Genomic DNA, 893,448 nt, shown 5'->3' on the forward strand with positions numbered 1-893,448 from the left:
AAGCGATTGAGGTGCTCTTGCCGGCAACATGGGACATCCTCTCGTCCGATCTTCACCCCCTTGGCCTGCCACTAATTTAGCATTGCGTATTTTGCTTTGATATTCGCCACCCACGGCAAGCTACGCGATGTTTCGACGCATCACGGCCGGCTTCGACGAATGATGCGAACGACTAGGCTTGTAACACCGGGCTGCGCGCCTGCCACTCGAACAGGTTATGAATTATTCCGAGCGCAATCTCGCGCTCCCCCATGATGATGAGGTTGGCGCCGAGCGACCTCAGATGCTCGACTTCGGCATCTGAATGAGCACGCGCGATAATCTGGATTCCCGGATTGGCGGCGCGAGCCTGCTGCACGATCTGCCCTGCTTCAAATGCTTCCGGTATGGCAATCAGCAGATATCGCGCGCCGCCGAGATTGGCGGATTTCAGGACATCGGAACGTGCGGCATTCCCAACGATGGTCTCGAAGTTACCCTCGCGCAGCTTTGCAATGACATTGTCCGCATCCTCGATAATGAGGAACGGCTGACTGCTCTTGTTCAAGGCATCCGCAACAATGCTGCCGACGCGGCCATGGCCGACAAGTATTGTATGACCTGTCAAACGCGTAGCCTCGGGCGCGGCGGATAATTTCGCGGGCGTGGTAACCTGTGCTGCCGTTGCGTCGGAGCCGCGATCGGGCAGTCGCTCAAGGCGTCGGGACAACCAATCGACCGCGGCGAAGATCAGCGGATTGAGCATGATCGAGAGGATTGCGCCGGCCAGAATGAGGTCGCGTCCTGCCGTCGGCAGCAGGTTCAGCTTCACGCCAAGTTCAGCCAGAATGAACGAGAATTCCCCGATCTGGGCGAGGCTGGCCGAGATTGTTAAGGCCGTTCCGACCGGATGGCGAAAGGCGAGCACAATCAGGAACGCGGCCACCGATTTTCCGACGATGATGATGAAGAGCGTGGCGAGCAACGGCCACGGCTCGCGCAATACGCTCGCCGGATCGAACAACATGCCCACCGAGACAAAGAACAGCACGGCAAAGGCATCGCGCAATGGCAATGTTTCGTGGGCCGCGCGTTGGCTTAGTGCACTTTCGCTGAGAATCATTCCGGCGAAAAACGCGCCGAGTGCGAGGGAAACGCCGAACAGCTTCGCCGATCCGAATGCCACCGTGAGGGCGATTGCCAGAACGGCGAGGCGGAACAACTCCCGTGAGCCGGTGTGGGCGATGTAATGAAGTATCCAGGGAATGACACGCCGTCCCACAATCAGCATGATGCCAACGAAAACGCCGACTTTTGCAACGGTGAGCGCCAGCACTCCGCCAAGGCCCATCCCGAGCCAGGACGCCAGGGGGTCCGCGATGAGGTTATTGCTGTTCGCGCCCTGCACGCCAGCCAAGGCCGGAAGCAGGACGAGCGCGAGCACCATTGCGAGGTCTTCCACGATCAACCAGCCGACGGCTATGCGGCCTCGCTCCGTCTCCATCAGCCGGCGCTCCTGCATGGCCCGGAGCAGCACCACGGTGCTTGCGACCGACAAGGCAAGTCCAAAGACGAGACCGGCGCCGATGGTCCATCCCATCAACAGCGCGAGACCCAGTCCCATCAGGCTGGCGACAATGATTTGAACGACGGCACCGGGCAGCGCTATCGCGCGCACAGACAGAAGATCGTTGAGGGAAAAATGAAGCCCAACGCCAAACATCAATAGAATGACGCCTATCTCGGCCAATTCGGTCGCCAGTCCCTGATCTGCGACGTAGCCCGGCGTAAAGGGGCCGACCACGACACCCGCCAGGAGGTAGCCAACGAGTGGTGGAATTCGAAGGCGCTGGGCAACTGCGCCAAACACAAATGCGAGTCCGAGGCCGGCGACGATGGTGGCGATGAGAGGCGTATCGTGCTGCATTCCTGATTCCGTGCGGTTCCAATTCCCCGCACTTTGCCATGGCCGCGCTTCGAAGCCCTGCGACCAAGTGAGGCGGGAGGATGCTCAATGATCAAGCGGCAGCACTTTTGTGCGCAAACTGCCTCGCATTCCCTGCGTCAATCAGGCTGTGGTTCCGCGTTGACGAGTCCTTGATTGGATTTCGTCAAGCGTCCGTGCTGGAGACTCCGGCTTCGGTGAATGTTGCCATCCCGGCGTGGCAGGCGAGCGCGGCGCGCGCCAGCAGGATCGCAACCCCCGCGCCTGACGCTTCGCCAAGCCGCATGTCGAGGTCGAGCAGCGGAACCAGTTTCAGTTCACGCAACAGATCGCGGTGGCCGGCTTCGGCCGAGACGTGCCCGGCGCGACAATGATCGAGCGCGCCGGCACCGAGGCGCGCGAGCGGCAGCACTGACGATGTCGCCACGAAACCGTCGAGCAGCACGGGGATGTTATGCCGCCGTGCGGCGAGCACGGCGCCGGCGATCGCCGCGAGTTCGCGGCCGCCGAGTGCTGCCGCCACCGCCAACGGGTCGCCCAGAATATTGCGATGGAAATTCAACGCGGCCTCGATCACCGCGCGCTTGCGCGCCAGCCCGTCATCATCGACGCCGGTGCCGCGGCCGGCCCAGCGCGCCGCGCCGCCGCCAAGCAGAGCCGCGCACAGCGTTGCCGCCGCCGTCGTGTTCGCGATGCCCATCTCGCCGATCGCGAGCAGATCGCAATCGCCGGGCACGGTGCGATATCCGGCGTCGACCGCTTCGAGATATTCGTCCACGCTCATCGCCGGGGCTTCGGTGAAATCGCGTGTCGGCCGGTCGAGTTCGATCGGCACAACGCGAAGCTCGGCGCCGGCGGTCTTTGCGATCTGGTTGATGGCCGCGCCGCCTCCGGCAAAATTCGCCACCATCTGCCCGGTGACGGCCGGCGGATAGGCCGAGACGCCGCGCGAAGCGACGCCGTGATTGCCGGCGAACACGGCGATGGTGACCCGCTCCAGCCGTGGCATCTCGCGGCCCTGCCATTGCGCCAGCCAGATCGCGATCTCTTCGAGACGGCCGAGGCTGCCTGGCGGCTTTGTCAGATTCTGCTGCCGCCGCGCGGCCATATCAGCGAATCGCCGGTCCCCTCCGGGCAGGTCGCGACAGAAGGCGCGGATGTCGTCTAGACTGGAGAACTGCATGCGATTCTCTTAGTCGTTCTTTTGAAGCAGGCAAGCGAGCGTTGGCACGCTAAAGCGATTCTCCGGACACCGCCATGAATGAATGGTTCGACGACTTCAAAACCGCGGTTGCGTTCCTGACGCGGCTGCCGATGCCGCATCCTGACGGGGCGATGCCGCAGAATTTCGTGCGCGCGCACCGGATGTTTCCGGTGGTCGGCGCGCTGATCGGCGCCATCGTGGGATTGCTGTGTCTCGGCTTGCGATTCGTCGGCGTGCCCGATCTGGCCGCCGCAGCGCTGGCGCTGGGCGCGAGCGCGATCCTGACCGGCGCGCTGCATGAGGACGGCCTTGCCGACGTTGCCGACGGATTCGGCGGCGGCCGTACGCTCGAATCGAAACTTGAGATCATGCGCGACAGCCGGCTCGGTACCTATGGCGCCATGATTCTGTTGGTGAGTTTTGCCGCGAAACTGTCGGCGCTGGCGGCAATCCCCGACGGCTATGTCATCCCGAGCCTGATCGCCGCGCACGCGCTGGGGCGCGGCGTCTTGCCCGCGATGTCGTTGAACCTCCCTTATACGCGCAAGGATGGCTTGGCGCGCAATGCCGGCCAGCCCGATGCGGCGACGGCGACCGTTGCCGGCGGGCTGGCGCTGCTGATCGCGCTGTTGTCGCTGTCATGGAGCAACGCGTTGTTCGCGGCGGTGCTGGCGGGGTTGAGCGGACTCGGGATTGCGTGGCTGGCGCTGCGGCAGATCGGCGGCCAGACCGGCGACGTGCTCGGCGGCGCCGAACAGGTCGCCGAGACCGCGATCCTTGTCCTGCTCGCCGCAAGGCTGGCGCAGCCATGAAACGGCTGGCGCAGCCATGAACGCCCCGACAAATCTCTGGCTGATCCGCCACGCGCCGGTCGACGGGCCGCGTGGGGTGATTCACGGACCCGACGCGCCGGCCGATCTCGGCGATGCCGCAGCCTTCGCCGCGCTGAAGGCGAGACTTCCGAGAGGCGCGTTGGCGGTGTGCAGCCCGGCGCGCCGCACGCGGGAGACCGCCGAGAGACTGGGGCTCGTTACGGTCGAACAGGCCGCCTTTCGCGAACAGGATTTTGGTGCGTGGACCGGACGGCGCCACAACGAACTCGAACACGAACTCGGCCCGGCCTATCGTGAATTCTGGAAATCGGCCGCCAGCAACCGGCCGCCCGGCGGTGAAAGTTTCGTCGACCAGATCGCGCGCGCCAGTGCCGGGCTCGCGTTGCTGCCCGCGGGCGAGGCGATCCTCGTCGTGCATTCCGGCACCATCCGCGCCGTGCTCGCCATCGCGCTCGATCTTGCGCCCGACAACGCGCTGCGTTTCGTGATCGATCCGCTGTCGCTGACGCGTGTCGATCGGCTGGAGAACGGCTGGCGCGTCGTTGCGGTGAATACGCGCTAAGGATTAATGACGCAAATCCAGTGCGGCAACACGGTTGATATCGGCGAGCCGCCGGTCGGCATTTCCGTCAAAATCCAGGCCGGCCACCGCATCGAGCAAACGTCGGTAGGCGCGGTCCGCGACCGCGACGGGCAAAGGTTCCTCGTCGAAGGCATCAATGTAGCTGCCGACGATACCCGTCAGCAGCCGGCACATGGCGCGCTGCCCGGGGTCGCCGTTGCCGAGATCGTCCAGTTTTTGCTGAAAGGTGCGGAAGGTCCGCAAGCCGTGGTGCTGTTGCGAAAGCCACGTATGCAAGTCGTTCATAAGAGCCTCTTCAAGTCATGAGAAGAAGCTGCCGACTTATACAGTCGCAGGCGCCGGCGGACAAATGCTGTTTCTGCAGATGTCCGCTGCCAATTATGCAGGCGCCCGATCGCAGACCGCTTAGGCCGTCCTGTTCTTGATGGCGCCGACGATCGCGGTGAGAACCGCACCGGCGACGCCGCCACCGGCGATCTGCCCGACGATGCTGCCGATATCGGGCGTCGATGCGCTATTGGCCAGCAGCGGAAGCAGCATGCCGAGAAGCTGGCCTCCGGCACCGCCGCCGATGGCGCCCGCGAGGGTATTTCCAAGCGTGCCGAGATCGATGTTCTTGGCCGCGCCGCCTGCGACATTGCCGCCGATGGCGCCGCTGACGATCTGGATGATCAGGTTGATGAGCATTCCCGACATGACACGTCACTCCCGAGGATCCAGTGTGAAGTTTTTTGGTACGGGCAGGGCGCCGGACCATCGCCGCCCGGCACAACCTAAGCGTTTGAGACGAGAAGGTCACGCTGCGCCAGCGAAAGACGGCTTGACGGCGCTCGATTATTTGATATCATAATAATATCTAAAATTAGTGGACGGAGGTCTGTTTTGTCAGCCACGATCATTTCGGCCCCGCCAGTTCGCGGCGCGTTCGCCGACAAGGAACTCGATGCCGTCAACGGGTATGTGATGCTTGCGATTGGCCTGGCCTCGATCGCGATTTGTTGTTGGCTCGCCTATATCGAATTCGACCCCCGCAACGGCTCTCTCGTTCGAGCCTGGATTGGTCTGTCGCCGATTATCATCGCCATCGCCATTGCCGCCGGCGTCTTCATGGGGCTCGCCGTGCTTCAGCCGAACGAGAGCCTTGTCTGTCTATTGTTTGGAAGTTACGTCGGCACTGAACACCGGCCTGGCTTTTGGTGGGTCAATCCTTTCAATTCCAAGAAAATAGTCTCGCGCCGTCTGGAGACGCTGGAGAGTGGTCCACTCAAGGTCAATGATGCCGTCGGTAACCCGATCGATATTGGTGCGGTCATCGTCTGGCGTGTGGAGGATGCTGCAAAGGCGCTTCTGGAGGTCGCGTCCTACGCCGGTTACGTGAAGGCACAGAGCGAAACCGCCCCTGCGACGGATGGTGAGCGTGCACCCTTACGATCAGGTCGAGACCGAGGAAGCGGAGAGGCAGGGCGAACCTCCGGCAAGCGGAGCAGGGAATCCCGGCCGCGACCGCGCACCGGTGTCGACGGTGAGTTTGCGCGACGGTGGCGACGCCGTCATTGAAGCCTTGCTGCAGGAGATCCGGGCACGCATGGAGCCGATCGGTGTCTCGGTGCTTGAAGCACGAATCTCTCACCTCGCCTATTCGTCCGAGATCGCCGGCGCCATGCTTCGGAAGCAGGCGGCCAGTGCCGTGGTCGCCGCCCGGCGCATGATCGTGAGAGGCGCGGTCAGCATCGTCGAAGACGCGCTCGACGAACTCGACAGGAAAAAACTCGCCGACGCCCTCGATCCGGAACGCAAGGCGGCAATGATCTCCAACCTGCTGGTTGTCCTGGTTGGCGACAGGGAGGTCACGCCGGTGATCAATACTGGCACCTTGTACTCGTGAGCGATCATGAATCAACGAGGTCGGCCGCCCGGACCGGAACGCATTCCATTTCCGCTCCGGGCTGAGAAAGCGATTCTCGAGGCGGTAAAGCGTTGCGCCGCGGCGGACTTGCGGAGCGTCAACGCCGAAATCGAGATTCTTCTTCGGGAAGCACTGGCGCGGCGCGGCATTCGAATCAAACCCGCGGACAAGGATGGCGAAGGCAAGTCCAGCAAATGACGCCAACGCGGCGTCGTCTCACGCGCTTATGAGCCCGCGCTCTATCCGTTTCGCCGCGCGCCGCGCAGCGTCGGAAGGCCGATGCCGGCGGCATCAAAACCGCCGTCGACGGCGAGGATCTGCCCGGTGATGTAGCTGGAACGATCGCTGCACAGGAAGAAGATCGCTTCCGCCAGTTCCTCCTCGAGGCCATAACGATTCAGCGGAATGGCGTCGTGATAGTCCGCACGGATTTCCGGCGTGTGCACTTGTTTGGCCATCGCGGTCTCGACCGGGCCGGGCGCCACGGCGTTGACGCGAATGCCGAGCGAGGCCAGTTCGACCGCGAGCTGTTTCGTGAGATGCGCGAGCCCGGCCTTGCTGGTGCCGTAGGCCGAGCGCAGCGTCGAGGCGCGCACCGCCGAGATCGAGGTGATGTTGACGATCGCGCCGCCGCCATGTTCGCGCATCAGCGGCGCGGCCGCCTTGGTGCAGATAAACGGCCCGGTGAGGTTGACCTGCAGGATGCGGCTCCAATCCTCATCCGAGGTGTCGAGCAAGGGCGCGAACACCGCGATGCCGGCATTGTTGATCAGCGCGTCGAGCCGGCCGAAGCGCGCGCTCACCGCCGCCATGGCGTTCGCCACCGCCTTGGCATCGGAGACGTCGCAATGCAGTTCCAGCGTGTTGTCGGGATCGGCGAGGCCGGCGACCGCGCCGTGAAGCAACTCGCTCTCGATGTCGAGCAGCGCCACCCGCCAGCCCTCGGCGAGAAACCGTTTGGCCGTCGCAAGCCCGATGCCGCGCGCGGCGCCGGTGACGAGAGCGATCTTTTGCGGGGAGGGGGGCATGGGCGGGTCCGTTGGCGAGAGAAAGATTTCCCGCTCCTATAACCCAAGCCCTGTGCCGTGTCCCGGTGACAATGATGCGGAATTCGACGCGGCCCCGGGCAGCCGGCGTGCGAAAAATCCGATACGGGAGTTTATCCCGTATCGGATCGATCCCGTGGCGGCGCTACGCGCGCTGCGCGATCGCCTTGGCTTCCGCGGCGGCGCGCTGCATGCTCGATGACATCTCGCTGGTGACGGTGCTCTGTTCCTCGACCGCGGCCGCGGTCGCCGTGACATATTCGCTGACGCCCTGGATCGCCTGCTTGATGCTGTCGAGCGCGCTCACGACGTCGCCGGAGATGCCGTTGAGATTGCTGATCTCCTGCCCGATCTTGTCGGTCGCCTGCTTGGCCTGGGTGGCGAGGTTCTTGACCTCGGACGCCACCACGGCAAAGCCGCGCCCGGCCTCGCCGGCACGCGCCGATTCGATCGTCGCGTTCAGCGCCAGAAGGTTGATCTGGCCGGTGATGTTGCCGATCAGTTCGACGATGCCGCTCATGGCCTGCGCCGCTTCGTTCAGGCGCTTGGCCTGGGCGTCGGCGGCTTCGACCCGCCCGACCGCGGTCGTTGCGGTGTCGCGCGACTTGGTCATGGCTTCGGAGATTTCCCGAACCGAGGCGTTCAGTTCCTCAGCGCCGGCGGCAACCGATTCCATCATGCCGCGCACGCGCTCATTGCCCATGCGCACCAGCACCTGCGCGGTGGTGTCGGTGGCGTATTTGACGACCTTGAACGGCTTGCCGTTGAGATCGAGGATCGGATTGTAGGACGCCTGGATCCAGACTTCCTTGCCGTTCTTGCCGATCCGCTTGTATTCGGCGGCCTGGTATTCGCCGCGGTTGAGCGCCGCCCAGAATTCGCGGTAGGCCGCGCTCTCGCGCTCGGCCGGATCGACGAACATGCTGTGGTGCCGGCCGCGGATCTCGTCCAGCGCATAACCGACCGTCTTGAGGAAGTTCTGGTTGGCGCCGATGATGGTGCCATCCATATTGAATTCGATCACGGCCTGTGATTTGCCGATCGCTGAGATCTGTCCAGCGAGGTCGGCGGTCGAAAGCTTCTGGCTGGTGACGTCGGTGGCGAATTTCACCACCCGGAACGGCTTGCCCTTCTCGTCGAGGACCGGGTTATAGGAGGCGAGGATCCAGACTTCCTTGCCCCCCTTGCCGATCCGCTTGTATTCGGCCGACTGGTTTTCGCCGCGGTTGAGGCGCGCCCAGAACTCGCGATAGGCCGCGCTGTCGCGTTCGGCCTGCTCGACGAACATGCCGTGATGCTTGCCCTGGATTTCGCCGAGCGTGTAGCCCATCGCCCGCAGGAAGTTTTCATTGGCGGTGACGATGGTGCCATCCATTTCGAACGCAATGACCGCTTGCGCGCGGCCGATCGCCACGATCTGACCGGCGTCCTCCATGCTCTTGATCTTGCGTGCGGTAATGTCGGTCGCAAACTTCACGACCTTGACCGGCTTGCCGCTGGCGTCGAGCACCGGGTTGTAGGTTGCCTGGATCCAGACCTCCTTGCCGCCCTTGCCGATCCGCTTGTATTCGGCGGCCTGGTATTCGCCGCGCTTGAGCGCAGCCCAGAAGTCGCGATAGGCCGCGCTGTCGCGCTCCGACGGATCGACGAACATGCTGTGATGCTTGCCCTGGATTTCGCCGAGCGAGTAGCCGAGGGCTTTGAGGAAATTGTCGTTGGCGGTGAGGATGGTGCCATCCATGCCGAACTCGATCACCGCCTGCGAGCGGCCGAGCGCATCGGCCAGCGCCTTGTCTGAAGACGAATTCTTGAGAAATTGAAACACGAGTAACCCCGTTCAAAGCCGTGTGAAATATCGAGGCTCTGATCAAATGCGGGTTTGAGCCTCGTCGCCCAGAATGAAACATTTGATCCAAAGGAGAGAACAATGCGCTAATGATGTTATCCGTAGAATGACGGATAACATTGCAAAAACATAGACTTACAAGATGTATTTGCGCCGCGTCACGCGCTGTGCGAGCGCAGACGTACCGGGGCTGGATCGAGTCCGGCAATAGCTATTTGCGGCGCACCACGCTCTCATATGCCGCCTGCAGCCGCTCGCCGACCGACGGGCCGGCTTTCCTGCGCCGCTTCACGCCGAGATGGTTTTCGCGCAACTCGTCCATGAACTCTGCCCATAGCTTCGGGCCGCCCTCGCTGAGCAGCCGCGCGCGGATGCCGAGCTCCTCGCTGACCGGAAGATATTTGTAACCCCAGGCCGCCATCTGCGCGAGAACGGGCAGCAGCTCGATGCCCCGTTCCGTCAGCGAATAGATTCCCTTCTGCTTGTGCGTGGGATCGTCCTCGCGGGTGATGATGTTTTCGTCGAGCAGGGTCTTCAGCCGGTCGGCGAGAATGTTGGAGGAGATGCCTTCCTCGGACTTCGTCAGCAGCTCCCGAAAATGGCGCCGGTTGCCGAACATCATGTCGCGGATGATGAGCAGGCTCCATTTGTCGCCGAGCACTTCCAGCGAGAGATTGATCGGGCAGCCGGAGCGGCTGAGGTCGGTCATGTTCGATTCCAGACGGGCGGGTCGGCGCCCCAAAAAAACTGCTTGCAATATTGCACCGGTTATCTCAGGATACAACCAGTTGCAAAATGCAATCGGTTAGGGAGTGCTAGCGATGGCCAGGTTGATCATGTGGAATCTGATGACGCTGGACGGTTTCGTCGAAGGTCCGAACCGGGATATCTCCTGGCATTTGGACGTCTGGGGCGAGGAACTGGAGCGATTGTCGATCGAGCAGTTGAACGCCGCCGGCGGATTGCTGTTCGGCCGCGTCACCTATGAGCTGATGGCAAATCACTGGCCGGGCGCGGCTGGCGAAGTCGCCGTTTCATGAATGCCGCGCCGAAATACGTCTTCTCCCGCACGGTGAAGAAATCCGATTGGAACAACACGCAGATGTTCAATGCCGACGTCCCCGGGACCGTCGCCAGGCTGAAACGCGACAGCGCCAAGGATATTTTCCTGTTCGGCAGCGCCGACCTCGCCGATTGCCTGATCCGGCACGGCCTGATCGACGAGTTCCGCATCGCGTTGAACCCGGTCATTCTCGGTGGCGGAACGCCGCTGTTCAAGCCAGGCGAAAACCGCAAGCTGAAGCTGGTCGACAGCCGGTCAATGTCGACCGGCATCGTGATCCTGCGCTACGTGCCGGCGGCGGCACAATAATCCGCAGCAAATGTCGGCGTGCCCGCATGCCGATCGTCTTCCTGGCAAGGTCGTCAAAACCGGAGATTTTTATGTCACTGACGCTGCATTACCACCCGCTGGCCTCATACTGCTGGAAGGCGCTGATTGCGCTGTACGAAAACGACATTCCGTTCACGCCGAACCTCGTCGACCTCGGCAATCCGGCCGAGCGCGCCGCGCTGGTGAAGCTGTGGGGGATCGGCAAATTTCCGGTGCTGCGCGACGAGGCGCGGAACGAGACGGTGCCGGAATCGAGCATCATCGTCGAATATCTGGATCGCCACTATCGCGGTCCCGTCAGGTTCATTCCCGACGATTACAGTCGCGCCCTGCAGACGCGGCTGTACGACCGCTTCTACGATCTCTATGTGCATCTGCCGATGCAGAAGATCATGATCGATCGGATGCGGCCTGATGGAAAGCACGATCCGCACGGCGTCGAGGAAGCCCGCGCGCAGTTGCGGACGTCCTACGCCATGATCGAACAGCAGTTGGCGAAGGGCAGCTGGGCGGTGGGCGAGGAGTTTGGCCTCGCCGATTGCGCCGCCGCGCCATCGCTGTTCTACGGCAGGATGGTGGTGCCGTTCGGCGACGCGAACAAAAATCTCGCCGCCTATTTCGAGCGGCTGAGGGCGCGGCCCTCTTTCGCGCGGGTGATGCAGGAGGCGGAGCCGTATTTCCAGATGGTGCCGAAAGAACCTTAAGGAGGAGCGTTGAATGGCCGAAGCCAGCAGGGCAGAGACGATCCGCCAGATCTTCGCAGCCTATCTCGCCAACGATCGCAAGTTCGTCGAGAACGCGCTCAGCCGCGATTTCCGCTTCACCAGTCCCTACGATGATGCGATCGACAAGCCGACCTATTTCGAACGTTGCTGGAAAAACAGCGATTGGATCGAACGGCACGAACTGGAGCGGATTTTCGTCGAAGGCGATGAAGCCTTTGTGACCTATCGTTGCGTCGCCAAAGGCGGAAAGACTTTCCGCAATACCGAGTTTTTCGTCTTCGAGGGCGACAAAGTGAAGCGCATCGACGTCTATTTCGGCGCGGCCTATGACAACGGCGCGTTCGTCAGGCAGCCCGGGTAGCCCGCGGACTCCCTCATGCGGCGGCAGAACAATTACCTCAAAAATAATTTTCACTGACATGTCGGCCGCGTAAAAGCCCGCTCGTCTTGTTGATGAAGGCCGGCGCGACGGTAGCCGGCCCAAAGTGATCAAACCGGAGAATAACGATGCGATTCATGGTGATTGTGAAGGCCAGCAAGGATTCGGAAGCCGGCGTGATGCCGAGCACGGAACTACTGACCGCGATGGGGAAGTTCAACGAGGAGCTGGTCAAGGCCGGCGTGATGGAGGCAGGCGAGGGCCTGCATCCGACCGCAAAGGGCGCGCGGATCACGTATGGCAGCGGGCAGGGCGGTGTCAGCCGCGGCCCGTTCGCGCTCTCCGGCGATCTCGTCGCCGGCTTCTGGCTGATCAACACCAAATCGCTCGACGAAGCGATTGGCTGGATGAAGCGCGCGCCGTTCGGCCCCGGCGACGAGATCGAAATCCGCCAGGTGTTAGCCGCGGAAGATTTTGGCGAATCCCTTACCCCCGAACTGCGCGAGCAGGAACAGCGGCTGCGGTCCCAGGCCGCCAACAAGTAACGCTCCTCGTCAGTGCGCAATTGCGCATCTGAGGTCTGGTTCTTCGGACCATCCCGGAAATGACGACAACCCAATAAGGACCCCGCCATGCGATTCATGATGCTGATGATCCCCCTCGGTTATGAGACCGCGCCGCCGGACGTCCAGCTCGACCCCGAGCGGGTCAAGGCGATGATGAAATACAACGAGGCGCTGAAAGAGGCCGGCGTGCTGATCGCGCTCGACGGGCTGCATCCGCCCTCGATGGGCGCGCGGGTCTCCTTCGCCACCGGCAAGCCTGTCGTCACCGACGGCCCCTTCACCGAGGCCAAGGAAGTGCTCGGCGGCTACTGGATGATCGACGTGAAGTCGCGCGAGGAGGCGATCGCCTGGGCGAAAAAATGCCCGGCCACCGCGAACGAGGTCATCGAGATCCGCCAGGTGCAGGAAATGGCCGATTTCTCGGAGGAAGTGCGCGAGGCGGCCAAAGGTTTCGATGAGCTGCAGAAGGGCAGTGCCCACAAGGGGCGGTGAGTCTTTCGCAACAGGGCTCCGCACGCTGTCAAATCGAACAAGTATCGCTGATCCGTCAACCGCAAGAGAAGAGAAATCTCATGAGCACCAACGATACGTTTCTCGCCGTCTTTCTCGGCAGCAAGACCAGTGCGAACATGGCGGCCTGGAATGCGCTGCCGGAGGCTGAGCGGCGCGCCAGGGAGCAGCAGGGAATCGTGGCATGGAAGGCCTGGGTCGAAAAGCACCAAGCGGCGATCGCCGCCATGGGTGGCCCGCTCGGCAAGACCAAGAAGGTCGATTCAAACGGTATTGCTGACATCGCCAACGAGATGGGCGCCTTCGCCGTGGTGCGCGCCAGCTCGCACGAGGCCGCTGCGAAACTGTTCGAGAACCATCCGCACTTTGCGATCTTTCCCGGCGAGCGCGTCGAGATCATGCCGGTTCTCCCGATCCCGGGAGGCTAGAACCCGGCAATTGGAACCGTCCTGACCCTGCGCGGCTCCGCACACCGTTAATCTTGGTGAACGCCAGTTAACGGTCTCAAAATAAGTGACCTTTTCAGTCAGCTCATGTAAAAGCCGTTCACATGAGCTGGCGCAAGGAACAACGTCGCAGCGAACGCGGCTATCATCACGGCAATCTGAAAGAGGCGTTGCTGCAGGCGGCGCTCGGCCTGATCGCCGAGAAAGGCGCGGCCGGCTTCACCTTTGCCGATGCGGCGCGGATGGCGGGCGTTAGCCCCGCCGCGCCCTACCGCCATTTCCGCGATCGCGATGAATTGCTGTCCTCGATCGCCCAGCGCGGCTTTGAGCAGTTCGAGGCGCTGCTGACGCAGGCCTGGGACGACGGCCGCCCGGACACGGTCTCGGCGTTCGAGCGGGTCGGCAAGGCCTATCTGGCCTTTGCCCGCAACGAGCCCGCGTTTTATTCGGCGATGTTCGAATCCGGCATTCCGGTCGATCTAAACCCCACATTGATGGCCGCCAGCGAGCGCGCCTTCGCCATTATCCGCGCGGCCGCCGAACGGCTTGCGGCGATGGCGCCGCCCGGCATGCCGCGGCCGCCGGCGATGATGATGGCCCTGCACATCTGGTCGATGGCGCATGGCGTAGCCTCGTTGTTCGGCCGCGGCGACGCGGCGCGGCGCAAATTGCCGATGTCGCCCGAGGATCTGCTGGAAGCCGAAGTGCTGATTTATCTGCGCGGTCTCGGCTTCCCGACCGACCGCCGGCCGCCGGATCAGAAACCGTCAGGCCCGCCGCCGGTACCGCCATCTGGTCCTTGGGGCACCCCAAAATAATTTTGCGGGTGCGTTAAACCGCCCGCTTGACAAAAACGTGGGATGGTTTAGGTATGTAAATGTTATTTACATTCACAACGGCGTGATCGCCGTCATGGAGAGGGAAATGGCCTACACCGCAGATGTCAATCGATGGCGCGGCCCGACGGAAGAGCACTATCGCCCGCATATGCTTGAGAGCCCCTGGCACCCCGGCTGGATCGCCGTGACCATCCTCGGCTTCATCATCTGGTGGCCGATCGGCCTTGCCCTTCTCTTTTTCACACTAGGGAGCAGAAAAATGGGTTGCTGGAGTCATCAGGATCGCTGGCAGAACAAGATGGAGCGGATGCAGTACAAGATGGAGCGGATGCGCGGCCACATGGAGCGCCGGGGCTTCGGCTTCGGTCCGCCTTCGAGCGGCAACCGCGCCTTCGACGAGTACCGCACCGAAACCCTGCAGCGTCTTGAAGAAGAGCAGGTCGAGTTCAAGAATTTCCTCGAGCGCCTGCGTCACGCCAAGGACAAGGAAGAGTTCGACCAGTTCATGGCGCAGCACAAGCAGCGTCCGACCCCGCCGAACGACCAGCCGCAGCAGGGTTGAGTGGATAGCGTTTTCAAGCGAAGTGGGTACCGGTTCGCGTGAAGAAAACGCGTCAAAAATAAAGCCCGCGTCGCGTTGAGAGAGGTTCAGCCTCAGGCGTGATGCCCCCATGATGCCTGATGGCGATACGGCCGCCCATCTGCGAAAGCAGGTGGGCGGTTTGTTTTTGGGACATGTGTAGTCGGCGGGGGCGCTGCTTCATTGAAGAGATGTTTTCGCCGCCTCCCTTGCAATCCAGGCGACGAACAGGGCGACTCGCTTGTCATTGGCGAGGGCTGCAGGCCAACGGATAACGTGCGTTTTGCTGGACGCCATATCCCAGCTTGACGGCACCACGCGGCAAAGTCGTTGCTCCGCGATGGCATCGTGAACCAGCAGCGACCGGCCCAGAACGACGCCGCTGCCCTGCAAGGCGGCAGCGATTGCCGTACCGAGATTGTCGAAGCGAAGCCCTGCCGGCGCGGCAACCGTGATCCCAAGCCGCTCGAACCACACCGGCCACGACCACTCGGCCCCGTCGTTGCGGCCAGTTTGCCCCTTGTGCAGGATCGGCAGGGTGCCGAGCACGCCCGGATCCTTCAAGGGCCGCCCGCGCGGCAGAAGCGAGGGCATCGCAACCGGGAAAACCCTTTCGTCGAATAGCAGGCGCTGGGTCGAGGTCGCGCGCGCGCTGGCCTTGGGGATCCATCGGATCTGCACGTCGAGATCGAGCGCGCGCGCCTGCACATCGCTTTCGATGATCAAGAGTTCGATCGCCACACCCGGATGAGCGGACGCAAACGCCGGCAGACGCCTGACCAGCCAGTAGTTCGCAAGGGCGGAGCCGAGCCCGATCTTTAAGGTAGCCGGCTGCACCGTCGCGCGCGAGCGGGCGCGTAGCTCTGCCATCTCGTCGAGCATCCGTCCCAACCCTTCGGCCAGGGTCGTGCCGGCCGGCGTCGGCAACAAACCTACTCCCGTGCGGTTCAATAATGGCGCGCCGACAAAGGCCTCGAGCCTTTTCAGCCGGTGGCTGATCGCGCTCTGCGTCAGCCCCAACTCGGCGGCCGCGAGCGTCATGCTGCGATGACGCAAGGCCGCATCGAACGCGATCAGGCCATCAAAAGGGGGAAGGGCACGCATGGCGCGACTATGAAGGAGATTCATGCCGATGTGAACAATTGGCGTTGGCCCACAGCGGCGGCTCAAGGCACCAGTAGGTGCCGCACTGCTCAGAGATCGACCGATGACACAGCCGACGTACAAGCCCGACCGCGACAATGGTCGGCCTGCGCAATCCATGATGCCGGCTCTGCTTCTGGGACTGGGGGCCTTCCTCACCAATTTTGACGTGACGGCGGTGGTCATCGCCTTGCCGGCGGTCGCGCTTCAACTCGGGTTCGGCGTGGCAGGATATGCCTGGGTCATGGACGCCTACAGTTTGGCGTTCTCAGGCGCGTTGCTGTTTGCGGGGGCGTTGGCGGATCGCTACGGGCGGCGGCGAGCCATGCTGGTTGGCAACGGCATTTTTGCTCTCGCGTCTCTGGCATGCGGCATGGCCTGGGATGGACCGACGTTATGGGCTGCCCGCGCCCTGCAGGGTGTTGGAGCCGCATTTGCCGTAACCGGCGGCATCGCGCTGATCGCAACCGTCTATGCGCAGCCGCAGGCGCGCACGCGTGCATTCGCCTGGTTCGGCGTGATGTCCGGGATTGCCATGTCTCTCGGTCCGACCATCGGCGGCCTTGTCTCATCGTGGCTGGGTTGGCGCTGGATCTTCCTCATCAACTTGCCGGCCTGCGCCTTGATCGCGTGGGGCGTGCCGCGGCTGGTTGCGGAAGTGCGCGATACGGTGCCCCGGCCGCTCGACATTCCGGGTGTCATGCTACTCACCGCCGCGTTGGCTGTGCTGGTGGAGGCGCTGCTGCTTGGCCGCTCCTCGATTGCGCACATGGCCGGCGGGATCGCGGTGGGTACGTTGCTGCTTGCGGTATTCGTGACCCAGCAGCGGCGCCGCGACCAACCGATCTTCGATCCCGGCGTGTTCGTTCAGCGCGCAGTGGTCGGAATTGCGATACTTCTGTTCGCTGTTTCAGTCGGCTATTGGGCGGTGCTCGTCTATTTGCCGCTGTTCTTCGCGGCCGCCTTCAACTGGTCCTCGGAAGTGGCCGGTATCGCACTCTTGCCGGCCACGCTGCCGATGCTGTTCCTGCCGCCGTTGGGCGGCTGGCTTGTCGGCCGGGTAGGGTGGCGGCTGCATTTCGCCCTGGCGCTTGCAATCGTGGCAGCCGGCAACGTCGCCATTGCGATCGCGCTCATGTCGGGCGGCGCAGCGCCGCCGATGATTCCGGTCTTCTGCGGCATGGTCGCCATCGGGTTTGGTGTCGCGCTCGCCCATCCGCAATTGTCAGGCGCAGTCGTCGCGCTCGTGCCTCCCGATCAAGCCGGCATGGCATCCGCCGTGACCGTCGTCATGCGCCAGGCCGGCTTCGCGGTCGGTATCGCCGTTCTCGGCGCGGTGCTCGGTGCCGAGGGATCGGCGATCAGTTACGTCTGGCTGTTTTCGGTAGCCGCGATTGCATCGGTAGCGGGACTGGTCGCGGCGCTCGCCTTGCTGCCCGCGCACGCGACCGCGTGACGGCGGCTGAACAACAAGAGGCCACCCATTGTTGGTTTGGCTGCTGGTTACGAGCGGCGGCCGCGTTTGCGACGCTCCGCAATCCAAACGTGCAAAAAAATTCTTTTTTATGCGGTAGCAGTTGCCTTAGCCCGACCCGGGGCATCAACAGGTTGCTCGGAAGTCACCTGGATTATTGCTTCCGACGTGGCACCGAATGATCCGCCCGTTACCAGCGCATTGGAAGCGTTTTCCGCCGGCTCTACGGCCTCCGTCCCTAGCAAAGCGAACAGGATACGGGTTCCGTCAATCCTTCTACTGAGCCCTCGAACGGCGTGCTGAATCTTGGCGGCGGATGGCTGACTCAGGTAGCAGACGCATACAAGTGCGGTGTTCGACAATTCGAGCGAAAGCAATTTCGACATTGATAGAGCGTCAGCCCTTTCCGCTGTTGCCTTCATCCCGCGGTTCCGCAGAAGCTGCGCCAACACGAGCGCTGTCGCCTCGTCCAGTCGCCCGGCGCCAGGAATGCAAACGACCGAAAGCGTCGAGGTCGGCTGCTCCTGAATCAAGGCGTCGCGCGAGCTTGTTAGCTCGAGTGCGATGGCAGCTCCCGGGCTTGAGCTTAGATCTGGGGACCTGTGTTCTGGTGCTGCCACGTCATGGTGTGCCTCCAGCTCAGCGACCAATTCTTCGACCGTTGAGACTACCCGATTTATTCGGTCTTCGTCGAGGTGACCTAATTGACGGTCGGCCTCCGCGAGTCTCAGGCCTTTCAGGAGGATGGCGTCGTAATAACTCTCAAGCGACGCATCATTCAGATATTCGTGCGCCTGCTCCACCGCTTCAACGGGATCTCCCGCCAGCATTCGTTGGTAAGCCAGTTGCGGCGGCGTCAACGGAGGTCGGTCGCCAAGCATAACGTCAAGGAATTTAAGGCGATCGATATGCCGCCCAAGGACGACGAGACAAATTGTCAGGGGCGTCGCCAACACCAATCCGACCGGCCCCCAAAGCCAGGTCCAGAATGACGCTGACAGGATAATTGCAACCGGGGAAAGACCCGAGCTATGCCCAAAAATCAAGGGCTCGAGGACTTGTCCTGCGAGCAGCTCCAGGACGACGAACAATGCCGCCGTAAGTATCAACATCTGCCAGCCCGAGCCCACCGCCGCCGCGAGAATGAGAGGGAATACCGCAGATATCAATGCACCGATGTACGGTACAAATCGCAGAATCATCGCGACCAGACCCCATAACGGAGCTGAGGGGACACCGATGAATTCAAGACCTATGCCTATTGCAAGGCCGAACACGGCATTGAACGCGATCTGGGTAAGAAAGAGCTTGCTCAGACGCTTGCCGGCGTCGTCCAGGGCCGCAGTTGTCCGTTGAATGTCCGCTGATCCGGCTAGTCGGACAAGCCGATTTCTCAGGTCTTCCCGTTGGAGCAGGACAAAGACAACAAAGATGACGACGATCCCAGTCGTCGTTAATGGCGAAATCAGTGGCTGGATGATTGCGCCAAACGTCGACAAAGCACCAGGATCAGGTTGCCTTATCTCAACGGGTATCGGTATCGGCTTATCTGACGGCTGTCTGGTGAGTTCGCTGTCAACAGGCCGACCGGCCGTATCTCGATTTTGCAGCTCTGTCTTCAATTCCTTGAGAACTGTGGATGCCTGCTCCAATGTTCTAGAGCCGCCCATTAAGCCGCGCAGGCTTTCGATCTTGTCGCTCAATGTTTGTTGATAGCCAGGCAGCTTGGCGGCAAGGCGGGTCGCCTGCGAAACCATAAGACCGCCCAGACTAAATATGATAGAGAATCCGATGAAGACGACTACCAGCACAGAAATCGTGCGCGGAATTCGCCAAACGCGTAAACGCATCACGAAGGGCGCTAAAACGAAACTCAAGAGAACTGCTAACGCGAAGGGAACAAAAATTTCGCGACCGAAATGGAGCGCAGCAATTATCAACGCTGCGACGGCCATATTCGTCAGCACGGTACCCCGCGGCTGTGCCAACCTTATCTGAGGAGACTTCTCTTCCATGGGCGCGGCTCATTCATCCCATACGTGGGTGAATTCCCCTTCGCGACAAAAACAATCATACACCGAACTAGCTGGTTCCGACAGCGACACCTTATCGGCCGGTTGGCAAAATGAGACCTGAGTTCCACATTCTGCGGTCCCGTTCGAGTCGCGAATTGGTAAAGGCTTGCAGCCAGAAGGCGCTATTCGAGGGAAACCCTTGTGCGGTGGAACCCGTGTTCATCTGTTCCAGGAATGCAGTGGCTGAACTAGACGTCTGGCGTTATTCGACAGCCGACATATGTTACGATCCGGCACCAATCCGGGGCGGTTGTCATGAATCAGCGTGAAATTCCTGTCGATCAGGTTTGGGGAATGGTCCGGTGTGAAGCTGAAAGCGCGGTGGCGCGCGATCCGGTATTCGGCGCCGCGCTGTCGTCAGCCATTCTCGATCATCCCGATTTCGCTCACGCGCTGGCGCACCAGATCGGTGCGCGGCTCGGCAGGAGTCCTGCGGATCGCGAGCGCTTTGCGCGTGTTGCCGGCGAAGCGTTTGCGGCTTCGCCCGATCTGGTCGAGGCGGCGAGCCGCGATCTGCAGAGCATCGCCGTTCACGATCCCGCGATGACGACGCTGCTGCCGCCGCTGTTGAACTTCAAGGGCTACGTCGCGCTGCAGGCCTGGCGCGTCTCCAACTGGCTGTGGCGCCAGCGTCGCAACGATCTCGCGCTGCTGTTGCAAAGCCTGTCGTCCGATCAGCTTCAGGTCTCCATTCATCCGTCCGCATCGATCGGCACGCAGGTCTTTCTCGATCACGCCACCGGCATCATCATCGGCGCCTTCGCCATGATCGGCGACGAGGCGACGATCCTGCAGAACGTCACCATCGGCCGAAAACAGTCAGAGCCGGACCGCGCACCGAAAATCGGCCGCGGCGTGTATCTCAGCGCCGGATCGACTATCATCGGTGGCGTCAGCATCGGCGATTTCGCCAAGGTTGGGGCCGGCGCGCTCGTCGAGCATGACGTGCCCGCAGGCTGCACCGCAGTCGGCGTTCCCGCGCGGTTGACCAACTGCCCGGAGCCGGTGATGCCGTCATGGGAATCGTAGGGTGGGCAAAGCGAAGCGTGCCCACCATTCATTCGTCATCGGGATAGATGGTGGGCACGTCGCTTCGCTCCTTTGCCCACCCTACGGTCTACAACGCCATCGTAATATCTAACGCACCATGGCGCCGTAGACGATGTCCTGGACCTGCTCGCGATAGTACTTGCGAAGTTCGCCGGGCGCCGCCGTTCCCACCACGACGACAAGGCGCTCTTTCGGATCGCAGAAGAACTGCGTGCCATAGGCGCCATTCCAGGTGAACTCGCCGGGATTGCCGGGCACCGAGGACAAGCCTTCGCTGGTACGCACGGCCACGCCAAGGCCGAAGCCAAAGCCACCGCGATGCGGCTCCACGTTGGCCACGTTGTTCTTGATCTCCGGCCCAAGGTGGTTGGAGACCATGTGATGCACGGTCTTGGGCCCGAGAATGCGCTGACCGTCGAGTTCGCCGCCATTGAGCAGCATTTGTCCAAAGCGCAAATAGTCGCCCACGGTCGCAAACGCGCAGGCGCCGCCGCAATCGGACTTCGTGGGTATATCGAGAAGTTTGATCGCCTGCGGTTTGCCTGTCAGCGGATCATTGGGAAATGGCCGGGCAAAGCGGGCACGCTGCGCCTCCGTGGGTTGGAACGTGGCGTCCTTCATGCCGAGCGGCCGCCACACATTGCCGGCCAGGTATTCACCAAGCCGCTGTTCGCTCACCTTTTCGACGACAGCACCGAGCACGTCGATCGAGAAGCCGTACTCGAAAACCGTCGCGGGCTGGTGCGCCAGCGGCAGCTTCGTGATGCGATCGATGAACGCCTGCGTATCGCCCTCGATCGCAGGCGCGGTCCCGTCCGGGTACTGACGCGCTACCGGGCTCGAGCTGTCCGGGCGGCCCCCATACATCAGGCCGGATGTGTGTCGATAAAGGTCGTGGATGTAGATCGGTGAATCCTGCGCTTCGAGCTTCAGCGTACCATCCGCCTGCGGGACGCCGACCTTCATGTCGGCGAACGCGGGATAGTAGTCGGCAACCTTTGCCTGAAGTGGCAGGCGGCCCTGTTCCATAAGTGTCAGTCCGGCGACGGCGGCCATCGGCTTGGTCATGGAGGCAAGCGCGAACACGGCATCCAGCGGCATCGCTGTGCCTTTCGTCGGATCAAGCTGGCCGTACGCCTTGTACTGCACGAGCTTTCCGTCGCGGGCGATCGCAACCACTGCGCCGGGCACGCGTTTGGCGGCGATCTCGCGGGCGAAAAAATCGTCCAGGCGAGCGAGGCCTTGTTGTGAAAATCCAACGTCATCCGGCTTTGCCTCGGGCAGCGGTGCAGCATTCGCCGCATTGGCAGCGATGCCGGCAACAAATGCCACGGCCGTCATGAATGCCTTCATTGTGTTCTCCCTCGCATGCGGATCAGGCCGCACGATTATTGTGGTTAGGCTGTCATGGTAGATCACGTCCGTAGAAGCAACAAGCCGAGCGCGGGAGCGGGGCATCCATCCGTCGCGATGTCGCAAGATGTTGTACGTGCCCGGAGGGCAAATCACCCAGAAGCCGGTCCAGCCCTTCGCGCAAAAATATTCCGCTTAACTTGCAGACCAAATCATTTGCATAACTCCGCTTGTCTCACGGCGGATGAGGGGCGTTGGCCATCGTCACGAACGCGCGGTGAGGTGCGATGGACGCGAGAGCTGCGACTGACGTGTGTGGCTCGAGCGTACGGCGAAGTCGTGTGGTTCGGGCGCCGCGGTGCTGGCGCTAAGTCCGGGAGAAGCGACGCTTCTCTCGCGGCGACGGAGGCAAAAGAGCCGTTCTCCGGGAAGAGCACGAAGTAAGCCGTAAAGCCATTGCGCAGGGAAGGCCGGAATGCTCCAGCTGCCCTGTATGCTCGTGTGCCGTTTTGTTTGCGCAAATCGCACGCGAGACCGCGGGTGCAGCAAGCACCCGGTCTTCCCTGCGCCCTCTAATCGAAGAGAGGGCAAAAGAAGATGCAAACCTCGGGCGAGATACGCCGCGAGAACGCTAAAGCTCGTGCAGCCGTCATTGCGAGCGCAGCGAAGCAATCCACCTCTCCGCTTGCCGCGCTATGGATTGCTTCGCTGCGCTCGCAATGACGTGGAGAGATCTGGCTCGCTCCTTCCCCTTATCCTGAGGGACCGTGGAACGGCCGTCTCGAGGGGCAAGGCCACCGGCCGTACCGTGGCATACCAGGCTCCTGGAACCCGACCACGAGCCGCCGTAACCACCCGGCCTGCCTCGATTTCCGGCAGTGGGATTCCCCTTTGGTAACCTAAAGTTAACCAAGGTTAGCGTCTGGTAAGGGACGGAATGACGCGCTGACAGCCCTCGTTTTGACATGTTGGCAGGGGAAGCAGGACCCGGCTTTCGGCGGGCCCCCCATGCGACACCAAGAGCGGCTTTCGCGCTGGCGCATATCGCCGCGCCCGACGCGCGGCTGTGGGAACCGGCAGCCGTTTGCTCCCGGAGGAAAATAGGGACACTTGCGTTGAGAGGATACCGCTCATGAATCCCGCCGACGTGGCGCCGGCAGCCCTGCCGTTGGTCTCCGCCGACGTATCGCTGATCGCCCTGTTCCTGCAGGCCCATTGGGTCGTGAAGACCGTCATGCTGGGGTTGTTGGCCTGCTCGGTCTGGGTCTGGGCAATCGCGATCGACAAGATTTTCCTCTATGGTCGCACCAAGCGCGCCATGGACCGCTTCGAACAGGCGTTCTGGTCGGGCCAGTCGATCGAGGAACTTTATCGCGCGCTGTCGGCCAAGCCGACGCAATCAATGGCGGCGTGTTTCGTTGCCGCCATGCGCGAGTGGAAGCGCTCGTTCGAGAGCCAGACACGTTCCTTTGCAGGCCTGCAGATGCGGATCGAGAAGGTGATGAACGTTTCCATTGCCCGCGAAGTCGAGCGGCTGGAACGGCGGCTGCTGGTGCTGGCGACCGTTGGCTCGGCCGGGCCTTTTGTCGGCCTGTTCGGAACCGTCTGGGGCATCATGTCGAGCTTCCAGTCGATTGCGGCTTCGAAAAACACTTCACTGGCCGTGGTGGCGCCCGGCATCGCGGAGGCGCTGTTTGCGACCGCTATCGGTCTTATCGCTGCCATCCCCGCGACCATTTTCTACAACAAGTTCACGTCCGAAGTGAATCGGCAGGCGCAGCGGCTGGAAGGCTTTGCCGACGAGTTTTCAGCCATCCTGTCCCGCCAGATCGACGAGCGGGCGTGACGGCAAATGACGAGCGCATCGTGAGATCCAGATCATGGCGATGAACATGGCAGGTTCGGCGGGCGGCGGCGGTGGACGCCGCGGCCGCCGTCGCGCCGCCGTGATGGCGGAGATCAACGTCACGCCGATGGTCGACGTAATGCTGGTGCTGCTGATCATCTTCATGGTGGCGGCGCCCTTGATGACCTCGAGCATCGACATCGATCTCCCGATAGCCTCGGGCGGCAAGCAGATCCAGGCCAACGCCCCGCCGCTGACGCTGTCGGTCAAGCGCACTGGGGGTACGTGCAATTCAAATGTCGAACTCTACCTCGGGGACTCGCCGATACCGGCCAATGAACTCCTGGCAAAGATAACGGCGATCAAGGAGACCCGATCCGAGGCTGAGCGCGTGGTATACCTGCGGGGCGATAAAGACGTTTGCTACACGGATATGATGAAACTTTTGGGGTATATTCGTCAGGCGGGGTTCAAGGCGAATATCGTGATCGTGCCGGAGGGAGGCTCCTGAGCATGCAGCGGATCGTGACGGCTGGTAGGGAGCGGGAAAGCATCAAGTGAAGGTCAAGGTCGACAAGACGGTTCTGGCATCGGTCGCCCTGCACGTCCTCGTGCTGGGATGGGTGATGCTGTCGTTCTCGACCAAGGCGCTTGAAATGCCGCCGGAAGATTCCGTCCCCGTTGACGTCATTTCCGACAGCCAACTCGCCAAGGTCATGGCCGGCACCAAGACCGGCAAAAAGGACAACCCGAAGCCGCTGGTCGAGAAGGTCGCCGAGGCCAAGCCGATCGATGACGCCGTCGGCAAGGTCAGCGAGAAGCCGCCCGTCGTGACTGAGACTGCGCCGAAGCCGGAGCCGAAGGTCGAGGAAAAGCCCGTTGAGAAGAAACCCGATCCGCCGAAGGTAGTCGAGAAGCCCAAGGAAGAGCCGCCAAAGGAAGAGCCCAAGCCGGTAGAGAAGAAGCCGGAGCCGGTGAAGCCCGATCCGATCGCGGAAGCGCTCAAGAAGGAAGAGAAGAAACCGCCGCCGCCGAAGCCGGTGCAGGCGGCGAAGCCGCCCGAGCAGCAAAAGCGGATCGTCGAGCGCCATTTCGACCAGAGCCAGATCGCGGCGCTGCTCGACAAGCGGGATCCGACGCGTCAGGCCGCGACCGGCCAAGCCATGAATTCCAACGCCGCGCTGGGCCTTTCCAAGGGGACGGCGGCGGACAACTCCGCGACGTGGGGCTCGATGTTCCAGCGTCAGGTCGAGCGCTGCTGGAAGAAGCCGTATGGCGGTATCGAATCGCAGAGACCCGAAGTAGCGTTTAACATCCGCCTGAAGCGCGACGGCATGCTTGAAGGCAATCCGGTGCCGGAAGGTGTTCCGGCGACGCCGTTCCTGAAGGTCTATCAGGAGAGCGCATATCGCGCGATCATCGAATGCCAGCCATACAATCTGCCGGCAGCGATGTACGAGGAATGGAAATATTTCGCGCCGGTGTTCAAGGAAAAGAATGTCTGATTGCGTTCGCCCGCCGGCGTTCACACATGAGCAAGACCAAGCGATGACTGACAAAGACGGATTGCCCGCAATGTTGTTCCGCCCGAGCCGCCGGCAGATCATTTCCGGAATGACCGCACTTGGTGCGCTCGCCGGTGCGCGTACTGTCTTCGCGCAAGCACCGAAGCGGATACCGATTCCCGAAGGTGAGTTCGTTCCGCAGCCGATCGCGATTCCGAATTTCGTGGCGGGCACGCCCGGCGATGCCGAGGTCGGCGTCGGCGTGGCGCAGGTCATCACCAACAATCTCAAGCGCAGCGGGCTGTTCGCGCCGATCGATCCGGCTGCGTTCATCGAGCGCATCACCAATCCCGACAATCCGCCTCAGTTCCAGAGCTGGAAGCAGATCGGCGCGCTGTATCTGGTGACAGGCCGGATGACCCGGCAGGGCGACGGCCGTCTGAAAGCCGAATTTCGTCTCTGGGACGTGAACACCCAGCAGCAGATGGCCGGGCAGCAATACCAGACCTCGCCGGAATACTGGCGGCGGATCGCCCACATCATCTCGGACCAGATCTACGAGCGCGCGACCAGCGAGAAGGGCTATTTCGACAGCCGCGTCGTGTTCGTCGACGAGCAAGGATCCAAGGAACGTCGCGTCAAGCGGCTGGCCTTGATGGATCAAGACGGCGCCAATGTCCGATACCTGACCAAGGGCGCCGATCTGGTGCTGACGCCGCGGTTCTCGCCGTCGACCCAGGAAATCACCTATATGGAATTCGGCCAGGGCGATCCGCGCGTCTATCTGTTCAACGTCGAAACCGGACAGCGCGAGATCGTGGGCAATTTCCCTGGCATGTCGTTCTCGCCGCGCTTCTCCCCCGACGGCCAGCGCATCATCATGAGCCTGCAGCAAGGCGGCAACTCGAACCTGTTCGTGATGGACCTGCGCTCGAAATCGACAACGCGGCTGACCGACACGCCGGCGATCGACACCTCGCCGTCCTATTCGCCCGATGGCAGCCGCATCTGTTTCGAATCCGACCGCGGCGGCAAGCCGCAGATCTACACGATGGCGGCCACTGGGGGAGGGGCGCAGCGCATCTCGTTCGGCGAGGGCAGCTATTCGACGCCGGTGTGGTCGCCGCGCGGCGACTACATCGCCTTCACCAAGCAGGGTGGCGGACAATTCGCGATCGGCATCATGAAGACCGACGGGTCGGGCGAGCGGATCCTGACCTCGGGCTACCACAATGAGGGGCCGACCTTCGCGCCGAACGGCCGGGTCGTGATGTTCTTCCGCGAGCCCGGCGGCAGCGCCGGACCGTCGCTATTTACGGTCGATATCTCAGGTCGCAACGAATTGCGGGTACCAACGCCTGGTTTTGCCTCCGACCCGGCATGGTCGCCACTATTGTCATAGTGGAACCCGACGGCAGAAGGCCGTGCCCGTTAATCGGCAAACATTGCCTAGCCCGCTGATTTTTCGGGCATATTTTGGCCGTGCGACGTAAAAAACAACGTCTCGGTAACGATATTCCCTCAGAAAGACTTCATCTGCAGCGGGTAAAACTACCTACCCGAACAGGATGCACGTCCCGAAAATGCAGCTTGCAAGTCAAACCGAAGAGCCGGATCAGAAAGTCTCGCCGTCAACGTACTCGGCGCTGATCGATTCGCTTTTCCAAAATCCCGCGCCGCTGTTCGCGGGCGCGGTGATGGTTGCCTTTGCCGCGGCCATGACCGCCGTGAAGACCGGACAAGATCTGCTCTGGCCGTGCGTTGCTTTTCTCGTGCTGTCCGGCGCCGCCCGCGCCGTCGATATGCACCGCTACAACAGCCGCAGATCCGTCCTGACCGCCGATGAAGCCGCCCGTTGGGAGGTGCGCTATCAGATCGGAGCGATGATCTATGCCGTTGCGCTCGGGCTATGGTGCACGGTGGCTCTGCTTGGCAGCGATGATCCTGTGGCCCACATGATTTGCGTGTCCGTCACCACCGGGTATGTGGCGGGAGGCGCGGGCCGGACCTATGGAAGGCCGTGGATTTTCCACGTGCAGATCGCACTCGCCTGCGGTCCGACGGCGATTGCGCTGGCGCTTCGCGGCACCCCCTATTACATCGGAATGGCGGTCGTCAGCGCGGTGTTTTTTCTGGCGCTGAAGCAGATTTCGACCGACTTGCAGCGGATCTTCGTTCGAGCCCACGTGGCGCGCGAGCGCGAGGCGGCGCTGGCTGATCAGTTCGATACCGCGCTCAACAACATGCCGCATGGCCTGTGCATGTTTGGCGCCGACGGCCGGCTTGCGGTGATGAACTATCGCTTCGGCGAAATGATGGAACTGTCCGATGGTCTCGTGCGAAGCGGCGCGAGGGCTTCCGACATCATCGCCGCCTGTGTCGGCGCCGGATCGATCACGGCGACGAGCGGCAAGATAATCCTGGCTGAAATCGAGAATTCGCAGGCCAGGGGCGTGGTGACCGCTGATCCCGACTTCACCAGAAATCGGTCGCTGTCGTGGACCTTCCAGCCGATGGCCGACGGCGGCGCGGTCGTGCTGCTGGAAGACATTACCGAACGCCGCAATGCAGAAGCCCGGATCAGTCATCTGGCGCGTTACGACGAACTGACGGCGCTGCCGAACCGGGTCAATTTCCGGGACGAGATCGGGCGGCTTCTGGCCGTACAGCAGGGCACCGAACAATTGTCGGCGCTGTTGTTCGTCGACCTCGACCAGTTCAAGCAGGTCAACGACACGCTCGGGCATCCCTGCGGCGACCAGTTGCTGTGCGCGGTGTCCGAACGGTTGCGCGAGATGCTGCGCCCCGAGGACTTCGTGGCGCGGTTCGGCGGCGACGAGTTCGTGGTGTTCCAGCAGAACATCCATTCCGCCGACGACGCCGCCGGTCTCGCCCGGCGCATCGTTGATCGCCTGAGCGAGCGCTACAAGATCGACAATCATCTGGTCGAGATCGGCGCCAGCATCGGCATCGCCATGACCTCGCGCGGCGTCAGCGCCGATACGCTGTTGAAGAATGCGGACATGGCGCTGTACCGCGCCAAGGCCGACGGCCGCGGCACCTTCTGCTTCTTCCGGGACGAGATGGCGCAGGTGGTCGAATCCCGCCGCATCCTCGAACTGGACCTGCGCAAGGCGCTGGCCAACGAGGAGTTCGAGCTGTTCTTCCAGCCGCTGGTCAATCTCAAATCGGGACGGATATCCACCTGCGAAGCGCTGTTGCGCTGGAATCATCCGGTTCGCGGCACGGTCTCGCCGACCGATATCATCCCGGTCGCCGAGGACATGGGCCTGATCGTCGATCTCGGCCGCTGGATTTTGCGCAAGGCCTGCATGGAATGCATGAAATGGCCCGAAGGCGTCAGCGTCGCGGTCAACTTCTCGCCGCAGCAGTTTCATCAGCGCGACGTGCTGAGCGAAGTGCGCTACGCGCTCGAGGTCTCAGGCCTGCCGGCCAACCGGCTCGAGATCGAGATCACCGAATCCTCGCTGCTGCGCAACACGCAGCTGACACATGATGTGCTGTCGCAATTGCATTCACTCGGCGTGCGGATATCGCTCGACGACTTCGGTACCGGCTATTCGAGCCTGAGCTACCTGCATAATTTCCCGCTGCAGAAGGTAAAGATCGACCGCTCCTTCCTGGAGGGGATCGACAGCGACCGGCCGCTGACGCTGCTGCGGGGCGTGGCGCGGCTGTCGGCCGACCTCGGAATGTCTGTGGTGGTCGAAGGCATCGAGACCAACGAGCAGCTTGAATTGATCAGCGCCGATGGCGCGGTAACCGAGGCGCAAGGCTATCTGTTCAGCCCGCCGGTGCCCGCCGTGCGGGTCCGCCAGTTGCTGAACGCCTCGCATGGCCGCCGCCCGCCGGACAGCGTGCTGGTTCCGGTCGCCTCACGGTCGATCGCCTGACCCCCATCCCCGTGAAAATACGGGAGAATCCGGGCCTCCCGGGGTAACCTTAACTTCTTGAAGCCTTTGCAATGTTGTTAACAAGCTGTTAATCGTTTAGCCGCTCGCAGAGGTTGCTTGGAAGCGTTAGGAGTACGGTATGAGGTCCCCGGCCGAAGCTCGCCCCATGGCCTTGGGACGGAGTCCCGATCCGCTAGATCAAGTCGATTATCGGTTGGCGCAGACTTCCGAAGAAAAGGACGAGATTTACCGGCTCCGCTACCGCGCCTACCTTCGCGAGGGAGCCGTCCGGCCTTCGGCCGACGGGCGCGTGATCGATCAATTTGAAGACGCTCCCAACGCCTGGACCTTCGGCGTCTATTTTCAAGGCGAGCTCTACAGCTCAATTCGCGTCAGCGTGCTGACGTCCGAATGGCGGATGTCGCCGTCAGTTGAGCTGTTTGGCGATGTCCTCCACCCCGAACTTGACAAGGGGAAGGTCATTATCGATTCAACGCGCTTCGTTGCCGACCCCGAAAGGGCGCGAAATTTTCCTGAGCTTCCCTATGTAACGGTCAGGTTGGGCTCCATGGCCGGCGTCTATTTCAATGCTGACTATGGACTGGCGATCGTGCGTCCCGAGCATCAGGCGTTCTACCGGCGCGTGTTCCTGCATGAAACCTGGTGCGAGCCGCGATTGTATCCGGGCCTCGTCAAGCCTGTCGGGTTGATGGCTGCGCATTTGCCGACGGTGCGTGACAGGGTTCTGGCCCGCTATCCGTTTCTGCGCTCGAGCGCTTTCGAACGGCGAACACTCTTCGACCGCAGCAGCGGGCGCCCTTCGTCGTCCGATGCGGTCGTTAACGCCTTCGAGCCTGCCTCGATCGTCCCGAGTTCCTGAACCGGCCAAACCGCAGCGGCGCCGGGCCTGGCCAGCCCTCGGCCGGGGCATTCTCCCCGCACCGGCTCGATATCCGTATATCCGTCTGCAGGCGCCCCTTTTTGCCCCCATGCCGACGCCTAAATTCCGGTGATTTCAGCCCTTTAGGCGCTTGCCTTCACCATCGCGCCACATTTGCAAACCATTAACTATCGCGGTCGCTTTTCACGGTTTGTCGGCATTTGATCGGGTCTGGCAAGGTTCCATCAAGGTTGACGGAACGTTCGCTTAACCATCGACCTGTAGACCGGATGACAGTCGAAAAAGCGTGAGCGTTGGAGGCTCCCGAATGAAATATCAGATGCGTTTCCTCCAGGGATGGAAGCTGGCGGCGGTGGTCGCGGTGGCGCTGTCGATGGGCGCCTGCGCCAAGAACAACGTCGGCGCCGATGGCGCGATGGCGAGCGCGGCAACCCCGGGGAGTCAGCAGGATTTCGTGGTCAATGTCGGCGACCGCGTGTTCTTCGAGAGCGACCAGACCGAGCTGAGCCCGCAGGCGATTGCCACGCTGGAGAAGCAGGCGCAGTGGCTGCAGACCTACAACCGCTACTCGTTCACGATCGAAGGCCATGCCGACGAGCGCGGCACCCGCGAATACAACATCGCGCTCGGCGCCCGCCGCGCCCAGTCGGTGCGCAGCTATCTCGCCTCGCGCGGCATCGATGCGAACCGTATGCGCACCATTTCCTACGGCAAGGAGCGTCCGGTGGCGGTCTGTAACGATATCTCCTGCTGGTCGCAGAACCGCCGCGCCGTCACGGTGTTGAACGCCGGCGCCTGAACCTTCGGACTTTCGCAGAGTTTCAAAACCGGCGTCTTCAGACGCCGGTTTAACTGCTCTTTATGGTTGCAATCCAAATGGATGCAGGCATTTGTTAACGAAACTCAACAACGAGTTAATCTAGCGTCGCAGGATAAATTCCCGCAGCAGGGCCATTGCCCGCTTGGGCGCGTCGGGTACGCCATGCCCGCAATCGGCGAAGCGTTCGAGCTGCACGAGGTGCGGCGGCAACGTGGCAGCGAGATCGACCTGGCGTTCGATCGGGTGCATCGGATCGTCTTCACCGCTGGTCACCAGGGTCGGACACCGGATCCGGTCAAGCTCCGGAAACATGTCGAAATTGTCGCTCTCGCCGTCGGGTTTGGCAAACCAGTGCAGCGCCACCTCCGGACGGCGGATCGCCCACGCGTTTCGCGCCCTAGACATCGAAGAACAGCCGCACCCCGTTCCTGTCACTTACATGAACGAAGCTCCCTCGATTTGTGATCCGTCCGTCGGGCCGGATGGCTTGTCTTGAAGGAGATACTAAACCATACCGGACTGAAGCGAACGGAATCGGAATGCCAGTCACAATTCTGGCGTACTGGCTAACTCAGGTGTTCCGCTTTCGTTTGACACGCAGGCTTCGTCGTCAGGGCAAAATGTCATCCAGATTCTTCAATGCTGCCGGCGCCGCCGCAATTGCCGCGATGCTGGCATTGTCCACGCAGACCGCGTCCGCTCAGATTACGTTCCCATGGGAGCGTTCGCAGCAGCAGCAAGGCTACCCGCAGGGGCAGCCGCAGTCCGACGACGCCGATATGGAGATGCGGATCCAGCGGCTGGAAAGCCAACTCCGCCAACTGACCGGCCAGAACGAGGAGCTGCAGTACCGCAACCGCCAGCTTGAGGATCGGCTGCGCCAGCTTGGCGCCGCACCGCCCGCGCCGGGTGGTCAGCCCGCGGTGGCGCAGCCCAACGTGGCCGCTGCCCCGCCTGCAGTTCAGCCCGGCCCGCCGCAGGGGCAACAGGGCTATCCGCAACAAGGTTATCCGCAGCAGGGGGCGCGCCAGCAGGGCTATCCGCAGGCCCAAGGCGGCTACGACCAGCAGCCACAGGTCGCCGCTCCCGCGCCGATCGTACAGGATCCGGCAGCCCCACCGGCCGGTGGCCGTCGTCGCGGCGATGCGTTCGATCCCAGCCAGAATCCCAACGCCCCGGGTGCGCCGCGCGCGCTCGGCGGTGGCCAGATGCCGATGTCGAGCGAAGCGGCGGCCGGCGCGCCGGGCGGGCGCGCTCCGGGCGAGCCGCTTAATCTCGGCGGCGCGCGCGATCCCGGTGGCGCCTTGCCGCCGCCCGCTGCAGCCGCACCGCCACCGCGCGGCCCCGGGCCTGGCGCCAGCGCCGCGCTGACCACGCTGCCGCCCTCGGCCACGTCGAAGGACGAATTCGATCTCGGCATCGGCTACATGCAGCGCAAGGATTATGCGCTGGCCGAAGAGACCATGAAGAACTTCACGCAGAAATATCCAAACGATCCGCTGATCGGGGACGCGCAATACTGGCTCGGCGAAAGCTACTTCCAGCGCCAGCAATATCGCGACTCCGCCGAAGCTTTTCTCGGCGTGACCACCAAATTCGACAAGTCGGGCAAGGCCCCCGACGCCCTGCTGCGGCTCGGCCAGTCGCTGGCGGCGCTGAAGGAAAAGGAAGCTGCTTGCGCCGCGCTCGGCGAGGTGACGCGGAAATATCCGCGCGCATCGGCCGGCGTAAAGGCTGCCGTCGATCGTGAGCAGAAGCGCGTTAAGTGCTAAAGCGAAAGCCGGTCGAGGCCGCCACCGGTCTCGAATAGACTGGCAATGCCATGGCTGACGACGACCACGCGCCGATCTCGGTACAGCAAGCGAAGGATCTGTTCGCGCATTGGAAGGCAACGCCCGCACTGGTGCTTGCGGTCTCGGGCGGCCCCGATTCCCTTGCCCTGATGTGGCTTGCCGCACGCTGGCGCCGTGCGCTTTCGCGCGGGCCGCGCTTGATCGCCGTCACCGTGGACCACGGCTTGCGGCGCGAGGCCGCGCGCGAGGCGCGCGACGTCAAGCGTCTCGCCCAAACGCTCGATGTGCCCCATCGCACGCTGCGCTGGACTGGAGCCAAACCGAACACCGGCTTGCCGGCCGCCGCCCGTGCCGCGCGCTATCAGCTGTTGGCGAAAGCCGCGCAAGCGAGCGGCGCCACGCACGTCCTGACCGCGCATACCCGCGACGACCAGGCCGAGACGCTGTTGATGCGGATACTGCGCGGCAGCGGCATCGCCGGTCTCGCCGCGATGGCGCGCGAGACCGAGCGCGAGGGCGTGTGGTTGGCGCGGCCGTTGTTGGACGTTCCGAAATCGCAGCTTGTCGCGACGCTGAGCAAGGCCAAGATCGCCTTTGCCGACGACCCGACCAATCGCGACATGAATTTCACGCGGCCTCGGCTGCGCGCGTTGATGCCGGCGCTGGTCGAGGAGGGCGGCGACAGCCGAAATCTGGCGCGGCTGGCCACAAGGCTGGCGCGGGCGAATGCCGCGATCGAAGTGCTAGCCGACGGTGCCGAGCGCTATCTCGCCTTGAGAGATCGCGATGATGCCTCACGCTTCGGATTCGACGCCGGCGCATTTGCCGGTCTGCCCGAGGAGATCCGGCTTCGGCTGCTCAAACGCGCGATTGACCGGGCCGGTCACGAAGGGCCTGCGGAACTCGGCAAGGTTGAAGCGCTGCTGGCGGTGCTGGACCGCGCCATTGCCAATGGCGAGCGGCAGGCACGGTTGAAACAGACGCTGGCCGGGGCCGCGATCAGCCTGACGAAGGGGCGAATTCACGTCGACCCAGCACCGCCGCGGCGGGGTAATCGGGCGTGAGAGGCGTCACTATACCGTAATATCCGCAATATCGGCGCCAAGAGCCTTAACCACCTCGGAAAAACCTCGGTTTTCGCGTCATTTTTTGACCGGGAATCGCGTTAAAGTGCGTTAAATAGTCCTGCGTGGTTCCCTTGGCATTGACCCGGGCGCCACCTAGATTGGGGTGCAGTGGACCGGGGATTCTCGCCACACTACCCAGGAAATATTCTAGGGTTACTGCCAAGGACATAGGGCCGCGATCCGCGCGACCACGAAGGAAGATCAATGAACGCCAATCTGCGCAACTTCGCCCTCTGGGTCATCATTGTCTTGTTGCTATTGGCATTGTTCACGCTCTTCCAGAATCCGGGTCAGCGCACGTCTTCGCAGGACATCTCGTTTTCGCAGCTGTTGAGCGAGGTCGACCAGAACCGCGTTCGCGACGTCGTAATCCAGGGGCCGGACATCCACGGCACCTTCACCAACGGCTCCTCGTTCCAGACCTATGCGCCGAACGATCCGACGCTGGTGAAGCGTCTGTATGATGGCAAGGTCTCGATCACCGCGAAGCCACCCGGCGACAACGTGCCGTGGTTCGTCTCGCTGCTCGTCTCCTGGCTGCCCTTCATCGCGCTGATCGGCGTGTGGATCTTCCTGTCGCGCCAGATGCAGGGCGGCGCCGGCAAGGCGATGGGCTTCGGCAAGTCGCGCGCCAAGATGCTGACGGAGGCCCATGGCCGTGTCACCTTCGAGGACGTCGCTGGCGTCGACGAGGCCAAGCAGGACCTGCAGGAGATCGTCGAGTTCCTGCGCGATCCCGGCAAATTCCAGCGCCTCGGTGGACGGATTCCGCGCGGCGTGCTGCTGGTCGGTCCGCCCGGCACCGGCAAGACCCTGATCGCGCGTGCGGTCGCGGGCGAAGCCAACGTGCCGTTCTTCACCATCTCGGGTTCGGACTTCGTCGAAATGTTCGTCGGCGTCGGTGCAAGCCGTGTGCGCGACATGTTCGAGCAGGCCAAGAAGAACGCGCCCTGCATCATCTTCATCGACGAAATCGATGCGGTCGGCCGTCATCGCGGCGCAGGTTTGGGCGGCGGCAATGACGAGCGCGAACAGACGCTCAACCAGTTGCTGGTCGAGATGGACGGCTTCGAGGCCAATGAAGGCGTGATCCTGATCGCGGCGACCAACCGTCCCGACGTGCTCGATCCCGCGCTGCTGCGTCCCGGCCGCTTCGATCGCCAGGTCGTGGTGCCGAACCCGGATGTCGTCGGCCGCGAGCAGATCCTCAAGGTTCACGTTCGCAAGGTGCCGCTGGCACCGGATATCAACCTCAAGACCATCGCGCGCGGCACCCCGGGCTTCTCCGGCGCCGACCTGATGAACCTCGTCAACGAGGCCGCCTTGACCGCCGCCCGCCGCAACAAGCGGATGGTGACCCAGGCCGAGTTCGAGGAAGCCAAAGACAAGGTGATGATGGGTGCCGAGCGCAAGTCGCTGGTCATGACCGAGGAAGAGAAGCTGCTGACGGCCTATCACGAGGGCGGTCACGCCATCGTCGGCCTCAACGTCGTCGCGACCGATCCGATCCACAAGGCCACGATCATTCCGCGCGGTCGTGCGCTCGGCATGGTGATGCAGCTGCCCGAGCGCGACAAGCTGTCGATGTCGCTCGAGCAGATGACGTCGCGGCTGGCGATCATGATGGGCGGCCGTGTTGCGGAAGAACTGGTCTTCGGCAAGGAGAAGGTTACCTCCGGCGCCTCTTCCGATATCGAGCAAGCAACGCGCCTGGCGCGCATGATGGTAACGCGCTGGGGTCTGTCCGAAGCCCTTGGCACCGTGTCCTATGGCGAAAACCAGGACGAGGTGTTCCTGGGCATGTCGGTATCCCGCACCCAGAACGCGTCGGAAGCCACGGTTCAGAAGATCGACACCGAGATCCGGCGCTTTGTCGAAGAGGGCTACAACGAAGCCACGCGAATCCTCACCGAGAAGCGCCAGGACCTCGAAACGCTGGCGAAGGGCCTGCTCGAGTTCGAGACGCTGAGCGGCGACGAGATTCAGGACCTGCTCAACGGCAAGAAGCCCAACCGCGAGTCGGTGCTGGAGCCGAGCACGCCGCGTGCCTCCGCCGTGCCGCCCGCCGGCAAGCCGCGCCCGCGTCCCGATCCGGACCCCGGCCTGGAGCCGCAGCCGCAGGCGTGAGCCGGGTTGTTATCGGACTGAGTTAGGAACGGGCGCATCATGCGCCCGTTCTTTTTGGTTGCTCGGTTCTAAAGGAGTTCGGCATGCACGTAGTCGAATGCGAACTTCCGCCTGCGAGCGCGCTCGGCAGGGACGCGATCAGCAAAGCCTATTTTCACGATTCATACCGCGTGCCGCTGGCGCGTCGGGGACTGACAATCGTCGAAATCTTCTTTGCGCTGTTCGGCCATACGCCGCGCTGGATGAAAGCGCTGTTGATCACACGCAACGTAATTGCCAGGTGCTTTGGGCTGGAAGCGCCCACTGTCGCCGAAATTCTCAAACCTGCGATGCGCACGAGCTACAGCGTTGGCGACAAGATCGGTCCGTGGCCAATTTTCTTCATTGGCGATAATGAGATCGTCGCGGGCCGTAACAACAAGCATCTCGACTTCAGGCTCTCGGTGCTCCGGCTGGTGGATGGCAATGCGGAGAGCGTCGTCGTCTCGACGATCTGCTCGGTGCATAACCCTGCCGGCAAAATCTATCTGTTCTTTATCGTGCCGTTCCACCGGAAGGGCGTTCAGTCGCTGCTGGCCAATGCGGTGGTGGCGAAGCGGCTATGAGCAGCGGTCGAAGCCGCTGATCTCTTGCCTCCGAACCTCCATGATTAGGGTTGGCGTCCGTCGGGGCGTCATGGCATGTTTCACCCGCCGGAACAAAATACCGGCCGCTCCGCGCGCCCTTGGGCGCGGCTGACGACACAGGGGGAGGGAAGCCGATGCGTTTCGTCACGGGGGTTGGCGCGCTGGGCGCCGTCGCTTGTCTGATGCTGCCTGCCGCCGCGATGTCGGCCGAAATGCGCGGCGTCACCACGACCGAAATCAAGATTGGCCAGACCATGCCCTATAGCGGGCCGGTGTCGGCGTTCGGCGCGCTCGGCAAGGGCGAGGTCGGCTATTTCAAGATGGTCAATGAGCGCGGTGGCATCAATGGCCGCAAGATCAACCTGATCTCGCTCGACGACAGCTACGCGCCGCCGAAGACGGTGGAACAGACGCGGCGGCTGGTCGAGAGCGACGAGGTCGCGCTGATCTTCTCCTCGATCGGCACCGCCCATAACACCGCGATCGCGAAATATCTGCAGAGCAAGAACATCCCGCAACTGTTCCTGGCCTCCGGCGCCTCGAAATTCGCCGACATCGCGCAATTTCCGCAGGCCACCGTCGGCGTGCAGGCGCCGTTCCGCTACGAGGCGCGGCTCTATGCGCGCTACGCGCTTTCCAAAAACCCGAGCGCCAAATTCGCGGTGATTTCACAGAACGACGATTTTGGCCGCGATTATCTAGCGGGGCTGAAGGACGTGCTCGGCGACAAATATGATTCGGTCGTGACGGGGGCGACCTACGAAATTTCCGATCCGACCATCGACTCCCAGATCGTGAAGCTCAAAGCGTCCGGCGCGGATGTGTTCGTGATCGCAGCGACGCCAAAGTTCGCCGCGCAATCGATCCGCAAGGCGTTCGAGATCGGCTGGCGGCCGATGACGTTCCTCTCCAACGTTGCGGTGTGGATTTCGACCGTGATGGAGCCAGCGGGCGTTGAGGCCGGAACCGGAATTCTCTCCACCGCCTATGTCAAGGATCCCGACGATCCCGCCTGGAAGGATGATCCCGGCGTCAAGGGCTGGCGGGAATTCATGACCAAATACGTTCCCGACGGCGACCTGCACGACACCAACTACGTCAACGCCTATAACAGCGCGATGGCGCTGGAGGCCGTGCTGAAGGCCTGCGGTAACGACCTGTCGACCGAGAACATTTTGAAGCAGGCCTATTCGATCAAGGACCTTGAACTGCCGATGCTATTGCCCGGCATCAAGGTCAATACCGGGCCCGCCGACCACGTGCCGGTCGACCAGATGCAGTTCATGCGCTTCAACGGCAAGACGTGGGAGCGTTTTGGCGAGTTGCTGACAGGGAACTAGAGGAGAATTGCCCGCGGGGCGGCAAGCGGCTCGCCGCATTCGCGCAACAGTTTTCGCAGCGCGCGGATCGGCGGAAACACTTCCTGATTCCAGTCGGCGCCTTGCGCGTCATGAGCGGCCTGTTCCATCTCGACGATCTCGCAATCCTCCGCGAAGACCCGGTTGGTAAACCAGGCCAGCACCGGCCAGGCCAGGTCGAGCAGACCGGGAATTCGGGGCCTGCGCACCGACAGCACAACGAAGGTCCGGTTACAGCGCTGGGCTGCGTCGACGGGCGTGTAGCCCAGCCATACGCTGAGCACGGGCTCGTCCCCGCGCGTCCACATCCGCAAGCTCTGAAATGGATACTCGGTGCGAACCGTCATGAGATCGCGTGCCGCCTGCGCCCGGCCGCGCAAGCTGCCGACGATGACGGCCTCGCCGATCGGCGGCTTCTCGCCGGGCCGCGCGAAGCTGTAATCGACTTCCATCCAGCGCTCGCCAGCCCGGCTGCCAAGATAACGCGGCACGACCTTGCCGGTGGTGCGGCGATGCAGGAACTGGTGGTTCATGTCCATCAGGTTCTCGTGCATGAATGTATAGTGGCAGGCGACGTGCTTGCCGAATAGCCGCGTCCTGTAGGCCGCGTCAGCCGCCGCGCCGATCCGCGCTGGCGGGGCTGCGGCAGGGGACGTGCCCGGCCACACGAAGATCAGCCCGTCGCGCTCGAAACAGGGATAGCGGCGGACACCGTTGGGCAGCTTGCCCTTGCCGAGATAGGGAACATCGACGCAAGCGCCGGATGCGTCGTAGCGCCAGCCATGATAGCAGCAGCGGATGGTGCAGCCGTCGACCGCGCCGTTCGATAACGGCACCTGCCGGTGTGTGCAGCGGTCTTCCAGCGCGAAGACCTCGCCGCCCTTGGGCCGCACCAGCGCGATCGGCTCGCCCGCAAACCGTGCGGCATATGTCCGACCCGGCTTCACTTCGCGCGACCATGCCACCGGGTACCAGTGATCCGGATGCGCGCCGACCTTGCGAAGATCGAGCGATGCTTCCGACCATGCGTTATCGGGCCTCACCGTCATCGCGTCGTCATGCCTTTGCCAGCGGGCCAAGATGAAGGGCCATGATCTTTTCGGGCGTCTCGGTGACTTCGATGCGCTGGGCATCGCCGCCGACGAAGGCAAGCACCGTTCGCTCGCCGTCGCGCCACATGCTGCCAACCAGTGCGATATTGATGTGCGTGGGCTGCCCTGTCTCCCACCTCGTACATTCGATCCAGAAGCGCATGTTCGACCTCGATGCAAGGCGGAGCGCGCGGCAAAGCCGCGCACTCCGGATTTGCTTAGGATGCGGCCCTCATTTCGCGCGCCGCGGCGACCATGTTGACGAGAGCCGGGCGGACCTCTTCCCATTTACGGGTTTTCAGCCCGCAATCCGGATTGATCCAGAGTTGCGCATCTGTCAGCCGTTGTCGCGCCAGCGAGAGAAGCTCCGCCATCTCGCTGACCTCGGGAACGCGCGGCGAATGGATGTCATAGACACCGGGCCCGATCTCGTTGGGGTATTTGTAGGTCTTGAAGGCGTCCAGCAATTCCATCTTGGAGCGCGACGTTTCGATCGAAATCACGTCCGCATCCATGGCGCCGATCGCGTCGATGATGTCGTTGAACTCAGAGTAGCACATATGGGTGTGGATCTGGGTTTCGTCGGCCACTCCGCTCGAGCAGATGCGGAAGCTCTCGACGGCCCAGTCGAGATAGGTTTTCCATTGCGACTTCCGTAGCGGCAGGCCTTCACGCAAGGCCGCCTCGTCGATCTGGATCATTTTCGCTCCGGCCCTTTCGAGGTCGATGACTTCGTCCCTGATCGCGAGGGCGATCTGCCGGCAGGTCTGGCTGCGTGGGATATCGTTGCGCACAAACGACCAGTTCAAAATGGTCACCGGTCCGGTGAGCATAGCCTTCATCGGCTTCTTTGTCAGGGACTGGGCGTAACGCCACCACTCGACCGTCATTGGCTCGGGACGAGAGACGTCCCCGAACAGGATCGGTGGCCTGACGTAACGTGAACCATAGGACTGCACCCAACCGTGCTTGGTGAAGGTGAAGCCTGACAGCTGCTCACCGAAATACTGCACCATATCGTTGCGTTCGAACTCGCCGTGCACAAGCACGTCGAGACCGATTTCCTCCTGCCAGCGAACGGCGTGCGCCGTCTCTTCCTTCAGGAATTGCTCGTATTGCGCGTCGCTCATCGTGCCCTTGCCGTGCGCCGCCCGCGCATTGCGAACCTCGGCGGTTTGGGGGAATGAGCCGATCGTCGTGGTGGGGAATGCGGGCAGAGCGAACCGCGATCGCTGCACGCCGGCCCGCTTGGTGAATATGCTGTTACGTCGGCGCATCGTTTCGTCGATTGCGGCCATGCGCCGGGCAACGCTCGTACTGTGAATCTTTGGCGATGTCTCGCGGGCGATGGCTGCGGTTGCCGACGCTGCCAGCGCGTCAGCGACCTTTTCGCTGTTGCCGGCGAGCGCCTGGCCGAGCACGGCGAGTTCGCTGATCTTCTGCACAGAGAATGCAAGCCAGCTTTTCAGGTCAGGATCGAGATCGGCTTCCAGTTCGAGATCAATCGGAACGTGGAGCAGCGAGCATGACGGCGCGATCTGGACCCGGCTGGCGCCCAGTTCGGCGATTGCCGGCTTGAGCCGTTCAATCGAGGCAGCGAGGTTCGCCCGCCAGACGTTGCGGCCATCGATGGCCCCGAGCGAGACAATCAGATTCTTCGGTGCACGGAAGATGACGTCGTTCAGTTGGTCCGGCGCGCGAATGAGGTCGATGTGGAGGCCGGCAACAGGAAGCGCCAATGCGGTTTCCAGATTGTCGCCGAGCCCGCCAAAATACGTCGTCAGCATGATTTTGAGCGAGGGCAACGCCTTTGCAAACGCCGCGTAGGTGCGCTGCAGCGCTTGCCGCGCAGTATCGTTCAGATCGAGAACCAAACAGGGTTCATCTAGCTGCACCCATTCGGCGCCGCTTTTCGCGAGCTCTTGCAGAACCTCGATATAAACCGGCAACAACGCGTCGAGCAGCGACAGCGGATCGAGCGTCGGATCGGAGCTCTTGCCAAGCTTCAGGAAGGTGACCGGACCGACCAGAACCGGGCGCGTCTGATAGCCGAGGCTCTTCGCTTCCTCATATTCTTCAATAGGCTTGCGCGAAGAGAGCTTGAAGGTTTGCCCTTTGCGGAATTCCGGCACCATATAGTGATAGTTGGTGTCGAACCACTTGGTCATTTCCTGTGCGGGCGCGCCATGCGACGACCCGTGTTCATGATGGGCATGCCCGCAGCTTTCGTCATGGCCGGTGCCTTCTGTGCCGCGCGCCATCGCGAAATAGGTGGAAAGCGAGACCTCGCCACCTTTCCAGCCATATACTTCCGGTATTGCGCCGACCATCACGCTGGTGTCGAGTACCTGGTCGTACATTGAAAAGTCGTTGGACGGGATGACCGTGACGCCAAGCGACTTTTGACGCGCCCAGTTTGCGGCTCGAAGGCCAATGGCCGTGTCGCGCAATGCCTGTTCGCTGGATTTGCCAGACCAAAAGCTTTCCAGCGCTATTTTGAGTTCGCGGCGGGGTCCGATCCGCGGCGTTCCGAGCGTTGCAACAGGAAGTGAAGAAGTAGACATGGCTTAACCCCAAAAGTTGGGGGCAAAGGCCGAAGTGACACGTCTGGATTCCGCGTACGGCAGGAAGCGCGCGCGGAATCGCAACCGCACCACCGGGACACCCCGCCCGTGGACGTGTATGTTGTCGAGGCAGGTCTCCTGGCTCACGGGTCAATGCTGCTGTCCGGCCTTCCCGAAACCAATCGTGGTCTCAGTGACTTTGTTGGACAGCAGCTCGCCGCTTACAGTTGCGGGGGCAGCTCCGGCTTTCCACCGGCTTCCCTCTTAGCTTCGGGCCGAACGAGCCCGAAGAACCACGACAGCTTCAGTTAAGGTCAACGGCAATCCCAGTCAATACGGGCCCCGATGGGCAGCTACCCATCAATCCGGATGAGCGACGTTGGGCCAGCGAAGCAATCAGGCCTGCGGCATGCCTTCGGGGACGATGGTCTTGACGATGGAAGCGTCGAGCGCCTCGTATTCGTGCAGCCCGATCGTTGCGTACAATTCGGCGCGCGTCTGCATCTGGTCCAGCATCGTGTGGGTGCCGCCGTCGCGCTTGAGCGCCGCGAACAGATGTTGCTGAGCCTTATTGGCGACGCGGAGCGACGACACCGGCCAGATCACCATGCGATAACCCATCGCCTCGAACTCGGACGCGGTGAAGAACGGCGTCTTGCCGAACTCGGTCATGTTTGCCAGCAGCGGAACGCCGCGAACGCGCCTGGCGAATTCCTCGAACATCTCGCGCGAAATCATCGCTTCCGGGAAGATCGCGTCCGCTCCTGCCTCCAGATAAAGTTTGGCGCGCGCTACCGCGCCGTCCATGCCTTCGCTGGCCGCAGCATCGGTTCGCGCGATCAGATAGAGATGACGCCGCGCCCTGGCGGCGGCGGCGACCTTGGCCGCCATGTCGTGCGCATCCGCGAGCTTCTTGTCGTTGAGATGGCCGCATTTTTTTGGAAGCAGCTGGTCCTCGATGTGAACGGCCGCGGCGCCGGCGTCCTCGAAGGTGCGCACCATGTTCATGACGTTGAGCGCTTCGCCATAGCCGGTGTCGCCATCCACCAGCACAGGCAGGCCGCTGGCGCGCGCCACCTGGCGGATGAAGAAGGCGACTTCCTCGATCGTGATGATGCCGAGATCCGGCAGGCCCATCGAAGCCGTCACCGCCGCGCCGGACAGATAGAGCGCGGAAAAACCGGCGTCTCGGGCCTGCAGCGCGGCCATTCCGTTATGCGTACCCGGCATCTGGAGAATGCCCGGCCTGTCCAGGTGGTCGCGGAAGCGCGCCCCGGCCGGCTTGTCTTCTATGTCGGCTCCCACGAGATATGCCATGCTTGTCTCCTTACGCGGCGCGCGGGGCGATTGTCGCTTTGCCGCGCTCATGCAGCGGCACGAACTTCAGGTTCTCCGGGCCGATATAATTCGCGGCCGGACGGATGATCTTGTTGTTGATGCGTTGTTCCATCACATGCGCAGCCCATCCTGATGTTCTCGATATCACGAACAGCGGCGTGAACATCGCGGTCGGCACCCCCATCGCATGGTAGGAGACCGCGCTGAACCAGTCGAGATTGGCGAACATCTTCTTGGCATCGGCCATCACCGTTTCGATCCGGTCGGCGATTTCGAACATCCGGGTGCTTTCGCTTTCGATGCTGAGGCGGCGCGCGACTTCCTTGATCACCTTGTTGCGCGGGTCGGCTATCGTATAGACCGGATGGCCGAAGCCGATCACGACCTCCTTGGCCGCGACCCTGCGGCGGATATCGGCTTCCGCTTCGTCCGTATCGCCGTAGCGCTTCTGCACTTCGAAGGCGATCTCGTTGGCGCCGCCATGCTTCGGCCCGCGCAGAGCACCGATCGCGCCGGTGACCGCGGAATAGAGATCCGAGCCGGTGCCCGCGATCGAGCGCGCGGTGAACGTCGAGGCGTTGTATTCGTGCTCGGCGTAGAGGATCAGGGATGTGTGCATCGCGCGCTCGTGCGATGGTGAGGGCTTCCTGCCGTGGAGCAGATGCAGGAAATGCGAACCGATCGAATCGTCGTCGGTTTCGACGTCGATCCGGCGGCCGTGATGGGCATAATGGTGCCAGTACAGCAGCATGGATCCGAGCGAGGCCATCAGCCGGTCGGCAATGTCGCGGGCGCCGGGCTGGTTGTGATCATGAGCCTCGGGAAGGATGCAGCCGAGCGCGGAGACGCCACTTCTCAGGACATCCATCGGGTGCGCGGCAGCGGGCAGCAATTCCAGCGTCTGCAGCACCGCGAGCGGTAGCCCCCGCAGCGCCTTCAGCTTTGCCTTGTAGTTTCGCAGTTCCGACAGCGTGGGCAGGCTGCCGTGCACCAAGAGATACGCGATCTCCTCGAACTCGCAGGTCTCGGCGACATCGAGAATGTCGTAGCCGCGATAGTGCAGGTCGTTTCCGGTGCGGCCGACCGTGCACAGCGCGGTGTCGCCGGCGATCACGCCGGAAAGCGCGACTGACTTCTTGGGCGCAGGCTTGATGTCCGTCATTTCAATTGCCCCTATCGATTGCCGGCGGCGCGCTGGGCCGCTGTCTGGGCGGCGTTGCGCCAGTCGAAGATTCCGTGCGTCGATGTGCTGCCGAGCAATTTCGGATCGACCGTGAAGGTGAGGTCGGTCAGTTCGCCCGCCTTCAGCGACACCAGCCTTTCCACCGTTGCGATGAAGCGATCCTGCTCAGTCGCGGTGATCACGCCTTCCGCCAAATTGCGGAATTTCCGGACGTAGTCTGTCCGCTTGAACGGCCCGGCGCCGAGCGGATGTGCATCGGCCAAGGCGATCTCGTCGCTGATGACGGAGCCGCCCTTCAGCTTCACGACGACACGTCCGCCGAACGCTTTTTCCTTCGGATCGTGGCTGTGGTAGCGGGCGGTCCATGCGGGGTCTTCGACCGTCGAGATTTTTCGCCACAGCGCGATCGTGGTCTCGCGGCCCGCGCGCTCCGGCGAATAGGATTTCTCGTGATGCCAGCCGCCGTCTTCCAGCGCGACCGCGAAGATATACATGATCGAATGGTCGAGCGTTTCGCGGCTCGCCTTCGCGTCCATCTTTTGCGGATCGTTGGCGCCGGTGCCGATCACGTAGTGGGTGTGGTGGCTGGTGTGGATGACGATGCTATCGATCTTCGAAAGGTCGCCGATCTTCGGTCCCAGCCGGCGCGCGAGGTCGATCAGGGCCTGGCTCTGATATTCGGCCGAGTGCTCCTTGGTGTAGGTGTCGAGAATGGCGCGCTTGGCTTCGCCCTTCTCGGGTAATGGCACGGTGTATTCCGCCTTGGGGCCGCCGAGCAGCCAGGCGATAAAACCGTCCTCACCCTCATAGGCGGGTGACGGCGCGCCTTCGCCGCGCATCACGCGGTCGACGGATTCGATCGCCATCTTGCCGGCGAAGGCCGGCGCATAGGCCTTCCAGCTCGATATCTCGCCCTTGCGCGATTGCCGCGTGGTCGTGGTGACGTGCAGCGCCTGCTGGACGGCCTGATAGATCATCTCAGTGGGCAGACCGAGCAGCGCGCCGATGCCGGCGGCGGCGGACGGGCCGAGATGGGCGATATGATCGATCTTGTGCTCGTGCAGGCAGATACCCTTCACAAGATCGACCTGGATTTCGTAAGCCGCAGCCAGTCCGCGGACGAGGTCCGCGCCCGCCAGTCCGCAGTGCTGGGCGACGGCCAGCACCGGCGGAATGTTGTCGCCGGGATGCGAATAGTCCGCCGCCAGGAACGTGTCGTGGAAATCGAGCTCGCGAACGGCGACCCCGTTGACCCAGGCGGCCCACTCCGGCGAAATCCGCTGCGATCGCGTCAGCCCGAACACGGTTGATCCCGGCTGAAAGGGATGCGCCTCGGCTTGCGCTCGCGCGCTGACAACGGGACGCCGCGCCACCGAGGCTGCGGCAACGGCGGCGTTGTCGATGATGCGGTTGCCCAGCATCTCCACCACGTCGCTCTCGACCGCGACCGTGTCGGCGGCCACCTCGGCGATCTTCCAGGCCAGTTGGTCGGCGCGCGGCAGATGATCGGCCGATTTGAACGTACGAACGCTATGCTGTTTCAAGACGCAGCTTCCTTCTGAATTGGATCGGTGATGGTTGGTTGCGTGATCGGGACCGGGCGGCCGAATTCATTCACCGCGACCATCTCGAACGTTCCACGTACCGCGGATTTTCGTTTGCCGCTGATCAGGTCTTCGCGGATCATGTCGACGGCAACCGTCATGGAGCTGCGGCCGACGCGCACGACCTGGGCCACCAGCTCGACGAGTTCGCCGACATGGACGGGCTCGTGAAATTCGATCTTGTCCGAGGTCGCCATAACGACGCTCTGCCGCGCGTGCCGCGTCGCTGAGACGAATGCCGCCTTGCCCATCAGGCTCAGGGCATGGCCGCCAAACAGTGTGCCGTAGTGATTGGCCTGCTCCGGAAACACCATCTCCACGAACCGGGTTTCGTCGGGATGGAGCTCTGGCGGCGCCGCTGAATGCATTTTCCTGCTCCGGACGACTTGTTATTTCCTCGCGACTTCGCAATATCTACAAACGTACACCGTCGAAATAGCTGAAAAAGCATAGTCTTGCGAAGAAAAGCCGACTGATTTGCAAAGTTTGCGAAGGTGATGCGATGAAAAAGACCTTCATGGGCGTGCGGTTGAAAAGACTGCGGGAGGAGCAGCGCCTGACGCAAGCGGCGCTTGCCGGCAAACTCGGGATTTCCCTGAGCTACCTCAACCAGCTGGAAAACAATCAGCGTCCGCTCACCGTGCCGGTGCTGCTGGCGCTCAATTCGGTATTCGGCCTTGACGTGCAGGCGTTCGCCGAGGGCGACGAGGCGCGCCTGATTTCGGACCTTCGCGAGGCGCTGGCGGATCCTTCGCTGGGAGAGTCGATCGCCGTCGCTGAACTTCGTGAACTTGCGCAGAACATGCCGGCGGTCGGGCGCGCGCTGGTCAATCTCAACCGCAAATACCGCCGTGCCGCCGAGCAATATGCGGCGATCTCCGCGCGGCTCGGCGAGGACCGTCAGGCCACGGCGGCGGTGCTGCCATCCACGCCGTTCGAGGAAGTCCGCGACTTCTTCTATCTGCAGCACAACTACATTGCCGAGCTCGACGACGCGGCGGAAGCGATCGCCGGCCGCCTGGAATTGCCGATCGGACGAATGACGCCGGGCCTGGCGTCGTATCTCGAAAGCCGGCATGGCGTAAAAGTCCTGATCGATGCGATCGACGAACTGGGATCGGGAACGCAGCGCCTGTTCGATGGCCGCACGCGAACACTGCGGTTGTCGCCGAGTCTCGATCCGGGCCAGCAGGCGTTTCAGCTCGCGACGCAGATCGCCATTCTGGAACTGGACGAGGCGATCCGGTCGATCGTCGACAAGCAAAGCTCACCAGCGACGAAGCGCGCGGCCTCGCTCGCATCGGGCTTGCGAACTATTTCGCCGGCGCGCTGATCCTGCCTTATTCCGACTTCCTGACCGAAGCGGAGCGGTGCCGCTACGATATTGAGTTGCTCAGTCACCGGTTCGGCGTCGGCTTTGAAACCATCTGTCACCGGCTGAGCACGTTGCAGCGCCACAATGCGCGGGGCGTGCCGTTCTTCTTCATCCGTGTCGATCGCGCCGGAAACATATCGAAGCGCCAGTCGGCGACCGATTTCCATTTTTCGCGGGTCGGTGGCACCTGTCCGCTGTGGAACGTGTATGAGGCCTTCGCCAATCCCGGGCGTATCCTGACGCAGCTGGCGCGGATGCCCGATGAGCGAACCTATCTCTGGGTTGCCCGCACGGTATCGCACGGCCGAGGAGGCTACGGCGCGCCCGCCAAGACGTTTGCGGTCGCGCTGGGATGCGATGTTCGCCATGCGGAGCGAATCGTCTATTCGCAGGGCCTCAAGATCGATCCGTCACTGGCGACGCCGATAGGCATGGGCTGCAAGGTTTGCGAACGGCCGGATTGTCCGCAGCGCGCGTTCCCACCGGTGGGCCGTGCCTTGCGAATCGACGAGACTCGTTCCCGCTTCGCGCCCTATGCGACGTCATGAGCCGGCGCGGCCGGGATAGCGGGGAAAACGTCTTTCAGGCGGAGAAAGAATCAGCTTCTCGTGCTTTTCATCCCTCGGCCGGATAATTTTTTCTTGAATAGCGGGCATTGCTCTTAACGGCCCATTGACACTCTCCCGCGAATATTACCACATGTAGATGTCACGGTCCGCCAGACCTCAACAGCTGGTGGCTAAGAGGGAAGCTGGTGTATCGCGCGACCGCGCGAGAGTCCGGCGCTGCCCCCGCAACTGTAAGCAGTGAGTTGTTCCCGATTTCACGTCACTGATGCGGCCACGCATTGGGAAGACCGGGGACGACGCCGACCTGCGAGCCAGGAGACCTGCCGCGACAGCAAAAAACGTCCACGGGCGGGGTGTCCGGCGGTCGCTCGCAGAATAGTGCCGGTGCTTTGCGCCGGGCATCCGATGCAGCGTCGCCCCAAGACATCCAGTCCCAACAACACTACGGGGTCTGCCGATGTCGCAATCTTCTCAACTCGTTTCTCCCGAAGCCAAAGCCGCTCCCTTTCTCGCGTTGCGTACGGAATCGCCGGCCTCGCAGGACAGCGCGCCGCCGATGCAGGTGATTCGCCGCAACGGCACGGTTTCGAAATTCGACGCCAGCAAGGTTTCGGTCGCGATGACCAAGGCGTTCCTCGCGGTCGAGGGGCACACCGCCGCAGCCTCCCGCCGCGTGCACGAAATCGTCGAGCAATTGACCTCTGAGGTCGTCGGCGCGCTGTCGCGCCGGATGAGCGAGGGTCGCACCTTTCACATTGAGGACGTGCAGGACCAGGTCGAACTGGCCCTGATGCGCAGCGAGCACCACAAGGTGGCGCGCGCCTATGTGCTGTATCGCGAGGAGCGAACCCGGCAGCGCGCCGGGCAGGAAGCGGCGAACGCGCTTCACGCGTCGGGCGAGCCGTCGCTGCGCGTCACGCTGGCCAGCGGCGCGCAGGTCCCGCTCGATATCGCGCGCCTGACGCTGATCATCGAGGAAGCCTGCGCCGGGCTCGAGGGCGCCAGCGCCGCTGCCGTGCTCACTGAGACGCAGCGCAATCTCTACGACGGCATCGGCGAGAGCGAGCTGGCGCTGGCCTCGGTGATGGCCGCGCGCACGCTGGTGGAGCAGGAGCCGAACTATGCCTATGTCAGCGCACGGCTGTTGCTCGACAAGCTGCGCACCGAGGTGCTGTCGTTCGTGCTTGGTGCGCCGACCAGTGCGTCGCAGGCCGATATGGCGGTACGCTACGGCGAATATTTCCCGGCCTATGTCAAGACCGGCATCAAGGCTGAACTGCTCGATCCCGATCTGGCGCGCTTCGACCTGAAGAAGCTCGCCGCGGCGCTGAAGCCGGAGCGCGATCTGGCGTTTCAGTTCCTGGGTCTGCAGACGCTGTACGACCGCTATTTCCTGCACGAACGCGGCAACCGCATCGAACTGCCGCAGGCGTTCTTCATGCGCGTCGCCATGGGCCTTGCACAACGCGAGATCGATCGCGAGGCGCGCGCCATCGAGTTCTACGATCTGCTGTCCTCGTTCGACTTCATGGCTTCGACGCCGACGCTGTTCAATTCGGGAACGCTGCGGCCGCAATTGTCGTCCTGCTTCCTCACCACCGTTGCCGACGATCTCGACGGCATCTTCAAGTCGGTCAAGGACAACGCGCTGCTGGCGAAATATTCCGGCGGGCTTGGCAACGACTGGACCCGCGTGCGCGGGCTCGGCGCCCACATCAAGGGCACCAATGGCGAAAGCCAGGGCGTGGTGCCGTTCCTCAAGGTGGCGAACGACACCGCGATCGCGGTCAACCAGGGCGGCAAGCGCAAGGGTGCGGTCTGCGCCTATCTCGAGACCTGGCATATCGACATCGAGGAATTTCTGGATCTGCGCAAGAACACCGGCGACGACCGCCGCCGCACCCATGACATGAACACCGCGAACTGGGTGCCTGATCTGTTCATGCAGCGCGTCGAGTCCGATGGCGAATGGACGCTGTTCTCGCCGGACGAGACGCCCGACCTGCACGACCTCTACGGCCAGCCCTTTGCCGAGCGCTATGCGGCGTATGAGGCAAAGGCGGCGCGCGGTGAAATCCGGGTGTTCAAGCAGGTTCGCGCCACGGATCTCTGGCGCAAGATGCTGACCATGCTGTTCGAGACCGGGCACCCCTGGATCACGTTCAAGGATCCCTGCAATCTGCGCTCGCCGCAGCGCCATGCCGGCGTGATCCATTCCTCGAACCTCTGCACCGAGATCACGCTCAATACCTCCGACGACGAGACCGCCGTCTGCAATCTCGGCTCGATCAATCTGCTCAACCATGTGCGGGAAGGGCGGCTGGATGAGCCGCGGCTGCAGCGCAGCGTGGCCATTGCGATGCGGATGCTCGACAACGTCATCGACATCAACTTCTACACCATCCCGGAAGCGCGCCGCTCCAACCTGCGGCACCGTCCGGTCGGTCTCGGGCTGATGGGATTCCAGGACGCGCTGCAGGCGTTGCGGATCGCGATGGCATCCGATGCGGCCGTGGCCTTTGCCGATACCAGCATGGAGATGATTTCCTACTATGCGATCTCGGCCTCGGTCGATCTGGCGGCCGAGCGCGGGCGCTACCCATCGTTCGACGGCTCGCTGTGGAGTCGGGGTATCCTGCCGATCGATTCGATCGAACTGCTGGCGGAAGCCCGCGGCGGCCTCGCGATGGACCGCGGCACGGTGCTTGACTGGGATCGTTTGCGCGAGCGCGTCAAATCATCCGGCATGCGCAACTCGAACGTGATGGCGATCGCGCCGACGGCGACCATTTCCAATATCTGCGGCGTGGCGCAGTCGATCGAGCCCGCCTACCAGAACCTCTATGTCAAATCCAACATGTCGGGCGACTTTACGGTCGTGAACGAGTTTCTGGTGCGCGACCTCAAGGCGCGCGGGCTGTGGGACGAGGTGATGGTCAACGACCTCAAATATTTCGACGGCAGCGTCGGCGCCATCGATCGCATTCCCGACGACCTCAAGGCGCTCTATGCCACCGCTTTCGAGATCGACAGCGCCTGGCTGATCGAGGCGGCCTCGCGGCGGCAGAAATGGATCGACCAGTCGCAGTCGCTCAACCTCTATATCGCCAACCCTAGCGGCAAGAAGCTCGATGCGCTCTATCGGCTGGCCTGGACCCGTGGGCTGAAGACCACCTATTACCTGCGGTCGCGCAGCGCGACGCATGTCGAAAAATCCACGCTCCGGGGCACCGACGGCAAGCTCAACGCCGTTGCGGCCGCACCTGTGATGTCGGCGGGCGCGCCGATCATCTTGCCATCAGCGATCACGGCGCCTGACCTGTCCGGCGCAATCGCGTGTTCCATCGACAATCCCGAATGCGAAGCCTGCCAGTAAGCAGACAAGAAAAGAAGGAAACGACAATGCTCGACTGGTCAGAACCCGCGTCTCCCGTGCGTCGGATGCCGCCTCCCTTGGTGGCGCAAACCGTGGTCGCGGCCGATCAAACCGGCCTCGGCACCATCGATCGAGGCGGCGGACGCGTGTCCGTGGACGACAAGCGGATGATCAACTGCCGCGCCGACGTCAATCAATTGCTACCGCTGAAATACAAATGGGCGTGGGAGAAATACCTCGCCGGCTGCAACAATCACTGGATGCCGACCGAGGTCTCGATGCAGGCCGATATCGCGCTCTGGAAATCGCGCGACGGTCTGACGGAAGATGAGCGGCGCGCCATCAAGCGCAACCTCGGCTTCTTCGCGGCGTCTGAAAGCCTCGTCGCCAACAACATCGTGCTGGCGATCTACCGCCACCTGACCAATCCGGAATGCCGGCAGTACCTGCTGCGGCAGTCCTTCGAGGAGGCCGTGCATACCCATACCTTCCAGTACATCGTCGAAAGCCTTGGCCTCGACGAGGGCGAGCTGTTCAACATGTACCGCGAGGTGCCCTCGATCACCGACAAGGCGGCGTGGGCGCTGAAGCACACCCAGCATCTCGACGATCCCGATTTCAAGACCGGCGCGCCTGAAGCGGATCAGGCGTTCCTGCGCGATCTCGTCGCTTTCTACGTCATCTTCGAGGGCATGTGGTTCTATACCGGATTTGCCCAGATCCTCTCGCTCGGCCGTCGCAACAAGATGGTCGGCATCGCCGAGCAGTACCAGTACATCCTGCGCGATGAATCGATTCATCTGAACTTCGGCATCGACGTCATCAACCAGATCAAGATCGAGAATCCGCATCTGTGGACGAAAGCCTTTCAGGACGAAGTCCGCGCCATGGTGCGTGACGCGGCCGAACTGGAAGCGGCCTACGGGCGGGACACCATGCCGCGCGGCTTCCTCGGTTTGAATGCGGCGTTGTGCGAGAGCTACATGCACTTCATCGCCAACCGTCGTTGCGCGCAGCTCGGGCTGGCGCGGGTGTTCGAGGAGACCGAAAATCCATTTCCCTGGATGTCGGAGGCGATGGACCTGAAGAAGGAGAAGAACTTTTTCGAGACGCGGGTGATCGAATATCAGAACGGCGGGGCGCTGAGCTGGGAGTAGGGGTGGCTTGCACCTGTAGATCGTCGTCCCTGCGAACGCAGGGACCCATACCGCGTGATCCATCAATGAGGCACGGTAGCAGACGCTCTGCTACTACTGCGAAGTGTGCCCAGTCCGTCGGCCGCGGCGTATGGGCCCCTGCGTTCGCAGGGGCGACGAGTTGTGGGTTATCGCCTTTCTCTCCGTTCGCAGGGACGACGCAAAAATCCTGCCGTTGCCGCGCCAAAACTTAAGATTTCCTCAATTCGGCCCGGTCTATTGCTTTAGGGGCGTGCGCTTTGGGACAGGGCGCGCCCAGGCAAGGACCGCGCATGACCGCCTCTCTTTCCACCTTCAAGACCGCAGGCGAGCAAATTTCGATTCCGCCGTGGCTCGTCAGGGTCTGCCTGGTGCTGGCGGTTGCGAACCTGACCCTTTGCGGGGTGGCGTATTTCTCGCACTGGTGGGTTTACGATGCGAACGGCCTCGGCATCCCGACCGATTTCGTCAACGTCTGGGCGGCGGGCCGCCTGGTGCTCGATGGCCTTCCGGCGCAGGCCTATGACTGGGACATCCAGAAGCAGGTCGAGGTCGCGAAACTCGGCCAGGATTTCGTCGGCTATTTTGCCTGGCACTATCCGCCGCCATTCCTGTTCGTCGCGTCCTTGCTGGCGCAGCTTCCCTATCAGGCCGCCTATATCGGCTGGGTCGTGGTCAGCTTTCTGCCCTTTCTTGTCGCGATGCGCGCGATCGTCGGCCGCGACTTCGGCTATCTGCTCGCGCTCGCGATTCCGATGGCCTTCATCAATGCGCTGGTCGGGCAGAACGGCTTCCTTACCGCGGCACTGATCGGCGGTGCGCTCTATCTGACCCCGGTACGGCCGGTGCTGGCAGGCATCTGCCTCGGGCTGTTGACGTACAAGCCGCAATACGGGCTGCTGTTTCCGATCGCGCTGATCGCGGCCGGGCATTGGCGCGTGTTCATCAGCGCCGCCGTCACGGCTGTCGTGCTGGCCACAGCTTCCTGGCTCGCCTTCGGCATCGAGAGCTGGCTGGCGTTCTTCCACTGGATGCCGAAATTTTCGCAGACGTTCCTGACCGAAGGCAAGGCCCCATGGTGGAAGCTGCAAAGCATCTTCTCGCTGGTGCGTTACTTCGGCGGCAGCGAGCCGCTTGGTTGGGCATTCCAGTGGGTCCTCACCGCCTCCGTGGCCGTGGTGCTGGCGCTGATATGGCGAAGCCGCGTGCCGTACACCTTGAAGGCCGCAGCGCTCGCCGCCGGTGCGCTGCTGACCACGCCCTATCTCTTCATGTACGACATGATGGTGCTGGCGATCCCGATCGCGTTCCTGGTCCGCATCGGGCTGAAGACCGGTTTTCACACCTACGAGCTTCCGATGCTCGGCGCCGTCGTCGCTCTCATCGTCTGCTACATGTTCACGGGTATTCCGACCGGCCTTGGCGCCACGCTGGTCGTGTCGATGCTGATCCTGCGCCGCGCCGGATCGTGGTGGCGGCCTGAGCCGGCGCCAAGCCTGGTCGCGGCAGGGGCGTGAACGGCGCGAGGCGACGGCGGCGCCTTCGCGCGTGAAATCAACGCTCGCTATTTGACGAACGCCGCCCACAGAACGGCATTCGCAAGCGTGCCGGCCTCGTTCATGTGACAGCCGTCCGGACTGCGGCCTTCATTTCCGATCGTGTCGGTATCCGGTCCCGGTCGGATGTTCAGGGCATCATTGACCGCGGATAGTTGACCGGCGCGTACCGCCGCAATGTTGTTAGGTCCGACATAGTCGCATTTTGTGCTACGCGACAGATAGAACGGCGCATTGAAACCGGCCGCACGAAATCGCTTCACGAGCTGATGTAACTGCGAAGCATATTGTTCGGCCGTCGTCGTCGATACCGCGTCCGTTTCGCCCTGCTGAAACAGAATATGCGTTGGCGTCAGGCCCGCCTGCTTCAGCTTCGCGATGCCGTTGGTGATCAACTCCGCGGCTTCGTTGTTCAAGAAGGCGATCGATGCGCCGCCCCGGGCGAGGGGGACGAAAATCACGCGGTCATAGCGCCCATCCTGGATCAGGATGTCGCCGAGGTGCGTTGCAAAGCTCCCGCCCATGCCGTCGGCGCCCAGCAACGGGTCGGCTGCAGCAAAACATTTGCCGCTCGCGGGATCGAAATTGTCGACGGCTTCGCGTGCTGCATGTCGGGCGCTTCCATAATTGGCCGCGTTGCTCTGGCCGTGCACGACGATGATGGCCGTCTTGCCGGATACCGGGCCGCACGGCCGCTCGACCCGCACCGGCGGCGGCGGAAGCCGAGCCAGCTCGGCTTGGCGGGCGTACTCCGTCAGCAGCCTGCCGCCAATCGTGCCGACCAGCACGCCTGCCATCAGGAACGCGACGAGGCGCAACGCGGGAAATGTTCTCAAGGGGCGCTCAGCTTGGTTGCGGGTGTTCAAGGCTCGTCTGCCTGGATGACGCTCGCCGATTCGGGCCGGCCACATCTCGGTAGCGCGGGGGAAATAGTCTGAGGATGCCCGTTCGGCGAATGCTAACTGGGCAGCGTTGAGAGCCTGTTAACGGTTGGAAAGCCCTATCGTCCATCCTTCTCGAATCATGCTGCAAATCCGTCTTGTCATCAGGCGTGAATAGTTGTTCACTTCTTCAAAGCGATAGGTGCGCCTATCACTCAAGACATTGAAGGTGTGCGCGTTCTGGCAGGCTCCACGGGGCTCGAGGGCGCGCTAGGGACGGAAGACGCGCCATGGTCTATCGGCGAACCCATCAGGTCGTAAAGCGGCTGGCGGCGCGGCGTAGCGCCATCCTGGCGGCGGCGCGGGACGCCGCAGCCGAGGGCGGCATGGCGGCTGTGCAGATCGCCCCGGTTGCGGTCCGCGCCAATGTCGCGGCCGGCACCGTCTATCGTTACTTCCCCTCCAAGGCCGAGCTGATTTCCGAATTGATCGCCGAGGTGTCGCGCGACGAACTGGCGGCGATCCGCCGCGCGGCGGATGCAGCTCCAGGGCCGTCGTCGGCGCTCGCCGCCGCCGTCACTACGGTTGCCGTGCATGTGCTGTCGCAGCGCAAGCTCGCCTGGGGCATTCTGGCCGAGCCTGTCGATGTCGACGTCTCGGTGTCGCGGCTCGCCAGCCGTCGCGAAATCTCCGGCGAGATTGCCGCCAGGATCGACGCCGCGGTGCGCGCCGGCCATCTGCCGGCACAGGATACGGCGCTCGCCGCCACCGCGCTGCTCGGCGCGCTGCATGAATCGCTGGTCGGTCCGCTGGCGCCCGAGAATTTGGATGATTCCGCGAAGCTGCGTGACGCCGTGCAGACCGTCACTTTGCTGGCGCTGCGCGCCGTCGGCGTCATGGATGCCCGCGCCCGCGGTCTGGTGGTGCAGGCGGTGCTGCCGGCGAAAGCGCTGGTCGGCGCCTGAACCCACCGCCGCCCGACACGACTTTGTCGCAACCATTTGCCACGCTGCGGCTTATCGACGGTCCAACCGTGATCAGGAGCATACAATGACAACGACATCAGGATCCGCCAAATGGCAGGGCGGCATCAAGGACGGCAAGGGTGCGATCTCGACCAAGAGCGGCGCGCTCAACGATTACCCTTACGGCTTCGCTAGCCGCTTCGAAGGCAAGCCCGGCTCCAATCCGGAAGAATTGATCGGTGCGGCGCACGCCGCCTGCTTCACCATGGCGCTGTCGCTGATTTTGGGAGAAGCCAAGCTCACCGCCGAACACATGGAAACCAAGGCCGACGTCACGCTGGAAAAACAGGGCGATGGCTTTGCCATCACGTCCGTGCACCTGACGTTGAATGCGAAGATCCCGGGCACGAACAAGGCGACGTTCGAGGAACTCGCGGGTAAGGCCAAGGCCGGTTGCCCGGTGTCGAAACTTCTGAACACGAAGATCACGCTGGAAGCGACGCTGCAGTAACTACCCGCGTCATTCCGGCGCGATGCGAAGCATCGAACTATGGTGCGCAATTGCGCACCGTAGTTCGCGCGTGCCGCGCGCCCCGGAATGACGGTGAGAACCAATGACGGCTACGCCGTCACTTCTTCGCCCCGCCCTCCGGCTCGACATTGGCGATGCGCACCATGTTGGTGGTGCCGGCGATGCCGAGCGGCACGCCGGCGACGATGATCACGCGCTGGCCGGCGTTGGCAAAACCGTCGCGGAAGGCAATCGAGCCGGCGCGGTCGACCATGTCGTCCTGGTCGTGGGCGTCTTCGGCTACCACGCAATGCACGCCCCAGACGACGGACAATTTACGGCCCGTCGCGAGGTTCGGCGTGATCGCCACTACCGGCGGCTTCGGCCGTTCGCGCGCCACGCGGATCGCGGTCGAGCCGGATGAGGTCCAGCAGATGATCGCCGACAATTCCAGCGTCTCGGCAATCTGCCGCGCGGCGTCGGCAATCGCATCGCCAACCGTATTTTCAGGCTCGGGCCGCTGCGCCGTCAGCACCGAGCGGTAGATCGGATCCCGCTCCACTTCCTCGCCGATGCGGTTCATGGTCGAGACTGCTTCGACCGGGAATTTGCCGGCGGCGGATTCCGCCGACAGCATGATGGCGTCGGCGCCTTCATAGACCGCGGTCGCGACGTCGGAGACTTCGGCGCGTGTCGGCACCGGGGCCTGGATCATCGATTCGAGCATCTGGGTGGCCACCACCACCGGCTTGCCGGCGCGGCGTGCCATCCGCGTCATTTGCTTCTGCAGGCTCGGCACCCGCTCCAGCGGCAGTTCGACGCCGAGATCGCCGCGCGCCACCATCAGCGCGTCGGAGGCGTCGATGATCTCACCAAGCCGGTCGATCGCCTGCGGCTTCTCGATCTTGGCCATGACAGCGGCGCGGCCGCGGATCATACGCTTGGCTTCGTGAACGTCCTCGGCGCGCTGCACGAAGGAGAGCGCGATCCAGTCGACCCCGGTCACAAGTGCGGCTTCCAGATCGGCGCGGTCCTTTGGCGTCATCGCCGACACCGGCAGGTCGGTATCGGGCAGGCTGACGCCTTTGCGATCGGACATCTTGCCGCCGATCACCACCCGCGTCACCGCGCGTTCGGGCGAGGTCTCTTCTGCAATCAGGCGCACCTTGCCGTCGTCGAGCAGCAACGCATGGCCCGGCCGTAACGCGGCGAGGATTTCCGGATGCGGCAACTGCACGCGGTTGTTGTCGCCCGGCGTCTTGTCGGAATCGAGCACAAAGCTCTGGCCGTTCTTGAGCTGGGTCGAGCCTTCGGCGAAGGCGCCAAGGCGCAGCTTCGGTCCCTGCAGGTCGACCAGGATGCCGATAGGGCGGCCATAGCTCGACTCGACATTGCGAATGGTCTGCACCAGCTCGCGCATCTTGTCGTGCGGCGTGTGGCTCATGTTGATGCGAAACACGTCCGCGCCGGCCTCGAACAGTTTCCGGATCATCGCGCTGTCCGACGATGCCGGGCCGAGGGTTGCGAGAATCTTGATGCGACGGAGCCGTCTCATTGCTTTGGCGCCGCGGCTGGCGGCAGACCCGGTCCGCTTGGCTGATTGGACAGGCCGGGAACCCCGCCGGGGCCGCCCGGTCCCACCGTTCCTGGAATTCCCGGCACGCGCTGCGCGGGTTGCTCGTTGGCTTCGGTCAGTTGCACGGTCCACGCTCGCTGTTCGCCTGTGTCGACCTCGAAGAACCCGGTGCGGTCGAAGCCGCGCGCCAGGCAATTCTCGGTGCCCTTGATGGTGAATTCCTTGTCACGCGAACACATGAAGGCCTGTCCCGACCATTCGCCGCCGCGGTCATAGTCGAGCGCGTAGATGTAATAGTAACGCGCAACAAGGGTTCCGCGCAGCAGCGTCTCGCAACTGCGCGATGATACGTTCCACCAGCCCTCGGTGGTCCAGCCCTCGGCGTCCTTGTATCCCAGCGCAATGCCGACCCGGCTGGAAGTGTTGTTGCAGAGCCGGAAATCGGCGGCCGCCGGGTTGCTCCACAGGCACGTCGCCGCCAACGCGAGCAGCGGCATCAGGCCGGCGGTCATGCGTGCGGAGAGGGGGGACAAGCGGCGAGAATCTTTTACGGTCATGCACCGAAGCTATATCAAATCATTGACGATTTCGCGTGACCCGGCGGGACCTGTCAACGGCCGGGCACGCCTTTCCCGCGCTATGGGAAACCGGGACTCTACGTGCGATAGCCCCTTTTGCGCGCAGATATGGCAAAATCTGTGACAATTCCCACCTGATATCAATATGCTCCGACCTATCTGAGGCAGGACCCAAGATCAGGACCAAGGCCATGACGATTGACGACAAAACCAGAACGGAACTGGAAGCGGCTGTTTTCCGGCGCCTGGTCGACCACCTGCGCGCCCGGTCCGACGTCCAGAACATCGATTTGATGAATCTGGCCGGCTTCTGCCGGAACTGCCTGTCCAACTGGATGAAGGAAGCGGCCGACGCCAAGGGCGTCGCCGTCAGCAAGGACAAGAGCCGCGAGGCGGTCTACGGCATGCCCTATGAGGAGTGGAAGGCGAGGCACCAGGGCACGGCCACCCCGGAGCAGTTGGCGGCGATGAAGAAGGTCCATCCCGGGCATTGAGGCTCGCTTCGTAGCCCGGATGAGCGAAGCGACATCCGGGAAAACACCTGCACCGTCCCGGATATCGCTTCGCTCATCCGGGCTACGGATTTTGCGGTTCTTATCTCCTGTGGGCGCGCTGTGGATGAGCGCGATGTTGCCTTGACGCAAGGGCCCCCGATCTTGAGGGTCATCCTGCAAAAAGCGCCGTGCGGTAACGCGTGCGGCGCTTGATCTTTCAGCATCACCGTCAGTTCCATTCAGGAGTACCCGATGGCCACCTCCGCCGCCGCAGCCGTCCAGGACGAGCCCGCGACAAAATTCGCCAAAGACCAGCTCAAGGCCATCATCGAGCGCATCGAGCGTCTGGAAGAAGAGAAGAAGACGATCTCCGACGACATCCGCGACGTCTATGGGGAAGCCAAGGGCAACGGCTACGACGTCAAGGTGCTGCGCACCATCGTGCGCATGCGCAAGCAGGATGCCAATGAGCGCGCCGAGCAGGAAACCATTTTGGAGACCTACATGCAGGCGCTGGGGATGCTGTGAGGCATTGGCGCAGCACGTAGTACGTAGCCCGGATGGAGCGCAGCGAAATCCGGGGTTCTCTCGCCCGTTGATCGACTGAGTCCCGGATTGCGCTTCGCTCCGTCCGGGCTGCAAAACGACGACTCCTCGCGCTTGAGGACGCCGCCAAGTTTTGCGGAGAAGAGGAGCACTTAGCGCAGCGCGGCAGTGCGGACCACGAACGACTGCGTCGGCAGTTGTGCAGTTGCCGATCCCGTGAAGCGGTCGCAGGTCACGCCCATCATCGGATCTTCCGAGAAGGTCATGGCGATCGCGGCCTGCGGCTTGACGAAGTGGCTGCGCATCTGGGTCATCTCGGTGTCGCCGAGCACGGTCGTCGACATCGCATTGCTCGCGCTCGGCGCCAGCATTACGACGCGCATCCAGATGCTGCTGCCCTGGGCGGCAGCGAGACGGGTCGAGGTCGCGACCACGCTGTCCTGGCCCTGCGCGCCTTTGGCGACCACGGTGTTGATTTCGGTCGCGGCGGCGCCGGCATTGCGCGCCGGGCGGGCGGGGCGCGGCGGGATCGGTGCGGTGGCGGCGACGACGTTGGTGCGATCGACCGGCGAAGTTGCGGCCGGCGCGTAGGCCATCGCCTTGTTGAACGATTCGGTGACGCTGGCGGTCGGCTGCGGGTCGGTGGCCGCGGCAAGCGCCTGGCGTGCGCGCAGCGCTGCGACCTGGGCGGGGGTAGCCTGGTTCGCCGCCTTCGGTATGTCGTCCCAGAAGCCACGGGAATTGATGATATCGGCCGGCGTCTGCGGTTTCGGCTCGGCGGAAGCCTGCGTCGCTTCAGGCTTCGACTCGGGCTTGGCTTTGGCCGCCGATACGATCTGTGCGTCGGCCGAAGCCAGCTGAATGGTCGAGCCGGCCGGCTTGGCGCGCGGCGTCGGAACCGGATCGGCGGATTTCGCCGTTGTCACGTTAGCCGGTGCGGATTTCTCGTTCTTGATCGGAGCGTTGCTGCCCTCGTCATCCTCCTCGGTCGACTTGCCGCCCCGGAACAGGGCCGCGAACAGGCTCGGCTTCTTGTCGAGGCTTGCGGCATCGTCGCCATTGCCGCGGCGCTCGATATCGGCGCGGGCCAGCTCATAGCCCTTCATCGGACCGCTGGAGGACTGGTGGACGGTGCGCCCATCCGGGAACACCTTGGCAAGCTGATCATGCGTCATGCGCGGCCAGTGACGGATGCTGCCGGTGTCGAGATGAACGAAGGGCGAGCCTGAGGTCGGGTAGAAGCCGACGCCGCCACGCTGCAGCCGGAGCCCGGCGGCGCGGATATTCTCCAGCGCCACGTCCGGGATGTAGAAGTCCATCGCGTGGCCGAGCATGTGCTGGCTGTGGCGGGCCACGCCGGAAGAGCGGCGGCGGAGCATGGCGTTGGTGGCGGGGGAGCGGTAGGCGGAGACGATCTGGATCGGCTTCTTGCCGTCGACGTCGCGGTAGACCTCCCAGAGGATATCGAACAGGTGCCGATCCATCGTGGTCGAGTCCTGGCTGCGCCAGTCGCGAAGAAAGTGATTGATCTTCTTGAGCGCCTCTTCGTCGTAGCGCCCGTCGCGCTTGAAGGTGACGGTGAGGTCTTCGTCGGAATGGGTGTGGTGGAAGGAGAGGGTGCGGGTTTCGTTCAGCGCGGTCGCATCATGCACCGAGCCCGCTCCTGCCAGCAGCAACAGCGAAGTTAGCCCGATCCGATATCCGGCTTTTGGCAAAGCAAGCGGATTGAATTGGCGCGCGAAACCAACCAGCACGTATAAGCCCACCCAGTCGACGAGCGTTCACGGTTTTCTTTTGCAGACCCCGGCAAAAGAGGGTGAACGCTTTCTTAAAGCGGGATGGTTAACCGAGGTTTACCGTCCCGCCCCCAAGCCAGAGTTAACCTAACCCGTGGACTGTGGCGAAAAAGTGCCCGGAGCCAGTCCGGGATGGACAATGGTTAACGTAAACAATCTCTCCGGGGAGGAGAGATTGTTGATTTCACTGGGAGATTCTGCCCTAGGGCAGTAGTGCGCCGGATTATCTGGTGAACCGCTGCTGCGAGCGGCGGCCGACCGGGGCCGGCGGCGTCGCGGTCGACGGGCCACCGAACAGGCGCTCAAAGAACGATGGTCCGGAGGAATAGGTGTTGTCGCTGGCGAAGTTGACGCCGGCCGGCAAAGTGTCCTTCGGGCGCGAATAGTTCGGCTGGGCATGGGAGACCAGGGTCTCCAGATCCTTGTTGCGGGTGTTCTTGAGCAACCCGATCATCGTGGCGTCGCGGCCATAGATGTCCCTGCGGATCTGCAGCTTGCCGGCGTCATCCACGAAGGCGGTCTGGTAGGTGATGTTGACCGGGATCGGTGTCGGGAATTTCAGATCGATCTCGCTGCGGCCGTACATGCCGCGGATCTTTTCCGGCGTATAGCTCGCGTTCGGCATCGTGATGTTGAGCAGGGTCGAGGCGTATTGATCGGGATTCTGCACCCGCATGCAGCCATGGCTGAAGGCGCGCTCATCCCGGGCGAACAGATTCTTGTCCGGGGTGTCGTGCTGATAGACCAGGAACTTGTTCGGGAAGTTGAAGCGGATACGGCCAAGCGCATTGGCCTCGCCCGGCGGCTGCGAAATGTGGATGGTGCCGTCGCGGTTACGCTCGAGCTTCAATCCCATGCGCTGCAGCACGGTCGGGTCCTGCTGCAGGGCCGGCAGATATTCGTTGTAGATGATCGAAGGCGGCACGTTCCATGTCGGATTGACGGTGATGAACTTCATCGTTTCCGTCAGAAGCGGCGTGGCGTGATTGCCCGGCTTTCCGGTCACCACGCGGGTGTGCCAGACTTGGGCGCTGTTCTGCATCACCTTGAGCGTGAAGTCAGGGATGTTGAGGATGACATAGGCGTTGCCGAGCGAAGCTGCGCCGAGCTGGCGCGGCAGCCAGCGCCAGCGTTCCATGTTGACGAGCACCGTGTCGATCTGGCGGTCGCGTTTCGGGCTGTTGATCGCCTTTACTGTGCGGTCGTCGAGCACGCCGGTCGGCTTGAGATCGACGCCCTCCTGGAATTTGCGCACGGCGGCAGCGACCTTGGCGTCGTAATGTGTGCTGTCGGGATGGTCGGCGATGTTGAGCTTGGCGCGCAGTTGCGGCACCCGCGAATCTTCCGGCGCGACTTCGCCCTGCTTCTTGGTCGCAGCCTTGTAGGCCAGCGCAGGGCCTTCGGCGATCTGGATCACCGGGCCGTCGCCCTGGCCGCGCAGTTCGGCGAGCTTGGCTTTCAGTTCCTTGTAGAGCTTGTGCGGCGGGTTGTAGCCGTCGAGCGCTGCGGATGCGTCCTTGGCGGTCGAGATGTTGGCGAGCACTTCCGCCGGGTCGGTCGGATGCTCGGGATACTGGATGTCGGCCGAGACCTGCGACCAGTGCATCCGGCCGCTCTGGGCCTGTCGCGCATAGTCGAGTATGCTCGCGGTCAGTTTCAGTTCGGCTTCGGCGAGCTGGTCCGGCGAAGCGGCGGCGGCAAAATCCGGCACCGGATAGTCGGCCGCGTTGAGGCCCTCGGAGGCGGCGTCCTTCAAACGGGCAATCACGCCCTTGCCGCTGTCGGTCAATTTACCGGCTTGCGTCCATTGCGGCGCATAGTCCCGCGCCGTGTAGAACTTCTCGACGGCAGCGCGCTCGTTCTTGCGGTCGAAATAGCGCAGAGATTTGGCGCCGAGCATGTCGCGCAAGCGTTCGGCGACCGGCTGGTCGGCCGGAGCGACGGTGCTGACCTTCACCGGCTCCTTGGCCGGTTCGACTACGGGCGCGGTGGCGGTCGCCGCCGGAGGCGTAGCGGCGTCGTTGGCCGCAGGTGCGGTGACGGTCTCGGCGGGTTTGGGATCGGCAGCCTTTGCGGCCGGGCTGAGGTCGGCCGGCTTTTCGATTGCCTTCGCCGCGTCAGGCACCGTGGCGGTGGTGTCCATCTTGAAGTCGCCGATCGTCGGCGGCGGAACGTTGGCTGGTTCGGGGCGGGGAACTGCTGCGTCGATCGCGAGTTCGGCGGCGTTGGCACGCGGCGTAGTCGACTGGGCCGCCAGTGCTGAGGTCGCGGACACCGTGAGGAAGGTTGCCGCGACAGCCATCAGCACGCGGTCAAATCCTGCACGATTCGTCGAACAGTCACGCATCGTCACACCCCCTTTGGGCGAAACTGCCCCGGCATGGAACAGTCGTTCGGTATCGTTCGTCACGGCTTGCGCGGGAAGCGCCGGCTCGATCAGCTTCTCAGTCGTACGCCTGCACGCCACGGTTCAACGCAGACGATACATATGCCCCTCTCATGCAGCCAGCGCCATGCGGGGCAACTCACGACAAACTGACTCAACTACCCGGTTACATTCGGGTGGCATGTTTTTGCCACGCCCCCCGCCTTTTGTCTGTCACCGCCAAGCCACGGTTCGAAAGCTTCCGAACATGTGATGTCGTTGGTTTGCCACGATCTTTGCCATTTGGGCGCCATAATCCCGCGACCGCCCGTCCGCTCAGTTCGCGTCACCTTCGGCCGGGTCGTTGGCGGCAGCTTCATCGAGCTTGCGGTAGAGCGTGGAGCGGCCGATCTTGAGCCGGCGCGCGACTTCCGACATCTGGCCGCGATAATGCGAGATCGCAAAACGGATGATCTCGTTTTCCATTTCTTCGAGCGGCCGCACCTCGCCGGTGGTGGTCAGCATCGCAAGGCTGCCGGCAGTGGCGAGCGGGGCAATCGGTATATCACTACCCGAAACCATAGCCGGCGCCGTCGACGGCGCGACGATCAGCGGTTCGCTGTGCGCCAGCTGGCCGTCCGTCACGGGCTGACCCGCGGTCTGCGGGAAATCCGACAGGCCGAGCTGGTCGCTCTCGCTCATGACCACGGCGCGGTAGACCGTGTTCTCAAGCTGGCGGATGTTGCCGGGCCAGTCGAGTTGGGCGAGATGAGCCATGGCCTCGCCGCTGATGCCGGTGATGGTGCGGTTTTCCTCGGCGGCAAAGCGCGCCAGGAAATGCCGCAGCAGATGCGGGATGTCTTCGCGCCGCATCCGCAACGGCGGGATCGTCAGCGGCAGCACGTGCAGCCGGTAGAACAGGTCCTCGCGGAATGCGCCGCCTTTCACGAGGTCGAGCAGCTTGCGGTTGGTCGCGGAAATGATGCGGACGTCGACCTTCACCGGCTTGCGGCCGCCGACCGCCTCGACGGTGCCTTCCTGCAGCGCGCGCAGCAATTTCACCTGCGCGGCCAGCGGCAACTCGCCGACCTCGTCGAGAAACAGCGTGCCGCCGGAAGCTTCGACGAACTTGCCCATGTGGCGTTCGGTGGCGCCGGTGAAGGCACCCTTCTCGTGGCCGAACAGAATCGATTCCACGAGATTGTCGGGGATCGCGCCGCAATTGACCGCGACGAAGGGCTTCGATTTGCGTTCGCTGGAGCCGTGGATGGCGCGGGCGAACAATTCCTTGCCGACGCCGGACTCGCCCTCGATCAGCACGGGAATGCTGGAAGCCGCCGCCTTCTGCGCGGTACGCAGCACGGCCGCCATGGCTTCGCTGCGGGTGATGATGTCGGCAAACGTCAGCCGGCCTTCGCGGCTATGACGGATGCGTTGCAGTTCGCCCTTGAGCGCCGACGTGTTGAGCGCGTTGCGCAGCGACACCTGCAGCCGTTCGAAGCTCGCCGGTTTGACCACGAAATCCTGCGCGCCGGCGCGCATCGCCGAAACCACATTGTCGATGCCGCCATGGGCGGTCTGCACGACGACGGGGATGCTCACGCCCGCTTCACGCATTTTTGAAAGCACGCCGAGGCCGTCGAGGCCGGGCATCACGAGGTCAAGCACCACCGCATCGATCGCCTGCGCATCCGGCGCGGTCAGCAGCGCCACGGCTGCATCGCCACTGTCGACGACGAGGGCCTCATAGCCGCACTTCTGCACCATGTTTTCAACCAAACGGCGCTGAACGGCGTCGTCATCGGCAATCAGGATGGTGGCAGCCATGGTTTTCCCCGCACGCTACTGAAATGTATCGAATCGGGGCACTTTCGCCGATGCCGATTAACGGACGCTTAATTGTTGGAAATGGCATCCTTAGGGCGCGGGGGGACTAAACGTGGATGTGCGGCCACCTCCAATACGCCGCGGTAGCACATGTCGAGAGGCACATAGAGGATGATCGCGAGGCCGACGTAGGCGATACAGCGGTGCTTTTCCAGAAGGCGCGCGATGAAGCTGGCCGCGAATCCCATCAGTGCGATGGACAGTGCCAAGCCGAATATCAGAATCATCGGATGCTCGCGCGCCGCACCCGCGACGGCGAGCACGTTGTCGAGCGACATCGAGACGTCAGCGAGCGTGATCTGCCAGACGGCCTGACCAAGCGTCTTTTGGCGGGCAGCTGTAGTTGTCGCATCCATCGTGCTTGCGGACGGCAGACTCTGAAATGTCGGTTGATGATGGGACGTGCGCAACTCGCGCCACATCTTCCAGCATACCCAAAGCAGGAGAACGCCGCCGGCGAGCAGCAGTCCAATGATCTGCAGCAGCTGAACCGTGACGGACGCGAAGCCGATGCGCAGGATCGTGGCGGCCACTATGCCGATCAGGATAGCCTTCTTGCGCTGACCTTCAGGGAGCCCGGCGGCTGCAAGTCCGATGACGATCGCATTGTCGCCGGCGAGCACCAGGTCGATCATGATGACCTGGAAAAGCGCTGTCAGGTGTTGCGAGGAGGCGAATTCCAGCATGCGGGCCACTCCATTGAAGGTCCAATCCGACATCGCAGCTCGCTTGAACTGCCAGAGGGGCCCGGGCTTGGACGTGCAGACAAAAACGACGCAGTCAGACTGCGGAAAAATGCGTTCCCGTTACTCAGGTTGATCCGAGGGGGTGAAAAGGCTGACCATCTGATCCGGCTCGATCAAAACGGAGATGACGACGCCGATGAAAGTCAGGCTTCCGGCAAGGTCGAGCCACATGACGCGGAACCGGCCGGCCCGACAAAGCCATGCTGCGCCGGCCGCCGCCGCGCCAACCACGAACATTAGCGTAACGATCGCGGGCGCCAGCGCGTCCGCCGGCACCAGGTTCCGGATGGCGAGGCTCGCGATCAGCGTTGCCATAAGGATGCCGACCATCAACTCCTTGCCATGCGCCGAGGGAGCCCGGTCGGCGGTTCGGACAATCTGACTGCGATCCAGAAAGGTCATCGGCTTCTTATTCGCGAGGTGGAATTGTGGTAGGGAACATCACCAATTCAGCAATTCAATTTGGCTAGTTTAGTAATCATGAAACGTGGAAAACATCAAGATGTTTTCATTGAACGGCCGCCGGCCAAGGCCGTGCCGGATGCCAGGCAATTGCGCAAACTGGCTGGGGATTGGCTGAAGCTGCGAAGGGCGGATGCCGAATTGTCGCAGGCCGATCTCGCGGCACGCCTCGGCCTGAAATATTACACCTTCATTTCGCAGGTCGAGAACGGCTTCAGCCGTGTTCCAACCGACATTATGGGCGCATGGGCCCGCGAGTTGGGCCTTGAACCGGCCGCCTTCGCTAGGCATTTGTTGATGTACTACGAGCCGGAAATGCACCGGCTGCTGTTCGGAGCGGAAAGCAAATGAGCGTGGTTGCGTTCGAGCGCAAACAAGACAGTGGCGAATGGAGCGAGAAGGAACTCAGCACCCTTGTCGCGGCGCTCGGCGCAGCGAAAGGATCTCGGACCGGATGCGAATGGGAAACCGGTAGGACAGAGCAGGGCGACGTCCAGTTCTATCTGCTGGGCCCGCTCCCGGAACAGGCCTGCGAGGTGTGCGTGTCCCGGATCGGCGGGCGTTACATCCTGGAAGACGGATCGGGCCGGCTGCTGTTCGAGCATCGAAACCTCGAACTCGTGGCGCTGCATGCCAAGGCCGCGGTTCCGTCGACATCGTGGCTCATGGTACGTGCAATCACGCTGTGGTGTGCTATCCGCAATACGATACACGAAAAGGTCGAGCCGCTGCTCGTCGAGGGCGAAGAGCTGCTTGTCCAGTTTGTACCGCAGCTTGCGGCTTTCGCCTGATCTTCCGCCATTTCCCGATCACCTCCCAATTTTGAAAGTGTCATGAGCGCAAAATCTGCGACATCCCGAGCCGGCAAGTCGTCCCGCAAATCAGCCACGGGCAGCAAGGCGGCCACCGCCAAATCCAAAACCGGCAAATTGCCGGAATGGAACCTCGCCGATCTTTATTCCGGCATCGACGCGTCCGAAATCGCGCGCGATCTGCAAAAGATGGATGCCGACTGCGTCGCGTTTGAAACGGATTACAAGGGCAAGCTCGCGGAAAACCTCGCCCGCGACGACGGCGGAAGCTGGCTTGCCGAGGCCGTCAGGCGCTACGAGGCGATCGACGATCTCGCCGGCCGGCTCGGCTCCTATGCCGGCCTCGTCCATGCCGGCGACAGCGTCGATCCTGCGATCTCCAAGTTCTATGGCGACGTCTCCGAGCGGCTGACGGCCGCGTCGGTGCATCTGCTGTTCTTCGGACTGGAACTCAACCGCATCGACGATGCCGTGATCGAGCGCGCGATGCAGACGCCGGAGCTCGCCCATTACCGGCCGTGGATCGAGGATCTGCGCAAGGACAAGCCGTATCAGCTCGAAGATCGCGTCGAGCAGCTGTTTCACGAAAAATCCCAGAGCGGCTATGCCGCCTGGAATCGGTTGTTTGACCAGACCATTTCCGGCCTGCGCTTCAAGGTCGGAGGAAAGGAACTGGCGATCGAGCCGACGCTCAATTGGCTGCAGGACCGCGCGCCGGAAAAGCGCAAAGCGGCAGGCCAGGCGCTGGCCAAGACCTTCAAGGACAATGAGCGGACCTTTGCGCTCATCACCAACACGCTCGCCAAGGACAAGGAAATTTCCGATCGCTGGCGCGGTTTCCAGGATGTCGCGGATTCGCGCCACCTCAACAACCGCGTCGAGCGCGAGGTCGTCGATGCCTTGGTGGCTTCCGTTCGCGCGGCCTATCCTCGGCTCTCGCACCGCTACTACAATCTGAAAGCCGGCTGGTTCAAAAAGAAGAAGCTCGCGCATTGGGACCGCAACGCGCCGCTGCCGTTTGCGGCCACCGGCACCATCGCCTGGCCCGAGGCGCAGAAGATGGTGCTGACGGCCTATCGCGGTTTTTCCGACGAGATGGCCGCGATCGCGGAACGCTTCTTCACCGATCGCTGGATCGATGCGCCGGTGCGGCCCGGCAAGGCGCCGGGCGCATTCTCGCATCCGACCACACCCTCGGCGCATCCCTATGTGCTGATGAACTACCAGGGCAAGCCGCGCGACGTGATGACGCTGGCGCATGAACTCGGCCATGGCGTGCACCAGGTGCTGGCGGCCAAAAATGGAGCACTGATGGCGCCGACGCCGCTGACGCTGGCCGAGACCGCCAGCGTTTTCGGCGAAATGCTGACCTTCAAGCGGCTACTGTCACAGACCAAGAACGCCAGGCAGCGCCAGGCGCTGCTCGCCGGCAAGGTTGAGGACATGATCAACACCGTGGTGCGGCAGATCGCGTTCTATACGTTCGAGCGTGCCATTCATACCGAACGCAAGAACGGCGAACTGACCGCCGAGCGCATCGGCCAGATCTGGCTCAGCGTGCAGGGCGAAAGCCTAGGGCCGGCGATCGACATCCGCCCCGGATATGAAAATTTCTGGATGTACATTCCGCACTTCATCCATTCGCCGTTCTACGTCTACGCCTACGCGTTCGGCGATTGCCTGGTGAACTCGCTGTATGCGGTTTACGAGAACGCCTCGGAGGGGTTTGCCGAGCGCTATCTCGCCATGCTCGCGGCCGGCGGCACCAAGCATTATTCCGAATTGCTCAAGCCGTTCGGGCTCGATGCCAAGGATCCCAAATTCTGGGACGGCGGGCTCTCCGTCATCGCGGGCATGATCGACGAGTTGGAAGAGATGGGCTGACAGAGCGCGTGGCCACGAAACGGATTTGTGATGGGCGCGGACACAATTTCAGCCGCCGTCGCCCGCCATGATGACGGTGACGACTGGAGGGGAGTGCCCCATGATCGACACCCCGACGCGGCGCGTCATCCTTGGAGCGGGAGTCTTCGCGGCTGGTTCGCTGCTCATGATCGATGGCAGCGTTGCGCAGGTCCCGCTTGCCGCGACGCCCGCGTGCCACGACGGCGACGAAGTAACAATGCCCCAAACCGAAGGGCCATACTTCAAGCCGTCGTCGCCTGAGCGAATCGAGCTGTTCGAAGAGGGCATGGCAGGGCAGCCGATCGAACTGGTCGGCTTCGTGCTCACCCGTGGCTGCAAACCGCTCGCCGGCGCGTTGCTGGATTTCTGGCAGGCGGATGACAAGGGCCGCTACGACAATTCCGGCTTCCGCCTGCGCGGCCATCAGTTCACCGATGCGGAAGGGCGCTATCGATTGCGCAGCATCGTGCCCGGCCTTTATCCCGGCCGCACCCGCCATATCCATGTGAAGGTGCAGCCGCGCGACGGCAGCGTGCTGACCACCCAGCTCTACTTCCCAGGTGAGGCAAAAAACCGGTCCGACAGCCTGTTCCGTAAGGAGCTGCTGGTGCGTACGGCCAAGAACGCGGGACGGCTGGCCGGGCGTTTCGACTTCGTGGTCGGGTAGAGCGTCAATTGCTGCGGGTAGGTCGCGTAATACATTTGTTGAACAGTTCGCCGGGATATGTTATACATATCGTATAACGGAGCCGGTACGATGACCAAAGCCCCCCGCGGAATGGAAGAGGCCCCTCGCGAATACAGGCTTGAGGATACCGCCCTTCAAATTCGAAAGATTGGCAATTCGGTTGGTGTCATCCTGCCGAAGGAGCTTCTTGCCCGGCTCAATCTCAAGGAGGGGGACCAGTTCTATCCGGTCGAGCAACCGGACGGCAGCCTGCGGCTCTCGCCATTCAACCCCAAGCACGCACGGACCATGGAAATCGCCCGCCAGCTAATGCACGAGTATCGCGATACGTTTGCAGCGCTTGCAAAATGAGTGAGCCAATTTGGCTCGATATCGATGAAGTCATCGATATGCATGCCGAGCAACTGGCAATATTCGGCGGACCGGAAGGCATTCGGGATCGAGGCCTTCTTGAGTCCGCCGTTTTGCGGCGGGTCAACCAATGGAATTACGGACAGACGGATATGGCTGCACTCGCTGCAGCCTATGCGTTCGGCCTTGCCCGCAATCATGCGTTTGTGGACGGCAACAAGCGGATTGCGTTCCACGCCATGATGGTCTTCCTGCGCAGCAACGACATACCCTTCGCGCCCGACCCGGCGCATGCCACGGCCATCATCCTCTCCCTCGCGGCAAGCGAGGTAAACGAAGAGGGCCTGACCCGCTGGATCCGGGATAATTGGCCTTCCGAATGACCCGATAGGCAGGGGGCCGTTGCCCTGCCAAACGCTTTACGGTAATTGCACGCCAGAAGCGCGCATTTTGACTGGGGATAGAGATGGCAGAGCATAACGAAGTGGCCTACACGACCGCTGACGGCAACGACTACGTGGCCCATGAGCAGACCTATGAGGGGTTCATCATGCTGGTCAAATACGGCACCGCCGCTGTGGTGCTGATCGTCGCCTTGATGGGCTATTTCCTGACCTGACGCGTTGGTGCCTGCACCGCCCATCCCGGCGGTAGCCACAATTGCACGCATGCCGGTTGCGAAACCGGTATCCAACTAAGCGAAAAAGACGCTAGTTTGCTTGCGCGCGCCCGCCGCGCCGGGAGGCCTCATGAAGATTGCCGTTGCCAAGGAAATCGATCCGTCCGAACCGCGGGTTGCCGCTTCCCCTGATACCGTGAAGAAATTCAAGGCGATCGGCGCCGAAGTCGCGATCGAGCCGGGTGCGGGCATCAAGTCGGGCCTGCCGGATTCCGAATTCACCGCCGTCGGCGCCACCGTCAGCGCGGACGCGTTGAAGGACGCGGACATCATCATCAAGGTGAAACGGCCGGAAGCCTCCGAGCTTTCGCAATACAAGCGCGGCGCGCTCGTCATCGCGATCATGGACCCCTACGGCAATGAGGCGGCGCTGAAGACGATCGCGGATGCCGGTGTCGCGGCGTTTGCGATGGAATTGATGCCGCGCATTACGCGCGCGCAGGTGATGGACGTGCTGTCCAGCCAGGCGAACCTCGCCGGCTACCGCGCGGTGATCGAGGCGGCCGAATCCTTTGGCCGCGCCTTTCCGATGATGATGACCGCGGCCGGTACCGTTCCGGCGGCCAAGGTGTTCGTGATGGGCGTCGGCGTCGCCGGCCTGCAGGCGATCGCGACCGCGCGCCGGCTTGGCGCCGTGGTCACCGCCACTGACGTCCGCCCGGCCACGAAAGAGCAGGTCGAATCGCTCGGCGCAAAATTCCTCGCGGTCGAGGACGAAGAGTTCAAGAACGCGCAGACCGCCGGCGGCTACGCCAAGGAAATGTCGAAAGAGTACCAGGCCAAGCAGGCCGCGCTCACCGCCGAGCACGTCAAGAAGCAGGACATCGTCATCACCACGGCCCTGATCCCGGGCCGGCCGGCGCCAAAGCTCGTCAGCGCCGACATGGTGAAGTCGATGAAGCCGGGCTCGGTGCTGGTCGACCTTGCCGTCGAGCGCGGCGGCAATGTCGAGGGCGCCAAGGCCGGCGAAGTCGTCGATGTCGGTGGCATCAAGATCGTCGGTTACACCAACGTTGCCGGCCGCGTCGCGCAGTCTGCCTCCAGCCTTTATGCTCGCAATTTGTTCAACTTCATCGAGACGATGGTCGACAAGCCGAACAAGGCGCTCGCGGTCAACTGGGATGACGAGCTGGTGAAAGCCACCGCGCTGACCAGGGACGGCGCCGTCATCCATCCGAACTTCCAGCCGAAAGCCTAAGGAGAGAAGCCATGGAGCATGTCGCTCAAGCCGTCGATCCCTTCGTATTCCGGTTGTCGATTTTCGTCCTCGCCGTCTTCGTCGGCTACTTCGTGGTCTGGTCGGTGACGCCGGCGCTGCACACGCCGCTGATGTCGGTGACCAATGCGATCTCCTCGGTGATCGTGGTCGGCGCGCTGCTCGCGGTCGGCGTTCCGATGATCTCGAGCGGCTCGGGCTGGGCGCGCGGCTTCGGCTTCATCGCGCTGATCTTCGCCTGTGTGAACATCTTCGGCGGCTTCCTTGTCACCCAGCGCATGCTGGCGATGTACAAGAAGAAGGTGAAGTGAACGGCGTGCACCTCGTGGTGACGAAGACAATGGGGACCTGAGATGAACGCCAATCTGGCTGCAATTCTGTATCTCGTGGCGGGTGTACTGTTCATCCTGTCGCTCCGCGGTTTGTCCAGCCCCGCCACATCTCGCCAGGGCAATCTGTTCGGCATGATCGGCATGGCGATCGCGGTCGCGACCACGCTCGCCGTCCATCCGCCGGCGGATGGCATCGCCTGGGTGCTGGTTATCCTCGGCATTGCCATCGGCGGTGGCATTGGCGCCGTGATCGCGCGCCGGGTGCCGATGACCTCTATGCCGGAACTGGTCGCAGCCTTCCACTCGCTGGTCGGTATGGCCGCAGTGCTGGTGGCGGCCGGCGCGTTCTACGCGCCCGAGGCCTTCGACATCGGCAAGCCCGGCGCCATTCACGGCTCGAGCCTGGTTGAAATGTCGCTCGGCGTCGCGATCGGCGCCTTGACCTTTACCGGTTCGGTGATCGCGTTCCTGAAGCTGTCGGCGCGCATGAGCGGCGCGCCGATCATCCTGCCGTTCCGCCACGCCATCAACATCGTGCTCGCGCTCGCGCTGGTGTTCTTTATCGTCGGCCTCGTGATGTCCGGCAGCGCGCTCGATTTCTGGCTCATCACCATCATCGCGCTGGTGCTCGGCGTGCTGATGATCATCCCGATCGGCGGCGCCGACATGCCGGTCGTGATCTCGATGCTGAACTCCTATTCGGGCTGGGCCGCCGCCGGCATCGGCTTCACGCTCGGCAATTCGGCCCTGATCGTCACCGGCGCGCTGGTTGGTTCTTCCGGCGCGATCCTGTCCTACATCATGTGCCACGCGATGAACCGTTCCTTCATCTCGGTCATCCTCGGCGGCTTCGGCGGCGAGACAGCGGCTGCAGGTGGCGGCACCGGCGAGCAGAAGCCGGCCAAGCTGGGCTCGGCCGACGACGCGGCCTTCATCATGAAGAACGCGCAGAAGGTGATCATCGTGCCGGGCTACGGCATGGCGGTGGCGCAAGCCCAGCATGCGCTGCGCGAAATGGGCGACCTCCTGAAGAAGGAAGGCGTCGAGGTGAAGTACGCCATTCACCCGGTCGCCGGCCGCATGCCCGGCCACATGAACGTGCTGCTGGCGGAAGCCAACGTGCCCTATGACGAGGTGTTCGAGCTCGAGGACATCAATTCCGAATTCGCGCAGGCCGACATCGCCTTCGTGATCGGCGCCAATGACGTCACCAACCCGGCTGCCGAAGAAGACAAGACCTCGCCGATCTACGGTATGCCGGTGCTGCAGGTCTGGAAGGCCGGCACCGTGATGTTCATCAAACGCTCGCTGGCGTCGGGCTATGCCGGTATCGACAATCCGCTGTTCTACCGCGACAACACCATGATGCTGCTCGGCGATGCCAAGAAGGTCACCGAGAACATCGTCAAGGGGATGTAGCGCGTTCGCAGGAAATTCATGACTGTACTGAAATGGCTGCTGATCGTCGTCTCAGTCGGTTACGCCTGTGGTCTGCTCGCCCTGTTCTTTGCGCAGCGCGCTGTCCTGTTTCCGGCCCCGACGAATGCGCGCACCGCGCCACAAGCAGCGGGCTTTCCTGAAGCCGAAGAGCATATCCTGACGACCGCTGACGGCGAGAAGGTCATCCTCTGGCACGTTCCAGCCCGGCCGGGCCGGCCGGTCGTGCTCTACTTCCACGGCAATGGCGATTTTCTCGCCGGCTTCTTCGGACGCTTTCGCAGCATCATCGCCGACGGCACCGGGGTCGTCGCATTGTCCTATCGCGGCTATGCGGGCTCAACCGGGCAGCCTAGCGAGCACGGATTGCTGCAGGACGCAGCGGCCGCCTATGCCTTTACGGTCGCACGCTATCGCGCGGACGACATCGTCGTCTGGGGCTTTTCGCTCGGCACCGGCGTTGCGGTGGCGCTTGCCGCGGAGCAGCGGATCGGGAGGTTGATCCTGGAAGCTCCCTATACGTCGATCGCCGATGTCGCCGCGTCGGCGTTCTGGTTTGCACCCGTACGTCTATTGATGCGGGATCAGTTCCGTTCCGACGCGCAGATCGCGAGGGTCAAGGTTCCGCTGCTCGTGATGCACGGCGCGCTGGATTCCACGATACCCGTTGCGTTTGGCGAACGGCTGTTTGCGCTGGCGAACGAGCCGAAACGGTTCGTCCGCCTTGCCCGGGGCGGTCATAACGATCTGGACAATTTCGGCGGCATTGAAATTGCGCGAAATTTCATCAACCTTGCGAAGGGGTGATGGCTTCTTTTGATGGACGCATCCTGCGTCCACGACCACGTTGGAATTTGATCGCATGAGCACACACGGATCGATGCCGCGATCGGCGTGGGTTTTTCCCGCGCTGGCGCTGCTGCTGTTTGCCGTGGCCACCGGCTTCGGGTTCAGCTTTACACCGTCGGTCGGCGGGTTATTTTTCGCGGTAGTGCTGCTGGCGATCCTGTTCGGCACCGTGTTTGCTGCCGTGCATCATGCCGAGGTGATCGCCGAGCGAATCGGCGAGCCCTACGGCACGCTGCTGTTGACGCTTGCGGTCACCATCATCGAGGTCGCGCTGATCGCCACCATCATGCTCGGCGACAAGCCGCAGCCGGCATTGGCGCGCGACACTGTGTTTGCCGTGGTGATGATCGTGTGCAACGGCCTCGTCGGCCTCTGCATCTTCATTGGCGGCCTGCGCTACCGCGAGCAGGATTTTCAGGTCTCGGGCGCCAACCTTTATCTCAGCGTGCTATTCGTGCTGGCTACGATCACGCTGATTATGCCCAATTATACGCTGACGACGCCGGGGCCTGTCTATTCGGCGGCGCAGCTTGGCTTTGTGGACCTGGTCACGCTCATGCTGTACGGCGTGTTCCTTTATACCCAGGCGATCCGGCATAGTGACTACTTCGTCAAGGGAGGGACCGATTCTGGCGCGGAAGCGTCATCCCTGTCGAACCGGATGCTGGCGCTCAGCTTCGCGCTTCTGCTTGTCTCGTTGCTTGCCGTGGTGCTTCTGGCGAAGAAATTTTCGCTCGTGGTCGATGTCGTAACCGCGATGATCGGCGCACCACCGGCATTCGCCGGCGTGCTGGTCGCGCTCCTGATTCTGCTCCCGGAAGGGGTCACCGCCATTGCGGCTGCGCGCAACAACGATTTGCAGAAGAGCATCAACCTTGCGCTCGGATCGTCGCTGGCCACCATCGGGCTGACCATCCCAGCGGTCGGCGTCGCCACCTATGCGCTCGACAAGGAGCTCGTGCTAGGGCTCAACAGTCAGGGCATGGTGCTGCTGCTGCTCACGTTCTTCCTGAGCATGCTGACCTTCGGCACGGGCCGAACCAACATACTGTTCGGGCTGGTCCATATGGTGGTGTTCGCCGTGTTCCTGTTCATGGTATTCGTGCCGTAAATCCTCCGGAGTGAACCCGATATGCTTGCCGCCAAGTCCGACGTTCAGGTCGATACATCAGAAGTCCGTGTCACCGAATGGCGGCTGGCGCCGGGCAGCGCTACGGGCCATCACACCCACGAGATGGATTACGTGATCGTGCCGGTGACCTCGGGCGAGATGACCATCGTCGCGCCGAACGGCGAGCGCACCAAGGCGCAGCTCGGGGCCGGCAAATCCTATTTCCGGAAAGCTGGCGTCGAGCATGACGTGCTCAACGAGACGGCAGCCGAGATCGTGTTTATCGAGGTCGAACTGAAGCCCTGACCACCCGGACTACCCTTGGCCCCTGGGTTCCCAGGTTGTTTCCGGGCTCGCCCTATCGGCTTGGAATAGTTAGACAATTTTTAACCAACACAAGCCGGTGTTGCCCGGCCTGCACGGGAACTGCTGAATTGCCACCGATCCGTCGCAGTTGATCCCTCAATGTGCCTCAAAGTTCCGGCAATTGAGGGACCGCGGGGAGTGGCCGGAATGCTGAATTACCTGAAGAAATTCGCCGTAGACATCTTTCCCTCGGTGGCTGCGACCGTCATCGGGGCGTACATCGTCAACCACTACATCGTGAGCAAGCCCAGCGCGGACGCTCCTGCCGCTGCGGCGTCGACGGTCAATCCCAAGGGGGATGGCAAGTCGGAAGCCAAATCCGATGCGAAGTCGGCCGAGACCACGGCCAGCGTCAGCAATCTCCCGGCCGCCGGCGTCAAGGCGAGGGGAATTTCCGAAAAGTCCATCATGGAGAAGACCGCTGCCGAGCGGCCTGCGTTGGTCGAGAAGGCCCAGGGAAAGACTGAAGCAAAGGCCGACGAAAAAGCCGAAGCAAAGGCTGATACCAAAGCCGACACCAGGTCCGCTGATGCCAAATCCTCTGACGCCAAGTCCGATGTGAAATCGGCCGAGAGCCCGGCCGACGCCGATCAGCGTCGTCAGGCAGCGGCGCCGCGCGAAAAGGAAAAGATCCGGGTCATACTGGCGTCGCCGGTGCAGCCCGTGAATTCCCCGGCGGCTCCGGCTGTAGCGGCTGTCCCGGCGACTCCGGTTGTTGCGGCTGCCCCGGTCGAGACTGCGGTTGCGCCGGAAGAACGGCGCGATGCCAATGATCTGGCACGCGCCGCGATCGAGCGCCTGCGCGCCAACAGCGAAACGTCTCCGCGCGCGCCCGAGACGGCCCGCGCTCACGAGGCGCCCAAGGTCACGAATGCGCCCGTGGTTGCGAATGCGCCTGCCGCCGTGAATGCGCCCGCGCTTCGTCCGCTGCCGCCGCCGATCATGATCTCGGGCTCGCCGGCCAGTGAACCCCATGGTCAGGCTCCGTCACAGCCACGGCCGCCTTATGCCGAGGCCGTCGACCCGAACCGACCGACCCCGCCCGCCGAGATCCCGCTATCGCGGCCGCTCGATCTGCGTGCCGAAGTGGCCGAGCCTTCCGTGCGCGAACGCGCCACGGCGGCCGCCGAGGACGCGCTGTCGACGGCGAAGTCGATCTTCCACGCGGTGTTGCCGAAATAATTCGATCCATAGCGTTTTCAAGCGAAGTGGTTTCCGGTTCGCGTAAAGAAAACGCGCCAATATTGAAAGCCTAGCCGCCGGTGCGCGCGAGGCCGCTTCGCGCGGCTTCGTCTTTGGGGCGGAGCGCGAGCGCACGGCCGTAGGAGGTGAACGCCTTGGCCTTGTCGCCCAGACGCTCATAGGTGACGCCGCGAGCCGTCCAGGCTTGCGCGCTGTTAGGGTCGGCCTGCACCGCCTCGTCGAGATCGGAAGCGGCTTCCTTTGTCCTGTCGACGGCGAGGTAGCTGGTTGCGCGCGCCAGCAGCGGCTCGACCCGTTGCGGCGTCAGGCCGTTGGCTGCGGTGAAATCCGCGATCGCCTGCTCATGGTGCTTGTCGGCCTGATAGATCAGCCCGCGGCCATACAGGGCCTGCACGTTGTAGGGATCGAGCGCCAGCGCGCGGTCGAATTCCACCAGCGCTTCTTCGGTCTTGCCGGATTTGGCGAGCGCCTGGCCGCGCGCAGCGTAGCCTTGGGCGTCGCTGGCGCTTGCTGGTCCGCTGATCGTGCCGGTCGGTTTCTGCTCGGCGGCTTGCGGCTTCTCCTTGTCCGGTCCCCATGAACCCAGGTCGAACGAACAGCCGGCGAGAGGAAAGGTGAGAACGACCGCCAGCAGTGCGATCGGTGCGGCCATGAAGCGCGAAGCGCAGGGAAGGGCATTGCAATCCGTGACGGCCATGCAGCGGAATACTCTTCGCTTGTCCAACACCGCATAGGTAACCCGATGAGCGGCAAAATGCATCGGCCAAAATAACCGCAAGATACCGGTGATCGAGCACGCCGCTCGTATCAGAAGCCGACGATCCGATGCTGCCGGATCAGCGATGGCGAAAACAAAAACGCGGGCCTGAGGCCCGCGTTTTCAATTCAAATCGCTGTGGACGCTTTAGCGCGGTCCGCGCGGGCCTGCACCCGGGCCACCACGGCCGCCAGCGCCACCCCGGTCGCCACCGGGACCAGCGCCGAACACCGGCTTGGGCTTCATCGGCAGCAGGCCTTCGCGCTGCAGCTTCTTGCGGGCCAGCTTGCGCGCGCGGCGCACGGCTTCGGCCTTTTCACGGGCCTTCTTCTCGGAGGGCTTTTCGTAATGTCCGCGGAGCTTCATCTCGCGGAAAATTCCCTCGCGCTGCATCTTCTTCTTCAGCGCCTTGAGGGCTTGATCGACATTGTTATCGCGGACGAGAACCTGCACGCGGCATCCTCTTTCAATTGATCGGATAGGAATTCTGGTAAAGTGAAGGGCCGGCGAAAGGCCTGGCCCTTAACCCTGAGCGCGGGCATGTAGCAGACAAAACCGCTGATGTCCACCTGAGAAGGCGGTTTTTGACCCGGGAACGCCACGAAAATGCGCGGGATTCGCCGATACGGGCTCGATTTCCTCAAATAACGAGCCCTTCACGGCGCCTCCCTAGCATCCAGCAACACAAACATGCGGGAGGCGAGTATGAACACCAAAAAATATGTCGCTGAAGCGATCGGCACGTTTTGGCTCACTTTTGCGGGATGCGGCAGCGCGGTCATCGCCGCCGGTTTTCCGCAGGTCGGTATCGGGCTGGTCGGCGTGTCGCTGGCGTTCGGCCTGAGCGTCGTGACCATGGCCTATGCGATCGGCCACATCTCCGGCTGCCATCTCAATCCCGCAGTGACGGTCGGCCTTGCCGCGGGTGGCCGCTTTCCGACCGGGCAGATCCTGCCTTACATCGTCGCGCAGGTGATTGGCGCGATCGCTGCCGCGGCGCTGCTCTATGTGATCGCAAGCGGCGCGCCCGGCTTTGATCTGGCCAAGGGTTTTGCCTCCAACGGCTATGACGCGCATTCGCCCGGACAGTACAACATGACGGTCTGCTTCATCACCGAGGTGGTGATGACCATGATGTTCCTGTTCATCATCATGGGCGCCACCCACGGCAAGGCGCCTGCGGGCTTTGCGCCGCTCGCCATCGGATTGGCGCTGGTGATGATTCATCTGGTCAGCATTCCCGTCACCAACACGTCGGTGAATCCCGCGCGCAGCACCGGGCCCGCGCTATTCGTCGGCGGCTGGGCGCTGGCGCAGCTCTGGCTGTTCTGGGTTGCCCCGCTGATCGGTGGCGCGCTCGGTGGCGCGATCTATCGCTGGCTCAGCGACGAGCCGGCCGGTGTCGTGGAAGGCTTGAAGACGGCCTGATCTGCAAACGCGCCCGGTGAGAGCAACGGCAAGCGCGCTATTTCTTGCTTGCCGGAGCCACTTCGGTGACGTGGCCCATCTTGCGGCCCGGGCGCGGCGCGCCCTTGCCGTAGAGATGAACGGTGGCGCCGGGCACCGTCAGCCATTGCTCGTAGTCGAGGATATCGTCGCCGATCAGGTTGGTCATGGTGACCTCGCCGTGACGAACCGGCTTGCCGAGCGGCCAGCCGGCGATCGCCCTGATGTGCTGCTCGAACTGCGAGATCGAGGCGCCGTCCAGCGTCCAGTGTCCGGAATTATGCACCCGCGGCGCAACCTCGTTGACCAGTACGTGCGGTCCGCCGTTCCCGGCAACGACGAACAATTCGACCGCGAGCACGCCGACATAGTCCAGGGCGTTGGCGATCTTTCCGGCGACGGTGCGCGCATCGGCGGCCAGCGCTTCCGATATCGCCGCCGGCGCGCGCGAGATCTTCAGGATGTGATCGCGGTGTTCGTTTTCGGTGACGTCGTAGCATTCGACCTCGCCGTCCGCCGAACGCGCGGCGATCACGGAAATCTCGCGCTCAAAGGGAACGAAGGCTTCGAGGATCGCGGATTTGGTGCCGAGGTCTTCCCAGACTTGCGCGGGATCATCGCCTTCGCGGATGATCGCCTGGCCTTTGCCGTCATAGCCGAAGCGGCGGGTCTTGATCACGGCGGGAAGGCCGATGCGCGCGATGGCCGCGTGCAGGGTTTCAACCGACGACACGTCGGCATAGTCGGCGGTGCCGATGCCGAGCCGTTTCACGAAATCCTTTTCGATCAGCCGGTCCTGTGTGGTCTCCAGGATCTTCTGCGCGGGCAGCACAGGACGCCGCGCGGCCAGCACCATGGCGGTGGCGGCCGGCACGTTCTCGAATTCATAGGTGATGACATCGACATCGTTGGCGAACAATTCGAGCGCCTCGACGTCGGCATATTCGGCGCAGGTCGCGTTCAGCACCACGTCGAAGGCGGGCGAGTCCGGGTCCGGCGAAAACACCTGGCATCTGAGGCCAAGGCGCGCCGCCGCCATTGCCAGCATCCGGCCCAATTGTCCGCCGCCGAGAATTCCGATGGTGTCGCCCGGCTTCAGCTTCACCTTGCCTGAAGCCGTCACGCCGATCCCTCCGGGCGCTCCTGGACCGCGTCCGTCTGCTGCTTGCGCCAGGCGGCCAAGCGCGTTGCCAGCGCCGCGTCGTTCAGCGCGAGCACGCTTGCCGCGAGCAGCGCGGCGTTGATGGCGCCGGCCTTTCCGATCGCCAGCGTGCCGACGGGAACGCCGGCCGGCATCTGCACGATCGAGTACAGCGAATCGATGCCCGACAACGCCTTGGATTCGACGGGAACACCAAAGACGGGGAGTTCCGTCAGCGCCGCCACCATGCCCGGCAGATGGGCTGCCCCGCCAGCGCCGGCGATGATGACCTTGAAGCCTGCGGCCTTGGCGCCCTTGGCAAAGGTGAACAGCCGGTCCGGGGTCCGGTGGGCCGAGACGATGCGCTTTTCGCAATCAATCCCGAGCACAGCCAAGGTCTCGGCGGCGTGGCGCATGGTCTCCCAGTCGGACTGGCTGCCCATGATGATGGCGATCGGTGCGGTCATCTCGTCAATTCTGTTCGGGAATCCAAAAACATAGGCCGGATTATAGGGTCGGCCCGCGGTTCATCCAAGGCGTGGCAAGGGATTAGGAATGGACTATCCTGTCTTGGTGAATCCCGGCAAGCCTTGATAAGCGAGCCTGCACAGGGAAGGCCATGGCGAAGAAAACCAGGACGACCGCCTCAAGGGCCGGAAAACGCCCCAAAAGCGCGGCTTCCGGGCAAAAAACCGCACCACGGCGGTCATCCGCGCCGGGATCCCGGCCGCCGGCGGTGTCCAACGGCACCAAAGCGACGATTCGCCGGCTGAAGGCGCAACTGGCCCGGACCCAGGCGCAGATCGAGGAACTTCAGGCCTCCGCCGATACCGACTTCCTGCTGGGCATTCCGAACCGGCGCGGCTTCGAGCGCGAACTCAATCGCGCGATCGCCTACATCAAACGCTATCGCGCCGGCGGCGCCCTGGTCGTGCTCGACGTCGATCGCTTAAAGCCGATCAACGACGCCTTCGGACACGCCGCGGGCGACCAGGTGCTCAAGGCCATCGTCACGACGCTGCTCGCGCAGGTGCGCGCTTCCGACGTCGTCGGCCGCCTCGGTGGCGACGAGTTCGCGCTGCTGTTGTGGAATCTCAGCGAGACCGACGCGAGGGCCAAGGCGGCCGCGCTGGAAGAAGCGATCGACGGCCTCACCTTCGTGTTCGATGGCCGCACTATTGCCGCGGGCGCCTCCGCGGGCGTCTGCCTTCTCGATACCCACTCCGAAGCCGGCCGCGCGCTGGAAGCCGCCGACAGCGCCATGTATGTGCGCAAGGCGCTGCGGCGGCACGAGGCGAATTCGTGAAGTATCCGTCATTGCGAGCGAAGCGAAGCAATCCATCTCACAGCGCAAAGAAAGAATGGATTGCTTCGCTTCGCTCGCAATGACGAGTCTACAACCCACTCAAATCATCCGGCACATTGCCGAACTTGCGCAGCAGTTTCGCATCGCCGAATTCACCCATCATGGGATCGCCGCTGCGGCTGAAGGCGACGGCGCCGATGCTGCCGGCCATTCGCGACATCATCTCGGCGCGCCGCAACGCGGTCGTCGGGCTCTGGCATTCTTCCGCGGCGCCCGCCATCGGTGAACCGCTATCGTCCTGCAGGAATGGCATTGCGACGTAATAAGTGACATCGGCCATTGGTTTGCTCCGGGTTTGATGGATCAGGCAGCGTCGCTCTCCGCATGGGAGGTTCGGGCCGGCACACAGCCGGCGGCGATGGCCGCCTGCAATTCTTCCAGTTCGGTTTCCAGATACTCGTTCGCCATGATCAGCGCCTTGATGGTCGAGCGCAGATTGCCGTCGCACATCGCGATGGCCTGATCGCAGGCCTGCTCGTAGCGGCTGTTGTCGGACAGGGGCGATGTGACGGACATGGCGGGACTCCCGAGGCTGGCGGCAGGTGGATATGTTCTCTGTTTGTTCTCAAAAAGTCAAGCCGCATCCACCAACCGGAAACCGGTTTTTCGCTCGGACACTCGGCAAGATTCTTCCCGAGGCCGAGGCTATGTGGATGTCGGGGAAAAGCATCTGGCGAAAGCCAGCGGTCTTGGCGAACCGAATTGGCCGAACGGGGCAAGCGCAACGATCAGGCGATGATATCGGGCGTGATCTGGTCTTCGATAAAGGCGATGCGGTCGCGCAATTGCAATTTGCGTTTCTTCAGCCGCTGCAGCCGCAGCAAGTCCGGCGCTGGCGACTGATGCAACGCGTCGATCGCCGCATCGAGATCGCGATGCTCCTGTTGCAGCCGGGCGAGCTCGTTTTCAAGCTCGCGCTCATCATCGTCGGTCATGTTGTACGTTAGCTGAAAGCGCGATGCGGTTGTGAACGGATTATCCTTAGAGCGTGATGACTTTTCTTCGAACAGTCGTCCCGCTCTGGTTGTTTGATTTGAGCATGATCTTCTCGGAAAACCGCTGCCGGCTTTTCCGGATCATGCTCCAAGTCCCGCAGTGAATATCGTCCCTGCGAGGCCGGTCCGCAAGCTGACCGGGTTCCCATACTCACGATTGGTTACAGATAAATCCGAAAATATGACAGGCGCGATTCTGGATACCCATCGACAGATTCGCGGTGTGGTGTACACTCTCTCGTCCGGATCGAATCTGAGGTTCAACCACCGAGGAGGTTTCGTATGGCACTACAGGCGCATCTTGTTGAACTTGAACGTAAACACAAGAGCCTTGAGAATGAATTACACGAAGCGCTCGTCCACCTTTCCACCGACGACCTCCAAATTGTCGAGTTGAAGCGCCGCAAGTTGATGGTCAAGGATGAGATCGAACGGTTGAAGCATACCGTCGGCGAAACTCTCCACTAACCAGTCCAGCAAAGCATCGAAAATCCCTCACAAGGCCGGATGGGCGCCGATGCGCTCATCCGCCTACACGCACATTGTTGTCACGGCGTTGCCTTCGTTAGAGCTCTGCCAAGGCGCCGACATGATCGGCGATCGCGAGCGACGACGTCAGTCCCGGCGATTCGATACCGAACAGATTGATCAGTCCGGCGACGCCGTGATCGGCTGGGCCCTGAATCAGAAAATCCTGGGTAGCGACGGCCGGCGGCACGATCTTCGGCCGGATTCCGGAATAGCTCGGCATCAGCGCGCCGTCCGGCAGCGTCGGCCAGTAGCGCCGGATCGCGGGATAGAAGCGCTCGGCGCGGGCAGGATCCACCGCATAGTCGATGCTCTCGACCCATTCCACGTCGGGGCCGAAACGCGCCTGTCCCGCCATGTCGAGCGTCAGGTGCACGCCCAACCCGCCGGGCTCCGGCACCGGATAGATCAAGCGTGAAAACGGGGCCCGCGCGCTGCAGCTGAAATAATTGCCCTTCGCCAGATAGGCGCAGGGGATCAGCCCGATCGGCATGCCTTCGATGCTGCGCGCCAATGCGGGCGCGCCCAGCCCCGCCGCGTTGACCAGCAAATTGCATGCAAGCGTCATCGGCGCGTCGCCGCCGGTTTCGATTTCGATCCGGCCGGCACCGGCGCGCGCGTGCAACAGCGGCGTATGGAATGCGTAAGCCGCGCCGGCTTCTTCCGCATCGCCCCGCAGCGCCAGCATGTAGGCGTGGCTGTCGATGATGCCGGTGGACGGCGAGAGCAGGGCAGCATCGCAGTTCAGCGCCGGCTCCAGCGCTCGCGCCGCTTCGCCCGTCAGCAACTGCAGATCGTCGACGCCGTTGGCTTCGGCATGCGCCCGGATCGACTGCAGCTTTTCGGTTTCGCTTGCAGTCGTCGCCACGATCAGCTTGCCGCAATTGCGATGGGGAATGCCGTGGTCACGGCAATAGTGGTAGAGCGCGCGCTTGCCGCTGACGCACATCTGCGCCATCAGGCTGCCGGCGCGGTAATAAATGCCGGCGTGGATCACCTCGCTGTTGCGGGAGGAGGTGATGGTCCCGATGCCCTCGGCGGCCTCGAGCACGATCACTTCGCGGCCCGCCTGGGCCAGCCGCCGGGCGATCGCAAGTCCGATCACCCCCGCTCCGACGACGACGCAATCAACCTTGTCCATGTCAGCTTCGGACCTGAGAATCGGGTGTGGAAATCGGCGCTTGCCATGCCCGGCAATCGTCGTTTCGTCCGCTCGAGCAGTCAAACAACCCGTTGGTTTGCCTCGAAATACGCCGCGAACGCCGTCCCGTTAGTGAAGCATTAATCATGTCAGGCCAATTGCCGTAATTTGGGTCACATTTTAGAATTGCAGGGGTAGTCATTTACCCGATCCAAACCCGTCAAGCCAGACACTCCGGCCGCAAACCTCGGGTGGGTAATGACTGACACGAACCGGCAGGCAGAACGGAAAAATTTGATTCCGGTGCAGGCCCTCGTCTGTCTGTTCGCCATGGCTGCGCCGTGCGGACTTGCCTGGGCCGCCGCGCCTTCCGCGGGCTTTGCCCCGGCGAGCTATATCGGCGAACTCGATCCCAATTTCGTCTGGGAGCTCCTGCTCGGGGGGATCGCCGCCGTTTCCTTCCTGGTAGCGATCGGGATCTGGATACTGGCGGCGTTGCGCGGGGCCAAGAGCGCGCAATTGCGGCGCAGCGCATTCATCAGCTCGGCGCTCAACACGCTCAACCAGGGCGTGATGATAACCAACGCACAAAACCGCGTGGTGTTCTGCAACGACCGCTTTCTCGAAATGTACGGGCTCAACCGCGCCGAGATTTCGAACTCCATGACCGGCCGCGAACTGGCCGAACTGCGCCGCACGCGGGGCCTGCTCAACCTTACCGTCGATGAATTCAGCAAGCTTGCCCGCCGCCCGGAAGGCGTCGTCACCGAACTGCCGGACGGGCGATCGGTGCTTTCGAAGATCTTCCGCCTGCCCAATGGCGGGACGATCGGCACGCATGAGGATTGCACGGAGCAGCGCCAGCTGTCGCGCAAGCTGGCATCGACCACCAAATTTCTGGAATCGGTGCTCGACAACGTTCCGGTCTGCGTCGCCGCCAAGAACATCGAGGACGGCCGCTATATCTTCGCCAATCGCGCATTCGAGCGCTTCTCGCGCTTCTCCCGCGATCACGTCATCGGCAAGCGCGCCGACGAAATCTTCCAGCCCGAAACCGCCAAGAGCATCGAGCTGGCGGACCAGGCGGCGCTCACGGCGCCGGAAGGCCATCACCGCAACGAATACGTGGTCGAACGGGGCGACGACGAGCGCGTTCTCTCCTCCAATCGCGTCGTTGCGCGAAACGAGGACAACAAGCCGGAATTCCTGATCACGCTGTTCGACGACGTCACCGACCGAAGGTCGCTGTCGCGCGAGCTCGAGAGTACCAAGAAATTCCTCGAACTGGTGGTCGACAACATCCCGGTGTCGCTGATCGTCGAGCGCGTCAGCGACGGGCGCTATCTGCTCGCCAACCGCAGCGCCGAGACCATTCTCAATCGCCGCCGCGAGGATGCCACCGGCCTGACCGCCGCCGACATCTTCAATCCGCGCGAAGCCAAGCTGATCATCGCGCGCGACGAGGCCGCCATCAAGAAGCGCGGCCTGCTTACCGAAGAGCACCCGATCTCCACCAAGGACGGGTTGCGGCTGTTCCTGACCCGCCGCATGACCGTGCTCGACGAGGCTGGCGACCCGCAATATCTGATCAAGACCCACGAGGACGTCACCGACCGCCGCCAGACCGAATCGCGGATGGCGCACATGGCCTACCATGACGGCCTGACCGATCTGCCGAACCGCGCCGCCTTCCTGCAGGCGCTTACGCAGATGATCGAGGCCTGCGCCGGCACCGACGAGGAATTCGCGGTGCTGTGCGTCGACCTCGACGGGCTGAAGGAAATCAACGACGTGTTCGGCCATGCGATGGGCGACAAGCTCCTGATCGAGGTCGGCGGCCGCATCCAGACCTGCGCCAGTGGCGGCGTGGTGGCCCGGCTGTCCGGCGACGAGTTCGGCCTGATCATCGACGGCAAGCAGCCGGATACGGGCAATGCGCTCGCCGAAAAACTCGCGCAAACGCTGTCGGACGAATTCGTGATCGACGGCAAGTCGGTGCGCACCGGCGTCACCACCGGCATCTCGGTATTTCCGCATCACGGCTCGGACGCGGCTTCGCTGCTCGCCAATTCCGGTGCGGCGCTGTTCCGCGCCAAGCAGAAGTCGCGCGGCTCGATCAGCATTTTCGCGCCCGAGATGGACCAGCAGATCCGCGACCGCCGCGTGCTGCACCAGGACCTCTCGATGGCGATCAAGAACGGCGAATTGTCGTTGCACTATCAGCCGCAGGCCGCGGCGGGGGCGACGGTTGCCGCCAGCAAGGTCATCGGCTTCGAGGCGCTGGCGCGCTGGATGCATCCGATGCGCGGCTTCGTGTCGCCAGGTGAGTTCATCCCGCTTGCCGAAGAGAGCGGCCTGATCGTCGAGATGGGTGTCTGGATCCTGCGCGAAGCCTGCCGGGAGGCCGCCTCCTGGCCGGTGCCGATGCAGATCGCTGTCAACCTGTCGCCGGCGCAGTTCATGCACGGCGACGTGGTCAGCCTGGTGCATTCGATCCTGCTCGAGACCGGGCTGGCGCCCGACCGGCTCGAACTCGAAATCACCGAAGGCGTGCTGATCGAGGACTTCGACCGCGGTCTTGCTTTGTTGAGGCGGTTGAAATCGCTCGGCGTGCGGATCTCGATGGACGATTTCGGTTCCGGCTATTCCTCGCTGAGCTATCTGCAGGCGTTCCCGTTCGACAAGATCAAGATCGACCGCGCCTTCGTCATGAATCTCGGACGCAATCCGCAGTCGGCGGCGATCGTGCGCGCCGTCATCGATCTCGGCCATGGCCTCGAAATGTCGATCGTTGCCGAAGGCGTCGAGACCCAGGAGCAGCTCAGCTTCCTCGCGGACGAGGGCTGCGATGCGGTGCAGGGCTATTTCCTCGGCAAGCCCCAGCCGATCGGGCACTACGCCGCGCTGGTCGGCCGCAGCGCCGCCAACGGCGGCGAAACCGCGCGCAAGCTCGCCAGCGCCTGATTTCGCGAAATCCAGCCACGCTGCATCGGCCGCAAGGCCCGGAGCGGCGATTTGATTTCGACCAGACCCTGACTTGCCTTCCCTTGAGGGCCCGGCTATTTTTGGCCCGGTACCTGATCGAGAAAGGAGGGCTGCGCGGTGACGACAATTTTCCGGCACTTTCGCCAGCGTGGCCCCGTCAACGCCCTGCAAATGCGTTTGCAGGGCTGACCAGAGACTTTTCCGTAATCTCCTCCTGGTCTGCCCCCGTCGCAATGCGGCGTCGAACGTCTGATCGTTCGCGCCTGCCTTTGTGTAGCTCGCCGCGCTCCCGCACGGACATCCGATGATGGCTGCATGCCCCGGACGCCGTGTTGGCCGGCAAGACCAGGGAACGACCATGACCCTTATCAATATTCGCAATCTCGGCGTGACTCTGAGCGCGCCGCTGTTTTCCCGGCTGGACCTTTCCGTCAATGCAGGTGACCGCATCGGGCTCGTCGCCGCCAACGGGCGCGGCAAGTCCACCTTACTGCGATGCATTGCAGGCGCGGCGGAGCCGAATGAAGGCGCGATCACCAGATCGCGCGGGCTGACCATCGGCTATGTCGAGCAGGATGTCCCGTCCGCGCTGGCGGACACGCCGTTCCATACGGCGGTGCTCGACATGCTTCCCGTTGAACGACGGGCAAGTGAAGGCTGGAGGGTCGATGTTGCCCTGGAATCGCTCGGGGTGCCCGAGGCGCTGTGGCAGCGGCCGCTGAAGCAATTGAGCGGCGGCTGGCAGCGGTTTGCCATGCTTGCCCGCGTCGTGGTGGCCGAGGCCGATGTGTTGTTGCTCGACGAGCCGACCAACCATCTGGATCTCGCCAGGATCTGTCAGCTCGAAGCCCGGCTGAACGCGCTGCCACGGGATATGCCGGTCGTGATCGCGAGCCATGACCGCGCCTTTCTCGACGCCACCACCAACCGCACGGTATTTTTGCGGCCCGAGCGGTCGCCAATATTTTCGTTGTCCTATACGCAGGCGCGTGCCGCGCTCAGTGAGGCGGATGCGTCGGAGGAAAGGCGCTACCGGCGTGACCTGAAGGCTGCCGAGCAGCTTCGTCAGCACGCTGCCAAGCTCAACAATATCGGCATCAATTCCGGCAGCGACCTTCTGTTGCAGAAGACCAAGCAACTGAAGCAGCGGGCCGAGAAGCTGGAAGATGCGGCAAAGCCCGCCCATCTGGAGCGCTCCGCAGGGACGATCAAGCTAGCCAACCGCGGAATGCACGCCAGGGTTCTGATTGCGCTGGACGATGCCGCCGTCGCCACCCCCGACGGCAGGTTGCTGTTCAAGACCGGCAAGCAGTTCATCTGCAAGGGCGACCGGATCGTGCTATTGGGGCCGAACGGGGCCGGCAAGACCCGGCTCGTGGCGATACTGCGTCAGGCGATCGAAAACCCGGAAGCCATGCCGGCCGGCATCAAGGTGACGCAGTCGCTTGCGCTCGGCTATTGCGAACAGAATCTTGCCGATCTTTCCGATGCCGACACGCCGATGCACGCGCTTGTCAGCCGATTCGCGGTCGGCGATCAGCATGCGCGCGCATTGCTCGCCGGCGCAGGCCTGCCGGTTGCGATGCAAGGCCGTCCGATCGGCCGGCTGTCCGGTGGACAGAAGGCGCGTCTCGGCATGCTGCTGCTGCGGCTTGCCCAGCCGAACTTCTATCTGCTGGATGAGCCTACCAACCACCTGGATATCGAGGGACAGGAAGCGCTGGAAGACGAATTGTTGGAACATCAGGCCAGCTGCCTGCTGGTTTCGCACGACCGCAACTTCGTGCGAGCCGTGGGAAACCGGTTCTGGCTGATCGAAAAGAAGAAGCTGGTGGAACTCGTCGCACCGGAGCGTTTCTTCGCGTCAATGGGTGACCGGACTTCTGACAGTTGGACCCTTCGGTAAAATGTCGAGAGGGCAGGACGAACACGGCCTATTCACAGTGGCTTGGGCACCCGCCGCGCCATTGCGCGCGGTGTTCGTTTGACGGCGCGACCGGCAATCGGCAAATTCGAACACATGTCAGTTGCTGGCGCTGCGTTACGTAGAACGCGAAGGCAACGCGTGACCGACAAGAGACATCGCCACATCAGCGCCAAAGAGCTTGACGCTACACTTTCAACCTGAAACCTTGCCGTATCCGGGGTGCCCGCAGTACGGGCTGAGATCACACCCGCTGAACCTGCCTGGGTAATGCCAGCGAAGGGAGACAATCATGCTGGTTGTTGGCGACGAGCGTCTGCAGGCTTTGCTGGACACACTCCATGCCGAGAGTGACGAGCAAAAGGTGGAGATCGTTGCTTTCGAAGCGCGACGAGGCGGTGCTAGTGATTCTCCAAGTGCTGAGGAGATTCGCGCCTTTCGTAACAACAAGCTTGTTGCGCTAGACCGCGACAAGGCGGAGTTTTGCTACCAGCTTTGCCGTGCCAAAAAGGCTTGCCGGATTGTCGAGGTCGGCACTTCGTATGGTGTCTCAACACTCTACCTAGCGGCCGCGGTGCGCGACAATGTCGCCGAATTAGGTGGCTCAGGTGCGGTTATCGGAACTGAGCACGAGCCCAGTAAGGCTGCCGCCGCTCGAGAGAATTTTGCACGATCAGGTTTGAGCAGCTTCATCCAGCTCCGCGAGGGGGATCTTCGACAGACGTTGAAGCAGATCGACGGCCCCATCGATTTCGTGCTGATGGACGTTTGGATTGCGATGGCGCTGCCTGCATTAGAACTCATCGCACCGCATCTCGCGTATGGTGCCGTCGTTGTAAGCGATAACACGAGGGAGCATCGAGCATTCTATGCAGATTATTTCGAGTTCCTGAATGATCCGACCAACCGCTTCACGACGATGACTTTGCCATTCGACGGCGGCCTGGAAATGTCGGTTCGCTGCTAGAAGGCTTAAGCCACGGACGTTGCTGTTCGTCAGCCAATCGGGGACTGGAAAGTTGCGCATGGCTTCCTCCACACGACCGAAATTGTTCACGCTGATCCTGCTCAGCAGTCTCTCGGTCGTTTCGCTAAACATGTTTCTCCCGTCGCTATCGGCAATCGCCGGCGAATTTCATGCCGGTTATGGTTTGCTCGCGAACGTATCGATTGCCGGCTACGCCGGGACGACGACAGTGCTGCAACTCCTGATCGGTCCCTTGTCGGACAGGGTCGGCCGGCGACCAGTGATCCTCGTAAGTCTCGCGATCTTCGTCTGCGCATCGCTCGGCTGTTTGCTGGCGACAGACGTCTGGACGTTTCTGCTCTTTCGCACGATGCAGGCCGCAATAGTCTCCGGATTAGCGCTGTCGCGCGTGATCATCCGGGATGCGGAACCGCCACAGAAAGCGGCAAGCCTCATGGGCTATTTATCGATCGCGTGGGCGATCGCGCCAATGGTGGCCCCAACGTTAGGAGGAACGTTGGATCAACTGTTTGGCTGGCGCTCGAACTTTTGGGCGTTCCTTGTCTTTGGCGCGGCCATGCTGGCCTTGTGCTGGCTCGATCTAGCCGAGACCAACAAGAACCCTTCAGAGACGTTCACGAAGCAGTTTCAGGCATTCCCCAGTTTGTTCCGGTCTCGGCGATTTTGGGGTTACTCACTGTGCATGGCGTTTTCAATCGGTGCACTTTACGCCTTTCTTTCGGCCGCGCCTCTCGTGGCAACAACGGTGTTTCGGATGTCGCCGGCGAAGCTTGGAGTTTATATGGGAAGCACCGCCGCAGGCTTTATCATCGGCAGTTTCGTGTCAGGTCAATTTGCTGCGCGCTTTCCACTTACGACGATGATGGTCGTGGGCAGGCTTGTCGCCTGTGTCGGACTAGCGTCGGGGCTGGGGTTGCTCCTCGCCGGATTCGTGCACGAGGTGTCCTTGTTTGGCGCTTGCGTTTTTCTCGGTTTCGGAAACGGCGTCTCGATGCCGAGCAGTAACGCTGGCGCGATGTCTGTTCGGCCCGAACTGGTCGGAAGCGCTGCCGGACTATCGGGTGCCCTTTCAGGCGCAGGTGGGGCCCTGATGTCCGGAATCACCAGCACTATTCTCAGCGAATCAAACTCGGCATTTGTCTTGCTCGGAATGATGTTTCTATCGTCCGCGATGGCGTTGCTGGCGGCGCTATTCGTGCATCGGCTTGATCGTCATGGACCCGAGGCAACCAAAATGTAGTCGCGGGCCATCACAGGCGCTGGTCTGCTCGATGAGCCCACCAACCACCTGGATATCGAGGGGCAGGAAGCGCTGGAAGGCGAACTGCTGCAGCATCAGGCCAGCTGCCGGTTTCACACGACCGCAACTTCGTACAGACAGTGGGAAGCCGGTTCTGGCTGATCGAAAGGAAGAAGCTGGTGGAACTGGAAGGACCGGATTGATTCTTCGCATCGATCGGGCCAACGGGCTAGTTCTTGCCCGGACTTGATTCATTTACAGGAGCGACATCCACTTTTGGCCATCATGACCTAGTGTAGTGAACTCAGCATCCCTACAGTACCCCTTTCGTATGGCGGACTACGATCTCGCGATCATTGGCGGCGGATTGAACGGCGTCAGCATCGCGCGCGACGCCGCTGGACGCGGCTTGCGCGTCATCCTGCTGGAGCAGGGCGATCTCGGCGCGGGCGCCTCCTCTGCCTCGCCACGGCTGGTCCATGGCGATCTGGCTGATCTGGAGCGCCGGCATTTCCTTCGCGTCCGTTCGGCGCTTGCCGAGCGCGACGTCTGGCTCAGGATCGCGCCGCATCTGGTGCGCCCGATGCGGTTTGCGATCCCCGCCCATTCGGACGAACGTCCGCCCTGGCAGTTGCGCTCATGGCTGCTGTTGTATGACCGGCTGGCCTCGCGCAGCGGCCTGCCGGCCTCGGCGACCGTCGATGTCACCCATCATCCCGTCGGCAACGCGCTGAAACGGCCGTTCGGCACCGCCTTTGAGTATTCCGACTGCGTCGTGGACGATACCCGGCTGGTGGTTCTCACCGCCGTCGATGCCGCGGCGCGCGGCGCGGTGATTCGCACCGGCGCACGCTGCACCCGGGCCGAACGCGGCAGGGAGTGGCGGCTGGTGACGAAAGATCGCGGCTTTCGCCAGATTGTCACGGCTAGGGCGGTCGCGAACGCCACCGGCGCCTGGATGTCGTCGGTCGCCGAGACGATCTTGCGCGTGCCGCCGCCGAAGGTTGCCGCCGTACAGATGGACCAGATCGTGGTCCGCCGGCTGTTCGACAGCGACAATGTCTATGTGTTCCAGAACAGCGACGGACGGCTGATTTTCGCAAGCCCCTATGAACGCGATTTTACCCTGATCGGCACCGCCAGCCATGCCTTCAAGGGCGATCCGGCCATCGTCGCGATGGCGGCTGGCGACGTCGCTTATCTCTGCGATGCCGCGAACCGCTATTTCCGCGAGCGGATCGAGACGGTCGACGTGGTGCGCACGCTTTCTGGCGCCAACATGGTGATGAAGCCCGCAGGCAGGCTTGCGTCGCGCGACGGGGCGATGGCGCTCGACTACGGACGCGGCAAGGCGCCGCTGATCACGGTTTTCGGCGGCGACGTCACCACCTCGCGGCTGCGTGCGGAGCGGGCGGTATCGAAGCTGGCGCCGTTCTATCCGATGTCGGCGCGCTGGACCACGAAGGCGCCGCTGCCCGGCGGCGATTTTGCCTGGGACCGTTTTGACAGCCAGGTCGACGAGGTGCGCGACCGCTGGCGGTTTCTCGGCGAGGAGCAGGCGAGGCGTCTGGTCGGGGCCTACGGGTCGAACGCCAAGGCGATCCTTGGCGACGCCAAGGAGCGCGGCGACCTCGGCCTAGCCTTTGGGCCGGAATTGACGGGCGCCGAAGTGCGCTATCTCATGCAAAAGGAATGGGCGCGTTTTCCGGATGACATCCTGTGGCGCCGCTCAAAACTCGGCCTTACGATGCCGCCATCCGATCGCGAGGCGCTGGCGGCGTTCATGGCGGCGGCGACGTGAATATGGACCGCATATGCATCGCTCCATCATCCCGACCGTAGTCGTCGCTGTATTCGGCCTGTTGCTTGGGATGACCGTTCGCTACTTCGTGGACGATCCGCTAGAAGCGTCGGTGGTGAACTATCTGGGAAGCGGCTTCCACGGTATGGGCGTGGCGCTCGCCGGCTGGGCTACCCATCTTTATTTTGTTTCGCGGCGAAGTGAATGGATCAGCAGATGGCCGCTGCTGATGGATCTGGCGATGCGTTCCGCGGTCATGGCCGTCGTCGTCGCTTTGGCCATTCTGGGCCTGGAACCGCTGCTTCATTGGCATCGGATCGAAGCCCACTGGTTGGTCGATACATTTCCCACGATCGTGGCGATCTCATTCTTCGGGGCTCTTCTGGTCGGAGCGATTTTTGAGCTGACACGGCTGATCGGCAGCCGCGTGCTGTTCAATGTGGCGCTCGGTCGCTATCGAAGCCCGGTGCGTGAAGCGCGCGTGTTGATGTTCCTCGATCTCGCAAATTCGACCTCGCTCGCCGAGTCGATGGGAGAACTGCGCGTGCAAGGCCTGCTCACCCGCTTCTTCTTCGACATCGACGGCGCGATCGTCGCGCATGGTGGAGAAGTCCACGCCTATGTCGGCGATGAGGTCATCGTGACATGGCCGCTCGATGAGCGGATGTCGGGCGGACGCTGCATCGACTGCTTCTTCGCGATTGCCGACGGCATCGCCGAACGGGCAGAATCGTACCGGCAGGAGTTCGGCATGGTGCCGAGTTTCCGGGCTGGCCTGCATGCCGGTCATGTAGTGATCAGCGAGTGCGGCAACTCGCGCCGCCAGTTGGCCTATTTCGGCGATACCGTGAACGTGACAGCGCGGCTGCAAGAGCACTGCAAGGAGGTTGGCCGGAATTTGCTGGTGTCTGCAGACTTGTTGGGCCGCATGAAGCTCAAGCCGGCTTTCGCCGTCGAAGCACTTGGGGAGGTCCGCTTGCGGGGGCGTGCCGCCGCCATCGAGGTATTTTCCGTCGAGCGTCGTAGCTGATCTCACGGAAGGCGTCGGCAGCTTCTCCCGCTGCGCCTGCCGCGACCAGGGTTCCGTCGCCTGATTGTTACAGCGAGCGAGATTGACAAGGCAGGCCCCCGCTGGTGTCATCCTTGCCATGGGGAAGCGATCTCCCCACGAGGCGACATGCCGAAGAATCGCGTCCGGTTTTGAAAACCATCCAGGGACGCAGTGTGTCAGCCGCCAATCCGATCTCATTTCACGCTTTTTCTCATGCCGCCGCGACGACGATATGCCCGTGGCGCATCGGAGCTGCGATGAGCGTCGCGACGAATCTGGGGCTAGGGCAAACTCGGAGAGTGAACGATGGCAGAAAACATGGAACGTCGGGACTTCATCAAGGGTGCTGGGCTGTTCGCCGGGATCGCAGCGGCTTCGACGCTCGGTGAACGATCGGCGAATGCGGAGACCGCGCAGCAACCCGGAGCAAAGCGCATGGCCTATGAGATCAAGCCGTTCTCGCTCGATCCGAAGTCGGTGAAGGGAATTTCCGAGAAAATTCTCATAAGCCACTATGAGAACAATTATGTAGGCGCGGTGAAGCGTTTGAACGCAATCGCTATCCAACTGGCGGAACTGGACTTTGCCAAGGCGCCGAATTTCCTGATCAACGGCCTCAAGCGCGAAGAACTGGTCGCGATGAACTCCATGATTTTGCACGAGGCCTATTTCGACAGCCTCGGTGGCGGCGGGGCAGCAAGCGGCTCGCTGGGAGACGCGATTGTGCGCGATTTCGGCAGCGTCGATCGCTGGCGCACCGAATTCTCCGCGATGGGCAAGGCGGAAGGCGGCGGTTCCGGCTGGGTACTGCTGTCTTATTCGCCTCGTGACAAGCGACTGGTCAATCAATGGGCAGCCGATCACACCAATGCCGTCGCCGGCGGCGGGCCGGTGATTGCGCTCGACATGTACGAACACGCCTATCACATGGATTATGGCGCCAAGGCTGGTGCGTATGTCGATGCCTTCATGGAGGCCATCAATTGGGATAACGCAGCGAAGCTGTACGACCGGGTCAGCCGCGAGGGGTGATCGGGCGGTGAGGCAAAAGCTGAACGCTACGTCTTCGACGCAGATGCAGCCCTAGAAATCGAGCCGGTCGCGCACGGCCTCGATGCCTGCCTTGGCACAGGCCTCGTCCGCGTCGCCGCCGGGGGCTCCTGACACGCCGACGGCGCCCAGCAGCGTGCCTGCCGCTTCGACCGTCAACCCGCCGCCGACGATGACGGCGCCGGGGAGGTTGCGGATTCCGGCCTGCATCATCCCAGGCTGGCTGATGGCGTTGAGTTCGGTCGTGCTGGTGCGGAAGCTGGCCGCGGTCCATGCCTTACCTGAAGCGGTGGGTACGGTATGAGGACCTGCGAAGCGGTCGCGCAGCAAGACTTGCGTGACACCGAAGCGGTCAACGACGGCGACCGTCACCTGAAACCCGCGCTTTCTGCAATCCGCCAGCGTCGCGCGCGCCAGATCGAGCGCCAGTTCGGGGCTCAACGATTTGTAGCTCACGAGGGCTTCCTGTGCGGCGGCCGCGCCGGCGAGCAGGGAAGCAATCGCCGTTACGGCCAGCAGATTCCGAACGGTCATCGAATGCCTCCCGATCCTTCGTATTGCCGCGGCGGCCGGTTTTCTGCGCTCCGAACCTTAGCAGAGACGGCACCTCCATCCAGAATATTGTGGCCGCTTCTTCGGGGCCGGTTGAGCCGATGCCGATCCACCGCTAGCGTGCGCTGCACGACGGGGCTGGCAGATCATATGACTGAGGAATCGCCTGAAATCGACAGGCCAAATATCGACGCATCGGCGGCACCCGCCGACGTAGCGGCCGATGTGCCGTTGCTCCGCATCGAGGGGGTCTCCAAGAATTTCGGTACCTTCCGCGCGGTGGACCGGCTCTCGCTCGACATCCGGGCGGGTGAGTTCTTTGCGCTGTTGGGCCCGAGCGGCTGCGGCAAGACCACGCTGCTGCGGATGCTCGCCGGCTTTGAGACGCCCGACGAGGGCCGCATCCAGCTTGGCGGCCGCGATATCGCGCCGGTGCTGCCGCACGAACGGCCGGTCAATATGATGTTCCAGAACTACGCGTTGTTCCCGCATCTCAACGTGCGGGACAATATCGCGTTTGGGCTCAAGCGCGCCGGCATGCCGCGCGCCGCCATCGACACCCGCGTTGCCGAAATGGTCGCGCTGGTCAAGCTTGACGGCATGGAGAAGCGCAAACCCGACCAGCTTTCCGGCGGTCAGCGGCAGCGCGTGGCGCTGGCGCGCTCGCTGGCGCGGCGGCCCAAGGTTCTGCTGCTCGACGAGCCCCTGGCCGCGCTGGACAAGAAGCTGCGCGAGAGCACGCAAGCAGAATTGATGGAGCTGCAGCGCCGGCTCGGCATGACCTTCATCATCGTCACCCACGACCAGGAAGAGGCGATGACGATGGCCAACCGGATCGGCGTGATGGATACCGGCCGGCTCCAACAGGTCGCGACCCCGCGCGACCTTTACGAGGCGCCCGCCACGCGCTGGGTCGCCGAGTTCGTCGGCGACATCAACCTGTTCGAGGGCGAAGTTACCTCGCACGAGAATCATCGCCTGACGGTTGCGACCCGGGATGGCGGAAACATCGCGGTCGCGGAGCCGCGTCAGCCTGTTACCAGGATCGCCGTTACGGTTGCTGTCCGCCCCGAGAAGGTAAAACTTTCGCGCCGCGGCCCGGCGTCGGACGCGGACCATTCGCAGGCGATCAACCGGCTCGAAGGCGCCGTCACCGAAGTCGGCTATCTCGGCGGCTCGACCGTCTACAAGGTCAAGCTCGATTCCGGCGCGGTGGTGCGCTCATCGATGGCCAATACCGCGCGGCTCGACAGGGACACCTATAGCACCGGCCAGCGCGTGGTGGCCTGGTTTACGCCCGACGACTGCATGGTGCTGGAACGATGAGCGCGCGCCGCATCTTCGCGCAGCCGGCGCGCTATGCCGCGATCGCGCCCTACATCTGGATGGTGCTGCTCTTCCTGGTGCCGTTCGGCTTCGTGCTGAAGATCAGCCTGTCGCAGACCGCGATCGCGCAGCCGCCCTATCTGCCCTTGTTTGATTTCACCGAAGGGTGGGCGGCGATCAAGGCGGCGTTCGCGCAGCTCTCGCTGGATAATTTCAGGCTGCTGATCTCGGACAATCTCTACATCAGCTCTTACCTGCGCAGCCTCGTCGTCGCGGTGACCTCGACATTGATCCTGCTGTTGATCGGCTACCCCATCGCCTATGGCATGGCGCGCCTGCCGCAACGCTGGCAGGCGGTTGCGATGATGCTGGTGATCGTGCCGTTCTGGACCTCGTTCCTGATCCGCATCTATGCCTGGATCAATATTTTGCAGCATGACGGGCTGCTGAACAAGATTCTGCTCGCGCTGCATCTGGTCTCGGCACCTGTGGTGTGGCTCTCGACCGACACCGCGATGTATATCGGCATCGTCTATTCCTACCTGCCGTTCATGATCCTGCCGCTCTATGCGACGCTCGCCAGGATGGATCCCTCGCTGCTGGAATCCGCAAGCGACCTCGGCGCGTCGCCGCTTCGGGCATTCTGGCTGGTGACGTTTCCGCTGTCTTTGGCCGGCGTCGGCGCCGGCGCGCTGTTGTGCTTCATCCCGATCGTCGGCGAGTTCGTCATCCCCGATCTGCTCGCCGGCTCCAGTTCGATGATGATCGGCCAGACCCTGTGGCTGGAATTCTTTACCAACAAGGACTGGCCGGTCGCCGCTGCCGCCGCGGTCGCGCTGCTGGTGCTGCTGGTGCCGCCATTGTTGCTCTATGATCGGCTGCAGCGCCGTCAGCTCGGAGGAGCGAATTGATGGCGCGCAAGGTCGGCCAGATCTCGCCGTTCAACATCACTGCGCTCGCGCTCGGGATGGCGTTTCTGTACCTGCCGATCGTGATTCTCGTCATCTATTCGTTCAACGCCTCGCGGCTGGTCACGGTATGGGGCGGCTGGTCGCTGCGCTGGTATTACGAGTTCTTCAATGATCGAGCGATGCTCGACGCGGCCTGGATGAGCCTGCGTGTCGCCGCGGTTTCGGCCACGATCGCGACGCTACTCGGCACGCTGGCGGCGGTGGGGCTGGTGCGCGGCGAGCGCTTCAAGGGAAGGTCGCTGTTTTCCGGCATGCTCTATGCGCCAATGGTGATGCCGGAGGTGATCTCGGGGCTTTCGCTGCTGCTGCTGTTCGTGGCGCTGAACGCAGAGCGCGGCTTCTGGACCGTGACGATCGCCCACACCACGCTGACCATGTGCTTCGTTGCCGTGGTGGTGCAGTCGCGCCTCGCCGCGCTCGATCGCAGCCTCGAAGAGGCCGCGATGGATCTCGGCTGCGATCCGGTGCAGGCGTTTGTTCGCGTGACGCTGCCGCTGATCATTCCGGCGATTGCCGCGGGCTGGATGCTGGCCTTCACGCTCTCGCTCGACGACGTCGTGATCGCGAGTTTCACGACCGGTCCGGGCTCCGCGACGCTGCCGATCCGGATCTATTCCGAGGTGCGGCTCGGGGTGAAGCCCGAGATCAACGCGATCTGCACCATGGTGATCGCGCTGATCGCGGTGGTGATCGTGATCGCTTCGTTCGCCTCGAAACTGTCGAGTTCGCAAGGCGAGAGCGCGGCACCGCTGTAAGCCGCTGCCTGTTTTCACAAAGCACTGACGCGCCGGTTCTGAAGCCAGGGTTCTGATGCTCTGGCCGCGCGCCTATCACGAAACCGTGCAGGCAATTTTCTATCTAAACGTGTGCCAGTTCATACTCCTGCGCTTTCGTTGCAACGCAGAAATGATCGCGGTCTGATTTTCAAGTCGTTTCGAAAATTCTTGTCGGCCCCTCACGCAATTTTTTCGCCTGCGTCCTCACGTCAACAGGAGAATTCATTATGGCCAAATCCAAGAAAGTCCTCGACAAGTCATCCTCCACAAGGCCGGAGACACATCGCATTTGCAATGTGGTGCCCTCGCGCAATACCGAAACCGACTGGGCGCCGTCCGACGTGATTGCCGCCGGCGCGGTGGCCGCCCCATTGGCGGCGCCTGCCAGCGTCGATCTTCGTCAGCCATGGTGGGATATCGGCAATCAAGAATCGACCGGCTCCTGCGTCGGTTGGGGTTCGACCGATGGCGTTGCCCGTTATCATTTCGTCAAAGCTGGCAGGCTCGGCCAGACAGCAAAACTGTCGCCGCGGTTTACGTGGATGGCATCAAAGGAAACCGACGAATTCACCTCCAGGCCGGAAACGATGATCGAGGGCGCCGGCACCAGCCTGAAGGCCGCGCTGGACATCCTGCGAAAGTACGGCGGGGTGCCGGAGACGCTGCTGCCCTTCCATATCCAGACCAATATGTATCTGGACGACGAGGACGTATTCTACGCCACGGCGGCGACGCGGAAGATCGCCTCTTACGTCAACATGCAGCGCAATTTCGCGAGCTGGCGTTCCTGGCTGGCGAGCCATGGGCCCATCCTGGTAGCGCTCAACGTCGATCACACCTGGGACAACGCGACCGCGACCCAAGGCAAGCTCGACACCTTCATGCCGGCGACCATTCGTGGTGGCCATTGCGTCTGCTGCGTCGGATATACCGCCGACCACCGCTTCATCATCCGCAACAGTTGGGGTACGACTTGGGGCGACAAGGGCTTTGCCTATGCCAGCGAGGCCTATATCAATGCCGGATTCTTCAACGAGAGTTACGGCGTGACGATCTGAGGCGGGGAGCTTGACCGAGCCGTGAGCGGATGGAACCTTCCTGGGCTGATACGCGTTGCCGCGCTGTTGGGTGCAATCCTTTCGTTGCACGTCAGCGGCGCGGTCGCCGCCGAGACCGGGAAGGTCCATGTCATGCAGTCACTGACCGAGGCGGATAACGAGCGGACGGTCGATTTGCGCGTCGGCGAGAGCGTTCGCCTGACCCTGCCCGAGAACGCGACCACCGGCTATCGCTGGGCGGTCGATCGTCTCGACCGGGACGTCGTGGAGGAAGCCGGCTCGGAGCCGCATCCGTCCCGAGGCGCGATCGGCTCCGGCGGCAATGTCACGTTCGACTTCACGGCGAAGAAGGCCGGCAGCGGCGAGATCGCGCTGAAATACTGGCGGCACTTCGAAGGCGATGGCTCGATCGTGAAACGATTTAGCTTCCGGCTGAACGTACAGCCGTAGATTCTTGTTTTGACGCGTTTTCTTCACGCGAACCGGTATCCACTTCGCTCGAAAACGCTATCGCCACATCACGACTTCACGGCGCCCGCGGTCAATCCGCCCACCATATAGCGCTTGAACGCGTAGTAGATCGCGGCCGGCGGCAGTGCGTAGATGAAGCCGGTGGTCATCAGCAATTCCCAGGGCGAGTCATCGGCGGCCAGGAAGTTGCCCAGCGCCACGGGAAGCGTGATCTCGGTGTCCTTGGACAAGAGCAGGAAGGCGTAGAGATATTCGTTCCAGGCCAGCAGGATCGCGTAGGTCCCGATCGCCACCAGCGACGGCATCATCAAGGGCAAATAGACCAGCCGGAACAGTTGCAGCGTGGTAGCGCCGTCCATGGTGGCGGCTTCATCCAGTTCGACCGGCAGCTTGTCGGAGGCCTGCTTCAGCACCCAGATTGCGTAGGGCGAGGCGATCGTCACCATCGCCAGAATCAGCGACCAGTGATTGTTGAGGAGGCCGTAAGTGCCCATGGTGCGGTACATCGGCACGGCGAGGAACGCCGCCGGGATGAAATAGGTGAGCAGCGCCAGATTCATCACCCACCGCCCGCCAGGTACGCGCAGCCGCGAGATGGAGAAGGCCGCGGCGGTCGCAATCATCAGCGTCAGCGCGCCGGCCGACAGCGCGATGACAACCGAATTCAGGAACTGGATCCAGAAATCGCGCAGGAAGTAGTGCTGCTGGTGGAACACGATGTAGAAATTGTTCAGCGTCGGATGTGCCGGCCACAGCTTACCCGAGAACGCGTCCTCCTTCGGCGAGATCGCGAACAGGAACATGTGGTAGATCGGCACCATGGTCCAGATGAACACGGGAATGCCGATCAGGAGCAGCTTCGTTTCGGTGCCGATTTCGCGGAGTGTTGGCAGCTTCATCGCGACAACCGTTTCATCATGAAATAGACCAGCGGCAGCACGAAGGGCAGCGCGCAGACGATGGAGGCCATCGCAAGGCTGAGCTGGTCGAGCCTGAGATAGCGGATGCCGAGCGTGGCCAGCACATGGGTGAGGTCGGCAGGACCGCCGCCGGTGAGCAGGTAGACGCTGTTGAAATCGCCGAGCGTCCAGATCATCGAGAGCAGCGTGCAGGTGATGTAGAGCGTCTGCATCGACGGCCAGGTAATGAAGCGGAATTTCTGCGACCAGCTCGCGCCGTCGACCTCGGCCGCCTCATAGAGGTCGTGCGGGATCGCGAGCCGCCCGGTCATCAGGATCAGCGTCCAGAACGGCAGCGATTTCCAGATATGCACGCCGATCGCCATGGTGAGCGCCACGGCGGGGTCGTTGAGCCAGTTCGGTCCGTCCTCGCCGGTGAACTTGAAGATCAGCTGGTTGACCACGCCCCATTCCGGATTGAACATGAAGCGCACGGAGAGAATGGTCGGAATCGACGGCACCGCCCAGGGCAGGATGAACAGCACCGACAGCCATTTGATCCAGGTGCGCTGCTGGGCGAAGAAACCGGACAAAAACAGCGCGATCGCCATTTTGACGTTGATGCCGATCACGAGGAAGATCAGCGTGTTGACGGCGGCGCGCGCGAAGATCGGGTCGTGCCAGAGCGCGACATAGCTCGCCGGATGCCGCGCCAGCCACAGCCCGTAGCCGACCGGATAGACCACGAAGGCGAGAAACACGAGGGCATAGGGCGCCAGCAGTACGATGCCCCAGACCTGCGGCGGCGTCAGCCGGGCTGAGAGTGGTGGGCCTGGTACTGCGTGATCGGCCGAAAGGGTGATTGCCATACGTCTACTCTAGAACGAGATGCCGGCCGGGCGAAGCGGCCGATGCTTTGCTTCAACCTCGCCCCGCTTGCGGGGAGAGGTCGGATTGCGAAGCAATCCGGGTGAGGGGGTACAGGACTTTCCGCGAGTTGTGCTCGTGGAGGGTGCCCCTCACCATAGCCGATGCTGCGCATCGGCGTCCCTCATTAAAGTACGGCGGCCGGAGGCCGCCTATGCCCTCTCCCCGCGAAGAGCGGGGAGAGGAAGGAGTAAGACTAACCCGCGATCTGCTTGATGCGGGCGATCAGCTCGTCGACGGCCTTGTCGACCGGCACCTTCTCGCTCACCACGCGGTTCATCGCCTTGGCCCAGACGTTCTCGTTGTTGAGGATCGTGAACTTCCAGTTCTTGGTGAAGTCGAACGGCGTGGTGCCGCCGGTGAACTGGTTGTACACCGCCTTGCGATGCCGGTCAGCCTGCCACCACGGGCTCTGCTGGCTGGCGGTCGTCACGGGGAACCAGCGGCCGAGCGCGCCCTCGATGTAGGGTCGGAGATTCTCTTCCTGCATCAGGAACTTGATGAACTCCTTGCCCTCGGCCTTGTTCTTGGCGGCGGCGAACATCAGTCCGGTCTTGACGTCGGAACGGTACTTGATCGGGGTACCGTCCGGCTTGTTCGGGAAGGAAGAGGTGATGATGACTTCTTCATAGTTCTTCTTGCCGAGCGCGCGCTGCTCCGGCGTCAGCGCCGGATTGTTGGCGTCGTCGAGCCACTTCGCCGCGATCGAGATCGTGAAGTTGTGCGTCATCACGATCGTCTTGTTGTGGAAGGCGACGTTGTTGTCCGGATCCTTCCAGGTCGTCGACGAGGGCGGCGTGCAGCCCTTGATGTAGGTATCGGTGTAGTCCTTCAGCGCCTTGGTCAGGTTTTCACGCACCTTGGGATCGTCGACCAGGAGTTTGCCCTCGTCGTCGACCAGCTTGACGTTGTGTGCGTCCATGAAGGTGTAGAACGACTGGAAACTATCGGTGGATTCTACGCCCATCGGCTGGCCGACGGCATAGACGCGCTGGCCGGTCGCCTTGCGGCTGGCGGGCTGCACCTTGTCGCACCAGAACGACCAGTAATCTTCCCACTTGGTCGGGATGTCGCTCGGCTTGAAGCCGGCCTGCTCCAGCATGTCGCCCCAGATCTGGACGTGCATGCTCTGCTGCTTCAGCGGGAAGCCGTAATAGGCACGCTTCTTGGCAACGTCGTTGTAGAGGTTGACCGTCTCCAGCGTGTTCGGCGCGAACGCCGACTTCATCGGCGTCATGATGTCGGAAAGATCTTCCAGCTTGCCTTCGAACGCCCATTTGCCCTGCGCCTGCACGTCGTAGCTGTCGGAATAGGCGACGTCGGGCACGGTGCCGGAATCCAGCGCCGCCACCGTCTTCGGGATCATGTCCTGGATGGCGTATTGCGACAGTTCGACCTTGATGCCGGTCTTGGCCTCGAATTTCTTGATCGCCTCCAGAAGCGCGTCGTCCTCGGATTTGTAAAAGCCCTTGCCGAACCAGACGGTGATGGTCTTTTGCTGGGCGAGCGCGGGTGCAGTGGCATAAAACAGCCCGACCGCAGCGACCGCGAGTGAAAGCCCACCTAATTTCTTGGATATCACGTTGTTCTCCCTCAAAACCCCGGCTTTTTAACCGGTTGGATAAAAGATAGCGCAACCATGCGGCGTTAGCCAGATGGGACAAGGCAGACTTCTGTAGGGGGACATTCCGGGCGCAAATGCGGCAGGGGCTCTGCCCCGGCATTTTGGTTCAATCATTTTCGTCCCCGGATACCGCCAGCTATCCGGATTGTCGCGGCACGCAAAACCGTCATGCCCCGCCACCGGGGCTCGCCTTTGGCGAGCCCGATGACAGGCTCCGGCGGGGCATCCAATACGCCGCGACCTATCGCTTCGATCACTGCCGGTTCTGGAATACTGGGTCGCCCCGTCGAGCGGGGCGATGACAACCGAATATGCGTTCGCTAGCCCGCGGCGCGATGCGCCCTTTGCGCCGCGATCAGGTTGATCAGGCCACGACCTCGATCGCCTTGCCGTTGACGCGGGTCTCGCCCTTCAAATTGTCGACCGTCACGTAGGTGTCGTACCAGGTGAGGCGAGGCCGGACCCCAAAGCGCTCGGTCAGGTCAGCGATGCGCGCTTCCGTAAACCAGGCTTCCGCCGATTCACGGCTGTCCCAGAGATAAACGCCGCCGGTGCCATTTTCCCCGTTCAGGTAGTCCTTTCGGATCAATCCTTTCCTGGCGAGGCCGCGATAGGTCGGTGCGGTCGAAGTGCCGCCTTTCACCGCCAGCTCCTCAGAGCGTTTTGGCAAATCGAACTGAACGACAACGATGCAATTGGGCATGAACGGTTCCTCCCATCAGGTCGGCAATCATGTGATGAATTCGGGCACGCGGTCAAAGCCTGACCGTGCGGTGATGACCGCTTCTGGCGCAAGGCGGCCATTCCGCAATCTCGGCCAGTGCCTGACGAGACATCTGCGCATTTAGCGCTTCGCGTGTTCGGACTAACGTATGCTCGCTCTGGAAAAGCCTCTGGGAGTTAGGACCTTGCCTCCGACGTTCATATATTTTGTAGCCTTGTTGGTCTGGATACCCCTTGCGTGTCTGGTTTGGTTCTCGGCCGGGGTGATGGCGCTCAACCGAGGTACCCGCCGCAAAGGATTGGCGCTTGCTCTGGCTATGGCGGCGACTTTTCCGTGTGTTTTCCTTTTCCAAGCTGCCGCCGCACCTTTGATAGCAGCAATGGTTGTCGGCGTAGCATGGCTGTCAGGCATTCTGGACCCCGCATCCACCCTCACACACGTCACGACCAACGGACTGGTGATCGCCACGATCTCCGGGACAGTGCTGCTCGCCTTCGTCACAATGCTAACCGTGTCCATCTTTGGATTCTTTGAGGGCTGGCTGCTGGGGTGGCGCTACGCTCACGGGGAGCGTTTCCGCGATGTGATCGAGCGCGGACCGACGGCTGGTCTCCTTCGGCGACTGGGGTTCAGAAAGCTGCACCACGCTTCATAGACGTGTCCACTTCGGGTCAAACGCAATTTGGCTCGGACGACCGCTTCCGGTGCGAAGCGGAATTCGGCAAGTGGTGATGTCGGCCAATGGCGCTATCGTGCCTCAAGCTGCCTGCCCGCCCGACGTCCGTTTTTGTTCACATGGACAGGAGGTCCTCGAAATTAGAACGCATAAAGGAATGGACAGAATGCCGACGCGGCACTGCGCGGGCCGGCTCGTTGGTTGAGGAAACATCAGCAAGCAGGACGGAAACGAGGAAGCGAATGGATTTATCCTACTCACAAAATCTCGAAGACTATCATCTCTCGCTTGCCTTCGCGGGACAGACCACCGGGACCTACATCGATGTCGGTGCGGGGCATCCGATCGCCGATAACGTGTCGTTCTGGTTCTATGAACGTGGCTGGCAGGGCGTTGTCGTCGAGCCACAGCCTGAACTTGGGGAGCTCTACCAGCGGCTGCGTCCGCGCGACCTCGCGTTTCGTGGCCTGGTCGGACGTCACTGCGGCGAAATGGACTTCCATGTGGTCGAACGCCTGCATGGGCTCTCGACGACAGTGGAAGGCCTCGCGCAAAAAGCAAAAGCCCTCGGCGCCGACTATCAGACCGTTCGCACGCCTGTGACCACGCTGGCAAAACTATGCGAAAGTCACGATCTGGGCGCTATCGACTTCCTCAAGATCGATGTCGAGGGCGCCGAAGGCGATGTTCTGTTCGGCGGCGATTGGAAACGTTTTCGACCCAAGGTGATCGTCGCCGAAGCGGTGACGCCGCTGGAGTCAGAGCAGGGATGGCAGGACTGGGAGCCGTTCCTGATTGCTCAGGGCTACCGCTTCGCTCTGTTCGATACGCTCAACCGGTTCTATGTCGCTGAAGAACATCGTGAGATCCTGGCGCGCCTTCCGTCCGAGCGAGCGCCGTGGCACGCGGTTCGTCACATGTACGAGATAGGCCGTGCTCCCGAAAACAAGCTGCATCCCGATCACGCGTTGGCGCAAGATCTCGCGCGCGGGTTTTGGGCGAGCCTGCCTTATCTTGATCCAGGGCTCTTAACGTCGCTTCTGGCTCGCGCCCGCCGAATTTCGAAATCCGACGATCTTGCAGAGCTTGCGTCCACGGTCGAGACCGAACAGTTTCGCGCGTCGCTCGGGCGGATCGCCTGCGGTTATGACGGCGGACAGATCGTTGATGAGTGAGAGACCGCGAACCCTAGGGTGTCTCGACTCAAGGTCTCCCTGCGGAGGCGGGCTTAACAACCTGATCGCGGCCCGTCGCCGGCCACTCCGCGTTTTTCACGGCTGGTCGAACGTGTGAATTATCTGAAAGAAGCGCGCGTCCGCAAGACGAAAGCGTCAGGTCGGCTTCGTGGCGGCAGTCCGGCAAATAGCCCGCATGAGCGCACCGATATGCGGGGACCTAGTTGGCGAGGGCGCTGGAGGTTGCGGCTTTCATCCAGGCCATGCTCGCTGACGCGTCAGGCCGCCGACAGCCGCACGCGGAATTTGCTGCCGGTGGCTTCTGCATAGCGCAGGATCGTCTTGGTGCTTGGAAGCGTTTGGCCGTTTTCAAGCCGCGCGATGGTGGACTGGCTGGTGCCCATCCGGGCCGCGAGCTCGGCCTGCGACAGGCCTGCGCGCAGGCGAGCCCGGAGCAACTCGGCGGCAATCTCGAACTCCGGCGCGAGTGCATCATGCTCGGTCTTGATCTTCGGGTTGGCGAGCAAGCGGGTCTTGAGCTTTCGAACTGGATCGTCATGTGATCTTCTTTGTCCGCCACAGCAAGTAGCCCGCATGAGCACAGCGATATGCGGGATCGCAAACAAGAACCCGGATGTCGCGGAGCCAGTCATCGGCGCGCATTCGTGCGTTCCGTTGGCTCATCCGGGCTACGCTTGCTACCAGCCGCGAATGACGAACCTTGGTCCGTAGCCGCCGTAGCCGCGATCGTAGTAGCCGGGGCCTGCGTAGTAGTTGTAGCCCCGGCCGGGGAAATAGCTGGGGTCATGGAAATAGCGCTGGACATAGCGCGGTCCTCGGGTTCGCCAGCAGCGTCCATCATACTCGTTGCAGAGCAGACCGACCCGGCCGACGCTGGAGACTTCGGCGGAGCCAATCGTCGTCGCGTTGAGGGGCGCGGCGGAAGCGGCGGAAGCGGCGGACGCGAGCAGCGCGGCACCGAATGCGCTCAGTGCGATGGCCTTCATGGCGTTCTCCCTTCGGTTGGGCGAGACAATCGATCTCTATGATGCGGCGTTCCGGGACTCAACCCTGGCTTCGAATACCCTGCTTCCGCCTGCGCTCCTTGAGCTGCGGCGGGCAAGTCGCTCATCCGGGCCTACGCTTGCTCCCCGGGTCTTGAAACAAATCGCGTGGCTCTGTCGTTTGGGTCCCGGTCCGAACGACTGTACTAGCCAATCAGGGCGCGACCCGCGAGCCTTCGCGCACGCGCGCCTTACGAATTGGCACCCAACGAAGGAGGCCAAGGTGACCACCGACCTCAGATACCTCGTCTATACCGCCATGCTGACCGCCGCTCTCTGGATTCCGTATATCGTTTGTCAGGTCAGGACCAACGGGCCGCTCCAGCCATCGAACTATGCCGACCCCGGCCTGCCGCGCCCGGTCCCGCCTTGGGGGCAGCGCGCACACCGGGCATATCTGAACGCGATCGAGGTTTTTGCCCCTTTCGCAGCACTGGTCGTCGCCGCGCACCTGACCGGGAAGGCGGACGCGATGACCGCGTTCTGGTCGGCGAGCTTCTTTTGGCTGCGGCTGGCCCACGCCGTCGTCTATTGGGTCGGCTTTCCCTACCTTCGCACCGTGCTGTTCACTTTGGCATTTGTCGCCGAGGCGGGCATCTTCTGGGAAATCATCAGGTAGTTTTCGGTGGCAGGGATGTGCGCGGGAGGCCGGATCAATTCACAGGCCACGTGGTCTCAGACCGCAACAACACATGTTGACAAGGCCTCTGCCCCAGACAGGGCTGCTGCGGACAAAGCGGCCGCCGACGAGGCTGCCGCAGAAAAGTAAATAGCCCGCATTAGCGCAGCGATAAGCGCATTGGTCATCCGGGCTCCGGCGACTTCAAAACGAATTCGCCAGCTCGATCTCCGCCTTCAGCGCCGCAATCCGCCGTTCGGCCTCCCTCGCCGTCAAATCCTGCTCGAACTGTTTTGGCTGATAGGCCTCGGCGCTGAGCGTGCGCAGCGTCGCCAGTTGGCGGGGCGTCATCGGCGCATCGACCTGGTCGGGGAGGCGGGTCATCTGGAACTCCAAAGAATCTTTGTCGGGTGCGGACTCTTAACTTGAAATTTGTTCTTTATTTGTTCTTATAGGGTTCAACCGCAGCGAGGTGGCCCATGGACAACAAGCTTAATGAAATTCGCAGGAAAATCAGGTTCTTACGTGTGGAGATGTTGGGCGCGGAGGATAACATCCGCAAACAGGTCAACCGCGGCGAGGACTGCTCGGAAGCGGCTGTTCACCTGATGTCCATGCGGGTCGTCATGCTCGGGCTCATCAGCGAGCGGAACCGGCTCGGGGGCGAGGAACGCCTGCTCAATGTTGACGAACGGCTGAAGCTGGACGTCCGGGCGGTCAGCAGAAAACCCGCGAACGGGGCGCCAGCGCGTTTTCCGGCGAAAGCCGGCCCCGGACCTGATCCGGGGCGGGCACCGGTTCGCGTCAGGACCACGCGTCCAATCAAAAATCCAGAGCCCCGTTCCGATTCAATCGGAACGGAAAAGGCTCGAGGCCGCCGTGAGCGATGAGACGATTCAAGCCCTGCGCCGGCGGATCGGCGAGCTGGACCAGCTTGCGCGCCGGCTCGATCAATCCGGCCTGGACAACGCGCGGGCGCAGCTTCTGCTATCGCGCAAGCGGGCAGAGCTGGAAGACTTCATCAACAGGGGCCAGCGATGTCAGCACCGCTCAGATGGTACGACCACAACGCGGACAACCCGCCATGGCTGAAAGCCCTGGCGGAGGTTCGCATCCAGGCGACGCGGGAAGGCTGGTGCCACGCGCATGTGCAGGCGATCATCGTTGCGATCGACCAGTATGCCGAAGCGGCGCTGGGTAACCGAAGTTACTTTCTCAACAAGCCGTATGGGGTCGGTAAGAGCAATAATGTCCCTTGATCGTTAGGAGTTTGTAGGGCCGGCCGGAGGCCCCATGACAAGACTAGGTTCGCCCCCCGCACGCTATCCGACCGGCTATGGAGATAAGACCCGGATGTCGCTGCTGCTCATCTGGGCTACGCGACCAGGCTAATTCGCCTTCGCGCCGGCCGACTCGTTCGTCGGCACGGCCTCCGGCGCCGCCGGTTGCCGGCCGCCGCCGGTAAACCGCTCGATCACCGAGCGCACGGCATCGCGTGTCTTGCGGTCCTTCACTGCATCAAGCAAAGGCGCTGCGCCGGGCGAACGCCGGATCAGGCTTTCCGGATCGGGGAATACCAGCGGATCGTCCCATGGGCCTTGCACCACGAAGGGCAGATCAAATCCCTTGTCGCCGCCGTTGGCCGCGGGCGTCAGGCTAGCGACGCCCTTGAGGTCGTATTCGCGGCTCGGCACCGAAGCCGTGCCGGTCAGGGTCAGGCGCGTCGTCGGGCCGTCGACGCGGACGTCCTCGACGGTGGCGATGCCGTCGTTGAAGCGCACCGAAACCGTGAGATTGTCGTAGGGCGTCGAACCCGAGCGCAGGTTGCCGCCGCCGGACAAGGGCCGCCGCTCCAGCCGCTTCAGCAGCTGTTCGACATTGAAGCCCGCGATCGCGCCGTCATGGCCGATCATCGTCGCGGTGCCGTCGAGCGAGGAGGCGAGCCCGAACGGGCTCGAGCCGGAGGCCGTCAGCGAAACCCCGAGATTGCCGCGGCCGGAGAGTTTGGTGATCCCGAACAATTCGCTGGCGCAGGCCTGCAGATCGACATCGGTGAACTGGAACTGCGCCTTGACATCGGCGATCGCGTCGGAACGCGCGATCCCGAACGAGCCCTTGGCGATGCCGCCATACATCTGCGCCTCGCCGATCGAGAGCGCCAGCGCGCCGTTGCGCAGGTTCGCGCCGAATGCAGTTCGGCCGAGTTTTGTCGGACCGACCGTCACCCTCGCCGCCGACAGCCGCATGTCCAGATCGGTGGTGGAGAGCGACGTCAGGTCGAACAATTGCCGGTTCCAGTCCCGCGCGCCGCTCGCCAGCAGGCGCACGGTGGAGATGTAGGGCGTGAAATCGAGATTGCCGGCGGCGAGCGTGGCCTGCAGCGTCTGGCGGCCGTTATTGGCCACCGTCATCACGCCCTCGGCGACATTGCCGTCGAGTTCGACATTCACGTTGGTCAACGCAACCGAGGCGCCGACAACATTGGCGCGCGCCTTCAGCGCGAAGCGGCCGAAGCCGCCGCTGCCGGGCACCGGCTGTCCCATCCAGCGCAGCGCGTTGCGCAGCGACAGGCTGTCGACGGTCACCGTGCCTTCCATCATCAGGCTGGTGCGGTTGGCGACCGAGCCGTCGAAGGCCAGTTTCAGCGGCGCGCTGACGATGCGCGCCTTCAGGCCGGAGCGTTCGCCCGATAGCATCGCGACGAAGTCGCCCGCCGAGATCGAGCCGTCGATGCGCTCGCCACGCCAGTCGAATTGCCCGGTCGCCGCGAACGAGCGCGAGATCGACGGCCACGCCAGCGACAGATCGATATCGCCGAGCTGCTCGGTAACGTGGTTGGCGGCGTCCTCGTATTTGAGCACGCCGTCCTGAATCCTGATTTCGGAAAACGACACCTGGTTTTCGGCGCCGGGCTTCATGGTGCGCGCGATCCGTTCGACGAACGGCGTCCAGTTGCTCTCGCCGCCACCCTCCCTGACGACGCGGATCTGCGGCCGCAGCATCATGACATCGGCGATTTCAAAACGGCGCAGCAGCAGCGGCAGCAGGCGCAAATTCGCGGTCAGCACATCGACCTGCAGCGCGGGGTCCATGGTGCCGCCGCCCTTCAGCCCGACATTGTGAAAGGAGACGTAGCTGCCCGGAAACACCGAAACGTCGATCGCGCCCGACACCACCAGATCGAGCCCGGTGACGTCGCGGATCTGCGCCTCGACCGCCTGTCGCAGCGCGTCGCGGTTGAGGAACCAGGAGGTTCCGATCAGCGCCAGCACGGCCACGCAAAACAGCGCCGCAATCGGCATCCCGAGGCGCTTCATTCCTTGGCCCATCGTCAATGACATATCCGGATCTGGCTAAACCGAACTCGGGTTGATGCTACGGGGACTTTGTTGATTAAGGGTCTATGTTGATCAGGGCAGGCGGCGCAACGGTTAAGCCCGGCCAACCCACACAACTTGAAGGGTTTTCTTGACGCTTTCAAGGCCGAGGTGGCGCCCGGCGGGCGGTTCGGCGGCGTAATCCACCCGTCATTGACGCACCGCGAAGATTTCGCCTAATAATTCGAAGATAATGCCGGCTTACGGCCGTTCCCTCCATCAGGTCATACTCCATGAACAAGGTTTATCCCGACGCCAAATCGGCACTCGATGGCGTTCTCAAGGACGGCATGATGATCATGTCCGGCGGCTTCGGTCTGTGCGGTATCGCCGAAACCCTGTCGGACGCGATCCGCGACTCCGGCGTCAAGGGTTTGACTGTTGTCTCCAACAATGCGGGCGTCGACGGCATCGGCCTCTCGCGGCTGCTGGAGACGCGGCAGATCAAGAAGATGATCTCGTCCTATGTCGGCGAGAACAAGCTGTTCGCGCAGCAATACCTCGCCGGCGAGCTGGAACTCGAATTCAACCCGCAGGGCACGCTGGCCGAGCGCATCCGCGCCGGTGGCGCCGGTATCCCGGCCTTCTACACCAAGACCGGCGTCGGCACGTTGATCGCCGAAGGCAAGGAAGTGAAGGAATTCGACGGCGAGAAATACATCATGGAGCGCGGCCTGTTCGCCGACCTCGCCATCGTCCACGCCTGGAAGGGCGACACCGCCGGTAACCTGATCTACCGCAAGACCGCGCGCAACTTCAACCCGATGATGGCCACCGCTGCGAGGATCACGGTAGCCGAAGTCGAGCAGCTGGTTCCGGCCGGCGAACTCAATCCCGATCACATCCACACCCCCGGCATCTTCGTCAAACGCATCATCGAAGTGGGTACGGGCAAGAAGCGGATCGAGTTCCGCAACACCCGCCCGCGGCCCGCGGCATAAGCGCGATACTGGAGAACTGAAAATGGCCTGGACCCGTGAACAGATGGCCGCGCGCGCCGCGAAAGAGTTGCGCGACGGCTATTACGTCAATCTCGGCATCGGCATTCCGACGCTGGTCTCGAACTACATTCCCGACGGCATCGACGTCAGCCTGCAGAGCGAGAACGGCATGCTCGGCATGGGACCGTTCCCCTACGAGGGCGAGGAAGACGCCGACCTCATCAACGCCGGCAAGCAGACGGTCAGCGAATTGCCCGACACCAGCTATTTCTCCTCGGCGGATTCGTTCGGCATGGTGCGCGGCGGGCACATCGATCTGTCGATCCTGGGCGCGATGCAGGTGGCGCAAAACGGCGACCTCGCCAATTGGATGATCCCTGGCAAGATGGTGAAGGGCATGGGCGGCGCGATGGACCTCGTCGCCGGCGTCAAGCGCGTCGTCGTCGTCATGGAGCATTCCGCCAAGGATGGCCCGAAGCTTCTGAAGACGTGTAACCTGCCGCTGACCGGCGAGAAGGTCGTCGACATGGTGGTGACGGATCTCGCCGTCTTCACCATCGACAAGCACGGCAAGGACGGCATGGCATTGATCGAACTCGCCGACGGCGTCACGCTCGACGAGGTGAAGGCCAAGACCGAAGCCGAGTTTCGTGTTGCGCTGAAGAACGCCTGAGCGGTACGCCGGCTATGTAGGCGGTCCCGTAGGGTGGGCAAAGCGCAGCGTGCCCACCATTTCGCAGCGCGATCAACGATAGATGGTGGGCACGTCGCTTCGCTTCTTTGCCCACCCTACGGCACCGCCACGGCGTCGCATACGCCGGTGCCGCTCAGTGGTCGACCGGTTTCCCCGGGCCCAGATGGTAGCGGCTTGAGAAGAACACCAGCGGGAGGCTGTCGCAGTAATCGCACTCCGACACTTCGGCGATGAACAGCGTGTGGTCGCTGACGTCGATCGTCCGTGTCACCTCGCAGGCGAAAAACGCGACGCAGTTCGACAGCCGCGGCAGGCCTTCCACGATTTCGTAATCGGGATGCGTCTCGCGCGGCCGGCCCGCGAAATGGCTCGACAAGCCCCTGGCCTGTTCCGGCAGCACGTTGACGCCGTAGCGTCCGCTCGCCGACATCGCCTCATGCGTCTTGCCCGGCTTGACTGAGACCAGCACGGTCGGCGGCGAAAGGCTGATGGTGACAAAACTGTTGGCCGTCATGCCGCAGACCTCGCCACGGGAATCGAGCGCGGTCAGCACCGCAACCCCGGTCGCAAAGCGCGATGCGGCCTGGCGGAAGGCGAGCGGGTCGGCGCGCTGCATCGCATGCCCCTCACGCCGTGGCCCGCACCGGCGCGGGCGCGGCCTTGCGCTCGATCCAGGCCTGAATGCGCTCGGCCGATGCGACGCAGTCCCATTGGTGGTCCGGATAGTTGAAGTTCTCGGTGAACTCGTCGGCGAGCGCCTGGTTCTGGCTCATCGTGCCGATCAGCTGGCCTAGCGCCTCCGAGGGTGGCTGCAGCATGATGTTGGTCCAGCGCGCCGCCGCCAGCACGCGGTCTTGTCGTTTGAGGTCGACCTTTTCGCAAAACCGCGCATCGAGCACGTCGGCGTTGACGATCTCCTCGCCGAGCACGAACGCGGCGTAGGAGGCGACGTTGGCGCCCTGTCCCATCATCGGATCGACCACCGAATGGACGTCGCCGAGCGCGATGGCGCATTTGCCGCCGTCGAATTCCGCCACCGTGTTGCGAACCGTCGGCACCACGCCGCCCTGCAGCAGGTCGAGCGGCTGCGCGAGATCGAAGCGCGCAGTGTCGATGCGGTCATAGGTCGTCGGATGATGTTTTTCGAGTTTTTCCAGCACGACACGCAGGAAGTGCTTGGGGTCTGCCTCGTAGCTGAGCGTCGCGAGCTCCTCCATGTCGCCGCCCGGCACGTTCTCCATCAACAGTGCGCTGGCGATGCCGCCAAAAGTGATGGTGGGAATCACGATCATCTCGCCGTGGCCTGGCGAAACCGAAAGCGTCACGTTCATCGGATCCGGCTCGCGAACACCAGTGTAGAGGCCGACACAGAGCCGCCGCTGCGGCTGCGAATAGGGCGAGTGCTCCGGCCGGTAGGCGAAGAGCTGGCCGAGCGGGCCCTTGCCGCTGGAAACAACCAGGAGGTCGAACCGGCTGACCAGCGGCGCGATATCGCTTTCCTCAATCCGGCGGTATTCGATCTTGCCGCCACGATCCGCAAAATCCTTCATCAGCACCGGCAGATAGATCCGGTAATCGACGGCGCGGCTCGGCCGCGAGAAGTAACCGCGGAAGCTGATCGGCTGCGGGAAATTGAAAAAGTGATCGTGGTAGTAATAGTGATGCTTCGGGTCGTTCCAGTGATTGACGCCGAGATAGTCCTCGCGCGCGATCGTCACGTGGTGGTGCGCGACCGTGTTCAACAGACGGATGCCGCGATACTCGTCCGGCGCGCGGTCGGTGATCAGCGTGGTGTCGACGCCATGTTTCTGAAGATACAGGGCCAGGTGCAAGCCTGCGATGCCGGCCCCGACGATCCCGATGCGCCGTCTCATGTCCGCCTCCCCAAAGGTTGTTCGGGAGCTGGCCTCCCGTTGTTGGCTGCAGCCTAGCGGCGAACTTGCCCCAGAAAAATGGAATGGATAGGATATGATCTATTCCTATCAGGAATGATTTGATGGATCGGATCGACTGTTTGCGAGCCTTTGTCCGCTCGCTGGAGGGCGGCAGCTTCTCGGTGGCCGCCAACGAACTCGGCATCGGTCAGCCGGCCGTGAGCAAGCGGATCGCATTGCTCGAAAGCGAGTTCGGCACCCAATTGTTCTTTCGCACCACGCGCAAGCTCAAGCCGACGCCAGAGGGCCACCGCATCTACGATCTGGCCCGCCAGATCCTCGGAAACTTCGATCAGGCACGGGCGAACGTCGAGGAAAATTCACTGCGGCCGAGCGGCACGCTGCGGGTCAGCCTGCCGTCATCGTTCGGCCGGCGCTATTTGATGCCCGTCATTGCCGAGTACGTCCGAACCTATCAGGGGGTTCGTCTGGACATCCGCTTCAGCGAGCGTTTCGTCAATCTCGTGGAGGAGGGGATCGAGCTGGCGCTGCGGATCGGGCAACTCGAATCGAGTACGCTCGTGGCCCGGCGGCTTGGCACGGTGCGGCGCTACCTGGTCGCGACGCCGACCTACCTTAAAGGCCGTTCGGTGCCGCGCGCACCCGAAGACCTCGCCGCGCACCAATGCATCGTCTATTCGCGTCTGCCCGCGGCCAACGACTGGATCTTCGAATCCGAACATGGCCGCCACGTCGCTTCGATCGGCGGGCCGCTGCTGGTCGACGATGCCGACGCGATGGAGCAGGCGGTGATGCATCACCTCGGCATCGCCGTCCTGCCGGAATGGAGCGCCGTCGCCGGCATTCGCAGCGGTCAGTTGCAGAACCTGCTGCCGGACTTTTCGATCGCCGCCTTGCCGCTGCACGCCGTCTATCCCGAAACGCACTGGATGTCGCTGCGGGCGCGAAGCTTCCTGGACCTGTTGATCAAGCGCGCGGGACAATTTTCTACGCCGTAAGCCTGCTATCGTCGCCGCTGCGAACGCAGTCGCGTAGGGTGGGCAAAGCGCAGCGTGCCCACCATTTCGCAGCGCGTTTGACGATAGATGGTGGGCACGTCGCTGACGCTCCTCTGCCCACCCTACGGCACCGCCACGGCATCGCCTACGCCGGCCCGCTCGGTATATCCGAAAACCGCGTCAGCCACGCCACCGGGCCGATGCTGGCGGCGACGATCAATAGCGCTGCGAGTGCGCCTTCCTCAAAACTCCCGCGGCTGGCGTATTGGTAGATTGAGGTCGCCAGCGTCTCGACGTTGAGCGGCCGCAACAATAGCGTCGCCGGCAATTCCTTCAAGCAATCTACGAACACGACGATGACGGCGCCGAGCATGGCGGGGCGCAGCAGGGGCAGATGGATCAGCCGCATCGTCGTGGTTTGGCCGGCACCGACGGCGCGTGCGCTGTCGTCGTAATCGCGTGGGATCCGCTCGAACCCTGCCTTGATGAATCCGGTCGGCACCGCGAGAAAGCGGATCACATAGGCGATGACGACGGCGGCGCCGGAGCCGACCATGATCAACCCCGGCAACGGTTGCCCGAGCGATGCGGCGAGCGCGTTAAGCGCGTTGTCGATGGCGAGCACCGGCGCGAGCAGCCCGAGCGCCAGCACCAGCCCGGGCAGCGTATAACCCAATTGCGCGATGTTCATCGCCACGAAGCGCAGCCGGTTCGGCCGCCAGCGCCAGGCCAGGATGGTCGCAAAGCCGAGCAGCAGCGCGGCGAGCGTGGCAAGGCTTGCGAACGCGACCGAGTTGAAGGCGTCGCGCCACAGCGCCATGTCGAAATTCGCAAACAGCCCGCGCTTGAAACTCTGGTGCGCGAGATACAACAGCGGCACCAGAAATCCGAGGCAGACCGGCAGCAGGCAGGCCGCGAAGGCGAAAGCGCCCTTGAGGCCTGACAGCGTCGTCCGCTGCGTCAGCCGCGGGCTTTCGGCGGAAAATTCCGTTGTGACGTTGCGCCGTCCGTAGCGTTCAATGGCGATAAGTCCGGCTACGATCGCCAGCATGAAGCAGGACAGTTGCGCCGCGCCGGCAAGGCTGCCGCGGTTGAGCCAGGTCGTGAACACCGAGACCGTCAGCGTGCGAACGCCGAGATATTCGCTGGCGCCGATGTCGTTCAGCGTTTCCAGCGATACCAGCGCTGTGCCGACCGCCAGCGCGGGGCGTGCCATCGGCAGCGAGATGCGCCAGAGGGTGGTCCAGCGGCCGGCGCCAAGCGTCTTCGCAGCTTCGGCGAATTCAGCGCTCTGGAACTGGAACATGGTGCGCGCCGAAAGATAGACGTACGGGTAGAGCACCAGCGCGATCACGATGACGGCGCCGGGCAGCGAACGCAAATTGGGAAGCAGGCGCACGGCGTCCTGCAGTGGGAGCCAAAGCGTGAGCGTCTTGTGGACCAGGCCGAGCGGCTCGAACAGATCGACATAGACGTAAGCCGCGAGATAGGTCGGGATCGCGAGCGGCAGCGGCAGCAGCCACAGCAGCATTCGCCGGCCGCGAAATTCATGCAGCGACACCGCCCACGCCGCACCTGTGCCGATCGCAAGCGACAGGGAGCCTACGCCGATCAGCAGCAGCGCGGTGTCGAGAAGGCTCCGCGGCAGCACGTATTTGATGAGGGTCTGCCAGACATCAGGCGCCGGCTGCATCGCCAGCGCGATGATGGAGATGACGGGCGCTGCGACAAGAATGGCGGTCGCGACCGCGATCGCTGCGGCGATCCGCCCCAAGCGCGTGGTCCGGGTCACGCCGGCTCACATCGGCGAGAAGCCGGAAGCCCATGCAGCAATATGCCCTCTCCCGGGGAGGGAGAGGGCATATTGACGGAAATGTTCTCGCGACTTGGTGCGATCAATTATCGAACCCGACCTTGTCCACCAGCGTCGAGGCCGCCTTGCGGTTGGCGACGATCTTGGCGATCGGCGTCGGATCGGCGGTGAGCTTGCCATAGCCCGCAATGGTCGGATTGACGGCGACGCCGGCGCGGATCGGATATTCGTAATTGGCATCGGCGTAGATGTGCTGCGCCTTGTCGCCGGCGAGCCACTCGATCAGCTTGAGGCCGTTGTCCTTGTTCGGCGCATTCTTCGCCAGGATGACGCCGGAGAGATTGACGTGGGTGCCGCCGCCCTCGAACGTCGGCAGGATCACTTTTGTCGCTTCCGCCCACGGCTTCTTCTCGGGATCGTTGTTCATCATCAGCGCCCAATAATACGTGTTGCCGATGCCGATGTCGCACTTGCCGGCCGCCACGTCGCGCGCGGCTTCGCGGTCGCCGCCGGAGGGTTTTTGCGCCAGATTGGCCTTCACGCCCTTCAGCCATTCCTCTGCCTTGGCCTCGCCGTGCCTGGCCACATAGGCCGCGAACAGGCCGTTGTTGTAGATGTGCTGGCCGGAGCGGATGCAGATCTTGCCCTTCCACTTCGGATCGGCGAGCTCTTCATAGGTGATCTTGTCCTGCTTGACGCGGTCCTTCGAGGCGTAGATCACGCGCGCGCGCATCGAGATGCCGGCCCACTGGCCGTCGGGATCGCGGAACTGTGCCGGCACGGTCTCGTCGATCACCACCGACTTGATCGGCTGGGTAACGCCGGCCTGCACGGCGTCGTCGAGGCGGCCGAGATCGACCGTGAGCAGCACGTCGGCGGGGCTGTTGGCGCCTTCCGCCTTCATGCGCTGCTCAAGCCCCGAACTGGCCGAGACGACGTTGACCTTGATGCCGGTGTCCTTGGTGAAGGCGTCGAACAGCGGTTGGACCAGCTTGGTTTCGCGATAGGTGTAGACGTTGACCTCGCCGTCGGCGGACGCCGGCGAGGCTCCGAATGCGGTAAGACAAAGCAACGCGGCGGTTGCGGCGGTAGCGCGAAGATTGATCATGAAAGCTGCCCGGCAATAGTGGTGGAGATGCCGCTGTCAGTAGCGCAGCGGCTGCCGTACCGGCAGCGACCGGATGTCGCGAATGTCAGGATTTAGAGCGATTCCAGCCGTCAATTTAGATCGATTCCAATGTGTGCGGCCACGGCACCCCATGGCCTCCAAACCAGGATAGGCGTTCGAAGCTAACCGAAGCGAGTCTCAACGATCAAACGAGGGTTACCATGGTTCACGTCGCAGCAAATTGCTGGAGGATCTCTTGGGCGGTTTCACTGTTGCTACTGCTAACCGAATACAGCGGCGGACGTTCCGTAGCGTTCGCCGCTAGCGATTCGTCCTCCTCAACAGCGACGCCCAGTCCAAGCCCAGCGGCTAATCGTCCTCGTTTGTCTCCATCTGAGGGCAACTGGGTGAATGTCACTTCGAATCTTGCCGGGATGGAATCTGAGTGCGGCAACATGACTTACGTGTCGGCGAAACCGAATGAAGATCTTGTAATCGCGGGCGTCGCGCAACGGGGCCTTTGGGGAAGCACTGATGGCGGCATGAGCTGGCATCAACTCGGGGCAGGCGGCGGCTCCGCCACCATCACAAATCGACCCGGCTCGATCATTTACGATCCTGTCCGTTCCGATGTGTTTTGGGAGTCGGGCATATACAACAGCAATGGTGTTTACCGAACGGACAATAGCGGTAGCGTGTTCCGGTCACTGGGCTCTATCCGTCACAACGATTCCGTCAGTGTTGATTTTACGGATATCAATCGTCGGACCCTCCTTGCGGGAGGACACGAACAAAAACAGACGGTTTATCGTTCTCAGGATGGCGGCAATACGTGGAGAAATGTGGGAGCCAATCTCCCGGCAGGAACAGCCTTTTCAAGTTTCCCCTTGGTGATTAATTCCACGACATTCTTTGCCGGCTGCTCTCCCAGTTGGGGCGGTGGAATGGGCGGCATTTATCAAAGTAACGATTCAGGAGCCACTTGGATTTCCGCTTCGGTCCAGGGTGGAGGCGCACAACCACTTATTGCAAGTGACGGATCGGTTTACTGGTCGAGTGGAGACGGCGCTATGGTACGAGGGATAGGTCAAGGCTCGCATTGGACGTGGAGTCAAACCGTGGCGGGCGGCACCCTGATGAACGTGCACCCGATTGAACTGCCCGACGGACGTATCGTCAGCCTTAGTTCCCAACACGTTATGATCTCTTCGGATCACGGCTCGAATTGGCAGCCTTTCGGCCCACAACTGCCATTCAAGCCGGTTGGCATAAGCTATTCCGATTTCGACAAGTCATTTTACATTTGGCAATTCGATTGTGGAAATAAGGTGCTACCCAACGCAATCATGAAACTTTGGCTTTGATTGGCAAAATGTGGGTCAGATCCGACAATGCGAGCTGGATTTTGCGCAGCGCTGCGCGCAACGACTGGATGTCGTCAATGGTTTCCTGACCATATGGCCCAATGCGGCGATTGAGCTAATTCATCTCAAAGCGATGCCGGTGATTTTGACGGCCGATGAAGAACGCGACGTCCAGATGCGCGCGTGGGATAAACGCATTGCAGCAACCTACCGGACGATGCACTCAAGACCATGGCGCCGCACCGGTCGGCTTCCAAGCCTACCGCGACCAGCGCGACTGGACCGCCCTCGATCAACGCTAGCTGGCCGCCAGCGGAGCCTGGACACAGGCCGCCGCCCGATACTCGACCGAGCGACACCGATCGGAGATCCTATAAAGACGGGCCGATCTGGCCAGTTAGTTGCGGAGGTTGCCTCCGCTGCTGTTGATGACCGGCCATGCCGTCAGGTCGCCTGTTTCACCAGAGCGGGTGCCGTCTCGTCGCCTTTGAGTTCTTCCAGGCTGCGGTGCCGTGGCTCGATGCCAAGTGCCCAGACCGTGACGATCTGCACCACCAACAGCCCGATCATCAGCGCCATCACACCGGCGACGCCGCGGGCCTCGAACAGCATCACGACCAGGAACGGCGTGACGATGGTGGCGCCGCGGCCGAGCGTGTTGACGATCCCGGAGGCGCGCAAGCGCACTTCGGTCGGGAATAGTTCGGGGATGTAGATTCCGAACAGCAGCGCCACCAGCACATAGATCGGCACCGTCAGCGCGAACCCGACCGCTGGCAGCAGCATTGGATCAGATATCATCGGATAGATGATGCCGAGCACCACCGAGATCAGCGATGCGCCGATGATGGTCGGCTTGCGGCCCCAGCGGTCCGCGGTAAACGCGCCGATGGCCGAGCCGATCGGCGCGCCGAGCGCCATCACCAGCGAATATCCGAACGAGGTGGCAACAGTCAGTCCCTGTTTGATGAAGAACACCGGCAGCCATGTCACGAAGCCATAGAGCAGCGTATTGATCGTGATCAGGCAGACCGAGCCGACGATCATGCGTGACAGCAGGGGCGCCGTGAACAGCGTGGCGAGATCGGGCGATGCCGGAATCGTCGCTGCCGCTGCGGGGGCCGGCAGCGGCCGTCCCTGGGCTGCTTCCTTCTCGATCGACTGCATCAGCGCTTCGGCCTCTGCGGTGCGGCCCACTGCTTCCAGCCAGCGCGGCGATTCCGGCAGCGACTTGCGCAGGTACCAGACGATGAGCGCGCCGACGCCGCCGAGGACGAACATCGCCCGCCAGCCAAACTCGGGGACCACCAGGGACGCGACCAACAGCGACACCGGCAGACCCGTCACGACGCAAACCGCCATCAGCCCGAGCCATTTGCCGCGCGTTTTTGCCGGCACGAATTCGGTCATGGTCGAATAGCCGACCACGTTCTCGGCACCCAGTCCGAAGCCCATCACGAAGCGGCAGGCGATCAGGATGGCCATGTTCGGCGCGAAGGCGGCCGCCAGTGACGCCAGGCCGAACACCAGCAAATTGAACTGATAGGTGAAGCGCCGCCCGTAGCGGTCGCCGAGAAAGCCGGTTGCAAACGAGCCCAGCATCATTCCGACGAAGGTCGCCGAGATGAACATGGCATTCTGCGGCAGCGTGGAAAACCCGGTCTTCAGGGTGACGCCGAGCACGGTGCCGGCAAGATAAATGTCAAAGCCGTCGAAGAACATCCCGATGCCGATCAGGAACATGATGCGGCGATGGAAAGGCCCGATCGGCAGCCGATCCAGACGGCTACCCGCGTTTACCGATGTCGACATGTGCTTGCTCCCCTTTTCGCTTCTCGTTGATGCGGCCTGCCGTCTTCTCTGAACGGCTCGCCGCTTGTTGCTGCTAGTTCAGTCGTCGATGGTTCGCCGTGTCGCGATACCAGTCGAACGGCTGGTCGTGCGTCGCGACCATCACGCTCTTGGTGTTGAAATGATCGTCGAAACTTTCAGCTCCGCACTCGCGTCCGATGCCGGAATCGTCGACGCCGCCCCAGGGCGAGGCCGGGTCGAGGCGGTGATGGTCGTTGATCCAGACGATGCCGGCCTTGACGGCGGCCGCCACGCGATGCGCGCGGCCGACGTCGCGGGTACGGATCGCAGCCGCCAGCCCGAACGGGGAATCATTGGCGAGCCTGAGTGCGTCCGCCTCGTCCTTGAACGGCGTCACCGAAGTGAAGGGGCCGAACACTTCTTCCTGGAAAATCCGCATGTCGGATTTCACATCGGCGAATACGGTCGGCTCGACGAAATAGCCGTTGTCATGGCCGGGGACCTTGGCGGCGACACCGCCCGTCACGAGGCGCGCGCCGTCCTCATGGCCGAACCGCGAATAAGTCAGCACGCGATCGCGCTGTCGCGCCGAAATCACCGGTCCAAGCTGGGTTGCGGGATCGAAGGGATCGCCGATGCGGATGGTTTGTGTCTTCGCCTTCAGCTTCTCGACGAACTCGTCATAGATCGATGCCTGCACGATATGGCGCGATGCGCAGACGCAGGTCTGGCCGGCGCCGATGAACGCACCGAACGCGGCGTAGTTGACGGCGCGATCGACGTCGAAATCATCGAACACCATCACCGGCGTCTTGCCGCCGAGCTCCATGGTCTGGTGCGCGAAAACTTTTGCGGCGGCGGCGCCAGCGATGCGGCCGGCCTCGGTACCGCCGGTCAGCACCAGCTTGTTGATGTCGGCGTGTTCGGCCAGCATCTTGCCGGCGCTTGGGCCGAGGCCGAGGACGATGTTGAACACGCCGGGTGGCAGTCCCGCCTCGGTAAAGATCTGCGCCAGCTTCAAGGTCGTCAGCGGGGTATATTCCGACGGCTTGACGACGGTGACGCACCCGGTCGCCAGCACCGCGGCCAGCGATTTGCACAGGATCATCAGCGGATGATTGAACGGGGTGCAGTTGGCCACGATCCCGATCGGCGTGCGCAGGGTATAGTTGAGATACGAACCCTCGACCGGGATCACTGAATCGCGCCGCGCCAGCGCAAGCCCCGCGAAGTAACGGAAGAAATCCGGCAGCCGGGAAAGCTGCGCGCGGGTTTCGTTGACCGGGCGGCCGTTGTTCAGTGTCTCCAGCCGGTACAGCGCATCCAGATTGGCCTCGAAAGCGTCGGCCAGGCGATTGACCAGCCGCGCCCGGGCGCGCGTGTCCATGCCGCCCCAGGCCTTGCCTTCAAAGGCGGCGCGCGCGCTTTTCATGGCGCGGTCGATATCTTCAGCGGTTGAATTCGGAATCCGCGCGATCACGTCGCCGGTTGCGGGATTGCGGACGTCGAGCATCTCGCCGGAGCCTGCTTCAACCTCGCGACCGTCGATGAAATTGCCGTGGATCTCGACGTCGACGGTTCCAGGTGTTGAGGAGATATTCATGGTTCCCTCGCATCGACGATGACGGCGTTACGCTTGAGCGCCGGCAGCACGCGTTTTTCGGTTTGCGCGATATGCGCCTTGATGAGACGGGCGGCCGTGCGCCCGTCGCGCCGCTGCATCGCCTCGATCAGCGCGACATGCTCGGCGACGAGTTTTGCCGGATCGTGGCCTTTCAGATTGGCGACGCTGACGCGCACCAGGCGATCGGCCTGTCCGATCAGGTCGCACAGCGCGGCCGCCATGCGGCGATTGCCGGATGCATGCGCGAGCGCCGAGTGGAAGGCGCGGTTATAGGCGATGAAGTCTTCGTGGTTGCCGGAGAAGCGGCGGAACTTATTCAGCGACTTCAGGGTGTCGTCGCTCGCGCTCTCGATCGCATCCATCACGCAGGCCGGCTCCAGCGCGAAACGAAATCGCAGCAGGTCGCGCGCATCGGCCAGCGAGATCGGGTTGACCCGGTAGCCCTGCCGCGGCGTGACCGTGACGAGATGCTCGCGTTCGAGCCGCAACAGCGCCTCGCGCACCGGTTGACGGCTCACGGCATAGCGCTCGGCGAGATCCTGTTCGCGCATATCATCACCTGGCGCGAAGTGGCATGTCAGGATATCAGAGCGAAGGCTTTCGTAGACGTTATCTCGCAAAAGCATGGAAATTCCTTCAGATCTGACCGATAGATAGGCATTCGTGAAATATCACGTCAAGGCAAAAGAGCCTGAATGACACCGAATTTAGTCTGGCAATCAGCGGGCTGTTGCGCCAAAAGGGGCGCTTGAGGGCAATCGAAAGAGGGACCGGGATGGATCGGCTATTTGCGGCAGCAACCGTCAACGCAGTGGAGGCGGGCGATGGGCCGCCGTTGTTTCTGTTCCACTCGCTGCTGTCGGACCGCGCCAGCTTCGACGCCATCGTTCCCGAATTATCAAAATCGTTTCGCGTGATCGTCCCGGAATTGCCGGGGTTCGGTAGATCGCAGGCCGTGACTGGTGGTCTGGCGGCGGTGGCAGATCGGATGGCGGAAGCGGTCAAGCATGCGGCCAAAGGTGAAGATGCGATCGTGCTCGGCAACGGCTACGGCGGGTTCGTCGCGCTGCAGATGGCCATCCGGCATCCCAAGATCGCAACCAAGCTCATTTTGGCCGATTGCGGCGCGGCGTTCTCCGAGCCCGGCCGCGAAGCCTTCCGCAACATGGCGACGGCATCCATGGCCAAGGGGCTGTCGGCGATAACAGATGTTGCGATGCGCCGGCTGTTCGCGCCGGAATTCCAGGCCGCCCATCCGGACCTGATGCAGGATCGGCGCGAGGCTTTCCTGCGCACTGATCCAAACGTGTTTCGCGCCGCATGCGATGCGCTGGCGGCGCTCGATCTGCGGCCGGAGCTTGGCAAGGTGAGCGTGCCGGCGCTCGTGCTGGTCGGCGAACACGACGAGGCGACGCCACCGCCGATGTCGCACGAACTGGCCGCAGGCCTGCCGCACGCCTACCTGGAAATCATCCCGGGCTGTGCCCATGTGCCGCAATTGCAGTCGCCCCGGTTGTTTCTGGACGTCATCGGCGACTTCCTGCCGGTGACCAACGCCGCTCCGGCCTGAGACCCTTCGCTGCCGGACCTGCCGACAATTTGAGCAGAGAGCCTCTGCTTACCGTTCGACCTTGGCATCGTCAGTGCTAGGCTTGGCTTGATACGGGGGTCATGCTGATGCGCGCGGTACTCGACTATTGCACCGGAGCAACCAGGCGAGAGGTGCCGGCAGGCACGTTCGTGCTTCAGGAAGGTAGCAAGACCGGACATCTGTTCGTGCTGCTCGAAGGACGGCTGGAGGTCATCAAGGGCGATAGCGTCGTCGCCGTTCTGACCGAGCCAGGGGCGATGCTGGGCGAAATGTCGGTGCTGCTCGATCAGCCGCATACCGCGACGGTGCGCGCCGCCGCCGATTCCGTCGTATACGAGTTCGACGACGCCGCGGCATTCCTGCGCGACCAGCCGGCAGTGGCCCTGTTGATCGCGCGTTTGCTGGCGCAACGCCTCAACGTCGCCAACACCTATCTGGCCGATTTGATGCATCAATATGCCGGTCAGGGTAACCATCTCTCGATGGTCGGCGAAATCCTGCAGAGCATGATCAACCTGCCGCCGTCACAGGTGTCGCCAGGCTCGGATCGGCAATCCGACCCGCGCGTATGATTTCATCGACGATTTTTTGAAGATTTGTCGGCGTCAGGCGCCTTGGTCACGGCCCATGGATCATACTTTTCCTTGGAATCGGGAATGCGCTTGAGTGCTTCCTGATAAGCCTTGTCATCGACCTTCGGCTTCTTGTTCGCGGCTTTTGTATCGTCGCCCTGATGCCCTCGTTTGCCGCCCCCCATCTGCGCCTGTGCGGGCACAGCCAACAGCGCCAGTACCGCCACTGCCATCACCAAGGCCCTCATCGTGCTGCGTCTCCTTAGCCGTCGCCCGGGGAAGGCTACTTCGCAATCCGGCGACGGCAAAGCCAAGAACACAATCTCTGCGGAATTTAATGATCGCGCAAACTGCAGGAGACCGTCCGCGAGGGGCCGCAAGTCGCGAGGTTCGCTTTACCCAGATGAGCCGGCATCGCGCGTTTGACTGGTTGCGCGGTGGCTCGGTGGTCTCTTTGATTTAGCGCGGTTCTTCGAAGCTTGCCGAAAGCCGCTACGTGGGCGCTCGCAGTTGTCCGCGTAGCCATGTGTGCGCAGTTACAGACTTCATCGGGTCGGTCAGCAGGTCAGCCACAATCTGATGAACCTGTTTGCACGCAAGGCATTCGAAGGTCTGAATGTCGAAGCCAATAGGGCCCGGGGTAACCCGCGCCAACACAGTTCGCGTTTGGCACGTGGGGCAGAGTGGTCGCAGGATGGTCATGATGCTATCGCCTTCTCGTTCAGGCGGGAGCGTTACAGACTCTCAGTCACCAGAAGATACCAAGGGGCGGTGACGCAGCCAGCATGGAACCCTCGCGGTCCCACGGCTGGTCAATTTTGCTCACTTTCGAAAAATTGATAACATGCAGGCGCCCCGACTTTCCCTAGAACCTTGCCGTGCGAATGCCCAGCCTGGATCGAAGATCGCGCCTCTCGCAGGTGGAACCCGAATTGCTCGTGTTCTGTTAGACATGGCTGCGCCCCCAACCAGTCGAGCCGACCCTATGCTCAAGATCTGCGTTTCAATGCCGGAATTGCAGCGTCGAGCGTTGTCCGAAGTGAGAAGCCAGCCCGGCTGTCATAACGTCCAGGAGGTAGCGATCAATCGCGTTGCAGAGCCCGCTGAAAACAACTGGTCGCTCTGTGTGCTTGCGGCGGGCGCGGCAGATGCCATACCGCCGCGCGCGCGGCGGCTCACGTCCAGACTGTTTTGCGCCGGGACTACGATCTGCTGGCGGATTGATCTGGAGGTCCATAAAAGGAAGGCCGGAGATCAAAATGGACCACCGCTTCACATTCTCGATATTCACGATGGAGATCAACGGAAGGCCAACGCTTGCGTTGCAGGCCAAGCGGCACGCGGACGCGGAGCGTATGTGCGAACGCGACGGGTTACGCGCAAAGTTGAGCACAATCACATCTCATGGCACCCCGTTGTGCGATGCCAGCGCCACGATGAAGCTCAGGTTGGCTACCGCCGACGAAGCAGGTCTTTATCGGCGAGCAACGCAATCGATCGAGCCTTCAAGTGACACCAACGTCGTGTATCTTGTGGATCTTGATGAACAGGACCTGGGTTAAATCGGAGAGTGTCTGCCGAACAAATCGAAAGAAGCAAGAAGGCACTCGTATCATTAGCTCGCCGATTGCTGCGTATTCGGATCGGCAATCCGCCCCAAGGATATCAGCCACGGCGGCGCGTTCTCGATTTCCGCCGCCGGCCTAGCCAAGGGCGCGCGCAAGTCGATGCGTCGCGCTTCGCCGGCCGCCAGCCAGAACGCGGTGTCCTCATCGAGGTCGAGCACGATACAGACCGGCGGACGGCCGTGCTGCAGGCCGGTGTTGAAGACCCAGGTCGTGCCGAGCCGGTCGAACCACGAGCCGTCGGGGATGAAGGGCGACTGATGCACGTGGCCGGAGATCACCATCGACGGCTGGTATTGCGCGATCCATTGCACCAGTTCGACGTCGCCGAAGAAGCGCTTGCCACCCCAGCTCGTCGGCGAATTCGCCGGCGGCGCATGATGCACCCAGATCCAGCGCTGCGCCCGTTCGGCTGCGGCGTCGCGAAGCTGGGCTTCGATGCGGCTCTTGACCAGCGGTCCGTCCCACCACGGACACACCGTGAAGTGCGTGCCGCCGATGGTGAGGTCGTCGCCGTCGCAGGCGATGCCGAGTTCTCTGATATCGCCGACCCAGCGCGCGATCTTTTCGCCTTCGGCGCTGCGTTCGTCGAGATCGTGATTGCCCGAGCAGAGGATAACCCGCGTCATGCCTGACAGCAGCGACAGGTATTTCTTCACGACCAGAATTTGCGCGCGAAAGTCGACGAACGATCCGATGTCGAGCGCGTCGCCCGCGAAAATGACGACGTCGAATTCGGGCGCCGCCGCCAGCAGCCAGTCGAACTGCGGCAATGAATAATGCAAATCGGCAACGACGAGGCAGCGCATAATGATTCAAACCCAAAATGCCTAGGAAACAGGCGATCCGCAGGCGGATGCATTCAGGCAGGCCGGAAAGAGCAAAAATTGTGCCGCGAGGCACCGATTGAACGTGACACATGCCCGCAAGGCCGCGCAACCGGGCGCGCGCCGGTCAGTATGTTACGTCGAAGTTTACCGCGGCGGTGTTGCCGCCGCTGATGACAATGGCGACCCGCTCGCCGGGGGCAGATTTATAGGCGCCGGACAATATGGCGGAGAATGCCGCGGCCCCACCAGGCTCGGCCACGATGCGCAGGGCGCGCCACAGCTGCGCCTGCGCATTCGCTATTGCGTCGTCCGAAACCAGCACGGTCTGTCGCGCATATTTCTGGACGATCGGAAACACCCTTTCGCCGACGCGCCGGGGCGCCAGCGAATCCGCGGCCAGGCCGCCAGCCTCCACGTCGATGGGATGTCCGGCCTCGAAGGCTTTTGTCAGCGTTGGCGACGCAAACGGCTCGACGCCGACGACCTTGACGCGCCCGGCATACCAGGCGGCGATACCAGCGATCAGCCCGCCGCCGCCGACCGATACGAGGACGGTGTCGATATCGGCCGCTTGTTGCTCGAGTTCGAGGCCGAGTGTCCCCTGTCCGAGGATGGTTTCGTTCTGGTCGAACGCCGGTATCGGCATGGCGCCGGTTTGCTGCGCCCACGCTTCGCTGGTCGCGAGCGCATCCGCGTAGCGTTCGCCCTCGATCACGAGGTCGGCGCCGTATTCGCGGATGCGCTGAATCTTGGCCGGGGAAGATATGCTCGGAACGAAAATCCTGGCCGGCTTGCCCAACTTCATCGCGGCGTAGGCGACCGCCGCACCGTGATTGCCTCCGGATGCAGCGACGATGCCGGCTTTCGGCACCTCGCGAGCGAGGAAATTGGCAAAGGCGCCGCGCGCCTTGAACGATCCCGAGTGCTGGAGCAGCTCAAGCTTGAGCGTGAGTGTCGTTGCGGGCAGGCCAAACTCGTCGCCATTGATCTCGATGACGGGCGTGCGCCGGATATGCGGCCGGATGATCCGTTCGCATCGCGCGATGGTTTGCGGATTTGCAGTGTTGTCGGGCATTTCTATAGCGGGTCTCTACGGCGGCAGCGATTGACAGGAATTAGTCATTTAGCTAATTAGCAATATGGCTTCTTTTGAAGACGACGTCGAGTCCGCTTTTCGCGCGCTCGCCAGCGATCGGCGGCTGTTGATTCTGGAATGGCTGAAACGTCCCAAGACGCATTTCCCCCCACAGGTGGATGGCGATCTTGTGAAGGACGGCGTCTGCGGCGTGCTGATCGCCGAAAAGCTCGGCATCAGCCAGCCGACCGTCAGCGAGCACCTGAAGATATTGTCGAAGGCAGGGTTGCTGAGCGCCAAACGAGTCAAGCAGTGGACATTCTACAAGCGCGACGAAGCCCGCATTGCCAAGTTGAAAGCGGCGATGCTCGCGAAGATCTGAGGTTCAGGTCGGCGCGATCGACCGAGGCCGGGCGACCAGCGCTGCCTGTCAGGCCCGTAACACGACGGCCGGTTGGAAAGACTGGCTCAGCGACAAGCAGTGGGCTCGGATGACGCCGCATCTGCCAACGGACCAGACCGGACCGGCGCGCGATGACGATCGACGTATCATCAGCGGTATCATTCACATGCTTCAGTGCGGCGCGTGGACTGAAGTTTAAGTTTTACGGCCAGGCGCTTCAGCCCGCGGTCGACGGCCTCGGCGTCGCGATGGGCATCCGTCCCTATATCGACGACGACCTCGCCGCGCCGCCGCCGAGCTGGCCGGGCGCCGCGCTCGCCGATAATTGACGTGACGCGATCTCCCTCAGGTTGTATGACGGTCACGATACCTTTGAAAATTTTCATAACGGAGCAGATATCATGGCACGAACGGCGCGTTCCAGGCTTCCGCAACCGGTTTTCCACGAGCCGATTTTCGGCGAGGACGGCTCGATGCCCGATCCGACAGGATTTTCAACGGCGCATCCAAGCGACAGTGCCCTGTACAAGCAGATAGGCGATCTCTCGAAGAAAGACGTCGTCGCCGTCCCGAAGTCGCGGATCGCCGACGATCAGATGTTCGCCCTAGCTGACGCCTATGGGAGCCACGGCCCGCAGATCGTCAAGAAGATCACCGGAACGGCAGCATTGTGTTTCACGCCTTTGGCGATTCGGGCGCGTCGAATGCCGGAAAATATCCCAACGAATTGCGCGTCGCCGACCAGGTGACGCTTGATACTACGTCTTCGCCTGAGCCCGGCCGCGCCGCGTTCCTTTTTCATCTCGGCGACATCGTCTACAATTTCGGAGAACCGCAATATTACTACGACCAGTTCTACGATCCGTTTCGCAATTACCCGGCGCCGATCTTCGCCATTCCCGGTAATCACGATTCGTTCGTCGTCCCCGGCACCAAGGCCGCGCAGGCGCCGCTGACCACGTTCCAGCGCAATTTCTGCTCGCCGCAGACCATCATTACTCCGGAGGCGGGTTCGCTGCACCGGACCGCGATGACGCAGCCTGGCGTCTATTTCACGCTCGACGCGCCCTTCGTTCGCATCGTCGGCCTGTTCAGCAATTCGCTGGAAGATCCCGGCGTCATTTCCAATATGGACAAGAAATGGCCGGCTGTCTCCAACGTGCAGATCGATTTTCTCAAGGCCCAGCTGACGCGGATCAAGCAGGAGAAATTCGCCGGCGCAGTCCTGCTCGCCTCCCACCATCCGCCGTTCAGCTACTCGCCCCCGCCGAATGCAGGCGGGACCGGCGGCAATCACGGTTGCAGCACCGAAATGCTGCGGCAGATCGATATGGTCTGCCATGAGGTCGGGGTCTATCCTCACGCACACCTGTCGGGCCACGCCCACAACTACCAGCGCTATACGCGGATCATGGAGTTTGGCGGCAAGGAGATCGACGTCCCCTTCGTCGTCTGCGGTGACGGCGGACACAACGTCAATTCGCTGGTGCGGCCGCGGAAGGGGCAACCGCCCGTGGAGCCGGTTGCGGGCGTAGATGTGAAGTATCTCGAGGGCAAAAAGGGCCCGGCGAAGGTAAATCATTTGATACTAGCGAAATACGATGACCACAATTACGGATATCTGCGCATCTATGTCGACAAGCAGTATCTGAAGATCGGCTTCCACCAGGTCGGCGTCCGCTCGCTGGCGCAATCGCGCTACGACATGGTCACGGTGCGGCTGGCCGATCACCACATGGTTGCGAACTAATCCTTGTTCGCCTTGAACCGGTTCATCCCCTTCATCGCGAACGGCGCGAGTAACGCCACCAGCGCGATGCCGAGCAGCGTCGCCGACATCGGGCTTTGCAGCAGCACGATGGGATCGCCGAGGCTGATGGCGAGCGCGCGGCGCAACTGGCTTTCGGCGATCGGTCCCAGGATGAGACCGACGACAACGGGCGCGATCGGAAAATCGAACCGGCGCATCAAAAAGCCCAGCACGCCAAAACCCGCCAGCATCGACAGTTCGACGACCGAGGGCTTTGCCGCGATGGTGCCCATGGTCGCGAACACGAGAATGCCGGCGTAGACCCACGGTTGCGGGATCGCGAGCAGCTTTACCCACAGGCCGACCAGCGGCAGGTTGAGCGGCGGCGCCGATACCACGTTTGAGGCCGTCATAGAATACCAGCTACTAGTTATGGCGCCCCGCCATCAGAGTTATCAATCCGTTTTGCAGGGCGAAAAGCACAAGCTCAACGTCGGATGAAACGCCGAGCTTGGATTTGATGGCGTAGTGATAGTTCGAGACCGTCTTGGGGCTGAGATAGAACGCGGCGGCTATCTCTTCGGCTGACCGGCCATCGAGTAACATGCGCAGGATCTCGAATTCACGAGGGGAAAGAGTGTCAATGACACTTGCATCCTCCTGTAATCGGCTCCGTGCAATGGCCTCACTGATCTCGGGGCAAATTGCAACACGGCCGGCAGCCACGTCACGCACCGCACTAACGAGCAACTCGGGTGTGCTGCTCTTTGTGACAAAGCCCTTTGCACCGGCCCTGAAGGCCTGGAGAGCGAATGTAGCGCTCAAGTGCATGGTGAAAACCAGCAGGCGCGCCGCCGGGTCCCACTGACGTATCTGGCGAATGGCATCAATGCCCCCGCGACCCGGCAATGAAACGTCCATCACCACAACATCGGGCTTTTTGCTCTTATAGGCCTGATAGGCACCCGCCGCATCGGCGGCCTCGGCGACGACAGTAATGCCTTCATGCTTTTCAAGAAGCCGATGGTATCCCTCACGCACAACCGCGTGGTCATCGACAAGCATGACGCTGATACTTTGCGGTCTCATGATGCTGGACCCGCGGCATTCACAATAGGAATCGTGACGCTGAGGACGAGGCCCTTCTCTGGCCTCGACACAACGCTCATCTCCCCGCCCAGCGCGAGCGTTCTCTCGCGAATCCCGATCAATCCGAGGCCAAAACCAGCCTCTCCCCTGATCTCGTGCGCCAATCCCTCGCCATCGTCCTCGACGGTCGCCTCGACCAAGCCAGCGCCAGGCCGCGGCGCACCGCCCTGAGCAAGGTCGATGCGCACCACGGCACGCACGTTGGCCGCCTGCGCATGCTTCGCTGCGTTTGTCAGACCCTCCTGAACGATATGAAAGATGTGACCGGTAATCGCCAGGGGCAGCTCGTTCACGTCGCCGTGCGCCTCAAGAAGGAATTGGGTCTTCCCGCAACCGAGGCGATTATGATCGGCGATTAATCCCTCAAGGCTCGTGAGCAGACCGATATCGTCAATCTCCTGCAGTCTCAACTCCTGCACGGTACTGCGAAGCCCCTTCATGATATTGCCCGCAATTTCCGTAAGGGCCTGAGCTTCGGGAACAAGAGATGGACAATCAGTCGAAGCAGTAATCTTGATCGAAGCTGCCGTCGCACTCATGGCGCTAAGGTTCTGGGCCAGCTCATCATGAAGCACCCGTGCGAGGTGACGCCTTTCCTGCTCGCGGGCTTCCACCAGACGTCGCGCAAGGTCGGCACGCTCGGAGGTCGCGACTTCCAGGGTGTTCGCCAGATCGTTGAAGACGTCGCTTATTCTTTGCATCTCGGCAAGTCGGAACGGCGGGAGACGGCACTTCAGATCGCCCGCGGCTAACCGGTTGAGGCCGCTAACGACATCTCTCGTCGGCCGCAGCGCGCGCTCGACGACAAAATACACCAGGATGCCAAGCGCGCCGATCGTTGCGGCGGAGAGGCCGAGCATCCGCGAGATTTCAGACCAGGCGCGCGCCGTCACGGCTGATGGGTTCGAGCTGACGACGACCGTGCCATGTACGAGACCCTGGTGCGTGACGGGACGCTCGTAACTCATCCGACTGCCGGCCGCCCGCTGATAGAAAGCCGAAAACCATACCGGTGCCTCGCCTACCTGACCGTGGAAACCCAGACAGCGGGAGATGGGATCCTTCCCGGGTTCGTTGAACTGCAAGCACTGACCCGGGCTCATCACCTGGTCGAGAAAGGCATCCATCTGACGAAAGCGCCGTTGCAGATTAATGTGTTTACCGAAGAGGTTGGTCGTAAGCGGCAGTTCCAGAAACCTGCCAACAGTATCCGCTACGGCCCGATTGGCCTTCAACGTCTCCTCTTCTGCCTGGTGCACGGCGAGCGCCGCTGCACCAAGAAAACAGAATAGCGCTACGGCCGCTACTTGCTTCAATAGCGACCATTTGAGATCGAAGACCGGTCGGTGCCGAAGAACCGTTGTCTCCTGCATGGCGAGGGACCCGTGACGCTCTCTTCAGGCTACAGCATTCTGCCGCCGCTCGATACGGCTTGGTTCGACGTCGGGCAAATTGCCCAGGACCTCGCAGGGAGTCCACTGTTTCCCTGAATGAAACGGTGTCAGATCATGGGACCGCGGCGCATACCGATCGCGCCGATAATTTAAACCAGGGTCATTTCAGAAATCGTGGGGCAAACATCTCAATCCAAGAGGAGATTGCCATGAAGAAAATGTTTTTGATAGCTGCCATCGCGCCGGTGATGGTCATCGGCTCCAGTGCAGGAGCTGCGGAGCTTCCTGCTTTTGAGGCGAGGGGCTTCCCGATCTCGCGGCACCAGGTTGCCGTGCTGGGATCGGCCAACGTTCAAGAGCAGTCAGCCGCTGCCACGCTCACATTGAACGATATGCCAGCCTCTCCGCATCAGATCGCGGTCTTGACGCCGCGCCAAAGAGTAAACGACCGGCAGACTGCCATGAGCGGGGAGCGAGCGACCATAGGTTCAGCCCGGCTCTCACCGGTTGTCGCGATCGAGCAGCCGCACTAAGCCGCGCTCCTCCAGCGCCTGGCCTGCCATGGGCCGCACGACAGAGCTTTTCGGCTTTGTGCATCGTTGCATTCGAAATCTTTTTGAAGGCCTTTACTATGTTTGTCACCGTCTCTGATTCCGACATTGGAAGGGGAGCTGGAGTATCAGCACTTTTGGGGCAGAAGCGAGATGAGGTCGACATCACGATGTCGACCAGTCCCGATGGACGCAGGCCGACACACCGTCGTCGGTTGATCAAAGCGCTTATAGGCGCAGTGAGTGCGGTTGCTTTTCTCTCACTCGGCACGGCCTATGCGCATGACCCGAACCGACCAGAGCTCAACGCGTGGTTCAAGAGTCTCAAGAACAAGGTAGGTGAGCCGTGCTGTGACACCGGAGACGGCCAGCACGTGGAGGCCGAGTGGGATATGGCAAAGGGTGGGTATAAGGTCTTACTGAGGCATCCGCACAGGCCAAACGAACCAGGGCAATGGTTTGACGTGCCGTATTCCGCCGTGATCGACCAGCCGAACCTCAGCGGCGTCGCTATGGTTTGGTGGTGGCCGTCCTACTCAATGGATGGAAGTATGACCCCTAAGTGGCGTTGCTTTATTCCGGGAGCAGGGGGCTGATCCTTTATTGTGCCTTGGCAGCGAGTTGGTCGTGGCGGTCGTTTCGCGGCACGGTCCTAGGCGTGGAGTCCTTCACAGGATGCAAGATCCGCTTTAGGTCGATCGCTACAGCGGCAACCCAGCGCAGGTCCAGCCATGTCCGCTGTGACGCCGAAAGCGGAGGTCAATTCAGAGTCCACGCCCTAATCCTCGCTCGCCCTGAACCGGCCTAACCCCTTCAGCACGAACGGCGCCAGCAATGCGACCAGCGCAATGCCGAGCAGGGTCGCCGACATCGGGCTTTGCAGCAGCACCAAGGGATCGCCGAGGCTGATGGCGAGCGCGCGTCGCAACTGGCTTTCGGCGATCGGACCCAGGATGAGGCCGACGACGACAGGCGCGATCGGAAAATCGAACCGGCGCATCAGAAAGCCCAGCACGCCGAAACCTGCCAGCATCGACAGTTCGACGACCGACGGCTTTGCGGCGATGGTGCCCATGGTCGCGAACACGAGAATGCCGGCGTAGAGCCACGGCTGCGGGATCGCGAGCAGTTTTACCCATAGGCCGACCAGCGGCAGGTTGAGCACCAGCAGCATGACGTTGGCGATGAACAGGCTGGCGATCAGGCCCCATACGAGATCGGGCCGCTCGGCGAACAGCAGCGGTCCCGGGTTCAGGCCGTATTGCTGAAAGCCTGCCAGCATCATCGCAGCCGTTGCCGAGGTCGGAAGCCCCAGCGTCAGCAACGGCACGAGGGTGCCGGCGGCGGAAGCGTTGTTGGCGGCTTCCGGTCCCGCGACGCCTTCGATCGCGCCCTTGCCGAATTCCTCGGGGTATTTCGTCAGCCGCTTCTCGGTCGAGTAGGACAGGAAGGTCGGGATCTCCGCGCCGCCGGCGGGGAGCGCGCCGATCGGAAAGCCGAACATCGTGCCACGCAGCCACGGCTTCCATGACCGCTTCCAGTCCTCCTTCGTCATCCAGAGCGAGCCGCGCACCGGCTCGATCTTTTCCTCGGTGTGATGGCGGCGCGAGGCGACGTAGAGCGCTTCACCGAGCGCGAACAGGCCGACCGCGAGCGTCGTCACCTCGACGCCGTCCAACAGTTCGGGGATCCCAAACGCGAGTCGCGCCTGACCGGTGAGCTTGTCGATGCCGATCAGCCCGAGCGTCAGTCCGATGAACAGGCTGGTCAGTCCGCGGACCGGTGAATCTCCGAAAGTTGCGGACACCGTGATAAAGGCCACGCACATCAGCGCGAAATAATCTTCAGGCCCGAAGCGCACCGCGAAATCGACCAGCCACGGCGCCAGAAAGGCGAGACCGATGGTGGCGATGGTCCCCGCGACGAACGAACCGATCGCAGAGGTCGCAAGCGCCGGCCCGCCGCGGCCAGCCTTGGCCATCTTGTTGCCCTCGAGCGCGGTCGCCATCGACGCGCTCTCGCCGGGCGTATTGATGAGGATGGCGGTGGTCGAGCCGCCATACATGCCGCCGTAATAGATGCCGGCGAACATGATCAGCGAGCCGCCGGGATCGAGCTTGTAGGTCACCGGCAACAGCAAGGCGACCGTGAGCGCCGGACCAATGCCGGGCAGCACGCCGACCGCGGTGCCGAGGAACACGCCGATCAGCGCGTAGAGCAGGTTCATCGGCTGCACGGCAACGGCCATGCCATGCGCGAGCGCGGCGAAAGTTTCCATTACAGCAGTCTTTCCAGAGGCCCGGAGGGCAGGCTCAACGTCAGCAGCCGATCGAAAGCGAGATAGATCAGGGTGCTCATCACGAGCGCGATGATGCAATCGGTGAGAATGGCGCGCCGTCCGAACGCCGCCGAGGTGGTGACGAACAGCGCTGACGTCGCAAGGATGAAGCCGCCGCCAAAACCGATGATGGCGATCAAAAGCGCCAGGCCCCCGAGAATCAGCCACACCGCCTTGGGATCGGCGCTTTCGCGCGGCGGCAGGTTGCCGCGCAGCGCGTCGATCAGATTGCCGATCGCAAGCAGGCCGAGCCCGACCGCGATGACGACCGGCATCACCTCGGGCCCCATGCCGTACATCGTGGTGGTTTGCAGTTGGCGCGAGTCCCATACCAGCACCACGGCAAGCGCCGCGAGCGCAGCGGCGATGACCAGGCCCGCGCGATCGACGCGCCGTGGCGCCGGGCCCTGCGGAAGATCCGTCATGATTTGACGAGGCCCACCGACTTCAGCACGTCGGTGACACGCGCATTTTCCTTCTTCAGGAAGTCGGTGAACGCGTCGCCGGCGAGATAGGCGTCATCCCAGCCCTTCTGCTTGAGAATGTCCTTCCAGGCGTCCGACTTGACCATGTTCTCCACCGCAGCGCTCAGGACTTTGCGCTGTTCCGGCGTGAGGCCGGGAGCCGCGACCACCGAGCGCCAGTTGGCCAGCACAAGGTCGATGCCCTGTTCCTTGAAGGTCGGAATGTCGCTGCCGGCGATGCGTTTCTCCGACGTGATGCCGAGCGCGCGCAATTTGCCGGACTTGATCTGGCCCTCGTATTCGCTCATTCCGGAAATGCCCGCGGTGACCTTGCCGCCGAGAATGGCCGCCAGCGACTCGCCGCCGCCGGAAAATGGAATGTAGTTGACCTTCTTGGCGTCGGCGCCGATCGCGCCCGCAAACAACGCCGCCATCACATGGTCGACGCCGCCGGCCGAGCCGCCGGCGAAGGTCACCTTGGCGATGTCGGCCTTCACGGCGGCGGCGAGATCCTGCGCCGTCTTGATCGGCGAATTCGCCGGCACCACGATCACCTGGATCTCCTCGGTGAGGCGCGCGATCGGCGTCACCTGATCGAGCGTCACCGGCGATTTGTTCATGGCGAGCGCGCCCACCATGACGAAGCCGTTCACCATCAGCTGGTTGCCGTCGCCCTTGGCGCCGTTGACGAACTGCGCGATGCCGACGCTGCCGCCGGCGCCGGCCACGTTCGTGACCTGGACGCTGCGCGCGATCTTCGCGGCCACCAGCGCCTGCTGCATCGAGCGCGCGGTTTGATCCCATCCGCCGCCGGGGGCTGCGGGCGCCATGATCTTGAGCTCGAGCTGCTGCGAGAGGGCAGGGCTGCCTGCTACAAGTGTCAATGCGACGGCCGCGCCGAACAGGCGCGTATGAAACGGAATCATGGGATTTCCTCCAGGCTCACGTCGAGCCGTTATGTGTCAATTCGCCGCATATCAGCCGGAAAACGTGCCGCTGTCCAGAAGGACTGTCGATTGCCGCGTCATCTTTATCTTTTGCGTAAATGCGCTTGGCTGTGGAACACGTGCAACGGCGATCGGCGCCGAAAGCGCATCGTTTCGAGCGATAACGATGACGTCAGACTCGCGCCACTGCGTGCGGAAACAATATCTCGATCAGCGTGCCGGAACGGCCGCCGGTCTTGATCTGGAATTTGGCGCGGTTGGCTTCGACGAGGGCCTTGGTCAGCGACAGGCTGACGGCCGAACTCTCGGCCCGGTCCGACGGCGCAGGCGTGCGGAACGGCTGCAGGGCTGCGGCAACCTCATTGTCGTTGAGGCCGTGGCCGGTGTCGCGGACCCGCAGCATCACCTCGCCGAAATCGGATAGCGCGGTCGAGACGATGACCTGGCCGCCGGCATTGGCGAGATGGATCGAATTGCCGATCAGGTTCAGCGCGATCTGGCGCAGGGCCCGCGCATCCGCGATCACGGGCGGCAACATGTGCGCGAGCGAGGTGCGGATGATGATCCGCTCGCGATTGGCCTGCGGCTGCAGCACCGCAACGCAACTCTCCACCAGTTCGTTGAGGTTCTGGTTGGTGAAAGCCAGATCGAGCTTGCCGGTTTCGATCCGGGACAGGTCGAGCAGGTCGTTGATGATCGTGATCACGCGTTCGCCGGAGGCGCGGATGTCCTTCATGTATTCGAGATAGCGCTCGTTGCCGAGCGTGCCGAAGCGCTCGCCGATCATCACTTCGGAAAAGCCGATGATGGCGTTCAGCGGCGTCCGCACCTCGTGACTGATCCGCGCCAGCACGTCGGCCTTGGCATTGGCGGCGCGCTCCGCCAGCCGCCGCGCCTCGCGCAATTCGCTCTCGGTCTGCCTGGCCTGCGAGAGATCGCGGAACACCGCGAAGAAATTCGGGCCATCGGGGCGGGTGCGGCCCATCGTCATCGTCAGCGCGATGATGCCGCCCTTGCTTTCGCGGCCCAAGACCTCGCGGCCGTGATCGAGCAGGCTTTCGACACCGGAAGCTTTGATGGCGGCGAGATATTCGAACACGCCGTGCTGGCTTTCGGGCGCGAACAGCTCCGCGAGATTGCGTCGCGCGAGTTCGTCGCCGTCGTGGCCGAACAGCGCTTCGGCGCTGCGGTTGGCCGCATGGATGTTGCCCTCGGCGTCGAACATCAGGATGCCTTCGGCCGTGGTGTCGAGGATGGCGGCGAGGTCTTCGGCGTTGGCATGGCCGACATCCGACGGTTCGGAAACATCGGGTTCCGATTCCGCCGGTTCGAAGACGTCAGGCTCCGATACCGACGGTTCGGACTCCGATGCTGGCTCGGCTCGCGCGATGGCGGCCGCGATCGCCGCGCCCTCATGACGCGTACCCGAGAAGATCAAGGCCAGCGCCGAATCGCCGTCCCATGAAATCGTGTAGAGGCGGGCCTCTGCCGCCGATGACGGCGCATCCGTATTCGCGTCCGCCGGCTGGCTTGCCGAAATCGTCACCGGCTTGCCGGTGTCCGATGTCGAGGAGGCGTTGGATACGCCGGGTTCGACATAGAGCGCGTCGAGGCCGCCGGCGTCTTCCAGCGCATGCACGCTCGGATAGCCCATCTGCGTCAGGAAGGCGGGGTTGGCATAGAGCAGCCGGTCGAGCCGATAGATCAGGATGCCGACCGGCAGCAAATCGAGCAGCGCCTTGTCGCGGGCGGCTTCGCCACGCGCCGGCGGCTCGGGCGGCGCCAGCCATTCGGGCGGCTCGACGGCTTCGCGCGCTGCCGCTGCAGCCAGTGGGTCGAAGATGGTTTCGCCGTTGGCGTTCGCAGCCTCGTTGCCGTTCTCGGTGTCGAGCCGCGCCGACAATTGCCGCGCGAGTTCGTCGAAGGCGCTGTTTTCAACCGGCGACAGCGCCGGCTGCTTCGCTTCGCCCGGGGCGCGGAACGGCAACACGTTTGCGGCTGCGTCTGCCGGCAACTCCGGTGCGGTTTCCGTCGGCGCGTCCCTGTTGATGTCTTGAACGATGTCCTGGACGCTGGCGTTGACGGTTTCCCGGACGCTTTCCTCTGGGAATTCCTTGGGAGGTTCCACGGGGGTTTCCAAATCTCTTTGATGTGAGCTCGCTGCGGCAGAAGTCTCTGCGGAATGCTCTGCAGCGAAAGTTTTGGCGGCAATCGGCTCAGGCAATTCGTCGGATGAAGGCGATGCAATGCTGGCCGGCTCGGCAGATGGCGCAGCGGACGGTTCCTGCGGCGTCACCATCTCGCCGGACGATTCCGCCAGCCGCAGGGCAGCGAGCCGCGCGATGGCGTCGAAATCGCGGCAGACGCCGATGCCGCGATAGCCGATGAAATTCCGCGCCGCATCGAAGACAGGAAGGCCGGACAGTTCGACGGGCAACGTGCCGCCGCCGTCGACCGGCCAGTTCAGCGTGATGCCGCTCCAGGTGACGCCGGTCGCAAAGGCCTGCATCATCCGGCCGGTGGGATCGAATCCGAAAGTCTCGGCGATCTCGCGCCATGGCCGGCCGAAGACGGCCGTGGTGCGCGGGCCGATCAACCCTTTGAATTCGTCGGAGCCGAGCGTGAAGCGGCCTTCGCGATCCATCTGCCAGGTGAAGCGCAGCGGCACGCGGCGCGGCTGCGGCTGACCGGCGAACGCTTCGACCGCCGGTGATGGCGCGCGTGCAATGGTCTCAGTCGCAGGTGGAATCGTTTCGGTCGCGGGCGGAATGGTTTCGACGGCGGGCGGCTCATCGACAGCGGCAGGCTCGGCAAACGCATCGAACAGCGCAAACCCGGCGGAGGCTTCGCCCGATGGTGCCGGCTGCCGGTCGTCGGCAGCCGGTTGCGGCGCGACCGGTTGCTCGATCGCGGGCGTGACGGATGCGCCCGGCTGCACGGTCGGCTCTGATAGGACTGGCTCTGGCAAGGGAGGCTCTGGCGATGTGGCGGCTGGCTGCATCTCGCTATCGAACTGCGCCTGCGCCGGGCGCGGCGCGATCAGCGCGATGTTGCCGGCGGCTATCAGAACGCCGTGGCTGCCATCGGGAAAGTCGAAGCGCGAAGTGCCGCAGGTCACAAGCCCGCCGGGCGCCGCGCCAAATCCTTGCAAGCGCTCCAGCCGGATGGCGCCGCCCGCGAGCAGTCGGCCTGCGAGCCGCGCGATCTGCCGCCGGTGTCGGTCGGCCGGCCCGAAGGTCTTTTCGGCAAGCGCTGCGGCACTTGCCGCGCCGAACAGCCGGGCGCCGGCCACGTTGGCCCACAGGATCCGCTTGCCGTCAGCGGTCCACAACCAGGCGGGCAGGCGGCTCGCCGCATAGGCCGTCAATCGCGGATCGCTCGAGGCCAGCCGCTGAAATTCCGCATCCTTCATCGCAACCACATGACCGCCCGGCCTCAGGATCGGCAGCCATGCCGACAGCGTTAAGGGAACATTACTATCGCAAGCCGGTAGCGGCAGGTCCACGGTCCGGCGGGCCAGGGGAAATTAAGCGGCGGATAACCTTAACCTTGGCGGGACCCATTGGCCGGGCGCGGCGTTGGGAGCTTGCAGACGGCCGTCACGGGTTCAAAGAGGAACCCCCTCCCGGCGCCGCATCCGTCCCCGGAGCGGGCCCCCTGACGGTATCCGAACGCAATCCCTGCCCCATGCAAAGGAACGCACCATGAGTGACGAAGTGCGAGACCGATTCGAGATTCCCAAGGAAATGCGATCGATGGCGGAAGCAAGTGTCGAGCAGGCCCGCAAGGCTTTTGAGAAATTCGTTAGCGCCGCGCAAGCCACCGCCGGCACGATCGAGGAGCGCAACGCCACGGTTCGCGCCGGCGCCAGGGATGTCAGCAGCAAGGCCATCGCCTACGCCGAGACGAACGTGCAGGCCTCGCTCGATCACGCGCAATCACTGCTGAAGGCCAAAGATTTGCCCGAGGTGATGCGGCTGCATGGCGAATATGTGCAGGCGCAGATGCGCGCGCTGGCGGAGCAGGCCAGTGAAATGGGCCAGGTCGTCGGCAAGGCCGCCATGGACGCGGCGAAGCCCGAAGCCTGACCTGCCTGCACTGGTGGGAGGCTACCGCTGGATTGCCTGCTGGAACCCGTATCCCGAGTTAAATTTGCGGCGTCGCACCAGAAATTGCAGTGCGTTGCACAAATTTGACATGATATGGATGCTTATTAGGCGAGCCCGCGAATGGGCACTCCCGTGAATGTGTGTGTACGTGATCCCTTCGGCGTCCGGCCGTTTGCCCGCCCGGAATCCGTAAGGGGGAACACCGTTTAACCCCATTGTGAAGGATGCAAGCCGTGACCAGCTCCACCGATCCCTTCTCTGCCTCCATCATTCCCTTCGAAGTGCCCGAGCAGATGCGCGCGTTTGCGGAAAAGGGCGTTTCGCAGGCCCGCGACAGCTACGCCAAGTTCAAGGATGCCGCCGAAACCCATAACGGCACCATCGAGGCCGTGTTCACCACGGCCAGCAAGGGCGCCAGCGCCTACAACGCCAAGCTGATCGAATTCTTCAAGGCCAACACCACCTCCTCGCTTGATTTCGCGCAGGAGCTGTTCGGCGTGAAGACGCCGGCGGCGGCGATGGAGCTGTGGACCTCGCATGCCAAGAAGCAGTACGAGACCTTGACCGCGCAAGCCAAGGAGCTCGCCGAGCTCGGCCAGAAGGTCGCCGCCGAGACCGTCGAGCCGATCAAGGCTTCCGCCTCGAAGCTGTACAAGCCGGCCGCCTGATCGTTTCCGTATTGATCACGAAAAGCCCGGGCGGTTGGCCCGGGCTTTTTGCTGCCCAACGGATGGATAGATGATGAATAAGGGATGATTTGGCAGGCTGCCGGGACCTGGCCGGAGATCCCGGCAAATGAACGCAAAATGCCTTCCGGACGACCATAAAGAGGCGCTTCGCGGCCTTGCCAAAGCGAAGCGTTGCACCTAGTTTCCGGCCCATTCGCGACCCCCCTTTTGGGGCCTCGCGTGAGATGCAGTTGTAGCTCAGTTGGTTAGAGCGCCTGTCTGTGGAACAGGAGGTCGGTGGTTCGAGCCCACCCAACTGTACCACCACAACAAAATCTCCTGTGGTTTCAGCAACGTACTGATGGACCTGACGTATTTGCCTCGCCTAAAATACAAAAGGCGTTACAAATGGCATTGCGAATGGTTGCGTTAAGTCGTGCGTCTGATGGTCGTTGGTTTGCGCGGAAAGGCATCCCCGAAGACGTCCGCGAGGAGTACGCACGCCTTTACGGTGTAAGACGTGAAGCGCATCTCAAGCTGCCAGCGGACACCGCAAAATACGAAGCAAAGAGGCACCTTGGAGAATGGGGCGCTGAGATTGAAACGCGCATTGCCACGCTGCGCGCAAAGAAGAATGGCGAAGGTCAGCCGCTCACCCGATTGAATGCGATTGCGCTCGCGGGCCGTTGGTACACATGGTTCGTCGGGCAGCACGAGAACGACCCCGGCCCAGCGAAGCGGTGGCGGGAAATGAGCGACCACCTCGTGTGGAACGTGATCTACCCCGAGGCACCAGACAGCTACCACGAGAACCCCAAAGCGGACCCCCATTGGGAATGGGCGAAGGAGCCGGAGGTTCGCGAAGCGGTGAGGCCGCAGGTTGCCGAGTTGGCTCGTGTGGCGACATTTCTTGCCAGCGAGGGTAAGGCGCTGAACGCCACTGCCTATGCGCTCTTTGTCGATGCTGTTAGCGACAATCTCTTGCTCGCCATGACGTTGCTTGAACGGCGCGCCAGCGGCGACTACTCCCGAGACGATACTCCGGACTGCTTCCCAGCGTTCACCGATGGGCCGAAGCGAGGCACAGGCATCAGTTCTTGGGATTTGTTCGAAGCATTCGTGAAGGCCCTTAAGCCCGCAGACAACACCGTGCAACGTTGGCGAGCCGTGTTCCTTGAGATGCAGCGGCATTTTGCGGATGTCGGTGCCGATGGGATCAGCGAGGATGCCGCGCGTGCATGGGTGCGGGGGCTGGTCACTGAAGAGCGTTCCGCGACGACCGTGCGCGAGGTTTGGCTTTCGTCTTCTCGACGAGTGTTCAGTTGGGGCGCGCAGCATAAGCACGTGAGGAAAAACCCCTTCGTTGACATAAAAGTTGACGTTCCCAGAAAAGCCAGAAGCCGGGAGACAAAGGCTTTCACCGAGGAGGAAGCGCGTACGATCCTGAGAGCCGCATCGGCCATCAAGAACCCAAAGACACCTTTGGACCGAGCGAAACGCTGGGTGCCTTGGCTCTGTGCTTACTCAGGGGCACGTGCAGGTGAGGTCACTCAGCTTCGTGGAGAGGACGTAGAGAAGCGGGGCAGCTTCCATTTCATGAAGCTCATGCCAGATGCGGGCACGATCAAGACGCGGAAGACGCGTGTTGTGCCACTGCATGAGCATCTGATCGCCCAAGGCTTCCTCGAAATGGTCGGCTCGGTTGGGAAGGGCGCGCTATTTTACGACGATAAGACACCGCACCGGGCGAACAGCGATCCAATGAACCCCAGTCGGAGCAGAGCGGGCAACGTGCGCGGAGACTTGGCGGAATGGGTACGAGAGCAAGGCGTGACCGACCCTGAACTGAGCCCGACGCACGCGTGGAGGCATACATTCAAGCAGATTGCCGAGCGCGTAGGGATCACGGAGAAAGTGCACGATGCCATCACCGGCCACGCCCCGGCCAGCGAAGGAAGGAAGTATGGACAGCCAACCGCTGAAGACATGGCCAACGCGCTAAAGAAGTTTCCACGCTACAAGTTGGATTGAGCAGGATGACAGAGAACGCGGATAACTGGGAGCCGCAGGAACGCCTCCCATGGCAACCTAAGACGCCACGGGAGGAACGCGAAGCGCTCAACAACGCGCCCTTGGCGACCCTACGTGCAACACCGGGAACGCGACAGGCGTTCATGCTCATGGGCGATTTGGCCGATCGATATCCGAGGCCGCAAGCGGCGAAGGGCAAGGCGTACGCGCGCCACAAGACGCTGGTCGACTATGCGAACGCCGGAGGCGCATTTGTCGCCGATCTGCTCGTTGCGGTCGCGGGTGATCGGAGCGAGGGGTGGCTCATGTGCTCACACGACAAGGGCGCCTTCACCGGCCAATACGTCACGTGGCGCATGTTCGATGGTGTTCGAACGGCGTGGCTTGAGGCAAGCCTGATAGAGCATAAGCTGGGTTATCCGCGCAGGCTGGCGTTCGGCAATCCAGGGCCAACCTCGGGCAAGCTGACGCGCTATCGGGCCACGACGAAGCTCTTGGAGATTGCTGCTAAGCACGGCATCACTCCGGCCAACGTGCTCGAACACTTCAGGTTCGAGTTCGTGATGCCTTCCGAGCTGATCCGGCTCACCTCGCCTCCCAAGCCGACACCGAATACACCAAGGGTCGCTAAGCTGCGCGGTGATGTCGCCGAACTGAACGCGTTCTTCGCCAAGCAGACGCTTACCCATCCGACGATTAAGCACCTCGGGTGGATACGGATATTCCACGGGTACACCGAGGGTTACCGATGGGATAAGGGCGGTCGCCTCTACTCCCAGCCGCAAGGGCCAGCCTGCTACCAGAACCTGCCAGAGACTTCGGAGGCGGGTCTGCCTACGCGGCTGCAGATGCATATCAATGGCGAGCGTGTTGTAGAGATCGATATATCATCCTCGTACCTCACCATCTTCTACGCCCTTTGTGATCAGCAACTGGATAGTAATGAAGATGCCTACGCAAGCATCCTTGGGCCGACAGCACTCGACAGGCACGTAGCGAAGTTCTGGATCAACGCGTCGTTCGGCAACAGCAAGCTGCTTAGCAAGTGGAGCAAAGACGTGAAGCGAGCTCTAGAATTGCAACTTGCCAAAAAGGGGCTCTCGGGTTTCGATCCCAAGCTCTATCCGATGAAGAGGATCAAGGAGAAAGCGCTAGAGCGCCACCCCCTGCTCGCTCGCTGGGGCGGTGAAATCAGAGGCCGTGTGCGAGATTACGGTGACCTCATGTACATCGAGAGCGAGGCAATTATCGGCGCAATGCTGACGCTGATGCGCGATCACAAAGTACCGAGCTTCCCTGTACACGACAGCCTCATCGTTCCGGTGTCGAAGTTCAAAGTGGCTAGGGAAGCTCTCATCCATCACTTCTACAAGCAGACCGGAGTAGTGCCGAGACTGGACCCTGAAGAAGACCCAGAGGACTGGTAAGGGTCATGCCCTAGGCACCCGCTAGGACCACAGGATGGTGTATATTGGTGGTAGTCTAATGAGGGTCTATCCCCGGCGAGGCACTAGGCCATAACGTAGAACAAATGTTGAGGCCGCCGGGTCTCTCGGAAGAGGGGTTCCGCAGCCCCTTAAGGCATCGAGGTGGTCGGCCGGGTGGCTGGATCGGGCTGTAAGGCCCAGTGGTGACTCAGGAGTCGCTTGCGGAGGCGCTCGGCTCGGGGTAGCGGTCGGCCAAGCGGCTACCAGTGGAGTCCGTAGAGTCTTCTAGAGGCGTGACACCAGAGATTTGCGGAGACGGCCGCGCAAGTTCCAACTGTGGCGTTTGATACCGTAACAAAGCGCGTGGGGGCGGCTCAGCCGCATGCGCCTCTCGGGCTCCGTGGAGGCCCATAGGAAGCCCGAGGGACTTGTTTGGCCCAGCCCGAGTCCGGTTCACCCACGCCCGAGCAAATCGCGCCGCTGACTCTCCTGACGACTCCGAAGGGCACCTGAGGGATCGCGGGTGTCATGCCGGTCGGGCCCGGTTTCGCGGGGACCGTAGTCGTGGGGAGGTTCGCGATGAAATCCTATCACACCTACGGATGGCCGTATTCACGTAGGCCCAACGGCCCCAATGGATTGATAATTTGCTGCTCGTGACTGGCGCTGCTTTGATCGCAGCATGCCCCGACCGCGATACACGAAATGGGCCGGTCGCTTTCCACCGCGGAGACCCGCCGAGTGGATCGCAGGCGGTCACGTCACCTGCAACATTCAGTGCCTCAACGGCGGCTGCAAACGCACCGTGGACTTTAGGCTCGACAGGTTTCCCTTGGATCGCCCTTGGCCTCGTGTGGGCTGGTGTCTAGTCTGTCCGCTATTGAGGGCAGAACGGATATGGCTCAGAGGAGCCCGAGGGTCAATTGATGACCCGTCTCCGACATCACCCCTCCGGCACCCCGGCCATGCGCATGCCCTCAAGGGTGCGCTCGCGTTTGGCGAGGAAAGTCGGATTGTCGCTCGGCACGTAGGAGCGGGAGAGGGTGAAAGTCGGGTCGAGCGCAAGCCCCGCTTGGACCGCGGACCGCGCCTCGTCAAGCCGACCGAGATGCGCCAGCGCGGCGGCGAGAAAGAAATGCGTGCGTGGATGATTTCGGTTGATCTCGACGGAGCGACGGAACCGCGCGACCGCCTCCTCGTCGGCGCCCAGCTGCAGCTTGGCGAGGCCCGCGAAGTTCATCCAAATAAAGGCTTCGGTATCGCGAGGACTGAGGCGGAGTGCCTCTTGGATATGAGCCTCGGTCTCCGCGCCGCGACCAAGAAAATGCTTGGCCAAACCGATGGCCCCATGCGCGCTGGCCAAGTTTCGATCCAGCGCCAATGCCTGCTCGCATTCAGCAATGCCTTGGGCCGCGCGGTTGGTGAACATCTTGACGTGTCCGAGAAGCCGGTGGGCCAGCGCGTGCTGTGGTGCCAGGGACAGAACCTTGATCAAGGCCGTCTCAGCCGCCGCGAAGCGCGCGGCCCGGTCATCCGTCAAAGAGAGGGAACCAGTCATCCAATCAACACTTGCCAATCCGACTAGCGCCTCGACATTTCTGGGATCGAGCGCCAAGGCGCGTTCAAAAAAGCTGCGCGATTGAGCGAGATACTCGGAAGTCCTTCCCTTGTTCAAGCAAGCCATGCCTTGGAAATACAAGTCCATCGCATCGGGATGCAGCGAACGCTCCGCCCGCCGCGCCTCAGCCTCAATGAGTTGGGCATTCAGGGTGTTGGCGAGCCTCGATACGATTTCGTCTTGCATATCGAACAGATCGGCGATGGGTTTCTCGAACCGCTCGGCCCAAAGATGATTGCCCGTCTCAGCATTTACTAACTGCACGTTCACGCGAAGCCGGTTGCCACCCCGCTGCACCGAGCCTTCCAGCACGTAGCGGACGTTCAACTCGCGGCCGATCTGCTTGAGATCACCCGCCTTGCCTTTGTAGGTGAATGCAGTGTGTCGTCCGATCACGAATGAGCCGCTAATGCGCGACAGGTCTGTGGTCAGGCTCTCGGTCACGCCATCGACAAAGTAGTCTTGCTCGGGATCGTTTCCGATGTTCGCGAACGGCAGCACCACGATGGACAAACGCGGCGCTGACGATGGGCCTAGTGTGGTGCTGCCCTGTGTTCCTGCGCCTGCTCTATCCCGGACCACGGCATAGGCGCGCACCGGGCGGGCGATGTTCTTGAGGCTCTGCTCACCCAGATCGGTGAACTCGCACATGACCTTGCCACGAACCTGATCGTAGGCGGAAGATGAGATGCAGATGCCGCCGGGTTCGGCGATAGTCTCAAGCCGCGCCGCGATGTTGACGCCGTCTCCAAAGATGTCGTGGGGCTCAACGATTACGTCGCCGATATTGACGCCCACACGGAATGCAATGCGGCTCTCTTCCACCTCACCGATTGTAAGTTCCTTAATACGGGCTTGTAACTGCACAGCAGCTCGAACCGCTTCAACCGCGCTTGGAAACTCGGCCAAGAACCCGTCGCCGGTGTTCTTCACGATGCGGCCGCCGTGCTCCGCAATGGCGGGCTCGACACCGTCCGCTAGGAGCGCTGTCAGTTTGGAGTGCGTAGCCTCTTCGTCGTTGTGCATCAGCCGCGAATAGCCAGCCACGTCGGCGGCCAATATGGCCGACAACCTGCGCTCCACTCGGACTGGCCGCTCTTGGACCATGGCTCGCAATCCAACCTAGATGCTATTGTACAACGGATCACTTTGGTTGCCCATCCAAGGCTGATCTCGGCTTCCGGCCCCTTAGCGGTCTTTGAGGGCTCCTTCGGTGCTTTTGAACTAAGACGGCGGTCACCGTTCAGCCGACTTAGATCACCTTTGATGCGTGAACCAAGGCCCCCAACGATGCCACGGTGGCCCGAATGTTATCCTTGCGTGCCCTCAGGCTCCGCGCCAGCACGGGATAGGTCGGGTCCGACAAGTCGCGAACGCCCGCGCAAGCCTCCTCGTGTTCGATGTCGACGGTGAGTAGCTCGACCGAGCGCACGAGACGCTCCATCAGCGTCGCGATTTGAAGACTGTTGGCCGCCACGGTTTCTCGGGGCGTCTCAAGTTGATACGAGTGGGCCATTGGTAACCTCTGCGCTGGTCTGTTTTGGGACGCGCTCGTCGCGCATTCAGGCGTGCAGCAAGGGCGGTGCCAATGGTGCTTCGAGGACCTCCGTAGTTTTCCGGCCATGAACGTCTTTGCCGTTCCGTAAACTGCTGTCGAAAGGCGTATGGCGACCGCTTTTAAAAGGGCCCATGGGCCGAAGAGGACCCTTAGGACGGCTTGACCCCAACCGTTGCGAAACTATGGTTCCCGATGGGAGCTGAGGGGATGAATTATCTAATTATAGCCGGTGCTGTCCTGCTCGTGATCGGCTACGCGTGTTTCCTGGTCTTTCAGGCGCTGCACAGAGGCTACAGCTCTGCTTCGAAGGTGTTGACTGACCAGAAGCAAGCGCTAGCGAACAAAAGAGCGGAGCGTCTCGCAGAAGAGCAGCTTGAGCGGAGCCGAGCGTACCGTGCACAGAACCCGGTGAGAGTGGTTGGCATTCCCAGCCCAGACGCTTTTCGCAGCGCTTTCACTCTTCTGGATGAATACGCAGCCGCTGCCAATGCTTATCGGCCTACTCTGCCCGCCAGTATTGATACGCGGTTTCGTGCGTATCGCTTCCCCGCGCACATGTTCGAGCTTGCTCGCCCCCACCCAGCTTCTCTATCGAACACCGAACCTCGGAAAATTTCACTTACACAGGCAGATGTTCTGATGGGAGGCGGGGCTGATTTGTCCAAGATCTACGGACGCGCCGCCACGACGTGCGAATTTCCGTGCGATACCCCCGCCCTTCGATACTCACCCACCGAAGCGCCTACCCCCAAGCCAAATTTTCCTAGCGTGACCGCTCCTGCCAAGACTGTTGTTCGATTAGTCACATCTGACGGTCTGGATGTTGATGATCGCGACGAACTTCACGCCGTGGCGTATGAGGCCGAGTTGCACCGTGTAAAGGCGCTCAACTCGCAAGCACGCCAACTTCGTGAAACCTTTGATCAGAAATACGCAGCTGCTCTCGAAGCTCATGACCTCGTCGAAATTTACCTCGCCGATTTGGCTTTGAGGTGGAGAGACGCTGAAGAAAATTTGCGCCGCGAGTTCGACAAAGCTAAGAAGGACTACGAAGAGGACTGCCTGACGACGACCCAACCGATACGAGCGGTTCACGGGCGGTATCGAGAGCGTACGCAAGACGGTGTGCGCGGCCACTTCGAGCTTGCGCTTTGTAATCTGTCTCTGCCTGTCCCGGAGGATTACCCTTGGGAAGTGCTATACGACCAGCAAGAGCGAGTGCTTCAGGTGAACCAATGTGTACCTTCGCTGCCCGATGTTTCGGTGGGGCGACAAGACAGCAAGCGGCCTCCGGCCAAGCGGGACGCTGAGGCTGTTCTTCGGCGCTATGTGCCAGCCGTTGCGCTGCAGATAGCTCATCACATCGCTCGCAACGACGTTCAGGACGATGTCGACAGGATCGCCGTTAACTGCTGGTCGCGGTTCTTCGACCCAGCCTCCGGCAAGCTGAAGGATGCGTTTGTCGCGGCTCTTGCGGTTCAGAAGCAGGACATCGTCGAATTCAATTTACAGCGCGCCGACGCGTTGGAAGCGTTCCGAGCACTGAGGGGTAGCTATGTGTACAACGTCGCCGAAGTCGTGCCGATAGAGCCCACAATTCGGCTCGACAAGGACGACGAACGGTTCGTTGCTGGCAGAGACGTCCTTGACGGGATGGCTCAGGGACAAAACCTTACCGCCATGGATTGGCAGGATTTCGAGCACCTCATTCGGGAATTGCTTGCGAAGGAGTACGCGGACAAGAACGCTGAAGTGAAGATCACAAGAGCGAGCCGCGACCGAGGCGTTGATGCCGTCATCTTCAATTCGGATCCGCTACACGGTGGGAAATTCGTGGTGCAGGCCAAACGCTATTCCAATACGGTTGATGTCGCCGCGGTCCGCGAACTTTATGGCACCGTACTGAACGAAGGCGCGAACAGGGGTATACTTGTGACGACAAGCCATTTTGGGCGAGACGCGTACGAATGGGCCGCGAACAAGCCGCTGACATTGATCGACGGACGCAACCTTTTGGCGCTACTGAGCAAACACGGGTATAACTTCAGGATTGAGGCTCTGCCTTGATGCCAGCTCCCAACCCCTGATCGTTGCGAATGAACTTCAATGCAGCCGCCGAAAGAAACTTAGGATGCCAGCTAACCGTTACGGTCCCTATGCAACTGCTGACCAGAAAGTCAGAAAGCTCGAAGAAGAACTGTATTGGCTGAGGGATGCAATTGTCGAGCTTATGCCTGATGACATTTCGAAGGCTCTTTCGGACTACGGTATTTGCAAGTCTCGCCGAGAGTACGAGGAATGGAAACGCAAGACAGTCAATTTCATCATATCAAAGGCCGAGCTCGACCCGCAGGCCTCCCATTTCGAGCCGCGAGGCTGGTGTCCCCTCTGCAAAGGAGGAACTCGCGGACCTTATCAATCCGGCTTCAAAATTCCTGGAGGAATGGAAAAGCATTTGATGGGTGACGGCAATGCGTCCCAGTGCGTGGTAACAAAAGCAGCGTTTGATAAGGCCCACCATGCGCTTCGCGACGAGTTTGAGGCACAAGAGGAAGCAGCTTGGAGAGAACTAGAAGAGCGGAGGCAGACAGAACAAACTTTGCTGACCGATCCATTGATGCCGCCGCAGCTTTTTGACGAACGACAGTGGTGGAATAAGCCACGTCCTGCTGACGCGCTCACGGCCGCTGAGGAAAGGCTGCGCAGTCTAAACTTTGAGAAAGAAATTCGCGAGAACGTGATTGCATACAAACTTTGGCACGAAGGCCGGCTCGTCTTGGCGGACCCCCGCACCGTAGGTCGGATCACCTTCAGAGTTTTTAGTAGCGAGAAGCCGAAGAAAGGAAGCAAGCAGGCCTCCTTCGATTTACTGGACGGTTGGAAAAACAATCTAGCTGAAAAATTTCAAGGTCTGCTTGCCGAGACCTGCAAGACCCTGCCTAAGGGAAGATAGAGACTGGCCTGCGTGTTTCGCGCAACGAGGTCCAATGTTTTCACTTTGCACGGACGAAGACACACTGCTGCAGTAACCCCGGCGGCGGCAGCAGCGTTAAGCGAAAGGAACTCGAAATCGATTAGTAAGCGGCGGGCAATTTAGGATCCATTGAGCGCGGGGAGGCTCATTTTCTCTGCGCGCCCGGTGCCCGCTCACGCAAAATGCCCCGGCCCGCATCGCGGCGGTTACAGTCCCCCGAATGAGACCGCGACGACGGTGTAGTAAGGCGAGAATGGCGGGTGTCATTGGGCATCTCCTCGCGCTGCGCTGCCGACGATGCGTCCCGAAGGTCTTGCCAACATCAGCTTGATCGCCGTTGGAGCGTACGGCTTGCCCGTCTTTGTCATGTGCCCAGCTGCAGCAAGAGCCGCTGAAATCTCCCTGAGAGACCGTTTGCCCCCCTTCGGCCTCGCGCGTGCCAGCCTGCGAGCAAGCTCAACGGTCTCCGGCCGCTCCTCGCCAATAGATTTTCGCCCTTCGACCTTGACACCTGTACGTCGCTTACGATCCCGAGCGCCCCTCAACTTTGCCACCAGCATCGCTTTCTCGAACTCGGAGATGGCGCCAAGGACCTGCCTGATCAGACGGGCGGTCGGTGTGTCGTCCAAGAATGATGTTGGGCTGTCAGCGGCGATCAAATCGATGCCTCGCGACTTGAGCATCGCGAAACCGACCTCTTGAACCATCAGGTCCCGAGCGAAGCGATTGGCGGTCTCAACTATGATCGTCTTGGTGCCGTTCGCCTCGAGGGCCTCCAACATCTCTGCGAAGCCCGGGCGGGTGTCGATGGGATCAGAGCCCTTCACCGCTTCATCGTGGTAGGTGCCCACCAACTCGATACCGCTGCGCCTTGCAAACGCTTCTATGGCTTGGAGCTGCCTGCGGCCGCTGTCCTTATCTTCCCCGATGTTCGCCGCCGACGAAGTTCTTAAGTAGGCGAATGACTTAATAGTTTTTGCTGATCTTCCCATAGCTTGCCTCATTTATTCGTATCTTATTTCTGAGAAATAGATACAAAGAGACCCGGCCGCAAGAGGGTTTCAAATCTTGTAAAGCCTACTGTGATAGATAGCCTCAAAATGGACGGGGCAGAACGATGGCAGACAGACAGCAGTATTCGAAGCCGCCGCTTATCGAGGCGGTGCTTGAGCTGCGGTTTGGACAGGGCCTTTCCGACAAGGACCTGACCCGGGCGAAGGATCGGCTTGCGCGCGCGTTTCCTGCGGTTGAGGAGATGAAGACCTTCGAAGCCAAACTTGAACCTTACGGTGCTGTGAGAGACTTAGGTCTCGCGGGTTTCAAGTTGACCGCGAAGAACGGTGCCGACGTCGTCTTGATGCAGAGAAATACGCTGGTTACCAGCCGACTTCCTCCGTACCACGGGTGGGAGCGCTTAACTGAGCAGGCCAAAGAGAACTACGAGCTGTTCGAAAAGGTCGTAGGTGTGAACCGCATTGTGCGGATCGGTGCGCGCTTCGTGAACCGCATTGACGTGCCGGATCGGTTACTGGCAGATAGGCACGTTGGTGATTTGCTCAACATCAAGATTGAGCTGCCCACAGGGTGCGCATCCTCAAGGGCGGGCTTTTCCCTTGCTATCAACTTCCGGCATGCCGGCAGCGGATTGAGTGTTTTGGCGCAAGTTGCGATTGGCGATCCAGTACTGATCGATCATACCTCTGTTTTTGTTGATCTCGATTGCTTCATCGAGGAAGAAATTCCTGCCAATATGGGACAGGTCTGGAAACTGGTTGAGACCATGAGAGACCCGAAGGATGAGATTTTCGAAAGCCTCATCACACCAGAGGTGAGGGAGCTGTTCAGATGAACCTCGCCGCTGTTGTTCCGTCTCATTCCATCAACGTGGCGCCTCGCTTAAGCCCGCTCAAAGGAAGCACTATCAGTCCCATTGAGACCCGTTTCCGTCCCACTGAGAAGCCCTTCGAACAAAAGGTAGAAGCCGCGCTGGTTGAACTAAAGGCGACCGCGGCTCAATACGCGATGCACCTTTCGGCTGATCAGCGCGAAACAATCTTCGAGCAACTCGAACACATTATCAATGTCGATGATTGGTATGAGGAGGATCAGTTTCCAAAACTGAGCGCTTTTAAAGACCTTCTCGCTTGGAGCATCTACGCAGCTGTTCCACAGTGGCACTCGTTCGGTGTTGATGATGACGGGGACGTCCTGATCGCTTGGCACAGTGAAGAGGTCACTCTGACGGCAAACTTTGACGGAAACCGATTGGTTCGGTGGACTTCAAGGTACAAAGATGGCGACAGCGCTGCTCACGCCGCCGGCGACTGCTCGCTGCGCCAGTTTGCGAAGCAGGCTAAGTTTTATCTGCTGGATGGTGCGGTCAATGGCTAGCCCTATGGCCGACGAGCATCACATTGTAAGGCATTGTAAGAAGAAGTTCTTAATCTACAAGGACGGCGAGGTTGTAGGCGTTCAACCCGAGGCCCTTGAGCTTCGTCCACCCTCTCCAGAGCGAAAGCAAGAGACCTACTTGAGTGCCGTGCACTACGAGCACTTCGCGGGCGACCATCCCGCGCGGATGAAATCTTGCTGTGAGGCAACGCCGTTGCAGCCAAAGCCAGAGGATCGGCTATTGCTCATCAATGCGGGCCTATTGAAGCGGCATGGCACCTACGACCGATACAAGGTCCGCGCCCTTCACATGCCAAAGGCGGATAGGAAATCCTACGCTGGCATCCACGGCCTGCCGACCAAGGCGGATGCAAATTTGAACAATCGATTGCTGACCCAGTGCGTCCTTGAGCGAATGCCGGTGAGGGTCGCGATGGCTGGCCCGCCTAACGTGTAACCGACTGCAAGTGACCTTCTCACCTCAGAAGTTGATCATCCTCGTCTGATCGCATGAGTAGCTAGAGCGGAAGCTGCGCTTTTGGCCAAACCTTCCTGGCTGAGGAGGAAAAGCCTCCAGTTGAGCCTTGGATTACCTTGGGCCGCCCGAGTGCAAACACCCGGCCAATGAGCAGAGAAGAGCGCCTAAAGAGATACGTTTCAGAGCTGCGCCGCAAGCTATCGTATGCTGCGGTGCAGGATGTGTATCGTCGTGCACGCGAGCGTGATCGGAAAGCGGGCCGCTTCCCACTCTATAAGCTGGTCAGAAATTTACCCTCGGTCAGCGTGAGAATGGATGGAACAAAGAACCACAAGCGGCCCCATGTACACATCAGTGTAGGTAAGCAAAAACACGCGGCGTCCTTGGCTATCGACAATGGCGAACTTCTCGCTGGCAAGCTCAAGCCTTACGAATTGCGAGAGGTTCAAACGTGGATTTCCGCACACAAGCGGGCGCTTCTCAACCTATGGAGCGAGATGCAAGCCGGTCGCCCTGTCGACGAATTGATCTGCGAACTGCGAGCCAAGGAAAACGTCCCGATGTACTCGCCCAGCATGTTGCAAAAATACAAAACCTCACTACAAAAGAAGAAGGGCGAAGCGTAAATTCTCAAGGTATATCAAGGGCTAGAGGATCGGTCGGCAGTACCCACCCAACTGTACCAGCCCTCCACCGTCGCTAATTCGGAAATGTCCGGCACTGCTGCTTCCGGCTCATTCGCTCGCCATAGGCCCGCTGCGCTTCACGCGGTCGGCGATCTTCATGAAAAGCCGGGCTGAGGTGATTACCAAGCATGTCCAGATCAGAAATCTCAGCAGACCGGCAAATACGTCTGCCGCCAAAGACCCAATGCCGGAACGGATGTCATCTGCACCGCTAAGCCATGCGAACCCTACAATCGAAATGACGACCAGGATGAAGGGCAGCAGAGTAGCGAAGTACGCTTTGAGGATAAGCCAGCCGTGGCCGCCTGTATCCGCGAAAACGTTTCGGACCGAAGCGCCCGGCGCGTTTACCGCGATGGCGGGCATGAAAATCGCCAGTCGCAGCGTGGCAAAGATGAGCAGCGCAAACAAGACGACGCTGATAATGACTTCCGCGCCATCGGATGGTGCGACAGCGCCCGGCAGATGAAGCGGGATGCTCCCAAGAAGCCAAAAGCCGGCAGTCCAGCCAAGCATGCGCTGAAACCGAACGGCGGATATATCGAAACGGTATCCGGAGGCAGCTTCACCTGATATCAGCAGGCGATAGATCGCGATTTCGAACGGCACGAGCACAAACTGCCCATCAGATCGAAGACTTCAGCAAGCATGCGATTATCCGATATCGCCGGAATTGCGCCGATCAACGCGAACAAGCGGCGCTTGCACAGGCGATGATGGACTGACTGCGCAGCCGCACCGATAGTTCGCCAAGGTCGTCCCGCACGGTCCGGAGGATCGTGTTGACGGGCAGGGAAGAAGTGGTGGCCACGGTGTTGTGTCGCCTCTTGGCGGGAGCGCATTAAAATCAATCATGGCCACCTGCCCGCGTCAAAAGGCCAATACCCGGTCTGCTTGCCAATTTCCTAACGTTCACTCACAATTCCAGGGGAATCGGGCGCACGCAGCAATCAAGCCCGGTCATTCCATCGGGGTGGGGGAATTCATCTTGGCTGTCGCATCAAGGAGGAGCCAGCTCGGATTGCTGCTGGCTACCGTGCTCGGGGTTTCGATCTCGGCCGCCGCCGGCCAGACCTACACGCCCGAACAGGAACAGGCCTGCACCGGCGACGCCTTCCGGCTCTGCAGTGCCGAGATTCCCGATGTTGACCGCGTGACCGCCTGCATGGTCGCCAAAAAGGACCAGCTCTCGCCGCCCTGCCGCGCCCAGTTCAGGCCAGATCCCGAGCCCCGCGAGGCCGTGGCCCGACCGGCCGGCCGGCCGACGGTCATCCGGCCCGCGACACCCCGCAAGGCGGTGAGTGCGAAGGCACGCAAGGCCAAGAAGCCGAAAAAGCCCGTGACCTGACGGCGCCTGCGCCATTTCAAGGTCCGCTTTCGCGACAGAGTGACGCTTGATGTGGCTGATCCAATGAACATCTCCTCAGGCAAGAGGAGAGGGCCCATTGAGCCAACATCAGAAAGAACTCGACCGGCACTTTGCCTGGTTTGAGAAGAAGCTGCCGCCGCGGCCGGCGAACTTCGTCAGCTGGGTGCGCAAGCCGTCGTCGATCTACGCCCGGATTCCGATCGCCATATTGCTGATCGCCGGCGGCTTTCTCAGTTTCCTGCCGGTGCTTGGACTCTGGATGCTGCCGCTCGGACTCCTTTTGTTCGCGCAGGATGTGCCGCCGCTGCAGAAGCCGATGGCGCAAGGGCTCGGATGGATCGAGCGCAAATGGATCGAACGAGAGCGTGCCAAACTCGAACGTGAGCGCGCACGAAGCGCGCAGTGAGCGATCAAGGCCCTCTGCAAGGCATTCAACCGATTCTGTTTTCGGTTGTGACGGTGCTCACACATGTGACTCAAAAACCAGCCTTGTTGGCAATTACATGGCTGCATCGCGGCATTCCATAAATTTTTCTTTCGCGAATCATCGCGCTGATTCATTTTCAGCTTCTGGGGTCAATCTGGAGGCCAAGGTATGAACGTCATAGTTTTCGCTTCGCGTAAGGGGGGCTCGGGTAAGAGTACCCTGGCTGCTCACCTCGCTGCCCATGTTCACAAGGCAACGAAGCCTATTCTGCTCGTCGATGCCGATCCGCAGGGCTCGCTTACGCTCTGGCACAAATTGCGCGGCACCAACGAACCGCCGATCAAGGCCGCGGTGAATTCCGTCAGTGGCATCGTCGCTGCCGCCAAGCGCGACGGCATCGAATGGGTGTTCATCGACACGCCGCCGAATCTTTCGGCCGTCGTCGACGACGCGATCCGTAACGCCACGATGGTGATCATTCCGGCGCGGCCCGGCGTGTTCGACGTCAACGCGGTGCAGGAAACCATTCAGACCTGCCGCTCGGCGCGCAAGCCCTACGCGGTCGTGGTCAACGGCGCACCTGCCGAACGCGACGGCGTCGAAAGCCGCATCGTCACCATCGCGCGGGAAGCGCTGGCGAAATTCCGCGCGCCGGTGTGGAGCGGCCAGATCACCAACCGCGCCGACCTGATCATGGCGCTGAGCCAGGGCGAAGGCGCCCGCGAATATTACGCGGAAGGCCGGGCTGCGGCGGAGATCACCAGGCTGTGGGGCGCGATCGAGCGTTCGATCAAGGCGATCCGCGGGTCGGCGTCGGCATCGGGCGCCATGCACAAGCAGGCGGCGTAACAACGCCGCTTCCTTTTCTGGATTGATTTTATTGGACTGACAAAGACGCGCGGCGCTCCGCGCGTTTTTCTTTTTGCGCGCTCGGCAACGGGCCGTCATCGCAACGCACGATCATCGCATTGCGAGCCAACGGGTCGCGCGAATGCGCGCCCGATGACAGGCTCCGCGAAGCAATCCATCTCGCCGCGCCAAGAAAGAATGGATTGCTTCGCTACGCTCCCTTGCACAAACGCTTCGCGTTTGTCGCAGGCAATGACGGAGGAAGAAGCGGCTTACGCCACCATCAGCACGTAGAACACGACGACCGGCGACATCGTCAGGATCACCGACCAGATGCCGACGGCCCACAGAATATCCTCGGTGGAAAAGCCCTGTTGAGGGATGGTGTTGTTGCTTTCGAAGTGCACGACGCGGCCCCGCGTTTCCTGTTGCTCCAGCGATTCTGATACGCGGCCAGTTTTAAAAACTCGGTTGCGATTTCGTTTGCATTTGACCGCGCCTGCTACCGCCGATTAACCACCGCGGTATTCTGGTTAACGGCGGGTGAGTGCGAAGCCGCAACTTCGAGCAAAGGTCCGGCCGCGACATTAAAATTTTATCTGTAGTTGTTCCTCCTCAAAGAGCATCAACGGGGGGAATGACCATGTTCACGCACGACAAGAAGTATCCGGTCAGCGAACTTGCCCAGCGCGCGAATGACGTTCTGCTGGTGTCGTCGTTCGCCATCTGGGCGATGGTGCTCGGCTTCGCGCCGGTGCTGACCTATCGCCTGCTGGTCAGCTAGAGCGGATTACTTCCGCTCGCCATCCAAGGCGAGCGGTGGCCGGCCATCTCTCCTGGCGCGCCGTTCAGGCCCGCCGCAACAGCGGTGGCCTGCGCCGCTCGATTTCCTCGTCCAGCAAGGCTGCGAGCTCCGGGCTCACCTCCACCATCGGCAGGCGCACTTGCGCGCTGTCGATCAGCCCGCCGCGCGCCAGCCAATACTTGGCCGGCGCGGGGCTCGGCTCGGCGAACAGCAGCCGGGTCAGGGAGGAAATTGTCTTCCAGCACGCCAGCGCGCCGTTGCGATCACCCTGCTTCATGAGCGTCTGCACCGAGGCGAATGCTTCGGTCTCCAGATGCGCCGACAGCAGGATCGCCCCGTCGGCGCCGTCGGCCAGCGCTTCATGATACAGCGCGTCCTCGCCGGTCAGCACGCGAAAGCCGGATGGCCGCCGGCCCAGCAGGTCGATCGACTGCGCGCGGTCGGCGCCGCAATCCTTCATGCCGATGATGTTCGGATGCAAGGCGAGCTCAAGCAGCGTCTCGTTGGTGAGGCTGACGCCGGTCCGGTAGGGGATGTTGTAAAGCACGATCGGCCACGAGGCGTGGTCGGCGAGCGCGGTGAAATGCTGCACCAGGCCGCGCTGCGAGGGGCGGATGTAATAGGGGCTCGCGATCAGATAGCCGTCGATCGGCCAGGCCGCCGTCTCATCCAGCGCATCCAAAAGCTTCGTGGTGGAGGCGCCGGACAGGCCCAGCAGGATCGGCAGATGGCGCCCGCCGGCCGAAAGCTCGCTGCGCGTCACCGTCACCAGCCGCTCGAGCTCGTCCGCGCGGAGCGACATGCCTTCGCCCGACGTCGCCGCGAGGATAAAGCCGTCGACCGGGCCGGCCGCATAATGCTTGACGAGCCGGCGTAGCGACGCCTCGTCGAGTTCGCCGTCGCGAAACGGCGTGATGAGTGGCAGCCACAGGCCCTGCAGGCGGCTGGTGAGATCGTCAGTCGTAGGGGTAGTCATCGTTCCATCTCCTCATGGGGTGAGCCGGAGACGGGACCAATAAAAAACCCCGTCCAGACGGCGGGGCTTTCGGGATCGCGGGTTGCGGCGGCTTTAGCGCGCGCGTCGATCTCGGGTCCCCAAATGGGGACCTTTTTTCGACGACAAAGCTGCGCACGAACGCGTGATCATGCGCCGATGATGGTGGCAGGGGTCCGCAATGTCAATCCGCGCAGCACCTTGGCTTGTGAGAGTTGCGGACGAAAAAAAAGCCGGGCCCAAAAGAGCCCGGCTTGAGGTATTGGCCACGTGAGGCCGACACAATCACCTTCCAAGAGGGATTACTGAACCACCGCGCCACTGGAGGAGGGGGACATATGCGCGACGCGATCGATCAGCGTTCGAGTACTATGATCCTCATCAGTGCTGTGCGGCAACCGTCCGAGCCGCATGTCAGTCATGCGGTGAGCGGGCCCTTTATAAAATAGGCTAATCCGCAAAGCGGGGACGACGAAACGTCACCCGCTGCCACTGCGCTTTCAAGCGGAGTTGGTTCCGGTTCTGATGCAATCAGAACCGATGCTCTAGGAGGGCCAGCGCTGCGCCTTGCTCACCACGAAATCGCGGAACACCTGCACGCGCGCCACCGTCTTCAACTCTTCGGGATAGACAAAGTAGGTGTCGACCTGAATCGAGTCGGTTTCGCCGAACAGCTGCACCAGGCGGTTGTTCTCCTCAACCAGATAGTCGGGCAAGGAGGCGATACCGAGCCCCTGCTGGCAGGCGCGAACCAATCCTAAGATGTTGTTCACCTTGAAGTAGGCCTCGCGCGGACCCGAGCCGTTGCGACCGGCGTCGATCAGCCAGCTGCGGTTTTGCAAATGCGGCTGCACCTGCGAATCGCCCAGCATGATGATGCGGTGCGAATCGAGGTCGTCGAGCGTCCGCGGCGTGCCGAAGCGCTTGATGTATTCGGGCGAGCAATAGGCATGGAAGCCGATCGAGAACAGCTTGCGCTGGATCAGGTCCGGCTGGGTCGGCTTGCGGGTCCGGATCGCCACGTCAGCCTCGCGCATCGACAGGTCGAGATCTTCGTCGGTGACGATCAGCGAGATCCGGATGTCCGGATAGAGCGCGGTGAACTCGTCGAGCCGCGGGATCAGCCAGTTGATGCCGAGCGCCGGCGGCGTGGTGATCTTGAGGTCGCCGCTCGGCCGTTCGCGGCTGTCGGTGAGCTTGGCCCGCGCCGCCTGCAGCTGCATGAACACGTCATGCGCGGTGCGGAACAGCAAGTCGCCCTGTTCGGTGAGGATGAGCCCGCGCGCATGACGGTGGAACAGCGATACCGCGAGCTCCTGCTCCAGCGCGCTGACCTGACGCGATACCGCCGATTGTGAAAGCCCGAGCTGTTCGCCGGCGTGGGTAAAGCTTCCCGCCTCCGCAGCCGCGTGAAAGACTTTCAGCTTGTCCCAATCCATGTCCGATGATCCGTCCCGTGTTCTAGGCATGATTATTCAGCCGCCGCGCGATCGCTCGCGCGCAAAGCCAGGAAGCGTTCGGCCTCAAGGGCCGCCATGCAGCCGAGGCCGGCCGCCGTGACCGCCTGCCGGTAGGTTTCGTCCGCGACGTCGCCGGCGGCGAACAGGCCGGGGATGGACGTGGCCGTCGAGTTCGGCGCCACCTCGACATAGCCGGAAGGTTTCAGCTTGATCTGGCCCTTGACGAGGTCGGTGGCGGGCGCGTGGCCGATGGCGATGAAGACGCCGTCGGCCGGCACGTCCGTCAGCGTGCCGCTCTTGACGTTCTTCAGGCGCACATGGGTGACCTTGCCGGGATTCTCGGTGCCGCAGATTTCGTCGATCGCCGAGTCCCAGACCACCTTGATCTTGGGGTGCTTGAACAGGCGATCCTGCAGGATGCGCTCGGCGCGGAAATGATCGCGGCGGTGCACGATCGTCACCTGCGATGCAAAGTTGGTCAGGAACAGCGCTTCCTCGACCGCGGTATTTCCGCCGCCGACCACGATCACTTCCTTGCCGCGGTAGAAGAAGCCGTCGCAGGTCGCGCAGGCCGAGACGCCAAAGCCCTTGAACTTTTCTTCCGATTCCATGCCGAGCCAGCGCGCCTGCGCGCCGGTAGCGAGGACCACGGTTTCAGCCAGGTAAACGTCGCCGCTGTCGCAGGTCAGGCGGAACGGCCGCTGCGCCAGTTCCAGCTTGTTGACGAGGTCGGTGACGATCTTGGTGCCGACATGCGCCGCCTGCTTCTCCATCTGCTCCATCAGCCAGGGGCCCTGGATGACGTCGGCGAAGCCCGGATAGTTTTCCACGTCGGTGGTGATGGTGAGCTGACCGCCGGGCTGGATGCCCTGGATCAATACGGGTTCGAGCATCGCGCGCGCTGCGTAGATCGCCGCGGTGTAACCGGCGGGGCCGGAACCGATAATGACGACCTTGGCATGGATAGGCGCGGGCATCGACGGCTCCCTCTCTTATTCGGGGGTTTTGTTGACTGAGCAGAAAGCGCCCGGAAGGACCTCGCGGGGCGCTGAAAGTGTCAAATCCAAGTCTAGGACATCTGGGTAGCTATGCAAGAATTGCAATTCATCCCAGCGAATTTTCCCCGGAACTGAAGTAACAATCGCGAAATGTGGCGCTGCACGCGCAATAAAATTGCGCAAGCCGCGCGGCCTGCGCTAAGAGAGTTGCCAGTAAGACCTGCTTAAGCCCAGCCAGAATTAGGGAACCCGACGCGCGTGTCGAAGAATCTTGACGAAATCGACCTCAAAATCCTTGCCGAAATCCAGGCAGACGGCCGAATCACCAACGTGGAACTGGCCAAACGTGTCGGTATTTCACCGCCACCCTGCCTGCGCCGGGTCCGCACGCTGGAAGAGGAGGGCTACATCCAGGGCTATCGGGGCCTGCTCGATCCGCGCCGGCTCGGTTTCGACGTCACGGTGTTTGCGTCCGTCCATCTGTCCAGCCAGGCGGACGCGGATTTGCGCGCGTTCGAGGATTTCGTCCGCGCCGAGCCGTTGGTGCGGGAATGCTGGATGCTGTCGGGCGAGGTGGACTTCATCCTCAAATGCGTCGCGCCCGACATGGCGACGTTTCAGGATTTCGTCACGCACCTGACCGCAGCACCCCACGTGCGCAATGTGCGGACGTCGCTGGTGCTGCACAATTCGAAATATGAAGCCGCCGTGCCGCTCGATGTGAAGGTGGCGGGCTGAGGCGTTGAAGCTTCGTCGCAACTATTAGACCCTCATGGTGAAGAGGCGCCAACGGGTCCGCGCGTAGCGCGGCCCGATGACAGGCTTCGCGCCGTCTCCGGACGATGCTTCGCATCGCCGGGAGAACCACGAGGCCCGGCTGGTGCCATCCATCCTTCGAGACGCCGCTGCGCGGCTCCTCGGGATGAGGTCTGACAGTTTCGTAGGGTGGGCAAAGCGACTTGTCCGCCGTAGCTCAAAGAGCGAAGGCGGAAGCGTGCCCATCAAATCTTCCGAGGCCCGGAGTGGTGGGCACGGCGCGAAGGCGCACCTTTGCCCACCCTACGAGTCTCTACTTACTTCTTCCGCATCTCATCGACGCTGTACGGCCCGCCGCCCGCGGTCGCCAGATAGAGGCAGGCGAAGCAGAACAGGATCGCGGCCGTACCGCCATTGAGCAGCGGCAGAAATACCGGATTGGCCGGATCCTTGAACATGTGGCCGAGGAAATAGGCGAAGGCCATTTCACCCGACAGGACGAACGCAACGATGCGCGTGCACAGCCCGATCATCAACAGCCCGCCAAGCACCAATTCGATCGTGCCGGCCGCACCAATAAGCGACATCAGTTCGACCTTGGCGAAATAGGGCACTGCCGGAAACTTGAAGATCTTGGCGACGCCGTACTGAAACAGCAGAAGCCCGGTGATGAAGCGAAACAGGCTCAGCGCCGTCGGTTGCCATTTCGCGAGCATCTTGTCGAATTGGTCCATGTCATCGTCCCCCTTGTTTGGCACACTAGAACTTTAGCGTCACAACATTACACGGTGTTGGCCGATCGCGTGTGATGCCGGAACAACACCCCCAAGATTGAATCATTCCCTTCGCACGTCATCGTCTCGCGATTGCAGCGCAACAAGATGCCGTTCCGAAGCACTGGAGTTCTGCCGCTTGTCGCACGCGCCGCGAAGGCGGCAAGACCGGCAGCAGCGTCATCCGACTCTTTAGTTATGATTTATAAGCATTGTCCCGGAGGCGGATTATGATGGAAGCCGCCGCATCGCCACTCACAATCCTGTCAGCGCGGCATCAACAAAAAAGCCGCGTCGAAACGCGGCTTTGTCGCAACGGTTACCCGCAGGTGACTACAGCATGATCCGGAAGTGGATACCGATTTTCCGAAGAGATCATGCTCAAATCAAAGAGTGCGGGATGACGATTCCAAGAACGTCATCACGCTTTATCGCCACTCGACCTTGGTGATCTCGTAGGCCTTGGCGCCGCCGGGAGCCACGACTTCCACCGTGGCGCCCTTTTTCTTGCCGATCAGGGCACGCGCCATCGGCGAGGTGATCGAGATACGGCCTTTCTTGGCGTCGGCTTCCACCTCGCCGACGATCTGCCACACCGTCTTCTTTTCGGTATCTTCGTCGATCAGCGTCACGGTCGCGCCGAACTTCACGGTGTCGCCGGAGAGCTTCGAGATGTCGATAATGTCGGCGCGCGCCAGCTTGTCTTCGAGCTCGGCGATGCGGCCTTCGTTGTGCGACTGCTCTTCCTTGGCGGCGTGATATTCCGCGTTTTCCGAAAGGTCGCCGTGCGAGCGCGCCTCGGCGATATGTTCGATGATGCGCGGACGGTCCTCCGACTGGCGCTTCTTCAACTCGACTTCGAGGGCGGCATAGCCGCCAGCGGTCATCGGTACCTTTTCCATCATCTCTTCCGTCCTTCCATCGTGCGAGCCGCCCAGGGCGTTGCGCGCACGAGGCACTTTTTTAGATTTCGATTCGGGCTTTCATGGCCCAACGCGGGCCCGCCAGCCTACTAATTTTCGGCCGTTCAAAGGCCTACTCAACATTCAAACGAGCGGTGAGTTCCAGCCATACATACGGCTTTATTGCCAATCGTTTAGCGGGCATTTCAGCCCGACTGACGATCAGTTTTCGGAAAAGTAACTCTGCAGCGTACGGACCTCAAGATCCCCGCCCAGATAGGCGCGGATGCCCTGGGCAGCGGCCACAGCACCCGAAAGAGTGGTGTAATATGGCACTTTATGCAAGAGGGCAGCCCGCCGCAACGAACGGCTGTCGGCCAGCGCCTGCGGCCCCTCGGTGGTGTTGAAAACGAGCTGGATGTCGCCATTGGTGATGGCGTCGACGATGTGCGGCCGCCCCTCCAGCACCTTGTTGACCTTCTCGGTCGGAATGCCGTTGTCGGTGAGGAAGCGCTGGGTGCCTGACGTGCCCATCACCTTGAAGCCGAGCGAGTGCAGCAGGCGGACGGCATCTGCAATGCGGTTCTTGTCGCTCTCGCGCACCGAGACGAACACCGTGCCCTTGCGCGGCACGCGGGTGCCGCCGCCGAGCTGGCTTTTCGCGAACGCCACCTCGAAGGAGCGGTCGATGCCCATGACCTCGCCGGTCGAGCGCATTTCCGGGCCGAGCACGGTATCGACGCCGGGGAAGCGCGCGAACGGGAAGACCGACTCTTTCACGCCGACATGGCCGAGCTGCTTCTTCTTCAGCTTGAAATCCGAAAGCTTCTCGCCGGCCATGACCCGCGCGGCGATCTTCGCCACCGGCGTGCCGACGACCTTGGCAACGAACGGCACGGTTCGCGACGCCCGCGGATTGACCTCGAGCACATAGATATCGCCGTCCTTGATGGCGTACTGCACGTTCATCAGGCCGACGACGTCGAGGCCGAGCGCGAGCTCGCGGGTCTGCCGCTCGAGCTCCTCGATCATCTTCGCATCCAGCGAATGCGGCGGCAGCGAGCAGGCGGAATCGCCGGAGTGAATGCCGGCTTCCTCGATATGCTCCATGATGCCGACGATGAAGGTGTCCTTGCCGTCGCACAGGCAGTCGACATCGATCTCGGTGGCGTCGGACAGATAGCGGTCGAACAGCAGCGGATTGGTGCCGAGCACGGTGTTGATCTGACCGGTCTTGTCGTTCGGGTAGCGCGCCTTGACGTCGCCGGGCACCAGTTCGGGCAGCGTGCCGAGCAGATAATCGTTGAGCTGGTTCTCTTCGCGGATGATCTGCATCGCGCGGCCGCCCAGCACATAGGACGGGCGCACCACCAGCGGCAGGCCGAGATCGGCCGACACCAGCCGCGCCTGCTCGACCGAATAGGCGATGCCGTTCTTCGGCTGCTTCAGCCTCAACTTGTCGAGCACGCGCTTGAAGCGGTCGCGGTCTTCGGCGAGGTCGATGGCGTCGGGCGAGGTGCCGAGGATCGGCACGTCGGCGGCTTCCAGCGCGCGCGCCAGCTTGAGCGGGGTCTGGCCGCCGAACTGCACGATCACGCCGTGCAGCGTTCCGTTCGTGCGCTCCTTCGCGATGATTTCCAGCACGTCCTCGGCGGTGAGCGGCTCGAAATAGAGCCGGTCGGCGGTGTCGTAGTCGGTCGACACCGTTTCGGGGTTGCAGTTGACCATGATGGATTCGTAGCCGGCGTCATGCAGCGCGAAACAGGCGTGACAGCAGCAATAATCGAACTCGATGCCCTGGCCGATGCGGTTCGGCCCGCCGCCGAGGATGATGACCTTCTTCTTGTCCGATGGCGTGCTCTCGTCCGCCAGCGCGCCCGCGAACGGCGCTTCATAGGTCGAATACATATAGGCTGTCGGGGAGGCGAATTCGGCCGCGCAGGTGTCGATACGCTTGTAAACCGGGCGAACGTCGAGCGCGTGGCGCTTCGCCGTCACAGCGGCCTCCGTCGTCTCCGCGAGCACGGCAAGCCGCGCGTCGGAGAAACCCATCGTCTTGAGCGAGCGCATGCCGAAGGCGTTGCCCGGCAGGCCGTTCTTGCGGACCTTCTCTTCCATGTCGACGATGCCGCGCATCTCGCTGAGGAACCACGGATCGATCTTGCAGGAATTGAAGATCTCGTCATCGGACCAGCCGAGCCGCATCGCCTGCGCCACCTGCAGGAGACGGTCCGGCGTCGGCGTGCCGAGGGCTGCGCGGACCGCGTTCTTGTCGTCGTGTTGGCCGAGCCCCTCGATCTCGATTTCGTCGAGCCCGGTCAGCCCGGTCTCGAGCCCGCGCAGCGCCTTTTGCAAGCTCTCCTGAAACGTGCGGCCGATCGCCATCACTTCCCCGACCGACTTCATCGACGTCGTCAGGGTGTTGGAGGCGCCCGGAAATTTTTCGAACGCAAAGCGCGGAATCTTAGTGACGACGTAGTCGATGGTCGGCTCGAATGACGCCGGCGTCGCGCCGCCGGTGATGTCGTTGGCGATTTCATCGAGCGTGTAGCCGACCGCGAGCTTGGCTGCGACCTTGGCGATCGGAAATCCGGTCGCCTTCGAGGCCAGCGCCGAGGAGCGCGACACGCGCGGATTCATCTCGATCACCACCATGCGGCCGTCGACGGGATTGACGCCGAACTGCACGTTGGAGCCGCCGGTCTCCACCCCGATCTCGCGCAGTACCGCCAGCGAGGCGTCGCGCATGATCTGGTATTCCTTGTCGGTCAGCGTCAGCGCCGGCGCCACCGTGATGGAATCGCCGGTGTGCACGCCCATCGGATCGAGGTTCTCGATCGAGCAGACGATGATGCAATTGTCCTTCTTGTCGCGCACCACCTCCATCTCGAACTCTTTCCAGCCGAGCACGGATTCCTCGATCAGGACTTCGTTGGTCGGCGAGGCGTCGAGGCCGCGTTCGATGATGTCGAGGAACTCTTCCTTGTTGTAGGCGATGCCGCCGCCGGTGCCGCCCATGGTGAAGGAGGGGCGGATGATCGCGGGCAGCCCGATCTCGGACAGCGCCATCAGCGCCTGGCCGAGCGCATGCTCCTGGTAGCGCTTGCGGCGCTCGCTCTCACCCAGCGTCCATTGCCGTTCGAGTTCTTCGAGCGCGGCACCGGACAGCTTCTCGCGTTCGGCGTGGTATTTGTCGCGATAGGATTTTTTCAGGGCAGAGGCATTGGCGAGCCGCGACTTCGGCGTTTCAAGCCCGATCTTGGTCATGGCCTCGCGGAACAGCTGGCGGTCCTCGGCCTTGTCGATGGCATCTGCGGTGGCGCCGATCATCTCGACGTCGAACTTGTCGAGCGTGCCCTGCCGGCGCAGCGACAGCGCGCAGTTCAGCGCGGTCTGGCCGCCCATGGTCGGCAGCAGCGCAAAGCCGCCCGGGATGACGTGGCGTTCCTTTTCGATGATCTTGGCGACGATTTCCGGGGTGATCGGCTCGATATAGGTCGCATCAGCCAGTTCCGGGTCGGTCATGATGGTGGCCGGATTGGAATTGACGAGGACGATGCGGTAGCCCTCTTCCTTCAGCGTCTTCACCGCCTGGGTGCCGGAATAGTCGAATTCGCAGGCCTGGCCGATCACGATGGGACCGGCGCCGATGATCAGGATGGTGGAGATATCTGTTCTTTTGGGCATCAGCTCTCAGACTGGAAATTGGGCACAAAAAAAGGGCGCGCATGCCGCGCGTCCCCTAAGCCAAGAGCGCGGGTCACCCTCGCGCGCGGGTGGTCTTTAGACCAGATTCCGCACCTGCGTAACCCCCAAAAACGGGCCATCAACGGGGATTTTGGGCTTTTGGAAGGACTTGGGAAGGGGTGTTTGGGGCGCTGGTCCGTCTACGCTTGCGCTTCGCTCCAGCTACGCCGGACACGCTTCGCCCTGACGGTCTCAGCGTGGCTGCGCCACGCGTAGCCCGTCAGGGCGAAGCGTGGAGGCCCGGCCTGGATTTGAACCAGGATAAGGAGCATTGCACTGCCCCCGCGTTGTCGCTTCCGCCACCGGGCCGCGGCAATCATCGCCGATCACGGCGCGGTGAACCATACCTTACCGCGCTTTAGGGTTAACAACCTTAGGGCGCGCGGCAGGACTCAGCTGAGCTTAAGAGCGTGCCGGGCCACGAAAGTCATCCGCCAGGGGTTGTGGCCGATGTTCCGATGGGCGCGCGAGGTGGAAAAGCCGGCCCGGGCGAGCTTCTCGATCATCTCGTTCTCGCCGTAGCGCTGCAGCCCGACGCGGGTGCGCAGCTGCCGGTAGTCCGAAAGCGCGGTGCTTGCCAGCCCATACAGGGCGTCTTTCAGGAAGCCGTGGGTGCGTGCGAATTTCAACAGCGCCAGCACGTCACTGGCCATGCCGACTTCGGGCCGCAGGATGTCGCCCAGCACCAGGCGGCCGTTGGGCTTCAACAGCCGGCGAACGACGGCAAACGCCGAATCCAGCTCCTCCGGCGTCATGTATTGCGCGACCGAATTCATGACGACGAGATCGATCGAGCTTTCCGCCATGCGCGTGAGATCTTCGAGCGAGCGGACGCGGATCCTGGTGTTCGGCGCAAAGCGCGCGATCAGCCGGCCGCGGACCCCAGGAGCTGGCTCGGCCAGATAGAGCTGGGCGCAGGCGTCGGCCACCCGGGCGGCGAAGAGCGCCTCGCCACAGGCATAATCCAGCACGACGGAATCGGGCGAGGAGATGTAGCCGATGATGTCGCGCGCGATGATCTGGAAATGCAGGTCGCGATGCAGCTTGCTCGCATAAATCGTATGCGTGGAATCGTAATAATCGATCCATTCGTCCATGCGTGCGCGCCCGGCAAAAACCGCTGGTTCCGGCATCGGAACCAGCCTGAAAGTGATGCGTTAGGTCGTCCGACGGCCAATGTCCACCGCCGCCAAGTCCGTCTCCTAACAGGAAGGTGCAACGTGAGCAAAACCAGCAACAAATCCGACAAGACAGCCCCAGAGCTTGATACCCCGACCGACTTGCCGCAGGCCGCGGTGGACAAGATATCCAAGTCGCTCAATACGCTGCTGGCTGACGCCTTCGCCCTCTACCTGAAGACGAAGAATTTCCACTGGCATGTGAGCGGCCGGCATTTCAACGACTATCACCTGATGCTGGACCAGCAGTCGGACGCGATCTTCGCCACCACCGACCAGCTCGCCGAACGGGTGCGCAAGCTCGGCGGCACCACGATCCGCTCGATCGGGCAGATCGCCAAGCTGCAGACCATCCAGGACAACAACGACGACTATGTGCCGCCGCGCGAAATGCTGCGCGAGCTGATGGAAGACAACAAGAAGATGGCGGCGGCGATGCGCAAGGCCCACAAGCTTTGCGACGATAACGAGGATTCCGGCAGCGCAAGCCTGCTCGAAGTGTTCATCGACGAGACCGAGCGCCGCACCTGGTTCCTGTTCGAGGCCAGCCGTCAGGAAGGTGCCAACGCGGCTTGAGCGCGGTTGCGCTCAAGCAGGCGCGCAGGGTCGGCCTTGCCATCCCTGCGGCGGCTGCCTGCAGGACATTCCCGTCGCGTCCAGGCCGGTTTTGCGGTAGGCTGCGCTGCGGCTTCGAAGGGCGGCTGCCCGAAGCTTTTGCTGCGATCCGAAGGAGGCGGGAGATGCCTATCTCTTTTCCGATGATCGTTTTGAGCTCGCAGATGGTCGTTGCGGTGGCAGACGGCGTGCCTAACTTCGACATTTCCCGGAGTTGCAAGCTCGACGTCGCGGCCACCACCGGCCTCTCCGTTGACCAGTCGATGAAGAGCTGCGTGAATGATGAACAGAAAGCGAAGCGGCAGCTCGCAAGCCAGTGGTCGAAATTCCCCGCGCCAAGCCGGGCAAGCTGCACCTCGCAGGAGAGCATCGGGAGTACGCCGAGCTACGTCAGTTTGCTGACATGCCTGCAGATGGGTCAGTGGACTCGTTAGTTGCTCTGGGCTGGTTTTTCATTCAGGCGATTGGCGCTGGCTGCCTCCAGCCAACGGGGTGATGGCGAGACGAAAGCCTCACGGCGTCAAGCGTGATGATCGAACTCGCTCAGCGCGATGCGCACCTCGCGAGCAAAATCGACCAGCGAGATGGTGAAAGCGCCTAGCGAAATCAGGAAGAAGATGGCCACCCCGCGCTCATGCTGGAGCTCAAAGAACGCGGTTACAAACGCCACGATAACAAGAAGTGTCACCGAAATGCTGGCGACCACCGCCCAGAAGATGGCCCGGTTCATCATGGCCGCCCGGCGCATCAGGCGCGGAAGATCGGCTTTGAGGCGGGATCGGACCGTGTCGTCATCCGGAATCCCGTTCAGGAGCACCGTTCGGTCGATGATTCTGTTCAGGCGGGAAATCAGCACGGCAATGAAGGCCGCCAGTGCGCCGAGAAGGAACGCTGGCGCAGCCGCCTGTGAAATGACGTTCGATAATTGACTGACGGATGGCGTCTCGGTGATCATTGAATCCGTGCTCCGCGATGCTCGTAGAAGAGGGCCGGACCGCCATTGCCCGGAAGGATTGATGGTGCTTCGGTCTTCGACCCGTAGAACCGCATCACAATCGAACGTATTCGCTTTCCGTGCGTGGTATCGATCCAGCCTCGGGATGGTACTTCTTACTTCGTCACGATGCGGCGCGTCAGCATCACGGTGCTGGTCGGAGCCATCGGAGAGATCGCGAACGGCTCCCGAGAACGATCGACCCGCCCCAGCCGCCCCTGATCCTAATATTTTCTGACGATAGGTTTTGTCGTCGGAGGCGCGCCGGGCGCCGGCGGCGAGATGGCGAAGGTGACCCAGGCATTCCAGCCACTTGGACGATTCTCTGCAGCAAACTCTCCGTAAGCCTTGAAATTGAGATAGCCCTGCATGTCGCCGACCGGAAAAAGGAATCCGATCTGGGGACCAATGCCAACCACCTGGGACTGGAAGCAGCCGACACGGTCGCCTGGACCGCTGTCGCAGCCGAGCTCCTTGTAGACATAGCCGACGAGGCCAACCATGACCTGCTTCGACAGGAACTGCGATGCACCCCAGTCGAAATGCATGTCGACGCCGCTCGTATACTGCGTCGATGTATTCTTGGTATTGTAGGTGAAGCCAAGCACGCCGGAGAATTCGTGGCCGGTCGCCGGATTGAAATAGGTGTAGCCGCCGCCGCCGTCGATCGCGCCGTGTCCGATGCCCAGGTTCGACAGGCGGTTGGATTGGTAAGCGCCAACCGGGATGTCGCCGGTGATATAGGTCATGTAGTTGTGGACGCCGGCGTTCCAGCGCAAGGCGAATTGCGGCACCAGATCCCCAAAACCCCACGTCGTATCGCTGATGCTGTCGGACCGCGCGAAGGGGACGCTGTTGCCGAGCGGGCCCGTGACCACGCCGGACAAGGTCCCCGCCAGGCTGGTGCCGACGACGCCATAGGCTGCCACCATGGACACCGACGCCTGGCCGCCGAGAACCGGCGTCTCGAATACATAGGTCGGGATCACAAAGCCAAGATTGCCGGTGGCGTTGACGCTCAAATTCAGATTTGCGTTTACGGTAAGGTTGCCCGGAACCCTGCCGAGCGAGAATTCGCGCGCACGCGCGACGTCGGCGCCCGCGGAGACGGAGGTATGGTAGTAGACCGTCGCCAGCGACCAACCCGGCTGCTGCGGCGTGGCCGCCAAGCTTCCAAAGAAACCGGGAACCCAGAAGCTGACGCCGCCCTCGTCGGCGTGTGCCACGCCGGGAAGGGCGGCCAGCATCGCAATCGACAGGCTGGCACCTGTATATTTGAGAATGGCGTTGAGTCCTCGATTGAATGATTTGTGCGCCATCTGCTGCTCCCAATGCCCTGAGATCACAGTGATCGATCCGAGATTGACATGGATCGAAGGTCCCGTCGTAAGCTATTGGCGTGCTGAAGTGATTCAGATCGAAATTCCATCGCGACTGTTGCGCTAAAGCCGCGAGAAATCGCCGGCTATTCACTCCAACAGGCATTGCCGAAACCATCATCGGCCCCGGCTCATTATCATTGGACGCACTTCCGGGAATCTCTCCTTAGCCAGAAAGGGTTTGGTCGTATCTGAAGCCGGCAAGCCAGCGGCCGGCGTGCCGTCAACTTTCATTGGGCCGAAATGCCCACCGTTGTTTGCGACTTCACGACCGGCGGCGGATTCCATTTGCCGGTCAGCGCTTCCGACTTCGGACTGTAGAGTCGCATGGTCAGGTTGAAGGCTCCCTTCGGCGCCGGAAGCCAGTTGGCTTCCATGTCCTTGCCGGGATTTTCGTTCTGAATGTAGAGGTCAAGGGAGCCGTCGGCATTTTGCTTGAACGGCATCCAGCTGGAGACCGCGAAGCGGTTCAGCACATTGCCGACCTGGAACCCTTCAGGATCGTAAAGGGTGATCGACCAGAAGGCATTGACTGGCGGGGCAGCGCCTTTCTCGAACGTGATGGTGTATTTGTTCGCGCCATCGAGCGGCTTGCCGGATTCGTCGGCGAGATTGAGCGGATAGATGGCATCCTCAGGCAGGTTCGCACCGAGACCGACCTGAGCGACGATCGCGCGCTTCAGGTAGTAGTTTCCGTAAACGCCCATCGTATCGGTGTTCATCGACCAGCCATTGGCAACGCGCGCCAGGGTCGGCACCTTCCAGGCCATCAGCTTCTGCCCGTCCTGCGGTGCGGTTTCCAAAGCCCTTTGTATGACTGGATCAAGCTTGCCGATGTCGAAGCTTTTGCCGGGCTCGATGCCGATCTTCTTCATTTGCGCGATGATCGGCTCGTCGGTGATATGCGGCGGATGAAGCTTGAGTAACTCTGCGGCATTGGCGAAATACACGCCCGCCGTCATGGTATCGACCTGGGTCTTTGGCGGCGTCTTCATGTCGACGCTTGCGTCGATCTTGACCTCGACCGGCTTCGCCGTTCTGCCAAATTCCGAAAGCGGCGTGACCTTGTAGCCGGCCTGGATCTTGCGGACTGCAGCATAGTCCGCCGGGCCGTCGGTCTTGGTGCGGCCAATGACCCAGACATAGGGCGTTGGCGCTTCAATCCGCTGGGTATCCTTCGGAAGTTTGAACTCCTCGGCGAATCTGTCGCGCAGATCCGGCCTCCAGCCCGCGGGCGCCACGAGGAATGTCCCCGCTTGGGTGCCCGTCGTTCGCCAGCCTGGCGACGCAAAGACGTCGGTCCACATGTCGAGCATTGGCAGCAGGTAGTAGCGTCCGTTAGTCTCAGGAACCGAAATGACGACGGGCTCCTTGGTCATGTCCAGCCAGGAGGAGGAATACAACGTATCGAAGTTGGAGCGCACGACACCCTTGAAGTCTGCCGGCGGGTATTCGGGCACGTTGACGAACGTATTCATCGGGCCCTTGAAGGATTCGTTGCCTTGTTCGACGTTTGTAAATTGCTTGCGGGACAGGTCCATCGACATGATGGAGTAGAAATAGACATAAGCGTCGACCGCGATGGCGTGCGCCTCCTGTTCGGTGATTGGCGGCGCCGATTGGGCCAGCGCCGCGGGTGCTGTCGCCGCGCCAAGGCAGAGAGACAATGTCAGTGCCAGGATTCCTCGAAACATGTCGAACCTCCTCTTCTGATGTTTGTTGTGGTTGCTTGTGATCCTCACGTGACGTGAAGTTCGGGCATCCGGCGCCGTCAGGTGCTGCGCATGATCTCCATTGCTTTTGCAGGAATGCGACAAGTGGACGCGGAAGCGTTGTCGCTCCCGAAGCTGGATCGCATGTCTTAACGTGTTATCGGCGGCATAAAACGCCGCGGCGTATGCTGACTTAAATCAAGGGTCTTGGAAAAATGATTCCGAAAGGCTTAACGTTGAGGGTGTCTTAATCCACCTCCACACGCGGTATCCTGACACGGACGGGAAATAGCGGCAAGTGAGGCCGTCATTCTGGCGGCGGCGATGGGCCGAATGGTCAGCGGCGCTTCCATAAGCGCCACGCGGGAAATCCTCCGCAGCAGGCCGCAGGTTGAAGGGCGGCGGCGCCGGCCGGAACGGGGCGCCGGGGGACGAGATGCGCGCAAAAAGCGCACGTCTTTAGATTGTGCTGCAAGATTCCGATAATCAATTTAAGCGAGCCTGTGCGGAGGCTTCGCTATGATGAAAGCCGCCCGAGGCACCCGTGCAGAATGACGCGGGCGCAACCGGTCCGCGCTACTGGCTGTTCTGATTTGGAAATGAGCGATGCAGAAAGTAATTGAATTTCGTGGTCCGCAGTCTGAAGCCGCGGTGGAGCCGCTGGCGGCGCCGCCGGCCATGGAACCGATATTGGCGGTGGTCGATTCATTGTCCCGTACCCTTAATTGCATCAAGACCATGTGCGCGACCGAGCCGAACGGGCCGATCCGCGACCAACTGGAGACGGAACGGGCAAACCTCGTCATTGGGCTTTTTGTCGCCCGGGTCGCCGCGATGCGGCTGTCGTCCGGCGAGCAGGCAGCGGAGGCTTCAGCCAGCGCGAACGTGCCGATCGCCCGCCGCGGCTGACGGTCGCGGCCGTATTATCGCGCGCTGCGCTTCCACAGCCTGACCAGCGGGCCGTCGGCGCCCCTGACCGGATCGGTCTTCGGCAGTTTTACTTCCGGGATCGTCTTCAGCGCCTTGGCATGATTGTCCGGCGTCGGCCGTGTGATCTGCATCGGCGGTCCCGGCGGATAGGCGCCGACCACGCAGAAATCTTCGCTGGCCGAGATCAACTGATGCCCCGTGCCCGCGGGCAGGATCGCAACGTCGCCCGCAGATATATCGAGCGCCTTGCCGTGGTCGCCGCCGAACTGCACGCGCGCATGCCCGCGGGCGACACCCAGCACCTCATGCACGGTGGCATGATAGTGCGCATAATCATAAACGCCGTTGCGCCACATCGCGCCCCAGCCATTGGCGCCGAACAGTCCCTCGATGGTCTTTTCCGGGTGATCGTTGGCGACGTCGACCGCGCCCTTGTAGACCAGGAACGGCATCGGATTGTTGGGCACGAGGCCGTCGTCCTCGAAGATGATAGTGAGGGGCTCGATATCGGTACTGACGACGGACATGAGCTTCCTCCGGTTTCGTAGTTTCGTAGGGTGGGCAAAGCGAAGCGTGCCCACCATTCCGAGTAAAGCGTGAAATGGCGGGCACGGCGCAAATGCGCCTTTCCCCACCCTACAATTCTACAAATTCAAATCCGCCGCTCACGTTCCCTTCGGAATCTCGAAAACCAGACACGTCGTTGTCGCATGCGCGAGCAGCCGGCCTTTGGCGTCGGTGATGCGCGCCTCGGCCGTCGCGGCGCGGCGGCCGACGCTGAGCGTCTTGCCCTCGGTACGCACCGGGCCGGTATCCTCCGTCATGCCCTTGATGAAGGAGATCTTGAATTCGAGCGTGGTGTAGCCGGTGCCGGCGGGTAGCGCGCTGTGAACCGCAAGCCCCATCGCGGAATCCAGGAGAATCGCGGCATAGCCGCCATGCACCGAGCCGATCGGGTTGTAATGCCGGAAGCCCGGCATGCTGTGAAAAACCACATGGCCGGTCTCGGCGCTGGAATCGAATGGCTCGACATTCTGCATGATCGGCGGCGCCGGCAATCTGCCCTCAAAGATGGCGCGGACGAAATCGAGGCCGGACATCGACGCCATCACGTGGGTAGGGGTCACGCCGTATTCGACCGTCGGGGCGGCGGTTACATTATCCATGTAGTATTCCTATCGTTATAATTACGATCATCATACTAAGGGAATATCACCAAGTCAGTGCATTCGTCACATGATATCGCATCATGCCCCGGATTTGGTCCGCTCATGCGAATCTAAAGAAGCCATCGAGCTTGCGTTCGCGCGACTCGTTGGCTCACAATGGTGGTGGAGGGCGTTTACGCCCGCTTGTTCGCCCGCATCAGATCCGCGAACCGCTTGAACAGGTAGTGCGAGTCGCGCGGGCCCGGCGAGGCCTCGGGGTGGTACTGCACGGAAAACACCGGCTTGCCCTTGAGCTCGATGCCGCAGTTGGAGCCGTCGAACAGCGAGATGTGGGTCTGCGTCGCGTTCTCCGGCAGCGTCGCCTGATCCACGGCAAAGCCGTGGTTCATCGAGGTGATCTCCACCTTGCCGGTGGTCTCGTCCTTGACCGGATGATTGGCGCCGTGATGGCCCTGATGCATCTTCATGGTCTTGGCGCCGACGGCCAGGCCCAGCATCTGGTGACCGAGGCAGATGCCGAAGGTCGGCGTGCCCGAGGCAATCACCTGCTGGATCACGGGCACCGCGTATTTGCCTGTCGCGGCCGGGTCGCCCGGGCCGTTGGAGAGGAACACGCCGTCCGGCTTCATCGCCAGAATGTCTTCGGCAGAGGTCGTCGCCGGCACCACCGTGACCTTGCAGCCTTCACCGGCGAGCAGCCGCAAAATATTGCGCTTGATGCCGTAGTCGATCGCGACCACGTTGAACTCCGGCGCGCTCTGCCGGCCAAAGCCCTTTTCCCACGCCCAGGGCGTCTCGTCCCAGGTGAAGCGCTGGGCTGACGTGACCATCGGCACCAGGTCCATGCCTTCGAGGCCGGGCCATTCGCGCGCCTCTTCCTTTAGGCCATGCAGATCGAACTCGCCATTTTTGGCATGGACGATCACTGCATTCGGCATGCCCTTGGTGCGGATCAGCGCGGTGAGCGCGCGGGTGTCGATGCCGGACAGGCCGATGATGCCGCGCGCCTTCAGCCACTGGTCGAGATGCTTGGTGGCGCGGTAGTTCGAGGGATCGGTGATGGCCGAGCGCATGATCACGCCGCGCGCGCCCGGCGTCGCCGCCATGTTCACCGTCTCGATGTCTTCATCGTTGGTGCCGACATTGCCGATGTGCGGGAAGGTGAAGGTGATCAGCTGGCCGGCATAGGACGGATCGGTGAGGATCTCTTCGTAACCGGTCATCGCGGTGTTGAAGCAGACCTCGCCGACGGCGTGGCCTTCCGCGCCGAGGCCAAAACCTTCCAGCACGGTACCGTCGGCAAGCACGAGGAGCGCGGTCGGTTTGTGATCCGGCCAGGCTGAGGAATTATCGGATGTTGTCATGAGCGCACTTCATAGTCGCAAGCACCCCCGCGCGTCAAAGCCGGAAGGCCAAGAAAAGCGGGGATTCACATGCGTTTGCCGCATATTTGACAGTCGGTTGCGCCGCGTCAGCGCTTTTTGGCCAAATCGGCCCGAATCGGCCCGGCTCGGCTTAACCAATTCCGAGGCCGACGCCTCCCATTCCGACTGGTCTGCCCGTCCGCGGGCGCGCGCCAGTGGCGTGGCGCGTGCAGCCCCTATATAGACGCGGAATCTTCCGATAGACCAAGGCCCTTCCGGCGGCACCATTTAATGAGGCAACCATGCTGCGCGACGACATCAACAACGCGGTCAAGGAGGCCATGAAGGCCAAGGAAGAGCGCAAGCTCTCCACGCTACGCATGGTCAATTCAACCATCAAGAACGCCGACATCGACGCGCGCGGGCAGGGCAAGCCGCCGCTGTCGGACGCCGATCTGCTCGGCGTATTTCAGAAAATGATCAAGCAGCGCCAGGAATCGGTCGAGCTCTACGACAAGGGCGGCCGCGCCGAACTCGCTGCGCAGGAGCGCGAGGAGATCGCGATCATCTCGGCCTATCTGCCGAAGCAGATGTCGGAGGACGAGATGAAAGCCTCGATCGCGGCCGCGATCGCGGAGACCGGCGCCGCCGGCATGAAGGACATGGGCAAGGTGATCGGCGTGCTGCGCGCAAGATTCGCCGGGCAAATGGATTTTGGTAAAGCCAGCGGCATGGTGAAGGCGACGCTGTCGTCTTAGGCTCGCCCAATTGAGGTAGGGCAGCTGTGAGCTCTCGTGCTGCGTTCGCGGCTTGCCGGATCGTGCGCTAGAATTGGCCCGGTTGAGCCGGTGGAGCAGGCCAATCCGACTTGATGTTGTTCGGGTTCTGCCGATCGAACAGATCCTGTCTCAAGATAAAGCCGCTTCCACTCCAGATCGGCACGCGCTTGACTTGAGTGGCGTCCTGGGCAGGCGGAGCAGCGTAATGTCTGCTCTTGCCGAACGCTGTCGTCGCGAATGCGACTTCAAGGATGCACAGTATCGCCAGCATGCGTGTCTTTGTCATGGAAACACCTCCGGGGAACTATTTTACCGTGACGCTACGGTTCCATTACATGTGAACCGGGATGGCAGCCTCTCACGCGTGCGTTCTATTGGCCTATTGAAGAGATCACAGAATATACAGTCGCTTGGCCGCGTTAAGGGCCTCGGTGCAGCCTTCCAAGTCACCTGCGGCGTCAAGCCGCTTGGCGCGTGCCATGGTCACCGCGAATTGCGATCTGAGCTGCGCTTGTTCCCGTTTTACGGAAGCGACCGTGGGCTGCCGGTCCAGTTGCGCCGCTGTCGACTGAGGCGCCATCAATCCTGCCATCGGATTGCCAGCTGATTGGCGAATAGCAGCTTCGAACTCTGCAATCGCGGCCTTACACGGGCCGGCATGAGCCCAGGTTGAACTCAAAGCGAGAACTGCGCTGACCATGAGAGCCGATCTTATTCGAAGTTTGGACATTTGAACCTCGGCATTGATGCGGGTGTCAGGTTATGGCCAGGCCGCTGAAGTGCCGGAGCCGATGCCTTCGGAATTGAAGTCGAGCTCGACCGTTGGTGGGCTCGTCCAAGAGCAATGCCGGCCTGCCCATCAGCCGGTACAACCATAGCACACAGGCCGGATTAGCCCAACGGATCCGAGCAAACCGCTGACAGTGTCGGGTAATTCGGCGGCGGGACTACGGGACAAGCGCTGCTCAAGGACTGCACGTCAATTGGCTTTTAATGTTGTGAACGCGTGAAGGGCACGAAGCGCACGGGGGCGACGGCGCGAGTTGTCGTCTTGTCAGGGGCGATCTTCTCGACGACCGTGAGATGTTGGGTGCCGTATTCGGCTCCCACAGGCATGACGAGCCGACCACTCACTTTGAGCTGCTCGATCAGCGGCGGCGGTACCTGCCCGAGCGCGGCGGTCACGACGATGGCGTCAAAAGGACCGCACTCGGGCCAGCCAGCATAGCCGTCACCCAGCCTGACGGTTACATTGTCATACCCGAGGTCTTTGAGTGTTTTCGCGGCGGCCTCGGCCAATGGCGGGATGATCTCGATGGTGCAGACCTTCCGCGCCAGGTGCGCAAGGACGGCGGCCTGATAGCCCGAACCCGTGCCGACTTCGAGCACGACATGATCGGGCGCGACCTCGGCCAACTGGGTCATCAAGGCCACGATGAACGGCTGCGATATGGTCTGGCCGCGGCCGATCGGAACCGGCATGTCCGCGTACGCAATCGAGCAGGATCGCGCGGGAATGAACAGATGGCGTTTCGTTTGCCCAATGGCCTCAAGGACCCGCTCCGAAAAACCCTGCTGTCCCGAAACGACGGCATGGGACCGGGCATAGTCCTTGATGGTTTCGACCATGGCGGCGCGTTCGCGGACGCATTGTGCGTCCTCCTGCGCGGTCGCATCCCGCGCGCCGGCAACCATGGAAAGCACCAGCAGCAAGGTCTTCATGATTTTGCTCCCGCCGGTCCACGTTTAGCGGCGACCGCTTGAGCGCAGCGAGAGGATTCGACCGATCAGCCGTTCAAGCGAAACACGGCGTCCAGCGAATGACCGCAATGCGTTCAGGCGGTCCTCCAGCAAGTCTTGATACCATGCCTGCACCTGACCGGTAAGCCGCCCCCTCGGCACACATTGCCGCGGCTGAAGCGGAAGGCCGCCCGCCATCGGGAACCTTTCCGCCGACGTGACATCCAATGGGTTCAAGCTCCCTTGGCAATCGTCGTGGAAAGGCATCTCAATGAATCCGAACGTACATGCGCTGGATCGCGCAAGAGCGTCGCTGTCCGAGATCCAGCGGCCAAGCAGGGCCGAGGTCGAGTCGGCGGTTCGCACCATCATCCGATGGACCGGCGAAGATCCTGATAGGGACGGCCTGCGTGAGACGCCGGCGCGTGTGACGCGCTCGTTCGAGGAATTCTTTTCGGGCTATAGTCAGAATCCCGTTGAGATCCTGGAGAAGACCTTCGAAGAGATCGAGGGCTATGACGAGATGATCGTGCTGCGCGGCATCCGTTTTGAGAGCCATTGCGAACACCACATGGCGCCGATCATCGGCCAGGCCTGGGTGGCCTACATTCCAAATGGCCGCGTGGTCGGTATCAGCAAGCTGGCGCGCGTCGTCGACGTCTATGCCAAGCGCCTGCAGATTCAGGAAAAGATGACGGCGCAGATCGCCAACACCATCAATGACGTCCTGGAACCGCAGGGGGTCGGCGTCATTATAAAGGCGTCGCACCACTGCATGACGACCCGCGGCGTGCACAAGCCGGACACCGACCTCGTGACCAGTCGCATGTTGGGCTGTTTTCGCGACAACGCGCTGACCCGTCAGGAATTTTTGGGAATGGCGACATAGCGCCGACGAGAGCGGCGCAACACAGCGGAGGAAGACATGGCCGATCAGCAAGCGCCGCCCGCCGGGCCCGATCTGTCAAAGGGCATAACCCTGTCCGAATTCGCGGGCGAGATGCTGCTCGGCCACGTCGGCGACGATGAAGTGCTGCTGGTACGTTCGGGTTCGGAGATTTTTGCGATCGGCGCGCATTGCAGCCATTATCACGGGCCGCTCGCCGAAGGCCTCGTGACCGGCGGGGGCATCCGTTGTCCCTGGCATCACGCCTGTTTCGATTTGCGCACCGGGGAAGCCACAAGGGCGCCGGCGCTCAGTCCGGTGGCGGTCTGGCAGGTCGAGCTTGAAGATGGCCGCGTCTTCGTTCGGGAAAAGCGTGAACAGCCGAAGCCGCGGATGAAGGGCGCCATCGATGCGCCCGGCAGGATCGTGATTGTCGGCGGCGGCGCGGCGGGCTTTGCCGCCGCCGAGATGCTGCGGCGACAGGATTACCGCGGCAGCATCGTGATGCTGAGCCATGAGGCTGCAGCGCCGGTAGACCGGCCAAACCTGTCAAAAGACTATCTCGCCGGCAGCGCGCCGGAGGACTGGCTGCCGCTGCGGCCGGATGATTTCTACGCTGAGGCGAAGATCGACCTGCGGCTCACCACCGAGGTCACGTCAATCGACACCAACGCGCGCCATGTCGTCACGGCTGACGGCGAGACCATCCCCTACGACCGGTTGCTGCTGGCGACCGGCGCGGAGCCGGTGCGGCTGCCGATACCGGGCGCGGACCAGCCGCATGTTCACGTGCTGCGCTCGCTGGCCGATTCCCGCGCCATCATTGCGTTGGCCGATGGCGCACGGCGCGCGGTCGTAATCGGTGCGAGCTTTATCGGGCTCGAGGCCGCAGCGTCGTTGCGCGCGAGAGACGTCGAGGTCCACGTCGTTGGCCTCGAGCAGCGGCCGATGGAACGCGTGCTGGGACCTGAGATGGGCGACTTCGTCCGCGCCTTGCATGAAGAGCACGGCGTCATTTTCCATCTCGGCGACACCGTGACCGCGATCGACGGCAAGCGCACGACGTTGAAAAGCGGCGGCGCGATCGAGGCCGATATCGTGGTGGTCGGCGTCGGCGTGCGCCCGCGACTTGGATTGGCGGAGAAAGCGGGGCTCGCGATCGATCGCGGTGTCACCGTCAACGCCTATCTGGAAACCAGCGTGCCCGGCATCTATGCGGCGGGCGATATCGCGCGCTGGCCCGATCCGCATTCCCTTGAGACCATTCGTGTCGAACATTGGGTGGTGGCCGAACGCCAGGGCCAGACCGCCGCGCGCAACATGCTCGGTCAGCGCGAGCCTTTCCATGCCGTGCCGTTCTTCTGGAGCCAGCATTACGATGTGCCGATCAATTATGTCGGCCACGCCGAGAAGTGGGACGAAATCGTTGTCGACGGCGACATCGCCGGAAAGGATTGCCTGCTGCAATACAAGCGCAACGGCCGCGTGCTCGCCGTTGCCTCCATCTATCGCGATGTCGCAAGCCTCGAGGCGGAGCTCGCGATGGAGAGGGCCCGGTCTCCTTAGGTCAAGCAAAACGTCTGTCTTCGTCATGCCCGGGTTGGTGCCGGGCATCCACGCCATTGTCGGCGGCCTGCCGAAGGCAGCGCTGACGGGCTGAGTTCGCCGGCCATTCGATGGACCGCACGCCGGCGTCGCAGGCATGCATTCGCTGGCTATTGCTCATCACGGGGGCTACTGGACCTGTTGGCTGAAATGGGGAATTGTTTGCGTGAGTTCTGCACCTCATTCGACGGACAAATTTCATGTCAGCTTCGGTCGCCGGAAATGTTGATGCTACACGACCCCTGTTGTTTCAGCCGTTCAAGATCCGCGACCTGACGCTGAAGAACCGCCTGGTGGTTCCGCCGATGGTGCACTATCGCGCCGGGCCCGGCAGCACCTGCGGCATCTTTCACAACGTGCATCTCGGTCGCTATGCGCTCGGCGGATTCGGGATGGTGTTTGTCGAGGCAACCGGGGTCGAAGAGGTCGGCCTGATCAACGAGCATGACCTCGGCATCTGGAACGATGCGCAAGTGGAGAGCTTCAAGCCGCTGATCGCCTTCATGAAGGGCGAGAACACCGCGATCGGCATTCAGCTCGCGCACGGCGGCCGCAAATCGTCCTCGCAGCGCGCGATGGACGGCATGGGGCCGCTGACGCCGGAGCAGATCAAGGCCGGTGCCAGGCTGTGGCAGCCGGTGGGGCCGACCAGCGAGCCCGTTGCGGATGGATGGCTGACCCCGCGCCAGCTCACTACCGAGGAGTGCCGGGCGATGGTCGGCACCTGGGCGAGGGCTGCCCGTAACGCGGTTGCTGCCGGGTTTGATGCGATCGAGGTCCACACCGCGCACGGCTATCTGCTCGCCTCGTTTCTCTCGCCTATTTCCAACACGCGCAATGACGAATATGGCGGCGACCGTAAGGGGCGCATGCGTCTGCCGCTCGATATCGTCGAAGCGGTGCGGCGCGAGATGCCGGATGGCATGCCGCTGTTCGTGCGCGTCTCGTCGGTCGACGGGGCAAAGGACGGCTGGAACATGGACGACACCGTGGTGTTTGCCCGGGAGTTGAAGGCCCGCGGCGTCGACGTGATCGACTGTTCCTCCGGCGGCATTTCAGGCTCGGCGACGGCGGCGCAAGTGCCGCGTGGTCTCGGCTTCCAGGTGCCCTACGCCGAACGTGTCCGCAACGAGGTGGGCATCGCGTCGATGGCAGTCGGCATCATCCTGGAAGCGCAGCAGGCGGAAGCGATCCTGCAGAACGGGCAGGCCGACCTGATCGCGGTCGGGCGGCAATCCCAGTTCAACCCCAACATCGCACATCACTGGGCCCATGATCTCGGGATCAACCGGAAGTTCGAGGACTGGGCGGGGGAATATGGCTGGTGGCTCGAGAAGCGAATTCGAACCATGGAAGGGTTCGCTACGCCGGTAGGGGCCGTCACGCAGAGATAAATTTCTCGCTGTCATGCCCGGGCTTGTCCCGGGCATCCACGTCTTTAAAATCAAGCAAAAGCAAAAACGAGGTGGCCGGATCAAGTCAGGCCACGACGAGGGACGGAAACGACAAACGCCATGCTCACCGAAGCCGCCACGTACGACGAGCTCTACCGTAACTTTCGCTGGGAGGTTCCCGCTCGTTTCAATATGGCGACCGCGTGCTGCGATCGTTATGCCGACGGCACCGGCCGGCTCGCGCTCGTTTACGTCGATGAGGACGGCGCCACCACGCGCACCTCGTTCGACGAGGTCGCCGAGCAGTCGCGCCGTTTCGCCAACGTTCTGAAGGCTGATGGGCTCTCGCGCGGCGACCGCGTCGCGGTGTTTCTGTCGCAGTCCCTTGAATTGCCGATCGCGCATCTCGCGGCATTTCGTTCAGCCATGATCTCGATCCCGCTGTTTGCGCTGTTCGGCGAGGACGCACTGGAATTCCGCCTGTCGAATTCGGAAGCCAAGGCCATCGTCACCGATGAATCTGGCTGGGACAAGCTCGCAAAAATCCGCGATCGCCTTCCCGCGCTGAAGAACGTCTATGTCATTGGCGGCAAGGCGCCAGCCGGGACAAAACCGTTCTGGTCTTCCCTGAAAGCGGCATCGCCGGATTTTACGACCGTCGACACCTCCTGCGACGACCCCGCTTTGATCATCTACACTTCGGGCACCACGGGAAATCCAAAGGGCGCGCTGCACGCCCATCGCGTGGTGCTCGGCCATCTGCCGAATGTCGAGATGTGCCACAACTTCCTGCCCCGGCCCGGCGACCTGATGTGGACGCCGGCCGACTGGGCCTGGATCGGCGGGCTGATCAACGCCCTGTTTGCGTTCTGGTATCACGGCATTCCGCTGGTCGGCCACCGCGCGCGCAAATTCGAGCCGCAGGCGGCGATGGCGATGATGGCTGGACTTTCCATCCGCAACACATTCCTGCCCCCGACCGCACTGAAACTGATGCGGCAGGCCGGCGTCAAAAATCCCGGTGTAAAACTGCGCAGCATTTTTACGGGCGGTGAATCTCTCGGTGGCGAGCTGCTGGGGTGGGTGCGTGAAACCTTTGGCATCGATGCACATGAAGTGTTCGGCCAGACCGAATGCAACCTCGTAATCGGCAGCAATTCGAATCTGTTTCCGATTCGCCCCGGTTCGATGGGCAGGGCGACGCCGGGCTTCGACGTCCGCATCGTCAACGACAAAGGCGAGGAGTTGCCGAAGGGCGAGCGCGGCATCATCGGCGTGCGTCAGCCGTGCCCGTGCACGATGATCGAATACTGGAAGAATCCGGACGCGACCGCCAAAAAATACGCCGGCGAATTCTTGCTGACCGGGGATCTCGGCGTGCAGGATGAGGACGGTTATTTCTGGTACGTCAGCCGCGAGGACGACGTCATTACCACCGCCGGCTATCGCGTCGGCCCCTCCGAAATCGAGCATACGCTGATGAAGCATCCGGCGGTGGCGATGTCGGCGGTGGTCGGCATTCCCGATCCGATCCGCACCGAGTCGATCAAGGCGTGGATCGTGCTGCGCCCGGGCTTTGCGGCGAGCGATGAACTGGCGCGCGAGATCCAGGAGTTCGTCAAAGTGCAGCTTGCTGCCCACGAATATCCGCGCTTCGTGCAGTTCGCCGACACGCTGCCGATGACGGCGACGGGGAAGGTGCTGCGGCGGGAATTGCGGGCGCTGGGGTAGCATTGGTTCGAGGGGCAAATGAAAAAAACTGCCAAGCGCGCTGCGGGCTTGCATCGCGTCTCGCTCACGAAGCTCCACGATTTGGACGCCGCGCTTGAGCTCATGTATTACGGCTGGCGCGGCATGACGCTGATGGCCGACCAGTATCTTGCGACGCTTGGCCTGTCGCGCCCGCATCACCGCATTCTCTATGTCGTCGCGCGACAGCCCGACATCTCGATCGGCGCGCTGATCGAGGTGCTCGGCATTTCCAAGCAGGCCTTGAACCGGCCGCTCAGCCTGTTGCTGCAACGTGACCTGCTGACATCCAGGCGATCGGTCGAGCAGCATCGCTCCAAATTGCTGCGCCTGACGCCGGAAGGACAACGCGTCGAAGCGCGGGCGTCTGAATATGAGCGCAAGGTGCTGCGCGCGGCGTTCGACCGTGTCGGCAAGTCCGGCGCCGCGGCATGGATGACGGTGATGGAAGTTATCGCCGACAACAACTGACGATTCATCTAAGGTCAATATAGTTGACATGAGGGATGCAGCGTGTCACGCTCCGGCAGATTGATCGGGGAGGGCCGAGGCATGGGCGTGCAGGCGATGGACAGGGCGGCGGCTGGACGCTTTGTCGAGACGTGGTGCGCCAACTGGTGCAAGGTCGATATCGATGCCGTCGTCTCGCACTTTGCCGCGGAAGCCGAGATGCGCAGCCCCCTGGCGCTCAAATTGACCGGCTCTCCCGTGGTGGCGGGCGCCGAGAACATCCGCGCCTATTGGAGGCGGGCGTATGGCCACGTCGCGAGCGCGGACCTGAAAATTCTGAACTGGAGCTGGGACGCCGCGATCGCGCGCCTGACGGTGTGGTGGCAGTTGGGCGAAGCCCGCGCCAGCGAGTTCATGGATTTCGACCACGCCGGCCGCGTGGTGCGCAGCGAAGCGTTCTACGGAAAATAGCCATGCGGTTCTCGGACTTTATCCTGCTCCTCAACACGCTCTGGTTTGGCGGGGCCTTCATCCAGTTCAGCATCGCCCAGGGCAACACGCTGAAGATCCTGGTGCCGCGGGAGGAGCGCGGAAATCCGATCGCTCCGACCTTGTCGGCCAGCGTGGCCTTTCTCGGCGGGATCAATCTGCCGATCGGCCTGCTGTCGTTCTATCTGTTGGCGGCGCGACCGGCCTTCTTCCAGGCGCTTGAAGCGCAAGTCGCGCTGTTCGTGTTTTTCGCCGCGTGTCACTTCAGCCAGTTTGCCTATAATCTGCCGGTCCTCATGCGTGGAGGGCGGGTCGGGGTTGCCTATTGGCCGGTGTTGAGGGGACCGATGCTCAGGATCTTCGTCATCGACGCAACGCTGTTCGTGGCCAATCTGGCCGTGGCGGTGATGTTGGGTTCCTGACGGCGCATTGCGCCGTGAGCTCGAGGGCTGGCATAGGCAGCTCTCACCGTCGTCCCTGCGTTCGCAGGGACCCATAACCACCGGCGGAAATTGCTTTGCACGCCGATCGTTATCTTGTGTTTCCAGCAACAATCGCCGCGGAGTATGGGTCCCTGCGTTCGCAGGGACGACCAAAGAGTGGACATTCGCCGCGCTGACCTTGACCAAGATCAACACACACACCGCGCCAGCCTGTCCCAATGCGTTTCAAACCAATTGGAGGGAAGCATGGCATCGGTTTCCGGCAAGGCCGACCCGGTGGTGCGGCGCATTGCGGCGGCTGATATTGCGGAGGCACTGAGCCTGGGATTGCGGGATTTTCAAGCGGTGCCGCTTTACGGGCTCGCCTTCGGCGCGTTCTATGCCGCCGGCGGGATTGCGATCGTGCTCTGCCTGACCGCGTTCGGCATGGTCTATCTGGCCTATCCGCTCGCCGCCGGTTTTGCGATGATCGGCCCGTTCGTCGCCACAGGCCTTTACGAAGTGAGCCGCCGGCGCGAAGCGGGACAGCCGGTTTCGGTTGGCGCGATCTGGGCGACGTTGCGGACGCGCAGCGAGATCGGCTGGATGGCGTTCGTCACGCTGTTCGTGTTCGTGATCTGGATGTACCAGGTGCGGCTGCTGATCGCGCTGCTGCTCGGGCTCAACGCCTCGTTCTCCAGCCTGCATGAGTTCATCACGGTGGTGCTCACCACCAATGAGGGGCTGCTGTTTCTCGCTATCGGCAACGCCGTCGGCGCCGCGCTGTCGCTGATCCTGTTTTCGCTGACCGTGGTGTCATTTCCGCTGTTGCTCGACCGCGAGGTCGATTTCGTGACCGCGATGATCACCAGCGTCCGCGCTGTGGTGACGAGCCCGCTGCCGATGATCGGCTGGGCGGCGCTCATCGTGATCCTGCTCGCGGTCTCGGCAATGCCGTACTTCCTCGGCCTCGTGGTGACACTGCCGGTGCTCGGCCACACCACATGGCACCTCTACCGCCGGATCATCGCGCCGGTGCCGGGCTAGATGCTATATCGTAGGGTGGGCAAAGCGCAGCGTGCCCACCGTTCAAGGCAACGGTTGGATAGATGGTGGGCACGGCGCAAGCGCGCCTTTGCCCACCCTACGATTTGCTAAACGCTTCGATCAGCCCGCCTTCAGGACCGAACGCAGCGTCGCCGCCAGATCGTGCCGTCGGTACGGCTTGTTCAGGATCCGCACTTCGCGGCCGCCGCCGTCGATCGCGTCGACCGGATGCTCGGTATGGCCTGACGTCAGCAGGATCTTCAAGTCTGGCCGCAGGCGGGCGGCCTCCTTCGCAAGCTCGGTGCCGAACATGCCGCCCGGCATCACGACATCGGTGAACAGGAGGTGGATCTTCTCCGGCCCACGCAATATTGCGAGTGCCCCGGGCGCATCGCGCGTAACGATGACGCGATAGCCCAGCGCCTTCAATTCGCCTTCGACGTAACCGCGCACCATGTCGTCGTCCTCGACAACGAGAACGGTTTCGCTGCCGGTGGGCTTGGCCGCCTGACCGGCGGATGGCGCGGCGCTCGCCTGGGACGTTGCGACACGGGGGAAGAACAGCCTGACGGCGGTGCCGTGTCCCGGTTCGGAGCGGATCTGCATCGAGCCGCCGGATTGCTGGGCGAATCCGTAGACCATGCTCAGGCCGAGGCCGGTGCCCTTGCCGACCTCCTTGGTGGTGAAGAACGGCTCGAAGGCGCGGCCGGCGACTTCCGCCGTCATGCCGGTGCCGGTATCGGTCACGGCGACCATGACATAATCGCCCGGCTGCGCCTGGCCGTTGACGTCGACGTCGGACTCACCGAGCGAGGTGTTTTGCACCTCGACTGTCAGCTTGCCGCCTGACGGCATGGCGTCGCGCGCATTGAGCACCAGATTGAGCAAAGCAGAGGCCAGCTGGCCGGGATCGACGCTGGCCTGCCACAGGTTTTCATCAAGCCGAAATTCGCACTCGATATGTTCGCCGAGCGTCCGGCGCAGCAATTGCTCCATGCCAATGATTTTCTGGCCGATGTCGATGTCGCGCGGCATCAATGGCTGCTTGCGCGCGAACGCGAGCAGGCTCCGCGTCAGGTCCGATCCGCGTTCGGCGGCGGTCGCGATGCTTTCGGCAATGCTGTGCAGTTCCTTGTGTGCCGCCAGCTTCTCGGCGAGGTGCTCCGCGTTGCCGAGAATGACGGTTAGCAGATTGTTGAAATCATGCGCGACGCCGCCGGTGAGCTGACCCATCGCCTCCATCTTCTGGGACTGGGTGAGTTTCTGGTTGAGCTCATCGATCGCGGCGCGCTGGCGCTCGAGCGACTCGGCGGTGCCGTTGAGCAGCGTCATCAGTCCGCCGAGTTCGCCCCGCGGATGGGGCGTGGGAATTCGCGCGCTGAGATCGCCGAGCCCGAGCTTCGTCGCCATCGACGCCAGCCGTCCGACCTGACGGCCGATGCCCATAGTCGCCAAAACCCAGACGCCCGCGAGCAGCAGCAGCGAGGCCACCGCAAGCATCGCCAGGTCCTCGTAAAGACGGCGGTTGGCCGCGGCGACCAGACCATCCTTGGACCGTCCGACCAGGATATGGAGTCCGGCGTCGCGGGCCGAAGGCGAGCGGGCAACTGCCCAGACCTGGGTTCGGCCATCCGGTCCGGTCACCTCGCGGAAGGGCTCGCGATTCGCTGAGGCGGCAAACCGGAACAGCTCCGAATCCGCCATCGAAGCGCCCGGTCCTGGCCAGCCTTTTCCATGGGGTGAAACGAGCACCATGCCTTTGCGGTCGGCAAGCAGAATCTCGTTGCCGTTGGCCGAGCGCTTCTCGTGATAATCGGCAAATTTGTTCAGATTGAACGATGCGAGCAGGATGAATTTCAGCTCGCCGGATTCCGCGCGAACAGGATAGGCGATCTGCAACACCGAGAGCCCCGTCAGCCGGCCGAACACGGGCTCGAGCGTAACGACGCCGTGCACCACCAGGGCCTGCTTGAAGTAAGCACGATCCCTGAGATCGAGGGTCCGGTTGGTTCGCAGCGAGTCACAGAACAGGCCTCCGTCCGGCGTGATGGTCAATATGCCGGTGAATTGCGTGTATTCTTCGCGCACGGCCGACAGGAAGTTCGAACAGGCCGTCTTGTCGCTGGTGTCGAGATCGCGGGCGCGGGCGAGGCCATAGTGAAGCTGGGCCGTGCCCTGAATTTTCTCATCGAGATCGCCCAGGATATCGTTGGCGGTCGCCGACAGATTGGACAGTGCGGCGTTGATATCGCTCGTGCGGTTCTGGACGAAGCGCAGTCCCACCAGGATCGCCGGCACCAGCATCGCGGCGATAACCAGTATCAATAGCCGGGTGCGCAGGCTCATCGGTGCGTCGTTCCGTGCTCGAATCGGGCATTTTCATCGATCATATAATGTGCGGCACCTGCGGGCGGTCAGTCCATAGGACAATCGGAATGCGCGCTGCGACCCGGCCGGGGCGCTGGTTCGGAATGGTTTTTGCCGGAATGCCCTCGATTCCGCTTTTGGGATCAGCGGGAGCTTATCCCTTGGCCAGTGGTGCAGCCCGCAGCAGCGAAAGCCTTGATACAGGTCAAGGGTAGGAAGGGTCGGTCCGTTAAGCCGCCAAGGCGAGAGAAGCGTAAAATGGGAGATCGTAATGAAGAAGGTCAGTCTGAAGCGAGCAATGTTGGCTGCCGCCGTCGTCGTGTGCGGCGTGTCCGGTTCAATCGATTGGACGAGCGAAGGTCTTTCTTACTCGGTCGAAAGCGCACAGGCGCGGGTGGGACGACCGTTGACACCTGTAAGCGTCGCCGGCGTTGCACGCCGGACGACGCGACGGGCGGTCGTCGGTGGAGCGGTGGTAGGCGGTGCTGTCGCGGGTTGCGTGCGCGTCTTGGTGAACGGCAGATACGTCTGCCGTTAGGCGTTGCGGCATTTCACCGAAACCGGCAGCGGACTTGATGGCCCGCTGCAACGGCTAGCTGTATTCGAGCGGCTACGGCGTCCCGATCCCCATTTCCTTCAGCGCGGCCAGCATGCGTTGCGGCGGCGCCATCTTGATCGCAAGCGCCTGGCCGGTCTCCAGCAGGCTCTTCAGGCTCGAGAGGATCGCGGGCCAACCGGCGCGGCCGCCGGAGAGGATATCGTCGCTGATCTCGCGGTCGTGCGACTGCAACATCGTCAGCTTCACGGCGTCGCCGGCCTGCTCAATCTCGTAAGTGACGAGCGTCGGGCCGAGCTTTTCCACCAGCGCTGGCCAATTGACATTCCAGGTGACGGTCAACTTCTTCGGCGGATCGCATTCGATCACCTCGCCGCTGATATGCACCGCGCCATCAGGCGCGCGGGCGATGAAGGCGCCGCCGATCTTGAGGTCGGTCTCGATCGCAAAGCCGGAAAAATACTGCCGGCTGAACTCGGCCGTCGTCAGCGCCTGCCACACCTTCTCGGGCGGGGCGGCGATGTAGATCGTGTAGACGATCGCGGGCTTGAACTGGTCGATCTTCACGTCGGGGCTGGTCCTTCGATAGATCTTCATGACCGGGTGAGTTCTTCTTTGCCGAGCGCGGCCCGCGGGATCGCAAGCGGCTTTCCGGTTTCAAGCATGCTTTTCAGGCCGGACAGGATCGCCGGCCATCCCGTCGAGATAGCGCCGACCAGCTTGCTGCCCTCGACGAAGCCTTCGTGGGTCACCGTCAGCTTCACGAGATTGCCATAGGGCTCGATCGTGAAGGCGACCTTCGTGGCGGGCTCGCGCATGGCCTCGTACAGCTCATGCTTGAACGTGTAGGAAAGGCGCCGTGGGCGATCGGCTTCGAGGATCTGGCCGGTATCGGTGGTCTTGCCGTCGGTGACCAGCGCAAAGGGCGAACCGACCTTCCAGTCCGACTTCACTTCGGTGCCGAACCAGTAGCGCTTGCTGAACTCGACGTTGGTCAGCGCCTCCCACAATTTCTCCGGCGTGGTCTCGATATAAGTGACATAGACGAATTCGGGCTTACTCATCACGCTTCTCCAACTGCCGTTTCAACTCGCTGAGCGCGGCAAGTTTCCCGCGCTCGAATTTCCTGATCCAGCGTTCGCCGATCTGATGGATCGGAACCGGATTGATGTAGTGCAGCTTCTCGCGGCCATGCCGGAGCGTGGTGACGAGATTGGCCGCTTCGAGAATCCCAAGGTGCTTTGTGACCGCCTGCCGCGTCATGGCGAGGCCGTCGCAGAGTTCGTTCAGCGTCTGTCCGCCTCTCACGTGAAGCCTGTCCAGCAGCGAGCGCCGCGATGCATCGGCAAGCGCTTTGAAGACCTCATCCATGGCGGGATAATAGGCAACCAAAAGGTTGCATGTCAAGGGAGCATGTTGGGCGCAGCCGACGGCTGTGTTATGGTGCGCTCAGCCAACGAAGATTGGCCTTGAACAGTCGGGGTGGAACATGAGCGGTCGCTTTAAACTCGCAGCCTCGTTTTCGATTCTTTTTCTCGCAAGCTCAGGCATCGCTTGTGCGCAGCAACAAGTGATCGGCGCGCCGCCGGAAGCGCGCAACATGAAGCTGGTTGGAACCAGCGACCTGCAGGCGCGCAGCGGCTACCAGCCGACCATCCATCATCAGGGCGACCGCTGGATCGCCTATATCGGCCATCACGGCGGCAGCGACGATATTCCGGCGCCCGTCAACCCGCAGACCGGCAAGGCCGAACCGAACGGCACGTCGATCGTCGACGTCACCGATCCCTCGCAGCCGAAATATTTGCGCCACCTTCCGGGCCAGGAAGGCAAGTATGAATCGGGCGGCGCGCAGATGGTGCGGATCTGCGACGGCAAGGCCTTGCCGAAGGGCGATCGCAACGCGGTCTACATGCTCAGGACCTTTGGTGGCGAGGCGCACGAGATCTGGAACGTCGCCGATCCCGCCAATCCCGTGTTGATCACGCGGATTGCCGGACTGAAGGACACGCACAAGAACTGGTGGGAATGCGACACCGGCATTGCCTTTCTGGTGTCGGGCGCGCCGGACTGGCGCACGCGCCGCATGACGCAAATCTACGATCTCAGCGATCCCGCGCATCCGCAAAAGATCCGCGACTTCGGCCTGCCCGGGCAGGAGCCCGGCTCGACCGGCGCAGTGCCGACCGAACTGCACGGGCCGATCTCGGCCGGGCCTTCCGGCAACCGGGTCTATTTCGGCTACGGCACCAACAAGGGCGGCTTCCTGCAGATCGTCGATCGCGAGAAGCTGCTCAACGGCCCCAAGGAGCCGACGCCCGATAATCTGAGGCTGCCCGAAATTTCGCGGATGCCGATGTCGGCGATGAACGGCGCGCATACGACGTTCCCTATGCTGGGGATGCCGATCGCGGAATTTGCCAGGGACAAGGACGGCAAGAATCGCGACATCGTCATGATCGTCGATGAGGCGATCCTGAACGAATGCAACGAACCGCGGCAGATGGTGTGGTTTGCTGACGTCACGGTGGAAAATCGCCCGATGATGATCTCCAGTTACACGGTGCCGGAGGCGAGCGGGTCGTTCTGCGAACGGGGCGGGCGGTTCGGGTCGCATTCCTCCAATGAGAGCATGGCGCCAGTCTTCTACAAGAAGATGGCGTTCATCGCCTTCTTCAATGCCGGCGTGCGCGCGCTCGACATTCGCGATCCCTATCATCCCACTGAGGTCGGGTATTTCATTCCGGCGATCACGGCGGCGACCGACAAGCGCTGCGTCAAGATCGGCGAGCAGGATCGCTGCAAGGTCGCGATCCAGACCAACAATGTCGAGACCGATGAGCGCGGCTACATCTATATCGTCGATCGCGCCAATACGGGATTGCACATTCTGGAACTGACCGGCCCGGCGCGCGCCGTCGCCGGCATACAATGAGGACTTGAGCGATGCGCTGGCCGCTGATGGCGTCAGCTATTGTGCTGCTCGGCGCGCTGTCGGGCGCCGCGGCCTACCAGCATGCTGGAACGCGCCAGGAAGAAGCGTGGCAGGAGATCGCCTGGCCGTTTCCCCGCGATGGCTGGCCCGCGGGCAAAGCCTTCCGTTGCGGCGCGGCCACATGTGGCGGCGAGGCCGAGCTTTACGTGCGGCCCAAGATAGGTTTCTGCAATTGCGACCGCGGTGTCGCCGACGACGATGAGGTCGATCGCGTCGCCGACCTCGATCTGCTGAGCGAGCATTTTACGCCGCGCGCACCGGGCGATGTCGTTGCGATCGCCGATATGCCCGGACGAATCCGGTCCTATGACCTCAAAATGCCCGATCGCGCGCAGCACGCGGCGATCGGCGTCGCGGTCTCGCGCCGCTGCGACCTCCTCGTCGCGGTCGTGCACGGCAAGGCTGACGCGCCCCAGCTGCGGCGTGCGGCGCTGGATTTTCTGGCGCGCCGCGAAATGACGCGCTGGGCGATGGCCGCGATGGAAGGGCGGTAGCGGTTCCTTCAACCTCGCCCCGCTTGCGGGGAGAGGTCGCCGCGCTCTTGCGCGGCGGGTGCGGGGGTACAGGTCTATCAGCAGGCTTCAGTACTCGCGGGGAGAGCCCCTCACCCCAACCCTCTCCCCGCAAGAGCGGGGCGAGGGAGTCAGAGCCCCAGCTTCCATCCGCTGCCCTCACATGCATAATGGACGTAACCGCCCTCCCACCGGAACCTCCCATGTCCCTTCAAGCCTATCTCGCCTTTGTTGCCGCCTGCATTGCGCTGGCGCTGTTGCCGGGTCCGGTGGTCACGCTGCTGATCGCCAACGGCCTCCGGCACGGTACCCGTGCGGCGCTGATCAACTGCGCCGGTGCGCAAACCGGCCTCGCCATCGTGATCGGCGTCGTCGCAGTCGGCCTGACCTCGCTGATGGCGACCATGGGCTACTGGTTCGATTGGGTGCGCTTTGCCGGCGCGGCCTATCTGATCTGGCTCGGCGTCAAGCTGATCCGCTCGCCGGTCGAAGGCGTCAACACGGATGAACCGCCGGCTCCGCCGCGCGGCGGCTTCTTCCTGCAGGGATTGCTGGTGCTGCTTTCGAACCCGAAGATCCTGGTGTTCTTCGGCGCCTTCATTCCGCAATTCATGGACATGGAGAAGCCCCACCTCCCGCAGGTGGCGCTGCTCGGCATCACCTTCATGGTGATCGCCGCCTCGACCGATGCGGTCTATGCGCTGCTGGCCGGCCGGGCGCGGCTGTTCTTCTCCAAGCAGCGGACGCGGCTGGTGTCGCGCATCTCCGGCGGCTTCATGATCGGCGGCGGGGTCTGGCTGGCGCTGATGCGGGCAAAGTAAATCCGCGCGCGCTGATGAACCTGCGGCGGTGGCGGCGCGTCTAACCGCAAGCCGTCTCTGGGGGACAAGCCGTGCTGCCCGATCTGCCGTGGTTCGTCTATGCGATATTGCTCGCCCCGCTCGGGCTGCTCCTCGTTGCCGCCGCCTACAAGTCGCTGCAGGTGCGCGCCGCACGCGAGTGGCCTTCGACGGCTGGCAAGGTGGTGGTCTCGAAGACCGAGGTTCGCAAGGTCAAGGTGATCGACAGCGACCGGGCAGAGGGGCATCGCTTCGAGGAACGCAACTTCGCCGACATCGTCTACGAATATTCCGTCGCCGGCCGCAAGCTGCGCAACAACCGTGTCAGCATCGGCGAGGATCGCGGAAATTTCGAGGTCGCCGAGACCATCGCGAAATATCCGGTCGGCGCCGCCGTCACCGTCTACTACAATCCACTGCATCCGGACCAGGCGGTGCTGGAGCGCGACCTGCCGAAGGGCATGTGGGGCTGCCTCGGCATCGGCACGGCCATCGTGCTGGCGATCGTGTTCGGCTCAGCGATCGGCCTGCATCAGCTGACCGAATTCGCATCGAAGCACCTCGCGAATTCCAAAGTGTCGCCGTTCGTCGTCGCCATGAGCGCGTTTGGATTTCTGATTGCGCTGTTCGGGTTGGCGCTGCACCGGCAAGCTTCGCTGGCGAGGAAATGGCCGGTCGTGCCCGGCACCATCAAGTCATCGGGCCTTGAACAATTCATGTCCGCGCCGTCGGAGCCCACGGAGCGCAGCCAGCTCACGTTCCAGTCCAAGGTTTCCTTCGCCTATCGCTTCAACGGCATCGATTATGTCAGCCAGCACGCCAGCCTCGGCGGCAAGGTCTCGTCGACATCGAGGGGCCTGGTGGAGCGCTTCGCCCGAAAATATCCCACCGGCGCCAAAGTAAAAGTTTACGTCAATCCGCTTAATCCGTCGGAAGCCGTGCTGGAGCCTCGCACGAGCCAAATCTGGATACTGTGGGCCTCTGTCGCATTTGTCTGGGGCGTGGCGTATTATGCGGCGGTGCATGGTTAAGTGTACACGCAGGCGAAAAAATCCTAAGTTGCATGCAGTGAAGAAGCGTTTCAATGCGAGGCATTGATGAATTCGCAACTGGAAGCCGCAGAGCTCGTCGTAACGGTTCATGGCACGGGCTCGACTGGAAAAACCGAAACCGCGCGGAAGTGGTGGGAGAACGGAAGTCGCTTCTGCACAGGGATGGCCAGGCTGCTCGGCTCGGGCTACGTCTTCGACGAGCCCTTTCAATGGTCGGGATTGAACTGGGAATCCGCACGGCAAAAGGCAGGAGGTGATCTCTTCGCGCGGCTTCACGAACTGGAAAAGCGCGGTCGCCCGTATCACATCATAAGCCATAGTCACGGAGGCTCCGTCACATGGGCGGCATTGATTCGTTCGGCCGAGCAAAAGGAGCAACTGAGGCTGCTTCGAAGCTGGACCACCATCGGTACCCCGTTTCTTACCTTTGCGCCCACCCCGATCAATTGGCCGCTGATCGCCGCAACCTTCGTCATCGCATTGGGCATTGCGGCCGCCGTGTTCCTGTTCGCGCCGGCCGTCGACGAACTCGCCTATATCTACGATAACGCCACCATTGCCCAATTGGTCGCCACGCTTGGGCCCCTTTTGATTTGCGTCGCGATGCTGGTCGCGACGATGATCGTCATCATCGGCAACCTCAGGAGTCAGATCAGGTACCGACGCCTGATACGGGTGCGACATACGGCGGCCGAATGGTACGGAGCCCTTTGGCTCGGCATCTGGCATTCGCAGGATGAACCTATTTCGGGTCTTGCCGCTACGCTGGACAAGGCCATCAGCATCACGGCGCGTCGCGCCGACACCTACCCGCAACATCTGCGTTGGTTGGGACGCATTCTGGACGCCGTCCTCTCCGATGTTCCAGACGAGCTTGCTTGGCGGCAATTCATCAGAAAGTTGCAGGGGAATGATCTGACGGTTCTTGCGTTGGCTTCGGTCGAGCGATGCCCGCCCGAGTTGAGGCCCGGATGGCCGGAGATACCGAAGGCGATTGGCGATCTCCTGATCGGAACAGCGAACTCCAAGGCAGCCAAGATGCTGGAGGGGATGCGCACGCTTCTTGGAACCGCCTACGAGACGCGCAATGCCCGTGGAATGGTCTTGGGGGCGGGGAAGCTCGTCACCTGGGGGGAGCTTGTACATACTTCCTATTTTGAGCCCGACGGCCTGAAAGGCATCGTCGCAAATCATCTGTTGGCTGGCCTGCGCTCGAAAATTCCGGATTCGGCATCCGATGAAAGCCCGTTCGCGCGAATGGCGGCTCCTGCTTCAGGCGCAGCGAGGACGGCCCTAGAGCAGCAGCCTTGGTATCCGAAGCGACTGAGGGAGTTGACGGCCGCGGTCGTCCTGCTGACCGGCGCTGTCTTTCTGTTGTTGGCGGCGGCCGCCAGCCGCTCGTCAATTTTCCCCTACACCACAGATTTCCAGGTCAGGGCGATTGCGAACACGGTTCTCGATCAGGGGGCAATCAACATTGGCGCTAATTCATATCTCGGAAAAGTCATCCTCAGGCTGATGAATTTGGGTTATCTGGATGACCCCCTTCTCGTGCTGAACAAGCTGTCTCGGGATAATGGCCGATTCGAAGCTGCGCAGCCCGTGGCTTACGCCTATGGCTACAACGGGCAATTCGACCAAGTCGAATTGCTGGTCGGTTCGGTTGCCGACGAGCCGAATTCCTTTCGAGCAGTCACGTTGAAGGCCGTTGCTATCAATGGAGCTGCCAGGGCCGGCCGCGCTTTGCCTCAACGCCTCGTCGATGCGGTCACCGCGTTCACGAACATCGACGCGAAAAAGCAGAACGAAATCGAGCTGCGGTTCATGATCGTCAACGCGTTGTACCGGTCAGGGCAGGCCAAAGCCGGGAATAAACTCCTGACACAGCTCTGGGACGTGGCGCCCGATCAATATTCGTGTGACTCCGAGACCGGATTGAGGAGAGAACTCGAGCCGACGCGCGAAGCGGCCGCTTTCATTCTCGATCGATGCGAAAACGCCGGCAAGCTGAATGCGAATCCGAACGCCCGGATTGAATTGCTTGTCATGGCCGAACGCAGGGAAGACGCGCTTCGTTTGGCGGCGCAAGTTCCGCAGCCGCGCAGCCTCAACCAACTGGTTGAGCAACTCAATGTCGAATTCCTCAGAAAGAGCCCGTCGGAGCTCAACAAACAGGTTATTGGTCTCCTGAGCAGTGCCAGTACTGACCGGTCTGACGTGTTGTATCAGCACTGCGGGCTGAAATCGCGGAACGCGTCCAGGCTTGGAGCACCCGTCAACCTTCCAATGACGCATGCCGATTTCTTCGACCTGCACGAGATCTCACGCAGATACGAGGCCTTGTCCGACAACGGGCGGGCATCTCAGTTCGACGAAGTAAGATCGCGCTTTCTAAAAGTCTGCTCCGAAAATATCGCGCTGGATTACGACAACCTTGATTGGGCCGAGAACTTGCTGAAGCACTCGCGCTCCGACGCCGAGGCTCGCATGCTCTACGAACCTGCTCTCGCTCTGGCGAGATCGCTTGAGGAGGCCAGGCAGCCTCGTCTCGCGGTTGATACCTATGCGATGATCATCGAAGCCCACACAATGAACCGCGATACGCGCCGGGCCGTAATGTTCAAGCTCGAGCAAGTCGCGCTTCAAAGTGAACCGCCGGACATCAATTCCCTCATGAACGTTGCACGAAAGGCCATGATGTTCGACCAGGAGCTTGGGCCGAGGTTTCAAAAGTCGGTTGTTGGTATTCTGTCGACGCTGACCGATGTGACGACAAGATCGGATAACAGAGGCACGCTCGCAATATATACCGGTCAATCGGGAATGGCGCGCGATGCACGGCTGGCGGCGGAAGGCGCGACCGAGCCGATTGATCGGCTTCGAGGCTATCTCGGGGCGCTTGACGCTGCGATCATGCGCACAAAGGGGGCAGGGAAAGCCCAGGCCGGAGCCGGAGATTTCAACCGGATCATCTGCGAGGCCGAGTGCAAGGGCTAGGGCGCCCGATCCGCGCGAAGGCCGAGCATTGGCTCGATTTCTCCCAAAATCCGCGCCAGCCGGTCCGCCCAAGCCTTCTCGCCGGCCACATCGCCGATCAAATCCTGGCGGATCTCGATCCCCGTGTTCATCAGCCCGCGCGCTTCGGCATGCACGGGAATCGTGTAGTCGGTCTCGTCGCTGACCGCATAGGGTTCGTTGTCGCCGACCACGAGATCGCCCTCGGCGCGCAGCAGCTTGAGCAGCAACGGCGGCAGATGGGTGTCGCGGTGATAGAGCGTGCCGATATGCCAGGGCCGAGCGATCCCGGCATAGACGGGCGTAAAGCTGTGCAGCGACACCAGCACCGTCGGCAGGCCGGTGCTGCCGCGCTGGTCGATGATCTCGTCGATGCGCCGGTGGTAGGGATCGAAGATCTGCGCGCGCCGCATCAGGGCCGCCTCGCGTGAAATGCCCTCATTGCCTGAAATCGTCGTCGCCTCGCTGATGCGCGGGATCGAGCTTGCGACATCGGGCGGGCGGTTGCAGTCGATGACGAGCCGCGAGTAGCGCTGCACGATCAGATGGGCGTCGAGATGGTGTGAGAGCGCCTCTGCGACGCCGGCAATGCCGATGTCCCAGGCGATGTGGCGCGTCAGTTCGCTCTCGGGCAGGCCGAGATCGCCGAGCACGCGCGGGATCAGCCTTCCGTAATGGTCGCAGGTCAACAGGAACGGCGAGCGTCCATCGGCGTTGAATTCGCGGACCGGAGGAACATCTTCGGAGCTCAGGAGTAGGGGTGTGTCGGCGGCGTCGTCCAAAGCATTTTCCTTAAACTAGTGCCTATCGAAGCGGCACTCCGATCTACAATTGAGCAGGATTCGGCCTAGATTAGATGTACCAGAATCGATGATTGTTTGACGATGCCGCTCCTGACCATCAACCACAAGACCGTTTATCACTACAGCCGCCCGGTGGCGTTCGGCGAACACCGCATCATGCTGCGGCCGCGCGACGGCCATGATCTGCGCGTGCTGTCCGGCAACCTCGAGATCGAGCCGCAGCCGATGCGGCTGCGCTGGATCCACGATGTGTTCGGCAACAGCGTCGCGATCGCAACCTTCGACGAGCGCGCCGACACGCTGTCGTTCACCTCGACGGTGACGGTCGAGCACAATCCGGAGGACGAGTTCGCGCTGACCGCGGACGATCCCGCCTATTTCTATCCGTTCCTGTACGACGACGAGGAATTCCCCGACCTCCAGCAATTCATCACGCCGCAATATGGTGATCCCAATGGCGAGCTGTCGGGCTGGGCACGTCAATTTCTCGACACCGACGGGCCGACGCCGACCTTCAACATCCTGAGCGGCATGACCCATGGCATCCGCGAGGCCTTCCGCTATCGCAAGCGCCACGAGCAGGGCACCCAGCATCCACTCGACACGCTGCAGACCGGCTCCGGCACCTGCCGCGACTATGCGCTGTTCATGATCGAGGCGTTGCGCCGGCTCGGCATCGCCGCGCGTTTCGTGTCCGGCTATCTCTTCATTCCCGGCGACCGCGCGCATGGCTATGTCGGCGGCGGCTCGACCCATGCCTGGGTGCAGGTCTATCTGCCGAGCGCCGGCTGGATCGAGTTCGATCCGACCAACGGCATCATCGGCACCCGTGATCTCATTCGGGTGGCGGTGGCGCGCGATCCGCGTCAGGCCATCCCGCTGCACGGCGCCTATCTAGGTTCGCCCGACGCCTTTGCGGGGATGGAGGTCCACATCAGGGTGGTTTCGGTCGGCGACGAGCCGCACGAAGCGCCGCAGGCGGAGAAGGTCTGAGCATGGAGATCAAGGTCGGATTCGAAATTTCGTATGCGGCCGCGCAGCCGACACCAATGGTGATCATGCTGTCGATCCATCCGTCGCGCTTTTCCGACATCGTGGGCACCGAGCAGATCACAGCCGGACCTGACGTGCCGATCGGCTTCTACCGCGACAGTTTTGGCAATGTCTGCGGTCGACTGGTCGCGCCCGCCGGCGGCGTGACGCTGCGCGGCGATGCGCTGGTGCGCGATTCCGGCCTGCCGGATGCGGTGGTGCCGACCGCGCAGCAATTGCCGATCGATCAACTGCCCGACGACGTGCTGCAATATTTGATGCCGAGCCGCTACTGCGAGACCGACAAGCTCACCGATGTCGCCTGGTCCTTGTTCGCCAACACGCCGCCGGGGTGGGCGCGGGTGCAGGCCATCGTCGATTTCGTGCATAACCACGTCACGTTCGGCTATGAGCACGCCCATCACATGAAGTCGGCGCATGACGTTTACGCGCAGCGCGCCGGCGTCTGCCGCGATTTCGCGCATCTGGCGCTGACCTTCTGCCGCTGCATGAACATCCCGGCGCGCTATTGCACCGGCTATCTCGGCGACATCGGCGTGCCGCGCGATCCCGCGCCGATGGATTTTTCGGGCTGGTTTCAGGTCTACCTCTCCGGCCAGTGGTACACTTTCGATGCGCGCCACAACGTCCCCAGGGCCGGCCGCATCCTGATGGGCACCGGCCGCGACGCCGCCGACGTGGCGCTGACCACGAGTTTTGGCCGGATGGATCTGGTGAAGTTTCTGGTGATCAGCGACGAGGTCGTGCCGGCGTAGGTGCTCGCTCCTCCCTCTCCCCGTTCTTCACGGGGAGAGGGTTGGGGTGAGGGGCTCTCTCCGCGAGTCGTGAACGTTGTGAGACCTGTACCCCCTCACCCGGCGCTACGCGCCGACCTCTCCCCGCAAGCGGGGCGAGGTTGAGGACCGACATGCGCCGCTGCTCCACGCCATGGATTGCTTCGCTGCGCTCGCAATGACATAGAAAGCCCATGATTTCAGATCGTTTGTTCGTCTACGGCACGCTGATGCGCGGCTTCGACCATCCGATGGCACAGCTGTTGTCGCGCAGCGCGGATTTCCTGGGGACAGCCACCTGCCGCGGCCGGCTCTACCTCATCAAGCACTATCCCGGACTGGTGCTGTCGGACGATCCCAACGACATCGTGTTCGGCGAACTGTACCGCCTGCGCGACCGCGACGCGCTGCTCGGCGAGTTCGACATGTATGAAGCCTGCGGCGAAGGTTTTCCGGAGCCGACCGAGTATGTCCGCCGCATGCTGCAGCTAAGGCACGAAGACGGCACAGCGGGCGAGGCGTGGACCTATGTCTACAACTGGCCGGTCATCCGCCTGCCGCAGATCGCCTCGGGCAAGTTTCTGGAGAGCTAAAGCGTTTTCAAGCGAAGTGGATCCCGGTTCGCGTCAAGAAAACGCGTCAAAACATAAGCTCTACCCTGCATCCAGCCGTTCACGCTCGACGCGGATATCCACCTCGCGCTCGACATAATTCCATTCCTCGGTCGCGCGCAGCATGCCGACCAGCTCTTCGAACATTTCCGCATGCGCGGGCTCGAACTCGAACCAGGTCAGGAAGTCAAAGGGCTCGCCGAGGTCGCGGCTGTGATAGAGTTGTCGGGCGATGGCGGGCAAATATTTCAAGCTCGCGGCGATGTGGTGCGACTTGTCCTCAAAAATCTGCCGCCGTTCTTCCTGCGTGAGTTCCCACCAGGCCGCCGATTTCTTGATCGGGATCAGCGCGGCGCAGGTCGCTTCGGGGCGGCCAAGCTTGGCCTGCACGGAAGCAAGCTGATCCTTTTCGGGGCGCTCCGTGTAGCGGACATGGCTGGCGAGGCCGGCCACCCGCCATGAGGTAAGTGCGGGCAGGATCGGCAGCGCGATCGAGGCGGATGATACCGACGACAGCGCCGGCGTCCGCATCAGCCCCGCGCCCTTTACCGGCGTTAACTGTGTTACCCGCCAGGCCCCGCTCTGGCCGCCTCTGAAGATTGTGAACATGGCGGGATGGAAGCGCGGAACCGAAAGGGATTCAAGTCCTACGCCGTCATTTCCTCCGTCATTCCGGGGCGTGCGAAGCACGAACCCGGAATCCATCGGACCGCAGAACGTGACGGATAGGTGAATTCCGGGTTCGTCCTTCGGACGCCCTCAGGTGCGCAATTGCGCACCGGGGAATGACGTGTCCTGTGAATAGCGGCGAGAAGCTCAATATTCATCGCTTTCCGAACAATCGCCCCTATATCCATGTTCGGTTGGCACGGCCCTATGATTCGGCAAAAACCTAACCCATGCGCTTCACGCCCCAATTCCTCGAAGAGCTACGCGAGCGGCTTCCGGCCTCGGAAGTCGTGGGCCGGCGTGTGAAGCTGAAGAAAGCAGGGCGCGAGTACAAGGGGCTGTCGCCGTTCCAGCAGGAGAAGACGCCGTCCTTTTTCGTCAATGACGAGAAGCAGGCCTGGTTCGACTTCTCGTCCGGCCTGAACGGCAACATTTTCGATTTCGTCATGAAAACGGAAGGCGTTTCGTTTCCGGAGGCTGTCGAGCGCCTCGCCGCGATGGCCGGCATGGCGCTGCCGGCGGCGACACCGGACGCCGCGCGGCACGAGCAGCGCCGCAAGACGCTCCACGACGTGATGGAACTCGCGGCGAAATTCTTCGCCGACACGCTGGCCTCGCGCAACGGCGCCAAGGCGCGCGGCTATCTCGGCGATCGCGCCATCACGCCGCAAACGCAGCTGCAGTTTCGCCTGGGCTACGCGCCGGGCGGTCCGGGCGAGCGCTTTGCGCTGAAGGAGCATCTCGGCGGTCAGGGCATTTCCACCGAGCTCATGGTGGAAGCGGGGCTACTCGTTGCCGGCGACGACATTCCGGTGCCCTACGACCGCTTCCGCGACCGCGTGATGTTTCCGATCACGGATGCAAGAGGCCGCGTCATCGCCTTCGGCGGTCGCGCGCTGGAGAAGGATGTTCCCGCAAAATATCTGAACTCGCCGGAAACCCCGCTGTTTCACAAGGGCGACAATCTCTACAACCTCGCAACCGCGCGGCAGGCGACGCATAACGGCTCGCCGCTGATCGTGGTCGAAGGCTATGTCGACGTCATCGCCATGGTCACCGCGGGCTTTGGCGGCGCCGTCGCGCCACTTGGCACGGCGCTCACCGAAAACCAGCTCACGCTGCTTTGGAAGATGGCGGACGAGCCGATCCTCTGTTTCGACGGCGACCGCGCCGGGCAGAAGGCGGCGTACCGCGCCGCTGATCTCGCGCTGCCCGCGCTGCTGCCGGGCAAGAGCCTGCGCTTTGCGTTGCTGCCCGAAGGGCAGGACCCCGACGACCTCGCGCGCTCCGGCGGCCGCGTTGCGATCGAGGAAGTGATTTCAGCCGCGCGGCCGCTCGTCGACATGCTGTGGTCGCGCGAAGTCGAGGGCGGCAGCTTTGCCACGCCCGAGCGGCGCGCGGCGCTGGAGGCACGCATCAACGAACTCTCCAAGGGCATCCGCGACGAGGTGGTGCGTCGCCACTATCGCGACGATCTCGCCGATCGCCTGCAGCGCGCCTTTGCGCCGCAAGGTGGCGGCTACGGCCGGGGTAATTTCCGGACCGGGCGGGGCGAATCACCCCGCGCGTTCACGCCGCGGAGCGGCTTCAGCCAGAGCCAGGCCGGCCGATTCGCCCCCCGGAGCGGTCGCGGCCCCGGCGCGGGGGGAAGCCCCACCATCAACCCCGGCCCCTATCAGGCGGCCAGTCCCCAGTTGGCGACCAGCCCGATCATGCGCGGCCAGCGCAGCGCGATGTCCCGCCGCGAGGCGCTGATCCTGCAATCCCTGATTAACCACCCCTGGCTTCTGCACGACCATCTGGAGGAGGTGGCGATGCTGGAACTGGCCCATCCCGAGGCCACCAAGCTCCGCGCCGGCATTATTACCGCCTTCGCCAACGACCATCACCATTCCCCCGACGTCGAGGAGCAGGCCGAGAAAATGCGGGCCGATCTCGAGGCGCGCGGATTAAGCGAGGTTCTTCAAAGGGTTGAGCGAGCGATCACGACCTCGGCCGTCTGGGGCACCAAGCCGGGTGCGGCGCGGGAAGATGTTTTGGCCACCTGGCAGCAACTCGTTGTCTTGCATCAGAAAACGCACGCCCTACTTAGGGAGAAGAAGGACGCCGAGCTGGCGCTGGGTGATGAACCCACGGACGCCAACATGGCGTGGCTGAAGGACGTCAGCGCCCGTCTGGAGTCGCTCGATGGCACGGAGGCCCTGATCGAGGGTTTTGGCGAGCTTTCGGGCCGGTTCCGGAAGAGCATGTGAGATAAAAAAATGATGCGGACGGCGGCGGCCGTGCCCGCAAAAAGACTCGCCAAATCCATGGTTTGGCGGCAAAAACAGGGTTAAGCGAAGCTTAATAGTCCGAAGGTTACTTTAACGGCGCCGAAGGGCTATTGGCATAACACCGGCGATGGCGGGTTACAGGGGTGGCGACAGTCAGCGCCGCCCTTTGCGCGTCCTACGCATGCGAATACTCAAGGGGCACGAGCGTGATCCGGAAAAGTGGATATCCGATTTTCCGAATCGATCACACACAGGCAAGGATCTAGCGGGTTGGCTTTTCAAACGAAAGACATCCTGCCGACGACTTCAGTAATTCAGAGGCGGGTGGCGTTGCGCGCCATCCCGCACGAGCGCGTTTCGGGAGCTTGATGAATGGCCACCAAGGCAAAGACGCTGCAGGTTAAAGACAAGGAAAAAGACGACAAGGCAGCGGACGCCCCCGAGAAGGATGGCCCCGACGCGCCGTCGCCGTTGCTCGACCTCTCCGATGCCGCGGTCAAGAAGATGATCAAGCAGGCCAAGAAGCGCGGCTTCGTGACCTTCGATCAGCTCAACGAAGTGCTGCCCTCCGACACCACCTCGCCCGAGCAGATCGAGGACATCATGTCGATGCTGTCTGACATGGGCATCAACGTCTCGGAAGCCGAAGAGGCCGACGCCGACGAGGAAAAGGAAGATGAGGCCGACGACACCGACAACGAACTTGTCGAGGTCACGCAGAAGGCCGTCACCGAAGTCAAGAAGTCCGAGCCCGGCGAGCGCACCGACGATCCCGTCCGCATGTATCTGCGCGAGATGGGCACGGTCGAGTTGCTGTCGCGCGAAGGCGAAATCGCGATCGCCAAGCGCATCGAGGCCGGCCGTGAGGCGATGATCGCAGGCCTGTGCGAAAGCCCGCTGACCTTCCAGGCCATCATCATCTGGCGCGATGAACTCAACGAAGGAAAGATCTTCCTCCGCGACATCATCGATCTCGAAGCCACCTACGCCGGCCCCGACGCCAAGAACAACATGAACCCGGCGTTGATCACTGGCAGTGTCGACGGAGCTCCCGCTGCCGACGCCAATGGCGCGGCCGCGCCTTCGCATGTAGCACCTCCCGCCGCACCGCCGTCGCCGACCCCGTTCCGCGCCGCGCCCGCGGCTGCGCCCGGTGGCGACACCGTGGAAAAGGACCCGGCCGAGTCCGCCGCCGACGGCGACATGGACGACGACGAGTTCGAAAACCAGATGTCGCTCGCCGCCATCGAGGCCGAGCTGAAGCCGAAGGTGGTCGAGACGTTCGACAAGATCGCCTCCGAATACAAGAAGCTGCGCCGCTTGCAGGAGCAGGACATTGCCAACCAGCTGCAGAGCGAGTCGCTGTCGCCCTCGCAGGAGCGCAAGTACAAGAAGCTGAAGGACGAAATCATCGTCGAGGTGAAGTCGCTGCGGCTCAACCAGGCCCGTATCGATTCACTGGTCGAGCAGCTCTACGACATCAACAAGAAGCTGGTCTCGTTCGAGGGCCGCCTGCTTCGTTTGGGTGACAGCCACGGCGTCGCGCGCGAGGATTTCCTGCGCAACTATCAGGGCTCGGAGCTCGATCCGCGCTGGCTCAACCGTGTCTCGAAACTCTCCGCCAAGGGCTGGAAGAATTTCGTCCATCACGAGAAGGACCGCATCAAGGAGCTGCGCCACGAGATCCAGTCGCTGGCGGCGCTCACGGGTCTGGAGATCGGCGAATTCCGCAAGATCGTGCACGGCGTGCAGAAGGGTGAGCGCGAAGCGCGCCAGGCCAAGAAGGAAATGGTCGAGGCCAATCTGCGTCTCGTCATCTCGATCGCCAAGAAATACACCAACCGCGGCCTGCAGTTCCTCGACCTGATCCAGGAAGGCAACATCGGGTTGATGAAGGCGGTCGATAAATTCGAATACCGCCGCGGCTACAAGTTCTCGACCTATGCCACGTGGTGGATCCGGCAGGCGATCACGCGCTCGATCGCCGACCAGGCCCGCACCATCCGTATTCCCGTGCACATGATCGAGACGATCAACAAGATCGTGCGCACGAGCCGCCAGATGCTGAACGAGATCGGCCGCGAGCCGACCCCCGAAGAGCTCGCCGAAAAGCTCGGCATGCCGCTGGAGAAGGTGCGCAAGGTCCTCAAGATCGCTAAAGAGCCGCTGTCGCTCGAAACCCCCGTCGGTGACGAGGAAGATTCGCATCTCGGCGATTTCATCGAGGACAAGAACGCGATCCTGCCGATCGATGCGGCGATCCAGTCCAACCTGCGCGAAACCACCACGCGGGTGCTGGCCTCGCTCACCCCGCGCGAAGAACGCGTGCTCCGCATGCGCTTCGGTATCGGCATGAACACCGACCACACGCTGGAAGAAGTCGGCCAGCAGTTCAGCGTGACCCGCGAACGTATTCGTCAGATCGAGGCCAAGGCGCTGCGCAAGCTGAAGCATCCGTCACGGTCGCGGAAGCTGCGGTCGTTCCTCGATAACTGATCGATCATGGCGGGGCATCGCCTTGTTGTCTGGTACAACACGCGCTGCCCCGTCTGCGATGCCGGCATCGACTGGCAACGCAACAAGCTGGTGGCCGCCGTTCGCGCCGGCCAGATCTCCTTCAAGGACATCAACGAAGAACCTGACGCGCTCGCGTCATACGGCGTGTCGGTCGACGACGTGCGCCGGCGCCTGCACGCGACGGACGAGACCGGCCGCCTGATTGTCGGCGCCGATGTCGCGGTCGCGACCTGGCGGATAACGCCGGGTGAGGGATGGCTGGCCGCGCTGTTCGGTAATCGCCTGATACTGCCGATCACGCGGTTTGCGTACGACCGGTTCGCGGACTTGCTATTCGCGTGGAACAAGTGGAAGGGGCATTGGTGAGGGTGATCGCGCCCGCCTGCGCGCGAAGCCCTACTTCTTCTTCGCCCCGACCCGGCTGATGCTCTTGATCGCCAGCGGCGTGCGGCCGGATTTTTCGGCGATCTCGCGGTCCTGTTCCATGATGTAGTCGCGTGCCGGCTCGTCGCCGTCGAGCCCGCCGAGCAGCTCGGACGGCACGCGCCGGTTGGAGCGCTGGGAGTCGTCTTCATAGACGACGTTGAAGAAGGCAAATTCGCCTTTGGGATTGGTCCCGGGTTTCTTGGCCATGGGCGGCTTTTCTTCGATCAGGGCGACGTTGTCAAAGAAAAATAGCGGGTTCTGACGGCCCGTTACGCGCCATGCCGGTCTGGCCGGCGCGTGCAACAAAACTCAGCGAAATCTGCAAATCTCCGCCCAGCTTCAACCGCGATGCCCCGCCACGTTCCGCGCCGTGCATCACGCCCCGAACCAGCCTCCCACGCCTCCCGGCTCGAGCGCCGCGGCTATCTGGCCGCCGCTGCGTCCCTTCATATCAGGCGAACATCGGCTCGGCCGCTTCATGGCCCGCCGCCGCTGGACGTCTGCGTTTTACGAATTCCTGCGCTTCGGCGTGAAGCAGGCTTGGGCCTGCCTGTTCGGTGGGATCGCCGTTTTCCTGATGATTGCAACCTGGTGGTTCTATCCGGCGGCAGCGCCGCTTCCGCGCTACGATTTTCTGTTTCTCTGCATGATCGCGGTTCAGGTCGCGCTGCTCGCAGGGAAATTGGAGACATCCGACGAGGCAAAGGTGATCCTGATCTATCATGTCGTCGGCACCGCGATGGAGATCTTCAAGACGCAGGCCGGCTCGTGGATCTATCCGGAGCCGAATTTCTTCCGCGTCGGTGGCGTGCCGCTGTTCTCCGGCTTCATGTATGCCTGCATCGGCAGCTATCTGTGCCGCGCGTGGCGGCTGTTCGATTTCGAGTTCTCCCATCATCCGCGGCGCCGCGGCCTGGCCGCGCTCAGCGTAGCGATCTATCTCAACTTCTTCAGCCACCACTACATTGTCGACCTGCGCTGGCTGCTGTTCGCCTGGGCCGGCTGGCTATTCTTCCGCGCGCGCGTCTATTTCAGGGTTTGGCGTCACCATCGTTCGATGCCGCTTCTGCTCGGCCTCGTGCTGGTGTCCGTGTTCATCTGGTTCTCGGAAAACGTCGGGACATTTACAAAAACCTGGCTCTATCCGTCACAGCGGCTCGGCTGGTCGATGGTTTCCATCGACAAGCTCGGCTCCTGGTTCCTGCTGCTGATCATCAGCTACACGCTGGTGAGCCTGGTCAATGCGCCGCGGCAGAGGCGCGAAGCGCGTGGTCTCGCGGTCCTGCGCGCGCGCAACGCGTCGGCCGCGAGTTGAGAGGCGTCTACGCCGCCGCCCTTCACGACCAACGTACACGGCGATTTAGCAATCCTGCCCAGCTTCTCCCCGCAAGTGCAAGGCGGAGCGCGCGTGCTAGCCTTTCCTTTGCCCACTCCAAACGAGGCATCAAAAAACAAAGGGAAACGCATATGAGATGGCATGCACTTGCGATCGCATCGGCTCTGGTGGTCGCAACCCAGGCTCACGCGGCCGATAAGAAATACGGCCCCGGCGCCAGCGATACCGAGATCAAGCTTGGCCAGACTTCCCCGTTCTCCGGCCCCGCGTCGGCCTACAGCGTGATCGCCAAGACGCAGGCCGCCTATTTCAAGATGATCAACGAGCAGGGCGGCGTGAACGGGCGCAAGATCAATTTGATCACGCTCGATGATGCCTATAGCCCGCCGAAGACCGTGGAGCAGACCCGAAAACTCGTCGAGCAAGAGGAGGTTGCGGTCATCCTCAACCCGCTCGGCACGCCGACGGGGCTGGCGGTGCGAAAATATCTGAACGACAAGAAGGTGCCACAGCTGTTCGTCGGCGCCGGCGCCACGCTGTGGGGCGACCATGAGCGCTTCCCGTGGTCGATCGGCTTCCAGCCGTCCTACCAGGCCGAGACGGCGGTCTACGCAAAGTATGTACTGAAAAACAAGCCGGACGCGAAAATCGCGCTGTTCTACCAGAACGACGACGCCGGCAAGGATTACGGCAACGGCTTCAAGAAGGGATTGGGACCGGAGAACACCGCAAAGATGGTGGTCGCGGAATCGACCTATGAATCGACCGATCCGACCATCGACAGCCAGATCGTGAAGCTGAAAGCCTCCGGCGCCAACGTGCTGTTCATGCACGCGATCCCGAAACAGGCCGCGCAGGCGATCCGCAAGATCGGCGAGATCGGCTGGAAGCCCGACATGTTCTTCCTCGCGGCGACCTCGACGTCGGTGTCCTCGGTGCTGCAGCCCGCCGGCTTCGATCACTCCAAGGGCATCATTTCGTCCTACTCGTTCAAGGACCCCAACGATCCGCAGTGGAAGGACGACAAGGACGTGCAGGCCTGGCACGATTTCATGAAGAAGTATTTTCCGGACGGAAACCGCCAGGACCAGCTCATCGTCTACGGCTATGTGGTGGCGGAGGCGACCGTGCAGGTATTCAAGCAGTGCGGCGACGATCTCACCCATGAGAACATCATGAAGCAGGCGGCAAACCTCGACGTCACGCTGCCGCTGATGCTGCCCGGCATCAAGCTGAAGACCTCGCCGACCGATTACTTCCCGATCGAAGCCATGCGGCTGCAGAAGTTCAATGGCGAGATCTGGGAGCTGTTCGGCGAGACGATCGGCAACGACTGAACGGCGGACTGAAGTCCGCTAACGTCGGTAATTGGAGGGCGCTCACGATGGCGAGCGCCCTCATGCGGCGCGTGGCCTCGCCGACCTGCGCGCACGCACCGGCTCGTCGCCATCGGCCGCGGGTTGAGATGCGTCTACGCGGCCGACGCGGAAGCTGAACCCGCCTCGCCACGCCCCCGCTGCTGACTGGCCAGAATGCTCTGCCACAGCGCGGCAACGCTGCGCTGCGTCTCCGGCGCGATCAGGCAGTGGCCCTGATTGTCGAAGCCGCAGAATTTGGCGGATGCGTCCTGGCGGACGCGCGCGAAGGCCTCGTTGATCGCTTCGAGGCATTCGATGACCTGCCCAATATCCTGCAGCCGCGTGTGATAGAGGATGTCGATCAGGCGGAACGCCATCACGGGCGGCTGTCCGAACGAAATGCCCGGCCGCGCGAATTCGAAGAACACGTTGAACGCCGGCATCATGCCCCTGATCTGCGCCAGCACCGCGGCGGCGTCCTCGGTACTGCAGCTAACCAGGTGCGCCGCTTGCGGATGTTCCGCAGGCGCCGGCGCATCGGCGGCCAGCCCGAGCGAAGCAATGACTTCATGTTCGATCCACTGCCGGACCTGGGCAGGGGCGTTGCGGATCTGGTCCGTGGTCAGGGTAATTCCGATCATCGAGGCTCTCCTTTGGCCTCGATCCTAGGAAAGCCGGCGCACGGGAATATTGACGCGGATCAAACGTGGTGGTGGAAGCCCGCGGCGTCCCGGGTGTGGTCAGCCCTCTAGCGGCGGCGCCATGCCCGGGCCATCGCGTGTGCCGGCTCCGCCACCGGCGCCGGCGGGCCGCGCCGCTGCTCATCGTCGGCGGCACGGCCCATCGCCATGATGGCGGTGCCCATCGCGGCCGAACCGAAAGTGACGACGAAGCCGAACAATAACAGCCCGAGCGCGGTGCCGGGCGAGGCGTCGGCGAAAATCAGATGCCGCAAGCCGCCGGGATTGAGCGCCAGCAGTCCGCCGACCACCACCGTCGCCAGCGTCACGCCACCGGCGAGGTTGATGGCGAGCAGCCGGAACAACGGCACGCGGAGAAAGCGGAACCTGCCGTGCCGCTGCGCTCGATCGGGCGTTTGGTTCATCGTCATCGGTTCGCCTGCATTCGCCTCTCACCCTTTTACCAGAATCCGTCGGAGGTTCGAAGGCCGGCAACGCATGGCGGCGCTGCCGGTGCGAGCCTTGCCGCATGGCGTCACCCGTTCACCCCGGTGGTTCCGCGCGGAAAACTTCAGTCGCATGCCGGATTTTTGGCATCCTCGACCGTGAGGAACGTAATCGTGGCCGGCGCGATCTCGATCGCACCCGGCGGCGATGTCACCGCGGTAAACCGCGGAAGCTCGTCATTGGGACCAAGCTCCAAGGCTGTTCCGTTCAGCTTCACCTCAGCGCTTTGCAGGTTATCCGCCGACAGTGTGTAACGCTCGCTTGAGACAGGCAATCGCAAGGTCACGGCCGTCGTCCTGTCCGTATTGACGGCCAGCAGCGTAACGGCCCTTCGCGCCCCTCGTCGGCAATGCGCGTAGAGGTGCATCCCGTCGTGCACGCCGGCGTCGAGAACAATGGTGCCCATCAGTCGGCGCCACAGCAGCGCCGCCCAATAGTTCGATCGCGGCCGCAACGTCTTCTCGTCAAGCAGGCCGTAATCGCTCGCGGCCAGCGTGTTGTGCGCAACCATCTGGACGCCGGCCCTGGCAAGCCGGCCGAGTTGATCGAGATATCGGAACGTATCGAGGAAAGTCGAAGCCCAGGGATTGCCGCCGCAAGCGGTCTCGGCGGTTTCGGTCAGCCACATCGGTTTTCCAGGCGCAAACTCATCCCTGAGCGATTGGTAGAACGCCAGCGTCCGGCCCGTGCCCGCCAGCCACGCTTCCGAAAGCGCGGCATCTAGCGTGGTCTGCCCCGGCGCGCATCGTTGCGAGACCGCGCCGTAGTGATGATAGGAAAAAGCGTCGAGGCCGGGCCCGGATGCTGCAAGCAGGTCGTGGGTAGAGATGAGCCCGGAGCCGGATTGCGGAGATGATTGCGGCGCTGCCGTCTCGCCGATCGAGCCGGGGCCCAGCACCATCACATCCGGTTCACTGGCTCTCATGAACGCAACAAAGGCCTTGAAGTCTCGACCGTAAGCCGCCGCGTCGTAGCCCTTGGGCGCCCCGCCCATCGCGGCCAGCGTCGGCTCGTTCATGAACTCAGCGGCGGCAATCCTGCCACCGGCGGATCTGGTGTAGGCGAACAAGCGCCGCGCCTGATCGCTCTGCCATCGGCCTGTTGCGTCCCGGGCACCGACGCTCGTCGCCATCGAGGTCACGATCTCCGCGTTCACCGCGCGGGCAAAGTCGATGACAGCTTTCCAGCGCTCGTGGCTCAGCACCGCGCGAAAACCGTCGGGCGGTGTGGCGGGCGCATCATCGCTTTCTGCAAAGTAGGTGCTGTTGGCCCAGGTGCCACTGACGCGCATGTAGGCCGGAGCCAGCGCCGCAGCCAATGCGCGCAACCGCGGGTTCGACAGGTCGATCGGCTCCCGATACGCGTAGAGATCGCTATTGCTGCCTGCCGGAACATTTTCGGCGTTCACCGCGTCGCGCGCCGACGGCGCTGCGGCACTCGCCCTGTACGGCTTCCAGAACCGCCCGCCGGTGACCTCGACCATTTCCAGATTGTAAGATTGAAAACGCGCGTCGACGGTGCCGAGACGCGGCAGTCGTGCAGGGTCTACGGCAAACGTTGTCACTTGGGCGGCCGCCTGCTGGCTTCCCGCCAGCGCGGCGATCACAATTCCCATTCCGACTTTGAAACCACTGGACCTGGTCATAGCCATTGTCCTCGGCAGTCAAAGCGGGCGGAGGCCCACGCGTCGACGCTACGGCGCCACCAGCTCCACCCGCCGGTTCAGTGCGCGGCCGCCCTCGTTGGCATTGGAGCGGACCGGCGCGAGGAAACCCACACCGGCCGTGCGCAATCGCGCCTGCGCGATCCGAAAATTCTTCACCAGCTCTGCCGCCACCGCCTCGGCCCGACGGCGCGACAGATCGAGATTGTAGTCGTAGGCGCCCTGGTTGTCGGTGTGGCCGACGATGAAGACGTTGAGCTGCGGCTGGCCGGCCAGCAGTTTTGCGATCTGTTCGAGCGTCGGGCGGCTCTCGGGTTTCACCACCGCCTTGTCAGTATCGAAATAGATGCCATAGAGCGCGATGTGGCCGGCTTCGCCGAGGCCCTTTGCCATCGTCGCTGCGTCTACCATCTTGTTCTCGATCGCGCCGAGTTCGGCGATGACGAGTTGCGCATAGATATCGCGGTTGTTCTCGCTGACGATGAGGCTGGCATAGGTCTCGCGCCCAGCGTCCACCTTGCACCCGGCAAAATAGCGGTAGTTGAAGCCGTCCACCCACATCTGCGGGATCGGCAGCGCGTCGATCGCTTCCGAAAACGGAATGCCGCCGCAGGCGTCGGTGTCGCAAGCCAGCAGCGTCTCAAAGCCGGCCTTCGCCAGTTGCGTTTCGAAATTGCGCGACACCTCCAGGATCGAGGGGCCCGGATTGGTGCGATAGGCGATGCGGGTGATGCGGCCTTCCAGCCGCCGCGCGTCGGTGGGCTGGCCGTCCCTAAACGCCGCCCCTTGCATCCGCGCCGCGTCAAAATCCTTCACCTGATATCCCGTGATGACGCTGCCGCCGAACCGGCCGATGCCGGGATAATCTCTTGCGCCGGCCACGTCGCGCGTCTGCGCGGCGGCGTTCGTCATCGCGCCAAGCGAGATCGCGAACAGCAGGAGGACCGGCCTGAACATGGTGTGCGGCAAGCTCATGGGAAATCCATTCGTTCGAGAAACGATCGAGGGGGGCGGGGCGAAGGTTGACCTGTAAAGGTCGCGGCGGCAGATCAGCCGGTTCAAATGAGCCGCAATCATGGCCGTTTTCGAACGAGATTCTGGCCGCAACCCTCGAAGCGCGGCCGGGGACGTGCTAGAAGCCGATGCCTATTCGCAGCGCTCTATCAAGGAATGGCTTTTCCATGCTCCGCCTCGCATTTGCTTTCAGCGCGACCCTGGCCATGTTCGCAGGCTTCAACTCCGAGGCCCACGCCGCCCGATGCGGCAGCTCGTCCGCCGGCTTTGCTACCTGGAAGCAGGAATTTTCAGGCGAAGCGCGGGCCAAGGGCATCAGCGCTGGCACCATCCAGGCGCTGATGGCGACGAACTACGCGCAGGCGACCATCAATGCCGATCGCGGCCAGCGCAGTTTCAATCTCTCGCTCGATGCGTTTCTCGCCAAGCGGGGGGCCACAACCATCGTCTCACGTGGCCGCTCGCTCAAGGCGTCGCAGGGCGCGCTGTTCGCTTCGATCCAGCAGCGCTACGGCGTGCCGCCGGGACCGCTGCTCGCGATCTGGGGGATGGAGACCGGGTTCGGCAGCCAGCGCGGCAATCAGAACATGCTGTCGTCGATCGCGACGCTGGCCTATGACTGCCGGCGCTCGGAGTATTTCACCGAGCATCTTTACGCGGCGCTGCAATTGATCGATCGCGGCGCGCTCTCGCCGAACCAGCGCGGCTCCATGCATGGTGAGGTCGGCCAGACGCAGTTCATGCCCAAGGCGATATTGGCCTACGGCACCGGCAATCTCGAAAACTCGGCCAATGCGCTGACCTCCACCGCGAACTTCTTGAAAGCCCATGGCTGGCGCGCCGGCGCGGGTTACCAGCCGGGCGAGCCGAACTTTGCCGCCATCCAGGCCTGGAATGCCGCAGGCGTCTATCAGAAAGCGATTGCGCTGATGGGCAAGCAGATCGACGGCGGCGGCGAGTAGGCCCACTGTCTCGTCGTCCCTGCGAACGCAGGGACCCATTACCACCGGCGGCCATTGCTGAAACGAAGTCGTCGACCAACCCGTTTTAACAACATCGGCCGCGGCGTATGGGTCCCTGCGTTCGCAGGGACGACGAGGTTTCGTGCCCCGCTTTCCCATGGCATGATGGAAACGAGAATGAACAAGGGATTCGCATGCGCATACTTCGTTGGGCCGTTTTTGCCGGCGCCGTCATCTGTTCCACCCCCACTTACGCCGCCCGCTGCGGCGGCGATTTTAACACCTTCGTGGCGGCGATGTCGCAGGAGGCGGCGGCTGCCGGCATCTCGCAGGCCGTGATCAGCCAGGCGCTTTCGGGTGTGACGCAGGATCCGGCGGTGCTGACCTTCGACCGCCGCCAGCGCGGCACCTTCAACAAATCGTTCGAGCAATATGTCTCCACCCGCGTCGGCCCCGGGCGTATCAACATCGGCCGGCAAATGCTGCAGCGGCACGGCTCGCTGCTGGCGCGCATCGAGAAGCAATTTGGCGTGCCGCCGGAAATCGTGGTCGCGATCTGGGGGCTGGAGTCGGATTTCGGCAAGGGGGACATCGGCAAGATGCCTGTGATCCGCACGCTTGCCACCATGGCGCATGATTGCCGCCGCACCGAACTGTTCCAGGGCGAATTGCTGGCGGCGCTGAAGATCGTGCAGCGCGGCGATCTCCCCTTGCGCGATTTGATCGGCGCCTTCGCCGGCGAAATCGGCCAGACGCAATTTTTGCCGTCGTCCTACATCAAATACGGCGTCGATTTCGACGGCAACGGCCATGTCGACCTCCGCCACAGCGTCCCCGACGTGCTCGCCTCCACCGCAAACCTGTTGCACAGCAACGGCTTCAAGGGCGGCGCGCCGTACGGCGAGGGCACCGCGAATTTCGAAGCCATGCGGGAGTGGAACAGGGCGACGATCTACCGAAAGACGATCGGCTATTTCGCGGACCGGCTGGTGGGGCGGTGAAGCTGCGTCGCTTCGCAGCTTCGTAGGGTGGGCAAAGGCGCGTTAGCGCCGTGCCCACCATCTATCGTCGAGCGCGCTTCTTGATGGTGGACACGCTTCGCTTTGCCCACCCTACGGACTCTCGCCGTCATTGCGAGCGCAGCGAAGCAATCCACCTATCCGCTTGCCGCGCCATGGATTGCTTCGCTACGCTCGCAATGACGGCGGAGAGAATTTTGAATCACACCATCGCGCTACGCACGCTGCTCCCCTTCCAAAGGGGAGAAGGGGAGCAGCGGCCGAAACGATAGCCTCACTTCCCCTTCTCGCCCGTCATCTTCTCGATCCGCCTCGCCAGCACCGCCCAATACGTCGCCGGGCGAAACCGCTGCAGCAGATCCATGAACCACGCATCGTTGCCGATCAGAATCCGCGGCTGGTTTTTCTCGATGCCGGTGATGATGCGCTGTGCCGCGATCGGCGGCGTGGTCTTGGCCACCGCATCAAAGCGGTCGATCGATTGCGCGCGGCGCGCATTGTCGCTGATGCCTGTACCGGTGCGGGAGTTGCGCACGATGTTGGTCAGCACGCCGCCGGGATGCACCACCGACAATTTCACCGGGCTGTTCGCCATTGCCAGCTCATGCCGCAGGCTTTCCGAAAAGCCGCGCACCGCGAACTTCGCCGCGCAATACGCGGTCTGGCCGGGCGGGGCGATGATGCCGAAGATCGAAGAGAGGTTGACGATATGCGCCTCGCGCTGCTTTGCCAGATGCGGCAGGAACGCGCGGGTGCCGTGCACCACGCCCCAGAAATTGATGTTGATCAGCCATTCCATCTGCGCCTGGTCGACCTCGTTGAAGGCGCCAAGCAGTGCGACGCCGGCATTGTTGATGACGATGTTGAGCGAGGGGTGGGCGGCAAGGGCCGCGTTCGAAAATTCCTGGATCTGCGCGGGCTCGCCGACATCGACGCGGTGCGTCGTGATCTTGCGTGTGCCTCCCTTGCCGATCTCGGCGGCGACCTGTTGCAGGCCCGCCTCGTCGCGGTCGGCCAGCGCAAGGTCGCAGCCGCGCGCGGCCAGCTCCAGCGCAAGCGCGCGGCCGATGCCGCTGGCGGCGCCGGTCACGGCGGCCGCACTTCCAGATATCGCAGTCATGTCGGGGAGCTCCTTGCAGGTCGAGGACGGGCGGGTTCCCGCAAAGTTTCGCAAATTGGAACCGAACCATAAAGCGGTTTCCGCGCTTAACGTGGACTACCGGACAGAAAGGCATCGCCAATCCGGCGCAAATGCTGAGGAGGCTTACTTATGGGACAATCAAAACCATTTCGCGCGACCGCCCTCATTGTCGAAGACGACCCGATGCAACGGGACATGATCTGCCTGCTGCTGGAGGAGAGCGAGGTCGACGTCATCGAATGCGAAAGCGCGGAGGCCGCGGAACTGGTACTGGAGCGCGCCGCCGGCAGTCTTGTTTTGATGATGACTGACGTGCAGCTCGCCGGCAACATGGACGGCGTCGAGCTCGCGCACATCGCCCGGAAATACAATCCCGGGATGGGGGTGATCGTTACCTCGGGCAGCCCGCTGCATCAGGAATTGCCCGATGGCGCCCTGTTCTGGTCCAAGCCGTGGGCGCCGCTCGACGTGATCCGCGAGGCGGAGCGGATGGTGCATGAAAGACGCCGCGACGACGAGGCGCGCTCGCGCTCCTGAGCGGCCGCGCCGCCCTGCTTCCCGGCCGGATGCCGCCGTGCTAAGGGCAGGGCATGACGCTGTCGTTCCTGTTGACGTCGCTGATCGTGGTCGCTTCCCCCGGCACCGGCGTGCTCTATACGCTGGCGGTGGCGCTGACATCGGGCGCGCGGCCGAGCGTTGCGGCGGCGTTCGGCTGCACGCTCGGCATCCTGCCGCACATGCTGGCCGCCATGCTGGGATTGGCCGCGGTGCTGCACACCAGTGCGCTGGCGTTCGCCGCGCTGAAATGGTGCGGCGTGGTGTACCTGCTCTACATGGCCTGGCAGGCGTTGCGCGAGACCGGCGCGCTGTCGATCGATACGCGCCCGGCGGCTTCGTCGCGCTCCAGCCGGCGCGTCATCGTGACCGCGATCCTGATCAACATCCTCAACCCAAAACTGTCGATCTTCTTCCTGGCCTTCCTGCCGCAGTTCGTGGCCGTCGATGAGCCGCATCCGCTGGCGCGGATGCTGGAATTGAGCGCGGCCTTCATGGCGATGACGTTTGCGGTGTTTGCGGTCTATGGCTTGTTCGCGGCCTCGCTGCGCGACCGCGTCATCACCCGCCCGAAGGCGATGGCGTGGCTGCGCCGAAGCTTTGCCGCGGGATTTGCCGCACTCGGCGCCAAGCTCGCGTTCGCGGAGCGCTGACAATTTTCCCGTAGCCCGGATGAGCGCAGCGACATCCGGGGCCGGTGCTCATGTCATCCCGGATATCGCTTGCGCTCATCCGGGCTACGCGTCAGCTGCGTTCGCAGGGACGACGGCAGAGTAGATCCGAAAACCAAAAAGCGGACCCAAGGGCCCGCCGTTCTCCAAATCGCACCCGGAGTTGGGAGCCCGGGCGGAGCTGAGCACTCCACCCGGGCCAAAATTCACTTCTTCTTCGCTTTCTTGGCCTTCTTCGCCTTGGCCTTCTTCGCCTTCTTCGCTTTCTTAGCCATAGTATCCTCTCAAGGTTTTCATGGATTGAACGCGACACCGAGGCATGCTTGGCGGAGGGCCAGCCTCGCAACATCCTCGATCATGATCCCACCAGATTCGCAGCGCGATGCCGCGTGCCGTCATGGCGTTGTCATCACGTTATCCACAGTTGTTATGCATTTTGATGCGATTTTTGCCGAAACGAGCCTCGTGATCGCCGTTCGCATGCGCGCGCATCATGCTTAACGATGTCCCAACACCGACGATCTTCATCAATTCAAAACCACGGTTTGGATTGACCGGCGGCAGTCAGGGTCCGTTAAGCGGCGCGGATGCACGTTGTTCCGCTAGACGACGGGGATCGTCGTGGGAGAAGGCGCGAGGCGGAAGCCTCGAGCGGTCGTTAGACAACAGGGGAGATGGGCCGTGCGCGTCCCGGGTTCGCAATGCTGAGCGTTCCGACGCTTTGGACGGTGTTCGTCATCAATTTTCTCGCGCTGGGCCTGATCTGGGCCTACGTCATGCGCTGCTATCCGTCGTTCGAAGCCGCGCGATTCTGGACCGGTTCGGCGTTCGCTGCGGCGGCCGGTGCGGCGATGGCGATGCTGCGCGTGGTGTTCCCGGATTCATTGGTGCCTCTGCTGTTTGGCGGCACCGCCTTGTTGCTGGCGATCTGCCTGGCTGCGATGGGCATCCGCAAATTCTTCAATCAGCCGGTTTCCTGGCGCGACACCTTGCTGATCACCGGGCTTGGCGCGGCCGGCCTGTGCTTCTTCACGTTCGGCTATGACAGCGTGCCGGGGCGAATGACCGTCTTTACGATCGCCCAGGTGTTGCCGATGCTGCGCAGCCTGAAGCTGCTGCTGTCGCCGCATGAAGGGCGCGTCAATCCCGGCGCCCGGCTGGCCGGCATCGTCACCATTTTCATCCTCGTCATTTTCGCAAGCCGGCTGCTCGGCGCGCTGACCGACGCGGGCGGCGGCTTCTCCTATATGCAGTTCAGCCCGGCGCAATCATTCGTCATCCTGGTGTTGGTGTTCCTGTCGATGGCGCTGAATTTCGGCTTCCTGCTGATGGCGATGGACCGCCTGCGCAATGAGGTCGCGGATCTCGCGCTGCTCGACGATCTCACCGGCGTCGGCAACCGCCGCCATCTGCTGCAGCGCCTGACGGAAGAATGCTCGCGCTCCGAACGCTGCGGTCAGCCCTTCGCGCTGCTGGTGATTGATCTCGACGGCTTCAAGGCCATCAACGATACCCACGGCCATGCCGCCGGCGACGCCTGCCTGCAGCATTTCACGCTGATGGCGCAGACGCGCTTGCGGCCCGGCGACATGCTGGCGCGGACCGGCGGCGACGAGTTCTGCATCGTGCTGCCGTCCTCGACGCTGCGCGAAGGCGCCATGATCGCCCGCCGCGTGCTGGAGGTCTGCCGTGCGGACGCCGAACAATGCACCGGCAACGATATTCCGGTCGCGGTCTCGATCGGCGTCGCGCAATGGGCCCGCGAGATGGGCGCATTCCCCGACCGCCTGATTGCGGCCGCCGACCATGCGCTCTACGACGCCAAGAAGGCCGGCCGCAACGGTTTTGCGACCTACGACCCGTCGCCGCCGCTGGCGCCCGAACCCGCAAGCCCGCCAATGTCCGACATGGGCCTGCGCAAGCACGCGTGAGGCGTGCTACGTTTGTCCGTCACTGGACTTCGCGCATGAATTTTCGCCTCTTCGCGGCTGCACTATTGGTCCTCTTGTTTGCTCGTTGCGCCTTCGCGCAGACGCCCGGCCTCGCGACAATCGCGCGCGCATCGGGCACACCCGACATTCCCGGCCTGAAGATGGTCTGGCTGGCGCCGTGGGGCGAACTTTCAAAAGCCCATCCCTGGCGCAACATCATCGTGCACCAGACCGAAGGGCCGGCAGGCTCGGCGCGCGGCGGCGCTCAGGCGCAATCGAAGAACCCGACCCGGCGCGGCGTCATGGTCTGGGTCGAGACCGACGGCACGGTGTACTGGGCGGTCGCCGAACATCTGGTCCCGACCCATGGCGACGGCGCCAACCGCAACGACAACAAATATATCGACAACGGCCCGACCCATCGGCAGGTGGTCGGCAACAATTCGATCGGCGTCGAATTCGCCGGCAATTATCCCGACGTCACGCGCGGGCCTACCGAGGCGCAGATCGCGGCGTGGAAAATTCTCGTCAACGTGCTGCGCGCGCGTTACGGCATCCCGCTCGATCGCGTCTATGCGCACAATTGGATCGACTACAAGGACGCCCGCTATTGCGAGGGCTGCGCGCTGGCGAAGATGGCGCGGGAGTGGGGGGAATAATCCCTCTCGTCGTCCCGGCCTTTAGCCGGGACCCATACGCTGCGGGAAGTCGTCATCGCCCGGTTTAACCGGGCGATCCAGTATTCCAGAGGCTATTGCGATTGCGCTCCCTGGCCGCGGCGTACTGGGTCCCCCGCTTTCGCGGAGGACGACACCGGGGATGTAGAAGCTGCGCCTGTCGATTTGACCGCCGGCAATGGTTCAAGCACTGTCGGCGATGTTGATCGATAGAAAGACATTCAAGGGATTTGAATTGATGACATCGCTTTCGGCGGCGTTGCCGTCTTTGTCTTGCAGGCCCGGCAAGGTGTTCGGCGCCATTTCCGCAGTCGCGGTGCTGCTGTGCGCTTCCCTGCTGGCGGCGCTGGAAGCGCCGAGCAAGCCGTTCCTCGACAAGAACAGTTTTTATCTCTCGTCGGCCGGCTTCCGCGTCCAGGTCGCCAACGACGAAGCGGGCAGGAAGGCGCTGCACGCGCTGCCGCCGCATCGCTTCGTGCTTCACCGCACCGGCAACGATGTGCGCTATCTCTATGCCGAGCCGAACCACTGCGTCTGCATCTTCATCGGCACGCAGGCGAACTACCAGGATTATCGCGATATCCTGGCAAAACCGGTCGATCAGCCCGACAACGTCGCGCCTGACTACAAGACGCAGGCCAGCGCGTTGCTGTACGGCGATCCCTACGACTGGAACAACCTGAACCAGCCCGACAGCATCGCGGATTATCTGCGGACGTATTATTGAGCGCGAGGGCGCGGGCGCAGAAGGGCGCAGTCGTCATCGCCCGGCTTGACCGGGCGATCCAGTATCCCAGAGGCCCCAGTTATTGCACGCCGTCTCACGACCGCCGCGGCGTACTGGGTCCCCCGCTTTCGCGGAGGACGACAGCGGAGTTGGTGAGACAGCTTCCCGCAAAACCAAAGCACAAAACAAAAAGCCGGCGTTGCCGCCGGCTTTCGTTACCTGTTACTCCGCTCGCGCGATCAGTGCGCGGCTTCGAGCGCTGCGGCTTCCTGCCGGGCAATCGTGCCCTTGACGGCCGACTGCACCTTCTCGAAAGCGCGGACCTCGATCTGCCGCACGCGTTCGCGCGACACGCCGAATTCGGCGGCGAGGTCTTCCAGCGTCATCGGGTCTTCCGCCAGGCGCCGCGCCTCGAAGATGCGGCGTTCGCGCGGGTTGAGCACACCGATCGCGCCGTTCAGCGCCTGCCGGCGATGATCGAACTCCTCGTGCTCGGCCATCACGGCTTCCTGGTTGGGCGAGTTGTCGACCAGCCAGTCCTGCCATTCGCCGGCCTCGCCGTCGTCGCGGATCGGCGCGTTGAGCGACGCGTCGCCACCGAGGCGGCGGTTCATGTCGACCACGTCCTGATTCGTCACGCCCAGCCGCTTGGCAATGATCGCTACCTGGTCGGGGCGGAGATCGCCCTCGTCCAGCGCGGAGATCTTGCTCTTCGCCTTGCGCAGGTTGAAGAACAGCTTCTTCTGGTTCGCGGTGGTTCCCATTTTCACGAGCGACCAGGAACGCAGGATGTACTCTTGTATCGACGCCTTGATCCACCACATGGCGTAGGTAGCGAGACGGAAACCCTTCTCGGGCTCGAACCGCTTGACCGCCTGCATCAGGCCGACATTGCCTTCCGAGACGACCTCGGAGATCGGCAAGCCGTAGCCGCGATAGCCCATGGCGATCTTGGCCACGAGCCGGAGATGGCTGGTGACAAGGTGATGTGCCGCGTCGCGATCGTCATGTTCGCGCCAACGCTTGGCGAACATGTATTCCTGCTGGGGTTCCAGCATCGGAAATTTGCGGATCTCGGCGAGGTATCTTGAAAGGCCGGATTCTCCATTGAGAACCGGCAGCGTAGCTGTACGGGCCATTCGAGCGCCCTCCAGTTGTTCAGGCCCCCGATAGCGGCGGGCCCGGCAGGTGATCGCTGTGTTAAAGCCGACCAGGCTGCGATGTTCCGCGCTGGATATTCAGCGCAGGTGCAACATAGCTGAAAACGAACAAATAGGGAAGGAATACTGACGTCACGTCACCGTGTGCCTGCTATAACCTGCTGGTATAGCTTGTCTTTTCCGAAGGGGCTGCGTCATAGCGCCGCTTCCAGCGCCCGTTGCAGGAGAAGCAGATCCTCCGGCAGAGCCGCCTCCCAATGCAAAAGTTCTCCGGTTCGGGGGTGTTCCAGGGCCAGCAAATAGGCGTGCAGGGCCTGCCGGCCGAGCGCGGTGAGCGCCTCCTTACCTTGCGCGCCGAGGTGGCCGGCCTTGGTCTTGAAGTGCGGGCCATAGACGGCATCGCCTAGAAGTGGATGTCCGATATGGGCGAGGTGCACGCGGATCTGATGCGTCCGCCCGGTCTCGAGCTGGCAGGCGAGAAACGAGGCGACCGGCTTGCCGTCGCGCCCCTGATACGCCGCCTGCAATTCCCAATGCGTGACCGCCTCGCGTCCGCCCGGGCGCACCGCCATTTTTTCGCGGGCGTAAGCATGCCGGTCGATCGGCGCGTCGACCGTGCCGCGCTGGCGGCCGGGCACGCCCCAGACGAAGGCTTTGTAGCCCCGCTGCATCGGGCCGGTGCGGCCGTGATCGGCGAATTGCGCGGTCAGCGATTGATGCGCCTGGTCGTTCTTGGCGACCACCATCAGGCCTGTCGTGTCCTTGTCGAGCCGGTGCACGATACCCGGCCGGCGGACACCACCAATCCCTGAAAGACTGGCGCCGCAATGGGCGATCAGCGCGTTCACCAGTGTGACGCTCTCGTGCCCCGCGGCCGGGTGGACGACCAGCCCCTTCGGCTTGTCGATGACGATGATGTCGTCGTCCTCATAGATAATGTCGAGCGCGATGTCCTCGCCCTTCGGCTCCGGCGCCACCGCTTCGGGGACGTCGATTGTGATCGTATCGCCGGCGGCGACATGATAAGCGGGGTCGCGGATGGGGGCGCCTTTGGCGGTGACGGAACCAGCCAGAATCAGCGCTTTCAGCCGCGAGCGCGACAGTTCAGGGCGGAGCACCGCGAGCACGCGGTCGAGACGCGGCGACCCCTCGTCGCCGCCGACGGTGACCTCCAGCCTTTGACCGCCGTTAGATGAGCCTTGTTCCAAAGCAGAGCCCTGCATGACCGATACCGTAGCGCCCGAACCGACCCCCGAGCAGGCCGCGCTGATGGCGCGGGTGCGGCGGATGATGCTGATCGCGGGCCTGACCTCGGCGCTCGCGGTGGCCGTGGTCCTGATCGCCGTCGGGTACCGTCTTTACCGTGGCGAGGGAAGCCCCGCGGCATCTAGCGCGGACATTATTGCGACCCTGCCCAAGGGCGCCCGCATCGTCTCGACGGCGGTGGCCGGCGAACGGCTGGTGCTGACGCTGGATATAGGCGGGGTCACCGAAATCCGCACCTTCGACGCCAAGACGCTGAAACCGGCCGGAAAGCTCAAATTCGTCAGCGAACCCTGAGGCCTGCGCGCCCGGCTTAAAGTGCCCGGGCCGGAGGCGGGGACGCCTGGCAACAGGTTTACCCAACCCTGCGAGGGCCTTCAGACTTGCCTTGCCCGCCGCACATTTCGCGGCTATTCCCTCTCCCGTACGCTCCCTTCGTCTAGCGGTTAGGACGCGGCCCTCTCAAGGCTGAAACAGGGGTTCGATTCCCCTAGGGAGCGCCATAAAATCAAACGCTTAGTCGATCTTGAGAGCTTAGTGTCCAGTTTGTGTCTCGTCCACGGGGACGCGGGCCAAGAGCTCTTCAGAAAATCTACGGCCTATAGCTAAGTGAGCAGTCGAAAGCGTCGCGGCCCAACTATTCGACCATCGACTGCCGCAGTTTATGCGATCGTGGATTTAACGGGGGATGCGAATCCCTCCCTCTCCGCCACCTAACCGCGACGTGCGAAAAACCCAATAAAACCGGGCATTTCTCGAGCCACCGGATTCGGACGGTGGAGACCCGCGGTGGAGACCCGCGGATGATGCAAATTTGCCTCAAATTGCCATCATTCGGCCGATGGGGAAAGCTTGAATCCTTCAAGAATGCGACGGAATAGGCCCATGTTTTGGGCCCCTACATTTGTGTTGAGTCCTTGATTCGTGGCACCGGCACGCAGCGTGTGAAGCGATCCTGGTCTGTCCGCAAATTGGGAGCGAAGGCTGCACGCGATCGCAAGCAGGTCGCAAGAACTATGCTGAACTCGATGCCAGAGACCATGACGGCAAGATAATTGTCCTTGCTAAGCGACTGCGTCGAAAATCTCCTGAAGGCGGCCGTCGACCGCTGCTGACTATCGCGGCTGAACAAGCGCAGCAGGGCTTTTCTAGTCGCAGTGTCATACCCCGCGACGTCGGTTGGTCGAGTGCTCGGAGAACTCAATTGGGCAATTGCTGGAACCAGCTCACCGGCAGTCCCGCTGGTTAGCCGGTCGGGAGGCCAATTGCTGGAAATAAATAACGGTATTTCTACTAAAGACCATTACCGACTGCGCTTGCAACATCTAGTCGTTATGAGGCAATAAAAACCCGGAAAGTTGAGTCCCCAATTTGCGCCCAAACTACGCTGTCCAGATTTCCGCCTTGCCCGACGAGCGCCTTGAGGGCTTCGTTAGCGACTGGCTGGCCAGGCGAACGAGAGACTATTTTGCTCACGAGCGCTGGTCCGGAGCCGGTGACATGGGCCGCGACGTCGTTGGGTACGTCACGAGCCAACGTCACGAGGGCGAATGGCACAATTTTCAATGCAAGCAGCTTCTCGCTCGTCTCTCAGAGACGGCAGCGTTTGTTGAGCTTGGCAAGATATTCATGCATGCAGCCAACGGAGCGTACACCCTTCCCGGGGCGTATTATTTTGTCTCACCTCGGGGCGTTGTGCGCAATGTGCAGGCGTTCATCGCTCACCCAGAGCGCTTTCGTCAGGCCTTCGTTGATCGTTGGGATACCGTGATTGCACCTCGACTGGTCGATAACGCCACAGTGCCCCTTAGTCAGGAAATCCGGGCCGCGATCGCGGCGTTCGACTTCACGCGGGTCTACTCGTTTGACGCCGTTCGCCTCGTTGAAGATCCGTTTGCCAAGCCTGTTCTCGTACACTGGTTCAATGACGATCCGGGCCCTGCCCCTGTCGGAGTGACGCCTGCCGACTTGCAGAGAGAAGAGGCTGTATATGTTGGGCAACTCGTCGACCTGTATGCGCAACGGTCTGGAGAGACTTTCAGTGGACCCCATGCTGTACTTCAACATGAGGATTGGGGTCCTCATCTCCGCAACCAACGAACTCGTTTCTTCGAGGCAGCAGAATTTGATCGCTACTATCGCGACTCAACCCCTGCCGACTACCTGGTGACATTCAAAGAAGAACTCTATCATGGTGTGGCAGATATCTTTGCCGATAATCACAAGGACGGGCTTGAGCGGGTGACAAAGGTTCTAGCTCAGGCGGCGTCGGTACTTCCCTCGGGCGTGCTCGGCCGTCATGCGAGGGTTCAGGTGAAACAAGGCGCCTGCCATCACTTTGCCAACGAAGGGCGATGGGCATGGAAGCGCTAAAGCTCGATGAGCCGGCATCTCATCCGTTCAATAGCCCTCTCGAGACGGGCATCAGGGCTCTTGTGCTTCTCGAGGCGTTCTACCCACGGCAATGCGACCTAATCGAGATGACCTGGCTTGATCACCTCGTCGTTCATACTGCGGACTTGGACGGTGATGATGTCCCCAAGAGCCTTCATCCAGACTTACCAAATCGAGCTGGCGAATTGCTCGTTCGTCGTCGGCTATTGGAGCGAAGCCTAAGGTTGATGCAACAGATGCATCTGGTCGACGTCTCAGATAGCGAGAAGGGTATCTGCTTTGTAGCCAGCCAAGATGCTCCGAGCTTCTTGGATCTCTTACAGTCAACCTACACTGTGCAGCTCAAGCAGCGAGCAAAATGGATGGCAAATCGCTTCGCGCATATGGGCGGTGCGGAAATCAAGACTCTGATTGAAGCGAAGATTGGTCGTTGGACGGCAGAGTTTCAGGAAGAGAAGTCTAGCGGATCATCTGGGTCACTTTGATGGCTAAGGGTATCACGATCCGCCACTTAGCATTTACTGGGCCCTCTGTGGCGAGCGCAGAATTGTCATTCGAGGATGGGTTAAACATCATTTATGGCGCTTCAAACACAGGCAAGTCGTTTGCAACGAAAACAATTGCATACATGCTTGGAGCAGCATCGAAGCTTCAACGGACCGAGCAGCTAAAGAACTATGATGCTGTTTGGCTAGGTCTGTCATTGCCAAATGGGCGCGACGCGACGCTCTACCGCCCAACGAACGGTGGTAACTTCCGTCTTCATGATGGCCTCGTAACATCTGCACAAGACGGATCGGGGGTGGCTCTGCTTGGTACTAGCGTCGCCAATCGGACCGACACGGTCTCTCATTTTCTGCTCGAGTCACTCGGCTGGGCGGGCAAAGTGATCGTGACAAATTCAAACTACGAAAAAGAGAATCTTTCTATTCGGCATGTCGCGCCGTACGCAATCGTGTCCGAAGAGGACATTATGTCCGAGCACAATCCCGTTCATCATTCCAGGCAACATACCAACCGGACGATGGAGTCAAATCTCTTGCGGTTCTTGCTAACTGGGCAGGACGACTCAGCGGCCGTTACAGTGATCAGTAAGAAGAATCGGACAGTGGCGACAAAGGCCAAGGTAGAATTGGTCGATGAGATGATCGCTCAGTTGGACGAGCAGCTGGGCGACAAAGTGCCCGATCGGGAAGAGTTGGCCGAGCAGCTGAAGCGGCTGACGGCTTCACTTGAAGACCTCCAGAGCAAGCTTGGGAACGCTCAAAGTCTTCTCGACGCACTTGTGTCGGAACGACGGCGCCTGATGGATACCCAGCAAGACGTAGCGGCGCGCGTCGTGGAACTTGAAGTGACCCTTCAGCGCTTTGGCCGACTCAATGACGTCTACACATCCGACATTGGGCGGCTCGAGGCTGTGGCGGAAGGCGGATATGTGCTAATGGCGATAGCCGGACGCGATTGCCCTATCTGCGGGGCTCCGCCCAGCGCTCAACAACATAATCATGCGGCCGAAGAAATAGCGCGATCCTATTTGGCTGCCTCTGCCGAAGTCCGAAAAATTGAGCTGGAGCAGCGTGACCTTAATCAAACTATGACGTCTCTCGAAGCTGAGGCGCGGGGATTAACCGCGAGATCCCGGCGGCTGCTCGAGGAGATAACAAACGTAGAGAGACGCATCGAGGAAGCCCGTCCCCATGAACGCTCCGCAAGAGCAGATTATGAATCTCTTTTCTCGATGAAAACCGACGTGGAGCGCGTCGAGGAATTGCTCGATCAGCGCAGCCGTCTCGTTGTACGTCGCTCACAAATCCAAGAACCGCCTCCAAAAAGCAAGGAGGACAAACTCCCTGTCGGGGTGGACGGGACCATCGCATTCGCACTGGGCGAGATCGTTGCTCAAGTCCTAGAGCAATGGAGATTTCCACAAGCCGCATTCGCTCAGTTCGATAGGGAGAGCAGCGACGTTACGATTGGTGGGAAGGCGCGAGCGGCTAACGGGAAAGGCGTGCGGGCAGTGCTGCACGCGGCGTTCAACGTGGCGCTCCTGATTTTTTGTCAGGACCGAGGCCTAGCCCATCCTGGCTTTTTAGTTCTGGACACGCCTCTTCTCACATATCGGGAGCCGCTTACTAGCAGGCATGGTGACCTTTCTGAGGATGAAACGGCGCTCAAAAACACGCCGCTTGCAGTGCATTTCTATGAACATTTGGCCAGCCTGAAACAGTTGGCACAAATCATTGTGGTTGAGAACTCAGATCCACCGGCCGAGATTTTGTCTCTAGCGCATGTTGAAACATTCACTGGTCGGAGGGGCGTTGATCGATACGGGCTGTTCCCGGCGATATAGGTGGCAAGACTGGGAGAGAGCATCGTCCGATGGCTTGTTTCCGGCACACAGAGCCGATACACAACCGGTCGCCGGCCGACCCCGTTCCACTTTTGAAATTTTTCAAGTGCAACGTGTTTATAGGCCCGCCGTTATCCAGTCGACGTGGCCGGATGTCATGTAAACGACACCCCCTCGCTGCGCGCCAGTCACATGGATATATTGACCAAGCTGCTGCCGATAGGCGGAGCGATCGGCCTCCGTCGGCGCAACGTCACTCTTCCAATCGAAAACGACCAAGCTGCCATCCTCCGTGCGTGCGACGGCATCCGCCCGGCCGACGATGAGTCCGTGGAGGCTTGTCGGAGCTGCTCCGTAGATCGGTACTTCCGGTACCAGCCGGTCTCGAAATGGCAGGAGTTCCGGAAGCGAAAGAGTCCGCAAAGTCGTGCCCGCCATCTCCTCGATGCGCGGAGAGTTGGCGGCCAGCGCCTCCGCGGTCAGTTGCTCGAGTAGGAATGCCGCCCTGGATTTCACGTCATCAACGCGTTCCTCCAATTCGCCAGTCAGCAGTTCCTCCAAAAGCTTGTGCAAAATAGCGCCGCGCGTGCGACCCCCTTCAACGACTGAGGAGGGCGGAAGCGGTTCCTCTTCGGCCAACGATGTCGGAGGCGCGATTGCGATTACATCCGGATCGCCATCACTCGGCCGAATCCACCTAATGGTCGGCGAGGCCTCCCTCACTATCGATTGCTCGGCCGCAAACACTTCCGCGCTTTGCCGATTCTGGATTCCAGGCGGCACGGCGACCGTCGCGCGTGGGAGGCGCGCAATGTTCAGTTCGGGCACCTCGTCCAATTTGAAGTCGAGGAGCCTCGCCCAGGATGCGTCGTTGCTCCAAGTGAAGTCGGGCACGATCAGCAATTCCATTGCTCGTGTGCACGCGACGTAAAGCAGCCGTAGGTTTTCGTTCTGCTTTTCGATGTTCTCAGCTCGCAGAGCGTCTTCCAGGCTTGGCGGGACCACTTGGCCGAGAGCCCAATGCAGGCTCTCGTCTCTCCGCCAATAAACGAAAGTTTCGGCCCGTCGAGGCATGGAAGCGCGGTTGATCGGGATCACGACGGGCCATTCCAAGCCCTTCGCACTGTGCACCGTCACTATTTCGATCGATTGGCCGTCAGCCTCAACCATGCCTTCGGGATGACCGGATTCGTTGGACCATTCTTCATCGATATCGGTTGCGAATTGCGCCAAACCACGCACGCCATAACTCCGGGCTTGCTCGAGAAGGCCGTCGATATTGGCAAGTGATCGTACGGCTTGTTCGGCACTGCGTGCCGTCACGATGGCGCGCGCACGAAGTCGTTCGACGGCTTCAGTCAGAAGAAGCGCTGGGGTCGTGGTATGAACACGACGGCGCAGGTCCCGCAGAACGCTGATCACTTCGCGTGCGATATCATTTTGTAAGTGACTGGGATCGGTTCGGAGCGAAAGCCTGGCAAACTCATCGCCGCCGTCCGGCGAGGGAAGGTTTTGCGTGATGTCCAGCAATTCCTGTTCGGTGAGACCGACCAGTGGCCCACGAAGCAGCGCGCCCAGAGCCAACGTGTCACGCGGGTCGGCGAGCGTGCGCAAGAGGGCGACAAAGTCCTGCGCTTCCTGCCTTCGGAACAGATTCTTGCCCGCTTGCGACGCGAAGGGCAGGTCGGCTTCTTCGAGTGCTCGTTCGTATCGCCAGAGATCGGTTGAAACCGGGGCCAGTAGCGCAATGTCGCCAGGCGCTAAGCGTCGGCTCTCCCCGTTGTTCAGCTTTAACTCGACGTTTCCGATCAGGCGCGCGCAGACCTCGGCGACTACCGACGCTTCCTCATCCCGGGAGCTGTCGACGCGAGTGTCGGGCGGAAGCTGGATGGACACCTTTGCGACGCACGGAAAGCGATGCTGGGCCTCGCTTCGCGTGCCTTGCAGAGCCACATAACCGGCCTCCTGCGCGGAAAGTTTTTCCTCAAAGCAGCGGTTGACGTGATTCAGGATCTGGCCACGCGACCGGAAATTCGAGGTGACGCGAAGGATGCTGTCGGGAAATTGCTCCTCGATTGCTCGTCGCACCGTAAGATAGGTAGCAAGATCCGCTCCGCGGAAACGGTAGATCGCCTGCTTGGGATCCCCGACCAGGAAAAGTTGACCCGGGTTCAGCCGTCGCTTGTACCAGATCTCCGTGCCATCTCCGGAACCGGATAGCAGAAACATGGTCTCCGCCTGCACTGGATCCGTGTCCTGAAATTCATCGACGAGTATGCGAGAAAAGCGTTCGGCTGCTGCCGCGCGGACCTGAGGGTAGGCGCGGAGAACGTCCCGGCAGGTGAACAGCAGGTCGTCGAAATCCAGCACGGCCGCCCGCTTCTTGAAGGCGTCATAGCTGGCCAATACGCCGTCGAGTTCGGCTGAGAAGTTGGAGATGATGGCGGTCGCAATCCGGCCCATCAGCGCGCCATAAGCTTCACGGCAGCGCGCGTAGCGCCCCTCCGCTTGATCGGCGAGGCGGTCGCCCGATTCTTTGCCGGCCACTTTTCGCCACATCGAGCGCCGGCGGTACTCGCGCAAGTCGAACGAACCCTTGCGCATGATCGGCAGCGGAGCCGGATGTGCGAGGGCCCATAGCCCGTCGAAATCGGGCAGGGGATCGAAGCGCCCCTCAAAGTGCGAAGCCAGCGTTTCGAGTGCCGTCAGCTCCGGATCGGCATCGCGTGGTGCGCCGGCATGATCACACCAGCGTCTGAACTCGCGCACGCTCTCCACGAAATCGAGGTCGGCGTTCGGATCGAGATCCGGCTGCAAGGGGCGAGCGGCGCGATAGCGCCTGCGGAAATTCGCGAAATTCCGCAACAGCGCTTCGGCGCCTCTCGGATCTCTCCGTGCGACGGAGGCGATCGGATCATCGGCAGAAACGGGCTCATCGAGACGATCACGCCACCATTGGTCGAAGATGTCATCGAAAGCGAAATCCGCCTGGTCACCATCGAGAATCTCCGCGCCGGGATCGACGCCTGCCTCGACCGAGTAGGTCGCGAGGAGGTCGTGACAGAAGCCGTGAATGGTGGAGCAAACCAGCTCATCCAGCTGTGCGGCAGCTGCGCGCAACGCCGTCTGCTGCTCCGCGTTCGGTCCGTTCGGTAGACAGAGTTGAAGTTCCTCTGGAACGACGCCAGCGATCAGGGAATCCAGATATTGAGCAATCCGCTGGCGCAATTCACCGGCAGCGAGCTCGGTGAACGTGATCGCCGCGATCGACCGGGGACTAGCGCCGCTTGCCAGAAGCATGACAACGCGTCCGGCGAGCAAGGACGTCTTGCCGGTGCCGGCCGCAGCTTCGACGACAAGCGTCGAATCGAGTTCCGTTAGCGCCCTGAAGCGTTCGCCACTGTCACCGATTGGAGTCATGGCGCGCTCCAAAACCGTGAAATGCCCGCGTCGATTTTGCTGTACGCGACACGCTTACGTCGTTCGTATCCGGGCGAGGCCGGCAGCGCCAAGCGCAGGTCGTTCGTGCGCTCGAAGGCAAGCCGACCGGGTACTGCGACGCCTCTCCTGAGCAAACCAGTAGCCTCGTTGATGAATGCACTGATCTGATCGATGGCACCATCGAGGTCCTGGAGCCTCACGGTCGTCGGTTCTCCGGGAAGATAGAGCAGCCTTGCGACGATCTGCGGTTCGCCTTCCAGCAACTCGCGGCAGGCGAGGGCATAGAGAGCGCGCTGCAACTCGGCGCCACCGCTGATGATGATCCGTCCAACGTTCTTTGGTGGCGCACCTGTTTTGTAATCCGTGACACGTACCGCAGAAAGATCGTGTCGCATGTCCAAGCGATCGATCGTGCCGCGCAATCGCACAGTCGTATTCGGAACGACAACAGATCTCATGGGGTCCCAGGGCAATTCCCGTCCGGCAACAAACCCGTCAGGCTGTCCAAACGGCACCTCGGTCCAGCTGCGCGTGCCCGTCTCCGAAATTTCCTTGCGCAATAGTCCCACCAGCGCCAAGGAAGCCGCAAAATCGACGGTGTTGCCCCAGAGCAATTTTGGTGGCACAGGACTTTCGAGGGGCCAAGTTTCGCGCACAACCTGGATCGCAGCCGTGAGAGCGTCTTCTATTTCCCCGTCGGATGCTTTCGCATAACCGGGATCGGGCTCGAGCGTGTCCACTGCGCGGCGCAATAGCTCGTGAACCAGCTTGCCGAAATCCAGCGCAGAAATTGAAAGCGGCTGTTCTCGTTCTTCGGGCGCACCCCAGCCGAGCGCATACTTCCAAACGAAGGCCAGCGGATCCCGCAAGAGGCGGCGCAGCGAAGTTGCCGATTGAACGCGGCCGATCGACGCCACGACGACTGGATGATCTCTACCGAATTGCGCGTCATGCGGCGTAAGGTGTTCGGCGTGCCAATTGCGCCAACAGGACGTCGCCGATTGGATCCTGTCCACGTCCGCCGCTTCGGCGGGACGAGCCATCAATCTATCCGCCGCGCTGAATGCGTGTTCGGGAATGCGGGCACGCGAAAGGGCCGTCTCGGGGCGATCTTGCAAGAGAGGACTTCGGCCTAAGCGGCTGCCCTGGCTGCTCCGGCGGCAGCGCGACAACACAACGCTGCCCGAGGCGCCTTCGAGTATGATCCCGAAGTGCCTGCGGTCGGCTCGGCCAAAGGGATCGACATCGAACTCGTCCGGGGAAAGCACGTGGCTTGGCACGATGGGGTCATCGCCGGCGTTTCTGGGCCAGCTCCTGTTGGTGAGACCAAGTAGCCGGACGTGCGGTCGGGGCGCAGTTGCGAGATCTCGGGCAGCGCACCAGACGATCGAGTCGGCTGCATCGGTCTCCGCCGGAAGACGGACATTTCGCAGCGATAGTTCGAGCGCATCGGGCGGCGCTGAGCGGGTCGCAGCCTCCCAAATCTGAAGCGAGCGCCCGCGCAGGAACAAGCCGGCCGCCTCCCCGGAAGCTGAAGGGCCTCTGGCCAGGGTATCGAGCAGCGGCAGGACGGCGCGTGCTGGATCGAGCGAGCTATCCTTGAGGATCGAGTCGGCAATTGCGCGCTGCCAATCCTGCATGGTGGACAACGCCGCGCCTCGGGGAAGTGCCGCGAGCCAACCATCCGGGAGTTGGTCCAGTCCGAGACCTTGGCCCCGGCTGAGCGAGACGAGTCGTCGGACTCGCTTCTGGCTCAATCCGCGCAACAGCAGATCCGCAAGCGCGGCGCAGCGCTGGCCATCGACAGTTGCAAGCGCCGGAACACCTCGGGCTAAGTGCACCCGCAGGCTCGCGTCGGTGGCCAACGCAAGGAAGGAATCATCCCAAGGAGCGGTGCTCGGTGCGGTGACCGCAATTTCATGGGGTTTCGCGACGCCGGACGCGATCAGGCGCCGTGCCCAGCGCAAGGTCTCGACCACCTCGTGGCGAGGATCGGCGCAAGAGACCACCTTCAGGTCCACCGGATGGGAAGGCGCCGGAATCGTAGTGACGGTTCCGGAAAACCATTCGGTCTCGGCGTGACGGGGAGCGAGCCACTCGACCTCGACGACCTTCTCGAGAGCTTCAATCAAGGGACGCCAGACCGGTTGAATGAAGGAAAGCCTCTCGAGATGCACGGCGCCGACCAGCTTCGTTGCGTGCTGGATACGTTGTAGCGCCGCATCCCTCAGATCTTGCGGGGTCAGCATCGCCTTCGGCAGCAGCCGTTTGACTCTTTCCTCTATCAGCATCAGTTCGCGGATTCGTGTGCTATCACCCATTTTCCGAAGTTCGACGTCGGCATCCCAGAGCTTGCGTAGGGAGCGTGCCAGCGCCCGAGCCGTGCCAGGAAGCTGGCGCACGGGCTCGATGTCGACGAAGCCGCCTTCGTCCAGTGCGAGCCGGATCGCTGGATCCAAAACCTCGGCGGTCACAGGCGTGGTGAAGGCGCCGGCGAGCCTCGCCGCGAGCTGCGGCAAGCCCAGAATCTGAAGCCCGCATTCGTTCGCGCGCGCGGCGGCAGCGCGGCGCATCTGATGGGCTAGTGAGCCCTCCACGATGACGGTTCGTACATCCAACGTGCTCTTCCCGGCCATGTGCTACCTCCAAGCGAGGTGATTCAAGGATTCGGAGACAATGGCAAGCCTTCCAGGCACGGAACATCGGCGGTCGACGGGGCTCCAGGTCTGGCGGCTCGTCGCCAAGGCAAGCCGGCCTGCCGGAGCTCCGAGCGCGCCAGAGCTCCCGGTCGCAAATCCTTGCAGGCCAGACGATGAGTCCTTGGCGACGGAATGGCGCGGTAGCCGTTGCGCCCGAGATGTGTCAGGTTTCGCCGGCAACACCTTCGCCCGGTGTCCCGAGCTGCGAAGGATTCGTGGAGAAGCCGTGGCCAGGTCCGAGTCCTTTGAGAAAGCGCAAAGGCGCGTCAAGGCCACTCTGGGGCGCAACGTTCGCGAGTTGAGGCTCTCTCTCGGCCTTTCCCAGGCTGATCTCGCCGATCGAGCCGAAACCCGTCGGGCCCTCATCAGCGACGTCGAACGAGGCGAGACGAACGCGACGCTCGATTCGGTCGTGCGGATCGCGCTGGTTCTGGGAGTCCATCCGCACGAGCTTCTGAAGCCTCGGCCAAAGTCCGAGTCAGCCGGATAGAACGGGTTACCCGTTCCACGCCATCGAAATCGAGCCAAACGCATCCGAAAATCCGAACTGCCTGTTGACTTCAGGCCCGTACGGTATATCGTACATACGATCTCGATGCACGCTGCATTTTCCGTGGACGAGGTCGCCGAGAGCAAACTCGGGCGTCGCCGAACAACGCCGAATGCATGTGCATAGCATGGCGATCGGGGCGCATTTCAAGCGTTGCTGAAAGATCGACAAAGTCTCTTCATCCAGAAACGTGTTCAGGAGAGGAACATGCGTCCACATCCGTTTCGTAACCGCGCCGCTCTTACTTTCTTCACCAGTTCCAAATGCGAGATGGCGGTTCCCGTCGACGATCCGCTTCTTCTCCATGCGCTTCGGCAAGCCGCTCTCGATCCCAAGGTCCGGAAGATCTACCACTGGGCGGGTCCTGAGATAGAGTGTCCCCGAGTATCATTGGAAGGTGTGGTCCTGGATCGCGTCGACGGTAGCTTCCTCCTTCGGGTACACGAGACCCGACCAGAGCGCACTACGGGCGAGGCGGCCAGCCTCGCTTACGCCCTCAAACGCCATGGCCTTCGCCTTCTGGAGCGCGACGCTTCGGATATCCGAAGAGAGCCGCTGTTCTCCAACTCGGACTTAGTATGGTCGTATGCCCGATACCATGTGTCCATCACGGACAGGCTCAGAATTGCTCTTGCGCTGGAAGACGGCGGCCCGCAGTCGGTCATGGAGTTGGAGGAGCGAGCGCGCCCCACCTGCGACATCCTGGCCGCAATCTGTGCCTTGGCCTGCGATGACCTGCTCTGCATCGACACCCATCGCGAGCCACTGGGCCTGCGGACTGTCGTGTCCAGCAGATAGCGCATGCTTGCGAGGGACGACGGAGCGCCCCGACCCCGACGTAGGTCTCCTTGGTAAGCGGAGGAGTGGGCTTTGCGGCTCTGGATCATGTCGGACCTGCACGTCGAACTGACGCGCGGGTGGGATCTGCCACCAGTAGGAGAGCGCCCGCCGTTCGACGTCATGATCGTCGCAGGCGATTTGGTGACCCGCATGGAACGGGGCGTACGTTGGCTGCTCGAGCGCGTTGCCGATCGTATGGTTCTCTACGTGCCGGGGAATCACGAAATGTTCGGGGCGGACATCGATCGAACCGTCGAGAAGGCCCGCCAGGCTGCGGCCGGGAGCAACATTCGAATCCTTCAGAACGGTTCCGAAACGATAGGCGACTGCCTGTTTGTAGGTGCGACGTTTTGGACGGACTTCGAATTGTTCGGCAACCGCGCCTACGCGATGAACCGGGCGGGCGAAGTCATGAACGACTACCGGCGGATAAGAAAGCGTTGCTATGCCGAACGTCTCCGCCCAATCGATACGGTCGTGCGCCACCGCGAGTCGCGCGAATTCATCGCACGTACGATACGGGCGACGTCGGCGAGGCGGAAGGTGGTGATCACCCATCACGGCTGTGTTCGTCAGGCCGTTCGGCAGGGCATGGAGGACGACATCATTTCCGCTGCATACGTGAGCGACTGCCCCGAACTGCTCGATGGCGTAGACGTCTGGATCTACGGCCACACGCATGAACGCCGGGAATTCCGGCTTTGCGGGAAGCGGACGCTCATCATCAGCAATGCGAAGGGGTATGGACCTTGGATGCCGATCGAAAACAAGTGGGAGAACGCGAGTTTTGACCCAAACTGCGTTATCGAGGTCTGAATAAAGCAGCACGCACTCCCAGAAGAGTCGTCGGAAAATCCGAGAGACTTGGTGAAGGATTCAAATACCACGTCTTGATCAAACGTTGCGCGCTAACTTCTAGTTGAGATTTGAACATGATGTTGGTTGCAGTGTTCACTCAAGGAGGCGCACTTCCGGCGAAGACCGGGGCGCATTGCGAGCCCGCCGGCCACCTAGCACAACGCTGTGTGAGCCGTCGCGACCGTAGGCGCATCGGATTAGGCGCGCCCACCTTTGGTGGGTGCTCAGCCGGCTGTCGAAGCATGGCCAAGGTCTTCTTTCCTGATTCTCAAAGGCTAACGGAGCGTGGCTACAAATCAGTTGCCCACGTGCCTGTAATCTTCGATTCCACCGGGAGATATTGTCGGGAGCACAACCGCTATTTGCGCGAACGCGCGCGCTTGGAGTGGCACCCAGGGGGCGGCGCTGACATCCCTCGCGGCCGAACGCTGAGCAACATAGCTGAGCGGCTGCTGAACTTCATCTTGTGGTGTGAGGCGCGGCGGATGGAGTGGCGTACTGCCAAGTACGACGATGTTCTTTGCTACCAGAACGAGCAGCTCGCCGGCAGATGGTCACGCACCGGGACCAAACTCAGTCCATCGACCGCTAACCAGCGCGCGGACGAGGCGACCAATTTCGTTCGATGGGCGGCGGAGCGAGGCTTGCGCGGGCCGTTTGACGTCAAAACGTTCATGAGATCTGCGAGAACAAAGCTGAAATACGGGCCAAAAGCCGTCCGCATTGGCCGGGCCAAGGAAGATGCAATCTCTCTGGATACAGGTTCCTTTGTTCTTCCAACGCCCGAAGAAATCCGCGAGTGGCTGGCGGCGGTCGGTCGCAAGCGCGGACGTGCTAAGATGCTCGCGTGCAAGTTCATCATGCACACCGGTGCCAGGCGAATGGAAGTCGAAGCGGTAACCGTCGAGCAATGGCCAGAAGCTAAGAACATCTCATATAGGCGGAGCCGCGGCCTCGCGTTCGTACCAATGAGGCTCGTCGCCACAAAAGGGGGCCGGCCTCGCACAATCAAGATCCCGCTTGAGTTCGCGGACGAAGTAAGAAACTGGATCGATTCCAAACGAAGAACCCATGCGTACAGGTATATCAAGCATTACAAGAAAGAGACGAAACGCCTCTTCTTGAGCGATCATCCCGCTGCCCATGGCAGGCCGATCTCAGCACAAACAATCTACCGCTGCTTTTCTGAAGTCGGTCCCCATCCCCGTGGTTGGTCGCCTCACAAGGGCCGCCACACGTTCGCGTGCTTGTGGATTCTGCATGCGCTAAGGCTCGATGCCATGGACCGGGGGGGCCTGAGCGCCATGCCGGCGGACTGGGTCATGAATCGCGGCGAGTTCTGGCTGAAATCGCTACAGCGCCAGTTTGGTCACATGTCGTCCGATACCACGGAGAAGTACCTCCATTGGCTCGTTCATGCGTGCGGCATCGCTGATATGGCTGCCGGCTGGCATCAATTTCTGGACGCCTGATGACCGAAACAAATACCATCGACAGAAATGCCTTCAAAGTATGCTTAACTCCTTCCGGCGAGGACCCGTACGAGGTGGACTTGTCGGAGTTCGCACTAGGTGGCGCGAGGTCGAAGAGATGTGTGGCTTACTCAGGGCGGCCGCTTTTTGCACGACAAATCGCGGCGTTCTTCGAGACCGATAATCCCAGCCAGCACAGCGCAAAGTCGATGAGGGTCGCTCTGCGGCAGCTCTTTAGATACCTTGACTGGCGCAGTCGCAAATACCGTGACGAAGTGGTCGAGAGCTGCGCCGAAGTCAAGGATTCACATGGTCCTGAACTGCTTCGGTGGCTGTCTGGTCGAGTAACGACGTTCACAACGATTAGATTAGTGCTGAACGGGGTGAGAGAGCTCAGCGGACTGCGTCCACTCTTCTGGCCCAGTGCGCGCCGTCCTAGCGGAAGTTACGTCACCGCCCTGGATGAGGAAGCGTGCAAGCTCTTGTTTCGGGCACTAAGACACGAAGCGGACGCCATAAAGAAGATGTTTGCGGAGGGCAATCGACTGGCCTCCGACGGAGAAGATCCTCGAGGTCGCAGGCATGGGTGGAAAGATCCACAGAACCGTGCCTGGATGGTCAGGCACCTGGTCGAGCTTGGCGCATTCGATCAGGACGGTCTTTCCGAGAATCGCGCAACGGGACTTGTGACGCAGCCGGGTCCTGGCTATCTCGCCCCGGGGATGAGGCCACGAGACGTTCGCGGACTTGTAGGCAATCTTCGCTGGTTCGCGCCATCCCGCAGCGACACTGGCGTCTTTCTCTGGATGTTTCTGCTAAAGACCGGCTGGAATCTTTCAACTGCCTGCGGGGTCGACGTTAGAGATCCGGACGGATGGTGCCAGCCTCATCCGCAGGACGAGCGGTTCACGGTGATCCACGCTTTCAAGCGCCGGAGTCGTCGCCATCAGTTCGCGATTTCAATGACGCGCCCCGAATGGCATCCGTATCAAATTCTCGAATTCATGATTCAACGCACCGCGCCGTTGCGCGAACGCGTGCTGAGAGAGCTGGCCGAGGTGTGCGAACGGGAGTCCGCCGATCCGACTCCGCAACTCGCTGCCGAGAAAAAGAGGCTTGACCGTCTATCGCGTACGCCGTGGCTTTTCGCCGGCTGGGGTTCTGCCAAAACGGTATCGGGCTTTACTGCGAATGGCAGAAACCGCGGGCTGCTCAACGTTGCGAGAGCCGCTGCTGGCGGAGCCCAGCTCGCAAGTGACTACTCCGAGCTAAGCTCGATCGTTACTAAGGATGCCCGGCATGCCTGGATGGGGCATGCATATGTGCATTCGCGTTACCATCTGGTGATCACGAAAATTGCCGGCGGTCATGCGTCATTGAGATCGACGCGTCACTACATTCGTTCGCATAGCTACCGAGCGCATAGTGAAGGCGAGATCCGAAAGGTGCAGAATGCGCTGTTTTCCGAGATCGAGTGCGGGCGCGTCGTTGATCCGACGCGGCTCAGGCTACTGGTCGAACGCGGGAAAATTACCAAGGAACAGGGGCGGAGGTTGCGTGACTATCAGCAACGAACTCGGCTCGGGATGGGTTGTCTCGATCCGCGCTCACCGCCCAAGGAGATCGATCCCGATCATCCGGAAGGTGCGGTCTGTCGCGTACAGCGCTGCACAGGCTGCCGACACGGCGTGGTTTTTCCAGAGAGCATGCCCGCGCTCGCGCGCCGATGTGCTGAACTTTTGCAGCTCAAGCGTACGATACCGCTGACAAGCTGGGTCGAATCTTCGCTCTCAGATGAGTACGAATCCATCGAGCAGACGCTTGCTCAGTTTCAAAGCGATTACGTCTCCGCCGAAGTGGCGGCGTGGACCGCAAAGCTAGAATCAGGGGAAATCATCGCTCATGCCACCTATCCAAGCTACTAAACAAAAGGAGCGCGCCTCTTCCCAGCCAACGCTCGCAGACTGGCGCGGAAGAGAGGGGCGCTCAGCGGATAATGTTGACGACCTTGCAAACATTCCATGGAGCCAGCTGCGTCGCACCGAGATTTTTCCAGGCTGTCAACTGGATGCAGATGTATTCGAGGTGCCTGAGATCTGGATGCCACCCGGTACGTCACGTCAGTTTAGCAGCCGTAGTGTCGTGCCAGCGCGGGCCGGCCGTCCCGCCGATCCAGCGCTCGCGGCCAAGCGAGACGAATGCGTGCGGCGTTCCCTTTACGCGCTGTGGCTGCCGCATGTTTCGCAATCTGGTAGCATTCGGCCCCCGAAGCCCAATACCTGGTGGCAGCGAGCTTACTCGTTCCTGAGGCTTGCTGAGTGGCAGTTACGCAACCATCCTTCATCCGACGGTTCAGTATTCGGGAATCTTAAACTCATCGACGTCTTGAACGGGTTCTACCCGGCGAATCGAGGCATCGAACGCTCTTGTAAGATGGCACTTGCGGTATTGGTCGACGCCGGCGGAAGAAATGTCATAGGGGACTATCCCACCTTCTTTCGGGGTACGGGGAACCTGGACGAACTGGCGCAAGGTGAACCTGTTAGAGAAGGAGCCGAGCTTGTAGAACCGGCGACCCCCGCTCCTGAGTCTTCCGTCGAGCCGTTCTCTGACGAATTCGTCACCGAATTCCTGCGACGCGCGCTCTGGATCCAGGAAAATATTGCGGACGACATGCTGGATCACCTGGAACGCGATTTGGAGGTTAGAGGGGAATACAAGCATTGGTCCAGCAGCAGTAAGCGGCGACAGGAGGAGATTGAGAAGTGGCGCGGTCGGGCCACGGTGCGTCGGTTAAAATATAGCTGGCGTCTCGGTAGGGCGTCCGAGCTGTCGGATGCATGGCCTCCGCCCGATGTCCCATCGTTTTACATCGCCTTGGGGATCCTCCAGGGCTGTAATCTTGGAGTAGTGAACGCTTGCATGGGTGCCCGCTCGAGCGAAATACTGGCCGCTGACGACGTGGACTTCGGCCCCGTGGCCGGTCGCTACCAGTCCCGGACGTATAAGCTTGTGGACGAGATCGAAGGGCAGGCGCGCGACTGGCCGCTGCATCCAGCGGCCGAGCGTGCCATCGAAATCCAGCGCAGATTGTCGTTCCTGCTGCGGCCCGAAGGTCAGACCCAGCTCTGGGTAAGGCTACAAGGCAAGAAAGCTTCTCGGCTCAGCAGCGCTACGTCGGTGTTCAGGAGGACCGTCGAGTACCTTGGGCTCTCGGACCTGCTTGGCTCAGGTACTGCGCATATGCACCGGTGGCGACACACCGTAGCCCGTCTGGTGGCACTAAGTGTTGTCGGCGCCCCCAAGGTCCTATTCGATTTGTTCGGACACCAGGACATTGAGATGACGCTCCACTATATGATGTCAGATCCGACTATCGCCGAAGAGGCCGTCCTCGTCGCGAAAGAGATGACCTATGCGTTGGCGAAAAGAGGGATCGCTGACCTGATAGAGGGAGGCGGGTCCGGGCCAGCCGCGGCGTCGCTGCGGCAGCAGCTGCCTCGTGCGATGCGTATGGGCGAAGAAGAATTCGACACCGGACTCCGAGAGACGGCCGAGGTGCTCACGTATGAAGGCAAGACGTGGTCGCTAGTTCGCGAAGGCGTGATCTGTACCAAAGGTTTGGGTGAGTACGGGCCCTGTACGAGGGGCCGCGGTGCTCCCGACCCAGGAGCCTGTCGCTCCTCGTGCGATCACCGCTTCGAACTCTCCATCGGGAAGCAGCAGTGCAAAGAAACACTTGCAGCGCTTATGCGGGAGCGTCAGGCCGCTGACGCGCAAGGACTGAAGATGCTGATCGAGAACCTCGACGGGCAGATCGTGGCTGAACTGAAAAGGTGGGATGAGATACGGGAACACTTTCTGAGAGAAAATTCAGATATCAAGCGAGTATGGGAGAAATCCTTGAAATGAGACGCCCCGTTTTGAGACAAGCCGAAAATAGACACGATGAAAATCGGATCGCAACGCAAGGCCGAATGGCTGCCCGACGTAAGTTCAATAAGAGTCGGAAGCGCATCGAAGACGCTATGGAGATCATCGAGCGAGATGTCGAAAACGGCTTGTACCGCGATAGGCGAAGGATCACGGTTGCCGAGGTGCTGAGCCGCGCCGAAAAGAGCGAGGCGTATTTGCGCAGGGCCGACCAGCCGGGCATAGCCGAGCTTAGGCGGCGCGTGCAGGATTTCGTGGACCGGGCCAACAATCAGATCGGCCAAAGTACCGGTTCCATTCGGCACAACCGAACCGAGCGGGCGCGCGATGCTGAGGCCGAGCTGGAGCAGGTGCGGCAGGCCTATGCCGAAGCCGAGCAGGAATACGCCGATCTCAAGCAGCGATATGCGGCGGCCCTTGAAAAACTGGAAGCCGCCGAAAGGGCGATCGAGGAGCTGCGTGCTGAGTACGGCGCGCGTCCCGAGAGGCCTTCAACCGCCAAGGTTATCGGATTCAAGCCGACTGGCGGGAGCTAAGCCCATCGGTAGCTTCATTGCCGTTGAGCGCCTCCGGGTTCTTGAGGAGTTGCGATCAAAGTACTCAATGCGGTGGCAGTGGCCTCCGCGTTAGTTGCCTTAGCCCCGTGCGCTTTAGCAACCGTTCGGAGTTGCGGGTCCGAACGCTCGAAACCGGCGTTCTGAATTAAAAGGCGCTAGAAAAAAGGACGTTTGTCAACTCCGAACGATCTCTATCGCCGGGAAGAGATCGGGGGGATTTTACAGTTCGGGGTTATGGGTCTAGGTCCCGTGGAGAGAGTGCATCGGGCTGCGAAACCGTTCCGTCGATTCGCCGCAACAATCGGAGATGCCGCCGCGGCGGCATCTCCGATTGTTGCGGCGCGTTACGCCGAGCCACTCGCCGTCCGGAGATCGACGTGTCCGGAACCGCACCCTTCGCCATGTGCCGGTTGAGATCCGGCGAACCGTCGTCCCACCACACGGGGCCCCGCTCGCCGAGCGCCCGTTTCACCTCGTCCACGGCCTTGTGGGCGGCGGCCTCCGCCTCGAGATCGGCGCTCCGTTTGGCGTGTCCGACCGCGCGACGCGCCCTCATCAGGGCGCCGATGAGATCGGTCCGCTCCTTTTCGTCGAGACCGCGGTTCGCCATCCGCCACAGCCTGCCGCGGACGACGAAGTAGCGACCGTCCGGCGTCACCGGATGATTCACGGTCCGTCAGGCCGACTTCCGCTGCGGCCGGGCCGTCGGCTTCTTCGCCGCGGCCTCCTTGGCCGGCTTCTTGCCGGCGATCGGCATCAGCATCTCCTTCTGGCCGGGCGTCGCCTTCTTTGCCTTCTTGGTCGGCTTTTTCGACGGCTCCGGCCTTGCTGCGCCACCGCCACCACCGATGCTCTTGCGCAGCGCGTCCATCAGATCCACGACGTTCTCGCCCTGCGGACGCTCCTTCGCGACGATGGGCTTGCCGGCGCGCTTCTGATTGATCAGGTCGATCAGGGCGGTTTCGTACTGGTCCTCGAACTTGTCCGGATCGAAGTGCCCCGCCTTCTGGTTCACGATGTGCCTGGCGAGCTCGAGCATGTCCTTCGTGACTTTCACGTCCTGGATGTCGTCGAAATATTCGGCCGCATCGCGGACTTCGTAGGGATACCGCAGCAGCGTCCCCATCAGGCCCTTGTCGAAGGGCTCGAGCGCGATGATGTGCTCGCGGTTGGTCAGCACGACACGCCCGATCGCGATCTTGTTCATCTCCCGGATGGTCTCGCGGATGACGGCGAAGGCGTCGTGTCCCACCTTGCCGTCAGGACGCAGATAGTAGGGGCGGATCAGGTAGCGCGGATCGATCTCGCTGCGGTCGACGAATTCGTCGATTTCGATGGTCCTGGTCGATTCCAGCGCCACGTTCTCGAGTTCGTCCTTGGTCACCTCGATGAACGTGTCGGTGTCAACCTTGTAGCCCTTGACAATGTCCTCGTTGGCGACTTCCTCGCCGGTGTCGGCGTCGACCTTGGCGTATTTGATGCGATGGCCGGTCTTACGATTGAGCTGATTGAACGAGACCTTTTCGGATTCCGACGTGGCCGGATACAGCGCGACAGGACAGTTGACGAGCGAAAGACGCAGGAAGCCTTTCCAGTTAGCGCGGGGGGCCATGGTACGCGATACTCCGAAGCGAGGGCGGTTCGGACTCAAGACGAACAGGGGACCTTGGTTCCGACACCTTGGGGCCGGTCCAAGGATCATTTTTTGGGCCTTCGACCATCGGCGGACTCGACTCATTCGTTCTTGGTATGTTCTACTCTTGGAATGACCGATCGCCCCGGAAGCTGGCGCATGCCGACCCCGAAGCAGATGGACAAGCTGGCTGCTACGGTCGGCAGGGAGCCCCGTAGGACACCCACGCCGGGCCCGGGCGAACCCATGCAGGACAGCCTCAGAATATGCCGGGGAATTTCGGACAGCCGCAGCGACCGGACGCATGAACCCGGCGGCACGGGGCTGGCGCCGGCGAGCGGGTCCCTGAGGACGGATTCCCAGTATTCGGGAGGAACTCGGCAAGGCGCGGGTGATGACCAACATCCTCGCCGCGCAGTCCGTGGAGACCCGCAAGGGCGAGTCCCTGATCCGGACCGCCGACAAGCAGCTTTGCGAAAGCTGGAACGAGCGGATGTGGGCTGACGGCGAGCCGATCGACCCGTCGCCGTCGGTCGACCAGGCGATCAACGGCGGATATCCTTGGCTCCAGATCGAATGCTCTCGCTGCAAGATGCGCCGGGATGTCGATCTGGCCGCGCTACGCCATCCCACCACCACGGCGGTCCACGATCTAGCGAACCGCCTCCGCTGCAGCGAAGGCCGGGCGCCGGCCGTCCGCAACGCTTCTGCAACTGGCGCAGCGCTCGCGCTTGGCCGCTCCGGAGACCTGACGATGTGCAACCTCTATTCGATCACCACCAACCAGGCCGCCATCATCGCCCTGTTCCGCGTCGTCAACCGCTACGTCGGCAACCTGGCTCCCATGCCGGGCGTGTTTCCCGACTACAAGGCGCCAATCGTCCGCAACGGGGCCGAGGGCCGCGAACTCGCGACCGCGCGGTGGGGCATGCCGTCGTCGGCGCACGCGCTGATGGACGCGACCAAGAAGCGCGCCGCAAAGCTCGAGGCCAAGGGCAAGCCCGTCGACTTCAAGGAATTGCTCAGGATGGAGCCGGACAGCGGCACGACCAACATCCGCAACATGAAGTCGAAGCACTGGACGCGGTGGCTGGGTCCGGAGAACCGCTGCGTGGTGCCGTTCAACTCGTTCAGCGAATTCAACAAGACCGAGGGTGGCGACATCTGGTTCGCGCTGGACGAAAGCCGTCCTCTCGCCTGCTTCGCCGGGATCTGGACTAACTGGACGTCGGTGCGGAAGGTCAAGGAAGGCGAGACTACCAACGACCTCTACGCGTTCCTCACGACGGAGCCGAACGCCGAGGTCGGCGCCATCCACCCAAAGGCGATGCCGGTGATCTTGACGACACTTGATGAAGTAGAGACCTGGATGACGGCCACCCCGTACGAGGCTCTTAAGCTGCAGCGCCCCCTGCCGGACGGTTCGCTGCGGACCGTCGCCCGCGGCGTCAAGGAAGACCCAATCAGATCGCCGACGTGACGTTCGGAGAGGACGGCCGGCAAGATGGGCCGTGGTCTGCATCGAGTGCGAAAGCGGAAATCGACCTTGGCCATTCGACTCCTATTTTGACCCAGCCAGCGTCTTAGGGGAGATGCTGCTTGTAATCTTCGATGTCGGGTTTTCCGCTGTTTAGCGACCATGGACCGCGCGCCTCGACTGAGGTCACTCCATTACGCCGGGAGGCCACGAGCCTCAAACGGAACTGGAACAATGTCCGAGCGAGCTGATTGGAAATTTTTGCTGGGATAGACAAGAAAGTATTCTTGGAGAAGCGTGTTTATCAGGGAAGGAAATCAAATGAACAACGAGCGAAAATCATCAAAAGCGGGGGAACGGGCCGCTGAAGGCTTGCGCGAGGCAGCTGCTAAGGACGAAGCGAAAACCGAGAGCAAGTCGGGGCACGATCTGGCTAAAGGCGCTGATCGCTTCGAAGAACGCTCTAAAAGCTCCGATGGAAGGAGCGCACAAGAAAAACAGAAAGGGTGAACAAACTATACAGCAGATCCGGCACCGCGTTTCCGTGCAGCTCGCGGCTGCAGGCCTTATGCCTCAGGCCCTGACAGTGGCATTGGCGCGTTCTGATGCCATGGGCCAGGGCGGTAACGGCGGCAAGCCAAGGACCTCGCGCACTGGGCCAAACGAACGTCTATGAGCAGGGCACGCACCCAGCTGAGCTAAGGCATTGTAGTGAGCGCGAACAGGATAACCCTTGTGATCGGCGAAGCCGTAACCGGGATGACGCGTGTCGAGCGTTCGCATCAGCGCATCGCGCGAGACCTTCGCTAGAATGGAAGCAGCCGCGATGCTGGCGGATTTCGCGTCACCCTTGATAATCGCCTGCTGCGGGATCGCTATCTCTTTCAAAAGTTTCGCGTCGATCAGGAGATGCTGCGGGACTACTCCCAGGCCTTCAACAGCCCGTCGCATTGCGAGAATGCCCGCCCAGTAGATGTTGATGGTGTCGATCTCCTCGACTTCGACAAACGCGACAGACCATGAAGCCGCCTTTTCTTTGATTTCCTTCGCAAGGGCCTCACGCGAATTCGCATCCAGCTTTTTCGAGTCGTCGATACCGGCGATGCGTGTGCCGGGCTTCAGGATAACCGCGGCGGCGGCGACGGGCCCCGCAAGCGGGCTCATTCCGGCCTCGTCGACGCCCGCAACGGCATCGTGCCCCTCATCCCACAGAAGCGTCTCAAAGCGCAGCATCCTGCGAAGCCGCTGCCCTTCAGACCGGTTCTCAAAGCGGCGCTTTTCAATCGAAGCAAGGATGGCGCGCGCTCCTGCGCGGGTGTCGGCGCGCAGGATTTCTTCGAGGCTCGCCTCCAGCGGCCTACCCTCAATAACATAGCGCTGACGTAGTTCATCCAGGGAGTAACGGGTCACGATAGCCTCAAGCTGCGGCGTCGAGGTGTCGCCGAGCTTTGTGGCGAATGTCTGAAAGGGGCGCTCTGAGCCCGTGGAACTTCCGGAAAGGCGTGAGGCCGCCTTGATCAACGAAGCAGTGATCGCCTGGTCGAAGCAGCCCAGCGACGTCTGGTAGGTCGTAGTCTTCTAGCCATCTGTTTCGCCGCCCTTCTGGATCATTAACGCCCGCGCTCTTGTTTGTCCGGCGTATGACGGAACATGGCGCAGCCCTGAGCCGTTCCCTAATCCTTGAAGGACGTCCATGCCTTACGCAACTAGTTCTGAAGGATTGTCCCGCGGATGAGCCGGACGTCGACTCTGCCCAAGCGCCTGCAGCCAATGCTCGCTACGCTCACCGACGCGCCGTTCGACGACCCAGGCTGGGTTTTCGAGGACAAGTACGACGGCTTCCGGATGGTCGCGGAAGTTCGGCGGGGCAAGGTTGCACTCTACAGCCGCAATGGCAAGCTCATCAGCCACAGCTATATCGAGGTCGCCAAAGCGCTGGAGGGCGTGAAGGGCGACGCCGTGATCGACGGCGAGCTCGTCGCGATCGGAAAGGACGGCGTCTCGCATTTCCAGCTGCTTCAAAACGCGCTGCGCCATGAAGCCAAGCTCCTGTATTGCGCCTTCGACCTCATGTTTGAGAACGCGGTGGACTTGCGCAAGCAGCCTCTCCTTGAGCGCAAAAAGCGACTCAAGGCGATTTTGCCGCGCGACAAGCTGATCGCCTTCAGCGCTCACCGCAAAGGGGACGGCACGAAATTCTTCGCCGAGGCCGAGCGGAAGGGCCTCGAAGGGATCATGGCCAAGCGGGCCGACAGCGTTTATGCGTCCGGAAGCCGGACTCCGGATTGGCTGAAGATCAAGACGGCAAAGCGACAGGAAGTGGTGATCGCGGGCTTCACGGCGCCCAGGCGCACTAGGCCGTTCTTCGGCGCCCTGGTCCTCGCCGTGCGGGAAGGCGACGCATGGCGCTACATCGGACATGTCGGCACCGGGTTCAGCCACAAGGTGCTGGAAGACCTCCATGCCAAACTCATGAAGCTGACAGCCTCGAAGTCTCCCTTTCCTGCCCAAGTGAAGGACGAGGCCAACACGACCTGGGTCAGGCCATCGCTAGTTGCCGAGGTCAAATTCGCAGAGTGGACGAGCAAGGGCGAACTGCGCCAGCCCGTCTATCTCGGGCTCAGGTCCGACAAGCGGGCGAAGGATGTCGTGCGCGAGCGAGAACGTCCACGCAAATACGCGTCCCTTCGGGCGTAGCCGGCAAACGGAACGACTTAGCGCTTCGCTTCCTCTGCTGTGAATTCCCTGCGCGGTGGTGCGCTCAGTCGCCTCCAAGGTCGTGGATTTCAGGTCGCATGCCCTCAGGCGTGACCTCGAGCGTCGCAAGCGTGATCGGCAGCTTGAAGCGTCGCGGCCCGGCGCTGCCGGGATTCAGGTAGAGAACGCCACCGACCGTGTCGATCTTCGGCACGTGGGAATGCCCGGACACGATGACGTCGATGCCGGCGCCTCGATCGGCCCGCAACGTCTTTACGTCGTGCAGAACGTAGATCGACTTTCCCGCCAGGCGCACAAGGTTCGTGTCGGGATATTCGCGAGCCCACTCGCCATTGTCTACGTTTCCACGGATGGCGGTGACGCGACGACGCTGATTCCGCAGCAGAGATCGTTCGAAGCAGCACAGCAGCGCAGCGGACTCTAAATATACCTCAGCGGACCCGGCTTTCCGCAATGCCCGGAGACGCCAAGCTGCCGCGGAGGAGTTCCAAGCAAGCCGCCTATCCGCGGGATTCAGAATCGCTCAGGGCAGCCCGCCAGTTCCCGACGTGAACTCGGGAGCAGGCGGCCTAGGATTCTTACGACCGTAACAGAACTAAAGGCCAGAGCTGGCGTTCTAACAATATGTCAGACGCATTTGACTACTTCCGGGCCTATGCTGTCCGAGCTCTTTGCAAGGCGCGATCGATGCCGCATGGCAGAATGAAGCGGCTGCAACTGATGGCTGGCCGCATCTATAATCTGCTCAAGAAAGAAGCCGCTTATAGCCCGAACACGCAGCACCTCGAGGACTTCCGGGCAGCGCAGAAGCTTGAGCGATCTCTCGAAAGTCGGGCGGATGTCGGTCCGACTGTTCAAGGTCGCTTTGTCTCGCCGAGTCCGCAGAACGCCGGACAGGAGGCTCGTTGAGTGCCGTCCCTCGACGCTCGCGCCGTAGCAAACCTTCTGAGAGAATACGCGCAGCGAACCGCGTTACGTGGCGGCAATCCCTACAGGGCGAGAGCCTACGGACGCGCCGCCGATAGCTTGACGGCGCTCGCCGTGCCTCTGCATGTGCTCGTCGCCGCAGACCGGCTCACGGAGATACCGGGGGTCGGCGACGCCATCGCTGACATCATCACTAAGCTTAGCAATTCCGGTACTCATCCCAGTCTTGAAAAGCTCCGGAAGGAGATCCCCGAAGGCGTGCTCGAATTGCTTGCCGTGCCAGGTCTCCGCACCGAAAAAGTGCTGCGTCTCTACAAGGATCTCGGCATCACCTCGCTCGCCGAGCTGGAAGCCGCGGTCAAGGACGACCGCGTCAAGAAGGCCAAAGGATTAGGCGCTGCGCTGCAGACCAAGATCCTACAGAACTTGGCCATCGCGAAAAGCGGAGAAGGCCGCCTCCACCTGCATCGTGCCGCCACTCTTCTCGCACAGGCCAAGGATTCGCTCCGCAAGGCCCGGCCCGAGCTGAAGCGCGTCACGGTCGCAGGCGACTTCCGCCGAGGCTGCGAACTCGTCGGTGAACTCACGATCGTCGCAGAAGCGCCCGAGGTAGCTAATACGTCGAAGGGGTCCGTGGCCGATGGATTGCAGATCCACTTGACCGACCGAAAGCACTTCGGCGCCGCCCTTCTCTTCGCCACCGGCTCTGCCGCTCACATTGCCAAGCTCCAGGCGCTGGCTGCGGTGAAGGGAATGCGGCTGGAGGCCGACGGCCTACACAAGGGCCGCTCCCTGATCGCCGGCGACGAGACTGAGATCTATCGCTCCCTCGGCCTGCCCTTCATCGATCCCGAGCTACGGGAGGGGCGCAACGAGGTCGAGCTTGCCCTAAGGGGCAAGTTGCCGAAGTTGGTCACCGACCAGGATCTGCGCGGGATCCTTCACTGCCACACGGATGCCTCCGACGGCACCGAAACCCTGGAGACAATGGCCAAAGCTACGCGCCAGCGCGGTTTCGAGTATTTCGGGGTCGCCGACCATTCAAAGTCCGCGCACTATGCCGGCGGTCTCTCCGTGGAGGAGATCGCGCAGCAGCACCGGGAAGCGGACCGCCTGAACAGGCGTTTCGGCAACGATTTTCGGATTCTCAAAGGCATCGAGTCGGACATTTTGGGGGACGGATCGCTCGACTATGAGGACGACGTGCTGGCAGGCTTCGATTTCGTGGTCGCGAGCATCCATGGCCGGTTCAAATTGGACCGCAAAGCGCAAACTCTGCGCCTGCTTCGGGCCATATCGCATCCTCATACTACCATCATCGGACACATGACCGGGCGCCAGCTCCAGCGGCGGCCAGGCTACGAAATCGACATAGAGAAAGTGCTGCGTGCCTGCGCCAAGCATGACGTCGTTGTCGAGATCAACGCTCATCCATGGCGGCTCGATCTGGATTGGCGATGGCACCAGGCCGCCCTTCAGTTCGGCTGCATGCTCAGCATCAATCCGGACGCGCACTCGATCCCCGAACTCGACCACATGCACTGGGGCGTCGCGATGGCGCGCAAGGGCGGTGTCCCCGCCGACCGCGTCCTCAACGCGATGCCTCTTCCGGAAATCACGCGATACCTCCGTCAGAAGCGGCGCTCGCTCGCCCGGGCGGCCTGATGTCGCAGCCGGAGGCGCTCTCATCGGAGGGCACTGTGGTCGCTGTCGCCGCCGATCGCGCTCACCGCTTCAGCAAGCCCACTCGGGATCGGATCGTGCTGTTGGAAGGCCATGGCGTCGAAGGCGACGCACACGCAGGTCCATTTGTCCGACACCGTTATCTGGCTCGCCGCCGGACCCGCGTACCCAATCTCAGACAGGTCCACCTGATCCCGTCCGAGCTCTTTAAATCCCTCTCGGAAGCGGGCTTCGAGGTCGCAGCGGGTGACCTGGGCGAGAATATCACCACAACCGGCCTGGACCTCGAGCGGATGCCGCTCGGGACGCTGATTGAGTTCGGACACATGGCGATGATCGAGCTAACCGGCCTCCGGACGCCGTGTGTCCTCATCGACCGTTTCCAGGCGGGCTTGAAACGGCAGGTGCTCTCGTTGGATGAAACGGGCCCTCCATTCAAATGTGGGGTGCTGGGCGTGGTACGGTCCGGCGGTCCGGTCGCGGCCGGCGACACCGCGCGGGTTCGGCTACCGTCGTGCCGGTTTCGCGCCTTGCCGGCTCTGTAATAGCAAGCGAACGTCCACCGGCCGCTCCAAATTTATAGATTCTCGCCCTTAGGCCGCGTCTTCAAGCGCTGACGGCAGGGCTGCTTCACGCTTTTGATTGATAAGGTTTAGAAGATGGCCCGTTGCACGGGCATCGCACAGCGCACGGTGGTGCGTTTTGAGTTCGATCCCGTAGAATTCACAGAGTTTTCCAAGTCCATATGACTTAAGCCCCGGATAGCGCCGACGCATTCCTGCGACGGTGCATAGCTTCGGAAAACGAAAGCGGCGCTCAAGCCGTTCATATTCGTAGCTGATGAAACCGTAGTCGAAATTGACGTTGTGCGCGACGAAGATACCGTCGCCCATGAACTGCATGAAGCTGTCCGCGACTTCCGCGAATATCGGCGCATCGCGAACCATCTCGTTCGTGATGTTCGTGATCTGCGTTATTCTTGCCGGAATTGTCCGCTGCGGATTCAACAGGGAATGCCATTCGTCGACGACCTGATGGTTGCGAACTTTAACCGCGCCGATTTCCGTTATCCGATCCCCCGCCGCCCAACTGCCGGTCGTCTCTGCGTCGACCACGACATAATCCTGCTCGGGGTCGAAGCGGTAATCGACCCTGCCGATTTCCGCACGGATGCCGGCGTTCCCAAGCTGTTTCAACCGCGTGAGTTGATTGCGTCGGATAACGTCGCCCTCGGCTTTAATCTCCATGAATGAGACGGTGCCGTCCTTCTCCAGCATGAGATCCGGGAATCCGTCCCGCATGTCGCGAAAGTTCTGGCATAACGAGCGGACGATCGTCGCGATTCCTTCCCCGCTGGTTCCCGACAGCAGCAGCCGCAGCGCGTCGACATCGACATGATCCCACGCGAAGATGCCGTTCGGACGGCCCCAGTTTGCCGCAAGCGGGCGTAGCAGCAGATTGAGAGCACTTCCGGATCGAACGGCATCCAGCTTGTCGTCGATCTGGGCGGCAAACCGACGCGCGAAGCTTTGGTCCTTGAGGCAATGAGGCACCCAATCGAAACTGCTGTGAAGCAGCTCGGACTCGAAAAGCTCGTCCCAAAACAGCAATCCGAACAGCGAATGCCAAAGTGTATTTTCCGCGAAGAAAACCCGGTAGCCCCTGCGGCGCATCACACCGGCGACACCCGCTTCCGGGTTGCCGCGGAAAACGTCATCGACCGTGAGAGTAACGCCCGCGCGAAGCAGATCGGTGCACGATCCAGTCCGGCGACCGCCGAATTTCCGAGAATAGAAATCAGTAGCGAAGACAAATTCGCCGTCGCTCGCCGGATCGTCGATCATCCGCCGCAGCAGATCTTCCGCGTCCTCCTTATCTCCGGCGCCGTAAAGCAGGCGGACCAACCGCTCATTGCATTCCGACGACGAACCCGCACGATAAAGCTGCCTGGCGAGATCCGTTTCAGCCCTCTTCTCGAAGAACTGACCGACCAGCCAGGCGGCGCGGCTGCGGAGATCGGCGGCATAATCGCTAGAGCAACCGGGCCCGCCGAAGATGTCGGTGACTGCATCCTGGTAGATGGTCAACGATTTGACTTCGAGCCGATCGAGGAGGCGGCTATAATGAAAGCAGGCCCGTGCCTCGTCGCCATCCGTGAAACGGGCCTTGAACGAAGTGGCCTTGTTGGTCCGCATGATTCCCAGATCACGTAGCGCGAAGTTCTTCAAGTCGTTCTCGGTCTTGCCGAAGTAGAGGTAAAGCAGGAACTCGAGCGGCCGGATGTCGTCCAACGCGATGAACTTCGACGCGGTACAATGCTCGGCGGCGACCTCAAAAGGAACCTGCGCCAAAAAATAATCGGCCAGCTTCGCTTTCGGCCATGAGACGCGGACGTCCGTCCGGCCCGCCGCCTTCGCACCGGAGAGCAGGACGTCCTTTGGCAGGCACGCCACGAACGCGGAATAGTCCTCGTCCCTGAGAAACCGCGCTTGGCCGCACGCCAATAGGTCGTCGACCGCGCGTTCCAGATCCGAAATCTCAGCGTACCTGAAGAGCGACCGATTGAAGATCGTGCCCCGCCGATTGACCATCCGGATCAGCAGGCATTGCGCATCCTTGGAAAGATTCTGGAAACGCGTGACGAAGGTCTCGTGCTCATCCGTCAGGATCGAGCCGTAAGTAGCTCTGACGAACGCGAGCATCTCGACGAAATGGTCGTGGTAATAATAGATAGGTAGATCCGGCCGTTTCATCCGCAGCGCCCTTGGGCCTTCCTGGATCACACGCAAGAGGGCCATGCCACGCGCAGTCGGTTGCCGATGCGCCGGAGATGTTCTATCTTTGTTCTAAAGCAGCACGATTTGTCAAGGCCCGCTCAAGGCGGCCGCAAATCACTGGAATGCAATGGACGAAACCCGTCAGCGGAAGATCATCCACGTCGACATGGACGCCTTCTACGCGTCGGTCGAGCAGCGGGACAATCCGGATCTCCGCGGCAAGCCGGTCGCCGTCGGCGGAGCCCGCGAGCGCGGCGTCGTGGCGGCAGCCAGCTACGAAGCCCGCAAGTTCGGCGTCAGGTCGGCGATGCCGTCGGTGACGGCCAAAAGGCAGTGTCCGGACCTGATCTTCGTCAAGCCGCGCTTCGAGGTCTACAAGGCGGTATCGAAGCAGATCCGCGAGATATTCGCCGAGCACACGCCGATCATCGAGCCGCTATCGCTCGACGAAGCCTATCTTGACGTCACGGAGAACCTGCGGGGAATTCGGCTGGCGCGCGACGTCGCGCTCGCGATCCGCGCGAAGATCAAGGAGGTGACCGGCCTCAACGCCTCGGCCGGCATCTCCTACAACAAGTTCCTGGCGAAGCTCGCTTCCGACCACCGCAAACCGAACGGCCAGTACGTCATCGCGCCGGAGATGGGGGCAGCGTTCGTCGAGACGCTGCCGGTCGGCAAATTCCACGGTATCGGGCCGGCGACCAGCGCGAAGATGAACTCTCTCGGTCTCCACACCGGCCTCGACATGCGCAACCAGTCCCTCGAATTCATGCAGGCGAATTTCGGCAAGGCCGGCAGCTACTACTTCTGGATCTCGCGCGGCATTGATAACCGCGAAGTTCGGCCCGACAGAATCCGGAAATCCGTCGGTGCCGAAAATACATTCTTCACCGACCTCGCCGAGTTCGAGGCGATGGTGTCGGAACTGCAGCCCTTGATCGACAAGGTCTGGCGCCATTGCGAGAATAAGGGCACGCGCGGCCGGACGGTGACGCTCAAGGTGAAATTCGCCGACTTCGAGTTGATCTCAAGGAGCCGAACGGTTGTCGCTCCGGTCGTGCGCCGCGAGGAGTTGGCGAACCTGACGACCGAATTGTTGAGAGCACTCTTCCCGATGAAGAAACTCGTCAGACTGCTCGGCGTGTCAGTCTCCGGATTTGTAGGGGAGGATACCGACGATCCAGCGCAAATCGCGCTTAAACTATGAAGCCCACGCCTACCACATCACTCACGGCTCCGGGCGATATAAATGCATAATTCCGTAAGACGGGCTGTCTGTTTGGACCCCGACTCTAGCGGCGAAATCTCTTCGGAGAACTCAACTCCCAGTGCAGGAACCAGCGAAGTGTCAGCGTCTCCCTATCTCACCCGCGTCACCACTCTCACCTTTGATTGCTACGGCACGCTGATCGACTGGGAAGCGGGCGTGATCGAGGTGCTGAGGCCGTTGCTGGCACGATATGGGATTGCACAGTCGGACGACGAAATCGTTGCGACCTTCCAAGACATTGAGGCACCGCTGTGTGAGCCGCCCTACAGGTCGTATCGCACGGTGCTTGCCGACGTGGTCGAGCGCTCCGGGCGGCGCTTCGGCTTCCCAGTCGGGTACGCTGAGCGAGAGGCGCTCGCGGTATCGGTCGCGTCATGGCGACCGTTGCCCGACACGGTGCGCGCGCTACGCGCCCTCGAGGCGCGCTACAGGCTCGCTATGATCTCCAACATTGACGACGACCTGTTCAAGACCACCGTGCCGCAGCTCGGTGTCTTCTTCGATTGCGTCGTCACGGCGCAGGCAGCGCGGTGCTACAGGCTGGACCAGGCCATCTTCGAGCTGGCGCTCGGGCGTCTCGGGGTAAAAGGGCATCAGGTCGCCCATGTCGCAGAGGGCGTTACAGAAATCTCGCCCGCACGGCGGCTCGGCTGCGCGACCGTCTGGGTGCGCCGGCGCGGCCGCTCCGCCCGGCTGCTGACCGAGGTGCCCGACCTCGAAGTGCCTGACCTGTCGTCCTTGTTACCGGAAGTCGGCATCGACGCGGGAGGCATCGTTGTCTGACCAGAAATCCCGACGCCGGTCCGTCTCGAGTGCGGGGATCCTAATGTACCGGCGCGCCGGTGAAGACCTGGAGGTGCTCCTGGTGCATCCAGGCGGCCCTTACTGGCGTAAGAAGGATGAAGGGCATGGTCGATCCCCAAGGGCGAGATGGATGAAGGCGAGGACGCCGCAGCTGCTGCGCGCCGCGAGTTCATGGAGGAAACCGGCCTCGCCCTCTTGGGGCCGCTGGATTCGCTCGGCGAGATTCGCCAGCGTGGCGGCAAGCGGGTGATGGCATTCGCCGTCGAAGGCGATGTCGACGTCCAGACCATAAGAAGCAACACTTTCGAAATCGAATGGCCGCCGAAAGGCGGACGGATGCAGAGTTTTCCTGAGATAGATCGCGCCGAGTGGTTCGACCTGCCATCCGCCCATGCAAAGATTCTCGAGGGCCAGCGTCCACTTCTCGATCGGCTCGCCGCACTCGTTACCCAACCTGGAAGGAGCGCGCCATGACGGACCCCTTCGATCTTCAGCGCTTCCTTGATGCGCAGAGGCCAATCTACGCGCCGGTCGTAGGCGAATTGCGCCGCGGCCAGAAGCAAAGCCACTGGATGTGGTTTATCTTCCCGCAGGTTGCCGGACTCGGAAATAGCGCGATGGCCCAACGCTTCGCAATCGCTTCTCGGGAAGAGGCCGTGGCCTATCTTGGCCATGCCGTCCTCGGATCCCGGCTTAAGGAATGCACGGCGCTCGTCACGGCTGTCGAGGGCCGCACAATCCGCGAAATACTCGGCAGCCCAGACGACCTGAAATTCCAATCCTCGATGACATTGTTCAACGCGGTCTCGTCGGATCCGGAATCTCCGCAGCAATTGAAAGGTTCTACGACGGAGCGTCAGACCAAAGGACGCTGGATCTACTGGGACCAAAGCGGACCTGACTTGGCGTTGGCGGGAAGGTCGAAGGCGATGCCATCCCGTATCTTAAGCATTCGATCTGGTCTCGCCGGGTCCGGGGCCCGCGCCGCGCCCGCGACCGGCTGCCGGCGCGCGAGCGCACGGACATGCGGCTCCGACGAGTGAACAGCGCCCGGCCCGGCGCGTGCCGCCGCTGGCGTCCGGCGGCGGGGCTCGGGAATTCAAGTCCTTGGAAACCGAATTCCAAGGATTTGAGTTTTCAAGGACTCGAACTTCGGGAATTCGAATCCTTGAAATCGAGTCCTTGAAAATTGAATCCTTGAAAAATCGAATTCTTTGAAACGAGTCCTCTGGAATCTAGTGCGGGCCGCCGACCCCGCCGCGGGCGGCCCGGGCCCGGCCCGGCGCCCGGATCTTCCGTCTGCAGGCCAGGTCGGAAACGGTCGCAACGCGCCGAGGCGCTGCTCATCGGCGTCGGGGATTAGAATCGCGCCGGAGGAAGTCCCCTCTGCGTCTCTTGCGAGGGCGCGTCGAGCTTTGCCGCGAGCGCCGCAATTCCTACTTGCGCGTGAGATGACGGATCGTTGCCACGTCGTCGTGAACTTGCGAATGCCCCAGATCAGCCACGACTTTTAGTGGGTATTGGCCCACGGGACGGGCGCTTTCGATCGAGAGATTTCCTCCTGATTTCGCGACCAGCGACTGCAGGCGTTCGAATTCGCCACACCATAACGTTTCCATGTCGCCGTCCCGCCCCGGGTCGCCGGATTCCCGATGCCCACGGCCCTCACCTGCAAGACATCCGACTGCGACCCACCAGAGAGTTCGACTCCATATCCGGGATTGGCGGGCTTTCGGAGAACGACCTGCCCGCCCGTGACCCACGCGGTCGCCATGCCCTCTGAAACCTCGTAGCCGAGGCAGCCCTTGCAGCACCGCGCGCAGCATGACGGCCCAGCTTGGCGGTCGATTTCCTGCGACTGGAGGGCGGAGGGCGTCATCTTCACGCTTCACATGATCAAGGATCGCTTGGCAATACAGGCCAGCGGAGGCCATCTTTGCCGCCGAGGACGCTGCAGCCGATCCTCGTCCGCCTCCGCTGACGACTGCGGTACGTCCCAACTTCGTCGAACGGCGAGTTCGTGCTGCGGTCCGCCAAGCGGGTGTTCGCCTCAGGGCGCTTCCGGGAGATCGTTTCCATTGACGAAGCCGAGCCGACGCCGACTCCTTCTTGACTCCCGGCCAGATCTCCAGAGGCCGTCACGGCCGCGACCTGAGCCCGCGAGCCGGCCGGCGGCGCTGCGGGAGATCGTTAACTACGGGTAGCTGAAAATTTTTCGCTGCCCCCTTGAAACCAAAATCCGATTTTTTTATTTTTCAGGTCGCCATCGCAAGATGGCTCCTGGGCGCCTTATGGGTCCGGGAGACTGAGACGGGCACCGGTTGTGTCCGGTGCCGCTTGTATCCATTTTGCTCTTTGGAGGATCTGGCTATGCGCAGCTACGACTTTTCACCGCTCTGGCGTTCGACCGTCGGCTTCGACCGCCTTTTCGACCTCGCGGAATCCGCCCAGCGGGCCAGCGAGGACAATTACCCGCCCTATAACATCGAACGGCTGGCCGACGACCGCTACCAGATTTCGTTGGCGGTGGCCGGTTTCTCGCCCGATGAGATTTCGATCACGGCGGAGCAGAACGTGGTCACTATCGAAGGCACGAAGACCGAGAAGGCCGAGCGGGAGTTCCTGTATCGGGGCATCTCCACTCGCGCCTTCAAGCGGCAGTTCAACCTGGCCGACTACGTTCAGGTCAAGGACGCCTCGTTCGACAACGGCCTGCTCAAGATCGAACTGGTGCGGGAGATTCCCGAAGCCATGAAGCCGCGGCGGATCGCGATCAAAGGCGCGTCTAAGGACCACGTTCACCAGATCGAAGCCAAGGCGGCTTGAGCGAACCCCCTGCGGTGGCCCGGCTTCGTTGTGTCGGGCTACCGCCCCGCTCGTCTTAGAATGGAGGAAAACATGCGGCCGACGACCGCCACCCACGACAACGTATTCGATTTCCAGGCGCTGCTGCACCCCGGCACCGTCTTCGAGCACCCCAAAGACGTGGTCTCACATCCGGACCTGACGCTGGCCGAGAAGAGAGCGATCCTCGCCTCCTGGGCTTCCGATGCTTCTGCGATCGCTTCATGCCCCGCTCTGCGGGCTCCGGAAGGACTGAAGGCGCCGGTAAGCATTGACGCCATCTTCGAGGCCTTATGTGAACTCGATGGCGGCCCCCGCAACCCGCCTGGTGGCACGCCAAAGCGCCGGTTTTCGACGGCGCGGGCTATGGCAGCTTGAGGAGGATCGCATGGACGATATCCGTTTACCCCGTCACGTGATCAACCGCCTGGAGCATCGCTGGGCGAACCGGCTGCAGCAGGATGCAAAGGCATGGAGCGGCGAGAAGGATAGGGCGGTCCGTTCACGCCAAGTGCAGTCCTACGGTCCCCGAGGCATCCCTGTCACCGTCAGACGCGCTCGTCGTGCCGCGGATGCCCTCAGTTTCGAGTAGCGCGCAAGATTTCAAAAGCGATGGATGACCCGTACGATCTGGTGCTGGGCATGTTCGCTTTGGCGATTGCTGCCGTCATGCTGGTAGCGGGCGAACTCTATTTGGTGATGCGGCCCGATCCACCGAAAACCTACACGCCGCCGCCCTCGATCGTAGCGTCATCCATTAACTAGCCGCGGGTTGGCGTGCGCCGGGAGCGGAGGCGGAGATTGTTCGGGGTATATTCAGCTAATTCTGTTCTCATTTTGGATGCGAAACGCAGGCGATGCGGGTTTCGCCAATAAGGACAAGGAGCTTGGCAATGGGCATTGCAGCTGTTCCGACGCTGTCGGTCGACAGGGGGTTGACGCATTATCTTACAGAAATTCGCAAATTTCCCATGTTGCGGCCGGACCAGGAGGCAGCCTATGCGATGCTCTGGCGAGAGCATGGCAACCGCGAGGCTGCTTATCACCTCGTCACCAGCCATCTGCGGTTCGTTGCCAAGATCGCCATGAGGTATCGGGGTTATGGACTGCCGATTGCGGACATCATTTCGGAAGGAAACGTAGGCCTCATGCAGGCTGTGAAACGCTTCGAGCCGGAGCGCGGATATCGGCTGCGACCTATGCGATGTGGTGGATCAAGGCTTCGATTCAGGAATATATTCTGCGTTCATGGTCGCTAGTAAAATGGGAACCAGCGCTGCCCAGAAGAAGCTGTTCTTCAGGCTTCGCAGAACTAAAGCGGAGATCTCGGCGCTAGAGGATGGCGATCTCCGACCTGAGCACACCGCGATCATCGCCAAGAGGCTTGGCGTGAACGAGAACGATGTTGTTGACATGAACCGGCGCCTTGGCGGTGACGTGTCGCTCAACACTTTGGTGCATGCAGATGAGGCAGGCGAAGCGCAGGACTGGCTCGTCGATCCAACATCCAGTCCGGAAGCCGTGTACGCCGATCAGGAGGAAGTCAAACAGCGGCGTCAGGCGCTTACCGACGCCCTGCAAGTGCTCAACACGCGCGAGCGCGGCATCTTTGAAGCGCGGTTCCTGTCCGAACCGGCGGTCAGGGTCGAGGAGCTCGCGACACGATTTGGCATTTCACGCGAGCGGGTGCGGCAAATTCGAAATTCGCGCGTTCGAAAAAGTTCAGGCTACGGTATGCGCCCGACAGGCGAAAGGCTGCACGACGCCACGGTCAAACAGAGGCGAGTAAATGACTGCCGAGGGCCAGAGGCAGTGCCTGGAGGGTGATAAACCAAGCTGTTGATCAGGATTGTCCCGCTGCTCGACGGACGCGCAGAAGACATCCAGATCGATGGATCATCTGCGCTAGGGCCGAGTGCTCCCCTTGGTCGTCAGCCCGTCGGTCATGGCGCCATTGCGGCGGCATCCACCCGAGCCTGTGCGCAGACAGCGGTATGAGGTATGCGAAGCCCTCCCTCTTCGCCAGCGATTTGCGACAGCAAAAAAGCCTTCAATCAAGTGTTTCTCGAACCGCTGGAAAATGACGGTGTAGCACTATGGTGCAGCACTCTTCTCGGCGACAGCCGGTGTAGATTTGAGCACTGTCGACTAGAACCGCAACTTGCCCCCGGCGGGAAGCTATAAACTCCGACGTCTTGAGCGTCCGCATCTGGAAGCTCACCTAGCGGAACGGAACGGCTGATCCGGCGCATCATGAGCGCCACCTTGTAGGTCGGATCGAATGCGGGCTACCGTAGAGCGTGAAGCACTTCACCAACGAGCCCTCCCGTCGCTGGGTGCTTAGCATTGACGCGCTGGCCTTTCGGAAATTGCGGGCTAATTTAACACGACAGTAGATTGAAAGGAGCGGCAGCTGAAGCAACTAACCCGGGCCGCAGCGCCAAACTATTTTAGTGGAATTTTATTAGAAGCCACGCCGGCTCTTTGCACGGTCCCGCTCTTCTTCGGCATAAAGGCTCTTTGTCGCTTGGTCGGTTACCCGCTTCTCGGCGATGGTCCGGCGCCTGTTTCGCGTGATGCCATAGGCCAATGCCAATCCAAGAATAACGGCACCGATAAACCACAGTGCGACTGGCAGGTGCGAACCCGTTTCGACGGGCAGCCCCTGCGCAGCCAGATTATATGGAACCATCGGCAGAGCGAAGTCGCCAAAGCGATCGCCGGCCGCCAAGCTCTAGCGGTTGGCCATTCCCAAGATGAGATCGAAGTCATGTTTTGTGTCCTCTGCAGATCGACACCAATTGCGGTCTAGTTCAAACGTTCCTAAAGGAACATCCAGCGTTACAGGTGGTTGCCCGTCCGCCGGCGGCTGAAGGAAGAAGCGCAAGTGGCGGTTGCAGAACACATGAACGACGATCGGAATCGGTTGCTCGACTCAATGACTTGCATCGATTGCAAACAAACGATGAAGATTGAGGGAAGCGACCCGGATGATGGAAAAGAGCTTCTTAGATATCGCTGTGAAAAATGCGGGCGTATCGAAGTTGTACGGCTATCGCGTCGTGGCTGGCCGGATCCATCGTAGCTGGAGTGAGGAGGACGGGCGAGGGGCCCGCAAAAGAGGCCGCCTTTCAATGTCCGGCCACTTGGGGTGTCCCAGTCGTGAGCAGCTGTGAAACTGCGGTCAGAAGCTGCGCCGGCGGAAACGGCTTCGTGATTAGGATGCTGTTCGGCACACCCTGAATCGCCCATTCGTCAGTGTTTCCGCCAGTGATATAGATGATGGGCAGGGCTGGATTGAATGCCCTAGCCCGCCTGGCAACGGCCCACCCCTTTACGTGATCCTTTCCAAAAGAGATATCGATGATGACTGCGCGAAATCTATGGGCATTCAACAAAGCTATCGCCTCTTCGACAGATGAAGCAGCCTTTGGCTCGAAGCCGCCGTCGCTAAGAATATCCTCGACGACGTTCTGGATCGAGACGTCATCGTCGACAATCAGAACACTGAGGGACTCATTCATGACCACCTCCTACCGCTTGAAGGACGGTACGCAGAGACATGCGATAGGTTCCCATTAAAGACAAAAACGACGCGTTCGCTCGCCCGTGCTCGCAACGCAGCATGGCGAGCGAGCCGTCCTGCAAAGTGCACTTCTGACAGGGTAGCCCTTCCTCCTAGCGTCGGCCTTGGAAGGTAAATTCGAATTGGCCGCAGCATGGTGCGGCACGTTTCTAGATTGGAAGCGACCGCGAGAAACGCGCACTATTTCTCGCGCCGCACACCCTTCAACTTCTTCGCCGCTTTTTTCGCCCCCGGTTATTCACAGATGGATTCGCCGGTAGCCTTGCTTCGCTTTGTCCAGGCGGACGCGCGGAAGGTGGTCTTGAGCAGAAGAGAAGATACCCGCTCGATCAAGGAAACGCGAAACGCGGCCGGAGCCGCCGGGGTTATTGTCAGACCGCGAAGGACGCGCTCGCGAAAGGCGGCGGAGTATTCTTGAGGACGGGCACCCTGAGATGATCTTCAAAGATCTGCTCGGAAACATCATGGAGCACGCGGCCGTTGTCGCCTTAGCCGAAAGCGTGGGGCAGGGTTCTAGCGAAGTACGCCGCTTGTACGTCGGCGAAGCGCATTCCCGATTGCCGAGCAAGCTGTCTTCTTCCCTGTTGCAGCTGGGAGCACCGATAGCGCGCGGCGACACCGCCTGCTCGCCGGTTGCGGGCGACCGAACGAGGCCTATGGCAGCGTGAAGGTCAGCGTTAATTCGCGTGGGATTACAGACGGCGGAAGAAGCATCCCCGTCGATGAAGAACGATTTGCACCGGACCGCCGCGTGACTTCCCAATTCGGGTCGCAAGGGTGCGCGGGGGGCCGGTCAAGCTGCCCGATTAAGCCTCGTTTGCTTTGCCAATATAGCTATCGCCTCTAGCGGCGGGCGTTCGCTGTCGCAGTAATCGGACCACGCCTTTGACTTCATGATAAGCTGGGGCACGGTCTGGATGGTGTATTGCATAGGATCTAGGCCGTGCTCGACCTGCGACCAGGTGATCGGCATGGAGACCGGCGCATGCGGGCGTGCCCGGGGGGAGAGCGGCGCCACCGTTGTCGAAAATTGATCGTTTCGCAGATAGTCGAGAAATATCTTCCCCGTTCGTTTTGCCTTGCTCATGTTGATCAGATATCGGTCCGGACTTTCGCTTGACATCTGGCTGCAAACGTCGCGGGCGAACTGCTTCGCGTCGGCCCAGGTCAGTCTTTGTCCCTTTTTCGGACGCGCGAGAGGTGTAACGACGTGCAGTCCTTTGCCGCCCGTCGTTTTGCAGAAGGACACAAGCCCGAGGTCGGCAAGGCGATCGCGCATTTCCTTTGCAGCGTCGATGACGACCTCGAAATCGACATCGGGCGCCGGGTCGAGATCGAACACCAGGCGGCCGGGAAGCGCGGGATCGCCGGGCTGGTTGTTCCAGGGATGCAGCTCGACGCCGGCACTTTGCGCTACAGCTGCCAGACCCTCGATTCGGTCAATTTGCACATAAGGTTTGCGGTCGCCAGATACGGATACCTCTTCAAGAAGGTTTGAGCCGCCCTTCATCGAGTGACGCTGAAAGAAGCGCTGTCCTCCGATGCCGTCCGGCGCTCTAATTATCGAGCACGGACGCCCCTTAAGATGCTCCATCATCCATGCGCCGACCCTCTCGAAGTACTTGGCGAGATCCAATTTGGTGACCGCCCCGTGCCCCTCGTCAGGCCACAGGATCTTATCCGGCCGACTTAGAGCAACTCCCATGACGACACCGCCATTGGAAGCGTCGGACGAGATCCTTGCGAATTTGGCATGGTGCGCAGGAGCAGGCTTCGCGATGTTGATCCTCTCGGCTGGCGCTGGCGTCTCTGCTTCGACCTCCTTCGCAGGTTTGTCCTGGCGAAGGCCCTTGAACGCGGCCTGACGGATCATGCCCGCTCCCGTGAACCCGGCAAACTCGATCTCAGCCACCAGTTCGGGCTTCAACCAGTGCATTCCGGGCCTCTTGCGAGGTGCATCCTTGCCGCCAAACGGGTTCGTCTCCGACGCAGCGGCCTTGAGCTTCGGCACCAGGTTCGCGACCTTCTCGCCACCGAAGCCCGTTCCGACATTGCCGACGTAGACAAGGTGGTCGCCGCGATACACACCGGCCATCAGCGATTTGAACTGGCTGCCATTGCTGTTCCAGCCTCCGACGACCACCTCGTGTCCGGCGCGACATTTGGCCTTGGTCCACGAGTCCGTCCGCCCCGAAGCATAACGGGCAGCGGCTTGCTTTGAGACAATCCCTTCCAGCGACATCCGGCAAGCGGATTTGAGGACCGCTTCACCACCGCTCTCGAAATGTTCGACGTAGCGGATTTCGGCCTGGTCCTTTCCGTATGCCTTTTCAAGCAGCTTCTTTAGAGCCTGCTTGCGCTCGGCAACGCTCTGTTGTCGCAGATCCTGTCCCTTTGCGAACATAAGGTCGAAAGCAAAAAAGATTAGGTCATCGGTTCTCCCATCAGATAGGGCGGCTTGCAGACCGGCAAAATCGGGTGAGCCGCGGTGGTCGAGAGCGACAATTTCCCCGTCCACGATGCAATCAGGCAACTTGCTGGCGGTCCTCGCAATAGCGCCAAACTTGGCTGTCCAGTCGAGCCCCTTCCGGGTCTTCAATGTCACCTCACCGCTCTCAACCCGCATCTGAACCCGATATCCATCGAATTTGATCTCGTGGATCCAATCGCCCCCGGCCGGCGGCCGCTCGACCGACGTACACAATTGAGGAGCGATGAAAGAGGGCATCCTTTGATCGGCAGCTGTTTTCCTCTTCTTGGCAGCCGCTTTCCTTGGAGAACGACTGCTTCGGACAGCTATTTTCCCAGACCGTTTCTTCGCTGCCGATGCGCGCGCGGCAGCGCGATGAGATTTCCATTCGGCATTTGCGGGAGCTCGGGTCTTCTTCGCCGTGACGAATGGCTTCGGACCCCGACCTTTGCCCGCCGTGATCTCGTCCAACGATCGGCCAGAGGCCACCGACGTATCCTCATCCAAAAGCGTGTCCTTTTTTCCTTCCCGGGCGAACTCATCGCGATGCTTGATCAGGAGCCAATTGGTCCGCTTTTCGCCTTCTCGCTTGCGCATTCGGGTCAGTATCCAGCCGCCACGAAGCTTCTCACCGTCCAAGGTAAAGTCCAGCTTGCCTTTCCGATAGGCGCGATCCGGATCTTCGCAATTCCAATGGCCACGATCCCAGACCATCACGGTGCCGCCGCCGTACTGGCCCTTTGGAATGGTGCCTTCAAAGTCGCCGTAATCCAGGGGATGATCTTCGACTTCGACCGCGAGTCGTTTGTCGTGGGGGTCGAGGGAAGGACCCTTGGTGACCGCCCAGGATTTGAAGACCCCGTCAAGTTCGAGCCTCAAGTCGTAGTGGAGATGTGATGCTGCATGCTTTTGGACGACGAAGCGGAGGCCTTTCGAGGCCTTGACGTTCGTGTCCCCGCTAGGTTCGGCCGTTTTGGAGAAATCGCGTTTGGCGCGGTACTTCGCGAGCAGCTTTCTGATCATGAAACGGCACCGTCAATATGGGATCCTGACGGAACTGAAAGTTTCCGGTTCGGTTAAAGTTCCAACAGCTACGGAGATCATTAAATGTCGCCTCGTGCCTATTGGAAGGGCTCGCTTAAGCTCTCGCTCGTGACCTGTCCGATTGCGCTCTATCCCGGTTCGACCCAGGCGGAAAGAACGCATTTTCACCAAATCAATACCAAGACCGGTCATCGGCTGAGGCAGCAGATGGTCGATGAACAGACCGGCCGGGTCGTCGACAAAGATCACAAGGGCAGGGGCTACGAACTCTCGAAAGGAAAGTACGTCGAGATCGAAGAGGAAGAGCTGGACGCCGTGAAGCTCGAGAGCACCCACACCATCGAAATCGACGATTTCGTTCCTGCCGAGGATATCGACGAGCGATACCTGGACAAGCCGTACTACGTCGTTCCAAACGGCAAGGCGGGCGCCGATGCCTTCGTTGTCATTCGTGACGCCATGAAGCGAAAGGAGAAGGTCGCACTTGCCCGCGTGGTGCTTTCGAACAGGGAGCATGTCATCGCACTGAAACCGCTGGGCAAGGGATTGTTAGGAACGACACTGCGTTATCCCTACGAGTTAAGGGATGAGGATGACTACTTCGACGACATTCCCAGTCCGCGCGTGTCGAAGGATATGGTCGATCTAGCTTCTCACATCCTGGATAAGAAGGCTTCGAAATTCGACCCGGACAAATTCAAGGACAAGTATGAAGCGGCGCTTAAGGCCCTGGTCAAGCGCAAGGCCGCAGGCAAGACGATCGAAATCCCGGAGGAAATGGCAGAGGAAAGCAACGTTATCGATCTGATGGATGCGTTGAAACAGAGCTTGGGACGCAAGAAAGCTGCCACTCCGTCTGCAAAAGGAAAGAAGCGGGTGCCGGCGCGCCGCAACCGTAAGCGGAAGGCCGCGTGAAGAAAAACCGCGTGCAGATCGAGGCGATGGAGGCGCGCTCCGTCGATGGTGTTCCCTCTGGCGAGGAGTGGCAGTACGAGCCGAAATGGGATGGATTTCGGTGTCTCCTGATGCGCGATTCCGGTGCCGTTACCATGTATTCCAAGTCAGGTCAGGATCTGGCTCGGTATTTTCCGGAAGTAGTGATCGCGGCATTGACCTTGCGCGAAAAAAGCTTTGTCCTCGATGGCGAAATCGTCGTTCCTGTAGATGGGCAACTTTCGTTCGACGACCTGCTGCAGCGCATTCATCCCGCGGCGAGCCGCGTAAAGAAACTGGCCGAGCAAACTCCGGCACTGTTTCTCGCGTTCGATTTGTTGAAGAAGGGAATAACCGAGCTTGCAGCCCAGCCACTGAGCAAGCGGCGGCCGCAACTCGAGCAATTTGCCGCCCGTAACTTTTCCAGCAACAAGCTTTTCCGTCTATCTCCGGCCAGCCTGCGTCTGAAAGACGCTGAACGCTGGCTTACCTCCGCAGGTGGCGGAAGCGACGGGGTCATCGCGAAACGCCTCGATCTTCCGTATCAAGCCGGTAACCGTGATGGAATGCAGAAGATAAAACGGTACCGTAGCGCGGACTGCGTGATCGGCGGATTTCGGTACGGAGAAAACCTTCAAGCCGGTCGCAAGGTCGTGGGATCGATTCTCCTCGGACTATATGATGCCGACGGCTTGCTTCACCACGTGGGATTTTCTTCAGGCATCAAGGCCAAGGATAAGCCGGCCCTAACCGACAAGCTCGAGGCCGCAAAAAACGATCGAAGTTTCACGGGAAATGCCCCGGGGGGACCCAGCCGCTGGTCGACAAAACGTTCGTCCGAATGGCAGGCGGTGAAGCCGAGTTACGTTGTCGAGGTTTCATATGATCATTTCAGCGGTGGGCGCTTCCGCCACGGCACATCGATCCTGAGGTGGCGACCGGACAAGAAACCACGTCAATGCACCTTTGAGCAGGTTGATCAGAAGATAGATCGCCGGCTCATGGCAGCCGTTGCTAGACCTGGATCCGGTCTTAAACGATAGGCGGCTGGCGCGCTCTGGAAAGTGCAACATGAGAGTGTCGGTTTTGGGATGTCGCCTGCACAGACATACCCTCAAGCCCGCCCAGCGTTCCCAACTCAGCCCTTCGATATGGGCGCAGCGGTATGGCGAGGTCGCTCAATCCCCTACACTTGAACTGCGCCTTCTTCTTCGCCGTCCCAGTAGGTAATTCGATTCGCCTTCACCTTGATGAGCACAATGTTAGGCGTGTCGACGCCCTTGTCGAACCACCGATCTAGGTCGCTCGTCCAATGCGCTTTGAATATCGCCTTATCGCGGATGAGCTCCGCGTTGCCTTCGATCGCCACATAGATCGCATCGGAAAAGATCCCGCCTTCGCCGGTAAATCCGAGCGCAACCCTGGGATTGGCTTGGATATCCGCAACGGTTCGGGCTTGCTCGAACGTGAAATAGTACGACGTACCGTCATATTCTACATCGCCGTTGTTGCTCATCGGCCTGTTGGCAATCTGACCACCTTCGGTGTGCGTAGATAGAATCGCGATGTCGATCCCCGCCATTCGTTTTGAGATCTCTTCGATTGACTTGTGGTGCATGGATGTTGACCCTCCGTTATGACGATTTCAAACAGACGAGGAGAGCAAGCGTTCCGAGCTTTCTTAGTCAGCGCCGCTCGAATCCAGTCACGCACCGGAGCAAGCGTTCCAGCGCTGCTCCGACGGCGAGGCCGGCGACGACATCGCTCGTCCAATGAGCTAGTAGGACGATCCGCGTTAGGACGAGACCACCGCCAACGGCCCAAATGGCGTTCCGCTGGGCTGGCGGCAACGCGGTCGCCGCCGATGCCAGCGCCCCGACATGCACAGCGTGCCCTGACGGAAATGCATCGAGACGTTTTCCGGACAGTGGGATTCCGTGCAGGTGACCGAGCACGGTCAGACGGTCTGGACGCTCCTGATCGAAGACTTTCTTGAGCGCGTGGGGCAGAATAGAGGCAACGATGGTAGTCACCAGTACATGATCGCTTTCTCGTCGCACCGATACGGCCCGGGTCCGTGCGTAGAGCCACCAGCCGATCGCAAGCGCGCAAAGCACATGTTCGTCGGCACCCCACGTCAGGGCTTGCGCAATATGTTCGGCTGGTCGGCCCGTGTGCGCCGCGATACCATCCGCTATCGTGATGTCAGCTTCGGTCGGCTTCACTCGGAAAAGGGCCATGCTTGCTCAGTTCGGCTAATTACCGCTGAATTGGTGAATCATAATGTTGCCAACGCTATCGCGCGTTTGCGGAGTTTCTTGCTTTTGTGCAGACCTTTTGAGTTCCGAACGAAAGCATCGTATTAGTCATTCTCCAGAGCGCGCAGCGCACGCTATAGAGGAAGCTTGTCCAACCGCTCCGATTTCGCGGGCGTCACAACCGTGACCGTTACTTCTTCTTACCGAGGTTCTGCGCCATCTCGAGGTGGTGCTTGAGAGCTGGAAGCGTCTTATCGGACCAACCCTTTAGCTTGGCATCCTCACCGCCCTTGGCATAACGCTCGAACAGCGACACTGCATCCTTATGAGCGCTAACCTGCATGGAATCGAATTCGGAGGAGAAATCGTCAGGCTTTGCATTTTTCAGTTTGTCGATCTTGCTCTGAGAGGAGCTATCCAGAGCCGCTGGGATTGCCGCCTTAGCGTCAGCCGGCACCATCGCTTTCAGTTCTTCGGACGTCTTGGTGTGGTCCGCGATCATCTGGGCTGAAAAGGCCTTCTCCTCGGCGTTTCCGCGTTCCTGGCCAATCTTGGCAGCCGCGATCTCCGCCATGTCGCTCATCGCGACCTCTTTAACAAAATCCGCCGTCGTCGGGCTGATGCCGAGTGCCGAATTCACGCCGGTCTTTTCACCGACCGATTGAGCGAAAGCCGTGGTGGAGAGCAGCAGTGCCACCGCAGCGAGTGTAAGTAGCTTCCTCATGTTTCACGTGTCCTTGCTCTTTTTCGTCCGCGGAAGTTCGTCACGCGGCTGTCACAATCCAACCCGGCTGGGGCACCGTGGTTCCTAAAGGGGACGCGTCGGATAGGTCCCACGCTCAACGGGCTTGAGGCCTGGACATTTCGTTCATTGCCGCGTGTTCAGCCTTACGGTGGACGATTATCGAGAAGCCGCCGAATTTCGCCGCCATATGGGAAATCCCAGCCAGACGGCGACCAGGACGCCGAGCGCCACGGCTCCCGCGATTGAGGCACTTTTCATGTCGTCCGTTACCTTGAAAAAGACGACCGCTATGTCGGCGGCGATGCCTATTGCTAAAGGAATGGAAGCGGCGATGACCAGGGCGGATCCGATCCTGAAAAAGCTTGCGTCATCCTCGCCGTGGAAGGCGATCCGGTGCAGCGCCGCCGGCGTCATCAACAGCAGGACAGAAAGTGCGACGGCGCAAAGAGCCGCCGCGTGAAGATACTGGATCGATAGCGGGAGTTCCCTGAACGACCGTGTGAACGTGCAAATGAACTGGAAGCCCATCAGCGCCTGACCTCCGGGAATGATCACCCTCGCTTCGGTAAGCATCTGCTCGATTTTGATCCTGAGAGGCGTGGCGGTCTGATCGGGCATCTTCTTGCTCCGGGAAGGACGTCGAAGGGCAATCCCCAGCCCGTACAAGAGCAGAACGGAGCCGGTCGTGAAGGTGACGCCGAAAACCGCCCCGACTGTTCGGCCGAAAAGCTGTTCGAATACGACAAAAACCAATGCGCCGAGCCCTAGTGTGAGGGGCAAAAGGCTCGCGCCAGCGAACCGTGAGGCGTAGGCGAGGGCGCCGGGACGGCTCTCGCCATTGAAAACAATCTGATGATAGAGCGATGGTGCGATAAGAAGGCAAACGCTCAGCAGCATGAATCCGAGTCCGGCACACTGCAGAAACTGGCTGACCTGCGGCACTTCATTGAACAGGTCCTGGAAGACGCCCTGAAAGGCGAATCCGAACAAAACCTGCGCGCCAAGTATCAGCAGGCGGGATTCGTCGAGCGCCGTTTTTAGTTTTTGGTCCAGGTCCATTCTAGTTTCCCCAAAACGCAATAAATTGGCGAAGCGTGTTGGGTTCCACGACACCTCGCGGACGCTCTACTTTGGTTCCCCCGCCGCTATCCTTGGTCAAAGAAAAGGGTCCGCTTCTTCGGCGGGTAGGCAGCGGCGACTGGAACACCAGCGGCTCCAGATCGTTTCCGGCCATGACTGTTTCGCTTTCTCAGCTGCTTGAAGACTCCTTTCTGATCGCGTGGGAATACTTGGAGCGGACCGGCGAACTCGGCGACCGGGCTATTGCAAGCCGGTTTCTCAGCGACACGATCGAAACCATGATCCGTTGCGGCCAGCAAAGCAGGTTCATCCTGTCTAATCGTGCAATAGCGGCCTATCAGTGTTTCCGATTGAATGGAGCAGGTTCCAACCTAGCTTACCGAACGTGCGGTTGAACGACGCGGGTTCAGATGGACTACGGGCGGCAGCGATTCGCATATCGTCGGAATAGGAAGGATGGCAGATGGCAGAAACCGAGATCGAACTGGTCGATCGCTTGGCAAAGCGGCATTCCGTGTCGCCCGCAGCGGTACAGGTCGTCATGAAGGCTCTCCGAAGCGCGGGCGGGCGGATGGCTCAGTTCAGCCACGCCGATTTCGGCGGCATGTCGCAGTGGTCGCCCGGCATGTCCATGGTCGGTGACATGTTCAACACGCAGCTAAAATCGAAGCTCGACGCGCTTTGTACCGACATCGCCGCCCATTTAGAGCAGTCAGAGCCGCCCGATGGCGGCGGGCGCGCTGCGTCAGACCGCGTCAGCTATCGGTCGATGTCGGACTCGACCAACTGGTGGCCGTCCGGCTTGGGGCGGCCTGGAGCGGTAGGCGCACAAAACGAAATGCGCTATGCGGTTTTCCCTGAGAGTCGGAGGCTGGTGCTAGACGATCACGGTGCCATCTCGATTTACGATACCGGCAGTCATCGAATATTCGGCGTCGCTCAAGCTCAGACCAGCGACCAAACCCTTTCGTTCACTAGTCAGGACGGTCTGGTAAGGGTGGCCGACCTTCGAAGGATCGACGATTGAAGATTCGCAGCCGATCGACTCGACGGTTGCTTTAAAAGGCGTCAGATAGTTCCGCCGTCTTTATCGAGCTCAAGCAAAAGCATTCACCCTATAAGCAGCGCTTTTCAATTCGGGTTCACTGCCCTGCTTTTCTCAAAAGTGGGAGAGATAAATGGACTAAGCGCGCTGCCTGAAGTGCAGTAGATGTTTTACTAAACTGCGCCGTCTTAAGTGCAACGAGTTCTATCCTCTGAAATGAATGCTGCGAAATGGGCCGAAAGCAGCTTGGCACAACCGCCAAGGCCCTAGTAGTAAGGCTAAATTGGACCATGAGTTCTACAAGGAGTGGGCTCGGCACGTACGAGAACTCGCCGACAAAGCCGATCCTTTTATCAGGAAGCGTCTGCTGGATCTGGCCGCAACTATGATGCATTAGTGAGGCGATCACCTCGCACAACTGCCACGGTGCCTTCCAGTTTGCCGAACGTCCCAGCCAGGGAATAGCCCGGTGACCAATACGCAGAGCCGTCTGCCGGCTTACGGCGCTGCTCCCGTGGCCAAACGCCTTGCGGAGGCACCGGCGGCGTCTGAGAGGCCATTTCGCCCGCCTGCCACCTAGCTAAGAACCCGCAGTCCTTTTTCCAGCCAAATCTTTCTCCCAGCCGAAGACTGATCTGCCGTCTAGCGCGGGCGAGCCCGCGAGTTCAACGGCAATAAAGGACTCCAGCGACGGACCCCCGGCAACAACCTCAGGGCGGCGGGCCTGGCAGTCGAGGCGTTTGAGGGCCTGCATCTCTTCGTCCCGTCCGAGCTTTGCTTTCAGCACCGCGGACTTCATCACCCGGATGCTCTCGTCGTAGACTTTCAGGGGGACCGGGTAGGGGTGGCGATCCTTTCCACCATGGGCCAGCGAGAAGCGGGCGGGATCCCGGAAGCGGTAGGGAGCTCCGTGCACGACCTCGGCCACCATGGCGAGCGATCGGACCGTGCGCGCTCCGACGCCTGGAGTTAGAAGTAGTTCGGGGAAGTCGACGGGGCCACGCTCGGCCGCTGCTGCGAGCGTGCCGTGAAGGCGCCGCGTGAAGACGTCGCTTGATCGGACGTCGTGATGCGCCGGCATGACGAGATGCGGAAGCAAGGCTTGCGCCGGCGCCTCGCCCCCAAGGGCGGAAAGCTCGGAAACGATACGGTCGGGGCCGAAGCCTGTCAGCAACTCTAGCTGGGCGCTGCGAGAGGCCTCGGCGCGCTTGTCCGTGAGGTTCACGATCTCGCCCTGCACGGGTCCCTCGATCGCGCTATGCGGTTTGTCGACGAAGCTCTTCAGGTCCTCTGAATGCCAATGGTACCGCCGCGCCTGCTTGTTGTCGCCGTTCATGCCCTGCTGCACGACCGTCCATTTGCCGTCGTCGGTCACGAAGAAACCGTGCAGGTAGAGATCGAAGCCATCCTGGACGGCGGCGCTGTCGACTTTGGCGACGAGGCGGCTCGCGCGAGTGAGCCCGGCGCCGTCGAAACCGATACGCTCGCCCAGCACCCGTAATTCGTCTGGCGTCTTCCGCGAATGCTGGCCTCGTCCGCCGCAGACGTGGATGCCAAGCTCGCCGGAAAGCGGTCCCAGCCCGCGCTTGAGGGCGCCGATTACGCTGGTGGTGATGCCAGACGAGTGCCAGTCCATGCCCATGACTGCACCGAACGACTGGAACCAGAATGGATGAGATAGTCTTCGAAGGAATTCATCCCGGCCGTAATGGTGAACGATCGCCTGAGTGATAACGGCTCCGAGGGCAGACATGCGTGTCGCCAGCCAGGGCGGTACCCGTCCACCGTGCAGCGGGAGAATCGCGGTGCCGGAACGTCTTGCCATTTCGAATCGCACCATTTGTGTTCGAGCGGAAGTGTATCAGGCCGGTGTCCTCAGGTCAGGTCCATTGGTCATCGTGCGAAACGTAATTGAATATCTCGGCGCTTCAACGGCGGGAACGCTGTGTTCCCATATCTGTCGCGACGCGCCAGTCATCATGTAGATCGACCGGGGCTCGGCATCGATCTTGAAGCGATCCCAGGTCTTGCCCGAGCGTTTGCGGAACCGAAACTTGCAGGCGGATCCAAGCGATAGGCCGAATATCTCGTCGAAATGCGGCTTGTCGCGGTGCCAGCCGATGCCAACTCCCACGCCGTATTCGGTACAGAGAACCTGCTGGATCCGGGTTGCAGGGCCTACGAACATCTCGACGTTTGCAACGATTTCAGCCAGCCAGGCGGGGATCGGTTCAGCGCGCTTTAATTGATGAAAGTCGTAGTCGTAGCGGAAGCCGAACGAGGCAACCCGCCGCTTGCCTTCAAATTCACCGAACTGAAAAGGCTGAAGCGGGAGGGTCTGGATTCCCAGAATAAGTTCCTGTTCGATAGCCGGCGATACGAAGTCGGCAGCGTAGCGCAGTCCTTCTGGCTCCGGACGCACTTTATCAAACAGGGCCAATTGATCGGACACGATGCCTCCCTCGTGGGATGCAATGTATGTAGGTTCCCAAAGCCCAGTTGAAAGGAGGGCCTACGCTGTAGGGTATTTTTGCGGCCAAAGTGGCGTCAGGAAGTGGGAGTAAGTCCGGAGATGGCCGGCGCGTTCAGCACCTGGCCTTCGGGCCCAAAGATAGATCCATGACACGGACAGTCCCAGCAGCTCTCAAAGCTATTCCAGTGCAGATGGCACCCGAGATGTGTGCACGCGGCGGAATGCTGGTGAACATTCCCTTTGGCGTCGCGATAGGCCGCGATCTTCCGTAGGCCCTCGCGTATGATCGCACCCTGTCCGTGCTCCAATTCATCCGCAGAGCTGATTTCGCCGGACGTCACATACTCCGCGAGATTCTTGAGTGCGGTGCTGTTCTCCATCACCCAGTTCTTGGCGGCCTTCAGTGGCTTGCGGTCAGGTGCATACAGCTCCGCCCAATCGCTTTTGCCCCCTGTAACCAGGGTCGAATTCAGCATCGCACCCATCACGCCATGGGTCAGGCCCTGTCCGGAGTCGCCGGTCGCGACATAGATGTACTCCGATCCAGGGTTTTTGCCGATAAAGCCAGCATAGTCGATCGTATCGAGCACCTGTCCCGACCACCGATGGGTGACATCCTTCAGCATCGGCATTTTGCCGCGCGCCCATTGCTCGAGGCGCTCGAAACGCGTGTCGGCGTCATCGGCTTCGCCGCTCTTGTGGTCCTCGCCGCCAACCAACACGATATCCAGGCCCTTATCCCCGGGCTGAAGGCGCACGTAGTGATAGGGTTCTTCCGTGTCCCAGTAGAGCGCATCCGGCAGGGCGCCGCGACTGATTGCGAAGCCCATGACATAAGTTCGGTAGGGCGAGGTTTTCGAATGCACCGCCACGCGGTCGACGATCGATGAATTGGTGGCAACGACGGCATGGCCGGCGCGGATCAGACCCCGTGCGGTCCTGACCGTGACCGCGCCATTTTCTTCGACGATTTCATCTGCGGCCGTATCGGCAAAGAAGCGAACCCCGCGCTTGGCACAGGCCTCGGCCACTCCCGCCAGATACTTGAGCGGATGAAATGTCGCTTGACGGGGGTAACGCAGCGCATGGCGGCTGTCACATCCGCTGAGAGGCACACCGACCAAACGATCGACAGGAGCGCCAACCGCCCGCACAGCGTCGAGCTCTTCGTCAATCACGTCAGCCGGCATATCGTCGCCCTGAAACAAGTAGCCGTCGAGGCGGCGAAAATCGCAATCGATCCCTTCGCTCTTCTGTATCTCTTCAATGCGGTCCACTGCCGCAGCCTGGCTTTCATAAAAGAGCTTCGACTGATCTTCCCCTTTGATCTTTTGCATCTCGCTCATCAGGTCATCGCACAGCGGCGCCAAATGAGCGGAGGTACGCGCGGTCATACCGCCTGCTATCGGCCCGCGATCGATAACGATCACTGACCGCCCGCGCTCGCTAAGTTCATAGGCCGTCGACAGGCCGGCAATGCCGCTCCCCACGACGACTACGTCGCACCGTTCGTCACCTTGCAACGGGATGGCCTGAGGCGCCACCGCAATCGACATCCAAAGAGATTTGCTGGCCATTGAAATTCCTCGCTTCAATGCATGCAAACGGCCGGGCGTATCACCAGTTCCCATCCGGGCAATGCAGCAAAGAATGAGAGGAATCTAACCCGGCCAACGGCGGCTTTTGCTGCAACTGTACGAAGTGCGGCGTACTAGGACGGCTGCCCCTTATCGCTAAGCCCCGTGAACGGCCTTGTAGTCAGGAACATTCAGCGAACGCCCACGTTATCGCAATCAAAGAGGAGCTTCTCATGAGTAATCCCAAAACAGAGTTGACCGGCAACACCCAAAAAAATCCCGACGAATGGGTTTCGGGCGATGATCCGATGACCGGCGCCCAGGCCTCCTATTTGAAAACACTCTGCGAGCAGGCGGGCACCCCCGAGATGTTCGACGACAGTCTCACCAAAGCTGAGGCATCAAAATTGATCGACGAGATGCGTGAAAAAGCCAACGTGTAAGGCGCGACGATGGAAGAACCGAGGATGACCGAAGCGCAGCGCGACGAACTCAAGGCCCTGTGCCAGAAGGCGGACGTGCCGGACAAGTCTGGAGAGATGCTGACCCAAGAAGGCGCGCAGCATTTTATCGATGATCTCAAGAAGCAGATGGCCGAGCGCAAGTAGAATTGTCGCGCTGAGGACGAGATGTCTGACGTCCACCGCGCGAGATCGTGGTGCGTGCTTCGCGACACGCCTTAACCGGCATCCCGGATCTTGAATCGAATTAGCGTGCGACCAAGGCAAGTCCGACGGCATTCGCGACGATAATTACGAAATCGCCTTTGAGGAGGCATACCCGATTCACAAGGCAAGTCCAGCTGCAAGGACCGCAACAGTTTTGGACGAGAGGTCCTCGGTTGATCCCGCTGGAAGCGATTTTTTCACTCGCGGGATGTAGGAAAGCGTTGGTTAGGGCAGCCGCCAACAAACCGATGATCGTAATGAGCATGTATGGCTCCTCGCTCTAACGTATTGGCAGCAATTGTTTCAGCTTCAGGGCATCGATCGGCGCAGCGCTCTTCTGGTCGTTGTCGAAGAACACGAACACGTCGCATCCCTTCGCCTTCCACGACCGGATCCGTTTGGCCCAGCCCCCCAACGTATCCATGGAGTAGTGTCCTTTGTATCGTCCACCGGGCCCGTGGCCGCGAACATAGACAAAGTCCGCCGTGCGTTTCCATGGTGCCGGCGCGTCATGGTGGTCGGAGATGCAAAGCGATATGTTTTCCTCCGAGAGCACGCGCATGATTCGGTGGCGAATACCAACTGGGGTGACGGAACTCGAAGCTGTAACGCCTCTTAGGTGGAAGCATGCGGAGAAAGGCGGAAAGGCGGTCTGCATCGGCTTGAAAGTTGGGTGGCAGCTGGAAAAGAACAGAACCAACCTTGTGGCCAAGCAATGACAAGCGATCTTCCATCAACTCGAGGCTATTGACCGAGTTTGCAGAGAGCCGCTTCCAATGGGTGATGAACTTAGATGCTTTCCACGTAAAGACGAAGTTCTTGCCGGTCTGCTTCTTCCAGCTTTTCACGGTTTCTATGGTCGGAGTTCGGTAGAACACACCATTCAGTTCAGCGCTTTCGAACTGGCTGGCGTAGTATTGAAGCTTCGCCTTTATGGGAAGACCAGCGGGATAGAAGGATCCTCGCCACGAATCATAATGCCACCCGGATGTGCCAATTAGAACGTGAGCCATGACTCACTCATCGCGCCCGCCCGACCAAACCGTACAGGGGGTCGGTGTCGAGGCGATTCATGGCTTCATGACAACCTTGATGCATCCGTCCTCCTTGGCTCGGAACGCACAAGTTTTGAGATCGGAAAGGCGGCGATCGGCTTCTACATTGGCAAGCAGGGGCTGGAATCAACCTACGGGGCCGCTGCTTCGATCGTCGTCGTGCTGATCTGGGTCTACTACACCTCACAGATCATCTTGATGGGAGCGGAGATCACCCACAGTTACGCAGAGCACAACGGCTCGTTGAAGCACATGGCGTGAAAACGGTGGCTTCGCGATCGCGAAGCCACCGGGTTGATCGATTCAGGCCGCGGTGGAAGCCTTCGCGTTGACGCCCTTGCGCAGCGCCACCGTGTTGAGCTTGGTATTCGCCGCCTTCTCCTCGTTCAGATTTGTCGTCAGGAAGCGCACGATCTCGTCATGACCGAGCTCTTCGGCCCATGCGATGAGTGTTCCGTAACGGCAAATTTCGTAATGCTCGACGGCTTGGGCATTCGCTACGATGGCCGCGTCCAACACGGTTTTGTCCTCGATTTCACCAGCCGTCTCATCGGCCTCTTTGATGATGCCGTCGATGGCCGGACAGCTGGTCCCGCTTGGTTCTTTGCCCAGCTTTTCGAAAGCCTTCTGCAGCCGTTCGACCTGCTTGTTGGTTTCTTCGAGATGGCCCTTCAAGCCGGTGACTAGGTCCCGGTTGGTGGCTTTCTCGATCATCTTGGGCAGCGATTTGATGATCTGTTGCTCGGCGTAATAGATGTCCTGTAGGCCATGGAGCAGCAAATCCTCCATCGTTTTGATGTCTTTGGTAAAGAGTCCCATTCGAACCTCCTTCTGCAATAATGGCAATGGAACGCCGAGGCCCGTTCGCGGTTCCTTTCTGAACGACAGCATTTCGGAGGGCCAATGGCTGACAGACTGGAACGCTTCACGAGCTGGCTTGGACGGGCGGCTATGGACGTTTGGGGCGACATGCCGCGCGATATTCAGGAGGCCTTGTTTGAAACGGCGATGAAAGGTCAGGACGCCGAACGGGAAGAATTGGCCCGTATCCTCCACGGCCGTCACACCCGAACCTTGCATCCACCGAGGCGCAATCTCGGAGGAGGCAAGTGGGCCTGAACGGTTACCTATTGGGGCGTAAGGTTATGGCACTGCCGCAATCACTTGAGCCGATTTCGAATGCCGTCCATCTATCCATCGACATGCAAAACTTATTCGCACCCGGCGGAATCTGGGCGACTCCCTGGATGGAGCGGGTGCTTCCGGCAATCGTCGCAGTAGCGGAGCTCAATCCTCAGCGAACCGTGTTCACCCGATTTATGACGCCTCTGCACGCACAGGACAGGCCGGGCCGATGGCAGCGATATTTTAAGAGATGGGAATGTGCGACTCGCTCTCGTCTGCCCGGCGCACAGCTTGAGATCGTACCCGCGCTGTCCCGCCTGATACCCCCGGCCACGGTGATAGATAAGCCCGCTTACTCCGCCTTTGCAGAATCCGGGCTTGCCGCCTTTCTCCACGATAAAAGTGTCGACACCCTTATTCTCACCGGTTCGGAGACTGACGTGTGCGTGCTGGCCACCCTGCTCGACGCTGTGGATCTGGGCTTCCGGACCATAGTGGTCGAAGATGCTCTCTGTAGCTCCTTCGATGAAGGTCATGATGCTCTGATGACGCTTTACCGCAACCGCTTTTCAGAACAGGTTGAATTGATGACGCAGGCGCAGGTATCCGAGCTTTGGCATGATCAGTGAGACACGATCGCTCGGGCATCGAATGCCAACCAGATAGCGAAACTGTCCGGGCGACGCGGTTGAGCGAGGAAGCTAAGACGCTGTCCCCTGGCACCGTGCGCGAGGCGATTGAGCAGCGAGGCGATAGAGCAGGCAGAAACTAACGTGCGTCTGAGTGAGTGACTGCGCCTGCCGGGCTGAAGAGTGACGCTTAATGGTCGACTTTACCGTATCTCATCGGGATGACGGCCGTATCTCAAAGCGCCAAGGGTCGCGACCGACACCTGAAGGTCGGGCGACTATCCATGGCCCTTTAAGCCCGCTCTGCAGTTTTGGCGTCTCCTGGTCAGGAAGTGGAACCACGGATGCCCCCCTGAGGGAGCTTCACTAGGCACGATAATTGGAATTGCGATGTTGTAGTCGCGGCGAGGAACAATTGAAATCAGCGTGAGTTCGTCTTGGAAGAAACCTGAGGGTGACGCGATGACACGATCCGTTGAGGAATTGAGAAGAGAGTCCGAGCACAACCGGGCGCAGCTGGCGACGACCGTCGATCGGGTGAGGGAGCAGATAGCTGACGCCGCGGAAGACATCCGTCACAAGGTCTCGCCGCAACGCATCAAGTCGGAAGTATCCGATTTCATCAGCACCAAGACCTCAAGTTGGGTCGATTCGCTAAAACAGCACGCCAAAGAAAATCCGATGCAGGCGATCGCGGCGGGCACCGCTATTGCAGTGCCGCTTCTAAGGCTCGCACGTGGCTTTCCGTTACCACTATTGATGATTGGGGCAGGGCTCGCGTTGAGCTCAAAAACCGTGCGCGAGCGAGCCGCGGAGGCGGTGGCTCCAGCGGCGGACAAGGCCAGGGAAGTGATGGGCGACGCGATGGAGCGCGCGCAGTCGCTTCAGGGTGATGTTCGAGAGGCAGTCTCTTCGGCAGGGAGCCAGGCCACCAGTGCGGCCAACAAGGCGCAAGATGCCGCCGCGGGGGTGGCAGACGATATCGGCAGTCGGGCAGCGCAGGCCGCCGGCACCGTCACCGACAAATTAAGGACTGGCATCGATGCCGCTTCGGGAACGGTGAGTGACACTATGAATTCTGTCAGCGCCACCGTAACTGACGCGGCAAGGGTGGCGCCAGAAAGGGCCCGCCAGATGATCGGAGATAACGCAGCGCTGATTGGCGGCTTGGGTATCGCGATTGGTGCGATCATCGCGGCTTCTCTCCCCGCAACCAGAGCGGAGGCCTCTGTCCTGGGCGACGCAAGCGACGGCGTGAAGCGGGCCGCGGGCGAAGCAGCCGAATCAGGTTTTGAAGCGGCCAAGGACGCTGTGGTGTCGGTAGCCGATGCTGCGGCGAAAAGCGTTGCCGACTCCGATCTCGGAGGACACGCCAGCCGGATCGCCGAAAACTTAACCGGTACGGTCAAGGACGTCGCGAACGACGTTGTGAAGACCGCGTTCAATCCCTCCCGAATCCCGAACCCCTGAAAGAGGCGACCATGAGCGACTTGGATCTGAACAAAAAGAACCTCTCCCAGAAAAAGAGCCCCGGGTCCTCGCAGAAACTAAAGGATCAGGTCGCCGATGCCGGAGCCGACCTCAAGCAACGCGCCGGCGACGCTTTGAAAGCATCGACTGATGTCGCGCAAGACAAGCTTCAAGACGCGTCAGATGCCGCCAAGGACGTGGCCTCCGGGGCCGCAGACCGCCTTCAGGATCAGGTCAAGCAACAGCAGCGCAGCGGAGCCGATTTCGTGGAGCGCTTCGCTGGTAACATTAGGGATGCCGCCCGGGCCTTCGAAAGCGACGCGCCTTTCGCCGCCCGGGGCATTAGCTCGGCGGCCGAGTACGTAGAGGACGCCGCCGAAAAGATCCGGAATGGAAGCTTCCGTGACCTCGTCGGCGGCGCGACGGAATTTGCGAAACGCCAGCCCGCCGCATTCCTTGGGATTTCGGTGCTCGCCGGTTTTGCGGCGATCCGTTTTCTGAAAGCCTCTGGCGGCCAGCTTCCTTCTCAGCAAAACAATAACTGGAAGCAGGCGTCGTCTTCATACCGCGGCGATAAGTCATGAGCATCCAGAACGACATCAAAACCGGCCAAAACGATTTTCGAACGATATCGACCTTGCTGGGCGATGCTCTTTCGCAATTCGCGAAACTGTTTCAGAACGAGGTCGAACTCGCCAAAGCCGAACTCGGCGAGAAAGCTCAACAGGTCGGCGGCGCGATAGGCTTCTTCGCAGCCGGCGCGATTCTGGTGATACCGGCGCTGGTTATGGTGCTGTTAGCACTTTCGGCGGCCTTAATGGCGGCCGGATGGTCGCAACCGCTGTCCTACCTTACCTCTGCGATCGTAGCCGCAGTGATTGCCGGCGTGCTTTTTGCAATCGGCATCAATCGGCTCGATCCCCGCAACCTGGCGCCAAGGGAAACGATGCGCCAGCTCGAGAAGGACAAAGACACCGTGAAGGGAATGGTGCGATGAGCAACAGGCAAGGAAGTTTTGTCGACAGTGTGATAATAGCTGCCCGGGAAAATCCCATTGCCGCGGCCCTCATCGGAGGTGGCGCCCTCTGGTTTCTGATCGGAAACGAGAAACTTAAAAGCGCAGCCAACCTAGCCACTACAACTGCTTTCCCATCATCGTCAGATACGGCAGCGCGCCGTCAGCGATCGGCAAGCTCGCGATACGAAGCCACTCCGGCGCCGCCGACGGCCCCGGAAATGGATCACGAAGGATCGCTCGGGTTAGGAGAAACGCTTCACCATGCCCGCACCGCAGCCTCTGATGCCGCGTCAAAAGCAGCAGACCAGATGAAGGACCGGTTCGGCGAAGGCACCAACTATGCGCGGGATATCGTTGGCCAGCTTGACGAGATACTTCCTGGAAAAGAAACCTTTACACGTGCGCAATCTTCGCTTTCCGATTTACTTGAACGACAGCCGCTCGTGCTGGGCGCCATCGGCCTTGCCGTCGGAGCCGCGGTTGCCGGTGCATTCCGAACATCCGGCCTCGAGAACGAATGGGTCGGCGAGTACAGCGACACCGTCAAGGAAGATTTAAGCGAGCGCGCAGGCGACTTGTCGAAGAGCGTGCGCGAAGCCGCTGACACGCTGAAAAACGAGATCAAAGACGCGGGCGCCGAAACATTCGACAGGGTGAAACGGGCCGGGATGGACGCCGCGGAAGCCGCGGGACAAAAAGTGAAGACGCCTTGATTGTCGGAAGCATCGCCGTTTCAGCTTGACGTGACGCCCGGACCCGTTGGTCTCGGGAGCCAAGGGGGCGGTCTTGAGTAATGTTATGGATCAGCGGCAAGGGCATAAGGGCCTGGCGAACTTCCCTCGTCAAAACGAGGCCGCAATCATTAAAGAATAGGTTGAGTTCGCGCGCACTATATCGCCGGCCGGCCCCAAGATGTCGAAGCTGGCTTTTCGTCAAGCGCGGCCTTCATCGGAGGCGCTGCGACGGCGAGATCGTGAAGCCTTGCGATGTTGATGTGCCTTAAGCTTCCTTGGCTTGTACCGTGACTACAGCGCTCGGCGCTCCGTCGGTTGTCAGGTTCCGCGAAAGTTTATTTCCGGTTAGCGGCATTTAACAATGCGCGCAAGGGCGCGGTGAAGAAGGGGTCGCAAGCCAAAACGACATGGGGCGGCGCGAGCGCATGGAAGAAGCGCAACAAAAACTCGGGCGAGTTCATGGCCCTGAAACGGCCCGGCAAAAAGAAGACCGCTTAGAAATTCAAGGGCGTGCGAGTCGAACGAGCGGCCGCGAAAAACAGACCGTGAAAAAGACTACGAAAAAAAGTCGAAAGCACACTGAAACTAAGCCGACAGGCGGGCTGCGTTCGCGGCGACTATTTTCCGGTAGTTGTCGATAATCTGAGTGGCATCGCCGCCCCGCATAAGAATTGCACGCGCTTCTTCGAGAGCCTCGACTTTTTCATTCACCATCAAAAATATTTCATCGGAAGTGCTCTTTCCCGCGGCGATCAGGCGAACACGCATATCGATGACATTCAAAGCGTCGATCATAAGGGTGAGCATAGGGTATAAGAAAAGCATCAGGTACTCCGGTGACTGGAAAAAGGGCCGCCTCGTTCATGGCGGCCCTGGCGTTTTGATATCTATGCGTCGGCACTCTGCTCGATTGCGTCGGGCATTTTAGCGACGGACATGAGCGTGCGGGCAATCTGGTTAAGCAACATGTCCGCATTTTCTTCCTCTGCCAGCGACTTTGCGAGCAGTGCTACGACGGCGCTGTGGCGCAGTTGCTGCGCCAGGTTCTTGGCGGTCGTGTAGGCGGAGATCTCGTAATGCTCCACGCGCTGGGCCGCGCCTATCAAGGCAAGGTCGGCGAGGGCATCTTCCTTCTTTTCGCCTTCCGCCATGACTTCCTGGCCTTCTTCGACGAGGCCCATCATGCCCTTGCAGGGTTTGGCGCGGGCTGTTTCGCCAAGGAGCGAGAGGCATTCGTTCAGCCGCTCGATCTGGCCTTCGGTTTCAATCAGGTGCTCCTCGAAGCATTCGCGCAGGCGGTCGAACCGTGCCGCTTCGGCCATTTTGGGGAGCGCTTTAGTCAACTGCTTTTCCGCGTGAAGAATGTCCCTCAGTTCATCCACCAGAAGATCATTGATACCCTCCGGCGCCGTGGGCGGCGAACTCTCCGTCCTGATTGCGGTTTCGGAGTCCGCATCGGTTGTCGATAGGGCCGGGGAGGCCATGAATTCCCAGTCGCCGCCCTCATTCCAAGGGCCCCTCGTATCGATCTCACCTTCATCGCCTGTCCCGGTGGAATCATTGAAGAACTGATTCACAAGGCCGGGTGTGGGGGCGAGTTTGCCGATCGAGAAAGCCGGCTTTTTCATGCTTTCGAGGGCTGCAGAAAAGGCTTTCATGTGGGTGATTTCGCGCGTCATAAGAAACTGCAGCGCATCTTTGGTACCGGCATCGTCGCAGAAATTGATAAGTCTCTCGTAGACAATTTTGGCGCGGGCTTCGGCTGCGATATTGCTGCGAAGGTCGACGTCAAGCTCGCCCGTAATCTTCAGATAGTCGGCAGTCCAGGCATTGCCTTGCGAGTTGAAGAGATTGACTCCGCCGCCGCCCGCGATAGCGATAAGCGGATCGGCTTCTGCTTTTTCACGGTCGAACTTCATGGGCTTGAGGTGGAGGCGGGCAAGGCTGCCCACGACTTCAAGGTGGCTCAGCTCTTCGGTTCCGATATCCATAAGGAGATCTTTGCGGTCCGGATCTTCACAGTTCAGGCCCTGGATGGAGTATTGCATTGCGGCAGCTAACTCGCCGTTGGCGCCGCCGAACTGCTCAAGCAACATGTTGCCAAAACGCGGATCCGGTTCGTCGACGCGAACGGTGTACATGAGTTTCTTGACGTGATGATACATAATGACCTCTGGGCTGAATCTACGGGATGCTGTGGACCAAATAAATCCAGCCTTCTATGTTCCTAAACAGCTCTCGCCCGGGACGGCTTCGTATCCTCAAGGGCGCCAAGCCTCCGGGAGATTTCGCCGGCAACCGCGAAGCAACCGCCCCGCGTAACGCATCGGCGCTAAACCCGCCGGGTCAGCACACCCGCCGCCTGCCCGGGAGGCCGCCTCGTCATCGTAGGGCGTGTCTCCGATCATCACCGCCTCATGGCCGGTTAGGCCAAGCTTCCTCAGCGCCACACCGACGATGCGTGGGTCCGGCTTTGCCCCGATAAACTCGTCGATGTGCAGGAGCGACGGGTAATGCTTCAGTTCCGGTCCTTTGCAGTTGGTCGCGACGGCGAGCTTACCGCCGCGCCGGCTGAGCGTCTCGAACACTTCACGCACCCCGTCAAAACTTTGACGGTGTGGAGGTATTTGTTCTCGTAGATATGTGCTTGGTCATGCAGGATCTCTTGCGCATGGCCTCGTCGAGGTCCGGCGCGATAATCTGCAGGGTTTGGTTCCCGTCGAGGCCCAATGGAGCTGCAAAGCGGCATACGGCATATCGACGCCGGCTTCCTCAAGCGCTTCCTGAAGGCTGCGAAGGTTTTGCGGGACGCTGTCGACGAGCGTGCCTTCCACATCGAAGATGTAACCCGAGAACATGGCCTCGCCAAAAGTGAGGAATACCCGGTGACAGCGCGCGAGATTGCAACAGGTTCCTTGCGGGCCGCCGCCCGCGGGCAGGGTAGGGCGAAGGGGACGTCGTGCGGTGCCGTTTTCAGTTCAATGGAACTCCACGCGCGCATGTCAGGTTGTTAGCGGCCCGAAATGATTGGGGGAACTTGAATGATCGGTCGATGCAGGCAATGCAAATACAGGGGCTGCGGCGTAACCATTCCCCGCGTTGAACTTGAGTATTCCACCGCCATCATGTTTGAAGGACGCAAGTCGATGAGCCGGACGTCGACATTGCCCAAACGCCTGCAGCCGATGCTTGCCACATTGACCGACGGGCCTTTCGATGATGCCGGGTGGGTCTTCGAGGACAAGTATGATGGGTTTCGCATGGTCGCGAAAATCGACGGCGGCAAGGTCACGCTCTACAGCCGCAACGGCAAGATGATCAGCCACAGCTATATCGAAGTCGCCAAAGCGCTCGAAGGCGTGAAAGGCGACGCCGTGATTGATGGCGAACTTGTCGCACTGGACAAAAACGGGGTTTCACATTTTCAGCTGATGCAGAACGCGCTTCGCCACGAGGCGAAACTCCTCTACTGCGCGTTCGATCTTATGTTTTATGACGGGGAAGATCTCCGCGACCTCACGCTGCTCGAACGCAAAAAGCGGCTCAAGGAAATCCTGCCGCGCCATAAACTCATCGCGTTCAGCCGTCATCGCAAGACAAGCGGCACCGAGTTTTTCGAGGAAGCGGAGCGCAAAGGCCTTGAAGGCATCATGGCCAAGCTCGCTGACAGCAAATACCTTTCGGGCGCCTGTACGGATAACTGGCCGAAGATCAAGAGTTCGAAGCGCCAGGAAGTGGTCATCGCGGGATTCACCGCACCCAGGCGAAACCGGCCTTTCTTTGGGGCGCTGGCTCTTGCGGTGCGCGAGAAGAACGGCTGGCGGTATATCGGTCACGTCGGCGCAGGCTTCAGCCACAAGACGCTCGAAGAGCTGCACGGCAAACTCATCAAGCTGAAAGCCGCGAAGTCTCCCTTTTCGGCAAAGGTCAAGGACGAAGCCGTCACGACCTGGGTCAAGCCGTCACTGGTGGCTGAGGTGAAGTTCACAGAATGGACGACAAAAGGCGAAATGCGCCACCCCGTGTATCTCGGCCTTCGAGCCGACAAGCGGGCCGAAGACGTGACACGCGAGCGCGAACGTGCTCGCGGCTGACCTTACGTCAGCCTACTCTGGTGGATGCAATCCCGTGGATTTAAGCCAGTCCTGTATGCGGCGCCGGTCTCAGCATGCCGCGCCTTGCGGATCAGTATGTCACGCTCAATTGAAGGGCGGCTTGCCCTCAGCTTCTTTTCGTAGGCGCTCGGCCTGCTCTTCCAGGCGTTCATCCAGTGTGGTTGTTTGATTGCAACAGCGACGCTGCACGTCTTTGCTCCTTCCAAGGTGAAAGGCGTGAGCGCAAATGGCGTTCTCATCACGATATAAGCCTCGGCCGGGCGTCGCCGCGCGATTCTGAGCGCTGGCGAGGAACCGCGCCATCCCCTTTTGGAGCGGCGAGGGGGCTTTCCCCATCGGCGATCAGGCCTTTGGGGATCGACGATGATCCCAGATCCTTGTTGCGCCCGAAGGGACCGCCGGGTTGACCCAGCAGAACTTCAAGCTTGTCGCCCTTTCGTCGGTACAGGAGGAGCCCGGCGCTTTGTTTGCCAGGGGATTTTCGCACGCTAGGCCGCATGGCGCGCGGTTTGCCGCCTGCGCTGCAGATGACGCAGGAGTTTAGCGAGGGGCATGGCATTGAGGACGCGGTCCGGGGGCACGCCGCCTTTACGGGCCATTCGACGCCCCAGTGCATATGGTCCAGCTCCCTGATGGAGTGCGCGTCGGGATTAATACTGAAGATGCAGCCGTAATCGAGCGCCTTCTGGTGCCAGCGCCAGTCGAGGTCGAGCCGCGGCCTTGTGCAGATGGAGCTGTGTTTCGCCGCTGCGTGCTATGGAAAGGTTCTGCAGGATTTTCGTCTGCATTGAAGCGCCGAGGCCTTTCATCTTTCGAATACGATCTTGTTTCGCAGCCTCTTCTAGTTCGGTAAGCGAGGAGATGCCGAGCTCCTGATGCAGCTTGAGTATCTTGTCGGGGCGAATGCCCGGGATGGCGAAGAGCTCCAGGACGCCTTCCGGGACGTCCTTGCGCAGCTTCTGCAGACTTGGATGCGATCCCGTCTGGTGAAGTTTGGTGATGATGTCGGCGATGGCGTAGCCGATGCCGGGAATCTCGGTGAGCGTGCCTGACGGGATGATGCGATCCAGCGGTTGCGAAAGCGCGGCAAGGCTGTCTGCCGCGGTGAAGTGCGCCTTCGCGCGGTATGGATTAACGCCGCGCAGGGAAGTTCTTTGCGCGTATTCCCTCAGGAGGCGCGCCACTGTCTGCGTGGCCGTCTTGCCTATAACCTCTGACAAACGGGGCAGCCTCTCCGGAGTTCCGGACGGCCAAGGCGGGCGAAGCCGGCAGCTCGCATCTCGTGCTCTCGGGAAAGCTCCATTGAATCAAGGCTTGGATTTCTGAAATGCCCGGTATTTGATGCAGGATCAAGCCCTCGAGGTTTGTTTGTACTTGAGGCCATCGCATTCGCCGACGGGAAAAATCGGGCTTGCATCTTCTGTTTGGATTAGCGCCGAGAGGAACTCTTCTTGGCCTTCCTTCCCGGCATCACCTTTTTCACGGCTTTTCGGGTCGACCTCGTCGCGGCGGCGGCCGCCTTCTTCACCGTCCGAACGGCTCGCGAAACTGCAGACTTCTTCTTCGCCTTCTTCGCCATCGCTACCTCCGCAACTTAGATTTTTTGGCTTTGTTTCCAGTATTCTTCTTCGATGCCTTCTTTGCGATCGACTTCTTTGCTCCCTTTACGACCTTCTTGGCAGCTTTCTTTTCCGTCTGCTTTGGCGCTTTCGATGATTTGCTAATCGACTTAACGGCCTTCTTCACCGGTGCTGGTGTCTTCTTGGCAGCTACTTTGCGCATCCGCTTGGCAACTGTCTTGACCGCAGTTTCAGCCAGTGCGCCTGCTGCGGCAGCGACCAAGTCCGTGATCTGTTCGCCTACCGGCTTCTTCGGGTCCTTCTGCTCTTCAGTCTGTTTGGTATCGTCCATGAGACCCTCCACCGCAGATCGTATGATAGTGTGATTCAGCGCCCTGGAAGACTGTCTCCTTAGGTTTGCCGAGGAAGCACGAGCCTCCGCGAGTTTCGTTGAGCGGCCGCGGGCAGGATGAGCTCCTCAAAATGGCCCGCAACGTTGAAATGCTCTTGTCCTGCACACTAACCCTTTCTTAGAAGCGAAGTTCCGCCACCGATCCTGCCTATTGTGACCCCTCTGAAACCGACGGCGGCTGTCGCGTTCTTGCGTCCGCTCTCGTGGTGCGCGAAAAGGTAAACTAGCGGCCCCAGCCTCTCCCCCGCTAGGGCCACTTTCTCGTTTAGAAGCCCGCGAACTATTGTCCGAGCATACGAAGGCCCGTTGATGCGGGCGCTAGTCATTGTCGCCCCTTTTGACTTGGAGGATTGGAATGCATGGAAAACGAGTGCGCAATGCTTTCGTTCCTACTAGCGACAGTCCAGTTCATCCGCCGTGTATGACAACGATTAGCGCTAGACCGCTTACATCCTAATCAAACGAGAGACGGCCCCAGCTGGGGCCGGGCCGTCAGCCGTGAAGGATGGCGTCAACAAACGGTAAGAGACACTTCAACACAAGAGGCCGCCCGTTAGGGCGGCCTCATTCCTTCGACGAACAGGTGCGCGGCGCAGCGTTGTTGCGTTTTCATCCCTGATGTGATGACCGGATACTCGAATACAACGCCTACGGAATCCGGCAGCTAGAATTAGGGGCGAGCCTACCTCGGCGGTGAAGAAGAGCGTGGGCTCTGGGTCGAAGCGGGCGGGTTGCCAACGCCAGCCTGCTGGCTGTATGGCTGAATCTCAGTTAAAGGGTTAGTGCGTCCGATGGGCTCGAGCCTTGCGCGGGGTTCGCCCTGAACAGCCAGTAGTCGCCAAGCTTGGCCCCTGATCCAGATCCGATCAATTTCGATCGAACGCCATCCGGCAGGCAGGGTTATGGGTCCTTTGCACCAGTCTTGAGGATTGTCAGGCCCAGGCTGTATCTTTGGAAAACCCAGAATCAACCCTAGCAAGAAGCCACCAAGATTTGCAAAGAACGGCCCGGCTGGCGGTTGCTCTGGAAACACGTCTTTGCGGTATTCAAGCGTCTGCATAAATCTGCCGGTGCAGAAATCAGCATAGCCGCGGTCTAGCATCTCTAAGGCAAGACGCCTGTTACCTGAACGGGCGGCCCAAACGCCGTACAGGGACGACAACATCGGACTGCCAATGTACCGTTTTGCGATTTTCAAATAGAACGCAAGGGTCGCTTGCTCTGTTTCGTCATCAAAACCGCACCCGAGGGGGAAGATGCCCATGAGGGGATCGGGTGTCGCGGCCTTTTCTTCATCTACGCGGAATGCATCGTGTGAAATTACGATTTTTCCTCGTTTTGGTACAACTAGCTTACTTGCGATCTCTGGCCATGCGGGATCAGCTGGCCTGTTCAATCGCTTAGCAGCGGAGATAGCGTCTAGCAAAATGGTTCGTGCCGAAATATTTGTGAATATCGCATTGTCGGAGGGCGATTTGCGCTCTGCAATACCCATTGAGGCACGAATCTCATATTTCCCGCGCCGTTTGGTGACCCGGCTCGTGACCCATTCTGCTACGCCCGACAGCACAGGCCAGGCCTTATCCCGCAAGAACGCATCGTCGCCGGCTACGTCTGCACAAAGCGCAAATGCGCGGGCGATATCAAGTGAAGCATGATCTTCGCGCCAAGCTGCCGAACCCGGCATCGGCGCGGCCTCTTCTCCGGTCGACGGCGCACTTTCCCAAGGAAATTGGAGACCGCGCCGTCCCATCAGACGTGCATTGTTACGCGCGGACTCCAGATTGCGTACACGGTAGTCCAGGATACCTTTAGCCGCGTGAGGCTGCAGGAAAATCAACGGCGGAACACAGAAAGTCTCAATGTCCCACATCACGTGGCCGAAATAGTAATGGTAGTCATGCCAGGTCGCCAGGCCGAACATGGACGTCGAAGCGGGAGATGAGGCGTGGGTAGACGATATCAAATAGAAGAATGCGGCGTCCGCCATAGCTTGCCAGCGCTTCTCTGCGCCCACCAACCGAATTCCGCTCTTCCATAATTCGGCCCAGCAAGCCCTGTTGTTTTTCCTGATTGCATCGAAGCCGATGTTGGCCGCCATAGCGATTAGTCTTGCGGCTTGGTAATCTGGCTGATTATGGAGTGCGCTAGGAACCAAACTGACTAGCTGACGAAGTTTATATTGACGACCACGGCGAGCTCGAAACGCATACTCGGTCCTTAAGCCTTGACCGTCCAATGGCGGTCGTTGCGGTTTTGCATCATCTCCAACGAGCTCGGTCACGTATGCAAGTCCGCATGTCGAAATCGCTCCCGCACTTTCCCAGAGCAGCGACCCGTCGCTGGAAGGATTAGCTTCTCCGGGCGTGTCGCGATTGTATCGCAGCGCGCGCCCTTCTATTCCCGACAGATCTATACTTGCGCGAACTTTAAGGTCCGAGGCGGCATCGACATCGATGGCAATCTCCTGGCAGACCACTGTGGGCTGCTCGCGGCTGCAGAACGACATCACAACGATTTTTGCTTGGCGGCCACCCACCTTAAAATTCAATCGGGTGGTCAATTCGGCGGTCGAAAAATCGTAGGCCTGGTCGATGACGCGAACGCATTGAGGGGCGTCCGACATCCATACTCCCCCTAGGCAGATGTCACCGGCGACCGGATAGGGAGCGAATGCGGCAGCCTCGATTTTTCTTTCTGGATGCTCTCCGGAGAACCCGCTGAGCAGGGCCATGCCAGGAATCAGAGGATTGTCGCGGACCTTCAAGCCGACGACGCCATTCGACATATAGGCCGGTAACTCGTTGCCCGCGCTTCCGACGACTGGCGGGGGACTAATAGGACCGTCCATGGCAGCTTCCTCCACGCAGCGCAACGCGTGGCAAGGTCCCGCGTTCCAGCGCCTTCGAGAGGAGGTAGTGAGACTAGCTCATCAACGGTAGGAACGCTGGATTTAACGGCGCGTTGCTAATCCAAGACAATCAAAGCGTATAAAGCAGGGTTTGACGATGCTAGGGAGCACGAAGTGGTGGCAGACCGGGATCATTTATCAGATCTATCCCCGCTCATTTCAAGACAGCAATCACGACGGCGTAGGAGATCTTCGCGGGATCATACATCGATTGCCCTATCTGACAGAACTGGGCGTCGATGCCATCTGGTTGTCTCCAATTTTTATGTCGCCCATGGCCGACTTCGGCTACGACATAGCTAATTACACCGATGTTGATCCACTGTTCGGGGATTTGGCCGACCTCGATAGCCTCATAGATGAAGGCCATCGCCATCAGCTCAAGCTCATTCTAGACCTAGTTCCCAATCACACATCGGATCAACATCCCTGGTTTGTTGAAAGCCAAGGATCTCGCAATAGCCCGAAACGCGATTGGTATATCTGGCGTGATCCGGCTCCGGACGGGGGGCCTCCAAATAACTGGCTTTCAGAATTCGGAGGAAGCGCGTGGGAATTCGATCCGAACACTAACCAGTATTATTGTCATACGTTTCTGTCTGCACAGCCTGACTTAAACTGGCGCAATCCTGCCGTTCGCAACGCCATCCACGACGTCATGCGTTTTTGGCTCCGACGCGGCGTCGATGGCTTCCGCGTGGATGCCGTCTGGTATCTCATTAAGGACGATCAGTTTCGTGACAATCCCCTCAATCACGATTTCCGCCCTGGTGGGCTTCCCCGCGATGCGTTGATCCCACTTTACACAGCGGATTTGCCCGAGGTTCATGATGCGATTAGCGGTATGCGACGAGTTACAGACGAATTTCCCGATCGAGTGCTCCTCGGTGAAATTTATCTGCCGTTCGAGCGTCTTGTTGCGTACTACGGCCGCGATCTAAAGGGCGTCCATTTTCCCTATAACTTTGCACTTCTGACGGCCAAATGGGAAGCCCGCTCACTCGCAAGTCTGATCGATGAGTATGAGGCCGCACTCCCGCCGGGAGGGTGGCCGAATTGGGTTCTGGGCAACCACGACCGACCGCGCCTCGCAAGTCGAATCGGAGCAGATCAGGCACGTGTCGCTGCAATGCTTCTGATGACATTGCGCGGAACGCCGACCTTCTACTACGGTGACGAGATCGGCTTGCAGCAGGCAGCTATTTTGCCGGAACAGGTTCGGGACCCGTTCGAACAAAACGTTCCAGGTATCGGTGTTGGTCGCGACGGATGCCGCACGCCGATGCAATGGGATGCCACGAATTCGGCCGGGTTCTCGGATGCTGACCCCTGGCTGCCAGTGTCCAACAACTTTCGTGAAAAAAATGTGGACGTTTTCCGCAAGGATAGAGGATCGCTCTATTGGCTATATCGTCGGCTGATCGAATTCCGGCGCAAACACGTGGCTCTCACAGAGGGATCGTACAAGCCTTTGAAGGCCAGCGGCGATCTTCTGCTGTTCTGTCGTGAGCTGCAGGAGGAGCGATTGTTGATAGCCCTGAACATGGGACCTGAGCCTATCGCGGTCTCAATCCCTGATAAAAGATTGTCTGTGCGCGTCCTTCTATCTTCGTTTTTAGACCGCGAGGGGGAAGAGGTGTTGGCCAGTATCGCTTTACGCGGCAACGAAGGGTTGCTCATGATGGATGTCGGAAGCGCTCGATAACAGGAACATCAAGCAACATTGAACGTTGGGTGCGGTGCCAATCAGGCTTTTTAGCTCAAGGTGAAACGAAGATGAGGATCGCTCAGATTGCGCCGCTTATGGAGAGCGTGCCCCCAAAGCTTTACGGAGGGACTGAGCGGATCGTCTCCTACCTTACCGAAGAATTAGTCAAACTAGGTCACGATGTTACGTTATTCGCCAGCGGCGATTCTGTAACCTCGGCGAAACTCGTAGGCTGCGTTCCAACAGCTCTGCGGCTGGACCCTAAAGTCTGTGATGTCATTCCCTACTATATGCTCATGCTCGACCGGGTGCGGAGCCAATCGCAACAATTCGATATCCTTCATTTCCATATAGACTATTTGCACTTCCCACTGTTTCGGGACATGTCCTCGCGAGTCCTGACCACTCTTCACGGCCGGCAGGACCTCCCTGACAACAAGCCGATTTACATTGGTTTTGATGAAATGCGTTTGATCTCCATTTCGGATAGCCAACGGACACCGATTTCAATCGCAAACTTCGCGAAAACGATTTACCACGGGCTACCTGGAACTGATCTTAAGCTAACCCTTCGTCCCCAAGGGGGCTATCTTGCGTTTCTTGGTCGCATTGCTCCCGAGAAGGGTCCAGAAACCGCGATTCAGATCGCACGATCCGCCGGTATCCCACTTAAAATAGCCGCGAAAATCGATCGGGTGGACGAACAATACTTTCGCGAACGAATTGCTCCATTGCTGGATCAACCGGGCATCGAATTCATTGGGGAAATCAACGAACATCAGAAGGCCGAATTTCTGGGTCAAGCCTCCGGTTTGCTGTTTCCGATTGATTGGCCGGAGCCTTTTGGCTTGGTGATGATAGAGGCAATGGCATGCGGCACGCCGGTTCTCGCTTTTAATCGAGGCTCGGTGTCGGAAATCATCGAGGACGGCAAGACGGGTATCGTGGTCCAGTCGAAGGACGAAGCGATCAAGAAACTACCGCATCTTCTGACCTTGGACCGACGGAGAATCCGGCACGAGTTCGAGCGGCGTTTTTCGGCTCAACGAATGGCCCATGATCACATTGGACTGTATCAAGAGCTGATAAAGGGTGAACGCGAGTGTCTTGTTCAAAGCGCTTTTCAAAGTGATGCTCTCGAAAACGCTCAGCAAGCTGATCAGTCGAGGTCCCATTCAATGACCAAGGTGGTGCAGGCGCCCTACCCATTAGCTACGCCTGCGCCTTTCTTGAGTAGCCGACCGAGCATTTCTTATGAACCATTTACGAGCCCGTATGTCCGACTCCTGCAACAGCCAAGCCGGAGAATGCTACATGGCCCGCACGCCACCCTGGAAAGCAGCCAGTCCGCGAAAAAAAAGAGGGCAAGGGATCGCAAAGGCTTTCGCCCGCGCGCAAAGCCGTCAAACGTTCGGCGAAAAAGGCCGGGCGGCGTTATCCGAATTTGGTCGATAATATCCGGGCCGCCAGCAAGCAGAAAACCGTCCACAAAAAGAAAACGAGGAAGCGTTTGATCGAGGTCCTCGGCATTGCGGGACAGCCACGTCGGTACGGCCCATTCATCACCCCGCACGGCGTCGCCTTCAACCTCTGGGCTCCCTCGGCCCAGTCCGTCGAATTGCTCGAACGCGGCCAGCCACCACGGCGCATGCCGAGGGACGTGGACGGCTGGTATCAAACGCTCAGTGCGACCGCGCACGTCGGCACGCGCTACCAATTTCGCATCAACGGCGACCTGAATGTCCCGGATCCGGCGTCGCGCTTTCAGCCGGATGATGTCGGAGAGCCCAGCGAGGTTATCGACACGGCCGCTCTGCGCGACCCCGTCCTATTTGTCGGACGCAATTGGGCTGAGTCCGTCATTTATGAATTGCATGTCGGCACCTTTTCACCCGAAGGCACCTATGCCGGCGTCGAGAACAAGCTCTCCTACCTGAAAGAGCTTGGTGTCACGGCCATTGAACTGATGCCGCTCAACGACGTGCCGGGGCGGCGCAATTGGGGCTATGACGGCGTGCTACTGAACGCACCGAATGCGCGATATGGACGACCCGAAGACCTTAAGAGGCTCCTGCGCGCCGCGCATCAGCACAACATCATGGTCTATCTGGACGCCGTCTATAATCATTTCGGGCCCCAACTGAATTACCTGCACAGCTACGCCGAACCCTTCTTTACCGATCGACATTCGACTGGATGGGGTCCGGCGGTCAATCTTGAAGGCGAGCACGGTAAATTCGTGCGCCAATTCCTAATCGACAACGCCCTGATGTGGATCAGGGATTATGGCTTTGACGGGCTACGGTTAGATGCCGTCCATGCGCTGAAAGACAATTCCGAAAAGCACTTCCTGGTCGAGCTCGCCGACACGATACGCACACGCTTGGTCGGCCGGCATGTGCATCTGATGCTCGAGAACGAAGCCAATGAGCCCCATCTGTTGGAACGCAAGGCTGGTCGAGCACGACTTTACAATGCGCAATGGGGAGACGACTTCCACAACGCCCTACATGTGCTGCTGACGGGGGAGAAAGAAGGCTATTACCGTGCCTTTGCCGACAAGCCGCTTGATCATCTGGCTCGTAGTCTCACCGAAAACTTTGCTTACCAGGGCGAAGTCTTTCCTTTGCATGCCAGACCTCGCGGCGCCAAGAGCGCGCATCTGCCGCCGGACGCCACCATCTTTTTCGCCCAAAACCACGATCAGGTCGGCAATCGCGCTCTTGGTGAGCGGCTCTCGACTCTTGTGAGCACCGAAAAATTACGTCAGGCGATGGCGCTTGTTTTGTTGAACCCTCATATACCGATGCTATTTATGGGCGAAGAAGCGGCCGCCGAGACGCCGTTTCTGTTTTTCTGTGATTGGCAGGGCGAGGCCGCCCAACTTACCCGCGACGGCCGTCGCAAAGAGTTCGCAGAACAGGCCTTTTCGACGCCCGAGATGCGCGACAAGATTCCCGATCCCACCGACGAGAGGACATTTCTCTCATCGAAACTCGATTGGGATCGCATCGAGCATGCGCCGCGCAGCCGCGAATTCCGCGCGCTCACCCATGAGTTGCTTGCAATTCGCCATCGGCAAGTGGTGCCACTTATCGGGGAGGGGTTTGCGCGTGCCCACGCCGAGCGCACGGCCACGGAAGGCCTTAACGTTATCTGGCATACGCAAGAAGGGAACAGCCTTCAGATCATCACCAGCTTTGCCCCTGCTAGTGTACCGATGCCGAAAATCGAGGGCAACGTCATCTGGAACTCGGAGCGCGGCCCGTTGACACCGTCGCTCCGGCAGCACCAGATCGTAGTTGCTATCGGCGATGGAAAGCCGCATCCGTAACTTGTTAGGCGACCGCCGTCGGTTTGGTCGGATGAGCGGTACGCGGATGGTGATCGTGCAGATAGACCGCAAGCTGATGTCGCAATTGCTCGTCTCCGCCGACCGCATCCTTGAACAGCCGGTCCTGAAGATGGTGCGGAAGAGCCGACCATAGCTTGAGCGCCGCCCTTCCCACCGTATGTTCAAAACGTAATACAAGCTCGCTCATTACTAATCTCCGTTGGACGGCGCCCCGCGCCGGCGTAAGGAGACAATACGGGAAGGTCGGCTAAGTTTCACTCGCGCCTCACCGACAGGCGAACGGGCCGGGTCGGCGAAGCGGATGGCTAGGGCGGCGGCTCATGGGAGGCCCGCTTGAAAAGTTTGGACCCTGACAAATTTGGACTTCTACCACGTGCCGGTGGTCTCCGGCCGCCTTGGCTCGGCGCACATTGAGATAGGCACCGGTCAGAACCAGCTGATCGTCGAGGGCGGCAAGAAAGAAAAACAGGAACGCGAGTACCTATATCGCGGCATTTCGACCCGCGCCATCATAGCCGCCGCTGCCGGCGTGGCGTGGGCATTCTGGACCCGCTTAAGATGGAAGCCACGACATTGAAGTCTAATACCGCCTGCACACCGCGCGGCTTGGATAGGAACCTAGTGCATCGATGCGGATTAGGCCGGTATGGACAATGGGCAACCCACCGATTCTGGCGGTAATGAACCCGCCCCGTTGCTTTTGATCGGGGTCGCTCTCCTCCCGCTCTTAGGAGTTCTTGGTTGGTTTCTAGGATTGTTCGGCTGAGCGCAAGCGACGCGAACCATGCAGATTTTAGAAGGTTATTTGCTAAGTCGAAGCTCGCCGCGGCATACGCGCGATACTTGGCTCTTCCGTGAGACATATCAGCAACAACCATGCGTCCGCGTTTTTGCAGGTGGCTGGTCTTAAAGGCCTTCAGCGGCGTACCAAGGCACTGGTCCCGAAGAGCGAAGTTTCACGGCGCAGTTTTCGGGCTAGGGCGCGGCCGGGCGATCCTGCGTCCTGTCGCCCAGCCAGCGCCGATATTGGAAAATGCCACCGTGTTGCCGTGTGGGGCAGCCTCGGCGATTGACCTACGTGCCGAGCGACGAATGATCCCAGCGGCACTAATGTCATGCCGATCATCGACAAAGCTCACAGAGAGCTTTGTCACGATCGTCGGGGTTTTATACGTTCCAATCGCGAAAGTCCTCATCATCGGAAAAAGATGGCAAGATCCCTCAATGCGCCTTGGTGCACCTCGCCTGCCGTCCTTGGCGGCGAGACCTAAGCACGTTCGACTGCCACGATGCCAACATTAGCCAGCCGTACCTTGTGTTTCCGGCCACGCGGCGAGCACGGCGCTCGCGACCAGCGATGCGTGTTATCGCCAATCTTCGCCAGTCAGATCGAGCGAGATATCCAGAGTCGCAAAAAGAAGGTCTTGTCTTACTAACGCGTGGATCACGCAGCTGCGCGGCCCTGATGCGCGCTCCACCATTCAGCGACCCCTTGTAGGACATCGTCCCAAAGAGTGGTGGGGAGGTCAGGTACAGCGAGGCGAACACTATAACCGCCCGTTGCGGAGGACTGACACCATTCGGTCGCAGCAAAATCGAAGCCGAAACTTCCCGCGTGCCGGATTGGCAAGCCCTCTCGGCTCAGATCATTGCTCATGTCTGCAGCAGCCTGCCTTGCCGTCGCTTCGTCGAGAGGCTGCATACTCCCTAGCTTGACAAAAAGGCCGTGCGCGAACTGCTCCACAGTCTGACCTGGTAGAATAGACTTGAGCTGCTTGAATGCACGGCGGCTATTGTGCAGGATGGCCGCCACCCTTTTTTCCGTCAATGCCCGGTAAGATGAAGTGCCTACGTATGGCGGGAAATGTGCAGGTAGGGCAGCGCCGCCGAGCAGTCGAACTGCGTTTCTCATTTCGGCCGGAAGATTGCTGAATCTCGATCCTACAATCCACGGATCGTTCTTCTCCCAATGAACGAAAGCGGCGGAGCCCAGCCGGCCATATTCTGCACCAAGAGAGTCCAGCTTGGTGTGGCTGCGCACCATCACGACTGGGACACCCCATGTCCGCGCCCATCCCAAGGCGCGTCGAATACGGCCCGACCCGCCCGAAAAACAGGTGGTGTCGAAAATCACGAGATCGAGCGCTGGGCTACTGCAGCGCACAGTCTCTTCAAACACGTCGCCTGCGGCGCAAGAATCGAGCAGGAGGATCCGGGATGAACAAGTCCGACCATTTGCCCCTTCCTGCAATTGCCTCAGCGGGACCAGCTGCAAATGATGCGCATAGCCTTCAACGAATTCCAACGTCTCACTGTAAGAGCCCTGAAGAACCAAAAGATCGGCTTCTTGAGCGTACGCTAACAGCAGCGCCGAGATGGCCGCCATGCCGGAAGCAGTGTAGACCGTTTCGTGAGTGAATTCGTCATCCCTACCGTAGAATGAAGGACCATTGACCTCCAGATCTGCACGCTGGTAGTCGTATTTGAAGTTGAATGGCCCGGCAGCGTTAGGCCTCTCTGACCAAGCTGTTTCTGTAATCGTCCAATCGTGGAAGGCATGTTCGGCCCTAAGCGCAGCAGTTAACTGAAATTTGCACCTGACCACTTCTGTGACGGACGCCGGTCGGATGAGATCGAGTGGACTTTTCAGGCAATCGTTCAATAGCCGGAGTTCCTCATGCTTTCTTCCAAAGTATGCTTCGATGGTCTCCATATGGCTTTTCACTGCTGGGTAAGATCATCTCCAACGAACGGAGCTGCATTTGGGTCCTAATTTGAGGAATGACCGCACCGGCCGATTCGCAGGGCCGCTTGTACGATGTTTCTCGAAGTATGATCCTCAAGGATTGTGCCGCGGGCTGCCGAATGTGGCGATCAACCCGCCGCTGAGCCCACTAAATATTGCGATCTTACGGCTGCTCCATTCACACTACTGAGGCTTCGGTTGGTTGGCACAGGGCACCGAATGATGCCATCTCCACAATGTTGCACTCGATCGCTCGAAATGCCATATCGTGCAATAAGCTCAAGCGAGCGCGACACCTGCGTTCGAGGATCGCGCGCACGAGGGCTCAGCTATTGTGTCGATCCCACTTTGCCACGCCCAGCCCAGTTTCCTCATCGCCTCAAACGTGCTCGGAGACGTATGCCAAGTCGCCCCGGCCGGCGGCGCTCAACTGGAACGCGGCGCTCCTAATTGAGTTTTCCCATCATCACCGAGCGCTTGTCGATCCTTTTGAACTCAATACGTCGCCTGGAACTACCGTGAACGAACAGGCGAGATCGATGATGCGCCTTTAACCAGCCGATTTCTCGCGGCACCGCCGAACAAATGGTCCGGGACGGCGAGCGACGCTGGCTGTTCCTTTCGAATAAGGCTATTGCCGCTTCAGAAGGGATTGCAAAATGGCTTAAATTGGCCGCTTCGACCGTCGAGCGCGCGTTTACCTGCTGTTTGGGAGCAGGGCCCGCGCTTCCTGGTGCGGAATTGTCCGGCGGGCGTTGCAGCCGATAGGAGTCGATTTTGAGTGGAACGCTGCGCCCTGCCGGCGATTGAAACTCCAAACCGCAGGAGTGAATGATGTCCATCGACTATCCGAAGCCGCCGTATCCCAGCCAAAAGCAGCCGATGCCGGGATCGACTGCAAAGATGGATCCTCGTCCGGATCACGGCGAGACTAGCTACAAAGGCTCGGGCCGCCTGAAAGGCTTGAAGGCGGTGATCACCGGCGGCGACAGCGGCATCGGGCGGGCCGTCGCGATCGCTTACGCGAGGGAGGGAGCAGATGTCCTCATCTCGTATTTGAGCGAGAAAGAGGATGCCGAGGAGGTCAAGGCTCTGATCGAGGGGGAGGGACGCAAGGCCGTACTGATCTCGGGCGACATACAGGAACCAGACCATTGCCGGACTGTCATTCAGAAAGCGGTCGAGGAGTTGGGCGGCGTCGACATCCTTGTAAACAATGCTGCTCACCAGGCGACGTTCAAGGATATTGGCGACATCAGCGATAAGGAATGGGAACTGACCTTCAAGGTGAACATACACGCGATGTTCTATCTGACGAAAGCTGCGGTGCCTCACATGAAGTCGGGGAGCGCTATTGTGAATACGGCGTCAGTCAACTCAGATATGCCGAATCCGATCCTGCTCGCCTACGCGACGACGAAGGGGGCAATCCAGAACTTCACGGGCGGCTTGGCGCAGATGCTGGCGCCGAAAGGCATTAGGGTAAATGCGGTCGCACCAGGCCCGATTTGGACGCCGCTCATTCCCTCGACCATGCCAGAAGAAGCGGTCGCGAACTTCGGCAAGCAGGTGCCAATGAAACGCGCAGGGCAGCCTGCCGAGCTCGCGACCGCCTATGTCATGCTCGCCGATCCTTTGTCCAGCTACACTTCGGGCACCACGGTCGCGGTCACTGGCGGAAAGCCGTTTATCTGAACCACAGAAGGTCTCAAACATCTAACTACGGCCGACGGTCGTTTTTTTGGATGGCATATGGAGAACGAGCAATCCGGATCTTCGACTGCCGCGGAAGTCGGCGCTTGTTCACAAACTGAGCACGGCGCGCGGAGCCGTCCCGGAATTTAGACGCGCCGGCGATCAGGATGGAAGCTGAAGCCACCGCGCCGTAGTGAGAGTTCCTCTCACGAAGCGAGAAGCTTTTCGTCGAAGACGGTCAGTTCAATATTCGAAGCACCTCCGATATCAGCGAAAAAATCTCGCACTAGCTGTTGGGTCTTGTCTCCCGCGTCGAGGTGCAGGTAGTTCGGCATGTCGACTTTTGGTAGAACTTTTGGCGTCGAGCAGCCGATTTATCTATGATCTTTGCCTGCAAGCGGTACTAACGAGGTTTGATGGTGGGACGCATTTCATCTCCGGCGAAGCACTCTACGAAGGCGGGACAGGGGAAGGTCGCTGGCAAGTGGCCGGAACCGCGCGGGCTCTTCTCGGATAGAATGTCAAAGCTTAGGGGCGGAAGAACGAACAAACGCCAAAAGGCCCGGCGTTTGCGAGATCCGTACGACTCATTCACCGCTCAGCACTTCGCGACCCTATCTTTTAAACCGCTCTGGCGGTTCTGCTTCTAGTACCGGGGAACCGACATCTCATTCTGACGTTTTCGGGCGATGCCGAAGAAGCCGATCAAGATCGAGGTTATCGAGGAGGGTGACGAGCGCTTCCTCTCGAGGATATTTTCTGATGGCTCTGAAGAGCGCCGACCAATACTGAAGCTCCCGAGGAGGAAGCGACCCCGACCGAAAGTGGATTGGAGTCGGAAGCTGAGTACTGGTCTAAAGCGGGGGTTTTAGGGGACCGGCGCACGTTCGGCATGGAGTAACCAACTCCGGCGTTGTTTCGAGCTGCCTTACGTCACCAACTAGTACGATGACGAGGTCTGTCCGCGTCGTTGAGAGGACGCTCTGACCCTGACACGTCACAAATGATCTTCTGCGGCGCGAAAGGGCAGCTTAGCCCGAGGATAACGGCCTTCTCCACGAGGAGCCTGGTTAGCAAAGCTGCGTACCTGCCCCCAAGGCCATGTTTGAGAGTGTACCAGACTCTCAATTCTTCCCAAAACGTACCCTTTGACGTTCCTAAATTTCTCGCTGCCTAGTCCGGTCTGACAAGGCTCATGACTTGCCTCTCAAGACGATCCATGTGAGCAGCGTACACGTCCTGCATATCTTCGAGATCTTCCAGAAAGAGTATGGCTTCCAGCGGGTCGCGCCCACACCGCTCTAATTGGTCGACAATCTCGCGTTGCTCGATCAATTCTTCCTGGCCTTGTGCAACGTATTCTCGCGCCTTCGACAGCAGCTCTAACGTTTCAACTAATTTCATGCGCGGCTCCGATGACGGGTTAAGTGGAACTCGGCACGTATGTACGCGTTCCAATGGTTTGAAACGACGAGGAGCTGGGTGGTTAAGTGGCTCGCGAATTCGGCAGTGAAGAAAGCCGCCAAGTCGTGAAAGAAAGGGCGCGTGTGACCAAGACGATGACCGGTTGCATAAAAAACTGCGCCTAGTAAAATTTTTGCAGTCACGAACGACCAGCAAAGATTTGCAAGTTGCTAATGGTGCGGCGCACCGAGAGTTCCCCTCGGTCGCGGCGTTCGGCTTTTTCGCCGCAGTAGTTTGTGTAGGCACGCGAGCAAGCGCAAGTCAGCCTGATGATCGATGAGCACGCACGTGCCGGCTGGCGCAATCTACCGCGCACGAATCCATGGCGCCCTCCCGCGAAGTGAACAGCTTCGAGCGGCGTATGGCATAACGTTGGAAAGTTGGAATAGCGCCTCAGATATTGAAAGCAGAGTGCCTATGAACGTTCCTAAATCCACCACGCCGTATTTTTCGAGGGACGTCGAGGCCTGCGAGCACTTCTTCCATCAAGTCTAAAATCAGAGCCTCATCCTCGATGACTAGCACTACAATTTTGTTTTTCGGAGTTTTCGACATCACTCCCTTCCCCAACCGACCATGGCGATAGACGAGTTCTAGCGAGAACTCCTGTTCCACTTTTTGCCACCCCGGGAAGCCCGCGCGTGGCATGGCACTAAGGCCGGCACACCGGCTGGCACGTTTTGACGACTCCAACGTTAGAGCCTAATGGAGAACGGCTCTATGGAAGGAAGCGAAGGCAGCCCGCTGGATAAGCTCCGGCGCCATGTTCGCATTCTGGTCGATATTGGCCGACTTGCAGGTGAGAACGCTGACCTAACCCGCTTCCTCGATCAGGCCGTCGTTCAGATCGCCCGGGCCGTAGAGATACACCACGTAAAGGTTCTTAAGTATCGTCCCCGCAGCTCGGACCTTCTCCTTATCGCAGGTGTCGGATGGAAAGAAGGCGCCGTTCGTAGTGCCACATTGTCAGCCGACCTACGGTCGCCGCCCGGCCGGGCATTTCAGACAGCAGAGCCGGTCACCATCAAGGATTTTGGCAAGCAAGAGGAATACGTTCGTTCGGATCTCCTTAAGGAACATGGGATCGTCTCGGTGAGTAACGTGCCTGTGCTCACCAATGGTGCGGCGTGGGGGGTGCTGGAGGTGGACAGTACAGCGCCGCGAGACTTCACTGAGGATACCACCGATTTCCTGACGGCTGCTGCTGCCCTAATCGGAACCGTGCTACGCCACAATGCTCCCCCCGAAGAAGCGCGAATGATGGCGGCCGCCGCCGAGGCCCAAAGGAGGGAGATTCTACTTCGTGAAATGCAACACCGAGTGAAAAACAACTTTCAGCTTGTTTTGTCCTCCATTTCCATCCAGAAGCGTCGGTCCCAAGGTGCGGAGGTCCATCGTGCTCTGGATCACGTCGCAAGTCGCATCAACGCGATCTCGCTGGCCCATGATCAGCTCGCGCCTCGACACGAAGGGCAGACGGTAAGACTTTCTGATTATATCCGCGCTCTTTGCAGCGCTATCCGTCAACAGATTGAAGACGTTGAGGTCGACGTAGAGTCTGATGAGCTCGAATTGAGTATTGACCGGGCGTTGCCGGTCGGCCTCATCTTGAATGAAACTGCGATGAACAGCATCAAGCATGCATTCGGGCCCGATGGCGGCAGGATCACGGTCAGATTGGTGGGAGGCATTGGCTTTGGCGAAGCTCGCCTTACTGTGTCGGATAACGGGCGCGGCATCATCAATGTCAGTGAGAATGGGTCTGGGCTAAAACTTATTGCATCTCTAGCGAGACAAATCGGAGGAACTATCGAGCAGCAAAGTTCCGATTCTGGCGCAACAACAATCCTTACCTTCCCATTGATACCCTGACCTACCGAGCCCGACTTCATCTACCTCTTGCCTAAGCAAGACCTGTCCGGGAAACAATCCGAAATCCGCAAATTCAAGCGGATTGAGATCCTACACTTCTTCGCAGCGACGCGCGTATTCATCACTAACTGAGAAATGAGGCTGATTGCGGAATTCCTTTATTACTCTTCGCAATCCCGACTTCCTCACGGCTTAGCGGCCTATCGCGGGGCAATCCAAATACGGCTCCGCTGCTGCCTTTCCGGCAGTGCTCCTGCTGGCTTGTAACCTCGAGCGGAAAAATGTGAACTTCGCATCGGACCGATTTCTTCTTTATTCCCGGCGCTTTCGGAATCGCCCGATTTGTATTCCACCGATGTTTCCCCGCTACGATTCGATCAAAGCCGTGTGGCTGCAGGGGCAACCTCGTTTAAAGGCCATGTTCTTCGGGATTTAGAAGGCAGACCCATTGATAGACGCAGCGGCGAAACCGGCTCTATCTGCACAAGCTGCTGCCCTTCTTGAGCATGCGATTGCGACGGTGAAACAACAGCATCCGGAATATTCCTGAAAGGAATTCGCGGGTGACTTCCGCCGAGGAGCGAGCTTGTCAAGATCTCGCGCTCGTTGCCGAAACCCGGAAGCCGTCAAAGAGTGAAGCACCCGGGGAAGCGGATTCGACTGTCGCTGCAACACATTCCGCGAACTTGTCTGCTGGGTTTTGAATCGCCTCGCGAAGAGCTATTTTTTGTTGGTAGGATCTGGAATGTCCGGCTTGCCTGGTGCGGGCCTGACGGATGAGTTGCTCTCAGGCATTTTATCCCGCCCCTGATCGCCGTTCGCGTCTTTGCCGCCCGACGTTGAGGTTCCGCTACCACTTTTGTTTGGACTCATACCCGATCGGTCCGGGTTCGCATTCTGCGAGCTCGCCGCTGGATCGCCAGTTGTGGAGCCACGACCGCTCGGCGCTCCTTGAGCAAATGAACCGTGGCCGATTAACGCAAAACAGGTGGCCAAGCCAATCGCTGAAACCTTCATGTTATTTCCTTTCGATTACTCATGATAAACCCTTTAATCGTAACCGGGTTCCGCAATAGGCTGGCGATCGTGGGCGCAGACAAAAGACAATCGGAAGCCGATTTATCGAAACGTTGCCGGTGTGCGCAAGCTGACCGCTGCGCAGAGCAGCATCAACCAAATAGTGGCTAAAGAGATTTCGGGAGACGACTACAGACACCCTAGCGCTCGGCCGGGACGGTAGAAGGCCTAGACGCGAGGAGGCGCAAACCCTTCCGCATGGACGTCAGCGTGATGAAGTCGAAAGAAAAGCCCTTCAGGTCGAGGCCGCATGTGAAGTTACCGAGTTACTGCGTTTCCCCGGATGAAGGTAGGTTAATCCCTGCGCCACGCTGTTGCAGCCTTTCAAATAGGAACTGAGGCACCACCCCGTTGGTTTACGAATATCGCCGCGAAGGCTCAGCCGTAGGCGTCGGCGACAGAGAGTGTTTTGCGCTCCCGCCTGCATTTGGGAGCGCTGGAATGGCCGTTTATTACTTCGATTTCCGTGAAGGAGACGAACTGGTCGTCGATGAAGAGGGCATGGAGCTAATCGGGATCGGCGCAGCGCAAAATGAGGCCGCGCGATCTTTAGCTGGCATCGCTTGGGACGCGATGCGCTCTGATGGCGCGCAAGCTCAAGAAATGGCAGTTGAGGTGCGAGACGTGCATGGACCTGTGATGGAGGTTAAGTTCGAGTTCGTAATCAAACGAACGCAGTAAGCCGCTTCCTGCGACCATGACCCGATTGACCTACTTGAGCGGTGTACGCACGAGGACGCTATTCCGGATCATTCGGCGTTCCAGTGTGGTGTTGCTGTTGGCCTTTGGTGGCTGCCTTGCCAGCTGCTTTGCCCGTCATATCATCCATCTGAGCCGAGAAGAGCGAGAGATAAATCACGGCGTTTCGGCCGGGAGTACGTGAGTTTCTATATCTTCGCTGCTTGCCTTGCGATCGAGTTCTGCCGCGATCCATCGCGCCGCGAGGAACGGGTGCGGGATGAGATAGTTGATCGCCAAACGGAGGATCCGCGATGGCTTTGCTTTTCAGATTGTTACTCATTGGTTTATTGGCGTCGCCGCTCGCTGCATACGCTCAAAGTGGTGGAGGTGGGGGCGGTGCAGGAGGCGGCGGCGGTACGGGTGGAGGCGCGTCCTCAGGCGGCGCAACTGCTGGGACAACCGCGACTGGCGCGGCGAGTGGTCCGACTGCAGGGAGCCCTAGCGCGGCAGGCACCCCAGGCGCTGGATCCGCCGGAGCAGGCTCTCAAGCGGTCAGTGGCGTCCCTAATGGCCCCGCCAATCTTGGAGATAACAACAATTCCGGTAATGATCCAAGCGGCGCCGGGAACGCAAGCAAAGTGCCCACCGCGCCTGGAACCAATAGCGTCGGAACGGCAAACGCGAGCGGAGGATCATCTAGCAGCAACTCGTCAACAGGTGCCGGTTCCCAAACTACCGGTTCGGCGCTCAATCGAGCTGGTGGGCAAAGCGGCGGCCGTATTGACGGTACGGTCACGCAAGGCCCCCAAATCCCCGGCGACGCTGCAATTCGAGCGGAAGATCAGGTCGTCGATAAGAAAATCAAAAGCATTTGCAAGGGATGTTGATCGAGGCAGTGTCGTCAGCGAACGAAGGCACCGGAGCGACAATAAACGCGCTCTGGCCCACTCAGTTTGTTATGCGGTTGAGCATTCTAGGGGCGAAATGATTGTTCGAATAATTTGGGGAATGGTCTTGCTAACTCGATTAACCGTCCTGCCGGTGAGCGGCGCCGAAGTCGAGCGCCACGCAACGGCTGGTGGGACTGTCGCGATTTCGATCGCCGGAGAAATCGTGGAAGGCGACGCGGAAGCGTTGAGGCTGGAAATACAAAGAGCTCAACTTGCAAATTATCCCATATCCGAAATCCAGCTTAATTCGATTGGGGGAAGCTTGTATGAAGGAACCAGCCTAGCAAGAGTCGTCCGCGCCGCCTCGCTTAATACCCGCGTTGCGGAACGCAATATCTGCGCGTCAGCTTGCTTTCTCGTCTTTGCAGCGGGTTCAACCAAATCCGTTCAGAATGGAGCGAGAGTGGGAGTACACGCGGCGACGACGGCGTCCGGCGACAACACTCAAATATCGATCAAAGCTACTGAAGCGATGGGCCGGATAGCAAAACTTTTGGGCGTCCCTTCTGGAATTGTCGAGCGCATGGTTTCGACACCCGCCAGCCAGATGTTTTGGTTGAATGGAGCCAACTTCGTGTCGATGGGGGCTGTTATTACTGACGGCAAGTAGCGGAATCCCGAAGAGCCGGCCGCGGAGATGACTGATCTTTAACAAAGATCTGGGGTCCTTGTTTCATTGTGGACGTCCCGCAAGCGGGAATGGGAGCGCATCGACTCGCTCGAGAGAGCACGATATTTCGTCGGCCTTGATGCCATCGCGACGCCATGCCGTGTGCATGCGCTGACTTTTGAATCATCACCAAGGACGGGCAATCGAAATTCCACCGATGATAGGTTCAAGTCAATCATGAGGCTCGCGCAACTACGCAGTCAAATACTGTCTAGTTGATCGAGATTTTCCGGGTCTTCAATCGAATTGATCGACGCCGAATGCAAGCACAACTAACCGAGACCCTGCTCGCGCGCATACCGCTTCGTGTTGCGGCCATCGAGCCAAAGGTTTCTGATGCCGATCAGAAAGATGGCTGACAGGCTCCGAAGAATCGTCAGGCTAACAGCCAGGATTGCAAGAATTCGTTCGTCGCCAGTTGTAAAAATCCGACCACGCCAAACAGCTGCCATAAAGGATGGCTGCCGCGAAGTACAAGTGCACCGCCCACATCGCGTCCTTGTCTCGCGGCCTCATGCCAAACGATTAGCACGACGAATTTGATTTCGTGTATCCACTGCTCGCCCTTGGGAGCATCGGCATCAGGGTTGCGCGCTGGAACCCCGGCATGGAGACGACGCAGATTGCAAGAAGGCCGCGGCGCTTGGAGGGAACGGCGGATATTTTACTTACGTCCCATTGATTCCGAACAATCAAGGGACGGGATCGTTGCTGCTACCGCCAATGTTATATGGCTCATTCAAGAGTCCGGTTCGAGGTCCGCTTTGCACCTATCAACGGACGTGGCAGCGCGGTGGGGTGCGTCCGAAAGTGCTAGAACAGACATAAGACAGCCGCGGCGCATATTGGGCGGCAAGCCCGTCTGCGTACCAAACTCCAAATGTATTTAGTGTTTTGGACTGCACCCCTCAAGTGAGACACGATAATCTCAGTGACAGGCATTTCGAGGATGACCTGTGGCAGCAAGAGGAAAGAACCGTCAGTTTCCGACGGCATACAAACTGAAGGCGATCAAGCGTGTCGAGCGAGGCGAAGGCGTTCTGCCCGTGGCTCGCGAACTTGGGATATCCCGCAAGATTCTGCACGACTGGATCAAGGCTTGGAAGGCGCAAGGGCCCGAGGGATTGAACCGCAAGCCGGGACCGAAACCTGGCCCCCGGAAGCTCAAAGCTCCGGCAACCTTTAACGACAAGCGTTCTGCACTGACGCGTGCGAATGCCCGCATCGCCGAGCTCGAACGGCTGGTGGGCCGCCAGCAGATCGATCTCGATTTTTTTTCGGCAAGCCTTGCGCGCATTGGAGCGGCCGGCAGCGCAAGGCAAACCCGCACCCGCATCATCGAAGTCATCCAAGCCATGACATCGGAGGCAACGGATTCCAATGCTCACGTGCAGCGGCTCTGTGGTCTGGCTGGCCTACCGCGCGCGACCTATTACCGGCACCTCAACAGACGCAGTCGTGAATTGGCCGATTGCGAGCTGCGCGACCAGCTCCAGCGCATCTGCCTCAAGCATCCGTTTTACGGCTACCGACGTGTGACCGCCGTCATCCGACGCAAAGGCATGGTCGTAAACGCCAAGAAAGTCCTCAGGCTCATGCGCGAGGACAATTTGCTCGCACAGTGCAAGGCGCCATTCCTGAAGCCGCCTGCAGAGCGACCAAGGGACATCGTCGTGGTGCCCAATCTCGTGCGCGGCCTAGTACCGTCCGCTCCTGATCAGATCTGGGTCGCGGACATCACCTACGTCCATCTCGCCAAGACCTTCGCCTATCTCGCGGTTATCCTCGACGCCTTCTCGCGCAAGGCGGTTGGCTGGGCCTTCGAGAACACGCTCGATGCCTCACTCGCGATCGCGGCATTGGATAGGGCAATCGAGGCCCGCAAGCCGCAGCGCGGCAGCCTGATCCACCATTCCGATCGCGGCGTGCAGTACGCCTCGATCGCCTATCGCCAGATACTGGCGGATCGCGACATCACGATCAGCATGAGCAGACCGGGCAACCCATTCGACAACGCCAAAGCCGAGAGCTTCATGAAGACGCTCAAGGCCGAAGAGGTCAACGGCAAGGCGTTCTCCGACATCCGAGACGCGCGTCGCCGCATCGATTGCTTCACCGCCGACGTCTACAATAAGGAACGTCTGCACTCGGCGCTTGGCTACCAATCGCCTATTGAGTTCGAAACCGCGTTCGCGCAAAACAAAGCACGATAACCCGTCGTGGCAACCGCACTGTCACTGAGATTATCGTGTCTCACTTGAGGGGTGCAGTCCAGTTTAGTGTTTTATATCGGAGGCAAGAAATGATCTCAACTCCTCGAGAAAACGCGCCAACGCCGGCTCGCCCTCCAACATGATGTGATTGCGGCCCTCGAGCGGAACGAAGCGGGCCCCCGGAATCCCGGCGGCCACCCGGCGGCCGGCCTCGAACGGCACCCTGGCGTCGTTGCGGCAATGCATGACCAGGGTCGGCACCTTGACCTGCGGCAGCAGCGCACCGATGTCCACTTCGCCGTTCGCGAGAAAATTGCGCGCAGCGTCCTCCGGCAAACACGAGACCCGTTGCAGGTCGTTAAACCAGTCGGCCTGCTCTTTGTTGGCGCCCGGAATGAACTGGGTTGTGAACATCTGCCGGAAGGCCGGGTTTTCCTGGCCCCATCCGAGCCGCATCAAGGTGAGCATCGCATCCCCGGCCGCCTTGTCCGCCTCGGTCCTGGCGCGCTTCTTCCAGCCGACCGCGTAGCCTCCGTAGAGGATCAGATGCGACACCCGCTCCGGATGCCGGACCGCATAGGCGATCGAGACTGCGCAACCCTGCGAGATGCCGAGCAACGCGAACCGCTCGATGCCGGCGGCGTCGACCACCGCTTCGAGGTCGTCTACGAACTTCTCGAACGTAACTTCCTGAACATCGCGGTCCGACAGCCCGTTCCCCCTCGCGTCGTAGCGGTAGAAAGCGTTATGCCGGGACAGTTCCTGGTAAAAATGACGCCGAACCGGGCTTTCGAATTCGAACTCGATGTGGGTCATCCAGTGGCCGGTTTTGACTAGCGGAAGACCCTGGCCCATCCGGGCATAGGCCAGCTGCACGCCGTCGCCGGTCTGGCAGAAGTGGATTTCCTGCTCGTACCGGACGGCCGATGCCGCCACCGCGTCTTCCGCCGACGACGGGATCGCGGCGTCCGGAATCGCCTCGATGTCCTTGGCGGTCAGCCCGAATACGCCGACCGCCCGCGCGATGTTCTTTACCGCCTGCTCGCCAAGATCGGCGAACGCCATCGACAGCTTGTCCCGTATCTGGTCGTTCGCCGCCCGCGAGATGCATAGCCCGCCGGGTTCGCAGAGCGTTTCCAGGCGTGCCGCGATGTTGACGCCGTCGCCGAAGATGTCGTCGCCGTCGATGATGATGTCGCCGACGTTGATGCCGATCCGGAACACGATCTGCCGTTCCGCAGGCACGTCGGCGTTGCGCCCGACCATGCTGCGCTGGACCTTAACCGCGCAGGCGACCGCATCGACGACGCTGGCGAATTCCACCAGCATCCCGTCGCCGGTGGTTTTCACGATGCGGCCGTGATGCTCGGAAATGCCGCAGTCCACCAGTTCGCGGCGGTGCGATTTGAGAGAATTGAGGGTCCCGATCGTCGGCGCCCATCAGCCGGCTGTATCCGACCACATCCGCCGCTAGAATGGCTGCAAGCCGGCGCTGCATGGCTTTTACCCTCTCATGCCATTACTAGTCTGCCCGCAATCAGAGGCCGCGACAAGTCTGAAGGCGCACAACTAAGACCTCGACATACTCGAGCGCGAGGTCCGCTTTGCCCCGATCAACGTACGTCGCCAGCTTGCCGCGGCAGCCGCTGTGTCCTGATCCCCACACGGTGACTAAAAAAGCGTCTGATTGTTAACTTTCGAACAGACAGTTCGATTCCACTTTATTCTGATCGGCCGCCAGTCAACGTTCTGATTCGATTGGGAGCTAATGAATGGATCGTTCTGTTATTGCCGATGTTCCGCGCGACAAGTATGTCGAACGGTGTAAACAACGCGCTTTCGATTATCTTGACCGAGGCGATCTCAAAGGCGCGGTTTCCTCGTTTGTCAACAATATGGATGCCCGTCCCGATTGCGAGTTGCCGCACCACTTAGCAGAGCTTGGCGTCGTGCTGTGGATGAGTAAAGATGTACAAGGTTGGAAGGTCTTGATCGAAGGGATCATATGATTTTTGGCCCACGAGGGCAACATGATGATGGGGGAAGTGTTAGCTTAAAGCGGCACAACGCCGTCCGAAGCCATCCGTCGGCTTGTTAGCGCGGATCCCGACGTTCAACTTTTGATCATTGGCGTCCTGATTATTTTGATCTGGGTCGTTATGCGCCAGTCTGCGTGAATTCGACTGAGTCGATTTCGAGAAAAAATGCGAGTCGATCGAATTTCGCGTTATTAGTATCGTGATCGCAGCGCTCCCAAGATGGTTGCAGCCGTGGAAGATATTCATCAGCTGGTCGACTGGGCCGAGGCCAGGAAATGACGATCGGAAGTTCGGGCAAAGGCCCAAACATGAACCACCGAGCCATCATGCAACATTTGAGTTTGACCGACTGGAAGTTGGCTCCGCCGGCTTCCAATCCTTCGACGTTATGCGGAAGCGGCCCGGAATCAGCCAACGCTTTCTCTTGCTGTCGCTTAGGCAACCGCGGCGGTACGCTGCCCGAACTTCAAAACCGGGGCAGGGATCTGACCGCTCGCCGATCCCGTGCAGCGCGGCGGGTGCGGTGGATTACTTGTCGTGCGCCTTAACGCGCAGACGCACCGGTGGGCTCTAGCCGCGACCTTTGCGCCCCTTGGCCGCAAGCTTTGCAGGGGCGCCCTTTGTGAGGCGAGCTCGTCGCTTTGCCTTAGGTCCGGGGGCTTGGTCGGTGATGGGGTTGAGTTCAGGCTGGGTGTTGCGCACGGCCTGAGCCAGTATCGCACGAAGCTGGTCTCTGGTCGGCGCCTGCGGCCTCACGTACGGTTTTGTGGGTGTGCTCATCCCTGAGAACTTACGGACCACAAATCTTAATTTAAAGACTGCAGCGCTCGGTCTTATCTTAATAATGAATAGCTGCAGGCGACCAGATGGGAAGTAACCGAGCGCCTAACAGACAAGTTAAGCCTAATTCGTGCCGCGCGTGACAAACCCCTGCAAGGGGACCCTGCAGGGGGCTTGAATCAACGAGGAAATGCCGCGGTGGTTGCTTGGCTGATTGCTTGGGGCCGCCGAGGGGGGCTCCCCGGCGACCCCAGCCGAACGCTTGCTCCTCGATCAAGTGAGGTCGGCGACCGACAGAGATCAACGGGCGAACGCTGTTGAAGTTGCTAAGTGGGGCTGCCGCTGACGGCGATGGAGGCACGCTCGCGACGACCCGCCGGCCGCTTGGCCAAGAACGCCGATTACCGGCAGCGCGAGTATCTGACAGAGGCGAGATTGCCAGGCTGATGGACACTGCCGGCAACAGCCGCAACCCGACGCGCGACCGGTTGCTGGTCCTCTTGGCCTTCCGGCTTGCGTTGCGGGTCAGTGAACTGGTCGACATTCGCCGGCAGCAGATTGACCTTGATACCGCAACTATCCACATCCGCCGCGCCAAGAACGGTACGCCTGGCATCCACGGTCTTCAAGGTGGAGGAGCTGCGGCTGTTGCGGGCATTACGCCGCGAGCATCCTCATGCAGACTTGGTGTTCCTGTCCGAACGCAAGGCACCCGTACAGAAGCTAATCGAACGGCTTGGCGTAGCTGCTGAGCTGCCATTCACGCTGCCGGGTGCGCCCTGGCCGGCAGCGGGATCGATACGCGTATGCTTCAGGCCTTCATGGGCCAACGCTCGATCGCGAACACGGTTGTCCACACCGATAAACACGAAGCGGTGCCGCAGTGCGGATCCTTGTGCGTTACCCGCATGATCGGCCCAGCGTGTACTTCTATTGGGATGACCTACCGAGCCGCCGGCTCAACCCCCAAAACGCTGGATCGCGAGATCGCACTGGAGAAGGCTAAGGCTGTAGCAATGGCCGCAGAAGGCTCGCGCTAAATAACTGCGACTACGGCCAAAGCCACGTCGGCTCCGAGGCCGGTGAAGAGCATCAGTGCGGCAAGTGTTCCGGCGCTGAGAATAGAGACAGTGGCGATGAAAGCGTCATTTGAACGTCCCCCGTGATGCACGAGGAAGGCTGAGCCCGGATTGTTTCAAGATCGCTTCGTGTTGCTGACAGAAAGACTTCGTTCACGGGAGAGTGACGCGGCGTCAATGGCTCAGAATGGCCCACTGATGGGCGATTGCGTTGGCGCGAAGGTTGGTACCGGCAAGCCGGTAAAACGCATGGGTGACTCGCGCTGAGTCCACATGATTGAGGCCGCCCCTGCGGACGGCCTCGGCTTTCAGTGCGTTCGACTTACTGTTTATTTACGCCCTTCTGTACGGCACCCGTTTCCTTGGCAGCGCCCGTGTTATTTGGGCCAGCTGCGGTACCTGCGCCGGAAGTGCTGGCGTCACCGCCAGACGAGGGTCTGCTGCTCGTACCTGTGGTGCCCTGTTTCATTGCGCCGTCCTTCATTGCGCCTTCGGACGCGCCCGGTCCAACATTGCCTTGGCTAGACGCACCAGGAGATGGCTGGGCGGTCTGTGCGAAGGCGGTGGGTGTTGCGAGAGCGAAGATGCAAGCTGAGGCTAATAGGATCTTCTTCATTGGATCTCCCTGGGTTCAGTTTTTTAGCCCATGGAAAACCGTTGCGCTTCGCGTTCGTTCCTATTCCAGCCGAAACCCATGACGAGCCAGCCACTAAAACGGAACTAGGCGGGCATACTCTTGGACGGACGTACCCAAAATGCGTGCGGTCGTGGTAACGATTCCGAGTGCGATTACCCCCAGCCCTACGATGACTCAGCACATCGATTTTTCGCCGCATGGGTATTTGTTTCGAGGGTTTCATGTCCTGCGCCTCTTCGCCCCAGCACAATGGTGGACCGGAGCAGCGGAGGCCGACGTGAGGGAGGTCACACGGACGAAGTCGTGACTGTAATGCCCGGTTTGTTCCCTATTCACCACCATCGAAAATAGCATGACAGGCAAGACTTCGCCCGTGCGCAGAAAGCGCCGGCCCCAGCGTAAGCAACTCCCTTAAGGATATCGGGCGCCTTCTCGGTGTGCCGGCACCGCTCACGACGCCGAGACGCACGTCCTCGTCATGCTGATCCAGGAAAAGACCAGCTTGCACATTGCCGGCAATAGGGCGATCCGCGCGGCGCTGGAGCTGATCCAGCAGCGCGGCTACGATCATCCCACCCAAACCGGGCCACCTGATCAACGACGTCAGCCTGCCACTGCGACCGCGGATGTACCGGCGCGATGGTGGACCGCCGGCCCTTGTGAGGACAAAGACCAGCGGCCCGTGTCCCGCACTCGCAATGAACCCGCGCTGTCTAATGGAGCCGCTGGATTGCAGGACCCTGAAACGGGTATAGGGCGGAACGCGGGCGAGCAATTCGAAACGGTTCTTAACCTAACCGCTCAACACGAATGCGCTTACCGGAACTTTTTAGCGGGTGGCGGTTCGAGGCGAGCGACGAATCGAGCGCCGCACCAAAGCTCGACTGGCGACACGTCTACCAGTTGTTTAGCCCACACAATTGCGTCGTCGTCATTCTCGCACTTGAACCCGCGGTGCCGACTCAACTGGCCATCGTAATTAATTGTCACAATGCGATAATGGCTCATTTGCACGGTTGCTCTAAAAAAAGCCGCCAAGCGGAGTATGATCGCCTGACGGCTTCGCTAGTGTGGGTCCGAACGTTGCGGAAACTGTCCGGTGGATGATGGGTACCTGACTTGTATGAGGGCGCAACGAACATCGCTCGTTAAGCTTGATGTCGGCGCGGCGAGTTAATCCTGGAACTAACAAACGAAAAGACTACGAGAAGGCGGTCTCTCAGCAAATCTGTGCTCGCCCTGAGGCTTCCATTCGCGATGCTGATCGGCAAGCCGTTTCGCCGGCTCGGATGAGCGGAAAGGGGCTGGCTAGGCCTACAAGATCTCCGAGAAATCACAGATGAAGAGTTCGTTAGCATTCCAAATTTAGGGCCGGGGGTAAAATGGTTGCGCGCACTGTGATTTCAAAGCACGCGATCGTCAATTCGTTCCTGCGGTAGGAACGAGACCGCCGGCCATTCGATTGTCCCGGTCCGTCAGCGGTATCAAAGGCCGGCCGCGCATCGTCGGAGGGTTCGATGAAAGTAATTTGTATCGCTTTAGGCGTCAGCCTTGCAGCTTGTTCTTTCGCACTTGCGCAGAGTTCCGGTGGGACATCTGCCGGATCATCCGCCGGGGCAGGCGGGTCCGGATCGACGCTTTCGAACGGCAGCACCATTAGCGGTACGGGAGGGGCACCGGGGCCCAACACTGCAAATGCTCTCGGCAAGCGCACAACCGGGAACAACCTCGGAGCACCGCAGACAGGCGGCGCGGGCTCCGCGCCTGCCTCTCATGGCAATGCCGTCGACACCCCCGCGGCAAACGCAGCCACGCAGAGCCTCGGCAATACGGATGCCGGCGTCCTCAAGAAGTAGGTCGCGAGCGGCGAAACTCGATGTTCTCGTTAGAGCGACGGAACCAACTAACCGTTTTTTAAGGCCGTCGCGCCAGCATCGCCCGATGGGCAATGACGATCATAGCTCTAAGTCTGCGATTCTGACGGGCATCAGGCGCGCCTTTTCGCCCGTACCGAGCCGCGTTCCGATGCTGAGCCGTGCGCCAGGGCCGTCGCGTGCTACCGAAGCGGCGAGAATTGTCGAACCCGCGCGGCCGCTCGAAACAACGAGACATGTCGATTACAGATGGGAAGCCACGCGCAGCTTATTTTGAGCGGAGATCAAATCGGGGAGTGGCGCCTAGGAGCGCAGCAAGCCGAGAGAGCCCGGCTCAGGAAAATGCATCTTGGCGCGGCTCATCGACCTTGATCCGGCGATCAGCCCCGCGGTGGCGCCTGTCGACGGAGATTCGAAACCATCCCTTAGGCGGGCAATAGCGGAAAGGACCGGGCCGATCTCGCCCGGCTCGAATGGGCGCAAGGGCCGACTTTCACCGTTTATCATTGCGCAGAACGGCCTCTGGCTTTGCGCGGCAATGGCTGGGCATACACGCCCGGCTCGGAGCCTTGGCGTCGGCAAGCGTCTGCCCGGGAACCTGCGATGGGCGAGCGATAAGCGACAAGAATCCCACTACACCGGCGGTGGTGACGGCAACGAGCGCCACGCGCAGCGCCCCCTGCAACAACAATCGTCTTAGACCGTGAATCACCGAAATGCCTGGAAGGATTGCGAACTGCACCTTCGTAATAGCCACAAATGCTTAACGGATTTTGCAGTGCCCGATCCTACACAGCGCGCTAATGGGCGTCCCTTCGATATTCCGGCGGGGCGATCTCGCCACCTACCGGATGCCCAGTCCATGACGCCGCCTTCAGCCATGGTAACTTTTCCCATTCAATGCGTGCGACCGGTCTTCAGCCACGACAAGATCGTTGTCGCGACTCTTCTGAGCTGCTCCGGGCCGTCCCGAAGTTTGGCAGAGCCAGTCGCCCTCGGGGATGTCCTCGTTCGCCCCGCAGCCGGAGCACGACCGACTCTACAAAGGCGCAGTGCGTTGTTGGCTTCGTTCTGCGCGACTTCCGACCAACAACGCAGTTATTCCCAAAGGCTCGCACGCAGCCGTCGCAAGTCCAGGTCGTCGCGCATGGGCAGCGGTCAATCATCGCGTGCATTGAAAGTCGATCCGCTGCGGGCCAGTTCCCGCAGACAAGGCAAGCAATTGGGCCCCCGCTTTGTTTAGTGATTGCGGCGGTTACCGCGGAGGGGCGAGGGCAACCGATCCAGGGTTCCCTACAAGGAGAACGCCACCTAAGACCCATCAGTTTTCGTTCGTCTACAAGAAATAAATAGCTTGCCGCGGGGTTCTCGGGGAGACACTCATCAGCTACGACGACAGGGTGAACCATAATCAATAGGTTTCCAACCTCCGTTGAGCTAGTCGATCCAACACAGATTGAGCTTCGCTTACGATCTCTCGTATGATTTCCGCTGCAGGTTGCACCCTATGAACAAGGGCGACACTTTGGCCGGCCCAAAGCGACAATGCTTCTATGTCGCCATCGGCGTCAGCACCGGGAGTATATGATCGATAGCGTACGATTGGTCCGCGAGATTTTGAAGTTGCGACGATCTCCCCCTCGCCGGGCCGACTTCCCGTCGCTGGTCGTCCTGCGCTTTCCCACTCGGCAACGGTACTATTTCGCAGAACACGATGAGGCGCCCTGGGCCAACCGATGTCGAACAACTCATCCAGATAAACTGTATCGTTTTCTGTCGCTCGCAAAAGCCGTTCGCGATAGTGCGGGTGAATGGCCACCTCGTGACTGGCGAGAAAACGGGTTCCGATCCACGCCCCTGACGCGCCAAGAGCCAATGCAGCGGCTAATCCACGTCCATCGGCAATGCCGCCTGCGGCTACGACAGGAATTGATCCCACGGTGTCTACTACTGCCGGAATGAGCGGCATCGTTGCGACTGTCCCTCGCACATGGCCGCCCGCTTCCCAACCTTGAGCGACGACAACATCAACACCGCACTCGACGGCTTGGCGAGCTTCCTTAGCTGTACTGACCGTATGAAGAACTACCGCGCCAGCCTGTTTTGCTCGTTCAACGAGTGCTGAGGGCTCACGCCAGAAGAACGAGATAACCGGCACCTTCTCTCGAAGGCAAGCTTCGAGCCGCTCTTCCTGCGGAAACTCCAAGTTCAGGTTGACCGCGAACGGTTTATGAGTGAGCGCTTGCGTTTCGCGAACTTGCCGGCGCAACGTGTCGATATCCGTTCCCCAAAGGGCGAGTGTGCCCAAGCCGCCGGCGTTGCTAACTGCTGCAGCAAGAGCGGGGCCGACAGCTCCCCCCATAGGCGCTTGGATTATGGGGATGCCGATCCCAAGACGTTCGCACATAGACGGCGTCATTGGCATATCCTTCGATCGTTGAAGCAGCTTCGTTAAGTAAAGCATGCCACTCTTGTCATGCTAGATCAAAGGTCCCGATTGCTTCAGATCAGCGCCCCGTGGTGCAAAAGGGAGCCCTACTTACTGGAATTCAGAAAACGCGATACTAGCTATCGCTTTAGGCGAACCTGCTCCGCCCCTGTTCAATGCCGAGGCACAAGCGACGAACGCACCGCCTAACAGATTGTTGCCGGCGTAGCGAGCTCGCCTTTAGATCGAACTCCACTAGCCCTTGGCGAGCAGCATCAGATGGCAGCGCTATTCCTGTTCGTGACGGTCTCGCACGGTTTGTTTACCAATCTCTACAAATCGCCAGAAACCATGTCGCCTAACTTGGGGTTCAATAACTTCCACGCATGCTCATCTAAGGACGGCGCATAGAAAGTGGTGTCTTTCATTCCAAGCGGGTCGAGCAGGCGTTCCTTTTCCTGACGGGTTGGCGGGAATACGAAGGAGAATGGCCGTGGCTCAGCAAGACCGCAATTTTCGTGGTGATGGTCTGCGATTGTAAGTTTGCGACATGCCCAACGGCCCTGACGCTGTCCGCTTCCTGCGGATGACCGCAACAGTATCGAGTAAAACGCAGACATCGTCATTATCCGATTTGCGACAGGCCGCTCCTGGCGGAAAGCGGCCGTTCGCAAGAATGTCCGTTCCTGGGGTGCCGGCTCAACCGGTCGACGCAACACAGGCGTTAAATCTCTCCGCTGGTGTTTCAAATTGCAAGGTCTCACGTGGTCGTTCGTTTAGCTGACGAGCCACTTTGTTCAGATAGGCTTGCGAATGCACCGACAAGTCGGTGCCCTTCGGGAAGTACTGTCTCAGCAGGCCATTGGTATTCTCGTTCGACCCGCGCTGCCACGGGCTTTGCGGATCGCAAAAATAGACGTCGATGTTGGTCGCCAACGTAAAGCGACGATGATCCGTAAGTTCCTTGCCCCGATCCCAGGTCAGGGACTTATACAGCTCCTTTGGTAGCTTCTTCGCCTGCTTGATGAGCGCGGATACGACCGTCTGGGTGTCCTTGCCTGCCACCTTGGCCAACATCACGTAACGCGTATGACGCTCGACCAGGGTCGCGATGTAGCTGTTGTTCGGTCCGGACAACAGATCGCCTTCCCAATGGCCAGGCACCGCCCGATCTTCAACCGCCGCCGGTCGCTGGCTGATTGAGACGATATCCTTGATGTGCCCCCGTCTATCCCCATTTGGGTCAACCGGCCTGGAGCGACGCATCGAGCGCTTCGATCGAAGATGGCTAAGCAGCTCTTTCTTGAGCACGCCGCGTGCTTGGACAAACAAGCTGCGATAGATGGTCTCGTGTGACACCTGATTACACTCGTCTTCAGGATGCGTTCTCTTCAGCCAACCGGCTATCTGCTCGGGTGACCAATCCAATCTGAGCTTGCCTGCCACCGCCCGCCGAAGCCGCGGATTGGTCGCTAACTTACAACATTTTGGACGACGGGATCGCGCCCAGGCATTCTCGTCCGCAAGTGTCGCTCGGTAGCGATCATAGCCGCCATTGCGACCCATTTCCCGGCTCACCGTCGAGGGTGAGCGGCCAAGCAGTTTGGCGATCGACCGGGCCGATCGATGTGCCGTAACACCTCTGGAAATCACCTCGCGTTCCGCAAGCGTCAACGCCAACCTGGAGCGACGCCGCTCCGCAGGACGAATCCCACCATGCGGAGCCACCAGAAAATAGATCGACGATGACTGCTTACCAAAAGCTCGTCCAATCGCCTTCAGCGACTCCCCACGCTTCCAGCGATCCCATAATTCCGTCTTCTCCGCCGCAGTAAAACCTCTATGAAATCTCCGTTCCATCCCACACTCCATCTTTTCCCTCTAAGATAAAGTGTTGCGGCGACCGGTTGAGACCACCGGGGCAAAGCGGACAACGCTTATGCGCCGGTCCATGACCGTTTCTGACCCTGGCTGTGTGAAAACGTGAAGACCTAGGAACGGCGGAAAATCCGATTCTCCGATTCCGCCACGCCGTAACTCCGGGCTATTGCCCCTTCTTTGGCACAGGAGAGGAGGGACGTTCCTCTTAGGTCGTTCCCGGTCCCGTCGGCAGTGGCTCTGCTGCTCCGGATGCTAGACAAGAATGACGGCCTCACTCAACGCGACCGGCTGAAGGCGGAACTGCCCTAGGCCGACGAGTTCTGGACGGAAGAAAATGGTGAAATACTACCAAGACGATCCCAATCCCCCGCCGTTCATCAAGGCGCTGGCCGAGGTCCGCCAGTTAGCAACGTGGAAAGGCTGGTGCTATCGGCATGTGCAGGCCATCGCGGTCGCAATCGATCAATACGCCGCGAAAGCGTTCGGCAACCCCGAATACTTCCTCAACAAGCCCTACAGCATTGGTGGCAGCCCGCACGATCACGTTCCCTGAAGCGACTGTGATGAACCGTGATTGCCGTATTTTCCTGATCGGCCCTATGGTTGAAGGACGGTCACACTGATCGAATGAAGAATGCTCGTCGTGGCCCTCCAAGCGCGACGGGCATTTTTCTTGTCGACCTGAACAACAGCCAGCCCCGCGAGAAGTAACGGAACCGCTGCGAGCAGGAGGGTCACGTTCGATAACCCTATTTCGTCGCAGCATATGACGAAACATACGGCATAACCCACGAAACAAAACGAATTCTGCACGACATCATTTTTGGTAGGCAACGGCAAAGTCCCGAAACGCGGCTGGCTCATGATTACTGCATCACGAACACAGGGGTGCCATCATGTTCAAGCTGTTCTTCTCCACCGGAACAATCGGGGTTGGGATTGCTGTTGCAGCATTAATTGCGTGGTCGCATTCTGTAACGCCGCTTCAAGCAACTACTGCGCCTTCGTCGATCAACCCAACTGAAATGCTGGCGACCTTTAAGGCTCCGCTCGTAGTTGAGCAATGGGACGCCATCTGAAGTTTCTCTCGCTCTAAGTTTGTAGTTCTAGTTCCTCCCAAGACTTGGCCCCGGTCCTAGCCGGGGCCTTTTGTTGGGCAAGGTAGGGTTCGCCACATGGATCGAGCCGACGTTCTTTGCCGACGTTGAGTACGGAGACATCATGTGGGAAGGAGCTGGCTGCGGGCTAGTTCAAGCGGGCTGACCAAGGGAACGGGACGCACCTGACGACGTTTCTTGTTTTATGAGCGAGACGCTACAAAACACCTTCGCGACGTCCTTTGAGATTGCCTGGGACTATCTGGAGGCGACGGGTAAACTTGGGAATCCCGATACCGCCGCGAGACACCTTCTCGATAGCATCGAGACAATGCTCCGGCGGGGTGAGCGGCGTCACTTAGCTCTCTCCAATAAGGCCATCGCCGCCTATCTGCGGTTTAGAGAGGAACAGAGCCTGTCGCTCGCGTCGTAGGAACACGGCGTTCCGAACCGCGTTAATTGAGCGGAGAGACGAGAGCAAAATCAACATGAGCGAACGCTTCGAGGTCAGACATTGGACCAAGGCGCTCGGGGTAGATCATGAGACCTTGCAGAAGGCCGTCGATAAGGTCGGCAATTCAGCCGCCGCTATCCGCAAGGAATTGGCGGTGTGACTGAAGGCGTGGGGTATGCTCGCGATCTCTGGAGCGAGGCCCCCACGCTTTCGTCCGTCGGACAGGAAATCGGCAATGGAACAAGAAGCTCGCGACACAGTCTATCGTTTCAATGACAGTCCGGCAGCGCGGGCAGGACGGCTGCGTAAGGAGGCCCGTGGGACACCGGCTGGTGTCAAGCGTGACGCGTTGCTGCGAAGGGCGCTCCAGATTGAAAACGAGGCGCGGGTGAAGGGTGGGAAGGATGATCAACAGGGCTTGAAGCCGCCGCCCTGAAGCCTCTGTGTTGTGTAGGAACACGTTGGTTCACGGATAGTTTGTATAGTATGAGCGATACCGAACTCTTTGAACAGTCTTTCAACATTGCGTGGAGCGTTCTAAGGCGGACAGGTGAACTCGGTGAGCCTAACGACACCTCGCGATTTCTGCTCGACAACATCACGGGCATGATGAGACGCGGCGAACGTCGCAGGCTCCTGCTTTCAAATTCCGCAATCGATGCCTATAGGCGATGCCCGGTTAGGCTCGTCCAATGATTGATTTCGATTGCAAGGTCTGTCTCGGCATCGGCTGGGTCTGTGAGAACCATCCCCGCCGTGCATGGGCGGAGGACTTGGGATGTCAATGCGGACCGGGAATGCCATGCGAGTGTGTTCGCGCTGACGGGCTTGATGAGCTTGACATCAGCCAAGTCCTCGAAACCCCGTCAACACGCTCTTAGCACCGCGTCGTCGCCTGACGATTGCATAGCGAGCGTTTCACTAGTTCTGCGCTCTAGTTTCCCTCCACGCCGTTCAGATTACGTTCACGCTTCCCGTTGTAACCCGCTGACCAATGGCAAGTAGGTAGGGCGAATGACACCCATTGACCCGATGGCCGTCGCGATAGATTGGATAGATGCCTACCGCGCTGCCCGCATTAATCAGATGATCGGAATGTACAGCCCTGACGCTGTAATCGCGTGCGCCTGCGGAGGTCGGAAGATCATCCACGGTCGAGAAGGCATTGCAGCCTATTGGCGTCATCGATTCGTAGAATGGCCTGCACTTGATCTGGAAGATTTGCAGTTAGATGGCGGCACCGTAGTGGTCTCCTACGGAACAAACAACGGGATCGTTCAGGCGCTGCTCGATGTTGCGACCGATGGGATGATCACTCGTTGTCGGTGTGGTCCAATGATCGGTTTGCCTAGCCCTTGTTAGCAACCGTCATGTTCGGCCGCTCTCTAACAAGCTGGGAAGCATTGCTTGTTGATTTCCAATGCTTATCATTCGTCATGCGTGTCTGATCGCGCAACGAACATAAGGGCGACGATGCAAGACATGCTAACCCAGTTGGAAAAACTTCGCAGCGACGCGGCGGAGTGCGAGCTAATCCGAGATTTAGCAACCGACTTCAAGAAGCGCGAGCTATTCGACCGGCTGGCGGCACACTTTTCGATTCTGGCGTCTGAAGTTGAAAAGGCGATCTTAGAGAGCGGCAAGAGAGCATAATTGCTCTTCGGCGATCTGAACATGAGCCATCCTATCAAAGCCGTTCGATCACGGTTACCCAGCCAGCGATATTTGAGCCTTTCGCTCAACTTGGGATATTTGAGTAAGTCTCGCAAAGTTCGATATGGACCGTGAATATAGGCCTGTACCGTAAACTTTTTTGATATCTCTCTAGGTTTATCAGGCATTCAATTTCTCCATCATCGCAAGGCTCCCGGCAAATATCGATGACGAGGTCGCTTAGTTGCGCCCCCGCCTTTCCTCCAAAGGAATGGAGCAGCAGCAGATGCAGAAGCGTCGCCGTTGCAAGCAAGTTCAATCACTAGAAGAACGATTAGCCGACCAGGCAAATGGATTAAGAGAGCAAGCCGAATTGCTCCCACCCGGCGCACTCCGTAAACAAGTTTTGCTAAAGGCCCGACAAGCCGAAATCGGCAGGCACGTTGGTGAGTGGCTGGGGTCGCGAGCGCCAGAGTAGTTGGAACGCTTTTCTCATCCATTGAGGCCGCGATATCAACCCTCGCTCCGCTGGTGAGGACAACTACACCGAAGCGGAAAAGCACCTTGTTGTTCGTGGGCCGATCCTGGTCCGGCCACCAAACGGATGCATGTGCAGTCTGTGCCAATTTGTCCCGCCTTGCTCTGCATTGCGTTTATCTAAGTCAAATCACCTGATCGGAGCGGGGAAAGCCTTCGGTCATGCTCAGGCACGACTGGACGTACATTTACATGGCGGGGTCGCTGGCCTTGGCTGGCGTAGGGATAGGTGTGCTGTGGTTCGGGTTCTAAGGCGGGTTCCCAGTTCAGTGGCGGTGCATGACGGCGATCCTCGCACAAGGGCAGTCTTCTAGTTACACCGCCATCTCCCCATAGCTGACCTCATCCGCTGGCTTGCAAAACCAACAACTGGCGAGATTCGACAATTATTTCAGGTTTAAAAGATCGTCGGAGCGATCTAGGCAGACCCGACAAATCAGGGGTCTCGTGCTTTGAAGAATCGAAACATCGTTTTGGTTGTCGATGAAAGAATGCTGAAGTGCATCCAGCGGCTGCTCCAGCAGCACGCATACGGACCCATCATGTTTTCGTCCGCGCAGGCGTTCAAAAGCCACACCTGTAACCCGCTGCTCATTATGCCTCGTTATTTTTTTGACGTTAGAGACGGCGAAGGCTTCGTCAAAGACGACGAGGGGATGGAACTGCTGGACATTGCAGAAGCGCAGATCGAAGCCGCTGAAACCCTAGCGGACATGGCCAGAGACTTGGCGGTGAGAGCCGCTGATCCGTTAGGCCACCCCATGGCCATTGAAGTGAGGGATGGCGAAGGGAGGCCTCATTTCCTAGTTGGCTTTGCATTTGCAAATAAGCGGAGCGATGCCTGAACCAACCTTACCAGAACCGTTCCTTGAACACTCCTTCTACAGTAATGTGGCCCGACGCATGGCGTTGTGAGACGGCACACATCGGGCCTCGCCACGCAGGAATCTCCAACCCGAATGGCTCATCAGCCGCGCTGGCTGAACAGAGCGTATCAGCCCTTGAGCGTGGTCGGGGACTCCGTGGGACTACGGGAGGGCTGCGGACTGACGCTCGCGCAGGGCTTCCAAGGCAAGGCGGGCGTGATGCACAGCCTTGAGATCGCCGGTCTTCTCGATGTACTCAAGCGCCCACACCAAGTATTGCATCGCAGTGGCGGCGTCAGGATCAGAGCGATTGGTCATGGCAGACCTACATACCGCAACCTGTTCTGTGCTTGAGGCCTGCGTCGCATCGCGACGGACTGTCCGTTTGAGACCATCGCAGGTGGCAACCTGTTAGTGGCCCAAGTCCGCCGAGACTTCACTTGTTCCAAAAATCCTTGAACCTCGTCGGCGACATCTCGGTGTACCTGACGTTGAATGTTCTTGTGGCCGATAAGCTTGTAAGGCGCGAGTGTCGTGTCCCTTATTGGCCAGTGCGAACCCGCAGGCGTGACGCAGCATGTGCGGATGGCACTTGAACGGCAGTCCCGCCTCGAAGCCAGCCCGCTCCATCATCCGGGCGAACCCAGCCGTGGTGAAGGGACCAGCCGCTCACTGGTGAAGACGAACGGCGACTTGGGTTCCTGCTCCCGCTGTAAACGACGCAAGGCCCGTAGTTCATCACCCATGATCGGGTGGGTGCTGGGTGTGCCTTGCTTGACCCTGCGGACGTGCAGGGTGGCCGTGGCGAAGTCGATCTGGTCCCACCGCAGGTCCACCAGTTCGGACACCCGCAAGCCATGCCGCCACGCCACGGTTCATCAAGCCCCAACTCGCCACGCTGAAGTCCAAGGCACCGAATGGCGACCAGTGGCTTCACTGAATCAAGTACTTGGCTATCGCATCCAGGTCCATGCCAACCGAAGGTAACACCCGCAACGGTCTGGACTGGCCCACGCGCTTCTCGGCGATCGCTTCCGCTATCGACTATCCGGCGAGGCGATTATCGACGGTGAGGTGGTTGTCGTCCATGAAGGATGGACCAATTTCTCAGAACTGCAAGCCGAATAGCAGCAGGCAGACGGGACCGGCTATTCTCCTCCGCCTTCGACCTTCCGCGGCGTGACGGTGACCTCCGCAAGTTACCCCAGATCGAACGCAAGCAGGCTCTGCTCAACCTGCTTGGTGAGCGACACACCGTACCCAGTGCTGTTCTCCGAACACCTGATCGGCGACGGCCAACAGATGTTCGAACATGCTGCCAAGCTTGAACTGGTAACGAAGAACTCCTTCACTCGTTTTCGGCTATCCGCAGTGGCTTCGGCATTATAGGCAAGCGTGTGCCCTTTGTACTTGATCACCTGACGCTGTTGGTCGAACCCGTGATGGAAAGAGAACGCAGACCTTCCACATCGAATCACAAGCCAGTAATTTGAGTTCACGAGAGATTTTATTTTTTGGGATCATTTTTGCATTCCGATTGACATTGCTACCAAAGAAGCGACGCCAGTCTTGGCCACTTCAAGCAAAGCAGCGTCGGCCTAATGATCGGACAGCGACGCTGTCGCAAATTGTGCATCTAAGCTTGCGTTGCATGTTTGAACCAGACGCTAATTGTGACAGGCAGCGCCGCCTCTGCACCGATCCTCCAACCCGTGTGCGTTGTGCGACGACCCGCACGGCTCCGTGATTTTGCCAGCCCCCACGGGACCGTGCGGCATTTTCTCTCAGCGCGGATGATCGTCACGCAGCGCGTTGCGTAACGGAGCGGAGTGAGGCGATGAAGGACAAAGATCGGACTAGCGAACGCGAGTATCAGGACCGTCTCGAGAGTTTCCTGAAAAACGCTTTCAACACGCAACTGCAGCCGCTGAGGTCACTCGAGACCGCAACCACAAAGCGGAGAGCAAGAAGGCGGCAAGCAATTCTGGGTTCACGAGATCGACGACGACGACTTCCGGCTAATGGTGCGCCAGCCGCGCGCCTTCTAAAAGATGACATTGGACCACCTTCAGATTCCCCGCTCGTCTGGGCGAGGTGCTCTGATTTTGTCGGGACTCGCTGTTTGCTTTGATCTCGATCGAGTGATGAGCACTTCGGGAATTGGCACTTTTCGGACCTTCGCCTGATTTAGCGATGGCCGTTTACGGTGTCAAAGCGGATCTCACCGATGCAGTGCCGGCGGTTCATGGTCTCGCTACGCCCCGCGCCGGCATGACTAGCTATCGAGCCCCACGGGAAACGCGGGCGAAGAACGGGATCGACGCAGCAACGGCGCAGAAAAATGCGCGGCGAGGTGGGCGACTAAGGCCGCAGCGAATGCGGAGCGGTGAAGTTCGGGACGTTTCGATTCTACCTTGCTCGCGCATCATGAACTATCGATCGGAAGGGCCGACGATCGTTTGTAGAAGCCCTGCCGCATCACCGCGTCACTGATGTCGTCACTAACAGCGCGCCCGCTCGCTTCCGCTTCCAGCCTCTTGTGCCGATCCTACAGGCCGTTGGCGCTCACTGCCGTATCACCAGCAACTGGCCGTTTCCTCGAACGTATACGTCGAACATGCTGCTCACCCCTAAGTTGGTTATGCTTGGTACCTACCTAGAACTGGGTGGCCTAAGAGCAACAATTCGGCATGGAGCGACGATTAGAAGTGCCGCTGTTTTGCAGATATTGGTCCGCTTTGTGCTGTCCACGAGATGCACAGACGTTTGCACGGGCGCCGCGCGAGCTACTTGCAAAACACGGCGTCAACACGAGCAGCGGAGAAAAAATCCGAAAGGCTGGGTGATCAAGGCCACGCGCAGGCAACGCCCAGACATTGCGCGTTTTTCCGCGAGCTGGGGAACTTTGCCGGTACCAGTAAATTGTCGGTGAGAAGTGGAGCGGGTACAAGGGAGCAAGCTAATGAACGGACTTATCTATCTCGTCGGTCTTGTCGTTGTGATTCTGGCAGTTCTTTCCTTCTTCGGCCTTCGCTAAGGACATGGAAATGTCGATGGAAAATATCCCGCCAGCAGCCCGAAACGATACAACACCAGTGGCACGAAACGATAACGGGTGGCGCTTCGTGGAGTGGTCGCCTGTTGTGCTTGGCGCATTAGCGGCGACCGCGCTGTCTTCGGTGTTGGTTGGCTTCGGGATCACGGTAGGGCTTGGCATCTCCTCAACTGCGCCTACCTGGCGCGATGCGTCCGCGGCGCTCGCAATCCTATCCGGTGTCTACTTGATCTTGCAGGCAATCATCAGCTTCGGGGTTGGTGGGTATTTGGCCGGCCGTGTAAGGGCTGCGGCCGGCGCCAGAGCAACGGTGGTCGAGGAGACTGAACGGGCCGATGGCGTTCACGGTCTAGGTGCTTGGGCCTTGGCGGTGGTCATGGGCGCAATTCTCGCTGCCTTGATTGGCGCGGCTACCGTAAGCCGGACGTCGTCCATGCGGAGCGGTGCACAAGCAAGCGCGGCGGAGCCGCTACTGAGCTACGAGCTCGATCGGCTTTTTCGTGCCGGTCGCCGCTCGCCCAATGTAGATCTCAGCGCGGAGCGGGCCGAAGCCGGCCGCATCCTCCTCACTACTTCGAGTCACAGCGGCGTAACTGCGGACGATCGCACTTATCTGATTCAGCAGGTGGGTGCCTTGACAGGTCTATCACCAGCGGACTCGGAACGTCGGCTCGATAACGCGCTTGCAAACGCCAAAACGGCAATTGCAAGGACACGGCGCAGCAGCATTATAGTGGCATTCTCGATCGCCACAGCCGTGTTGCTCGGCGCTCTGGCGGCATGGGCGGCCGCGTGCGCTGGGGGAAGGCACCGTGATGGTGCGCCATTGCCTGACTGGATGGCGCGGTCGAATGAGTTCAGTCGGCATCAGAAAGTGATGCCGTAAAAACGCAGACCTAAAACACGACGCCGCTGGAATGTTTCCGGCGGCGTCGTTTGTCATTGATCTCATGGATGGGCGCAACAGGTGGGGGTCTGGGCAAGTACTCATAGAAGGCGAAAGGACAGACCCCAAATGACCCTTAGCATCTGTTGTATTCGCCTTTAGTATGTCGATCGGCGTTTGTACTTTCGCCCATGCGGGTTAGCGTGGCTGACGTGTTCAATACGGCTCGCGCATGTCCCAGAGACCGTCGGTCCATGGCGATCAGGTTATCGAAGTATCGGAGCCGCCGGCGAGGGTCTGCTTCTGGCAGATTTTGTTGCAAAAGTCGGTTGAGACACGCCGCGAAGCGTAATTCCGTTGTGGTGACGCGAATCTCGGCGAGGTCGATCCATGATGGGCCGTCTGAAGAGTGACCAAGGTCAACTGTATACGAGTTTCATCTTGGCGACGCGGGAGCTTGACCCATTTCGAAAATGGCGGCGCCCTTTGCCGCAACGAATGCGCGCCGGGAGCCTTATTTGCTTACTGCGCCGATTGAGAGTCTGCGAAAGTCTTCTTTGAAGGAACCCGGAGCGCGGGATCGAAGGGTTTGTCGAGCGTCCCCAACTGCTCTTCAAGTTTAGACAAACCGAGTGATCCTCCTCGCGTCCAGTTCCCGAACTAGATGGATTGAGGCGATGCATCGCCGCAGGGGGATCGGCCAACAGAGTCCGCAGCGTTTCAGGGGCGACGACGTTGAAACTGCATTTGTCTGCAGGATGCCGACGACTCTCGCCCTTAGCAGTCTCAAAATGTCCCGCGTTGTGTTTTTCAACATCGATCAGGTTGCACGCCTGCTCCACAGTGGTTTTAGAGAGACCCGCCGAAATTTGAGCAGGCAGGCATGGGACTGGCGCGACGAACATTCATTCCTTGTCGTCCGCTGCGCCCGGAACTCGGAATGCCGGTCGGTTGTTCTAAAGCACATGGGTTGGAGGACCGTGGCTGATGGAAGGGCGAAAAGCGAACGTTGGCGTGTGTTGCGAGCATCGCCCTCATCGGCCCATTGCCACGGGCGAACCGCGCGTAATCCGCAATGACTGATCGCGTTAAACCGAGCGCTACGAAGAAGCGCCCAGAGCAAACCGAAGCCAGCGAGGATCGAAAGCCGTTGCCATTGGACGCCGCGGCACGCGTGAAGGCCCGCGTCATGCTTGCGTTGGTGCTGGTGGGCCTTGCGTTGTGGACCGCTGCAAGCTTTCTGCCGGCGCTGATCTGGGCCACAATTCTCGCGGTTTCGCTATGGCCCCTCTACCTCAAGTTTGCGAAGCGCTCCACCTTGGGCCCTTCGAACTTGGCTGCGTTCATTTTCACCCTCATCGTCGCGCTCATTCTGTTTACCCCCATGGCGCTTGCCGTCTACCAGGTGGCGCAGCAAGGTGACCTGCTGATCGGCTGGCTGAAGAAGGCAGGAGAGAGCGGGATCGAAGTGCCTGAGTGGATTGGCCGCTTACCAGTCGCGGCAGAAAGCATGCAGCAGTGGTGGCGCGACAACCTCTCGGATCCCAAAGCCGCGACCGCCTGGCTGAAGACGGTAAATTCTGAAAATGCGTCGGAGCTCTTCAGAACACTTGGTGGGCAACTGCTACACCGTCTGTTTCTACTTTTCTTTTCGTTGTTGACGTTGTTCGTCTTGCTAAGCAATGGCCGCTCGGTCGCGAACCGCTTCCTGGAGACAAGCGACCGCCTTTTTGGAGAGGCGGGGGAGGGTCTGATTGAAAAGATGGTAGACGCCACCCGCGGCACGGTGAACGGCACGGTGTTGGTCGCGGTGGGCGAGGGATTGTTGATCGGCGTTGGCTATCTCATCGCAGGCGTGCCGAATGCGGTACTGTTCACCATCTTTACGACGGCTCTCGCGATGATCCCTTTCGGCGCCTGGGTGGCCTTTACCGCGGCGGCATTGGTTTTGGTCTCGGGTGATGGCAGCGGACTGGCGGCGGCGGGCGTATTTTGCTGGGGTGTGATCGTCATGTTCGCCGGCGATCATTTCGTGTGGCCGACCCTGGTCGGCGGCTCGGCCCGGCTTCCCTTTCTTCTGGCTTTCGTTGGAATTTTTGGCGGTCTCGCTGCTTTTGGTCTTATAGGTTTGTTTTTGGGGCCGGTGATCATGGCAGCGCTGTTGACCGTGTGGCGCGCGTGGGTGTTCCGACCCGCTGTGGAACAGAAATAAGCGTTTTGCCCCGGACCGAATAAGCAGCTAAATCAGATGGATTTTGCTGAGTGATGTCGGGATTAGCCGATGATGGAGATGTAAGCTTGTGACCCTCAGCGGGCGTCGGTCAAAGTCCGATAATTTGGCTTGCGCCCATGTAGATTTCCTAGACGCATCAATTTGGAAGGCGTCCGTCTGGCGTATACTGATCAACAGCAGAAGGAAGCCCACGCCTGACGGTCAGTAACGGCAGTATCTACGTCAGCTATCGTGGCGGCATCCTCGTCTACAAGTTCGATGGGACGAGCCTGACATACAACACATCGTTTCCGCTTCCATCAATTTACGGCGGCAGTGGGATCGTAGCTAGTGGCTCATATCTTTATGCAGCGAGTGCGGACACTACGGTCGTGGCATTGCCAATGACGGGCGGCCGAAGCCAACTGAGGCCTTCCCGACGAAGTCGATTGCACGTTCCCTGTCGGCCGGTATCACAAGGCTTGAGCAGCGCTTCGCGCGCTCTCCGAGTGACCCTCGGCATCTCTCCTTGCTTAATCCGTCATGATCGGCCGTGCTGCGTCCGCCGGCCACAGCCAGGAACCTTCGGTTCATGCTGTTGTTAGCCTTCACCTTTTGAAAGGAGGATCTCATGGCTACGGAAGAACGAGAAACAATGACCTTGATTGGCAGCGACAAGGTCGAGGGGACAGCGGTTTACGGGGCCGATGAGGGCCAGATCGGTTCGATCGAACGCGTCATGATCGACAAGCGGTCCGGCAAGGTCTCGTATGCCGTCCTGAGCTTCGGCGGCTTTCTCGGCATCGGGGACGATCATTACCCGCTACCGTGGGAGTCCCTCAAGTACGATACCGGCCTTGGCGGCTACCGGACCGGCATCACCGAAAAGCAGCTGCAGGGTGCGCCCAAATACGGCAGCGACAACGATTGGAGTTGGGAGGATCGAACCCGAACTCGGGGCGTCGATGATTACTATGGCGTTATCCCTACCTGAGCCGACTTTCTGACGAAAAGCCCGCCTGAACGGCGGGCGTCTTTCATTCCAATGCCCGGTGACCAACTCTAGGCCAGCCCGGCCCATGTCGACAGCTTGACCTTCGGTTCCGTGAACGGAACACTTCCGATGATGCGCGATACGCGCGAGAGCAGCACCCTACGTCATGGCCTTGATCACAGCGTGCGCGATGCCGTGCATTTGGGGTAAGCCTGCGCGGGCGCATCCGGCAAGCGGTGCGCATGAGGCGGGACAGTGCTGTCCCGCGAGCATAAAAATTAGCGTCAGATACCCGATGGGGAAAGTTAAAGGGCCGCGGTGATCCGGCATCGTACGCCGGCTGCATCGTAATCCAGCTTCGTGTGGCCGCCCAAGTCACGGATAAGGAGGTCTTCCAGCAGGCGTGAGCCGAAGCCTTTTTGAGCTGGCGGCAAAACCGGGGGGCCGCCGCTTTCTTCCCAACCCAAATGCAACATGCCTTCCTGAACGCCCCATTGCACGCTCACACGACCTTCGGGCCGTGACAGCGCTCCGTATTTGATGGCGTTAGTGGCCAGCTCATGCAAGGCCAGCGACAGCGCGAGGGCGTGCTTCGGTGAAATGTCGACGGCAATGCCTGACATTTGCACCTGGGCAGGGGTAAAAGCGTGCAAAGCGCGCTTGGCAACATCTGCTAAGTCGGCGCCGTCCCAGGCGCGCAACACCAGAAGATCATGAGCCTGCGCCATCGCGCGAATACGCTGATCGACGGCTACTCTTGCTGACGGAAGGTCGTTCGCGGCCCGCAAGGTCTGCGCAGTGATTGCCTGGATCGTCGCGAGCGTGTTTTTGACGCGGTGATTAAGCTCATTGAAGAATATCTTCTGGAGGTCTTCGGCTTGTTTTCGTTCCGTGAGGTCCATGCTCGCCCCGGCAATCGCCACAGGCTTTCTGTCAGGACCATCGCCTTCGAACTCAACGAGGCCCCACGCGCTTAACCAGCGCCAGCTGCCATCGAGCTGCCGGACCCTGTATTCCACGTCATACCGGCCATCGCCCCGGGGATCGAGAGCCTGTCCGACACGTGACCACATGAGCTCCATGTCGTCAGGGTGAAACTTGAATTTCACTCCCTCTTCGTCATGGAGGAAACGCGCCTCGGTCAGCCCATACAGGCGCTGCGCGTTCTCATCGTATACGCAGATGTTGTCACCGAGGGTATAGCGCCACGTCCCCATGCGCGAAGCTGACATCGCAAGATCGAATGTGCGTTTCTGCCGCTCCAGCGTCTCGACGTGGCCAAGCCCATCCGTGGCAAATGCGTCAGCCACGATAACATTTGAGCTGCGACGTCCGCGCGCAGCCGAACTCGCGCTCGGCACGGTTAAATCGTGGTTGCCCATGATCTCAAGATGTGTACCGTCCACCGTATCGACGCAGTAACTGCACATGCAGATCATGCGCCGGCCGCGAACGGTCTTCTGAACCAGCCTCTCGTAATCCTGAAAATCCGCCCACTGATCCTGGGATACCCACGCACAGTTTCCGTTGGTTCGAAGACCTGCGTAACCGAGCCCAAGCGCATCCTGTTCAAGGGTGATGAGCCCGTTCACGAGCTCATGCGGGCGGAGTGCTTCGCCCTTTGCGTACCACTCGTCGCCGTTGGCGATTTCGATCTGCTTTTCGCGTTCGCGCTTATCCAGATCGGGTACTACCGCGCGCAGGGCCGAGCGCGCCTCTTCAGCGTTAAATGCCTGGCCCGTCACCCAAAGGCATCGTTCGTTATTATCGAGTCCGGCCTGGAAATACGGCACCAGGACATCACGCAGTTCGTCGCCTGTCCCGAAAAAATGGGCTAGATGGCTGCCCCATTGGAGGTGGGGAACGGTTTGCAGTCCGGACGGCGACCAAGGCTTCATTTGCAGCCAAAGTAGCCTGTAGCTTTTCAGAAAGCCAGTAACGGTTGCAAATTTAAGGGCTTTTCAGCACACGGATCTGACTTGCCCCGGAACTTAGCAAGGCGCCAGCGCTGGCCGATGCTTGCGGATCACTTCCTGAAAAGGGCCCCGGACGCGGAGAGTGGCGAATCGGGGGGCACGGGCGGCCAGTTTCGGCGGGGATGCGCCCGGCTAGGAACTACTCACAGGTTGCCCCGTTAGCCGCCCAGCTTCACCAGCGGTGATGCGACAACCTCAAAACAATTGGAGAAGCGCAAATGGCGAAAGAGCCAAAGACACTTGACGATCTGTTTCACGATACCCTGAAGGACATCTACTTCGCGGAGAAGAAAATCCTCGCCACCCTGCCGAAGATGGCAAAGGCTGCGCATAGCGAGGATCTCAAGGCCGCGTTCGAAAAGCACCGCACCGAAACCGAAGGCCAGATCGAGCGCCTGGAGCAGGTGTTTGCCATCATCGAAAAAACGCCGCAGGGCAAAACTTGCGCAGCCATCGTCGGTATCACGGAAGAGGGCGCCGAGATCATGGAAGAATATAAGGGCTCGCCAGCTCTCGACGCTGGCCTGTTGGCTGCCGCGCAGGCGGTCGAGCATTACGAGATTTCCCGCTATGGCACCATGATTGCCTGGGCGGAGGAGTTGGGTCTTGATGACGCGGTTTCGCTTCTTGAGGAAACTCTCGAAGAGGAAGAGGCCACCGACGAGGCTCTGACCGAAATCGCAAAGACCGCGATCAATCAGCAGGCGCAAGCTGCGTAAAATCAAAATGCTCAGCGAAGAATGCCCCGCAAACGCGGGGGCATTCTGTTTTACAACAATCACAATGCTAGGCGGCGGGCCTTACTTTGAGAACGTTTAAGCGGCCGTCCACTCGAGCGATCATAGTTCACCTAATGACCGCCGCCGCTACGGTCGTGGCTGTCGGTTTCGACACTAAGGTGACTATCCCTAACCTATCGCTGGTGTTTGTTGTTCTAATGATCGTCGCGGGCGATAACCTCGGTTTGGACCCGTCTCTCTGCTCGGCGATACTTGGCGCTTTTACCTTCAATTTTTTCTTACGGAACTCACTTGCCGTCGACGACCCGGCGAACGTCTGGGCGATCGGAGAGAGACGCACCAGCGGTCCTCACAATTTTCATTCATCAGCGAAAAAAGGACTTTTTCAACACAATCGGCCCGTTGCCGACACTTCCTCCGCACCCCGCGATTTCCGCTTTTGAGAGATGAATACGCGGGGTGGCAAGATCAGCTTGCGACTCCAAAGGAGCCACTGACGCCTCGCTGCGACAGGCCACTTTGGCTCGCGCGACCAAGACGGTTCAGTCTTCCGAGCGCAGCCCCGCTTCGATGCGCTGGATCAGCCGCCCCCGCAAGGAAGGCACCACGTTGCCGAGGACGACGAATGTGCGGACGATAGGCAAATACGGCAGCAATGCCGCCGTCATCTCCGCACGTCTTTGGCCCTGAACCGAATAAGCAGCTAAATCAGATGGATTTTGCGGAGTGATGTCGGTATCGGGCGATGATGGAGATGTCAGCTAGTGCGTTTCGGCCATCGGTGACGCAGAGGTGGCGTAGGTAGTCTACTAAGTGGAGGGCTGGGCGAATTGCTCGAACAATTCACGCGGCCTGGCGCATGAAGACGGCATTCATTTCGGGGATCCCCGAAGCCCGCACTGCGGGACGTACGCGGGCGTCCGCGTCCTCCGCTCCTTCGGCAGCAACGAGGAGCTGCGCGATAAGCGCCTTTTTCTTTTGCTGGGCAGTTTCATCTTGGAGCTGCAGGCCTCGCAACATCATCAAACAAGATCGCTGACACAGAACTCGCTTTAATGACTCGACTCGTTCAGTGAAGTTGGAAGACGTTTAAGTCGTCTGGGCGCGGACACCGGCTTTATGATCCTGACCTTGGTATCGCGTTCGCGATTTCCGCTGGGCGCAGGGCCCGCGAGCGCAGCCGTGCGGCAGCGCTGGCGAGACGGCAGGCGTCTCTTTGGGTGTTCAGGAAAGTGCGGTGCCGCCCGTCGGCTAATATTTCAGGAAGCGGAAAGGCTTTTGATCGCCGCTATCGCGCCGGCAAGGTCTTCCTGGAAGAACGGTTTTGCAAGCTTCGGCAGATTTTTACCCGCTCCGTCCGGCAGCTCCGAATAGCCGGTGGCAATGATGATGGGCAGACCGGGCCATTCGGTCAGCGCGGCATTCGCAAGCGCGATGCCGGTCATGCCGGGCATTACGTGATCCGAGATCAGAAGGTCGACGTTATGCCGGCGCAGAAGGTTTAGTGCCTCAGGCCCGCTGGACGCGCAGAAGACGGTGTGACCGAGGTCCTCAAGCATCGCGCATGTGTTGAAGGCAACAAGGGGATCGTCGTCAACGCTGACGATTGTAAGCGCGCGGGTTTTGGGAGCCTCCGCGCGGACAGGGGCGTCTGCCGGTCTCTCGTCGTCAGAGTTTGAAAGCGGCAGGCAAAGTTCAACGGTGGTACCTTCGCCGGGCTTGCTCTTAAGGACCAGCTTCCCGCCTGACTGCTCCGTCATGCCGTGCACCATGGGCAGCCCCAGCCCTGTTCCCTTGCCGACGCCTTTGGTCGTGTAAAACGGCTCTATGGCGTGCATAAGGGTTTCTTCGTCCATGCCGGTTCCCGTGTCCGTGACGGAGACGCACGCATAGCGGCCCGGCTTGATGCCCGGCTCCTTCGTTACCCGCCGCTCGTGCGCGGAAATGACGATGGAGCCGCCGTTTGGCATCGCGTCTCTGGCGTTCATTGCAAGATTGAGCAGCGCCAGCTCCAGTTGGTTTGCGTCGGCCGTTATCTTCGGCAGGCCGAGCGGAAAGCGGGTTTCGATCTGGACGGACGGGCCGAGCGAGCTTTGAAGCAAATCCGTCATGCCGCGGACCAGGTCCGTGATGTCGACTGCCTGGAGGTTCAGCTCCTGCCTGCGCGCGAAGGCCAGCATGCGCTGCGTCAAAGCCGCGCCGCGCTGAGCTCCCTGCAGCGCGTTGTCAAGAAACTGGGTTAGCTGCGGATCTGCGGGCATGCGCCGCCTTAGAAGTTCGAGGCTGCCCTGGATCGCCATAAGAAGATTGTTGAAGTCATGCGCGACGCCGCCGGTGAGATGGCCGATGGCTTCCATTTTCTGCGACTGGATAAGAGCTTCCCGGGTTCGCTCCAGCTCTTCTTCCGCCTTCTTGCGCTCGGTAATGTCGCGAGTTATCTTGGCGAAGCCAATGAGCGCCCCCTCCGTGTCCTTGATCGCGTCGACCACGACGTTCGCCCAGAACTGCGTGCCGTCCTTGCGGATACGAATGCCCTCCCGCTCGAACCGTCCTTCCGCGCGCGCCGTCTCCAGAGCGATTTCCGGCAATCCTGCCTTGCGATCTTCCTCCGTGTAGAAGGTTGAAAAGTGTCGCCCGATAATCTCTTCCGGCTTGTAGCCCTTGATCCGTTCCGCACCTGAATTCCAGCTCGATACGTTGCCCTGCGGCGTCAGAAGATAAATCGCGTAGTCGGTGACGCCCTGCACGAGCAGCTGGAACTGCTCCTGGCTCTTGCGCAGCTCGGCCTCAGCCGCGCGCCGCTCCGTCAGATCGCGCGTGACCTTGGCGTAGCCGAGCAATTTGCCGCTCCGGTCGCGGATGGGATCGATGATGACGTAGGCCCAGAAGCGACTGCCGTCCTTGCGCACGCGCCAGCCTTCGCTCTCGAACTTGCCTTCGCACGCCGCCGTCTCAAGCGCCCTTTGCGGCAGGCCGGAGGCGCGATCCTCGTCTGTATAGAAGCGGGAGAAATGCTCGCCGATGATTTCGGATTCCTCGTAACCCTTGAAGCGCCGCGCCCCGGGATTCCAGCTGCTAATAACCCCGGTCGGGTCCAGCATGTAGATCGCGTAGTCAGTGACCGCCTCAACCAGCATGCGGTAACGGCCGTCTGCCGACTGAGCGGCCTCAAATCTGTCCCGATACTCCAAAGCCACTCCGGCGGTTCCAATGAAAATCTGGCTTAACAGAAACACGCAGGTAATCTCATAAAGTTCCTTTTTCTCAAATACTTGCCATAAGAAAGGGCGGCCAAAACGGGCCGCCCTTGACGACTGGTAGGATACGTAGCGCTCAGCAGTCGTTGTTTCCCGCCTTGGCCTTCGCGCCCTGCGCTTCCTGCGCCGCGGTCGGCTGGCCCTGCATCTGCCGCTGCGTGTCCTGCGATGAGGCCGCCGTGTCACCCGAAGCCTTGTTCATCGCCCCTGTCGGCGGATGCTCTTCCGGGCGCGTGGCCGTTCCTGTCGTCGTTGCCTGAGCACTCGCGCCGGGCGTGGGGCCCGAGCCAGCATCCTTGTTTGCGGTGTTGCACGGTCCCGCCTGCGCAATGCCGGTGCTGAGAAGCATTGCCGCGCAGCCCGTGAGCAGAAAATATCTTGTCTTCATGGCCGGAGCTCCTGATTAAGGATTTGGGACAACACCGCCCCGAACGCTCCGGTTCCTGAACTTTACGAATTCACTTCGGCGGCTGCAGGCCCGGCGAGGTGAGCCATCCGTCGATGCGGGCGGCGTCCGCATCATGTGTCAGCTTTAGAAGCTGCTCGCGCTGGCCGCGAGACGGCAGGGTTTCAGCGGCTCGTTTAATCTCCACAGCTTGCTGAAGGAAACGCTCTTCCGAAGAAAGCGCTAGTTTGAAGCGGCGACTCCCAAACTGCTTTCAGCCCACGATTTGAACAGTGGCGGAAGTTCCGGCCACTGGAACTGGCTTTCTTAACCCTCAGTCGTAAATACAGTAGCCGCCGCAGGCTCTTCTGGAACACTAACCAATACAGAGACTTATCGTGGTTCAGTTTTGTGTCAGACGTATTGTCGCAGGTAGCATTATGGTTCAGGAAGATGCCCCTCCCGGCAGAAAATTCGTATTGGTTGTCGAGGATGAGCCGCTTCTTCTCCTGATGGCCGGCGACATTGTGGGCGATGCGGGTCTCGAAGCTATCCTCGTGCCCAATGCGGACGAGGCTATCCGAATTCTTGAATCCCGGGACGATATCAGCATCGTGTTCACGGACGTGCGGATGCCGGGCTCCATGGACGGCATCAGGCTCGCGGCAGCTGTTCGCAATAGGTGGCCGCCGATCAAGCTTGTCGTCGTGTCGGGCCATCTCACGGCGGACGCCGACCTACCGCAGGGCGCGCGGTTCTTCAGGAAGCCCTACGCATCGGACGAGATAATTTCGGCGCTGCGCCAGCTTGTCGCCTGAATTCTGCGAGGAACCCCTGCTGTTACCGGACATTCTTCTTGTGTTTCGGGTGAGCCGGGAGCGGGCGATGTTTTCAGGATTCATTTTCGATGTCGAAGGCACGCTGGTGGACAGCGTCCCGCAGAACCTTAAGAGTCTGCAGGACGCTCTTGAACGTTTTGGCTGCAGCGCGGACCACGATACTCTTCATCTCTATTCCGGGCTCGACGGCGACCAGACGCTGCAGCTTCTGCTGCCGGACGCAGAGGAGAAGGAGCGGAAGGATATCCTGAAAGCGCAGGGTGAGATTTACGAGCGCGATTATCTTCAGAGCGTGAAGCCGTTCGACGGCGTCCGCGATGTCTTCCGTGCTCTCATAGAGCGCGGCGGCCGGATAGCTCTTGCGACTGACTGCAAGGGAGCTGCGTTCAAGCATTATCTTTCGGTCCTAAAAGTAGACGATCTGATCACCGCGACAGCGTGTGGCGACGATGTGGAGCACGGCAAGCCCGATCCGCGTCTTGTCGGCATGGCGCTCTGGAAGCTGGGGCTTCCCGGATCACAATCCGTGATGATCGGCGACACGCCGTATGACGCCGAGGCCGGGCTCGAAGCAGGCACGAAGGCCGCGGGGGTTCTTACCGGGGGCTTCTCGGCTCAGGTGCTTTCAGAAGCCGGCTGTTTCGCCGTGGCGGAAGATTTGAAAGCGCTTCTTCCCAGGATCGAAGAAGGTGAAGCCAAGATAGACGCGAAGGTGCCAGTGAAGCGCCCCTCAATTTATCCGCGGCTTCGAAGCGCGTGACGCCAGAGCGCCATGCGCTTGTGTGCCGAAGCGGGTGCAACCGAGTGCTTGAACACTCAAGACATTTCCCTCCAAGAGACCGGAACGCCTAAGACCGCGACATCCGAGATGCAGAAGGCCATCCGCGTCCCAGGAACGAGAAACGTCCCGCCGCATTGACAGGAGCAATCTGGCGGAAAGCTGCCCCTACGATGCCAACCACTAAAACGAATGAAGTCAGCGGCCGCGCCTCGGCGCTCGGAGCGTTTGCAACGCTCGCCGCCGCTGTTGCGGTGGCGTACTTGGTGCCGGACGGTAAAGAAGAAAAAACCGGCCATGCGCGGGCAGGGGGATTTGCTTCGCCGCACGGCAGAAACGGCACGTCTCGCGAGGCGCTCGAACCCGGACGGGGCCGGCACGCGAGCGCCCCCTCTGAAATTCCCGCGCGCGGCTGGAAAGACATTCTGCTGCGCGTCTACCGAAACATTTCGGACCACCGGGTACTTGCGCTCGCCGCGGGCATGACCTTCTACAGCCTTCTTGCGATATTTCCGGCGCTTGCGGCGCTTGTCGCGATCTACGGTCTGTTTGCAGATCCCGGCGCAATCGCGGCGCACCTCAACGCGGTATCCGGATTCATCCCCTCCGGCGCGCTCGACGTGGCGCGCGACCAGCTGACTCGGCTTGCTTCGAACGGCGAAGGGACGCTCGGGGTCACCTTTGCGATCGGCCTTGCCGTGTCCTTGTGGAGCGCGAACGCGGCGATGAAATCTCTTTTCGACACTCTGAACATTGTTTACGCGGAGGAGGAGAAGCGGGGCTTCATTAAGCTGAACGCGATTTCGCTCACGTTTACCGCGGCAGCGGTCGCATTCATTCTGGTCGCCATTGCCGCGGTCGCCGTGTTGCCGGTAGCGCTCACATACATGGGCTTGACGGACTTCACAGATCTCCTGCTGCGCATCGCGAGATGGCCGGCTCTCGCTCTCGGCTTGGCCGTTGCGCTGGCGCTGATCTATCGCTTCGGGCCAAGCCGCGCGGCCCCGCGGTGGCGATGGATCTCATGGGGCAGTGTCGCGGCAGCGCTGCTGTGGCTCGCAGGATCAGCGCTATTCTCCTTCTACGCCGCCAACTTCGGCAATTTCAACGCGACCTACGGTTCGCTGGGCGCGGTCATTGGCTTCATGACCTGGCTTTGGATTTCAGCGATCGTGATATTACTGGGGGCGGAGCTTAATGCCGAGATCGAACATCAAACCGCGCGCGACACGACGACGGGCCACCGAAAGCCGCTCGGCACACGCGGCGCTCATATGGCTGATTCTGTTGGCGCAGCGAAGAGCTAACAAGAAACGTAAGACGGCTGCAGATGGCGAGTTCGGTCAGAATGAATGACTTCTGGGATCGGACGAGGCGTGAAATGCGCGATGCGATCCGCGAGTCCGGGCGGCCGGACCTGATGCTCGCAATATTCTCTGGCCTTATCGCTTGGGCTTTGGTCGCCGCGTTTCGGTTATTCGTAGCTGCGCTTCAGAGGTAGTAAACGCCTGGTCATTCCCGCGATACGTCCTCGCGAGCCGCGAGCGAAAGCGAAAGAATGTTGGACCCAGTACTCACGTCCAATGATTACGCCGCTTTTGCTCCGGTAGGCGGGTCACTCGCCGCTTTCGGAATCCGGACAGGGTTGAAAGAAAAGAGGCCGCCCGCGGCAGGCGTTTCGTCGCCGGTGAGGGATGCGGTGCCATCTCACGCGAGGCACTCAACAGACGAGGCGTAAACTGAGGGTGCGATTATCCTCGCGACTGGCGCAGGCGCGAGTGGCAGGCGAAGAACGTTGAAGCCCGGGACTGCTGTCCACAGTGCCGCTTCTTCCAGAGATGCGACAGACACTACCTGGCTGGAACCTCGCCATCCATTACTCGAATCAAAGCGAGCTTCCCATCTTCACTCAAACGAAAGTCGGCCGCGCCCGCAGCCACGCTCCCAGTCTACCTGGGGCACAGAATCCGCAGCGAGATATCGTGGCAACCGTGTTATTGAACAGATCAGAAATCGACTTAATCTCATCGCGGTCCATGAGAATGGCAATTAGTTGGTCCCCGCTTGGGGGCGCCAGCCCAGCGGTGATTTCCTCATTGCGGGAACCGGCTTCCGCGGCGACGGAGGGTTGCGCCTCACTATCAGCGTTTTCCTTCCCGCCCGACGCCGGGATTTCCAGATCCTGAACCGGCCAATGGTCGCGGTGCCTTCAACCCCAATTCTACCAGCCGGCGGATGGCGACCGGGTCGGCAGCTTCAAGACGATCCATTTTGGCCGGGGAGGGTGCTGATTCGACCTGCCGGAGCCTCCCGCTCGATTGAGTGCTAAGAAGCATCTCATTCGTCTCGTTGCCTTTGGTCGTGGCTATCCGGCTTCTTTGCCAACGTTGCAAGCCTTCCCTTTACCGCGGATGCGCTACGTCTAAGCGCTACCCCAATTGAGATATTAGAGCGGCCGGACGCGCGGAACTCGATCAGCCGCTTATCGTCATCTGCGGTCCACGGTCTTTTCAAGTTGTTTGCCAACGGGTGCCCCTCAATCAACCCAAAATACGGTAGATGACGGAGATCATTGCGTTGCCGAGGCAAACGGCGACCACCATGCAGACGATGACCTCGTCTCGATCGAACTTACGGGGCTCGGGTGTCATCGGTCGTCACGATCAAGGGCCAACCAGCATCCACGCACGGGAGCCACTCCATTAAAAACTGGGAAACAAGTCGATGTCCGACCTTTCGTTCCTGCGGATGAGCTCAGATAGAGGCTGCAGCGGGGGACGGAAGATCGCGCATCAACCTTCAGGAGGACGACTGAGTGCCGCGGGGCACGAGACGGTGCTGGCTGACCATCAAAACCAATCTCTCATCCTCCGAGCAGACTGCCCCAACCGTCGAATACAAACCGCAAATCCAACTCACACACACAGCCTGTAACGGACAGGATCAAACAAGGCTGGTCAGGTAACGATCCTATTCCAGCAACTGCCAGGCTCACAACTGACGATCACGAGTCGGATGAAACAAGAAATCCAACGAGTGTCCCAACCAATCCTGAGCAGACACTAGCCGCCGAGCAAACCACGATGAGGATGACTAGATCGCTAATTGTGTTCCAAAGTGAACGTAATGAAGTTAGCCGATCAGCAAGCCATCGTGCCCAACGTGTCGCAGCCGCCAATGGAACGAATGAATTCTGATGCAGTTGCCTGACTGTCAATTAGAGGAGGCTAAGCGATGGATTGGAATCGTGTGGAAGGCAGCTGGAAGGAAATGAAAGGTAAGGTTAAGGAGCAGTGGGGCAAGTTGACCGACGATGATCTAGACGTCATCGCAGGTAAACAAGACCAGCTCGAAGGTCGTCTGCAAGAGCGTTATGGTTACGCAAAAGACCAGGCGCAGAAAGAGATCAACGATTGGTACGGTCGTCAAGGTTGGTGATCAGCGAAGGGGCTTTGCGAAAGCAGGGCCCTTTCCTTTGAATGCAATCACGACTGGCACAGCCTTAGGAGGGATGGATGGCGACTCCGTCCGACGAAGAAGTCCGCGCCAGGGCATTCCAACTATGGAAGGATGCGGGTGAACCTCAAGGGCAGTCCGACGCATTCTGGTATCAAGCGGAAAAGGAATTGCTTCGGAAACAGACCGAGCCGGGCGAACTACCACCCGGCATGACGGACAACTTGCCAATTTGATACGCAAGCCTGATCAGGAGACGGTCCGGCCCGGGCCATCGGGACGGACTAGACTCTCTGATTCGATTGCATTCTAAAGCAGCGGCAAGCGCTTTCGCTGCTCGCGCGCCCCCTAGGCAAACCAATCGTTGATGTACATGCAGATGACGCTCTCCTCGCTAACTGCGAACAAGAATAGCGATCTATGATGGTCCCTCGCGATCACTTGATGTGAGATGCCTGTTTACCAAGTTGATCAATGACGTGAAAACCAGTTTCCCTAAACGGTCGGAAACGAATCCGGTCTAGGCTGCCTCCAACAAGCAATAAGGGGCGGCAGATGTTCGAGATCGTTAGGGTGCTCATCATCGCAGCGTGCGCATATGCCGGTTCAGCAGCAGCAAGAATTCAGTTCCCTCACCTCCCTAATTGCAATGAAGCTTGCGCGGAAATGGCCGGCAAAGCGAACTTGCCTTTGGAACGACCTCATCAACAGCAATTCCCGCGGTAACCACGTTCAGTTACGGACTGTCAGGGAATACGGCGTTTGCTCTCGTCAGGTCCTCTGGCGGAGATGGTTATGCCTATCGGACGGTACATGGCCTGGGTCGGGACAGCGCTGTTCGCGTTGCTGTTCGTAACAAATTGGTTCCTACCGCAATCTTTGGCGGATCCGCTAGGTGATGAAATCAACAGGCCAGTGATCCGGATTGCGTCAATACAACAGTCGCCGGAACGGATTGTCATCGACACGAACCTTCCAACAATAGTTCCTCCTCCGACACCTGCAGATGCAGCTACAGACGAGCCGCCTCAGCAGGTGCGGGCATCCGCACCAGCCATTCCTCGTATCCCGGTTGCGACCGCTGAAAAGAGGAAACCTAAGGCCAAGAAACAGGTGAACGAGGTTGCAGCCAAAGCGCCGCGGGCGGTATCGACGATGTCGGTCGCCAAGAGCGGCACAGCGACGAGCGCACCGCCTAACAGATTGTCATTCGGGAATATAATTTCGGGACAGCTAGTGAGAGGTCTGTTCAATCTGGAGTGATGCACAGGTGGATTAGCGGTCGGCGGATCGGGGCTGTTGTCAGCGCTTCTGTACCATCCATCTTCTGTTTATCGGGGGGCGCCTGAATAATCAGCGCGCGCTCAGAATGACGCGAATCTCTCTTAGCGGACGCGCGGACGCAGATACTCTCGATGGTTTTGTTTGCTTACGGCCCGGCCGATGATACATAACTGCGAACTCGGTAGTGCTCCATTCATGGAAGCGCTCGATTGAACGATTATGGCATCCTGGCGCTCATCACCATCGCACGTGGCCGTCATTCGTCGTCATACTCGTAACGTCGCGGGACGTAGTCTCTGTCGTATCGCCTGGGCCCCTGATTTCGCCCGTAACGCCTTTGCTCATTGTCTTCGCTCCGTCCTCGCGCATTATCTGTCTGTTCAACAGCAGCGCGACAAGGCGCGCTGAGTTGCGAGGCATTCCGACGTAAACAAGCGACAATTCTCCCAACATCGGGCACCTGCGCGCCGCATAGCCGCCAGACGTCGGGCGTGCAGGCCATCTGTTGTTCCTGTGTTCCCCGATACTCCTGCGAAACGGCTGAAGTTTGAACGATTAGACCGGAACTCAGTGCTATTACATAACCGAGAAGGACTAGATTGGCTCGCATGGCCATCCTTTGTTAGCATTCAGTTCCTAGGCCCCACCGAATGGGGTTTCCCAAAGTTGAAACGAATGCAGCTCGAGAAAGTTCGGGGGCACAACACGTTGTGAAGGCACCGAGGACGCTGTCTCGGCAGAGTCCACCAAAGCGCACTCTACTGCATATGATTAAGCTGAATGAGCGTCACGGTTCCTTTGAGGTCATTGCTACTGAGGGTAGGCGATACTTCCGATCAGTCCGGCTCCGCAAATGGTGCCGGACTTTTCGTATCCCAGCGCCAAAATTCCTCGCCATTTGCCTCGGTCGATACCGCCCCGGCCGCCTCTTGCTTTGAGCGTCGATGAACTCCTCAGCGAGATATTCCTGAGTACCCTCCATGATGGCGCGTCTCCGACTTTCTCCGTGCTGAAGTTCTGGTTCACGCGGTACCAGACCTTGTGGGATGCATGGTCCGTGAAACTTGCCACGGCGGGGCAGATTGCGTCGGGTCCGCTCCTCACCTCGCAGCAATTCTATCTCGGTGTCCTGGCGTTCGGACGCGGTTATGGAAGTGCCGAAATCAGCGGCGACAATGGTGTAGCTGGGACTGTCGAACTGCGCTTCGATCAAAAATCCAGCTATCAAGATCTGAACGGCTATCAGCTTTACGGTTTTGTCGACGCTGGACTTGCTTGGAACGATGGCTACCGTCCCAGCGATGGTCTTCACTCACCTTAGCTGGCGCGGGCATCCGGTTGTTTCTGACGGAGGGCTTAAACCCCCGTCGGTTGGCGGCCCTGGCTATTGCACCTGGCTGGGGCCGTTTTAACAAACGTTCCTCCACAAAAGAACGGCCCCTTACTTGGGAGGCTGGGGGCCGTGAAGTCGAGACCAGATTGCATGCCCGAAGGCATACTGCAGAGACGCCAGTGTTGGCGAAAAGTTCCTTGCCCTAGGGGGTTGCTTCAGCCGGAACGGGCGCGGTAGTAATCGTTGTTCCCGGTGCTAGGGGGCGAGGCGGACCGCCGACAACTTCTCCGGCCGCGTCCTTCTCGACTACTCTTGGACTCCACGGTCCCGAAATTAGCATAAGGGCTATCACACCCATAGCAACGAAGGCGGCCATCATCGGCCAACTCATTCTGCTCATCAAGTTCTCCCCTGGCCAAGAATTCCTAACCTGGTGAAGCTCCGCGGGTCCGCGTTAGCGCGGCGGAAGCAGACCGTGGGATGCATGCCACTCCTGCATGCGCGGCTGTCTCAGCCTGCGGAGCAGGCCGGATAAGTTGCTCACGCGCAAAACCTGCCGCAGTTCCCTTTGCTTCTTTGCGAAGACGTTGCGCCTCTTCAGTCAAGCGTTGATTTAGTGGGGCGGCTTGTTTGAAATGGCGTGTATGCTGCTGCATGCGCTGCTCCATTCCTGGAAAGGCGTAAGCGCGACTTGCGTTCTCATCACCGATAACTGCCACAGGACGGTGCGGTGATGGACCAAGTGTCGGACACCCGAAGTAGGAAAGCCAGTCAATATTTTGAATCGGGCAGGAAGCGACGCCAATAAACCGCCAGCGCAAGCTGGTGGGCAAAAAAACCGCCGCTGGGTTGAGACAGCGACGGCTCTAAACATCACTCTCGCGGAACATTATTGAGGGCGATCCGCGATTGATCCGACTGTAACTTGGAGAAAACGGAGGAAGCGTTGGGGCCCCACGGCGGTCAGCATGACTTACGTGCTTTTTGACTGATTTCGCTAAGTTCCGCGTAAACTGCGGGAGCAATAGGGCCGATGGGTTTTACGTGCGCAACGGCGGCAGAGACCTTGAATAAGGTTCTGCTGGAGCAGCGGCCGCATGGCTCCATCGCCGTCAGAGATGGCAACGGTCGATCGATCAATACCGACGAGTTGCTGCACTATGTAAGGACGAAACCATCCGCCAGCTTTTGGAGCATTAGGCCTTCAATTCAAGGGGGGCGCTGATGCACGAGGAGAAGCCGTCATTTACAATCGAAAAAGACAAGATCGGCCTCGGTAATAATTGCGCAATGGCCGGACGGTCGACGAAAGGTCGTGACCGGCTTCGGCAAAAGACCTGTGAAGCTCTTTGCCGATGCTGCGGGCGTCTTCTCCGGCTTCACCCATTGAACGCAGGACAGCCTCTTCCGTTTCCGGCCAGCGGCGCGTTATTTATGGCGCCCGCTGTGTCGTCATTTCGGATCCCGGCGATGCCGCCCGGCGAGCCGTTGGGCCGCATCCTGGTTAATCCAGTTCTGCGCCTCGTCCTCCGTTCCAAGCCAAGGCCAAGAAACTGAAGATTACCTTGCGCCGCGTAAGAACATGATCATGCGTGAAAGCCCTCTCGTCAAAACGATCTCCTGATCGCGACGATATCCCTCCTCTTAGCAGGATTATTACGCTTGCTTTACGCGCGGCCTTCGGGGGCCGACATCTCGCCCACAACACGCTGTAGTTGGTCACCGTTCCCGCAAGATCCGCCGACGTTTATCTTTTGCCGGAAACCGCACAGTAATGCGTTCTGCGCTGCTTAAGGTTGTTGGCAATCCAGGCTAAAAGACGATCAGTTGCGAACTCCTTCGCCCACTTGGGACGGTCTCAAGATCGCCGCGTCTCGACAATTAAAGTGGCGGCACGGAACGATCCTTTGAGCCGCCAGTTCGTCCTGCGCTGCAACATTTCCCAGAATCGTCCGAGATTTCGTGCACGCGCCGACCGAGTATCCCATGACCGCAGTTCCCTCACTGAAGCGTCTTCGCCGAGCAGTTCCAAGTCGGCGTCGTGATCGCAAGGCACCTTCGCTGGTTGCTGCCTCGGCGATAGCGATTGCAGCTCTGACTGCCGCCGCCATCGTCAACAAACGCCTCGCAAATAAGGCGGAACGTGACAATCCGCCTGCGGGCCGTTTCCTTGATGTGAACGGCGTCCGGCTTCACTACGTCGAACGAGGCACAGGCGACGCGGTGGTGCTTCTGCATGGTAACGGGAGCATGATACAGGACTTTGAATCCAGCGGTCTGATCGATCTCGCGGCTAAGGATCACCGGGTCATCGTATTCGATCGCCCCGGCTTCGGCCATAGCGAGCGGCCGCGCAGCGTCGTGTGGACGCCCGATGCCCAGGCGGCATTGATCAACGCCGCCCTTGCACAACTCGGCGTTTCCAATGCAGTTGTGCTTGGACATTCCTGGGGCGCATCGGTTGCGGTTGCAATAGCCCTGAAATATCCTGGCTTAGTCCGGGGCTTGGTTCTCGCATCCGGATATTACTATCCCACCGCACGGCCCGATGTCGTCGCGATGGGCGCGCCTGCCTTGCCGATCGTTGGTGATATTCTCAGCCAGACCATATCGCCTCTCTTGAGCCGGGTCATATGGCCTCTCATGTTGAAGAAGATCTTTGGCCCTAGATCAGTACCGGAGAAGTTCGGAGCATTCCCAAAGGAAATGGCTCTGCGGCCATCTCAAATAAGGGCATCAGCCGCGGAGTCGGCGTTAATGATTCCTGACGCTTTCATGCTGCGCGGTCAGTACGCGAATTTGAAGATGCCGGTAGTCATCATCGCTGGCGAGGAAGACAAGTTGATCGATATTGACAGTCAGTCAGCCCGCCTGCACTCCGACGTTTCTCACAGTGTGTTCCATAGGCTCGCCGGGAACGGCCACATGATACAACAGACTGCCACGGATCAAGTGATGTCGGCCATAAGGGAAGTGGCCGGCGCATCAACGCAACTTGAAGCCGCCGAATAGTAAGTCAACGCGCTTATTGCTTGGAACCCCGCCTAAAGTGGCGGGGTTTTTATTCTGACGGCGGGAAGGCATTAGGCTGCAGCGATCGTTTTCTCAATAATCGTGCACCCTATGACCGGTGAGGTCTTTGGAGATCTCACCGCGCTATCTAGCGGCGGCCTCATGGTCCTCCCGTTTCAACTAGGAACGCTTTGCGATCTCGCCAGTTGGCGCGGGCATTCGGAGGAAATAATCATGCGCGCATTATGCTGGCACGGAAAAGGCGACGTCCGGGTAGATACTGTTCCGGATCCGAAGATCCAGCACCCCCGCGACGCGGTCATCAAGATCACGGCCTGCGCTATCTGCGGCTCCGACCTTCATCTGCTAGACGGATACCAGCCAACCATGGAGAGCGGCGACATCCTCGGCCATGAGAACATGGGCGAGGTGATCGAATTGGGGTCCGAGGTCACGAACCTCAAGATCGGTGACCGGGTCGTCGTGCCTTTTACGATCAGTTGTGGGCAATGCTGGTTTTGTCAGAAAGGGTTGTTTTCGTGCTGCGACCGCACTAACCCAAATGCCGAGTTGGCGGCCAAGGCGATGGGGCAATCGCCCGCTGGCCTGTTCGGATTTAGCCACATGCTCGGCGGCTATTCCGGCGGGCAGGCCGAATATCTTCGCGTGCCGATGGCCGACGTAGGCCCCATCAAGATTCCCGACAGCGTCACCGACGAACAGGCGCTATTCCTGTCGGACATTTTTCCGACCGGCTACATGGCTGCCCTCAACGCCCAGATCGAGCCGGGCGACACGGTCGCGATCTGGGGATGTGGTCCGGTGGGCCAGTTCGCCATCCGCTCCGCGCTCATGCTGGGAGCCGGTCGAGTGATCGCGATTGATGACGTTCCCGAACGACTTGCCATGGCGGAAGCGGGCGGCGCCGAGACCATCGACTTCTCGAAGAACGATGTCTATGACGAACTGATGAAGCGTACCGGAAAACGTGGTCCTGACAGCTGCATCGACGCGGTCGGCTGCGAGGCGTCCGGACACGGGGCGGCCGATGCGGTGCTCGACAAGGTCAAGGCGGCAACTTTCCTGGCGACCGACCGCGTGCACGTCTTGCGCCAGGCGATCATGTGCTGCCGCAAGGCGGGAACGGTTTCCATTCCGGGCGTCTATGTCGGTATGGGCGACAAAATCCCGCTTGGCGCTGCTATGAACAAAGGGCTAACGATCAAGACTGGGCAGACGCACGTGCAGGCCTACACTAAGCCGCTTTTGCAGAGAATCCAGGCCGGCGAGATAGATCCGAGCTTCGTCGTCACACACCCCGCCAGCCTCGAAGATGCTCCGGCAATGTACAAGAAGTTCCGGGACAAGGAGGACGGGGTGATCAAGGTCGTGCTGCGTCCCGGCAGATGATGGAAAGCCGGTAGTATCGTGTTTTTCTTCTTTTCAAACCGGTTGGGTTGCGTGGGATCGTTACTGCTGTCGGGTGCTGTGACGGTCGCGTTGCTTTTCATGTTCGGGATGCTGCCGTTCTGACGACACACGTCTGCACGTGCCTGGAATTTACTTCGAGCGCGCATCTCGCCAACGGTGCTCAGGCTGTGGAACAGGATAGGAGCGACGAGGCGCAAAGAAAGTGCATCGGGGGCAGATACCCGGCGGGCATACTATACCATCACGACGCACATCCTCGGTGAACGTGAGAGCACTAGAATATCCACGGACCAAGCAGAAGACCTCCCAAAAGTAGAGATCGGAATGACGAGTCAGGCCGCTTTTCGCGCGAGCGAGGGCTTTCCGAGCCGCTCTATTGCTTCAAGGGGAGACCGTTCGCCCTCTCAATAGTCGGCCCAGGCCTTCGACTTGTTCAGCAGCTGAGGCACGGTGTGGATCGTATATGCCGCGGGATCCAGACCGCGCTTTACTTGCGCCCACGTCACGGGCATGGAGACCAGTGCGTTCGGCCGGGCCCGGGGCGAGAGAGGCGCCACAGCCGTCGAGAACTGGTCGTTCCGAAGGTAGTCGAGGAAGATCTTGGCCCGTCCGCTTCGCCTTGCTCATGTTGATGAGATAGCGGTCTGGACTCTCGGCGGCCATTGGCTGCAGACGTCCCGGGCGAATTGCTTCGCTTCGGCCCAATTCAGATTCTATCCTTTTTTTCGGGCGCGCGAGTGGCGTCACGACATGCAGACCTTTGCCGCCCGTGGTCTTGCAGAAAGATACTAGGCCGAGCTCGGACAGGCGGTCGCGCATTTCCTTGGCGGCATCGATGACGAGGCCGAAGCCAACGTCCGGCGCCGGATCGAGGTCGAAGACGAGACGGCCGGGAAGGGCCGGGTCACCGGGCTGGTTGTTCCAGGGGTGCAGTTCGACGCGCGCTCTGCGCTACGGCGGCCAAACCTTCGATCCGATCAATCTGCACATAAGGTTTTCGGTCGCCGGACACCGAGACTCCTCGAGACGGAGGTTGGACCCGCCCTTCATCGAATGCCTTTGGAAGAAGCGTTGTCCCCCGATGCCGTCAGGCGCTCCGATGATCGAGCACGGGCGTCCCTGGAGGTGCCCATCATCCATTTGCCGACATCCTCGAAATACCGGGCGAGGTCCAGCTTCGTTGACCGCACCCTCGCCATCGTCCGGCCACAGGACCTTGTCCGGGCCGGCTTAGGGTCACGCCCATCAAGACGTCATCACTGGAGGCCGCCGATGAACGTCTCGCGCGGGTGGTCGTTCTAGCCGGTACAGGTTTGGCGATGTCGGTGCTGCCCGAGGGAGCCGGCCGCTCGGCTTCGACCTCTCTCGCGGGCTTGTCCTGACGCAGTCCTTGAACGCCGCCTGGCGGCGCTGCGTCCCGAACTATATCGTGCGTCCGCCTGTTTCGAGACGATGCCTTCCAGAGACATCCTATTAAGGACGGCGTCGCCGCCGCTTTCGAAATGCTCGACGTATCGGATCTCGGTCAGATCCTTGCCATAGGCCTTCTCGATGAGGCTGGGTGCATGTCATCGCCCTGAAGCCTCTCGGCAAGGGTCTGCTGGGCACCACGCTCCGCTACCCGTACGCACTCCGGGACGAAGTTGACTATTTCGACGATATTCCAAGCCCAAGAGTAACGAAGGACATGGTGGATCTGGCGGCGCATCTTCTGGACACCAAGGCATCGAAGTTCAAACCGGACAAATTCAAGGGCAGGCAGGAAGGCGGGTCGCCCGAAAAGACCTCCGGCTCCCGGTAGCCGGCTATTAACCAACCCTCCTTGGGCGAAATTTTTTTATGACCCCCTTGAACTTTTTTTCGGTCTGACGATTCTTCTGTTCGCCGCACGATAAGAGCGGCCGGGGCGCCTTCGGGCCCCGTAGTAGAGGCGGGCGCCGGCAGGTGTCCGGCGCCGGCTCGTACCCATCTTGCTCTTAGGAGGATTTGGCTATGAGGTATGATTGGACTCCCCTGTGGAGGTCGACTATCGGCTTCGACCGCCTGTTCAACGTTCTCGACGAGGTCCAGCGGACCGCGGAAGAGAGCTTCCCCCCGTACAATATCGAACGGCTGGACGAAAACCGCTTCCAGATTTCGGTGGCGCTTGCCGGCTTCACGCCGGACGAGGTAACGCTGACGGCCGAGGAGAACGTCCTGACCCTCGAAGGGAAGAAGGCCGAGAGGGAAGAAAAAACCTTCCTGCATCGCGGCATCTCTACCCGCAACTTCAAGCGCCAGTTTACGCTTGCCGACCATGTCGAGGTCGGAGGCGCGCGCTTCGAGAACGGGCTGCTCCTTGTCGAGCTGCAGCGCGAAATCCCCGAGGCCATGAAGCCGCGCCGCATTGCCATTAGCGGCGCAGCTCCCGGCAAAGTCACCCAGATCGAGGCAAAGGCCGCTTAATCGGCCTGCGCCTTGGACCATCAGCCGCCGCGCGGGTGCGCCCGCGCGGCACCTCATTGAATGGAGGCAGCCATGTGGACGACGCCCGCTCCCATCGTTTTGGACTTTAACGCCCTTCTTCACCCCGGCACGGTTTTCAGCCATCCGCGCGATGTCGTTGCCGACCCGACGCTCAGTCTTTCGGAGAAGCGCGCAATCCTGGCCTCATGGGCATCCGACGCGTCCGCCATCGCATCCTGCCCGGCCTTGCGCGCGCCGGATGGGCTCATGGCTCCTGTGAGCATTGACGAAATTCGCGAAGCCCTGTGCGCGCTGGATGGAAACGGCCCGCGCAATCCGCCAGCCCGCGAGCGGATGCGCCTGCGGTCGGCCGAGCGCCGGGCAGGGGTCTGACGGGGGAAATTGATCGAGCCGCATGAGGCGACCACGGCCGCCTCACTGCAGGGCTTTCGTAACTTCCGATTTCGCGGACATAGTCCTCGATAAGGCGACTTTGCTCGTTCGTGAGCCTGTCGTTCCCCTTTGGTCTTCGGTCGGCGGTTCTTCGTCGCGCTTCATCTTCTGGAAGTCCCATCCCCCTCGGGAGGGACTGCGTTAATCTGGATCAAGGATCTTCCCGGACCTGTCGGCGATCAAAATTTCCGTGCCGCATACCGCGCGCCGGCGTACTTGCCGGAAGTTCCCGACAGTCTTGACGCACGAATTTGTTGCGTCGTTGGCGAATGCGCGAAGATTGCGGCGCACAATGCCGAGTTTTCCCGCTGTGATCGATTAATTGCAAAACCCACTCACGTTCGGGCCCCGCGTTTTCGGCTAACGTTGCGGCTTAGGAACCTATTCAATTCCAGACTGTTACGAGCACTCGTATCTTCTGGAGGAACCAAGATGAAACGGTCGTTAATCATGCTTTGCGCGGGGCTTATGTTGACCGGTGCGGCATCCGCACAAAACCCGCCCGCAAAGTCGGGACCAAACAACAATGCTGTCAACAGCCCCGGACAAAACAACTCAAACGCGCCAGTAGCCGGCCGCAACAGCTTCACCGAAGGCCAGGCCAAATCGAAGATCGAGGAAGCTGGCTACACCGGCATTTCAGGTCTGAAGAAAGACGACAATGGCGTTTGGCGCGGAAAAGCCAGCAAAGGCGGATCTGCAACCAACGTGAGCGTCGATTTTCAGGGCAACGTCAACGCAGCCAAGTAAGAAGAAGGATTTTCACATGACGGTTACAATTTCTCGTCTTTATGACTCTTACGCCGATGCTCAAAAGGTCGTTCGGGGCTTAGAGGCTGCCGGCGTCCCGCATTCGGACATCAGCATCGTCGCTAACAACTCTGACAGCTGGTACGACACCGACAAAAAGGTCGATCGTGATCGCGATGGCGTCGATGATCGTGCCGAAGGTGCCGGCAAAGGCGCGGGCATCGGTGCCGGTCTTGGCGGTGCGGCAGGTTTGCTGGCCGGTCTCGGGCTGCTCGCGATTCCCGGCCTTGGCCCGGTAGTGGCTGCCGGCTGGCTCGCGGCAACGGCAGTTGGCGCGGCGGCCGGGGCTGCGACGGGCGGCATCGTCGGAGCCTTAACGGAGGCCGGCGTTTCGGACGAAGATGCGCACGGTTATGCGGAAGGTGTTAGGCGGGGCGGAACGCTCGTTTCGGCCCGGGTGCCGGACGCGGATCGCACGCGCCTTGACGCAATCCTGAACACGTCTGCGGTCAACCTGCGAGACCGCAGCGCGGTGTGGCAGAAGACCGGCTGGAAAACTTTCGATCCTGCGAGCCAGCCTTACGGGGCCGACGAGGTTCGCAAAGAGCGCCAGCTCTACGGCAACACTGCCGGAATGCGCTGAGCGATAAAAGGCCGGCCCGCCTCGGCGGGCCGGTTTTATCGGAACCCGCCCATCGATTTCGAGGCATTTCCGTTTCAGAACGCTTAGCCTTCCGTCGCCTTCAAGCGTGGCCAATTTGATTTCCGCGAGGTCTTCGACGTTCTGTTCCCGCAGTTCAGGCCCAGCTCTACGAGTCGGCGGATGGATCGCCGCCACTCGACGCTATTTTTTGAACGCTTGTTCCGCCCTCTCAATTGCGTCCATGCAGCCAACCACAAAAGCCGCAAGATCGCGCTTCATAACCTTTTCTTTGCCCGCTTTTTCGCTGCAAAACATTTGCCGAGCAATTTCGGCCTGCCGCTTTCGCGCGGCCTCATTATACTCCGGGCTTATACCGGAAATTGCGTTATCAAGCGGAAAGGCAAAAGTAGAACAAAACACTGCAATTAACAGGAAACTAATTCTGCTCAAAATGTTGCTCCTATCTCCCAACCTTCAGCGACAACGCGGCCAGTCCGCGGGATGGCTACTGTGTCTCGCTCGGCTTAACCCGTTCATGACTTTCAGACTTTTCAGCCGCGCACGCGTCCATTCCCCAGCACCTGCTTCGATACCACCAAGTCCCTACGGTGATTGCGCAGCCGATTAGCACCAGGAAAAGTAGGACGCTCAACCGTCTATTCATTTTGCGCCCGTCCTACTGCCTCAGCTTCACAAGCTGGCGAAAATCAATGCCCCCGGTGCAAAGAGAGCAACGGGGTTTGCAGAAATGAGAAGCAACTACCTGAGTTTCCTCGCGTCGACGGGGTTCTCTGGCGAGCCTAGGCCGGATCCCGGCGAGCCTATTGGCTTGCCGTTGGTCGAGGTTCCTATGCCAACGCCCGGTCCACTCACGCCCTCACCATTTTGCGATGGGGTGGTGTTGCTTCCTGAAGTAACAACGTTCTTCTGATCTTGAATGGTCTGCGTCTTGCTCGTCGATTGCGTCGTCTGCTGCGAATTCATCCCGTTGTTTGTGGCGCCGCCCGTTGCTCCCGTGGTAGCTCCGCCGCTTGACGCGCCTCCGGTTGCGCCGCCACTGCCTCCGCCGCTACCGCCGCCTCCACCCTGAGCAAACGCCGTTATCGGCGAGACGACGATCGCTGCGGCGACCAAAACGGCAACAGAAATCCGGCCGCCCGCGGCCGCACCGACCTCTTCGTCTCGAGCGTCCGCTGGATGTCGGTACCGTACGCCTCGTGATTGCCCCCGACGTAGATGACGGGCCGGTCCGGCACGTGCTCCAGCAACCACTTCACGCCGCGTTCCATTCTCGGAATCAGGTCGCCGGCGATGATCAGGACGTCGAAGCGCGGGCGCGCGTCTCCGGACGGCAGATCCCAGCCGCGGGTCAATTCCAGATGCAGGTCGGACATGATCCAGAGCAGCACGTTGTCAGTCCTTGTCGGTTTCGTGGTCGTCGAGCCGTTCGGCTCGCAGCAGCATCTCGACGAAACCATCGGGCAACTCCTCGACGCCCAGCGCGAACTGGACTTCGATCGAGGCACAGCGCGGACATTCATGACGTTCCGCCTGGTAGACAAAATCGCCTTCCTGGCCGCAGGCGCGGCAGCGAAAACGCGCCATGACTATCCCTCCGAATTCGCGGATGGCGGCGATACCTCGGTCAAACTGTCGGCCGTGCGGTCGTAGCGCGCGTAGTACATGTCCGACGCGCGACCCGCCGGCGCAGCCGGCGGACGTTCTCGAAGCCCGGCTTCTTCGGAACCCGATCGCCCGCGGCGAGCTTGTCGCAGAGCGTTGCGAACCATCCGCGATCGATGTAGCGGCTGCCTTCTGCGCCGCAGATTTCGCACGTACAGGAGGAGCGGGCGGTCGCCAGATTGACGGCTTCGAGGATCTTGGCGGCGGTCCCGTCGGACACATCTCCAGTCCAGTCGGCGCGCAGAATGGCCATCTTCTGCTTGATGCGGACGAATGCGAACGTCTCGCGATCGCGAAGCGCGCTCTCGATCCGGTCGCAGAGCCGCTCCAGCGTGTCGCGCCAGCCCTCGCCGCACTGCGGGTAACCGAACGAAAGGTGGGGCTCGCCCTGCACGCTCTCGAAGAGGCGGGCGTGCGCTCGCATCAAGTCGGCCTGCCAATTCATGGTGGGCGTCATCTCACTCCTCCTCGATGCCGAGTTCGGAGGGATCCACGTCCGTGAAGGAATCCGTCTCGCGGTTGTAGCGGCGGCAGGTGATGGCGTTCATCCGGCCGGCCGCGAACTGACGCACAATGTGGAGGTTTTCGAAGCCGGGTCGCGGATCGACGGGTTTACCCTCGGCGTGGGTCGCGCAGCGGGTCGTCAGCCAATCACCGGACTGGTGCAGAAAGCCCTCTTCGCCGCACTCCTCGCAAGTGCAGGCGCTGCGGGCCTCGGCCAATACGATCGCGTTCTCAACATGGGCAGTCGCTGCGGGAGAAAGCGCGCCGTCCCAGTCGACTCTTAGGGACGCGTACTTTTCCTTGATCTGCGTGAACTTGAAGGGGGCGCCGTCGGCCTCGACCGCCGCCCGGATCCGGATGCAGGCGCGGTCCAGGACGTCCAGCCAGCCCTGACCGCACTCCGGATAGGCAGCTGCGGTGCCGGGCTGGTCCGCCGGCGGATGGAAGAGGTCGGGGTAGAACCCGATCAACTCAGACCGCCAATCCCCTACAACGCGCGCCATACGCCACACCCAACGCAGAATTCAAGAACACGAGGCATTTGCTCTTTGTCAATGATAGACAAAGTATACCTATATCAAATATATATCTATGTATCTTTCGGTGCGTAAATTTATCTATATTTTCAAAGGGATGTTAAAGCGACTTGGCGAGAGACCTTCGATTGCGGGGGAAAATGCCTGAGCGGGTAGCCCAATCTCTTGCTGCGGCCCGCAACCCATGGGACGGTCTCCGGGATTGCACAACGCGCGGGCAGCCTGATGGCGGAAAAGAAGACGGCCGGCAAACCGGGTCGAAAGCCGCCGGACGGCGAGAAAAAGCAGTTCCTGATGTCCATAAATCCGGACGTCATCCGCCGGATCAAGGCCGCTGCCGCGCTGCGCGACAAGACGGCGTCGCTGGTGTTGGAAGAGGCCGCCAAGGAGTGGCTCGACCGGCATCCGGACGGAAAGAAGTGATAACCCAAGCTTGGCGGACTTCGCTGGAACCATTTGAGAGCAACTCTTTACAAAGCCGTTTGGCGGCGCCTTCCGATCCCTCCATTCCCAGGTCGATTGCCCCATTTCGGCGGCGCAATAAAAGGGGTTGCGTACATAGTTGTTGTAGACCTTATGATGTGCACGATGTGGTTGTCGGCAGAATATCCTTCTTGGTAATGGTCCGATTTTCAGCGGGGAAAATTCGTTGACCGTTCTCGACGAGCCGAACGAGGAGCTCCGGTTGGCGAGGGTGTACGATCGCCTCCGGCTGAAGCTCTTGGATCTGTCCAAAAAAAACCGAATGCTGAATTACAGCCTCGGCGCGAGATCCAAGCGGCATCTGCAGATCGTCGACGAGGTGATGGAAGAGGTTTACAGGAAGCTCGCCGGCGAAGATGCTTCTTTGAGGATCGACCCTCTTGAAGAGCCTGAAGATACGCCCCCGGAAGAGAAGACCGAAGAGTTCATCGCGGCGCTCGAGCATGCGAAGGTCTCCAACTTGGAATACCTGACCAAGCTTCAGGCTCTGGAAAGCAGCGGACGCGACGATGAGCTGTCCTTGGCAAAACTCGAGCGCGAGCTTCGGGATTACATCCGCAGCGAATTCGAATTGCCACCTAGGCCCAAGAAGGCCGAAATCAACCGTGCGGAGCACGCTCGCCGCGCGAACATCGACCCGAATCCGGAACTCGGACGCGTCAAGGCGAAGCCATCGCATAGCGACGCCGCCCTCCAAACCCTGAAATTCCCGGACGAGCTCGAGCGCGTGCTGGAGAAGATCGTCGCCGATGCCCGATTGTCGGAACAGGAAATGGGACTTTCGACCCTCTTCCTCTCGTTCGGCTTTCTGGAATGGTATGAATCCGACAACTCCGACAAGAGGGCGTTTGCGCCCCTCCTCCTGTTGCCCGTCGCGATCGACGTAAAGAAGGCGTACGGGCGCAATTCATTCCATTTGTCGGCAATCGAATCGTCTGCCGAATCGAATCTCAGTTTGCAGAAGCTGCTGGAAACGGAGTTTCATCGGAAATTGCCGTCTTTCGAGGGCGGCGATGACGAAGGATCAGGCTCCATCGAAGCATATTTCGACCTGGTCGAGGAGGTCATCAAGGATCTCGGACGATGGCAGATACGCCGATGGCTTGTCTTGGGTCATTTCGCCTTCGGTCGGTTCGCGATATACGCCGACCTCAATCCTGCGAATTGGCAAGTCGACCCCGCGGCGCATCCGCTTGTCGGATCGATCCTGCAGGGCGCAGAGAAGAGCTTCGAGGGCGAAGGCGCGCTCATCCCGAGCGATCCGGCCGATTATCTGATCGACGATCCGCAGATCGAGGCGGCGGCGCCGTTCCTGATCCACGATGCCGACGCTTCGCAGCACAGCGCGGTCATCGACGCGATGAAGGGCCGCAACCTGGTCATCCAGGGACCGCCAGGTACGGGCAAATCTCAGACGATCGCCAACATCGTGGCCAACGGTTTGGCCGCGGACAAGACCATTCTCTTCGTCGCCGAGAAGCAAGCCGCACTGGACGTCGTCAAAAGACGGTTGGAGCGCGCGGGGCTCGGCGAGTTTTGTCTCGAGCTCCACTCGGACAAGGCATCTCCGAGAGTCGTGCTCGAAAGTCTTCAGAAGCGGCTCAAGACCGCACCGGTCGGAGCGCCGGCGCCGCAGAGCCCGTCTTGGCACGCGAACCGGAAGGAGATCGCAAAGTACCTCGAAGCGCTTCATAGCCCCGGGCCCGGCGGACAGACGCCCTTCGATCTGATCTGGAGAGCGCTGCGCGGCACCGCTGCCGCGCCTGAAATCGTCGACGCCTTCAGAGCCGTAAGGATACCCGAGGAGTTGCTGGATAGCCCTGGCATGCTCGCCGACGCGGAAGCCAGCCTTTCGCTGTTCGCGGGAGCCAGCGAAGCGTTCGTCCGATCGTTCGGACACCCGGCCGAGTCGCCTTGGCGCGACATCGGAGGCGATTCCCTTCAAAGCACGCAAATCGCGGCGCTCATCGAGACCCTCGGCTCGCTCTCCGCCACTTCGCGCGAGCTCTGCGCGCGGATCGCCGAAAACAAGGATTTCGACGTCGCCTCTCTGCAAGATCTGCGAGCCATCGTCGAGGCGAGCGCAAGCCTCGCCGGACTGACCGTGCCGAAGTCCGTCGGGCTTGTCGCCGATCTGGATCACGCTCAGCTATCTTCCGCGCTCACGGCGGCCAAAGAGCTGCGCTTTGCAAGCGAATCCATCGCGGCCCGGCCGCCAATACCGGTGCAAGATCCGGAGTTCCTGAAGAAATTGACGGTCCTCGGATCGATATCCTTGCCCGGGATATTCTTCGAAAATGCGCCGGCAGAGCTGACCCGAGTAGCCCGGGAGACGATCGAAGCCGATGCCAAGTTCAAGGATGCGTTATCCGGAATCTATCCCGTCCTCGATCTGTTCCATCTCGACGGCAGCTGGCCGGCGAACGAGACGGATGCGATCGCCAAGGCCGTCATCGTGTCCACGAAAATTCCGTTCGAATACCGCTTGGGTCTGCATCTGAACCAGCAGATCGACATCCAGGCCTTCGCGACCGTACGCGACAGTTGGGTCCGTCTCATGGCCGACGAACGCGGCTGGAGAACCAGGTTTTCCGCGTTCGGCTCGAACGCATGGCCGCGCCCATCGGACCTCAGGGCGTCCGCAGCGATCTTCCAGAAATCGACCTTCGGAAAAGCGTTCGCAACGATCAGCGGGGCGGCGAAGCCGGCGCGCGAACTCGTCGCGCGTCTCGGATTGGCCGACGCGCCGGCGCCGGCCGACGAACTTCTCGGATTGGCCGCGCACGTCGAGTCGATCTACGACTTCGACAACGACGAAACCGCAGCGAACCTGTTGGGAGCAAGCTGGGAAGGATTCGACACCAAGTTCGACCAGATCGCGTTCGGGATCAAAGCCCGGCAGCTTTTCGTGGAGCAGATCGGTCAGGAACTGACGCGGCGGTTGATCGAAATCAGTCCGGAAGGCGTCCGACGGCTCCATCTCTTCGAGGAGGCCGCCAATACCGTTCGGAAGGCGATCGCAAAGGTCGGGAGCCGGCTCGACGATCGGTCCATCGACTTGACCCTCGACATGCTGGCCGACGAGATTGCGACTATGCAGAGGGTGGTGGACGCCGATCCTGACGGGGCGCTCGACAAGATCGAGCTGCCGGTGCGGGAGCTCGGAGAGATCGCCGCACTGCACAAGGAACGCGACCGCATCCAAAAACTTCTGGATGCCTCGCCCTTGAAGTACGCTGCCGAGGAATTGTCCCGCGGCCCCGGCGGCATCGACGATGCGATGGCGTCGATCGATTGGCTTGCGGAACTGCGACGCCTGCCGATGCCGGTATTTCTGTCGAACAAGCTGAGTTCGTCGGACGCGCCGGACGCCTGGAAGCGCACGCTCGCCATTGCGGCGAAAGCGCAAGCTGATCTGCGGGCGCACGACGATCTGCAAGATCGGCTCGGAGCCGAGTTCGGCATCGAAACTCTTTCCCTGCTCGATCCCGGCAAGCTTTCGGAGGCGACCGCCGCGCTTCTCCAGCATCGGGACGAATTGCGCGAGCTGCTCGGGCTGTATAGGGAGCGCCGGGGACTCGAATCCTTGGGGCTGAAGGAATTCCTCGCCTGCGCGGACCAACACAGGATCGACCCCGGACAACTGACCCAACTGCTGGGCGCCGTTCTCGCCCACCGCGGCGCGGAGCTTGCCAAGAAGACCTCGGTAGCCCTTCACGAGAATACCGGCGCCTCTTTGGAGAACCGTCGGAAGCAGTTCGCAGACAAGGACCGCGTGAAAATCCGCGACGATCGGACCAGAATCAAGGCAAGACTCCTCCTGCGGCAGCCCATGGCCGGTGCGAGTTTCGGCAAGAAGAAGACCTGGACGGAAATGGCCCTGCTCAGGAACGAGCTCGAGAAGCAGAAGCGGTTCGTCCCGGTACGTACGCTTCTGGCGCAGGCGGGACGGTCGATCCAAGCCCTACAACCGTGCTTCATGATGTCGCCGCTGTCGCTCGCGAAGTTCCTCAAGGCCGGATCGCTGTCGTTCGACATCCTGGTGATCGACGAGGCTTCGCAGATGCGCCCGGAAGATGCGCTCGGTGCCATGCTCCGCTCGAAGCAGATCGTCGTTGTAGGCGATCCGAAGCAGCTTCCTCCCACCGATTTCTTCTCGAGAGCGGGCGACGCCGGCCCGGAGGAGGAGGACGAGTTCGACGATCTCGACGACGAATCCATCCTCGAAAGCTGCCAGAAGACGTTCGGGCACCGGCGGCCCCTCAGATGGCACTACCGTAGCCGCTGCGAGAGCCTGATAAGGTTTTCCAACGAGCAGTTCTATCGTCGAGAACTTGTGACCTTCCCGGCCTCCAAGCCCGAATCTTTTTCGATCGATCTGATCCGGGTCGACGGCGCCTTTCAGGCCCGATGCAACCCCGCCGAAGCGAGCCGCATAGTCGAAGAGGCCATATCGTTCATGCGGCACTATGCAGGCTTCGACGAAGACAAGGTCCCTTCCTTGGGCATCGTCGCCGTCAATCTGCAGCAGCGCGAAGTGATCCGAGAGGAGTTCAACCGCCTGCGCGCCGACGACCCACTGGTCGACCTCTACCTAGACAAGGTCTTGAACAGGGGGGAGGAGTTCTTCGTCAAGAATCTGGAAAACGTGCAGGGAGACGAGCGGGACTTCATCTTCATCTCGATGACGTACGGGCGTGAGCCGGGCGGCTCCGCGGTGAAGCAGCGGTTCGGCCCCATCAACCGCAAACAGGGCCATCGGCGATTAAACGTCCTCTTCTCGCGTGCGCGGATGCGGATCGGATTGTTCGCCTCCTTCGGATCGAGCGATGTTGTTCCTTCGGCCGACAGTTCGGAAGGCGTCCACACCCTCAGGAGGTACCTCGAGTACGCGGAAACGCGCGGCCGCGTCTCGACGATGCCTGGGGGCGACGCCGAATCCGACAGCGACTTCGAGGTGGAGGTCGCGGAGAGGTTGCGCGCAAAGGGCTACGTCGTCGACTATCAGGTCGGCGTTTCGGGTTACAGAATCGATCTGGGCGTGCGGCATCCGGACCATCCGGAGCGCTACCTGGCGGGTATCGAATGCGATGGCGCGACATATCATTCGAGCAAAAGCGCGCGCGATAGGGATCGATTGCGGGAGGAGATTCTCACCGACAAGGGCTGGGATATCGTGAGGATTTGGTCGACCGATTGGTTCGACAATCCTAGCCTTCAGACGGCACGACTCGTCGAAAGGCTCGAGGCGCTTCGAAGCAAGCCGGCCGCCGACGTCGACGAGTTCGCATTCCGCTTCGAAACTCAACAGGCCAGCCAGGTCGACGGGCCGGAACCCCCCCCATCATCGTCGGACACGACAGATGAGCGGTCCGCCCCGGACGGCGACGCCGAGCCTGCCGTGGGGACGTTCGACGAGCCATCGCCTCTCGTCGGCGCCGCATCCTTCTCGGAGAAGGACTGCTTCGAAGCTCTCAATCACTTCCGCAGCCACGTGATAGCGACGGACATCACCGACTGGGACCCAAACCGGTCCATCCTTCGGGACGGCATGATCGAGACGTTCGTCCGCCAAAGGTTCGCCGATCCGGACGAGTGGTTCGAGAAGGTGCCTGGCTATCTTCGGCAGGGCACGAACCCCGTCGAAAAGAACCGCTATCTTGAGCGCATCTGCGGGATCGTGAGCAGACTCGATCAAAGCCCCGCGGAAGGACACCCGAATTCCACACGAAGCGCCGGCCACGGCGCGACGCTCCCGTCGATCGGATCGTCCGGCTTCGGTGTCGGATCCGAAAAGCCGAGCGGAAATAGCAATGGGGAATATTCCGCTACGAGTTTCTCGGAATTGGGATTGAGACCGGAAGCTTCGAGGTTCTACGATCACGACTACGACGCCGTGCTGCAAAGAATGGTAGTGCACATTCTGGAGCAAGAATCTCCGATATACCAAGACCTGCTCATCGAGCGGATAGCGCGCGCTCACGGTTTTCAGCGCTCGGGCGATCGAATACAAAGGGCCGTCGCCAAGGTCATCGGGAAGCAGTATCGCCGGACGAAAGACGACGGCAGGACGGTAATCTGGGGCGATGGACCGGCTTCCAGGATCGTCACCTATCGCAATTGCGAACCGGACGTCCGATCGCATGGCGACGTACCCGTCGCCGAACTAGCCAGCCTCGCCGTGCCGTTCATCCGGGTGCGACTTTCGGACGACGACATACTTTACCGGATGGCGGACCACTTCAAGCTGGGACGACTTCGCGAGCCAACGCGCGTGCGCTTCCAGATGGCCGTCGATCTCGCTCGAGAGGTCGCGCGCACCGCGGTGCCTTAGCTTTGGCCGAATCGACGGCAACCGGTTTCAGGCGGGGGGGATACCAAGGTCTCGATATCCCGTTCTTTCGTGGAGGGGATCTGACGATTTCCCCGCGCGGTAAACTTCGGTTATTCTAAAAGAATTCGAGTGGCTACGATGACTGCCTACCGTTTCGTCCATGCGGCCGACATCCACCTCGATTCGCCTTTGCGCTCGCTCGCCCTGCGCGATCCTGCGCTGGCCGAGTTCATCGGCAACGCCAGTCGGCTCGTCTTCACGCGCATCATCGATCTGTGCCTCGAAGAAAAGGTACAGGCGCTCCTGCTCGCCGGAGACCTCTACGACGGCGATCAGACATCGATGAAGACCGCGCGCTTTCTCGCCGAGCAACTTCGCCGCCTCGATGCTGCGGGCATCGAGGTCTTCGTCATCCGGGGCAACCACGATGCCCTCTCGAGGATCTCGAAGGAGCTCATTCTTCCGGAAAACGTGCGCCTGTTCGGCGGGCGCGCCGAAGCGATCGAAATCGGGCGAGAGCGCGGAGAAAGAACGATCGTGATGCACGGCCTTAGCTTCGCGAAACCGCAAGCACCCGAAGGCCTTCTCACCAAGTACCGTCCTCCGGTCGACGGTGCCATCAACATCGGACTGATGCACACCAGTCTGGGCGGATCGCCGCCTCACGATGTCTACGCCCCGTGCGGTACGAACGACCTTCTCAACTCCGGCTTCCGCTATTGGGCGCTCGGGCACATCCATAAGCGCTCGGCGACGGAAGGATCCTGCGCCATCGTGATGCCCGGGATGCCGCAGGGGCGGGATATCGGCGAAAGCGGACCCAAATCCGTGACATTGGCGAGCGTGCTCGACGATGGGTCGATCGTTCTCGACGAACGGATCGTCAGCCTGGCGCAATTCGAGCGCATCAGCATCGACCCTTCCGGAGCAGCATCGTGGTCCGATCTGGTCGCCAGGCTCGAGACGACGCTTCGCGACGCCGCGGCCCGATCCGACTCCGACCATCTCGTCGCTCGGCTCGCAATCGCGGGAACGACGCATATGGCTTGGAACATTCGTCGCGATGCCGACCTCTTGCGGACCGAGGCCGACGCCCGTGCGGAGTCGATAGGCAACGTATGGATCGAGAAGCTGGAGATCGAATGCCGGCGGCCTGTCTCCAGCGCGGCGGAAACTGCGGACCCGGTCGACGACCTTCGCAGGATGATGAACGACGAGGTCGTCGGATCCGAAGGATTTCGGGCCGAAGCCAAAGACGTCGTCGACAGTCTGCTCGCGCAGTTGCCGCCGGAATGCCGGCGCAACATCGTCCCGGATGAGGCCGGCCTCGACCTGCTCGTCGAACGGTTGGCCGGAGAGGGGACGGAAGAGGTTCTGGCGCGGCTCGCGGCCGGCGACCCGGAAGGAGCGCGCTGATGCGCATCCGCAAGCTCGGCCTTCGCCGATACGGCAAGTTTACGGACGCGTTCATCGATTTCGGAGAACGAGCTGTCGGTAAGCCCGATATGCACATCGTTTATGGGCCCAACGAGGCAGGCAAATCCACAGCGATGTCGGGGTGCACGGATCTTATCTACGGCATCCCGCCGCAGAGCAAGTTCAATTTCCTTCACCCTTACGCGGCCATGCGCATCGAAGCTGAGATCGAAATCTCAGGAAGTATCCGCAATTTCTCCCGAATAAAGCGTCCACACAACAGCCTGCTGGACGAAGCCGGCAATGCCGTTCCCGACGCCCTGCTTCTCGGCGAGCTCGGAGGCCTCGATCGCAACGCGTTTCAAACGATGTTTTGTCTCGATGACGAGACTCTCGAGGCCGGCGGAGAAAGTATCCTGGCCAGCAAAGGCGATCTCGGCCATCTGCTGTTCTCCGCTACCGCCGGGCTCGCCGATCTGAGCGATCGACTCGACTCCGCGCAGGAGGAGGCGGAAGCCTTCTTCCGGCCGGGCAGACGATCGGGCATTCTTGCCGAGCTCAAGAAGACTGTGGCGGCTCTCAAGGAAGAACGAGAGCGGACAGACACCCTGGCAACCGAATACGCTCGCCTGGTCGTCGAGCGCGACGAGGCAGCCGCGGCCTATGCCGAGGCTCTCTCTCAACGGAGCCGAACGCGGGTACGAATCGACGAAGTACGGCGCCTCATCAACGCGCTGCCGCGACTGCAGACCTTTCGGGTCCTCAGCGCGGAGCTTCTTCCTCTCGCGCCGCTGCCCGAGGCGCCCCCGTCGTGGAATCAAGAATTGCCCGCTTTGACGGTCCGGCAGGTGAAACTGGCGGCGCAGACGCAATCGGTCGCGGAAACTATCGCAGATCTGCGGGACGAGCTCGAAGGGCTCGTCGTGAACGCTTCGGCGTGCGGTCTGAAAGGCCGCGTCGAATTACTGACGGATTTGCGGGCGCGGTATATCACGGCTGAGAAGGATCTGCCGGATCGCCGGCTCAGCTTGGGGCTTGCCGAGCAAACGATCGCGCGTGTTCTGACCCTCATAGATCACAGCTCCGAGCAGAATCCCGCACGGCTCGTCCTGTCCGTCGGCGTGACAGGATGGCTTCGCAATCTGATGGAGGAACGATCGGGCGTCGAATCAGCCTTGGCCTCGGCCGAAGCGGAGCTCACGAAGGCGGACGAGGCCCTTTCGGAAGCCGAGGCCACGGTAGATGAACACGGTGCAGGGCTGGACGAGGCGACCACGGCCGTATTGACCGCAAGCATCGCAAGCGCCCGCCGGTCAGACGACGTGGCTCGGCTGCGTGCGGCCGATCGGGTGTGTGCAGAGCGTGCCGACGAACTCGAAGATCGCCTGATTGAATTGCTTCCTTGGACCGGAGGCAGGAACGAACTCCTTTCCGTCCCAGTGCCGACGCCGGAGCGGCTTCAGGAATGGATATCGACCGAGGCGAATCTTTCGCGCGAAATCGCCATTCGGCAAGGCGAGTTCGACCGCTTAGACGCCGAGGCAAAACGCCTCGAAGCGAAGATCGAGGTTCTCGGCTCCGCCGCAGGTGTCATCAGCGACCAAGAAGCGGTAGAGGCCAGGTCCGAGCGCGAAGCCGCGTGGGCAGCCCACAAGTCGGCGCTCGACGCAACGACGGCCGCCGAATTCGAGTCGTCGATGCGGAAGCTTGATCTGATTGCGGAGCAGCGGTCTGGGCAGGCCGCCGCAATCGCGGATCTGAACCGCGCGCTTCTGGATACGGCCGAGGTCGGCGCGTCTCTGGAGCTGGCCCGACGACAATTGGAAGAGAGCCTAGGGGGTCGTGCGACGGTGAACGAGGAGGTCGAAAATTCTCTACGCGCCATCGGAACTGGGCTTGACGGAACCATCGGTCTCGCCGGTCTGAATCTCTGGATGCAGAAGCGCCAGCGGGCGATCGAGGCACAGGGAAAACTGACGGCCGCCGAGCGAGAATGGCGGCGGGCGCAGGCCGACGCGGCCGTTTCGCGCGACCGGATAGCGGAGACTATCCGTGCGGCTGGGGTCGATATTTCGCGGAGCGACGACATCGCCACGATGCTGGCGGCAGGCCAGGCAGCCCTGGACCGGGCCGTGGAGGCTAAAAGCCTGCGCGCGATCGTCGAGGGACGACGGCGAGACCTGAAGGCTCGCGAAAGAAGGCTCGACGAAGCCAGGCTGGCAGAGCGATCATGGAGCGCGGCATGGCGAGAGGCTTGCGCGGCGTGTTGGCTCGGCGAACGCGGGAGCGAACCCACGACGGCCGTCGTGCGAGAAACATTGAAAGCGCTCACCGAGTTGGGGTCGGCGCTGGAGAAGAAAGCCGAGTTGACCGATCGCATTTCGAAGATGGAGCGCGATCAATCCAGATTCCGGGCAGAGGTCGAAGCTCTTGCGGCTCTGATCGGACTGCTCCCGACCCCTTCGGACGCTCTCGCGCGCTGCGAGGCCGTCGTTGACTGCGTCGCGTCCGCGACGAAGGCGCTCGATCGTCGGCTGGAGATCGAATCGCGGCTCGCGGCCGAGCAGGACAAGGCCCGATCGACCGCAGACGAAATGGCGGAGGTGCAGAGCCGGGCGAGCATCATGATGAACCACTTCGGAACTACTTCCTTGGCGGAAGTCGACGTCCATCTGCGGTCGCTCGCTCGCAGGTCGGATATCGAGGCACGTCTGAGCCAGGCGCGCGAAGAGATACTCGGAGGAATGAAGGTCGAAACGATCGAGCAGGCAGAGGACGCGCTCAACGCGATCGAACGAGGCGCGCTAGAGGCCGAACTGATCGAACTGAAAGCGCGGCTCGAGGACGAGGACAGTCGAAGCCACGACCGGTTCGCGGCACGCAACAAAGCGGAGGATAGGATCGCCGCCGTCGGTGGCGACGCCGCCGTCGCGGCCTTGGAGTCGAAGCGTCGCACGGTTTTGATCACGATTGAAGACAGGGCGCTCGAATATCTCAAGCTGAAACTCGGAATCGCGGCAGCCGAGAGGGCGTTGAGGGTCTATCGCGACCGTCATCGAAGCTCGATGATGGCAAGGGCGTCGGAGGCATTCGCGCTCATCAGTCGGGGCGCCTACTCCGAACTTTTCACCCACCCTTCGAACGGTAGAGAACTCCTGATCGCGAAGGGATCCGACGGCAGTTCGAAAGTGGCTTCCGAGCTATCGAAAGGAACTCGATTCCAGCTATACTTGGCGTTGCGAGTGGCCGGCTATCATGAGTTCGCCCAGGCCCGCGCGCCGGCGCCCTTCCTTGCCGACGACATCATGGAGACATTCGACGATTTCCGCGCGGAAGAGGCGTTTCGCTTGCTTGCCGCGATGGCTGGCAAAGGCCAGATAGTCTACTTCACCCATCACCGTCACCTCTGCGAGATCGCCAAAGCCGTCGAGCCCTCGATAAAGATCCACATCTTGAAAGCGGAGCCGGCCCGAGGATGGGCCGTCTCGATCTTGAGGGAAGCCGGTGCGATCCGCGAATGCGAGGAGCACGGCTGGATGCAGGACTGCGCCGACCCGCACGCCCGCGAGCGAGCTCTGGAGATCGCACGTCGGAATCCCTTGGTTGGGCTTTCCGATCGAGCAGCCGCCGCCGTGATAGGAGAGGTGCTCGACGACTTCGGCGACAGGTGTCCCGAGTGCCCGTCGGAGTAGGCGGGCCGCGAGGGTAACTCCCGTGACCACATCGGCAGGATCAAGTCGGCTACCGCGCTACGGGTCACGACGGTGTCGCTGGTGATGGCCGACATCGGGACGGAAAGAAGTAAGGGGCTCGGAACCCGGACGAGGCCGGACCGCCGGACGGCGAAAAGATCCTGTCGTCATGGACCCCGCCACCATCCGCCGGATCAAGGCGGCTGCCGCGCTGCGCGACAAGACGGCGTCGATGGTGCTGGAAGAGGCCGCAAAGGAGTGGCTGGAGCGGAACCCGGTACAGGAAGAAGTAGGCCCTCAAGGATCTGCGCGGAGCGCGGGCTCAGCCTAGCGAACCTGCTGATGCCGTGCGGCGTGCCGACAAAAGCCGCCGACGACGGCCCCTTGATGCGGTACCGCAAGGCGGTCAAGGACATCGCGTGGGAAGCGGTCGACACCGTGCTCGAGCACGGCGCGGGCCATCCACGCGAGGAGTTCGAAGCCGAACGGCTCGAACTCGCCAGACGCTTCCAAGTCAAATACGGATCGGGCAACGGATCCGATGCCAACGCGGCCGCCTACTTCATCGGCGTGTTCGACACGGTCGCCGCCCTCGGCGCCAGCGGAACGCGGCGCCTGATCATCGAGGCGGGGCTGACGGCCGGCGTGGCCGCGGCCGCCTTCATCGCCTCCCTCGTTCCCGCCGCGGTCATCGGCACGATCACCGCCATCGTCTCGGATGCCGGATTGCTGTGGGGGTTCATCGTGCCTGCCTGGGCCGTCACGCACATCGCGATGATGGTCGCCGTAGTCTGGTTCCTGAAGCGGAGCAGGACCTCCAACCGCAAGACGATCCACGACTTCCCGAATAAGGGCGATCCGCCGCGCTCGCACGAGGCCGTGTGGAGCGGAAAATACTTCGACCGGCTTCTGAGCAAGCATGTCCGCTTCGCGCGGTCCGCTAACGCGATCGACGAAACCCGCAAGGACTTCGACGGCGTGGGCTGGGGCGGGACCGAGCCCGCCGTCCATGCCCCGACGCCTGGCGTGCCCCGCCTCGTCCAAATGTGGTTCGCCGGCAATCACTCCGACATCGGCGGATCCTATCCGGAGCCGGAATCCCGCCTTTCGGACGCCGCGCTCAAATGGATGTGCGAACAGGCGTTAAGCGTACCCGACGGCCTCAGGACCGGACCGATATTCGCCGACGGCGTGAAGATGCCGCACTCCGGCGACGCCGGCGCCGCGCTCAACATCTACCCGGCCGCCGACGACGTGCAGCACTGCGAGGTCGCCGGCATGCGCGACACGCTGGATGCCCTGGCGGCCAAGCTGCCGAAATGGGGCTGGCTCCGGCGCTACATCGCCGCCCAGAACTGGGAGACGAATATCCGCGAGGTGAAGCACGACGCGCCACTCCATCCGACGGTCGTCGCACGTACCGGCCTTGCTCGAGTGACGCAATGTGCGACCGTCGGTCCGTACCGACCGGTGACCCTCCATGACCACGACGTGTTCAAGCCACATCCTCAGGATCCCGGCGCCGAGTTGAAGCCGGAAATCCATGGCTCACCGCCGCTGCAGTCCGGTCTGACGACGCCGGCGCCTGGAACGAGCGGGAGCTAGTGGCCTTTCCGTTCGTTCGTCCGGCCTCGCGGAAAATCTCTCCCGTTGGGAACGTGCGGCTCTGCAGCGGATTCCTTCTTGGCTAGGAGCAATCATGACGAACAAGATAAGGGCAGCGACCCGTACGCATCGAGGTTGGGCGATATCCGTACTGCAGGAAGTCCACGCCATCCATGAATGCGAAGATCATGGATGGGCCCGGGACCGGGCCGACCCGCACGCCCGCGATCATGCCGTAGACATCGCTCGGCAGCATCCGCCCGTGGGCCTCTCTCCGGATGCCGCGGTGGCTGAGGTCCAGGAGGTTCTGAATTCCATCGGGGACACATGCCCCGAGTGCCCGCCGCAATGACGGCGGGCACCAAGGTTACTTCTTGCGCGCCAGCTTCTTTTCGACCTTGCCGCGGATGTTGCCGACCTTCTTGACCGCCTTCTTCACGGCCGGCGCCGTGCGGCCCGTCTTCTTGGCCTCATAGTCGACTTCGTACTTCTGGCCGCCGGCGACCCTAGCCCTGTCCTGGGCCCGCCCGCGTGCCGTCTTTTTTGCCGCTTTCTTCGCTGCCATCGTCGTCTCCTTCATGCCGGTGTTGTCGTACCCAAGCAACGCAACAAGGATTCGCAGGTTCCGGAACGAATCCGGCCGTACCAGTTTGAGTCGGCTGTCGTGTTGCGTGGAGTTCGTTGGTGGCGTTTCAGCGCAGGAAAACCGAGGCGATCGGCGTCAAGGCGCCGCTGCCCGGATTTGTCCAGCCCGCCCTCGCTACCTCGATCGGGAAGGTGCCGTCGGGGGACCGCTGGATCCACGAAATCAAGTTCGACGGCTACCGCGTCCAGGTCCACTTGGCCAACGAGGCGGTGCAGATCTTCACGAGGCGAGGCCACGACTGGACGCATCGGTTCAAGAAAGTCGCCCATGACGCCTGGCACATCAAGGCACCATCGGCTGTCATAGACGGCGAGGTCGTGGTGCCGGCTGCCGACGGCACGACAGACTTCTCGGTGCTGCAGAACGAGCTAAAGGGTCAGTCGACCAAGATCGCTCTTGTCGCGTTCGACCTCCTGTACCTGAACGGCCGCGACCTCCGGAAGTTGCCGCTGCACCAGCGCAAGGCCGAACTGAAGAAGATCGTCGCCGGCGCCGACATCCAATTCAGCGAAAGCTTCGAAGTCGACGGCCCGGAAATGCTCGCGCACGCCTGCAAGGCGGGCCTCGAAGGCGTCGTTTCGAAGGTTCGCGACAGCACCTATCCCTCCGGCCGCAGCAACGACTGGGTTAAGAAGACCTGCGCGCAGCGCGAGACCCTGACCATCGCCGGCTTCGCGCTCGACGGCAGCAAGTGGGACGGGCTCTTCGTCGGCCGGCGCAAGGGCGGCGATCTCGTCTACGCGGGCAAGGTCGACCACGGCTTCGACAAGGTCTCGGCCGCCGACCTGCGGAAGCGCCTGGAGCCGTTAATTCGGAAGACCCAGGCCTTCAAAAAGCGGGTCGCACACAAGGGCATCTGGGTCGAACCGAAGCTGCTGGCCGAAATCGAGTACCGTGCGAAGTCGGCGGAGGGAAAGGTCCGGCACCCGTTCTTCCGCGGCCTGCGCGAGGATCTCTAGGTCCCTGTCCCGATCGATCCTAGCCTCGCGCCTTCTTCAGCGCGGCCGTCAACCGCTCCCTTTCCTTTTCCCAGCGGGCGTCCTCGGCCTGCGATCGCTTCTCAAGCGCCTCTGTCTCTGCCTGCATGGCCGCCGCCCTGTTGGAGTGCTCCGCTTCCGCCCGGTCCAGTGCGGCCTGCGCCTTGTCGATGGCCTGCTGGCGGTGCTCTCGCTCCTTCTGCCGAGCGGCCTCTTCCTTCGCCTGTTCGCGCTCGCGGTTCTTCCGTTCCCGTTCGTAGGCGAGGGCGGCCTTGCGCTCCGCCACCTCGTCGACGGGACGGGCGGCATCCTTCTTCGGTTTCCGGCCTTCCGGCTTGCGTGGAGCCTTCTCCGGTTTTCCGCCGACGCCCAGCTTGGCGGGCAGTTCGGCGTGCTCGCGGAAGGGACCGGTGGATCCGACGGGGCGCTTGAGAACGACGCCGGGCTTCGCCATCGTGGCCGCGACGACGTCCGGATCGTCGCTCTCCCTCGCCGCACCCTGGTGGAATAGATTGCTATCGGCGCCCCACGCTTCCAGCGCCGCCTTCATGGACGGAGCGGCGATCGCCTGGTCGAAGAAGCCCAGCGACGTCTGGTAGGTCTTCAGCTTTCTCGCCATGGGTCTATTTTGCGAGGAGCGAGTCTCCGAAGCAAGCAAGGAGGGCGGCCGGCCCCGGATACACCTGGACGCATCCGGCCTGCCGCAGCGAGTCCTCCGTGAAGCCGCCGCACAGCACGCCGATGGTTGCGATCTTCGCCTTGCCCGCCCCTTCGGCGTCGAAGGGCGTGTCGCCGATTGCGACCGCATCGGGGCCTTCGAGGCCAAGCTTCTTCAGGACCGCTTCAAAGATGTCGGAAGCGGGTTTGGATTCCTCGACGTCGTCCGAACATGTCGTCACGTCGATCAGGCCGGCGATGCCCGCGATGTCGAGATACTTCTCGAGCTCATCCTTCTTGGCGGATGAGGCGACGGCGATGCGGAGTCCGCCATGCCGCACGCGCCGAAGCAGGTCCGGGACCGCGGAGAAGGGGCGCACCAGCGGCAGGTACTCTGTCTTGAAGCGCTTGCCGCGCCATTCCTCCATTTCCTTGCCGTGGTCCCGCTGCGCGTCTTCGGACAGGAAGTACGGAATCAGCTTGTCGCCGCCCTTGCCGATCTGACCTCTCACCTGCTCGAAACCGGCGTCGTGACCGAACTTCACCATCGCTTCGTGCCAGGCGAGGGCATGGAGATCGACGGAGTCCAGGAGCGTTCCGTCGACGTCGAAGATTGCGGCTTTGTGCAATTCAGGAATCCTCCGGGGCATCAGCGCCCGATCTTCGCGTACCAGTCGGAGTAGATCGTGTTCTTCGCCATGTGCCGGTTGAGATCCGGCGAGCCGTCGTCCCACCAAACCGGGCCCCTCTCGCCGAGCGCCCGTTTCGCCTCGTCCACGGCCTTGTGCGCAGCGGCTTCCGCCTCAAAGTCGGCGCTCCGTTTGGCGTCGCGGACCGCGCGACGGGCCCTCATCAGTCGGCCGACGAGATCGGCTCGCTCCTCTTCGTCGAGATTAGGATTAGCCATCCGCCACAGCCTGCCGCGGACGACGAAGTAGCGACCGTCGTGCGTCACCGGATGCTGCACGGTCCGTCAGGCCGACTTCCGCTGCGACCGGGCCGCCGGCTTCTTCGCCGCGGCCTCCCTGGCCGGCTTCTTGTTGCCGGCGATCGGCATCAGCATCTCCTTTTGGCCGGGCGTCGCTTTCTTCGCCTTCTTGGCCGGCTTTTTCGAAGGTTCGGACGTGGCTGCGCCACCACCGATGCTCTTGCGCAGCGCGTCCATCAGATCCACGACGTTCTCGCCCCGCGGACGCTCCTTCGCGACGATGGGTTTGCCGGCGCGCTTCTGGTTGATCAGATCGATCAGGGCGGTTTCGTACTGGTCCTCGAACTTGCCCGGCTCGAAGTGCCCCGCCTTCTGATTTACGATGTGCCTGGCGAGTTCGAGCATGTCCTTCGTGACTTTCACGTCCTGAATGTCGTCGAAATACTCGGCCGCATCGCGGACTTCGTATGGATACCGCAACAGCGTTCCCATCAGGCCCCTGTCCATCGGCTCCAGCGCGATGATGTGTTCGCGGTTGGTGAGCACCACCCGTCCGATCGCGATCTTGTTCATCTCCCGGATCGTCTCCCGGATGACGGCGAAGGCGTCGTGGCCGACCTTGCCGTCCGGACGCAGGTAGTACGGACGGATCAGGTACCTCGGGTCGATCTCGCTGCGGTCGACAAATTCGTCGATCTCGATGGGCCGTGTTGATTCCAGCGCTACGTTCTCGAGTTCTTCCTTTGTCACTTCGATGAAGGTGTCGGTGTCGACCTTGTAGCCCTTGACGATGTCCTCGTTGGCGACCTCCTCGCCGGTGTCGGCGTCGACCTTGGCGTATTTGATGCGATGGCCGGTCTTTCGGTTGAGCTGATTGAATGAAACCTTCTCGGATTCCGACGTGGCCGGATAGAGCGCTACGGGACAGTTGACGAGCGAAAGGCGCAGAAAGCCTTTCCAGTTAGCGCGGGGGGCCATGGTACGCGGTACTCCGAAGCGAGGGCGGTTCGGACTCAAGACGAACAGGGGGCCTTGGTTCCGACATCCAACGGCCGTCCCAAGGATCATTTTTTGCGCCTTCGACGATCGGTGGACTCGACTCGTTTGTTCTTGTTATGTTCTATGCGTGGAATGACCGATCGACCCGCGAGCTGGCGCATGCCGACCCCGAAACAGATGGAAAAACTGGCCGCCGCCGCTGTCGTCGGCAGGCAGCCTCCCAGGACGCGGGCCTGCGGTCCGGGGGACGAGATGCCGCACGAATACTGGCAGGCCATCCTGGCGGACCCGCACGTCGCCGACGGCAGGCCGGCCGGCTCCTCCGGAGGCGCGCTGCGGCTGACGGAAATTCCCCAGCATTTACTGAGGGTGGGCTGCCGCCGCTGCGGCCGTACCGTCGAAATCCAGAAGGCCGACGCCGTCCGCCTCTACGGTCCGGACGCGGTCTGGAAGAACGTCGGCCAGCGCCTCCTGGACAACACGTGCAACCAGCGCACCGGTCGCCACGAAGAGGACGGCTGCTGGCCCTCGTTCGAGTAGCGCCCGGGCGGTGCCGGTTCGTTGTCTGAATCCTGGATGTCCGGATGGCGCCGAAACACCACCCCACGCCCCTCTCCGGCGGCGACCGCAAGGCCCTCGCAAAGGAGCTCGGTAAGGCGCGGGCGATGACCAACATCCTCGCAGCGCAGTCGGCCGAGATGCGGACCAAAGCCGAGACCATGCTGCAGCAGGCCGACCGGCTGCTCTGCGAAAGCTGGAACGAACGCATGTGGGCGGACGGCGAGCCGATCGATCCGTCACCGACCATCGACCAGGCCGTGAACGGAGGTTTCTCCTGGCTGGAGATCCGGTGCTCCCGCTGCAAGACGCCGAGCGACGTGGACTTGGCTGCCATGAAACATCCACCCACTACCTTCGTACACGACCTCGCAAGCCGTCTGCGCTGCCGAAAATGCGCCAAGGCGGGCCGACGCCCCGCAGCGACCCTGCTACAATTGGCCTGGCAGCCGCGCCATTCTAGAACGGAAGTCTGATGACTCTACCGTCGTGGTTCGAAGAGTGCAGAATGAACTTTCAAGGAAGCAATCAATGAGCCGCCCGCAAACGTTGAAGGAAGTCGCCACCGTTGCGATGTCCGGACTGAAAACGTTCGGAAACGCTATCGATGAATTCATCGACGAGTTTTATCTCGATCATCCGAACAAGAGAATGCAGCAGCGACGGATCGACGAGGCCCCCGCCACGACGGGGGACTCGCTGCAGGACGCTTGGCTCGGCGCGGTCGGAGAACATCTCGCTCGCCGCTGGGCGCTCAATGTTCCAGCGTGGACGCGTCGTCCGGAACACTACGCTGTGCGCCGGCCAATATTCATTCCGGATTCGCGCGCGCTCCGTCCAGTCCTCCTAGCGGAAAGCCCAGCGGCATTTCGGTCCCGAATGCTCTTCACCTTCGCCGAGCCGTTGCAGCGCGCACGGTTTCCACGCGACCCGGGCAGTGAGAAGATGCCACCACACTCCAGAACCGGCTCCTGATCATGTGCAATCTCTATTCGATCACCACCAATCAGGCGGCCATCAGTGCGCTGTTCCGGGTCGTCAATCGGTACGTCGGCAACCTAGCGCCGATGCCCGGCGTCTTCCCGGACTATGCGGCGCCGATCGTGCGCGCCGGCGCCGACGGCCGCGAGCTCGCCACCGCGCGGTGGGGTATGCCATCGTCATCAAAGGCCTTGATGGATGCCACCAAGAAGCGAGCTGAAAAGCTGCAGGCCAAGGGCAAGACCGTCGATTTCAAGGAATTGCTCCGGCTGGAACCGGACGGTGGCACCACCAACATCCGCAACGTGAAGAGCAAGCACTGGACCAGGTGGCTCGGCGTCGAAAACCGTTGCGTGGTGCCGATGAACTCCTTCAGCGAGTTCAACAAGGCCGAGGGCGGCGACATCTGGTTCGCGCTCGACGAGGCGAGGCCCCTCGTTTGCTTCGCCGGCATCTGGACCAACTGGACGTCCGTGCGGAAGGTCAAGGAAGGCGAAACCAACAACGACATCTTCGCGTTCCTGACGACGGAGCCGAACGCCGAGGTCGGCGCGATCCACCCGAAGGCGATGCCGGTAATCCTGACGACGCCCGACGAGGTCGAGACCTGGATGACGGCGCCTCCGGACGAGGCCCTCAAGCTGCAGCGGCCGCTTCCGGACGGCGCGCTGCGGATCGTCACCCGCGGCGTCAAGGAAGACGCGGCCGGGTCCTCCGTATGACAGAAGGATGAATCGGGTCGTTCGCCGCGGTGGAAAAAGTTCAATTATCGACTCGCAGTGCGGCCGGGTCCCAAGCTATTATCCCGCACGTAAGCTCGGCAGCACATCATGTCGAAGACCCATTCCATCCAAACAGGTCCCTCCGGCCTGATCATCGAACTTCCCGAATCGCGCTCTGTTCGGACCGGATGAGTTTGACCCGCGTCATGCCGGGGCCGCCGGGATTCGATCTCCGAAACTTCGAATGCTCGAATTGCGATCACTTCGTCACCGAGACGGTCGAATTGCCTCGACGCGCCAAGTGACGGCGACGTCCACCGTAGTCACGCTTTTGCTCCCTACGCAGGGGGCAATCGAACGCATCGACGTCCGAAAGTTCATCTGAGCGGCATTTCGAACGTGAAACGCGTCTCCTCGGCCGTCGAGGTGACCGTAAGTTTACCCTCATGAGCTTTCGCGATCTGCGCTGCGATATGAAGCCCCAATCCCAGGCCCTGCCGGCTGGCGCGGACCGCCCCACGAAAGAAGGGCTCGAACAGCTTCTCGATCGCGGCCGGCGGTATCGGCTCGCCTCCGTTCGAGACGGATAGCCTGAACAAGCCGTCTTCCGTCGCCGCGCGTACGCGTATCGGCTTGTTCGAGGCTCCGTGCGTGAGAGCGTTCCCCGCAAGGTTGGAAACGAGCTGGCCGATCCGGCTTCGGTCGCAATTCACGGGCACGTCGATGGCGTAGTCCTCGACGATTTCCCGCCCGGAGGACGACAGGCGCAATTCATCAATGACCTGATGGAGAACCGGCTCCAACGGCGCCCTCGCATTTCGATCAAGCGTGATACCGCCGCCCAGCCGGCCGCGGGCGAAGTCGAGCACGTTGTCGATCAGGCCGGCCATCCTGACGACGGTGCTCTGAAGCATCGCGACGATCTGATGGTCACGTTCGGTCTTCGCGTCCCGTCCCAGGATGCGGGCGCCGGCGCTGATCGATGCAAGAGGATTACGAAGGTCGTGCCCGAGCACCGCGATGAACTGCTCCCGCAATTCCGAAGTCTCCCGCTCGTCCGCCAGCCTGACGGTCGCGTCGTCGCGCGCCTGCAGCAACTGGCTTTCGTAGCGTCGCCGGTCGGTCGCCTTGATCAACGCCAGCCGCACGAACAGCGGTTTTCCGGCGTCGTCCCGCCCCTCCGTGGCGTTGGCGATCATCTGGATCGGCTTGCCGTCGGCGCCGACGAAGTCGATAGCGAATTCGTTGAACGAGCCCTGCATCCGGAGCAGCGGCGCGACGTGGGTTTCGTAGAAGACCCGGCCCGCGATGTTGAAAAAATCGCTGAGCCGCTTGCCGACCATCTGGTCTGCTGCGTGTCCGGTCCAGCCGAGCATCGTCCTGTTCACCAGATCGATGCGTCCGTTCGCTCCCAGCACGACGTAGCCGCAAGGAGCGGTCTCGAACATGTCCTCGAAATCGTGGGTCTGGATAGTCGCCACCCGACGCGTCAGACGAAGGTGCGCATGGCCAAGATCACCTCATCCGGCGCGCTGAGGTTCGGGCAGTGCCCCGTGGCTTCAAGTTGAACCAGTCGGCTTCCCGGAATGGCTTCGCGGACGAATTCTCCGGCGGCCAGCGGCGCTATGACGTCCTCGCTGCATTGGAGGATCAGGGTCGGCACGTCGATCTTCGGCAGGTCATTGCGGTTGTCGGACGTGAAAGTGACGCGGGCGAACGCCTTGGCGATCTCGGGATCGGTCCGGCAGAAACTGTTGGTCAGTTCTTCGCCAAGCTCGGGCCGGTCGGCGTTGCCCATGATCGCCGGCGCCATCTGCGCGGACCAGCCCATGTGGTTGGCTTCCAGAAACTGCAGGAGCTCCTCGATCTGGCTTGCGCCGAATCCGCCGACGTAGTCGCCATCATCGATGTACCTGGCGGATGGGCCGACCATCACAAGCTTGCCGAACATACCCGGCGCCTTCAACGTCGCGAGCGCGCCGATCATGGCGCTGACCGAGTGTCCGACAAAGACCGCGTCCTTCAGACCGAGTTCGTGCCCGATCTCGACGACGTCGTCGGCGTAACCGCCGAGCGCCGAGTATTTCGCCTTGTCGTAGGATCCGAGATCGGACCCGCCGGCGCCGACCTGGTCGAAAAGGACGGTACGGAAATCCTTCGCGAAAGCAGGTTCCACGAATCGCCACATGTTCTGATCGCAGCCGAAGCCGTGGGCGAATATCATCGTCCGATCACCCGACCCGCGAACGCGGACGTTGTTCCGCTCCATCACGCTCATGATACGCGTCCTAAATTTCGCCACATCGGACCCTAGCATCCTTGCTCTTCCGGCCGCCAGTCAACATCGGGCTTACCCGATCTCCTCTCTAGAGCTGGGCTGGAGGCTGGGCTGGAGCTCCCCATGCGGACCGGCCCCGTTGTGGACAGGCCTCGCGCGACGCTCTGAGATCTGGTCTACCGCCGCAAGCGGAAATTGCGAACGCGATCGGCTCCTTCCGCGCGCAACCATACCCCTTCAAGTCATGAGGTTCAGCAGGTGGCCTGTCGTGGAAGCTCCGCCGGTCGCACGTGGATCGACAGCTACCGCTGAAATGGCTGGAAAGCGGCTGAAACGCTCCAGCTTTCAGCGACGCTTCTTCAGCACATCTTCCAAACCTTGGAGCAGAGACTCCGGTGTGTAGGCTTCATAACGACCAGGGCGCCCAAGTGCGCGGCTTCAGATTTGATCGCGCTGTCACCTGTTGCGAGAACGAGGAATAGATCGGGCCAGCCCGCGCAGGCGTCCCTTGCGAGGTGCAGGCCAGAGATGCCGGGGAGCCCGACGTCCGTGAGGAGGATGTCCACGGGTTCCTCATCCAGGATCTTCAGAGCCTCCTGAGCCGTGCCGGCCTCCCTTACATTGCATCCGATATCGCGCAGCATCTCCGTCGTGATAAGGCGGATGAGGTCGTCGTCTTCGACAAGCAACACGGTCGCACCAGTGAGAGCCTTTTCGTTTGCCGAGTGCTGCGATCCCTGAGCGACGCGCCTTTGAGCTTGATTGCCCAACACGTGTCTGATCTTGCGGGCGAGCGCCTCGCGCGTATAGGGCTTGGCCAGGAGCTCCACCCCGGGATCGAGCCGCCCGCCATGCACGATGGCATTCTGCGTGTAACCGGACGTGAAGAGACGGCCACCCTGGGCAACCGTTCCTTGACTTTTCGCGCCAGGTCCGGGCTACGCAGCGCGCCTGGCATCATGACATCTGTGAAGATCAGGTCTATCGGGATGCCGCTATCGACGACAACGAGTGCGCTCGCTGCATCTCGCGCCTTGACAACGCGATAGCCAAGCTCAGTGAGCATCGAGACCGCGACCTCGCGGACCTCGTCATCGTCCTCGACCACAAGCACGGTTTCCTCACCGCCCGTGATCTCACCGGAGGGAACGGCCACCAGAGCGTCCTCGCTGGCGACCTGCTGCGGAAAATAGAGTTTGACCGTCGTTCCAGCGCCTATTTCGCTGTAGATTTTGACGTGTCCGCCGGACTGCTTGAGGAAGCCGTACACCATGGCGAGGCCCAGGCCCGTGCCCTCATCCTCCGCTTTGGTTGTGAAGAAGGGCTCGTAGACCCGCTCCAAGATATCCGGCGGAATGCCGGTGCCGGTATCGGTCACCGCGATCATCACGTATTGTCCCGGAGACAGTTCATCATGCTGCCGGACGTACTCGTCGTCGAGGAAGGCGTTGCTCGCCTCGATCGTGAGTCGCCCTTCGCCGTTCATCGCGTCTCGGGCATTGATAGCGAGGTTCAAAACCGCATTCTCGAGTTGATCCGGATCGATGAGGCTATTCCAAAGCCCGCCGGCGACTACCGTTTCGACTTCGATCTCTCCGCCGAGGGCGCGGCGCAGCATCTCGTCCATGCCCTTGATCAGGCGGCCAGCGTTCACCACTTTCGGCTCTAGCGGCTGGCGCCTTGCGAAAGCAAGCAATTGCGAGGCAAGTTTCGATCCGCGGGCGCCCGCAAGGGCGCTTTGGACCCGCATCTCGGCCCGCGCATTACCGGCGATGTCCTTGCTGAGCAGCTGCAGGTTTCCGCTGATCACCTGCAGCAGATTGTTGAAATCGTGAGCGACGCCACCCGTGAGTTGGCCGATCGCCTCCAGCTTCTGCGAACGAATCATCGTCGCCTGCGCCGCCTGGAGCGCGGCTTCCGCTTCGCGGCGTTTAGTGATATCCCGTGTCACCTTGGCGAAGCCGACAAGCTTGCCGTCGTCGTCCCGGATCGCGTCGATTACAACGTGCGCCCAGAAGGCGGTGCCGTCCTTTCGGACCCGTTGGCCTTCATGCTCCCAGCGCCCGTTTCGGGTTGCGGTCGCAAGGCCCGTACGCGGAAGTCCCGCGGCACGATCCGCTTCCGTGTAGAAGTCGGAGAAGTGGCGGCCAATGATCTCTTCGGGGGCATAGCATTTGATGCGCTGTGCGCCGGCGTTCCAGCTCACTACGTGGCCGTCCACATCCAGCATGTAGATGGCGTAGTCCGTCACGCTCTGCACCAGCAACCGGAACTGCTGTTCGCTTTCGCAGTTTAGTCTCAGCGGCTCTTCGTTCGGTCAAGTCTCGGGTGATTTTGGCGAAGCCGACGAGGTCGCCCTCGGGCGAACGAATCGCGTCGATCACTACATGAGCCCTTGCGTGCCGTCTTTGCGCACGCGCCAGCCCTCGCGTTCGAACCGGCCGGTGCGCTCGGCCTCCCCCAGCGCCAGCGCAGGGACGTTCTGCGCCCGCTCGGCGTCGGTGTAGAAGACCGAGAAATGACGACCCATGATCTCATCCGCCTCATAGCCCTTGAAGCGCTTGGCACCGGGGTTCCAGCTGGTGACGTGACCCTCGCGATCCAACATGTAGATCGCGTAATCAGTGATCGCCTCGATGAGGAGCCGGTAGCGGCCGTTGCTGTCCTCAGCGGCTTCGAATCGGTTTGAGGTTTCCATGCGAATCCTGTCCCAGCCCCAGCGGAAGTGGGACATCAACCTAATGAAACATTACCTAATCGATCCGGTTCCGTTCGACCCGGCGCTGGGTGATTTCGCGAGCTGAGAGGTGACGGGGCGAGGCCCGCAGGTTTGACCTGCCAGCGTCGCCGCCGAGTGGCTTGATCCACATCCAAACACCGGACCAGCTTCGTGTCGAAATTCTACCCGACGTGAGGTTGACTGGGAGGGGCTGGAGGCGGCGCAAACATTTTGCCGCGCACGAGCAGCGACACCGTCATAAGGGTCAGGCTCGCAATGAGAAGGTTTGCAACAACGAACAGGACTGGGCCGATGACGGAAAGTACGCCGTTATCGCCATGAACGATGAGACGAAGTGGTGCGGTCGCAATCGCGGTCGCGCCGAAGCTGAAGGCCCACAGGCCGGGGACGGCACCCGCTTTCGCTATCCAAGGCGAAAGCCGGGCGAGGACAAGAAATTGAAGAATGCCATAGCCGATGAGACCATGAACAAAGATGTCTGGTGTTCCACCGCTGATAGCGATGTATGCGACGGCGCCAACGGGCGCGGGTGCAAGTTGAATTCCCAACGTCGGGCGCAGCGCAGCGAGCGTCTCCGGCCCCATCAGCAGCCGATGCAGCAGCACGGACTCAATGGCGAGCCAAGACAACATGCCGGCACCGAACGCAAGTTGTCCCCAATCGGGATGGCCGAGCGCCGAGGCTACGGTCGCCGAGACGAAACTGCCGGCCACGGTCGGCAAGTAGAGCACGGCCGTTGTAGTGCTCGGATCCCGTTCGCCATGCCAGAGTTGGCCCGTGCGCCAGATGCCGAAGCTGAGCGTGAAGACGAAGCCGGTCACGAAAATGATGGTAGCGCCCGCATGCGAGTGCGGAACGAGGCCGCCAGCAATCAGCATAGTGGCAACACCCGCAAGCCCGATGAAACAGCATTGCACGGGATGGGCGGCCTCCGCTGCGACCTTCGCCGGCACGAGCAGAGCCTTGATGATGTAAAGAACGATAAGTGTCGCCCACACAACGCCTGCCGCCCCATAGATCAGTTCTGCAGTGATGGCGGGAAGCTGCCAAACCTCAGTCGCTGCTCGCCATGCATTTCCAAGGCCCGCGAGGCCCAGCACGATACTGAAATAAGAGGCCGGCATATTCCCGACAAATTCAGCAAGCCGGCTTGGTAATTTCTCGACCACATCCTGGGTATCAGCCGCTGCCTGCATGGCTCGCTCCTCTGTCTACTTTTTATGAACAAAGTGCATTTACAGTGAAATGGGCGTATGCCTCGTTGGATGCGCAGTGTGCTTGTGGGAGGACTAATCTACAAGAGCACCAAGTCAAACGAGGAAAAGGCCACGTTCGTCAAGGAGCTTCAAAAGACGAACCTAGAACGGGAGAATGGTGTTCCGAGGCTTATAAGCGCATGTTTGGGACATCTATGCGAACACCGGCGACGAGGGCACAGGCCTCGCATTCGGCTTCGTGTTCATGCATTTCGGCGCCAACGACGGGCCGTCTGCCATGCTGGTCGTCCAGTCGTGGTTCGGAGCAGCGAACGGCAGATGACGGCCTAGCATCGTTTTATGCCTTGGGGGAGCCTGACGGCGGCCAGCTAACGGCCGGCCGTCGTGGACGCCAGATAGTGCACGAGGTCGTGCTCGGGCGCGCCGAACCCGCTTTGACGTTCCCTCAGTTCGGGTGCAGGCTGCCAGCCCGGTTCGATGCCCGTCATGTCGGGTAGTTCGTGGGCGATGCCCTTGTGGCAATCGATGCAGGTCTTGTCGCCGGGGACGAGAAATTTCGCGTGGATTTCGGCCGCCCGTCGGGTTTGCTTGGTAAAATCCATGGCCGCCGAGGAATGGCAGTTGCGGCACTCGAGGGAATCGTTCGCCTTCAGCCGCGCCCATTCGTGCTTGGCCAGTTCGAGCCGGTGATCCTGAAATTTCTTCCGGGTGTCGATCACGCCGAATATCTTGCCCCAGACTTCCTTCGAGGCCTGCATCTTGCGGGCGATCTTGTCGGTCCAGTCGTGCGGAACGTGACAGTCGGGACAGGTGGCGCGGACGCCCGAGCGGTTGGAGAAGTGCGGCGTGTGCTGCAGTTCCTCGAAGACGTTGGCGCGCATCTCGTGGCAGGACGTGCAGAACTTCTCGGTGTTGGTGACTTCGAGCGCGGTATTGAAGGCGCCCCAGAACAGCACGCCGCAGACGAAGCCTCCGAGCGCGAGAAAACCCAGACTCAAATGCGTGCTGGGGCGGCTGGCGATCCGCCAGAACCAGATCAGGAGTGCCTTGAGCCGCTGCATGGAGGCTTCTCACTTCTTTCCAGGTTCGACGAGAAGCATGTCCTTGAAGGTGCTCGGCACCAGCGGCTGGGCATCCGTCTGCTGGACGTGGCAGGCGGTGCAGAAATATCGGCGCGGCGTCACGTCGGCCAACACCTGCCCGTCGCGATCCATGAAGTGGGTGATGCTGATCATCGGCGCGCCCGAGCCTTCGGTGAACTGTCGCCGGTGACAATCAAGGCAGCGGTTAGCCTTCAGCGTGAGTTGGTAGTTGTCGATGGAATGCGGGATGATCGGCGGCTGCTCGGGATAATTGCGCATCAGCCGCTTGTCGTCGACGATCGGCCGCGCCAGGGGCGGCGCCGGCACGTCGCCCATCGGCGACGCGGCCCCGGTGACGGGGGGCACGATCTGTGGCGCGTTCTGCGCGTAGATCGCACCACAGACGAACACCAGCATGCCGCCGAGCAGTGCGCCAGCCAGAGGCGCGCGAAGTCCCTTCAGGCCGGAATGATCTTGACCGCGCATTTCTTGAAGTCCGTCTGCTTGGAAATGGGATCGGTTGCGTCCAGCGTCACCTTGTTGATCAGTTGGCTGGCATCGAACCACGGAACGAAGACCACGCCGCGCGGCATCCGGTTGCGGCCCTTGGTGTCGACGCGGCTGCGGATCTCGCCGCGCCGGGACACCACGCGGACCTCCGCGCCCTGATTGATGCCCCTTTCGCGCGCGTCTTCCGCATGCATGTAGACGCAGGCGCCAGGGAATGCCTTGTAGAGCTCGGGCACCCGCATGGTCATGGAGCCGGAGTGCCAATGTTCGAGCACACGGCCGGTCACAAGCCAGACGTCGAATTCCTTGTCCGGAGATTCGGCGGGCGGCTCATACGGCACCGCGATGATCCGCGCCTTACCGTCGTCGTTGCCGTAGAAGTCCACGCCCTTGCCCGGCTTGACGTAGGGATCGAGGCCTTCGCGGTAGCGCCACTTGGTTTCTTTGCCGTCGACGACGGGCCAACGCATTCCGCGATTGGTGTGGAGCGTGTCGTAGGCCCCCAGATCGTGGCCGTGGCCGCGGCCGAAGGAGGCGTATTCCTCGAACAGGCCCTTCTGCACATAGAAGCCGAATGCCTTCGACTCGCTGTTCCCGTACTCGGCCGGGATATCGCTCATCGGGAACTTGTCGACGCTGCCGTTGCGGAAAAGAACGTCGAACAGCGTTTTGCCGCGATAGTTGGGATTGGAATCCAGAATCTGCGCCGGCCACACCTCGTCGGTGGTGAAGCGCTTCGAGAACTCCATCATCTGCCAGAGGTCGGAACGCGCCTCGCCTGGCGCGTCGACGAGCTGTCGCCAGACATGGGTGCGCCGTTCCGCGTTGCCGTAGGCGCCTTCCTTTTCGACCCACATCGCCGCCGGCAGAACGAGATCGGCGGCCATCGCGGTCACGGTCGGGTAGGCGTCCGAGACGACGATGAAGTTGGCCGGATTGCGGTAGCCCGGATAGGTCTCCTGGGACGAATTCGGCGCCGCCTGCAGGTTGTTGTTCACCTGGATCCAGTAGAAGTTCAGCTTGCCGTCCTTCAGCATCCGGTCCTGTTCGACCGCGTGATAGCCCGGCTTTTCCGGAATGATGCCGTTCGGCACACGCCAGATTTCCTCGGTGTGCTTGCGATGCTCCGGATTGGTGACGACCATGTCGGCCGGCAGGCGGTGCGCGAAGGTGCCGACCTCGCGCGCGGTGCCGCAGGCGGACGGCTGCCCGGTCAGCGAGAACGGCGAATTACCGGGTTCGGAAATCTTCCCCGTCAGCAGATGCAGATTGTAAAGCAGCTGATTGGCCCACACGCCGCGAACATGCTGGTTGAAGCCCATGGTCCAAAGCGACATCACCTTGCGGTTCGGATCGGCATAGAGCTCGGCGAGTTCCTGCAGGAAGCCGCGTTCGACACCCGTGAGCTCGGACACCTTCTCGAGCGTGTATTCCTTCACGAAGGCGGCATAGGCGTCGAAGTCGATCGGCTGCGTCGCGCCCGCCGTTGCCGCGCCTTTGGCATTGACCTCGAGCGGATGATCCGAACGCAGTCCGTATCCGATGTCGACCGTACCCTTCACGAAGGTCGTGTGGCTCTTGACGAAGTCCTGGTTGACCCGTCCCGTGGTGATGATGTGGTTGGCGATATAGTTCAGGATCGCCAGATCGGTGCCCGGCTTGAATATGATCGGGATGTCGGCGAGATCGCAGCTGCGGTGGGTGAAGGTCGAGAGCACCGCCACCTTGACATGCGGATGGCTGAGACGCCGGTCGGTGAGACGGGTCCACAGGATCGGATGCATCTCGGCCATGTTGGAGCCCCACAGCACGAACGCATCGGCGGCCTCGAAATCGTCATAGCAGCCCATCGGCTCGTCCATGCCGAAGGTGCGCATGAACGCGACCGCGGCCGACGCCATGCAGTGGCGGGCATTCGGATCGAGGTTGTTGGAGCGGAAGCCGGCCCGCATCAGCTTGGTGGCGGCATATCCTTCGTGAACCGTCCACTGTCCCGATCCGAACATGCCGAGCGCGGTCGGTCCTTTGTCCTTCAGCACCGCCTTGGCGCGGGCAGCCATCACGTCGAAGGCCTCGTCCCATGAAACCGGCGTCAGTTCGCCGTCCTTCGCAAAGGCGCCGTCCTTCTTGCGCAGCAGCGGCGTGGTCAGCCGATCGCCGCCATACATGATCTTGGAGAGAAAATATCCTTTGATGCAGTTCAGCCCGCGATTGACCTCGGCGAGCGTATCGCCGTGGGTGGCGACGACCTTGTTTGCCTTGACGCCCACCATCACGCCGCATCCGGTGCCGCAGAAGCGGCACGGCGCTTTCGACCATTTGATTTCCAGCGATCCGACGCCGCCCGCCACCGGCTGCGCAGTGGCCGGAACGGCGATGCCGGCGGCCGCTGCGGCGATAGCGGCGGCCTGTGCCTTCAACAATTCGCGTCGCGACAGTGACATGCTCTAGTCTCCGATATCGGCTAAACGCTCTACCTGCTCGAACACCATGTTGGCCGACAGGACGCCTGGCCAGGATGCGATCTCGGCGAGACGGCCGCCCATGATTCCGCTCTCGGCCGCGTCCATCACGATGACGATTTTCGACGCGGTGCTTTGATGGGTCTCCACCTCCGGCAAGGCTGCGAGCATGCGCAGCACCGCGTCCCGGTGTTTCGGCAGCACGGAGACGACCGCGCTCGAAATGTAGATGGTGTCTTCCGTCGTCATGATGCGCCACCGTCGCGGGCAGCACCCAGCGCGATGGCGTCACCCGGGCACACGGCGACGCAATCGCCGCAGCCGGTGCAGGCGGCTTCATTGACGATGGCCTGCGGCGGCAAACCGATGCGGGGCCGGAAATGAATGGCCGAAGTGCCACATGCGTCGCCGCAGGAACGGCAGACGATGCCGGCTTCAGCCAGGCAATCGTCGTTGATGACGGCGACGGGCCTGGTGAGAAGTTGGCCGCGAAACAGGGCGCGGCGGGAGGGTCCCGGGCTTTCCATGACGACGTTCAACCTCCCGGAGGACCGGGAGGACCCAGGATCATTTGGGACGCCCAGACGAGAAAGCCGTATCCGCCGACCACGCCGACGGCGACCACCGGCCAGATGAAGGCGGCAATGATGGCGAACACGACCAATTCCGCGCGACGGCCGGTCGCCAGTTCGGCCTCAGGAGCCGGCTGCGCATCGTGTCTATTTGACGTGTCGCTCATGCAACGACCTGCCAGTTCCCAATCGAACATCGCTGCGCCGGCCACACGCTCCCGTGGGTGCCGGTCTCGTGTCATCTGTAATCGAACGGATGGGCGGCGACATCTGCTCCATTGCAGGATGTTCCACCGCACGCGCCAGCAGCTTACCTGCTGGCCGGCTAAGCCTCCATTGATCTGGATCAATTAAATCGGCGGCGGTCAGGGCCGGAACTGCGGCCCGGGGCGCGTTCATAAGCCTTTCTTCCGAGGAAAGGTCCGGGCCTCGAAAAGTTTCTCCATCGCCTCCTCGGGTATCGGCTCACCGCCGTTGGCGACGGTCAGCTTGAACGAATCGTCTTTCGTCCATGCGCGAACGCGTACCGGTCTGTTGGAAGCACTGTGGGTCACGGCGTTGCCGACCAGATTCGAGACCAGTTGGCCGATGCGAGACCTGTCGCAATCCACCGGTGCGTCGATGGCGTAGTCCTCCATGATATCCCGGCCGGCTGCAGGTTACCCGGCTCTGGACCTGAGAATGAAGCGCCGGTCGATTTTTTGCACCGGGCGAGCATTCATCGGGTAGAGCTTTGCGAAGCGGGCAATATCTGCCTCGGCTACCTCGACGTGGTGAGCGAGCACGATCCAATCGACTGACTGGCTGCACGGCGGCGTCGTGAGAGAGCCCTCGTAGTGATAGTAGCCGCGCTCGGCCGGTAACAAGCGGCTTGGGTCAATGCTGGGATCGGCGGAAACAGGCGCTCCGGCTTCCTGCGGCATCGTCGAAACGATCTTATTGAACGCCGCATTTTTCTTGCCCGGGACAATGAACACACCGACGACCGCAAGCCCACCCGCTGCCGCCGCGTGGACGAAGTGCGCTTCCATCCCGAAGCGTTTGCCATCGACGAGATGTTCGCTGGGATGATGGAAGTGAAACTGTGTCAGCCTAAAGCTGCGATCACCCAGTTGGAGGGTATCGCCCTCAGGGGTGTTGAGTTGGATCGTATGGCCGTTGTTGACGATGGTCTCCGGGCGCTTGCTCCAGTTGATCTTGAGCGACGGCTGGCGTGCGGTGACAGCACTGGTGATGTCGATGGGCGACTGCTGGCTACCAATCGAGCACGTCGCGTCCGCTCCATCGAGCTCGCCCCACTTATCGGGGCCGGTCGCCCCCTCGTAACTCCAGTGATGGCCTTCCTCAGCAACGCCAATCGATGCACACAGCGGACACAGTGCAATGGCCGCGAACATCTTCAATACCTGACGACGACGCATGATCGCCTCCCAGCAAGCTGTGTCTGCCAAAGGAGGAACAAACGTCGGCTAACGGCAGGCGACCTTGATCTTGATCAAGGGACCGAGACGGCTTTGGTCCTCGACGGGTTTATGGTGGGTCCTGCCGGATTGCCGTTCCAGGCCCCTTGGCCCCCGGGCCCGCCCCATGAAGCCAGATCAACACTCGGGGCCGCCCCATCCTCCATCGCATCCGGCGAGGGAGGGGCACCGTGCAATCGCTGCTCAAAGAAATCCGGCACAGCCCGCTGCTGTGTATGCGTTTTTCGTTCCCCTTGTATTCCCCTTGTATTGTTGGCCGAAAAGGCCGCGCCGGAGGCGCATACACTTCTGTTTGTTGCCATCCCGAACCCGAATAACAATTCCTGATCGTCGTCCATGTGATAGACGCTGGTGAACCAGAAAGTCTCCGAAACGATGATGGCCGCCAGCGCGGCTACTGACGTGTAGTGGAAGAGAGGCTCGGTCGGAGCGCCCCGCTCATTGCCCTTCGCCATCCGTTGCGTACTGGCTTGATTGAACCGTTCGGCAAGCCTCTCCGCGCGACGATGCATGATCCGGTCGCCTCCCCGAGGCCTGTGGACTACGCTCGTTGCGCATTGAATACTGTCGAACGGACTGCGTCGAGTACGATCGGCATGCGGCACAGGATGTGATCCCGAGAGGCCCACCCGTTACCCGCAACGCAGTCAGATCGGACCGATATCCACGAAAAGCCCGCGGATTGCTTGTCTTTTCGATACCTTGCGGCCCGCGCAGCGGGTAGGTTACGCCTCTGCAGGATCCACTCGTTCGGAACGCGATGTTTCAAGACACCATCAGCCTGGCTGCCATGGCCGACGCTCTAAGTCGGTCGGCCGACTATCGCGTCCTGCGACGGCTGGTTCCAAGGATTCCGTCTGTGCCACTCATCGGTCACGACACGCGAACCGCCGTGCTGCTCGACACCGAAACCACGGGCCTCGACACTCAGAAAAACGAGATCATCGAGCTCGGGATGGTCAAGTTCGACTACTTTCCGGACGGTCGCATCGCCGGCGTCAGAGACACGTTCTCCGCCTTTAACGAGCCGTCGGTCCCGATTCCATCCGAGATCACCGCGCTAACCGGAATCACCGACGAGGTGGTTGCCGGGCATCGGATAGACGAGGCAGCGGTGACGGCGTTCGTCGACGACGCCGTGATCTCGATCGCACACAATAGTGGGTTTGATCGGAAATTCGCCGAACGATACTGGCCGGTGTTTGAGCAGAAGCCATGGGCCTGTAGCGCCACTGAGATCGAGTGGAAAAAACACGGCTTCACCGGCGGGCAACTCGGCTATCTGCTGAACGGCGCCGGCTACTTCCATGCCGCCCACCGCGCCGTCGACGATTGCCATGCCCTGCTCGAAGTCCTCGCGTTCGAACTACCGACGACCGGCGCGCCGGCGCTCGCGCTGCTGTTGGAGACCGCCCGCAGGCCGACGGTGCGTGTATGGGCCGACCAGTCGCCGTTCGAACTGAAGGATTCGTTGAAGCGCCGCGGCTACAAGTGGTCCGATGGCAGCGACGGCAGACCGAAGAGTTGGTACGTCGACGTCCGCGAGACCGCGCTGCAGGACGAGATTGCATTCCTGAAGACCGAGATCTACCTGCGCGACGTGGAGCCGCGGCTGCAGAGCTTGACCGCCTTCACGCGTTTCTCGGCTAGGCTCTAGCGCGATACTTCAACTGAGGGAGGATCACCGACTCTTCGGCGCGTTCGTAATCGTTCAATGATGGTAGGCATGCCGAATCTTTGACGTCCGCGACCCGGCTCGGCCACCATTCACCTGCGATTCGCTGAATCGTGTGGGCACGCCGAGCCAGCGAGGATCAAATGGCATTCACGTTAAATCAGGCGTTCCGGATTCTGCGCGAGCGCGGCATAACCGAAATGAAAGTCGGCCTGCCGGAGAATGAGATTTCCGTGGATCGTGCCGACAGATGGGCCGTCTACAGCTACAAGAAGGACTTCTATTTCTCCGTCGATGCCGAAGGCAACGTCGTCGGCGGACGAGCGAATTTCGACAAGATGTTGACTTTGCTGCAGCCGAAGAAACGTAAGGCACGTTAGCTGAATTCCTAGCGCTAGTCGTGCTCGAAGCGGACTCGCCCGATGTCGTTCATCGTTGCGACCGAAAGCGGCTGAGTAAGTTTACCGACCCTTACCTGCAGATCAGGAAGTCCCGGGTTGGCGAAAGTTCATCTCGGGCACCAGTTCGTATTCGGGATGCGGCGTCCAGGAAAACGGGGTCGTCTCCATGATCTGCGACCATTCGCCCAAATCAGGCCAAGTCGACACGGTTTAGTCGCCGACGAGGATGAATTCAACGCCGCCTCTCGCAAGCCTGTATTGCTCGCTGCCAAGTTCGGACGAATGCGAACAGGCGCAGGCGCGCAGCCCGCAGGCCCGTCAAGCTGGCACTCCAGCGGCCGTTGATGTAATCGCTGGATGGACCGTTCCAAGTGCTCCCACGATTACGAAGATTAGCAACCCCAAAATAATTTCGACCACGCAGTTACGGGTGAGCTTGCGAACCGCATCGAGTTCTCGGTCGCTGGCGGGCACATTGGCAAGCCTGGGCATCAGCCCAAACCGGTTAGCCGCCGCGATGATCAGCATGGTCGAGAACAAGGCAATCTTAAGCATTAGCAGTCGGCCATACATCATCACGAGTAGAGCGTGGACCGAGCCAATCAAAATAGCACCGTTCACCATGCCCGTTGCCAATAGCGCGCTTACGCGCAGACCGAGATTTGAAAACCGCAGGGTCGCGTTCCGCACGAACGATGGCCAGCTGCGTGGATCGTGTTGCCGAGTCACTGACGCTAACAAAGCTAGATATACCAAGGCTAGAAGCGATCGGAAGGCTGCCCCCGCGGGACGGCAAACGATTGACACGTTCTGAATTCCAGGAATCTTCGTGCCCTTCCGGGATCAAGTGAACCTCGACAAGCCAGCCGCAGTCAACGATTCAAAATCCGGTCCCTGACTCCTCGATTGCGGGCCTGAGCCGATGCAGCGTCAGGATGACGAGCTTGGTTTTGCGGCCGTCTCCGTTGGTCCCGACCGGGCAACTGTTGGCTGCGCCCTCCGGAACCTGCGGTGCGATCGAGGTTGAGTTCGCGGCCGGAGCTCGGATGCGGATCACGGGGGCGGTTGACGCGGCGACGCTGGCTGCGGTGGTAGCGGCGCTGACTGATGGACGGCCACGATAATCACGTTGCCGGCCGGCGTGCGGGTAGGGGCCGCGACCGCCCATACCGACATGCGGAAGGGCTTTCCCTCGCTGGCATTGCAGGTTCAGGAGATGTTGCATCGCGACCCGCTGGGCGGCCACCTGTTTTGCTTCCGCGGTCGTCGCGGCAACCTGCTGAAGGGATCTGGCATGACGGCCAGGGCGCCTGCCTTTCACAAAACGCCCAGAGCGGGGGCGCTTCATCTAGCCGAGCCCGGCCGAGGGTGTGGTGACGATCTCGTCGGCGCAGCTCGGCTATCTCTTGGTCCGGAACCGACGGCACCCACAACAGACGTGGCGGCCGACATTGGTCGGATGAAGCTTTGAGCGAGAACCAGTTCGAGACAATAATGACAGTCATGCGGCAGGTCTTCAGCGAGCAAGACTTAGGAACAAAAAGCCTTCAATGGAGTTAAGTTAGCCCTCATTTCCAGCCCCGCCAGATCGACTGGACAGCGGCAGAAGATCGTTTAATTTCAGCCCCCGCTGCGATCTTTTTTCATATGGTTTCAATGCCACATTACGAGAAATACACCACGACGGTTGTGGGGGCGCATAGCGTCCCTCGCTGGTACGAGGCGATGGACCGGCTGGTCACGATGGGACAACTTGCGCCCGGTGATTTCGTCGACGCCCAGCTGAGGGCAACCCAGGCGGCGATCCTTGAGCAGGAAATCGCGGGTATCGATGTCGTCACGGGCGGCGAGATGCATCGCCGGACGCATAACCGGCATTCTCCGCCAAACGCCATGCTCAATTTCTTCTGGCAAAAAATTCCCTCTTTTCAGGGCGAGACAAAACCAAAGCCGATCACCCCGCACGATCCGAATGTCTTTCATCCCGCCGCGATCTGCCGCGGACCGATCGCGGATACCGTTGATCTCGGACTGGTAGAGGAATTTGATCTGGTTTCTTCCTATGCGCGCAGGCCCGTCAAGGTCACCATGACCGGTCCTCATTTGCTCGCGGCTGTCGCGTACGACGAGTATTATCAGGACACGCCCAGAATGATGGCGGATTTCGGCAAGCTTCTTCATCAGAATTTCAAGCGGCTTGCCGAGGCCGGATGCAAACACATCCAGATCGACGAGCCGTACTTCACGGCATCGAGCGATGAAGAGGTGGGAGCCGCCGTCGAAGTCATTAACACCGTCATCGAAGGTCTCCCGACCGATGTGCACGTATCGGTTCATATCTGCCAGGGCAACTATGCGGTTGGTCCTGATTACGATGGCCAGATCGGGCACCGTTATTTCGACACGGGTCGGTACAAGGCTGACCTCGTGTGCCGGATTGAGTGCGACGCTTTTCTCATCGAGCACGACATGACCCATCATTACGAGGGGCTGCTTGGAGACAGGCAGCTCGCTGTGGGCGCCATCGATGTGCAATCCCCGAACGTCGAAACCGGCGAACAAGTAGCCGATCGCATCCGGGCCTACTCATGGCTCCCTCCGGAGCAGACTCTCATTACCAGCACGTGCGGCTTCAATCACCTCCCGAGACACATCGCATTCGGCAAGATGAAAGCCATGGTCGAAGCCAAAGCCATTTTGAGCAGGCGGTAAATCGGGGCGCTTATGGACGACGAACAAGGCCAGTTGCAGACACGCATTCACGATTCGGCCGAGCGGCTGCGGATCGCTGAAGCCGCGAGCGGCATCGGCGTTTTCAGATATAATTTGGAGAGTGGAACATTCGATTGTTCCGCGCAGGCCGCCGCGCTCTTCGGCATCGATCCCCGGTCAACAGATGGGTCATTTACCACCTGGGAACGATCGATCTTCATTGACGATATTCCGAAGGTCCACGACGCCTTCGCGAGCGCGGCCAGAACCGGTCAGTTCTACGTGGAGTTTCGGCTAAGGCACGCGGATGGGAGCCTGCATTGGATCGCCGGGAAAGGCGATACATCGAGTGAGCTGACAGAAGCGACAGGCTCCCTCATCGCTGGCGCATTTTACGAAATTACGGAGCGGAAGTCTCTCGAAGCGCGGCTGCTTGCTCTCAATGAGACGCTTGAAGCACGCGTAAATCAGGTGCGGCAGGAGACGCGCACCCTTGAAATTCTCAATACGACCGGCGTTGCGGTCGCGGGCGAGCACAACACCGAGCGCCTGGTCCAGATGGTGACCGATGCGGGCGTGGAGTTGAGCCACGCCGAATTCGGTGCCTTTTTCTATAATGTGCTGAATGAGGACGGCGAATCCTACACGCTCTATACGCTCTCGGGCGCTCCACGCGAAGCGTTCGCAAAATTTCCCATGCCCCGGAACACGGCTATTTTTGAGCCGACCTTCCGTGGTCGCGGGACCATGCGTTCCGACGACATCCTGAAGGATCAGAGATACGGCAAGAGCGCCCCCTATCACGGGATGCCAAAAGGCCATTTGCTGGTGAGAAGCTATCTTGCCGTGTCCGTAGTGTCGCGATCCGGTCAGGTTCTCGGAGGCTTGTTCTTCGGGCACGCGCAGCCGGGCGTCTTTACCGAGCGGGCGGAAAAGCTCATCGAAGCGCTTGCCGCGCAGGCTGCGGTTGCCATCGACAACGCGCGGCTTCATCAGACCAGTCAACGCGAGATCGAAGCGCGTCGCAAAGCTGAGACTGAGCTTCAGCGCCTGAACGACGAACTCCAGCAGCGTGTGGAAGAACGGGCCCGGGAGCTCGCTGCGACCGCCACCAGGCTTGAGGATACAGAACGCCGCTTCCGCCTGCTGGTCGAGGGCGTCACCGACTATGCCATCTATATGCTCGATCCCGGCGGGTATGTCATTAATTGGAATCCGGGCGCACAACGCATCAAAGGCTACACGCGCGAGGAAATCCTTGGGCGGCATTTTTCGACTTTCTACGACGAGGTGGACCGGAACAGCGGTTTTCCCGCCCGGGCCTTGGGCATTGCCGCTGAGACCGGCAAGTTCGAGGCCGAGGGTTGGCGTGTGCGAAAGGATGGCAGCAAATTCTGGGCCGGCGTGGTCATCAATGCGATCAAGGATGCAAAGGGCGAACTGATCGGTTTTGCCAAGATCACGCGCGATCTCACAGAAAAGCGCGCTGCGGAAGAGAGGTCGCGGCAGGCTCAGAAGTTGGAAGGTATTGGCCAGCTAACGGGCGGCGTGGCCCATGACTTCAACAATTTGCTGACGATCATAATCGGCAACCTCGAAACTCTGCAGAAGAATTTGGCCGCTTCGGCGCCTGAGCCCGTCCGGCTGCGGCGATCCGCCGAGCACGCGATGCGCGGGGCGCGGCGCGCCGAATCATTGACCCAGCGCCTGCTGGCATTTTCGCGCCAGCAGCCCCTCGATCCGAGGCCGGTTGACCTGGGCCGCCTGGTATCGGGCATGTCCGATATGCTGCGCCGGACGCTTGGCGAGCAAGTTACCGTAGAAACCGTGCTGGGCGGCGGGACGTGGCGAGCCTATGTCGATCCCAACCAGCTCGAAGTCGCAATCGTCAATCTCGCGATCAACGCGCGTGACGCGATGCCCGATGGCGGCAAACTGACGCTCGAAACCGCCAACGTCCATCTCGATGAAAAATATACGTCGTCCCAGGTCGAAGTGCTCCCGGGACAATATGTCATGCTGGCCGTGACCGACAGCGGGCACGGTATGCCGCCGGACGTGATTGCGCGCGCCTTCGATCCCTTTTTCACGACCAAGGACGTGGGCCACGGCACCGGCCTTGGCCTGTCGCAAGTGTATGGCTTTGCCAAGCAGTCGCGCGGGCATGTGAGAATCTACAGCGAAGTCGGTGAGGGTACGACCATTAAGCTCTATCTGCCGCGCGTGCATGGAGCGGGCGAGGTTGAAGAAGCGCCCGCTGATGACGCTCTTGCCAACAGTCCCGGACATGAAACGGTTCTGGTGGTCGAAGACGATGCGGACGTGCGGGCCTATAGCTGCGATACGCTGCGCGAGCTGGGATACCAGGTAATCGAGGCGGAGAATGGACGCGCAGGCCTGCAGGCGCTCGACCGGCATCCCGCGATATGCGTTCTATTCACGGATGTAGGCCTGCCGGGAGGCATGAATGGCCGCCAGCTTGCCGATGAAGCGCGCAAGCGAAGGCCGGACCTCAAAGTGTTGTTTACAACGGGCTATGCGCGAAACGCGATCGTTCACGACGGCCGGCTCGATGCAGGCGTTGAGCTGATCACCAAGCCGTTCTCGCAATCCACCTTGTCCGCAAAGTTGCGGGATATCATCGATGCCGCACGCTCGCCCGGGCGCATTCTGCTCGTCGAGGACGAACCGCTGATCCAGATGCTCGCGCGCGAATATCTGGAGGACGCGGGTTTCCAGGTGGATACTGCGGGCTCTGCCGCCGAAGCGATGAACAAGTTGCGGCTGGTGCCGGGCGGCGTCGATGCCGTTATCCTGGACCTTGGCCTACCCGATAAAAAGGGAGATGAACTCCTGCGCGAGATAAGATCACTCCATGGATCTCTGCCTGTCCTGCTCGCCACTGGTCAAGGGGCTGCCGGTTTGCTCGAGCAGTTCAACAACCAGAACGGCATCGGCTTCGTAACCAAGCCTTACTCAGCCGCAGATTTGCGAGGTGGGCTCCGCAAGCTGGGCATCCACGGCACATCGGAGTAGCAAAGAGCGGCTCCTTCTTGTGGGCACGGTTGCCTCGGCCCCGGGGCGTTTGTCATTCGGCTTGCAATATTGGCTCTGACTCACTTTTGCGGGCGCGCTTTGGCGTTTTTGCTGGTTTACGCTTACTCATGTGACGGCTCCAACGAGATATGGCGGTCGCGACCACGACGGTCATTTCCGAACGACAATAGGATTTGCAATGGAGCGTTCCTAAACAAGCGGGATGTATGCAGCCCTAGGAACTAGATTCTGCTAACCGGCGTTCTCATGCGGCGCAGCCATCGCCCGCCGTTCACAACGGCGCCTGTTGCGGATAGCCAAAGGTCTTCGGACCCGCTGTTATTCAACGCCAGCGCTCGCGCGGATAGCCAAAGGCGGTGGCTGCGGTCCTCTGACCGACGAGGCGCACAATGACTGACTCGGCTAAGAAAGACTTGGTGAACGCGCTCGCCGCGCTAGTCAAGGAGCGCAGGCTATGCGCCGAGCTTCTCTCAAAGCCCTACGAGCGAGGAGGCACATATGAAGCCACGATGGCGCGGTTTGTGGAATTCCAAACAGCGATAGAAGCAGTGGAGCGCGCCCTAGTGTCGGAAGCTGACTATCCTTAACGGGCGCGCCAACGCACGAAGGCGTGTGGGTGTGGAAGCTCAAACCAGTAGGAACAAGTGGCAATCCCCGACTATTGTTTGGTGCTGGGGATTAGATTGTTGCCCAGTGCGTAGCCAACGTCCGCGCCCAGCCAACATATTCGGCTGGTAGCGGCGTTGTGCGTTTTCCAGGAACTACTCGTGTACGTGAAGTTCACGCGCATGTGCGGCGCAGATCTGGTTACGGAACCGCCGCGCAAGCACCAGGATAATCGCAAGGGCAAGTATGTTCACGAGCTGGGTAACCATGAACACGACATCGCCGATGGTGATAGAATGACCGAGAAAGAGCGCCGACGACAGCACCCATAGTGCGTAGGCGCGCTCGCTGATTCCGGCGTAGCAATGCTGAGAACGCCATCGTGACGTGGCAAAATCACGTAAAGCCGGTTGGGCGCGACGATCGCCGTCGTGTGAGCCCGTGCCCCGTCGCGGTCTGCATCCTCGCGCCCGTCGTCGGATCGATCGTGTCAATTACGCCGGGCTCGCCGATAGCGGCGTGAACGCGGCCGGTGGCTGGATTGAAGAACGTCTTGTCGGGCGGGCCAGCGATCGGCCAGACGTTTGTGACCTTCCCGGAAGTGCCGTCGACCTCCACCAGTTGGCCGTCGTCGCAAATGGCGTAGAGCCGGTGGCGTGCGTGATCGATGTCAAGACTGTGCGCGACCGCCGGACGGCAACGGCCAACGGACAATTTCGTCGACGCCGAGCCGTCAGGATCCTCGAGGGCTCGCAGATGCAAAGAAACACACATTCGGCGGCGGCGTCGGTGACGCACCAGCGCGGCCGGCCAGGTCGGTCAGTCGCGTGCTGCGTGACCTGTTTGAAATCGATCATTTGCGGCGTCGGACCATGTGCCCGTCGCCGATGCACGCAGCGACGCCGATGCCCCTGCCCTTGACGATAGCGGCGCCGTTGGGCCGCTTTCCCGACGGAAAGACGCCTTTCATCGCGTAGGTCATGGCGTCCAGCCGGGTGATGGTCGCGGCGCCGCGATCTCCGCCGTCGTCGCCTACCGCGCCGGCGACGGCGGGAGAGCCCGGCAATGCCGCGGGATGCTTCCATGCATCATGGTCGATGACCTCGAGAGACAGTCGCGCGCTCCGGCGTCAGGACCGACTACCGTACCACCTTCGCCGACGTGTTCTACCAGGGCACCTTGAAATGGAATCAGGGGGTCCACAACGAGATGGTCTACTTCACCGGCAACATTCCGAGCGGCACCTACGATCAGGACCGCCTGGCGAATCTGAGCCTGGGCTTCGCGGCCTTCGACATCGGCGACGGCTACACCTGCTTTGATCCGAAGGCGGGCCACGAATTTTCCGTGGTCGCCGGCCTGACCTACTCGCTGCCCAATTCGTTTCTGCAGTACCAGAACGGCATCGACTTCCACATCGACTGGGCGGCCTCGAAATTCGTCACCAAGACCGTCCAGATCGGCGTGGTCGGCTATTTCCTCCAGCAGATCACCGATGACTCGGGCCCCGGTGCGGTCCTCGGCGGCTTCCGCGGCCGAACGGTCGGCATCGGACCCCAGATCGGCTTCGTCTTCCCGAAGCCGTTCGAAGGCTACCAGGGCTACCTCAACCTGAAGGCCTACAAGGATCTCGAGACGGAGAACCGGCCAAACGGCTGGAGCAGTTGGCTGACCTTTGCGGTCTCCGCAGCGCCGCCCGAACCGGCCGGCAAGCGGGGCTGGCACAAGTAAGGCGAGCAGCACATTGGTTCGTATTGTCCGCGGTCATGCGGCCCTGATTAACCTCAGAAGCACCGCCGAGAGTCGCGCCGGTCATTTCCGTCATTCAGCCGGGCATATTGTAGTTGCCGTAGAAGCCCTGCAGATCATCGAGGAGTACGTCGGCGCTCTGCGGGAATCATCAGCTCCGCCGGATGTTGAGTTGAGGCCGCCTCATTGGCGGGCTCTCTCTTTCGAAACTAGCCGTGGGTCCCGAAGGCGACATGCATCCTGTGTCGTCGACCGCATTTGGGGTCCCAGAACTGCACGCGCAGTTGCCAAACCGCTCGCCAACGCCGCCTCGACCGTCCTCATGTCCCACCCGGCTCGGTTTCCGCGGCCGGATGACCGACCATGTTTTCGGCACGGATTCGCTAACCAATCCTTCCCGAAACGCCTCGAATAGGGCCGACAATGACGGCTCGGGCGGCCGAAAAGGTGGTACACGACGGTGGTCACAAAACTCAGCCGGACTTTTCGCGAACGCCCGTTTTTGCAGACTTTTCGAGGGAATATGCGACGGGGGATGGGAATCCCACTCTCTCCGCCAGAGCTTTGCGCAAGCATCAGTCCGTCCAGAGCGTGCAGACGGCGAAGGTCACCTCGCCGATCCGCCAACTCAGACAGGTGTCGCGACACCAGGCCGTGATTCTAAGCGCGAATTGTCGTCGGCGTTTGTCTTCGGCGTGTAATATTGTTTCACTTTCAAGTGGTTCTTGAGGTTTTCGGGACGGTAAGTGAGCCGTTCGTAGTAGTGCTGCACACCATTTTTGGCGGCCAGCCGCTCGAGAACGGTCGAGTGCAGGATCGCTTCGTCCTGAACTTCGCGCAGACCTTCTTCCCATTTGAAGCGGCCGCCCAGATAGCCTGGCTCGCGCTCGTCGTGCTGGGGACCGAGCGGATCTGGGCGCAGCTTCAGGTAACTGTCGTCTACCTTGATGCCGAAGCCGTCGGGTGTCTTGCCGTCAGGCAGATTCCTTGCCGCATGCACCATCCATCCGAGCGAGATGTCGGAAAGACGCGCTTCGTTTTCTGGGTAGCTGCCGCCAATGTCGGAATGGTTACCGGCGAACCACACCTGCTGCAGCCAGTCCGGATATTCATCGGGACGCTCCGGGCCCCTGTTGTGTGATCCTCCCCAAGCAACCCGCGCGAAGTCGGCCCGGTTCTCGTCGATGGACATGGCGTGGCGCGCGTACCACACAGCATTGTTCAGGTGCAGGTCTTAGAATTTCATCTTCGGCGAGGCGAGGTGCAACGTCTGCCAGAACGTATAGCCGGCGAGGCCCACGGCGGACTTCAGGTGCGTGGCGACGTAACCTATTCCCGCGGCAACCGCCGCGCCTCCGGCCGCCCACAAGAAGGTCGGCAGGAACGGGAAGAGGAAAAACGACTGCGCAAAGCTTAAGGCGGCGATGCCGCCGGCGGCGCCACCCACCAACGCGGCGGAGAGGGCGTAGCTGCCCAGCGATGCGACCGTGTCGAACACCCCGATGAAGAACGGAACGGCATTGGCAGCGCCGGCGTCGTCGCTGCCATATTGCCGGCGAAAACGCGTTGCCATCGCCTCGCGTTGAGGCAGGTACTTCGTGTCCTTCGGCGAACTGACGTGCTGGTACACCTTCTTCACCGCCTCGCGTGCGATACGGGTGGTTGTACCGACATCGCGTCGCAACGGTGAGCCGTCGGCCGCAGTCGTCGGTACGCCGCACTGGCCAAGCACTGCGGCAAGGCAGCGGACCGTGTAGGCGCCTCGGCTGAACCCGAAAAGGAAGATCCGGTCGCCCGGCTCCCACATCCGGATGATGGCGGCATAGCAGTCGATGATATTGGTGGTGATGCCGAGGCCGGTCGCTTGGCTGGCCACGTTGTGCAGCCAACGATACGCGCGCGTGATGAACAGCGCGCCGCCCGGCGGCTGGGAGCCGAGGCCGGCGTCGTAGAAGGCGAGCTGTTCCCACGGGTCGATCGCTGTGTCGGGGCCGCAGCGCGTCGCCCGGTAGAGCTTGTAGATATTGGAACGGTTCTCGTCGGGACGCAGGCCGCCGGCCTGGCCGGTACCGTCGGAGAAGATCAGGATGTTTTTGGGCATGGCGTCCTCGCCGGTCAGAGTGAGTGGAAGGGAACGAACGGCTTTGCCTCTCGGTCGAAGAAGTGGCGTCGCAGTTCGGGCAGTTGTTCGCGGGCCTCGGTGAACCCGCGGTTCTTCATCTCGGCGATGCGTTCGGCGTCATCCATCGTGTAGCGGCCAGCCGGCGCGGTCTGGTCGATGCGCCAGATCGCGCGGTGGTCATGGCCGTCGCCGGTCACGATCTTGGCCGTCCCGAGCGCACTGTGCGACTGCCCTGCCATGAACAGGCGCGCGATCGAGGATGCCATCGGCAGCTTGCCCTTCCACCGCGGCGGCGCCTTCACGTCGTTGATGGTGCCGATGCTGAGGATCTTCAGCCTGTCCGCGGGCAAGTTCAGCATCCCGACCGCTTCGATCGTCGCCACGCCGATAGGGTTGTTCGCCCAGACGCCGCCATCGACGAGTTCGATCGCGTCGTCCGTCATGTGGGGCTTGAGGAACGTAGGCGCGGCCGCCGTCGCCATCGCCGCATCCAACGCGCGGACACGGTAGTCGGTCTCGAGCCGCCGGTGATGGGCCGTCTTGTAGATGTAGACGCGCTCGAGCATCGGATGCCATGCCGGAATCACCAGACGGGTGCGGCTTTCGCCGAGCCGGCGATCGCCGAGGATGTCGGCAAGGGCGTCGTGCAGGGCCTGCGACGAGTATTTGGTTCCGAACCAATGCATGGCTCCGCGCAGCCGCTGCCGAATGAAGTTGCCGATCAAGCTGTGGTGCTGGTCGAAGATCGCCGGTCCCCGTTCCTCATAGAGCTTTAGGACGTCCTTGGCCGACAGCCCGAGACCCAGGGCGATCGCGATGATGCCGCCGGTCGATGTGCCGGCGATTAAGGTCGAAGTAGGACCCGATCGGCGAACTCAGGTGATCTTCCAGCTTGGCGAGGACGGCTGCGGGAAATACGCCGCGGATCCCGCCGCCGTCGATCGACAGTATCTTGTAGGTGCGCGTCTCGTCGCTCATTCTTCGTTTCCAATCTCGCATTCGTCTGGCCGGCTGATTCCTAGCCGGCGGCGGCCTTGCCGCGTGCGGGAGGCTTCCCCCGGATGCATGCCGCCGCCCTTCCAGTCGTCCGACTCCAGCCAGTCTTCGAAGTAAAACAGCCAGAGAGAGGTCCAGGGCACGATGGTCTGGTCGAGCCGCAACCACGACTGCCATTCTCGCGTCCCCGGCAAGTAAAGGCAGAGGCGCGTGGGGTTGCGGTATATGTGGGGAAGGTCGCGATCGCCGGCGAGCAGATCGATGTCAGGGTCGTCGACGAAGACCCTTGGCGACGCGTCGCAAGCCATCTCGATCCGGATTAGGTAGTCCCGGCTCAACGGCGTTGGCGACGTGGCGTAGGCCCACGTGAAGCTGCTGGTCCGCAGGATGCCGGCGCCGGCGCTGAAGGGATTGCCCTGCAAGTTCACGTATTGCTGCGCCATCGTCAGCGCTTTCGGTCGTCCGAGCCGCACGGTGTCACGGCCTGTCGCCGAAGAAGGTATTGCCGCGAACCGGGGTCGCGCTTGCAGCGGTGCCCACGATCAGGCCCGCCGGCCGCGAGACCGCCAGGCGGTTCGTGGTGCGCGCAACGTCCACGCGTTCGGTCAGGGAATCCATGGCCTTGTTCGCCGGCGCAGTGCCGAAGATGTTGCCGAGCAGACGCCGCACCTGATCGAGACCGCGCGCGCCGGCGAGGAGCTCGACGTCGGCAACGACCTTGCCGTGCCATTCAAAGAAGGCGCTCGCCCGCTCGGGGTGCTTGTTCCACTTCTCGCAGAAGTTTTCGCCGGCAGTGGTCTGATTCCACAGGCACCACACCACGCGGCCCTCGATCGCGCTGGTCTGCAACATCTGCGGCATCCGGCGGAGCACGTCGACAATCAGGTCGAGCTCATGATCGTACTCGAAGTTGCTGACGCATGATTCGTAGGCCCGCGACGCCAGCGTGGTGACGATGATCGAGAGCGGCGCCAGCCCTTTGTCGTCGTCAATGAAATGGACGTCACGGTGGCGCTTGGCGATCTGCACGATGCGGCGCAGGATGCCCTTCAGCCGCTTCTCCTCGGGATAGGGCTCGACATGCGCGTCGGACCGGGCGCTATCGAACGCCTTGCCGAAACCCGACCGGATGCGCGGCAGGAGCGCTGCCCGCCGTTCGAACTTGGCGCGGTAGCCCTGCGGATTGGACGCCTTCCACATCTTCAGCGTCTTGTCGGGAACGAGCTCTCCACCGAGGCGACATTCCGGATTGGGGATCGAGGGCGTGATGTCGAGGTGGAATTCGTTGGCATAGTCCAGGCGCCAGCACCGCGGCATCTCAACCAGCAGCCCGGCATAGTTGCCGTTGCTGCGGAGCCGGTCGCCGATCCGCTGCTTGAGCAGCGCCGGCGAGACCGCGAGGTCGAGGTGGGGAACGTGTGCGACCAGGTCGACGTCGTGCTCGTTGGCTCCGATCGGCTTCACGGCCGTGCCGATGGCAACCGATCCCTGGAGCCGGATTGCGATCGACGCCAACAGCCAGTCATCCGACCGGGCGAGCCAGTCGCCGACACCCTGATATCGCTGCTTCGCGATGTCGCGCTGATAGGAAGACGGCTCCACGTGCTGGCAGACATCCTCGATGAGGCCGACCAGTTGCGATTGGCGCAACTGCGCCCGTTCTGCGATGTAATTCATTGTTCCAACACCGGTTTTCGACTACCTTGCGCCCGGACTCGTCTCGAAAATCGGCGCCTCTATAGAGTGATGCCCGCGAAACGGGCCTTTCGGACTCGAATATTTTTGTCCGAAACAATGCGGCGCCCGGCATAGGTAGTATGGAGCCATGGACGACGTGACTGACCCGGCCATCACGGATCCGGCGACGCCCGACGCGGAACACCTGACCTATGAGCAGGTGGTCGCGGCCGTGGACGGGCTAACGGATCTTGATCGCGCTCGGCTCGCCAAAGTTGAACAGCGGCATCTGACAGGGACCGACTTCGCAGCCGGCGACCTGGTCCAAGAAGCCGTCTGCGCCGCCATGTTCGAAGAGAAAAGGTGCCCCCACACCACGCCATTCATCGCCTTCCTCGCCCAATCCATGCGGAACGTCGCGAGCAGAAGGCGCAAGGGACTCAAGCGCCATGTGCCGATCGCTGGCGGTGCAACACAGGATGAAGCTGATGATGAGTTCGATCTCGAGGACGATACGCCTGGGGCTGAAGACCAGGTCATTCAAGCCGAACAGGAGAGGCGTGCCGCCGAGGTCTGGGCCGTGCTCGGGCCCCTTTATGCAGTCGACGACGAGGTCAGTCTGGTCTTGCTCGGCTGGGAAGAGGACATGAGGGGCAGGGAACTGCGCGAATTCGCCGGCGTGACGCAGGACCGCCTCGACTACCTCATCAAGAAAATTCGTCGGATCGCGGCCAAACACTTTCCGAAGGGATGGCAGCTATGAGCAAGGTGCCAAGCGACAGCGAGCGGTTGTCCAAGGTCAGTAAGGCGATCGACGACAGCATCCTCGACGCGTCCGAGAAGGACCTCCGGGAAGAGTTCGCTGAGGAAGGCGAAGATTTTGATAAGGCGGTCGCTCACATTGACACCGCGATAGAGCGCGCGAAGGCGCGTGTCGCGAGGATGAAGTTCGAGCGCGCCAAGAACGAGGCGAAGGCCTATCGAGAAGAGAGCAACGTGACGCCGCTGAACTTGGACAAGGCCCGCCAGCGACTGGTCGGGATGCGTAGCGGCGACCTCGCCGACAACATGATGGCGGCGAGAAAAGGCGGGAAGCTGTCCGATCGCGACGAAGCTGGCATCGTCGACGATCTTGCCCGACTTCAGGCTCTCGAAGATGAGGCCGAAGAAAAAGGCGAAGAATGACCGCAGCGCTGACACCTGCGGAACGAATGCTCCTCGATCTTGGCATTGCCGAACCAAAGGACATCGATCTAGACGCGATCGCGTGGACCCGTGGCGCCGTGGTCAACTATCGCTCTATCCACAATTGCGAGGCAACCATCGTCGGTTCGAAACGTCGTGCCGTCATCTCCGTCAACAGCCGCAGGAGTCCGGAACGCAGGCGATTTTCGCTGGCGCATGAACTAGGTCATTGGCACCACCATCGCGGTCGTGTTCTCTTCTGCGGCAAGAATGACGTCTGCAATTTCGCTAACGATGCTTTGAACCCGGAGCGGCAGGCGGACGGCTTCGCTTCCGATCTCATCCTGCCCACTTACATGGTGGACCCGCGTCTGCGGAAGATGAAGAGGCTCACGTTGGAGGCGGCGCGTGACCTCGGCAACGAGTTTTGCGCCAGCCTGACGGCAACCCTGTTCAAAATGACGCTCCTGAATCGCTTTCCGATGATGATTGTCTGCCACAACAAGACCAAGAGGCGGTGGTTCGAATCCGCGCCGATGATTCAGCCGTGGTGGAAGTGGCCGGCCAAGGCGCTGGATCGCCAAACCTTCGCTGCGGACATGCTCTTCAATGGCGCCGCCGAGCAGAACTTCCCCCGCAAGATGCCGGCGGACGCATGGTTCGACTTCAAGGGCTCCGACCGGTACGAAGTCGAAGAACAGTCGTTTTTGCTCCCAGGCGACGAGATATTGACGGTACTCAAGCTTCCGGACGCCGCTATTGCCTAATCGTTCAGCCTTGTTTGTCGCCGACGAAATTGTCCCAAAGCACAAACCCGATGCGGCGCGGCTGCTCGGTTGTTGTTTGTTTCTTCATTGCGCATAGAGAAACTGACAACTGCTTACAATGCTGTAACTTCCCGGTGAGGTCTGCCTTCGAGATCTTGACCGACGAAGATCAGCATATTCGGGTTTTGAAAGTCGACGGTTGATATCGCTACGGCATTCAGCGGCGTCGCAACGAAGTAAGCTCCGATTTCTTGTTCCTGCGTGAGTGTTTCCTCAAAACGGATGATCTGTTCGATCAGTTGCCCGTAAAGCACCTCCGCGGGGTTGTTTCGCCTGTGAGTGGCTTCGTTCAGTATTTCGAGGTGCCGCTGGGAGATTTCGAAACGAGGCATCATCTGGCATTTCCGCTTGGTGTTCGCCATTTGACGCACTTTGCGTAGATGCCGATGCGCACGACACGATTACCAACTAGCGGACCAACTATGGTGGGCAGAAATCGCGCGTGAATTGGGTCTCGATACCAAAAATGCAAGAAGCCCGCCATTTCAGCGGGCTTCTTCGATTTTAGGCCGACATCTCAGCACCACGGACCAACTATCCACGGACTAACTATGGTCGGGATATCACCCCCGCGGGTTTTCAATTTTAAGTCGAGTAGCGTGGCAACTATTAGCGTGCCTACTATGCTCGGTTTATCAACCAGTTCCATGGCATCACCTTTCAAGAGTTGACCAAAGGGATGTGGCTCTGAGACTGCTCCTGACGCCAAGGCTAGTGGCATTGCAAACATCGCGGAAGAACGGAATCCTTGGCGATGAGCACCAAGAGCCGAGAGGTAATCTGGGGCGGCCACATCATGGGTGCGGACATCCATGCCAAGGCTGCCCGTGAAACCGCGCAGAAAGCCATCCGAGAAGCGGACCGTGCCGAGGCTGAGGCGTGGTCGGTCCGAATGGAAGGCTATGGCGGGCCTGCTCAGCCCTCTCCCACCCTTGCTCAATGCCTCAATGGCGGAATGGGCTGGCTTGAGGTTGAATGCAACCGCTGCAAGACGAGGGCAAGTCTACCGCTCGATGCTATCCGCCGGCCGCCGGACACGCCGATCTGGAAGTTGGAGTCCTCACTGAAGTGCCGGTCCTGCAAGAAGGGTAGGGCGGCGCCGCCGGTGCGGATGATCAAGCTGACCGCCGCGCGCGAGATCACACCCTACAAGTGGGTTCACCCGGACGAGGAACGCTGACCCTAACGCGTTTCCGCGGGAGCCCTCCGTTAGAGCCGTCGCTGTCTCAACCCAGCGGCGGCTCTTTCATGCCTATATCTGGTCTTCCGTTCTCGTTTTTAAACCAGCGCTGATGGAAGCTTGATCCAGCTCAAGGTAATTTATCCGCTCAGAACTGAGCGTGAAGTTCGCTTTGGAATCTTGTGAGTCGGTCGATTTGCTGAGTGTCTTCGCCCGACTTGGGCTCTACTTTAGACCAACTCTGAGATCGCCGCGGGCCGCGACATGCTGGAGTACCGCGCTTATTTGATCGGCCGAGACGGGCATATCATGCATCGCGTCGAGATCCTTTGCGATGATGACGAAGCCGCCAAAGAACGGGCCCTGCTTCTTGTTGACGGCCACACCGTAGAACTATGGCAGGGCACGCGAAAGGTCGCGACCTTCCCCACCAGGCATTAGGCTGCCTCAGTCGCAGGATTTGCGTTCGGCTTCCTTGAGGGTCCGACCCCCGTCTTGACGATTACCGCAAGCAGCGCAAACGAAGCGGAACGTCGGTCGAGGCAACCAGTAAGACTTATGTTCGATGGCTACCATCGGCCACCGGCCGCACTTATGGCACGCGATTAGGATCTCCTCAGCCTTCACTTCCGCCTCCTCTCCAAAAGGGAACGGAGAGCCACGCGGCGAGTTCCTGGAATGAATTTAGGCGCCGCAGCAGGTGATGCCTTTTAGGAACGATGAAGCCGATGCGGAGTCGGTTCAGCGCTTCCGGTCGGTGCCTCCCAAAGTCTCAGACCGGAAGAAAACCTCGTTGGTTGGCGGCTCCGGTTCGACCCAGCGCTGGAGCCGTTTAACCATATGCGGATTTCGCCGCCTTACCCTGAACTAATGAAGGTCAGAACCGTCGTCTTTAGACGGAGATGGTTATGTATCCAAGCGACGATCCCCGAGAACTAGAACGCAAGATCGAACAAGCGGTCCGCATTGCTTCGAGCGTCACTGATCAAACGACAGTTCAGCGGCTAAGAGCCTTTGTTGAGGATCTAAGACAAAAGCTACGGCAAGTTCTGGATGCTAGACGCACCAAGCATGAAATCCGAGTCCGGGCCCGCGAACTTTGGGAACAAAACGGACGCCCCGCAGACCGCGACCTAGAATTCTGGCTTCAAGCCGAGGCCGAGATTCTAGCTCGCGCGTCTGGCAATTGAGGATGGCCATTGGACCGCCTTTTTTAACCGAGGCGCTCTTCTCTACGGAGCCCATCCGGCATGCTGCAACCGAATGACATCCTGCTCGCCCCTCCTGGCCGCCTCGAAAATGCCGGCTTGGCAATCACTTCATCGGCGATTTGCGGCTGGCCCGAATCGTGGTGCGCCCTGCAACCGGCGTTCCCGCCCACGCGGATGGCGAGCTAAAAAATCGACGCCAATAGCGGACGGACTGCGTTCGCTGGTCCCTCAGTCTCGTTGGTGTTTGCATGACTCGTCGGGCGCGAGCAGATGCACCAGCGAAAGAGGAACAGATGAGCGTCGAACCCGATTACCTTCGCGGTGACCGGCTGGCTGAAGAAGGCAGGAGAGAGCGGGATCGAAGTGCCTGAGTGGATTGGCCGCTTACCAGTCGCGGCAGAAAGCATGCAGCAGTGGTGGCGCGACAACCTCTCGGATCCCAAAGCCGCGACCGCCTGGCTGAAGACGGTGAATGTTGAAAATGCGTCGGAGCTCTTCAGAACACTTGGTGGGCAACTGCTACACCGTCTGTTTCTACTTTTCTTTTCGTTGTTGACGTTGTTCGTCTTGCTAAGCGATGGCGGCTCGGTCGCAAACCGCTTCCTGGAGACAAGCGACCGCCTTTTCGGAGAGGCGGGGGAGGGCCTGATTGAAAAGATGGTAGACGCCACCCGCGGCACGGTGAACGGCACGGTGTTGGTCGCGGTGGGCGAGGGATTGTGGATTGGCGTTGGCTATCTCATCGAAGGCGTGCCGAATGCGGTACTATTCACCATTTCCACGACTGCTTTCGCTGGTCGGCGGCTGGGCCCGGCTTCCCTTTCTTCTGGCTTTCGTCGGAATTTTCGGCGGTCTCGCTGTTTTCGGTCTTATAGGTTTATTCTGGGGCCGGTAATCATGGCAGCGCTGTTGACCGTGTGGCGCGATTGGGTGTTCCGACCCGCTGTGGAACAGAAGGCAGCGTAAATTGAACGAAGCCCGTCCGCCTGTCGGCGAAAATCGTAAGACGGATAGCGAAGCTAGTACGACACCATCGAGGGCAATAAGGTGCCGGTGTGGTTCGCTCCCTTGTTTCAAGCGCCTGCGCAACAGGGACCGTCCAGCCCGGCGCCCGCATGGCGTGGCGTCGCAGCAACGTTCTCCACAAGTATTGTTCCGGAGTGGGAACGCAACAGTCCTTCAATTGTTGGTGACGTTCAACAAAGGAGCAGCCTGTGGCGAAAAAACCTAAGAAGCTTGAAGACCTTTTTCATGAAACTCTGAAAGACATTTATTATGCTGAAAACAAAATTCTGAAAACTCTGCCGAAAATGGCCAAGGCCGCGCAGTCGAAAGATCTTAAAGCTGCCTTCGTCCAGCATGAGCGCGAAACCCGCGGACAGGTGAAGCGCCTTGACCGCGTCTTCAAAATCATCGGCAAGCCCGTACGCGGCAAAACCTGCGCTGCGATCAACGGCATCACGGAAGAGGGGTCCGAGATCATTAAGGACTTTAAGGGAATGCCCGCCCTTGATGCAGGACTTCTTGCTGCCGCCCAAGCAGTCGAGCACTACGAGATTTCGCGCTACGGGACGCTCGCTACGTGGGCGGACGAACTCGGTTATAGCGAGGCGGTCGACCTCCTCAAAGCTACGCTGCAGGAAGAAAAAAACACTGACAAGACCCTCACGGGCATTGCCAAATCGGTTGTCAATATCGAAGCCGAAGAGGGCGAGGAAGAAGACGCCTGATATATCAATACTCCCAGCGAGACCCCGCCTTAGGGCGGGGTCGATTCATCCTAGGAATGACTTCATTTCAAGACGCTGAGCCGTTGCTCTCCCGCCAGCCTATGGAGAGCGTCATGAGCATTTACTACTTCGATCTTCGCGACGGAAATGCATTCGCCATCGATGAAGTAGGTTTGGAATTACGCGACATATGCAGCGCGCAGGTGGTGTAGCCTGGGACGCGATGCGCGTGGACGGCGCGCAAGGCCAACAAATGATAATCGAGGTGCGCGACGCGAACGGACCGGTAATGGAAGTCAAGTTCTCGTTCGAGATCATACGCAGGCAGTAAGGCCTCTTCCGTCCGAACTGGGTCCCGGTCGGTTTCATGTAGAACTTCTAATCCGACGTCATTCGCTCGCGCTGCATCAAAACGGCGCATGCCGAACGGAGCGGACCATCTACCACTGTAAGGCGTCGTTTCATGATCCTGCAGGCCTTCTACGGTCGATCCCGCGACGAGCGTTCGGCGGCCGCCTTTTGTCGAAGAAAAAAGGAAGAATTTGGTCCGGACTTAAGACGTCTGCCGCCGCTCTTCCACCCCCTCCGCCGTTGCGGCGAAGCCACGCTCATTGCCGGTACCTTATCTCGCCGATTTCCGTTTCTGTTGCGATCAATCCAACTTTCGACGCCGGATCCGAGAGGCTGCCACCATTGGTGCACGCAGATCGGTTGGGCATACGACCAGGCGCGCGGGAACACAGTCGGCTCGGTGGGCAGAGCTCCATCGCTTTCCAAGAGATATTTTGCTGTCTCGCGGGGAGCACTCCGTTAGGCCCGCTGTAACCCGTTGAGAAACGCATCAAGATCCGGCTCAAGGATCAAGGTGCGTGTGCCGCTTTTCCTGGCCCGCAGATTGCCCTGGTCAATTTCTTCGTAGAGTTTGGTTTTTGATAGACCGATGCGCTCCATTACATCTTCCACCGAAAATGCTCGCGTCGCCAAGACAGGGCTGCGGTCCGTGTGCTGAGATTTAACCTCGCCTGGCTGAGTTGCACTGGCACCTTCCAACGTTTTGGACAACCACTGTTCAAATTCCGTACGGAACAGAAAAATAGGTTGAAGCACACCATTGACCGCGGATTCGGGGCCGGGCATTTGGGAGTCGCTATAGTCGCTGTTAATGCCAACTTGCTCCCCGGACTTTCGCCACCCCTGTCTGTTGAGTTCGAGATCGACACCCGTTCGAGTGTTGTGGATGTATGCTCGCAAATCTCCTTCGATGAGAGCCCATCGGAACAGGTTCTCGGCACGATCGGTCGCGACGACTGCGATTGGATAGGGGTCTTCACCCAGATCGTCTGGTTGCAAATGACAGGATTGTTCGTCCCATTGCTCGCAGCGATCCGAGATATCCCTCCAATTGGGTGTTATGCTTCGATAGAAGATCTCGAATGCTTCACTGAGCCGGACCCCGCCTCTCGGTACAATGTTCGGAGCTCTTTCTGGTCTGTCCATTTAGGCTATCCTCTAGCGCAGCTTGGGAGCGCCTTGCTCCACGAAATCGCGTTTCTTCTCGAATAAGACTTTTGCGTAGGTTTCTTCGATCATGCGGACGCTGGTTCCGCAATTTTCGGCGATGACGGTTAGCGGAACGTTGTTTTCTATCGCTTCCGAAATGTAGGCGTGCCTCAACGCATAGAAACAGCCTCTCGCGTCTAGGTTCGCCTTCCTGATGGCCCTCTTCATGGGGCGGACTTGATCGGATGGTTTCCACCGCGATCCGTCTTCCTTCACGAAGATGAACTCCTCGCGAGGTCGCCCGGCCGTGACGCGCGCGAGCATCTTTACAGCACTTGTCTGCAGAATGATGGGACGTGACCCTGTCTTGCCGGATACCGTGAGTATCCTGCCGTTTCGATCGAAATGCGCGACTTTGGCGCCGATCAACTCCTCGTACCGCCCGCCGGTGGCGTAGCCGCCTTCGACCAGCTTCGCGAATTTCGGATCCTCGATATTCTCGATCAGTTTCTTCGCCTGAGGCGGGGAGAATCTGACATCCCGCGGACGGGCGACGTCCTTGAAGGGTTTTACCTTGCGCCAGGCCTGATCGCTCGGGATCGCGTTCTGCTCGTCGTTCCATGCATGGTTGAGAAATGCTTTTAGCATGGTGAGTACCCGATTGGCCGAGTCCTTCGATTTCCTGATGACTTCCTTGTCGTCGGATTTTTTTACCAGCGACGCCTTCCAGCCGTCGAGTTGGGTTTTCGTGAGGTCGACCACCTTGAGCGGGCCCAAACGCGGGATGATGTGCTTGTTGACGCGCCCCTTGGTGGTATGCGCGCTGCGAGAGTTCTTTGCTTCCAAGGTAGGGAGATAATTGTCAAAAGCCTCCTGGACCGTGATCAAGCCGGGCGCGGAGCCGCTGGCGGGCTTTCCCAGTTCCCTGACCTTGTCGACCGCCTGCCAGTAGCTCAACACGGTCTCGCCATCGGCCTCGATGTAGTCGTCAGCAATGCCGATGGCCTTCGTATGCATGCCTCCGCTGCCGTCGGCCCTCCGGAAGACCCAGGTCCCGGCGGTCTTGTTACGGCGGTATCCCAAGGACAATCCCTGGCCGACGGAGACGAACCGCGGCTTCTTGCTCTGTTCGAGCTTGAGGCGCGCATTACGGGAGTCCAGCGCGGCGTTCTTCAGGCGTCTGACCATGCAGCTTCAGCTCCATAACAGTTGTTGGGCAATTTACTCCGGTGTCCAGCAAGTGTCCAGTTGACGTGCATTTTCGCTGGCGAACCCGGGCGAACGCGTGCGCACGGTCCTGTCCGATAATATTAAGGCTTACATAGACTTGGGCGAACGTGGGCGAACGCCGGCGAACGCGGCGAAGACGTCCAATTAGCCCTCTCAAGGCTGAAACAGGGGTTCGATTCCCCTAGGGAGCGCCAGCAGCATCAGAAGACCCGGTAATCCAAGAACATCGCACAAATACTGGCTTTGTCTGCCTCCGACTGGTAGCAAACGCTGGTAGTTTTCGATGCACGCAATGCCCTATCTGATTAAGAACTCTGCACACGTTTGGTGCGTTCAGCGCAAGGTTCCCGAGAAGCTCCAAGCCGCCGTTGCGCGCATCCTTGGCGGGAAGAAGCCGACCCAAGCGTACCTCAAGAAATCTCTGGGAACGAAGGATCGTCGCGAGGCAACACGGCGAGCCCCTCACGCGCTTGCCGACATAGACCGCACACTCAGAGAAGCCGAGGCTCTTGTAACGCAGCCCACGTCGAAGGCTGCACTCCGCGCTAGCCTCACTGATACCGAAATCAAGAGAATGGCGGAGTACGTCTACGCGAAGGCTCTCGCATGGGACGAGCGTACTCGATATGGCCGTGACGAACTCAAGCGTATGGAAGCGGATCACATCCGGCTTGAGGGGCGTCCGCTAACTGGGCCTTGGGCATTTCCCTATGAGACCCTTCCTGCTCACGGTCTATCGCCTGCTCAGCTTGCTGAGAACCGCAAACAGCTCGCCGAAAGCCTCAACGATTTCCGCGACGCTCTCGCGCTGGGCGACATCTCAGCGGTTGAAGATGACATCGCCGATGCGCTGGACGCCTTCCAAATCGGCTTAGATCGACAGAGTATAGCGTATCCCAAGCTGGGCATTGAGGTGCTAAGAGCCTATGTGCGAGCGCTGCAGGCAATCGAGCAGCGCAACGCTGGTGAGCCCGTGCCCACGCCACAGCTCGTCGCGGTTTCGACCACAACCGCCTCTGGGACACTGAAGGAAGCCTTCGAGGGCTGGAAGAAGGAGCGCGAGAGACCAGAGGGCACCGTGCATGAGTACGGCAGAGCCATCGACATGTTCGTCCAGTTGCACGGCAATCTCTCGATCTTGGAAATCAAGCGCTCGCACGCTCGCACGTTTCGCGAAGCGCTGCAGCTAGTACCCAAGGCGCGCAAGGGCTCGCTTCTAAAGGCGTCTCTGCCTGAGTTGAGCGAGTACGGCACCATCGGTTTTTGCGGGCTTAGGCTCGTGATTGCGAACCTATCCACACCCGCGACGGGCCGTATTCAAGTAGGCCCAACGGTCCCAAGGGATTGATAATTTGCTGCTCGTGTCTGGCGATGCTTCCATCGCAGGATGCCCCCACGCCGCTGCATTGAAATGGGCCGGTCGTTTTCCACCGGGGGGCCCCGACGAGTGGATCGCAGGGGTCACGTCACCTGCAACATTCTGTGCCTCAACGGCGGCTGCAGACGCACCGTGGACTTTAGGCTCGACAGGTTTCCCTTGGATTCGCCCTTGGTCGCGTGTGGGCCCGTGTCTCGTCTCCACTGAATGTGGAGCGGCGGGATCGGTGAACATCGTTCCGAACTGGCATGACACGATTAAGCTCGCGGTGCCCTTCAGCCGGAGTGGGCACACTCGCACTGCTGCTGTTACCTCGGCAAAGGCGGGGGCTTAGGCAAGGAAGCCTGAGGGGGCTCGCAATCTCATCCATTTGGGCCCCGGTGGTCGAAATGGAGCCGACGTTTCTCGTGCTCGCAAAGGCTAATCCTGTGTAGCCGTCCGAATGTCGTGGTGAGCCGCAAGCGTCATATCGCTCACGTACCCTTTCGGCCCTTTTACCATTTCTATGTACACGCCGAGCGCCTCAGGAAACTGTCCCGGGAGGAGCGCGTGGCGTACTCAAGGCAGCGGTGCCTCGAAGCCGGACATTTTGGTCACACTTAGCTTCAAAAAGGAGAAAGCGCTCACGGGCAATTGTATTCTCTTAACAGTTGCTATTCCATCGTACCTCAACAGAGGAGGGTGTTATGAAGAGATGGGTAATTCTCCTGTTGACCACTCCATTAGCAGGGTGCGGGACCTATTTGCCTCAGCTTACCAGCCCCGAAATATTGCCGTTAGAAGTCTTGGTCGCGCAAATCGATTGCGAATTCCAACAAGCCGTTTGGAAACAAAAATACTCGCTGGGGCCAACGGCTTTAGCTGGCTGGCAAGGCGTATACACCGTCACCGTAAAAAGTAATGAAACCGGAAGTGCGAAATCTCTTGGCAACACATTCCCGTTTTTTCCGGCCAAGAGAGTAAGCGGTACAGGAACAATCGGCGCTGGTGAAACAACGACGGCTAATAGAACTGGCCTTATGAAATTCAGCTTGCAATTCGACGATGTTAAGCGGGAGCCTGTCTGCAGAAAGATTCAGACAGCTACGCTTCATCCGTTTATCACAGGGCGAATCGGGTTCGCAGAATGGATGGACAGAGCTTTCCATGCAGGTGACATTGGCGGCCAGCTACAACTAGGAAGGCCACAACGCATTTCGAGTGTCGGGCACACTTTTGAATTTAGCATTTCTGTGAACGCTAGCGCCGGTGCTGGTTTCATCATTGGACCGGTCCCCGTAAGCGGCGTAAACGCGGCTGCAACCATTGATCGATTGGACGATGGTATAGTTGACGTTGTTATCGCTAAACCGGCGGTCGATCCGCTACCGGGACTGATTACGGAACTAACAAAGGCGGAACGAGACCTTATCGCCAAACTGGAGGAATTGATCGACCAGAGAAAAGACGACAATTCAAAGCGAACAGTTGAGATAAATTCGCTGACTTCGGCCTTGGGGAGCCGCCTTTCAAATTTGAATACTGCAACCATCAAAAATTTGTCACCGAGCAACAAGACACAGATGGAGACGTTCAAGGTAACTGAACCCGAGATTGAGCAACTAAAAGCACTCACCGATGCGCGCGAAGCGAAGAAGGCAAATGACCAAAAGATCCTCGACTTCAAGCAACAGATTGCCAATATCGAGCGGCCAAAGGTAACAACCAAATATCGCGTTCTGCCACCCGACCGGAATCCAGAAATCATTTATACAAATCAACAGCTAACTCTAGAACGGCTCAATAACAATCTGCGCTTTGTTCCTTAAACTGACCTGTGCTCGGTTGTGGCCCTTAGTGGACTTGGTGCAAGACAAGATTTACGCGCGCAACGCGCTCCAGAGCCTACATTATGAGCCGGTGCCAGCGAGAAACTTGGGACCACATAGGACACCGCTGGAAAACGGACACTTCTGCCTTAACCTCGGCGGCGGCTGCGCCCTTTAAGCCCGACCATTTGAAGCCGGGGGTGGGTGGAAGCCCAGATTAGGATCCAGTGTCAGAAGGGGGCCCACAAAATTCCTGCTGGTTTTGCTGCACGCCGACTCAAAAAAGGTGAAGGCGGCTGGAAAACAGCGTAGAGGTTGGGATATTCACCGATCACGTCTCTACCGAAGCCCGCGTGCGCCTTCCAAATCGAAAACCTACCCCTACCGTTCAGGGAACATCAGGACGTTAGGTTCGCATTCGGCCACGCCATCTGGCGCCACGCCGAGACCCTTCTGGGCGACCACGACAACGCCACGTAACAATACCTTGCGCTGAGTGTCGTCCCTCAATTTAGCTGACGCTTCCACGAGCGTGACGATGTGCTGCAGTGCTTCGCTAGGTGTCACTGTTGCGACCTCCTACTGATTGTCCACGCAAACAATACGTCAGCCATGCCCGATGCGCGAGTTCTCTTTGGGGCGCTCAGGTTGATACGGCAGTCGTCAGCAAAGATGTCCGGGATTGTCCCCAAACCGGACCTGACGGAGGCGACGCGAATGACCTATCTCGGACATCGGTGTCATACGCGGCACAACCGTTTCGTTCGACTTGTGGCCGACGTAAGCGACTCACGATCACTCCGGAAGTCCCGCTTTGCGAAGACCCTTGGCGTACATGGCGAGGTCCTCCGCTCGGCGAAATGGTGCTAAATCTCTGAGATTGAAGGCGCGCAAATCGGGATTAAGTTCGAGTGCCCGTGCCATCGCTTTCTGTGCTGGCTCAAGCCGCCCGGCGAGCGCATTGCTGGCTGCAGATATGCAGATTGCCAGCAGGAAAGTTGGATTATCGCGCATTGACTTTTCGCCGCATGACGACGCCATGTCGTAGCGGCTCGCGAGAAAATGAGCGTACGCCATGGCTCCTTGCATGCCGTACATGGACGGATCGAGCGGGCTCAGGCGCATGGCATGCGCAACGTGCTCAAGTGCGAGGTCCGGCTCGCCTCTCCAAACTCGCAACCAAGCACTGAGCATCCAAGCTTGCGCCAAGTTGGGATTGACCACCAGTCCCCGATCCATGAAAGCCGCAGCGTCTTCGAACTCATGGGCTACAAAGGCGAGAGCATATCCACCCATACACAGCGCTACTGGGTCATCTCCGCCCAGATGTACTGCTCTTCGGGCCAGCCGCGTAGCTTCGGCACCCTCCTGCACATGCTCGATCATCCAGCTACGCCCCTTGCGCTGCGTGTAGCACCACGCGGCCATACCATAGGCACACGCCAGACCAGGGTCGCGCTCGATCGCTTTGCAAAAGAGCTGGAGCGCTTCGCTGTTCGCGTCCTTGGTCCACCGACTAAGCTTCGCCAGCCCGCGCAGATAATAGTCGTATGCATCTAGATTTTCGGTCGGCTTGCGCCTAGCCCGCGAAATTTCCGCATACTGCAGCTTCGGGGCTATCGCACCCACCACGCTGGAAGTCACATGATCCTGTAGATCGAACATATCCTCGAGCGCACCATCAAAACGGTCCGCCCAGAGATGCGCCCCAGTTCCAGTATCGATAAGCTGCCCCGCTATGCGAATACGGTTTCCGGCCCTGCGCACACTACCTTCAAGCACGTAGCGCACTCCAAGTTCACGACCCACCTGCTTCACGTCTACGGTTCGGCCTTTATAAGTAAAACTCGAATTACGTGCGATCACAAACAGCCAGCGAAACCGCGACAGCGCCATCGTGATGTCCTCGACGACACCATCGGCGAAATACTCCTGGTCCGGGTCGGCACTGAGGTTCTGGAAGGGCAGCACGGCAACCGAGGGCTTGTCGGGAAGCGCTAATGTGGGTCTTTGTCTTCGTGCCGCGACGCGATCCATCACTCTGAAAACGCGGACGGGTCGCTCGATGTTCTTGAGGTTTTGCTCGCCGGCATCATCAAATTCAATGTCGAGCTTATCGCGGAGTTGTCGGTGGGCGTCATCTGAGACACAAATGCCGCCGGGCTCCGCAATGGCCTCGAGCCGTGCCGCTACGTTGACCCCGTCGCCGAATATGTCGCCGTTATCCTCGATAATATCACCGACATTGATACCGATCCGGAACTCAATTCGATCGTTCGGCGGTACGTCTGAATTGCGTTCAGCCATGCCGCGCTGAACATCGACCGCGCAGCGCATCGCGTCCACAACGCTATTGAATTCGGCTAGGAGGCCGTCGCCGGTATTCTTGACGATGTGTCCGCGATGGGCGGCAATCTTTGGATCAATCAAGGCCCGCAAATGTTCCTTCAGCCGGACGTGCGTGCCTTCATCGTCCATGCCTGTCAAACGGCTATAACCGGCGACATCGGCTGCGAATATGGCTGTAAGCCGTCGCACTAAGTGTTCGCGGGTCAAGGGTGTTCTCCCGCCGAGACGTGAACTTTTAACCCAAACGGGCTGACCCGGCACCTGTTTGAAAATCTTAGCTGCATTGCGTCTTAAATACTACGGACCCTCATACAATACCTTTTGGAATTCTGCATGACGCGGGGCGATATCCAATGCGTCGGGGTGTGACGTTCTATCGACCTGCGATGCATTTGATCGCCGATGCGATAAATGTTTGGTATCGGGCGGATGATCAGAATTGGCACTTTGCAGACCTTCCATGGTTGTGGGCTGGCTTCCGTTATGCGCAGCACAAGAGCGACATAAGAGCTGCTCGGTTCACCCTGCTGTCAGCTCGGCGGCGGCAGCGGCCTTTAAGGCAAGGAGCTTGAAATCAGGGCCACCCACCGACGATCCAAAGGGTCCCATGGTCGCGTATGGGACCCGTTTGCTTTTGTGCCCTGTATGCCGCGTGGCTCGTCATCTACAGAGTGCCCAGCGTCGCAGAAGTTCACTGCGAATGCGAAGCATCGCTTGCTTCCTCCGGCCGAATGAAGCCTTGGAGTTCATCTTCAAACAACAAGTCAGCCATCGGGGCTATTCGCTTCCTTGGATTGTTTTTCATGACCTCCTCCATACGAGCGGCGAGGCGACGCCCGCGCTCTGTAAGGAACACATGACGTAACCGAAGGTCGCCGAGCGTCTTCCTATCAACGACAGTGAGAAGGTCGAAACCAGGTTTGTCGTTTATGACACGCGAAGTTAGTTGACGCAGGTGGAAGGAAACAGTGGCGGGTTTTATACCGCAGCGGCGCGCCAGCACTGACACTGGAAGTCCCTCCTCAGCCCAAGCCGCCAAGAACGTGTAGGCCTGATCGATCGTGAGGTGGTAGTAGATTGTGAATCGGCGCGGGGTCCCGACGCCGGTCGGCACGTTAAGCTATTGATCCAATTTGCGGTGAAGGGGTTACTCTCGGGCGCTTATTCACAGTATGTCTTTTAGGGCGCCGGCTTCGGCGTGTACCCGTGACCACTTGGTTGCAGGTGCCCGAGAAGTGGTACACAACGGTGGCCACGCAACCAAAAACTGGGTTGTCGAGAAACCTTGTTTCGTTGGTTTTCTGCGCGGCCAGAATGGCTGGGTGAGTGTCCCTCCCTCTCCAGCCTGTTGCCGGTGCTGTTGACGCACTGAGCCGGACCGCGCAGCCCGCTACGGGGTGATGGCCGCTTTCAGCACGCCACCACGCTGTTGGCCGAACGGGTCATAGGCTTCCTCGATCTGGTCGAGGTTGTAGCGATGGGTGACCAGCGGCTTGAGGTCGACGCGCCGGGAGCTGATCACAGACAGGCGATATGGGACCTGATTTTCAAGTTCCTTGGCTTAAAGCTGCTGCTGCCGCCGAGGTTACAGCACCTGTGTGCTTGTTTTTCCAACGGGTCCCATGCAGGGCTCGATGAGAATGTCCTCGGGGCGACAAGCCGATGTTAGACAACAACGATGCCAGAGTATTTGGCCTTGTCTTCCGGTTCCAGATGAATGGTGACTCGCCTATCTTCATCCCCCCCCGCAAGGCCGCTTCAACGCGGTCACATATCTGGTGCGCCTCTGACACCGTCATCTGACCGGGAACGACGAGGTGGAACTCAATGAACGTTACACGTCCCGCGTGGCGAGTGCGAACGTCATGAGCTTCCAACGCACCCGCCGCATGGTCGGCAATCGTCCGGCGAATGCCATTCAACGTTGCCTCGGGCAACCGCTTCATCCAACAAGCCACCGGTGGACTCACTTAGGACCCCCCCCAACGGACCACAGGATCGTCGCAGCGACGATGAGAGCAAGTGCAGGATCGAGAAACTCCCATTTCATGAAGAGCGCGAGCACAAGCCCAAACAGTATGCCGATGGATGAGACCACATCAGTCAAGAGATGTCTGCCGTCTGCAACGAGCGCCGGCGAGGATCGAAATCGACTACTGCCCGAAGTGCCGAGGAGTGTGGTTGGACCGGGGCGAACTCGACAAGATCATCGAGCGGTCCGGAGCGGCTAAAGCAGGTTCAAATCATGGATTATCCCTCTGCCAGGTAACGAATGCCGGGTGCTTCGTCAGTACCTCGATCGTTCCGTCAATGATGTACTGCACTGCCAACGCCGCAAGTATGATGCCGAAAACACGTCCTATGACGTAGATTCCCGTCACGCCGAACCATGGCACCAAACGCCTGCTCGCAAATCCCTGTCCTTGACGACGCAACTTGCCCCAAAAATCCATGTTCCTCGTGTGATCCTGAAATCGGCTGACGTATCGGGCGCGAGGAAAAAAGCAATGATGTTGATTGTCGGAATCGATGACTTTTTGAATTGATGCGTAGAGTGGCGTGAATACCGGAACTCCAAAATCATTCTTCAGATATGGAGCAATGTCGGGTTTCAGAAACCAGCGCGAGTAGACAGCGACATCCGTGTCGCCGCGTTTGGCATCCTTGTCGACAGGGCTATCGCGGAAGCGCCGTTTGCGCTTCTCGTTCCGCAATATCTCCTGATCGCAGGAATTCTGCTGATGTCGTTTTTGCCGAAACTGCTGATTGAGCAGATCTCGGCGAGCTATTTCCTCCATCATTTGTGACGACAGCTATGATTTCGTCGCGAACCAGTGTTGCTGACGAGATCGAGAACCTTGATCGGCTCAAGGCGTCTGGATCGATTTCCGGGCAAGACTACGCGCGGTTGAGGGCCGGGCGATGCAGTAACCGGCTTCTTCCGGGGTGCCCGCTTCCGAAGGTTGGATTGGTAACGGGCGCCCGCGCTGAACAGGGAGAGGCTGTCCTTTACAAGGGCAGCAGCCAGGGCACCAGCACCAGGGCCGCCACCATGACGATGACGGTGAAGGGGACACCGATCTTCACGAAATCGCCGAAGCTGTAATTGCCCGGCCCGACCACCAAGGTGGTTACTGGCGACGATACCGGCGTCATGAAGGCAGCCGAGGCCGCGATGGCGATGATCATCGCGAAAGGGTAGGGCGAGGCGCCTACATCTTTTGCCACCGCGAGCGCTACCGGTGCCATCAGCACCGCCGTCGCGGTGTTCGAGACGAACAGGCCAAGGCCGGCCGTGATCAAGAATAGTAGGCCCAGCAAAAGCCGCGGTGAAGCCCCCCCAGCTACGGCTGTCACCGCATCAGCCGCGAGATCGACCCCGCCCGTGCGTTGCAACGCCAGCGAAAAGGGCAGCATACCGACAATGAGAACCAGGCTTTTCCAATTGATGGAGGCGTAGGCGCTGTTGAAATCGACGCAGCGCAGCAAACCCATCAGAAGGCCTCCGATCAGAACTGCATGCACGTTGGGCACCACGCCGCTGACCATCATGCCGACCGTGAGCGCCAGCACCGCCAAGGCCTGCGGCGCGAGGCTCGCGGCTGGCAACACGTCTTTGTGTTCGGCTGGCAGGTTCAGCACCACGAGGTCCGAGAATTCGGATCGGAGCTTGCGGATGTCGGACCAGAAGCCGGTCAACAGGAGGGTGTCACCGACTTTCAACGTTTCATCGAGCAGCCCATGGCCCACTACCTCGCGGCCGCGCCGCAGGCCCAGCACGGTCAATCCCATTTCGCTGCGCACCCGGGCCTGCAGGATGGTCTGGCCGGTCAGCTTGGAATCCGCCGGGACAATGGCTTCGGCCATGCCGATTTCCTGCGAACGATCGGTGAAGTAACCGCCGTCGCCCAGAGGAAGCGCCTCGACCATGTAGTCGCGCAGCATCCGATCGACCTCGGTTTTGGGGGCGACGACGTCGAGCAGCAGGATCTGTCCGGCAACGAGCTCGGTCCTTGCGTTCGGGCGGATCACCTCGGTCGCGAAGCGGCCGGGGAGTTCGATGGCGAGTAAATTCACGCCGCTGGCCCGCAGGGGAAGATCTTCCAGGCGCTTGCCGACCAGCGGCGAGTCAGGCAGCACGCGCACCCGATAGGCCCGATTGGTCAGGCCATATTGCTCGACCCAATCAAGCAGATTCGGCTGACGGCCCTCGCTACCCACGCTCTTGGTCGAGACGGCCAGAAGGCGCCGCGCGAACAGCATGTAGGCGACACCGAGCACCAGGAAAGCGAGCCCGAAAGGTGTGAAGCTGAAGAAGCCAAAGCCTGCCGCACCCTCGCGGATCAGCTCCGCATTCACCACCATATTGGGCGCCGTCGCAACCAGGGTCAGCATGCCGCTGATCAAAGCGGCGAAGCTCAACGGCATCATCAACTGGCTTGGCGCGGTGCCTGTGTTCTGGCAGATGCGAAGCACCACGGGGATGAAGATAGCGACGACGGCGGTGGAGCTCATAAAGGCACCGAGCCCGCTCACCGACAGCATCAGCAGCACCAGCATGCGCGCCTTGCTACTGCCGGCGGTCGCATTCAGCCAATCACCGAGGCGGCGCGCAACGCCGGTGCGTACCAGTCCCTCACCGATCACGAAGAGGCCGGCGATCAAGATGATGCTGGGGTCACTGAAACCGGCTAATGCCTCGTTGATGGTGATAACACCGGTGAAAGGGATGATCACAATCATCAGCAACGCGACCGCATCCATGCGTGGGCGATTGGCTACGAACATCACGATCGCGGCCGCAAGCAACAGGAGAACCAGAGCGAGATCGGTGTTCATACAGCGCTTCCAATCGATCCAGGGACAAAATGCATGCAATCGAGAACGCCGTGGTGTCACCGAAACCCGCCAGCTGCTCTCCGGGCGCTGCAGACTGACGCAGCGGCCTTCGCGAGAGCTCATTTTTTAAGACTTGTTGACGAAATTACGGTTCCAATAAGATCGCTTGCTCCGCTCCAAATGATCTGAACGCCGATGCAGAAGAGAATAAAAGCCGAAAGTCTGACCAAGGTATCAGTGCCGCCATGTCCTAACATTTTCTCGACACGATCGGAGTAAGCAAAGCAGAAGTAGATCGCCGCGGCGATCACGATAGCGGCGAGCAGGCTTGCTGCCACGAAATAAAGATCTTGCGACAAATCGGAAAAAGGGGATCGCGAAAGCCCGAGACTGATCATGACGGCAATCGTTCCGGGCCCGGTCGTGAGCGGCAGCGTCAAGGGATAGAACGCCTGGCTTGCGTAGTCGTTTTTCCGTTCGTCGGCGATCAGTTGGTCGGTTTCTTTGTGCGCGCTTGCATTTAGCAGCGTCCAGCCGCTGGAAGCGACGATCAACCCGCCTGCAACCCTCAGGATAGGGACCGAAATGCCGTAAATCTTCAAGATGAACGCACCGATCAGTAACGATCCCATCATCACGAAGAAAGCATTCAACGCGACGCGACGCGCAAGTAAGCGCCGCTCGTTGGCGGAGGCATATTTCGTCATACTCAAGAATACGAGCGCCGCGCCCGGTGGATTGACCACTGGGAATAGGGCGGCGAGTACGAGCAGAAAGATCTCCATGATCTTCAGTTATCCTTGTTTCTAGAAGAGTCGCGGCTCCTCGGAAACGACTGCGGCATACCAGCCTCGCGTTCAGTCACTCCGTCGATCGACGAGAACCCCCTGAATTGGCTTTCGGCAGCTTTTACGTCCGAAGGTGGAGTGCTCATCATGATCGGCTCCTCCATCCCCAAGTGCGGTGTTGAAGATTACGTAGTTGGCTTGCCCGGCTCGGGCATTTTGTCGGAGCCCCAGGTGTCATAGCCCCCAGGGAAGGCCTAGCAGGTACCAGGCGACGAACAGCAGTATCCAAATGACGGCCATCCAGAGTGTGTAGGGCAACATCAGCGCGACGACGGTCCCGACGCCCGCGTTCTTGTCGTAAATCTGGGCAAATCCGACAACCATGGCAAAGTAAGCGTTGAGCGGGGTGATCGCGTTGACCGGCGAGTCGCCGATCCGGTAGGCAGCCAGGACAGCTGCGGGATCGACGTTAAGCTGGACGAACACCGGCACGAAGACCGGCGCAAAGATCGCCCATTTGGCGATCGCCGGTGTGAAGACGAAGTCTATGATCAGGACCACAATAATAAAACCCAACAGCAGCCACAGCGCGCCGATATGCGCGTTTTTCAGCGGCTCGGCCATCGACAGGGCCATGAGGGTGGGAATATTGCTGTAGTTGAAATAGTCCACGAACTGGCTGATGACCACAAACAGGAGGATGGTGCCGCTCAGTGAAGCAACCGCCTTCGTCATGGCCGCGATGACGGCCGCGGAGTTGTTCACCGTTTTTGCGCCGATGCCGTATGCGACCCCGGTTGCAAGGAACAGCACCATGATGACCCCGATCAGGCCGTTCATGAACGGCGAGTTGCCGATGAGAACACCCGTCGTCGGATTGCGCAGCGGCGCGCCCGACGGAACCGTCAACAGAAGGAACAGGATCACAACCCCAAGCAGCGCAAGGCCGGCGTATCTCAGCCCACGCGACTCGTCGGCGGAAAGCTGTCCGTCGTTCCGCCCCCGCTGAGCGTCCGTGGTTTTCCCGGCCTGGTACACGCCGAGCCGAGGCTCGATGACCCGGTTGTTGATGAGCGCAATGATGACCGTCAGGACCAGAACGGACGCGATCGAGAAGGAGACGTTGGCCGTCAGATCTAGTGAGGTGGTAGGTTTGACCATGTGGATTGCGTCGTTGGTAATCTCCGTCAAAACCGCATCGAGCGGCTTGATAATCATGTTCACGGTGAATGCGCCGGCGACTCCGGCAAATCCCACGGCGAGCCCGGCGAGAGGATTCCGGCCAACGCTCAGGAAGGCGGCGCCTGCCAACGGGATCAACACCACATAGCCGGCATCGGCAGCTATGCTGGACAAAATGCCGACGAACGCGACGATGTAAACCAGAGCCCAGCTCGGAGAGACGGCCACGAGTTTTCTGATCAGCGCGTTCACGAGGCCGGCTTCCTCGGCAACGCCGACGCCCATCATCGCGACGATCAACAGGCCTACCGCGGTGAAACCCAAGAGGTTCGGCACGAGTCGGGTGTAAATGTGGCGAATTCCGTTCGCCGTCAGCAGGCTATTGGCCGTAGTGGTCGCGGTCTCGATTTTGTGCGTATCCGGATCGACGACCTGGTAGGTAACCGTGGCCCCCAGCATGTAAAGAATGTGAGAGAGCACCAGCACGATAGCGATGAGGATCAGAAATATCACGATCGGGTGTGGGACGCTGTTTCCGACGCGCTCGACGGTGTCGAGAATTTTCTGCATCGTAGATTTTGATGTCGCCGTGTCGCCCACGTTGCTCATGATGCTATTCCTCCTCAAAGTATGCTACTTGCGGCGATCTCACAGCGGCACCGCAAGGGGTCTAGCGTGACAGCGCATCCAGAATGCGCGCCCAGGAGCGGATACCCTTGTGGAAGCTCCTGAGATTGTACTTCTCGTTCGGGCTGTGGATGCGGTCATCCTCGAGGCCAAAGCCCGCCAGCACCACATCCATGCCCAGTGACTGCTTGAGCTGATGCGTGACGGGAATGGAGCCGCCGCCGCCGATGAAGACCGCGGGCTTACCCCATTCAGCGGTCAGCGCATCGCGCGCCTTGCCGAAGGCGGGTGCGTCGATCGGGAAGCGGATCGCCTGGCCCGAGCCATGCTCCAGGAACTCGGCGCGGCAATCGGCCGGAACACGCGCTTGTACATGCTCCCGGAAGGCCTTGCGGATGGCATGGGGATCCTGATCGAAAACCAGGCGGAAGGAAACCTTGGCCGAGGCCATGGCCGGGATCACCGTCTTGAAGCCCGCACCCTGGTAGCCGCCACCCATTCCGTTGATCTCGCAGGTCGGGCGCGACCAGACCATCTCCAGCGCGCCGCGGCCCTTCTCGCCGGCGGGAACCGAAAGCCCGATGGCGCCGAGGAAGGACTCTGCGCTGAAATTCAGACTGTCCCATTGCTCGCGCAGAGCCTTCGGCAGCTCCGGCACGCCGTCATAGAAGCCGCGCAGCGTGACGCGGCCGTTCTCGTCGTGCAGGTCGGAGAGGATGCGCGCCAGAATGCGGTTTGGATTGGCCGCGGCCGAGCCATAGAAACCCGAATGCAGGTCGCGGTCGGCGGCGTGGATGATCACCTCCTCGCCGCAGAGTCCGCGCAGCATGGTCTGGATTGCTGGAGTCTTCGGGTCCCACATGTTGGTGTCGCAGATCAAGCCGATATCGGCGCGCAGCTCATCGGCATTGGCATCGAGGAAGCCCGGCAGGTTGACGCCGCCGGATTCCTCCTCGCCCTCTAGCAGGATCGAGATCGGGATGGGTAGCTTGCCGGTAACAGCCTTCCAGGCGCGGCAGGCCTCAACGAAGGCCATGAGTTGGCCCTTGTCGTCGGCGGCGCCGCGGCTGGAGATGATCTTGGTGCCGTCGGGCATGGTCTGGATGGACGGGTCGAAGGGATCACGATCCCAGAGATCGAGAGGGTCCACCGGCTGCACGTCGTAATGGCCGTAGAACAGCGCCGAGGACCCGGGTGCGCTACGATCATGCGCAACGACCATGGGGTGCCCCGGCGTGGGGCGCACAGCGGCGTCGAAGCCGATGCTTTTGAGGTCGGCCACATGCCATTCCGCATTGGCCTTGCACTCGGCGGCATAGGCTGGATCCGTCGAGATCGACTTGATACGCAGGATCGCGAAGAGACGCTCCAATGCGGCGTCGAGATTCGCATCGACATTGGACAAGACATCGTCGAGCTTGGTCATGGAGCCTCCTGTTTCTTGAGCCGCGACTCTAAAATTGCCTAGCCGTTTTTTTCACGTGATTTCGTCGCCGGATCAGGCATCGCGCCCGGAATATAATTCGGAAGCTGGCCTGCCGGGAAAATTCCGAGCATTGCGATACCCGCCATAATGAGGAGCCCAATCCTCAGCGCCCGCAACCGTGCGTCCGTGTTGACCCGCACCGCTTCCGCGACCTGAGCAGGGGACGCGGTCGTCCTTTCCAGTGCGCCTTGTAGCCTGTCGTTGCTGACAAAGTTGATACTGTCGAGATCGACCTGAGACTGCAGTTCGGGCGTCAACTTCGGATTCGCCGCGATGCCGGCAAGGATGGCTGCGCTTAACAGGCCGACGAGGAGCGCGCCTGCCACCGCCGTCCCGACCGCGGCCGCAAGATTTTGGGTGGTGCCACGCAACGACCCAACGTCACCGGCCAGTTCTTTCGGCGAAGCCGTGACCAGCACATTGAACAGCAGCGTGACCAGCGAGCCCTGTCCGATGCCGAAGACAACGAGACCTAGGAGAACCGGGACTTCGCTCCAGTCGTTATGCACGACAAAGGCAAGCCAAAGCAGCGCAAGGGTGCAGAGTATGAAGCCATAGCGCCCGATCTGCCGGGGAGTGAACTTGTCGTAAAACCGGACAATCAGCATCGCCGTGAAGAACACTGTGAGGTTAAACGGCATCATGGCGATCGCCGTGGCGATCGGAGATCGCCCCTGCACGATCTGGATATACAGCGGCACCGAGAAATTGAGCGCGGCCTCCAGCGCTACGACACAGAACAATGCGTAGACCGCGGCCCGCTCCTGAGGCGAATCGATCACCTCAAGTGCGAGGAGTGGCGTGTTCCCCGCAGCCTGTCGCCGATGCGTCCACATCAGGAATGCCTGACCCAGTACGATGCCCACCACGATAAAGACCGGTGCGGGAGAGAGGCCAAGGAGGTTGAAAGGGGCGTTGGATCCTGCCAGGCCCAAGCCCCAGCGGTTCAGATTGTTGAAGCCGAAGCTGATGAGAATGATGGCGGTCGCCGCCAGCAGCACACCGACGATATCGATCTTTACTTCCGGGCGTCCGGGGAAGGACTTCAGACGGAAGCTCAGGAAAAACACGATGGCCGAAACGGCGATCAGAATTCCAAATGCCGGACGCCATCCGATGAAAGTGCCGAGAATGCCACCGATGATGAACGCCAATACCCCGGCGGCGGCTCGCGCGGAACCCAGCGCCCCCACCGCCGTCGCTTGCTGACGTCCACTGTAGTTTTCGGCAATCAGCGCCACCAGCGACGGCACAATCACGGCGGCAGAGGCTCCGCAAAGGGCCTGGGCTGCGATCATCAACGTCGCGGTGGGACTGAACGTCATCAGCACCTGCGAAGCACAGAACATGACGGCGGCAGTCCGGAACACCCGCGCCGCACCGTAACGCTGGGCGAGCTTCGCGCCGAGCATAACGAAGCCTGCGACCAGCATCGAATACGAAACGATTCCGGTCGCAATCGTCGTCGGCGGTACACCGAAGCTGTTCACCATCCCCCCGAGCGCAACAGGCAACGAGGCGACGTTGAAAGACATGATCATCTGGCCAAGTGCGATGGCGATCATCGGCACCCACGATTCTCTTGCTTCTGTTGCCGGGTGACCTGCAGTTGCGGATATCGTCGTCATGACGTGATGTCCCTCTGGGTGACTCTTTAAGTGACGATCAGCGCTCTCCCGCTCGAATGCAATTACAACGACCTTAGGTTCAGGTCTCCTGGGCTTACGTTTCCGGTTTTGACACGAATAGATCCATGCCCAACCGTTGCGATAGATATTTCGCAACCAGTTGTCCCTTGACGCTGTTGCCCGCAGCATCGAGGGGCGGAGCGAACGTGCCAAGACCGCCCTTGCCCGGAGAAACAGTTACAATCCCACCGCCAATTCCGCTCTTGCCGGGCAGCCCGATGCTGTACAGCCAGTCACCGGATGTCTCGTACAAGCCGGCTGTCGTCATCACCGCCAGCGCGTAATGGCAGATGGCCGGGTCGACGATGCGCTCTTTGGTAACGGGATTCACCCCGCCGTCAGCCAGCGTTGCACCCATCACGGCGAGATCCTTTGCACTGACATTCAGCGAACATTGCCGCGTATACAAATCCACAGCCTCCGTCGGATCGCAGTAGATGCTGTTCACGCTGAGCAGGAATTGCGCGATGCTTCGGTTGCGGAAGTTAGTCTCCGAGGCGGATTTGAGGACCTCTTCGTTCATCGGTAGCTTGCGCCCGGCAAATTGGGACAGACCATCGTGGATGAATTTCCATTTGGCGTCGACGGTCGCGCCCGGCACCAAGCTGGTGGTCGCGATCGCGCCAGCATTGACCATCGGATTTGTACGCCCGTTCGGGCTGCGTTCGATGCCTGCGACCGAATTGAACGCATAGCCGGTGGCGTTCGCGCCGAGCTTCTCCCGGGCCTGCTCCGCGCCTACGAGGTGGCAAACCAGAGCGAACACGAACGGCTTGGACACGCTCATGATCGAGAACTCGCGCTCTGCGTCGCCTATGGCGTAGACCGCGCCGTTGGTGCCGACCATGCAAATGCCAAACATTTCGCTCGGCACAGCAGCCAGCGCCGGGTAGACCTGCGAATTCTTTCCGTCAGTGTTTTCCTTGTAGCGCCTGTGGGCCTCGTCGAGCAGCCTGACAACCTCCTCGGCGGGCGGCAAGTGACCGGTTGAGACATAGGGATAGTCGGCGAGATCGGCTTGTGAGTTCATGGTTCACTCCAGACTCATCTGCCTCAGACTCTTCGGTCTTTGTGCAAAAACTCCCCAAAATAACGTTCCCGCTCTCGTGATACCGACATCGAGGCCGAGCCGCGTTATCGCGCCCGCATAGCTGTATTGTCGCCCCGCTCCACTCGCAAGGAAAGCACATTGCATATTCTGCCGCGAGCAAGGACCAATCCTACTCTCGGGCCGGTACTGCATGTCAGCCCACCGACCCGAAACGGTTGCCGCGCTTGAGCAGTTACTGACGCGACAAGAATGATCAAGAAGGCTTATACAATCGCCGACATGCATGGATGACCTGTGAACTCACGACGAAGGCGCGGAACGCATGCCGCTACATGACACTAACGTCAGGCGCGCGTTGATCCGAAAAAACCCTGAGATGGCAGGGTGATTGGCCTGATTGCTCGACAAGACGATTCGAATTCAAATGAGGCGAGGGTTTTTGATGCGCGTTGTTACAGTTGTGTCGCTGCGCTGAGCGGAGCGATAGATCGCCGACTTGAACGGCTCAAGCACCCGCTGACAAGCGTTACTGAATTCCAGATGCTCCAGGCTCAAGGTTCGATGATGGGTGCGACATGTTCTATTCGGAGACTTACAGGCCACGCGTCGGCGTTGGGCTGAAATGCGGCCGAAAAGCCACACTGCACCCGGAATTGCTGACCAACTGGCTGAACCGCCTTGAGGTTGTTGCATTCGCAGGCGCAGACTTCACCTGCATTCAGCGTGGGAGGGCGAGAAGATGCGTGTAGCCCGTGCGTTTTGCTGCTTTGCGTCAATCGCGGTGCTCGCGAGTCCGGTTCAAGCGCAGACGCCTGCTGCGCAGGAGCAGAAGCCTTCCATGGAAGAGTTGCTGCAGCGCGTCGATGCGCTGCAGCGCCGTGCGACAGACGGCGACAAGCTGATCAATGCACTACAGCGTCGCGTCGACGAACTCGAGACGCGTGAAAAGCACCCGAAGTCTCCAGCCACTGCCGCGCGTCGTGAGACCGCCCCCTCAGGCGCGGAAGGAAAGCGGGTAGCGACCTATGGCGTACCGACGCAGCCGCCGTTGAACACGACCGTTGCGGCCTTGCCGCCAACTCCGGGAGCGGCCATTCTAGGCCTGCGTGCGCCCGAACCAATGGGCAGCCAGTATGACGGCGAAGGCCAGGATGCCTTGCGTTCCGATCTTCCGGGTCTTTCGTTGCGTATCCCAGGCTCTCAGTCCGAGGTGCGATTCTACGGCTTCGCCAACCTCCATGGGTACCACGACTTCAACGGCCGCAATCAGTCCGATGCGCCCACGGTGCAAACCATTCCTCTCTCCGGAAGCCCCGCCGCCATGCAGGGGGGCGATACAGGATTGTCCGCCCGGTTTAGCCGCATCGGCATGGATACGCGTACCGCGATTCTCTGGGGCACTCTCGAGACCCGTTTCGAGGGCGACTTCGGCGGTGGCGCGGCGGCCTCGCCCAATGCGGTCTTTCGGCTCCGTCAGGCCTGGGGCGAACTCGGCTCCGAACAGTTTCGCGTACTGGTCGGCTGGGCGAACAGCCTGTGGAACGAGGGCGTCTATGAAACTGTGAACTTCTCGACCAATCTCAACCAGTCCTTTGTGCGTCAGCCGCAAGTTCGCGCGACCGCAACCCTGGCGCCGGGCCTGACCGGGCATGTTTCGCTAGAGATGCCGGATACGCAGTACACGTCCGTGGCTGGCGTATTCACGCAGATCAGCACGCCGGCCGGTTTTGGGGGGCTGAGTCCCGCATTTACCTCCGTGCCCGATTTGCTCGGCCGGCTGGAATACCGGTACGATGGCCTGGGTCTCGACCTGCGCGGCCTGCTGCGCGACCTCACCATCCGTACGGCTGGCACGGCGGCCGCGCCCCCGGTGCTCACGCGCGATTCTGTCGGCTGGGGTGTCGCGGGTAGCGGTCGCTTCCCAATGCGATGGCTGTCAGCGGCGTTCGGTCCGGACGAGCTGGTTGGCATGGCCTATTACGGCCAGGGCATCGGGCGCTATTTCGGCGCCAATACCTTCGGCCAGGACGCGCTGTCGAACATCGGCTTGCCGGGCGTTGTGGATGTCGGCCTCGACGCCTTGCCGACATATGGCGCAAGCGCAGGTTACCGCCGGTTCTGGACGCCGCAATGGCGCAGCAATTTCGTCTACTCCTACGCACGGCAGCAATATCCATCTTATGCTCTGTTCTTTGTACCTGGATCGGCCTCGGCCACGTTGTTGAACAACACCATGCAGCAGGGGATCGTCAATTTGATCTGGAGCCCGTTCGCGGAGCTTCGTGGCAATACCGTGGGGACCGGATGGCTCGATGTCGGCCTCGAATATGTCTTCTCGCATCGGGACGTGTTTGGCGGCACTGCGGCCACAGCCCCGGTTAGCGCCGGCTCTGGCACCGCTAACCGCGTTCTCGGCTCCGTCACTGCCCGGTTTTGAAATCTGCGCGGGCTAGCGGCCAAGGACAACAAAGCCATTCTACGTGTTGATATTTGGCCGTGGCGGTGGCGCGGGCATGCGTATGGGATCTCCGGGATGAGTAGAAAACTGTGTCGGAGCAAATAGTTTGAATGGCATCGCAATCACCTTTGCGATCGTCGCCGGCGTCATTGTGCTGTTCGTCTCGAACCGCATTCCGGTGGTACTGGTGGCCATCGGCACAGCGCTCGCATTGTATGGCACTGGGGTGCTCAAACTCGGGGAGTCGCTGGCCGGTTTCGGCGATCCGGCGGTCATCTTCATTGCATCGCTTTTCGTTGTCAGCGCAGGCCTCGATGCTACTGGCGTGACGGCGTGGGCGGGGCAGCTTTTGGTCGCCCGGGCGGGCCAGAGCCGCGTCCGTCTGCTGGTCCTTACAATGATGCTCGTGGCACTGCTCACCGCTCTTATCAGCATAAATGGGGCGGTCGCGGCACTTCTGCCGGTAGTCGTCGTGATGGCAACCCGCGTTGGCCGCTCGCCCTCGCAGTTGCTCATGCCACTCGCGTTTTCGGCACACGCCGGATCGCTCCTGGCACTCACAGGCACACCGGTGAACGTCCTCGTATCGGAAGCCGCCACCGACGCCGGCCTGGCTCCTTTCGGCTTCTTCGAATTCGCCATTGTCGGTATTCCCCTACTACTGGGGACGATGGTGATCGTGGTGCTTTTCGGACAGCGCCTGCTGCCGGAGCGCCAGGGTCGGACGATCCCACCGGATCTCAGCAAACACGCCCGGACACTCGTCGAGCAGTACCGGTTGGACGACGGGCTGTTTTGGCTCCGCGTGCGCTCAAGTTCTCCGTATGTCGGCTCACCGCCGAATGTCGTTGATTTGACGAACTACGCCGGCGTTAGCCTGATCACTATCCAGGCTGGTGATGGCAGCGGACCCCTGCGGCGGGCGAACCTTGATGAGGGCGACATCCTCATTGTGCGCGGTAGCGCAGAAGCGGTTGGCGCTCTGGCCTCCGACAAAGTGCTGGCCTTCCGGGCCGACGACGCACCCGAGGTCGCGGATACATTGTTCAACCGCACGTCTGGCCTGGCCGAGGTGGTCATTCCGCCGCGCTCCGGCATGGTTGGGCAGCCGGTGTTCGCTGGTATGATCACGCCGAGCGGCGACCTGGTCATCCTGGCAATCCAGCGCAGGGGTGAGAATCTGGGCTCGAACGAAGCCGTACTTGCTGCAGGCGACATGCTGTTGCTCCAGGGAACCTGGAATGCTCTCGACAAGCACCTCGGCGACCCAGACGTGCTGGTGGTCGACTCGCCGGAACTCGTCCGTCGCCAGGCGATCCCATTAGGAACCGGAGCGAAGGAGGCAATCGCGGTGTTGCTCGTGATGGTGTTATTGCTCGCGACCGGCTTGGTGCCGTCAGTCATCGCCGGGCTGCTGGCCGCCTGCGCAATGGTCTTGCTGCAAGTGCTGACTGTGGAACAAGCCTACCGCGCAATCAATTGGACAACGGTCATCCTTGTTGGAGCGATGATTCCGCTCTCGACCGCCATGCATAACACCGGAGCTGCGGACCTTATGGCGACGACGCTGATCCATTTGATCGGCGACGCTGGTCCGTATGCGTTGCTCGCCGGCTTGTTCGTGTTGACGGCAATTCTCGGCCAGCTCATCAGCAACACAGCGACGGCGCTTATCATGATCCCGATCGCGATGGCGGCCGCGACCGAAATGGGAGTATCTCCACGACCCGTGCTCATGAGCATTGCGGTGGCTTCGGCGGCAGCGTTCCTCACCCCGATTGCGACCCCGGTCAACTTGATGGTGATGTGCCCCGGTGGATACGTCTTCGGAGACTACTGGAAGCTCGGGCTACCTTTACTGCTGCTTTTTTTCGTAGTGGCGACTTTCTTCGTTCCCGTATTCTGGCATTTCTGATCGCCCACCACCATGCCTTGCTCATGAGGTGTGACTGACGACCCAGCGGTTCTAAACTAACATTGGGTGTCAGCCAGTCACCGACGGTGTGGTCACGCGACTGCAACGGAGCGAAAGTGCGTGAGCGATAGCATTAACGCGTTCCTTCTGGTCTTTGCTGCGATGTTTCCGATCGTTGACCCAATAGGTTCAGCGCCGATATTTCTAAGCCTGACCGCAGATCACACACCTGAGGAGCGCACCCGGCTCGCCAGAGACGTCGCCATCAACAGCTTCTTCATGTTGCTGGGATCGCTGTTGTTCGGCTCGGAGATCATAGAATTTTTCGGCATCGAGATACCCGTGGTCCAAGTGGCCGGCGGTCTGATCATCGCCTGGATGGGCTGGGAGCTGCTGAACGAAGGCATCGAGCCACCTGAACGCCAGGCCCTAAACAAAGAGAAACAGCCCGCCCGCATCGAGGGTAGCTTCTATCCGCTGACCTTGCCGCTGACCGTCGGACCGGGCTCGATCGCGGTGGCGCTCACGCTTGGTACGCAGCGCGTTGCGGACCATACGCTGGTTCACACTGCGATGCTGGCTCTCGCTGCGACCGCGAGTCTTCTGGCCATCGCGGTGATTGTCTATTTGTCGTACCGGTTCGCGGCGCCAATCGTTCGATTCCTGGGGCGGGTTGGGCTTGACGTGCTGGTGCGATTGTCGGCGTTTATCTTGATCTGCATCGGCGTTCAAATTGCGTGGAACGGCATCAGTTCACTTTTGGTCTCAGTCGGCCACTGAAAGGATTGCTGCAATCAGATAGCCCTGCCAATGCTTATAGAAGCGTCAGAAAGCTCTTGGCAGGGTGCAGTCCACACGTGACCCGATGTATGGTCCGGCCGTGCGTTGCAAGAGGTTCGCCGATCTGGTGGTAAGCGGTCTTGCATCAATGTATCCGGCCTTTGATTGGAGCATTTGGCCCTTCAACAATCCGACCTCTTCGACAACGCCCACGCACGCTGCATGCGCGGTCGCTGGCCGTAAGGGGGACCTACTATAGCGAACCAGCGCATTGACAAAAAAAAGGGAGAGACAGATGTTGCGGACGGCATTTGCAATCGCTGTTGCAGGCTTGATCTTTGTGGCCGCAATCGGCTTGCGAATATAACGCGCGTCCTCTCGTCCGCAAATTTGAGCAGGACGGCGATGATATGCTTGCGGTATCCGCCCCAACCGTAGGGGCAGGCGCAAATCCTGCAGCGGCTGGAGTTTAACCGGACAAGCGCATATGACCAGCGCCGCGGCGGGCATTCGGCTGTTGGCATCGCGCTGCATCAGCCGTCTATCGAGCGCACGTTGTATGCTGTCCGGGCGTCCCGAATTCGACGCGGGCGCCGTCGACGCCGCTGCAATCTCATGGACTGGATTAACTCCGGTCGGGGCATGTTTTCCGCAAGACTGCGGTCGTCTGAACTCATCATCAACAGCTTCGATTTCAAACACGGACATCGTGCATCTTCCCGTATTTGAGGGTGTCAGTGGAGCGCAGGGCAGGCCGACCGAAGATGCCGCCGCGGCCGACCTGGTCCAGCGGTACGAAGCGAATCACTGCCCTCAAACGACTGGTCGGCAACCAAGAGCTAGAATCGGAGTTTTAAATGGGGCTCTGCGAGACTGCAGCCGCAGGGCTTTCCATGGCCGAAGGATGCCGGCTGGCTCAATGGGCCGCCGCGGCAATCCTTATGACAATGCAAAAGCGGAATACTTCATGAAGACTCCCAAGGTCGAGGCGGTCTATCCTATGGCTTTCGAAACCTTTGCCGACGAGAACGTTATGCGTTTTATCGACACGGTCTGCCACAGCCGTAGGCTCTATTCCTCCTTGGGCTACTTGAGCCCCGCGACAGTTCGAGGATCACCGCTCCCAGTACGGTCAAATCAGCGGCCTAAAACTTGTCCGCCTCGAGGGGCACACTCCAAACAGCGCGTTTTTTTGCCCTGCCAGCTTCCATTCGAAAGCCAACCGTGGGCATAATCGGGAGCTACACTTTGAGGGTGCAAGCTCTTGGCGCACCTTTCGATTCATCGATCGCGCGAGAGACGCGTAAGTGAGCCGCAAGGTCGTCCTTCGGCAGACGGCGAGTGTGAACCACGTACCGCCTTTTTGAAGCGGTAGCACCAAGAATGCCAAGCGCGTCGATCCGCTAGCCCGCCCTTTTCGCACAGCAGCAGTCTTGCTGGAATGCGCCGAGGGGTCAGCAGTTGGACTGCCGTTGATGAAGGGAAAGCAGTCGGTACGCCTGTCGCGATGCGGAGGCAATGTTGGCTGTAAGCGAGGTATCGGACGAAACTGACTTCGTGTTGGCAACCGCGCCACCAACACCGGGGCAGCTTCGCTTGGCGATCGCCGTTGTCGCAGCGCTGTTCGCGGTATTCGCACTTACCGTAACAATCGGGCTAACTTCTCCGTTCGCGCTCACGCCGGTACGGATCGACGCCTTCATTCCGGTTCTGGTGGCTCTCCTTTTTGTAAACGATTTGATCACTGCCGCCCTGTTGTTCGGTCAATTTTCGATCACTGGCTCACGCGCACTATTGGTCATCGCAAGTGCCTATCTCTTTACGGGGCTTATGGCCGTTCTATTTGCACTCACATTTCCCGGTCAGTTTTCGCCGACCGGTCTTTTTGGCGCAGGTTTGCAGACTTCCGCGTGGATCTATAACTTCTGGCATTACGGTTTTCCGTTGGCCGTGATCGTCTATGCAATGCTCATCGGTGTCGGACCCACGAACAAACTGCCCCATAGATTAACGCGACACGCGATCAGCTGGTGTGTCGTGATAGTTGTCAGTTTGGTGTTCGCACTAACTTGGCTCGCCACGGCGGGAGAGGAGTTTCTGCCACACTTATTTAAAGACCCGATTCATCCTACTCCTTTGGCGCGGATTGTTACTTCATCAAACACGTTCACATGTTTGCTCGCGCTGGCCCTGCTCTATAGCCGCCGACGTTCGGTGCTCGATCTATGGCTCTTGGTTGTGGTGTGTGCTTGGATCTCGGAACTGGCGATGCTTGACGTGCTCCTGTACTCCCGCTTCACGTTCGGCTTTTATGCTGGCCGCGGGTTTTCGCTCATTACCTCAGTCGTGGTTCTGATCGTATTGCTCGAAGAGATGATCAAATTGTATGCGCGCCTCGCTCGCTCAAATAGCGCGCTGCGACGCGAACGAAGCAATAGACTAATGAGCTTAGAAGCGATGGCCGCCTCAATTGCGCACGAAATCAACCAACCGCTATCGGCGCTCGTCGTGAACGGAGGTATCAGCTTGCGCCTGCTTGCAAAGCCAGTTTCCGACCTAGATGAGGTGCGCGCAGTCTTAAAGCGCATGATCGATGATAGCCACCGTGTCGGTCACATTATTGGAAGCATCCGGGCGATGTTCAGAAGGGATCGACGCGAAACATCCCCGGTGAGCATCCGCGATCTTGTCTCCGAGGTTCTCGCACTTGTTCACGGTGAACTGGAAAACCACCGCGTCTCACTTCGCGTCGAGTTGCTCCAGGAACTTCCTCGTGTAGTTGCCGATCGACTGCAGCTGCAGCAGGTTCTTCTTAACCTGATCATGAATGCCGTCGAGGCGATGAGTTCGGTGGAAAATTGCGAGCGATTGTTGCTGGTGAAGTCCGAGTTTCACGAAGCGAGCGACGTGCTGATCACAGTGGAGGATTCGGGGCCCGGAATCGGGCCAAATGAAATGGACCGCATTTTTGATGCTTTCTTCACGACCAAGCCCCACGGAATGGGATTGGGTCTTTCCATTTGCCAGTCGATCATTGAATCTCACGGCGGCCGGCTCTGGGCCGCCACACGAATCCCCCGCGGAGCAGCTTTCTACGTTCAATTGCCAGGCGGTGTATAGGTAGCCGAATGAAAACTCCAGAAAGCGAGAAACGGCCGGTCGTTTTCGTCGTAGACGATGACGATTCCTTGCGCGATTCGCTTGAGAGGCTGTTTCGCATGGTCGGCCTGCGCGCCGAAACCTTCGCGACAGCCGCCGAGTTCCTGAAGAGGAAGCTACCGGATGTTCCGACCTGCCTTGTGCTCGATGTAAGACTTCCGAGGATCAGCGGGCTGGACTTTCAGGCCGAGTTGACTAAGGCCGACGTCAAGATTCCGATCATCTTCATGACAGGGTACGCTGATATCCCCATGGCAGTAAGGGCCATGAAGGCCGGGGCTTTTGAGTTCCTGCCCAAGCCATTTCTCGATCAGGACATGTTAGACGCCGTTCAGCGCGCGCTCGAACGGGACCGGACGAGGCGCCAAGCTGAACAGGCGAACGCACAATTGCGCACGAACTTCGAAAGCCTCAGCCCCCGTGAGCGTGACGTGATGTTTTTCGCCACGGCAGGGCTCATGAACAAGCAAATCGCCGCCGAACTGGGCTTGGCCGAGGTCACGGTGAAGCTTCACCGGGGAAGTGTGATGCGAAAGATGAACGCGAGGTCGGTGGCCGAACTGGCGAGAATGGCGCAAATTTTGGGAATTACACGTTCAAACTCCTGAACCCTATACGTCTGGATGGTACACCGGCGCCCGCTTACGGTTTATATTTCATCTGTATGCGTCGAGCGGCTTTGTCCCATCGTGCATCGCTGGCCATAGAGGAACTCGATTTGCGTAAGATCGATGTTGCCATCGTCGAGGACGATGAATCCGTCCGCGAAGCCACGAAACATCTCTTACGGTTGCTCGGTTACGCCACAGCTTCGTTCGCCTCCGCCGAGGACTTCCTGAAGTCGGGCCGCGCGCGCGATACGGCCTGCCTGATCACCGACGTGCACCTGCCGGGGATGAGTGGGGTCGAACTGCAAAGTCAATTGATTTCGGATGGTCATCGCATACCTATCGTCTTCGTCACGGCTTTTCCCGAAGAAGCAATTCGCGCACGCGTGCTAAGAGACGGCGCAATTTGTTATTTGTCCAAGCCCCTTCAGGAGCAAAGCTTGACCGCCTGCCTCGATCAGGCCCTCAAGCGCCCCCCGCAAGATCTCGCCTGAGAAAAGTCAGTCCTGCGTCGCCGCGGACACGTCACGACCTATTCCTCGGTATAGGGCAGCTATCCCTTCGTAGGAATACGGTTACGCGCGTACAGTAGAGCCATTGATCAATCGTCCTAGGATTCATCCCAGCAAGAGCAGCAGTGGGAATCCCAACAGGTTGAGACGCATTCGGGCCTGACACGCAAGGAGACACGTATGACTGTTGCTCAAGCAACTCGTTCCAGCAACAAGGATGGCACCCGCGATGCTATGGTGAGGACTGCCACGACACGTACAATGGCAGGTCTTGGCATCCGGCTGTCACTTCAGGAACAAATGCATCAGCGGATTGCGTCCGACCTTCATGATTCGACGTGTCAACATTTGGTTGCCGCCAGCTTGAACGTGTCTCGCATGAGGCGCGCGATCACCGATATCGGCGATACAGAAAAAATTTGCGACGATATCGATGCGTCGATCGACCAAGCTCTTCGAGAGATTCGCGCCTTTACCTACTTGTTGCATCCCCAAAATCTGCTCGCGGACGGGCTGAAGACTACGGTCGAGCAGTTCGTAGACGGATTTTCAACGCGCACCTCATTGAAGGCCAGTCTCAAGATGTCTCCCGAGGTCGATAGGCTGTGCTACGAGACGCAGCGCTCGGTGTTAAGAATTATTCAAGAAGCTCTAATGAACGTGTTCCGTCATGCGAAAGCGACCCAGGTAAAGATCGCCATGGAAGCTACCGACACGCATTTTATGCTTCGCATTATTGACAACGGCCGCGGCATGCCAATGAGTCAAGCGAGATCTGGCCGTAAAGCGATATGGTGTGGCATTGGAATCCCCGGTATGAGAGCTCGGCTACGGCAGTTGGGAGGCGCTCTCGAAATCCATTCTTCGTCAGCAGCGCAATGCCGAGGCACTACGTTGTGTGCAGTAATCCCGCACTCCCTGCCACGCAAGAGAACGGTGCCCCGGCCATCTCGTCCATCGCAAATCCGTGGCGAAATAGCATTGAACCCGGTCTGGAGCGTTGTTCGGTCATGAAGCGGATTCTTATAGCTGACGATCATGAAACTGTTCGATCGGGACTGCGAGCTCTGATGGAAGGACGTCCCGGCTGGGAGGTCGTTGCCGAGGCGCATGACGGCAACGAGGCCGTGGCGTACGCTATTGAAAAACGGCCTGACGTTGCCATCATCGACTACTCGATGCCGTTTATGACTGGCGTCGAAGTTACTCAGCGCATTAGGAAACATCAGCTAGCTACGGAAGTACTCATTTTTACAATGCATGACTCAGATCATCTGGCGTCGCAGGCGTTCCAGGCAGGTGCTAGCGCGTTTTTGCTGAAGTCTGACACAAATAAGATGCTGTTGGCCGCGGTTGAGTCATTAATGGTCCATAAGCCATTTTACGCGGGTGTCTTCTCAGGTGAACTAAAGAGAATGACGACCGGCAAGGGCGGCCGAAGCGAGACGCTGTCGCCTCGAGAGAACACGGTAGTCAAATTGGTGGCAGAGGGCTGCAGCAATAAGCGCATCAGTGCCATCCTAAATGTCAGCATAAAGACCACCGAAACACACCGGGCGGCCGCCATGCGCAAGCTCAACATCAACTCAACCGTCGGTTTAGTTCGATACGCCGTTCGCAACACGCTTGTGCAGGCATAAAACAGACGGTCGTTTTTGTGCTGGAAGCCTAATTCGCTTCGCGGCGAGTTCAGCGCGCGAATTTCTGCCACCACCACAATCCCTCTTCCGATTCTCCCAGCGGGGACCGGCCAATTGGTTAGCGCGCGGCACACACCGCGGCGATCCTATGCCGAGTTTGGTCTCCTTGCGATCGGGCTGCTGGCCGTGTGGATCCCGGTGTGGGCTTGGAACATGTGGCATATTCCAGGTATGCTGTTGGCGCCTCTGCCACTCCCACTGTTTGCCGCGGTCCGTCTGGGGCCGGGAGGCTTGAGTGTCTCCTTACTGGTCGTTGCGGGGGTGGCTGCAGTGAACCGCTATCTTAGGCGGAAACTTTTGGCAATCCGTTTGGCGGCGGAGACTGTGCTTTCAGTCCGGATCTTCCTAGCGATGACCCCCTTTTTGTTAGTGACGGTCTTCTTTAAGAAAGGGCGCCCGAGCGACGAGACGCTGAAGCAATCCGAGTGTCGGAGGGCGTTCGCCGCGGCAACGAGGGATGCGGACATATGGCAATGCCATATCCTCAGCAGTTACTTATGGCGCATTATTCTAGTCTCGTTGAATCTCTTCTTACCATTTTCTCTCCCAGCAACCGCTGCAAATCCCGCCCGTATCCTCATCATCAACGCTTGGGATGACACAATGCCTGCGGCCGTGCGCGCAACGACGGCCATCAGGAATCGGCTTGCCGAGTCTTCACTGAAAAATGCGGAAATATATTACGACTCTCTCGACCTCAACCGATTTCCGGGCAGGGCTCATGAAGAGCGCACGACCCGCCTGCTGTCGGAGAAGTACGCCGAGGCTCGCCCCGACATTATGATCGCGCTCGGTCGCGTGGCGCTTGAGTATCTCTTAAGACATCGAGAAGCATTCGCGCCCGGAGTGCCCATCATCGTTTGCTATTGGGCGGGTGCCACACCCGCGACAGTCGCTTCACTAAGCAACGTCACGGGGGTTTTTAGCGAATTTAATTGGTTGCAGACCTTTGCCCTCGCTGCCCGCCTGCAACCTGGAGCTCGCGAAGTCGCCATAGTCTCAGGGGCTTCAGTCTCGGCCTGGGAACAGGAGGCACTTAGGCAGCTGGCCCCACATCTTGCGCCGTATAAGGTGCGCTACCTGGCTGGCCTCCCTTATGATAAGCTTCTGAATGAGGTGGCTCGCCTACCGCGCGATACGATCGTACTGATCTTGCCTATATTTGAGGACGGCGACCGTGTGAGCCGTATCCCCGCTATGGTAGCGGCCGATGTTGCGCGAGCTTCCAGCGCTCCGACCTATGCGCCAATCGACACGTTCCTGGGTACCGGCATCGTGGGCGGATATATGGACACGTTCGAGGCATCCGGCTCTGCTACTGCCGAATTGGTGATTGAAGTACTTGAACGAAAAGATGCGGCAGTGCTTCCTTCACCAATCACAGCGCCGCACAACTTCGCCGTGGACGCCCGGCAGTTGCAGCGGTGGGGGTTATCCCAAAACAGGCTTCCCGCTGGGACAAGGCTGATGTTCAAGGTGCCGACGCTTTGGGAGCAATACCGGAATCTTGTGCTCATTACTGTCGGTGTATTTGCCTTACTGGTAGCCTGCCTGGTCGCATTGTCCCTCCAGGTGCTAAAAAGGAGACGTGCTGAAGCTACGCTGGAGGCGAGCGAGGAGAGAATGAAGTTTGCGGCGGCCTCTACGGATACAGGCTTGTGGCAATACGATGTTCCTAGCAAGCAATTATGGGCGACGGAGCATTGCCGGTCGATGTTCGGCCTCAAGGCAGACTCACCGCTCACGCCGGAAGCGTTCCTGGGTGCCGTTCATCCTGACGACCGTGCTGCGGCGCTCGCGTCGATCCAAGCAGCCGCGCCTGCGGGGCAAACAGCAGAGCGGAGCGAATTCCGCGTCGTCGATCCTGATGGTCAACTGCGCTGGTATCTCGCCTCAGCCAGTACGGCGTTCGACAAGAACGGTGAACCTGTCCAGGTGAATGGCGTTTTCAGGGACGTCACCCCACGCAGGAAAGCGGAGCAGCAGGCCGAGCAGATGGAACAAGCCTTGCGAGCAACGCGTAGGGAGCTTGCACGAGTAAGCCGACAGACGACGATAGGAACAATGGCTGCGTCGATTGCTCACGAAATCAACCAACCGCTCTCGGCGCTCGTAACGAACGGAGGTATCGGCTTGCGGTTGCTGGCAAAGGCAGAGTCCGATCTAGATGAGGTACGCGATGTCCTGAAGCGCATTATCGATGACGGCCATCGTGCCAGTCACATCATTTCAGGCATCCGGGCGATGTTCAAAAAAGACAAGCGCGAGGAATCCCCGGTGAGCATCCGCGATCTTGTTGGCGAAGTCCTCGCGCTTGTTCACAGTGAATTGGAAAGTCAGCAAGTCTCGCTTCGAGTCGAATTGCATCAGACATTTTTTCTGGTAATGGCCGATCGACTGCAGCTACAGCAGGTTCTTCTCAACCTGATCATGAATGCCGTCGAGGCGATGAGTTCGGTGGAGGATCGCGAACGATCGTTGCTCGTGAAGTCTGAGCTTCAGGGAGCGGGTGACGTGCTGGTTACGGTGGAGGATACAGGCCCCGGCATCGATCCCGACGACATGGACCGCATTTTTGATGCTTTCTTCACGACCAAATCGCACGGGATGGGCTTGGGTCTTTCCATTTGCCAGTCGATCGTTGAGTCTCACGGCGGCCGGCTCTGGGCCTCCGCGCGCATTCCCCACGGAACGGTGTTCCACGTTCAATTGCCCAGCGCATCGGTCGGCCAATGAAACTCCCAGAGGGCGAGGAAGAGCCAGTTGTCTTCGTCATTGACGACGACGAATCCTTGCGCGACGCACTTAAGAGGCTGTTTTGTGCGGTGGGCCTGCGCGCCAGACCTTCGCCGCAGCCGCAGATTTCCTGAACCATAAGCTACCGGATGTTCCCACTTACCTCGTTCTGGATGTCAGACTGCCGGGGATCAGCGGGCTCGACTTCCAGGCCGAATTGGCCAAAGCCGATATCAAGATTCCGATCATCTTCATGACGGGGCACGGCGACATCCCGATGACGGTGAAGGCCGGAGCTCTCGAGTTCCTGAGCAAGCCATTTCGTGATCAGGGATGCCGTGCAACTCGCGCTGGAACGGGACCGGACCAGGCGCCAGGCCGAACTGGCGAACACACAATTGCGTACGAATTTCGAAAGCCTCAGCGCACGCGAAAGGGAAGTGATGGCATTCGTCACGTCTGGACTCATGAACAAGCAGATCGCCGCCCAATTGGGCTTGGCCGAGGTCACGGTGAAGCTTCACCGCGGCAGTCTGATGCGAAAGATGAATGCGCGGTCGGTGGCCGAGCTGGCCAGGACGGCGCAAATTCTGCTAATTGCGCGTCCAAAGTCTTGAACCTATACGCATGGATGGTGTCATCGAGCCCGCGTACGATGTATCTGTTACGGGTATGCGCTGAGCGGCCTTGTCCCATCGCGCATCTACCGCAGAGGAACAGCTTTGCCGAAGATCGATGTTGCCATCGTCGAGGACGACGACTCGGTGCGCGAAGCAACGAAACATCTTCTGCGGTTGCTCGGCTACGCTACCGCTTCGTTCGCATCCGCCGAGGAGTTCTTGCAGTCGGGTCTCGTGCCCGATGCGGCCTGCATAATTACCGACATGCGCCTGCCGGGGATGAGTGGGGCCGAGCTGCAAACTCGCCTGCTTCTGGAAGGCCGCCGCCTGCCTATTATCTTCGTCACGGCTTTTCCCGAAGAAGCAATTCGCGAACGCGTGCTAAGGAACGGCGCAATTGGCTATTTGTCCAAACCCCTGCAGGAGCAGCGCTTGATCGCCTGCCTCGATCAGGCCTTCAGAAACCCGCGGCCGGATCTCACCTGACAAAAATCAGCGCGGCCTCGCCGTGGACCGCATCACAACTCTATACCTGCGTATAGGGGAGCTATCTCTTCCTATGGAATATGGCACCGCGCGTACAGTGGCGCCATTGATTTGATCGTCCTAGCGTCCGCCCAGCAAGAACAGCGGGAAAATCCAAATAACCGGGATGTGTCCGCGTCGGGGACGCGCGCAAAGGAGGTAGCCACCGCTCAGAGAACCATCTGTCCCACTGACACGTTGCCGCGCGAGCGCGCTGGTGAGGATTTCAAACGACTCCACCTAACCTGATGATCTATGGACCTGACGGAAGCCAATTCGGGGATTACTGAAGGCAGGATTGCTGTGCGTTGCTTGGCTCGGCGTAGTCGTGGTCCTCGCCGCACCGGTGGTCTGGAAGTTCTGAGCTAACTGCGAACGTTTGAGGACAGTCCGACAATGTAGCGAACACCTCACGAGAGGGGCGGTTCTTCAAGGAGAAGTTGGCAACACATTAAATGATTGTGGCCATCGCTGCGTTCGTAAGCATCTGAAAGGGAGGATCTCATGAGCAATCTGGTGGTCTCGACTTCGACGGGACCCACACCGCCGACGAGGTGCTAAACAAACTGCGCTCCTTGCAAAAGGAGTACTTGATTGATCTGGAGGATTCTTGCGTCGTCGAGCGTGAAGTGGGCGGCAAGATTCATATCAAACAGGCTGTCAATCTTACAGCAGTAGGTGCAGCAACTGGGGGGACCAGGGGTGCGATCTGGGGTACACTGGTCGGCCTGCTTTTTATGAATCCGCTGGCCGGAATGGCAATTGGCGCTATTACAGGAGCGGGCGCCGGAGCCTTATCGGGCTCATTGGTCGACTATGGTATTCACGATGATTTCATCAAAAAACTCGGTGAGACCATTCCGGAAGGGTCGTCTGCGCTCTTCGTTTTGTTCAAGAGCATAACGGAAGACAAGGTTTTACGGGAAATCGAACCCTACAAACCGCGGGTGCTAAAGACCTCGCTGTCCAGCGAACAAGAGGCGAAGCTGAGAGCGGTACTCAACAAATTCGCTTGAAGTCATTCAATCCGCCGCCGCAACTTATTCTATCAACATCATCAAGAGGGGTCATCATGCGTAAAGTCATCGTGACGGGTATGTTGGCAGCCGGTGGACTGATCATGCTCATCGCCCCGCCTGCGGAGGCTGCTCGTACTCGCTACCCCTTCTGCCTGCAAGGCGCGACATCTCCCGGGCTGAGCAATTGCACCTTCACCAACTTGGCGCAGTGTCGAGCCACAGCCTCAGGTAGATTTCTGACTTGCGTCGCGAACCCATTCTACAAGGGACGCCGTCGCTAGAAGCTCGAATTTCCGGGACGCATAGCCTTCGCCTCATTTCACCGATGGTTTCAGCCGGGGCGCGAAGATCTAATCTATTCTGCACCCCCGGATCAAAATGCAATCTCGCCGGGAATCCCATTATAGGCGTTGCCTTGGGCAGCGTCCGGAGCAGCGGGAGGACAACGATGGGGAAGCTGTTGTTTTCTATCCAGGGCCGCATTTCGCGGGGACCATTTTGGCTAGTCCTTTTGCTTCTTTTCCCCGTAACGGTTTCGCTTCTTTATATCATCGAACGATTCGCTGATAATAATCCTGCCCTCATGTTAATGGCGTTAGCTTTTTATGCATGGATCGCATTCTGTATCACCGTCAAACGGCTTCACGACTTGGATGCCACAGGATGGTTATCGATCCCCATAGTTCTAATTCCGTTGGGGGTTATTCTAGTCGGTTCTTTTCCTGGCACCACGGGCCCAAATCGATTTGGTGTCGATCCGCTCGAAAGGAAAGCAACAGGCTAGGGTGACGAGCTGACGCCCGGAGCGGCTATTTGGATATTGCATAAGCGAGCTCGATGCGCCGTCAGTCACGGTGCGCCATCAGAGCGGCCTGTTTCGCCCGGCGGGAGCTCAAACTAGCGTTTGCAAATGAGCTATTTCGATTTCAACTTTCGTCTTAATCACAAGGAGACGAGCATGAACATACGAGCTCTACGGAGCGCTTTTATCATAAGCGGATTGGTGGCGGTCGCTACACCGTCAACTCAATCCTTGCCTCAATCGACTAACGTCCTGGTTGCAAAGGATACTGGCGCATCCGCATCAAAGAACGCCGCGCCAAATACAAATATGACCCCGACGAAACACCGATACTGGCGTCATCACGGCGGAAGGCATCCGCACTTTGGCAGCCGGCGCGTTCGTACCTAAACTGCCGTGCCAAAGTACACGAACTATCCAGTCGAGGGTTCAGGCGGATGACACCGTTTCTTGGAACGATAGGCATCTTCGCTCTGGCTTGTGCCGTCGGGTCGCCTGCGCGCGCAGATACGTTCCGGGTCGGTAGGCTAGTGTGTTTCAGCACGCCTCGAGTTGGACTCGTCCTCGGATCGACGCAGTCACTGCGGTGCGATTTCTACGCGAGAAGATCATCTCGCCACTACATTTATGAGGGACGAATACGACGCATTGGTCTTGACGTCGGCGTTACCGGAGCTGGCACCTTGTCCTGGGTCGTCTTCGCCAGAAACTCGCGGATTGGTCCTGGTAGCTTGCGAGGGAGCTACGTGGGCGCGAGCGGCAATGTAGCGCTGGGCCCCGGCTTCGGCGCCAACGTTCTGATTGGGGGCTCTCGCCGGACTGTTGTCCTTCAGCCGCTATCAGTCGAGCGGGCGATCGGGGTCAATCTTGCCGTGGGAGTAACCAATTTGACGCTGGGGGCGAGAGGAACGCGATGAAATCGACGCTCGGAATATAGCGCCGTCCACGTTTTGCACAGGCTGCGTCCATCCTCAGTCGAAGCGACGCTGACGGTTAACCTGACAGTCCGGAGGTTATCATGACCACAAACACTTCTGACTTCGCGCTTTTGATGAAGAAGTTTGGGGGGATGGCGCTGATCCTTTTCGGCGTCCTCGCCATAGCCATCGGACTTGAGTATCGTTCAACCGACCTATCATTCGGGCTCATCGCCGCCGGGATTGTCGCTCTTGTCGGTGGCATGGGACTTCTCGTGCTCAAGATCATCCGGCGCAATGCTGGCTAGTCGGCCAATTCGCGACAAGGACAGGTCTCTCGCCGGGGTTTTACCTGGAGAGGCGCTGCCAATAGATTTGTTTATCAGGCTTATCGGCTTAGGTGAGGTGCCACCCCAAGGAGGAACGAAAGCATGACGGATTACGATCGAAATGCAGCCGCGTCCGGTTTTCCTACCGACGACGCCATCGCTATAGACGCCGGCCAGCGCGCTTACATGCTGCGCGTGTACAACTACATGGCCGCGGGTGTTGGCCTGACCGGCGTTGTCGCGTTTCTGACTTATCAGCTCACCGGCCCTGAATTGCTTCATAGTCCGCTGATGTGGGTGCTCATGCTGGCGCCGCTGGGGCTGGTATTTTATATCAGCGCCCGGATCAACACGATGTCGGCGGAAGCTGCGCGAGGATGGTTTTTCCTTTATGCCGCCTTGGTCGGGATCTCATTGTCGACCATTTTTCACATCTATACGCAGTCCTCGATCACGCGGGTGTTCTTTATCTCGGCGGCGGCCTTCGGGGCGCTCAGCCTCTGGGGCTACACCACCCAGCGAAACTTGTCGGGATTCGGAACTTTCCTGTTCATGGGTCTGATCGGCATCATTATCGCCAGCCTGGTCAATCTGTTCCTGAGATCGAGCGGGCTGGACTGGATGATTTCCATCGTCGGCGTTGGAGTCTTTGCGGGCCTCACGGCCTACGACACCCAGCGGATCAAGAACATGTACGACGGCGGCGATGACGCCACTTCGGTGGGTCGGAAAGCCGTTATGGGCGCGCTTTCGCTCTACCTAAACTTCATCAACCTTTTCATGATGCTGCTGCGTCTGATGGGCGGGCGACGCTGAAGGCTGGCCGTTCGGATGCGCTGGCCCAATGCAACAAGGGGTGTGTTTCGGCGCCGGGGTCCGTCCATTATCGGCAAGGGGGTCCCATCGTTCCATTCAATGGAATCAACGGGCTAGAGGGGTCCCTATGACGCCGATAGGGGTCATTTTTCGATCAGCATTCACAGTGGACCCCTGTCGGCCAAGGTTGGGCTGGCAGCAAAGCATCGACTTGGGCAAGAAATTCTTCTGGAATTGGTGGAAACGCTCGTTCGCGCGGTTCCTTGTCGCTCCAGCGGGACGGAGCATCTTTAATCGATTGAACGCCGGAGAGAGAGAGTGAAGCGTGCTGAACTCTTTGCAAATTTCTCTGCAAAGCTCGGGGCTCGGTTCTCGACGCACGCTTCTTAACCTTCGATCCTCGACGAAGCGGAAACATTCGTTCATCGCTACTTGATCGATATCGTTCAGATTGATTTTTTTGCAGAACTCGTTCGGAGAGAAGCTGAACCTCCCAATCGCCTTCGAAGCATACAGTAGGGCAATTAATCCTCTCCAACTCTTCAGCGCTCGCTCACCCTGTCGTTGGCTCGCGTTGAGCATCTCCTTTTCAGCGGCCTTCAATATGCCAACAAGACGGGGCCACAGCTCGATCGGCGCGTTCTCCGAGAACACTTGCTCATAGCGTAGTTGATTTCGCATAAAGCGGCCTTTCAACCTTGCTGCACTTGCTGGCTGCTTTAAGATGACCGCGACATATCCGGCGGCAACGTACAGTGGAGTTACAAAACGCTCTACTGGTTTGCCGATATTTCGATAATAGTTCTTCCTGCGTTCATAATAGAAATCGTGACGTTCGAGTATTTGCTCGATGTCTCGTTGAATCTTGTCCGTTGCGTGTAACGCCGCTTGTTCGATGGCGCTCTGGTTGTTTGTGGCGCGGATAATCTTGTCACGAAGTTCTTCATCGCCAGATACGATGATCTTAATCGAGACGGTTCGATCAGACGATCGCGTTGAACCAGAGTGGAAGTGGCGATATATCGACTCAGTGGTCTGTAGTCCGTTGACCACTTGGATGTCTTGCATCATCATGTTTTTGCCGGGACGGATCACCGCGTTCGTGGCCAGAATGGTCACTCCATTGTTCAACCAAAGAAAGTCAGGCCCCGTCTCATCGTCCAGCGATGCCGCGATGTCGATGTTGACTTTGTTCTCTCCCAAATAATCACGAACATTGGAGTCAAAAAGGTAGCGCCTGAGGCTATCTTGCTCGTCGCGGATGAAACGGTAGTAATCGACGAGCTTCGCGACTAAGATGTATCCGCCGGCAGGTCCGGCTAAGTGATCTTGAAACGGCAATTCCAACGTAAATTGTTTGACCTGCCGATACCGCTCGATGAGTTCGGTCGCTCCCATGAAAGTGAAAGTCGCGCTTGCTTCACTGAAAAAGCTGGCTGCGATGTGGCGAATTTGTTCCGAGCGTGCGGCGACACTTTCGCCGATATCGGCAGTGTCGCCTCGCGAGCAATACATGAACGAAAGAGTTAGCTTGGGATTTGTAATAGCGAGCTTTTCATAGGTGCGTGCCAAAAGACTTCGTGCCTTCAACAAAGCGCTTGAGTAAGTGCCTTTGAGACTTGCGGAATCGACTGAGAGATCGAATAGCTCCTGCACCGTGGCAAGCATGCTATTGAGCGTGGCCTCTTTGAACGTGTCGTGATGCTTGCAACTGATCACGATGACGTCTATCTGCGCGTTCGATTTGGGCCACGCCGCGGTCGTTTCAGATACCAAATGCCCATTGACGAAGATGAAGAAGCCGTCGATCCCCCCGTCGTGACGGCCATCAACCCAATTGGCTTCCAGCTCTTCGTCGGTTAGGTCGTACTGCTTGAGAATCTGCTCAAAGCTAAAATATTCGAAGACTTCGCCTGTATCATCCGAAGGCTTTTTGTCGGTCACTCTTTGAGCGATGATGCCATCAATAAGAATACTATCGTTTTTTGCCATGGTGTCTCGGGGTGGCGTTTGAGAGGTGGTCTCAAGAATGAACAGCGACTCATGGTTGAATGCAAGAGAGCTTTGCGGGAACCTTGACGCGCAATTGCCGGCGCCACGCGGGTGTGCAGCGGTGGCGCCGGTAGTTGGCTAGTCCGGGCACTACGGTGACAGTGCACAAAACTCTCAAGCTTGCGGGCCACAGGCAGTTCGCCTTCGCGTTTCGGCACGCTTAATCGCCTTCAATTTGAACGCCGTCGGAAACGTTCTGATCTCTATTTTGTCTGTCATCGATCAACCTCGAGGACAATCTGTAAAAGAAACTAGCGTGTCTCACTGACGGGGTGCAGCCCAGCACTGTCACCGTAGTCCGCGACGAACCGGCCCAAGCGCAGGCGAACGGCTGCAGGCGGCCTATGAGAAGGTGATGGCGAAGAGGGCCAAAGGCTGACGTCAGCGAGGCGCAAGCCGCGATGGCCTGACGAACTTGGCGGGACAAACAGCCTCGCGGGTACGCAAAACGGCAACTACCCCTTCAAAGCAAAGCTATTCAGCCGCCGTCACCCGCAATGATCTCCTCGGAGTTCGTTGAATAACGGTGACAGTGCACGAAACCCTCACTGGAGTTGAGTGCGCTGTCACCGTAATCGAGCACAAGCGGTTCGCCGATTTTAGAACCGCCGCGCTCCGCGCCGAAGGGACTTGGCGGGTGGTGAACGTGCTCGCAATCATCGTCGGCCGGAGAGGCCGGCCCCTCACGTAGTCTTCGGCCCGGCCGGTAACGTCACTACGCGGCGATCGACCATCAGGTGCCGCCGCTTCGCCGCGCCGGGGTCGGTGAGCCGCGGCGTGATCGAGACGACCGCGACCTTCCAGTCGGGCAAACGATCTTGCGGAGCCGGCATCACCCCCGACAGGACGGTGAGGCCCCGTCGTTCGAGGTCGCCGACACAGGCAAGGATGTCGTTGTAGAGGTCGCGTCGACCCCGCTCGGACGGCGGGGGATCGGCGATATCCGACAGGATAAATGACGCGAGATCAAGCCATTCCCGCAGACCTGCGATGTCATCGTCGTAGACGTCGGACACCTCCGGACGATGAATCAAGACGGCATCACAACGCGCGGCATCGCGAACAGCGCGATGTGTCGTCATCAGCCCCACCGGGACGATTTCAAGGTGGGAATAGGTTTCCATCAAGCTGGCGGCCGCTTCCTCGGCGCCCAATGGCAGGCGGGGCGCCGTGAAATATCCCGCCTCATAGCCGAATGCCTGGGCGATCCTGTCCAGGGCGTCGTCGCTCACGCGCTCGCCGCGTTCGATGCGCTCCACGGTCGAGACCGAGACACGCGCGAAGTCGGCGAGTGTCGTCGTCTTCCATTGCCGCAGGTCGCGGTTCCACCGCACCACGAACGCGACCAGTTCGATCGGCGGCGCCGTCGGGACGTCAATTAGCCTCTCCGGCAGTTGTGTGATCTTGTCCAACAGGTCTTGAGTCTTCATCGGCTTGAGCTCCTTTCATGGCCGAAAGGATGCACGATCCTCGCCGGCCAAAAGAGCCCGAAAAATCCTTCACGTGTGGGAAACTCAAAGCTCATGCGCGCTCCTCGTGCACAGTGTGGACCACCAGCGAGCCTGCGGCCAGCGGTCGAAGCAGTTCGTCCTCGGGTTTGTGAGGCGAGTCCACGCCGCCCAATCTTTGGGTTGGAGCACCACGACGGGGCGGGAAGCTGAAATTCATCGGCACGAGTTCGATTCCGTCACGGGCCGCGCGCATGACTGGTGCGGTCTCATTGATCCGCGCGTCATCCGATGGCGGAAGGTCGAGTTCGCTCTGCCGGGTCGGAATGCCGAGCGAGAGGCCCTGCATCATCCGGCAGTATTGAGCCCAGCGAATGTGCCGTTCGTAGTTGTTACAAATCCTAGCCGTGTAGCAACGAGCAGACCGACGGGAGGGGACCGGCGCTGATGAAATCTGACAGATGCCCGATTGCCCTTAGCCCGTCGCGGTTATGAATTACGACCAAAAGATATATGCCATATTTTAACCATAATTAATCTAATACTATTATGTTGGAACCGAGGATGAGAAATGCCGCTCAATCTTTCCAATAGCCAAGCACTCGGCCGCACCTACGCAGCCGCGCGTATGATGGCCGGTCTAGATCAGGGAGGGCTCGCGGCCCAAGCTGGCGTTTCTGCAGGCACGGTTTCCAACGTCGAGCGTGGGCGGGATTCCAGGCCCGAAACATTGAAAGCAATCCGTCTCGCCCTGAATCGGGAGGGGGTCTTGATTGGATTTAGCCGAAATAACGGCTTGGCGACGGTGTCGATCGCTTTTGCCGCCGATGATACAGATGAGGAGTGATGTCATGCGTACCTATTTTGGAGAGTTCAACCGCGTCGTCGGCGACAGCATCCGCAACGCAAAGAGAATTTTGCGATCCTGGGGTCTCGACGTCGAATCGATTCCGCACAGGACTGCGCTGCGAATCGAGCGGCCGGAGGATATGTCCTGGATCGATTTCAAGCGCGCGATCCGCGCTGTACTGCAGCCCCGTCGCGGATCGGTGATGATCTCTAGCGAGTCCACCGGGCGGACCTACGTCTGCAGCAATCGCGGCAACCAGCCCGGTACTTTCCAGCGTCAGTGAGGGGGCGATGCCGGCCTTTCACGAAACCGAGACATGCGAGGGCATCATCCAGAATTACGGTGACGGTGCACAGAACTTACTGAGTTGAGTGCACTCGGACGGTATTCCCCCGTCAAATCGCATCATGATCTCATAACACAGCTATTGAGCGGCCGTCACTTGCGCCGATTTCCTCAGAGCCGGTTTGGGGCTCGATTGCGGATCCGCGATCGGGTGGCGGTAGGTCGCGACGCGGCGCAGCCAGCCGACCTCGAAGACGCGGTTGGATGGAAGGTTGCGAACCCTCTGCTGCAGGACGAACTGCGCCGCATCGGCGAATTCGGCGCGCACGGCCTTCGGATCGCCGGTCACACCGTTCATCCTGAGCAGCACCTGCTTGAGACCCCAACCCTGCCGCCGCCCGGTCTCCCTGTTCATGGCGGCTTCGTTCGGGTTGGTGCCCTCGCCCTTGAAGTTGATGTAGTCGATCAGCGGATAAAAATCCTCGGAGGCGCGAATGACGCGCGTGAACTGGAGAACGATATGTTCGCGCTCTTTGCCGTCGGGCGTCGTCTTGAGGATCTTCTCCATCGCGCCTTGCGCCCGCGCCACCATGAATTGCGTCTGCTCCGCCACGGTGTCGAACAGAAACCGCCTCAACTCTCTCATCTGCGGTGAGTTGGCGTTCCTCCTGAACTCGGCCCGGCTCCTCCACGGGTTGGCCGGAATTTGGGTCTGGTTCAGCCAGGCGGGCAAACGCACGTTCTTCCTGCGCATGAATTCGAGCAGGGCCGGAAAGCTCTCTTCGTATGGCAGCCATTTGCCGACAGGAAACCAGATGAAATGACCAATGCCTAGGGAAGCGAATTCCTCGTTCGCACTCCATGACGTGATCGCTTCGCTTCTTCCGCCTGTTTCATTCAGCCAGATCGTCTGGCCGATTTTCTTCGCCAGATCGCCCGACAAGACGAGCTGCGGTACAGGCAAATCCTTGGCCTCGGGGCTCGATTTCTGTGTTTCGGGCATCTGAACCACAGCTGCCGGCTGTTTTTCGTTATCAGCGACTCGTATCGGGGCAGGCGCGGCACTTTCCGCCAATGCCGGTTGCGTCGCCATGCCAGCGACGATGACACACGAGAGCAGCCATGAGCCGCAAGCAAGCACCTTCGCGCCGTACTGTGCGGGTTTCGCTTGCTGTGCCGTTCTCCTGCCGCACCCCGCACGCCAGCGGCCAATGAAATCACCGCCCATGTCTTTTGTTTCCGAAGGCCAGCCTGACGGGAAGGGTCGTGCGGGCGAAAAACACGATGCATATGGCGAAATCGTGGGGTCATCGTGGCGGCCCGGTGCCGGCGCCTATGTGTTGCTTTGCGGTGGCGACAAGTCCAGTCAGGCGCCGCGATATTGCCAAGGCGAAGCGCATGGCGAAGGAACTTGAAGGAGAGCGGGCGATGAAGAAGGCCGAGGAAAACGTCACCGGAAACGTGAAGCAAGCGTAGCCCGGATGAGCGCAGCGACATCCGGGGGAATGGTCCATCCCCGCATATCGCTGTGCTCATGCGGGCTACTCGCTGTCATCATAATCTGGGGCGCCATCAGCCTCAGCGGCGCCGGGCTACAGCGACACCCAGAAGGAACGCGACCAGCAGGGAACCGAGCGGCGCTTCCCGCGCGATGTTGCTCAGGATGCTGAGCGGCATGCCCGGCTTTTTGCCTTTCTCGATCGCGTCGCCAACGCGATTGGCGGCGCCCCTGACGGCGTCGGAAACTTCTTCAATCGTGGACTTGGATTCTGGACTGGGATCCAGGCCTTCATACACAAGCGGCGGGGAGGGCAAATCGTCGGCCATGGGCGAATTTCCTGATCAACAGGGGCTAATCGAATAGGTCGCACTTCGTTCCTGTTTGCGAATTAAATCGCGGCGCTATCTCCCGGTGCGCGAAATCGGAACTGGCTTATCGGAAGGTTGAGTTTTCGGCTGTTCACGCGCAACGGCGCGGGCGCGAGGCAAATCTGCGAACTCAGATGAGTGGTAGTCCCGGCCTTCGGGCGTCGTGATGGTGATGTCATAGCAGCCGGCTCGCGACATCTCCCGGGCCTTCTTGAGGGCGGCTTCGGCGGTTTTCCTGCGGTGGACAAGATCACCGTGTTTGCACATCGCTTTTATCGAAAAGCTCATTTTTTCTTCTTTTTCTTGTCCTTCTTGATGATCTCGGCCTGGATTTTGAAAGCCTGCGCCAGCGTTCTCATCTGGTCGGCAACGTATGTGTCAGCCGTATTCACCGCCACCCGCTCCGCGGTGGCTGCCTGCTGCCGGATTGCCTTGACCATCTTCATGACGGTCAACTTCCCGGCCTTTCCATGGTTCCCACGGCAGCCCGATCAGGCGACTTTCCACTGAAACTCCAAGAGAGGACCGACGGAACTACGGTGACAATGCACAAAATTCTTGCCCGGGGTTCGAGCACTGTCACCGCAATTCCGATCCCTCGACGGACGCGGCTGCACCATTTCGCATGCAGCCGCATCGCTGGCCTCTCATCTCCTCGACGGAGGAATCACAAAATCCACGATGGTCTGTGACTGACGTAGGCCGAGCCGCTTTCGTGCGGCCGTCGTGACGACGGGAGTTTCACATTCCTTCGGCGTCGGTGGCCGATCCCATAGACTCTGGGCGTATTTGGTTCGAACGGCCCAAACGATTTCCTCGAGTTTGTTGTCCTTGATCAGGCCCGCGTCCACCAGCGATTTCCCCACCTCCGCCAATATCTGTGCTGACTGGTCGAAGGTGATGGCTTTCACCTCCGGCGGTGCCGGCAAATCACAGCGATGAACCAGAAAGATCCAGTCGTGGATGATGTACGCCGGTCCCAATGCCCAGGGAGACAGTCCCGGAATGCCCCAGAATATCTGCGGAACGGACCCGCCGTCGGTGTACATCATTTCAGGAACGATGTTGTCCCTGCCCTTGAAGAACGACGGCCGAAAACTGACAGGGTTCGATCCCTTGATATAAATGAACTCGTCTTGCCGGTCCCACAGGACGAGCACGCGCCCCTTCAAAATACCGTCGCCGTAAGTCGTGAATGAAGCACAGCCGGCCGCAAAAATGGCCGTGAGCAGGCTAAGCATCGAGAGATGCCTGCCGCGAATTGAAAATGACATAGGGTCCCCCTGGCGCGTCGCCCGCCAGCCCTGAAATCAAGTTACCGTAAGTTTTCTTAATGTACTTCTAAGACAGAGCAGGCGGGACGACGCGGGTTGGCTTGGCGACGGTGGCGAGCGAGGCTGCGGAATCCGCTCACTTCATCTCTTCCAACATCCTCCGCGCTTCACCCAACAACGCCTGAATCTGCCTTCGCTCGGCGATCGCATCCCTGGTGAACAGACCGTGCTTGCGCGCGTTCTGGTTTGCCCTCGGTGCGCCGGATCCCTGTGCGCCGCCGTGCATGCGGCAGCGCTTCCTGCCGTGCACCGCTGGCGAGCGGCACGCGCCGCCGGTACGGGTTTTGGCGCCACAACGTCGGCTCGCCAGCATCGGGTCGGTATTGCGGGCGTGATCGCTCATGCTTCCCGTTTGGCATCAGCGGAATCGCGCCTTCGCCGGGAGCCCGAGCCCTTCGGCGCTTTCCGCGCCGCGGATGCCGGGTTCTTGTCCGATACGATCACGCGCGCATGCTGCGTGACGTTGCCGACAATGGCCTTTCCGCCGTCGCCCACCGACACGTTCTGCACGGTGATGGCGGGCTCGCCATGGCTCCGGTAGCGGTTCAGCGCCTCGATCTGGGCAGGAAACGTGCGGGCGAGCCGGCCCAAGGCGCGCGCCGCGCTGTCGTGCTGGGCGAGATCGTCGGCATTCGCGAGGTGATGGGCACATCGCATCGCCATCACATGAACCGAAACCATCTGCACTACCAGCATGGCCTCGATGGAATCCCGGGGCTTGATGCTCTTCACCATCGAAATCATGAAAGAGAGGTTGACCTCGTCGGGGCTCTCGCCGTTCACGCTGGCCTTCACCAATTGTCTGATAATGCCATGCATCGCTTCGCGATCGGCGACCCCCAGTGTATCAGCCATGAGCTGTTCGCCGATTTCAGGATCTGGATGGTCGATGGAGAAGCCGTGCGACAGAAGCTTGATTCGCGGGGCGGCGGCAGTTTTGGTCTGATCGGTTGCAGCGATCGTGGTTGACGTCGTGAGGTCCGAGGCGGTGTTCATGTCGAGATTCCTTGGGGAGCGCGCGGGCCAAGCGCGCGGTTCGGCCACGCGCAGGCGATCGCTCGCTGCCGCGGTCCGGTGCAATTCCAATGGTGGGTGGGGTTGAGCCGCAATCGCACCGACGCGTCCGCTATTGCGGGGCGATGGGCGCATACAGGATTTCGGGATGGTGAAATAATGCCCCTGATTTGCCCGACGTGTCAAATCGCTTTGTCTGACGCCGGCGGCCGCCTGCTACTTTGCATGGGGTTGTTTTCGATATTTTTGGGTCGGTGTTTGCCTCGACACCCCTGCGATGATCAAATCGGGGCAGGACGGTTGATGCCCACAGGGCAAGCTAGGGAGGTTCGACATGGCGAAGATCACCGCGGTTGAGACGCTTCAGGTCGATCTCAAACCCAAGGTGAAGCGGACCGACGCCGTGCAGAGTTTCGAATCCCAGGAAACCCCGATCGTCAAGATCCGCGATGCGGACGGCGTCGAAGGCATCGGCTATTCCTACACGATCGGCACCGGCGGCTCTTCGGTCATGAAGCTGCTCGATGATCATCTGGTGCCGCTGCTGATCGGCCGCGACGCGGACGAGATCGAGCGGATCTGGCGCGACCTGTTCTATCGCGTCCACGCCACCACGGTCGGCGCGCTCACCTCGATTGCCCTGGCCGCGATCGACACCGCCCTGTGGGACCTCCGATCCAAGCGCGCGAAGCTGCCGCTGCATCAAGCGGCCGGCGGCGCCAAGGACCGCATCAAGCTCTATTACACCGAGGGCGGCTGGCTCCACATCGACGAGGGCGAACTGGTCGACGAAGCGCAGAAAGCCAGGGAACGCGGCTTCGGTGGCACCAAGATCAAGGTGGGCCGCCCGCATGTGGCGGAAGACGTTCGCCGCCTGCGCGCGGTGCGCAAGGCCGTCGGCGACGACTTCGACGTCATGACCGATGCGAACCAGGGTTTTATGGTCGACGAAGCCATCCGCCGCGCCCGCCATTATGAGGAATGCGATATCGCCTGGTTCGAGGAGCCGATCCATGCCGATGACGTCATGGCCCACAAGCGGCTGTGCGCGTCGACGCAGATTCCGATTGCCGTCGGCGAGTCCATGTACTCCCTGTCGCAATTCAAGGATTACCTTCAGAACGAGGCCTGCTCGATCGTCCAGGTCGATGTCGGCCGCATCGGCGGCATCACCCCCTGGCTGAAGGTCGCTCACATGGCGGAAGCCTTCAACATTCCGGTTTGCCCTCACTTCCTGATGGAGCTTCACCTGCCGCTTTGCTGTGCCGTGCCCAACAGCCGCTGGCTTGAATTCATTCCCCAGCTCGATCTCGTGACCAGAACAGGCATGAAAGTCGAGAATGGCTATGGCATTCCTTCGGAAGAACCGGGCCTCGGCATTGATTGGGACTGGAGCGCGCTCGACAAACTGGTGGTGCACCGTAAGGCGCACGGCTGAAGCACGGGTCCTTTGGGCGTCGACGGTTCTCTGCGGTCGTGTGGCGATGTTTCAAAACGGGGAGGCGATAGCCGTCGTGTTGCATGATGCGTCAGCATCGGCGGAGGTAGTCGCCGGTCCGAAAATCTGCCTCTATTGCAGTTGAGACGGCTCGGACGCAGCCGGCCTGCGTGCCTGCGGCGCTGCTGCCGGCGTTGCCTAAAGTTTTTGCGGTGGAGAGTGCGATATGAGCGGTTTGGTAATCAGTGGCGGCCGGGTGGTGGATCCGGCGAGCGGGATGGACGCGATCAGCGATGTGGCTGTCGTGGATGGGCAGATCGCCGCTGTCGGCACCGGGCTCGGCGGCGCCGAGCGAGTGATCGACGCGACTGGCCTCGTGGTAGCTCCCGGCTTCATCGACCTGCACGCCCACGGCCAGTCGCTCCCGGCCGACCGCATGCAGGCGTTCGACGGGGTGACGACGACGCTCGACCTCGAGGCCGGCGTATTGCCGGTTGCGTCCTGGTACAAGCGCCAGGCCGACAAGGGACGCGTGCTGAACTACGGCGCCGCCGCCAACTGGGCCTTTGCGCGCATCGGCGCGATGACCGGCTCCAACGCGGAAAGCTCGCTGGAGGCGTTCGGCAATGCCATGCGCGATCGCCGCTGGATCGACAACGTGGCCAGCGACACCGAGGTGGCCGGCATTCTCGACCGCTTGGCAAACGGACTGAACGAGGGCGGCATCGGCATCGGCATCCTCAACGCCTATGCCCCGGGCGCCGGCGTCCAGGAGCTGACCGCGGTGTGCCAGCTGGCGGCGGCGCATGATGTCGCGACCTTCACCCACGTCGCCTATATGTCGCGCATCGACCCGGAAAGCGCTGCGGAAGCCTATATCCGCCTGATCGGCTATGCCGGCGCCACCGGCGCGCACATGCACATCTGCCACTTCAACTCTTCCAGCAAGACGGATATCGAGCGTTGCACTGCGCTGATCCTCAAGGCGCAGGCGCAGGGCCTGCCGATCACGGTGGAGGCCTATCCCTATGGGACCGGTTCGACGGTGCTGGCAGCGGCCTTCTTCAGCGATCCGGAGTTCGAGGCGCGCAATGGCCTCGGCTACGATTCGGTGCAGCGCGTGACTGACGGACACCGCTTCCGCGACCGCAAGGAATTGCTGACGGCGCAGGCGGAGGAGCCATCCACGCTGGTGCTGTGGCATGTCCTGGATATCGAGAACAATCCGCACCACCGCGACCTCTTGGATATGGCGGTGCTGTATCCCGGCGGTGCGATCGCATCGGATGCGATGCCGTGGACGCTGTCGGACGGTCGCGCCTACACCGGCGACGCCTGGCCGCTGCCGGATGACGCCACCTCGCATCCGCGCTCGGCGGGCTGCTTCACCCGTTTCATCCGCGAATGGGTGCGTGAACGGCGAAAGCTGTCGCTGCTGGAAGGGGTTCGCAAATGCGCGCTGATCCCGGCCGAGATCCTTTCCCACAGCACACCCGCGATGCGCGCCAAGGGCAGGCTGCAGCCGGGCGCGGATGCCGATATCGTCGTGTTCGATTTCGAGACGCTGAGCGACCGCGCGACGTTCTCTGCGATGAACCGCCCGTCCGAGGGCGTGCGGCATCTGGTGGTCAGCGGTCAGCCGCTGATATCAGATGGCGTGCTGGATGTGGCGGCGCGGCCTGGCCGGCCGGTGCGCCGGCCCGTCACCGAGAGCTGATGGTGCCGGTCCCGATCCTGCTGGTGACCGGCTTCCTCGGGGCGGGCAAGACTACGGTCGTGAACCATTTGCTGGCGCATGCCGAGGGGCGACGAATCGCCGCCGTGGTCAATGATTTCGGCGCGATCAACATCGATGCGGAGCTGATCGCGGGCGCCAGCGATGGCGTGGTCAGCCTGAGCAATGGCTGCATCTGCTGCTCGCTGGAAGGCGATCTCTTGCGCACCCTCGCCACCCTGCTGCGGCGCGATCCGCGGCCGGAGTTCATCGTGATCGAAACCAGCGGGATCGCCGATCCCTCCGATATCGTGCGCAACCTGATGGATCCCGTGATCTGGCAGGAGGCGCCGCTGGAAACGGTGCTGTGCGTGGTGGACGCGACGACAAGCGCGGAGACCTTGAACGACGCGTTGCTGCGCGCTCAATTGCGGGCGGCCGATGTGGTGGCGCTGAGCAAGGTGGACCTGGTGGACGCGGCGGCCCGCGCAGCGCTGTGCGATGTTGTCCGGGCTCAGCGTCCGGCGGCGGTGGCGGTCGATGCCCTGCATGGCGAAGTCCCCGCAGCGTTGCTGTTCCCCGCGGACGTGGACCGCGTGCCGACGCCGCGCGAGGTGAAGCCGCGACGGCCGGCGGCTGACCGGTTCGAGACGCTGAGCTGGACGTCGGAACGGCCGGTGTCGCTGCAAAGGCTGCAGCAGGCGATCAGCCGGCTGGCGCCAAAACTCGCGCGGGCAAAGGGGTTGTTCGAAACGGTGGAGCAGCCCGGGCGGTTGACGGTGTTTCAACTCGCCGGCGGGCGCGCGACGTTGGCGCCGGGCGGGGCGCTCGCGGCCGGGGTGCCGCGGGCACGGATCGTCTTCATTGCCGAGATCGGGGTGCTCTCGAGCGCCGAGATCAATGGCATCATGCAAGCGTGCATCGAGGCCGGGTGAGGTGAGGGGGCCGTCGCTTCCCCCTTGCGAAACTGTCGCGTCCGGCAATCGAATGCCGGACGCTGCTGGAACGCAACAACGATCGTCTTACTTCTTGTAAGCGGCGATCACGGCTTCCCCGTCGGGGCCAGCCTTCTTGAGCCAGTCGGCCGTCAACTGTTCGCCGACTTTCTCCAGGCCCGTCTTCAGCGCAGCCGGCGGCGGCAGCACCTTCATCTTGTTGGCCTGAAGCTGTTCGAGATACCACTTGGCCTTTTCTTCCGCGAGCTTCCAGCCGCGCTCTTCGGCGACCGCCGCCGCCTTGAGGATCGCTTCCTGGGTCGGCTTGTCGAGCGCGTCAAACGCCACCTTGTTCACGAAGGTCACGTTCTTCGGAATCCAGGCCTGCGTATCGTAGAAGTGCGTCATGCTTTCCCAGGCCTTGCTGTCGTAGCCGGTCGAACCCGAGGTCATGAATGCGTTGACGACGCCGGTCGCCAGCGCCTGCGGCAGTTCCGCCGCCTGGATGGTGACGGGCTGGGCGCCGACAAGCTCGGCGATGCGCGAGGTACCGACATTGTAAGCGCGCCACTTCAGGCCTTTCATGTCGTCCAGGCTGTTGATGTCTTTCTTGGCATAAATGCCCTGCGGCCCCCACGGCACGGCGAAGAGAAGCATCAAGCCCTGCGATGCAAGCTTCTTTTCGACGGTTGGTTTCGACGCGAGCCACAGCTTCTTGGATGCCGGATAGCTCGTCGCCAGGAACGGTACGACATCGATGCCGAACATCGGATCTTCGTTCTCATGCAGCGAGATCAGAACCTCGCCGGCCTGCGCCTGTCCGGTGGCGACCGCGCGCTTGATTTCCGGCGCCTTGAACAGCGAGGCGGCGGCATGCACGGTGATCTGCAGCTTGCCGCCGGTGGCGTCGCCGACATCCTTGGCGAACGCGGTCAGATTTACTGAATGCGGATTATCAGCGGGATAAGCGGCAGGCAAATTCCATTTGGTCTGCGCCGCTGCGGGCGAAGCGAGCGCCGCAACGCAGGCAGCCACTGCAAACGTATTTTGTAGCCTGAACATCAAAAATACCTTTCTCTAGCCGGGAAACGCCATCTGCGGCAGCACCATCACGATAGCAGGAAAGACCGTGATGATGGCAACCGCCAGAACGAGCAAAAAGAAGAACGGCAGGGCCGCCTTGGCGACCGTGTTGGAATCCTTGCCGCTCATGGTCTGCAGCACGAACAGATTGAAGCCGACGGGCGGCGAGACTTCCGCCATTTCCACCACCAGCACCAGGAAAATGCCGAACCAGACCAGATCGAAGCCGGCCTGCTTCACCATCGGAATCACGATGGCAGTGGTCAGCACGATCATCGAAATGCCGTCGAGCGCCGTGCCGAGCACGATGTACATGACGGTCAACGCCGCGATCAGTGCATAGGGACTGAGTTGGAGGCTGTTCACCCAGCTCGCAAGCGCCAACGGGATGCCGGTATAGGCCATCGACGTGCCCATGTAGGAGGCGCCCGCCAGGATCAAGAGGATCATGCAATTGACTCTGGTTGCGCCCATGACGCTCGCCCAGAACGATTCCCAGCTCAGCGCGCCCTGCCACCATGCGATCGCGAGCGAGCCCAGCACGCCCCAGGCCGCGCATTCCGTCGCCGTCGCCCAGCCCATCAGCAGCGACAGAAAGACGAAAACGATCAGCAGCAGGCAAGGAACGAGATTGAGCGATTCTGAAATGCGCGTGCGAAGGCTCATCGGCGGTTCGGCCGGCGGCGTGCGTTTTGGATTGGCGAGCGACCAGATCGCGATGTACCCGGAATAGAGCACCATCACCAACAGGCCCGGCAAAAATCCGGCGAGGAAAACCTGAATGATGGAGACATTGGCCTGCACCGCATAGACCACCATCGTGATCGACGGTGGGATGAGAATGCCGAGCGTGCCGGCGCCGGCCAGCGAGCCCAGACTTAAGTCTTCGTCGTAGCCGCGCTTCTTCAATTCGGGCAGGGCGATCTTGGCAACCGTGGCGCAGGTGGCGGCCGATGATCCCGACACCGAACCGAATACACCGCAGGCGAGCACGTTCACGTGCATGAGCCGGCCCGGCAGCCAGTTCAGCCAGGGCGCAAATCCACGAAACATTTCCTCCGACAGGCGCGTGCGGAACAGGATTTCACCCATCCAGATGAAGAGCGGCAAAGCCGCCAGCGACCACGACGCGCTGTTGCCCCATACCGTCGTCGCCAGCACGCTTCCCGCCGGGATGCCGCCACCGGCGAATTGCATGCCGGCCCATCCCGTCGCCATCAAGGCGACGGCGATCCAGACGCCGGCCCCGAGCAGCAGCGCAAGAAATCCGAGCAGGACGGCGGCGATGGAGAGAAGCTCCATGTCAAACCCCGCTCTGCATGGCGCGTTCGACGACTTCCTCGGCGCTCCGCGGCTTCGGCAATTCGTAACGCGGCGCGAAGCCGCGCAGGACATGGACCAGCTCATCGACAAGCGCGATGAACAGAATCACCAGGCCGCCGCTGTAGCCGAGCTGCGGAATCCACAGCGGCACCGCGATGACGCCTTGCGAAATGTCGGAGAATTTAAGCGATTGCCAGGTCATGACCGAGGCATGCCACGCGAAGAAGCCGATGAAGCCAACGCCCACGAGAAGCGCTGCGATCTCGACATAATGTCGCACATGGTCGTTGAGACGGTCGATCAAGAGGCCGACGCGAATCATCTCGCCATGTTTGAACGTATGCGCGAGCCCGAGAAAGGCGGTTGCCGCCATGCACCAGGAGATGAAATCGTCGCCCGCCGGAATATTGATGCCGAGCGGCCGGCCGCCGGACAGCAACATCATCAGCACGAAAATCGCAATGAGGAAAAGCCCGGCGAGATAGCCGGAAAAAAGGTAGAGCCGATCAAGAAACACGCGGATCATACCGTATCCTTCCCCCTCGCACGCCTATTGCTGCGCAAGCAATAGTGGTGCCACTTCCGATGGCCGTCCGCTTCCGGAAAGAGTCCATCGACCCTCACCGTGGGCGAAAGCGGATCACTGAAATCAGTCCCCAGAAGGAGGCAGGGTTTCGGAATTGCTCCGGACCGTCAAGAGGCCGTTCACAGCCTGTATCCCGCACAACGCTATACAAAGACGGAGCCAAACATGCTGGGCTGCAGCCTCTACTGCTGCAAGGACGAGACGCTCGCGGCGATATTGTCGGCCAGAGCTTTGACAAGCGGAACGTAGCGCTGGACGACGTCCGCGCGGTCGAGCGCCGAGGTGAAATAGGTCATGCCGACGGTGGCGAGCACGCGCTGGTTGACGATGATGGGAACTGCGATCGTGCCGGACGAGCGCGGCTCGACCATCGGGTCGCGTTCGGCGAAGCCTTGCTTGCGGATCGTGGCCAGCAACGCCAACGCCCGCTTGCGCTCGGTCGCGAGTTTGTCTTCGCCCTCCTGCGACCGTGTCAGCATGTCGAGCAGCATCGACCGCTCGCTCATCGGGCAGAAGGCCAGGTAGGCGCGCCCCAGCGCCCGCCCGAGCAGGCTGAGGTGCGTGTTGAGGGTGGCGTGAAAGGGCGAGACCGGGCTGTCGGGAATGGTGCTGAAGCGGATGACGACGGAACTCCGGTCGAGCACGGCGATGGCGATCGGCCAGTAATATTGTCGCGTGAAGGCAAGCGCCCATGGGCGCGCGGCCTCCACCACCAGCGGATCGCCGTGAAAGCCGTTGCTCAGCGATTTGACCCGCGAGGCGACCGCGTAGCCGCCCTGCCGCCGGTCGTTGGCGGCATAGCCCATCGCGCAGAGCGACTTCATCAGCCGCACCACCGTCGATTTCGGCAAGCCCGTCGCCTTGTGCAGGCGGTCGATCGAGGTGACGCGGTGGCGGTTGAGCTCCTCCAGCAGCAGGAGGGTGCGGGAGGCGGCTTCGACGGTGTCGGATTTGAGCGGCATCTGAATTCCACCTGGTGGAACGTAGCGGAATAGCTATGGCCCACCGACGCCCACCCTGCAATGGTTTTCGCCAAGCCACGTCGGAGTCCGTCTTTTGAGGACGGCCCTGAGCAGATGGCGGGGAGGAACAGCCGTGTCCGGAGACGCCGTCAGGCCGCATTTTTCGTCATTCCGCCGCCGCTTCTCGGCGCGGCAAGCCGTCGTCGGCACGTTCATCAAGACGCCCACCACGCACGCGACCGAGATATTCGGTGCGCTCGGCTATGATTTCGTCGTGATCGACGAGGAGCACGCGCCGATCGATCGCGCGATGACCGATGTCATGCTGCTGGCCGCGCGCGCCAGCAACCTCGCCGGGATCGTGCGGGTTTCATCGGACGATCCGGCCAAGATGCTGTCTTGCCTCGACTGCGGCGCAACCGGTGTGCTGGTGCCCCATGTGGCGACCGTCGAGAAGGCGCGCGCGGTTGCGGCGGCGGCGCGATATCGCGGCGGACGGCGCGGCTATTCCGGCTCGGCCCGCGCTGGCGCTTATGGCGGCACGCCGATGTGGACCCTTGTCGATGAACAGGATGCGTCGGTCTGCGCGATTGCGATGATCGAGGATCCTGAGGCGCTCGATCAGATCGACGCCATCGCCGCCGTCGACGGAATCCATGGGTTCTTCATCGGCCGTGGCGATCTCACCGTCGCCCTTGGCGCCAAATCGTCGGCGGACGCGTCCGTAAAGGATGCGGTTATCAGGATCATTGCGGCGGCGAAGAAAGTCGCCAAGCCGGTCTGCGTGATGGTGGCGAGCGCGGCGGAAGCCAAGGATTTCGCCGGCCTCGGCGCCAGCGCCTTCATCATCTCGTCGGACCAGGGCCAGATGCGCCGGGCCGCGGCGCAAACCCTCACTGATTTCAAAACCCTCGTGCAGACCACGGATGGCTCACATGTATCACAGCACTGATCCCCGCGCCGCGCTCGCCGCCACTCCGGTCGGCGCCAAACCCGCCGCCACCCATTTCGCAGGTGCCGAATATGCGAAATTCTACGAAACAGCGCCGGCCGAAAACCGGAACGGCGCGCGCACCTGGTATGCCCGCGGCCAGAACTTCATCATCGCCTATAGTGACGCCGATGAAGGCGCTGTGCTGAGCCGGTCCAACCAGCCCGACGAATATGTCGTTCTGCTTCCCGATCCGGGGGCGGGCGCCGAAATCGTGTGGGGCAACGAGCGCAAGGTCGTCACCGGGCACTCCATCAGTTTCGTACCGGCGGGCGCAAGCTCCGTCACGCTAAGGGGCGCCGCCAAGGTGGTGCGCATGATGACGACGCGGTCGAAAGATCTCGCCAAGCTGTGCTCCAACGCCGCGTCTTACGCGACGCCGCATCCCAATTTGCCGCCGTTCGAACCGTGGCCGGAGGCAAGTGGCGGGGCGAAGATACGCACCTACAGTCTCGACGTTGCGGCGACGCCCGGACGGTTCGGGCGGATCTTCCGCTGCTCGACCTTCATGGTGAATTTCCTCGAGCCGAAAAACGGCCCGCGCGATCCAGGCAAGATGTCGCCGCACCACCATGATGATTTCGAGCAATGCTCGCTGGCGCTGGCCGGCACCTTCATCCATCACCTGCGCTGGCCGTGGACGACCGATATGGCGCAGTGGCGCAGCGACGATCACGAGAGCTGCGGATCGCCTTCCATCGCCGTGATCCCGCCGCCCTCTATTCACACCTCGCAGGCCATGGATCCCAAGCTCAACGTTCTCGTCGACATCTTCTGCCCGCCGCGCATGGATTTTTCGGCCAAGCCGGGCTGGGTGCTGAATGAAGACGATTATCCGATGCCCGCGTAATCCCTGCGGATAACTCCGCCGCCTGACACGTAATCGAAAGGGTCCTGACCATGGCCGACAAGCAAGCATCCTACCCGACCACCGTCCCGCTGCCGCCGCTGTCACGGGCGGCCGAAGTCGCCGAGCTTCTGGTCGGCGCGATCGATCTGCACTGCCATAGCGGCCCGGCGGCCATGCCGCGCATTCTCGATCATCACGAGGAGCTGCTCGACGCAGCCGCCGCAAAATTCCGCGCCGTGCTCTACAAGGACCACTTCTATGCCGGCATGCCGCACGCGATCCTGCTGGAGAAGCTGTTCCCCGAAACCAATGTAAAACTGTTCTCGGGCATCGTGCTGAACAATGCGTCCGGTGGCATCAACCCGCACGCCGTCGACCACGCCGTCAAGCTCGGCGCCAAGATCGTCTGGATGCCGACGCTGTCAGCCGCGAACCATATTGAGGCGATGGCGAAGGGAAACTCGACCTTTCCGAAGACCGCCCAGAAAATGCTCGATCCGATTCCGCTTTCGGCGCTCGACGCCAACGGCAAGCTCACGGACGACACCAAGAAGGTCATCGACCTCATTGCCGATGCGGACATCATCCTGGCCGGCGGTCACCTGCCGGCCAGCGAACTGCATATCCTGTTCGACGAGGCGGCGCGGCGTGGCGTCAAGAAGATGATGGTCAACCATCCGACCTACATCGTCGGCTGTAGCGACACTGATATCCGTCAGCTGGTCGCGCGCGGCGTCAAGATGGAACATTCGATCTGCATGTTCATCGAGGGCAAATCCCTGAAGTACAGCCCGGATGATCTCGCGCATCTGATCGAGGTGGCCGGTGTCGACAACACCATACTGTCTTCCGATCTCGGCTTGCAGAACTCGCAGCGTCCGGTCGACGGTTTTCGCAGCATCACGCAGATCCTGCTCGATCTGCAGATGACGCGGCCTGCGATCAGGAAGCTCATCAGCGACAACGCGGCAGGGTTCCTGAATCTTCCGGTGACGCAGTCGGCTGCGCAGAACGCCGCCTAGCAGAGCCGGCGCAAAGACCGCGAAAAGCGGCGCGCGCCGAAGGCAGTACCAGGGGAGGAAGTCACCATGGATCGGGTGGATCGCGACGGCGACGAGCTGATGTACCGCATCATGTGGCGGATCATGCCGTTGATGGTGGCCCTGATGATGTTGTCGGTCATCGACCGTTCCAACGTCAGCTACGCCAAGCTGCAGATGGTCTCCGGTCTCGGGATGTCGGAGACGGCCTACGGCCTCGCCTCGTCGCTGTTCTTCATCGGCTCGCTGGTGTTCGAGGTGCCGAGCGCGCTTGCCGCGCATCGGTTCGGCGCCCGGCTATGGTTCGCGCGCATTCTGTTGACATGGGGACTTCTCACTATCCTGCTTGGCTTCAGCTTCAGCGGCTCGTTCTTCGCCGCCGCCCGCTTTCTGATCGGAGCAGCTGAAGCCGGCGCCTATCCCGGCATCATCTTCTATCTGACGCTGTGGTTTCCGAAGCGCTATCGCGTGCAGGCCATCGCGCTGATGACGATCGGCAGCCCGCTTGGCAACATGTTCGGTTCGCTGTTCGGAGGTCTGCTGCTCGATCTCGACGGCGCGCTCGGTCTTGCCGGCTGGCAATGGGTGTTCATTGCCACCGGCGCGCCTGCGCTGCTCTTGTTCGTGCTGATCATAAAGTATCTGCCCAACGGACCGCAGGACGCCGGATTCATCAGCGACCGCGAAAAGTCCTGGCTCGCGGGCGAACTGGGGCGCGGAGAAATCTCCCAGGTGCTGCATACCAATCCGCTTCGGGTTCTGTTCGACTGGCGGGTCTGGGCGTTCTCGCTGGTGTACTCGATGATCACGCTAGCGCTCTTTTGCGTGATCTACTGGTTGCCCACGGTGGTGAAGGGTTTTGGTGCGACCAGCACGCAGAATGGCCTGTTGAACTCGTTGCCCTGGGCCATGGTGGCACTGATGCTGCTCTGGATCCCGCGGTATCTGCGCGAGCATCGCGGCGTTCTCATCGGCATGGCGCTGATCGCGCTGTGCGGCGCGGCCGCCTTCCTGATGTCGACGATGCTGCCGGAGAACTGGATGCGTTATGTCGCATTCGTGCTCGGTACGCCCTGCATCTCGCTGATGTTTCCCTGCTTCTGGTATCTACCGTCGCAGATCTTCAAGGGCGCCCACGCCGCTGCCGCCGTGGCGGCCATTACGACGCTCGGCAGCCTCGGCGGCTTCCTGTCGCAGAATGTGATGCCCTGGGTCGCGCATTGGTCCGGCAGTGCGCTGGCTGCCATGATCGTCCCGGCCATCAGCCTGGCCCTGCTTTCGTTGAGCGCCATCATCATGCTGGCGGTATGGCGTTTCCCGCCGAGTGTCGGCTTCGACTTTGGGCCCTCGTCCTCGACGGATTCTCAGCGCCCGCAACCCGCGTCGTAAGGAGGCAGATCATGAGTTGCGGTAGAAACCATTCCAGAGGCTGCAAACAGTTGAAGTCGTTTGCCGCGGCATTGTTGTTCGCCGGACTTGGCCATGCTGCCCTCGCCGAAGAGGCTCGCAAACCGCAGAAGCCGCCGATCATCCTGGAATCGACGGGCGCGTACGAAGTGGGCGGCAAGGTCATCGCCAAGCCGGGCGATCCCAGCCAGACGCTTTCCTGCGACCATGGTTACGTCGAATATTTTATCCCGGCGAAAAGGCGCAGTGTCGGCCTGATCATGTGGCACAGTTCCAGCACCAAGGTGTGGGAAAATCGCTGGGACGGCGGCGAAGGCTACAAGAGCATTTTCCTGCGCAGGGGATATCCGGTCTACCTGTGGGATGGCCCGCGCGTCGGTCGCGCCAACTGGAGCTGCGAGCCGATCACCTACACGCCGGATTATTTCGATCAACGCAACTTTGCCGCCTGGCGTTTCGGCCTGACCTATCTCAACTGGCATCCGGGCCTGCAGTTTCCGACTGCCGACAAGGAAGCCTGGGAACAGGCGACGCGCGCCCGTTACGACGAGTTCGATACGCTCGAGAACGCCTTGCTGCAGGCGGAGGCCGGTGGCCAGGCGATCGACAAGATCGGCCCCGTCATTGCCGTCACCAATTCCGCGGGCGGCTGGCGCGCGCTGTTGTCGGCGCTGAAGGCAAAGAGCGGCAACATGAAGGGTATCGTGGCCTACGAAACCCCGGGCTTCGTCTTCCCGGAGGGCGAGGGGCCCGAACCCAAGCCGGATGCGCCGTACGGGCCGAATGCCGTGCCGCTGACCGAATTTATGAAGCTGACGAAGTTTCCGATTCAGCTGGTGTTCGGCGACTACACCGATACGCGCGCGATCTGGAAAACCTCTGTCGAGGTGGCGAAGACGTTCTGCGGTATCGTCAACCGTCATGGCGGCGATTGCGAGGTCTTGCTGCTCCCGGATGCGGGCCTGCGCGGCAACACGCACATCGCCTTTGCCGATCTCAATAACGAAGCCGTTGCGGACGAATTATCCAAATGGCTGGGCCGCAAGGGCCTGGACAAGTTTGCTGCAGAATAAAAGCTGGCTCCAACGCGAGCGCCCCGTACACAACTCGGAGGAAACATGCGCGTGCTGTCTTTCGGCCTTCTGGGCCTCGCACTTGCCATTGCGCCATGTCACCACGCCGTCGCGCAGGACTGGCCGAACCGTCCGGTCACCATGGTGGTGCCGTTCCCGGCCGGTGCCGCCGTCGATACCCTTGCGCGTGCCGTCGCGCACGCGCTGAGCGAGGATTTCGGCAAGCAGTTCATCGTCGAAAACCGCGCGGGCGCCGGTGGCAATCTCGGCGGGACGGCGGTCGCCAAGGCGGCTGCTGACGGCCATACCTGGCTGTTCGGGACGCCGGCGCCGATCGCGCTCAACAAGTTCATGTACAAGGGCCTGGCTTACGACTCCGAGCGGGATTTCATGCCGGTCGTGCTCGTCGCCAAGTCGCCACTGATCATTGCGGCGACACAGGACTTTCCGGCGAAGACGCTGCCCGAATTGATTGCCTATGCCAAACAGAACCCGGGCAAGGTCAATGTCGGTCATCCCGGCAATGGGACGCTCGGACACATTACCTCGGCGCTGATCCAGCAATTTGCCGGCGTGGAGATGACGCATGTGCCTTATCGCGGCTCGGCGCCGCTGATCACGGACCTGCTGGGCGGACAGGTCAACGTCGCGATGGATTTCATGCCGACCTACCTGCAATTGGTGGCCGACCGCAAGATCCGCGCGCTAGCGGTGACGACGAGCCAGCGTGCCGCGCAACTGCCCGATGTGCCGACGGTGCAGGAAGCGGGCTTCAAGGGATTCGAGGCCACCGCGTGGTACGCGATCGTCGCTCCTACCGGAACGCCGCCCGACATCGTGAGCAAGGTGAACAATGCAGTGAACGCCTTCCTGAAAAGCGACAAGGGCAAGACCATGCTCGAACAAAACTCGCTGCAGGGGGTTGGGGGCTCCCCGGAAGACCTCAAGGCATTCATCGACGGCGAACGCGCCAAATGGCGTCCCGTGATCGAGGCTGCAAAGATCACGATGTGAGGCTGCTGAAAGAATGACTGGCATTGAAATTCCTGCGCTGTCGACCCCGAAAGTTGCGCTCGTCACGGGTGGCAACAGCGGCATCGGCAGGGCCACTGCGGCTCGCCTAGCCGCCATGGGGTCTGCCGTCGTGGTCGGCTACAACAGCCGCCGCGCGCAGGCCGAAGAGGTGGTCGGGGGCTTGCAAGGCAGCGGCCATCTCGCCATGCGCATCGCGATCGACGATCCGGCTTCCATCTCGGAGGCAGCAGTGACCGTGGAACAGCAGTACGGGCGGCTCGATGTGCTCGTCAATTGCGGAGGCGCCACCACCCCGGTGCCCGCCAACGATCTCGAGGGACTGACCGACGATATCTTCGACCGGACCGTTTCGCTCAATTTGCGCGGGCCGTTCGCGATGGTGCGCGCCTTCCGTCCCTTGCTGGAACGCGGCAGTGGCGCTGCCATCGTCAACATTTCGTCGATTGCGGCGCGGACGGGTTTAGGCAGCAGCCTGGCCTATCTGGCGGCAAAGGCGGGCGTCGACGCGCTCACGATCGCGCTCGCGAAAGTGCTGGCGCCGAAAATCCGCGTGTTCTCGGTCTCGCCAGCCGGCGTGGATACGGATTTTGTCGCCGGCCGGACGCGCGAACAGTTGCAGAAGATCGCAGAAAAATTGCCGCTCGCCCACGTCACCACGCCCGACGATGTCGCACGGGCGGCCGTGGCCTGCATCGTCAACCTGACCAGTTCGACCGGAATCGTAGTGCCGGTCGATGAAGGTCGGCACCTCTAGAAACGCACCGCAAACGGTGGCGCGACGTAAGGTCGTGGACGGGAACCCATGGAAAAATTGAAATTCTATATCGACGGCGCCTGGGTGGATCCAGCCACCCCAACGACGCTTGGAATAGTCAATCCTGCGACGGAAGAGACATTCGCGCGGATCAGCCTGGGCTCGCGATCCGATGTGGATCTGGCCGCCAAGGCAGCGCGGCGCGCTTTCGCGACCTATTCCGTAACCAGCGTCGAGCAGCGGCTGTCCTGGCTTCAAAAGATCATCGAGGGCTTTCGGGCGCGTTTGCCGGAATTGGCGCGGATGATGACCCTGGAGATGGGCGCGCCGATTACGTTTGCGACCCAGCGTCAGGCAACCGTCGCACTGTTTCATTTCGAGGAAGCCGCGCGCGTGCTTGCGAACTACAAATTCGAGGAGCGGATGGGCAACGGGATCGTCCGCCGCGAACCGATCGGTGTCTGCGGACTGATCACGCCGTGGAACTGGCCGCTGAACCAGGTTGCCTCCAAGGTCGCGCCGGCGCTCGCCACCGGCTGCACCGTGGTGCTGAAACCCAGCGAGATCGCGCCGCTCAGCGCGATGCTGTTTGCGGAGATCGTCGACGACGCCGGCCTTCCGGCAGGCGTCTTCAATCTCGTCAACGGCGACGGCCCCACGGCCGGCGAGGCGATCGCCGCCCACCCCGAGATCGACATGGTGTCGTTCACCGGATCGACCACGGCCGGCGTAAGGGTGGCCAAGCTTGCGGCCGACACGGTCAAGCGTGTCGCGCAGGAACTGGGCGGCAAATCCGCCAACATCATCCTTGCCGATGCCGACCTGAAAGCCGCCGTGATTCAGGGCGTTCACGCCTGCTACACCAACGGCGGCCAGAACTGCCAGTCTCCCACGCGCATGCTGATCCCGCGCGCGCAGCGGGATGCGGCATTCGCGGCGGCGCGGGAGGCTGTCGGCAGCATTCGCTTGGGCGACCCGCTCGATCCGGCATCCACCATGGGGCCGCTGGTGAGCCAGGCGCAGTTTGAGAAAGTGCAGGATCTCATCCAGTCTGGCGTTGACGAAGGGGCGACGCTGGTGGCTGGCGGAACGGGGCGGCCATCCGAACTCAACCGTGGATACTATGTTCGCCCGACCGTCTTCGGCGATGTGACGCCGCAGATGAAGATTGCACGCGAGGAAATTTTTGGCCCTGTGCTGTCGATCATGAGCTACGACACCGAGGACGAGGCGATCGAGATCGCCAACGATACGCCGTTCGGATTGGCGGGTTTTGTGCAGTCAAAAGACCTTGATCGCGCTCGCGCCGTCGCCAACCGCATCCGCGCCGGGCGCGTCTATCTCAACGGTGCGCCTTTCGACCGCAGCCTGCCCTTTGGCGGCTACAAGCAGTCCGGTAACGGGCGCGAGTTCGGGGTTTTTGGATTTGAAGAGTATCTCGAAGTGAAAGCCATACTCGGTCACTGAGGCTGGCGACGCGGCCGGGAGCCACTCAGGCGGCGGGACGGAAATGCCCAGGCGGATGTTTCGTGTCGCGGCGGATCAGCCGGCGCAGCGTGGAAGGCTCCGCGTATCCGATTTGCCGCGCGATCTCGTCGACCGACAGGCGCGTGGTCTCGAGCAAGAATCGCGCGGTCTCCAGTCTTATACGCTGCACGAACTGAATCGGTGAAACGCCACAGGTCGCCGAGACGCGCCGCGCAAATGTCCGCGGCGCCAACGCGACGGCGTTGGCCAACTCCTCGATCGCAAAGTCGCGTGCGATGTTGTCGCGCGCCCATTTCTCGGCCTTGGCAATTTTGGGGTCCTGGCTCGCCAGATAGGTGATCGCCATGAATGGCGCCTGGGAGCGCCGTTCATCGAGCAGGAGATAGTTGGCGCAGGCCTTCGCCAGGCTTGGTCCCGCGAACCGGCCGACCACGGCAAGCATCAGGTCCATCTGCGCCATGGCCGCGCCGCCGGTTGCGATTGGCCACTCGGCGACGACCATCTGCTCCGTCAGCAGTTCGATTTCGGGATAGCGCTGCCGGAACAGCGGCGCGAACCACCATGTCGTGGTCGCCCGGCGGCCGTCGAGCAAGCCCGTCTCCGCCAGCAGGAAGGTGCTCGCGCAGGACGCGGCGAGCATCGCGCCGGTTGCGTGCGCCCGGGTCAGCATGTCGATCGCGCGCCGGCACATCGGGCTCTTCAACTTCGCCTCCAGTTCGTCTGCCGATGCCGTTCCAAGACCGGGGACGATGACGAGTTCGCTTCCGCGCAGATCGACGTCGTTGCGGCGGGATCCGCAGCGCACCGTCATGACCTTGAATGGCGGAACACGCTGCGTAGCGCCGATCCGGTTGGCCGTCGCCAGGACATCGTGGGTGATGGCCGCGCTCGAGGCCATACACCCCTCTATCTCGAGAACCGCAACTTTGGTCATGTCAAAAAAGCCCTGATTAATGTCAATTTTGACACTATCCCTTGAGCACGGAAATCGCAACGATATCCGTAAATGCCGCCCTGGAGGGATTGCGCGATGCCGAAACGGTCGATGAAACAGGACGATCCGCTCGAGGATTTCACGCGTCGCGACATCGCGCTCGATGGCGTCAGCAAGGTCGTCTACGTGGCCGGCACGGGACCAGCCGTCATCGTGATGACGGAGATGCCGGGCATCAGCCCGCATGTCGCGCGGTTTGCCCGCTGGGTCCGTGACGCCGGCTTCACCGTCTACATGCCGTCGCTGTTCGGCCGCGATGGCGCCGTTCCAGGCGCGGAGGAGGGCGCTGCGATCTTTCAACGCGCCTGCGTGAGCGCCGAGTTTCGTGCCCTTGCCTCAAGCGAATCCAGTCCCGTCACGAAGTGGCTGCGTTCGCTGGCGCGTTTTGCGCATGGCGAATGCGGCGGTCCCGGCGTCGGCGCGATCGGGATGTGTTTTACAGGAAATTTTGCGCTGACCATGATGCTCGAACCGTCGATGCTGGCGCCGGTGCTCTCGCAGCCGTCGCTGCCGCTGAACAATCCGGCTGGCATTGAAATCGCACCGGACCAAGTCAAGGCGGTCCGCGAACGGCTTGAACGGGAGGATCTGACGGTGCTGGCCTATCGCTTCGCGGGCGACAAGTTCTGCATGGCGCAACGCTTCGCCGCCTATAGGAGCGCGCTCGGCGACCGCTTCATCGGACGGGTGCTGCCGGACAGCGCGGCGAATACCGATCTGGCGCCGTTCTTCGAGCGCCACGTCACCACCCCGCATAGCGTCGTCACCGCGCATCTGATCGATGAAGCCGGCCAGCCGACGATCGCGGCACGCGATGAGATTTTGGCGTTCTTCCAGCACCGGCTCGCGCCCGTGTGAAGCGATCGCCAGGGACATCGCTTGCTCACAGGGTACTGAGCGCCCCGCGCGACGGCGCGATCGGCAGCCATTCCGGGATACGGCGTTTGGCGAGCCAGTACGGCCGCCAAAGAGATCGCCATGTGGCGCGGTCGAGCGGCACTGTGCCCCATTTACGCAAGCCCATGTCGATCTGTGACAGATCGTGCAGATGCAGCCACTGGCGCGCCGCCCACCACAGCTCGCGCGATGCACCGGTGTTTCCGGCGCCTTCCAGTTCGACAATGTTCGGCAGCGGATCACTATGGCGGCAGGCAACTTTGAGCGTGGCGATCCGTTCGCCATTCCGTCGCACGCTCCAGAGCCGGGAGCGATTATGCACCAGGTTGTAGCCATAGGTTTTCAGGCAATTCCTCATGGCTTTTGCCTCTTCGGCGACGGCGGCGGCCGACGTCAAAGGCACGAAATCGTAGCCAGCCACCCGACCGGCCTGCAGCCACATGTCGTTGATGGTTTGAGGACCAAGGTTCACATGCAACGCGATCATCATCCGCCAGTCGTCCGCAGCTTTGAGGGCCGGGCCAATGCGCATGCCCGGCATCCACTGGCGCCCGATAAGGCCGTTTCCGAACGTTGCCGGTTGGAGGGAGAACCAGGACCAGAGACTGATAAGCCGCAATCGCGCAGGATTTACGCGCCGAGGTTCGCGGACTAGCTCGCGCGCAATCCACACCGCTGCCGGCTCATGCGCGAGTTCAGCAACATCAGCCACGGCCTGCAGCCATGCCGGCGCCAGTTCTGGCGACTGCGGCAAATGGTTCGCGATCCGTCGGCGAAACAGTTCGTCGTCGGGCATTCGCGGGATTGGATGCGTGAACGCCTCGGGAGGGAGCCTGCGCAGCCATAGCGGCAGGTCAGCGGTAGCCGCCGCTTCTGCGAGTGCGGCACCGTCGATCACGCGCGCGACCGCGGGCGCCGGATCGAGGCCGGGGCGTGGAACGGCCAGCGCGAAAAGCAGCGCGGGAAAGCTCGCGGCAAGGTCCGCTATGCGCGAGTGCCGCATCGCCAGTGCGCGCACCTCACGCTGGAAGCGGGGATGATATCGCCGAAGTTGACGATCCAGCAGATCGGAACGCCCGACCCTCCGGCGAGGGGCCAGCACGAGATTAGAGGTCATGACAATAGTTCCGCAAGCGCGGACCGGAAGGCCGCGGCAGGATTCGATTCAATTGAAGATTTGCCATTTCATCCGGGATTGAATCCCGGAGCAGACGCTAAATATCGCGCGTCGAACCCGGGAAGCGTGCAGTCGTCGACACGGTCGCCTCCATTAATGCAGTTGCGGTGCAGCCCAATAGCCCGGTTTCTGCCGATATGCAACCCGAGACTGCATGCTGTTCCGGCGCCGTCGTTAACGCGATTGCAAGAAAGCTGGAGCTGCGCGCCCTCATGGTCACGCTCGGACCACCGGTCCCTGCGATCGCGCCGTTCGGTTTCAGCGTCAGGAGTGCTTGTCGAGGCGGCGCTTGAGCAGGGTCAGATGTTGCAGCAGATCCGACTGCGCGACGGGCGACAGTTCGCCGATCAGGGCGATCACCCATTCCTCATGCCGGCGCGCCATCCGGCTGAATTCCTTGGCGCCTTCCTGCGACAGGCGCAAACGGAAGGTGCGGCGATCATCGGAATCGACTTCGCGATGGATCATGCCGTCGGCCTCGAGCTTCTGCACGAGAGCGGTGATGGCGCCGTTCGAAACCATCAGAAGTTCCGAGACCTCGGACATGGTCGCGCCCGCCGGCTTGCGGGCGAGCTGCGCCAGCAGGTCGAAGCGGGCCAGCGTGGTGTTGAACTCCTTGCGCAGCCGCGCGTTCAGCGCCTTCTCGATCCGAGTGGCGCAAGAGAGCAGCCGCAGCCAGATGCGCAACTCCAGATGCGCGCCGTCGGATTCGTGCGCCGGCTCGACCGGCCGCAACGTTTGCGCGCGCGCGCCCTTCGGGGATCTGGCCTTTCGTTTGACTGTGGCATCCATGGCTGTGATCTCACCGGCTAGATGGAAATTGATCCGATGCTGGCTCCGCCGCAGACATACAGTGTCTGCCCGGTGATGAAGTCGGCATCCGGTGAACTGAAGAAACTGACGGCACGCGCGACGTCGTCGGACTTGCCGAGGCGGCCGAGCGGGATCGACTGCGCCAGTTTCTTTGCGCGCTCGGAGTCCGGCGACATCACGCTTTCGAACATCTCGGTGTCCGCGATCGGGCCGGGGGCCACGACGTTGACGGTGATGCCGTATGGAGCAAGCTCCAGCGCCCAGGTCCGCGCCATGCCGATGATGCCGGCCTTGGTCGCGGAATAGACCGTGCGTGTGACAGTTCCCAACGCGGCGCGAGAAGACAGGAGCACAATGCGGCCGAAGCTGGCCAGCTTCATGCTCGGCAGCGCCGCCTGCGCCAGCGCAATCCCCGCCCCGAAATGCAGTTGCGCCAAGGCGCCGACATCCTCGTCGGCCACCTCTTCAAGCAGCTTCGCGCGGATCGCGCCGGCATTATGCACGACATGGGTGATCGGCACGTTCGCCGCGATTTCCGACGCCACCTGCCGCGTCGCCGCCGCATCGAGCAGGTCGACTTCGTGCGATATGAATCTTGGATGGCTCCAGTCGGGTTTGCGCCGTGACAGCGAGATCACGTCGTAGCCGTCGGCGAGGAAGCCACGGGCGATCGCAGCACCAATGCCGGTATTGCCGCCGCTGACGATCGCCGTGTAGGGAAGCGCGGGCATTTTACCTCACATAAAGAGCTGGATGTTGCCGAAGGCAGCATCGCAATTGATCAGGTCGACGCGCTTCAGCTTGATCTTCAGCTTGCCGTTTTCGACGCTCAGATGATGCGTGACCCAGGCCGCATAGAGCGCCTGCTCGTCGAGGCGGGTCTCGACATAATGGATCGGGGTCCAGGTGACGTAGCTGTTGGCGGCGGCGTCGCGCGAATCGATCTGCGGCGTCTGCAGCACGTGATGGCAGCGGCTCTTCGGCTTCTGGCTAAAAGTCCGCGCGCCCTTGAGACGCTCGACCCGGATCGAGAGCAGCAGCTTGTCCTCGTACATCAGCGAGCAGGTCAGCCGCGGATCGGTTTGATTCCATTCCAGCGGCATCCAGTAGTAGGCGTCGTCGGCATACATCTCGAGCCATTCGTCGAAACGCTGCTGGTCGATCAGCCGCGCCTCGCGAACGACGAAGTCGATCAATTCCTGATCGGTGGGGACCGCATTCTTCAGGGGAGCCTCAGTGACCATGCTCATGTCACATCCCCATCGTCATGAACTTGGTCCAGGCCCGGAACTGATGGCGCATCGGCCACTCGCTGGTCCCGTTGATCGCCACGTTCGTCTGCCCGGCTTCGTCGGGGCTGTAGAGGCGCTGCAGGTTCACCCACTCGTTGCCGTTCGAGTGCAGGCCTTCCTGCGCGCGCTCGTACATTTCGAGATCGTCATGGCCGACGATGGAGGTCGGCGCATTGATCAGCCGGTTGTACATCAGCGTGCGCTCCAGCAGCATGTCGGGTGCATCGACGAGTTGGAACGTCCAGGATTCGACCAGCGTCTTGTTGGCCGCGATCGGCTTGAACTGCCGCAACAGCTGGATCGGGCCCTTGATCATGATGTTCGGGAAATAGACCGTGTTATGTCTGTTTTCGTCCAGGATCGCCTTGGCGCGGGCCTCGCCATAGGCCGCCGTCATCTTGTCGAAATAGCCAGGCACCGCCGAATAGTCTGAATGGATCGAGTGGTGCACGCCGGTGTGGCCGTGGCCGTTGTCCCAGATCCGGATGCCCATGTTCTCGAAGAACTCGTACGGGCTCATGAACGGGGCGATGATCTCGACCGCCATCGGCTTCCTGGTGCCGGGAGGCGCTTTCTTCCAGACTTCGACGGCGGTCCCGGCGGAGGATTCGTGCGCCACCATCGGATGGCAGGTGTCGGTCTGGTTCTCGACCAGCATCTTCCAATTGCAATTGTGCATGTAGCGCAGCACGCCGCCCGCGACCTTGAGCTGGCCGGCCGGCGAACGGTCGACCATGTTGTCAAAACTCGACAGGCTTTCGCCGAAGAACTCTTCGAAGTCGAGGCCGCCGTCGTTGATCTTGGCGAACACGAAGCCGCGATAATTGCGAACATGGCGCACCGGCGCCATGCCGGTCGCGGCGCGGCTTTGTTCGAAGCCTGTGTTCTCATAGCCCTTCTTCAAGGGGATCGCGAGCAGCGAGCCGTCGGTCTTGAAGCTCCAGGCGTGGTAGGGGCAGCGGAAGAATTTTCCGGTGTTGCCGCAGGTCTCGGAGGTGATCCGTGTGCCCTTGTGGGGGCAACGATTGTGCAACACGTGCACCTTGCCATCGGTGTGGCGGACGAGCAGGACCGGCTGGGTGCCGATCGTGGTGCCGTAATAGTCGCCGGCATTGGGGACTTGGCTGTCGTGGCCGACATAGACCCAGCTATTCGGGAACATATGCTCCATTTCGAGCTGGAACACCTCTTCGCTGACATAGACGTCGCGGTGAACTTCCTGCTCGCGGACCAGCGCGCGAAGCGCAGCGGCGTTGCCGGCATATCGGGTCATGCGTTCCTCCTTCACAGGTCGAGCACGAGTCGCTTGGTTTTCGCGCGCGAAATACAGATCTGCATCACCTTGTTCGATGCCTTCTCGCTTTCGCTCAAGATGTAGTCGCGATGATCGGGAATGCCCTCGATGACAGTGGTCTGGCAGATCCCGCAATCGCCGCGCTTGCAGTCATGTATCGGGTCTTCGCCGGCGTCGAGCAGCACGTCGAGAATGGTCTTGCCGGCAGGAATCTCATAGACGCGTCCGCTGCCCTTCAGTTCGACCTCGAAACTGGCGTCGCCGGACTTCTCTTCGGGGGCGCTGAAGATTTCGAAATGCAGCCGCCCCTGTGGCCAGTTCATCTGCTTGGCCAGCGCGATCGCGGCCTCGATCATCGGCAGCGGCCCGCAGAGATAAAGCGGCACGTCGGGTGCAAGCCGGTTCATCAGGCCCTCAAGATCAAAGAAGCGGCCCGCTTCGTCGTCAGCGTGGATCGTCGCGCTGGCGCTGGCCAGCCCTTCGATCTCGCCGAGAAAAGCGAGTTCGCCGCGGTTGCGGCCGGCGTAATAGAACGAGAATGGCCGCTTCGCTGCGCTCAATTCGCAGGCCATCGCGAGCAGCGGCGTCACGCCGATGCCGCCCGCGACCAGCGCGACGTCGCTCGTGCCCGCACCAAGGGGAAAATTGTTCGCCGGGGGCGAGATCGTCAGGCGATCGCCGGTCTTGAGACCGTGCATATGGGTCGAGCCGCCGCGGCTCTTGCTTTCCTGCAGCACGGCGATGCGATAGGCGGTCGGATGTTCAGCCGCCGCACGCGGTGACGCCGTCTCGATCAGCGAATAGGAGCGCCGGCCGACATCGGGCAGATGAACATCGATATGGGCGCCCGCGGCCCAGCCCGGCATCGGCGCGCCATTGGCGCGCGCCAGCACGAATTCGCGAATGCGCGGCGTGAGCGCCTCGGACTTCGACACTACGACCTCGAATTGATCCATCCTCAGGCGTCCTCGAACAGTGTCTCGACGGTACGCAACGCGCCGTCGAGCTCAGCGCCATCGGCGTCCTTCAGCGCGACCTTGGTCAGCCGCTGCACCCATTCGGCCGCATCAGGCCGGCCGGCCAGCCGTTCGGACGCCTGCATGACCTTGTCGAATTTCGTCTCACCACGGGAATGCGTGTCCGAATAGCCGCCAACGAGACGGCGCGCCTCGCACACGGCGGTTGCGAGCGCGAGGTCGTGCGTTGCGAATTTCCGCACGCGTTGCGCCCATTGATCGAGATGGCGCATTTCGCGGGTATGCCGCAGCGTGCGACGGCGCACTCGCCGCAAGCCCGCCATGAAGTACAACATCAGGAACGCCGTCGGTGCGGTGGTGCGCAGTCTGCGTCCACGATCAATGAGCCGGGCGAGGCGCTCGCTGCTCTCGATCTTCTCGCCGAGCCATGGTGGCAGCAGTCCTGCCATTTCCTCGATCCGCGGATGAAAGAATTCGGTGATCCCGAGAATCTGGTCATCACCGGCCCGCGCCTCGCGGCGCACCCGGTCGAATCGTCCTGCGCGGGTCTTGAGATCGGCCACGCGGATCACGTCATCATAGGCCATCGCGATAGCGAGATATTTGGCAAAGGCCTGCATCAGGACGGCGTCGCGCGGCATCGCTTCCAGCCGGTCGAGATATTCGCGGCCGTAGGCCGTGTCCTGATAATCGACGACGCGCTGCAGGCCGGCGGCGACGATGCCGTGCAGTGCTTCCGGCAATTGCTGCGCCCGGGCGACCAGCGCGTCGTAATCGGCATGACCGATCGGTTCGAGACGCGGAAAGCGCTTTGCGAGCGGCGGCTTTGCCACGGGCTTGATCTTGGGATCCTGCTTGAGCGTGGCGACGGCCTGCTCGCGGCCGGCGGTGAAGGCGCGCAGGCTGGCATCGACGCCGACGCCCGCCGCCCGGATCGTGGATTCAAAATCCTCTGTCGTGAAGGGCAGGCCGCCGGAGCCCGCGAGCGCACCGAACAGGACCGAGGAAACCACGCTGCCGGTGGCGTCCGCGATCTCCGCCATGTCGAATGCGATGAAGCGATTGGCTGCAACATTGGCTGCCTCATAGACCTGCGACGCGTCGGCGGTGCCGTCGCCGGGCGCGGTCTTCTCGACCACGGCCAAAGAGCGGTGCGAGGAGCCGATCAAGAGCGTACGATCGGGCGAGACCAGCCCGCGCAGGATGGCGCGGCCGGCTTCCATCAATTCGGCGCCGATCACGATGTCGACCTTGCCCGGGGCCGGCATCAGAGACAGCACGGGGTGACGCTCCGGCTTGCTCGCGTCGGGCGCAATCATCTCGATGTAATAGATCGTGGCGCCGGTGCGTTGGGCGACGCCGGGCACCGAGGTCGATTGCGCGAACCAGCCGCGCCGCTCGGCCAGTGCCACGATCCAGTCGACCAACACACCGCCGCCCTGGCCACCCATCGCGAGCACCGCGACGGTGATGGGACGCGCCTGGCTGAGCGCGATGGAGGAGGGGGCCACGGAGACGTTCATATCGCCTCCTGCTGGAACATGATCCGCCGTCCCGCCCGCCAGCGCTGCAAGGCGCCGATCATCCGTTGCCAGATACGATCGAGCCACGCTTCGAACGCGGTGGGGTTGGAAACGATGTCAGCGCGATAGAAGGAGGGGCACAGCACGGCCGCGTCCGCGACCTCGCCGCAATGACCGCAGCCGACGCAGGTATTGTCGACAGCGGCGACTGGATTGTCCTTGAGGGGATCACTGGTCGGTTTCACCGATAGCGACGGGCAGCCGGACAGGCGGATGCAGGCGTGGTCGCCGGAACATGTGTCTTCATCGACACCGAAGCGCTCGCGTACGACGCGCTCGCCGCGCTTGGCGGCGGCCGCCAGCAGCGGCTTCACGCGCCGCTGCTTGTTCAGCATGCATTCCGACGAGGCGACAATGATTTTTGGACCTTTTTCCTCCGTCGTCAGCGCCTCGCGCAGCGTGTCGCGCATGCGCTTGACGTCGTAGGTGCGGTCGATCTGGCGCACCCATTTGGCGCCGACGCCCTTTACCGCCTCGACGATCGGATGCTTGGTCGAACGCGAACGGTTGTCGGCGCGGGAGGAGGGGATGTCCTGGCCGCCGGTCGCGGCGGAATAATAATTGTCGACCACGACGATCACGCTGTCGTGCTGGTTGAAGACGGCGTTGCCGACGCCGCTGGTCAGCCCGTTATGCCAGAAGCCGCCGTCGCCCATGATCGAGATCGAGCGCTTGCTCGCCGGAACGTTGAAGGCGGACGCCGACGCCGGGCCGAGACCGTAACCCATGGTAGTCGCGCCGATGTTGAATGGAGGCAGGATCGAGAACAAATGGCAGCCGATATCGGCGGCGATATGATGTGGACCGAGCTCCTTCTCCACCAGCTTCATCGCGGAAAAGATCGGCCGCTCCGGGCAGCCGGTGCAAAAACCCGGCGGCCGGGGCGGTACCACTTCGGCCAATGCGCGGATTTTGTCGTCGACCTCGACCCGGTCGATGTTCGGCGCGCGCGCAGCATCCGGCAGCGCGTCGGGGCGCCAGCGGCGGATGAAGGCGCCGATCGCCGCGCCCATCACCTGGGCGGTGTATTCGCCGGCCATCGGCAACAGGTCCTTGCCGTGCAGTTTTGAGGGGATGTCTGCGTTGCGCAGGATCTTGTGCAGCGCCTGCTCGATGAATTCGGGCTGGCCTTCCTCGACCATCAGCACGGCCTTCTTAGCCCGGCAGAACTCGATCACCTCGCGGTCGACGATCGGATAGGTCACGTTCATCACATAGAGCGGCACCCTCGTCTCGCCCCAGATGTCGGCAAGGCCGGCCTCGCGCAGCGCGGTGATGACGCCGTTATACATGCCGCCCTGCATGATGATGCCGATATCGTCGATATCGCCCTCGAACGTCTCGTTCATGCCGCGCGCGTGGATGAATTCGACCGCCGCGGGCCAGCGCTGCTCGACCTTCTCCTTCTCGTGCAGGAACGAGGCCGGCGGCAGCACGATGCGGTTGGTGTCGCGCGACGGCGCGTCGAGCGCGCGGGCCAGCGGAAAACTGGGGCGGACATTCTCGCGGGTGGCGAAGCGACCGTGCACATGGCAGGCGCGAATCCGCACTTCCAGCATCACGGGCGTATTCGATGCCTCCGATAGCTCAAAGGAATCGTGCACAGCCTTGACGATCGACGCCACGTTGGGCCGCGGATCGACCAGCCAGAGCTGCGACTTCATCGCAAACGCGTGTGAACGCTCCTGCATGATGGAGGAGCCTTCGCCGTAATCTTCGCCGATAATGATCAGCGCGCCGCCGGTGACGCCGCCCGAGGACAGGTTGGCGAGCGCGTCGGACGCGACGTTGATGCCGACCGGCGCCTTGAAGGTGACCGCGCCGCGGATCGGGTACATCACGGAAGCCGCAAGCGTCGCCGCCGCGGTCGCCTCGCTGGCGCTGGATTCGAAATGCACGCCGAGGTCGGAAAGGATATCCTGCGCGTCCGACAGCACGTCCATCAGATGCGAGATCGGCGCGCCCTGGTAACCGGCGACATAGCTGACGCCGCATTCGAGCAGTGCCTTGGTGATCGCGAGGATACCTTCGCCGCGAAATTCCTGGCCGGCGCCGAGCTTGAGGTCTTCCACCTCGCGCGCGAAAGAGCGTTCTGCCATGCTCGCCTCCTGAGGCCCCGCCGGAACTCCGGATGACCGAATATAATTTTAGACATCAAACAAAAATGATGTCAATCGGACTTGCGGGTTTTGAACGCGGTAAAGCACCGTACGTTCATTCGTGCGCATTTTGCAGCCTGTTTAGTAGGCTTGGTGCACAGTCGCCCGGCTCCGGACCCGCACCGGCTCGCTTGACAGGATATTTTAGCCATGAAACATTATTGGCGCGCGTTGCACTTGGCGGCGTGTGCCAAGGCGGCCTTTGCGGGAGACTGAAATGACCCCGGTTTCGCAGTTGCGCGGGCCGTCTCGCGAACATCTCGCGTGGCCGTTCTTCGATTCCCGCCACACTGAATACGCCGCGGCGCTCGATGCATTTGCCGCCGGTCTCGGTGATACACACGGCGGTGACGTCGATGAGACCTGCCGTTCGCTGGTTCGCCGGCTTGGCGCCGCGGGATTGCTGGAGGCGTCGGTCGCGGGCAACCAGCCCGATGCGGTGATCGATTCCCGGCTGATCTGCATAGCCCGCGAGACGCTGGCCTGGCACAGCGGGCTTGCCGATTTCGCCTTTGCGATGCAGGGACTTGGCACCGGCGCGGTGGCGATTGCCGGCTCACCCGAATTGCGCGCAATGGTGCTTCCGAAGGCGCGGCGTGGCGAGTGGGTGGCGGCCTTTGCCCTGTCGGAAAAGGAGGCCGGTTCCGACGTTGCCGCCATGGCCTGCAGCGCCCGGCGCGAAGGCGATCACTACATCCTCGATGGCGAGAAAACCTGGATCTCCAACGGCGGCATCGCCGACGTCTATACGCTGTTTGCGCGAACCGGCGAGGCGCCTGGCGCGCGGGGCATTTCCGCCTTCGTGGTGCTTCCGGACGATTCCGGCTTCTCGATTGCCGACCGCATCGACGTAATGGCGCCGCATCCGCTGGCGACGCTGCGTTTCGAGGCTTGCCGGATTCCGGCGGCGCGGCTGTTGGGCTCGCCGGGCGAAGGGTTCAAGATCGCGATGCGAACGCTCGATATCTTCCGCGCGTCGGTCGCAGCTGCCGCGTTGGGCTTTGCCCGCCGCGCACTGGATGAGGCAACAGCACATGCGCGGACCCGGAAAATGTTCGGCGGCGTGCTCGGAGACCAGCAACTGACGCAGGCGGCTCTCGGCGACATGGCGGCGGGCGTCGATGCCAGCGCGCTTCTCACCTATCGGGCGGCGTGGCGGCGCGACGTGCAGAAAGCTTCCACGACGCGCGAAGCGGCGATGGCCAAGATGGTCGCGACCGAAACCGCGCAGGAAGTGATCGACCGCGCCGTGCAGATGTTCGGCGGCCGCGGCGTGCGCTCGGGCGAAATCGTCGAGCAGCTCTACCGCGAGATACGTGCGTTGCGCATCTATGAAGGCGCGACCGAAGTCCAGAAACTCATTATCGGACGCGACGTCCTGAAGGCCTAGCCGCAGGTGTCGAGTCGTGTCCTGCTACGGGAGTATGAAATGTTCGAGTTCTTGCAGCCGCCCGGTTGGGCCAAGCCGAGCGGTTATGCAAACGGCATCGCCGCCCGCGGCAAGATGATCTTCGTCGCGGGCCAGATCGGCTGGAACGAACAGTGCAAGTTCGAATCCGACGATCTGGTGGAGCAAACCGGCCAGACCCTGAAAAACGTCGTAGCCGTGTTGCGCGCCGGTGGCGCCGGGCCCGAACATATCGTGTCGATGACGTGGTTCCTGCTCGATCGCAAGGAATACTCGGCGCGCCTGAAGGAAATCGGCGTGGCCTATCGCGATGTCATGGGCCGGAACTTTCCGGCCATGACGGCGCTGCAGGTGTCGGGGCTGATCGAGGATCGCGCCAAGGTCGAAATCCAGGCGATTGCGGTGATACCTGACCAGATGAACTGACAACGCGACGCCGAATACGGCGCCAGAACAGGAGGCGACATGGCAACGAAAGCGCGCGAGAACCACCGGGAAGACGTGGCTGGACGGGCCAATGTCGAGGATACGCCTGAACTGCTCGCCTATTACGACGAACTCGAAAGGCTGGAGGCCGGCGCGCTCTGGACGGTCGCGAACAAGATCGAGCCCTGGGCGCCCAAATCATCCTCCGTTCCGGTGCTTTGGCGCTACGAGGACCTTCGTGCGCATGTGTTGCGCTCCGTCGAGCTGGTGTCGCCGGAGAAGGCCGGCCGCCGCGTCATCTATCTGAACAATCCCGGCCGGCGTGATCACGCCGCCGCGGTCGGCTGGCTCTATTCCGGCTTGCAGATCATGCATCCGGGCGAGGTCGCGTCCGCCCACGCGCATTCGGCTTCCGCGCTTCGCTTCATCATGGAAGGCGAGGGCGCCTACACCATCGTCGACGGCCACAAGATGACGCTCGGCGCCAACGATTTTGTGCTGACGCCGAACGGCACCTGGCATGAACACGGCGTTTCCAGCGACGGCACGCCCTGCATCTGGCAGGACGGTCTTGATATTCCCCTGGTCAACACGCTCGAAGCCAATTTCTATGTCGTCCATCCCGACCTGCAACAGAGCGTCGGCTATCCCGTCGATGACATGACGCACACCTGGGGCAATCCCGGCCTGCGTCCGGCGGGCGCCGAATGGTCCAAGGGATATTCGCCGTTGCTGAAATATGAGTGGGGTCCGACCTACGAGGCGCTGCAGCGCTACGGCAAGGCCACCGACGGTTCGCCCTATGACGGCGTTCTCATGAACTATGTGAACCCGGTGACCGGCGGTCCGGTGATGCAGACGATCGGCGCGTCGATGCAGATGCTGCGGCCGGGCGAGAGCACGAAGGCGCATCGTCACACCGGCAGCTTCATCTATCAGGTTGCAAAGGGCCACGGCCACTCGATCATCGACGGCAAGCGCTTCGACTGGAAGGAGCGTGACATCTTCTGCGTCCCGTCCTGGGCCTGGCATGAGCATGTTAACGCTTCCGCCAGCGACGACGCCTGCCTCTTCACCTTCAACGACCTGCCGGTCATGCATGCGCTCGGCCTCTACCGCGAGGAAGCCTTTGGCGATAATGGCGGCCGGCAGCCCCTCGTATCCTAGGAGAGAAGCAGTGCGTCTTGTTACCTATCGCAGCACCGTTGAGGCTGCAGCCCGTCTAGGTGCTCTCGTCGATGATCTCGTTGTGGACGTCGAGGAGGCGGGCCACCATGCCGGGGTTTCCCTTCCTTCATCGATGCTCGATTTCATCGATCTCGGGCCGCCGGCCTTGGCGGCGCTCAAAAAGATATTGAACGACGGCAAGGATAACTGGCCGGTAGGCGCGGCTTTGCCGCTGGCGAATGTCAGGCTGCTGGCGCCGATCCCGCGTCCGCGCAAAAACATTTTTGGCATCGGTCTCAATTATGTCGAGCACGTCGCGGAATCGTCGCGCGCCCTCGATACGGCAAAGGACCTGCCCAAGCAGCCGATCATCTTCTCGAAGCCGCCGACCAGCGTGATCGGCCCGGATGAGGCCATCCAACACAACAAGGCGATCACGCAACAGCTCGACTGGGAAGTCGAGCTTGCCGTCATCATGGGGCGGACCGCGCGGCGCGTGTCGGAAGCCGAGGCGCTCGGCTTCATATTCGGTTACAGCGTGATGATCGATGTCAGTGCCCGCGACAATCGCCGCGCCGGTCAGTGGATCTATTCCAAAGGGCAGGACACCTACGCGCCGTTCGGACCCTGCATCGTCACGGCGGACGAAATCACTGACCCGCACGCGCTCGATCTCTGGCTAACGGTGAACGGCGTCGAGAAGCAGCGCTCCAACACGCGCCATATGCTGTTCAAGGTGCCGCTCCTGATTGCGGATATTTCGGCGGCGATGACGCTGGAGCCGGGAGACATCATCGCGACCGGCACGCCCGAGGGCGTCGGCGCCGGGCGCTCTCCGCAGGAATGGCTGTGGCCGGGCGACGTGGTGGAGGCGGAAGTCACCGGCATCGGCCGGCTGCGCCACCCGGTGGTCGCGATCTGAGAGGCCGGCATGATCTTCGATATGGAGACGTTGGAAGCGCAGAACCGCTACAAGATCCTGACGGCCACGGTGACGCCACGGCCGATCGCCTGGATCACCACGCTTTCCGCGAGCGGCGTGATCAATGCCGCACCTTTCAGCTTCTTCAATGTGATGGGGCATGAGCCGCCCACGGTCGCAATCGGGCTTCTGGCGGGCTCCGAGCGCTTCAAGGACACGGCGGCGAATATCCTCGACACCGGCGAATTCGTCGTCAACCTCGTTGGCGAAGCCAATGCCGAGGCGATGAACATCACCTGTATCGATGCGCCGCCCGACATCGACGAACTCAAGCTCGCTGGCCTGACGCCGACCGCCTCGCAGGCGGTACGCCCGCCGCGTATCGCGGAATCGCCGGTGTCGTTCGAATGCCGGGTCCTCACGTCGCTGGTGACGGGGCCGCGGCAGACCGCCGTTATCGGCCGCGTGGTCCGCGCCCATGTCGATGACGCCGTGATTTTGGACAAGGAGCGCTGTCACATCGATACGCAGGCGTTGCGCCTGATCGCCCGTATGCACGGTAGCGGCTGGTATGCGCGCTCCACCGACCTGTTCCAGATCGATCGCCCGACCTGGGCAGCGTGGCAGGAAAAGAACGTCAAGGCGAATCCTGCGTAGCGGGACCTGAAGCGGAGGACATCTTGAAGATTGCGGTATTGGGTGGGGGCAACGGTTCGTTCGCGGCCGCCGGCGACTTCGCCTTGGCCGGTCACGAAGTCCGGCTGTGGCGTCGAAATCCCGGAGATGTCGAGGCGCATCGCGCGCAGGGCAGCACGATAACGGTCATCGATCGATCGGGTCGCCGAGATGCGCGGCTGGCTCTGGTCACGTCAGCGATCGCGGAAGCCATCGACGCCGCCGACCTCATCCTGTGTCCGGCGCCGGCCTTCGCGCAGGCCGCGATCGCCGAACTGGCCGCGCCGCATTTGCGCGACGGCCAGGTCGTGTTTCTGCCGCCTGGTACGTTCGGTTCCTACATCTTTGCCCGCGCGGCAAAGGACGCTGGCAACCGCGCGGAAATTGCTACCGCGGAGACCGGAACCCTGCCGTGGCTGGCACGTAAGCAGGGGCCTTACGCCGTCCGCATCTCTGGCAGGGGTGCGCGGTTGCCGACCGGCGTGTTTCCATTGCGTCTCGCCCCGCACGCGTTGGGCGTGATCGAACGCGCGTTTCCGAACGCCATCGAGCCATGCGGCGATGCGCTGTCGGGAGCGCTGATGAACGCCGGTCCGATCATTCATCCGCCGCTGATCACGATGAACGCCGGTCCCATCGAGCACTTCGAAAAGTGGGACATCCACAAGGAAGGAACGCAGCCGGCCATCCGCCGCGTGACGGACGCGCTCGATGCCGAACGCATCGCCATTCGTGAGGCGCTTGGTTACGGGGGGCCGCACTTTCCACTCGCCGACCATTATTCGAAGGATGGCGAACCCTGGATGTATGCGCGCGACGCGCATGACCAGCTCACGGATTCCGGCGATTGGTCTGAACGCCTTATCCTCGTTGAGCACCGCTACATGCTGGAGGATTTGCGCCTCGGCCTGTCATTCCTCGCTTCGGTGGCCGGTCTGGCAGGCGTGCAAACGCCGCTGGTCAAGGCGTTCCTGGCGATCGGCTCTGCCGTCACGGGGCAGGATTTCGCGGTGACGGGCCGCAGCCTGTCTTCGCTCGGCCTCGGCGATCTCGACCGGGCCGCATTGCAAACCCTTCTGGTCGAGGGTTTCCGATGAAACCGGTCATCGGATGCCTCGGCGCTGGACGAATGGGCCGCGGGATCGCGGTCGTGTTCGCATTCGCCGGCCACCACGTGATCGTCGTCGACTTCAAGGAACGAGAAGATTCGGCGTTTGAGGCGCTGGCAGCCGAAGCCAAGGCGGAAATCCGTTCGACGCTCGAAATCCTCTCGCGCATCGGCATGCTCCCGCTGGAGCTTGTGCCCACAATCGCCGAGCGCATCACCACCGTGCCTCGGCAAGAGGCGGATGCTGCGCTGCCGCGCTGCGATGTCATCTTCGAAGGTATGCCCGAAATCCTCGGCCTGAAGCAGACCGCGCTGGCCGAAGCCTCGCAGCTGGCGGGCCAAGGCCCGATCATCGCCTCGACCACGTCGACGATACTGGTCGATGATCTCGCGGGCTCGATCGAACACCCTAGCCGCTTCCTCAATGCACACTGGCTCAATCCGGCCTATCTGGTGCCGTTGATCGAATTGTCGCCGGGGCGGCTCACCGCGCCGGAAGTGACTGTGCGGATGAAGGCGCTGCTCGAAGGCATCGGCAAGGTGCCGGTGGTCTGCGCGGCGCGGCCGGGCTTCATCGTTCCCAGAATCCAGACGCTGGCGATGAACGAGGCCGCCCGCATGGTCGAGGAAGGGGTCGCCTCGGCGGAGGATATCGACAAGGCCGTCATCTATGGCTTCGGATTCCGCTTTGCCGTGTTGGGCCTGCTCGAGTTCATCGACTGGGGTGGCGGCGATATCCTTCATCACGCCAGCCGCTATCTGGTCGAGGCGCTCGGCGATCGCCGTTACGCCGCGCCCGACATCATTGCGACGAATATGCGCGAGGGACGCATCGGCATGAAGACCGGGCAGGGTTTCATGAACTACGAAGGCGTCGACCAGGCCGCCTATCGCGAGCAGCGCCTTGCGGCCTTTGCCTCGGCGCTGCGGGCCATGGGTCTGGCGCGCGAACCTGTCGCTTGAAGCGCGCTACGTGTAGCCCGCACCGCGCTTCAGTGGCCGCCGAGATAGGCGTTGATCAGCTTCGGGTCGTGGATCAGGGTGTCCGCCGGGCCGGACTGGATGATCTCGCCGGTTTCCAGCACATAGCCGTAGTCTGCGGTCTCCAGCGCGGCGCGGGCGTTCTGCTCGACCAGCAGGACCGATACGCCGAGGCTCCGCAGCGAGGCGATGGTGCGGAAGATTTCGCGGACGATGAGCGGGGCGAGGCCGAGACTGGGTTCATCGAGGACGAGAAGTTTCGGCTTCGCCATCAGCGCGCGACCGAGCGCCAGCATCTGCCGTTCGCCGCCCGACAATGTGCCGGCGGCCTGCTTGCTGCGCTCCTTCAGCCGCGGAAAACGGTCGAACACGTCGTCGAGGCTTTTGCGCGTCGTCGAGCGATCACGCAGGCTGTAGGTGCCGAGCAGCAGATTGTCGGCGACCGACATGTCGGCGAACAGCTCGCGCTTCTCAGGCACCAAACAAAGGCCTCGCTCGACGCGACCCTCGACATCAATCCGCGCCAGATCGGCGCCTTGAAACATCATCCGTCCCGTGGACTTCAGCAGCCCGATGGCGGCCATCAGCAACGTCGTCTTGCCGGCGCCGTTCGGGCCGATCACGGTCACGATCTGTCCCTGCTCGACGGAAAGCGAGACATTCCGCACGGCCTCTACCTTGCCGTAGGCGACCGACACATTCTCGATCGAGAACATCTGTGTCACGCGACACCTCCGAGATAGGCTTCCTGGACGCGGGCGTCACTGCGGATCGCCGCCGGCGCGCCTTCGCAGAGTTTTGAGCCGAAATCGAGCACGACGATGCGGTCGACCAGCGACATCACGAACTCCATGTCGTGCTCGACCAGCAGGATGGTCAGATGATCCGAGCGCAGCGACCGCAGCAATTCGGCCAGCTTGAGCTTCTCCTGGCGGCGCAGGCCGGCCGCCGGCTCGTCGAGGACGAGCAGCGTCGGGTCGGCGGCGAGCGCGCGGGCGATTTCGAGGACGCGCTGATTGCCAAGCGGCAAATTGCCGGCGAGTTCGAACGGCTTGTCGCCGAGGCCAACCCGTTCGAGTTGCCGCAGCGCTTCGTAGCGGGCGCTGGCCTCTTCCGCCTGGTTCAGGCGCAGGGCGCCGGCGAGCAGGCCGGTTGTGGTCCGCGAATAGGTGCCGAGCAGCACGTTGTCGAGCAGCGTCATGCGCGGGCGCAGCTTGACGTGCTGGAAGGTGCGGGAGATTCCGGCGCGGGCGATGTGGAATTGCTGGTCACGGGCGATCGAACGGCCCGCGAACGCGATCTCGCCACTGTTGGCGCGCAGCGCCCCCGTGAGCAGATTGAACATCGTGGTCTTGCCGGCGCCGTTCGGCCCGATCAGCCCGAGAATTTCGCCGGACCTGACCTCGAAGCTGACATTGTTGACGGCGACGAGACCACCAAACCGCCGCTGCGCGTCGCTCACTTTGAGAAGGAGCGTGCCGGGCGCCGGCTGCTCGCGGCGCGGCAACGCGGTCGCCGCTTGCGGACGGGACTGCTTCAGTTCAGGGAGAAAACCTGCAAGAAACGGGACGATGCCCTGCCGGGCGCGCTGCAGGAACAGGATGAACAGCGCCGAGAAAGCCACGATCTCGAGCTGGCCGGAGGCGCCCTTGGCGATCAGCGGCAGATAGTCCTGCACGGAATTCTTCAGAAGCGTGACGATCGCAGCACCCACCACGCCGCCCAGAATGCTGCCTGAGCCGCCGACCATCGCCATCATCAGGTATTCGATGCCCATGCTGGCGTCGAACGGTCCGGGGCTGACGAAGCGGCCGAGATGGGCATAGAGCCATCCGGACAGCGCGCCGAGGAAAGCGGCGATGACGAACGTCACCAGCTTGATCTGGAATGCGCTGATCCCGAGGCTTTCGACCAGCGTATTGCCGCCGCGAAGCGCGCGCATCGCGCGGCCGATGCGGGAGTCGAGCAGGTTGTAGCAGACGAACAGGACCGCGACGACGATGGCCCAGATCAGAAAATAGATCTGCCGGCTCTCGACCAGGGCGATCGGGCCGATCGAGATCGGCGGAATGCCCGAGATGCCGTTGTGTTGACCGAGACCGTCGATGTTGCCGAACAGAAACGCGATCGCCAGTCCCCAGGCGACCGTGCTCAGCGACAGGAAGTGGCCGCCCAGGCGCAGCGTCACGAAACCCAGGATCGCCGCGATGCTGCAGGTCAGGACGATCGCCAGCACCAGCCCGAGCCAGGGGGAATAGCCGTTCATCGCCGTGACCCACGCGGTTGAGTAGGCCGCGACGCCGACGAAAGCCGCCTGGCCGAACGACACGATGCCGCCGACCCCGGTCAGCAGCGCCAGCCCGATGGCCGCGAGCGAGTAGATGCCGATGTAGTTCAGCAAGGTAATGCTGAACGGATTAAGCACAAAAGGCGCCGCGATGAGGCAGGCAATTGCGGCGGCAATGATGAGACGGATCTGCTGCAGTGTCATTCCTCGACTTCCTCTTCGGAATGCTGCGAGGCGAGCGAGCGCCAGAGCAGGACGGGGATCAGCAGCGAGAAGACGATGACGTCCTTCAAGGTGCTGCTCTCGAACGAAGCGAAGCTCTCGATAATGCCGACGCCGAATGCGCCGAGCGCGGCGCCTGGATAGCTGGCCATGCCTCCGACGATGGCGCCGACAAAGGCTTTCAGGCCGAGCAGGAATCCGGAATCGTAGAAGATGGTGTTCACAGGCGCGATCAGGATGCCGGACACGCCGGCCATCAGCGATCCCAAGAGGTAGGCGATGGTGCCTGCGCGCGCCGGCCTGATTCCCATCAGCCGGGCGCCCGTGCGGTTCAGGGCGGTCGCGCGCAGCGCCTTGCCGATCAGCGTGAAGTCGAAGAACAGAAACAGCAGGCCGCTGAACACCAGCGCCGCCGCCAGGATCAGCACCGTCTGTCCGGAAACGTGAACGCCGGCGATCTCGATCGCCATCGACGTCAGCGGTTCGGTCCGCACACCTTCGGGACCGAAGAACAGCAGACCAAGTCCGACCAGCGCGAAGTGCAGTGCGACCGAGACTGTCAGCAACAACAGCACCGAGGCGTCGGCGATCGGGCGGAACACGATCCGGTCCAGCAGCGGCGAGATCGGCATGATCAGGAGCAGCGCCAGCACGATCCGGACCGGCATCGGCGGATTGAAGCGCATCGTCAGCCAGACGATTCCGACGACGATCAGCGGAAGCACGAGATAGCCGAGGACGGCCTTCGGCACCGCGCGAAGCTCGCCAGCGCGCGCCAGCGAGACCACTTCCATCGCGCTGGCCATGCACGCCAGCACGACAACCAGCCCGACCGTTCCGGGAAGCTGTTTGGCGTCGAGCGCCGCCAGGGTGAGCGCCGTGAAGGCTGCGATGTCGCCGAACGGAATGAAGATCACCCGCGTTACGGTGAAGATCAGCACGGTGCCGATCGCCACCAGGGCGTAGACCGCCCCGGTGGCTATTCCGTCGATCGCAAGGATCGCTGCGATGTCTGCCGTCATGCGGTCGGCCGCCCTTCCGTGTTACGCTTCAGTCTCGCTCAGGGCTCGTAGGTCCAGGCGCCGTTGACCAGGCGGACGATCACCAGCGCCCGCTCGTCGACGCCATAGTAGGCGCCCGGTTTGAAGTTGTAGACCGCATGAACGCCCGAGAGCTCGTTGGTGTTGAGAATCTCGTCGCGCAGGGCCTTGCGGAATTCGACCGTGCCGGGTTTCGCGGTCTTCAGCGCACGCTCGGCGGCGGAGGTGAAGATCCGCCAGCCGTCGAAGGAATAGGCCGAGAAACCGTCGGTGGTCGGGACATTGTTGGCCTTCAGGAAGGCGGCGCGGAACTCGAGCGCGAGCTTCTTGGCGAAATGGCTGTCGGGAAGCTGTTCGGCCACGATCACCGGGCCGGCGGAGACCTGGATTCCATCCGCGGCCTTGCCGCCGACGCGCACGAAATCGGGATTGACCAGTGCGACCGTGCCGTAGGTCTTGCCCTTGAAGCCGCGTTCGCCGAGCGCGAGCAGCGGCAGCGCGCCCTGCGTGCCCGATCCGCCGATCAACACGGCATCCGGACGCACTGCAAGAACTTTAAGGATCTGGCCGGTGACCGACGTGTCGACGCGCGCATAGCGCTCATTGGTCAGCACCTTGATGCCGTCCTCGGCTTCGGCTGCCTTGGCGCCGTTGTAGACGAGGTCGCCCCAGGCGTCAGAGAAGCCGATATAGCCGATGTTCTTCATGGCGTCGCGCTTCATGCGGTCGGCGACGACCTTGACCAGCAGCGAGGCGGGTTGCGGAACGGAGATGGCCCACTGATCGGCCGGATTCGGTTGTCCGGTCAGCGGAGAGACGGCGATCATCGGCACCTTCAACTCGGTCGCGACCGCCATCATCGCAATCGTCGACGGGGTGGTTGCGGTGCCGATCAGGAGATCGACCTTTTCTTCTTCAATGAGCTTGCGCGCGTTGCGGGTCGCGGCGGAGGGATCGGACCCGTCATCGAGCTGGATCAGCTTGATCTTCTCGCCATTGACCTCGCTCTTGTATTCCACGGCGGCCTGGATGCCGCGGCCGTACGGGATGCCAATCGAGGCGCCGGGTCCACTGAGCGACGTCACGAATCCGATCGTGATGTCGGCCTGTGCGGTCGAGGCCGCCACGAGGCTGCCGATGAGTGCAGTCAAACTCAACATCTTGCGCATTGCATTCCCCTTGGTTGAAAACAGCCGCGACCTGAGCGAGATGTCAGCATGGATCGAGGTCGGACCAGCACGATCGATGCCGCAGTTGTCGCCGAAACCTGGCGCGGGCATGATCCCCGCGTCGGCATGGGAGTTATGAGATGAACGCCACCAGAACCGCTTCCAACGTCGAGCGCCGCTTCGTCACGACGCCTCTCGGCCGCATCCACGTCGCGATGGCGGGAACAGGCTTTCCTGTTCTGCTGCTGCACCAGACGCCGCGCTCGTGGGACGAATACCGGGACGTGCTGCCGCTGCTCGGCCGCGATTTCCGTGCGATTGCGATGGACACGTTCGGCTTCGGGGATTCCGATTCCCCTGCCGGCGACCCATCGATCGAACTGTGGGCGGAGGGCGCGTTCGCGCTGCTCGATGCGCTGGAAGCGCCGCGCGCCGCGATCGTCGGCCATCATACCGGTGCGGCGATCGCGGTTGAAATGGCGGCCTCGGCGCCTGCGCGCGTCAGCGCGCTGGTGCTCTCGGCCTGTCCTTTCGTCGACGCGGCGCGCCGGGCCAAACACCGCGGCACGCGCGTCATCGACGATGTGGAAGCACGGACCGACGGCGTTCATCTCACGGAGCTCTGGGCGCGCCGGCAGCCGTTCTACCCCGCCGATGATATCGATCTGCTGCAGCGCTTCATGATCGACGCGCTGCGGGCCGGCGAGATGGCGGCGGAAGGCCACCGGGTGGTGAATCGCTACCGGATGGAGGACCGTTTGGGACAGATCCACTGTCCCACGCTGGTCATTGCTCCGACGGGCGATCCGCACGTTCATCCGGTGGCTCCGAAGGTCGCTGGAGCCATCGAGGGCAGCATCTTGCACGAGCTCTCAGGAGGCATGGTGCCGCTTCCCGATCAGATGCCGGAAGCTTTCGCCGGCCTCGTCGGCGACTTCATTGCCGCTCAGACGGCCAAGAGCTGAGCGGCCAAGACCGGAAGTGGGACCTGAAACGGCGGGGCCAGCCGCCGCGCGTGCGAAGCCGCCGGTAGCACCCGCTGTCCCGAGGTCGATGGTCTCAGCCACGATTGAAGAGCCCTTATCAACGCAACCTATCAAGGCGACGTGCGTCGGCACCGCGCCCACTCCCTGTCAATTGTTTAAAGCCTAAAGTATTTATCGGCCGCAGGTCAATACGCCAGATTCGCGCTCCGCGGAAAAACTTTTCCGCGGAGCGTGCGGTCGCGAGAGCTGAATTCGCTAGTGCAAAAGGGTAAGGCGCTATCTGCCTGTCCTTTCGGCAAACCGATCTTGTCGTGCGCAGCGTGCGTCGGCGCGCCGCTCAATTGACGCCCAAATTATTTTGTGGTTGAAATATTTTTGTCGATGGGGATGGCGTCACTCTGCAGCGCGCCTCCGCAGCGACCGGCCTGTGCGTGTCGTCGCCCTCTGTAACCACGGAGGTTCGAGGCTCGGCACGGTTCGCCTGTGAAACAGGATACCCGCTGTGCGTATCTTCTGGCAGAGCTTCGTCGACCAGGCTACGAGCGCGCCCTACATGGCGCGGCTTGCGGCCTATCTGAACGAGATCGCCGCGGCCGGCACCAGCGTTCATGTCGAGGGCATCACGCCCGCCGACCGCGACTTCGGGCGCCTGAGCGAATTCCGTTGCGCCATCCAGGCGGTGGACAACGGCCTTGCGGCGCAGGAGAGCGGCTTCGACGCCTATGTCATGGGCCACTTCCAGGATCCGGGATTGTACGAACTGCGCTCGGCGCTGACGATTCCGGTGATCGGGACCGGTGAGGCGACGCTGCTTGCGGCTTCCCAGCTTGGCCGGCGACTTGGCCTCGTCACGCTCGATGCTGCCTTCGAGGTCTGGCATTACGAGCAGGCCGATCGCTACGGGCTTTCTGGCCGCGTGGCACATGTCACCGGCATGGGTTGCCGTCCGGAGGATTTCAGCGCCGCGTTTGCAGGGGATGCGGTGGCGAAAGCGCGCATGCTGACCGACTTCGCGGCCTGTGCGCAGCCGCTGGTCGATCGCGGCGCCGACGTCATCATCCCGGCCGGCGTCTTGCCTGGTCTGCTCATTGCGAGCGAGCACGGTTTCAAGATCGGTCATGCGCCCGTGGTCAACTGCGCGGCAGTTGCGCTGAAGAGCGCGGAGATGTGGGTGCAGTTGCGGCGCCTCAACGGCACTGAGCCGAGCCGGGGCCCGAGCTTCGCGTTGGCCAATGACCGCGCCCGCCAGGATTTCCGAGCCACCGTGGCGCGCACGCAAGCCGACAAACCAAAGAGCCCCTGAGGACAAGACATGCTGCAGCCCGACAAGATTCTGTATGAAGCCGAAGTGACCGCGACCGGCGGGCGCGACGGCAAGGCCGCAAGCGACGACGGGCTGTTGTCGGTATCGCTGTCGCTGCCGAAATCGCTGGGCGGGCCGGGCGGACCGGGAACCAATCCCGAGCAGCTTTTTGCCGCCGGTTACGCCGCCTGTTTCCTTGGCGCGGTGAAACTCGTCGCGCGAACGCGCAAGATTACGCCGTCGGCGGAACCGACCATCACCGCCAAGGTCGGCATGGGGCCGATCGAGGTCGGCTACGCGCTCACTGTCGAGCTCAAGGTGCTGCTTCCAGGATTGGAGAAATCCTTAGCTGAGGAAGTGGTTGCCGGCGCCCACGAGCGCTGCCCTTATTCCAACGCGACACGCGGCAATATCGACGTCAAACTGACCGTGCTCTGAACGGTTGACAGGAACTCTGCAGTCCGATGCAAAACCCCATCCGAACACCTTATGATCGGGTCGTGATGGCGGTTCCGGTGACGATTCCCTATGTGCGTTACTCGATCGAAAGCGCGCAATGGTGGATCGGCCGTGCGCTGAAGGCGCTCGTCGATAATGCCGGGATCACGCCCCGCGATATCGACGGGTTCTGTGTTTCGAGTTTCACGGCGGGGCTCGATAGCGGGGTCGGCCTCACCCAGCATTTCGGACTGTGCGTGCGATGGCTTGATACCATTCCGCTCGGCGGCGCGAGCGCGATTGCCGCGCTCCGCAAGGCCGCGCGGGCGGTGCAGGCGGGCGACGCCCGCATCGTGGCCTGCGTGGCCGGTGATACCAACCACGTCGATTCCTTCCGCTACACGCTGGAAAACTTCTCGCGCTTCAACCAGGACGCCGTCTATCCCTACGGCGCCGGCGGCGCCAATGCGAGTTTTGCGCTGATCGCGCGCAACTACATGCGAACGTTCGGCGCGCAGCGGGAGGACTTTGGCAAGATCGCCGTCGCCCAGCGCAGCAACGCGTTGCGCAATCCCCATGCCCTGATGAAAGCGCCGCTGACGATCGAGCAGTACATGTCGGCGCGGCCGATCGCCGACCCGATCCATTTGTTCGACTGCGTGATGCCGTGCGCGGGCGCAGAGGCGTTCCTGGTGATGAGCGAGGACGTCGCCGCTTCGCTGAAGCTGCCTGCCGTCAAAATTCTCTCGACGATCGAACGCCACAATGCGTTCGGCGACGATCCCGTTCAGGTGCGGGGCGGGTGGGCGACGGACATTGACGAGCTCTATGCGATGGCGGGCGTCAAGCCTGACGATCTCGACTTCGTTCAGACTTACGATGATTACCCCGTCATCTCGATGATGCAGTTCGAGGATCTCGGTTTCTGCCGCAAGGGCGAGGGGCCGGACTTCGTGCGCCAGCATGATCTGACGATCGACGGCAGCTTCCCGCACAACACCTCCGGCGGGCAACTCTCGGTCGGCCAGGCCGGCGCGGGCGGCGCCTATCTCGGCGTGGTCGAGGCGATGCGGCAGGTGCTCGGGCAGGCCGGCCCGACCCAGGTCAGGGATGCTCGCGTCGGGTTGGCGTCGGGCTTCGGAATGATCAACTATGATCGCGGCCTCGCTTCGGGCGCGGCGATCCTCGCGGGACCAGACGCATGATCGAACCGATCGCAAAACCGCGCCGGAAGAATCCGCTGCTACGGACGCGGCTGCCGACGTCCCCGCCGCGCGCGCGCAGCCGCGCCTCGCACGGTTTTACACGGGCCGCCGCCGAGGGCCGCTTCATGCTGCAGCGCTGCGGCGCATGCGCAACGTTCTGCTATCCGGCGCGCGATGCGTGTCCTTCTTGCCTTTCCGCCGATCTCGTCTTCGCGGACGCGCCGCGGCGCGGCACGTTGTTGTCCGAAACCACGCTGCACATTCCGGCCGACGTGCATTTCCGTGAGCGTGCGCCATGGCGCGTCGGGCTGGTCGCGATGGAATGCGGGCCGACCCTCGTGACGCACCTGCATGCCGGTTGCGAAGAGGGCAAGCCAGTCGTGATGTCGTTTCAACTGGACAAAAGCGGGCAGGCGGTAGCCTTCGCGCATCCCGAACGGGAGACCACCAACATGGCGGACGACAGGCAGTGGCGTGAGATGACGGCCGATCCGAAATTCCGGCGCGTTCTGGTGACGAACGGGCGGAGTATCGTCGGGCAGGAAGTGGTGGCCGCGCTGAAGGCGGCCGGCGCATCGATCGTGTTCGTCGGTGTCGCCGAACCGTGGAAGCCGTTCCGCGGCGAGGATGCGCTGCGCGCGCTGGAGGGAGTCCAGATCGTGCCGCTCGATATCAGCGATGAGAAGTCGGTTGCGGATCTCGCGGCCGACATTGGCGGCAAGGTCGATATTCTCGTCAACACCACCGAACATGTCCGCTCCGGCGGGCTGCTCGATCGGCAAGGCACCAGCGTCGTGCGCGACGAGATCGACCAGAGCTATCTCGGCTTCGTGCATCTGGCACAGGCGTTCGGGCCGGCGATGCGGATGCGGGGCTCCGATGGCGTCAACAGCGCCGCGGCCTGGGTCAATATCCTGTCGGTCTATGCGCTGGCGAACTGGCCGGTGTTCGGCGCGTATTCGGCGTCGCAGGCCGCCTGCCTGTCGCTGTCGCACTGCCTGCGGGCGGAGCTTCGGCCCGGCGGCGTCAAGGTGGTGAACGTGTTCACAGGGCCGCTTGATATCGAATGGTTCCAGACGGTGCCGCCGCCGAAGGTCGCGCCGCGCGCGGTCGCGACCGCGATCGCGTCGGCGCTCAAGCGTGGGCTTGAAGATGTGTTCGTGGGCGATGTCGCCGAGGACATTCGCCAGCGCCTTGCGGCCAACCCCAAGGCGGTCGAACGTGAACTCGGGGCGTAGGTGGGTTTGCCAGAAACGGGAGAAGCGCAATGGACAGCAATAATCTCATGCAATTTGCCGGCGCGGTGGCATCCGGCGCGGTGCGCGTCGTCGATCTGACGTTTACGCTCAGCCCGGACTTCCCCGTCATCGTGCTGCCGCCGGAATTCGGCCAGGCCGCGCCGGTCCGCATCCAGCAGATTTCGCGCTACGATGCGAGTGGTCCTGCCTGGTACTGGAACAACCTGACTTTTGGCGAGCACACCGGCACGCATTTTGACGCGCCGATCCACTGGTTCACCGGCAAGGACCTGCCCAACAATTCGGTCGACACGCTGCCGGTGCGCGACATGATCGCGCCGGCCTGCGTGATCGATTGCTCGGCGCAGGCCGCAAAGGATGCGGATTTCCTTTTGACGATACCTGTCCTCGAAGCCTGGGAAAAAAGCCACGGGCGGATTCCGGAACGGCATTGGGTGCTGCTGCGTACCGACTGGTCGAAGAAAGGCTGGCGCGACTATGCCAATTTAAAGGACGATGGCGCGCATACGCCCGGGCCGGATGCCGCCGTGATGCGCTGGCTCGTGGAGGAGCGTGGCGTCATCGGCTTCGGCACCGAGACGATCGGGACCGATGCCGGCCAGGCCGGTCATCTCGATCCGCCCTATCCGGCGCACCATTTCCTGCACGGCGGCGGGCGCTACGGCCTGCAATGCCTGTGTAATCTCGACCAGCTTCCGCCGACCGGTGCGGTGATCGTGGCCGCGCCGCTCAAGATTCAGAACGGCTCCGGCAGTCCGCTGCGCGTGCTTGCGCTGGTCCCTGCGGGACAGGCTTAAGTCCCATCATGCAAATCGAGTGACATCATGAAAATGAAAGAGACCTTGTTGATCGGCGCAGCACTCCTGCTCGGCGCCATGGCGCCGGCGCGTGCCGAAATCCTCGTCGGCTTCGTAACCGGCCTGAGCGGTCCGGTGTCCTCGATCGGCGTGCCGAACGCCAAGGGGCTCGCCGCGGGCCAGGCCTATATCGGCGAGATCGATGGCGAGAAAGTCCGCGTCATCCAGCTCGACGACGGCTCGGATCCGGCCGCGTCGACGCGAAACGCCCGCAAGCTCGTTGAACAGGAGAAGGTCGACTTCCTGATCGGCACGTCAGGCGCACCGCAGACGCTGGCGATGGCTACTGCTGCCATCGAGATGAAGGTCCCGATGGTGGCGGTTTCGCCGATCGCGCCGGTCCCGGCCGGGGAGGGCGGGCCCTGGGTGGTGCAGACGCCGCAGCCGATGCCGCTCCTCGTTCAAGGCATCGTCGATCACATGAAGAACCGCGGCGTGAAGACCGTCGCCTTCATCGGCTTCTCCGACGCTCTCGGCGATCTGTTCTATAACGCCCTGCTACAAACTGCTGAAGCGGCCAATATCAAGGTGATCGCGAATGAGCGCTATGCGCGTTCCGACAATTCAGTCACCGCGCAGGTGCTGCGTGCGATCTCGGCGCGGCCCGATGCGATCATGCTGGGTGGCACCGGGACGCCGGGCGCGCTGCCGGTGATCACGTTGTCCGAACGTGGCTACAGGGGACCGCTCTATGGCAACAATGGGATGATCAGCGCCGACTTGCTGCGGCTTGCTGCCAAATCGGCCGAGGGCATCATCTGCCCGACGGGACCGATAACGGCAGCCGAGCAGCTTCCCGAGAGCAATCCAATCCGCAAGGTCGGGCTTGCGTTCCGCGCTGCCTACGAGAAGGCCAATGGCGAGGCGCCGACCGATGGGTTTTCGCCCTATGCCTTCGATGGCTGGCTGGTGTTCATGGATGCCGCCAAGCGCGCCAAGGCGACGGGCGCGGTGCCCGGGACGCCTGCGTTCCGTAATGCGTTGCGCGAGGCGTTGTTCACGACTAAGGAGGTCGTGGGTACGCACGGCATCTACACCTATACGCCGGCCGATCGTCACGGCGTCGACAGCCGCTCACGTATTCTGGTCCAGATCGAAAACGGGAAATACAAGCTGCTGCCGTAATGGCTGCAGCTCAGGCGTGGCGCAGCTTGGCTTTCAGCGCGCGCATGTCGATCGCGCGGTTGGCGCTGACTGCTTCAGCCGCAAGCGTCTTGATCTCGCCGCGGGCGAGCTTGCGCGTTGACGACAGCGGCAGTTCGTCGACGATCGCGATATAGCCGGGCACCTTGTGATAGGCGAGGCGTTCGGCGCAGGTCTTGACGATCGAGGCCGAGAACGCGGCGGCATCGTCGACCGCTGCGTTCGGCACGATGAAAGCAAAGACCTCCTCGCCGCGGATGTCGTCGGGAACGGGCGTTACCGCGCAGCCGCCGATACGAGCGTCCATGTAAAGCGCGCTTTCGACCTCGAGCACGCCAATGTTCTCGCCGCTGCGCCGCACGATGGTCTTCTTGCGATCGAAAAAATACATCAGCCCGTCTTCATCGGCGAAAACGAGATCGCCGGTGTGGAACCAGCCGTCCTGCCAGGCGGCTTCAGTGGCTTCTTCATCTTTCAGGTAACCGCTGAAGAAACCCGCGCGGGCATCTTCGCCCTTGGCGCGGACCAGCAACTCGCCGGGTTTCCCAGGCGCGACGTCCGCGCCGTGATCGTCAACGAGCCGATACTCCATGCCCTCGGATGGCCGGCCGACGCAGCGCGCGCCAAAGCCTGCCGGTTCGCGTGAGGTGGTGGTGGCCGCAGCACCCCCGGTTTCGGTCATCGCCCAGGCCTCGACGATCGGGATGCGGTAGCGCTCCTCGAAGGTGGCGCGGTGGCGGACATCGACGCCGGGCGCGAAGGCGAAACGCACGCGATGCTGCCGTTCCACCTCGGTCACCGGCAGTTGCAGCAGAATGGCGGGGATGACGCCGAGACAATGCACGACGGTCGCACCACTGTCGGCCACGCACTGCCACCAGCGGCTGGCGTGAAAGCGATCAAGCGGAACCACGGCGCCACCGAGCACCATCATGCCGACCGCGCTGCAGCCGAGCGCGTTCATGTGAAACATCGGCAGCGGCGTCAGGTTGATCTCGCGGTCCGGCTGCAGTTCGGCCACGCCGCCCTGTCCGAGATACCAGTCCGCGACCTGCAGGAAATAGCGGTTCGAAAGCATGCAGCCCTTGGGCTTGCCGGTGCTGCCTGAGGTGAACAAGAGCGCGCACTCGTCGTTGAACTCGGCATTCTGCGCGACGACGTCCGTCTGGCACGGCGGAATGCGGCTGTCGGTGTCGATCAGGCGGGCGCGTCCGAGCGCCGCCCCCTTCGTCACCTGCATGCGATCTGATGCCGCCACCAGCAGATCGGCCTGCGACAGCTCGAGCTGAAAGGACAATTCGTCGGGGCGAACGTCAGGGTTGATCGGAACGATCGAAACCCCGAGCGCATTGAGCGCGAGCCAATGCAAAAAGAAGACCGGGCGATTTTCGAGCAGCAAGGCAACCCGCGCCCCGCGTCCATAGCCGGCGGCGGCGTATTCCGCGCGCAGCCGGTCAACGTCGGTCTTGAAGGCGCCGTATTCAATTCTGAATCCTTGCGGCGCGTAGGGCAGTCCCGCGCTTGCAGGCGCCAGCAGGAATGGTGCGTCCGGCCGTCTCGCGGCCGTGGCCGCGAAGGCATCGGATGGCGATCGATATGTGCCGAGGCTCATTGCGGACGCAGCTCCTGTCGATGCCTCCAGCCACCGCCGGGGATGGCAGCCGGAACCCGCACGCAGCCCTTGCCGCGGCGGCAGCTTTCGTGAATACTTTAAGCCTAAACTATCTCGCCGGCCAAGTGCGATCTATCGCAGACCAGCCCGGCGAAACCTTTGGGAGGCGCGGGTGCAGGCAGGCGATAGCGGCGCGACCGGGCAGCGGTCGGCTGCGCCGATCTGGTCGCAGGCGGCTGAACGCTTCCCGTCGGCGGACCGGGTTCTCTCGACCATTCTGACGCGGCAGGCCGCGCGATACCGCGACCGCACGCTGTTCGTCTTCGGCGAAACACGATGGAGCTATGCGGATGCGGCTACGATCGCCGCTGCATCCGCGGCCCGTCTGATGCGGGCCGGTGTTCAGGCCGGCGACCGCGTCGCCCTGATGTGCTCGAACCGGCCGGAATTTTTGGAAATCTATCTCGGCTGCGCCTGGATGGGTACCGTGACCGTACCGATCAACACCGCGCTGCGCGGCATCCAGCTCAGCCACATCCTGCGCAACGCCAGGCCGAAATTGCTGGCGATCGAGCCAGCCTTCATGCCGGCCATCGAAACGCTGGAAAGCGACGTCGTACCGCCGGATCTTGTCTGGACGATCGGCGATGACGCCGCGTCCTCGCTCGTGCGGGGATCAGCCCCGCCAATGCCCGCGCTTGGCGAGGGGCTCCGCCCGCGCCCGTGCGGCCGGACGACACGGTCGCGATCCTCTATACGTCGGGCACCACGGGTCCTTCCAAGGGTGTCTGCTGCCCGCAGGCGCAGATGTTCTGGTGGGGCATCTATTCGGCGCGCGCGCTCGACATCCGCGAGGGCGATGTGCTGTTCACGACGCTGCCGCTGTTTCACACCAATGCGCTGAATGCGTTCTATCAGGCGCTGCTGAACGGCTGCACCTACGCGCTGGAGCCGAAATTCTCTGCCTCCGGTTTCTGGGCGGCGGCGCGACGCAATCAGGCGACCGTCGGCTATCTTCTGGGTGCGATGGCCGTGATGTTGCTGGCGCAGCCGAAATCCACCGACGATACCGCGCATTTTCTGCGGGTCGCGCTCGGCGGCGGTGTCCCAGGTCAGTTCCACGGCCCGTTTCTCGAACGCTTCGGCGTGCCGCTGCTCGACGGCTACGGCTCGACCGAAACGAATTTCGTGTTCACGAGCTCAATTCCGTCCGATCGCCCCGGCACGATGGGCCATTTGGTCGAGGGCGTGGAGGCCTGCATCGTCGGCCCCGACGACGAGCCCCTTCCTGACGGTGAGGCCGGCGAGCTGCTGCTACGTTCGTCGGAGCCGCTGGCGTTCTCGACGGGCTATTTTGGAATGCCGGACGAGACGGCCGAGGCGTGGCGAAATCGCTGGTTTCATACCGGCGACCGCATCGTGCGCGATGGGGATGGCCACTACCGCTTCGTCGACCGGATGAAGGATTCCATTCGCCGGCGCGGCGAGAATGTTTCATCCTGGGAGGTCGAGCAGGTACTGCTAAAACATCCGGCGATCGCCGCCTGCGCGATCTTTCCGCTGCCGTCCGAGCTCGGCGAAGACGAAGTTGCTGCCGCCGTCCAGCTCGAACCCGGCCATACGCTGGAGCCGATCGATGTCGTCAGGCATTGCGAGGGCAAGATGGCTTATTTCGCTGTTCCCCGCTTTGTCCGGATCGTCGCCGAAATGCCGCTCACCGAAAACGGCAAGATCCGAAAGGTCACGCTGCGCGAGGGCGGAAAAACTGCTGACACCTGGGACCGCGATGCTGCCGGATACAAACTGTGCCGCTAGCCTGGCGGCGCAGTTCAGGCGCGGGCCTGGTCCGTCACGCGCTTCACAGCGTTCTTCAGGTCGTCGAGTTCCCTGACCAATCCGTCGAGCCGCCCTTTCGGAAATTCGGCAAGCAGCGAAGCCAGCCAGAGGCCGTGTTTTTTTGCCATCCGCCTGAACGCCTTCCGGCCTTCGGACGTCATGCAGACGATCTGCACACGACGGTCAAGCGGCGACGGCGAGCGCGTGATGAAACCGTCTTCGACCAGTCGATCCACGATCGGGGTCAGATTCCCGGCTGTGACCATCAGGCGCTTTGGCAACTCGCCCAGCACCAGCCCGACAGGCTCGCGATCGAGCTGTGCCAGCACGTCAAATCGCGGCATCGTGAAATCGAACTCTTCGCGGAACTGGCGGCGAAGCTCGGCGCCGATCAAGGACGTGCAGGCAAGGAGGCGAAGCCATACCCTCACCTGGGCGCGGTTGTCAGCGTTTTCCTCGGTCATGTTCTCTTCGTCGATCAGCGCGATCTCCTTGTCGGCCATCAATCCAGGTCTCCCGACGTTCCGTTATGCGGCCGAGCGGATCGGCACCAAAGGTTCTGAAGCGAAGGTGTAAATCCTTTAGGACCAAATCAAGTGCCGGGTACGCCAGGGATCTGAACTTCCAGCTCCCGGGGTCGGTTACTCGAAGCACCCGCGACCGTAGTAGATGATATCATGGCGGGGCAAGCGGGGCAGGCCCGGCCCATACAGGAAATGCGGTCCCGTTACCTCCGTGCTGAATCTCCGGTTGGGACGGAACACGGCGTACGGGAGACTTCAATGCTCGACTCTGCATGCCGGCCCGGCTATAAAATAATACTTTATACCTAAATTAAAATGAGCGCCTCGCATGGCCCGTTTTGAATCCCTGACACTTTCCGAGTTGCCGAGCGGCGTCTGGCGCACGCGCCTCAGGGTGCGCTTCGGCTCGTGCGATCCGGCTGGAATCGTCTACACGCCGGAATATCTCAACCTGTTTAACGGCGTGATCGAGGACTGGTACGGCGATGCGCTGGGACTGCCCTATCATGAGCTGGTCGGAACACGGCGGACCGGCCTCGGCTACGCGCACGTCTCGGCGGATTTCGCCAAGCCCAGCAGCATGGGCGACGTGCTCGACGTGGCGGTCGTCGTGCGCGATATCGGACGCACCTCGCTAAAGCTTACGGTTCACGCATTCAAGGATGGCACCGAGTGCGTCCGCGCCACCTTCGTGACCGTGACAACCTCGCTGGTGGATCACAAATCGATTGCGTTGCCCGACGACATGCGCCTCGCTTTGAAGAATTATCAGGCGAATTGCGATGCGTCGGCGAGCCTTACCTCAACAAGCCTGCGATACGGACCGAGCAGCCTGCCGGCGTAACGGCCGTCCCCAAGCTGAACGCGCGAAGCGCGTACCGCTTACGAGGGGCCACTGAACAGGATACGGACCGGTACTTCTGATCTGTCCGACTGTATCGGTCGGAGGGCGCCAAACGAGCCACTGTTTTGAGGTGGCCGATTTTTTATTGCTTCCTATCTGTTCGTGGACGGGAAGTAGCCAAGCCCCCTTGTCTTCTCTTCTTTGTCCGTCCCGAAGGAGTCCCCATGCGCGTGCTGGCTTGCATGATTCTGACGATTGCAGCGGTGTTCACGGTCGCGTCCGCGCGCGCCCAGACCTATGATCCAAACTATCCGGTTTGCCTGCAAACCTACGCCACTGGCGGCGGCTATATCGACTGCAGCTTTACTTCGCTGGCGCAGTGCGCGGCAACAGCATCGGGCCGCTCGGCGCAATGCTTGAACAATCCGTATTTCGCGTTGGGCGGCAGGAAACCGCGGCAACACGGCGTTTACTAGAGGCAGTGGATCGGCCTGCTTCGGAGGCTCATGCCCAGTTTTGCCCAGGCCATCGCTTCTGCGTATAATCCGGTGAACCACTCATTCTGTGAGGTCACGTGACTGCCCCCAATCCCGCTGCCGGTAAACCGGTCGATTCCGCCTCCCTTGTCAACGTGCCGCAGTTGGTAACGGCCTATTTTGCGTCGAAACCGGATCCCTCCGATCCCGCCCAGCGCGTTGCCTTCGGAACTTCGGGCCATCGCGGGACTTCGCTGAAAAACTCGTTCAACGAAAACCATATCCTGGCGACGACGCAGGCGATCTGCGACCACCGCCGCGAAACCGGGCTGACCGGTCCGCTGTTCGTCGGCATCGATACCCATGCACTCGCCGAGCCGGCGCTGGTGAGTGCGGTGGAAGTGTTTGCCGCCAACGGCGTCGACATCATGATCGACGAGCGCGGCGGCGGCTACACGCCGACGCCGGTGATCTCGCATGCGATCCTGAGCTACAACAAGGGGCGGACCAGCGGACGTGCCGATGGCGTCGTCATCTCGCCGTCGCATAATCCGCCTGAAGATGGCGGGTACAAATACAATCCGCCGCATGGCGGCCCGGCCGACACGGATGTGACGGCCAAGGTCGAAAAGGCCGCCAACGCCTACATGGAAGCTGACATGAAGGGCGTTGCGCGGGTGCCGTATGAGCGCGCCCGCAAGGCGCCCTCGACGCATCTGCACGACTATATCCGTCCATATGTCGCCGATCTCGGCAATGCCGTCGACATGGCGCTGATCAAATCGTCGGGCGTGAAAATCGGCATCGATCCGCTGGGTGGCGCCGCCGTTCACTACTGGCAGCCGCTGATCGAGCATTACGGGATCAATGCGACTGTTGTGAACACCGCCGTCGACCCGACGTTTCGTTTCATGACGGCGGACTGGGATGGAAAAATCCGCATGGATTGTTCCTCGCCGTTCGCGATGGCAAGCCTGATTGCGATGCGCGACAGGTTCGACGTCGCCTTTGCCAATGACACCGACGCCGACCGGCACGGCATCGTGACCCGCACGGGCGGGCTGATGAATCCGAATCATTTTCTTGCGGCTGCGATCGCCTATCTGTTCGAGCATCGGCCGCAATGGAGCAGCGAGGCCGCGATCGGCAAGACCATCGTCTCCAGCTCGATCATTGATCGTGTCGCAGGCAAGCTGAATCGCAAGCTGGTCGAAACCCCGGTCGGCTTCAAATGGTTCGTCGAAGGCCTCGGCAGCGGTGCGTTCGGCTTCGCCGGCGAGGAAAGCGCCGGCGCATCGTTCCTCAAGCGCGACGGCTCGGTGTGGACGACCGACAAGGACGGCATCGTGATGGGACTGCTCGCCGCCGAAATCCTCGCCCGAACTGGCCGCGACCCAAGCCAGTTGTTCGCGACCCTCACGGCCGAACTCGGCGTGCCCCATTACGAGCGAATCGACGTGCCGGCGACGCCGAAGCAGAAGAGCGCGCTGAAGGCGCTCGGACCTGAGCAGCTCGATATGCGCCAGCTTGCCGGCGAACCGGTCAGCGCGATTCGGACCCGGGCGCCGGGCAACGATCAATCCTTCGGCGGCATCAAGGTTGAATCCGAGGCGGGATGGTTTGCCGCGCGGCCATCGGGCACCGAAGACGTCTACAAGATCTACGCCGAGAGTTTCCGCGACCAGAATCATCTGAAAGCGATTCAGCAGGACGCTCAGCGCGCGATCGCGAAGGCCTTCTGATTTTCGCGGTGAGTCGGTTGGGGCAATGGGAAAATCCCCGACTGCCCATCGTGCGATGGAAGAATACTGCGCCAGGCTGCGCCCAATTGCGCCAGTTCGGCACGCTCCGGGCGGGGGCGGGAACTGCGGAACCGAATTTCGGACGCCACCGGACTCGCGATCACGCTGAAATCACGAAGCACCACGCAGTGTTAGGCTCGGGAGCTAGCTGCCAGAATGCCGTCCGGGAGCGGGGGGCCTGTAAGCTATCGCGCGCGGTACCGGGGGATGAAATGAGTGCGGAATCGGTCGTCTACTATCTGAATCGGGTGCCGGAGAGCGATCCGAATGACCAAACCGAATGGCTTTTGACGGCGTTGGGGCAATATACCGGCGCGGAACTGCGTGAATTGCTCTATGTCGCGGAAGAACCGGGATTCTTTGAATTGATGCGTGGGCTGTTTGCGCTTTCGGAAGAAAGTCGGGCTGTCCTGCAGCAATTCCTCGAAACCAGTCGCCCGGCGGCCATGAAGGCGGCGATCGACCCGAGTGGCCGATTGACGATTGAGCATGCCACTGTCGAGCAGCGCGTAAAAATGCTTCCTGTGATCGCAAATTAGTGCCCTGAGCTTCCAGAGGTTGTGCTAAGGTTCCAACTCGAACAGTTGGGAGCCTGCCCATGGCGACGAGGAAGTCTGGCCCACTCGATGCGATGGTGGGTGCCAGGATTCGTATGTTGCGGGTCAATCGCGGCGTCAGCCAAACCGTACTCGCAGAGCGAATCGGCGTTACCTTTCAACAGGTGCAGAAATACGAGCGAGGCGCCAACCGGGTTGGCGCCAGCCGGTTGGCGCAAATCGCTTCCGTGCTGGACGTTTCGGTTGGCGAGTTTTTTGAATCTTCCCGGGCTGGGCCTCCCGGCTTGGATTCTCCGGTTCACTTGCTCGCCGAGCCGGGCGCCTGGCGCGTTTTCACGGCATATGCGCGAACGCCCAGTCCGCGGGTCCGGTCCTGTATCGCGAAACTGGTTGAAAGCATTGCCGATCGACCTTCCGGAGCCAAGGCCACGGTTACGCGTCTCAATACTGTCGATCCTGGTGAGCGGCGGAAGTTTCCATCGCGAGGATAGTCTTCCGCAGGAAGACGAGCGGCGATCTCGTGCCGCCACGCAATCCGGTTGGAGGCGTCAGCCGGTCGCGCGAATCGCAAGTCGTTCCGGCGGCCTCACGCCAGGAATGAATTCGCCGATCCAGTCACGGCGCGTCGCTTCGATATGCCAGGACATTGCCTCGGCCGAATAGGGGGCCGGATCGGGGATGTCCTTGCGGATCTCCTTGCCGTTGAGCCAGCCGCAGCTGTGCGAGTAACGCGCCTTGCAGACGAGATGAATGTCGCCGTGGTCCTGCAGTAGCACGTAGCCATCGGCCGGAAAAAATGTACCGGCAAGCTCGATCGCACCAGGCAATTGGCGCACCAACAGGAACGTACTGGTGGATTGCGATTCCGATTCGGAAACCAGCACACCGACCAGGCTGTGGATCGGCGCGATCACCTGCGGTGCAACCAGTGCGAGAGGCTCCGTGATCGGGCCGGCCGTCGCAATCGAGAGATATTCGCCCTCCGGTCCCCAACGGCAGGCGATCAGCCACTCGCGGCTGCGGCTGCGAATCACGGTCGGCTTGGCATAGTCTGAACGGGCAATATCTGCTGCCATGGCTATGACTAAGGCTTTCGCGAGCATAAGTTCCTCCAGGGCGAGGGCGGGCTGGCCTCTCGTCTGGAGTTTGCACGTCAAGTCGTGAGGTCACCGTGAGCGGTACCGTAAATTCGATGCAGGAATTGTTTGCACGCGCGGCATCGTTGCTTCTTGGCAACGAAGTGGACGCCGCTGGCGATCACGATGCCATAGGTATCTTGCAGGCGCTGGAATATGCCTCGGAATCCAGCAACCGGATTGATCCGGAGACCACGAATCGCGCCCAGTTGCTCATCGCGGCTTCCCGATTTGCGCGGGTATTCGAACTGGCCTCGCCCGATGCGCCCCGTCTGTTCAGCTTTGGCGCGCAATTCGATCCAGCGCTTGCCGATCCGTTGCATGACGGAAGTCCGATGGTCGGCGTTTCCGGCGTCGGTCTTACGTTGCGGGATGCATTTCAGGGCTGCATCGGCGAGGGAATCGAATATCTGTCTCAATTGCAGGCCGAAAGCGACCTGTTGCTCCAACCCGCCGTTGACGACTGGTCCGGAAGACTCGGTCCGAACGCGCTGAAACTGGTCGCTGCCCTGTCGGGACGCCGCATGCAACCGGAGCGAGCGCTCTCCTGGTGTCGCGCAACGAGGGTGAACGACGGCGGCGAAGTGTGGCTTCCTGCCGACATCTGCCTGCGGCGTCCGCTGGCGCAACGCGACTTCGCGCCGCCATATCCGCTGAGCATCGGATCCGCCGCCGGTCCGTCATTGGATGCCGCGGCACTGCACGGCCTGCTGGAATTGATCGAGCGCGATGCCACGAGCCTGTGGTGGTGGGGCGGTCGACTACCGCGATCAATTCCGCCGCACCACGAAGCCGGCGCCGTGGCGGAAGATTTGTTGCGGCAGCTCCGGCATGGCGCATCGGTGCAACGCCGGACATGGCTGCTCGACATCACGACGGATATCGGCGTGCCCTGCGTCACAGCCGTCTCATGCCGGGCGGACGGCTCCGGTTTTGCTTTCGGCCTCGCGGCGCGGCCGGCGCTGGAGGCTGCGGTCCGCTCCGCGATTGTGGAAATGTGTCAGCTTGAACTGGCCGATGCCGTCGTCGCAGCCAAACGCAGCGAGCGTGGCGATGACGCGCTCAACGCCCAGGATCGCATCCATCTGCAGCGCGCGGCGATCAATACCGATCAGTGCAAATTGTTGCAGCCTGTTGCGGGGCACGCGAATCATCTCCCGTTCCACGCAACTGAAGAGAGCGTCATATTCAGTTTGATCGTCGAGCGTTTGGAGAAGCTCGGAATCGATACATTTTGTATTGACCTGACGCGCCAGCGCTTCGCTGTTCCGGTGGTCCGCGTGATCGCCCCCGGCCTGCAACTCGAGCCGTCCGAAATCGTCACGTCCAGGCTGCAGGATACGATTGCGCGAACCGGAGGCGGCAAAATCTATACCGGGGGTGTCGCTTTGATATAGAGTGGGCGGTATTAACCAACCGGTTCCGGAAACTGTTGTATGCCGGCCAGCGTGAACGCCATAACAGCAGATAATGCCACGGCGGCGCCTGAAAGCGCTCCGCGTCTGTCGGTGTCGCTGGTCGGGCGGCTCGGCGTGCGGTTCAACGGCCGGCCGATCGAACTGCGAACCCGCAAGGCCGGGGCGGTTCTTAGTTACCTTGCGCTATTGGAGGCGAAGCAGGAGAGCCGCGAGCGGCTGGTCGGCCTGCTCTGGAGTCGTTCGGACGAGGAAAAGGCACGCGCCTCGCTGCGCCAGGTCGTTCGCGAGCTGCGGTCGTTGCTCGAGGAGGCCGGATATGACGGCTTCGTCGCCGAACGGCTGATGATCGGCATCGACGTCGGACGAATCGAGGTCGACATCGAAAGCGTGATCCAGCTCGCCGAAGGCGGACGCGTTCACCCGCTGTTGCTCGATACGCCGCAGCTCGACGGGCGGCTGCTCGAAGGAATGGACGATCTCGACCCCTCGTTCCGCGTCTGGGTGCTGGCCAAGCGGCAGACCATTCATGAACGGCTGATGCGAAATCTCGACGAAGGCCTGACCTCCGCGCGCGTACCCGCCGACGCCAAAAAGAGGATCGCGGCCGCGATTGTCAATCTCGATCCGACCCATGAATATGCCTGCCGCTATCTGATGCGGGCGCATGCGGAACAGGGCGACGTCGCCGGCGCGCTGCGCATCTACAAGGCGCTGTGGGATCTCCTGGACCGCGACTACGCGATGGAGCCGTCGTCGGCGACTGAAGAACTCGTTGCCAACATCAAACTCGGCATTCTGGAGCCGGCGCCGGCCGATCGGGCCGCGTCGGCAGCGAATGACGAATTCGCCGTCCGGATGGTCAGGGGGACGGCTCTCCAGCCGGTGGCCCCGATGTCACCATCGGTCAATGCATCGGCCAGGACGCGGCTGGTGCTGCGGCCTTTTGCAATGCATGGCGTCGACGAGGATCACAGCCATCTGGTGCAGGGGTTCTCGCAGCATCTCGCCGCCTGCCTCGTCCGCTTCCGGGAATGGAGCGTGGTCGATCGTCCTCCCGCGGCCGTCGTGCTTCCCGCCTCGGGCACGGCGCCGCAATACTGCATCGAGACCACCGCCTATCAGGCCGGCGCCGAAATCAACATCGTGATGGTGCTGCGGGACGACACGACCGGCATCTATGTCTGGAGCGAAAGCTTCCGGCTCGGCCTCGGCAACTGGTTCGAAACGCAGCAGCGCATCATCCGCCGTATCGCGACTTCGTTGAACGTGCAGTTGTCGACCGAGCGGCTGATGCGGCTGGCCGGCGAGCCTGACGTATCGCTCGAACTGCACGACCGCTGGCTGCGCGGCCAGAATCTCATGTCGAAATTCGATCCGGAAAGCTGGCGGCGGGCGGTCACCATCTTCCACGATGCGATCCGCGACAATCCGGGTTTCTCGCCCTGCTACAGCAGCCTCGTGCAGATGAACAACATCGAGCATCTGGTGCATCCGGGGGTCTTTCGTGATCTCGACAAGGCCAAGGCCACCCTCGAACTGGCGAAGACCGCCGTTCAACTGGACCCCGTCGATTCCAGGGCCCATCTGTGCTGCGGCTGGTCCTACATGATGGCGCTTCGCGAGGCGGAAGCGGCGCCGCACATGCAACTCGCATGCGAGCTCAACGACAATGACCCGTGGACGCTGCTGTCCAGCGCTCACTATTCGGCGATGTGCGGATCGATCGAGGATGCCCGCGTTCGCGCCGAACGGTCGCTGGCGCTCTCACCTGCGCCCTCCTATCTGGAATGGGCGTATCACGGCACTGTGCGGTTCTTTTGCGGAGACTATGAAGGCACCATCGAGGCGTGCGACCGCGCCCAGGGCATCAACAAGATCCTGCCGGCATGGCGCGCGGCTGCGCTGTTCCAGCTCGGAGAACGCGTGCTGGCGCAGCAGGAAATCCAGCGGTTTGTGAACGGTCTGCGTTCATTCTGGGTCGGATCGTCGCCGCCAACGGATGAGGAAGCGGCGCGCTGGGTCATGCAGGCACATCCCATCAGCGTGAAAGAGCGATGGGAAGCCCTGCGCCAAAGCTTGCGTGGCGGAGGGCTTCCTGTAGATGGCATCGGTCACCTGACGCGAGGCTAGACCATCAGGCGCAGTAGCTGATCGTGTAGTCGCCGATACGCTCGGCATGCACCTTGAACTTGTCGGCTTCCGGAATCACCGGATCCAACCCGTTGAACAGGCGCTTGTAGAACGGTGGAAGCGGATAGGTCGAGCCGGGCTTGCTGAGCTTCTCTTCGGAATCGGCGATCGCCATCGCGGGCGGCAAGCGCACTACGATAGTGTCCAACTCCTGCTCGACGAACTTTACCTTGGTGAAGCGATCCGGAACCGACATGAATACCTGGGCCTTGGCCAGTTGTTCCTTGAACTCTTCAACGGAGTTCGGGATCGGATACTCATTGTCGTCGTCGAGATAGTTCTTGCCGGTCGACCAGGTCTTTACGAGGTTGCCCCACCGCTCATGATTGGTTACTTGCATTCTTTCGAGCGCCATCTTTTTACTCCTCCGGGTTGCGTGAAGCGGAGAATTCCGCTTCACAAAAATGCGGGCACGGCCTGCCGCAGGTCGGCAATCTCGGTGGTGAATTCCACCAGTTGAGCCATGCTTGAGATCTCTGGAATTTCCTGAAGTACGTTTGTCAGGTAAAATTCGTGGGAGATGCGATCCAGATGATCGGCGAGCGAGGCGCCGCCGGCCGGTTGCGGGCCGCCGGCAAGCAGCGCCCCGAATATCGTTTCCGATACGATGACCGAGCCGAGCAACCCCAGTTGCAGGCCGTCGGTCTGCTGCATCGCCTCGAACAGGATGAAAAACGGCAGAGGCGGATCGTTCGCAAGGGTTTCAATGTCCCGGTCCGTGAGCGCGCCGTAGACCTGTCCTGAAACCAGCCATTCGCGAAGCTGATCGACACGGTAGGCGCGGTCGGTCAGCAGGCGCGAGGCGGAAATGAGCTGCGGTCTGCGGTTGCCGATTTCGGCGATCAGCGCATCGACCGACCACATGCCGGCCAGTCCCGCTCCAAGTAGGTCGCGATAGAGCAGGCCGACGCGTGCCGTTTCGTCGAACGCTGGAAAGATCTGGTCATTGCCCAGCCCGTCGCTGAGGTGCGGTCCGATGCGGCGGCTGAAATTCGGCGTCGATCCGTCGATCTCGAAAAACCGCGACCATTGCACCATCCACGTCTCATCGAGCGGCATGTTTGCGGGGTCGTTTACCGAGCTTTTTTCAAGGGTGATGTTGAGGTCGTGGAGCGACAGGTCATTGATCTGGTATTCGGGTCGCACCATGGCGTGGCCGAAGCGGAAGGCGCCGTGCGAGAACTCGAGCGGAATTTCCCAGCCCCCGGTCGGAAAGCGTTCCGTCGAATGGGGGCGATCGATGAAGTCGGGGTTCGGTCCGTTATAGACGGCGTAGATCGCCGGATGGATCACCCGCCGCATCAGGTCCTTGCGCAGGACGTTGTGATAGATCGCGACCAATGCCTCGCGGGCGCACAGGAAGCGCTTGTAGGCGGCGCCGAACTGGCCGTTTGGCCCCGCATTGCCTTCGTGGCGGCGAATGATGTCGATGAGCCCGTTGTGCAGCAGCGCCAGCAGCGCGGTGAGCTGCGACATGACGGCGTGATCGTCGTTGCGCGGATCGGCGACCAGCGCCTCGGTGAGCGCAACACGAACACCTGCAATACTGCGGTCGATCCCCGTCAGGTTCTCGGCCGGGGTCCGCGCGATGTCGCGGAACGGACACCCGCTCGCCGGCTCGTTCTCTTTCCAGCGCATTCGCCCGAGCCGCAGCTTGGTGCGGCGGTCGTCATTCGACGCATCGAGCGCGTAGATGTGCGGCGATCCGACAGGACCGCTGCCGTACAGCGTCTCAAGCCGAAGCGGCGTGCGGCGCGCGTTCGTGGTCCCTCCGCCGAGGCCGCCCGCGACCGAAAGCGGAATCGCCGAATGCACGAGGTCGTGCGCAACGAACTGCAGCAGATAGGTATAGCCGGAGGGGATAAAGGGATTTTCCCAGTATTCGGTCGATCGAGCCTGGAGTGGCGGCCACTTGATTGCAGCATCCATTCGCCGCGACAGGCGATGCATCAATCCACGGAGCTCCGCGTGGTGGGACGGCGAAGCGAGCGGATCGGCACCGAAGGCGCGGAAGCGCTGCGATGGCGCAGGTGTGGCGAGGAAGTGACGAAAGCCGGGCATTGTCGTCGCCTGAGCAGTCGCTACTGGCGCAGAGTCGTGCGTATCGAACTCGGAAGTTCGGAAAGAAGACGCTTCAGCGACGTTCTGCAGAGCCATTAAAACCACTCTCGCGTTTGGTCGGGGCGGCGAGACTGCGGAGCAAGTCGTGAAATTATCGTGACTCAAATCATTAGAACCTGTGAACATCTGTGGACATCTTTTGATCTATCTGTGTCCGCCAAATGCTGCGCAATGTGGCGTTTCCCGGCTGTTTGCGGCCGAGCGATGCGGCTATATGGTCCCGCATCTCATTGCGTCGCTTGATATAGGAGCCGGACGTGAAGCTTATCCGCACAGCATTCTTCACAGCCTCCTTGGCGCGATACTTCGGTGCGATGCTCGCGGTGGTGATCGTTATTTTGGGCACCGCGCGCGCCGAGCCAATCTTCTCGTTCGACGCCACGCCGGGTAAGCTTCCGAAGACGGTCGTTCCGATCAACTACTCGATCGAGCTGAGGCCCGATGCCGAGAGCCTCGCGCTTCCCGGTGTCGAGTTGATCGACATCGAGGTGCGCGAACCGACGGCGCGGCTGACGCTCAATGCCGTCAACACCACGTTTGCTTCCGTTACCGCCGACGATAGCGCGGAGCGCGCCGACGTCGCGCTCGATGTCGCGGCCGAGACGGTGACATTCACTTTCGCTCAGCCGCTCGCCGCGGGCGCGCATCGGCTGCGGATCGAGTTTACGGCGCGGATCAACAAGTTCGATCGTGGCTTCTTCTTCGTCGACTATCCGACCGACGGCGGCGTGAAGCGGCTGCTGACGAGCAAGCTTGAGCCGGCGGACGCGCGGCGGATATTTCCGTGCTGGGACGAGCCGGCCTTCAAGGCGAGTTTTGCCCTGAGCGTGAGGGTGCCGCGTCATTTCCTCGCGGTCGGCAACATGCCGGTCGTGCGTGAAGAGCCGCTCGATCCGAACCTGAAGATCGTCACCTTCGCGCCGACGCCGAAGATGTCGACCTACCTGTTCGTGCTGACGGTGGGCGAACTGGAACGCATCACGGCGGAGGCGGACGGCGTGACGATAGGTGTCGTCGCCACCACCGGCAAGGCTGCGCAAGGAAAGTTCGCGCTCGACAGCGCGACGAAACTGCTCGCCTGGTTCAACGACTATTTCGGTGTCAAATATCCGCTGCCCAAGCTCGACCTGATCGCGGTGCCCGGCGGCTTCGGCGGCGCGATGGAGAACTGGGGCGGCATTACCTTCTTCGAGAGCCGGCTGCTGTTCGATCCGGCAACCAATCCGGACAGCGCGCGGCGCGGCATCTTCAGCATCATTGCGCATGAGATGGCGCACCAATGGTTCGGCGATCTCGTCACCATGGCGTGGTGGGACAATCTCTGGCTCAATGAGGGTTTTGCGACCTGGATGGCGACGAAGGCTGCCGAGCAATTTTATCCGCAATGGCAAAGCTGGCTGAACGGTTACGGGGCGAAGCAGTTCGCCATGGCGCTCGACGCCCGGCGCACCTCGCATCCGATCCAGCAGCCGATCGCCAATGAGAGCGAGGCCATGATCGCGTTCGACGCCATTACCTACAATAAGGGGCAGGCGCTGATCCGCATGCTGGAGAATTATCTCGGCGAAGCGGCGTTCCGCGACGGCATCCGCGCCTACATGGCCGCGCATGCCTATGGCAACACCACCACGGCCGATCTCTGGCGGGCGCTGGAGCGCGCGGGCCACAAGCCGGTGACGGAAATCGCTGCGTCCTTTACCGAACAGGACGGCGTGCCGCTGATATCGGCCGAAACCGCTTGCAACGGCGACGCGCAGCGGCTGACGCTGCGGCAGGGCCGTTTCGTGGTCGCGCCGGCGCGGACGGCGGCCTTGCCGCCGCGCAACTGGCAAATACCGGTTGCGATCGGGAAGGCCGGCCCGGCGCCATCGGCCGATGTCGTGCTGCTGCAGGGCTCGACCGAAGTTCCTGCCGGATCCTGCGGTGAGGCGATCAAGGTCAATCTCGGCGATATCGGTTACTACCGGGTCGAGTACGGTCCGGCGAGCATGGCCGCGCTGGCGAAGGCGCTGCCGCAGATGTCGCCGTCAGATCGCGTCAATTTCCTCGCCGACGGCTGGGCGATGGTGCAGGCCGGCCGCGCCGAGCCGTCATCCTATCTCGCCTTGGTCGAGAATGTCGGCGTCGATGACCGCCGTCCGGTATGGGATCAGATCATCACAATATTTTCCGCGCTCAATCGTCTGTCGCGCGATCGGCCCGAGCGTCCGGCGCTGCAGCGCTACATCAGCGCCAAGTTGCGTCCCGTGTTCGACCGGCTCGGCTGGGATGGCAGCGGATCGGGCGACGACGACGACACCCTGCTGCGCGGCAGCCTGATCTGGACACTCGGTGAACTCGGCGATGAAGCAACCATTGCGGAGGCAAAGCGGCGGTTCGCCGGCTTCTTGCGCGATCCGCAATCGCTGCCGGCGGCCTTGCGCGATTCCGTCACCCATGTCATCGGCATCACGGCGGATCGCGCAATGTATGACACGCTGCTGACGCTGGCGCGCAAGAGCACCGTCACCAATGAGCGGCTGCGCTATTATTTTGCAGCGGCCGCCGCGCGCGATCCGGCGCTGGCGCGCGCCACGCTGGATTTGACGCTTGGCGACGAAGTGCCGGGCACGATCCTCACCGGACTGATCGGCTCGGTTGCTTCCTCCGGGGAGCAGCCTGATCTGGCCTGGGATTTTCTGCAGAAGAACTACGATGCGCTGTTCGCAAAGCAGGGGGCTCAATTTCGCGACCTGTTTATCCCAAACTTCATGACGAACTTCAGCGACGAGCGCCACGCCGCCGAAATCGCAGCTTTCGCGCCGGCTCAGACCACTTCAGGCGGCCGCATGATGGCGGCCCGGGCGCAGGAAGTGATTGCGATCTCCGCCGACCTCAAATCTCGGGCGCTGCCGGCGATCGAGGTCTGGATCGGGGAGCGCAAATGATGGCAATGCGCTGTGCTTCAGGCAGCGTTGCCTTGCCCGGGCATTCCGGATAGCCATGACGGACAACTCTCCCGCGCGGGGCATATTTCCAACCATGGCTGATTTCCACGGCGTCTTTCCCTATCTGGTCTCGCCCATCGATGCGTCAGGCCAGATCCGCACCGAGGTGCTGGGCCGGCTGTGCGACGACCTCATCGCGGCGGGCGTGCACGGCTTGACGCCACTCGGTTCGACCGGCGAGTTCGCCTATCTCGACCAGGCGCAGCGCGCGACTGTCGTGCATGCGACCATCGAGGCCGCAAGGGGCCGCGTGCCGGTGATTGCCGGCGTCGCCTCGACGTCGACAGCGGACGCGGTGGCGCAGGCGAAGGCGCATCAAAAACTTGGCGCCGACGGCATTCTCGCGATCATGGAGGCCTATTTTCCGGTCGCCGACGCGCAGGTCGAATCCTATTTCCGCGCCATTGCCGACGCCGTCGACATTCCCGTCGTAATCTACACCAACCCGCAGTTCCAGCGCTCCGATCTGACGCTTGATGTGATCGCACGGCTCGCGACCCATCCGCGCATCGGCTACATCAAGGATGCCTCGACCAACACCGGCCGGCTGCTGTCGATCATGAATCGCTGTGGCGACAGCATCAAAGTGTTCTCGGCTTCGGCCCATATCCCGGCGGCGGTGATGCTGATCGGCGGACTGGGCTGGATGGCCGGCCCGGCCTGCATCATTCCGCGGCAGAGCGTCGAACTCTACAACCTCTGCAAGGCGGCGCGCTGGGGCGAGGCGATGGCGCTGCAACGCAGGCTATGGCGCATCAACGAGGCCTTTGCGCGCTTCAACCTCGCCGCCTGCATCAAGGCCGGCCTCGACATTCAGGGATACGCGGTCGGCGATCCCGTCCCGCCGCAGGCCGCCCTGACGGCGGAGCAGCGCAAGGTGGTCGAGGCCGCGTTGCGCGATCTCGGGTAAAGGCCTGCGCCGAAGCGGCTTGCTTTACGGCAGAATCGTACCCAGCTCCCGGTCCATGCACCCGGCGTGTGGCGCATTTATTGCAGCGAATTGAATGAGTTGTCTCAGGCAAAAAAGCCGTTAAAACCCCGCTTAAATCCGACAAGAAGCTCGAAGGACAAACTGATGAACATTCTTCCCGGCAATATGCGTTTCGGTGCGGGCCAGCCGGTCAAGCGTTTGGAAGACCAGAGACTGCTCACCGGGAAGGGGCAGTTCATCGACGACAAGCCCGAGGAAGGCGCGCTGTGGCTCTATGTGCTGCGCTCGCCCCATGCCCACGCCAGGATCAAGTCGATCGACACCAAGGCCGCGCTTGATATGGCCGGGGTGGAGGCCGTCTATACCGGTGCCGATCTGGTGACGGACGATATCGGTACCCTGCCCACTCTCGCGATCTTCAAGCGGCCGGACGGCAAGCGGATGACGGTGCCGCCGCGGCGGCTGCTGGCTCATGAAATCGTGCGGTATGCCGGCGAGGCGGTGGCCGCGGTGGTCGCGACATCGCGGGTGCTGGCGCAGACGGCGGCCGAGGCGATCGAAATCGACTACGAGGTGTTGCCGTCGGTGGTCGATCCCGTCGAGGCGGTGAAATCAGGTGCACCGGCGGTGTGGCCCGAGGCGCCCGACAACGTCGTGGCCGCCATGAGCTATGGTGACGCCGCCAAGGTCGAAGAAGCGTTTGCAAGCGCGGCGCATAAAGTCTCGCTCGATCTGGTCAGCCAGCGGCTGGTGCCTTCGGCGATGGAGCCACGTTCGACGATTGCCGAGATCGAGAAGAAGACCGGCCGGTTGATCCTGCATGTGCAGTCGCAAACCCCCGGCTCGACGCGGGACCTGCTCGCGGAATCCATTCTGAAGCGGCCAAAGGACAGCGTCCGCGTGCTGGTCGGCGACATCGGCGGCGGCTTTGGCCAGAAGACCAGCCTTTATCCCGAGGACGGCATCGTCGCTTATGCGGCCACCAAACTGAACAGGAAGATCCGCTGGCGCGGCGACCGCACCGACGAATTCGTCGGCGGCACCCATGGTCGCGATCTCACTTCGACCGGCGAATTCGCGCTCGACGCCAAAGGTCGCGTGCTCGCCTATCGCGTGCGCTCGATCGGCGGCACCGGCGCGTACTCGTCAGGGACCGCCAACATCATTCCGCTGGTGCTCGGTCCCTTCGTGCAGACCGGCGTCTACGATCTGCCGCTGGTGCATTTCGAAGTGAAATCGGTGATGACCAACACCGCGCCGGTCGGCGCCTATCGCGGCGCGGGGCGGCCGGAGGCGGTGTTCATCGTGGAGCGGCTGATGGATGCCGCCGCGCGGCAGATCGGCATGGACCCGCGCACCATCCGCAAGGTCAACTACATCAAGCCCGCGCAACTGCCATACACCAACGCCGTCGGCCAAGTGTATGACTCCGGCGCCTTCGCGCACATGCTGTCGCGCGCCTCGGAGCTTGCGGACTGGGACGGTTTTGCCGCGCGCAAGAAAGCGGCGAAGAAGAAAGGCCTGCTCTACGGCCGCGGCCTCACCAGCTACATCGAATGGACCGGCGGGCGCGCGCATACCGAAAAGGTCAGCCTGCACGCGACCGCAGAGGGCCGCATCATCCTGCATTCCGGCACCATGGCGATGGGCCAGGGCCTGCAGACCACCTACACGCAAATGATATCCGATACGCTCGGCATTGCCATGGACAAGATCGACGTGGTGCAAGGCGATACCGATCTTGCCACGGGTTTCGGCAGTGTCGGCTCGCGCTCGCTGTTCGTCGGCGGCACGGCGGTCGCGGTTTCGAGCAATGACATGATCACCAAGGCGCGCGAGAAGGCCTCGAACGTGCTTGAGACGTCGGTCGAGGATATCGAATATCGCGATGGCTGGCTGACGGTGGTCGGCACCGACAAGCGCATCAGCCTGTTCGAGATCGCTAAGAAGGAAGACGGCGCGCGGCTCAGCGTCGATTCCGAAGGCGAGGTCGACGGCCCGAGCTGGCCGAACGGTACGCACATCTGCGAAGTCGAGATCGATCCCGAAACCGGCGTTAGCAAGGTGGTGCGCTACACCACGGTTGACGACGTCGGCATCGCGGTCAATCCGATGCTGGTGACCGGCCAGGTGCATGGCGGCGTCGCGCAAGGCATCGGGCAGGCGCTGTATGAGGGCGTCGCCTACAGCGAGGAAGGGCAACTGCTGACTGCGAGCTATCAGGACTATTGCGTCCCGCGCGCCGACGACATTCCGCCGATTGTCGTGACGCTGGATGATTCCGCGCCCTGCGTCACCAATCCGCTCGGCGCCAAGGGCTGCGGCGAATCCGGCGCCATCGGTGGGCCGCCCTGCATCACCAATGGCGTGATGGATGCGCTCAGTGAGCTCGGCATCAAGCAGCTCAACACGCCACTCACGCCGGCCAAGGTGTGGCAGGCGATCCGGGATGCGAAAGTGGCGGCGGAATAATGGTCTTATCCTCCCCTGGAGGAGGAGGATCGACGCGCGCAAAGCGCGCGGCGAGGTGGGGTGACAGTCTCACGCCTCAGGCGCTGTTGGACGTGGAGAGACCGTCACCCCACCCCGTCTCGCATTCGCTTCGCTCATGCGAGCCGACCCCCCCTCCAGGGGAGGGTGAAGCGAGTTACAGCCCCAACACCATCTTCGCCACGATCTCGCGCTGGATCTCCGACGAGCCGCCGAAGATCGTGTACGCCCGGCCGTTGAGATATTCCGGCACCACGGGAAGTATCTCCTCCGGAATCCCCGGCGCCTCGTTGAGCCGATAGAGCGGCCGCACCGGCTCGACATAGAGGCCGTCATTGCCGATCACGTCGACGCCGAGCCGCGTCACCGCCTGGCGGATTTCGCTGTTGCGCAACTTTAACAGCGACGACACCGCGCCGGGATTCTGTCCGGTCTGCAGCGCCGAGAGCACACGCAGCTCGGTCATTTCAAGCGTATCGATATCGACCTCGATCTCGGACATCCGCACCGCGATATCGGGGTCGTCGATGGCGCGGCCAGTGACGTCGGATTCGGCGAGATCGGAAATCGTCTTCAGCGCATCGCGCAATTTGGCCGAGGCGATGCCGGCGCCGCGCTCGAATTCGAGCAGATATTTGCCGTAGGTCCAGCCCTTGCCTTCCTCGCCGACACGATTGGTGACGGGCACGCGCACATCGTCGAAGAACACCTGGTTGACCTCGTGGTCGCCGCCGATGGTCAGGATCGGCCGCGTCGTGATGCCCGGGCTTTTCATGTCGATCAGGATGAAGGAGATGCCGTCCTGCTGCCGCTCGGTTTCGTTGGTGCGCACCAGCGCGAACATGCGGTTGGCGTGATGGGCGTGCGTGGTCCAGATCTTAGTGCCGTTGATAATGTAGTCGTCGCCGTCGCGCACGGCGCGGGTTTTCAGCGAGGAGAGGTCGGAGCCGGAGCCCGGTTCAGAATAGCCCTGGCACCAGTAATCCTCTCCAGAGAGAATTTTCGGCAGGTAAAAATTCTTCTGCTCGGGCGAGCCGAAGCCGATGATGACGGGGCCCACCATCTTGACGCCCATCACGTTGACATTTGGCACGCCGGCGCGGGCGCTTTCAGCCTCAAATATCCAGCGCTGCGCGGGTGTCCAGTCCGGCCCGCCATGGTCCACCGGCCAACCCGGCGCGCCCCAACCTTTCTTGTGGAGGGCGTGCTGCCAGGCCATCCCGATGTCAGGGTCGGAGAATACTGACGGCGTCAGCGCGGTGGCGCGCTTTATCTCGGGCGTCAGGTTGGCCGCGATGAACTCGCGAACTTCCTGCTCGAAGGCGCGTTCCTCGACGCTGAAGGTGAGATCCATGGATAGCGCTCCTTATCTAGCCTGGACGGCACGGCCGCCGAGGGCGGCGTGGCGGCGATAGTGATGGGCGCTGCCGCCGAACAGCGTGTCGAAGGCGAGCAGCCGCTTGAAGTAGGAACCGACGTCGAGCTCCTCGGTGACGCCCATGGCGCCATGAAGCTGAACCGACTGTTCGGCGACATAGCGCGCGCACTTGCCAATCTTGGCTTTCGCCCCCGATGCCGCACGGCTGCGCGCGACCGGCTCGGCATCCGCCATCAGCGCGGCGCGCAGCGCCATCGAGCGCGCCTCGTCGCATTGCATCGCCATGTCGGCAAGGCGATGCCGGATCACCTGGTTGGCGGAGAGCGGCCGTCCGAACTGCTTTCGGATTTTGGTGTATTCCAGCGTCTGGTCGAGCAGGGTCTGCATGATGCCGACAGCCTCCGCCCCGAGTGCGGCCATCGCGCGATCGATCACGGCTTCGATCGCGGGCAGCACGTCGCGGCCGTCGCCGAGCAGGGCGTCGGCAGGAAGCTGCACATCCCGGAGTTCGAGATTGCAGGCCCGGCCGCCGCCGAGCCGCGGAAAGTCGCGCGAGGCGAGGCCGGGGATGCCTTGCGGCACCAGGAACAGGCAGAGCTTGCCCGGGTTGCCGGAGCCATCATCGACGCGGGCCGACACGATGATCTGGCTGGCCGCGCTGCCGTCCAGCACCGCGGTCTTGCTGCCATCGAGGCGCCAGCCGTCAGGGGTCTTCTTCGCCGTGGTCCTGACGTCGGCGAGATCGAAGCGCGCCTGGCGCTCCGAATGCGCGAATGCCAGATAGAGCGAGCCATCGGCGATTTTTGGCAGCAGCGCCTGCTTCTGCGCTTCCGTGCCGCATTCCGAGATCAGCGACGCGCCGATCACGACCGTGGAGAGATAGGGTTCGGAGACCAGACCGCGCCCGAACGCTTCCATCAATACGCCGATCTCGATGGCGCCGCCACCGAGCCCGCCATGGGCTTCAGCGATCGGCAGCGCCAGCCAGCCGAGATCGGCGAACTGCTTCCAGAGATCGGTACTGAAGCCGAGCGGCTCGCTGGCGATCCTTCGGCGGTGATCGGCGGTATAGGTCTCGCTGACAAAGCGGTCGGCACTTTCGCGCAGCAACCGCTGCTCGTCACTCGGGGTAAGGTCCATCTGATCTGCTTTGCTTGTTCTATTTTGCTTGTGCCGGTTTTCTGACGGAGGGGTGCAGGCCTGCGGGATCCACCACCATTCCGAATTCCTGAAGGTTATGCGCGTGGCAGAGCTGATGCAGCGCGAATGCCTGCTCGATCGCCGCGGGCTGGCCCATGACGTCGACCGAGCGGTTGACGGCTTCCTTTGTCAGCTTCAGCGCGAACGAAGGCTTTGCGGCGATCCTTTCGGCGAGCTTCATCACGAACGAGGATAGTTCGTCGCGCGTCACCACGTGATTGACCATGCCGAGCCGGTGCGCTTCCTCCGCGCTCCAGACGTCTGATGTGAACAGCAATTCCTTGGCCTTGCGCGGGCCGAGCTCCCAGGGATGCACGAACCATTCGACGCCGCAGACGCCCATGGTGACGACGGGGTCGCAGAACTCCGCATCACGGCTCGCGACGATGAGATCGCAGGCCCATGCCAGCATCAGGCCCCCGGCGATGCACTTGCCGTGCACTTCGGCGATCGTCGGTTTTGCCAGATTGCGCCAGCGCCGGGTGATTTGCAGATAGATCTCCTGCTCGCGCGCGAAACGGCCGTGGGCGTTGGGTTTGGCGAATCCGCCCCAATTTCCGACCGGCGGAAAATCTACGCCGGCGGCATTCTTGGCCCCTGGGCGCAAATCATGTCCCGACGAAAAATGCGGACCGTTGCCGGCGAGGATGATGACCTTGACCGCGTCGTCCTGCACCGCCTGGTCGAAGGCGGCATTGAGGTCGTAGGTCATCTGCAGGTTCTGCGCGTTGCGCGCCTCGGGCCGGTTCATCACGATCCGCGCGATGCGTGGCTCCGGCCGTTCCACGACGATGGTCTCGAACTCCATGGCACCCTCGCGTTTCCCTTATCGTTGGCGGCCATGTTGTAATTTCGGCAAATGATACGCAAGGGCCGTCGCCTGCGAAATAGACCGGAGGCCGGCTTACGGCTGCATACCTGACGCAACCAATCTGATAGAACAGCGTTTGATTTTCTTTAGGGAGAGTTCGATGCGCAGATTATGGACCGTACTGGCGACGCTGTCGTGCCTGAGCCTGACCAATTGCGGCTATAACGCGATCCAGACCAATGACGAGCAGGTCAAGGCGAACTGGTCGGAAGTGGTCAACCAGTATCAGCGCCGTGCCGACCTGGTGCCCAACCTCGTCAATTCGGTAAAGGGTTTTGCGCAGCAGGAAAAGGACGTGCTGCTCGGCGTCACCAATGCCCGCGCCAAGGTCGGCAGCATCCAGGCGACGCCGGAGGTGCTGAACGATCCCGCCGCGTTCCAGAAATTCCAGGCCGCCCAGGGCGAACTGTCGAGCGCGCTGTCGCGGTTGCTGGTCGTGACCGAGAACTACCCGCAGCTCAAGTCGGACGCCCTGTTTCGCGACCTGATGTCACAGCTCGAAGGCACCGAGAACCGCATCACCGTGGCGCGTAACCGTTACATCAAGGCGGTGCAGGACTATAATATCGGCATCCGCACCTTCCCGAACAATCTGACGGCGATGATGTTCGGCTACAAGGAAAAGCCGAACTTTACGGTCGAGAACGAGAAGTCGATTTCGACGGCGCCGAAGGTGGATTTCAATCCGACGCCGGCTCCCGCGAAATAACGGCTGAAAAGACCAAATGCGATGAACGCTGCAAGAGCCTCCCTTCTTGCGCTGCTGTTGTGCTGGGCCTCTGCAGCCCTGGCGCTCGTCGCGGTGCCGCCTCTGAGCGAAAGGGTGGTCGATCAGACCGGCACGCTCACAGCCGGTGACATCGCCTCGTTGAGGCAAACGCTGAAGGATCTGGAGACGAGGAAGGGCAGCCAGATCGCGGTGTTGATCGTGCCGACAACAGATGGCGAGGCCGTCGAGCAATATGCGCTGCGCGTAGCGGAAGCCTGGAAGATCGGCCGCAAGAAGGTCGACGACGGCGCGCTGCTGGTGATCGCCAAGAACGATCGCCGCCTGCGCATCGAGGTCGGGTACGGCCTCGAAGGTGCGCTCACCGACGTCACAACCAAGCGCATCATCGACGAGGACATCACGCCGAAGTTCAAGGCCGGCGATTTCGGCGGCGGCGTCGCTGCCGGAGTCGACAAGATGGTGCGCATCGTCAATGGCGAGAAGCTGCCGGAGCCCGAGCCACCGCACTGGCAGGATTCGCAGTCGTTCGATCCGTCGGACTTGTTCAATCCATTTCTCATCATTCCGGCGATATTTTTCGGCGGGCTGTTGCGGAGCCTGCTGGGACGGCTGCTGGGCTCGGCGGCCGCCGGCGCGCTGACGGCCCTGATTGCCTGGTTCATGGTCGGCTCGGTCATGGCGTCGGTGATCGTCGGCGTGATCGCGTCGCTCTTTGTGCTGATCAGCGACGGTTTCATGTCAGCCGGGCCGCCGGGCCGCCGGGGCAGCCCTGGCGGATGGTCCGGGGGCTCCGGCGGCTCATGGTCCAGCGGCGGCAGTTCGAGCAGCAGCGGTGGCTTCAGTGGCGGCGGCGGCAGTTTTGGCGGCGGCGGTGCATCGGGGAGCTGGTAGCATGGGCATCAGGCGCATCGGCAGACATCTGGTCGAACACCGCTGGCGGCTGCGCCGTATCTTTCCGCCGGCGACGCTGGCGAAAATCGAGCAGGCGATCAAGGCGGGTGAGGCCACACATTCCGGGCAGGTGCGTTTCGTGGTCGAAGGCGCTCTCGACGGTGGGCCGCTGTTTCGCAATCAGCCGGCGCGGGAGCGGGCTCTCGATGTCTTTTCGGAATTGCGGGTCTGGGACACCGTCCACAACAACGGCGTCCTCATCTACCTGCTGCTGGCCGACCACGACTTTGAAATCGTAGCCGACCGCGGCATCGACAGCAGCATCGGCCGCGACGGCTGGGATAAAATCTGCCAGCAGATGGAAGCGGATTTCGGAGCAGGTGATTTCGAGGGCGGCGTGATCAAGGGGATAGCGGCCGTGTCGCGCGAACTGGCGAAGCATTTTCCGAAGGTCGGCAGCGGCCCGAATGAACTGCCAGATGCGCCGGTGGTGATTTGATGCTTACCCTCCCCTGGTGGGGGAGGGTCGGCTCGCATCGAGCGAAGCGAAATGCGGGACGGGATGGGGTGACGGTCTCTCCACGTCCAACAGAGTGCGTGCGGAGAGACCGTCACCCCACCTCGCCGCGCGCTTTGCGCACGTCGATCCTCCCCCTCCAGGGGAGGATGAAGAACTTTTCTTACGCCTTCGCCGAAGGCCGTTCCGCCACTCGCGCCATCCACGCGGCGATGTTGGTATTGGCGGGATCGAGCGGCTGGCCGACCTGGCCGGTGAAGTCGAGCCAGCCATAGAGCAGGATGTCGGCCAGCGTGAATCGTTTGCCGCAGAGATAGTCGCGGCCGTCGGCCATCTGGCCGTTGAGCCATTGCAGGCGGTTGGCTGCAATCATCTTGAGGCCGGGCGAGGCCTCGGGCGCGCAGGGAATCCGCTTCTCGAAAAACTTCAGGGCTTCGCCGAAGCGGTAGCCGTTCCCCATATGCTCGCAGATGTTGAGGTCGACGCGGCGGGTCCACATCCGGCATTCGGCGCGTTCCTCCGCCGTGGTCCCGATCAGCGGGGGATGGGGATGCTTCTCTTCCAGGTATTCGCAAATCGCGGTGATCTCGGAGAGATAATTGCCGTCGTCCAGTTCGAGCGTCGGCATCTGGCCATGCGGATTGCGCTTCAGATGCTCGGTCTCGCGGTTTTCGCCCTTGCGCAGATCGACGGTCTGCTTCGGCATCTCGATGCCCTTTTCCGCCATGAACATGCGGACCACGCGAGGGTTCGGCCCGACCGAGTCGTACAACTTCATGATGCTGTCTCTCCCGAAGTTTTCTTTGAGCAGTGTTGTTAGGAGACGTTGAACAGGCCACTGCGCCATTTGTCAAATGAACGGATCACATTCGGCGCCGCGGAATATGTTGCGGACCGGCTGGCCTAGCTGTCGTCGAGCTTGTTGAGGTCGCGCACCGACTGCATGATCGGTTCGAAATTCGATCGCGCATCGAGCGCGTCGAACAATTGCGCGGTGTCCGACAACAATCCGTGCGAGCGCTGGATTGCGATCCGCACGTCGTCCTGCGGGGTGTCGGATAGCCGGCCGTGGCCCGACAGCAGGATCTTCGAGTTCAGGCCCTTCAGCCGCTCCAGCGACTGGATGTAGTCGGCGATGCTGCCGGAGCCGAACACGCCACCCATCACGCCACCCGGCATCAGCGTGTCGGCCGCGAACAACAGCCCCTTGTCCTGCTCGAACAGCGTGATGCAGGCCGAGGTGTGGCCGGGCGTGTACATCACGTTGAGCCGGAAATTTCCGAGGTCGATCAAATTGCCTTCCTCCAGCCAGAGATCGACATTGATCGGCACGTTCGGCTCGTTGAACATCTTGCGCAGCATCGAGAAGTCGTCGCGCAGCATGATCTTGTTGGCGGCGAGCCGATGCGCGGCGATGAAGGCGCGGCCATGGAAATGATAGGCAGCGCCGATATGGTCGAGGTGCTCGTGGCTCAGCACCACCATGTCGATATCGTCGGGCTTCACCCCGATATGGTTGAGGCATGTCAGGAGATGCGGATAGTTCGAGGACAACCCGACGTCGACCATGATGGTGCGCAAACTGCCGCGCACCAGATAGGCGTTCGCCGCGCGGTTCTTGAAGCGGACCTGATAGACGTTCTCATCCGCCTCGATCAGCGTGCAGACGTCGCTGTCGAACAGGGTCTTGAAAGGGCTCGGTTTGCGCTCGCTCATGAATTGGCCGCGGCCCTGAAGGCAACCGTGTTGGAGGCGCGCAGGCGCTTGCTAAGCGCATCCATGATCATCAGCGCAAAGGCCGGCTGCTGGCTGACCAGATACACGAAGCGGGCGTGGTTGATCCGCATCACGCGGGTGTTTGGCGCGGCGGCAATGGCGGTTGCCGAACGGGACGAGCCGTCGATCACGGCCATCTCACCGAAGAACTCGCCCTTGCCGAGCGTGACGATCACGGTCTTGCTGGCGCCGTTCATCTTGGCGATCTCGACCTGGCCGTCGAGCACCACGAACAGTTCCCGCCCGGTCGAGCCTTCCTCAAAAATGACGTCATCTACATCAAACTCGTTGATGCATTTCTCGATAGTCATGGCGGCTCTGCCTTTCTGGCTGGTCAGGTCATGTTAATCGGGAAACAGACCGGCGCAAACGGAACCGGCAAGGATGCCGCAGGGCAGCATAGGTGGCTCGGGACCGGCTCGGCCGACGTTTGGCGGCCCAAACCGGGCCGGACAAGTTCCTAAAATTTCGGTAAGGCCGCCGCCGGTAAGGATTTGGCAAGCAATAAAAGTTACCAAATGGTCAATCAATTCTGGAGAATTCAACGTGAGCGATCAGCAATCACAGCCCACCAGCGGTGAAACCGGAACTCTCGGCGCCGCGCCGGCCGTTCCCGCCATGCCAGCGTCGAGTGAGCCGGTAAAGGCGGCGGCTGACGCGGAGGTCGAGGCTGCGAGACTCGCGCCCGACCAGGAAGAGACCTCGCTGACGCCCGAAGCGCCCAAGGTGGACGCGGTCAGCATGGAAGCGCCAAAGGTTGAGGCGCCAAAGGCTGACTCTTCCAAAATGGACGCTCCCAAGATCGACGCGCCCAAGATCGACGCCGTGAAGCCGGAAGCGCCGCGCTTCCCCGGCAATGTGACGATCATGTCGCCCGGGGATCGCGTCGGAGCCGATGCGAAGGCAGCGGCGGCCGGGTCGGCCGGCAAGCGCCGGTTCGGAGCGATGGCTGCGGTGGTGGCACTGGCCACGGTGGCGGGGGCGCTTGGCGGCGCGCTGGCAACCGCGGGAATTGGAAAGCTGATGGCCGGAGATTCGGCACAGGCGTCAGTGAAGGACAGCGCGCTCGAAACCTCGGTGGCGCGGCTCGATGCCGAGATCGTCGCCCTGAAAGCCGGCCTGGAGCATAACTCCAAAGCGACGACGGGCCAGCTCAACAAGGCCAGCGACCGCCTCGACAAGGTCGAGAAGGCGCAGGCCGAGCCGGCCGCGAAACTCGCCAAGCTCAGCGAAACCGTCGACAAGCTTCGCGCCGCCCAGACGACGACGACGGCTGCTGCCGCGCCGGCCGCCGCAAAGGACATTACTGGCTCGATACCGCAGCAGGTTGCGGCCGTAACGCCGCCTGCCTCTGCACCTGCGGCGCCGCCCAAGCCCGAAATGGCCCGGCTGCCGACCGTCGAAGGCTGGATATTACGGGATGTCGCCAACGGCAGCGCCCTGATCGAGAGCCGCCGCGGCATGTACGAGGTCTATGCTGGCGATCCCATTCCCGGTCTCGGCCGTGTCGACGCCATTCGCAGGCAGGACGGCCGCTGGGTGGTCGTGACCAGCAAGGGCCTGATCGTCGCGCGTTGACGGGACGACATACGAACAGGAAGGCGCTTCACGGCGATGTGAGGCGCCTTTTTTCTTGAATAGGTCTCATTGCGCGGTGTTAGTTGAGGCATGAGCCTCGCGCCCCGATTTCTCGCCATCGTATTTGCTCTGCTGTGCGGCGCCTTGCCGGCGCGTGCGGCACAGGATGCGGCGCTGGAGCGCGGCACCGCCATCACCGATCCAGCGATACTGCGCGAACTCGATGGCGGAAGATTCCGCCTCGATCGCATGCTGTTGCCGGAGCGGTCGGCGGATATCCCGCTCGCCAACAGCGCGTTGTTCGCCTTGCCGTCGATGATGCCGGTCCGGCAGGCGATCGATGCCGAGTTCGATCGCTATATCGCGCGACACCAGGCGAACCTGCCGAAGGAGACGATCGGCGTCGGCGAGGGCTTTGATTTCCAGATATTCGACCGCGCGCTGCTTTATTCGGCGGAGACGCGCTTCGTGCTGGCCGGCATCGTCAACCGCATGGACCGCACTTACGTTGCGGAAGCGAGCTGCGGCGAGATTCGCCTGATCTACCGCCTGACGCGGATCAACAAAGCGGCCGGCGACGATGCTGTGCCGCCGCGGCTGCCGATGACGCTGAACCTTGTGCTGAAAGCCAAAGCTGAGGGATCCGCGGTCGCCTGTTCCGACATCGCCAATCGCTGGCTCGGCGAAACGCTGTCGGCAAAGGATGGCGCGCTCGACCTGATCGACTATCATAACATCGACCGCATCGAGACCAATCTCCAGATCGCGCATGCGCCGAAATCTGCGGTTCGCGATTTCCGCACCGACTATCTGTTGAAGGTCTTTCGCTACGACGGGCAAGCGCGCGTCTTCGCGGAATCGCCGATGGAAAACCAGATCGACCGCGCGCGCCTTTTGGCTGATGATGGCCTCAAGCGCGAGTTCAGGGCGTGGCTGCTCGATCCCGTCAATCTCGCAGCGTTCGATCGCGGCACCGCGCTGATCCCGGAAAAATTCCTCGCCCGCGGTGCGATTGCGCCAACGCCGGTCGGGTTCGATCCATCGGAGCTGGAGCCGGAATTCGGGCTGGTGCAGGGCGAGGGCGCCGTGTTCAGCGAGGCTGACGTTGTGGCGGCGCTCAGGAAGGCTTTGGAAGCTGGCGTGAAGCTGCAGAACATCCGCTCGCCTGCCGGGTTCGAACGCAGGCTCAACGATGTGACCTGTGCCGGCTGCCACCAGACGCGCGGCATCGGCGGCTTTCATTTCCCGGGCGTCGACTGGATGGCGGAAAAGCCGTCGAATACGACCGTCGTGCCGGCTTCGCCGCATTTCTTCGGCGACCAGATCCGCCGCCGAGATATTCTCGCAAGCCTGCGCGACGGCAAGACGCCGGATTACTCGCGCGGATTTGCCAGCCGCCCACAGTCGCGCGGCAGCACCGAACTCGCCGGCACCAATTATTACGACGGCTGGGGCGGGCACTGCTATGTGCAGGGCAGGCCAGCGGCCGGCAATGACGCAAGTTTTCGCGACTGGACTTGCGCCGAGGGCCTGAGCTGCCAGGCGGCGGGCAAAATCTCGCGCATCGGCATGTGCTTCGTCAAAAGCCGCTAAGAGGTCTTCGCGAACCGTGCTAAGTGAGGACAGCAGCGAGCGATGCGGAGATTGGCGATGAGCTCTCCCGACCAGGACAGGCAACGTAATCGCAAGATCGCGGAGAACGAAGCCAATCGGCAGGTGGTCGGCGATGTCAGGGTCAGCGTCTGGGCGATCGCGGTCTCGATCGTTGCCGGGGTGATCGTGCTGGGCATCGTCTGGGCCTGGCTCAACCGCTGAAAATCGCCGGCGATGGTGGATTCCGCTGAGCGGCTGCATTACGCGCAGTAAGCGGCGGAGCGAAACTCTCCGGCTTGCGACTTCGTAGCCCGGATGAGCGCCGCGATATCCGGGAATTCACGCGCACCGTCCTGGATGTCGCTGCGCTCATCCGGGCTACGCGCTGAACCGCTGACAATCAGCCGAGCATTTACTTCGCGTAATGCGTCAGGCGCTTGCCGGGCAGCAGATCATAGGCCGATTTCCAGCCCGGCAATTGCGCCATCCGTCCGAGCCAGGCGTGGATTGCGGGATGGCTCGCCGCCCAATCGTATCCGGTCTCGTCGGCCGGATAATGCAGATAGGCCATCATCGATATGTCGGCCACCGTCGGCCGCGCGCCGATCGCGAACGCATTTTTCTGCATGTGCTGTTCGAGGATTGACATAAAATCGTCGAGACGCCTGCGGAAATGCTTCTGCACGTGCTCGTCCGGTGACGGGGTAAAGGCCCGGAAAAAGCGATAGGTCGCCATGTAGCCGGTGAGCTTGTGATTGTCCCAGAACAGCCAGCGCAGCAGTTCGAACTGCTCCTGCTCGGTCTCGCCGCCAAACCGGCCGAATTGCTTTGCCAGCATGAGCAGGATCGGCGCGGTTTGTGTCAGGCGTTCGCCGTCGACCTGGAGCACCGGAATTTCACCCATCGCGTTGACGTCGCGCCGCCATTCCGGCGTGCGAGTCACGCCGCCGCCGAAATCGGTCCAGACCGGCTCGAACGTCTGCCCGCACAGGGTGAGCATCAGCGCGAGCTTGTAGCTGTTTCCCGACTCCGGGAAGTAATGCAGGCGATAGCTAGGCATCTGCCTCACGCCACCGCGCCGGACGCGCGCAACTTGCCGATCGCGGCGTCGTCATAGCCTGCGTTGCGCAGGATCTCGTCGCTGTGCTCGCCAAGGCCGGGCGGCTTGCGCGGCTGAACCTTTTTGCTGCCTTCGACCCAGATCGGGCTGGAGATCGTCAGCATGGTGTCGTTCTCGAACGGCACCAGCACCTCGTTCTCGATCATCTGCTTGTCGTTCGGGATGTCGTCGAGGATGCCGACCACGCCGAACACCAGGCCGTTGCCGTCAAGGATCTTGCGCCATTCGGCGAGATCCCTGGTCGCAAAGGTCTCGTCGAAGATCTTGATCAGTTCGAGCGATCGCGCATGGCGCTCCTTCTTGGTCTCGAACCTCGCATCGGTGACGAGATCCTCGCGGCCGAGGCAGCGCGCCAGCGTCGGCCATTGCCGGTCCTCATTGAGCAGCGAGAGGATCAGCCAGCGTCCGTCCTTGCACTGGTAGTGGTTGGTGACCGCGTTCAGCGCGCGCTCGCGCGGGCGGCGTTCGCCGAACTTTGCGCCGACCAGTTTTGCCTGCGCCAGCACCGAGGCGGCCCAGACGCCGTTGGCCATCAGGTTGGAGCTGACATGCGAGCCCTTGCCGGTGCGCTCGCGCTTGTAGAGCGCGGTGACGATCGCGCCGTAAAACGCCATCGCGCAAGGATGGTCGCCCATGCCGGCGATCGAGCGCGCCGGCGTGGTGTGTTCGTCGGCCCGCACCAGGTCCATCAGGCCCGAGCGCGCCCAATAGGCATTGCTGTCGAAGCCCGGCTTGTTGGCTTCCTCGCCCTTTTCGCCATAGCCGGTGAAGGAAGCGTAGATCAGGCGTTCGTTGTGTGGCGCCAAATGGGCGTGGGTGATGCCGAGCCGCTCGCGCACCTGCGGCGGATAGTTGGTGATGAAGACGTCGGCCTGCGCGGCCAGCCGATGCAGCACCGCCTGGCCCTCGGGCTTCGAAAGATCGAGTGCGAGGCTCTTCTTGTTGCGGGCTTCCAGCATCCACGCGAAATTATGCTCGCTATGGGGGTAACCCGGCAAATTCGGCAGGTTGCGATAGGGATCGCCGGCGCCGGGCGGCTCGACCTTGATCACGTCGGCGCCAAAATCCGACAGCACCGTGGCAGCGGCAGGCGCAGCGATAAAGCTCGCGCAGTCCAGAACCTTGAGGCCGTCGAAAATACCCTTGTCCATCGTGGCGCCGCTCCGTGACGTTTGTTGCTTTTGCAGAGATATCGCTTTGAGCGATCCCTTTCAAACGCCATTTGGCCCATCTTGGAGGGGCGATGCAACTACTCCCCGCCGGACATCAGCGCTGCATTTCCGCCGGCTGCAGCCGTATTGATGGTCACGGTCTGCTCGGTTGCAAAACGCGTCAGGTAATGCGGCCCGCCGGCCTTGGGCCCGGTGCCGGATAAGCCATGACCGCCGAACGGCTGCACGCCGACGACGGCGCCGATCATGTTGCGGTTCACATAGATGTTGCCGACCTGGAGCCGGTCGATCGCGTCCTCCACGGTATCATCGATACGCGAATGGATGCCGAGGGTGAGCCCGTAGCCGGAGCGCTCGATCGCTTGCAGCACCTGATCGAACCGGTCGGCGCGGTAGCGCACCACATGCAAAATCGGGCCGAACACTTCTTCGGTGAGCTGGCCGGCATCGGACAATTCGAAAATATGCGGCGCGACGTAATTGCCTTGTGGTGCGCTGCCGGCAAAGTGCACCCGGGCTTCCTTCTTCATGCGTTCGATATGCGCGTCCAGCCGCTGCTTGGCCTCGGCGTCGATCACCGGGCCTATATGCGTGGCGGGATCTCGGGGATCACCGATGACGAGTTCGCGCGCCGCGCCTGCAATCATCTCGATCATGCGGTCGGCGACATCGTCCTGCAGAAATAACAATCGCAGCGCCGAGCAGCGCTGGCCGGCGGAGCGGAACGCCGAGGTCACGACGTCGTCGGCGACCTGTTCGGGCAGCGCAGTGGCATCGACGATCATCGCGTTGATGCCGCCGGTCTCGGCAATCAGCGGCACGATCGGACCATCCTTGGCGGCCAGCGCGCGGTTGATCGTCCGCGCGACTTCGGTCGATCCGGTGAAGACGACGCCGGCGATATCTGGATGCGCCACCAGCATGCCGCCGATGCGGCTGTCGCCCGCCACGAGATGCAGCGCCGACACCGGCACGCCGGCTGCATGCAACAGGCGGATGGCTTCAGCCGCGATCAGCGGCGTCTGCTCAGCCGGCTTCGCAACGACCGCGTTGCCCGCCATCAAGGCCGCCGTGACCTGGCCCAGGAAGATCGCCAGCGGAAAATTCCACGGCGAGATCGCGACGAAGACACCGCGGCCGCGCAGGCAGAGCTCGTTGCTCTCTCCCGTCGGTCCCGGCATCGCCTTGCCTTCGCCGAACAACGCGCGTCCCTGCGCGGCATAGTAGCGGCAGAAATCCACGGCCTCGCGAACTTCCGAGATAGCGTCGTCCAGTGTCTTGCCACCTTCGCCTTGCAGCAGCGCGATGAAATGCGCCGCGCGCCGTTCCATGAGATCGGCGGCCTTCTCCAGCGTCGCTGCGCGCATCTCGGCCGGCGTTCTGGCCCAGGGCTTGAAGCCGGCGCGCGCAGCCAATATCGCCGCATTGGCCTCGTTCTCGGTTGCGTCGGTGATGCTTCCCGCGGCGGGTATTGGTTCGGCGGCGATGTCCGAGGCGAGTTGCGCCAGCGCCGCGCGCTCGCCGAATTCGATCCCGCGAGAATTTTTCCGGTTCGACCCATAGAGATCGCGCGGCAATGGGATGTTGGGATGCGCGGCATTTTCGGCGCTGCCGATGATATCGGCCGGACGCCGCACCAATTGCGACACCGGCACAGCCTCGTCGGCGGCGAGCGCGACAAAGGATGAATTGGCGCCATTCTCCAGCAACCGCCGCACCAGATAGGCCAGCAGATCGCGGTGGCTGCCGACCGGCGCATAGGTGCGATGAGCGATATCGGGGCGGTCCTCGCCGAGCTTCGCATAGAGCGCCTCGCCCATGCCGTGCAGGCGCTGGAATTCGAATCCGCTCTGGTCCGTTGCCAGTTCGAGGATGGTCGCGACCGTCAGCGCGTTGTGTGTGGCGAATTGCGGAAAGATCCGCGGCCGCAGCGCCAGCAATTGTTTTGCGCAGGCGACGTAGTTCAGATCCGTCATCGCCTTGCGCGTGAACACGGGATAGCCGTCGAGCCCGCGCTCCTGTGCGCGCTTGATCTCAGTGTCCCAATAGGCGCCCTTCACCAGCCGCACCATCATCCTGCGGTCGAGGCTGTGTGCGAGACCATCGATGTAATCGATCACGTCGGAGGCGCGCTTCTGGTAGGCTTGGATCGCCAGACCAAAACCGTCCCAGCCTGCCAGCGATGCATCACCGAGCGCTGCGGCGATCACGTCGAGCGACAATTCCAGCCGGTCCGCCTCCTCGGCATCGACGGTGAAATTGAGGTCATGGGATTTGGCTTGCCCGGCGAGATCGATCAGGCGCGGGACCAGTTCGCGCATCACCCGCGGGCGGCTCACGGCCTCGAAGCGCGGATGCAATGCCGAGAGCTTGACCGAGATGCCCGGGCGGTCGGGCAGGGGGCGGTCACCGGCGGTGCGTCCGATCGCCTCGATCGCGCTGGAATAGGAATTGAAATAGCGCGTGGCGTCATCGGCCGTGCGCGCGCCTTCGCCGAGCATGTCGAAGGAATAGCGTTGATGGCGCGAGGAATCCGGCTGCGCCCGCGACAGCGCGGCTTCAATGGTCTCGCCTAGCACGAAATGGTTGCCCATCAGCCGCATCGCCTGCCGTGTCGCAGCCCGCACGGCCGGTGCGCCCAGCCGCTTGGTGAGCCGTCCGATGGTCCCCTGCGGCGTCTCGCCCGGCTGGATCACGCGGGCCGACATCCCGAGCGCCCATGCGGAGGCATTGACCAGGAACGCGCTGGACCGGGTTTCGTGATGGATGAAGTCGCCCTGGGCGAGCTTGTCCTCGATGAACTGGTCGGCGGTGCGGGCGTCCGGCACGCGCAGCAGTGCTTCCGCCAGCACCATCAGCGCCAGTCCTTCCTTGGTCGACAGCGCGAACTCGCGCAGCATGTCCTCGACGCCGCCGAGCGGATCGTCATTGGCCCTGATGGCCTCGATCAGCCGCGTCGCCGTGCGATCGATGCGCGCCTCCTGCGCCGCATCCAGCCGCGCCGCCGCCCGGAGCAGGCGGTCGGCCATCGCGCGATCATCGGGTGCGTAAGGCGCGCTGAAGGGCGCAGGGGATGGTGGTTGGTCGGGCATACGATTCGCTTGGCTCCTGCCACGAGTTTACCGCCGCTCCAACCGTAGTTCGATAGACAAATATGGAGTTTTGCCTTAGGAAATTCGGAAGATTTCCAGGATAGCCAGATAAATGGTTGAAATTGACAAGATAGACCGCAAAATCCTCTCAATTCTTCAAGGGGATGGCCGTATCGCGAATGTCGAACTGGCCGAGCGGATCGGACTGTCCCCGACCTCGATCGGCGAGCGGCTGAAGCGGTTGCAGCGCGACGGTTTTGTCGAGGGCTACGGCGCCAGGCTCAATCCGCACCGGCTGGGCTTGGGCTTGCTCGTGTTCGTCGAGGTGATGCTCGACAAGACCACGCCCGACGTCTTCGAGCGGTTCGCCAAGGCGGTGCAGACGGCGCCCGAGGTGCTGGAGTGCCATATGGTGGCGGGTGGCTTTGACTATCTGGTCAAGGCCAGGGTCGCCGACATGACGGCCTACCGCCGGTTCCTCGGCGAAACCCTGCTGGCGCTGCCGGGCGTGCGCGAGACGCGGACTTACGCCGTGATGGAAGAGGTCAAGCGCGACGCGCCGCTGCCGGTCGGCTAGTCCCGCTCGATGCGGGGGAGCCAACTGGCGCATGGAAAACACAGCGGCCGGAATTTCCGCAGGCTCGATCCACAGATCGCGGGCTTGCCGGTTGGCAGCGTGCCCGAGCCGCGCTAATCGTCAGGCACGCCGTCGCTTGGGAACAGCAGGGATCATGCGAGACGCTGGAAAGCCGATACGGGGAAGCCGCACGCAAAATAGCTTCGCGGCCGTGCTTGGCGTGCTCGTTGCCGCGCTGTTTGGCAGCCCGGTTGCGAACGCCTCCGAGATGAGCTCTGCGATCGCTTACCTCTACAACTCGGTTTCGATCTATCCGCCGTCGGCCACATCGATGACGGTCTGCTACGGCTTCGTCTGCCGGCGCCGCGAGATCCTCGATTTCACCGCCGGCGACCGCAACGCGATCACACAAATCATGGCGGCCGGGCGCGCCTCCGCCGCAGCCGAACGCGCCGCGGTGCAGAAGGTGGTGGTGTGGTTCGATCGCCGCATGGGGCCGATCCTCGGCACCAACAAGCGCGTGGCGAAGGCGGATTTCCGCTACTTCGACGACAAGCACAATTTCGATTGCTGGGACACGACGCGGAACACCACCAGCCTGTTGCTGGTGTTGCAGGAATGGGGCCTCTTGAAGCATCACGCGGTCGGGGATCCGAAATATCGCGGCAATACGCTGGTGCTGCAGACGCCGCACAACACTGCGGTGCTGGTCGAGCGCGCCACCAAGGTCGAGTGGGTCGTCGACCTCTGGCCGCGCGGCTATCTGCAGCCACCCGACGTGATGACGGTCGAGAGATGGGTTACGGAAGATTGAGCGGCCGGTTGTTACGCACGTTTTGATTTTCGTGCATGCAGAAGCGGTGCTCGCTCCGCCGAACGCTCACAGTTTTTTGGAAATTTTTTCAAGCTCAACTCCCGGAAACGTCCGAGAGTGCGCCGTTGCCGATCGCGCGTTCGCGCTAGACCTTGAGGTTCTCAGCCGAAGTCTTGCCGCGGTTAGCGATCTCTTCGTACTCGACGGACTGCCCTTCATTGAGTGTCGAAAGACCAGCTTTCTCAACTGCCGAAATATGAACGAACACGTCCTTGCCGCCATTCGAGGGCTGGATGAACCCGTAGCCCTTGGTTGGATTGAACCACTTCACCGTACCTTTAGCCATTCACGTCGTCTCCGCGGAATCAAAAAAAGTAATCGAGCCGTCGGTCCCCGCACTAACCGGCATGCCCGAGGCACAAGGATACGCGGGTTGGGGCAGGCTGGGTAGCGCAAACGGAATGCCGGTTTCGGCAAAAAAGTGCCCATTCGCACCCGATTTCCGCCGTTTTGCCGGTTTTTGGCTCATTTGGCCCAACCGGGCGGCGGTGATTCGACAATTGGGCAATTGGTTCGACCCCGGCCGCTGGACGTCATTTTCCCACCTGGAGGGGAGGGGGCGGCGGGCCTCCGGCTGGCATATCGCATACGGGAAAACCCCGGCCGCGCGAGCGACCGGGGCTACGGAACGTGTGCCGCCGGATCAGTAGCAGACGTTCACCGTCCGCCAGCGGAAGCCAAACGGCGTCAGCACGCGGCGGGTCACGTAGCAGCCGTCATAGCCGCCGCCACCGATCAAGCCGACGCCGAAGCCGGGACCCCAGTGGTGGTGGTGATGATGCGGCCAGAAGAAGCCACCGCCCGCCGAAGCGGAGGTCGGAGCCAGCGCCATGGCGCTGAGGGAAGCGGCGGCAACAAGAGCGAGAGTCACTTTGCGAAGCATGGTCGTTGTCCTTGAGCTGTGCGCGTTCGACGTTTTTGTCTCGGCGCGGGTTTCACGTTTCAGTCTTACCCATCGCCAATCTGTCGCGTGCCTCACAGAGCGGGTTCGAGGAATCCGCGCCGCGTTCGCCGACAATTTTCTGAACGATTATTCAGGTGTGGAAAACATCACACAGGCTTCGAACCGCTATTATTGCAGCGGTTTCAGGCTGCGGCGCTGTGCTCTTCGTTAACCAGCGCCGGCAGCATCCGCGCATCCGCAATGGTGCGCACGATCATCGGTTCGTTGCGTCCGCGAATCTCAACGTCATGCTGCGGCAATGCATCGGCGGAAAGGCCGGCGGTGGCGCGAACTTCGTCTGACACGACGACCTCGCATGCAAGGCTCTTGGTCATGTCCTGCAGCCGCGCCGCGACATTGACGGCGTCGCCGAGTGCGGTGAACACCATGTGGTCGCGATAGCCGATATCGCCGACGATCACTTCGCCGCCATTGATGCCGATGCCGAAACGGATCGGCTCGCGCAGATCATGCGCGAGAAATTTGTTCAACTCGTCGACATTGGCGGCGATCATCGCCGCCGCGCGCAACGCCTGGCGGCAGGCGTCCTGCCGGGAGGTCGAAAGCCCGAACAGCGCCAGCATTCCGTCGCCGACGAACTGGTTCGGCATGCCGCCGCTCTCGAGCACCGCCTGCGACACCGCGCCGAGGAAGCGGTTGACGATGAAGACGGTGTCGAACGGCAGGCGCTTTTCCGCCATCTTGGTCGAGCCGCGCATGTCGACGAACATGTTGACGAGATAGCGCTCCTGGCCGATCCGCGTCGGATTCGAGCCGTGGCCGTCGGCGGCCGTGTGCGGCAGGAACAGCTGAAAGAACGACAGATCGGCGGCCGGCCGCAACTGGCAGGCCAGCCGGATCGACGGATCCGCCGCGCCGACCCGGCCGAGCACGAAGGCCTCGCGCTGCGAGGGCTCAGGCAACCCGCTGCAGTCGCCGATGATGCGGATGCGGCAGGTCGAGCAGCGCGCGCGGCCGCCGCACACGCTGGCATGCGGCACGTTGTTGCGCAGGCTCGCCTCCAGCACGCTGAGGCCCTTGGGCACCCGAACGGTGCGGCCGTTGCCGTAGGACAGGTTGACCATGCCGCGGCGGCGCTCATTGATGGCGCGCGCGCCCTTGGCCAGCAGCGCGACGCCGAGCAATCCGAGATAGAAGATCAGGGCGTATTCGGTGATGCGATCCAGCGTGGCTTGCTGCTCCCGCGTCCCGACCTGGCTCGGCGTCAGGTTTTCCGCCCGCCATTCGCGGCTGTCATTGTCGACGACATTGCGGCCGCCCTGATAGAAGCCGAGCATGGCCAGCGTCGGAATCAGCACCGCCGCCGCCAGCAGGAACGGCGCGGCGCGTTTGAAGAACGCCTTCATCCGGAGCCAGAGATAGAGGCCAATGCAGCCGTGCATCCAGGCGATGGTCATGACCGCGAGCATCAGCCAGATCCGGTACGGCGCCGAGACCCAGTACAGAAACAGCACCTGCGGATACATCTTCTCATGTCCGTACAGCGTCTGGCCGAGCCGCACGCCGATGATGTGGGCGATCACCAGCATCGGCACGCTCAGGCCCAGCACCAGCTGCAGCGGCTCGATCGCCTTCCAGCGGAACTGGCGGCGTTCGTAGAGCGCCCAGATGCCGAGTGCGGTATGCACCAGGCACGCGGTGTAGAACAGGATCGCGACGGGCAGGAATTGCCAGAGCGTGGTGTGGAGATAGAGGCCGCCTGCCAGCGCCTCCATCGAGATATTGCCGAGCGCGTGGTTAAGAAAATGACTGATCAGATAGGCAAACAGGATAAGGCCGCTGACAAGGCGGACCTGACGCAGGCCGATGCCGCGGAGCAAGGTCGTTAGCTGTTCTCGGAATAGGGCGGCCATGCGATCCATAGGGTTTATATCGGCGATAATAGTGTTTTATTCCATCGTTGAATACTATTGTCGTCCCTGCGAACGCAGGGACCCATACTCCGCGGCCTCTCAACGACCCTGTGGCCCACGCGATTTTTCTTACCACGATCGGTGGTTATGGGTCCCTGCGTTCGCAGGGACGACGATGGAGTTTTTTCCGTCGCGGCACGTTGACACTCCGTTGGTAGTCGAAGAGAAAGCGCCGTGACGATAGCCCCGCCCGATATCAGCCTGTCCAAACCGGACCGCTCTGCCGCGCCACCATGGCTTTGGGTTGCTTTGCTGATTGCCGCGCTGACGGCGATGCGGCTGGTCTATGCCGGCGTGCTCGATCTGCGCACCGACGAGGCCTATTACTGGACCTGGTCGAAGGAGAGCGCGCTTTCCTTTCTCGATCATCCGCCCGGCATCGCGTGGCTGATACGGTTCGGCACCGCGATCTTCGGCGACACCCCTCTCGGCGTGCGGTTCGGTGGCATCGTCGCGATGCTGGTCACGCAGCTCCTGCTCGCCGACATCGTCCGGCGCGTGACGCATGATGCGCGTGCCGTCATCCTCGCGGTGCTGTTGCCGGAAGCGGCACTGTATTACGGGCTGTTGATGGCGAAGGTCGCGCCCGACACCGCGATGATCCCCTGCGCGATCGCGATGCTGTGGTCGCTGGTGCGGTTGCACGAGAGCGGCAATCCGCGCTGGTGGCTGGCCGCAGGTCTGTTCGCAGGGCTGGCGCTGCTGTCGAAATTCACCGCGATCATGCTGCTGCCGGCGGTGATCGCGTTCGTGCTGGTGCCGGACTGGCGGCGGCGCTGGCTGCTCAGCCCCTGGCCGTTTCTGGCGGCGCTGATTGCGGCGATCGTGTTTCTGCCGGTGCTGATCTGGAATGCAGAACACGACTGGGCGTCGTTCCGCTTCCAGTTCGTGCGCGCGGTCGCGACCCATCCCTTGTCGTTCCGCACCGTCGGCGAATTCGTCGGGCTTCAATTTGGCCTCGTCGGTTTCGTGCTGCTGCCGGTGGTGCTGTCCGGCGTGACGCTGACCGCCTGGCGCGGCTATCGCAGCCGCGAGCCGGTCGCGATCCTGTTGTCGACCGCGGTGCTGGTGCCGTTTCTCTATTTCCTCTGGAAGTCGCTGACGCTCCGCGTCGGCGACACCTGGCCGATGTTCCTGTGGCCTGCCGGTTTCGCTGCGACCGCCATCAATCTCGTGATGTTGTCGCGCGAAGGCTGGCCGGACTGGATCGTGAAATCGACATTCTGGTGGGCGAGGGTGGCCGTGATCTCCGGAATCGCCTTCGTGGTCAGCGTGTTCTTCTATTACGTCGCCGCGCCCTGGAATTTGATCGGCAGGACCGATCCCGTCGGCGGCGAGACCGGCTATGAACAGGTCGCGGCGCGCGCACGCGAGCAGTTGCAGGCGACCGGCGCGACCTGGATCGCGACGTCGGATTATCGCACCTATGCGATGCTGCGCTGGCACTTCAACGGGCAGGTCCCGGTGATCCAGGTCAATGAACGCGGCCGGTTCCAGGGGTTCGGCGATCCCGGCATGAAGGCGATCAAGGATCATCCCGGCCTCTATGTCGCGCGCGAGCCGGACCATCGCCTGCCGCTGTGGGATCTCACCACCGCGAAGCGGCAACCGCTGGCGCGGGTCGAGCGCGTCTGGCGCGGCGTGGTGATGGATACCTACGCGTTGGAAAAATTGACGGGCTGGACGCCGGAGCTGTCGCCACCGGCAGAGTCGCCGCTGTTCCGTTGGCGCGTGCTGGCGGGAGTTGTCGGGCTCAACGCCGCGGCTTCCTAGCCCGTGAGCCGCTGCGATAAAACAGGTCGTCATCCCCCGCGAAGGCGGGGGATCCAGTACGCCGCGGCCTCTCGGCTCAATCACTGCTGCCTCTGGAATACTGGGTCACCCGCCTTCGCGGGTGACGACGACTGGGTGTGACGTCGCGATCTCGCGACATGATACGCCCGAGGTTTGCAATCAACTTCCTGCCCTCCAAATTGAGGGCGCAGGGAAGACCGGGTGCTTGCTGCACCCGCGGTCTCGCGTGCGATTTGCGCAAACAAAACGGCACACGAGCATACAGGGCAGCTGGAGCATTCCGGCCTTCCCTGCGCAATGGCTTTACGGCTTACTTCGTGCTCTTCCCGGAGAACGGCTCTTTTGCCTCCGTCGCCTGCGCTTCTTATCGCACGCTTAACGCCAGCACCGCGGCGCCCGAACCACACGACTTCGCCGTACGCTCGAGCCACACACGTCAGTCGCAGCTCTTGCGTCCATCGCATCTCACCGCGCGTTCGTGACGATGGCCAACGCCCCTCATCCGCCGTGAGACAAGCGGAGTTATGCCGATGATTTGGTCGAGAACGAAAGCGGAATATTTTTGATCGCTGGGCTTGACACTATTTCGGGAAATCAGAAGTGATTTGCTCCAATTGGTCGCAGGCATTGCTTTCACAGCGTCATTGCGAGCGCAGCGAAGCAATCCATAGCGCGGCTTGCGGAGACGTGGATTGCTTCGCTTCGCTCGCAATGACGGCGAGAGCAGGTCCGTAGGGTGGGCAAAGCGATAGCGTGCCCACCATCAAGAAGGGTGGTCGGCGACAGATGGTGGACACGGCGCAGGTACGTCTTTGCCCCCTGCAACGGAATTGCGATCTTTGGCATAAACCTTCGTATAGCTGTCGCATCCGTTTGTATCTGCGACACTTACTTACGGACAATTGAGCGCTGGTGTCGCCTGCTTTAGCGTCACTGCAATCGGTTCGGCCGTCGCGGCAAAATTTTACGGCCAGAGCGATTGGGTACGGCAGCAATATTTGAGCTGTCTATGGCGACGATTCCTGCTTTCTTTTGCGTGTTGACTGTGAATGCGACCTGAGATGCCGCCGGCGGGTTCGCCGTGCCGCGCATCCCGACAGTAACCTGAAGTGACGTCTTCGTTTCCTCGGCTATCCAATTTTGGAGTCATTGCCTGCATGTCATCCTCCCTCGGCAAGATCGCGCTCCTGATCGATGGCGCCAATCTCTACTCGACCAGTAAAGCGCTTGGGTTCGATATCGATTACAGGCGGTTGCTCAAGGAATTCCAGAGCAGAGGCACGCTGCTGCGTGCGCTCTATTACACCGCGGTCATCGAGGATCAGGAATACTCGTCGATCCGGCCCTTGATCGACTGGCTCGACTACAATGGCTACACCGTGGTCACCAAGGCGACCAAGGAGTTCATCGACGCCAGCGGCCGCCGCAAGGTGCGGGGCAACATGGATATCGAACTCGCGGTCGATGCCCTGGAGCTCGCCGAACACGTCGACCAGATCGTGCTATTCTCGGGTGATGGCGATTTCCGCCCCCTGGTCGAGGCGTTGCAGCGTCGTGGGGTCCGGGTGACCGTCGTTTCGACGATTTCGATTCAGCCGCCGATGATTGCCGACGAATTGCGGCGCCAAGCCGACGTCTTCACCGATCTGGTGGAGTTGAAAACCAAGGTTGGCCGCGATCCGTCCGAGCGGCCACCGCCGCGCGAACTGCGTCAGCACATGCCGGTGTTCTTGCAGCGCGACACCGTTGTGTGATCCCGGATCTTCAGCGAATTGATAGCGTACCCGCTATCAAGACCTGAATCATTTGCAGCTTCTGGCCTTTGGCCTCATAGGCCGCGATGATTGCATCCATGAGCCTGTTCCAGACGCCGGCTTTCCGCCGGCGGTTGAAGCGATTGTAGACCGTCGTGTAAGGCCCATATCTCTCGGGCAAATCTGCCCAAGGCGAACCTGACCTTAGCTGATAGAAAATACCGTTACGCCCCGCGCGTTGTTCGGCAAAAGCGGCTTGATCACATTCCACTCAAACTCAGTCAGGTCATAACGTCCGTGGGCCATCATCAACTCCTTTCGGAGTTTGAATCAGTTTTCAGCCGATTTGCCTGTCGCTTATGAACATGCGACCTGGAGTAGCTGCTCTGCTGCCCGCAACAGCCACAGCTGAACCGCGTGACTACGGTATCGGAAGATTGTATGCTTGTCGCATGGGACTACTGATCTTCAGCACCAACGTCACCTTAGACGGCTGTGTCGACCACCAAGAAGGAATCGCCGACAACGAGACACACGCCTTCTTCGCTCGCCTCATGGACGAGAGCGGGGCGATGCTGTGGGGCCGCGTCACCTACGAGATGATGGAGAGCTACTGGCCAGCGGTCGCCCGCGGCGAAGCGGAGGTACCGCTGCCGATGCGCAAGTGGGCGGTTAAGCTGGATGCCAAGCCGAAGTACGTGGTGTCGTCAACGCGAAACGACTTCCCCTGGAACAATAGCCACCACATCGCCGGTGATCTTCGAACAGGCGTGCAGAATCTCAAGGGTGCGACCCCGGCGGGCGTGCTCCTCGGTAGCGGCAAGCTAGCGGCTGAGCTGGATCGGCTGGATTTGATCGACGAGTACAAGTTCCTCGTTCACCCCAGGATCGTCGGCCACGGCCCCACTCTGTACGAGAGCGGCTTGCCGAGCACGCGACAGCTCGAATTGGTTTCGGCGAAGCCGCTCCGCAACGGCGTTGTTGCTATGCACTACCGACGCTCTTTGACGAAAGTCGCAAGGCAGGAATAGCTCATAGCCGGATTTTCACAACCGAAGGCGGTGCTAACGCCACTCGTGTTTCAGGCCCGCATCAAATCGCCTGTTCGCCTCGGCGACAAGGAGCTCACGCTCGCGGGCATCATTCGCCAACATGGAATGTAACCATGAGTCGGTTTGTTTGAATTTATGATCAATCTCGGCGATGCGTCGCATGATAGCTTCACGCGAGATCGGAGTCAGCTTCCCGAACATGCACGTTCACCTCGCTTCTAACATCGCCGCGCCAGAATGATCGGGCAGCGGATGGATGCCTTCAACGGACAAGTCCATTGCAGAGAGCAAAGTTCCTAATTTGAACAATGATTCAACGAACGTCGGCGCTTGGTGCGGTTAGTTCACTTCTTCCGAGCCCTGATGCTGATTACATAGATCGTCGTTCGTCGGTTACCTCAAGGCTCCATTCCGCGCCATGTCGGGAAAATGCAGCATAAAACACAGGGTTCCTGAGCAGCTTCAAGACGTCGGAGCTTGATCGCCAGGCCTTTCAATGCGTGGACAGCTTGTCGCGCCCTCCGGCGGTGCCGAGCTCTAGCCCGTTGGCATCTGTCCAGGTAACGCACTTCCCTGTTCTGTCCGCTATCGCTTGCGCAACGCGCATTGCTTCCTCCTCGTCCTCAAGAACGAAGCTGATCCTTCCGGGCGAGATTACGGCCATTCGTCGTATTGAAGGGCGTGTCATGGGCTACTTAATCCGGTGACCGAAGACCCGGGGACACAAGCCACTCCCGCACATGGGATGCGGTTTCAATTTGTCGCGCTCTGCGGAGTAACTCATCCCGCGCAAAACCTGGTGGCGTGCCGCGGGCTTCCTTCCGAAGCCGCTCCGCCTGTTCAGACAGGTTCTCGTCCAACGGATCTATTTGATTGAAACGCTGCCGCTCCATGGCGCTGCTCCGTTCCGTTAGAGGAAGGCGGGAGCGCAACCGAGCGTTCTCAATCACCGATATAAGCCACGGACCGGGCGGTGATGGCGACGAGTGTGCGCCCGGGAACTTCAAAGGGCGAGTCATTTATTGGTGTGGTCCCGAGCAGCGACGAGCGCGTATTAGCGGTCGAGGGCCTCAGGCGCTTACTGGGCCAGACTACAACGCGCCTGCGTGCAGCCTCACTTCAGCACGGCCTCGAGTAGCTGCTGTGGCTGATAGGGCTTCATCAGAAAGCGGGTGTCTTGCGGGATGTATGGCGGCCCCTGGCCAGAGATCATCACGACGTTGAGGCCCGGGAATCGGCGCTTGGCATACTGCGCAAGTTCCACGCCAGACATCTCTCCACCAAGCTCCACATCGGTCACGAGGGCCCGGAGTTCTGCGCCGGTCGAAGCCAGCACCAGTTCCGCGACCTCTCCATTGGCACACTCCACCACCTCAAGTCCCTCGCTTCTCAGGAGATCGGCAAGGCACTCCCGCTGGAGCGGATCATCGTCCACAATGAGGGCTACGAAGTTCGACATCATTGCCTCCAGAAAGAATAGTAAATCCCGGAATTCGCAATGGTTGCATCGTTCGCGGTTGCCCCTAGAGTATAGGGGCGCCTTTGCCCACCCTGCGAGCCCTCAACGCCTCCCGCGACGCGGCCTCAGGCCCCCGCCACGAGCATCAGCCCCCCGCCGATCAGGCTGACGCCGATCCAGCCGCGAAGCGGCACCTTCTCGCCGAGGAAGAGCCAGGCGGCAGCCATCAGGAAGACCGGCGCGAGTCCCTCGAACGCGTAGAGCTGACTGAGCTCATATTTGCTCAGGAGATCCAGCCACAGGAAGAACCACAGGCTGAACAAAGCGATGCCGGCGAACAGCCACGAGCCGGTCTGAACCCGTGATCGCCCTTGCCCGTCGATGCCGGCCATCGCATGCTTGAGCAGGAGGTTTCCGGCAACCACGAGGACCTGGCAGAACAGGCAGAGGAAAAGCGTGAAGGTAGTCATAGGCGTTCATCCGCAACTGCCGACGGCGCCGCCGCAAGGAAGACACCGACGAAGACCAACAGGATTCCGAGCGCGCGGCCCGAGCTGATCTGCTCGTGCAGGAACAGCCAGGCCGAGACCGGCACCATCAACTGAACGATGCTCTGCACCGCGAAGGCGATACCCACGGGGATCGTCTTGAGAGCTTCGAGCCACGCGACGAAGTTCAGGACGTAGAAGACGATGCCGATCCAGGTAGCCCAATGCGTCATGGGCGAGTCCGGTTGGGCGGTCGCGCCGATCTTCAGGAGAATCTCGCCAGCCGCGAGTAGGCCGGCGCATGCGCCGAGCTTGATGTAGGCCTTTGCGCTGGCCGAGAGCTTCAGGCTAAAGCCCGGAAGGGTCAGGTCAGAGGTCAGCATAGTTCGAAAACTCCGCAAGGGTTTTGTCGTGGCGCGTCGGATCGAGCCATCGAACGATGTACTTCATGACGAAATTTCCGATCGCGGACCGGTGCCGGACGTAGAGGTCGAGCGGCACGAGTTCCTGCTTGAGGTGCAGCTTCGGGTCGTAGCAAAGGCCGGTGCTCGCATAGGCCTTCAGGCCATTGCCGAGCGCCCAGTTCACGATGTCACGAAATGTATAGTGGTAGAGGCCGGCGCTGACGCTCGATTGATAGTCGATGCCGATATATTCGTCGCAGATGGTGTCGCCGTCGATCGTGCAAATGCTGAAGGCGACCGGACGACCGTTCTGCCGCCACACGAAATAGCGAACCTTGTCGGGCATCGCGCGGCCGAGCTGCACGAGAAACTCGGGCGTGAGCTTCTCGAAGTGCATCGAGGATTTTTCATAGATCTGCAGATAGAGTGGATAGAGCTCGTCGACCTCGGCTTCGATGTTGGTCGAGACGGTCAGCTCGATCGGATCGGCAGCGTCGATCGCCTTGAACTTGCGGCGCAGGTTCTTCCTGGTGGCGGAGCCGAGCTTGTTCGACAAATATTCGTCGAATGAATCGAAGTCGAAATTCAGCCGCGTCATCGGCATGCTCGGAACACGGGCAAAGCCGTCGGCCTGCAGGCGATCGAGCACCGCGCGATGGGAGGCGCGAAATTCCTTGAAGACGATCAGGCCCGCGCCGAGCTTGTAGGCCTCTTCGACCAGCGCGTCTTTCAGCACCGGGATGCACTGCATCTGCCACGTCACGTCGCCGTCGAGCACGCCTTCGCCAGCAACGCATCCCACCATCAGCACCCGCGTGCGCAGGAAACCCGGCCACGCGCGGCGAACGGTGTCGATCCAGGATTTCACGCTCGCACTGACGCCCTCGGCCATGTCGATTGACGTGACGAAAAACGGCTGCACGGTGCCGGCCTGGCTGAGCTGATCCGTGATCATCAGATAGCGGTGCGTGATCTCGGGATGCATCGTATCTTCGACGATGTCGTAGTAGCGATAATCCTTGCGCTTGCCGGCAAAGGCCTGCTTCCACAGCGGCGACAAGCGGATTTCCTTGCCTCGCGCCACGAAGGCGCGCAGCGCGGACCCGACAGTTGCTGTGGGCGCCTGTGCCGATGGCGGCACTGCGATCGTTGCGGTGATTGCGTTCATTGCGTCCCACTTGTTGAGTTCGAGAAACTGCGTTGCGTTCGATGCAGGCAGAGTATCGAAGTCGGTCGCGGTGCAATGTGATGACCCTCACGCGCACTCGTGCCACACTGCCCGGCAATTAAATCGGCATCTGTCGCCACGCGTGACCGCATGCGGAGTCGTAGGGTGGGCAAAGCGAAGCGTGCCCACCATCAAGAGGTGCGTTCGGCGAAGAATGGTGGGCACGGCGCATGTGCGCCTTTGCCTACCCTACGAGAGCTATGCGCCCAAGGAATCCGGCGAGCTAGCCGTCGATGAACCGCATCTGGCCCCAAGCAGTCATTGTTCGCGACGGATTAGAAGGATATCCTAAAGCCGGTGCGCTCGAGGGCCCGCTGGGTTTGCTGTCTGGTAGACAGGTCTGCGAATGGCTCTGCTACACGGCGGGGCTGGAGCGCATAAATGCCTTATCGATGCTCCGTGTTCGCCGGTGGGCGGAACGAGTAAGAGGAGGGTATCCATGCATCAGAGTCCTATTATCAAAACCGCCACGACGCTGATTGCTGCGGTCGCAGCAGGCATCTTGGGCGGCCAGATCGTGTGTGCGCAGCAGCAACAACCGATAAAGCGTATGGACTTGCTCAAGACGCCTCTGAGCGACCTCGATGGTAAGGAGATGCAAGTTTGGGTCGCGGACATTCCGCCAGGCGCGGCGACCGGACCGCACTTTCATCCGACTCCAAGGTTCGTCTACGTCCTCGAGGGCTCTCTTGTTTTGGAGCTGGATGGGAAGCCGCCACGGACGTATTCGGCGGGCCAGGCGTATGTGGAGTTGCCTGGCGAGCGTCACAACTTGAGGAATGCGAGTGCCACCGAGTCGGCCAAGGGGCTAGGCTTCCAATATGTCGGCAAGGATCAGCCACTTCAGATCAACGCCCCTTGACATCGCACTCTGGAGCTAGGCGGCCGCGATGAGGGAAGTGCCACCACTTCAGGTTATGGCGGCACTTTTCAAACCTGCTGTGATGGCCCGCGGATGTCTGCTTACGAAGGGTCGCACGGACATTCCTGTCACGAGGGCCGACTTCCTGAACGGACATCAAAGGTGCTCCGACGCTAACACCACTCGCTGTAATTTACGGGTCGAGCTAAGGGCAGCCTGCGCAGGTCGGTCGACATTTTATGGCCGCGTTTGGCCGCGGTTATATCGTGCAACCGCGTTATCATCAGCTGTTTTAACAAAGTCGGGCCACCGCCAAATGCAGAATTGACGACCGATGAAGAACGATAACGGCAACGTCGTAGCCAACGTTAGGAGGATCGAAATTCGCTTGCTGAGCCCGAACCACGTCATTAGGTGAGGAACCAGGAAAAGGACGGACGGAGCAAAGATCGACAACGCGACAACGAAGATCATATTTCTTATCCATTGCTCCTCATGCGACCATCGAGTGGTGTATCTATAGTCGATCCACCAAAGGCGAGGATATTCGGGCGGCAGAAATACAGATCCTCCAAGTCGCTCCACCGCTGCGTCGTCACCCTTTCTTATCGCGTTGGGGAATATCTCACCTGCTATTCCGCGAGTGTTGAGAATAGCGAAAAGGATCGCTATCGGGATCGATGCGGCCAGACTGAAGTGCGGTTCAAAATCAAGTCCCCACAACAGTTTGAAGATGACCAAAACCGCGAACAGAAAGATAGATAGAAATATCGCGCCGAACGCGCATAGTGCGCGTCGTTCGTCGACGGACCATGTTGGAATTGAGAGTATCCGAAGCCACCACCATTTTGACCATTGCGAAGACATACCCAAGCGTCTCCATCCCATAAAAAGAAATACGTGTTGGCCGTTGCAATTAATCGGTGTTCAAGTGTCGCGTAGCACGGTTAAGTTGATATCTGATGAATATGTTCGTGCCGATTTCCGACCTGAGCCTCCTCTCCGAACCAAAACCGACGTTCGCCAACGCCTCTGGTTTTGAGCCCTCGCCCCTGGCTTTCGATAGTCATTGACGCGCGTGAACCGAGGAGGCCTGCGGGTGTACAACAGGGGTTGGCGGCAGCTTGGCGGCTTCCGTCGCCCTGAAGAGGGTTTGGAACAAGAAAATCATAAGACGGTTTGGAACATAAACCATCATGGTGGGTTGAAACAGATTCCCTAAAATCAAGGGAGAACGACCATGAAACTTGCGACATTAGCATTGGCTTCGGTGTTCGCACTCTCAAGCACGTTCGCACTTGCAGCGACACGTCATCATTACACAAGTCATCACAAGTACACGTCGAGCCACAAGTACAGGACGAGCGCCAGGCCCTACCAAGGTACGGTCGGCATGGGCGGCGGCAGCTACGGTCAGTACTACGGCAACCCGAACAACAGAGGCGGCTTGGTTGGCGGCGCGGACCCCGGTACCTACAGGCCCTAAGAGTAAGCGCCGCGTTTCTGCGGGGCCTTGAGCAGTCTTCGACCGGAGTAGCGCGGCGGCGCTAACGCCGCAGGTTAACGCTCACGGCTCGTCGTCGCGCTTGCGCAGCAGATCCTTGGCGAGATCGCCGAGCGCCGGGCGCGGCAGCGCCGTGAACGGCAGGGGGCGCGTCACGTCGATCGCGGCTAACCCGAGCCGCGCGGTGAGCAGTCCGTTCAGCACGCCTTCGCCGAGCCGCTGCGAGAGTTTTGCCGCGATGCCGTGGCCGAGCATCTGCTGCACCAGGCTGTCGCCGACCGCCATGCCGCCGGTGATGGCGAGATGGCCGATGACGTGACGCAGCAGGCTGAACATGCCGAGCGTGCCCGGCCGGCCGCCATAGAGCCGCGCCAGTTGCCGGATCAGCCGCATCGCGGCGACGAACACGAACAGCACGTCGATCAGGGCGCGGGGGCTCACCGCGGTGACGACCGAGACGCGCTGTGCCGCGGCTGAAACCAGCCGGCGTGCCTCTTCATCGAGCGGTGCCAACAATTCGCGCTCGGCGAGCTTGATCATGTCGGCGCCGTCGATGATGTCGTCGGCATGGCTCACCAGCGCGGCGCGGGCGCGCGCCAGTTGCGGATTTTGATGCGCGAGCTTGAGCAGGTCGTTGACGATGGCGCGGCTTTCGGCGCGGTCGTCGCTGCGCAGCACTTCGATCGCGCGCTGATGCAGTTTTTCGATGGCCGCCAGCCGCGCCAGTCCGAAGGCTTCGCGTCCGATGACGACCGCCAGCGCCAGCGCCGCGGCGGCGGCGAACGCCAGCGCGACGTAGCCGAGCGTCTGGCTGCGCGCGAACAGATCCTCGATCAGGTTGACGACGCCGAGGCCTGAGGCCAGCAGCACGAGGCCACCGGCGGCGGACCAGAACAGCGTGCCCCAGCGGAAGCCGCGGCGCGCTAGAACGCGCGGCGCCGCGATCGGCACCGGCAACAGCGCAGGATCAGCTTCGGGCGTAATCTGCACGGTGCCGCGGGAAGGGCGTCCGGTTTCATCCGGGCCCATCACGACCACGCCGGGATCGTCGAGCTTGAACGTGGCCGGCCGCCGATGCGGCGTTTTCTCGCTCATTGCAGTCGGTCTCCGATCAGGAACTGGAGCGCCCGGTCGAGGCGGATGTGAGGCAGTGCGGGCTCGCCGTCGGACGCGCGTTCCAGCAGCGGCGGCCGGAAGCGCAGGAAACGGAAATCGGCCTGCTCGGAAGCGGTGCTGGAAAGGCCGCGAAAGCCGCCGTTGAACAGTTCTTCAGGGTCCGCGGGCAGGTCGCCCGGAAAGGTCGCGACTTCGGTCTCGCCATCGAAGGCCTCGCCATTCGCGGTCTCACCGGGCGCGGGCGTGCCGATGATGGACGGCAGTTTCTCCCGGCCGCGCGCGACCTGCGCCTCGCGCGTGGCGCGCACCGCCGACAGCGCGACCACGTCGATGGCGGCACCGGCATATTCGGCATGGTCGGCGGCCTTGGCGACCGCCCGCCGCAGCACGGCTTCCAGCCGGTCATGGCTCTGGTGGTGCAGATGATCGGCCTTGGTGGCGGCGAACAGAATGCGATCGATCCGGGGACGAAACAGGCTGCTCAGGATCGTGCTGCGGCCGATGCGGAAGCAATCGAGAATGCCCGTCAGCGCGGCTTCGAGATCGTGCAGCGCTTCCGGCCCGGCATTGAACGCCGCGAGCGCATCGACCAGCACGATCTGCCGGTCGAGCCGGGCAAAATGATCGCGAAAGAACGGACGCACCACGACGTCCTTGTAGGCCTCGTAGCGCCGCCGCATCATCGCCCATAGCGAACCGTCGGGCGCGCTGCCGTCGGCAGCCACTTCGAGCGGTGCAAAGGTCAGCGCCGGCGAGCCGGCGAGATTGCCCGGCATCAGGAAACGCCCGGGCGGCAAAAGGCTCATCGCAAAACGTTCGTCGCGGCAGGCGCGCAAATAGTCGGTGAACAATTTCGCCGCGGTAAGCGCCTGCTGTTCGTTCTCGCGGCCCTCGGGATCAAGCGTCTTCAGATGTTCATGCCAGGGCGCGGCGAGCTTTGCGCGCGGGCCCTCGCGGGACAGCACAAGACTTTCCGCCGACCATTGCTCAAAACTCTTGTTGAGCAGCGGCAGGTCCAGCAGCCATTCGCCGGGGTAATCGACGATGTCGATGGTGAGTGTGCGGTCGGCGCCGTTCTGGCGCTGGTAGTCGATGACGAGGCGCAGTTCGCTGATGTCGACGGTGGAGCTTGGCCACCGCCGCTCCTCGATCAGGGTGCGGACGTGGTTCTCATAATCGAAGCGCGGCACGGCGTCGTCCGGCTGCGGCTCCAGCCGGGCGCGGGCGATCCGGCCGGTGGCATAGGGCTCGAATATTGGAAACCTTCCGCCGCGGGTCAGGCCGTGGATCAGCGCCGTGATGAACACGGTCTTGCCGGCGCGCGACAGGCCGGTGACGCCGAGCCGCACGGTCGGATGGAAGAAGCTGTCGCCGTAGTCGAGAAGGGCTCGTGCCGACAGGCGCGCTTCCTCGACGATGTCTGAAAAACTGGGGGCCATGCGGGCGTGAAGGCTCGATAGAAGCGTTGGTGGGCGATGACAGGAAAGTGGCGACTGGCGGAACAAAATCAAGCGTCCGTGATCGGCTGGCCACGGGCTTCCCCGGAGATATACGGTCAGCGGCAGCACGAAAATGCCACGGCGATGGCGTTGAAGGGGTGCGTTGACCCCGGAAGGCCCAAGTCCCTTAATCAGCCTCCTGTCGCTCCCTCACCAGATCAGGTGGACCTGCATGACCATCTTCAGACTGAAACAACTCGCCTCGACATCTTTCCATGCGGCGGCCGGCGCCATGCAGTGGAACTATGATCGCGCCGAGCTGATTGCCGATGGCGTCGTGCATGTCACAGGCGTCTGTCTGGGGCTCGTCGCGGCCACCGCGCTGATCGTGTTGACCGCGATCTATGGCAGCGCGTTCGAAATCGCCGTGGTATCGGTCTACGTCGCGGGCCTGCTCGCGATGCTGACATTTTCGGCGATCTATAATCTCTGGCCGGTGTCGCGCGCCAAATGGGTGCTGCGCCGCTTCGATCATTCCGCGATCTACCTGCTGATCGCCGCCACCTATACCCCGTTCATCATGGCGCTGAGGGAGAGCTATCTCGCGATTGCGCTGCTGATCGGGGTGTGGTGCGTCGCGATCGCCGGTGTCGTGCTGAAGCTGGCGCTGCCGGGGCGATACGATCGCTTGGCCGTGGGCCTTTATCTGGCGCTGGGCTGGAGCGGCGTGATGCTCGGCGATGCCGTGGTGAAGGCGGTGCCGCCGCTGGCGCTGGGGCTCGTGGTGGCGGGCGGCGTGCTCTATAGTCTGGGCGTGGTCTTCCATGCCTGGCAGCGCTTGCGCTTCCAGAACGCGATCTGGCATGGCTTCGTCTTGCTCGGCGCGGCCTGCCATTATACGGCTATACTCGACCTGATCGTTTTGACGTAAAAAAATTAGAGGGAGAGCGGCCATGCAGGTGACCGGCAAAGTCGTGGTTGTCACCGGTGGCGGCAACGGCATCGGGAAGGCGATGTGCGAGGCCTTTCATCGCGCCGGCGCTGCCAAGGTTGTCGTCGCCGATATCGATCCCGACGGCGCGCGCACCGTCGCCACGCCGATCGGTGGGGCGGCCTTCAAATGCGATGTCGGAAAGGAGAAGGATATCCTTCACGTCATCGAGGAGACTGAACATCAGTTCGGCCCGATCGCGTTGTTCTGCTCCAATGCCGGCATCGGCGGCGGTTTCGATCCACTGTCGGTGAATGCCGGCGGAAGCTCCGACGAACCGTGGCAGCGAAGCTGGGCGGTTCATGTCATGGCGCATGTCTATGCGGCGCGGCATTTGATCCCGCGCATGAAGGCGCGCGGCGGCGGCTATTTCCTCAACACGATTTCCGCGGCTGGCTTGCTGTCGCAGGTCGGCAGCCCGGCCTATTCGACCACCAAGCATGCCGCGGTGGGCTTTGCCGAAAACCTCGCGATCTCGCACAAGGCCGACGACATCAAGGTTTCGATCCTGTGCCCGCAGGGCGTCGATACTAACATGCTGCGCTCGATCCCGAAGGGCCCGCAATCCGGCGACGGCGATCTTTCGCCGGAGCAGGTGGCGCAGGACGTGCTGAAGGGACTGGAAGAGGAGACCTTTGTGATCCTGCCGCACCCGCAGGTGCTGGGCTACATGCGCAAGAAGACCGAGAATTACGACCGCTGGATCTCGGGCATGGCGAAGATCCAGGCGAAGATGCGGGAGAGTTACGGCAAGTGAGCTGAGGGCGCACGAACCTCCCCTCGTCATTGCGAGCGAAGCGAAGCAATCCATCTGTCCTCGCACGCGGAAGCATGGATTGCTTCGTCGCTCCGCTCCTCGCAATGACGGAGGAGGGAGTTTCGCGTCGGATGCGGGAAGCCTACCGGAAATAGCATCGCGAGAACGGCGGCCTTTCGGCCGCCTTTCCCGTTTCCTCTCTCTTACTGGCAGGGATACATCCGGCCGTCATCCAGGCGGGTCATGGTGCCGGGCTGGCAGACGAATCCGTTACGCGTCGCGTAGTCCTGACCGCCATAATAGGCGTAGGGTCCGCCGCCTCCGTAGTACGGGGCCGTGGCTCCATAATACGGGGCCGTAGCGCCATAATAGCCTGCTGCGGCAACGCCCGCGCCCACCACACCGACGCCGACCGCTGCCGCACCGATCGCGGCCCGCCGTCCCTGCCGACGGGCAACGCCCGCGACGCTGACGGGGGTCAGCGGACGGCCGACCCGTGCCTGCGCGCTCTCGACAGATAGCGAGAGACCTTTTTGTTCGGTCCAGTCAAAAGTGAGCATGGTCGCGCACGCAAAGACCGAGACCGCGATGGCAGCTTTTCCCAGACTTACCTGTTTCATGGTTTCCTCTCCCGGGTTGCCCCACGCGCAATTATCGTGCGGGCGTCCATGGCCGACCCTTGCGCTATGTCAAAGCAAATGCCGGGTGCCGCGGGCGGAACGGGTATCCAGCCGTTGATTCAAAAGAGGTTTTATGAAATGGCGGCCTGCCGTTCGGAAAAAAATCCGGTGACGCAGCATTCTCGACAGGGTTGCGAGCGAGAAGGGCGGCCTTGCGGCCGCCTTTCCCGTTTCCTCTCGCTTACTGGCAGTGGTGCATCAGGCCGTCGTCGAGACGGACCATGGTGCCGGGCTGGCAGATGATGCCGTTGCGCGCGGCGTAGTCCTGGCTCCATACGCCCGGGCCGCCGTAATAGGCAGACGGGCTGCTGCCGCCGTAATAGGCGTAGGGGCCGCTTCCGCCGTAGTAGGCGGCGGTCGCTCCGGCTGCGACGGCATCGGCGCCCACGGCGGCCGCACCGGCCGCGGTCCGCCGCGCCTGCCGCCGGGCATCGCCCGGGGTGTAGGGATCACCCATCTGCGCCTGCGCGCGCTCGATGGATAGCGAAGCGCCCTTTTGTTCGCTCCAGTCAAATGAGAGCATGGTCGCGCATGTGAAGACGGAGAGGGCGAGGGCGGCTTTTCCGAAACCTGGTTGCTTCATGATACTCACTCCAGAGTTGCCCCATGCTGAATTCTCGTGCGAGCGTAGAGGGCCGTCAAGTAGTGATGCGCACGGAGCTCGCGTCCCAATTGTCGAGCCTTTGAATCAAAGAGGTTTCATGAGCTGGCGTGGCTGGCCATTCGCGAAAGCTCCAGCGGCGCCGGATGCGCCGCATGCGCTGCTGGCGGATATCGAAAAGCAGGGCAAACAATATCTCGACGAGGTCGATAACGGGAAATGGGTTTATCCGGCCTGCAAGCGGACTGCATCCGATGCCGGCGCCGACAAGGACTCCGTCTGCAACCACACGCGGCTGGAAGCCGTACGCTATCTGCTGGCGGTGCCGCGGGGCGAACTCAGGCTGCTCGCCGAGCCCGACACGCAACCGGTGATACTGGAAGGCTATCTTCGCCAGCTGCCGCACGATGACACGGTGATTGAATTCACCGGCAATACGATGAGCGATCTGGCGATTGCCGTCATCGCCGGATTCAACTGGCTCAATCATTGCGCTAGTCTGGCGGACGCTGACCGCCGAAAATTTTCGGGAACGCTCAGTCATTTCCGCAAGATCGCAGCATCAGCGCAGCAATGGTGGGAGATGGACGGAGCCAAGGAGCGTTACGCCCAAATGCTGCAGGCGCGGCATGAGCCGCCGCTGTTCCTGCATCTGGTCTGGGCGGATTATGGGCGGCTTGCGAACGAGATCGCGGCGGCGCGCGCCGGGCGGCGGGGCTAGCTTTCTGCCCGTAGGGAAGTGGGAGATCCCTCGACGTCATTGCGAGGAGCGAAGCGACGAAGCAATCCATAGTGTGGCAAGCGGAAGCATGGATTGCTTCGCTTCGCTCGCAATGACGTGGATAGAGTCTCGCCTCACCCCTTCTGCGCGTACAGCAGCGGCACCGCGGAATCCACCATCACCTCGATCAGGCTGGTGCCGTCATGCGAAAGCCCTTGCTTGAGCGCGCCCGCGAGTTCGGATGATTTCGTCACCCGCACGGCGTGGCAGCCCATGCCTTCGGCGAGCTTGACGAAATCGATGCCGGGCAGTTCGAGGCCCGGCACGTTGCGCACCTGCATCACCTGGCTGAACGAACGCATCGCGCCGTAGCCGGCGTTGTTGATGACGATCACCGTCAGCGGCAGGTTGCGCCGGGCCGCGGTCCACAGCGCCTGGATCGAATACATCGCCGAGCCGTCGCCGATCAGGCAGACGGTGCGGACATCGGGACGTCCCAGCGCCATCCCGACGGCAGCCGGCAGGCTGTAGCCGAGGCCGCCGCTCGACATGGTGTAAAAGCTGTCCTGGCCGCGCATCGGCATGAATTTTTGCATTGCCGGGCGATGCGAGGGGGCTTCCTCCACCAGCGCCGCATTGGCGGGCATGGCTTCCGACAGCGAGTGCAGCAGGAATTCGACCGGCAGCGGATCGGCGGCTGACGGCGCTGATGGCAGCGTGCGGCCCGTGGGTATCGCGCGCTTTGATTCCGGCAGCAGGTCGAGCAGCATCGAAAGCGCCGGCTTCATGGTGGCGATGATGCTGGCGCCTGACGGCGTCACGGCGGCGGCGTCTGGATCGTCGGTGATCTGGAAGATCGTGGTGGCGCCGTCGAAGATCGCGGCGTGGCCCTCGACATGGAAGGTGAACACCGGCGCGCCGATCACGACCACGAGGTCATGATCGCGCAGCGCGTCCGATAGCTGTCCCGGCGAGGCGTGCAGGAAGCCGGCAAATTGCGGATGCCGTTCGGGGAATGAGCAGCGCGCCGAGAACGGGCTGACCCAGACGGCTGCCTTTGCCTTCTCCGCGACCCGCACCATCAGATCGACGGCGCCGGCACGGTCGACACCGGGCCCGACGACGAGGGCAGGGCGCTTGCTCGCCGTGAGTGCTGTGACCAGCGCCTTCATCGCCTCCGCATCGGGGCCGAGTTCGCGGCTGACCTTGCGGGCTTCGATCGGTTGCGCCGGGCGCGTCCAGTCGTCGATCGGGATCGAGACGAAGGTCGGCCCGCAAGGCGGCTGCATCGCGACGTAATAGGCGCGCGCGATCGCCGCCGGCACGTCCTCGGCGCGCGCCGGCTCGACGCTGTATTTGACATAAGGCCGCGGAAATTCGGAAGCGCGCTCGGCGTAGAGAAAGGCCTGCAGCGGCAGGATCGAACGCGCCTGCTGGCCGGCGGTGATGACGAGCGGCGTCTGGTTGCGATGGGCGGTGTAGATGTTGCCGAGCGCATTGCCGACGCCGGCGCCGGAATGCAGATTGACGAAGCCGGCGTTGCGGGTGGCCTGCGCATAACCGTCTGCCATGCCGACGACGGAGGCTTCCTGCAGGCCGAGCACATAATCGATGTCATCCGGCCAGTCGCTGAGGAACGGCAGTTCGGTCGAGCCGGGATTGCCGAACACGCGCTTGATGCCGAACGCGCGCAACAGGCCGAAGGTGGCTTCTTTTACGGTGAGCGCGGCGCTCGCGGTTTTGGCTGACTTGCGCTGCGACATCGGGCGGCCCCCATTTGACTTTTCTTGCTCCGCCATGGCGCGAAGGCGATCCACCTCTCGATGGATTGCCTCGTGAAGTCAAGCCAATGGCGCGCGGTGGCGCCCGGGGATCAGGCCATCTTCTCCCACAGCCGGGGCACCAGCGCGCCTGCGCGCTTCTCGATAGCCGCCGCAGCATCGAGGGCGAGGTCCTCGCGATAGCGTCCCGCGATCAGCTGCACGCCGATCGGATGGCCTTCGTGCAGCATGACCGGAACGACGGCGCCTGGCAGACCGAGCACATTGATCGCGGAAATGAAACGCAAATCGTTCCAGAACAGTTCGCGTGTGCGCTCCGGGCTGATGGCATCCTCGCGCGGGCCGGGCGTCGGCTTCACCGTCGTCGGCGCGAGCACGACAGGGAACTCCTCGAAGAACAACTGCCAGGCCCGGATATGGGTGTTGCGCGCCGCCGTGGCGCGCATCCAGCCCAACAGGTCGAGCGTGTTTGCCTTCGCCTTGATGCCACCCCACGCGGCATGGAAATCCGGCGAAGTGACTTTCAGCATCGCGGCTTCCTGCAGCATCGCGGTTTCGTTGGCGATGATGTCGCACCAAGTCTGCCAGACGCCGCTGATGTCGGGAACCTCGATTTCGCTGACGCGATAGCCCGAACGTTCGAGATGGTCGGCGGCCTGCCGGAGCGCATCACGGACCGAGGGCGCGACGTCCATGTCATCAGGCAGTTTTGCCAACGCGACCTTGATCGGGCCCTTTGGTTTGGGCCCGGCGAGCGGGGCGGGCACCCACCAGGGATCCCGCGGATCGCGCTGGCTCATGACTTCGAGCGCCATCCGGACGTCGCCGACGCTGCGCGCCAGCGGCCCTTGCGCCGACATCAGATGCGCGAGCATCGGCCGCTCGGCCGCGGCGCTCTCGTTATAGGCCGGGACGCGGCCCTGCGTCGGCTTGATCGTGACGACACCGTTGCAGTGCGCCGGCCAGCGCAGCGAGCCGCCGATGTCGTTGCCGTGCGCGATCGTGCCGATGCCGGCTGCCACCGCGCTGCCGGCGCCGCCCGATGAGCCGCCGCAGGTGATATCAGGATCCCACGGGTTCAGCGTCAGCCCGTGCAGCGGGTTATCCGTAAAGCCGCGGAACGAGAATTCGGGCGTATTGGTCAGGCCGAGCACGATCGCGCCGGCCTTCTTGAGATTGCGGACAACAGGCGCGTCGGAGGGCGCGATGATATTCATCTGCGCGGCCACCCCGTTGGGGTTGGGCCGCCCCTCATAGTCGACGTTTTCCTTGATCGTGATCGGTACGCCGTGCAGCGGGCCGAGCTCGGTCTTTCTTGTTAGGGCCTTGTCCGCGGCTTTGGCCGCCGTGAGTGCGTCCTCCGACAGGTCGACGACGACCGCGTTGAGCCTTGGATTGACGTCGCGCATGCGCGCGATGTGCGCTTCGACAACTTCAACCGAGGAAATCGCCCCGGAGCGGATGGCGGCTGCCGTCTGCAGCGCCGACCATTGCCAAACAGGCCCCTTGGGCGGTCGCGCCTTGGCGGGTTTTTGTGAGACCGCTTTCTTCTGTGTTTTTGCGGTCGTGCGGACCGCGGACTTTTCCGCCGATTTCTTCGTTGATTTCTTGGCTGCCTTCGCGACGCTCTTCTGCTTGTTGACGGTTTTCTTTGCCATTTCTCGCCCCGTTGCTGTGACGGCAACGTTTAAAGACGCTGGGGCGGCGAGTCGAGATGGGCGGGGACTTTTGTGGGATCAGATCGAATCCAGCGCGCCTGATCTTCGGCCAACGTCCTCAATCACGCCTGAATTGTCGGATTGCTTCGCAAGCTTCATCGAGGCGCAATTTCTTGCGGCTTGGCCTTTGGGGAGACGAGCGTGGCCAAGAAAAAGGCAACCTTACCGAAATCAGCCAGGGACGTGGCACCCCGGACAAAGAAAGCAACAGCAACTGGCAAGACTTTGGATCGGGTTCAGATCCGTCTGCCAGAAGGGATGCGAGACAAACTTGTCGAAGCGGCAAATGGGCGCTCGCTCAACGACGAGATCATTCAGCGGCTCACGCAGTCACTTGAGCGCGACGAGATGCAGAAGCTATCCGACCGCCTCAAGGAACAGGGCGACCGCCTTGCGAAGTTCGAGGGAGAGATAGCGTCCATGGTCGAGCAACTCAGGCTGCGCGACGATTAGTGCCCGTGCGGCGGCCGTCGCGGCGGCGCTGTAATTTCAGCAGCGATGCCGCCTCGCTGACATTTTTTCCTCTCCCGATTGAGGCTTTTCAGATGGTCATGATCCGGCGGTTCTCGATCTTGGGCAGGCGCCGCCCGAGAATCGGAGCGGCGCCTGGCATCGATTGAGAGCGCGACCGTCCGCCGCTTTAGCCCGCGGACTTTTCCGTGACGCCCGGCGTGAAGAGGGCTCCGACCGGCAACCTCTCCTGCAGGCCGTATGGACTGGCCTGGTTCTCCTTTACCCAGCGTTTTTCGGCGTGGGATTCGAAGGGCGGAGGAATTTCACCCTGAAGTGACCAAAGATCGGCCGGCACCTCGTCGATGGTGACTTCCCAGTCGTATCCCCGGTCCTTCACGTAGGGTGCGATCAACTGGTCGACCGCCTTTACCCACCATTCCCTGACGATGGGGCCGGGCAACGTCCTGGCCATGTGCTCGAGCTTGAAGCGAATGAACTTGCCGTGCGGCACGCCGCCGACATAGACGGAGTCTGCGGGGACTTCCTCGAAGATCATCACGACGTAAAATTTCGGAATTGGAATCCTTGAATACATCGCGGTGACTGTTTCGGCGAACTCCTTTTTATCCTGAGCTGAGTAGGCGCCGACGGGATGATAGACTTTCCAAAGAGGCATCATGCTTCTCCAATAATTTGAATGATGGTCATCATATCATTTTCGGATTCATTCGCGTTTCAAGATCGCGCGATCCTTGGTTACCGTTCAATCACGACCGTGCTGTCCCAGAACTTGTTGGCTGCCAGCGAGATCAACGGGATGCACTTGATGCGACCGACAGACCGTCACGCGGATGTTGGGTCCTTGTGCCGACAAGCTCACGACGAACAGACGACTCCGAAGTGCCTCGACGGCCTACGCCGTGGATCAGCACGTAATCGGTCATTGCGGCGTGCTCCTTGCGACGTCGGCGCCGTGACACGAGGCGACCTGAACGTGAAAGCGACGATGGACGTTCGGTGGACTCATGGTCCCGGCGCGAGGTGCATGCGCCGGACCATGAGATCGGCCCTGCTCACTGCTGGAGGAACGCGAGCGCCTGCTGAACGAAGGCGGCGTGGTGCTGGAAGATGCCGCCGTGCCCGGCGTCGGGGAAAATGCTCAACTGTGCATTCGGCAGCCTGCGGGCGAGTTCGAATGAGTTGAGCGACGGCACCATTACGTCGTCATCGCCATTGACGACCAGGACGGGATGCTGAACCGTCCCGAGTTTCGTGGCATCACCCTGTCCCCAGGCATGGATCGCCGCGATCTGAGCCTGAATGGTTTCGTTGCTGACGGGCGCATCAAGATCCTTGGTGCGTTCTTTCAGGCGCTGCAGGAAGCCGTCGGCGGCTGTCTGGCCGTTGCTCGTCTGTGTAAAGAACAGAAAATGCTTCGGATGCTTGTTGGCGGCGCCGGCCTTGCCAAACGCGTCCTGCAGAACGGCGCCGACATTGGCGATGCCTTCGCCGCCCGCCGGGCCGGTGCCCGCGAGAATGATTTTGCGGACCAGACCGGGTTGTTGTTGCGCGATGGCCTGAGAGACGAAACCGCCGAGCGAGAAGCCCATCAGATCGACTTTACGGAAGCCGAGCGCGCCGATGAACGCGACGGCATCCCGGGCCATCTCTTCGACCGTTTTGGGTGTAGAGCCGCCGGAGCCGCCGACCCCGCGATTGTCGAACACGATAACGTGGTGCTTCGCCGCCAAGCCATCCACGACCCGCGGATCCCAGTCGTCCAATACCGCCGTCAGATGGTGGAGGAGCACCAAGGGGATGCCGCCCTTCTTGCCAATTTCGCGGTAGACGAAGTTCGTGCCGTTCACATCGACCGATTGGGTCGCCGCATTTTCGAAGGTCGTGCTCATCGCTTTTCTCTCGATTTATCGCGAGGTTAGATACCGATCACGAGGGGGTTGCCATTGGAATAACGATCGTTATATAACGGTCGTTATTCCAAGGATCAAGCGCTATCAAACGCGATCAAGCGATCGTTAGAGGCTGGTGATGAGATATCCGTCGGACCAAAAAGCGAGGGCGAAACAAGCCATCCTGCAGGCCGGAGCCAAGGCTCTGAGAACGAATGGTTTTAATGGGATTGGGGTTGACGGCGTCGCGGCATCGGCCGGCGTCACGTCTGGCGCCTTCTATTCGAACTTTTCAAACAAGGAGGCGCTGCTCGATGAGGTCATCGAGAGCTGCCTCGGCGAACCCTTCATCGACTCGGAGAGCGGGAGCCTTGCCGAACGGCAAGCGCGTCTCAAGGAATGGTTGGCCATGTACATCAGCGCCGACCATCGCGCAGATCCGGCATCCGGCTGCGTCATGCCCACCCTGAGCGCAGACGTTGCGCGATCAAGCCCCCAAATACGTGCCACCTACGAGCGCAGAATGTTGGTGTTGGTCCAGAAGATGTCGAATGCCCTCGACGGGGCAGGACCTGATCGCGAGAAGCGTGCGTGGAGCATCATCGCCATGATGATCGGCGCAATTGCGATCTCGCGCGCGATGCCTGACGGCGAGGGGGCAGATCAGGCCCTCGCTGCGGCGTTGCAGACCGCCACCGCGCTTATCGCCCCGAAGTAAATCATCCAACGAGATTTGCATCTGTCGGCCGCTATGCCGCGTTGCGCCCCAGCGCGGTGCGGGTGCCCAGCAGCCCTGCCTCGATCAGCGCGTCCCGGATCCGCGCAATTTCCGCGTCCGATATCTTGACCAGCGGCGGACGCACCACCGCGCGCGGCAGCTTGCCGAGCAGCACCAGCGCTTCCTTCATGCGGTTGTGCATGTCGACAAAGGGATCGGCGTAGAACACGCGCGCCGTCGGATATATCCGGTCGTTCAGCCGGCGGGCTTCCGCGAGATCGTTGGCCTTGACGGCGCGGTAGAGCCTGGCCTGAAGGTCGGCGATGACGCTGCCGCTGCCGGAAAGCAGGCCGTTGCAGCCGAGCACCAGCGAGCTCAACAGCCATGCACTGTTGGTGGACAGCACGTTGATGGGACGCGCGCGCCCCTGCAGGGCGCGAATCTGGCTATCGTGCTGTGGCACGGTTGGCGTCCAGTCCTTGATGGCGCGGATGGCCGGCACTTCGTCGAACAACCGCTCCAGCGTCGCCGCCGGATAGCCTTGGCCCGTGGCGAGAGGATATTGAAATACGATCAGCGGCAGATCGGTCGCGTCCGCAATGGTCTTGAAATGGGCCAGCGCCATCTCGGCCGACTGGCCAAGGGTGAAGGGCGCCGGCGGGAACACCAGCAGCGCCGAAGCGCCGCCGGCCTGCGCCTGCCGCGCGATCCGCGCCGCCTCGAGACTGCCGTCCGCCCAGACGCCGTGAATGATCGGTAACGCGTCGCCGACTTCCTCGCCGGCGATCTCCATGACGCGACGTTGTTCGTCGCGCGTGCAAGAGGCGACCTCGGTGGAGTGGGCGTTGATCGTGATCGCAGATAGTCCCGGCACCGCCGCGACATCGCGCAAATGCGCGCGGAAGCTCGGCTCGTCGATCGACAAATCCTCGTGGAACGGCAGCAGCACCGCCGGGATCACACCTTGCGGCACGAAATCAGGATGGCGGCTCATGTCTCGTCTCCTTCAGCGTTGTTTCTGGCCGACGGCTCAAACGACGGGTACGCGCTTCGCAGCCACAGCGGCTGGCGAAATCACTTCGATATCAAGCGGCACGTGCCAGCGTTCGGTGAAGTGAACCTGCGGCGGGGTATTGCCCAGGCGCGCACCCTTCAACACAAAGCCTTCATAGGCATTGTTCATCACTTCATTGCACTTCTGCACATAGACCGGAAAGCCGCCGATATAGGGCATGAACACGCGCGGGCGCCCGGCAATGTTGGTCCCGACATACCAGGAGCTGCAGGTCGAGCGCAGCGAAACCGTCGAGACATCGTTGACGTGCGCTACCCAGGCGTCCTCGTCAGCCTGCAGCGCTTCGATGCTGCGGGCGCCGGTCTCGCGCATGTGGCCGAGGCAATCGGCCAGCCAGTCGACATGCTGCTCGATCGCCTGGATCATGCTGGCCAGCACCGACGGGCTGCCGGGACCGGTGATCATGAAGAGATTCGGAAATCCGACCGAAGCGAGGCCGAGATAGGCGCGCGGGCCGGCGCGCCATTTCTCGGCGAGCGTGCGGCCGCCGCGGCCGATGATCCTGATTTTGTCGAACGAGCCGGTCATGGCGGCAAAGCCGGTTGCGGAAACGATGGCGTCGACTTTATGTTCGGTACCGTCCGCCACGATGCCGTCGCTCGTGAAACGCTCAATCGGCGTCTTCGACACATCCACCAGCTTCACATGCGGCAGGTTGTAGGTTTCGAAATAATCGGTATCGACACAGAGCCGCTTGCAGCCGAATACGTTCTGCGGGCACAGCAACTCCGCGGTCGCGGGATCCTTGACGACGCTGCGGATCTTCTGCCGCGCGAATTCGGCGATGGTGTCGTTGGCCGATTTTTCGAACAGCAGGTCGCCGTAGGCGCCGAGAAAAGGAAGCCCGCCGCGCTGCCACGCCGCTTCATATTGTTGCCGGCGCTGGTCCTCGTTCGCCTCCAGGGCCGGCTGGCTATTGAACGGGAAATAAAATCCGGTCGGACGCGCGCGCGCCTTCGCGCGCAGTTCCGGATAATGCGCCTTGGCTTCCTTTAAGTATTCTGCCGACAGTGCTTCGTTCCACGCCGGCACCGACCAGGTCGCGGTGCGCTGGAACACGGTGAGTTGCGAGGCTTGCTGCGCGATAATCGGGATCGACTGAATCGCGGAAGAGCCAGTGCCGATGACGCCGACGCGCAAGTCCGTGAAGTCGACGCCGTCGTGCGGCCATTCGCCGGTGTGGTAGATCGGCCCTTTAAAATCATTCATGCCGGCGAAGGTCGGGCGGTTCGGCGCCGACAGACAGCCAACCGCCATGATGCAGAATTTGGCCGTGACGCTGTCGCCGCGATCCGTCTCGATCAGCCAGCTATCGGTATCCTCGTTGAATGTTGCCGCGATGACGCGGGTATCGAACACGATCTGGCTGCGCAGGTCGAAGCGGTCGGCGACGTGGTTGGCGTAAGCGAGGATTTCCGGCTGCGGCGAATACTTTTCCGACCAGTTCCATTCCTGGTCCAGCTCTTCGGAGAACGAGAAGGAATATTGCAAGCTCTCGACGTCGCAGCGGGCGCCGGGATAGCGATTCCAGTACCACGTACCGCCAACGCCGCCGCCGGCCTCGTAAACCCGCGCGGTGAATCCGAGCCCCCGCAGCCGGTGCAGCATGTAAAGGCCGGCAAAGCCCGCGCCGACCACGATGGCGTCAAACTCTCCCGTTTCGGAATGACGCGCTGCACTCGCCTGAGCCATGCCTGTCCGTTCCCTCTTGTTTTCTTGTCGCGTTTCCGCTGGCAAGATTAGGGCGGGTGCACGGAGGTCGGCAAGCGCGACTGCCACCGCGCCACGAATGGCACCTATGCTGCGCGGGCGGCTGACGCCGGGTCCAAAGTGGTCAGGGAACGTTGCGCTGCGGAAATAGCCGAGTGTTTGTTCCGTCATTGCCTGCGGCAAACGCAAAGCGTCTGTGCACGGGAGCGAAGCGACGAAGCAATCCATGCTTCCTGTACGGAGGTATGGATTGCTTCGCTTCGCCCGCAATGACGGTGGAGATCCTCGCGACGAGGGTGAAAATCACCAGGTCGCCATTCCCTTCATGGTCGGCTGGCCCTCGGCGTTCGCGATCCACAGCTCCATGCCGGCGCTGGTCTCGTTGGCGTTGATCGAAAACTCGGTGCCTTCGAACAAGGGCTGCACGCCACGATAGTTGAATTTTTTCGGCGCGGTGCCGCCATGAAGCTTTGCGGCGAACTCGACGATCAGCGCCGCCTGCAGCGGGCCGTGGAAGATCAGGCCCGGATAGCCTTCGACCTTGGTGACGTAGTCGCGGTCGTAATGGATGCGGTGGCCGTTGAAGGTCAGCGCCGAGTAGCGAAACAGCAGCACGGGATCGCTGACATGGGTTTCGCGATGTTTTGCCGCCGGCGCCGGTGGAGGGGCCTTCGGCGAGGCGGGGGCCGCGCTGCCCATGTCGCGATAGACGATGTCCTGCCGTTCGCGGATCGCAACCCCGCGCGGCGTCGTGATCGTGTGTTCGACGGAGACGAAGCAGAGCGTGCCGGTCGAACCGCTCTTCATCGTCACGTCTGAAATGCGCGAGGTACGCGTCGATTCATCACCAACGCGCAGGGGTTCGATGAATTCGATCTCGCCACCGGCCCACATCCGGCGCGGCAGCGGCACCGGCGGCAGGAAGCCGCCGCGGGTCGGATGACCGTCGGGGCCGAGCATCGACATCGGAAACACCGGCTGCGCCAGGCACCAATGCGTGGTCCACGGCGCGGCGTCGCCGCCCTTGGGCTCGCCGATGTCCTGAAACAATGTCGCGCGCAAGGCCTTTACCAGTTGTGCGGTGACGATGTCTGACGCTTCCGTGCTGCGGCCGATCCATTGGCGCAGGTGGTCGAGGTCGAGTTTCTCGGCGGCTTGGGTCATGACTTCAGGCTCTTGGCGCGGGGAGTTTTGGGCAATTCGACGTGGTCGCCAATGGCGGGCACGGCGCCATAGTGCCTGGGTTCGCCGACGAAGATCGCGGCGGGCGCCGCATAGCTTATCTTGCCCTTCGGCGTGTCGACCTCGATCCGGCGCAGATGCGGATGCACGGCGAGGTCGGCCATGGTGTTCACTTCGGCGAACGCGATGTCGGCCTCGTCGAGGCGTTTCAGCAACTCGATGCGCGTCATCGCGGCGAAACTGTCCGCGACCGTCTTGTCGGTGAGCGCGCGGTTGCGCACGCGTTCGACCATGTTGGCGAAGCGCGGATCGTTCGGCAGGTCGGGCTGATCCAGCACCTCGGCGCAGAGCTTCTTCCACTCGCGCTCGCTCTGGATCGAGATCAGAATGCCCTTGCCGTCCTTTGAGTTGAACACGCCATAGGGCGCGATCGAGGGATGGGCCAGCGCCATCCGCTTCGGCGGATTGCCGGCTTCCGAATTGATCAGCGGCACCGCCATCCAGTCGGCCATCACGTCGAACATCGAGATACGGATGTCGGCGCCCTTGCCGGTGCGCCCGCGCGCGATCAGCGCCTCGAGGATCGAGGCATGCGCGGTGGCGCCGGTTGCGATATCGACGACGGAGATGCCGACGCGGGACGGACCCTCGGGGCCGCCGGTAATCGAGGCCAGTCCGCTTTCGGCCTGGATCAAGAGATCGTAGGCCTTGCGGTCGGCGTAGGGGCCAGTGTCGCCATAACCGGAAATGGTGCAGCAGATCAGCGCCGGATAATCCTTGCGCAGCCGCTCCAGCGAGAAGCCGAGCTTGTCCATCGAGCCGGGCTTGAGGTTCTGCAACAGCACGTCGGCGCTCGCGATCAGTTCCTCGAGCGCGGCGCGGCCTTCCCTGGTGGCGAGATCGATCACCACGGAATTCTTGCCGCGGTTGAGCCAGACGAAATAACTGCTCTGGCCTTTCGCCGCCGCGTCATAGCCGCGGGCGAAATCGCCCTCCGGGCGTTCGACCTTGACGACATGCGCGCCGGCATCGGCGAGCCTGGAGCTGCAGAACGGTGCGGCGACCGCCTGTTCAACGGAGACGACGATCAATCCCTCTAACGGCAACATCTGACGTTCTCAGTAGGAGCGGGGGAGGCCGAGCACATGCTCGGCGACGTAAGACAGGATCAGATTGGTCGAGATCGGCGCCACTTGATACAGCCGCGTTTCGCGGAACTTGCGCTCGACGTCGTATTCTTCCGCAAAGCCGAAGCCGCCATGGGTCTGCACGCAGGCGTTCGCGGCTTCCCAGGACGCATCCGCGGCCAGCATCTTGGCCATGTTGGCCTCGGCGCCGCAATCAAGCCCGGCCTCGTATTTGCGGGTGGCTTCCTTCACCATCAGTTCAGCCGCGCGCATCTGTGCGTAGGCTTTGGCGATTGGGAACTGGATGCCTTGATTCATGCCGATAGGGCGGCCGAACACGGCGCGCTCTTTCGCGTAGTTGGTCGCCTTGGCGATGAACCATTTGGCGTCGCCGATACATTCGGCGGCGATCAGGATGCGCTCGGCATTCATGCCTGACAGGATGTAGCGAAAACCCTTGCCCTCTTCGCCGATCAGGTTTTCGGCGGGCACGCGCATATCGGTGAAGAACACTTCCGTGGTGGCATGGTTCATCATGGTGCGGATCGGGCGGATCTCAAGACCCTTGCCCTTCGCCTCGCGCATGTCGACGATGAACACCGACAAACCATCGGTGCGCTTCTTGGCCTGCTCCTTCGGCGTGGTGCGCGCCAAGAGGATCATCAGGTCGGAATGTTCGGCGCGGCTGGTCCAGATTTTTTGGCCGTTGACGACGTAGTGGTCGCCGTCACGCTTGGCGACGGTCTTCAGCGATGAGGTGTCGGTGCCGCTGGTCGGCTCGGTGACGCCGAACGCCTGCAGGCGCAATTTGCCGCTGGCGATCCCGGGCAGATACTTTGCCTTTTGCGCGTCGTTGCCGTGCCGCAGCACGGTGCCCATCGTGTACATCTGGGCGTGGCAGCCGCCGCCGTTGCAGCCCGCGCGCTGGATCTCTTCCAGGATCGCCGCCGCGGCCGAGAGCTTCAGCCCGGAGCCGCCATATTCCTCGGGGATCAGCACCGAGAGGTAACCGGCCTCCGTCAGCGCGTCGACGAACTCCTTCGGATACGCCATCTGGCGATCGAGCTTGCGCCAGTATTCGCCGGGGAACTGGGCGCAGAGCTTTGCGACGGCGTCGCGGATGTCGTGGAATTCGTCTTGTTGTTCTTGTGCGGTCATTGGTTTTTCTGGCGATGGATGGTGGGTGATGTCAATTGCTTAAGGCGCGGGCCGTTGTGAAACTGGCGCTGGGTCCCTATGCTGAATTGTTATAGCGTATGAACCTGCCTTCGAAGATTGGCAAGCGATGGATATCCGGCAGCTCAGGACCTTCAGTTGCGTGGCCGAGCTCGGCAGCCTCAGCAAAGCCTCCGACACGCTGCGGGTGGCGCAGCCGGCGCTGAGCCGTCAGATCAAGCTGCTCGAGCATGAATTGCGCGCCGATCTGTTTACCCGGAACGGCCGCGGCATGGTGCTGACCGATGCCGGCCGTCTCTTGCTGGCGCGGACGGCGGGCATCGTGCGGCAGATCGACCAGGTGCGCGACGAGATCCAGTCCGCCGGCGGTCCGCCATCGGGCCGCGTGGTGCTCGGGCTGGTGCCGACCGTGAGCTGCGTGATTTCGGCGCGGCTCGCCCGCCGCACCGTCGACACATATCCGGGCATCTCGCTCTGCATCGTCGAAAGCTACAGCGGGCATCTGATGGAATGGCTGCACCGCGGCGAAATGGATCTGGCGCTGATCTACGGGCCGTCGAGCGACCTGCATCTGACCGTGCAGAGCCTCGGCCGCGATCCCATCGTCGCCGTGGGGCCGCGCGGCAGCGGGCTCGCGCGAAAGAAACAGGTCGATATCGGCTGGCTGCTGAAACAAACGCTGGTACTGCCCAGTCATTCGCACGGCCTCCGGGCGCTGATCGAGCAGGCGGCGGCGAAGAAGAAGCTGAAGCTCGACGTCAAGCTGGAAGCGGATTCCTTCCGGGTGCTAACCAGCCTGGTCGAGGAAGGGTTGGGATACACGCTGTTGCCGCCGTCCTCGGTGCGCCACGAGGTCGCGAGCGGCCGGCTTGAAACGGCTGTGATCGCAAAACCTGCGCCGATGCGCGAACTGACCCTTGCGTCTCCCATCGATCATCCCGGCTCGACGGCCATCACGCTGGTGACCGAGCTGCTTCGCAGCGAACTTACCGCCTGCCGCGAAGAGGGCCTCTGGGACATCAGGCTCGCCTGAGCCGATGCGAGGGCCTTGCGGACTGGCTTAGAACAAAACGGCCAGGGGCGGCATTCTCATCTGGCTACAGCTGTCATGCCGCAATTGTATAGGGTGGTGCAGGCTCGCCGGAACGCCTGCTGCTGGCCCTGAGCTGCTCGCTACCAAGCGGTAGACCGGACATCGGCTGCCAGGTTCAATTTGGGTTGCGAATGACCGAAGGCCGGCAGGCTTCCTGATAAAGGCTTGCAGCCGCGCGTGTTGCAGTTTGTTCGTGCTGGCGCGCAGGGCTCTCTCGGAGTATTTGTGGAAGTAGAATGCGCAACGATCCCATCATCGTGCAAAAATACGGCGGCGCCTGTCTCGAAACACCGGCAAAAATCCGCGCGGTCGCGGGCAATCTCGCCGATCTACACAGGCGCGGTCATCGGGTCGTCGTGATCGTTTCCGCGATGGGAAAGACCACCGATGAACTTGTCAGGATGGCCTATCAAGTAAGCGCGCATCCCAATCGCCGTGAACTCGATATGCTGTTGACCACCGGCGAGCGCATCAGCATGTCTCTCATGAGCATGGCGCTGTCCGATTTCGGCGTGCCGGCGATTAGTTTTACCGGCAGCCAAGCCGGGGTGATGACCGACGAGTCCCACTCTTCCGCGCGCATTTTAGATGTGCGGCCAATTCGCGTGCGCGAAGAACTCGACCGCGGACGCATCGTGGTTTTGGCCGGCTTTCAGGGCGTGAACCCGGTGACCAAGGAAATTACCACGCTGGGCCGAGGTGGCAGCGACACCACTGCGGTTGCCATGGCAGCGGCACTAAAAGCCGAGCGTTGCGAGATTATCAAGGAGGTCGACGGAGTTTGCTCGGCCGATCCGCGCATCGTGGCGAATGCAAAACCGTTGCGGCAACTGGATTTTGCATCGCTATCCGAAATGTGTTTCTGGGGCGCCAAGGTCCTGCATTTTCGCAGCGTGGAGCTGGCAGAAAGCCAGAACGTTCCTTTGATCTTGAAAAAATTGGGTGGCGCTGAGCACAGCACGCAAGTGACGAGAGAGGTTACGGGGATGGAAAACGGAAAAGTTTTGGCCGTCAACTCGATGGCTCGCATTGAGCATGTGGAGGTCGATTCGGCGGATCTCAATCAAGGCTTTGAGAAATTCGCGCAGCATCTCAAGCAAAACGGCTTATCTTGGCCGCAACTCCTCGCCTCGGCTTTCACCGCCGGAAAAACGCGCATGATGATGACTTCCGATTCGGAGTCGCTCGACACTTTGCTGCGCACGCTGGAGGGCAGTAAAGACTTGCGCCAACAGCGTGAGACTTTAAGTTCGGTGAGCCTCACTTGCTTCGGCGGCGTTTCCTCAGACTTGCCGTTTAAGGCCATTCAGATTCTGAAGCATCACGGGATTGTCGCCGACAAATATGTTTTGTCACCGCATTCGGTGAATCTAATCGTTCCTGCGGAGAGCCGCGAGGCCGCGGTCAAGGCTTTGCATTCGCTGATCTAGCTAGCACTACTTTGGCAGATTTATTGCTGCGGCTTTTCACGTATTCGTCTTCTGCAGTATGGGCATCGCTGAGATGGCGGTCGCAGAATGAGATCGACGATGGCGTGGCGTACCGCCGGCAAGCTTGGCTGAGGCGGAGGTCCGTTGATTCTTTTTTTCCGCCTCGCTTGTGCGAGGCGACGGTGTTGCAAGAAGGCGTAGGCGATCATAGTCATCAGCGCGTGACGATGCAGACCTTGCCATGATCGCCCCTCGAAGTGATCGAGCCCGAGCTCCTCTTTCAACTGCTGATGCGCCTGCTCGCAAATCCATCGTGCCTTGATGGTGGCGGCTAGTGTGCGCAGATTTGTCGCGGCCGGCAGATTGGCGAGATAGTATTTCTTCTCCCCGGAGGCGCGTTGCTCGCCGATGAGCCAGGCTTCGTCGCCTGGCAGATGCTGTTGACCCTTATCCCATATTCGCTGAGGAGGTCCGTCGGCGGTGCGCACACGGATAGCAGCAAATCGGGCTTTCAGCCGGCCTTTGGTCCCGTTGCGCCAACTCACAGTTTTCCACTTGGCGCTGGCCAGCATGTCTTCGGCCGCGATCGATAGAATATCTGGCACGTGGCGCTTACGTGGCCGACCCCGAACTTTGGTAATCGGCCAAATGAGCTGCACACCAACCGGATACACCTTGAGGTGACGAGGGATGCCAACGGCCCAGGCCAGCCCGCGTGTCGTGAGACCTTGTCGAAACGGCGCGCTGAGGCCGTATCCTGCATCCGCCAGCACACAACCGAAGCGTACGCCGGCTGCCATCGCGCGATCAATCTCCGCCAAAGCGATCTCCGGCTTGGATCGTGGCGTCCGGTATTCGACCGGTACGCCGACGCGCTTCAAACGAGGGGTGTCGTTTGTCCAGCTCTCGGGTAGGAAGAGACGCAATGCGATCATCACCGGCACCTCGCCGCGCGCAAGTGTCAGCGACACCAACGTTTGGCAATTTGCCGTTTTGCCAAGAGCCGATGCATATTGAGCCGCGACACCAACTGAGCGCTCGCCCTTCTTCGGCATCGCGGTGTCGTCAATAACCAGCACCGCATCCTTGCCGCCGACAAGCCGGTCGGCCTGATTGAGCAGTTCCGATTCCAGCGGTGTTGCGTCCCAGACACCATCGGCGATGAAATGGTGCAACTGATCGTAGTTGCCCGTTGCAAGGCGTTCCGCCATCGGCTGAACGCTTTTGCGATCACCAGGACCGATCAATCCCGCAACGTAAAGCGGACACATCCGCTGCCGGGTCTTATGACCCAACCGATCCAGGAATGGCTTCAGCCAGCGTTCGAGCTCGTCTTCCCAGTCCACCATGGTCAGCCCTCCAAGAGCCGACCACCCATGAGTCACAGAAAAACTGATTTGGGAATCCCGTGCCGCTTAAAATCTGCCAAAGTAGTGCTAGGCCGTGTACTCATAAATCGGAAAGCTTGGTCACGGCCGATCTGATGTCCGCTTTTCCCCCAACAGTGGCACAAGAGCGGACATGGTTGGAGGTCCGAGAAGGGCCAATAAGCGACATCAACGCGAGCCGACAATCGGCTGACGACTTCTGGATCGGTTCCGAAGTTTCTCTGATTGGACTATTCGAGCGGCACGGTAAGTCTTTTGATTGTGGTCCGGGTGTCGGGACGCAGGCCACGCCACCACACAAACGCCTCCGCCGCCTGCTCGACCAGCATACCGACACCGTCCGCAAGCCGCTTCACGCCGGCGTTCCGCGCCAGCCGGAGGAATGGCGTAAGGCCCTTTCCGTAGACCAACTCATAGGCAAGGCAATCGTCGCCAAAAACCTCCGGGCTTATCGGCGGAAGCTCGCCGAGCAAGCTGGCAGAAGTTGCGTTCACGACTAGATCGAACCGGCCAAGTTTTTTGTCAGCGAGGGCCGAATAGCCGATAGCAGTAACGGGCCCATATTGCTCAAATTTACGGCCAAGCTCTTCCGCCTTGGTTACGGTGCGGTTTGCTATAACCAGCTCCGCCGGCCCCTGTTCGAGGAACGGCAGCACGACGCCTCGTGCAGCCCCACCCGCACCGAGCAGCGCTACCCGGCGCCCCTGCATCAAGCAGCCGAGATTGCGTGTGATATCGTTGGTAAGGCCGATGCCGTCGAAGTTCTCTCCGGTCACCCGGTCTGCCTCGAACTTCATCGCGTTGACGGCACCAGCGAGCCGGGCGCGCTCCTTGAGAACGGTGCAATACGCGAACGCATCCATCTTGAACGGAGCGGTGATGTTGAGGCCCAGGCCGCCTTCGCGCCGAAACCTGTCCACCACGTCGCTGAAGCCGCCGACAGGAGCTTCAATGGCGACGTAGTCGATAGTCTGCCCGGTCTCTTTTGCGAAGCTGAGATGGATCAGCGGCGATTTCGTGTGGTCGATCGGATTGCCGACCACGGCATATTTGTCAGACATCAAGTCGCTCCCCACGCCTTCGCCTCGTTGACGGCAGGCTCGCGTACAGCACGCCTTCGCTGACTTCGGCTGCGTCCTCCTTTTTCGAGATGCGGCCTTTTCGATTGACACGCGTCCCGCGCCCAAATCTCTCCAATGCTACCCCTTCAAGTTCGACCGCGGCAATGTCCGCCTCGGGTCATGAACGACAAAACTCACCCTGAGCATAATAGGTCCGCTTTGCGGAGTGTAGCGGCCAGTTGGGCCTTGGCGGCGAACCATGATTCAAGCCCTTCGCGTCGCCAGGGGCTCGAATCATGCGCTACGAACTCACCGAACACGAATGGACCGCCATCAAGCCAATGCTACCCAACAAACCGCGCGGCGTCCCTCGGGTAAATGACCGTCGCGTACTCAACGGCATCTTCTGGGTTCTGCGCTCCGGCGCGCCTTGGCGCGATCTACCGGGCGCCTTTGGCCCCTACACCACCTGCTACAATCGCTTTGTTCGCTGGAGGCGGGCGGGTGTCTGGGGCCGCATCATAGATACCCTCGCCGGGGCCCACGATGCGGCTGTCCAGATGATCGACACTTCTATTGTCCGCGTGCACCAGCATGGAGCATGCATCAAACGGAACCAACGGCAGCTGATGGGGCGATCACGGGGTGGATTGACCAGCAAGATTCATGCGGTTGTAGACGCCAACGGCTTGCCGGTCCGCCTTGCGCTAACGCGCGGCGAGACACACGACAATCGGCTTGCAGGAAAACTCCTGTCTCGCTTGAAGTCTGGATCGATGTTGCTTGCCGACCGCGGCTATGATGCCGATTGGATCAGAGGGCTCGCCATGCGGCGAGGCGCATGGGCCAATATCCCCCCAAAACGCAATCGCAGCAATCCGATCAACTTCAGTCCTTATCTCTACCGCGACCGCAACCGGATCGAGCGCTTCTTCAATAGGATCAAGCAATGCCGTCGCGTTGCAACGCGCTACGACAAGCTGGCTGCCAACTACCTTGCCTTCGTACAGCTTGCCTCGATCAGGCTATGGCTTCGCGCTTATGAGTCCACGCCCTAGTTGACCGTTTCGCTCAAAAACTGCGGCGCTCTGCGTGAGAGATTCGGCGTGAGCCTGTCAGCCAGGCGGTCGACATTGGCACGAAGCGGGAGGCACGTTCGATTTTCGGACAAGTCACATCTTCATCGCATTCGCGAAGAGCGTGTCATCCCATTCATACAAGGGACGCATGAAGTCAGATTGGGTGTGGATTGCTCGACCTTTGCGATCGCGCCATTTTCGTCCGTAGGTATCGAACGGAAAGTGTCGCATGTAGTATTCGCAAGTCTCTTCCCAATGTTCGACCGACAACGACTTGCCATAGTGTTGGCAATACAAGCCGGTCACCACTTGTTCAACACCACCCGGCTCTCGCCCATGGTGCTTCGCGAAGAAGACCTCCAACCGGTTTCGCCACAACATCAGAATGTCTCGCCGTTCCGGGCCGAAGAAACGACGAAAGCCCAATAGTTCGCGACCGGCTTGATAGGGTGCATGATCGTCAGGAGTCATATAAGCGTCGAACAGTTGAACCCGCACGCCGTCGCAATCGCTAGAATGCGTTTGTTCCATGTATCCGCGTAGATCTCCAGTAACGCGCTCATCCGCATCGAAGCAAAACGTCCAATCGAACTGCAAATGCTCGCGCGCCGTCTGCAGCAAAAGTCCGCGATGTCGACCCTCGGCAATTCGGCGTGCCTCGATGTCCGCTTCCCACGACCGATTTGTCACGATTAGAGCGACTTTTGGGTGTCCGCCAAGAATCTCCAGCGTTCCATCCGTACTCGCATCATCATAGGCGACTATCGCATCTACGTGTTTGCCGACGTAGTTCAGTGTGTCTTGGAGGATAAGTGCTTCGTTGCGAACGCGGGTGATTCCGATCAAAAAGTGCCTGTGGCCCAAGAGGCTTTCATTGCAAGGAATGATTTGTTCACCGTCGCGGAGTTGCCAACTACTCGTGCCCAGCATGATCACCACCTGGCTGCGAGAAAGAATTGGCACCAATGATGGTAGGCGGGCGCGGTAACCGCAAGGGTTAAAATCGCAGGACGTTGCCGCAGGCGTGAGATTGCAGAAAATCAAATCTCCGCAGCCCTGCTGGATGCCCAGGTCGATCGGGGAGCTCCAGGGACACCTCGCAGGGAGGTGCGCTCTTTGGTCGCGATGCACGAGAGCAAGCCTGAAATCGTGTTGCCGCCGATCACGGTGGTGGAGGATGGGGCTAGGCGTCTAAACGCCCTAGCTAGTTCGAGCGCGATGCTCTTCCCGCGCCTGGCCCATTTTCTTGCGCAGGAGATGATATCTTGCGACCTTCCTCAAGGCTTGAAGGTCCAACTCTGACGCGGCCCATCTCGGTCTATGACCGAGCTGGGGCCACCCCACTGCCACCCAATGGCTGGAAGTGACGTCCACGCCAGCTCGCGGTCTGCGATAGGTCACGAGGATACCCGTGCGCTACGCCGCACCGGGTCCGAACCAGATGGTTAGCGCGTCAACGAGCCCCACGTCTGTCTGCTCGCCCACCCACGCGACATATCCGTCGGGCCGAACCAACACGGCAGCGGGAGCGGGGACTGCGCCGAGTGCTGGAAGCTCCCACGCACCAACGTATCCAGCATCGACCAGCTTGACCCGATCCGCCCAAGGCGTGATGTCGAAGCCGCCGGGCTCACCGAGATTGAGCAGCACCGGCCGGGCATCGTGCAGCAGAGCGAACAACCGCAGCGGGCCGTGGTCGGTGAGCAGCTCCAGATCGGGCATGCGGCGTCCGAGCAGCTTGTGCCCCTCGCCTAGATCGTAGTGGATGTCGAGACCGGACATGACAGCGGCAAATTTTCTGCGTGGCCCGTCCATGCCGAGAAGCTCGGACATGGTGTCGCCCAGGGCCTTGCTGCGGTCGTCCGTACGACGTAGCGCGACCTGCGCCATGGTGTTGTGCAGCACGCGGGCAGCGACCGGGTGTCGTTCGGCGTGGTAGGTATCCAAGAGGCTCTCCGGCGATGTCCGCTTGATCACCTGCGCCAGCTTCCATCCCAGATTCACCGCATCCTGCACGCCGGTGTTGAGGCCCTGTCCACCCACCGGCGGATGCACATGTGCGGCGTCGCCGGCCAGCAGCACGCGCCTGTCGCGGTAGGAAGCGGCCTGCCGCGTCATGTCGGTGAAGCGGGAGATCCAGGTCGGGCTGTGGATTCCGTAATCGCTGCCGTAAATGGCTGTGAGCGCCTCGCTGACATCGCGCAGCGTTGGTTCGCAGTCGAGCCGCAGCTGCGGCTCTGTCAGTACAATCCGGGCCGACCCGCCATTCTCCACCTTGCCGATCCCACGGGTGCCGTGCGCGTCCCGGTGATGCCCCCATTTCGGCTCCTCGGCCGTCTCGGCTTCGGCGATCAGCCAACTCGTCGTCGGGTCCCACCCGGGGAACGCGATGCCGGCCGCCTTGCGAACGAGGCTGCGGCCGCCGTCGCAGCCGACGAGATACGCCGCCCGAAGCGACTGACCGTCGGAGAGCGCGACATCGACGCTGGTGTTGTCCTGCGCGAAACCGGTCACGTCACATCCGCGATAGATCGGCACGGCGAGCTCGCCAACCCACTCGGCCAGGATGCGCTCGATGTGGTGCTGCCACAGCCCGAGAACGTAATTGTGCCGGGTGGGGCAGTCGCTGATGTCCAGGGGGATGTGGAAGTGCACGACCTGATGCACCTTACCCTGCGAGAGGAACCGATCGGCGATCCCGCGCTGATCGAGCACCTCGATGGCGCGTGCGTGCAGCCCGCCGGCGCGCGAGCCGGTGACGTCCTGGCTGGCGCGCCGCTCGACGATGGCGACGTCGACGCCCGCCAGCGCCAGTTCGCCCGCCAGCATCAGCCCTGTCGGACCGCCTCCGGCGATCACCACCGCATGGCTGGTCCTCGCCGCTCCTGTGGTTTCGGCCGCGCGCGAACCGCTCGTCGACAACAATGCACTCATTTCGTGACCCCGTAGGTTGTGGCTTAGGCCGGCGGTTCTACGGGATGAGGCGGGGCTTGAAGCAAGCCCGTTGCAGGCTACATATTAGAGTGGGAGATGGTATCCTGCTTTCCGGCTTGGTGACGGGCGTCTGAGTGAGGTTCCGCGCGTATGGACGGAGAGATAGCCGGCGACTTCCTGGCGGGCGGCGGCGAGATGGGCGCCTTGACCAGGGGATTCGACTGGTCGAAAACGTCGCTGGGCTCCCCGGAAACATGGCCACAAAGCCTCCGGGTCACGGTGCGGCTGGTTCTCACCTCACGCCACCCGATGTTCATCTGGTGGGGACCGGAACTCATCCAGTTCTATAACGATGCCTACCGCGAGACGATGGGTCCCGAACGGCATCCAAGCGCTTTGGGAGCGCGGGGCCGCGATTGTTGGGCGGAGATATGGGACATCATCGGCCCCCAGATCGAGTACGTCATGGCAGGCAACGGGGCGACCTGGCATGAGGACCAGCTGGTGCCGGTCACGCGTCATGGTCGCCGCGAGGATGTCTGGTGGACCTATAGCTTCGGTCCCATCGATTTCGAAGGCAAGGTCGGCGGCGTGCTGGTCGTCTGCAGGGATGTCACGTCCGAACACATGGCAAGGGAAGCGCTGCACCTCATCAATGAGGAGCTGAAGCATCGCGTCAAGAACACGCTCACGGTACTCGGCGCCGTGGCCACGCAGACATTCCGGGCCGCATCGAGCAAAGCCGATCTTGAAAAGTATCAGGGACGACTCGCGGCATTCGGACGCGCGCACGATCTGCTCACCGCCGCAAATTGGGCGGCAGCGCCCCTGCCGGATGTGATCAGCACCGCTTTGGTCCCTTATCGAACGGGCGACAGCCGGTTTGCCGTTTCCGGCCCCGCGCTTATCGTGAAATCCCGACAGGCCCTCGCGCTGTCGCTGGCCATCCACGAGCTTGCGACCAACGCCTTGAAGTATGGCGCGCTGACGGTGGCGGGCGGCCACGTGTCGATTACATGGGCATCCGAAGATCGGGAGGGGGAGCCAAAATTCGTTTTCGTCTGGCAGGAGTTTGGTGGTCCGCCTGTGTCGGAACCCGCCGCTGTAGGCTTTGGCTCGCGCTTGATTTCCCGGGTGCTAAGGGACGATTTCGGAGGCGCCGTGGAAGTCTCGTATGAATCAAGCGGACTTGTTTGCCGCCTGACAGCGCCCCTGGCAAATCTTGCGATTTTCGCCGACTAGCGTGTAACGGCTCCTTTGCCGGAGCCGACGTCCGCCGGCCATTTGGGATCGATGGGTGGCAGGATCAGCCCGCCGTTCACCCCGGAATGCGCACCGGCAGCTGCTCGATGCCGCGCACAAAACTCGAATAAACCCGCTTCGGTTCGCCGACCACTTCGATGCGGTCGAAGCGTTTCAGCATTTCCTGCCACACGATCTTCAACTGCAACTCGGCGAGCCGCATGCCGACGCAGCGGTGGATGCCGAAGCCGAACGACAGATGGGTGCGGGGGCGGGCGCGGTCGATGATGAATTCATCGGGACGCTCGATGCCTTCCTCGTCACGGTTGCCCGAGACGTACCACATCACGACGCGGTCACCCTTTTTGATCTTCTTGCCGCCGATCTCGGTGTCGACCAGCGCGGTGCGGCGCATATGGGCGAGCGGCGTCTGCCAGCGGATCACTTCCGGCACCATGGAATCGATCAGCGCGGGGTTTTCGCGCAGCTTCTGGTATTGATCCGGGTGCTCGTTCAGCGCCAGCACCGAGCCGCTCATGGTGTTGCGGGTGGTGTCGTTGCCGCCGACAATCAGCAGGATGATGTTGCCCATCAGATTGTCGGGATCCATGTGCCGCGTCGCGTCGCTATGCGCCATCATCGACAGCAAATCGTTGCGCGGCGGCGCGTTGACGCGCTCGTTCCAGAGCTTGGAGAAATAGGCGTAGCACTCGTCCATCTCCTGGCGGCGCTGCTCGGGCGATTCCACGACGCCGCTCTTGGGCAGCGCGGTCGAGACGTCAGACCACCGCGTCAGCTTGCGGCGTTCTTCCCAGGGAAAGTCGAACAGCGTCGCCAACATCTGCGTGGTCAGTTCGATCGAGACGCGCTCGACGAAGTTGAAGGTTTCGTTGCGCGGCAGATTGTCGAGCACCTTGATCGCGCGCTCGCGGATCAGTTTTGCTAGCTCATCCAGATGCGTCGGCGTGAACATCGGCGAGACGGTCTTGCGCTGCGAAGAGTGTCGCGGCTGATCCATCGCGATGAAGCTCGGATAGTCATAGCCCGGCGGCACGTCGCGGATCGATATGCCGCCGAGGGTGGAATCGGAGGAGAAGATGCCGTGGTTGGTGTCGACATGCATGACGTCGTTATACTTGGTCACCGACCAATAGGGCTCGATCGGCGCGTTGGTGCAGTAGTGCACCGGCTCTTCCTTGCGCAGCCGCTCGAACCATGGCCACAGCGTGTCGTTCTGGAACAGCCTTGGCGCACCGGGATGAAAATCCTTGAGCGGCGTCGAATAGGCCTCTTCACGCGCGGCGCGCAGAAGCTCTTGTCTGTCGGCTCTGATTGATGTCTGGACGTTCATTTCGATTATCCCAGTAGGGCTCGGGGGTTAGCCGGCGATCCGGACCGGCAGGGTCTCGTAGCCTTTGACAAAACTCGAATACACCCGCTTGGGTTCGCCGACCACCTCAATATTCTCGAAGCGCTTGAGAATTTCTTCCCAGATAATCTTGAGCTGCAGCTCGGCCAGCCGGATTCCGACGCAGCGGTGGATGCCGAAGCCGAAGGACACGTGGGTGCGCGGACGGGCGCGATCAATGATAAATTCGTAGGGGCGGTCGATCACGTCTTCGTCGCGGTTGCCCGAGACGTACCACATCACGACCTTGTCACCCTTCTTGATCTGCCTGCCGCGGAACTCGAAGTCTTCGAGCGCGGTGCGGCGCATATGCGCCAGCGGCGTCTGCCAGCGGATCACTTCCGGCACGAAACTGTCGATCAGTTCCGGATTGTCGCGCAGCTTGCGGTACTGGTCCGGATTCTTGTTCAGCGCATAGATGCTGCCCGACAGCGTGTTGCGGGTGGTGTCGTTGCCGCCGACGATCAGCAGGATCAGATTGCCGAGAAAATTCTTCGGGTCCATGTCACGGGTGGCGTCGCTATGCGCCATCATCGAGAGCAAGTCGCTCTTCGGCGGCTGGTTGACGCGTTCCTTCCAGAGGCGAGCGAAATAGGTCGCGCATTCCATCAGCTCCGCCTGCCGCTCCTCCTCGGTCGCGACGAGGCCGCTGGGGCCGGGAAGAGTGGTCGCGACATCGGACCAGCGCGTCAGCTTGCGGCGATCCTCCCAGGGGAAGTCGAACAGCACCGCGAGCATCTGCGTGGTGAGCTCGATCGAGACCTTGTCGACCCAGTCGAACACCTCGTTGACAGGCAGATTGTCGAGGCACTCGGCGGAACGCTTGCGGATGTTGATTGCGAGCTGGTCGAGATGGGTAGGCGTGAACATCGGCGCCACGGTCTTGCGCTGCGCGGAGTGACGCGGCTGGTCCATGGCGATGAAACTCTCGCGGCGCAGGTCCGGCGCGACGTCGCGGATGGTGATGCCGCCGAGCGACGCCGCCGACGAGAACACCGCATGGTTGGTCTCGATGTCCATGATGTCGTTGTATTTGGTCACCGACCAATACGGCCCGAACATGCTGTCCTTGCAGTAATGCACCGGGTCTTCCCGGCGCAGCCGGTCGAAATACGGCCAGAACGAGTCGGTCTTGAACAGCTCCGGATGGCTGACGTCGAAATCGCCGAGCGGAATCGACTGAGCCCTGTCGCGCGCGGCGCGCAGGTGGGAATCTCCGGCGAGATCGATGGTTCCGTGCATGGACGGCTCTCCCTGACTGTTTCCCGCACCGAAGTAGGCCGGTGCGATGTTTTACCCTATTACATCCCTAGCCGTGCGCCAGTGCAAGGGTGAGTTGGGTGCATTTGGCGGCATGGATACAGGTCACCGGCCTCGGACTGACCGGTGCATTTCGCCACGTGACAAGCGCATTGCCGGAGAATAAGCCTGTTTGAAACAACGCTTAATTCGCCGGGAGGCGGCCATGATCTCCAACGCCAACGGGATGTTCAACTTCGATCTTGGCGAAACCGCGGATGCGATCCGCGAGACGGTGCATGCGTTTTCGCAGAACGAAATCGCGCCACGCGCCGCCGAAATCGACCGCAGCAATCAATTCCCGCGCGACCTCTGGCCCAAGATCGGCGCGCTCGGCCTGCATGGCATCACGGTCGAGGAGGAGTATGGCGGCACCGGCCTCGGCTATCTCGAGCATTGCATTGCGGTGGAGGAGATGTCGCGGGCCTCGGCCGCGGTCGGCCTGTCGTATGGGGCGCATTCCAACCTCTGCGTCAACCAGATCCGCCGCAACGGCAATGAGGCGCAGAAGCGGAAATATCTGCCCAAGCTGATCTCCGGCGAACATGTCGGTTCGCTGGCGATGTCGGAGCCGGGCGCCGGCTCGGACGTGGTCTCGATGAAGACCCGCGCCGACAAGAAAGGCGACCGCTTTGTGCTGAACGGCAACAAGATGTGGATCACCAACGGTCCCGTCGCCGATACGCTGGTGGTCTACGCCAAGACCGACCTCAACGCCGGCCCGCGCGGCATGACCGCCTTCATCATCGAAAAGGGCATGAAGGGATTTTCCACCGCGCAAAAACTCGACAAGCTCGGCATGCGCGGCTCCGACACCTGCGAACTGGTGTTCGAGGATTGCGAGGTGCCCGAGGAGAACGTGCTCAGCGAGGTCGGCCGCGGCGTCAACGTGCTGATGTCTGGCCTCGACTACGAACGCGCGGTGCTGGCGGCGGGCCCGATCGGCATCATGCAGGCCTGCATGGACGTGGTGTTGCCTTACGTGCATGAGCGCAAGCAGTTCGGCGAGCCGATCGGCACTTTTCAATTGGTGCAGGGCAAGATCGCCGACATGTACACCACCATGAACGCCTCGCGCGCCTATGTGTACGCGGTGGCAAAGGCCTGCGACCGCGGCGAGACCACACGCGAAGACGCGGCGGGCGCCATTCTTTATGCTGCGGAAAAAGCCACCCAATGCGCGCTCGACGCCATCCAGCTTTTGGGCGGCAACGGCTACATCAACGACTACCCGACCGGGCGGCTGTTGCGCGACGCCAAACTCTACGAGATCGGCGCCGGCACCAGCGAAATCCGCCGCATGCTGATCGGCCGCGAGCTGTTTGAGAAAACGGCCTAGAAGCTTTTGTTCTGATTGAATCAGAAGCCGCAGCTCCAGATTTGTGTTGGCGCGTTTCTACCGCTGATAGATCTACGCAATCGGCGCGAGCAAGTTCGAGGGCGTGCTGCGCCCGAAAACGCTTCGGGTGTGGGACCTCGGTCACACAATGGCCGATAAATTTATGGTTTGATCCGCCACCGTTCGCGCCGGAGTTGAGCCATGAATGAGATGAGTTGGCCCCCGCAGGTGCCGCCCGGGCCGCCTCCCACGCCTGGGCCGCCGCCGATGCCCGTGGCGTTTTGCGGCAGCCGCGGTGAGTTCTTCGATCTGGCCAAGCGCGGCGCGGCGCTGGAGCTCGTCACCCTCGGCTTCTACCGGTTCTGGCTGCTCACCGATATTCGCCGCCATCTCTGGTCCAACACCCTGATCGATGGCGATGCCGCCGAATATACCGGCCGCGGCAAGGAGTTGCTGATCGGGTTTCTGGTCGCGCTCGCGATCCTGGTGCCGATCTATCTCGGTTATTTTCTGATCGGTCTCGAGGCCGAGCACTATCAGGCGTTCGCCAGCATTCCGCTGGTCGCCTTCTTCTACCTGTTCGGGCAGTTCGCGATTTTTCGCGCGCGGCGCTACCGGATGACGCGCACGGTGTGGCGCGGCGTGCGCTTCTGGATGACCGGCTCGGGCTGGATCTATGCCTTGCAAGCGTCGCTGTGGGGCCTGCTGATGATCCTCACGCTCGGGCTGATCCTGCCATGGCGAGCTGCGGCGCTCGAACGCTACAAGATGCGCCATTCCCATTACGGCGACCTGCAGGGCAGTTTTGAGGGGCGCGGCTGGGAGTTCTTCAAGCGCGGCTGGTGGCTGTGGCTGCTCACGCCGATCGCCCTCTATGTCAGCCCGATCGCCCCCTTCGTTTATGCCGGCTACAAGGCTATCGAATGGCGCTGGTGGCTGTCCGGCATCCGGTTCGGCGGCGTGCGTCTGGAATCGTCGTTGCCGAAGAGCGCATTGATCGGGCTGTACTGGAAAGTGATCGGCTGGATGGCTCTGCTTGGGCTGGTCTTCGCGGTCTATCTGGCCCTGTGTGCGGTGCTGGTCGCCAGCATGAGCGGCGAGGGACTGACGGCGTTTTTCAAGACGCCGGAATTGATGCGGAGCATTCCGCTGCTGGTGCTGTTTGGTCTCGGCTATTTGGTGCTGGCGATGGCGATGAACGTGGTGATGCGGGTCTATCTGACGCGCGATCTCTGGGTGACCGTGCTGGGTTCGGTCAACATCATCGGCATCGAGGCCGCCGCCAACGTTGCCGCGCGGGGCGATCTGGCCAACGCGCTCGGCGAAGGGTTTGCCGACGGTCTCGATGTCGGCGGGTTCTAGGGTGTGACGACGATGGATGGCGGTGCACCCGAAATTGCGAATACGCCACTGGTCAATGCGGCGACCTATTTCGACGGAATGTCGAGCCGACGCCGCGCGGTGACGCTGAAGTTCTCCGACCGGCTTGAAATCAGCGACCATGAACAGACGCTGACTGCGTGGGACTATGCCGACATCCGCCGCGCCGACAGCCCGTCGGGCATGCTGCGCCTCGGCTGCCCGACCGCATCTGCGCTGGCCCGGCTGGAGGTTCGCGACAGTGCGCTTGCGAACGAACTGGTCTCGCGCTGCGCCAGGCTGGATGAAAACACGCCCGGCCGCCGCGGCGTTGCCGCCATTGTCGGCTGGTCGATCGCGGCCGCGGTTTCGATCGTCGCCGTGGTATTGTTCGGACTTCCGCTGATCGCCGACCGTCTCGCGCCGCTGGTGCCCGAAGCGTTCGAACGGCGGCTGGGCGACGCTGCCGACGGCCAGGTCAAGAAGATCTTCGACGCCAAGGCGTGCGAGAACCCCGCCGGGCAGAAGGCGTTCGTCAAGCTCGTCACCGCCATCCGCGAATCCGCCGGTCTCGACACCTCGGTGCAGTCAGGCGTGCTGTCGAGTTCGATACCCAATGCCTTCGCGCTGCCGGGCGGCCGGGTCTATCTGTTCGACGGGTTGCTGGCGAAGGCCGACAACGCCGACGAAATCGCGGGCGTGCTGGCCCACGAACTCGGCCATCTCAAGCATCGCGACAGCATGCGCGGGCTGATCCGCGACGGCAGCACGTCGTTCCTGATTGGACTGCTGTTCGGCGACATCACGGGCTCCAGCGCTCTCATTTTTGGCTCGCGCACGCTGGTGACGTCGTCGCATTCGCGCGAGGCCGAGACCAATGCCGACGGTTTTGCGATCGACGTCATGCACCGGCTGGGCCGGCCGGCGAAGCCGACCGGGGAATTGCTGCTTCGGGTCACCGGCAAGGAGGGCAAGGGCCTCTCCATCATCTCCACCCATCCCCTGAGCGAGGACCGGCTGGCGCGGATGAGCCGGGAAGACCGGACAGCCAGCGGGCCGCCGCTGCTGACATCAGAGGAATGGCGATCGCTGAAATCGATCTGCGATGGCAAGTCTGAGCCCGCCAAGTCTGAGCCCGCCAAGTCTACGCCCGCCAAGCCTGACCGGGGAAAGTCGGATCCGGGCAAGTCCGACCCGGCCAAAATTTGAGCCGGTCAGGCTATCGCCGCGCGCTTTTCCGCGATCGTGCGGTTTCGATCGGCGCAGGCGCTGCGCCGCCCGGCTTCAGCTCCCATACCGCCTGCATGGCCGCGAAGGCCTGGGCGATCATCGGCTCGTGACGCCGCGAAATCAGGCAGGCGAAACTGAGGTCGCAGGTCAGCGCCAGCTCGTCGGCAATCACGAAATTCCGTTTGCGCGTGATGCGCTCGAGCACGCAGTCGCGGATGAGGCTAAGGCCGTTGCCGGCTTCGACGAACTCGATCATGGCGTCTTCCTGTTCGGCGAAGGCGACGCGTTTTGGCAATGACCCCGTTGGCCGGAAGACATCGTCGATCAGCCGCCGGTGCGCCGAGGCATGCGGCGTCGTAATCCAGGGCAGGTCGACGAGGTCCGCCCAGTCTTTTCCGAGCACCTTGTCGCTCCATTCGCGCGGAGCGATCACGCGGTAGTTGTAGCGCGTGAGTGCCATGAGGCGGAACTTTCCATCCTCGATGGTGCGTTCGGGCAGTGTCCCCGACGCAAGGCATTCGGGGGGCGTCGCATCGATGTAGTATCCGACATCGAGCTCGCTTTTGCCGATCTGGGCCAGCACGTCGTCGCTCATGCCGTAGCGGAGGAAGACTTCGGTCTTCTTCCAGGACGTGGCGAGGCTTCGCACGAACGGACCCAGCCGGATCGACTCGGGATCCAGGATCGTGCCGACGCGCAGCGTTGCCCGCAGCGATTCGCGCAACGAATCGGCCGCCGTCCTGAAATCGGCCGCGGCCGATACCGTCCGGTGCGCGAGGGGCAACAGGGCGGCGCCGGCTTCGGTCAGGGTAAAGCCGCCCGGCGTACGGTTGAAAAGCTGCAAGCCGGTGCTCTCTTCCAGCCCCTTCAGCTGGAGGCTGACGGCGGGCTGGGTCAAGTGCAGCAAGGTGGCCGCGCGCGAAACCGTGCCTTCGCGGGCCACGGTGATGAAGCAGCGCAAGGCCTGAATACGTGGCAGGTCGTTCATTTGTAAAACTTATAGGAAGCGCCCATGAATCCCATTAGACAGGATTTGCTTCCGGAAGTCACAATGTTTCGCAAATAAAACTTTGCGTTGTCGTAGAAAAAAGGGTGGATGGCGGCGAGGCTGCCGGACTTCAACTGTGCGGGGAATTGCCCGAATTCTCCGCCGTCATTGCGAGCGAAGCGAAGCAATCCACCTTGCGGCACAAAGAAAGAATGGCTTGCTTCGCTTCGCTCGCAATGACGGGGTGAGGCCGGCGGCTGGCTTACGCCTTCTCCACCCGCACCATTTCGCGGTGAATCTCCGCCGTGGCGGCCCGTCACCTACGGCAGGTTGTTGACCTTGCGCACCCATGTGCGCACGTCGGCCAGCACGTCCGGCAGCACTTCGTTGACCTCCTGCACGGTCATGCCGGGCTTGATCCGGGGATCATAGAGCAGGTTCAGGAGATACTGATCGTAGACGTCGAAATAGCCCATCGACACATTGTCGTTGAACATGGTCCAGGGCACGCTCGAGGTATCGTTGATCGGCCCCAGCGATTGCAGCAATTCCTCATAGGCGCAGTCGAAGAAGACGAAGTCGCCATTGTCGACGGTGAGGATCACGTCGGAATGCTCGATTTCGAACTTCTCGTTCTTGCGAAAGCCCGACAGGCATTGCGGGTCGAGCGAAGAGCGAATCTCTTTCGCACGTTCGCTGCCGTAGAAGGTCGCGATGGTGCGCTGGAGATCGCGGTCGCGCACCAGCTTGACCTGCACATTGGCGTCTTCGAGGGTTTCGGCCATGGCGATGTCGAGATGCTGAACGCGCGCGGCGATGTCGGCCACGATTTTAGCGAGTTGCGCCTTGCGGTCGGGCCGATTGCCGTCGGCAAACACCCGTACCGGCCCGTCATATTTGCGGATGCGGTCGACACGGCCGGCGAGATGATATTCGGCGCCGAACGCGGTCTTCAGAAAACCTTCGACGATCTCGCTGTCGGTGAAGCTCTTTTTCTCGGTGCGCTGGCGCTGTGCGACGGCGGGAATATCCGCCAATGCCGTGCACGGCACCAGGATTTCGCCGAACGCGACGGCGCCCAGGGCCGCCGCGAGCGTCCATGGATGCAGGAATCGGCGGGGCGTGCGCATTCAAACGACGCTGCAGCAATCGGCGCGCGCGTGCAAGGGTTGAAAGCTACAATCACGCGCTTGCGCGCATGATCGCGCCAGGTTCCGGGACGGCGGCGGCCTAATTCTTGACGACGACCGTGGTGCCGACGGAAACGCGGCTGTAGAGATCGGTCACGTCCTCATTGGTCATGCGGAAGCATCCGGAGGAAACCGCCTGTCCGATCGTCTCGGGCTCGTTGGAGCCGTGGATACGATAGAGCGTCGATCCCAGATACATCGCCCGCGCGCCGAGCGGATTGTCGATGCCGCCCGACATGTGGCGCGGCAGATCCGGTCGCCGCCGCAGCATCTGGGCCGGCGGCGTCCAGCTCGGCCATTCCTTCTTCGCCGAAATGCGATGGGTTCCGCCCCAGCGGAAGCCGTCGCGGCCGACGCCGATGCCGTAGCGTAGTGCCTGGCCATTGCCGAGAACGAGATAGAGCCGGCGCTCGGTGGTGTTGATGTAGATCGTGCCGGGCGCGTAACCGCCGTTGAAGCTCACGGTGGTGCGCGGGATCGGGCTCGATCCGCTGGGCATGCCGGGACGGAAGAAACCGGGGCCGCCGCCCATGATATCGCGCGAGTCGTCGAAGAAGTTTGGAAAGCCCTGGGCCCGCGCCTGGCCGGCTCCCGCCAGCATCATCACCGCCGCAAGAAAAGCAAAAGCCCGAATCATTTTCTTCCTCGTGAAAAAATCTGAATATGCCTGTCGAGACAGGCCACAATTGCGGCGATCGTGCAACCAACGAGGCCGTGACTCCAGCCATTTTCGAACGCCGCGGGGAGAAAAGGCAACATGCCTTGGGCGATGGCTGCATTGTTCCGCTAAACCTTTGACGAAACGCGGGAACAATGTTTGATCGTCGGCGGCTCATCAGAACGATCGAAGGGGAACGAAACCATGAACGGTGCGGAAAGTCTGGTGCGGACATTGGTTGCGGGTGGTGTGGATGTCTGCTTCACCAATCCTGGCACCTCTGAGATGCATTTTGTCGCCGCACTCGACCGGGTCGAGGGGATGCGCTGCGTGCTCGGCCTGTTCGAGGGCGTGGTGACGGGGGCCGCCGACGGCTATTACCGCATGAAGGGCACGCCGGCGTCGACGCTCCTCCATCTCGGCCCCGGCCTCGCCAATGGCCTCGCCAACCTGCACAACGCCAAGAAGGCCAATTCCGGCATCGTCAACATCGTCGGCCAGCACGCGACCTATCACATCGGTTACAATGCCCCGCTGACCTCTGACATCGAGGGGCTGGCGCGGCCGATGTCCTCCTGGGTGCGGACCTCGCCGGATTCCAAGTCCGTTGCCGCGGATGGCGCCGCGGCGATCGCCGCCGCCAAAAGCGCGCCGGCGCAGATCGCTACCCTGATCCTGCCGGCCGATACCGCCTGGAACGAAGCTGATGGCATCGCCCAGGTTCCTGCGGAGAGCCAGCGCGCCAACTATTCCGCGCAGGCCGTCGACCACGCCGCCAAGGTGCTGCGCAACGGCGGCGCGTCGACGCTGCTGCTGATGACCGGCAGCGCGCTCACTGAACACGGGCTGGCGCTGGCCGCCCAGATCGCGGGCAAGACCGGCTGCAAGGTGATGGGCCAGACCTACAATCCGCGCATGGCGCGCGGCAAGGGCCGGTTCGCGATCGACCGCATCCCTTACGTGATCGAGCAGGCGCTGCCGATCCTGAAGGATTTCAAGAATATCGTGCTGGTCGAGGCCAACGATCCCGTCGCGTTCTTTGCCTATCCGAACAAGCCGAGCATGCTCAAGCCGCAGGGCTGCGAGGTGCACCGCATGACCTCGGGCGCCGAAAATTCCGTAGCCGCCCTGGAAGCGCTGGCCGGCGCGCTCCACGCACAGCCGGCCGACCGTCAGCCGCAGAAGCTGGTGGAGCTCGCAAAGCCGACCGGCGCGCTGACGCACGCCTCGATCGCGCAGGCGATTGCGATGGCGATCCCGGAAAACGCCATCGTGGTCGATGAATCCGTCACCACCGGCCGCGGCTTCTTTCCGCCGACGGCGGCGGCAAACCCGCACGACTGGCTGCAGAACATGGGCGGTTCGATCGGGTTCTCAACGCCGGTCGCGACCGGCGCCGCGGTGGCGTGTCCCGATCGCAAGGTGATCTGCATGGTCGGCGACGGCAGCGCGATGTACACGCTGCAATCGCTATGGACGCAGGCGCGCGAAGGCCTCAACGTTGTCACAATTGTATTCGCCAACAAGATCTACCAGATATTGCGAGGCGAGTTCGACGGCGTCGGCGCCGGCGAGCCGGGACAGCGGGCGCTCGACATGCTCAAGCTCGATCGCCCGGACCTCGACTTCGTGGCGCTGGCCAGGGGCATGGGCGTGCCGGGCCGCGCGGTCGCCAATGTCGACGACTTCGTCAAGGCGCTGGCGGAAGCCATCGCCGAACCGGGACCGCGGCTGATCGAAGTGCAGATGTAAGGCGACGGTTATGTTTTTAATTTGAGCATGATCTTTTCGGAAAACCGGTGCCCACTTTTCCGGATCATGCTCTAGCCGCTCGCCTTCGTGGGAGGCGTCATGCAGACCGAACTGAACAAGGTCATCACTGCACTTCACGAGTTCTACGCGCACGAAGCCTTTCTGCTCGAAAAGGAGGCCGGCGAACGCGCGCTGACGCACCGGCTGGCGGTGCATTTCGAAAGGGAGTTCCCGGGCTGGGAGATCGACTGCGAATACGACCGGCTGGGCGACCGCACGCTGCGGCTGCCGCACGGGTCGATCGTCTCGACCGACGATCACCTCGCCAAATCCATCTATCCCGACATCGTGGTGCACCAGCGCGCCATTCCCAACAACCTGCTCGCGGTCGAGGTGCGGAAGTCGGCCAATCACCAGCCGCTCGAACACGACCAGCACAAGCTGCGGGCGCTGACCGACCCGCATCTGTGGTTCGCCTACTGGATCGGTGTGCTGCTGACGCTGGACAAGAAGCAGGTCACGGTGACGGAAGTCTATACCAGCGGCGTTCTCGACCACGCCCTGTCCGTCTGGTTTACCGGACGGCTGAAGGATGCGGGCTTAAGCGCAGGATGAAACCTGCGAATGGAGATTTGTAGATGACACTCACGCGATCGATCCTGGCCATTGCCCTTGTCGCCCTCGCGCAGCACGCGCTGGTGCGGGAGGTTCGGGCGCAGGCCGCTTCCGCGCCCGACCTGGAGGCCATTCTCGCCAACCCCAAAATCGTCAAGGCACTCGACGACATCAAGGCCGATGACGAGCGGGCCTTTGCCGAGCAGAAGCGCATTACCGAAATTCCGGCGCCGCCGTTCAAGGAAAAGGTCCGCGCCGAATATTATCAGAAGCGGATGCAGGAGCTCGGCTTCAAGGATGCGTCGATCGACGGCGAAGGCAACGTCATCGCGCTGCGCAAGGGGACCGGCGGCGGCCGGCCCAGGCTCGTGGTCTCGGCGCATCTCGACACGGTGTTTCCCGAAGGCACCGACGTCACCGTGAAGGAGAAGGACGGCGCCATCTTGGCGCCCGGCATCGGCGACGATTCGCGCGGGCTTGCGGCGATGCTGTCGCTGATCAAGGCGATGAACGAAAACCAGATCGCGACCATAGGCGACATCATGTTCGTCGGCACAGTCGGCGAAGAGGAACTCGGCAATCTCCGCGGCGTGAAGGCGCTGTTCCGCGATCACACCGATATCGACGGCTTCATCTCGATCGACGGGCTCGGCGTCACCCGCGTCGTCAACCAGGCGACCGGCAGCCACCGCTACGAGTTCACCTTCAAGGGTCCCGGCGGGCACTCGTTCGCGGAGTTCGGATTGCCGAGTGCGATCCATGCCATGGGCCGGGCGATTGCGAAAATCGCGGAGTTGCAGACCCCATCCGATCCCAGGACGACGTTTACCGTCGGCACCGTGAACGGCGGCACCTCGGTCAATGCGATTGCCGCCGAAGCGCGGATGGCCGTCGACATGCGCTCGAACTCGACCGACGAACTGCTCAAGCTCGAGGCGCGGTTGCTTGAACTGGTCAAGGAAGCGGTGGCGGATGAAAACGCGCGCTGGAAATCGGACAAGATGACGGTGGAGGCCAGGCTGATCGGCGACCGGCCGGCGGGCATCGTGGCGATGGATTCGCCGATCGTGCTGGCGACGCAGCGTGCAGTCTCGGCCGTCACCCGCGGGCCGCGGCCGACCTTTGCCGGCTCCTCGACCGACTCCAACATGGCAATGTCGCTCGGCATCCCGGCCGTCACCATCGGCGGCGGCGGGGAGGGCGGCAACTGGCACTCGCGCAACGAGTGGTACAAGCCGGTCAACGCCTGGTACGGCCCGCAGAACGCGCTTTTGACCGTCCTGATCCTGACCGGGCTTGACGGCGTCACCAAACCGGCGCTTGCCGAGCGAAAAGCCGCCAAATAGGGCCAAAAGGGCCCTCGAAACCGGTTTTGCGGGGATTACCCGCCGTTAACCATGCCCCCGATTGGACAAATTATCGGCCCATTGCGGCCAAAGCAGTAACCGAACATCGTTCCCGAGTAGTTCTACGTGCGTAGGGGATGTGGCATGGCGTACCAAATCGTGGCGGAACGCGGAAACGAAACCGTCAGAATGGATCGAAGCAGTTCGCTGATGGCGGTCGCCAAGGCCCGGGTGTGGGCAAGCGAAGGCTGGGAAGTCACCATCATCGTTCGCGATCAGGAGCAGGAGATGGTTCCGCCGCTCCAAGCCAATCGCCGGTTGCTGGCCTACGCGTGATTCTTCGCTCCCGGCGGCGATAGGCCAGCCTGGAGCAGAGCCCTGACCTTGAGATGGAACCGGCAGCCTCGGCCGGTGTTGTGGTTGCAGGCAGGGCTTTGAGGAGCGGTGCCATGCAGTGGCGCTCAGCAACCACGGATGCCGACTTGATGAGCGGCGCCGGCGACGATGAAATCAGTTACGCAACCGGATGGACCATCAGTGGTCTGGCAACGCTAGGCACCATCCTCGTGATCTGGGTGTTTGCGATCTAGTGCATGCCGAGCTCATGGAGCTTCGCTGCTGATTGAATCAGAGTCGAAGCTCTGGATTTCTTGTTTGACGCGTTTTCTCGATGTGGACCAGCATCCACTTCGCTCGAAAACGCCTTAGAGATGGCAATCGTTATCTCTGCATCTCTGCGCGATCCGCTTTTCGCCGGTCGTGAGCTGTCCCAGCCTGCGCCCGATCAACAGGCCCAGCACTACCAGCAGGCACCACACCGGAAAGAAGAACAGCGTCAGGATTCCGGCGTCTTCCGGGTCGGTGCGAAACAGCCATTTGACGACGCCGATTGGCGCGAACAATCCAACCGCGCCACCGGTCAGCGTGGTGAGGGTCATGACGATTTTCGAGGCTGTCATCGTCGGCTATCCGGCAATGATTTCGGGCGAACAGAATGGCTGTGAACGAGACGGCTACAGAACAATGGTGGACGCACAAGGGATCGAACCTTGGACCTCTCCCGTGTGAAGGGAACGCTCTCCCGCTGAGCTATGCGTCCGGGAAACGTGGGCGAACAATATGCCCCGTCAGAGCCCGCGATTTACGAAGTACGGGCCCCCAGTGTCAAGCGATCAGTCGGCCCGTAACGTCGCGATTTCGGGGCGTGGGACGAATTACGCGCCTTGTTGGCGAGCCCGCGATGCGTGCGACTGTAGCGCGCGGATGCGTTCGGCCAGCGTCCCGCCGCCTTCCGCGACAGCTGCAGTCCCGGTGACGTCATTGGCGGGTTTGGCCGGGGTTTTTGGCGGTTCCGCGGCCAGCATGGCCTCGATCGCCGAATTCGGGCCTTCGAGCTGCATGGCGAGTTTTGCGACCTCAGCGGCGATGTCGTTGATGCGCTCGCGTAACAGCGCGTTTTCCATCCGCTCGGTCTGCCACGAGCTTTCGGCCTGCTGCTGGATCGCGTTGATGTCACGCTGCAGTTTTGCACGCTCGTCGCGGGCGACACGAAGCTGTTCTTCCACCGCCGCCTTCTCGCTGCGCAATTTCTCGACGATCGGGGATTTGCCGCCGCTCATCCCCGCAATCTCCGTGTGCAGTTCGCGGACCGCGCGCTCGGCGTTTTCGTTCGCCTGCCGGAGCTGATTGTTTTCGTATTCGCGTTCGGTGAGGATCTTGCCTTGCGTCGCCAGCCGCGCTTCGAGGTCGTTGACGCGGCTGCCCAGCATCTCGGCTTCCTTGACCTGGACGATCAATTGCCGGTCGAGATCGGTGACGCGCTGGCTCAAATTTTCGACGCGGCTGCGCGCGTCGTTCAGTTCGTGCGTCGCGCGCTCGGAATCGGCGCGCTCCTGGGCGAGGCGCGCTTGCGTCGTCGAAAATTCCTTTTCGGCGTCGCCGACACGGCCCTTCAGTTCGTCGATCTGCGTGCGCACCGCCACCAGCTCGACCTGGCGGCTGTCCGCCGTCATCGCACGATCGTTCAGTTCGTGATTGATCCGGGCGAGTTCGCCCTGCTTGTCGGTCAGCGCCTGTTCGGCGCCGCGCAACAGTTCGGTCTTGGCCGCGAACTCCTCTTCGGTGGCGCGCAACTGCTCCTTCACCGCCTTCTCGCGCGCCTCGAGCGAAAAGATCGTGGCGTTCTTTTCGCCGAGCTCGATCTTCATGCGGTTGATCGCGTCGCTCTTCTTGCCGAGTTCGGCGAGCTGGCTCGTGGTCTTGTTCTTGAGCTGCTCGACGTTCATTTCGAGCCGTCGCGCCGACATCGCGAATTCCGCGCGCAACTGGTCCTTGTCGGCCTGGATCTCGGCCATCGACAACGGGGTTGCCGCCTCGAGCCGGCGCGTCGTCAGCCGCACCGCACGGTTATGCACCAGCGGCACGATCATCAGACCGAACAGCATGGAGACCAGGAAACCGATCGCCAGATACATGATCGGTTCGATCATCGATGGTTACTCCGCACGAGATGAGGATTCCTCAATCACATTGCCACGCCCGGCCGGCCCTGCGCCAGTCCAATGCCGCGTTAACCTGAATTCGCCTGGGGAGATGCGCGTCTATGCCTGAGACGAGCTCAGAACGGGTTCCAGGTCGCGCGCGGGGTGAATTTGAGATAGCCGACATTGGCGCCGAGCCGCAGGCCGATGCCGGAGCGGATCGGCACCAGCACGATGTTGTTGGCGGTGAGCGCGGTCATGCCGAAGCCGCCGATGATATAGGCGGAGCCGTCGATGCCGACGAAGCGCTGATAGATCGCGTTGGTCGCGGGAAGATTGTAGACCAGCGTCATGGTGCGCGCACCGTCGCCGCCCCAGTCGAAGCCGACCGACGGTCCCTGCCAATACACCCGCAGGTCGCCGGCGTTCTTGGTGTAGAGCGTGCCTTCGCCATACCGCAGGCCTGCCACAAAAGCGCCCGAGCCTTCCTCGCCGAGCACATAGCCATTGGGAAGTCCCCACTGGCTGACCGCCCGCTCGATGATGGATGCGAGGCCGCGCGAGACATTGCCGAAGAATTTATGTCCGGCCGAAACCAGTTCGCCGGGTTCGAACGTGTCCGGCCCCGCCTGGCGCTGCGGTGGCGGCGCCGGCTGCTGGTATTGCTGCTGCGGTGGCGGCAACGGCTGTTGGTATTGCTGCTGTGGCGGTGGCAACGGCGCCGGCTGCACCTGCTGTGCGGAAGCCGGTACGGTCCAGCACATCAGCGCGGCAAACGTCACCGCGGCAAGGCGTGAAGCAAACGTCATGAAAGAACCCCTGGCATCGAAATTCTGGCCGCCGCCTTAACCTGACGCCAACAGCATGGCTCTAGGTTGCGTCCAGTGTCCCCTCGACTCGCAATGTTATCGGCACCAACTATGACGGCACAACGGCATTTTGGCTTCGATATAACGGCACAAGTCCACCGTTTCAGGCTTCCTGCCATCGGCCAAGGAAAATCAACGGTTCAATTGGTATCAATATAGACAATGACGGCACAACGGCAGGAAAGATACGGTTCGCGCCCAGGAATAACCCTTTTTGCCTTATTGGCAGGCTTTTTTGCCGTACTCGGCCTTGATTCTGCCGCGTGGGCGGCGACCACCGAACGGGTGGTGGTGAACCGCTATTCCGGGCTCGCCATCGAGGGCTTCGATCCCGTCGCCTATTTCACGGAATCCGTGGCGGCCCGGGGGTCGCCCGATTTCGAGGCGCGCGAAGCCGGCGCCGTCTGGCGTTTCCGCAACCAGGGCAACCGCGCCTCTTTCGTGGCGCATCCGGAAATCTACGGGCCCCAGTTCGGCGGCTACGACCCGGTCGACCTGGGGCGAGGGGTGACCTACGCGGGCAACCCGCGCTTTTGGGTGGTCACGGGCGATCGGCTCTATCTGTTCGGCCGCGAGGAAAATCGCGATGCGTTCGCCGCCGAGCCGGCACGCTTCCTGAAAGACGCCGCCGCGCGCTGGCCGGCGCTGGAGCGAGGCCTCGCGCAGTAAGTTGCGACTTGCCGTAGCCCGGGCGAGCGCAGCGACCCCGGGAACAGCGATCACAACTTTCACGTATTCCATTTGTCTGGCACCGCTCCCCGGGGTCGCTGCGCTCGCCCGGGCTACGAAACGACGGCTTCATCAAATCGCCGCGTTCGGATCGCCCCAGGCGATGAATTCCGGAACGATGAAGTCCTTCCGCCCGGCGCCAAAAACCAGCGCCGCACCGTTTGAATCCGTGATTCTGCCGCCGGCGGCCGCGACGACCGCATGGCCGGCCGCGACGTCCCATTCCGAGGTCGGCGACAGCCGGGGATAGATATCGACGCAGCCTTCGGCCACCCGGCCGAATTTGACCGCCGAGCCGAGTTCGCACCGGACCGCGCCCGGCCTTGCCGCAATGAAAGCTTCGGTCCTGGCATCGCCATGCAAGCGGCTGACCGCGACCGTCCACGGCTGGCCGCGTGGCGGGCAAGTGCGGGTACGAACCGGCTCGATCAGCGGTTGGCCCTGGCCCAGCGTCAGCCGTTCCGCGCCGCGGCCGACAATGCCGCGCCAGATCAGTCCGAGCGCGGGCGCGCTGACGATTCCGAGGAGCGGCATGCCTTGGGTTACAAGCGCCAGATTGACGGTGAATTCGTTGCGACCGGCGACGAATTCCTTGGTGCCGTCGAGCGGGTCGATCAGGAAGAAACTTTCCTCAAAGGGCGGCGCGGCCTGCGCGGCGCGCTCTTCCGACAGCGACGGTATTCCGGGCGCCACCCGGGCAAGGCCGTCGGCGATGATTCGGTCGGCCGCCAGATCCGCCTCCGTTACCGGCGATCCGTCGGTCTTGCCATCGACCTTCATGGCGGAACGGTTGACGGCGAGGATGGCCGCGCCCGCCCGGATCACGATGTCGGTCAGCGGTTCGATCAGCGCCGCGGCGGCATCGCGGTCGAGTGGACGTGCCTCATTCATGAGCTAAGCCTATTTGCTGTTCGTCCTGCCTTACCATTGCCGCCGCGTGCTGGCAGCAGGGGGCTGCGCAGTGTATCAAATCGATAAGCACGCGTGATTCGTAACTGCCCGCCAGCAATTTGCGACCAGGCGGCTTTCCAGGAACCCATGATGTCTGGCACTTCGTCTCCCGGTCCGGCTCCCGATGCCCTCGAACTTGCGGCGCTGTTGTGTTCGCGGGTCTGTCACGATCTCATCAGCCCGGTTGGCGCCATCGTCAATGGGCTTGAGGTGCTCGACGACAACCCGAAGCCCGAAGACCGTGATTTCGCGCTCGATCTGATCCGCAAGAGCGCCAAGACCGCTTCCGCGCGATTGCAGTTCTGCCGCCTGGCGTTCGGGGCTGCGGGATCGGCCGGCGCGCAGATCGATCTCGGCGATGCGCAGACCATGGCGCGCGGCCACATCGAGGACGGCAAGATCACCATCACCTGGAATCTGCCGCGGCTGCTGCTGCCGAAGAACCGCGTCAAGCTGCTGCTGAACATGCTGATCATCGCGCAGCAGACGATTCCGCGCGGTGGCACGCTGACGATCGATCCGATCGGCGACGGCGAGACGATGAGTTTTCGCGTGACGTCGGCTGGCCTGAATGCCCGCCTGCCGCAGAACATCGCCGATCTCCTGAGCGTGAATTCGACGGCTTCCGTCGATGCGCATGCGGTGCAGCCTTACTATACGCGGCTGTTGGCGCAGGCCTGCGGGCTCAGCGTGACGCTTGCACCCGACGGGGAAAAAGTGGTCGTTACCGCGGCCTGAAGCGCGCCCACGCGCAAACCTGAACGCGTTTAGGCGCGACTATGGTTAACCAAGTGTTGAAAACAGGCGGCAGAATTCATTTCTGCCGTCTTATCTCTTTGTTGATCCCGTTCTTTTCCAATTGAGCAACCAATATTAAACGCTTTGCATAGAAGCTGGCCTCGTTCCGTGGCGCGTCGATGTCGCGTGCCACTGCGTACGAAGGCCAGTTTCATGGATGATTTGTTGCGGGAATTTTTGACCGAAACCAGCGAGAGCCTGGATACGGTCGACAATCAGTTGGTGCGATTCGAGCAGGACCCGAGCGACGCGAAGATTCTGGATAACATCTTCCGCCTGGTCCACACCATCAAGGGCACCTGCGGCTTCCTGGGGCTGCCGCGGCTGGAAGCGCTGGCGCACGCCGGCGAGACGCTGATGGGCAAATTTCGCGACGGCATGACGGTCAAGGCCGAAGCCGTGACGCTGATCCTGTCGAGCATCGACCGCATTAAAGAGATTTTGGCCGGCCTCGAAGCCACCGAGACCGAGCCCGAGGGCACCGACGAAGACCTGATCGAGCAGTTGCATGCGATGGCCGAAGGCGCCAAGCATGCGGCGGCAGAAGCGCCCGCTGCACCCGCGCCCGCGCCCGTCGTGGCCGCACCGCCGGTGCAGCCCGCGATCACCCCGGAAGTTGCCAAGGGTACGCTGGTGGACCAGGTGCTGGAACGCCCGCTGCGTCCCGGCGAAGTTTCACTCGACGACCTCGAGCGCGCCTTCCGCGAGACCGAGACCGAAGCCGCGCCCAAACCCGCGCCGGCCCCCGTCGCCAAGCAGCCGGCACCCGCGCCCGAAGCTGCTCCTGCGCCGAGCGCCGCCAAGGAAGCCGTCAAGGAAGCCAAGGCAAAGCCGGCCAAGAAGGCCGCCGTCGCCGGTGAGCCCGACGTCCAGGAAGCCGACAAGATCGCCAACCAGTCGATCCGCGTCAACGTCGACACGCTCGAACATCTGATGACCATGGTCTCCGAGCTGGTGTTGACCCGCAACCAGCTTCTGGAAATCTCCCGCCGCAACGAGGACACCGAGTTCAAGGTGCCGCTGCAGCGGCTCTCCAACGTCACCGCCGAACTGCAGGAAGGCGTCATGAAGACGCGGATGCAGCCGATCGGCAACGCCTGGCAGAAGCTGCCCCGCATCGTCCGCGATCTCTCCGGCGAACTCGGCAAGCAGATCGAACTCGAGATGCACGGCGCCGACACCGAACTCGATCGCCAGGTGCTCGACCTGATCAAGGATCCGTTGACGCACATGGTGCGCAACTCCGCCGACCACGGCCTGGAGACCCCGGCCGAGCGGCTCGCCTCAGGCAAGGGCGAGCAGGGCACCATTCGCCTCTCCGCCTATCACGAGGGCGGCCACATCATCATCTGCATCGCCGACAATGGCCGCGGGCTCAACACCGAGCGGATCAAGGCCAAGGCAGTCCAGAACGGTCTCGTCAGCGAGGCCGAACTGGAGAAGATGACGGAAGCCCAGATCCACAAGTTCATCTTCGCGCCGGGCTTCTCCACCGCGGCTGCCGTCACCTCGGTCTCCGGCCGCGGCGTCGGCATGGACGTGGTGCGCACCAATATCGACCAGATCGGCGGCACCATCGACATCAAGTCGGTGGCCGGCGAGGGGTCTTCCGTCACCATCAAGATCCCGCTGACGCTCGCCATCGTCTCGGCCCTGATCGTGGAAGCCGCTGGCGACCGCTTTGCGATCCCGCAGCTCTCGGTCGTGGAACTGGTTCGCGCCCGCGCCAACTCCGAACACCGCATCGAGCGCATCAAGGACACCGCGGTTCTTCGCCTGCGCAACAAGCTGTTGCCGCTGATGCACCTGAAGAAGCTCCTGAAGATCGACGACGGCTCCTCAAGCGACCCCGAGAACGGTTTTATCGTGGTGACGCAGGTCGGCAGCCAGACTTTTGGCATCGTGGTCGACGGCGTGTTCCACACCGAAGAAATCGTGGTCAAGCCGATGTCCACCAAGCTGCGGCACATCGACATGTTCTCCGGCAACACCATTCTGGGCGATGGCGCCGTGATCATGATCATCGACCCCAACGGCATTGCCAAGGCGCTCGGCGCCTCCGGCTCCTCGTCCCATGAGCTGGCCGACGAGGCCTCCGCAGCGCATGCGATCGGCGGCGAACAGCTCACCTCGCTGCTGGTGTTCCGCGCCGGCTCCTCGCAGCCCAAGGCGGTGCCGCTCGGCCTCGTCACCCGGCTGGAGGAGATCGCCACCGACAAGATCGAACTCTCAAACGGCCGCTACATGGTGCAGTACCGCGACCAGCTGATGCCGCTGGTGCAGATGGCCGAGGTCACGGTCCAGACCCAAGGCTCGCAGCCGATCCTGGTGTTCGCCGACGACGGCCGCTCGATGGGCCTTGTGGTCGACGAGATCATCGACATCGTCGAGGAGCGGCTGCACATCGAGGTCGCCGGCCAGAAGGACGGCATTCTCGGTTCCGCCGTGATCAAGGGCCAGGCCACCGAAGTGATCGACGTCGGCCATTTCCTGCCGATGGCGTTTGCCGACTGGTTCTCGCGCAAGGAGATGCGGGAGTCATCGACGGCACGATCGGTGCTGCTGGTCGACGACTCTGCGTTCTTCCGCAACATGCTGGCGCCGGTGTTGAAAGCCGCCGGTTACAAGGTGCGGGTTGCCGTCAACGCGCAGGAGGGGCTGTCGGCGCTGCGCTCGGGCCACAACTACGACGTGGTGCTGACCGACATCGAAATGCCCGACATGAACGGCTTCGAGTTCGCGGAAGTGATCCGCGCCGACCACAATCTGAGCACGATGCCGATCATCGCGCTGTCCTCGCTGGTGTCGCCGGCGGCGATCGAGCGCGGGCGGCAGGCCGGCTTCCACGATTACGTCGCCAAGTTCGACCGTCCCGGCCTGATCGCCGCGCTGAAGGAACAGACGGCCGAAACCAGGAAAGCGGCGTAAGCGGGCTTAGCCGGGGCATAAGGAAGCAAGACCATGACCACCAAGACCGAGACTATCGAGGGCACCGTGGCCGAATACGTTACCGCCTTTATCGGCGGACAATTGTTCGGCCTGCCGATCTCGCGGGTGCAGGACGTGTTCATGCCTGAGCGGCTGACGCGGGTGCCGTTGTCGTCGGCCGAGATCGCCGGCGTGCTCAATCTGCGCGGCCGCATCGTCACCGTGGTCAATATGCGCGCCCGCCTCGGCCTGCCCAACAACGACGACGGCAAGCCGCCGATGGCGGTCGGCGTCGATCTGCGCGGCGAGTCCTACGGCCTGCTGATCGATCAGATCGGCGAAGTCTTGAAACTTCAGGATAACGGCCGCGAGGAAAACCCCGTCAATCTGGACCCCCGCATGGCCAAGCTCGCCGGCGGTGTTCACCGTCTCGACGGCCAGCTCATGGTCGTCCTCGACGTCGATCGCGTTCTCGAAATCGTGCCGGACCTGATGGCGGCATGAAGACCGAACCTGGAACGAAAACATCCCTGTTGGGATCTGGTGCAATTGGAGGCCTAAAATGAAAACATGTCTGGTCGTCGATGACTCGAGCGTCATCCGCAAAGTCGCCCGCCGCATCCTCGAAGGTCTCGACTTTCAGATCGTCGAAGCCGAGGACGGCCAAAAGGCGCTTGAAGTCTGCAAGCGCGCCATGCCCGAAGCGGTTCTGCTCGACTGGAACATGCCGGTCATGGACGGCTACGAATTCCTCGGCAATCTGCGCCGCATGCCCGGTGGCGACGCGCCCAAGGTGGTGTTCTGCACCACCGAAAACGACGTCGCGCACATTGCGCGCGCGCTGCATGCCGGTGCCAACGAGTACATCATGAAGCCGTTCGACAAGGACATCGTCACCGCGAAGTTCCAGGAAGTTGGCCTGCTCTGATATCGCGCAGGTGATCCCGGCGGCTCAACGGCCTTCGGCGTTGTTTTGTAAGTGTGCCGCTTGAGTTGGGTCGGGTGAATTAATGAGTGTTGCGTTAACGAGGTCTCCACCGCCAGTCTCGACACGGCAGGACAAGCTGCGCGTCATGGTGGTCGACGACTCCGTTGTGATCCGCGGGATGATCTCGCGCTGGATCGGCGCCGAGCCGGACATGGAGGTCTCGGCCTCCCTGCGCACCGGTCTCGACGCCGTCAACCAGATCGAACGCGTCAAGCCCGATGTTGCCGTGCTCGATATCGAAATGCCGGAGCTCGACGGCATTTCGGCGCTGCCGCAACTCCTGGCGAAAAAGCGCGACCTCGTCATCATCATGGCGTCGACGCTGACCCGCCGCAATGCGGAGATCAGCTTCAAGGCGCTTTCGCTCGGCGCGGCCGATTACATTCCAAAGCCGGAGAGCACGCGCGAGGCCTCGGCGGCCGAGACCTTCCACCACGATCTGATTCAGAAGATTCGTCATCTCGGCGCCAGGGCCCGCCGCCGTTCGTCGCCGGCCGCGAGCCCGGCCACGGCACCGGCCCCCGAGCGGGCCCGCGAAGTATCGGTCCAGCCGGCCGTTGCATCGACTGCGCAACTGCAACTGGCGCGCCGGCCATTCAGCATGCTGGCGCCGCGGGTGCTGCTGATCGGCTCGTCGACCGGCGGTCCGCAGGCCCTGATGACGCTGGTTGCCGATATCGGCCCGGTGATCGATCGTTTTCCGGTGCTGATCACCCAGCACATGCCGCCGACCTTCACCACGATTCTCGCCGAGCATCTGGCGCGCGCGAGCCGCCGACCGGCGCATGAAGCCGTCGATGGCGAGGTCGTCAAGCCCGGCCGGATCTATCTTGCGCCTGGCGGCCGCCACATGCGCGTGGTGCGCCATGGCGCCGAGACCGCGATCGCACTCGACGACGGGCCGCCGGTGAACTTCTGCAAACCCGCGGTGGACCCGCTGTTCAACTCCGCCATCGACGTCTGGCAGGGCGGCATCATGTCGGTGATTCTGACCGGCATGGGCTCCGACGGCATGCGCGGCGGCAAGGACATCGTCGCCGCCGGCGGCAGCGTGATTGCCCAGGACGAAGCGACCAGCGTGGTGTGGGGGATGCCGGGCGCGGCCGCCAATGCAGGTATTTGCGCGGCGGTTCTACCGCTCAATCAGATCGCGCCCAAACTGGTCAGGTTGTTTTCGGGAGATCGTTCGTGACGCCTTCAGACTATGAGTATCTGCGTAAGCTTCTGAAAGAGCGCTCCGGGCTCGATCTTTCGGCCGACAAGCAATATCTGGTCGAAAGCCGGCTGCTGCCGCTGGCGCGCAAGTCCAGCCTGCCGGGCATTTCCGAACTCGTCGAGAAGATGAAGGGCGGAGCCAACGCGCTGACGGCGGAGGTGGTCGAAGCGATGACCACCAACGAGACGTTCTTCTTCCGCGACAAGATTCCGTTCGATCATTTGCGGGAGACGATCATCCCGGCGATGACGCAGGCGCGCGCGGCCCGCCGCGCCTTGCGCATCTGGTGCGCGGCTTCCTCCACCGGGCAGGAGCCATATTCGATTGCGATGTGCCTGAAGGAAGCCGGTTCCCTGCTGTCGGGCTGGCGTACCGAGATCATCGCGACCGACCTGTCGCTGGCGGTGCTGGAAAAATCCAAGGCCGGAATCTTCAGCCAGTTCGAGGTACAGCGCGGATTGCCCATCGGGTTGCTGGTGAAGTATTTCACCCAGAACGGCGAACTCTGGCAGATCAATGCCGAGATCCGCAGCATGGTGCAGCATCGTCAGCTCAATTTGCTGCAGGACTTCTCCCATCTCGGCGTATTCGACATCATCTTCTGCCGCAACGTGCTGATCTATTTCGATCAGAATACCAAGACCAACATCTTCGAGCGGCTCTCCCGGATGATGGAGCCCGATGGCGTGCTGGCGCTGGGCGCGGCCGAATCCGTGGTCGGCATCACCAACACCTTCAAGCCCTATCCGGATCGCCGTGGACTCTATCGTCCGAACATCGCGCCGGTGATACGGGTGGGGGTGGGGGCGTCAACCCTGGTGCCGCAAACCCTGCGAGCGGTCGCCGCGGCGCGCTGAGCCTGGTCCTTACCTCCGTCCGCTCGCGATGTCGCGCTACACGATCGCGTGCGGCAGGAAGCGTGACGTGTTGCCGGTGATCGGATTCTCGTCCTCGCGGATCGACAGGCCGCAGGGCGTGTGATCGACCAGCCAGCTTCCGACCACCGCGTATTGATCGGAGAAGCTCGGCAGCGGCGCGAACGCCTGCCGGATAAATCCTTCCGCGCCATAGGGGCCTTGCTGTTCCACCAGCGTGGTGCCGGCGCTGACGACGGCTATGTTGGCGCCCTCGCGCGAATAGAGCGGCTTGCGCACGAACGAGGAGCCGAGCATTGCCGCCTTCGGGTCGTCGTCGAAATAGGCCGGCAGCAGGTTCGGGTGCTTCGGAAACATCTCCCATAGCAGGGGAAGGATGCCCTTGTTGGAGAGGATCGCCTTCCAGGGCGGCTCGATCCAGCGCGTCGGCGCGCTCAACAGCTTTGCGCCGAACGCGTCGTGAAACATCCATTCCCAGGGATAGAGCTTGAAGGCGAGTTCGATGGCGCGGTCGTCGAGATCGACGAAGCAGCCGTCGTCGCGCAGTCCGATGTCCTCGACGTCGATCAGCGTTGTCTCGAATCCGGCCTGGCTTGCGGTGTCCTCGAGATAGGCCAGCGTGCCGGCATCCTCTTCATTCCCGGTCATGCCGGCGAGATGAAGATGCCTGGTGCGGGCGAATTTCTTCCAGGCGTCGATCAGGTGTTCATGGATCGAATTGAACTGATCGGCGCGCTTCGGGATGATGTTGCGCTCGATCCCCTGTTCGAGCCAGGTCCACTGAAAGACCGCCGCCTCGAAGATCGAGGTCGGGGTGTCGGCATTGTACTCCAGCAGTTTCGCCGGGCTCCAACCGTTGTAGCTCAGGTCCAGCCGGCCATAGAGGCTGGCATCGTCGCGGTGCCAGCTCTCGGACAGCAGCGGCCAGAACGCTTCGGGGATCCTCAATCGGCGCAGATATTTTTCGTCGTCGATCGCGCGACCGACCAGTTCGAGGCACATCGCATCGATCTCGCCGGTGGGCGCCTCGATCCGCCGTTCGATCTCATCCAGTGTGAACGCGTAATAGGCCCGTTCGTCCCAATAGCGTTCGCCATCGATGGTGTGAAAGTCGAAGCCGGCGCTCTCGGCGGTCGCGCGCCAGTCGTCGCGTTCGGGGCAGACGATGCGTTGCATGGAGCGCTTTAACCGCCACCATGGTGGCCGCCGTGGCCGTGGCCGTGACCATGCAGCCGGTGCGGCGCGCCGCCGAAGCCGCGATAGGTCGGGCGGCAGTAAGGCCTGCCGTCCGGACCGAGGACCGGCCCGCTACCAGGCCCGCAATCCTGCCGCGGCACCAGGCCCATCGACACGGCGCCGATGGCGGCGCTTCCCATCAACGTCAGCACCACACGACGCGAGCGTTTCATGGTTGGGATCCTGCGCTGAGACTTTCTTGAGGAACGTCAGTCTCCATCACCTCTCGCCACGGAAGCAAGCGAAAGCCGGCGCTTTCACGCCATCGTGCAGCGAATCTGTCAGCCGCCGGAGAATCCGAAGGCGTGCGAAAAGGAGCCGAAGCCGCCGCGCTGCACCGCGTGCGAACCGGAATCGGATGTGCCGGAAGATGAATGGCTTGAGGAGGAATCGCTCGAGTAGTAGCTGCTGCGGGAGGACGATCCACCGCCGGAGCCGCCATGACTTGACGAAGAACTGCGTGACGAGCATTCGGTATTGCCTTGCTGGAGCGACGGCGAGGCCGCATTCGGCGACGGCTCGCAACTGCGGCTCGGCATCAGTGTATAGGCGGCGCTGCCGACCGCGAACGTGCCCATCAGCAGCAGCGCAACATGGCCCGAGCGCTTCGCCGCCGGCGGAGCGGGACGCGGCGATACCGGCACCGAGACCGGTTTGCGCTTGCCGAAATCCTTGTCCGATTTATCGGCCATGGTCAGTAGATCATGCAGGCGGCGTTGAGGGCGCCGGCGGCGAGCGAGGACAGCCCGAGCCAGATCGCGGCGGCAAGTTCGCCGGCCGCGATCCGCGCCGACAGGTTGGGCACCGGTACCCTGACGAGAAAATAGACTGTTATCTGCACGATCAGGGCGATCGCAGCCCAGATCAGGCAATCCCAGACATTGGCGGAATGGGCGATGGCGCTGACCAGCGGCAGCACGAAGCCGAGCAGGCTGAGGCCCAGCGCAATTGCGGCAGCCGGCTCGTTGGCGCGGATCAGCTCGAACTCATTATACGGCGTGACGCGGGTATAAACGAAGAGGTAGGCCACCACGGCTGTTATTGCCGTGCAAAAATAAACCAGGAACGCCGGCAGCCCGGCGAGCGATTGAAGGATCATTAAGTCTGCCCCAACTCGTGCGCCCTGACAGGTTCGCACAATCTCTCAGTCGGTGCATAGGAGCAGGCGGTTCAATCCAATAAAAACTCTGCCCAAACAAGAACCCCGCCATTTCGGGCGGGGGTCCAGTCGGAAGGAGCCGTGCGTCTTGTCGTAAAGCCCTGGGTGTCAGGCGCGGATCCGCTTCCTCGTGGGCTCGCACGGCACATAACCGCGGCCCAGACAGTGCCGATGAGGTTGCGGCCTTCGAATGCGTGGCGCGGGTTCAATCTGTTTATTGTTCGTTTGGCCGGCGCGATCCCCGAGCCAGGCCCCGGAGCAGGCGGAATGCCAGCCAGAAGAAGAGGATGACCAGTGCGAGCGCGGCGAGCGGCGCGGTCAGCGCCAGAAGTGAGATCAGCGAGGCGCTCCCGAGTTCGGCGGTTGCAACCGTCGAATTGCCAAGGCCGCCGGTGAAGACGGTGGATTTGGCCCTGAGCATGGCGGTCAAACCCTGTGTGATACCGGCAACGCCACCTCCCGCGATAATAGCCGCCGTCCATTTCACCATCGGCGGCAGGTCGGTCATAACCGCGGCGGACACGATCGTCCCTGCGACGACGGCGCCGGGCGTCGCCACCGTATCGAGCAGGTTGTCCACACCGGGAATGTAGAACGCGGCGATCTCCACGATGGCTGCCGTGCTGAGCATGATGACGGCGGCTGGTGTGCCGAGCCATGCGAAGCCCTCGTTCAGGCTTGCATGTCCGGTGTAGGCGGCGCCGCTCAGAATTAGCAGCGGCAGGAACAGCCGGAAGCCGGTTGCGGCGGCGAGCCCGATGCCAAGCGCAACCGACAGTGCCAGATCCAGGTTCGACATGTGCGCAGGCTCCATCAGCCCCAGTTCAGGGCAGCGTGAAGGATCAGCGGATGCTGACCGGCGCTAGCGGCGGCGATGTTGCCGCGATCCGACATCGCCCGCCATGAATGCGCCTTTCAAGTCGTTTGCCGGCTCGTGATGAGGCCATACACGAACAAGACGATGATTGCCCCGACGACCGCGCCGATCAGCCCTGCACCTTCACCCGGGCTGTACCAGCCGAGGGCTCGTCCGAGATACGATGCAACGAAAGCGCCCACGATCCCGAGGACCGTCGTCATGATGAAGCCTGATGGCTCCTTGTCGCCCGGCATAATGAATTTGGCGATGACTCCGGCGATAAAGCCGATGATGATCGTCCACAGAATTCCCATTCGCGTAACTCCTTCCGTTGAGGAGCGATACTTCTTCGCTGGGAGCCAGATGGTAGCAGCTTTTGTGGAACCCGGATTGGTCCGGCACGGTTGTAATATAAGGTGATTAAACTTGGGAGACGCATCCCAACTGGACGGATTAACCTGAGCAGGTAACTGCACCCTTGCTCGGGAGGATCCCCATGGCGACAAATTTGGTCTCTGCAGTGATGCAATTCCTCACGCCGGACATGATCGCGAAGATCGCATCTGCTCTGGGTCTTGATCGCAATATTGCGCAAAAAGCGATCGCGGGTGCGATCCCCGCGCTTCTTGCAAGCTTCGCTGACGTTGCCTCCTCTCCCAACGGGGCACGCCAGCTCACCAACACGCTGACACAACAATCCACCTCGCTTGACAGCCTTACGAATCTCATTGGCGGTTCCGGCCAGAACTCGCTGGCGGAAACGGGATCGAACATGCTTTCGGGCCTGTTCGGTGGCGGAACGCTGGACACAATGGCGCAGACGATAGGCAAGTTCGCCGGGATCGGTGAGGGCACCAGCAAGTCGATGCTCGGCATGCTTGGCCCCTTGGTTCTTGGTGCGTTAGGTCAGCAGCAACGCAGCACGGGTCTCGACGCCGGTGGGCTGGTGTCTCTTCTCACTTCACAGAAGGATCAGATTGCCACGGCAATACCGTCCGGTCTGGCCGGTCAGTTGAGTGCCGCCGGTCTCATTGACGGAGCGACCGGGAGCTTGCGCAGCGGTGCGGCGGCAGCCAGCGCAGCTGGCGGCCGAATCGCAGAGGCTTCGGAGCGGACCATTTCCGGGGCTGGTCAGGCCGCCTCGGCGCTGGCCGGCAGAACGGCGGTACCACAATGGCCATATTGGTTGGTCGCCGCGGTAGTATTGGGTGGTCTGGTCTGGTTCGCCCTCGGGCGCTCAGGGGAGGACACAGTCGCTCAGGTGTCGCCTCCCGCCACGACGCGGACCGCGCCCGGAACCGTGGGTTTGGCTCCGACGGATTTGACGGTCGGAGGGATGAATCTGGCGAACCAGATCAACGCGTCGGTTGGGTCCATCAGGACCTTGCTTCCCGGCATCACCGATGCCGCTTCGGCCCAGGCCGCCCTGCCCAGGCTGAAGGAGGCAGTAGCTCAACTGAATGAGGTCAGCTCCCGCGCGCCGCAGCTCTCTCCCGAAGGAAAGAGCACGCTCGTAAAGCTGATTGTGGTCGCGACCCCCGTGATCAACCAGATGTGTGACAAGGTGCTGGCGACGCCCGGGGCTGGCGATATTGCGAAGCCGGCGATTGATGAGCTTCGGGGCAAGCTCGACGCGCTCGCACGCTCCTGAAATTTCAGAACGTCGCGCCGTCCGGCCTGCGCCGGACGGCCGGGCAAACGTGCCGCCGGCTTTACGCGCTCGCGCTGCCCCGGATCACTCAATCCGCCGTTTGTATTCACCAGGAGTGAGATCAATGGCTGACAAGGCAAGCTTCACAAAGGATGAGTGGACGCTGTTGCTGGAGAGCCCGATGATCGCCGGTATGGCCATCACCGCGGCCGAACCCAGTGGCCTCTGGGGACTGCTGAAGGAGTCATTTGCCGGAGGCGCCGCGCTCGCCCAGGCGGCGACCGGCTCCGGTACCAACGCGCTGGTCAAGTCGGTCGTCACGGACTTTTCCAGCGGCGAGGGGCGAAGCGCCGCGCGCGATGGTCTGAAAACAAAATTTGCGAACAGCAAGCCGGCTGAAATGAAAAGCAAATGCATCGATGAGCTGCGGCAGGTTTCTGCCCTGCTTGCCGCGAAGGCGCCCGGTGATGCGGCGGAATTCAAGAACTGGCTGCGGCAGATCAGTCAAAGCACCGCCGAGGCGGCCTCGGAAGGCGGGGGCCTGTTCACGGCTGGAGTTAAGGTGAGCGATGCCGAGAAGGCGACGCTTGGCGAGATATCGACCGCGCTGGGCGCTTGAGCGATCCCGACAGGCCGCAAGGCCATCCGCCCAAACAAAAACCCCGCCATTTGCGGCGGGGTCCAGTCGGGAGGAGTGAGCCTTGCGGCTCGCCGTAAAACCCTGGTGTCAGGCGGGGATGCGTTCGTCCGCCTCGTGCGGCTCGCGCAGCACGTAGCCGCGGCCCCACACGGTCTCGATGAAGTTGCGGCCTTCGGAAGCGTTCGCCAGCTTCTTGCGCAGCTTGCAGATGAAGACGTCGATGATCTTCAGCTCGGGCTCGTCCATGCCGCCATAGAGATGGTTGAGGAACATTTCCTTGGTCAGCGTGGTTCCCTTGCGGAGCGAGAGCAGCTCCAGCATCTGGTATTCCTTGCCGGTCAGGTGCACGCGCTGGCCGCCGACTTCGACCGTCTTGGTGTCGAGGTTGACGACGAGATCGCCGGTCTGGATGACCGACTGGGCATGACCCTTGGAACGGCGCACGATCGCATGGATGCGGGCAACCAGTTCGTCCTTGTGGAAGGGCTTGGTCATGTAGTCATCGGCACCGACGCCGAGGCCCTTGACCTTATCCTCGATGCCGGCGAGGCCGGAGAGGATCAGAATGGGGGTCTTGATCTTGGAAACCCGGAGCTGCTTGAGCACGTCGTAGCCGGACATGTCGGGCAGGTTTAGGTCGAGAAGGATAATATCGTAATCATAGAGCTTACCGAGGTCGACGCCTTCTTCTCCGAGATCCGTCGTATAGACGTTGAAACTCTCGGATTTGAGCATCAGCTCGATCGACTGCGCGACAGCGCTGTCATCTTCAATCAGCAAAACGCGCATGCCAGTCCCCTTTAGTCCGCCGCTCCGGGCGTCAGGTCGGCCGCACCTGCGGCACTCAAAACGCCTTTAACAACTGATTCGGATCCTGACAGGCATATGGTTAACAAATCCTGATTCCTGTTCGCAAGCTCTTTAAGTGCAATTTTTAGCGAATCGCTCTAAGATGTTGCTCGGAAGCAGCTTTTCTCAACCGTGCCTACTCATGCTCCAGATTAAGAGGCGGGCCTAACCGACTCTCAGGTTTCGCCCTTCTGGGCGAGCGCTCTCAGTCACCAAAGACAGTGACGCAATGATTAATGATGCGGGTAAACACGAGGTTAAGCGGCGGGTTCAAATGCGTGAAAACTTAAGGTTTTCGCAATGAAGGCGCTAGCAGAGCAGATCGGCGACATCGACGGCGTCAATATATATGGCCGTGTTGTGGGCGTGCGCGGGCTGATGGTCGAGATCGCGGGACCGATCCATGCGATGTCGGTCGGCGCCCGCATCGTCATCGATACCGGCGGGAACCGCTTTATCCCGGCCGAGGTCATCGGCTTCTCCGGCAGCAATGCCGTCGTGATGCCATTCGGCGGGCTCGACGGTGTCAGGCGCGGTTGCCGCGCGGTCATCGCCACGGCGGCCAGCCAGGTGCGGCCGTCACCGGCCTGGCTCGGCCGCGTCATCAACGCCATGGGGGAACCGATCGACGGCAAGGGGCCGCTGATGCAGGGGCCGTCGCCAATGCCCTACCGCAATTCGCCGCCGCCGGCGCATTCGCGCAAGCGCGTAGGCGCGCCGCTCGATCTGGGCGTCCGCGCGCTCAATACGTTCCTGACCTGCTGCCGCGGCCAGCGGCTCGGTATCTTCGCCGGTTCCGGCGTCGGCAAATCGGTGCTGCTGTCGATGCTGGCGCGCAACGTCGATGCCGACATCACGGTCATCGGTCTGATCGGCGAACGCGGCCGCGAGGTGCAGGAGTTTTTGCAGGAGGATCTCGGCGACGAGGGTCTTGCGCGCTCGGTCGTGGTGGTGGCGACATCGGATGAGCCTGCCCTGATGCGGCGGCAAGCGGCCTATCTGACGCTGGCGATCGCGGAGTATTTCCGCGACGAGGACAAGGACGTGCTGTGTCTGATGGACTCGGTCACCCGCTTTGCGATGGCGCAACGCGAGATCGGGTTGTCGGCCGGCGAGCCGCCGACGGCCAAGGGCTATACGCCGACCGTGTTCACCGAATTGCCGAAACTCCTGGAGCGGGCAGGGCCGGGCACCGGCATTGGCACCATCACCGGCATTTTCACGGTGCTGGTCGACGGCGACGACCATAACGAGCCGATTGCCGACGCTGTGCGCGGCATTCTGGACGGCCACGTCGTGATGCAACGCTCGATTGCGGAGCGCGGGCGGTTTCCCGCGATCAACATCCTCAAATCAGTCTCCCGCACCATGCCGAGATCGGCCAATCCCGATTATCTGCCCGTGATCATGCGGGGCCGTCAGGTGATGGCGACCTACGCCGATATGGAGGAACTGATCCGGCTCGGCGCCTACCGGGCGGGTTCGAGCCCCGAAGTCGACGAGGCGATCCGGCTGCATGAGCCGCTGGAAGCCTTCCTGCGCCAGGCCAAGGACGAAAAATCGAGCCTGGACGACGGTTACCGCCAATTGGCGCATATCCTCACCAATTTGGAAACGGAACGCTAACTTTGTCAGGCCATCATCCCCGGCGCATGATTAATGAAGCCGGTGGGGCCCCCCGGGGAGCCGGTTCTGTCCCGCGTTCAGATTGGGACTTCTGGGGAGTATGAGTCGATGAAGTCACGAGAAACGCTGATCCGCCTGAAGAAATTTCAGGTCGACGAGAAGCGCCGAAGGGTTACCCAGATCGAAGGCATGATCGCCGACTTCCAGCGCATGTCTGTCGATCTCGAGCGCGAAATCCAGACCGAACAGGAGCGGGCCGGGATCAACGATCCCTCCCACTTCGCCTACCCGACCTACGCCAAGGCCGCGATCCAGCGCCGGGAAAACCTGACCCGTTCCGCCGACGAACTGCGCATCCAGCTCGAGGACGCCAAGAGCCTGTTGAGCGAGGCGTTCGAGGAGCTGAAGAAGGTGGAACTGCTCGACGAGCGCGACCAGGCGCGTGAGCGCGCCGAGGAGAGCGCCCGGGAGCAGGCCGACATGGACTCCATCGGCCTGATGCGCGCCCGGCTTGGCGTCGCCTGACGCTTCTCTCACACTCGTCGGTTGAATGATCGAAAACCCGGGCCGCAAGGTCCGGGTTTTTCTTGTCCAGAATCCCCGAAACCGGCGACTTGGTGGCCCCTTTGGCGCAGGGTATGCTACGAAACTTCCCGACGGCTCCGGCGTAAGACGAGGGTGGAGGATCGAGGTTTTGGGGGACGTTGAATGCTGACGCCAGCGGAGCTGGTATGGCTGCTTGCCGCGGTGGCGAAGGGGGATGAGGCCGCTTTTGAGCGCCTTTACGCCGCTACGCGCGCGAAACTCTTCGGCGTCGTGCTCCGTATCTTGCGCCGTCAGGACCTCGCGGAGGAGGTCATTCAGGAGGCTTACGTCAAGATCTGGAACAGCGCCGGACAGTTCAACCCGGCGCTCGCTTCGCCGATTACGTGGATGGCGTCGATCGCGCGCAACCGGGCAATCGACGTGGTGCGCAAGAAGAGCGAAGTCTCGATCGAGGAGGAGCCGACCGCGATGGAAGTGGCGGCCGATTCGCCCGATCCGCTGGCGCGGCGCGAAATGACGGAAGAGTTGAAGCGGTTGCTGGAATGCGTCGGTCGTCTCGAGCCGGATCGGCAAAAGCTGGTGCTGCTGGCCTACTACAACGGCTGGAGCCGCGAGCAGCTTGCCCTCAAGTTCGAGACGCCCGTGAATACGGTGAAGACGTGGCTGCGCCGCAGCATGATGGATATCAGGGAGTGTCTCGGGCTGTGAGGTCCGGATCTTGAACGATGGCCTATAGCGAAGACCATATCGCGCTCGCCGCGGAATATGCGCTCGGCACTCTCGATGCCGGTGAGCGCGCGCAGGTCGAGACCATGATGGCCGGCGATACCGAATTCAGCGCGATCGTGCACGCCTGGGAATACCGGCTCGGCGTGCTGAACCAGATGGTTGGCTCGATCGAGCCGCGGCCGATCGTGTGGGAAAACATCAAGGCCGCGATCGGACATTCCACCGAGAGCCAGGCGCCGCTGGTGCTGCCCGAGGCGCCGCCGGCCCCGCCGCCAGCCGAACCGGTGGCCGAGCCCGTGATGGCCGAACCCCCGGTGACCCCCGCGGCGGCGCAGCCGGTCACCGTGGACAATGCGAACGACAATTCCAACGTCATCCAGTTGACGGGCCGGGTCCGGCGCTTGCGCAATTTGGCATCGATCGCCACTGCGCTTGCCGCAGCTTTGGTCGCGATGCTGGCCGTGCAGGTCTATCGGCCGGAACTGTTGCCGGACGCGCTGCGGCCGAAACCGCGCATCCAAACGGTCGAGGTCAAGACGCCGGCGCCATCGCCGGTTCCCTCGGCGCAATACGTCGCGCTATTGCAGCGTGACGGCGGCTCGCCCGCCTTCATCCTGACGGTCGATGCCGCGACCAAAAATTTCACCGTGCGCAAAGTGGGCGCCGATGCCGAGCCCGGCAAGAGCTTTGAGCTCTGGCTGATTTCCGACAAGCTGCCGCAGCCGCGCTCGCTCGGCGTGATCGGCGGCAGCGACTTCACCGCGCGCCCCGTTCTCGCCGACTACGATGCCGGTATGATCAATTCCGCGCTCTTTGCGGTGACCGTCGAGCAGGCTGGCGGCTCGCCCGACGGCAAGCCGCACTCGACGCCGATCTATACCGGCAAGCTGATCGAGACGGTACCGGCTAGCCGCTAGTGCTCATGTGCTGAACCATCTCCTCATGGTGAGGAGCGCGTCTTCGCGCGTCTCGAACCATGAAGGCCCGAGTGTGGCCGCGTTGATATGATCCGCGGCCATCCTTCGAGACGCCCGCTTCGCGGGCTCCTCAGGATGAGGTCGGTGGGTGTGTCAGGATGGGGTCCGTGGGCACGGATGAACTCTGTGGGCGGCGGCGATCGCCGCGGCACCCCACAAAAAGAAAACGCCCGTGGGGAGCGGGCGTTTTCGTAGTCAACTTGGGGGTAGTTGGGGTCTTAAATATCCACGTGGCGACTTTGGGGGGCTGTAAAGAGCCGCGTGAATTCCGTGAATTCTCCTTTACCGTACGACAGAGTTGCCTGAACTCGTAATCACGACCGGCTTACCGGCCTTCATCACGCGCACGCTCGCGGTCTGGGTCAGACCTTCGTCCGAGGTCGTGCGCGCGGAGATGCTGAACCCGGCGACGGCGATAGCTGCAACCAACGCCACGACCACGATCTTGATATGGGTCATGCGATCTGCGCTGTAGATCGAGTGGTTCATGGAAGTCTCCTGCCGCCTTCCGTCCTGCAGATTAGTGACCGTCGTTTGCAGGCTGGTTCAATGTCTCGCGTCAGGAAACGTGGGATTCCCGGCTTTCGTTCCCAATAGGCGATCACAAGGCGGTGAAAAGACTTGAACGGCTGCGATTATGGCTTGGCTCGCGCCAAGGCAAGTCGTCGTAATAATCAATATCTACAGATAGATATGTTGAAATCGGCGGGCCTGCGCCGATCACGCCGGATCGAACCTGCCTTAATAAATTATTTGCCTGTGGCGAAAACGCTGCGTCGTCCTGTCGCTGATTTGCGGTATCCGCAAGGTTTTAGACACTGCCGACCGTCTTCAGCCGCGCGCGCGGATGGATTTCGGCCTGCGACAGCACGGTGGTCTGCGAGCGGAAGCGCTCGACCAGCGAGCGGACGAACGGACGGATCGCGGCGGAGGTAACCAGCACCGGCGCTTCGCCTTCGCGGGCGGCTTGTTCGAAGGCGTTGCGGACCGAGGTCATGAACTCCGACAGCTTGGAGGGTTGCATGGCGAGGCTGCGGTCTTCGCCGGTGCCCACGATCGATTCCGCAAACGCCTGCTCCCAGCGCGCCGACAGCGCGATCAGCGGCAAATAGCCGTTATAGGTGGTGTTCTGCGCGCAGATCTGCCGCGCCAGTCGGGCGCGGACGTGCTCGACCATGGTGGCGGGGTGGCGCGAGAAGGCGAGCGCGTCGGCGATGCCTTCGAGAATGGTGGAGAGGTCGCGGATCGAGATCCGCTCGGCCAGCAGCAGTTGCAGCACGCGCTGGATGCCGGAGACCGTGACCGAACTCGGCACGATGTCCTTGACCAGTTCGCCCTGTTCCTTCGGCAGGTCCTTCAGGAGTTTCTGCACCTCGCCGTAGGACAAGAGGTCGCTCATGTTGTTCTTGAGCAGCTCGGTCAGATGCGTCGACAGCACGGTCGCCGCGTCCACCACCGTGTAGCCCTTCAGCGACGCCTCTTCCTTCAGCGCGGCGTCGACCCAGGTCGCCGGCAGTCCAAACGTCGGCTCGACGGTATGGATGCCGGGCACGCCGACCTGGTTACCGGCGGGGTCCATGACCATGAACTGGTTCGGCCAGATCTTGCCGGTGCCGGCGTCGACTTCCTTGATCTTGATGACGTAGGTATTGGCCTCGAGCTGGACGTTGTCGAGGATGCGCACCGCCGGCATCACAAAGCCCATTTCGATCGCGAGCGAACGGCGCAGCGCCTTGATCTGCTCGGTCAGGCGGTCGGTGCCGTCGGGGCCGTTGACCAGCGGCAGCAGCGCGTAGCCGAGTTCGATCTTGAGGTCATCGATCTTGAGGGCGGTGGCGATCGGCTCTTCGGCGGCGGCCTGGGCGGCGGCTGCCTCAAGACCGGGAGCCGCGATGGCGGCGGCTTCCGCCGCCTTGACGACGCGGTTGCGGTTCGTCGCCTTCCAGGCCAGCGCCGCGGCGCCGCCGCCGAGCGCCAGGAACGGCAGCATCGGAATACCCGGCAACAGCGCCAGCACCAGCATCACGCCGGCCGACATGCCGAGCGCCTGCGGGTAACCCGAGAGCTGCTTCATCATCGCCTTGTCGGCGGAACCGGTGATGCCGGCCTTCGACACCAGCAAGCCCGCCGCGGTGGAGACGATCAGCGCCGGCACCTGTGTCACCAGGCCGTCGCCGACGGTGAGCACGGTGTAGGTGCGGGCAGCGTCGCCAAAGCTCATGCCCTGCTGCGCGACGCCGATGATGATGCCGCCGATGACGTTGATGAAGACGATCAGCAAGCCCGCGATGGCGTCGCCGCGGACGAATTTCGAGGCGCCGTCCATGGCACCGAAGAAACCGCTTTCGTCCTCGAGTTCCTTGCGGCGGGCCTTGGCGGTTTTCTCGTCGATCAGGCCGGCGGAGAGATCGGCGTCGATCGCCATCTGCTTGCCGGGCATCGAATCCAGTTGGAAGCGTGCGGCAACTTCGGCGATACGGCCCGAACCCTTGGTGATGACGACGAAGTTCACGATCACGAGGATCGCGAACACGATAATTCCGATCACGAAATTACCGCTCATCACGAAATTGCCGAAGGCTTCGATGACGTGGCCGGCCGCAGCCGTGCCCTCATGGCCGTGCGACAGGATCAGCCGGGTGGAGGCCATGTTCAGCGACAGCCGCAGCATGGTCGAGATCAGGAGCACGGTCGGAAACGCCGAGAATTCCAGCGGCGCCTGAATGAACAGCGACGTCATCAGGATCAGGATCGACACCGTGATCGAGATCGCCAGAAACAGATCCAACACCAGCGAGGGCAGCGGCAGGATCAGCACCACCAGGATGGTGAGGACCCCGAACGCCAGCGCCAGATCGCCGCGCTTCAGGATATCGCCGATTTCGCTCAAGGATGGAAACTTGCCGCTGGGGCCTGCGCCGCCGCCCTGACCCGCCGTGATGTCGACCATGGTAGCCGCTTCCCCCCGCGATTGACGCCCGCGGGCGCCAAACGTCTGCGCGGCGGCCGGAGTGCCACCGTTTCGAAAGTGAGGTACCGCACTGGCGTCCACGGGGTCCTCCCGTATCTAACGCGGCCGACGACACTCGACTTCCCTCGGCAATTCTTGCCGGGTGTATGGTTAGCAAAGGGTTAACGGGGGTGATTTGGGCGGTTATCCGGGGCGATACGTTGCATCGAGCCCGAAATCTCTTCCCACGCCCAACCGTCATACCCCGCGCAGGCGGGGTATCCAGTAGGCCGCGGCCTCCCGACTCAATCACTAACGTCTCTGGAATACTGGATCGTCCGCCTTCGCGGACGATGACACCGAAGATGTGGCGCCACCGAGTGCACCAGTCGCACTTCCGCATTCCCGCGGAGCGTTTCGCCCGGGCTTTGCCAACCGTTTCGCCCAAACAAGGGCGCAGGGAATGCCGGGTGCTCGCTGCACCCGGTCCCGTGCGCAAGAGATGGTGGTAGAGGCGCACACGGCCATACAGGTACAGTCGGAGCATTCCGGCACCAAATACGGTATAGGTCAGCCCGACTGCATTTTCCGACTCGGTGGACCGTGCTCGCTTGCTCGAATTCAGCCGGCTTGCGGGGGCCAAGGCGTGAGCCGGTTTTCTTTTTTGCTTCTGCTCGTGGCGGCTTTGATGCTCACGGCATGCTACGGAGTAGCAGCTTGGCGCATCTCCGGTGGTGGAGAGGATGTCACTGGAAGCGCTTCGCCAGTATCTATCCGCTTGCGCTGACATCCATCCCTTCGGGAACGCCCGTATGTCTACGGACTTGCTCTCCACCGCTGGTTGCGCTTGGATGCGGGACGGGGGGACTTCAAAAAATGCGAAATTTGGGAATCGTGGTGCTCGGCGCCGCGCTGGCTGGCTGCGCTTCTTCCGCTGCTGATATTGCACCCGCGTATGTTTCGCCGGTCGCGTACCAATCATACACATGCCAACAGCTTGCCCTTGAGGCTCAATCGATCTCGACGAGGGCGGCTACTTTGTCGGGCGCCCAGGACAGCCAGCGCACAAAGGACGGCGTCGCCACCGCGGCCGCGATCGTGATCTTCTGGCCAGCAGCTTTCTTCGTCGGCGGAGACAAGCAGACGGCAGCGGAGTTGTCCCAAATGAAGGGGCAAATGGTAGCTGTTGAGCAAGCCTCTATTGCGAAGAAGTGCGGAATCCAATTTCAAGGGCCGCGCCCGCCGGGCACGTAATCAAACGTCCAAGTTGAGTCGCGAATTGGAGAACTCGATCGGCGCGTCATGTGGCCGGCGGATGGCATCGAGCGATCGTGTCGGCGGATTACGTCTCCAGCTAATCCGCCCAACGGGCTGAGGAGCGGGGGCATCGTGGCGCGCAGACCGGGAAATACACTTGAGAAATGGGAGGTCGCCTTAGTCAAGGCGATGCTCCCGAAGAAATACGTACCGCAGGACATTCAAGCTTACTTTTCAAGGCCAACTCGCTCAATCAATCACGCACGTATTTCGGAGATTCGCGACGGAACTAAGCATAAGGGCATCAAGGCTGCCTCCGAGGACGAACTCGACAATTTTCTGGAGGCGTGGCCCGATATTGATCCTAAGACCGGACTGCACCTGCAAGGTGACGAGCTACTCGTCAAAGCCCGGGAAGCAATGATAGCAGCGGTTCACACCTTCAATAGCGCTGGCCTCTACTTCAGAGCCGAACTGTTTATAGTCACTAGCGTCATCGCCTGGACCTACCTGCTCCACGCTTACTACAAGCGGGAGGGTATTGACTATCGGCACAAGAGGGGAGGTGCAGTTGAGAAGACGCCGACCGGCGCAGAAAAGTACTGGGAACTAGGCCAATGTCTTGCCCACGGGAGATGCCCTCTCGAAAAAGGCGCCATTAACAATCTCAAGTTTCTGATCGAAATTCGTCATGAGATAGAGCACCGTTCGACCAACAGAATTGACGATGCTCTGAGCGCCAAACTTCAGGCTTGCTGCATTAACTTCAATGACGCGATCAAGATTTTCTTTGGGAAAGAATTCGCTCTTGAAAAGCGGCTGCCGATTGCTCTGCAATTTGTAACGTTTGACGGTGCGCAAAGAAGCAGCTTGATAGGTGGGGAGCTTCCACCGAATATTGCCACCGCGATGGACAATTTCCACGATCGATTGACTGAGGATGAGCAGAGGGATCCGAAGTTTCGATATCGTGTCGCTTTTGTTCCGAAGATTTCGGGTAAAGCTTCGAAAGCTGACTTGGCTGTCGAATTCATCAAGCCCGGGTCACCGGAAGCCGAAGCCGTTGAACGGGTACTTCTGAAGGAGGTGGAGCGGCCGAATTACTTGCCTTCGGAAGTCGTGGCGAAAGCTAGGGTTGCCGGCTATCCTACGTTCAACATGCACGAACATACGCTGCTCTCTAAGCAACTCGAAGCTCGCAAGTCGGGTAAGGGCTATGGGGTCCAGGTTGCCAAGACCTGGTATTGGTACGAGAACTGGCTTGAGAAGGTGATTGAGAAGCTGGCGGAAGGGTGGACGCGCTATTAGTGAGGTCATAGCTGTGGCTACTCGCGGCCCGAGATATCGGTACGCATGCGGACTTGGAAATCCGTTGCAAAAGCTAGCGGCATCGGGAGGTCTAGTTGCAATGGAAGCCGTCCTGGGGACCGCGCCTCATGGCCATCACAGCAAGACCCGTTGCAAAGCATGATCTCAAACTGATTTGCGATCATCGCGAGCGGATGTTCGCCGCCTCCGGCCGCACCCGCGAAGCCTTGCGGCCGATGACTACGGCATTCGAGCAATGGCTCTCCCCGCGACTGGATGACGGCAGCTACTTCGGCTGGATGCTCGAGGACGCTGGCGTCGTGATCGCGGGCATCGGCATGATGGTGATCGACTGGCCGCCGCATCCGAGCCATCCGGCCGACCATCGCCGCGCTTACATCCTCAACGTCTTCGTGGAGCCCGAGCATCGCCGCAAGGGGTTGGCCAAGCGATTGATGGCGCTGGCCGAGGCGAGGGCCCGCGAACTCGGCGTTTGCTATGCGATCCTTCATTCGACCCGGCAGGGGAGGCCGCTTTACGAGAGTCTCGGTTGGGGGCCGACGAGCGAGATGGCGATCCGCTGGGAATAGGTGGATTCTCCACCCATCCTACAGCTTCCAGCCAAAAGCATCCGATCGACCGCTTGTCTCTCGAACTCAGGGGTATGCGGGTATTGCCGGGACGCGCTGCCCGGGGTCGTCATCATCCATTACGGTAATCTGACACCAATCATCCAGCCGACAATCGCTCCACCCCGCGTTCGCTACCCCGCCCCGCGAAAACCCGATCGGCCTTGCTGATCGTTGCCTACAACCATGTGCATAACCCTGTGGACAACTGCCCCAATTTCGACCTATTTAGCAATCTAACCTTCTGAATTACATGAGTTTTTAGTTCCATTAGTTTTGCGTAGGTGTCCAATGAACAAGTTTCGGTGGACTGTTCTGGCGACTGACATCGTTTGTGTTTTCACTGTTGGGTTTTTCTTTTCGGCGACGCCTGCCCAAGCGAAGCAATGCAGCGCAGAGCGGCCGTCAGATGCGCGGACGTATTGGTCCTATCGTCTGATCGACGGCCGAAAGTGCTGGTACGAAGGCAAGCCGATGCTTTCGAAATCATTGTTGCACTGGCCGGCGGCTCAAACCGCACAAACGAATCCCCGCCGAGAGCCAAAGGTGCTTCCAGCGAGCCAAGACAGGCTGCTGGATGCACGGGCGTCGGTTTCCGACGATCCCGATGCCAAACCGAAGCCGGAAATAAAGCCTGAAGTGGCGGATGGCAGCTCGGCGCGGACGCCCAAGCAAACTTTGACGCCAAATGATTTGCGCGCATGGGGAAACAGCATGGCGGCGATGACGGCTGAGCCGGTCTTGACGATCCTGGATCGCTGGCCCGATGCAGAACTGTCGCAACACCGGACCGAGCCGGCGCCGGTGGAACAACCATCAGCAATGAACACCCGAGCTTTCATGATGGTGGCTATCGTGTTCATGGCGGTGTTGGCGGTGCTGATGACCGTTTACAGAAAGGCGGGCGGCGCATGGCGTGGTGCGGGGCGACGGCTTGAATTCACGCCCGATCAGCCGGCCAAGCGATCATCGCTCATGATGGACATGCGATTGGAAATGCCGCTTCAATTTTCGAGCGATCCAGTCCGTATGTCTTTGGAACCGAGAGCCAGCAACCCGGCGTGATGCTCGGCAGCGGTTCGACTTCAGCATTGCGATGCTCACCTAACCGGCCGCTGCGAGCTCCCATTCGGGAAGCCGGGAAGGATCGGCAATTTGTAACTTACGCTCGAAACGTCTTGATTATTGGCTGTTGCCGGTTCGGGGAGGCGTGAACATGCGCAAACGTACCGCGGCTAGTCCCGCAAACTACGATTTCGCCAGGGCGTATTCCGAACTAGTGAGACTAAGAAAAGAAATGAGCGCATCGAAAAGTCGTCGAGGGCCGCACCTGAGCCGACCGGCGGATCGCGATACGATCAAGGCCAGTGATCGCGCCGGGATCGCTTGCAGTCATAAGTCGTCGCGATGTGCTGGAAGGAATGCCGCATCTTGTTCTTGCGCGAATGATCAGTGCTGTCCCTGATCACTGCGTGAGCGGGACGGACCCGTCGAGGATAGTCGCCCTATCCTTCAACGGGTCCGCTGCTACCGCGCCGCTTTTGGTTGCCCCCGCCACATATTGATAATCAACAGCGCCGTGCGCTGACAAGCGCTCGTCGGCCGAAATCCATCTGCTGTGGTAATGCGGCTACATTATTGGGCATCAAGGTCATACCATACCGCATCATCAGGTTTGCCGGCTTGGTTGGTGCATTGCCCGCCTGCCTGATGTTGCAGCGCGTTTGGCGTGGCGTCGCAATCATCGCCTCCAGCCATCATCGAAGGCGGCGCTGCTCGAGAGCATCGCGCAAGATTGCAGTAACCTTGCGATCCAGCAATTCCAGACGGCTGCGAAGCTCCAGCTGTTCGTCCGACATGACACGCTTGACGGTGACTTCAACGATGACCGACAACACGTAACAAGCGAAGGCTGCGGCCAGTAGCGACGACACCAGCGGTCGAAAGTCGGGAAGCGCGTTCCAGACAAAAAGACCGAAAAACAGCGCGGCAATCCAGATCACGACCTTGAAGAATATTTTCATTTCAAATGCTCCCGGAGAAGCGCAGACGCCATCCACTTCAAATTGCCCTGCCTCAAAAGCAGGGGCTATGGATGGTACATGGAACAATGATCCATCAGGCGCGCGGTTCCCATGCGCATAGGCGCGTTCTCCCGGAACTTTTTTCGCGCAGGGTGGAATAAAGTGAAGCGGTAGCAGGCTCAACAAATCCTATTTCTGGATGCGCCTTCCGGGACGCCAGCCGCCTGGGCGATAGAGCCGCTTCTTCCTCGCGGGTGGAGAGCGCCGGGTCCGGAACGTCAACACCAAAGCTTTGTGCTTCAATTCAGCAGCCTTCCAGCTTTGGGTGAAGCTTGTTCGAATATGGAGTTGCTGGGTTTCGCTAATCCGCCGCGCGCTGCTCCGCCAGGTTTTTTCCGCAGATATATCCGAATGTCATCGCCGGCCCGAGCGTGGCGCCGGCGCCGGGATAGCTGCCGCCGAAGATGGAAGCGGCGTCGTTGCCGACGGCGAACAGGCCCGGGATCGGCTTCCTCGCGACATCCAGGACGCGCGTCTGTTCGTCCGTGACCAGGCCGTGATAGGTTGCGATGTCTCCCGGAATGATCTTCACCGCATAGAACGGTGCAACGGATATCTCGCCGATGCACGGGTTCGGGGCAAAATTCTCGTCGCCAAGGAGACGCTGATAGGACGTTGCCCCGCGGTTGAAGGCGCGGTCTCGTCCTGCGGCGGCATCGCAGTTGACCTCCTCGATGGTTCGTTCGAGGTTCTCAGGCGCGATACCGGCGGACGATGCCAACTCCCGAATCGAGTGGCCTGTCTTGAGATAGCCCGAGCGAACATGGGGGAAGAGCGGCAACGGGGAGGGGCGGACGGCGCCAAGCCCGTAACGCCGGATGGTGCGATGGTCGCAGATCATGAAGGCCGAAACCTCCGTCCCGCCGGCACAGGCATCCATCATCGCGCGGACGAAATCGTGATAGTTCTCGCTTTCATTGGTGAAGCGCCGGCCCTCGCGCGTCACCGCGATCACGCCCGGCTTGGCGCGGTCGATCAAATGAAAGAACCGCCCCACGGTGCCGTCCTTTCTTGTGATGAGCGATACCGGCACCCAGGCTGCGGCATTGGAAAAACTGTCGTCGAGCGCCGCGTTGACGTCTTCGGCCATGCGAAGCGCGTCTCCCGTATTGCCTTCTGATGTCAGCGTGGCATGCTCGGTGTCGGCGTGCAGATGTTTGAAGTGACGTCGCGTGCGGTCCGCATCGCGCGGAAAGCCGCCGGCCGCAAAAACGATCCCGTGGCGCGCGTCGACGCGAACGGCCTTGCCGTCCTTCTCGATGATCGCGCCCGCAACGCGGCCGTTCTCCTTCAGCAGCTGGACGGCCGGCGAAGACGACCACAGCGGTATGGCGCGATCCAGCACCGTCTTCAACAAACGCGCCGCCAGCGCATTGCCGTTGACGAGGCGAACGCCGCGCCCGTGAACCATCACCTCGCGGCCATGCGCCAATATCCTCGAGGCCACGAACAGCGCCGACCTGAGCGATTTCGTCGCGTTCAGGAAATGCTTCAGGTCAGGTCCGCTGTTCAGGCCCATGCCCATGAACGTCGATTCCGGCATCGGCTGGGCGAGCGTGGCCAGATGGTTGCCGAGTTTTCGTCCGTCAAAGGGCTGGGGATGGATCGACCGGCCTTCCTCGGCGCCGCCTGGATGATCGGGGTGATAATCGGGATAGTTCTTGCCGAAGTTGAACCTCACCTCGGAGTTCGCCTCGAGAAAATCGATCATGGCGCCGGCGTTGTCGAGAAAGGCGGTCACGCGCGCTTCGTCGAAATGGTTTCCTGCTTCGTGCTGGATGTAGGTTTTCGCATCCTGGAGCGAGTCGTCGACGCCCGAACGCGACGCGAGCGAATTTCCCGGCACCCACAGCCATCCGCCGGATCGGGCGGTCGTGCCGCCGAATGTGGATGCTTTCTCCACCACGAGGACGTCGGCGCCAAAATGATGCGCCGTAATGGCTGTCGTCAGCCCGGCCGCGCCGGAGCCAATGACCAGCACGTCGCAGGCGACGGCGTCCATTTGTTTTCACTCCCCCGAGGCGCAATTTTCTTTTCGTAGGATGGGTAGAGCCAACGGGTCCGGCCTTCGGCCGGCCCGATGATAAACTCCCGCGAAACCCATCATCTTTGCAGAATGAAAACAGATAATGGGTCGCTGCGCTACTGATCATCCCGTGCGCCAAGGGGGCGATGGGTATCGCTTCCGCCTTCGCTCGCGCGAGCTACGGCGGACAAAGCGCTCACCCATTCTACGCGCTCCACCCATCCTGCGGGCTGTCACCGTGACGCGGCTTCAATCGCAGTACGCCCACCCGCCATAGCCGTCGTCGCATCGTGCCCGCGCCCGTGAACGATAAGGCACGGGCAGCGGTGGGCGCGGCGCATATTCATAGTCGTATTCCTGCGCGGAATAGCGCTCCCTTGCATAGTAACGCTCGGGATAGGCAGGCGCGCGGTCGACATAGACGGGACGCGCGGCGTAGCCCGGTTCGTAGTCGCCATAAACTGCGGCAGGGGCGCGGTAGGCAGGATCCACGCCGTAAGACGGCTGCCGATATCCGTAGCCGGGTTCGGCGTAAGGCCGATGGGTTTGGCCCGGCCGCACATAGACGTTGGCGGAAGGCGCGTAGATTCCGCCGGGCGCCACGTAGACGGATGACAGGTCGCTGGCCGCACCGGCCGCCGAGTACAGGACACAGAAGGCCAGCGTGAGCGATGATCGGTACATGTGTGACGCCTCCAACAATGCAGCCCCGCAGCCAGCATGATTAATTTTCGCTAAACAAAGCGCACGGCACAAGGATATTCTGCGCGAAGAAGTGTGCCATTTCTGGACTGCACACATCTGCTTTGCGAGTCGCGTAAAATGGGCAGCGCGAAAGCGAAGCTCATTGATTTGCGTGAACGGAGAGCGATGGGTATCGCATCCGCCTTCGCTTCTCGCGAGCTACGGCGGATAAGCCGTCGCTCTCGTCGTGCCGGCTGAAGTCACGGATTTCGGAAAGGACCGCCCGCGATGGACGACCTCACCATTCGAACGATGCGGCCGGATGAAATCTCGCTGGCCGTGGACTGGGCCGCGGCTGAAGGATGGAATCCGGGTCTCGCCGATGGCGCCTGCTTTGCCTCCGTCGATCCGGAAGGCTTTTTCATCGCAGAGCTCGACGGCATCCCCGTCGCGACGGTCTCCTGTGTCAATTACAATGCGCGCTTTGCATTTCTCGGCTTTTACATCGTGCGAGCGAATTTTCGCGGCAAAGGCATCGGCTTGCGGATATGGAATGCGGCGATTGCGCATGCGGGCGCGCGCGTGATCGGGCTCGATGGCGTGACGGCGCAGCAGGACAATTATCGAAAGTCCGGCTTTCAGCTTGCTTACGCCAATGTCCGTTACGGTGGCGCGGTTGCGGCGCCCGCCGTGTTGCCGGCCGGCGTCATCGCCTTGTCCGACGTGCCGTTCGTAGCAGTTGAGGCGGACGACGCCACCGTGTTTCCGGCGCCGCGACCTGCATTCCTGCAGGCGTGGATCGGCGCGCGCGGACACGCCGGTTGCGCGGTGGTGCGCGATGGCAGGCTCGCCGGCTGGGGCGTGATCCGTCCATGCCGGAAGGGCTTTAAGATCGGTCCGCTGGTGTCTGACGACCGCGCCACTGCGGAGGCCGTGCTATCGGCGTTGCTCGCCAAGGTGGGCGGCGGCGAGATTTTTCTGGATGTGCCCAGCATCAACCGCGAGGCGATCGCGCTGGCGCAGGATTTTGGACTCGCGCCGGTGTTCGAGACGGCCCGCATGTATACCGGCGCAATTCCGCCGTTGCGGCTGCAGCGGGTGTTCGGCGTCACCAGTTTTGAACTGGGGTAGGTTCCCGGGTTCGACCAAAATACTTGTACATCTATTTCCGGGGAACGGGCCGCGCACTCGCTCGTTGACGCGGATGGATCGTTTCTGGCTACATATCATCTGCGCGAGCCTCCTGCTGCTCGTCACCGCCTTTGCGCTGGGAACGCCTGGATTGCGCGCGGAAGGTTCGCCGCAGCAAGGACTTTTGCTGCGCGTCTCGGCCCGATGACGCGGCGGATGGTGGCGAGGTGATGCCTGCACGAGGCACCGGGCAGGAGAATTCTCAGTTCGGCGAGCGTAGACCGGGAGATGTAAGCCATTGCTCCATGTGGGCGGCCGTCTCCGCCTGCCGCGCTCTGCGCAGAAGCTGCTCGCGCGCAAAGCCGGGCGGGGTGCCTCGCGCCTCTTTTCGCAGGCGCTCCGCTTGATCGGCCAAGCGTTGATCCAGTGGCGAAGTTTGTTTGACGCGACGGCGTTGCTGCACGGCGCTACTCCACATACGAGAGGGCGGGAGCGCGACTGGCGTTCTCCTCACCGATAGCTGCCATGGGACGGTGCGGTGATGGTTGAGTTTAGACCCCCCTGGTCGGGAAGTCGGTTCACTAGTGCGCACAGGACCTCCTGCGCAGGATGGGTAGAGCGAAGCGAAACCCATCATTCACGCGGCGTCATCTCCTGACGTCCGCCGCGACGCGGAAAAAATCTCCCAGCTCACCATGAACATCGCGGCAATCAGCGGCCCGATGACAAAACCGTTGAGGCCGAACACTTCGATGCCGCCGAGCGTCGAGATCAGCACGACGTAGTCCGGCAGCTTGGAGCCCTTGCCGACAAGGAAGGGACGCAGCAGATTGTCCACCAGTCCGATGACGAGCACGCCATAGAGGATCAATCCGATGCCCTGCCAGATGGCGCCGGTGGCCAGGAAGTAGATCGCAACCGGAAGCCAGACCAGCGTGGCGCCGATCGCAGGGATCAGCGACAGGAACGCCATCAGCACGGCCCATAGCAGCGCTGCATGGATTCCGAGGAACCAGAACGCGATGCCGCCGAGCGTGCCTTGCGCCATCGCGACGAGGATGCCGCCCTTTACGGTGGCGCGAACGACGTCGGCGAACCGGGTGAACAGCGCCGCCTTCTGCTCGCCGCGCAGTGGAATGGCTTCGCGGATCCCTTCGGCCAGCGCCTTGCCGTCACGCAACAGGAAGAACAACAGATAAAGCATGATGCCGAGACGGATCACAAAGTCGAACGTGTTCATCCCGATGCTCAGCGCCTGCGGGGCGAGAATCTGCCCGCCTGTCATGAGGCCGGATGTGAGCTTTTCGCGAAGCGCCGACAAATCGGTGAGATTGAACCGCTCGATCAATCCGGTGGCCCAGGCCGGCAGCGCGTCGAATATCCGCTGCAGGTAGCTGCCGAGATTGTATTCTCCCGACTGGATCTTTGCGAACAGGCTCGACGCTTCCTGCACCAGCGAAGCCGCGATCATTGTAAGCGGCAGGATGACCATGGCGATAATGATCAGGACGGTAACCGCCGCTGCAAGGCTCGGTCTGCCCGGCATCGATTGCAGCAGCCTGCGATGCACCGGCGCGAAAAGCACCGCCACGACGACCGCCCAGAGAACGGCGCCATAGAACGGGTACAGCACCCAGGCAAACGCCAGCGTGACGGCCGTCAGCAGCAACAGAAAGCCCTGATGTTCGATCCTTTGCACGATCCGTCTCGTTGGTTGGCGTCCACCGCGGCCACGCCACCGTGCAGGCAACAATCCCGGCGCGGCTGTCGGAGGCCGCGCCGGGATGGCGCCGATGGGTTTCGCTTTCGCGCGACCCATCCTACGGCTTCACGGCCCAATGTCGAGACGACGTGGCCGTGGCAGTCAGTTGCTCTTCTGCATCCTGGTCACGGTATATCCGGACGCGGCTTGCTCGGCCTCGAACTCGACCTTGTCGCCGACCTGCACCTCCCCAAGCATCGCGGGGTCCTTGACGCGGAACGTCATGGTCATGCCGACTTCCATGCCGAGGTTCTTGATCGGGCCATGCTTGAGGGTGACCTTGCCGGCGGCCTCGTCGATCTTCCTGACTTCGCCCTGCACGGCGTTGTCTTGCGCGGTTGCGGCGGATAGCGACAGGGCCGCGGTGAACATCGCGGCCGCCAGGGTGTGAACTGCTTTTTTCATGGTTTGTCTCCTTAAGCTTGCGGTGTTCACTTCACGGTCGCTTCATTCACCTGGATTTGGCCGATCATGCCGTAGTCGCGGTGGTCGGGGATCAGGCAGGAATATTCAAACGTGCCGGCGTGCGTGAATTTCCAGACGATCTCGGCGGATTTCGCCGGCGCCAGCCGCACGCCGTTCGGATCGTCGTGCTCCATATGCGGATGCTTCTTCATGTCCTCGGCGTGCTTCAGGTTCTCTTTCGTGGTGGCGAGCAGGAATTCGTGGTCTTCCTTGCCGGCATTGCGGATCACGAAGCGGATCTGCTCGCCGCGCTTCACCTCGATGCGCGACGGCGTGTATTCCATCTCGCTCATTTCGACCTCGATGGTGCGCGAGGGCATTTTGGGATTGCCGGGCTCGCCGGCCGACCAGGTTTCGTGGGCGTGCTTGTCGTGGCTGGTGGCAGGCGCCGGCCATGCCGACAAGGCGGCCATTGCGAGGCCGGCGGTCATGATGTTCTTCATCCGATGTTCTTTCTCTCGTTCGTCAGCGATCGGCCGCGGCGATGTGCGGCACGTTGGGCTCAATCCGTGAATGTGCAGGCACGCGTAAGCCAGCGAAGCCCGGCCGCACGCACCGTTACGTCGGATCAGCCGATCGGAGGACGGTAGAGCAGAGGGGGCGCCTCACCCGGCAGGCGCTGGAAGCTCGCGAAGACGCAGAGCGAGATCGGTGGCGAGGGCTTGGCAACCGCAGGCAGATCGGCCGCAATCGCCGAAACGCACATCATGGCGCAGCACGGTCCCTGCGAAGTCTTGCCGTCATGCTGATGCCCGGCGTGTTCATGCATGGCGCCGCCGGTATCGGCGTGATGTTGATGCTCTTCGCCATGCTGGTGCGTGACGCTCGCTGCATGCACCGGCTGCGCACCGTCATGAATATGCGCGGCGCCGGCCGTCGAGGGCTCGGTCATCAGGCACGACGCAGCGTCGCCAAGCGCCAGCGCGACGCCGGGCGCGATCACGCAAAACAGATAGAGCAGGGCGACAAACCACCCCGCTTTGGCGCGCACCGGCCTCGTCAAGCGAACGAACATGACGGCAACCTAATGCCCAGGGCTGATTCCGCCAAGGGACCGACAGGCACTGCGGGGCGCTGCCCCATCACAACTGCATGCCCAATATCGCGGCAATGTGGCTTGACGTTAGGCGATTATGCCCCGAAGTTGCGTGCGCCGTGGTCATTTCTTCTGAACTTTCCCGAGATTCCGACCTGTTCGTTCCCGACTCGCGCCGGGCATGGACCCGGCTTGCCGTGGCCGTGCTGATCGGCTCGCTCGGCAGCGTCGGCATGTGGTCGGTGGTGGTTGCACTTCCTGTGGTGCAGACCGAATTCGCCGCAAGCCGCGGCACCGCCTCGCTGGCGTTCACGATGATCATGCTCGGATTCGGCTCCGGCGCGGTGCTGACCGGCAAGATCACCGACCGCTACGGCATCGTCACCGCCATCGGGCTCGGCATCGGCATTTTGGGCCTTGGCTATGTCGTCGCGGGGATGTCCATCTCGATCTGGCAATTCATTCTGGTGCATTTTGCGATCGGACTGTCATCGTCGGCCACGTTCGGGCCGCTGATGGCGGAAGCCTCGCACTGGTTCGACCGTTACCGCGGGCTCGCCGTCGCCATTGCCGCCAGCGGCAATTATATCGGCGGCGCGATCTGGCCACCGCTGATCAACCACGGCATCGAGACCATGGGCTGGCGCACCACCCACGTTGCGATTGGCATCTTCACGGCGGTGGCGATGACGCTGGCGCTGATCGGCCTGCGGATGCTGATGGGGGCGGGCGTACAGCGCGACCATCAGAATGCGCCGCCGCCGCGCGTCGACCTGCGCCTTTCCACCAATGCACTGACGGTGATGCTGTCGCTCGCGGCGATCGCCTGCTGCGTGGCGATGTCGATGCCGCAGGTTCATATCGTCGCCTATTGCGGCGATCTCGGCTATGGCGTGGCGCGCGGCGCCGAGATGCTGTCGCTGATGCTCGGCTTCGGCATCATCAGCCGCATCGGTTCCGGATTCCTCGCCGACAAGATCGGCGGCATCCGCACGCTTTTGATCGGCTCGGTGGCGCAGGGCACCGCGCTGTTGTTCTATCTGTTCTTCGACAGCCTGACCTCGCTTTACATCATCTCGGCGATGTTCGGCCTGTTCCAGGGCGGCATCGTGCCGAGCTACGCCATCATCGTGCGCGAGGCGATGCCGGCATCTGAGGCCGCGACACGCGTGGGCATCGTGATCTTCGCCTCCGTGTTCGGCATGTCGTTCGGCGGCTGGATCTCAGGCGCGATCTTCGACGCGACAGGTTCCTACAACGCAGCCTTCGCCAACGGGCTGGCGTGGAATGCGCTGAATATCGGCATCATGCTGCTGCTGTTGATGCGCGCCGGGCAGCGGCTGGCGATGGCGTGAGGCGCCGATCCGGGAACTTCGGCGGGACCAGGCGATCATGGCGTTTGCGATCAAGGCCGAAATCCTAGATCCGCGCGCGAAGGCATTCTCTTTTGTCGCGCAAAAGACGATGTATGGCGGCAAGCATATCGCCGAAGGTGACACGGTCTTCGTGTTCGCGAGCGAGAACGCGGGTGGGCAAGGCCTGATCGCGCGCGGCGTTGTCAGTTCAGCCAAGGCGATGGCGAAGAAGCGCGGGATCGCCAGGCAAACGCCGCGTGTGAGCGTTGCCATCAGGCGCACCGCGCTCGCGAAGCGGCCGCTGAGACGAAGCGAACTCAGACGGTTCAGCGACTGGAATGACGGTCAACTGCAGACCGAACTCAACTTCAAATTCTATCGTCAGGCAACGAACAAGATCGTCGGCATCTCGGACCAGGCCGCAGAGTTCCTCGGCGGTTTCTTCTAGTCCGGTTATACCGCCTGTCCGGCCTTCAGCAGCGAACACCCGGTGATCTTCAAACTGCCGTCGCCCTGCTGCTCAAGCGTATACATCGCTTCCCAGGCCTCGCCATTGTCGTCGACGATATGGACGCGCTGGGCGATGTGGCCATTGGCCGCGCGCGCCTCGCCGAATTCGAAACGCTTGTGGCGATAGACCGGCGCGTAGGTCTGCTGGACCATCTGCATGAAGATGTCGGCTTCCGGAAATAGCTGTTTGATCTCGGGCGCGGCATGCGAATACGCCGCTGCGGCATCGCCGCGGCTGAACGCCTGCTCTTGCGCCTGGATCACGCTTTGCGCTGCGCCGACGTCGTCGGCAAACGCCGGCGCTGTCCAGTTGAATGCAAGCGCAAGAAGCAAGACAAGAACGCGCATGGAGTGCTCCCGGTCGGCGCTGGCCCGGCGGAAGCAAAAGCTACACCTGCCGGAAAGGGCGCGCAAATCACGGCTCGCGGCGCTGACGCCGCTTCCGCATGCGACCCGGCTCAGGTGTTCTTGTCTAGTGCGACATCATGTCGAGAAATGGCGTGTCGTTGGTGCTGACGTAGAAAATGACGACCCTGGTCGTCTCGGTGGCGCTGCGGTTATAGCCGGTCATCGCCACCTTCGGCGGCTCGACCATGGCTTCGCCGGCCTTGACCGTGAGCGGCGGGCGGCCGTCGAGCTCGAGGGTGAAGGCGCCTTCGAGCACATAGACCGTCACCGGAAAACGGTGCGTGTGATAGACGGTCTTGTCGCCCGGCTTGAAAATTGCCGTCATGACCCGCACGGTCTGCTTGTCGTCCGTGGGCAACCCCTCGACGACCTGCTGCAGCACCATGTTCGGCCTGGCGATATTGGGCGCGGCTGCGCCGTGTTGCTGCGCCGATGCCGGATTGCCGGCGCCGACGCCGGCGCCGAGGCTGGCGAGCAGGATGATGCCCGGGACGAGGTGGCTGCGCATATATCGCTCCTTTGTTGCCAATCAACGCGCTGTTTCGACGCAAACCCTAGGCAGCCCGGCCGCGCCGCGGGAGCCGCAAGATTGCTAGGACCCGCTCCAAAAGTGCATAATGGCGGCATGTTCGACTGGAACGATTTGAAGTATTTCCTCGCCGTTGCTCGCCACGGCAGCACGATTGCCGCCGGCAAGGCGCTCGGCACCAGCCAGTCGACCGTGCATCGCCGGCTCGAAGAACTGGAGCGCCGGATCGGGCAGGCGCTGGTGACGCGGGCTGCGAGCGGCTATCGCCTCACCGAATACGGCACCACCCTGCTGCCGTTCGCCGAACGCATCGAGGCCGCCGTCGGGGATTTCCAGCGGCGGGCAACCGACGCCGAGCAGGACTTGAAGGGCGCGATCCGCGTGACCTGTCCGGAGCCGATCGTCATCCGCATGACACAGTCAGGCCTGATCGAGCGGTTTCACGCCCGCCATCCACATCTGCGCGTCGAATTCATCACCAGCGACCGCTATCTCGACCTGTCGAAGGGAGAGGTGGACATCGCCTTCCGCTCCGGCGACACCGACGACGAACTGATCGGCCGCAAGATCGCGGATTCGTTGTGGGCCATCTATGCAAGCCATGGCTATGTCGAACGTCACGGCAAGCCCGCGCGCGTCGAGGATCTGTCGCAACATCTTCTGGTCGGCTTCGACGAAACGCTGGCCAATCATCGGACCGCGAAGTGGCTGAAGGACGTCGCGCCCGAAGCGAGGATGCCCGTGCGCAACAACAGCGTGCTTGGCCTCGTCTCCGCAGTGAAATCCGGCGCTGGAATAGGGCCATTGCCGACGGCGCTCGGCGATGCGGAGCCGGATCTGGTCCGCGTGCTTGGTCCCGTTCCGGAGCTGACGCGAAGCTGGCGGCTGTTGACGCATCCCGATATCCGCCGCGTGCCGCGCATTGCGGCGTTCTTCGATTACATCATCGAGCAGCGCGAGGCGCTGAAACCGATCCTGACCGGATAAGGCTTGAAACAGTCCGCAGCGCCTGCCGGATCGATCCGCCAAAATTGTCGATGTCGGGCGAGGGGTGGGCAGGAAACAGTTTTGCGGGCCGCGCTGCCATCGGAATTTGCCTCGACCCCAGGTCTCGAACCCTGCGATCCGACGGGAACAAGTGGCAATCTTCGGTGTTGAGAACCTCGCGGTCCTCGATTGGCCACCAAGGTTGCGTCCCGCACTTTGCGCGCCCGTCGACTTCTCCGCACAGACCCTGCCGGGATCTCCCTTGGCAGGGTTTTTTCTATTTATTCCGGCAATATTCGGAACGTAGCGTGAGCGTCCTCGTTGGCTTGGATAATTCAAACGAGGCTGCAAAATGAAACACGTTCTATCTGTTATCGCGGTTTCTTGCCTGCTAGCAACCGCCGTCAGCGCACAAGAAGCAGCCACGCAGCCCGTCAAAGCTGACAGCGCGACCGAAGAAGACTGCTCAAAACAGACATGGCCCAACTTTTCTCCGTCGTGCCTCCGCAACGCCGATCGAGCAGTCAATGTCCGTTTGGTAACCGCGAATCGTCGATAGGGCCTGAGCCTCTTATGCTTACAGACAAGAAAATTGCCGTTTTATGCGATATTGGACAGGCATCGTCTTTCGATGCCGAAAAGAAAGCTGAAGTCCTCGATCTCGTTGTTCGTGGCTTTGTCGAGAAGGACGGTGATCTGTTTATGATCACGCCGCGCGGCGAGAAGGTATTGGCCGATCGAAGCGCGGGTTTGAACGAGTCGTAAACCCGCTAGGAGCCTATGCGGATGCGGCCAGCGCCTGCCGCATCTCGGCCGGCGTGGCCGGCTCTGCGCCGTGCTCGCGCACCATTCTCACCGCCTCTTCAACCAGTTCGAGGTTGCTCGTCTTGATGCCGAGCGGCGCATCTTCGAGACCGACGCGAATATGGCCGCCGCGCCGGACCGTCTCGCCGATCAGGGGCCGAATATCGACGCTGACGCCCGCGATCATCCAGGGCGCGCCGGGCGCTTCCTCCTCCAGCAGCGACAAATAAGCCGCAAGCGCATACGGCCTTGGCGGAAAGCCGACCGCGAACAGGTTGCAGAACATGAAACGGTAGACAGGAGCCCTGGTGCCGGCCGCGCGGGCCAGCGCCGCACCGGCGCGCATGAAGCCGGGTTCGTAGATCGCGAAATCAGGGTGGAGCCCATGCCGTGCGGAAAATTCGAGCACATACCGGACATGGTCTTCGGGATTCATGTAAGTACCAGCCGGCTTTTCTGCCGATGTCGTCGCTGTCAGCGTGAAATTGACGCTGCCGGGGTCGATGAGCGCGAATTCGATCAGGCCGCGTTCGACGAGCGCTTCGATATGGGCATAGCGAGCGGATATGTCCGCAAGAGCGGCATCGCCGTCGGTCGTGAATGCCGGGTACGAGGGATAGACGGGGACGTCCACCTGATTGCGAATACCCTCGATGATGCGCGCATATACCTCCCAATCGTGGGTCTGCGGGCCGCCGCCGTCATAGGCGTGGGCGTGAACGATGGTGGCGCCGGCGCGCGCGCAGGCGATGCCCTCGGCCACGATCGTCTCGACCGTATCGGGAATGCCCGGTTGAAACATGCGGCTCCACGGGCCGTTCAGCGCCGCCTCGATCCAGACCTTGTGCATGATGTTGCTCTCCCTGGAATTTCGCGCGCGTACTCAAGGACGCACCATATCCGATTTTTGCGGCCAGGCAGACACACCTTCGGGCGCCGGCAAACGCCTGCAAATGATCCGAGGCGTACATCCGCAGAAAACTCTGTCGCGGACCGTGAATACGCCAGGCAATGCGCCGACATATCCCGAGCCTTCCAAGCCGGTCGTGCCGGGAAGAGCAGACCTAAAGGTCCCGTGTTACGTTTGTAGGCGTTTCACGTCTCCACAACATCCACCCGTAATCTCGGCTCCCCAAAGTGAGCGTCTCGAACCACACGGCGGTCGCCTGACATATGAGTCACGCACGCATTTCGGGAGAGATGGACATGCGAAACATGATCAAGATCGTAACGATATTGGCTTTGCTCAGCAGCCGCGGCGCCATTGCGCAGACGATGGGGCCGGCGAGATCATCCGCCGTATCTTCCTCCGCTGCGGCAGGCTCGGTTTCACTGGCGCAGAACACGCGATCAATCGACGAGGCTCCAGTCGGTCACCGTCAACCGCGCGCCCGCGACGTGCCGCTGCGAAGTCCAGCCGAGATCGAGCGCCTCACGCCGGAGGATGCCGCGATCGATCGCAAGCTTGTGATCTGCCGCGGCTGCTGAAAAGCGATGATGCCAATGAACAACGGGGCGTTTGCGGGTAGCAGAGCACTTGGAATAAAGGCAGCGGAGAAGAAAGAGTTAGCCCTTGTCCGTCCGCTAGGCTGTTGCGAGCGGTTCTTCTATCTCTATTCGCTCGCCTTTCCCGTGCATTTCTCCCTTGTTGCCGAAATCCAGGGCACGCTGGATTCCGCAAGGCTTGCGGCTGCACTTGAGCAGGTTCGAACCGGCATTCCGCGCTCAGGGTCGGCATTGTCGATGATGCAGAAACCGGGCCGATGTTCTGCCGCACCAATCATCCGATAGAGCTCAACGTGTTACCGGTCGATACGGTCGCAGACTGGGGCCGGGTGGTCGAAAGTGACCTCAGTCTGCCGTTCAGCACCTTTCCGGGTCCGCTGATGCGGGCAACGGTGTTGCGGGCATCCGACGGCGCCTCGATTATCCTCAAGTTTCACCATGCGATCGTGGACGGACTGTCCGGAACGCGCATTCTCCATGACCTGATGCGCGCGCTCGCGGGCGATCGTCTCGAAGTCTTGCCGCCGGCTCCCTTGCTTGAAGAGATGATCGCGAGTGCTGCCTCGCAACCAACCGTCATCGAAAAGATGACTTCCCACGACATCGCGAAGGCCAGCCGGGCTGCACAAGAGTCTGAAAAGTTCGCCGCCAATGTGGCGATTGCGGAATGGGACCAGGAGGAGACCGGTCGGCTCTTGCGATTCTGCAAGGAAAATGGAACGACCGCGCATGGCGCAATCTGTGCAGCCGCCGCTCGCCACCTTCCAGCCTCGGGTGCCAATGTCATCAGGATGCACTGCCCGATCGACCTGTCTCGAATGATGCGAAGCGAAACCACGGGGTGCGGCGTGTTTATCGGCGCCGGTGTTGCCGAGATCCCTGCCGCGAGCCGAAACTTCTGGAAGGATGCCCGCTGTACTGTCGATGATTTGCGGACGGCGCGTTCACCCGAGGTAGCGGCTGGAATGTTGCAGCGGATCGCGGCCGATATGCCGCCAACTGCAGCCAAAGACAGCGTGGCGGCGTTTTTTGCTTCCATGCCGCAAAGCTCCGCAGTCATTTCGAATCTGGGCGTCCTGCCGCTTGCCGTTGAATACGGGTCACTGAAGCTCAAGGCGGTCTGGGGACCAGCGATGTTGACCAATCCTCCAGCCGACCGGCAAACGATCGGCGTCAGCACGTTTGCCGGCAAGCTTCGTATGGTTCACCAGAGCTACGCGCCGATACCGGGCCTTCTGGAATCAATCCGTGAGACGCTTTCTGCTTCCTGCGCTTAGCGTCGCAACGCCCCAATTGAGCAAAGCGCGAGCAGCCACCGGCTGCGGCGGGGCTGTGAGCATACGCCCTTGCTGCCTCAGAACGTCGGCGGCGTGCACGCACTTATTACTTCGCACGGTTTTGCGCCGACACATCGAAAGCGATGCGGCCTGCGGCTTTCGAAATAATAGGCGTCGCCGGGGTCGAGAATGCGGCGCTCGTCGTCGACGGTGACCTCGAGCCGGCCCGAGACCACGATACCACCTTCCTCGCCGTCATGGGTCAGTGGCACCCGGCCAGTGTCGCTGCCCGGCTCGTAGCGTTCTTTCAGGATTTGCAGGCTGCGGCCGAACAAATTGTCGCCGACCTGGCGGAAGGAGATCGGCTTCTTGCCGATCTCGGTAAGTTCGTCGGCGCGGTAGAACGCCTTGCGCGGACGCTCCGGCTCGATCGCGAAGAACTCGGCGAGCCCCATCGGCAACCCGTCGAGGATGCGCTTGAGGGCCCCGACGGAGGGGTTCATCTGGTTCGACTCGATCAGCGAAATCGTCGAATTGGTGACGCCGGAGCGCTTGGCCAGCTCACGCTGCGACAGCTTGTGCCGGGCCCGGACGAAGCGGAGTCGCCCACCGATATCGACGCTCATCGCAAATCCCTGTTGCAAGTGTTTCGGATCGAACAAATATGCCCCATCGAGGTAAGCAAAATCAATGGGTTGCAGGGGCGAAGAAAAGGACTTGTTGTGGCTTCCCGAGCGTGGCCCGCTGGCGCCTTGCTGCCAGCACAGGAGCTAGAGCCGTGACCGTTCATCAGAAGCCGAACACCCTGCAAACCGATTCGTTCTGGATGCCGTTTACGGCCAACCGGCAGTTCAAGAAGGCGCCGCGGCTGTTCGCTTCCGCCGAGGGCATGCACTACACCACCGTCGACGGCCGCAAGGTGATCGACGGCTCCGCCGGCCTCTGGTGCGTCAATGCCGGCCATGGCCGCCGCCAGATCGCTACCGCCGTCGAGCGCAGTCTGACGAACCTCGACTTCGCGCCCTCGTTCAACATGGGCCATCCGATGGCGTTCGATTTTGCCGAGCGGCTCGCCGAGATCGCGCCGAAGGGGATCGACCGCATCTTCTTCACCAACTCCGGTTCGGAATCGGTCGACACCGCGCTGAAGATCGCGCTGGCATACCAGCGCGCCATCGGACAGGGCACGCGGACGCGCCTGATCGGCCGCGAGCGCGGCTATCACGGCGTCGGTTTTGGCGGCATGTCGGTCGGCGGCATGGTGGCGAACCGTCGGGCCTTCGCGACCCATCTGCCTGGCGTCGACCACATCCGTCACACCCATGATCTCGCCCGCAACGCGTTTGCAAAGGATCAGCCGGAGCATGGCGCCGAACTCGCCGACGATGTCGAGCGGATGGTGGCGCTGCATGGCGCCGACACCATCGCCGCCGTCATCGTCGAGCCGGTGCCGGGTTCGACCGCGGTGCTGCCGCCGCCCAAAGGTTACCTGAAGCGCTTGCGCGAACTGTGCGACAAGCACGGCATCCTCCTGATCTTCGATGAGGTCATCACCGGTTTCGGCCGCCTCGGCGCGCCGTTCGCGGCGGATTATTTCGGCGTCACGCCTGACATGATGACGACGGCCAAGGGCATCACCAACGGCACCGTGCCCTGCGGCGCGGTGTTCGCCAGCCGCAAGATCCATGATGCGCTGATGAGCGGCCCCGAGGGTACGATCGAACTATTCCACGGCTACACCTATTCGGCGCATCCGACCGCCTGCGCGGCGGGCCTCGCGACGCTCGACATCTACAAGGACGAGGGGCTTTTGACGCGCGGCGCGTCGATGGCAGAATACTGGCGCGATGCGTTGCATTCGTTGAAAGGTCTGCCGAACGTGATCGACATCCGCAATGTCGGCCTGATGGGCGCGGTCGAAGTCGCGCCACGCAAGGAAGGCGTCGCCGCGCGCGGCTATGACGTCATGGTCGATTGCTTCAATCGTGGGCTTTATCTGCGCATGAGCGGTGATTCCTTTGCGCTGTCGCCGCCGCTGATCGTCGAGAAGAGCCATATCGACGACATCGTTTCGATCCTCGGCGACGCCATCAAGCGCGTGGCCTGATCCTTGCTCCTAGAGCTTCGGTTCTGATTGTATCAGAGCCGAAGCTCTAGCTTGTTGTTTTGACGCGTTTTCTTCACGCGAACCGGTACCCACTTCGCTCGAAAACGCTATAGGAGCGACAGAAGCCACGGGACAATCCCGCGGCGGATGCGTGAGGGATCGTGAAAGTCATTATTCTCGGCAGTGGCGTCATCGGCGTCACCACGGCCTACTATCTGGCGCGCGCCGGCCATGAGGTAACGGTCGTCGACCGCCAGGCCGAGCCCGCGCAGGAAACCAGTTTTGCCAATGCCGGCGAGGTCTCGCCTGGCTATTCATCGCCGTGGGCCGGTCCCGGCGTGCCGGTGAAAGCCATCAAATGGCTGTTGATGCGGCACGGGCCGCTGGTGATCTGGCCGAAGCTCGATCCGGTCATGTGGTGGTGGATGCTCAAGCTGCTGCGTAACTGCACGGCAGAGCGCTACGCCATCAATAAGAGTAGGATGATTCCGATCGCCGAATACAGCCGCGACTGTCTGCGCGCGCTGCGCGCCGAGACCGGAATCAAATATGACGAGCGCAGCCAGGGCACGCTGCAACTGTTTCGCAAACAGAAGCAACTCGACGGTACCGCAGACGATATCGCGGTGCTCAAAGAGTATGGCGTGCCATATGAAGTGCTCGATCCTACCGGCTGCATTGCTGCGGAGCCCGGGCTCGCCGCCTCGAAGGTCAAGTTCGTCGGCGGGCTTCGCCTGCCGCAGGACGAGACCGGCGATTGCCACATGTTTACGCAGGCGCTCGCCAAGGAAGCTGCAAAGCTCGGCGTGCAGTTCAGGTTCAACACCGGCATCGAGCGGCTGGAAACGGATGGCGACAAGATCACCGGCGTCGCCACCAGCGCCGGGCTGTTGCAGGCCGATGCCTATGTCGCAGCGCTCGGAAGCTGGTCGCCGCGGATGCTCAAGCCGATCGGCATTCCCGTTCCGGTCTATCCGGTAAAAGGCTATTCGATCACGGTGCCGGTCATCGATGCAGATGGTGCGCCGGTCTCGACCGTGATGGATGAGAGCTACAAGGTCGCGATCACGCGGCTGGGCGACCGCATCCGTGTCGGCGGCACCGCGGAAATCTCGGGCTATTCCAATACGCTCGACGCGGCGCGGCGCGCGACGCTCGATCATTCCCTGACCGACATGTTTCCGCGCGGCGGCGATCTCGGCAATGCGACGTTCTGGTGCGGCCTGCGCCCGATGACGCCGGACGGACCGCCGATCATCGGCGCCACGCGCTACAGCAATCTGCATCTCAACACCGGCCACGGCACGCTCGGATGGACCATGGCATGCGGCTCGGGAAGGGCGCTGGCAGATCTGATGTCGGGACGGAAGCCGGATATCGACGTGAGCGAACTCACGGTGAGCCGGTACGATCATCGGTTTGGGTGAGCCCAACTAGACCTACTGTAACTTCCGCTGCGAAGCGCCTTCTGCTATCCTCGCATACAATCAGAGCGTGTGACGGGGAGGGGCTATGGGCAACGATCCTGCAGGCCGGGCAAGTCGCCGGGTTTTCGTCGTTGCGTTTCTCTGTCTTTGCATCAGTTTAGGCATCACCGCGGCACAAGCAGAGCCGTCGGCGATCGTCGACAACTTTCCCGGCGCAGCCTTTGAAACCACGACGCCGGAGACGGCGGGATGGTCGGCCGAAAGGCTCGCGGAAGCAAAAGCCTGGTCACAGAAGGTCGAGCCGGCCTCGGCCGTCATGATCGTTCAGCACGGCCGTGTCGTGGCCGAGTGGGGCGATACCGCGGTCAAGTCGAATCTGCATTCGGTGCGCAAGAGCCTGCTCAGCGCCTTGATCGGGATCGCGGTCGACGAGCGCAAGATTGATCTCAGTGCCAGCATCGGTAGTCTCGGTATCGACGACAATGCTCCGAGCCTTACCGAGGCCGAGAAGGCCGCCACCGTCGCCGATCTCCTCAAAGCGCGCTCGGGCATCTTCCACGCCGCGCTTTATGAAACCCCTGGCATGGCCAGGCTACGCCCGCCGCGCGGCAGCCATCCGCCCGGGACCTTCTGGTACTACAACAACTGGGATTTCAACGCGCTCGGCATGATCTACGAGCGTGCGGTTGGACAATCGATCTTTACGGCGTTTGACGAGAAGATCGCAGCCCCGATCGGCATGCAGGATTATCAACCGGGTGACGGCGAATATGTCAGGGGCGCCGCGTCCGATCACGCCGCCTATCCCATTCGCATGAGCGCGCGCGATCTCGCCCGCTTTGCGCTGCTCTATCTCCATGGCGGGCGCTGGAAGGACCGCCAGCTAATCCCCAGCGCATGGGTTCGCGAGAGCACGCAGTCCTACTCCGACGCCTATGCCGATCGCGGGCCGGGTCTCGGCTATGGCTACATGTGGTGGATCGGGTTTCTGCACAACATGGGTGCGCCGACGGTCAAGGTGCCGCCGGGAACGTTCGAGGCGATGGGGGCCGAGGGGCAGTATGTCTTCGTGATCCCCGCTTACGATCTCGTCATTGTTCACCGCATCAACAGCGATATCCCGGCGTCGCAACGCAAGGAGCCGACGTTTCAGCAGATGGCGCGGTTGCTTTGGCTGGTACTGTCCGCGGCGGGCGACAAAGACGTCGGGCCGGACATCACGCTGGCGCATGCGGTGGGTACGCGCCTCGAAGGGGATGCGCTGAAGGCGGCGCTCGCCGGGAAGACGCTCTCGGTCGCGCAGTCGCTCGCCGGCGGACCCTACGCCTGGCAAATTCGCGCCGATGGCACGCTCTCGATCCTCGCAGGCGCCGAGCGCCGGGAGCGCTCGAGCGGAAAATGGGGGATCGACGATCGCGGCCGCTATTGCCGGACGCTGAGCGAACCCCGCCCGCGGGAGTTTTGTTTTGCGGTTGTCGCGAACCAGGGAAGACTCCAGTTCTTCGACGCAGATGACTTGATGCGATTCGATACGGTGGCGGAGTAGGCGGCTCCGTCATTGCGACTGCTGGCATCGCGGTTCGACCCACTGCAAGTCCACCACAATTGGCAAGGGGCCGCGAGACGCGCGAGTTGCGAGTTTTGCTCAGTGCACGGCTTGCTCGTGCGCGCTCAGCGCCTTCTTCACCAGCTCCGGCAAGGTTCTGGCGTAGACCTCAATGAATGTGGCGTCGCCATTGGAGCGCGGTGTGTGCGCGGCCTGCTCGGCGATGCGTGCGGCCTTGGCCTCGCACTTCGCGAACAGGTTCCAGAACCATTCCGGCTCCTTGTCCACCATCCCCTTGTGGAGCTTGATGACGGCGGCGCCTACCGCCGCCATGGCATTGACGGCGCCCGCACTCATGGCGCTCAAGGCCGCCGAGCTCATGATATCTTCTCGGGCTTCGGCGGCAGCGGCTCGTGCTTTCCCGTGCTTCCCTCGGTTCGGCATGCTCGGCTCCTGATATACCCATACGAACTTCGGGAAGCCTAGACCGCAGGGATTGACGGCGTCTGAATCGACAACCCTAAGTTCGAATTTTCGATTTCATTCGGGTATGTCTAAATTCTTCGATGTTGTTCCCGGCACAGCGACAGCCGGTGTGCGGAGTGTCGTCGTTGCCTCTGCATCACCCTTGATCGGGAGGATCAAACGCGCGGATGGGCGGCACCGATTCCCGATATTTCTCGCACTCGACCACCGTCACCTGGCCGCAGCAGCCTTGCGCGAGGCGCGACGTGCCGATGTCGCGGGTGAGTACGTTCGGATTGCCGTGGACGCAGAGCGGATCGCCTGCCGCGCCGGCTTGCGGATCGTACCAGGCGCCGGTGGACAATTGCACCACGCCGGGCATGACGTCATCCGTGACCATAGCGGCGGCCAGGCACGCGCCTCGATCATTGAACAGGCGGACGATGTCGCCATCGGCGATGCCGCGGCGCGCCGCATCAGCGGGGTTGAGACGGACGGCTTCGCGGCCTTCGATTTTCCTGGACTGGCTGTAGGCGCCGAAATCGAGCTGGCTGTGCAGCCGCGTCGCCGGCTGGTTTGCGATCAGCGTGAGAGGGTGGCGCGCGGTCGTCGGCTCGGTCGAGGGCAGCCAGGCAGGGTGCGACGGGCAATCGTCATAGCCGAAGCCTGCGATGGCTTTTGAATGGATCTCGATCTTGCCGCTTGGCGTCGGCAGCTTGTTGTTGTCGGGATCGTTGCGAAAGGCACGCAGCAAGCCGCCGTCATCGGGAGCCGGCGGTAGCGTGAGTTCGCCGCTTCGCCAGAATTCCTCGAAGCCGGGCGCGTCGCAACCGGCGTCGGCGAGCGCACGCCGCGTCGGCTCGTAGAGATGGGCCAGCCACTGCCGGCTGTCGCGTCCTTCTGCAAATGCCTGTTCGACGCCCATGCGCCGAGACAGCGCGGCAAAAATATCGAAATCGTCGCGCGCTTCGCCGATCGGCTCGACGGCCCTGCGCATCGCGACCAGCCTTTGATCGGTGGCGGCGGCGCCGATATCGTCGCGCTCCAGCGTCATGGTGGCCGGCAGCACGATGTCGGCGAATTTTGCCATCGGCGTCCAGGCGCTCTCGTGCACGACAATGGTTTGAGGGACGTTGAAGGCGCGACGCAGCCGGTTGATGTCCTGGTGATGATGGAACGGATTGCCACCTGCCCAATAGACCAGCTTGATGTCGGGGTAGCGCATCGTGCGGCCGTTGTATTCGAAAGCCTGCCCCGGATGCAGCAGCATATCGCTGATGCGCGCCACCGGGATGAAGTCGCTGACGCCGTTCTTGCCCTGCGGCAGCGTTGGAATCGGAAGGCCGTGGGGACGGCGACCAGTGTGGCCGAGCGCGCCGAGCGCGTAATTATATCCGCCGCCGGGCAGTCCGATCTGGCCGAGCATGGCCGCGAGCACCGCACCCATCCACACCGGCTGTTCGCCATATTGCGCGCGCTGCAGCGAATGCGACACGGTGATCAGCGTACGCCCGCGCGGCAGGCAGCGGGCGAGGCCGATGATCGTGGTTGCGGAAATGCCGGCGATATCGGCCGCCCATGCTGCGTCCTTTGGTGTGCCGTCATCGCTGCCGAGTAGATAGCGTTCGAAGATGTCGAAGCCGGTGCAATAGCGCGCGACAAAATCATGGTCCCAGAGATTCTCGACCAGCAGCGTGTGAGCGAGCGCCAGCATCAGCGCCACGTCGGTGCCGACCTTGATCGGCAGCCAGTGCGCGCCGGCGGCTTCCGGCATGTCGTCGCGCAGGGGCGAGACGCCGTAGAACACGGCGCCGCGCTGTACGGCCCGTTGCATCGCGTCGCGCTCGATGTGCCGGCTGATGCCGCCACTGGCGACCTCGGAATTCTTCAATGCCATGCCGCCGAAGGCCAGCACCGTATCGGTATGCTCGGCGACCTGGTCCCAGGTCACGTTGTGGCGCGAGAGCGCTTCGTAGTTGCCGAGGATGTGCGGCAGGATCACGGCCGAGGCGCCCGCGCTGTAGCTGTTCACCGAGCGCACATAGCCGCCGAACGCCGTGTTCAGAAAGCGATGGACCTGGCTCTGCGCGTGGTGGAAACGTCCGGCACTGGACCAGCCATAGGAGCCGCCGAAGACCGCCGCCGCGCCATGTTCGGTTCGGACCCGCGACAATTCATTCGCAAGCAGATCGAGAACTTCGTCCCAGGGGCAAGCGACGAATTTCTGGTCAAAGGTGCGCTCGCTGCGTGCGCTCCGGTCCAGCCACGCCTTGCGCACCATCGGCCGCAGGATGCGGGCCTTGTGCCGCATCGCGGTGGTGAAGTTCTGCAGGATCGAGGAGGGCGCGGGATCCTCCGCGTAAGGCTTGATATCCAGCGTTGCGCCGTTCCATCGCGCGGAAAACGCGCCCCAATGCGCGCTGTGCGGACTCCAATCCTCGCGGGGTTTATCCATTTCTTCTTGTCCCAGACTGTCGTTCATGACGCCTGCGTCACGCAATTCACCCACAGCACCACCGCTTTCGCATCTTCCGCCGGATTTGAAAAGCGGTGGGGACGGCGGCTGGCGAAACGAAAACTGTCGCCGGTTTTAAGCGACCAGGTCTCGGCGTCCACCGTGAGCGTCATCTCGCCTTCCAGCACCAGGCCCGCTTCCTCGCCGTCATGGGTGTAAAGCTCGTCGCCGGTATTGCCGCCGGGCTCCAGGTGCACGAGAAACAGATTGAGGCGGTTCTCCGTGCCGGCCGGGCTCAGCAATTGTTTTGATATGCCGGTGCGCCACAGCTTTAGCTCGGCGCGCTGCAGCTGGCGCGTTACCACGCCGCCGGAAGCGGCATCATCGCCTGGCTTTGAGCCGAACAGCGCGGCGATGCCGACGCCGAGCACATCGGCAAGTGTGGCGAGCACGCGCAGCGAAGGCGACGACAGGCCGCGCTCGATCTGACTGAGGAAGCCGATCGACAGATCGGTTCGCGCCGCGATCGTCTCCAGCGACAGTTTGTGTTCACGCCGCAGGTCGCGAATGCGCTGGCCGACGGCAAGATCCATCGCCGGCTCGGCCGGCCTGACAGCAGCCTTTGCCTTTGGCCTTTGCTTCGCCTTTCCCGCAGGCCTTGTTTTGGCCTTGGCCGCCGGCTTTTTTATTCTGCTGCCTCCGCTCACCTCAGTCCCCGCCTTCTTCATGTGCATGAAAATCGCTTGCAATGCCGCGGCAAGTGTGACCACAATTTCATAATGGTGAAAATAGGCCGGAACGGCGTTTCCCGCAACTCTTTGGTCTAACGCGGGCGGCGGTGTTCGATCCAGGAGGTGGTGCCATGGCTCTCAAACGTCTCGTCCAGGCCGCGATGGCGGCCGTCGTTCTCACAGCCGCGATGCCGGCATCCGCGCAGCAGGCGCTGAAAGTGGGCTCGACGCCGACAGGCATCCCCTTCACCTTCCTCGACACCAAGACCAACAGCATCCAGGGCATCATGGTCGATCTCATCACCGAGATCGGCAAGGACGCCGGCTTTGCCGTGCAGATCGAGCCGATGCAGTTTTCCGCGCTCGTGCCGTCGCTGACCTCGAACAAGATCGACATCATCTCGGCCGCGATGTTCGCAACGGCGGCGCGGAAAGAGGTGATCGACTTCTCCGACGCCGTCTACACCTATGGCGAGGGGCTCGTGGTGCCAAAGACCGACGCCAAGAATTACGCCTCGCAGGAAGACCTCAAGGGCGAGGCGGTGGGTGCCCAGGTCGGAACGGCTTTCGTCGATGCACTGAAGAAGACGGGATTGTTCAGCGAGGTCAAGGTCTACGACACCATTCCCGACATCCTGCGCGATGTGAATGCGGGCCGCCTCAAGGCCGGCTTCGCCGACTATCCGATCCTCGCCTACAATCTCAAGCAGGGCAATTTCGCCGAGGTGCGCCTGGTCGACTCCTACAAGCCCGTCACCGTTGGCACGGTCGCGATCGGAATCCGCAAGAGCGACACCGAGTTGCTGGCCAAGATCAACGCCTCGCTCGCCAAGCTCAAGGCAAACGGCACCATCGCCAAAATTCTCGAAAAATGGGGACAGAAGGCCGACGCCTCCTGATGTCCTGAAGCGCGACGCAACATTCCCTTGGCAGGACGCAACCCTGATCTGAGCCGATGCAGAAGTTTTTCAGCGACGCCGTCGAGTTCTTCCCGATCCTGCTGCAGGGCGTCTGGCTGACGATCGTCGTCACTATCGGCTCGCTGGCGTTGTCGACCGTGCTCGGGCTGTTCTGGGCGTTGATGCGGGTGTCCGGCATCGGCGTGCTCGCCGGCCTGAGTGCCGGCCTGATCAACGTGATCCGCGGCATCCCGATCATCGTGCTGCTGTTCTATCTGTATTTCGTGATGCCGGATTTCGGCGTCGCGCTGACGGCGCTGCAGGCCTCAATCCTCGGGCTCGGCATCGCCTATTCCGCCTACCAGTCGGAAAATTTCCGCGCCGGCATCGAGGCGATCGACAAGGGGCAGATCGAGGCGGCGCAGACCATCGGCATGGGCTGGTGGCTCACCATGCGCCGGGTGGTGCTTCCGCAGGCGGTGAAGATCGTGTTGCCGCCCTACGGCAACATCATGATCATGCTGCTGAAGGATTCTTCGCAGGCCTCGACGATCACGGTTGCCGAGCTCGCGCTGCAGGGCAAGCTGATCGCGTCCTCCACCTTCAAGAACACCAGCGTGTTCACCCTAGTGGCGCTGATGTATCTGACCATGAGCATTCCCCTCATCCTGCTGGTTCGGCATTTCGAGAAGAAGGCGAACCGGAAATGATCGAGCTCGAAGACGTCCACAAGAGCTTTGGCAAAGTCGAGGTGCTGAAGGGAATTTCCGCGTCGGTTGCGAAGCGCGAGGTCGTCTGCATCATCGGCCCCTCGGGATCCGGCAAGTCGACCATTCTCCGCTGCATCAACGGGCTCGAAAGCTACGATCGCGGCGACATCCGCATCGAGGGTATCAGCGTCGACCGCAACGCTCGCTCGATCGTTTCGGTACGGACGCAGGTCTCGATGGTGTTCCAGCGCTTCAACCTGTTTCCGCACCGCACCGCCCTTGAGAATGTCATCGAGGGGCCGATCTATGTGAAGAAGGAGCCGCGCGCCGAGGCGCTGGAGCGCGGCCGCGCGCTGCTGGAACGGGTGGGGTTGGCCGAGAAAGCCGACGTCCATCCGCCGCAACTCTCAGGCGGGCAGCAGCAGCGTGTTGCGATTGCCCGCGCGCTGGCGATGCAGCCGAAGGCAATCCTGTTCGACGAGCCGACCTCGGCGCTCGATCCGGAACTGGTCGGCGACGTGCTGGGCGTGATGCGCAAGCTCGCCGATGACGGCATGACCATGGTCGTCGTCACCCATGAGATGGCCTTTGCCAAGGACGTCGCCGACCGCGTGCTGTTCATCGACGGCGGCGTGATCGTCGAACAGGGGCCGGCGAAATCGGTCCTCAACCAGCCGCAGCATGCGCGCACGCAGGACTTTTTGCGGCGCGTGCTGCATCCACTCTGAGTTTGCCAGCATGAACCCGTCTGCCCAGTTGCGGCTGCCTCCAAGCCTCTATGCCGATACGGCGGTCGCGCCGACACCGACGCCGCCACTCGGTGCGGACAAGAATGTTTCGGTCGCGATCATCGGTGGCGGCTTCACCGGATTGTCTACCGCATTACATCTGGCCGAGCAGGGCGTCGATGTCACCGTGCTGGAGGCGCAACAGCCGGGCTGGGGCGCATCGGGCAACAATGGCGGCCAGGTCAATCCGGGACTGAAGCACGACCCTGACCAGATCGAGGCGGATTTCGGCACTGAGCTTGGCGGCCGCATGATCGCGTTTGCCTACGGTACCACCAACTACACGTTCGACCTGATCCGCCGCTACCAGATCCCGTGCGAGGCGCGGCAGAACGGCACGCTGCGGGCGGCCTACAATGAAGCAAGTGCGGCGGGAATCGAAAACACCGCAAAGCAATGCATCCGGCGCGGCATGCCGGTGACGCTATTGAACCGCGAACAGATGCGGGAGATGACCGGCACCGATCGCTATCTCTGCGCCATGCTGGACAACCGCGGCGGTGACCTGCACCCGCTGAGCTACGCACGCGGGCTGGCGCGCGCGGCGATCGCGGCGGGGGCTGCCGTCCATGGCGAGACGCCGGCGCTATCGTTGTCGCGTGAAGGTGCGCATTGGCGCATCGAAACGCCGCGTGGAATCGTGCGCGCCGAAAAAGTGCTGCTGGCGACCAATGGTTTTACGGACGATCTGTGGCCGGGCCTGCGCCGCACCATCGTGCCGGTGTTTTCGTCGATCGCCGCCACCGCACCTTTGTCCGAAGAAGTGGCGCGCGCAATCATGCCGACGCGCCCCGTTCTGTACGAGAGTGGTCACATCACCGTCTATTACCGGATTGATGCGCACAATCGCCTGTTGATGGGCGGCCGCGGGCCGATGCGCTGGATCAGCAAGCCGTCGGACGTCGCTTATCTCATCCGCTATGCCGAGCGGCTATGGCCGGGCGTGAAGGGCGCGACCTGGACCCACGGCTGGAACAGCCGGCTCGCGATCACACCCGATCACTATCCCCATGTGCATGAGCCCGCGGAAAACCTCCTGATCTCGCTCGGCTGCAACGGCCGTGGCGTCGCGCTGTCGACTGCGATGGGCCAGCAATTGGCGCGCCGTCTGGTCGGCGGCAAGAACGCCGAGATCGACATGCCCGTTACCGGTATCAAGCCGATGCCGCTGCACGCCTTCTGGCCCGTCGGCGTCACCGCAGCGGTGCTGGCGGGAAGGGTGCGGGACCGGTTGGGAATGTAGTCACCCCTCCGCCACCGCTTCGCTCCACGGCTGGAACACCTCGGTCGCGCCGCTGTTGGTGTCGCCATCGCGCAGCACGATGCTGGGGCAGGCGAATTTCATCGGCAGGGTCTGTACGCGCGCTTCCTCGTAGTCGAAACGCGAGCCCAGCGCGTCGCGCGCGGCCTGCGGCAGGCGAACATCGCCGATCACGATCGCGCCTTCGCTGGCGTCGATGCGGGGCTGGTGGATCACCGCATCGAGGTCCATGCCGTAATCCATCACAAAGGACACAAGCTGGCTCACCGCCGGCAGGATGCGCCGGCCGCCGGAAGCGCCAATCGCAGCGCGGCGGCCATCGGCCGCTTGCGCCAGCACCGGCGTGTAATTGGTCAGGCAGCGCTTGCCAGGCGCCAGCGAGTTCGGCGCGCCCGGCGTCGGATCGAACCACATGATGCCGTTGTTCATGGTGATGCCGGTCCAGCTGGATACGAATTTGGAACCGAAGGTCGAGAGCAGCGTCTGCGTCACCGCCGCCATGTTGCCGTCGCGATCGACGGCTGAGAAATGCGTGGTACAGGCCGGCGCCAGCGCTTCCGCGCCGAGCGAACGCCTGCCGTCTTCATCACCCATGTCCTTCAACCGCTCGCGATAGGCCGCTTGCAGCGCTGAGGCGTAAGCGACGTAGGCGGCCGCATCCGGTCCGCCGCGAGCGGGCTTGAGATCCTTCTGCAACAGACCGAGCGTGCGCGACAGCGTCGGTCCCGCCGTGAGCTCCGGCGTCGCAAACACCTTGCCGCTGCGATAGGGAATCGCCAGCGGCTCGCGCAGATGCGCGCGGAATGGCTGGAGGTCTTCGACCGACAGCGCACCGCCGGCAGCCTGAATGTCGGCGGCGAGGCTTTGCGCCAGATCGCCCTCGTAGAAGTCGCGCGGGCCGGCGCTGGCGAGCTGCGCCATCGTGGCCTTGAGCCGGTCCTGCGGCATGCGGACGTTGGACTTGATGCCCCATTGCGGATTTGGCGGCAGGCCATCCTGCAGATAGGCGGCGGCGCTGGCGGGGTAACGCCGCAAGTCCGCGGCCCCGCTCGAAATCATCAGGGTGGTCCACCAGTCGACCGCGAGGCCTTCACCGGCGAGCTTGACACTCGGCGCGACCAATTCCTTCCACGGCAGTTTTGCGTGGCGGCGATGTGCTTCCTCCATGCCGGCCACCACGCCGGGCACGGCGATCGAGCCGGGGCCGTGGATATTGCGGTCGTCCTTCACCCGCGGCCAGGGAAAGATATCGGACGCGGCGCCGTCGCCGGTCAGCGGATAATCCTCGAGCCGCAGGCTGCGCGGCGCGCGCATCCCGTAGTCGATCACCTCGTAGCGGTCTTCGCGCGCCCGGTAGAGCACCATCGCGCCGCCGCCGCCGAGCCCGCTCATCCAGGGCTCCAGCACGCCCAGCGCAAACGTTGTCGCGATCACGGCGTCGACGCAGTCGCCGCCGGCGGCCAGCACCTCGGCGCCGACATGCGCCGCCCTGCTCGATTGCGCAGCGACGATGCCGCCTTTGGAGGTGATGGCGGGCTTGCGGATCGCTTGCGTGTTGGAGAACTGGTCGCGCATCGGATGGCTTTCGATATGGGGTGGAAGTTTACGGGTGAGGCGTGATGGGTTGTTTTTCGGGCTTCATCCCGGGTCCTGCCACCAGGGATACTGGCTTGGCATGTCCTGCGAAACCTTTCCAGGAAATGACGGCGACCGTTTTTCGAGGAAGGCCTGGACGCCTTCGCGCACATCGGCGTGGCCGCCGCGCTCGATCGACATCGGCTTGTCGATATCGAGCAGTTCGAAGGGGGCCGGCGCGCCGGCAAAGCGCCACAACATCTGGCGCGTCAACGCCACCGAAACGGCGGAGGTTGCCTCCGTCATCTCGCGGGCGATTTCCCTGGCGCGATGGAGAAGTTCTGCAGGCTCGACGACTTCGGAGACGAGCCCGCCATCCCTGGCTTCATCCGCATCGAAGGTCCGGCCGGAGAGGCACCAGCGCAACGCCTGCGGCAGGCCGACCAGCTTTGGCAGAAACCAGGCGCTGCCGGCGTCCGGAACCAGGCCGCGGCGGGCAAAGATGAAGCCGATCTTGGCGCCGCGGGCCGCGATCCGGACATCCATCGGCAAGGTCATGGTGATGCCGACGCCCACCGCCGGACCATTGATGGCCGCGATCGACGGTTTCCGGCAATTGAAGATCGCCTCGACAAAGCGTCCGCCACTCTGTTTCGAACTGGCGAAGACGCCGGCACCATACTTGCCCGACGTGTCGAAGCTCGCTGCGCCGCCCGATACGTCGGCCCCGGCGCAGAAGGCGCGGCCCGCGCCGGTGACGATGATGGCACGGACATTGTCATCCCGATCGGCGCGTTCGAACGCCTGCGCGATTTCGGCGCCCATCTGGCCGGTATAGGCATTCAGCCTGTCGGGCCGGTTGAGCGTGACGGTCATGATCGGACCGTCGAGATCGCAGGTGATATGCTCGTAGCTCACAGGATCGCCCTCCCGTTCTGTTGTTCTGCGGCCCACCGATCGCCGGCTTCATTACACCCTAAAAATCTGGGGCGAGCCATGACAGAAAAACATGCAAGGCGACCACATTCGTTCTTCTTCAAGGTTGGCGCCGGGCGGCCGACAATGGCACATTCCAGCGGATCGCCCCCTGCAAAAGGAGCATGCGGCTTGGCTGCGGACGCATTCGTTCATCTGCCCGAGCTTCGAAGCCGGGTGACGCATCCGGAAAAATCGCGGCTGCGGCTGACGCCGGAGATGTTTGCGATGTGGGAGCAGCGCATCCGGGCCGCGGGATGGCCGGAGGGCTGGCGGCTGTCGGACGAGGTCATCGAGGCGTCACGGCTCGCGGTGCTCGGCGATCACAGGGCGGAAGACGACCTCTGGATCTATTCCTACGGCTCGCTGATGTGGGACCCCGGATTTCATTTCGCCGAAGTCCGGCTCGCCGACGTCGAGGGCTATCAGCGCCGCTTTACGCTGAAGATCAATCTCGGCCGGGGATCGCAGGACCATCCGGCGCTGATGCTTTCGCTGGAGCCCCAGCAAGGACGTTGCCACGGGCTGGCGTTCCGTATCGCTGCCGATTCCGTTCATGCGGAAACGGCGATCCTGTGGCGCCGCGAGATGCTGCGCGGCGGTTATGCGCCGGCGATGGTGCCGATGGCCACGCCGCAGGGGCCGATCGAGGCACTTGCCTTCGTCTCGAACCCTTCGCACCCGAGCTATGTCGGCGAACTGTCGTTTGCCGAGACCGCCGCGATGATCTCAAGCGGGAAGGGCATCCTCGGCACCAACAGGGAATATCTCGTGCAACTGGCGATGCAACTCGACGCGCTGGGGATCGACGACCCCTATGTCGCGCAGCTTCACGCCGCGATTGACGCCACACCGGGCGTCTAACGCAGCCGGGCCGTAGGGCGACAACACGCGCCGCATTCAAACAATGTTTGAGCGGCCGTTTTTGCGATGCAACCCGGCATCCTGACGCAAGTGCATGACGCGAATTATTGGGTATAGTCGAACCCGACTGCGCCAAAATCGTCCAAGAAACAACAACGGGAAGCCGCGCATGACCGGGGACATCAAGTCGCATTACGAGGTCGTTGTCGTCGGCGCGGGCGTGTCGGGCATTTACCAGATCAAGCGGCTGGCCGATCTCGGGGTGGACGCGCTGGTGCTGGATGCCGCCCCCGACCTCGGCGGAACCTGGTACTGGAACCGTTATCCGGGCGCGCGCTTTGATTCCGAGAGCTACACCTACGGCTATTCATTTTCGAAAGAGCTGCTCAACGAGTGGCACTGGAAGGAGCGGTTTTCGGCGCAGCCGGAGAACCTGCGCTACCTCAACTACGTCGCCGACAAGTTCGACCTGCGCAAATACATGCGCTTCAACCGCAAGGTGGCGGCGGCGGTCTTCGACGAAGCACATCATCTGTGGCGGCTCAGGCTCGACGATGGCCGTGAACTGACCTGCCGGTTCGTTATTCTCACGGTCGGGTTGCTTGCGATACCGACGCTGCCGCGCCTGGAAGGCATGGAAACGTTCAAGGGGCGTTCATTCCACACGTTTCATTGGCCGCATGAGCCGGTCGAGCTGGCCGGCAAGAAGGTTGGCATCATCGGCACCGGCGCCACCGCGATCCAGGTGATCGGCGAGATCGCGGACAAGGTCGGCGAGCTCACGGTGTTTCAGCGGCGTCCGAACTGGAGCGCGCCGCTCAACAATGGGCCGATCTCCGAGACGGAGATGGCCGACATCCGCGCGCGCTACGACGAGATTTTCGCCGCATGCACCCGCACGCCCGGCGGGTTCGAGCATGAGCCGGACCGGCGTGGCTTCTACGAGGTCACGCCCGAAGAGCGGATCGCGCTGTGGGACAAACTCTATGACGAGCCCGGCTTCGGCATCTGGCTGAGCAATTTTCGCGAGATCTTTACCGACGAGGCGGCCAACGCCGAATTTTCCGCCTACATTGCTGACCGCATCCGGCGGCGCGTCAAGGACCCGGTGACGGCGGAGAAGCTGATTCCGAAAGACCACGGTTTCGGCGTGCAGCGCGTGCCGCTGGAGACCAATTACTTCGAGGCCTATAACCGCGACAATGTGCACCTCGTCGACCTCAGCGAGACGCCGCTCGAGCGCGTGACCGACACCGGCCTGCGCACCACCGCGCGCGAGTACGAGCTCGATATCATCGTCTATTCCACCGGCTTCGACGCCATCACCGGTTCATTCGATGCGATCGACATTACCGGCATCGGCGGGGTGAAGCTGGCCGAGCAATGGCGTGACGGACCTTCGACCTTTCTCGGCATGATGGCGCATGGTTTTCCGAACCTGCTGATGCCGACCGGGCCGCAGAGCGGTTCGGCCTCGACGAATTTTCCGCGCGGCATCGAGAACGGCGTCGGCTGGTGCATGGGCCTGCTCCAGCACATCTGGCGCCGCGGCTACACGCGGGCCGAACCGACAGCAGAGGCTCAGGCGCGCTGGACCGCCCATGTGACCAAGATGTACGCCATCATGCTGATGCGTAAAGCCAAGTCGTGGTTCACCGGCTACAATTCCAACATTCCCGGCCATGAGCACGGCAAGACGCGCTATCTCGTTTATAATGGCGGTACGCCGAAATACGTTGCGGCGATCACCGACGTTGCACAGAAGGAATACGAGGGCGTCGTGTTCGACGCAGACGCGCGGGCGGCAACCGCCGCAGAGTAACGAGTTCGTAGGATGGGTAGAGCGCAGCGAAACCCATCATCTTCGAAGAGCCAGGCGATGGGTTTCGCTGCGCTCTACCCATCCTACGCGTTCTATCGTTCCGCTCGTGCGTTCGCCAACATCACGTCGTCTGCGTCCGCAGCAGCCTTCTCGGATGGACGCCGTCGACATATCCCATGAACGGCGGATGGATCGAATAGCCGATCAGCTCGCGGGCGCGCTCCGGCAATTGGCTCGCCATTTCGGCAGGCACGGCGAGCGCCATGTTCTCGAGCTGCCGCACCCAGCCCACACAATATTGCGGCGTGATGATCAGGCGCGGCCGGTCTGACCGGTTGGCGCCGCCACGGTGCCACAGCGTTCCCTTGGTGATGGCCAGCGATCCCGATGGCATGGTCAGCTTGACAGCATCCGGCCGGTTTCCCTCTTCGTGACCGGCCTGGTGGGTGAAATGAGCAGGCTGCAGCGCGCCCTCGATATATTGCCCGTCCCACAGATGGCTTCCCGGAATGATTTCGGTGGCGCCATTTTGCTCGGTCGTGTCGTCGATGGCCCAGAACGTAGAGATGCCGAGGGCCGGGCGGGGCCGCGGAATCTTGATGCCGCCGTCGTCGAAGTGCCAGGGCTGCACCGTCTCGCCGGGATGCAGGTTGATCGCGAGCATGGCGGATAATAGACAGCTCTCGCCGAGTTCGGCTTCGACAAAAGCCATCGCGAGCGGATGGACCGCGAGCTCGGCGAAGACAGGCGATTTCGCCAGCAGGGCATAGACGCGGTTGGTTTTGGTGCCTTCAAAATCGTTGCGGCCGAGCAGATCGCGCGCCAGATGCGGCGCCAGCGCCGCGCGGAGTTCGGCGACGCGGTCGGGGGCCAGAACGCGCTCGAAGATCAGGTAACCGCTGCGGTCGAACTCGTCCCTCAAGGAAGCGAATGATCGCCCCTTGAGCCAGGGTGACGCTTGCTCCGCTGTCGCTGCCATCGGCGCTCTCCCTTGCGAGCCGGTAAGATCACGGCTTCCTTGCGAAACATCATACGCAATTGAGGGCGTTTTTCACGAGGTATTTATGATCGTGGCGCGAACCTGTAGCGGAACGTGCAGCTCGGCGCGCCCTGCATCAGGGTCTGGTCGCGCGTGAGGCCGACCTCGCTGCCGCCGGACGCAACGATATCGAAATCGGTGGCGCAGACCAGCAGCGCGCCGAGCTCGGGCTCGCCGAGCGCATGAAAGAATTCCGCGAAACGGCAATGCGTGACGTCGAATTCCAGTGCTTCCTTGTCGTTCCGGCGCATTTCAAACGTCACTTCCCGTTCGGTGACTTCGGCGAGCGCCGTGTGCATAGCCGCCCATTTGCGCCGCGGGCTGCCCTCCACACTCTCGCCCACGACGGCGAACAGTTGTTTCGACCAGTCGCGCAGGGCTTGCCTGACGATCGCGTCGGCCTTTTCTCTTCCGAGTTCCGCGCGCAATGCTCGCAGCACAGGCACCAGCACTTGGGCCTGGATCCGCGTCTTGTCCAGCAGCGACAGGCGGGGATCAACCATGTAATCGTCGAGTACGTTCATCGCTGGCCTCCTTCCATATTATGACGGGCGCTCCTCTCCAACCTCGCCCCGCTTGCGGGGAGAGGTCGAATTCTCGCAGAGCGAGAATTCGGGTGAGGGGGTACAGGTCTATCGATAATCCTCACCGCGCGGAGAGAGAGCCCCTCACCCTAACCCTCTCCCCGCAAGAGCGGGGAGAGGGAATAGACAGAGATCACTCCCGCAGCTCGGTCATAAAAACCTTTTGCGCGATCTGCCAGCGGCCATCGATCTTCAGCAGCGAGAGCTGGTCGGTGAAGAAGCGGGGCGGGATCGCGCATTTGAGCTTGACGTAGGCCATCGTCGGACCGACGAGGTCGATCGACAGCACCTGATCGTGGCGCGGCAGGTCCCGTTGCTTCGGCGACGGTCTGTTGCGGACGTTGGTCAGCCAGACGTCGCGCGGCGTGATCGTCAGTTCACCATTGTCCGCGACGCTGGTCAGCGCGCTGGTCGGATGAAAAGCACTGGCAATCTTGTCGGCGTCGCCCTCATGGAGACCGTCGAGGTAGGACTGGATCACGCTTTCGATGGCTTTGGCGTCGTCTGTACTGGTCATGAGGGTTGATTTCCGATGTTTTGTTTGAGTCCGGATATTGCCGATGTCACGGCGACAATAAGCGAAATCCATTGGGCGGTTGACCTAGAAAATCTATTGCATGACAGTCTGCCGGATGCCGCGAATAAGCGGTGCGGACCGGGTTTGAACCAGGCCGAATAGAACGATGGTTGCCAGCGAAACCTATGCCGAGTTTCTGCGCGAACAGCTCGCGCCGCTCGGCCGTGTCACCCTGCGGCGCATGTTCGGCAAGAGCGGCGTGTTCTGCGACGGCGTGATGCTGGGGATGGTGACGGAGAACACGCTCTATTTCCGGGTCGACGACCAGAACCGGGAGACGTTCAGGGAAGCCGAGGCGTTTCCGCCGCTCAACTACGCGAAGAAAGGCGAGATCATAGACCTTGCATTCTGGCGCGTGCCGGAGCGGCTGTTCGACGAACCCGACGAGTTCATCGCATGGGCACAAGCCGCGCTGGCGGCCGCACACCGGATCGCGGCCAAGAGGCCGGCGCCGAAGCAGCCCAAGGCGCCAAGGCAACGCAAACGTTCGTGAGCGACCGGGCCTGAGAGATACTCAGGCCGCCCAGCCATTGCCTGTCTTGCGCGCTACCCTGCGGCAGCGTTCACCGCGATCGGCGGGACGTCCTCGCCACTCGCTTCCAGTTTTCGCGGCAGCCCCGCAAAGCCGCGCAGGGCTTCCGCCATTTTCACACGTGCGCTGACACCGGTAATGACCACGTCCACCATCACCAGCGATGAGTGGATGTGGCCGCGCGCCTGCAATTGCTCGACTGGAACATTAGCGGCAGCAAGCGCTTCGGCGTATTCGATGCCCTCGTCACGCAGCGGATCGAACTCGCAGGTCGCCACGAATGCCGGCGGCAGGTTCGCAAGGTTGCCGCGCAGGGGCGAGGCGCGCGGATCGGTGCGGTCGGCGGGCGAACAATAGATGTCCCAGAACCAGAACATCAGCGCGCGCGTCAGGAAATAGCCGACCGCGTTGTCGGTGTAGGATTGACGGTCGAACCGGCAATCGGTGACCGGGCACACCAGGAGCTGGCCCGCGATCTGCGGGCCGCCGCGATCGCGCGCCAACTGGCAGGTGACAGTCGCGATGTTGGCGCCGGCGCTCCAGCCTGCGACCAGCACTGGGCCGGGCCGTCCGCCGAGGTCGGCGGCATGCTCGGCGATCCAGCGCGTCGCCGCATAGCCATCCTCGGCCGCCGCCGGGAAGCGATGCTCGGGCGCATGGCGGTACCCGACGCTGACCACGATCATGCCGCTGCGGCGGCAGAGGTCGCGGCAGAACGGATCATCCGACTGCTCGTCGCCCAGCAACCAGCCGCCGCCATGGAAATAGACCACGATCGGATGCGGCCCCGGCGTTGCCGGCCGGTAGAGACGATAGGGTAGCGGCCCGTCGGCGCCCTGCAGCGCGCCGCTGCCGACCTCGCCGACCGGGCGGCCGGCAGGACGGCCCTTGTTGAATTCGGTGATGAAGTCGCGCGCGCCTTGCGCGCCCAGCGACTCGATTTGCGGCAGGTTCATCTCCGCCAGCATGCCCAGCACCAGCCGCACGTCCGGCTGCAGGCGAACCACCTCGCCATCGTTGCATTGCTCGGCAACATCAGGGCCGTTGAGTTTGAAGCCCAGCATGCCGCGGGTGACGATCTCGTTGCAGATGCTGCGGTAGGGGCCGACACCGCCCGTATAAGGCATCAAGCCCTGCACCTTGCCGGGAACATTGGCGCCCGTGTACCAGGTGTTGGCCAGCCGATGCAGCGTCACCATCGAGCAGTCGGCCATGTGCTGCGCCCAGCCGGCCTGCGCGGTTTCGGTTGCTTCCATGGTCGTGAAGCCGGCTTCGCGCAACGCCGCGAGGCGATCGACCACCCAGTCGACATGCTGCTCGATCGACACGGCCATGTTCGACAGCACCGACGGGCTGCCGGGACCGGTGATCATGAACAGGTTGGGGAAGCCCGCGACCGTGAGGCCGAGATAGGTCTGCGGTCCCTGGGCCCAGACGCTCGACAAGGACTTGCCGGCGCGTCCGGTGATTGGATGCACCGCCATGATCGCGCCGGTCATGGCGTCGAATCCGGTCGCGAACACGATGACGTCGACATCGACGCTGCGCTTGTCGGTGACGATGCCGGAAGCGGTGATGGCCTTGATCGGTTCTTGCCGCAGGTTCACCAGCGTGACATTGGAACGGTTGTAGGTCGCATAGTAGTTGGTATCGAGGCAGGGCCGCTTGGCGCCGAATGGATGGTCATGCGGGCTCAGCGCCGCGGCTGTCTCGTCGTCCTTCACTACGGCGCTTATCTTCTCGTGAATCAACTTGCCGATCAGCGCGTTGCCGTCGAAATCGACGGCCTGGTCGGCCCACAACTGGGTCAGGATGTGGACGAGATCGCCGGCCGCCCAGGCTTTCTCGAAGCGCTCGCGGCGCTCGGCATCGCTCAATTGCCAGCTCACCGCCGTCTCTTGCGGATACGGCACGCCGGCGAGAGACCAGCGCGCCTGTTCGCGATAGGCGGCGCGGTCGGCCTCAAAGTAGGTCTTGCGATCGTCGGGCGATGGACCGTTATGCGCGGGCAGCGCAAAATTCGGCGTGCGCTGGAACACGGTCAGATGCGCAGCCTGCTCCGCGATCAGCGGTATAGACTGGATGCCCGATGATCCCGTCCCGATCACGGCGACGCGCTTGCCTGCGAGATTGACGCCATCGTGCGGCCAGCGTCCGGTGAAATAGACCGCGCCCTTGAAATCCTTGACGCCGTCGATCTCCGGCGGCTTTGGCGTGGAGAGACAGCCGGTCGCCATGATGTAATAGCGGCAGGATATGCTCGCACCGTTGTCGGTTAAGAGTTGCCAGCGCTCGTTGGTATCATCCCAGTTGGCAGCCTTGACCTTGGTGTCGAAGCGGATGTCGCGACGGAGGTCATAACGATCGGCGACAAAGCCGAAATAGCGCAGGATTTCCGGTTGCGTGGCGTATTTTTCCGACCAGGTCCAGGCGCGATCGAGTTCGGGATCGAACGTGTAGCCGTAGTCGATGGTCTGGATGTCGCAGCGTGCGCCGGGATAGCGGTTCCAGTACCATGTGCCGCCGACGTCGCCGGCCTCCTCGATTATCACAGCGGCGAAGCCGGCCTTGCGCAGGCGATGCAGGAGATAGAGGCCGGCAAATCCGGCGCCAACGACGGCAACATCGACCTGTTGCGTTGCGCCATTGTTGTTTGATTCAGAAGAACGAGCTGCGACCGCTGCGTCTGGCATGCCACTCCTCCCATGTGTTTTATATTTTGGGACAGGCTACTGCCGCGTATTCGGTTTGTCATCAGGACAAATGCAATCGTTGGATGTTTCCTCGATGTCGTCCCTGCGAACGCAGGGACCCATACGCCGCGGCCGTCGGAACGAGGGGAGACGGCTTTGCTTCAGCAACTGACAACGGTGTGGGCTAACGCAGGGCGTCTGCGACGGCTCTCCCTCGATGGATCACGCGGTATGGGTCCCTGCGTTCGCAGGGACGACGACACTGAGTGTGCCGCGCGCTCCTCGCTACACGCGCTTGCGCCGTTCGCTGAGGCGGCGATTTCCGCCTGCCGCCCAGTTCGGACTGAAATCCAGCGTGAAATCGCGAAAGCTCTCCACGGCGGGCGAGAGCGAGGCGCTGTCTCGGACGAACATCGCGATCTTCCATTTGACGGCCGGCTGCAGCAGCGGCAGGAACGTCAGCCCGAAGCCGCGCACCAGCGGTTCCGCCATCGAGGGGCAGATCACGGCGCCCTGTCTCACCCGCAGCATCGATAATGCCGTGTTGACGCGGTGCACCGGCACCAACTCCTTCGGGTGATGCCGGGGCGGTATGTTGCTCAACACATTGATGGCGATGTTGGGCATGTAGTTGAGCAGCGGCCGCTCGCGCAGATCCTTCCAACTGACCGACTTGCCTTTTGCCAGCGGGTCGTCGCTGCGTAACGCCACAAAGAGCGGGTCGGCGCAGATCATGTGCACTTCCACCGATTGATCGGGGACGACGCCGGCCGGGCCGAAGCCGATGTCGGCAGAGCCGTTCTGCAGGCCCGCCAGCACCTCCTGGATCGGCACGTCGTCGAAGCGGACGTCGACGCCGGGATGGCTATTGTTGTATCCGGCGATGAGTTCCGGCAGCAGCGTGCAGGAGAGCGTTTCGGGGGCGGCGACCCGCACCAGCCCGCGGCGGAGCTCCTTGAGATTGGTGAGGTTGTCGAGCGCCTCGTCCAGGCTCGACAGCACCCGCCGCGCCATCGGGGCAAAGGTCTCGCCGACGCTTGACGCCGAAACTTTTCGCGTCGTGCGGTTCAGCAGGCGGACGCCGACGCGGTTTTCAAGTTCCTTGATCAGGCCCGAGAGCGCCGCCTGCGACAAATGCATGGCCTTGGCCGCTTCCGAGAAGCTGGCGGCCTCCAGCACGGCGAGGTAGGCGCGCAACTGCCGCAGGGTCACATCCATCGCCATGTCGCAGGTCCCCAGCGTCGTTTCGATATTCATAGGCCAAGCTTATCAATCGGTCAAAAAATACACATTGTTCGATAGAAAGGGCGTCTCTATCGTTGGCTTCGATAAGACGAAGGCCCGGCGATCCAGCAATGCGATCGCGCCAAACGCGGCCCGACGAAAACGGGATGGACTAGCCGCCACTCCTGGCGGCTCTTCTTCCCAGGAGGCATTCATGAAAATCACACGCCGAACCCTGCTGGGGACCATTGCCGCCGGCTTCGCCGCAGGTCCGTCCCTTTCGGCGTTTGCCGAAGGCGATTGGCCGTCGAGGATCGTGCGGCTGGTGTCGCCCTATGGGGCGGGTGGGGCCAGCGACATCTCGCTGCGTATCCTGGCCGAGCAGTTCGGGCGCAGCCTCAACCAGCAGTTCATTGTCGAGAACAAGGCAGGGGCGGGCACCCGCGTCGCCAACGAACTGGTCGCGCGCGCCGCGCCGGACGGATACACGTTCCTCTACGCGGCAGCACCGTTTGCGACGGCGGAAGCCCTGTTCGAGAAGCTGAACTACAACCGCAAGGATTTGCAGCCGGTGGCGATGGCGATGCTGGCGCCGCTGTTTCTGGTGGTGAATGCGCAGGCGCCGTTCAGGACGCTTCAGGAGATGATCGAGTACGGCAGGTCGAAGCCCGAAGGCCTGACCTTCGGCTCGCCGGGGGCAGGTTCGCAGCCGCATCTGGCCGCCGAGTTGCTGTTCAGGGACGCCGGCGTCAAGGGCCTCATCGTTCCCTTCCGCGGCGACAACATGGCCTACACGGAATTGCTGGCGAGCCGTCTCGACGCAACATTGACCGCGCTCAGCACCGCCTTGCCGCATATCCAGAGCGGCGCGTTGCGGGTCTTGGGCGTAGCGTCGGCCGAGCGCAGCCCGATCTATCCCGAAGCCATGACCCTGCGTGAGCAGGGCCTTTCCAACGTGGTCGCTTCGGGCTGGTACGGCTTCATGGCGCCGGCGGCAACGCCGAAGCCGATCGTCGACCGCCTGCAGGCGGAGGTCATTCGCGCGCTTGCCGATCCCGAGGTGAAGCAGAAGCTGATCGCGCAGGGACTGGAAGCGCGCCCCGGCACGGCGGACGAGTTCGGCAAGTTCATCGACGACGAGACCCGCAAATGGGGCGAGGTGATCCGCGCCGCAGGGCTGAAGGGAGAATAGAATTCAATGGGAGTAAAGGCCCTCGACGATCGGCAATCGCGCGGCCCGCAGCGCGGGAAACAGCCCCCCGATCAGGCCCACGATCAGGGCAAGCGCGACGCCCTCGGCGATCAGCCAGGGACTGAGCTTGAAGTCGAACACCACCTGCGTGAAATTGCCGCCAAGGGTCGAGGCGGTGACACCGTCGAAAATCAAATAGGTGGCGGCTGCCCCTAACAGGCCGCCGATGACCGCGAGCAACAGCGATTCGGCCAGCGTTCCGACAAAGGCGGGGAAGCCGCCGAAACCGATGGCGCGCAGCGTTGCGATTTCCGTCGCGCGTGATGCGACCGACGAGTACATCGTGTTGAGCGCGCCGGCGACTGCGCCCAGCGCCATCGCGATCGCGAGCGGCCAGCCGAGTTTCTGAATCAGGTCCGATGTCTGCGAGGCCTGTTCGGCGAAGTAGGCGGCCTCGGATTTGACGTCGAGTTTCAATCGCGGATCGTTGTCGCTGTAGGTTTTGAGTTCATTGAGCGCGGCCGGCCCGGTAAGGCGCGCGCGCACGGTCTGGACGACGTTGTTGCGGTTGAACAGGCTCTGCACCACGTTGAGATCGGCCCAGATTTCGGATTCGAACACGCTGCCGCCCGCGTCGAACACGCCGACGACGTTCCAGCGCGTTGCGCCGAACGACACGGTAGAGCCGAGGTCGAATCCCTCGAACTGCCGCTGCAATGCCTTGCCGACCACCACCTCATTGCTGCCACGACTGAACATGCGGCCTTCGGTGATGGTGATGCCCTTGCGTAACTCAGAACCCTGTTCGCCGATTCCGCGCAGCGGCAGGTTGGCTTTGGTCCTGGTCGAACGCTTGAGGCCATCGACCACCAGATAGAGTTCAGGCGAGATCAGCGGTTTGCCGTCGCTGCCGCGCGCGATGCCGGGCCCGTCCTCGATCAGCCGCACTTGATCGCGGCTCACCGTGCTGTTGATTTCGGCCTGCGAGCCGGCCCGCAGCACGATCGCGATGTCATCGGCGCCGGCTCCCGCGATGGTGCGCTGGAAGCCATTGGCCATCGCCAGGAATGCAAGCAGCACGATCACGACTAGCGCGATCGCGATAACCGTCGAGAGCGAGAGCCAGCGCCGCTGCGCAATGCTCTTGAGATTGATTGATGTGACCGCCGCCACTTGAAGCCAGAGCGAACGCATGCCTATCCCCGTCCAAGCGCGGTTGCGATTTTGAGGCGCATCGCATTGAGCGCCGGAATGATCCCCGTGATCAGCCCAAGCGCGATCATCAGCGCCACGCCTTGAAGGGCTATCGTCGGCGATACCGCAAAAGCGGGCGCGACGTTGGCGAGGCTCGCGCGGAGCGCCATGGCGATCAGCGCCGCAATCGCGAGGCCAGGAATGCCGCCGAGCAGCGCCAGCAACACGGATTCACCAAGCACCATTGTCAGAATCCGCGGGCCTGAAAAGCCGAGCGTCTTCAGTACGCCGATCTCACGCGTGCGCTCCCGGATCGACAGCGCCATGGTATTGCCGACGATCATCAGGATCGTGACGAAGGCCGCGCCGACGACGAGAAATACGATCAGCGCGATGTTGCCGAACTGCGCCACGAACGCTTGTCCGAACGCCTTTTCGGTGTCGGTCGAGGTCTCGGCGGTGGAATTGGCGAACATCGCGTCGATCGTCTTTGCCACGCGATCGTTGTTTTCGGGCGAGGTGGTCTGAAGGATCAGCCAGCCGATGGTGTCCTTGCCGAAACTGCGGGTCTCGTCGAAATAGGGGTACTGAAACAGCAGGAAATTGGTATCGACGTGCTCGAGCTTGCCCTTGACGATGCCGGCGATGGTGAGGTCCCAGGTGTGGCCGCCGCTCTTCTGGCTGAAGATGTTGCTCTGAATGGGAATGCGGTCGCCGATCTTCCAGCCCCATTTCTGCGCCAGTTTTTCGCCGACCACAGCGCTGCCGCGGTCGCGGGTGAAGGCCTGAAGCTGGTCGGGTGGAACATCGAATTCGCTGCGGTAGACGTCGAAATAGGTGCCGGGCTCGATCGCAAGCGCCATGACGAAGTTCTTCGGATCCTGGTAATAGCCGCCAAACCAGTTGGCGAAGGTCACCTGCCGGACACCCTCGACCGCTTTCACACGGTTGAAATAGGCAATCGGCATCGGCTGGGTGAAGTTGATCTTGTTGACGGTGATCATCCGGTCCGCGGCGGCGCGATCCTCGCCAGCTGTGAAGGCGCGGTAGAAACCGGCGAGCACGCCGAAGATCATGAAGGCGATCAGGATCGACACGATCATCAGGCTCGCGCGCAATTTGCGGCGAAACAGGTTTTTCCGGACCAGGTCGAAATCGTTCACGCGGCAAGCTCCCGTTCGACGAACCGGCCCTTGTCGAGATGCAGGACGCGCTTGGCGTAGTTTGCCGCAGCGGGGTCGTGCGTCACCATCACGATGGTCTTGCCGAGCTCGCCATTGAGCAGTTGCAGGATCGAAAGGATCTCATCGGCGGACTGGCGGTCGAGATCGCCGGTCGGCTCGTCGCACAGCAGCAGGTTCGGATCCGAGACGATGGCGCGCGCGATCGCGACGCGCTGCTGCTGTCCACCCGACATTTCGCGCGGACGGTGCTTTATGCGATCGGCGAGCCCGACCACGGAAAGCGCGGTCTGAACACGCTCGGCGCGCTCCTTGCGGTTCAATTTGGTGAGCAGCAGCGGCAGTTCGACGTTTTGCGCCGCGGTCAGCATCGGCATCAGATTGTAGAACTGGAAGATGAAGCCGATATTGGCGGCGCGCCAGGCGGCAAGTTCGCCCTCGGAGAGACCATCGATGCGGTGATCCGCAACCGCAATCTCGCCGGCGTCGGCGCGGTCGATGCCGCCCAGCAGGTTGAGCAGCGTGGTCTTGCCCGAACCGGACGGCCCCATGACGGCGATGAAATCGCTGCGGGGGATCGCCAGATCGAGATGATCGAAGATCGAGATCGTTTCCTTGCCCTTGGTGAAACGTTTGCTTACGCCGGTAAGGCGAACCATCGGTTGTTCGGCTGTCACGCTTGTCTCCTTTTGGGATTCCGGCTGGAAGCTAGTTCGCGGCGGTGGTCTCGGCGGTGCCCTTTGCCTTGGCGTCAGCCAGAAAGTTCACCTTTACCGCCATGTCGGGCAGGATGCGCGGGTCCTTCTTTTCAAAGCGGATGCGCACCTTGACCGTGGCCTTCTCGCGGTTCGCGGTCGGCACGATCGCGATAACAGAGGCGGGAATGGTCCAGTCCGGATAGGCATCCAGCATCGCGTTCACGGCGCCTCCGGCGACGACGCGGCCGATAAAGGCTTCGTTGACGTCGACTTCGATTTCGATCGAATCCATGTCGACGATGGTGCAGATCCCGGTGCGGGTGTAGCCGCCGACCGACATCGGTGAAATCATCTCGCCGGGCTGCGCGCTGCGGTCGACGACGACGCCGGCAAACGGCGCCCGGATCTGGTGCTTGTCCAGCATCGAGGCGCTGCGCCTGGCGTCGATTTTTGCGGTCTCGAATTGCGACTGCGCCTGACGCAATTGTGCGCTGAGCACGCCGACCCGGGCCTGCGCCTTGGTCAGGTCGGCCTCGGTGGCGAAATTCTTTTGCGAGAGTGTCTGGACGCGCGTCATGATCCGGGTCGCGTCTTCCAGATCGGCGGTGATCGCGGCGATCGCGGCATCGGCGGTCTCGACGCGCGAGCGGGCCAGCTCGTAGTCCCTTTCGGCAAGCACGCTGTCGAGCCGCGCGACGACCTGGCCCTCGGTCACCGTCATGCCCTCGTCGATGAAGACCTCGACCACCTTGCCGGTGATCTCGGCCGCGACGGTTGCCTTGCGGCGCGCCACCACATAGCCGGAGGCCGCCAGATTGCCGGCCGTCTTGTTATTCGTGGCCGGCTGGTGAGGTTGTTGCGCTGTCTGCGATCCGGTCTCTTTGGGCGGGTCCTGCCTGCGTAACTCAAAAGCGGCAAAGGCGCCGAATCCGACGACGCAGGCGATGATGGCCGCCGAGATCGGCAGCCAGCGGCGGTTCGGCCGCTCCGCAATGCTGGCGCTGCGATCGATGGTCAGCGATCTCAGCAATTTGCTCTTGTCTTCGGTCATCGTTCATTCCATCCGGCCACTTCCGCGCGGGCGGCATCATTTCTCGCGCTGGCGGTCCCGCTCACGGCCGGTTCACATGTCTCGCCATAGAAGGGGGAGGCCTCAAGCTTTCCGTAAGGCGGCGACCCCAGCTCGGTTGCAATCCCGTTGAGCTCTCGCGAGCGCCGGGCGGCGCCCGTCTTTCGACGAGGCGAGCGGCAGGAATTTAAAGCCTAATGGCGACGGTGGCAATTCCCGAAACCAGCAACAGTTGTACGCTTCGTGTTGCCAGTTGTGGCCATGAGCTTCGAGGATCCTCCGCAGAAGCCTGCCGATGCCCAAATGCGCTCGAAACTCGGCAAAACCTTGCAGTCGGAACCAGTCGCAGGAATCGTCGATGGCGAAATGTCGCGCTCAGCCGATCGCAATCGCCACTTTGCCGAAATGCGCACCGCTCTCCATATGGGCAAACGCCTGTTTCACCTGGTCGAACGAAAAAATCCTGTCGACGACCGGCTTCATGCGGGTTGCCGAGATGGCATTTGCCATCGCCTGGAGATCCTCGACCGATCCGACGGTGACGCCCTGCAGCCGTTGCTGCTGCATGACCATCAACGGGAGCCGCGAGTTGGACGGCGGCGGTCCGGCGAGCACGCCGATAAAGGCAATCGTGCCGCCGATCCTGGTCGCCCGGATCGATTCGTTCAGCGTACCGACGCCGCCCACCTCGACGACCAGGTCGACGCCTTGGCCGCTCCACTCGCGGGCTCTCTTTCCCCAGTCGAGTGTCGCCTTGTAGTTCAGCGTAAAGTCGGCGCCGAGGTTTTTGAGGCGTTCGATCTTGGCGTTGCTGGATGAAGTCGCGATGATGCGCGCGCCGCACATTTTTGCAAACTGAATGGCGAAGAGGGACACGCCGCCGGTGCCTTGCGTCAGAACGGTCTGGCCGGGTTTTATGCCGCCGAGTTTTATCACCGCGCTCCAGGCCGTGACGCCGGCGCAGGGCAGCGCAGCGGCTTCGGTGTCGCTGAGGTGCTCCGGCGTTCTAACCAGCGCGTGCTTTGGAAAGATCCGATACTCCGTGAGAACGCCGTCCACCGAGCCGCCGAGGGCCGAGCGCATCTTCGTTTCGCTGGGTTCGCCACTGATCCAGCTTTCGAAGAAACTGCCGATGACGCGGTCACCGGCTGCGAACTCGCGCACGCCCGGACCGATCCGCTCGATTACGCCGGCGCCGTCGGACACCGGCACCAGCGGAAACTTCTGACGCGAGCCGTAACCGCCCTTGACGGTAAGAAGATCGCGATAGTTCAGCGTTGCCGCCTTGAGCCGAACCAGCACCTCGCCCGCGCCGGGCTCCGGCACGGGCTTGTCGACAAGGGCAAGTCCATCGATTCCGTTCGGTCCCTGTAGCTCGTAGCACTTCAACGGGATTCTCCTTCGCCACAGCCGGACAAGCGCAGTATTGCAGCAAATGTTCCGGTTCCGCCAACCCGGCCTCTTTGAGGCGTCAGTGGGGCAATAACTCTGGCCACGGTAGTTGCGACACTGGCAAAGCTGAACGAAAAAGTTCCGGTCTCAAGCCTCATTGACGTACAATGTCTGGTCTAACTCACAAAGTGCTAGCCATGGCACTCTCCATTCCGCAGTGGAGCACATCTCTTCGATTGCGAGAGAAATAGGGCTAGATAACTCTACATCGCTAAGCCACTTGTCGGGATAGTAACGGGCGTAGTTTCCAGCAAGATAGAGGCCAACGTAATAATAGCCAAATTCGTTGAGAGGTGGGTCGTTTGTCCACATTCGCCATTCCTCCGAGTTGATTGATGCGCCGGGAGGTACTGGAAATCCGAACATTCCATTTACCCAATCGTTCTCGAGCGTGACCTGTATTCCCTCTCCGATTTCTCTGATATCGATTTGTTCGATCTTGTTTGGATTGATTTTGATCCCCTCCAAGAGTTGTCCAATTCTTTTATCTGGATAAAGAACAAAAATGCTTTGCCGTCTCCACTGGTCTCCAATCCATTGGTTGGCCGCACACCTGCCGCGAACAAAGTTAGGAGAGACTCCAGAAGATGCCGAATGCTCCAACAGGAGAGGCAAACTTGCGAGGCAATCTTCCAAGGATATTCCAGTGGATGGGATAGGCTTATACGGCTTGTCTTCAGCTCCCCATAGGTTCGCAAATTCGTCAGTCGACCCTCCCTCTGGGAAGAAGCGCGTCAAAATGCCCGGCAAAGGATGCTCTCGTATGCAGTGGTGCCAGAGATTAAACGTACCCTTTCTGATGCCTCCGACCTCCATGGGATAGGCTTTAAGCAATCCAGATGCTTCTGATAGCGAGGCTGGCCTAGGTGTACCCGCCACAGTCATTGTTAGGCCGTGATGACGATTTTGTTCTCTAGCTCTGTCCAAGCTGCTATCACCCGATTGTTTGAATAGAATCTCCGCCAGCGCCAAGCTCATCGTGCCGTAGTAAAGAAGATTTGGTTTGGTAGCGAGCGACACCGTTGCTGCTGCTGCGAAATACTCCCGCGCTTGAAGTAAGCAATATCTGATTTGTAAGGCCTGCTTGCGAACGTCGGCTCGATGCTTTTCCGGAACGTTGTGGAGGGTTGTAATCTTGCTCGCTACCAAGTCCACATTCTGGAACTTACGCAACGTAGCCCATGCATAGGCAGATGGGTCTGCAGTACGCACCTGCTTGACAACTGTGATGATCAAAGCGGGAAGCTCTTTGGGAGTGGTCGGAATGGAATGAAAGCGATAGACTATCAGAAGTTGTGAGGTTTGCTATAGTGTGCCGTCCTGCTCAAGCGCCTCGCGCGCGGGAAGTTCGAAATCGGGGAAACCGCTCCAGTCGTGGTTACCTTAGCACAGGCTGAGAGCAGGCCTCCGTGTTGAACAACGGAGAGAGGGCAGGCCGCCAGTATTCGCTTGGCAGTTTGTTGTCGCCGCCGCCCAATCGGAAGGCATCAGATTTTTTTTGGGCTCCGTAGTCTCCATCGCGTTTTGTCGGCTCTATCGAGACATCAAGCCGGGATCAGAATCGCGTGGCCATTTCCGCCAGCCGCCGATGCGCGCCTTCACGGGCGGTTCGGATCGGCTCCACCGGCCCGGTCGTCGGCCCGATCGGCACGAAACGCACGTCGCTGATGCCGATGAAGCGAAGCGCTTCGCGCAGATAGGGGGTCGCCATGTCGATGCGGCCGCGGTTCATGCCGGTGATGAAATCGCTGCCGCTTGCAATGATCACGACCGTCGGCCGGTCCTTGAACAAGGGCAGGTAGCCCTGCGCCGGATCGAAGCGGAACGCCAGCCCGGGCTGCGTGATCACGTCGATCCATTGTTTCAGCTTGTAGGGAATGCCGAAATTCCACATCGGTGTCGAAATCAGCACGCGGTCGGCGAGCGCGAAGCGGAGCGCGATGCGCTCGGTGACCGCAAAGGCATCGCGCTGCGAATCCGTGAACGCCCGCCCACCGATGCGGGCGTATTTGGCTTCCAGGACATAACCCTCGAATTCCGGCAGGTGATCCCGCCACAGGTTCATCGCATCGATGTCCCAGTCCGGCCGGACCTGGCGGAAGCGGTCGACAAAGACTTTCGCACCGGCGGAGGATTCCGAATCCGCGCGCGGCGAGCAGCTCAGGTGAAAGAGTTTGGGCATGGCCGCGCTCTGTTCATCCCAATCCCCTGATGACCGCATCGGCGTTGGTGACGACGGCCACGTTCTGCATCGCGAAGTTGATGGAGGCGTTGTGCCAGTCGGGGTTCATGGTCGAGCAGCAGTCTTCCGGGACGACCATGAAGTAGCCCTTGTCGGCGCCGGTGCGGGCGGTGTGCTCGACCGACATGTTGGTCCACGCGCCGGTATTGATGATCATGTCGCGGCCGGTCGCCTTGAGGATGGTTTCCAGCCGCGTGCCTTCCCACGCGCTCATCCGCATTTTCTCGACGACGAAATCGCCGGCGCGGGGTTCGAGCCCTGAAACCGGGGCCGCGCCCCAGCTTCCGCGCACCATGGCGCCGCTATCGACCAATCCTTCGAACAGCGGCGCGTTGAGCGTGACGCCGGGCGCGCCCGGCTCGACGACGAACCAGACATGGATGATGACGACGCCGCGCGCCCGCGCGACTTCGGCGAGGCGGCGGACATTGTCGACGACCCGCTGCTGGCGCGCATGGCCGGGAGCGCCGGAGTCAGAAAACGCGCCGCCATCCATGATGACGTCGTTCTGCAGATCCTGAATGATCATCGCGCAGCGCCGTGGATCGAGCTGCAAGTCGCCGCCGGCCAATTGAGGCGAGGCAGGCGTAGAGGAGGAGGTCGTATCGGGACCGGTCGAGGCCCGGCCGCTCATATAGGGTTCGTGGCGCGGCCCGGCCTTGACCGGAATCGCATAGACCGAGTGCGTGGCGGTCAGATAGAGCGTGCGAAAATCCGGCCCGCCCCATGCGAGGTTGGCGACGAGTTCGGGCACGCGCACCTTGCCGAGCAACTCGCCGGCGGCCGAGTAGACCCAGACGCCGCCGGGCGCGGTGACCCAGACATTGCCGCGCTGGTCGCACTTCATGCCGTCGGGCAGGCCGGGCTCGAGCTCGGAGCGGATGCCGCTGGCGAAGACGCGCGCATTGGCGAGCGAGCCGTCGGCCTCGACATCGAAGACGCGGATCAGCGCCTGCACGGTGTCGTTGACATAAAGCAGACGCTCGTCGGGCGAGAAGCAGAGGCCGTTCGGCTGGTCGAACAGATGGCGATCGACCACGAGCCTTGGCGGGCCGCCGCCCGGTGGAACGCGGTAGACACCCTGGAAGCCAAGCTGGCGCGGCCGCTCGACACCGTAGACCGGCATGCGGCCATACCAGGGATCGCTGAAATAGATCGCGCCGCTCGAATGCACGCAGACATCGTTCGGGCTGTTGAGCTCCTGATTCTCGAAATGCGAGGCAATCACCTCGCGCCTTCCGTCAGGCCGCTCGCGGATCAAGGACGAGGTGGCATGTTCGCAGACGATCAAGTTGAGCTCGGCATCGTAGGTCATGCCGTTGCATTTGTTCGACGGACGCTTGGTCTCGACGATGCCGCGCTTGGCATCCCATCGCCGCCGCACATCGCCGGGCATATCCGAAAACAGCAGATAATGATGGACCGGATGCCAGATCGGCCCCTCCGTGAAATCAAAGCCGGTGCCGACCTGGCCGACCGGCGCGTAGGGGTCGATCAGGTTTTCGAATTCCGGGCGCAGCGTGACATGCGTCATCGGTCCGTCCTTTCCGTGCTCAGGCCGGGAACCAGCTGCGCTGGGGCAGGCTCTGAACCACAGGGCCTGGCACCTGATCATGCAGCCGGCCGACTACCATGCCGCCTTCGATCTTGGCCGGGCGGTCGTGAACAGGGAGCAGATAGCGCGAACTGCTCAGGAGCTTTTTGATCGCGGCTTTCTCCGCTCGCTTGCTGGTGCCGTGATTACCTGTCGTGCGCGGCTCGGCGTCGTGGATTTCATGGAAGGGCGTGACGATCTGGTCGTTGAAGTCGTAGATCACGTCGCCGCAGATGGTGGCGATACCGTCGGCGGTATGAACATGAATGTTCATCGAGCCTTCGGTGTGGGCGTTGGCGGCGTCGCAATAGACGCCGGGCATCAGCTCGACCGGGCCGGTCAGTTCGAGATCGAGAAAGCGCAGCGCGCTCTTGGTGTGCAGGCGGTCGATCAGGTGCTTGATGTCGGGCGCCGGGTATTGCGGGTGCATCAATCCGGAAACGGAATATTCCAGCTCCTTGCGGTTGAGCACGACCGTCGTGTTCATGGGAAACAAATCGTCCTTGCCGGCGTGGTCGATGTGCAGGTGGGTGTGGCAGACATAGCGGACATCGCCCATGCGGACGCCGTGGCGCGCAAGCTGGTTCTCGATCATGTTCTCGTGGAACTGCAGTCCGCGCATGCCGAGCGTTTCCATGATCTGGTTGGAGCGATATCCGGTATCGACCACGACCGGATAGGGACCGCCGGTGATCAGAAAACCCAGCGTCAGGACACGGCGGGTCCGGCCACAGTCGCGACCGAGCACGAGAAAGCTCGATTCCAGTTCGATATCTCCATAGTCCAAAATCTTGATCTCAAGCGGCATATGTCTCTCCCCGAATTCTCTCAAGTATCCAACCGATAAACACGGACGGCGGTTGTTCTCAGAACGGCATCGCGTTGGTCGGCACGAAGGTGGGTTGTCGCGGCGCGATGGGCATCCACCAGTTCGCGATAGCTGGTCCAAAGCTTCTCGATCGGAAAATTGGAGCCGAACAGACAGCGGTCGGCGCCGAAGATCGCCACCGTGTCGGCAACGATCCCGGATATGTGAGCCGGGTCGTTACGGTGGATGAAGGTGCCGAGGCCGGAAAGTTTTGAGACGATATTCGGACAGGCGGCCAGTCGCTTCATTCCACCGCGCCAGGCGGAGCGGCCTTCGGGCGAGAGGTCTTCCAGCATGCCGGCGTGCTGCAGGATGAAGGTCACGTCAGGACAGGCTGCGGCGAGGCCCGCGGCACCGGCCATCTGCGGCGCGAACACCTGCAGATCGAAGCTGAAGCCGTACTCGGCGAGCCGGGCAATGTTGCGTCGGATTTTTGGATCGGCGCAGAGGTCCGGCCGGACGGCGAAGCGATAGAGCGGGTTTTCGTGCCAGTGCAATTGCATGCGCACGCCGCGCACCAGCGGATAGCGCGCCAGACGATCAAGCTGCGGGCGGACGTCGTCGACGTTGAAGTCAGCATAGGCGACGATGGCGTGCGGCCAGCCGTGATCCTTGGCGGTCTCTTGCACCCACGCTGTTTCGACCTCAAAACGGTCGTTGGCCCAGTTGGTCTGCACATAGACCGAGCGCGTCACGCCGGAGCTCGCGAGGTCGTCGAGATATTCCCGGATCGGATAGTCGCGCCGGATCGACTCATAGGGGCCGAAGATGCGCGGCTGCATCGGGCCGCTGAGCCAGGGCAGGTCGGCTTGCCGCCAGATGTGATGATGGGCATCGACGAGTTCGGTCACGCGGCCTTCCTTTGTGCGAGCGAAAGAACATGGGAGACGATCGCGGCTGACGATCCGCCGTCGACCAGATCATCGACGAAGCGGCGGATGGCGATCAGCGCCTCGGTCTGCGGCTGAAAGCCGGGACCGGCGGCGAGCGGCGTCAGCCAGCTCAGGCGCCAGGCGCGTCGTGATAATTTGGCGACGGCATCGCGCAGCGCGGAGGGGTCGCCGCGCTCCAGCCCGTCGGAGACGATGACGACGGCGGCCCCGCGCGCATAGGACCCGAACCGGGGCACCGCGAGGAACGCCTGCAGCGCATCGCCGATGCGGGTGCCGCCATCCCAGTCGCTGACCAGATGCGCGGCGGCCGTCAGTGCCTGCTCACGGCGCTTGAGACGAAGCGCGCGGGTGACGCGGGTGAGACGGGTGCCGAAGGTGAACACCTCGACATTGGGTGCGGCGTGCGACAGCGCATGCGCGAGCTTCATGTTGTCGTCGGTGCGCCCCTTCATCGAGCCGGAGACGTCGATCAGCAACAAAATCTTGCGCGGCCGGGCGCGCCGTTTGAGACGTCCGAGCCGCAGCACCTCGCCGTCGTTGCGCACGCTCTCGCGCAGGGTGCGGCGCAGATCGGCCCACGGGCCGCGGCGGGCGCGCATGCGGCGATGGCCTCGGCGTCGCGGCAATCGGGCAGGGGCTTCGCGCGAGAGTTTTCGCAGGGCATCCCCGGTCGCGCTTGCCGCAAAGCGGCGTTCGACCAGCGCCTCCGCACGTGCGGCAACAAGCCCGGACTCGTTGGCTTCGTCGGCCAGCAGCGTTTCGTCCTCGCCGCGTCCTTCTTCCTGCAGGCGCACCACTTCCTCGTCTTCCGCGCCCGCATGGTCGATCGCTTCGCTGCCGATGAAATGGATATCGAACAGCCGGTCGTAGGTGGCGCGCCGCTCGGGCGGCGGGGCCAGCGTCGCCAATCCCGCGAGGCGGATGGCATCCATGCTGCGTGGGCCGAGCAGCTCGATCGCCGCCAGGAATGCCGTTGTCTGTTCCGGAGCTACCGCAAAACCGTTGATGCGCAGCAGGGCGACAAAGGACACGAAGGCGCGGACCGGACGGGGCAGTTGAAGTTCGTCGCTCACGCCGCAGCCTCCGCAATGAGGGCGTCGAGCCGGCCGGAGATGTAGGTGAGGTCTTCCTCGTCCTTCAGCGCCACGCCGATCGAGCGCTTGAACGCATCGGGCCAGCGCGCGCCGCGCTCGTGCAGCAGCGTGGCCGCCTCGGCCCAGTCCACCGCCTCGGCAATACCCGGCGCCTTGCTGAGCGGCTCGCGCCGCAGCCGGCCGACGGCAGCGACAACAGCGCGCGCGGTCGATTCGGCGACGCTCGAGGCCCGCATCATCACGATGCGCGCCTCGCGCTCAGCGGTGGGATAGTCGATCCAGTGATAGACGCAGCGGCGGCGCAACGCCTCGTGCAGGTCGCGGGTGCGGTTCGACGTCAGCACGACGACCGGGCGCTCGGTGGCGCGGATCGTGCCACGCTCGGGGATCGAAATCTGGAAGTCGGAGAGGAATTCGAGCAGGAACGCCTCAAACTCCTGGTCGGCGCGGTCGATTTCATCGATCAGCAACACAGTGGAGTCAGGCGCGCGCAGGGACGCGAGCATCGGCCGCTCGATCAGAAACGTCTCGCCATAGATGTCGATGCTCTCTTCGCCGGCCTGCCGGATCGCGAGCATCTGGCGCGGATAGTTCCACTCATAGAGCGCGGCTGATGCGTCGATGCCCTCATAGCATTGCAGCCGGATCAGACGGCGGCCGAGCACGGCGGCAATGGCTTTGGCGGCTTCGGTCTTGCCGACGCCAGGTGCGCCTTCCAAGAGCAGCGGCTTGCCGAGCGCCAGCCCGAGATAGGCCGCCGTCGCGAGGCCGTCGTCGGCAAGGTAATACGCCGTCCGCAACGCCCGTTCGAGCGCCTCGGGGCTGTCGATGCCGACGATGTTGCCGCGAACCGCCATGCTGCTGCCTCAGCGCCGCGCCTGCGGCCGCGCGCCGCCCTGCGCCTTGATTGCACGCAAGACTTTTTCCGGCGTGATCGGCAATTCATCCATCCGTACACCGACCGCATTGAAGATGGCGTTGGCGACCGCAGGGAGTACCGGATTGGCGCACATTTCGCCGGGGCCTTTGGCGCCGAACGGGCCATCGGCCGCGGGGCGTTCCAGCACCGCGATATCGTGCGGGCAGATGTCGCCGGGGCCGGGCATCAGATATTCGACGAAGTCGCGCGGGCCATGCGCCGGGTCGGGATAATAAGGCTCGGGCGTTTCAAACAGGGCGTGGCTGACGCCCATCCACGCGCCGCCGACGAGTTGCTGCTCGACGAGGCGCGGATTGAGCGCGCGACCCAGTTCATAGGCGCTGTCCATGCGCATCATCGCGACCTCGCCGGTCTCGTCGTCGACCTCGACCTCGGCGACGAGACATGCGTGCGCGTAGCAGGTGGCGGGGGACATCTCGCCGGTCTCGGGATTGACCTCGGACAGCGGCACCAGAAAGATACCGCGTCCCGATATCGTCTTGCCCTGCTTGAACTGCGCGGCGATCGCGACTTCCTTGGTGGAGATCGAGCGGTGCGGCGCGCCCTTGACGTGGATGTTGCCGCGCCCGTCGGTATCGAGATCGGCAGCGTTCACCTCCAGTTCCTCGGCGGCAGCCTCCATCATGACGCCGCGCGCCTCCTTGGCCGCCGCCATGACGGCGTTGCCGACGCGATGGGTGCCGCGCGAGGCGAACGAGCCCATACAGTGCGGGCCGGTGTCTGAGTCTGCGGTGTCGACGTAGACGTCTTCGACCGGCACGCCGAGCGTCTCGGCGCAGATCTGCCGCGTCACTGATTTCATGCCCTGGCCGAGGTCGATCGACGACAGCGCTACCGTGAACTTGCCGCTGGGGTTGGAATGAACGAGCGCCTGGCTGGGATCACCGCCAAGGTTCATGCCGATGGGATAATTGATCGACGCGATGCCGCGTCCGCGATGCTTTGCCATGGTCAGCGCCTCCTGGTGCCGAAGACGGAAGAAAAGCGGGCGGCGCCATGCGACGGCGCTGCAGCCGGAGGCCTTGGGGTAGGTGCAGGCGGTGTCGGCGTTGGAGGTGGCGACGCAGGCGGCAGGCGATCGTAAGTCGTTCGTTGCTGCGAAGCCGCGACGCGTTGCGGAGCGGGCTCGCGTGGCGTCGGCGATATCGCGGCCCGGTTGCCGCCGCCGTCCTGGCGCGACGACATCCGCTTGACCTCTTCGCGAAGCGGCCATTTTGCCTTTTCGGCGGCGACCTGGACGCATTCGATCAGCGCGGTGTTTTTCGCCTCGCGCCGATGCGCCTTCATGTCGCCGTCGCGATAGGCGTTGAGGATTCGGAATTCCATCGGGTCGATGCCGACGAGATGGGCGAGCTTGTCCATCTGGCATTCGAGCGCAAAGTCCATCGCGGTGACGCCGAAGCCGCGCATCGCGGTCGCCGGTGTGCGGTTGGTGAATACGCAGTAGATGTCGCCATAGACGTTCGGGATCGTATAGGGGCCCGGCAGGTGCGCCGCGCATTTGACGACGGCGTAGCTGGAGAGCCGCGTATAGGCGCCGCTGTCGAAATAAGCGCGGATCTTGCGCGCGACGATGCGTCCGTCGCGCATCACGCCGTCCTTGACGTAGATCCGTTCGGCGCCACGCGGCGAACCGAATTGCATCTCTTCTTCACGGCCGAGCTGATAGCGCACCGGACGTCCGGTCAGCATCGCGCCGAGAATGGCGAGCGGCTCGGTGAGCGTGTCGACCTTGCCACCAAAACCGCCGCCAACGGTCCCGCCGATGAAGTGGAAGGTGTTGGAGGGCACGTCGAGGATTTTGGCGCAGGTATCGAGCGAGAAGAACAAGGCCTGCGTCGAGGTGTAGACGACATAGCGGCCGTTGGTATCGGGCGCTGCGATCGAACCGTTGGTCTCGGTCGGCGCGTGCTCGATCGGCGCCATCTGATAACGCTGTTCGAGGACATGGTCTGCCTCGGCAAAACCGCGTTCGACATCGCCGAAGCGCAGTTTCTGGTGATCGTAGACGTCGTGATAGATGAACGTGTTCTTGGGATAGGTTTCGTTGACGACAGGTGCGCCGGGTTTCAGCGCCTCCTCGACGTCGAACACCGCGGGCAGTGGTTCATAATCGACCCGCACTTTCGCGAGCGCCTCATAGGCCTCCCGCGGGCTGTCGGCGACGATGGCGACGATCGGCTCGCCCTTGTAGCGAACCTTGTCGACGGCGAGCGACGGCTCGTCGTCCTTACCAAAATTGATCAGACTGAGGAGCGTGTTCAGATTGACCGGCACGTCGGCGCCGCGAATGATGCGCCGCACGCCGGGTGCGCGTTCCGCCTCCGTCGTGTCGATGCGGCGCAGGCGGGCATGGGCGTGCGGGCTGCGCAATACCTTGAGGTGGAGCATGCCCTGCAGCTTGTGGTCGTCGAAATAGGTCGAGGTGCCCGTAACATGGCCGAGCATGTCCTGGCGCTGCGTGCCCTTTCCGATCTCTTTCAGATTATCGTCGCGCTCGTCGGCGAAGATGTCCTTGCGCAATTCCAGCATGGTCGTTCCCTTCAAGCGCGCGCGCGTCCGCCCGTGGCGGCGGCGAGGACGGCGTTGATGATCGGCTCGTAGCCGGTGCAGCGGCAGATGTTGCCCGAGATCGCTTCGACGACCTCGGCGCGGGTCGGCGAGGGGTTGCGATCAAGCAGCGCCTTTGCCGCCATCAGCATGCCCGGCGTGCAGTAGCCGCATTGGGCCGCGAACTGCTCCATGAAGGCGCGCTGCAGCGGATGCAGGTTGGGCCCGTCCTTTATCCCGTCGAGGGTCTCGATCGCGCGGCCGTTCACGGTTTCCGCCAGCGTCAGGCAGGAGAGATGGAGTTCGCCGTCGATCAGCACGCTGCAGGCGCCGCAGCCGCCCTGGCCGCAGCCGAACTTTGGCGTCATGTCGCCGATCAATTCGCGCAGCGCGACCAGGAGATTGACGCCACCGTCGACGAACACGGCGACGTCGCGGCCGTTGTGACGAAACTGGAGCGGGGTCTTGGTCATGAATGCTACTCCAGGCCGGACAGCAGACGGCGTAGATGAACGCCGACGATCTCGCGGCGATACCAGGCGCTGCCAAGGGCATTGTCGGTGGGCGATACGCCCTCCGTTGCGGCCGCGGCCGCAGCGCTGATCGCAGCGTCGTCGAGCGAACGTCCCTCTAGCGCGCGCTCGGCGGCCCTTGCGCGAATCTGCGTCGCGGCCATCGAGCCGAGTGCGATACGGGCTCCTGATATACGGCCGCCACTCCCAGGCAGGTGCGCCGCCAGTGTGATCACCGAACCGCCCTTCGGCTTGATCCGGGCGATCTTGCGATAACGGAAGGCGTCGGCGCTCGCCGGTCTCTGACAGGAGACAGCCAGCACCAGTGCGCCGCTCTGGCGTTCGCGGGATTGCAGGAACTCTTCAATCGGCATGTCGCGGGCGCCAAGGCCGCCCTGGACGGAGACGGTCGCGTCGAGCGCCAGCAGCGCGACGGTGAAATCGCCATAGGGGCTCGGCGCGAACAAATTGCCGCCGACCGTCCCCATGTTGCGTACCGCTGGTCCGCCGATCGAGCGGGCGGGTGCGTGCAGAAAGGCAAGATCGCGTTCGGCCAGAATTCTGGCGAAGGTGACGCCAGCCCCGAGCGTGACGCGTGCGGTCGCCACGTCGATACGCATCAGCGCCTGATCGGTCGCACGCACGACGGTCGAGATCGAGATGTCGCACTCGTTGAGCGCGCGCATGACAAGCGTGCCGCCGCCGAGATAGCGCGCGCTGCGGTCCGACGATAATGCCGACGCCGCCTCGCCAAAGCTTGCGAATGTCTTCACCGTGACGGGCATGGTTTTGCCTCCGCGTTCATGCGGTCTCCTTCAGGTGCCGGCGAATGGAATCGAAGCCGGCTTGATAGATCTGTTCAGCGACCATCTGTGTCAGCTGCGCGGCATCCGCGGGCCGCGTGTTGAAGCGGGATTCCCAATGCCAGAAGGTGCGGTCGCCGTCGGTGACCGGCAGCAGGCGAACATGGGCCACGTAATTGAACATCGGGATCGGCGTATCGAGCAGGCAATAGCTGAAAGTCTGTTCGAGGTCCGACAGCGCCAGCAATTGCTCGCGCAGTTCGGAACCGTCCTGCAGCTTGAAGCGTCTGACACAGCCGATCTTGTCGGAGGCCTGCGCACGTTCGATGGTGCTGGTCGCCACCGCGGGGTGCCAGCGGTCGTGGCCGTTGAAATCGCGCAGCACGTTCCAGACCGCGCCGGTCGGCGCGTCGAGGATCGTGCTTTTGACGATATGCGGCACGCTAACCTCCGAAGGCGCGCTTGAGGGCGTCGAATCCGCCCTGGAACACGCCGGTCCCGATATTGCTCACGAGCTCGTTCTCGCGCTCGGGCGCGCAGTCGAACTCGGCGGTCCATTCGAGAAAAGTCTGGTCGCCGTCCGTCACCGGCGTGAGCCGTAAGGTCGCTACGTAGTTCTCCACGCCCATCGGCGATTCCAGGATCGAGTAGGTGCAGAACATCTCGTAGTCGGAGAGTCCGAGCAGCTTTTCGCGAATGCGGTCGCCGTTGCGCAGGCGAAAATCGCGCACACATCCGATCTTGTCCGCGGGCTCGCCGCCCTCGATGCGGCTCTCGGCGATGGCGGGATGCCAGTTCGGCAGGCCGTTGAAGTCGCGCACGCGCGCCCAGACGCGGTCGTTGCGGGCGTTGACGACGGTGGAGACGTAGACCCGGGCCATGGTGTGCTCTTACCCTTTCTTGCGCGGTCCGCGTTCGGGCGCCGGTTCGTCGGGAGTAGCAGGGGGCGCGTCGGGCTTGGCTGGACCGCCCTTGCGCGCGGATTCCTTGATGCCCTGCATGTCGCGTGCTTCGCGCATGAGGCCGGGCATCTTGGCGAGGCTGCCGCCCTCGACGCCGATATCGGCCAGGAGCGAGTCGATCAGCGGGGCCTGCATCCGGTAACGCAACGCCGAGTCGATAACCTCGTCGGTGGCGCTGCGACCGCCGCCCCCACCGCCGGTCCCGCCATGGAGGCCGTCGACACTGAGAATCCGAATCCCCTCGATCTTCTCCATCGGCTTGACGCTCTCGCGCACAATGCCCTCGATGCGGTCGAGCAGCTTGCGGCGGAACAGCGAGTAGCGCGACTCGTCGGTGAGCACGTTCTCGGCTTCGTTGAGCAGCCGCTGTGCCTCGGCCTCGACGGCGGCGCGGACGCGCTCGGCACCGGCCGCGATCTTGGTCTCCTCGGCTCGCTTCTCCGCCAGCAGCACCTCGATGGTCTTCTGGCGCTTGGCGATTTCGCTGTCGCGGGCGGTGACGACGCGTTCCGCCGCTTGGGTCGCCCCCACGCGCGCATCCTCGGCCGCCACCTTGGCGGCCGATTCCTCGAGAGACTTCTGATAGAGGGCGATCGCCTTGTCCATCAGCGCCGTCTCGACGTCCTTTTCGCGATTGACTTCCAGCTTGCGCAGATCGCGCTCGCGGCCGACGCGCGCTTCGTCGAGGCCGCGATCGGAGGCGATCCGGGCCCGCTCGACTTCCTCGCGGGAGGCGATCTCGGCTTCCTGCAGCGCCTGGACGCGAGCGACTTCGAGCTGCTCGATCGCGCGGCGGCGGGCGAGCCGTACGGTCTCCAGCGCCTGCTCGCGGGAGACATCTGACGTCTCGACATCCTTGCGGGCGTTGATCTCCGCCTGCTTGACCTGGCGATCGGCGTCGATCCGTTCGGACCGCTTGGCGGCGAGCGCGATCACGCGCTCCTCGTCGGCGATCTCGACCGCCTTCTTCTGGTCGATATTGAGCACTTCGCGGGTCTTGGACGAGGCGATGCGCTCGGCCTCTAACGCCAGGTCGACCTCGACACGCCGCCGTTCTATCGCATCGCGCCGCTTGAGTTCGGCGGCCTCGATCGATTCGGTGCGGTCGATCTCGAGCCCCCGGGTTTCCTTCTCCGCCCGGATACGCTGGGCAGCGATCACCTTTTCCTGGGAAATGCGCGCGGCCTCGATGGCTTCGCGCGAGGCGATATCGGCTTCCTCGATCGCGCGGTTGCGCGCGATTTCGAGCGAGCGAACGCGCTCTTCCTGGGCAATACGTGAGGCTTCCGTTGCCTCGCGTGCGGCGATGCCAGCGACTTCGAGCGCCTGGTTACGCTCGATTTCCAGCTTGCGCGTGGCGTGCTCGGCACCGATCCGCTCGGCCGAAAGCGTCCGCTCGCGGGCGATCCGTGCGGCTTCCACCGCCTTTTGCGCCTCGATTTCAGCCTCCTGAATGGCGCGAACCTGCGCAATCTCCAGCGAGCGGGTGCGCTCGTCGGAGGCGATGCGTTCGACGTTGACGATCATGGTCTGGGCGATGCGGGCCTTTTCGGTCGCCTCGCGCGCCGCGATTTCGGCTTCCTCGACGCTGCGGGTGCGTTCGATCTCGCGCCTGCGGGTTTCTTCCTCGTTGGCGATCCGTGCGTCGGTGATGGCGCGATCCTGTTGAATGCGCGCCTTCTCGACCGACTCGCGGGCCGTGATCTCGGCTTCCTCGATCGTCCGGGTGCGCTCGATGTCGCGCTGCCGCACTTCGCGCTCCGAGGCGATGCGGGCAGTGTCGACCGCGCGCTGGTTGGCGATCTTGGCTTTCTCGATCTCCTCGCGTGCCAGCAACTCCTTTTCCTCGACCGCGCGGGTGCGCTCGATCTCGCGGTGACGGGTCTCGCGTTCGGAGGAGATGCGGGCTTCGGCGATCGCCTGTTCGTTGGCGATGCGGGCCTTCTCGATGGTCTCGCGCGCGGAAATCTGCGCTTGTTCCGCCTCGGTCTCGCGCAACGCGCGTTCGCGCGCAACTTCCGTGCGCTGCAGCGCCCGGCGCATCTCGATGTCGCGCTCCTGTTCGAGGCGGGCGGTCTCGCTCTCTCGTTCGATGTCCAAGGCTTGACGCTCGGCATCGAGGTTGCGGGTGCGGATCTTGATCATCGAATCCTGTTCGATGTCGTTGCGCAGCTTGCGCTTGGCCTCGATATCTTCCATCAGGCGGGTCAGGCCTTCGGCATCGAACCGGTTCGACGGGTTGAAATATTCCAGGTCGGTCTGATCGAGATCAGTGATGGCGACCGACTCCAGTTCAAGCCCGTTCTGGGCCAGCGCTTCGGCGGCGGCGGCCTTGAGCCGCGTGACGTATTCGCCGCGCTGCTCGTGCATCTGTTCCATGGTCATTTCGGCGGCCACCGAACGGATCGCGGACACGAACTTGCCGGAGAGCAGGGTGTGCAATTGCTCGGGTTCGAGCGTGCGCCGGCCGAGCGTGGCCGCGGCAATCGCGACCGCCTCGCGGGTCGCCTGCACGCGGACGTAAAAATCGGCCTCGATGTCGATGCGCATGCGGTCGCGGGTGATCACCGCGTCGTGCTTGGCCCGCACGATGCCCATCGGCAGCACGTTCATGTTGACCGGCGTATAGTCGTGAATGAACGGCAGCACGAAGGCGCCGCCATTGATTACCACGCGCTCGCCGAGCAGACCGGTTCGCACAAAGGATACTTCCTTCGACGAACGGTGGTAGAGCCAGTTCACGATGTAGACGACGATGGCGATCACGACGATCGCGACGATCAGCCAGAGAATCAATTCGCCAACCAGTGTCCCCGACATCTTTTCCTCCCTTTGCTCCCGGCGCTATCGCGTGCCGATCGCCTTGAATTTACGAACCTGTTCCGTCAGCGCCCTCTCCACCGGCAGCCGCTCCATCGAGGAGGCGCCGTAGAAGCCGTGGCACTTGCGCGTGTGTTTCATGATGAAATCGGCATCTTCAGGCTCGGCGATCGGGCCGCCATGGGCCAGCACCAGAATGTCCGAATTGACGCTCAGCGCCGCCGCGGCCCAGGTGTCGATCTGTTCCGGGCAGTCTTCGAGTTTTAGTGCGGTGTGCGCCCCGATCGCGCCGCCGGTGGTGAGGCCGAGATGGCAGACGATGATGTCCGCGCCTGCGATGGCCATCGCCGCGGCTTCACTCTCGCTGAATACATAGGGTGTCGTCAGCATGTCCTTGTCACGCGCCCTGGCGATCATGTCGATCTCCAGCGCGTAGGACATTCCGGTCTCTTCGAGATTGGCGCGGAACACTCCATCGATCAGCCCGACCGTCGGAAAGTTCTGCACACCGGCAAAGCCGAGCGCCTTCAACTGGTCCAGAAAAAGGTCCATGTCGCGGAACGGGTCGGTGCCGTTGACGCCAGCCAACACCGGCGTCCTTGTGACGACCGGGAGCACTTCGCCGGCCATTTCCACAACGATCGCGTTGGCATCGCCATAAGGCATCATTCCGGCAAGCGAGCCGCGGCCGGCCATGCGATAGCGGCCGGAATTATAGATCACGATCAGGTCGACGCCCCCGGCTTCCTCGCATTTGGCGGATAATCCAGTGCCGGCGCCACCGCCGACGATCGGCTCGCCTTTGGCGGCCATGGCGCGAAACTTCTTCAGGATGGCTGAACGTTCGAACTTCGCCATGGTCACCTCGCGACTTTCCGACGGGTCCCCGGGCGTCCGACCAGGGGGCGGAGCGCGTTGACAATGGCGGATGCAAATTCGGGTTCGTTGATGTGACGCTTGACGCGGACAAGCTGGCGATTGCTGGTCTGGCGCACGCTGCGTTCCAGCGCGGTAAACAGCGCCGCGTCGGCCTCCGGATCCCAGAATGGCTGGCCCGGGGCGTCGAGTGCGGAGACGCCGCCTTCCGGCAGGAAGAAGCGCACCGGCCCATCCATCCGGTTGAGCTTTTCGCCGATCCAGCGGCCAATGCGCTCGTTCTCCTCCGGCGTGGTGCGCATCAAGGTCACCTGCGGATTGTGAGCGTGGAATTTGCGCTGGCGGTAGCGCTCGGGGATGGTGTCCGGCGCGCCGAAATTGACCATGTCGAGCGCGCCGGCGGAGCCGATGAAGGGCAGGCGGCTGCGGATGATCGCGCCAAAGCGGTCGTCGGTGGCGGGAAACACGCCGCCCATCAGGAGATCGCAGACTTCCGTCGTCGTGAGATCGATGACAGCGGCGAGCATTCCGGAATCGACCAGCTTTTCCATCGAACGGCCGCCGACGCCGGTGGCGTGGAAGACGAGACATTCGAAATCGTTGCGCAGGTCGGCTGCGATCTTCTGTACGGCCGGCGTCGTCACGCCGAACATGGTGATGCCGACGGCCGGCAGGTCGGCCGGCGCGTTGCGTTCGGTTTTGGCTTGATTTTCGAGACGCGCCTTCACCATGCCGGCGATGGCGTTGGCGCCGTTGGCGAGCACGGCGCGCGAGATCGAATTGAGGCCCTGCACGTCGGTGACCGAATACATCATGGTGATATCGGCTGGGCCGACATAGGGGCCGACATCGCCTGATGCGACCGACGAGATGATGAGTTTTGGCACACCGACGGGGAGGGCGCGCATGGCGGGCGCGACCAGCGAGGCGCCGCCCGAGCCGCCCGCCGAAATAATGCCCGCGACATTGCCCTGGCGGCGCAGCCAGTTGGCGAAGGCGTCCGCCATCGCCGTTACCGACGCGCCGCGATCGGCGCCGAACACGCTCGATCCGCCGCGGCCGTGGTTCAGCGCGATTTCCTGGGCGGAGACGTCGCAGGTGGAAAGCTTGCCGCTGGTTGATACGTCGACCAGCCGCGTCCGCAAGCCCTGTCCGGCGATCACATCGCGAATGAAGCGCAGTTCCTCGCCCTTGGTATCGAGCGTGCCCGCGACAAGGACGACGGGTGGCCCCGACGCGCTTTGTACGGCCGCGCCGGGCTGGCGCTTTTGCCGGGCAGCGTCTTCGATACGCGTAACGCCGGTGGACAACGTGCGCGCGGCGGCCTCGATGCGGGCAATCGGGGCGGGCTGCGACCAGCGCGTCGGCAGCGTGGGATTCGAGATGTAGATCCGGACCGGTGCCGTACTCGCGGCGCGCGGCGGGGTGGGACGGGCCTCGACCCCGCCTGCATCGGCGGCGTCAATATCCGTCTCCGGCCCGGCGTGGACGCCAACGACGCCAACACCGAGCAGGCGTTGTTGCAGCTCCCGGTCGGCGGAAAGCCGCGCGGAGTCGATGATCCGGTTGATCCGGCCATTGACCATGATCGCGACGTTCTTCGAGATTGCGGTGGCCACGCCGATGTTTTGCTCGATCACGAGCACCGACATCTCGCCGTCTTCGCCGAGGCGCACCAGCATTTCCTCGACTTGGGCGACGATGACGGGCGCCAGCCCTTCGGTCGGCTCGTCCATGATCAGCAATTGCGGGTTGGTCAGCAGCGCGCGCGAGATCGCCAGCATCTGCTGCTCGCCGCCCGAGAGCTGGCCGCCGCCATGGTCCTTGCGCTCGGCGAGGCGGGGAAACGTCTCGTAGATGCGATCGATGGTCCAGGCGCCACGGCGCATGCCGGCGGCGAGGCTCAAATGCTCGGCGACACTGAGCGAGCGCCACAGTCGGCGTCCTTGCGGGACATAACCGACGCCTGCCTTCGCGATCCGCGCCGGGCTGAGGCGGGTGATGTCCTCCCCGCGAACGCGAACCGAACCGCCGCTCGCCCGCAGCAGGCCCATGATGGTCTTGCACAGCGTGGTCTTGCCCATGCCATTGCGGCCGACCACCGAGAACACGCCGGAATCCAGCGTCAGGTCGACGCCCTGCAAGGCGTGCGAATGGCCGTAATAGACATCGAGGCCCCGGACTTCGAGGGCAGGTGCGGAACGGCGCATCTCACTCATGGCCCGCCCCCAGATACAATTCCTGGACCTCGGGGTCGGCTTCGATCTCGTGCGGCAGGCCTTCCTTGAAGATGCGGCCGTTGTGCATCATCGTGACGCTTTCGACGACGCGAAGCGCGACATCCATGTCGTGCTCGATGATGATGTAACCGATATGGGCGGGCAGCGACGTGAGGATTTCGATCAGTTCGCGCCGCTCGGTGGGCGATAGTCCCGCGGCCGGCTCGTCGAACAGGATGAAGCGCGGCGCGCCGGCGAGTGCCAGCGCGATCTCGAGCTGCCGCTGCTGGCCATGGGCGAGTTCTGCGACCAACCGTTCCCTGACCGGTGACAGATGCACCGCCTGGATCAGCGCTTCGGCTGCATGCATCAAGGCGTCGTTCGCGCTCGGGCGCAGTGGGGAAAATCGCCCGCGCGATACGCCGCGGCAGGCGAGGTAGACGTTGTCCCGCACCGTGAGGCCGGGGAACAGCGCTGATATCTGGTAGGTGCGGCGCAGGCCGCGCCGGATGCGTTCGTAAGGCGGGAAGTGGGTGATGTCCTCGCCGAAGAAGCGGATGGTGCCGGAGGACGGTGGAAAGTCGCCGGTCACGCAATTGAACAGCGTGGTCTTGCCGGCGCCGTTGGAGCCGAGCACGGCGCGGCGTTCTCCCGGGCGAACGGTGATGGTGACGTCGGTCAAGGCCGCCAGCGCGCCGAACAGCCGGGTCACGCCGCGCAGCTCCAGCGCGGCGCCGGAACCGACCGCTGAAAAGCGTGGCGCGGCGCTATCCATGACCGTGGCCTCCGCCTGGGCGTTTGTCGGTAGCGGTCACGCGGCGGCGCCATCGCTCCCAGAGTCCGATCACACCATCCGATGACCAGAACACGATGGCGAGGAAGCCGAGGCCGATCAGCAACCGGAAGCGGTTGCCGTCGAGCCCGAACTTGACCAGCAGATCGAGCGCGAAGGTGCGCAGGATGACGAAGATGAAGGCGCCGATGTAGGGGCCGACGGGGCGGGTGATGCCGCCGACCACGGCGATGATCAGGATGTCGATGCAGGCGTTGACGCTGACCGAGCCGGGCGAGATCTGCCGGTAGTTCCAGACCTGCAGCACGCCGCCGAGCGCGGCGATAAAGGACGCAAAGGCGTAGGCCGCCACGCGGTGCGCGTTGACATTGAAGCCGAGCGCCGCCATACGGCGGGGATTGTCGCGCACGCCTTGGAGCGCGAGGCCGAACGGCGCGCGCGAGACATATTGCACGGCGAAATAGCTGAACGCCGCGACGCCCAGCGTGACGTAGTAATAGGGGACGTCGGAGCGCCAGTCGACGCCCCAGAATTTCGGTGTGGCGATGGTGTTGATGCCGGTGTGGCCGCCGAAGATCGCCCAGTTCTGGTTGGTGAAATAATAGAAGGCCGCACCGATCGCGAGCGTGATCATGATGGTGTAGATGCCCTCGGTGCGCACCGCGAGCGTGCCGCCGAGCGTGCCGAAGATGGTCGCGAGCACCAGCGCCATCGGCGTGGCGAGCCACCACGGCCAGCCGAGGCTGATATTGGTATTGGCGCTCATGCCGAACACTGCGACCATGTAGGCAGCGAAGCCGGCGATGGTGAGCTGCATCAGGCTGACCATGCCGCCATAGCCGGCGAGGAACATCAGGCTGAGCGCAATGGTGCCGAGGATCAGCGTCGTGGCAAAGATCTCGATCAGGAAGAAGCCGCTGGCGATGAACGGCATGATCAGGAGGATCACCGCCACCAGCCAGACGACGGGCTGGTTGAATTCCGGCCACGCCAGCAATGTCGCGCGCGCCCCTGCCGGCTGACTGATCTGAGGAGGTGCGCCCTGGACCAACGACATGTCAGCGCCTCGCCAACAGGCCCTGCGGCCGCAGTGCCAGCACCAGCACCATGATGAGGAAGGTCACCACGATCGCGTAGGTCGGGATGTAGACGGAGCCGAGCTGCTCGGCGAGGCCGATGATGACGGCGCCCAGCGCAGCGCCGGGGATCGATCCCATGCCGCCGACAATGACAACGACGAGGGAAGCCAGCAGAAAGCGGGTATCCTCGCCGGGCGAAAGCGACTGAAAAGTTCCGCCGACCACGCCGGCAATGCCGGCAAGCCCGGCGCCGAGCGCGAACACGACCACGAAGACGAGCTGGATCGGCACGCCGGTCGCGGCGAGCATGTCGCGGTCATCGACGCCGGCGCGCACCATCATGCCGACGCGGGTTCGATTGAGCGCCAGCCACATCGCGATACCGATCACCACCGCAGCGGCGAAGATCACCAGTCGCACCATCGGATAGCGCAGATAGACCGCTTCGCCCGATGATTTGACCGCGGTGACCAGCGGCAACTCGATCGGGCCGACCAGCCAGCCCGGAGTCTGGATCTGATAGAAATCGCCGCCGAATACCCACAGCATCAGATCCGCAAACACGATCGAGAGCCCGATCGTGACCATGGTCTGGCGCAGATCCTGCCCCTCCATGCGGCGGAAGACGACGATTTGCAGGACTACCCCGAGCAGCGCGACGCCGAGAAATGCGACGATGAAGCCGAGCACCCAGGAGCCGGTCCAGGTGCTGATGGCGTAACCGATATAGCCGCCGAACAGATAGAGCGAGCCATGCGCCAGGTTGACGTTGCGCATCAGGCCGAAAATCAGGGTGAAGCCGCTGGCTACCAGGAAGTAGAGGCTGCCGAGCGTGATGCCGTTGAAGACGGCGTTGAGAAACACCCGCTTTCGGCCGATCGCCTCTTCGAGGCCGGGTGGCCACACGGCGAGGATCAGCCACAGCATCACCGCGACCGCGATCAGCAGGATCAGCGCCCATGCCGGATGGCGTTCGATGAATCGTGTCACGATCGCAGCCCGGCCGTCGCCATGCCGTCCTCCCAGACGCCGCGGCCTTTTCGGCTCGCGTTTTCCGGCATCCTAACGGCCTCGCGAGCCCTGCACTTGATTGTCAGTATCTTTTCGCAGCCTATCCGCTCAGGGCCGCAAGACTTTGGCGGCGCGGCGGTATTCGGTCGGCGCCATTCCGACATTGGCGGCGAAGAACCGCGTGAAACCGCTCTGGGAGGAGAAGCCGAGATCGAAGCCGATATCGGAGATCGGCACTTCGGTCGCAACCAGCGCGTCCAGCGCCTGTTCCATGATGAGTGTATTGAGATAGAGGTTCGGGGTAACGCCGGTCTGGGTGCGGAACAGCCGGTAGAAATGCGGACGCGACAGCCCGGACGCCCGCGCGATCGAATCCAGTTCGATTTCCGCGCCCGGGCTTTCGGACATCAGCTTGATGGATTTGCGGACGCGAAAGTCGGTGACGGCGGCTGTGGTGCGCGCCTCCTGCACCGGCTCGGGTATCTGCCAGCTCTCGTCATAGCAACTGTCGATCAACTGCCTGAGTTCGCTATCAAGACTGCTTAACGACGGCGCGCCGCAAACCAGCGCCGCGGATCGGCGAATATGCCTGTCGAGCGTGGCCGTGCGCTTGAAAAAGGTGCGCCCGAACCGCAGGCTGTGGGCGCGGGCCGCATCCGGGGCGAACCATTCGGGGTTGACGTAGAGGACGAAGAAGATCGCGCCGTTCTCTACATCGGTGGGAATAAAATTGTGTGGTTCCCAAGGGTTGACGGCAACAATGGAGTCTTCTGCGAGAAGCCATCGCTCATCGCAGACATCGATCCGGGCCGGCGTTCCACCGACATGAAAAACCAGATGCCCTTCGCGATGCGCATGCATGTTGAAGGGGCGGTTCAACTGATAGACCGTCGCGCGACCGAACCGGCCGTGGAAGACGGCCAGAGCCTTGCTCATGCCTTCCCTCCCGCGGGGATGTTCTCGTCTTTTTCAACCAGCGTTCAACATCCGCCGCGGGATTGCAAGGGAAGATCACGCCCGGTCCGGGCGCGAGCGGATCCCGGCGCAAGACCGGGACCCGTTCGCAAGTGCGAAGAGCTCAGTACTTCTTGCACTCAGGAACCGTTCGGCTCGGCAGCCCGATCTTGGCGAATACCGCCGGGTCGTAACCCAAGGTCTGGTTCACGTCGGGAATGACCTTCACGACCTTGCTGAACAACGCGCCCTTGCCGTCATCCACCACTTCGGTGACGAAGTTGGTGCCGATGGCCTGGCGGTTGGAGTCGAGCTTGATCTTGCCGTTGGGCGCGTCGAGCACGATCTTGGCCAGCGCTTCCTTGTACTTCGCCTGATTGTTGCTGAGGTCGCCGTTGACCTCACGCAGGGCGAGGATGAGCGCCATGGTCGAGCCGTAATAGTTGGTGGCGAGCAGCGAGGGGCTCGGGAACCGCTTGTTCGGCGGGAAGGCGTCCTGATAGGCTTTTACGAATTTCTGCCAGTTCGGATCCTCCCAGGTGTCGGCCTGGCCGCTCGCGGCAATCGTGCCGATCATCGCGTTCTTGGCGTTGCCCTTGGCGGACAGGATGGTCTGGTCGACCATGATTGAGCCGCCCATCAAATGCGCCTTGCCGCCGGCCTGCTGGTACTGGTTCAGGAAGTTGACGGCATCCGCACCGCCAAGGCCGAGATAGATGGCGTCGACGTCGTCGGGCAGCGCGGCGATCACGGAGGCGAAGTCCTTGGTGCCGAGCGGCACCCATTGACGGTTGGTGACTTGTCCGCCGGCGCCGCAGAACTCCAGCACCAGCCCGAACACCTGCGTATAGATGAACGAATAGTCTTCGCCGACGGTGGCGATCTTCTTATATTTCTTGGTCTCATAGGCGTATTTGCCCAGACCCACCTGCCACTGCGCGCCGTCCATGTTGTAGCGGAAGAAGTTCGGCGCCGGATCGACGTAGGTGGTTTCCTGGGCGCCGGAAGCGGCGTTGATGAAGGTCAGCTCGGGCCGCGTCTTGGCAAAGTTCTTCACCGCGATGCCTTCGTCGCCGGACAGCGGCGACAGCAGGATCTGCACCTTGTCCTGCTCGATCAGCTTGCGCACGGCGCGCACGGCTGAATCGGGCGTGGCATCGGTCGAGGCGATGATGAACTCGATTTCCTTATCGCCGACTTTCTTGCCGAGCACATTGAGCGCCGTCTGGTGGCCGCGTATCCCGTCCTCGCCGAGCACCGTGTAGGTGCCTTCGAGGGTTGCGGTGACGCCGACCTTGATCTTCTCCTGAGCCAAGGCGGCGCTGGAAAGCAACAGGGTGCTCAGCGCGATCAGTCCCGCACAGCTTTTAAACATCGAACCCCTCCCTTGTATCGCCAGTTTTTAGGTCGTCCCAAAATCGCCATGCGGCCGATGCCGGTTGTGAACCGTGCAGCGGGAATGCATTGCGACAGGGATCGCCACAGCGGAAGCTAACCGATGACGGGGGCCGCGCACGCAACTTCACCTGTTGCAACTTGACAGGTAGTCTCATTTTGCATGCTGCGCCGCGACGAGGTTCGCGGCGATTTAGGATGGTTGATTCAAGAATGTGGAACGTGCGGACGAAGCAATAAGTCCCTGATTTCACTCGCGGGTGCTGCAGGACTTGAACTTCGACCGGAGCGTCGGTTGAGATGCTGGTTGAAACCTCGCAAGCGGAATCGCGGAGACACCTTCATGGCCGATCTGCAGACGACGAGACTCCAATCTATCCGGACCGCCCGTGGTGCGAACCGCGCGATCTTGTTTCTGGCAGTCTTCCTGACCTGGTGCGTTGGCACCATGGCCGCGGCGGGGGCTGATCTCTATCGCACGAAGGTCACCGTCACGGGCCAGGGGGAGGCGAATCGGATGGTTGGCTTTGCCGCGGGTCTGGAGGACGTCCTCATCAAGGCATCCGGGGCGCAGAAACTCAGTGGTGACCGGCGATTGGCGGCATACAAGTCGAAGGCAAAGGATTTCGTCAGGGCATTCAGCTATCGCGACCAGTTTTTTGGCAAGCCTATACGTGACGAGCAGGGCACCCGCGATCGGCCCTTCGACCTCACCGTGGAGTTTGAGGAAGGCAAGATCGACGACATTCTCAAGGCGCTCAGCCTCAAGCCCTGGCTGTCACATCGCCCGTCCCTTGCCGTCTTTGTCGAGATGGATCAAGGCGCAAAGAATTATATCGTGACGACGGATGGGACCCAGTCCGACTTGCAGCGTGACGCGCTGCTCGCCGCAGCCGACAAGCGTGGTATGGACATTGTGCTGCCCGGCACAGCGGCGTTGGCGAAATCGAACATCACCGGCGCGGAGCTCAGGACGCCGTCTTTCCCGGCGTTGGCCCCGGTTGCGACGGAACTGGATGGCGAAGTTGTTTTGGTCGGGCGATTGGTCTGGGATGACCGGGATCTCGGCTGGGCCACGCAGTGGCAGATGGACTGGCGCGGCCAGACGCACCGTTGGCAAATCCTCGGCCTCACGTTCGATGAAACCTTTCGACGCGGCATCGGCGGCGCCGCCCAGATCCTGTCAGGCAATGGCGATCCGGCCACCCGATCGTCGTCGGCCGGCGGAAACAAGCTGCATTGATTCCCGTTGATGCTCTGCTATCCCGCGAGAAAGCCGCCATCGACCGCGACCACCGTTCCGGTCGCATATTGCGACGCCGGCATGCAGAGGAACGCAACCGCGCCGGCGACGTCTTCCGGCTGTCCCCATCGCTTGAAGGCGGTGCGGTCGGCGATGCGCTGGTAATGCGCGGCGTCGGATCGGCCGGCGGCGTTGATCGAGGTCTCGATATAGCCCGGCGCCACCGCGTTGACGCGGATGCCTTCCTCGGCCCAGGCCATCGCGAGCGCCTTGGTCAGCATCACGACGCCGCCCTTGCTGGCGCAATAGGCGGGAATCCGCGGCAGCGCCAGCGTTGCGTTCATCGAGGCGATGTTGACGATCGAACCCTTGGCCTTGGCCAGCAGTGGGCGGAACGCCATGCAGGTCCGGAACGTGCCGGTGAGATTGACGTCGAGCACCTTCATGAAAGTCGCGATCTCATATTCCTTGTCGCGCGCGAGAATGCCGGCGCAATTGACCAGCGCGTCGACGCGGTCGTGCCGCTGCGCAAGGGCTGCGACCGCGGAGTCGTCGGTGACGTCGAGCGTCGTCAGTTCGAGCCCCGCCTGTGGCGTGAGCGGCGTCCGGGCAAGGTCGGCTTCGTTGACGGCGGTGGCGGTGACGGTCGCGCCGAGTTCACAGAACAAGCGGCTGATGGCCGCGCCGATATCGCCGGCGCCGCCGATCACGACGGCATGAAAGCCCTGTGCCAGCGAGAAGGTGGAGGTCATCGCGATCGTCCGTGTCGTTTCGGGGGCGGGGCCGTCGATTCGCGAACGACGAGCGAATAGTCGATCTCGTGGTGCATGATGGTCTGCTCGCCGGCCAGCCGCCGGACCAGATATTCGCCGGCGCGCTGCCAGGTCTCACCGGTGGGGACGTGAATAGTGGTCAGGCTCGGCCGCAAATGCCGGCTCCAGTCGAGATCGTCGAAGCCGACGACGGAGAGGTCGCGCGGCACCGCGAAGCCGCTGCGCTCGGCTTCCAGCAGCACGCCGTAGGCGATGACGTCGTTGCCGCAGACCACCGCCGTCGGGCGGTCATCGAGGCTGAGCAGATAACGCGCCGCCTCGCGTGCGTCGTCGAGCGTGTAGGGCACCTCGACATGCCATTTGTCCGGTAGTTCGATGCCGCCTTCGGCCAGCGCCCGGCGGAAGCCGGCGACGCGGGCGCTGGCGCGATCGTTGTTGCGCTGGAGGGCGGAGACGACCCCGATCCTGACATGTCCGAGTTCAACGACATGCGCGGCGGCGCGGTAGGCCGCAGCCTCATTGTCGGTGCCGACGCAGGGGTAGGGACGATCGGGCCGATAGATGCCGACATTGATGAAGGGCACCGCGTTGTCGGCGAGCATCTTGCGCAAGGCGTCGTGATGGCAATCGCCGCGCAGCACCAGCCCGTCGACGCCGCGACCGATCAAATTGCGCGCCTGCTCCAGCTCGGCGTCGAGGTCGTAACCGCTGGTGGTCAGGAACAGCATGTAGCCGACCGAAGAGAGATATTTCTGCAGCGAGGCGATGCCGCGCGCGAACATCGTGTTGTCGATGGTCGGCACGATTGCGCCCAGCGTGCGCGAGCGGCGCGACGACAGGATGCGGGCCGGCGCATGCGGGATGTAGCCGACGGCTTCGATCGCTTGCGAGATGCGCGCGCGCAAGGAAGGGCTCACCGCTTCGGGGTTGTTGATCGCGCGCGAGACCGACGCCGTCGATACGCCGGCCCGCGCGGCGACGGCGCGGATGCCTTGTTTCAATGTGGCGGCAGACGGGCTCATGGATTTATCGGGTGTAACGTTACATAAATGGTCAGATGGATCGTCAATGCACGTTCAGCAATTCTGCTAGAAGTTCGGCAGATTGTCCATTCTCTTGACAGACGAGAGGTGACGCTTAGGATGTAAACGGTTTCATAAAATGGCGCTGCCGAACAGGCGGACAAGCCGGGTCAGGGAGGAGTTCAATGAACGCCAGGATGTTTGCGGCGCGCGTCGCGTTGCCGGTTCTCGCGGCGGTCGCCGTCAGCGCACAGGCGCGCGCGGCCGATTTCGAATGGAAGAAATTCCAGGGCAAGACCGTCACATTCCTCGCCAACAACAACCCCGTGGCGCTGGCGCTGGTGACCTACAAGGCCGATTTCGAGAAACTCACGGGAATGACGCTCAAGGTCGATGGCTACCAGGAGCAGCAGATGCGCCAGCGGCTGGTCACCGTCATGAATGCGCGCAGCGACGAGGTCGACGTGTTCATGACGCTGCCGTCGCGCGAGGGCGAGCAGTTCGCCGCCGCAGGCTGGTATGCCGATCTGTCGGCCATGTCGAAGAACGAGGCGGCAACGGAATACGATCTTGTCGGCCTGAGCCAGGCGCTGCTGAAGGCCGGGACGTTCAACGGCAAGCTGACCAGCATGCCCATGAACATCGAGGGGCCCATCCTTTATTACCGCACCGACATCCTCAAGCGATGTGGTGTCGAAAAGCCGGCGACCATCAAGGATGTCGAAGCCGCGGCAGAAAAGATCAAGGCTTGCGACAACACCATCACGCCATTCGTCTCGCGCGGCCTGAAGCCCGCGATCGCCTACACCTTCAGCAACATGCTGCACAATATCGGCGGCAGCTACATGGCAAACGGAAAATCCGCCCTTTGCTCGGCGAAGGGCAAGGAGACGCTGGAGACCTACAGCCGGCTGCTGCGCGACTATGGCCCGCCCGGCGTCGTCAACTACAGTTTTCAGCAGATATCGGCGCTCTATCGCAGTGGCCGCGTCGCGATGTCGTTCGAATCCTCCAATGAACTGCGCACCGTGATGGATGGCGGCGAGCGGCTCAAGGATACGGGGCTGGCGCCGTTCCCGGCGGGCGCGGCCGGGCAGGTGCCGACCGCGATCGGCTGGGGCATGGCGGTGTCGGCCTACAGCAAGCAGCCGAGTCCCGCCTGGTACTTCGTGCAATGGGCGACCAGTCCGGAGATTCAGAAGCGCATGGCGTTGCAGGGAATCGCGCCGCCGCGGCCGGCGGTCGCCAACGATCCCGAATACCGCAAGTGGATCGATGCCGAGCCGGTGCGCAAGGAATGGCAGGCCGCGCTCGACGTGCTCGCCACCAAGGGATCGTCCGAAGTCGGCTACCCCATCGTCGCCAATCCCGAATCGCGCGAATTCATCGGTCAGGCCGTGCAGGACCTGATCCTCAAGCAGAAGACCGTCGACCAGGCCTGTGCCGACGCGGACAAGGCGCTCGATGCGCTGATCGCGCAAAAGTAGCGGCTGATCTGAGAGGGAACGGGACATGTCGGACGCGGCCGCGACATTGACGCAGGACCGGCAACGGCTGGAACTGTCGGCGCTCTCGGCGCCGGCGGTGATCTTCACCGTCGCGATGATCGCTTTCCCCGTCGTCTACACGATCTGGCTCGGCTTCCAGAGCTTCTCGTCGACCGGCAAGCAGTCCTTTGCGGGTCTTGCGAACTATTCGAAACTCGCCTCCGATTACGAGTTCTGGCACGGGCTCTGGGTCACCATTGCGCTCTACGTGCTCTCGCTGGTGCTGCAGCTCGTGTTCGGCGTCTGGCTGGCGCTGGTCCTGTTTCACGCCAAGCGCCTGCCCGGCATCGTGCGGTCGATGTTCATCTCGCCCTTCATGATGCCACCGGTGGTCGCCGGCATGATGTGGCTGGTGATCCTCGATCCGTCGCTTGGGGCGGCAAACTACATCCTGCAATCGCTTGGGCTACCGCCATCGGAGTGGCTGGCCTCGCCGAGGTGGGTGATTCCGACGGTGGCGCTGATCGACAGCTGGCAATGGACGCCCTATGTCGCGCTGATCGTGCTCGGCGGGCTGCAGTCTTTGCCGCCCAGCGTCTATGAAGCGGCCCAGATCGACGGTGCTTCGCCGTTCAAGACGTTTCAGCGCATCACGCTGCCGCTGCTGCTGCCGACCATCGTCACCGCCGCCATCCTGCGCAGCGTCGATTTGCTGCGCTTCTTCGACATCATCTACATCACCACCCAGGGCGGCCCCGGCAACGCGTCGAATACGCTCAATATCTATGGCTTCCGGGTCGGATTCGAGTTCTTCAACATCGGCTACGCCAGCGCGCTGATGCTGACGTTGACCGCGATCGTGTTCGGTGCCGTGCTCGCGTTCAACCGCCTGCGCGGCGCGGTCGCCTGGTAGGTGCTGATATGACCGACGCACCAACCGCCGACCGCTGGATCCGCCACCTCAATTTGCTGCAGCTGGTGCTCGCCGGCATCATCATCATGACGCCGACGGTATGGATGGTCGTGTCGTCGCTAAAACCCTCGTTCGAGGTGACGTCGTATCCCCCGACATTGATATTCTCGCCGACGCTGGAGAATTACGCCCAGCTCATGAAGACGACACCGTTCGTGAGCTACGCGGTCAACAGCCTGATCGTCACCATCGGCTCGACCAGCCTCGGACTGCTGTTCGGAATTCCCGCCGCCTTTGCCGTGTCATGGACCCGGATTTCGTGGCCGGCCATCCTGACATTGGCGGCGCGCATGGCGCCCGGCACGCTGTTCCTGCTGCCATGGTACGTCATGTTCCGCCAGGTCGGCATGATCGGCTCCTACACCGCGCTCATTCTCAGCCATGCCGTCATTACACTGCCGATCGTGATCTGGGTCTTGATGCCGTCCTTCGACGGCATCCCACGCAGCGTGTTCGAAGCAGCTCAAGTTGACGGCTGCAGCGTGACGCGGATTCTCTGGCGGATCGCGATCCCGCTGGTTGGCTCCGGAATCGCTGTCGCGGCGATCCTGGCCTTCGTCTTTTCCTGGAACTATTTCCTGTTCGCGCTGGTGCTCTCGAACGGCGACAGCAAGACGCTGATCGCGGCGGCCTTCAACTTCATCGGCGAAGGCTCGACGCAGTGGGGTGCGTTGATGGCGGCGGCGACGCTGATCGCACTGCCACCGCTTGTTCTCGCAGCACTGGTTCAGCGCTGGCTGGTCTCCGGGCTGACGCTCGGCGCGGTAAAGGGTTAGGTGCTTCGATGAATGTCTCTCCGCTCAGCAATTCGGTCATGAGCGCCGCGGTCTTCCATGGCCATGAACGCATCACCATCGAACGGGTGGCGATGCCGGAAGTCGCCGCCGGCGAGGTGCTGGTGCGAATCTCGCGCACGGCACTGTGCGGCTCCGACTTCAAGCTCTGGCACAAGGGCGCCGAGTTCACCGCGGGCCACGAAATTTTTGGCGTGGTCGAACAACCCGGCCATCGGCTGCATGGCCGCCGCTGCGCCGTCTATATCCCGCTGCATTGCGACCGCTGCGCCGCCTGCACGCGCGGCGATACCCAGATGTGCCTGGAAGTATCGAGCCTGATCGGCTGGAACCGGCCGGGCGGCTATGCCGAATATGTGCCGGTGCCGGAGAACTGCCTGCTGCCGGTGCCCGACGACATCGAGGACAGCCTCGCGCCGCTGCTGCTGGATACGATCGGCACCTCCGGCCACGCCGTGCGCTTCGTCAGCCGCGTGGTGCCGCCCGAAGAGGCGGGTCCCGTTCTGGTGATGGGTGCGGGCCCGGTCGGGCTCGGTGTCGTGCTGGCGCTGCGCAGCCTCGGCTATGACGACATCCATGTCGCCGATCCGAACACAACGCGGCTGGCCATTGCGCAATCCTTCAGCGCGAAGGCGCATCCGGTCGGCGACACCTCAAAGCGTTTTGCGCTGATCATGGAATGTTCGGGCGCGCATGCGGCGCGCAACCTCGGCATCGAACTCGTCCTGCCGCGCGGCGCGCTGGTGCTGGTCGGCGAGAACGCCGCGCCCTGGACCATCGAGGAAGGCAAGGTGTTCCGCCGCAAGGATTTTTATATGATCCGTACCTTCTATTTCCCGATCGCCGATTTCGAGCCGAACGTCGCGCTGCTGCGGCGCTACAAGGACGAGTATCGCGTCCTCGTCGACGGCGAGTTCGGCCTTTCGAGTTTGCCGGAGAATTTCGCACGCTTCGCCAAGGGCGAGTTGATCAAACCCGTGCTGGCGCTGGACTGACCATCATGGCCTCCATTTCGATCCGCAATCTCGTCAAGCGCTACGGCAATTTAGCCGTGATCCCCGATCTCAACCTCGAAATATCAGATCACGAGTTCGTCGTCTTTGTCGGCCCTTCCGGCTGCGGCAAGTCCACGCTGCTCCGGATCATCGCGGGGCTCGAGCCGATCACCGCGGGCGAGGTTTATATCGGCGACAAGCGTGTGAATGGTATCCCGGCGGCGCAGCGCGACATCGCCATGGTGTTCCAGGATTACGCGCTCTATCCGCATATGCGCGTCTACGACAACATGTCCTTTGCGCTCGAATTGCGGGGAACGCCGAAGGCCGAGATCGACGCGCGGGTGAAGCGCGCTGCGGCCTTGCTGCATATCGAACCCTATCTCGACCGCAAGCCGAAGGAATTGTCCGGCGGCCAGCGCCAGCGCGTGGCGATGGGACGCGCCATCGTGCGCAATCCCAAAGCGTTTCTGTTCGATGAGCCGCTTTCCAATCTCGATGCAAAACTGCGCGGGCAGGTGCGGGCCGAAATCAAGGCATTATCGCAGGAGCTGAAGACCACGATGGTCTTCGTCACCCATGATCAGATCGAGGCCATGACCATGGCCGATCGCATCGTGGTGTTGCAGGGCGGCACGGTGCAGCAATACGACACGCCGGAGGCGGTCTATGAGCGGCCGGCCAACCAGTTCGTGGCGGGCTTCATCGGCTCGCCGGCGATGAATTTCTTTCCCGTCGAGTGGCGCGGGGAGGGCGTGGTGTTTTCCCAGAGCGGTGCGGCAGTGCCGCTCGCCGAGCAGAGCTGCGCCCCGCTGCGCCAGGCCGGCAAGGGCGTGCTCGGAATCCGTCCCGAACACTTCGCCGTGGCGGCGGATCCGGCGGACGGCGTTGCGGTTATGATCAAGCTGGTCGAGCCGCTCGGCTCGGATACGCTGATCCATTTCGACCTCGCAGGCGCCTCCGCGATTGCGCGCGTCGATCCGTCGCTGCGGCCGAAGGTCGGCGACCTCCTCAGCCTTCGCCCGCAGCCGGGGAAAACCCATCTGTTCGACAGCACCGACGGCGGGGTGCTGCAGTGACCGCGCACGAGGCGATCGCGGATATGGCGTCGAAGGCCGGGCAGGTCCGTATCATCTGCCTTGGGCTCTCCGCGCTTGATCAGGTCTGGCGCGTCGACCGGTTCTTTTCGGGACAGAGCGAGAAGATCAGGGGCCGGGATTATGCGACACTCGGTGGCGGCATGGCGGCCAACGCCGCCGTGACCGGCGCGCGGCTCGGCGGCTCGATCGCATTCTGGGGCCGCGCCGGAGACGACGCCGCAGGACGCGAAATGCACGCGGCGCTTTCCGCCGAAGGAATCGACGTCGCAAACTTCAAACTGTTTTCGGATGGGCGCTCCTCGGTCTCGGGGATCATCGTCGACGGATCCGGCGAGCGCCAGATCGTGAATTTTCGTGGGGCATTTCCGGAAGCCGCCGATTGGCTGCCGCTGGATGAAGTCACGCAGGCATCCGCGGTGCTGGCCGATCCGCGCTGGGTCGATGGCGCGGCGGCGCTGTTCAGCAAGGCGCGCACACTTGGTATTCCGACCGTGCTCGATGGCGACGTCGCCGACGCCGAGGTGTTCGAGCGGCTGCTGCCGTTGACCGATCACGCCGTTTTCTCCGAGCCTGCGCTGGCTTCCTTCGCGGGGTCGGCGGAGGATGCGTCGCTGAACAAGCTCGCGCGATTCAATTGCCGCGTCGTGGCTGTCACGCGCGGCGGCGAAGGCGTGAGCTGGTACGAGAACAGCCGCCTGCAGCGGCGCGCTGCTTATCCTGTTTCCGTCGTCGACACGACCGGCGCCGGCGACGTCTTCCACGGCGCCTATGTCTTCGCAATCGGCGTTGGACTCGAGGTGCGCGATGCCATGGCTTTCGCGGCCGCGGCCGCCGCGCTGAAATGCACCCGTTCGGGCGGCCGCGCCGGAATCCCCTCCATCAATGACTGTCTTGCCTTCATGAGGACGCACCAATGAGAACGATCGGAAAGAACCGGGGCATCGCGCGCCTGGCGGATTCGGATGGCCACTTTCGCATGGTTGCGCTGGACCAGCGGCCACCGCTGTTCGACGCCATCGCGCAGGCCAAGGGCATCACGCGCGATCAGGTCGAATATGCCGACGTCACAGCCGCCAAGCGGCTGCTGGTGGAAAGCCTCGCGCCGCATTGCAGCTCGATGCTGTTCGATCCGAACTTCGCGGTTCCGGCCGCGATCGACCTATTGCCCGCGCGCTGCGGTCTCATCATGACGCTGGAGGAGCACCGCGTCGAGGAGACCGCGGGCGGCCGCAAATCGCGCGCCATTGCCAACTGGAGCGTGGAGAAGATCCGCGCGATCGGCGGCGACGCGGTCAAGGTGCTGGCCTGGTATCGTCCCGATGCCGACGCCGGCATCAACGAACATCAGAAGAGGTTCGTGCGCGAGATCGGGCAGGACTGCGCGCGCTACGACATTCCCTATGTGCTGGAGCTCTTGGTCTATCCATTCCTCGGCAGCGCCAATCACACCGCCGATTATGTGGAATCGCCCGGCAAGCTGCCGGGACTGGTGATCGACAGCGTGCGCGAGTTCGCCAGGCCGGAATATGGCGTCGACCTCCTGAAGCTGGAGAGCCCGCTCGCCGCCAACAGCCTGCCGCCGCGGGACGGGAGCGCAGCGGCGCAAGCCGCGCAGAAGGAATTCGACGCCATCGGCGCGATCTGCCGCGAGCGGAACATTCCCTGGGTGCTGCTGTCAGGTGGTGCAGCGCCCGAGAAATTCGAACGGGTGCTGGAGTTCGCCTATGCCGCCGGCGCCGGCGGCTTTCTTGCGGGGCGCACGATCTGGCTCGACGCCGTTCGCAAGCATTTCCCGGATCGCGCGGCGGTCGCGGCAAGCCTGCGGAAGGACGGCGTGGCGGTGCTTGAAAGCCTCAATGCGCTGACAACGGCGAAGGGCACGCGATGGCAGGCGCGCTTTCCGGCCTTTGGCGAGATCAAGCAGGAAGGCGATTTCGCGCGCGCATACTAGTCGCGTGCTGGTAATGTCGCGACCTTGATCGCTCATGGGTAAGATCGCTGGATCCCAAAATGGCCTTCTCCGTTCGCAAAATCGAGGCGTTTTGCTACCGCTATCCGCTGTCGACGCCGGTGGTGACTTCGTTCGGTCGCATGCTGAACCGTCCGGCGGTATTCGTCCGCGCCGAAGACGAAGACGGCGTCGTCGGTTGGGGCGAGGCGTGGTCGAACTTTCCTTCGACGGGCGCCGAACATCGGGCTCGGCTTGTCAACGAGGTGCTCGCGCCGGCGGTGATCGGGCGTGAGCTTGATGGTCCCGCGCAGGCCTTCGAGACCCTGACGCAGGGCACCGCGGTGCTGGCGCTGCAGTGCGGCGAGCCCGGGCCGTTTGCCCAGGCCATCGCAGGAATTGATCTAGCGCTGTGGGACCTCCATGCGCGCCGGCACAAGCAGCCGCTATGGCGATTGCTGGGCGGCCGTTCCGGCAGGATCAAGGCATACGCCAGCGGCATCAATCCCGGCGGAGCGCAGCAGACGGCAGAAGCGGCTTTGGAGCGCGGGCACCGCGCGCTGAAGCTCAAGATCGGATTCGACCTAGCGACGGATCTCGCCAATCTGGCGGCGCTGCGCACTGCGGTTGGTGACGGCATGCTGGCGGCGGACGCCAACCAGGGCTGGTCGATCGATCAGGCGCTCCACATCGTGCCGCGGCTCGGCGAGTTCGGTTTGCGCTGGCTGGAGGAGCCGCTTCGCGCCGATCGTCCCCGGCAGGAGTGGCAGAGGCTGCGCGCGAGCGCCGGCATACCACTCGCGGCCGGCGAGAATATTGCGAGCCGGGAAGGTTTTGCGCAGGTTCTTTCAGACGACGTGCTCGATGTCGTGCAGCCTGACATCGCCAAATGGGGCGGGCTGACGATCTGCGGCGGGCTGGCGAACGACATTCTGAAAGCGGGCAAGACGTTTTGCCCGCATTATCTCGGTGGTGGTATCGGATTGCTGGCGTCCGCACATCTGCTCGCCGGCGCCGGAGGCGGCGGCTGGCTGGAAGTGGACGTCAACGACAATCCGCTGCGCGATCAATTCTGCGGACCGGTCCTCGACATGTCCGAGGGCATTGTCGTTCTGAACGAAGAACCGGGCCTTGGAATAGTCCCCGATGTTTCATCGATCGCGCGCTACCGCACGCTATAGGGCTGGCCAATGGTCGGCGCGGGATCCTTTCGGCATTGTAATGATCTGCTCGCGCAATCGTGTGCGGCCGCGCGGCACGTGATGCCTAGCTTTAGATGCAGGTCGTCGCAACCCGTGGAGCGTGAACCATGAAACCAGTTTCATTTCTCTTGTTCGCCGCCTGCCTTGTGCTCTCGCAAGCCGCGTTTGCCCGTGGCGGCATGGGGCACATGTCGATGTCAATGACAGGCGGCGGAGCGCTCGGCACGAGCGGTGCTGCACCGGGGACGAATTCCCTGGGCACAGCGCTGCCATCCGGCATCGGCGGCCACGTCATGAAAGGGCCGTTGCTTGGGACGGACCCCACCATCGACAAGGAAGACGCGCAGCTTCAGAAGATGCTCGAAGGATCAATCTGCCGCGGCTGTTGAGATAAAGCGGATTGTGCAGCCGGGGCCACACTTGCCATGTCCACGCGCCGTGGGTTCCTGCGCGAGCAGCACAATCGGGAAGCGCTGGACGATCGTCGCAGTTCCGGAGCGCTGATCGGTAGGGCTATCATCAGTTAGTCCGAGAAAGCTGCTGAGCCCGGCAGGACTCGAACCTGCAGCCAGACCGTTATGAGCAGGAGAATATCGATCAGCTTTGCTAATTTTACAGCCTTTTCGTTTGAATTCGACCGCGTTCGCTGCGCTTTGGCCGGGCCGTTTATGGTGCGAAACTGGTGCGGCGACGCTGAACTCGCGCAGAGGAGCCAGGATTGGCATCCGTCTCGCTGAGCGGACAAGTCCGCCGGCAAGGAGATCTCCGCACCTGCCGGAATATCAATCGACAATTGAACCTCACTCTCGAAGGCCACTGCGGCGCAAACCCGACATCCAGTCGACGATTCATCGAGCAAAACGGCTTCAGTTGCCGGCTCTTTCCGGAGAGTGCACCCTCGGCACTCCCTGCGGCGGCATCGTGGCCCTTCTACCTGCGGCGAGAATGCCGTAGGAAATGGCAGGGACGAGGATCTGAGATGGCAAAGCAAACCGAGAAGAAGCCGCCTGCACTCAAGGGCGTATCAGCGGCCGAACGAGCCTTGGCATTATTGACCGCGTTCCGTCGGGGCGACGGCGCCTTGAGCCTGGCAGAGTTGGCCGAGCGGACCGGTCTGGTCAAAAGCACCATCCTGCGCCTGGCTCTATCGCTGCAACGATACCGGCTGCTCGCGCGCCTGCCGGACGGCTCCTACCGGCTCGATGCGGAGACCTTGCGCCTCGGCACTGCCTATCAGCAGGCGTTTCGTCTGTCCGATCATGTCATGCCTGTGCTCGAGCAACTCGCGGCGAAAACCGGTGAGACGACGTCCTTCTACGTTCAGAATGGCGAAGAGAGGTTATGTCTTTTCCGGGTGGAGAGCGCCAACCGGATCCGAATGGCGGTGCAGCCGGGCGATACCCGCCCGATGGACAAGTCCGCGATTGCTCAGACGCTGCGTCGCTACGAGTCCGGGCCGCCTGGACCGGATGACGAACTGCCGCTGTTTACCTCCGGCATAACTGATCCTCATGCCGCTGCTCTCGCCATGCCCGTATTCGGCATTGGTGACTCCCTGATCGGGGCGCTGGCTATCTCCGGGCCGGTCAGTCGGCTCACGGCAGCGCGGGCCGAGCAAGTCAAAGCGTCGCTTCTCGAGGCTGCAAACAAGCTCACGGTGGCATGCGGGGGAACGCCGCCTTCCGGAGCCGGAAAGCGCGCCAGCAAACGGGCCGCCGGCGTGTCTGCTTAAAACGGAACGTCATTTCATTTTATCTTGCCCGGGCAATCGGTGCGGCTTATAAGCCTCTTCATAACAAAGTATGGGGAGGACGAACGTCGTGGCATCAGGTTCGCTCACGCGGAGGACGGTCTTGGCCGGACTCGCTGCATCCGTTCTGCCGCGGCTTGCAGCGGCGCAGGAGGTGCGCTGGTCAAGTGGCTCCGGGAAGCCGCGCTTCGTGCCGCCGCCGGGCGCGACCGATTGCCACTTCCACACCTATGACAAGAACTATCCCGCCATGAAGGGCGCCACGCTGCTGCCCGATGACGCCTTGCCCGATGATTATCGTGCCCTGCAGCGCCGGATCGGCACAACGCGCGGCGTCATCATCCAGCCTTCTACTTACGGTACGGACAACCGGCTGCAGATTGCGTCACGACAGGCGCTTGGGCCAGAGAACTTCCGCGTCGTCGCCGTCGTGCCCGAGGACATATCGGATGCCGACCTGCGGCGGCTCGACGAACAGGGGGTCCGCGGCGTCCGCTTCAACCTCGGCTTTCCCGGTCCGCTGACGGTGGACTCTCTCAAGCCGCTTGCCCCGCGGCTGGCGGATCTCGGCTGGCACTGCCAGATCAACATGCGCCCCAAGCAGATCGAGGACCATGCGGACCTGCTGGCTTCGCTGCCGGGCCGTCTCGTGTTTGACCATCTGGCGCAGGTGCCGCAGCCGGCCGGCCTCGAGAGCGCGCCCTACAAGATCATTCGGGGTCTGCTCGACCGCGGCAAGACCTGGTTGAAGCTGTCCGGTCCTTATGTGTCGAGCAAGCAAGGTGCACCGGACTACGCCGATGCCGGTGCGGTCGCGGCGGCATATGTCAAGGCAGCGCCTGAGCGAATGATTTGGGGCAGTGACTGGCCGCATCCCTCGGAGAAGGACCGCAAGCCGGATGATGCGCACCTGCTCGATCTTTTCGCCGAATGGGCAGGCGGCGAGGTCGTGTTCAATCGCATCCTCGTCGACAACCCTGCCGAACTCTACGGCTTTCCTCGGGCCACCCAATGACGTTCTTCAACCCGCCGCGTCGGATCGAGACCACCATTTTCACGCGGCTTCCAGATCGGTTCCGCAAGCCGCGCCGCACCGCCTGGGCAGACGCCAACCAGGGCGGACGTGAGATCGACTCGTTCCTTGAAGGGCCATCCTTCGATCGTCAGGGCCGGTTGTACGTCACCGACATTCCGTATGGACGCATCTTCCGTGTCAGTTCGGAAGGCGAGTGGGAACTGGTGTCCGAGTATGATGGATGGCCGAACGGGCTGAAGGTTCACCGCGACGGCCGCGTGTTCATCACCGACTACAAGCGCGGGATCATGCTGCTGGATCCGGCCGGCGGCAGCGTCACGCCATTCCTGGAGACCGCCGCGAGCGAAAGTTTCAAGGGAGTGAATGACCTGATCTTCGCGCCATCCGGCAATCTCTATTTCACCGACCAGGGCCAGACCGGGATGCACGATCCCACGGGCCGCGTCTGGAAGCTCGCGCCCGATGGCCGGCTCACCTGCTTGATCAACACGATCCCGAGTCCGAACGGAATTGTTGTCGATCAGGAGGAGAGTTTTCTGCTCGTCGCGGTGACGCGTGCCAATCAGATCTGGCGCGTGCCGCTGCCAGCCAGCGGTCTCACCACAAAGGTCGGCATCTTCTCGCATCTGCATGGCGGTCCGGGCGGCCCTGACGGCCTGGCGCTGGATAACGGCGGCAATCTCTTGGTCTGTCACACCGGCTTCGGCTCCATATGGCGGCTGTCGCCCTTGGCCGAGCCGCTCGACCGCATCGTCTCCTGCGCCGGTGTCGGCACCACCAATCTTGCCTTCGGCGGACCGGAACGAAAAAGTCTTTTCATCACCGAAAGCCGCACCGGGACGCTGCTGCGTGCCGAGCTCGAAACACCGGGCTTGCCGATGTTCTCGCACGCAGACTAACTCAAGCGCCGCGCAGACGGACCAGCAACGCCTCTGCCGGATGGAGCAGGGGTTGCCCAGCCATGATCTTGACCTGCGATCGGCAGGAGTAGCCGGTCGCGAGCAGGCGGCCACTCTGTGCCCATCTGCTGACCTGAGGTCCCCAGCTCATTCCGTAGATCTGCTCGGAGGTGGCTCGATGTTCGGCCTCGTGGCCGTAGGTCCCAGCCATCCCGCAGCATCCCGAAGGCAGCACCCGCAAGTTCGCGCCCGCTGCCGCGAATGCTGCTTGCCAGTCCCGGAGGCTCGACAAAGCGAGCGAACGCTCGGAGCAGTGTGGCAGCAGCAGATATTCTTCGTCAGCGCTCGACGTCTTTGGGATGGCGTCGCAGCGACGCGCCAACCATTCCTGAAGCAGGAGCACGGGCGGCGGCCGATCGGCTTCGGCCAACATGCCGTATTCCGAGCGGTAGGTCAGCGTCATGGATGCATCCACTCCGACCAGTTCGACGCCGGCGGCAGCGAAGTCGCGCAGCATGGCGGCATTACGGGATGCTGCGCGGGTGAAGGCGCCGAGAAACCCGTGCACGTGTTGCGGCTTTCCGTTTGGGCGGAAGGGTGCGATGAACGGTTTGAAGCCGATCGCCCCTATGAGGTCCAGCACCGCGAGCACGACACGCGGCTCATACCAGCTCGTGAAGGCGTCCTGGACCAGCACCACGCTGCGCGCGCGCTCCTCCACCGGGAGCGCCGCCAGCAGTTCGGGTGTTGCGACTGCAATCGCGCGCGCCGCCAATTCCTGCCGCATCGACATTGGGGAAAATTTCGGTGTGTGCACCAGTCCGATCGCCCGCATCGCCGCGCGGCCCGGCGGACTGTCGATCACGAGATTGTACAGCCTCCGCATCTTGCCGAGCGCCGGCAGCATCGACTCCAGCGAGCCGACCAAGTGGTCGCGCAACGGTCGCAGATAGCGGCCGTGGTAGACTTCGAGAAACTTTGCGCGGAAGCTCGGCACGTCAACCTTGATCGGACACTGCCCGCTGCAGGACTTGCAGGCGAGGCATCCATCCATCGCCTCCTTTACCGCGTGCGAAAAATCCGGCTCGCGAGCCCAGGTGTTGCGCAACCTCATGGGAAAGTGCCGCCAGGCGGAGCCGCGCCGCAGCGCCGCGACTTCGCTTTCCGGGTCGACGCCGAGGGCAGCCAGTTGCCGCAACCATTCGCGGATGAGCGAGGCGCGGCCCTTCGGCGAGTGGCGGCGATCGCGCGTCGCCTTGTAGGAGGGGCACATCGCTTCGTCCGAATCCCAGGAGAAGCATGCACCATTGCCGTTGCAGTGGAGCGCTTCGTCATACGCCGCGCGGACGGCAGAGGGGATCGTTCGGTCGAGCTGGCCGCGCGTGGTAAGCCCGTCGATCGTCAGCAACTGCCCGGCCTCCGGCGCAGCGATCTTCCCTGGATTGAGCTGGTTTCGAGGATCGAATGCGGCCTTGATCGACTGAAGGGTCGGGTAGAGCGGCCCGAAGAAGCGCGGCGAAAATTCCGAGCGCACGCCTTTGCCGTGCTCGCCCCACAGCAGTCCACCATACTTCCTGGTGAGCTGAACGACCTCTTCAGTGATCTCCCGGATGAGCGGTTCCTGTGCCGGGTCCTTCATGTCGATGGCTGGGCGTACGTGCAGCACGCCGGCATCGACATGGCCGAACATGCCGTAAAGCAGTCCGCGGGCGTCAAGCAGCGCGCGGAACTCGGTGATGTAGTCGGCCAGGTGTTCGGGCGGCACTGCGGTGTCCTCCACGAAGGGGATCGGCCGTTTGTCGCCTTGCATGTTGCCGAGCAGGCCGACCGATTTCTTGCGCATCGTCCAGATCGCGTTCACCTCGGCCTCGCCACGCGCTACCGTGAAGCCGCAGCGGCCGTGTGACGGTTCGGCCGAGGTCAGCGCATCCGTCATGCGGCCCACGGGGCCCTCGACCTCCGGCTCCGTATCGCCGACGAACTCGACGAGGTTTACGCCCATGGCACGCTGTCCGTCGTCTTCGGGGAAGTATTGCCGGACGGAGTCCCAGACCACATCGTCTTGCGCAAGGCCGAGCACCCTGGAATCGATGGTCTCGATCGACGCTGCGCCGAACCGGATTAGCTCCTGAGCATCGCGCAAGGCGGCATCGAAGCTGCCATAGCGTACATTGACCAGAGCGCTGTGTTTGGGGATCGGCACCACGTTCAGCTTGGCTTCCGCAATCAGCGCAAGCGTGCCTTCGCTGCCGCAGAGGATCGAGTTCAGGTTGAAACGACCGCGATCATCACGGATGTGAGCGAGGTCGTAGCCAGTCAGGCACCGGTTCAGCTTCGGGAAATGGGCTGCGATCAGGTCCACCTGCTCGCGCTGGATCGCATCGACCAGCCTGTGAACGGCGCCGACGAGGTCGGCTCGCCGCTGGACTTGCTGCAGCTCCTGGTCCTCCAGCGGTTGCGACGTCCAGACCGTGCCGTCCAGCAACACGGTCGTCAGCTCCAGCACATGGTCGCGCGTCTTGCCGTACAGGCAGGAGCCCTGGCCACTGGCGTCGGTGCTGATCATGCCGCCGATCGTGGCGCGGTTGGAGGTGGAGAGTTCCGGCGGAAAGAACAGGCCGTGTTCGGCCAGCGCGGCATTAAGCTGATCCTTCACCACGCCGGCCTGCACGCGTACCCAGCGCTCGGTCGGATTGATCTCGAGGATCCGGTTCATGTGGCGCGAGACGTCCACCGCAACGCCTTCGGTTAGCGACTGGCCGTTGGTGCCGGTTCCGCCGCCTCGAGGTGCAAAGACGATGTCCTTGAAGCGCGACTCGGCAGCGATGCGGGCGACGCGCACCAGGTCGCCGACGCTGCGCGGAAACACCACGAGCTGGGGAAGGAGCTGATAGATCGAGTTGTCGGTCGCCGAGACGATCCGGTCGCCATAGGCCGGCGCCAAATCTCCTTCGAACCCGCGCAGCCCAAGCTCCGTGCTCAGTTCGGTATGCAGCGGAGCAGGGGCCCGCATATCGGAAACGCGTGGCAGCATACTGTCCCTCCGGGCTTGCCGGACACCGTAACTGACGGCGAGCACTTCACTTTTCCATGGGAGCGTCTCTTAGGGGGCGACGCAAGCGCTCCGGTCCGGGCTCTTAAAATGAAACACCGTTTCAAAATAAATTGCAACGCCGTTCTGTTTTTGTTAAGGAGCCGCACAGCCGGGGAAACACCGGCCCTGGAGGGAACCAATGGCCAGTGTCACCGCCGCGTCAGCCGGCGCGGGCTTTACGCCCGAGCAAGAGAAGATCCTCTCGAAGGTGCTGTGGCGGATCGTGCCGTTCCTGCTGCTCTGCTACATCATTGCCTATCTTGACCGGGTGAATGTCGGCATCGCCAGCCTGACGATGAACCACGATCTCGGCATCTCGCCTTACGAATTCGGCTGGAGCGCCGGGCTGTTCTTCTTTGGCTATTTCCTGGCCGAAGTGCCGAGCAATCTTGCCTTGCAAGCCATCGGCGCACGCAAGTGGATCGCCCGCATCCTGATCACCTGGGGCCTGATTTCGGCAGCAACGGCGTTCGTGGTTGGCCCAGTGAGTTTTGGCGTGATGCGCTTCCTGCTCGGGCTCGGCGAGGCCGGCTTCACGCCCGGCGTATTCCTCTATTTCACTTACTGGTTTCCCGCACGCGTCCGGGGCAGGGCAACTGCGGCGTTCTTGCTGGGCATCCCGATCGCGAACATCATCGGCGCGCCGATCTCGAGTTCGCTACTCACCTTTGACGGCTTGGGTGGCTTGCACGGTTGGCAGTGGCTGCTGATCCTTGAGGGATTGCCGGCAACGCTACTTGGCTTCGTGTGCTTCTTCACGCTCACCGACAAACCAGAGCAGGCCAAGTGGTTGAGCGAGGAGGAGCGGCGATGGCTGGTCGAGGTGCTCGCGGCGGAGCGCGCGGCAATTGCCGCCAAACACTCATCCCGGCTCAGGGACGCCTTCATCAACTGGCGGGTCCTTGTCTGCGCCGCCGTCAACTTCTGCGCCATCATCGGCTCCGTCGGCCTCGGCCTATGGATGCCACAGATCATCAAGAGTCTCGGCTTCGGCGTCATCGCCGTCGGCTTCATCGCCGCGATCCCCTACATCTGTGGCGCCATCGCGATGATGCTGTGGGCGCGCCTGTCGGACAGAGGCGGTGAGCGGAGCTGGTTCGTGGCATCTGCGCTGCTTGTCGGCGCAGCCTCGTTGCTCGTCTGCGGCTTTGCGACATCGTCGGCGCTGATCTCGATCGTCGCGCTCTGCGGCGCCGTGATCGGGATCATGTGCTACCAGTCGACATTCTGGCCGATCCCGTCGAGCTTCCTGACCGGCAGCGCGGCCGCAGGTGGCCTCGCGATGATCGTCTCGATCGGCAATCTGGGCGGCTTCGTCGGCCCTTATCTTATTGGTGTGATCAAGCAGTCGACCGACAGCTTCTCCTGGGCCCTGATCTCGGTGGCCGCATTTCTTACCTTGGCCGCCATCCTGATCCGGGTGGTTGGTGTCAGCCTGCAGCGACAGGCCGGGGCCCCTGACGGCCGCACGGCTCCGATCGCAACTCTCTCGAAAGGAATCTGAAGATGAGCGACAAACAGCAGTTTCGTCTCGGTCTGGTCGGTTATGGCGAGATCGGCAGCACGTTGGGCAAAGGGCTCCGCGGGGCCGGCCTGCAGCAGATCTTCTGCTACGACAAGTACGCCTTCGAAGGCCCCTACGCCGATCTGATCCAAAGCCGCGCCAAGGCGGCAGGTGTCACGCTGGTCAAGTCCAATCAGGAATTGGCGGACGCGGTGGAACTGATCTTCAGCGTCACGCCGGGATCCGCCTCGCTCGAAAGTGCGAACGCGTTTGCGGCCGTGCTCGATGGCCGCCACACCTTCCTCGACTTCGCTTCCGCCACTCCGAAGGTGAAATACGGCGTCGCCGAGCGGCTCGCCAAGACGGGCACCACGCTCGGGGACGGCTCTATCATGGGTACGCCGAAGAACGGCTACGCGATGCACATGATGTCGAGCGGTCCCGCGGGACAGCGTGTCGTCGACCTGCTCGTTCCTTGGGGCATGAGCATCGAATTCGCCGGCGAGAAGCTTGGCACGGCTTCGGGCATCAAGATTCTTCGTTCCGTCCTGATCAAGGGGATCGAGGCGCTGATCGATGAGACGCTGCTGGCAGCCCGATCCTATGGTCTGGATGAGACCGTATTGGCCTCGGCGTCGAAGACGCTCACCCGACCGTTCATGGACACCGTGGAGAGCCTCACTCCCTCCGGTGTCATCCATGCCAAGCGGCGGACCGAAGAGGTCGAGATGGCCGCCGAGGCGGTCGAAGATGCCGGGATCGAGCCGCTGATGGCGCGCGCAACGGTGGCGCGGCTTCGCTGGAAGGAGAACCTCGGCCTGAAGGAGCATTTCAAGGGCGTCGTTCCCGAGAACTACAAGATCGCCATCGACGCGATGGTGGCGAAGATGCAGGCCGGAGCGAAAGCGGCCGAATAAGGCCAGGCCAGCAGGGACCAGAACAGGGAGAGAAACGTGACGGCTGCTCGAACGGAAATCGATCAGATCGAGAAGGTGACGATGCGCCGGGTCATCCTGCGCCTCGTGCCATTCCTGATGATCTGCTATTTCTTTGCGCTGCTTGACCGCGTCAACGTCGGTTTCGCTGCGCTGCAGATGAACAAGGATCTGGGGCTTACGCCGTCAATGTTCGGCTTTGCCGCCAGCCTGTTCTTTGTCTCGTATTTCCTGGTGGAAGTGCCGAGCAATCTGGCCCTGCAGAAGATCGGTGCCAGGCGCTGGATCGCGCGCATCATGATCACCTGGGGATTGGTGACGGCGTGCATGGCGTTCGTGGTGGGGCCGTACTCGCTTTATGCGATGCGCTTCATCCTGGGCGCGGCTGAGGCAGGTTTCTTTCCCGGCGCAATCCTCTATTTGACCTATTGGCTGCCGTCCCAGTATCGCGCCCGCATCCTGGCAACGTTTACGGTTTCAATTCCGCTGGCCACCTTTCTGGGCTCGCCGCTCTCGGTTGGTTTGCTCGAACTTGACGGCGCGCTTGGTTTGCGCGGATGGCAATGGCTGTTCATCCTGGAAGGGTTGCCGACGATCCTGCTGGGTCTTTCGTGCCTGTTCGTCCTGACCGACAAGCCGGCGCAGGCGTCCTGGCTGACCGTGGAACAGCGGGAATGGCTGACCGGGCGCATGGAGGCGGAGGCGGCCGCGCGCAAACCGGTCGGACATCTCTCGCTCTGGCAGCTTGCCACCAACAAGTATTTCCTTGTCATGGCACTGGTCTGCTCCGGCGCCTCCGCCACCGGCAGTGTGCTGTCGGTCTGGCAACCGCAGTTGTTGAAGTCGTTCGGCCTGACGAACCTGCAGACCGGCTTTGTCAACGCGATCCCCTACGGTATTGCGACCGTACTCATGGTCCTGTGGGGACGTCGCTCGGACAAAACAGGCGAGCGCCGCTGGCACACCGCTATTCCGCTCTTGCTCGCCGCCGGCGGCTTCACGGCGCTGGGTTTGACCGGGACCGCGGTCGTGCCGACGATCATCATGGTCACGTGTTGTCTGGTGGGCGCGTATGCCTTCAAGGGGCCATTCTGGGCACTTTCGGCAAGCTGGCTTTCGGCGAGTACGCTCGCGGCGGGCCTCGCCGGGATCAACGCGATTGCCAATCTGATCGGCGGCGGGCTGATGGTGAATGTGGTTGGCGTGGTCAAGGAACGCACGGGCAGCTTCGTGCTCGGGATGTTGCCGCTCGCGCTGCTCTGCGCCGTGGCCGCAGCCTGCGTCCTTGTGCTCGGACGTAGCGCCGCGCGTGCAACGGACATGGTGGCGGTGAAGCCATGAGCGCGCACAGCAAGATGTCGAAACATGTCATCACCCGGCGCGGGGTTCTCGCAGGCATGCTGGCCGCGAGCACGGGCGCGTGGGCTGCCGGACTTGAGCAAGCCGTGCCCCACAGCGCCGGATCCGCTCCGCCACGCCTGGATGCGCCGGCGGGTGCGTGCGACTGCCACCATCACATCTACGATGAACGGTTTCCCGTCTCGCCGCATTGGCGCCAGGGCTTTCCACCCGGTGCGACGGTCGCCGACTATCGGCTGCTGCAGCGGCGGCTCGGCACCAACAGGAGTGTGGTGGTGCAGCCGTCGACTTATGGCGTCGACAACCGATGTCTTGTGGACGCGCTGGGCCAGCTAGGCTCCGCGTCGCGCGGCGTTGCTGTCGTTGACACTGATGTCAAGGACGCGGAGTTGGGGGCGCTTGCGGATGCCGGCGTCCGCGCCATTCGCGTCAATTTCGTTTCTTCCCAGACCTGGGGGACGACGACACCGGAGATGCTTACCACGCTAGCAAAGCGGGTGAGCCCGCTCGGCTGGCACGTGCAGATCCTGATGACGGGCGATCAAATCGCCGCCCATGAGGGCGTCATCCGGTCGCTTCCTACCAAGGTGGTGATCGACCATCTCGGGCGCATCCCTCAACCGGAGGGCATCAAGCATCAGGCGTTCGCCGCAGTCCGCCGCATGCTGGATGAGGGTCGCACCTGGGTGAAGGTCACCGAGCCCTATGAGGACAGCAAGCTCGGGCCGCCCTATGCGGACTCCAGCGAAGTGGCGCGAGCCTATGTGCAGGCTGCGCCGGAGCGTATCTTGTGGGGCACGGACTGGCCGCATCCCACTCAGCGCGGAACCAAGCCGGATGATGCCCTGTTGCTCGATCTACTCACGGACTGGGCGCCGGACGAAAAAACGCGCCGGCGCATCCTGGTCGAAAATCCCGCCGAACTGTTCGGCTTCTAGGACTTTCGGCGCCCCAGGGTAACAGCGAGAACGCAACGGTTCATTTTCAGAAACTCGAGAAGGATAACACATGTCCGTAGGCTTCAGAATTCTAAAGCGGCAAAGAAAAGTAGCTACCGAGATCGTCGAGCGTTTTGCGCGCTTGCCGGTAGCAAATGTCAGCGACAGCATGTCGCGTATGACGGCAGCGGGAGCGCGGCTTCGGCCCATGCATCAGGCCGGAGGGATGGCGGGCACGGCGCTAACCGTCAAGACGCGGCCGGGCGACAACCTGATGATCCACAAGGCGATGGCAATCGCCGAACCCGGTGATGTCATCGTCGTCGATGCAGGGGGCGATCTTACCAATGCGCTGATCGGCGAAATGATGCTCACGCGAATTGTCAAAAGTGGACTTGCGGGCATCGTTATAGATGGTGCGGTTCGGGACGCCGGCTTTATCAGGGGTCAGAAGTTTCCCGTTTTTGCCGCCGGCGTCACGCATCGCGGACCTTACAAGAACGGACCCGGCGAGATTAATGTTCCGATAGCGATTGATGGCATGGTGATCGAGCCAGGCGATCTCATCATTGGAGATGATGACGGGCTGCTATGCGTACGGTTTGACGATGTGAATGAGGTACTAAAAGCCGCCACTGCAAAGTACGAGGCGGAGCAGAAGCAGATCGCGAACATATCGGCGGGTACGCACGATTCCTCTTGGGTTGACAAGGCGCTGCGAGAGTTGAACTGCGAAGGCCTCGATTGAACGTCGGGTTCGCGACCCCGCGAAGGTTACCTGAAGAAGAATGAGAATTTCGCGCTTTAGCCCATTCTCGCGATCTGGCTGCCGAATCCACCAAGATGGCATAGCCGAAGCGGTACCGTAGTTTGATGGCCGCTGAAGCAGGCAATGAGCGACGATGAAATAGTGCCGTTGATTTGCCCGACGTGTCAAAATGTTTTCGCAGGCCAGCGCGTCCCTGCCGGCGACCGCCGGCTACTTTGCATGGGGTTGTTTTCGATATTTTAGTTGGGGCCTGGCTTGCCGAGCCGTAGCTCAGCGGGCTGATCGGCCCGCCTTCGCCGTTGGCTCCGGCGCGGCAGCCTTTACTCGCTTCGCGTGCGAAGGCTGGTGGGCCCGGCAGGACTCGAACCTGCAACCAGACCGTTATGAGCGCCGGGAAGGGGCTTATGTTCGTGCGAAAACCATTATTTTCCAAGCATCTTGATCACGTTCGTGTCTCGTTGTTCGACCCGTTTCTGTGGCGTAGCTGTGGCGGTAGGTCGCCGCTTGGGCTTGGCCGTCATCTTTTCGACGGCGTCCGACAGGAAGTCCGGGTGATGATGCCCATAGACCTTCAGCAGGGTCTCAACCGACATTCCCAAATAACCTGCAGCTTGCCACGGTTCGGTGCCGTTCTGCATCAGCCAGGTTGCCGCCGTGTGGCGTAGCGTGTGTGGTGAGATGCCCTTTCCAAGTTTCGCCAGCCTAACTGCCCTTGCAAAAGCCGTCTTGACCGACGCTACCGGCTCTCCGTTGAATTCGACGAAGTGCCGTCTGATGATGCCGCGAGTATGCCAGCGGCGCAGGTGCGCCAACAATCGGGGAGGGATCGGCATGGGCGGCTGCCGCTTGTTCGTCTCGATCTGTCCTTGTCGACGCCGGTAGTAGACCCCGCGGTCGAGGTCAACAAACGACCGGCCTATGGCGGCGATTGGCGACGCCGACGCGATGGCACCCGCTCGCGTACCGCTGTAGATGCCGATAACGATGAACCGCGCCAAGTGGCGCAAGGGACGTTTGTTAGTCTCGATCTTCTGGCCCGTATTGGGACCGCGGTGAACTGTTTGCACTTCTCGAGCTCGCCAGCACGTCCAGATCAGCTTGGCAGCCATATCTCGTGTCAGCCAAGCGTCTCGTGGCTCGCCCTTTTTGGGCAACTTCACCTTGACGATGCCGCGGTGTAGCCCCTCATCAGCGTGATGCGCTATTGCTGCACGAAGATCCTCTAGATCGCGCCTGGCCCCTCCTTTCTTTCCTCGTTCTTTGACGTACTCGTTGCACTTCGCCTTGTTGACGTCGGCGAGCATAAGCTTGCCCCAGAAGTCGCGCAGCCGCTTCGCGCGGGCAACGTACTTCTCAGCGTCGAGCGCATCTTCGCCGTACAAATCAGGGCGGTCGTCAATAAAGATTGAGAGAACGTCCGCGATCGGGATCGTGTCTATGTCACGCTCTTTTCGTTGCGGCGTGTACTTGCTGGTGATGTAATTCTTAAGCGTTCGCTCAGCCTTTCCAACTTCATGCTCAAGGCATCCTGTGCCGAGATACTTGCCGCCGTCCCTGATGATCCAAGTTGCGGCGTGGGTAAGCTTTCCGCCTCTGAAACGGGCAGGTCTAAGGTGGAGGCGGGCACCCTTACTTCTACGCGGCATCGACCACGCATCCTTTCAATCTCTCTCAACGTCGTGAACGCTTTACCGGCAATAATTTCGATCGCAAGCCGCCCCCGCTTTGCTTCTCGTCTCAGACTGCTTTCCGAAATGGTTTGGTCCGGAAAGGCGATTGCGGCTGCTACTGCCAATCTCAGCGGCGTATCTGGTCCAATGTTCTCTGAGGAGGTTAGCGTTGGTTTGCGCATGGATCATCTCACAAGCGATTCAGCCAAGCAACGGACAACCATCTGCTTGCGCTATTGATCTCTTAGTCACCCACTTTGGATTTTCGAACTGTTCTAGAGCTACCACTCCAGCTCGCTTATCTCATCCAAGAGCTCCGCGAAGTCACTTAGCCAGTTCTGCAGAGAAGGTCGAGGCAATGGCGCCAATCATGCGCTCGCAAGAGTTCTGGCGTATCCCGAGACTAAAGGTAGCCTTCGACCCATGATTCCACGCACCAAACATAAGTTCACTCGCATTTGTTGTTCAATTGCAAGAAGCGGAAGGATGGTACATCAAGGCGCTGGATCGCATGAGTTCATCTCACTTTGTAAGGTGTAGTCTCACTTGGAGCATGCGATCATCTTTCTGTAATCACCCGCATTCGGTTCTTCATTCAATGATGCGCTGCAGCGCGATTTCAGTCTTATCGATCGCTAGAACGCCCGCCTTCCGATCCCAAGGCATTGATAATTTGCAGCGACGACGTCAGGCGGTGGTTCGGCAATTCACCTCCGAGGCGTTGCCGAAACACCACATCGCTAGCCGAAGTGAGCCAATCACGACGCCCTGTCATTTGACGCGCTTGCATTTTGAGCTAATCAGGAACCCGCGCATGCACCGCGTTATGCGTGTCGGGGCCGTACTGAACGGCCGCTGCGCTATGCCGAGCCGTAGGCAAACTGCGAGCGTGCTCGAACGGGCGTCGCATCAGTTTCAACAAAGTCCTGAGGCAAGGCGTCCGGCCGGACATCGACCATCCGTCGATCGCAACTACAGCCCGAGCATTGGATGTTGCAGGTCACGTGACCTTCGGCGATCCATTGCGCCGGGGTGCCTAGCGGGAAGTTGTCAGTCGATTTTGTCAGAGCCATTGCTGATGATTCCGCGGCTGGCCGGGAAGTGCAATTTTTCAATCTGTCGTGGGTGTGAACCCTGGCGAACTACTGTCCGTCGCGGGTGCGAGCACCTCAAACAAATCGCGAACCCGATCGAGTTCGACGACAGTATCACCCGCCATCACCTCCTGCACCAAAGGTGGCTGTGGCGCAGTATGGATCTCATACAAGTGCCGAGTGCTAGCGGCGTAAGCCATCAACTTTCGTAGGCAATCATCCAACGTGCCGTCGAGCACCATATATGGACTGACAGCTTCGCCCCTTCGCTGATTTCCAAGAGAAGGCCATTTTCGAAGAGTGGCCGGCGCATCAAAATCGACACTAGATTTGTGGCTCCCTGACAGCGCGTCGTTGTCCATTACTTAGCCCTTGCTTCGGTCCTCAAGGCTCTACCTTCGGCAAGATGGTCCTCCTCCATTGGCGCCGCTTGGGCAATAGGGATGCCAGCGGCGATACCCGCAATTCCGACAATTGCAACTTATTCCCGAGATTCGCAATCGGCGTCTAAGGTGCAATGAGGGAGGCGCTTCTTAATTACCCGCAATTAGGATCACCAACAATCGCGGATGACCCTCAATAAGGTTCCGCGAGAGTGATGCGTAGAGCCGTCGCTGAGCCAGGCCAGCGACGGCTTTCGCTTTTCTATCGGAATCTTATGGGCCGGAATCCTGTTCCAATGTGGGTCAGTGACCAGACCGTGCTAACTGCCGTCGCCTTAGATCATGGCGTTTCAGCACCTGCAGCTACTTACCGATCGCCGGGACGGTTGCCGGGCTTTTCGCTTTCCGGAATGAAACGGCCCCAGTCCTCTGCGGGGAGGTATCGGGCTCGCCTCTCGTCTGTATAGGATGGGAGGCAGACGTACGCCAATTTTTCACGGTACGATCGTTTTGCGTTCCGAGACGGGGACGCTCAAGAAGGGGGCGGCACCGCCCGCGCCGAGTCAGGAAGCAGCCATGATGAGAGGAACAAATTAGGCAAATCATCTTTGGGTGTTTGTATAAGGCTTAAGGAGTGCTCGTGCGCCCTGTGTTCGTCGCCGTTCTGGCATCTCTCTCCGCTCTGGCCGCGTTATCGCTTGCGGCTGCTGAAGGGGTGCCGGATCGCTACTGCTTGCACGGGCCGCAATGGGAATATCCGGGCAAATGCCGGTACACCAGTTACTTCCACTGCATTACCGAGGCGGCAAGGACGCCAAGTGCGAGGAGAATCCCCGATACGAATATGGCCGTAAGCGACCGACTCCGAGCCACTGAGTGGCAATCGTAGCGACCGCGATGGATCGGGCAAGGGCTACTACAGCAAGGGCTGTAGAGGGACCGCGCGCTAAATGAATGCGATTACCGCCAAAGCCACCTGGAGTGCGAGTTCAGTGCACAGCATCAGTACGGCAAGTGTTCCGGCGGTGAGAGCAGAGACAGTAGCGATGAAAGCGGTCATTGAAATTCCCCTCATGCTACACGATGAAGGCTGATCCTGGATTGTTTCCTTCGTGTGCAGATAGAACGGCTTCGTTCACGAGACATGACGTAGGATCACCATGCCAGGATCGCTCACTGATGCGCGTTTGCGTGAGACCTAGGCCAGTACCGGCCAGCCCTCAAAACGACTCCACCGCCCGCGTTCAGTTAGCACGGGCCCACTAGAACGGCATTAGGCGGGCATACTCTTGGACGGACGTACCCAAAATGCGTGCGGATGTGGTAACGACTCCGAGTGCGATCAGCCCCAGCCCTACGATGATTATCAGCACATCGATTTTCAGCCGCGTGGAAATTTGCTTCGAGGGTTTCATGGTCCTGCGCCTCTTGGCCCCGGCACAATAGTGGACCGGAGCAGCGTAGGCCGACGTGAAGCAGGTCACACCGCACGAAGGCGTGACCGTAACGCTCGTTATGCGTACCGCGTCCCAGCCATCGTGACCAGTTCCGGGGCCTTTGTGGTGGAATCACCTCGTTGATTTGGCGTCTGCGTACTGCGCTTCCGTTTCCACCATTACAGAAACTTGCATGACAGCCTCGAAAGGCTCCCCCACGCGCACCAAGAGCGCTTCAAGCTGGCGACCCCGTGCCTGCCGTCTCGTATTATACGCGCGCTAGGTGGAAAAAGAGGTCCGCAAAGTGAGCCTAATTAGCTTTGCTATCCGGATTTTCGACGGGCTGAGCAAGGAGAAGCGCGCTTTTAAGGGCGTTCTTGAGACTCATCGCGGCCGGGATGCTTCACTTCAGATGGGCCACGACGGCTAACGCGTGCTGGAATTCATAGGCATGCTTGGTGCGGCATGGCAGTAAGCGGGAAGAAAAAACCCCCGTCGCGGGCCGGGAGGACGTACGACGGGGCAATTGAACAGGGTATGGAGCGAGGGTAGCCCGACCGAGGCCGATGTCGCCCGCAATGGCCTGCAGAAGAAGTGAAGCGAAATGGATGCTACGCGACAAGACGAAGTTTTGAGCAAAGCGCCGGGTTCCTGCGCAAGTGGAACTCGCAAACCCGCCTCCACCAGACCTAGGCCGTGCCGAATTCCGATAGGCTCATTAGGTTGCCCTTCAACAATAGGAATTACGGTCGTCATAGCCAGACCCCGATCTGGCTTACGTCCTGAGCGGCCTCAGATGCTGACCGACCTCAGCGCTGAGGTCGGTCAATTCGATGACCGGATAACCCAAATGGAGCTACGTAAATCGCGGCGGGTAATGTTCGAGCGAGGGTACGACGCTCGACTGATGGCTATCGACGGCACTTGGCACCGAGCTTGCCAGATCCAGGACATCTCGGAGACCGGAGCAAAACTCAGTGTAGAGAGTTCGATCGAAGGTCTGCCTTTAAAGGAATTTTTTCTAGTACTATCGTCTACCGGAACGGCATTTCGACGTTGCGAACTTGCCTGGGTTAACGGTGACAATCTCGGCGTCTATTTCAAAAGGACGGGAGAAAAGAAAAGCCAAAAGTTAGTGGTCACTGGTCTCGCTTAAGCTTCCACTTGCCCCAGTGTTTCTCTTTGCGTTCGCTGCGACGATGTTATCACGCAAACGTGGTGGAGGCGTCATGCGCAGGCTACTGATTTCTTTGCTGAAAGGTCTGAATTTTGTAGTCCGAAAGGTATCGGGCTTTACGCATTTTGCGCAATTCGCCGTCCAATGGGGATTTCATCCGCGCCCGGAATGGTTCGATCACTATCTTGATCAGCACTGGCAGTTCTCAGCAAAGAACAATGGCCTTTGGGTAGAGCGCGGGGTTTTTCGAGGATGGTACTGAAACCAAACTCAAAGATGCTGGAGATCTGTTGCGGCGACGGTTTCAACGCACGCCATTTCTATTCGTCAAGGGCGGCATCGATCATCGCGCTTGATTTCGACAAGGACGCCATCCCTCACGCCAAACGGTACAACTCCGTTCCCAACATCACCTATGTGCAACAGGATATCCGTCAGGGGCTGCCAGCGGGGCCGTTCGACAACATCGTATGGGATGCCGCGATCGAGCATTTCACTGAGGTGGAAATCGACAAACTGTTGCGAGAAATCGTCAGCTTGCTCGGTTCAGATGGTATTTTGAGCGGCTATACGCTAACCGAGGCTGCGGATGGTAATAAGGGCAACGCTCTTCACGAGTACGAATTCAAGAACAAAGAGGACCTGCGTAGGTTTTTCACGCCACACTTCAAGTTCGTAAAGGTTTGGGAAACAATCTATCCAACACGGCACAACTTGTATTTTGCGGCCTCGCAATCAGAAATCTCACCATTCGGCTAAGTCGGTCCTGGCTTAGGCGAACAGATCGGCGCCGGCCGATTGTCGACCAGGGCAGATCCTGGGGCAGGGTATCTAACCGGACGTCGACCATCCATTGACGGCACTTACCGCCCGAACACTGGATGTTGCAGGTCACGTGCCCGTCGGCGATCCATTCTGCCGGACTTCCGAGTGGCCATCTTTCCGTCGATCGAGATTGTCGCTGCAAGGCCATCGCGGATGATTCCGGGATCGGAGGAGCCAAGCAAATTATCAATCCCTTGTGGATCGGAACGGACAGACTCTGCCGGTCGGGGATGTTGATAAGATCGCGAGACCACCCGGAGGTTCGTACGGCTCATCCGGCGAAAAACCGAAAATACTTGAGAGTACCTTGAAGACCGAGAAATAAGAAGTAAGCCTCGGCCAAGAAAATAAACAGCAACGCATGCACCAGATACATGCGGTCTTGAAAGATACTCAAGACACCCTCTACCAGTATTTTGAAGTAGGGCACGCTGTTGAACAGGAAGACAACTACTGGCCCCAACACCAACGCGCCCAAGATGTCACTTGGATAGTGTATCCCGAGTGCGATGCGAGCGACGCCCGCTGTCAGCAATGCCCATATGAAGCACAACAGTCCGAGTAAGCGGTTTTCGATAAAAATGACAGCAACCAAGGAAAAAAAGAGGGTTGCTGTATCGCTGGGAAACGAACCTACGCGATCCCAAGTGTTTGGAACAGCGACTTTTAGGGGGAGCGTTGGGTCTAAAAGCGGGCGTAAATGAGGGGTGAAGTGACGCTGCATCCACACCGACGCAAGGGTCGCGAAACAAGTAGCCAGTAATCCGATCAACATTCGGCTGCGCCGCTTATTGCATTCTACCGAGAACCAAAGTCCGACCAGGGAAACGAAAATGGGGAAGCCTCGGGGCAAAGAATTGTTGCCCATGAAAAGCATGAAGTAGTTCTTCTGCTCAGTACTTGAGAAGAACGAGTTGAGGGCCAGTAGAAGTTTTGTGTCCAGCAGTCGGGCTGAGTCGAACATCTAAAATGTTTATCTCGCGCATAGTACCGCGCAATCAACTTGGCATCGCCGGGCGTGGTACAGGAGGCCCTCATTCGGGAATTGCGCTGAATCCGACCTATTTAGATGTCTCGTCGCCCGCCGCAACAAAATTCACAAATTAGGCTTGATGCTAACTGCAGAGGTTAAATCTGGAACCAGGAGGGGCCAGGCTCACCGGTGCGGCTTTGTTTGCTTTTAGCGTTCAGCCCCAACCTACAAGCCGGCCGGTGGCTAGAGTCTTTAGTCAACTCGTATTAGGGGACGACGGCCCAATAACGGCGCCCGTTCTCGTTCGGGTTAGAATTGTCGCTTGATGAAAAGTAAATCCCACGCCCACTCCAATGCGCAAAGTGGCCGCGGCCTGTTTTGCTGATCGCCTGGAATGTGCTGTGGCCTGGGCCGAGCGGAGTTCGATCTTCGTAAAGTTGGATTGGGGACGAAGTGTCGTGCTTGTTAGTTGGATCGTCAGCCGGGAAATTGGCAAGGATCCTAGTCTCTACCGGCCGCATCCGCGACATCCAATAGGCGGGACCGATTTCCTGCGTAAACGGACGGTCCAGTAAAATCACGATCACGCCGGACGGCCTAAGATCAACAAAAGCCCGGTCAGTAGGTGGCGAGCGCAAAGTATCCGACGATTCCAGCGATCGTTAACGCCCAAATCCAACTTCGTTCTAAAGCCATAAGCACCCACTATATAGGCGCTAATCCGCTCAACAACGAATGATTGCATTGAACTAAAGTGCAGTTTTAGATAAGAGTTGCTGACCTATCGTTTTTGGATGCGGAATTGTTCATCCGGCTCGATGTTAGCTCTCTTTTACTCCCGCTGATGGCATCGGCCGCAGCCGGTCCGCCGCGACTCAGGCTCTGCATCTGGCGGCGCAATCACGCAAAAAATGTAGATCAGCGAGTCGGCTGGCTCGCACTACTCTTTGGCCGCGCTGCCTCCTGCGCTCGATCGGCTCGCCACGCATCGTAGGCTGGTGTTCCCGGTGCCCGAGTTCGACCAGTCGGCGGATGGCTTCGTCGCGGCCCTTAATGCCGTACGATAGCGGCAAGATGCTTGAGGAGCGATTCGGCCGTTGATACGTTTAGCCGGAGCAGAGCCGTCGTTCCATCGATCAGGATAACTGTCACATCCACGATTTGCGGCTCCGGTCTCGCGACATCCGCAATCGCAAAAATCGCCAACTTTTGATTCACGGAATGACCCCCTCGAACCAAAATTAATATCTAAAAATATCAATCAGCCTTTTGGCTTCGCCTTCAGCCCCAGCTCGACCAGCCGGCGGACGGCTCACCCTGACTCGTGGCCTATTTTTTGATCGCCTGTTCAGCCTTTTCAATTGCATCCATGCAGGCGACCACGAAGGACGCAAGATCGCGCTTCAAAACTTTTTCTTTGCCCGCTTTCTCGCTGCAAAACATTTGCCGGGCAATCTCGGCCTGCCGCTTTTGCGCGGCCTCTTTTTGCTCGGGACTTATCCCGGAAACTGCTTTGACGGATGAAAAGGCAAAAGGAGAAAGCACTGCGATCAAAACGAGAAAATAAAATCGGCACAAATTGTTGCTCCTATTTCATAGCCTCCAACCCCAATTCTGCCAGCCGGCGGATGGCTTCGAGATACTTCACTTGGCGTCCGTGACTTTGCCCTTATCGTCGCAGGACGTGCACTTGACGGGATAGATTCTACGGCCTGGCTGCAGTGGCTGCTTCACGACCGGGTAGCCCGTTCCATTACAGTAGGGGCAGACATGCTCTTTGATCCTTGAACCTCGCATGCCGCTCGCTCTGCTATTGTGTCTCGCTCGGCTTGTCACGTTCATGACTTTCAGCCTTTGCAGCTGCGCACGCGTCCATTCCCCAGCACCTGCTTCGGTAGTACCAAGTGCCTGTGGTGATTGCGGAGACGATCACCACGAGCAAAAGTAGGACGCTCAAGCGTCTATTCATTTTGCGGTCTTGGCCTTTAGCCCGAGTTCGACCAGTCGGCGGAATGCTTCCGAACGAGTGGTGTCATTTGCCGTCGCCCATGCCTCGACTTCAGCAATCAATGGGGTCGGCATCCGCGCGGCAATGTGCGGATCCTTCCCGGTCGCGGGACGACCGCGCCGTTTTTTAGGTGCAACCTTTATTGACTTCTTCATAATTTAGGTTGTACCCTAAAATCGAGCCGAGGGGAAGTTGATGCCTTCCGCCCGGCTCTAACCCAAGCCAAAAAGGACACGAATCCAAATGACCCAGGCTGATCGCGTGCATAGCACGCCACCCACAAACACGTCTGCACTTCCCGCGTATCCCACGCGCCGCCGCTTCCTGACCGTTGCCGCCATCGGCAGCATGGTCAGCGCCGGAACCCTCGCGGCCGCGGCCTTCACCCCGAATGACGTTCCCCAGGCCGTCACCGTGCCGCCAGCGAGCCCCGAATTGCGCGCCGCAATCCACCGGCTCGACGAGGCACACGCCAAGCTGATCGGGACCTAGGCAGCCGAGGAGGAGGCCCATGCCATGTTTGAGGATTGGTTGGCGCAGAACCCGGAGCCGAAAAGCAAAAGAGGCAGACGGCGCTGGATCAAGCGGATGGGGGTCTACGAACGAGAAGTTATGGCAGCAGAGTTTCAAGACTTGATCGCCGCCGAACAGACCTTCTCCGAGGCCCAGGAAGCGGTCGCGACAATTCCGATCTCGAGCCCCGCCGACCTTCACATCATGGCGGCATGCTCGACCGTCTATGACGAGGTGGAGCTCAACCGCCACAACCGCGCGCCGATCGCCCGCGTGGTCGCACTGGGATATTTCCGGCTTGGAAAGGCGGTGCAATCATGACGGCGCGCAAAAAGCCGTTCTTGGCAGTCGTCGACGGAACGACGCTGCCGCCGCCGGCGGGACCGCGCAACGGCAAGCGTTCGGCATCCGATCGCGAGGGCACGGCCATTGCGGTCGCCCATACGATCGAACAGCTATTGCCGGCCCTTGTCGAGTTGAACCGCGTGTGGGCGATAGGCGCCACCGCGGCCGGCGCCTATCACGAAGCGCGCGCCACCACCGACGCGGAGCGGTATCACCGCATTCCGGTTCCGTTGACGGAGGAAGTGGAGGCAATCCGCGAAATGAGCGGCGCTAGGGTGGTAGAATGTGCCATGACGATCCTGCACGGAAAGCTGCGCACCATGTACCGGCTGGTAGAGAACGCGCCGGTCGCGACGCTAGAAGGGCTCAGGACCAAGACGTTAGCGGCAATGTACGAGTGCATGCCATCTTTCGCCGAGCATGAAGGCGGCTTTGATTTCGGCGAAAACGACGAGCCAGTGAGAATGTTGTTTCGCGCTTGCATCAGCGTCACCGGATTGTCGGAACTGGCGGCCCGCTTGGAAGCCCGAATGGATAGGGAGAGGGGGGCAACATCATGAACAACGTTGTCGACTTTCCATTGCCGGCAAGCCCGATCACACAGGCGCCCCAGTCGATACCCGCCACTCTCAGGCGTTCCGCGACCTTGAGAGCCGGCTTTGCGCGTGCGTGCACATGGCGGTTATCGTCCGCTGTCTCGCCGCAGACGAGGATGACGCCAACCCCGACCTGCTTTTTGCGATCGGCCAGACCGCCGAAATGCTTGAAGCGCTCAAGGTCGACTATTACGCGGCGTGGGAGGACGGAAAGCCGATCGAGCCCTAGCGGAACACGAAGCGACACGTGAACAGGCCGTCGCTGTCTCAACCCAGCGGCGGCTTTTTTCACTGATGCTCAGTCTCCACGAGCTTTTCTCATGGCGCGCCTCCGTCTTGCCGATATCCAGGCGCGAAGGCCGTAGCCGGCCGCGAATACTCCAATCAGCGCAGCGACATCGATCAACATCGGATACCTCCTGGCGAGAACGTGTGCGGCAGTGGATCGCTGGTGTCGCAAAAAGAAACGCCGCCGGGCTCGAAATGCATTGTCCCGGCGGCGCTCTGTCTCAAACTGGATACTGCAATTCCAGTTGCTGACTACTTTGCAATGACTGCGCCACCACGAATGACAACCTCGTAATGCCGTAGTTCTACTGACACAAACGTCAGGCTCGCCGAGCTGCTAAAGGCGGCCACTCGGTTTTGCCGCTTTATCCCGGTATGATGATTCGGCGCTCGAATGGGTGCACCTTGAGGGACGGCTGGTGCTTTTTAGCCCCCAAGGCCGCACCAGAGCCGTTTCTCAATTCAGCCGGAGGTTTGATTGCCAACAAATCAAGGCCCACCGGTTCACGCTGGCGGGCCATTTTTGTGTCAATCGGGCCGATTTGATTTTGATTTGGATCAAGGGAATTTATCGCTGCGGAACGTCCATTGAACGATGACGCGCGACACGCTCTACTTCCGGCTCTCGATCATCTGGCTGGCACTACTACTGGCGTGCTGCCTCGCCATCGTCGCGTTGCTGGAATAAGTCCGCCTCAGCTCGACCTAATTCAATTTGGCACAAACTGCACTGTCGCTTGCCAGTATTTCTCGGGATACTAGCGGCGCGGGAAATGTAGCCGATCGGAAATTGTGCGTGTCGTACTGGGAATGGGCAAAGCTGATCGCGCTAGCCATGGTGATGTCGGTCGCGATCACGGCTACGGCCGGTGCTGCTTTGTGGATGATCTTGAAGTAGGGGTGGCCTCTCGCGTCCACCGCAGACTCGCCCACACGCTTCCGCCGATCGACCGTGACAAGACAGCAGGGAGCGGCCGCGTTACCGGCGGGCTTCCCTGAGTCATGGAGGGGGCAGTTGGCTTCGGGCGGGAAGCAGTGCTCGCAATGAAAGTGCGGCGATAGCAACAATCAAGACAATCAGGCCGACCGTTTCTGTATCCATTTCACCCATGACATCCCGCATTTGCGCGCGTTCCATTGTCAGGATGTCGAATAAGCGAGGACGAAAGGAGGCCGGAAGGAGAAAAGTTCCCTGCGTTTTCCGGCCGCAAATGTGTCATCCCGGTATAGGCATTCGTGGTGTAATCAGCCCCGGGTGCAGTCCATGATTTCTAATGCCTTCTATCGGGCAGACAAGACGACCTGAGAAGGCGAACGTCGCGATATGCAGCGCTCGATTCCTCGCCTCATTTTGGAGACCACCGCGATGGCTGCGATGGTCGTTCTCTTGCTATACGTCCTATTTGGACCGCCGACCTAGGTGGCGGCTCTGCCAGAGGGCGACAGTGCCAATCCCGATTGCGAAGATAAGAAACAGAATCGACGCGGTGTCCATGACTCGCTCCCGTTGCGGTCAACCGGTGCGATAGGCATCCAGGGCGTGAGCCGCAAAGATCGTCAGGCTAATCAAGGCGAGAATAGCTGCTGAGGCCTCGATCATCGGCGGGTTCCTTGGGTGACTGCCATGCCAACGATGGCGGCTGTAAGGAAGTGGCGATAAATCGAATTAATGATGGTGGTAATCATAACCATTCCCCCGTTTGGTCTGAGTAAATCGAGGCTACGACCAGTCTGTTTCAAAACGGCTTCGCGGTTGGGGGAAAATGGTTTCAATCACCGGCAGTCCCCGCCAATGGGCATCGAGCCAATTTTCAGACATTTAGGCGGCGCCGGTATACAGAACAGCAGAAACAAGACGAGCAATGCCGACAGGATGGCGCAGTAGATCGCGCGCCCGACGTTCATTGCAGCCTCCCAATCAGTGAAGGCTGGTCTATGCGTGTCCCTGTGCGGATATTGGACAGGTGTTGGACAAAGGAGATCGCGAAGCAGCTAAGCCATTGAAATAGCTGGCGCTCCCTAGCGAAACGTCACGTTTCAGAAAGATCAGAGGCTTACGGGTGTAAATCCGCAGATAGCGGCCGTAGCGCGATAACGCGAATTTTCTGCGTTCTAAACCCCAACAGACACGGGCGAGGGGGAACAACAACCGCGGATGGGACCACGCACCGCGAAATAACGCCGCACGACCGATCCGGCGCCCCCCTGGTCGCCTTCCGGCGCCGATTTCGCGTTGACCGATTCCGTGGTCGGCGCCACGGTGCCGGGCCATGAGCAGCGCGACGAGGGTGATGATGTTGTCGGTTCCGAGCGGCCCGAACGGGTTCCGGAAAGTCCGGATCAGCGTGCCGCGGATCGACTGCCTGCTCGACAATTCCAGATATTATTTGCCAGGGGATCAGCCGCCGCTCGACGAACAGGATCGCCGCGGCATCTCGCGGCCTCAGGTCGGCGCGCTCGGCCCGGCCGCCCGGCCTGTCAATCCACCACAGCGCCGCGGGGCGGCCTGGACGTCGCACGATGGGCTACGATCGCGACGCCGGCGTGAGCAGCGCGATTTGAACGAACTTGCCAAGCTGCTCGGTGATCCGGTTTAATTTGCGGGCGGCGGCAACCAGCGCGGCGGTCCGGCCGGCTTGGTCAGTGCGCGACCTTGATCGAGCCGGCCGGCCTCGACTAATGACCTATTTTGCTCTTCGGCGGGAATGGATGCGTCACAAGGAGATAGAATTTAGCGTTGAGCCCGCGTCGAACCGCGACGATGTTTGGGTTTGGCGGTTCTCGATAGGCGGCGAGGTCCGAACCGGAAAGACCGTGGCGAAGCTGAAGCTTTTGGCGATCCGACGGGTCCAATCCATTATCGACAAGCAGCTACGGAACGGAATGCGCCCGCGCAGCACGGAATCGGCAGCAACGACGCCAGGGAATAAGCGCGCCTGACCGATCGTGTCATTGGCAATGTGCCCCGCCCTGGGATAAACCGGCAACAGCCCATGAAAACGGTTTGGATTTTACGACGCCGGCAACGGCAAGACGATCGAGTTTCCTGCCGCCGACGCGTCAGGAATGGTTTGACGCCGACGATCCAGAGGGCTTATCGATCGCGCCTCGCATGCGACGACTGCGGCTTACTGTTTGCGAAGCAACTTGGGCAACTCAAATATCGTCCTCAGCACCGCTAAGAAGACACCGACTATAGCGCCGTTGATCAGGGCGTCGGCGACTTTAAGGAAATACGCCGAGTTGGCAGTAGCGGTAGCAGGCCCGCCAAAATTGCAGTGGTAGAGACCGAACGCCACGCCCAAGAAAACGCCGATGATTACGAAAGCGGCGATAACGACTTTCCCGGGGATGTCCAAGAACGTTCCGTTAGCCATTTCTCCCTCTCCTCCAATCAGGGTTGTCGATGATCTGCGTTGTCAGTTTGGCACAAGAACCCCTTTTTGGTGATGCGAGATGTGCCTCGATTGGGCGCACCGTACGGCTCGGCGACGACGCGGCCGGCCTTGATCTGGCGATCGAACGTGGCTGGCTCGAATTGCACGATAGCGGGACATTTGTGAAATTGACGCAGGGTGGCGCGGACCTGTTCGCCTGACATCCGAAAATCGCGGCCCGTCACCACGGTGATGCGCCGGCGCAACACCTTCACGAAAATCGGCGATAGCATGGCGCGACGGTTAAAAACCGAACCGACGCCAATCTGCCAGCCGGGTCAACTGGCCTTCATCGAATCATCTCCGGAGGTTCGCATGAACGAAGTGGTGGAAGCTGCGGTTGCCGGCGCATCACTCGCCGCCGGCGCCGCGATTTGGCTACTGGCGGGCTACCTCATCCAGCGATTTGCCTTTCGAAATCCAGAACCGACCTACGCTATCGTCTTTGCAACATCATTGAGCGCGTCAATGTTGCTGTTTTCTTTCGTGGCTTTGCTGACGTTTCACATCCGATACAATAATTCCGGTGCGGATAATGGCCTGGTTCACACGGTTCGTTGACCCGATCGTGCTGCCGGACGACCGCGAATTGCTGACGCTGCGCGACGCTGCCGAATACATCACAGCACTGCCGAAAGACGAGCATGATGCTGCCGATTGGCAGGTAGGAATGGAAACGCTGTTGTTGGTCGCCGAACGCGACGCGCCGGAAATGCTAGCGCGAATCGCGTTCATGAAGGCCTTGAACCGCACAGCGCACAAGCGATGCCGACGCCACGACGGAAACCGATGAAAGCCCCTGTGAATAAGTGTCACAATCTGACGGGGTAGGCGAGGCGTTCTTCGCCTTTAGCGGTAGGGTCAGCGAGGCGGAGGCGGGTCGCGATGTTCAACAGAAAAACTCTTTTCATTGTCGGTGCCGGAGCGGGCTTCGACATTGATATTCCGGCCGGCCGGGCTCTCGCCGAGGACATAGCGCGGCGAACGACCATAAAGCTTGACCACGGCTACGTGGGCGCCGGAACAGCGGATAGAGACCTGGCATTAAATTTCTTTGAAATGATCCAAAGAGCAACGAGTACCTTGAGGCATTTCGTCTCATTCGCCACGGCGTGCTGCTCGCAAATTCCATTGACGACTTCCTGAACATTCATGAGGGCGCTTCGGAAGTCGTTACTGTTGGCAAGGCGGCTATCGTTCGCTCGATCCTCAACGCGGAACGCCATTGCAAGCTCTATGTGGACCCATCAAACACCTACAACAGACTCGATGTCGCAAAAATCCGGGATTCGTGGTTCGTCAAATTCATGCAGGTGCTCGGTCCCGGCAGGAAAGCTCACGAAGTAGAAAATGTCCTGGACGACGTATCATTCATCACCTTCAACTATGATCGTTGTCTCGAATATTTCCTGCATCATGCCTTGCAGTTGATGTATGGCATCCAGCGACAACGCGCCGCGGAAATCGTTTCGAGGGCAAACATTATTCACCCATACGGGTCCGTTGGATCACTTGAGAGAGTGCTATTTGGCGGCAAACCAGCACGACCGAATGAATTATCGCGAGCTATCAAAAGCGATCAAGACCTACACGGAACGCATTGAGGAACCGAATGTCTTGCAGAAGATGCAGGCCACCATACAAGAAGCGAAATGCATCGTTTTCCTAGGGTTCGCTTATCACAAGCAAAACATGGCGCTGCTCGAGCCGGGAAAACGGACGCGCACAACTAAGCAGGTTAACGGCACTGCTTTTGGCATGTCTGACAGCGACGTGGGCGAAGTAATGGGCGAACTCGATTCGTTTTTTCCAGCCAACAAGATCAGGCCCGCCGCGGAACGATCGGAAAGCTACGGCATCAGCTTTCCCGTGATGGACTTAGACCGACCTTGCGGAGCGTCGAGAGAGATTTCTCGTGCGGTGTTCCCCACAATAAGGAATGCCGCCTCAGTAGGGGAGCCTAATAGTCAAGAATCCCGATATTGAGCTTATCCAGCGGCGCGTTGAGCGTGCAGACCAAGCCATCCGATTTGAAGTCCAATAACACTTCTCCATCGAAATCGTTTTTCAACATTCTTTCGATTAGGCGAGTGCCGAAACCTCTTTTCGATTGTTCTGGCTCGACGACTAAAGGTCCACCCTTCTCAACCCATTCGAAATGGAAGTTAGCGCCCGGCCCATTTGCATCGGTCTTCCACAAAATGTCCACTGTGCCTTCGTTGTTAGAAAGCGCGCCGTACTTGGAGGCGTTCGTCGCCAGTTCGTGAATAGCAAGTGCGACTGCCAAGGCGGGTTTTGGCGGCAAGAGCATTTCGGGTCCGCTGACGCTCATGCGGTCTTGGCTGGGTCGATGAGGCGCCAAGGCTCCTTCGATTACGTCCTTAATCGGCGCGCTTATCCAACTCGTTTGAACTAAAATATCGTGTGCGTGGCTCAGTGTAATCAGCCGCGCCGTAAAGGCTTCGCGGGCTGCGTCCATGTCGTCACCGCGAATGGTCTGATTTGCGATAGCTGCCACCATCGCGAGAGAGTTTTTGATGCGGTGCTGCAATTCAGCGGTCAGGAGCTTTTGCTGCTCTTGAAATTCGGCGAGTACGGTAATGTCTCGCGAGATTGAAAGAATTTGCGAGGGTTTCCCGTCATCGCCGAAAATTGGCGACACCTGAACTTCCCAATACCTTGGATTACCTTTGGCTGTATTTGCCGCCCCTCGGAACCGAGCGGTGTCACCAGCTTTCGCGGTTTCAACCGCTGCCCGAGCATCGGCGTTGCCGGCGCCAGCCCAGAAGTCAGGCCAAGGGCAGCCTTTGAGCTTCCCGAAGTCCTCGACCTCCATGACCCGCTTGCCGCCTTCGCTCATGAATTGCAATCGGCCGTCCAGGTCCAAAATCTTGATACAGTCGCCGCTGCCTTCGAGGACACCGCGCAGAAGGTCGTCATTATCCGCCAAGCCAGCGCCAGCCGCCCGTAACTCTGCTTTTAGCGCTTTAACGGGCGTGGCGGGTCGATTTGACATCGGGACTGGACGCAACTTCCTTGGTTTGCTTGAGCCATTAACCACGTAATGTCGCCAGCAGTTAATGCAATCGGTTCTCTAGCCGTTTGTTCCGGCGCCGGTATTTCTAGAAAGAGTTGGTCACCTCGCGCAATGTACCAACGATTTCTCGCGCGCTATACGGTTTTGTCAGAAAGCGGCTGCCAGACGGCAGATCTTCAGCGCTCAACCGAGCTCTTCCAGATGTCGCAACGATCTTAATCGGCGGCCACCGGCCCCTAATGGCGGCGGCTAACTTAAGGCCGTCCATCGAACCAGGCATATGCACATCCGTGAAAACAACGGTGATGTCGAGGCGGCGCTCCAGAATTTCGATGGCCTCGTCAGCGTCTTTCGCCTCGACGACTTCGAAGCCGCCGGATCTGATCATATCAACCGCGTCCATGCGAATGAGAAATTCGTCCTCTACAATCAGGACGACGGTTGGCTTGCTTTTCTCGGAATACGCCAAAACAAATCGTTCTCCACTGCATCGCAGTTGGCAATGGTTCCTCAGGCAACGACTTCTGCGCACAAACAAAAATGGTCTGCGCGACCTGGCCGTCAAACAGTAAGGCCGCCTCTCCGGGCGGCCCTTAATCCTACTCTACGGGCTTTTCGCTAGGCGGAATCGCCTCACCTCGGTTTTCGGCAGTCTGCTCCGGATCGCCGGGCTTTTTCCCGGCCATATTTCCTGGATTGAAGTGGAACTTACCTTCCGGGTTTTCGCCGGGCTGCTTCTCGTTTGGGTTTTTGTTGTTGGACATCACGCGTTCCTTTGGACGGAGGAACAAAGTTGAACGGGACCGGCGTCGTTACGTTCCAAAGGTTGGTTGCGAATAAATTGTTGCGCTTCGCGCCGCTACCGCGGCCGATGCACGTCGGGCTGCGGACTTGCGGGTCGGCTACGGTCTCGTTCGCGCCGCCTGTATTCGCGTGCGCTCGATTCCATCATTGATTTCAGCTAGGCAAGCCTCGACCGCCCGTTCGCGACTGCGGAATTCAGCCGCTCCTTCTTGCCGGGGAAAATGTTCCAGCGCCAAAGGCCGGGTTCGACCTCCTGCAGGTCATAATCAACGGTGCGATGCTTCATTTTTGGCTCCCTGCCACAGGAGGTTCATAGTATCACAACTTTCAGGGCCTCTTCTTTTATTGACGCGATCCAATGTTGCCTATTGGCACTTGCCGGACGTGCCGCGCCGAGCTGACGATGTCCGTCCTAAAAGCTCGAATTAATTTCAGCTGTGTACACTTGTGCACTTACATTCGGGGGGCGGTATTCCCAATTGCATTTCATCAGCGTTCCGCAATGTGGCAGTTATCGGTGACTGAGAGAAAGTCGCGCTCCCGCCTTACTCGAATAGAGGCGTAGCGTGGTGCAGAAGCGAAACCGTACCCCCCAAACACAGCCTCTAGAGGAACGCCTAACTACGCACGCGGCCCGGCTGCGCGAGGAAGCAAAAGCGCTTCCTCCGGGCAAGGTGCGCGTTGGCGTCTTGCCGAAGTTCTTAATCGTGACCCGGATGTTCGGTGACCATTCATCGTTATCGTGGAGGACAACGGCGTCAGTCACATGCACATAGGCGCGAAGCTGTCGCTCCGAAGTTCGATCAGCCCCTCTAACAAGAAGCGAGGTTGCCCACCAAAGTCCCATTGTTGCTGCAAACAACAGCTACTCGCCACGCTTCACTCCGAGTATTTCTTCGCCGCCGTGGCCTGACTTGAATATGACCGAGAAAACCGCAAAGACGGCAACTGTTAGCAATCCTCCGAAGACAATTTCATAGCCACGTAGCCCCCTGAACATGCCGCCCTCCTGTCATGTTGGGATACACAATCGCAACCAGAGAGCGAGCGCAAGAGCGGCGAGTAGGCGCGAAGCGGTGAGCTCCACAAATCATAAAGCATGAAATTTCGGTTCGGGGTATCGTCGCGCCAAGCGTCGCAGAACCTCATCCGCGAGCAACTAACCGGACGGCTGCGATCGGGAGCGTGTAGCATACACTAGGGCTTTTCATCTTTGCAGCGAGCACAGGGCAACAGTTTCAAGGAATAATGGAAGGAGCCGGTCGACATCGGGCAGGAACCTATCGTTCGTTGCGCACTTATGCTCTTACCAATCCTACATCAAAGGAGTTATCATGATCGGCCGTTTTGTCGGAACCGCTGCTGTTATTGCTGCGGTATTCCTACCCGTTGCATCCCACGCGCAGGGCGTCCCAGGTGGCGTCGAGCGAGGCGCGCGCGATGGTGAAAGGGCGGCTGGTCCTGTGGGAGCAGTTGTTGGAGGCGTGATAGGCGGCGTCGTTGGCGGCGTGACTGGCGTCCTTGGAGTGGACGAGCGTCCCCGCTTCCGTTCCTATGTTGTCGAGCAGCGGCGTCCTTCATATCAGTATCGCGAGGATGTTCGGGTCGGGGCGGTCCTTCCCGACGACGGTGTCACTTATTACGACGTTCCACCGGAATACGGCGTTCGCGAGTACCGATACACCGTGGTGAACGGCCGCACCGTATTGGTTGAGCCACGGACGCGGCGCATCGTCGAGATCGTCGAATAACTATAGGGGCCGTCTTAGACGGCCCTTTTTACTTTTAACGGGTTACAGTGGCCGAAAGCGAATCCTGGAGCTTCTATGGCTTCGTTACGAATTCAACACAAAACCGTCTATCGCTTTCGAGAGCCGGTGAGCCTTGCCCCGCATCGTTTAATGCTTCGTCCTCGCGAAAGTCGCGAAATCCGCCTTATGTCGCATGTGTTGACTATCGCGCCGGTTGCCGTGACGACGTGGGCACATGATGTGACTGGCAACGCTGTCGCGGTGGCCGCCTTTGCGACCATGTCCGATACCCTCGTTATCGATAGCGTGTGAAGGACATTTTGCTCAATGCCGTGGCTTGGCCGGTTTTCGCTATCGCGGCATCGGCGATCTCATACCCGTTCCGCTACTCCGACGACGAATGGACTGACCTCGGTGCATTGACCATTGCGCAGTATCCTGATCCGTCCGAACGGCTGCGAAACTGGGCGAGAGGATTCGTTCGCAGCAATTCGACCGATACGCTGTCCCTGCTCAAGGATCTGAACGCCGGTGTCGCGCAACACATCCGGTATCAGAGCCGCGAAGTTGAGGGGACCCAGTCGCCCAACGAGACACTTCCAACAGCGGAACTTCAAGAAATCCCGGAGAAAGGGGAGGTGAAGCAGCGCTGACAAAACAATACGACAGCGGGCGGTGCCAGCGCTGGAGCACGCGACAAGAGTTCGGCCGGGTTCATGGCTCTAAGACGGCCCGGCAAAGAAGACGGAGTCTGAAAAGAAAAGAAGATTAACGGTGGGCGTCGAGCGGCAGCCGCCAAAAAACGGACCGCTAAAAAGACGACGAAGAAAAGTCGAGAGCGCGTTAAAAACTAGGCCGACAAACGGGCGGCGTTCGCTGCCACTATTTTTCTGTAGTGGTCCAAAATGCGGGCGGCATCGCCTCCGCGCATCAGAATGACACGCGCTTCTTCCAGCGCATTGACCTTCTCGTTGAACATCAGAAACATCTCTTCGGACGTGCTCTTCCCGGCCGCGATCAGGCGAAGTCGCATATCGATGACGTTCAGAGCGTCCATCAAGAGGCTGAGCATTGGGTAGGCGAAAAGCATGGAGGTACTCCGGGACACAAAGGTTGATTGTCAATGAACGGGGCGACAATCCAAATGTATTGATGTCATGGGAAGGTCGGCGGGAGCGTGGATAATCAAGCGCGGCCTGATTTGTTCCTAATGGCAATTGGGGCCGCTTCTGGCCGAAGCGGCGTCGCGTTTTCCAAGGCGGTAAGGAGCTGGGAAACTTCCTTCGCAACGGCAGAGCAGCCCGCTCCGCGAAGAGCTTCTACGGAGAAGCCTCCAGTTAATACACCGGCTGCTGCCGTTCCCGCCCCGAAGCCGGCTTCGGCATCACAGGGCGTATCTCCGATCATCACTGCCTCAGGCCCGGTCAGGCCGAGCTTCGTGAGCGCGACACCCACGATACGTGGATCCGGCTTCCCATGTTCGACATCATCGCCGCATGCCGTTGCTCCGATAAACTCATCGATGCCCAGCAGCGACAGGTAATGTTTGAGCTCCGGTCCTTTGCAATCGGTCGCAAGCGCAAGCTTGCCGCCGCGCCGGGTGAGCGTCTCGAACACATCCCGAACACCGCGAAAAGCTTTGACGGTGTGGAGATATTTGCTTTCGTAGATTTGTGCTTGACCATGCAGGATCTGTGCGCGCAAGGCATCGTCCAGGTCCGGCGCTATAATCTGCAGTGTCTGGTTGCCATCCAGGCCCGAGTAGAGCTGCAAGGCCTCATACGTCACATCGATGCCCGCTTCCTCAAGTGCTTCTTGAAGGCTGCGCAGGTTTTGAGGGACGCTGTCAACGAGCGTGCCTTCAACATCAAAGATATAGCCCGAGAACATACCGGCCTCGTCGAACGGAGGAATATCCGAGGACAGCGCGCGAAAGCGTTACAGGTTCCTTTCGCTCAGCGACAGGGCGGAGCGTGCAACCGAAATGCGGAGGGCGTGTCGAAGCTTACTCCGGCGGCTGTAATCCCGGCGACTCAATCCAATTATGCATGCGGGCTGCAGTTTCAGCTTGCCGTGCCTTGCGTATGAGTAAGTCGCGCTCAGCTCCGGGCGGAGTTTCCTGGGCTTCACTGCGAAGGCCCTGGGCCTCATCTTCCGGTCGTATGGAAGTCGTTTGAGTGGATCGACGCTGCATATCCATGCTCCTTTCGCTGGCAGAAAGAAGTGCGCTCATTGGGTGGTGCGGGGCTTCCCCACCTTGGACGTCGAGGAGTAACCCCGCGCCACCGCTATGTTTCGCCGGTGGGGAACTTTCCACGGAACTTTTTTCGATCTCCACTTTTCCGGGAGCTTTCTGTTCCGCGTTTGGAACAGCGTTCCCCTGAGCCGGTTAATGGTGCTCACAAAGGAGCAGCCCGTGGCGAAAAAACCAAAGAAGCTTGAAGATCTTTTTCATGAAACGCTGAAGGACATCTATTTTGCCGAGAATAAAATTTTGAAGACCCTCCCAAAAATGGCCAAGGCGGCGCAGTCGAAAGAGCTGAAAGCCGCCTTTGCCCTGCACGAACGCGAAACTCGGGCGCAGGTGAAGCGTCTCGACCGCGTTTTCAAAATTATCGGCAAGCCTGCGCGCGGCAAAACATGCGCCGCCATCAACGGCATTACCGAAGAGGGGTCCGAGATCATGAAGGACTTCAAGGGAATGCCTGCCCTCGATGCAGGTCTTCTTGCCGCAGCCCAGGCCGTCGAGCACTACGAAATTTCCCGGTACGGCACGCTTTCCACCTGGGCTGAAGAGCTTGGATACGGCGAGGCGGTCGACCTCCTCGAAGCCACGTTGCAGGAGGAGAAGAATACCGACAAGACGCTTACCGGTATAGCCAAGTCGGTCGTCAACATCGAGGCCGAAGAGGACGAGGAAGAAGACGCCTGATCATTCGGCAGCAAAACAGGATAACCCGCCGGCGGCGGGGTAGTCCCCAGAAGGAAAAATGGCCCGACCTTTCTTAAGAACAGTCGGGCCATGGTTTTATTTCCGATTTTTGTCGAAAGCCTGCGCCATCTCAAGATGGTGCTTCAATGCCGGCAGCGTTTTGCCCGCCCATTCTTTGAGTTTCGGGTTTTCGCCACCGCTCGCGTAGCGTTCAAACAACGAAACCGCGTCTTTGTGAGCGCTTACCTGCATTGGGTCGTACACCGATGCGAAATCCTCGGGCTTCGCGTCGCGTAGTTTGGCCAGCTTTTTCTCCGACGCATCGTCGAGAGCTGCCGGTAGGGCAGCTTTCAAATCTGCCGGAGCCGTCGCCTTAAGTTCGTTGCTCGTCTTGGCATGATCGGCAAACATCATCTCAGCGAACTTCTTTTCATCGGCATTGCCTTTTTGCTGCGCGATCTTAGTGGCCTCGATCTCCGTCATGTCGCTCATGGCGACTTCCTTGATGAAGTCTTCCGTCTTCGGCGCGATACCCAGAACGGAATTAACGCCGGTTTTTCACCGACCGACTGGGCGTAGGATGGCGAGGCTAGAATCGTTAGTAACGCAGCCAGAATGGCTTTTTTCATGCTGTTCTCCCTCAAAATAGGTGAAATGACACGTTCCAACCGTCCCTGAGAAGCAAAGTTCCTTTTCCTGGGGGTCGGTAGCGGACGTAAAAGCTTGGGTCACAGGCTTTCGAGAGTCTGAAGAAGCCGGTCAAGGAAGACCACCTGGCCCTTTAAAATCCTTGGCCGCGCCTCAGGGACGTCAAACCACGCGGCACGGTCGAGTTCGGGAAAGGACTGCGTCCGCCCGGATTTCGGCGGCCACTCCATCTCGAACATGTTGCTTTCAAGCAAGGCGGTGCCCCAGTCGTCTTCTACTGCCCAGGCATGAACGATCTTTCCTCCCGGTTGCTTCGCGGCACCGAGCGGGAGAGACTTTCCGCGCGCTGTGTGACCCGTTTCTTCCGCAAACTCCCGCTTTGCGGCAGCGAGAGGAGCCTCAGCTTCGTCGATCAGGCCTTTGGGTATCGACCATGAGCCCAGATCTTTATTGTGCCAGAACGGGCCTCCGGGATGGCCGAGCAGAACTTCGATACCGCCGCCGGTGCTGCGGAAGAGCAAAAGTCCTGCGCTTCGATTGCTGGCTGGAGCCTTTCTCACGGTCGCACGTTAAGCCGCATGCCGCGCGGTCTGCCGTCTGCGCCGAAGGTGCCGCGAAAGTGTGGCGAGCGGCATGGCGTTGAGGACGCGATCGAGGGTTATTGTGCCACAAAATCATATCTCAAGAGCCGCGAGTTCGCCGCCGGATTTTTTGTGCAGGTGCAGTTAAATCCGTCGATCGGCACAGCGGGATGAGGCGACGACTGCGCGGGAAACTGAAACAAAAGAACGCCCCCGCAAGAGGCGGATACTCGTTCGAGCCGTCTGTCGAGGCCAAGCGGACCAGGGAAAACAGGAACGGGAAGCGGCCTGCCGAATTGACATCAAAATCTCACATAAAGTACCAGCCTGCGATGCCAGCCGGCAAACGAAACGAAGTTAGCGGCGGCTCCGCTCTGGGAGCAATGGCAACGCTCGCGGCAGCTGTCGCGGTCGCATACCTGCTGCGGGAAGGAGAAACGGAAAAGCCGGAGCGGGCGAGGGGACTGGAACCGCAGCCAGCCGGCAGAGACGCGCCAACCGCCGCGGCACATGACGCGGCCCGGGGCAGGGATGCGCGCGATCCCTCCGAAATCCCGGCCAAGGGATGGAAAGACATTTTGCTGCGCGTCTACGGCAACATTTCCGATCACCGGGTACTTGCGCTTGCCGCAGGCATGACCTTTTACAGCCTGCTCGCGATCTTTCCCGCGCTGGCAGCGCTTGTCGCGATCTATGGTCTGTTTGCAGATCCCGGCGCAATCGCCGCACACCTCAATGAGGTGTCCGGGTTCATTCCCTCCGGCGCGCTCGATGTGGCGCGCGATCAGCTGACCCGGGTCGCCTCGAAAGGCGAGGCGACGCTCGGGGTTACCTTCGCGATCGGCCTTGCCGCCTCCTTGTGGAGCGCCAACGCGGCCATGAAGTCACTTTTCGACACGCTGAATATTGTTTACGCGGAGCAGGAGAAACGCGGCTTTATAAAACTGAACGCGATCTCGCTCACCTTTACCGCGGGAGCGGTCGCATTCATTCTTATCGCCATTGCCGCCGTCGCCGTGTTGCCGGTGTCGCTCACATACATGGGCCTGACCAGCTTCACTGATCTCCTGCTGCGCATCGCGAGGTGGCCGGCTCTCGCCCTCGGCCTCGCCTTTGCGCTGGCGCTGATCTATCGCTTCGGTCCGAGCCGAGCGGCTCCGCAGTGGCGATGGATTACATGGGGCAGTGTCGCGGCAGCGCTGCTGTGGCTCGCAGGATCGACGTTGTTCTCCTTCTACGCCGCTAACTTCGGCAATTTCAACGCGACGTACGGTTCGCTGGGCGCGGTCATCGGTTTCATGACCTGGCTATGGATTTCAGCGATCGCGATATTGCTGGGGGCGGAGCTCAACGCCGAGATCGAACACCAGACCGCACGCGACACCACGACGGGCCACCCGAAGCCGCTTGGAACACGCGGCGCTCATATGGCCGATTCCGTTGGCGCGGCGAAGAGCTCGTGAGAATCAAGACGGCTTCCAGCTGGCGAGTTCGGTGAGAATGAATGATTTCTGGGATCGTATGAAGCGTGAACTGCGCGATGCGATCCGCGAGTCCGGGCGGCCGGACCTGACGCTCGCGATATTTTCCGGTGTGACCGCCTGGGCTTTGACGTCCGTGTTGCGATTGGCGGTTACTGTGCTTCAGAGTCAGTAAAGCCTTGCGCTAGTGCTCCAAAGACGCATCCGGAGGGGACACCGGCGGTCTCCGGTTAGCTGTTCAGCATCCGCGGTAATGTCGGTGGCATTCGGTTCATCATCCGCTGCACCGGCAATGCGAAGCGCCTAAGGAAGCCATCCCGTGCCCGCAACCTGCCGTGTCGCCAGAGCTGCAAGCTCGGCTTTTTTCATCTTAATCCACGCAGTTTGCATAACGCAATCGAGGGTTGCAAATAGTGCAGCAAGGATGCCCGGAGATTACATTCAAGGAAGCAAATGTGCTTTGAAGCCGAAGGCCGTACTCACGATGCTAATTCAGGGGGCGGGGAATAAACCCGGCCGCGATGCGGCCAGGGACCACAGGCGCCTGGGAGGAACATTCGTCTGAAATTGCGGTTGGGCTGTCAGGTTTTCAAAGGAGGATCTGATGGCAGCCGAAGAAAGAGAGACAAGCACTTTGATTGGTAGCGACAAGGTCGAAGGCACTGCGGTGTACGGAGCGGATGAAAGCCAGATCGGTTCGATCGAGCGCGTCATGATCGACAAGCGGTCCGGCAAAGTCTCGTACGCGGTCCTGAGTTTCGGCGGTTTCCTCGGTATCGGGGACGATCATTACCCGCTCCCGTGGGAGTCGCTTAGATATGATACCGGCCTCGGCGGATACCGAACCGGCATCACGGAAAAGCAGCTGCAGGGCGCGCCAAAATACCGGAGCGATAACGATTGGAGCTGGGAAGACCCGGCCCGTACGCGCGGCGTTAATGAGTACTACGGCGTCATCCCAACCTGACGCGCATCCTGATGAGAAAGCCCGCCGAAAGGCGGGCTCTTTCTGCCTAATACGCGCATGAAAAAGCCGCTGGCAATCGACTAGCGGCACCGGGAAAAGCGATTTAGATCTGAAATTTATTCCAGCCCCGGTAACATAACGCTACGACGCCTAAGGACCGGGAAAAAAGCAGTACTTGCGGTTCCCCTCACGGAACAACGGCGGCGTGGCCGTTCAGGGACGCTCGTGCGGCAGAACGGGTAGCCGTCGCCCAATCAGCCTGCAGTAGGAACCAGTCATTCTTCGCTCCGTTAGCTGCCCAGCTTCACCACGGTGACGCACAAATCTCAAAATATTGGAGAAGCGCAAATGCCAAAAGAGCCGAAGACACTCGACGACCTGTTTCACGATACCCTGAAGGACATCTATTTCGCGGAGAAGAAGATCCTGGCCACCCTGCCGAAAATGGCCAAGGCTGCCCAGAGCGAAGAGTTGAAGGCTGCGTTCGTGAAGCACCTCACCGAAACCGAAGGCCAGATAGAGCGCCTGGAAAAGGTTTTCGCCGTCATCGAAAAGAAGCCGCAGGGAAAAACCTGCGCGGCCATCGTCGGTATCACGGAAGAGGGCGCCGAGATCATGGAAGAATACAAGGGCTCGCCCGCTCTCGACGCCGGTCTCCTGGCCGCCGCACAGGCAGTCGAGCACTACGAGATTTCCCGCTACGGCACCATGATTGCCTGGGCGGAAGAGCTCGGTCTCGAAGACGCAGTTTCGCTTCTTGAGGAAACGCTCGAAGAGGAAGAAGCGACGGACGAGGCTTTGACTGAAATCGCCAAGACGGCGATTAATCAGCAGGCCCAAGCTGCGTAAAGTAAATTACTTAACGAAGAATGCCCCGCAGACGCGGGGCATTTTTTGCGACATCCCATTTTTTGCGACATCCTAAGGCTAAGCGGCTGGCTTCACTTTGGAGAAGGCGTAAGCGGCCGTCCCCTTCGAGCGTGCACAGTTTCACTTCGCTGTATTCCTCGATCTCAAAATTCGCGCAGTTGCGACTTCAGTTCTTCCTCCGACAACATCTCTTTGCGCAGGTTCTGTTTTTCCAAGCGGCATTTTTGAATAAGCTTCAAGGCCGGCGGCTTCAGGATGGGCCGGGTGGACGGAAATTTATACGACAGCCAATCAAGCAAATATTCCCAACCGACCTTCTCGCTGAAAGGCTGCGCTTTAGCGACGGCTGGTTGTTACCAAGCGAACAACGGTCGTTCGATCCGTGTTGCGGAGGCACGCCGGTGAAAAGTTTGGCCATACTTGTTTTGAACAATCTTCGGTCGCGCCCTCAGCCTTGACGGGCTGCGACGATGTCTCTTCGGCTCTCGCGGCAGTAGTAAGCAGGAGAGAAAGCGCGATAGCAGATAGAACGTATTTCATTTTGCGCCTCGTTTGAGCTGCCAACGAGCGGAATCACGCTGCGTTCCGGCAAATTGTCGAACTAGAAAGAAAAACCCTGCCGAGGACCGCTCGGCAGGGCCACGCAGGCGATGGACGCGCAAAGTGGGGCCCTGATCGTCCATCGAGCACTGCGAACTCGTACTGATCGCGGATCAGTTTTCCGTACAAACCTTCATCCTTTTCATGCCAGTTTCGGCTTCGGTCCTGGTTTTGAACACGCCGTTGTCGACTACCGTGGTCGTGGTGGTCGGCTTTTTATCGACAATGGTGCATTTCTTGGTGGTTGCATCTCTCACCACATAATATTCCGAGGTAACGGCGGTTTGCGCAAAGGCCGAAGTGACCGTAAACGCGACGACGGCGCTTGAAAGCAGCAGCTTTTTCATGTTGTCTCCTCCAGTGATAATTGGGCCGGAACTGCTTATTTTTCCCGGCTTTGTGTGCGCTTTAGTGCACCGACGCGGACAAAATAGTAGCCGACGCCGCCGACAACGATCACAGTAGGAGCTCCCACAGCAACAGTACCCGCATTTACGCCTCCTCATAAATTGACCACGATATTCCAACGGTGCGTATTGCCACTTGTTCCCGATATATATCGGCTGCTAGATGAAAGCAGCTGCGGCACGCGCCCGAAAGCAGTACGGCGGGTTGCTCGAACGGCGGAGGGCCTTGGCAAAAGCGCGTACGCGCCTAGGTCACTAGTTTAGGAACTATAGCGGTAGCGAAAGGTTACGAGCGCTCCTGAAACTCTGGAGAAAACTATGAAACGCTCATTTCTTTTCATTTCTATTGGATTGTTGGCCGCTACGACGGCGTCGGCGCAAAATCCGCCCGCGCAGTCAGGACCGAACAACAACGCGGTCAATAGTGCCGGTCAAAACAACTCCAACGCTCCGGTCGCGGGTCGCAACAGCTTCACCGAAGGCCAAGCGAAGTCGAAAATCGAGGACGCCGGCTACACCAATGTCACGGAACTAAAGAAAGACGACAATGGTGTTTGGCGCGGCAAGGCCAGCAAGAGCGGCTCAGCCACTGCGGTAAGCATCGATTTTCAAGGCAACGTCAATTCTGCCAAGTAAGGAAGACCAAACATGACTGTTACCATTTCTCGGCTTTACGATACTCACAACGACGCCCAGCAAGCTGTTAGGCGCCTGGAAGCCGCGGGCGTGCCGCATTCGGACATCAGCCTCGTCGCCAATAACTCCGATGGCTGGTTCAACTCCGACAAAAAGTTGGATCGCGATCGCGATGGCGTGGATGATCGCGCCGAGGGCGCTGGCAAGGGCGCTGGCATTGGCGCGGGCGTGGGTGGCGCAGCTGGCCTTCTTGCCGGACTTGGCTTGTTGGCAATACCCGGGCTTGGACCCGTTGTTGCGGCTGGTTGGCTGGCTGCCACAGCGGTTGGCGCGGCAGCGGGCGCAGCCACCGGCGGTATTGTCGGCGCGCTCACAGAGGCAGGCGTGTCTGAGGCAGATGCCCACTCCTACGCCGAGGGCGTCCGTCGGGGCGGCACGCTGGTTTCAGCGCGGGTCGCCGACGCCGAACGTTCCCGTCTCGAAGCGATGTTAGACGAGTCTGCTATCAATCTGCGTGACCGAAGCGCGGCCTGGCAAAAGGCGGGGTGGAAGTCGTTCGATGCCGGCAGCGAGCCCTACGGCGCTGAAGAGGTCCGAAAGGAACGGGCCCTGTACGGCGGTGGACTTCGCTAAGCCTCAAGACGGCCCGCTTTGGCGGGCCGTCGTTCGGGTGATTATCAAAGTTGAACGGGACCAGAGTCGTTACGTTCCCACGCTTGATTGCGAGTAATTTGGTGCGAAGGCGATCTCAATCTCTTCGGTACGCGGTCTCAATCTCTTCGGTATAAAGAGTCGTAGAGCTATTTGAGCTTTCTTGCGTTGACGGGGTCCTTCCAGCGAGCTAGGCCGGATCCCCGCGAGCCGATCGGCCTACCGTTGGTTGCGGTCCCGACATCCACGCCTGGTCATCCTCCCAATTTCTCAGGGCAGCGAAACGCGGGTGCACCTGTCGAGACACCAGAGGTCACGACGGGTTTCCTAAGTGCGCTTGATGCTGGAGGGACACTTCACGCGCGCGCCGCATTCTGGTTGCCGCTCCTGGCGCTGTTCAACGCGCGCGCGTCAGGCTGAATTGGCGGGGCTCACTGTGGCCAATGTCGAGACAGAGCCGGAGACACAAATGCCGCTGCTCTTCGTCACTGAACGGACGTCCTCCCAGCGCTGTTTAGTCGCCGGAACCTTAATCCGTCTCATGCGTTGCGGGGCCGAGAAGGAGAGTTCATGCATCGCGTTAGACTGGTGATAGCAGATCGACGTCCCATTGTTTTGCAAGGTTTTGTATCGCTATTCAGAGCGCAGCCCGATTTCGAGGTGGTTGCATGCTGTCTCGATGGAGCTAGTTGCCTTGCAGCCATTCGCAGGTTGACGCCCGATGTGGTGCTACTGGAGGACGGGTTCACGGATGTGACCGCGTCCGACATGCTCGCCGTCGTGGGCGACAAAGGACTTTCTTCCCGACTGGTGTTCTTCACCGCTTCTGTCGCCTGTGGCGATCTTGCCACAGCAATGGCGACCGGTGCTTGCGGCATGATATCGATGAGCGCCAAACCGGAAGCGCTAGTGCAGTCCGTGAGGCTGGAAAAACCGGGGTCAGACCTGGCGAGGGTCGGTAACGAAGCCGATGGAATCGCGTCGTTCGGTAATAACGTTTTGGCAATTCTGACCGTCAACGAGCGGACGATCATGGATCTCGTCGCCGAGGGGTTGTCAGACAGCGATATTGCTCGGGTGCTCGGTGTCGTCCCGGACATCGTCAGGATTCACCTCAACCACGCGCGACAGAAGCTCGGAATCAGCAGCCGTACGGAGCTCGCCGCGCTCGCCCTTTCGCGCCGTTACGGCGCGATGAGTATCCTGGCAGCTGCTATCCTGGCGGCGTTGGACGATTCAGTCGAAGCCGGTCACACCGCGATCGAAAGTTTCACGGTCATGGCCGCAAACGGCTCCGCGAAGGTTGTCACTATCAAAATCAGCCGAAAGGAAACAGTATCAGGTGACATCCCAGAAAGAGCCGCCAGCAAGGAGCGCGGCGGCGCCGGCGCGGCAACTGGAACGTCAAGGCCGATCGGAAAGCTCGTCGATCCGGGTGACGAGATGGCGCAGGCAGCACTCAACGCGCCGAGGCCGAGTTCGAGCAGCTACAGCATCTTCACGATTGCGGCTTTCGGAGCCTTGATTTACGAGCTCGATCGTACCGCCCACGCCGCGCAAGCGTTTGATTTTGGCGATGGCCTAGCTGATGTCTTCACTTCATTTGCCGCAAGCGAAGCTAAAGGACTGGCAGCGGTCGCAGCTCCCAGCTTCGCAAATTTCGACGGCACACCAGCTACTGCAGTGTCCAATCGGGCGTTCGCATTCGAGTTCGCCCAAGGCGATACGATCACCAGACACCACAGCGAGCGCCATGTTGGCGATGCCGACGCGGAGGATAACGGCAGCGACCGAGCGAACACTATTCCCCAAGGTTCCGGAACCATTAACGTTGTCGCGGCGGCCGCAAACGAAGGCACGCGTGACACAACGCAGGCAGGCCAGGATAACGAGCCCAATCATGGTCAAGGGCAGCCCGCCCTGCATGATTCCGACAACGGCTCTGGAGCTGCCAAGGGGCATATCAAGCATGAGGCCCCGGGGGACGATTTAAATCACGGTCAGTCGCAGAAGGCCCTGCATGATTCCGACAACGGCTCTGGAGCTGCCAAGGGGCATATCAAGCATGAGGCCCCGGGGGACGATTTAAATCACGGTCAGTCGCAGAAGGCCCTGCATGATTCCGACAACGGCTCTGGAGCTGCCAAGGGGCAAATCAAACATGAGGCTCCGGGAGACGATTTAGATACTAACAAACCACAGCACGACCTACAAACGGCGTCCGTAAAATCTGCCGACGACGCACATTCGGCATTGAAGGTTAAGGCTGAAGGAAAGGAAGGGGCTTCCTCCGACGACGCCGGTCGGGCCAAATCACCAGTTGGCACCGAACTTGGAGATTCCTTTCATTTTAATAATGGCGCCAACGATGCTTCTTCAGACATTCTTGACTTACAGCAGCTGGGCCATGGAAGCGGGAAAGCACATGAAGATGGTCAGCATGCTGCCGCACACAACGGACCGGTGTTAGTCCAGGATGCAGATGCGATTGATACTTCAGCGGCGCAGCACGATCACTTAGGACATAGCAATCACTATGCGGCTCACGATTTGATTGTGTAGCCATGTACTGATCGGGATGCAGTATGCCGCCTCGTTAGTTGCAATCCCTTCATGAGACGCAGGGGCCAGGGGATAATCGGGAGACGCGAAATTGCAATTCGGACAAGGCGCGCCCGCGTCTCCACGAGTGCACGCATGTGGGCGTCTTGACCTCTCACACCCGGCCGCAATCCGCACAGAGCAGCCGAGTCATACCGACGCTCTTACTTGCTTCAGTCCCGTTCGAGCGGCTTGCCGCTGAAGAGCATGAGCTCAAGCTCAAAGCCCGTTGGAAGGGGCAGGCGAGGGCTTACCGAAAGCTGGCGGCAGAGCGCGCAGAGAAATTCGGACTTTATCTCCGCCGAGCCTGCCAGGCTCGTGATGACTCAGTTAGCGGATTATTTCATTCCAGCAATAAGGTTCGACTTCATTAGGTACGAGGTGGCCCGCTCCGGCGGGGACCGCCAACCTTAACGCAATTGGCAACGAAGGACTTTTGAAGTTATCGAAGCGCCTTGAGGCGGCCGGCACCTCAATCCAGCCCCATCTCCACCGCGATCCGGATCAGGTCCGACTGGCTCTTCGCGCCAAGCTTCTGCTTGAGCAATGAGGTGGTGTTGGCCACCGTCTTGTAGGAAATCTCGAGCGCATTGGCGACTTCGGCGATCTTGTCGCCGCGGCCAAGCAGCCGAAGAATTTCCTGCTCCCGCGCTGTCACTTGGGACGCAGGATTTGCCTTGATCGACCCGCCGGAAAAGGTCACCGCTTCCGCCAGTTGCGGTGAAACGAAGTTGTCTCCCGCGGCGACCTTCCGCACCGCCTTCACCAGCATCCGGGGATCGTCGCCCTTCCAGACATAGCCCTGCGCGCCCATCTCGATGGCGTGAACCACGAGCGCCGGATCGTCATTCATGCTGAACATGATGATCCGCGCCTCCGGATCGTCTTTTCGAATGCGACGCATCAGTTCGAAGCCGGAAACGTCCGGAAGCTTGATATCGATCACCGTGACGTCAGGCTTCCTGGCCAGGTAGGCGGTGACCGGATTTGGCGTCGGTGGCCCCCTCGATCTTCACCGTGTTGTCCGACGCGAACAGCGACCGGCAACCCGACAGGACCACTGGGTGGTCGTCGACAATCAGGACCTTCGTTGCCGATCTGTCGGATTTCTGCATCATCAACCCCTTGCGGGAGAAAACTTAGTGTTAGCGATATTTGGAATATAGATATTTTGGGGATAACGGGGTGAAAGTTGTCGAACGCTCGACTCCGATGATCTTGCTGCCGATCGATCTTTGTGGCGGTGCGCGCCGAAGGAAATCGACGCCATTAATATCCACTGGGCGGGCCTGCTCGCGATGCGGCAGGCTATCGACGGGCTCAAGCTCGCACCGCAGCATCTGCTGATCGACGCGAAACGTCTCAAAGAGGCAACAATTCCGCAGCAGGCGATTAACAAGGGAGATGCCAAATCTGCCAGCATCGCTGCCGCCTCCATTCTCACAAAGGTTTCGCGGCACGCATTGATGCGAACGCTCGATGAATGTCATCCCGGCTACGGTTTTGCATCACAAGGGTTATCCTATGCGTGCCCACCACGTCGCTCTGTCCAGGCTTGGCGCCTGCGCAGCCCATAGACGGTCGTTCGGACCTGTGCGTGAGGTGCTGGGTTTGCCGCCGTTGCCGCCTTGGCCGACGTCCTCGGAACGAGTCCGAGAGGACGGAACGCGCGAGGCTTGGCCGGGCTAATTCGCGGGCGCTCCGATGGTTGTTTCGCTGGCGGGCGCGGTGACGGTCACCTCATGGCCCTCACGGAGCGCGAGTGACGCCGCCGCTATTGTGGCCTCGAAGGCTGCTTCCTTCGTGGCGTATTCGTTTTCGGTCTTCCCGTCGTGCGGCGCCCGCCATGTGCCCTCCGTGCCGAATGTCTCGTATTTTGCGATGCCCATGAGGGCTCCTTTTACTTTGCGTTGTCGACTGATTTCGCGGGCTGGGTGTTGCTCGGCGGGTCTGACGCCGGGAAGCTATCCTTCAAACCCTTTTTCAGTTCGTCGTCCGCCTTCTTGTCGGCGGCCGCGCGCTCCTTCGGTGTGTCCGCATGCTTGTCGGTCGACGCGGGATCGAATTTGTCAGCCATGAAATCGTTCTCCGTTGCTGAAAGAATGCCCGATGCCTTCCGTGGTTCCTCCCGGAGGAACCAAGGTCCGCGCGCTCGATTGTTTCACGGCAACGAGGGAAACGTCATGGCAAAATCTGAAAACGGAAGAATCGTCGAGACATCAACTGAAGCGCGTCAGGCGGAGCCCGGCCCGAGTGTGCTTATAGTGCTCGCAATAAGCACCATAGTTGCGATCGGTGTTCTGACGTGCGTCTGGATTGTGTTCTTTCGAACCTGAGGGATAGCCTGCGCGAGGGAGCGTCACCCGATGGGTCGAAACCGCCTTCTTCCGGCGGCTCGGGGGCACCGCGAGTAGAGCCGGCGCGGCGAGAGCTGCGCGCGTCCTGACGTGGCTAAACGAGGCATGAATGAATCATCTCGATAAAAGGCAGGTCACGCCGCCGCCTCGTATTCACGGCTCTCCACTTCCTCCGTCACGACACCGAAGCGGGTTAGCCAGGCATTGCCGAACTGCGTCGAGATCGCAACGTCGGCCGCGTCGCGGCCCCGCGCGATAACGATGCGCCCGATGCGCGGAACATTGTGCCGGGCATCGAAGGTAAACCATCTTCCATCGAGGAACACCTCGAACCATGCGCTGAAGTCCATCGGCGCCGGGTCCTTGGGAACGCCAATGTCGCCGAGATAGCCTGTGCAATAGCGTGCCGGAATGTTCATGCAGCGGCACAGCGTAACCGCGAGATGCGCAAAGTCGCGACAGACACCAGCCTGCTCCAGGTGTCCTTCCGACGCTGTCCGGTCGCAGCGCGCATTGTGGTAACCGAACTGAATGCGGTTGTGAACGTAATCGCAGATCGCGTGCACACGTTCCCAGCCGTCGATAACCGGACCAAACAGCGACCACGCGAGATCCGACAGCTTTTGCGTGTCGCAATATCTGCTGCCGTACAGGAAAGGCAGCACGTCGTCAGGCAGGTCGTGCACTGCACACTGCTGTGCGCCCGGAGCGACCTCGTCCGGAAGGCCACTGTCGTTAATCAGGAAGTCCGTGCGGATTTCAAGACGTCCTGCAGGCGCGAGCAAACGCGTCCAGACGTTGCCGAATGGATCAAGGCCCTGCCTCGCCGCGACGCCGGGGGGCAGCTCAATGCGCTGCGGCGTGACCAGGTCTTTTTCGCGTGAGGGATGTACGCTGAGGAGTACCACCATCGTTACATTCTGGGCGCATTCGAATGCGATGTCGTAGCCTGCCCGGATTTTCAAGTTAGTCTCCTGTTAGAAAATGCATCCGATAAGATCGGGAGTTGTTCTTCGTTCCTGCGATCCGGCGCGGAAAAAAGCGGCAATCCGTTATGTTCAGTTTTGTACAAACCGCCGTTCCGCGAGCTGGTTGCCAGGCGCAGCTAAAGCTGCAAGTTTGTGCAAAGACCTTCTGCCAACGACCCGAATCACATGCGCCGCACTGCCACTTTGCTGGCCGTCGTGTTTTTTGCAGCCTCCGCCTTTGCGCAGGAGGATAAGAAGACCGACGATCTGAAGCCGGCCGATCCCGATACGGGCGAAAGCACGGTCGAGGAGACGACCCTTGGCCTGTTGCATCAGCCCTTCAAAAATCGGGGAGTCAAGTTCGCGGCGACCTATATCGGAGAAGCGCTGGGCAATGCTTCGGGCGGCTTCAAGAGGGGCTCGGTCTATGAGGGCCGCTTGAACCTCGCGGTCGACGTCGATTTTGAAAAGCTCGCGGGCGTGCGCGACGTGACCTTCCATGCCAACATGTTCCAGATCCACGGCGGCGGCCTGTCGCGCGGCGCTCTGCTAAACTTCATGGATGTCAGCGGCATCGAGGCGCTGCCTTCCACCCGGCTCTACGAAGCCTGGTTCGAACGCAAGTGGGGCACCAAGCTCGCCCTGCGCGCAGGGCAGCTCGCGGCCGACACAGAGTTCATGACCGCGAAATATACGGACGTGTTCACCAACGCTTCGCTCGGCTGGCCGGCCGGGCTTTCCCTCAATCTGCCGAGCGGCGGTCCTTCGCCGCCGCTGGCCGCTGTCGGGGCCCGGCTGCGCGCCGAAATCACGGACAATCTGACGGTGCTGGGCGCATTATTCAACGGCGACTCGGCGGGGCCGGGCGCGGACGACCCTCAGCTCCGCAACCGCTACGGTGTCAACTTTCGCGTCAATGACCCTCCGCTTGTTCTTGGCGAGGCGCAGTTTCTGTGGAACGGCAAGAAGGGCGACCCGGGACTGGACGGAAAACTCAAGCTTGGCGCATGGCGTCATTTCGGCGTGTTCCGCGATCAGCGCTTTGACGGGGCAGGGGTGTCGCTGGCGGACCCTGCGTCGAGCGGAATGCCCGGGCTCATGCGGGGAGATTTCGGGATTTATTCGGTCGTTGAGCAAAAACTATATCGCGTCGGCGCGGACGACGACCGCGGCGTCGGCCTCTTCGCGCGGGCGTCCTACAGCCCGCCCGACCGAAACCTCATCGACTATTACGCGGATACGGGGTTGGAATTCGTCGGCCTGGCAGATAGCCGGCCGAAGGACAAGTTCGGCATTGCGGCCGCGTACGCTCACGTCTCGCCGCGTGCTCAGGCCCTTGATCTTGACTTCCAGAGATTGACGACGCCCATCTGGCCCGCGCGCACTTTCGAAGGTCTGGTCACTGCCGTCTATCAGTACGAGGTGCGGGCCGGGTGGACCCTTCAGCCGAACTTTCAGTTCATCGTGCGCCCCGGCGGCGGCGTCACAAACCCGCTCTCCGGCCTTCCCGGGAAGGCCTTGAAAAACGCGGAGGTGTTCGGCCTTCGAACCGTGGTGAAATTTTAGCCCGGCTCGTTGCAGCCGACGTCACTGATGCGGCATTCACGCGCCGCTGACGCAGGAGCTTATTCCCGCGACAGAAGAATGAGGTTGTTAAGCGGGAATCGGTATTGCAGCGTAAAGCCCCTGGCGGTGGAACTTTCGGGCGCCGTACCGATTTACCCGCTGGCTGACAAAAGGGGCCCAAGCATGAGTGACGAAGAAAAGGCCAGAGACCCGTCCGGGATTTCGAAATTTTTCGGCGAACTCGCCAACAAAACCTCCCTAGCGGCAGGCAGGGCCTCTGCATTCATAGTGGCGGCCGGAGTCGTCATCGTATGGGCAGTAAGCGGACCCATCTTTGGCTTTTCAGATACCTGGCAGCTGGTCATCAACACGGGAACGACCATCGTCACGTTCCTGATGGTGTTTCTCATTCAGAACTCGCAGAACCGCGACAGCGCGGCGATACAGGTCAAGCTCGACGAGTTGATCCGCGTCGGCGCGGCCCGGAATTCAATGGTCGGAATCGAACACCTGACGGACGACGAACTCGAAGATCTACGCGGTAAATGCGAGGCGAGGGCACGCGCTGAAAAAGCGGCCGACAAGACGGTCAATAAGACGCGGAAGTCGGCAAGGCGGGCAGCGGACAAGGTCGCTAACTGATGCATCCGGCCGTGGGCACTCGGGCAGAGAGGCCCGTCGCCCAAAACATTGACACGATCCTGCGCCTTGAAAAGCAGGATGAAGCGAAGCTGGCGGTACATCACCGCCTATTTCACTGGGTTGGCTGGTTCGTCGGCACTGTCCGGTTTATCGTCCTTCAGTGCGTATTCGTACTCTCCTGGGTCGTTCTCAATCACGTCTTTCCGCATCACGCCTTTGACGAATATCCGTTCCCGCTGCTTGCGACGATCCTGGCGCTCGAAGCCGTACTCCTGACCTCCTGTGTGCTAATCCGCCAAAGCCGGATCGATCGTACGTTAGAGCGGCGCGACCACCTCGAACTGCAGATCAATCTTCTTGCCGAAAGGGAAGCGACCCGGTCGTTGCGCATACTGCAGAGGATCGCGAAAAGATTGGACGTCGACGATATGGAAGATGGCAGGCCGGACGAACTTGCAAGCGAGACGTCGGTCGACCAGATAGCGCAAGACCTGAGAGACCGCGAGGACGAGGATGGAAAGCACTAGACGGTGCGCCCGCGCGGTTTTCGTGCTTTTCACCCGCGGATTCTAGGGGGGCGCCCGACCGGAAAGATCGCGCGCCATCTCCCCGGCGAGTTTCTCGCACGCGAACCATACCATCAGGTTCTTCAACGTGCCGATATTCTCCAGCATGTCGGCGCGTCTGAATCCGGCGATCATGTCGGCGACGTTCTTGCAGCCGAGGCGTTCAGCTTCCTCAACCGCTATATCCCAGATTTCATTTTGGAAACGTTTGATGATACAAATCTTATCGGCCGTGTAGGTAATGCAGGGGAAGAACTCCGTTGGCCCCCGATCAAGATCGTGGCCACCTCAGGTCAAAGCCCTACAGCCACGCTGAATCATGAAAACGCTTCGGGAATTGATTGCGCCTAGGCCGCGTCGCGGCCACTTCGTCGATCGCAGCCATCACCTCGTCCGTAGCGGTCTGATGGATCATGTGACCGTTGTCGGGAAGGCGGTGAAATGCGCTCTGCGCTACGTCGGAATGCAGCCGGGCAGATTGCTTGTCGATGTCGATCAGCCGATCGCCTTCGCCCGCGATGATCACGACGGGCATCTTGAGCTCACCATACTTGTCGTCGAAATGGAAGGCGTCGGGAATCATCAGCGCCGACTCTGCGGCCGAAGCGCGGATCTGCGAGGGACGAAGCGCCATTTCCTTGGGAAACTGCTTGAACTTGGCAGGCGCGGACTTGGGTCCGAAGATCATCGCCGTCATCATGGGCCATATCATTCTGCTGATCATGGGCGAGACCGTGTGGCCCATGACATCGCCCACAACGGGGATTGCCGGGGCGGACATGGCAACGACGTCCGGACGCAGTGTGGGATAGTAGTAGCCTGAGGCAAGCACCAAACCGCGCACGAAGTCGGGGAACTTGAGAGCAAGAGCCACTGCGACCGACGCGCCCCAAGAGTGCCCGAGTACGATGGCCTGTGAAACACCGAGACGATCGAGCGCGCGCCGGATCAACTGGGCCTGAGCATCGGGCGTCCAGATGACGTTCCGTGGCCGACTGCTGTGGCCGAAACCGGGGCGGTCGATGATGATGACCCTGTAGTTCTTGGCGGCCAGGTCGACCAATCCGCTGGATTCGAAGTCCTGGATCATGCTGCCGTTGCCGTGCAGAAGCACCAACGGCTCGCCGGAACCTCGTTCCACGTAGTGAAGCTGGACACCGTCGACTTCCAGGAACTGCCCGGCTGGCGGATTTGCGTGTTCTGCCTTCTTCGCAAGATGACGGTTGAGAAGTGCCGTCGCTGCGAGCGCCCCTGCTGCGACCACGGCTGCGAACGCATAGGAAGGCCCTGCTGCACCGTTGCGGGCTTGCCTGACGGAGTTCGGAAGCCGGCGTAGTTGGTTCATCCTGGTCATGCTCACACCTCGGGCGCCTGCCCGAAATGTCGGGCACCCGACAAATGTTGCAGTGCGAGGTGAACAGCCCACAGCTGCGATCGTTCCTTTCATTGCTGCTCGATCAAGGCTTCGCTCCACGGTGGTATTTGTGCGGGTAGACGGTCACGCGCGAACTTCTCATTGGAACAATCGCCCCGCACATCCCTTTGCTCCGGAGATGAGAGGACGTGAAATGGCTAGGGGTGGGACGGCTTGCTGCCGCTTTGTCATCGCTATAGTGATGCTCTGCCCTGCAGCATCGCAGGCGCAAACGCCGATTGATGACGCGGCCCGGTCAGTAACCGCAGGCTGCCCTGAGGCGATTAGAAACGCAGGTCAGCCGCAGTCGTTTGACGCGGGCATGTGTCTCGGCATCATCAAAGGCCTGCACTATCTCAGCCGGGACGTATGCATCCCCCCAGCGACAAGCCTGAGGGAAATAGCAGATATCGTGTCGAGATATGTCGACAGCCACGGCGGCAAGACGAACGACGACTTCCGCGAGACGTCGCTGGAAGCAATGCGGTCTGCTTGGCCCTGCGGCAACAGACACGACATGTGATTATTTTAGGAATGGAGATGGGCCGCGCACCGGTTCGTGCCTCGCTGACGCCGAGGTGATAGGCGAGCTAGAATTAACGTTGTGTTCCTAAGGAAACTCCCGCGAAATATCCATTGAGCCAAGCGCAACTATCGTCGTCGGTTTCCGCGGGAAGATGCAGAGTTTCAGTAGGTCCAGTCAGATCGGCAGGCCGAGTTGCGGCTGCTCGGGCATCTCGTTCTGAAGCAGGGCAATCGATGGCGTTCGAGGTCGAGCGGCTCGAAACCGCAGCGGGCACAGACCTGCTACGGGTGATGATCTCGAAGTCGTTGAATTTCATTTCAGGGTCACGGTCCGCCCCCGCGAGCCCTTCTCCTCGCAGTTGCCGCGATCTTACTGAGGCCCTCGCTTACGATCCCGCCCTGTCCGGCTTCAGTTCATCCGTAGCTTTGGCATGACCGGTGAAGAAGATCGCTCGAACAGCAGAATGCGAGCTAAAACAAAGCTGGTGTTGAGACCTTAACGACATTCCATTCAATATCCGAGGAAGCTCCCCGTTTGCGAGGCGTCTAAAGCGCAGGAAGCGGCTGCAGTCCATCGAACGGGGGTAAGTCAACCTTTATGAGATCTCCGGGCCTGATGTGTCCGGTCGTCTTGACTACCCCGAGTAGGCCACACCTGAACCTCGGTTGCTCCTGTTTCATAATCATGGCGCGCTTCAATCCGTTCCGAAAGCGATCAATAAGTGCGCAGGGTGTTCGAAGGCCCGTGAGCTCGACAACCGCGGAGCGTCCGATCCGCAAGCGCGTCCCGAGCGGGAAATTCGTGAGACTTAGTCCTGCGGTGGTTACGTTTTCACCCAGCTCTCCTGGGGCTACCGTGAACCCACTCGACCTCAAATCAGCAAACAGTTCCGAGGCCAGCAGGTGCACTTGCCGATTATTGAGCAGTGATGGCATTTGTTTCGCAAGATATCGATGTTGCATGAACCGTCCTGCGTGTGCATCGCCTTCCACGCCATGATCTTCAATCAGCTTTATGCTTTCCTTGGCTCGTTTGCTGAACTCGTGCTTCGTGTTCGACGCCACGGCGACAACGGTGCCCTTTAGGATCAGGCCGGTGATCAAATGAACCATAGTTGTGCGGCGTTTGCTGTTATGAAGGCGGACATTTCTTCGTGCCGGACTTGGATAAATTCAATGTTGCCGGCCGCTGCACGCGCCGATCACGCCGTTGATCTTGTCCCCTGTATAGCGTGATATGCGCCGAACGTCCCAAGCGTGTAGCCGCGTGACGTCGAATCACCGACTTTCATCTCACGCCTCCGGATCAGCGGGAATTGATGCGTTCGGCTCGATCAGGCCTTGTCGCCTGAGTTCGGCCCAGAAATCGGGAGGGATCTTGGCCTTAAGCGAGTTATAGTCCTCCTGGATCTGCTCCGCGCTTCGCGCGCCCACCACCAAAGCTACCGCGACGTCGGCCGCCGACGAGAACTGAAGCGCGGCGGTGCGCAGATCGACGCCGCGCCGGGCGGCAACCGCTCTGAGCTTCTCGCGCTTTTCGATCGCGGCTCGGGGGATCTTGAAATTTTCCTTGCCGTAGTTGTAGCGCGGGCTACCGGAAATGAAGCCGGCATTCAGCGCGGAGCCGATGACGAGCGAGACGTTCTTCCTCCGCACAACGGGGAAAAGCTCGTGTACTGCGGTGGCGTGATCGACCAATGAGTACTGGCGGGCGCACAGACACACGTCCGGATCCGCATCTTCCATAACCTTGAGAATGGGCAGAGCCGTGTTCACGCCGATGCCCCAAGCGCGGATGATGCCTTCGTCACGCATCTTCGATAGAGCCGGAAACGCGCCTTTGCGGGCGATTTCATACTGCTCCTCCCACCCGTTCGGAAAGAATGCGAAATCAGGGGAGATGTCGTGCACGAACGCCACGTCGAGGCTGTCGACACCGAGACGCTGGAGGCTGTCTTCGATCGAGCGGCGAACGCCGTCAGCCGTATAATCGAACACAATGTCGTTCGGAGAATCGGACAGCGGATAAATTTCCGCATGCTTGTTGGTCGTCGATGCCTTGAGGAGCTTTCCAACCTTGGACGAGAGCAGGTAGTCCTCTCGCTTCTGGTTGTGCAGAAAATGACCGAAGCGACGCTCGGACAGGCCAAACCCATACCAGGGAGCCACGTCGAAATACCGAACCCCTAAGGCCCAGGCGGCATCGAGGGTGGCCTCAGCATCCTTGTCGGTATGCTTGTTGAACTCGTTTCCGAGGGAAACGCCACCCAGGCCGAAGCGAAACTGCGGTTTGTAGATTTGCCGACCTCGGTTATTCATCAAAATCTCCGCTGCTTCGCTCGAACTAGAACAACGGGCGAAAGAGCGGGTTCCAATATGCGGAATCTCGAACGGGGCCTCACGTGGACGTCGGCGCACGAGGGCCACCGCCCGCGGAACCCGTCAATTCTCGAAGACTTTCCCTATTGAAAACGACGCGCGGCGAGGAGGTTGGATGGATAAGTTGCTGGTCGCCAGTGAGGCGAGGCGGAAGATGGAGACCGAGGACGGCTTCGTGCGGGTTCGCGGAGCCCGCGAACACAATCTCAAGGACGTGTCGCTGGAGATTCCCCGTAATGCGCTGGTTGTGTTTACCGGCGTGTCCGGATCCGGGAAGTCGTCGCTGGCCTTCGGGACGCTGTATGCAGAAGCCCAGCGGCGTTATCTCGAATCCGTCTCGCCCTACGCTCGGCGCCTTTTCCACCAGATGGCGGTTCCCGAGGTGGATTCGGTCGAGGGGTTACCTCCGGCGGTGGCCTTGCAGCAGCAGCGCGGCTCCCCGACAACAAGGTCGTCGGTCGGCAGCGTGACGACGTTGTCCAATCTGCTGCGGATGCTCTACTCGCGCGCCGGCGTCTATCCGCGAAATCAGCCACTTCTTTACGCCGAGTCGTTTTCGCCGAACACGCCCGAGGGCGCCTGTCCGAATTGCCACGGCATGGGCCGCGTCCATGAGGTCGACGAGCGTTCGCTGGTGCCCGACGGCACGTTGACCATCCGGGAGCGGGCCGTCGCGGCGTGGCCGAGCGCATGGCAGGGCCAGAACCTGAGGGACATTCTGGTGACGCTTGGCTACGACGTAGACAAGCCGTGGCGCGAATTATCGAAAAAGGATCGGGACTGGATCCTGTTCACCGACGATCAGCCGACTGTGCCGGTTTACGCGGGATACACGCCGGCCGAGACCAGGCGGGCGCTGAAGCGAAAGGAGGAGCCGAGCTATCAGGGCACCTTTACCGGCGCGCGAAAATACGTGCTGCAAACCTTTGCCACGACGCAAAGCGCGATGATGAAGCGCCGAGTGGCGCAGTTTCTTTCAAGCTCGGATTGCCGGGCGTGCAAAGGCAAGCGGCTCAAGCCCGAGCCTCTCTCGGTCACCTTCGCCGGAATGGATATCGCGGAAATTTCGCGATTACCGTTGAAGCAGCTGCGCGGCGTACTCGGCCGGCACCTCGATGGCCGGAAAAGGGACTTCGCCGATCATCCCGAGAAGGCTCTGGTCGTGCAGCGTATCACGGAAGATATGTCGGCACGTCTCGAGGTGCTGCTCGACCTGGGTCTGGGCTATCTGACGCCCGAGCGCAGTACGCCGACATTGTCGCCGGGGGAGTTGCAGCGGCTTCGATTGGCTACGCAAGTGCGGTCCAATCTGTTCGGGGTCGTGTACGTCCTGGACGAACCCTCAGCGGGATTACATCCGGCGGACACCGAGGCGCTGCTGCGTGCCTTGGAACGCCTGAAGTCGTCCGGAAATTCGCTCTTCGTCGTTGAACACGAACTCGAGGTCGTGCGGCATGCAGACTGGATTGTCGACGTCGGTCCCGACGCTGGCGCGCAGGGCGGCCAGATCATCTACAGCGGCCCGCTGGCGGGCCTCGGAGACGTGCGGAACTCCCGCACACGACCTCACCTCTTCGATCAGCCCGTCAAGATTGCCAAGACGCCCCGAGACCCCTGCGGTTGGCTCAAGCTGCGCGGCGTCACGCGCAACAATCTTGATCGTTTGGATGCCGATATTCCCCTGGGCGTCTTCACGAGCGTCACGGGCATTTCAGGGTCGGGCAAGTCAAGCCTCATCAGCCAATTCCTCGTCGAGGCCGTCGGCGACGAATTGGGTCACCGCAATGAGCCGGCCGACGATGATGACGGGCTGGAAGCCAAGGTCCAGACAGTAGGCGGCGAGATCACCGGCGGTCTGGAAAAAATCAAACGGCTGGTGGTCGTCGATCAGAAGCCGATCGGCCGGACGCCCCGGTCGAACCTGGCGACCTACACTGGTCTGCTGGATCATGTCCGCAAGCTCTTCGCCGCGACCAAGCAGGCTCGTGTCAGGCGGTACGGCGCGGGCAGGTTCTCGTTTAATGTGGCCAAGGGCCGTTGTGGGACATGCCAGGGCGAAGGGTTTGTTTGCGTTGAATTGCTCTTTCTGCCGAGCGTGTATGCGCCGTGCCCCACGTGCAAGGGCGCTCGCTACAATGCCAAGACGCTGGAGATCAAGATCAGGGATAGGTCGATCGCGGACGTGCTGGCCATGACTGTGGACGAAGCATTTGAATTTTTTGCCAACGACGATACGCTGCGACGATCTCTAGGCGTGCTTCGTGAGGTCGGTCTGGGATACATCCGGCTGGGGCAATCGGCCACCGAGCTGTCGGGTGGGGAGGCCCAACGCGTCAAGCTTGCCACCGAGCTCCAGCGCGCGCAGCGAGGCGAGACGCTCTACGTGCTCGATGAACCGACGACGGGGCTGCACCCGTCGGACGTGGCGAAACTGATGAAACAACTGGACGGCCTCGTCGAGAGCGGCAACACGGTTGTGGTGGTCGAACATGACATGACCGTTGCCGGGGCCAGCGACTGGGTCATCGACATCGGGCCCGGAGCGGGCGACGAGGGCGGCCGGATCGTGGCTTCAGGGGCGCCAGCGCAGGTCGCGAGGGAAACGCAGAGTCGAACGGCGAAATACCTAGCTGCTGTTATTTGAAGAGTGCTGCACAAGGCATCTGGCAAAGTCTCGCATATCCGGCAGTTCCCGCTTCGTGGCGAGAGACCGGAAGCCACATCGGCGTCCAATCACCCACTTGGCTCGGCAAACTAAAGTTAGGTGACTTCGTTCCGGTTAGGAACGATTCAAAACAGCGCGAGTTCGTCCCGAAAGAAATCCCAGAGGGTGACACGATGACACAATCCGTTGAGGAATTGCGACGGGAATCTGAGCGCAACCGAGAACAGCTGACGAAAACAGTCGATCAGTTGAGGTTGCAGATTACCGACACCGCTGCCGACATCCAAAGCAAAGTTTCCCCGCAGCACATTAAGTCTGAAGTATCTGATTTCATTAGCTCCAAAACTGCAAGCTGGATCGATTCACTGAAACAGCATGCCAAGGAAAATCCGATGCAAGCGATCGCGGCAGGGACCGCCATTGCGGTGCCGGTGATGCGGATGGTGCGTGGCTTTCCGCTGCCGCTTTTGATGATTGGGGCGGGGCTTGCATTGAGTTCAAAGAACGTGCGTGAGCGCGCGGCAGCAGCCGCTGCGCCAGCGGCGGAAAAGGCTCAGGAAATTACGGGAGACGCAATGCAGCGCGCCCAGTCACTCCAAGGTGATATCCGAGAGGCGGTCTATTCTGCACGTAGCAAGGCCGCCGGAATGGCCAATGAAGCTTACGCCGCTGCTACGGGGGTGGCTGACGATATCGGGAATCGGGCTGAGGAGGTCGCCGGTTCCGCTAACGACAAGTTAAAGGCCGGCATGGATGCCGCCTCGGGCTTCACGAGAGATACCATAGAGCGTGTCCGCACCACCGTAAACGACGCGGCAACAGGGGCGCCAGAAAGAGTCGGCCAGGCGATCGGCGATAACGCCGTGTTAATTGGCAGTTTAGGTATCGCAATTGGTGCGATAATCGCGGCGTCGCTCCCCGCTACCAAGGTGGAGGCCTTTGCTTTAGGCGAAGCAAGCGACGGCGTCCGGCGGGCCGCAGCCGATGCAGCCCAATCCGGACTTGAAACGGCCAAAGACGCTGCCGTTTCGATGGTCGATGCCGCGGCGAAAAGCGTTGCCGAAGCCGATCTAGGCGGCCACGCCAGCCATATTACTAAAAATATGACCGGCACGCTCAAGGAGATCGCGGACGACGTTGTGAAGACCGCATTAAGTCCTTCCCGAAACCAGAACACCTGAGAGAGGCCGCCATGAGCGACATTGATATGAAGAAGACGAGCTTTTCCCAAAACAAGAAAACCGGTTCGTCACAAGACGTGAAGGATCAGGTGGCGGATGCCGGGGCCGATCTGAAGCTACGTGCTGGCGACGCGCTGCAAGCATCGACCGACGCCGCACAGGACAAGCTGAAGGAGGCGGCTAATGCCGCCAAAGAAGTGGCCTCCGGCGCGGCGGACCGTGTTCAGGAACAGGTTCACGAACAGCAGCGCAGCGGAGCGGACTTCGTCGAACGCTTCGCTACCAATATTAGGGACGCCGCCCGCGCTTTTGAAAGCGACGCTCCATTTGCAGCCCGTGGCATTAATTCGGCCGCAGAGTATGTTGAGGACGCTGCCGAAAAGATCCGGAATGGAAGTTTCCGAGATCTTGTCGACGGCGCCACCGATTTTGCGAAGCGCCAGCCCGCCGCATTCCTTGGGATTTCGGTCCTTGCCGGCTTTACGGCAATCCGCTTTCTGAAAGCCTCTGGTGGTCAACCGTCCCCGTCCTCGGACCACGGCAATAAGTCATGAGCATCCAGAACGATATCAAAACCAGCCAAAGCGATCTACGGACCATATCGACTTTGCTGGGAGACGCGCTTTCACAATTCGCAAAACTGTTTCAGAACGAGATCGATCTCGCCAAAGCCGAACTCGGAGAGAAAGCGCAGCAGGTCGGCGGCGCGTTAGGCTTCTTCGCCGCTGGCGCAATGCTGGTGATACCTGCGCTGGTTATGGTGCTGTTCGCACTTTCGGCGGCATTGATGTCGGCGGGATGGTCCCAGCCGTTATCTTACCTTACCTCCGCGATTGCGGCTGCGGTGATTGCCGGCGTTCTATTTGCGATTGGAATTAATCGCCTCGACTCCAGCAATCTTGCTCCGCGGGAAACGATGCGCCAGCTCGAAAAGGACAAGGACACAGTGAAGGGAATGGTACGATGAGCAGCACGCAAAACAGTTTCGTCGACAGTGCCGTAGCGGCCGCAAGGGAAAACCCTGTTGCCGCGGCCCTAATCGGAGGTGGCGCTCTATTGCTGCTGATGGGAAGCGACAACCTTAAAAGGGCCGCCAGCTCTGCTGCTGCAACGGCGTTCCCGTCGACAGATACCAGCGTGCCCAGACCCCAATCATCACGTTCGGAATATCACGCCACTCCAGCGCCGCCGACTGCGCCTGACATGGATCACGGAGGATCATTTGGGTTAGGCGAAAGTCTACGACACGCCGGCAATTCGGCCTCTGATGCCGTTTCAAACGCATCCGATGCGATGAAGAGTCGGTTCGACGAAGGCGCTGCCTATGCACGCGACAATTTTAACAGGCTAGGCGAGAAGCTCCCAGGAAAAGAGGAACTTTCCTCATCGCTTTCTGACTTGCTTGAACGACAACCGCTCGTGCTTGGTGCAGTGGGTCTTGCCATTGGGGCCGCGGTCGCCAGCGCCTTCCGAAGCCTCGACATCGAGAACGAGATGGTCGGCAAATACAGCGACAGCGTCAAGGAAGACCTTACCGAACGCGTAGGCGCTGTATCGCAAAGCCTGTCTGAAGCCGCTGACACTTTGAGAAATGAGATCAAAGAAGCCGGCGCTGAGAAATTTGAAAAGGTTAAGAAAGCGGGTAAGGATGCTGCGCAAGCCGCTGGGCAGAAAGTGAAGATATCTTGAGCGGCTCGGCATATTCGGCGTTTTGGCGGCATAATATGTCATCATCGAGCAGAGACGGAAGTGCCTTTCAGGTGTTGCGCGCCATGGCGTCCGAAGATCAGAAAGCACCGCCGGTTAGTTGGCTTCCCGGTAGGGACACGGCCCAACATTCGCCGGAGAGTTCGCGCGTTATTGGGGGCATGGGCATCGTTGTCATTATTGAAATAGACCCACGCGCGTTACGCGCCGCTGGCCTTAATCCGGCCCGCCCATATCGCGAGCTCGGCCTTCGAGCAATCGTGCCGGTACCAACGCTTGGGGCCATGTAGGCGGACGTAAATCTCATCGGCGGTCTTGACGAGCTCATCGGTTAGGCGCGGGCCGCTGCAAAAGCAGAAGATGATACATGCCCTGTGGAAGGCGCTGTAAACTTCTTCATTCCACCAACTAGCGTGCCTGAATTCCACGACGTTGCTTTGGTGTAGAGATAGCTCGGAGGCAACTGAAACAAGAAACAACCCATCCGGTGGCCGAGGATATCCGGAGCATGCCAAAATCCTTTACGAGAGTCTTCGTGCCCTTGAACTTCTTGATGTGGGTGATGAGCTCGCAGACCTTGATCGTATAGACGAACGTTTTCTTGCCGGGCTGACGGCGCCAGACTTGAACGCCGGCAACGGTCGGCCAAGAGTAAAAGGATGCGTTGATTTCGACGGTGTCGAATTTTTTCAGGTAATGGCCGAACCAGTCATTCTGTGGCACACCGTCATAGAACGAGCCCCGCCATTTCTAGTAGCGCCAGCCGAGCATCCCACAAAAATAGATTGCTTATGCTGAAGGATACGTTTTGCGCCGTTTGCTTCGCTTTTCAGGCGGGCCGCATGCATCTTTGCGCCGCGTTTGACATTGTCCTCGCGCTGCTTCACGCGTCGGAGCCGTCTCCGTTCGCGGCGCTCTTCGAGCGTCAGTTCGGTCCATAAAGCGGCTGTTTTCGCGCTTGGCATGGTTTTCCTCCGAACCCCTAACGCACGGCCAGGGGTGAGGGGTTCCAAGCATCGTTTGGAGCTCAAATATGCCTAAGCAACGAAAGGACTTTTAATGCAATTTGATGTTCTGATTGTCGGCGGCGGACCCGCAGGATTAAGCGCTGCGCTTATCCTAGGGAGGTGTCACCGCGCTGTATTGCTGTGCGACGTAGGGCATCAGCGCAACCTACGCTCCCATGCGATACATGGCCTGCTGGGACGGGAAGGGCGATCGCCGGTGGCTTTTTTGGACGAAGCGCGCGCGGAACTCTCGCGGTACAGGTCAGTTTCCGTGCGGGATACGCTCGTGGAGGGCATCACGGCCGCGGCGGAAGGATTTGAGTTTGTTTGTCGGGATGGCACGGCTGGCAGGGCCGCCAAGGTTCTTCTCGCATCAGGGCTGGTTGACGAGTTGCCTGATGTTGCGGGGATCCAGCCGCTTTACGGGATTTCCGTGCATCATTGCCTCTACTGTGACGGGTTTGAATATGCCGGGAAGCCGGTTGCCGCCTATGGCAAGGGCGATAAGGGCGCTGAGCTTGCAATTATGATGAAGCACTGGATTTCCGATGTCGTCGCCTGCAGCGACGGCACAGAGGTAAGCACAAAAGCGGCTCGAAAGCTTAAAGAATATAACATTCCCTTACGTTCAGAGCCGATCCAATCCCTGCAAGGCGCGGACGGGGAGCTGACGAGTATCCTATTCGAGAACGGAACAGCGCTTGCCCGCTCCGGACTGTTTTTTTCGACTGGCTGCCACCAGGCTTCAGACTTATCGAAGCGTCTTGGCTGCAAGCGGAATGACAAGGGCGGCGTTGTGATCGATCCCGACACGGAAGAAAGCAGTGTTCCGGGGATATATGTTGCGGGAGACGTTTCGCGAGATGTCCTCCTTGTGGCTGTGGCCATCGGGGAGGGCGCGCAGGCAGCCGTGGCGATCAACAAGGCGTTTCTGCGCCGTGACGGGTTTTGCGATTGAAACCCCGTCGCGCCCAGACTCCAATCGCATTAATCAAGACGTTTTGGAAGACAAGAGATGTTTTGGTCTCCAGCCAGCCGTCGGCCATCCAGGCTATGGACGCAACGATGAATATCATGAAGCCAGCGACGGTGCTGCGTGCGTTCAAATTGGCAGCCACGAGGACTGCGGCCAGAACCGTTGTCGCCGCTGCGAAAGTTCTGAGAATCGATAGTTCTTCCATTTAGTACCCATAACAGCGAGTTGATTCGTGGCTCGGATGACTAAACTCTTTGGAGAGCTCTACCGGCCTTTCGCGCATGGTGCCGGTGGGAACGGTCGAGCCCCCCCACGGTTACTTCTACCAGCAGACAATCTTTCTCGGTCGCGAGGAGGTGAGTTCGTGGCCTCGGCTGGGAAAAAAGAAAAAAAGGCCGCCTCGTTCAGAGGCGACCTTTGTAGTTCAAAGATTATGCCTCCTCGGCGCTCTGTTCGATTGTCTCCGGCATCTTAGCAACTGACATCAGGGTGCGGGCGATCTGATTGAGCAACATATCCGCATTCTCTTCTTGGGCGAGCGACTTGGCCAGCAGGGCTACAACAGCACTGTGTCGCAACTGCTGCGCCAGGTTTTTGGCGGTCGTGTAGGCAGAGATCTCGTAATGCTCCACGCGCTGCGCGGCGCCTATCAAGGCGAGGTCGGCGAGGGCATCTTCCTTCTCTTCTCCTTCCTTCATAACTTCCTGGCCTTCCTCGACAAGACCCATCATCCCTTTGCAGGGCTTCGCGCGAGCGGTCTCGCCGAGAAGCGAAAGGCACTCATTGAGCCTTTCGATCTGGCCTTCGGTTTCAATCAAGTGCTCCTCAAAGCACTCGCGCAAACGGTCGAACCGTGCCGCCTCCGCCATTTTGGGGAGCGCTTTGGTGAGCTGCTTCTCCGCGTGGAGAATGTCTTTAAGCTCGTCCACTAGGAGCTCATTGATGCCTTCCGGAGCCGTCGGCGGCGAACTCTCCGTCCTAATTGCAGTCTCTTGGTTGGCGTCGGAGGTCGCTAGTGCCGGGGAGGCCACGAACTCCCAGTCACCGCCCTCGTTCCACGGGCCTCTCGTATCGATTTCGCCTTCGTCGCCCGTGCCGGTGGAGTCGTTGAAAAACTGGTTCACAAGGCCTGGCGTGGGCGCAAGTTTGCCAATCGAGAAGGCCGGCTTCTTCATGCTTTCCAGAGCTGCGGAAAACGCCTTCATATGCGTGATTTCGCGCGTCATCAAAAACTGCAGGGCGTCCTTGGTGCCCGCGTCGTCGCAGAAATTGATCAACCGTTCGTAGACGATCTTAGCCCGCGCTTCGGCGGCAATATTGCTACGAAGGTCGACGTCGAGCTCGCCAGTAATCTTCAGATAATCGGCAGTCCAGGCATTGCCTTGCGAGTTGAAGAGATTGACGCCGCCGCCGCCCGCGATGGCGATCAACGGATCGGCTTCAGCCTTTTCGCGGTCGAACTTCATTGGCTTGAGGTGGAGGCGGGCGAGGCTGCCGACGACTTCAAGGTGGCTAAGTTCTTCGGTACCGATATCCATTAGGAGATCCTTGCGGTCCGGATCTTCACAGTTCAGGCCCTGAATGGAGTACTGCATCGCGGCGGCCAATTCGCCGTTGGCGCCGCCGAACTGCTCAAGTAGCATGTTGCCGAAACGGGGGTCGGGCTCGTCGACGCGAACGGTGTACATGAGCTTTTTTACATGGTGATACATGATGACCTCGGGGGCTGATCTGTTGAAGATGCTTGCCCAATGGCCGCGGGCCCCTTCTGTTCCTAAAGTTCTCGCGCCTGGGGCGACTGTGTTCTCGAGGGAGCCAACCAGCGGGAGACTTCACGGCCACCGCGAAGCAGCCCACGCGCAGCCCCGTCTTCTGTAAAGCCGCCGGACCGAGTTCCTGGCGCCGCTATACTCCCCCGGACGCCGCCTTGGCGTCTTAGGTGTGCCGCCGATCATCGCGGCCTCGCAACGGGGGGGTCGGAACGACGAGACGCAAACCGCGCGTTGTAATACGCACAAATCAATTTTTCTCCGAGGGAAGCCTTCACATATGCCGAAAGAGAATGATCTAGAGGGTCGTCAGGATATGGGCGGCAAACACGGCGGCCAAGCAGGAATGCTCAAGCCGGAGGAACGTAGCTCAGCTCAGCAGGGCATCGTTCGGGACGAACGGGGACAAGAGCAACCGGCGGACAAAGAGCGTGCTCAGCATGTCAGCCGCAAAGACCGGGGGGACGATCCGCCTGGCGATCCAAAGCAGTGAACAGTATGCCCGGCGGGTGCCTGGGGCACGTTGGCGAAAGCTGCTAGGGGGCCCGCGGAAAAAGCGAGAGACCGCTTACCAAGGTCGCCCTTTCTGTTTTACGCCAACCTGCGTAAGCCAAGGCCGCTGTTTAGGTCTCGGTGAAAGCAGCATCTTCCTGAGCCGAGTTTAACCAGCCGGCGCATGGCTTTAAATCTGCGACCGCATAGCTTTGAACCCCGCGGCCGTAAGCTTGGCCTCTGTACGTTGATCCTTCCCTCGGATCTCAATCCAACCCTGATGCACCAACCGGCTCAGTGTTATTCCACTGGCGGGAATGGGAAGGCGGGTGTCCATCTTCCAATCGGTCAAGCTTAGATATTGCAAAACCGTTCGCTTTCTCATGTCGAGGACTTTATGGGTTTTCTTGTCGGTCATTTTTGTTCGCCTTCAGCCTAGCCAAGTCGGCGGACGGCTGTTGGCCGGTCGGGGCAGGGTTCACCGCGGGACGCACATTATGGCTTGCCGACTCCACCGGTGATATGGGCCACAAGGGGAGAGGGTCGAGACGTTGCTGGGCACTCGTTCCGAACCGGCAAACCGTGCTGCCATCCATCGCGGACACAAGCCCCTTCCGACGTACTGCTGCACCCGACTCCACAACCGCCAGCGCCCCAAGCTGGTCCGGCGAGAGCTACAAAGAATGCCCCAAAGCAAGCAAAGCGGATCATCACGGCTCCTATTCGGCTCGATGCAAGGTAAAATTCGCGCTGCGCATATAGTTCCTAGGCTGCTGGCTTGGGCTAACACTCGCGCAGTTGTTTCCGCTGATGGCCACCACGGCCGGCAAGGAACCCTGAGAGCCGATAGCCGCACAGATCGGCAGAACCCTTGGAGCGACAGCGGTGCAAGCCTCGAAGCGGGAGCTTGCGCAAAAACGTCCGAGCCGAACTACAAATACGGCCGGTGGTACACCAACACGATGCGTTCTCTAGCTTCCTACAACTGGTGGAGGCAAGGTCGCGCGCCGCAGGAACACTAATGCAGCGTGAAAGTTGGATAATCGGCGGCTGAAAAGTCGCCCTAGGCGCGCGGTATACCTGCGATTTATGGAGCAGGGCCCGCGCGTTTTCATGGGAGGACATAATGGCCGATAGCCTCACGAATCGAGTTCAGCCCGACCGATCTGAAATCAATATGCATGAAGCGCACGAAGTAAATACTGGACCCACGCCCTAGGCATTACGCGGGACGATCTGCAGAAGGCTGTTGACAAAGTCGGGAGTTCAGCGGCGGCAGTCCGGAAACAGCTGGGCCTTGAGAGTGCCCATTAATACCAAATAGATGCTTTTCCGCGCGGATCGAGGCGGATTCAGAGCCATCCAGCGCGCTTAAAACGGAGATAAAGCACTCCGCAGAGAACGGCGATAATGCCAATGACGACGAAATAGCCGTATTGAGTCTTCAACTCGGGCATATTTTCGAAGTTCATGCCATATATGCCGGCGATCGCGGTAGGCACGGCCAATATTGCGGCCCAAGCGGCTAACTGCCGCGTGATCACGCCCTGACGCTGCTGCTCGAGTAAATTACTCACCTCAAAGACAGAAGTTAGAACATCTCGCAGAGAGTTCACCATTGTATCGACTCGTCGCACGTGATCCAGGACGTCTTGGAAATAAGGACGAACGTTAGCGTCCAGGCACGGTGTATCGAGGTGTACGAGCCGGCCGCAGACCTCCGTCATGGGGCCGATGATCCGCTTGAAACGGATCAGCTCCTGGCGTAGCGCAAAAATGCGTTTGACCTCGCCGCGGCTGAGGAAGCTGTCTAGAGCGCTTTGTTCCATGACCAGAACGCGTTCCTCGATCGTTTCGACAATAGGAAGATAGCCATCAACGATAAAATCGAGAATGGCGTGGAGAACATAGTCTGGTCCCTGGCCCAGCAGGCTAGGCGCCGCTTCGAGTTGGGCGCGGAGTTCGCTATGTGCCCGTGCCGAGCCATGGCGAACCGAAATGATGAAATTCTTTCCGACAAAAATTGCGGTTTCGCCGTAGGCGATGTGATCATCCTCAAGATGAGCAGTGCGTGTCATTACAAACAGTTGGTCTCCGTAAACATCGACCTTCGGTATTTGGTTCGCTTTAAGTGCATCCTCAATCGCAAGAGGATGAAGCCCATAGTTCTTCTCAAGCTGCTCAAGCTCTTGTTCGGAAGGCTCAAATAATCCGATCCAGACAAATTCGGATTTTCCCTTGCAATCGATAGGCTCGTTCAAGGAAACGGCTTTTGCTTTCTTGCCGTTACGATAAAGGTTGGCGGCAACCAGGCTCACAACGAGCTCCCCCTTTGAGTGGATGACGATCGTTTATCACGCGATTGGCTGCCTGAGAAAGCCTGGAGGCCGGCGGATCCCGGCACAGTGCATGAGATAGGAACGAAGGGAGACCGGCGCATTTAAATTCGATCACTGTCAATGCTGCCAAAGGCGTCAGTGACAGAGAGACCGTTGCGCCCCCGCCTGACTAATGGAGGGCAGTGTTTTATGCCCGTTTTTTTCTTCGATATTCATTCCGGAAACGAGCTTTCAATTGATGATGAGGGTATGGAGCTCCGCGACGTATTGGCAGCCCAGGTAGAGGCCGCGCGCGCCTTGGCTGTTTTCGCTCAAGCAGAGATGGGTTCAAAAGACGCGCGAGGCCAACAAATGGCAGTCTGGATGCGTGACGCGCACGGAACCGTGATGGAAGTCAAATTGACGTTTGCAATCGCACGTAGGGAATAAGGCGCGGCTTCCTGCAACCGGCGCAGCCGCGTTTTCCTTAAGTTACAAAGTGTGCAGACGTTCTTAACGCGCGGATCAGAGATGCCGTGGTCAATTTTGACCAGTGGGCCAATGTCCGAGGCTCCAAAAGTCTCCTATCGGCGGTGTCACCTGCCTTGGGAAAGGAGCGCGTCATGCAGAAGCGACGCCGCCTAAAACAAGCTATGCCGCTAGTTGAGCGGCTGTCTCAGCAAGCTCAGCAGCTGCGTAAGGAAGCGAAGGGCCTCCCGCCGGGCGGTGAACGTGAGGAACTGGTCCGTAAGGCTCGCAGTTAGCGTCAGCCGTGGACGTCAGCCACTGGCTGGATAAAGGGTACGCGCCTGTTTAGGGGACCAACGCGATGCAGGAATACCGCGCGTTTATCTTAGGGCCGGATGGCGCGTGCAGGATTTTGTCAATCTGATTTGCGAGAATGAAAGCGAGGCCATCAAAGCCGTCAAGCAACTTGTTGATGGTCGTGACGTCGAGTTGTGGCAACGGGATCGCCAGATTGAGCGGTTCAACCGCCCCCGATAACAAGAATACGTTTCGACGATGCGCGGTACCCTTTGCTGCCACAAGAGAACTTGGCCTTCTCGTTGAATCGATTCTGAACCATTTCCTCGGCGATCCGTAATTCTGGAGGAGACTGCGCATGATTGATCAAAACAAAAAGGAACACCTGGCGCGACGACTGGAGCAGTCCATGATGACACCGAGTATCTCAAGACACTTTCCAAAAAAGACCTCGCAATCCTGTGGTGGGCAACTCAAAGCTAAGCGCTTAGCTCGCTGCTTGGTTAGGCAGATGCAGTGGCCAACAAACGCCCCCCGCTTCGCAGGGGGCTTTTGAGTTTGGTTAACCCGGCTCAGTCGTCGCCGTTCAATACTTCGCGGGCTTTGTCTTTGATCCCGCCGACAGTGTTCTGTACCTTGCCTTCAGTCTTGTCGGCCTTACCCTCAGCTTCGGTCTTGGCGTCGCCAGTTACCTTACCAACTGTTTCCTTGATCGTGCCTTTTGCCTGTTTGGCGGCACCTTCAACGCGGTCTTTGTCCATACCACTCTCCTGTGTGAGTTAGGACAATCTGCGATTGTTGAGAGGTTGCTTGACGATCAGGTGATCGTAATTCTTTTCTTGCCGAGGAACCGGGGTTCCAATCTCACGTTCTCGGGGGTATGTCCAAGATGCCCGACAAGATCGAGGTTGTTCAGGAAGGCGATGAACGCTTTCTCGTCAAGACATTTTCTGACGGATCCGAAGAGCGCCAGCCGATCGTGAAGCTTCCGAGGAAGAAGCGCTCCCGACCGAAAGTGGATTGGAGTCGCAAGATAAGCTCGGGCTTAAAGCATAGATTCTAGGAGCGCGCCCGCCAAGTGTATTCATGGGATGGTACGCTGACGGATCGCGCCGTACGTCGAAGGGGCGCATTCTTCGGTCAACTGGGCAACGAGTTTTCATAGAAGATCATGAGGACCAGCGACACAGTGCACGGACCGCGCCGGCCCCTAGGTGAACAAGTCCTCTGTTCGTACCTCTTTCATTCATCGATGCTGCATCGATGTCGATCACCTGGCGGACGCACCACGTAAAGCTGACGATCCGTTGATAGCATACGTGATTACGTCTTCGCTTGATCAATGAGCAACAGTCGATCGAAGTCCTGCGGGTCGAACTGGTACCCGGCTGAATCTGTAATGTGAACTTGCCAATCGAAGCGCTCCAACAGACGCGCCTTGTCAACAGGCGAGATTGGACTGATGCGAATGGTGACGACGCTATGTCCATTCCTGGAAGCGTGGATAGCGTATGTCATGGCGTCCTCACAGGATACGAACATACACTGATTTGAATGCTCAGAGCGCGGCTTGATGGCACATATCATTATGCTGCACCGCATCTAACCCGGTGATTTAGGGAGATTGTTGGTCCCGCTCGGTGCGTAGTGTACCCAGAACCGCAAGCGGGCTGGCTTGGTTGGCAAGACACGGCTTGGCCTGGCAGTTCGACTGAAGGAAAGACAACGTCAGCGTAGCCAAACCGCCACACGAACGAGATTTGCCGCCTTGTGTTGATTGTCGTGCAGACGAGTTCGGAATGACGGGTAACTTTGCAGAGCGGCGCGGCGAAAGCGGCCCTGTCGAGTGAACCCAAACCTCGGCGGGGCCGCCTTTGCGAGACTAAGTGTCGCGCTGCCGCCTGGTCTTCCTTCTGCTCCCCGCATGACGATCTTCAGCGCATCATCCGATAGTGACCGCTGCAAGGCCTTCGCCTCATCCATGGGCGCGCCGCGCGATCCGGTTCAAAAACCTCACCCGCCCCTCATTGTTGGGGGCGCATTTCCCCACGCAGCAACGCGGGCGATCGCCTATGGCGATGGCTGGATTCCGATCGGCGGGCGTGCGCTGGATCCGCTCGAGGTGCTGGCGCAATTCCGACAAATGGCAAAGGATGCAGGCCGCAATCCCGCGTCGCTCTCCTTCAACGTCTTCGGGGCGCCCCGAGACCTGGAGATGCTGAAACGCTACCGTGACGCCGGCGTTGATCGGGTCGTCCTGATGCTTCCGCCCAAGCCATGAGACGAGATTTTACCCATGCTGGATGGGGGCGCGTCCCTCATGACGGCGCTCTAGAGAGTCTGTTTTGGATCTCAGCATCGACCCGCCGAGTAAGCGGTCATAAGAGACCCTCCGCCAACCCGCCCTGAGCGGCGCTCTATATCGAGCGAACGACCTTGTCCCCACGGATCATTCAGGCTTTCGCCACGAGCGCGCTCACTACGACCGCTTCTGGCGCAAATCGGACATTCAGCCAATCGGCGTTGTACGTTAGGTGCCAGATGCAGACCCTCGCCGGGCTGCTCGGATACTTCGATAACCTGATCACCAAGTGCCTCCTGGAACACATGTTACTTGAACATGGGTCCTTTCATCTGCCTGCCTCCTTCGCAGCCGCGCACCAATGCAGCGAAATCCGCTCAATTAGACCGGTTGCAAAATCACTTGTGGCGCCGCTTCCATTTGGAACGCTTTGTGATCTCGCCAGTTGGCGCCGGCATTTGGAGAAGACAATCATGCGCGCATTGTGCTGGCACGGAAAGGGCGATGTCCGGATCGACACGGTTCCGGATCCGAAGATCCAACATCCCCGCGACGCAATCATCAAGATAACGGCCTGCGCCATCTGCGGCTCCGACCTTCATCTGCTTGACGGATACCAACCGACCATGGAGAGCGGCGACATCCTCGGCCATGAGAACATGGGCGAGGTGATCGAATTGGGATCTGAGGTCACGAACCTAAAAATAGGTGACCGAGTCGTCGTACCTTTCACGATTAGTTGCGGGCAATGCTGGTTCTGTGAGAAAGGGTTGTTTTCGTGCTGCGACCGCACTAATCCCAATGCCGAGTTGGCAGCCAAGGCGATGGGGCAATCGCCGGCCGGCCTATTCGGTTTCAGCCACATGCTCGGCGGCTACTCTGGCGGGCAGGCCGAATATCTTCGCGTACCGATGGCCGACGTAGGCCCCATCAAGATTCCCGATACCGTCACCGACGAGCAGGCGCTATTCCTGTCGGACATTTTTCCGACCGGCTACATGGCCGCCGTAAACGCGCAGATCGAGCCGGGCGACACGGTCGCGATCTGGGGCTGCGGTCCGGTGGGCCAGTTCGCCATTCGCTCCGCGCTCATGCTGGGAGCCGGTCGAGTGATCGCGATTGATGAGGTTCCCGAACGACTTGCCATGGCGGAAGCGGGCGGCGCCGAGACCATCGACTTCTCGAAGACCGATGTCTATGACGAACTGATGAAGCGTACCGGAAAACGTGGTCCGGACAGCTGCATCGACGCGGTCGGCTGCGAGGCCTCCGGACACGGGGCGGCCGATGCCGTGCTCGACAAGGTCAAGGCGGCAACTTTCCTGGCGACCGACCGCGTGCACGTCCTGCGCCAAGCGATCATGTGCTGCCGCAAGGCGGGCACGGTTTCCATTCCGGGCGTCTATGTTGGCATGGGTGACAAGATCCCGCTTGGCGCGGCCATGAACAAGGGTCTGACGATCAAGACCGGGCAGACGCACGTGCAGGCCTATACTAAGCCGCTTTTGCAGAGAATCGAGGCCGGCGATATAGATCCGAGCTTCGTCGTCACGCATCCTGCCAGCCTCGAAGATGCTCCGGCAATGTACAAGAAGTTCCGGGACAAGGAGGACGGGGTGATCAAGGTCGTGCTGCGTCCCGGCAGATGATGCGAAGCGAGTAGTATCTTGTTTTTCTTCTTTTCAAACCGGTTGGGTTGTCTAGGATCATTACTTCTGTCGGCCGCTGTGACGGTCGCGTTGCTTTTCCTGTTCGGGATACTGCGGTTCTGATGGCTGCGATGCGCCTGATGGAAATCGCTTCGAGCCGCCCGTCCCGCCAACATGTGGACCGCCTCAAAGGTAGACAGCCGAACCCTCGTCGCCTGCAGCTACGCGGTTGTCGTCACGCAGACCGAAGAAATAACGACGCATTTAGGGCTCTCACGTAGAGGCGGGAGGATACATGCACTCTTCAAGCCGCCCGGCTAGGAATGGTTTGCGAGACGGCGGAGCCTTCGTAAAAGATGACGAAGGAATGGAGTTGCCGGACGTCGGCCGCGCACGGGGTTGCCTTCATAGTTTCGGTAGTTGAGGCAGACGCCGTCGGACTATTGAGATCACGAGGGACCTAAAGGGAAATAACTTCCCGCGAATAAACTAATTAGAACAGTTTCCCGTCGCCGCCCGTCTTTCGTAGGATTGCCACGTTTTCCCAGCGGGAACCGAACGGTCGTCCTGTAGTTCTGTCATGACAATAGGGGCGCGACAAGCGATGGCAAGAAGGGTGGTTTTAGCCGCTTCCAAAAAACGGCCGTCCGAGCGGATCGACGAAGCGCCTGCCAGGACGGAGAGGAAGCCTCTTCCTTTGGGCGCCGGCGCGCGCATGAATGCCCGGGTCGTGCTTGCCCTGGTCCTGTTTGGTCTTGCGGTGTGGACCGCCGCGGGTTTTCTGCCGGCGCTGATCTGGGCCACGATTCTCGCGGTTGCCCTGTGGCCGCTGTACCTCAAATTTGCGGCACGCTTATCCTCCGGTCCCTCCAGCCTGGCTGCGTTCATCTTTACCGCAATCGTTGCGCTGGTCCTGTTCACTCCGATGTCGCTTGCCGTCTACCAGATCGCGCAGCAAGGCGACGTGCTCGTGAGTTGGCTCAAGCAGGCCCGCGAGAGTGGGGTTGAAGTCCCGGATTGGGTCGCTCGTCTGCCGGTTGCCGCGGAAAGTCTGCAATCATGGTGGCGCGCCAACCTTTCGGACCCGAAAGCTGCCACCGCCCTGCTTCAAACTGTAAATGCTGACAATGCGTCGGAGTTTTTCAAAACGTTTGGCGGACAGCTGCTCCATCGGATGTTCCTGTTGCTCTTCTCGCTCCTGACTTTGTTCTTTCTGCTCCGTAATGGTCGCGCCATCGCGAGCCGCTTCCTCGAGACGTGTGACCGCCTTATTGGCGATGCCGGGGAGGGGCTGGTCGAGAAAATGGTCGATGCCACGCGCGGCAGGTGAACGGCACAGTGCTGGTCGCCGTGGGCGAGGGATTGCTGATCGGCGTTGGTTTCCTCGTGGCGGGTGTACCGAATCCGGTGATGTTTACGATTTTGACGACGGCTTTCGCGATGCTGCCGTTTGGTGCATGGCTCGCCTTCACTACGGCGGCGTTGGTCCTGGTCTCCAGCGGCGGCAGTGGGTTCGCGGCCGCGGCCGTATTTTGCTGGGGCGCGATCGTCATGCTTGCCGGCGATCATTTCGTCTGGCCAACCCTGGTCGGCGGCTCGGCGCGTCTCCCGTTTCTTCTCGCCTTTGTCGGAATCTTCGGCGGCCTCGCTGCCTTCGGGTTGTTCGGATTGTTTCTGGGGCCTGTGATCATGGCGGCGTTGCTGACCGTTTGGCGCGAGTGGATCTACCGGCCGGTTCCACAATAGAATTCTGCAGCGGCCAGCAGCGAGCCAGTTGGATTGTGCGGCAAGTTGATATAAACGCCGACGATCGCGTTCAAGCTGCGCACCGATATGATCCGCGTAGCGCCAGCGCGCTATGGTGTAGAGTACTGGCTTGAGCTGGAAGTCATTCAGCTGGTCCAGAGATATTGGCCAAGACGTGTCGGGCACGACAAAGCTTCCGTCTTTACCGAAGCCTGCAAGGCTCGCCAGCAGGTGAAATGCAAAAGTCCACCGCGACCCTGGTTCTCTCTCGTAAACGCCGTTTCCTTGGCATCGACATTCATGATGCGCTTTAGCCAAGCGGCGCTGGCGGCATTCAGTTCGGAGGACGGCGTCCCATATTTTGAATTTAGCAGCTTGCCCTCCTTGATCGCCAGCTCGAACGCCTCGATCGTCAGCTTCTGCAACAATGGTGGCTGCTTCACCTTCCGGCCAACGCTTAGCTCTTACGGCCAAACTTCGGGGTGGCAGGTGAGGAGTTCCATGTCAGAATACCGCGTCTACTTAGTCGACAGCGATGGTCATTTCTTCGACGCTGTTCATTTGATTTGCGCGGACGACGCCGAAGCAATTGAGAAGGCCAAAGGGTGGGCCATCGGTCATGGCGTTGAGCTTTGGGAGCTAGACCGAAAGGTCGCGGTATTCCCGGATCAAAATAAGCCCACCTAAATTGCAACCATTTCCTGCGAACCTTCATCCATCTTAGACGGAGTTTCGCGTTATGACCGAAAGCAGTGATCGCGATGAACTGAAGAAGCGGCTGGAGCAGGCAAAGTGCATTGCGGGCTCGGCGCTTGATCCTCTCACCAAGGAGCGGCTCACACGTTTGGTGCAAGAGTCGGAAGAGCAGCCGCGGTTGTCGGTGCCGTAACCGAAGAGTCCGGCATTCCCGTTCCTTTGATGATACGGCGTCGCATATTGGCGAATGGCTTTCTTCGTCGGAACTGCAGCCGCTAAAGCCGCTTTGAACCTTTAGGGTTCCCGCCTATTGTCCGACATCATCGACCGGACCTCGGCAACTTTCGGTGACTGAGAGTGCTGCACGCTCCCGCCTGTTCCAGCGGCGAGCCCCATGTGCGATCAGTGCGAGTCGATCAACGAGACCATAGACCGCTATAAGTGGCTCCGGAGTCGAACCAGCGACGAGCAGGCGCGGAAGGCCGCAGCCGAGCTTATAACCGAGCTTGAAGCGAAGAAAGCCGCGCTACACTTCGAATAAGCAGCCAGTGTCCCAACCGGCGGTAAAACTAAGGTGTCGGGAAAAGGTGGCAGCTCGGCGGTTTAATCGCAGGTCGTCATGCAACCCATGGCAGCGCGGCTTTAGAAACTTAATACCGCCGCCACGAGCTAACTGGGCCGTCCTGAAATTTTTTCCGATAGTCTTTCATGCGCGGGAAGGGTGTGCCGGGCTTCCGAGCTTGCACGCGGAGGCTGCGTGTTGTGCGTCCAAGTTTGGCCGCGACCTTGATGTTGGACGCATCCCTTGCCACGAGAGCTTTCAGGCGCTCGTTCTCATCGGCGGTCCAAGTCTTTTTCTTAGCGACCATAAGGTCGTGGAAGGGGCTGTTGCATCTTGGCATCAGACTACCGCGAAGCGAGAGCACAGCACAATGTTAACTTGCCTTACATTACCGGCAACGCTTAGCTCACCGCCATGTTGGAAACTGCTTCCATGACCGAATACCGCGTCTACTTGGTCGACAGGGATGGTCATTTCTTCGACGCCGTCCATTTGATTTGTGCAGACGACGCCGAGGGAATTGGGAGGGCCAAAGAGTTGGCCGTCGGTCATGGCGTTGAGCTTTGGGAGCTGGACCGAAAGGTCGCGGTATTCCCGGATCAAAATAAGACCCCCTAATTTGCAACCATTTCCCGCGATCCTTCGTCTATCTTAGACGGAGTTTCGCTTATGGCCGAAAGCAGTGACCGCAAAGAACTGAAGAAGCGGCTGGAACAGGCAAGGCGCATTGCGGACTTGGCTTTTGACCCTCTTACGAAGGAGCGGCTCGCACGGTTGATGCAGGAGTTGGAAGAGCAACTGCGGTTGGCAGAGAAGGGGCGGAAGGCGGACTAACTCGAAGTGGGGTCCAACCCCCTCTTCGAAGCGAGAATCTAGCGAGAACATGGCAATGAAATCGCAATGAAATGGCCGAAACCGCCATGAACAAAACGTGGCGAAAGCCGATGGCGCGGCTATAAAAAATCAATGACTTAGTGAATATTCACTGCGTTCGGGACGCAGGGGTCGCAAATTGCTCGGTCCCGTTGAGGCTAACTTCACTTAATCGAACACTGTCGGTGGAGCGCGGCCACGCCACCGCGGTCGCCGAACATCAGAAGGACCGTGCCGCCTGGTGTCAAAGGATGTGGCGTTGGCTGGGGCCTGATCACCCGCCGATGTTCCAACGTCAGCTGCTGGAAAAAACGGACTGAGGGGCACCCGGCAGCGTCGAGAAGGACATGCAGCGGTTCCGCCTATCCCCAATAACCAAGACGGCGGTGCTGATCATCTAAGCGATGAAGTTGGGCCTGTAGCTCGGCCGCTAGCTGTCGGAGATGCGCGGTCGTGAAGTCGCAGTCAGTTTCGCGCTGGAGCTCGCGGCAGCGGTCCAGCTTTGCTTCGATTGCCAAGATTTCCCGTTCTTGTCCCATGTAGGGTAGACGCGCCCAGGCGGGATAGGTTCAAAAGTCTCGTCGATCACGAAACTGCTGCCGGCGGTCGGAGCGACGCCCTTGGGCAGCTTGTCATGCGCCTTGGCGCGCAGACGCACCGGTGAGTTCCGCTCGCGATCCACGCGCCCACCGTTTCCCGGGGCTGCGTCAGTAGCCCGTGGATGCATTGAATAAAGACTCCACGAATCGGTCCCAGAGATGTGCGTCGGAGAGCAATGCGGCAGGCTTGCAACCGGTAGTGACCCGGCCGACTTTTGGAGCAGTCCAATGATACTTAATATTTTTGACGTGGAGCACGGCGCGTGCGTTTCATTGACCTGCCCTGCATGGAGCTTGGGCTGGCTCTGCGCAAAACAGATCGGGACGTATCAGCTCACGCAGCTGCTGTTGCGGATGTTTCCTGCCCGAGAGTTTCCTGACGTTGGTCCTTTGCTCTCGCAGCCTCGATACAGAGCCTGACAGCTTCCGCAACGCTGGATGCAACGAGGTCAGCCTTCGCGTTTTCCCGTAACGCTTCCAAAGCAGCCGGGTCGATCTCCTTGAGCCAACAGCCCAGAATAATGGTTGCCGTCGGTAACTTTCGCCTCAGTCGCCGAACGGAGTATCGCATGTGCGCGGGTCCACTGGGATCGAGGTAGACAAGGCAGACCATCGTAACGCCGGTGGTATCCAGGCTGAACACATTCCTCGTAGAAAGCGCTTCCGCAGGTTCTACGCGGGCCGCTAGTCCGTGCGCCGTCGAGAGTTCGGCCAGCATAATTGCGGCAGCCTCGTCGAGAAGGCTGCGTCCCGCCACGCAAAGTATCGGATGTTCACCAAGCCACTCCGGCGGGAGGGCTTCCTTCTCAAGGATGGGTAAAGTTTCATTGGCCGCATTTTCGGCAACGCTTTCCACCGCAGACGAGGCTTCTGCATCGGTAGTTGAATCGCGTTTCGGCGGCGGCCGGTCATCCTGATCGGATAGATCACCGGCGAATTCGCTCACCGCGTCTCGAATCTTGATGAGGCGTTCGTGGTCAAGCGCGCCGCGCTCGGCATCGGCTTGCGCCAGTTGGAGACCCTTCAAGGCGACATCGTCATAGTACGAAGCCAGGGACCGTTCCTTCAGAAACTCTTCGGCTTTTTCGGCCGCTTCCGTCGGATCGCCCGCCAGCATCCGCTGGTAAAAAATTTCGGGGGGCGAAAGAGCCGGCCGGTCCCCGAACATGACGTCAAGGAATTCCAGCCGCTCGACATGACGCCCGAGCACCACAAGGCACACCGTGAGGGGCGTCGCGAGGACGAGCCCGATCGGCCCCCAAAGTGCGGTCCAAAAGGTCGCCGAGACGACTACGGCAACAGGAGAAAGCCCGGTGCTATGGCCGTAAACCATCGGCTCGACGACATGGCCCACGACCGGCTCCACAACGAGAAAAAGCGCGAGGGTCCAGAGCAACATTGACCAGCCGGGATCGACGGCCACTGCCAAGGCCAGCGGAAACGCAGCCGCGATGACAGCGCCGACATAGGGCACGAAGCGAAGCGCTGCTGCCAGGATGCCCCAAAGGATCGCGCTTGGAGTCCCTATGAGCCAAAGGCCTGTCCCGATTACCACGCCAAATGCGCCGTTCAGGATCAGCTGGGTGAGGAACAACCGGCTGAGGCGGCTGGCGGCATCGTCGAGCGCCGCTGTCGTACGCTGCAGATCGTATGAGCCCGCCAGCCGAATGAGCCGGTTACGAAGATCTTCTCGCTGAAGCAGAATGAAAATGACGAAAATAATAATGATGAAGGTTGTCGCAAGGGGATGAACCAGCGGGGATATCAAAGTCCGCAGGCTTTCCAGCGCGCTAGGATCGGGCTGACGTACTTCTACAGGAACAGGTGCCGGCGGCCCCGAAACCTTGGGACCGAGCACGGAGCCCGGCACACGTGCAGATGATGCGTCCTTAGGTTTATCGAGTTCCTTGCTGAGATCCTTCAGCATGTCTGAGGCGCGCTCCAAGGTGCCGCTACCGGCTTTTGTGTCACGGAAGGCCTGGATCTTTTCGCTGATCGTCGACTGGTACCGGGGTAGATCTCCGGCTAGTTGCGTCAGTTGCGTGGCGAGAAGGCTACCCAGCGCGAAAATCAGGGAGAAGGCGAGTATGACCACGCTTACGACGGCCAATCCGCGAGGGACACTGATGCGCTGCAATAGACCGACCAGTGGCGCAAGCACGAAGCTCAGCAGAATAGCCAAAGCGACGGGCACGAAGATATCCCGGCCAAAATAGAGCATCGAGACGATGATGACGGCGAGAATGGCAGTAGCCACGGCGGCGAGCAGGGCCAGAAGCTCTTCAGTGCTGCGGGCCTTAAATGGCTGTCGAGTGAGAGGCCTCATCTGTTGTCCCTAGCCCGCGGGCGGCCGTCACCTGCATAAAAAGCCGCTCGGACAATACTCCGCGCGGCGCTTGCTAGGGCTGCCGTTTTCGGTTCCGCCGCTACTTCTCAATAGATGAGCCGAGCAAAGGTTTCTTACGAGGGGAAAGAAAGCTGCTAATCCGCCTTGAAGCCTGTCAAAGGCAGTCACGTCGTAATCAGCTCACTAGCGATATGCCGCTGCCCTGCTCGCGATCCGGTGCATCGATCAGCAGTTGCGTCAGCCACTCACGGCCTCTGTGGTGTGGAACAGAAATACTGGCGGCAGGGATCAGGACATGCATTGGTGGGGCGTTGTTTTAAAACGCAACAATCTGAGAGTGAGGACAGGAACTAATCTTGACCTCGCGGCGAAGGTGTCCTGAGCGGCTACACCCTAGTCGAGGCTGCCGACGGTAAGAAAGGCAATGCTCTCCACGAATATGAATTTAAGGATAAGGAAGACCTGCGTCGCTTTTTCACGCCACACTTCAAGTACGTGAAGGTTTGGGAAACGGTCTATCCAACACGGCGCAACCTTTATTTTGCGGCATCTCAATCAGTAATTCTACCATTCGGCTAAGTCGGCCTCAGGCAAACAGATCAGCGCCGGCTTCCGTGAACTTCACGAACGTTCCGCTGTCGTGGAGCTGCAGCCAGCCCCGCTCCACGGCGAGCTTCAAGCCGGCGCTGTATTCCGCAGGCGTGCCCTTGTCGCCGAATAGGAAAGGGCCGTTGAGCTTTTCGATATAGATCCGGCCATCCTGAATCGGTTCGAAGGCATGTGCGTGGTCGAGGAACGACGGGCGGCCTTTTCAGGGTCAGCGAAGGGTCGGTCGGCGGTTAGTTTCAAAAGTTGAGTCTCAGGTTTTCCAGTGCTTGGTGAATGGCACGGCGGCGGCAGTCCTGTCATGCCAGTTTGGCACAATGTGCACACAGCCTGCGGTGCCGCATCCCTTGCAGACGAGGCGGCGGGCGATCGTCGACCACGGCAAGTGCTGGGGCAAGGTATCGAGCCGGACGTCGACCATCCGTCGATCGCACTCTGCCGAGCATTGGATGTTGCAGGTCACGTGACCGTCGGCGATCCATTTCGCCGGAGTGCCAAGCGGGTAACTGTCTGTCGATCGGGAGTGTCGCCGCTGCGAAGCCATCGCGGATGATTCCGCAGCTGACGACAGGTTTGCAAATTATCAATCTGTTGAGGCTTGGAACAAGCGTTGACTACCATTTATCGTAGAGACGACGCAGGCATGATCTGCTCCAGATGAGCACGTTGCGAGGATCGAATTTGCAGTCAAGATCTTCGCGATAACAAACGAGATCGACTGGGTTGTTCAAAATCGTGCTGATTTGGCTTTTCCATCTCGCGACGTTGAAATGATACGCGGTATACGCCCAATCCTTCCCTGGACCCTGTGACGGCATAAGTTCAAGCGCGATATCAAAATCGCTGTGAGGCTGATGATCTCCTCGCGCCCGGCTTCCGAACAGCCAAATGGCGGCAGTCGCCTCATGTTCGATCCCCCAAGCGCTGAGTTTTCGCTTTGCAAGACAGGGTACAGGGTCGCCCGCCACTTCTTCACCCTTAGTGCCAGTTCGACCAGCCGGCGGATCACTTACTCTCAAATCGCGTTCTGTCCCCAGACCGTGCGGTCTGTAATACAAGCTCGTCGGTCGCACTTCTCGCATAGGCGAGTGCCGGGGGCGGACCATTCAGAAGTTGTCCGCATACTTACGCAGGGCTTCAACAATCAAACCAACATTCTTGCTGACAAGCTCGATATGGAGGCCGATCGCTTGAAGCGTCTCGAAGACACCACGCGCCAGACAAGTGATCAACGGCGCGTGCCGGGTTCAGGAAAGAGAGCGGCTTAAACAAAACCGGCCGGGGGCTTCGGCTCCGGGCCGTAGCCTCTGTTCTTTCATTGTCGCGATCACTAGATTTATCTGCAAATGCGGAATCAATTGTACCGAGTAGGGTTGATAAGCAAGGTTAAATTAATCCTCGCCTTGCTCGCACGGCGCGCAATTGAAAATGTGCACGCATGGCGTGCGACGACAACTACATCTTGGATGCTAACGGCAAGCGCATCCTTATCGGGTTGACGCTGAACGAAACTCGGGAGTTCGAGCGTCTAGACGAACTGATTATGAGTCTCGTGCCTGAACCGACCGATGAACTCCGCTCGCGAAACGAACGGCGATGGCTGATTCTCTACGATAAACACAACGCTGCGGTGTGCTCGTATCTTACAAACGAGAATGCGAGAGCGCTAAGAGCGCTGCGATGGGAATGGGCTTGTAAGGATTGAGGAAGCACGCGCCAAACAAGTTCCCAACGGCGCGTGCCGGGTTCGGATAAGAGGGTCGCTTAATTAAGTCCCGGGCACGGGGCCAAGAGATTGGAGCAGGGGCCTACTTGGATGGCTAATTTGGAACTTTCAGTAGCAATCTTTATGGCCGCTTTTTCTCAGCAAGCAGGTTCGAAAAAAAGGCCCCCGATTGCATGCAGCTGCGTTTTCGAACCTTAATCCACGCACTATCGATTGGCTGCACCTGCCGTTGCTAACCAGACTTGCCGTTGCGGCATCGGTTGCGCCAGCAGTTCCTACAACGGCGATTAAGGGTCGTACGGACGGGATCTGCGCGTGGCAAGGCTATGTAGAGAAAACCTCTGCTCAGTCTAGAGTATAGAGGTGGAAGGAAGCCATTGCGGACTGGCTGTCAATCCAGCGGCAGCTTATGCGATTGCCGACAGACTTGCCCAGCCCGAGGGGGCGTGGAAACCGTTGATCGCAGTGGCTGGCGGAGCTTGATTTTCCCGATCTGGCTCGGTAGGCGCAATTTGAAATTAGCGGCTCCAGAATGAGAGCCGGATTGCAAGCGCCCGGGCGCGAGCGCTTAGGAACGCTCGGCGCAGTGACGGGTTATGCTCCTTGCTGCCCGCAGCCGAAATCTACCGCTCCAGTGACCATCGGTAACTCAGCGGGACTTAAGATCGGGAGTAGCCGCTGGTTCCTATTTACGGATGCGGATTTTAACCTAGCTTGAACGCCAGGATACGGACCTACGCGAATCTGGTCGTGGGCGACCCAATCAATCCTCGGAGTGTCAAATGAGTAAACGTAAACCGGCGACGAAGTCAAAGCACAGCCGTGGCTTAAAAATTCCCGCCAAGGCCCAGCGGGCCGCTCAGGCTGTTATCAGAAGTCCGAAAGACAGTCGTCTGCGCACAGTTGCGGCCGCCTCGACTGAATCGCTCCCTGAGCGACATAACGAACAACAGGCTTTGGTGGATGGTTCGACAACGACAGCCTTTCAACAAGAGGTTCGCCGGGAGCCGGCGACACCTTTACAAGACCGGCGCGATGACGATTCAACAAATGGATTTGATTTTTCTTCAGCTTCGGCAAACCTCCGAGCCTTTCAAGGGAAGGTGCTGGAGGTGGCACACGCCAACATGCAATTTGCTTTTGAGTTCGCTCAGAGGTTAGCGGCGATTAGGTCGCCCGCGGAATTTCTCAGTGTCACTGCAGAATTCACAAGTAAGCGGAGCGCCATGTTCCGGAAGCACTCGAAAGAACTTGCCGAATTAAGTGCGGTTCTTGTTACAAATCGAAAAGGTAAATTAAGCGGCGCTGCAAGAGAAGTCGGCAAACCTGAGTAAGCCATTTTGTAACTTGTTGAGTCATTGCGGCTGAACAGGAGCATTTGGTACTCGAGTTCGGGGTGAGAAGTTATATCAAGCGGCTGGGCGGGAGACGTTAGGGCGAGAATGTTGGACGATATCGGGACGTCGGAAACCTATTATGCTCGTGTCTCTGATCGGCAGGCGGCCGAAGAAGCGGTGAGGCGCTATCTTGATGCGCCCTCTCATATTATTGAGGCCCGGCTGCCAGTTCAGTCATCGGTATTTGACGCACCGAATATTCCAAACGATCAAGTTGATCTTCGCGTGGCTAAGCGCGGTGGACAAGTCTAAGGCGGCTTCTTGGGCCGGGGTCTTTCCCACATCCGGCAAGAGACAGCGATGTTCCAATCAGCAGGACTGTAAGCAATCTCATAGGGGCTCTGTTAGTTGGCATCAAAGAGAAGCAAGGGTGCCCCAGGTTGCCTAGTTCCGACCAACGTCGCCGCTAGAACCTTTGATGATGTTACGCCGACACCTGACCGGCCCACGTTGTCTTCGGTTGCCAGCTCTCAGCAACTGCGTCCTTTGGCGGCAATGGCGCAGACAGATTGGTTCTTTCACCTGGTCACGGAACGTCGAGGACGACAGCTCGTTACCCTGCGAATACCTCGTCCTTCCCCCGGAGAAAAACATGAAGAGATTACTTTTGACGGTAGCCGTTCTGACGTTTGCGATTTCGTCGTCCGTATATGCAAAAGGCTGCATAAAGGGAGCCATAGTAGGCGGTGTCGCCGGATCGACTGTCGGACATGGTAAATTAGGTGCGGTAGCCGGTTGTGTGGTTGGACATCATGAGGCGAACAAGGCCGACGCCGCAAAATCGTCCCCGCAGGCGCCTAACCAGTCTTCAAAATAACGGGCGGTCCTCAGCATGCCGCTTGTGGTCCACCCTCCGGTCCGACGTAAACTGACCGTATGGGCTGGTTTCCGCCGACGAGTTCAACAGTTAGGCCCATACCAGTCGTTGCTTTTGCTGCTCGTGCCGCTTGGAATGATCGAACCGCTAAAGATTATCGCCCTCGTAGTCGCAGGTAAAGGTCATTGGCTTTCGGGAGCGGCCACTATCGCTGCAGCGTACGTGATGAGTTTGCTAATAACTGAGAGGCTGTTCAGACTGGTAAAGCCAAAGGTCTTGATGTTGGATTGGTTCGCCGCCATCTGGGCGAAGGCGTTATCCATACGGAGAATCCTCTGGAAGTAAGCCCATGAAACAGCGGCCAAGAATATGACGGCTTCATCACCGCTGCATTCGTCATATTCACCGTGTTGGCTCGAGAGCAGCCTTGGCCTGCTTGGCAATATTCGCTGTCGGTCTATTTCTACACCTGGAATCCAACCAGCATTAGCCACTACTCCATCTGAGCCGAAAAGAGTGTGAGGGCGCTTTGGCCGTCAGTTCGTGAGTTTTTCTATCTTCGGTAAGTGCCTCTCGATTGCGTTCTGCCGCGATCGTTCGCCCCGCTAGGAACGGGTGCCTGACGAGTTCGTTGATCGCCAAACGGAGGATCTCGCAATGGCTATGCTTTCCAGATTGTTACTCATTGGCTTGTTGGCGTCGCCGATCGTCCCCGCATACGCTCAAAGTGGCGGGGGCGGAGGTGGCGGCGGTGCAGGAGGCGGCGGCGGTACGGGTGGAGGCGCATCTTCAGGCGGCACAAGTGCTGGGACAACTGCGACTGGCGCGGCGAGTGGTCCGACTGCAGGGAGTCAAAGCGCGGCAGGCACCCCGGGCGCTGGATCCGCGGGAGCGGGCTCTCAAGCGGTAAGTGGGGTTCCTAATGGCCCCGCCAATCTTGGAGGTAACAACAATTCCGGTAGTGACCCAAGCGGCGCCGGAAACGCAAGCAAAGTCCCCACGGCTCCTGGAACCAACAGCGTTGGGACCGCCAATGCCACGGGAGGATCATCTAGCAGCAACTCGTCAACAGGTGCTGGTTCCCAGACTACCGGTTCTGCGCTCAATCGACCTGGCGGGCAAACCGGCGGTCGTATTGACGGTACGACCACACAAGGGCCCCAAATGCCCGGCGACGCTGCGATTCGAGCGGAAGATCAGGTCGTCGACAAGAAAATTAAAAGCATCTGCAAGGGCTGTTGATCGAACCGCCGTCGTTCAACGACCGAAGCGGCTTAGCGGCAATAAATCGCCTTGCCTATTTAATTGCGCGGTTGAGCATAGCTACGGGCGGAATGATTGTTCGTATAAGTTTCGGGATAGCGTTGCTAACCATACTTAACGTCCTGCCCGTGAGCAGCGCCGAAATCGAGCGCCACGCAACAGCTGATAAGACTGTCGCGATTTCGATCGCCGGAGAAATCGTGGAAGGTGACGCCGAAGCGTTCAGGCTGGAAATACAAAGCGCTCAATTAGCAAATTTCTCCATATTCGAAATCCAGCTTAATTCGATCGGTGGAAGCTTATATGAAGGAACCAGCCTAGCTAGAGTTGTCCGCGCCGCATCGCTTAATACCAGCGTTGCGAAACGCAGTATCTGCGCGTCTGCTTGCTTTCTTATCTTTGCAGCGGGTTCAACCAAAGCCGTTCAGAATGGAGCGAGAGTGGGAGTACACGCGGCGACGATGGCCTCTGGCGATAATAATCAAATAGAGATCAAAGCTACTGAAGCGATGGGCCGGATAGCAAATCTGTTGGGCGTCCCTTCTGGAATTGTCGAGCGTATGGTTTCGACACCTGCCAGCCAAATGTTTTGGTTGAACGATCAAAGTGAGGAAGATGCGCGATCGCGCATGGCTGTCCCGCTTTTAATTTTGCTACGTGCGAAAAAACACGAACCAAACAATCGCCAGAGCACGCTTCGCTGGTTGCATCCAAACCATCTGACGTTTCGTTTGCCCCGCTACCGGCGTCGTGACGCCGCGGCGGAACCTGCTTTCCTGCGTCGACGCCGATGAGTCGTGCTGTTTTGTCCATGTTCTGATCCTCTGTTGAAGACCAAGCTGCCGGCGCAGGGATGGTTCCTGCAGGCTTACGAGAAGCTTCGACCCTTGGCTCGCTGCGGCCTTAACCACAACGACACGCGAAACAGTCTGCAATGGGTTCTTTGAGAGACGGCATGAACCAATTACAATTGAGCGGATTAGCCTCGATAAATGGAGGCAAAAATGCCGAATTTCATCGCTTTAGTTGTCGAGGACGATGCATTCCAACGGGAAGTTATCGCCGAACTCCTGAGAGACCACGGCCTTGAAGTGGTTGAGTGTAGCTCCGCGGAAACCGCAGAACTGGTTCTGGCATCCACCGGCACAGAGCTTGTCGCGCTGGTAACCGACGTCAACCTCGGTGGCGGCATGTCCGGTGTAGAGCTGGCGCAGTATGCCAAGCGCATGTTCCCTCACCTCAACGTCGTGATGATCTCGGGAAATAATCCGCCCTACATTCCGCAGGACACCAGGTTTTTTCTGAAGCCTTACCGCCCGAACGATCTGTTGGAGGCGGCGCTCGTTTGAAGGCCACCACCCTCGCGCGGCTTTTGGCGATGAAGGGTGTCTGTGGTGATGGCGCTGGTATCCGGCGTGCTGCGGGCAATAGCGACTAGAGCTCCGGGGAAGCCTTCTCCTTGGAACGAAGGTCGCTCGCGATGCGCTCAACCGCGATATCCTCAGTCACCTCTTGAGACTCTGCGTCGGTCGATAGATCGATTTGGAAATGCTTCGCGATTTCGCTAAGGGCCCTGAGAATGCTTGTCGCTTCCTTTTCCGCCAGCAGATTGATCTGCAGGTCGAGGTGATTTCTTCGCTCTGACTGACGATCCATCGAATTTTGACGGATCAGAACGAAGGACGTCAAGAACACCGCTTCGAGAGCGAGGACTGCGGAAAGAAGCGGAAATGGATACGGATCGAAAGATCGAACCGCAAAGGCATTCCAAATGAGCCACAGGAGGATAAGACCGCCTGAATAATCAGGAAATAAATCGTGCCAACGAACCAGCCTACCTTGCGGGAGACGCGGTGAAGCGAGGACAACTTTCGTTCGTCGTCTTCCTCGAGCTTTAGAATAGCCTCGATGTTCTTGGTAATGGTCCCACGGTCAAACGGCTGTGTTTTCCTGACCCGCACGGCCGCTATCCGATAACACGCTCGGCGGCCAGTTTCGCCTTCTTTCCGGTCCGTTCGATAGATTCTTGACCTGCCTTCTCGGCTTGAGCCCGGCGCTCGCATTTGGTCCGGATTTCCCCGAGTTCATCATCGGAGAGATGCTCGATGCCAACGAAGGAATTGTGCGCCGTGCTGACACGGATCAGTTCGTCCAGCTTGACCTGGATGGCGGCGCTGTCCCGGTTCTGCGAGTTCTGGATCAAAAAGACCATCAGGAAGGTAACGATCGTCGTACCGGTGTTGATGACGAGCTGCCACGTGTCGGAATAATGAAAAATCGGTCCCGACAGTGCCCACAGCACAACAACGCCTGCGGCTATCAGAAATGTAAGCGCGCGGCCGGCAGCTTGGGATGTACCGTTTGCAATCTCGCCAAAGAGATGCGCAGCGCCATTATTGTTCGCTTGGCCCTCGCCGCCAGCCTTCCCACGCTTCGGCGCCGGCATCCACCTCTCCCGTTGTGTTGATCAATTGGGCATTTCCGAGGGCTAACGTGTGCAGAACCCTTGGGTTCCAAGCGCGAAACCTCCAGGGGCGGCCCGAGACATCGCGGTGACGTTCAGGATTCCCTCAGCGAATACTCCCCGGCCCAACCAGTCCTGACGAAGCCCGGCTGCGGTGGGGCCGTTGGCAACCAAATCGACGACGGTGAGGCGATACATCCGTGGAACCCCCACACAGTATGGAACGTTGCTGCGCCGAGATCCAATGGAGGGTGCCAACATGTCTCGCGGCTTGCCATCGATGACGGCCTTACTGGGCCTGCTCGCAATAGCTGGGTACCAGAACAGGGATAAACTCGGAGAGTTTCTGAAGGGCGCTACCGACAACAATACGCCGGCAGGCGCCGGCAACCAGCAAGGCCCACTGGGTAGCCTGCTCGGCAATCTGGGGGGAGCCCTCGCTGGCGGGGGAGCCGGAGGCCTACTGGGCGGAGGGCTGGGCGAATTGCTCGAACGGTTCAAGCAGAACGGGCAAGGAGACGCCGCGGAGTCCTGGATCAACAAGGGTCCGAATAAGGAGCTTCCTCCACCTCAATTAAAACAGGCAATTGGGGCCGATGTATTGGCCGCGCTGGAGCAGCAAACGGGCCTGTCTCAAGAAGAACTGCTGGCGAGACTTTCACGAGAGCTGCCTGCAGCCGTTGATCAGTACACGCCTGACGGGCGCCTTCCAAACTGACACTCTTCAACTCGAGGATCAATTCATGGGTATCATTTGGACGATCATTATCGGTTTCGTGGCCGGCATCATCGCGAAATTCCTCATGCCCGGCGACAACGAGCCGTCAGGTTTCATTCTTACGACCATCCTCGGCATCGTCGGCGCGTTCGTGGCGACGTTTTTAGGGCAAGCTTTCGGATGGTATCGGCCCGGCGAAGGCGCCGGCCTGATCGGCGCAGTGGTAGGCGCCGTTGTGGTCTTATTTGCTTACAGCGCTATCGCAGGCCGGCGCCGGGCTTACTGAGCAATTCACTTCTGTTGAGATGTGACGATCGGGGCGGCACGACGGAATAGCCGGCGGTCCGCCCCGATTCGTTTAGACGCCGACAAGCGAGCAGCTGCGCAGGCTGCCTGATTAGGCCGCCGTGGAGTGATTGCGATCTCCCCCGACCTCATTGCGGAAAGACTTTTTCTTGCTCCTGCATCACGCTTGTGATCGCCTTCGCCTGAGGGCGCGAGGAGGCGATCATGACGTTTACGATCCACGCTTCCAAAGATGGACACTTGGTACAGACGCTGCGGTTGAAACCGCAGCAGCAGTGTCAAAGGCTCGCAGCCTGAACAGGGCGGGTTGGGAGGTGCATATAACTAACTCGCAAGGCGCGAGCTAAAGTCCGTGCAATCCAGAGACGACGCAAGCCTTGCACCAGACCACGTAACGCTTGTGGCTTTGTCAGACGACACAGCCGAATCCGCGATGCTCAGTTGAGCGAAACTCTTCCAATGCCACATTCCCGAGCGCATCCGCCGCGCCAGTGGATATGTCGATAAGCGGCCCCTTGATGACGGGCCGCGATCATCGAATGCGGACGGCGACACTGCGTCCGCTTTTCTGTGAAGTGACTGTAACTTGCGAGCTAAATGGTTTGCGGCGAAGAGCCGCGGTCACCGCGCTCGGGTTCATGCGGTGTCCGGAGGCGGTCCGTCCGCCGCATGTCTCGGCCAAAGCCGATATCGAAATAAAGGCTATCGCAACGCAAATGCGAAGGACGCGGTCCATCGTTTCAATCTCCCGGTCCCGCCCGAATCGAGAACTATCCTGAAGCCGTCAAATTTGGCCACATGTCGCCGAGCAAACTGCGCGCTCTGTCCTTTGTGCAGCAACGGACCCTGGTCGGAGCTGAATCCGCCTCATATTTTCCGCGTCTAGCCGACCGCCTCCGCTACGCATTTGACATGTTCGGCGGTCGACTCTAGACGGCACTTAGCGCCCGAGGGATCGTTAACCGCGTGGGCCGAGACTTTCCTGTTAGGCTCGGGCTGCAGCATGGAGCTAGAGCCCGCCAGCAACCTATCTGCGCTTCCGCGAAAAACTGGCCGTCATGCGCAGGAAATGACCTTAAACCGTGGGCTGCCGATTAATGCTTGCTTGTGCCGCTGTTTTTGAGGCTTTTGTAAAACCGCGACCGAACCTCGCCAAATGCTGCAGGCGAGGGCCCGTGGTCGTCATGCCTGTAGGTGCTCCTGGAATGAGATTGTAAATTTGTGAAGAAAGCCGAGAAAGCCCGCGCCGCTCCCGCGTCGAAGAAGACTGGCAGTCTTGCGCGTGCTGCGATCTCCTCTTCTTCGCCGCTCGGTATGTTGGCGCTTCATCTCCTCCAGCAATGGAAAAAGAGCGGCCGCGACGGTGTCGTATTTCTTGCCGGAGAGGAGAACAGGGCGGAACGGCTCGCCAGCATAGTTCATTCACTCGACCGGTCCCCCGGCGTTCTGGTGTTTCCGAGACTGAACAACCTCCCGTTCGATGGACTCGAGCCGTCCCGCGAGATCGCCGGCAGACGGAGCTCGGTGTTGCGGCGTATCGCCAAGTCGAAGAAACCCGTGTTCCTGGTGTCGACGGCGGAGGCGATCATGGAGCGCCTGCCGCCACCAGAAAGTCTGAGTCGCCTGAGCATAATTTTGAAGGTGGGTGCGAAGTATGCCGAGCAGGATCTGCAGATCCGTCTGGAGGCTCTTGGCTACGATCTCGACGAAGAGGCAGAATTTCCTGGAACGGCGCTCTTCCACGGCAAGACGTTCGAGATTTTTCCAGCCGGCGCCCTCAATCCGTTCCGCATCGAGCACGCAGAGAATGTAATCCGCAAGATCGTCGCCGTAAACCCGGAAGAGCATGAGGTCATGTTCGAGGTAAGGGAACTGGTCGTCGATCCGATGTTCGAGCGCCTTGCCCTGGAGGGAAAACGGGGACAGCGCGCCACGTTGCCCGACTACTGCGGCCGGGCGCGATGGATCGCGGATGCAGGAATCTCTGGCCATGCCGATGGCTGGCTGAGCACAATCGAGGAGGCGGCCGGTCAGAAGGAAGTTGAGCGCGAGTATCTGGGGCGAGGTGGGTGGAAGAAGCTGGCGAAGCATCTGAGCACGCTGCCTCGCAAGGCGGGCTTCGCGCCGACGCCTGACTTCTCGAAGATGGCGGCGCCAAGGAAAGCGCTCCGCGCCTTTGTCGCCGATACGCAACGCACCGGATCCCGACTGCTCCTTGTTGCCGCGGTTGAGGAGGACCTGCGCGCTATGGAGCGCATGAGTGGGATCAGGGCCGAGCGTTTGGCCGGCTGGGACGAGGTGAAGGAACGGCGTAGCCGCGAGGGTGCGCTTCTGGCCGACTTCGACGCCGGCTTCGTCGAGACGGGGCGCAAGCCTCTCGTCGTGGTGACAGCCTCCGATGTGCTCGGCAGCAGAGCCCAACACCCGCAGCCGATGGCTCGAGCCTGGGCGCCGGCTTTCGAACATCCGAATGTGCCGGAGCCGGGTCAAATCGTGGTTCATCTCCAGCGAGGACTGGCGCTGCTGGAGGGCTTGCAGACCTTCGACGCGGGGAAAGGGGCGGCCCGCGAGATGGTCAGGATTGAATTCGCAGGTGACGACGCCGTCTCGTTCCACCCGCCGATCTCGCCCTGATCTGGCCCTACGCTGGAGAACTCGGCAAGCTGACGCTCGACAAGGCGGACGGAAGCACGTGGTGGGGGAGACGTGGCGAGGCGAGCTCGAAATCCGGAGCGCGGCCAAGGATCTTGCGAAACGTAACGCCCAGCGGCGCCGCCGGCGCGCTCCCAAGCTGGTCGCTCCGGGGCCCGCCTACGAGAGATTCGTAACGCGTTTCCCGTATTTCACGACGCCCGACCAGGCCAAGGCGATTCAGGACGTCCTGGACGATCTCGTGTCCGGTCATCCCATGGACCGGGTCATCTGCGGAGATGTCGGCTTCGGCAAGACCGAGGTCGCCTTGCGCGCGGCTGCGATGGTCGCGCTGTCGGGGAAACAGGTCGCTATCGCGGTTCCGACAACCGTTCTGGCCAGGCAGCACGTCGCGACCTTCCGCAAACGGTTCGGTCCGCTCGGCATCGAAGTCGGAAACCTATCGCGGGTGACGTCGGCTGCGGAAGCGAGACAGACGAAGGAGGGGCTGCGCCGCGGGAAACTGAAGGTCGTTGTCGGCACGCAGGCCCTTGTTTCGAAGGACGTGAAATTCGGCGATCTTGGCCTCGTCATCATCGACGAGGAACAGCATTTCGGGGCTGCGGAAAAGGTCAAACTATCTAGCCTGACCAAAGGAGTTCACACGCTTTGGATGAGCGCCACGCCCATACCGCGCACGCTTGCGGCGGGCCTCGCGGGCTTTAGAGACCTTAGCGTGATCGCGACACCGCCCGTTCATCGGCTGCCGATCGTCACGAAGGTTGCTCCCCTGTCGGACGCGGCGATCGCCGCGGCATTGCTGCGCGAGCAGAGGCGACGCGGTCAAAGTTTCCTGATTTGTCCTCGCATTCAGGATCTGGAGCCGATGTTGGCGCGGGTGCAGGCGGCGGCACCTGATCTCCGTATCGTCTGTCTTCACGGCAGATTGCCTGCCGATGAGATTGACGATCGCATGATGAGTTTTGTCGAAGCGGAGGCAGACGTTCTCCTGGCGACCAATATCGTGGAGAGCGGCCTCGACATTCCCCGTGCAAACACCATGGTCGTCTGCTGGCCAGAAAAGTTCGGCCTGGCTCAACTCCATCAGCTGAGGGGCCGGGTCGGACGGGGCGGCACACGCGCTTTTGCTTATCTGCTGTCCGAGACGAGCTCGGGACACTCCGAAAAGCGTCTTGCCGTTCTGGAAGAGTTCAGTAAACCCGGCGCCGGTTTCGCCATCAGCGAGCGCGATCTGGACCTCAGAGGAGCGGGAGATCTTTTCTCGGAGCGACAGTCCGGCCATTTGCAGGTTTTCGGACCGGTACTTTACAGCCACCTCCTGAAGCACGCTTCGGAGAAGACCGACGACAGAGCAGGCGATCTATGGGTCCCCGATCTGAACCTGCCGATCGCGGAGATGCTACCGCCAAGCTACGTGCAATCAAATAACATGCGTCTCGAAATCTACGGCCGCGTCGCCAGGTGTCGACGCGAGGACGATCTGGAAGATCTAGAGGAAGAAACGGCGCGGCGCTTCGGCCCGTTACCGGCAGGAGCACGCGATTTCTTTTTGGTGGCGAGGCTGAGGCTTGATTGCAAGCGGCGGGGTATCACGAGGCTGGACGACGGACCCGAGGCCGTTGCCGCGACATTCCTGCCCGGCCTCCTGCGCAAAGTGAAATCGAAATTAATGCGGCGTGATGGAGATCGCGTTGTGTATTTCAGCAAACAAGATGAGAAGCCATTTGAACGGATCGAGGAATTTATCGGGATTTTGGACGAGTAAGGACGGTCCCGGACGCAATTGAGTTCGGTGCTGAGAGGCCTGCTTGTGGCGCAAAGCGGCCGCGGTGCTGGTTAGGCCTGTCGGCCATATCTCTCGGTTACCGCCGCCGCGACGAACTTTCTACGTCCGGCGCTGCCCGGGCTTGTGCCATGGGCGGCGCACCAGTCCCGGAATGTGGCGGGGTCGATAAAAACACGAAGCACGACGTGTCCATAGGCCTTGAGCCCGTGCTCCATTTCCTCGGCCATCTTCAGCCATTCTTTCCAGCTCGGTGGCATCTTGTAACCATCGTCGAAAAGTTGCAGCAACGACGGATAATCTTCCTCCTTGATCCAATAGGCCCCGACTGCGGGGGGCGGTTGATCCTCGGAGTTCGTCATACGTGTTCTCTCTGCAGATGCTGCCTGTCACTGACCCGATCGAGGCGGGTCGCACGCCTCGAACCGCCGCAAATCATTGATTCGATCGTTGGTTAGATTATCTCCGAATTGAAACGCTTTCCCCTTGCAGAGTCGGGGCCCGCCGAACTTCCGCAATATTCCGCCGGCGGAGGCGTGGGCATGACAGCTTCTCCAAACCCGCCTTCCGCCGTTCTGTAGCGAGACGAAGACCATAGCTTCAAACCGTTTTGACCTTTTATCTCACCCAAGCGTCCACTTCTGGCGCAAAGCGGCCGGTCACGGGCATGTCCGCTCCTACTGCCAGAACGGACCTGCCACGCCGGCCGGTCGAGGTCGCATTTTGACCCATAGCGGGCGTTCCCTGTGTGACTTCCATACCGCTACCATGTTGCGTTGTTATGGACGCAGAGTGCTGCCGGACTAATTCCGAGTCAGGCGTCCTAGATTGCTCACTACGCTGTCTCAAGTTGCAGTAATGTTGGCTGCCGAATTATCGGCAAGCAACTGGGAGTCAGTCATGAAAACTTATGCAATTGCACTGCTCGCTGGTGTCGCAATTGGAGCTATTGCGCTCCAGGGTCTCCACGCTCAAGGAGCCAAGATGAAAGCCTACTCAGTTGGCGAGACCGAAATCCTCGATCCCGCCGCCCAAGCCGCATACCTCCCTGCCGCCCGGAAGGCGATTGAGGCAGCGCATGGTAGAGCCTTACGCACCGCGGCCGGTCGAGTTGTTCAAATAGAGGGCGGGTCGCCTCCCAAGAGTGCGGCCATCGTCGAATGGGACAGCGTGGATGACGCAGTGGCATTCTACAAGTCGAAAGCATGGACCGACCTTGCACCCCAGCGTGACAAGGCAACCAAGGTGATCCGGCGTTACGTCGTCGAAGTCGAGAAGTAGCGCTTTCCGATACCAGCCCGGAAAGAAGCAATCAATCGATCAGGGAGAATGTCATGAAAACGAATTACAAGGTGGCTATCGCGCTCATCGCTGGCGCAGCCATCGGTGGAGCTGCCATACAGGGCCTTCATGCTCAGGCTAAACCGCCAGTGTATGTCGTGGGTGAAAACACTGTGACGAACGTCGATGCCTACGCCAAAGAATTTGTCCCGTTAGCTCGGGCGAGCATCAAGAATGCGGGCGGTAAAGCCGTTGCTGCCAGTCAAAACGTGACTTCGCTTGAAGGGGCTCCGCAAACGTCGCGCGTTACTATTAATGTTTTTGACAGCCTCGAGAAAGCGAAAGCTTGGCGCACTGGAGTCGAATACACAGAAGCTCGGAAAATTGGCGACAAGTATGCGACGTTCCGCGCCTACGTCGTTGAAGGACTGCCGCAATAGCCCAAGTATCGAACCGCACGTCAGGAGGCCGCCTGAGTTGGCGGCCTCCTCTATTTGTCATTCGGCTTCTAGAACGCCATGTCGCCTATTGGCACTTTTCAGACATGCAGCGATTGCCGATTCGAGTCTGCTTTCGGAGGCAAAGCGGAAGTTGGATTTCGAGTCTGCCAAGGGCAGCTTTTGGCGCAAAGCGGCCGGTCATGGACATGTCCGCTCGCGGCGGCAGAACGGGACATGCCACGCCGGTGGGCTCGGGTCTCTTGACCTAAAGCCGACCGCGCTATCGATCCGATGTTCGGTTTAGCGCGCGCCTTGTGAGCAACGCGCGTCTTGATCAACGCGCGGCGGTAGCGCTTGCATTGATCGGCTCGTTCCTGCGAGGTGCCCCCCGTATCTCTTCAAAGCCCGCTGCGAGGCTCTGAATACCTTTCCGGTAATTGACGGGCTCTTCCGCAGCGGCGAGACGCAGCAGCGCACGGCCGTCGGAACTCATGCCGTTGTTGACCGTGATAACGCCGTGGCGGTTGGCCAGAAATTCGATCGCATCGTTTAGATCGTCGATCGGAAAATGGCGCCCGTCACGACCCGGCAGCATTCTTCGCTCGAAGTCTCCGGGGTCGATGGTGACGAGGGCCGTCATGCCGGGATCGCCATCGACGACCGCCGCACCGAGCGCGTCTTCAAGCGCCGCGCGGTTGGAAGTATACTTTGCACGTAACATCGCAAAGTGATCGAGGACGACTGTGTCGTTCGTCGCCTGCAAAGTCGCCGTCAGGGCGTGAAAATACGGTGAGAAGAAGCCGATGCCGACCGAACGCATCAAGCGCGCGGCCAACGGCTTGGCATAGTCCGCGTGTGTCGCGAGCATCGTGAAGCCAGGCTCGGCAGTTCCGAAGAACTTCGAGGCGCTGACAGGCATGATCCAAGGCGTCGGCTGATCTTGGCGGAAGCAGTCTAGCCCGGTATCGAGACCGCGCTGCCCACCGCGCGTGATTTCTGGCGCCGCGTGGGGATAGGGATTGTCCATAACGAGGCCGATCTTGCGACCGCCACGACGCTCCAGCGCCGCGCCCGAATTGACCGCGTTCAGCATGGCAAAGATCTGCTCGAAATCCGGCTTGGTCAGCAGCGAGCCAGTTGGATTGTGCGGCGAGTTGATATAAACACCTACGATCGCGTTCCCGTGCGCCTCAAGCTGCGCACCGATATGATCCGCGTAGCGCCCGCGCGCCATGGTGTAGAGCACTGGCTTGAGCTGGAAGTCATTCAGCTGGTCAGAGACCATTGGCCAAGACGTGTCGGGCACGACAAAGCTTCCGTCTTTACGGAAGCCTGCAAGGCTCGCCAGCAGGTGAAATGCCGCATAAAGTCCACCGCGACCCTGGTTCTCTAGCGTAAACGTCGCTTCCTTGGTGGCATCGACATTCATGATGCGCTTTAGCCAAGCGGCGCTGGCGGCATTCAATTCGGAGGACGGCGTCCCATATTTAGAATTTAGCAGCTTGCCTTCCTTGATCGCCTGCTCGAACGCCTCGATCGTCAGCTTCTGCAACAATGGTAGCTCGACGATCTCGCGGCCCTGGCCAAGGTTGACCGGCCTAGCGCCAGCAGCGACCAGCGCGTTGTAGAGATTGGTCGAAGCCGTGGTCGGACTGGTGTCCCGGTCGAGCGAGATCCACTTACCTATCGGCTGATACATGATCGAAATCTCCAGAAATGCGTCCAATTCGTCGCGTTCGATGTCGCACCGCGATGAGGTTTTCTGGATTACATGGTCCAGCCGGCCTCGTAAACGCGACTGCCTTCAAAACCGGGTTTAAAAGCACCTTGCTGCACAACAGCGCCTCGGCGCAGTCGCGAACGGGTCTCGATCGTCCGCGGCATAGCGGGTCGACGTCGGCATGTCGGCTATTCGAAGCTTACTAAAAACTAACAACACAATTTATGACGCAACCATTGCTGCCAGAGGGATACAAGGTTTCAGAGTTCAGGCGGCAGGTACATGAAGTTCCAGCAGGGTGCGAACAAGTTTCGTATCTGGAAGTCTTACGCGATGCAGCGACCAAGGCTGCAAAGGGCACTGACAAAGATAAGGACGGCAAGAAGGAGTGAGCGCCAAACATTATACATTCGCGAACGCATTACAGTTCACCTCGACAAGGCGCGCGGAAATCGTTCTGCAGAATTGTCAAGTCGACTTGCTCACTATCCACAAGGTCAGCAGGCTTGTCTTTTTCCCCCTTTATCTAGCGCGATATAACAAGGACCTTACGGTCTTGTGAGGGTTCCCATGGATTATGCTGGCTGCAGCGCGATGGCGTTGGCCTGTTTGGAACGCGCTAAAATTGACATCAAGAACAAAGACAAATGGACCGCGGAAGCTGAACGGTGGGACGAGTTAGCACGTGCCGAGAATTCATGGCGAGCGCAGAAGAGGCAGCCCCAGCAAGTGATGCATGCGGGACCAATGACCCAGCAGCGCCAATGGAGCTAACAGCTGGCCCACATAGCTGAGCGGAAGTAATCGCCGGGGGACGGTCTCGTCACTGCACTCGGACCCGCGTGCCCCTTCGGGTCGCTATGCGTTCTCCGGGTACCATTTCGATAGACGATGCGCCACGATGACGTGATCGCTCCTGCCACAAAGGCAGCGGCCTATCGCGTTGTCAATCTGAGTAAGTCCAAGCCAACAACATATGGAGACGGAGCGGGGTAGGGGGTGTAGGGCTCCGGAAATCAGGCACCAGTCATCCACCGGTTTAAAGAAACGCCCAGTGGAGGGAATCGAGAGCCAGGTGCAACGGTGAAAGCGCCGTTCACACCGAAGGAGACAACAGATGGATCTGTTTGTTGGACTGGATGTTGCGCTGGAAGAAACGAGCCTCTGCATCATCGATAAAGACGGCAAGATGGTTCGTGAAACCAAGGTAGATACCGAGCCGGCGGCGATCCGCTCCGCGCTCGAGGGCTACGCGGATCGCCTCGGACGGATCGGAATCGAGGCATCGTCGATCGGGATGTGGTTACACCGGGGCACTGTGCGAGGCGGCCGCCAGCCTGCTGCTGCGGGTCAAAAAGTGGTCCGCGCTGAAAGCGTGGGGCATGAAGATCGTCAAGCGATCGAGCATGATGTGCGCCATCGTGGCGGTCGCGCGCAAGCTCGCCGCGATCTTGCATCGGATGTGGATCGACGGCACGGACTTCCAGTGGACGGCGGGTGCGAGGATCACGCCGGCGATGCGATTGAAGCTCGCGCGGTGAGCAAATACGAATGGGAAACGATTGTTTTTGTGTAAAAAGTTGAGCTGACGAGGAGACAAACATCGAGATCCGCGCGCGCGGTGAGCGTCCCCTGGCGGGGCCGCGAAACGGGGAATGTCCGCTATCTTGCCTGCTACCGTCCTTCGGGAATGAGAGCGCTGTGAGTGCTTGGACCGCCCTGTTTTAAATCTGACTGGAGCATGCGACGGCTATATGCCGAACGCGAAGTAACGCATGGACCCCGCCTGGATGATGCAATGCGCGTGACGGATGAACGGCGGACTCTGCCCGCTGCGCAGGGAGAAAGGAGAAACATCGTGAGCAATGTGATCAAACAAAAAGGTAGATGAGCATTGACAGTGAGTGCCCGATTAGTAATGCAAGATAAAAGCAATGGCGCCTGAGTGCGGCTAAGTCATTGTCTGCACATCCAAGATTTATCGCTAGCGATATGCGCGGTGTCGCTACGCCTCTTCCAATGCCATGGTGCAACTGAATAGCTGCGTCTGTATCTTGGCATGTTGAAGGCAGCTCGATATCACGGCGGGTGTTGCGAGGACCATGCGGCTCCAAGCAATGGCTTCTCAAACGCGGCCATAACGGCGTCGCCTATTGTCTTGATCACAGCTCCGGATAAGCGGCGGCGTGGCCGGCAAGGCAGAGGGCAAAAAGCGGTGCCCCGTCGACACCGCGCGCTTGTATGGGAGCTGCCAGCAGCGGTGCGAGAACCGTTTGCAACGCCAAAGCATAGGCCACCATCCAGACAAAAACCCGTCTGGATGGCAAACCCCACTGCTGTCGTCTCGCAAATTTGCCCACGTTCACTTCGCTCGACATAGAGGCGATGACGTGTGGAGTGCATTGACGCACCAGCGCAAGGCTAGCATCTCGCCAAGGGAACAAAAGGACAAAAATGTCACTATTGGGGAGGAATAATCTCGGCGGATGCACCGCCCCCCAAATAGCTGCTCTTCGGCCCTGTTCGCTTAACCGCCTGCGCCCGAATGCGCCCGCGGGCAAGTCCGTTCATGGCACTTAGCTGACGTGCTACGGCAGTCTTCCGATGTCCGCTCTTGGGGGTCGAACAGAAGCAAATCACCCGCGCCCGAAGATCGCCTTTTGACCCAGACCGGAAGTCGGGCTCCGCTGCATCAGATGAGATGCCACGGCTCAAAACCCCCTCAACCATCGGCTTACATTTTTCATACCAGCAGCTTATTCTTTGGGTGTGCGAAGATGTCTTCCTCCGAAGGGAGGCCATTGTGAGGGGTTGGCAACTTGCGCTATCACTTCGAGGAGTTTGCATTCGACACCGGCCGGCGCGAACTGCATCGCGGGCCAGATGTCATTTCCATTGCGCCGCAGGTGTTCGATTTGCTCGAATACCTGATCGTCAACAGGGAGCGCGTCGTCAGCAAGGACGATCTTGTCAACGCCATTTGGAACGGCCGCATCGTTTCCGATGCTGCACTTACAACGCGCCTGAATTGCGCCCGGGCTGCCCTTGGCGATTCCGGCGAGCAGCAGCGCCTCATCAAGACACTGCCACGTAAAGGCTTCCGATTCGTCGGTGCGGTCCGGGAAGAGCGCGCGCCGGCAACCGCGCTGAAGCCAACCCTCGCGCTCCCCGACAAGCCGTCCATCGCCGTCGTGCCGTTCCAGAATTTGTCCGGCGACCCCGAGCAGGAATACTTCACCGATGGCATGGTGGAGGACATCATCACCGCGCTCTCGCGGTTCAAATCGCTGTTCGTTATCGCCCGCAATTCGAGCTTCACCTACAAGGGCAAGGCTGTCGATATCAAGCAGGTCGGCCGTGAACTAGGTGTGCGTTACGTGCTCGAAGGCAGTATCAGAAAGGCTGGCGGCAAGGTCCGTATCAGCGGCCAGCTCATCGAGGCCGCTACCGGAGCGCATCTATGGGCTGATCGGTTTGACGGATCGCTGGATGACATCTTTGCGCTGCAGGATAAGGTCACCTCCAGCGTAGTCGGCGCAATCGCGCCGCGCTTGGAACTGGCGGAAATCGATCGGTCGGAGCGCAAACCAACCGAAAGCCTCGACGCCGTTGACTTGTACTACCGCGCTATCCACTCTCAAAGGCGTCTTACCCGCCAAGGACATGAAGATGCTGTGCGGCTTGCCCGGCAAGCGATTTCGCTCGATCCCAATTTTGCAGCCGCGTATGGCCTGATCTTGGACTGCTATATTGACCAGAAAGACCAGGGTTGGATCACAACCGATGATGCTGCCGCCGAAGGCAAGCAATATGCTTTGCGTGCAGTCGAAGTGGGAGCGGATGACGCGTTTGCGCTTGCGCGGGCAGCAAATTTTTTCGGCAACGTATTAAAGGACACCGGAACTGCCGATGTGATCGCGGATCAGGCAATTGCCGTAAACCCCAACTTGTCTGTAGCTTGGCGAATGCGCGGCTGGGTTAGCATTTACCTCGGTCGACACGAGCCTGCCCTCGAGCAATTCCACTACGCCATGCGGCTCAATCCTCTCGATCCCGAAATCTATCTTGTCGAGGCCGGACTGGCGTGGGCCAATTTCTATCTTCGTCGTTTCGAGGTTGCCCTATCGTGGGCTACCAAATCGCTGGCCCGTCAAAAAAACTACAGCGCGGCCATAGGGATTGCTAGGGCGAGTTACGCCATGCTCGGCCGTATTGCCGATGCGCAGATGATGGTGGCCCGTCGGCGTGAAGTTGGCGCTCCTATGACGACGATTTCTCAAATTAGGAAACTGATCGCAAATCATCGGCAAGAGGATGTTGAACTCTATATCGAAGCCTGTCGTATCGTTGGCGTGCCCGATTGAGATAAGCGCGCCCGGCTCGCCGCCATTCGCGGTCGACCTTGAATGTCGCATATTGGCACCTTTGAGACATGCCGACGGACACTGAAAATGTCTGCTTATCGGGGTAGATCGGAAGTGGTCGGCGCACGGTCGAAATGACGCGTTTGACCCATAAGAGACATGAGATGAGGAGCTTAACATTAGGGTGGTTCATTGGATCATCAGATGGTGATTGGGAAGTGGCGGCCCAGAGGCCACGCGATGCCAAAGCGGTATGTGGTCCACGATGGCGTCCGCTTGGAGCATTTTCGCTCAGGCGTCGCCAAACAATATGTGTATACTATTTGGCGAGGCGCTAGCGCGTAGCACGGCGTATTAGCCTCGGCACCCTCTTGACGAGCACGCGCGATTGATTTCGATTTGGCCAACGCTCTTTTTCCGTCATCCCCACTCCCGGAATAAGAGTCTGCCACTGGGGTTGCAAAGACAATCCCGCAAAAAATCAGGGAGGCTGTCATGGTCGGACAATTCCACCGCCTATTCGTCGTTCCAGGCATCATCTTGCTTTCCCTTGAGCTTCAGGCATCAGCCCAGGATACAGTGCGCATCCGCGGCACGGTCGAGCGCATTGAAGGTCCTGTCTTTGTGGTCAAGAAGCGGGAAGGATCGGAAGTCAAACTAACCGTGACCGACAACCCACTGTTTGTCGCGATTGTCCCGGCTAGGATGAGCGACATCAAACCGGGGATGTTCGTGGGCTCGGCTGGAATGATGCAGGAGGACGGCACCCAAAAAGCGATCGAGGTCCACATCTTCCCGGAGTCGATGCGCGGCACCGGCGAGGGCCACTACGATTGGGACCTTTTACCCAAGAGCAAGATGACGAACGGTAATGTGGAACACGCGGTCACAGGCGTGGATGGACCGGTGCTGTCGGTCAAATACAAGGACGGGGAGAAGAAGCTGGGCGTGACACCGCAAACCGTCGTGGTGACCTACGAAATCGGCAAGCGGGAGGAGATTCAACCGGGTACTAAGATATTCGTAAGCGCCGCCAAGCAGCAGGCAGATGGCACGCTGCAAACGCCGCGCATCACCTACGGCAGAAATGGCGAGGGCCCAGCATTCTAAGCTTCGCGACCCTTCAAGTTTAGAACCAACCCGACGCCGAGATAGGGCCTCTCGCCTGCGGCTGCGCGCGGGGGCACCTATCTTAGGCAATACAAGCGGCACCTACACATCCTGCGACATGCGAAACATCATTGACAGATTCCACTGAGGGCTGAAAAAAGCCCGCGATGCGACCGAACGGCAATGATCAGGGGTTTCTCGCGTCCTATTTTGAATTCGTAGACTGCAATTTCATAAAGGAGCCGCGACCCAACGTAGCCAAGGGTCACGAACGCGTTTTCTTGCGAACCCTTTTGAGCAACTTCCCAACGATTTGCAACCGACAACGCATCGCCGACAGCATTGTCGGCTTCCTTGTCGATCGATACGTGGCGTTTAAAAGGTGCACTTGGCGCGGGCCGAACAAGTCCCTCGTCATTTACCCGCACCCATTCCCTAATTTCACACGAATAGACCTCGGCCACGGCTCCGGTCAGGCACACAGCAAGGGCCGCCATAATGGCTGCAAATGTGGTGTTGAGTTTCAATCAAATCACTTTCCAGCTGGCTTGTTACTCTCCCTTCGCATTGAAAAATTGTACCACGTGAACGACCACAAAAGTGCTAACCGGGTTGGGATTGCGGTTTTTTCCTCGGGTCAGCTATCGCTCAAGCGCCGTCAACAGCGACTAGGGGGCGACCATGTACGAAGTTCTGATATTGCTGGTTCTGGTAAATTTAGGCTTCACCAGCTACATCTGGCGAACGGTCAGGCGCGGCCCTAAGCGGAAATTTCTAGGTAAGCTGCTAAATGGCAAGCCCATCACGCCCAATCATACACCGTCCTCGTTACGAAACGGCATGGAGCTAGGAATCACCGACGAGGATCGACGGTTCTTCTCCGATTTCGAGATGTTTGCCGACGCTCTAAACCACAGGTTCGAGCCAGACGAGCCATGGCGGTTGCAAGAACGACCTGACGCTGAACTCACAGGCCGCGAGGAACCAGAGTACGGTCGTCGCTACGAGATTTTCTATAACGAATATAGCGTTGGAAACCTGCAGATTTTTGCGAGCCACCACTACGGCCCTGCTGATCCACAGGTCGGAACCGAAATCGAGTTGCAGTACGCTCGATTGCTGCCGTTTGGCGAAATCAACAGGTTCATTTCTGCTATCGGTAACTTCACGGCATCAGGAAATGCAGAAGAAGCTCAGCGTGTAAAAAATACGATTCATGAAACGATGCTCAATGAGCTTTGGCAGCATGAGTTCGACCCCGACCTAGATAGCCGGAATAGCGGCGGATCAATCGAGCTTCGGTTTGATGGATCAGCGGCAGCTTTTTTGAGGACTTCAACAAACCGCAAAGCCCGCTCGATCTGACAGGATATCCGAGCCAACTCCGCTTCAAAACCGACATCGTCGCTCTCGGCCTTGGAATCTAAAAGCTCGGTGATCAGAAACAGGTCACGGAACGTCCGAACCTGGCGGGCACTCGAGTCCGGTCGTGGCACGAAACGGACCAACCGGGCCGGTCTGGCGATGTCCGTTGATTGGGGTAAACCGGAAGTGGTTGGCAGAGGGGCAAAACGACGCGTTTGACCCGCAGCGGACATCACGCCCCAGTGGTTGCCGCCCCCTGTGTGTTCGGGAAATGTCCCACGTTTTTGATTTGTTCCTTTAGCCTCGGTGGGTACTGGCCTGTTCTAACCCCTCGTGGCCTAATTTGATTTTGGCAGTTGCCTAGTTTGCTTAAACTACAGTCGGTGGCGGAGCGCGTACCTGGTCTAGTGTGCGCGATGGCCAACAATCCCATCAACGATTATTATGTCGTTACTTCTCGACGCGGCCAGCAACCTGAACGCTGGAGCTGGGAGATACTCCGCAAGAGCACTCCATTGGGCATCAAGATGACCGGAGACGGATACCAATCCGACGCAGCCGCGCAATTTGCAGGGAAACAAGCGCTGGCGGAATTTCTGGCCGACCTATTGAAAGAAGAGAACCGCCCGAGCAAGTAAGGCCGCCTTAGTTGGCGGTCTTATAGAACCGAGCTCGCATTTCGCCTTCCGGCACTTTTCGGACCTGACAGGCTGGGCTGTGGAAGTCCGTTTATGGGAGCAAAGCAGACCTCGCCGATGCGGGCGTCGACTTCCGAAAATGACCCTGGCTGTGTGACCAAGACTCGGAACGGACATCGTAGGGGCCACGTGCAATAACGATCTTCAGCTTCGGGAGTCATCGAAGCAAACCTCTCGATATGGTAACAAGCCTAGAGGTTACGGATCGCATCAATGTCATGCGGTCCTTAGGGGGAATGTTGGATGGTCAGGCTGCGAACCTTGCTATCGATTTTGGGTACGCAGGGCGCAAGGGGAATGACCATCGCGCTGTGCGTCGGCGCGTTCGTTCCCGTGATTTGGCCGGGATTGGGCATGGCTCTCAGGCCAAGCCTCCCGTTGATGATAGCAGTATTCCTTGTCAATGCGTTTGCGCAGCTTGATCTGAGCCATGCAAGGCAGAACCTGACACGACCCATAAGACTGTTGTCCGCAACGGGTTGGGCAATATTTGTTGTTCCTGCCGCGGTCCTCGAGCTGTTGTGGAAAGGCGTTCACACGGGCCCACTACAGACACCAACAGGTACCATTCCGGCCTCGAACAAGCCGATCGAGATGCCGGCCTGCCAGGTCGTCCGGGTCGAGGGTGATAAGGTCAAGAGCGCCTCGCACTACTTCGACATGCTGACGATGCTCACACAGATTGGTGCCACTGGCGCAGTAAAGACTGCTGCGTAAAAGGGAAAGCCGCACCATCAAATTGAAAAAGCCCGCCGGCGTGAACCGGCGGGCTCATCAGCCCAAAACTGATACAGTAGCAGGCTGTCACTCTGACTCTATTGTTCCCAATCAATATTAATAGTTCTGAATTGTAAATTTCGCCATCCTCGTCAGCGTGGAGCCGTCGATGACAATTTGGGCATAACGCGATAACGAACGACGCATCATCTCGCGCACCATCGCTGACGTTTCGCATTCCATAACATTCGATTTGCGAATGTCTGCTGTTGAAGGGAGGCGGACATTCGCCGGATCATTGGTGTCCGCTTCGTCGCCTGAACCTAGGCAGTCAGGCGCTACGCTTTAGCTTGCCGGTCTTCAACAGGCCCTCGAGTTCCTTGAGGGCCTGTTCCTCGGAGATTCCGTCTACCAGCGCGATCTCTCCGCAGAGGCGATCGAGCGCCGACACGTACAACTGCCGTTCGCTGAAACTCTGGCCGGAGTCGCCCGGTCGGAAAAGATCGCGAGCGACCTCCGCGATCGCGACGATATCTCCGGATTTGATTTTGCCTTCGTATTCCTGAGCAAGCCGGGACCAGTTGCCGCGGCCTTTCCGGGGAGTTTCGTTCAGAATCTGTTTCACTCCTTGGACCGAGGAAAGATCTGATGGCTTGCGCATTCCGACGTTCGCGGCTTTCCGGACGGGAACGCGGACGGTCATTTTGCTTTTTGTGAAAAAGATGACGAAGAACTCCAGGCTCGCTCCTGCAACGGTCTGCTCTTCAATCGACAGAATCTGTCCAACGCCGTGCGCAGGATAGACGACGAAGTCCGTCGCCATGAATTCAAAGCGAATCTTCCCGTTTTCGCGCGCACCGGGAGGCGCCGAGGCGGCGTCCGGCGCCTCCAAGTAGCGACCGGATTTCGCTTTCTGGTCGTCCAAGCTCATGTCGCGGTTCGACTCCTTCGGGTGTTGTACCGACTGATCGCCAATCACGCGGCAAATTACTTGAGCGTTCTAGTCCCTGCGGCGCGCTTGGCGCCGTCTTCGCTGCTTACAACATCATTAAGCGCGAGAAGCCAGCATCGCCACATAATGATCGCACGCATCGGATTCCCATCGAGTCGTGTGGCTTCTCGGCAACTTGTTCCGTATGGGGAAGAGAATTCGGCGGGCTCTCGGGTGCGCCGTGGAAGTTCTTCGAGATCACGACCAGCACGGAGAATTACGGGATTCTCCGCGGCGCGATTCCAGTTGCGGCTGAACTTTCTGACTTCTTCCCGAATGTCCGAACCGCGTCAAAAGCACACCTCAAGCAGCGACTGTTCGACGTGTGCTCTTCCCTGTGAATGCACCGTCATTAAACTTAACCAGCAATCTTAATCAGCGGTTTTTCTTGCGGGGCACTGTAGCCGCGCTACCGTCATCTTATCGGTCACGGAGGTGATCTATGAGCGATAAGAAGACGAAGGCCGAGCTGCTCGAGATGCTGGCCGAGGCGGTCCGCAATACGCAACCCCAGCCGGTCGGCAACACCCAACCCGAGTCTGTCCACGACCCACAACCCGAGCGGAAACGTAAAACGCAATCCCGCAAAACGCGGCCAGCGTCGCAGCGCACGGCCAAAATCAAAGACGTTCGGGCATCTGCTAGCCGCGGGCGGCGGCGTCGATAATGCAGCCGAGGACTTCATGATCGATAAAATGACGAAAGACCCCGCGCAACGACCGGCGGAAAAAGCTTTTCTGCAAGCACATAAGCGAAGGGCGGTAACTGAATACGAAAAAGCGCAGGAAGCCTTCCAAAAGAACTACGAACGATTGCGGGCGGAGCGATTAGCTAGGGAAGCCGCGAAGCCCAGAGAGAAATAGCACCGTTGTTCCTGGGTTACATGAAAGCGCTGGACGGCACTCTATATTGATGCGCCCTAGACTGCTCGTGACCGCAGAGCGCCCATACCTGCGTAGTTGCTCGCGCAGGTGGCCAGAGTCCGTTGTGGGTCAAAAGCCTACATTCCACAATTGTCTGATTCCAGCGAGAAGCGGAAGTCAGCGTTCCATAGCAATGGATAAGCGAACTTCCTGCAGCAGAGCTGCAGCCCAAGACGGGTGCTCTCAGGCATGACTCTGTGAGGGCGTAATGGGCTTGGCTTCCACACGTGCCGCGCGTTTGTAGAGGTATGCCGAAAGCAAGCCGCCTGCCCAGAACGTCAGGAAACCGATCACGATGAACAGAATCGAGAGTGGCAGCGCCAGTATCCAGTCATAAACGCGCTGAAGGCCAAGCCAGCCAGAGCCAAAATTGCGAATACCCCCTATCGCTACTTCGAGGGGAAGTGGATGCCAAATGTCGGTTCGCAGCCACTCAACTAGTTGATAGCCGAAGATGAGGATTCCGGTGGCAGCGGCCACGACGAGAAACAGTAGTGCAAGACAAGAGACGACACGGTCCATGTGGATGCCTTTCAAAAAAAGGAAGAAGCGATCGCGCCAGGGATGCTCCTTGCGGTGCGCGCGACGCCAGGCCTTGTATGATGCCTTCATTAGCTGAAGGCAGGTTTGGCGGGGCATGGGTATATTGTCGTACGCGCCAGGTAAATTGGTATGACCGCGCAATGCTTCCGGCCGGTACAGTGACATAACATCATACTGCAACACGCCAGGCATCCCGAAGCGTTCCACCACAGTTGGATGCAACGTGGCTTCTGGAACCGGGGCGCGATCGGATTTGCCTGCAAGGCGGAAGGCGAGGCTACGGGTTTCGTCGTGTTGTATCCCGTCCGCAGCAGGATGCATCGTTAACACCGCACGATCTAGGATGAGGCCCCTTTCGCCCAACGAGTCAGACGCCGCGGCGACCATCCAACCAAGTGCGATGTCAGATAGTCGCGATTCATTTTCCAAGTAACCACCGCCGATATCGGCGTGGTTACCCGCAAACCAGAACTGCTCAAGCCGTTCCATTGCCGGGCGTTCGATGCGTCTTCCCTCGCCCCATTTCACGCGCTTGAAATCTGCCCGGCGCTCATCGATCGAAATGGCGTGCCGCGCATAGCCAACGCGTGGGTCCAAGGCCTGATCGTAGAATTTCTGCCGGAAGGTGGTGAGATGGATAGTCTCCCACCAATGGAATCCGGGCAACGAAAACGAGAATTTAAGATGCGTGAAAACGTAGGCCGCGCCCGCAAGGCAGACTGTATCGAAAACGAGCCAAGCCGCCCAATAGATGGTATTTTCTGCCGAGAAATACCCAAGCGTAAGTGAGGCTGCTAACAGGACGACCCCATAGAGCGCGGCCAAGATTGCCAATGAGCCGTAGTTCGACAGGGCCGCTACGGTATCAAACACGCCGATGAAAAACGGAAAGGTGTCTGACGTATCCGTACAGGCGTGCCTTGTTCGATATTGTTGAGCTAGCGCGCGACGCTGCTCAAAGAATTGCGCATCGCGGGGCGAGCTGACATGTTGATAGACACTCTTCACCGCAGTTGTTGCCAGCTTGCGTGCCGAGGCCTCGTTCCGCTTCAGCGGTACGCCTGGTGCCGTTTGCGTCGGAATGCCGGAATAGCATAGCGCGGTGGCAAGGCAGCGGACCGTGTATGCTCCACGGCTGAATCCGAAGAGAAAAATCCTGTCTCCAGGGCGCCAGAGTTGAATAATCGCTGTGTAGCAGTCGATGATGTTGTGTGTGATCCCGAGGCCCGTCGCCTGGCTCACCAAATTATAGAAGGCGCGCCATGCTCGCAGCAGGCTGCCGCCGCTCTCCGGCTGCGTGCCGAGACCGGGATCATAATAGGCAAGCTGACGCTCCGGAGGCACGTTCGAGTCAGGTCCGGAGCGCGCCGCGCGGTAGAGCTTATAGATGTTTGTCCGCGCTTCATCGAAGTACACGCCACCGCGCTGCCCAGTGCCATCCGAGAAGATGATAATGTTGCGCCCGATCGGCGACGTTGGAGTCCCTGTCATGGCCGCTCCCCCTCAAACTAGCTTAGCGCAACCGCAGATAGAACGCAGGGGCGTTGTTCTATTTTCCACAGGGGAAGTGGAACCAACTAGGGCCTACATAGTGCGGAATGTTGTGCTGACGATGAGGCCGGCAGCGGTTTGAGGAGGTCTTCAAGCTGTAGAGCGCTGGGTTAGCTTCCGCAGAGAATGGCCTCGATAATATCTGGCGTGATCAAAGTGCCTTCAACCGGCAGCGTTGTAGCGCATTGATAGTTCGTCGATGATCCTGCAGACCATCGCGTACCCCTCTCTGCCACATTCTTTTGTTGCACGAGGTGAAGCATTCTATCTCGATCTCGCCCTGAAGGCGAAGAGTTTACGAACTACCGGCGCAGTATCGTCCTCAATTAACTTGATAATGATCTGCGGAACGTGTCCTTGGCGAGTAAGATCACGGGAGTTTATTTGCTGATCGTGCCGTTATCTGAGTTAGGAGCCGTGCTTCATGACTGATACCTCCGCGCAATTATTCTATTTCTACAATCGTCATCCCATCTCGCGCGACATCATCCTTGCCAAATTGCGGGCAAGCCGCGGTCATCTCGACAACCTTCACCCGGAAGATCTGTATGCGCACGACCAGGACCATTATGGCGGTATCAACGCCACGGACGAACTCGCGCGACAGGCGCAGATTGGTCCCGGGACGCCTGTCGCCGACTTTTGCGCCGGTCTTGGCGGAACCGTACGCTATCTCGCTCACAAATACGGAGCCGACGTTACCGGTGTCGAATTGACCCCCGTGCGCGCTGCAGGCGCGCAAGAACTGACGAGGCTGGTCGGCCTGCAGGGAATCGCGCGGATCGTAGAGGGCAACGTGATGGACGCTCCTCTGGCCGACGCGAGCGTCGATGCGGTCGTCAGCCAGGAGGCATTCTGTCACGTCCCCGATGTTAAAAAGGCAGTTGCAGAAGCAAAACGCATTCTGAAGACCGGGGGCCGCTTGGCCTTTACGGATTGGGTCGCCAATCAACCGCTGGAAGCTGCGGACGTGCAACTGATGTGGGACGGGATGGCAATTCAACCGCTCCGTTCGATTCCGGATTACCGACACTTGGTCGAGGGAACTGGCCTGAAGGTGCTTTCCGTCGCTGACCTGACCGAGGAATGGAGGCCGATACTCAACGAACGGCTCACCATGTACCAACGGTTGCGCGAAGAAGCGAGGCAGTCGGGAACGCCGGTGGGACACGATGCATTTCATGAGTCCTACATCCGATTTGTCGACCTCGTCCAACAGCGTAAGCTCGGTGGCGTCCGGATTGTAGCGAGCAAGTAGGCGGCAATCCTTCGTATGTCGCCGGTCAAGGTCGCCTCATCGCCCTTCGTAGACGATCAGGCCGACTGCCGCGGAGGACCGCTTTAACCCGAAGCGGAAGCTCGTCGCAAAATTCAAATTGATCTAACGCAACGCTTAAATGGTCCAATCGGGGTCCCGAAAACATCGATGCGGCGTCTGTTCCCGACAAATGGACAGGCCGTTGGATGTCGTAAGAGTTCGCAAGATAGAAGAGCAAGTATCGTCCAGCTGGGTTCAGCTAGGCATGGTGCCGGAACAGACACGGCACGTATCTGTGGCGGTAAATGTGGCGGCGCCTTTTTGGCCCGTGTGACGCTGGTTGTAAGCCGTTGATCTCATTGGTGGGCCCGGCAGGACTCGAACCTGCAACCAGACCGTTATGAGCGGCCGGCTCTAACCATTGAGCTACAGGCCCCGCCGCGAGCGGCCGAAAAGGGCGGCCGGCAACGGTGCTGGCATCGTTTACAGGGGAGATGGCGATCCGGCAATCCCGGGCTCAATCAACCGAGACGCCGGCGAATTCCACTACCTTGCGCCACTTCTCGGTCTCGTCCGCGACCAGTTTGCCGAATTCGGCCGGTGTCATCGGCTTTGGAAGGCCGCCTACCTCGGCGAGCCGTGCCACCAGCTTGGGATCTTTCAGCGCTTCGCCGATGGCCTTGTTGAGGCTCGCGACGATTTCGGGCGGCGTGCCCTTCGGAGCGGAGATGCCGTAGAAGCCGACCGATTCGAATCCTGGCACGGTTTCGGCGATCGCGGGCACGTCCGGCACGGTCGGCCAGCGCTGCGGCGAGGTGACGCCCAGCGCACGAACGTTGCCGCCCTTGGCCTGCTCGAGCGCGGAGGGGAGGTTGTCGAAGATCAGTTGCACCTTGTCGGAGATGATGTCGGGGAAGGCAATCGCCGAGCCGCGATAAGGTACATGGACCATGTCGCACTTCGTCATCGCCTTGAACAACTCGGCGGACATGTGCACCGAGGTGCCGTTGCCGGAGGAGGCGTAGGAAATCTTGCCGGGGTTCGCCTTGCAGTAGTCGATGAACTCCTGCACCGTCTTCACCGGCATGGCGTTAGACACCACCAGCATGTTGGTGAGCTGCATGATGCTCGCCACCGGCGTGGTGTCACGCAAAAAATCATACGGCAGTTTCTTGTAGAGCGAGGTCGAGATCGCGTTGTTGGGGGCGACGAACAGCAGCGTATAGCCGTCCGGCGGCGAACTGATCGCGGCAGCCGCGGCGATGTTGCCGCCGGAACCAGTGCGGTTCTCCACCACGAATTGCTGCCCGAAATGGTCCGACAGCCACTGGCTCATGATGCGGGCGACGATATCGACCGGACCGCCGGCGGCGAAGCCGATCAGCCACCTCACCGGGCGGTTGGGATAGTCGGCGGCGAGGGAGGGGGTGGCGGAGGTCGCAAGGCTCAAAATGAAAACGAGGGCCGGCAATGCCTTTCGCAGAAGTCCGATCATAATACTCTCTGACTTTTTCTTGTTGGGATGCCGGCATGCTTCCATAAAAGCGCGCAATTGCCTACAACCTCCGCTGCGCATTGACGGGCCTATCTCCCTGTCGATGGCGCATGGCGGCAGAACGCTTGAGGCCCAGCATGAAACTCGTTCATATTGTCGGTGCGGTCTTCCTGCTTGCGGGCGCCGCGGCGGCGCAAGATGGAGGAAAGACCATTACAAAGACCACAATCAGCCTCGGAACCGCGACGCCGGGCGGCGGCTTCCCGGTCTATGGCAATGCCTTTGCGGAAATCATGAACGCCGCCGATCCGGCGCTCTCGATTGAGCCGCGCAACACCAAGGGCTCCAACGAAAACATCCCGCTGCTGGAAAGCGACCAGCTCGACATCGCGCTGGTGGCCGGCGAGCCGTCCTATGAAGCCTTCATGGGCATCGGGCGGGCGCCGACAAAGCTGAAAATCCTCACTGCGATGTATTCCAGTCCCGGCATGTTCGTGGTGCGGGCGGACAGCCCCTACAAGACCATCAAGGATCTGGTCGGCCAGCCGGTCGCGTTCGGCGCCAAGGGCTCCGGCCTGCCGATCCTGTCACGCTACATGCTCGACGGCATCGGGCTGAAACAGGACGAGGATTTCAAATCGATCTATCTCGATCGCGCCGGCGATGGCCCGACCATGGTGCAGGACGGTCGTGCCGCCGCGCTGTGGGGCGCGGGCATTGGCTGGCCGGGTTTTGCCGCGATGGCGCAAGCCCCCGGTGGCGCACGGTTCATCGCGCCCGACGCCAGCGAGATCGCGCGCATCCGCGCCAAGCACACCTTTCTCAAGCCGCTGACGGTCCCCGCTAACAGCTATCCCAACCAGACGGCGGCGATCGATTCCGTCGGCTCATGGAGTTTTGTGCTCGCGCGCGAAAGCCTGCCCGATGACGTTGCCTATCGGCTGGCGCGCACGCTGCACGGGGCCGAGGCGGCGCTGTGCAAGAAGCTACCGCAGGCCTGCGAGACCACGGCGGCGAACACGGTCACGGCTGCGCCGAATGCAGCGCTGATCCACCCCGGCGTGATGAAGTATTTCCGCGAGGTGGGGGTGGTGAAATAAGAGTTGTTGATCGTGCCCCGGACGCAGCGCAGCACGAAGTGGTGCGCTGCTGACCCGGGGCCTAACTTCCTGCAGACTGGCGGCGTGGGTCCCGGCTCAGCGGTGCACCGCAAGTGCGCTGCACCACGTCCGGGACACGTCCCCTCGTCCCTAGATTATTTCTTCGCCATCGCGCATGCCGGATCGATCGGGCCGAACGCGTCATCGCCGGAGATTTTTGCGAGGATCTGATAATAGTCCCACGGATATTTCGATTCCTCCGGCTTCTTGACCTGCACCAGCCACAGGTCATGCACCATCAGATTATCCTCGCGCAGTTTACCGTTGCGGGAGAAGAAATCCTCGACCGGCTTTTCGCGCATCTTGGCCGCCACCTTCAGCGGCTCGTCGGTGCCGGTCTCCTTGATGGCTTCGAGATAGTGGATGACCGAGGAGTAGACGCCGGCCTGCCACATCGTCGGCATCCGGTTCATCTTGGCGAAATAGCGCTTTGACCATTCGCGGGTCTTGTCGTCCATGTCCCAGTAGAACGAGGTCGTCAGCAGCAGGCCTTGCGCGGCCGGCAGTCCCAGCGAATGGATGTCGGTGATCAGCGCCAGCAATGCGGCCATCTGCTGGCCGCCCTTGAGCACGCCGAACTCGGCGGCGGTCTTGATCTCGTTCATGTTGTTCGGCGGACCCGCCGCGATGCCGATGATCTTGGCCTTTGAAGCCTGCGCCTGCAGCACGAAGGATGACAGATCGGGAGTTGCAAGCGGCGGCCGCACCGAACCCAGCACCTTGCCGCCATTGGCGGTGACGACGGAGGAAGCGTCGCGTTCCAGCGAGTGGCCGAACGCATAGTCGTCTGTGATGAAGAACCAGCTGTCGCCGCCGCGCTTGACCACGGCCTGCGCGGTGCCGACCGCGAGCGAACGGGTGTCGATCACCCACTGCATCGCGTAGGGCGAGCAGAATTTGCCGTGGAAATCGGCGGCGAGCGTCGAATGCGTGATGAACAGCTTCTTCTTCTCGTTGGCGATGTTCTGGACCGCAAGGCCAACCGCCGACACCGGGACGTCGACGACCAGATCGACCTGGTCGACATCGTACCAGCGCCGCGCGATGCCGCCGCCGATGTCGGGCTTGAGCTGGTGGTCGCCGACGATGATGCTGATCGGCTTGCCCAGCACCTTGCCGCCGAAATCGTCGATCGCCATCTGCGCGGCGGTGACCGAGCCCTGGCCGGTCGGCGTCGATGCCGGACCGTTCATGTCGGTGAGCACACCGATCTTGACCACATCGTCGGACACTTGCGCTGATACGGCGGTCGACGCCAGCATCGCGGCCGCGAGAATTCCCAGCCTGGAAAGGTTCCTGGCGAACATCCTGTCTTCTCCTCCCTGGAATCGGCGCGTTGGCCGCGGGTCGTCAGGCGGTTGCCCCGCCAATTGGTCTCATTTGCAACTATTTTGTCCCGGCGTCAACGTGGCCGAATGGAGGGAGTGTCTGCGAGCGGTACCCGGTTCTGTTTATTTCCGGCCCGATTCAGGGCATAGCCGGACCATGACCTCGCCGCAGCGCCTGCCGACCTCGCTCACGCCACTTGATAAGGCGCTCGATGCCCTGCTGCAGGGCGTGGAACCGGTCGCGCCGGTAGAGCTGCCGCTTGTCGAGGCGCTACGGTGCATTGCCGCCGAGATGCCGCCGCTCAAGGCTCATCCGCCGCGCGACGTCGCCGCCGTGGACGGTTTTGCGTTCGGTGCGCGCGATCTCGTCGGTGCATCCTCCTACTCGCCGCTGCCGTTGACGACGCCGCCGGTCTGGGTCGAGGCCGGCGATGCGATGCCGGAGGCTTGCGATTGCGTGCTCGATTCCGATTCCGTCGATGTGTCGGGCCCGCTGCCGCAGGTGCTGGTGGAGGCGATCCCGGGGCAGGGCGTGCGCCGGGCCGGTGGCGATATCGCCGCGGGAAGTCTTGTCGTGGAAGCCGGGCGGCGCGTGCGGCCACGCGATCTCCTGCTGGCGCGTGCGGCCGGACTGGATCGATTGAACGTCCGCCGTCCGCGGCTGCGTATCGTCAATGTCCCCGGCGGCAACGTGACGGCGGATTTGATCGCGGAGAGCGCACAAGCCGCCGGTACCGAAGCGGTCTACTTCACTGCCGCGGGCCGCGATGCCGCGTCGGTTGCGGCAGCACTCGATGACGGCGCGTGCGATCTGCTCCTGATCGTCGGCGGCTCCGGCGTCGGCCGCACCGACGCTGCGGTAGCCGCATTGGCTGCGCGTGGCACAATTCTTAGCCACGGCATCGCTCTGCAGCCCGGCCGCACCTCGGCCGCCGGGCGCCTCGGCAAGACGCCCGTTGTAGTGTTGCCGGGCGCGCCGGATCAGGCTTTTGCAGCATGGTGGACGCTGGCGCTTCCCGTGCTCGATCGCCTCTCGGGCCGCCGCCCGCGCAAGACGGTCAATTTGCCGCTGGCGCGCAAGATTGCATCCGGCGTCGGCATCGCCGAGATCGTGTTGCTGGAGCGGAAGCAAGATCTATGGGCCACGCTGGCGGTGGGCGAACTGTCGCTTGATGCGATCGCCCGCGCCGAAGCCTGGCTCGTGGTATCGGGCGGCTCGGAAGGCTTTGCGGCAGGCAGCCCGGTCGATGCCTATATGTTGCGGGGCTGATATGAGCTCAAAAATGACCAATACCCCGGCGCCGAAAGATCGTGACGTCGATCAGGACCAGTTCCTGACGATCCTGTCGCGCGAGGATGCGCTGGCGCGATTCGAGGCCGCCTTTTTTCCGCGTGCGGTGCCCGCAGAAAAGCGCCTGCTCGCGGACGCGCTCGGCTGCGCGCTCGCCGAAGACGTGGTGGCGCCGATCGACGTGCCGCCGTTCGACCGCTCCAACGTCGATGGCTTTGCGGTGCGTTCCGCCGATCTCGCTTCTGCCGGCGAGGCCTCGCCGGTGCGCGTGATGCTGAACGACGAGGTGATCGCTTGCGGCACTGCGCCGACACGGCCGGTCTTGTCGGGCACGGCCACATCCATCGCGACCGGCGGTCCAGTGCCGCGCGGCGCGGACGCCGTCGTGATGGTCGAACACACCCAGCCGGCAGAGCCTCGCGCGATCGAGATCCGCCGCGCCGCTTCCCCCGGTCAATTCGTCTCCTATGCCGGCTCCGATATCGCGCGTGGCGAAGCGCTGCTGCGCGCTGGCACCGTCATCGGCTCGCGCGAGATCGGCATGCTGGCCGCCTGCGGCATCGCGCAGGTTTCCGTCGCGCGGCGGCCGCGCGTTGCGATCATCTCCACCGGCGACGAACTGGTGCAGCCCGGCCAGCCGCTGCGACCGGCTGCGATTTACGACACCAACGGCGCGATCGTCACCGCGGCGATCACGGAGAACGGTGGCGAGGCAAAGTTTCTCGGCGCCATCCCCGACGATGAGGCGCAACTCGAAGTCGCGATGCGCAGGGCGCTGGACACCAGCGACATGCTGGTGCTGTCAGGCGGCACGTCAAAAGGCGCGGGCGACGTCTCTCACCGCGTCATCGGCCGGCTCGGCAAGCCCGGCATCATTGCGCATGGCGTGGCGCTGAAGCCGGGCAAGCCGCTGTGCCTTGCGGTGTGCGACGGCAAGCCCGTGATCATCCTGCCGGGATTTCCGACCTCGGCGATGTTCACGTTCCACGACATGATCGTGCCGGTGCTGCGGCGAATGGCGGGCCTGCCGCCACGTTCGGATGCCAAGGTCAATGCGCGCGTGCCGGTGCGGATCGCCTCCGAACTCGGCCGCACCGAATTCGTCATGGTGTCGCTGGTCGAAGGGTCAGACGGGCTGATCGCGTACCCGACAGGCAAGGGCTCCGGCGCCATCACCTCCTTCGCGCAGGCCGACGGCTTTCTGAAGATCGACGCGCTCGCGGATCAGATGCCGGCGGGCAGCGAGGCCGAGGTGACGCTGTTCACGCCGCATGTGCGGGTGCCGGATCTCGTCATCGTCGGCAGCCACTGCACCGGCCTCGATCTCGTCACCGCGCCGCTGGCGCATGCCGGGCTCGTCGTGCGCTCGATCGCCGTCGGCAGTCTCGGCGGGCTCTCGGCCGCCAAACGTGGCGAGTGCGACTTTGCGCCGATCCATTTGTTCGACGACAAGACCGAAACCTACAACACGCCCTATCTCAGCGACGGGCTTGAACTGGTGCCGGGCTGGCGGCGCATGCAGGGCATCGTGTTCCGCAAGGGCGATCGGCGTTTCGAAGATTTGAGCGCGGAAGACGCGGTGCGCGCCGCACTCGCCGATCCCGCCTGCATCATGGTCAATCGCAACCAGGGCGCGGGCACGCGCATCCTGATCGACCGGCTGCTCGGCGGCGCACACCCGGACGGCTACTGGAATCAGCCGCGCTCGCACAATGCGGTGGCGGCTGCGGTCGCGCAGCAGCGCGCCGATTGGGGCATGACCATTGCGCCGGTCGCGCATGCGTCAAACCTGGGTTTCATTCCCTTTGCCGAAGAGCATTATGATTTCGCGCTGGTGACGGCGCGCAAGCAGCGGCCGGCGGTGCAGGCCTTTCTCGACGCGCTGGCGTCGGACCAGGGCCGCACGGCGCTGGAGCAGGCGGGCTTTCGGCCGGCCTGACGCGTGACATGTAAGCCGTCAACAGAAGCGGCTCGGGGCAGGGATGGGAATGGCAAGACCGCTATCGATTGCGATCATCGGCGCCGGCATGGGTGGACTTGCGACCGCCGCGGCGCTGCGGCGGGTCGGCATCGACGTCACCGTCTACGAGCAGGCGACGCAGTTCGCGCGGATCGGCGCCGGCATCCAGATCGGATGCAACGCCATGAAGGTGCTGCGCGGGTTGGGGCTGGAGGAAAGGCTGCGTGCGCAATCCTTCTATCCGCGCTCCTGGAACAATCGCGACTGGCGCACCGGCGAAGTCAAATTCGACATGATTTTTGGCGAGAGCGCCGAACAGAAATTTGGCTCGCCCTATCTGCTGGCGCATCGCGGTGATCTCCACGCGGCGCTCGCGAGTGCTGTTCCGGACGAATGCGTCAAGCTCGATCACAAACTGGTTGGCCTGGACGAGACCGGTGAGGGCGTCCGGCTCGCCTTTGCCAATGGTACAAGCGCGACCGTCGACGCCGTGATTGGCGCGGACGGCATTCATTCCCTCGTGAGGGACATTCTGTTTGGCGCCTCGCCAGTCAGTTTCACCGGGCGGATCGCCTATCGCACCACCTATCCGGCCGCGCTGCTCGGGGGCGAAAAGATCGACGATTGCACCAAATGGTGGGGCGAGGACCGCCACATCGTCATCTATTACGTCAAGCCCGACCGCAGCGAGATCTACCTTGTTACCAGCCAACCGGAGCCGGATTTCCGTATCGAGTCGTGGTCGGCGAAGGGCGACGTCAGGGAATTGCGCAAGGCGTTCGCCGGCTTCGACCGTCAGGTCGAGCAGGTGCTGGCCGCGTGCCCTGATGTCCATAAATGGGCAATCGTGGATCGCAACTCGCTGGAGCGATGGGCGGATCGCAACGTGACGCTGCTTGGAGATGCCTGCCACCCGATGACACCCTACATGGCGCAGGGCGCGGCGATGGCGATCGAGGACGCCGCGGTGCTGTCGCGCTGCCTCGACGGCGTCGAGCGGGACGGCGTTGCGAATGCATTTCGCCGTTTCGAGGCGACGCGCAAGGAGCGCACCGCGCGCATCCAACAGACCTCGCGTGCCAACACCTGGCTCAGCGGGAGGACCGATACCGACTGGGTGTACGGCTACGACGCCTGGACGGTGCCGCTGGCGGCGTAAGTTTCCCTTAGGCCTGGACGCGCAACAGCTCGCTGATGATCCGTGGCTTCATCCAGCCGACGTTGTCCACGATCTCCCTGCGCAGGGTGTCGTGCTCGGCCTCGTATTGCTCCCGGGTCATGCCCTGGCCACCCGTCGCTGTAATGCCGTATGCTTCCAGCGCGATGTCATGGCGATGCTTCCAGTCGATCACGCGCCTGGTCATGACTTCCGTAACCGCCGGCACCGTACCGGGATGACCCGCCAGGTCACAGCTCTCCTTGGTGCCTACATCCCCTGCCAGCATGAGTACGTTCCACTCGTCGAACCCGATGAGGTTCATCTGGGCGTACAGGAACGCACCATGTTCGCCGTCCCAGATCGTGTGGTCGATGACCAGAAAAGGCACGGCATGGCAGTAGCCATGGCGCATCGTCATGTCGCGGTTGAAAGCCTCGGTGCGCTCATGCAGCCGCTGCTTGGCCGCGGCGAAAAGCGCGATGTAGTCCTCTGCCGTCGGCAGGATGTTGCGCGCATCGTCCGGAGCAAAGCCGGCTTCCCGCAGCAGTGTTCCAATTTTGGGATCGTCCCAGAGCTCGCTGGGGAAGACGCGGGTTACGCCATCGGCGTCCGGTGTCGGACGCATGGTCTCTTTCAACTCGGTAAAGCTTTCCGGCTTCCTGCGTCCGAATATTGCCACGGGTGGCCTCGCGATAAATCCGCCGCGGTAATTCTATGAGCAAGTCCATTAAAGTAGATTAATCCGAAGCTGAAATCACGACGGAATTCTTCAATCTCCAGGTAGTGCTTGCTACCCTTCACGGTGAAGAGCACGGCAAGGCCGTGCGTCGCCGGACGATGCTGCGCATCGCCCAGCGAAGCACGAAGGTCAAAGCGCGCCGCTTGCTCACACGTTGAGGTTCATCCACACCGCCTTCGGCTCGGTAAAATTCTCGATCGCCGCCGAGCCGTGTTCGCGGCCGAAGCCGGAATCGCGCACGCCGCCCCACGGCAACCGCACGTCGGTATAGCCATAGGTGTTGATCCAGACCGTGCCGGCATTGGCCTTCTTTGCAAAGCGCTGCACGCGTCCGATATCCCGGCTCCAGACGCCGGCTGCCAGGCTATAGGCGGTACCATTGGCGATCCGCAGCGCATCGGCCTCGTCGCGGAACTTGATGACGCTCACGACCGGGCCGAAGATTTCCTCCTGCGAGATCCGCATCTCGTGCCTGACATTGGCGAACACCGCCGGGCTGATGAAATAGCCGCGGTCGCCGACGCGCTTGCCGCCTGTCGTCAAAAGCGCGCCTTCTTGCTGGCCGATATCGACATAGTCGAGGATGCTCTTCATCTGCTTTTCGGAGATGACCGGGCCGAGCGCGGTGGCGCGGTCGGCGGGGTCGCCGATGCGGATTGCCTGCGCGCGCTGCGTCAGCCGCTCGACCACCTCATCATAGACTCGCTCATGCACAAGCACGCGCGAACCGGCCGAACAGACCTGCCCGGCGTTGAAGAAGATTCCAGACGCCGCCGCCTTGCTTGCAGCCTCGATGTCGGCGTCGTCAAAGATGACGTTGGCGGACTTGCCGCCGAGTTCGAGCGAGACACGTTTGAAATTGCCGGCCGCACCGCGCAGGATTCCGCGGCCGACGCCGGGCGATCCCGTGAATGTCACCTTGTCCACATCGGGATGATTGACCAGGGCGTCGCCGACCACCCGGCCGGGGCCGGTGACGATATTGAGCACGCCCGGCGGCAATCCTGCCTCGAGCGCCAGCTCGCCGATGCGCAATGCCGAAAGCGACGTCAGCTCGGCAGGCTTCATCACGACGGTGCAGCCGCAGGCGAGCGCCGGCGCGAGCTTCCACATCCCGATCATCAGCGGAAAATTCCAGGGCACGATGGCGGCCACCACGCCGACCGGCTCGCGAACGGTATAGGTGAGCGCGTCATCCCGCGTGGAAACGACTTCGCCGCTGATCTTGTCGGCCCAGCCGGCGTAGTAGGTCAGCGTATCGATGGCAGCCGGCAGGTCCTGCCGCAGCACACCTGAGATCGGCTTGCCGGCATCGAGGCTTTCGAGTGCCGCTATTTCGTCGGCATGCTGCTTCATCAGGCCGGCGAGCCGGAGCAGGATTTGCCCGCGCTCTGAGGCGCGCATGGTGCGCCAGGGACCTTCGAACGCACGCCGCGCCGCCGCGACCGCGCGATCGACGTCGGCTTCATTGCCTTCCGCGACGGTGGCGATGACCTGCTCGGTGGCGGGATTGAGGGTCTTGAAGGTGCGGCCGGACGCGGATGGAACGTGCTGACCGTCGATCAGCAGCAGGCGAGATTGGACGGCCGAAACCGGGGGCGTCGCCTCACGGGCGTAATCATATGCAATAGACATCATATTTCCTCCATTCTTGATCCTAACGTGGGAGGGAAATATGCTGACGTAAATATGATATGTTTTGCCTATGGCGGTCGCCATATATGAAGTTGAATTCATAGGAGGGTAGGCTAATGCTGCAGATCGAGATCGAGACTGTCTGGCGATTTCGGCAGGAGGGCAGCCCGCAAACCATCGTCGTGATGCTCGGCGTTCTCAACGAGATCAGAAAAACCGGAAAACTCACCAGCGCCGCGACCCACGCCCAGCTTTCCTACCGTCACGTCTGGAACCTGGTCGAGCAATGGTCGGCGTTCTTCGGGGCGCCGCTGGTCGAAACCCGCCGTGGCAAGGGGACGGCACTGACGGCGTTCGGCGAAAAGCTGGTCTGGGCCGGACAACGCATGCAGGCCCGTCTTGGTCCTCAGTTGGAAAATCTCGCGCAGGAGCTCGTCACCGAGATCAAGCCGTTCCTGCACCAGCGCCCGTCCGTGATTCGCGTTCATGCCAGCCATGGCTACGCCGTTTCAAAGCTGCGCGAGTTGCTCGACCATGAATCCGGCATCGGCGTCGATCTGCGCTATGTCAGCAACCAGAATTCGCTGGTGTCGCTGGCGCAGGGCGCCTGCGATCTTTCCGGCGTGCATCTGCCGCGCGGCGAGCTGCGCGCGCAAAGCGTTCAGGCCTGCCGGGAATGGCTCGATCCGCGCGAGAACCGTGTGATTCATTTCGTGACGCGAGAGATGGGGCTGATGCTCAAGCGCGGCAATCCGCTCAAGATCACGTCGCTAAAGGACATCGTCGACCGCAAGGCCCGCTTCGTCAACCGCGACCATGATTCCGGCACGCGCCTGCTGTTCGACCAGTTGCTGGCTCTGCACCGGATCGACGAGGCCAGGATCAACGGTGCGCAGCAGATGGAATTCACCCACGCCGCGGTGGCCGCTTACGTGGCGAGCGGCATGGCCGACGTCAGCTTCGGCGTGGAGGCCGCCGCCCGGCAGTTCGGGCTCGATTTCGTCCGGCTTCTGACCGAGGATTATTTCTTCGTTTGCCGCCGCTCGTTTCTGGAGACCGAGCCGATGCAGCGCGTGCTCGGCGTGATGAAAGGCAGCGAATTTCACAAGGCGGTTGCCGCACTTCCCGGGTATGTCACGGCCAACTCCGGATCGGTCAGTACCGTGCAGGAATTTCTCAGCAGCGTGGATGGGAAGACGGCGGCGCGCGGCAAGCGAAAGAAATGAATTGGGCCGCGGCGCATGCGCTTCAGCCGCCGTCCAGTGCCGCCAACCGTTCCGCCTCCGCAATGTCATCCATCGTGTTGGCGTTGAAGAATGGATCGAGCGGTGTGACGGGCCATGTCACCGTGGCAAGCCGGTAGCGTGCGGTCCAGCGGTCGATCTTCCTGACGTCTTCGACCACAAGCGCGTGGCGCAGCTGTTCGCGCAAGCCGACGCTCCATAATCCGATCACCGGATGGGACTGGCCGTCGGAAGCGGCGACGGCCAGCTCGGCATTCTCCGCTTCGAGCGCGCCGTATAGCCGTGACACCAGATCGCGCGGCAGAAACGGGCAGTCGGCGGCGGCGCTGAGGACGAGCTTTACATCCGGGCGGTTGGCCGCAGCCCAATCCAGTGCCGCCAGGATGCCAGCGAGCGGTCCCGGAAAATCCGCAACGCCATCCGCAATGACCGGAAGACCGAACGCTGCAAAGCGCGCGGGATCGCCATTGGCATTGAGAATGAGGCCGTCGCATTGTGGCGCAAGGCGCGCGATCACGCGGTCGAGGATGGTACGGCCGGCAATCGTGCGCATCGGCTTGTCGCCGCCGCCCATCCGTCGCGCCAGGCCACCGGCGAGCAGCACGCCGGGAATACTATTCATCGCCTTCACCCTTGCGCTTGTGCCGCGCGGATTCTTCCTCGACATAATCGAGGTTCTGGTCGAACACGATCCGTTCCTGTCCGGACAGTGCGATGAAGCGTTTTCCCCGCGTGCGGCCGACCAGCGTCAGCCCGACCTGCCGCGCCAGTTCGACGCCCCATGCGGTGAAACCCGAGCGAGAGATGAGAATGGGGATTCCCATCCGCACCGTCTTGATCACCATCTCGGAGGTGAGGCGGCCGGTGGTGTAGAGGATCTTGTCGGCGGGATCGACGCCGTGGCGATAGATCCACCCCGCGATCTTGTCGACGGCGTTGTGGCGGCCGACGTCCTCGGTGTAGCAGACAGGCGTGCCTTCCTTGCACAGCACGCAGCCATGGATCGCGCCGGCTTCCAGATAGAGCGAGGGCATGGTGTTGATCGCATGCGTCATCTGGTAGAGCCAGGACGTGCGCAGCTCTGCTTTTGGCAGCGCCACGCTTTCGACGGCTTCGAGGAGGTCGCCGAATGCCGTACCCTGCGCGCAGCCGGAGGTCTGCGTGCGTTTCTTCAGTTTTGCTTCAAAATTGGTGTGGTGCTCGGTCCGCACCACCACCACCTGAAGATCGTCGTCATATTCGACCTCGGTGACGACATCGTCGTATTTCAGCATGTTCTGGTTCAGGAGATAGCCGAGCGCCAGATATTCCGGATAGTCGCCGATCGTCATCATGGTGACGATCTCCTGGGCGTTCAGATACAGCGTCAGCGGCCGCTCCACCGGTACCCGGATTTCGACCGCCGCACCGGCCTGGTCGGTCCCGGCGACGCGCTCGGTCAGCCGCGGATCCTCGGGATTCGGCACGATCAGGGGGGCGGGGGCTTTCTCGATTTTCATCATATCCGGGAGGTTAGCATGACAATGGCATCCAGCCGATATAAAGCATTTGAGGGTATGGACAATGCGGCCTCACGCCGTCATTGCGAGCGAAGCGAAGCAATCCATCGTGCGGCGGAGAAAGTATGGATTGCGTCGCTTCCCTCGCAATGACGGAACGTGCCGGCGCCGGAGAACGTAATGAAAGTAATAGGCCTCGCGGGATGGAGCGGCGCCGGCAAGACCACCTTGCTGACGCGGGCGATCCCGCAATTGCAGAAACAGGGCCTGCGCGTTTCCGTCATCAAGCACGCCCATCATGCTTTCGATGTCGACGTGCCCGGCAAGGATTCCTGGAAGCACCGCGAGGCCGGTGCGGCCGAAGTGCTGGTATCGTCCAGCCAGCGCTGGGCGCTGATGCGCGAACTGCGCGGCGCTGCCGAGCCGCGATTGCCGGAACTGCTGGCCAAGATGTCGCGGGTCGATCTCGTCGTGGTCGAGGGTTTCAAGCGTGAGCCGCACCGCAAGATCGAGGTCTATCGCGCCGCGAATGAAAAGCCGCTGCTGTTCCCCGACGATCCCGGTATCGTTGGAATCGCGACCGATACGACGGTTGAAACCACGCTGCCGACCGCCCATCTCGACGATATCGAGGCGGTCGCGGCGATGATGATCAAATCGGCGATCTCGCTCGAGGACGTATTGGCGAAATGCGAAGCTGAGGGCTGATCAGGCAGATGGCGCAATTGTCCGACGATTGCTTTGCCTTCGGCGGGCCGATGATGTCGGTCGATGAGGCCGTCGGTCTCATTGCGACACGCGTGACGGCGGTCGTCGATGTCGAGACGGTGGCGCTCGTGCGCGCCGATGGCCGCATTCTTGCGCACGACATTCTGGCGCCGCTGCCGCTGCCGCCCTTCACCAATTCCGCCGTCGATGGCTATGCAGTTTCGAGCCGCGACCTGCCGCAGAAAGAAGAGCAGGCATTCCCCGTCACCGGGCGCGTCCAGGCGGGCGGCTCCCCGAATGCGCCGGTCAAGTCAGGACAGGCGATGCGCATCTTCACCGGCGCGCCGATGCCTGATGGTGCCGATACCGTATTCATGCAGGAAGACGTCCGCGTCGACGGCGACAAGGTCGTTCTCCCTGCAGGCCTCAAGCCCGGCGCCAATGTGCGTCCCGCGGGCGAAGACATCGCTTCCGGCGTTGCCGCGCTGAAGGCCGGCCAGCGGCTGCGGCCGCAGGATGTTGCGCTTGCCGCGGCGTTCGGCCTGACGCAGTTCGATGTCGTCCGGCGTATTCGCGTCGCGGTGTTCTCCACCGGCAACGAACTGGCCTCGCCGGGTGAGACGCGCGCCGCGGCGCAATTGTTCGATTCCAACCGCTTCATGCTGATGGCGATGCTGGCGCGGCTCGGCTGCGAGGTCAGCGATCTGGGCATCCTCAGGGACGACCGCGACGCACTCGCGCGCGCGCTGCAGGAGGTGGCCGGCACGCACGATCTGATCCTCACCACTGGCGGCGTTTCGACCGGCGAGGAGGATCACGTCAAGGCAAGCGTCGAAAGCGTCGGCAGGCTGGTGCTGTGGCGGATGGCGATCAAGCCGGGACGCCCCGTCGCGATGGGAATCATTGGCGGCACCCCGTTCATCGGGTTGCCCGGCAATCCCGTGGCGAGTTTTGTCACCTTCGTCCACGTGGTGCGGCCGACCATTCTGGCGCTATCAGGCGCGCGGCCGGAGCCGCTGTTGCCAATGCCGGTGCGTGCCGCCTTCAGCTACAAGAAGAAAATTGCGCGCCGCGAATATGTCCGCGTCACCCTGCGCAAGGCCGCCGATGGCGCGCTCGAAGCGGTGAAATTTCCGCGCGAAGGTGCGGGCTTGCTGTCCTCGCTGGCGGACACCGACGGCCTGGTCGAGCTTGGCGAAGAAGTCACCCAGGTCGCGCCCGGCCAGACGGTTGGGTTCCTGTCCTATGCGAGCCTGATCAACTGATGTCCGTTGACGATGCGGGCGCGCTTCGCCATGGTCGGCCCATGACGACGATAAAACTCGATCTTGCCGGGCTGAAATGCCCGCTTCCGGCGTTGAAGACGCGCAAGGCGCTGAAGACGTTGCCGCCCGGCGATCGGTTGGAAGTGCTCTGCACGGACCCGCTGTCGGTGATCGACATCCCGAACCTTATTCGCGAGACCGGCGACACGGTCGAAATCACCGAGCGCAGCCAGGGCCGTATCGTATTTTTGATAGAAAAATCAATGGCCCAATAGAAAAGCCAAATGCCTGAGCTCTTCGAGCGGGCACAACCCGGGCGCGTCAATTAGACAACTTCACTAGGACGCGCGATTGCCGGGTGCGCCGATCGGTCCTACAAATTCCGGCATGAACTTCCCGACATCGAAGGCGAGCGCAGCAGCATCTCCTGCCACGGTCAATGAGCCGGCGGCAAAGCTCGGCAAATCGGCCGGCGGTGCCGAGTTCAGTGCGCTGGCGCAAGCCTCGATTCTGATCGTGGATGACGAACCCGGAATGCGCAATTTTCTGGTGCGCACGCTGGGACCACGCTGCAAGCATGTGGCCGAGGCGGCCGATACGGATGAAGCCTCGCGCATGCTCGACAAGAGCCGGTTCGACGTCGTCATCCTCGACAATATCATGCCGGGCAAGAATGGGGTCGAATGGCTGGCAGAGCAGCGAGCCGTCGGCTTCTTCGCCGACGCCATTCTCATCACGGCGTATGCCGATCTCGACACCGCAATTCAGGCGCTGCGCGCCGGTGCGGTCGACTTCGTGCTTAAACCGTTCCGCTCGAACCAGATCCTGAACGCGGTGGCGCGTTGTCTCGACCGGGTCCGGCTGCAGCGCGAGAATTATGTGCTGCGCTATGCGCTGCGCGCTTCCTCCGATCGCACGTTCCTGCGCGACAATCTGATCGGGACGTCACCGGCGACCCGCGGCGTGCGGCAAACCATCGCCCGCGTCGCCCGCCTGCCGACCTCGATCCTGCTGACCGGCGAATCCGGCACCGGCAAGGAAGTCGCGGCGCGCTCGATTCATTCGCTGTCCGACCGCGCCGACAAGCCGTTCGTGCCGGTCAATTGCGCGGCCATTCCGCCCGAGATGATCGAGGCCGAACTGTTCGGCCACCTCAAGGGAGCCTTCACCGGCGCGGATAGCGGCCGCGACGGCCTGTTTCTTTATGCGCATGGCGGCACGCTGTTCCTGGATGAAATCGGCGAGCTGCCGCTGCCGATGCAGAGCAAGCTCTTGCGAGTCCTGGAAGACCGTCGGGTCCGTCCCGTCGGCTCCGAGCGCGAAGTGCCGGTCGATCTCCGTCTCATTTTTGCGACCAATGGCGATCTGCAAAAAGAAGTCGAGAAGGGCCGCTTTCGCGCCGACCTGTATTACCGCCTCAACGTCATGCAGATTCATCTGCCGCTGCTGAAGGACCGCGGCGACGACGTCCAGGAACTCGCCACCATATTCATGACCAAGCTCTCGGCGCAGCTCGGCATGCCGCCGGTTGTCATCGACAGCGCGGTCCGCGCCGCGCTGGCGAGTTACGACTGGCCGGGGAATGTGCGGGAACTGCGCAATTTGATCGAGCGCACGCTGATCCTTGGCGCGTTCCCGGATGATTTCGCAGGACCGCGCGGCGATGGCCAGCCGGCCGCCGCCGACAGCCTGGAAGATATGGAACGCCGGCACATTCTTTCGGTCCTGAAGGAGAGCGGCGGCAACCGTGAGGAAGCCGCGCGCAGGCTCGGCATCTCGCGCAAGACGATCGACCGCAAATGCGCGCTATGGAATGTCTGAGCGGGCAGGCAGGATGAACGAGCCGGCGCGCGGGCGCTCCGTTCGTTTCCGCCTGCTGGCGATCGCGCTGCTTCCCATGCTGGTCATCCTGCCGCTGCTGCTCGGGGTCGCGATCTCGCGCTGGAATTCGAGGTTTGACGCCACCCTGATTTCAAAGGTGCATGGCGATCTCACCATCGCCCATCAATATCTGGCCCGCATTCTGGAAAAGACCGGCGTGCAGATCCGCGCGCTCGGCCTCTCCGCCCGCTTCCGCGATGTGGAAGAACACGATCCGCTGTCCGCCGTGGGCGATCTGCTCGAAACCTCCCGCAAGGAGATCGGTCTCGACTTTCTCTATTTGATGGACGCGGACGGAAAGATTCTCGCCTCGTCACCCGCGTTTCCGGGGCAGCCAAGGGGCGACTGGCCGATCATCGCTTCGGCTTTATCGGGGAAAGCGCCGTCAGCCGCCATCGACATCTTCAGCAATGATGAGCTTGCGGCAATTTCGCCCGATCTCGCCAAACGCGCCCGTCTCGACCTGGTGCCGACGCCGAACGCGGTGCCGACCGATCGTAGCACGGAAACGCACGGCATGGTCGTGCACGCGGCGAGCCGGGCGACGACGCCCGCCGGCGCGCCGGCGGCGTTGGTCGGGGGCATCCTGCTCAATCAGAACCTGGAATTCATCGATACGATCAACGACCTCGTCTATCAGTCTGCCAGCCTGCCCGAGGGTAGCCAGGGAACGGCGACACTGTTTCTGGACGACGTGCGGATTTCCACCAATGTCCGCCTGTTCGAGGGCCGGCGCGCACTCGGCACGCGCGTATCGACAGCCGTGCGCTCCGCTGTGATGGAGGAGGGGCGCACCTGGCTCGACAGCGCGTTCGTCGTCAACGATTGGTACATCTCCGCCTACGAGCCGCTGGTTGACAGCTATGGCAAGCGCGTCGGCATGCTCTATGTCGGCTTTCTGCAGAAGCCGTTCAGTGACGCGAAGTTTGAGACGCTTCTGATCATCGCGCTCGCATTCATCGTGATCACGGCGGCGACCGTGCCGATCTTCCTGCGCTGGGCGCAGTCGATATTCATGCCGCTCGAACGCGTCACCACGACGATCGGCGAAGTGGAGAGCGGCAACCTGTCCGCCCGCACCAAATTGCCGGCGTCGGGTGACGAGATCGGCCGCGTGGCGTTTCACCTCGATACCCTGCTCGACCAGATCCAGGAGCGAGACCGGCAGTTGCGCGAGTGGAACGAGGAGTTGAACACGCGGGTGCGCGAGCGAACGAGGGATCTCGAACACGCCAATCTGAAGCTGGAGGCGACCACCAAGCAGCTCATCATGTCCGAGAAGCTCGCCGCGATCGGCGAAATCACCGCCGGCGTGGCGCATGAGATCAACAATCCGATCGCGGTGATGCAGGGCAATCTCGACGTTATCCGCAGCGTGATTGGTGACGAGGCCGACAAGGCCAAGGTCGAGTTCCGCCTGCTGGATCAGCAGATTCATCGCATCAGCCAGATCGTCACCAAGCTCTTGCAGTTTGCCAGGCCGGAAGAATATGCCGGCTATGTCGAGCGTCATGCGCCCGGAAGCGTCGTGGCGGATTGTCTCCCGCTGGTGCAGCATCTCCTGAACAAGACGGAAATCAGCGTGGCGAGAGAGGATCGGGCAAGCCGCCTGGTGCTGATGAACCGCACGGAACTGCAGCAGGTGGTGATCAACCTGATCGTCAACGCGATCCATGCCATGCCGGATGGTGGCAGCCTGACACTGCATTCATACGACGCTGATCGCGACGGGGTCCCCGGCATTGTCGTTGAAGTGACCGATACCGGAATCGGCATGGGTGCGGATGTTGTGGAAAAGGTGTTCGATCCCTTCTTTACAACGAAACGCCGGGATGGAACCGGCCTTGGTCTTTCCATAAGTCAGACATTGATCAAGCGGCAGGGTGGCCAGATCACGGCAAAAAGCGAAATCGGTCGCGGGAGCACATTCCGTGTCTGGCTTCCAGAGGCCGACTGATCGCGATCGTTCGGACATTTTGTCCGGTGACAGCAGGACATTTTGTCCTCGGTTGCACGTGCGGTCACTCACAAGTCATTGATTTCCCGCATCGTGCGATTTGGCACATGGATTGCTCACTTCTTTTTCAACAACTTGAAAGGGAGGCGCGACGACCAGCGGTGCACAGCCGAGGCGAGCTGTCGGCTGCGCATGTCATGCCGGCAAAATCTCACCTCAATTGGCTGGCAAGGCCGCACGCATAATCAAAACATCAGGGTGGTTGGGTTCCCGAATGCGCGTGGCGATCCCCGCGCGTTCAGGACGGCATGGGACAGCAGGATGGGGCTGTTCCACTGCATGGCTGAAGATGACGGGATCGAAGACGGCAAACACGCCCAGTTCAACAGTGGGCTGCAGGGGAAAATAACGATGACATCTATCAGCAGCGCCGGGAGCATTCCCGGTGCAGGAACGGGATTACTTGACAAGGAGCGGACGATTGCGACCGCAGGCTTCAATCGCTGGCTGGTGCCGCCAGCGGCGCTTTGCATTCACCTATGCATAGGCATGGCCTATGGCTTCAGTGTGTTCTGGCTGCCGCTGTCGCGCGCGCTCGGGCTGAACGCGCCGAAGGCCTGCCCCGACATGACGCTGGTGCAGGAACTCTTTACCACGACCTGCGACTGGAAGGTCGCCAGCATGGGCTGGATGTACACGCTGTTCTTCGTGCTGCTCGGCATTGCCGCCGCAGTGTGGGGCGGCTGGCTCGAGCGGGTCGGGCCCCGCAAGGCGGGCTTCGTCTCGGCGCTGTGCTGGTGCGGCGGTCTCTTCCTCGGCGCGCTCGGTGTCTACACCCATCAGCTCTGGTTGCTGTGGCTGGGCTCGGGCGTGATCGGCGGCATCGGTCTTGGTCTCGGTTATATCTCGCCGGTGTCGACGCTGGTGAAATGGTTCCCGGACCGGCGCGGCATGGCGACCGGCATGGCCATCATGGGCTTTGGCGGCGGCGCCATGATCGGCGCACCGCTGGCCAATTTGCTGATGAACTATTTCAAGACCCCGGCCTCGGTCGGCGTCTGGGAAACCTTCGTCGCAATGGGCGTCATCTACTTCGTGTTCATGATGATCGGCGCCTTCCGCTATCGCATTCCGCCGGCCGGCTGGCGGCCCGAGGGCTGGACGCCTCCGGAAAAAGCCAACGCGATGATCTCGCAGAACAACGTTCACTTGAACGACGCGCACAAGACGCCGCAGTTCTGGCTGATCTGGTGGGTGCTCTGCCTCAACGTGTCGGCAGGCATCGGCGTGATCGGCATGGCTTCGCCAATGCTGCAGGAAATCTTCGCCGGCAAGCTGATCGGATTGCCCGACGTCGGTTTCAACCAGCTTGACGCGACGCAGAAGGCGACGATCGCCGGTATCGCGGCCGGTTTCGCCGGCCTGCTTTCGCTGTTCAACATCGGCGGCCGCTTCTTCTGGGCGTCGCTGTCGGACAAGATCGGCCGCAAGAACACCTATTATACGTTCTTCATCCTCGGCATCGCGCTCTACGCGCTGGCGCCGACCTTCGCCGCGATGGGCTCGAAGCTTTTGTTCGTGCTCGGCTTCGGCATCATCCTGTCGATGTATGGCGGCGGCTTCGCCACCGTGCCGGCCTATCTCGCCGACATGTTCGGCACCCAGTTCGTGGGCGCCATCCATGGCAGGCTGCTGACAGCGTGGTCGACGGCGGGCATCATCGGTCCCGTGGTCGTGAACTACATCCGCGAGTTCCAGCTTGCCGCCGGCGTGCCGCGCGACCAGCTCTACAACACCACGATGTACATCCTTTGCGCCATGCTGATCGCGGGCCTGATCTGCAACTACCTGATCAAGCCGGTCGACAAGAAATGGCACATGAGCGAGGCCGAGGTTGCCAAGCTGCAGGCGGCGACGGCCACCGCGGGGGCATCGGGTCCGTCCGGTTCCTATGGCATCGGGTTCGGCGGGCTTGACGCCAGGGCCGCGCTGTTCTGGGCCTTCGTCGGTATTCCCCTGGCCTGGGGCGTGTGGAAGACGCTGGAAAGCGCCGTGAAGATACTCTGATCGCAAGGACGCCGCGGGATCGCCACCAGCGCATCCCGCGGCGTCTTTCGACCCGAATTTCGCGCGGCCGATCGATGCGTTTTCGCAATCGCAGCATAGGATCGCTTTATTGATCTTGCGGTCATTTCGCGGTCTCATCCTGCCGTCAGACAAGGCGGCGTACGGGGCAGGATCCGCCGCGGGTATTCGAGTGCCGAAACCGCGCCAGCGACTTAAACGCCTATCAAGGCGTAACAATTCGCTTGGCATCTGGCATACCAGACATTAGAGTCGATCTAATTCAGGTCCTGAGGACGAGACGCCATCAATGACTGTCCATGACGTACAAACGGTCCGCGCGTTCGAACATCCGGGCGCCGGCCGGAAGCGGGCCAAGGCAACCCCCAAGGGCCGCCAGGTCGACCCCACCGCCGCCCACGAGATCGAGCTTCTGCTCGGCGACCGGCCGCGGCGCCGCGATCTGCTGATCGAGCATCTGCACCTGATCCAGGACAAGTACCGCCAGATCTCGGCGGCCCATCTGGCGGCGCTGGCCGACGAGATGAAGCTGTCGTTTGCGGAAGTGTTCGAGACCGCGACCTTCTATGCGCATTTCGACGTGGTGAAGGAGGGCGAGCCCGATATCGCGCCGCTGACCATTCGCGTCTGCGATTCGCTGACCTGCGCCATGATGGGCGCTGAGAAGCTGTTGAGCGAACTGGAAGACAAGTCAGGCCCCGACATTCGCGTGGTACGCGCGCCCTGCGTCGGATTCTGCGATAGCGCCCCGGTCGCTGAAGTCGGGCACCGCTACGTACTAAACGCGACGTCGGCCGAAGTTCTCGATACCGCGGCGCGGGGCGAGACCCATCCGATCATCCCATCCTATGTCGACTACGAGACCTATGTCAGCCAGGGCGGCTACAAGCTGCTCGGCGATCTGCGCGCGGGGCGGATCAACAAGGAAGACATTCTCAAGGTTCTGGACGACTCCAGCCTGCGCGGGTTGGGCGGCGCCGGCTTTCCCACCGGTCGCAAATGGCGGGCAGTGCTGGGCGAGCCGGGTCCCCGGCTGATGGCGGTCAATGGCGACGAGGGCGAGCCCGGTACGTTCAAGGATCGCTTCTATCTGCTCCGCGACGTTCACCGTTTCCTCGAAGGGACGTTGATTGCAGCGCATATCATCGACGCGGAGGACGTCTACATCTATCTGCGTGATGAATATCCTGCCGCGCTCAAGCTGCTTCCGCTCGAGATCGCCAAGCTACCCGCAGGGGGTCCGCGGATTCACATGCGTCGCGGCGCCGGCGCCTATATCTGCGGCGAGGAGTCCGCGCTGCTCGAGAGTCTTGAAGGCAAGCGCGGCTTGCCCCGGCACAAGCCGCCTTATCCGTTCCAGGTCGGCCTGTTCGGCCTGCCGACGCTCATCAACAATGTCGAGACGTTGTTCTGGGTGCGCGACATCGTCGAGAAAGGCCCCGACTGGTGGAAGAGCCACGGCCGCAACGACCGTGTCGGCCTGCGCAGCTACTCGGTCTCTGGCCGCGTCAAGAATCCCGGCGTGAAGCTGGCGCCGGCCGGTGTCACCGTGCGCGAACTGATCGACGAGTTCTGCGGCGGCATGGCAGATGGCCATACCTTCCACGCCTATCTGCCCGGCGGTGCGTCGGGCGGCATCCTGCCGGCCTCGATGGACAACATCCCGCTCGATTTCGGCACGCTGGAAAAATACGGTTGCTTCATCGGCTCAGCCGCCGTCGTCATCATGTCCGATCAGGACAGTGTGAAGGGCGCAGCGCTGAACCTGATGAAATTCTTCGAAGATGAGAGCTGCGGCCAGTGCACGCCGTGCCGGGTCGGCACCCAGAAGGCGGCGGTCCTGATGGAGCGCCCGGTCTGGGATCGCGAATTGCTCGACCAGTTGAGCCAGGCGATGCGCGATGCCTCGATCTGCGGGCTCGGACAAGCCGCCTCGAATCCGCTGACGTCAGTGATTAAATATTTTCCGGAAGAATTCGTGCCGAAAGAGGCCGCGGAATGACCAAGATCAAGTTCGAACTCGACGGCAAGCAAGTCGAGGCCAACGCGGGCGAGACCATCTGGCAGGTCGCAAAACGCCACGACAGGGAAATTCCGCATCTGTGCTATTCGCCGGAGCCGGACTACCGGCCCGACGGCAATTGCCGCGCCTGCATGGTCGAGATCGAGGGCGAGCGCGTGCTGGCCGCTTCCTGCAAGCGCACGCCGAGTGTCGGCATGAAGGTGAAGTCCGAGAGCGCGCGCGCGGTCGCTGCGCAGAAGATGGTGATGGAGCTGTTGGTTGCCGACCAGCCGGCGCGCGCGACCTCGCACGATCCCGATTCGAAGTTCTGGCACTGGGCCGAAAAGGTCGAGGTGACCGAGAGCCGTTTCCCGGCCGCCGAGCGCTGGCAGGGCGATAGCAGCCATCCCGCGATGAGCGTCAATCTCGATGCCTGCATCCAGTGCGGCCTGTGCGTGCGCGCCTGCCGCGAGGTTCAGGTCAACGACGTCATCGGCATGGCCTATCGCAGTCACGAAGCCAAGATCGTGTTCGACTTCGACGACCCGATGGGCGAGTCCACTTGCGTTGCCTGCGGCGAATGCGTGCAGGCCTGTCCGACCGGCGCGCTGATGCCCTCGGTGATGCTCGACGAGAACCAGACCCGCGTCACCTATGCCGACAAGAAAGTTGACTCGCTGTGCCCGTTCTGCGGCGTCGGCTGCCAGGTCACCTATCAGGTCAAGGACGAGAAGATCATTTACGCCGAAGGCCGCGACGGCCCCGCCAACCACAACCGGCTCTGCGTCAAGGGCCGCTTCGGCTTCGACTACATCCATCACCCGCATCGGCTGACAAAGCCGCTGGTGCGGCTGCCGAATGCGAAGAAGGACGCCAACGACCAAGTCGATCCGGCCAATCCGTTCACGCATTTCCGCGAAGCGTCGTGGGAAGAGGCGCTCGATATCGCCGCGAAGGGCCTCGTCAAAATCCGTGACGAAAAGGGCGTCAAGGCGCTGGCCGGCTTCGGCTCCGCCAAAGGCTCCAACGAAGAGGCGTATCTGTTCCAGAAGCTGGTGCGCACCGGCTTCGGCTCCAACAATGTCGATCACTGCACGCGGCTGTGCCACGCCTCGTCGGTGGCAGCGCTGATGGAGGGCTTGAATTCCGGCGCGGTGTCGGCGCCGTTTGCCGCCGCCATGGACGCCGAGGTCATCATCGTGATCGGCGCCAATCCGACCGTGAACCATCCGGTGGCGGCGACCTACATCAAGAACGCGGCCAAGCGCGGCGCCAAGCTGATCGTGATGGATCCGCGGAGGCAGTCTCTGTCGCGCCATGCCTGGAAGCATTTGCAGTTCAAACCCGGCAGCGACGTCGCGATGCTGAACGCGATGCTGCACACCATCATCACCGAAGGGCTGACTGACCAGCAGTATATCGCGGGCTACACCGAGGGCTTTGACGAGCTCGCCGAGCGCATCAAGGATTTCCCGCCGGAGAAGATGGAAGCGATCTGCGGGATTCCCGCCGAGACGCTGAAGGAAGTCGCGCGGGCCTATGCCCGTTCGCAGGCCTCCCTCATCTTCTGGGGCATGGGCATCAGCCAGCACATTCACGGTACCGACAATGCGCGCTGCCTGATCGCGCTGGCGCTGACCACCGGCCAGGTCGGCCGTCCCGGCACCGGCCTGCATCCGCTGCGCGGCCAGAACAACGTGCAGGGCGCTTCCGACGCCGGCCTGATCCCGATGTTCCTGCCGGACTACCAGCCGGTCGGGCGCACCGATCTGCGCGAGCCTTTTGAAAAGCTCTGGCATCAGGACCTCGATCCGGTGCGTGGCTTGACCGTGGTCGAGATCATGAACGCGATCCATGCCGGCGAAATCACCGGCATGTATATCGAGGGCGAAAACCCCGCGATGTCGGATCCCGACCTGCAGCATGCGCGCGGGGCGCTGGCGATGCTCGACCATCTGGTGGTGCAGGATCTGTTCGTCACCGAGACCGCGTTCCACGCCGACGTCATCCTGCCGGCCTCGGCCTTTGCCGAGAAGAGCGGCACCTTCACCAACACCGACCGCCGCGTGCAGCTCGCGCGCGAGGTGATCAAGCCGCCGGGCGATGCGCGGCAGGATCTCTGGATCATTCAGGAGATCGGCAAGCGCATGGGCCTGCCGTGGAATTACGACGGTCCGGCCGATGTGTTCACCGAGATGACGCAGGTGATGCCGTCGCTGAAGAACATCACTTGGGACCGACTGGTGCGCGAGGGCGCGGTGACCTATCCGGTCGACGCTTCCGACAAGCCCGGCAACGAGATCATCTTTACCACCGGTTTCCCGACCGCGAGTGGCCGCGGCAAGATCGTGCCGGCCAAGGTCATCGCGCCGGACGAGGTGCCCGACGCCGAATATCCGATGGTGCTGTCGACGGGGCGCGTGCTCGAACACTGGCACACCGGCTCGATGACCCGCCGCGCCAGCGTGCTCGATCAGATCGAGCCGGAGGCGGTGGCGTTCATGTCGCCAAAGGACATGCGGCGGTTAAGCGTGTGGCCCGGCGATTTCATCAGGCTGGAGACGCGCCGTGGCGCCGTCGAGGTCAAGGTGCGCTCCGACCGCGACGTGCCGGAGAACATGGTGTTCATGCCGTTCTGCTACGCGGAAGCGGCTGCGAACCTGTTGACTAACCCGGCGCTCGATCCGTTCGGGAAAATCCCCGAATTCAAGTTCTGCGCCGTGCGCGCGCAGAAGGTGGAATTGCAGTCGGCGGCGGAGTAGGTCTATCAGCCGTCATTGCGAGCGAAGCGAAGCAATCCACTCTTGCTTTCGTCGTGAGATGGATTGCTTCGCTGCGCTCGCAATGACGGCCGAGTCTTGCGTCTCAATTTCCGCGCCTCACTTCGAAGGCATGACAAAAATCTGGCCCGGATAGATCATGTTGGGGTTGCGGATCTGTTCCTTGTTGGCCTTGTAGATGACGGCGTAGCGCGTGCCGGCGCCATAGGTGAGCTGGCTGAGACGCCAGAGGCTGTCGCCGCGGGACACCGTCGTGGTCGAGATCTTCGGCACGACCACGGTCGATGATGCACCGCCCGACACGCCGGTGCCGCCGGCTGCCGCGAGTTGCGGCCCGCCCGATTCCGAACGCTTCGACGCCGCGGCGGCTTCGGCCACGGATCCGGTGACGGACTTGTCGGGAACATTGAACGGCACTTCGGCTCGGGCGCTTACCTTGCCAGAATTGGCTTCCACTTCATCGAGCCTGACGCGGTAGCTGCCGGGACGAACGCCTTCATTGATCGTGACCGCGAAGCGCCCATCGGCGCCTGACGTCACCGACGCGACTAGCGCATCGTTGAGATACAGCCTTACCGCAGCATTCGGCCGTGCCTGGCCGCTGACATGGAATTTGCCGCCTGCATCGACCTCGACCGCCTCGACGACCACAGCCGATGCGCCTCCAGGCTTTGCCGAACCCGGCTGCGACAGCACGACGGTCGGCTTGTCCGGCGTCATCAGTGCGACGACGGGCCGGTCCGTTGCCTGCGGCTCAAGTACCACGGCCACGCTCTGCTTTGACGTGATCTGCTTGCCGTCCGGTTGCCTCGCGCGCAGCGTCAGGTCGTAGGTGCCTGACGGAAGCTTCGGCACCACCATGACAAATTGACCGGACTGATCGGCGACGGCGCGATCATGTGGCTCGCCATTGCGCAGCAGTTCCACCGTCGCACCCGGCGCCGCCCGGCCGGCGATGACGGCCTCGCCCGATGGTTCGACGCGGGCGACGTCGAATGTCGGTACGCCGTCGTTGCTTTGCGGTGGAAGCGGTGACGCTCCGCCGAGCGAGGACACCAGAGCGTCCGTTTCCGATTGAACCGTGGCAAGCGCCGCTTGCTTTTGATTCGGCGCGGCCGATTTTGCATCCGTCGTCGTGGCTTCGGCCGGCGGTCCGCGATGAAAATACTGGATGGCGAAGACAATGCCGCCGGTCGCAAGGATAGCGACCAAAGCTATGGCAATTCGGCTAATCGATTTGGCAGTCATGATATCCGCTCGCCAGCCTGATCGCGGGCTCGTCGGCATTCTATACCTTCCCGCGTGAGGAAAATACCCGCTTTGTCCTTGGAAAACCGGCTGTTAGCCGAAATTCTCGCTGCAAATCGGCTCGAAGAACGGGGTGACGGATGGCGGAACAGGAACACTGGCTTGGTTTTGCGGTGCACTGATTCGTTTGGCTTGGGCGAAGGCATCGAGGATGGCGAGCGTCAGGAAAATGCGGCCTTCGGTTCGTCCGTTCATAGCCAGCCGACGCGCCGGAATCGCCAGAACAAGCCCGTGCATACCACCAGGATCGTGCCGATTACGCTGAAATAGCCGTATTCCCAATCCAGTTCCGGCATGTGCTTGAAGTTCATGCCGTAGATGCCCGCGATTGCCGTCGGGACCGCGATGATGGCGAGCCATGAGGCCAGCTTCTTGGACACCGCGGTCTCCTGTGCCTGGCCGACCAGAAGGCTTGCCTCAAAGGCAAACGCCAGTACTTCGCGAAGCGAATCGATCCGCTCCTGCACCGTCCGGACGTGATCCGTGACATCGCGGAACAATGGCTGCATCGTGGATCGCACCATCGGCAGGTTGTCATGTTCGAGCCGGCGGCAGACCTCCACCAGCGGCCCAACCGCATTGCGCAGCCGCAACAGGTCGCGCCGGAGCAAATAGAGGCGCTCGATCTGCGCCTGCGTCATGGCGCTGGCGAGCACCTGCGCTTCCATCGCTTCGACTTCCTCCTGAATGGTTTCGAGCACCGGGGAGTAGTTGTCCACGATGAAGTCGAGGATGGCGTAGAGAATGTAGTCCTCGCCGCGGGCCAGCGCCCGCGGGCAGCTTTCGCATCGTTCGCGCACCGACTTGTAGGACGTCGAAGCGCCGTGCCGGACCGATACGATATAACCTTCGCCGACGAACAGATGCGTCTCGCCGAAGGCGATGCCGTCGCCATCGAGCTGCGCGGTACGCGCCACGATGAACAGCGCATCGCCATACTGCTCGATCTTCGGCCGCTGATGGGCGTGGTCGGCGTCCTCGATGGCGAGATCATGCAGCTCGAACTGCCGCTGCACGCTGCTCAGCAGCGCCATGTCAGGCTCATGCAAACCGATCCACACCACGTGTCCCGGCTTGCTGCGCCAGCTCGAGGCTTCCTCGATGGCGATGTTGGCGACGCGCCGGCCATCGACATACACACCGGCCGCGACGACGCCTTCGGAGCTGGCGGGCGTGGTGGTTCCAACGGCTGGGGGTGCTACGTTCATGGTTTCCGTCCCTCAATGATCGCGGCCGAATCTTGCCTTGAGGCAACGTTTTCGGGCGAGGCTAGCACCGGCAGTTCTGCCGTCAATGCAATCGGGGCTTTCGGCGGTGTCGTCGCCGTGAGCGCCGGCGCTTAGCCCATGCGTCAATGGGTAAAATGCGAGAGATAAGCCGCCGTCTTCACAGCGATGATACCGCCGACGGCGCTTAATGCCAGCAACGAGGTCAGCGCGATCAGGCAGACACGCTTGATCATTGCGAGCTGGGCGTTCGCCGCGGACATCTGCGCTTGTTTTACGGATGGATAGGGAGACCGCTCGAAAGCGCGGCCAGTGTGCGTTAATAGGGTCATGTTCAAGCCTTCCTGCAGCGCGCGATCGCTGCCGCGATTTGCCCGACGCCGGCGATGGCCCGCTGCTGCAAATGCCGCGCAAGGCGCATCAACGACGGGAGATAGGGGATAAGTGGATTGCCGCTGTTCTTCAGATCGAGTTCGACCCTGTCGGTCGGGAAGATCGTTGCGCATCCGGCCGGTCCGCTCTGCGTTTTTGCAAACGAAATTGCGGAAGCCTTGAGCAGGAAAAGGCCGCCGATCCGCCCCTTCGCGTCGCGAGCAACCCAGAAGCCGTGGCCATTGCGGCCGATGAAGAATGCCGGAATGGCAGCGCTGATGATGCCGGCGTCAAGCGGCCGAAACGGCGTGGCGTTACCTGCGAGTTCGTCGTTTGGCGGAGCGCGGGCGGGTTCGGCCTCGGCCTCTGCCTGCTGCATCTGATAGCTGACAAACACATCGAACTTCTCACCCACGGCCGTCAGCACGGTCTCGAGCCGTTCCGCCGCACGCTGTGCGGCATTGAAGGTGATCGTGGCCATCGCGGCCTCCTCATGAATCCAGTGTCCATGATGTGAGGACAACGCCATAGGAATTCGAGACGCCCCGATGGGGCATCGCATATTGGAGATATAGGAATTCGAACGAAACGGCGTTCCGGCCGGTACTTATGCCGTCCCTATGAGAGGAGGGAGGTCGTCGCCTCGATTTCCTATGCGGTCGTCCGCATCTTGGGCATCGGCGCTCGCCATGCGGGCGGACCGTGGAGATGCATGATGGCTCACTCACTTGCCGGCGACGAGAAATTCCGCGAGGAGCCTTCGGGCGATTACCGGTTTGCCCGGACGCAGATAAAACGCGGCAACCGGGTGCGTAGCGCTTTACGGCGCGTCAATGGCTGTCTCAAAACCATGATCGAGGCCATCGCCGACTCGAAGGTGCGCCGGATGCGACGCGATCTCGCGCTTCGCGGCATTCAATTCGATCCGCACGCCAATAACTGGGTGGTGCGCGACTCGGGGCCGAGGGAGCATGCGCGATGAACAGGTCCGCCCTTGTCTCGTTGTTGCGCGGCGTTGTCAGGTCTGTGGTGACGTTTCTCGGTCCGTCCTGGGATGGTCCGGCCAAGCGATACCATCCAGAGGAACACTATATGCGCGGTCCCGGACCGAAATGGCGGGAGAAGCACTTTCTCGACCGTGCATCGGCCGGCGGTGCGTGACCAAGCAGCCATGCGAGCCCGAGCCGGCTCGGCAGCAACTGTTCCCGTCAACGGGCTCCGCGGGAAGCAAGGCCCTTCCACAAATCATTCCCACGCCTGACGCCCCGGCCGGCAGGCAACACGGCTGGCTCGCTGGCGTCGATCGCTGCCGCGAGAGCGCGTTTGAGACGGTCATCATCGATCCGCGCCAGGTGTTGCTGCAAGACCGCTGACGCGCCTGAGTCAGGCTGCAGGATCGTGGCGCAGAGCCCTGCGCTTGTCCGGCGAAAGAAGTCGAAATCCGCCCGCTCATCCCGTTCTGGTTCGAGGCGGTCGATCTCAAGCGCAATTCTGAACACGGCCAATCGGTCGGCATTGTCTCGCGTCACGGCGTAGCGCAGGATCGCCAAATGCCAGGCATGCAGCGTGCCGGCGTACCATTCCATTGCATGGCCACTGCGACTCATCCGCGCTGTGCCTGGAAGTGAGCCAGCGAATCTTCATGAAGACGACCATGCTGGATTTCGACCGGGCATGCGATATCTTCATCGCCGATTGCAGCGATCGCGCTCGCGACCTCCGCTTTTGCGGCGTCGGCCAGTTCGACGATGGGTAGGCGGACGGCCGGGGACATGAAGCCGAGCAGGCAGAGCGCGTATTTCAGCGCGGCCGGGCTCTCCTTCGCAAGCGCTGCAATCAACGGCGCCAGCCGGCTCTGCAGGTATCTCGCGGTCTGCGGACGTCCCGACCTGCAGTTCGAAAAGATGCTCTGGCACAGTTCCGGTGCGATGTTTGAGACGGCGGAAATGCAGCCGTCGCCGCCATTGGCGGTAAAAGGAAGCGCCGTTGCGTCGTCTCCGGACAATAGTCGAAAGCCTGCTGGCAGCTGCGACCGCAGGCGCAGCAGCCGCGTGATGTCGCCAGTTGCATCCTTCAAACCGATGAAGTGCCTGGAATCGGCAAGCCGCAATAGCGTGTCATCGGACAACTCGCGCATGGTCCGTGAGGGAACATCGTGCAGAATGATCGGCAGCGCGCTGGAAATCGCAATCGCCCTGAAATGCGCGTGGATTCCGGCCTGCGTCGGCTTGTTGTAGTACGGCACCACCGACAGCACCGCGTCGGCGCCGGCCGCTTCGGCACGCTGCGTCAGTTCGATCGCGTGACGGGTCGAATTCGAACCCGCCCCGGCGATGACACGGACGCGCCCATGCGCTGTCTCGATGGCCGCGCGGATGATGCGCTCCTGTTCCGCTGATGTCAGCGTGGAGGCTTCGCCGCTCGTCTCGCTGACGAGAATGGCGCTGACGCCGGCATTGATCTGGTGCTCGCACAGCCTCGCGAACGCCGCCAGATCGACCGAGCCATTGTCATCGAACGGCGTAGGAATGTCAGGAATGTAGCCCGCCAGCCAGGTGGCGGGCGTTGAAATTGAGGTCATGGGGATCCGCGATCTGGAACGGAACGAGGCCGAACTCTTGCTGTTCCTGAGGAAGTCTGTCGCCTCTGTCAGGCGACGCGCCGGGCGGGCGCCTCTTCCAGGGAGGTTGCCGCGCGCCCCATGTCGAGTTCGATTTCGCGCGCCAGTTCGACGATTGTTTCGGGATGATGGCCGTTTTCGAACAGGGCGTATTTGACGGCTTGCGCACGGTTGACGAACAGGCCGCCATAGAGACCGTTCTGTTCCTGGGCGACCCATTGGCCGCGCCGGTTCTGGCCGACAAAAACGATGGCAGACGGAGAATTACACGATGGAGGTTCGACGAGCTTCACGTTGGTATTCCTTTGCAGGGTGGTAGTGCGCGCGTAATATGTTTTCGCCGGATATGAAATCGAGCGTGACCAGGCGACGATCTCATAGGAGCCGCATAAGATCCGGTCCGCTAAAGCGTTTGGTTGAGGCCGCTGACCAGCATGCACATGGCGGCGTAGGTCACGGCTTCATCCCAATGATTGAGGATGGTGTCGAGCGGAGGCTCCCGCCGTATGACGGCGACAACGGCGCTGAGGATGGTGGACATCCACAACAGGGCGGTCAGGCTCCGGCCGAAGCCGATGCTGCCGAACATCGCGAAAACGGCCAGGACGAGCAGCCGGACGCCGAAGCGGATCAGTACGGCGGCCGATCCCAGTTTCCCTGGAAGATCTTGCTGTTGCATCAAATCGCTTAATTCCGGGAGCCGGAGCGGCGACAGTTCGCGGTCTTATGCGAAATTGTCGCTGTAGACAGGCTCGTATTGCGGGTTTACGTCCTGCGGCACCACGGGAACGCTGGTCCGGCTCGGCGGTACGCTGACGCGCCGTGCCTCGACGAACGCGCTAAGGATCGCAAGCGCCAGGTCGGCGTGATGGGTCTCGATCGATTGATCCAGCCAGTCCGGTAGCTCACGCTGGCGCGACAGTGCGCAATACCATTCACCGTCGTCGTAAGCGAGGCGGCGGACCTGCCATTGCGGCAGCTCCAGATCGATCAGCGCCAGCGCGGCGTCGGTCCAGGCCTGGGACTGGATCAGGTGCTCGACGCGGGCGGCCCTGGCGTTCTGTTTGGCGGAAGGCAGGCGCCGCGAGGTCGTGCGGATGATATCGGTGAAGAATTCGGCGGTGACATGACCGGCGTTGCGGAGTTGGTCACCGAGGTCAGCGGAGAGCTGCTGTTCTGAAAGAAGTGACATGGGATTCTCTCAACTCGTAGCGCGGCTGTCACTGCAGCCGCACGTCCAAGGTGGCCAGAACCCCATTTGAAAGCGAGATGGGGCTAGGGGTGGAGATATAGGGATTTCATAGGGGCGTTCCTTCCCTCTCCCCTTTTGAGGGAGCAGGAAGCGGGCGCGTCTTTATGAGATTCCTATAACGTCACCATATCTCCCGCCTCGAAAACCTATGCGCCCGGTGGCACCTCTTGCCCGGTAAACGCGATCTCCGTCTTTCGGCTCGCGGTTCACATCGCAGAGGAACATCCCATGCTGGACATTTTGATGCTGGCGCTCGGCCTCGGCTTCTTCGTGGCAGGCATCGGTTACGCCTATGCCTGTGAGCGGCTTTAAAGGAGCACGCCATGATCTTCGATTATTCGCTCGCCGGCCTCGTTTCGCTCGGCCTGCTGTTTTACCTCACTTACGCGCTGCTGCGTCCCGAGCGGTTCTGAGCCCGCCATGACCACGCTCGCCGAAGTCATCCTGGCGTTTGTCGTCACCTCGGCGCTCATGATCGCGCTCATTCATCTGCTGCTGCCCGCACGAAAGCTCTGAAGGGTTCCCGACTATGACCGTCATTGGCTGGATTCAAATTCTCCTGTATTGCGCGATCGTGGTCGCGCTGGTCAAACCGCTCGGCTGGTACATGACGCGCGTCTTCAACGGTGAGCGCACGTTTATGTCTCCGGTCCTGCGCCCGGTCGAAACGGCGCTGTACCGGATCGGGGGCGTCGACGAGAAGCGCGAGCAGCACTGGCTGACCTATACGATCGCCATGCTGCTGTTCCATGTCGGCGGCTTTCTCATCATCTATGGCCTGATGCGGCTGCAGGCCTTGTTGCCGTTCAATCCGGCTGAGCAATCCGCCGTCGCCCCGGATCTGTCCTTCAACACGGCGATCTCGTTCATCACCAATACCAACTGGCAGAACTACGGCGGCGAGAGCACGTTGTCGTATCTGGTGCAGATGCTCGGCCTGACGCACCAGAACTTCCTGTCGGCCGCGACGGGCATTGCGCTGGCGGTCGCCCTGATCCGCGGCTTCTCGCGTTCTTCGATGCGCACGATCGGCAATTTCTGGGTCGATGTGACGCGCTGCACCCTGTATGTGCTGCTGCCGATCTGCATCGTCTACACGCTGTTCCTTATCTCACAGGGCATGCCGCAGACGCTCGGCGCCTATGTCGACGCCACAACGCTGGAAGGCGCCAAGCAGACCATCGCGGTCGGCCCGGTCGCCTCGCAGGTCGCGATCAAGATGCTCGGCACCAATGGCGGCGGCTTCTTCAACGCCAATGCCGCACATCCCTTCGAAAATCCCACCGCCCTGTCGAACTTCGTGCAGATGATCTCGATCTTCGCGCTTGGCGCGGCAATGACCAATGTGTTCGGCCGCATGGTCGGCAACCAGCGTCAGGGCTGGGCGATCCTCGCCGTGATGGGCGTGCTGTTCCTGTCGGGCGTCGCCGTCACTTATTGGGCCGAAGCCAACGGCACCTCGATCCTGAGCGGCCTCGGGCTGACCGGCGGCAACATGGAAGGCAAGGAAGTCCGCTTCGGCATCGTCGCGTCCTCGCTCTTTGCGGTCGTCACCACGGCGGCTTCCTGCGGCGCCGTCAATGCCATGCATGACTCATTCACCGCGCTCGGCGGCATGATTCCGCTGATCAACATGCAGCTCGGCGAAATCATTGTCGGCGGCGTCGGCGCCGGGCTTTACGGCATGCTGCTGTTCGTCGTGCTGGCAATCTTCGTCGCCGGCCTGATGGTCGGCCGCACACCGGAATATGTCGGCAAGAAGATCGAGGCGCGCGAGGTCAAGATGGCGATGCTTGCCATCCTGATACTGCCGCTGATGTATCTCGGCTGGACCGCGGTCGCCGTCGTGCTGCCGTCGGCTGTGGCCTCGATGGCCAACTCAGGACCACACGGATTTACCGAGGTGCTCTACGCCTTTACCTCGGCGACCGGCAATAACGGCTCGGCCTTCGGCGGCCTGACCGGCAACACCTTCTTCTACAATCTGACGCTCGCCAGTTCGATGTTCGTCGGCCGCTTCTTCATGATCGTGCCGGCGATGGCGCTGGCGGGTTCGCTCGCCGCCAAGAAGTCGATCCCGCCGTCGGCCGGCACGCTGCCGACCACGGGTGGCCTGTTCGTCGGCCTCGTCGTCGGCGTGATCCTCATCATTGGCGGGCTCACCTTCTTCCCGGCGCTGGCGCTCGGCCCGATCGTCGAGCACCTGGCGATGAATGCCAACACCCTGTTCTGATCGAAGCCATCAGGAGTTACGTCCATGGAAACCATGAAACTGCAGAAAAAAGTGACGGCTTCGGCGATGCTCGATCCCAGGATCGTCGTGCCCGCGATCCGAGCGGCATTTGCTAAACTCGATCCGCGGCTGATGATCAAGAACCCCGTGATGTTCGTGGTCGAGATCGTCGCAGCCCTCACTACCGTGATCTTCCTGCGCAATCTGGTCATGGGCGGCGAGGGCCTCGCCTTCACCTTCCAGATCATCCTGTGGCTGTGGTTCACCGTGCTGTTTGCCAATTTCGCCGAAGCCGTCGCCGAAGGCCGTGGCAAGGCGCAGGCGGAATCGCTGAAGAAGACCCGAACCGAGAGCAAGGCGAAGCTGCTGGAAGGCGCCGACAAATCCTATCGGCTGGTGTCCGGCACCAGCCTCAAGGTCGGCGATATCGTTCTCGTCGAGGCCGGCGACAACATCCCTTCCGACGGCGAGGTGATCGAAGGCGTGGCATCGGTGAACGAGGCGGCGATCACCGGCGAATCCGCGCCCGTGATCCGCGAATCCGGCGGCGACCGTTCGGCGGTGACCGGCGGCACGCAGGTGCTGTCCGACTGGATCCGCGTCCGCATTACGGCAGCCCAGGGTTCGACCTTCATCGATCGCATGATCAAGCTGGTGGAGGGCGCCGAGCGGCAAAAGACGCCGAACGAGATCGCGCTCAATATTCTGCTGGCGGGCCTGACGATCATTTTCGTGTTCGCGACCGTCACGATTCCGAGCTACGCAGCCTACGCCGGCGGCTCGATTTCGGTCGTCGTGCTGGTGGCGCTTTTCGTCACGCTGATTCCGACCACCATCGGCGCGCTGCTGTCGGCGATCGGCATTGCCGGGATGGACCGTCTGGTGCGCTTCAACGTGCTGGCGATGTCCGGCCGCGCCGTCGAGGCGGCGGGTGACGTCGATACGCTGCTGCTGGACAAGACCGGCACCATCACCCTCGGCAACCGTCAGGCAACGGAGTTCCGCCCCGTACGCGGCGTCACCGAGCAGGAACTGGCGGATGCAGCACAGCTTGCCTCGCTCGCCGACGAGACGCCGGAAGGCCGTTCGATCGTCGTGCTGGCGAAAGAGAAATACGGCCTGCGTGGCCGCGACATGAAGGAACTCAACGCCACCTTTATCCCTTTCACTGCGCAGACGCGCATGAGCGGCATCGATGCGGGAACATCCTCCGTCCGCAAGGGCGCAGTGGAGGCGATCCTGAATTACGTCGATGGCGGTGGTGTCGTCCGCACGGTCGCCGCGGGGAACACGGCGCGCGCCGTGCAGCCGGGCTTCATGTCGGACGCGGCCCGCGAGATCCAGGCGATTTCGGATGAGATCGCCAAGGCCGGCGGAACGCCGCTTGCGGTCGCCAGGGACGGCAAACTGCTCGGCGTCGTGCACCTGAAAGACATCGTCAAGGGCGGCATCCGCGAACGATTTGCCGAACTGCGCCGCATGGGCATCCGCACGGTGATGATCACGGGCGATAATCCGATGACGGCCGCTGCCATCGCCGCCGAAGCCGGCGTCGACGATTTTCTCGCGCAGGCAACCCCTGAAGACAAGCTGAAGCTGATCCGCGACGAGCAGGCCAAGGGCAAGCTGGTGGCGATGTGCGGCGACGGCACCAACGACGCGCCCGCTCTCGCACAGGCCGACGTCGGCGTCGCCATGAACACCGGCACGCAGGCCGCGCGGGAAGCTGGCAACATGGTTGACCTCGATTCCAACCCGACCAAGCTGATCGAGGTGGTCGAGATCGGCAAGCAGCTTTTGATGACGCGTGGCGCGCTGACGACATTCTCGATCGCCAACGACGTCGCGAAATACTTTGCCATCATCCCGGCGATGTTTCTCGCGTTCTATCCGCAGCTCGAAGTGCTCAACGTCATGCACCTCGCCAGCCCGCAGAGCGCAATCCTGTCGGCGATCATCTTCAATGCGCTGATCATTATCGCGTTGATCCCGCTGGCGCTGAAAGGCGTCGCCTATCGCGCCGTCGGGGCAGGGGCCTTGCTGCGCCGTAACCTGCTGATCTACGGCCTCGGCGGCATCATCGTTCCCTTCATCGGCATCAAGGCCATCGATCTGGTAGTGGCAGCCTTGCACCTGGCCTAACCCTAACCGCTATTGCAAGCGAAGCAATCCATAGCGCCGCAAATACAGAATGGATTGCTTCGTCGCTTCGCTCCTCGCAATGACGGATACTCCTACGGAGACACAAAATGCTCAGAGAAATCCGCCCCGCCATCCTCATCCTCCTCGTGCTCACCGCGATCACCGGCCTGGCCTATCCCCTTGCCATGACCGCCATCGCCGGCGTGATCTTTCCGAAGCAGGCGCAGGGCAGCCTGATCGAGAAGGACGGCAAGGTCGTCGGCTCCGCGCTGATCGGGCAGGAGTTCAAGGCCGACAAATATTTCCACGGCCGCCCGTCGGCGACCTCGGCGCCGGATCCGGCCGATTCGACCAAGACGGTGTCGGCGCCCTATAATGCCGCCAATTCCGGCGGCTCCAACCTTGGCCCGACCAGCAAGGCGCTGGCCGACCGGATCAAGGAAGACGTCGAGAAACTGAAGGCCGAAAATCCTTCCGCGCCCGTGCCGGTCGACCTCGTCACCACCTCCGGCAGTGGGCTCGATCCTGATATCTCGCCGGAGGGCGCGCTGTTCCAAATCCCCCGGGTGGCCAAGGCCCGTAATTTGCCAGAAGCCCGTATCCGTCAACTGGTCACGGAGCACATCCAGGGCCGCATGGCTGGATTGCTTGGCGAACCCCGCGTTAACGTATTGGCGTTGAATCTGGCCTTGGATGAGGCCTCGAAATGAGACCCGCTAGGCCAGCCGAGGGGTGAGGACTATATTGCCGCATGGTCCAAACCCGCCGCGACCCTGAACAGCGTCCCTCGCCGGAAGCCCTGCTGGAAGCGGCCCGGCGCGAGGACAGTCGCGCGGGACGGCTCAAGATTTTCGTCGGCGCCGCCCCCGGCGTCGGCAAGACCTACGAAATGCTGCAGAGCGCCCATGCCAGGAAGAAGGCCGGCACCGATGTCGTCGTTGGCGTGGTCGAGACCCATGGCCGGGCGGAAACCGAAGCGCTTCTGAAGGGCCTCGAAGTGCTGCCGCGCCGGCGGCTCACTTACAAGGAGCAGACGCTCGAGGAGATGGACCTTGACGCGCTGATCGCGCGGCGGCCGCAAATCGCGCTGGTCGACGAACTCGCCCATAGCAACGCGCCGGGCAGCCGTCATCCCAAACGTTATCTCGACGTCGAGGAATTGCTGTCTCATGGCATCGACGTCTATACAGCGGTCAACATCCAGCACATCGAGAGCCTCAACGACGTGGTCGCGCAGATCACGCATGTGCGGGTGCGCGAGACCGTGCCGGACAGAGTGTTCGATCGCGCCGACGCCATCGAGCTGATCGACCTCACGCCCGACGATCTGATCCAGCGGCTGAAGGAGGGCAAGGTCTATGTCCCCAGGCAGGCCGAGCGCGCGCTGGAGCATTATTTCTCGCCGGGCAACCTGACCGCGTTGCGCGAACTGGCGCTGCGGCGCACCGCCGAGCGGGTCGACGAGCAGTTGCTCACCCACATGCAGGCCAACGCCATCGACGGGCCGTGGGCCGCGGGCGAGCGCATCCTGGTCTGCGTCAGCGAGGACCCGCGCGCGGCGGGGCTGGTGCGCTATACCAAGCGGCTGGCGGACCGGCTGCACGCGCAATGGACGGCGATCAGCATCGAGACGCGACGCAGCCTGCAACTGACGGACGACCAGCGCGACCGGCTGGCCGACACCATGCGGCTTGCCGAAGCGCTCGGTGGCGAGGCGCTGACCATCCCTGCCGTCGGACGCCGTATTGCCGACGATCTCATCCACTTCGCGCATGCCAACAACGTCACCCAGATCATCATCGGCAAATCGAACCGCTCATGGTGGTTCGAATTGATGCGTGGCTCCGTGGTACACGATCTGGTACGTCGCGCCGGCAATATCAGCGTCCACGTCATCGCCGGTGACGAGGAGAAGGTTGCGAAAGCGACGGTGCAGACCGCGGCGCGGCAGGAGCCATTCAACGCGCGGCCCTATCTGATGGCGCTGCTGTTCGTCGCAATCGGTCTTGCCGCCGCGACCCTGATCAAGCCGCTGTTCGGCGGCATTGAAAATGTCGACCTGGTATTTCTTACCGCCGTTGTCGGCGTCGCCGCGCGATACGGCCTGTGGCCGTCGTTGCTGGCGAGCCTTGTGGCGTCGCTGTGCTATAATTTTTTCTTCCTGCCGCCCGTCTATACCTTCACCATCACTGATCCGACCAACGTCGCGGCATTCTTCTTCTTCATGCTGATCGCGCTGCTGGTCTCCAACGTCGCGGCGCGCGTACGCTCGCAGGCCGATACCGCGATCGGCCGGGTGCGTACGACCGAATCGCTTTACGCCTTTAGCCGCAAGCTCGCCGGCACCGCGACGCTCGATGACGTGCTGTGGGCGACTGCCTACCAGACCGCGCTGATGCTGAAGGTGCGCGTGGTGCTGCTGTTGCCGGAAGAGGGCGTGTTGACGGTCAAGAGCGGCTACCCACCGGAGGACGAACTCGACAAGGCCGATCTCGCCGCCGCCAACTGGGCCTGGAGCAACGACCGTCCCGCGGGGCGTGGCTCGGACACGCTGCCGGGGGCAAAACGGCTGTTCCTGCCGATGCGGACCGGCCGTGGCGCAATCGGTGTCATCGGCATCGACGATGATCGGACAGGCCCCTTGCTGACGCCGGATCAGCGTCGCCTTCTGGATGCGCTGGTTGATCAGGGCGCGCTCGCGATCGAGCGGGTGCTGCTGGTCGAGGACATGGACCGCGTCAAACGCACGGTGGAGTCCGACCGGCTGCGCGGCGCGCTGTTGACCTCGATCTCGCACGATTTGAAGACGCCGCTGGCTTCCGTGCTTGGCGCCGCCTCTACCTTGCGCGACCTCGGCGCCGCCCTCGACGACGCCCAGAAGAACGATCTGCTCGCCACCATGATCGACGAATCCGAGCGGCTCAACCGCTTCATTGCCAATTTGCTCGACATGACCAAGCTCGAATCCGGCGCCATCGTGCCCAACACCGCGCGGCACGATGTCAGCGAGATCGTCGGCAGCGCCTTGCGCCGCGCCGGCAAGATCCTCGTGCATCACAGGGTGTCGCTGGAGCTCGGCGCCAATCTGCCGATGCTGGAGCTCGATGCCGTGTTGTTCGAACAGGTGCTGTTCAACCTGCTCGACAACGCCGCCAAATACGCGCCGACCGATACCACGATATCGATCAAGGGCGTGCGGGACCGGGAGCAGGTCACGCTGCAGATCGTGGACGAGGGGCACGGCATTCCGCAAGCCGAACTGGAAAGCGTGTTCGACAAGTTCTATCGTGCGCAGAAGGGCGATCATGTCCGTCCGGGAACGGGTCTTGGTCTGGCGATCTCCCGCGGCTTTGTCGAGGCCATGCACGGCACGATCTCGGCCGCCAACCGCGCCGATCGCAGCGGTGCGGTGATAACCATTCGGCTGCCGATACCGGCCGCAATTGATACCCTGGATACCGCCGCATGAATGCTCCCGCGATCAAGGTTCTGGTCATCGACGACGAGCCGCCGATCCGAAAACTGTTGCGGATGGGGCTGAGCACGCAGGGCTACGACATTCTCGAAGCCTCCAACGGAAAGATCGCGCTCGAGAAGCTCGCGGAAGGCCCGGCGCTGATCATCCTCGATCTCGGTCTGCCCGATATCCAGGGCCATGAACTGCTGCGCATGATCCGCGGCCGCAACGAGAGCGTGCCGATCGTGGTGTTGTCGAGCCGCGGTGACGAGGCCGGCAAGGTGCAGGCGCTCGACCTCGGCGCCGACGATTACCTGACAAAGCCGTTCGGCATGGACGAACTGCTGGCTCGGATGCGTGCGGCGCTGCGGCACCAGTTGCAGGTGCAGGGCGAGCGGCCGGTGTTTCGCGCCGGCGATCTCTCGGTCGATCTCGTGCGCCGCATCGTCAAGGTCGGCGAGCGCGAGGTAAAACTCTCGCCGAAGGAATACGAATTGCTGCGCGTGCTGGTGCAGCACGCCGGCAAGGTGCTGACCCATCGTTTCCTGCTAAAAGAGCTCTGGGACGAGCTGACGGATGCGCAATATCTGCGCGTCTATGTCCGCCAGCTCCGGCAGAAGATCGAGGCCGATCCCGAGCGTCCGCAATTCGTGCTGACCGAGACCGGCATCGGCTACCGGTTGCGGGCGCCGGACTGATCAGATCGCATCGGTCATTTGCGGCGGGCTTGATCGCGCAAGCGTACATAGGCGGGTCGGGCCAGGCAGGCGTCCAGCCATCGTGTCAGCTCCGGGTAAGCCGACAAGTCCATTCGCGCCATTTTTCCCCACATGAGGATGCCCGCGACATTAAGGTCAGCAACTGTAAAGCTGTTTCCCGCCAAATAGCCGCGTACGGCCAGGGCATCGTTCAGCACACCCAGGGGCTTCTTCAGCAGCAATTCGTTCCGCTCCGTCACGGAGGGATCGCGCGCGAATTCCGCCAGCAATGCGCGGTGCTCCAGAAAATTGAGCAGCAGGTGTTCAATCTCCAGCACCGCCCAGAAGCTCCATTGCGCGGCGAGGCCCAGCACTTCCGGGCCGGCGCAATGCATCGGGCCGTCATACCTTTGCGCGAGGTAGAGATTGATCGCCATCGATTCCCACAGCACCAGATCGCCATCGACCAAAGTCGGAATTCGCGCATTTGGATTCAATCGCAGATATTCTGCGGTCTGTAGATCGTCTGCATGCGTCGTTTTTTCCACCAGCTGATACGGCCTGCCGACTTCCTCGAGCATCCATAGACACCGCATCGCGCGCGATCTCGGATTTCCATAAAGCTGCAGCATCGTTGGGCTCCCGTAATGCGGGTCTTGGTCTGGCGGCAGGCAAATTTAGCGGCTTTCCATCGCTTCCGATAGCTCGCCTCAACCGGCCGCGCGCTGGTCTGCCACGGGGCAGCTTGCCGCATGCGATGTTGCCACAACGTGGTATGCTTTTATCCGGGGATCTGACCCGGGCCTCGTTCGCCCACGTGAATCAGAGCAGGAGGACGCAACGCCATGGCCGAGAGCGTCATGTACCACGAGGGCAACCGGCAACTGCAGGATCGGTTCGAAAGCCGCCGTATTTCCGATCGGCTGGAACAGAAGCTGATGCACAAGGAATTTTCAGCGGATGACAGGCAGTTCATCGAAAGCCTGCCGTATTTTTTCCTGGCGACGGCGGACGCCGGGGGCCGGCCGGATTGCTCGTTCAAGGGCGGGGCGCCGGGCTTTGTGCGCATCAGCGGGCCGTCCGAGATCGCGTTCCCCGACTATGACGGAAACGGCATGTTCAAGAGTCTCGGCAACATCGTCGCCAATGCCGATGTCGGCCTGCTGTTCATCGCCATGCACGACAAGCCGCGGCGCCTGCGCGTCAATGGCACTGCCAGCGTGAGCGAGAACGACCCGCTGCTGGCGGAGAGCGTCGGTGCCCAGCTCATCGTCCGCGTGACCGCGCGCGCGATCTTTCCGAACTGTCCGCGCTATATTCCGAAGATGGGCGTGATCGAGCCGTCGATCTATGTGCCGATCGGCGGACAGGACGCGCCGGAGCCGGCATGGAAGGGTTTTGCGGATTTCAAGGATTGCATCCACCCACGGCAGCCGACCTTCAAGGGGTGAGGACGGCAACCATTCGCGAAATCGCCCGGCAAGCGGTTGTGGGAGCTAGAACCACGGCTCCTCATAGACCGGCTTGCCGTCGATCAGCAGGCGCTTGATGGCGGCGCGTCCTGATGGAAGCACTGCCGCCACGACCGAGAGTTTGCCTTTGTTGCGGATGTCTTCGAGCTTCCGGCCTTCACCCTCGGGAACGAAATAGCTTTCCAGATTGTAGCGGATCGAGAGCTTCTCGCAAAAGGCATAGCCGCTCGAACCGCAGGTGGCGCCGTAGAGAATGCTGCCACGGATCAGGACCTCGGGACTTGCCACCGCGACAGGTTCGGCATGCACCGATACCGCTTCGTAGACGCCGTCGCGATTGGGCGTGAGCTTGACGAACACCGAGGGGTTGCGAGAGCTGGCGGGCTGGTTCAGCAGTGCACCGGCCGGCAATTGCGAAATGTCGTAGCCGAGGACGACATAGTCGCCGCGCAGGAGATCGCGCGGATCGACAGGACGGCTCTGCAAGGTCACTTCTTTGCCGTTGCGCAGAATCTGGACCCGATCGACGATCATCACGGTCAGCAGCGCGACCTGCACCAGTGCCGCAGCGCCGAACAGCACGATCTTCGGGGTGCGTGCCCAGAGTCCAGCGAGGGATGCCGCGGAGGTCGTGATCATTCGCGGGTCCTTGGCAGCAAGCGATTGAGCGCCAGAGCAAGCGCAACGGCGACAGCGCCGGCAATAGCAAGGAATATCGAGCGGCTCAGCAGCGTGCCCTTCACGGCCCACGTGATGGCCGCGATGCAGCCGGCGATCCCGAGCCAGCCGGCGACGAGCCGCGGCCGCGCGCCGTCGAGCAAACCGGAGACGACAAGAAAGAGCATGGCGAAGAGCTCGAAGGCGTAGCCGAGCCACGGCTCGCCCGATTGCGACGGATTCCATACCAACGCCGCAAGAAGGACGAAGCCAATCGCGCTTCCGGCAAAGACCACGCCGGCCCGCCGCGTCATCGCGGCCGCCACGATGGCAAGGATCGCCCCAGCCGCGCCGCAAGAAATTGTCCAAAGCGGTTGGTTCAGGGCGCCGCCCCTTCCATAGAAACCTTCGTTGGCGATTATCACCTGCATAATGGCGGCGCCGGCTAGCGCGAAAGCTCCATAGCTGGACAGGACAGCCCCGGCCGACGATGCGCTCGGCCACGGTGCCGCCGCAAGCGCGAGTCCTGCGCCGAACAGCATAGCCGCACCGTAGGCCAGCACGAATGACGGTGCGAGGCCGGGCTGGAACGCTTCCGCGATCCACCAGGCAAGCGCGGCCAGCGCGACGAGGTCGGCTGCCACGCGCGACTTCCAGGCGAGCGCAAGGCCTGCGGCAATGAGCCAGATCACCACGAAGGAAAAGTGCGGATCACGGACCTCGAAGATCCGCATGCTGCTCCATATGGTCGCCGCCGCCAGGGCTACTGCAAGCGCCCCGCGCGAGCCGGTCAACGCCGCCGTTGCGAGCGCGCCCACCGCCCACAGCAGCATGCCGCCGGCAAAGTCGCCGCCCAAATGATACATCTGGCCAACCAGCGCGATTCCGGCACCAAAGATGATCGACCCCACGGCGGCGCAAAGGTCGGCGAGCACCGGCTGGCCGGCGCGGGCGAACCAGGCGCCGAGGCCATGGGCGGTAAGGATGCCGGCAAACAGGATGGCCAGGCGCAACAGGCGTGCGATCTCTATCCAATGTGCCGCGACGAACGCCAGGAACGCCGCGGCGATCAAGAGGCCGCCGACGATGGCTACCACTACCGCGATGTTGATGCCGGGAGCGAGCGGCGGAAGTGCGACGCGGATGGCAGCGGTAGCCGCAGGCGTGATCACGCCGTTGGCTTCCCATCGTTCAAGATCGGCTTCAAGACGCTGCCGATAGGCCCGGTCAAACATCATGCGGACCTATCGGCTCGTCCATTGCCTGTCAGTGCCACGGCAGATCAGGTGGTGCACCATGCTTCGGCGCGGTGTTTCCAGCTTCCAGATCAAGTTCAGACGCAGCATTGATGCTCCCCAGCGGCGAATTAGCCTACCACCGTTGCGGTTGTATGAGAATAACGCCGCGCCCCTTCTGCAGTCCTCAGATCGCCGTCATCTCGCCCTTGGTCCAGGCTTCGCGCAGCTTGAATTTCTGGATCTTGCCCGATCCCGTCAACGGGAAGGCGTTCACCACGAACCAGTGTTTGGGTGTCTTGTGCGGGGCGAGCGAGGCGCGCATGTAGTCGATCAGTTCTTCCTTTTCGATTGTTGCGCCGGGCGCCGGGCGGACGAAGGCGGCGACCTCTTCACCCCACTTCTCGTGGGGAACGCCGACCACGGCGACTTCACTGACCTTGGGATGCTTGAACAGGAGCTCCTCCAGCTCGCGCGGATAGATGTTCTCGCCACCGCGGATGATCATGTCCTTCAGCCGGCCTTCCACCGTGCAATAGCCGCGCGCATCCATCGCGCAGAGATCGCCGGTATGCAGCCAGCCGTCGGCATCGATCGCGGCTGAAGTCGCGTCCGGCATTTCGAAATAGCCGAGCATCACGTGGTAGCCGCGGGTGCAGAATTCACCGATCGTGCCGATCGGCACCGTCTCGCCGGTGTTGGGATCGATGATCTTGTTCTCCATATTGGGCAGCGGCAGGCCGATCGTGTTGGCCTTGTCCTCGACGCTGTCGGTGGTGCGGGTTTGCGCCGCGACCGGGGAACATTCGGTCTGGCCGAAAACAATTGTAAAGGGCGCGCCGAGCTTTTCTTCCAACAGCCGCACCAGCGCGGCCGGCACCGTCGAACCGCCGGAGCAGATCGCCTTGACGGCTGAGAGATCGGTCGCCGCGAAGGTCGGATGTTCCAGCATCGCGACCAGCATGGTGGGAACGCCGAGCATTGCATTGCCGCGATAGGTCCCGAGCATTTCCAGCACCAGTCCGGGCTCGAAGGCCTCGACCAGCACCGTGGTCGCGGCTTTCGACACTGCGCCGATCACGCAGCAGACGCATCCGCCGGTGTGAAACAGCGGCATCGGGGTGACGAAGATGTCGCCGGCATCGACGCCCATGCGATCGGCGGTGTCGGCGCCGTTGTTGAGCAATCCGCGATGGCGGAGCAGGGCGCCTTTCGGAAAGCCCGTGGTGCCCGAGGTGTACTGGATCATGACGGGATCATCGGGGCTGACGGCCGGCAGCTTGATATTGGTGTCGTCGCCCGCGGCGATGAAGGCGTCCCAGTCGTCGAAGCAGATGATCTCGCGGAGCTCGGGGCAGTTCGGCGCCACGGCATGCACCGTCTCCAGCATCGGATTGCCGCGAAAACCGTTGACGACGAAGACGCCGGCCGAGCGCGACTGCTTCAGCACATACTCGACTTCCCGGGCGCGAAAAGCCGGGTTCACGGTGACGAGGATCATGCCGGCCATGCCGGCGCCGAATTCGAGCATCATCCATTCCGGGAGGTTTTGCGCCCAGACGGCAATGCGCTCGCCGGGCTTGAAGCGCGACAGCAGCGCGCGGGCGGTGCACTGGGCTTCGCGATAGAACTCCGCGTAGGTCCATTGCCGGCGCAGTTTTGGGTCGGGGACGCCGGCAATCAGGGCCAGGCGATCGGGCGCTGTCTCAGCCGCCTTGCGCAAGAGATCGCCGAACGTCATCTCCCGCACCGCAGGCGTCGCTGGGCCCGCGACATGCGACTTCGTCAACGTCATCAAAACCTCCCCGGTCCGGAGACAGCGCCGTTCTTGCTGCCGGCGTTTCAATCGTCCCCCGGCGGCCAAAATGCCTTCCGTGGCCGGTCAATGCAAGCGGACTGTGACCTGTGAGGAACTTTGCATGCCACCGGTGATTACTTTTTCACCAAATGATGAAGCCGGAGAGATGCAATGGCACGTAAATATTCGAAGAAGGCATCGACCGATGTCGAACGCGTGATGAAGAAGCGCAAGGCTGGGACGCTGAAGAGCGGCCGTTCGGGCCGGAAGGTCAAGAGCCGCAAACAGGCGATTGCGATCGGGCTGTCGGAGGCGAGGGCCAAGGGCAGGAAGGTGCCGAAGAAGGCCGCCAAGAAGCGCAAGGCGGCGAAGAAAAAGACGGCGAAGAAGTCGAAGCGGTAGGCGGCAGTTAGGGCACCGTCATTGCGAGCGTAGCGAAGCAATCCAGAATCCCAGCGGAGTTCTGGATTGCTTCGTCGCTTTGCTCCTCGCAGTGACGGTGGCGAGACTCATCCCGCCTTGCGCTGCCTTGCCGTCGACCGGTGCGCCTTCTTTGCCGTCCGGCGTGCCGGTGCACCTCGTGACGCCGGAGCCCGACGCCTCCCTGCCGGCTTGCCCTTCAGGCTCGCCTTGAGCGCATCCATCAGGTTGATGACGTTGTCGGGCTTTTCCTCGGGCTCGGCGGCCTTGATCGGCTTGCCGGAAGCCTTGCGGCGCACCAGTGCCTTCAGCGCATCCTCGTATTCGTCCTTGAACTTCGAGGGATCGAAATGCGCCGCTTTGGTCTGCAGGATGTGGCTCGCCAGTTCGACCATGTCCTTGGTGATCTTTGGGGTCTTGATGTCGTCGAAATAGTCGTCCTCATCGCGCAGTTCGTAAGGATAGCGCAGGGTGGTGCCGAGCAGTCCCTTACCGAGCGGCTCGATCGCGATGACGTGCTCGCGGTTGGTCAGCACGATGCGCGCCAGCGCGACCCGCTCCTCGTCCTTCATCGCGTCGCGGATCACGGCGAAGGCGTCGATGGCGGCCTTGCCGTCGGGGGCGACATAATAGGGATTGTTGTAATAGCGCTTGTCGATTTCAGCGCGAGGCACGAAACTGTCGATTTCGATGGTGTGGTTGCTCTCGATCTGGACGGCCTCGAGCTCCTCCTTTTCGATCTCGACATACTGGCCCTTCTTCAGTTCGTAACCGCGGCCCTTCTGGTCGCTCTCGACGACGTCGCCGGTCTCGGCATCGATCATCTGTTGCTTCAGCCGGTTACCCGTCTCCTTGTTGATCATGTGGAAGCGGGTTTTCTCGACCGATGTCGAGGCCGGGTACAGCACGACCGGACAGGACACCAGGGAGAGTTTTAGCGTGCCTTTCCAGTAGGCGCGGGGCGCCATTGCAGTCTCCGGCATGGTTGGGTTTCGGAACTTCAACGGCTAGTATGGGTTTTCGTTCCGGATGCCGCCGTGCGCGGCCCGGATGGTCGAGGTTTGCCGTGGCGTTGAAGAAACTCAGCACGTACCGGAAGAAGCGCGATTTCGGCAAGACCGCGGAGCCCTCGGGCGAGGTCAAGGTCGCGCCGGCGAAGCAGCGTCGCTTCGTGATTCAGAAGCATGACGCAACGCGGCTGCATTACGATTTGCGGCTGGAGTTCGACGGGGTTTTCAAATCCTGGGCCGTCACCAAGGGACCGTCGCTCGACCCGCACGACAAGCGGCTCGCGGTCGAGGTCGAGGATCACCCGCTCGACTACGGCGATTTCGAAGGCACCATCCCGGACGACCAGTATGGTGGCGGCACCGTCATGCTCTGGGATCGCGGCACCTGGGAAGCCGATGATCCTGATCGCGGCTTCAAAAAGGGCGACCTTAAATTCACCCTGCATGGCGACAAGCTGCACGGCAGCTGGGTGCTGGTGCGGATGACGGGCGACCGCTACGGCGGCAAGCGCACCAACTGGCTCCTGATCAAGCATCGCGACGAATTCGCCAAGGAAGGCGAAGCCAACGATATCCTCGATGAGGATAGCTCGGTGGCTTCGGGGCGAACGATGGCGCAGATCGCGCAAGGCAAGGGCAAGGCGCCAACGCCGTTCATGCTGACCAAAGGCAAGACAAAGGCCGACGCGGTCTGGCAATCCAACCGCGGCGAAGCGGCTGACGCGCGCGCCGGCAGGAAAACAGCCGCACTGCGCGCCGCGCCAGAGACCAGGACCCATGCGCCGGCGCAGAGCGCCAAGCCGAAAAAGATTTCCGCGATGCCGGGTTTCGTCGCGCCGCAGCTTTGCGCCTCGGTCGAGCGTCCGCCGAACTCGGCTGGCTGGTGTCACGAAGTCAAGTTCGACGGCTACCGCGTGCAGTTGCGGATCGAGGATGGCGATGTGGCGCTGCTCACTCGAAAAGGGCTGGACTGGGCCGACAAGTTTGGCGCTCTCGCGAGAGCCGCCAAGGCGTTGCCCGATGCGCTGATCGACGGCGAAATCGTCGCGCTGGACCACAATGGCGTGCCGAGTTTTTCCGCGTTGCAGGCGGCGATCGCGGACGGCAAGACCGGCAACCTCATCTTCTTTGCGTTCGATCTGCTGTTTGCCAATGGTGAGGATCTGCGTGCGCTTCCGCTACGCGAGCGCAAGGAACGCCTGAAGCGTCTGCTGGAGCAGCGGAACGGAAAGGAAAAGCTGGTCCGCTACGTTGATCATTTCGAGGAGCGCGGCGACACCGTCATGGAATCGGCCCGGAAGCTGGAGCTGGAAGGCATCGTCTCCAAGAAACTGGATGCGCCCTACCGCTCCGGACGGACCGAAAGCTGGACCAAGACCAAGATCCGCGGCGGGCAGGAGCTGGTGCTCGGCGGCTGGAAGACCACCAACGGCAAATTCCGTTCACTGATGGCCGGTGTCTATCGCGGCAACCATCTGGCCTTCGTCGGCGTTGTCGGCACCGGCTTCGGCCAGGATACGGTCCGGCGCATCATGCCGGCGCTGAAAGCGGCGTCGTCGGACAAAAGCCCGTTCGGCGGCAAGGACGCACCGAAAAAGACCCGCGACGTGCATTGGCTGAAACCTGAACTGGTCGCCGAGGTCGAGTTCGCCGGCTGGACCGATGGCGGCAACATCCGGCAGGCCGCGTTCAAGGGGTTGCGTCAGGACAAGCCGGCGACGGAGATACGCGCGGAGAAGCCTGCCATGACTGGAATTGCAAAGCCGGTAGTGCGGTCCGTGAAATCATCGGCGAAATCCGCCGAGGTGATGGGCGTTGCGATCTCGAAGCCCGAGAAGGCGCTGTGGCCCGACGGCGGCGACGGCGAGGCCGTCACCAAGCTCGACCTTGCGCAATATTTCGAGGCGGTCGGGGAGTGGATGATCGTCCATCTCAAGGGCCGTCCGTGCTCGATTCTCCGCGCCCCCGACGGCATCAACGGCGAAAAATTCTTCCAGCGTCATGCGATGCCGGGCGCCTCCGATCTCATGAAGCTCGCCAAGGTCGCGGGCGATCGCAAACCTTATTTGCAGATCGATCAGGTTGAAGGGTTGGCGGCGGTGGCGCAGATCGGCGGGCTGGAGCTGCATCCCTGGAATTGCGCGCCTGACGACTACGACACGCCGGGGCGGCTGGTGTTCGATCTCGATCCGGCCCCGAACGTTGAATTTTCCGAGGTGATCGAGGCCGCCAAGGACATGCGGCAGCGGTTGACGGCGGTGGGCCTTGAAAGCTTCTGCAAGACCACCGGCGGCAAGGGGCTGCACGTTGTGACGCCGCTGCTCCATGGCGCAAGGGACAAGGTGACCTGGAAGGAGGCCAAGGCCTTCGCGCAAGGCGTCTGCCAGTGGATGGCGAACGATGACCCAGAGCGCTATCTGCTCAACATGTCCAAGAAGCTGCGCGCGGGAAAGATCTTCCTCGACTATCTGCGCAACGACCGGCTCTCGACCGCCGTCGCCGTGTTGTCGCCGCGTGCGCGCGAGGGCGCCACCGTCTCGATGCCGCTGACCTGGCCGCAGGTGCGCGGCGACCTCGATCCGAAGAAGTACACGGTGCGGTCGGTGCCGGCGCTGCTGGCGAAGACGAAAGCGTGGGACGGGTATGATGACGCTGCCGCCTCGATCAAGCCGGCGATGAAGAAGCTGGCTGGGAAGTAGCGGATGTAGTCCGCGTCCGCCGCTTCACCCGCAGCCGTCATACTCCGCGAAGGCGGAGTATCCAGTACGCCGCGGCTTATCGGTTCAATCACCGGCGTCTCTGGAGTACTGGGTCACCCGCCTTCGCGGGTGACGACAGTCTTTGTATGGATAGGGTGCGCAAAGCGGAGCGTGCCCACCACCTTTAGCTATACGAGAAAGGGTGGGCACGGCTTGCGCCTGTACCCACCCCGTGACTCCGATCTGCGATCCGCTCAGAGCTTCCCGAGCAGCAAGAGAATCAGCAGAATGACGATCACGAGCCCAAGACCGCCGCCGCCGTAATATCCAGTGCCGTAGAACGGTCCGCCGCCGATGCCGCTGAAACCGCCCAGCAGGGCGATGATGAGAATGATAAGAATGATGGTCCCGAGTGACATGAATCTCTCCTCAGCCCGATGGGCCGTCTGTTTGCTCTGCCTGCGGCGGAACAACACAGGGGAACTATGAAAGTTCCGTTTTGCGTTGCGATAATGCAGGGCGCTTCTTCTATTTGAAGCGCGTGTAGTTACATGCAGTTAGAGCAGAGGAGAGGATTTTCGCCGATGACCAAACCGCTGGTGGTTTCAATTCCGCATAGCCTGGGCCGCGATGAGGCCATGCGCCGCCTGAAGACGGGGCTTGCGCGCGCCGCCTCCAGCGTGCCGGTGCTGAGCGTCGATGAGGAGCGATGGGAAGACAACCGCATGATCTTTCGCGTTCGCGCGCTAGGGCAGGCAGCGGCCGGCCATGTCGACGTGGCCGAGGATCATGTGCAGGTGGAAGTCGTGCTGCCGTGGCTCTTGCAGCGCTTTGCCGAGGCGGCCCAGGCCGCGATCCAGAACCGTGGCAAGCTGTTGCTGACCAAGAAAAGCTGATGCCTCCTCAGGCGCGTTCGCGTTTGCGCGCCGGCTTAGCCGCGCCGGCGAACCGTGCTTTCAGCACAGCGACCGGCAGATGCGCCAGTAGATCCGACAGCCGCAATTGCGTCGCATCGGCATCGGCAAAACCTTCCACGGAATAGCCGCCGACATCAAGCGCGGCGTCAAAATTCGCCGGACCGGGCCAATGTCTGCCGCCGTCGGTCAACGGCGCAAACCAGCGCGTGACCACGGTGATCGCGGCCTCACGGCCGCGTCGCCGAGCGAACGCGATGAAATGGTCACGATGCGGCCCGCTCACTTCCAGGGGCTCGTAATCTCCGTTGGTGAACACATCGGCGAGTTCGGTCCGCAGTTTGAGCAAATGCCGTGTCCAGGCCAGCTTCAGATGCCCGCTCGGCCACTTCTCGACCAACCGGTCCCAATCCGGTTTCTCCAGCGCGCCGAGCCGGCCTGAGCGTTCGGCAAAATCGACACGCCGCCGGTTGTCGGGATCGACCAGTGAAAAATCCCAGAGCTCGGTGCCCTGATAGAAATCCGGTACCCCCGGCATCATCGTCTTCAGCGTGATCTGGCTGAGCGAATTCAGCGCGCCGAGCAGCGACAGCCGCTGCGCCATTGTTTGAAGCGAATTGAGGAATTCGCCTGAGAGCGAGGGATCGAGGATCTTTTCGATGAAGCTGTTAACGCCCGCCTCATAGGCCGCGTGGGGATTGAGCCAGCTCGTTTCCTGCTTGCCCTCGCGCGCGGCCTTCAGCGCATATTCCTGCATCCGCGCCGGAAACGAGGCGTCGTCCGGCTGCCATGCCCCGAGCAGCGCCTGATACAGCATGTATTCGAACGTTGCCGACGGCGCGCGCAAATCGCCATCGACAAGCAGATGCGGCGCGTTGAGCAGCTTCCATCGGGCCACCGCGCTGGTCCATTCGCCCGGCATTTCCGCCAGCGCCATGATGCGCGCCCGTGCGTCCTCGCCGCGCTTGGTGTCATGGGTCGCGGTAGCCGTCATGCCGTGCGGCCATTCCCCGGCGCGGACCCGCATCGTCGCGTGAAATTCGTCGGCCGAAAGCGCTCTTGCGGCCGGATCGCCGCCGACCTCGTTAAGCGCGAGCAGGCGATGGTAGCGGTAGAACGTCGTGTCCTCCAGCGACTTCGCCATCATGGGGCCGGTGAACTGCTGCACCTTCAACGCGAAACGTCTGACGCGCGGCGCGCTGTGGGGGGCCCGTCCCGGCTTGATCAGATCCATCGTCAGCGTGTCGCGGAGAAAGTCGAAAATGCCGTCATCGGCTGCAAACCAGTCGGCGCGCGCCCGTTCGATGGTCTCCGAGATCAATTCGCGATCATGCGCCGACGGGCCTGACGGTGTCAGGTAGGTACGGTACACCGGGAAGTGCAGCACATAGAGTTCGAGCGCCTGCCGCAGGCTGTCGGCGGAATAGTCGCGGGTGGAGTAATGTCCGCTGGCGATCCGCGCCAACAGGCGCGTCAGCACCGTGAACTCGCTGGTCAACAGCGTTTCCAGCACGCGGCGTTTGGCCTCCCGCAGGATCGGCTCCAGCTTTGGCGACTGGTTGCTGATCTGCCGCCAGATCTCGTCGAGCGGCTCCAGGCCCTGGCCGTCGGTCAGCACACGGGTGATCGCGTTCATCCACTCATAGCCGGTGGTGCCGTGAACGCCGGAAAATGATGACAGCTTTTCGTGCTCGCCGAGAATTTTCTCGATCACCATGTAGAAGGGCTTGGTCCGGCCGCCATGCGCCTCGCGGACCAGCCGGCGCAGGCGCTGGAAATACTGGACGGGATCGCGCAGGCCGTCGATGTGGTCGAGCCGGAGCCCGTCCAGCTTTCCCTCCGCAATCAGCCGTTTGACCAGCCGATGGACCGCCTCGAAGGTGCCGGCGTCTTCGACGCGCAAGCCCGCCAGCGTGTTGATATCGAAAAAGCGCCGGTAATTGATGTCGCTGGAAGCAAGCCGCCAGTGGCCGAGCTTGTAATGCTGGCGCTCGAGCAGATGATGCAGCGAAAGCGTGGGCGCGGTGCGATCCGGCCCGGCGCGATAGGCTTCCAGCCCACGCGTGATGATATCAGCCGCGCCGGAAATCGCTTTCAACTCGGCCTTGAAACCGGGCGCTTCCTTGCGGCTGGGATGGCGCGGCCCTTGGTGCCGCGCAGCAAGCGCAAGTATCCCCTTGCCGGGCGTGGTGTGTTCGGCGCCGGTCTCTTTGACGACCATGCGCAGGATTTCGCCGTAGCGTTCCGGCGCGATCGGTAGTCGATGCTCGAAATACCACGCCGAAAAACTGCCTTCGCCATCGTCGTAACGCAGTTCGATCTCGCCATTTTCCAGTGCTTGCCCGTAGGACGAGCCGATGATCGGCAGCAACACGCCACCGCGGGCGCGGTATGGCAATTGCTCCCAGTCGATGTCGAAGGAGGCCGCGTGTGGCGAAGCCGGACCCCATTCCAGCACATCAAGCCACCATGGATTATCGGCAAAATGCACGCCGACATGGTTCGGCACGAAATCGAGGATCAGCCCGAGATCGTGCTGCCGCAGCACAGCACACAGCCGTTCGAAGCCGGCTTCGCCGCCAAGCTCCGGGTTGAACTGGGCGTGGTCGGTGACGTCGTAGCCATGCGTACTGCCCTTGCGGGCGCGCATGAAGGGCGAGGCATAGAGATGGGTGATGCCGAGCGCCCTCAGGTAAGGCACCACGGAAGCGGCGGCGTCAAAATTGAAATCCGCCGACAATTGCAGGCGGTAGGTCGCGATCGGGATCGCCGGGGGCATTTTCCTATCCGATGCGCCAGAGCACCGCCCATGGCGGGACGCTGTCACCCAACTCGCTGCCCCAGATCAGGGTTCCCGCGGCTTTGTCCGGCGCTTGGCTGATGGCCTGTCCCGACAGGTTGGCAAGCAGGCGAAGCGTCGTGCCATCGCCCATCCGCCAATCGGCCGTCAGCAGGCGGTTGTCGGCCGCGTGCGCCTCGCCGAAGGTTGCGCCCGCGAGCCGCGGGACAATCTCCTGCCGGCGAACTTTCAAGAGCTCCCGCACCAGCGTCAGCCGCTTCCGTGCGGCCGGCGCGTTGCGCTCGTTCCAGTCTAGCGCAGCGGAATCGCGGGTCGATCGGTCGAGCGCGTCGGGGACCTCATCGCCATATTCCGCATAGGCCCAGGCCAGTTCGACGCGGCGGCCCTTGCGGACGGCATCGGCGAGATCGCCGCCGAAATCGCAGAAGAACGGGAAGGGCGCCTTCGAGCCCCATTCCTCGCCCATGAACAGCATGGGAATTGACGGCGCCAGCAGCAGCACCGTAAGCGCCGCTTCGACGGCCCGTATGTCGGCGGTGCTTTCGAGCCGGTCGCCCAGCGCACGATTGCCGATCTGGTCGTGGTTCTGCAGGAAGTTGATGAAGGCGACGGGCGCCAGATGGCCGCTCGGCTCGCCGCGCTTGCCGCCGCGAAACACCGACGGCTCTCCCTGATAGACAAAGCCGGATGACAGCGAGCGGGCGATATCCGAGATCGGCGCGTGCTGGTAGTCGACGTAATAGCCCTGCTTCTCGCCGGTCATCAGCACGCGCCAGGCGTGATGATAGTCGTCGTTCCACTGCGCGCGATATTTTCCCTGTGGCGGGTCTTCAGCGGCGTCCAGAATGCTGGCGCGGTTGTCGCCGTTCTCCAGCACGAGATGAATGTGCCGGCCGGTTTCCGTGGCGAGTTTGCCGGCGGCCGCGCTGATGTCATGCAGCAGCGACAGCCCGCCCGGCTCGACGATGGAATTGACGGCATCGAGCCGCAGCCCGTCGAAGCGATAGTCGCGCAGCCAGGAGAGCGCGTTCGCGATCGCGAAGGCGCGGACTTCATTCACGCGATAATCGATCGCGCTGCCCCAGGGCGTGTGGGCTTCGGTGAAGAAGGAGGGCGCATAGCGGCCGAGATAATTTCCTTCGGGACCGAAATGGTTATAGACCACGTCGAGCATCACCATCAGTCCGCGCAGATGCGCCGCGTCGATCAGCGCCTTGAGATCTTCGGGCCGGCCATAGGCGCTGTCGGGCGCGTACCACAAAACGCCGTCATAGCCCCAGTTGCGAGAGCCGGCGAAGTCCGCCAGCGGCATCAATTCCAGTGCGGTGATGCCGGTTTCGACGAGATGATCGAGCCTGTCGATCATCGCGCGGTAGGTGCCTTGCTTGGTGAAGGTGCCGACATGGGCCTCGACGATGACAGCCTCCTGCCACGGTCGTCCACGCCAGCTTGTGGCGCGCCATGGATAGGCTTCGTGATCGATCACTTCGCTCGGGCCGAAGACGTCGTCGGGCTGAAACGCCGACGCCGGATCCGGCACATCGATCTCGTCATCGATGCGGAATTTGTAGCGCGCGCCGGCCTTCACTCCGGCGATGTCGGCGGTGAACCAGCCGTCCTCGCCGCGCTTCATCGCGTGTGGTTGCGCCAGCATGACATCAACGCGTTTCGCCGCCGGCGCCCACAGCCGAAACCGCGTGCCGTAGTTTGCCAGACACGGGCCGAATTGCCGGTCATTCATGCTGCGCCCGCAAAGGCAAGCACCGAGCGCGGTGGCGCTTTGGTTTCAGAGCCCGATGCGACGGCGGCGGCGGTCTGTACCGCCTCGGTGGTGTTCAGCACCTGCTGCCAGTTCTTGTATTCGGTCATACGGGGCAACGTGAAAGCGATCTCTTCGGGTGCGGCGTTCAGCACGATAAAGATCGGCGCCTGCCCTTGTTCCATCGGCGCGAGCACATAGGCAAGGAATCGGCCTTCCGGAAAATTCCAGTCGGCTTCCTTCATTTCCTCGGCCGCGGGCGTCAGCCACAGCACGCCAAAGGAGCCGTCCTTGCGCCGCCCATCGAGCCAGCGCTGACTGCGGAGCTGGGCGAAGCGCCGGCGCAGGGCGGTCATGTGGCCGACGAAATCGATGAGGTCGTCGCCTTGCTTGCGAAGATTGTCCCAGTTCACCCAGCCGGTCTCGTTGTCCTGGCAATAGGCGTTGTTGTTGCCGTTCTGCGAATTGCCGACCTCGTCGCCGGCCAGCATCAAGGGCGTCCCTAGCGCGAGGAACAGGCAGGCGAGCTGGTTCTTGCGCAGCTGCCGGCGCAACGCAACGATCGCGGCGTCGGTGGTGGGGCCCTCATGGCCGCAATTATTGCTGTGGTTGTCGTTGGAACCGTCGCGATTGTCCTCACCGTTGGCTTCATTGTGCTTCTCGTTGTAGCTGAACAGATCGGCCAGCGTGAAACCGTCATGGACGGTGATGTGATTGACGCCGGCGCGTGTCGCGCGGTTGTCATGATGAAACAGGTCGGAGGAAGCGGTCATGCGGCGCGATACTTCGCCGATCAGGCTGCCTTCGCCGCTCCAGTAGCGCCGCATCGCGCTGCGATAACGGTCGTTCCATTCCGACCATTGCGAGGGAAACGCCCCGACCTGATAGCCGCCCATGCCGAGGTCCCATGGCTCGGCGACGAGCTTGACGGTCGACAGCACAGGGTCCTGCCGTACCGCGGTCAGAAAGGCGGCATTGCGGTCATAGCCGTTCGGCCCGCGCGCCAGCGTGGTGGCGAGGTCGAAGCGAAAGCCGTCGACGTGACAGACTTCGACCCAGTAGCGCAGCGAATCCATCGTCATCTGCAGCACGCGCGGATGGGTGAGGTTGACCGAGCTGCCGCAGCCGGTGAAGTCGTCGTAGTAGCGCGGGTTTTCCTTGTTGAGCCAGTAATAGGACGCGTTGTCGATGCCGCGGAACGATAGCGTCGGGCCGAGATGATTGCCTTCGGCGGTGTGGTTATAGACCACGTCGAGCATCACCTCGATGCCGGCGTCGTGCAGCCGCGCCACCGTGGTGCGGAACGCATCGAGCGCGTTGTCCTGCGCGTAACGCGGCTCCGGCGCGAAGAACGCCAGCGTGTTGTAACCCCAGTAGTTGGCCAGCTTCCTTTCGACCAGCACCCGGTCGTCGATCAGCCCGTGGATCGGCAGCAATTCGATGGTGGTGACGCCGAGCTTCTTGAGATGGTCGATCATCGCCGGCGAGCACAGCCCGCCATAGGTGCCGCGCCAGCCTGGGGCTACGTCGTCGCGCTTCTGCGTCAGGCCCTTGACGTGGGCCTCGTAGATGACGGTGTCTTCCCAGGCGATGTTCGGCCGTATCTCGCGGCGGCCCCAGTTGAAGGTCTCGTCGACCACGACCGCCTTTGGCATGCCGCGCGCATTGTCGCGGCGATCGAAGGAAAGATCCTCGCGCGCGCTGCCCGTTCGATAGCCGAAATGCGCGTCGCTCCACACCAGGCGGCCGGCAAGCCGCTTGGTGTAGGGATCGAGCAGCAGCTTGTTGGCGTTGAAACGGTGGCCGCGTTCGGGCGCATAGGGGCCGTGGACACGATAGCCATAGAGCTGCCCGGGCGAGACGTCGTTGAGATAACCGTGCCAGACGTCCTCGTTGCGCTCGGGCAGTTCGATCCGCTCGAGTTCGCGGCGGCCCTGGCCGTCGAACAGGCACAGCTCGACCTTTTCCGCATTGGCCGAAAACAGCGCAAAGTTGGTGCCCCGTCCGTCCCAGCTTGCACCCAGGCGGGCGGGGCTTCCCGCTGATAATCGCATGGGTCAGCTTTCCGGTACGAGAAAGATCGCGGCCAGCGGCGGGATGGTCAGGCTGAGCTCGGGGATGCTGCCTTCGAGGGTGTGGACTTCGCCGACATTGCCGACATTGCTGCCGCCATAATGCGCGGAGTCGGAATTGAGCGCTTCCTTCCACTTGCCGGCGAACGGCACCCGGACGCGGTAATTTTGATAGACGTTCGGCGAGAAGTTGACGACCACGAGACAGCGCGCGTGCGCATCGTATCCCTTGCGCAGCCAGGCAAAGATATTGTTGGCGGAATCATGGGTGATGACCCATTCAAATCCCGCCTGGTTGCAGTCCATCTCGTGCAACGCCGGCACGGCGCGATAGAGGTGGTTGAGATCGCGGATCAGATTCTGGATGCCGGCGTGCCGCTGTTGCCCCAGCAAATGCCAGTCGAGCGACTGATCGTGATTCCATTCGCGCTGCTGGCCGAATTCGCAGCCCATGAACAACAGCTTCTTGCCGGGATGGCCGAACATGAAACTGTAATAGGCGCGCAGGTTTGCAAACCGCTGCCATTCGTCGCCCGGCATGCGGCCGAGGATCGAGCGTTTGCCGTGCACGACTTCGTCGTGCGACAGCGGCAGAATGAAATTCTCCGAGAACGCGTAATGCAGGCCGAACAGGATGTCGCCGTGATGGTGCTTCCGGTACACCGGATCCTTGCCGATATATTTCAGCGTGTCGTGCATCCAGCCCATGTTCCATTTGAAGCCGAAGCCGAGCCCGCCATATTCGACCGGCTGCGACACCTGCGGCCAGGCGGTGGATTCCTCCGCGGCCGTGGTGGCCTCCGGAAAAAGCCCGAACAGTTCGATGTTGAAGCGGCGCAGGAATTCGATGGCTTCGAGGTTTTCCCGGCCGCCATGCCGGTTCGGAATCCACTCGCCGGCGGGCCGGCTGTAGTCGAGATAGAGCATCGAGGCGACGGCATCGACGCGCAGGCCGTCGACGCCGTAGCGGTCGAACCAGAACAGCGCGTTGGAGACCAGGAAATTGACCACTTCGGTGCGGCCGTAATTGTAGATCAGCGTGCCCCAGTCGAGGTGGCGGCCCTGCAGCGGATTGGCGTGTTCGTAGAGCGCGGTGCCGTCGAAATAGCCGAGCCCATGCGGATCGTCAGGAAAATGTCCGGGCACCCAGTCGAGCCATACGCCGATCCCCTCGCGATGGCAGGCATCGACGAGCGCGGAAAAATCTTCCGGCGTGCCGAACCGGCTGGTCGGCGCGTACAGGCCGGTCGGCTGATAGCCCCATGAGCCGTCGAACGGATGCTCGCTGACGGGCAGAAACTCGATATGGGTAAAGCCCATGTCCTTTGCATAGGCCGGAAGCTGTTCGGCGAGCTCGCGATAGCTCAGCCATTCATTGCCGTTCTTGCGCCGCCACGAGCCGAGATGCACCTCGTAGATCGAGATCGGCGCGCCCAGCGCGTTGATACCCGACGGCGCAGGGCGCGGATGCGGAATTCGGGTTTCGTCGACGACGATCGAGGCCGTCGAGGGCCGGATCTCCGCCGCAAAGGCCACCGGATCGGATTTTAGCGGCAGATGCCGCCCGTCGGGTCCGGTGACGTCGAACTTGTAACGGTCGCCGGCGCGGGCATGCGGCACGAACAATTCCCAATAACCGACGCCGCGCACCCGCATCGGGTGCCGCAGGGCGTTCCAGAAATTGAAATCGCCGACCACGCTGACGGCCTTCGCATTCGGCGCGAGCACCACGAACGCGACGCCGTCGACGCCGTCGAGCGTCATCGGATGCGCGCCGAGCTTGTCGTAGATCCGCCGGTGGGTGCCTTCGCCCAAGAGATAGAGATCGAAGTCGCTGAGCACGGGCGGGAAGCGGTAGGGATCGTCGAGATCGACGACGTTTTCGCCGAAGCGGGCGCGGAGCTGGTAGCGTTTCGAGCCGTTCGGCAGCGCGCCTGCGAACAGCCCGGCATCGTGAATTCGCTCGAGCGGCGCCGTCTCGCCATGCTCGCCGACCGCTTCCACATTGGAAGCTTCGGGGATGAAAGCGCGCACCACGCTGTGACCGCCCTCGCTGTGCAAGCCGAGATAACGAAACGGATCGGAATGCTTGCCTTCGATGATGGCGTAGGCCTCGGCGGGCAGCTTGGTCATGAGGCCTCGAAGGATGGTTGCGACAACATTCTGATGATTCCGATGAGGGGCACGCGCAGCCATTCCGGCCGGAATGACAGTTCGTGTTCGATTTCATTCAAGGCCTTCTCAAGCAGGAAGAAGGTCAGCAAGCCGTCCGCCGCGTTCGGATCGGATGGCCATAGCCGGCGATCGGTCACGGCTTCGTGGTAGGCGGCGAGAAACGCGGCGGCCGCCCGGTCGCGCCACTCGCCAAGCGCCGCGCCGAGCTTGCCGTGCTCATCGTGGGCTACTTTGAGCGCGCGCTCAAGGGCTGCGGTCGCCGTATAATCGATCGATCGGACCAGACCGGCGATGTCGCGGGCTGCCGGCGCCTTGCGCCTGCGCTCCGCGATGCTGCTCCGCGGCGCGCCTTCGAAGTCGATGATAAAGATGTCATCCTTGACGATCAGCAACTGGGTGAGATCGAGGTCGCCGTGGCAGCGGATGTTGGCGATGTCAGCTTCGCGCGAGAGCAGCGTCGCCAGCAAATTCGGCAGGGCCGGCTGCAACGCCAGTACCTGGTCGGCCAGCGGGCGGTCGGCTTCCCTCAGCATTTCCCGCCGCTGCCCGAGCGCATCGAAAACGCGGCCGGCGCACAGCATCAGATCGTCGATCCAGCGCTGCAGGTCGTCGCTGCCGGCCGGCTCGGGCGCGAATTCGGCAAGTTCGCTGTTGCCGGCAAGCGCAACATGCAGTTCGGCCACGCGTCGCCCGGCCTGCGACATGTAACGCAGATAGGGAATCTCTTCCTCGCGCTGGCCGGGATGCATGCTCGCCGCCAGCAGGCGCTGCTCCTCGACCAAGCGATCGAGATAGCCGGCGCTCACGGTCCAGAGGTCGCCCTGATTGGCGACGAAGGCGTGAACGACGCCGACTGCGCTCTTCTCGTTGCCCTCGACCAGTTCGGCGCTGCCGAGCAGCGCCGGGGTGTTGGCAAAGTTGGCGACGTCGGTGAGGAAACGTCCCATCTCGATTTCGGGACTGGGGCCGGGCTGAAGCGTCCGGTAGATCTTGACGACATAGTCGTTGTCCACCAGGGCGGTGCTGCGGGGTTGCTCGGAGTCGACGATGCGGATGTGCTCGGGCTGCCGGATCGGCTTGTCGCTGAAGCGGTTGGTTGGCCGGAATTCGAGCCGCAAGCCCTGTTCGCTCTCGTCGAGCGTCAGCGATTGCTGCAGATTGCGCAACAATAGCGCGATGAAGATCTGGTCGGTGGCGACGTCGAGCAGGGTGCCTTCACGGGCGCCTTGCCGAACGGCGGCCAGTGCATGCGGGTTGTAGCGCTCGCGGTCGAAGCGCACCCATTCGATCTGCAACGGCAGCACGTAGCGCGTGCTGACGCCGCGCTGTGTCGTCTCGAAGAGGGCGAGCCACGGCCGGTTGTCGCCGATGTCGCAGAATGGAATGGCCGAAGTCAGGGTCGGACGGATCGCCTTGGGCGATCGTTCCGGATACCAGCGGCTGCGCGCCAGATGGCCCGGAAGCACGTCGTGCTCGAACACGCCGCGCTCGCGCGCCAGCGACACCCAGGTCGCGTTCAGCGGCACGACCAGCGTTTCGAACTCGGGCACGGCACGTTGCACCACCGGTTCCGATTTGTCGCGCTCCTGCAGTTCGAACCAATAGAAGCCGTAAGGTGAGAGCGTAATCATGTAGGGCAGTTCGCCGATCGGCGGGAAGCGGGTACGGCCGAGCATTTCCAGCGGGATGCGGTCCTTGAACGCGGAGAGATCGAGTTCGGTCGCCTGCGCCGATCGCGACAGGTTGGCGACGCACAGGATAACTTCACCCTGATATTGGCGCACGTAGCACAGCACAGAACGGTTTTCCGGGCGGATGAACGTCATGGTGCCGCGGCCGAAGGCGAGCGTTGATTTACGAACCGCGATCAGCCGCTTGGTAGCAGAGAGCAGCGAGGAAAGGCTGCGCGACTGCGCCTCGACGTTGACGGACTCGTAGCCGTAGACCGGGTCCATGATGGTCGGCGCGTAAAGCCGCGCGGGGTCGGCGCGGGAGAAGCCGCCATTGCGATCCGGCGTCCACTGCATCGGGGTGCGGACGCCGTTGCGGTCGCCGAGATAGATGTTGTCGCCCATGCCAATCTCGTCGCCGTAATAGATGATCGGCGTGCCCGGGAACGACAGCAACAGCGAATTCATCAGTTCGATCTTGCGCCGGTCGTTGTCCATCAAAGGCGCCAGCCGGCGGCGGATGCCGACATTGATGCGCGCCCGGGGATCGTTGGCGTAGGTCGACCACAAATAATCGCGTTCGACGTCGGTGACCATTTCCAGCGTCAGTTCGTCGTGATTGCGCAGGAACAGCGCCCACTGGCAGCTATTCGGAATGTCGGGCGTCTGGCGCAGGATGTCGGTGATCGGGAAACGGTCTTCCTGCGCGATCGCCATGTAGATGCGCGGCATCAGCGGGAAATTATAGGCCATGTGGCATTCGTCGCCGCGGCCGAAATATTCCTGTACGTCCTCCGGCCATTGATTGGCCTCGGCCAGCAGCACCTTGCCCTTGGCGTAGGCATCGAGTTCGCTGCGCAGCCGCTTGATGATGGTATGCGTCTCGGGCAGGTTCTCGTTGTTGGTGCCGTCCCGCTCGCAGAGGTAGGGGATCGCGTCGAGGCGGAAGCCGTCGACCCCGGTGTCGAGCCAACGCTTCATCACCTGGACCAGCGCGCTCACCACGCGCGGATTGTCGAAATTGAGGTCCGGTTGGTGCGAGAAGAAGCGGTGCCAGTAGAACTGGCCGGCTTCCGGATCCCAGGTCCAGTTCGATTTCTCGGTATCGGTGAAGATGATCCGGGTGCCCTGATATTTCTGGTCGGTATCGCTCCAGACGTACCAGTTGCGGGCAGAGGAATTCGGATCGGAGCGACGCGCGCGCTTGAACCAGTCGTGCTGGTCGGAGGTGTGGTTGATGACGAGCTCGGTGATGACCCGCAAGCCGCGCTTCTTGGCTTCCTGGATGAAGCGGCGGAAATCCTTCATCGTCCCGAAATCGGGGTTGATGTCGCCATAATCGGCGATGTCGTAACCGTCGTCGCGGCCGGGGGAGGGGTAGAACGGCAACAGCCACAGCGTGGTGACGCCGAGATCCTGCAAATACCCCAGCTTCTCGGTCAGCCCGGCAAAGTCGCCGATGCCGTCATTGTTGCTGTCGGCGAAGGCCTTGACGTGGAGCTGGTAGATGATCGCATCCTTGTACCAAAGCTCGTCGGTGACGGCGGCTGGCACCTCCTTTGCTTCGACGACGAGGCTGCCATCCGGATTCAGCGGATAGCCACGGTCGATAGGAAGGGAGACGCCGGCGTTGGAGCTCTCGGCGGTTTGCGCTTTTTTGTTCACGGTGATGCCACTGCCATGGAAATGACGTCCCCGTTTCGTTTGGAGAAAGGGAGACGTTCCGGACTGAGATAGAAAGCCGCTCGGCTCGCTTTGGTTCCCCCGGAACCGTTGGTGGGCCCGAGCGTTAGACACCGTCTATCTCCTTCCTGTAATTAGACAATTTCGCGACATCGGTTTGATGTTTGCGTGCAAAGTACGTGCCGAATGGACCTTTTTGCTCAAGCTAAAGCCCAGGGAATCCAGACCGAGTTCCTGGACGGTCAGGGTCACCGCCGTGTGACGGACGCCGCCGCGCTCAAAATTATCCTGGAGGCCCTGCCGCCGCAGGCCCCGGGACCGCTGGTCGGTCACCCCGTGGTGGTCCGCTCCGGGCGGCCGTCGCGGACCGAGCTGCCGGCTACCGCGGGGCTTCCGGTGGCGTGGAAAATCGTTGCGGAGTCAGGGCTTATCGCCGACGGCGGGAGCTCCGACCACGCCATCGACTGGCCCAAAAACCTGCCGCATGGCGTCTACCGCCTTCAGGTGAGCGATACCTCGACCGCCGAGGATGTGCCGTTGATTTCGGCACCGGAACGGGCCTATGGGGGCGAATTCGACCGCTGCTGGCTGCTCGCGGTCCAACTTTACGGCGTCCGCTCCGCGCGCAACTGGGGGATGGGCGACTTCACCGATCTCGCCCGCCTGATCGAACTCGCCGATCATCTCGGGGCAGATGGAGTAGGCCTCAATCCGCTGCACGTGCTGTTTGACGATCGCCCGGGCGATTGCAGTCCCTATTCGCCGAACAGCCGGCTGTTTCTCAACGCACTCTATATCGACGTCGAAAAGCTTCCCGAATTTCAGCCCGATTCTGAAGCACGCGAAGCGCTGGCGCCGTTGCGGGCAGGCGATGTCGTCGATTATGTCAGCGTCGCCGGCCTGAAGTGGCGGGCGCTGCGCAAGGCCTTTGCCGCTTTCAAGGCCAACGCCAAGCCGGGCCGCCGACAGGATTTTGACAAATTCCGCGCCGAGCGCGGCACGTTGCTGTCGCATTTTGCCTGCTTCGAGGTGCTCCGGCACAAATTCGGCAAGCCGTGGTGGGAATGGCCGGAAGCGTGGCGGCAGCCGGACGATGCCAGATGCGCTGCCTTGCGCGACGGCGCGGACGCTGGCGAAATCGAGTTCGTTGAGTTCGTGCAATGGACCGCCGACCGGCAGTTGGGGGCGGCGGCCGATCTGGCAAAGCAGCTCGGCATGAAGGTCGGGCTCTATCTCGATGTCGCGGTCGGCGTGCAGGCCGACGGCTTTGACGCCTGGAACGAGCAGGTGGCGATCTCCCGCCATCTCGGCGTCGGCGCGCCGCCCGATCCGCTCAATACCGCGGGCCAAACCTGGGGCCTTGCCGGATTCAATGCCGCTGGGCTCGAGCTTGAATCCTTTGCGCCATACCGCGACATGCTGCGCGCCTCGATGCGCCACGCCGGTGCCATCCGCCTCGACCATGTGCTCGGGCTGAAGCGGCTCTATCTCGTGCCGCAAGGTTTTAGCGCCCGCGACGGCGTCTATGTCCAGATGCCGTTCGAGGCACTGTTGGCGGTGACGGCGCAGGAAAGCGTTGCAAACCGCTGCGTCGTGATCGGCGAGGACCTCGGCACCGTGCCGGAAGGGTTTCGCGACCAGATCGCCGATTGGGGCATCTGGTCGTATCTCGTGATGATGTTCGAGCGCGACGACGCCGGCACGTTCCGCAACATCGATCATTACCTGACCAACGCGCTCGTCACCTTCAACACCCATGACCTCTCGACCTATGCCGGCTGGCGTTCGTTCGGCGATCTGAAGCTGAAGCGCTCGCTCGGCATCGATCCGGGCGAGAGCGACGATGCGCGCTGGCATGCGCTGGCGATGCTGGACGTTGTGCTGAAGCATCATGCCATCGACCGCAACGATCTCTACTCGGTCGCGAATTTCCTGGCGCGAACCAAGTCGCGGCTGCTCGCGGTCTCGCTGGAGGATCTGCTCGGAGTAGTCGACCAGCCCAACATCCCCGGCACCGTCAACGAGCATCCGAACTGGCGGCGGCGGCTTCCGGTGCCAATCGAACAGATGACATCCATGGTCGACGTTACCACGCTCAAGGCGGCAACCCACGAGCGGTCGCGCGCCGCGATTTGACTAAACGGTGAAGCATCTTGGCCTGCCGGATCGAAGATTATGGGCTGATCGGCGATTGCGAGACCGCTGCGCTGGTCGGCCGCAACGGATCGATCGACTGGCTGTGCTGGCCGGCCTTCGATTCGGATGCCTGCTTTGCAGCGCTTCTCGGCACCGAGAAGCACGGCCGCTGGCTGATCGCGCCGGAGGCAGAGATCACCGGTACCTCGCGTCGCTATTGGGATAACACCCTGATTCTGGAGACCCGGTTCGAAACCGCTGATGGCGCGGTCGATCTGATCGATTTCATGCCGCCGCGCGGCAACGCCTCCGATGTGGTACGGCTGGTGCGCGGTGTTCGCGGCCAGGTCAGGATGCATATGCAGCTGGTGATCCGCTTCGGCTTCGGCACCGATATTCCCTGGGTCAAGAAGAGCGACGACGGCTCGGCGCTGCTTGCGATCTGCGGGCAGGACATGACGGTGCTGCGGACGCCGGTCGAGACCCGCGGCGAGGATATGACGACGGTCGCCGATTTCGAGGTCGGCGAGGGTGACAGCATCCCCTTCGTGCTCACCTACGGCCCCTCTCATCTGCCCGTCCCCAAGCCGATCGATCCCGCCTATGCGTTGAAGGATACCGAAGCGTTTTGGAGCGAATGGTGCAGCCGCAGCACTTATGAGGGTGAGTACCGCGACCTCGTGATGCGTTCGCTGATCACGCTGAAAGCGCAGACCTACGCCCCGACCGGCGGCATCGTCGCCGCGCCCACGACCTCGCTGCCGGAAAAACTCGGTGGCACCAGAAACTGGGACTATCGCTTCTGCTGGCTGCGCGACGCCACCTTCACGCTGCTCGCGCTGATAAATTCGGGCTATACCGAGGAAGCTTCAGCCTGGCACCAGTGGCTGTTGCGGGCGGCGGCGGGGTCTCCCGCCAACATGCAGATCATGTACGGCATCATGGGCCAGCGCCGCCTCCTGGAATGGGAGGCCGCCTGGCTGCCCGGCTACGAAGGCGCGCAGCCGGTGCGGGTTGGCAACGCCGCGCATGCACAACTGCAGCTCGACGTCTACGGCGAACTGATCGACGCCTTCCATCAATGGCGCACGGCCAAGCTGGAACTGGACGGAAGCACCTGGGCGGTGGAATGCACGGTGCTCGAGCATCTTGCCGAAATATGGGACCAGCCGGATCACGGCATCTGGGAGCGCCGCGGCGCGGGCAGGCATTATGTGTCGTCGAAAGTGATGACCTGGGTCGCGTTCGACCGCGGCATCAAGAGCGCCGAGACGTTCGGCTTCAAGGCGCCACTCGACAAGTGGCGCGCGCTGCGTGATGCCATCCACCTCGATGTCTGCGCGAGAGGATTTGATCCCGAGCTGAATTCCTTCGTTGAGTCCTACGGCTCGAAGATGCTCGATGCCAGCATCCTGTTGCTGCCGTCGGTGGGATTTCTGCCGCCCGAGGATCCGCGCGTCCGCGGCACGCTGGTCGCGATCGAACGGCATCTGATGCGTGACGGTTTTGTGCTGCGGCACGATCCTCGCGACGCGGAGCAGCAACCGGCCGAGGGCGCGTTCCTCGCCTGCTCGCTATGGCTGGCGGACGCCTATGTGCTGGCGGGCGAGTTTGACAAGGCGCAAACGCTGTTCACCCGCGTGGTCGCGGTCGCCAACGACCTCGGCCTGCTGGCGGAGGAGTACGATACCGGAGCTTGCCGCCAGACCGGCAATTTCCCGCAGGCGCTGACGCACATCGCGCTGATCAACACCGCGCATAACCTCTGCGCGGCGAAGACGCCGACCGAAAAGCCGGCGGTGCAGCGCTCGAAGTAGCGGCGGGTTCGGCCAGCCGCTGCTGGCCCCGGCGCAAAGCTTTGAATTGTCGGGCAAGTCTGTCCTCAACGGCCGAGTGATCAAGGATCTTGCTGCCGCGCTTTCGGCGAAGAAAAGCGATCCTTCGAAGATTGGCACAAACTGTACATCACAGCAGCGCTGACTTCGGTTACTTTAAGAGAATCAGCCAAAGCGAAGTCACGGAAGGGGAATTTGCCGGTCATATGACCGGGGTCATCCGTAAGGTGAGTTCGAAAAAGCCAAAGGACCGGGGATTCGTGGGGGCGCCGTCCGCGGCAACTGGATTGAAGAACCGGTTTAAATGCCATGACGACGATGCTGTGGATGGACAAGGACGAGGGCGCTCGATCATCCCTTGATCGCGCCGGCGGCATGGTCTGGATTCCCGGCGGCACATTTCGCATGGGATCCGACAGGCACTATCCCGAGGAGGCGCCAAGCCGCCAGGTTGCGGTCGGCGGCTTCTGGATCGACCGGACGCCGGTGACGAACCTGCAGTTCAGCCAATTCGTGGCGGCGACCGGCCATGTGACGACAGCGGAAGCTCCGTCCGACCCAAAGGAATATCCCGGCGCCCAGCCGCATATGCTCTATGCGGGCTCCCTCGTGTTCATGCGGCCGCGGTCGACGTTCGACCTGTGCGACCGGAGCCAGTGGTGGTTCTTTCTGGAAGGCGCGGACTGGCGCCATCCCTATGGTCCCAAGACCAATATCCGTGGGCTCGACGATTACCCTGTCGTACACATCTCGTTTCCCGACGCAATCGCCTACGCCAAATGGGCGGGCAAGGAGCTGCCGACGGAAGCGGAATGGGAACTTGCCGCGCGGGGCGGACTGGACGGCGCAGAATTCGCATGGGGCGACGTGTTCATGCCCGATGGCAAATGCATGGCCAACACCTGGCGGGGCGATTTTCCACGGCATAATCATGACGAACAAGGCTACGAACACACTTCCCCGGTGACGGCCTTTCCGCCCAATGGTTACGGGCTGCATGATATGATCGGCAATGTCTGGGAATGGACCTGCGACTGGTACGCGCCGGACGGCGAAACCGACGCAGCAAAGCCGTGCTGCCTGGCGCTAAATCGGCGTGGTGGCAACGAGGACGCCAGCCACGATCCGCGCCTGCCCGACATCAAAAATCCTCGCAAAGTGCTCAAGGGCGGCTCGCATCTCTGCGCCCCCAATTATTGTCGCCGCTACCGTCCCGCGGCGCGTCACGCCGAATCCGTCCATACGTCGGCCTGCGACGTCGGATTCCGCTGCGTCGCCAGGAAGCCGCACAGGTCTTGAT

General features: G+C 61.3%; 840 protein-coding genes, 6 tRNA genes, 29 pseudogenes and 3 riboswitches (1 of these 878 cut by a window edge). Of the genes and pseudogenes, 484 read left to right on the forward strand and 391 right to left on the reverse strand.

Annotation, left to right across the window (positions count from 1 at the left end; translation table 11 throughout):
* The 3 genes from ACPPVP_RS06380 to cobT form a co-directional block, all read right to left on the reverse strand.
* Positions 1 to 30: the start of a hypothetical protein gene (locus tag ACPPVP_RS06380; RefSeq protein ID WP_426532342.1), read on the reverse strand. The gene continues 240 nt to the left of window position 1, outside the view; 30 of the gene's 270 nt are visible here — the first part of the coding sequence; it begins with the start codon at positions 28 to 30; the stop codon falls past the left edge of the window.
* A gap of 142 nt (positions 31 to 172) precedes the next feature.
* Positions 173 to 1,906 (reverse strand): YbaL family putative K(+) efflux transporter, encoded by a 1,734-nt coding sequence (ybaL, locus tag ACPPVP_RS06385; RefSeq protein WP_426532344.1) that lies wholly within the window; start codon positions 1,904 to 1,906, stop codon positions 173 to 175.
* Positions 1,907 to 2,090: 184 nt separating this feature from the next.
* Positions 2,091 to 3,107, reverse strand: coding sequence for a nicotinate-nucleotide--dimethylbenzimidazole phosphoribosyltransferase (gene cobT, locus ACPPVP_RS06390; protein ID WP_426532346.1), 1,017 nt, complete (start codon positions 3,105 to 3,107; stop codon positions 2,091 to 2,093).
* Between the two features lie 74 nt (positions 3,108 to 3,181).
* Between cobT and cobS the strand changes: the two genes are divergently transcribed.
* Positions 3,182 to 3,940, forward strand: coding sequence for an adenosylcobinamide-GDP ribazoletransferase (gene cobS, locus ACPPVP_RS06395; RefSeq protein WP_426532348.1), 759 nt, complete (start codon positions 3,182 to 3,184; stop codon positions 3,938 to 3,940).
* A 16-nt stretch (positions 3,941 to 3,956) separates the two neighbouring features.
* A complete protein-coding gene (locus ACPPVP_RS06400) occupies positions 3,957 to 4,523 on the forward strand; it encodes a histidine phosphatase family protein (protein ID WP_426532350.1) in 567 nt (188 codons plus the stop codon).
* Between the two features lie 3 nt (positions 4,524 to 4,526).
* On the opposite strand, the gene ACPPVP_RS06405 is transcribed toward ACPPVP_RS06400, so the two are convergent.
* Positions 4,527 to 4,829: a hypothetical protein gene (locus tag ACPPVP_RS06405; protein ID WP_426532352.1), complete on the reverse strand. Its 303-nt coding sequence runs from the start codon at positions 4,827 to 4,829 to the stop codon at positions 4,527 to 4,529.
* A gap of 120 nt (positions 4,830 to 4,949) precedes the next feature.
* Complete coding sequence (locus tag ACPPVP_RS06410) at positions 4,950 to 5,240, reverse strand: hypothetical protein (RefSeq protein ID WP_426532354.1); 291 nt, start codon at positions 5,238 to 5,240, stop codon at positions 4,950 to 4,952.
* 267 nt (positions 5,241 to 5,507) lie between these two features.
* Here ACPPVP_RS06410 and ACPPVP_RS06415 point away from each other — a divergent pair, with 267 nt between their 5' ends.
* Genes ACPPVP_RS06415 through ACPPVP_RS06425 form a run of 3 tightly spaced genes read left to right on the forward strand, consistent with a single transcriptional unit; the run spans position 5,508 to position 6,648 of the window.
* The gene (locus tag ACPPVP_RS06415; protein WP_426532356.1) at positions 5,508 to 6,101 is read left to right on the forward strand and encodes an SPFH domain-containing protein; all 594 of its coding nucleotides are present in this window, start codon (positions 5,508 to 5,510) and stop codon (positions 6,099 to 6,101) included.
* The gene (locus tag ACPPVP_RS06420) at positions 6,073 to 6,429 is read left to right on the forward strand and encodes a hypothetical protein (RefSeq protein ID WP_426532358.1); all 357 of its coding nucleotides are present in this window, start codon (positions 6,073 to 6,075) and stop codon (positions 6,427 to 6,429) included. The genes ACPPVP_RS06415 and ACPPVP_RS06420 overlap by 29 nt, the downstream gene beginning before the upstream one ends.
* A gap of 6 nt (positions 6,430 to 6,435) precedes the next feature.
* Positions 6,436 to 6,648, forward strand: a complete 213-nt coding sequence (locus ACPPVP_RS06425) for an Arc family DNA-binding protein (protein WP_426532360.1) — start codon at positions 6,436 to 6,438, stop codon at positions 6,646 to 6,648.
* A 41-nt stretch (positions 6,649 to 6,689) separates the two neighbouring features.
* Here ACPPVP_RS06425 and ACPPVP_RS06430 read toward each other — a convergent pair whose 3' ends face one another.
* The 3 genes from ACPPVP_RS06430 to ACPPVP_RS06440 all read right to left on the reverse strand — a co-directional run bounded on the left by ACPPVP_RS06430 (position 6,690) and on the right by ACPPVP_RS06440 (position 10,051).
* Positions 6,690 to 7,478 carry an SDR family NAD(P)-dependent oxidoreductase gene (locus ACPPVP_RS06430; RefSeq protein ID WP_426532362.1) on the reverse strand — a complete coding sequence of 263 codons (789 nt, stop codon included), beginning with the start codon at positions 7,476 to 7,478 and terminating at the stop codon, positions 6,690 to 6,692.
* 163 nt (positions 7,479 to 7,641) lie between these two features.
* Entirely contained in the window at positions 7,642 to 9,321 is a 1,680-nt protein-coding gene (locus ACPPVP_RS06435) for a methyl-accepting chemotaxis protein (RefSeq protein ID WP_426532365.1), read from the reverse strand.
* 232 nt (positions 9,322 to 9,553) lie between these two features.
* On the reverse strand, positions 9,554 to 10,051 hold the full coding sequence (locus ACPPVP_RS06440; protein ID WP_426532367.1) for a winged helix-turn-helix transcriptional regulator: 498 nt from the start codon (positions 10,049 to 10,051) through the stop codon (positions 9,554 to 9,556).
* A gap of 112 nt (positions 10,052 to 10,163) precedes the next feature.
* On the opposite strand from ACPPVP_RS06440, the gene ACPPVP_RS06445 reads away from it, so the two are divergent.
* The 9 genes from ACPPVP_RS06445 to ACPPVP_RS06485 all read left to right on the forward strand — a co-directional run bounded on the left by ACPPVP_RS06445 (position 10,164) and on the right by ACPPVP_RS06485 (position 14,762).
* Positions 10,164 to 10,382: a hypothetical protein gene (locus ACPPVP_RS06445; RefSeq protein ID WP_426532369.1), complete on the forward strand. Its 219-nt coding sequence runs from the start codon at positions 10,164 to 10,166 to the stop codon at positions 10,380 to 10,382.
* On the forward strand, positions 10,379 to 10,714 hold the full coding sequence (locus ACPPVP_RS06450; RefSeq protein ID WP_426532371.1) for a dihydrofolate reductase family protein: 336 nt from the start codon (positions 10,379 to 10,381) through the stop codon (positions 10,712 to 10,714). Before ACPPVP_RS06445 ends, ACPPVP_RS06450 begins: the two co-directional genes overlap by 4 nt.
* A 71-nt stretch (positions 10,715 to 10,785) precedes the next feature.
* Entirely contained in the window at positions 10,786 to 11,439 is a 654-nt protein-coding gene (locus ACPPVP_RS06455) for a glutathione S-transferase family protein (RefSeq protein WP_426532373.1), read from the forward strand.
* Between the two features lie 13 nt (positions 11,440 to 11,452).
* Positions 11,453 to 11,821, forward strand: coding sequence for a nuclear transport factor 2 family protein (locus tag ACPPVP_RS06460; RefSeq protein WP_426532375.1), 369 nt, complete (start codon positions 11,453 to 11,455; stop codon positions 11,819 to 11,821).
* A 146-nt stretch (positions 11,822 to 11,967) separates the two neighbouring features.
* Positions 11,968 to 12,384 (forward strand): YciI family protein, encoded by a 417-nt coding sequence (locus ACPPVP_RS06465; RefSeq protein ID WP_426532377.1) that lies wholly within the window; start codon positions 11,968 to 11,970, stop codon positions 12,382 to 12,384.
* A gap of 87 nt (positions 12,385 to 12,471) precedes the next feature.
* A complete protein-coding gene (locus ACPPVP_RS06470) occupies positions 12,472 to 12,897 on the forward strand; it encodes a YciI family protein (RefSeq protein ID WP_426532379.1) in 426 nt (141 codons plus the stop codon).
* A gap of 80 nt (positions 12,898 to 12,977) precedes the next feature.
* Positions 12,978 to 13,343 carry a hypothetical protein gene (locus ACPPVP_RS06475; RefSeq protein WP_426532381.1) on the forward strand — a complete coding sequence of 122 codons (366 nt, stop codon included), beginning with the start codon at positions 12,978 to 12,980 and terminating at the stop codon, positions 13,341 to 13,343.
* A 122-nt stretch (positions 13,344 to 13,465) separates the two neighbouring features.
* A complete protein-coding gene (locus ACPPVP_RS06480; RefSeq protein ID WP_426532383.1) occupies positions 13,466 to 14,179 on the forward strand; it encodes a TetR/AcrR family transcriptional regulator in 714 nt (237 codons plus the stop codon).
* 106 nt (positions 14,180 to 14,285) lie between these two features.
* A complete protein-coding gene (locus tag ACPPVP_RS06485; RefSeq protein ID WP_426532385.1) occupies positions 14,286 to 14,762 on the forward strand; it encodes a DUF2852 domain-containing protein in 477 nt (158 codons plus the stop codon).
* A 198-nt stretch (positions 14,763 to 14,960) separates the two neighbouring features.
* On the opposite strand, the gene ACPPVP_RS06490 is transcribed toward ACPPVP_RS06485, so the two are convergent.
* On the reverse strand, positions 14,961 to 16,007 hold the full coding sequence (locus tag ACPPVP_RS06490; RefSeq protein ID WP_426532386.1) for a LysR substrate-binding domain-containing protein: 1,047 nt from the start codon (positions 16,005 to 16,007) through the stop codon (positions 14,961 to 14,963).
* Between ACPPVP_RS06490 and ACPPVP_RS06495 the strand changes: the two genes are divergently transcribed.
* Entirely contained in the window at positions 15,988 to 17,379 is a 1,392-nt protein-coding gene (locus ACPPVP_RS06495) for an MFS transporter (protein ID WP_426532388.1), read from the forward strand. The two genes, ACPPVP_RS06490 and ACPPVP_RS06495, sit on opposite strands and share 20 nt — an antisense overlap.
* Positions 17,380 to 17,486: 107 nt before the next feature.
* On the opposite strand, the gene ACPPVP_RS06500 is transcribed toward ACPPVP_RS06495, so the two are convergent.
* Positions 17,487 to 19,412 (reverse strand): AI-2E family transporter, encoded by a 1,926-nt coding sequence (locus tag ACPPVP_RS06500; protein WP_426532390.1) that lies wholly within the window; start codon positions 19,410 to 19,412, stop codon positions 17,487 to 17,489.
* Between the two features lie 315 nt (positions 19,413 to 19,727).
* Between ACPPVP_RS06500 and ACPPVP_RS06505 the strand changes: the two genes are divergently transcribed.
* A complete protein-coding gene (locus tag ACPPVP_RS06505; protein WP_426532392.1) occupies positions 19,728 to 20,501 on the forward strand; it encodes a serine O-acetyltransferase in 774 nt (257 codons plus the stop codon).
* Positions 20,502 to 20,609: 108 nt separating this feature from the next.
* Here ACPPVP_RS06505 and ACPPVP_RS06510 read toward each other — a convergent pair whose 3' ends face one another.
* Complete coding sequence (locus ACPPVP_RS06510) at positions 20,610 to 21,875, reverse strand: serine hydrolase domain-containing protein (protein WP_426532394.1); 1,266 nt, start codon at positions 21,873 to 21,875, stop codon at positions 20,610 to 20,612.
* Positions 21,876 to 23,007: 1,132 nt separating this feature from the next.
* Between ACPPVP_RS06510 and tolQ the strand changes: the two genes are divergently transcribed.
* The 7 genes from tolQ to pal all read left to right on the forward strand — a co-directional run bounded on the left by tolQ (position 23,008) and on the right by pal (position 30,840).
* The gene (gene tolQ / locus ACPPVP_RS06515) at positions 23,008 to 23,721 is read left to right on the forward strand and encodes a protein TolQ (RefSeq protein WP_212419181.1); all 714 of its coding nucleotides are present in this window, start codon (positions 23,008 to 23,010) and stop codon (positions 23,719 to 23,721) included.
* A 34-nt stretch (positions 23,722 to 23,755) separates the two neighbouring features.
* On the forward strand, positions 23,756 to 24,232 hold the full coding sequence (locus ACPPVP_RS06520) for an ExbD/TolR family protein (protein ID WP_426532397.1): 477 nt from the start codon (positions 23,756 to 23,758) through the stop codon (positions 24,230 to 24,232).
* Positions 24,233 to 24,278: 46 nt separating this feature from the next.
* Positions 24,279 to 25,226 (forward strand): cell envelope integrity protein TolA, encoded by a 948-nt coding sequence (locus tag ACPPVP_RS06525; protein WP_426532398.1) that lies wholly within the window; start codon positions 24,279 to 24,281, stop codon positions 25,224 to 25,226.
* A 70-nt stretch (positions 25,227 to 25,296) separates the two neighbouring features.
* The gene (tolB, locus tag ACPPVP_RS06530; protein WP_426537699.1) at positions 25,297 to 26,628 is read left to right on the forward strand and encodes a Tol-Pal system beta propeller repeat protein TolB; all 1,332 of its coding nucleotides are present in this window, start codon (positions 25,297 to 25,299) and stop codon (positions 26,626 to 26,628) included.
* A 181-nt stretch (positions 26,629 to 26,809) separates the two neighbouring features.
* A complete protein-coding gene (locus tag ACPPVP_RS06535; RefSeq protein WP_426532400.1) occupies positions 26,810 to 29,140 on the forward strand; it encodes a putative bifunctional diguanylate cyclase/phosphodiesterase in 2,331 nt (776 codons plus the stop codon).
* A 139-nt stretch (positions 29,141 to 29,279) separates the two neighbouring features.
* Positions 29,280 to 30,020, forward strand: coding sequence for an N-acyl amino acid synthase FeeM domain-containing protein (locus tag ACPPVP_RS06540; RefSeq protein WP_426532402.1), 741 nt, complete (start codon positions 29,280 to 29,282; stop codon positions 30,018 to 30,020).
* Between the two features lie 328 nt (positions 30,021 to 30,348).
* Positions 30,349 to 30,840, forward strand: a complete 492-nt coding sequence (pal, locus tag ACPPVP_RS06545) for a peptidoglycan-associated lipoprotein Pal (RefSeq protein ID WP_426532404.1) — start codon at positions 30,349 to 30,351, stop codon at positions 30,838 to 30,840.
* Between the two features lie 120 nt (positions 30,841 to 30,960).
* Here the strand turns inward: pal and ACPPVP_RS06550 are convergent, their stop codons facing one another.
* Positions 30,961 to 31,266, reverse strand: coding sequence for an alpha/beta fold hydrolase (locus ACPPVP_RS06550; RefSeq protein ID WP_426532406.1), 306 nt, complete (start codon positions 31,264 to 31,266; stop codon positions 30,961 to 30,963).
* A 215-nt stretch (positions 31,267 to 31,481) separates the two neighbouring features.
* On the opposite strand from ACPPVP_RS06550, the gene ybgF reads away from it, so the two are divergent.
* The 5 genes from ybgF to ACPPVP_RS06575 all read left to right on the forward strand — a co-directional run bounded on the left by ybgF (position 31,482) and on the right by ACPPVP_RS06575 (position 37,874).
* On the forward strand, positions 31,482 to 32,633 hold the full coding sequence (gene ybgF / locus ACPPVP_RS06555; protein WP_426532408.1) for a tol-pal system protein YbgF: 1,152 nt from the start codon (positions 31,482 to 31,484) through the stop codon (positions 32,631 to 32,633).
* 50 nt (positions 32,634 to 32,683) lie between these two features.
* Positions 32,684 to 33,718 carry a tRNA lysidine(34) synthetase TilS gene (gene tilS / locus ACPPVP_RS06560; RefSeq protein WP_426532410.1) on the forward strand — a complete coding sequence of 345 codons (1,035 nt, stop codon included), beginning with the start codon at positions 32,684 to 32,686 and terminating at the stop codon, positions 33,716 to 33,718.
* A gap of 267 nt (positions 33,719 to 33,985) precedes the next feature.
* Positions 33,986 to 35,908 carry an ATP-dependent zinc metalloprotease FtsH gene (ftsH, locus tag ACPPVP_RS06565; RefSeq protein WP_334390747.1) on the forward strand — a complete coding sequence of 641 codons (1,923 nt, stop codon included), beginning with the start codon at positions 33,986 to 33,988 and terminating at the stop codon, positions 35,906 to 35,908.
* 83 nt (positions 35,909 to 35,991) lie between these two features.
* The gene (locus ACPPVP_RS06570; protein WP_426532413.1) at positions 35,992 to 36,513 is read left to right on the forward strand and encodes a DUF2867 domain-containing protein; all 522 of its coding nucleotides are present in this window, start codon (positions 35,992 to 35,994) and stop codon (positions 36,511 to 36,513) included.
* A 155-nt stretch (positions 36,514 to 36,668) separates the two neighbouring features.
* On the forward strand, positions 36,669 to 37,874 hold the full coding sequence (locus tag ACPPVP_RS06575; RefSeq protein ID WP_426532415.1) for an ABC transporter substrate-binding protein: 1,206 nt from the start codon (positions 36,669 to 36,671) through the stop codon (positions 37,872 to 37,874).
* On the opposite strand, the gene ACPPVP_RS06580 is transcribed toward ACPPVP_RS06575, so the two are convergent.
* The 7 genes from ACPPVP_RS06580 to ACPPVP_RS06610 all read right to left on the reverse strand — a co-directional run bounded on the left by ACPPVP_RS06580 (position 37,871) and on the right by ACPPVP_RS06610 (position 46,040).
* On the reverse strand, positions 37,871 to 38,941 hold the full coding sequence (locus ACPPVP_RS06580) for a Rieske 2Fe-2S domain-containing protein (RefSeq protein WP_426532417.1): 1,071 nt from the start codon (positions 38,939 to 38,941) through the stop codon (positions 37,871 to 37,873). The genes ACPPVP_RS06575 and ACPPVP_RS06580 overlap by 4 nt on opposite strands.
* Positions 38,942 to 38,948: 7 nt before the next feature.
* Positions 38,949 to 39,146, reverse strand: coding sequence for a hypothetical protein (locus ACPPVP_RS06585; RefSeq protein WP_426532419.1), 198 nt, complete (start codon positions 39,144 to 39,146; stop codon positions 38,949 to 38,951).
* Positions 39,147 to 39,201: 55 nt separating this feature from the next.
* Positions 39,202 to 41,547 (reverse strand): 5-methyltetrahydropteroyltriglutamate--homocysteine S-methyltransferase, encoded by a 2,346-nt coding sequence (gene metE / locus ACPPVP_RS06590; RefSeq protein WP_426532421.1) that lies wholly within the window; start codon positions 41,545 to 41,547, stop codon positions 39,202 to 39,204.
* 111 nt (positions 41,548 to 41,658) lie between these two features.
* Positions 41,659 to 41,860: riboswitch (cobalamin riboswitch) on the reverse strand.
* An 83-nt stretch (positions 41,861 to 41,943) separates the two neighbouring features.
* Positions 41,944 to 42,864 carry a methylisocitrate lyase gene (gene prpB / locus ACPPVP_RS06595; RefSeq protein WP_426532422.1) on the reverse strand — a complete coding sequence of 307 codons (921 nt, stop codon included), beginning with the start codon at positions 42,862 to 42,864 and terminating at the stop codon, positions 41,944 to 41,946.
* 10 nt (positions 42,865 to 42,874) lie between these two features.
* Positions 42,875 to 44,047 carry a bifunctional 2-methylcitrate synthase/citrate synthase gene (gene prpC, locus ACPPVP_RS06600; RefSeq protein WP_426532423.1) on the reverse strand — a complete coding sequence of 391 codons (1,173 nt, stop codon included), beginning with the start codon at positions 44,045 to 44,047 and terminating at the stop codon, positions 42,875 to 42,877.
* A gap of 11 nt (positions 44,048 to 44,058) precedes the next feature.
* Positions 44,059 to 45,612 (reverse strand): MmgE/PrpD family protein, encoded by a 1,554-nt coding sequence (locus ACPPVP_RS06605; RefSeq protein WP_426532425.1) that lies wholly within the window; start codon positions 45,610 to 45,612, stop codon positions 44,059 to 44,061.
* Entirely contained in the window at positions 45,609 to 46,040 is a 432-nt protein-coding gene (locus ACPPVP_RS06610; RefSeq protein WP_426532427.1) for an acyl-CoA thioesterase, read from the reverse strand. Before ACPPVP_RS06610 ends, ACPPVP_RS06605 begins: the two co-directional genes overlap by 4 nt.
* Before the next feature lie 149 nt (positions 46,041 to 46,189).
* Here ACPPVP_RS06610 and ACPPVP_RS06615 point away from each other — a divergent pair.
* The 5 genes and pseudogenes from ACPPVP_RS06615 to ACPPVP_RS06635 all read left to right on the forward strand — a co-directional run.
* Positions 46,190 to 47,055 (forward strand): annotated as a pseudogene (locus tag ACPPVP_RS06615) (ImmA/IrrE family metallo-endopeptidase); the annotation flags it as partial.
* Positions 47,056 to 47,061: 6 nt separating this feature from the next.
* The gene (locus ACPPVP_RS06620) at positions 47,062 to 47,595 is read left to right on the forward strand and encodes a helix-turn-helix domain-containing protein (RefSeq protein ID WP_426537701.1); all 534 of its coding nucleotides are present in this window, start codon (positions 47,062 to 47,064) and stop codon (positions 47,593 to 47,595) included.
* A gap of 146 nt (positions 47,596 to 47,741) precedes the next feature.
* A riboswitch (cobalamin riboswitch) is annotated at positions 47,742 to 47,958 on the forward strand.
* A gap of 115 nt (positions 47,959 to 48,073) precedes the next feature.
* The gene (locus ACPPVP_RS06625; protein WP_426532429.1) at positions 48,074 to 50,992 is read left to right on the forward strand and encodes a ribonucleoside-diphosphate reductase subunit alpha; all 2,919 of its coding nucleotides are present in this window, start codon (positions 48,074 to 48,076) and stop codon (positions 50,990 to 50,992) included.
* A gap of 26 nt (positions 50,993 to 51,018) precedes the next feature.
* On the forward strand, positions 51,019 to 52,149 hold the full coding sequence (locus tag ACPPVP_RS06630; protein ID WP_426532431.1) for a ribonucleotide-diphosphate reductase subunit beta: 1,131 nt from the start codon (positions 51,019 to 51,021) through the stop codon (positions 52,147 to 52,149).
* A 311-nt stretch (positions 52,150 to 52,460) separates the two neighbouring features.
* Positions 52,461 to 53,684, forward strand: coding sequence for a glycosyltransferase family 87 protein (locus tag ACPPVP_RS06635; protein WP_426532433.1), 1,224 nt, complete (start codon positions 52,461 to 52,463; stop codon positions 53,682 to 53,684).
* Positions 53,685 to 53,731: 47 nt separating this feature from the next.
* On the opposite strand, the gene ACPPVP_RS06640 is transcribed toward ACPPVP_RS06635, so the two are convergent.
* Entirely contained in the window at positions 53,732 to 54,559 is an 828-nt protein-coding gene (locus ACPPVP_RS06640) for a sialate O-acetylesterase (RefSeq protein ID WP_426532435.1), read from the reverse strand.
* A gap of 335 nt (positions 54,560 to 54,894) precedes the next feature.
* Here ACPPVP_RS06640 and ACPPVP_RS06645 point away from each other — a divergent pair, with 335 nt between their 5' ends.
* Together ACPPVP_RS06645 and ACPPVP_RS06650 are read left to right on the forward strand one after the other, a co-directional pair.
* Positions 54,895 to 55,569 (forward strand): TetR/AcrR family transcriptional regulator, encoded by a 675-nt coding sequence (locus tag ACPPVP_RS06645; RefSeq protein ID WP_108514149.1) that lies wholly within the window; start codon positions 54,895 to 54,897, stop codon positions 55,567 to 55,569.
* 85 nt (positions 55,570 to 55,654) lie between these two features.
* The gene (locus tag ACPPVP_RS06650; RefSeq protein WP_426532437.1) at positions 55,655 to 56,080 is read left to right on the forward strand and encodes an OsmC family protein; all 426 of its coding nucleotides are present in this window, start codon (positions 55,655 to 55,657) and stop codon (positions 56,078 to 56,080) included.
* Positions 56,081 to 56,198: 118 nt separating this feature from the next.
* Here ACPPVP_RS06650 and pyk read toward each other — a convergent pair whose 3' ends face one another.
* Positions 56,199 to 57,635, reverse strand: a complete 1,437-nt coding sequence (pyk, locus tag ACPPVP_RS06655; protein ID WP_426532439.1) for a pyruvate kinase — start codon at positions 57,633 to 57,635, stop codon at positions 56,199 to 56,201.
* Positions 57,632 to 58,213 (reverse strand): DUF1036 domain-containing protein, encoded by a 582-nt coding sequence (locus tag ACPPVP_RS06660; protein ID WP_426532441.1) that lies wholly within the window; start codon positions 58,211 to 58,213, stop codon positions 57,632 to 57,634. Before ACPPVP_RS06660 ends, pyk begins: the two co-directional genes overlap by 4 nt.
* Positions 58,214 to 58,425: 212 nt before the next feature.
* Between ACPPVP_RS06660 and ACPPVP_RS06665 the strand changes: the two genes are divergently transcribed.
* Together ACPPVP_RS06665 and ACPPVP_RS06670 are read left to right on the forward strand one after the other, a co-directional pair.
* Complete coding sequence (locus ACPPVP_RS06665; protein ID WP_426532443.1) at positions 58,426 to 58,728, forward strand: DUF1244 domain-containing protein; 303 nt, start codon at positions 58,426 to 58,428, stop codon at positions 58,726 to 58,728.
* 252 nt (positions 58,729 to 58,980) lie between these two features.
* Positions 58,981 to 59,256, forward strand: coding sequence for a DUF2312 domain-containing protein (locus tag ACPPVP_RS06670; protein ID WP_426532445.1), 276 nt, complete (start codon positions 58,981 to 58,983; stop codon positions 59,254 to 59,256).
* 170 nt (positions 59,257 to 59,426) lie between these two features.
* On the opposite strand, the gene ACPPVP_RS06675 is transcribed toward ACPPVP_RS06670, so the two are convergent.
* The 5 genes from ACPPVP_RS06675 to ACPPVP_RS06695 all read right to left on the reverse strand — a co-directional run bounded on the left by ACPPVP_RS06675 (position 59,427) and on the right by ACPPVP_RS06695 (position 66,383).
* Complete coding sequence (locus ACPPVP_RS06675) at positions 59,427 to 61,040, reverse strand: DUF882 domain-containing protein (RefSeq protein ID WP_426532447.1); 1,614 nt, start codon at positions 61,038 to 61,040, stop codon at positions 59,427 to 59,429.
* A gap of 253 nt (positions 61,041 to 61,293) precedes the next feature.
* Positions 61,294 to 63,417 (reverse strand): L,D-transpeptidase family protein, encoded by a 2,124-nt coding sequence (locus tag ACPPVP_RS06680; RefSeq protein ID WP_426532449.1) that lies wholly within the window; start codon positions 63,415 to 63,417, stop codon positions 61,294 to 61,296.
* Between the two features lie 354 nt (positions 63,418 to 63,771).
* Positions 63,772 to 65,262 (reverse strand): sigma-54-dependent transcriptional regulator, encoded by a 1,491-nt coding sequence (locus ACPPVP_RS06685; RefSeq protein WP_426532451.1) that lies wholly within the window; start codon positions 65,260 to 65,262, stop codon positions 63,772 to 63,774.
* Between the two features lie 68 nt (positions 65,263 to 65,330).
* A complete protein-coding gene (locus ACPPVP_RS06690) occupies positions 65,331 to 66,008 on the reverse strand; it encodes a TerC family protein (RefSeq protein WP_426532453.1) in 678 nt (225 codons plus the stop codon).
* Positions 66,009 to 66,128: 120 nt separating this feature from the next.
* Positions 66,129 to 66,383 carry a hypothetical protein gene (locus ACPPVP_RS06695; protein WP_426532455.1) on the reverse strand — a complete coding sequence of 85 codons (255 nt, stop codon included), beginning with the start codon at positions 66,381 to 66,383 and terminating at the stop codon, positions 66,129 to 66,131.
* 288 nt (positions 66,384 to 66,671) lie between these two features.
* Here ACPPVP_RS06695 and ACPPVP_RS06700 point away from each other — a divergent pair, with 288 nt between their 5' ends.
* From ACPPVP_RS06700 to ACPPVP_RS06765, 14 genes are all read left to right on the forward strand, one after another.
* Positions 66,672 to 66,881 carry a helix-turn-helix domain-containing protein gene (locus ACPPVP_RS06700; RefSeq protein WP_426532457.1) on the forward strand — a complete coding sequence of 70 codons (210 nt, stop codon included), beginning with the start codon at positions 66,672 to 66,674 and terminating at the stop codon, positions 66,879 to 66,881.
* Positions 66,878 to 67,321 (forward strand): hypothetical protein, encoded by a 444-nt coding sequence (locus ACPPVP_RS06705; RefSeq protein WP_426532459.1) that lies wholly within the window; start codon positions 66,878 to 66,880, stop codon positions 67,319 to 67,321. The genes ACPPVP_RS06700 and ACPPVP_RS06705 overlap by 4 nt, the downstream gene beginning before the upstream one ends.
* Positions 67,322 to 67,363: 42 nt before the next feature.
* Entirely contained in the window at positions 67,364 to 69,226 is a 1,863-nt protein-coding gene (locus tag ACPPVP_RS06710; protein ID WP_426532461.1) for a M3 family oligoendopeptidase, read from the forward strand.
* A gap of 100 nt (positions 69,227 to 69,326) precedes the next feature.
* Positions 69,327 to 69,914 (forward strand): intradiol ring-cleavage dioxygenase, encoded by a 588-nt coding sequence (locus ACPPVP_RS06715; protein WP_426532463.1) that lies wholly within the window; start codon positions 69,327 to 69,329, stop codon positions 69,912 to 69,914.
* A gap of 111 nt (positions 69,915 to 70,025) precedes the next feature.
* Positions 70,026 to 70,286: an AbrB/MazE/SpoVT family DNA-binding domain-containing protein gene (locus ACPPVP_RS06720; protein ID WP_426537703.1), complete on the forward strand. Its 261-nt coding sequence runs from the start codon at positions 70,026 to 70,028 to the stop codon at positions 70,284 to 70,286.
* Positions 70,287 to 70,324: 38 nt separating this feature from the next.
* Complete coding sequence (locus ACPPVP_RS06725) at positions 70,325 to 70,669, forward strand: type II toxin-antitoxin system death-on-curing family toxin (protein WP_426532465.1); 345 nt, start codon at positions 70,325 to 70,327, stop codon at positions 70,667 to 70,669.
* 83 nt (positions 70,670 to 70,752) lie between these two features.
* Entirely contained in the window at positions 70,753 to 70,905 is a 153-nt protein-coding gene (locus tag ACPPVP_RS06730; protein WP_426532467.1) for an aa3-type cytochrome c oxidase subunit IV, read from the forward strand.
* Between the two features lie 130 nt (positions 70,906 to 71,035).
* The gene (locus ACPPVP_RS06735) at positions 71,036 to 72,163 is read left to right on the forward strand and encodes a Re/Si-specific NAD(P)(+) transhydrogenase subunit alpha (RefSeq protein ID WP_426532469.1); all 1,128 of its coding nucleotides are present in this window, start codon (positions 71,036 to 71,038) and stop codon (positions 72,161 to 72,163) included.
* 11 nt (positions 72,164 to 72,174) lie between these two features.
* The gene (locus tag ACPPVP_RS06740) at positions 72,175 to 72,492 is read left to right on the forward strand and encodes a proton-translocating transhydrogenase family protein (protein WP_426532471.1); all 318 of its coding nucleotides are present in this window, start codon (positions 72,175 to 72,177) and stop codon (positions 72,490 to 72,492) included.
* A 42-nt stretch (positions 72,493 to 72,534) separates the two neighbouring features.
* Entirely contained in the window at positions 72,535 to 73,932 is a 1,398-nt protein-coding gene (locus tag ACPPVP_RS06745; RefSeq protein ID WP_426532473.1) for an NAD(P)(+) transhydrogenase (Re/Si-specific) subunit beta, read from the forward strand.
* A gap of 18 nt (positions 73,933 to 73,950) precedes the next feature.
* The gene (locus ACPPVP_RS06750) at positions 73,951 to 74,757 is read left to right on the forward strand and encodes an alpha/beta hydrolase (RefSeq protein ID WP_426532475.1); all 807 of its coding nucleotides are present in this window, start codon (positions 73,951 to 73,953) and stop codon (positions 74,755 to 74,757) included.
* A 55-nt stretch (positions 74,758 to 74,812) separates the two neighbouring features.
* Positions 74,813 to 75,910, forward strand: a complete 1,098-nt coding sequence (locus ACPPVP_RS06755; RefSeq protein ID WP_426532477.1) for a calcium:proton antiporter — start codon at positions 74,813 to 74,815, stop codon at positions 75,908 to 75,910.
* 21 nt (positions 75,911 to 75,931) lie between these two features.
* Positions 75,932 to 76,216, forward strand: coding sequence for a cupin domain-containing protein (locus ACPPVP_RS06760; RefSeq protein ID WP_426532479.1), 285 nt, complete (start codon positions 75,932 to 75,934; stop codon positions 76,214 to 76,216).
* Positions 76,217 to 76,423: 207 nt separating this feature from the next.
* Positions 76,424 to 77,458 (forward strand): hypothetical protein, encoded by a 1,035-nt coding sequence (locus ACPPVP_RS06765; protein WP_426532481.1) that lies wholly within the window; start codon positions 76,424 to 76,426, stop codon positions 77,456 to 77,458.
* Between the two features lie 70 nt (positions 77,459 to 77,528).
* Here the strand turns inward: ACPPVP_RS06765 and ACPPVP_RS06770 are convergent, their stop codons facing one another.
* Positions 77,529 to 78,176: a tetratricopeptide repeat protein gene (locus ACPPVP_RS06770; protein WP_426532483.1), complete on the reverse strand. Its 648-nt coding sequence runs from the start codon at positions 78,174 to 78,176 to the stop codon at positions 77,529 to 77,531.
* A 207-nt stretch (positions 78,177 to 78,383) separates the two neighbouring features.
* Positions 78,384 to 78,689, reverse strand: coding sequence for a 30S ribosomal protein S21 (gene rpsU / locus ACPPVP_RS06775; protein ID WP_057838472.1), 306 nt, complete (start codon positions 78,687 to 78,689; stop codon positions 78,384 to 78,386).
* Positions 78,690 to 78,941: 252 nt separating this feature from the next.
* Between rpsU and aqpZ the strand changes: the two genes are divergently transcribed.
* Positions 78,942 to 79,664, forward strand: a complete 723-nt coding sequence (gene aqpZ, locus ACPPVP_RS06780; RefSeq protein ID WP_426532485.1) for an aquaporin Z — start codon at positions 78,942 to 78,944, stop codon at positions 79,662 to 79,664.
* Between the two features lie 37 nt (positions 79,665 to 79,701).
* Here the strand turns inward: aqpZ and ACPPVP_RS06785 are convergent, their stop codons facing one another.
* A complete protein-coding gene (locus tag ACPPVP_RS06785) occupies positions 79,702 to 80,805 on the reverse strand; it encodes a 5-(carboxyamino)imidazole ribonucleotide synthase (RefSeq protein ID WP_426532487.1) in 1,104 nt (367 codons plus the stop codon).
* Entirely contained in the window at positions 80,802 to 81,290 is a 489-nt protein-coding gene (purE, locus tag ACPPVP_RS06790) for a 5-(carboxyamino)imidazole ribonucleotide mutase (protein ID WP_426532489.1), read from the reverse strand. The genes ACPPVP_RS06785 and purE overlap by 4 nt, the downstream gene beginning before the upstream one ends.
* A gap of 152 nt (positions 81,291 to 81,442) precedes the next feature.
* Between purE and ACPPVP_RS06795 the strand changes: the two genes are divergently transcribed.
* On the forward strand, positions 81,443 to 82,129 hold the full coding sequence (locus ACPPVP_RS06795) for a GGDEF domain-containing protein (RefSeq protein WP_426532491.1): 687 nt from the start codon (positions 81,443 to 81,445) through the stop codon (positions 82,127 to 82,129).
* A gap of 88 nt (positions 82,130 to 82,217) precedes the next feature.
* Here the strand turns inward: ACPPVP_RS06795 and ACPPVP_RS06800 are convergent, their stop codons facing one another.
* From ACPPVP_RS06800 to ACPPVP_RS06810, 3 genes are all read right to left on the reverse strand, one after another.
* Positions 82,218 to 82,469, reverse strand: coding sequence for a hypothetical protein (locus ACPPVP_RS06800; protein ID WP_426532493.1), 252 nt, complete (start codon positions 82,467 to 82,469; stop codon positions 82,218 to 82,220).
* A gap of 23 nt (positions 82,470 to 82,492) precedes the next feature.
* Positions 82,493 to 82,705: a hypothetical protein gene (locus ACPPVP_RS06805; protein ID WP_212419233.1), complete on the reverse strand. Its 213-nt coding sequence runs from the start codon at positions 82,703 to 82,705 to the stop codon at positions 82,493 to 82,495.
* Positions 82,706 to 82,917: 212 nt separating this feature from the next.
* Entirely contained in the window at positions 82,918 to 83,124 is a 207-nt protein-coding gene (locus ACPPVP_RS06810; RefSeq protein WP_057851906.1) for a YdcH family protein, read from the reverse strand.
* Positions 83,125 to 83,466: 342 nt separating this feature from the next.
* Between ACPPVP_RS06810 and ACPPVP_RS06815 the strand changes: the two genes are divergently transcribed.
* Positions 83,467 to 83,652: a YdcH family protein gene (locus ACPPVP_RS06815; RefSeq protein WP_334390714.1), complete on the forward strand. Its 186-nt coding sequence runs from the start codon at positions 83,467 to 83,469 to the stop codon at positions 83,650 to 83,652.
* 97 nt (positions 83,653 to 83,749) lie between these two features.
* On the opposite strand, the gene ACPPVP_RS06820 is transcribed toward ACPPVP_RS06815, so the two are convergent.
* Positions 83,750 to 84,853: an NAD(P)/FAD-dependent oxidoreductase gene (locus ACPPVP_RS06820; RefSeq protein ID WP_426532496.1), complete on the reverse strand. Its 1,104-nt coding sequence runs from the start codon at positions 84,851 to 84,853 to the stop codon at positions 83,750 to 83,752.
* 258 nt (positions 84,854 to 85,111) lie between these two features.
* On the opposite strand from ACPPVP_RS06820, the gene ACPPVP_RS06825 reads away from it, so the two are divergent.
* From ACPPVP_RS06825 to ACPPVP_RS06860, 8 genes and pseudogenes are all read left to right on the forward strand, one after another.
* Positions 85,112 to 87,817 carry a sensor domain-containing protein gene (locus tag ACPPVP_RS06825; RefSeq protein WP_426532498.1) on the forward strand — a complete coding sequence of 902 codons (2,706 nt, stop codon included), beginning with the start codon at positions 85,112 to 85,114 and terminating at the stop codon, positions 87,815 to 87,817.
* 379 nt (positions 87,818 to 88,196) lie between these two features.
* Entirely contained in the window at positions 88,197 to 89,744 is a 1,548-nt protein-coding gene (locus ACPPVP_RS06830) for an ABC-F family ATP-binding cassette domain-containing protein (RefSeq protein WP_426532500.1), read from the forward strand.
* A gap of 226 nt (positions 89,745 to 89,970) precedes the next feature.
* Positions 89,971 to 90,064, forward strand: a riboswitch (TPP riboswitch).
* Positions 90,055 to 90,729: an O-methyltransferase gene (locus ACPPVP_RS06835; protein ID WP_426532503.1), complete on the forward strand. Its 675-nt coding sequence runs from the start codon at positions 90,055 to 90,057 to the stop codon at positions 90,727 to 90,729. (Overlaps the previous riboswitch by 10 nt.)
* 58 nt (positions 90,730 to 90,787) lie before the next feature.
* A complete protein-coding gene (locus ACPPVP_RS06840; protein WP_426532513.1) occupies positions 90,788 to 91,990 on the forward strand; it encodes a multidrug effflux MFS transporter in 1,203 nt (400 codons plus the stop codon).
* A gap of 24 nt (positions 91,991 to 92,014) precedes the next feature.
* Positions 92,015 to 92,193, forward strand: a pseudogene (locus ACPPVP_RS06845) (ABC transporter ATP-binding protein); the annotation flags it as partial.
* A gap of 128 nt (positions 92,194 to 92,321) precedes the next feature.
* The gene (locus ACPPVP_RS06850) at positions 92,322 to 93,791 is read left to right on the forward strand and encodes a glycerol-3-phosphate dehydrogenase (protein WP_426532515.1); all 1,470 of its coding nucleotides are present in this window, start codon (positions 92,322 to 92,324) and stop codon (positions 93,789 to 93,791) included.
* 13 nt (positions 93,792 to 93,804) lie between these two features.
* Entirely contained in the window at positions 93,805 to 94,821 is a 1,017-nt protein-coding gene (locus ACPPVP_RS06855; protein WP_426532517.1) for an adenylate/guanylate cyclase domain-containing protein, read from the forward strand.
* A gap of 456 nt (positions 94,822 to 95,277) precedes the next feature.
* Positions 95,278 to 95,874 carry a superoxide dismutase gene (locus ACPPVP_RS06860; protein WP_426537705.1) on the forward strand — a complete coding sequence of 199 codons (597 nt, stop codon included), beginning with the start codon at positions 95,278 to 95,280 and terminating at the stop codon, positions 95,872 to 95,874.
* Positions 95,875 to 95,925: 51 nt separating this feature from the next.
* Here ACPPVP_RS06860 and ACPPVP_RS06865 read toward each other — a convergent pair whose 3' ends face one another.
* Positions 95,926 to 96,426: a GlcG/HbpS family heme-binding protein gene (locus ACPPVP_RS06865; RefSeq protein WP_426532519.1), complete on the reverse strand. Its 501-nt coding sequence runs from the start codon at positions 96,424 to 96,426 to the stop codon at positions 95,926 to 95,928.
* Between the two features lie 168 nt (positions 96,427 to 96,594).
* On the opposite strand from ACPPVP_RS06865, the gene ACPPVP_RS06870 reads away from it, so the two are divergent.
* The 5 genes from ACPPVP_RS06870 (at position 96,595) to ACPPVP_RS06890 (ending at position 101,025) form a co-directional block, all read left to right on the forward strand.
* Positions 96,595 to 97,770: an ABC transporter ATP-binding protein gene (locus tag ACPPVP_RS06870; RefSeq protein WP_426532521.1), complete on the forward strand. Its 1,176-nt coding sequence runs from the start codon at positions 96,595 to 96,597 to the stop codon at positions 97,768 to 97,770.
* Positions 97,767 to 98,681, forward strand: coding sequence for an ABC transporter permease (locus tag ACPPVP_RS06875; protein WP_426532523.1), 915 nt, complete (start codon positions 97,767 to 97,769; stop codon positions 98,679 to 98,681). Before ACPPVP_RS06870 ends, ACPPVP_RS06875 begins: the two co-directional genes overlap by 4 nt.
* Positions 98,681 to 99,496: an ABC transporter permease gene (locus ACPPVP_RS06880; protein ID WP_426532525.1), complete on the forward strand. Its 816-nt coding sequence runs from the start codon at positions 98,681 to 98,683 to the stop codon at positions 99,494 to 99,496. The genes ACPPVP_RS06875 and ACPPVP_RS06880 overlap by 1 nt, the downstream gene beginning before the upstream one ends.
* Positions 99,497 to 99,744: 248 nt before the next feature.
* Entirely contained in the window at positions 99,745 to 100,575 is an 831-nt protein-coding gene (locus ACPPVP_RS06885; protein ID WP_426532527.1) for a C1 family peptidase, read from the forward strand.
* A 21-nt stretch (positions 100,576 to 100,596) separates the two neighbouring features.
* Positions 100,597 to 101,025 (forward strand): protease inhibitor I42 family protein, encoded by a 429-nt coding sequence (locus ACPPVP_RS06890; RefSeq protein WP_426532529.1) that lies wholly within the window; start codon positions 100,597 to 100,599, stop codon positions 101,023 to 101,025.
* Positions 101,026 to 101,093: 68 nt separating this feature from the next.
* Here ACPPVP_RS06890 and ACPPVP_RS06895 read toward each other — a convergent pair whose 3' ends face one another.
* From ACPPVP_RS06895 to ACPPVP_RS06910, 4 genes are all read right to left on the reverse strand, one after another.
* Positions 101,094 to 101,945 (reverse strand): carbohydrate ABC transporter permease, encoded by an 852-nt coding sequence (locus ACPPVP_RS06895; protein ID WP_426532531.1) that lies wholly within the window; start codon positions 101,943 to 101,945, stop codon positions 101,094 to 101,096.
* Positions 101,942 to 102,814, reverse strand: a complete 873-nt coding sequence (locus tag ACPPVP_RS06900) for a carbohydrate ABC transporter permease (RefSeq protein WP_426532533.1) — start codon at positions 102,812 to 102,814, stop codon at positions 101,942 to 101,944. The genes ACPPVP_RS06895 and ACPPVP_RS06900 overlap by 4 nt, the downstream gene beginning before the upstream one ends.
* A 254-nt stretch (positions 102,815 to 103,068) precedes the next feature.
* A complete protein-coding gene (locus ACPPVP_RS06905) occupies positions 103,069 to 104,454 on the reverse strand; it encodes an ABC transporter substrate-binding protein (protein ID WP_426532535.1) in 1,386 nt (461 codons plus the stop codon).
* A gap of 406 nt (positions 104,455 to 104,860) precedes the next feature.
* Positions 104,861 to 105,199, reverse strand: coding sequence for a monooxygenase (locus ACPPVP_RS06910; RefSeq protein WP_334515374.1), 339 nt, complete (start codon positions 105,197 to 105,199; stop codon positions 104,861 to 104,863).
* Positions 105,200 to 105,404: 205 nt separating this feature from the next.
* Between ACPPVP_RS06910 and ACPPVP_RS06915 the strand changes: the two genes are divergently transcribed.
* Together ACPPVP_RS06915 and ACPPVP_RS06920 are read left to right on the forward strand one after the other, a co-directional pair.
* Positions 105,405 to 105,875, forward strand: coding sequence for a hypothetical protein (locus ACPPVP_RS06915; RefSeq protein ID WP_426532537.1), 471 nt, complete (start codon positions 105,405 to 105,407; stop codon positions 105,873 to 105,875).
* A gap of 86 nt (positions 105,876 to 105,961) precedes the next feature.
* Positions 105,962 to 107,071, forward strand: a complete 1,110-nt coding sequence (locus ACPPVP_RS06920) for an FkbM family methyltransferase (RefSeq protein ID WP_426532539.1) — start codon at positions 105,962 to 105,964, stop codon at positions 107,069 to 107,071.
* A gap of 278 nt (positions 107,072 to 107,349) precedes the next feature.
* On the opposite strand, the gene ACPPVP_RS06925 is transcribed toward ACPPVP_RS06920, so the two are convergent.
* On the reverse strand, positions 107,350 to 107,598 hold the full coding sequence (locus ACPPVP_RS06925) for a helix-turn-helix domain-containing protein (RefSeq protein ID WP_426532541.1): 249 nt from the start codon (positions 107,596 to 107,598) through the stop codon (positions 107,350 to 107,352).
* A gap of 171 nt (positions 107,599 to 107,769) precedes the next feature.
* The gene (locus ACPPVP_RS06930) at positions 107,770 to 108,078 is read right to left on the reverse strand and encodes a hypothetical protein (protein ID WP_426532543.1); all 309 of its coding nucleotides are present in this window, start codon (positions 108,076 to 108,078) and stop codon (positions 107,770 to 107,772) included.
* Between the two features lie 280 nt (positions 108,079 to 108,358).
* On the opposite strand from ACPPVP_RS06930, the gene ACPPVP_RS06935 reads away from it, so the two are divergent.
* Positions 108,359 to 108,754, forward strand: coding sequence for an MAPEG family protein (locus ACPPVP_RS06935; protein WP_426532545.1), 396 nt, complete (start codon positions 108,359 to 108,361; stop codon positions 108,752 to 108,754).
* Positions 108,755 to 108,958: 204 nt separating this feature from the next.
* On the opposite strand, the gene ACPPVP_RS06940 is transcribed toward ACPPVP_RS06935, so the two are convergent.
* Positions 108,959 to 109,138: a DUF3072 domain-containing protein gene (locus ACPPVP_RS06940; protein WP_426532547.1), complete on the reverse strand. Its 180-nt coding sequence runs from the start codon at positions 109,136 to 109,138 to the stop codon at positions 108,959 to 108,961.
* A 95-nt stretch (positions 109,139 to 109,233) separates the two neighbouring features.
* On the opposite strand from ACPPVP_RS06940, the gene ACPPVP_RS06945 reads away from it, so the two are divergent.
* Both ACPPVP_RS06945 and ACPPVP_RS06950 read left to right on the forward strand, forming a co-directional pair.
* Complete coding sequence (locus ACPPVP_RS06945; RefSeq protein ID WP_426532549.1) at positions 109,234 to 109,644, forward strand: hypothetical protein; 411 nt, start codon at positions 109,234 to 109,236, stop codon at positions 109,642 to 109,644.
* 147 nt (positions 109,645 to 109,791) lie between these two features.
* Positions 109,792 to 110,013: a hypothetical protein gene (locus ACPPVP_RS06950; RefSeq protein ID WP_426532551.1), complete on the forward strand. Its 222-nt coding sequence runs from the start codon at positions 109,792 to 109,794 to the stop codon at positions 110,011 to 110,013.
* A 129-nt stretch (positions 110,014 to 110,142) separates the two neighbouring features.
* On the opposite strand, the gene ACPPVP_RS06955 is transcribed toward ACPPVP_RS06950, so the two are convergent.
* Complete coding sequence (locus ACPPVP_RS06955; RefSeq protein ID WP_426532553.1) at positions 110,143 to 112,083, reverse strand: AsmA family protein; 1,941 nt, start codon at positions 112,081 to 112,083, stop codon at positions 110,143 to 110,145.
* Positions 112,084 to 112,364: 281 nt separating this feature from the next.
* On the opposite strand from ACPPVP_RS06955, the gene ACPPVP_RS06960 reads away from it, so the two are divergent.
* Positions 112,365 to 113,072: a CoA transferase subunit A gene (locus tag ACPPVP_RS06960; protein ID WP_426532555.1), complete on the forward strand. Its 708-nt coding sequence runs from the start codon at positions 112,365 to 112,367 to the stop codon at positions 113,070 to 113,072.
* Between the two features lie 22 nt (positions 113,073 to 113,094).
* Positions 113,095 to 113,745: a 3-oxoacid CoA-transferase subunit B gene (locus tag ACPPVP_RS06965; RefSeq protein ID WP_426532556.1), complete on the forward strand. Its 651-nt coding sequence runs from the start codon at positions 113,095 to 113,097 to the stop codon at positions 113,743 to 113,745.
* 154 nt (positions 113,746 to 113,899) lie between these two features.
* On the opposite strand, the gene styB is transcribed toward ACPPVP_RS06965, so the two are convergent.
* Positions 113,900 to 114,382, reverse strand: coding sequence for a styrene monooxygenase NADH-dependent flavin reductase subunit StyB (gene styB, locus ACPPVP_RS06970; RefSeq protein WP_426532558.1), 483 nt, complete (start codon positions 114,380 to 114,382; stop codon positions 113,900 to 113,902).
* A 10-nt stretch (positions 114,383 to 114,392) separates the two neighbouring features.
* Positions 114,393 to 115,640: a styrene monooxygenase subunit StyA gene (gene styA, locus ACPPVP_RS06975; protein ID WP_426532560.1), complete on the reverse strand. Its 1,248-nt coding sequence runs from the start codon at positions 115,638 to 115,640 to the stop codon at positions 114,393 to 114,395.
* Positions 115,641 to 115,762: 122 nt separating this feature from the next.
* Between styA and ACPPVP_RS06980 the strand changes: the two genes are divergently transcribed.
* Positions 115,763 to 116,659 (forward strand): LysR family transcriptional regulator, encoded by an 897-nt coding sequence (locus ACPPVP_RS06980; protein ID WP_426532562.1) that lies wholly within the window; start codon positions 115,763 to 115,765, stop codon positions 116,657 to 116,659.
* 145 nt (positions 116,660 to 116,804) lie between these two features.
* Here ACPPVP_RS06980 and ACPPVP_RS06985 read toward each other — a convergent pair whose 3' ends face one another.
* Both ACPPVP_RS06985 and ACPPVP_RS06990 read right to left on the reverse strand, forming a co-directional pair.
* On the reverse strand, positions 116,805 to 118,451 hold the full coding sequence (locus tag ACPPVP_RS06985) for an ABC transporter permease (protein WP_426532565.1): 1,647 nt from the start codon (positions 118,449 to 118,451) through the stop codon (positions 116,805 to 116,807).
* Between the two features lie 103 nt (positions 118,452 to 118,554).
* Positions 118,555 to 119,580 (reverse strand): Fe(3+) ABC transporter substrate-binding protein, encoded by a 1,026-nt coding sequence (locus ACPPVP_RS06990; protein ID WP_426532567.1) that lies wholly within the window; start codon positions 119,578 to 119,580, stop codon positions 118,555 to 118,557.
* A gap of 455 nt (positions 119,581 to 120,035) precedes the next feature.
* Here ACPPVP_RS06990 and ACPPVP_RS06995 point away from each other — a divergent pair, with 455 nt between their 5' ends.
* On the forward strand, positions 120,036 to 120,944 hold the full coding sequence (locus ACPPVP_RS06995) for a WD40/YVTN/BNR-like repeat-containing protein (protein ID WP_426532569.1): 909 nt from the start codon (positions 120,036 to 120,038) through the stop codon (positions 120,942 to 120,944).
* A 444-nt stretch (positions 120,945 to 121,388) separates the two neighbouring features.
* On the opposite strand, the gene ACPPVP_RS07000 is transcribed toward ACPPVP_RS06995, so the two are convergent.
* The 3 genes from ACPPVP_RS07000 to ACPPVP_RS07010 all read right to left on the reverse strand — a co-directional run bounded on the left by ACPPVP_RS07000 (position 121,389) and on the right by ACPPVP_RS07010 (position 125,006).
* Positions 121,389 to 122,756 (reverse strand): MFS transporter, encoded by a 1,368-nt coding sequence (locus ACPPVP_RS07000; protein ID WP_426532571.1) that lies wholly within the window; start codon positions 122,754 to 122,756, stop codon positions 121,389 to 121,391.
* Positions 122,757 to 122,829: 73 nt separating this feature from the next.
* Complete coding sequence (locus tag ACPPVP_RS07005) at positions 122,830 to 124,359, reverse strand: aldehyde dehydrogenase (RefSeq protein ID WP_426532573.1); 1,530 nt, start codon at positions 124,357 to 124,359, stop codon at positions 122,830 to 122,832.
* Positions 124,356 to 125,006, reverse strand: coding sequence for a GntR family transcriptional regulator (locus ACPPVP_RS07010; protein WP_426532575.1), 651 nt, complete (start codon positions 125,004 to 125,006; stop codon positions 124,356 to 124,358). Before ACPPVP_RS07010 ends, ACPPVP_RS07005 begins: the two co-directional genes overlap by 4 nt.
* 149 nt (positions 125,007 to 125,155) lie before the next feature.
* Between ACPPVP_RS07010 and ACPPVP_RS07015 the strand changes: the two genes are divergently transcribed.
* Together ACPPVP_RS07015 and ACPPVP_RS07020 are read left to right on the forward strand one after the other, a co-directional pair.
* The gene (locus ACPPVP_RS07015; RefSeq protein WP_426532577.1) at positions 125,156 to 125,950 is read left to right on the forward strand and encodes an alpha/beta fold hydrolase; all 795 of its coding nucleotides are present in this window, start codon (positions 125,156 to 125,158) and stop codon (positions 125,948 to 125,950) included.
* A 107-nt stretch (positions 125,951 to 126,057) separates the two neighbouring features.
* The gene (locus ACPPVP_RS07020; RefSeq protein ID WP_426532579.1) at positions 126,058 to 126,543 is read left to right on the forward strand and encodes a Crp/Fnr family transcriptional regulator; all 486 of its coding nucleotides are present in this window, start codon (positions 126,058 to 126,060) and stop codon (positions 126,541 to 126,543) included.
* A gap of 2 nt (positions 126,544 to 126,545) precedes the next feature.
* Here ACPPVP_RS07020 and ACPPVP_RS07025 read toward each other — a convergent pair whose 3' ends face one another.
* Positions 126,546 to 126,791 carry a hypothetical protein gene (locus ACPPVP_RS07025; protein WP_426532581.1) on the reverse strand — a complete coding sequence of 82 codons (246 nt, stop codon included), beginning with the start codon at positions 126,789 to 126,791 and terminating at the stop codon, positions 126,546 to 126,548.
* 1,011 nt (positions 126,792 to 127,802) lie between these two features.
* On the opposite strand from ACPPVP_RS07025, the gene ACPPVP_RS07030 reads away from it, so the two are divergent.
* A complete protein-coding gene (locus tag ACPPVP_RS07030; protein WP_426532583.1) occupies positions 127,803 to 128,105 on the forward strand; it encodes a hypothetical protein in 303 nt (100 codons plus the stop codon).
* Between the two features lie 53 nt (positions 128,106 to 128,158).
* Here the strand turns inward: ACPPVP_RS07030 and ACPPVP_RS07035 are convergent, their stop codons facing one another.
* Together ACPPVP_RS07035 and ACPPVP_RS07040 are read right to left on the reverse strand one after the other, a co-directional pair.
* Positions 128,159 to 128,977 carry a metallophosphoesterase family protein gene (locus ACPPVP_RS07035; protein ID WP_426532585.1) on the reverse strand — a complete coding sequence of 273 codons (819 nt, stop codon included), beginning with the start codon at positions 128,975 to 128,977 and terminating at the stop codon, positions 128,159 to 128,161.
* A gap of 145 nt (positions 128,978 to 129,122) precedes the next feature.
* A complete protein-coding gene (locus ACPPVP_RS07040; RefSeq protein ID WP_426532587.1) occupies positions 129,123 to 130,073 on the reverse strand; it encodes a threonine/serine dehydratase in 951 nt (316 codons plus the stop codon).
* A gap of 64 nt (positions 130,074 to 130,137) precedes the next feature.
* Here ACPPVP_RS07040 and ACPPVP_RS07045 point away from each other — a divergent pair, with 64 nt between their 5' ends.
* The 5 genes and pseudogenes from ACPPVP_RS07045 (at position 130,138) to ACPPVP_RS07065 (ending at position 132,226) form a co-directional block, all read left to right on the forward strand.
* Positions 130,138 to 130,455, forward strand: coding sequence for an ArsR/SmtB family transcription factor (locus ACPPVP_RS07045; protein ID WP_426532589.1), 318 nt, complete (start codon positions 130,138 to 130,140; stop codon positions 130,453 to 130,455).
* A gap of 109 nt (positions 130,456 to 130,564) precedes the next feature.
* Positions 130,565 to 130,660, forward strand: a pseudogene (locus tag ACPPVP_RS07050) (IS5/IS1182 family transposase); the annotation flags it as partial.
* Positions 130,656 to 130,763, forward strand: a pseudogene (locus ACPPVP_RS07055) (LysR family transcriptional regulator); the annotation flags it as partial. The pseudogenes ACPPVP_RS07050 and ACPPVP_RS07055, both read left to right, overlap by 5 nt.
* A gap of 63 nt (positions 130,764 to 130,826) precedes the next feature.
* Complete coding sequence (locus tag ACPPVP_RS07060; RefSeq protein ID WP_426532591.1) at positions 130,827 to 131,225, forward strand: hypothetical protein; 399 nt, start codon at positions 130,827 to 130,829, stop codon at positions 131,223 to 131,225.
* Complete coding sequence (locus tag ACPPVP_RS07065; protein ID WP_426532593.1) at positions 131,147 to 132,226, forward strand: metallophosphoesterase family protein; 1,080 nt, start codon at positions 131,147 to 131,149, stop codon at positions 132,224 to 132,226. The genes ACPPVP_RS07060 and ACPPVP_RS07065 overlap by 79 nt, the downstream gene beginning before the upstream one ends.
* On the opposite strand, the pseudogene ACPPVP_RS07070 reads toward ACPPVP_RS07065, so the two are convergent.
* From ACPPVP_RS07070 to ACPPVP_RS07080, 3 genes and pseudogenes are all read right to left on the reverse strand, one after another.
* Positions 132,223 to 132,606, reverse strand: a pseudogene (locus ACPPVP_RS07070) (tripartite tricarboxylate transporter permease); the annotation flags it as partial. The gene ACPPVP_RS07065 and the pseudogene ACPPVP_RS07070 overlap by 4 nt on opposite strands.
* A gap of 46 nt (positions 132,607 to 132,652) precedes the next feature.
* Positions 132,653 to 133,315, reverse strand: coding sequence for a response regulator (locus tag ACPPVP_RS07075; RefSeq protein WP_426532595.1), 663 nt, complete (start codon positions 133,313 to 133,315; stop codon positions 132,653 to 132,655).
* Entirely contained in the window at positions 133,312 to 134,748 is a 1,437-nt protein-coding gene (locus tag ACPPVP_RS07080; protein WP_426532597.1) for an ATP-binding protein, read from the reverse strand. The genes ACPPVP_RS07075 and ACPPVP_RS07080 overlap by 4 nt, the downstream gene beginning before the upstream one ends.
* A 230-nt stretch (positions 134,749 to 134,978) precedes the next feature.
* Between ACPPVP_RS07080 and ACPPVP_RS07085 the strand changes: the two genes are divergently transcribed.
* On the forward strand, positions 134,979 to 135,302 hold the full coding sequence (locus ACPPVP_RS07085) for a hypothetical protein (protein ID WP_426532599.1): 324 nt from the start codon (positions 134,979 to 134,981) through the stop codon (positions 135,300 to 135,302).
* Positions 135,303 to 136,098: 796 nt separating this feature from the next.
* Here the strand turns inward: ACPPVP_RS07085 and ACPPVP_RS07090 are convergent.
* The 4 genes from ACPPVP_RS07090 to ACPPVP_RS07105 all read right to left on the reverse strand — a co-directional run bounded on the left by ACPPVP_RS07090 (position 136,099) and on the right by ACPPVP_RS07105 (position 142,574).
* A complete protein-coding gene (locus tag ACPPVP_RS07090) occupies positions 136,099 to 137,598 on the reverse strand; it encodes a tripartite tricarboxylate transporter permease (RefSeq protein ID WP_426532601.1) in 1,500 nt (499 codons plus the stop codon).
* Positions 137,598 to 138,083, reverse strand: a complete 486-nt coding sequence (locus ACPPVP_RS07095; RefSeq protein ID WP_426532603.1) for a tripartite tricarboxylate transporter TctB family protein — start codon at positions 138,081 to 138,083, stop codon at positions 137,598 to 137,600. The genes ACPPVP_RS07090 and ACPPVP_RS07095 overlap by 1 nt, the downstream gene beginning before the upstream one ends.
* Positions 138,080 to 139,048, reverse strand: coding sequence for a Bug family tripartite tricarboxylate transporter substrate binding protein (locus ACPPVP_RS07100; RefSeq protein WP_426532605.1), 969 nt, complete (start codon positions 139,046 to 139,048; stop codon positions 138,080 to 138,082). Before ACPPVP_RS07100 ends, ACPPVP_RS07095 begins: the two co-directional genes overlap by 4 nt.
* A gap of 193 nt (positions 139,049 to 139,241) precedes the next feature.
* Complete coding sequence (locus ACPPVP_RS07105) at positions 139,242 to 142,574, reverse strand: PAS domain S-box protein (RefSeq protein ID WP_426532607.1); 3,333 nt, start codon at positions 142,572 to 142,574, stop codon at positions 139,242 to 139,244.
* Positions 142,575 to 142,773: 199 nt separating this feature from the next.
* On the opposite strand from ACPPVP_RS07105, the gene ACPPVP_RS07110 reads away from it, so the two are divergent.
* From ACPPVP_RS07110 to ACPPVP_RS07130, 5 genes are all read left to right on the forward strand, one after another.
* Positions 142,774 to 143,157, forward strand: a complete 384-nt coding sequence (locus ACPPVP_RS07110; protein ID WP_426532609.1) for a phasin — start codon at positions 142,774 to 142,776, stop codon at positions 143,155 to 143,157.
* A gap of 254 nt (positions 143,158 to 143,411) precedes the next feature.
* Positions 143,412 to 143,846: a phasin gene (locus tag ACPPVP_RS07115; RefSeq protein WP_426532611.1), complete on the forward strand. Its 435-nt coding sequence runs from the start codon at positions 143,412 to 143,414 to the stop codon at positions 143,844 to 143,846.
* 247 nt (positions 143,847 to 144,093) lie between these two features.
* A tRNA-His gene (locus tag ACPPVP_RS07120) sits at positions 144,094 to 144,170 on the forward strand.
* Positions 144,171 to 144,254: 84 nt separating this feature from the next.
* On the forward strand, positions 144,255 to 145,877 hold the full coding sequence (locus tag ACPPVP_RS07125; protein WP_426532613.1) for a tyrosine-type recombinase/integrase: 1,623 nt from the start codon (positions 144,255 to 144,257) through the stop codon (positions 145,875 to 145,877).
* A gap of 5 nt (positions 145,878 to 145,882) precedes the next feature.
* Complete coding sequence (locus ACPPVP_RS07130) at positions 145,883 to 147,304, forward strand: hypothetical protein (RefSeq protein WP_426532615.1); 1,422 nt, start codon at positions 145,883 to 145,885, stop codon at positions 147,302 to 147,304.
* Positions 147,305 to 148,247: 943 nt separating this feature from the next.
* Here the strand turns inward: ACPPVP_RS07130 and ACPPVP_RS07135 are convergent.
* Together ACPPVP_RS07135 and ACPPVP_RS07140 are read right to left on the reverse strand one after the other, a co-directional pair.
* The gene (locus ACPPVP_RS07135; protein WP_426532617.1) at positions 148,248 to 150,029 is read right to left on the reverse strand and encodes a tetratricopeptide repeat protein; all 1,782 of its coding nucleotides are present in this window, start codon (positions 150,027 to 150,029) and stop codon (positions 148,248 to 148,250) included.
* Between the two features lie 145 nt (positions 150,030 to 150,174).
* The gene (locus tag ACPPVP_RS07140; protein WP_426532619.1) at positions 150,175 to 150,399 is read right to left on the reverse strand and encodes a hypothetical protein; all 225 of its coding nucleotides are present in this window, start codon (positions 150,397 to 150,399) and stop codon (positions 150,175 to 150,177) included.
* 288 nt (positions 150,400 to 150,687) lie between these two features.
* Between ACPPVP_RS07140 and ACPPVP_RS07145 the strand changes: the two genes are divergently transcribed.
* Both ACPPVP_RS07145 and ACPPVP_RS07150 read left to right on the forward strand, forming a co-directional pair.
* On the forward strand, positions 150,688 to 152,547 hold the full coding sequence (locus ACPPVP_RS07145; protein WP_426532621.1) for a restriction endonuclease: 1,860 nt from the start codon (positions 150,688 to 150,690) through the stop codon (positions 152,545 to 152,547).
* A 64-nt stretch (positions 152,548 to 152,611) separates the two neighbouring features.
* The gene (locus tag ACPPVP_RS07150; RefSeq protein WP_426532623.1) at positions 152,612 to 153,433 is read left to right on the forward strand and encodes a hypothetical protein; all 822 of its coding nucleotides are present in this window, start codon (positions 152,612 to 152,614) and stop codon (positions 153,431 to 153,433) included.
* A 284-nt stretch (positions 153,434 to 153,717) separates the two neighbouring features.
* Here ACPPVP_RS07150 and ACPPVP_RS07155 read toward each other — a convergent pair whose 3' ends face one another.
* The gene (locus ACPPVP_RS07155) at positions 153,718 to 154,446 is read right to left on the reverse strand and encodes a recombinase family protein (RefSeq protein ID WP_426532625.1); all 729 of its coding nucleotides are present in this window, start codon (positions 154,444 to 154,446) and stop codon (positions 153,718 to 153,720) included.
* 125 nt (positions 154,447 to 154,571) lie between these two features.
* Between ACPPVP_RS07155 and ACPPVP_RS07160 the strand changes: the two genes are divergently transcribed.
* The 4 genes from ACPPVP_RS07160 to ACPPVP_RS07175 all read left to right on the forward strand — a co-directional run bounded on the left by ACPPVP_RS07160 (position 154,572) and on the right by ACPPVP_RS07175 (position 156,949).
* Positions 154,572 to 155,303 carry a TIGR04255 family protein gene (locus ACPPVP_RS07160; protein ID WP_426532627.1) on the forward strand — a complete coding sequence of 244 codons (732 nt, stop codon included), beginning with the start codon at positions 154,572 to 154,574 and terminating at the stop codon, positions 155,301 to 155,303.
* The gene (locus tag ACPPVP_RS07165) at positions 155,300 to 155,845 is read left to right on the forward strand and encodes a hypothetical protein (RefSeq protein WP_426532629.1); all 546 of its coding nucleotides are present in this window, start codon (positions 155,300 to 155,302) and stop codon (positions 155,843 to 155,845) included. The genes ACPPVP_RS07160 and ACPPVP_RS07165 overlap by 4 nt, the downstream gene beginning before the upstream one ends.
* A gap of 4 nt (positions 155,846 to 155,849) precedes the next feature.
* Positions 155,850 to 156,302 carry a hypothetical protein gene (locus tag ACPPVP_RS07170; protein ID WP_426532631.1) on the forward strand — a complete coding sequence of 151 codons (453 nt, stop codon included), beginning with the start codon at positions 155,850 to 155,852 and terminating at the stop codon, positions 156,300 to 156,302.
* Between the two features lie 167 nt (positions 156,303 to 156,469).
* Positions 156,470 to 156,949 carry a DUF4160 domain-containing protein gene (locus ACPPVP_RS07175; RefSeq protein ID WP_426532633.1) on the forward strand — a complete coding sequence of 160 codons (480 nt, stop codon included), beginning with the start codon at positions 156,470 to 156,472 and terminating at the stop codon, positions 156,947 to 156,949.
* 108 nt (positions 156,950 to 157,057) lie between these two features.
* Here ACPPVP_RS07175 and ACPPVP_RS07180 read toward each other — a convergent pair whose 3' ends face one another.
* Positions 157,058 to 157,618 carry a hypothetical protein gene (locus ACPPVP_RS07180; RefSeq protein ID WP_426532635.1) on the reverse strand — a complete coding sequence of 187 codons (561 nt, stop codon included), beginning with the start codon at positions 157,616 to 157,618 and terminating at the stop codon, positions 157,058 to 157,060.
* A 379-nt stretch (positions 157,619 to 157,997) separates the two neighbouring features.
* Between ACPPVP_RS07180 and ACPPVP_RS07185 the strand changes: the two genes are divergently transcribed.
* The 3 genes from ACPPVP_RS07185 (at position 157,998) to ACPPVP_RS07195 (ending at position 159,654) form a co-directional block, all read left to right on the forward strand.
* Positions 157,998 to 158,357 (forward strand): hypothetical protein, encoded by a 360-nt coding sequence (locus ACPPVP_RS07185; RefSeq protein ID WP_426532637.1) that lies wholly within the window; start codon positions 157,998 to 158,000, stop codon positions 158,355 to 158,357.
* Positions 158,358 to 158,454: 97 nt separating this feature from the next.
* On the forward strand, positions 158,455 to 158,784 hold the full coding sequence (locus ACPPVP_RS07190) for a hypothetical protein (RefSeq protein ID WP_426532639.1): 330 nt from the start codon (positions 158,455 to 158,457) through the stop codon (positions 158,782 to 158,784).
* Between the two features lie 189 nt (positions 158,785 to 158,973).
* Positions 158,974 to 159,654: a ParA family protein gene (locus tag ACPPVP_RS07195; RefSeq protein WP_108522570.1), complete on the forward strand. Its 681-nt coding sequence runs from the start codon at positions 158,974 to 158,976 to the stop codon at positions 159,652 to 159,654.
* A 272-nt stretch (positions 159,655 to 159,926) separates the two neighbouring features.
* Here the strand turns inward: ACPPVP_RS07195 and ACPPVP_RS07200 are convergent, their stop codons facing one another.
* Entirely contained in the window at positions 159,927 to 160,061 is a 135-nt protein-coding gene (locus tag ACPPVP_RS07200; protein WP_426532641.1) for a hypothetical protein, read from the reverse strand.
* Positions 160,062 to 160,297: 236 nt separating this feature from the next.
* Between ACPPVP_RS07200 and ACPPVP_RS07205 the strand changes: the two genes are divergently transcribed.
* Entirely contained in the window at positions 160,298 to 160,438 is a 141-nt protein-coding gene (locus ACPPVP_RS07205; protein WP_426532643.1) for a hypothetical protein, read from the forward strand.
* Between the two features lie 64 nt (positions 160,439 to 160,502).
* On the opposite strand, the gene dapA (ACPPVP_RS07210) is transcribed toward ACPPVP_RS07205, so the two are convergent.
* The 3 genes from dapA (ACPPVP_RS07210) to trxB all read right to left on the reverse strand — a co-directional run bounded on the left by dapA (ACPPVP_RS07210) (position 160,503) and on the right by trxB (position 163,890).
* Positions 160,503 to 161,435: a 4-hydroxy-tetrahydrodipicolinate synthase gene (dapA, locus tag ACPPVP_RS07210; RefSeq protein WP_426532645.1), complete on the reverse strand. Its 933-nt coding sequence runs from the start codon at positions 161,433 to 161,435 to the stop codon at positions 160,503 to 160,505.
* Between the two features lie 563 nt (positions 161,436 to 161,998).
* Positions 161,999 to 162,922 carry a LysR family transcriptional regulator gene (locus ACPPVP_RS07215; protein ID WP_426532647.1) on the reverse strand — a complete coding sequence of 308 codons (924 nt, stop codon included), beginning with the start codon at positions 162,920 to 162,922 and terminating at the stop codon, positions 161,999 to 162,001.
* A gap of 2 nt (positions 162,923 to 162,924) precedes the next feature.
* Positions 162,925 to 163,890 carry a thioredoxin-disulfide reductase gene (gene trxB / locus ACPPVP_RS07220; RefSeq protein ID WP_426532649.1) on the reverse strand — a complete coding sequence of 322 codons (966 nt, stop codon included), beginning with the start codon at positions 163,888 to 163,890 and terminating at the stop codon, positions 162,925 to 162,927.
* 279 nt (positions 163,891 to 164,169) lie between these two features.
* On the opposite strand from trxB, the gene ACPPVP_RS07225 reads away from it, so the two are divergent.
* Positions 164,170 to 164,649, forward strand: a complete 480-nt coding sequence (locus tag ACPPVP_RS07225; protein WP_025590348.1) for an Lrp/AsnC family transcriptional regulator — start codon at positions 164,170 to 164,172, stop codon at positions 164,647 to 164,649.
* A gap of 335 nt (positions 164,650 to 164,984) precedes the next feature.
* Here the strand turns inward: ACPPVP_RS07225 and ACPPVP_RS07230 are convergent, their stop codons facing one another.
* The 5 genes from ACPPVP_RS07230 to ACPPVP_RS07250 form a co-directional block, all read right to left on the reverse strand.
* Positions 164,985 to 165,401, reverse strand: a complete 417-nt coding sequence (locus ACPPVP_RS07230; RefSeq protein ID WP_426532652.1) for a DoxX family protein — start codon at positions 165,399 to 165,401, stop codon at positions 164,985 to 164,987.
* 467 nt (positions 165,402 to 165,868) lie between these two features.
* Positions 165,869 to 166,342, reverse strand: a complete 474-nt coding sequence (gene greA, locus ACPPVP_RS07235) for a transcription elongation factor GreA (protein WP_300947954.1) — start codon at positions 166,340 to 166,342, stop codon at positions 165,869 to 165,871.
* A 222-nt stretch (positions 166,343 to 166,564) separates the two neighbouring features.
* On the reverse strand, positions 166,565 to 170,029 hold the full coding sequence (carB, locus tag ACPPVP_RS07240; protein ID WP_426532654.1) for a carbamoyl-phosphate synthase large subunit: 3,465 nt from the start codon (positions 170,027 to 170,029) through the stop codon (positions 166,565 to 166,567).
* A gap of 293 nt (positions 170,030 to 170,322) precedes the next feature.
* A tRNA-OTHER gene (locus tag ACPPVP_RS07245) sits at positions 170,323 to 170,398 on the reverse strand.
* Between the two features lie 83 nt (positions 170,399 to 170,481).
* Positions 170,482 to 171,186 carry a class I SAM-dependent methyltransferase gene (locus tag ACPPVP_RS07250; protein ID WP_426532656.1) on the reverse strand — a complete coding sequence of 235 codons (705 nt, stop codon included), beginning with the start codon at positions 171,184 to 171,186 and terminating at the stop codon, positions 170,482 to 170,484.
* Between the two features lie 123 nt (positions 171,187 to 171,309).
* Between ACPPVP_RS07250 and ACPPVP_RS07255 the strand changes: the two genes are divergently transcribed.
* Both ACPPVP_RS07255 and ACPPVP_RS07260 read left to right on the forward strand, forming a co-directional pair.
* Positions 171,310 to 171,843: a Dps family protein gene (locus ACPPVP_RS07255; protein ID WP_426532658.1), complete on the forward strand. Its 534-nt coding sequence runs from the start codon at positions 171,310 to 171,312 to the stop codon at positions 171,841 to 171,843.
* Between the two features lie 164 nt (positions 171,844 to 172,007).
* The gene (locus ACPPVP_RS07260) at positions 172,008 to 172,316 is read left to right on the forward strand and encodes a hypothetical protein (RefSeq protein ID WP_426532660.1); all 309 of its coding nucleotides are present in this window, start codon (positions 172,008 to 172,010) and stop codon (positions 172,314 to 172,316) included.
* An 86-nt stretch (positions 172,317 to 172,402) separates the two neighbouring features.
* Here ACPPVP_RS07260 and ACPPVP_RS07265 read toward each other — a convergent pair whose 3' ends face one another.
* The 3 genes from ACPPVP_RS07265 to ACPPVP_RS07275 form a co-directional block, all read right to left on the reverse strand.
* Positions 172,403 to 172,837 carry a DUF2721 domain-containing protein gene (locus ACPPVP_RS07265; protein WP_426532662.1) on the reverse strand — a complete coding sequence of 145 codons (435 nt, stop codon included), beginning with the start codon at positions 172,835 to 172,837 and terminating at the stop codon, positions 172,403 to 172,405.
* A 263-nt stretch (positions 172,838 to 173,100) separates the two neighbouring features.
* Positions 173,101 to 174,123 (reverse strand): SphA family protein, encoded by a 1,023-nt coding sequence (locus ACPPVP_RS07270; RefSeq protein WP_426537707.1) that lies wholly within the window; start codon positions 174,121 to 174,123, stop codon positions 173,101 to 173,103.
* A gap of 362 nt (positions 174,124 to 174,485) precedes the next feature.
* The gene (locus ACPPVP_RS07275) at positions 174,486 to 175,949 is read right to left on the reverse strand and encodes a DUF1254 domain-containing protein (protein WP_426532664.1); all 1,464 of its coding nucleotides are present in this window, start codon (positions 175,947 to 175,949) and stop codon (positions 174,486 to 174,488) included.
* Between the two features lie 624 nt (positions 175,950 to 176,573).
* Here ACPPVP_RS07275 and ACPPVP_RS07280 point away from each other — a divergent pair.
* Positions 176,574 to 176,876, forward strand: a complete 303-nt coding sequence (locus ACPPVP_RS07280) for a hypothetical protein (protein ID WP_426532666.1) — start codon at positions 176,574 to 176,576, stop codon at positions 176,874 to 176,876.
* Between the two features lie 14 nt (positions 176,877 to 176,890).
* Here ACPPVP_RS07280 and ACPPVP_RS07285 read toward each other — a convergent pair whose 3' ends face one another.
* The 3 genes from ACPPVP_RS07285 to carA all read right to left on the reverse strand — a co-directional run bounded on the left by ACPPVP_RS07285 (position 176,891) and on the right by carA (position 179,430).
* Entirely contained in the window at positions 176,891 to 177,424 is a 534-nt protein-coding gene (locus tag ACPPVP_RS07285) for a cupin domain-containing protein (protein ID WP_426532668.1), read from the reverse strand.
* A gap of 138 nt (positions 177,425 to 177,562) precedes the next feature.
* On the reverse strand, positions 177,563 to 178,063 hold the full coding sequence (locus tag ACPPVP_RS07290) for a PaaI family thioesterase (RefSeq protein ID WP_426532670.1): 501 nt from the start codon (positions 178,061 to 178,063) through the stop codon (positions 177,563 to 177,565).
* Positions 178,064 to 178,239: 176 nt separating this feature from the next.
* On the reverse strand, positions 178,240 to 179,430 hold the full coding sequence (gene carA / locus ACPPVP_RS07295; RefSeq protein ID WP_426532672.1) for a glutamine-hydrolyzing carbamoyl-phosphate synthase small subunit: 1,191 nt from the start codon (positions 179,428 to 179,430) through the stop codon (positions 178,240 to 178,242).
* Positions 179,431 to 179,732: 302 nt separating this feature from the next.
* Here carA and ACPPVP_RS07300 point away from each other — a divergent pair, with 302 nt between their 5' ends.
* The gene (locus ACPPVP_RS07300; protein ID WP_426532674.1) at positions 179,733 to 180,188 is read left to right on the forward strand and encodes a GatB/YqeY domain-containing protein; all 456 of its coding nucleotides are present in this window, start codon (positions 179,733 to 179,735) and stop codon (positions 180,186 to 180,188) included.
* 67 nt (positions 180,189 to 180,255) lie between these two features.
* Here the strand turns inward: ACPPVP_RS07300 and ACPPVP_RS07305 are convergent, their stop codons facing one another.
* The 3 genes from ACPPVP_RS07305 to ACPPVP_RS07315 form a co-directional block, all read right to left on the reverse strand.
* Positions 180,256 to 180,495 carry a hypothetical protein gene (locus tag ACPPVP_RS07305; protein WP_426532676.1) on the reverse strand — a complete coding sequence of 80 codons (240 nt, stop codon included), beginning with the start codon at positions 180,493 to 180,495 and terminating at the stop codon, positions 180,256 to 180,258.
* A gap of 105 nt (positions 180,496 to 180,600) precedes the next feature.
* The gene (locus ACPPVP_RS07310; RefSeq protein WP_426532677.1) at positions 180,601 to 180,939 is read right to left on the reverse strand and encodes a hypothetical protein; all 339 of its coding nucleotides are present in this window, start codon (positions 180,937 to 180,939) and stop codon (positions 180,601 to 180,603) included.
* A 260-nt stretch (positions 180,940 to 181,199) separates the two neighbouring features.
* Complete coding sequence (locus ACPPVP_RS07315; RefSeq protein ID WP_426532679.1) at positions 181,200 to 181,931, reverse strand: protein-L-isoaspartate(D-aspartate) O-methyltransferase; 732 nt, start codon at positions 181,929 to 181,931, stop codon at positions 181,200 to 181,202.
* Positions 181,932 to 182,220: 289 nt separating this feature from the next.
* Between ACPPVP_RS07315 and folE the strand changes: the two genes are divergently transcribed.
* The 8 genes from folE to ACPPVP_RS07355 all read left to right on the forward strand — a co-directional run bounded on the left by folE (position 182,221) and on the right by ACPPVP_RS07355 (position 189,991).
* Positions 182,221 to 182,838: a GTP cyclohydrolase I FolE gene (folE, locus tag ACPPVP_RS07320; RefSeq protein ID WP_426532681.1), complete on the forward strand. Its 618-nt coding sequence runs from the start codon at positions 182,221 to 182,223 to the stop codon at positions 182,836 to 182,838.
* A gap of 36 nt (positions 182,839 to 182,874) precedes the next feature.
* A complete protein-coding gene (locus ACPPVP_RS07325) occupies positions 182,875 to 184,401 on the forward strand; it encodes an FAD-dependent oxidoreductase (RefSeq protein ID WP_426532683.1) in 1,527 nt (508 codons plus the stop codon).
* Between the two features lie 239 nt (positions 184,402 to 184,640).
* Positions 184,641 to 185,834, forward strand: coding sequence for an NADH:flavin oxidoreductase/NADH oxidase (locus tag ACPPVP_RS07330; protein WP_426532685.1), 1,194 nt, complete (start codon positions 184,641 to 184,643; stop codon positions 185,832 to 185,834).
* Between the two features lie 120 nt (positions 185,835 to 185,954).
* The gene (locus tag ACPPVP_RS07335; RefSeq protein ID WP_426532687.1) at positions 185,955 to 187,565 is read left to right on the forward strand and encodes an acyl-CoA synthetase; all 1,611 of its coding nucleotides are present in this window, start codon (positions 185,955 to 185,957) and stop codon (positions 187,563 to 187,565) included.
* Between the two features lie 18 nt (positions 187,566 to 187,583).
* The gene (locus ACPPVP_RS07340) at positions 187,584 to 188,054 is read left to right on the forward strand and encodes a MarR family winged helix-turn-helix transcriptional regulator (RefSeq protein ID WP_426532689.1); all 471 of its coding nucleotides are present in this window, start codon (positions 187,584 to 187,586) and stop codon (positions 188,052 to 188,054) included.
* 81 nt (positions 188,055 to 188,135) lie between these two features.
* On the forward strand, positions 188,136 to 188,504 hold the full coding sequence (locus tag ACPPVP_RS07345; RefSeq protein WP_426532691.1) for a hypothetical protein: 369 nt from the start codon (positions 188,136 to 188,138) through the stop codon (positions 188,502 to 188,504).
* A gap of 2 nt (positions 188,505 to 188,506) precedes the next feature.
* Positions 188,507 to 188,944 carry a hypothetical protein gene (locus ACPPVP_RS07350; RefSeq protein WP_426532693.1) on the forward strand — a complete coding sequence of 146 codons (438 nt, stop codon included), beginning with the start codon at positions 188,507 to 188,509 and terminating at the stop codon, positions 188,942 to 188,944.
* A gap of 267 nt (positions 188,945 to 189,211) precedes the next feature.
* Positions 189,212 to 189,991 carry a DUF2189 domain-containing protein gene (locus tag ACPPVP_RS07355; protein ID WP_426532695.1) on the forward strand — a complete coding sequence of 260 codons (780 nt, stop codon included), beginning with the start codon at positions 189,212 to 189,214 and terminating at the stop codon, positions 189,989 to 189,991.
* Between the two features lie 120 nt (positions 189,992 to 190,111).
* Here the strand turns inward: ACPPVP_RS07355 and ACPPVP_RS07360 are convergent, their stop codons facing one another.
* From ACPPVP_RS07360 to ACPPVP_RS07375, 4 genes are all read right to left on the reverse strand, one after another.
* Positions 190,112 to 192,337, reverse strand: a complete 2,226-nt coding sequence (locus ACPPVP_RS07360; RefSeq protein ID WP_426532697.1) for an ATP-binding protein — start codon at positions 192,335 to 192,337, stop codon at positions 190,112 to 190,114.
* Positions 192,338 to 192,968: 631 nt separating this feature from the next.
* Positions 192,969 to 193,481, reverse strand: coding sequence for an SRPBCC family protein (locus ACPPVP_RS07365; RefSeq protein ID WP_426537709.1), 513 nt, complete (start codon positions 193,479 to 193,481; stop codon positions 192,969 to 192,971).
* A gap of 26 nt (positions 193,482 to 193,507) precedes the next feature.
* Positions 193,508 to 193,978 (reverse strand): SRPBCC family protein, encoded by a 471-nt coding sequence (locus tag ACPPVP_RS07370; protein ID WP_426532699.1) that lies wholly within the window; start codon positions 193,976 to 193,978, stop codon positions 193,508 to 193,510.
* Positions 193,971 to 194,285, reverse strand: coding sequence for an ArsR/SmtB family transcription factor (locus ACPPVP_RS07375; RefSeq protein ID WP_426532701.1), 315 nt, complete (start codon positions 194,283 to 194,285; stop codon positions 193,971 to 193,973). The genes ACPPVP_RS07370 and ACPPVP_RS07375 overlap by 8 nt, the downstream gene beginning before the upstream one ends.
* Positions 194,286 to 194,403: 118 nt before the next feature.
* On the opposite strand from ACPPVP_RS07375, the gene ACPPVP_RS07380 reads away from it, so the two are divergent.
* The 5 genes from ACPPVP_RS07380 (at position 194,404) to ACPPVP_RS07400 (ending at position 201,309) form a co-directional block, all read left to right on the forward strand.
* A complete protein-coding gene (locus tag ACPPVP_RS07380) occupies positions 194,404 to 195,849 on the forward strand; it encodes an LVIVD repeat-containing protein (protein WP_426532703.1) in 1,446 nt (481 codons plus the stop codon).
* Between the two features lie 11 nt (positions 195,850 to 195,860).
* Entirely contained in the window at positions 195,861 to 196,403 is a 543-nt protein-coding gene (locus ACPPVP_RS07385) for a hypothetical protein (protein ID WP_426532705.1), read from the forward strand.
* A 221-nt stretch (positions 196,404 to 196,624) separates the two neighbouring features.
* The gene (locus ACPPVP_RS07390) at positions 196,625 to 197,242 is read left to right on the forward strand and encodes a LysE family translocator (RefSeq protein WP_426532707.1); all 618 of its coding nucleotides are present in this window, start codon (positions 196,625 to 196,627) and stop codon (positions 197,240 to 197,242) included.
* 71 nt (positions 197,243 to 197,313) lie between these two features.
* A complete protein-coding gene (locus ACPPVP_RS07395; protein WP_426532709.1) occupies positions 197,314 to 198,291 on the forward strand; it encodes a DUF3592 domain-containing protein in 978 nt (325 codons plus the stop codon).
* 66 nt (positions 198,292 to 198,357) lie between these two features.
* Entirely contained in the window at positions 198,358 to 201,309 is a 2,952-nt protein-coding gene (locus ACPPVP_RS07400) for a hypothetical protein (RefSeq protein ID WP_426532711.1), read from the forward strand.
* On the opposite strand, the gene ACPPVP_RS07405 is transcribed toward ACPPVP_RS07400, so the two are convergent.
* Positions 201,306 to 202,109 carry an N-formylglutamate amidohydrolase gene (locus ACPPVP_RS07405; RefSeq protein WP_426532713.1) on the reverse strand — a complete coding sequence of 268 codons (804 nt, stop codon included), beginning with the start codon at positions 202,107 to 202,109 and terminating at the stop codon, positions 201,306 to 201,308. The two genes, ACPPVP_RS07400 and ACPPVP_RS07405, sit on opposite strands and share 4 nt — an antisense overlap.
* 102 nt (positions 202,110 to 202,211) lie before the next feature.
* Here ACPPVP_RS07405 and ACPPVP_RS07410 point away from each other — a divergent pair, with 102 nt between their 5' ends.
* The 3 genes from ACPPVP_RS07410 (at position 202,212) to ACPPVP_RS07420 (ending at position 204,549) form a co-directional block, all read left to right on the forward strand.
* A complete protein-coding gene (locus tag ACPPVP_RS07410) occupies positions 202,212 to 203,123 on the forward strand; it encodes a transglutaminase family protein (RefSeq protein WP_426537711.1) in 912 nt (303 codons plus the stop codon).
* A gap of 2 nt (positions 203,124 to 203,125) precedes the next feature.
* The gene (locus ACPPVP_RS07415; protein ID WP_426532715.1) at positions 203,126 to 203,938 is read left to right on the forward strand and encodes a transglutaminase-like domain-containing protein; all 813 of its coding nucleotides are present in this window, start codon (positions 203,126 to 203,128) and stop codon (positions 203,936 to 203,938) included.
* 212 nt (positions 203,939 to 204,150) lie between these two features.
* On the forward strand, positions 204,151 to 204,549 hold the full coding sequence (locus tag ACPPVP_RS07420; RefSeq protein WP_426532717.1) for a gamma-glutamylcyclotransferase family protein: 399 nt from the start codon (positions 204,151 to 204,153) through the stop codon (positions 204,547 to 204,549).
* 60 nt (positions 204,550 to 204,609) lie between these two features.
* Here ACPPVP_RS07420 and ACPPVP_RS07425 read toward each other — a convergent pair whose 3' ends face one another.
* A complete protein-coding gene (locus ACPPVP_RS07425; RefSeq protein WP_426532719.1) occupies positions 204,610 to 205,176 on the reverse strand; it encodes a chlorite dismutase family protein in 567 nt (188 codons plus the stop codon).
* Between the two features lie 290 nt (positions 205,177 to 205,466).
* Between ACPPVP_RS07425 and dnaG the strand changes: the two genes are divergently transcribed.
* The 3 genes from dnaG to ACPPVP_RS07440 all read left to right on the forward strand — a co-directional run bounded on the left by dnaG (position 205,467) and on the right by ACPPVP_RS07440 (position 210,392).
* Complete coding sequence (gene dnaG / locus ACPPVP_RS07430; RefSeq protein ID WP_426532721.1) at positions 205,467 to 207,488, forward strand: DNA primase; 2,022 nt, start codon at positions 205,467 to 205,469, stop codon at positions 207,486 to 207,488.
* A gap of 393 nt (positions 207,489 to 207,881) precedes the next feature.
* Positions 207,882 to 210,005 (forward strand): RNA polymerase sigma factor RpoD, encoded by a 2,124-nt coding sequence (gene rpoD / locus ACPPVP_RS07435; RefSeq protein WP_426532723.1) that lies wholly within the window; start codon positions 207,882 to 207,884, stop codon positions 210,003 to 210,005.
* Positions 210,006 to 210,011: 6 nt separating this feature from the next.
* Positions 210,012 to 210,392, forward strand: coding sequence for a thiol-disulfide oxidoreductase DCC family protein (locus ACPPVP_RS07440; protein WP_426532725.1), 381 nt, complete (start codon positions 210,012 to 210,014; stop codon positions 210,390 to 210,392).
* Between the two features lie 30 nt (positions 210,393 to 210,422).
* Here the strand turns inward: ACPPVP_RS07440 and ACPPVP_RS07445 are convergent, their stop codons facing one another.
* Entirely contained in the window at positions 210,423 to 210,659 is a 237-nt protein-coding gene (locus ACPPVP_RS07445; RefSeq protein WP_426532727.1) for a hypothetical protein, read from the reverse strand.
* A 163-nt stretch (positions 210,660 to 210,822) separates the two neighbouring features.
* On the opposite strand from ACPPVP_RS07445, the gene ACPPVP_RS07450 reads away from it, so the two are divergent.
* Together ACPPVP_RS07450 and ACPPVP_RS07455 are read left to right on the forward strand one after the other, a co-directional pair.
* Positions 210,823 to 211,767, forward strand: coding sequence for a DUF817 domain-containing protein (locus tag ACPPVP_RS07450; protein WP_426532729.1), 945 nt, complete (start codon positions 210,823 to 210,825; stop codon positions 211,765 to 211,767).
* Between the two features lie 152 nt (positions 211,768 to 211,919).
* Positions 211,920 to 213,125, forward strand: coding sequence for an ABC transporter substrate-binding protein (locus ACPPVP_RS07455; RefSeq protein ID WP_426532731.1), 1,206 nt, complete (start codon positions 211,920 to 211,922; stop codon positions 213,123 to 213,125).
* 134 nt (positions 213,126 to 213,259) lie between these two features.
* Here ACPPVP_RS07455 and ACPPVP_RS07460 read toward each other — a convergent pair whose 3' ends face one another.
* From ACPPVP_RS07460 to ACPPVP_RS07475, 4 genes are all read right to left on the reverse strand, one after another.
* Positions 213,260 to 213,787: a hypothetical protein gene (locus tag ACPPVP_RS07460; protein WP_426532733.1), complete on the reverse strand. Its 528-nt coding sequence runs from the start codon at positions 213,785 to 213,787 to the stop codon at positions 213,260 to 213,262.
* A 107-nt stretch (positions 213,788 to 213,894) separates the two neighbouring features.
* Positions 213,895 to 214,257: a hypothetical protein gene (locus ACPPVP_RS07465; RefSeq protein ID WP_426532735.1), complete on the reverse strand. Its 363-nt coding sequence runs from the start codon at positions 214,255 to 214,257 to the stop codon at positions 213,895 to 213,897.
* A 140-nt stretch (positions 214,258 to 214,397) separates the two neighbouring features.
* Complete coding sequence (locus ACPPVP_RS07470) at positions 214,398 to 215,978, reverse strand: hypothetical protein (RefSeq protein ID WP_426532737.1); 1,581 nt, start codon at positions 215,976 to 215,978, stop codon at positions 214,398 to 214,400.
* Positions 215,979 to 216,026: 48 nt separating this feature from the next.
* A complete protein-coding gene (locus ACPPVP_RS07475) occupies positions 216,027 to 216,953 on the reverse strand; it encodes an OmpA family protein (RefSeq protein ID WP_426537713.1) in 927 nt (308 codons plus the stop codon).
* Between the two features lie 224 nt (positions 216,954 to 217,177).
* Between ACPPVP_RS07475 and ACPPVP_RS07480 the strand changes: the two genes are divergently transcribed.
* Positions 217,178 to 217,972 carry a lytic murein transglycosylase gene (locus tag ACPPVP_RS07480; protein ID WP_426532739.1) on the forward strand — a complete coding sequence of 265 codons (795 nt, stop codon included), beginning with the start codon at positions 217,178 to 217,180 and terminating at the stop codon, positions 217,970 to 217,972.
* A gap of 194 nt (positions 217,973 to 218,166) precedes the next feature.
* A complete protein-coding gene (locus tag ACPPVP_RS07485; protein WP_426532741.1) occupies positions 218,167 to 218,973 on the forward strand; it encodes a lytic murein transglycosylase in 807 nt (268 codons plus the stop codon).
* Between the two features lie 292 nt (positions 218,974 to 219,265).
* On the opposite strand, the gene ACPPVP_RS07490 is transcribed toward ACPPVP_RS07485, so the two are convergent.
* Positions 219,266 to 220,111: an SDR family NAD(P)-dependent oxidoreductase gene (locus ACPPVP_RS07490; protein ID WP_426532743.1), complete on the reverse strand. Its 846-nt coding sequence runs from the start codon at positions 220,109 to 220,111 to the stop codon at positions 219,266 to 219,268.
* A 150-nt stretch (positions 220,112 to 220,261) separates the two neighbouring features.
* Between ACPPVP_RS07490 and ACPPVP_RS07495 the strand changes: the two genes are divergently transcribed.
* The 5 genes from ACPPVP_RS07495 to ACPPVP_RS07515 all read left to right on the forward strand — a co-directional run bounded on the left by ACPPVP_RS07495 (position 220,262) and on the right by ACPPVP_RS07515 (position 224,693).
* Positions 220,262 to 220,669, forward strand: coding sequence for a response regulator (locus tag ACPPVP_RS07495; RefSeq protein WP_426532745.1), 408 nt, complete (start codon positions 220,262 to 220,264; stop codon positions 220,667 to 220,669).
* Positions 220,670 to 220,722: 53 nt separating this feature from the next.
* A complete protein-coding gene (locus ACPPVP_RS07500) occupies positions 220,723 to 221,340 on the forward strand; it encodes a LysE family translocator (RefSeq protein ID WP_426532747.1) in 618 nt (205 codons plus the stop codon).
* Positions 221,341 to 222,059: 719 nt separating this feature from the next.
* Complete coding sequence (locus tag ACPPVP_RS07505) at positions 222,060 to 223,289, forward strand: GGDEF domain-containing protein (RefSeq protein ID WP_426532749.1); 1,230 nt, start codon at positions 222,060 to 222,062, stop codon at positions 223,287 to 223,289.
* Between the two features lie 35 nt (positions 223,290 to 223,324).
* Complete coding sequence (locus tag ACPPVP_RS07510) at positions 223,325 to 223,948, forward strand: peptidoglycan recognition protein family protein (RefSeq protein ID WP_426532751.1); 624 nt, start codon at positions 223,325 to 223,327, stop codon at positions 223,946 to 223,948.
* Positions 223,949 to 224,204: 256 nt separating this feature from the next.
* Positions 224,205 to 224,693 (forward strand): hypothetical protein, encoded by a 489-nt coding sequence (locus ACPPVP_RS07515; protein ID WP_426532753.1) that lies wholly within the window; start codon positions 224,205 to 224,207, stop codon positions 224,691 to 224,693.
* A 239-nt stretch (positions 224,694 to 224,932) separates the two neighbouring features.
* Here the strand turns inward: ACPPVP_RS07515 and rpoH (ACPPVP_RS07520) are convergent, their stop codons facing one another.
* Complete coding sequence (gene rpoH, locus ACPPVP_RS07520; protein ID WP_426532755.1) at positions 224,933 to 225,832, reverse strand: RNA polymerase sigma factor RpoH; 900 nt, start codon at positions 225,830 to 225,832, stop codon at positions 224,933 to 224,935.
* 215 nt (positions 225,833 to 226,047) lie between these two features.
* Positions 226,048 to 227,076: an RluA family pseudouridine synthase gene (locus tag ACPPVP_RS07525; RefSeq protein WP_426532757.1), complete on the reverse strand. Its 1,029-nt coding sequence runs from the start codon at positions 227,074 to 227,076 to the stop codon at positions 226,048 to 226,050.
* Here ACPPVP_RS07525 and ACPPVP_RS07530 point away from each other — a divergent pair.
* From ACPPVP_RS07530 to ACPPVP_RS07550, 5 genes are all read left to right on the forward strand, one after another.
* Entirely contained in the window at positions 227,075 to 227,413 is a 339-nt protein-coding gene (locus tag ACPPVP_RS07530; protein WP_426532759.1) for a hypothetical protein, read from the forward strand. The genes ACPPVP_RS07525 and ACPPVP_RS07530 overlap by 2 nt on opposite strands.
* Before the next feature lie 131 nt (positions 227,414 to 227,544).
* Positions 227,545 to 227,619, forward strand: a tRNA-Glu gene (locus ACPPVP_RS07535).
* A gap of 997 nt (positions 227,620 to 228,616) precedes the next feature.
* On the forward strand, positions 228,617 to 229,489 hold the full coding sequence (locus ACPPVP_RS07540; protein WP_426532761.1) for an ABC-three component system protein: 873 nt from the start codon (positions 228,617 to 228,619) through the stop codon (positions 229,487 to 229,489).
* A complete protein-coding gene (locus ACPPVP_RS07545; RefSeq protein ID WP_426532763.1) occupies positions 229,477 to 229,995 on the forward strand; it encodes an ABC-three component system middle component 2 in 519 nt (172 codons plus the stop codon). The genes ACPPVP_RS07540 and ACPPVP_RS07545 overlap by 13 nt, the downstream gene beginning before the upstream one ends.
* 62 nt (positions 229,996 to 230,057) lie before the next feature.
* Complete coding sequence (locus tag ACPPVP_RS07550) at positions 230,058 to 231,860, forward strand: hypothetical protein (protein WP_426532765.1); 1,803 nt, start codon at positions 230,058 to 230,060, stop codon at positions 231,858 to 231,860.
* Positions 231,861 to 231,977: 117 nt separating this feature from the next.
* Here the strand turns inward: ACPPVP_RS07550 and ACPPVP_RS07555 are convergent, their stop codons facing one another.
* A complete protein-coding gene (locus ACPPVP_RS07555) occupies positions 231,978 to 235,280 on the reverse strand; it encodes a UvrD-helicase domain-containing protein (protein WP_426532767.1) in 3,303 nt (1,100 codons plus the stop codon).
* On the reverse strand, positions 235,277 to 237,937 hold the full coding sequence (locus ACPPVP_RS07560; protein ID WP_426532769.1) for a PD-(D/E)XK nuclease family protein: 2,661 nt from the start codon (positions 237,935 to 237,937) through the stop codon (positions 235,277 to 235,279). Before ACPPVP_RS07560 ends, ACPPVP_RS07555 begins: the two co-directional genes overlap by 4 nt.
* Before the next feature lie 40 nt (positions 237,938 to 237,977).
* On the opposite strand from ACPPVP_RS07560, the gene ACPPVP_RS07565 reads away from it, so the two are divergent.
* The 7 genes from ACPPVP_RS07565 to ACPPVP_RS07595 all read left to right on the forward strand — a co-directional run bounded on the left by ACPPVP_RS07565 (position 237,978) and on the right by ACPPVP_RS07595 (position 246,189).
* The gene (locus ACPPVP_RS07565; RefSeq protein WP_426532771.1) at positions 237,978 to 238,490 is read left to right on the forward strand and encodes a helix-turn-helix domain-containing protein; all 513 of its coding nucleotides are present in this window, start codon (positions 237,978 to 237,980) and stop codon (positions 238,488 to 238,490) included.
* A gap of 267 nt (positions 238,491 to 238,757) precedes the next feature.
* Positions 238,758 to 239,348 carry a hypothetical protein gene (locus ACPPVP_RS07570; protein WP_426532773.1) on the forward strand — a complete coding sequence of 197 codons (591 nt, stop codon included), beginning with the start codon at positions 238,758 to 238,760 and terminating at the stop codon, positions 239,346 to 239,348.
* A gap of 72 nt (positions 239,349 to 239,420) precedes the next feature.
* Positions 239,421 to 240,206, forward strand: a complete 786-nt coding sequence (locus tag ACPPVP_RS07575; RefSeq protein WP_426532775.1) for a metallophosphoesterase — start codon at positions 239,421 to 239,423, stop codon at positions 240,204 to 240,206.
* Positions 240,207 to 240,490: 284 nt separating this feature from the next.
* A complete protein-coding gene (locus ACPPVP_RS07580) occupies positions 240,491 to 241,720 on the forward strand; it encodes a tyrosine-type recombinase/integrase (RefSeq protein ID WP_426532777.1) in 1,230 nt (409 codons plus the stop codon).
* Positions 241,720 to 243,645, forward strand: a complete 1,926-nt coding sequence (locus ACPPVP_RS07585) for a hypothetical protein (protein WP_426532779.1) — start codon at positions 241,720 to 241,722, stop codon at positions 243,643 to 243,645. Before ACPPVP_RS07580 ends, ACPPVP_RS07585 begins: the two co-directional genes overlap by 1 nt.
* Positions 243,623 to 245,632: an integrase gene (locus tag ACPPVP_RS07590; protein WP_426532781.1), complete on the forward strand. Its 2,010-nt coding sequence runs from the start codon at positions 243,623 to 243,625 to the stop codon at positions 245,630 to 245,632. Before ACPPVP_RS07585 ends, ACPPVP_RS07590 begins: the two co-directional genes overlap by 23 nt.
* A gap of 116 nt (positions 245,633 to 245,748) precedes the next feature.
* Positions 245,749 to 246,189, forward strand: coding sequence for a hypothetical protein (locus ACPPVP_RS07595; RefSeq protein WP_426532783.1), 441 nt, complete (start codon positions 245,749 to 245,751; stop codon positions 246,187 to 246,189).
* 415 nt (positions 246,190 to 246,604) lie between these two features.
* On the opposite strand, the pseudogene ACPPVP_RS07600 reads toward ACPPVP_RS07595, so the two are convergent.
* Positions 246,605 to 246,820, reverse strand: a pseudogene (locus ACPPVP_RS07600) (hypothetical protein); the annotation flags it as partial.
* 66 nt (positions 246,821 to 246,886) lie between these two features.
* Positions 246,887 to 247,822 (reverse strand): Ku protein, encoded by a 936-nt coding sequence (locus tag ACPPVP_RS07605; protein ID WP_426532785.1) that lies wholly within the window; start codon positions 247,820 to 247,822, stop codon positions 246,887 to 246,889.
* 376 nt (positions 247,823 to 248,198) lie between these two features.
* Here ACPPVP_RS07605 and ACPPVP_RS07610 point away from each other — a divergent pair.
* From ACPPVP_RS07610 to ACPPVP_RS07620, 3 genes and pseudogenes are all read left to right on the forward strand, one after another.
* Positions 248,199 to 248,595: pseudogene (locus ACPPVP_RS07610) on the forward strand (hypothetical protein).
* 2 nt (positions 248,596 to 248,597) lie between these two features.
* Positions 248,598 to 249,323, forward strand: a complete 726-nt coding sequence (locus ACPPVP_RS07615) for an SOS response-associated peptidase (protein ID WP_426532787.1) — start codon at positions 248,598 to 248,600, stop codon at positions 249,321 to 249,323.
* 318 nt (positions 249,324 to 249,641) lie between these two features.
* Positions 249,642 to 249,830 carry a hypothetical protein gene (locus ACPPVP_RS07620; RefSeq protein ID WP_426532789.1) on the forward strand — a complete coding sequence of 63 codons (189 nt, stop codon included), beginning with the start codon at positions 249,642 to 249,644 and terminating at the stop codon, positions 249,828 to 249,830.
* A gap of 63 nt (positions 249,831 to 249,893) precedes the next feature.
* On the opposite strand, the gene ACPPVP_RS07625 is transcribed toward ACPPVP_RS07620, so the two are convergent.
* On the reverse strand, positions 249,894 to 250,730 hold the full coding sequence (locus ACPPVP_RS07625; RefSeq protein ID WP_426537715.1) for a ribonuclease HII: 837 nt from the start codon (positions 250,728 to 250,730) through the stop codon (positions 249,894 to 249,896).
* 321 nt (positions 250,731 to 251,051) lie between these two features.
* Between ACPPVP_RS07625 and ligD (ACPPVP_RS07630) the strand changes: the two genes are divergently transcribed.
* Positions 251,052 to 252,017 (forward strand): non-homologous end-joining DNA ligase, encoded by a 966-nt coding sequence (ligD, locus tag ACPPVP_RS07630; RefSeq protein ID WP_426532791.1) that lies wholly within the window; start codon positions 251,052 to 251,054, stop codon positions 252,015 to 252,017.
* A gap of 64 nt (positions 252,018 to 252,081) precedes the next feature.
* Here the strand turns inward: ligD (ACPPVP_RS07630) and ACPPVP_RS07635 are convergent.
* Positions 252,082 to 252,399: pseudogene (locus tag ACPPVP_RS07635) on the reverse strand (metallophosphoesterase family protein); the annotation flags it as partial.
* A gap of 341 nt (positions 252,400 to 252,740) precedes the next feature.
* On the opposite strand from ACPPVP_RS07635, the gene ACPPVP_RS07640 reads away from it, so the two are divergent.
* The 3 genes from ACPPVP_RS07640 to ACPPVP_RS07650 are packed head-to-tail and all read left to right on the forward strand — an operon-like array spanning position 252,741 to position 255,193.
* On the forward strand, positions 252,741 to 252,947 hold the full coding sequence (locus ACPPVP_RS07640) for a hypothetical protein (protein WP_426532793.1): 207 nt from the start codon (positions 252,741 to 252,743) through the stop codon (positions 252,945 to 252,947).
* Positions 252,948 to 254,630: a PHP domain-containing protein gene (locus tag ACPPVP_RS07645; RefSeq protein WP_426532795.1), complete on the forward strand. Its 1,683-nt coding sequence runs from the start codon at positions 252,948 to 252,950 to the stop codon at positions 254,628 to 254,630. It abuts the gene before it with no gap.
* A complete protein-coding gene (locus ACPPVP_RS07650) occupies positions 254,630 to 255,193 on the forward strand; it encodes an MOSC domain-containing protein (protein ID WP_426532797.1) in 564 nt (187 codons plus the stop codon). Before ACPPVP_RS07645 ends, ACPPVP_RS07650 begins: the two co-directional genes overlap by 1 nt.
* 48 nt (positions 255,194 to 255,241) lie before the next feature.
* Here ACPPVP_RS07650 and ACPPVP_RS07655 read toward each other — a convergent pair whose 3' ends face one another.
* Positions 255,242 to 257,401: an exonuclease domain-containing protein gene (locus tag ACPPVP_RS07655; RefSeq protein WP_426532799.1), complete on the reverse strand. Its 2,160-nt coding sequence runs from the start codon at positions 257,399 to 257,401 to the stop codon at positions 255,242 to 255,244.
* A 151-nt stretch (positions 257,402 to 257,552) separates the two neighbouring features.
* Here ACPPVP_RS07655 and dinB point away from each other — a divergent pair, with 151 nt between their 5' ends.
* From dinB to ACPPVP_RS07675, 4 genes and pseudogenes are all read left to right on the forward strand, one after another.
* Entirely contained in the window at positions 257,553 to 258,632 is a 1,080-nt protein-coding gene (dinB, locus tag ACPPVP_RS07660; protein ID WP_426532801.1) for a DNA polymerase IV, read from the forward strand.
* Positions 258,633 to 258,770: 138 nt separating this feature from the next.
* Positions 258,771 to 259,478, forward strand: a complete 708-nt coding sequence (locus ACPPVP_RS07665) for an HAD family hydrolase (protein WP_426532802.1) — start codon at positions 258,771 to 258,773, stop codon at positions 259,476 to 259,478.
* Positions 259,479 to 259,521: 43 nt separating this feature from the next.
* Positions 259,522 to 259,973: pseudogene (locus ACPPVP_RS07670) on the forward strand (NUDIX domain-containing protein).
* A pseudogene (locus tag ACPPVP_RS07675) lies at positions 259,970 to 260,400 on the forward strand (DUF1810 domain-containing protein). Before ACPPVP_RS07670 ends, ACPPVP_RS07675 begins: the two co-directional pseudogenes overlap by 4 nt.
* A 535-nt stretch (positions 260,401 to 260,935) precedes the next feature.
* On the opposite strand, the gene ACPPVP_RS07680 reads toward ACPPVP_RS07675, so the two are convergent.
* On the reverse strand, positions 260,936 to 261,118 hold the full coding sequence (locus ACPPVP_RS07680; RefSeq protein ID WP_426532804.1) for a hypothetical protein: 183 nt from the start codon (positions 261,116 to 261,118) through the stop codon (positions 260,936 to 260,938).
* Between the two features lie 751 nt (positions 261,119 to 261,869).
* Between ACPPVP_RS07680 and hspD the strand changes: the two genes are divergently transcribed.
* From hspD to rpoH (ACPPVP_RS07700), 4 genes and pseudogenes are all read left to right on the forward strand, one after another.
* Positions 261,870 to 262,325: a small heat shock protein HspD gene (hspD, locus tag ACPPVP_RS07685; RefSeq protein WP_426532806.1), complete on the forward strand. Its 456-nt coding sequence runs from the start codon at positions 261,870 to 261,872 to the stop codon at positions 262,323 to 262,325.
* 72 nt (positions 262,326 to 262,397) lie between these two features.
* Entirely contained in the window at positions 262,398 to 262,721 is a 324-nt protein-coding gene (locus ACPPVP_RS07690) for a hypothetical protein (RefSeq protein ID WP_426532808.1), read from the forward strand.
* A gap of 234 nt (positions 262,722 to 262,955) precedes the next feature.
* A complete protein-coding gene (locus ACPPVP_RS07695; RefSeq protein WP_426532810.1) occupies positions 262,956 to 263,108 on the forward strand; it encodes a hypothetical protein in 153 nt (50 codons plus the stop codon).
* 128 nt (positions 263,109 to 263,236) lie between these two features.
* Positions 263,237 to 264,132 (forward strand): annotated as a pseudogene (gene rpoH, locus ACPPVP_RS07700) (RNA polymerase sigma factor RpoH).
* Between the two features lie 675 nt (positions 264,133 to 264,807).
* On the opposite strand, the gene ACPPVP_RS07705 reads toward rpoH (ACPPVP_RS07700), so the two are convergent.
* The 3 genes from ACPPVP_RS07705 to ligD (ACPPVP_RS07715) all read right to left on the reverse strand — a co-directional run bounded on the left by ACPPVP_RS07705 (position 264,808) and on the right by ligD (ACPPVP_RS07715) (position 269,422).
* A complete protein-coding gene (locus tag ACPPVP_RS07705; protein ID WP_426532812.1) occupies positions 264,808 to 265,074 on the reverse strand; it encodes a hypothetical protein in 267 nt (88 codons plus the stop codon).
* Positions 265,075 to 265,474: 400 nt separating this feature from the next.
* Positions 265,475 to 265,867, reverse strand: coding sequence for a response regulator (locus tag ACPPVP_RS07710; protein ID WP_426532814.1), 393 nt, complete (start codon positions 265,865 to 265,867; stop codon positions 265,475 to 265,477).
* A gap of 855 nt (positions 265,868 to 266,722) precedes the next feature.
* Positions 266,723 to 269,422, reverse strand: a complete 2,700-nt coding sequence (ligD, locus tag ACPPVP_RS07715; RefSeq protein ID WP_426532816.1) for a DNA ligase D — start codon at positions 269,420 to 269,422, stop codon at positions 266,723 to 266,725.
* An 84-nt stretch (positions 269,423 to 269,506) separates the two neighbouring features.
* Here ligD (ACPPVP_RS07715) and ACPPVP_RS07720 point away from each other — a divergent pair, with 84 nt between their 5' ends.
* Both ACPPVP_RS07720 and ACPPVP_RS07725 read left to right on the forward strand, forming a co-directional pair.
* Positions 269,507 to 270,358 (forward strand): Ku protein, encoded by an 852-nt coding sequence (locus ACPPVP_RS07720; RefSeq protein WP_426532818.1) that lies wholly within the window; start codon positions 269,507 to 269,509, stop codon positions 270,356 to 270,358.
* Between the two features lie 26 nt (positions 270,359 to 270,384).
* The gene (locus tag ACPPVP_RS07725) at positions 270,385 to 271,419 is read left to right on the forward strand and encodes an ATP-dependent DNA ligase (RefSeq protein ID WP_426537717.1); all 1,035 of its coding nucleotides are present in this window, start codon (positions 270,385 to 270,387) and stop codon (positions 271,417 to 271,419) included.
* Positions 271,420 to 271,562: 143 nt separating this feature from the next.
* Here the strand turns inward: ACPPVP_RS07725 and ACPPVP_RS07730 are convergent, their stop codons facing one another.
* The 4 genes from ACPPVP_RS07730 to ACPPVP_RS07745 all read right to left on the reverse strand — a co-directional run bounded on the left by ACPPVP_RS07730 (position 271,563) and on the right by ACPPVP_RS07745 (position 274,438).
* Entirely contained in the window at positions 271,563 to 271,994 is a 432-nt protein-coding gene (locus ACPPVP_RS07730) for a pyridoxamine 5'-phosphate oxidase family protein (protein WP_426532820.1), read from the reverse strand.
* A 67-nt stretch (positions 271,995 to 272,061) separates the two neighbouring features.
* Positions 272,062 to 272,616: a phosphatase PAP2 family protein gene (locus ACPPVP_RS07735; protein ID WP_426532822.1), complete on the reverse strand. Its 555-nt coding sequence runs from the start codon at positions 272,614 to 272,616 to the stop codon at positions 272,062 to 272,064.
* Positions 272,617 to 272,824: 208 nt separating this feature from the next.
* A complete protein-coding gene (locus ACPPVP_RS07740; RefSeq protein WP_426532824.1) occupies positions 272,825 to 273,358 on the reverse strand; it encodes a DUF4142 domain-containing protein in 534 nt (177 codons plus the stop codon).
* A 177-nt stretch (positions 273,359 to 273,535) separates the two neighbouring features.
* Positions 273,536 to 274,438 (reverse strand): DUF6328 family protein, encoded by a 903-nt coding sequence (locus ACPPVP_RS07745; RefSeq protein ID WP_426532825.1) that lies wholly within the window; start codon positions 274,436 to 274,438, stop codon positions 273,536 to 273,538.
* A 484-nt stretch (positions 274,439 to 274,922) separates the two neighbouring features.
* Here ACPPVP_RS07745 and ACPPVP_RS07750 point away from each other — a divergent pair, with 484 nt between their 5' ends.
* Positions 274,923 to 275,486, forward strand: a complete 564-nt coding sequence (locus ACPPVP_RS07750; protein WP_426532826.1) for a hypothetical protein — start codon at positions 274,923 to 274,925, stop codon at positions 275,484 to 275,486.
* 598 nt (positions 275,487 to 276,084) lie between these two features.
* Here the strand turns inward: ACPPVP_RS07750 and ACPPVP_RS07755 are convergent.
* The 3 genes from ACPPVP_RS07755 to ACPPVP_RS07765 form a co-directional block, all read right to left on the reverse strand.
* Entirely contained in the window at positions 276,085 to 277,329 is a 1,245-nt protein-coding gene (locus tag ACPPVP_RS07755; RefSeq protein ID WP_426537719.1) for a DUF763 domain-containing protein, read from the reverse strand.
* Positions 277,330 to 277,365: 36 nt separating this feature from the next.
* The gene (locus ACPPVP_RS07760) at positions 277,366 to 277,956 is read right to left on the reverse strand and encodes an alpha-ketoglutarate-dependent dioxygenase AlkB (RefSeq protein WP_426532827.1); all 591 of its coding nucleotides are present in this window, start codon (positions 277,954 to 277,956) and stop codon (positions 277,366 to 277,368) included.
* 95 nt (positions 277,957 to 278,051) lie between these two features.
* Positions 278,052 to 279,554, reverse strand: a complete 1,503-nt coding sequence (locus tag ACPPVP_RS07765) for an FAD-dependent oxidoreductase (RefSeq protein WP_426532829.1) — start codon at positions 279,552 to 279,554, stop codon at positions 278,052 to 278,054.
* Between the two features lie 233 nt (positions 279,555 to 279,787).
* On the opposite strand from ACPPVP_RS07765, the gene ACPPVP_RS07770 reads away from it, so the two are divergent.
* On the forward strand, positions 279,788 to 279,997 hold the full coding sequence (locus ACPPVP_RS07770; protein ID WP_426532831.1) for a DUF3072 domain-containing protein: 210 nt from the start codon (positions 279,788 to 279,790) through the stop codon (positions 279,995 to 279,997).
* Between the two features lie 24 nt (positions 279,998 to 280,021).
* On the forward strand, positions 280,022 to 280,162 hold the full coding sequence (locus ACPPVP_RS07775) for a hypothetical protein (RefSeq protein WP_426532833.1): 141 nt from the start codon (positions 280,022 to 280,024) through the stop codon (positions 280,160 to 280,162).
* Between the two features lie 340 nt (positions 280,163 to 280,502).
* Here the strand turns inward: ACPPVP_RS07775 and ACPPVP_RS07780 are convergent.
* Positions 280,503 to 281,235: pseudogene (locus ACPPVP_RS07780) on the reverse strand (DUF72 domain-containing protein).
* On the opposite strand from ACPPVP_RS07780, the gene ACPPVP_RS07785 reads away from it, so the two are divergent.
* Positions 281,227 to 281,538 (forward strand): YhjD/YihY/BrkB family envelope integrity protein, encoded by a 312-nt coding sequence (locus tag ACPPVP_RS07785; protein ID WP_426532835.1) that lies wholly within the window; start codon positions 281,227 to 281,229, stop codon positions 281,536 to 281,538. The pseudogene ACPPVP_RS07780 and the gene ACPPVP_RS07785 overlap by 9 nt on opposite strands.
* Before the next feature lie 42 nt (positions 281,539 to 281,580).
* On the opposite strand, the gene ACPPVP_RS07790 is transcribed toward ACPPVP_RS07785, so the two are convergent.
* Entirely contained in the window at positions 281,581 to 282,096 is a 516-nt protein-coding gene (locus ACPPVP_RS07790) for a ferritin-like domain-containing protein (protein ID WP_426532837.1), read from the reverse strand.
* An 84-nt stretch (positions 282,097 to 282,180) separates the two neighbouring features.
* Between ACPPVP_RS07790 and ACPPVP_RS07795 the strand changes: the two genes are divergently transcribed.
* The 7 genes from ACPPVP_RS07795 to ACPPVP_RS07825 all read left to right on the forward strand — a co-directional run bounded on the left by ACPPVP_RS07795 (position 282,181) and on the right by ACPPVP_RS07825 (position 286,751).
* Complete coding sequence (locus ACPPVP_RS07795) at positions 282,181 to 282,396, forward strand: hypothetical protein (protein ID WP_426532839.1); 216 nt, start codon at positions 282,181 to 282,183, stop codon at positions 282,394 to 282,396.
* A gap of 26 nt (positions 282,397 to 282,422) precedes the next feature.
* Positions 282,423 to 283,031 (forward strand): cysteine hydrolase family protein, encoded by a 609-nt coding sequence (locus ACPPVP_RS07800; RefSeq protein WP_426537721.1) that lies wholly within the window; start codon positions 282,423 to 282,425, stop codon positions 283,029 to 283,031.
* 462 nt (positions 283,032 to 283,493) lie between these two features.
* Positions 283,494 to 284,501 (forward strand): DUF3618 domain-containing protein, encoded by a 1,008-nt coding sequence (locus ACPPVP_RS07805; protein WP_426532841.1) that lies wholly within the window; start codon positions 283,494 to 283,496, stop codon positions 284,499 to 284,501.
* Between the two features lie 11 nt (positions 284,502 to 284,512).
* Positions 284,513 to 285,085 (forward strand): hypothetical protein, encoded by a 573-nt coding sequence (locus ACPPVP_RS07810; RefSeq protein ID WP_426532843.1) that lies wholly within the window; start codon positions 284,513 to 284,515, stop codon positions 285,083 to 285,085.
* A complete protein-coding gene (locus ACPPVP_RS07815; RefSeq protein ID WP_426532845.1) occupies positions 285,082 to 285,498 on the forward strand; it encodes a phage holin family protein in 417 nt (138 codons plus the stop codon). The genes ACPPVP_RS07810 and ACPPVP_RS07815 overlap by 4 nt, the downstream gene beginning before the upstream one ends.
* Positions 285,495 to 286,232 carry a hypothetical protein gene (locus ACPPVP_RS07820; protein ID WP_426532847.1) on the forward strand — a complete coding sequence of 246 codons (738 nt, stop codon included), beginning with the start codon at positions 285,495 to 285,497 and terminating at the stop codon, positions 286,230 to 286,232. The genes ACPPVP_RS07815 and ACPPVP_RS07820 overlap by 4 nt, the downstream gene beginning before the upstream one ends.
* 336 nt (positions 286,233 to 286,568) lie before the next feature.
* Positions 286,569 to 286,751, forward strand: a complete 183-nt coding sequence (locus ACPPVP_RS07825) for a hypothetical protein (protein WP_426532849.1) — start codon at positions 286,569 to 286,571, stop codon at positions 286,749 to 286,751.
* Positions 286,752 to 286,838: 87 nt separating this feature from the next.
* Here ACPPVP_RS07825 and ACPPVP_RS07830 read toward each other — a convergent pair whose 3' ends face one another.
* The 3 genes from ACPPVP_RS07830 to ACPPVP_RS07840 form a co-directional block, all read right to left on the reverse strand.
* Positions 286,839 to 287,078 (reverse strand): hypothetical protein, encoded by a 240-nt coding sequence (locus ACPPVP_RS07830; RefSeq protein ID WP_426532851.1) that lies wholly within the window; start codon positions 287,076 to 287,078, stop codon positions 286,839 to 286,841.
* Between the two features lie 62 nt (positions 287,079 to 287,140).
* A complete protein-coding gene (locus ACPPVP_RS07835) occupies positions 287,141 to 288,418 on the reverse strand; it encodes a DUF892 family protein (protein WP_426532853.1) in 1,278 nt (425 codons plus the stop codon).
* A 96-nt stretch (positions 288,419 to 288,514) separates the two neighbouring features.
* Positions 288,515 to 288,841, reverse strand: coding sequence for an HAD family hydrolase (locus ACPPVP_RS07840; RefSeq protein ID WP_426532855.1), 327 nt, complete (start codon positions 288,839 to 288,841; stop codon positions 288,515 to 288,517).
* A 141-nt stretch (positions 288,842 to 288,982) separates the two neighbouring features.
* On the opposite strand from ACPPVP_RS07840, the gene ACPPVP_RS07845 reads away from it, so the two are divergent.
* Together ACPPVP_RS07845 and ligD (ACPPVP_RS07850) are read left to right on the forward strand one after the other, a co-directional pair.
* Entirely contained in the window at positions 288,983 to 289,267 is a 285-nt protein-coding gene (locus ACPPVP_RS07845; RefSeq protein ID WP_426532857.1) for a hypothetical protein, read from the forward strand.
* 132 nt (positions 289,268 to 289,399) lie between these two features.
* Entirely contained in the window at positions 289,400 to 290,347 is a 948-nt protein-coding gene (gene ligD / locus ACPPVP_RS07850; protein WP_426537723.1) for a non-homologous end-joining DNA ligase, read from the forward strand.
* A gap of 671 nt (positions 290,348 to 291,018) precedes the next feature.
* On the opposite strand, the gene ACPPVP_RS07855 is transcribed toward ligD (ACPPVP_RS07850), so the two are convergent.
* A complete protein-coding gene (locus ACPPVP_RS07855) occupies positions 291,019 to 291,588 on the reverse strand; it encodes a helix-hairpin-helix domain-containing protein (protein ID WP_426532859.1) in 570 nt (189 codons plus the stop codon).
* Positions 291,589 to 291,819: 231 nt separating this feature from the next.
* On the opposite strand from ACPPVP_RS07855, the gene ACPPVP_RS07860 reads away from it, so the two are divergent.
* Positions 291,820 to 291,966, forward strand: a complete 147-nt coding sequence (locus tag ACPPVP_RS07860; RefSeq protein WP_426532861.1) for a hypothetical protein — start codon at positions 291,820 to 291,822, stop codon at positions 291,964 to 291,966.
* On the opposite strand, the gene ACPPVP_RS07865 is transcribed toward ACPPVP_RS07860, so the two are convergent.
* The gene (locus ACPPVP_RS07865; RefSeq protein WP_426532863.1) at positions 291,950 to 292,279 is read right to left on the reverse strand and encodes a histone; all 330 of its coding nucleotides are present in this window, start codon (positions 292,277 to 292,279) and stop codon (positions 291,950 to 291,952) included. The genes ACPPVP_RS07860 and ACPPVP_RS07865 overlap by 17 nt on opposite strands.
* A gap of 742 nt (positions 292,280 to 293,021) precedes the next feature.
* Positions 293,022 to 295,190, reverse strand: coding sequence for a hypothetical protein (locus ACPPVP_RS07870; protein WP_426532865.1), 2,169 nt, complete (start codon positions 295,188 to 295,190; stop codon positions 293,022 to 293,024).
* Positions 295,191 to 295,347: 157 nt separating this feature from the next.
* Here ACPPVP_RS07870 and ACPPVP_RS07875 point away from each other — a divergent pair, with 157 nt between their 5' ends.
* The 3 genes from ACPPVP_RS07875 (at position 295,348) to treZ (ACPPVP_RS07885) (ending at position 300,292) form a co-directional block, all read left to right on the forward strand.
* Positions 295,348 to 296,955 carry an alpha-amylase family glycosyl hydrolase gene (locus ACPPVP_RS07875; protein WP_426532867.1) on the forward strand — a complete coding sequence of 536 codons (1,608 nt, stop codon included), beginning with the start codon at positions 295,348 to 295,350 and terminating at the stop codon, positions 296,953 to 296,955.
* A gap of 71 nt (positions 296,956 to 297,026) precedes the next feature.
* A complete protein-coding gene (locus ACPPVP_RS07880) occupies positions 297,027 to 298,472 on the forward strand; it encodes a glycosyltransferase family 4 protein (protein ID WP_426532869.1) in 1,446 nt (481 codons plus the stop codon).
* Complete coding sequence (gene treZ / locus ACPPVP_RS07885) at positions 298,403 to 300,292, forward strand: malto-oligosyltrehalose trehalohydrolase (RefSeq protein WP_426532871.1); 1,890 nt, start codon at positions 298,403 to 298,405, stop codon at positions 300,290 to 300,292. The genes ACPPVP_RS07880 and treZ (ACPPVP_RS07885) overlap by 70 nt, the downstream gene beginning before the upstream one ends.
* A 4-nt stretch (positions 300,293 to 300,296) precedes the next feature.
* On the opposite strand, the gene ACPPVP_RS07890 is transcribed toward treZ (ACPPVP_RS07885), so the two are convergent.
* Positions 300,297 to 300,500 carry a hypothetical protein gene (locus ACPPVP_RS07890; protein ID WP_426532873.1) on the reverse strand — a complete coding sequence of 68 codons (204 nt, stop codon included), beginning with the start codon at positions 300,498 to 300,500 and terminating at the stop codon, positions 300,297 to 300,299.
* A 171-nt stretch (positions 300,501 to 300,671) separates the two neighbouring features.
* On the opposite strand from ACPPVP_RS07890, the gene ACPPVP_RS07895 reads away from it, so the two are divergent.
* Entirely contained in the window at positions 300,672 to 300,890 is a 219-nt protein-coding gene (locus ACPPVP_RS07895) for a hypothetical protein (RefSeq protein WP_426532875.1), read from the forward strand.
* 867 nt (positions 300,891 to 301,757) lie between these two features.
* Here the strand turns inward: ACPPVP_RS07895 and ACPPVP_RS07900 are convergent.
* A complete protein-coding gene (locus tag ACPPVP_RS07900; protein ID WP_426532876.1) occupies positions 301,758 to 303,026 on the reverse strand; it encodes a hypothetical protein in 1,269 nt (422 codons plus the stop codon).
* Between the two features lie 479 nt (positions 303,027 to 303,505).
* The gene (locus tag ACPPVP_RS07905; RefSeq protein WP_426532878.1) at positions 303,506 to 303,901 is read right to left on the reverse strand and encodes a hypothetical protein; all 396 of its coding nucleotides are present in this window, start codon (positions 303,899 to 303,901) and stop codon (positions 303,506 to 303,508) included.
* Between ACPPVP_RS07905 and ACPPVP_RS07910 the strand changes: the two genes are divergently transcribed.
* A complete protein-coding gene (locus tag ACPPVP_RS07910; protein WP_426532880.1) occupies positions 303,894 to 304,754 on the forward strand; it encodes an SDR family oxidoreductase in 861 nt (286 codons plus the stop codon). The two genes, ACPPVP_RS07905 and ACPPVP_RS07910, sit on opposite strands and share 8 nt — an antisense overlap.
* Before the next feature lie 1,173 nt (positions 304,755 to 305,927).
* On the opposite strand, the gene ACPPVP_RS07915 is transcribed toward ACPPVP_RS07910, so the two are convergent.
* The gene (locus ACPPVP_RS07915) at positions 305,928 to 306,158 is read right to left on the reverse strand and encodes a hypothetical protein (protein WP_426532882.1); all 231 of its coding nucleotides are present in this window, start codon (positions 306,156 to 306,158) and stop codon (positions 305,928 to 305,930) included.
* Positions 306,159 to 306,938: 780 nt separating this feature from the next.
* Here ACPPVP_RS07915 and ACPPVP_RS07920 point away from each other — a divergent pair.
* Positions 306,939 to 308,090: a histidine kinase dimerization/phosphoacceptor domain -containing protein gene (locus tag ACPPVP_RS07920; protein WP_426532883.1), complete on the forward strand. Its 1,152-nt coding sequence runs from the start codon at positions 306,939 to 306,941 to the stop codon at positions 308,088 to 308,090.
* Between the two features lie 720 nt (positions 308,091 to 308,810).
* Here the strand turns inward: ACPPVP_RS07920 and ACPPVP_RS07925 are convergent.
* Positions 308,811 to 309,107, reverse strand: a complete 297-nt coding sequence (locus ACPPVP_RS07925) for a hypothetical protein (RefSeq protein ID WP_426532885.1) — start codon at positions 309,105 to 309,107, stop codon at positions 308,811 to 308,813.
* A gap of 501 nt (positions 309,108 to 309,608) precedes the next feature.
* Between ACPPVP_RS07925 and ACPPVP_RS07930 the strand changes: the two genes are divergently transcribed.
* The 3 genes from ACPPVP_RS07930 to ACPPVP_RS07940 all read left to right on the forward strand — a co-directional run bounded on the left by ACPPVP_RS07930 (position 309,609) and on the right by ACPPVP_RS07940 (position 313,681).
* A complete protein-coding gene (locus ACPPVP_RS07930; RefSeq protein ID WP_426532887.1) occupies positions 309,609 to 309,848 on the forward strand; it encodes a DUF6894 family protein in 240 nt (79 codons plus the stop codon).
* A 198-nt stretch (positions 309,849 to 310,046) separates the two neighbouring features.
* Positions 310,047 to 311,408, forward strand: a complete 1,362-nt coding sequence (locus tag ACPPVP_RS07935; RefSeq protein ID WP_426532889.1) for a hypothetical protein — start codon at positions 310,047 to 310,049, stop codon at positions 311,406 to 311,408.
* Positions 311,409 to 312,424: 1,016 nt separating this feature from the next.
* Entirely contained in the window at positions 312,425 to 313,681 is a 1,257-nt protein-coding gene (locus ACPPVP_RS07940) for an IS3 family transposase (protein ID WP_426532891.1), read from the forward strand.
* A 63-nt stretch (positions 313,682 to 313,744) separates the two neighbouring features.
* Here the strand turns inward: ACPPVP_RS07940 and ACPPVP_RS07945 are convergent, their stop codons facing one another.
* Positions 313,745 to 315,067 (reverse strand): alpha/beta fold hydrolase, encoded by a 1,323-nt coding sequence (locus ACPPVP_RS07945; RefSeq protein ID WP_426532893.1) that lies wholly within the window; start codon positions 315,065 to 315,067, stop codon positions 313,745 to 313,747.
* A 386-nt stretch (positions 315,068 to 315,453) separates the two neighbouring features.
* Between ACPPVP_RS07945 and ACPPVP_RS07950 the strand changes: the two genes are divergently transcribed.
* A complete protein-coding gene (locus ACPPVP_RS07950) occupies positions 315,454 to 315,690 on the forward strand; it encodes a hypothetical protein (protein WP_426532895.1) in 237 nt (78 codons plus the stop codon).
* A 1,256-nt stretch (positions 315,691 to 316,946) separates the two neighbouring features.
* The gene (locus ACPPVP_RS07955; RefSeq protein ID WP_426532897.1) at positions 316,947 to 317,252 is read left to right on the forward strand and encodes a tyrosine-type recombinase/integrase; all 306 of its coding nucleotides are present in this window, start codon (positions 316,947 to 316,949) and stop codon (positions 317,250 to 317,252) included.
* 4,249 nt (positions 317,253 to 321,501) lie between these two features.
* Here the strand turns inward: ACPPVP_RS07955 and ACPPVP_RS07960 are convergent.
* From ACPPVP_RS07960 to ACPPVP_RS07970, 3 genes are all read right to left on the reverse strand, one after another.
* Positions 321,502 to 322,554: an NAD(P)H-dependent flavin oxidoreductase gene (locus ACPPVP_RS07960; protein WP_426532899.1), complete on the reverse strand. Its 1,053-nt coding sequence runs from the start codon at positions 322,552 to 322,554 to the stop codon at positions 321,502 to 321,504.
* A gap of 296 nt (positions 322,555 to 322,850) precedes the next feature.
* Complete coding sequence (locus tag ACPPVP_RS07965; RefSeq protein WP_426532901.1) at positions 322,851 to 323,138, reverse strand: hypothetical protein; 288 nt, start codon at positions 323,136 to 323,138, stop codon at positions 322,851 to 322,853.
* A gap of 79 nt (positions 323,139 to 323,217) precedes the next feature.
* Positions 323,218 to 324,378, reverse strand: coding sequence for an IS30 family transposase (locus tag ACPPVP_RS07970; RefSeq protein ID WP_426526839.1), 1,161 nt, complete (start codon positions 324,376 to 324,378; stop codon positions 323,218 to 323,220).
* 355 nt (positions 324,379 to 324,733) lie between these two features.
* Here ACPPVP_RS07970 and ACPPVP_RS07975 point away from each other — a divergent pair, with 355 nt between their 5' ends.
* From ACPPVP_RS07975 to ACPPVP_RS08010, 8 genes are all read left to right on the forward strand, one after another.
* Positions 324,734 to 324,952, forward strand: a complete 219-nt coding sequence (locus ACPPVP_RS07975) for a hypothetical protein (protein ID WP_426532903.1) — start codon at positions 324,734 to 324,736, stop codon at positions 324,950 to 324,952.
* A gap of 343 nt (positions 324,953 to 325,295) precedes the next feature.
* Positions 325,296 to 325,478, forward strand: coding sequence for a hypothetical protein (locus ACPPVP_RS07980; protein ID WP_426532905.1), 183 nt, complete (start codon positions 325,296 to 325,298; stop codon positions 325,476 to 325,478).
* A gap of 223 nt (positions 325,479 to 325,701) precedes the next feature.
* The gene (locus tag ACPPVP_RS07985; protein ID WP_426532907.1) at positions 325,702 to 325,929 is read left to right on the forward strand and encodes a hypothetical protein; all 228 of its coding nucleotides are present in this window, start codon (positions 325,702 to 325,704) and stop codon (positions 325,927 to 325,929) included.
* Between the two features lie 55 nt (positions 325,930 to 325,984).
* Complete coding sequence (locus ACPPVP_RS07990; RefSeq protein WP_426532909.1) at positions 325,985 to 326,110, forward strand: DUF3606 domain-containing protein; 126 nt, start codon at positions 325,985 to 325,987, stop codon at positions 326,108 to 326,110.
* 75 nt (positions 326,111 to 326,185) lie between these two features.
* A complete protein-coding gene (locus ACPPVP_RS07995; protein ID WP_426532911.1) occupies positions 326,186 to 326,386 on the forward strand; it encodes a hypothetical protein in 201 nt (66 codons plus the stop codon).
* Positions 326,387 to 326,964: 578 nt separating this feature from the next.
* The gene (locus tag ACPPVP_RS08000; RefSeq protein ID WP_426532913.1) at positions 326,965 to 327,312 is read left to right on the forward strand and encodes a nuclear transport factor 2 family protein; all 348 of its coding nucleotides are present in this window, start codon (positions 326,965 to 326,967) and stop codon (positions 327,310 to 327,312) included.
* A gap of 111 nt (positions 327,313 to 327,423) precedes the next feature.
* Positions 327,424 to 327,603 carry a hypothetical protein gene (locus tag ACPPVP_RS08005; RefSeq protein WP_426537726.1) on the forward strand — a complete coding sequence of 60 codons (180 nt, stop codon included), beginning with the start codon at positions 327,424 to 327,426 and terminating at the stop codon, positions 327,601 to 327,603.
* A gap of 989 nt (positions 327,604 to 328,592) precedes the next feature.
* Entirely contained in the window at positions 328,593 to 328,985 is a 393-nt protein-coding gene (locus tag ACPPVP_RS08010) for a DUF6894 family protein (RefSeq protein WP_426532915.1), read from the forward strand.
* Between the two features lie 183 nt (positions 328,986 to 329,168).
* On the opposite strand, the gene ACPPVP_RS08015 is transcribed toward ACPPVP_RS08010, so the two are convergent.
* From ACPPVP_RS08015 to ACPPVP_RS08025, 3 genes are all read right to left on the reverse strand, one after another.
* On the reverse strand, positions 329,169 to 329,324 hold the full coding sequence (locus tag ACPPVP_RS08015) for a hypothetical protein (protein ID WP_426532917.1): 156 nt from the start codon (positions 329,322 to 329,324) through the stop codon (positions 329,169 to 329,171).
* Between the two features lie 93 nt (positions 329,325 to 329,417).
* Entirely contained in the window at positions 329,418 to 329,639 is a 222-nt protein-coding gene (locus ACPPVP_RS08020; protein WP_426532919.1) for a tyrosine-type recombinase/integrase, read from the reverse strand.
* Positions 329,636 to 329,854: a tyrosine-type recombinase/integrase gene (locus tag ACPPVP_RS08025; RefSeq protein ID WP_426537728.1), complete on the reverse strand. Its 219-nt coding sequence runs from the start codon at positions 329,852 to 329,854 to the stop codon at positions 329,636 to 329,638. The genes ACPPVP_RS08020 and ACPPVP_RS08025 overlap by 4 nt, the downstream gene beginning before the upstream one ends.
* A 2,199-nt stretch (positions 329,855 to 332,053) precedes the next feature.
* On the opposite strand from ACPPVP_RS08025, the gene ACPPVP_RS08030 reads away from it, so the two are divergent.
* From ACPPVP_RS08030 to ACPPVP_RS08040, 3 genes are all read left to right on the forward strand, one after another.
* Positions 332,054 to 332,947 carry a hypothetical protein gene (locus ACPPVP_RS08030; protein WP_426532921.1) on the forward strand — a complete coding sequence of 298 codons (894 nt, stop codon included), beginning with the start codon at positions 332,054 to 332,056 and terminating at the stop codon, positions 332,945 to 332,947.
* A 1,075-nt stretch (positions 332,948 to 334,022) separates the two neighbouring features.
* Positions 334,023 to 335,159 carry an AI-2E family transporter gene (locus tag ACPPVP_RS08035; RefSeq protein WP_426532923.1) on the forward strand — a complete coding sequence of 379 codons (1,137 nt, stop codon included), beginning with the start codon at positions 334,023 to 334,025 and terminating at the stop codon, positions 335,157 to 335,159.
* A gap of 631 nt (positions 335,160 to 335,790) precedes the next feature.
* On the forward strand, positions 335,791 to 336,153 hold the full coding sequence (locus ACPPVP_RS08040; protein ID WP_426532925.1) for a PRC-barrel domain-containing protein: 363 nt from the start codon (positions 335,791 to 335,793) through the stop codon (positions 336,151 to 336,153).
* Between the two features lie 305 nt (positions 336,154 to 336,458).
* Here ACPPVP_RS08040 and ACPPVP_RS08045 read toward each other — a convergent pair whose 3' ends face one another.
* Positions 336,459 to 338,051, reverse strand: a complete 1,593-nt coding sequence (locus ACPPVP_RS08045) for an MEDS domain-containing protein (RefSeq protein ID WP_426532927.1) — start codon at positions 338,049 to 338,051, stop codon at positions 336,459 to 336,461.
* Between the two features lie 296 nt (positions 338,052 to 338,347).
* Between ACPPVP_RS08045 and ACPPVP_RS08050 the strand changes: the two genes are divergently transcribed.
* Positions 338,348 to 338,848, forward strand: coding sequence for a ferritin-like domain-containing protein (locus tag ACPPVP_RS08050; protein ID WP_426532929.1), 501 nt, complete (start codon positions 338,348 to 338,350; stop codon positions 338,846 to 338,848).
* 134 nt (positions 338,849 to 338,982) lie between these two features.
* Positions 338,983 to 339,312 carry a DUF4118 domain-containing protein gene (locus ACPPVP_RS08055; protein WP_426532931.1) on the forward strand — a complete coding sequence of 110 codons (330 nt, stop codon included), beginning with the start codon at positions 338,983 to 338,985 and terminating at the stop codon, positions 339,310 to 339,312.
* Between the two features lie 99 nt (positions 339,313 to 339,411).
* Here ACPPVP_RS08055 and ACPPVP_RS08060 read toward each other — a convergent pair whose 3' ends face one another.
* The 3 genes from ACPPVP_RS08060 to ACPPVP_RS08070 all read right to left on the reverse strand — a co-directional run bounded on the left by ACPPVP_RS08060 (position 339,412) and on the right by ACPPVP_RS08070 (position 342,514).
* Positions 339,412 to 339,537 (reverse strand): hypothetical protein, encoded by a 126-nt coding sequence (locus ACPPVP_RS08060; RefSeq protein ID WP_426532937.1) that lies wholly within the window; start codon positions 339,535 to 339,537, stop codon positions 339,412 to 339,414.
* 591 nt (positions 339,538 to 340,128) lie between these two features.
* Positions 340,129 to 342,060, reverse strand: coding sequence for a PAS domain S-box protein (locus tag ACPPVP_RS08065; protein WP_426537730.1), 1,932 nt, complete (start codon positions 342,058 to 342,060; stop codon positions 340,129 to 340,131).
* Positions 342,061 to 342,202: 142 nt separating this feature from the next.
* Entirely contained in the window at positions 342,203 to 342,514 is a 312-nt protein-coding gene (locus ACPPVP_RS08070) for a hypothetical protein (protein WP_426532939.1), read from the reverse strand.
* Between the two features lie 437 nt (positions 342,515 to 342,951).
* On the opposite strand from ACPPVP_RS08070, the gene ACPPVP_RS08075 reads away from it, so the two are divergent.
* The 8 genes and pseudogenes from ACPPVP_RS08075 to ACPPVP_RS08110 all read left to right on the forward strand — a co-directional run bounded on the left by ACPPVP_RS08075 (position 342,952) and on the right by ACPPVP_RS08110 (position 354,623).
* Positions 342,952 to 343,329, forward strand: a complete 378-nt coding sequence (locus ACPPVP_RS08075) for a response regulator (RefSeq protein ID WP_426532941.1) — start codon at positions 342,952 to 342,954, stop codon at positions 343,327 to 343,329.
* Between the two features lie 67 nt (positions 343,330 to 343,396).
* A complete protein-coding gene (locus tag ACPPVP_RS08080) occupies positions 343,397 to 344,110 on the forward strand; it encodes an HAD family hydrolase (RefSeq protein WP_426532943.1) in 714 nt (237 codons plus the stop codon).
* 191 nt (positions 344,111 to 344,301) lie between these two features.
* Complete coding sequence (locus tag ACPPVP_RS08085) at positions 344,302 to 345,435, forward strand: YihY/virulence factor BrkB family protein (RefSeq protein WP_426532945.1); 1,134 nt, start codon at positions 344,302 to 344,304, stop codon at positions 345,433 to 345,435.
* A 1,927-nt stretch (positions 345,436 to 347,362) separates the two neighbouring features.
* Complete coding sequence (locus tag ACPPVP_RS08090; protein WP_426532947.1) at positions 347,363 to 347,566, forward strand: CsbD family protein; 204 nt, start codon at positions 347,363 to 347,365, stop codon at positions 347,564 to 347,566.
* Between the two features lie 77 nt (positions 347,567 to 347,643).
* The gene (locus ACPPVP_RS08095; RefSeq protein WP_426532949.1) at positions 347,644 to 347,820 is read left to right on the forward strand and encodes a DUF2934 domain-containing protein; all 177 of its coding nucleotides are present in this window, start codon (positions 347,644 to 347,646) and stop codon (positions 347,818 to 347,820) included.
* Between the two features lie 2,030 nt (positions 347,821 to 349,850).
* Positions 349,851 to 350,206: pseudogene (locus ACPPVP_RS08100) on the forward strand (ShlB/FhaC/HecB family hemolysin secretion/activation protein); the annotation flags it as partial.
* Between the two features lie 1,981 nt (positions 350,207 to 352,187).
* Positions 352,188 to 353,213: an alpha/beta fold hydrolase gene (locus ACPPVP_RS08105; RefSeq protein WP_426532951.1), complete on the forward strand. Its 1,026-nt coding sequence runs from the start codon at positions 352,188 to 352,190 to the stop codon at positions 353,211 to 353,213.
* A gap of 234 nt (positions 353,214 to 353,447) precedes the next feature.
* Positions 353,448 to 354,623: a zinc-dependent alcohol dehydrogenase gene (locus ACPPVP_RS08110; protein ID WP_426537732.1), complete on the forward strand. Its 1,176-nt coding sequence runs from the start codon at positions 353,448 to 353,450 to the stop codon at positions 354,621 to 354,623.
* Positions 354,624 to 355,048: 425 nt separating this feature from the next.
* Here ACPPVP_RS08110 and ACPPVP_RS08115 read toward each other — a convergent pair whose 3' ends face one another.
* Together ACPPVP_RS08115 and ACPPVP_RS08120 are read right to left on the reverse strand one after the other, a co-directional pair.
* The gene (locus ACPPVP_RS08115; protein ID WP_426532953.1) at positions 355,049 to 355,201 is read right to left on the reverse strand and encodes a hypothetical protein; all 153 of its coding nucleotides are present in this window, start codon (positions 355,199 to 355,201) and stop codon (positions 355,049 to 355,051) included.
* A gap of 106 nt (positions 355,202 to 355,307) precedes the next feature.
* Positions 355,308 to 355,577: pseudogene (locus ACPPVP_RS08120) on the reverse strand (ATP-dependent DNA ligase); the annotation flags it as partial.
* A gap of 631 nt (positions 355,578 to 356,208) precedes the next feature.
* Between ACPPVP_RS08120 and ACPPVP_RS08125 the strand changes: the two are divergent.
* The 5 genes and pseudogenes from ACPPVP_RS08125 to ACPPVP_RS08145 all read left to right on the forward strand — a co-directional run.
* Positions 356,209 to 356,409 (forward strand): annotated as a pseudogene (locus ACPPVP_RS08125) (Ku protein); the annotation flags it as partial.
* 227 nt (positions 356,410 to 356,636) lie between these two features.
* Positions 356,637 to 357,089 carry an Hsp20 family protein gene (locus tag ACPPVP_RS08130; protein WP_426532955.1) on the forward strand — a complete coding sequence of 151 codons (453 nt, stop codon included), beginning with the start codon at positions 356,637 to 356,639 and terminating at the stop codon, positions 357,087 to 357,089.
* A gap of 72 nt (positions 357,090 to 357,161) precedes the next feature.
* Positions 357,162 to 357,482 carry a hypothetical protein gene (locus ACPPVP_RS08135; protein ID WP_426532957.1) on the forward strand — a complete coding sequence of 107 codons (321 nt, stop codon included), beginning with the start codon at positions 357,162 to 357,164 and terminating at the stop codon, positions 357,480 to 357,482.
* Positions 357,483 to 357,974: 492 nt separating this feature from the next.
* Positions 357,975 to 358,292: a hypothetical protein gene (locus ACPPVP_RS08140; protein ID WP_426537734.1), complete on the forward strand. Its 318-nt coding sequence runs from the start codon at positions 357,975 to 357,977 to the stop codon at positions 358,290 to 358,292.
* A 16-nt stretch (positions 358,293 to 358,308) separates the two neighbouring features.
* Positions 358,309 to 358,935, forward strand: coding sequence for a general stress protein (locus ACPPVP_RS08145; protein ID WP_426532959.1), 627 nt, complete (start codon positions 358,309 to 358,311; stop codon positions 358,933 to 358,935).
* Between the two features lie 201 nt (positions 358,936 to 359,136).
* Here ACPPVP_RS08145 and ACPPVP_RS08150 read toward each other — a convergent pair whose 3' ends face one another.
* The 5 genes from ACPPVP_RS08150 to ACPPVP_RS08170 all read right to left on the reverse strand — a co-directional run bounded on the left by ACPPVP_RS08150 (position 359,137) and on the right by ACPPVP_RS08170 (position 361,592).
* Positions 359,137 to 359,385, reverse strand: a complete 249-nt coding sequence (locus tag ACPPVP_RS08150) for a hypothetical protein (protein WP_426532961.1) — start codon at positions 359,383 to 359,385, stop codon at positions 359,137 to 359,139.
* A gap of 650 nt (positions 359,386 to 360,035) precedes the next feature.
* Entirely contained in the window at positions 360,036 to 360,344 is a 309-nt protein-coding gene (locus ACPPVP_RS08155; RefSeq protein WP_426532963.1) for a metallophosphoesterase, read from the reverse strand.
* A gap of 4 nt (positions 360,345 to 360,348) precedes the next feature.
* On the reverse strand, positions 360,349 to 360,540 hold the full coding sequence (locus tag ACPPVP_RS08160; RefSeq protein ID WP_426532965.1) for a hypothetical protein: 192 nt from the start codon (positions 360,538 to 360,540) through the stop codon (positions 360,349 to 360,351).
* A gap of 40 nt (positions 360,541 to 360,580) precedes the next feature.
* Positions 360,581 to 361,075 carry a hypothetical protein gene (locus ACPPVP_RS08165; protein ID WP_426532967.1) on the reverse strand — a complete coding sequence of 165 codons (495 nt, stop codon included), beginning with the start codon at positions 361,073 to 361,075 and terminating at the stop codon, positions 360,581 to 360,583.
* A gap of 1 nt (position 361,076) precedes the next feature.
* A complete protein-coding gene (locus ACPPVP_RS08170) occupies positions 361,077 to 361,592 on the reverse strand; it encodes a hypothetical protein (protein ID WP_426532969.1) in 516 nt (171 codons plus the stop codon).
* A 291-nt stretch (positions 361,593 to 361,883) separates the two neighbouring features.
* On the opposite strand from ACPPVP_RS08170, the gene ACPPVP_RS08175 reads away from it, so the two are divergent.
* The 7 genes from ACPPVP_RS08175 to ACPPVP_RS08205 all read left to right on the forward strand — a co-directional run bounded on the left by ACPPVP_RS08175 (position 361,884) and on the right by ACPPVP_RS08205 (position 375,540).
* A complete protein-coding gene (locus tag ACPPVP_RS08175; protein ID WP_426532971.1) occupies positions 361,884 to 362,081 on the forward strand; it encodes a hypothetical protein in 198 nt (65 codons plus the stop codon).
* Between the two features lie 226 nt (positions 362,082 to 362,307).
* Positions 362,308 to 368,475: a DUF3320 domain-containing protein gene (locus ACPPVP_RS08180; protein ID WP_426532973.1), complete on the forward strand. Its 6,168-nt coding sequence runs from the start codon at positions 362,308 to 362,310 to the stop codon at positions 368,473 to 368,475.
* A gap of 138 nt (positions 368,476 to 368,613) precedes the next feature.
* Complete coding sequence (locus tag ACPPVP_RS08185) at positions 368,614 to 369,891, forward strand: metallophosphoesterase family protein (RefSeq protein ID WP_426532975.1); 1,278 nt, start codon at positions 368,614 to 368,616, stop codon at positions 369,889 to 369,891.
* Positions 369,891 to 373,583: an AAA family ATPase gene (locus tag ACPPVP_RS08190; protein WP_426532977.1), complete on the forward strand. Its 3,693-nt coding sequence runs from the start codon at positions 369,891 to 369,893 to the stop codon at positions 373,581 to 373,583. The genes ACPPVP_RS08185 and ACPPVP_RS08190 overlap by 1 nt, the downstream gene beginning before the upstream one ends.
* A 169-nt stretch (positions 373,584 to 373,752) precedes the next feature.
* Complete coding sequence (locus ACPPVP_RS08195; protein ID WP_426532979.1) at positions 373,753 to 373,914, forward strand: hypothetical protein; 162 nt, start codon at positions 373,753 to 373,755, stop codon at positions 373,912 to 373,914.
* An 11-nt stretch (positions 373,915 to 373,925) separates the two neighbouring features.
* Positions 373,926 to 375,188 (forward strand): phospholipase effector Tle1 domain-containing protein, encoded by a 1,263-nt coding sequence (locus ACPPVP_RS08200; protein WP_426532981.1) that lies wholly within the window; start codon positions 373,926 to 373,928, stop codon positions 375,186 to 375,188.
* A 94-nt stretch (positions 375,189 to 375,282) separates the two neighbouring features.
* Positions 375,283 to 375,540: a hypothetical protein gene (locus ACPPVP_RS08205; RefSeq protein WP_426532983.1), complete on the forward strand. Its 258-nt coding sequence runs from the start codon at positions 375,283 to 375,285 to the stop codon at positions 375,538 to 375,540.
* A 15-nt stretch (positions 375,541 to 375,555) separates the two neighbouring features.
* On the opposite strand, the gene ACPPVP_RS08210 is transcribed toward ACPPVP_RS08205, so the two are convergent.
* Entirely contained in the window at positions 375,556 to 375,753 is a 198-nt protein-coding gene (locus ACPPVP_RS08210; RefSeq protein WP_426532985.1) for a DUF3606 domain-containing protein, read from the reverse strand.
* A 119-nt stretch (positions 375,754 to 375,872) separates the two neighbouring features.
* Between ACPPVP_RS08210 and ligD (ACPPVP_RS08215) the strand changes: the two genes are divergently transcribed.
* Positions 375,873 to 376,793, forward strand: a complete 921-nt coding sequence (gene ligD, locus ACPPVP_RS08215; RefSeq protein WP_426532987.1) for a non-homologous end-joining DNA ligase — start codon at positions 375,873 to 375,875, stop codon at positions 376,791 to 376,793.
* Positions 376,794 to 376,812: 19 nt separating this feature from the next.
* Here the strand turns inward: ligD (ACPPVP_RS08215) and ACPPVP_RS08220 are convergent, their stop codons facing one another.
* The 4 genes from ACPPVP_RS08220 to ACPPVP_RS08235 are packed head-to-tail and all read right to left on the reverse strand — an operon-like array spanning position 376,813 to position 379,374.
* Positions 376,813 to 377,430 (reverse strand): cell envelope biogenesis protein TolA, encoded by a 618-nt coding sequence (locus ACPPVP_RS08220; protein WP_426532989.1) that lies wholly within the window; start codon positions 377,428 to 377,430, stop codon positions 376,813 to 376,815.
* Positions 377,431 to 377,434: 4 nt separating this feature from the next.
* A complete protein-coding gene (locus ACPPVP_RS08225) occupies positions 377,435 to 378,118 on the reverse strand; it encodes an HAD family hydrolase (RefSeq protein WP_426532991.1) in 684 nt (227 codons plus the stop codon).
* Positions 378,118 to 378,435: a hypothetical protein gene (locus tag ACPPVP_RS08230; RefSeq protein ID WP_426532993.1), complete on the reverse strand. Its 318-nt coding sequence runs from the start codon at positions 378,433 to 378,435 to the stop codon at positions 378,118 to 378,120. The genes ACPPVP_RS08225 and ACPPVP_RS08230 overlap by 1 nt, the downstream gene beginning before the upstream one ends.
* Before the next feature lie 6 nt (positions 378,436 to 378,441).
* Positions 378,442 to 379,374: a Ku protein gene (locus ACPPVP_RS08235; RefSeq protein ID WP_426532995.1), complete on the reverse strand. Its 933-nt coding sequence runs from the start codon at positions 379,372 to 379,374 to the stop codon at positions 378,442 to 378,444.
* 153 nt (positions 379,375 to 379,527) lie between these two features.
* Between ACPPVP_RS08235 and ACPPVP_RS08240 the strand changes: the two genes are divergently transcribed.
* Genes ACPPVP_RS08240 through ACPPVP_RS08255 form a run of 4 tightly spaced genes read left to right on the forward strand, consistent with a single transcriptional unit; the run spans position 379,528 to position 381,656 of the window.
* Positions 379,528 to 379,935, forward strand: a complete 408-nt coding sequence (locus ACPPVP_RS08240; protein WP_426532997.1) for a hypothetical protein — start codon at positions 379,528 to 379,530, stop codon at positions 379,933 to 379,935.
* Positions 379,936 to 379,979: 44 nt separating this feature from the next.
* Complete coding sequence (locus tag ACPPVP_RS08245; protein WP_426532999.1) at positions 379,980 to 380,429, forward strand: hypothetical protein; 450 nt, start codon at positions 379,980 to 379,982, stop codon at positions 380,427 to 380,429.
* 25 nt (positions 380,430 to 380,454) lie between these two features.
* A complete protein-coding gene (locus ACPPVP_RS08250) occupies positions 380,455 to 380,928 on the forward strand; it encodes a hypothetical protein (protein WP_426533001.1) in 474 nt (157 codons plus the stop codon).
* A gap of 2 nt (positions 380,929 to 380,930) precedes the next feature.
* Positions 380,931 to 381,656 (forward strand): SOS response-associated peptidase, encoded by a 726-nt coding sequence (locus ACPPVP_RS08255; RefSeq protein WP_426533003.1) that lies wholly within the window; start codon positions 380,931 to 380,933, stop codon positions 381,654 to 381,656.
* 377 nt (positions 381,657 to 382,033) lie between these two features.
* On the opposite strand, the gene ACPPVP_RS08260 is transcribed toward ACPPVP_RS08255, so the two are convergent.
* The 13 genes and pseudogenes from ACPPVP_RS08260 to ACPPVP_RS08320 all read right to left on the reverse strand — a co-directional run bounded on the left by ACPPVP_RS08260 (position 382,034) and on the right by ACPPVP_RS08320 (position 394,510).
* The gene (locus ACPPVP_RS08260; protein ID WP_426537736.1) at positions 382,034 to 383,104 is read right to left on the reverse strand and encodes an ATP-binding protein; all 1,071 of its coding nucleotides are present in this window, start codon (positions 383,102 to 383,104) and stop codon (positions 382,034 to 382,036) included.
* A 41-nt stretch (positions 383,105 to 383,145) separates the two neighbouring features.
* Positions 383,146 to 383,934, reverse strand: a complete 789-nt coding sequence (locus tag ACPPVP_RS08265; RefSeq protein WP_426533005.1) for an alpha/beta fold hydrolase — start codon at positions 383,932 to 383,934, stop codon at positions 383,146 to 383,148.
* A gap of 359 nt (positions 383,935 to 384,293) precedes the next feature.
* Positions 384,294 to 386,632 (reverse strand): annotated as a pseudogene (locus ACPPVP_RS08270) (PAS domain S-box protein).
* A 203-nt stretch (positions 386,633 to 386,835) separates the two neighbouring features.
* Complete coding sequence (tehA, locus tag ACPPVP_RS08275) at positions 386,836 to 387,870, reverse strand: dicarboxylate transporter/tellurite-resistance protein TehA (protein ID WP_426533007.1); 1,035 nt, start codon at positions 387,868 to 387,870, stop codon at positions 386,836 to 386,838.
* 389 nt (positions 387,871 to 388,259) lie between these two features.
* On the reverse strand, positions 388,260 to 388,952 hold the full coding sequence (locus ACPPVP_RS08280; protein WP_426533009.1) for a cytochrome c3 family protein: 693 nt from the start codon (positions 388,950 to 388,952) through the stop codon (positions 388,260 to 388,262).
* A gap of 9 nt (positions 388,953 to 388,961) precedes the next feature.
* Positions 388,962 to 389,459 (reverse strand): nitrate reductase cytochrome c-type subunit, encoded by a 498-nt coding sequence (locus ACPPVP_RS08285; RefSeq protein ID WP_426533011.1) that lies wholly within the window; start codon positions 389,457 to 389,459, stop codon positions 388,962 to 388,964.
* Positions 389,432 to 391,927 carry a periplasmic nitrate reductase subunit alpha gene (gene napA / locus ACPPVP_RS08290; RefSeq protein ID WP_426533013.1) on the reverse strand — a complete coding sequence of 832 codons (2,496 nt, stop codon included), beginning with the start codon at positions 391,925 to 391,927 and terminating at the stop codon, positions 389,432 to 389,434. Before napA ends, ACPPVP_RS08285 begins: the two co-directional genes overlap by 28 nt.
* A gap of 3 nt (positions 391,928 to 391,930) precedes the next feature.
* Complete coding sequence (locus ACPPVP_RS08295) at positions 391,931 to 392,194, reverse strand: chaperone NapD (RefSeq protein WP_426533015.1); 264 nt, start codon at positions 392,192 to 392,194, stop codon at positions 391,931 to 391,933.
* Positions 392,191 to 392,472 carry a 4Fe-4S dicluster domain-containing protein gene (locus ACPPVP_RS08300; RefSeq protein ID WP_426533017.1) on the reverse strand — a complete coding sequence of 94 codons (282 nt, stop codon included), beginning with the start codon at positions 392,470 to 392,472 and terminating at the stop codon, positions 392,191 to 392,193. Before ACPPVP_RS08300 ends, ACPPVP_RS08295 begins: the two co-directional genes overlap by 4 nt.
* Positions 392,473 to 392,480: 8 nt before the next feature.
* Positions 392,481 to 392,684, reverse strand: a complete 204-nt coding sequence (locus ACPPVP_RS08305; RefSeq protein WP_426533019.1) for a nitrate reductase — start codon at positions 392,682 to 392,684, stop codon at positions 392,481 to 392,483.
* A 228-nt stretch (positions 392,685 to 392,912) separates the two neighbouring features.
* Positions 392,913 to 393,155: an ATP-binding protein gene (locus tag ACPPVP_RS08310; RefSeq protein WP_426533021.1), complete on the reverse strand. Its 243-nt coding sequence runs from the start codon at positions 393,153 to 393,155 to the stop codon at positions 392,913 to 392,915.
* 21 nt (positions 393,156 to 393,176) lie between these two features.
* On the reverse strand, positions 393,177 to 393,938 hold the full coding sequence (locus ACPPVP_RS08315; protein ID WP_426533023.1) for a carbonic anhydrase: 762 nt from the start codon (positions 393,936 to 393,938) through the stop codon (positions 393,177 to 393,179).
* Between the two features lie 74 nt (positions 393,939 to 394,012).
* Positions 394,013 to 394,510 carry a hypothetical protein gene (locus ACPPVP_RS08320; protein WP_426533025.1) on the reverse strand — a complete coding sequence of 166 codons (498 nt, stop codon included), beginning with the start codon at positions 394,508 to 394,510 and terminating at the stop codon, positions 394,013 to 394,015.
* Positions 394,511 to 394,758: 248 nt separating this feature from the next.
* Here ACPPVP_RS08320 and ACPPVP_RS08325 point away from each other — a divergent pair, with 248 nt between their 5' ends.
* Both ACPPVP_RS08325 and ACPPVP_RS08330 read left to right on the forward strand, forming a co-directional pair.
* Complete coding sequence (locus ACPPVP_RS08325; protein WP_426533027.1) at positions 394,759 to 395,655, forward strand: 3'-5' exonuclease; 897 nt, start codon at positions 394,759 to 394,761, stop codon at positions 395,653 to 395,655.
* Between the two features lie 161 nt (positions 395,656 to 395,816).
* Positions 395,817 to 396,053, forward strand: a complete 237-nt coding sequence (locus tag ACPPVP_RS08330; RefSeq protein WP_426533029.1) for a hypothetical protein — start codon at positions 395,817 to 395,819, stop codon at positions 396,051 to 396,053.
* Between the two features lie 339 nt (positions 396,054 to 396,392).
* Here the strand turns inward: ACPPVP_RS08330 and ACPPVP_RS08335 are convergent, their stop codons facing one another.
* Positions 396,393 to 396,698, reverse strand: a complete 306-nt coding sequence (locus ACPPVP_RS08335) for a CopD family protein (RefSeq protein WP_426533031.1) — start codon at positions 396,696 to 396,698, stop codon at positions 396,393 to 396,395.
* 550 nt (positions 396,699 to 397,248) lie between these two features.
* Here ACPPVP_RS08335 and tnpB point away from each other — a divergent pair.
* The 4 genes from tnpB (at position 397,249) to ACPPVP_RS08355 (ending at position 402,781) form a co-directional block, all read left to right on the forward strand.
* Entirely contained in the window at positions 397,249 to 397,545 is a 297-nt protein-coding gene (gene tnpB / locus ACPPVP_RS08340; RefSeq protein ID WP_426537738.1) for an IS66 family insertion sequence element accessory protein TnpB, read from the forward strand.
* A gap of 254 nt (positions 397,546 to 397,799) precedes the next feature.
* Positions 397,800 to 398,786: a hypothetical protein gene (locus ACPPVP_RS08345; RefSeq protein WP_426533033.1), complete on the forward strand. Its 987-nt coding sequence runs from the start codon at positions 397,800 to 397,802 to the stop codon at positions 398,784 to 398,786.
* A 12-nt stretch (positions 398,787 to 398,798) separates the two neighbouring features.
* The gene (locus tag ACPPVP_RS08350) at positions 398,799 to 401,822 is read left to right on the forward strand and encodes a response regulator (RefSeq protein WP_426533035.1); all 3,024 of its coding nucleotides are present in this window, start codon (positions 398,799 to 398,801) and stop codon (positions 401,820 to 401,822) included.
* A gap of 788 nt (positions 401,823 to 402,610) precedes the next feature.
* Positions 402,611 to 402,781, forward strand: a complete 171-nt coding sequence (locus tag ACPPVP_RS08355; RefSeq protein WP_426533037.1) for a hypothetical protein — start codon at positions 402,611 to 402,613, stop codon at positions 402,779 to 402,781.
* Between the two features lie 64 nt (positions 402,782 to 402,845).
* Here the strand turns inward: ACPPVP_RS08355 and ACPPVP_RS08360 are convergent, their stop codons facing one another.
* The gene (locus ACPPVP_RS08360; protein WP_426533039.1) at positions 402,846 to 403,163 is read right to left on the reverse strand and encodes a hypothetical protein; all 318 of its coding nucleotides are present in this window, start codon (positions 403,161 to 403,163) and stop codon (positions 402,846 to 402,848) included.
* Between the two features lie 139 nt (positions 403,164 to 403,302).
* Positions 403,303 to 403,515 carry a hypothetical protein gene (locus tag ACPPVP_RS08365; protein ID WP_426533041.1) on the reverse strand — a complete coding sequence of 71 codons (213 nt, stop codon included), beginning with the start codon at positions 403,513 to 403,515 and terminating at the stop codon, positions 403,303 to 403,305.
* Positions 403,516 to 403,628: 113 nt separating this feature from the next.
* Between ACPPVP_RS08365 and ACPPVP_RS08370 the strand changes: the two genes are divergently transcribed.
* Positions 403,629 to 404,180, forward strand: a complete 552-nt coding sequence (locus ACPPVP_RS08370) for a SphA family protein (protein WP_426533043.1) — start codon at positions 403,629 to 403,631, stop codon at positions 404,178 to 404,180.
* Positions 404,181 to 404,826: 646 nt separating this feature from the next.
* Here ACPPVP_RS08370 and ACPPVP_RS08375 read toward each other — a convergent pair.
* From ACPPVP_RS08375 to ACPPVP_RS08400, 6 genes are read right to left on the reverse strand one after another with little or no spacing between them, the layout of a single operon-like run.
* Positions 404,827 to 405,390: a phospholipase effector Tle1 domain-containing protein gene (locus tag ACPPVP_RS08375; RefSeq protein WP_426533045.1), complete on the reverse strand. Its 564-nt coding sequence runs from the start codon at positions 405,388 to 405,390 to the stop codon at positions 404,827 to 404,829.
* A 42-nt stretch (positions 405,391 to 405,432) separates the two neighbouring features.
* Positions 405,433 to 406,299: a phospholipase effector Tle1 domain-containing protein gene (locus ACPPVP_RS08380; RefSeq protein ID WP_426533047.1), complete on the reverse strand. Its 867-nt coding sequence runs from the start codon at positions 406,297 to 406,299 to the stop codon at positions 405,433 to 405,435.
* Positions 406,300 to 406,313: 14 nt separating this feature from the next.
* Positions 406,314 to 407,165, reverse strand: coding sequence for a patatin-like phospholipase family protein (locus ACPPVP_RS08385; RefSeq protein ID WP_426537740.1), 852 nt, complete (start codon positions 407,163 to 407,165; stop codon positions 406,314 to 406,316).
* On the reverse strand, positions 407,083 to 407,298 hold the full coding sequence (locus ACPPVP_RS08390; RefSeq protein WP_426533049.1) for a hypothetical protein: 216 nt from the start codon (positions 407,296 to 407,298) through the stop codon (positions 407,083 to 407,085). Before ACPPVP_RS08390 ends, ACPPVP_RS08385 begins: the two co-directional genes overlap by 83 nt.
* Positions 407,295 to 407,759 carry a hypothetical protein gene (locus tag ACPPVP_RS08395; RefSeq protein ID WP_426533051.1) on the reverse strand — a complete coding sequence of 155 codons (465 nt, stop codon included), beginning with the start codon at positions 407,757 to 407,759 and terminating at the stop codon, positions 407,295 to 407,297. The genes ACPPVP_RS08390 and ACPPVP_RS08395 overlap by 4 nt, the downstream gene beginning before the upstream one ends.
* Before the next feature lie 34 nt (positions 407,760 to 407,793).
* Positions 407,794 to 408,993, reverse strand: coding sequence for a nucleotidyltransferase domain-containing protein (locus tag ACPPVP_RS08400; RefSeq protein ID WP_426533053.1), 1,200 nt, complete (start codon positions 408,991 to 408,993; stop codon positions 407,794 to 407,796).
* Positions 408,994 to 409,141: 148 nt separating this feature from the next.
* Between ACPPVP_RS08400 and ACPPVP_RS08405 the strand changes: the two genes are divergently transcribed.
* The 3 genes from ACPPVP_RS08405 to ACPPVP_RS08415 are packed head-to-tail and all read left to right on the forward strand — an operon-like array spanning position 409,142 to position 410,945.
* Positions 409,142 to 409,756: a hypothetical protein gene (locus tag ACPPVP_RS08405; RefSeq protein WP_426533055.1), complete on the forward strand. Its 615-nt coding sequence runs from the start codon at positions 409,142 to 409,144 to the stop codon at positions 409,754 to 409,756.
* Positions 409,753 to 410,178 carry a hypothetical protein gene (locus tag ACPPVP_RS08410; protein WP_426533057.1) on the forward strand — a complete coding sequence of 142 codons (426 nt, stop codon included), beginning with the start codon at positions 409,753 to 409,755 and terminating at the stop codon, positions 410,176 to 410,178. Before ACPPVP_RS08405 ends, ACPPVP_RS08410 begins: the two co-directional genes overlap by 4 nt.
* Positions 410,175 to 410,945 carry an ImmA/IrrE family metallo-endopeptidase gene (locus ACPPVP_RS08415; protein ID WP_426533059.1) on the forward strand — a complete coding sequence of 257 codons (771 nt, stop codon included), beginning with the start codon at positions 410,175 to 410,177 and terminating at the stop codon, positions 410,943 to 410,945. Before ACPPVP_RS08410 ends, ACPPVP_RS08415 begins: the two co-directional genes overlap by 4 nt.
* A 113-nt stretch (positions 410,946 to 411,058) precedes the next feature.
* On the opposite strand, the gene ACPPVP_RS08420 is transcribed toward ACPPVP_RS08415, so the two are convergent.
* Positions 411,059 to 411,367 (reverse strand): hypothetical protein, encoded by a 309-nt coding sequence (locus ACPPVP_RS08420; RefSeq protein WP_426533061.1) that lies wholly within the window; start codon positions 411,365 to 411,367, stop codon positions 411,059 to 411,061.
* Positions 411,368 to 411,759: 392 nt separating this feature from the next.
* Here ACPPVP_RS08420 and ACPPVP_RS08425 point away from each other — a divergent pair, with 392 nt between their 5' ends.
* The 6 genes from ACPPVP_RS08425 to ACPPVP_RS08450 all read left to right on the forward strand — a co-directional run bounded on the left by ACPPVP_RS08425 (position 411,760) and on the right by ACPPVP_RS08450 (position 415,338).
* Positions 411,760 to 412,185, forward strand: coding sequence for a hypothetical protein (locus ACPPVP_RS08425; RefSeq protein WP_426533063.1), 426 nt, complete (start codon positions 411,760 to 411,762; stop codon positions 412,183 to 412,185).
* A 264-nt stretch (positions 412,186 to 412,449) separates the two neighbouring features.
* Positions 412,450 to 412,626 (forward strand): hypothetical protein, encoded by a 177-nt coding sequence (locus tag ACPPVP_RS08430; RefSeq protein ID WP_426533065.1) that lies wholly within the window; start codon positions 412,450 to 412,452, stop codon positions 412,624 to 412,626.
* A gap of 467 nt (positions 412,627 to 413,093) precedes the next feature.
* Positions 413,094 to 413,375 (forward strand): DUF2934 domain-containing protein, encoded by a 282-nt coding sequence (locus ACPPVP_RS08435; RefSeq protein WP_426533067.1) that lies wholly within the window; start codon positions 413,094 to 413,096, stop codon positions 413,373 to 413,375.
* Between the two features lie 342 nt (positions 413,376 to 413,717).
* Positions 413,718 to 414,362: an AI-2E family transporter gene (locus ACPPVP_RS08440; protein WP_426533069.1), complete on the forward strand. Its 645-nt coding sequence runs from the start codon at positions 413,718 to 413,720 to the stop codon at positions 414,360 to 414,362.
* Positions 414,363 to 414,610: 248 nt separating this feature from the next.
* Positions 414,611 to 415,126 carry a ferritin-like domain-containing protein gene (locus ACPPVP_RS08445; protein WP_426533071.1) on the forward strand — a complete coding sequence of 172 codons (516 nt, stop codon included), beginning with the start codon at positions 414,611 to 414,613 and terminating at the stop codon, positions 415,124 to 415,126.
* A gap of 113 nt (positions 415,127 to 415,239) precedes the next feature.
* Positions 415,240 to 415,338, forward strand: a complete 99-nt coding sequence (locus ACPPVP_RS08450; protein ID WP_426533073.1) for a DUF6894 family protein — start codon at positions 415,240 to 415,242, stop codon at positions 415,336 to 415,338.
* Positions 415,339 to 415,936: 598 nt separating this feature from the next.
* On the opposite strand, the gene ACPPVP_RS08455 is transcribed toward ACPPVP_RS08450, so the two are convergent.
* The gene (locus ACPPVP_RS08455; RefSeq protein ID WP_426533075.1) at positions 415,937 to 416,623 is read right to left on the reverse strand and encodes a helix-turn-helix domain-containing protein; all 687 of its coding nucleotides are present in this window, start codon (positions 416,621 to 416,623) and stop codon (positions 415,937 to 415,939) included.
* Between the two features lie 12 nt (positions 416,624 to 416,635).
* Positions 416,636 to 417,814 (reverse strand): tyrosine-type recombinase/integrase, encoded by a 1,179-nt coding sequence (locus ACPPVP_RS08460; RefSeq protein WP_426533077.1) that lies wholly within the window; start codon positions 417,812 to 417,814, stop codon positions 416,636 to 416,638.
* Between the two features lie 162 nt (positions 417,815 to 417,976).
* Between ACPPVP_RS08460 and ACPPVP_RS08465 the strand changes: the two genes are divergently transcribed.
* The 3 genes from ACPPVP_RS08465 (at position 417,977) to ACPPVP_RS08475 (ending at position 421,042) form a co-directional block, all read left to right on the forward strand.
* Positions 417,977 to 418,050 (forward strand) — tRNA-Glu (locus ACPPVP_RS08465).
* Positions 418,051 to 418,148: 98 nt separating this feature from the next.
* On the forward strand, positions 418,149 to 419,204 hold the full coding sequence (locus ACPPVP_RS08470) for a DUF6538 domain-containing protein (RefSeq protein ID WP_426533079.1): 1,056 nt from the start codon (positions 418,149 to 418,151) through the stop codon (positions 419,202 to 419,204).
* 716 nt (positions 419,205 to 419,920) lie between these two features.
* Entirely contained in the window at positions 419,921 to 421,042 is a 1,122-nt protein-coding gene (locus ACPPVP_RS08475; protein ID WP_426533081.1) for a hypothetical protein, read from the forward strand.
* A 795-nt stretch (positions 421,043 to 421,837) separates the two neighbouring features.
* Here ACPPVP_RS08475 and ACPPVP_RS08480 read toward each other — a convergent pair.
* From ACPPVP_RS08480 to ACPPVP_RS08500, 5 genes and pseudogenes are all read right to left on the reverse strand, one after another.
* A complete protein-coding gene (locus tag ACPPVP_RS08480; protein WP_426537742.1) occupies positions 421,838 to 423,520 on the reverse strand; it encodes an adenylate/guanylate cyclase domain-containing protein in 1,683 nt (560 codons plus the stop codon).
* A 562-nt stretch (positions 423,521 to 424,082) separates the two neighbouring features.
* Positions 424,083 to 424,400 (reverse strand): hypothetical protein, encoded by a 318-nt coding sequence (locus ACPPVP_RS08485; RefSeq protein WP_426533083.1) that lies wholly within the window; start codon positions 424,398 to 424,400, stop codon positions 424,083 to 424,085.
* A 381-nt stretch (positions 424,401 to 424,781) separates the two neighbouring features.
* Positions 424,782 to 424,919: pseudogene (locus ACPPVP_RS08490) on the reverse strand (NAD(P)-dependent alcohol dehydrogenase); the annotation flags it as partial.
* A 19-nt stretch (positions 424,920 to 424,938) separates the two neighbouring features.
* Positions 424,939 to 425,337: a cation transporter dimerization domain-containing protein gene (locus ACPPVP_RS08495; protein WP_426533085.1), complete on the reverse strand. Its 399-nt coding sequence runs from the start codon at positions 425,335 to 425,337 to the stop codon at positions 424,939 to 424,941.
* Positions 425,338 to 425,357: 20 nt separating this feature from the next.
* Complete coding sequence (locus ACPPVP_RS08500) at positions 425,358 to 425,498, reverse strand: hypothetical protein (protein ID WP_426533087.1); 141 nt, start codon at positions 425,496 to 425,498, stop codon at positions 425,358 to 425,360.
* Here ACPPVP_RS08500 and ACPPVP_RS08505 point away from each other — a divergent pair.
* Positions 425,480 to 425,614, forward strand: a pseudogene (locus ACPPVP_RS08505) (zf-TFIIB domain-containing protein); the annotation flags it as partial. The gene ACPPVP_RS08500 and the pseudogene ACPPVP_RS08505 sit on opposite strands and share 19 nt — an antisense overlap.
* 20 nt (positions 425,615 to 425,634) lie before the next feature.
* Here the strand turns inward: ACPPVP_RS08505 and ACPPVP_RS08510 are convergent.
* From ACPPVP_RS08510 to ACPPVP_RS08545, 8 genes are all read right to left on the reverse strand, one after another.
* Complete coding sequence (locus ACPPVP_RS08510; protein ID WP_426538449.1) at positions 425,635 to 426,192, reverse strand: hypothetical protein; 558 nt, start codon at positions 426,190 to 426,192, stop codon at positions 425,635 to 425,637.
* A 208-nt stretch (positions 426,193 to 426,400) separates the two neighbouring features.
* Positions 426,401 to 428,230, reverse strand: a complete 1,830-nt coding sequence (locus tag ACPPVP_RS08515) for an SLC13 family permease (protein WP_426533089.1) — start codon at positions 428,228 to 428,230, stop codon at positions 426,401 to 426,403.
* A gap of 119 nt (positions 428,231 to 428,349) precedes the next feature.
* On the reverse strand, positions 428,350 to 429,015 hold the full coding sequence (locus ACPPVP_RS08520; RefSeq protein ID WP_426533091.1) for a MarC family protein: 666 nt from the start codon (positions 429,013 to 429,015) through the stop codon (positions 428,350 to 428,352).
* A 237-nt stretch (positions 429,016 to 429,252) separates the two neighbouring features.
* Positions 429,253 to 430,809 (reverse strand): AbgT family transporter, encoded by a 1,557-nt coding sequence (locus ACPPVP_RS08525; RefSeq protein WP_426533093.1) that lies wholly within the window; start codon positions 430,807 to 430,809, stop codon positions 429,253 to 429,255.
* A 61-nt stretch (positions 430,810 to 430,870) separates the two neighbouring features.
* Positions 430,871 to 432,253: a M20/M25/M40 family metallo-hydrolase gene (locus ACPPVP_RS08530; RefSeq protein WP_426533095.1), complete on the reverse strand. Its 1,383-nt coding sequence runs from the start codon at positions 432,251 to 432,253 to the stop codon at positions 430,871 to 430,873.
* A gap of 38 nt (positions 432,254 to 432,291) precedes the next feature.
* Complete coding sequence (locus ACPPVP_RS08535; protein WP_426533097.1) at positions 432,292 to 433,941, reverse strand: MFS transporter; 1,650 nt, start codon at positions 433,939 to 433,941, stop codon at positions 432,292 to 432,294.
* Positions 433,942 to 434,035: 94 nt separating this feature from the next.
* Entirely contained in the window at positions 434,036 to 435,031 is a 996-nt protein-coding gene (glsA, locus tag ACPPVP_RS08540) for a glutaminase A (protein WP_426533099.1), read from the reverse strand.
* A gap of 3 nt (positions 435,032 to 435,034) precedes the next feature.
* Positions 435,035 to 435,337: a DUF992 domain-containing protein gene (locus ACPPVP_RS08545; protein WP_426533101.1), complete on the reverse strand. Its 303-nt coding sequence runs from the start codon at positions 435,335 to 435,337 to the stop codon at positions 435,035 to 435,037.
* Between the two features lie 553 nt (positions 435,338 to 435,890).
* Here ACPPVP_RS08545 and ACPPVP_RS08550 point away from each other — a divergent pair.
* The 17 genes and pseudogenes from ACPPVP_RS08550 (at position 435,891) to ACPPVP_RS08630 (ending at position 453,948) form a co-directional block, all read left to right on the forward strand.
* Positions 435,891 to 437,489, forward strand: coding sequence for a DcaP family trimeric outer membrane transporter (locus ACPPVP_RS08550; protein WP_426533103.1), 1,599 nt, complete (start codon positions 435,891 to 435,893; stop codon positions 437,487 to 437,489).
* A 127-nt stretch (positions 437,490 to 437,616) separates the two neighbouring features.
* Positions 437,617 to 439,425, forward strand: a complete 1,809-nt coding sequence (locus ACPPVP_RS08555) for an SLC13 family permease (RefSeq protein WP_426533105.1) — start codon at positions 437,617 to 437,619, stop codon at positions 439,423 to 439,425.
* A gap of 120 nt (positions 439,426 to 439,545) precedes the next feature.
* On the forward strand, positions 439,546 to 440,205 hold the full coding sequence (locus ACPPVP_RS08560) for a MarC family protein (RefSeq protein WP_426533107.1): 660 nt from the start codon (positions 439,546 to 439,548) through the stop codon (positions 440,203 to 440,205).
* Between the two features lie 1,521 nt (positions 440,206 to 441,726).
* Positions 441,727 to 443,325, forward strand: coding sequence for an MASE4 domain-containing protein (locus ACPPVP_RS08565; protein WP_426533109.1), 1,599 nt, complete (start codon positions 441,727 to 441,729; stop codon positions 443,323 to 443,325).
* Between the two features lie 8 nt (positions 443,326 to 443,333).
* On the forward strand, positions 443,334 to 443,972 hold the full coding sequence (locus tag ACPPVP_RS08570; RefSeq protein ID WP_426533111.1) for a response regulator transcription factor: 639 nt from the start codon (positions 443,334 to 443,336) through the stop codon (positions 443,970 to 443,972).
* Positions 443,973 to 444,082: 110 nt separating this feature from the next.
* Positions 444,083 to 444,466 (forward strand): response regulator transcription factor, encoded by a 384-nt coding sequence (locus ACPPVP_RS08575; protein WP_426533113.1) that lies wholly within the window; start codon positions 444,083 to 444,085, stop codon positions 444,464 to 444,466.
* A gap of 198 nt (positions 444,467 to 444,664) precedes the next feature.
* A complete protein-coding gene (locus ACPPVP_RS08580) occupies positions 444,665 to 445,498 on the forward strand; it encodes a sensor histidine kinase (protein WP_426533115.1) in 834 nt (277 codons plus the stop codon).
* Complete coding sequence (locus tag ACPPVP_RS08585) at positions 445,495 to 446,124, forward strand: response regulator (protein WP_426533117.1); 630 nt, start codon at positions 445,495 to 445,497, stop codon at positions 446,122 to 446,124. Before ACPPVP_RS08580 ends, ACPPVP_RS08585 begins: the two co-directional genes overlap by 4 nt.
* Positions 446,125 to 446,454: 330 nt before the next feature.
* Positions 446,455 to 448,920, forward strand: a complete 2,466-nt coding sequence (locus tag ACPPVP_RS08590) for a sensor histidine kinase (RefSeq protein ID WP_426533119.1) — start codon at positions 446,455 to 446,457, stop codon at positions 448,918 to 448,920.
* Positions 448,917 to 449,537 (forward strand): annotated as a pseudogene (locus ACPPVP_RS08595) (response regulator transcription factor). Before ACPPVP_RS08590 ends, ACPPVP_RS08595 begins: the two are co-directional and overlap by 4 nt.
* Before the next feature lie 105 nt (positions 449,538 to 449,642).
* The gene (locus ACPPVP_RS08600) at positions 449,643 to 450,026 is read left to right on the forward strand and encodes a response regulator transcription factor (protein ID WP_426533121.1); all 384 of its coding nucleotides are present in this window, start codon (positions 449,643 to 449,645) and stop codon (positions 450,024 to 450,026) included.
* Positions 450,027 to 450,569: 543 nt separating this feature from the next.
* A pseudogene (locus ACPPVP_RS08605) lies at positions 450,570 to 451,081 on the forward strand (DUF1269 domain-containing protein).
* A gap of 104 nt (positions 451,082 to 451,185) precedes the next feature.
* The gene (locus ACPPVP_RS08610; RefSeq protein ID WP_426537744.1) at positions 451,186 to 451,365 is read left to right on the forward strand and encodes a DUF3551 domain-containing protein; all 180 of its coding nucleotides are present in this window, start codon (positions 451,186 to 451,188) and stop codon (positions 451,363 to 451,365) included.
* Between the two features lie 167 nt (positions 451,366 to 451,532).
* The gene (locus ACPPVP_RS08615) at positions 451,533 to 451,868 is read left to right on the forward strand and encodes a DUF805 domain-containing protein (RefSeq protein ID WP_426533123.1); all 336 of its coding nucleotides are present in this window, start codon (positions 451,533 to 451,535) and stop codon (positions 451,866 to 451,868) included.
* Positions 451,869 to 452,323: 455 nt separating this feature from the next.
* Entirely contained in the window at positions 452,324 to 452,803 is a 480-nt protein-coding gene (locus ACPPVP_RS08620; protein ID WP_426533125.1) for a DUF992 domain-containing protein, read from the forward strand.
* Between the two features lie 101 nt (positions 452,804 to 452,904).
* Positions 452,905 to 453,111, forward strand: coding sequence for a hypothetical protein (locus ACPPVP_RS08625; RefSeq protein ID WP_426533127.1), 207 nt, complete (start codon positions 452,905 to 452,907; stop codon positions 453,109 to 453,111).
* Positions 453,112 to 453,234: 123 nt separating this feature from the next.
* Positions 453,235 to 453,948 (forward strand): Bax inhibitor-1/YccA family protein, encoded by a 714-nt coding sequence (locus ACPPVP_RS08630; RefSeq protein WP_426533129.1) that lies wholly within the window; start codon positions 453,235 to 453,237, stop codon positions 453,946 to 453,948.
* Positions 453,949 to 454,053: 105 nt separating this feature from the next.
* On the opposite strand, the gene ACPPVP_RS08635 is transcribed toward ACPPVP_RS08630, so the two are convergent.
* The 3 genes from ACPPVP_RS08635 to ACPPVP_RS08645 form a co-directional block, all read right to left on the reverse strand.
* A complete protein-coding gene (locus ACPPVP_RS08635; RefSeq protein WP_426533131.1) occupies positions 454,054 to 455,940 on the reverse strand; it encodes an AIPR family protein in 1,887 nt (628 codons plus the stop codon).
* Positions 455,941 to 456,683: 743 nt separating this feature from the next.
* Positions 456,684 to 457,412, reverse strand: a complete 729-nt coding sequence (locus tag ACPPVP_RS08640; RefSeq protein ID WP_426533133.1) for a helix-turn-helix domain-containing protein — start codon at positions 457,410 to 457,412, stop codon at positions 456,684 to 456,686.
* A gap of 109 nt (positions 457,413 to 457,521) precedes the next feature.
* Positions 457,522 to 457,800 carry a hypothetical protein gene (locus ACPPVP_RS08645; protein WP_426533135.1) on the reverse strand — a complete coding sequence of 93 codons (279 nt, stop codon included), beginning with the start codon at positions 457,798 to 457,800 and terminating at the stop codon, positions 457,522 to 457,524.
* A gap of 219 nt (positions 457,801 to 458,019) precedes the next feature.
* Here ACPPVP_RS08645 and ACPPVP_RS08650 point away from each other — a divergent pair, with 219 nt between their 5' ends.
* Positions 458,020 to 458,295, forward strand: coding sequence for a helix-turn-helix domain-containing protein (locus tag ACPPVP_RS08650; protein ID WP_426533137.1), 276 nt, complete (start codon positions 458,020 to 458,022; stop codon positions 458,293 to 458,295).
* Positions 458,296 to 458,299: 4 nt separating this feature from the next.
* Positions 458,300 to 458,581, forward strand: a complete 282-nt coding sequence (locus ACPPVP_RS08655) for a hypothetical protein (protein ID WP_426533139.1) — start codon at positions 458,300 to 458,302, stop codon at positions 458,579 to 458,581.
* Between the two features lie 141 nt (positions 458,582 to 458,722).
* On the opposite strand, the gene ACPPVP_RS08660 is transcribed toward ACPPVP_RS08655, so the two are convergent.
* The 7 genes from ACPPVP_RS08660 to ACPPVP_RS08690 form a co-directional block, all read right to left on the reverse strand.
* Positions 458,723 to 459,811, reverse strand: coding sequence for a hypothetical protein (locus ACPPVP_RS08660; RefSeq protein WP_426533141.1), 1,089 nt, complete (start codon positions 459,809 to 459,811; stop codon positions 458,723 to 458,725).
* A gap of 350 nt (positions 459,812 to 460,161) precedes the next feature.
* A complete protein-coding gene (locus tag ACPPVP_RS08665; protein ID WP_426533143.1) occupies positions 460,162 to 460,410 on the reverse strand; it encodes a hypothetical protein in 249 nt (82 codons plus the stop codon).
* Positions 460,411 to 460,485: 75 nt separating this feature from the next.
* Complete coding sequence (locus ACPPVP_RS08670; RefSeq protein ID WP_426533145.1) at positions 460,486 to 460,740, reverse strand: hypothetical protein; 255 nt, start codon at positions 460,738 to 460,740, stop codon at positions 460,486 to 460,488.
* Positions 460,737 to 460,898: a hypothetical protein gene (locus ACPPVP_RS08675; protein ID WP_426533147.1), complete on the reverse strand. Its 162-nt coding sequence runs from the start codon at positions 460,896 to 460,898 to the stop codon at positions 460,737 to 460,739. The genes ACPPVP_RS08670 and ACPPVP_RS08675 overlap by 4 nt, the downstream gene beginning before the upstream one ends.
* Positions 460,899 to 461,099: 201 nt before the next feature.
* A complete protein-coding gene (locus tag ACPPVP_RS08680) occupies positions 461,100 to 461,693 on the reverse strand; it encodes a hypothetical protein (protein WP_426533149.1) in 594 nt (197 codons plus the stop codon).
* Between the two features lie 169 nt (positions 461,694 to 461,862).
* Complete coding sequence (locus tag ACPPVP_RS08685; RefSeq protein WP_426533151.1) at positions 461,863 to 462,129, reverse strand: HGGxSTG domain-containing protein; 267 nt, start codon at positions 462,127 to 462,129, stop codon at positions 461,863 to 461,865.
* Positions 462,126 to 462,782: a hypothetical protein gene (locus ACPPVP_RS08690; protein WP_426533153.1), complete on the reverse strand. Its 657-nt coding sequence runs from the start codon at positions 462,780 to 462,782 to the stop codon at positions 462,126 to 462,128. Before ACPPVP_RS08690 ends, ACPPVP_RS08685 begins: the two co-directional genes overlap by 4 nt.
* A gap of 352 nt (positions 462,783 to 463,134) precedes the next feature.
* On the opposite strand from ACPPVP_RS08690, the gene ACPPVP_RS08695 reads away from it, so the two are divergent.
* The 3 genes from ACPPVP_RS08695 to ACPPVP_RS08705 all read left to right on the forward strand — a co-directional run bounded on the left by ACPPVP_RS08695 (position 463,135) and on the right by ACPPVP_RS08705 (position 466,887).
* Positions 463,135 to 464,238 (forward strand): mandelate racemase/muconate lactonizing enzyme family protein, encoded by a 1,104-nt coding sequence (locus ACPPVP_RS08695; protein WP_426533155.1) that lies wholly within the window; start codon positions 463,135 to 463,137, stop codon positions 464,236 to 464,238.
* Positions 464,239 to 464,464: 226 nt separating this feature from the next.
* Entirely contained in the window at positions 464,465 to 465,955 is a 1,491-nt protein-coding gene (locus ACPPVP_RS08700; RefSeq protein ID WP_426533157.1) for an amidohydrolase family protein, read from the forward strand.
* A gap of 2 nt (positions 465,956 to 465,957) precedes the next feature.
* The gene (locus tag ACPPVP_RS08705; protein ID WP_426533159.1) at positions 465,958 to 466,887 is read left to right on the forward strand and encodes a CobW family GTP-binding protein; all 930 of its coding nucleotides are present in this window, start codon (positions 465,958 to 465,960) and stop codon (positions 466,885 to 466,887) included.
* A gap of 87 nt (positions 466,888 to 466,974) precedes the next feature.
* On the opposite strand, the gene ACPPVP_RS08710 is transcribed toward ACPPVP_RS08705, so the two are convergent.
* The 4 genes from ACPPVP_RS08710 to ACPPVP_RS08725 form a co-directional block, all read right to left on the reverse strand.
* Complete coding sequence (locus ACPPVP_RS08710) at positions 466,975 to 467,949, reverse strand: TRAP transporter substrate-binding protein (protein WP_426533161.1); 975 nt, start codon at positions 467,947 to 467,949, stop codon at positions 466,975 to 466,977.
* A gap of 15 nt (positions 467,950 to 467,964) precedes the next feature.
* The gene (locus tag ACPPVP_RS08715) at positions 467,965 to 469,272 is read right to left on the reverse strand and encodes a TRAP transporter large permease (RefSeq protein ID WP_426533163.1); all 1,308 of its coding nucleotides are present in this window, start codon (positions 469,270 to 469,272) and stop codon (positions 467,965 to 467,967) included.
* Position 469,273: 1 nt separating this feature from the next.
* On the reverse strand, positions 469,274 to 469,819 hold the full coding sequence (locus ACPPVP_RS08720; RefSeq protein ID WP_426533165.1) for a TRAP transporter small permease: 546 nt from the start codon (positions 469,817 to 469,819) through the stop codon (positions 469,274 to 469,276).
* Between the two features lie 242 nt (positions 469,820 to 470,061).
* Complete coding sequence (locus tag ACPPVP_RS08725) at positions 470,062 to 470,841, reverse strand: DNA-binding transcriptional regulator (protein WP_426533167.1); 780 nt, start codon at positions 470,839 to 470,841, stop codon at positions 470,062 to 470,064.
* A gap of 133 nt (positions 470,842 to 470,974) precedes the next feature.
* Between ACPPVP_RS08725 and ACPPVP_RS08730 the strand changes: the two genes are divergently transcribed.
* The 8 genes from ACPPVP_RS08730 (at position 470,975) to ACPPVP_RS08765 (ending at position 479,458) form a co-directional block, all read left to right on the forward strand.
* Complete coding sequence (locus ACPPVP_RS08730) at positions 470,975 to 471,793, forward strand: HpcH/HpaI aldolase family protein (RefSeq protein ID WP_426533169.1); 819 nt, start codon at positions 470,975 to 470,977, stop codon at positions 471,791 to 471,793.
* The gene (locus ACPPVP_RS08735) at positions 471,777 to 472,682 is read left to right on the forward strand and encodes a hypothetical protein (RefSeq protein ID WP_426533171.1); all 906 of its coding nucleotides are present in this window, start codon (positions 471,777 to 471,779) and stop codon (positions 472,680 to 472,682) included. The genes ACPPVP_RS08730 and ACPPVP_RS08735 overlap by 17 nt, the downstream gene beginning before the upstream one ends.
* 50 nt (positions 472,683 to 472,732) lie before the next feature.
* The gene (locus ACPPVP_RS08740) at positions 472,733 to 473,704 is read left to right on the forward strand and encodes a DUF6282 family protein (RefSeq protein ID WP_426533173.1); all 972 of its coding nucleotides are present in this window, start codon (positions 472,733 to 472,735) and stop codon (positions 473,702 to 473,704) included.
* 66 nt (positions 473,705 to 473,770) lie between these two features.
* On the forward strand, positions 473,771 to 475,111 hold the full coding sequence (locus tag ACPPVP_RS08745; RefSeq protein WP_426533175.1) for an MFS transporter: 1,341 nt from the start codon (positions 473,771 to 473,773) through the stop codon (positions 475,109 to 475,111).
* A gap of 11 nt (positions 475,112 to 475,122) precedes the next feature.
* Complete coding sequence (locus tag ACPPVP_RS08750; RefSeq protein ID WP_426533177.1) at positions 475,123 to 476,202, forward strand: alpha/beta hydrolase; 1,080 nt, start codon at positions 475,123 to 475,125, stop codon at positions 476,200 to 476,202.
* 45 nt (positions 476,203 to 476,247) lie between these two features.
* On the forward strand, positions 476,248 to 477,216 hold the full coding sequence (locus ACPPVP_RS08755) for a Bug family tripartite tricarboxylate transporter substrate binding protein (protein ID WP_426533179.1): 969 nt from the start codon (positions 476,248 to 476,250) through the stop codon (positions 477,214 to 477,216).
* Positions 477,217 to 477,229: 13 nt separating this feature from the next.
* Positions 477,230 to 477,991 (forward strand): SDR family NAD(P)-dependent oxidoreductase, encoded by a 762-nt coding sequence (locus ACPPVP_RS08760; protein ID WP_426533181.1) that lies wholly within the window; start codon positions 477,230 to 477,232, stop codon positions 477,989 to 477,991.
* Positions 477,992 to 478,039: 48 nt separating this feature from the next.
* On the forward strand, positions 478,040 to 479,458 hold the full coding sequence (locus ACPPVP_RS08765) for an aldehyde dehydrogenase family protein (RefSeq protein ID WP_426533183.1): 1,419 nt from the start codon (positions 478,040 to 478,042) through the stop codon (positions 479,456 to 479,458).
* A 25-nt stretch (positions 479,459 to 479,483) separates the two neighbouring features.
* On the opposite strand, the gene ACPPVP_RS08770 is transcribed toward ACPPVP_RS08765, so the two are convergent.
* Positions 479,484 to 480,377 (reverse strand): GlxA family transcriptional regulator, encoded by an 894-nt coding sequence (locus ACPPVP_RS08770; RefSeq protein ID WP_426533185.1) that lies wholly within the window; start codon positions 480,375 to 480,377, stop codon positions 479,484 to 479,486.
* Positions 480,378 to 480,509: 132 nt separating this feature from the next.
* Between ACPPVP_RS08770 and ACPPVP_RS08775 the strand changes: the two genes are divergently transcribed.
* The gene (locus ACPPVP_RS08775; protein ID WP_426533187.1) at positions 480,510 to 481,331 is read left to right on the forward strand and encodes a dienelactone hydrolase family protein; all 822 of its coding nucleotides are present in this window, start codon (positions 480,510 to 480,512) and stop codon (positions 481,329 to 481,331) included.
* 25 nt (positions 481,332 to 481,356) lie between these two features.
* On the opposite strand, the gene ACPPVP_RS08780 is transcribed toward ACPPVP_RS08775, so the two are convergent.
* The 8 genes from ACPPVP_RS08780 to ACPPVP_RS08815 form a co-directional block, all read right to left on the reverse strand.
* Entirely contained in the window at positions 481,357 to 482,487 is a 1,131-nt protein-coding gene (locus ACPPVP_RS08780; protein WP_426533189.1) for a hypothetical protein, read from the reverse strand.
* Positions 482,488 to 482,811: 324 nt separating this feature from the next.
* A complete protein-coding gene (locus ACPPVP_RS08785; RefSeq protein WP_426533191.1) occupies positions 482,812 to 483,339 on the reverse strand; it encodes a MarR family winged helix-turn-helix transcriptional regulator in 528 nt (175 codons plus the stop codon).
* Between the two features lie 17 nt (positions 483,340 to 483,356).
* Positions 483,357 to 484,091, reverse strand: coding sequence for an SDR family NAD(P)-dependent oxidoreductase (locus ACPPVP_RS08790; RefSeq protein WP_426533193.1), 735 nt, complete (start codon positions 484,089 to 484,091; stop codon positions 483,357 to 483,359).
* Between the two features lie 6 nt (positions 484,092 to 484,097).
* Entirely contained in the window at positions 484,098 to 484,610 is a 513-nt protein-coding gene (locus tag ACPPVP_RS08795) for an aromatic-ring-hydroxylating dioxygenase subunit beta (protein ID WP_426533195.1), read from the reverse strand.
* Position 484,611: 1 nt separating this feature from the next.
* Positions 484,612 to 485,925 (reverse strand): aromatic ring-hydroxylating dioxygenase subunit alpha, encoded by a 1,314-nt coding sequence (locus tag ACPPVP_RS08800; RefSeq protein ID WP_426533197.1) that lies wholly within the window; start codon positions 485,923 to 485,925, stop codon positions 484,612 to 484,614.
* A gap of 11 nt (positions 485,926 to 485,936) precedes the next feature.
* Positions 485,937 to 486,902 (reverse strand): PDR/VanB family oxidoreductase, encoded by a 966-nt coding sequence (locus ACPPVP_RS08805; RefSeq protein ID WP_426533199.1) that lies wholly within the window; start codon positions 486,900 to 486,902, stop codon positions 485,937 to 485,939.
* Between the two features lie 2 nt (positions 486,903 to 486,904).
* Positions 486,905 to 488,446: an indolepyruvate oxidoreductase subunit beta family protein gene (locus ACPPVP_RS08810; RefSeq protein ID WP_426533201.1), complete on the reverse strand. Its 1,542-nt coding sequence runs from the start codon at positions 488,444 to 488,446 to the stop codon at positions 486,905 to 486,907.
* Positions 488,443 to 490,605: a thiamine pyrophosphate-dependent enzyme gene (locus tag ACPPVP_RS08815; RefSeq protein ID WP_426533203.1), complete on the reverse strand. Its 2,163-nt coding sequence runs from the start codon at positions 490,603 to 490,605 to the stop codon at positions 488,443 to 488,445. The genes ACPPVP_RS08810 and ACPPVP_RS08815 overlap by 4 nt, the downstream gene beginning before the upstream one ends.
* 277 nt (positions 490,606 to 490,882) lie before the next feature.
* Here ACPPVP_RS08815 and ACPPVP_RS08820 point away from each other — a divergent pair, with 277 nt between their 5' ends.
* The 7 genes from ACPPVP_RS08820 to ACPPVP_RS08850 are packed head-to-tail and all read left to right on the forward strand — an operon-like array spanning position 490,883 to position 497,334.
* Positions 490,883 to 492,055 carry an acyl-CoA dehydrogenase family protein gene (locus ACPPVP_RS08820; RefSeq protein WP_426533205.1) on the forward strand — a complete coding sequence of 391 codons (1,173 nt, stop codon included), beginning with the start codon at positions 490,883 to 490,885 and terminating at the stop codon, positions 492,053 to 492,055.
* Positions 492,056 to 492,094: 39 nt separating this feature from the next.
* A complete protein-coding gene (locus ACPPVP_RS08825; RefSeq protein ID WP_426533207.1) occupies positions 492,095 to 492,499 on the forward strand; it encodes a RidA family protein in 405 nt (134 codons plus the stop codon).
* Between the two features lie 39 nt (positions 492,500 to 492,538).
* Entirely contained in the window at positions 492,539 to 493,666 is a 1,128-nt protein-coding gene (locus tag ACPPVP_RS08830) for a cupin domain-containing protein (protein WP_426533209.1), read from the forward strand.
* 10 nt (positions 493,667 to 493,676) lie between these two features.
* A complete protein-coding gene (locus ACPPVP_RS08835; RefSeq protein WP_426533211.1) occupies positions 493,677 to 494,588 on the forward strand; it encodes a fumarylacetoacetate hydrolase family protein in 912 nt (303 codons plus the stop codon).
* A gap of 9 nt (positions 494,589 to 494,597) precedes the next feature.
* Positions 494,598 to 495,245 (forward strand): flavin reductase family protein, encoded by a 648-nt coding sequence (locus tag ACPPVP_RS08840; protein WP_426533213.1) that lies wholly within the window; start codon positions 494,598 to 494,600, stop codon positions 495,243 to 495,245.
* Between the two features lie 23 nt (positions 495,246 to 495,268).
* Positions 495,269 to 496,360: an NAD/NADP octopine/nopaline dehydrogenase family protein gene (locus ACPPVP_RS08845; protein WP_426533215.1), complete on the forward strand. Its 1,092-nt coding sequence runs from the start codon at positions 495,269 to 495,271 to the stop codon at positions 496,358 to 496,360.
* 32 nt (positions 496,361 to 496,392) lie between these two features.
* The gene (locus ACPPVP_RS08850) at positions 496,393 to 497,334 is read left to right on the forward strand and encodes a 3-hydroxybutyryl-CoA dehydrogenase (protein ID WP_426537746.1); all 942 of its coding nucleotides are present in this window, start codon (positions 496,393 to 496,395) and stop codon (positions 497,332 to 497,334) included.
* A 29-nt stretch (positions 497,335 to 497,363) separates the two neighbouring features.
* On the opposite strand, the gene ACPPVP_RS08855 is transcribed toward ACPPVP_RS08850, so the two are convergent.
* Genes ACPPVP_RS08855 through ACPPVP_RS08870 form a run of 4 tightly spaced genes read right to left on the reverse strand, consistent with a single transcriptional unit; the run spans position 497,364 to position 502,070 of the window.
* Positions 497,364 to 498,068, reverse strand: coding sequence for an ABC transporter ATP-binding protein (locus ACPPVP_RS08855; protein ID WP_426537748.1), 705 nt, complete (start codon positions 498,066 to 498,068; stop codon positions 497,364 to 497,366).
* Between the two features lie 5 nt (positions 498,069 to 498,073).
* Entirely contained in the window at positions 498,074 to 499,843 is a 1,770-nt protein-coding gene (locus tag ACPPVP_RS08860; protein ID WP_426533217.1) for an ABC transporter permease subunit, read from the reverse strand.
* The gene (locus tag ACPPVP_RS08865) at positions 499,840 to 500,883 is read right to left on the reverse strand and encodes a branched-chain amino acid ABC transporter permease (RefSeq protein ID WP_426533219.1); all 1,044 of its coding nucleotides are present in this window, start codon (positions 500,881 to 500,883) and stop codon (positions 499,840 to 499,842) included. Before ACPPVP_RS08865 ends, ACPPVP_RS08860 begins: the two co-directional genes overlap by 4 nt.
* A gap of 38 nt (positions 500,884 to 500,921) precedes the next feature.
* Complete coding sequence (locus tag ACPPVP_RS08870; protein ID WP_426533221.1) at positions 500,922 to 502,070, reverse strand: ABC transporter substrate-binding protein; 1,149 nt, start codon at positions 502,068 to 502,070, stop codon at positions 500,922 to 500,924.
* Here ACPPVP_RS08870 and ACPPVP_RS08875 point away from each other — a divergent pair.
* From ACPPVP_RS08875 to ACPPVP_RS08910, 8 genes are all read left to right on the forward strand, one after another.
* Entirely contained in the window at positions 502,039 to 502,209 is a 171-nt protein-coding gene (locus tag ACPPVP_RS08875; protein ID WP_426538451.1) for a hypothetical protein, read from the forward strand. The genes ACPPVP_RS08870 and ACPPVP_RS08875 overlap by 32 nt on opposite strands.
* A gap of 1 nt (position 502,210) precedes the next feature.
* Complete coding sequence (locus ACPPVP_RS08880) at positions 502,211 to 503,035, forward strand: alpha/beta fold hydrolase (protein WP_426533223.1); 825 nt, start codon at positions 502,211 to 502,213, stop codon at positions 503,033 to 503,035.
* Positions 503,036 to 503,558: 523 nt separating this feature from the next.
* Complete coding sequence (locus tag ACPPVP_RS08885; protein ID WP_426533225.1) at positions 503,559 to 504,359, forward strand: aspartate/glutamate racemase family protein; 801 nt, start codon at positions 503,559 to 503,561, stop codon at positions 504,357 to 504,359.
* A gap of 9 nt (positions 504,360 to 504,368) precedes the next feature.
* Positions 504,369 to 504,797: an organic hydroperoxide resistance protein gene (locus ACPPVP_RS08890; RefSeq protein ID WP_426533227.1), complete on the forward strand. Its 429-nt coding sequence runs from the start codon at positions 504,369 to 504,371 to the stop codon at positions 504,795 to 504,797.
* Positions 504,798 to 504,823: 26 nt separating this feature from the next.
* Entirely contained in the window at positions 504,824 to 506,002 is a 1,179-nt protein-coding gene (locus ACPPVP_RS08895; RefSeq protein WP_426533229.1) for a thiolase family protein, read from the forward strand.
* A complete protein-coding gene (locus ACPPVP_RS08900) occupies positions 505,999 to 507,240 on the forward strand; it encodes an SDR family NAD(P)-dependent oxidoreductase (RefSeq protein WP_426533231.1) in 1,242 nt (413 codons plus the stop codon). The genes ACPPVP_RS08895 and ACPPVP_RS08900 overlap by 4 nt, the downstream gene beginning before the upstream one ends.
* 29 nt (positions 507,241 to 507,269) lie before the next feature.
* Positions 507,270 to 508,058 (forward strand): cyclase family protein, encoded by a 789-nt coding sequence (locus tag ACPPVP_RS08905; RefSeq protein ID WP_426533233.1) that lies wholly within the window; start codon positions 507,270 to 507,272, stop codon positions 508,056 to 508,058.
* 33 nt (positions 508,059 to 508,091) lie between these two features.
* Positions 508,092 to 509,243 (forward strand): ABC transporter substrate-binding protein, encoded by a 1,152-nt coding sequence (locus ACPPVP_RS08910; protein WP_426537750.1) that lies wholly within the window; start codon positions 508,092 to 508,094, stop codon positions 509,241 to 509,243.
* 10 nt (positions 509,244 to 509,253) lie between these two features.
* Here ACPPVP_RS08910 and ACPPVP_RS08915 read toward each other — a convergent pair whose 3' ends face one another.
* Positions 509,254 to 510,873, reverse strand: coding sequence for an AMP-binding protein (locus tag ACPPVP_RS08915; protein WP_426533235.1), 1,620 nt, complete (start codon positions 510,871 to 510,873; stop codon positions 509,254 to 509,256).
* A 172-nt stretch (positions 510,874 to 511,045) separates the two neighbouring features.
* On the opposite strand from ACPPVP_RS08915, the pseudogene ACPPVP_RS08920 reads away from it, so the two are divergent.
* Positions 511,046 to 511,417: pseudogene (locus ACPPVP_RS08920) on the forward strand (AMP-binding protein); the annotation flags it as partial.
* Between the two features lie 179 nt (positions 511,418 to 511,596).
* Entirely contained in the window at positions 511,597 to 512,688 is a 1,092-nt protein-coding gene (locus tag ACPPVP_RS08925; RefSeq protein WP_426533237.1) for an AMP-binding protein, read from the forward strand.
* 14 nt (positions 512,689 to 512,702) lie between these two features.
* On the opposite strand, the gene ACPPVP_RS08930 is transcribed toward ACPPVP_RS08925, so the two are convergent.
* A complete protein-coding gene (locus tag ACPPVP_RS08930; RefSeq protein ID WP_426533239.1) occupies positions 512,703 to 513,212 on the reverse strand; it encodes a MarR family winged helix-turn-helix transcriptional regulator in 510 nt (169 codons plus the stop codon).
* Between the two features lie 349 nt (positions 513,213 to 513,561).
* Between ACPPVP_RS08930 and ACPPVP_RS08935 the strand changes: the two genes are divergently transcribed.
* The 5 genes from ACPPVP_RS08935 to ACPPVP_RS08955 all read left to right on the forward strand — a co-directional run bounded on the left by ACPPVP_RS08935 (position 513,562) and on the right by ACPPVP_RS08955 (position 517,403).
* On the forward strand, positions 513,562 to 514,077 hold the full coding sequence (locus ACPPVP_RS08935; RefSeq protein WP_426533241.1) for an acyl-CoA thioesterase: 516 nt from the start codon (positions 513,562 to 513,564) through the stop codon (positions 514,075 to 514,077).
* Positions 514,078 to 514,301: 224 nt separating this feature from the next.
* Entirely contained in the window at positions 514,302 to 514,553 is a 252-nt protein-coding gene (locus tag ACPPVP_RS08940) for a DUF3551 domain-containing protein (protein WP_426533243.1), read from the forward strand.
* A 98-nt stretch (positions 514,554 to 514,651) separates the two neighbouring features.
* Entirely contained in the window at positions 514,652 to 516,295 is a 1,644-nt protein-coding gene (gene pgm / locus ACPPVP_RS08945) for a phosphoglucomutase (alpha-D-glucose-1,6-bisphosphate-dependent) (protein ID WP_426533245.1), read from the forward strand.
* A gap of 272 nt (positions 516,296 to 516,567) precedes the next feature.
* On the forward strand, positions 516,568 to 516,894 hold the full coding sequence (locus tag ACPPVP_RS08950) for a hypothetical protein (RefSeq protein ID WP_426533247.1): 327 nt from the start codon (positions 516,568 to 516,570) through the stop codon (positions 516,892 to 516,894).
* A gap of 59 nt (positions 516,895 to 516,953) precedes the next feature.
* Positions 516,954 to 517,403, forward strand: coding sequence for a helix-turn-helix domain-containing protein (locus ACPPVP_RS08955; protein ID WP_426533249.1), 450 nt, complete (start codon positions 516,954 to 516,956; stop codon positions 517,401 to 517,403).
* 57 nt (positions 517,404 to 517,460) lie between these two features.
* On the opposite strand, the gene ACPPVP_RS08960 is transcribed toward ACPPVP_RS08955, so the two are convergent.
* Positions 517,461 to 518,015 (reverse strand): hypothetical protein, encoded by a 555-nt coding sequence (locus tag ACPPVP_RS08960; RefSeq protein WP_426533251.1) that lies wholly within the window; start codon positions 518,013 to 518,015, stop codon positions 517,461 to 517,463.
* 68 nt (positions 518,016 to 518,083) lie between these two features.
* On the opposite strand from ACPPVP_RS08960, the gene ACPPVP_RS08965 reads away from it, so the two are divergent.
* Together ACPPVP_RS08965 and ACPPVP_RS08970 are read left to right on the forward strand one after the other, a co-directional pair.
* Complete coding sequence (locus tag ACPPVP_RS08965) at positions 518,084 to 519,445, forward strand: YcaO-like family protein (protein WP_426533253.1); 1,362 nt, start codon at positions 518,084 to 518,086, stop codon at positions 519,443 to 519,445.
* Between the two features lie 39 nt (positions 519,446 to 519,484).
* Positions 519,485 to 521,596 (forward strand): BTAD domain-containing putative transcriptional regulator, encoded by a 2,112-nt coding sequence (locus tag ACPPVP_RS08970; protein ID WP_426533255.1) that lies wholly within the window; start codon positions 519,485 to 519,487, stop codon positions 521,594 to 521,596.
* 4 nt (positions 521,597 to 521,600) lie between these two features.
* Here the strand turns inward: ACPPVP_RS08970 and ACPPVP_RS08975 are convergent, their stop codons facing one another.
* Complete coding sequence (locus tag ACPPVP_RS08975; RefSeq protein ID WP_426533257.1) at positions 521,601 to 522,011, reverse strand: hypothetical protein; 411 nt, start codon at positions 522,009 to 522,011, stop codon at positions 521,601 to 521,603.
* Between the two features lie 41 nt (positions 522,012 to 522,052).
* On the reverse strand, positions 522,053 to 523,717 hold the full coding sequence (locus tag ACPPVP_RS08980) for a hypothetical protein (RefSeq protein ID WP_426533258.1): 1,665 nt from the start codon (positions 523,715 to 523,717) through the stop codon (positions 522,053 to 522,055).
* Between the two features lie 317 nt (positions 523,718 to 524,034).
* On the opposite strand from ACPPVP_RS08980, the gene ACPPVP_RS08985 reads away from it, so the two are divergent.
* The 3 genes from ACPPVP_RS08985 (at position 524,035) to ACPPVP_RS08995 (ending at position 530,167) form a co-directional block, all read left to right on the forward strand.
* Complete coding sequence (locus ACPPVP_RS08985; protein WP_426533260.1) at positions 524,035 to 526,704, forward strand: M1 family metallopeptidase; 2,670 nt, start codon at positions 524,035 to 524,037, stop codon at positions 526,702 to 526,704.
* 94 nt (positions 526,705 to 526,798) lie between these two features.
* On the forward strand, positions 526,799 to 527,674 hold the full coding sequence (locus ACPPVP_RS08990) for a dihydrodipicolinate synthase family protein (protein ID WP_426537752.1): 876 nt from the start codon (positions 526,799 to 526,801) through the stop codon (positions 527,672 to 527,674).
* A 165-nt stretch (positions 527,675 to 527,839) separates the two neighbouring features.
* Positions 527,840 to 530,167, forward strand: a complete 2,328-nt coding sequence (locus ACPPVP_RS08995; RefSeq protein ID WP_426533262.1) for a xanthine dehydrogenase family protein molybdopterin-binding subunit — start codon at positions 527,840 to 527,842, stop codon at positions 530,165 to 530,167.
* Positions 530,168 to 530,342: 175 nt separating this feature from the next.
* Here ACPPVP_RS08995 and ACPPVP_RS09000 read toward each other — a convergent pair whose 3' ends face one another.
* Genes ACPPVP_RS09000 through ACPPVP_RS09010 form a run of 3 tightly spaced genes read right to left on the reverse strand, consistent with a single transcriptional unit; the run spans position 530,343 to position 533,571 of the window.
* Positions 530,343 to 531,539, reverse strand: coding sequence for an acyl-CoA dehydrogenase family protein (locus ACPPVP_RS09000; RefSeq protein WP_426533264.1), 1,197 nt, complete (start codon positions 531,537 to 531,539; stop codon positions 530,343 to 530,345).
* A 12-nt stretch (positions 531,540 to 531,551) separates the two neighbouring features.
* Positions 531,552 to 532,703 carry an acyl-CoA dehydrogenase family protein gene (locus tag ACPPVP_RS09005; protein WP_426533266.1) on the reverse strand — a complete coding sequence of 384 codons (1,152 nt, stop codon included), beginning with the start codon at positions 532,701 to 532,703 and terminating at the stop codon, positions 531,552 to 531,554.
* A gap of 19 nt (positions 532,704 to 532,722) precedes the next feature.
* Positions 532,723 to 533,571 (reverse strand): enoyl-CoA hydratase, encoded by an 849-nt coding sequence (locus tag ACPPVP_RS09010; RefSeq protein WP_426533268.1) that lies wholly within the window; start codon positions 533,569 to 533,571, stop codon positions 532,723 to 532,725.
* Between the two features lie 163 nt (positions 533,572 to 533,734).
* Between ACPPVP_RS09010 and ACPPVP_RS09015 the strand changes: the two genes are divergently transcribed.
* From ACPPVP_RS09015 to ACPPVP_RS09025, 3 genes are read left to right on the forward strand one after another with little or no spacing between them, the layout of a single operon-like run.
* Positions 533,735 to 534,343, forward strand: coding sequence for a LemA family protein (locus ACPPVP_RS09015; protein ID WP_426533270.1), 609 nt, complete (start codon positions 533,735 to 533,737; stop codon positions 534,341 to 534,343).
* A 21-nt stretch (positions 534,344 to 534,364) separates the two neighbouring features.
* The gene (locus ACPPVP_RS09020) at positions 534,365 to 535,255 is read left to right on the forward strand and encodes a TPM domain-containing protein (protein WP_426533272.1); all 891 of its coding nucleotides are present in this window, start codon (positions 534,365 to 534,367) and stop codon (positions 535,253 to 535,255) included.
* Between the two features lies 1 nt (position 535,256).
* Positions 535,257 to 535,754: a TPM domain-containing protein gene (locus ACPPVP_RS09025; protein WP_426537754.1), complete on the forward strand. Its 498-nt coding sequence runs from the start codon at positions 535,257 to 535,259 to the stop codon at positions 535,752 to 535,754.
* A gap of 181 nt (positions 535,755 to 535,935) precedes the next feature.
* Here ACPPVP_RS09025 and ACPPVP_RS09030 read toward each other — a convergent pair whose 3' ends face one another.
* The 3 genes from ACPPVP_RS09030 to ACPPVP_RS09040 form a co-directional block, all read right to left on the reverse strand.
* Positions 535,936 to 536,550 (reverse strand): glutathione S-transferase family protein, encoded by a 615-nt coding sequence (locus ACPPVP_RS09030; protein ID WP_426533274.1) that lies wholly within the window; start codon positions 536,548 to 536,550, stop codon positions 535,936 to 535,938.
* Between the two features lie 125 nt (positions 536,551 to 536,675).
* Positions 536,676 to 537,488 (reverse strand): MBL fold metallo-hydrolase, encoded by an 813-nt coding sequence (locus ACPPVP_RS09035; RefSeq protein WP_426533276.1) that lies wholly within the window; start codon positions 537,486 to 537,488, stop codon positions 536,676 to 536,678.
* On the reverse strand, positions 537,485 to 537,859 hold the full coding sequence (locus ACPPVP_RS09040) for a Crp/Fnr family transcriptional regulator (RefSeq protein WP_426533278.1): 375 nt from the start codon (positions 537,857 to 537,859) through the stop codon (positions 537,485 to 537,487). Before ACPPVP_RS09040 ends, ACPPVP_RS09035 begins: the two co-directional genes overlap by 4 nt.
* A 235-nt stretch (positions 537,860 to 538,094) precedes the next feature.
* Between ACPPVP_RS09040 and ACPPVP_RS09045 the strand changes: the two genes are divergently transcribed.
* From ACPPVP_RS09045 to ACPPVP_RS09055, 3 genes are all read left to right on the forward strand, one after another.
* On the forward strand, positions 538,095 to 539,126 hold the full coding sequence (locus ACPPVP_RS09045) for a hypothetical protein (protein ID WP_426533280.1): 1,032 nt from the start codon (positions 538,095 to 538,097) through the stop codon (positions 539,124 to 539,126).
* Between the two features lie 90 nt (positions 539,127 to 539,216).
* Entirely contained in the window at positions 539,217 to 540,719 is a 1,503-nt protein-coding gene (locus tag ACPPVP_RS09050; RefSeq protein WP_426533282.1) for a hypothetical protein, read from the forward strand.
* Positions 540,720 to 540,776: 57 nt separating this feature from the next.
* Positions 540,777 to 540,941: a hypothetical protein gene (locus ACPPVP_RS09055; RefSeq protein ID WP_426533284.1), complete on the forward strand. Its 165-nt coding sequence runs from the start codon at positions 540,777 to 540,779 to the stop codon at positions 540,939 to 540,941.
* A gap of 190 nt (positions 540,942 to 541,131) precedes the next feature.
* On the opposite strand, the gene ACPPVP_RS09060 is transcribed toward ACPPVP_RS09055, so the two are convergent.
* From ACPPVP_RS09060 to putA, 3 genes are all read right to left on the reverse strand, one after another.
* A complete protein-coding gene (locus ACPPVP_RS09060; protein ID WP_426533286.1) occupies positions 541,132 to 541,779 on the reverse strand; it encodes a glutathione S-transferase family protein in 648 nt (215 codons plus the stop codon).
* Between the two features lie 5 nt (positions 541,780 to 541,784).
* Entirely contained in the window at positions 541,785 to 542,990 is a 1,206-nt protein-coding gene (locus ACPPVP_RS09065) for a CaiB/BaiF CoA transferase family protein (RefSeq protein ID WP_426533288.1), read from the reverse strand.
* Between the two features lie 98 nt (positions 542,991 to 543,088).
* On the reverse strand, positions 543,089 to 546,103 hold the full coding sequence (gene putA / locus ACPPVP_RS09070; RefSeq protein WP_426533290.1) for a bifunctional proline dehydrogenase/L-glutamate gamma-semialdehyde dehydrogenase PutA: 3,015 nt from the start codon (positions 546,101 to 546,103) through the stop codon (positions 543,089 to 543,091).
* 112 nt (positions 546,104 to 546,215) lie between these two features.
* Between putA and ACPPVP_RS09075 the strand changes: the two genes are divergently transcribed.
* Positions 546,216 to 546,680 carry an Lrp/AsnC ligand binding domain-containing protein gene (locus ACPPVP_RS09075; protein ID WP_426533292.1) on the forward strand — a complete coding sequence of 155 codons (465 nt, stop codon included), beginning with the start codon at positions 546,216 to 546,218 and terminating at the stop codon, positions 546,678 to 546,680.
* A gap of 154 nt (positions 546,681 to 546,834) precedes the next feature.
* Complete coding sequence (locus ACPPVP_RS09080) at positions 546,835 to 547,494, forward strand: hypothetical protein (RefSeq protein WP_426533294.1); 660 nt, start codon at positions 546,835 to 546,837, stop codon at positions 547,492 to 547,494.
* A gap of 145 nt (positions 547,495 to 547,639) precedes the next feature.
* On the opposite strand, the gene ACPPVP_RS09085 is transcribed toward ACPPVP_RS09080, so the two are convergent.
* The 3 genes from ACPPVP_RS09085 to ACPPVP_RS09095 form a co-directional block, all read right to left on the reverse strand.
* Positions 547,640 to 547,840: a cold-shock protein gene (locus tag ACPPVP_RS09085; RefSeq protein ID WP_212419956.1), complete on the reverse strand. Its 201-nt coding sequence runs from the start codon at positions 547,838 to 547,840 to the stop codon at positions 547,640 to 547,642.
* Positions 547,841 to 548,197: 357 nt separating this feature from the next.
* Positions 548,198 to 548,437 (reverse strand): hypothetical protein, encoded by a 240-nt coding sequence (locus ACPPVP_RS09090; protein ID WP_426533296.1) that lies wholly within the window; start codon positions 548,435 to 548,437, stop codon positions 548,198 to 548,200.
* Positions 548,438 to 548,640: 203 nt separating this feature from the next.
* A complete protein-coding gene (locus ACPPVP_RS09095) occupies positions 548,641 to 550,371 on the reverse strand; it encodes an adenylate/guanylate cyclase domain-containing protein (protein ID WP_426533298.1) in 1,731 nt (576 codons plus the stop codon).
* A gap of 234 nt (positions 550,372 to 550,605) precedes the next feature.
* Between ACPPVP_RS09095 and ACPPVP_RS09100 the strand changes: the two genes are divergently transcribed.
* Both ACPPVP_RS09100 and ACPPVP_RS09105 read left to right on the forward strand, forming a co-directional pair.
* The gene (locus ACPPVP_RS09100; protein ID WP_426533300.1) at positions 550,606 to 552,204 is read left to right on the forward strand and encodes a glycosyltransferase family 39 protein; all 1,599 of its coding nucleotides are present in this window, start codon (positions 550,606 to 550,608) and stop codon (positions 552,202 to 552,204) included.
* A 1,178-nt stretch (positions 552,205 to 553,382) separates the two neighbouring features.
* Positions 553,383 to 553,979 (forward strand): NYN domain-containing protein, encoded by a 597-nt coding sequence (locus ACPPVP_RS09105; RefSeq protein WP_426533302.1) that lies wholly within the window; start codon positions 553,383 to 553,385, stop codon positions 553,977 to 553,979.
* Positions 553,980 to 554,052: 73 nt separating this feature from the next.
* On the opposite strand, the pseudogene ACPPVP_RS09110 reads toward ACPPVP_RS09105, so the two are convergent.
* Positions 554,053 to 554,285 (reverse strand): annotated as a pseudogene (locus ACPPVP_RS09110) (transposase); the annotation flags it as partial.
* 146 nt (positions 554,286 to 554,431) lie between these two features.
* Between ACPPVP_RS09110 and ACPPVP_RS09115 the strand changes: the two are divergent.
* Complete coding sequence (locus ACPPVP_RS09115; RefSeq protein ID WP_426533304.1) at positions 554,432 to 555,010, forward strand: dihydrofolate reductase family protein; 579 nt, start codon at positions 554,432 to 554,434, stop codon at positions 555,008 to 555,010.
* Between the two features lie 33 nt (positions 555,011 to 555,043).
* Here the strand turns inward: ACPPVP_RS09115 and ACPPVP_RS09120 are convergent, their stop codons facing one another.
* The 5 genes from ACPPVP_RS09120 to ACPPVP_RS09140 all read right to left on the reverse strand — a co-directional run bounded on the left by ACPPVP_RS09120 (position 555,044) and on the right by ACPPVP_RS09140 (position 558,550).
* Positions 555,044 to 555,232, reverse strand: a complete 189-nt coding sequence (locus tag ACPPVP_RS09120; protein WP_426533306.1) for a hypothetical protein — start codon at positions 555,230 to 555,232, stop codon at positions 555,044 to 555,046.
* Between the two features lie 913 nt (positions 555,233 to 556,145).
* Positions 556,146 to 556,490: a response regulator gene (locus ACPPVP_RS09125; RefSeq protein WP_426533308.1), complete on the reverse strand. Its 345-nt coding sequence runs from the start codon at positions 556,488 to 556,490 to the stop codon at positions 556,146 to 556,148.
* Positions 556,491 to 556,615: 125 nt separating this feature from the next.
* A complete protein-coding gene (locus ACPPVP_RS09130; RefSeq protein WP_426533310.1) occupies positions 556,616 to 556,960 on the reverse strand; it encodes an EamA family transporter in 345 nt (114 codons plus the stop codon).
* Positions 556,957 to 557,361 (reverse strand): SMR family transporter, encoded by a 405-nt coding sequence (locus ACPPVP_RS09135; RefSeq protein ID WP_426533312.1) that lies wholly within the window; start codon positions 557,359 to 557,361, stop codon positions 556,957 to 556,959. Before ACPPVP_RS09135 ends, ACPPVP_RS09130 begins: the two co-directional genes overlap by 4 nt.
* Positions 557,348 to 558,550, reverse strand: a complete 1,203-nt coding sequence (locus ACPPVP_RS09140) for a GNAT family N-acetyltransferase (RefSeq protein WP_426533314.1) — start codon at positions 558,548 to 558,550, stop codon at positions 557,348 to 557,350. Before ACPPVP_RS09140 ends, ACPPVP_RS09135 begins: the two co-directional genes overlap by 14 nt.
* A 499-nt stretch (positions 558,551 to 559,049) precedes the next feature.
* Between ACPPVP_RS09140 and ACPPVP_RS09145 the strand changes: the two genes are divergently transcribed.
* Positions 559,050 to 559,472, forward strand: a complete 423-nt coding sequence (locus tag ACPPVP_RS09145; protein WP_426533316.1) for a cupin domain-containing protein — start codon at positions 559,050 to 559,052, stop codon at positions 559,470 to 559,472.
* Between the two features lie 1,240 nt (positions 559,473 to 560,712).
* The gene (locus ACPPVP_RS09150; RefSeq protein WP_426533318.1) at positions 560,713 to 560,958 is read left to right on the forward strand and encodes a hypothetical protein; all 246 of its coding nucleotides are present in this window, start codon (positions 560,713 to 560,715) and stop codon (positions 560,956 to 560,958) included.
* A gap of 81 nt (positions 560,959 to 561,039) precedes the next feature.
* Here the strand turns inward: ACPPVP_RS09150 and ACPPVP_RS09155 are convergent, their stop codons facing one another.
* Together ACPPVP_RS09155 and ACPPVP_RS09160 are read right to left on the reverse strand one after the other, a co-directional pair.
* Positions 561,040 to 562,071 (reverse strand): YcjF family protein, encoded by a 1,032-nt coding sequence (locus ACPPVP_RS09155; protein ID WP_426533320.1) that lies wholly within the window; start codon positions 562,069 to 562,071, stop codon positions 561,040 to 561,042.
* Positions 562,068 to 563,531, reverse strand: a complete 1,464-nt coding sequence (locus tag ACPPVP_RS09160) for a YcjX family protein (RefSeq protein ID WP_426533322.1) — start codon at positions 563,529 to 563,531, stop codon at positions 562,068 to 562,070. Before ACPPVP_RS09160 ends, ACPPVP_RS09155 begins: the two co-directional genes overlap by 4 nt.
* Before the next feature lie 232 nt (positions 563,532 to 563,763).
* Here ACPPVP_RS09160 and trhA point away from each other — a divergent pair, with 232 nt between their 5' ends.
* Both trhA and ACPPVP_RS09170 read left to right on the forward strand, forming a co-directional pair.
* Positions 563,764 to 564,462 carry a PAQR family membrane homeostasis protein TrhA gene (trhA, locus tag ACPPVP_RS09165; RefSeq protein WP_426533324.1) on the forward strand — a complete coding sequence of 233 codons (699 nt, stop codon included), beginning with the start codon at positions 563,764 to 563,766 and terminating at the stop codon, positions 564,460 to 564,462.
* A gap of 22 nt (positions 564,463 to 564,484) precedes the next feature.
* Complete coding sequence (locus ACPPVP_RS09170; protein ID WP_426533326.1) at positions 564,485 to 565,279, forward strand: SDR family oxidoreductase; 795 nt, start codon at positions 564,485 to 564,487, stop codon at positions 565,277 to 565,279.
* Between the two features lie 203 nt (positions 565,280 to 565,482).
* Here ACPPVP_RS09170 and ACPPVP_RS09175 read toward each other — a convergent pair whose 3' ends face one another.
* Both ACPPVP_RS09175 and ACPPVP_RS09180 read right to left on the reverse strand, forming a co-directional pair.
* Positions 565,483 to 565,899, reverse strand: a complete 417-nt coding sequence (locus ACPPVP_RS09175; RefSeq protein WP_426533328.1) for a hypothetical protein — start codon at positions 565,897 to 565,899, stop codon at positions 565,483 to 565,485.
* 241 nt (positions 565,900 to 566,140) lie between these two features.
* Positions 566,141 to 566,542 carry a hypothetical protein gene (locus ACPPVP_RS09180; RefSeq protein WP_426533330.1) on the reverse strand — a complete coding sequence of 134 codons (402 nt, stop codon included), beginning with the start codon at positions 566,540 to 566,542 and terminating at the stop codon, positions 566,141 to 566,143.
* 118 nt (positions 566,543 to 566,660) lie between these two features.
* Between ACPPVP_RS09180 and ACPPVP_RS09185 the strand changes: the two genes are divergently transcribed.
* Positions 566,661 to 567,281: a hypothetical protein gene (locus ACPPVP_RS09185; RefSeq protein ID WP_426533332.1), complete on the forward strand. Its 621-nt coding sequence runs from the start codon at positions 566,661 to 566,663 to the stop codon at positions 567,279 to 567,281.
* A 134-nt stretch (positions 567,282 to 567,415) separates the two neighbouring features.
* Here ACPPVP_RS09185 and mdlC read toward each other — a convergent pair whose 3' ends face one another.
* Positions 567,416 to 569,044, reverse strand: a complete 1,629-nt coding sequence (mdlC, locus tag ACPPVP_RS09190) for a benzoylformate decarboxylase (protein WP_426533334.1) — start codon at positions 569,042 to 569,044, stop codon at positions 567,416 to 567,418.
* A gap of 110 nt (positions 569,045 to 569,154) precedes the next feature.
* Complete coding sequence (locus ACPPVP_RS09195) at positions 569,155 to 570,720, reverse strand: amidase family protein (protein WP_426533336.1); 1,566 nt, start codon at positions 570,718 to 570,720, stop codon at positions 569,155 to 569,157.
* Between the two features lie 201 nt (positions 570,721 to 570,921).
* Between ACPPVP_RS09195 and ACPPVP_RS09200 the strand changes: the two genes are divergently transcribed.
* On the forward strand, positions 570,922 to 571,233 hold the full coding sequence (locus ACPPVP_RS09200) for an Arc family DNA-binding protein (protein ID WP_426533338.1): 312 nt from the start codon (positions 570,922 to 570,924) through the stop codon (positions 571,231 to 571,233).
* A gap of 187 nt (positions 571,234 to 571,420) precedes the next feature.
* On the opposite strand, the gene ACPPVP_RS09205 is transcribed toward ACPPVP_RS09200, so the two are convergent.
* Together ACPPVP_RS09205 and ACPPVP_RS09210 are read right to left on the reverse strand one after the other, a co-directional pair.
* Entirely contained in the window at positions 571,421 to 571,909 is a 489-nt protein-coding gene (locus ACPPVP_RS09205) for a tautomerase family protein (protein ID WP_426533340.1), read from the reverse strand.
* 397 nt (positions 571,910 to 572,306) lie between these two features.
* Positions 572,307 to 573,143: an alpha/beta fold hydrolase gene (locus ACPPVP_RS09210; protein ID WP_426533342.1), complete on the reverse strand. Its 837-nt coding sequence runs from the start codon at positions 573,141 to 573,143 to the stop codon at positions 572,307 to 572,309.
* A gap of 139 nt (positions 573,144 to 573,282) precedes the next feature.
* Between ACPPVP_RS09210 and ACPPVP_RS09215 the strand changes: the two genes are divergently transcribed.
* Positions 573,283 to 573,861, forward strand: coding sequence for a TetR/AcrR family transcriptional regulator (locus ACPPVP_RS09215; RefSeq protein ID WP_426533344.1), 579 nt, complete (start codon positions 573,283 to 573,285; stop codon positions 573,859 to 573,861).
* Between the two features lie 31 nt (positions 573,862 to 573,892).
* Here ACPPVP_RS09215 and ACPPVP_RS09220 read toward each other — a convergent pair whose 3' ends face one another.
* From ACPPVP_RS09220 to ACPPVP_RS09240, 5 genes are all read right to left on the reverse strand, one after another.
* Positions 573,893 to 574,855: a dihydrodipicolinate synthase family protein gene (locus ACPPVP_RS09220; RefSeq protein ID WP_426533346.1), complete on the reverse strand. Its 963-nt coding sequence runs from the start codon at positions 574,853 to 574,855 to the stop codon at positions 573,893 to 573,895.
* 36 nt (positions 574,856 to 574,891) lie between these two features.
* Positions 574,892 to 576,628, reverse strand: coding sequence for a flavin-containing monooxygenase (locus ACPPVP_RS09225; RefSeq protein ID WP_426533348.1), 1,737 nt, complete (start codon positions 576,626 to 576,628; stop codon positions 574,892 to 574,894).
* Between the two features lie 321 nt (positions 576,629 to 576,949).
* Positions 576,950 to 577,810, reverse strand: a complete 861-nt coding sequence (locus tag ACPPVP_RS09230) for an FAS1-like dehydratase domain-containing protein (protein WP_426533350.1) — start codon at positions 577,808 to 577,810, stop codon at positions 576,950 to 576,952.
* Positions 577,807 to 578,937, reverse strand: coding sequence for a CaiB/BaiF CoA transferase family protein (locus ACPPVP_RS09235; protein WP_426533352.1), 1,131 nt, complete (start codon positions 578,935 to 578,937; stop codon positions 577,807 to 577,809). Before ACPPVP_RS09235 ends, ACPPVP_RS09230 begins: the two co-directional genes overlap by 4 nt.
* A gap of 9 nt (positions 578,938 to 578,946) precedes the next feature.
* Entirely contained in the window at positions 578,947 to 580,113 is a 1,167-nt protein-coding gene (locus tag ACPPVP_RS09240) for an acyl-CoA dehydrogenase family protein (RefSeq protein ID WP_426533354.1), read from the reverse strand.
* 127 nt (positions 580,114 to 580,240) lie between these two features.
* On the opposite strand from ACPPVP_RS09240, the gene ACPPVP_RS09245 reads away from it, so the two are divergent.
* On the forward strand, positions 580,241 to 581,164 hold the full coding sequence (locus ACPPVP_RS09245; protein WP_426533356.1) for a LysR family transcriptional regulator: 924 nt from the start codon (positions 580,241 to 580,243) through the stop codon (positions 581,162 to 581,164).
* Positions 581,165 to 581,460: 296 nt separating this feature from the next.
* The gene (locus tag ACPPVP_RS09250; RefSeq protein WP_426533359.1) at positions 581,461 to 582,654 is read left to right on the forward strand and encodes an aspartate kinase; all 1,194 of its coding nucleotides are present in this window, start codon (positions 581,461 to 581,463) and stop codon (positions 582,652 to 582,654) included.
* Positions 582,655 to 582,690: 36 nt separating this feature from the next.
* On the opposite strand, the pseudogene ACPPVP_RS09255 reads toward ACPPVP_RS09250, so the two are convergent.
* Positions 582,691 to 584,039, reverse strand: a pseudogene (locus ACPPVP_RS09255) (IS701 family transposase).
* Between the two features lie 233 nt (positions 584,040 to 584,272).
* Positions 584,273 to 585,103, reverse strand: coding sequence for a shikimate dehydrogenase (gene aroE / locus ACPPVP_RS09260; protein WP_426533361.1), 831 nt, complete (start codon positions 585,101 to 585,103; stop codon positions 584,273 to 584,275).
* Between the two features lie 296 nt (positions 585,104 to 585,399).
* Here aroE and ACPPVP_RS09265 point away from each other — a divergent pair, with 296 nt between their 5' ends.
* The gene (locus tag ACPPVP_RS09265) at positions 585,400 to 586,161 is read left to right on the forward strand and encodes an IS5 family transposase (protein WP_426533363.1); all 762 of its coding nucleotides are present in this window, start codon (positions 585,400 to 585,402) and stop codon (positions 586,159 to 586,161) included.
* Positions 586,162 to 586,275: 114 nt separating this feature from the next.
* On the opposite strand, the gene ACPPVP_RS09270 is transcribed toward ACPPVP_RS09265, so the two are convergent.
* A complete protein-coding gene (locus ACPPVP_RS09270; RefSeq protein ID WP_426533365.1) occupies positions 586,276 to 587,112 on the reverse strand; it encodes a glycosyltransferase family 2 protein in 837 nt (278 codons plus the stop codon).
* Positions 587,113 to 587,598: 486 nt separating this feature from the next.
* Positions 587,599 to 589,116, reverse strand: coding sequence for an FAD-dependent monooxygenase (locus ACPPVP_RS09275; protein ID WP_426533367.1), 1,518 nt, complete (start codon positions 589,114 to 589,116; stop codon positions 587,599 to 587,601).
* Between the two features lie 150 nt (positions 589,117 to 589,266).
* On the opposite strand from ACPPVP_RS09275, the gene ACPPVP_RS09280 reads away from it, so the two are divergent.
* Positions 589,267 to 590,358, forward strand: coding sequence for a sensor histidine kinase (locus ACPPVP_RS09280; protein ID WP_426533371.1), 1,092 nt, complete (start codon positions 589,267 to 589,269; stop codon positions 590,356 to 590,358).
* Positions 590,359 to 590,434: 76 nt separating this feature from the next.
* Here ACPPVP_RS09280 and ACPPVP_RS09285 read toward each other — a convergent pair whose 3' ends face one another.
* Positions 590,435 to 591,709, reverse strand: coding sequence for a cytochrome P450 (locus tag ACPPVP_RS09285; protein ID WP_426533373.1), 1,275 nt, complete (start codon positions 591,707 to 591,709; stop codon positions 590,435 to 590,437).
* A 27-nt stretch (positions 591,710 to 591,736) separates the two neighbouring features.
* Positions 591,737 to 593,008 carry a cytochrome P450 gene (locus tag ACPPVP_RS09290; RefSeq protein WP_426533375.1) on the reverse strand — a complete coding sequence of 424 codons (1,272 nt, stop codon included), beginning with the start codon at positions 593,006 to 593,008 and terminating at the stop codon, positions 591,737 to 591,739.
* 223 nt (positions 593,009 to 593,231) lie between these two features.
* Between ACPPVP_RS09290 and ACPPVP_RS09295 the strand changes: the two genes are divergently transcribed.
* The 3 genes from ACPPVP_RS09295 to ACPPVP_RS09305 all read left to right on the forward strand — a co-directional run bounded on the left by ACPPVP_RS09295 (position 593,232) and on the right by ACPPVP_RS09305 (position 596,972).
* Positions 593,232 to 594,404, forward strand: coding sequence for an isovaleryl-CoA dehydrogenase (locus ACPPVP_RS09295; RefSeq protein ID WP_426533377.1), 1,173 nt, complete (start codon positions 593,232 to 593,234; stop codon positions 594,402 to 594,404).
* Between the two features lie 201 nt (positions 594,405 to 594,605).
* Positions 594,606 to 595,766, forward strand: a complete 1,161-nt coding sequence (locus ACPPVP_RS09300; protein WP_426533379.1) for a DUF898 family protein — start codon at positions 594,606 to 594,608, stop codon at positions 595,764 to 595,766.
* A gap of 12 nt (positions 595,767 to 595,778) precedes the next feature.
* The gene (locus ACPPVP_RS09305) at positions 595,779 to 596,972 is read left to right on the forward strand and encodes a M48 family metallopeptidase (RefSeq protein WP_426537756.1); all 1,194 of its coding nucleotides are present in this window, start codon (positions 595,779 to 595,781) and stop codon (positions 596,970 to 596,972) included.
* Positions 596,973 to 596,982: 10 nt separating this feature from the next.
* On the opposite strand, the gene ACPPVP_RS09310 is transcribed toward ACPPVP_RS09305, so the two are convergent.
* The 3 genes from ACPPVP_RS09310 to ACPPVP_RS09320 form a co-directional block, all read right to left on the reverse strand.
* Positions 596,983 to 597,981 carry a LysR family transcriptional regulator gene (locus ACPPVP_RS09310; RefSeq protein ID WP_426533380.1) on the reverse strand — a complete coding sequence of 333 codons (999 nt, stop codon included), beginning with the start codon at positions 597,979 to 597,981 and terminating at the stop codon, positions 596,983 to 596,985.
* Between the two features lie 320 nt (positions 597,982 to 598,301).
* Positions 598,302 to 599,111 (reverse strand): DUF2927 domain-containing protein, encoded by an 810-nt coding sequence (locus tag ACPPVP_RS09315; protein ID WP_426533382.1) that lies wholly within the window; start codon positions 599,109 to 599,111, stop codon positions 598,302 to 598,304.
* 100 nt (positions 599,112 to 599,211) lie between these two features.
* Positions 599,212 to 599,808 (reverse strand): L,D-transpeptidase, encoded by a 597-nt coding sequence (locus ACPPVP_RS09320; RefSeq protein ID WP_426533384.1) that lies wholly within the window; start codon positions 599,806 to 599,808, stop codon positions 599,212 to 599,214.
* Between the two features lie 225 nt (positions 599,809 to 600,033).
* Here ACPPVP_RS09320 and ACPPVP_RS09325 point away from each other — a divergent pair, with 225 nt between their 5' ends.
* From ACPPVP_RS09325 to ACPPVP_RS09345, 5 genes are all read left to right on the forward strand, one after another.
* On the forward strand, positions 600,034 to 601,581 hold the full coding sequence (locus tag ACPPVP_RS09325; RefSeq protein ID WP_426533386.1) for an acetolactate synthase large subunit: 1,548 nt from the start codon (positions 600,034 to 600,036) through the stop codon (positions 601,579 to 601,581).
* Between the two features lie 99 nt (positions 601,582 to 601,680).
* Positions 601,681 to 602,196, forward strand: coding sequence for a hypothetical protein (locus ACPPVP_RS09330; RefSeq protein WP_426533388.1), 516 nt, complete (start codon positions 601,681 to 601,683; stop codon positions 602,194 to 602,196).
* Positions 602,197 to 602,219: 23 nt separating this feature from the next.
* A complete protein-coding gene (locus ACPPVP_RS09335) occupies positions 602,220 to 603,542 on the forward strand; it encodes a M20/M25/M40 family metallo-hydrolase (RefSeq protein ID WP_426533390.1) in 1,323 nt (440 codons plus the stop codon).
* 144 nt (positions 603,543 to 603,686) lie between these two features.
* Positions 603,687 to 603,878, forward strand: coding sequence for a hypothetical protein (locus tag ACPPVP_RS09340; protein ID WP_426533392.1), 192 nt, complete (start codon positions 603,687 to 603,689; stop codon positions 603,876 to 603,878).
* Positions 603,879 to 603,991: 113 nt separating this feature from the next.
* The gene (locus ACPPVP_RS09345) at positions 603,992 to 604,132 is read left to right on the forward strand and encodes a hypothetical protein (protein ID WP_426533394.1); all 141 of its coding nucleotides are present in this window, start codon (positions 603,992 to 603,994) and stop codon (positions 604,130 to 604,132) included.
* 114 nt (positions 604,133 to 604,246) lie between these two features.
* Here ACPPVP_RS09345 and ACPPVP_RS09350 read toward each other — a convergent pair whose 3' ends face one another.
* The 4 genes from ACPPVP_RS09350 to ACPPVP_RS09365 all read right to left on the reverse strand — a co-directional run bounded on the left by ACPPVP_RS09350 (position 604,247) and on the right by ACPPVP_RS09365 (position 606,831).
* On the reverse strand, positions 604,247 to 604,501 hold the full coding sequence (locus ACPPVP_RS09350; RefSeq protein WP_426533396.1) for a hypothetical protein: 255 nt from the start codon (positions 604,499 to 604,501) through the stop codon (positions 604,247 to 604,249).
* Between the two features lie 65 nt (positions 604,502 to 604,566).
* Positions 604,567 to 604,641, reverse strand: a tRNA-Val gene (locus ACPPVP_RS09355).
* A 115-nt stretch (positions 604,642 to 604,756) separates the two neighbouring features.
* Complete coding sequence (locus ACPPVP_RS09360) at positions 604,757 to 606,031, reverse strand: hypothetical protein (protein WP_426533398.1); 1,275 nt, start codon at positions 606,029 to 606,031, stop codon at positions 604,757 to 604,759.
* Between the two features lie 128 nt (positions 606,032 to 606,159).
* The gene (locus tag ACPPVP_RS09365; protein ID WP_426533400.1) at positions 606,160 to 606,831 is read right to left on the reverse strand and encodes a DUF1134 domain-containing protein; all 672 of its coding nucleotides are present in this window, start codon (positions 606,829 to 606,831) and stop codon (positions 606,160 to 606,162) included.
* Positions 606,832 to 607,053: 222 nt separating this feature from the next.
* Between ACPPVP_RS09365 and ACPPVP_RS09370 the strand changes: the two genes are divergently transcribed.
* Complete coding sequence (locus tag ACPPVP_RS09370; RefSeq protein WP_426533402.1) at positions 607,054 to 607,560, forward strand: YHS domain-containing (seleno)protein; 507 nt, start codon at positions 607,054 to 607,056, stop codon at positions 607,558 to 607,560.
* Between the two features lie 132 nt (positions 607,561 to 607,692).
* Here the strand turns inward: ACPPVP_RS09370 and ACPPVP_RS09375 are convergent, their stop codons facing one another.
* Positions 607,693 to 608,511 carry a 3'(2'),5'-bisphosphate nucleotidase CysQ family protein gene (locus ACPPVP_RS09375; RefSeq protein ID WP_426533404.1) on the reverse strand — a complete coding sequence of 273 codons (819 nt, stop codon included), beginning with the start codon at positions 608,509 to 608,511 and terminating at the stop codon, positions 607,693 to 607,695.
* Between the two features lie 150 nt (positions 608,512 to 608,661).
* On the opposite strand from ACPPVP_RS09375, the gene chpT reads away from it, so the two are divergent.
* From chpT to ACPPVP_RS09405, 6 genes are all read left to right on the forward strand, one after another.
* Positions 608,662 to 609,309, forward strand: coding sequence for a histidine phosphotransferase ChpT (gene chpT, locus ACPPVP_RS09380; protein WP_108522925.1), 648 nt, complete (start codon positions 608,662 to 608,664; stop codon positions 609,307 to 609,309).
* Positions 609,310 to 609,522: 213 nt separating this feature from the next.
* Positions 609,523 to 612,297, forward strand: a complete 2,775-nt coding sequence (locus ACPPVP_RS09385; protein WP_426533407.1) for a hybrid sensor histidine kinase/response regulator — start codon at positions 609,523 to 609,525, stop codon at positions 612,295 to 612,297.
* A 33-nt stretch (positions 612,298 to 612,330) separates the two neighbouring features.
* Positions 612,331 to 612,801 carry a chemotaxis protein CheW gene (locus tag ACPPVP_RS09390; RefSeq protein ID WP_426533409.1) on the forward strand — a complete coding sequence of 157 codons (471 nt, stop codon included), beginning with the start codon at positions 612,331 to 612,333 and terminating at the stop codon, positions 612,799 to 612,801.
* Between the two features lie 58 nt (positions 612,802 to 612,859).
* Positions 612,860 to 613,225, forward strand: coding sequence for a response regulator (locus ACPPVP_RS09395; RefSeq protein ID WP_108517399.1), 366 nt, complete (start codon positions 612,860 to 612,862; stop codon positions 613,223 to 613,225).
* An 82-nt stretch (positions 613,226 to 613,307) separates the two neighbouring features.
* Positions 613,308 to 614,477, forward strand: a complete 1,170-nt coding sequence (locus tag ACPPVP_RS09400; protein ID WP_426533412.1) for a protein-glutamate methylesterase/protein-glutamine glutaminase — start codon at positions 613,308 to 613,310, stop codon at positions 614,475 to 614,477.
* Positions 614,474 to 615,358: a CheR family methyltransferase gene (locus ACPPVP_RS09405; protein WP_426533414.1), complete on the forward strand. Its 885-nt coding sequence runs from the start codon at positions 614,474 to 614,476 to the stop codon at positions 615,356 to 615,358. Before ACPPVP_RS09400 ends, ACPPVP_RS09405 begins: the two co-directional genes overlap by 4 nt.
* Before the next feature lie 36 nt (positions 615,359 to 615,394).
* On the opposite strand, the gene ACPPVP_RS09410 is transcribed toward ACPPVP_RS09405, so the two are convergent.
* The 6 genes from ACPPVP_RS09410 to ACPPVP_RS09435 form a co-directional block, all read right to left on the reverse strand.
* Entirely contained in the window at positions 615,395 to 616,552 is a 1,158-nt protein-coding gene (locus tag ACPPVP_RS09410; RefSeq protein ID WP_426533416.1) for a glutathionylspermidine synthase family protein, read from the reverse strand.
* A gap of 8 nt (positions 616,553 to 616,560) precedes the next feature.
* A complete protein-coding gene (locus tag ACPPVP_RS09415) occupies positions 616,561 to 616,785 on the reverse strand; it encodes a hypothetical protein (protein ID WP_426533418.1) in 225 nt (74 codons plus the stop codon).
* A gap of 108 nt (positions 616,786 to 616,893) precedes the next feature.
* Complete coding sequence (locus ACPPVP_RS09420) at positions 616,894 to 617,304, reverse strand: hypothetical protein (protein ID WP_426533420.1); 411 nt, start codon at positions 617,302 to 617,304, stop codon at positions 616,894 to 616,896.
* A gap of 2 nt (positions 617,305 to 617,306) precedes the next feature.
* A complete protein-coding gene (locus tag ACPPVP_RS09425; RefSeq protein WP_426533422.1) occupies positions 617,307 to 617,711 on the reverse strand; it encodes a DUF350 domain-containing protein in 405 nt (134 codons plus the stop codon).
* A 274-nt stretch (positions 617,712 to 617,985) separates the two neighbouring features.
* On the reverse strand, positions 617,986 to 618,570 hold the full coding sequence (locus tag ACPPVP_RS09430; protein WP_426533424.1) for a DUF4126 domain-containing protein: 585 nt from the start codon (positions 618,568 to 618,570) through the stop codon (positions 617,986 to 617,988).
* A gap of 116 nt (positions 618,571 to 618,686) precedes the next feature.
* Positions 618,687 to 618,944, reverse strand: coding sequence for a GlsB/YeaQ/YmgE family stress response membrane protein (locus ACPPVP_RS09435; protein ID WP_426533426.1), 258 nt, complete (start codon positions 618,942 to 618,944; stop codon positions 618,687 to 618,689).
* A 182-nt stretch (positions 618,945 to 619,126) separates the two neighbouring features.
* Here ACPPVP_RS09435 and ACPPVP_RS09440 point away from each other — a divergent pair, with 182 nt between their 5' ends.
* The gene (locus ACPPVP_RS09440; RefSeq protein ID WP_426533428.1) at positions 619,127 to 620,281 is read left to right on the forward strand and encodes a DUF937 domain-containing protein; all 1,155 of its coding nucleotides are present in this window, start codon (positions 619,127 to 619,129) and stop codon (positions 620,279 to 620,281) included.
* 166 nt (positions 620,282 to 620,447) lie between these two features.
* Complete coding sequence (locus ACPPVP_RS09445) at positions 620,448 to 620,900, forward strand: hypothetical protein (protein ID WP_426533430.1); 453 nt, start codon at positions 620,448 to 620,450, stop codon at positions 620,898 to 620,900.
* A 108-nt stretch (positions 620,901 to 621,008) separates the two neighbouring features.
* Here the strand turns inward: ACPPVP_RS09445 and ctrA are convergent, their stop codons facing one another.
* Complete coding sequence (ctrA, locus tag ACPPVP_RS09450) at positions 621,009 to 621,710, reverse strand: response regulator transcription factor CtrA (protein ID WP_016848562.1); 702 nt, start codon at positions 621,708 to 621,710, stop codon at positions 621,009 to 621,011.
* 360 nt (positions 621,711 to 622,070) lie between these two features.
* Here ctrA and fliI point away from each other — a divergent pair, with 360 nt between their 5' ends.
* The 4 genes from fliI to ACPPVP_RS09470 all read left to right on the forward strand — a co-directional run bounded on the left by fliI (position 622,071) and on the right by ACPPVP_RS09470 (position 625,588).
* The gene (fliI, locus tag ACPPVP_RS09455) at positions 622,071 to 623,396 is read left to right on the forward strand and encodes a flagellar protein export ATPase FliI (RefSeq protein ID WP_426533434.1); all 1,326 of its coding nucleotides are present in this window, start codon (positions 622,071 to 622,073) and stop codon (positions 623,394 to 623,396) included.
* A gap of 108 nt (positions 623,397 to 623,504) precedes the next feature.
* On the forward strand, positions 623,505 to 623,921 hold the full coding sequence (gene fliJ / locus ACPPVP_RS09460; protein ID WP_057842912.1) for a flagellar export protein FliJ: 417 nt from the start codon (positions 623,505 to 623,507) through the stop codon (positions 623,919 to 623,921).
* 183 nt (positions 623,922 to 624,104) lie between these two features.
* On the forward strand, positions 624,105 to 624,650 hold the full coding sequence (locus ACPPVP_RS09465; RefSeq protein ID WP_426533436.1) for a sigma-70 family RNA polymerase sigma factor: 546 nt from the start codon (positions 624,105 to 624,107) through the stop codon (positions 624,648 to 624,650).
* Between the two features lie 17 nt (positions 624,651 to 624,667).
* Entirely contained in the window at positions 624,668 to 625,588 is a 921-nt protein-coding gene (locus ACPPVP_RS09470; protein WP_426533438.1) for an anti-sigma factor, read from the forward strand.
* A gap of 342 nt (positions 625,589 to 625,930) precedes the next feature.
* On the opposite strand, the gene ACPPVP_RS09475 is transcribed toward ACPPVP_RS09470, so the two are convergent.
* Together ACPPVP_RS09475 and flhA are read right to left on the reverse strand one after the other, a co-directional pair.
* Positions 625,931 to 626,137, reverse strand: a complete 207-nt coding sequence (locus ACPPVP_RS09475) for a hypothetical protein (RefSeq protein ID WP_426533440.1) — start codon at positions 626,135 to 626,137, stop codon at positions 625,931 to 625,933.
* A 322-nt stretch (positions 626,138 to 626,459) separates the two neighbouring features.
* On the reverse strand, positions 626,460 to 628,700 hold the full coding sequence (gene flhA / locus ACPPVP_RS09480; protein WP_426533442.1) for a flagellar biosynthesis protein FlhA: 2,241 nt from the start codon (positions 628,698 to 628,700) through the stop codon (positions 626,460 to 626,462).
* A gap of 774 nt (positions 628,701 to 629,474) precedes the next feature.
* Here flhA and ACPPVP_RS09485 point away from each other — a divergent pair.
* The 4 genes from ACPPVP_RS09485 (at position 629,475) to ACPPVP_RS09500 (ending at position 632,857) form a co-directional block, all read left to right on the forward strand.
* On the forward strand, positions 629,475 to 629,852 hold the full coding sequence (locus ACPPVP_RS09485; protein ID WP_426533444.1) for a hypothetical protein: 378 nt from the start codon (positions 629,475 to 629,477) through the stop codon (positions 629,850 to 629,852).
* A gap of 135 nt (positions 629,853 to 629,987) precedes the next feature.
* Positions 629,988 to 631,163 (forward strand): DUF3644 domain-containing protein, encoded by a 1,176-nt coding sequence (locus ACPPVP_RS09490; protein WP_426533446.1) that lies wholly within the window; start codon positions 629,988 to 629,990, stop codon positions 631,161 to 631,163.
* A 128-nt stretch (positions 631,164 to 631,291) separates the two neighbouring features.
* Entirely contained in the window at positions 631,292 to 631,753 is a 462-nt protein-coding gene (locus tag ACPPVP_RS09495; protein WP_426533448.1) for a GNAT family N-acetyltransferase, read from the forward strand.
* A 330-nt stretch (positions 631,754 to 632,083) separates the two neighbouring features.
* Complete coding sequence (locus ACPPVP_RS09500) at positions 632,084 to 632,857, forward strand: hypothetical protein (protein WP_426533450.1); 774 nt, start codon at positions 632,084 to 632,086, stop codon at positions 632,855 to 632,857.
* 692 nt (positions 632,858 to 633,549) lie between these two features.
* On the opposite strand, the gene ACPPVP_RS09505 is transcribed toward ACPPVP_RS09500, so the two are convergent.
* From ACPPVP_RS09505 to ACPPVP_RS09515, 3 genes are all read right to left on the reverse strand, one after another.
* Complete coding sequence (locus ACPPVP_RS09505) at positions 633,550 to 633,999, reverse strand: hypothetical protein (protein ID WP_426533452.1); 450 nt, start codon at positions 633,997 to 633,999, stop codon at positions 633,550 to 633,552.
* A 178-nt stretch (positions 634,000 to 634,177) separates the two neighbouring features.
* Positions 634,178 to 635,878 (reverse strand): FAD-dependent oxidoreductase, encoded by a 1,701-nt coding sequence (locus tag ACPPVP_RS09510; RefSeq protein WP_426533454.1) that lies wholly within the window; start codon positions 635,876 to 635,878, stop codon positions 634,178 to 634,180.
* Between the two features lie 273 nt (positions 635,879 to 636,151).
* Positions 636,152 to 636,586, reverse strand: coding sequence for a hypothetical protein (locus ACPPVP_RS09515; protein ID WP_426533456.1), 435 nt, complete (start codon positions 636,584 to 636,586; stop codon positions 636,152 to 636,154).
* A 288-nt stretch (positions 636,587 to 636,874) separates the two neighbouring features.
* Between ACPPVP_RS09515 and ACPPVP_RS09520 the strand changes: the two genes are divergently transcribed.
* The gene (locus ACPPVP_RS09520) at positions 636,875 to 637,717 is read left to right on the forward strand and encodes a GNAT family N-acetyltransferase (RefSeq protein ID WP_426533458.1); all 843 of its coding nucleotides are present in this window, start codon (positions 636,875 to 636,877) and stop codon (positions 637,715 to 637,717) included.
* Between the two features lie 637 nt (positions 637,718 to 638,354).
* Here ACPPVP_RS09520 and ACPPVP_RS09525 read toward each other — a convergent pair.
* The 4 genes from ACPPVP_RS09525 to ACPPVP_RS09540 all read right to left on the reverse strand — a co-directional run bounded on the left by ACPPVP_RS09525 (position 638,355) and on the right by ACPPVP_RS09540 (position 640,959).
* Positions 638,355 to 639,416: an AI-2E family transporter gene (locus ACPPVP_RS09525; protein WP_426533460.1), complete on the reverse strand. Its 1,062-nt coding sequence runs from the start codon at positions 639,414 to 639,416 to the stop codon at positions 638,355 to 638,357.
* A gap of 165 nt (positions 639,417 to 639,581) precedes the next feature.
* The gene (locus ACPPVP_RS09530; protein ID WP_426533462.1) at positions 639,582 to 639,884 is read right to left on the reverse strand and encodes a copper-binding protein; all 303 of its coding nucleotides are present in this window, start codon (positions 639,882 to 639,884) and stop codon (positions 639,582 to 639,584) included.
* Positions 639,885 to 639,910: 26 nt separating this feature from the next.
* The gene (locus tag ACPPVP_RS09535) at positions 639,911 to 640,387 is read right to left on the reverse strand and encodes a cupredoxin domain-containing protein (protein WP_426533464.1); all 477 of its coding nucleotides are present in this window, start codon (positions 640,385 to 640,387) and stop codon (positions 639,911 to 639,913) included.
* 125 nt (positions 640,388 to 640,512) lie between these two features.
* Positions 640,513 to 640,959, reverse strand: a complete 447-nt coding sequence (locus ACPPVP_RS09540) for a hypothetical protein (RefSeq protein ID WP_426533466.1) — start codon at positions 640,957 to 640,959, stop codon at positions 640,513 to 640,515.
* Between the two features lie 140 nt (positions 640,960 to 641,099).
* Here ACPPVP_RS09540 and ACPPVP_RS09545 point away from each other — a divergent pair, with 140 nt between their 5' ends.
* Positions 641,100 to 642,335 carry an MFS transporter gene (locus ACPPVP_RS09545; protein WP_426533468.1) on the forward strand — a complete coding sequence of 412 codons (1,236 nt, stop codon included), beginning with the start codon at positions 641,100 to 641,102 and terminating at the stop codon, positions 642,333 to 642,335.
* 37 nt (positions 642,336 to 642,372) lie between these two features.
* Positions 642,373 to 642,783, forward strand: coding sequence for a hypothetical protein (locus ACPPVP_RS09550; RefSeq protein WP_426533470.1), 411 nt, complete (start codon positions 642,373 to 642,375; stop codon positions 642,781 to 642,783).
* A gap of 5 nt (positions 642,784 to 642,788) precedes the next feature.
* Here the strand turns inward: ACPPVP_RS09550 and ACPPVP_RS09555 are convergent, their stop codons facing one another.
* Complete coding sequence (locus ACPPVP_RS09555) at positions 642,789 to 643,193, reverse strand: DUF4864 domain-containing protein (protein ID WP_426533472.1); 405 nt, start codon at positions 643,191 to 643,193, stop codon at positions 642,789 to 642,791.
* A gap of 124 nt (positions 643,194 to 643,317) precedes the next feature.
* On the reverse strand, positions 643,318 to 643,761 hold the full coding sequence (locus tag ACPPVP_RS09560; protein WP_426533474.1) for a cupin domain-containing protein: 444 nt from the start codon (positions 643,759 to 643,761) through the stop codon (positions 643,318 to 643,320).
* Between the two features lie 81 nt (positions 643,762 to 643,842).
* Here ACPPVP_RS09560 and ACPPVP_RS09565 point away from each other — a divergent pair, with 81 nt between their 5' ends.
* Both ACPPVP_RS09565 and ACPPVP_RS09570 read left to right on the forward strand, forming a co-directional pair.
* On the forward strand, positions 643,843 to 644,769 hold the full coding sequence (locus tag ACPPVP_RS09565; protein ID WP_426533476.1) for a LysR family transcriptional regulator: 927 nt from the start codon (positions 643,843 to 643,845) through the stop codon (positions 644,767 to 644,769).
* Between the two features lie 573 nt (positions 644,770 to 645,342).
* Entirely contained in the window at positions 645,343 to 645,534 is a 192-nt protein-coding gene (locus tag ACPPVP_RS09570) for a hypothetical protein (protein ID WP_426533478.1), read from the forward strand.
* Between the two features lie 13 nt (positions 645,535 to 645,547).
* On the opposite strand, the gene ACPPVP_RS09575 is transcribed toward ACPPVP_RS09570, so the two are convergent.
* Positions 645,548 to 646,423 (reverse strand): 3-keto-5-aminohexanoate cleavage protein, encoded by an 876-nt coding sequence (locus tag ACPPVP_RS09575; RefSeq protein WP_426533480.1) that lies wholly within the window; start codon positions 646,421 to 646,423, stop codon positions 645,548 to 645,550.
* A gap of 356 nt (positions 646,424 to 646,779) precedes the next feature.
* On the opposite strand from ACPPVP_RS09575, the gene ACPPVP_RS09580 reads away from it, so the two are divergent.
* Genes ACPPVP_RS09580 through ACPPVP_RS09590 form a run of 3 tightly spaced genes read left to right on the forward strand, consistent with a single transcriptional unit; the run spans position 646,780 to position 648,356 of the window.
* Entirely contained in the window at positions 646,780 to 647,061 is a 282-nt protein-coding gene (locus tag ACPPVP_RS09580) for a hypothetical protein (protein ID WP_426533482.1), read from the forward strand.
* 9 nt (positions 647,062 to 647,070) lie between these two features.
* Positions 647,071 to 647,364, forward strand: a complete 294-nt coding sequence (locus ACPPVP_RS09585) for a hypothetical protein (RefSeq protein ID WP_426533484.1) — start codon at positions 647,071 to 647,073, stop codon at positions 647,362 to 647,364.
* Positions 647,337 to 648,356, forward strand: a complete 1,020-nt coding sequence (locus tag ACPPVP_RS09590; RefSeq protein WP_426533486.1) for a hypothetical protein — start codon at positions 647,337 to 647,339, stop codon at positions 648,354 to 648,356. The genes ACPPVP_RS09585 and ACPPVP_RS09590 overlap by 28 nt, the downstream gene beginning before the upstream one ends.
* Positions 648,357 to 648,433: 77 nt before the next feature.
* On the opposite strand, the gene ACPPVP_RS09595 is transcribed toward ACPPVP_RS09590, so the two are convergent.
* Entirely contained in the window at positions 648,434 to 648,982 is a 549-nt protein-coding gene (locus tag ACPPVP_RS09595) for a cupin domain-containing protein (RefSeq protein ID WP_426533488.1), read from the reverse strand.
* 152 nt (positions 648,983 to 649,134) lie between these two features.
* On the opposite strand from ACPPVP_RS09595, the gene ACPPVP_RS09600 reads away from it, so the two are divergent.
* From ACPPVP_RS09600 to ACPPVP_RS09610, 3 genes are all read left to right on the forward strand, one after another.
* Complete coding sequence (locus tag ACPPVP_RS09600) at positions 649,135 to 650,463, forward strand: aspartate aminotransferase family protein (RefSeq protein WP_426533490.1); 1,329 nt, start codon at positions 649,135 to 649,137, stop codon at positions 650,461 to 650,463.
* Positions 650,464 to 650,624: 161 nt separating this feature from the next.
* Positions 650,625 to 651,890 carry a D-amino acid dehydrogenase gene (locus ACPPVP_RS09605; RefSeq protein ID WP_426533492.1) on the forward strand — a complete coding sequence of 422 codons (1,266 nt, stop codon included), beginning with the start codon at positions 650,625 to 650,627 and terminating at the stop codon, positions 651,888 to 651,890.
* Positions 651,891 to 651,975: 85 nt separating this feature from the next.
* Complete coding sequence (locus ACPPVP_RS09610) at positions 651,976 to 653,436, forward strand: serine hydrolase domain-containing protein (RefSeq protein WP_426533494.1); 1,461 nt, start codon at positions 651,976 to 651,978, stop codon at positions 653,434 to 653,436.
* Between the two features lie 99 nt (positions 653,437 to 653,535).
* On the opposite strand, the gene ACPPVP_RS09615 is transcribed toward ACPPVP_RS09610, so the two are convergent.
* The 3 genes from ACPPVP_RS09615 to ACPPVP_RS09625 form a co-directional block, all read right to left on the reverse strand.
* The gene (locus ACPPVP_RS09615; RefSeq protein WP_426533496.1) at positions 653,536 to 653,817 is read right to left on the reverse strand and encodes a hypothetical protein; all 282 of its coding nucleotides are present in this window, start codon (positions 653,815 to 653,817) and stop codon (positions 653,536 to 653,538) included.
* A gap of 241 nt (positions 653,818 to 654,058) precedes the next feature.
* Positions 654,059 to 656,383, reverse strand: coding sequence for a molybdopterin-dependent oxidoreductase (locus ACPPVP_RS09620; protein WP_426533498.1), 2,325 nt, complete (start codon positions 656,381 to 656,383; stop codon positions 654,059 to 654,061).
* Entirely contained in the window at positions 656,380 to 657,063 is a 684-nt protein-coding gene (locus ACPPVP_RS09625; RefSeq protein WP_426537758.1) for a cupin domain-containing protein, read from the reverse strand. Before ACPPVP_RS09625 ends, ACPPVP_RS09620 begins: the two co-directional genes overlap by 4 nt.
* A gap of 155 nt (positions 657,064 to 657,218) precedes the next feature.
* Here ACPPVP_RS09625 and ACPPVP_RS09630 point away from each other — a divergent pair, with 155 nt between their 5' ends.
* From ACPPVP_RS09630 to ACPPVP_RS09645, 4 genes are read left to right on the forward strand one after another with little or no spacing between them, the layout of a single operon-like run.
* Complete coding sequence (locus ACPPVP_RS09630) at positions 657,219 to 657,986, forward strand: ABC transporter substrate-binding protein (protein ID WP_426533500.1); 768 nt, start codon at positions 657,219 to 657,221, stop codon at positions 657,984 to 657,986.
* Positions 657,987 to 658,042: 56 nt separating this feature from the next.
* Positions 658,043 to 658,696, forward strand: a complete 654-nt coding sequence (locus ACPPVP_RS09635) for an amino acid ABC transporter permease (RefSeq protein WP_426533502.1) — start codon at positions 658,043 to 658,045, stop codon at positions 658,694 to 658,696.
* Positions 658,693 to 659,424 carry an amino acid ABC transporter ATP-binding protein gene (locus ACPPVP_RS09640; RefSeq protein WP_426533504.1) on the forward strand — a complete coding sequence of 244 codons (732 nt, stop codon included), beginning with the start codon at positions 658,693 to 658,695 and terminating at the stop codon, positions 659,422 to 659,424. The genes ACPPVP_RS09635 and ACPPVP_RS09640 overlap by 4 nt, the downstream gene beginning before the upstream one ends.
* Before the next feature lie 10 nt (positions 659,425 to 659,434).
* Positions 659,435 to 660,727 (forward strand): NAD(P)/FAD-dependent oxidoreductase, encoded by a 1,293-nt coding sequence (locus ACPPVP_RS09645; protein WP_426533506.1) that lies wholly within the window; start codon positions 659,435 to 659,437, stop codon positions 660,725 to 660,727.
* On the opposite strand, the gene ACPPVP_RS09650 is transcribed toward ACPPVP_RS09645, so the two are convergent.
* On the reverse strand, positions 660,728 to 662,320 hold the full coding sequence (locus tag ACPPVP_RS09650) for a gamma-glutamyltransferase (RefSeq protein ID WP_426533508.1): 1,593 nt from the start codon (positions 662,318 to 662,320) through the stop codon (positions 660,728 to 660,730).
* Positions 662,321 to 662,383: 63 nt separating this feature from the next.
* Positions 662,384 to 663,238 (reverse strand): enoyl-CoA hydratase-related protein, encoded by an 855-nt coding sequence (locus ACPPVP_RS09655; protein WP_426533510.1) that lies wholly within the window; start codon positions 663,236 to 663,238, stop codon positions 662,384 to 662,386.
* A gap of 189 nt (positions 663,239 to 663,427) precedes the next feature.
* Here ACPPVP_RS09655 and ACPPVP_RS09660 point away from each other — a divergent pair, with 189 nt between their 5' ends.
* Positions 663,428 to 664,159, forward strand: coding sequence for a gamma-glutamylcyclotransferase (locus ACPPVP_RS09660; RefSeq protein ID WP_426533512.1), 732 nt, complete (start codon positions 663,428 to 663,430; stop codon positions 664,157 to 664,159).
* A gap of 169 nt (positions 664,160 to 664,328) precedes the next feature.
* Positions 664,329 to 665,981 (forward strand): flavin-containing monooxygenase, encoded by a 1,653-nt coding sequence (locus ACPPVP_RS09665; RefSeq protein WP_426533514.1) that lies wholly within the window; start codon positions 664,329 to 664,331, stop codon positions 665,979 to 665,981.
* A gap of 121 nt (positions 665,982 to 666,102) precedes the next feature.
* On the opposite strand, the gene ACPPVP_RS09670 is transcribed toward ACPPVP_RS09665, so the two are convergent.
* From ACPPVP_RS09670 to ACPPVP_RS09680, 3 genes are all read right to left on the reverse strand, one after another.
* Positions 666,103 to 666,960: a phytanoyl-CoA dioxygenase family protein gene (locus ACPPVP_RS09670; RefSeq protein ID WP_426533516.1), complete on the reverse strand. Its 858-nt coding sequence runs from the start codon at positions 666,958 to 666,960 to the stop codon at positions 666,103 to 666,105.
* Positions 666,961 to 667,043: 83 nt separating this feature from the next.
* Positions 667,044 to 667,544: an L-2-amino-thiazoline-4-carboxylic acid hydrolase gene (locus ACPPVP_RS09675; RefSeq protein WP_426533518.1), complete on the reverse strand. Its 501-nt coding sequence runs from the start codon at positions 667,542 to 667,544 to the stop codon at positions 667,044 to 667,046.
* A gap of 193 nt (positions 667,545 to 667,737) precedes the next feature.
* The gene (locus tag ACPPVP_RS09680) at positions 667,738 to 668,121 is read right to left on the reverse strand and encodes a nuclear transport factor 2 family protein (protein ID WP_426533520.1); all 384 of its coding nucleotides are present in this window, start codon (positions 668,119 to 668,121) and stop codon (positions 667,738 to 667,740) included.
* A 166-nt stretch (positions 668,122 to 668,287) separates the two neighbouring features.
* Between ACPPVP_RS09680 and ACPPVP_RS09685 the strand changes: the two genes are divergently transcribed.
* A complete protein-coding gene (locus ACPPVP_RS09685; RefSeq protein WP_426533522.1) occupies positions 668,288 to 668,674 on the forward strand; it encodes a TfoX/Sxy family protein in 387 nt (128 codons plus the stop codon).
* A 53-nt stretch (positions 668,675 to 668,727) separates the two neighbouring features.
* Here ACPPVP_RS09685 and ACPPVP_RS09690 read toward each other — a convergent pair whose 3' ends face one another.
* Entirely contained in the window at positions 668,728 to 671,406 is a 2,679-nt protein-coding gene (locus tag ACPPVP_RS09690; RefSeq protein ID WP_426533524.1) for a flavin-containing monooxygenase, read from the reverse strand.
* Between the two features lie 285 nt (positions 671,407 to 671,691).
* Complete coding sequence (locus ACPPVP_RS09695; protein ID WP_426533526.1) at positions 671,692 to 672,663, reverse strand: LysR family transcriptional regulator; 972 nt, start codon at positions 672,661 to 672,663, stop codon at positions 671,692 to 671,694.
* Between the two features lie 181 nt (positions 672,664 to 672,844).
* Here ACPPVP_RS09695 and ACPPVP_RS09700 point away from each other — a divergent pair, with 181 nt between their 5' ends.
* Positions 672,845 to 673,822 carry a Bug family tripartite tricarboxylate transporter substrate binding protein gene (locus tag ACPPVP_RS09700; RefSeq protein ID WP_426533528.1) on the forward strand — a complete coding sequence of 326 codons (978 nt, stop codon included), beginning with the start codon at positions 672,845 to 672,847 and terminating at the stop codon, positions 673,820 to 673,822.
* 3 nt (positions 673,823 to 673,825) lie between these two features.
* On the opposite strand, the gene ACPPVP_RS09705 is transcribed toward ACPPVP_RS09700, so the two are convergent.
* The 26 genes from ACPPVP_RS09705 to ACPPVP_RS09830 form a co-directional block, all read right to left on the reverse strand.
* Entirely contained in the window at positions 673,826 to 675,016 is a 1,191-nt protein-coding gene (locus ACPPVP_RS09705; protein WP_426533530.1) for an ABC transporter permease, read from the reverse strand.
* A 2-nt stretch (positions 675,017 to 675,018) separates the two neighbouring features.
* The gene (locus ACPPVP_RS09710; protein ID WP_426533532.1) at positions 675,019 to 676,179 is read right to left on the reverse strand and encodes an ABC transporter permease; all 1,161 of its coding nucleotides are present in this window, start codon (positions 676,177 to 676,179) and stop codon (positions 675,019 to 675,021) included.
* Positions 676,176 to 676,856 carry an ABC transporter ATP-binding protein gene (locus ACPPVP_RS09715; protein WP_426537760.1) on the reverse strand — a complete coding sequence of 227 codons (681 nt, stop codon included), beginning with the start codon at positions 676,854 to 676,856 and terminating at the stop codon, positions 676,176 to 676,178. The genes ACPPVP_RS09710 and ACPPVP_RS09715 overlap by 4 nt, the downstream gene beginning before the upstream one ends.
* Positions 676,857 to 676,905: 49 nt before the next feature.
* Positions 676,906 to 677,946 carry an efflux RND transporter periplasmic adaptor subunit gene (locus ACPPVP_RS09720; RefSeq protein ID WP_426533534.1) on the reverse strand — a complete coding sequence of 347 codons (1,041 nt, stop codon included), beginning with the start codon at positions 677,944 to 677,946 and terminating at the stop codon, positions 676,906 to 676,908.
* A 393-nt stretch (positions 677,947 to 678,339) separates the two neighbouring features.
* Positions 678,340 to 679,353, reverse strand: coding sequence for a zinc-dependent alcohol dehydrogenase family protein (locus ACPPVP_RS09725; protein WP_426533536.1), 1,014 nt, complete (start codon positions 679,351 to 679,353; stop codon positions 678,340 to 678,342).
* Between the two features lie 150 nt (positions 679,354 to 679,503).
* Positions 679,504 to 680,652: a YaaC family protein gene (locus ACPPVP_RS09730; protein ID WP_426533538.1), complete on the reverse strand. Its 1,149-nt coding sequence runs from the start codon at positions 680,650 to 680,652 to the stop codon at positions 679,504 to 679,506.
* A gap of 319 nt (positions 680,653 to 680,971) precedes the next feature.
* Entirely contained in the window at positions 680,972 to 681,598 is a 627-nt protein-coding gene (locus ACPPVP_RS09735) for an FMN-dependent NADH-azoreductase (protein WP_426533540.1), read from the reverse strand.
* Between the two features lie 13 nt (positions 681,599 to 681,611).
* Positions 681,612 to 683,192 carry an isochorismatase family protein gene (locus ACPPVP_RS09740; protein ID WP_426533542.1) on the reverse strand — a complete coding sequence of 527 codons (1,581 nt, stop codon included), beginning with the start codon at positions 683,190 to 683,192 and terminating at the stop codon, positions 681,612 to 681,614.
* Positions 683,193 to 683,211: 19 nt separating this feature from the next.
* The gene (locus ACPPVP_RS09745) at positions 683,212 to 684,060 is read right to left on the reverse strand and encodes an MBL fold metallo-hydrolase (protein WP_426533544.1); all 849 of its coding nucleotides are present in this window, start codon (positions 684,058 to 684,060) and stop codon (positions 683,212 to 683,214) included.
* 20 nt (positions 684,061 to 684,080) lie between these two features.
* Entirely contained in the window at positions 684,081 to 684,971 is an 891-nt protein-coding gene (locus ACPPVP_RS09750; RefSeq protein WP_426533546.1) for an amidohydrolase family protein, read from the reverse strand.
* Entirely contained in the window at positions 684,968 to 686,086 is a 1,119-nt protein-coding gene (locus ACPPVP_RS09755; protein ID WP_426533548.1) for a vWA domain-containing protein, read from the reverse strand. The genes ACPPVP_RS09750 and ACPPVP_RS09755 overlap by 4 nt, the downstream gene beginning before the upstream one ends.
* Entirely contained in the window at positions 686,083 to 686,964 is an 882-nt protein-coding gene (locus tag ACPPVP_RS09760) for an AAA family ATPase (protein ID WP_426533550.1), read from the reverse strand. Before ACPPVP_RS09760 ends, ACPPVP_RS09755 begins: the two co-directional genes overlap by 4 nt.
* A 9-nt stretch (positions 686,965 to 686,973) precedes the next feature.
* Positions 686,974 to 687,996: a xanthine dehydrogenase family protein molybdopterin-binding subunit gene (locus ACPPVP_RS09765; RefSeq protein ID WP_426533552.1), complete on the reverse strand. Its 1,023-nt coding sequence runs from the start codon at positions 687,994 to 687,996 to the stop codon at positions 686,974 to 686,976.
* A gap of 2 nt (positions 687,997 to 687,998) precedes the next feature.
* On the reverse strand, positions 687,999 to 689,579 hold the full coding sequence (locus tag ACPPVP_RS09770) for a xanthine dehydrogenase family protein molybdopterin-binding subunit (protein WP_426533554.1): 1,581 nt from the start codon (positions 689,577 to 689,579) through the stop codon (positions 687,999 to 688,001).
* Between the two features lie 11 nt (positions 689,580 to 689,590).
* Entirely contained in the window at positions 689,591 to 690,070 is a 480-nt protein-coding gene (locus tag ACPPVP_RS09775; RefSeq protein ID WP_426533556.1) for a (2Fe-2S)-binding protein, read from the reverse strand.
* A gap of 5 nt (positions 690,071 to 690,075) precedes the next feature.
* Positions 690,076 to 690,894: an FAD binding domain-containing protein gene (locus tag ACPPVP_RS09780; protein WP_426533558.1), complete on the reverse strand. Its 819-nt coding sequence runs from the start codon at positions 690,892 to 690,894 to the stop codon at positions 690,076 to 690,078.
* A 16-nt stretch (positions 690,895 to 690,910) separates the two neighbouring features.
* Positions 690,911 to 691,354 (reverse strand): SRPBCC family protein, encoded by a 444-nt coding sequence (locus tag ACPPVP_RS09785; RefSeq protein ID WP_426533560.1) that lies wholly within the window; start codon positions 691,352 to 691,354, stop codon positions 690,911 to 690,913.
* Position 691,355: 1 nt separating this feature from the next.
* Complete coding sequence (locus ACPPVP_RS09790) at positions 691,356 to 691,793, reverse strand: SRPBCC family protein (RefSeq protein WP_426533562.1); 438 nt, start codon at positions 691,791 to 691,793, stop codon at positions 691,356 to 691,358.
* Between the two features lie 9 nt (positions 691,794 to 691,802).
* The gene (locus ACPPVP_RS09795; RefSeq protein WP_426533564.1) at positions 691,803 to 694,694 is read right to left on the reverse strand and encodes a flotillin domain-containing protein; all 2,892 of its coding nucleotides are present in this window, start codon (positions 694,692 to 694,694) and stop codon (positions 691,803 to 691,805) included.
* Positions 694,695 to 694,718: 24 nt separating this feature from the next.
* Positions 694,719 to 695,552, reverse strand: coding sequence for a phosphoenolpyruvate hydrolase family protein (locus ACPPVP_RS09800; RefSeq protein ID WP_426533566.1), 834 nt, complete (start codon positions 695,550 to 695,552; stop codon positions 694,719 to 694,721).
* Between the two features lie 2 nt (positions 695,553 to 695,554).
* Positions 695,555 to 697,789 carry an ABC transporter permease gene (locus tag ACPPVP_RS09805; protein ID WP_426533568.1) on the reverse strand — a complete coding sequence of 745 codons (2,235 nt, stop codon included), beginning with the start codon at positions 697,787 to 697,789 and terminating at the stop codon, positions 695,555 to 695,557.
* Positions 697,782 to 698,564 (reverse strand): ABC transporter ATP-binding protein, encoded by a 783-nt coding sequence (locus tag ACPPVP_RS09810; protein WP_426533570.1) that lies wholly within the window; start codon positions 698,562 to 698,564, stop codon positions 697,782 to 697,784. The genes ACPPVP_RS09805 and ACPPVP_RS09810 overlap by 8 nt, the downstream gene beginning before the upstream one ends.
* Positions 698,557 to 699,639: a branched-chain amino acid ABC transporter permease gene (locus ACPPVP_RS09815; protein WP_426533572.1), complete on the reverse strand. Its 1,083-nt coding sequence runs from the start codon at positions 699,637 to 699,639 to the stop codon at positions 698,557 to 698,559. Before ACPPVP_RS09815 ends, ACPPVP_RS09810 begins: the two co-directional genes overlap by 8 nt.
* A gap of 1 nt (position 699,640) precedes the next feature.
* Positions 699,641 to 700,651: a branched-chain amino acid ABC transporter permease gene (locus ACPPVP_RS09820; protein ID WP_426533574.1), complete on the reverse strand. Its 1,011-nt coding sequence runs from the start codon at positions 700,649 to 700,651 to the stop codon at positions 699,641 to 699,643.
* Between the two features lie 129 nt (positions 700,652 to 700,780).
* Positions 700,781 to 701,608, reverse strand: coding sequence for an AraC family transcriptional regulator (locus tag ACPPVP_RS09825; protein ID WP_426533576.1), 828 nt, complete (start codon positions 701,606 to 701,608; stop codon positions 700,781 to 700,783).
* A gap of 142 nt (positions 701,609 to 701,750) precedes the next feature.
* Positions 701,751 to 703,001, reverse strand: coding sequence for an ABC transporter substrate-binding protein (locus ACPPVP_RS09830; protein ID WP_426533578.1), 1,251 nt, complete (start codon positions 702,999 to 703,001; stop codon positions 701,751 to 701,753).
* A gap of 363 nt (positions 703,002 to 703,364) precedes the next feature.
* Here ACPPVP_RS09830 and ACPPVP_RS09835 point away from each other — a divergent pair, with 363 nt between their 5' ends.
* A complete protein-coding gene (locus ACPPVP_RS09835; RefSeq protein WP_426533580.1) occupies positions 703,365 to 704,264 on the forward strand; it encodes a DUF2066 domain-containing protein in 900 nt (299 codons plus the stop codon).
* Positions 704,265 to 704,281: 17 nt separating this feature from the next.
* On the opposite strand, the gene ACPPVP_RS09840 is transcribed toward ACPPVP_RS09835, so the two are convergent.
* Both ACPPVP_RS09840 and ACPPVP_RS09845 read right to left on the reverse strand, forming a co-directional pair.
* The gene (locus tag ACPPVP_RS09840) at positions 704,282 to 705,016 is read right to left on the reverse strand and encodes an SDR family NAD(P)-dependent oxidoreductase (RefSeq protein WP_426533582.1); all 735 of its coding nucleotides are present in this window, start codon (positions 705,014 to 705,016) and stop codon (positions 704,282 to 704,284) included.
* Positions 705,013 to 706,059: a LacI family DNA-binding transcriptional regulator gene (locus tag ACPPVP_RS09845; RefSeq protein WP_426533584.1), complete on the reverse strand. Its 1,047-nt coding sequence runs from the start codon at positions 706,057 to 706,059 to the stop codon at positions 705,013 to 705,015. The genes ACPPVP_RS09840 and ACPPVP_RS09845 overlap by 4 nt, the downstream gene beginning before the upstream one ends.
* Before the next feature lie 185 nt (positions 706,060 to 706,244).
* On the opposite strand from ACPPVP_RS09845, the gene ACPPVP_RS09850 reads away from it, so the two are divergent.
* The 12 genes from ACPPVP_RS09850 to ACPPVP_RS09905 all read left to right on the forward strand — a co-directional run bounded on the left by ACPPVP_RS09850 (position 706,245) and on the right by ACPPVP_RS09905 (position 718,243).
* Positions 706,245 to 707,546 (forward strand): ABC transporter substrate-binding protein, encoded by a 1,302-nt coding sequence (locus tag ACPPVP_RS09850; protein ID WP_426533586.1) that lies wholly within the window; start codon positions 706,245 to 706,247, stop codon positions 707,544 to 707,546.
* Positions 707,547 to 707,571: 25 nt separating this feature from the next.
* On the forward strand, positions 707,572 to 708,459 hold the full coding sequence (locus tag ACPPVP_RS09855; protein ID WP_426533589.1) for a carbohydrate ABC transporter permease: 888 nt from the start codon (positions 707,572 to 707,574) through the stop codon (positions 708,457 to 708,459).
* Positions 708,460 to 708,467: 8 nt separating this feature from the next.
* Positions 708,468 to 709,295: a carbohydrate ABC transporter permease gene (locus tag ACPPVP_RS09860; protein ID WP_426533591.1), complete on the forward strand. Its 828-nt coding sequence runs from the start codon at positions 708,468 to 708,470 to the stop codon at positions 709,293 to 709,295.
* Between the two features lie 8 nt (positions 709,296 to 709,303).
* Positions 709,304 to 710,308: a zinc-dependent alcohol dehydrogenase family protein gene (locus tag ACPPVP_RS09865; RefSeq protein WP_426533593.1), complete on the forward strand. Its 1,005-nt coding sequence runs from the start codon at positions 709,304 to 709,306 to the stop codon at positions 710,306 to 710,308.
* Positions 710,309 to 710,313: 5 nt separating this feature from the next.
* The gene (locus tag ACPPVP_RS09870) at positions 710,314 to 711,387 is read left to right on the forward strand and encodes an ABC transporter ATP-binding protein (RefSeq protein WP_426533595.1); all 1,074 of its coding nucleotides are present in this window, start codon (positions 710,314 to 710,316) and stop codon (positions 711,385 to 711,387) included.
* Positions 711,384 to 712,325, forward strand: a complete 942-nt coding sequence (locus tag ACPPVP_RS09875) for a sugar kinase (protein WP_426533597.1) — start codon at positions 711,384 to 711,386, stop codon at positions 712,323 to 712,325. Before ACPPVP_RS09870 ends, ACPPVP_RS09875 begins: the two co-directional genes overlap by 4 nt.
* Positions 712,322 to 713,359, forward strand: a complete 1,038-nt coding sequence (locus ACPPVP_RS09880) for a tagatose 1,6-diphosphate aldolase (RefSeq protein ID WP_426533599.1) — start codon at positions 712,322 to 712,324, stop codon at positions 713,357 to 713,359. The genes ACPPVP_RS09875 and ACPPVP_RS09880 overlap by 4 nt, the downstream gene beginning before the upstream one ends.
* Before the next feature lie 59 nt (positions 713,360 to 713,418).
* On the forward strand, positions 713,419 to 714,537 hold the full coding sequence (locus ACPPVP_RS09885) for a mandelate racemase/muconate lactonizing enzyme family protein (RefSeq protein ID WP_426533601.1): 1,119 nt from the start codon (positions 713,419 to 713,421) through the stop codon (positions 714,535 to 714,537).
* Positions 714,538 to 714,665: 128 nt separating this feature from the next.
* Positions 714,666 to 714,947 (forward strand): hypothetical protein, encoded by a 282-nt coding sequence (locus tag ACPPVP_RS09890; RefSeq protein ID WP_426533603.1) that lies wholly within the window; start codon positions 714,666 to 714,668, stop codon positions 714,945 to 714,947.
* Between the two features lie 590 nt (positions 714,948 to 715,537).
* Positions 715,538 to 716,290: an IclR family transcriptional regulator gene (locus ACPPVP_RS09895; protein WP_426533605.1), complete on the forward strand. Its 753-nt coding sequence runs from the start codon at positions 715,538 to 715,540 to the stop codon at positions 716,288 to 716,290.
* Positions 716,291 to 716,411: 121 nt separating this feature from the next.
* Positions 716,412 to 717,323 (forward strand): amidohydrolase family protein, encoded by a 912-nt coding sequence (locus ACPPVP_RS09900; protein WP_426533608.1) that lies wholly within the window; start codon positions 716,412 to 716,414, stop codon positions 717,321 to 717,323.
* On the forward strand, positions 717,320 to 718,243 hold the full coding sequence (locus ACPPVP_RS09905; RefSeq protein WP_426533610.1) for an SMP-30/gluconolactonase/LRE family protein: 924 nt from the start codon (positions 717,320 to 717,322) through the stop codon (positions 718,241 to 718,243). Before ACPPVP_RS09900 ends, ACPPVP_RS09905 begins: the two co-directional genes overlap by 4 nt.
* Before the next feature lies 1 nt (position 718,244).
* Here the strand turns inward: ACPPVP_RS09905 and ydiJ are convergent, their stop codons facing one another.
* The gene (gene ydiJ, locus ACPPVP_RS09910) at positions 718,245 to 721,277 is read right to left on the reverse strand and encodes a D-2-hydroxyglutarate dehydrogenase YdiJ (RefSeq protein ID WP_426533612.1); all 3,033 of its coding nucleotides are present in this window, start codon (positions 721,275 to 721,277) and stop codon (positions 718,245 to 718,247) included.
* Positions 721,278 to 721,476: 199 nt separating this feature from the next.
* Between ydiJ and ACPPVP_RS09915 the strand changes: the two genes are divergently transcribed.
* From ACPPVP_RS09915 to ACPPVP_RS09935, 5 genes are all read left to right on the forward strand, one after another.
* Entirely contained in the window at positions 721,477 to 722,841 is a 1,365-nt protein-coding gene (locus tag ACPPVP_RS09915; RefSeq protein ID WP_426533614.1) for an MFS transporter, read from the forward strand.
* 2 nt (positions 722,842 to 722,843) lie between these two features.
* Positions 722,844 to 723,758 carry a DUF1932 domain-containing protein gene (locus tag ACPPVP_RS09920; protein WP_426533616.1) on the forward strand — a complete coding sequence of 305 codons (915 nt, stop codon included), beginning with the start codon at positions 722,844 to 722,846 and terminating at the stop codon, positions 723,756 to 723,758.
* Positions 723,759 to 723,794: 36 nt separating this feature from the next.
* Positions 723,795 to 725,117, forward strand: coding sequence for an MFS transporter (locus tag ACPPVP_RS09925; RefSeq protein ID WP_426533618.1), 1,323 nt, complete (start codon positions 723,795 to 723,797; stop codon positions 725,115 to 725,117).
* Positions 725,114 to 726,073: an amidohydrolase family protein gene (locus ACPPVP_RS09930; protein WP_426533620.1), complete on the forward strand. Its 960-nt coding sequence runs from the start codon at positions 725,114 to 725,116 to the stop codon at positions 726,071 to 726,073. Before ACPPVP_RS09925 ends, ACPPVP_RS09930 begins: the two co-directional genes overlap by 4 nt.
* Before the next feature lie 70 nt (positions 726,074 to 726,143).
* On the forward strand, positions 726,144 to 726,821 hold the full coding sequence (locus tag ACPPVP_RS09935) for an RraA family protein (RefSeq protein WP_426533622.1): 678 nt from the start codon (positions 726,144 to 726,146) through the stop codon (positions 726,819 to 726,821).
* A 443-nt stretch (positions 726,822 to 727,264) separates the two neighbouring features.
* Here the strand turns inward: ACPPVP_RS09935 and ACPPVP_RS09940 are convergent, their stop codons facing one another.
* On the reverse strand, positions 727,265 to 728,488 hold the full coding sequence (locus ACPPVP_RS09940) for a tyrosine-type recombinase/integrase (RefSeq protein ID WP_426533624.1): 1,224 nt from the start codon (positions 728,486 to 728,488) through the stop codon (positions 727,265 to 727,267).
* 2,150 nt (positions 728,489 to 730,638) lie between these two features.
* Between ACPPVP_RS09940 and ACPPVP_RS09945 the strand changes: the two genes are divergently transcribed.
* The 4 genes from ACPPVP_RS09945 to ACPPVP_RS09960 all read left to right on the forward strand — a co-directional run bounded on the left by ACPPVP_RS09945 (position 730,639) and on the right by ACPPVP_RS09960 (position 733,361).
* Positions 730,639 to 730,878, forward strand: a complete 240-nt coding sequence (locus ACPPVP_RS09945) for a DUF3551 domain-containing protein (RefSeq protein ID WP_426537762.1) — start codon at positions 730,639 to 730,641, stop codon at positions 730,876 to 730,878.
* Positions 730,879 to 732,221: 1,343 nt separating this feature from the next.
* Positions 732,222 to 732,581 (forward strand): PilZ domain-containing protein, encoded by a 360-nt coding sequence (locus tag ACPPVP_RS09950; RefSeq protein WP_426533626.1) that lies wholly within the window; start codon positions 732,222 to 732,224, stop codon positions 732,579 to 732,581.
* A 73-nt stretch (positions 732,582 to 732,654) separates the two neighbouring features.
* Positions 732,655 to 732,864 carry a hypothetical protein gene (locus tag ACPPVP_RS09955; RefSeq protein ID WP_426533628.1) on the forward strand — a complete coding sequence of 70 codons (210 nt, stop codon included), beginning with the start codon at positions 732,655 to 732,657 and terminating at the stop codon, positions 732,862 to 732,864.
* Positions 732,855 to 733,361, forward strand: a complete 507-nt coding sequence (locus tag ACPPVP_RS09960) for a class I SAM-dependent methyltransferase (protein ID WP_426533630.1) — start codon at positions 732,855 to 732,857, stop codon at positions 733,359 to 733,361. Before ACPPVP_RS09955 ends, ACPPVP_RS09960 begins: the two co-directional genes overlap by 10 nt.
* A gap of 337 nt (positions 733,362 to 733,698) precedes the next feature.
* On the opposite strand, the gene ACPPVP_RS09965 is transcribed toward ACPPVP_RS09960, so the two are convergent.
* From ACPPVP_RS09965 to ACPPVP_RS09975, 3 genes are all read right to left on the reverse strand, one after another.
* The gene (locus tag ACPPVP_RS09965) at positions 733,699 to 734,391 is read right to left on the reverse strand and encodes a phosphatase PAP2 family protein (protein WP_426533632.1); all 693 of its coding nucleotides are present in this window, start codon (positions 734,389 to 734,391) and stop codon (positions 733,699 to 733,701) included.
* A 1,338-nt stretch (positions 734,392 to 735,729) separates the two neighbouring features.
* Positions 735,730 to 735,978, reverse strand: coding sequence for a hypothetical protein (locus ACPPVP_RS09970; protein WP_426533634.1), 249 nt, complete (start codon positions 735,976 to 735,978; stop codon positions 735,730 to 735,732).
* 387 nt (positions 735,979 to 736,365) lie between these two features.
* A complete protein-coding gene (locus ACPPVP_RS09975) occupies positions 736,366 to 736,563 on the reverse strand; it encodes a hypothetical protein (RefSeq protein WP_426533636.1) in 198 nt (65 codons plus the stop codon).
* 88 nt (positions 736,564 to 736,651) lie between these two features.
* Here ACPPVP_RS09975 and ACPPVP_RS09980 point away from each other — a divergent pair, with 88 nt between their 5' ends.
* The 5 genes from ACPPVP_RS09980 (at position 736,652) to ACPPVP_RS10000 (ending at position 740,747) form a co-directional block, all read left to right on the forward strand.
* Positions 736,652 to 736,900 (forward strand): hypothetical protein, encoded by a 249-nt coding sequence (locus tag ACPPVP_RS09980; protein ID WP_426533638.1) that lies wholly within the window; start codon positions 736,652 to 736,654, stop codon positions 736,898 to 736,900.
* A gap of 24 nt (positions 736,901 to 736,924) precedes the next feature.
* Positions 736,925 to 737,242, forward strand: coding sequence for a hypothetical protein (locus ACPPVP_RS09985; protein ID WP_426533640.1), 318 nt, complete (start codon positions 736,925 to 736,927; stop codon positions 737,240 to 737,242).
* A complete protein-coding gene (locus tag ACPPVP_RS09990; RefSeq protein WP_426533642.1) occupies positions 737,239 to 737,826 on the forward strand; it encodes a hypothetical protein in 588 nt (195 codons plus the stop codon). The genes ACPPVP_RS09985 and ACPPVP_RS09990 overlap by 4 nt, the downstream gene beginning before the upstream one ends.
* Before the next feature lie 115 nt (positions 737,827 to 737,941).
* Complete coding sequence (locus ACPPVP_RS09995; RefSeq protein ID WP_426533644.1) at positions 737,942 to 738,091, forward strand: hypothetical protein; 150 nt, start codon at positions 737,942 to 737,944, stop codon at positions 738,089 to 738,091.
* Positions 738,092 to 740,420: 2,329 nt separating this feature from the next.
* Complete coding sequence (locus tag ACPPVP_RS10000; RefSeq protein WP_426533646.1) at positions 740,421 to 740,747, forward strand: hypothetical protein; 327 nt, start codon at positions 740,421 to 740,423, stop codon at positions 740,745 to 740,747.
* Between the two features lie 531 nt (positions 740,748 to 741,278).
* On the opposite strand, the gene ACPPVP_RS10005 is transcribed toward ACPPVP_RS10000, so the two are convergent.
* Positions 741,279 to 741,527 carry a hypothetical protein gene (locus tag ACPPVP_RS10005; protein ID WP_426533648.1) on the reverse strand — a complete coding sequence of 83 codons (249 nt, stop codon included), beginning with the start codon at positions 741,525 to 741,527 and terminating at the stop codon, positions 741,279 to 741,281.
* A 29-nt stretch (positions 741,528 to 741,556) separates the two neighbouring features.
* On the opposite strand from ACPPVP_RS10005, the gene ACPPVP_RS10010 reads away from it, so the two are divergent.
* From ACPPVP_RS10010 to ACPPVP_RS10035, 6 genes are all read left to right on the forward strand, one after another.
* On the forward strand, positions 741,557 to 741,748 hold the full coding sequence (locus ACPPVP_RS10010) for a hypothetical protein (protein ID WP_426533650.1): 192 nt from the start codon (positions 741,557 to 741,559) through the stop codon (positions 741,746 to 741,748).
* 154 nt (positions 741,749 to 741,902) lie between these two features.
* Complete coding sequence (locus ACPPVP_RS10015) at positions 741,903 to 742,148, forward strand: hypothetical protein (protein ID WP_426533652.1); 246 nt, start codon at positions 741,903 to 741,905, stop codon at positions 742,146 to 742,148.
* 7 nt (positions 742,149 to 742,155) lie between these two features.
* On the forward strand, positions 742,156 to 742,380 hold the full coding sequence (locus tag ACPPVP_RS10020) for a hypothetical protein (RefSeq protein ID WP_426533653.1): 225 nt from the start codon (positions 742,156 to 742,158) through the stop codon (positions 742,378 to 742,380).
* Positions 742,381 to 742,472: 92 nt separating this feature from the next.
* A complete protein-coding gene (locus ACPPVP_RS10025) occupies positions 742,473 to 742,733 on the forward strand; it encodes a hypothetical protein (RefSeq protein ID WP_426533655.1) in 261 nt (86 codons plus the stop codon).
* A complete protein-coding gene (locus ACPPVP_RS10030; RefSeq protein WP_426533657.1) occupies positions 742,700 to 743,191 on the forward strand; it encodes a hypothetical protein in 492 nt (163 codons plus the stop codon). The genes ACPPVP_RS10025 and ACPPVP_RS10030 overlap by 34 nt, the downstream gene beginning before the upstream one ends.
* 13 nt (positions 743,192 to 743,204) lie before the next feature.
* Positions 743,205 to 743,573 (forward strand): hypothetical protein, encoded by a 369-nt coding sequence (locus tag ACPPVP_RS10035; RefSeq protein WP_426533659.1) that lies wholly within the window; start codon positions 743,205 to 743,207, stop codon positions 743,571 to 743,573.
* On the opposite strand, the gene ACPPVP_RS10040 is transcribed toward ACPPVP_RS10035, so the two are convergent.
* From ACPPVP_RS10040 to ACPPVP_RS10055, 4 genes are all read right to left on the reverse strand, one after another.
* On the reverse strand, positions 743,548 to 744,537 hold the full coding sequence (locus ACPPVP_RS10040; RefSeq protein ID WP_426533661.1) for a sensor histidine kinase: 990 nt from the start codon (positions 744,535 to 744,537) through the stop codon (positions 743,548 to 743,550). The genes ACPPVP_RS10035 and ACPPVP_RS10040 overlap by 26 nt on opposite strands.
* 172 nt (positions 744,538 to 744,709) lie before the next feature.
* A complete protein-coding gene (locus tag ACPPVP_RS10045; protein ID WP_426537764.1) occupies positions 744,710 to 745,027 on the reverse strand; it encodes a response regulator in 318 nt (105 codons plus the stop codon).
* A 196-nt stretch (positions 745,028 to 745,223) separates the two neighbouring features.
* Complete coding sequence (locus tag ACPPVP_RS10050) at positions 745,224 to 745,388, reverse strand: hypothetical protein (protein WP_426533663.1); 165 nt, start codon at positions 745,386 to 745,388, stop codon at positions 745,224 to 745,226.
* A gap of 197 nt (positions 745,389 to 745,585) precedes the next feature.
* Positions 745,586 to 745,714, reverse strand: a complete 129-nt coding sequence (locus ACPPVP_RS10055) for a hypothetical protein (RefSeq protein ID WP_426533665.1) — start codon at positions 745,712 to 745,714, stop codon at positions 745,586 to 745,588.
* 1,048 nt (positions 745,715 to 746,762) lie between these two features.
* Between ACPPVP_RS10055 and ACPPVP_RS10060 the strand changes: the two genes are divergently transcribed.
* On the forward strand, positions 746,763 to 747,179 hold the full coding sequence (locus tag ACPPVP_RS10060) for a DUF1236 domain-containing protein (protein ID WP_426533667.1): 417 nt from the start codon (positions 746,763 to 746,765) through the stop codon (positions 747,177 to 747,179).
* Between the two features lie 75 nt (positions 747,180 to 747,254).
* Positions 747,255 to 747,778, forward strand: a pseudogene (locus ACPPVP_RS10065) (transglutaminase N-terminal domain-containing protein); the annotation flags it as partial.
* 251 nt (positions 747,779 to 748,029) lie between these two features.
* Here the strand turns inward: ACPPVP_RS10065 and ACPPVP_RS10070 are convergent.
* On the reverse strand, positions 748,030 to 748,269 hold the full coding sequence (locus ACPPVP_RS10070) for a hypothetical protein (protein ID WP_426533669.1): 240 nt from the start codon (positions 748,267 to 748,269) through the stop codon (positions 748,030 to 748,032).
* 95 nt (positions 748,270 to 748,364) lie between these two features.
* Positions 748,365 to 749,069: an HAD family hydrolase gene (locus ACPPVP_RS10075; RefSeq protein ID WP_426533671.1), complete on the reverse strand. Its 705-nt coding sequence runs from the start codon at positions 749,067 to 749,069 to the stop codon at positions 748,365 to 748,367.
* 502 nt (positions 749,070 to 749,571) lie between these two features.
* On the opposite strand from ACPPVP_RS10075, the gene ACPPVP_RS10080 reads away from it, so the two are divergent.
* Complete coding sequence (locus ACPPVP_RS10080; protein WP_426533673.1) at positions 749,572 to 750,111, forward strand: ferritin-like domain-containing protein; 540 nt, start codon at positions 749,572 to 749,574, stop codon at positions 750,109 to 750,111.
* A gap of 96 nt (positions 750,112 to 750,207) precedes the next feature.
* Here the strand turns inward: ACPPVP_RS10080 and ACPPVP_RS10085 are convergent.
* Both ACPPVP_RS10085 and ACPPVP_RS10090 read right to left on the reverse strand, forming a co-directional pair.
* Positions 750,208 to 750,740, reverse strand: a pseudogene (locus ACPPVP_RS10085) (DUF4142 domain-containing protein).
* 99 nt (positions 750,741 to 750,839) lie between these two features.
* Complete coding sequence (locus tag ACPPVP_RS10090) at positions 750,840 to 751,280, reverse strand: NUDIX domain-containing protein (RefSeq protein ID WP_426533675.1); 441 nt, start codon at positions 751,278 to 751,280, stop codon at positions 750,840 to 750,842.
* Positions 751,281 to 751,723: 443 nt separating this feature from the next.
* On the opposite strand from ACPPVP_RS10090, the gene ACPPVP_RS10095 reads away from it, so the two are divergent.
* The 4 genes from ACPPVP_RS10095 (at position 751,724) to ACPPVP_RS10110 (ending at position 754,637) form a co-directional block, all read left to right on the forward strand.
* On the forward strand, positions 751,724 to 752,803 hold the full coding sequence (locus ACPPVP_RS10095; protein ID WP_426533677.1) for a YihY/virulence factor BrkB family protein: 1,080 nt from the start codon (positions 751,724 to 751,726) through the stop codon (positions 752,801 to 752,803).
* A gap of 37 nt (positions 752,804 to 752,840) precedes the next feature.
* Positions 752,841 to 752,996 carry a hypothetical protein gene (locus ACPPVP_RS10100; protein ID WP_426533679.1) on the forward strand — a complete coding sequence of 52 codons (156 nt, stop codon included), beginning with the start codon at positions 752,841 to 752,843 and terminating at the stop codon, positions 752,994 to 752,996.
* Between the two features lie 429 nt (positions 752,997 to 753,425).
* Positions 753,426 to 753,788: a PRC-barrel domain-containing protein gene (locus tag ACPPVP_RS10105; protein WP_426533681.1), complete on the forward strand. Its 363-nt coding sequence runs from the start codon at positions 753,426 to 753,428 to the stop codon at positions 753,786 to 753,788.
* Positions 753,789 to 754,136: 348 nt separating this feature from the next.
* Entirely contained in the window at positions 754,137 to 754,637 is a 501-nt protein-coding gene (locus ACPPVP_RS10110; protein ID WP_426537766.1) for a ferritin-like domain-containing protein, read from the forward strand.
* Between the two features lie 734 nt (positions 754,638 to 755,371).
* On the opposite strand, the gene ACPPVP_RS10115 is transcribed toward ACPPVP_RS10110, so the two are convergent.
* Positions 755,372 to 755,605 (reverse strand): hypothetical protein, encoded by a 234-nt coding sequence (locus tag ACPPVP_RS10115; protein WP_426533683.1) that lies wholly within the window; start codon positions 755,603 to 755,605, stop codon positions 755,372 to 755,374.
* 378 nt (positions 755,606 to 755,983) lie between these two features.
* On the opposite strand from ACPPVP_RS10115, the gene ACPPVP_RS10120 reads away from it, so the two are divergent.
* The 3 genes from ACPPVP_RS10120 to ACPPVP_RS10130 all read left to right on the forward strand — a co-directional run bounded on the left by ACPPVP_RS10120 (position 755,984) and on the right by ACPPVP_RS10130 (position 759,514).
* Positions 755,984 to 756,301, forward strand: coding sequence for a hypothetical protein (locus tag ACPPVP_RS10120; protein ID WP_426533685.1), 318 nt, complete (start codon positions 755,984 to 755,986; stop codon positions 756,299 to 756,301).
* Positions 756,302 to 756,313: 12 nt separating this feature from the next.
* Positions 756,314 to 756,934 carry a hypothetical protein gene (locus ACPPVP_RS10125; protein ID WP_426533687.1) on the forward strand — a complete coding sequence of 207 codons (621 nt, stop codon included), beginning with the start codon at positions 756,314 to 756,316 and terminating at the stop codon, positions 756,932 to 756,934.
* A 588-nt stretch (positions 756,935 to 757,522) separates the two neighbouring features.
* Positions 757,523 to 759,514, forward strand: coding sequence for a LuxR C-terminal-related transcriptional regulator (locus ACPPVP_RS10130; protein ID WP_426533689.1), 1,992 nt, complete (start codon positions 757,523 to 757,525; stop codon positions 759,512 to 759,514).
* Positions 759,515 to 760,025: 511 nt separating this feature from the next.
* Here ACPPVP_RS10130 and ACPPVP_RS10135 read toward each other — a convergent pair.
* A pseudogene (locus ACPPVP_RS10135) lies at positions 760,026 to 760,668 on the reverse strand (response regulator).
* A 120-nt stretch (positions 760,669 to 760,788) separates the two neighbouring features.
* Here ACPPVP_RS10135 and ACPPVP_RS10140 point away from each other — a divergent pair.
* The gene (locus tag ACPPVP_RS10140; RefSeq protein WP_426533691.1) at positions 760,789 to 761,130 is read left to right on the forward strand and encodes a hypothetical protein; all 342 of its coding nucleotides are present in this window, start codon (positions 760,789 to 760,791) and stop codon (positions 761,128 to 761,130) included.
* A gap of 108 nt (positions 761,131 to 761,238) precedes the next feature.
* On the opposite strand, the gene ACPPVP_RS10145 is transcribed toward ACPPVP_RS10140, so the two are convergent.
* From ACPPVP_RS10145 to ACPPVP_RS10155, 3 genes are all read right to left on the reverse strand, one after another.
* Complete coding sequence (locus ACPPVP_RS10145) at positions 761,239 to 761,442, reverse strand: hypothetical protein (protein ID WP_426533693.1); 204 nt, start codon at positions 761,440 to 761,442, stop codon at positions 761,239 to 761,241.
* 11 nt (positions 761,443 to 761,453) lie between these two features.
* Positions 761,454 to 761,630 carry a hypothetical protein gene (locus ACPPVP_RS10150; protein ID WP_426533695.1) on the reverse strand — a complete coding sequence of 59 codons (177 nt, stop codon included), beginning with the start codon at positions 761,628 to 761,630 and terminating at the stop codon, positions 761,454 to 761,456.
* A gap of 414 nt (positions 761,631 to 762,044) precedes the next feature.
* Positions 762,045 to 762,875, reverse strand: coding sequence for a transglutaminase-like domain-containing protein (locus ACPPVP_RS10155; RefSeq protein WP_426533697.1), 831 nt, complete (start codon positions 762,873 to 762,875; stop codon positions 762,045 to 762,047).
* A 189-nt stretch (positions 762,876 to 763,064) separates the two neighbouring features.
* On the opposite strand from ACPPVP_RS10155, the gene ACPPVP_RS10160 reads away from it, so the two are divergent.
* The 4 genes from ACPPVP_RS10160 (at position 763,065) to ACPPVP_RS10175 (ending at position 766,003) form a co-directional block, all read left to right on the forward strand.
* Positions 763,065 to 764,444 carry a carbohydrate porin gene (locus ACPPVP_RS10160; protein WP_426533699.1) on the forward strand — a complete coding sequence of 460 codons (1,380 nt, stop codon included), beginning with the start codon at positions 763,065 to 763,067 and terminating at the stop codon, positions 764,442 to 764,444.
* Between the two features lie 183 nt (positions 764,445 to 764,627).
* A complete protein-coding gene (locus ACPPVP_RS10165) occupies positions 764,628 to 765,086 on the forward strand; it encodes a low affinity iron permease family protein (protein ID WP_426533701.1) in 459 nt (152 codons plus the stop codon).
* Entirely contained in the window at positions 765,086 to 765,613 is a 528-nt protein-coding gene (locus tag ACPPVP_RS10170) for a DUF1003 domain-containing protein (protein ID WP_426533703.1), read from the forward strand. The genes ACPPVP_RS10165 and ACPPVP_RS10170 overlap by 1 nt, the downstream gene beginning before the upstream one ends.
* A 3-nt stretch (positions 765,614 to 765,616) precedes the next feature.
* Entirely contained in the window at positions 765,617 to 766,003 is a 387-nt protein-coding gene (locus ACPPVP_RS10175) for a hypothetical protein (RefSeq protein WP_426533705.1), read from the forward strand.
* Here the strand turns inward: ACPPVP_RS10175 and ACPPVP_RS10180 are convergent.
* Positions 765,954 to 767,006, reverse strand: coding sequence for an alpha/beta fold hydrolase (locus tag ACPPVP_RS10180; RefSeq protein ID WP_426537768.1), 1,053 nt, complete (start codon positions 767,004 to 767,006; stop codon positions 765,954 to 765,956). The genes ACPPVP_RS10175 and ACPPVP_RS10180 overlap by 50 nt on opposite strands.
* Positions 767,007 to 767,388: 382 nt before the next feature.
* Between ACPPVP_RS10180 and ACPPVP_RS10185 the strand changes: the two genes are divergently transcribed.
* Entirely contained in the window at positions 767,389 to 767,589 is a 201-nt protein-coding gene (locus ACPPVP_RS10185) for a Rap1a/Tai family immunity protein (RefSeq protein ID WP_426537770.1), read from the forward strand.
* A 548-nt stretch (positions 767,590 to 768,137) separates the two neighbouring features.
* On the opposite strand, the gene ACPPVP_RS10190 is transcribed toward ACPPVP_RS10185, so the two are convergent.
* Positions 768,138 to 768,704, reverse strand: coding sequence for an MOSC domain-containing protein (locus ACPPVP_RS10190; protein ID WP_426533707.1), 567 nt, complete (start codon positions 768,702 to 768,704; stop codon positions 768,138 to 768,140).
* A 180-nt stretch (positions 768,705 to 768,884) separates the two neighbouring features.
* The gene (locus ACPPVP_RS10195) at positions 768,885 to 769,910 is read right to left on the reverse strand and encodes an aldo/keto reductase (protein WP_426533709.1); all 1,026 of its coding nucleotides are present in this window, start codon (positions 769,908 to 769,910) and stop codon (positions 768,885 to 768,887) included.
* A 175-nt stretch (positions 769,911 to 770,085) separates the two neighbouring features.
* Between ACPPVP_RS10195 and ACPPVP_RS10200 the strand changes: the two genes are divergently transcribed.
* The 5 genes from ACPPVP_RS10200 to ACPPVP_RS10220 all read left to right on the forward strand — a co-directional run bounded on the left by ACPPVP_RS10200 (position 770,086) and on the right by ACPPVP_RS10220 (position 775,505).
* Positions 770,086 to 772,614 carry an excinuclease ABC subunit A gene (locus tag ACPPVP_RS10200; RefSeq protein ID WP_426533711.1) on the forward strand — a complete coding sequence of 843 codons (2,529 nt, stop codon included), beginning with the start codon at positions 770,086 to 770,088 and terminating at the stop codon, positions 772,612 to 772,614.
* Positions 772,615 to 772,808: 194 nt separating this feature from the next.
* Positions 772,809 to 773,816, forward strand: coding sequence for a DUF3618 domain-containing protein (locus ACPPVP_RS10205; RefSeq protein ID WP_426533713.1), 1,008 nt, complete (start codon positions 772,809 to 772,811; stop codon positions 773,814 to 773,816).
* 11 nt (positions 773,817 to 773,827) lie between these two features.
* Positions 773,828 to 774,370 (forward strand): hypothetical protein, encoded by a 543-nt coding sequence (locus tag ACPPVP_RS10210; protein WP_426533715.1) that lies wholly within the window; start codon positions 773,828 to 773,830, stop codon positions 774,368 to 774,370.
* Positions 774,367 to 774,783 carry a phage holin family protein gene (locus tag ACPPVP_RS10215; RefSeq protein ID WP_426533717.1) on the forward strand — a complete coding sequence of 139 codons (417 nt, stop codon included), beginning with the start codon at positions 774,367 to 774,369 and terminating at the stop codon, positions 774,781 to 774,783. The genes ACPPVP_RS10210 and ACPPVP_RS10215 overlap by 4 nt, the downstream gene beginning before the upstream one ends.
* Positions 774,780 to 775,505 carry a hypothetical protein gene (locus ACPPVP_RS10220; RefSeq protein ID WP_426533719.1) on the forward strand — a complete coding sequence of 242 codons (726 nt, stop codon included), beginning with the start codon at positions 774,780 to 774,782 and terminating at the stop codon, positions 775,503 to 775,505. Before ACPPVP_RS10215 ends, ACPPVP_RS10220 begins: the two co-directional genes overlap by 4 nt.
* Before the next feature lie 218 nt (positions 775,506 to 775,723).
* On the opposite strand, the gene ACPPVP_RS10225 is transcribed toward ACPPVP_RS10220, so the two are convergent.
* Genes ACPPVP_RS10225 through ACPPVP_RS10235 form a run of 3 tightly spaced genes read right to left on the reverse strand, consistent with a single transcriptional unit; the run spans position 775,724 to position 776,488 of the window.
* Positions 775,724 to 775,951, reverse strand: a complete 228-nt coding sequence (locus ACPPVP_RS10225) for a DUF72 domain-containing protein (protein ID WP_426533720.1) — start codon at positions 775,949 to 775,951, stop codon at positions 775,724 to 775,726.
* Positions 775,932 to 776,246 (reverse strand): DUF72 domain-containing protein, encoded by a 315-nt coding sequence (locus ACPPVP_RS10230; protein WP_426533722.1) that lies wholly within the window; start codon positions 776,244 to 776,246, stop codon positions 775,932 to 775,934. The genes ACPPVP_RS10225 and ACPPVP_RS10230 overlap by 20 nt, the downstream gene beginning before the upstream one ends.
* The gene (locus ACPPVP_RS10235; RefSeq protein WP_426533724.1) at positions 776,213 to 776,488 is read right to left on the reverse strand and encodes a hypothetical protein; all 276 of its coding nucleotides are present in this window, start codon (positions 776,486 to 776,488) and stop codon (positions 776,213 to 776,215) included. Before ACPPVP_RS10235 ends, ACPPVP_RS10230 begins: the two co-directional genes overlap by 34 nt.
* A 94-nt stretch (positions 776,489 to 776,582) precedes the next feature.
* On the opposite strand from ACPPVP_RS10235, the gene ACPPVP_RS10240 reads away from it, so the two are divergent.
* Positions 776,583 to 777,488 (forward strand): NAD(P)/FAD-dependent oxidoreductase, encoded by a 906-nt coding sequence (locus ACPPVP_RS10240; protein WP_426533726.1) that lies wholly within the window; start codon positions 776,583 to 776,585, stop codon positions 777,486 to 777,488.
* A gap of 449 nt (positions 777,489 to 777,937) precedes the next feature.
* Here the strand turns inward: ACPPVP_RS10240 and ACPPVP_RS10245 are convergent, their stop codons facing one another.
* Positions 777,938 to 779,218, reverse strand: coding sequence for a DUF892 family protein (locus ACPPVP_RS10245; protein WP_426533728.1), 1,281 nt, complete (start codon positions 779,216 to 779,218; stop codon positions 777,938 to 777,940).
* A gap of 337 nt (positions 779,219 to 779,555) precedes the next feature.
* Between ACPPVP_RS10245 and ACPPVP_RS10250 the strand changes: the two genes are divergently transcribed.
* Positions 779,556 to 779,768: a hypothetical protein gene (locus ACPPVP_RS10250; RefSeq protein ID WP_426533730.1), complete on the forward strand. Its 213-nt coding sequence runs from the start codon at positions 779,556 to 779,558 to the stop codon at positions 779,766 to 779,768.
* Positions 779,769 to 779,957: 189 nt separating this feature from the next.
* On the opposite strand, the gene ACPPVP_RS10255 is transcribed toward ACPPVP_RS10250, so the two are convergent.
* A complete protein-coding gene (locus tag ACPPVP_RS10255) occupies positions 779,958 to 780,185 on the reverse strand; it encodes a hypothetical protein (protein WP_426533732.1) in 228 nt (75 codons plus the stop codon).
* 708 nt (positions 780,186 to 780,893) lie between these two features.
* On the opposite strand from ACPPVP_RS10255, the pseudogene ACPPVP_RS10260 reads away from it, so the two are divergent.
* Positions 780,894 to 781,081: pseudogene (locus ACPPVP_RS10260) on the forward strand (DUF3606 domain-containing protein).
* Between the two features lie 38 nt (positions 781,082 to 781,119).
* Here ACPPVP_RS10260 and corA read toward each other — a convergent pair.
* Positions 781,120 to 782,085 carry a magnesium/cobalt transporter CorA gene (corA, locus tag ACPPVP_RS10265; RefSeq protein ID WP_426533734.1) on the reverse strand — a complete coding sequence of 322 codons (966 nt, stop codon included), beginning with the start codon at positions 782,083 to 782,085 and terminating at the stop codon, positions 781,120 to 781,122.
* 210 nt (positions 782,086 to 782,295) lie between these two features.
* Here corA and ACPPVP_RS10270 point away from each other — a divergent pair, with 210 nt between their 5' ends.
* Positions 782,296 to 782,535 (forward strand): DUF6894 family protein, encoded by a 240-nt coding sequence (locus ACPPVP_RS10270; protein ID WP_426533736.1) that lies wholly within the window; start codon positions 782,296 to 782,298, stop codon positions 782,533 to 782,535.
* Between the two features lie 420 nt (positions 782,536 to 782,955).
* Positions 782,956 to 783,090 (forward strand): hypothetical protein, encoded by a 135-nt coding sequence (locus ACPPVP_RS10275; RefSeq protein ID WP_426533738.1) that lies wholly within the window; start codon positions 782,956 to 782,958, stop codon positions 783,088 to 783,090.
* A 332-nt stretch (positions 783,091 to 783,422) separates the two neighbouring features.
* Here the strand turns inward: ACPPVP_RS10275 and ACPPVP_RS10280 are convergent, their stop codons facing one another.
* On the reverse strand, positions 783,423 to 783,611 hold the full coding sequence (locus tag ACPPVP_RS10280) for a CsbD family protein (RefSeq protein WP_426533740.1): 189 nt from the start codon (positions 783,609 to 783,611) through the stop codon (positions 783,423 to 783,425).
* A gap of 128 nt (positions 783,612 to 783,739) precedes the next feature.
* Here ACPPVP_RS10280 and ACPPVP_RS10285 point away from each other — a divergent pair, with 128 nt between their 5' ends.
* From ACPPVP_RS10285 to ACPPVP_RS10325, 9 genes are all read left to right on the forward strand, one after another.
* Positions 783,740 to 783,913 (forward strand): hypothetical protein, encoded by a 174-nt coding sequence (locus ACPPVP_RS10285; protein ID WP_426533742.1) that lies wholly within the window; start codon positions 783,740 to 783,742, stop codon positions 783,911 to 783,913.
* An 861-nt stretch (positions 783,914 to 784,774) separates the two neighbouring features.
* Entirely contained in the window at positions 784,775 to 785,131 is a 357-nt protein-coding gene (locus tag ACPPVP_RS10290) for an LLM class flavin-dependent oxidoreductase (RefSeq protein WP_426533744.1), read from the forward strand.
* Between the two features lie 494 nt (positions 785,132 to 785,625).
* Positions 785,626 to 786,801: a zinc-dependent alcohol dehydrogenase gene (locus ACPPVP_RS10295; RefSeq protein ID WP_426537772.1), complete on the forward strand. Its 1,176-nt coding sequence runs from the start codon at positions 785,626 to 785,628 to the stop codon at positions 786,799 to 786,801.
* 604 nt (positions 786,802 to 787,405) lie between these two features.
* Positions 787,406 to 788,131 (forward strand): AI-2E family transporter, encoded by a 726-nt coding sequence (locus ACPPVP_RS10300; RefSeq protein WP_426533746.1) that lies wholly within the window; start codon positions 787,406 to 787,408, stop codon positions 788,129 to 788,131.
* Complete coding sequence (locus ACPPVP_RS10305) at positions 788,128 to 788,547, forward strand: AI-2E family transporter (RefSeq protein ID WP_426533748.1); 420 nt, start codon at positions 788,128 to 788,130, stop codon at positions 788,545 to 788,547. The genes ACPPVP_RS10300 and ACPPVP_RS10305 overlap by 4 nt, the downstream gene beginning before the upstream one ends.
* 87 nt (positions 788,548 to 788,634) lie before the next feature.
* A complete protein-coding gene (locus ACPPVP_RS10310) occupies positions 788,635 to 789,234 on the forward strand; it encodes a hypothetical protein (protein ID WP_426533750.1) in 600 nt (199 codons plus the stop codon).
* Between the two features lie 52 nt (positions 789,235 to 789,286).
* The gene (locus ACPPVP_RS10315) at positions 789,287 to 789,436 is read left to right on the forward strand and encodes a hypothetical protein (protein WP_426533752.1); all 150 of its coding nucleotides are present in this window, start codon (positions 789,287 to 789,289) and stop codon (positions 789,434 to 789,436) included.
* 801 nt (positions 789,437 to 790,237) lie between these two features.
* Positions 790,238 to 790,423: a hypothetical protein gene (locus ACPPVP_RS10320; RefSeq protein ID WP_426533754.1), complete on the forward strand. Its 186-nt coding sequence runs from the start codon at positions 790,238 to 790,240 to the stop codon at positions 790,421 to 790,423.
* Positions 790,424 to 790,474: 51 nt separating this feature from the next.
* Positions 790,475 to 790,639, forward strand: coding sequence for a hypothetical protein (locus ACPPVP_RS10325; RefSeq protein WP_426533756.1), 165 nt, complete (start codon positions 790,475 to 790,477; stop codon positions 790,637 to 790,639).
* 972 nt (positions 790,640 to 791,611) lie between these two features.
* Here the strand turns inward: ACPPVP_RS10325 and ACPPVP_RS10330 are convergent.
* Together ACPPVP_RS10330 and ACPPVP_RS10335 are read right to left on the reverse strand one after the other, a co-directional pair.
* Positions 791,612 to 793,603 carry an AI-2E family transporter gene (locus ACPPVP_RS10330; protein ID WP_426533758.1) on the reverse strand — a complete coding sequence of 664 codons (1,992 nt, stop codon included), beginning with the start codon at positions 793,601 to 793,603 and terminating at the stop codon, positions 791,612 to 791,614.
* 1,241 nt (positions 793,604 to 794,844) lie between these two features.
* Complete coding sequence (locus ACPPVP_RS10335; RefSeq protein WP_426533760.1) at positions 794,845 to 795,336, reverse strand: nucleotidyltransferase family protein; 492 nt, start codon at positions 795,334 to 795,336, stop codon at positions 794,845 to 794,847.
* 1,402 nt (positions 795,337 to 796,738) lie between these two features.
* Between ACPPVP_RS10335 and ACPPVP_RS10340 the strand changes: the two genes are divergently transcribed.
* The 3 genes from ACPPVP_RS10340 to ACPPVP_RS10350 all read left to right on the forward strand — a co-directional run bounded on the left by ACPPVP_RS10340 (position 796,739) and on the right by ACPPVP_RS10350 (position 798,170).
* The gene (locus ACPPVP_RS10340; protein ID WP_426533762.1) at positions 796,739 to 797,290 is read left to right on the forward strand and encodes a phasin family protein; all 552 of its coding nucleotides are present in this window, start codon (positions 796,739 to 796,741) and stop codon (positions 797,288 to 797,290) included.
* 108 nt (positions 797,291 to 797,398) lie between these two features.
* Positions 797,399 to 797,605 (forward strand): hypothetical protein, encoded by a 207-nt coding sequence (locus ACPPVP_RS10345; protein ID WP_426533764.1) that lies wholly within the window; start codon positions 797,399 to 797,401, stop codon positions 797,603 to 797,605.
* A 340-nt stretch (positions 797,606 to 797,945) separates the two neighbouring features.
* The gene (locus ACPPVP_RS10350; protein ID WP_426533766.1) at positions 797,946 to 798,170 is read left to right on the forward strand and encodes a hypothetical protein; all 225 of its coding nucleotides are present in this window, start codon (positions 797,946 to 797,948) and stop codon (positions 798,168 to 798,170) included.
* Positions 798,171 to 798,352: 182 nt separating this feature from the next.
* On the opposite strand, the gene ACPPVP_RS10355 is transcribed toward ACPPVP_RS10350, so the two are convergent.
* Complete coding sequence (locus tag ACPPVP_RS10355; RefSeq protein ID WP_426533768.1) at positions 798,353 to 798,493, reverse strand: hypothetical protein; 141 nt, start codon at positions 798,491 to 798,493, stop codon at positions 798,353 to 798,355.
* Between the two features lie 915 nt (positions 798,494 to 799,408).
* Here ACPPVP_RS10355 and ACPPVP_RS10360 point away from each other — a divergent pair.
* Positions 799,409 to 800,227, forward strand: coding sequence for an ATP-dependent Clp protease proteolytic subunit (locus ACPPVP_RS10360; RefSeq protein ID WP_426533770.1), 819 nt, complete (start codon positions 799,409 to 799,411; stop codon positions 800,225 to 800,227).
* A gap of 210 nt (positions 800,228 to 800,437) precedes the next feature.
* Positions 800,438 to 800,782 carry a response regulator gene (locus tag ACPPVP_RS10365; protein ID WP_426533772.1) on the forward strand — a complete coding sequence of 115 codons (345 nt, stop codon included), beginning with the start codon at positions 800,438 to 800,440 and terminating at the stop codon, positions 800,780 to 800,782.
* A gap of 85 nt (positions 800,783 to 800,867) precedes the next feature.
* On the opposite strand, the gene ACPPVP_RS10370 is transcribed toward ACPPVP_RS10365, so the two are convergent.
* Together ACPPVP_RS10370 and ACPPVP_RS10375 are read right to left on the reverse strand one after the other, a co-directional pair.
* Positions 800,868 to 801,266, reverse strand: a complete 399-nt coding sequence (locus tag ACPPVP_RS10370; protein ID WP_426537774.1) for a DUF1003 domain-containing protein — start codon at positions 801,264 to 801,266, stop codon at positions 800,868 to 800,870.
* Positions 801,267 to 801,399: 133 nt separating this feature from the next.
* On the reverse strand, positions 801,400 to 801,879 hold the full coding sequence (locus ACPPVP_RS10375; protein ID WP_426533774.1) for a low affinity iron permease family protein: 480 nt from the start codon (positions 801,877 to 801,879) through the stop codon (positions 801,400 to 801,402).
* Positions 801,880 to 802,156: 277 nt separating this feature from the next.
* Here ACPPVP_RS10375 and ACPPVP_RS10380 point away from each other — a divergent pair, with 277 nt between their 5' ends.
* The 3 genes and pseudogenes from ACPPVP_RS10380 (at position 802,157) to ACPPVP_RS10390 (ending at position 807,338) form a co-directional block, all read left to right on the forward strand.
* The gene (locus ACPPVP_RS10380; protein WP_426533776.1) at positions 802,157 to 802,615 is read left to right on the forward strand and encodes a YidB family protein; all 459 of its coding nucleotides are present in this window, start codon (positions 802,157 to 802,159) and stop codon (positions 802,613 to 802,615) included.
* A gap of 25 nt (positions 802,616 to 802,640) precedes the next feature.
* A complete protein-coding gene (locus tag ACPPVP_RS10385; protein ID WP_426533778.1) occupies positions 802,641 to 802,901 on the forward strand; it encodes a GlsB/YeaQ/YmgE family stress response membrane protein in 261 nt (86 codons plus the stop codon).
* Positions 802,902 to 804,235: 1,334 nt separating this feature from the next.
* Positions 804,236 to 807,338 (forward strand): annotated as a pseudogene (locus tag ACPPVP_RS10390) (DEAD/DEAH box helicase).
* Positions 807,339 to 807,409: 71 nt separating this feature from the next.
* On the opposite strand, the gene ACPPVP_RS10395 reads toward ACPPVP_RS10390, so the two are convergent.
* Positions 807,410 to 807,718 (reverse strand): hypothetical protein, encoded by a 309-nt coding sequence (locus ACPPVP_RS10395; protein WP_426533780.1) that lies wholly within the window; start codon positions 807,716 to 807,718, stop codon positions 807,410 to 807,412.
* A 538-nt stretch (positions 807,719 to 808,256) separates the two neighbouring features.
* On the opposite strand from ACPPVP_RS10395, the gene ACPPVP_RS10400 reads away from it, so the two are divergent.
* Together ACPPVP_RS10400 and ACPPVP_RS10405 are read left to right on the forward strand one after the other, a co-directional pair.
* Positions 808,257 to 808,637, forward strand: a complete 381-nt coding sequence (locus tag ACPPVP_RS10400) for a DUF1330 domain-containing protein (RefSeq protein ID WP_426533782.1) — start codon at positions 808,257 to 808,259, stop codon at positions 808,635 to 808,637.
* 53 nt (positions 808,638 to 808,690) lie between these two features.
* Complete coding sequence (locus ACPPVP_RS10405; protein WP_426533784.1) at positions 808,691 to 809,077, forward strand: DUF1330 domain-containing protein; 387 nt, start codon at positions 808,691 to 808,693, stop codon at positions 809,075 to 809,077.
* Between the two features lie 334 nt (positions 809,078 to 809,411).
* Here ACPPVP_RS10405 and ACPPVP_RS10410 read toward each other — a convergent pair whose 3' ends face one another.
* A complete protein-coding gene (locus tag ACPPVP_RS10410) occupies positions 809,412 to 810,803 on the reverse strand; it encodes an aminotransferase class I/II-fold pyridoxal phosphate-dependent enzyme (RefSeq protein ID WP_426533786.1) in 1,392 nt (463 codons plus the stop codon).
* Positions 810,804 to 812,113: 1,310 nt separating this feature from the next.
* Between ACPPVP_RS10410 and ACPPVP_RS10415 the strand changes: the two are divergent.
* The 3 genes and pseudogenes from ACPPVP_RS10415 to ACPPVP_RS10425 all read left to right on the forward strand — a co-directional run.
* A pseudogene (locus ACPPVP_RS10415) lies at positions 812,114 to 812,338 on the forward strand (IS110 family transposase); the annotation flags it as partial.
* 1,278 nt (positions 812,339 to 813,616) lie between these two features.
* Complete coding sequence (locus ACPPVP_RS10420) at positions 813,617 to 815,161, forward strand: winged helix-turn-helix domain-containing tetratricopeptide repeat protein (RefSeq protein WP_426533788.1); 1,545 nt, start codon at positions 813,617 to 813,619, stop codon at positions 815,159 to 815,161.
* Positions 815,162 to 815,656: 495 nt separating this feature from the next.
* Positions 815,657 to 816,271: a hypothetical protein gene (locus tag ACPPVP_RS10425; protein WP_426533790.1), complete on the forward strand. Its 615-nt coding sequence runs from the start codon at positions 815,657 to 815,659 to the stop codon at positions 816,269 to 816,271.
* A 128-nt stretch (positions 816,272 to 816,399) separates the two neighbouring features.
* Here ACPPVP_RS10425 and ACPPVP_RS10430 read toward each other — a convergent pair whose 3' ends face one another.
* Complete coding sequence (locus ACPPVP_RS10430) at positions 816,400 to 816,798, reverse strand: hypothetical protein (RefSeq protein ID WP_426533792.1); 399 nt, start codon at positions 816,796 to 816,798, stop codon at positions 816,400 to 816,402.
* 154 nt (positions 816,799 to 816,952) lie between these two features.
* Here ACPPVP_RS10430 and ACPPVP_RS10435 point away from each other — a divergent pair, with 154 nt between their 5' ends.
* The 3 genes from ACPPVP_RS10435 to ACPPVP_RS10445 all read left to right on the forward strand — a co-directional run bounded on the left by ACPPVP_RS10435 (position 816,953) and on the right by ACPPVP_RS10445 (position 819,051).
* Entirely contained in the window at positions 816,953 to 817,636 is a 684-nt protein-coding gene (locus tag ACPPVP_RS10435) for a hypothetical protein (RefSeq protein ID WP_426533794.1), read from the forward strand.
* A gap of 416 nt (positions 817,637 to 818,052) precedes the next feature.
* Positions 818,053 to 818,274: a DUF3622 domain-containing protein gene (locus ACPPVP_RS10440; protein WP_426533796.1), complete on the forward strand. Its 222-nt coding sequence runs from the start codon at positions 818,053 to 818,055 to the stop codon at positions 818,272 to 818,274.
* Between the two features lie 357 nt (positions 818,275 to 818,631).
* Positions 818,632 to 819,051 carry an ester cyclase gene (locus tag ACPPVP_RS10445; protein WP_426533798.1) on the forward strand — a complete coding sequence of 140 codons (420 nt, stop codon included), beginning with the start codon at positions 818,632 to 818,634 and terminating at the stop codon, positions 819,049 to 819,051.
* Positions 819,052 to 819,382: 331 nt separating this feature from the next.
* Here the strand turns inward: ACPPVP_RS10445 and ACPPVP_RS10450 are convergent, their stop codons facing one another.
* Positions 819,383 to 819,982, reverse strand: coding sequence for a CarD family transcriptional regulator (locus ACPPVP_RS10450; RefSeq protein WP_426533800.1), 600 nt, complete (start codon positions 819,980 to 819,982; stop codon positions 819,383 to 819,385).
* A 502-nt stretch (positions 819,983 to 820,484) separates the two neighbouring features.
* On the opposite strand from ACPPVP_RS10450, the gene ACPPVP_RS10455 reads away from it, so the two are divergent.
* Positions 820,485 to 820,709 (forward strand): hypothetical protein, encoded by a 225-nt coding sequence (locus ACPPVP_RS10455; protein WP_426533802.1) that lies wholly within the window; start codon positions 820,485 to 820,487, stop codon positions 820,707 to 820,709.
* A 16-nt stretch (positions 820,710 to 820,725) separates the two neighbouring features.
* Entirely contained in the window at positions 820,726 to 820,905 is a 180-nt protein-coding gene (locus tag ACPPVP_RS10460) for a hypothetical protein (RefSeq protein WP_426533804.1), read from the forward strand.
* A 243-nt stretch (positions 820,906 to 821,148) separates the two neighbouring features.
* On the opposite strand, the gene ACPPVP_RS10465 is transcribed toward ACPPVP_RS10460, so the two are convergent.
* Positions 821,149 to 822,999, reverse strand: a complete 1,851-nt coding sequence (locus tag ACPPVP_RS10465) for a T6SS phospholipase effector Tle1-like catalytic domain-containing protein (protein WP_426533806.1) — start codon at positions 822,997 to 822,999, stop codon at positions 821,149 to 821,151.
* Positions 823,000 to 823,483: 484 nt separating this feature from the next.
* Between ACPPVP_RS10465 and ACPPVP_RS10470 the strand changes: the two genes are divergently transcribed.
* Positions 823,484 to 824,317 (forward strand): class I SAM-dependent methyltransferase, encoded by an 834-nt coding sequence (locus ACPPVP_RS10470; RefSeq protein WP_426533808.1) that lies wholly within the window; start codon positions 823,484 to 823,486, stop codon positions 824,315 to 824,317.
* A 360-nt stretch (positions 824,318 to 824,677) separates the two neighbouring features.
* Here ACPPVP_RS10470 and ACPPVP_RS10475 read toward each other — a convergent pair.
* Both ACPPVP_RS10475 and ACPPVP_RS10480 read right to left on the reverse strand, forming a co-directional pair.
* Positions 824,678 to 824,753: transfer RNA gene (locus ACPPVP_RS10475), tRNA-Ile, on the reverse strand.
* Between the two features lie 81 nt (positions 824,754 to 824,834).
* Positions 824,835 to 825,812: a Bug family tripartite tricarboxylate transporter substrate binding protein gene (locus ACPPVP_RS10480; RefSeq protein ID WP_426533810.1), complete on the reverse strand. Its 978-nt coding sequence runs from the start codon at positions 825,810 to 825,812 to the stop codon at positions 824,835 to 824,837.
* A 137-nt stretch (positions 825,813 to 825,949) separates the two neighbouring features.
* On the opposite strand from ACPPVP_RS10480, the gene ACPPVP_RS10485 reads away from it, so the two are divergent.
* The gene (locus tag ACPPVP_RS10485; RefSeq protein WP_426533812.1) at positions 825,950 to 826,912 is read left to right on the forward strand and encodes a TAXI family TRAP transporter solute-binding subunit; all 963 of its coding nucleotides are present in this window, start codon (positions 825,950 to 825,952) and stop codon (positions 826,910 to 826,912) included.
* Between the two features lie 155 nt (positions 826,913 to 827,067).
* Here the strand turns inward: ACPPVP_RS10485 and ACPPVP_RS10490 are convergent, their stop codons facing one another.
* The gene (locus ACPPVP_RS10490; RefSeq protein ID WP_426533814.1) at positions 827,068 to 828,279 is read right to left on the reverse strand and encodes an ABC transporter substrate-binding protein; all 1,212 of its coding nucleotides are present in this window, start codon (positions 828,277 to 828,279) and stop codon (positions 827,068 to 827,070) included.
* Positions 828,280 to 828,457: 178 nt separating this feature from the next.
* Between ACPPVP_RS10490 and ACPPVP_RS10495 the strand changes: the two genes are divergently transcribed.
* The 3 genes from ACPPVP_RS10495 to ACPPVP_RS10505 are packed head-to-tail and all read left to right on the forward strand — an operon-like array spanning position 828,458 to position 832,710.
* The gene (locus tag ACPPVP_RS10495; protein ID WP_426533816.1) at positions 828,458 to 829,570 is read left to right on the forward strand and encodes a molybdopterin-binding protein; all 1,113 of its coding nucleotides are present in this window, start codon (positions 828,458 to 828,460) and stop codon (positions 829,568 to 829,570) included.
* A 13-nt stretch (positions 829,571 to 829,583) separates the two neighbouring features.
* The gene (locus ACPPVP_RS10500) at positions 829,584 to 831,530 is read left to right on the forward strand and encodes a molybdopterin biosynthesis protein (protein ID WP_426533818.1); all 1,947 of its coding nucleotides are present in this window, start codon (positions 829,584 to 829,586) and stop codon (positions 831,528 to 831,530) included.
* Positions 831,531 to 831,579: 49 nt separating this feature from the next.
* Positions 831,580 to 832,710, forward strand: coding sequence for an FAD-dependent monooxygenase (locus tag ACPPVP_RS10505; protein WP_426533820.1), 1,131 nt, complete (start codon positions 831,580 to 831,582; stop codon positions 832,708 to 832,710).
* Between the two features lie 7 nt (positions 832,711 to 832,717).
* Here ACPPVP_RS10505 and ACPPVP_RS10510 read toward each other — a convergent pair whose 3' ends face one another.
* Together ACPPVP_RS10510 and ACPPVP_RS10515 are read right to left on the reverse strand one after the other, a co-directional pair.
* The gene (locus tag ACPPVP_RS10510) at positions 832,718 to 833,347 is read right to left on the reverse strand and encodes a hypothetical protein (protein WP_426533822.1); all 630 of its coding nucleotides are present in this window, start codon (positions 833,345 to 833,347) and stop codon (positions 832,718 to 832,720) included.
* Positions 833,348 to 833,596: 249 nt separating this feature from the next.
* Positions 833,597 to 835,084, reverse strand: coding sequence for an aldehyde dehydrogenase family protein (locus ACPPVP_RS10515; protein ID WP_426533824.1), 1,488 nt, complete (start codon positions 835,082 to 835,084; stop codon positions 833,597 to 833,599).
* Between the two features lie 116 nt (positions 835,085 to 835,200).
* Between ACPPVP_RS10515 and ACPPVP_RS10520 the strand changes: the two genes are divergently transcribed.
* Complete coding sequence (locus ACPPVP_RS10520; RefSeq protein ID WP_426533826.1) at positions 835,201 to 836,310, forward strand: substrate-binding domain-containing protein; 1,110 nt, start codon at positions 835,201 to 835,203, stop codon at positions 836,308 to 836,310.
* Positions 836,311 to 836,332: 22 nt separating this feature from the next.
* Here ACPPVP_RS10520 and mobA read toward each other — a convergent pair whose 3' ends face one another.
* Entirely contained in the window at positions 836,333 to 836,950 is a 618-nt protein-coding gene (mobA, locus tag ACPPVP_RS10525) for a molybdenum cofactor guanylyltransferase MobA (RefSeq protein ID WP_426533828.1), read from the reverse strand.
* Entirely contained in the window at positions 836,943 to 837,830 is an 888-nt protein-coding gene (fdhD, locus tag ACPPVP_RS10530) for a formate dehydrogenase accessory sulfurtransferase FdhD (protein WP_426533830.1), read from the reverse strand. Before fdhD ends, mobA begins: the two co-directional genes overlap by 8 nt.
* Positions 837,831 to 838,007: 177 nt before the next feature.
* Between fdhD and mobB the strand changes: the two genes are divergently transcribed.
* From mobB to fdhF, 8 genes are all read left to right on the forward strand, one after another.
* Positions 838,008 to 838,535 carry a molybdopterin-guanine dinucleotide biosynthesis protein B gene (mobB, locus tag ACPPVP_RS10535; protein WP_426533832.1) on the forward strand — a complete coding sequence of 176 codons (528 nt, stop codon included), beginning with the start codon at positions 838,008 to 838,010 and terminating at the stop codon, positions 838,533 to 838,535.
* Between the two features lie 8 nt (positions 838,536 to 838,543).
* The gene (glp, locus tag ACPPVP_RS10540; protein ID WP_426533834.1) at positions 838,544 to 839,800 is read left to right on the forward strand and encodes a gephyrin-like molybdotransferase Glp; all 1,257 of its coding nucleotides are present in this window, start codon (positions 838,544 to 838,546) and stop codon (positions 839,798 to 839,800) included.
* Positions 839,801 to 839,841: 41 nt separating this feature from the next.
* A complete protein-coding gene (locus ACPPVP_RS10545) occupies positions 839,842 to 840,075 on the forward strand; it encodes a sulfurtransferase TusA family protein (protein ID WP_426533836.1) in 234 nt (77 codons plus the stop codon).
* 112 nt (positions 840,076 to 840,187) lie between these two features.
* Positions 840,188 to 841,621 carry a sigma-54-dependent transcriptional regulator gene (locus ACPPVP_RS10550; protein WP_426533838.1) on the forward strand — a complete coding sequence of 478 codons (1,434 nt, stop codon included), beginning with the start codon at positions 840,188 to 840,190 and terminating at the stop codon, positions 841,619 to 841,621.
* Positions 841,622 to 841,634: 13 nt separating this feature from the next.
* Positions 841,635 to 843,638 (forward strand): sensor histidine kinase, encoded by a 2,004-nt coding sequence (locus ACPPVP_RS10555; RefSeq protein ID WP_426533840.1) that lies wholly within the window; start codon positions 841,635 to 841,637, stop codon positions 843,636 to 843,638.
* Positions 843,639 to 844,049: 411 nt separating this feature from the next.
* Positions 844,050 to 845,705, forward strand: a complete 1,656-nt coding sequence (locus ACPPVP_RS10560) for an L-lactate MFS transporter (protein ID WP_426533842.1) — start codon at positions 844,050 to 844,052, stop codon at positions 845,703 to 845,705.
* A 307-nt stretch (positions 845,706 to 846,012) separates the two neighbouring features.
* Positions 846,013 to 847,725: an NADH-ubiquinone oxidoreductase-F iron-sulfur binding region domain-containing protein gene (locus ACPPVP_RS10565; RefSeq protein ID WP_426533844.1), complete on the forward strand. Its 1,713-nt coding sequence runs from the start codon at positions 846,013 to 846,015 to the stop codon at positions 847,723 to 847,725.
* Positions 847,722 to 850,487 (forward strand): formate dehydrogenase subunit alpha, encoded by a 2,766-nt coding sequence (gene fdhF, locus ACPPVP_RS10570; RefSeq protein WP_426533846.1) that lies wholly within the window; start codon positions 847,722 to 847,724, stop codon positions 850,485 to 850,487. The genes ACPPVP_RS10565 and fdhF overlap by 4 nt, the downstream gene beginning before the upstream one ends.
* Positions 850,488 to 850,604: 117 nt before the next feature.
* On the opposite strand, the gene ACPPVP_RS10575 is transcribed toward fdhF, so the two are convergent.
* The 5 genes from ACPPVP_RS10575 to ACPPVP_RS10595 all read right to left on the reverse strand — a co-directional run bounded on the left by ACPPVP_RS10575 (position 850,605) and on the right by ACPPVP_RS10595 (position 853,892).
* Positions 850,605 to 851,753, reverse strand: coding sequence for a LysM peptidoglycan-binding domain-containing protein (locus tag ACPPVP_RS10575; protein WP_426533848.1), 1,149 nt, complete (start codon positions 851,751 to 851,753; stop codon positions 850,605 to 850,607).
* 93 nt (positions 851,754 to 851,846) lie between these two features.
* A complete protein-coding gene (locus ACPPVP_RS10580) occupies positions 851,847 to 852,050 on the reverse strand; it encodes a hypothetical protein (RefSeq protein ID WP_426538453.1) in 204 nt (67 codons plus the stop codon).
* Positions 852,005 to 853,021 (reverse strand): CorA family divalent cation transporter, encoded by a 1,017-nt coding sequence (locus ACPPVP_RS10585; RefSeq protein WP_426533850.1) that lies wholly within the window; start codon positions 853,019 to 853,021, stop codon positions 852,005 to 852,007. Before ACPPVP_RS10585 ends, ACPPVP_RS10580 begins: the two co-directional genes overlap by 46 nt.
* 143 nt (positions 853,022 to 853,164) lie before the next feature.
* Positions 853,165 to 853,371: a hypothetical protein gene (locus ACPPVP_RS10590; protein ID WP_426533852.1), complete on the reverse strand. Its 207-nt coding sequence runs from the start codon at positions 853,369 to 853,371 to the stop codon at positions 853,165 to 853,167.
* 2 nt (positions 853,372 to 853,373) lie between these two features.
* Positions 853,374 to 853,892 (reverse strand): hypothetical protein, encoded by a 519-nt coding sequence (locus ACPPVP_RS10595; protein WP_426533854.1) that lies wholly within the window; start codon positions 853,890 to 853,892, stop codon positions 853,374 to 853,376.
* Between the two features lie 234 nt (positions 853,893 to 854,126).
* Between ACPPVP_RS10595 and ACPPVP_RS10600 the strand changes: the two genes are divergently transcribed.
* Both ACPPVP_RS10600 and ACPPVP_RS10605 read left to right on the forward strand, forming a co-directional pair.
* Complete coding sequence (locus ACPPVP_RS10600; protein ID WP_426533856.1) at positions 854,127 to 854,393, forward strand: hypothetical protein; 267 nt, start codon at positions 854,127 to 854,129, stop codon at positions 854,391 to 854,393.
* Positions 854,390 to 854,572 (forward strand): hypothetical protein, encoded by a 183-nt coding sequence (locus ACPPVP_RS10605; protein WP_426533858.1) that lies wholly within the window; start codon positions 854,390 to 854,392, stop codon positions 854,570 to 854,572. Before ACPPVP_RS10600 ends, ACPPVP_RS10605 begins: the two co-directional genes overlap by 4 nt.
* A 47-nt stretch (positions 854,573 to 854,619) precedes the next feature.
* On the opposite strand, the gene ACPPVP_RS10610 is transcribed toward ACPPVP_RS10605, so the two are convergent.
* The 5 genes from ACPPVP_RS10610 to ACPPVP_RS10630 all read right to left on the reverse strand — a co-directional run bounded on the left by ACPPVP_RS10610 (position 854,620) and on the right by ACPPVP_RS10630 (position 857,223).
* Positions 854,620 to 854,997 (reverse strand): hypothetical protein, encoded by a 378-nt coding sequence (locus tag ACPPVP_RS10610; RefSeq protein WP_426533860.1) that lies wholly within the window; start codon positions 854,995 to 854,997, stop codon positions 854,620 to 854,622.
* Positions 854,998 to 855,014: 17 nt separating this feature from the next.
* The gene (dapA, locus tag ACPPVP_RS10615; RefSeq protein WP_426533862.1) at positions 855,015 to 855,992 is read right to left on the reverse strand and encodes a 4-hydroxy-tetrahydrodipicolinate synthase; all 978 of its coding nucleotides are present in this window, start codon (positions 855,990 to 855,992) and stop codon (positions 855,015 to 855,017) included.
* A gap of 68 nt (positions 855,993 to 856,060) precedes the next feature.
* A complete protein-coding gene (locus ACPPVP_RS10620) occupies positions 856,061 to 856,324 on the reverse strand; it encodes a hypothetical protein (RefSeq protein WP_426533864.1) in 264 nt (87 codons plus the stop codon).
* Positions 856,325 to 856,434: 110 nt separating this feature from the next.
* Positions 856,435 to 856,710, reverse strand: a complete 276-nt coding sequence (locus ACPPVP_RS10625; RefSeq protein WP_426533866.1) for a hypothetical protein — start codon at positions 856,708 to 856,710, stop codon at positions 856,435 to 856,437.
* A 45-nt stretch (positions 856,711 to 856,755) separates the two neighbouring features.
* Positions 856,756 to 857,223 carry a hypothetical protein gene (locus ACPPVP_RS10630; RefSeq protein ID WP_426533868.1) on the reverse strand — a complete coding sequence of 156 codons (468 nt, stop codon included), beginning with the start codon at positions 857,221 to 857,223 and terminating at the stop codon, positions 856,756 to 856,758.
* A gap of 383 nt (positions 857,224 to 857,606) precedes the next feature.
* Here ACPPVP_RS10630 and ACPPVP_RS10635 point away from each other — a divergent pair, with 383 nt between their 5' ends.
* The 6 genes from ACPPVP_RS10635 (at position 857,607) to ACPPVP_RS10660 (ending at position 865,813) form a co-directional block, all read left to right on the forward strand.
* Positions 857,607 to 857,696, forward strand: coding sequence for a K(+)-transporting ATPase subunit F (locus ACPPVP_RS10635; protein WP_016846764.1), 90 nt, complete (start codon positions 857,607 to 857,609; stop codon positions 857,694 to 857,696).
* A 116-nt stretch (positions 857,697 to 857,812) separates the two neighbouring features.
* A complete protein-coding gene (kdpA, locus tag ACPPVP_RS10640; RefSeq protein WP_426533871.1) occupies positions 857,813 to 859,516 on the forward strand; it encodes a potassium-transporting ATPase subunit KdpA in 1,704 nt (567 codons plus the stop codon).
* Between the two features lie 24 nt (positions 859,517 to 859,540).
* Complete coding sequence (gene kdpB / locus ACPPVP_RS10645) at positions 859,541 to 861,658, forward strand: potassium-transporting ATPase subunit KdpB (protein ID WP_426533873.1); 2,118 nt, start codon at positions 859,541 to 859,543, stop codon at positions 861,656 to 861,658.
* Positions 861,659 to 861,765: 107 nt separating this feature from the next.
* Positions 861,766 to 862,368, forward strand: a complete 603-nt coding sequence (locus tag ACPPVP_RS10650; RefSeq protein WP_426533875.1) for a K(+)-transporting ATPase subunit C — start codon at positions 861,766 to 861,768, stop codon at positions 862,366 to 862,368.
* Between the two features lie 41 nt (positions 862,369 to 862,409).
* Positions 862,410 to 865,127, forward strand: coding sequence for a DUF4118 domain-containing protein (locus tag ACPPVP_RS10655; RefSeq protein WP_426533877.1), 2,718 nt, complete (start codon positions 862,410 to 862,412; stop codon positions 865,125 to 865,127).
* Entirely contained in the window at positions 865,124 to 865,813 is a 690-nt protein-coding gene (locus ACPPVP_RS10660; RefSeq protein ID WP_426533879.1) for a response regulator transcription factor, read from the forward strand. Before ACPPVP_RS10655 ends, ACPPVP_RS10660 begins: the two co-directional genes overlap by 4 nt.
* 14 nt (positions 865,814 to 865,827) lie before the next feature.
* On the opposite strand, the gene ACPPVP_RS10665 is transcribed toward ACPPVP_RS10660, so the two are convergent.
* Positions 865,828 to 866,445, reverse strand: a complete 618-nt coding sequence (locus ACPPVP_RS10665) for a glutathione S-transferase family protein (RefSeq protein ID WP_426533881.1) — start codon at positions 866,443 to 866,445, stop codon at positions 865,828 to 865,830.
* A gap of 213 nt (positions 866,446 to 866,658) precedes the next feature.
* Between ACPPVP_RS10665 and ACPPVP_RS10670 the strand changes: the two genes are divergently transcribed.
* Positions 866,659 to 867,264: a pyridoxamine 5'-phosphate oxidase family protein gene (locus tag ACPPVP_RS10670; protein WP_426533883.1), complete on the forward strand. Its 606-nt coding sequence runs from the start codon at positions 866,659 to 866,661 to the stop codon at positions 867,262 to 867,264.
* A 45-nt stretch (positions 867,265 to 867,309) separates the two neighbouring features.
* Here ACPPVP_RS10670 and ACPPVP_RS10675 read toward each other — a convergent pair whose 3' ends face one another.
* From ACPPVP_RS10675 to ACPPVP_RS10685, 3 genes are all read right to left on the reverse strand, one after another.
* The gene (locus ACPPVP_RS10675; protein ID WP_426533885.1) at positions 867,310 to 867,924 is read right to left on the reverse strand and encodes a GDYXXLXY domain-containing protein; all 615 of its coding nucleotides are present in this window, start codon (positions 867,922 to 867,924) and stop codon (positions 867,310 to 867,312) included.
* Complete coding sequence (locus ACPPVP_RS10680; RefSeq protein ID WP_426533887.1) at positions 867,921 to 869,180, reverse strand: DUF2157 domain-containing protein; 1,260 nt, start codon at positions 869,178 to 869,180, stop codon at positions 867,921 to 867,923. Before ACPPVP_RS10680 ends, ACPPVP_RS10675 begins: the two co-directional genes overlap by 4 nt.
* 184 nt (positions 869,181 to 869,364) lie before the next feature.
* Positions 869,365 to 870,972 carry an AMP-binding protein gene (locus ACPPVP_RS10685; protein WP_426533889.1) on the reverse strand — a complete coding sequence of 536 codons (1,608 nt, stop codon included), beginning with the start codon at positions 870,970 to 870,972 and terminating at the stop codon, positions 869,365 to 869,367.
* Between the two features lie 174 nt (positions 870,973 to 871,146).
* On the opposite strand from ACPPVP_RS10685, the gene ACPPVP_RS10690 reads away from it, so the two are divergent.
* Entirely contained in the window at positions 871,147 to 871,377 is a 231-nt protein-coding gene (locus ACPPVP_RS10690) for a DUF6496 domain-containing protein (RefSeq protein WP_426533891.1), read from the forward strand.
* Between the two features lie 107 nt (positions 871,378 to 871,484).
* On the opposite strand, the gene ACPPVP_RS10695 is transcribed toward ACPPVP_RS10690, so the two are convergent.
* Entirely contained in the window at positions 871,485 to 872,363 is an 879-nt protein-coding gene (locus ACPPVP_RS10695) for a Ku protein (RefSeq protein WP_426533893.1), read from the reverse strand.
* Between the two features lie 44 nt (positions 872,364 to 872,407).
* On the opposite strand from ACPPVP_RS10695, the gene ligD (ACPPVP_RS10700) reads away from it, so the two are divergent.
* Positions 872,408 to 875,104: a DNA ligase D gene (gene ligD / locus ACPPVP_RS10700; protein WP_426533895.1), complete on the forward strand. Its 2,697-nt coding sequence runs from the start codon at positions 872,408 to 872,410 to the stop codon at positions 875,102 to 875,104.
* A 254-nt stretch (positions 875,105 to 875,358) separates the two neighbouring features.
* Here ligD (ACPPVP_RS10700) and ACPPVP_RS10705 read toward each other — a convergent pair whose 3' ends face one another.
* Complete coding sequence (locus ACPPVP_RS10705) at positions 875,359 to 875,523, reverse strand: DUF3309 family protein (protein ID WP_192740124.1); 165 nt, start codon at positions 875,521 to 875,523, stop codon at positions 875,359 to 875,361.
* Positions 875,524 to 875,688: 165 nt separating this feature from the next.
* Between ACPPVP_RS10705 and ACPPVP_RS10710 the strand changes: the two genes are divergently transcribed.
* Complete coding sequence (locus ACPPVP_RS10710; protein WP_426533897.1) at positions 875,689 to 876,000, forward strand: polyhydroxyalkanoic acid system family protein; 312 nt, start codon at positions 875,689 to 875,691, stop codon at positions 875,998 to 876,000.
* 7 nt (positions 876,001 to 876,007) lie between these two features.
* Here ACPPVP_RS10710 and treY read toward each other — a convergent pair whose 3' ends face one another.
* From treY to treS, 5 genes are read right to left on the reverse strand one after another with little or no spacing between them, the layout of a single operon-like run.
* The gene (treY, locus tag ACPPVP_RS10715; RefSeq protein WP_426533899.1) at positions 876,008 to 878,797 is read right to left on the reverse strand and encodes a malto-oligosyltrehalose synthase; all 2,790 of its coding nucleotides are present in this window, start codon (positions 878,795 to 878,797) and stop codon (positions 876,008 to 876,010) included.
* A 4-nt stretch (positions 878,798 to 878,801) separates the two neighbouring features.
* Entirely contained in the window at positions 878,802 to 880,559 is a 1,758-nt protein-coding gene (gene treZ / locus ACPPVP_RS10720) for a malto-oligosyltrehalose trehalohydrolase (RefSeq protein WP_426533901.1), read from the reverse strand.
* Positions 880,556 to 882,631 (reverse strand): glycogen debranching protein GlgX, encoded by a 2,076-nt coding sequence (gene glgX / locus ACPPVP_RS10725; RefSeq protein WP_426533903.1) that lies wholly within the window; start codon positions 882,629 to 882,631, stop codon positions 880,556 to 880,558. The genes treZ (ACPPVP_RS10720) and glgX overlap by 4 nt, the downstream gene beginning before the upstream one ends.
* A gap of 3 nt (positions 882,632 to 882,634) precedes the next feature.
* Positions 882,635 to 884,782 (reverse strand): 1,4-alpha-glucan branching protein GlgB, encoded by a 2,148-nt coding sequence (gene glgB, locus ACPPVP_RS10730; protein ID WP_426533905.1) that lies wholly within the window; start codon positions 884,780 to 884,782, stop codon positions 882,635 to 882,637.
* Positions 884,779 to 888,048: a maltose alpha-D-glucosyltransferase gene (gene treS, locus ACPPVP_RS10735; protein ID WP_426537776.1), complete on the reverse strand. Its 3,270-nt coding sequence runs from the start codon at positions 888,046 to 888,048 to the stop codon at positions 884,779 to 884,781. The genes glgB and treS overlap by 4 nt, the downstream gene beginning before the upstream one ends.
* Before the next feature lie 315 nt (positions 888,049 to 888,363).
* On the opposite strand from treS, the gene malQ reads away from it, so the two are divergent.
* The 3 genes from malQ (at position 888,364) to ACPPVP_RS10750 (ending at position 893,447) form a co-directional block, all read left to right on the forward strand.
* Complete coding sequence (gene malQ / locus ACPPVP_RS10740; protein ID WP_426533907.1) at positions 888,364 to 890,313, forward strand: 4-alpha-glucanotransferase; 1,950 nt, start codon at positions 888,364 to 888,366, stop codon at positions 890,311 to 890,313.
* A 17-nt stretch (positions 890,314 to 890,330) separates the two neighbouring features.
* Positions 890,331 to 892,130: a glycoside hydrolase family 15 protein gene (locus ACPPVP_RS10745; protein WP_426533909.1), complete on the forward strand. Its 1,800-nt coding sequence runs from the start codon at positions 890,331 to 890,333 to the stop codon at positions 892,128 to 892,130.
* Between the two features lie 336 nt (positions 892,131 to 892,466).
* Entirely contained in the window at positions 892,467 to 893,447 is a 981-nt protein-coding gene (locus ACPPVP_RS10750) for a formylglycine-generating enzyme family protein (protein ID WP_426537778.1), read from the forward strand.
* Position 893,448: the final 1 nt, after the last annotated feature.

Source organism: Bradyrhizobium sp. McL0615 (assembly GCF_049993905.1).
Taxonomy (GTDB): Bacteria; Pseudomonadota; Alphaproteobacteria; order Rhizobiales; family Xanthobacteraceae; genus Bradyrhizobium.

What these genes read in the sequence shown, in the direction of transcription:
- ybaL (WP_426532344.1), bottom strand. Translation starts at nt 1,906, where the DNA reads ATGCAGCACGATACGCCTCTCATCGCCACCATCGTCGCCGGCCTCGGA.
- cobT (WP_426532346.1), bottom strand. Translation starts at nt 3,107, where the DNA reads ATGCAGTTCTCCAGTCTAGACGACATCCGCGCCTTCTGTCGCGACCTG.
- cobS (WP_426532348.1), top strand. Translation starts at nt 3,182, where the DNA reads ATGAATGAATGGTTCGACGACTTCAAAACCGCGGTTGCGTTCCTGACG.
- ACPPVP_RS06400 (WP_426532350.1), top strand. Translation starts at nt 3,957, where the DNA reads ATGAACGCCCCGACAAATCTCTGGCTGATCCGCCACGCGCCGGTCGAC.
- ACPPVP_RS06405 (WP_426532352.1), bottom strand. Translation starts at nt 4,829, where the DNA reads ATGAACGACTTGCATACGTGGCTTTCGCAACAGCACCACGGCTTGCGG.
- ACPPVP_RS06410 (WP_426532354.1), bottom strand. Translation starts at nt 5,240, where the DNA reads ATGTCGGGAATGCTCATCAACCTGATCATCCAGATCGTCAGCGGCGCC.
- ACPPVP_RS06415 (WP_426532356.1), top strand. Translation starts at nt 5,508, where the DNA reads ATGCTTGCGATTGGCCTGGCCTCGATCGCGATTTGTTGTTGGCTCGCC.
- ACPPVP_RS06425 (WP_426532360.1), top strand. Translation starts at nt 6,436, where the DNA reads ATGAATCAACGAGGTCGGCCGCCCGGACCGGAACGCATTCCATTTCCG.
- ACPPVP_RS06430 (WP_426532362.1), bottom strand. Translation starts at nt 7,478, where the DNA reads ATGCCCCCCTCCCCGCAAAAGATCGCTCTCGTCACCGGCGCCGCGCGC.
- ACPPVP_RS06440 (WP_426532367.1), bottom strand. Translation starts at nt 10,051, where the DNA reads ATGACCGACCTCAGCCGCTCCGGCTGCCCGATCAATCTCTCGCTGGAA.
- ACPPVP_RS06445 (WP_426532369.1), top strand. Translation starts at nt 10,164, where the DNA reads ATGGCCAGGTTGATCATGTGGAATCTGATGACGCTGGACGGTTTCGTC.
- ACPPVP_RS06450 (WP_426532371.1), top strand. Translation starts at nt 10,379, where the DNA reads ATGAATGCCGCGCCGAAATACGTCTTCTCCCGCACGGTGAAGAAATCC.
- ACPPVP_RS06455 (WP_426532373.1), top strand. Translation starts at nt 10,786, where the DNA reads ATGTCACTGACGCTGCATTACCACCCGCTGGCCTCATACTGCTGGAAG.
- ACPPVP_RS06460 (WP_426532375.1), top strand. Translation starts at nt 11,453, where the DNA reads ATGGCCGAAGCCAGCAGGGCAGAGACGATCCGCCAGATCTTCGCAGCC.
- ACPPVP_RS06465 (WP_426532377.1), top strand. Translation starts at nt 11,968, where the DNA reads ATGCGATTCATGGTGATTGTGAAGGCCAGCAAGGATTCGGAAGCCGGC.
- ACPPVP_RS06470 (WP_426532379.1), top strand. Translation starts at nt 12,472, where the DNA reads ATGCGATTCATGATGCTGATGATCCCCCTCGGTTATGAGACCGCGCCG.
- ACPPVP_RS06475 (WP_426532381.1), top strand. Translation starts at nt 12,978, where the DNA reads ATGAGCACCAACGATACGTTTCTCGCCGTCTTTCTCGGCAGCAAGACC.
- ACPPVP_RS06480 (WP_426532383.1), top strand. Translation starts at nt 13,466, where the DNA reads ATGAGCTGGCGCAAGGAACAACGTCGCAGCGAACGCGGCTATCATCAC.
- ACPPVP_RS06485 (WP_426532385.1), top strand. Translation starts at nt 14,286, where the DNA reads ATGGCCTACACCGCAGATGTCAATCGATGGCGCGGCCCGACGGAAGAG.
- ACPPVP_RS06495 (WP_426532388.1), top strand. Translation starts at nt 15,988, where the DNA reads ATGACACAGCCGACGTACAAGCCCGACCGCGACAATGGTCGGCCTGCG.
- ACPPVP_RS06500 (WP_426532390.1), bottom strand. Translation starts at nt 19,412, where the DNA reads ATGGAAGAGAAGTCTCCTCAGATAAGGTTGGCACAGCCGCGGGGTACC.
- ACPPVP_RS06505 (WP_426532392.1), top strand. Translation starts at nt 19,728, where the DNA reads ATGAATCAGCGTGAAATTCCTGTCGATCAGGTTTGGGGAATGGTCCGG.
- ACPPVP_RS06510 (WP_426532394.1), bottom strand. Translation starts at nt 21,875, where the DNA reads ATGAAGGCATTCATGACGGCCGTGGCATTTGTTGCCGGCATCGCTGCC.
- tolQ (WP_212419181.1), top strand. Translation starts at nt 23,008, where the DNA reads ATGAATCCCGCCGACGTGGCGCCGGCAGCCCTGCCGTTGGTCTCCGCC.
- ACPPVP_RS06520 (WP_426532397.1), top strand. Translation starts at nt 23,756, where the DNA reads ATGGCGATGAACATGGCAGGTTCGGCGGGCGGCGGCGGTGGACGCCGC.
- tolB (WP_426537699.1), top strand. Translation starts at nt 25,297, where the DNA reads ATGTTGTTCCGCCCGAGCCGCCGGCAGATCATTTCCGGAATGACCGCA.
- ACPPVP_RS06535 (WP_426532400.1), top strand. Translation starts at nt 26,810, where the DNA reads ATGCAGCTTGCAAGTCAAACCGAAGAGCCGGATCAGAAAGTCTCGCCG.
- ACPPVP_RS06540 (WP_426532402.1), top strand. Translation starts at nt 29,280, where the DNA reads ATGAGGTCCCCGGCCGAAGCTCGCCCCATGGCCTTGGGACGGAGTCCC.
- pal (WP_426532404.1), top strand. Translation starts at nt 30,349, where the DNA reads ATGAAATATCAGATGCGTTTCCTCCAGGGATGGAAGCTGGCGGCGGTG.
- ACPPVP_RS06550 (WP_426532406.1), bottom strand. Translation starts at nt 31,266, where the DNA reads ATGTCTAGGGCGCGAAACGCGTGGGCGATCCGCCGTCCGGAGGTGGCG.
- ybgF (WP_426532408.1), top strand. Translation starts at nt 31,482, where the DNA reads ATGTCATCCAGATTCTTCAATGCTGCCGGCGCCGCCGCAATTGCCGCG.
- tilS (WP_426532410.1), top strand. Translation starts at nt 32,684, where the DNA reads ATGGCTGACGACGACCACGCGCCGATCTCGGTACAGCAAGCGAAGGAT.
- ftsH (WP_334390747.1), top strand. Translation starts at nt 33,986, where the DNA reads ATGAACGCCAATCTGCGCAACTTCGCCCTCTGGGTCATCATTGTCTTG.
- ACPPVP_RS06570 (WP_426532413.1), top strand. Translation starts at nt 35,992, where the DNA reads ATGCACGTAGTCGAATGCGAACTTCCGCCTGCGAGCGCGCTCGGCAGG.
- ACPPVP_RS06575 (WP_426532415.1), top strand. Translation starts at nt 36,669, where the DNA reads ATGCGTTTCGTCACGGGGGTTGGCGCGCTGGGCGCCGTCGCTTGTCTG.
- ACPPVP_RS06580 (WP_426532417.1), bottom strand. Translation starts at nt 38,941, where the DNA reads ATGACGGTGAGGCCCGATAACGCATGGTCGGAAGCATCGCTCGATCTT.
- ACPPVP_RS06585 (WP_426532419.1), bottom strand. Translation starts at nt 39,146, where the DNA reads ATGCGCTTCTGGATCGAATGTACGAGGTGGGAGACAGGGCAGCCCACG.
- metE (WP_426532421.1), bottom strand. Translation starts at nt 41,547, where the DNA reads ATGTCTACTTCTTCACTTCCTGTTGCAACGCTCGGAACGCCGCGGATC.
- prpB (WP_426532422.1), bottom strand. Translation starts at nt 42,864, where the DNA reads ATGGCATATCTCGTGGGAGCCGACATAGAAGACAAGCCGGCCGGGGCG.
- prpC (WP_426532423.1), bottom strand. Translation starts at nt 44,047, where the DNA reads ATGACGGACATCAAGCCTGCGCCCAAGAAGTCAGTCGCGCTTTCCGGC.
- ACPPVP_RS06610 (WP_426532427.1), bottom strand. Translation starts at nt 46,040, where the DNA reads ATGCATTCAGCGGCGCCGCCAGAGCTCCATCCCGACGAAACCCGGTTC.
- ACPPVP_RS06625 (WP_426532429.1), top strand. Translation starts at nt 48,074, where the DNA reads ATGTCGCAATCTTCTCAACTCGTTTCTCCCGAAGCCAAAGCCGCTCCC.
- ACPPVP_RS06630 (WP_426532431.1), top strand. Translation starts at nt 51,019, where the DNA reads ATGCTCGACTGGTCAGAACCCGCGTCTCCCGTGCGTCGGATGCCGCCT.
- ACPPVP_RS06635 (WP_426532433.1), top strand. Translation starts at nt 52,461, where the DNA reads ATGACCGCCTCTCTTTCCACCTTCAAGACCGCAGGCGAGCAAATTTCG.
- ACPPVP_RS06645 (WP_108514149.1), top strand. Translation starts at nt 54,895, where the DNA reads ATGGTCTATCGGCGAACCCATCAGGTCGTAAAGCGGCTGGCGGCGCGG.
- ACPPVP_RS06650 (WP_426532437.1), top strand. Translation starts at nt 55,655, where the DNA reads ATGACAACGACATCAGGATCCGCCAAATGGCAGGGCGGCATCAAGGAC.
- pyk (WP_426532439.1), bottom strand. Translation starts at nt 57,635, where the DNA reads ATGAGACGGCTCCGTCGCATCAAGATTCTCGCAACCCTCGGCCCGGCA.
- ACPPVP_RS06660 (WP_426532441.1), bottom strand. Translation starts at nt 58,213, where the DNA reads ATGACCGTAAAAGATTCTCGCCGCTTGTCCCCCCTCTCCGCACGCATG.
- ACPPVP_RS06665 (WP_426532443.1), top strand. Translation starts at nt 58,426, where the DNA reads ATGACGATTGACGACAAAACCAGAACGGAACTGGAAGCGGCTGTTTTC.
- ACPPVP_RS06670 (WP_426532445.1), top strand. Translation starts at nt 58,981, where the DNA reads ATGGCCACCTCCGCCGCCGCAGCCGTCCAGGACGAGCCCGCGACAAAA.
- ACPPVP_RS06680 (WP_426532449.1), bottom strand. Translation starts at nt 63,417, where the DNA reads ATGCGTGACTGTTCGACGAATCGTGCAGGATTTGACCGCGTGCTGATG.
- ACPPVP_RS06685 (WP_426532451.1), bottom strand. Translation starts at nt 65,262, where the DNA reads ATGGCTGCCACCATCCTGATTGCCGATGACGACGCCGTTCAGCGCCGT.
- ACPPVP_RS06690 (WP_426532453.1), bottom strand. Translation starts at nt 66,008, where the DNA reads ATGCTGGAATTCGCCTCCTCGCAACACCTGACAGCGCTTTTCCAGGTC.
- ACPPVP_RS06695 (WP_426532455.1), bottom strand. Translation starts at nt 66,383, where the DNA reads ATGGCAACGCTGATCGCGAGCCTCGCCATCCGGAACCTGGTGCCGGCG.
- ACPPVP_RS06705 (WP_426532459.1), top strand. Translation starts at nt 66,878, where the DNA reads ATGAGCGTGGTTGCGTTCGAGCGCAAACAAGACAGTGGCGAATGGAGC.
- ACPPVP_RS06710 (WP_426532461.1), top strand. Translation starts at nt 67,364, where the DNA reads ATGAGCGCAAAATCTGCGACATCCCGAGCCGGCAAGTCGTCCCGCAAA.
- ACPPVP_RS06715 (WP_426532463.1), top strand. Translation starts at nt 69,327, where the DNA reads ATGATCGACACCCCGACGCGGCGCGTCATCCTTGGAGCGGGAGTCTTC.
- ACPPVP_RS06720 (WP_426537703.1), top strand. Translation starts at nt 70,026, where the DNA reads ATGGAAGAGGCCCCTCGCGAATACAGGCTTGAGGATACCGCCCTTCAA.
- ACPPVP_RS06725 (WP_426532465.1), top strand. Translation starts at nt 70,325, where the DNA reads ATGCATGCCGAGCAACTGGCAATATTCGGCGGACCGGAAGGCATTCGG.
- ACPPVP_RS06730 (WP_426532467.1), top strand. Translation starts at nt 70,753, where the DNA reads ATGGCAGAGCATAACGAAGTGGCCTACACGACCGCTGACGGCAACGAC.
- ACPPVP_RS06735 (WP_426532469.1), top strand. Translation starts at nt 71,036, where the DNA reads ATGAAGATTGCCGTTGCCAAGGAAATCGATCCGTCCGAACCGCGGGTT.
- ACPPVP_RS06740 (WP_426532471.1), top strand. Translation starts at nt 72,175, where the DNA reads ATGGAGCATGTCGCTCAAGCCGTCGATCCCTTCGTATTCCGGTTGTCG.
- ACPPVP_RS06745 (WP_426532473.1), top strand. Translation starts at nt 72,535, where the DNA reads ATGAACGCCAATCTGGCTGCAATTCTGTATCTCGTGGCGGGTGTACTG.
- ACPPVP_RS06750 (WP_426532475.1), top strand. Translation starts at nt 73,951, where the DNA reads ATGACTGTACTGAAATGGCTGCTGATCGTCGTCTCAGTCGGTTACGCC.
- ACPPVP_RS06755 (WP_426532477.1), top strand. Translation starts at nt 74,813, where the DNA reads ATGAGCACACACGGATCGATGCCGCGATCGGCGTGGGTTTTTCCCGCG.
- ACPPVP_RS06760 (WP_426532479.1), top strand. Translation starts at nt 75,932, where the DNA reads ATGCTTGCCGCCAAGTCCGACGTTCAGGTCGATACATCAGAAGTCCGT.
- ACPPVP_RS06765 (WP_426532481.1), top strand. Translation starts at nt 76,424, where the DNA reads ATGCTGAATTACCTGAAGAAATTCGCCGTAGACATCTTTCCCTCGGTG.
- ACPPVP_RS06770 (WP_426532483.1), bottom strand. Translation starts at nt 78,176, where the DNA reads ATGGCCGTCACGGATTGCAATGCCCTTCCCTGCGCTTCGCGCTTCATG.
- aqpZ (WP_426532485.1), top strand. Translation starts at nt 78,942, where the DNA reads ATGAACACCAAAAAATATGTCGCTGAAGCGATCGGCACGTTTTGGCTC.
- purE (WP_426532489.1), bottom strand. Translation starts at nt 81,290, where the DNA reads ATGACCGCACCGATCGCCATCATCATGGGCAGCCAGTCCGACTGGGAG.
- ACPPVP_RS06795 (WP_426532491.1), top strand. Translation starts at nt 81,443, where the DNA reads ATGGCGAAGAAAACCAGGACGACCGCCTCAAGGGCCGGAAAACGCCCC.
- ACPPVP_RS06800 (WP_426532493.1), bottom strand. Translation starts at nt 82,469, where the DNA reads ATGGCCGATGTCACTTATTACGTCGCAATGCCATTCCTGCAGGACGAT.
- ACPPVP_RS06805 (WP_212419233.1), bottom strand. Translation starts at nt 82,705, where the DNA reads ATGTCCGTCACATCGCCCCTGTCCGACAACAGCCGCTACGAGCAGGCC.
- ACPPVP_RS06810 (WP_057851906.1), bottom strand. Translation starts at nt 83,124, where the DNA reads ATGACCGACGATGATGAGCGCGAGCTTGAAAACGAGCTCGCCCGGCTG.
- ACPPVP_RS06815 (WP_334390714.1), top strand. Translation starts at nt 83,467, where the DNA reads ATGGCACTACAGGCGCATCTTGTTGAACTTGAACGTAAACACAAGAGC.
- ACPPVP_RS06820 (WP_426532496.1), bottom strand. Translation starts at nt 84,853, where the DNA reads ATGGACAAGGTTGATTGCGTCGTCGTCGGAGCGGGGGTGATCGGACTT.
- ACPPVP_RS06825 (WP_426532498.1), top strand. Translation starts at nt 85,112, where the DNA reads ATGACTGACACGAACCGGCAGGCAGAACGGAAAAATTTGATTCCGGTG.
- ACPPVP_RS06830 (WP_426532500.1), top strand. Translation starts at nt 88,197, where the DNA reads ATGACCCTTATCAATATTCGCAATCTCGGCGTGACTCTGAGCGCGCCG.
- ACPPVP_RS06835 (WP_426532503.1), top strand. Translation starts at nt 90,055, where the DNA reads ATGCTGGTTGTTGGCGACGAGCGTCTGCAGGCTTTGCTGGACACACTC.
- ACPPVP_RS06840 (WP_426532513.1), top strand. Translation starts at nt 90,788, where the DNA reads ATGGCTTCCTCCACACGACCGAAATTGTTCACGCTGATCCTGCTCAGC.
- ACPPVP_RS06850 (WP_426532515.1), top strand. Translation starts at nt 92,322, where the DNA reads ATGGCGGACTACGATCTCGCGATCATTGGCGGCGGATTGAACGGCGTC.
- ACPPVP_RS06855 (WP_426532517.1), top strand. Translation starts at nt 93,805, where the DNA reads ATGCATCGCTCCATCATCCCGACCGTAGTCGTCGCTGTATTCGGCCTG.
- ACPPVP_RS06860 (WP_426537705.1), top strand. Translation starts at nt 95,278, where the DNA reads ATGGCCTATGAGATCAAGCCGTTCTCGCTCGATCCGAAGTCGGTGAAG.
- ACPPVP_RS06865 (WP_426532519.1), bottom strand. Translation starts at nt 96,426, where the DNA reads ATGACCGTTCGGAATCTGCTGGCCGTAACGGCGATTGCTTCCCTGCTC.
- ACPPVP_RS06870 (WP_426532521.1), top strand. Translation starts at nt 96,595, where the DNA reads ATGACTGAGGAATCGCCTGAAATCGACAGGCCAAATATCGACGCATCG.
- ACPPVP_RS06875 (WP_426532523.1), top strand. Translation starts at nt 97,767, where the DNA reads ATGAGCGCGCGCCGCATCTTCGCGCAGCCGGCGCGCTATGCCGCGATC.
- ACPPVP_RS06880 (WP_426532525.1), top strand. Translation starts at nt 98,681, where the DNA reads ATGGCGCGCAAGGTCGGCCAGATCTCGCCGTTCAACATCACTGCGCTC.
- ACPPVP_RS06885 (WP_426532527.1), top strand. Translation starts at nt 99,745, where the DNA reads ATGGCCAAATCCAAGAAAGTCCTCGACAAGTCATCCTCCACAAGGCCG.
- ACPPVP_RS06895 (WP_426532531.1), bottom strand. Translation starts at nt 101,945, where the DNA reads ATGAAGCTGCCAACACTCCGCGAAATCGGCACCGAAACGAAGCTGCTC.
- ACPPVP_RS06900 (WP_426532533.1), bottom strand. Translation starts at nt 102,814, where the DNA reads ATGGCAATCACCCTTTCGGCCGATCACGCAGTACCAGGCCCACCACTC.
- ACPPVP_RS06910 (WP_334515374.1), bottom strand. Translation starts at nt 105,199, where the DNA reads ATGCCCAATTGCATCGTTGTCGTTCAGTTCGATTTGCCAAAACGCTCT.
- ACPPVP_RS06920 (WP_426532539.1), top strand. Translation starts at nt 105,962, where the DNA reads ATGGCGCTATCGTGCCTCAAGCTGCCTGCCCGCCCGACGTCCGTTTTT.
- ACPPVP_RS06930 (WP_426532543.1), bottom strand. Translation starts at nt 108,078, where the DNA reads ATGAAGGCCATCGCACTGAGCGCATTCGGTGCCGCGCTGCTCGCGTCC.
- ACPPVP_RS06940 (WP_426532547.1), bottom strand. Translation starts at nt 109,138, where the DNA reads ATGACCCGCCTCCCCGACCAGGTCGATGCGCCGATGACGCCCCGCCAA.
- ACPPVP_RS06945 (WP_426532549.1), top strand. Translation starts at nt 109,234, where the DNA reads ATGGACAACAAGCTTAATGAAATTCGCAGGAAAATCAGGTTCTTACGT.
- ACPPVP_RS06950 (WP_426532551.1), top strand. Translation starts at nt 109,792, where the DNA reads ATGTCAGCACCGCTCAGATGGTACGACCACAACGCGGACAACCCGCCA.
- ACPPVP_RS06955 (WP_426532553.1), bottom strand. Translation starts at nt 112,083, where the DNA reads ATGGGCCAAGGAATGAAGCGCCTCGGGATGCCGATTGCGGCGCTGTTT.
- ACPPVP_RS06960 (WP_426532555.1), top strand. Translation starts at nt 112,365, where the DNA reads ATGAACAAGGTTTATCCCGACGCCAAATCGGCACTCGATGGCGTTCTC.
- ACPPVP_RS06965 (WP_426532556.1), top strand. Translation starts at nt 113,095, where the DNA reads ATGGCCTGGACCCGTGAACAGATGGCCGCGCGCGCCGCGAAAGAGTTG.
- styB (WP_426532558.1), bottom strand. Translation starts at nt 114,382, where the DNA reads ATGCAGCGCGCCGACCCGCTCGCCTTCCGCCAGGCCGCATCGCGCTTT.
- styA (WP_426532560.1), bottom strand. Translation starts at nt 115,640, where the DNA reads ATGAGACGGCGCATCGGGATCGTCGGGGCCGGCATCGCAGGCTTGCAC.
- ACPPVP_RS06980 (WP_426532562.1), top strand. Translation starts at nt 115,763, where the DNA reads ATGGATCGGATCGACTGTTTGCGAGCCTTTGTCCGCTCGCTGGAGGGC.
- ACPPVP_RS06990 (WP_426532567.1), bottom strand. Translation starts at nt 119,580, where the DNA reads ATGATCAATCTTCGCGCTACCGCCGCAACCGCCGCGTTGCTTTGTCTT.
- ACPPVP_RS06995 (WP_426532569.1), top strand. Translation starts at nt 120,036, where the DNA reads ATGACTTACGTGTCGGCGAAACCGAATGAAGATCTTGTAATCGCGGGC.
- ACPPVP_RS07000 (WP_426532571.1), bottom strand. Translation starts at nt 122,756, where the DNA reads ATGTCGACATCGGTAAACGCGGGTAGCCGTCTGGATCGGCTGCCGATC.
- ACPPVP_RS07005 (WP_426532573.1), bottom strand. Translation starts at nt 124,359, where the DNA reads ATGAATATCTCCTCAACACCTGGAACCGTCGACGTCGAGATCCACGGC.
- ACPPVP_RS07010 (WP_426532575.1), bottom strand. Translation starts at nt 125,006, where the DNA reads ATGCTTTTGCGAGATAACGTCTACGAAAGCCTTCGCTCTGATATCCTG.
- ACPPVP_RS07015 (WP_426532577.1), top strand. Translation starts at nt 125,156, where the DNA reads ATGGATCGGCTATTTGCGGCAGCAACCGTCAACGCAGTGGAGGCGGGC.
- ACPPVP_RS07020 (WP_426532579.1), top strand. Translation starts at nt 126,058, where the DNA reads ATGCGCGCGGTACTCGACTATTGCACCGGAGCAACCAGGCGAGAGGTG.
- ACPPVP_RS07025 (WP_426532581.1), bottom strand. Translation starts at nt 126,791, where the DNA reads ATGAGGGCCTTGGTGATGGCAGTGGCGGTACTGGCGCTGTTGGCTGTG.
- ACPPVP_RS07030 (WP_426532583.1), top strand. Translation starts at nt 127,803, where the DNA reads ATGGACCACCGCTTCACATTCTCGATATTCACGATGGAGATCAACGGA.
- ACPPVP_RS07035 (WP_426532585.1), bottom strand. Translation starts at nt 128,977, where the DNA reads ATGCGCTGCCTCGTCGTTGCCGATTTGCATTATTCATTGCCGCAGTTC.
- ACPPVP_RS07040 (WP_426532587.1), bottom strand. Translation starts at nt 130,073, where the DNA reads ATGCCCGACAACACTGCAAATCCGCAAACCATCGCGCGATGCGAACGG.
- ACPPVP_RS07045 (WP_426532589.1), top strand. Translation starts at nt 130,138, where the DNA reads ATGGCTTCTTTTGAAGACGACGTCGAGTCCGCTTTTCGCGCGCTCGCC.
- ACPPVP_RS07075 (WP_426532595.1), bottom strand. Translation starts at nt 133,315, where the DNA reads ATGAGACCGCAAAGTATCAGCGTCATGCTTGTCGATGACCACGCGGTT.
- ACPPVP_RS07080 (WP_426532597.1), bottom strand. Translation starts at nt 134,748, where the DNA reads ATGCAGGAGACAACGGTTCTTCGGCACCGACCGGTCTTCGATCTCAAA.
- ACPPVP_RS07085 (WP_426532599.1), top strand. Translation starts at nt 134,979, where the DNA reads ATGAAGAAAATGTTTTTGATAGCTGCCATCGCGCCGGTGATGGTCATC.
- ACPPVP_RS07090 (WP_426532601.1), bottom strand. Translation starts at nt 137,598, where the DNA reads ATGGAAACTTTCGCCGCGCTCGCGCATGGCATGGCCGTTGCCGTGCAG.
- ACPPVP_RS07095 (WP_426532603.1), bottom strand. Translation starts at nt 138,083, where the DNA reads ATGACGGATCTTCCGCAGGGCCCGGCGCCACGGCGCGTCGATCGCGCG.
- ACPPVP_RS07100 (WP_426532605.1), bottom strand. Translation starts at nt 139,048, where the DNA reads ATGATTCCGTTTCATACGCGCCTGTTCGGCGCGGCCGTCGCATTGACA.
- ACPPVP_RS07110 (WP_426532609.1), top strand. Translation starts at nt 142,774, where the DNA reads ATGAGTGACGAAGTGCGAGACCGATTCGAGATTCCCAAGGAAATGCGA.
- ACPPVP_RS07125 (WP_426532613.1), top strand. Translation starts at nt 144,255, where the DNA reads ATGGCATTGCGAATGGTTGCGTTAAGTCGTGCGTCTGATGGTCGTTGG.
- ACPPVP_RS07130 (WP_426532615.1), top strand. Translation starts at nt 145,883, where the DNA reads ATGACAGAGAACGCGGATAACTGGGAGCCGCAGGAACGCCTCCCATGG.
- ACPPVP_RS07135 (WP_426532617.1), bottom strand. Translation starts at nt 150,029, where the DNA reads ATGGTCCAAGAGCGGCCAGTCCGAGTGGAGCGCAGGTTGTCGGCCATA.
- ACPPVP_RS07145 (WP_426532621.1), top strand. Translation starts at nt 150,688, where the DNA reads ATGAATTATCTAATTATAGCCGGTGCTGTCCTGCTCGTGATCGGCTAC.
- ACPPVP_RS07150 (WP_426532623.1), top strand. Translation starts at nt 152,612, where the DNA reads ATGCCAGCTAACCGTTACGGTCCCTATGCAACTGCTGACCAGAAAGTC.
- ACPPVP_RS07155 (WP_426532625.1), bottom strand. Translation starts at nt 154,446, where the DNA reads ATGGGAAGATCAGCAAAAACTATTAAGTCATTCGCCTACTTAAGAACT.
- ACPPVP_RS07160 (WP_426532627.1), top strand. Translation starts at nt 154,572, where the DNA reads ATGGCAGACAGACAGCAGTATTCGAAGCCGCCGCTTATCGAGGCGGTG.
- ACPPVP_RS07165 (WP_426532629.1), top strand. Translation starts at nt 155,300, where the DNA reads ATGAACCTCGCCGCTGTTGTTCCGTCTCATTCCATCAACGTGGCGCCT.
- ACPPVP_RS07170 (WP_426532631.1), top strand. Translation starts at nt 155,850, where the DNA reads ATGGCCGACGAGCATCACATTGTAAGGCATTGTAAGAAGAAGTTCTTA.
- ACPPVP_RS07175 (WP_426532633.1), top strand. Translation starts at nt 156,470, where the DNA reads ATGAGCAGAGAAGAGCGCCTAAAGAGATACGTTTCAGAGCTGCGCCGC.
- ACPPVP_RS07195 (WP_108522570.1), top strand. Translation starts at nt 158,974, where the DNA reads ATGAACGTCATAGTTTTCGCTTCGCGTAAGGGGGGCTCGGGTAAGAGT.
- ACPPVP_RS07205 (WP_426532643.1), top strand. Translation starts at nt 160,298, where the DNA reads ATGTTCACGCACGACAAGAAGTATCCGGTCAGCGAACTTGCCCAGCGC.
- dapA (WP_426532645.1), bottom strand. Translation starts at nt 161,435, where the DNA reads ATGACTACCCCTACGACTGACGATCTCACCAGCCGCCTGCAGGGCCTG.
- ACPPVP_RS07215 (WP_426532647.1), bottom strand. Translation starts at nt 162,922, where the DNA reads ATGCCTAGAACACGGGACGGATCATCGGACATGGATTGGGACAAGCTG.
- trxB (WP_426532649.1), bottom strand. Translation starts at nt 163,890, where the DNA reads ATGCCCGCGCCTATCCATGCCAAGGTCGTCATTATCGGTTCCGGCCCC.
- ACPPVP_RS07230 (WP_426532652.1), bottom strand. Translation starts at nt 165,401, where the DNA reads ATGGACCAATTCGACAAGATGCTCGCGAAATGGCAACCGACGGCGCTG.
- greA (WP_300947954.1), bottom strand. Translation starts at nt 166,342, where the DNA reads ATGGAAAAGGTACCGATGACCGCTGGCGGCTATGCCGCCCTCGAAGTC.
- carB (WP_426532654.1), bottom strand. Translation starts at nt 170,029, where the DNA reads ATGCCCAAAAGAACAGATATCTCCACCATCCTGATCATCGGCGCCGGT.
- ACPPVP_RS07250 (WP_426532656.1), bottom strand. Translation starts at nt 171,186, where the DNA reads ATGGACGAATGGATCGATTATTACGATTCCACGCATACGATTTATGCG.
- ACPPVP_RS07260 (WP_426532660.1), top strand. Translation starts at nt 172,008, where the DNA reads ATGCCTATCTCTTTTCCGATGATCGTTTTGAGCTCGCAGATGGTCGTT.
- ACPPVP_RS07265 (WP_426532662.1), bottom strand. Translation starts at nt 172,837, where the DNA reads ATGATCACCGAGACGCCATCCGTCAGTCAATTATCGAACGTCATTTCA.
- ACPPVP_RS07270 (WP_426537707.1), bottom strand. Translation starts at nt 174,123, where the DNA reads ATGCTGGCCGCCCTTCCCGGCGTGGCACACGCCGACGAGGGCGGCGTC.
- ACPPVP_RS07275 (WP_426532664.1), bottom strand. Translation starts at nt 175,949, where the DNA reads ATGTTTCGAGGAATCCTGGCACTGACATTGTCTCTCTGCCTTGGCGCG.
- ACPPVP_RS07280 (WP_426532666.1), top strand. Translation starts at nt 176,574, where the DNA reads ATGCAGAAAGTAATTGAATTTCGTGGTCCGCAGTCTGAAGCCGCGGTG.
- ACPPVP_RS07285 (WP_426532668.1), bottom strand. Translation starts at nt 177,424, where the DNA reads ATGTCCGTCGTCAGTACCGATATCGAGCCCCTCACTATCATCTTCGAG.
- ACPPVP_RS07290 (WP_426532670.1), bottom strand. Translation starts at nt 178,063, where the DNA reads ATGGATAATGTAACCGCCGCCCCGACGGTCGAATACGGCGTGACCCCT.
- carA (WP_426532672.1), bottom strand. Translation starts at nt 179,430, where the DNA reads ATGACAACATCCGATAATTCCTCAGCCTGGCCGGATCACAAACCGACC.
- ACPPVP_RS07300 (WP_426532674.1), top strand. Translation starts at nt 179,733, where the DNA reads ATGCTGCGCGACGACATCAACAACGCGGTCAAGGAGGCCATGAAGGCC.
- ACPPVP_RS07305 (WP_426532676.1), bottom strand. Translation starts at nt 180,495, where the DNA reads ATGACAAAGACACGCATGCTGGCGATACTGTGCATCCTTGAAGTCGCA.
- ACPPVP_RS07310 (WP_426532677.1), bottom strand. Translation starts at nt 180,939, where the DNA reads ATGTCCAAACTTCGAATAAGATCGGCTCTCATGGTCAGCGCAGTTCTC.
- ACPPVP_RS07315 (WP_426532679.1), bottom strand. Translation starts at nt 181,931, where the DNA reads ATGAAGACCTTGCTGCTGGTGCTTTCCATGGTTGCCGGCGCGCGGGAT.
- folE (WP_426532681.1), top strand. Translation starts at nt 182,221, where the DNA reads ATGAATCCGAACGTACATGCGCTGGATCGCGCAAGAGCGTCGCTGTCC.
- ACPPVP_RS07325 (WP_426532683.1), top strand. Translation starts at nt 182,875, where the DNA reads ATGGCCGATCAGCAAGCGCCGCCCGCCGGGCCCGATCTGTCAAAGGGC.
- ACPPVP_RS07330 (WP_426532685.1), top strand. Translation starts at nt 184,641, where the DNA reads ATGTCAGCTTCGGTCGCCGGAAATGTTGATGCTACACGACCCCTGTTG.
- ACPPVP_RS07335 (WP_426532687.1), top strand. Translation starts at nt 185,955, where the DNA reads ATGCTCACCGAAGCCGCCACGTACGACGAGCTCTACCGTAACTTTCGC.
- ACPPVP_RS07340 (WP_426532689.1), top strand. Translation starts at nt 187,584, where the DNA reads ATGAAAAAAACTGCCAAGCGCGCTGCGGGCTTGCATCGCGTCTCGCTC.
- ACPPVP_RS07345 (WP_426532691.1), top strand. Translation starts at nt 188,136, where the DNA reads ATGGGCGTGCAGGCGATGGACAGGGCGGCGGCTGGACGCTTTGTCGAG.
- ACPPVP_RS07350 (WP_426532693.1), top strand. Translation starts at nt 188,507, where the DNA reads ATGCGGTTCTCGGACTTTATCCTGCTCCTCAACACGCTCTGGTTTGGC.
- ACPPVP_RS07355 (WP_426532695.1), top strand. Translation starts at nt 189,212, where the DNA reads ATGGCATCGGTTTCCGGCAAGGCCGACCCGGTGGTGCGGCGCATTGCG.
- ACPPVP_RS07360 (WP_426532697.1), bottom strand. Translation starts at nt 192,337, where the DNA reads ATGAGCCTGCGCACCCGGCTATTGATACTGGTTATCGCCGCGATGCTG.
- ACPPVP_RS07370 (WP_426532699.1), bottom strand. Translation starts at nt 193,978, where the DNA reads ATGAGTAAGCCCGAATTCGTCTATGTCACTTATATCGAGACCACGCCG.
- ACPPVP_RS07375 (WP_426532701.1), bottom strand. Translation starts at nt 194,285, where the DNA reads ATGGATGAGGTCTTCAAAGCGCTTGCCGATGCATCGCGGCGCTCGCTG.
- ACPPVP_RS07380 (WP_426532703.1), top strand. Translation starts at nt 194,404, where the DNA reads ATGAGCGGTCGCTTTAAACTCGCAGCCTCGTTTTCGATTCTTTTTCTC.
- ACPPVP_RS07385 (WP_426532705.1), top strand. Translation starts at nt 195,861, where the DNA reads ATGCGCTGGCCGCTGATGGCGTCAGCTATTGTGCTGCTCGGCGCGCTG.
- ACPPVP_RS07390 (WP_426532707.1), top strand. Translation starts at nt 196,625, where the DNA reads ATGTCCCTTCAAGCCTATCTCGCCTTTGTTGCCGCCTGCATTGCGCTG.
- ACPPVP_RS07400 (WP_426532711.1), top strand. Translation starts at nt 198,358, where the DNA reads ATGAATTCGCAACTGGAAGCCGCAGAGCTCGTCGTAACGGTTCATGGC.
- ACPPVP_RS07410 (WP_426537711.1), top strand. Translation starts at nt 202,212, where the DNA reads ATGCCGCTCCTGACCATCAACCACAAGACCGTTTATCACTACAGCCGC.
- ACPPVP_RS07415 (WP_426532715.1), top strand. Translation starts at nt 203,126, where the DNA reads ATGGAGATCAAGGTCGGATTCGAAATTTCGTATGCGGCCGCGCAGCCG.
- ACPPVP_RS07420 (WP_426532717.1), top strand. Translation starts at nt 204,151, where the DNA reads ATGATTTCAGATCGTTTGTTCGTCTACGGCACGCTGATGCGCGGCTTC.
- ACPPVP_RS07425 (WP_426532719.1), bottom strand. Translation starts at nt 205,176, where the DNA reads ATGTTCACAATCTTCAGAGGCGGCCAGAGCGGGGCCTGGCGGGTAACA.
- dnaG (WP_426532721.1), top strand. Translation starts at nt 205,467, where the DNA reads ATGCGCTTCACGCCCCAATTCCTCGAAGAGCTACGCGAGCGGCTTCCG.
- rpoD (WP_426532723.1), top strand. Translation starts at nt 207,882, where the DNA reads ATGGCCACCAAGGCAAAGACGCTGCAGGTTAAAGACAAGGAAAAAGAC.
- ACPPVP_RS07440 (WP_426532725.1), top strand. Translation starts at nt 210,012, where the DNA reads ATGGCGGGGCATCGCCTTGTTGTCTGGTACAACACGCGCTGCCCCGTC.
- ACPPVP_RS07445 (WP_426532727.1), bottom strand. Translation starts at nt 210,659, where the DNA reads ATGGCCAAGAAACCCGGGACCAATCCCAAAGGCGAATTTGCCTTCTTC.
- ACPPVP_RS07455 (WP_426532731.1), top strand. Translation starts at nt 211,920, where the DNA reads ATGAGATGGCATGCACTTGCGATCGCATCGGCTCTGGTGGTCGCAACC.
- ACPPVP_RS07460 (WP_426532733.1), bottom strand. Translation starts at nt 213,787, where the DNA reads ATGATCGGAATTACCCTGACCACGGACCAGATCCGCAACGCCCCTGCC.
- ACPPVP_RS07465 (WP_426532735.1), bottom strand. Translation starts at nt 214,257, where the DNA reads ATGACGATGAACCAAACGCCCGATCGAGCGCAGCGGCACGGCAGGTTC.
- ACPPVP_RS07470 (WP_426532737.1), bottom strand. Translation starts at nt 215,978, where the DNA reads ATGACCAGGTCCAGTGGTTTCAAAGTCGGAATGGGAATTGTGATCGCC.
- ACPPVP_RS07475 (WP_426537713.1), bottom strand. Translation starts at nt 216,953, where the DNA reads ATGTTCAGGCCGGTCCTCCTGCTGTTCGCGATCTCGCTTGGCGCGATG.
- ACPPVP_RS07480 (WP_426532739.1), top strand. Translation starts at nt 217,178, where the DNA reads ATGCTCCGCCTCGCATTTGCTTTCAGCGCGACCCTGGCCATGTTCGCA.
- ACPPVP_RS07485 (WP_426532741.1), top strand. Translation starts at nt 218,167, where the DNA reads ATGCGCATACTTCGTTGGGCCGTTTTTGCCGGCGCCGTCATCTGTTCC.
- ACPPVP_RS07490 (WP_426532743.1), bottom strand. Translation starts at nt 220,111, where the DNA reads ATGACTGCGATATCTGGAAGTGCGGCCGCCGTGACCGGCGCCGCCAGC.
- ACPPVP_RS07495 (WP_426532745.1), top strand. Translation starts at nt 220,262, where the DNA reads ATGGGACAATCAAAACCATTTCGCGCGACCGCCCTCATTGTCGAAGAC.
- ACPPVP_RS07500 (WP_426532747.1), top strand. Translation starts at nt 220,723, where the DNA reads ATGACGCTGTCGTTCCTGTTGACGTCGCTGATCGTGGTCGCTTCCCCC.
- ACPPVP_RS07505 (WP_426532749.1), top strand. Translation starts at nt 222,060, where the DNA reads ATGCTGAGCGTTCCGACGCTTTGGACGGTGTTCGTCATCAATTTTCTC.
- ACPPVP_RS07510 (WP_426532751.1), top strand. Translation starts at nt 223,325, where the DNA reads ATGAATTTTCGCCTCTTCGCGGCTGCACTATTGGTCCTCTTGTTTGCT.
- ACPPVP_RS07515 (WP_426532753.1), top strand. Translation starts at nt 224,205, where the DNA reads ATGACATCGCTTTCGGCGGCGTTGCCGTCTTTGTCTTGCAGGCCCGGC.
- rpoH (WP_426532755.1), bottom strand. Translation starts at nt 225,832, where the DNA reads ATGGCCCGTACAGCTACGCTGCCGGTTCTCAATGGAGAATCCGGCCTT.
- ACPPVP_RS07530 (WP_426532759.1), top strand. Translation starts at nt 227,075, where the DNA reads ATGACCGATACCGTAGCGCCCGAACCGACCCCCGAGCAGGCCGCGCTG.
- ACPPVP_RS07525 (WP_426532757.1), bottom strand. Translation starts at nt 227,076, where the DNA reads ATGCAGGGCTCTGCTTTGGAACAAGGCTCATCTAACGGCGGTCAAAGG.
- ACPPVP_RS07540 (WP_426532761.1), top strand. Translation starts at nt 228,617, where the DNA reads ATGGGCCGCGACGTCGTTGGGTACGTCACGAGCCAACGTCACGAGGGC.
- ACPPVP_RS07545 (WP_426532763.1), top strand. Translation starts at nt 229,477, where the DNA reads ATGGAAGCGCTAAAGCTCGATGAGCCGGCATCTCATCCGTTCAATAGC.
- ACPPVP_RS07555 (WP_426532767.1), bottom strand. Translation starts at nt 235,280, where the DNA reads ATGACTCCAATCGGTGACAGTGGCGAACGCTTCAGGGCGCTAACGGAA.
- ACPPVP_RS07560 (WP_426532769.1), bottom strand. Translation starts at nt 237,937, where the DNA reads ATGGCCGGGAAGAGCACGTTGGATGTACGAACCGTCATCGTGGAGGGC.
- ACPPVP_RS07565 (WP_426532771.1), top strand. Translation starts at nt 237,978, where the DNA reads ATGGCAAGCCTTCCAGGCACGGAACATCGGCGGTCGACGGGGCTCCAG.
- ACPPVP_RS07570 (WP_426532773.1), top strand. Translation starts at nt 238,758, where the DNA reads ATGCGTCCACATCCGTTTCGTAACCGCGCCGCTCTTACTTTCTTCACC.
- ACPPVP_RS07580 (WP_426532777.1), top strand. Translation starts at nt 240,491, where the DNA reads ATGGCCAAGGTCTTCTTTCCTGATTCTCAAAGGCTAACGGAGCGTGGC.
- ACPPVP_RS07585 (WP_426532779.1), top strand. Translation starts at nt 241,720, where the DNA reads ATGACCGAAACAAATACCATCGACAGAAATGCCTTCAAAGTATGCTTA.
- ACPPVP_RS07590 (WP_426532781.1), top strand. Translation starts at nt 243,623, where the DNA reads ATGCCACCTATCCAAGCTACTAAACAAAAGGAGCGCGCCTCTTCCCAG.
- ACPPVP_RS07595 (WP_426532783.1), top strand. Translation starts at nt 245,749, where the DNA reads ATGGAGATCATCGAGCGAGATGTCGAAAACGGCTTGTACCGCGATAGG.
- ACPPVP_RS07605 (WP_426532785.1), bottom strand. Translation starts at nt 247,822, where the DNA reads ATGGCCCCCCGCGCTAACTGGAAAGGCTTCCTGCGTCTTTCGCTCGTC.
- ACPPVP_RS07615 (WP_426532787.1), top strand. Translation starts at nt 248,598, where the DNA reads ATGTGCAACCTCTATTCGATCACCACCAACCAGGCCGCCATCATCGCC.
- ACPPVP_RS07620 (WP_426532789.1), top strand. Translation starts at nt 249,642, where the DNA reads ATGAACAACGAGCGAAAATCATCAAAAGCGGGGGAACGGGCCGCTGAA.
- ligD (WP_426532791.1), top strand. Translation starts at nt 251,052, where the DNA reads ATGAGCCGGACGTCGACTCTGCCCAAGCGCCTGCAGCCAATGCTCGCT.
- ACPPVP_RS07640 (WP_426532793.1), top strand. Translation starts at nt 252,741, where the DNA reads ATGAAGCGGCTGCAACTGATGGCTGGCCGCATCTATAATCTGCTCAAG.
- ACPPVP_RS07650 (WP_426532797.1), top strand. Translation starts at nt 254,630, where the DNA reads ATGTCGCAGCCGGAGGCGCTCTCATCGGAGGGCACTGTGGTCGCTGTC.
- ACPPVP_RS07655 (WP_426532799.1), bottom strand. Translation starts at nt 257,401, where the DNA reads ATGAAACGGCCGGATCTACCTATCTATTATTACCACGACCATTTCGTC.
- dinB (WP_426532801.1), top strand. Translation starts at nt 257,553, where the DNA reads ATGGACGAAACCCGTCAGCGGAAGATCATCCACGTCGACATGGACGCC.
- ACPPVP_RS07680 (WP_426532804.1), bottom strand. Translation starts at nt 261,118, where the DNA reads ATGGAAACGTTATGGTGTGGCGAATTCGAACGCCTGCAGTCGCTGGTC.
- hspD (WP_426532806.1), top strand. Translation starts at nt 261,870, where the DNA reads ATGCGCAGCTACGACTTTTCACCGCTCTGGCGTTCGACCGTCGGCTTC.
- ACPPVP_RS07690 (WP_426532808.1), top strand. Translation starts at nt 262,398, where the DNA reads ATGCGGCCGACGACCGCCACCCACGACAACGTATTCGATTTCCAGGCG.
- ACPPVP_RS07695 (WP_426532810.1), top strand. Translation starts at nt 262,956, where the DNA reads ATGGATGACCCGTACGATCTGGTGCTGGGCATGTTCGCTTTGGCGATT.
- ACPPVP_RS07710 (WP_426532814.1), bottom strand. Translation starts at nt 265,867, where the DNA reads ATGAATGAGTCCCTCAGTGTTCTGATTGTCGACGATGACGTCTCGATC.
- ligD (WP_426532816.1), bottom strand. Translation starts at nt 269,422, where the DNA reads ATGATCAGAAAGCTGCTCGCGAAGTACCGCGCCAAACGCGATTTCTCC.
- ACPPVP_RS07720 (WP_426532818.1), top strand. Translation starts at nt 269,507, where the DNA reads ATGTCGCCTCGTGCCTATTGGAAGGGCTCGCTTAAGCTCTCGCTCGTG.
- ACPPVP_RS07725 (WP_426537717.1), top strand. Translation starts at nt 270,385, where the DNA reads ATGGAGGCGCGCTCCGTCGATGGTGTTCCCTCTGGCGAGGAGTGGCAG.
- ACPPVP_RS07730 (WP_426532820.1), bottom strand. Translation starts at nt 271,994, where the DNA reads ATGCACCACAAGTCAATCGAAGAGATCTCAAAACGAATGGCGGGGATC.
- ACPPVP_RS07735 (WP_426532822.1), bottom strand. Translation starts at nt 272,616, where the DNA reads ATGGCCCTTTTCCGAGTGAAGCCGACCGAAGCTGACATCACGATAGCG.
- ACPPVP_RS07740 (WP_426532824.1), bottom strand. Translation starts at nt 273,358, where the DNA reads ATGAGGAAGCTACTTACACTCGCTGCGGTGGCACTGCTGCTCTCCACC.
- ACPPVP_RS07745 (WP_426532825.1), bottom strand. Translation starts at nt 274,438, where the DNA reads ATGGACCTGGACCAAAAACTAAAAACGGCGCTCGACGAATCCCGCCTG.
- ACPPVP_RS07750 (WP_426532826.1), top strand. Translation starts at nt 274,923, where the DNA reads ATGGCAGAAACCGAGATCGAACTGGTCGATCGCTTGGCAAAGCGGCAT.
- ACPPVP_RS07755 (WP_426537719.1), bottom strand. Translation starts at nt 277,329, where the DNA reads ATGGCAAGACGTTCCGGCACCGCGATTCTCCCGCTGCACGGTGGACGG.
- ACPPVP_RS07765 (WP_426532829.1), bottom strand. Translation starts at nt 279,554, where the DNA reads ATGGCCAGCAAATCTCTTTGGATGTCGATTGCGGTGGCGCCTCAGGCC.
- ACPPVP_RS07770 (WP_426532831.1), top strand. Translation starts at nt 279,788, where the DNA reads ATGAGTAATCCCAAAACAGAGTTGACCGGCAACACCCAAAAAAATCCC.
- ACPPVP_RS07775 (WP_426532833.1), top strand. Translation starts at nt 280,022, where the DNA reads ATGACCGAAGCGCAGCGCGACGAACTCAAGGCCCTGTGCCAGAAGGCG.
- ACPPVP_RS07790 (WP_426532837.1), bottom strand. Translation starts at nt 282,096, where the DNA reads ATGGGACTCTTTACCAAAGACATCAAAACGATGGAGGATTTGCTGCTC.
- ACPPVP_RS07795 (WP_426532839.1), top strand. Translation starts at nt 282,181, where the DNA reads ATGGCTGACAGACTGGAACGCTTCACGAGCTGGCTTGGACGGGCGGCT.
- ACPPVP_RS07800 (WP_426537721.1), top strand. Translation starts at nt 282,423, where the DNA reads ATGGCACTGCCGCAATCACTTGAGCCGATTTCGAATGCCGTCCATCTA.
- ACPPVP_RS07805 (WP_426532841.1), top strand. Translation starts at nt 283,494, where the DNA reads ATGACACGATCCGTTGAGGAATTGAGAAGAGAGTCCGAGCACAACCGG.
- ACPPVP_RS07810 (WP_426532843.1), top strand. Translation starts at nt 284,513, where the DNA reads ATGAGCGACTTGGATCTGAACAAAAAGAACCTCTCCCAGAAAAAGAGC.
- ACPPVP_RS07815 (WP_426532845.1), top strand. Translation starts at nt 285,082, where the DNA reads ATGAGCATCCAGAACGACATCAAAACCGGCCAAAACGATTTTCGAACG.
- ACPPVP_RS07820 (WP_426532847.1), top strand. Translation starts at nt 285,495, where the DNA reads ATGAGCAACAGGCAAGGAAGTTTTGTCGACAGTGTGATAATAGCTGCC.
- ACPPVP_RS07830 (WP_426532851.1), bottom strand. Translation starts at nt 287,078, where the DNA reads ATGCTTTTCTTATACCCTATGCTCACCCTTATGATCGACGCTTTGAAT.
- ACPPVP_RS07835 (WP_426532853.1), bottom strand. Translation starts at nt 288,418, where the DNA reads ATGTATCATCACGTCAAGAAACTCATGTACACCGTTCGCGTCGACGAA.
- ACPPVP_RS07845 (WP_426532857.1), top strand. Translation starts at nt 288,983, where the DNA reads ATGGAGCTGCAAAGCGGCATACGGCATATCGACGCCGGCTTCCTCAAG.
- ligD (WP_426537723.1), top strand. Translation starts at nt 289,400, where the DNA reads ATGAGCCGGACGTCGACATTGCCCAAACGCCTGCAGCCGATGCTTGCC.
- ACPPVP_RS07865 (WP_426532863.1), bottom strand. Translation starts at nt 292,279, where the DNA reads ATGGACGATACCAAACAGACTGAAGAGCAGAAGGACCCGAAGAAGCCG.
- ACPPVP_RS07870 (WP_426532865.1), bottom strand. Translation starts at nt 295,190, where the DNA reads ATGGACGGTCCTATTAGTCCCCCGCCAGTCGTCGGAAGCGCGGGCAAC.
- ACPPVP_RS07875 (WP_426532867.1), top strand. Translation starts at nt 295,348, where the DNA reads ATGCTAGGGAGCACGAAGTGGTGGCAGACCGGGATCATTTATCAGATC.
- ACPPVP_RS07880 (WP_426532869.1), top strand. Translation starts at nt 297,027, where the DNA reads ATGAGGATCGCTCAGATTGCGCCGCTTATGGAGAGCGTGCCCCCAAAG.
- ACPPVP_RS07890 (WP_426532873.1), bottom strand. Translation starts at nt 300,500, where the DNA reads ATGAGCGAGCTTGTATTACGTTTTGAACATACGGTGGGAAGGGCGGCG.
- ACPPVP_RS07900 (WP_426532876.1), bottom strand. Translation starts at nt 303,026, where the DNA reads ATGGAGACCATCGAAGCATACTTTGGAAGAAAGCATGAGGAACTCCGG.
- ACPPVP_RS07910 (WP_426532880.1), top strand. Translation starts at nt 303,894, where the DNA reads ATGTCCATCGACTATCCGAAGCCGCCGTATCCCAGCCAAAAGCAGCCG.
- ACPPVP_RS07905 (WP_426532878.1), bottom strand. Translation starts at nt 303,901, where the DNA reads ATGGACATCATTCACTCCTGCGGTTTGGAGTTTCAATCGCCGGCAGGG.
- ACPPVP_RS07915 (WP_426532882.1), bottom strand. Translation starts at nt 306,158, where the DNA reads ATGAAATTAGTTGAAACGTTAGAGCTGCTGTCGAAGGCGCGAGAATAC.
- ACPPVP_RS07920 (WP_426532883.1), top strand. Translation starts at nt 306,939, where the DNA reads ATGGAAGGAAGCGAAGGCAGCCCGCTGGATAAGCTCCGGCGCCATGTT.
- ACPPVP_RS07925 (WP_426532885.1), bottom strand. Translation starts at nt 309,107, where the DNA reads ATGAAGGTTTCAGCGATTGGCTTGGCCACCTGTTTTGCGTTAATCGGC.
- ACPPVP_RS07930 (WP_426532887.1), top strand. Translation starts at nt 309,609, where the DNA reads ATGGCCGTTTATTACTTCGATTTCCGTGAAGGAGACGAACTGGTCGTC.
- ACPPVP_RS07950 (WP_426532895.1), top strand. Translation starts at nt 315,454, where the DNA reads ATGGATCGTTCTGTTATTGCCGATGTTCCGCGCGACAAGTATGTCGAA.
- ACPPVP_RS07955 (WP_426532897.1), top strand. Translation starts at nt 316,947, where the DNA reads ATGGACACTGCCGGCAACAGCCGCAACCCGACGCGCGACCGGTTGCTG.
- ACPPVP_RS07960 (WP_426532899.1), bottom strand. Translation starts at nt 322,554, where the DNA reads ATGCTTTACTTAACGAAGCTGCTTCAACGATCGAAGGATATGCCAATG.
- ACPPVP_RS07965 (WP_426532901.1), bottom strand. Translation starts at nt 323,138, where the DNA reads ATGTCTGCGTTTTACTCGATACTGTTGCGGTCATCCGCAGGAAGCGGA.
- ACPPVP_RS07970 (WP_426526839.1), bottom strand. Translation starts at nt 324,378, where the DNA reads ATGGAACGGAGATTTCATAGAGGTTTTACTGCGGCGGAGAAGACGGAA.
- ACPPVP_RS07975 (WP_426532903.1), top strand. Translation starts at nt 324,734, where the DNA reads ATGGTGAAATACTACCAAGACGATCCCAATCCCCCGCCGTTCATCAAG.
- ACPPVP_RS07980 (WP_426532905.1), top strand. Translation starts at nt 325,296, where the DNA reads ATGTTCAAGCTGTTCTTCTCCACCGGAACAATCGGGGTTGGGATTGCT.
- ACPPVP_RS07985 (WP_426532907.1), top strand. Translation starts at nt 325,702, where the DNA reads ATGAGCGAGACGCTACAAAACACCTTCGCGACGTCCTTTGAGATTGCC.
- ACPPVP_RS07990 (WP_426532909.1), top strand. Translation starts at nt 325,985, where the DNA reads ATGAGCGAACGCTTCGAGGTCAGACATTGGACCAAGGCGCTCGGGGTA.
- ACPPVP_RS07995 (WP_426532911.1), top strand. Translation starts at nt 326,186, where the DNA reads ATGGAACAAGAAGCTCGCGACACAGTCTATCGTTTCAATGACAGTCCG.
- ACPPVP_RS08000 (WP_426532913.1), top strand. Translation starts at nt 326,965, where the DNA reads ATGACACCCATTGACCCGATGGCCGTCGCGATAGATTGGATAGATGCC.
- ACPPVP_RS08005 (WP_426537726.1), top strand. Translation starts at nt 327,424, where the DNA reads ATGCAAGACATGCTAACCCAGTTGGAAAAACTTCGCAGCGACGCGGCG.
- ACPPVP_RS08015 (WP_426532917.1), bottom strand. Translation starts at nt 329,324, where the DNA reads ATGACCAATCGCTCTGATCCTGACGCCGCCACTGCGATGCAATACTTG.
- ACPPVP_RS08020 (WP_426532919.1), bottom strand. Translation starts at nt 329,639, where the DNA reads ATGATGGAGCGGGCTGGCTTCGAGGCGGGACTGCCGTTCAAGTGCCAT.
- ACPPVP_RS08030 (WP_426532921.1), top strand. Translation starts at nt 332,054, where the DNA reads ATGTCGATGGAAAATATCCCGCCAGCAGCCCGAAACGATACAACACCA.
- ACPPVP_RS08035 (WP_426532923.1), top strand. Translation starts at nt 334,023, where the DNA reads ATGACTGATCGCGTTAAACCGAGCGCTACGAAGAAGCGCCCAGAGCAA.
- ACPPVP_RS08040 (WP_426532925.1), top strand. Translation starts at nt 335,791, where the DNA reads ATGGCTACGGAAGAACGAGAAACAATGACCTTGATTGGCAGCGACAAG.
- ACPPVP_RS08045 (WP_426532927.1), bottom strand. Translation starts at nt 338,051, where the DNA reads ATGAAGCCTTGGTCGCCGTCCGGACTGCAAACCGTTCCCCACCTCCAA.
- ACPPVP_RS08050 (WP_426532929.1), top strand. Translation starts at nt 338,348, where the DNA reads ATGGCGAAAGAGCCAAAGACACTTGACGATCTGTTTCACGATACCCTG.
- ACPPVP_RS08055 (WP_426532931.1), top strand. Translation starts at nt 338,983, where the DNA reads ATGACCGCCGCCGCTACGGTCGTGGCTGTCGGTTTCGACACTAAGGTG.
- ACPPVP_RS08060 (WP_426532937.1), bottom strand. Translation starts at nt 339,537, where the DNA reads ATGACGGCGGCATTGCTGCCGTATTTGCCTATCGTCCGCACATTCGTC.
- ACPPVP_RS08070 (WP_426532939.1), bottom strand. Translation starts at nt 342,514, where the DNA reads ATGAAGACAAGATATTTTCTGCTCACGGGCTGCGCGGCAATGCTTCTC.
- ACPPVP_RS08075 (WP_426532941.1), top strand. Translation starts at nt 342,952, where the DNA reads ATGGTTCAGGAAGATGCCCCTCCCGGCAGAAAATTCGTATTGGTTGTC.
- ACPPVP_RS08080 (WP_426532943.1), top strand. Translation starts at nt 343,397, where the DNA reads ATGTTTTCAGGATTCATTTTCGATGTCGAAGGCACGCTGGTGGACAGC.
- ACPPVP_RS08085 (WP_426532945.1), top strand. Translation starts at nt 344,302, where the DNA reads ATGCCAACCACTAAAACGAATGAAGTCAGCGGCCGCGCCTCGGCGCTC.
- ACPPVP_RS08090 (WP_426532947.1), top strand. Translation starts at nt 347,363, where the DNA reads ATGGATTGGAATCGTGTGGAAGGCAGCTGGAAGGAAATGAAAGGTAAG.
- ACPPVP_RS08095 (WP_426532949.1), top strand. Translation starts at nt 347,644, where the DNA reads ATGGCGACTCCGTCCGACGAAGAAGTCCGCGCCAGGGCATTCCAACTA.
- ACPPVP_RS08105 (WP_426532951.1), top strand. Translation starts at nt 352,188, where the DNA reads ATGACCGCAGTTCCCTCACTGAAGCGTCTTCGCCGAGCAGTTCCAAGT.
- ACPPVP_RS08110 (WP_426537732.1), top strand. Translation starts at nt 353,448, where the DNA reads ATGCGCGCATTATGCTGGCACGGAAAAGGCGACGTCCGGGTAGATACT.
- ACPPVP_RS08130 (WP_426532955.1), top strand. Translation starts at nt 356,637, where the DNA reads ATGAGGTATGATTGGACTCCCCTGTGGAGGTCGACTATCGGCTTCGAC.
- ACPPVP_RS08135 (WP_426532957.1), top strand. Translation starts at nt 357,162, where the DNA reads ATGTGGACGACGCCCGCTCCCATCGTTTTGGACTTTAACGCCCTTCTT.
- ACPPVP_RS08140 (WP_426537734.1), top strand. Translation starts at nt 357,975, where the DNA reads ATGAAACGGTCGTTAATCATGCTTTGCGCGGGGCTTATGTTGACCGGT.
- ACPPVP_RS08145 (WP_426532959.1), top strand. Translation starts at nt 358,309, where the DNA reads ATGACGGTTACAATTTCTCGTCTTTATGACTCTTACGCCGATGCTCAA.
- ACPPVP_RS08160 (WP_426532965.1), bottom strand. Translation starts at nt 360,540, where the DNA reads ATGGCGCGTTTTCGCTGCCGCGCCTGCGGCCAGGAAGGCGATTTTGTC.
- ACPPVP_RS08165 (WP_426532967.1), bottom strand. Translation starts at nt 361,075, where the DNA reads ATGACGCCCACCATGAATTGGCAGGCCGACTTGATGCGAGCGCACGCC.
- ACPPVP_RS08175 (WP_426532971.1), top strand. Translation starts at nt 361,884, where the DNA reads ATGGCGGAAAAGAAGACGGCCGGCAAACCGGGTCGAAAGCCGCCGGAC.
- ACPPVP_RS08185 (WP_426532975.1), top strand. Translation starts at nt 368,614, where the DNA reads ATGACTGCCTACCGTTTCGTCCATGCGGCCGACATCCACCTCGATTCG.
- ACPPVP_RS08190 (WP_426532977.1), top strand. Translation starts at nt 369,891, where the DNA reads ATGCGCATCCGCAAGCTCGGCCTTCGCCGATACGGCAAGTTTACGGAC.
- ACPPVP_RS08195 (WP_426532979.1), top strand. Translation starts at nt 373,753, where the DNA reads ATGGACCCCGCCACCATCCGCCGGATCAAGGCGGCTGCCGCGCTGCGC.
- ACPPVP_RS08200 (WP_426532981.1), top strand. Translation starts at nt 373,926, where the DNA reads ATGCCGTGCGGCGTGCCGACAAAAGCCGCCGACGACGGCCCCTTGATG.
- ACPPVP_RS08205 (WP_426532983.1), top strand. Translation starts at nt 375,283, where the DNA reads ATGACGAACAAGATAAGGGCAGCGACCCGTACGCATCGAGGTTGGGCG.
- ACPPVP_RS08210 (WP_426532985.1), bottom strand. Translation starts at nt 375,753, where the DNA reads ATGGCAGCGAAGAAAGCGGCAAAAAAGACGGCACGCGGGCGGGCCCAG.
- ACPPVP_RS08220 (WP_426532989.1), bottom strand. Translation starts at nt 377,430, where the DNA reads ATGGCGAGAAAGCTGAAGACCTACCAGACGTCGCTGGGCTTCTTCGAC.
- ACPPVP_RS08225 (WP_426532991.1), bottom strand. Translation starts at nt 378,118, where the DNA reads ATGCCCCGGAGGATTCCTGAATTGCACAAAGCCGCAATCTTCGACGTC.
- ACPPVP_RS08235 (WP_426532995.1), bottom strand. Translation starts at nt 379,374, where the DNA reads ATGGCCCCCCGCGCTAACTGGAAAGGCTTTCTGCGCCTTTCGCTCGTC.
- ACPPVP_RS08240 (WP_426532997.1), top strand. Translation starts at nt 379,528, where the DNA reads ATGACCGATCGACCCGCGAGCTGGCGCATGCCGACCCCGAAACAGATG.
- ACPPVP_RS08245 (WP_426532999.1), top strand. Translation starts at nt 379,980, where the DNA reads ATGGCGCCGAAACACCACCCCACGCCCCTCTCCGGCGGCGACCGCAAG.
- ACPPVP_RS08255 (WP_426533003.1), top strand. Translation starts at nt 380,931, where the DNA reads ATGTGCAATCTCTATTCGATCACCACCAATCAGGCGGCCATCAGTGCG.
- ACPPVP_RS08260 (WP_426537736.1), bottom strand. Translation starts at nt 383,104, where the DNA reads ATGTTCGAGACCGCTCCTTGCGGCTACGTCGTGCTGGGAGCGAACGGA.
- ACPPVP_RS08265 (WP_426533005.1), bottom strand. Translation starts at nt 383,934, where the DNA reads ATGAGCGTGATGGAGCGGAACAACGTCCGCGTTCGCGGGTCGGGTGAT.
- tehA (WP_426533007.1), bottom strand. Translation starts at nt 387,870, where the DNA reads ATGCAGGCAGCGGCTGATACCCAGGATGTGGTCGAGAAATTACCAAGC.
- ACPPVP_RS08280 (WP_426533009.1), bottom strand. Translation starts at nt 388,952, where the DNA reads ATGCAGCGGCTCAAGGCACTCCTGATCTGGTTCTGGCGGATCGCCAGC.
- ACPPVP_RS08285 (WP_426533011.1), bottom strand. Translation starts at nt 389,459, where the DNA reads ATGCGCGGTCAAGATCATTCCGGCCTGAAGGGACTTCGCGCGCCTCTG.
- napA (WP_426533013.1), bottom strand. Translation starts at nt 391,927, where the DNA reads ATGTCACTGTCGCGACGCGAATTGTTGAAGGCACAGGCCGCCGCTATC.
- ACPPVP_RS08295 (WP_426533015.1), bottom strand. Translation starts at nt 392,194, where the DNA reads ATGACGACGGAAGACACCATCTACATTTCGAGCGCGGTCGTCTCCGTG.
- ACPPVP_RS08300 (WP_426533017.1), bottom strand. Translation starts at nt 392,472, where the DNA reads ATGGAAAGCCCGGGACCCTCCCGCCGCGCCCTGTTTCGCGGCCAACTT.
- ACPPVP_RS08305 (WP_426533019.1), bottom strand. Translation starts at nt 392,684, where the DNA reads ATGAGCGACACGTCAAATAGACACGATGCGCAGCCGGCTCCTGAGGCC.
- ACPPVP_RS08310 (WP_426533021.1), bottom strand. Translation starts at nt 393,155, where the DNA reads ATGGAGGACTACGCCATCGACGCACCGGTGGATTGCGACAGGTCTCGC.
- ACPPVP_RS08315 (WP_426533023.1), bottom strand. Translation starts at nt 393,938, where the DNA reads ATGCGTCGTCGTCAGGTATTGAAGATGTTCGCGGCCATTGCACTGTGT.
- ACPPVP_RS08320 (WP_426533025.1), bottom strand. Translation starts at nt 394,510, where the DNA reads ATGCATCGTCGCGCGGAGAGGCTTGCCGAACGGTTCAATCAAGCCAGT.
- ACPPVP_RS08325 (WP_426533027.1), top strand. Translation starts at nt 394,759, where the DNA reads ATGTTTCAAGACACCATCAGCCTGGCTGCCATGGCCGACGCTCTAAGT.
- ACPPVP_RS08330 (WP_426533029.1), top strand. Translation starts at nt 395,817, where the DNA reads ATGGCATTCACGTTAAATCAGGCGTTCCGGATTCTGCGCGAGCGCGGC.
- ACPPVP_RS08335 (WP_426533031.1), bottom strand. Translation starts at nt 396,698, where the DNA reads ATGGTGAACGGTGCTATTTTGATTGGCTCGGTCCACGCTCTACTCGTG.
- tnpB (WP_426537738.1), top strand. Translation starts at nt 397,249, where the DNA reads ATGCGGAAGGGCTTTCCCTCGCTGGCATTGCAGGTTCAGGAGATGTTG.
- ACPPVP_RS08345 (WP_426533033.1), top strand. Translation starts at nt 397,800, where the DNA reads ATGGACCGGCTGGTCACGATGGGACAACTTGCGCCCGGTGATTTCGTC.
- ACPPVP_RS08350 (WP_426533035.1), top strand. Translation starts at nt 398,799, where the DNA reads ATGGACGACGAACAAGGCCAGTTGCAGACACGCATTCACGATTCGGCC.
- ACPPVP_RS08375 (WP_426533045.1), bottom strand. Translation starts at nt 405,390, where the DNA reads ATGTCCATCGACGAGAACCGGGCCGACTTCGCGCGGGTTGCTTGGGGA.
- ACPPVP_RS08380 (WP_426533047.1), bottom strand. Translation starts at nt 406,299, where the DNA reads ATGCCCAAAAACATCCTGATCTTCTCCGACGGTACCGGCCAGGCCGGC.
- ACPPVP_RS08390 (WP_426533049.1), bottom strand. Translation starts at nt 407,298, where the DNA reads ATGAGCGACGAGACGCGCACCTACAAGATACTGTCGATCGACGGCGGC.
- ACPPVP_RS08395 (WP_426533051.1), bottom strand. Translation starts at nt 407,759, where the DNA reads ATGGCGCAGCAATACGTGAACTTGCAGGGCAATCCCTTCAGCGCCGGC.
- ACPPVP_RS08400 (WP_426533053.1), bottom strand. Translation starts at nt 408,993, where the DNA reads ATGAATTACATCGCAGAACGGGCGCAGTTGCGCCAATCGCAACTGGTC.
- ACPPVP_RS08405 (WP_426533055.1), top strand. Translation starts at nt 409,142, where the DNA reads ATGGACGACGTGACTGACCCGGCCATCACGGATCCGGCGACGCCCGAC.
- ACPPVP_RS08410 (WP_426533057.1), top strand. Translation starts at nt 409,753, where the DNA reads ATGAGCAAGGTGCCAAGCGACAGCGAGCGGTTGTCCAAGGTCAGTAAG.
- ACPPVP_RS08415 (WP_426533059.1), top strand. Translation starts at nt 410,175, where the DNA reads ATGACCGCAGCGCTGACACCTGCGGAACGAATGCTCCTCGATCTTGGC.
- ACPPVP_RS08420 (WP_426533061.1), bottom strand. Translation starts at nt 411,367, where the DNA reads ATGGCGAACACCAAGCGGAAATGCCAGATGATGCCTCGTTTCGAAATC.
- ACPPVP_RS08425 (WP_426533063.1), top strand. Translation starts at nt 411,760, where the DNA reads ATGAGCACCAAGAGCCGAGAGGTAATCTGGGGCGGCCACATCATGGGT.
- ACPPVP_RS08430 (WP_426533065.1), top strand. Translation starts at nt 412,450, where the DNA reads ATGCTGGAGTACCGCGCTTATTTGATCGGCCGAGACGGGCATATCATG.
- ACPPVP_RS08435 (WP_426533067.1), top strand. Translation starts at nt 413,094, where the DNA reads ATGTATCCAAGCGACGATCCCCGAGAACTAGAACGCAAGATCGAACAA.
- ACPPVP_RS08450 (WP_426533073.1), top strand. Translation starts at nt 415,240, where the DNA reads ATGAGCATTTACTACTTCGATCTTCGCGACGGAAATGCATTCGCCATC.
- ACPPVP_RS08455 (WP_426533075.1), bottom strand. Translation starts at nt 416,623, where the DNA reads ATGGACAGACCAGAAAGAGCTCCGAACATTGTACCGAGAGGCGGGGTC.
- ACPPVP_RS08460 (WP_426533077.1), bottom strand. Translation starts at nt 417,814, where the DNA reads ATGGTCAGACGCCTGAAGAACGCCGCGCTGGACTCCCGTAATGCGCGC.
- ACPPVP_RS08470 (WP_426533079.1), top strand. Translation starts at nt 418,149, where the DNA reads ATGCCCTATCTGATTAAGAACTCTGCACACGTTTGGTGCGTTCAGCGC.
- ACPPVP_RS08475 (WP_426533081.1), top strand. Translation starts at nt 419,921, where the DNA reads ATGAAGAGATGGGTAATTCTCCTGTTGACCACTCCATTAGCAGGGTGC.
- ACPPVP_RS08480 (WP_426537742.1), bottom strand. Translation starts at nt 423,520, where the DNA reads ATGGACGATGAAGGCACGCACGTCCGGCTGAAGGAACATTTGCGGGCC.
- ACPPVP_RS08495 (WP_426533085.1), bottom strand. Translation starts at nt 425,337, where the DNA reads ATGAAGCGGTTGCCCGAGGCAACGTTGAATGGCATTCGCCGGACGATT.
- ACPPVP_RS08510 (WP_426538449.1), bottom strand. Translation starts at nt 426,192, where the DNA reads ATGATGGAGGAAATAGCTCGCCGAGATCTGCTCAATCAGCAGTTTCGG.
- ACPPVP_RS08515 (WP_426533089.1), bottom strand. Translation starts at nt 428,230, where the DNA reads ATGAACACCGATCTCGCTCTGGTTCTCCTGTTGCTTGCGGCCGCGATC.
- ACPPVP_RS08520 (WP_426533091.1), bottom strand. Translation starts at nt 429,015, where the DNA reads ATGGAGATCTTTCTGCTCGTACTCGCCGCCCTATTCCCAGTGGTCAAT.
- ACPPVP_RS08525 (WP_426533093.1), bottom strand. Translation starts at nt 430,809, where the DNA reads ATGAGCAACGTGGGCGACACGGCGACATCAAAATCTACGATGCAGAAA.
- ACPPVP_RS08530 (WP_426533095.1), bottom strand. Translation starts at nt 432,253, where the DNA reads ATGACCAAGCTCGACGATGTCTTGTCCAATGTCGATGCGAATCTCGAC.
- ACPPVP_RS08535 (WP_426533097.1), bottom strand. Translation starts at nt 433,941, where the DNA reads ATGACGACGATATCCGCAACTGCAGGTCACCCGGCAACAGAAGCAAGA.
- glsA (WP_426533099.1), bottom strand. Translation starts at nt 435,031, where the DNA reads ATGAACTCACAAGCCGATCTCGCCGACTATCCCTATGTCTCAACCGGT.
- ACPPVP_RS08545 (WP_426533101.1), bottom strand. Translation starts at nt 435,337, where the DNA reads ATGCATGTCGGCGATTGTATAAGCCTTCTTGATCATTCTTGTCGCGTC.
- ACPPVP_RS08550 (WP_426533103.1), top strand. Translation starts at nt 435,891, where the DNA reads ATGGAAGAGTTGCTGCAGCGCGTCGATGCGCTGCAGCGCCGTGCGACA.
- ACPPVP_RS08570 (WP_426533111.1), top strand. Translation starts at nt 443,334, where the DNA reads ATGAAAACTCCAGAAAGCGAGAAACGGCCGGTCGTTTTCGTCGTAGAC.
- ACPPVP_RS08580 (WP_426533115.1), top strand. Translation starts at nt 444,665, where the DNA reads ATGACTGTTGCTCAAGCAACTCGTTCCAGCAACAAGGATGGCACCCGC.
- ACPPVP_RS08585 (WP_426533117.1), top strand. Translation starts at nt 445,495, where the DNA reads ATGAAGCGGATTCTTATAGCTGACGATCATGAAACTGTTCGATCGGGA.
- ACPPVP_RS08610 (WP_426537744.1), top strand. Translation starts at nt 451,186, where the DNA reads ATGCTCATCGCCCCGCCTGCGGAGGCTGCTCGTACTCGCTACCCCTTC.
- ACPPVP_RS08615 (WP_426533123.1), top strand. Translation starts at nt 451,533, where the DNA reads ATGGGGAAGCTGTTGTTTTCTATCCAGGGCCGCATTTCGCGGGGACCA.
- ACPPVP_RS08620 (WP_426533125.1), top strand. Translation starts at nt 452,324, where the DNA reads ATGACACCGTTTCTTGGAACGATAGGCATCTTCGCTCTGGCTTGTGCC.
- ACPPVP_RS08625 (WP_426533127.1), top strand. Translation starts at nt 452,905, where the DNA reads ATGACCACAAACACTTCTGACTTCGCGCTTTTGATGAAGAAGTTTGGG.
- ACPPVP_RS08630 (WP_426533129.1), top strand. Translation starts at nt 453,235, where the DNA reads ATGACGGATTACGATCGAAATGCAGCCGCGTCCGGTTTTCCTACCGAC.
- ACPPVP_RS08635 (WP_426533131.1), bottom strand. Translation starts at nt 455,940, where the DNA reads ATGGCAAAAAACGATAGTATTCTTATTGATGGCATCATCGCTCAAAGA.
- ACPPVP_RS08645 (WP_426533135.1), bottom strand. Translation starts at nt 457,800, where the DNA reads ATGATGCAGGGCCTCTCGCTCGGCATTCCGACCCGGCAGAGCGAACTC.
- ACPPVP_RS08650 (WP_426533137.1), top strand. Translation starts at nt 458,020, where the DNA reads ATGCCGCTCAATCTTTCCAATAGCCAAGCACTCGGCCGCACCTACGCA.
- ACPPVP_RS08655 (WP_426533139.1), top strand. Translation starts at nt 458,300, where the DNA reads ATGCGTACCTATTTTGGAGAGTTCAACCGCGTCGTCGGCGACAGCATC.
- ACPPVP_RS08660 (WP_426533141.1), bottom strand. Translation starts at nt 459,811, where the DNA reads ATGGGCGGTGATTTCATTGGCCGCTGGCGTGCGGGGTGCGGCAGGAGA.
- ACPPVP_RS08665 (WP_426533143.1), bottom strand. Translation starts at nt 460,410, where the DNA reads ATGGCCGACGATTTGCCCTCCCCGCCGCTTGTGTATGAAGGCCTGGAT.
- ACPPVP_RS08670 (WP_426533145.1), bottom strand. Translation starts at nt 460,740, where the DNA reads ATGAGCTTTTCGATAAAAGCGATGTGCAAACACGGTGATCTTGTCCAC.
- ACPPVP_RS08675 (WP_426533147.1), bottom strand. Translation starts at nt 460,898, where the DNA reads ATGAAGATGGTCAAGGCAATCCGGCAGCAGGCAGCCACCGCGGAGCGG.
- ACPPVP_RS08680 (WP_426533149.1), bottom strand. Translation starts at nt 461,693, where the DNA reads ATGCTTAGCCTGCTCACGGCCATTTTTGCGGCCGGCTGTGCTTCATTC.
- ACPPVP_RS08685 (WP_426533151.1), bottom strand. Translation starts at nt 462,129, where the DNA reads ATGAGCGATCACGCCCGCAATACCGACCCGATGCTGGCGAGCCGACGT.
- ACPPVP_RS08690 (WP_426533153.1), bottom strand. Translation starts at nt 462,782, where the DNA reads ATGAACACCGCCTCGGACCTCACGACGTCAACCACGATCGCTGCAACC.
- ACPPVP_RS08695 (WP_426533155.1), top strand. Translation starts at nt 463,135, where the DNA reads ATGGCGAAGATCACCGCGGTTGAGACGCTTCAGGTCGATCTCAAACCC.
- ACPPVP_RS08700 (WP_426533157.1), top strand. Translation starts at nt 464,465, where the DNA reads ATGAGCGGTTTGGTAATCAGTGGCGGCCGGGTGGTGGATCCGGCGAGC.
- ACPPVP_RS08710 (WP_426533161.1), bottom strand. Translation starts at nt 467,949, where the DNA reads ATGTTCAGGCTACAAAATACGTTTGCAGTGGCTGCCTGCGTTGCGGCG.
- ACPPVP_RS08715 (WP_426533163.1), bottom strand. Translation starts at nt 469,272, where the DNA reads ATGGAGCTTCTCTCCATCGCCGCCGTCCTGCTCGGATTTCTTGCGCTG.
- ACPPVP_RS08720 (WP_426533165.1), bottom strand. Translation starts at nt 469,819, where the DNA reads ATGATCCGCGTGTTTCTTGATCGGCTCTACCTTTTTTCCGGCTATCTC.
- ACPPVP_RS08725 (WP_426533167.1), bottom strand. Translation starts at nt 470,841, where the DNA reads ATGCCGCTCAAATCCGACACCGTCGAAGCCGCCTCCCGCACCCTCCTG.
- ACPPVP_RS08735 (WP_426533171.1), top strand. Translation starts at nt 471,777, where the DNA reads ATGTATCACAGCACTGATCCCCGCGCCGCGCTCGCCGCCACTCCGGTC.
- ACPPVP_RS08740 (WP_426533173.1), top strand. Translation starts at nt 472,733, where the DNA reads ATGGCCGACAAGCAAGCATCCTACCCGACCACCGTCCCGCTGCCGCCG.
- ACPPVP_RS08745 (WP_426533175.1), top strand. Translation starts at nt 473,771, where the DNA reads ATGGATCGGGTGGATCGCGACGGCGACGAGCTGATGTACCGCATCATG.
- ACPPVP_RS08750 (WP_426533177.1), top strand. Translation starts at nt 475,123, where the DNA reads ATGAGTTGCGGTAGAAACCATTCCAGAGGCTGCAAACAGTTGAAGTCG.
- ACPPVP_RS08755 (WP_426533179.1), top strand. Translation starts at nt 476,248, where the DNA reads ATGCGCGTGCTGTCTTTCGGCCTTCTGGGCCTCGCACTTGCCATTGCG.
- ACPPVP_RS08760 (WP_426533181.1), top strand. Translation starts at nt 477,230, where the DNA reads ATGACTGGCATTGAAATTCCTGCGCTGTCGACCCCGAAAGTTGCGCTC.
- ACPPVP_RS08765 (WP_426533183.1), top strand. Translation starts at nt 478,040, where the DNA reads ATGGAAAAATTGAAATTCTATATCGACGGCGCCTGGGTGGATCCAGCC.
- ACPPVP_RS08770 (WP_426533185.1), bottom strand. Translation starts at nt 480,377, where the DNA reads ATGGCCTCGAGCGCGGCCATCACCCACGATGTCCTGGCGACGGCCAAC.
- ACPPVP_RS08775 (WP_426533187.1), top strand. Translation starts at nt 480,510, where the DNA reads ATGCCGAAACGGTCGATGAAACAGGACGATCCGCTCGAGGATTTCACG.
- ACPPVP_RS08780 (WP_426533189.1), bottom strand. Translation starts at nt 482,487, where the DNA reads ATGACCTCTAATCTCGTGCTGGCCCCTCGCCGGAGGGTCGGGCGTTCC.
- ACPPVP_RS08785 (WP_426533191.1), bottom strand. Translation starts at nt 483,339, where the DNA reads ATGGATGCCACAGTCAAACGAAAGGCCAGATCCCCGAAGGGCGCGCGC.
- ACPPVP_RS08790 (WP_426533193.1), bottom strand. Translation starts at nt 484,091, where the DNA reads ATGCCCGCGCTTCCCTACACGGCGATCGTCAGCGGCGGCAATACCGGC.
- ACPPVP_RS08795 (WP_426533195.1), bottom strand. Translation starts at nt 484,610, where the DNA reads ATGAGCATGGTCACTGAGGCTCCCCTGAAGAATGCGGTCCCCACCGAT.
- ACPPVP_RS08800 (WP_426533197.1), bottom strand. Translation starts at nt 485,925, where the DNA reads ATGACCCGATATGCCGGCAACGCCGCTGCGCTTCGCGCGCTGGTCCGC.
- ACPPVP_RS08805 (WP_426533199.1), bottom strand. Translation starts at nt 486,902, where the DNA reads ATGGATCAATTCGAGGTCGTAGTGTCGAAGTCCGAGGCGCTCACGCCG.
- ACPPVP_RS08810 (WP_426533201.1), bottom strand. Translation starts at nt 488,446, where the DNA reads ATGAACGTCTCCGTGGCCCCCTCCTCCATCGCGCTCAGCCAGGCGCGT.
- ACPPVP_RS08815 (WP_426533203.1), bottom strand. Translation starts at nt 490,605, where the DNA reads ATGGCAGAACGCTCTTTCGCGCGCGAGGTGGAAGACCTCAAGCTCGGC.
- ACPPVP_RS08820 (WP_426533205.1), top strand. Translation starts at nt 490,883, where the DNA reads ATGACCCCGGTTTCGCAGTTGCGCGGGCCGTCTCGCGAACATCTCGCG.
- ACPPVP_RS08825 (WP_426533207.1), top strand. Translation starts at nt 492,095, where the DNA reads ATGTTCGAGTTCTTGCAGCCGCCCGGTTGGGCCAAGCCGAGCGGTTAT.
- ACPPVP_RS08830 (WP_426533209.1), top strand. Translation starts at nt 492,539, where the DNA reads ATGGCAACGAAAGCGCGCGAGAACCACCGGGAAGACGTGGCTGGACGG.
- ACPPVP_RS08840 (WP_426533213.1), top strand. Translation starts at nt 494,598, where the DNA reads ATGATCTTCGATATGGAGACGTTGGAAGCGCAGAACCGCTACAAGATC.
- ACPPVP_RS08850 (WP_426537746.1), top strand. Translation starts at nt 496,393, where the DNA reads ATGGGCCGCGGGATCGCGGTCGTGTTCGCATTCGCCGGCCACCACGTG.
- ACPPVP_RS08855 (WP_426537748.1), bottom strand. Translation starts at nt 498,068, where the DNA reads ATGTTCTCGATCGAGAATGTGTCGGTCGCCTACGGCAAGGTAGAGGCC.
- ACPPVP_RS08860 (WP_426533217.1), bottom strand. Translation starts at nt 499,843, where the DNA reads ATGACACTGCAGCAGATCCGTCTCATCATTGCCGCCGCAATTGCCTGC.
- ACPPVP_RS08865 (WP_426533219.1), bottom strand. Translation starts at nt 500,883, where the DNA reads ATGACGGCAGACATCGCAGCGATCCTTGCGATCGACGGAATAGCCACC.
- ACPPVP_RS08875 (WP_426538451.1), top strand. Translation starts at nt 502,039, where the DNA reads ATGAGTGCAGTCAAACTCAACATCTTGCGCATTGCATTCCCCTTGGTT.
- ACPPVP_RS08870 (WP_426533221.1), bottom strand. Translation starts at nt 502,070, where the DNA reads ATGCGCAAGATGTTGAGTTTGACTGCACTCATCGGCAGCCTCGTGGCG.
- ACPPVP_RS08880 (WP_426533223.1), top strand. Translation starts at nt 502,211, where the DNA reads ATGAACGCCACCAGAACCGCTTCCAACGTCGAGCGCCGCTTCGTCACG.
- ACPPVP_RS08890 (WP_426533227.1), top strand. Translation starts at nt 504,369, where the DNA reads ATGCTGCAGCCCGACAAGATTCTGTATGAAGCCGAAGTGACCGCGACC.
- ACPPVP_RS08895 (WP_426533229.1), top strand. Translation starts at nt 504,824, where the DNA reads ATGCAAAACCCCATCCGAACACCTTATGATCGGGTCGTGATGGCGGTT.
- ACPPVP_RS08900 (WP_426533231.1), top strand. Translation starts at nt 505,999, where the DNA reads ATGATCGAACCGATCGCAAAACCGCGCCGGAAGAATCCGCTGCTACGG.
- ACPPVP_RS08905 (WP_426533233.1), top strand. Translation starts at nt 507,270, where the DNA reads ATGGACAGCAATAATCTCATGCAATTTGCCGGCGCGGTGGCATCCGGC.
- ACPPVP_RS08910 (WP_426537750.1), top strand. Translation starts at nt 508,092, where the DNA reads ATGAAAGAGACCTTGTTGATCGGCGCAGCACTCCTGCTCGGCGCCATG.
- ACPPVP_RS08915 (WP_426533235.1), bottom strand. Translation starts at nt 510,873, where the DNA reads ATGAGCCTCGGCACATATCGATCGCCATCCGATGCCTTCGCGGCCACG.
- ACPPVP_RS08930 (WP_426533239.1), bottom strand. Translation starts at nt 513,212, where the DNA reads ATGGCCGACAAGGAGATCGCGCTGATCGACGAAGAGAACATGACCGAG.
- ACPPVP_RS08935 (WP_426533241.1), top strand. Translation starts at nt 513,562, where the DNA reads ATGGCCCGTTTTGAATCCCTGACACTTTCCGAGTTGCCGAGCGGCGTC.
- ACPPVP_RS08940 (WP_426533243.1), top strand. Translation starts at nt 514,302, where the DNA reads ATGCGCGTGCTGGCTTGCATGATTCTGACGATTGCAGCGGTGTTCACG.
- ACPPVP_RS08950 (WP_426533247.1), top strand. Translation starts at nt 516,568, where the DNA reads ATGAGTGCGGAATCGGTCGTCTACTATCTGAATCGGGTGCCGGAGAGC.
- ACPPVP_RS08955 (WP_426533249.1), top strand. Translation starts at nt 516,954, where the DNA reads ATGGCGACGAGGAAGTCTGGCCCACTCGATGCGATGGTGGGTGCCAGG.
- ACPPVP_RS08960 (WP_426533251.1), bottom strand. Translation starts at nt 518,015, where the DNA reads ATGCTCGCGAAAGCCTTAGTCATAGCCATGGCAGCAGATATTGCCCGT.
- ACPPVP_RS08970 (WP_426533255.1), top strand. Translation starts at nt 519,485, where the DNA reads ATGCCGGCCAGCGTGAACGCCATAACAGCAGATAATGCCACGGCGGCG.
- ACPPVP_RS08975 (WP_426533257.1), bottom strand. Translation starts at nt 522,011, where the DNA reads ATGGCGCTCGAAAGAATGCAAGTAACCAATCATGAGCGGTGGGGCAAC.
- ACPPVP_RS08980 (WP_426533258.1), bottom strand. Translation starts at nt 523,717, where the DNA reads ATGCCCGGCTTTCGTCACTTCCTCGCCACACCTGCGCCATCGCAGCGC.
- ACPPVP_RS08990 (WP_426537752.1), top strand. Translation starts at nt 526,799, where the DNA reads ATGGCTGATTTCCACGGCGTCTTTCCCTATCTGGTCTCGCCCATCGAT.
- ACPPVP_RS08995 (WP_426533262.1), top strand. Translation starts at nt 527,840, where the DNA reads ATGAACATTCTTCCCGGCAATATGCGTTTCGGTGCGGGCCAGCCGGTC.
- ACPPVP_RS09000 (WP_426533264.1), bottom strand. Translation starts at nt 531,539, where the DNA reads ATGGATCTCACCTTCAGCGTCGAGGAACGCGCCTTCGAGCAGGAAGTT.
- ACPPVP_RS09005 (WP_426533266.1), bottom strand. Translation starts at nt 532,703, where the DNA reads ATGGACCTTACCCCGAGTGACGAGCAGCGGTTGCTGCGCGAAAGTGCC.
- ACPPVP_RS09010 (WP_426533268.1), bottom strand. Translation starts at nt 533,571, where the DNA reads ATGGAGTTCGAGACCATCGTCGTGGAACGGCCGGAGCCACGCATCGCG.
- ACPPVP_RS09015 (WP_426533270.1), top strand. Translation starts at nt 533,735, where the DNA reads ATGCGCAGATTATGGACCGTACTGGCGACGCTGTCGTGCCTGAGCCTG.
- ACPPVP_RS09020 (WP_426533272.1), top strand. Translation starts at nt 534,365, where the DNA reads ATGAACGCTGCAAGAGCCTCCCTTCTTGCGCTGCTGTTGTGCTGGGCC.
- ACPPVP_RS09025 (WP_426537754.1), top strand. Translation starts at nt 535,257, where the DNA reads ATGGGCATCAGGCGCATCGGCAGACATCTGGTCGAACACCGCTGGCGG.
- ACPPVP_RS09030 (WP_426533274.1), bottom strand. Translation starts at nt 536,550, where the DNA reads ATGAAGTTGTACGACTCGGTCGGGCCGAACCCTCGCGTGGTCCGCATG.
- ACPPVP_RS09035 (WP_426533276.1), bottom strand. Translation starts at nt 537,488, where the DNA reads ATGAGCGAGCGCAAACCGAGCCCTTTCAAGACCCTGTTCGACAGCGAC.
- ACPPVP_RS09040 (WP_426533278.1), bottom strand. Translation starts at nt 537,859, where the DNA reads ATGACTATCGAGAAATGCATCAACGAGTTTGATGTAGATGACGTCATT.
- ACPPVP_RS09050 (WP_426533282.1), top strand. Translation starts at nt 539,217, where the DNA reads ATGAGCCTCGCGCCCCGATTTCTCGCCATCGTATTTGCTCTGCTGTGC.
- ACPPVP_RS09055 (WP_426533284.1), top strand. Translation starts at nt 540,777, where the DNA reads ATGAGCTCTCCCGACCAGGACAGGCAACGTAATCGCAAGATCGCGGAG.
- ACPPVP_RS09060 (WP_426533286.1), bottom strand. Translation starts at nt 541,779, where the DNA reads ATGCCTAGCTATCGCCTGCATTACTTCCCGGAGTCGGGAAACAGCTAC.
- ACPPVP_RS09065 (WP_426533288.1), bottom strand. Translation starts at nt 542,990, where the DNA reads ATGGACAAGGGTATTTTCGACGGCCTCAAGGTTCTGGACTGCGCGAGC.
- putA (WP_426533290.1), bottom strand. Translation starts at nt 546,103, where the DNA reads ATGCCCGACCAACCACCATCCCCTGCGCCCTTCAGCGCGCCTTACGCA.
- ACPPVP_RS09075 (WP_426533292.1), top strand. Translation starts at nt 546,216, where the DNA reads ATGGTTGAAATTGACAAGATAGACCGCAAAATCCTCTCAATTCTTCAA.
- ACPPVP_RS09080 (WP_426533294.1), top strand. Translation starts at nt 546,835, where the DNA reads ATGCGAGACGCTGGAAAGCCGATACGGGGAAGCCGCACGCAAAATAGC.
- ACPPVP_RS09085 (WP_212419956.1), bottom strand. Translation starts at nt 547,840, where the DNA reads ATGGCTAAAGGTACGGTGAAGTGGTTCAATCCAACCAAGGGCTACGGG.
- ACPPVP_RS09090 (WP_426533296.1), bottom strand. Translation starts at nt 548,437, where the DNA reads ATGCTTCGCAAAGTGACTCTCGCTCTTGTTGCCGCCGCTTCCCTCAGC.
- ACPPVP_RS09095 (WP_426533298.1), bottom strand. Translation starts at nt 550,371, where the DNA reads ATGGCCGCCCTATTCCGAGAACAGCTAACGACCTTGCTCCGCGGCATC.
- ACPPVP_RS09105 (WP_426533302.1), top strand. Translation starts at nt 553,383, where the DNA reads ATGTCATCCTCCCTCGGCAAGATCGCGCTCCTGATCGATGGCGCCAAT.
- ACPPVP_RS09115 (WP_426533304.1), top strand. Translation starts at nt 554,432, where the DNA reads ATGGGACTACTGATCTTCAGCACCAACGTCACCTTAGACGGCTGTGTC.
- ACPPVP_RS09120 (WP_426533306.1), bottom strand. Translation starts at nt 555,232, where the DNA reads ATGTTCGGGAAGCTGACTCCGATCTCGCGTGAAGCTATCATGCGACGC.
- ACPPVP_RS09125 (WP_426533308.1), bottom strand. Translation starts at nt 556,490, where the DNA reads ATGTCGAACTTCGTAGCCCTCATTGTGGACGATGATCCGCTCCAGCGG.
- ACPPVP_RS09130 (WP_426533310.1), bottom strand. Translation starts at nt 556,960, where the DNA reads ATGACTACCTTCACGCTTTTCCTCTGCCTGTTCTGCCAGGTCCTCGTG.
- ACPPVP_RS09135 (WP_426533312.1), bottom strand. Translation starts at nt 557,361, where the DNA reads ATGCTGACCTCTGACCTGACCCTTCCGGGCTTTAGCCTGAAGCTCTCG.
- ACPPVP_RS09140 (WP_426533314.1), bottom strand. Translation starts at nt 558,550, where the DNA reads ATGAACGCAATCACCGCAACGATCGCAGTGCCGCCATCGGCACAGGCG.
- ACPPVP_RS09145 (WP_426533316.1), top strand. Translation starts at nt 559,050, where the DNA reads ATGCATCAGAGTCCTATTATCAAAACCGCCACGACGCTGATTGCTGCG.
- ACPPVP_RS09150 (WP_426533318.1), top strand. Translation starts at nt 560,713, where the DNA reads ATGAAACTTGCGACATTAGCATTGGCTTCGGTGTTCGCACTCTCAAGC.
- ACPPVP_RS09155 (WP_426533320.1), bottom strand. Translation starts at nt 562,071, where the DNA reads ATGAGCGAGAAAACGCCGCATCGGCGGCCGGCCACGTTCAAGCTCGAC.
- ACPPVP_RS09160 (WP_426533322.1), bottom strand. Translation starts at nt 563,531, where the DNA reads ATGGCCCCCAGTTTTTCAGACATCGTCGAGGAAGCGCGCCTGTCGGCA.
- trhA (WP_426533324.1), top strand. Translation starts at nt 563,764, where the DNA reads ATGACCATCTTCAGACTGAAACAACTCGCCTCGACATCTTTCCATGCG.
- ACPPVP_RS09170 (WP_426533326.1), top strand. Translation starts at nt 564,485, where the DNA reads ATGCAGGTGACCGGCAAAGTCGTGGTTGTCACCGGTGGCGGCAACGGC.
- ACPPVP_RS09175 (WP_426533328.1), bottom strand. Translation starts at nt 565,899, where the DNA reads ATGAAACAGGTAAGTCTGGGAAAAGCTGCCATCGCGGTCTCGGTCTTT.
- ACPPVP_RS09180 (WP_426533330.1), bottom strand. Translation starts at nt 566,542, where the DNA reads ATGAAGCAACCAGGTTTCGGAAAAGCCGCCCTCGCCCTCTCCGTCTTC.
- ACPPVP_RS09185 (WP_426533332.1), top strand. Translation starts at nt 566,661, where the DNA reads ATGAGCTGGCGTGGCTGGCCATTCGCGAAAGCTCCAGCGGCGCCGGAT.
- mdlC (WP_426533334.1), bottom strand. Translation starts at nt 569,044, where the DNA reads ATGTCGCAGCGCAAGTCAGCCAAAACCGCGAGCGCCGCGCTCACCGTA.
- ACPPVP_RS09195 (WP_426533336.1), bottom strand. Translation starts at nt 570,720, where the DNA reads ATGGCAAAGAAAACCGTCAACAAGCAGAAGAGCGTCGCGAAGGCAGCC.
- ACPPVP_RS09205 (WP_426533340.1), bottom strand. Translation starts at nt 571,909, where the DNA reads ATGCCTCTTTGGAAAGTCTATCATCCCGTCGGCGCCTACTCAGCTCAG.
- ACPPVP_RS09210 (WP_426533342.1), bottom strand. Translation starts at nt 573,143, where the DNA reads ATGAGCACGACCTTCGAAAATGCGGCGACCCAATCGGTCGATGTGAAC.
- ACPPVP_RS09215 (WP_426533344.1), top strand. Translation starts at nt 573,283, where the DNA reads ATGAGATATCCGTCGGACCAAAAAGCGAGGGCGAAACAAGCCATCCTG.
- ACPPVP_RS09220 (WP_426533346.1), bottom strand. Translation starts at nt 574,855, where the DNA reads ATGAGCCGCCATCCTGATTTCGTGCCGCAAGGTGTGATCCCGGCGGTG.
- ACPPVP_RS09225 (WP_426533348.1), bottom strand. Translation starts at nt 576,628, where the DNA reads ATGGCTCAGGCGAGTGCAGCGCGTCATTCCGAAACGGGAGAGTTTGAC.
- ACPPVP_RS09230 (WP_426533350.1), bottom strand. Translation starts at nt 577,810, where the DNA reads ATGACCCAAGCCGCCGAGAAACTCGACCTCGACCACCTGCGCCAATGG.
- ACPPVP_RS09235 (WP_426533352.1), bottom strand. Translation starts at nt 578,937, where the DNA reads ATGTTGCCGTTAGAGGGATTGATCGTCGTCTCCGTTGAACAGGCGGTC.
- ACPPVP_RS09240 (WP_426533354.1), bottom strand. Translation starts at nt 580,113, where the DNA reads ATGACCGCACAAGAACAACAAGACGAATTCCACGACATCCGCGACGCC.
- ACPPVP_RS09245 (WP_426533356.1), top strand. Translation starts at nt 580,241, where the DNA reads ATGGATATCCGGCAGCTCAGGACCTTCAGTTGCGTGGCCGAGCTCGGC.
- ACPPVP_RS09250 (WP_426533359.1), top strand. Translation starts at nt 581,461, where the DNA reads ATGCGCAACGATCCCATCATCGTGCAAAAATACGGCGGCGCCTGTCTC.
- aroE (WP_426533361.1), bottom strand. Translation starts at nt 585,103, where the DNA reads ATGTCTGACAAATATGCCGTGGTCGGCAATCCGATCGACCACACGAAA.
- ACPPVP_RS09265 (WP_426533363.1), top strand. Translation starts at nt 585,400, where the DNA reads ATGCGCTACGAACTCACCGAACACGAATGGACCGCCATCAAGCCAATG.
- ACPPVP_RS09270 (WP_426533365.1), bottom strand. Translation starts at nt 587,112, where the DNA reads ATGCTGGGCACGAGTAGTTGGCAACTCCGCGACGGTGAACAAATCATT.
- ACPPVP_RS09275 (WP_426533367.1), bottom strand. Translation starts at nt 589,116, where the DNA reads ATGAGTGCATTGTTGTCGACGAGCGGTTCGCGCGCGGCCGAAACCACA.
- ACPPVP_RS09280 (WP_426533371.1), top strand. Translation starts at nt 589,267, where the DNA reads ATGGACGGAGAGATAGCCGGCGACTTCCTGGCGGGCGGCGGCGAGATG.
- ACPPVP_RS09285 (WP_426533373.1), bottom strand. Translation starts at nt 591,709, where the DNA reads ATGAACGTCCAGACATCAATCAGAGCCGACAGACAAGAGCTTCTGCGC.
- ACPPVP_RS09290 (WP_426533375.1), bottom strand. Translation starts at nt 593,008, where the DNA reads ATGCACGGAACCATCGATCTCGCCGGAGATTCCCACCTGCGCGCCGCG.
- ACPPVP_RS09295 (WP_426533377.1), top strand. Translation starts at nt 593,232, where the DNA reads ATGATCTCCAACGCCAACGGGATGTTCAACTTCGATCTTGGCGAAACC.
- ACPPVP_RS09300 (WP_426533379.1), top strand. Translation starts at nt 594,606, where the DNA reads ATGAATGAGATGAGTTGGCCCCCGCAGGTGCCGCCCGGGCCGCCTCCC.
- ACPPVP_RS09305 (WP_426537756.1), top strand. Translation starts at nt 595,779, where the DNA reads ATGGATGGCGGTGCACCCGAAATTGCGAATACGCCACTGGTCAATGCG.
- ACPPVP_RS09310 (WP_426533380.1), bottom strand. Translation starts at nt 597,981, where the DNA reads ATGAACGACCTGCCACGTATTCAGGCCTTGCGCTGCTTCATCACCGTG.
- ACPPVP_RS09315 (WP_426533382.1), bottom strand. Translation starts at nt 599,111, where the DNA reads ATGCGCACGCCCCGCCGATTCCTGCATCCATGGACGCTCGCGGCGGCC.
- ACPPVP_RS09320 (WP_426533384.1), bottom strand. Translation starts at nt 599,808, where the DNA reads ATGATTCGGGCTTTTGCTTTTCTTGCGGCGGTGATGATGCTGGCGGGA.
- ACPPVP_RS09325 (WP_426533386.1), top strand. Translation starts at nt 600,034, where the DNA reads ATGAACGGTGCGGAAAGTCTGGTGCGGACATTGGTTGCGGGTGGTGTG.
- ACPPVP_RS09330 (WP_426533388.1), top strand. Translation starts at nt 601,681, where the DNA reads ATGCAGACCGAACTGAACAAGGTCATCACTGCACTTCACGAGTTCTAC.
- ACPPVP_RS09335 (WP_426533390.1), top strand. Translation starts at nt 602,220, where the DNA reads ATGACACTCACGCGATCGATCCTGGCCATTGCCCTTGTCGCCCTCGCG.
- ACPPVP_RS09340 (WP_426533392.1), top strand. Translation starts at nt 603,687, where the DNA reads ATGGCGTACCAAATCGTGGCGGAACGCGGAAACGAAACCGTCAGAATG.
- ACPPVP_RS09345 (WP_426533394.1), top strand. Translation starts at nt 603,992, where the DNA reads ATGCAGTGGCGCTCAGCAACCACGGATGCCGACTTGATGAGCGGCGCC.
- ACPPVP_RS09350 (WP_426533396.1), bottom strand. Translation starts at nt 604,501, where the DNA reads ATGACAGCCTCGAAAATCGTCATGACCCTCACCACGCTGACCGGTGGC.
- ACPPVP_RS09360 (WP_426533398.1), bottom strand. Translation starts at nt 606,031, where the DNA reads ATGATCGAACCGATCATGTATCTGGCGATCGGTTTCCTGGTCTCCATG.
- ACPPVP_RS09365 (WP_426533400.1), bottom strand. Translation starts at nt 606,831, where the DNA reads ATGACGTTTGCTTCACGCCTTGCCGCGGTGACGTTTGCCGCGCTGATG.
- ACPPVP_RS09370 (WP_426533402.1), top strand. Translation starts at nt 607,054, where the DNA reads ATGACGGCACAACGGCAGGAAAGATACGGTTCGCGCCCAGGAATAACC.
- ACPPVP_RS09375 (WP_426533404.1), bottom strand. Translation starts at nt 608,511, where the DNA reads ATGAATGAGGCACGTCCACTCGACCGCGATGCCGCCGCGGCGCTGATC.
- chpT (WP_108522925.1), top strand. Translation starts at nt 608,662, where the DNA reads ATGTCTGGCACTTCGTCTCCCGGTCCGGCTCCCGATGCCCTCGAACTT.
- ACPPVP_RS09385 (WP_426533407.1), top strand. Translation starts at nt 609,523, where the DNA reads ATGGATGATTTGTTGCGGGAATTTTTGACCGAAACCAGCGAGAGCCTG.
- ACPPVP_RS09390 (WP_426533409.1), top strand. Translation starts at nt 612,331, where the DNA reads ATGACCACCAAGACCGAGACTATCGAGGGCACCGTGGCCGAATACGTT.
- ACPPVP_RS09395 (WP_108517399.1), top strand. Translation starts at nt 612,860, where the DNA reads ATGAAAACATGTCTGGTCGTCGATGACTCGAGCGTCATCCGCAAAGTC.
- ACPPVP_RS09400 (WP_426533412.1), top strand. Translation starts at nt 613,308, where the DNA reads ATGAGTGTTGCGTTAACGAGGTCTCCACCGCCAGTCTCGACACGGCAG.
- ACPPVP_RS09410 (WP_426533416.1), bottom strand. Translation starts at nt 616,552, where the DNA reads ATGCAACGCATCGTCTGCCCCGAACGCGACGACTGGCGCGCGACCGCC.
- ACPPVP_RS09415 (WP_426533418.1), bottom strand. Translation starts at nt 616,785, where the DNA reads ATGAAACGCTCGCGTCGTGTGGTGCTGACGTTGATGGGAAGCGCCGCC.
- ACPPVP_RS09420 (WP_426533420.1), bottom strand. Translation starts at nt 617,304, where the DNA reads ATGGCCGATAAATCGGACAAGGATTTCGGCAAGCGCAAACCGGTCTCG.
- ACPPVP_RS09425 (WP_426533422.1), bottom strand. Translation starts at nt 617,711, where the DNA reads ATGATCCTTCAATCGCTCGCCGGGCTGCCGGCGTTCCTGGTTTATTTT.
- ACPPVP_RS09430 (WP_426533424.1), bottom strand. Translation starts at nt 618,570, where the DNA reads ATGTCGAACCTGGATCTGGCACTGTCGGTTGCGCTTGGCATCGGGCTC.
- ACPPVP_RS09435 (WP_426533426.1), bottom strand. Translation starts at nt 618,944, where the DNA reads ATGGGAATTCTGTGGACGATCATCATCGGCTTTATCGCCGGAGTCATC.
- ACPPVP_RS09440 (WP_426533428.1), top strand. Translation starts at nt 619,127, where the DNA reads ATGGCGACAAATTTGGTCTCTGCAGTGATGCAATTCCTCACGCCGGAC.
- ctrA (WP_016848562.1), bottom strand. Translation starts at nt 621,710, where the DNA reads ATGCGCGTTTTGCTGATTGAAGATGACAGCGCTGTCGCGCAGTCGATC.
- fliI (WP_426533434.1), top strand. Translation starts at nt 622,071, where the DNA reads ATGAAGGCGCTAGCAGAGCAGATCGGCGACATCGACGGCGTCAATATA.
- fliJ (WP_057842912.1), top strand. Translation starts at nt 623,505, where the DNA reads ATGAAGTCACGAGAAACGCTGATCCGCCTGAAGAAATTTCAGGTCGAC.
- ACPPVP_RS09465 (WP_426533436.1), top strand. Translation starts at nt 624,105, where the DNA reads ATGCTGACGCCAGCGGAGCTGGTATGGCTGCTTGCCGCGGTGGCGAAG.
- ACPPVP_RS09470 (WP_426533438.1), top strand. Translation starts at nt 624,668, where the DNA reads ATGGCCTATAGCGAAGACCATATCGCGCTCGCCGCGGAATATGCGCTC.
- ACPPVP_RS09475 (WP_426533440.1), bottom strand. Translation starts at nt 626,137, where the DNA reads ATGAACCACTCGATCTACAGCGCAGATCGCATGACCCATATCAAGATC.
- ACPPVP_RS09485 (WP_426533444.1), top strand. Translation starts at nt 629,475, where the DNA reads ATGCGAAATTTGGGAATCGTGGTGCTCGGCGCCGCGCTGGCTGGCTGC.
- ACPPVP_RS09495 (WP_426533448.1), top strand. Translation starts at nt 631,292, where the DNA reads ATGGCCATCACAGCAAGACCCGTTGCAAAGCATGATCTCAAACTGATT.
- ACPPVP_RS09500 (WP_426533450.1), top strand. Translation starts at nt 632,084, where the DNA reads ATGAACAAGTTTCGGTGGACTGTTCTGGCGACTGACATCGTTTGTGTT.
- ACPPVP_RS09510 (WP_426533454.1), bottom strand. Translation starts at nt 635,878, where the DNA reads ATGGACGCCGTCGCCTGCGACGTGCTGGTCATTGGCTCCGGCGCGGCC.
- ACPPVP_RS09515 (WP_426533456.1), bottom strand. Translation starts at nt 636,586, where the DNA reads ATGTACCGATCATCGCTCACGCTGGCCTTCTGTGTCCTGTACTCGGCG.
- ACPPVP_RS09520 (WP_426533458.1), top strand. Translation starts at nt 636,875, where the DNA reads ATGGACGACCTCACCATTCGAACGATGCGGCCGGATGAAATCTCGCTG.
- ACPPVP_RS09530 (WP_426533462.1), bottom strand. Translation starts at nt 639,884, where the DNA reads ATGAAAAAAGCAGTTCACACCCTGGCGGCCGCGATGTTCACCGCGGCC.
- ACPPVP_RS09535 (WP_426533464.1), bottom strand. Translation starts at nt 640,387, where the DNA reads ATGAAGAACATCATGACCGCCGGCCTCGCAATGGCCGCCTTGTCGGCA.
- ACPPVP_RS09540 (WP_426533466.1), bottom strand. Translation starts at nt 640,959, where the DNA reads ATGTTCGTTCGCTTGACGAGGCCGGTGCGCGCCAAAGCGGGGTGGTTT.
- ACPPVP_RS09550 (WP_426533470.1), top strand. Translation starts at nt 642,373, where the DNA reads ATGGCGTTTGCGATCAAGGCCGAAATCCTAGATCCGCGCGCGAAGGCA.
- ACPPVP_RS09555 (WP_426533472.1), bottom strand. Translation starts at nt 643,193, where the DNA reads ATGCGCGTTCTTGTCTTGCTTCTTGCGCTTGCATTCAACTGGACAGCG.
- ACPPVP_RS09560 (WP_426533474.1), bottom strand. Translation starts at nt 643,761, where the DNA reads ATGCGCAGCCACCTCGTCCCGGGCATCATCCTGCTCGCCAGCCTCGGC.
- ACPPVP_RS09570 (WP_426533478.1), top strand. Translation starts at nt 645,343, where the DNA reads ATGCTTACAGACAAGAAAATTGCCGTTTTATGCGATATTGGACAGGCA.
- ACPPVP_RS09575 (WP_426533480.1), bottom strand. Translation starts at nt 646,423, where the DNA reads ATGCACAAGGTCTGGATCGAGGCGGCGCTGAACGGCCCGTGGAGCCGC.
- ACPPVP_RS09580 (WP_426533482.1), top strand. Translation starts at nt 646,780, where the DNA reads ATGCGAAACATGATCAAGATCGTAACGATATTGGCTTTGCTCAGCAGC.
- ACPPVP_RS09585 (WP_426533484.1), top strand. Translation starts at nt 647,071, where the DNA reads ATGCCAATGAACAACGGGGCGTTTGCGGGTAGCAGAGCACTTGGAATA.
- ACPPVP_RS09590 (WP_426533486.1), top strand. Translation starts at nt 647,337, where the DNA reads ATGTTCTGCCGCACCAATCATCCGATAGAGCTCAACGTGTTACCGGTC.
- ACPPVP_RS09595 (WP_426533488.1), bottom strand. Translation starts at nt 648,982, where the DNA reads ATGAGCGTCGATATCGGTGGGCGACTCCGCTTCGTCCGGGCCCGGCAC.
- ACPPVP_RS09610 (WP_426533494.1), top strand. Translation starts at nt 651,976, where the DNA reads ATGGGCAACGATCCTGCAGGCCGGGCAAGTCGCCGGGTTTTCGTCGTT.
- ACPPVP_RS09615 (WP_426533496.1), bottom strand. Translation starts at nt 653,817, where the DNA reads ATGAGCTCGGCGGCCTTGAGCGCCATGAGTGCGGGCGCCGTCAATGCC.
- ACPPVP_RS09620 (WP_426533498.1), bottom strand. Translation starts at nt 656,383, where the DNA reads ATGAACGACAGTCTGGGACAAGAAGAAATGGATAAACCCCGCGAGGAT.
- ACPPVP_RS09630 (WP_426533500.1), top strand. Translation starts at nt 657,219, where the DNA reads ATGGCTCTCAAACGTCTCGTCCAGGCCGCGATGGCGGCCGTCGTTCTC.
- ACPPVP_RS09635 (WP_426533502.1), top strand. Translation starts at nt 658,043, where the DNA reads ATGCAGAAGTTTTTCAGCGACGCCGTCGAGTTCTTCCCGATCCTGCTG.
- ACPPVP_RS09640 (WP_426533504.1), top strand. Translation starts at nt 658,693, where the DNA reads ATGATCGAGCTCGAAGACGTCCACAAGAGCTTTGGCAAAGTCGAGGTG.
- ACPPVP_RS09645 (WP_426533506.1), top strand. Translation starts at nt 659,435, where the DNA reads ATGAACCCGTCTGCCCAGTTGCGGCTGCCTCCAAGCCTCTATGCCGAT.
- ACPPVP_RS09650 (WP_426533508.1), bottom strand. Translation starts at nt 662,320, where the DNA reads ATGCGCGACCAGTTCTCCAACACGCAAGCGATCCGCAAGCCCGCCATC.
- ACPPVP_RS09665 (WP_426533514.1), top strand. Translation starts at nt 664,329, where the DNA reads ATGACCGGGGACATCAAGTCGCATTACGAGGTCGTTGTCGTCGGCGCG.
- ACPPVP_RS09670 (WP_426533516.1), bottom strand. Translation starts at nt 666,960, where the DNA reads ATGGCAGCGACAGCGGAGCAAGCGTCACCCTGGCTCAAGGGGCGATCA.
- ACPPVP_RS09675 (WP_426533518.1), bottom strand. Translation starts at nt 667,544, where the DNA reads ATGAACGTACTCGACGATTACATGGTTGATCCCCGCCTGTCGCTGCTG.
- ACPPVP_RS09680 (WP_426533520.1), bottom strand. Translation starts at nt 668,121, where the DNA reads ATGACCAGTACAGACGACGCCAAAGCCATCGAAAGCGTGATCCAGTCC.
- ACPPVP_RS09685 (WP_426533522.1), top strand. Translation starts at nt 668,288, where the DNA reads ATGGTTGCCAGCGAAACCTATGCCGAGTTTCTGCGCGAACAGCTCGCG.
- ACPPVP_RS09690 (WP_426533524.1), bottom strand. Translation starts at nt 671,406, where the DNA reads ATGCCAGACGCAGCGGTCGCAGCTCGTTCTTCTGAATCAAACAACAAT.
- ACPPVP_RS09695 (WP_426533526.1), bottom strand. Translation starts at nt 672,663, where the DNA reads ATGAATATCGAAACGACGCTGGGGACCTGCGACATGGCGATGGATGTG.
- ACPPVP_RS09700 (WP_426533528.1), top strand. Translation starts at nt 672,845, where the DNA reads ATGAAAATCACACGCCGAACCCTGCTGGGGACCATTGCCGCCGGCTTC.
- ACPPVP_RS09705 (WP_426533530.1), bottom strand. Translation starts at nt 675,016, where the DNA reads ATGCGTTCGCTCTGGCTTCAAGTGGCGGCGGTCACATCAATCAATCTC.
- ACPPVP_RS09715 (WP_426537760.1), bottom strand. Translation starts at nt 676,856, where the DNA reads ATGGTTCGCCTTACCGGCGTAAGCAAACGTTTCACCAAGGGCAAGGAA.
- ACPPVP_RS09720 (WP_426533534.1), bottom strand. Translation starts at nt 677,946, where the DNA reads ATGACCGAAGACAAGAGCAAATTGCTGAGATCGCTGACCATCGATCGC.
- ACPPVP_RS09735 (WP_426533540.1), bottom strand. Translation starts at nt 681,598, where the DNA reads ATGCCCAAACTCTTTCACCTGAGCTGCTCGCCGCGCGCGGATTCGGAA.
- ACPPVP_RS09740 (WP_426533542.1), bottom strand. Translation starts at nt 683,192, where the DNA reads ATGACGCATGTCACGCTGCGCCCGGAATTCGAAAACCTGATCGACCCC.
- ACPPVP_RS09745 (WP_426533544.1), bottom strand. Translation starts at nt 684,060, where the DNA reads ATGCCGCTTGAGATCAAGATTTTGGACTATGGAGATATCGAACTGGAA.
- ACPPVP_RS09760 (WP_426533550.1), bottom strand. Translation starts at nt 686,964, where the DNA reads ATGGCGGTTCGCGGCAACATCGTCGGCATCGACAGCCCCGAGGCGCTC.
- ACPPVP_RS09765 (WP_426533552.1), bottom strand. Translation starts at nt 687,996, where the DNA reads ATGGCAAAGCATCGCGGACGCGGCATCGCGTCGATCAATTATCCCATC.
- ACPPVP_RS09770 (WP_426533554.1), bottom strand. Translation starts at nt 689,579, where the DNA reads ATGCTGGAATTGCGCAAGGACATCTTCGCCGACGAGCGCGACGATAAT.
- ACPPVP_RS09775 (WP_426533556.1), bottom strand. Translation starts at nt 690,070, where the DNA reads ATGACCAAGACCCCGCTCCAGTTTCGTCACAACGGCCGCGACGTCGCC.
- ACPPVP_RS09780 (WP_426533558.1), bottom strand. Translation starts at nt 690,894, where the DNA reads ATGCCCGTCACGGTGAAGACATTCGCAAGCTTTGGCGAGGCGGCGTCG.
- ACPPVP_RS09790 (WP_426533562.1), bottom strand. Translation starts at nt 691,793, where the DNA reads ATGGCCCGGGTCTACGTCTCCACCGTCGTCAACGCCCGCAACGACCGC.
- ACPPVP_RS09795 (WP_426533564.1), bottom strand. Translation starts at nt 694,694, where the DNA reads ATGTCGGGGACACTGGTTGGCGAATTGATTCTCTGGCTGATCGTCGCG.
- ACPPVP_RS09800 (WP_426533566.1), bottom strand. Translation starts at nt 695,552, where the DNA reads ATGGCGAAGTTCGAACGTTCAGCCATCCTGAAGAAGTTTCGCGCCATG.
- ACPPVP_RS09805 (WP_426533568.1), bottom strand. Translation starts at nt 697,789, where the DNA reads ATGAGTGAGATGCGCCGTTCCGCACCTGCCCTCGAAGTCCGGGGCCTC.
- ACPPVP_RS09810 (WP_426533570.1), bottom strand. Translation starts at nt 698,564, where the DNA reads ATGGATAGCGCCGCGCCACGCTTTTCAGCGGTCGGTTCCGGCGCCGCG.
- ACPPVP_RS09815 (WP_426533572.1), bottom strand. Translation starts at nt 699,639, where the DNA reads ATGTCGTTGGTCCAGGGCGCACCTCCTCAGATCAGTCAGCCGGCAGGG.
- ACPPVP_RS09825 (WP_426533576.1), bottom strand. Translation starts at nt 701,608, where the DNA reads ATGAGCAAGGCTCTGGCCGTCTTCCACGGCCGGTTCGGTCGCGCGACG.
- ACPPVP_RS09830 (WP_426533578.1), bottom strand. Translation starts at nt 703,001, where the DNA reads ATGTTTAAAAGCTGTGCGGGACTGATCGCGCTGAGCACCCTGTTGCTT.
- ACPPVP_RS09835 (WP_426533580.1), top strand. Translation starts at nt 703,365, where the DNA reads ATGGCCGATCTGCAGACGACGAGACTCCAATCTATCCGGACCGCCCGT.
- ACPPVP_RS09840 (WP_426533582.1), bottom strand. Translation starts at nt 705,016, where the DNA reads ATGACCTCCACCTTCTCGCTGGCACAGGGCTTTCATGCCGTCGTGATC.
- ACPPVP_RS09845 (WP_426533584.1), bottom strand. Translation starts at nt 706,059, where the DNA reads ATGAGCCCGTCTGCCGCCACATTGAAACAAGGCATCCGCGCCGTCGCC.
- ACPPVP_RS09850 (WP_426533586.1), top strand. Translation starts at nt 706,245, where the DNA reads ATGAACGCCAGGATGTTTGCGGCGCGCGTCGCGTTGCCGGTTCTCGCG.
- ACPPVP_RS09855 (WP_426533589.1), top strand. Translation starts at nt 707,572, where the DNA reads ATGTCGGACGCGGCCGCGACATTGACGCAGGACCGGCAACGGCTGGAA.
- ACPPVP_RS09860 (WP_426533591.1), top strand. Translation starts at nt 708,468, where the DNA reads ATGACCGACGCACCAACCGCCGACCGCTGGATCCGCCACCTCAATTTG.
- ACPPVP_RS09865 (WP_426533593.1), top strand. Translation starts at nt 709,304, where the DNA reads ATGAATGTCTCTCCGCTCAGCAATTCGGTCATGAGCGCCGCGGTCTTC.
- ACPPVP_RS09870 (WP_426533595.1), top strand. Translation starts at nt 710,314, where the DNA reads ATGGCCTCCATTTCGATCCGCAATCTCGTCAAGCGCTACGGCAATTTA.
- ACPPVP_RS09880 (WP_426533599.1), top strand. Translation starts at nt 712,322, where the DNA reads ATGAGAACGATCGGAAAGAACCGGGGCATCGCGCGCCTGGCGGATTCG.
- ACPPVP_RS09885 (WP_426533601.1), top strand. Translation starts at nt 713,419, where the DNA reads ATGGCCTTCTCCGTTCGCAAAATCGAGGCGTTTTGCTACCGCTATCCG.
- ACPPVP_RS09890 (WP_426533603.1), top strand. Translation starts at nt 714,666, where the DNA reads ATGAAACCAGTTTCATTTCTCTTGTTCGCCGCCTGCCTTGTGCTCTCG.
- ACPPVP_RS09895 (WP_426533605.1), top strand. Translation starts at nt 715,538, where the DNA reads ATGGCAAAGCAAACCGAGAAGAAGCCGCCTGCACTCAAGGGCGTATCA.
- ACPPVP_RS09905 (WP_426533610.1), top strand. Translation starts at nt 717,320, where the DNA reads ATGACGTTCTTCAACCCGCCGCGTCGGATCGAGACCACCATTTTCACG.
- ydiJ (WP_426533612.1), bottom strand. Translation starts at nt 721,277, where the DNA reads ATGCTGCCACGCGTTTCCGATATGCGGGCCCCTGCTCCGCTGCATACC.
- ACPPVP_RS09915 (WP_426533614.1), top strand. Translation starts at nt 721,477, where the DNA reads ATGGCCAGTGTCACCGCCGCGTCAGCCGGCGCGGGCTTTACGCCCGAG.
- ACPPVP_RS09920 (WP_426533616.1), top strand. Translation starts at nt 722,844, where the DNA reads ATGAGCGACAAACAGCAGTTTCGTCTCGGTCTGGTCGGTTATGGCGAG.
- ACPPVP_RS09930 (WP_426533620.1), top strand. Translation starts at nt 725,114, where the DNA reads ATGAGCGCGCACAGCAAGATGTCGAAACATGTCATCACCCGGCGCGGG.
- ACPPVP_RS09935 (WP_426533622.1), top strand. Translation starts at nt 726,144, where the DNA reads ATGTCCGTAGGCTTCAGAATTCTAAAGCGGCAAAGAAAAGTAGCTACC.
- ACPPVP_RS09940 (WP_426533624.1), bottom strand. Translation starts at nt 728,488, where the DNA reads ATGCCGCGTAGAAGTAAGGGTGCCCGCCTCCACCTTAGACCTGCCCGT.
- ACPPVP_RS09950 (WP_426533626.1), top strand. Translation starts at nt 732,222, where the DNA reads ATGCTGACCGACCTCAGCGCTGAGGTCGGTCAATTCGATGACCGGATA.
- ACPPVP_RS09955 (WP_426533628.1), top strand. Translation starts at nt 732,655, where the DNA reads ATGCGCAGGCTACTGATTTCTTTGCTGAAAGGTCTGAATTTTGTAGTC.
- ACPPVP_RS09960 (WP_426533630.1), top strand. Translation starts at nt 732,855, where the DNA reads ATGGTACTGAAACCAAACTCAAAGATGCTGGAGATCTGTTGCGGCGAC.
- ACPPVP_RS09965 (WP_426533632.1), bottom strand. Translation starts at nt 734,391, where the DNA reads ATGTTCGACTCAGCCCGACTGCTGGACACAAAACTTCTACTGGCCCTC.
- ACPPVP_RS09975 (WP_426533636.1), bottom strand. Translation starts at nt 736,563, where the DNA reads ATGAAGAAGTCAATAAAGGTTGCACCTAAAAAACGGCGCGGTCGTCCC.
- ACPPVP_RS09980 (WP_426533638.1), top strand. Translation starts at nt 736,652, where the DNA reads ATGACCCAGGCTGATCGCGTGCATAGCACGCCACCCACAAACACGTCT.
- ACPPVP_RS09985 (WP_426533640.1), top strand. Translation starts at nt 736,925, where the DNA reads ATGTTTGAGGATTGGTTGGCGCAGAACCCGGAGCCGAAAAGCAAAAGA.
- ACPPVP_RS09990 (WP_426533642.1), top strand. Translation starts at nt 737,239, where the DNA reads ATGACGGCGCGCAAAAAGCCGTTCTTGGCAGTCGTCGACGGAACGACG.
- ACPPVP_RS09995 (WP_426533644.1), top strand. Translation starts at nt 737,942, where the DNA reads ATGGCGGTTATCGTCCGCTGTCTCGCCGCAGACGAGGATGACGCCAAC.
- ACPPVP_RS10000 (WP_426533646.1), top strand. Translation starts at nt 740,421, where the DNA reads ATGAGCAGCGCGACGAGGGTGATGATGTTGTCGGTTCCGAGCGGCCCG.
- ACPPVP_RS10005 (WP_426533648.1), bottom strand. Translation starts at nt 741,527, where the DNA reads ATGGCTAACGGAACGTTCTTGGACATCCCCGGGAAAGTCGTTATCGCC.
- ACPPVP_RS10010 (WP_426533650.1), top strand. Translation starts at nt 741,557, where the DNA reads ATGATCTGCGTTGTCAGTTTGGCACAAGAACCCCTTTTTGGTGATGCG.
- ACPPVP_RS10015 (WP_426533652.1), top strand. Translation starts at nt 741,903, where the DNA reads ATGAACGAAGTGGTGGAAGCTGCGGTTGCCGGCGCATCACTCGCCGCC.
- ACPPVP_RS10025 (WP_426533655.1), top strand. Translation starts at nt 742,473, where the DNA reads ATGTTCAACAGAAAAACTCTTTTCATTGTCGGTGCCGGAGCGGGCTTC.
- ACPPVP_RS10045 (WP_426537764.1), bottom strand. Translation starts at nt 745,027, where the DNA reads ATGGACGCGGTTGATATGATCAGATCCGGCGGCTTCGAAGTCGTCGAG.
- ACPPVP_RS10050 (WP_426533663.1), bottom strand. Translation starts at nt 745,388, where the DNA reads ATGTCCAACAACAAAAACCCAAACGAGAAGCAGCCCGGCGAAAACCCG.
- ACPPVP_RS10055 (WP_426533665.1), bottom strand. Translation starts at nt 745,714, where the DNA reads ATGAAGCATCGCACCGTTGATTATGACCTGCAGGAGGTCGAACCCGGC.
- ACPPVP_RS10060 (WP_426533667.1), top strand. Translation starts at nt 746,763, where the DNA reads ATGATCGGCCGTTTTGTCGGAACCGCTGCTGTTATTGCTGCGGTATTC.
- ACPPVP_RS10070 (WP_426533669.1), bottom strand. Translation starts at nt 748,269, where the DNA reads ATGCTTTTCGCCTACCCAATGCTCAGCCTCTTGATGGACGCTCTGAAC.
- ACPPVP_RS10075 (WP_426533671.1), bottom strand. Translation starts at nt 749,069, where the DNA reads ATGTTCTCGGGCTATATCTTTGATGTTGAAGGCACGCTCGTTGACAGC.
- ACPPVP_RS10080 (WP_426533673.1), top strand. Translation starts at nt 749,572, where the DNA reads ATGGTGCTCACAAAGGAGCAGCCCGTGGCGAAAAAACCAAAGAAGCTT.
- ACPPVP_RS10095 (WP_426533677.1), top strand. Translation starts at nt 751,724, where the DNA reads ATGGCAACGCTCGCGGCAGCTGTCGCGGTCGCATACCTGCTGCGGGAA.
- ACPPVP_RS10100 (WP_426533679.1), top strand. Translation starts at nt 752,841, where the DNA reads ATGAATGATTTCTGGGATCGTATGAAGCGTGAACTGCGCGATGCGATC.
- ACPPVP_RS10105 (WP_426533681.1), top strand. Translation starts at nt 753,426, where the DNA reads ATGGCAGCCGAAGAAAGAGAGACAAGCACTTTGATTGGTAGCGACAAG.
- ACPPVP_RS10110 (WP_426537766.1), top strand. Translation starts at nt 754,137, where the DNA reads ATGCCAAAAGAGCCGAAGACACTCGACGACCTGTTTCACGATACCCTG.
- ACPPVP_RS10115 (WP_426533683.1), bottom strand. Translation starts at nt 755,605, where the DNA reads ATGAAAAAGCTGCTGCTTTCAAGCGCCGTCGTCGCGTTTACGGTCACT.
- ACPPVP_RS10120 (WP_426533685.1), top strand. Translation starts at nt 755,984, where the DNA reads ATGAAACGCTCATTTCTTTTCATTTCTATTGGATTGTTGGCCGCTACG.
- ACPPVP_RS10125 (WP_426533687.1), top strand. Translation starts at nt 756,314, where the DNA reads ATGACTGTTACCATTTCTCGGCTTTACGATACTCACAACGACGCCCAG.
- ACPPVP_RS10130 (WP_426533689.1), top strand. Translation starts at nt 757,523, where the DNA reads ATGCATCGCGTTAGACTGGTGATAGCAGATCGACGTCCCATTGTTTTG.
- ACPPVP_RS10145 (WP_426533693.1), bottom strand. Translation starts at nt 761,442, where the DNA reads ATGGGCATCGCAAAATACGAGACATTCGGCACGGAGGGCACATGGCGG.
- ACPPVP_RS10150 (WP_426533695.1), bottom strand. Translation starts at nt 761,630, where the DNA reads ATGGCTGACAAATTCGATCCCGCGTCGACCGACAAGCATGCGGACACA.
- ACPPVP_RS10160 (WP_426533699.1), top strand. Translation starts at nt 763,065, where the DNA reads ATGCGCCGCACTGCCACTTTGCTGGCCGTCGTGTTTTTTGCAGCCTCC.
- ACPPVP_RS10165 (WP_426533701.1), top strand. Translation starts at nt 764,628, where the DNA reads ATGAGTGACGAAGAAAAGGCCAGAGACCCGTCCGGGATTTCGAAATTT.
- ACPPVP_RS10170 (WP_426533703.1), top strand. Translation starts at nt 765,086, where the DNA reads ATGCATCCGGCCGTGGGCACTCGGGCAGAGAGGCCCGTCGCCCAAAAC.
- ACPPVP_RS10180 (WP_426537768.1), bottom strand. Translation starts at nt 767,006, where the DNA reads ATGACCAGGATGAACCAACTACGCCGGCTTCCGAACTCCGTCAGGCAA.
- ACPPVP_RS10185 (WP_426537770.1), top strand. Translation starts at nt 767,389, where the DNA reads ATGTGTCTCGGCATCATCAAAGGCCTGCACTATCTCAGCCGGGACGTA.
- ACPPVP_RS10190 (WP_426533707.1), bottom strand. Translation starts at nt 768,704, where the DNA reads ATGGTTCATTTGATCACCGGCCTGATCCTAAAGGGCACCGTTGTCGCC.
- ACPPVP_RS10195 (WP_426533709.1), bottom strand. Translation starts at nt 769,910, where the DNA reads ATGAATAACCGAGGTCGGCAAATCTACAAACCGCAGTTTCGCTTCGGC.
- ACPPVP_RS10200 (WP_426533711.1), top strand. Translation starts at nt 770,086, where the DNA reads ATGGATAAGTTGCTGGTCGCCAGTGAGGCGAGGCGGAAGATGGAGACC.
- ACPPVP_RS10205 (WP_426533713.1), top strand. Translation starts at nt 772,809, where the DNA reads ATGACACAATCCGTTGAGGAATTGCGACGGGAATCTGAGCGCAACCGA.
- ACPPVP_RS10210 (WP_426533715.1), top strand. Translation starts at nt 773,828, where the DNA reads ATGAGCGACATTGATATGAAGAAGACGAGCTTTTCCCAAAACAAGAAA.
- ACPPVP_RS10215 (WP_426533717.1), top strand. Translation starts at nt 774,367, where the DNA reads ATGAGCATCCAGAACGATATCAAAACCAGCCAAAGCGATCTACGGACC.
- ACPPVP_RS10220 (WP_426533719.1), top strand. Translation starts at nt 774,780, where the DNA reads ATGAGCAGCACGCAAAACAGTTTCGTCGACAGTGCCGTAGCGGCCGCA.
- ACPPVP_RS10235 (WP_426533724.1), bottom strand. Translation starts at nt 776,488, where the DNA reads ATGCCAAGCGCGAAAACAGCCGCTTTATGGACCGAACTGACGCTCGAA.
- ACPPVP_RS10240 (WP_426533726.1), top strand. Translation starts at nt 776,583, where the DNA reads ATGCAATTTGATGTTCTGATTGTCGGCGGCGGACCCGCAGGATTAAGC.
- ACPPVP_RS10245 (WP_426533728.1), bottom strand. Translation starts at nt 779,218, where the DNA reads ATGTATCACCATGTAAAAAAGCTCATGTACACCGTTCGCGTCGACGAG.
- ACPPVP_RS10250 (WP_426533730.1), top strand. Translation starts at nt 779,556, where the DNA reads ATGCCGAAAGAGAATGATCTAGAGGGTCGTCAGGATATGGGCGGCAAA.
- ACPPVP_RS10255 (WP_426533732.1), bottom strand. Translation starts at nt 780,185, where the DNA reads ATGACCGACAAGAAAACCCATAAAGTCCTCGACATGAGAAAGCGAACG.
- ACPPVP_RS10270 (WP_426533736.1), top strand. Translation starts at nt 782,296, where the DNA reads ATGCCCGTTTTTTTCTTCGATATTCATTCCGGAAACGAGCTTTCAATT.
- ACPPVP_RS10280 (WP_426533740.1), bottom strand. Translation starts at nt 783,611, where the DNA reads ATGGACAAAGACCGCGTTGAAGGTGCCGCCAAACAGGCAAAAGGCACG.
- ACPPVP_RS10285 (WP_426533742.1), top strand. Translation starts at nt 783,740, where the DNA reads ATGCCCGACAAGATCGAGGTTGTTCAGGAAGGCGATGAACGCTTTCTC.
- ACPPVP_RS10290 (WP_426533744.1), top strand. Translation starts at nt 784,775, where the DNA reads ATGACGATCTTCAGCGCATCATCCGATAGTGACCGCTGCAAGGCCTTC.
- ACPPVP_RS10295 (WP_426537772.1), top strand. Translation starts at nt 785,626, where the DNA reads ATGCGCGCATTGTGCTGGCACGGAAAGGGCGATGTCCGGATCGACACG.
- ACPPVP_RS10300 (WP_426533746.1), top strand. Translation starts at nt 787,406, where the DNA reads ATGGCAAGAAGGGTGGTTTTAGCCGCTTCCAAAAAACGGCCGTCCGAG.
- ACPPVP_RS10310 (WP_426533750.1), top strand. Translation starts at nt 788,635, where the DNA reads ATGATCCGCGTAGCGCCAGCGCGCTATGGTGTAGAGTACTGGCTTGAG.
- ACPPVP_RS10315 (WP_426533752.1), top strand. Translation starts at nt 789,287, where the DNA reads ATGACCGAAAGCAGTGATCGCGATGAACTGAAGAAGCGGCTGGAGCAG.
- ACPPVP_RS10320 (WP_426533754.1), top strand. Translation starts at nt 790,238, where the DNA reads ATGACCGAATACCGCGTCTACTTGGTCGACAGGGATGGTCATTTCTTC.
- ACPPVP_RS10325 (WP_426533756.1), top strand. Translation starts at nt 790,475, where the DNA reads ATGGCCGAAAGCAGTGACCGCAAAGAACTGAAGAAGCGGCTGGAACAG.
- ACPPVP_RS10330 (WP_426533758.1), bottom strand. Translation starts at nt 793,603, where the DNA reads ATGAGGCCTCTCACTCGACAGCCATTTAAGGCCCGCAGCACTGAAGAG.
- ACPPVP_RS10335 (WP_426533760.1), bottom strand. Translation starts at nt 795,336, where the DNA reads ATGGTCCGCCCCCGGCACTCGCCTATGCGAGAAGTGCGACCGACGAGC.
- ACPPVP_RS10340 (WP_426533762.1), top strand. Translation starts at nt 796,739, where the DNA reads ATGAGTAAACGTAAACCGGCGACGAAGTCAAAGCACAGCCGTGGCTTA.
- ACPPVP_RS10345 (WP_426533764.1), top strand. Translation starts at nt 797,399, where the DNA reads ATGTTGGACGATATCGGGACGTCGGAAACCTATTATGCTCGTGTCTCT.
- ACPPVP_RS10350 (WP_426533766.1), top strand. Translation starts at nt 797,946, where the DNA reads ATGAAGAGATTACTTTTGACGGTAGCCGTTCTGACGTTTGCGATTTCG.
- ACPPVP_RS10355 (WP_426533768.1), bottom strand. Translation starts at nt 798,493, where the DNA reads ATGGATAACGCCTTCGCCCAGATGGCGGCGAACCAATCCAACATCAAG.
- ACPPVP_RS10365 (WP_426533772.1), top strand. Translation starts at nt 800,438, where the DNA reads ATGCCGAATTTCATCGCTTTAGTTGTCGAGGACGATGCATTCCAACGG.
- ACPPVP_RS10375 (WP_426533774.1), bottom strand. Translation starts at nt 801,879, where the DNA reads ATGCCGGCGCCGAAGCGTGGGAAGGCTGGCGGCGAGGGCCAAGCGAAC.
- ACPPVP_RS10380 (WP_426533776.1), top strand. Translation starts at nt 802,157, where the DNA reads ATGTCTCGCGGCTTGCCATCGATGACGGCCTTACTGGGCCTGCTCGCA.
- ACPPVP_RS10385 (WP_426533778.1), top strand. Translation starts at nt 802,641, where the DNA reads ATGGGTATCATTTGGACGATCATTATCGGTTTCGTGGCCGGCATCATC.
- ACPPVP_RS10395 (WP_426533780.1), bottom strand. Translation starts at nt 807,718, where the DNA reads ATGACGAACTCCGAGGATCAACCGCCCCCCGCAGTCGGGGCCTATTGG.
- ACPPVP_RS10400 (WP_426533782.1), top strand. Translation starts at nt 808,257, where the DNA reads ATGAAAACTTATGCAATTGCACTGCTCGCTGGTGTCGCAATTGGAGCT.
- ACPPVP_RS10405 (WP_426533784.1), top strand. Translation starts at nt 808,691, where the DNA reads ATGAAAACGAATTACAAGGTGGCTATCGCGCTCATCGCTGGCGCAGCC.
- ACPPVP_RS10425 (WP_426533790.1), top strand. Translation starts at nt 815,657, where the DNA reads ATGGTCGGACAATTCCACCGCCTATTCGTCGTTCCAGGCATCATCTTG.
- ACPPVP_RS10435 (WP_426533794.1), top strand. Translation starts at nt 816,953, where the DNA reads ATGTACGAAGTTCTGATATTGCTGGTTCTGGTAAATTTAGGCTTCACC.
- ACPPVP_RS10440 (WP_426533796.1), top strand. Translation starts at nt 818,053, where the DNA reads ATGGCCAACAATCCCATCAACGATTATTATGTCGTTACTTCTCGACGC.
- ACPPVP_RS10445 (WP_426533798.1), top strand. Translation starts at nt 818,632, where the DNA reads ATGACCATCGCGCTGTGCGTCGGCGCGTTCGTTCCCGTGATTTGGCCG.
- ACPPVP_RS10450 (WP_426533800.1), bottom strand. Translation starts at nt 819,982, where the DNA reads ATGAGCTTGGACGACCAGAAAGCGAAATCCGGTCGCTACTTGGAGGCG.
- ACPPVP_RS10455 (WP_426533802.1), top strand. Translation starts at nt 820,485, where the DNA reads ATGAGCGATAAGAAGACGAAGGCCGAGCTGCTCGAGATGCTGGCCGAG.
- ACPPVP_RS10460 (WP_426533804.1), top strand. Translation starts at nt 820,726, where the DNA reads ATGATCGATAAAATGACGAAAGACCCCGCGCAACGACCGGCGGAAAAA.
- ACPPVP_RS10465 (WP_426533806.1), bottom strand. Translation starts at nt 822,999, where the DNA reads ATGACAGGGACTCCAACGTCGCCGATCGGGCGCAACATTATCATCTTC.
- ACPPVP_RS10470 (WP_426533808.1), top strand. Translation starts at nt 823,484, where the DNA reads ATGACTGATACCTCCGCGCAATTATTCTATTTCTACAATCGTCATCCC.
- ACPPVP_RS10480 (WP_426533810.1), bottom strand. Translation starts at nt 825,812, where the DNA reads ATGATCGGACTTCTGCGAAAGGCATTGCCGGCCCTCGTTTTCATTTTG.
- ACPPVP_RS10485 (WP_426533812.1), top strand. Translation starts at nt 825,950, where the DNA reads ATGAAACTCGTTCATATTGTCGGTGCGGTCTTCCTGCTTGCGGGCGCC.
- ACPPVP_RS10490 (WP_426533814.1), bottom strand. Translation starts at nt 828,279, where the DNA reads ATGTTCGCCAGGAACCTTTCCAGGCTGGGAATTCTCGCGGCCGCGATG.
- ACPPVP_RS10495 (WP_426533816.1), top strand. Translation starts at nt 828,458, where the DNA reads ATGACCTCGCCGCAGCGCCTGCCGACCTCGCTCACGCCACTTGATAAG.
- ACPPVP_RS10500 (WP_426533818.1), top strand. Translation starts at nt 829,584, where the DNA reads ATGACCAATACCCCGGCGCCGAAAGATCGTGACGTCGATCAGGACCAG.
- ACPPVP_RS10505 (WP_426533820.1), top strand. Translation starts at nt 831,580, where the DNA reads ATGGCAAGACCGCTATCGATTGCGATCATCGGCGCCGGCATGGGTGGA.
- ACPPVP_RS10515 (WP_426533824.1), bottom strand. Translation starts at nt 835,084, where the DNA reads ATGTCTATTGCATATGATTACGCCCGTGAGGCGACGCCCCCGGTTTCG.
- ACPPVP_RS10520 (WP_426533826.1), top strand. Translation starts at nt 835,201, where the DNA reads ATGCTGCAGATCGAGATCGAGACTGTCTGGCGATTTCGGCAGGAGGGC.
- mobA (WP_426533828.1), bottom strand. Translation starts at nt 836,950, where the DNA reads ATGAATAGTATTCCCGGCGTGCTGCTCGCCGGTGGCCTGGCGCGACGG.
- fdhD (WP_426533830.1), bottom strand. Translation starts at nt 837,830, where the DNA reads ATGATGAAAATCGAGAAAGCCCCCGCCCCCCTGATCGTGCCGAATCCC.
- mobB (WP_426533832.1), top strand. Translation starts at nt 838,008, where the DNA reads ATGAAAGTAATAGGCCTCGCGGGATGGAGCGGCGCCGGCAAGACCACC.
- glp (WP_426533834.1), top strand. Translation starts at nt 838,544, where the DNA reads ATGGCGCAATTGTCCGACGATTGCTTTGCCTTCGGCGGGCCGATGATG.
- ACPPVP_RS10545 (WP_426533836.1), top strand. Translation starts at nt 839,842, where the DNA reads ATGACGACGATAAAACTCGATCTTGCCGGGCTGAAATGCCCGCTTCCG.
- ACPPVP_RS10550 (WP_426533838.1), top strand. Translation starts at nt 840,188, where the DNA reads ATGAACTTCCCGACATCGAAGGCGAGCGCAGCAGCATCTCCTGCCACG.
- ACPPVP_RS10555 (WP_426533840.1), top strand. Translation starts at nt 841,635, where the DNA reads ATGAACGAGCCGGCGCGCGGGCGCTCCGTTCGTTTCCGCCTGCTGGCG.
- ACPPVP_RS10560 (WP_426533842.1), top strand. Translation starts at nt 844,050, where the DNA reads ATGACATCTATCAGCAGCGCCGGGAGCATTCCCGGTGCAGGAACGGGA.
- ACPPVP_RS10565 (WP_426533844.1), top strand. Translation starts at nt 846,013, where the DNA reads ATGACTGTCCATGACGTACAAACGGTCCGCGCGTTCGAACATCCGGGC.
- fdhF (WP_426533846.1), top strand. Translation starts at nt 847,722, where the DNA reads ATGACCAAGATCAAGTTCGAACTCGACGGCAAGCAAGTCGAGGCCAAC.
- ACPPVP_RS10575 (WP_426533848.1), bottom strand. Translation starts at nt 851,753, where the DNA reads ATGACTGCCAAATCGATTAGCCGAATTGCCATAGCTTTGGTCGCTATC.
- ACPPVP_RS10580 (WP_426538453.1), bottom strand. Translation starts at nt 852,050, where the DNA reads ATGCACGGGCTTGTTCTGGCGATTCCGGCGCGTCGGCTGGCTATGAAC.
- ACPPVP_RS10585 (WP_426533850.1), bottom strand. Translation starts at nt 853,021, where the DNA reads ATGAACGTAGCACCCCCAGCCGTTGGAACCACCACGCCCGCCAGCTCC.
- ACPPVP_RS10590 (WP_426533852.1), bottom strand. Translation starts at nt 853,371, where the DNA reads ATGACCCTATTAACGCACACTGGCCGCGCTTTCGAGCGGTCTCCCTAT.
- ACPPVP_RS10595 (WP_426533854.1), bottom strand. Translation starts at nt 853,892, where the DNA reads ATGGCCACGATCACCTTCAATGCCGCACAGCGTGCGGCGGAACGGCTC.
- ACPPVP_RS10600 (WP_426533856.1), top strand. Translation starts at nt 854,127, where the DNA reads ATGGCTCACTCACTTGCCGGCGACGAGAAATTCCGCGAGGAGCCTTCG.
- ACPPVP_RS10605 (WP_426533858.1), top strand. Translation starts at nt 854,390, where the DNA reads ATGAACAGGTCCGCCCTTGTCTCGTTGTTGCGCGGCGTTGTCAGGTCT.
- ACPPVP_RS10610 (WP_426533860.1), bottom strand. Translation starts at nt 854,997, where the DNA reads ATGGAATGGTACGCCGGCACGCTGCATGCCTGGCATTTGGCGATCCTG.
- dapA (WP_426533862.1), bottom strand. Translation starts at nt 855,992, where the DNA reads ATGACCTCAATTTCAACGCCCGCCACCTGGCTGGCGGGCTACATTCCT.
- ACPPVP_RS10625 (WP_426533866.1), bottom strand. Translation starts at nt 856,710, where the DNA reads ATGCAACAGCAAGATCTTCCAGGGAAACTGGGATCGGCCGCCGTACTG.
- ACPPVP_RS10630 (WP_426533868.1), bottom strand. Translation starts at nt 857,223, where the DNA reads ATGTCACTTCTTTCAGAACAGCAGCTCTCCGCTGACCTCGGTGACCAA.
- ACPPVP_RS10635 (WP_016846764.1), top strand. Translation starts at nt 857,607, where the DNA reads ATGATCTTCGATTATTCGCTCGCCGGCCTCGTTTCGCTCGGCCTGCTG.
- kdpA (WP_426533871.1), top strand. Translation starts at nt 857,813, where the DNA reads ATGACCGTCATTGGCTGGATTCAAATTCTCCTGTATTGCGCGATCGTG.
- kdpB (WP_426533873.1), top strand. Translation starts at nt 859,541, where the DNA reads ATGGAAACCATGAAACTGCAGAAAAAAGTGACGGCTTCGGCGATGCTC.
- ACPPVP_RS10650 (WP_426533875.1), top strand. Translation starts at nt 861,766, where the DNA reads ATGCTCAGAGAAATCCGCCCCGCCATCCTCATCCTCCTCGTGCTCACC.
- ACPPVP_RS10655 (WP_426533877.1), top strand. Translation starts at nt 862,410, where the DNA reads ATGGTCCAAACCCGCCGCGACCCTGAACAGCGTCCCTCGCCGGAAGCC.
- ACPPVP_RS10660 (WP_426533879.1), top strand. Translation starts at nt 865,124, where the DNA reads ATGAATGCTCCCGCGATCAAGGTTCTGGTCATCGACGACGAGCCGCCG.
- ACPPVP_RS10665 (WP_426533881.1), bottom strand. Translation starts at nt 866,445, where the DNA reads ATGCTGCAGCTTTATGGAAATCCGAGATCGCGCGCGATGCGGTGTCTA.
- ACPPVP_RS10670 (WP_426533883.1), top strand. Translation starts at nt 866,659, where the DNA reads ATGGCCGAGAGCGTCATGTACCACGAGGGCAACCGGCAACTGCAGGAT.
- ACPPVP_RS10675 (WP_426533885.1), bottom strand. Translation starts at nt 867,924, where the DNA reads ATGATCACGACCTCCGCGGCATCCCTCGCTGGACTCTGGGCACGCACC.
- ACPPVP_RS10680 (WP_426533887.1), bottom strand. Translation starts at nt 869,180, where the DNA reads ATGATGTTTGACCGGGCCTATCGGCAGCGTCTTGAAGCCGATCTTGAA.
- ACPPVP_RS10685 (WP_426533889.1), bottom strand. Translation starts at nt 870,972, where the DNA reads ATGACGTTGACGAAGTCGCATGTCGCGGGCCCAGCGACGCCTGCGGTG.
- ACPPVP_RS10690 (WP_426533891.1), top strand. Translation starts at nt 871,147, where the DNA reads ATGGCACGTAAATATTCGAAGAAGGCATCGACCGATGTCGAACGCGTG.
- ACPPVP_RS10695 (WP_426533893.1), bottom strand. Translation starts at nt 872,363, where the DNA reads ATGGCGCCCCGCGCCTACTGGAAAGGCACGCTAAAACTCTCCCTGGTG.
- ligD (WP_426533895.1), top strand. Translation starts at nt 872,408, where the DNA reads ATGGGTTTTCGTTCCGGATGCCGCCGTGCGCGGCCCGGATGGTCGAGG.
- ACPPVP_RS10705 (WP_192740124.1), bottom strand. Translation starts at nt 875,523, where the DNA reads ATGTCACTCGGGACCATCATTCTTATCATTCTCATCATCGCCCTGCTG.
- ACPPVP_RS10710 (WP_426533897.1), top strand. Translation starts at nt 875,689, where the DNA reads ATGACCAAACCGCTGGTGGTTTCAATTCCGCATAGCCTGGGCCGCGAT.
- treY (WP_426533899.1), bottom strand. Translation starts at nt 878,797, where the DNA reads ATGCCCCCGGCGATCCCGATCGCGACCTACCGCCTGCAATTGTCGGCG.
- treZ (WP_426533901.1), bottom strand. Translation starts at nt 880,559, where the DNA reads ATGAATGACCGGCAATTCGGCCCGTGTCTGGCAAACTACGGCACGCGG.
- glgX (WP_426533903.1), bottom strand. Translation starts at nt 882,631, where the DNA reads ATGCGATTATCAGCGGGAAGCCCCGCCCGCCTGGGTGCAAGCTGGGAC.
- glgB (WP_426533905.1), bottom strand. Translation starts at nt 884,782, where the DNA reads ATGACCAAGCTGCCCGCCGAGGCCTACGCCATCATCGAAGGCAAGCAT.
- malQ (WP_426533907.1), top strand. Translation starts at nt 888,364, where the DNA reads ATGGACCTTTTTGCTCAAGCTAAAGCCCAGGGAATCCAGACCGAGTTC.
- ACPPVP_RS10750 (WP_426537778.1), top strand. Translation starts at nt 892,467, where the DNA reads ATGCTGTGGATGGACAAGGACGAGGGCGCTCGATCATCCCTTGATCGC.